The organism is Streptomyces sp. ATCC 21386, from assembly GCF_018728545.1.
In the GTDB taxonomy this organism is placed as follows: domain Bacteria; phylum Actinomycetota; class Actinomycetes; order Streptomycetales; family Streptomycetaceae; genus Streptomyces.
Window position 1 is genome coordinate 6,516,081 of sequence record NZ_JAAVVL010000001.1, and the last position, 922,746, is coordinate 7,438,826.

Sequence of the window (922,746 nt, forward strand, 5' to 3'; positions counted from 1 at the left end):
GGGTGCCCGGGGCGTGGGACAGGCCCTCGACCGCGAGCATCTCCACCACGTGCGCCGTGACGTCGGCGGACGGCGGGTCGATGACCTCGCCGAAGTCGCAGAACGGCAGCCGGTTGGGGACCGGGCTGGTGTTGTCGACGTCGAAAGCGCCCCAGGCCCCGTTGCGCGACTGCATGCCGACGGTCCAGCGCACCCCCCGCCGGACGGCCTTGTCCACGCGCTCCGGGTCGGGGTGGGCGACCCGGCGCAGCGCGAGGACGACCTCGGCGGTGTCGTCGATGTCGGGGTAGTTGTCGTTGTGGAACTCGAAGGCCCAACCGCCCGGCGGGAGTTGGGGACGCTTCACCGCCCAGTCGCCGGGGCGGACGATCTCCTCCCCGAGCATCCAGTCGGCGGCTCTGACGAGTTGGGGGTGGTCGGCGGGCAGGCCCGCGTCGGCGAGCGCGATGGTGGCGAGGCAGGTGTCCCACACCGGCGACTGGCAGGCCTCGATCATCCGGGCCCCGTCCTCACGCCACACGGCGAACCGGTCGAGCGACTCCAACCCGGCACGCATCACGGGGTGGTGGAGGTCGTAGCCGAGCAGGTGCAGCGCGATCAGCGAGTACACGGCCGGCGGCTGGATGCCGCCCCAGCAGCCGTCGTTCTCCTGCCGTTCGACGATCCAGCGGGCCGCGCTGTTCATCGCGGCCTTGCGCAGCCGCTTCAGCGCCACCTTGTGATAGCCGTGCAGCAGCTTGTCGAGCCGCTGGAACGCTCCTTCCCAACTGCCCATCGGATCAAGGGGCGTGGGCGGGTTGGGGCGCCCGGGGTCGGTGTGCAGCTCGTCCAGCGGGAAGGGCGCGGGCCGCACCGGACGCTTCGCCGAGACCACCGTCAGCGGCACGATCGTCTGCCTCGCCCAGCAGCCGAAGTCGTAGATGTTGAGCGGCATCCACTTCGGGAACCAGATGATCTCCGGCGGCATCTCCGGCAGGTCGTCCCACTTCCACCAGCCGAACAGTGCCAGCCAGATGCGGGTGAAGACCCGGGCGGCGGCGATCCCGCCCCGCTCGCGGATCCACGCGGAGGCCCTCGCCATGTGCGGCGCGCCGGGGTCGTCCCCGGCCAGTCTCAGCGCGACGTACGCCTCGACGGTGGCGGAGAGGTCGGGCGGGCCACCGTAGAAGGTGGCCCAGGTTCCGTCCGGTCGCTGCTCGCCTCTGATGAACAGGGCGGCCGCGTGGGTGGTCTTCTCGTCGCGGATGCCGAGGAACTGACGGAGCAGCAGGTCCTCGGCGTCCATGGTGACGTTGGTCTCCAGGTCGCCCTTCCACCAGCCCTGGTCGTCCTGCAGGGAGAGGAGGAAGTCGGTGGAGCGCCGTACGGCGCGCGCGGCGGCGTCCCGGGCCCCTGCCGCCGGCGTGGTGTCGTGGTCGGTGTCGCTGGCCGAGGGGGCTCGGGGCGGCAGTGCCCCGGTGCTTCCGTCGGTCGTCGCTGTCATGGCTTCCCCTTCGTGCAGTGGACGGATCTCTCTGCGGTGGGTCAGCCGTCGGCCGGTGCGTGTCCGGTGACGGGGCACCGGCCGGCGACTACGCGAGGGCTATGCGACCGATGACGGTCGGCTCCTGGGGGATGGCGATCATCTCTTCCGTACGACGACGAAGTCCGCGAGGGCCGCGAACTCCTCCCGCACCCGCTCGGGCATCCGGATCGAGTCCAGCGCCTCGATGGCGATCCTGTGCTGGCGCCGTGCCTCCTCGACGGCCCACTCGCGGCCGCCCGCCTGCTCGATGAGGGCGGCGCGCGCGGCGAACTCCTCCTCGGAGAAGTTCTCGAAGTCGCTCGCCTTGGCGTCGGCTGCGAGAAGTTCGCCCAGTTGCTGGGAGGCCGGGCCGCCGGCCGCGAGCGCGGCCACGACGGGCAGGGACTTCTTGCGCTGCCGCAGATCGCTCCAGGTCTGCTTGCCCGTGGACACCGGGTCGCCCCAGATGCCCAGCAGATCGTCCACGGCCTGGAAGGCGAGGCCGAGGTGGTAGCCGTACTTCTCCAGCGTGTCGGCGGTGTGGTCGTCCGCGCCGCCGAGGACCGCGCCGATGGAGCAGGCACAGGCGAGCAGGGCGCCGGTCTTGTTGCCCTCCATCTCCAGGCACTCCTCCACGGTGACCCGCTCGCGGTGCTCGTAGGAGATGTCCTGGGCCTGTCCGTCGATGAGCGCGCGGGTCGCCGTGGTGACGCGGCGGGTGGCGCGGGCCGCCTCGGCGGTGCCCAGTTCGAGGAGGATCTCGTTGGCCAGGACCATCAGCGCGTCCCCGACGAGGATGGCCTGTGCGGGGCCGTGCACCTTCCACACGGTGTCGCGGTGGCGGCGCTGCTCGTCGCCGTCCATCAGGTCGTCGTGCAGCAGCGAGAAGTTGTGCACCAGCTCCACGGCCACCGCACCGGGGATGCCGACCTCGGGCGCGGCGCCGGTGACCTCGGCGGACATGACGGCGAGCGCGGGACGCACGGCCTTGCCGCCGTCGCCGTCCGCCGGGTTGCCGTGGGCGTCGATCCAGCCGAAGTGGTAGGCGGCGACGGTGTCCATGGGGGGCGCCAGCCGGTCGACGGCCGCCCGCAGCACGGGGGTGGCCAGGGTCCGCCCGCGCTCCAGGAGCGCGGTCACGTCCACCGCGGTCCTCGCGGCGGCCGTCACGGCCGGGGGCACAGTGGGCACAGTCTCTCCAGAGGTCGATGTGTTCGCGGTACCGAGAGTGCGGTCACCGGTCCGGCGCGCTGCGAGCGTCATGCCGCCTCCTCGTGGTCGAGGAGGCGGTTCCGGGGCCGGCCCGGAGCGGCGAGGGCGGCCTGAGCCGCCGCGATGCCGCTGCGGACCGCACTCTCCATGGTCGCGGGCCACCCGGTGGCGGTCCACGCTCCGGCCAGGTACAGGCCGGGTGCCTTGGTGCGGGCGCCGGGCCTGAGCCGTCCGACGCCGGGGGTGGGAGCGAAGGTCGCGGTGCGCTCCCGGGTCACGAAGAAGTCCTTCACCGCGGCGCCGCGCGTGCCGGGCAACAGCCGTTCCAGCTCGGGCAGATACCGCTCGCGCAGGACGGAGACCGGTGCATCGATCTCGTTCTGCGCGGCCGACTGCGACAGCGCCAGGTACTGGCCGTCGCGCAGACCCGAGGCCTCGGTCCGGTCGAAGACCCATTGGACGGGTGAGCCGAGCGCCGCGAAGAACGGCCGACTGAGCACCTTCCGGTCATACACCACATGGACGTTGAGGATCGGGGCGGTGCCGATCTCCAGCAGCCGTCCGGGCTCGTCGAGGGCTCCCTCGGGCAGCAGGTCGTACGTCTCGTGCTGGGGCACGGCGAGCACGACGGCGTCCGCGTCGAGGGTCTCGCCGGGCACCTCGACCCGCCAGTTCCCGTTCTCCGTACGGGAGACGGAGGTGGCGCGGGCGCGCAGCACGGTGCGGACGCCGGCCGAGTCCAGCGCCTTCCGGGCCTTGTGGTCGTGCAGTTCGCCGAGCGGCACCCGGGCCCAGCCGATGTCGGCGGCGCCCGGCTCGGACAGCAGGCCCGTCTTGAACACCATCGCGGCGAGCGCGAGGGAGGCGTCACCGGCCACCGCGTTGAGGGTGGCGACCCCCACGAGGTCCCACAGCGCCTCGACGGCCCGCGCCGACTGCCCGTGTGCGGCGAGCCAGCCCCCGAAGTCCTGTGCGTCCAGGGCCGGGTCGGCGGGGTCGAGCGCCTTCAGCGCCAGCGCGGCCCGCCCCACCCCGGCGCGCTCGGCGAGCGAGAGATGGGTGTACGTGGCGAGGCTGCGCCCCAGGTGCAGCGGTACCGGCAGCGCGTCGCGGCGCAGTCTGCCGAGCCGCCTGCCCGGCCGTCCCTCGGCGTCGAGAACGGGCACGTCGAGACGATCCTGCACGGGCGCGAGCGCGGCGGCGTCGACGCGGTCGAGGAACCAGCGGTAGGCGGTGCAGCACCGCAGGTACACGTGCTGTCCGTTGTCGACGGTCAGGTCGCCGCGCCGGAAGGAGAAGGCGAGTCCGCCGAGGCGGGGCCGTCCTTCCAGAAGGGTGACCCGCACACCGGCGTCGGCGAGCGAGAGCGCGGCGGTGATGCCCGCGAGCCCTCCGCCGATCACCACGGCCGTGCTCCGGGACCGGTCCTCGCGGTCCGTTCCCCTCGGTTGCCGGGACTGCGTGCTCTCGGTCATCGTGCACCCTCCCCTGCCGGTCCGCCGGGGTGCCGGAGCGGTTCGCGGCGGACCGTCGCAGTCTGGGACGCCACGCCGACGCGGAGGGTTGCGTACCACTTTTCGCCGATGGGTTCTCCTTGGACCGGATTGTCCATCAGACGCGCCTCCTGACGGTACGGCGTGACACATGGCGGGCGTCCAGACCGGAGAGGCCGCGGACGGCGACGTACGCCTTCTCCCGGCCGGGCAGCGAGACGCGCCCGCGCAGGACGGCCTCCGGCTCGCGCTCGATGCGGTCGAGCAGCCGGCGGTAGATGCCGGCCATGGCGGCGACACAGGCGCCGCTGCGGCGGTCGAGCATCGGCAGCAGCCGGTACCCCTCGGCGAACAGGGTGCGGGCCCGACGCACCTCGAAGTGCACCAGACCCGCGAAGTCGGAGTCCGCGGGTGGCAGCGGCCCGGCGAACCCCGCCGAGCAGCCGAACTTCGCGAGGTCGTCGGAGGGCAGATAGGTTCGCCCGCCCTGCGCGTCCTCACGAACGTCCCTGAGGATGTTGGTCAGTTGGAGGGCGAGACCGAGGGTGTCGGCGTACTCCGGCGCGCGCTCGGCGCCGCGCGCCCCGGGTTCCGTGCCGAAGACGCCGAGCGAGAGCCTGCCGATGGCACCCGCGACGCAGCGGCAGTAGACCTTCAGGTCGTCCCAGGTCTCGTAGTGCTCCCCGTGCACGTCCATGAGGACGCCGTCGATGAGTTCGTGGAGGGCGTCGAGCGGGATCGGGAAGGCGGCCGCCGCGTGGGCGAGGGCCACCGCGACGGGGTCCGTGTCGTCCTCGTCGACGGAGCCGCCCGTGACCCGGGTCAGCAGCGCCTTGGTCTCCTCCAGCCTGCCCGCCTTGACCTCGATCGCGAGGGCGCCGTCACCGATGTCGTCGACGCGCCGGGAGAACGCGTACAGCGCGGACATCGCGCGGCGCTTGGGCGTGGGCAGCAGCCTGATGCCGTAGGCGAAGTTGCGGGCCTGCTGTCCGGTGACGGCCTCGCAGTAGCTGTAGGCGGCGAGTACCGGCGCGGACACGTGTGGTTCCGACTCCACGGTCCTGATCACCCCTCTCCTCGCAGGGTCGCGCCCACCTCGCGCAGCAGCCTGAGCTTGCCGGGCTTGGGCGGGCCGGGAAGTACGTCGAACTCGGCGGCGGCGATGGCGTGGACCGCCGCCCTTCCTCCCGCCACGAACCCCGCGAGGAGCAGCCTCAGCCTGCCGTGGACGCTGCCCACGAGGGGGGCGCCCTCGTCGAGGAGGAGGCGGGCGCGTTCTGCCTCGTACGCGATCAGGGCGCGCACCGACGCGCCCGCGGTGGGCGCGGCGAGGTCCTTCTCCTGGACGTGGAAGCGCTTCATGTCCGCGGCGGGCAGATAGACCCGGTCACGGCCCAGGTCCTCGGCGACGTCCTGGAGGTGTTCGACGATCTGCAGCGCGGTGCAGATCGCGTCCGAGTGCCGGACCCGCTCGGGGGTGGTCGCGCCGGTGACGGCGAGAACCAGACGGCCGACGGGGTTGGCGGACAGGGCGCAGTAGGCGAGCAGGTCGTCGTAGGTCTCGTACCGCTGGACCAGCTGGTCCTGGCGGTTGGCGGCGATCAGCGCGAGGAACGGCTCGGGGGTGAGGCGGTGGCGGCGGACGGTGCGGCGCAGCCCGCGCAGCAGGGGGTGGTTCGGGGTGCCGTCGAAGACCTTGCCGAGGTCGGCCTCGAAGGCGTCCAGGAGGAGCAGCCGGTCGTCGGCGTCCTGCGGGGCGAGACCGAGGAGGCGGGCGTCGGCGCCGCCGGGGGCGAGGTCGCCGTCTCCGATGTCGTCGACGAGGCGGGCGAAGCCGTAGACGGCCATGAGGTCGGCGCGCCAGGCCCGGGGCAGGAAGAACGGGGCGACGGGAAAGTTCTCGGCCCCGGCCTTGTCGAGGGTGTCGCGCTCCGGGTTCCCGGCGCGCGCCGTCCCGGTTTCGGTCACCGCTCGTCACCCGGCGCGGGAACGGCAGAAGCGTGGTTGCGCTGGGGAGTCTCCGTAGCCATGGCCGTCACATCTCCCGTTCTACACTGCCGACCCAATACGCACTATTTCGGACACGCCGCCCAGTGGGCGGCGTCTGCGGCGGATGCCGGGTGTCGCGCATTATGGACCCACTTGCCGCGATTCGGCACCGGTACAGCTTACGTTGTACAACGCACCATGCTCCGTGGGGGTGTCCTGCACATCACAAGAACGCACCGATTGCCCCCAAGATTCCTATGGGCGGCCGGAGTTGACACTTCCTTGCCGAAGTTGGCGTTTCCTTTGCGGATGCCGTCCCCGGTCTGCCGGACGAGCGCCCCGCCCCGGTCTCCCTTGCAGACGCCGGGCCCCGCCGGAGCAGTTCCGGCGGGGCCCGGGCCGTGCGGGACTACTTGCCCGTGAACTTCTCGTACTCCTTGAGCACCTCGTCGGTCGGGCCGTCCATGCGGAGTTCACCGCGCTCCAGCCACAGGACGCGGTCGCAGGTGTCACGGATGGACTTGTTGTTGTGACTGACCAGGAAGACCGTGCCGGCCTCCTTGCGCAGCTCGCGGATGCGGGCCTCGGACCGCTTCTGGAAGGCGCGGTCACCGGTGGCGAGGGCCTCGTCGATCATCAGCACGTCGTGGTCCTTCGCGGCCGCGATGGAGAACCGCAGGCGGGCCGCCATACCGGACGAGTAGGTGCGCATCGGCAGGGTGATGAAGTCGCCCTTCTCGTTGATGCCGGAGAAGTCGACGATCCCCTGGTAGCGCTCCTTGATCTGGTCTCGGGACATGCCCATCGCGAGACCGCCCAATATGACGTTGCGCTCGCCCGTGAGGTCGTTCATCAGGGCGGCGTTCACGCCGAGCAGCGAGGGCTGGCCGTCGGTGTAGACCTTGCCCTTCTCCGCCGGCAGCAGACCCGCGATCGCGCGCAGCAGGGTGGACTTGCCGGAGCCGTTGGAGCCGATCAGGCCGATGGCCTCGCCCCGGTAGGCGATGAAGGAGACGCCCTTGACGGCGTGCACCTTGCGCACCCCGCGCTCCTCGCCACGCTTGAGGATGCGGCTGAGGGCCGCGGTGGCGCTGCCCTTGCCGGTCTTGGCGCCGTTGACGCGGTAGACGATGTGCAGCTCGTCCGCGATGACGGTGGGGATGAGTGACTCAGCCACGGCCGTACCTCTCCTCCGCCTTCCAGAAGTACACGAAGCCGCCGAGCGCGAACAGTACGGCCCAGCCGCCGGCGACCGCCCACACGTGCGGGGGCAGGTTCTCGGAGCCGTAGCCGTCGATCAGCGCGAAGCGCATCAGGTCCATGTAGATCGCCGCCGGGTTCCACTGCAGGACGTCGGCGATCCACTTGGGGTGGTCCTCCAGCATCACCGGGATGGAGAACATGACGCCGGAGGCGTACATCCAGGTCCGCATCACGAACGGCATCAGCTGCGCGAGGTCCGGGGTCTTGGCGCCCATCCGGGCCATGATCAGCGCGAGCCCGGTGTTGAAGAGGAACTGCAGCACCAGCACGGGGAGGATCAGCAGCCAGGACAGGCGCGGGTAGCTGCCGAAGCCGACCGCGACGCAGAACAGCACGATCATCGAGAACATCAGCTGCTGCAGCTGCTGGAGCGCGAAGGAGATGGGCAGCGAGGCGCGCGGGAAGTGCAGGGCGCGCACCAGGCCCAGGTTCCCGGAGATCGCGCGGACGCCCGCCATCACCGAGCTCTGCGTGAAGGTGAAGACGAACACACCCGTGACCAGGAACGGGACGTACACCTCGCGGGGCATGCCGCGGTCGGCACCCAGGATGAGGCCGAAGATCAGGAAGTACACCAGCGCGTTGAGCAGCGGGGTGGCCACCTGCCACAGCTGGCCGAGCTTGGCCTGGCTGTACTGCGCGGTGAGCTTCGCCTGGGAGAAGGCGAGGATGAAGTGGCGCCGCCCCCACATCTGGCGGACGTACTCGACGAGTCCGGGCCGGGCGCCGCTCACGGCGAGCCCGTACTTGGCGGCCAGTTCCGTCGCGGAGAGCCCGTCGTCGGGCGACGGACGGTCGCTCACCACAACCCTGCCGTCATGCGTTGTCTCACTCACAAATGGAAACTTTCGTCCTCAAAGTGCGCAGCCTGGTCGGGCCGAGGCGGAAACCTGGACCGGGTACGGCCGCATGCTCTCAGATTTCGAGCTTGTCAGATGACGGGAGGTCGTCCCAGCCGGGTCAGCCGCCACACCGTACGCCACTTCATGGGACGACGGGGACCACAGGGGCTCGCCCAACCCTCCTTGAAGCCGCCGAACCAGGCCTTCAGGGCGGGTCCGGAGGGCTTGCGGAGCAGGGTCAGGAGCAGCCAGACGCCCAGATAGACCGGGACGAGCGGCGCGGGGAGATTACGGCGCGCGAGCCAGACGCGGTTGCGCGCGACCATGCGGTGGTAGACCGCGTGCCGGGAGGGCGCGGTCGTGGGGTGGTACAGCACCATGTCGGACCGGTAGTCGATCATCCAGCCCGCGTCGAGGGCCCGCCATGCCAGGTCGGTTTCCTCGTGGGCGTAGAAGAATTCGTCCGGGAGGCCGCCGACTTCGGCGAAGACCTGGGTGCGTACGGCGTTGGCGCCGCCGAGGAAGGTGGTGACCCGGGAGGAACGCATCGGGTCGGCGGCCCGCAGCCGGGGCACATGGCGCCGCTGGGTCTCGCCGGTGTCGGGGTCGGCGATGCGGAAGCTGACGATGCCGAGCTTCGGGTCGGCCTCGAAGGCCTTGCGGCAGAGTTCGGCGGTGTCGTGGTGCGCGAGCAGGCCGTCGTCGTCGAGGAAGAGCAGCACGTCGACGTCCCGGCCGCTGGGCCCGAACGCCTCTATGCCTATGTTGCGGCCGCCGGGGATGCCGAGGTTCTCGGGCAGCTCGACCGTCCGGACGCCCTCGGGGACGTCCGGGACGGGCGAGCCGTTGCCGACGACGACCGCCTCGACCCGGTCGCCCTCCTGCTTGGCGACCGAGTCGAGGAGGGCGCGGAGTTCGTCGGGGCGGTTGCCCATGGTGATGATCACCGCGCCGACCTTCATGCCGCCGCTCACTTCAGCCTGCTGGAGACGAGGATCGACACCAGGTGCAGCAGGGTCTGGAGCAGGGCGATGCCGGCCAGGACGGCGACGCCCACCCGGGAGAAGAAGAGGTCGCCGCGGATCTGGTCCACGACCGCGAGGGCGAGGATCAGCAGGGAGGCCTCGACGCCGAGGATCAGCCGGTGGAACTTCAGGGCGGCGGCGGCCCTGCGGGCCAGCGCCATGCCGGAGGAGCGCGGCTCGGCGGCCGACTCCTGGACCGGCGGCTTGCCCGTCTGGTGCCGGGCGACCCCCACGAGGTCCGTCTCGGCCTTGATCAGGATGGCGCCGAGCGCGGCCAGGGTGCCGAGGAAGGCCCACAGCCAGTCGATCCGGCCGGTGCCCCACAGGTCCGCCGCTCGCAGACCGAAGCCGACGAGGACGGCCGCGTCGCACAGGTAGGCGCCGACCCGGTCGACGTAGACGCCGGTCATCGAGTACTGCTTGCGCCAGCGGGCGATCTCGCCGTCGACGCAGTCGAACAGCAGGTACAGCTGGACCATCAGCACACCGAGGACGGCGCCCGGGATGCCCGGCACCAGCAGGGCCGGGGCGGCGAGGACGCCGAAGACGGTCATCAGGTAGGTCAGCTGGTTGGGCGAGACCCGGGTGTTCACCAGGTGCCGGTCTATCCGCAGCGAGATCTCGCGCATGTAGAGCCGGCCGGCCCAGTGCTCACCGCTGCGCCGGTCCTTCACACCCGGGGGGTGGACGACCGGGCGCAGCTCAGCTACTGATGGCTTTGGCATAGTCGGCGTAGGCGTCCTTGATCTGTTCGGTGCTCAGTTCGAGGTGTTCCAGGATGGTGTAGCGGCCCGGCCGGGTCTGCGGGGCGAACTCCACGACCTGGACGAACTCGTCGACCGTGAAGCCGATCTCGTCCGGGAGGACGGGCAGGCCGTGGTGGCGCAGCACCTCGGTCATCTGGCCCGCGATCTCGTGGTGGCCGCGCAGGAAGGTGGCGAACGCCCCGCCGAGACCGCACTGTTCGCCGTGCAGGGCGTTCCGCTTGGGGAACGTCAGGTCGAACGCGTGGCTGATCTCGTGGCAGGCGCCCGAGGCGGGGCGGCTGTCGCCGGCCACCGACATGGAGATCCCGCACAGGACGAGGGACTCGGAGAGCGTGGTCAGGAAGTCGTCGTCGCCGACCCCGCCGGGGTGACGCAGCACGGCCTCGGCGGCCTGGCGGGCCATGGCGGCGGCCAGTCCGTCGACCTTCTCGCCGGTCTCCCGGCTGGACAGCTCCCAGTCGGCCACGGCGGAGATCTTGCAGATCACGTCGCCGATGCCGGCCCGCACGAAGCGCACCGGGGCCTCCCGGATGACGTCCAGGTCGATGACGATGCCGATCGGGTTCGGCACACCGTAGGAGCCGCGGCCCGCGTCGTTGTCGAGGGTGGCCACCGGGGAGCACAGACCGTCGTTGGCGAGGTTGGTGGCGACGGCGACCAGCGGCAGGCCCACCCGGGCGGCCGCGTACTTGGCGCAGTCGATGACCTTGCCACCGCCGAGCCCGACCACGGCGTCGTAGTGACCGCCCTTCTTGATCGAGTCGGCGAGCCGTACCGCTCCGTCGATGGTGCCGTCGGCGTCGCTGAACCAGTCGGCCTCCGGCAGCGCCGGGGCGAACCGGTCGCGCAGCGCGGCGCCGGAGCGCGAGCTGATCGCGAAGGCCAGCCGGCCCGACGGCGCGATGCGCTGGTCCGACAGAATCGTCGCCAGATCATCGAGCGCGCCGGGGCGGATGTCCACGACGACCGGCGAGGGGATGAGCCTCGTCAGTACTGGCACGCGATCTCACGTCCCTTGGCGAGGTCGTCGTGGTTGTCGATCTCGACCCACTTGACGTCACCGATGGGGGCCACGTCGATCCGGAAGCCGCGGTTCACGAGCTCCTGGTAGCCGTGCTCGTAGAACTGCTGCGGGTCCGTCTCGAAGACCGTCTTCAGGGCGTCGGCCAGCTCGTCGGCGGCCTCGCCCTCGATGAGGGTGACGCCGATGTACTCACCGGTCGCCTCGGCCGGGTCCATCAGCTTGGTGATCTTGGTCATGCCGCCCTCGGGGCCGACGACGACCTTCATCTCCTCGTCGGCGAGGGACTTCACCGTGTCGAGGGCGAGGATGATCTTCTTGCCGTCGCCGCGGGCGGCGAGCAGGGTCTTCTCGACGGAGACCGGGTGCACGGTGTCGCCGTTGGCGAGGATCACCGAGTGCTTGATGGCGTCACGGCCGCACCACAGGGAGTAGGCGTTGTTCCACTCCTCGGCCTTGTCGTTGTCGATCAGGGTGATCTTGAGCCCGTACTTGGCCTCCAGCGCCTCGCGGCGCTCGTAGACGGCCTCCTTGCGGTACCCGACGATGATCGCGACCTCGGTCAGGCCGATCTCGGCGAAGTTGCCGAGGGTGAGGTCGAGAACCGTGAGGCTCTCCTCGTCGCCCTCGGGGCCGACCGGCACCAGAGCCTTGGGGAGGGTGTCGGTGTAGGGGCGAAGACGCCGTCCGGCGCCGGCCGCCAGCACGAGGCCGATCATGCGGGTTCTCCTTCATCGTGTACGGCGGGTGCGCCTGTCTTGTGGGCGGTCACCCAGAAGCGGATGCTCTCGAGGAGCACCAGCAGCGCCACGGCCACGGCGAGAGCCGTGAGCGCGACTGTGAACTCTGTGGGCGCGAGCAGCGCGGCCAGGACGGTGACCAGCAGGGTCCTGCCTTCGTGACCGCCGATCGCCCGCACCAGCCACCGCGGCGGCGCGCCGGCGTCGCCGCGGATGCGGTACACCGTGTCGTAGTGATGGTAGGCGACGGCCGCCACCAGCCCGAAAGCCGCGGGAAGGGCGCCGTTCACCTCGGCCTTGGCCGCCAGCATCAGGACGACGCCGTATTCGGCGGCGCGGAAGAGCGGCGGGATCAGCCAGTCGAGGGCACCCTTGAGGGGGCGCGCGACGGCGTCGGCGGAGACCAGGACATAGACACCGGCGCAGACGACGACCGACCAGCCGGGGCCGTCCATCCAGACCGCGAGCACCAGGACGACGGCGCCCGCGAAGGCGAGGAGCTTGGCGACGGCCGGGAAGCGGCCCGGCATGACGTGCGAGAGCGCCTCGGCCAGCGGCCCGCTGTCGGCCAGGTCCGCCAGCGCGCGCGCCGCGCGGTCCGTCCGCTGCGCCTTGCGCGTCAGCGAGCGCAGCACGCGGCCCGCCGTGGTGTAGGTCGCGGCGAACGCGCAGCCGATGAGCAGCGCGTAGAAGGTGACACGGGGTGTGGTGAGCGCCGTGAGGACGGCGATCATGGCCCAGCGTTCGCCGATCGGCAGGACGATCATGCGGCGGACCCAGACGGTCCAGCCGACGCTGTCGAGCTTGCCGGAGAGAGCGGCGGTGGGGCTGGTGTTGGCGGTCGCGTCGTGATTCGCCTCGTTGAACGAGAAGTCGACGACGTGACGGCAGGTCTGCAGGACCATCGCGCCGAGCGCGAGGGCCCATACGTCGTCCCCGCCACGGGCGGCCCCGAGGGCGAGGCCCGCGTAGTAGGCGTACTCCTTGGCGCGGTCGAAGGTGGCGTCGAGCCAGGCGCCGAGCGTCGAGTACTGCAGCGAGTAGCGGGCCAGCTGGCCGTCGGTGCAGTCGAGGACGAAGGAGAAGAGCAGCAGGAGGCCGGCCGCGACGAAGCCGCCGCGGGTGCCGGTGGCCGCGCAGCCCGCCGCGATCAGGGCGGTGATCAGCGAGGCCGTGGTGACCTGGTTCGGGGTCAGGCCCCGGCGGGCGCACCAGCGGGCGATGTAGCGGGAGTACGGGCTGATGCAGTAGGTGGTGAAGAAGCCGTCACGGGACTTCACCGCCGTGCGCAGCCGTACGGCCTCGTCGTCGACGTCGGCGACCGCCCGGCGGGCCTCGTCGCGGGCCTGCGGGTCGGCGGGGACGGCGGCCACCAGGGTGCCGAGCTCGGGCCGGTGGAGGCCGACATCCTCGCCGTCCAGGGCGGCGACGATCCGGTCGGCGACGCCGACGCTGTCGACGGCGACGGTCGCGGTGCCGCCCTCGGCCGAGTTCTCGCGGGCCAGGGCCCGGGTCAGCGCCTGACGGGCGGCGGGCCGCACGGTCACGGCGCCCGGGAGGGCGGCCGCGTCGAAGCGGGGGTCGGTCAGTCCCAGGCGCAGGGCGTGCACATGGCCGACGAAGCGGGAGTCGACGATCGCGACCCGCTGGTCCGCGGGCACCGTCGCCAGGAGCGTCTCGGCGTCACCGGCGTCGGAGGCGTTCCGCACGTCGAAGCCGAGCGACCGCAGATCGCCCTCCAGCGACGACCCGGGGACCGGCTGACCGGTGAGGATGGCGGTCGACAGACGAACTCACTCCCTGGGTGCCGACGCGACCGCGCCGGACGTGTACGTGGTGGGGGCGCCCCGGCCCGCTGCGACCCGGCGGCGTGTCGGCAGAGGTTATCGGATGAAGAGAAGCCGGCGTTCACCGCCCGTTCGCGGCCGGATCAGTTCGGCCTGCTCAAGCCGTCGGCCCTCCGCCGCGATCATCATCGTGGATGTGGGGGTTGCGCCACAAACTCCGGTGCGGATATCGGTTGATACGGGACGAAGGGGAGGTCTCCTTTCTCTGAAAGGGGGCCCCGCCGCGCCGCTCAAGGGGCGCGGGGAACTGCGCGACCAGCCACCGACGGACGCGCACCCGCCAACCCTCCACACCCCCCACGGCGAATGGGCACAACAGCCACCCCACATAAGGTTGACCGCATGACATGGCTGATCACAGGCGGGGCGGGCTACATCGGCGCACACGTGGCGAGGGTCATGACCGGGGCCGGCGAGCAGGTCGTCGCACTGGACGACCTCTCCGCGGGGGTCCGCGGCCGCCTCCCCGAGGACATCCCGTTGATCCACGGCTCCGCCCTCGACGGCGACCTCCTCAAGCGCGCCCTCACCGAGCACGCCGTGACCGGTGTGGTCCACCTCGCGGCCCGCAAGCAGGTGGGCGAGTCCGTCGCCCAGCCCACCCGCTACTACCAGGAGAACGTCGGAGGGCTCGCCACGCTCCTGGAGGCGGTGGCCGCCGCCGGGGTCGAGCGCTTCCTCTTCTCCTCCTCCGCCGCCGTCTACGGCAACCCGGACACGGACCTCATCACGGAGGACACCCCGTGCGCCCCGATGAGCCCCTACGGCGAGACCAAGCTGGCCGGGGAATGGCTGGTCCGGGCGGCGGGGAAGGCGCACGGCATCGCGACCGCCTGTCTGCGCTACTTCAACGTGGCCGGCGCCGCCGAGCCCGCCCTGGCCGACACCGGCATCTTCAACGTCGTCCCGATGGTCTTCGACCGCCTCACCCGTGACGAGGCACCGAGGATCTTCGGCGACGACTACCCCACCCCGGACGGCACCTGTGTCCGGGACTACATCCATGTCGCCGATCTCGCCGACGCGCACCTCGCGGCTGCCCACCGCCTCACCGCCGGGGACGTCTCGGGCGACCTGACCGTGAACATCGGCCGGGGCGAGGGCGTTTCGGTCCGCGAACTCGTCGACCTCATCGGTGAGGTGACCGGGGACCTCCGTCCCGCACTCGTCGAACCCCGCCGCCCCGGTGACGCGCCGCGCGCGGTCGCCTCGGCCGAGCGGGCCCGGCGCGAACTCGGCTGGACGGCCAGGCGCGGGGTGCGCGAGATGGTCGAGTCGGCCTGGGCAGGCTGGCGGCTGCACCACGGTCTCTAAGCCTCGCGGCCGCCGACCCCGATCATGGCAACGCTCTGACCTGCGCATCGTTTCCGCAGGTCAGAGGATATGACAACGGTGTTCAGTGCCGCGTTGCCGGATACCCCCCACCCGTAGTTGACTGTGATCAGGAGCCGAACACACGGACGCATCACGGACGCTTGAGAGAGGCGGATCCATGGGGGCCGGTCACGACCACGGGCACGCGCACCACGCGCCGACCAGCGGTACGGCGGCAGCCGCGTACCGCGGGCGGCTGCGGATCGCGCTGGCGATCACGCTCACCGTCATGCTGGTCGAGATCGTCGGCGGCGTGCTCGCCGATTCGCTGGCGCTCATCGCCGACGCGGCGCACATGGCGACGGACGCGGTGGGCCTCGGCATGGCCCTCCTCGCGATCCACTTCGCCAACCGCCCGCCGAGCGGCAACCGCACCTTCGGCTACGCCCGCGCCGAGATACTCGCGGCGCTCGCCAACTGTCTGCTGCTGCTCGGCGTCGGCGGCTATGTGCTGTTCGAGGCGATCCAGCGGTTCATCACACCGGTCGGGACCCAGGGTGGACTCACCGTCTTCTTCGGCGCGATCGGTCTGGTCGCGAACATGATCTCGCTGACCCTGCTGATGCGGGGCCAGAAGGAGAGCCTGAACGTCCGGGGCGCCTTCCTGGAGGTGGCCGCGGACGCGCTCGGATCCCTGGCAGTGATCGTCTCTGCGGCGGTCATCCTGCTCACCGGCTGGCAGGCCGCCGACCCGATCGCCTCGCTCGTCATCGGTGTGATGATCGTCCCGCGTACGGTGAAGCTGCTGCGCGAGACCCTCGACGTGCTGCTGGAGTCGGCGCCGAAGAACGTCGACATGGCCGAGGTGCGGGCCCACATACTGGCCCTGCCCGGTGTGGAGGACGTCCACGATCTGCACGCCTGGACCATCACCTCCGGCATGCCGGTGCTCTCCGCCCATGTGGTGGTGGGCTCCGACACGCTGGACTCCATCGGTCACGAGAAGATGCTGCACGACCTCCAGGGCTGCATCGGCGACCACTTCGACGTCGAGCACTGCACCTTCCAGCTGGAGCCGAGCGGCCACGCGGAACACGAGGCGAAACTGTGTCACTGACCCCTGACTGGACCACACGACCGGAGAAGGCCGCCGACCGCGCGGGGGTGTTCGGCGTCAACGCCGCCGCCTTCGAGACCGACGCGGAGGCCAGGCTGGTCGACGCGCTGCGCGAGGACGCCGGCGCCTGGCTGCCGGACCTGTCGTACGTCGCCGAGGCCCCGGACGGCACCCTCGCGGCGTACGCGCTGATCACCCGCTGCCATGTCGACGAGGTGCCCGCGCTGGCGCTGGCCCCCGTCGCGGTCCTGCCGGACCACCAGCGGCAGGGGGCGGGCGCGGCCGTCGTACGCGCGGTGCTGGAGGCGGCACGCGCGCGTGGTGGGGAGCGGCTCGTTCTCGTCCTGGGGCATCCCGGGTACTACCCGCGCTTCGGCTTCGTCCGTGCGTCCGAGTACGGCATCCGGCCGGGATTCGAGGTGCCGGACGAGGCGATGATGGCGCTGGTCCTCGACGGTTCCGCCCCGGTCGCATCCGGCACCATCAGGTATCCGGCGGCTTTCGGGGTCTGATCCACGGGCCCAGGTGTCTTCGGCGGGGGTGTGCGGGTAGGACATGCGGGTCGACCGCGAAGTGCCGGGAGCGCCGGTTTGTTGCGGCAGACTTGAGGCTCGAAGAACGAGGCGAAGGATGGGCATGCCGATCACACCTGCCACCGCGATGCACAGTCCCGAGAGCGGCACCACGGAAGCGATCCTGCTGGAGCTGGTCGACGAGGACGGCACCACGATCGGCACCGCGGAGAAGCTGACCGCTCATCAACCGCCCGGTCAGCTGCACCGGGCGTTCTCCGTCTTCCTCTTCGACGAGCGCGGCCGGCTGCTGCTGCAGCAGCGGGCTCTCGGCAAGTACCACTCCCCCGGCGTCTGGTCGAACACCTGCTGCGGCCACCCCTACCCGGGCGAGTCCCCGTTCGCGGCGGCCGCCCGGCGGACGCACGAGGAGCTGGGGGTCTCCCCGGCGCTGCTCGGCGAGGCGGGCACGGTCCGCTACAACCACCCGGACCCGGACTCGGGCCTGGTGGAGCAGGAGTTCAACCACCTGTTCGTCGGACTGCTCCAGGCGCCGCTCCGGCCGGACCCGGAGGAGGTCGGGGACACCGCGTTCGTCACCCCGGCCGAGCTCGCGGAGCGGCACGCCAAGGACCCGTTCTCGGCCTGGTTCATGACGGTCCTGGACGCGGCGCGGCCGGCGGTCAGGGAGCTGACGGGGCCGGCCGCGGGCTGGTGACCACGGGCTCCGGCCCGGGGCCGCGGGCCCTCACCCCTGGATCAGATGTGCGGGTTCGAGCGGCAGGGCGACCCAGACCACCTTGCCGCCGCTCGCGGTGTGCTCCACGTCGCAGACGCCGCCCGCCTCCAGAGTGATCTCCCGCACGAGGAGCAGACCACGGCCGCCGAGCCGGCCGTGGTCGGTCTCCAGGGCGGTCGGGCGGTAGGGGTGGTTGTCCTCCACCGATACCCGCACCCACTGGGCTCCGACGGCGACCTCGACGGCGAGCGTGGGCGACAGGAGCGCCGCGTGTTTCACGGCGTTCGTCACCAGCTCGGAGACGATCAGCAGGAGCCCCTGGACGAGGTCGTCCGAGATCGGCACGCCCTGGCGGGCGAGCAGTTCCCGGACGGCGCGCCGCGCCTGCGGCACCGAGGCGTCGACGGCGGCAGCGGTGAACCGCCAGACCCCTTCGTAAGGCAGTGGCTCCGGCGGCCTCGGGGCGTCGGGTCCGTGCCCGCCGCCGTCAGGGCGTGGGTCGCTCCCGCGCCCTTGGTCGTCCATGGTCCGGTCGCCACCCTTGCGCTCGATTGTCACCACATGTCGAGTGTTGGTAACTCGAGGCCGCGCACAAAGAACTGAACAGAAGTCAGCGTGTATCGACGACTTTCGGATCACTTGCGAGCGAGTCGGTCGGTCACATGACAGAGGCTTTTCGAGCTGCGTCGCTTTTGGAACTATTCGGGTTGTACGGGTTCGACGTCGGTCGCAAGGCCGGTCCCGAGGCAGGTCCAGACGTCGGTCGCAAGGCCGGTCCCGAGGCAGGTCCAGACGTCGGTCTCCACGCCGGTGGCTAGCATCCGGGGCATGGAGCCTCAGCTGTTGGACACCGTCGCCGACGGGATCGCGACCGTCGTCATCCACCACCCCGCCAAGCGCAACGCCATGACGGCCGGGATGTGGCGGGCGCTGCCGCCGCTGCTCGACCGGCTGGCCGCCGACCCGGCGGTCCGGGCGCTGGTGCTCACCGGGGAGGGCGGGACGTTCTGCGCGGGGGCCGACATCTCCACGCTGCGGGGGTCCCCGGACGAGGCGCAGCGGCTGGCGGGCCTCGCCGAAGAGGCTCTCGCCGCCTTCCCGAAGCCGACCCTCGCGGCGATCCGGGGGCACTGCGTGGGCGGCGGGGCCCAGTTGGCGGCGGCCTGCGATCTGCGGTTCGCGCGGGAGGGAGCGCTGTTCGGGATCACCCCGGCAAAGCTGGGGCTCGTCTATCCCGCCTCCTCCACCCGGAGGCTGGTGTCGCTGGTCGGGCCGAGCACGGCCAAGTACCTGCTGTTCTCCGGCGAGTTGATCGACGCGGAGCGGGCACTGCGCACGGGCTTGGTGGACGAGGTGCTGCGTGAGGGCGAACTCGCCGCCCGGGTCCAGGAGTTCACCCGGATCCTGGTGTCGCGCTCGCGGCTGACACAGGCGGCGGCCAAGGAGTTCGCGAACGGCCGCACCGACCGCGACGCCCACTGGGCCGAGCAGGCACGCGGCAGCGGCGACACCGCGGAGGGCGTCGCCGCGTTCCTGGAGCGCAGACCGCCCCGCTTCACCTGGTCGGTGTGAGGGCCGCCGCGAGGCCGGTCACATCAGGGCGAAGCGGCTGTTGGTCCGGAACTCCTCCACGAGGTGGGCCGGCGCCTTGTCCGGGGCTCCGGCGTCATAGGGCGGCCGCGGGTCGTACTCGATCATCAGCTGGACGGCCTGGGCGTGCTCGTCGCCCGCGATCCGGCCGACCAGGGTCAGGCCCATGTCGATGCCGGAGGACACCCCGGCCGCGGTGACGTACTTGCCGTCGATGACGACCCGGTCCCCCGTCGGCTCGGCGCCGTACTGCTTCAGGAAGTCCAGCGCCAGCCAGTGCGAGGTGGCCCGGCGGCCTTCGAGGAGCCCGGCGCCGGCCAGGAGCAGGGAACCGGTGCACACGGAGGTCGTCCAGGTGCTCGTACGGTCGGCCGTGCGCAGCCAGTCGAAGAGGGTCTCGTTCTCCATCTGCGCGAACTGGCCGGGGCCGCCCGGCACCACGACGACATCCGGACTCGGGACCTCGGCGAGCGACCTGTCAGCGGTGAGCGCGAGGGCTCGGGTGTCGGTGCGGACGGGTCCCGTCTCCTCGGCGACGAAGACGACTTCGGCGTCGGGCAGACGGCCGAGGGTCTCGTAGGGCCCTACGGCGTCGAGGGCGGTGAAGCGGTCGAAGAGGACGATGGCGATCTGCATCGGGTTTCCTTTCAGCGGCTGGGGTCGGTGGCGGCGGCCGGGCGGAAGCGGCGGCGGTACTCCGCCGGGGAGGTGGCGAGGGCCTTCACGAAGGCGCGGCGCATGGCCTCGGCGGTGCCGTAGCCGCAGGTGCGGGAGATCTCCTCCACTCCGTCGGAGGTGTCCTCCAGGAGGCGGCGGGCGTGTTCGAGGCGGACGCGGTCGACGTACCGGCCCGGGGTCGTGCCCGTCTCGGTCCGGAAGGCGCGGGCGAAGTGGCGGGGCGAGAGCCGGGCACGGGCGGCCAGGTGCTCGACGCTCAGGTCGTCGCCGGGGTGCTCGGTGATCCACCGCTGGACCTCGCGGAGCGGTTCCCGCTGCGCGGTCTGGGCGGCGAGCTGGGCACTGAACTGGGCCTGGTTGCCCGGGCGGCGCAGGAAGACCACGAGATGGCGGGCGATGGCGAGAGCGGCCTCGCGGCCGATGTCCTCCTCGACGAGCGCGAGGGCGAGGTCGATGCCGGAGGTGACACCGGCGGAGGTGGCGATGTGCCCGTCGCGGACGTAGATGGGGTCGGGGTCGACCTCGACCGCCGGGTGGTGGCGGGCGAGGGTGTCGCAGTACGCCCAGTGGGTGGTCGCCCGGCGGCCGTCCAGGAAGCCCGCCTCGGCGAGGAGGATGGCGCCGGTGCAGACCGAGACCAGGCGCTCCGCGCGCGGTCCGTGCTCGCGCAGCCAGTCGACGATCTCGGGAGCGGGGTTCCGTGTGCCCTGGCCGCCCGGGACGAGCAGGGTGTGCGGGGCCGGGGCGGCGGCGAGGCCGTGGTCCGGGACGAGGGTGAGGCCGCTGGAGGTGCGCACGGGTGCGCCGTCCACGGAGGCCGTGCTGATGCGGTAGGTCCCCGGTGTGTGCTGTTCCGCGCCGGCGAAGACCTCCAGCGGGCCGGTGACGTCGAGGCTCTGCACGCCGTCGAAGAGGACGACCAGGACTGTTCGCATGCCTTCGATTCTTGGACGACCGGACCATGACCGCAATGACGAGCACCCCACCTTTCCTGCCATCCGGAGCGGACAGGCAGGGCCACCCACCCTCACGTACCAACCAGTCGGTAACCTGCCGCCATGACCTCTTCCCTGCCGGAGCGCGCCGGGCGGCGCTGCCACAGCCTCCTCAATCCGTTCCACTCCGCGCACTACTTCTCGCCGGACCTCGGGCGGGAACTGGCCGCCGTGGGGGTCGAGGACCCGCGGGCGGCGTACTTCGCCGTCCGGGCCGCCGCCCTCGGCCGCGTCGGAGCGGGCATCGTGACGGCGACGTTCTTCAACTTCCGTCACGAACTGGTGGCGGAGCACGTGCCCGCCGTGTGGGAGACGGCGTCGCCGTCCGCGGTGCTGGCGGCCCGTGAGCGCGCCGTCGACGCCACGCTGCGCCGGCTGCTCGGCGAGGAACTGCTCGCCTCCGCAGAGGTCGCCGAGGCGGCGGAGCTGGCGCTGCGCGCCACCGAGGCGTGCGTGCGGACCGCACGCCCCTTGTACGCCGCGCACGCCGACCTGCCCGTACCCGAGCGCCCTCATCTCGCGCTCTGGCACGCGACCACCCTGCTGCGCGAGCACCGGGGCGACGGACATCTCGCGGTGCTCCTCGACGCCGGTCTCGACCCGGTCGAGGCACTGGCCAGCCACACCGCGACGGGGAAGGGCATGTCCCCGAAGTGGGCCGTCGCCACCCGCGGCTGGACGCGGGACGACTGGGACGCCGCGAACGCCCGGCTGCGCGAGCGCGGGCTGCTCGACGCCGACGGCCAGCTGACGGACGCGGGCGTGGCGCTCCGCAGGGACATCGAGGACGCGACCGACCGCCTCGACCTGGCCCCCTACGGGCATCTGGGCGCGGCCGGGGTGGAGCGGCTCACGGAGCTGATGACCGGCCTGGTGACGACGATGCTCGGCGCGGGGGCGTTCCCGGCGGGAATGATCGGCAAGGGCTGAGCACGCGGCGCGCAGGCATGAACAGTGCCGGGCGCGGTACCCGAGCGTTCCTGGCCCAGTCAGCCGGGAGACGAAAGGGGAAGTACGTGTTCCGTGCGATCGCAGACGTGTTGCGGCAGATCGGTGGGGCCATCGCGACGGTGGTCACGCTGCCGTTCCGGGCCGTGGCCCGGCTCTTCGGGGGCGCGTCGAGCTCGACGCGCCGCACCGGGCGGGCCCGCCGGGCCTGAGGACGGCCAGGCCGTACAGACCTGGGAGCCGGACGCGGGATCGCGTCCGGCTCCCCCGCTGTCCGGGTCCCCGCTGTCCGGGACCCGCGCGTTTCCCTCCCTGAGCCCCCGCTGCCCGTGCCACCTGCCACAATTGCCGCGCAACCTCAGTGGAGAAGGCGGTACGGGAACGTGACGACACCCGGGTCCATCGAAGTACGGTCCATCGAAGGCAGGATCGCCGAGGAGCTCGGCGTACGGGAGCGGCAGGTCAAGGCCGCGGTGGAGCTGCTCGACGGCGGTTCGACCGTGCCCTTCATCGCCCGCTACCGCAAGGAAGCGACCGAGATGCTCGACGACGCGCAGCTGCGCACGCTCGAGGAGCGGCTGCGCTATCTGCGGGAGCTGGAGGAGCGGCGCGCCGCGATCCTCGAATCGGTGCGTGAGCAGGGCAAGTTGACGCCCGAGGTCGAGGAGCGGATCCGCGGCGCCGAGACCAAGGCCCGCCTGGAGGACATCTACCTCCCCTTCAAGCCGAAGCGGCGCACCAAGGCGCAGATCGCCCGCGAGGCCGGTCTCGAACCGCTGGCCGACGGTCTGCTCGGCGACCCGGGCGTCGAGCCGCTGGCCGCCGCCGCGGCGTTCGTGGACGCCGACAAGGGCGTCGCCGACCCGCAGGCCGCCCTGGACGGCGCGCGGGCGATCCTCACCGAGCGGTTCTCCGAGGACGCCGACCTGATCGGCGAGCTGCGCGAGCGCATGTGGGTACGAGGCCGGCTCGCCGCCAAGGTCAAGGACGGCAAGGAGGAGGCGGGCGCCAAGTTCGCCGACTACTTCGACTTCTCCGAGCCGTTCACCGAGCTGCCCTCCCACCGCATCCTGGCGATGCTGCGCGGCGAGAAGGAGGACGTCCTCGATCTCGTCCTGGAGCCGGAGGAGCCCTCCGAGCAGCCCGGCCCCTCCTCCTACGAGGGGATCGTCGCGCATCGTTTCCAGATCGCCGACCGGGGCCGGCCCGCCGACAAGTGGCTCACGGACACGGTCCGCTGGGCCTGGCGGACCCGCATCCTCGTCCACCTCGGCATCGACCTCAGGCTGCGGCTGCGGACGGCCGCCGAGGACGAGGCGGTGAACGTGTTCGCGGCGAACCTGCGCGATCTGCTCCTCGCCGCCCCGGCCGGGACGCGCGCGACGCTGGGCCTGGACCCGGGCTTCCGTACGGGTGTGAAGGTCGCCGTGGTGGACGCCACCGGCAAGGTCGTCGCCACCGACGTCATCTATCCGCACGTCCCGGCCAACAAGTGGGACGAGGCCATCGCCAAGCTGGCGCGTCTGGCCAAGGAGCACGCGGTCGAGCTGGTCGCGATCGGCAACGGCACGGCGTCCCGGGAGACCGACAAGCTCGCCGGTGAACTGATCACCAGGCACCCGGAGTTGAAGCTCACCAAGGTGATGGTGTCCGAGGCAGGCGCCTCGGTGTACTCGGCGTCGGCGTTCGCCTCGCAGGAGCTGCCCGGGATGGACGTCTCCCTGCGGGGCGCCGTGTCGATCGCGCGCCGGCTGCAGGACCCGCTGGCCGAGCTGGTCAAGATCGACCCCAAGTCGATCGGTGTCGGGCAGTACCAGCACGACCTGTCCGAGGTGAAGCTCTCCCGTTCCCTGGACGCGGTGGTCGAGGACTGTGTGAACGGCGTGGGCGTGGACGTGAACACGGCCTCCGCGCCGCTGCTGGCCCGGGTCTCCGGCATCTCCTCGGGGCTCGCCGAGAACATCGTGGCCCACCGTGACGCCAACGGCCCCTTCACCTCGCGTTCCGAGCTCAAGGGCGTGGCACGGCTCGGCCCCAAGGCGTACGAGCAGTGCGCGGGCTTCCTGCGGATCCGGGGCGGCTCGGACCCGCTGGACGCGTCCAGCGTGCACCCGGAGGCTTACCCCGTGGTCCGGCGGATGGTGAAAAGCTCCGGGCAGGAGGTGGCGGCGCTCATCGGCAACACGGGAGTCCTGCGGTCGCTCAGGCCGGCGGACTTCGTGGACGAGACCTTCGGCCTGCCGACCGTGTCGGACATCCTCAAGGAGCTGGAGAAGCCGGGACGGGATCCTCGGCCCGCCTTCAAGACCGCCACCTTCAAGGAGGGCGTCGAGAAGATCTCCGACCTGGAGGCCGGGATGGTCCTCGAAGGGGTCGTGACGAACGTCGCGGCGTTCGGGGCGTTCATCGACATCGGTGTCCACCAGGACGGGCTGGCGCATGTCTCCGCGCTGTCCCGGACGTTCGTGAAGGACCCGCGTGACGTGGTCAAGCCCGGGGACATCGTGAAGGTGAAGGTGCTCGACGTCGACGTGCCGCGCAAGCGGATCTCGTTGACGCTGCGGCTGGACGACGAGGCGGCACCGAAGGGTTCGGCCGGGCAGTCCGGTGGGGGTGCTCGGCAGCAGCGGGGTGGCCGTGGGGGGCAGCCGCCTCGGCAGCAGGGGCGTGGGGGTGGGGGCCGGCAGGGGGGTGCGGCTGCGCCGCCGCCCGCCAACAGTGCGATGGCTGACGCTTTGCGGCGGGCGGGGCTGGTGGACAAGAAGCGCGGCTGAGGTGTCGGCGGGGGTTTTCTCGCCCCCGCCGCCCCTACCCGTCCCTCCCCCACTCAGGGGCTGCGCCCCTTCGACCCCCAGGCGTCCGTCCGGTGGGGGCTGGTCGCGCAGTTCCCCGCGCCCCTCAAGAAGCCGGGGCTGCGCCTCGTGCTTTTTGCCCCAGAGGGCCGGAAGCCCTTCAGGGGCGCGGGGAACTGCGCGAGAAGCCCCACTCAGCCGCAGCCGGGGGTGTGGCGCTCACTGCTCCGTCACCTTGCCCGCCTCCACGACCAGACGGCGGGTCACGCTGACCGCGTCCAGCATGCGGCGGTCGTGGGTCACCAGGAGCAGCGTGCCCTTGTAGGAGTCCAGGGCCGACTCCAGTTGTTCGATGGCCGGGAGGTCCAGGTGGTTCGTGGGCTCGTCGAGGACCAGGAGGTTGACTCCTCGGCCCTGGAGCAGGGCCAGGGCCGCGCGGGTGCGTTCGCCCGGGGAGAGGGTGATCGCCGGGCGTAGGACGTGGTGGGACTTCAGGCCGAACTTGGCCAGGAGGGTGCGCACTTCGGCCGGCTCGGTGTCGGGGACCGCCGCGCAGAAGGCGTCGAGGAGGGACTCGGGGCCGTGGAAGAGGGCGCGGGCCTGGTCGACCTCGCCGACCAGGACCCCGGAGCCCAGGGCGGCGTGACCCGAGTCCAGGGGGACCCGGCCGAGGAGCGCGCCGAGGAGCGTCGACTTGCCCGCGCCGTTCCCGCCGGTGATGGCGACGCGGTCCGCCCAGTCGATCTGCAGGGAGAGCGGGCCGAAGGCGAAGTCGCCGCGCCGCACCTCCGCGTCGCGCATCGTGGCGACCACGGCGCCGGAGCGCGGGCCCGCCGCGATCTCCATGCGCAGCTCCCACTCCTTGCGCGGCTCCTCCACCGCATCGAGCCGTTCGATCATGCGCTGGGTCTGCCGGGCCTTCGCGGCCTGCTTCTCGCTCGCCTCGCTGCGGAACTTGCGGCCGATCTTGTCGTTGTCGTTGCTCGCCTTGCGCCGCGCGTTCTTGACGCCCTTGTCCATCCACGAGCGCTGCATCTGGGCGCGGTCCTGGAGCGCGGCCTTCTTGTCGGCGTACTCCTCGTAGTCGTCGCGGGCGTGCCGACGGGCCGTCTCCCGCTCCTCCAGGTAGGCCTCGTATCCGCCGCCGTAGAGGTTGATCTGGTTCTGGGCGAGGTCGAGTTCGAGGACCTTGGTGACCGTACGGGTGAGGAACTCGCGGTCGTGGCTGACGACGACCGTGCCCGCGCGCAGGCCGGAGACGAAGCGTTCGAGTCGTTCCAGGCCGTCCAGGTCGAGGTCGTTGGTGGGCTCGTCGAGGAGGAAGACGTCGTAGCGGGAGAGGAGGAGGGAGGCGAGTCCGGCGCGGGCGGCCTGGCCGCCGGAGAGGCCGGTCATGGGCTGGTCCAGGTCCACGCCGAGCCCCAGGGTGTCGGCGACCTCCTCCGCCCGCTCGTCGAGGTCGGCGCCGCCGAGGTCGAGCCAGCGCTCCAGGCTCGCCGAGTACGCGTCGTCGGCGCCCGGCGCGCCCTCCACCAGCGCCTGGGTGGCCTCGTCCATCACCCGCTGGGCCTCGGCCACCCCCGTGCGCCGGGCCAGGAACTCCCGCACGGTCTCGCCCTCCCGCCGCTCCGGCTCCTGCGGCAGGTGTCCCACGGTCGCCGTGGGCGGGGACAACCGCAGCTCGCCCTCCTCCGGCGGGAGCAGACCGGCGAGCAGACGCAGCAGCGTGGACTTGCCGGCGCCGTTGGCTCCGACCAGACCGATCACATCACCGGGGGCGACGACGAGGTCCAGCCCGGAGAAGAGCGAGCGGTCGCCGTGTCCGGCGGCGAGGTTCTTGACGACGAGGGTGGCGGTCACAAGGGGTGATTTTACGGCCCTTGTGACCGCCTCCGGGCGCTGCCCGGGACCCCGCTCACGCAGTTCCCGCCCCCCTACAGGGCCATCGGTTCCACCAGCACCGTCCCGGAGGTGCGGGCCACGATGAACGATTCTCCCTTCGCCGCCTTCGGGTCCAGGCCGATGCGGTGCCGGCCCGCCGGGAGGATGCCGTCGAAGAAGCGGTAGGTGTGGGGGCGGTAGAGACGGTCGAGGCGGTAGGCGGTGAGCTCCACCCGGCAGGTGGAGGTGATCTCGATGCCGGCCTGCCCGTCGGCGGCGACGAGACGGGTGAGGCGGCGCTGTTCGGCCGGGCTGCGGTCGAGGGCGTGTTCGATCTGGGCGACGAGGAGCGGGATGATCGGGGCGAGTCCGTCGACGTACGCCACCTGGACCCCCGCGCGGTCGAAGGTCAGCCGCACGGCGTCGCGGTCCGCCTTGCCTACGGCTCTGCCGAAGGCCACGGCGCCGTAGGCGCGCAGCTCTTCCGGGGACACGCCGGTGGCGTCCTGCGCTATGTCGGCACCGATGCCGATGGCGCGCAGGGCGGCGGCCAGTCTGGCGAGCACGGCGACGCGGGCGCCGATGAGGAGAACCCGCCGGGCCGACGGCTCGGGGCCCGACTCGCACAGCAGGGACCGCAGGGCGCCGCGGTACTCGGCGCCCTGGAAGCGGAAGGGGCCGATGCCGGTGTAGCCGTTGAGCCTGAGGTCGGCCTCCTCCTCCGTCTGCCAGGCGAAGTCCCGCCATACGAAGTCGTCGCCGTCCCGCTCTATGACCGCGGTCACCGCTCCGCAGGCGAGGTCGGCGCATTCGGGGCAGCCGTAGATGACGTGACGGCCACTTCTCAGGGGTGCCTCGGCCTCCAGGAGCAGACTGCGCACCTGGGCGGTGAAGATCGAGGGCGGGACGTCGGAGGCGAGGGGGGAGACGGCGTCGAGGTCGGAGAGCTGGAACAGCAGCGGGCGTCCGTCGACGATGAAGTCCACGAAGTCCCGGTGCACTTGGTAATCACCGTTGGCGAGGACGCCACCGGCTCGCATCGCCGGTGCCAGGCCGAAGGTCGCGTACTCGGCAGACATGGTGTGAGTATCCCCACAAAGGCAGACTTGTGAGCACGGCATGACATATTCCGTTAACGTCCCCGGGTGACCGGTGAATCGAACAGTGATGTGATCGTGGTCGGTGGCGGCGTCGTGGGTCTCACGACGGCGGTCGTGCTGGCGGAGAGCGGCAGGCGGGTCCGGGTGTGGGCGCGGGAGCCCGGGGAGCGCGCGACGTCCGGCGTCGCGGGTGGACTGTGGTGGCCCTACCGGATCGAGCCGGAGGAACTGGTCGGCGCGTGGGCGCTCGACACCCTCGACGTGTACGAGGGGCTGGCGGCCCGGCCGGACGAGACAGGCGTACGCATGGTCGAAGGCGTACACGGTGGGACCACACTGGACGGGCTCGGCGCGTGGGCGTCCCGGGTGGCCGGGCTGCGGGTGGCGACGGCCGGAGAGTACCCGGGTGCCGGACTGTGGGCGCGGCTGCCGCTGGTCGACATGCCGGTCCATCTGCGCTGGCTGCGCGAGCGGTTCGTCGCGGCGGGCGGTGTCGTGGAGGAGCGCACGGTGACCGACCTCGCGGCGGTCGACGCCCCTGTGGTCGTCAACTGCACGGGGATCGGCGCGCGGGAGCTGGTGCCGGACCCCTCCGTACGGCCGGTGCGGGGGCAGTTGGTCGTCGTGGAGAACCCGGGGATCACCACCTGGCTCACCTCGGTGGACCACTCCGGTTCCGAGAGCACGTACTTCATCCCGCAGCCGGGCGGGCTGATCCTCGGCGGTACGGCGGAGGAGGACGCCTGGTCCCTCACACCGGACCCGGTGATCGCGGAGGCGATCGTGAAGCGGTGTGCGGCGGTTCGGCCCGAGATCGCCGGGGCACGGATCGTCGAACACCGGGTCGGGCTGCGGCCCTCCCGTCCGGCGGTCCGTCTGGAACGGGAGCTCCTGCCGGGCGGGAGGGCGTTGGTGCACAACTACGGGCACGGCGGGGCGGGGGTCACGGTGGCGTGGGGCTGCGCGAGGGAGGCCGCGCGGCTCGCCGCCGGGTGACCCGCAAGGGGCGCGGGGAACTGCGCGACCGGCCACAAGCGACCCGCGGCTGCCCACTCCCCCCGCGCCCCGACGGTGTTGCGCGCGACCACGCTCACTCCGCGCGATGGCCGATCGGGTCACCCTCGATCTCCGTGCCCTGGCCCGGACCGACCCTGATCTCGAACTCGCCGTCATAGCGCTTGTGGCCCTCGATGACGGCCAGTTCGACCGCTTCGGAGGCCATCTCCTCGCGGACCATCACGGGGTCCCGCCGCAGGTCGCGCATCATCGCGACGCACATGCCGATCATCACCAGGACGAACGGCGCGGCGGCCAGGATCGTGAGGTTCTGCAGGCCGGTCAGCGCGTCTCCCTGGCCGCTGCCGACGAGGAGCATGATCGCGGCGACGGCCCCGGTGACGACGCCCCAGAAGACGACGACGAAGCGGCCGGGTTCGAGCGCGCCCCGCTGCGAGAGCGTGCCCATGACGATGGAGGCGGCGTCGGCGCCGGAGACGAAGAAGATGCCGACGAGGATCATCACGAGCAGGCTGGAGACCGTGGCCAGGGGGAACTCGTGCAGGACGGCGAAGAGCTGGCCCTCCGGTGTGGCCTCCTCACCGAGCCTGCCCTGCCCCTGGAGCCGCATCGCCGTACCGCCGAAGACCGCGAACCAGATGAGGCTGACCGTGCTGGGCACGAGGATGACACCGCCGACGAACTGGCGGATGGTGCGGCCGCGGCTGATGCGGGCGATGAACATGCCGACGAAGGGCGTCCAGGAGATCCACCACGCCCAGTAGAAGACGGTCCAGCTGCCGAGCCAGTCGGCGACGCCCTCGCCGCCGGACGCCTCGGTGCGGCCGGCGAGCTGGGGCAGGTCGCCGAGGTAGGCGAAGACCGAGGTGGGCAGGAGGTCGAGGACCAGGATGGTGGGTCCGGCGACGAAGACGAAGATCGCCAGCAGCAGGGCCAGCACCATGTTGGTGTTGGACAGCCACTGGATGCCCTTCTCCACCCCGGAGACGGCGGAGGCGACGAAGGCCAGGGTCAGGACGGCGATGATGCCGACGAGCAGGCCGGTGTTGACCTTGTCCATCCAGTTCAGTTCGCGGAAGCCGGAGCCGATCTGGAGGGCGCCGAGGCCCAGGGAGGCCGCCGAACCGAAGATCGTGGCGATGATCGCCAGGATGTCGATGGCCCGGCCGACGGCGCCGCCCGCGTGCTTCTCGCCGATCAGCGGGGTGAAGACGGCGCTGATGGTCTGGCGGCGCTGCTTGCGGAAGGTGCTGTAGGCGATGCCGAGGCCGACCACCGCGTAGATCGCCCAGGGGTGCAGCGTCCAGTGGAACAGGGTGGTCGCCATCGCCGTTTCCATGCGTTCGCCGGAGCCCTGGGGGCCGGTGCCCGGCGGGGGCGAGGTGTAGTGGGCGAGCGGCTCGCTGACGCCGTAGAACATCAGGCCGATTCCCATGCCGGCGCTGAACATCATGGCGACCCAGGAGACCGTGCGGAACTCGGGTTTCTCGCCCTCGACGCCGAGGTGGATGCGGCCGTAGCGGCTGACCGCGAGCCACAGGGCGAAGACGACGAAGCAGGAGGCGGCCAGCATGAACGCCCAGCCACCGTTGTGGATCAGGCCGTTCAGCATCTTGCCGGAGGCGGTTTCGAGCGCGTCGGTCCAGATGGCGCCCCAGAGCACGAAGGCCAGGGTGAGCGCCGCCGTCACACCGAACACGACGCGGTCCGTCCGGGGCCGCCCGCCGCCGGGGAGACCCGCCTCCGATCCTGGAAGCGCGCCTCCCCCGTGGTGGGTGGTGCGATGATCGTGCGTCACAGGTGGAACCTTTCCGCGAGTGGCTGGAACTGACCTTCTCCTGCCCAGGAACCCCTACCACATGTGACCTCGATCCTTTCTCTTTCAACAGTCGGTGTCGGGCACCCCCTCCGTCAGGCGGTACGGGGCCTGCGCGTCGAACAGCAGGGGGACCAACGCGCGCAACTGCTGGCGCAGCGGTACGAGGACGCCGTCACCGTCGGATTCCGGCCGGACGCGGACGCCGTGCAGCGCCAGCTCGTCGGCGAACTCCTCGTACTGCTGCGGGGTGAGCCGGTAGCCGCACGGCGGGTCCTGGATCACCTCGGCGGGTTCGGCGGGGTCGTTGTCGGCGCCGCCGACATAGACCGGGCCGGTGTCGCGGAGGCCGGCCAGACGGGCCGCGCCGGTCACCCGGTCGACCTGTCGGCCGCGTTCGGCGGCGAAGCCGAACAGGCCCTTCAGGGCCGCGAGTTGGGAGTTCACCCGGCGCAGGTTGTTGACCGGTTCCGGCATGTCGGCCGTCAGGGGTTCCACCTTGCTCTCGATCAGCAGCCCGACCGAGTGCTTGATTCCGGACATGTTGCGCAGAATGCGTTCCTGGCCGTCACCGGCGACCTGACGGATCGGGTCGCCGGTGACCGGGTCGGTCCAGATGCCGTACGTACCGGTCGAGTGGCCCGCGGCCCCGGCGGCCGGGCGTACGTGGTCGAGGGAGAGCGTGCGCGCCTCGACGTGGACGGCCGGGTCGGTGTTGAGGTTGCGCGGCCAGAGGTCGAAGAGGTCCTTGTCGTAGTACTGCGGGGTGGCGCCGTATTCGTGCAGGTCGTAGACGATGTCGGGCCGGCGGTCGCGCACGACGGCGGCGAGGGACCGCGCCTCGGCGGTCCGCAGGGCGAGGTGGTCGCGGTTGATGTCGACGCCGTCGCCGTTGCCCCGGGTGCCGGCGGCACGGCCGTCGGGGTTGGCGGTGGGGACGACGAGCACCGTGGTGGATCTCAGCAGCCGCTCGGTCCGCTCGTCCCTGGCGAAGGCGAGGTCGCGCAGGGTGGTGAGGCAGGCCTCGCGGCCGGAGGGCTCGTCGCCGTGCTGGCTGCAGATGAGCAGGACGGTGCGCGAGGTGGGGCGGGTGCCGACACGGACGAGCTGGAGCGGGCGGCCCTGCCCGGTGGTGCCGATCCGGGTCGTCGACACCCGGGCGCTCGCCCGGTCGACGGCTGCCAGGAACGCCTGCTCCTCGGGCTGGCTGGTCCAGCGGGAACCGTCCGACCGCTCGAATCCCGTGCGCGGCGGGGTGGTGTCCGTCGCGTGCGCGGGCGTGGAGAGGAGGGGCACCGCGAGCGCCGTGGCGATCAGTGCCGCGATCCTGGCCCTCATACGCCGTCGCCCGGGATGCGGGCGGCCCGGCTCGGGTCGCGTACGCCGTCGAGGACCGATGCCTCCGGGCGCGCGGCGGTGCCCGAGGTGGCCTTCGCGAAGGCCGCGCCGCCGCCGACCAGCGGAACCTGTGCGGAGGTGCGCTTGAGGTCGATGGTCAGGGTGGGTGTGCTCGACGGTGGGTCGATGAGGTCCTCGTCGGTGCCCGCGATGATCAGTGCGAGGCGGTGCCCCGCCGGGACGACGTGATCGCTCGCGTGCAGGTCGAGGGTGATCGTGTACGGGGTGCCGGGGGTGAGCGGGGCACCCGTCGCGGAGGAGTGGTTGCCGAGGTCGGCCCAGCCCCGGCTGAAGATCGTGTACTCGACGTCCGCGGTCTTGGCCTTCGTCTCCCGGAAGCAGGAGCTGTCACCGGTGGTGCTCGGGCCCCAGCAGGTGCGTTCGGTGAGGGTGGTGATGCCCTCGCCCGCGGTGGAGTAGTCGCGGATGGTGTCCGGGCCGAGGTCCACGAGGACCGCCGAGAGGTGGGCGCTGGAGGTGGTCGGCGTTGCGGTGACGGTCACCTTGGAGGAGCCGGACAGGCGCAGGTCCCTGGCGAGGGGCGCGGTGACGAAGCCCGCCTTCTCCGGGGTGGACCTGTCGACGTGGGCGGCCCAGTCGGTCTCGTTCAGCGCGGGGTCGTCGGTGAAGGTCTCGGTGCCGGACCGCTTGCGCAGGCCGAGGGTGCCGACGCCGGGCTCGCTGCCCTCGGCGGGGCGGAGCGTCGTGGCCTTGGTGGCGCGCGGCGGCCAGACCCTGGAGGTCTCCCACTGGTCCGGGTGACGTTCGATGTCGGCCATCGGCTCGTCGTCGATGCCGTTGTCGTAGCCGAGGAGTTCGTGGTCGAACCAGCGGTGCAGGGTGTCGACCCAGGCGGCGCGGCGGAAGTCGAAGGGGTCGACGTGGCCGACCTCGGAGAGCCAGATCTTGCGCTCGACGCCGTGCTTCGCGAGCGCGTCCCACCACTGGCCGAAGTGCTTGGGGCGGACGTTGAGGTCCTGCTGACCGTGGACGACGAAGACGCTGGCGTCGATCTTCCGGACGTCCTTGACGTAGTCCCGCTCGGTCCACAGCGAGGTCCAGTCGCCGGTGCGCGGGGCGCCGTCGACGAGTCGCTGCTGGACGTGGCCGCACCTGGCGCGGGCGTCGGGGCTCTCGACGTAGTCGGAGAGCCACTCGGGGCCGGAGTTGTAGAGGGGTGCGCCCTTGGCGAAGTAGTAGTCGTACCAGGAGGAGATCGCGCCGATCGGCACGATGGTCTCCAGGCCCTCGACGCCGGTGGCGGCCACTCCGTTGGCGATCGTGCCGTCGTAGCTCTTGCCGATCATGCCGGTCCTGCCGTTGGTCCAGCCGGCCCTGGCCTTGGTGCTTCCGGTGCGGGTGGTGTACGCCCGGCCACGGCCGTTGAGCCAGTCGACGACCGCCCTGGCCGACTGGATGTCGGAGCGCCCGCCGACGTCGACACAGCCGTCGGAGCGGTTGGTCCCCGCGAGGTCGACGGCGACGAACGCGTAGCCGCGGGGCACGAAGTAGTTGTCGTAGAACAGCGGCATCTGGACGACGTTCCCGTTGGCGTCGTACGTCTTGCGCTGACTCTCGTTGCCGCGTCCACAGCAGGAGTAGTACGGGCTGGCGTCCATGATCACCGGGATCTTCCGGCCTCGTAGGGCGGGTTCACTCGGGCGGACGATGTCGACGGCGACCCGGTCCGGCTTCCCGTCCCGGTCACCGTCGAGCCCGGTGTCCACCCAGACGGATTCACGGACGGCGTTCGCGTACGAGTAGACCGGCTCACTCTTGCGGGGCGCCGGGGTGCCGGCGGCCGCCGGGGTGAGGAACGTGGCGGTGAGGGCGGCGGCCGTGGCGGCCGTCGCGAGCGATCTCCAGGTCGTGAAGCGTGCACGTCGCACAGGTATCGGCATGCGCGGACGGTACTGCGGTCAACTCCCGTGCAACAGAGGGACTTTTGGATACCGGTGGGACTTCGGCCACGGTGTGGCCGGAAAGGGGCGTGGGGCCGGGTCGCTCGTGACGGCGCACGAGCTGGAGATCACGCCGAGGAACCCGCTGCCCGAGCGCACCGAGACCACCGTCGTGGTCCGCTACGCGGGGGTTCCGTCGTCGAAGGCGGCGTACGGCTTCACCAGCTGGCTCCGCACCCCCGACGGCGGTGTCGCGGCGTGCGAGCCCCTCTTTCAGGGGCGCGGGTGGACCTTCGCCTCGATGCGTTCTCCGAGGATTCTGCTCGCCAGGTTCGCGGCCAGTTCGGTCACGTGGTCGTGGAGTTCGGCCTCGGCCGTGGCTCGGTCCGCGGCCAGGCGGGCGTGGCCCTCGGTGAGGAGGGTGGTGTACTCGCGTCGGCCGTCGGCGCGGGCCTCGGCGATCAGGGCGGTGCCCTCCTCGACGGCGCGCTGCCGGATGCGGGCGGCCTCGTGCCGGGCGTCGGCCAGGGTCCGCGCCACCTCCGCCCGCTTGATCCGGGCCTGCTCCCGCAGGGCTTCGGCTTCGGCACCGGTCCCCTTGGTCGCGGCCTCCCGTTCGTCCAGGACGCGCTGGATCCGGGGCACGAACCGGACGAAGAAGAGGAACACGAGCGCGAACAGCACGGCCGCGACGACGAGTTCCCCCACCACGGGGTTCAACGGGCCGATGTCCATCGGGAGAAGATCCATACCGGTGCCCTACCCGTTCCCGGGCGCGCGGTACCGCGCTCCGGCCCCCGGATCAGTCCCTGTGGTCGTACACCGTCACCGCTATTCCGCGCCGGACCAGCCGGTCGAGGATCAGGGGCTCGACCCGCGACCACTTGCCACCGGCGAGGCCGCAGCCGATGCGGGGCATGTGGACCGACGCGTCCAGTTCCAGGGTCTTGTCCGCGAGCAGGCCGAGGGCCGTGTCGATGGCCTCGTAGCGAACGGGGACCCCCTTGCTGCCGGTGCGGGTGCCGTGCTGGCCTATCAGGTTCGCCACCCAGGTGCAGCGGCCGACCTGGACGAACCGGGCGGCGCCGAGCCCGAAGTCGTTGCTCGCGCGGTCGCGGTGCCAGGCGCGGTAGGCGGCCTCCGGCTCCGGCCAGCGGCGGGACAGGGCGAGGACGAAGCCCTTGCCCCAGCCGCCCAGGTCGTTGCAGACATGGGCGATGACCTTGACCCCCTTGCCCAGCGGCACGGTCGCGTCGCCCTGGACGTATGTGATCCCCGACATGACGCCACCGTACGGGGCGGCACTGACAGTCGGGCCGCCCGAGGTGTCACGGCACTGGTGGGACAGCGATACTGCTGTGCATGACGACCGACATCGGGGAGAGCTCCGGCTCCGGCTCCGGCTCCGGCTCCGGCTCCGGCTCCGAGGAGATCGTTCTCACCGTCGACGAGCTGGCCGCGCGGGCGGGGGTCACGGTGCGTACGGTCCGCTTCTACGGCACCCGGGGCCTGCTGCCGCCGCCGGAGATCGGGCCCCGCCGGGTCGGCCACTACGGTCGGGAGCACCTGGCCCGGCTCGCGCTGATCGAGGAACTGCAGCGGCAGGGCATGACACTGGCGGCCATCGAGGGGTATCTGCGCAGGCTGCCGCCGGACCTCACCCCGCGCGACCTCGCCCTCCAGCGTGCGGTGGTGGCCTCCTGGGCGCCGGACGCGGTGGCCACGGTCACCCGGGAGGAGCTCGACCGGCGGGCGGGGCGGGCCCTGGGCGAGGAGGACGTCGAACGGCTCGTGGCGATGGGCGTGGTCGAGCGGGACAGCGACGGTCTCCGCGTGGACCCGGGGCTGCTGCGGCTGGGCGTGGAGCTGCTCGGCGTCCCCCTGTCGGAGGAGTCGATCCGCGCCGCGCGGACCGTGCTGATCGAGCATTCGCGCGCGGCGGCCCAGGAGTTGTCGCGGCTCTTCCGCGACGCGGTGGCGGAACGCGATCCGCAGGCCGTGAAGTCCCTGTCGGCCCATATGCAACCGCTGGTGGTACAGGCGCTGTTGACGACCTTTCAGCGTTCGTTGAAGGACGAGCTGAGCCGGTGGGCGTCCGGGTCCTGAACCGCGGCGTTCACCGCACGGACCGGTCCAGGTGCGCGATGACGGCGGGCACGTCGTCGCTCTCGGTGCTCCGGATCAGCTGCAGGGCGGGACGGGCGAGGCCGCCGGGGCGGGCGATCAGCCGGGCGAGGACGGCGGCACGGACGTCGAGCCGCTCGACGGTGGACGCGCGTTCCTCCTCGTCCTGGCCGGCGAGCAGCACCGCGTTGAACCAGGCCTCCTCCCTGGACCGGCGGACGCTGAAGTCGAGGATCCGCTCGTCGGTGCGGGCTCCGACCTGGTCCAGGAGCGACATCAGGGGCGACAGGGCACCGAGCGAGTCCTGCACGGCCAGCACCACCCGCCCGAGGATGTCGTTGATCAGCAGGAAGTCGTGTCGTAGCGCGTGGATGTCCTCCCCCGGGCTGGTCCGGGCGGCGGCGACGGCCAGGTCCAGATTGATGTGCGCGTTCACGCCGAGGAGCAGATGCTGGACGATGACGGTGCCGTTGTCGTCCAGCAGCCCGAACGTCTCGCGCCAGCAGCGCGGCCCGCTCCGGTCGCGGCGCCAGGCGTCGTACGCCTCGAAGTAGCGGTTGCCGAAGAGCGTGTCGAAGCGGTCCATCCGGGCGCCGTCGTCGAACAGCCCCTGGTGAATGGCCGTGCGGACCTCGACAGTCACCTGCCGGTACAGCGCGGCGAAATACCCCACCCGGTCACCGTCCCGGCGCGCCTCCCGCACCACCTGGGCGAGCCCGTCCACGACCTCGTCGATGTTCCCGGCCACCACCATGCCCAACTCCTCCCCACAGCCGCACAGTTCGACCTGCACTCCTATTAAAGGACCGCGCCCCTGACGGGGCGCGGGGAACTGCGCGAGAAGCCCCACCCGGCCGCGGACGAAGAACGCACTGAGGGGGCGAAGGGGCGCAGCCCCTGGGGACGGGAAGGGTGGGGGCGACGGGGGCGAAAGGAACCCCCCGGCCGCCCCCGACCTCACACGTCCCCGAACCGCTCCCCCTTCTCCGCCTTCTCCACCAACAGCGCCGGCGGCTCGAACCGCTCCCCGTAACGCCCGGCCAGCTCACGCGCCCGCGCGACGAACCCCGGGAGCCCGCCGTCGTAACCGTTGATGTACTGCAGCACCCCGCCGGTCCACCCGGGGAACCCGATCCCGAAGATCGACCCGATGTTGGCGTCGGCGACGGACGTGAGAACGCCCTCCTCCAGCAGCCGCACGGTGTCCAGGGCCTCCGAGAAGAGCATCCGCTCCTGCATGTCCCGGAAGGGGATCCGGTGCCCCGGCTTCGTGAAGTGCTCGCGCAGTCCGGGCCAGAGCCTGGCGCGGCGTCCGTCGGTCCCGTAGTCGTAGAACCCGGCGCCACCACTGCGGCCGGGGCGGCCGAACTCGTCGACCATGCGGTCGATCACGGCCTCGGCCGGATGCACGGTCCAGGTGCCGCCCGCCTCCTCGACGGCCCGCCGGGACTCCGCGCGGATCTTGCGGGGCAGGGTGAGCGTCAGCTCGTCCATGAGGGAGAGGACCTTCGCGGGGTAGCCCGCCTGGGCCGCCGCCTGTTCGACGGACGCGGGCTCGATGCCCTCGCCGACCATCGCGACACCCTCGTCGATGAAGTGGCCGATGACCCGGGAGGTGAAGAAGCCGCGCGAGTCGTTGACGACGATCGGGGTCTTCTTGATCTGGCGGACCAGGTCGAAGGCGCGGGCCAGGGCCTCGTCGCCGGTCTGCTCACCCTTGATGATCTCGACGAGGGGCATCTTGTCGACGGGTGAGAAGAAGTGCAGGCCGATGAAGTCCGACCGGCGGACGACGCCCTCGGCCAGCTCGGTGATGGGGAGGGTGGAGGTGTTGGAGCAGAGCAGGGCGTCCGGTGCCACGACCCCCTCGATCTCCTGGAACACCTTGTGCTTGAGCTCGGTGTTCTCGAACACGGCCTCGATGACGGCGTCGCAGCCCGCGAGGTCGGCCGGGTCGGCGGTGGGGGTGATCAGAGCGAGGAGGGCGTCGGCCTTCTCCTGGGTGGTGCGGCCCTTGGCGACCGCCTTGGCGCAGAGCTTCTCCGAGTAGCCCTTGCCCTTCGCGGCCGCTTCGGGCGTCACGTCCTTCAGGACGACCTCGATGCCCGCGCGGGCGCAGGAGTACGCGATGCCCGCGCCCATCATCCCGGCGCCGAGGACGGCGACCCTGCTGACCTTGCGCGGCTCGATGCCGCGGGGGCGGTTCGCGCCGGAGTTCACGGCCTGGAGGTCGAAGAAGAAGGCCTGGATCATGTTCTTGGACGTCTGGCCCGCCGCCAGTTCGACGAAGTAGCGGGCCTCGATGACCTGGGCGGTCTCGAAGTCGACCTGGGCGCCCTCGACGGCGGCGGCGAGGATCCTGCGCGGCGCCGGGTAGGGCGCGCCGCCTGTCTGCTTGCGCAGGGTGGCGGGGAAGGCGGGCAGGTTCGCTGCGAACTTCGGGTGGGAGGGGGTGCCGCCGGGGATGCGGTAGCCGGGCTTGTCCCAGGGCTGCTGCGACTCGGGGTTGGCGTCGATGAAGGCGCGGGCCTTGTCCATCAACTCCTCCCGGGTGGCCGCCACTTCATGGATCAGACCGTTGTCCAGCGCGCGTCGCGGGGAGTACTGCGTGCCCTGGAGCAGCACCTTCAGCAGGGCGTCGGTGATACCCAGCAGCCGGACGGTGCGGACGACGCCGCCGCCTCCGGGGAGCAGGCCGAGGGTGACCTCGGGGCAGCCGATCTTGGAGCCGGGGGCGTCGAGGGCGATGCGGTGGTGGCAGGCGAGGGCCGGCTCGTAGCCGCCGCCCAGGGCCGCGCCGTTGATCGCCGCGACCACCGGCTTGCCGAGGGTCTCGATGCGGCGCAGGTTGCGCTTGATCTCCAGACCGCCGTCGAACAGCTGCTGTGCGGTGTCGGGGGTGACCTTGATGAGGTCGCGGAGGTCGCCGCCGGCGAAGAACGTCTTCTTGGCGGAGGTGATGATGACACCGCGGATGGTGTCCTTCTCGGCCTCCAGCCGGTCGGTGATCACCGCGAGGGAGTCGCGGAACGCCTGGTTCATGGTGTTCGCGGACTGGTCGGGGTCGTCGATGACGAGGGTGACGAGGCCCGTGCGGTCCTGTTCCCAGCGGATGGTGGTGCTCTCGGTCATAGCGGGGGTCTCCGTAGAAGTCTCTTGGTTCCGCCGGGGTTTCAGACGCGTTCGACGATCGTCGCGATGCCCATGCCGCCGCCCACGCAGAGCGTGGCCAGCCCGTACCGCTTGTCCTGGCGCTCCAGTTCGTCGACGAGCGTGCCGAGGATCATCGCCCCGGTCGCGCCGAGCGGGTGGCCGAGCGCGATCGCGCCGCCGTTGACATTGACCTTGTCGAGGGAGAGGCCCATGTCCTTGACGAAGCGGAGCACGACGGCGGCGAACGCCTCGTTGATCTCGACGAGGTCGATGTCGTCGATGGTCAGCCCGGCCCGGGCGAGGGCCTTGCGGGTCGCGGGCGCGGGGCCGGTGAGCATGATGGTGGGCTCGGAGCCGGAGACGGCGGCGGAGACGATCCGGGCGCGCGGGCGCAGGCCGTAGCGCTCGCCGACCTCCTTGCTGCCGATGGCGACGAGGGCCGCGCCGTCCACGATGCCGGAGGAGTTGCCCGCGTGGTGGACGTGGTCGATCTCCTCGACCCAGTGGTACTCCTGCAGCGCCACCGCGTCGAAGCCGCCCAGCTCGCCGATGTCCGCGAAGGAGGGCTTCAGCTTGGCGAGCGAGTCGGCGGTGGTGCCGGGGCGCAGGTGCTCGTCGTGGTCGAGGACGACCAGTCCGGAGCGGTCCTTGACGGGGACGACGGACCGGTCGAACCGGCCGTCCTTCCAGGCGGCCGCCGCCCGCTCCTGGGAGAGTGCCGCGTACTCGTCCACATCGCGCCGGGAGAATCCCTCGATCGTGGCGATGAGGTCGGCGCCGATGCCCTGCGGCACGAAGTTGACCGCCAGGTTGGTCATCGGGTCGTTGAACCAGGCGCCGCCGTCGGAGGCCATCGGCACCCGGGACATCGACTCGACACCGCCCGCGAGCACCAGGTCCTCCCAGCCCGAACGGATCTTCGCGGCGGCCAGGTTGACGGCCTCCAGGCCCGAGGCACAGAAGCGGTTCTCCTGGACACCGGCCACGGTGTCGGGCAGTCCGGCGGCGATCGCCGCGGTCCGGGCGATGTCCGAGCCCTGGTCACCGACCGGGCCGACGACGCCGAGCACGATGTCGTCGACGGCGGCCGGGTCGAGGCCGGGGAAGCGGTCACGGACCTCGTGGATCAGTCCGATGACGAGGTCGATCGGCTTGGTGCCGTGCAGGGAGCCGTTCGCCTTGCCGCGGCCGCGCGGGGTGCGGATCGCGTCGTACACATACGCTTCGGTGCTCACGAGTCTGGCCTTTCGGTGGCGGGAGGGTGCGGCCCGGGGGCCGGTGTCAGTCGGTGTCCTTCGCGGCGGCCTCGGCGGACGCGTCGGGCAGGAGGCCCGCTATGCCCCAGTCGTGGGCGACGTCCGCCGTGTCGGCGCCCGGCTGGGCGGGGCCGGTGCGCACCGAGGTGTGGGTGGCGGAGAAGCGGGGCGCCGGGGCGGGCTGGGTGATGCCGCCGAAGTCGGTGAAGGTGCCCCGGGCCGCGAGGTGCGCGTGGTGCGGCGCCTCGCGCAGCGACAGCACGGGGGCCACACAGGCGTCGGAGCCCTCGAACACGGCCGTCCACTCGTCCCTGGTACGGGTCTTGAAGCGGGCCGCGATCGTCTCGCGCAGGTCCCCCCAGGCGGCCGTGTCCTTGCGGGCCGGGGCCCTGTCCCCGATGCCCAGGAGGTCGACGAACTCCCCGTAGAACTGCTGCTCCAGGGCGCCCACGGCGATGTACTGGCCGTCGGCGGTCTCGTAGGTGCCGTAGAAGGGGCAGCCGCCGTCCAGGAGGTTGGCGGCGCGGCGGTCCTGCCAGCCGCCCGCGGCGAGCATGCCGTGGAGCATCGCGGACAGGTGCGAGGTGCCGTCGACGATGGCCGCGTCCACGACCTGCCCGGCGCCGGTCGCGCGGGCGTGGTGGAGGGCGGCGAGGACGCCGACGACGAGGTAGAGGGAGCCGCCCGCGTAGTCGCCGAGGAGGTTGGCGGGGGCGACGGGCGGTGTGCCGGGGGCTCCGGTCATGCCGAGGGTGCCGGTCAGGGCGATGTACGCGATGTCGTGGCCGGCGCGCTGGGCGAGCGGTCCCTGCTGGCCCCAGCCGGTCATCCGGCCGTAGACCAGCCTCGGTTTGCGGGCGTGGCAGGTCTCGGGGCCGACGCCGAGGCGTTCGGCGACGCCCGGCCGGTAGCCCTCGATCAGGATGTCGGCGCGTTCGGCGAGGTCCAGGACGGTGTCCGGGCCGCTGGCGGACTTCAGGTCGACGATCACCGAGCGCTTGTTGCGGTTGGTGACGTCGTACAGCGGGTTCACCGCGAGGCCCGCGCCGCCCGGCCGGTCCACGCGGACGACGTCGGCGCCGAGGTCACCGAGGAGCATGGCGGCGAACGGTCCCGGGCCGATGCCCGCGAGTTCGACCACGCGCACACCGGCGAGTGGACCGTGCCCGGGCGTCTTCGCCACTGACATCGAGCCCCCAGCTCTGTGACACAAACGATGTAACACCAGCGATGTTAAGAACGTGTTCCACTCCGCACAAGCCCCGAATGAGCAAACGCTTAGCCATTGTGCCCCCAGTCGCGGCAGGTGTCAGCCCGGCGGCCACCGGGCTCCGGCACCGCCCTCAGCGGGCCTCCAGCTCCGCTATCAGCCGCTTCGGGGCGATCACGCGGTAGCTCTCCTCGACCCAGTCGCACAGCAGCTCCGCGCCCGGGGCGCCCTTCTCCTCCAGCGGCACGCGCACCCAGCCGGACCTGCCCAGGCCGTACCCCGCGGGTTCGGCGCCGGGGCAGGTCAGGGCGTGGGCGTGGGTCTCCTCGTCCTTGAGCTTCACGGTGACGCCCAGCGGATAGCCGCCGTCGTCCGTCCCGAGGAACACGAACACCTTCTTGTTGACCTTCGCGACGCTCTCGCCCCACGGGAACTCCTCGACCGCGCCGGGCATCCCGAGGGCGAACTCGCGCACCTTCTCCCATTTTTTCAGGGCGTTCTTCGGTACGGTCACGGCCACCTCCGGATCCCGCGCACGCGGCTGCTCGTCCCTCACGCTAGCCTCAGCCACCGACAACGGCGCGTGGACGGGCCGTGGGCGAGCGCTGAGGGGTTCCATGAGCAGTGGGCAGGACAGGGCGGAGCGGGCGTACGACATCGTGCTCTACGGGGCCACGGGGTTCGTCGGGGAGCTCACCGCGGAGTATCTCGCCGCGCACGCGCCCGAGGGACTGCGCTGGGCGATCGCCGGGCGCAACGCGGAGAAGCTCGCCGCGCTGCGCGAGCGGCTGCCCGGCGGCGCGGGGATCGGGGTGCTCCGGGCGGACGGCTCCGATCCGGACGCGGTGCGCCAACTCGCCCGTCAGGCACGGGTGGTGGCCACGACCGTGGGTCCGTACATCACCCACGGCGAGGAGTTGGTGGCCGCCTGCGCGGACGAGGGAACCGACTATCTGGATCTCACCGGTGAACCCGAGTTCGTCGATCTGACGTTCGTCCGGCATGACGCCCGCGCGCGGGAGACCGGCGCCCGCCTGGTGCACGCCGCCGGCTTCGACTCCATACCGCACGACCTGGGCGCGTACTTCACGGTGCGTCAGCTCCCGGAGGACGTGCCGATCACCGTGGACGGATTCGTGCGCGCCGAGGGCATGTTCTCGGGCGGCACGTTCAACTCCGCGCTCACCGGGTTCTCCCGCGGCCGGGAGACGATGGCCGCCGCGCGGGACCGCAAGCGACACGAACCGCGCCTCGTGGGGCGCCGGGCGTACGCGCCGGTGAGCGCGCCCCGGTTCGCCAAGGAGATCGGGGCGTGGGCGCTGCCGCTGCCGACCATCGACGCACAGGTGGTGCAGCGCTCGGCGCGCGCCCTGCGGCGCTACGGGCCCGACTTCCGCTACCGCCACTACGCGGCCGTCAAAACGCTGCCCTTCGCGGTGGGCGGCGTCGCGTTCGTCGGCGCGGTCGTCGCAGCCGCCCAGGTGCCGCCCGTACGGCGCTGGCTGGGCGACCGGCTCAAGCCGGGCGAGGGCCCGAGCGCGGAGAAGCGGGCGAAGAGCTGGTTCTCGGTGCGGTTCGTCGGCGAGGGCGGCGGGCGCCGGGTCTTCACGGAGGTCGCGGGCGGCGACCCCGGCTACGGCGAGACGGCGAAGATGTTCGCCGAGTCCGCCCTGTGCCTGGCCTTCGACGACCTCCCGGCCACCGCGGGGCAGGTCACGACGGCGGTCGCGATGGGCGACGCGCTGATCGAGCGGCTGCGGGCGGCGGGGATCACGTTCCGGGTGGCGGCGGCCCGGTGACCGGGTGAGGCGCCGGCCGGTCTACTGCGCCCACCCGGTCAGCGTGTAGACCATCCCGGCGATCCAGGCCAGTCCGGCCAACACGGCGAGGAGCAGGCCGGTCGTCACGGCACGCTCGACCGACTGGGTGGGGCTGGCGGCGGGCTTCGGGGCTCGGTGCGTCGTCATACGGCACAGCCTGCCGATCATGACGACGCACCGGCATCCGTACAGGTACTCAGTTCCTACTCAGGTACTGCGGGTACTCGCTTCGGCCTCCATGTGGTTCAGGCCGTCGTGTTCAGGAGGGCCCGGCGGCACAGGGAGTCGGCCCTGCGGGTCGTCTCCGGGAGGCGGTAGGACGGGGTCAGGGCGAGGGTGTGGGCGCAGGCGTTGTCCAGGTCGACGCGGTGGCCGACGGAGACGAAGACCGGCTTGACGCCGTCACGGGTGCGCAGCGCGCGACCCACCTCCTCGGTGTCCGCGAGGAGCGGGGACGCGCTGCCGCGCGCGGCGCCGGGGTCGTCGTAGGTGAAGGTGAAGGGGTTCTTGGCGACGCCGATCGTGGGGAGGCCGGTGAGGACGCCGAGGTGGGCGGCGAGACCGAAGCGGCGCGGATGCGCGAGGCCGTAGCCGTCGCAGACGACGAGGCCGGGGTCGCACGGCAGCGCGTCGAGCGCGGCCAGGACCGTCGGGATCTCGCGGAAGGCCAGCAGGCCGGGGACATAGGGGAAGGAGACCTGCCCGATCGCCGTGGCCTCGGCGACCACGTCGAGCGTGGCCGCGTCCAGCACGACGGCCGCCGCCGCGACCACGTTCCGTTCGTCGTCGTAGGCCACGTCGACGCCGGTGACCCGGCCGGTGCCCGGCGGTGGTCCGGTCTCGTCGAGCACCGCCTTCCCCCGCAGCTCGTCCTGCACGGCGAGGGCTTGCTCTTCGGTCGCGGGCCAGCCCGCGGGGATGCGTACGGTCGTCATGGTGCCGACGAGCGTACGCATCCCGTCACGGGCGCGCCGCGCCGGGCTACTTGTTGCCGAGGGCGCGCTTGAGCTGGCTCTTGTTCATGTCCGAACGGCCCTGGATGTTGCGCCGCTTCGCCTCGGCGTAGAGCTGGTCGTACGTGGGTCCCTCGGATCCCTTGTGCGAACGTTGCCCGCCGCGCTTGCTCGACGACATGTCCTGGGTGGAGCTGCGGCTCGCGGTCCTGGACTCGCCGGAGCGGGCGCGTTCCTTGTTGACGGTCCGGGCGGCGATCTCCTTGGCGCGCGACTCGCTCTCACCGCGGTCCTCGGCGCTCTCCTTGATGTGCTCGTACTGGCGTTCCCTCTTCGGGCTCGAACCGCGCGGCATGACCGATCACTCCTTTCGTGATTCGAACACCCCACAAGTACCCCTCCGGGCAGGAACAACCCCGTACCGCCCACCCGCCGTGACGCCGCCGCGCAGGTCAGTTCTCCAGGCGGGCCACCCGCCCCCGCTCCCCCGCCGCCCAGCAGCCCCGGTCCGGTGTGCAGTCGACCGTGTCGTACGACCCGGTGTCGACCGTGCGCCAGGTGCGGCCGCCGTCGGTGGTGAGATCGGTGCCCGTGGGGCCGACGGCGACAGCGGTCGTACGGCTGTACGGGAGCCAGGCGACGCCGGAGCGGTAGGCGGGCGGGGGCTGCGCGGCGGGCGTCCAGGTGCGGCCCGCGTCGCCGGTGGTGGCCGCGGCCCGCGGGGACGGCTGGTCGGCGCGGTAGTCGCCGCCGACGGCGAGGCCGTGCGACCGGTCGCGGAAGGCCAGCGCGAAGACGCCCCGGGCCGGGTCGCCGGCCGGCACGGGGGTGTCGGCGACGGTCCAGGTGCGCCCCCGGTCGGCGGAGTGCAGCACGCGTGCGCGGGCCGCCCCTCCGGTCGCCAGCCACACATCCCGCGGCCCCGAGCTGACCAGGCACTGCCCGCTCGCCGCGAAGCCCGCCTCGCCCTCCAGGGCCGGGGGCATGCCCTCGTTCGGCAGGACCTCCCAGGAGCGGCCGCCGTCCTCGGTGGACAGGATGCGGAACCTGCCGTCGACCGGATCGCTCATGGCCAGCCCGTGGCGGGGATCGAAGAACGTGAGGCAGTCGTAGAAGGCGCGCGGGTCGGTGTTGCGGAAGGACTCGGTCCAGGTCTCGCCCCCGTCGTCCGTGCGGTACACCCGGGAGGCCTCGCCCTCGCCGATGGCCAGGACGACCGCCCTGCGTGCGTCGAATGCCTCGATGTCCCGGAACTGCAACTCCTGTGCGCCGGGCGGTGAGACATTGCGCCAGGTCCTGCCCCCGTCGCCGGTACGGAGCACGGTGCCGGCGGAACCCGCCAGCCACGCGCTGTTCCGGCTGACCGCGGCCAGCCCGCGAAAGCGCACGTCGGTGCCGGTCTCCTTCAGTTCCCAGTGCGGAGGACGACCGTCCCCGTGCGCCTGCGCGGGCACCGCCAGGGCGGCGGTGAGCGCCGCCGCGGCCAGTCCCGTCGTCATCGTCCGACTCGCCCGACTCGTCCTTCTCGACTGCCCCATGCCCCTCATGGCGGGCGAAGCTAGTGCAGCGACCGTGCGCCGTCCAGATGGCCTCGGCCGGGAACCACCGGGCGGCGTCCGGTGTCCTCTCCCATATCCCGGGACACGGGATGAGAAATGGATCACCCCAGTGATTGGGCCCGGTGACAGAGGTCACTCGAACCTCATGTGCACGGATCGGCCCGATCCGGCGTCTTTGCATATGCCCGGCCGCAGTCAACCGGAATCCGTCCACCCGTCACAAGGGAGCAAGGCGTTGTCCACCGTCATCGAGCAGCCCGTAGAGGCCCGTCTCGTCGCCGCCGCGCCGCGGATGCCGAGCATTCCCGCCACGCTCCACTACGACCGCAGCGACCCGTTCGCCGTCCGTATGACCTTCCCCGCCCCGGCCACGCTGGAGGGCGTCGAGGTCTGCTGGACCTTCGCCCGCGAACTGCTCGTCACCGGCATGGAGGACCCGGTCGGCTACGGCGACGTGCGGGTCCGCCCGTACGGCTATGACCGGCTGGTCCTGGAGTTCCACGCCCCGGAGGGCACGGCCGTGGTGCACGTGCACGCCGACGAGGTACGGCGCTTCCTGGAGCGCTCGATGGATCTGGTGCCGCTCGGCCTGGAACACCACCAGGTGGACCTGGACCACGACCTGGCCGAGTTGATGCGCGACGCCTGCTGAGGCCCCGGCCCGCTCAGGGCCCGACCCACTGAGGGACCACCCCCACGCCGCCCCGCTCCGCCGGGGGCGGCAGATCCGGGTGCCGATAAATTGCGTTGACACTCCCTGCGGCCCCTCCGTACGTTGTTCCACGGTCCTGTTGCCGTCGATTGGAGAAGGACGTTGCTCGTCTGAGGTCCTGAGACACCGCGTCACACACCCCGCCGTATCCCGGCGCCCCTGTGTGCGTAGCGTGCGACCTCGGCGTACAGCCGTCCCTTCGGCAGCGGGCCTTTCTTCCGCCCCGCCGTATGTCGCCCTCGCGGTGTTTCGAACGCGTCGCCCATGGCCGCTTCCCTCACCCGCGAGGTTCCTCATGTCTACTCCCCTCTCCCTCACCTGCGCCTCCCTGTCCTTCGCCTGGCCCGACGGCACCCCCGTCTTCGAGGATCTGCAGATCGCGTTCGGCCCCGGCCGGACCGGACTCGTCGGCGTCAACGGGTCAGGGAAATCAACCCTGTTGAAGCTGATCGCCGGTGAACTCACCCCGTCCGACGGCACCGTGCGGGTGGCCGGCGAGATCGGCTACCTGCCGCAGAACGTCACGCTGGACACCGCCCTGAGGGTCGACGAGGCGCTCGGCATCGCAGACGCCCGCGCCGCACTGCACGCCATCGAGGCCGGTGACGTGGCCGAGGAGCACTTCGCGGCGATCGGCGACGACTGGGACGTCGAGGAGCGCGCACTGGCGACCCTCGGCGGGCTCGGCCTGGGCCACGTCGACCTGGACCGCACCATCGGTGAGGTCTCGGGCGGCGAGTCGGTGCTGCTGCGGCTGGCCGCACTGCTGCTGCGCCGCCCCGACGTCCTCCTCCTGGACGAGCCGACCAACAACCTCGACCTGTACGCGCGACGCAGACTGTACGACGCGGTCGCGGCATGGTCGGGAGTGCTGGTCGTGGTCAGCCACGACCGTGAACTCCTGGACCTGGTCGACCAGATCGCCGATCTGCACTCCGGCGAGGTCACCTGGTACGGCGGCAACTTCTCCGCGTACGAGGAGGCGCTCGCCGTCGAACAGGAGGCGGCCGAGAGGATGGTGCGGGTCGCCGAGACGGATCTGAAGAAGCAGAAGCGCGAACTGATCGACGCACAGGTCAAGTTGGCCCGGCGCAAGCGGTTCGGGCAGAAGATGCAGGAGCAGAAGCGGGTGCCGAGGATCGTCGCGCACGCGCGCAAGAGGGCGGCCCAGGAGTCCGCCGGCAAGCACCGCATCCTGCACGAGGAGCGGCTCGCCGGGGCGAGGGAACGCCTCGACGAGGCGGTGGAGGCCGTACGGGACGAGGACGAGATCCGTATCGAGCTGCCGTACACGGCCGTACCGCCGGGCCGTACCGTCCTCACCCTGCTGGACCTGGAACTGAGGTACGGCGCCCGGGTGAAGGGCGGCCTCGACCTGCGCGGCCCGGAACGGATCGCGTTGGTCGGCCGCAACGGCTCGGGCAAGACCACGCTGCTGCGGACCGTCGCCGGCGAGCTGGAGCCGGTGAGCGGCGAGTCGAGGACGCACGTCCCGACGCGGTTCCTGCCGCAGCGGCTCGACGTTCTCGACGACGAGCTGACGGTCGCCGAGAACGTGGCCCGGTTCGCGCCGGAGGCGACCAACAACCGGATCCGGGCGCGCCTCGCCCGCTTCCTGTTCCGGGGCGCCCGCGCCGACCAACGGGCGGCCACACTCTCCGGCGGGGAGCGTTTCCGCGCCGCCCTGGCCGCCCTGATGCTCGCCGAGCCCGCCCCGCAACTGCTGATGCTGGACGAGCCGACGAACAACCTCGACATGGCGAGCGTGCGACAGCTGACGACCGCCCTGGAGGGGTACGAGGGCGCGCTGGTCGTGGCCAGCCACGACCTGCCGTTCCTGGAGTCGATCGGGATCACGCGATGGCTGCTGATGGAGGAGGGAGAGCTGCGGGCGACCACCCCGGAGGAACTCTGGACGGCCGACCGAGCCGACTGATCCGGACGGCCGTCGCGGGCAGATGCCAGGGCCCGCCCCGGGCCGGGCGGCTACCGCCGAGTATCTCAGGAGGGCCACAGCCTGCCCACGGGGGTTTTGTCCTGGTGGGCAGGGACTGCATGATGGCGGACCGGCGTCGCTTCACGGGCGCCGGAAAACCGTCGTTCGATTCGGAGTCACCCACGTGCCCAGCAAGAAGGCCCTCGTCCGCCGCCCCAGCCCCCGCCTGGCCGAGGGCCTCGTCACGCACGTCGAACGCACGGAGGTGGACGTCGACCTGGCGGTCGAGCAGTGGGAGGCGTACGGCGAGGCCCTGCGCGACCACGGCTGGGAGACGATCGAGGTGGAGCCGGCCGACGACTGCCCGGACTCGGTGTTCGTCGAGGACACCGTCGTCATGTACAAGAACGTGGCGCTGATCGCGCGCCCCGGCGCGGAGTCCCGGCGGGCCGAGACCGAGGGGATCGAGGAGGCCGTGGCCGCGCTCGGCTGCTCGGTGAACTGGGTCTGGGAGCCGGGCACGCTGGAGGGCGGCGACGTCCTGAAGGTCGGCGACACCGTGTTCGTGGGCCGGGGCGGGCGCACCAACGCGGCCGGCGTCCAGCAGCTGCGGGCCGCGTTCGAGCCGCTCGGGGCGCGGGTGGTCTCCGCGCCGGTGAGCAAGGTGCTGCATCTGAAGTCGGCGGTCACGGCGCTGCCCGACGGGACGGTCGTCGGGCACATCCCGAAGATGGACACCCCGTCGCTGTTCGGGCGTTTCCTGCCGGTGCCGGAGGAGGCAGGGGCGCACGTGGTGCTCCTCGGCGGCGACAAGCTGCTGATGGCGGCGAGCGCGCCGAAGACCGCCGAGCTGTACTCCGACCTCGGCTACGAGCCCGTCGTCGTCGACATCAGCGAGTTCGAGAAGCTCGAGGGCTGTGTGACATGCCTCTCGGTGCGGCTGCGCGGACTGTACGCCTGACGGGCGGTCGCTTGGCTCTTTCAGCCCCGGGACCTGCGGGTCCACGGGGCACTCGGCATGCCCGCCGAGCCGCCGGGGGACGCCGCTGATCAGCGGTCTTTACACCACCCTTAACCTACGGCATCGTAACCTACGGCTTCGTAGCCTACGATGCCGTAGGTTCAGGTCGCCCGCCCGCGGCGGCACCGAACGTCCCGTTCCCTGTACGTCCCCCTGGAGCATCCGTGTCGATCACTTCTCCCCACCTCGGCAGCCCGTCCGGCGAATGGACCGACGCGCGGCTGCTGTACGCACTGGAGGAAGTCGTCGAGAAGGAACTCAACCGGCACCTGAAGGTCACCAAGGACTGGATGCCGCACGAGTACGTGCCCTGGAGCGACGGCCGCAACTTCCCCGGCTTCTTCGAGGACGGCGAGGCCTGGGAGAAGGGGCAGTCGAAGGTCTCCGAGGTGGGCCGGATCGCCCTCGTGGTGAACCTGCTGACCGAGGACAACCTGCCCAGCTACCACCACGAGATCGCCACCCTCTTCGGCCGGGACGGCGCCTGGGGCACCTGGGTGCACCGCTGGACCGCGGAGGAGGGCCGGCACGGCATCGTGATGCGCGACTACCTGCTCGCCTCGCGCGCCGTGGACCCGGACAAGCTCGAAGAGTTCCGGATGTCCCACATGAGCGAGGGCTTCGAGTCGGACAACCGGCACTCGATGCTGCACACGGTCGCCTACGTCGCCTTCCAGGAGCTCGCCACCCGCGTGTCGCACCGCAACACCGGCCACCACTCCGGTGACCCCGTCTGCGACCGCATGCTGGCGCGCATCGCGACCGACGAGAACCTGCACATGATCTTCTACCGGAACCTGCTGAAGGCCGCGTTCGAGTTCGCCCCCGACCTCACCATGCAGGCCGTCCGCGACGTCGTCGTGAACTTCCGGATGCCCGGCCACGGGATGCCCGGCTTCGAGCGGGCCGCCGCGCAGATGGCCATCGGCGAGGTCTACAACATGCGCATCCACCACGACGACGTCCTCGCACCCGTCATCCGCTTCCTGAAGATCATGGAGATCGACGGCCTCGGCCCCGAGGGCATGAAGGCGCAGGAGGAACTCGGCCTCTACATGGGCGGACTCGACGCGGAGGCCCGCAAGTTCGACGAGAAGCTCGCGGCGCGCAAGGCACGGATGGCGGCGCGCGCCGGGGCCTGACTGCCGCGCACCGCCGGGCACGGTCGCCGGGCGGCGCAAGGCGATCCGCGGGGCGGCGCAAGGGGGCGGGGCGGCTGGATTCGAACCAGCGTGTTCCGGTTTTGGAGACCGGCGCTTCTGCCTCTGCGCTACGGCCCCGCCCTTGAGGGGAGCCTAGTCGTTCCCCTCACCACTGCGCCTCCCGATAGTCCTTGAGGAACACGCCCGACACAGGGTGGCCCGCCTCGCCGCGCACGATCGGGTCGTAGACCCGGGCCGCGCCGTCGACGATGTCGAGCGGGGTGCGGAAGCCGGCCCCGGCCATGCGGTGTTTCTTGGGGGCGGGGTTCTCGTCGGTGATCCAGCCGGTGTCGACGGCGCACATGTGGACGCCCTGCTCCGCGAGTTCGGCGGCGCTGGTGCGGGTGAGCATGTTGAGGGCTGCCTTGGCCATGTTGGTGTGCGGATGCCCGGCCGTCTTGTTCCGCACGGCGAAACGGCCCTCGACGGCGGTCACGTTGACCACGTAACGGCGGGGGCGCGGGGCGGCGAGCAGCAACGGCAGCAGGCGGTCGCAGAGGAGCGCCGGGGCGAGGGAGTTGACCAGCTGGGTCTCCAGGACCTCCGCCGGGTCGAGTTCGCCCAGCCGCGCCGACCAGGAGTTCTCCGGGGCCGGGTCGGGCAGCAGCCCGGCCTCGTCGGCCTCGCGCAGCACGACGGGCAGGGTGGCGGCGCCGGCCCCCAGCATCCGCATCGGGGTGAACCCCGGTGCCTGCCGCGCCCCTTCGGGCAGCGCGTCGTACTCCCCGGCGGCCAGCAGCGCGTACGACTCCGGTGGCCGCCGTACGGTCTGGGCCGCGTTGTTGACCAGGATGTCGAGCGGTTCGCCCTCCTGCCGCAACTGCTCGCACAGGCCCAGCACCTGGCGCGGGTCCCGCAGGTCGACGGCGACGACGGTCAGCCGGTCGAGCCACTTGGCGCTGCCGGGCTCGGCGCGGAACCGGCGCACGGTGTCGTGCGGGAAGCGGCTGGTGACGAGCAGTTCTGCGCCGTCGCGCAGCATCATCAGCGCCAGCTGGAAGCCGATCTTCACCCGGCCGCCGGTGAGCAGCGCGCGGCGCCCGCTCAGATCGGTGCCGAGGGTGCGGCGGGCGGTGTTGTCGGCGGCGCAGTCCGGGCACAGCCGGTGGTAGAACGGGTCGACCTGCCGATAGGACGCCTTGCAGACATAGCAGTGCCGCGACTTCCGCAGAACTCCCCCGCCGCCCGGCGCCCGGTCCGACAGCGGGGCGTCCTCGCGCCGGTCCAGGGCTCCGGTGGCGGTCGCGGCCATCACGGCGGCGTCCGCGGCGGACTTCTCCGCGGCGAGTGCCTTGCGGCGACGCTTCCACCCGTCGCGCGCGAAGGACGCGGCGACCCGCTCGGTCCGTAGCCGCACCGGGTCGTCCACGGGCAGCGCCTTCAGCCGGCCGACCGTGCGGTGGAAGGCCGCCAGTTCGTCCTCGGTGATGCCGGCGTCCTCGACGATGCCGCCGTCGAGGACGGTGCCCTCGTCGTTCATGCGTGCCCCCGCCCCGCGTGTCCCGTGCCGTGTCGCGGCTGCTCCCTCGGCCCGCGCGGCCTCCGAAGCAGTGCGGCGCCGTGCGTCGGGCGCGGTGGGCGACCGTGAAGCGCGGTCCGGACGACCGGATTCGAACCGGCGTTTCCGCCCTGACAAGGCGGTGCGCCTGCCTCTGCGCTACATCCGGACCGCGCCCCCGGATCCTATGCGGCGGCTCCGGGCGAGCCCCACCGATTTTATGAGCGGACCGACAGAAGGGCCGTGGCCGGCAGCGCGTTCACCGGGGCCCGGTCAGCCGTTCTCGGTGCGCCGCAGACGCAGTCTCTCCTTCTCGGAGAGCCCGCCCCAGACGCCGAACCGCTCGTCGTTGGACAGCGCGTACTCGAGACACGCGCTGCGCATCTCGCACATACCGCAGATGCGCTTCGCCTCACGCACCGAGCTGCCGGGCTCGGGAAAGAAGAAGTCTGCCCCCGTCTGCGCACACAGCGCCCGCTCCTGCCAGGCACGGTCGATCGGGGTGATCGTGTCGTTGTGCATGCACAGCATCGTGCCGGGCACCGAAAAACGTTCGATCAACGCGACATCAACGCGGCACTCAGGGGCTCGGAGGCTCAGGGACTCCATGGTTCCCTCGCCGACCGGGGAGACACACGGCGGCGCGCGGGAGACGGCGCGCGCCCGCTTCCACGGGCGCATCCTGGGCGCGTCCGGCCGATGCGCGGGCGGTCGCGCGTACGCGGTGCCAGACTCGGCGGTACGGGCAACCGGCCCCTCGGACCCTTTGCAGAGGAGCGCAGCCATGCTCACCACCCGCCATGTCACCGGCGCCCCGAACTGGATCGACCTCGGCACCCCCGACATCGAGGGCGCCGCCTCCTTCTACCACCACCTCTTCGGCTGGCGGTTCGAGTCGGCCGGCCCCGAGATGGGCGGCTACGGCTTCTTCCGGCTCGACGGCCGCACCGCCGCGGCGGGTATGCAGAATCCCCCGGAGCAGGGCCCGCCGTCCTGGAACATCTACTTCCGCACGCCGGACGCCGACGCCACGGCCAAGGCGGTCGAGCAGGCCCACGGTTCCGTGCGGATGCGGCCCATGGACGTGGCGGACGAGGGCCGTATGGCGATCCTCGCCGACCGGGCGGGTGTGCCCTTCGGCGTGTGGCAGCCCCGCCGCGTCCAGGGACTCGACGTCGTCATGGATCCGGGCGCGCTGTGCTGGCTGGAGCTGTACACACCGGATCTGCCCGCGGCGGCCGGGTTCTTCAACTCCGTGTTCGGCTGGGAGACCTCGGCGATCGACGTGGGCGGCGACAGCTACACCTGCGTGAACCCGGCGGGCGCCGACCCGGGGTCGATGTTCGCCGGGATCGTGCCGATCGACGAGGACCCGAGCGAGGCGGGGTCCGGACCGTACTGGCTGCCGTACTTCGAGGTGGCGGACACGGACGCCGCGGTGAGCAGGGCGCTGGAGCACGGCGGCGGCGTCCGGCTGCCGGCCAACGACCTCCCGGGCGCGGGGCGTTTCGCCAAGCTCACCGACCCGTACGGGGCACGGTTCGCGGTCATCAAGAGCGAACAGCCGCAGGAGTAGGGCCGCCGCACGACCGGGGGTTCCGCCCCAGGGTGAGCCGAACGCCGTTCGACTTGTCGTCAGTTCATGAACCCCGCCATGTTCTTGAGAGCGCTCTCAGTCATAAGTCTTGACGGCTCAACTTCCCCTGGGAACAGTGGGGGAACCACAGCAGGGGCCCCGTCCGCTGTGCCTCCACTCCCCCACGTCCCAGGAGGCCATCGTGATCTCCCGCCGTACGTTCCTGTCCACGACCGCCGCCGCCGTCGGCGCCACCGCCGTCGGGGGCGCCCTCGGCACACCCGCCCAGGCCGCGCCCGCGACCTGCCAACTCGCCCTGCACAACGCCTCGTTGCCGGGCACGGTCCGCGCGTACGTCACCGGGCACGAGCAGTCGACGGGGGCCTGGGTGCTGCTGCGGGCGGACGGAAGCGTCTACCGGCCGACCTCACCGTCGGCACCCCAGACGCCGCTGCCGGTGGACTGCGCGATCCCGCTCGGCGCGGCGGGCTCGGCGCCCAAGGTGCTGACGCTTCCTCAGATGTTCGGGGCGCGCGTCTACTTCGTGCGGGACAGCACCCTGGAGTTCTTCCTCAACCCGGGTCCCGCCCTGGTCGAGCCCGCCTTCGCGACGCCCGCCGACGCCAACTACGGCAAGACGTGGTCGTTCTGCGAGTTCACGTTCAATCCCACGCAGCTGTTCGCCAACATCAGCTATGTCGACCTGGTGACGGCCCTGCCGATCGGGCTGACGCTGGAGGGCGACAGCACGCACACGGTCGCCCCGCTGCCCGACGGGGCGGTGGAACGGATCGCCGCGGACCTGGTGGCGCAGGCGGCGCGGGACGGTCAGCCCTGGGACCGGCTCGTCATCCGGCGCGGTGACGGCAGGGTGCTGCGGGTCGTCTCACCGCAGAACCTGATGGCCCCGTACTTCGACCGGCCGGACCAGATGCCGTTCCGCTCCTACTGGGACTCCTACATCGACCAGGTGTGGGCGAAGTACCGGACGCAGGACCTGAGGATCGACCTCCAGGGCGGCCGGGGCGTCCTCGCCGGGCGGGTCTCGGGCGACACCCTCACCTTCGCCGGCGGCCATTCCTTCGCCAAGCCGACCTCGAAGGACATCTTCACCTGCAACCACGGCCCGTTCGCCAACAACCCCGGTGACCCCGACACCAAGAAGGCCCTGCTCGCCCGGCTCGCCGCAGGCTTCAACCGCTCGATCATGCTCACCCACCCCACCCAGCCGAACGGGGTGACGGCGGCCGACTACTACCGGGGGACGGTGACGAACCACTGGTCACGCGTGGTGCACGCCAACTCGCCCATCGGGTACGCCTTTCCGTACGACGACGTACGGCCCGACGGGCAGCCCGACGTGTCGGGCGCGGCCCACGACGGCAATCCGCGCCGGTTCACGGTGACGGTGGGCGCCTGAGCGCTCCGCCCAGCGCGGGCGGACGTCCTATGCGGAGGCGCGCCGTACCAGGGTGGTCGGCAGGACCACACTGGTCGGCGTGCCGGCCGGGCCCTGACCGCCCTGCTCGTCGGGGGCTCGCCGCGCGAGGCCCCGTAGCAGCAGCCGGGCCATCAACCTGCCCATCTCCTCTATGTCCTGACGGACCGTCGTCAACGGCGGGTCGGACTGCTCGGCCACCGGCAGCATGTCGTCGAAGCCCACCACGGCGACGTCCTCGGGGACCCGGCGCCCGAGTTCTCGCAGGACCCGCAGCGCGCCGGACGCGGAGACGTCGTTGGCGGCGAAGACCGCGTCCAACTCGGGGCAGCGGTCCAGCAGTTCCCGCATCGCCCGCTCCCCTCCCGCCGGGGTGAAGTCGCCCTCCACGATCAGCCGGGGGTCGGCGTCCACCATGACGTCCCGGAACCCGTCGAGCCGGTCCACGGCGGAGGTCTGGTCCAGGGGCCCGGTGATATGGGCGATCCGGGTGCGGCCGAGGCCGACGAGGTGGCGTACGGCCTCCCGTGCGCCGCCCCGGTTGTCGCTGTCGACGTACACGGTGGCCGTGTCGCCGCGTGCGCCGTCAGCCCAGCCGGGACGGCCGCCGAACACGGTCGGGACGCCGGCGCCCCGGATCAGCGCGGGCAGCGGATCGTCCAGGTGCAGCGAGAACGCGAGCGCCCCGTCGACGTGTCCGCCCGCCAGGTACCGCCCCACCCGGGCGTAGTCCTCGGGGCCCTCGGTGAGCAGCAGCACGAGCTGCGAGTCGTGCGCCGTCAGTTCCTTGCTGATGCCCCGGAGTTGCAGGGCGAAGAAGGGATCGGCGAAGACCCGGGTCTCCGGCTCGGCGATCACCACGGCCACGGCGTCGTGCCGTCGGGTGACGAGGCTGCGGGCGGCTTGGTTGGGCACGTACCCGAGCTCCTCGACCGCCTTCCGCACCCGCTCGACCAGGGGTTCCCGCACGCCCTCGCCACCGTTGACGACCCGCGACGCCGTCGCCCTGGACACCCCGGCGCGTGCGGCCACGGCCTCCAACGTGGGACGCGACGCTGTCTCGGTCACTGCGGAACACTCCTCGGGGCGGCTCCGCCCAGGATAGCCCCGGGCAGCAGGCCCCTGAGAGCGCTCCCGGCGGCGGCCGGTCGCCGAGGTCTCAGTGGTGGTGCGACCCGCCGGACCCCGCCGCCTCCTCAGCCCCACCCGCCCCGTCGACTCCGTCGGCCCCGCCCGCCCGTTGCTCGCCGTGCGGCGTGTGCGGTTCGTACCCCGGGATCGTGCCGTCCGTCCTGCGTACCAGGAACAGGCCGACCATGCCCATGTCGGAGTGGCTCTGGACGTGGCAGTGGTACATCCAGGCGCCCGCTCCCACCCCTTCGCCCGCGATGACCTGGAAGCCGAAGGAGTCGGCGGGGCCGACGATCTTGTTGTCGATGACCTGGCTGGGGTCGTCGGGGCCGGTGAGCATGCCGGTGCGGTTGTCGGCCCAGCGGTGACCGTGCAGATGGAAGGTGTGGTAGTACTCGCCGTGCGTGATGACGACGAACTCGACCCGGTCGCCCACGGTCGCGTCGAAGTTGGGCCCGGAATGCGCGGGCTTGTTGTTGATGAGCAGGTCGTTGAAGACGACGGTGACGGTCTTGTCGGGCAGCACGTCGCCCTTGCGGCGGACGATGACAGGCCCGTAGAGACCCTTGCGGACGCCGACCGTGCCGTGTTCGGTGCCGACGACGTGGTCGTGGTAGTGCCAGTAGCCGGCGCTGCCCGCACGCCAGGTGCCGTCCTTGCGGGCGCCGGGGGCGTGGGTGCGCCAGGTGTAGGTGCGGGTGCCGCCGGGTTCGACGTCGCTGCGGTTCTGCCTGGTGCCGTCGCTGGAGATCTCGTAGTCCAGGCCGTGGACGTGCAGACTCGCTGCCACGTCCATCGTGTTCTCGAACTCGATGTGCAGGGTGTCGCCCTCGACGAGCTCGATCAGCGGGCCCGGAATCGAGGCCTTGCCCTTCTCCAGGCCGTAGCCCATCTGCCCGTCGGGCAGCTTCTCGGCGTACATCTTGATGTGCCGGACCACGCCGCCCGCCGGGGCCGTCCTCGCCTGCGTGGCGGCGCTCGCGGCCCCGGAGGTGCCGACGGTCTCGATGGCCACGGACAACGATGTCGCGGCGACCGCTCCACCCAGCAGCATCCGCCGGTTGAACCCTCGCCTGTCCATTCCGTCCATGCGGAACTCCCCACGCCGATACGGGTCTTGCGGAGACGCAGCTGTGATCGACCTGTGAGACGGTAGCGGCCGCGCGACCGTTTATCCACACCCAGGACAAAGTTCAGACCATTCCGGTCATAGCTCTTGGCGAGTCGCGTCAAAGCGGGCTAGCTTCCTTGGCGCTGTTGCTGTGACCGAGGAGGTGCCCATGTACTTACGAGGGTTGAGCGACGCGAAGAGACGGGCCTGGGCGGCCACCCTGACCGCCTCGGTCGTCACCGCGGGACTTCTGTCGGGCCCTGCGGCCCAGGCGCGACCGGCGCCGGAACCACCGCTGACAACGATGTCGATCAAGTCTCCGCCGGGCGGCTCCGGCCCTCGGGTGCTGATCTTCCACGGCTCCGCGGCTCCCGGGGAGGAGTCGCCCGTCGTGAACGCCGGGATCGAGGCGATCGAACGGATCGGGCTGTCCGGACCGGCCACGGAGCGCTTCGGGGTCGTCGCCACCGACGACGCCTCCGTCTTCACCGACGAGACCCGGCTGAGCGGGTTCAACGCCGTCGTCTTCCTGACCGGCGGCGGCGACGTCCTGGATCCCGAGCAGGAGGCGGGCCTGGAGACCTATATGGAGGCGGGCGGCGGTTTCGTCGGCGTCCATGACGCGGCCCGCGCCGAACCGTACTCGGACTGGTTTACCGGGCTGATCGGTGCCCGCCCTGCGGCGTCCAGTCCCACGGCCGTGCAGCGGGCCACGGTCGAGGTCGGTGACCGGCGGCACCCGGCCACCAAGGACCTGCCGACGCAGTGGAAACGGCCCGACAAGTGGCTCAACTGGACGAAGAACCCGTCCGGCTCCGTGCACACCGTGGCCCGGGTCCGCGAGTCGACCTACCGGCCGGGCACCGGCGGCAACGGCTGGGACCACCCGGTGAGTTGGTGCCGCGACTACGACGGCGGCCGCTCCTTCTACACGGGCATGGGCGGGACCGTCGCCGCGTACGACGAGACCGACTTCCGTACGCATCTGCGCGGCGCCCTGCTGTGGACCTCCCGCCTCGCGCGGGCGGACTGCAAGGCGACCATCACCGGCAACTACAGGGCGGAGCGGCTGACCCAGCCCAACCAGCCCGGGCAGAACGACCAGATCGGTGAGCCCCACGGCCTGGTCACCGCGCCCGACGGACGGGTCCTGTACATCGGCCGGGGCGGCGCCGACTCCTCCCAGCCCGTGGTCATCGACTGGAACAACCCCGACATCGGCAAGGGCAAGGGCGAGATCCACGTCTACGACCCGAGGACGAAGAAGGTCACCCTCGCGGGCGCCCTCACCGTCTTCGGCAACAAGGGCGGCGGCGACGAACTCATCAAGGTCGAAGAGGGCCTGCTGGGCATCGAGTTGGACCCCGGCTTCCAGCAGAACGGCTGGGTGTACCTGCACTACACGCCCCACGCGCGGATCGACCGTGACACCCGGATGGCCGAGCGCCGCGTCTCCCGCTTCACCCTCGACCTCGCGACCAACAAGCTGGACCTGGGCAGCGAGAAGGTGCTGCTCAAGTGGCCGGTCCAGATCCACAGTTGCTGTCACGCGGGTGGCGGGATGAGCTTCGACTCCAAGGGCAACCTGTACATCGCGACCGGCGACAACAACTCCAGCGGCTTCAGCGCCGGTTACTCGGGCAACAACCCCCAGCCGAACTACAAGGGTGTCTCCTTCGCCGACGCGCGCCGCACCGCCGGCAACACCAACAACCTCAACGGCAAGATCCTTCGCATCCACCCCGAACCCGACGGCACCTACACCCTGCCCGCCGGGAACCTGTTCACCGGCAAGGAGACCGCCGAGGGCGGCGGCAAGACCCGGGGTGAGATCTATGTGATGGGGGTCAGGAACCCCGCACGGATCTTCGTCGACCGGCAGACGGACGTCCTCTACGCCGGCTGGGTCGGCCCGGACGCGAGCGCGCCGTCGACGACCTGGGGCCCCGCCAAGTACGACACCTTCGCCGCCATCACCGAGGCGGGCAACCGGGGCTGGCCGTACTGCATGGGCAACAAGCAGCCCTACCGGGACCGCAACCTGCCGGACCCGTCGCAGCCGCTCGGCTGGTACGACTGCGACCACCCGAAGAACGAGTCCCCGAACAACGACGGGCTGGTCAACCTGCCCCCGGTGACCGGCAACAACATCTGGTACGCACCGCAGGGCGGCGCCCCGGACTTCCCCCGGGACGCGAGCGGCATCCCCTCCTACAAGAACGAGGAGGCCACCTACCTGCTGCCGTGGCTCAAGGGCGGCGGCCAGGCCACCATGAACGGTCCGGTCTACCGGTACTCCGAGTCGGGCGACAACTCCGTCCGCTGGCCCGCCTACTGGGACGGCAAGTGGTTCGTCGGCGACTTCTACGACGCCGACCAGCCGCGCCACGCGGTGGTCATGGACCCGAGGAACCAGGGCAGCGGCGGACTGCCGGTGCACGCGGAGTCCCTGAAGAAGATCGTGCCGGTCGGCGCCGACGGCATCAGGAACCTCATGGACTGGAAGTTCGGTCCGGACGGCGCGCTGTACGTCCTGGACTACGGGCGCGGCTTCTTCACCTCGGACGCCAAGTCGGCGTTGTGGCGCGTCACCTACACGGGCGGCGGTCCGACGCCGGCGGCCGACGAGCTGGCGAGGAAGGCGGAGTGATGCGGGAAAGACGCTTGTGGGCGGCCCTGGTGGCGGCCCTGCTGATGGTCCTCGGGCTCACGTCGACGCCCGCGTCCGGCCGTACCGACGAGGGCGCGCGGGAGAAGGCCGCCGCCGCCCAGGTGCTCACCTGGACCGCCGGTGACGACATCACCAAGTACCTGACCGCGCCGAAGACGGCGGTGGCGGGCCCGGCCACCCTCGTGTTCGAGAACAGCAAGGCGACCGGCAACACCACGGGGATGCCGCACACGTTGACGTTCGACGTCTCCGACCCGGAGTACAACAACGACGTGCCGCTCAACATCCTCGCCAACCCCGGCGACGACCAGGGCGGCCGCCACACCGCCGAGGTCACGCTCACCCCCGGCCGCTACCGCTACTACTGCACGATCCCCGGGCACGGACAGATGCAGGGCATCCTCGTGGTGACCGAGGGCACCGGTGAGGACACCACCGCGCCGGAGACCTCGGCGAAGGTCACCGGAACGCAGAACGCCCAGGGCGCGTACGTCGGTTCGGCGTCCGTGACGGTGAGCGCGGCCGACCCGGGCGGCTCGGGCGTCGAGCGGGTCGAGTACGCGATCGGTGACGCCGGTGCCTGGCTGCCGTACACCACGCCCGTGGTGATCGACCAGGTCGGCACGCACAAGGTCCGTTACCGGGCGGTCGACAAGGCGGGCAACACGGCGGCCGAGAAGAGCGTCGGGTTCACGGTCGTGGCGCCGCCGACCGACGACACGACCGCGCCGGAGACCTCGGCGACGGTGGCCGGTGAGAAGAACCCCCAGGGCGACTACGTGTCCATGGCGACGGTCACCGTCTCCGCGTCGGACACCGGGTCCGGGGTCAACACCGTCGAGTACGCGCTCGGCGACTCCGGGGCCTGGCAGCCCTACACCGCTCCCGTGATGGTGCACGAGGTCGGCACGCACAAGGTGCGCTACCGGGCCACCGACAAGGCGGGGAACGTGGCGGCGGAGAAGAGCGTCGGCTTCACCGTGGTCGCCCCACCGGCCGAGGACACCACTCCCCCGGTGACGGGTGTGACCGTCGAGGGCGACCGGAACTCCGCCGGCGCGTACCTGAGGAGCGCCAAGGTCACCGTCAGCGCCACGGACCACGGCGGGTCGGGTGTCGCCGCCGTCGAGTACTCGCTGGACGGCGGCCCCTACCTCGCGTACTCCGCGCCCGTGGTGGTCGACCGGGCGGGCACCCACACGGTCGCGTACCGGGCCAGCGACAAGGCGGGCAACACGGCCGCCGCGCGCTCGGTCAGCTTCACCGTCGTCGCGGGCGGCGGGGTTCCCGCGCCCAACTGTGCCGAGTACGACGAGAGGTTGACGGTCTTCGTCGGCACGGTCGACTCGGGCGTGCCGAACCGGGTCACGAACAACCGGTGCCGGATCAACGAGTTGATCGAGGACGAGAAGGAGTGGACCTCCCACGCACTGTTCCTGAAGCACGTCGACACCGTCCTCGACAAGCTGTTCCGGGAGGGGGTCGTCGACCTGCGCGAGTACACGGCCGTGAAGGAGGCGGCGGAGAAGTCGGGGATCGGCAGGCCCGGCCAGACGGAGGGCTACCGCACGATCCTCGACGGCACGGCCGAGTCGTTCGCCAAGTGGCAGCAGGTGGGCGGCGGTTCGTTCGCCCTGAACGGCGACGGCTCGATCACCTCCGGCACGACGAAGTCCGGGCTCGGCATGCTGTGGTTCCCCGAGCGGAAGTACGGCGACTTCTCGCTGCGCCTGCAGTGGCGCGACGACGCGCCCGGCACCGGCAACGCCAACTCCGGGGTGTTCGTGCGCTTCCCGGCGGTCCACGACCACCCGGAGGAGTCACGGCCGGAGTGGGTGGCCATCAAGTACGGCCATGAGGTGCAGGTCTTCGACCGGCCCGACGGCGACATGTACAAGACGGGGTCGGTCTACGGCTTCGACCGGGTGGGGCTCGCCGGTGCGGGGGTCACGCAGAAGGGCACCTGGAACGACTACGAGATCAGGGTGGTCGACCAGCACTACTCGGTCTACCGCAACGGTGTCCTGATCAACGAGTTCGACAACACCGGCGGCCAGGACTTCACCCCGCCCCGCTCGGACGACCCGGGCACGGACGGGCGACGGTTCGCCTCCGGCTACATCGGACTCCAGGTGCACGGCACGACGGACGTCGTCTCCTACCGGGACGTCCGGATCAAGGAACTGTAGGGAACGTCGACGTCAAGGACGTGTGGGGAACGTCGGTGGCCCGTACCCGCGCCGGGTGCGGGCCGCCGTCACGCCTTCTTCGCCCTGCTCGGCTGCACCCGCTTCGGCTCGCCCGGCATCTTCGGGTACTCCGGCGGATACGGCAGGTCCCCCAGCCCGTGGTCGTGTTCGTCCCGCGCCGCCAGCTCCAGCAGCGCCTCCAGGGAGAAGGCGTGCTCGTCCATGTCGGCGTGGACGTCACCGACCTCGGCGAACCGCCCCGGCATCGTCCCCAGGTCGAAGTCGCGCGGTACGGCGACCCCCACCTCGTCCCAGGTGAGGGGCGCGGAGACGGGGGCGTGCGGACGGGGGCGTACGGAGTAGGCGGAGGCGATGGTGCGGTCGCGGGCGGTCTGGTTGTAGTCGACGAAGATCTTCGCGCCGCGTTCCTCCTTCCACCAGGCCGTGGTCACCTGCTCCGGCATCCGGCGCTCCAGTTCACGGGCGACGGCGATCGCCGACCGGCGTACCTGGGTGAAGGTCCAGTCGGGCCGGATCGGTACGAAGACGTGCAGGCCGCGGCCGCCGGAGGTCTTGGGCCAGCCGCGCAGACCGCCGTACTCGTGCAGGACCTCCCGCAGCTCGTGCGCGGCGCGGACCGCGTCGGCGTAGTCGGTGCCGGGCTGCGGGTCGAGGTCGATGCGGAGTTCGTCGGGACGGTCGACGTCGACGCGGCGGACGGGCCAGGGGTGGAAGGTGAGCGTGCCGAACTGGGCGGCCCAGACGACGGCGGCCACCTCGGTGGGGCACATCTCGTCCGCACTGCGGCCGCTGGGGAAGGTGATGTGCGCGGTGGGGATCCAGTCGGGCATGTTCTTGGGGGCCCGCTTCTGGAAGAAGTTCTCGCCCGTCACGCCCTCGGGGTAGCGCTCCAGGGTGGTGGGCCGGTCGCGCAGGGCCCGCAGGATGCCGGGGCCGACGGCGATGTAGTACCGGGCGAGGTCCAGCTTGGTGAAGCCGCGCTCCGGGAAGAAGATCTTGTCCGGGCTGGACAGCCGTACCGTCCGCCCCGCCGCCTCCAACTCCACCGCTTCACCCATGCGAGCCACGGTAGGCGGAAGGTTCGCATGCCGCATACCGGGACCTTTCGCTCGCCGACGGCTCGGAAGTTCGCCGCGCGGCTGCTCCCCGGCGGTCGCAGAATCGGAGGCATGGATCTTCCGGTGATGCCGCCCGTGAAACCGATGCTCGCCAAGTCCGTGGCGAAGATCCCGCCGGACATGCACTACGAGGCGAAGTGGGACGGGTTCCGGGCGATCGTTTTCCGCGACGGGGACGAGGTCGAGCTCGGCAGCCGTACCGGCAAGACGCTGACCAGGTACTTCCCCGAGCTGGTGGCGGCCCTGCGGGAGCGGCTGCCGACGCGCTGTGTGCTGGACGGCGAGATCGTGATCGTCCGGGACGGGCGGCGGCTGGACTTCGACGCCCTCACCGAGCGGATCCACCCCGCGGACTCCCGCGTCCGGATGCTGGCGGGGACGACCCCGGCCTCCTTCATCGCCTTCGACCTGCTCGCGCTGAACGACGAGTCGCTGCTCGACGTCCCGCTCACCGACCGGCGCGCCCTGCTGGAACTCGCCCTGGCCGGGGTGAGGGCCCCGGTGCACCTCGCGCCGGCGACCACGGATCGCGAGCTGGCCGAACAGTGGTTCGAGCAGTACGAGGGGGCGGGCCTGGACGGGGTGATCGCCAAGCCGCTCACCCTGCTCTACCGGCAGGACGAGCGGGCCATGTTCAAGATCAAGCACGAGCGGACGGCGGACGTGGTGGTCGCCGGGTACCGCTTCCACAAGAGCGGACCGGTGGTCGGCTCGCTGCTGCTGGGCCTCTACGACGACGGGGGCACGCTCCAGCACATCGGCGTGTGCGCGGCCTTTCCCATGAAGCGGCGCGCGGAGCTGGTGCAGGAGCTGGAGCCGCTGCGGCTGGAGGACGTCCGGGAGCACCCCTGGGCCGCCTGGTCCGAGGAGGCGGCGCACGAGACGGCGCGGCTGCCCGGCGCGCCGAGCCGGTGGTCCACGAAGAAGGACTTCTCCTGGGTGCCGCTACGCCCCGACCACGTCGCCGAGGTGGCGTACGACCACATGGAGAACGGTGTCCGTTTCCGCCACACGGCCCGCTTTCGGCGCTGGCGCCCGGACCGCACGGCGGAGAGCTGCACCTACGCGCAGTTGGAGGAGCCGGTGAACTACGACCTGGCGCGGATCCTCGGCCCCGGCCCGAACCGGTGACGCTCAGGGCTCCATGAGCACCTTGACCGCGCCGTCCTGCTTGCGCTGGAACATCTCGTAGGCGTGCGGGGCGTCGGTGAGCGGCACCCGGTGGGTGGCGAAGTCGTCGACGCCCAGGGGGTCCTCGTCCGTGAGCAGGGGCAGGATGTCGTCGCTCCAGGTACGGACGTTGGCCTGGCCCATGCGCAGCCGGATCTGCTTGTCGAACAGGGTGAGCAGGGGCAGCGGGTCGACCTTGCCGCCGTAGACGCCGGAGAGGGAGATCGTGCCGCCGCGGCGCACCAGGTCGATGGCGGTGTAGAGGGCGGCGAGCCGGTCCACGCCGAGGCGTTCCGTGAGCCGTGAGCCGACGGCCCGGGGCAGCAGTCCGGTCGCGTTCTGGGCGAGCCGGGCAGCCGCGCTGCCATGGGCCTCGGTGCCGACGGCGTCGATCACGGAGTCGGGGCCGCGGCCCGCGGTCCGGTCCCGGATGGCGCCGACCAGTTCCTTCTCGCTGTCGAAGTCCCTGAGGTCGAAGGTCTCCACGCCCCGCTCGCGCGCCCGGCGCAGCCGCTCGGGGACCAGATCCACCCCGAACACCTGCTCGGCTCCGCGCTGGAGAGCCACCCGGCAGGCCATGTCGCCGATGGGTCCGAGGCCGAGCACCGCGATGCTGCCGCCGGGCGGGACGTGCGCGTACTCGACCGCCTGCCAGGCGGTGGGAAGTACGTCGGAGAGGTAGAGGAAGCGGTCGTCGGGCGGCCCCTCCGGCACCTTGATCGGTCCGAACTGGGCCTGCGGGACGCGCAGGTACTCGGCCTGGGCGCCGGGGACCGAGCCGTACAGCCGGGTGTAGCCGAAGAGGGCCGCACCCATGCCCTCGCCGGTGCACTGGGTGGTCTCGCACTGGGTGGGGAGCCCGGTGAGACACATCCAGCAGCTGCCGCAGGCGATCTGGAACGGTACGACCACCCGGTCACCGGCCGCCAGATCGGGGACCCCGGCACCGACCTCCTCGACGATTCCCATGGGTTCGTGGCCGAGGATGTCGCCCGGCGTCATGAACGGGGTGAGCACCTCGTACAGGTGCAGGTCGGAGCCGCAGAGTCCGGTGGAGGTGATCCGGACGATCGCGTCGGTCGGCTCCTTGAGCACCGGATCGGGCACGGTCTCCACCCGCACGTCCCGCTTCCCCTGCCAGGTCACTGCCTTCATCGCGCCCACACTCCGTTCCGATGCCTCGGTCAGCAGGTTTTCGCCCGAGTACCCGACCCCTCACCCCCGAACCAGTCAGAAACAATCCACTATGGCCATTCATAAACAGATAAGTGCACAATCAGATGCATCATGAGCGAGATGAGCGGCATGAGCCGGATGGCGGGGATGGGCGGGATGGGCATGGGGCGCAAGGGGGCCCGGACGCGGCGGGCCCGCCGCGGTGCGACCGCGGGGGCGCTGCTCGCCGCCGTGGTCACGGGCACCCTGCTGGCGGGCTGCACCACCACCGGTGGCGACAACGACGACGAGCGGGGGCAGGGCAACGATCGCCGGGACGACCGGACCAGCGCCCCGCCGGCCGGATCCGTGCTCGCCGTGAAGATCGACAACGTCTCCGCCGCCCGCCCCCAGACCGGCCTCGACGCCGCGGACATCGTCTACGCCGAGCAGGTCGAGGGCGGCCTCAGCCGGCTGATGGCCGTGTACGCCACCCGGTTCCCCGAGGTGGTCGGACCGGTGCGCAGCGCCCGCGAATCCGACCTGGAGCTGCTGCGCCAGTTCGACGAGCCGACCCTGGCCTTCTCGGGCGCGCAGAGCAAGCTCCTGCCGCTGATCGGCGGGGCGCCCCTGCACGCGAAGACCCCCGAGGACGCCGGCGCCGCCTACTTCCGGGGCGACGAGAAGCCCGCGCCGCACAACCTGTACCTGCACCCCGGGAAGCTCCTCGGTTCCCCGCCCGGCGCCGACGCCCTCACCACGGGTTTCCGCTACGGTCCCGCCCCGGCGGGCGGCACCCCCGAGGACTCCCGCACCGTCCGCTATCCGGCCGCCCGCTTCACCTTCACCTGGTCCGACGACAGCCGCCGCTGGCAGGTCTCGATGGACGGCAGACCGACGGTCACCACCGACGACGTCCGCGTCGCCCCGGCCACGGTGGTCGTCCAGCACGTGACCGTCCGCGCGTCGCAGTTCCGCGACTTCCTCGGCAACAACACCCCGTACACGGAGACGGTCGGCTCGGGCCGCGCCGAGGTCCTGCGGGACGGCAAGGTCTTCGACGCGGACTGGGAGCGGAGGGCGGCGACCGACGGCACCCGGTTCACGACGACGGACGGCGAACCGATGAACTTCGCCGAGGGTCAGGTATGGGTGGTGTACGCCGCCGACCGCTCGTAGCCGAGCGCCTGCCGGAAATGGCGGCATCCAGGGCGGAACCCCTGGCGCGGCCGACGCAACGCCTGCCGGAGCCGGCGGAGCGCTCGGCGGAGCCGGCGGGCTCGGCGGAGCTAGCGGAGCGGTGCCTCCGCCGGGCTGCGCAGCTCCTCCGCCGCGTCGGCCACCCGCCGGATCAGCTCGAAGAACACGCCCTGCTCCTCCGCCGACAGCGGTGCCAGGAACACCTGGTTCATCCGCGCCGTCCGCACCGTGAGCCTGCGATGGGTCCGCAGCCCGTCGTCCGTGAGCCGCAGCAGGAAGCGTCGCCCGTCCTGCGGATCGCGCACCTTGTCGAGGAGCCCCCGGCGCCCGAGCCGGCTGATGACCTCGGACATCGTGGACCGGTCGAGCCCCACCCGCTCCCCCACCGTGCGCTGGTCGAGCCCCGGTTCGGCGACGAGGGTGTTGAGGACCGCGAACTGTGGCGAGGTGATCTCCTCGGAGACCATCACGTTCCACAGCAGATAGTGGGCCTGCTGCAGCCGTCGGGCCAGGTGCCCGGGGTGGGTGGAGAGGTCCACCGCGGCCATGTGCGCTCCTCGAATCGGGTTCACCAACTCATCCGTGCACTGAACGATACCCGCCGCGCCTCGGCGTCTGTCCATACGGCGTACGGATCCGACCTGGCCTTTTGCGCAGACCTTGACGAAGAAGCCGACGAGTGGCAGCGTGAAGGAAACTTCACCCAAATGCTCAGTGCCCTGATTAACTGGTCACCGGGTGCGCGGACGAGATGGGGCCTCACGGATGGACAAGGTGGTCGCCACAGCCCTGGAGGCGGTGGCCGATGTGCCGGACGGCGCGGCGCTCCTCGCGACCGGCCGGAACCGTCGCGCACCAGCCGGCCCGCAAGGGATCGGGCGTCGGTGTCGCCATGCTGTGCTTCGGCGCGGGGCGAGGACTCGCCCTCGTTCTGGAGCGCTGAGCCGTCTCTGCGGCTGCCGGCCGTTCGTCGCCGGTCGCGCAGTTTCCCGCGCCCCTCGGGCGCGCCGCACCCATCCCGCCTTTTGACATGAACGTCAGGAACCCCCAGGGACACCACTCATGACCCTCACCCAGCACGACATCGACCAGGAAATCGCCGCCGAACACGCGGCCTACGAGAAGCGGGTCGCCGACGGGGCGCCGGTGGAGCACCATCCGCGCCGCGACTACACGCCCTACCGGTCCTCGGTGCTGCGGCACCCGAAGCAGCCGCCGATCTCCATCGACGTCACCAAGGACCCGGAGCTGGTGGAGCTGTTCTCCCCCGCCTTCGGGGAGCGGGACATCACCGAGATCGACAACGATCTGACCCGGCAGCACAGCGGCGAGCCGATCGGTGAGCGGATCACGCTCACCGGCCGCCTCCTCGACCGCGACGGCCGCCCGCTGCGCGGCCAGCTGGTGGAGATCTGGCAGTCCAACTCGGCGGGCCGCTACGCCCACCAGCGCGAGCAGCACGACGCGCCGCTGGACCCGAACTTCACCGGCGTGGGCCGCACGCTGACGGACGACGACGGCCGTTACCACTTCACGACCATCCAGCCGGGCCCCTACCCGTGGCGCAACCACCTCAACGCCTGGCGGCCGGCCCACATCCACTTCTCGATGTTCGGCACGGCGTTCACCCAGCGGCTCGTGACGCAGATGTACTTCCCGAGCGACCCGCTGTTCCCGTACGACCCGATCATCCAGTCGGTCACCGACGACGCCGCCCGGCAGCGGCTGGTCGCGACGTACGACCACAGCCTGTCCGTGCCGGAGTTCTCGATGGGCTACGTCTGGGACATCGTCCTCGACGGGCCGAAGGCCACCTGGATCGAAGAAGGGCGCTGACCTGCCATGACGAAGATCGACACCAGTCGCCCGGAGACGGTCCTCCCGACCCCCTCGCACACGGTCGGGCCCTTCTACGGGCACGCCCTGCCCTTCCCCGGCGGCGACGACATCGCTCCCCTCGGCCACCCCGACACCATCTCCCTCCAGGGCCACATCCTGGACGGCGAGGGCAACCCGCTGCCGGACGCCTTCCTGGAGCTGTGGGGTCCCGACCCGGACGGCAACGTCCCCCGCGTCGACGGGTCCATGCGCCGCGACGCCGCGAGCGGTGGCTTCCTGGGCCGCAACGGCGTGGAGTTCACCGGCTGGGGCCGCGTCCAGGCCGACGCGAGCGGTCACTGGACCGCGCGGACACTGCGGCCCGGCGCGCGCGGGCGGAACGCACCCTACCTCAGCGTGTGCGTCTTCGCCCGGGGCCTGCTGGTCCACCTGTTCACCCGGATCTACCTGCCGGGCGACGACGCCGCACTGGCCGCGGACCCACTGCTGTCCCGGGTGGACGAGGCACGCCGGGGCACCCTGATCGCCGAGGACCGGGGCAACGGCACCTACCGTTTCGACATCCGCCTTCAGGGCGAAGGCGAAACGGTCTTCCTGGAGTTCCAGTGACTTCTGCCGACGCCGACACCGGTCTGCTCTCCCCCGGGTGGGCCGGTTCCCCGGCCGCGGCCGCGACGAGCGACACCGCCCATCTGCGGGCGCTGCTCGACGCCGAGGCCGCGCTGACCCGCGCCCAGGCCGCGCTGGGGCTGGTCCCCGCCGCGGCCGGGCCCGCGGTGACCTCGGCGGCGGACGCCGCGACCCCGGACGTACGCTCCCTCGCGGAACGCGCGCGCGGCGGCGGCAACCCGGTGATCCCGCTGGTGGCGGACCTCACCGAGGCGGTCGGCCCGGAGTACGGTCCGTACGTGCACCGGGGTGCCACCAGCCAGGACATCATGGACACGGCGACGATGCTGGTCGCCGCGCGCACCCTCGACCTGGTCCTGGCCGACCTCGGCCGTGCCGAGTCCGCGCTGGCCGCGCTCGCCGCCGCGCACCGGGACACGGCGATGCCGGGCCGCACCCTGACCCAGCACGCCGTGCCCACGACCTTCGGTCTGAAGGCCGTCGGCTGGCGCTCACTGCTCCTGGACGCGCGGGACCGGCTCGCCGTCGTACGGGCGACGCTGCCGGCCCAGCTCGGGGGCGCGGCAGGCACCTTGGCGGCGTTCACGGTCTTCGGGGCGACCGACACCCAGGCTCTGACCGACGCCTACGCCCGTGAACTCGGCCTCCACGCACCCCAGTTGCCCTGGCACACCCTGCGCACCCCGATCGCGGATCTGGCCGGCGCGCTGGCGTTCACCGCCGGCGCCCTGGGGAAGCTCGCGGTGGACGTGCTCACCCTGGCCCGTACCGAGATCGCGGAGGTCGCCGAGGGCAGCGGGGGCGGTTCGTCGGCGATGCCGCACAAGGCGAACCCGGTACGGTCGACGCTCATCGCGGCGGCGGCCCGGCGGGCACCCCACCTGGCGGCGACGCTGTACGGGGCGTTGGCGGCCGAGGACGAGCGGCCGGCCGGGGCGTGGCACGCGGAGTGGGAACCGTTGCGCGAGCTGCTGCGGTTGGTAGGGGGCGCCGCCCGCGACGCGGTGGAGCTCACGCGGGGACTCCGGGTGAACCCCGACGCGATGCGCCGGCACCTGGACCTCACCCACGGGCTGATCGTCTCGGAGCGGCTGGCCGCCGAGCTGGCGCCCGTGCTGGGCCGGGCCCGCGCCAAGGCACTGCTGACCCGGACCGCCGAGCGCGTCTACACGGAGGGGCGCTCGCTGGGCGAACTCCTGGCCGAGGAGCCGGAGTTGAAGGACCTCGACCTCGCGGACCTCACGGATCCCACCCGATACACCGGCTCCGCCGGATCCCTCACCGACCGTGCACTGGAGCGACGTTGACCGACAAGCTGCTCAACCACCGCGCGGAAGGGCCGACTTCCGCTCCCGCCCTGCTGCTCGGCCCCTCTCTCGGAACGTCCACCAGGCTCTGGGACAAGGTGGCGCCCGAACTGTCGATCACGCACCGGGTGGTCCGCTGGGACCTGCCGGGGCACGGCGACTCCTCCGCCGGGCTGATCGGGCCGGGGGCGACGGTGGCCGACCTGGGCGCACTGGTGCTGGGCCTGGCGGACACGCTGGGTCTCGAACGGTTCGCGTACGCGGGGGTCTCCCTGGGCGGCGCGGTCGGTCTGTGGCTGGCGGCGCACCACCCGGAGCGGGTCTCCTCCCTGGCCGTGCTCTGTTCCTCGGCGCACTTCAACGGTGCCAAGCCGTGGCGGGAGCGGGCGGAGCTGGTGCGCCGGGAGGGGCGGCAAGGGCTGGCCGGGCTCGCGGAGACGGCCGACTCGCGGTGGTTCACACCCGGGTTCACCGTGCCGGAGCTGGTGGAGGACCACCGCCGGGCCGACCCGGAGGCGTATGCCGCGTGCTGCGACGCACTCGCCGCGTTCGACATGCGCGAGGAGCTGGCCGGGATCACCGCGCCCACGCTGCTCGTCGCCGGGCGGCAGGATCCGGCGACACCGCCCGCGCATCTGCGGGAGATCGCGGACGCGGTGCCCGGGGCGACGCTCACCGAGATCGCGGGGGCGTCGCATCTCGCCCCTGCGGAGCGGCCGGAGGCCGTACTGGCCGCGCTGCGCGGGCACTTCGACGGGTACGCGCGGCGCGGGATGGAGGTGCGGCGCCAGGTGCTCGGCGATGCGCACGTGGACCGCGCCCAGTCCCGGCAGACCCCCTTCACGGCCCGGTTCCAGGACTTCATCTCCCGCTACGCGTGGGGCGAGATCTGGACCGATCCGACGCTGTCGCGCCGCGAACGCAGCATGATCACACTGACCGCGCTGATCGCCCACGGCCACTACGACGAACTGTCCATGCACATCCGCGCGGCCCGCCGCAACGGCCTCACCCCGGAGGACATCGCCGCCGTCCTCCTCCAGTCGGCGGTCTACTGCGGCGTGCCGGCGGCGAACTCGGCGTTCGCGGCGGCGCAGCGGGTGCTCGCGGAGGAGGAGGGGCACGACTGACCGGGCCACGGGCGGGACTTCGCGTCGAGACCGCGTCGAGAGCGCGTGATCGCGGACGGGACGTAGTGTCGAGGCGCCCGGTCGCGGACACCCGCCCCGGCCCTCGCCCTATCCGAGCCGGGCGAGTTCCTCCCGTGCCTGCCTGACCAGTCCGTCGGCACCGCAGGATTCGGCGAGCGTCAGCCCCCGGTTGAGTTCGGTGACCGAGCGGGCGGCGGTGCCGTACTCGACGCGGGCCGCGGCGTGCTCGTACGCGGAGGGCGATGCCGCCAGGTACGTGACCGCCTGGGCGTAGAGGGAGACGGCCTTGCGGCCGGTGGTGAGGGACGCCTCGACGCGCAGGGCCTCGCCGATGGCGGTGTCCGTACCGAAGCGTTCGGCCCGGCGACGGACGTTCGCGGCGAGTTCGGCGGCGCGGCGCGGGTCCTCGGCGGCGAGGGCCCGTGCGAGGGCGCTGCCCCAGGCGGCGGAGACGGGGTTGTGGTGGCCCCGGGCCGCCGTCGCCTTCTCGGCGGCCTCCAGTTCGTTGATGCCCTCCTTGGTGCGCCCCATGGCGAGCAGCAACCGCCCTCGTACGGAGCGCGGTTCGGGCAGCACGATGGTGGACGGGTACGGCGGCGCGAAGTTGTACTGCTCGGCGATCGCCCAGGCCTCGTCGACGTGGCCGCGCACGAGCAGCGTGTCGACGAGATTGGAGGTCGTGGTCCAGAACAGGGGCAGTCCCCGGCCCACTCCCTCGGCCAGCACGAGGGACTGCCGAAGCGAGGCCTCGGCGTCCCTGAGCCGGCCCCGCATGCGGTGGCCGAGCCCGACGTAGGCGTGGGCCAGCGCGAGATGGCCTCCGCTCCAGCCGGCGCACTCGTAGGTGCGCAGGGCTTCGGTGTACAGGCTCTCGGCCCGGTCGAGACGGTCCGCGTAGGCGTACGCGGTGGCCAGCATCAGGAGCAGTTCGATGCCCCACTCGGTGTCGGTCCAGCCGAGTCCGGGCGCGAGGCGGCCGTTGACGAGGGCTCGGTCGCAGAACTCGACCACCTCCTCGGCGTTCTCGCCCCGTGTCATCGCGTCGAAGCCCCGCAGGATGAGCAGCGCGCGTTCGGAGTTGTCCCGGCCGGTGCAGGTCGCCGCGAGGGCGGCGAGTTCCTGGGAGTGGGTCGGCGGGAGTTCCTCGCCGGCGTGGACGCCCTCCCACATGTAGCGCGCGGCCTGCAGCCGCATCCGGGAGGGTCCGGGGTCCAGTCGGCCGATCTCCGCGTCCAGCGTGCGAACGGCCTCGTGCAACTGGTCGTTGTGGAGCAGCACCTGGGAGAGGCGGAAGACCGCGTCCACGCGCTCGACGCTGTCGAGGCCCGGCTCGGCGAGTGCCGAGCGGAGGTATTCGATCGTGGTGGAGGGCGAGGTAAGGAGGGTGGCGCAGCCCAGTTCGTAGAGCACGCGGACCCGGACGTCCGGCTGCGGCGGCTCCTTCAGGGCACGCTCCAGACAGCGACGGGCGGCCTCGGGGGCACCCACGGCCAGATGTTCCGCCGCGGCGGCACGCAACTGCTCGACCAGCTCGGCCTCGCCGTCCGGGTGTACCTCGATGAGGTGGCGGGAGGCCGCGGCGGCGCCGCGCCCGGATTCGGTCACGGCCGTCGCGGCGACCCCGTGGAACGCGGTGCGGATGCCCGACGGGATCGAGTCGTAGACGGCGGTGGCGATCAGCGGGTGGACGAACTCCAGGTCCCCGGCGTCCGCCTGACGGTTGGCCGGATCCGGCTCGGTGAGGATGCGGGCCGAGGTCAGCAACTCGGCGCACTGCGCGGCCGAGGCCCGGGGCAGGCTGGCGAGACGGGCCACGATGTCGACGGTGATCCCGGTGTGGAGGATGGCCGCGGCCCACGCGAAACGGGTGGCCTCGACCCCCAGTTCCTCGAGGCGGGCGACGAGGCCGGTGCCGCGCGCCGAGCGGTTCAGGTCGCGCAGTTCGCCGGCCGAGTCCTCGACCGGCTCCAGTCCGCAGTCCTTCACCTTGGCGAGCAGTTCGACGGTGTTGTACGCGTTGCCGCCGGTGACCGCCCACACCTCGCGGCAGAAGGGGTCGTCGGCGTGCCGGCCGAGCGTGGCGCGGGTGAGCCCCGCGGTGGCCTTCGGGGTGAGGGCGTGGAGGGTGGTGACGGGGCGGGCCTTGGCGGCGATCCGGCTGAGGTGGCGAGCGCGTTCGCCGGTGGCCTCGCCGGGCCGGCGGGCCACCACGACCAGGACGCACATCTCGGTCAGCCGGTCGGCCAGGGTGGACAGCCAGTGCAGCGTCTCCTGGTCGGCCCAGTGGATGTCGTCGATCAGCAGGACGAGCGGCCAGGCTCGGCGCACGAGGCGGTTCACGGCGGCGACGAGGCCCTCGCACACGCCCTGCGGGTCCGCCTGGCCCTCGCCCGGTTCGGCCAGCCCGAGGGCGGGTCCGGCGATGTCGTACCAGTCGCCGAGGTACTCGCGGGTCTCCTCCTCCATCAGCCCCATCAGTCCGGGCTGCAGCAACTGCCGTACGACGTGGAAGGGAACAGAGGTGACGGTCTCGCCGCCGCGTGCGTACCAGACGTGGCAGCCGCGCTCCTCGGCGATCCGGCGGGCCTCGGTGAGGAGCGCGGTCTTGCCGACGCCCGCCTCACCGGTGAAGACCAGCACACTGCCGGGGGACGCCTTGTCGACGCAGAGTTCGTCGATCGCCTCCGTGACGGCGGTGATCTCCGCATCGCGCTCCCACAGGGAAGCCGAGGCTGCCCCGTCGGGCCGAGCCTCCGTCATTCCGCTACCTCCCCGTGTCGCCCAAAACGATGCACAGGTCATTGAGCGTAGCCCTCTGGCAGCCGAAGTGGAGGCCGGTCGGAGTACGTATGGCCATGTCGGGTGACACCGGGCAACAGGGTGGCGACGCATCCAGCCGCCCACCTGGCGCGTTGAAGGTGATGGGCGGTCAACTTCCCGTGTCGGACGGCCGGTTTCCCGGTCGCCGGTGACGGGCCGCACCCACCCCGCGAAGGAGACGGCATGAGCGCGCCCCGCCCCGCCCCGGGGCCCCGTCCCGTGCGGGCCGGAGGATCCCGCAGGGCCCTGTACGCGGGGGCCGTGCGGGATCCTCATCGAGTGGTACGAGCGGGGTGTGCTTGCCGTCCTGCCGGTGCCGGGCACGCCCCCACAGCCGGCGCCGTCCGCCCTCCCGACGCTGCCGGCCTCGGTGGACCTCGGCGAGCCGCTCGCCGTGAATATCCGCCCCTCTCATCCGGTTTTCACTCCGGCCTCATACGGTTGCCCCATGACGCAGGTGACTCCTCCCGGCTGGTACCCCGACCCCGGCCAGACAAGTGACGCGCCCGCCACCGAGCGCTGGTGGGACGGCAAGGCGTGGACGGACCAGATCCGCCCCGTCGCTTCGGCCGCGGGGTTCGGTCCGCCGGCCTACCCGCCGGGCGCCGGGCCCTACCCGCAGGGGCCCGGGGGCCACCCCGGCCACCCCGGCTACCCGACCCCGGCTCCCACCCCCAGGCGCGGCCTGCGTACCGGGATAGCCGTGGCCGTGGCCGCCGCGGTGCTGGCCAGCATCGGCGTGGGCGTGTACGCGCTGACCAGCAACGACGGTGGCAGCGATGGCAGTGCGACGTCCCAGGGACCCGGCGGGCAGAACGGCGGGCGGGGCGACGACGGCGGCCAGGGCGGACCGGGCGGCAACTCCGGCGGCCAGGGCGGCTCCGGCGGCTCCGGTGGTCAGACGCCGACACCGGACAGGCCTGAGCAGCCGCCGCAGGAGGAGGGGTACGCCACCGACACGACCAGCGGCATCAGCATCCCCGTGCCCGAGGGCTGGGTCACCTCACCGTTGCAGGTCGGGGCTCAGGTGACGACCGAGGCGTCGTACGACTGCCCCGCCGACCCGACGAAGACGTGCACGCGCGGCGGCGCCTACTCGACACCCGCCGAGCTGCTGAAGCTGAAGGCCACGACGGCCGAGGCGGCCGCCAAGGAGGACATCGCCCAGGCCGCCGAGGACGCCTACGGCACCGAGGGGTACGGGAAGATCACCTCGCACGAGGAGCTGGCCTCCGAGGCGGTGACCGTGGCCGGCGAGAAGGGCTACTACGTCCGCTGGAAGGTGATCACGGGCAAGGGTGACGACGGCTATGTCGAGTCGCTCGCCTTCCCCTCCCCCGCCGACTCCTCACGGCTCGTCGTGGTCCGCTTCGGCATCGACGTGAGCGACAAGGCTCCCGAGCAGTCGGTCATCGACGAGATCACCAAGGGCATCAAGAAGGCGTCGATCAGTGGGGGCGGCAGCGGCCAGGACGTGTGAACCACCTCCGTCCGGCCCCCGCGGAAACGGTCGGCCGGGTGGGATTCCTCTCCGCTCCAGAGGAACCCCACCCGGCCGGGGTTACGCGCCGCCCCCGTCCCCACGGTGCGGCGCGATCAGGTCGTCGTCCGGTCGGTTCACGGACGGCGGCCTGAGCCCTACACGAGGCCGAGCGTCGGGAGCACGGCCGCCTCCATGAACTTGATGATGTACGTCTCGTCCGCGTCCCGGCCCTCCAGCACCGGCCGGGCCCGCAGGACACCGAAGATCTGCGCCGGGACGAACTCCAGGGCCGGGTGGTCGGCCGGGACCTCACCCCGTGCCACCCCGCGGGCGATCATCGCCCGGAGCGCGTCGATCTCCGGCTCCACCAGCGCGTCGCGCAGGGCCGCCTTCAGCTCCTCGTCCTGCACGGCCGCATGGCCGAGGGCTTGCAACAGCCGTCCCTCCAGAACGTAGCCCTCCCCGGCGTGCCGGGCCACCTCACGCAGGTCCCCGGCGAGGGTGCCGGTGTCGATGCCCGCGAAGCGGACACTGCGGCGCGCGCGCAGCGCGGCCGCCACGAACTGCGGTTTCGTCCGCCACTGCCGGTAGAGCGTCGACTTGCTGCACCGGGTGCTCGCGGCGACTCCCTCCATGGTGACCGAGTCATATCCGCACTCACGGATCTGTTCGAGCACAGCGTCGAAGAACTCCTGCTCGCGCTCGGGCGTGAGCTTGGAGCGGCGCGAGGCGACGGCCGTCTCCGGCCCGTCCGCTGCCTGCGACGTCATGACTCGTGTCTCCTTCGGTCGTCCCCGTGCCGAAAGGCCTGTCGAAACGCCACTGTACCGGAACGGCCCCGTATCGGTACAGTGTCGTATCGATACCCCACCGTTTCGGTACAGTGCCGTATCGGTACACTCTCGTATCGGTACCAGCGCGTATCGGTACGTCGCCGTATCGCTCGTCTGTGCCGCCAAGGGAACCAGCGCCACCAGCGCCGTCAGTGAAAGGGCCGGGGATGGAATGCCGCACCGCGCCTGCGGAAGAGCCGGCCGCCGCGATACCGCGACCGCCCCTCGTCCGTGAGTTCCTGCTCGTCGCAGGGCTCTTCCTCGTCTACAAGTTCGGCCGGCTGCTGGCCGACGGGCACACCGCCGAGGCCTTCCGCAACGCCCACGACCTGTGGGGCTGGGAGCGCGCCCTGGGACTGCCGGGTGAGGGCTCCGTGCAGTCCGCGCTGCTGCACGGCGATCTCGTCCACATCGCGAACGTCTACTACGCGACCGTCCACTTCCCCGCGACCGCGGCCTTCCTGGTCTGGCTGTACCTGCGGCGCCCCGGGCACTACGTCCGGGCCCGCCGGGTCCTCGCCGCGCTCACCGCCGCCGCGCTGCTGCTGCATCTCGCGTTCCCGCTGGCCCCGCCGCGGATGCTGGACAGCGCGCACCTCATCGACACCGGACAGGTGTACGGGCCGACGGTCTACTCGGCGACGCCGGCGACCGACTCGCTGGCGAACCAGTTCGCCGCGATGCCCTCGCTGCACTTCGGCTGGGCCCTGATGGTCGCGGTCGGTCTGATCGCCGCCACCCGCTCCCGCCTGCGCTGGCTGTGGCTCCTGCACCCCCTGGTGACCCTGGTGGTGATCGTCGGCACCGCGAACCACTACTGGCTCGACGCGATCGTCGCCGGTGTCCTGCTGGCCGCCGCCCTCGCCGTGATCCGGCTTCCGCACCGCACGGCCACCACCGCCGGGCAGCGCTCCGGCGCCCTCGTCCCGACCGCGGAACCCCTCCTGGTCGGAGCGGGACGATGAACGCCACCCTCGTCGCCGTCGCCCTGTCCCTGGTCTCCGCCGTCGCCTACGCGGCCGCCGCCGTGACCCAGGAGCGGCTCGCCGCGCGCGGCACCGACTCCGGCGTACGGCGGATGCTCGCCAGTGGTGCCTGGTGGGGTTCGGTCGCGCTGAACGCGGGCGCCGCGCTGCTGCACGTCGTCGCCCTGAAGTACGGCCCCCTCACGGTCGTGCAGCCGCTGGGAGCGCTCACGCTCGTGGCCGCCGTGCCGCTCGGCGCACGGGTGGCGGGGCGGCGGGTCACCGCGGCGGAGTGGCGGGGCACCGCGCTCACGCTGGCCGGTCTCGCCGCGATCCTGGTCGCCGCGTCCGGCCCCGCCCCGGACGACGTGCTGAGTCTGCCGGAGGCCGTCGCCGTGGCCGGCGCGACCGTCGCCCTGGTCGGCCTGCTCTCCCGGCCCGGCGCCAGGCCCGGACTGCGCCACGCCGGTGCCTCCGGCATGGCCTCGGGTGTCGCCTCCGCGCTCACCCAGACCGTCACGGTCGCCGCGACGGACCGCTCGGGGTCCCTCCTCGACGTGGAGGTCGTCGTGGTGGCCCTGCTGGTCGCCGCGTTCGCCGTGGGCGGGCTGCTGCTCTCCCAGACGGCGTACCGAGGGGGTCTGGGGGCGCCGCTCGCGGTCGTGACCCTGTCGAACCCGCTGGCCGCCGCCGTCATCGGCCTCTCCCTCCTCGGGGAGGGGCTGCGGGGCGGGACGGCGGGGGCGCTGCTCGCGGTGGCGGGGGCCGTGGTGGCGGCGCGGGGTGTGGTGCTGCTGACCCGGGCGACACCGGAGGCCGGGATCCGGCCGACGGTTCCGTCCCGGCCCTCGGCCCCCACGCCTGCCGAGGACGACCACCCGGTGGCGGCCGTCCTGGCCCTGGGGCCCCACCGGGCCCCGACGGAACCGTCGTTGCTGCCCCGTCGACCGGGCTCGCCGTCGCCTGGACACCTCACCCCTCTCTGAGCCGGGGCGGGGGGCGCTCACCGGCGCCGGCAGGGTGCCGCCTGCGCCCGCCCTCCCCCACTCTCGACTTCGCTCGAGCGGGAGGCGCCCCCATCGCCTCAGCGGCACGACTGCCCGCAGCTGAGAGCCGCCGCGCGACCCGGTGGGCGCGGACGCGGTGGCGATGGTCGGCGGGCACGGGACCAGTGGGCGCGGACGCGATGAACGCGAGCGCAGTGAATGCGGACGCGTCCCTCGGGCCGCAGCCGCTCAAGGGGCGCGGGGAACTGCGCGATCAGCCACCTACGACCGGTGGCCACCCGACCGCGGATCCCCCGCGCTACGGGGCGTTCTACCTCCACCCCAACGCCGGATCACTCACCCCGCCCCGCCCGTTCTCCACGTGCCCGGCGAACCTCCGGAGGAACCCCCTCTCGCCGGTGACCGTCAGGTCGTACCACCGACGGCTGGACCGGAGATCCACGACCTGCCGGACGCTCGCCCCGGCCCGCACCCGAACCGTGCGGGACCGCCCGCCGTACGCGCTCACGACCTTCAGACTCACCGCGGCGGACCCCTTGTTGGTGAACGTCAGCACCACGTCGTCGCCGACGTGGCGCGCGGTGACCTCGGGCCCGCGCGTGGTCCCCGGCCCCTCGAAGACCCGCAGGAACCCGTTCGGCCCGTGCACCGTCAGCTCGTACGCGCCCCCGGAGGCCGCGGAGTCCCACGTGTCCGACACGGTCCGACCGGCCCCCGTGGTGTACGTCCACGGTCCGTCCGTACGGTTCCCCGAAGTGACCAGGAACGCCGCACCCGCCCTGTCGCCGGAGGCGAACGTGAGGGTGAGGGTCCCGGCCTTCGGATCGGCCGAACCGTCCACCCGGGGCGCGTACTTCAGCGGCCGGGCGGGACGCAGCCCCCGTTCCTGCCTGGGCATGCTCGGGTCCGCCGGGGCGGTCGGCCGGTAGTCGGGGTGCCGCTCCCGGTCCGGCGGCTCGTACGCGTCGGTGTCCGGCAGCGCGGCGGGCCGGCTGTCCTTGCGGGAGAAGTCGAACGCGGAGGTCAGGTCACCGCAGACGGCCCGCCGCCACGGCGAGATGTTGGGCTCGCGCACCCCGAACCGCCGCTCCATGAACCGCAGGATCGAGGTGTGGTCGAGAGTCTCCGAGCAGACGTAACCGCCCTTGCTCCAGGGGGAGACGACCAGCATAGGAACGCGCGGGCCGAGCCCGTAGGGGCCGGCGACATGGGTGGGGCTGCCCGCGAAGAGGTCCGGACCGACCTCCACCGTCGACTTGCCGCGGGAGGCGTCGCGCGGCGGCAGCGGCGGCACGAGGTGGTCGAAGAAGCCGTCGTTCTCGTCGTACGTGATGAACAGCGCGGTCCGGGCCCAGACGGCCGGGTTGGAGGTGAGGGCGTCGAGGACCTGGGAGATGTACCAGGCGCCGTAGTTCGAGGGCCAGTTGGAGTGCTCGGAGAACGCCTCGGGCGCGGCGATCCAGGAGATCTGCGGCAGCTTGCCCGCCTTGACGTCGGCTCGCAGCAGGTCGAAGTAGCCGTCGCCGGCCTTGACGTTCGTGCCGGTCCGGGCCTTGTCGTACCAGGGGTCCCCGGGCTTGGCGCCCCGGTACTTGTTGAAGTAGAGCAGCGAGTTGTCGCCGTAGTTGCCCCGGTAGGCGTCGGCTATCCAGCCCCAGGAACCGGCCGCGTCCAGGCCGTCGCCGATGTCCTGGTAGATCTTCCAGGAGATCCCTGCCGCCTCGAGCCGTTCGGGGTAGGTCGTCCAGTCGTAGCCCACCTCGTCGTTGCCGAGGACGGGGCCGCCGCCCTTGCCGTCGTTGCCCGTGTGTCCCGTCCACATGTAGTAGCGGTTGGGGTCCGTGGAGCCGATGAACGAGCAGTGGTAGGCGTCGCAGACGGTGAACGTGTCGGCGAGGGCGTAGTGGAACGGGATGTCCTCACGCGTCAGGTACGCCATCGTCGTGGTGCCCTTGGCCGGCACCCACCTGTCGTACTTGCCGCCGTTGTAGGCGGCGTGCCCGTCGGGCCAGCCGTGCGGCAGGCCCTCCAGGAACTGCATGCCGAGATCGTCGGCCTCGGGGTGGAACGGCAGCACGTCCTTCGTGCCGTCCGACTGATGCCACACGCTCCTGCCGTTGTCCAGCGTCACCGGATGCGGGTCGCCGAAGCCGCGTACGCCTCTGAGCGAGCCGAAGTAGTGGTCGAAGGACCGGTTCTCCTGCATGAGGACGACGATGTGCTCGACGTCCTCGATCGTGCCGGAACGATGGTGCGCGGGCAGTGCCGCGGCCCGCTCGATACTGGCCGACAGTGCGCTGAACGCTGTAGTGGCGCCCGCGACCTGGAGGAATCGCCGCCGGTTGACTTCAGGCATGGGTGGATGACCTCTTGTCCTGACGTGGTGCGTCGGATGTGACCTGCGCGCAAGGAATGGTCCAAGAGGAACGAACGACGGGGAAGGGTCCGTGGCGCGGGTGTGACGCGGCGGGGGCCGCCTCACGAACAGCGTCGGGCGGGTGCGTCACGGCCGGGCAAAGCGGTCCTTCCGTCTGACGGAAGCGGTATTGCCCGGGGTCGTGCGCGGTCTGGAATGTGGGGGCACGCGGAGTGACGTGGCTCCGCTCACAGGGTTCTCAGTGTTCTCAGGGACGGGATCGCCATGCCTCACATGACCGCCTTCGCCAGGAATCAGTGGTATGTCGCCGCCTACGCCGAAGAGGTGGGGCGGGAGCTGCTGGGCCGGACGATCCTCGGTGAGCCGCTCGTCTTCTACCGGACGGAGGAGGAGGGGACGTCCGTCGCACTGCACGACCGGTGCGTGCACCGCCGGTACCCGCTGTCGAAGAGCGGGCTGGACGGGGACCGCATCGTGTGCGGCTACCACGGCTTCACCTACGACACGACGGGCGCGTGCGTGTACGTGCCGGGGCAGAAGCGGATCCCGCGGACGGCCCGTGTGGCCTCCTACCCGGTGGTCGAGCAGGACTCGCTGATCTGGGTGTGGATAGGCGACCCGGCGCTCGCCGACCCGCAGAGCATCCCGCGCGCGAAGCACCTGGCCGCCCCCGGCTGGACGACCGTGCGCGGTATGGAGCCGATCGACGCCGACTACGGGCTCCTCGTCGACAACCTGCTCGACCTCTCCCACGAGACCTATCTGCACGGCGGCTACATCGGCACCCCCGAGGTCGCGGAGACGCCGATCACCACCGAGGTCGACGAGGGCGCCGGTGTCGTGCGGGTGAGCCGGCACATGGACGACGCCGAGTGCCCGCCGTTCTACGCGAGGTCGACCGGCATCGAGGGACGCATCACCCGCTGGCAGGACATCGAGTACTTCGCCCCGTGCCTGTACCTGCTGCACAGCCGGATCGCGCCGGTGGGCGTGCTCCCCGAGGCGGACGGCAGCGACCCGAACGGCTTCCACACCGAGATCACCTACGCGATCACCCCGTCGTCGGACGGCAAGGTGTACGACTTCTGGATGGTCTCCCGGGACTGGGCGACTGAGGACGACGAGGTCACCGAGTTCCTCAGGGGCAACAACCACACGGTCGTGATGCAGGACGTGGACGCGCTGAACCTGCTCCAGGAGACGCTGGGTTCCGAGCGCACCGGCTACCAGGAGCTGAGCATCAACATCGACACCGGTGGTCTGGCCGCCCGCCGTATCCTCGCCCGGCTGGTCGAGCAGGGGGAGAAGCCGGTGGAGAAGGTCCAGTGAGCACACCGCCCACCTTCCGGACCGGAGAGGTCTACCGCATCGCCTGGCTGCCGGGCACGGACATCCTGCACGGCACCTGCCACTGCGGGCGCGAGCACACCGCGCAGGACCCCATCGAGATGTGGGAGTGGATGCTCGCCCACCCGCAAGGACACGAGCCGCAAGGCACGGAGCCGCAAGGAAACACCTCATGACCTCGTCCTCCACCTCGTCCGTCCACGAGGTCGAACTCATCGTCGACAGCCGGGAGTTCGTCGCCGACGGCGTGCTGGCCCTCACCCTGCGGCATCCGCTGGGCGAGGAACTCCCGCTCTGGGAGCCGGGAGCGCACATCGATGTGCTGCTCGGCCCCGGGCTGGAACGGCAGTACTCGCTGTGCGGCGACCCGGCGGACCGGCACACCTGGCGGATCGGGGTGCTGCGGGAGCCCGACGGTCGCGGCGGATCGGCGTACGTGCACACGGAGTTGGCGCGCGGCGACAAGGTCCGGGTGCGCGGCCCGCGCAACAACTTCGCGCTGGAGCCGGTGCCCCGCTACCTGTTCGTGGCCGGCGGCATCGGCATCACCCCCATCCTGCCGATGCTGGCCGCCGCCGAGGCGGCGGGCGCTCAGTGGTCGCTGCTGTACGGCGGACGCAGCCGTGCGTCCATGGCGTTCCAGCAGGAGTTGGCCGTGTACGGGGACCGGGTGACGGTCGCCCCGCAGGACGAGAGCGGACTGCTGGACCTCGGGTCCGTGCTGGACGGGCTGCCCGAGGGCACCCTCGTCTACTGCTGCGGTCCCGGACCGCTGCTCGACGCGGTCGAGGAGCGGTGCCCTGGCAAGGCGCTCCGCATCGAGCGGTTCCGGCCGAAGGAGCAGGAGACCGGCCCGGACGGGGAGTTCGAGGTCGTGCTGGAGCGGACGGGGAAGACGGTCACGGTTCCCGTCGGGGTCTCCGTGCTCGACACCGTGCGGGCCGCCGGGGTCGAGGTGCTGTACTCCTGCACGGAGGGGACGTGCGGGACCTGTGAGACGGACGTCCTGGAGGGCACCCCGGACCACCGCGACTCGGTGCTCAGCGACGAGGAGCGCGCGGCCGGGGAGACCATGCTCATCTGCGTGTCCCGCTGCCAGGGCTCACGGTTGGTGCTCGACCTGTAGGGGCCGCCGGAGCCGGGGGCCACGGCTCGCGCCCGGCCCGCGGCCGCCCCGTCACGCACAGGTCCGCCTCGATCCCGGCGACCGTGGCGAGCAGATGGGGCAGCAGGCCGCGCCGTACCGCCTCCACGGAGGTGCGGCCGGCGTGGACGGGGATGTTCACGGCGGCCACCACCTCGCCGTCCCGGTCCCGCACCGGGGCGGCGACCGAGCGGAGCCCCTCCTCCAGTTCCTGGTCGACCAGGGCGTACCCCTGCCGTCGTACGCGGCGCAGCTCGGCCCTGAGCCGGTCGGCGGAGGTGAGGGTGCGCCGGGTCAGGGGGACGAGGTCGGCGCGGGCCAGCCGGGCGTCGATCTCGTCGTCCGGCAGGTGCGCGAGGATGACCCGGCCGACCGAGGTGACATGGGCGGGGAAGCGGGTGCCCACGGTGATCGTCGCGGTCATGATGCGGCTGGTGGGGACCCGCGCCACGTACACGATGTCGTCGCCGTCGAGGACGCACAGCGAGGACGACTCCCCGACCCGCTCGACCAGTCGCTCCAGATGGGGTTCGGCGAGGTCGGGCAGGGTGAAGCTCGACAGGTAGGCGTAGCCGAGTTCGAGCACGCGCGGGGTCAGCCGGAAGAGCCGGCCGTCGGTGTGGACGTACCCGAGGTCGACGAGTGTGAGCAGGAAGCGGCGGGCGGCGGCCCGGGTCAGTTCGCAGGTCCGGGCGACCTCGCTGAGCGTCATCGCGGGATGCTCCGCGTCGAAGGCCCGGATGACCGCGAGTCCCCGCTCGAAGGACCGGACGAAGTGCGCTTCGCGGGCCGCGCCGAACGGGTCTCGATCGGGCATCGTCGCCTCCTGGCAGACGCACGGAGACGCCCGGCACGTGCGCTCCGTACGCACGGCGGTGCGCCTCGTACACACGGTGGTGCGCTCTGCGCACGCTAAGAGCACCCTTCTGAAGGTGTCAACAACCTTGCACAGCAGGGGCATTGACCCGAGCGCACAGACGTTCTACGTTCGCGCTGTGCACTGCCGTGCGGTCTACGCACATGTTGCCGAGCACCTGTCCCACTAGGGGGAGCCATGCGTCGTCTGCCCATCGGCCTCGCGGCCGGCGCTCTGTTTCTGGCCGCCACGGGCTGCGGTTCGTCCGACTCCTCGGGGTCGGGCGGGGCCGGCGCGTCCGGCGGTACCACCACTCTCAAGGTCGGCGTCATTCCCATCCTGGACGTCGCTCCGGTCTACCTGGGCCAGAAGAAGGGCTTCTACGCCGAGCGCGGCATCAAGCTCGAGCTGACGCCCGCTCAGGGCGGGGCCGCGATCGTGCCCGGAGTCGTCTCCGGCCAGTTCCAGTTCGGGTTCAGCAACACGACGTCGCTGCTGGTCGCCCAGTCCAAGAACGTGCCCGTCAAGGTCGTGGCGAACGGTGTGGCGTCCACGGCCGAGAAGGGTGCCGACTTCTGCGGCATCACGGTGAAGAAGGACAGCCCCATCAAGTCCCCCGACCAGCTGGAGGGCAAGAAGGTCGCGGTCAACACGCTCAACAACATCTGTGACACCTCGATCAGGGAGTCGATCCGCAAGGCCGGCGGCGACCCGTCGAAGGTCGAGTTCGTCGAGTTGCCCTTCGACCAGATGCCCGCCGCACTCGACAAGGGCCAGGTCGACGGGGCCTGCACCCCGGAGCCCGCGCTGGCCACCGTCAAGGCGGCCGGCGGCCGGTCCATCGCGTCGAACTTCTACGACGTGGACCCGAACCTCACCGTGGCCATGTACTTCACCTCCCAGCAGTACGCCCAGAAGAACCCGGAGCTGGTGAAGAAGTTCCAGGAGGCGACGGTCGAATCCCTCGAGTACGCCGACAGCCACCCCGACGAGGTCCGCGAGATCCTCACCACGTACACGAAGATCCCGAGCGACCTGCTGGACAAGCTGACGCTGCCCCACTTCCCGGCGGAACCCGACCGTGCCTCCATCGAGCGGCTGGCCGAACTGGGCGTGCAGGACGGTCTGTTCGACAAGGTCCCGGACCTGGACGAACTGCTGCCGTGAGGACGGGCAACACCGCACTGGGCGCGGCCGGCCTCGTGGGGTTCCTCGCGCTGTGGGAGGCGGCCCCCCGGGTCGGCGTCGTCAAGGACGCCTACTTCCCGCCGGTCAGCCGGGTCGCCGGCGCCCTCGGCACCGAATTCGCCGACGAGACGTTCTGGACGGCGCTCGGCGACACCCTCACCGGCTGGTCGGTCGGGCTCCTGATCGCCGTCACCGCCGGGGTCCTGGTGGGCGTCGTCATCGCCGTCGTGCCGTATCTGCGCGAGGCGACATCCTCCACGATCGAGTTCCTGCGCCCCATCCCCTCGGTCGCCCTGATCCCGCTGGCGGTCCTGCTGTACGGCAGCGAACTGCGGTCGGTACTGCTGCTGGTGGTCTACGCCTCCTTCTGGCAGGTCCTGATCCAGACCCTGTACGGGGTCCAGGACGTCGACCCGGTCGCCGAGGAGACCGCCCGCTCCTACGGCCTCGGTACGTGGGCGCGGATCCGCCACGTGCTGTGGCCCACCGCCCTGCCGTACGTCATGACCGGCGTCAGGCTGGCCGCGTCGGTGGCGCTCATCCTGGCCGTGACCGCCGAACTGGTCATCGGAGCGCCGGGGTTGGGACAGCGCATCTCGGTGGCGCAGACCTCGCAGGCGGTGCCGGAGATGTACGCCCTGGTGGTGGTCACCGGGCTGCTGGGGCTGCTCATCAACGTGGGGGCGCGGACGGTGGAGCGGCGGGCGCTGGCCTGGCACCAGTCGGTGCGCGGGGAGGTGGCGGTGTGAGCCGTGTCCTGCTCCGGTCGCTGTTCGTCGTCGCCCTTCCCGCCGTCCTGGTCGGCGTGTGGTGGCTGGCGTCGTACGACAGCACCGATGTGTACTGGCCGCCGCTGCGCACGATCCTCGCCACGTTCCCGGACGTCTGGACGGCCGAGCGGCTGCGCGCCGACGTCCTGCCCAGCCTCCTGCGCCTGAGCGCGGGGTACGCACTGGCGGCGGTGGTCGGTGTGGCGCTCGGGACGGTGATCGGCTCCTACCGGCGGGTGCGGGCGGTCTGCGAGCCGGTCCTGGAGTTCCTGCGGGCGGTGCCGCCGCCCGTCCTCGTCCCGGTCATCATGCTGTTCGCGGGCATCGGTGACACGATGAAGATCGCCGTGATCGCGAGCGGCTGTGTCTGGCCGATCCTGCTCAACACGGTCGAGGGAGTCCGCGCGGTGGACTCCGTGCTGAGGGAGACGGCACGGGCGTACGGCATCACGGGCGCGGCGCGGCTGCGGAATGTCGTGCTGCGCTCGGCGAGCCCGCAGATCTTCGCGGGTCTGCGCCAGGCGCTGTCCATCGGCATCATCCTCATGGTCATCAGCGAGATGACGGCGTCCAGCAACGGACTGGGCTACACCATCGTCCAGTTCCAGCGCGGTTTCGCCGTCCCCGACATGTGGACCGGCATCCTCGTCCTCGGTCTGCTGGGGTTCCTGCTGTCCGTCGTTTTCCGGCTGGTCGAGCGGCGTGTGCTGGGCTGGTACCACGGTCTGCGCGCGTCCTCCCGGCGGTCGTGGTGACCGGCGGTCGTGGTGAAGCGGGTCGTGGTGAAGCGGTCGTGGTGCAACTCGAAAGGGGCGGCGGGCCGATGCACGCCTTGCTTGACGTAGCGGGCCTGAAGAAGGTCTACGAGGGTTCCGGACGCCGTGTGGAGGCGGTGCGGGACCTCACCTTCACCGTCGACCCCGGCGAACTGGTCTGTCTGGTGGGCCCGTCGGGCTGCGGCAAGACGACCCTGCTGAAGTGCGTGGCGGGGCTGCTGAGGCCGACGGCCGGGGAAGTCCGCCTGGCGGGACGGCCGGTGGACGGACCACCGCCGGGCATGGCGGTCGTCTTCCAGGAGTACGGCCGCAGCCTCTTCCCCTGGATGCGGGTCCGCGACAACGTCGAACTCCCGCTCAAGCAGAAGAAGCTGAGCCGCGAGCGGAGGCGAGGGCTGGTCGATGACGCGCTCGCCTCGGTCGGTCTGTCCGACGCCGCCGGGGCGTATCCGTGGCAGTTGTCCGGCGGGATGCAGCAGCGGGTCGCCATCGCCCGCGCGCTGGCGTACGAGCCGGACGTCCTGCTGATGGACGAGCCGTTCGCGGCGGTCGACGCCCAGACCCGCGCGGATCTGGAGGACCTGGTGCGGGGGCTGTGGCGGGAGCGCCGGATGACCGTCCTCTTCGTCACCCACGACATCGACGAGGCGGTGTACCTCGGCGAACGGGTCCTGATTCTCTCCGCCTCCCCCACGGTCGTCCAGGAGCAGCTGAAGATCGATCTGCCCGCCGAGCGGGACCAGTTGCACACCCGTGTGGCCCCGCGCTTCGCGGAACTGCGCACCCATGTGTACGAGCAGATCCAGGCGGCCAAACGAGGGACCGCGCTGGAGAAGGATTGACCTCCGGCGCCGTCGGCGACCTGAACGCCGGCGGCGCCGGAGGGGGTGCGGCTCACCTCTCGGGGGAGGGCACCACGCTCAGGTGGGTCGATGCGGGGCGGCGGGGCCGACGGGCCCTGCGGGCGTGGTCGGTCGGACGGCCCACCTCGTGCAGGACGAGGGTCATCCGGTGGTAACCGAGGTCACGGAGGGTGTCGGGGCTCTCGCCGACGACCCGGCAGTGAGTCGCGCCCCAGCGCGGGTCGGGGTGGACCAAGGGCCGGACGGCGCCGTCGTGCCGGACGGCGCGGGGCCCGACGGTGCGGAGCCAGTGCGGCAGACCGTGGCGGTAGGCGGCGTCCATGATGGGGTCCTGGGCGATGTCCCGGCGGATGGACTGCAGGCCGCGGTCCTGGGGGTGGCGCTCCACGGCGGCGGCGAAGTGGGCGAGCATCGGCAGACACCAACTGGACTCGTGGTCGCCGAGAACGGTGGCGGCGTCCGGGTGGAAGAGCACGAAGCGGAGGAAGTTGTCGTCCGGCAGGGCCGTCGGGTGGGGCCCGACTCCGGTGAAGAGCGCGCGGAACGCGGCGTTGCTCAGGACGACGTCCCAGCGGTGGTCGAGGACGACGGACGGGAACAGGACGGAATCCAGCAGTACCGCGTAGTCCTGGAGATACGCCTGCGCTTCCTGGGCTTCGAGAGTGTCGGGGACGGGCCGCGGTACCGACCGCTGCCCTCCTGCCTGATATGCCATCGGGAGGTCACCCCTCTTGCCTATGCGGCCTTCACGCGGCTCCTTGATCCTCCTGCCCCGGGCGGAGGCGTGTCAACTATCGTGGCATTCGACGCCGGTTGACGGCTGAATCTCGCCACAGTTGTGGCGAGACCTGGATGTGAGTTCGACCGAACCGCTAGTCTCCCCGCAGTTCACGGTGTACTTGCCGGGACCAGGGTCTCGCGCCAGGCTTGGATCCACGGATTCCGCAGTACGCGAAATTGGCCTGAGAGAGACGTAGGAGATCTGTCGGTGACGGATGGCTTCGAGGTTCCGGACGCCGCGGCGACGGTTCTGCTGCCGGCCGTCGTGGCCCGTGTCACCGCGCTGGCGGACAAGTTGCGCGTGGGGCACTCGGAGGTCTTCGACACCCGGCGGCTCTCGGTGGCCTCGGGTGTGCCGGAGGCGGTCGTGAAGGCCCTGCTGAGCGGTCGGCGCGCCGGTGAGCCGGACGTCCAGGCCCGCTTTCTGCAACGCCTCGACCTGCTGCGACGCACCCGGCTCAAGCCCAACGGCCGCAAGTACACGCAGCAGGAGATCGCCGACGGCGCGGGCATGTCGCGCCAGCAGGCGGGTGCCCTGATCAACGGGGACCGGCGTCCCACGATGGAGCACTGCGACGCCATCCAGCGCTTCTTCCGGGTCCACGCCGGCTTCCTGACCGCCGAGGATCCCGAGGCGCTGGCGAGCGCCCTCATGCGGACCGAGCAGGAGCTCCTTCAGCAACTCGCCGACCGCGAGCGCGCGGCGGCCGAGGCCGCGGACGACCCGTTGCAGCGGCTGCTCCAGAACCACGGTGTGCGTTCCATCGCCTGGCGGGCGGCACAGCTGCCCACCGACCAGCACCGCGACAAGGTCGCGGAGTGGTTGGACATGCTGCTGGAGAGCGTCAAGCGGCCCGAGTCCTGACCGGGGGAGATCTGTGGGCATCGGAAGGGAAATGCGCCGCCTGTGCGGCGAGTTGGTCGGCGAACTCACCCTGCCGGCACCGGCGGACCCCGCCGATCTGTACAGCGCCCTGTGCGACGCCATGAGCAGACGCCGCGGCCGCCCCGTCCACTACCGCACCGCCGTCTTCCCGCCCGGTACGGCCAGTGGGCTGTGGCTGGACATGGCGGAGCAGGACCTGGTCGTCATCGAGGAACGCACCGCGCCCGACCACCAGTTGGTGATCCTCGGTCATGAGCTGTGGCACATGCAGGCCGGGCACTGCGGACAGCACGTGGACGGCGCCGCCGTCGCCGCGCGCTTATTGCGCCAGGACGCCGACCTCGAGGAGACCGTGCTGAGGATCGCCGCCCGGACCCGGTTCGACCTGTCCGACGAGCAGGACGCGGAGAGCTTCGGACTGCTGCTGGCCAGCAAGTGCCGTACCTGGCTGGCCGGTTCGGCGCTGCGTGGGCCGGTGCGCCGGGACCACCTGGCCGGCCGCATCGGGGCCTCGCTCGGCTACCGCGGGCCCCAGGGCTGAGCGGCACGGACGTCGAGACGCCGAGACTACGAAGACATGGACGGGTCCAGCTACTACATTCCGGCCGTCGCGATGACGATCGCCCTCGCCCTCAAGACGCCGTCGCTGCTGCGGAACTGGGGCGATCCCCTGATCAGGTCCGTGTGCGCGCTGATGACCCTGGCCGCCCTGGTCTTCTGCTTCGCCGCCCCGCCGACGATCATCGAGCTGAACCGCGTCACGGGCGTCACCAACGTCTCGGCCGCCGTCGTCTATCTGCTGCTGAGCGCGTTCAGCGGCTCCTGCCTGGTGCTGATCACCAACTGGCGGGGCGGCCCGCCGGAGACGACCCGTCGCCTCTCGCACCGCTGGATCGCCGGGTACGGCACGGTGTGCGTGGCGATCGTGGTGCTGTTCGTGCTCGGCGAGGCCCCCGTGGAGCGGGTGCGGGACTTCGACACGTACTACGCGGGCGCCCCGTTCCTGCGCGAGATGATCGTGCTGTACCTGACCGGGTTCATGGTCGCGGGGCTCGCGATGAATGTGATGTGCTGGCGCTGGGCGCTCCAGGTGCGCGGCTGGCTGCGCGCGGGCCTGCTGATCATCGCGTTCGGTTTCCTGCTCAACGTCCCGTTCGCGGGGGTCAAGCTGATCGCCGTGGTGGCCCGCTGGCAGGGCGGCGACCTGGACTATCTGAGCACGTACGTGGCGCCCGTACTGTCGTCCGTCGGCGCGCAGGTCTGCGCGGTCGGCTTCTGTCTGCCGCTGGCCGGGGAACGGATCGGGGACTCCTGGACCATCTGGTCCATGTACCGCAGGCTCGGCCCGCTGTGGCGGGAGTTGCGCCCCGTCTGGGCCCAGGCGAGCCACGAGGTGCGGATCTCCTGGTGGGCGCCGGCCCGGCTCCAGATGACACAGCGCGAGTCCGACATCCACGACGGCATGCTCAGCCTGTACCCGTACTTCGACGCCGAGGTGCGGGCCAAGGCGTACGACGCGGCCGTGGCGTCGGGTTCGGAGCCCGTCCAGGCGCGGGCCGAGGCAGACGCGGCGATGGTGACGGCTGCGGTGCGGGCGAAGGCGGACGATCCGGAGGGCCGGGTCATCAGCTCGGCGCCGGCCGACGCCTCGGCCCCGCCGGCCGAGAACCCCCGTGACCTCGTGCGGATGTCCATCGCCCTGCGTCAGTCACCCGTCGTAGCGGCCGCCCGCGAATGGGCCGCCGCGACCAGGTCAGGAAGCGACTTCCATGAGCGAACCCCTTAGGGCCCCCGGCTGCCGGCGCGACGGCGCGGTCGCGACTCCCCGGCGTGCCGTCGTCGTCGGCGCGGGCCTGGCCGGTCTGCTGGCCGCCGCCGCGCTGCGCGACCACGCCGAGGTCACCGTCGTCGAACGCGACGCGCTGCCCGAGGGGCCGGAGCCCCGCAAGGGCGTGCCCCAGGCCCGGCACGCCCACCTGCTCTGGTCGGGCGGAGCCCGGGCGATGGAGGAGCTGCTGCCGGGGGTCACCGACGCCTGGCTGGCCGCGGGTGCCCGGCGCATCCCGCTGCCGACCGGACTCGTGTCCCTGTCTCCGCAGGGCTGGGTGCGCCGCTGGCCGGAGATGGAGTTCATGATCGCGTGCAGCCGCGATCTGCTGGAGTCCGTCGTCCGCGCCCGGCTCGTCGCCGACCCCCGCGTCAGCGTGCTGGAGCGCACCGAGATCCTCGGCCTGACGGGCGACGCATCCCGGGTGACGGGCATCCGGCTCTCCTCCGCCGACGACGAGGAACGGGTGCTCACGGCCGATCTGGTGGTGGACGCCGCCGGGCGCGGCTCGCGGGGCACGGCCTGGCTCGACGCGCTCGGGGTCGCGCCCGCGCCGATGGACGAGGTCGACTCCGGTCTCGTGTACGCGAGCCGGGTCTTCCGTGCGCCGGCGGGCGCGGAGGAGTACCCGGTGGTCAATGTGCAGCCGGACGGGTCGCAGCCGGTGCCGGGGCGCAGCGCGACGCTCGTGCCCATCGAGGGCGGGCGGTGGCTGGTGACGCTGTCGGGCACCCGAGGCGGTCAACCGACGGCCCGCTCCGAGGAGTTCGAGCCGTTCGCCCGGGACGACGTCCGGCATCCCGTCGTCGGCGAGCTGATCTCCCGCGCCGAGCCCCTGACGGACGTCGTGGTCACCCGCAGCACGATCAACCGGCGCCGCTTCTTCGAGAAGGTGTCCGGCTGGCCCGACGGTTTCGTCGCGATCGGCGACTCGGTCGCCACGTATAACCCGATCTACGGCCACGGTATGTCCGTCGCCGCGCAGAGCGCTCTCGTGCTGCGGGAGCGGGTCGCCGCGCTCGGTCTCACGGCACCGGGGCTGGCGCGCCGGGTGCAGAAGGCGGTGGCGAAGCCGGTGAGCCTCGCCTGGGAGCTGGCCACCGGCACGGACATCCGGTATCCGGAGGCCATCGGCAAACAGCCGAACGCGGGGCAGAAGCTCTTCGGACGCTACGCGGAGCGGCTGATGCGGACCGCGCTCGGCCGGCCCCTGGTCTTCCGGGCGTACCTCGGCGTGGTCACCCTCACCGCGCCGATCGGTGCCCTGGTCCGGCCGGAGGTCGTCCTCGCGGTGCTGCGCGGCCCGGTCAAACCCCCTTTGACGGACGCGCCCCTGACGGAGGATGAGCGAAGAACGGTGCTGGGAGCGGGCTCCTAGGGCGACTTCCGCGCGCGGGAGAGCGGGATTGTCAGTGGTGGACGGCAAGCTGGGAGTGTGCCGCCCCTGTGCCGGGGCGGGCACGGATTTTCGCCGATCCGACCAGGGGAGAGCCGTTCGATGCCGACCGCCGTACTGACCGATCGCGAGCGCGCCGCCGTACAGGCCTATCTTCGGCTGCTGGGGACCGTACGAGCAGCGTTCGACGGGCCGCCGGACTCCCGCCGACCACCCGTGGTGCCGCCCGCCGCGCTCGCCGAGGCGGAGCAGGCGCTGGCGGCGGCGGGTCTCTCGGGCAACGAAGAGGATTTCTTCGAACTGCTGCGGAGCTGGTGCCCGCAGGTGTGAGTGAGCGCGGGCTCCGCGCGCGGGAGCACGGGCTCCGACGGTCCGCCGGGTGACCTCCGGCGGACCTTCGCCGGGCCCCGTCCAGGGCCTGTGTCCCGAAGCGGCGCCGTTCGCCCGAAGGCCGGGCCAGGCGTCGGCCGGAAGACGCCACTTCCGCCGCAGGCCCTAGGACAGACCCATGGTCAGGTACATCCCGGCGGCCTGGTCGACCAGTTGGCGCAAGGCCCGCACGTAGGTCTCGTCACCGCCCAGTTCGTCGAGGACGCGGTGCGTGTCGTCGCGGAACGCGGCGAGGTCCTTCTCGAACCGTCGGAGCACGGCGGGGCCGAGCAGCAGGGCGCGCAACCGGGCGCGGGCCGGTGCGGAGTCGCGCGCGGCGCGCGCGAGTTCCGCGACCCGGTCCCGGCCACCCGGGGGCGCCTCCTCCAGGGCGCAGGCGAGGAGATAGGTGACCGTGCCGTTCCGCAGGTCCTCGTCGCGGCCGGAGAGCAGGTCCTCCTGGTCGTTGAAGAGCTGCCAGAGAATTCCGAAGTCCTCACCGAACTCCCGCCACAGTTCGGTGCGTTCGCTCCCGGCGCCGGAGAGGATCGCGGCCATCGCCGTGATCATCCCGAAGGGGGCGCCGGACTTCCCTCGACAGGCGGTCACGACCGCGTCGCACGAGGCGTTCGCCAGGTCGCCGCGCAGGTCGCGCAGCTGGCCCTCCACGGCGTCGATCCAGCAGTCGACGATCTCCCGGGTGAGGGCGCCCCGCACCGCGTCCGGAACCGGCTGGGCCTGAACGACCCTGATGGGCAGGGCCTGTCCGCTGAGGACGGACGCCAGCAGCGCCTCGTCCGTGCCGAGTCCGGCGGGGGTGTGCGCGCCGTGCCCGTCGGCCAGGTCGTCGAGGTAGCAGGCGGAGGTCCACCACAGGACGTGCACGGCCGAGAGGGGGACGGCCGGTCCCGGGGCGCCTGTCTCACAGGCGTGCACGAGCAGGGGGAGCACGGACAGGGGGTATTTCATCTGCTGGTGGTCGAGCAGCCCGGATATGGATCGTCGGACCGCCCCGGCCGACGGTCCGAGGCTCTCCAGGGCGGTGGCGATCTCCGCGTCGATCTCCGCCGCGACCTGTCTGTGCAGCTCCACATAGGTGAGGGTGGTCATCCGGCGTCCTCGGCCTCGGAGGGAAAGGGAACCGAGACCGCGGTCGCCACCAGCCCCCGCCGGACGGTCCAGCGACCGTCGAGGGAGTCGAGCCGCCGGCCGGCCACCACCGGCCCCGGTACGAGGAGTTCGGCTCGGAAGCGGCCGGAGCGGCCGTCGGGGCCGACGGTCAGCTCGATGTCGGCCTCCGAGAAGTCCAGCCATCGCCGGGTGAGCGGGAACCACGCCTTGTAGACGGACTCCTTGGCGCTGAAGAGCAGCCGGTCCCAGTGGACCGAGGGGTCGTCGGCGGTCAGCCGGCGCAGCCGCGTCTCCTCCGCGGGTAGGGCGATCGCCGTCAGGACGCCCTCGGGCAGGGCGTCGTGGGGTTCGGCGTCGATGCCGAGGGAGGCGAGGTCGACGGCGCGGACCAGGGCGGCGGCGGCGTACCCCGCGCAGTGGGTCATACTGCCGGTCAGGCCGTCCGGCCAGCCGGGGGCACCGCGCTCACCGGGCACGATCGCCCGCGGGGCGACCCCGAGCTTCGCCATGGCCCGCCGGGCGCAGGCCCGGACGAGGGTGAACTCACGGCGTCGCTTCGGTACCGCCCGGGCGACGACCGCCTCCTCCTCGGGGTACAGCTCGACCCCCTCGATCGCGGCGGCCTCCTCATGGGCGTGCGCCTCCACGACCACGACCGCTCCCGGGAGCAGTTCCTCGATCACCGGCTCCGACCTCCAACGGCAGAATGCGGCGCAGCCTGCCCGGGGGTTCCGGACGCGGTCGCCACTCGCGGGGGTATCCCACGGACACCTCTTCGAAGCGGACCCCGTCCAGCCAGGTGGTCCGCGGGATGTGCAGATGGCCGTAGACCATCACCTCGACGTTGAACCGCCGGTGCCAGTCGGCGGTCAGCTCGGTGCCGCACCACATGGCGAACTCGGGGTACCACAGGACGTCCGTCGGGTGCCGGTCCAGGGGGTAGTGGTTGACCAGCACCTTCGGCAGGTCGGGCGGGAGTTCGGCGAGCCTGCGTTCGGTCTCGGCGACGCGGGCGCGGCACCAGTCGTCGCGGCTCGGGTAAGGGTCGGGGTACAGCACGTGCTCGTCGGCGCAGACCACTCCGGTGCCGTGCGCGTACTCCAGACCCTCGGCCTTGGTGGCGCAGCCCTCGGGCAGGAACGAGTAGTCGTACAGGAGGAAGAGCGGCGCGATCACCACCGGGCCGCCCGGTCCCTCCCACAGGGGGTACGGGTCCTCGGGGGTGACGACTCCCAGTTCCCGGCAGAGGGCGACGAGATGGTCGTACCGTTCGACGCCCCTGTAGGGGACGGTCTCGCTGGGGTGGGTCCACAGTTCGTGGTTGCCCGGCACCCAGACGACCTTGGCGAAGCGGCCGGCGAGGGTCGCGAGCGCCCAGCGGATGTCGGCGACGGTCTCGGAGACGTCACCGGCGACGAGCAGCCAGTCGTCGTCGCTCTCGGGGCGCATCCGCTCGACCAGGGCGCGGTTCTCGGGATAGCCGATGTGCAGATCACTGACGGCCAGCAGATTTCCGTGACGGCCGACCCTCGACTCCACCCGTACTCCTCTCCGAACGCCGAACATCAACACGAGAACACAGGTGCGCACCCATGGACAAGACCGACCTGCGAGCCACGGCCCACCGGGGCGGGGAACACCGCCGACGCGCCCGTGGGAGCCGTCGGCCCGCCCGCGGACCCCGCCGACCTGTCCGAAGACACCGCCGCGCGAGGATTAACACGCGCGTGACAGAAACATGGGCCCCAGTGGCCGTATGATCCGTCCTACACCACCGCCACGCCCCTGTTTCGCGTACGGCGGTTCGGCGTACCTCCATCCCCCCTGGCCGGGCACGGCCTGCTTCGCCCTGCCCGCGAACCTTGGAAAGGCGGCCTGCATGGTCTCTCGCGTACGCGTCTGGCTCAACCGCACGTACGCGGAGAATGTCTTCTTCATGGATCAGCTGCGGCATAATCCGCACGCTCGTCCGGTGGACATCCATGCCACGCACGGCGACGCCGACTCCCCCGTCCTGGCCGCCGCCGACACCGCCGACCTGGAGCCCGAGGGCCTCTCCCCCGCCGCGTACGTGGAGTACGCGCTGGACCAGTGCGCCAAGCGCGGCATCGACGTCTTCGTGCCCCGGCTGCACCAGGCGGCCCTCGCCGCGCACCGCGAGGAGTTCGCCGCCGTCGGTACGGCCCTGCTGGCGCCGACCGCCAGGGCCATCGAGGTGTTCGAGGACAAGGTGACCGCGTACGAGGCGGTCCGGGAGCACGGGATCCCGGTGCCGCCGTGGTACCGGGTGACGAACGCCGACGAACTCGTCGCCGCCGTCGAGGAGTTGGAGGCCGGCGGGCACAAGGCGTGCTTCAAGCCGGCGTCCGGGGCGGGTGGTGTGGGCTTCCGGGTCGTCACACGCGCCCCCTTCTCGCTCGACCACCTCAGCGGCTTCCCCAGCCCGTACGTCCAGCTCGACATGGTCGTGGAGGCGGTGCGGGCGGCCGAGGAGCCCGTCGACTGGATGGTGATGCCTCGGCTGGAGCAGCCGGAGGTGTCCGTCGACTGCCTCACCGGCACCGACGGCCGGGTACGGATGGCCGTGGGCCGCACCAAGAACGGCCGGCGGCGCGGCTTCACGCTCCACCCGGCGTGGATCGAGCCGGCGCGGCGGATCGCGGAGCGGTTCGGGCTGCACCACCTGACGAACATCCAGTTCCGGATGTACGGCGACGAGCCGGTCCTGATGGACGTGAACACGCGTCCGGCGGGCGGGCTGCACCAGCTCGCGCTGTGCGGGATCAACGCGCCGTGGGCAGCCGTGCGGTTGGCGCTCGGCGAGGAGACGGGGGATGTGCTGCCGACTCGGCTGGGGCAGGACTACACGGTGGTGTCGGGGCCGCGGCCGGTGCGGCCGGTGGCGCTGCCGCATCAGGGTGCCGAGGTGGAGGTTGTGGAGGGGCCGGTTTCCGGGGTACCGGTCGCGGAGGTGCCTTTTGCCGTGGATGCGCGGCCGGTGGCTGTTGCGCCGCCGGTTGCGTGCAAGTCCACGGCCGCCGACCGGCCGCTCGCCGTCTGAGCGGCTGCCGCCCCTTCGACCCCGCTCGGCCGTCGGTCGTCTGCGGGCCCGGTGGGGCTTCTCGCGCAGTTCCCCGCGCCCCCGATGGGGGCGCGGGGAACTGCGCGAACGGGGTCCGGGGCGCAGCCCCGAGTCTTTGACGCGGGGGACGAAGGGGCGGCGGGGGCGAGGAAACTCAGAGCGGGTAGCCCCAGGCCTCGGCCAACTCCGCCAGGCGGGGCGGGAGTTTCGCCGTCGGGTCCGCGGGGCGGGCCGGCTGGATGCGGCCGGACTTGATCGTGGTGGACCAGTCACCGAGCTGGGGCCGGAACGTGCCGTGGTCCTGCGTCCCGTAGTCGAGCATGCCGGGTTCCCACTCCACACCCAGGTGTGCGCAGACGCCTCGGGTGATCCTCTCCGGATCCGCGGTCAGGTCCTCGTAGCGGATGACGTGCACGGGAAGGTTCTGTCGGGCCTCCTCCAGCTTCTCGCTGTAGGCGAGGACCTCCGCGCGGATCGCCTCGTGGTCCGGTTCGGTGCGCCGGCTCGTGAGGGACTGGACCACCGCCTCCGGGTGCCGCAGCAGCAGAAGGTAGCGGGCGTTCGGCCAGCATCGGTGCAGCCGCGGCCAGATCAACGTGTTGGGCGGGGTCTTGTCGACGATGATCTGCTTGCCGCTGCGGGTGAGCTCATGGTGCAGGATCCGGTCCCACAGGACGTGCTCCAGCTCGGCCTTGTCGAGTTCGAGCGCCTTCATCGCGTCCCCGGTGAAGTCCCGGGAGAGGTGGACGTGGACGGTCCGCAGGTGCATCTCGTGCGGGGCGCGGATCCGGCTGTGGCTGTTGAGGATGACCCGCAACAGCGTCGAGCCGGAACGCACCGAGGAGAGGACGAACACCGGGGCGTCCACCAGCCGGACCGAGCGCGGGGCCACGTACGGCGCCTCGGCGGGCGCGGTGCCGCTCCGGGGCGCGGGGACGGCGTTCAGCGGCTTGCGCGGCGGGCTCACCGCCTCGGCGATCAGTCTGCCGCGTCGCCTCAGCCCCTTGCCGATCACGGACATGCGCGGATCTCGCACGATGACACCTCAACACTTTCTTCGCACTGTCGCGTCGCCCCGTATCACAGGGGCAGCGGGCGAATTCCACGTGTCGGGAAGGGAACGCGCGGTGGTCGCGGCGGGCGGTCCACCCGCCGCGACCAGGTGTTTTATGCTCCCTTAATTTTTCATGGGAAGCGGGGTCACCGCTCCCCCACCGCCAGCCGCAGCGTCTGCACCTCGAACGGGCGCAGCGTCACCGGGACGCCGTCGCCGTCCGTGGCCGCCTCGGCCAGGGGGCGTTCCAGCAGGTCGGTGATCTGGGCCCCGGCGAGCGGGAATCCGGTGCGCAGGACGCCCCGGGCCCGGCCGCCGCTCGACTCGTAGATCCGGACCACGACGTCGCCCGAGGCGTCGTCGGCGAGCTTGACCGCCTCGACGGTGACGCCCTCGCCGTCCACGGACACGACCGGTTCGGGTGCGCCCGCCGCGTCCGCGACGCGCAGCGGCAGGTTGAGGGCGTAGCCCTCGGCGACCGCGTCCTCGATGCTCGCGCCGGGGAGGAGGGAGTACGTGAAGCGGTGCTTGCCCTGGTCGGCCTCGGGGTCCGGGATGCGCGGGGCGCGGACCAGGCTGAGGCGGACCGTGGTGGTCGTACCGCCGTCCTCGCGGACCGTGCGGGAGACGTCGTGGCCGTAGGTCGAGTCGTTGATGACCGCGACGCCGTAGCCGGGTTCGCCGACGTGCACCCAGCGGTGGCCGGAGACCTCGAAGCGGGCCGCCTCCCAGCTGGTGTTGGTGTGGGTGGGGCGCTGGATGTGGCCGAACTGGATCTCGGCGGAGGAGTGGGCGGCGCGGACGTCGATCGGGAAGCCGGCCTTGAGGAACTTCTCGGCCTCGTGCCAGTCGATGTCCGTCTCGAAGTCGATCCGGGGGCTGCCGGCGCGCAGGGTGATCGTCTGGGTGAGGCGGGAGCCCCTGCCGAAGGTCCGTTCCACGCGGATCGCGCCGAGGAGGGGGTCCGCCTCGACCACTGTGATCGACTCGGGGTCCAGCAGGTCCGAGTAGCGGTTCTTGTAGTGCTTGTCGACGTCCCAGGCGTCCCAGTAGTTGGGGAGGTCGGTGTGCAGGCGGAGCAGGTTGCCCTTGTCGCCGAGGACCTCTCGGTCGGCGACCAGGTCGCGGACGGAGGCGAGGGTGCCGTCCTCGGCGATCTCGACCCGGACCAGGCCGTTGTCGAGGACGCGGCCGGAGACGGTGACGGGGTGCGGGGGTTCGGCGGGGGTGAGGGGTGCGCTGCCGTTCGCGGGGACGGTGACGTACGCCGGCGTGCCCGCGGATGTGCGGATCACCTCGGCCCGGTCACGCGGGCTGGTGTTGAAGACGCGCGCGTCGCCGGCGCCGAGCGCGGCGACCGCCTCCGTCGTCAACTCCTCCAGTTCCTTCGCGACCCGCGCGTACTCCGCCTCCGCCTCGCGGTGCACCCAGGCGATGGACGAGCCCGGCAGGATGTCGTGGAACTGGTGGAGGAGAACCGTCTTCCAGAGGCGGTCGAGCTTCTCGTACGGGTAGGCGTACCCCGGCGCGTGGAGCGCGGCCGTCGTCGCCCACAGCTCGGCCTCGCGCAGCTTGTGCTCGCTGCGGCGGTTGCCCTGCTTGGTGCGGGCCTGGGAGGTGTAGGTGGCGCGGTGCAGCTCCAGGTAGAGCTCGCCGTTCCAGACGGGGGCGTCCTCGTACTCGGCGCGGGCCTTGGCGAAGAACTCGTCGGGGTGTTCGACGACGACCTTCGGGGAGCCTTCGAGGTCGGCCAGCCGACGGGCGCGTTCCATGATCTCGCGGGTGGGGCCGCCACCGCCGTCGCCCCAGCCGAACGGGGCCAGTGAGCGCGTACCGGCGCCCTTCTCCTGGTAGTTGCGGACCGCGCGGTCCATCTCCTCGCCGCTGAAGCGGGCGTTGTAGGTGTCGACCGGCGGGAAGTGGGTGAAGATGCGGGTGCCGTCGATGCCCTCCCACCAGAACGTGTGGTGGGGGAACCTGTTGGTCTGGTTCCAGGAGATCTTCTGGGTGAGGAACCACTCGTTGCCGGCGAGCTTGGCGAGCTGCGGGTAGGAGGCGTTGTAGCCGAAGGAGTCCGGGAGCCAGACGCCCTTGGTCTCGATGCCGAAGTGCTCGATGAAGAACCGCTTGCCGTGGACGAGTTGGCGGGCGATGGCCTCGCCGCCGGGCAGGTTGCCGTCGGACTCGACCCACATGCCGCCGACCGGTACCCACTGGCCCTTGTCGACGGCCTTCTTGATCCGCTCCCACACCTGCGGGTAGTTGTCGCGCACCCACTCGTACTGCACGGCCTGCGAGCAGGCGAAGATGAAGTCCTCGTACTCGTCGGCCAGCGCGGTGACGTTGGAGAAGGTGCGGGAGGTCTTGCGCTTGGTCTCGCGGATCGGCCACAGCCAGGCCGAGTCGATGTGGGCGTGGCCGACGCCGGAGATGGTGTGGGCGCTGGCGTGGGCGGGCTTGGCGAGGACCGGGGCGAGGATCTCCCGGACTGCCGTGGCGCTGCCGGAGACGTCGTCGAGGTCGACGGCGTCCATGGCCCGGTCCAGGGCGTGCAGGATCTCGTGGCGGCGGGGCTCGTGCTCGCCGAGGTGGACCATCAGCTCGCGCAGCACCTGCAGGTCCAGGTCGAGGTGGAAGACCTCCTCGTCGAGGACGGCGATGTCGGCGCGCCGGAAGGTGTAGAGCGGCTTGTCGCCGGCGGTGAGGATGTCGCCGAGCGGGGTGATCTTCGAGAAGTTGTCGGCCAGGATGTCGGGGTTGGAGGCCGCCTCGACCAGGTAGTCGATGCTCTCGCCGCCGCGTACGGGGTTGCCGATCGGCACGTACTGGTTGAGCGGGTTGACCGCCTTCAGCGGGGTGCCGTCGGCGAGGTGGACCAGCGCCTCGGCCTGGTTGCCGGGCCAGTCGCCGACGAAGCCGAGGTCGATGACGGCCTCGACGCGGCGGCCCGCCCACTCGGCGGGGACCTGTCCGCGCATCCGGAACCAGGTGGTGCCCCACGGCGGGCCCCAGGGGGTGTCCATCGCGAACGGGGCGTACGAGGCGGCGGCGGCCTCCTCGAAGGGCACCGGTTCGCCCGGCGCCTGCCAGGCCTCGACCTCGAAGGGGACGGAGGCCGCGTAGAGGGCGGGCTTGATGCGTTGGGTGTGGACGCGCTCTACGCGTTCCTCGATCCGGCGGCGTTCGTCATGCATGAGGTCTCCAGAGAGGGTGGTGCGGGAGCGGGCGGAGCAGGTGCGGGCGGTGCGGCAGCGGACGGTCGGGAAAGCGCTTTCTCGGCGGGAGCCTACTTCAGGTATCCGAGGCCAGGGTGCACGGCCGTGTAGCCCTCGACCAGACGGCGGGCGACGTTGACCGAGTCCACCAGGGGGTGCAGGGCGAACGCCTTCACCGCCGTCGCGCGGGAAGCCGCCTCGGCCGCCGCCAGGACCTCGCGCTCGACCGCCTTGACCGCGCAGACCAGACCGGTGGCGTGGTCGGGCAGGGGGGCGACGGAGACGGGGTGGGCGCCGTTGGCGTCGACCAGGCAGGGCACCTCGATGACGGCCTCGGTGTCGAGGGTGGTGAGACTGCCCTTGTTGCGGACGTTGAGGATGAGGGTGGTGCGCTCGTCGCGGGCGATGGCCCGCATCAGGGCGAGGGCGACCTTCTCGTAGCCGCCGGAGAGGTCGTCGGCGTCGCGTTCGCCGGCGCCGGCCGTCTCCCGGTTCTCGGACATGTAGGTGGCCTCGCGCTCGGCGCGGGTGCGGTCCCAGGCCTTGAGGGCGTGGGCGTCGGGGCGGCGCATCTCCTCGTAGAAATGGGCCTGTTGTTCCTTGAGGAAGGCGCCGCGGGTCTTCTCGACGGCCTGGTAGGCGCGGACGGCCTCACGGTTGAAGTAGTAGTAGTGCAGGTACTCGTTGGGGATCGCGCCGAGGGACTGGAGCCAGTCGACGCCGAAGAGCTTGCCCTCCTCGAAGGAACCGAGCAGGTCGCGGTCGGCGAGGAGGCGGGGCAGCTCGTCGCGGCCGGCGACGTGCAGACCGCGGACCCAGCCGAGGTGGTTGAGGCCGACGTAGTCGATCCAGGCCTCCTTGGGGTTGGTCACCCCGAGGACGCGGGCGATCCGGCGGCCGAGGCCGACGGGTGAGTCGCAGATGCCGATGACGCGGTCGCCGAGGTGGCGGGACATGGCCTCGGTGACCAGGCCCGCCGGGTTGGTGAAGTTGATGACCCAGGCGTCCGGGGCGAGCCGGGCCACGCGCCGGGCGATGTCCACGGCGACCGGGACGGTGCGCAGGCCGTAGGCGATGCCGCCCGCACCGACGGTCTCCTGGCCGAGGACTCCTTCGGCCAGGGCCACGCGCTCGTCGTTCGCGCGGCCCTCCAGGCCGCCGACACGGATCGCGGAGAAGATGAAGTCGGCGCCGCGCAGGGCCTCGTCGAGGTCGGTGGTGGCGGTCACCTCGGGGGCGTCGGGGACGTCCGCGGCCTGCTCGGCGAGGACGCGGGTGACGGCGGAGAGCCGCTCGGCGTCCAGGTCGTGCAGGACGACACGGGTGACCCGGCCCTCGGCGCGGTCCCCGAGGAGCGCCCCGTACACGAGGGGCACCCGGAATCCTCCGCCGCCCAGAATCGTCAGCTTCACGCAACTACCACCTTTGCCGATCGTGCGTTCGTGCGGGCCGTCCGGCCTGCCCCCTCGACCCCCGTGCGCGGGACGCCCCTCCCACCCGTACCCGACGACGCGCCCCCGCTCGCCGGACCGGTCCGGACCGTTCGTCCCGGCCGTGCCCGACCGTTCGTGCGGGCCGTGCCGTCACCGTGTGCGGGAGGCGTCCGACACGTGTCAGCCGCCCCGCCCCGCAGGGCGGTCATGGTGTGACCACTTCGACGCCCGCCTCCTCCAACGACGCGCGGGTGGTCTGCTCCACCGGCCCGTTGGTGACGACGACGTCGATTTCCCTGGGGCCGCAGACCTTCGCCATGCCCGTCCCGGGGAACTTCGCGGAGTCGGCGAGCAGGACGACCCTGTCGCTCGCCCTGATCATCGCGCGTTTGACGGGGACCTCGACGACGGTCGTGTCCATCACCTGTCCGCCGGGGCGAACTCCACTCGTACCGAGGAAGAGCCAGTCGGCGTGGAGTTGACGGAGGTTGTCCTCGGTGAGGAAACCGACGAGGGAACGGTACTCGCGGCGGACCATGCCGCCGAGCAGCACCAGTTCGATGCCCTCGTCGTCGGCCAGCTCCTCGTAGACCACCAGGTTGCTGGTGATCACGGTGAGGCGGCGGCCGTGCAACTGCCGGGCCAGGCGGTAGGCGGTGGTCCCGATGTCCAGGAGCACGGACTGGCCGTCGTGGACCATCGACGCGGCCTTCGCCGCTATCGCGTCCTTCTCGGCCACCCGCACCTCGGCGACCTCGGCGAAGGGCTGGTCGCCCTCGTCCACGACCGCGCCGCCGTGCACCCGGGTGAGCAGCCCCTCCTCCTCCAGCCGGACGAGGTCGCGCCGGATGGTGGCGGGGCTCACACCGAGCTGTTCGGACAGGTCGGTGACCGCCGCCGGCCCGCCAGATCGCAGGGCCCGCAGGATGAGTTGGTGTCGTCTCTCTGCCAGCACGCGCTGAACAGTACTCGTCATTCCCAAGCAAATCCATGCTCACTTCTGCTCGACTCTTGCCAAACCTCTCGGAGGCGCGCACGATCTGTGCACCGAAATTGAAGACTTTTGAAGAGTGATCCTCGAAAGTCTCGACGAGAGGGTGCACGCGTGGACGACGACCGGCCCGATGTGCTGCTGACCGGGCTGCTCTTCTACGACCTCGTGCTCACGGGGCTGGGAAAGCCGCCCACCCCCGGCGAGGAGATCTGGACCGACGGCATGGGCTGCGGTCCCGGCGGCATCGCCAACCTGGCGGTGGCCACCGCCCGTTTCGGCCTGCGGACCTCGCTGGCCACGGTCTTCGGCGACGACTACTACGGCGCGTACTGCCGCGAGATCCTCGCCGGGCAGGAGGGCGTCGACCTCTCCCTCTCCCGCACCGCCGACGGCTGGCACACCCCCGTCACCGTCTCCCTCGCGCACGGTCACGACCGCGCCCTGGTCACCCACGGCCAGGAACCGCCGTACTCGCAGGACGTCCTGATGGGCGACCCGCCCGAGTCGCGCACCGCGCTCGTGCACATCGAGGCCGAGCCGCGCGAGTGGCTCGCCAAGGCCGCCGCGAACGGCACGCTCATCTACGCGGACGTCGGCTGGGACCCCACCCAGCAGTGGTCGCGCGCCCTGCTCGACCAACTCGCCCTGTGCCACGCCTTCCTCCCCAACGAGACCGAGGCGATGGCCTACACCCGCACCGACAGCGCGGCCGCAGCGCTCGGCACCCTGAGCGAGCTGGTCCCGGTGGCCGTGGTCACCCGCGGCGGCGAGGGCGCGGTCGCGGTGGACCAGACGACCGGCGAGTACGCGGAGGTCCCGGCCCTGGACGTCGACGTGCTCGACGCGACGGGCGCCGGCGACGTCTTCGGCGCGAGTTTTGTCGCCGCCTCCCTCGCCGGCTGGCCCCTGACGGAACGACTGCGATTCGCCGTCCTGTCCGCCGGACTCTCCGTCGGCCACCACGGCGGAGGCCTCGCCGCGCCCGGCTGGTACGGCGTCGCACGCTGGTGGCGCTCACTGACCGACCCCGGCCTGAAGAAGGCCTACGGCTTCCTCGCGGACCGCATCCCGGCGGACGTCGGCCCACCGGTGCACTTCGCCCCGGTCACCCCGCCCGCGCCGCCCCACCGACCCCACGCACAAAAGCCCTGAAGTACCACGAACAGGAACAAACAGGAGTAACCCGTGGACCTTTCTCGTAGAGGCTTCCTCCAGGCTGCCGTGTTCACCGCGGCGGCCTCCGGACTGACCGTCGCCTGTGGCGGCGGCTCGGAGTCCGACGGCACCAAGAACGGCAAGAACCTCACCCTGTGGTACTGGGGCGGCGCCCTCAGCGACAAGGTGGTCGCCGAGGCCAAGACGCACTTCAAGAGCCGGATCAAGCTGACCAGTTCCTCCATCGGCGGCGACTTCAAGCAGAAGCTCACCACCACGCTCGCGGCGGGCGGCTCCTCCGTGCCGGACATCACCGGCATCAAGGGCGAGGACATCGCCTCCTTCCTGCCCAACGCCGACCGCTTCCTCGACCTGAACGACCTGGGCTTCAAGAAGATCTCCTCCCAGTACCTGGAGTGGAAGACCAAGCTCGCCCAGACCGAGGACGGCAAGCAGATCGGTTTCCCGATCGACATCGGCCCCACCGCGCTCTTCTACCGCGCCGACCAGTTCGAGAAGGCCGGGCTGCCCAGCGACCCGGCGAAGGTCGCCGCCGAGGCCAAGACCTGGGACGACTACTTCGCGCTCGGCACCGAGCTGAAGAAGGCGCTGCCCGGCACCTTCCTCATCAACAACATGGGCTCGGTCTTCAGCATCGCGGTCGGCCAGGGCACCAAGCGGTTCATCGACCAGGACAACCACTTCATCGGCGACCAGGACCACATCCGCACCGCGTGGGACCACGCGATACGCGCCTACACGCTCGGCCTCGACGCCAAGATCAACGACCAGAGCTGGAACGCGGCCGTCGGCAAGAGCCTGACCACCGAGGTCGGCGCCGCATGGCACGCGCTGGACATCGAGTCGGCGGCCCCCGGGACCAAGGGCAAGTGGCGAGTCACGGCGACCCCGGGCGGACCCGCCAACCAGGGCGGCTCCTACCTGACTCTGCCCAAGCAGTGCCGCAACCCCGAAGAGGCGTTCAAGATCATCAGCTGGATCCTCAGCCCGGAGAACAACGCCAAGAGCTTCGCCGACGCCACCATCTTCCCCGCCTCCCCGGAGACGTACGCGATGCCGGCGATGACGGGCCCCGACGCCTTCTTCGGCGGCCAGAAGATCATCGAGGTCTTCGGCCCGGCCGCCGAGGCCATCCCCGTCAGCTACGAGGCGCCCGCCGACTCCGCGGTCATGGCTCCCTTCATGGCCGAGCTGACCAGCATCGAGGCCAAGGGCAAGAAGCCCGACGACGCCTGGAAGGACGCGGTCTCCCAGGCCAAGCAGATCGCCAGGCGACAGGGGGTGAGGTGAGGTGTCGTCACCTCCGGTGACCGGTCCCGCCACGGTGCCCGAGCACCGTGGCGGGCCGGGCCCGGCCCGCTTCCGCCCGCGGCGCACACCGCCCGCGGGCGTCGCGCGGCCCACCCGTCGCGGGGTGCTGTCCTACTGGCGGCAGTACCTGGCGATCTCGCCCTTCTATCTGATCTTCCTCGGCTTCTCGTTCGTCCCCGTCTTCTACTCGCTGTACCTGTCCTTCCAGCGATACGACGGCCTCGGCACCAAGGAGTTCGTGGGTCTGCAGCAGTTCGAGTTCCTGTGGAGCGACCCGGTCTTCTGGCTGTCCATCCGCAACACCCTGATCATCTGGGTCCTGTCCACGGTGCCCACGCTCTTCGGCGCGCTGGTGCTGGCGACGCTGCTGCATTCGGTGCGCCGCTTCAAGGGCTTCTACCGCATCGCCCTCTACGTGCCGAACGTGACGTCGATCGTCGCCGTGGCGATCTTCTTCGGCGCGGTGTTCAGCAACGACTTCGGGCTGGTCAACGCGATCCTCGGCACGGTCGGCATCTCCCCCGTGCCGTGGCTGAGCAACCCGTGGCTGATCAAGGTGGTCATCGCGCTGCTGATGACATGGATGTGGACCGGCTACAACATGATCATCTACCTGGCCGGTCTCCAGGCCATCCCGCAGTCGGTCTACGAGGCGGCCAGGATGGACGGCGCCGGACCGATCCGCACGTTCTTCCAGATCACCATCCCGATCATGCGGCCGATCATCCTGTTCACCGTCGTCATCTCGACCATCAACGGTCTGCAGAGCTTCAGCGAACCCCAGGTGCTCTTCGCCAGCAACGCCGCCAACCAGAACCTCGGCGGACCGGGCCAGGCGGGCCTGACCACACTGCTCTACTTCTACCAATCGGCCTTCCTCGACAACGACTACGGCTACGGCGCGGCCATCGTCTGGGCCTTCTTCGTACTGATCATCGTGCTCGTCGTCATCAACTGGCGCATCGTGCAACGAGGGAGGAAGTCATGACGACAGCCGTCACGCCACGGCCGGCGACGGACACGGGCAGGAAGCCGGCCCCCGGCGCGAAGCGGCCGCGCCGTCCCAAGGGCCTGTCCGCGCACGTCTTCCTGATCCTCGCCGTCGTGATCTCGGTCTTCCCGTTCGTGTGGACGATCGTGATGGCGACCAACACCACCCGGGACATCTACAAGAGCCCGCCGAAGCTGACCTTCGGCTCGCACCTGCTGGAGAACATCCGGGGTGTGCTCGACACGGTCGACTTCTTCGGTTCCATGCTCAACACGATCGTCATCGCGTCCGTCACCACGGTCCTGGTGCTGTTCGTCGACTCCCTGGCGGCCTTCGCCTTCGCCAAGTTCGAGTTCCCCGGGCGCCGGATCCTCTTCGCCACGCTCCTGGTGTTCATGATGCTGCCGCTCCAGCTCGCCGTCCTGCCGCAGTTCATCCTGATGTCGGAGATCGGCTGGGTCGGCATGCTCAAGGCACTGGTGTGGCCCGCCCTCTCCAACGCCTTCGGCATCTTCTGGCTGCGCCAGTACATCGAGAACGGGGTGCCCGACGAACTGCTGGACGCGGCCCGGATCGACGGCGCCGGGTTCTTCCGGCAGTACTGGAACGTCGCCCTGCCGATGATCAGGCCCGCGATGTCCTTCCTCGCCATCTACGCCTTCGTCGGTGCCTGGAACGACTACGTCTGGCCGCTCATCGTGCTCACCAACCCCGAACACGTCACGCTCCAGGTGGAGTTGGCCCAGCTCAACGTCGGCCACAACACCGACTACAGCATGGTCATGGCCGGTGTGCTGATGGCGTCCCTCCCGCTGGTGATCGTCTTCGCCGTCTTCGCGCGGGGCTTCATCGCGGGGGCCACCGAGGGCGCTGTCCAGGGCAGTTGAACCGCGGGACGGGGCAGGCGGGTCGATGGCGGGACGGAGGGGCGCGGTGACGGACACCGGGAGCGCGACGACCGTGCGGCCGGGGCGCGGCAGGGTGCTGGTGGTGGGCATGGACGGGGTGCGCTACGACCGGCTCACCCGCTCCTCCGCCACGGCGCCCGTGCTGCACCGCCTGATGGCCACCGGCGCCCACGGCAGCGGCCTGCTGCCCTACGGCGAGGCGGACGGCCGGGCCGAGGGCGGGCCGTCCACCAGCATGGCCTACACCGACTCCGGACCGGGCTGGTCGAGCGTGCTGACCGGGGTGTGGCCCGACCGGCACGGGGTGACCGGCAACGACTTCGAGGGCGCCGACTACGTCCGTCATCCCGACTTCCTCAGCCGGGCCGCCGCCGCGCGACCCGGTCTGCGCACGGCCGCCGCGGTGTCCTGGCCGGAGCTGATCGACCGCGGCGCACTGGGGCCCGGTGTCGGCGAACGGGCGCGGTACGACGGGGAGTCGGAGGGTTACGAGCAGGCGGACCGGCTCGTCGCCGACATCGCCGCGCGCTGGCTCTCCGAGGGCGATCCGGACGCGCTGTTCGTGTACTTCGGCGCCACCGACGAGGCCGGCCACGCCACGGGGCCGCTCGGCCCGGCGTACGACCGGGCGCTTCTCGCCCAGGACGCCCACCTCGGGCGGCTGCTGGACGCGATCGCCGCGCGGCGCGCGGACCCCGCTCGCGCGGACGAGCACTGGACGGTCATGATCACCACCGACCACGGCCACCTGGACACCGGCGGCCACGGCGGCGACACCCACGCGGAGCGCGAGGTCTTCGTCGTCATCGCGGAACTGGGAACGGGGGTTGGGCCGGGAGCTGCCGTTGAGCGGGGGACGGTGAGAACGCCGTGGGCTGCCGCAGGGCCGGGAACGACCGCAGGGCCGGAGACGGCCGATGCGGGCGGTGTCGGCAGTACACGCGGGGAGCCTGGCGTGGACGGTCGGGGCGGCTCGCACGGCGCGGGCGGTCTGGGCAGCTCGGGCGGCACGACCGGCACGCACAGCATCGGCGGCACGCACAGCCCGGAGGGCGCGGACCGCACGGCCGACACGCACGGCGTCGACGGCACCCACAGCCCAGGCGGCACGGCCGACCCGCACGGCGTCGACAGCACCCACAACCCAGGCGGCACGGCCGACACGCACGGCGTCGACAGCACGCACACCCCACGCGGTGCGGTCGGTGGCCCCGGCTCGCCCCGAGCCCCCTGCACCCCCTCCCCCGCCGGCACCCCGCTGAACTCGCCCGCTCTCGTCGACATCGCGCCCACCGTGCTGGACCGGCTCGGCGTCCCGGTCGACCCCACCTGGGGCCTGCCGGGGCGCGTCCTGCCCCGGCCGGTCACTTCCCCCCTGCCACTCCCGACTCCGGAACGGTCATGACCGACGCACTCTTCGCCCTGCGCCCCTGGAACTCGCCCGAGGTCACCTCCTGGGGGCGGCTGCCCATGAACGCCGTAGACCGGCGTGCGGGGGCCGTGTCGCTCGACGGCCGGTGGCGGTTCCAGCTGCTGCCGTCGCCCGAGCGGGAACCGGGGCCCGCCTGGTCCTGGGCCGAACTCCCCGGTTCCTGGGCCCTGGGCGTGGCGGAGGATCCGCCGCAGTACACCAACGTCCGGATGCCCTGGGCCCAGTTCCCGCCGGACTCCCCGCCCGAGAACCCGACCGGCGTCTACGAGCGGGAGGTCGAGATACCCGCCGAGTGGTCCGGCCGCCGGATCGTCCTGCACGTCGGCGCCGCCGAGAGCGTGCTGCTCGTCCATGTGGACGGACGGCCCGCCGGTGTCTCCAAGGACTCCCACCTGGCCGCCGAGTTCGACCTCTCCGGGCTGGTCCGCCCCGGCGCGAGGGCCACCGTGCGGCTCACGGTGGTGAAGTGGTCGGACGCCTCGCACATCGAGGACCAGGACCAGTGGTGGCTGGGCGGCATCACCCGCCCGGTGCTGCTGTACGCCACCGATCCGCTGCATCTCGCGGACGTGACCGTGCGGGCCCGCCGCGACGGGGAGCTCCGGGTGGACTGCCGGGTGCGCTCGGCCGCGGGCACGGCGACGGGCGCGCTGCCCGCCGGGTGGTACGTCAGCGGGGAGCTGGACGGTCCGGGGCTGGAGGGTCTGGAGCTGGTCCAGGACCGTGAGTTCGACCGCCTCAACGCGGAGGACGAGCGGGTCTCCGACTTCCTCGGCGAGGCCCGGCTGGGCACGGTCGTCCCCGGCGTGCGGACCTGGAACGCCGAGACCCCCGAGCTGTACGGCCTCACCGTCCGGCTGCACCGTGCCGACGGCACGGTGGCCGACACCTCGCACCACCGGGTCGGCTTCCGCGATGTCGAGATCCGGGGCCGGGACCTGCTGGTGAACGGCGAGCGGGTCTACATCCGGGGCGTGAACCGGCACGACTTCCATCCGCTGACCGGCCGGACGGTGTCGCTGGAGGACATGCGCGCGGACCTGCTGACGCTGAAGCGGTTCGGCTTCAACGCGATCCGCACCTCCCACTATCCGGGCGACCCGGCCCTGTACGACCTCACTGACGAGCTCGGCTTCTACGTGGTGGACGAGGCGGACATCGAGTCGCACGACCACGCCCACGAGATCGCCGACGACCCGCGCTATCTGAACGCCTTCGTCGACCGTGTCTCCCGTATGGTCCTGCGGGACAAGAACCATCCGTCGGTGATCGTCTGGTCGCTGGGCAACGAGTCCGACTACGGCGCCAACCACGACGCGGCGGCGGGCTGGCTGCGACGCCACGATCCGACCCGGCCGGTGCAGTACGAGGGCGCGGCGAAGCTGGACTGGGCGGCCACCGACGACGCCTCCGACATCGCCTGTCCGATGTACGCGCCCATCGAGGACTGCGTGGCGCACGCGCTGTCGGGCGAGCAGACCAGGCCGCTGATCCAGTGCGAGTACTCGCACGCCATGGGCAACAGCAACGGCACCCTCGCCGACACGTGGGCCGCCATCGAGGCGACCCCGGGTCTTCAGGGCGGGTTCATCTGGGAGTTCTGGGACCACGGCATCCTCCAGCGTGTGAACGACGGACGACCGGCCGGGCGTGGGGGCGCCGGGCTGTACGAGAACGGGGTCGCGGGCCCCGGTCTGCGCTGGGCCTACGGCGGCGACTTCGGCGAGACGATCCACGACGGCGCGTTCATCGCCGACGGGGTCGTGTTCCCCGACCGCACGCCCAAGCCGGTGATGTTCGAGCACCGGGAGATCGCCGCCCCGGTGCGGCTGTCGGTGGAGGGCGAGGGCACCTGGCGGGTGCTGCGGGTGCACAACCGGCAGCACTTCCGCGATCTGTCGTGGCTGGCCGCCGAGTGGGAGTTCGCGGCGGCCGACGGCGGCAGCTGGACGGTCCCGGCCCAGCTGCCGGCCGTACCGCCCGGCGGTTCGGCCGTCATCGACCGGCCCGAGGTGCCGGGCGGTGCCGGTGAGATCTGGCTGACCCTGCGGGTGACGACGGCGGGCGACGAGCCCTGGGCGCCGCGCGGCACCGAGCTGTGCTGCCCGCAGATCCAGTGGTACCCGGCGGAGGAGGGCGAGCCGGTGATGGGCGCCGAGGAGGACCTCGGGCACATCCCGCCGCCGGAGACGGACCCGGACGGGCTGCTGCTGCACCCGCTGCTCGCCTCCCCGCCGGCGCTGAGCCTGTGGCGGGCCCCCACCGACAACGACGTCCTCGGCGGCATGGCGGAGCGCTGGCGCGAACTGGGCCTGGACCGCATGGAGCGCGAGCCGGTCGCCGTGGAGCGCAAGGGGTCGTCCGTGCGGGTCCGCTCACGTTGGTCGACGGGGGCCGGGCACGTCGAGCACGAGCAGGTGTTCACCGCGCTCGTGGACGGCCGGGTGCTCGTCGAGGAGACGGCCGTCCTCCCCGAGGAGCTGACGGACGTGGCCCGGGTCGGCACGGTGTTCGAGACCGTCGAGGGCCTGGACAGCCTGGCCTGGTACGGGCAGGGGCCCTGGGAGAGCTACCCGGACCGGGCCGCCGGGGCGCCCGTCGGCCACCACGCGGCCCCCGTGGACGCGCTGTTCACCCCGTACCTGCGGCCGCAGGAGAGCGGGGGCCGCCACGGTGTACGGCACTTCACGCTCTCCGGGGGCGACCACGTCCTGGCGGTCCGGCTGGACGGTCCCCGGCAGGTGTCGGTCACCCGGCACCGCGCGGCGGACCTGGCAGCCGTCGCGCACCACGACGAGCTGGTGCCCCGGCCCGGCTGCGTGGTCCACATCGACGCGGCGCACCGGGGGTTGGGCACCGCGTCGTGCGGTCCCGACACCGCACCGCCGTATCTCGTACTCCCGGGTGTCCACCGCTGGTCGTGGACGCTGCGGGCGCTCTGAACCACGAACCTCTTACGGAGTCACTGTGTGCACCTCGCACGAACCGGGGCAGGAGTCTGCCCAGGCCCACTCGGGCAGACGTAACTTCCTGCGGGCGACGGCCCTGCTGGGCGCGGCGGGGGCGGTCTCGCTGCCCGTCGTGGCACAGGCGGCGCCCGCGCGCTGGAAGCCCGATCGCACGAGCCGCCGCTTCACGCTCGCCGTCATGCCCGACACGCAGTACCTGTTCGACGGGCCGAGCATCGACAAGGCGCCCGTCGAGGCGTCCCTGCGGTACCTCCTGGAGCACGGTGCGCAGGAGAACATCGTGTTCCTCTCCCACCTCGGGGACCTCACCCAGAACGGCACCGCGCGGGAGAGCGCGGCGATCGGCGAGGCCTTCCGGCTCCTGGACCGCAGGGGAATCGGCTACAGCGTCCTCGCGGGCAACCACGACGTGCGCTCCTCCACCGACGACCAGCGGGGGCCGACCCCGTACCTGGACGAGTTCGGCCCCGATCGCTTCGCGGGCCGGCCGACCTTCGGGGGCGCCTCCCCGGACGGCTACAACTCCTTCCACCTGTTCGAGGCGGGCGGCCGGCAGTGGATGGTGCTCGCACTGGACTGGCGGCTCTCCGCGAAGGGCCTCGCCTGGGCCGAGGACGTCCTGGCCCGCCATCCGAGGACTCCGGTCGTCCTCACCACGCACGAGATCGTCGACGGCGACGACTCCCTCTCGTCGTACGGGCAGCAGCTGTGGGACCGGCTGATCAAGGACCACGACCAGATCTTCCTCACCCTCAACGGGCACTACTGGCCGGCGGCGCGCGCGACCCGCAGGAACGCCGCTGACAACGATGTCCACCTCCACCTCACGAACTATCAGAACCGGTACTTCGGCGGCGCGGCGATGATCCGTCTCTACCGCTTCGACCTCGACCGGAACACCATCGACGTGGAGACGATCTCCCCGTGGATCCTGGGGCGGGCGGCCAAGGGCCTGAACGAACTGGAACGGCAGGAGAGCGAACTCTCCGGCGACGCCGACCGGTTCACCGTCGAGATCGACTTCGAGAAGCGGTTCGCCGGCTTCGCGCCGGTGCCCGCGCGGGCCCCGCGTCCGGTGTCGAAGATGCTGATACCCGGCACGGTCGCCTACTGGCGCTTCGACGGGCAGCGCGACGGGGCGCAGGTGGGCGGCACCGTCCCGGACCGTTCGGGGCACGGCAACGACCTGACCCTCGTGACCGTCGGCGGCGGCACCCTCACCTGGTCCGCCGACCACCACCCGGACCAGCCCGGCCACGGCAGCCTGGAGTTCCACGGCGGCAAGCCCCCGCTGACGGGCGCGTATCTGCGGACGGTCGACGGTTCGCCCCTCAACTCGGCCACGTTCAGGGACGGTTACACCATCGAGGCGTTCTACCGGCTGCCCGCCGACTGGAACCCCTCGAACCACGCCTGGGCCGGCATCCTCGGCAGGACCGGCACCGGCGGCGCGGCGGGCAAGACCGCCGATGACCCGGACGAGCCGCTCGCCACGCTGTCGCTGTCGAACGACCGGGAGCCGCAGTGGGCGGTGCGCCCGCTCAACCAGCAGGGCATCGCCACCAACTGGGGGCAGGAGACCCCGCTGGAGACGTGGTGGCACCTCGCCGTCGTCAACGACGGCAGGCACACCACGCTCTACGTCCAGGGCTGCCCGGTCGTGCGCAACCCGAAGGCCGCCGCCGTCGGGCTCACCTCCGTCGGCCTGCCCTGGATCCTCGGCGGCTACGAGTATGCCGGGAAGATCGACCAGATCCTGCACGGACGCCTCGGTGACGTCCGCGTCGTCGAACGGGCGCTGCCCGTCAAGTCGTTCATGAACCACTGAGACGCGAAGGAAGCGCAGACCATGTCCGACCTCTCCGGCACACCCGAGCAGCAACTTCCCTCCTGGGCCGATCCGTCCGTCTTCCCCGCCGACCTCGACGCGCAGGGCGTGTCACGGCGGGGACTCCTGCGCGGCGCGGGCCTGTTCGGTGCCGCCTTCGCGATGGGCGCCACGGGTGCGCCGACCGCTTCGGCCTCCGCCGCCTCCCGCCCGTACGGGGGCGAGGACCCGCGGCTCGCCTACCTCGTCGGGGACCACCACATCCACACCGTCTACAGCCACGACGCCAAGTACACGTTCTCCCAGCTGGCCTCGGCGGGCGCGAAGTACGGCCTCGACTGGATGGTGTTCACCGAGCACTCCAACTTCGGGCACGCCGACTTCGGTGCGGCGCTGGAGCACGAGGAGATCCTCAGGGCCCGTGCGGAGAACCCCCGCCAGCTGATCTTCCAGGGCCTGGAGTGGTACATCCCGGCCGCCGAGCACTGCACGGTCTTCACCACCCCCGGGCGGCACGAGGTCGACCTGCTCACCCGCTTCGAGAGCGCGTACGACGGCAAGCTGCTGGGCTACACGGACGGGTCCGTGGGCGGGGCGGACACCGCGCGCAACGAGGCGCACGCCGTCAAGGCGATCAAGTGGCTGGCCCAGCAGCGCCGTTCGGGCTACGTCGACGATGTGCTGGTCCTCGCCAACCACCCCATGCGGCTGGGCATCGACTCTCCGCACGAGATGCGCAACTGGCGCGACGCGGCGCCGGAGATCATGATCGGCATGGAGGGCGCGCCCGGCGCCCAGGGTGCGGCGATCCCCGGCTGGCGCGGAACCAACTCGATCCGCGGGGAGTACGAGAACAAGCCCTCCGCCCAGTCCTGGCCCGGCTATCCGGCGGAGGCGTACCTCACGTACGGCGGGTTCGACTGGTCGACGGCGACCGTGGGCGGACTCTGGGACGCGATGCTGGCCGAGGGCAGGCTGTTCTCGATCACCACCAACTCCGACGCCCACCGGATCGTCTTCGACACCTGGAAGAACGGCGACTGGCCGGCGGGGCGGAACTTCGACAACACCGGCAAGCTGCCCGACCCGGTGAACACCGACACCCCGCAGCCCGGCAGCGACTTCTGGCCCGGCCAGTTCAGCCGCACCCACGTCGGTGTCACCCGCTACGGGTACCGCTCGGTGATGGCGGGACTGCGCGCGGGACGCGTCTGGGTCGACCACGGCCATCTCCTCGACGGCCTGGACGTCCGGGTCAAGCGCGACCGTGACCACGGCCGGGGCGTCACCCTGGGCGGCCGGCTGCGTGTCCGCAGGGGCGAGAGGCTCACCCTGAACGTGACGGTGACGACGGCCTCCCGCGCCAACCCGCACGGGACTCTGCCGGAGTTGGCCCACGTCGACGTCATCCGGGGCGCGGTGCGCGGGCCGGTGACCGACCGGGACGCGTGGCAGGCTCCCGACACGAAGGTCGTCCACACCAGCGACGTGAGCGGCCGCACGGGCACGTACACCCTGCGCGTCCCGGTCACGGCGGGCGACGAGTCGTTCTACCTCCGCCTGCGCGGCAGCGACGGCAAGCGCAACGGTGCGGGCTACCTGGGCGCGGCGGTCGACCCGCACGGCCCGGTCCCCCACGAGCCGGGCGACGGCGACCCGTGGGAGGACACGTGGTTCTACTCGAACCCGGTGTTCGTGGACGTGACCGGGTGACCGGTCAGGCGTAGAAGCGTGACAGGCTCTGCAGGACGGCGGCGGGCTTCCCGCCGCCGTCGATCTCTATCGCGCCGTCCACCGTGATCTGGACGCCACCCGGGACGTCCTCGACCGAGGTGAGCTTGGCGACCAGCCGGATGCGCGACCCGACCTTCACCGGCGAGGGGAAACGCACCTTGTTCAGGCCGTAGTTGACCTTGGTGGTGACGCCCTGGACGTCCAGGAGCTCGGTGAACAGCGGGATGAAGAGGGAGAGGGTGAGGTAACCGTGGGCGATCGGCGCCCCGAACGGGCCCTCCTTGGCCTTCTCCTCGTCGACGTGGATCCACTGGTGGTCCCCCGTCGCGTCGGCGAACGTGTTGATCCGCTCCTGGGTGACCTCGATCCACTCGCTGGTGCCGAGGTCGCTGCCGGCGAGCTTCTTGAGCTCGTCGATGCCGTTCACGGTGATGCTCATGGGACGTTCCTTACTTAAGAGTCGGTGCCGTAGCGCTTGCGCACCCGGGCCTTGAGGAGCTTTCCGGAGGCGGTGCGGGGCAGTTCGTCCGCGACCACCACCGACTTCGGGATCTTGTACTTGGCCAGCCGCCCGGCGAGCGACGCGAGCACCTCGTCGGCGTCGAGCGAGACGCCCTCCCGAGGCACGACCACGGCGCGCGGTACCTCGCCCCACTTGTCGTCGGGTACGCCGATGACCGCGCACTCGACGATGTCGGGGTGGGTGAGGAGCTGGTCCTCGATCTCGGCGGGGTAGATGTTCTCGCCCCCGGAGATGATCATGTCCTTGATGCGGTCGACGATGAAGACGTAGCCGTCCTCGTCGACGCGGGCCGCGTCCCCGCTGCGGAACCACCCGTCGGCGAAGACCGCGGCGGTCTCCTCGGGCAGCCCCCAGTAGCCGGGCATCACATGGGGTCCACGGACCACCACCTCGCCGGGCTCGTCGACGTCGACCGGGGTCATGTCGGGGCGGACGACCCGTACGTCGCTGAAGAAGTGCGGTACGCCCGCCGACCCGGCCTTGCTCACGGCGTGCTCGGCGTCGAGGAAGAGCGTGCCGGGTGCGGCCTCCGTCATGCCGTAGCCCTGGAGGAAGGTGAGGCCGCGCTCCTGGAACTTCGCGATGAGCGGGGTCGGCACCGGGGAGCCGCCGCAGGAGAGCATCCTGAGCGACGACAGGTCGGCGTCGGCCCAGCGGGGGTGCCGGGCGATCTGGTCGAACATGGTCGGCACGCCGAACATGAAGGTGATCCGGTGCCGTTCGATCAGGTCGAAGGTGGCCTCCGGTACGAACGCCTCGACCAGTACGCAGGTGCCCCCCTTGAGCAGCACGGGCAGGGTGAGCATGTTCAGCCCGGCCGTGTGGAACAACGGGGCGGAGACCAGGGCGCGTTCGTCGGTGATGACGTCCTGGTCGACGAGCACGTTGACGGCATTCCAGATGATGTTGCCGTGCGTGAGCATCGCGCCCTTGGGGCGGCCCGTGGTGCCCGAGGTGTACATGATGATGCAGGTGTCGTCGGCGGCGACGGGCTGGTCGATGGGGTCGGTCTCGGCCCCGGCGAGCAGCGCCTCGTACTCGGTGCCGATCTCCACGAACGTCCGTACGTCGGTCCCGCCGCCCGGCAGTCCGGCCACGAGTGCGGTGAACCCGGCGCCGTACACCAGCGCCCTGGCCCCGGAGTCCGCCAGCTGGTAGGCGATCTCGGGGCCCGCGAGGCGGGTGTTGAGCGGGACGAAGACCGCGCCGAGGGTGCCCGCGGCGAACAGCGTCTCCAGGTAAGAGGGGTGGTTGGGCCCCAGGTAGGCGATGCGGTCGCCGCGGCGTACGCCGGCGGCGCGCAGGGCGTGGGCGAGGCGCGTGGTGCGCTCGTACAGCTCCCCGTACGTCAGGCGCGTGTCGCCGTGGATCAACGCGGTGCGCTGCGGGGTCTTGCGGGCCCGGCGGGCGGGCCACGAACCCAGTCCCTCATTGCGCATGTGTGTACCCCTGTCCGTCGTCGCACATGGGGAGGTCCATCTGCGTCCTCTACGGTTTGGTCAGGCCGAGCAGTCGGGCGGCGTTCTCCTTGAGGATCTTCGGCCGGACCTCGTCCTTGATCGGCAGCTTCTCGAAGTCGGCGAGCCAGCGGTCGGGGGTGAGGACGGGGTAGTCGGAGCCGAAGAGCACCTTGTCCTTGAGCAAGGTGTTGGCGTACTGCACCAGCTGCGGCGGGAAGTACTTCGGCGACCAGCCGGACAGGTCGATGTGCACGCCCGGCTTGTGCGTGGCGACCGCCAGGGCCTCGTCCTGCCAGGGGAAGGACGGGTGCGCCAGGATGATCTTGAGGTGCGGGAAATCGGCGGCCACGTCGTCCACGTGCAGCGGGTTGGAGTACTTCAGCCGGATGCCTCCACCGCCGGGGACGCCGGCGCCGATGCCCGTCTGGCCGGTGTGGAAGAGGGCGATGGTGCCCGTCTCCTCGATGACCTCGTACAGGTCGTACGCCACCGAGCGGTCGTTGGGGAAGAAGCCCTGGATGCTGGGGTGGAACTTGAAGCCCTTGACCCCGTACTCCTCGACCAGGCGACGGGCCTGCTTGACGCCCGCCTTCCCGCGGAAGGGGTCGATGGAGGCGAAGGGGATCAGGACGTCCGCGTTGGCGGCGGCGGCCTCGGCGACCTCCTCGTTGGGGACGGGCTGGGTGCCGGTCGCGGACTCGGCGTCCACCGTGAAGATCACGGCGGCCATCTTCCGCTCGCGGTAGTACGCGGCCGTCTCCTCGATGGTCGGTTTCCGCTTGCCCTCGACCTTGAAGTACGCGGAGGAGGCGTCGTGGAGGTCGTCGTCCAGGGAGGAGTTGCCCTTGGAGGACACCTCCGCGTGCGTGTGGACGTCGATCGCGACGAGTTCCTCGACGTTCATGGCCTGGCTCATCACGCCTCCGGGATCTTCGGGGCGGGGATGCCCACGGTCTGCGGCTCGGCGCCCAGCGAGGTCGGCCAGACGTCGGCGAGGGCCTCGGGGGTCCAGCCGCCGTTCGCGTACGCCGTCTTGATCTCCTGCGGGTGCGACCAGAGTGCCACCTTGTCGCCACCGATGCCGATGGCCTGGCCGGTGACCCCGCGCGCCGCCTCGGAGGCGAGGAACGGGACCAGGGCCGCGCAGTCCTCGGGGGTGCCGAAGCCCTCACCCTTGCGCAGGAAGTCCGGGAACGGCGTGCCCTCGCGCAGGGCCGCCACGTAGGGGGCGAAGACCGGGATGGTCTCGGTCATCGCGGTGGCGGCGACCGGCACGATGGCGTTGACGGTGATGTTCGCGCGGCCCAGCTCCATCGCCCAGGTGCGGGCGAAGGCGGCGATGCCGGCCTTGGCGGCGGCGTAGTTGGTCTGGCCGAAGTTGCCGCGCTGGCCGGCCGGGGAGCCGACGAGGATCAGGGAGCCGCCCTCGCCCTGTTCACGCATGCGGATCGCGGCGGCGCGGGCGCAGGTGAAGGTGCCCTTGAGGTGGGTGGTGATCACCGCGTCGAAGTCGTCGTCCGACATCTTCCACAGCACCTTGTCGCGGAGGATGCCCGCGTTGGTGACCAGGATGTCGAGCCGTCCGAACTCCTCCACGGCACGGCCCACCAGCCGGTCGGCGGCCTCGGTCGTGCCGACCGCGACGACCTCGGCGACGGCCTTGCCGCCCGCCTCGGTGATGGACTTCACGGCCGCCTCGGCCACGGCCTCGTCGATGTCGTTGACGACGACGGAGGCGCCGGCGGCGGCGAGGGCCTGTGCGTAGGCCAGGCCGAGGCCACGGCCACTGCCCGTGACGACGGCGACCTTGCCGGTGAGATCGATGCTGGGCACGAGGGGTCCCTTCGAGTGGCGGAGCGGCTTCGAGGTCGAAGTGCGGCACCGCGGTGCCGAGGTGCACTGTCGAAATCGAAGTTAAGAGCAATAGTTGTTGACGTCAATAGTTGTTGTTCCCCGGGCGTTGCGTCATGCTGGAGCGGTACGTACGCGCCGCCCCGACCGGGGCGCAGGCCTGATCCCCGCACGACAGGCCCTGGACCAGGGAGCTCGCCATCACCCGCCAGCAGACGCAGGACGCCGCCTCGATCGACGCGCACGAGCCGTGGATGCGCGGGCTGCACGCGGACACCGGCTATCTGCTGTACCGGCTGGGGCTCAGGTCCGGTCAGCTGTTCAACTCCTCCCTCCAGGAGTCCGGCCTCAGGCTGCGGCACTACGCGCTGCTGCGCTTCCTGGCCACCTCCCCGGGCGCGCTCCAGCGCGAGCTGAGCGCCTCGCTCGGCTACGACCCGAGCGCGATCGTCGGACTGGTGGACGACCTGGAGAAACTGGGCTTCGCCGAGCGGCGCCCCTCCCCCGACGACCGCCGCAGCCGGATCGTCGTGCTCACCGAGGACGGCCGGTCCTTCCTCCGTGACACCGACGAGGCCGGACAGCGCGTCTCCGACGAACTGGTGGAGCCCCTCGACGCCGCCGAGCGCGCGACGCTCCACGCACTGCTGCAGAAGATCGCCGAGGCCGGACTGGGGTGACACCGTGCCGATGACCGCCGACGCGCTCCCGCCGCCGGGATCCGCGCCCCGGCAGCCCGCGCCGGGACGCACCCCGGCGGGGGCCGTCCGTTCCGCTCCCGACCGGCTGCTCGCCGTGCTGGCCGCCTTCGACCACGACCACCCGGCGCTCTCGCTGACCGACATCAGCCGCCGGGCCGGGCTGACCCTCACCACCGCCCACCGGCTGGTGGGCGCGCTCACCGAGTGGGGCGCCCTGGAGCGGGACGCCTGCGGGATCTACCACGTGGGGCTCCGCCTCTGGGAACTCGCGGCGCTCGCCCCGCGCGGGCTCGCGCTGCGCCAGATCGCGCTGCCGTACCTGGAGGACCTGTACGAGGCGACGCACGAGAACGTCCAGCTCGCGGTCCGCGACGGGGACGACGTCGTCTACATCGAGTGGCTCTCCGGGCGCTCCGCCGTCGGCGTCCACATCCGCGTCGGCGCCCGCTGGCCCCTGCACGCCACGGGCGTGGGCCTGGCGCTCCTCGCCCACAGCGACGCGGACGCCCAGGACACCTACTGCGAGGGCCCGTTGGCCTCCTTCACGCCGCACACCATCACGGACGCGCCCCGGTTGCGCCGCGCGCTCGCCGAGGTACGGCGCACCGGCGTGGCGGTGAGCAGCCGCCAGGTCACGGAGGACGCGCTGTCGGTGGCCGCCCCCGTGCGCGGACCGGGCGGAGGCGTGGTCGCCGCCGTCTCGGTCGTCGTGCCCCAGGCCGGCGCCCAGGTCCCGGTGCTGACGCCCGCCGTGCGGGTGGCGGCACGTGGTATCTCCCGCGCCCTGGGCTGGCAGCCGGACGAACCCCGCCGGGGTTCGTTGATCCCGGGCCGGGGCTCCGCCCCCGCCTGACCGGCGGACGCCGGACCCGGGACGCCGCCACGGAGGTGACCGCCGGGGCACGGGCACGGCCGGCCCGGACGGCCGACTCGTCCCGGGGGCGGCTTCGCCGCCACCGTTCTCGCCTCCCTCGCGGGCGACGCGGCCCGCCGCCGCCCCGGTCGGGCCGACGGCGGCGGTGGCTCGTCGCGGCAGGTCGGCGGTCGTCGATTCGGTTGGGCCGTGCGGGCGTTCAGCCCGTCAGGCCCTCGTAGGCGGCCGCGAGGATCGAGAAACCCCGCTCGTCGCCGAGATCGCCGTCGATCATCTTGTTCATCATGTACGCCACGGTCATCCGGGCGTCGAGGTCGACCATGATGAGCGAGCCGCCCCAGCCGCCCCAGAAGCAGGTGCGGGGGTTGGGCAGTTGGCCGCCGTTCAGGCCGTAGCCCATGCCGTAGCGCATCGGGACGCGCAGGACGCTGTCGATGCCGTCGAACTGCTCCTCGAAGATCCGCTCGCACCCCTGCTCCGACAGCAGCCGCACCCCGCGCGCCGCGCCGCCGCAGGACAGCAGCGACTGGACGGCGGCGACCGAACGGGCGTTGCCGTGACCGTTCGCGGCCGGGATCTCGGCACGGCGCCAGGCGGTCGAGTTGGGGGCACCGTCCGGGATGTGCGGGTTGGGCGGCGGGCCGTCCTCGGGCGGGGAGGAGGGCGGCATGATGATCGGCGCCACCCGGTGGTCGTGCTCGGCGGCGAGGCCGATGTGGAAGTCGGCGCCCAGCGGACCCGTGACCTCCTCGGCGAGGAAGGTGCCCAGGCTGCGGCCGGTGACCCGGCGGACGATCTCCCCGAGCAGATACCCCTGGGTCATCGCGTGGTAGCCGGCCTCGGTACCCGGCTTCCAGGCCGGTTCCTGCGCGGCGAGCCGCGCGGTGACGGTCGGCCAGTCGTACAGGTCCTCCAGCGTCGTGGGCGCCTCGAAGCGGGGCAGACCGGCCGTGTGCGAGAGCACATGGCTCACGCGTACGTCCTCCTTGCCCGCCGCCGCGAACTCCGGCCAGTACCTCGCCACCGGGGCGTGCAGGTCCAGTTCGCCCCGGTCGGCGAGCATCAGCACGCACAGGGCGGTCATCGTCTTGGTGGTGGACCACACATGGGTCAGGGTGTCCCGCTCCCACGGAACGGTCCGGTCGACGTCGGCGTACCCGCCCCAGAGGTCGACCTCCGGCTCACCGTCCACGTACACGGCGACCGAGGCACCCACGTCCTTGTCGTCCAACGAGGCCGCCAACGCCTCCCGCACCGCGCCGAACCGGGCCGTGCACGTGCCGTGAGTCATCGCCATGAGGGGAAGGTAACGGGTGACCTCGGGGGGAGCCATCGATTTAACCGGGGCTCCGACGAGGAACGGCGGCGGCCCGATCCGGCCTCCCCGGCGCCCCTGGTCCGGCGGCTCCGCCCGGATCGCCTAGGCTGCTCCGTACGGGGGCTGCCGTACGGACAAGAGCGTGGTGGGAAATGCCGCTGAGGGACGACGATCCCACCGTCATAGGCGAGTACGTCCTGGAGGACAGGCTCGGCGCCGGTGGCATGGGAGTCGTCTACCGGGCGCGGTCCGCGTCGGGGCGACTGGTCGCGATCAAGCTGGTGCACGCCCAGTACCGCGACGACGAGGAGTTCCGCTCCCGGTTCCGTCAGGAGGTCGCGGCGGTGCGCCGGGTGAGCGGGGCGTTCACGGCCGCCGTGGTGGACGCCGACCCGGACGCGGCCAGGCCCTGGATGGCGACACAGTACGTACCGGGCCCGACGCTCGCCGATCTGGTGCGTGAGGAGGGTCCGCTGACGGCTCCCCGGATCCGGGGCCTCGCGCTGGGGCTCGTCGAGGCGCTGCGGGACATCCACCGGGCGGGGGTCGTGCACCGGGACCTGAAACCGGCCAACGTCCTGATGGCCGAGGACGGTCCGCGCGTCATCGACTTCGGTATCTCGCGCGCCGGCGACAACCTGCCGCTCACCGTGACCGGACGGGTCATCGGCACCCCGCCGTTCATGTCACCGGAGCAGCTGCGCTCGCCGAGGGACGTCACCGCCGCGTCGGACCTGTTCTCGCTGGGGTCGCTGCTGGTGTACGCGGCCAGCGGGCACAGCCCGTTCAAGGCCGAGAGCCCCTATCTCGCGGGCTACCAGGTCATGTTCGAGGCGCCGAAGCTGGACGCGGTGCCCGAACCGCTGCGGACGATCACCGAACGCTGCCTGGACAAGAATCCGACGGCCCGCCCGGACCTCACCGAACTGCACGCCCTGTTCCTGGAGTTGGGGACCACACCCACCACCGGCACACCGGGCGCCGCGCCGGTGCCCGGGACGGGACGGACGGGGGCGGGGACGGGACCGCTCGACGGTCCTACGGACTCCGGGCGAACGGAGACCGCCGCACCCGGCAACGGCACGACGGCCGCCGGACGAGTGGAGACCGACCGGCCGATGGTCGGGCAGGCGGTCCCGGAGCGAAGGGGCGCGGGCCGAACCGGCGTCAGCGGGGCGGACGCGGGCCGGGCTGTCACGGAACGCCCGGCCCCGGGCCGGGCGGACGTCGGCCGCGCGGATGACACGACCGCCAACGACCTGCTGCCGGTTCCCGGCGGGCCGACGGAAGACCGATCGCAGGCCGGCCGGCCTGCGGGCGGCCGCCGTCCGAGGCTCCGTGCCAAAAGGCTGTTGCTCCTCGTCGGCGCCGGCGCCGTCCTGGCCGTCGCAGCGCTCAGCACCGCGCTGCTGCTCCACGCAGGGGCCGAGGACGACTCGACGACGTCCGGCGCCGACAGCGCCGTGGACTACCGTTCCACGTCGCTGCCCGAGGGCTGGCGGCCGTGGCAGACCCGACTGCGGGCCGACAGCGGCCTGCCCGCCGAGTACATCCCGGTCAACTACGACGAGACGGGATGCCGGACCGACGGGACCGACCTGTACTGCGGCGGCACCGGCTTCGTCGTCGCCAAGGTGGACGCCGCCACCGGGAAGACGGGATGGCGCCACGGCCAACTCCCGCAGACCGCCCGGCCCATCGGCGTCCGGGACGGGCTGGTCTTCGTCTACACCGAACCCGACAGCACCCGGCGGCGCCTGGTCGCCCTCGACACCCGGACCGGGAAGCAGCGGTGGGCCCGGGACATCAGCGCGAGCGAGCCGGCGGCCCTCTTCACGGGCGGCCTGCTCACCCTCACGCCCGACCACTCCCAGGTGATCGCCCTCGACACGGCGGGCAGGGAACTGTGGCGGACCTCCGAACCCGCCGGGGTCAACTGCGTCCCCACGGTGCTCGGCGACGCCCCGTACGAAATGTGCTGGGAGGGCGACGACTTCCTCGACACCCGCCCGTTCACCCTCGTACGGCTCGACCCCGACGACGGCACGCCGCGGGAACGCACCCCGATGCCCGAGAAGGCGCTCGCCCTGGGCGCCGTCGACGGACGCCCGTTGTTCCTGGAGGCGGAGACCACCGAGGAGGTCTACCAGGCGGGGTACGAGCGGCCGTACGACGCGTTCCTGCGGGTGGCCCCGGACACCGGGAAGGTCACCCGGATCCCGCTGGAGCGTCCGCTGCGCGGCGCGGCGACGCTCGTGGACGGGGTCGTGTACTTCGTGCGGACCAGCGGGTCCGTCACCGCCGTCTCGGCGACCAGCGGCAAGACGCTGTGGGAGCGGACCACCGACATGGAGAACCTGTCCGCTCCGGTGGTGTCGGCGGCCCGCGACGAGATCTACTTCGCCAACCGGTTCGGCCGGCTGCTGGCCCTGGAGCGCGGCAAGGGCGCCGAGTTGTGGCGTACGGACGCACTCGACGACCCGGGGGACATCGCCACCCAGACCCCGCCCCGGGTGCTGCTCGTGGACGACGCGATCGTGGCGACGGCCGGGAACATGGCGTTCTCCGTCAACCCGGACAGGCCGACGGAGGCCACCCAACCGACCGTGTCCACCGTCGGCGACTGACCACCCCCCGCCCGAGACCAACCAGCCGCCGTGCAACGGGTGGGGGGTGGACACCTCCCGCCACGGCCGATCTTCACATCGTGAACTCGCCACCCCCGCACGGACTTTCTCCGCTTTAACTCTTGACGGCCGCAGCGCCGGAGCGCACATTGACCGCACGCTCTTCTTTGAGAGCGCTCTCAGGACGGGACTCCGCGGAGCGCTCCCCCACACCGCGCATTTCACTCCGTACACCCGAAGAGGCCGCCATGAGTGAAACCCCCGGCACACCCGACCGCGGCGCACCCGTGAGACGCCGCCGCCCCCTGCGACGCGCGTTCCTCGCCGTGGCCACGGCGCTGGCCCTGGCCACCGCCTGGGCGACGACCGCGCAGGGCGCCGCCCCCACGCCGCCCGCCGGCTGGACGCAGGTCTTCGTCGACGACTTCAACGGCACCGCCGGTACCGGCGTCAGCACCTCAAACTGGCAGTACGCGACCGGGACTTCGTATCCCGGCGGCCCCGCCAACTGGGGTACCGGCGAGGTCGAGACGATGACGAACAGCACCGCCAACGTCTCCCTCGACGGCAACGGCAATCTCCGCATCACCCCGCTCCGGGACGCGGCCGGCCGCTGGACCTCGGGCCGGATCGAGACCAACCGCACCGACTTCCAGCCCCCGGCGGGAGGCAAGCTGCGGGTCGAGTCCCGGATCCAGATGCCGAACGTCACCGGGACGGCCGCCGAGGGCTACTGGCCGGCGTTCTGGATGCTGGGCGCGCCCTACCGGGGCAACTACCAGAACTGGCCGAGCGTCGGCGAGCTGGACATCATGGAGAACGTGCAGGGCCGCAACCAGGTCTGGGCCACGATGCACTGCGGCACCAACCCCGGCGGCCCGTGCAACGAGACGACCGGCATCGGCAACTCCACCGCGTGCCCGAACACGACCTGCCAGTCCGGGTTCCACACGTACACCATGGAGTGGGACCGCTCGGTGACCCCGGAGACGATCCGGTTCCTCGTCGACGGCACCCAGTTCCACTCGGTCAACGCGAACCAGGTCGACGCGACCACCTGGACCAACGCCACCAACCACGGGTTCTTCATCATCCTGAACGTGGCCATGGGCGGCGCCTTCCCCGACGCGTTCGGCGGCGGTCTGGACGGTGACACCCGCTCCGGTGTCCCGATGGTCGTCGACTATGTGCAGGTGCTGTCGGCGGCCGGGGGCACCACCACGCCGCCGCCGACGGGCACCCGGGACGCGTACGGCGCCATCCAGGCCGAGTCGTACGACAGCCAGAGCGGCACACTCACCGAGACCACGACCGACACCGGTGGCGGGCAGAACATCGGCGCCGTGGCCAACGGTGACTGGGCGCTCTTCAAGAACGTGAACTTCGGCTCCACGGCCGCGACCCAGTTCGTCGCCCGGGTGGCCTCCGGCGCGGGCGCGGGGGTGAGCGGTCTGGTCGAGGTGAGGCTCGACAGCCGTTCGAACGCACCGGTCGGCAGTTTCTCGATCGCCGGCACCGGCGGCTGGCAGTCCTGGCGGACGGTGCCCGCGAACATCAGCCGCGTCACCGGCACCCATGACGTCTATCTGACCTTCACCAGCGGACAGGCGCAGGACTTCGTGAACGTGAACTGGTTCAACTTCGGCCGCTGACGGACGGCTCGGCCGAGACACGGCTCACGTGAGGGGCGGGCTCCACGGCGGTGGAGCCCGCCCCTCACCGCGTGTCAGCGCATCTCCGCCCGGAACGCCACCGGCGTGGTCCCGGCGTGCAGTTGGAAGAACTTGGAGAAGTTCGCCGCGTCGGGGAAGCCGACGGCGACGCCCACCCGGCCGATCGGCAGGTCCGTGTGGGCCAGGAGCCGCTTGGCCTCCAGGACGACGCGCTTGTCGATGAAGCCCTTGGGGGTCTCCCCGGTCGCGGCGCGGACCGCGCGGACGAGGGTGCGGCGGGAGCAGCCGAGGGCGTCGGCGTAGGCGCTGACGCTGTGGTTGGTGGCGAAGTCCCGCTCGACGGCGTCGCGGAAGCGGGTGAAGGTGGTGTCCCCGGATCTGTGCTCCTCCTCCATCTCCGTCGCGCCGGCGGCGAGATGGGCGAGGCGGATGAGGAAGGCCGTCAGGGAGTGCCGCAGGACGGCGGCGTGCGGTCCGGGCGGCAGGGTGACGGTGTCGACGTACTCGCGTTCGAGCTGGGCCGACGAGGCCCGTAGGCCCGCGAGTTGGGCGGCGCTTGGGCGGAGCAGCGGCGGCAGGTCGTAGCGGTAGAGCCCGGTCGCCTCGACGGTGGCCCGGGGCAGGAAGCCCGGTTGCATGGTGAGGACGGTCCCGCGGTACTCGGGGGCGTGTGAGAAGCGATGCACCTGCCCCGGCCGGATCCACAGCAACTCGCCCGCGTCCGCCTCGTACTCGGTGAAGTCGATCATGTGGCGTACCGGGCCGCCGTCGAACAGCATCACCACGTGGAAGTCGATGCGGTGGACCTTGTCCAGAGGTGTGTCCGCGCGCCAGGGGCCTCGGCCGTCCATGGGGCCGATCCGCATGCCGACGCCGGAGAGGCCGCGGTCGACGGGGAACGGGAGGGTCTTGATCCGGTCGCCGTCGGGGAAGTCTCTGTCCGTCATGTCCTCGCCGTCGCGTCGTCGGTGTCCCAGTTTCACCGAAGGCTGGCACACCGCCACCTGGCCTCATATAAGTCAGACTTTTACTTTTGAAGACGTCAGAGCAATTCCGCCGTCTCATCGAGGACTTCTTGAAGATGAACTGGACAGAACTCGACCGGCGCGCCGTCGACACTGCCCGTCTGCTGGCCGCCGACGCCGTGCAGAAGGCGGGCAACGGGCACCCGGGCACGGCGATGAGCCTCGCGCCCGCCGCGTACACGCTCTTTCAGAAGGTGATGCGTCATGACCCCGCCGACCCGGAGTGGACCGGCCGCGACCGCTTCGTCCTCTCCCCCGGCCACACCTCGCTGACCCTCTACACCCAGCTGTACCTGGCCGGGTACGAACTGGGGCTGGACGACCTCAAGGCGTTCCGGACGCACGGCTCGAAGACGCCGGGTCATCCGGAGTACGGGCACACCGCCGGGGTCGAGACCACCACGGGTCCGCTGGGCCAGGGGGTCGCCAACGCCGTCGGGATGGCGATGGCCGCCCGGTACGAGCGCGGGCTGTTCGACCCGGACGCCCCGGTGGGCGAGTCGCCGTTCGACCACACCATCTGGGCGATCGTCTCCGACGGCGACCTGGAGGAGGGCATCTCCGCGGAGGCGGCCTCGCTGGCGGGCCATCAGCGGCTCGGCAGTCTCGTGTTCCTGTACGACGACAACCACATCTCCATCGAGGGCGACACCGCCACCGCGTTCTCCGAGGACGTGCTGAAGCGGTACGAGGCGTACGGCTGGCACGTCCAGCGGATCGAGCCGGCCTTCAACGGAAACGTCGACGTGCACGCCCTGCACGACGCGCTGCTGGCCGCGCGGGAGGAGACCTCGCGTCCCTCGATCATCGCGATGCGCACGATCATCGCCTGGCCCGCCCCGAACGCGCAGAACACCGAGGCCGCGCACGGCTCCGCGCTCGGTGAGGACGAGATCGCCGCCACCAAGCGGGTCCTCGGCTTCGACGCGGACAGGACGTTCGACGTCGCCGACGACGTGCTCGCGCACACCCGCCGCGCCCTCGACCGGGGCGCCGAGGCGCACGCCGCCTGGGACAAGCGGATCGCCGAGTGGCGTGCCGCCTCCCCCGAACGGGCCCGGCTCTTCGACCGGGTGGTCGCGGGCCGGCTGCCCGAGGGCTGGGAGGGGGCGCTGCCGGTCTTCGAGGAGGGCACGTCCATGGCGACCCGGGCCGCGTCCGGCAAGGTGCTGCAGGCACTGGGCGCGGTGATACCCGAGCTGTGGGGCGGCTCCGCCGACCTCGCCGGGTCGAACAACACCACCATCGACAAGACGTCGTCCTTCCTCCCGGCGGGCAACCCGCTCCCGGAGGCCGACCCGTACGGCCGCACGATCCACTTCGGCATCCGTGAGCACGCCATGGCCGCCGAGATGAACGGCATCGCGCTGCACGGCAACACCCGGATCTACGGCGGCACGTTCCTGGTCTTCTCCGACTACATGCGGGGCGCCGTCCGGCTCTCCGCGCTGATGCAGCTGCCGGTGACGTACGTCTGGACGCACGACTCCATCGGCCTGGGCGAGGACGGCCCGACGCACCAGCCGGTCGAACACCTGGCCGCGCTGCGGGCGATCCCCGGCCTGAACATCGTCCGCCCGGCCGACGCCAACGAGACGGCGATCGCCTGGGCCGAGATCCTGAAGCGGCACACCACGGACCCGGCCCCGCACGGGCTGGCGCTCACCCGGCAGGGCGTGCCGACGTATCCGCTCAACTCCGAGGCCGCCAAGGGGGGTTACATCCTCCAGGAGTCCTCGGCCGCGACCCCGGACGTGATCCTGATCGCCACCGGCTCCGAGGTGCAGTCGGCCGTCGCCGCGCGGGAGCGGCTGGAGGCCGAGAGGGTCGGCACGCGGGTGGTGTCGATGCCGTCGGTGGAGTGGTTCGAGGAACAACCGCGCGAATACCGAGAGAGCGTGCTGCCGCCGTCCGTGCGGGCCCGCGTGGCGGTCGAGGCGGGGATCGGTCTGACCTGGTACCGCTACGTCGGTGACCACGGCCGCGTCGTCTCCCTCGAACACTTCGGCGCCTCCGCCGACGCGAAGACCCTGTTCGCCGAGTACGGCTTCACCGCCGAGAACGTCGTCGCCGTGGCGAGGAGCGTGCTCGACCGCACGACTCGGCCCGGCGGCGACACGGCCGGCACGCGCGCCTGAAGGAAGATGATCACTGTCGACACGACGCCGCAGGCCAGGGGAAGTTCTTGAACAGCAAGGGAGTTGATGGGGAATGACCGCCGAGTGGCTCAATCCGCTCCGGGACGCGGAGGACCGCCGGCTCCCGAAGATCGCGGGCCCGTCCGGGCTCGTCATCTTCGGGGTGACCGGTGACCTGTCCCGCAAGAAGCTGATGCCGGCCGTGTACGACCTGGCCAACCGGGGTCTGCTGCCACCGGGCTTCTCGCTGGTGGGGTTCGCCCGCCGGGACTGGGAGGACGAGGACTTCGCGCAGATCGTGCACGACGCGGTCCGCGAGCACGCCCGCACCGAGTTCCGCGAGGAGGTCTGGCAGCAGCTCGCCGAGGGGATGCGCTTCATCCCGGGCGACTTCGGTGACGACGAGGCGTTCAAGCGGCTCCGGGAGGCCGTCGAGGAGCTGGACGGCTCCCGGGGGACGGGCGGCAACTTCGCCTTCTACCTCTCCGTGCCGCCGAGCATGTTCCCGAAGGTCGTCAAGCAGCTCAAGAAGCACGGCCTGGCCAGTCCGCCCGAGGGTTCCTGGCGGCGCGCGGTCATCGAGAAGCCGTTCGGCCACGACCTGGCCAGCGCCCGCGAGCTGAACGCGGTCCTGCACGAGGTGTTCGACCCCGAGCAGGTCTTCCGCATCGACCACTACCTCGGCAAGGAGACCGTCCAGAACATCCTGGCGCTCCGCTTCGCCAACCAGATGTACGAGCCCATCTGGAACCGGAGTTACGTCGACCATGTGCAGATCACCATGGCCGAGGACATCGGCATCGGCGGTCGCGCCGGGTACTACGACGGCATCGGCTCGGCCCGTGACGTCATCCAGAACCACCTGTTGCAGCTGCTGGCCCTGACCGCCATGGAGGAACCGGCGGCCTTCGACGCCGAGTCGCTGCTGACCGAGAAGCTGAAGGCGCTCAAGGCCGTGCGGCTGCCGGAGGACCTGGGCCGGTACACCGTGCGCGGCCAGTACGCGGGCGGCTGGCAGGGCGGCGAACGGGTGCTCGGCTATCTGGAGGAGGAGGGCATCGACCGGTCCTCCACCACGGACACCTACGCGGCGGTCAAGCTGGGCATCGACAACCGCCGCTGGGCGGGCGTCCCCTTCTATCTGCGCACCGGCAAGCGGCTCGGCCGCCGGGTCACCGAGATCGCGGTCGTCTTCCAGCGCGCCCCGCACTCCCCCTTCGACTCCACCGCCACCGAGGAACTGGGGCAGAACGCGATCGTCATCCGGGTGCAGCCCGACGAGGGGATGACCGTGCGCTTCGGTTCGAAGGTGCCGGGTACCTCGATGGAGATCCGGGACGTCACGATGGACTTCGCGTACGGCGAGTCGTTCACGGAGTCCAGCCCGGAGGCGTACGAACGGCTGATCCTGGATGTGCTGCTCGGCGACGCCAACCTCTTCCCCCGCCACCAGGAGGTGGAGGAGTCCTGGAAGATCCTCGACCCGATCGAGGAGTACTGGGCGAGGCACGGCAGGCCCGCGCAGTACGCCTCGGGTGGTTGGGGGCCCGCGGAAGCGGACGAGATGCTCGCACAAGACGGACGGAGCTGGCGCAGGCCATGAAGATCGACCTGACTGACACCACGGCAAGCAAGATCAACAAGGCCCTGGTGCAGGGCCGCCGGGCCATCGGCACGCCCGCCGTGGGCATGGTCCTCACGATGGTGATCGTGACGGACGAGGAGAACGCGTACGACTCGATCAAGGCCGCCGAGGAGGCCTCGCACGAGCACCCCTCGCGCACCCTGGTCGTCATCAAGCGGCACGCCCGCACCCCGAAGGACCGCACCAAGTCGCATCTGGACGCCGAGGTGCGGGTCGGCGCCGACGCGGGCACCGGCGAGACGGTCGTGCTGCGGACGTACGGCGAGGTCTCCGACCACGCCGACTCCGTGGTCCTGCCGCTGCTGCTGCCGGACGCGCCGGTGGTGGTGTGGTGGCCGGTGGACGCGCCGGAGAACCCGGCGAAGGACCCGCTGGGCGCGCTCGCGCAGCGCAGGATCACCGACATGTACGCCGTGGAGACCCCGCTCGCCGCACTCGAACAGCGGGTCGCCTCCTACACCCCCGGCGACACCGACCTCGCCTGGACGCGGCTCACGCCGTGGCGCTCCATGCTCGCGGCCGCCCTCGACCAGGCCAAGGAGACCATCACCTCGGCCGCCGTCGAGAGCGAGGCCGACAACCCCAGCGCCGAGCTGCTGGCCCGCTGGCTGGAGGCCCGCCTCGGGGTGTCCGTCGAGCGCGTGCTGACCGCCGGTCCGGTGGTCACGGGCGTACGGCTCGGCACCGCGAGGGGCGAGGTCGTCATCGACCGGCCCGAGGGGCCGCTCGCCACGCTCACCCTGCCCGGGCAGCCGTCGCGCACCCTCGCCCTGAAGGTCCGCGCCACCTCCGAGCTGATCGCCGAGGAGCTGCGCCGCCTCGACGCCGACGAGATGTACGCCGTCGCCCTGCGGGGCGGCGCGGGCGACGGGCAGACCGCCGCCGATGACTGACACGCCTCCGCTCGACTCCCGTATGGAACAGGTGAACTGACATGGCAACGATGCAGCTGGGTCTCATCGGTCTCGGCAAGATGGGCGGCAACATGCGCGAGCGGATCCGCCGCGCCGGCCACACCGTCATCGGCTACGACCGCAACCCCGAGGTGTCCGACGTGGGCAGCCTCGCCGAACTGGTCGAGCGCCTCGACGGTCCGCGCACGGTCTGGGTGATGGTCCCGGCCGGTGCTGCCACCCAGTCCGTCGTCGACGAGCTGGCGGAGCTGCTGTCACCGGGCGACACGGTCGTCGACGGCGGCAACTCCCGGTGGACGGACGACGAGAAGCACGCCGCCGAACTGGGCGCCAAGGGCATCGGGTTCGTCGACGCGGGTGTCTCCGGGGGCGTGTGGGGCCTCCAGAACGGCTACGCCCTGATGGTCGGCGGCGACGAGGAGCACGTCGAGCGGCTCCAGCCGATCTTCGAGGCGCTCAAGCCGGAGGGCCCGTACGGCTATGTCCACGCCGGCAAGGTGGGCGCCGGTCACTTCTCCAAGATGGTCCACAACGGCATCGAGTACGCCATGATGCAGGCGTACGCCGAGGGCTGGGAGCTGCTGGAGAAGGTCGACTCGGTGACGAGTGTGCGCGAGGTGTTCCGCTCCTGGCAGGAGGGGACCGTGATCCGCTCGTGGCTGCTGGACCTCGCCGTCAACGCGCTAGACGAGGACGAGCACCTTCAGAAGCTGCGTGGCTACGCCGAGGACTCCGGTGAGGGACGGTGGACCGTCGAGGCGGCCATCGACCACGCGGTGCCGCTGCCCGCGATCACCGCGTCGCTGTTCACCCGCTTCGCCTCACGCCAGGACGACTCGCCCCAGATGAAGATGATCGCCGCGCTGCGCAACCAGTTCGGCGGCCACGCGGTGGAGTCGACGAAGGGGAAGTGACGCAGGACCGGCAGAGGCCGATCGGACGGTTCCCCGCGCCCCTCGGGATGCGAGGAACCGGACCTTCCGTAGCATTGTCGGCAGATGTGTACATGGCGTGAACTGTCGCTGTGGCCGGAACCCCGTCGGCGGTAGCGTGCGCCCCCTGTCCCGTATGCATCGCGTGCGCATGAGCGCGCGTTCGTACGCAGCGCGTCGGTAGGGGGAACCGCGATGGCCGAGACAGGGCAGCACGATCAGCGCTACGAGCGCTACGACGGGGGCAGCCCCGAGGCCGAGCGGCTCGTGTTCGAGCGACTCGCCCGGGAGCTGATGAAGGTCCAGGTCAGAAACCGGCGGGCCGGGGGCGGTGGCATCGCGCGGGCGTTCCACGCGAAGGCACCGCTGGGCGTGGAGAACGCACGGCTGCGGTTCCACGACGACCTGCCGGCGGCGTTGCGGACCGGGTACGCGCAGCCGGGTGCCGACTATCCGGCGGTGGTCCGGCTGTCCAACGCGAGCGGGATCCGGCAGGGGGACGGCTCACCCGATCTGCGGGGCGCGGCGGTGCGGGTGCGCGTGTCGGAGGGGGTGAGCCACGATCTGCTGGCCACCAGTTTCCCGGTGTCGCACGCGAGCGACGCGCGGGAGTTCGTGGCGTTCGCCAAGGCCATGGCGGGGGCCGGGAGCCCGCTGCGCAAGGCGTTCGGGCTGTTCGTGAAGCTGCCGCTGGCGGTCGGGCTGAAGACGGCCGCGCGGATGCGGCGCAACGTCAGGGCAGCCACCCGGCGGGAGGTCAACTCCCTTGCCACCGAGACCTATTGGAGCAGGGGCGCCATCCTGTGGGGTGAGGCCGGGCCGGTGCGGTATCTGCTGCGGCCCGCGCCCGGCACACCGGCGGCGGCCGTGCCCGACCGCCGGGACCCGGACTTCCTGCACCGGGAGCTGGCGCGGCGGCTCGGGCAGGCGGACGTGGCGTTCGATCTGTGCGTGCAGCGGTACGTGGACGAGCGGCGCACCCCGGTCGAGGACGCGGCGGTGGAGTGGAAGGACGCGGTGGCGCCGGCGGTGCCGATCGCCCGGCTCACCATTCCCGCTCAGGAGCTGGACGGGGCCGAGGCGCGGGCGGCGGCACGGCGGATCGAGGACCTGACCTTCAATCCGTGGTACACGACCGATGACTTCCGGCCATTGGGCCATATCAACCGGGCCCGGAAGGCCGGGTACCGGGCGAGCGGCGCGCATCGCCTGGGGCAGCGCTTCGTCACCGAGGAACCCCTGCGCAACAAGCTGCTCGGCACTCTCGTGGGCCCCGCGCTCGGGCTGCTGAACCGTGCCGTGCCGTGGCACCGGCTGCCGTTGTCGCTGAGTCTGCTGAACCTGGTGTTCCTGCGGAAGACGCTGCGCCGGCTGAACCTGATCGACACCGAGGTCCGCGAGGCGCCGCCGAAGGCCCAGCCCGTGCCGGAGCCGGTCCCGGAGCGGCTGCGCACGGAGCGGTCGTACGACGGGACGTACAACGATCTGTCGGAGCCGGCGATGGGCGCGGTGGGGGCCGCCTTCGGGCGGAACCTGAAGCCGGACTACCGGCCGGACACCTTCGACACACCGAACCCGGTGACGGTCAGCAGGCAGCTGCTGCACCGGGAGAGCTTCGTGCCGGCGACCTCGCTCAACGTGCTGGCGGCGGCGTGGATCCAGTTCCAGGTGCACGACTGGGTGAACCACCGGCGGTACCGGACCGGCGACCGCAGCGTGGAGGTGCCGCTGCCGCCCGGCTTCGACGGTACCTGGCAGAACGTGCCGGGCGGCCCGGCCGAGCGGGTGATGCGGTTCGCCGAGAACGAGGGACTGGAGGCTCCCGGCCGTCCGCCGATCCTGTTCGCCAACTCCGCCTCGCACTGGTGGGACGGCTCCGAGGTGTACGGCGAGAACGAGCGGACCGCGCGGTTCCTGCGCGAGCCGGACGGGGGCGCGAAACTCCGCCTGGAGGACGGCCATCTGCCGGGCGGCACCAACGGAATCCCGCTCACCGGCTTCAACGAGAGCTGGTGGATGGGCCTGAGCGCCCTGCATACGCTCTTCGCTCGGGAGCACAACGCGGTCTGCGACGCGCTGCGCGCGCGGTACCCCTCGATGAGCGAGGAGAAGGTCTACCAGACGGCCCGGCTCGTGGTGTCCGCGCTGATCGCGAAGATCCACACCGTGGAGTGGACGCCCGCGATCCTGGCCACCGAGGCGATCGATCTCGCGTTGCGCACCAACTGGTCGGGCCCGCCGAAGAAATGGCTCAACCAGTTGGGCCTGTGGCTGTTCGAGGCGCACTCGCTGACCGGCATCCCGAAGACGCTGCCGGACCACCACACGGCGCCGTACTCGCTCACGGAGGACTTCACCACCGTCTACCGCATGCATCCGCTGATCCCCGACGACTTCGAGCTGCGGGAGCACCAGTTCGGGCGGCGGCTGGAGACGGTGGGCTTCCTCGACATCCAGGGCGGGGCGGCCGAGGCGCAGATCCGCAAGACGGGACTCGCGAACGCGCTGTACTCGTTCGGCATCGCCCACCCCGGCGCGATCACCCTGCACAACTTCCCCCGCGCGCTCCAGCGCTTCGAGCGGGACGGGGAGATCATCGATCTGTCGGTCGTCGACCTGGTCCGCACGCGCAGGCGGGGGGTGCCGCGCTACAACGACTTCCGGGACGGGCTGCACCGGGGGCGGATCCGTTCCTTCGAGGAGCTGACCGAGAACCCCGAGACGCTGGCGCGGCTCAAGGACGTCTACCGGGACGTCGACGAGATCGACACCGTGGTCGGGCTGTTCGCGGAGAACCCGCCGGAGGGCTTCGGCTTCAGCGACACCGCCTTCCGGATCTTCGTCCTGATGGCCAGCCGACGACTGCAGAGCGACCGCTTCCTGACGGTCGACTACCGGCCCGAGGTCTACACGCCGCTCGGCATCGACTGGGTCGAGCAGGGCGGCATGAACGCGGTGGTCCAGCGCCACTGCCCGGAGCTGGTGCCCCTCCTGCCGCGCGACGCGAGCGCCTTCGCACCGTGGCGGACGGTGCCCACGAACGGCAACAACGGTACGACCGACGGCGGTTCACCATGACGCCGTGACACACGACCCGGGGTCACCTCTCACGTGGTGCCCGGGTCCGAACGACAACGGGGGAAACACGCATGACCTTCACCGACAACCACTCCGAGCTGCCCGGAAACCCGGAGCTGTCCGCGATACCCGGGGCGGGCGAACAGCTCGCGGTCCAGGAACAGCCCGGCTCCGGCACGGGCACCACCCACCCGGGGCTCGCCGACCTCTTCGACCGTCCGCTGCTGCGGACCGTGTGGCGCCGCCGCACCCACCGCGTGAGCCGGGGTGCCAAGGTGTCCGCCGGGACCATGACCTACACCTCCCGCAACGCGGCCGAGCCCCTGACCGAGCTGGAGGAGGCGGTGCTGATCGCGATCACCGGCACGACCGGCCTCACCATGCCCGACCGGCCCTTCGAGGACCCGGACAACGGCACCCCCATCATGTCCAAGCCCAACCTGACGATGGCGGGCCGGACCGCGGGCAGCCCGGACAACGCGCAGGGCACCCACTTCTTCCTCGTCAACGACTCGGGCACCTACTTCCTGCGCAGGCTGGAGCCGGCACCGGACGAGCCGTTCGACGCCGAGACGCTGATCGCGCGGGCCCGCCGGGCGAAGGTGAAGGTCCTGGACCACCGCCTCGACGTCGCACCGGACCAGCGGGACTTCCCGGCGTACCTGGACTCCAACCGCTTCCTGTCCAACCTGCCCGGCACGACCCTGCTGTTCCCCGTGGTCGACCTCTCCCACCAGTACGTGAACGCGCTGATGTACCTGCTCACCCAGCCGGACGGGGCGCGTCCGACCTTCGTGGACGACCGCAACTTCTACCGTGCGGCCGGAGTGCGCACGTGGGTGCGGAACGGGTTCCTCAACGGGGACCTGAAGCTGCCGCTCGGCGCGCTCGGCCCCATGCGCACCCAGATCGAGGCGGACCTGCTGCTGCAGAACCTGATGCTCACGGCCGAGGCCATGGGTCTGGGCGCCTGGATCCACGCCACCATCAATCCGCAGATCGCCCTCGGCGACCCCAAGTTCTCCCGCAGGTACGGCAGGATGCTCGGCTTCGACTTCGTCACCCCGCGCTGGCGTCCGGCCGACATCTGGCGCTGGCACATCCCCCTGCCGAAGTACGCGAACGTGCGCGCGCACCCGGTCCGGCTGCCCTCCCCCGACGGCGGCACGCCGCTGATCGCCGCCGCGTGTCCGCCCGTGGTCGGAACCATGTCGGAGGCGGTGCGGAGAATCGTCCGGGACAAGTTCGGCCACGGCGGCGTCTACACCGACCGGGACGTCTTCGCCCGGATCTACCGGGAGGACTACGGGCAGCGCTATCTCACCGAGGCCAGTGAGTACGAGGAGCGGGTGGTCGAGTGCGCCCGTGACGTGTGCGAGTACATCCTCCGCACGCACGGCCGCTTCCCGGCCCACACGGACGCCATCCACGTCCCGGGCGTGTGGCTCCAGGTCCACCACGTGGAGAACGAGTACTACGAACGCTTCTTCACCAACGGCCTCACGGACGCGCACCGCGCGCACGCCGGGGCATGGGGGCACTAGAGGGAACACCGAGGGGCTTGGTGTCGGCCGGGATCCGGCCGGAACGTGCGGCCGGATCCCGGTAGTTGACAGGTACAAGCGTCACGGGTGAGATTCCCGTTGATGATGATCAACGATCTGACGGCGGCCGAGCGGCGGGTGTGGGACGCCTTTCCGCTCGGCGCGGCGGTGGACTTCGGGGCCGCGGACCGCCCGACCGACGGGGACGGGGCCACCGCGGACGGCGCCGGATGGGGTCCGGAACGGACCGTCCGGGCGCGGGTGCTGCGGGCGTTGCTGCTGACCGCTCCCCAGGAGGAGGGCGAGGTCTCCGCTCTCAAGATCGAGGGCGCCCGGATCACCGGCCGGCTGGAGCTGAAGTACGCGACGGTGGAGAGCGTCGTACGCCTCAGCGGCTGCCGGTTCGACGAGGTGCCCGACTTCTCTGGCGCGCACTTCAACTACCTCAATCTGTCCAAGTCCACCCTGCCCGGCCTGCGTTCGGCACGGGCCCGCGTCGACGGCGGGCTGCGGCTGACGGAGTGCCGTTTCCTGGGGCCGGTGAAGCTCACCGGCGCGCAGATCTCCGGGACCCTGTTCATGGAACGCGCCGAGTTCACCGCGTCGGACGGAGAGCCCGCGCTGCGGCTCACCCAGGCGGAGATCGGGGAGGAGCTGTGCGCTCCCGGGCTGCGCGCGGACGGTGAGGTCCGCCTCGGCGGTGCCCATGTCGCCGGAAAGATCGACCTGCGCCGCGCCCGGCTGCACCGGCCGGGCGGTGTCGCCCTCGGCGCGGAGACCCTCGCCACCGAGTCCGACGTCGTGCTGCGGCACGCGGACGTACGCGGGCGGGTGGAGCTGCGCGGGACCCGTGTGGGCGGCTGGCTGGAGCTGTCCTACGCCCGGTTGTCCGACCCCGGCGGTACGGCGCTGCGGGTGAGCAGCAGCGTCATCAGCGAGCTGTGGCTGCGCGAGGGCCCGCCGGTGGAGGGCGTCCTGAACCTGCGCCGGGCCCAGATAGAGGTGCTGTTCGTGGAGCCGGACAAGCTGCCGGACCAGGTCCTCCTGAACAGCCTCTCCTACACCTCCCTGATCCCGCACGTGCCCGCCGAGCGGCGGCTGCCGATGCTGGAGCGGGACGGGGAGGGGTATCTGCCGTACGCCTACGAGCAGTTGACCGCCGCGTACCGCAGGATCGGTGACGACGACGCCGCCCGGCGGGTCCAACTCGCCAAGCAGCGCCGCAACCGCGCCACGCTCCGCTGGCACGGCCGGCTCTGGGGCTACGCCCAGGACGCCACCGTCGGCTACGGCTTCCGTCCGCTGCGCGCGGCGGTCTGGCTGCTGTCGCTGATGGCGGTGGGCTCGGTGGCGTACGCGGTGCGGACGCCCCGCCCGCTCAAGGCGGACGAGGCCCCGGAGTTCAACCCGGTCTTCTACACCCTCGACCTGCTCCTGCCGATCATCGACTTCGGGCAGGAACGGGCCTACGCGCCCGAGGGCTGGTCGCAGTGGCTGTCGTACGTCCTCGTCATCACCGGCTGGATCCTGGCGACGACGGTCGTCACGGGCGTGACGCGCACGGTCAGCCGCCAGTAGCCTCCGGCTCGCGGGCGGGCGCCCCCGTCCTTCCGGCTCCCCTCAGCTCCCCCGTCCCTCCGGCACCCCTCATCCGACCGGTCGTCGGACGTGCTGGGCGGCGAGGCGCACGGGCGCGTTCTGCGCGCCGTAGCCCTGGTACCCGCCGTCGCGCTGGACGAGCTCGAAGAAGACGCGGCCGACGGTCTCGGTGTAGCAGTGGCGGAACGCGCCGCCCGCGTCACGGTCGTAGAGGATGCCGAGTTCCCGGTACGTCTCCAGCTCGCCGTCGGCGAACTCGAACCGTGCGGCGAGGTCGTCGTGGTAGTTCGCGGGGACGGCCAGGAGCCGGCCCCCGGCGGCGCGGAACGCGCGGGCAGCGGCGACCACGTCGTCCGTGGCGAGGGCGATGTGCTGGGCGCGGGCGGTGTCGTCGGTCGGGGCGGGGCCGACGCTGAGGGCGATCCGCACGCTGCCGTCGTCGTTGGTCACCGGACGGCTGCGGAACAGGCCGTAGGGGTCGGCGACGTCGACGCTGTCGCTGGCGTGGAGGCCGAGCACCGTGCGGTGGAAGAGCGCCGCCTCGTCGAACTGGTGCCAGGGCTGGGTGAGCGCGAGGTGGTCGACGCGCTGGACGTGGCCCGCCGCCTCGGGGTGTGCCACGGGCCGGAAGTCCCCGGTCCAGCTGGGGAGTCCCGGGCGGTCCGTCGCGCAGAAGAAGAGCGCGGTTCCGTCGGGTGCGGCGACCGCGTCGAGCGGGGCGTCCTCGGCGGACCGGCGGCGCGGCAGCACCGGCGCGAGCAGGGCCTCGGCGCGGCGGGCGGCGCCGGCCGGGTCCGGTGACTCCAGCCCGATCGCGGCGAGCTGGGTGCCCTCCCGCCGGGCGGCCGGGCCGGTGTTGACCAGCACCCGTGCCTCGCCCTGCCGCCACAGGTCCACCGGCTTGCTGCGATGGCGCGCGGTGCGGGCGAAGCCGAGCGCGCCGAGCAGCGCGGCGACGGGTTCGGCGTCGGGGGTGACCAGTTCGGCGAAGGCGACGCCCGTGGGCACCACCCGCTCCGGCAGCGCGGCGATGCCGGCCGCCTCCTGGAGCATCAGCAGCGAACGGTGGGCGTCCACGGCGGTCGGGCCCGCCTCGGCCTGCCGGAAGACGTCGTTGAAGACCTCCAGCGACAGCGGCCCGTCGTATCCGGCCGCGCGCACGTGTCCGACCAGTCCGGTGACGTCGAGGCCGCCCTGCCCGGGGAAGCAGCGGTAGTGCCGGCTCCACTGCAGCACGTCCATCGCCATCAGCGGGGCGTCGGCGAGCTGGAGGAAGAAGATCTTCTCGCCGGGGATGTCCTCGATGCCCTTGGGGTCGGAGCCGCGGGCCAGGATGTGGAAGCTGTCCAGGCACGTCCCGAGCGCCGGATGGTCGGCCGCCTCCACGATGCGCCACGCGTGGTCGTACGTACTGACGTGCCGCCCCCACGCCAGCGCCTCGTAGGCGACGCGGATGCCGAACTCCTCGGCGCGCGAGGCCAGTCGACGCAGCTGGTCGGCGGCGAGCGCGTCGTCGTCCTCGGCGAGCGGATGGACGCTCGAGCAGACGAGCACCGTGTCGCAGCCGAGCCGCCCCATCAGCTCGAACTTGTGCCGGGCCCGCCGCAGGTTGGCCTCGAACAGGTCCGGCGGCACGGCCTCGATGTCCCGCATCGGCTGGTAGAGGTCGATGCTCAGCCCGAGATCCGCGCAGCGGGCCCTGATCTCCTCGGGCGTGAGCGGACTCGCCAGCAGGTCGTTCTCGAAGATCTCCACCCCGTCGAACCCGGCCCGCGCGGCGGCGGCGAGCTTCTCGGTGAGGGACCCGCTGAGGGAGACGGTGGCGATGGATGTACGCATGGGGTGACTCCTTGAGGCAGGGGCGCGCCCCATCAAGGGGCGCGGGGAACTGCGCGATCGACGACGGGCCCGCAGCCGACGTACCGGACCGACCACCGCGGCGCTCAGTTACGGGCTCCCGCTGCCCCGGCCAACTCACCGATGTCGGCCAGCATCCGCATCGCGTCCGGCTCACGCCCCGTGAACAACCGAAACGCGTCGGCCGCCTGGAACACCGCCATCCCTCCCCCGTCCAGCGTGGCGCAGCCGGCCTCGCGGGCGGCCCGCAGCAACGCGGTCTCCAACGGCCGGTACACCACCTCCGCCACCCACAACCCGGCGTGCAGCGACTCCGCGGCGAACGGCAGCCCGGGGTGCGCCGCCATCCCCGTGGGCGTCGCGTGCACGACTCCGTCGGCCGCCCCCAGCAGCGCCGGCAGCGCGTCCGGCGTCGCCGCGGCGGCCCGTCCCGTACCGAAGTGCCGGCCGAGGGAGGTCGCGAGGTCCGCCGCGCGGTCCGGCATCGCGTCGACGACGGTGACGTGCTCCGCGCCGAGCGTGAGCGTGGCATGGGCGACGGCCGCGCCCGCGCCCCCGGCGCCCAGCAGCACCACCTTCTCCAGGGGGACGTCGGGCAGTCCGCGCGCGAAGGACGCGGCGAAGCCGGTGACGTCCGTGTTGTGGCCGACGGCTCGGCCGTCCTCGAAGACGACCGTGTTGACGGCGCCGAGCGCGGCGGCCTGCGGGGCGAGCGCGTCGAGGTGCTCGATGACCAGCTGCTTGCAGGGGTGGGTGATGTTCAGCCCGTCGAAGCCCAGGTCGCGGGCGGCGCGCACCAGGTCGCCCACCGCCTCCGGGCGGAGGCCGAGGTCGTCGATGTCGATCAGCCGGTACAGATAACGCAGACCCTGCCGGTCGGCCTCCCGCTCGTGCAGGGCGGGGCTGAGGGACGGCCCGATGCCGGAGCCGACGAGGCCGACGAGATACGAGTCCTTGGCCACAGCGGCCCTCCCGACGATCTAATGTACGAACTAGTACGTTAGTAATAGCAGCCACCCCCTCCCAAGGGAAGACCGCCGCCGCAGCTCCTAGAATCACGGGCACCGGCCGCACTCGCCCGAAGGAACCCGATGACCAGCGTCGAAGAACCGGCACGACCGAACGGGCGGATCCGTGACGCCGCCCGCACCAAGGCCGAGATCCTCGACGTCGCGACCAAGGAGTTCGCCCGTTCCGGCTTCGCCGGGGCCCGGGTCGACGAGATCGCCGCCCGGACCCGCACCACGAAGCGGATGATCTACTACTACTTCGGCGGCAAGGAGCAGCTGTTCACCGCCGTGCTGGAGCGGGCGTACTCCGTGATCCGGCAGACCGAGCAGGAGCTGGACGTCGAGCACCTGGACCCGGTGGCAGCCATCCGCCGGCTCGCCGAGGTGACGTTCGACCACCACGAGGCGCACCCCGACTTCATCCGCCTGGTCAGCATCGAGAACATCCACGAGGCCGAGCACATCGCCTCCTCCGAGATGCTCGCCAAGATCGGCTCGCCCGCACTGGACGTGATCCGCCGGATCCTGGAGTCGGGCCAGGAGTCCGGCCTGTTCACCGCCGACGTCGACGCCGTCGACCTGCACGCGATGATCAGCTCCTTCTGCTTCTTCCGAGTGGCCAACCGGCACACCTTCGGCGCCCTCTTCGGCCGCGACCTGGTCGACGCCGGACGCCGCGACCACTACCGGCAGATGCTCGGCGACATGGTGATCGCCTACCTCACGGCGGACCGCGCGGCGGACTGAGGCCCACCCGCACGTCCACGACGGAATCCTTCGGCGGCACCTCTTGACACCCGGGAAACGTCGGCGCAACATCCGTAGCCAAGCGCTACTAACTATCCAGTGCGTTAATTAAGCCGGGCGCCCGGCTTCGGCTGTCCCGTCACCCCAGGGATCGGCCCCCTCCCCCGCTGTGACCTGTCCCGCCCTGTCTTGCCTTCCTCCGCTTCACCCCCCTCTCATGGGGGAGATCCCTCGAAGGAGCACGCCGTGTCCGTCCCCGCCGCACCGCCCGGCCAGCCCAAGAAGGCCGCCACGGCCGCCTGGATCGGCAGCGCCCTGGAGTACTACGACTTCTTCATCTACGGCAGCGCCGCCGCCCTGATCTTCCCGACGGTCTTCTTCGACGAGTCCGACCCGGCCACTGCGACCCTGCTCTCGCTGGCCACGTTCGGCGTCGCGTACGCGGCGCGGCCGATCGGCGCGCTGTTCCTCGGGCACTACGGGGACCGCCTCGGCCGCAAGAAGATCATGGTCTTCACGCTGATCCTGATGGGGCTGTCGACGTTCCTGATCGGCTGTCTGCCCACCCGCGACCAGGTCGGCACCCTCGCCCCGGTCCTCCTGGTGATCTGCCGTGTCCTGCAAGGCATATCGGCGGCCGGTGAGCAGGCCAGCGCGAACTCGATGACGCTGGAACACGCCCCGTCGGACCGGCGTGGCTTCTTCACCAGCTTCACCCTGAGCGGCACCCAGGGCGGGCAGCTGCTGGCCACCCTGGTCTTCATCCCGATCGCCGCGCTCCCCGAGGACCAGCTGCTCTCCTGGGGCTGGCGCGTCCCGTTCTGGATGAGCATCGCCGTCGCCGTCGCCGGTTACGTCATCCGCCGCACCCTGGACGAGACGCCGGCCTTCACCCGGCAGACCGAGTCCGAGGGCGTCGCCAAGCTGCCGCTGGCCGTCCTGCTGCGCGAGCACTGGGCGGACGTGCTCCGGGTGATCGCGGGCGCGCTGGTCGCCTCGGTCTCCACGATCTTCACCGTGTGGGCGCTGGCGTACGGCACGAGCGAGTCGGTCGGCCTGTCCCGTTCCTCGATGCTGTGGGTGGGCGCGCTCGCCAACCTGGTCGCGCTCGCCGCCATCCCCCTGTGGGCCACGCTGTCCGACCGCATCGGCCGCCGCCCGGTCTTCCTGATCGGCGCTGCGGGCAGTGCGGTGATGATGTTCGTCTACCTGTGGGCGATCTCCACCGGTGCCTACCCGCTGGTCCTGGTCCTCGGCATCGTCACCTTCGGTGTCGTCTACAGCGCCGCGAACGGCGTCTGGCCCTCCTTCTACGGCGAGATGTTCTCCACCCGGGTCCGGCTGTCCGGCATGGCAGTCGGCACCCAGATCGGCTTCGCCGTCGCCGGTTTCGCCGTCACCTTCGCCGCGCAGATCGCCGGTCCGGACGGCGACGACTGGTTCGCGGTGGCCCTGTTCGCCAGCGCCCTGTGCGTCCCGCCGGTCCTCGCCGCGCTCACCGCCCGCGAGACCCACCGGATCCCGACGGAGCTCCTCGGCACCCGCACCCCGCGTACGGAGAGCGACCGGGAGCGCGTCGCGGCCTGAGCGACGGCCCGGTCCCGCCCGCCCCGAGTCCCCGGACACCCGAGGTGTCCGGGGACTCCCGCGTGGAGCCGAGGCACTCCCTGGTGAAGCCGTGGCACTCCCGCGTGGAGCCGAGGCCGTGCGTGCGACCCCGGGCGAAGGCCCGCGCAGCTCGGCGGGATGATGATCGCACCGCCGCGACCATGCGGCACCACAGCAGGGGGACGATGTGAAGCGCGGCGAGGACCCTTACAGAACCACCCCGCCCCCGTGGCAGGGGTGGCCCTCGGCCGAGACGAGCCGACGCCGCTGGCGGATCGGGCTGCTCGTTCCGCTCGTCGGCGCGGCGGGGTGCGGCTTGCTGTTCCTGCTCGGGATGGGCGCGCTCGCCCTGCTGCTGATCGCCAGCCGGGTGTCGGTTCCCCTCCCTGACGGCGAGCCCCTGGCCATGAGCACGGCCGAGATCACGGGGACTTGGGTCGACGAGCAGGGCGGGCGGGTGCTGTTCGAGGAGGACGGAAGGTTCACCTCGAACGAGGTCTGCGGCGACTTCGACGACCACGACGACGATCACTTCGACGACGTCGCCTCCCCGGCCCCCGGCACGGGCACCTGGGAGCACACCACCGACGGCGACATCGGCTCGGACGCCTCCGTGTCCACGGTCCGCCTCACGTTCGCACCGGACGGCACGTCTGCCCAGTACGAGGCCCGGGGAACGTCCCGGGACCCCGTCCTGTGGACGTACATCGGAGACCCCGACAGCGGGAAGCTGTGCGTCCTCGAACGCGCGAGAACCTCCGACTGAGACACCCCCGGCCAGTGGCCGCTCAGCCGCTGTACAGCACCCGCAGGCGTTCCGGTGCCGCCGGGTCCCGGTCGGCGACCTGGACCGGCGCCCCGGCCCACTGCCACACACCGGTGCCCGGCACCCGGGAGAAGCTGATCCGCCCCCGTGTGCCCTCGACCGTGACGTGCGGCCAGCCCTCGGCGACACGGGCCCGGTCCGTGCCGTACGCGCGCATGGCCTCGGCGAGGACCGCGACCGTGTCGTAGCCCTCGAAGGCGACGAAGGAGGGCGCCTCGCCCAGCCGATCGCCGAGCACCCTCCCCACACGTGAACCGAGGGGACCGAGGCGGCCCGGCATATAGCTCAGGAACGGGACTCCGGCGCCGTCGGCCCTCAGAGACGTCGCCCAGTCGGCGAACTCCGGCTGCCCGGCCGGAGCACCGATCAGCACGTCGGCGAGGCGGCGGTCACGCCGTACGGCCTTGACGATCGACACGGCCGGCTGCGGATGGCCGACCAGCAGGACGAGGGCCGTCGCGCCCCGGTCGACGAGCGCGTCGCACACGCCCTGGGGGGTGAGCGCGCCGCTGTCGACTTCGACGACGGTGCCGCCGTACGCGGCGAGGTGGTCCCGCAGGATGCCGGTCCCGGCGGCCCAGTAGACGCTCGGCCGGGTGACGACGGCGACTCGCCGGTGGCCCTCGGCGAGGAGGTGGTCGGCGTAGATCCGCCAGCCCCGGGACTGCGGCGGGGACAGACGCGCGACCTGATCCGTCCGCTGTTCGGTGAGCCCGTCGAGCACCGCCGACGAGCAGAGGAACGGCAGGCCGAGAGCGTCGGCCCGGCCGGCCGCGGCGCGGGCGACGACGCTGTGGTACTCGCCGGCCAGGGCGACCACGCCCAGGTGTGCGAGTTCGTCCACGGCCGCAGCGGCCCGCTGCGGATCGGCGGCGGTGTCCCTGACCACCAGTTCGAGAGGCCTGCCCGCGACACCGCCGGCGTGGTTGGCCTCGCGCACGCCCGACTCCAGTCCGGCGAGCAGATGCCGCCCCGCCTCGACCCAGCCGGGCCGGGTCAGGGGGGCGAGTGCGCCGATCCGGATCGGTCCACCGGCGTCGTCCGCGGGACGGTCCGGGCCGGGCTCGCCTGTGATCATGCCGGACATTGCATCCACGGGCGCCGCCGAAGGGCAACCGATTATCGATGTAGACAGTGTCTACCGAATCCGTAGACACTGTCTACTCCGGTTTGGTAGACAGTGGACATGGACGAACGGAACGCGGGGCTGCGGTCCCGACTGGTCGACGTCGGGGTCGAGTTGGTGACGGCGGAGGGCGTACAGGCCCTGTCGCTGCGGGAGATCGCACGGCGGGCAGGCGTGTCGCACGGGGCGCCACGCCGCCACTTCCCGACGCACCTGGAGCTGCTGTCGGCCATCGCGCGCCGGGGCTTCGAGGAGCTGGCGGGACGGGGGGTCGCGGCGCTCGGGGACGGCACGGCGGGTCCGCGTGCGCAGATCGCCACGCTGGGGCGCGTCTACCTGGACTTCGCGCTCACCAACCGGGGCATGCACGAACTGATGTTCCGTCACGATCTGCTGGAGAGCAACGCGTTGGGGCTGCGGGACGCCAGCCTCCCGATGTTCACGCTGCTGATGGATCTCGTCGGGCGGGCCCGGCCCGACGCCGACGCGCGACTCGTCGCGGGCGCGCTGCTGGCGAACCTCTACGGCATCGCCCAGCTCTGGACCTGGGGCAGCCTCCAACTCACCACCGGGGCCGACGACTTCGCTCCCCTGCTGCACACGGCACTGGACGCGCACCTGGGAAGCGAGGAGCGGTGACGGCTCCCACCGCGGCCACCACGACGGAGGCCGGGGCCGACCGGCACGGGCCCGTGTCCGCGTCGTCCCGCCGCCTCACCCTCGCATGCAGTGTGCTCGGCGCGGTGCTCGTCGCCCTCGACGGCACGGTGCTGATGATCGCCCAGCCGGCCCTGCGGCGCGACCTGGACGCTTCCCTCACCGAGGTGCAGTGGACCAGCACCGGGTATCTGATCGCGGTGTCCGCGCTGTTGGTGTTCGCGGGGCGGCTGGGCGACCGGTTCGGGCATCGACGGGTGTTCGCCTGGGGTGTGCTCGGCTTCGGCGCGGCCTCCGCCGGCATCGGGTGCGCGTCCGAGGTGGGCTGGGTGATCGCGCTGCGGGTGGTCCAGGGGGCCTTCGGCGCGCTGTTGCAGCCCGCCACGCTCGGCATGCTGCGGGCGGCGTTCCCGCCCGACCGGCTGGCCATGCCCATCGCGCTGCGGACCAGCGCCATCGGGGTCGCGGTGGCGGCCGGTCCGCTGGTCGGCGGGGTGCTCGTCGACCAGGTGGGCTGGCGGGCGGTGTTCTTCCTCAACGTCGTACCGGCACTGCTCATGGGCCTGCCGGCCCTGGCGGTGCGCGCCCCCGAGGCACGGCGGTCGCGGCCGGCACCCGCTTCCCGCCTCGATCTGCCGGGCGCCGCACTGCTCGCCGTGGCCCTCGCGGCCCTCGTGCACACCCTGGTCGGGGTCCCGGAGCACGGCTGGACGGCGGCCGACGTGCTCGTCCTGTCGATCGCCGCCGCCGCGACGGCCGTCCTCGTCCGCCACGAGCGGCGGACCCCGGATCCGTTGCTGCCGTCCGTCGTGCTGGGCTCGCCCCCCGTGCGCGCGGCGCTCGGGGTACTGGTGACCGCCTCCGGGGCGATGCTGGGCGCGCTGTTCGTGTGCAGCTTCGTGCTCCAGGACGTCCTCGGCCTGGACCCGCTGCGCACCAGCCTCGTCGCACTGCCCGGCGGGGTCACGATGGTGCTCGGGGCGCCGCTGTCGGCCGTCCTGCTGCGGCGGTGGGGCGCCCGCCCCACCGCCCTCACGGGGACCCTGCTGCTCACCGCCGGAGTGCTGACGCTGTCCCGCCTGGGCCCCGGGGCGCCTGCGGCGCTGATCGGGGGCGGGTTCCTGCTCCTCGGGGCCGGTTTCGGCGCGCTGATGGTCACCGCGACCGCCGTCGTCGTGCGGCACGCGCCTCAGGAGGCGGCCGGGGTGGCCGGCGGGCTCCAGCAGACCGCGATGAACGTCGGTCCCGCGCTCGGTGTGGCGGCCGCGACCACGCTCATGCCGCTCGGGACGGGCCCGGCGCTGCTGCTCCTGGCCGGTGCGGCCGCGCTGGGTGCGCCTCTCGCTCTGCGAATGCCCCGACCCGCCCGCCCCGCGAGGGATGGAACGCGATCAGTACGGAACGATGAAGACAAGAAGCGTGAAGGCGACGAGCACGATCACGAGCCGTGACCCGGGCCACCGGAGGAGAAGCACCATGGAACGACTGCGCCGAGAGGTCGAACCGCACGAGGTCGGCCTCGACCCGAAGACCCTGGCCCGCCTGGACGAGTACCTCGCCCTGCGGGTCGACGAGGGGCGCCTGCCCGGTTACCTCCTCTCCCTCGCCCGCGGCGGTCGCGTCGCCCACCTCACGACCTACGGCCTACGCGACCGCGCGGCGGGGCTGCCCGTCGAGACGGACACGCTGTGGCGGGTGTACTCCATGACCAAGCCCGTCACGTCCGTCGCCGCGCTGATACTGGTCGAGGAAGGACGGCTGTCGCTCGACGACCCCGTCTCCCGACACCTCCCCGAGTTCGCCCAGCCCCGCGTGTACGAGTCCGGTGAGGGCGCCGACGTCCGGACCCGCCCGGCGGAGCGGCCCCTGCTCGTGCGCCATCTGATGACCCACACCTCGGGCCTGACCTTCGGTTTCTACTACGACCACCCGGTGGACGCGCTCTACCGGGACGCGGGCCTGGAGAGCTCCGTACGGCCGGGTGCCACCCTCGCGCAGACGATCGCGGAGTACGCGCGCCTGCCCCTGCAGTTCGAGCCGGGCGCGCAGTGGAACTACTCGGTCTCCACCAATGTCCTCGGCCGGATCGTGGAGGTGGTGTCGGGGCAGGACCTCGACGCGTTCTTCGCCGAGCGGATCCTCGGCCCGCTCGGCATGACCGACGCGGGCTTCCAGGTGACCCCCGAACAGGCGGAGCGACTGGCCGAGTTGTACGGCGAGCAGGAGGACGGCTCGATCGCGCCGGTGCCCGGCCTCCCGGTGCGCGGGCGGCCGCGCTTCCTGTCCGGCAGCGGCGGGATGGTCGCCACCGCCCGGGACTACCACCGGTTCGCCGAGTTCCTGCGGCGGCGGGGCGAACTCGACGGCGTACGACTGCTGTCCGCCGAGTCCGTCGACATGATGGCCACGAATCAGCTGCCGGGCGGCGTCGACATCCATACGTACGGCAGCGCGTTCCACCGGCAGCCGGGGAACGTGGGCGTCGGTTTCGGGCTCGGGGTCTCCGTCGTCGTCGACCCCGCGGCGACGGAGTGCCCGTCCTCCCTGGGGACGTTCGGGTGGACCGGGGCGGCGACGACGATCTTCTGGGTGGACCCCCGGCGGGACCTGACGGTGCAGTTCATGACGCAGGTACGGCGGAAGTCGTCGTTCTCGGTGTATCCCGAGCTGAAGCGGTTGGTCCATGAGGCCGTGAAGTAGCTGCGGGCCGGAGGGAACTCTCGCGCCCCCGCGGCGGAGTCGCACATCAGACGCGGTCCCGTGCCCCCGAGGGGCGCCGCATCTGCCCCTAGTCGATGCGCTCCGTGAACTCCACACCAGCCTCGGCGAGTTCGGCGAGCCAGGACTGCGAGCGCTCTCCCGTCTCCGCCGCCCTGCTCAGGCCCACCGGCAGTTGGCCGTCCAGGATGTGGCCCACCCCCAGGGCGAGGGGGCGGGACACCAGACGGGCCATCGCGCTCTCCTCCTCGGTGCCTGTCGCGTCGAGGAGGTAACGGCCGGACCACCGCTCGCCCGAGTCGGCGCGTACGTCGAGGGAGACCGCGAGGACGACCCGGTCGCGGTCGGAGTCGCTCGTCGGGTGGCGCGCCGCCAGTTCCTTCGCCAGTTCGGCGATGCGCAGGTCGTCGCCGCGTTCGAGTTCCGCGAAGACCGGGGCCCAGGCGGCGAGCCAGCCGTCGAGACGGAGGGTGCCGCGGACGAAGGTGCTCGGTCTCCAGGCCGGAGGCAGGCCGTACTGGGCGACGAAGGGGACGCTGTCGCGGTTGGGGTAGGCCTCGAAGGTCTCGCCGTCGACGACGTGCGGCCGAGTGGCCGTCCAGGGGCGGTCGGCCGTCGTCTCGGCACCGTCCTCGATGTAACGGGCCGGTGAGCGCAGGGCGTTCAGGACCCCCGCCGGGGCCCAGCTGAAGCGGTAGCGGAAGTCGTTGGGGACGGCCGGGACGCCGCCGCAGTACGAGGTGAGGCTGTACGTGGCGGCGGTCCCCGGGCCGACCGCCCGGGTGGCGCGGTCGATCAGGCTGTGCGCGAAGAGGTGGTCCACGCCCGGGTCCAGGCCGGCCTCGGTGAGGACGGTGACGCCGGCCGCCTCGGCCGCCGGTACCTGTTCCAGGACCGCGTCCGAGACATAGCTGGAGCAGGCGAAGTGGGCCCGCGCCCCCACGCAGGCGGCGAGCAGGGGGGCGTGGTCCGGCGCCGGGAGCATGGAGACCACCACGTCTCCCGGGGCGAGGTCCGCCGCGAGCGCGGGCAGCGTGTACGCACGGGGCTCGGCCCGGCCCGTCAGTCCCCGTGCGGCCAGTGCACGCGCGGCGCGTTCCTCGGTGCGGTGCCACAGCCGTACCCGGGCGGCGGCGCCGCACAGCGCCGCCAGGCCGCTGCCTGTGGACAGGCCGGCACCGACCCAGTGGACGGTGCCGCTCGCGGGGACCACCTCGGTCATCGGGCAACTACCCTTCTGTGAGGCTCAGTTCGTCACTCGCCCGGCGGAATCGGTCCAGGCAGCGCCCCCAGGCCCCACCCGTCTCGAAGTCCAGCAGCTGCGGCAGCAGCGCGGCCGAGAAGTCGGTGCTCGCCTCGCGGGGCAGCAGGGACGGCAGGTTGTCGATGGCGATGAGATCGAGCGGGGGGTGTTCGCGCAGCCGCCGTACCGGGCTGTCCCACTCGGTGGTCGTGTCGTAGACCGGCAGGACGTTCATGGGCGAGCCGACGTCGACCGTGACGTCCGAGAGGGTTCGCAGTCGGCGGTTCGGCTCGTCGAGGTCCTTGTCCGTCAGGAAGGGCGGGACCGGGCTGGTCGTCAGGACGGTGTTGACCATCATGTCGTGGGCCAGCAGGGCCGGCCGGTCCAGGTCGCGGGTCTCCGCCAGGTCCCAGCAGGTCGGCTCGACGCCCGCCTCTTCGAGGGCGACCCGCGCGCCTCGGCCGCTGCGCCCCAGGGCGCCGATCACCAGAGCGGCCAAGTCCCCTCGGGAGGAGCGGAGTTCGGCCTCCATCGCCTCCTTGGTGGTGGGGACGAGCGGAGCCCGGAGCGCGCCCCGGTGGTGGAGCACGGCGAGGGCCGCGCCGAGATAGCCCGCCCAGAAACCGAAGGCGGCGAGCCGGCGCCCCTGGTCGTCCACCAGGTACTCCAGGTCGAGCAGCGCCCCGCCCCCGGCCGCGAACCTGCGCAGCAGCGCCTCGGCGCCGGGCTGCCCCTTGTAGGCGTGCCCGAAAAAGACATGACGGTGCGTCAGTTCGGCTGGCCGGTCCGGCAGTTCCTTCAGACCCACGATCACCGCGCGCGCCGACGCCGACACCCACGAGCCCGGGTCCGCGACCTGGCAGCCGGCCTCCTCGTACTCCTCCCTGGGGAAGATCCGCTGGGGGGAGTCCTCGACGGTGATCCGTACGCCGCTCTCGACGAGCCGCCGGGCGTCGGACGGCACGATCGGGGTGCGGCGTTCGGTGGTGCGGGTCTCGTGGCGGAGCCACAAGTGGAGATCGGTCATACGAGGTTGGCCTCCGGGCGCAGCTCGTCGGCCGTGAACCGGTCGACGGTCAAGGGGCTGATGTCGACGAAGGGTACGCGGCCCAGGTACAGGTCGCGGACCACCTCGCCGACCGCCGGGCCCTGGAGGAACCCGTGGCCGGAGAACCCGGTCGCGTACAGGAAGCGGGAGCAGGAACCGGCCTCGCCGATCAGGGCGTTGTGGTCCGGCGTGATCTCGTACAGGCCCGCCCAGCCGCCCGTGCGGCGCAGGTCCAGGAGGGAGGGGGCGCGGCGCCGCATGGCCTCGTACAGGCCGGGGATCCAGCGGTCGTGGGTGTCGGTGGCGAAGCCGGGGCGTTCGTCGGGGTCGGACATGCCGACCAGGAGGCCGGGGCCCTCGGTGTGGAAGTAGAGGCTGCTGGTGAAGTCGATCGTCATGGGGAGGTTCGGCGGGAGGTCCGGGACCGGTTCCGTGACGGCGATCTGGCGGCGGAGGGGTTCCACCGGGAGGTCGACGCCGACCATGGCGCCGACGGACCGGGACCAGGCGCCGGCCGCGCAGACGACCGTGTCGGTGACGATGCGGCCCTTGCTGGTGACCACCGCGGTGATGGTGTCCCGCCAGGTCTCGATGCCGAGGGCCTCGCAGTTGCGCAGCACGGTCGCCCCGTGGCGGCGGGCCCCGGCGGCGTAGCCGTGGACGACGGACTCGGGGGTGCAGTGCCCGTCGTCGGGCGAGAACGCGGCGGCCAGCAGGCCCTCGGTGGAGATCAGCGGGGAGAGCCGCCGGGCCTCCTCGGGGTCCACCATGCGGCTGGGCACGCCCAGGTCGTTCTGGAGCTGGACGCCCGCCTCGAACTGGGCGACCTCGTCGGGGGTCGTGAGGAGGAACAGGTAGCCGACACGGTGCAGGCCGATGTCGTGGCCCAGTTCCTGCCGGAAGCGGCCGAACGCCTCCAGGCTCCGGGCGCCGAGCTGGATGTTGAGTTCGTCGGAGAACTGCGCGCGGACCCCGCCGGCGGCCCTCGCCGTCGATCCGGAGGCGAGTTCGTCGCGTTCGACGAGGACGACGTCGTCCACTCCGGCGGCCGCCAGGTGGTAGGCGATGCTCGTCCCGATGACCCCTCCGCCGATGACGACGACCCGTGCGCTGCGGATCACGAACGCTCCCTTCGTCCGACCGTGGTCGCGATGCCCGACGGAGTCAGGTCTTCCACCCGGGGCGAACGTTCATGCGGGACGCCGGTGTACTTGCCCGAAGGGACAGCGCGCGCGGACCTGCGGCCGGGCGCGGCGGCCGGTGTCGGAGTCGCCTCCGAGGCGGCCGCCGCGCGGACCCCGGCGCTCAGGACGAGTGGACCACCGCGTCCAGGTGCGGCAGGTAGTGGTCGAGCCGCTCGCGCTTGGTGCGCAGGTAGGTGATGTTGTCCTCGCACGGGGTGATGAGCAGCGGCACCTGCTCGGAGACCTTGATGCCGTGGCGCAGCAGCGCCTCCCGCTTGCGGGGGTTGTTCGACATCAGCCGGACCGACCGTACGCCGAGGTCGTGCAGCATCTCGGCCGCCACCCGGTAGTCGCGGGCGTCCACCGGCAGGCCGAGGGCGAGGTTGGCCTCGACGGTGTCCAGGCCCTCCGCCTGGAGCTTCATCGCCTGGAGCTTGGCGAGCAGGCCGATGCCACGGCCCTCGTGGCCACGCAGATAGACGAGGATGCCGCGGCCCTCGGCGACTATCGCACGCAGCGCGCTGTCGAGCTGTTCGCCGCATTCGCAGTGCTGGGAGCCGAACGCGTCACCGGTCAGGCACTCCGAGTGCAGCCGGATGAGAATTCCCTCACCGCCGCTGATGTCGCCGTACACCAGTGCCACTTGCTCTTCGCCGCGGTCCTGGTCGAGATAACCTACGGCCTCGAAGTCGCCGTAGGTGGTGGGCAGGGGGGCGTTCACCACGCGTACGGCGCCGGAGGACTTGGCATTCGTGCCGAGTACACCAACATTTTCTGTCATGATCTGGTTCCAATCTGGTGAGTCCTGACGTCATGCGAAAATGACGGAGCATCAGCAGAGACGAAAGGCCGTGAAAAGATGAGCAGTTCGAGTCTTGTACCGACGGACACCACCGCGGACGTCCGGGCGCGGGGGGCGGCGGCGGGCCGGCAGGTCGCGGTGCTCCCGGTCGGCAGCTACGAGCAGCACGGTCCGTATCTGCCCCTGGCCACCGACACGCTGGTCGCCTGCGCGATAGCCCGGGAGATAGCCGCCGCGTACCCCGTGCACCTGCTGCCGCCCGTGACCATCGCCTGCTCGCACGAGCACGCGGCCTGGCCCGGCACCGTCAGCATCTCCGCGACGACGCTGCACGCGATGGTGACCGACATCGCCGCGTCCCTGCGCCGGTCGGGCGTCGAGGCGCTGGTGGTGGTGAACGGACACGGTGGGAATTATGTTCTGGGCAACGTCGTCCAGGAATCCACTGCGGCGGGACATCGAATGGCGCTTTTCCCGGCGATGGAGGACTGGGACGCCGCACGCGAACGGGCGGGCGTACAGACCTCGTTGCTCAGTGATATGCATGCGGGAGAAATTGAGACCTCCATACTTCTGCATTGCCATCCCGAATTGGTCCGCCCCGGTCACGAGACCACCGATTTCCTTGCCGACGACCGCCGTCATCTCCTCTCCCTCGGTATGTCGGCCTACACCGATTCCGGTGTGATCGGCCGTCCGTCCCTGGCGTCCGCCACGAAGGGGAAGGAGTTGCTGGCGGGGTTCGTGGAATCCTTCGCGGCGTACTTCTCGTTGGTCACCTCGGATGCCTGGGGCGAGGGTCCGGTTCCCACTCCGGTCTCCCCCGCGGGCGACTGACGGCGGGCCCGCAGGGAGCCGTACCAGCGCCCGACGAGCACGAGGGCTCCCGGCAGGGCGGCCGCGAAGCTGAGCACACCGTAGACGACGGCCACGGTCAGCCCCTGCGAGGCGCCGAGGCCCGCGGCGCCGAAGGACCAGGCGGTGACGCCCTCCCTGGGGCCCCAGCCACCGACGTTGAGCGGCAGGCTCATGGCGATCAGGGCCAGCAGGGCGAGGGGCAGCAGGCGCAGCGGGCCGGCGGTGGAGCCGGCGACGTCCGCGGCGAGCAGGAACGTCGCCACGTATCCGGCCAGGACCGCCACGGACGAGATCAGCACGGCGGGGCCGCTGTCGCGGTTCAGCAGCACGCCGCGCGCCTCGGTGAGCGCGGCCCGTACCCGGCGGCCTCGACCTCCGCCGGACACGCTCGGCCTGCGGCCCATCCGGACCGCCGCCCAGATCGCGAGCGCGCCCAGTGCGGCGAGCGCCGTCACACCGGCCGCGCGCCGGGTCTCCTCCAGCACGGGGGACGGCAGCACCAGCAGGACCGTTACGCCCACGGCCGCCAGCACCAACTGGCCCGCGGTCCGCTCGATCACCACCGCGCGCACGCCCCGGCCCATGTCGCCGGAGCTCTGTCCGTGCCGCACCGCGCGGTGCACGTCGCCGAGGACACCGCCGGGCAGCGCCGCGTTGAGGAACAGCGCCCGGTAGTAGTCCGCGACAGCCGGTCCGAGCGGCAGCCGGAGCCCCAGGGCCCGCGTCACCGCGCACCAGCGCCACGCGCTGAACACCGTGGTCAGCACGCCGATCCCGACCGCCGCCGCGAGCGTCCCGGCGTCGATCCGCCGCAGCCCGTCCACGAACACGCCGGTGCCCATCCGCCAGAACACGACCACGAGGATCGCCGTCCCGGCGAGCGTCCCGAAGTGGGTGCGCAGGGCGCGGAGGAACTTGGCGGCGGGGGTGGCCTCGACGGAAACGTCCGCCGAGCCGACGTCACCCGGCGCACCAGCGTCGACGGCCGCGCCTGCGGCCCGACCACCGCCCGGGGCCGGCGAGGGCACCCGGGTTGCCGGGGCGGAAGCGGAGGTCGCCGGGGAGGGCGTCGGCGCCGAGTGTCCGGCACGGTCGGCTGCGGTCGGCACGGCGCCCGGGTCCGGGTCGGCGGCCGTCGGAAGCGCCGCGCGGCCGTCCGGCGCGGCTGGGGAGGCCGCACCACGGTCCACCCTGCCTCGTCGGTGCGCCCGGTCCGTGTCGGTGCCGGCCGTGGAGGCCGCGGCCTCCGTCTCGCGCGAGTCCGGCTCCGGCACGCGCGCCCCCGGTACCGCGGCGGCGGACGGCAGTTCACGCGCAGCCTCGTCCGGCGTCGGCGTGCGCGGCCTCACCCGGGCGCCCGGTGTGCTCGCCTTCACACGGGCCCGAACGCCGCGTGGGCGCAGGCGTATGCGCTCCCCCGTCGCCGGCGGGTGGGTCTGGACCGTCTCCTCCACCGGTGCCGTCATGAGGCTCCGCCCCTCGGCCGGGGCAGCGCCAGGAGGTCGCTGTGGTGGACGAGGACGCGGAGTTCGCCGGCCGCGTTGGCCGCGAGGCGGTCGCGGAGGTACGCCTCGGCCCGCTCGGTGAGTTCGGGGCGCTGCTCGCAGGCGGCGCCGACCCAGCCGCGCAGCCACTCCTCGATCAGGGCGGTGTGCCGGGTGTCGAGCTGCCAGGGGCTCGGGTGGACCCGGACCGTGGCGCCCTGCTGGGCGAACGCCTCGCAGGCCAAGGTGATCGCGTCCGGTCCGAGCAGCTCGCTCGCGCGCTGGTGGGCGTTGAACGCCTCGGCGATCTCGGTGTCCATGGGGTGCGCGGGGACGAGGTCCACCCGGCCCACGACCGAGAGCGTCAGCAGCGCGGGGACACCGGCGCCCGCGCAGGCCGCCGCGAGCGCCTCGATCTCCTCGCCCGTGAGCACGTCGAGCAGTGCGGACGCCGTGACCAGCGAGGCACCCTCGAGGTCGGCTGCCGTGAGCCGTCCGATGTCACCGCGCCGCGTGGTGACCGTGACCGGGCTGCCGTCGGCGGCGGCGCGCGGCGCCCGCGCGACGGCCAGCCGCAGCAGGTTCGGGTCCTGGTCGTGCAGCACCCACCGCTGGGCGCCGTCCAGCCGGGGCGCGAGCCAGCGCCCCATCGAGCCGGTGCCGCAGCCGAGGTCGTGCACGGTCAGCCCGGTGGCCCGGCCGGGCAGGTTCGCGAGGCGGATCCGCAGCGGGTCCAGCAGTTCCGCCGCACGGGCGTCGGCGTCGGCGCTCTCGCGCAACTCCAGCCACTGCGGCGCGTACTGGTGGCCCTCGGGCGCCGGGGTGTCTCCCCCGCGTCCCGCCATGCTCAGCGGCCCGCCCGTCGACACGGGCCCCTCCGCGGACACGGTCATGTCGGCTGAAGTGGTCATGCGGCCCTCCGAGGTTCGTGCCGCAGCCTGCCCAGCACATGGGCGAGGCTGCGGGCCGTGGTCGCCCACCCGTCCAGCGCGGCCCGGCGCCCGCGCGCCGCGGCCTTCAGCCGACGCCGTACGTCGGCCTCCCCGAACCAGCCACGCAGTTCCGCCGCGATGGCCGCGGGGTTCTCCGGCGGGACCAGGATGCCGGGCACCCCGCCGTCGGGGGCGCGGCCGACGGCCTCGGGGAGACCGCCGACGTCCGTGGCCAGGACGGGGATCCCCCGCGCGAGTGCCTCGGTGACCGCCATGCCGTACGTCTCGGCGTAGGAGGTGAGGACCATCAGGTCGGCGGCGGCGTAGCTGGCGTCGAGTTCCGCGCCCGCCTGCGGTCCGGCGAGGTGGAAGCGGTCCTCCAGGCCGAACTTCGCGATGAGCGAGCGGATGTGGTCCACGTACTCGGGGTCCTGGTCGAGTCCGCCCACCAGGACGCAGCTCCAGCGCAGTTCGGTGACGGTCGCGAGGGCCTCGACCAGCCGGTGCTGCCCCTTGCGCGGGGTGACCGCGGCCACGCACAGCAGCCGGGAGACGCCGTCGGTGCCGGAGGCGAGGGGCGCGATGTCGGCGCCGGGGGCGGCGACATGGACCCGCTCGGGGGCGAGCCCGTGATGTGACACGAGTCTGCGGACCGCCCACTCGCTGGTCGCGATCACGGCGGACACACCCCGCAGGGTGGTGCGTTCCTTGGCGTCGAGTTCGGCGGCGAGTTCGGGCTCCAGGCCGGTCTCGTCGCCGAGCGGCAGGTGCACCAGCACGGCCAGGCAGAGGCGTTCGGCCTCGGGGAGGATGATCTCGGGGACGCCGCAGGCGACCAGTCCGTCGAGGAGGACGACCGTGCCGTCGGGGAGTTCGCTCAGCGTCCGGGCGAGTTCGGCGCGGGCCGTGTCACCCGGGCTCGGCCAGCTGCCGTCGATCGCGTGCTTGTGCACCTGCCAGCCGAAGCCGGGCAGATCGAGGCAGATCCGGCGGTCGTAGGCGTTGCCGCCGCTGGGCCGGGTGGGGTCGTCGACACCGCCCGGCATCACGAAGTGCACGGAACGCAGGGACATGGGGATGATCGCGGCGTTCTTCAGTGCCGCGTTCTGCACGGGCACATAGCCGAGCCTCACTTGCTCTCCCCCGTTCGCCTGGGCCCCGCCCTTCACCTGGGCGCCCGCGTTCGCCTGGGCCGCGGCACCGGCCGTCTGGGCGGTGGTGCCTGCCGCCCGGTCGATGGTCATGTCGGTCACAGGGCACGCTCGTAACTCGCCCAGGCGATGTGGGACTCGTGCAGGGTGACCGTGAGGCTCGCGATGCCCTTGGCGTTCTCCCCGAGGGCGCCCTTGTGGATCCGCTCGGCGAGACGGTCGGCGATCACCTTGGCCAGGAACTCCGTGGAGGTGTTGGTGTTGGCGAACGCGGGCTCGTTGTCGAGGTTGCGGTAGTTCAACTCGCTCACCACGGCACCGAGCTCCTGGGTGGCCAGCCCGATGTCTACGACGATGTTGTCGTCGTCCAGTTCGGCGCGCCGGAAGGTGGCGTCCACGAGGAACGTGGCGCCGTGCAGGCGCTGCGCGGGTCCGAAGACCTCCCCGCGGAAGCTGTGGGCGATCATGATGTGATCGCGGACGGTGATGCTGAACAACGGACGACCCTCCAGTGCGGTACGTCTGCCCCCGGGCCGGGGCATGCCGTGTAGTACGGCTGCTCCCTACCCGTTGTTCAGCCGAGTTTTCCGGTTTCTTCGGAGGTCAGCGTTCCGTTCGGGCAGTTCAGGGCGGGTGGGGCGAACCGTAACACCAAGCTCAACGGCTCACGGGGCGTCGTAGCGCACCCGGTGGCACATCCCCGGGAGTTCTCCGCTCGCGAGCTTCGGCATGACCTCGGGGAGTTCCTCGAAGGCGCACTCCCCGGTGACGAGGGCGTCGAAGCGGGCGTCGGCGAGGAGTTCGAGGGCGAGCGCCAGCCGGTCCGCGTACGTCCGTCCGACGCGGGCGGCCGGGGAGACGGTTCCCACCTGGCTGCTGCGGATGGTGAGCCGGCGCGAGTGGAACGCCTCGCCGAGCGGCAAGGCGATCCTGCGGTCGCCGTACCAACTCAGCTCGACGACCGTGCCCTCGGCGGCGAGGAGGCCGAGGGAGCGTACGAGGCCCTGTTCACTGGCGCTGGCGTGCACGACGAGGTCGCACTCGCCCAGTGCCTCGTCGGGCAGGGCGAAGTCGACGCCGAGGGCGTGGGCGATGGCGGAGCGCGCCGGGTCCGCGTCGACGAGCTGCACGCGCACGCCCGGGTAGCGCGCGAGGAGCGCGGCGACCGAGCAGCCGACCATGCCACCGCCGACGACGGCGATCCGGTCCCCGATCCGCGGCGCGGCGTCCCAGAGGGCGTTGACGGCGGTCTCCACGGTCCCGGCCAGGACGGCACGCGCCGCCGGGACGGACTCCGGCACGACGGTGACGGCGCTCACGGGAACGACGTAGCGGCTCTGGTGCGGATACAGGCAGAAGACGGTCCGGCCGACCAGTGCGTCGGGCCCTTCTTCCACCCGACCGACGCTGAGGTAGCCGTACTTCACGGGCGCGGGAAAGTCGCCCTCCTGGAAGGGCGCGCGCATGGTCGCGCGCTGGTTCTCGGGCACTCGGCCGTGGAACACGAGCGTCTCCGTGCCCCGGCTGACTCCTGAGTACAGCGCGCGGACCAGGACCTCGCCGTCGGCGGGTGCGGCGAGGGTCTCCTCACGGATCTCGCCGTGGCCGGGTGAGCGTAGCCAGAAGGCATTGGCTGTCGGTTTCATGTGCGTCTCCGTGAACGGTCGAGCGGTTCGCCACGTACGCAGCGGTGGAAGTTCGCGGACACGGTACGCGGCGATGATCCACTTGTCACACGTTCGGAAGGTATGCGGTGGCCCTGATCAACACATACGACGGCCGGCTGTTGCTCTCGGAGACGACCGTGGGCGCGGGCGCCCAGGTGCTGCTCCTCGCCTTCCTGGGCACGGCGATCGGACTGGGCCCGGCGGGCTGGCTGACCGGGCTGGCCTTCGGGCTCGCCACCTGGGCGGTCCTCAACCGCGCCCTGCTGCGCACCCGGACCCGTACCTTCGGCCCGGCCAACCGCGTCACGCTCGGGCGGGCGATACTCGTCGGCGCCGTCACCGCGCTGGTCGCCGACTCCTTCCAGAGCTCACCGCCGGTCTCGCTCTTCGTCGCCCTGACCGCCGTGGCCCTGATCCTCGACGGCGTCGACGGCCAGGTGGCCCGTCGGACAGGGACGTCGACCGCGCTGGGTGCCCGCTTCGACATGGAGGTCGACGCGTTCCTGATCCTGGTGCTGAGCGTGTACGTCTCCCTGTCGATGGGCCCGTGGGTGCTGCTGATCGGTCTCATGCGGTACGTCTTCGTGGCCGCCGCCAAGGTCGCCCCGTGGCTGAACAACTCCCTGCCGCACAGCATGGCCCGCAAGACCGTCGCCGCCGTCCAGGGCGTGTTCCTGCTGGTCGCCGCCTCCGGTCTGCTGCCGTACGCGGCGGGCTTCGGCCTGGTCGCGCTGGCGCTGGGCTCGCTGCTCTGGTCGTTCGGGCGGGACATCGCCTGGCTGTTCCGCAACCGGGAGGGCCTCGGCGAGCCGATGGCCACGGTGACCGTGAACCAGACGGTGACCATGGCCATGGAGACGTCCGTCGAGCGCCGGGCGGCCGAACTCGTCACGAGCTGAGCCGTTCCCGGCGCTTCGCGGATTCAGCGGACCGTGAGGACGATCTTCCCGGTCGTCCGGTCGGTCTCCCCGAGCGCGTGCGCCTTGGCCGCCTCGGCGAGGGGGAAGGTGGCCTCGACATGGGCCCGCAGCCTGCCTTCCCCGACAAGTCCGGCAATGGCCCGCATGCCCCCGTGGTCGGCCTCGACCAGCAGTTTCTCCAGCCGCACGCCCAGTGCGGCGGCCTTCTCCTCGTCCTCCTCGCCGCCGACCGGCAGGATCGAGACGAGGGTCCCGCCCGTACGCAGCACGTCCAGGGAACGGGTGCGGACGTCCCCCGCGAGGGTGTCCAGCACGACGTCCACGTCCCGGACCACCTCGGCGAAGTCCGTGGTCCGGTAGTCGATCAGCTCGTCGGCCCCGAGGTCGCGCAGCAGCTCGTGCTTGCCCGCACTGGCCGTGCCGATGACGTACGCGCCGCGCGCCTTGGCGATCTGCACCGCGAGATGGCCCACTCCCCCGGCGGCGGCGTGGATCAGGACGCGCTGCCCGGGCCGAACGTCGGCGGTGTCGACGAGCGCCTGGTAGGCGGTGAGCGCGGCCAGCGGCAGGGCGCCCGCCTGAACGTGGTCGACGGTCGACGGCTTGGAGGCGAAGGCCCGGGTCGGGCCCTTGGCGTACTCGGCGTACGCGCCCGCCCCGTGCGGGTAGGGCAGCATCCCGAACACCTCGTCGCCCGGCTCGAAGAGGGTGACGCCCAGGCCGACCTCCTCGACGACTCCCGAGACGTCCCAGCCGAGCACGGGCACCGGGTCGGGGTGCCACAGTCCGAAGGAGCGGTTCTTCCAGTCGGTCGGGTTGACGCCGGCCGCGTGCACCCGGACGAGGATCTCGCTCATCCTCGGCTCCGGGCGGGGCAGTCGGGCCTCCCTCAGCACCTCCGGCCCGCCGAAGGCGTCCTGTGTCATCGCTCGCATGGTGGCCCTGCCGTCGTTGTGGCTGTCGCTGGGCCCGTCGTTGTGGTCGTTCTCGGTGGCTCGTGTCATGCGTACCAGCCTGCTGGGGGGCCACGATCACGACAATGGCAGGATGGCCATCATTCGATGGGATCGTGCCACACTGGTCGTATGACATCCCCTCACCGGGTGGTGGTCCTCGCGCTCGACGGGGTCTACCCCTTCGAACTCGGCGTCCCGAGCCGCATCTTCGACGCGACCGAAGGTCTCTACGAGGTGCTGACCTGCACGCCGGACGGGCGCCCGGTGCGTTCGGCGGCCGACTTCGCCGTCTCCGTGGACCACGGGCCGGAGGCGCTCGACACCGCCGACACCGTGATCGTCCCGTCCTTCGGCCTCTCCCCCACGGCGGCGATGCTGGTCTCGGCGGAGCTGCCGGAGCCCGTGGCGGCGGCGCTGGCGCGGATCAGGCCCGGCACCCGGGTGGTGTCCATCTGCACGGGCGCGTTCGTCCTCGCCGCGGCGGGGCTCCTCGACGGCAGGCCCGCCACGACGCACTGGGCGCTGGCCGAGGCGTTCCGGAGCCGTTTCCCGCGGGTCGACCTGGACCCGGACGTCCTGTTCGTCGACGACGGCGACATCCTGACCTCGGCCGGCGCCGCCTCCGGCATCGACCTCTGCCTGCACCTCGTGCGCAGGGACCACGGCAGCGAGGTCGCCAACCGGGTCGCCCGCCGCTGCGTGGTGCCGCCGTGGCGGGAGGGCGGCCAGGCCCAGTACATCGAGCAGCCCGTCCCCCAGAACCGCGCCCACGGCACCGCCGCCACCCGGCAGTGGGCCCTCGAACACCTCGACGCCCCGCTCGCTCTGGCCGACCTCGCCGAGCACGCCCGGATGAGCCTGCGCACCTTCGCGCGCCGCTTCAACGACGAGGTCGGCATGAGCCCGGGCCGCTGGCTCGTGCAGCAGCGGGTGGCCCGCGCCCGGCACCTCCTGGAGTCCACCGACCTCCCGGTCGACGAGATCGCGGGCCACGTCGGCTTCGCCACCGGCACGTCGCTGCGCCAGCATCTGCACGCGGCGATCGGCGTGTCACCGCTGACGTATCGACGCACGTTCCGGGCGCGGACGGAGGCTCCCACCGGGGCCTCCACCGGGGCCGGGGCCTCCACCGCGTCCTGACGGTTGCCGAGCAAGCCTGCTGCGGGACTGCCGGCGGCGCGGCGTGCGCGCTCCCGTCCTCACCGTCGGCGACGGAGCCCTGGGCTCCTGGAACGCGTTGAACGAGGTCCTCCCCGAAACCCGCCACCAAAGGTGCGGGATTCACTGGACGACCAACTGCCTCGACAGGCTCCCGAAGTCAGCTCGGCCCGCGGCGAAGAAGGGGCCGCCGCCCTGGCGACGGTCTTCGAGCTCGTCGAGTCCGCCCAGGCCCGCTGGCGAGCCGTGAATGCGCCCCGCCTCGTCGCCCTCGTCCGCGCCGAGGCCCGCTTTGGACGCGGCCGGCTCGTCGAACTGCCGCAGACGACCGCGGCGGTAACAGGGTGGCGGACCTGCCTCGAAGTTCGAGAACATCCGGTCATGTCGAATGGCACGACAGGCCAGGACCTTCCGGTCGGCTTCGGGTTCCGGCCGTATCGCGGCGACGAAGACGACGGCGCCATGGCCGCGATGCGGCTGGCGTGTGTGGAACGGGACCGGGTCGATGTCCACTCGGTTGTGGAAGGGCTCCCGACAGCGGCCGAGATCGCCGAAGCTTCCGCCAAGTTGGAGGAGCCGTCCAAGAACCAGATCCTGGTGGTGTTCGACGGAAGCGTCGTCGGCTACTCGACGGTCCGGTGGTGGCAGGAGCGGGACGATACGTGGCTGTACCTGCACCGCGGCTACCTCCTGCCCGAGCATCGCGGTCAGGGCATCGGCTCGGCCATGCTGAGCTGGGCCGAAGAGCGGATCCGCCGCCTCGTCGAACAGCATGGAACGGCGCGGAGGGCAGTGATCGGCGCGAACGCCATGGCCTCCGAGCAGGACGCCACGGCGCTTCTGCTCGCAGCCGGCTACCGACGGGCCTTCAGCCTGGTCGAGCTGGAGCTGGGCGATCTGCAGCAGTTGCCCGAGCCGGGCAGCGGGCTGCCGGCCGGGATACGGACAGGGCCGATCGGGACAAGCCACTACCGTGCAGCCTGGAGGACGGTCGTCGATTCGTACGCGGACACCGGTTTCACTCAGAGATGGCCTTTCCAGGACTTCGTCGACACCGCCGACCCGGCATGCTGGAGGGCTGCCTGGAACGGTCAGGACATGGTCGGCGTCGCTCTCTGCTCCATCCGCCGTCACGACCACACCGTGGGCGAGGTGGAAGAGCTGAGTGTCCGGGCGGACCAGCGACGCCTCGGAATCGGCCGGGTCCTGCTGCTCGACGGGCTGCGGACCCTTCGCGAGCAGGGTGCGACGACCGCCCGGTTGTTCACGGGCACGGCGAATCCGCACCGGTCCTACGACCTTTACGAGAGTGTGGGGTTCCGGCGGCAGAACGAGTACGTCCGTTACCGCAAGCCACTTGCTTGATCGACCGGCCACTACGACCGCGGCCTCTTCGGTCCACCGTCGGAGCGTGAGGTCACGTACGTCATCGGGCGAGCCCATTGGGGCGGGGGTATCGCCACTGCGGTCCTGACTGGACTGATCAAGCTCGAGCCCACGAGACCGCTGCACGCCGACGCTGCCGCTGACAATGCCGGCTCCATCCGCGTGCTGGAGAAGTGCGGCTTCATCGTCACGGGGAAGAGCCGGTGCTACGCCCGTGCTCGTGAACTGGTGTCCGCCCTCGGCGATGGTCGACGTGCCGCGGCGGACCCGGTCGACGCCGGACTCCGCGAACGCCCGGCAATGATCGAGGAAGCGGCCGGCCGCAGACTTGAGGTGGTCACGCAGGTGGACCGGCGCACGGACCCACTGGTCCCAGGGGCGGGGCGAGCGCGTAATCGCCCATTTGTACGTTCGGTTATTCGAATGCGTCGGATGTATTGACGCACTCACTTTTCCGGATTTAGCCTCTGTCCGATTTCGCGAACGGTGTTCGATATGCCGTGCAACGTGCCTGATGGGACAGTGAGTTGGTTATGGGGGCTTCCGACCGAGGCGCCACCCACCCGAGACGCCTTCACCGGCACTGAGAAAGCACAGCCGCCCGACTCGTGCCGCAACCGCACCACCTGGGCGGACGCACGCGCTCGCGCGCCCTGACCCGCCGTCACCACGGCGCCTTGGGCGAAGCGGTGAAACACCGTCGTCCGGATACCCCCGTCCGGCCCGCGCGGTGTCCGCGTCCTGTCCCGCCCATTGCACGACCAAGTTCCGCCGCCACCCCGCTCCCCCTTCGCCCGGCGGTGGCATCCGCACACGACAGGAGATCCGATGTCTGCGCTCCGTGCCCGGCTGACGGTGATATTGCTCGCCGTCTGCCTCCTCTTCACGGGCCAAGCCCTCACCACACCCCAACGGGCGGCCGCCGCCGACCCCGGCTACCTGATGGTGCACTTCACCGGTGACTCCGCGACCGGGCAGATGCTGTACCTCGCGCACAGCCCGGACGGCCTGCACTGGAACGACCTCAACGGCGGAGCGCCGATCCTCAACTCCAAGATCGGCACCAAGGGGGTGCGCGACCCCGCACTGATCCGCTCTCCCGACGGCAGCAAGTACTGGATCGTCGCGACCGACCTGTGCGTCCGCTGCGGCTCGACCTACCAGAACGGCAGCCCCCGCTTCGTGGTGTGGGAGTCGAGGGACCTGGTGACCTGGTCGAAGCCGTGGCTGCTCGACGCCGCCAACCTGATTCCCGGCGGACGCAACGCCTGGGCGCCGGAAGCGATCTGGAACCCCGAGACCAACGACTACGTCCTGTACTGGGCGACGAACGCCACGGTCAACGGCATTCTCAAATACCGCATCTACTACGCCCGTACCACGGACTTCCGCACCATCACCACCCCGCAGATCTGGATCGATCCCCCCGGCGGCACGCCGGTCGTCGACACCCAGATGACCGAGGTGCCCGCCGGCACCGGCCCCTACCGCTACCTGAGGGTCTCCGGCGACGGCCAGAACAACGTCGAGGGCAGCAACTCGATCCTGGGGACCTGGACCAACCTCGGCAACCTCTCCAGCATCGGCCTCACCGGCAACGTGGTCGAGGGCCCGGTCTGGATGAAGTTCAGGGACCGCGACGAGTGGGCCCTCTACATCGACCACAACAACGCTCAGGGCGTGCGCGAGTACATGCCGATCCTGACGACCAATCCGTCCGACGTCAGCACCTACCGGCTCCAGCCGACGACCGGCTACGACATGGGCGGCACCCCCAAGCGCCACGGCGCGATCATGACCCTCACGGCCGCCGAGGAGAGCCGCGTGCTCTCCCGCTGGCCCAACACCCCGGCCCAGCGACTCCAGTCGTACAACTTCCAGGACCGGTACGTGCGCCAGATCAACTTCGACGTGCGCATCGACCCCGACGTCACCCCCGTCGAGGACGCCCAGTTCCGGCTCCGGCCCGGCCTGGCGGGCACCGGCACCGTCTCCTTCGAGTCGGTGAGCCACCCCGGCTACTTCCTGCGCCACGCCAACTACGACTTCCAACTCGCCCTCAACGACGGCAGCGCCCAGTTCGCCGCGGACGCCACCTTCAACAAGGTCGCCGGCCTCGCCGACTCCACCTGGTCCTCGTTCCAGTCGTACAACCGCCCGGACCGCTACATCCGCCACTACGCCTACCAGCTGCGCCTCGACCCGATCACCACCGCGACAGCCCGCAGTGACGCCACCTTCCGCGTGACGAACTGACCCGCATCGTCAGGAGGTGCCGACGCCTCCGGAGTCAGCGTCGGCACCTCCTGGCCACCTCCCTACGCCCCGGAGGCACCACATGAGCGCAACACCCCTCCCGTCGCGTCGGCTCTTCCTCGGCATGGCGGCGGCCGTGCCGCTGTCCACCACCGGTGCGCTGACCCTCGGCAGCCGCTCCGCGAGCGCCGCGACGACCTCCCCGTTCGTCATGGCCTACTTCACCCAGTCACCGAGAAACCTCGGCACGGACTACGGCCTGCACCTCGCGGTCAGCACCGACGCGCTGCAATGGATGCCGTTGAACCAGAACAACCCCGTCGTGACCCCGACCGCGGGCGACGGCGGTCTGCGCGACCCCTTCATCCTGCCCAAGCAGGACGGCACCTTCGTCGTCATGGCGACCAATCTGAAGGGCACCGACTGGACCAAGAAGACCCCGTACATCCACGTCTGGGACTCCGCCGACCTGCGCTCCTTCGACAACTACCGCCTGCTGAAACTGCATGACATGGCCACCCACACCTGGGCGCCCGAAGCCTTCTGGGACCCCTCCCGCGGTCAGTACGCCCTCACCTACTCGGCCGTCAACAGCAGCGGACACAACGTGATCATGGTGAACTACACCACCGACTTCCGGACCGTGACGGCACCGCAGGTCTTCTTCGACCCGGGCTACGACATCATCGACGGCACCCTGGCGAAGGACGTGAACGGCGTCAACTACCTGTACTACAAGGGCCGCAACAGCCTCGTGGGCGCGAGGTCCACCTCCCTCACCCCCGGCAGCTTCACCCAGTTCACCTCCGGCCTGGCGCCGCAAGGAGGCATCGAGGGCCCGATCCTCGCCGAGGCCGCTGGCACCTGGTACCTGTGGGGCGACGCCAACGCCCTCTTCTGCACCTGGCAGACCAACGACCTCTCCACCGGCACCTGGACCCCCACCGACCGACGCGTCTACACCCAGCCGCTGAACTCCAAGCACGCCGACATCAAGCCCATCCCCCAGACCGTGTACGACAACATGATCGCCAAGTGGGGCAAGCCCGCCTGGAACCGGCTGAAGTCCTACAACTTCCCGGACAGATACTGGCGGCACGCCGACTCCCTCGGCCGCATCGACGCGTACCCGTTCGACCCCTACACCGACTCGCAATGGAAGCTGGTGCCGGGCCTGGCCGACCCCTCCGGCGTCTCCTTCCAGTCCCTCGACCAACCGACCCGCTACCTACGGCACGCCTATTACCAGCTGCGGCTGGACGCCAACGACGGCACCACGAGGTTCGCCCAGGACGCCACCTTCCACAGGACCGCCGGACTCGCCGACCCGTCCTGGTCGTCGTTCCGCTCTCACAGTCACCCGGACCGCTACATCCGGCACTTCAACTACGCGCTGCGCATCGACCCGATCTCCACCGCCACCGGCAGAGCCGACGCCACGTTCTCCGTCTGGTACTGACGCCACGCGCCCGCTCCGAGTGCGACCGGACCGTCTCTCCACGCCGGGCGAAAGCCCGAGGAAGCCGGTTACGGGACTTCCGCCCTGCGGCCCGCGCCGAGAAACGCACCGGACGCCGCAGGGCCGCTCTCCGGGCGACCACGGGAGTTCGACGACAGCCCCTAGGACGCCCGGGTGAGGCCCCGTAGAAGCAGATCCGCGAGGTGGGCGTAGGCCCCGGCGTCGTCCAGGCCCGTCGCCGCGACCACCTGGCGCTGCTGGATGCGGACCATCACCGAGGTGATGACCTCGGCGGCGAAGGGCACGTGGACCTCGCGGAACACACCGGCCGCCACGCCCTCGTCGATCAGCTGCTGCACCCGGGCGGCCGCGGCGCGGGTGTTGCGCTCGTACACCTCGGCCGCGGGTTCGAACGCGGCCACGTCGTCGAAGAAGGTCGGCGAGACGGGCGCGAGTTCGGCGGCGACCGCGCCCAGGTAGGCGGCCAGACGTCCGGCGGGGTCGGGCTCGGCCTCCAGCGCTCCCTCCACCCGCGCGGTGGCGCCCCGGAAGAAGTGCACCACGACGGTGCGGACCAACTGCTCCTTGCTGCCGGCCAGCCCGTACAGCGTGCGCTTGGAGCAGCGCAGCCGGGCGGCGAGGTCGTCCAGCGTGAACTGAGCGAAGCCCTCGGCGATCAGCAGGGCCACCAGATCCTCGAACAGCTCCGAGCGGCGGGCCGCGCCGCGCCCGGTCAGCCTCGGGGTGCCCGCGGCGGAGGTCTCAGTCATTCGATCAGTATCCCAGGGCGACCCTGCGCTACATGTACTGCTTACGCTACGCTAAGCGGTACTGAAGTACCGGCTTAAGTACCGCTTCGAGATCGGATGGAGTTCGACATGGCCGTCGACCGCATGCTGCCCACCGAGGAAGCGGAAGATCTGATCGCGCTCGTCCGCGACCTCGCCGACCGCGAGCTCGCCACTCGGGTCGAGCGGCACGAAAGCACCGAGGAGTACCCCGAGGGGCTGTTCGCCGTCCTGAGCAAGGCCGGACTACTCGGCCTGCCGTATCCGGAGGAGTACGGCGGCGGCTCCCAGCCGTACGAGGTCTACCTCCAGGTGCTGGAGGAACTGGCGGCCCGGTGGGCTGCCGTCGCCGTGGCCACCAGCGTGCACACCCTGGCCTGCCACCCGCTGAACGCCTTCGGCACCGAGGCCCAGAAGCAGCGCTGGCTGCCGGACATGCTGGGCGGCGAACTGGTCGGCGGTTACAGCCTCTCCGAACCGCAGGCCGGCTCCGACGCCGCGGCCCTCGCCTGCAAGGCGGAACGCACCGACGCCGGCTACCGCGTCACCGGCACGAAGGCCTGGATCACCCACGGCGGGAGGGCCGACTTCTACGCGCTGTTCGCCCGCGTCGTGCCCGGAGGCGGCGTCGAGTCCGGACGCGGCGTCGCGTCCGGACGCGGCGTCGCGTCCGGGGCCGGCGGCATCTCCTGCTTCCTCGCCCCCGGTTCGACCGAGGGCCTGTCCTTCGGCGCGCCGGAGCGGAAGATGGGCCTGCAGGGCATCCCGACCACCCCCGCCTACTGGGACGGAGCACTGCTGGAGGCCGACCGGCTGATCGGCGCCGAGGGGCAGGGCCTGCAGATCGCGTTCAGCGCCCTCGACTCCGGCCGCCTGGGGATCGCCGCCTGCGCCACCGGCCTCGCGCAGGCGGCCCTGGACGCCGCCGTCGACTACGCGGGCGAGCGCACCACGTTCGGCCGGAAGATCATCGACCACCAGGGCCTGGGGTTCCTGCTCGCCGACATGGCCGCCGCCGTCGACTCCGCGCGCGCCACCTACCTCGACGCGGCCCGCCGCCGCGACGCCGGCCTCCCCTTCGGACGACAGGCGAGCGTCGCCAAGCTCATCGCCACCGACGCCGCCATGAAGGTCACCACCGACGCGGTCCAGGTGCTCGGCGGTTACGGCTACACCCGCGACTTCCCGGTGGAGCGCTACATGCGGGAGGCGAAGATCATGCAGATATTCGAGGGCACCAACCAGATCCAACGCCTGGTCATCAGCCGCAGCCTGAGCCGCTGAGCCCGCGGGAGCCACCGGGGCCACCGGGGCCACCGGGGCCACCGGGGCCGCCGAAACCACAGGAGCCTTAGGGGCGGCAGGGGCGCCCGGCTCGTCGCGCGGCCGGCCGCGCTACCCGGTGACCGCGCCCGCCCCCGGCGGCATGTTGTACGGCGTCACCACCTGGATCGCCGACGGAAGGAACGGCCCCTCGTCGGGCAGGGCCTGGTGGGCGCGCATGATCACCTGGCAGGCGCGGCGGACGTCCTGGCGGAGGTCGTGGTGGAGCACGGCGGAGAGCCGGTGCTCGCGCAGCAGCCGGGTGTTGTCGTGGTCGAGGTCGTGGGCGACGAAGACGTGCGGCTCACGGCCGAGCGCGGCGAAGGCGTCGAGCGTCGCGGTATTGCCGCCGCCGATGGAGTAGACGGCGGCGATCCCCGGCTCCCGCTCCAGCGCGTCGAGGACGAGGTCCCGCTGGGTCGCGTCGAGGCCGTCGCTGTCGGTGACCTCCACCAGGGTCCGTCGCGGCGCTACCGCCCGCATCACCCCGCGGAACCCCATCTCGCGCTCCTCCTCGTTGCGGTAGAAGCTGCGGCTGAGCGTGACCAGCACGGCGCCCGGCCGGTCGCCGAGCCACTGCCGCAGCAGATACGCGGCGGTCGCCCCGGCGGCCCGGTTGTCTATGCCGACGTACGCGCCGCGCGGGCTGCTCGGCAGGTCGGTCACGAAGGTGACCACCGGGATCCCGGCCGCGACCAGACGTTCGACGGCGGCGGTGACCTCCGGTACGTCCGGCGCCTTGAGGATCACGCCCTGCGAGCCGCGCCGCCCGATCCGGTCGAGCACCCGCACCATCTCCGAGGCCGACCCCGTCTCCCGGAAGTGGAAACGGGAGCGCACGACCGCCGGGTGCAGGGACGGCAGCTCGGCCTCCAGCGCCTCACGGACCGCCGTGGAGAACCGGTCCGGGGTCTGCATCACGATGTCGACCATGAACGTACGGCCGCCGATGCGCACCTGCGTCCGCTGGCGGTCCAGGTCCCGCACGGCCTGGTGGACCTCACGGGCCGTGCTCTCGCGCACCCCTCCCCGGCCGTTGAGGACCCGGTCGACCGTGGCCTGGCTCAGCCCGGCCTGCCGGGCGATCTCACGGATCGTGTAGGGGTGCGCCATGGCGGGTGTCCTGGATCTCGATGGGCCGGCCGTGCATCGGAGCGGGGTCGGCGGTGAATCGGATGATGGGTTTTTGATGGTCTGCTGCGGGTTGTACGAGGGGCCCCGCGCCCCAAGACTGACAGAGGCGCGGGCGCCGTGAAAGGCCGAACGAAACCGAGGCGACCGGGACCGCCCCAGGTCCTGGCCCCTACCGCCTGAGCCGATCGAAAGGAAGCAACCCTCAGATGGCACTACTGGAGGACAAGGTCGTCCTCGTCAACGGCGGCAGCCAGGGCGTCGGCGCGGGCGTCGTCCGCGCGGCCCTGCGCGAGGGCGCGACCGTCGCGTTCACGGGCCGCCGCGCCGGGGTCGGCGAGCGGCTCGCCGCGGACACCGGCGCCGGCTTCGTCCGGGCCGACCTGACGGACCCCGCGCAGGTGCGCGGCGCCGTGGACCAGGTCGTCGCCACGCACGGCCGGGTCGACAGCCTCGTCAACGCGGCCGGCCTGGCCTCGCGCGGCTCGCTCCTCGACACCTCGCCCGAACTGTTCGACGCGCACATCGCGATCAACCTGCGCGCCCCGTTCTTCGCCATGCAGGCCGTGGTCCAGCACCTGGTGGCCCGCTCGGCTCCCGGCACGATCGTCAACATCGGCTCGAACTGCGCGCACGGCGGCCCGCCGTTCCTCGCCCCCTACTCCGCCGCGAAGGCCGGTCTCGCGGGCCTGACCCTCCCCCACGCTCGGCTTCGCTCGCGCGGGGGCACCCCCATCGCCGCCCACGCCCACCGCTGGGACCGGATCCGGATCAACGATCTCAACATCGGCTGGACGGAGACCGAGGGCGAGGACGCGATCCAGCGCGAGTTCCACGACGCGGGCGACGACTGGCGCGAGCGGGCCGCCGAGCGCCTGCCGATGGGCAAGCTCGGCCAGGTCGACGAGATCGCCGACTTCGTGGTCTTTCTCCTGTCCGACCGCAGCGGCGTGGTCACCGGCTCGGTGATCGACTGGGACCAGAACGTCCCGGGCGCCTCGGACTGACCCGCTCCCCACCCGCTCCCCACCTGCTTCCCACCCGCTCCCCCTGCTTCCCACCTGCTCCCCCTGCTTCCCACCTGTTTGATCTGCACTTTCGAAAGGGACACTCGTCATGCGCATTGGCATCCTGGGGCTGGGCCGCATCGGCGCCTTCCACGCCGGGACTCTCGCCGGACTCGACGTCGTGGAGGAGCTGGTGGTCTCCGACCCGGTGGCCGCCGCGGCGCTGGCGGCCGGCGAGAAGTTCGGCGCCACCGTGGTCGATTCGCCCGAGGCCGTGTTCGCCTCGGGGATCGACGGTGTCGTGATCACCGCCGCCACCGACGCGCACCCGGGGCTGATCCTGGCCGCCGTCGAGGCGGGCGTCCCGGTGTTCTGCGAGAAGCCGGTGGCGAAGACGGTCGAGGAGAGCCTGACCGTGCTGCGCGCCGTGCGCGAGAGCGGCATCGAGGCGCAGATCGGCTTCAACCGCCGCTTCGACGCGGGCTGCGTGGCCGCCCGCGAGGCCGTCCTCAGCGGTGAGCTGGGCACGCTGCACACCGTACGGTCGACCACCCTCGACCCCGCTCCGCCGCCGGCGGCCTATGTCGCGGTGTCGGGCGGCATCTTCCGCGACTGCGCGGTGCACGACTTCGACGTGGTGCGCTGGGTGACGGGCCGCGAGGTCGTCGAGGTGTACGCGACGGGCGGCAACAAGGGGGCGGAGTACATCAAGGAGGCGGGTGACGTCGACACGGCGTCCGCGCTCCTGACCTTCGACGACGGCACCATCGGCGTCATCTCCAACACCCGTCACAACGCCCGGGGGTACGACGTCCGTCTGGAGGTCCACGGCATGAAGGACAGCATCGCCGCCGGCCTCGACACCCAGCTCCCGCTGCGCTCCGCCGAGCCCGGGGTGACCTTCCCCTCCGGCGTCCCGCACACCTTCTTCATGGACCGCTTCGCCGGTGCCTACCGCGCCGAACTGACCGCGTTCACCGAGGTCGTCGCCGGCACCCGCACCTCGCCCTGCACGGTCGCGGACGCCCTGGAGGCCGGCTGGATCGCCGAGGCGGCGACCCTGTCGGTGGCCGAGCGCCGCCCGGTGCGGCTGGACGAGGTACGCAAGGAGGCCTGAGCAGCACCGGGACGCCCGGCACGCCCCCACCCGGCCCCAGGCATCCCCGGCGTCCGCACGGCACTTCCCCGGCGCCCCACCGCCCCCGCCTCCCGGCGACCCCGACCGCACCGGTCGGAGCGCCGGAGTGCGGGGGCGGATCTACGCTGGAAAGCGGCCGCTGGAAAGCAGCCGCTGGAATACAGCCCTGACGGGACGGCTGTCCGGACGGAGGCGTGTTGCGTGGAAATGGCCGACCAGCAGGATGCCCCCACTGCCGCCGTGGTGATCGACGCGGACGGCGTGGTGAGCGGCTGGAGCGAGGGAGCCACACTTCTGCTGGGCTGGACGGCGGCGGACACCGTCGGGCACCCTGTGGCCGAGCTGCTGGCCGATCCCGTACCGCCCGGCTTCCCGCAGGACCATGGCGTCGGCCCCGACCCCACGGGGTTCGTCCCCCTCCGTCACCGGGACGGTTCCACGCTGGACGCCGTGCTGGCGGTCCACCCCCTGCACGGCACCGACGGCCGGGCGCTGGGCCACGTCCTGACCATGCAACGCTGGGGGCGCCGCCCGGTGATCGCCGACCGGGCCTTCGAGCAGTGTCCCTTCGCGCTGGGTGTCTACGACCCTGACCTGCGGTTCCTGTGGATCAACGCCTCCTCAGGCCGGGTGATCGCGCACACCGAGGAGCAGGTGCTCGGCAAGAAGTACCGCGAGGTGCTGCCGGAGTTCGACCGCTCGCTGTTCCCCGAACGGGACGACAAGCCCTACACCGACGCGCTCGCCGAAGTGGCGAGGACGGGTGAGGCCACGCGTCTCATCACCGTCTTCCGCCCGCGCGGCAGTGACTACGCCAATGCCTGGGCCACCAGTATCTGGCCCGTCCGGGACGCCGAGGGCACGGTCCGCGCGGTCGCCAACTGGGGATTCGACATGAGCGCCGAGTACTGGGCCCGGCAGCGCCTGCTCCTCCTCAACGAGGCCAGCGGCGGAATCGGCCGGACACTCGACGTGATCGGCACGGCCGAGGAGCTGGCCAGGACCCCCGTACCGGGATTCGTCGATCACGTCACCGTGGACCTCTTCGACGAGGTACTGCGCGGGGAGGAGCCGCCCTCGCCACCCGTGTTCAGCCCCGGCGAGGCCCTCACGCTCAGCCGCGCGGCACAGCACAGCACGAGGGACGACGACTCCGCCCTCCCCGAGCCGCCCAAGCCGGTCAGCCACGCTGCCGGTTCCGTGGCCGCCCGCTGCATGGCCGCGGGCAGGTCCACGGTCGAGCTGACCGCACAGTCCGGGCAGGGCGGCGAATGGGCGTTCGGGCCGGGGCTCGCCGCCGACCCGGCCCACTGGCCGCCGGGCAACCCGGTGGTCGACGAGTCGCTCGCCGAGGACGGACTGACCGGCCGGATCACCGTGCCGCTCCGGGCCCGCGGCGCGCTGCTGGGCGTCGTCGTCTTCTCCCGCACCGACCGGCCCGAGGCCTTCACCGCCGACGACCTGATCCTCGCCGAGGAGCTGACGGCGAAGGCGGCCGTTGCCATCGACAACGCCCGCCGGTACTCACGCGAGCGCACCACCGCGCTGACCCTGCAGCGCAGTCTGCTGCCGCAGCGGCTGCCGAGCCAGGAGGCGGTCGAGGTGGCCTCCCGCTATCTGCCCGCCGGGACCGGCTCGGAGGTGGGCGGTGACTGGTTCGACGTCATTCCCCTGTCCGGCGCCCGTGTCGCCCTGGTCGTCGGCGATGTCGTGGGGCACGGCCTGCACGCGTCGGCCAGCATGGGCCGGCTGCGCACGGCGGTACGCACCCTCGCCGACGTGGACCTGCCGCCGGACGAGCTGCTCACCCATCTGGACGATCTGGTCCTGCACCTCGCCAGCGACCACCAGCCCGGCGGGCACTTCCAGCCGACCGGCGAGTCAGGGGCCACCTGTCTGTACGCCGTCTACGACCCGGTCTCGCGCCGTCTCACGGTGGCGAGCGCCGGCCATCCGCTGCCGCTGATCGTCTTCCCGGACGGCAGCAGCATGCCCGTACCGGCACAGCCGGGGCCGCCGCTCGGCATCGGCGGGCTGCCCTTCGAGGCGACCGAGGTGGAGGTCCCCGAGGGCAGTCTGCTCGCCCTGTACACCGACGGCCTGGTGGAGAGCCGCGAACGCGACGTGGACCAGCGGATCGCCGAGCTGCTGCGGGTCCTGCGGCCTTCCGCGACGTCACTGGAGACCCTCTGCGACACGGTGATGGACGCCATGCTCCTGCCCGATCGCCGTACCGACGACGCGGCCCTGCTGCTCGCTCGCACGCACGCGCTGGACCCCCACCATGTCGCCGACTGGGACGTCGAGGCCGACTTCGCGCAGGTGCAGCAGGCCCGCCAGGCGGCCGTCGACCAGGTGGAGGCGTGGGGTCTGGCCGAGGCGGCGTTCATCACCGAACTGGTCGTCAGCGAGCTGGTGACCAACGCCATCAGATACGGCGAGCCGCCGATCAGGCTGCGGCTGATCCGTGACGCCTCCCTGATCTGCGAGGTGTCCGACGGCAGCAACACCGCCCCCCATCTGCGCCGGGCCCGTGCCTTCGACGAGGGCGGCCGGGGCCTGTTGCTCGTCGCCCAGCTCACGCAGGGTTGGGGCACTCGGCACACCAGCGACGGAAAGACGATCTGGTGCGCGCAGACCCTCACCTCTCCGGAGCCATGACGAGGCCGAGCCGCGACGAGCACGGCCGCCATGACCACGAGCCGCCATGACCACGAGCCGCGACGAGCACGAGTCCGACCGGTCCTCGGCCGGGCACCGCCGTCTCAGGCGCTGGAGCGGACCACCAGGCGGGTGGGCAGGATCAGCGGGGTGGGGTCCTGCCCGTTGACGAGCGCGACGAGCATGCGGGCCATCTCGCGGCCGAGGGCCTCTATCGGCTGGTGGACGGTGGTGAGCGGCGGATCGGCGATCCGGGCCGCGGCCAGGTCGTCGAACCCGACCACGGCGACGTCGTCGGGGACCGGCCGCCCCGCCTCCCGCAGGGTGCGCAGCGCCCCCGCCCCCATGTTGTCGTTGGCGGCGAACACCGCGTCCACATCCGGGTGTTCCGCCAGCAGCGCGGCCATGACGGCGGCCCCGCCGGGCTCCGTGAAGTCACCCTCGTACGGCGGGAACGGTTCGCGCCCGGCGGCCAGCATCGCGTCCCGGTAGCCGCGGTACCGCGCGCGGCTCACCTCGGTGTCCAGCGGCCCGCAGATCACGGCCACCCGGTCGCGGCCCAGGGAGAGCAGGTACTCGGTGGCCTCGCGCGCTCCGCCCGTGTTGTCGACGTCCACGTACCAGCGCGGGGCCGAACCGACGGGGCGGCCGCCGAACACCACCGGCATCTCCGCCTCCTCGGCCGTCCGCGCCAGCGGATCGTTCTCGCGCAGCGCCATCAGCATGACGCCGTCGGCGCCCTTGCCGCGCAGCAGTTCCTCCACCCGTCTGCGGCCCCGGTCGGTCGCGGCCAGGCACAGCATCAGATGCAGGTCGGCCTCCTCCAGCGCGGCCGACGCCCCCACGATCACCTGGGCGAAGAAGGGATCCGCGAAGATCGACGGATCCTCTCCCGAGACGACCAGCGCGGCCGCTCCCGTCTGCCGTGTGGCCAACGCGCGGGCCGTCGGATTGGGCACGTAGCCGAGCTGCCGGACGGCCCGCTCGACGGCCTCGCGCTTGCCCCGGCTCACGTGCGGCGCGTTGTTGAGGGCGCGCGAGGCCACGGAGCGGGAGACGCCCGCGAGTTCTGCCACGGCGTCGAGCGTGGGCTGTCGACGCGGCGGATCGCCCGCCATGACCATGTGGACCCCTCCCCCTGGCCGAAAACTGGGAGCGCTTCCGGTCATAGGGACCGTAGAGCCTCGAACTCGCCCTGTACAGAGGGAGTTTCACGCTTCGACTCTTGACAGTTCTACCAGCCAGCCACACGATACCGACCACACCCCAAAGTTCTCAGCGCAACTGGGAGCGCTTCCAGTGGGAGCGCTCCCAACCCCTCCGGGCACGTCGAACCACCGCACTTCCCCCGTGCGTCGCACGCTCTGGACGAGAGCGTGCGACGCATCCCTGCCAGGAATTCCGAGGTGATGTCATGCGCCGCAGGCTCCGCGCCCTGATGGCAGCGCTCTGCTCGTTGCCGCTCGCGTTCGCCGCCGCTCCGTCCGCCCATGCCGCCGACCCGACCAGCATGACCAGCGGGTTCTATGTGGACCCCGACAACAGTGCGAAGCGGTGGGCCGCCGCCAACCCCGGTGACGGACGGGCGTCCGCGATCAACGCCTCCATCGCAAACACCCCGATGGCCCGCTGGTTCGGCTCCTGGAGCGGCTCGATCGGCACTGCCACGGGCTCGTTCACGGGCGCCGCGGACAGCCGGGACAAGCTGCCCATCCTCGTCGCGTACAACGTCTACAACCGCGACTACTGCGGCGGGCACTCCGCGGGCGGGGCCTCCTCGCCGTCCGCCTACGCGAGCTGGATCTCCCAGTTCGCCGGCGGTATCGGCAACCGTCCGGCCCTGGTGATCCTGGAGCCGGACTCCCTCGGGGACTACGGCTGCATGAACCAGGCGCAGATAGCCGAGCGCCAGAGCATGCTCAGCGGCGCCGTCTCCCAGTTCAACCGCCAGGCCCCCAACACCTGGGTGTACATGGACGCCGGCAACCCCGCCTGGACGGACGCCGCGACCATGGCCAAGCGGCTGCACGAGGCGGGCGTGCGGCAGGCCCACGGCTTCTCGCTGAACATCTCCAACTACCTCACCACGGGCGAGAACACCGCCTACGGCAACGCGGTGAACAGGGAGCTCAGTGCCCGCTACGGCTACACCAAGCCGTTCGTCGTGGACACCAGCCGCAACGGCAACGGCTCCAACGGCCAGTGGTGCAACCCCTCGGGCCGCCGCATCGGCCCCGCCACCCAGATGGGCGGCGGCGCCGAGATGCTGCTGTGGATCAAGGTGCCGGGCGAGTCGGACGGCAACTGCGGTGTCGGATCCGGCTCCTCGGCCGGTCAGTTCCTGCCCGAGGTCGCCTACAAGATGATCTACGGCTACTGACCACGGCCACCGCCCCACCGCTCCAGGACTCCCGTGGCCCGGTCCACTCGCCCCGCGACCGGGCCACGGGCTCGACGTCAGCCGGAAGGCCCCGCCGTCAGCCCGGCGGGGTCTCGACGTCAGCCCGCAGAGATCTCCTCCAGCTTCTCGAAGAAGAACTCGTGCTTCAGGAAGGAGACGTCGTACTCGTGGCCGGACCGGGGCGGCAGGAGCTGCGACGCCTGGAAGAGCCGCCACCCGTCGAGCAGCGCGTCGAGCCCCGTGGAGTAGGGCGGCTCGTCGCTGTCTCCCGCCGTCGGACGGGTCCGGCCGGTGCCGTCGTACCGGGACCAGCCGACGACCGGGGAGTCCAGTGCCGAGGTCGACAGATACAGGACCAGGACCTGTTGCCTCATGCGTGACTCCTCAGGGCGGGCCGGTTGCTGACGCGCGTGACCCAGTACTCGACGTCGAACGACTCGTCACCGGTCAGGGCCCGCCACAGCAGGACCCGGTTGTAGATCTCCAGTCGGCCGGTGGCCTGCTCGTACCACGGGAAGTGGGTGTCCAACTCCGCGGTGACGGCCGGATCGTGCAGGTCGCCGGTGTCCCACAGGCGGACCTGCGGCACGGTCGGGTTGAGGCGCAGTTTGTACATGAAGCGGCGGCGGTCGGTGTCGTTGCGCCGGCCGCCGTGCCAGATGCCGTGGTGCACGAGGACGACCGTGCCGGCCGGGCAGGTCAGCCGGGTCTGCCCCCGCAGGTTCTGGACGCGGCCGATGTCCGTCTCGTTGATCCGGCGCAGATGGCTGCCGGGCACGCTGAGGGTGCCGCCCATCTCGGCGGTCACCTCGTGCGGGTAGTACATGAGCTGGATGTCGAACGCGTCGGGCCGTACGTCGATGATCGCGTCCGCGTGGAGGTCCTGCGCGTGGCCCTCGTGGGGCTCGCGGACGTGCACGGCGTGGTGGTCGACGGTCGGTCCGGGCCCGACCAGACTCTCCACGGCACCGGCGACGACCGGCAGTTCGAGCAGTGCGTGGACGAAGGTGTCGGGCGGGAACGCCGCGCTCAGCGGGGTGCCGTACGGCACTCCCGGCAGGCCCTCGGCCAGCGCGGCGACGGCCCGTTCGTTGATGTCCGGCGGCACCACCCCGTCCAGGCGCAGGAATCCCTGCGCGACGAAGCGGGCCACCTGAACCGAGGTCAGGAGGTGCTTGCTGGTAGGCATACGACGAACCTACGGACCACACCCCGCTCTGCAGTGGGCTGAAATCTTCCTGTGGTGGTCCATTTTCGCGACCGGTGCGGCCGGTGGGTGCCCCCGAACGGGAGGCGCCCACCGCCGTGGACCACGCGGACTACGCGGTGGGGTCCGCCTGTCCGTGTCCCTGGTGGCCCTCGTGTCCCACGAACCCCACGAACCGCGACCACCCCGCCCGTCCGACCGCGAAGTGCGGCTGGGTCACGTCCTTGGAGTCACGTACGCACACGGCCTGTCCGGTGACGGCGACTTCGACGCAGCTGTCACCCTGGCTGCCGCTGTGGCTTGACTTGAACCACACCAGTTCCGTCGTGCTCATAGGTCCAGTTCCCCTCGGAGTCGCTCCAGCAGCGCCCGGGAATCCTTGGCATTCAGGGCCTGCGAGCGCAGTGTGTCATAGCGCTGGTGGAGCAGACTCACCTCTTTCGAGTCGGAGATCAGACGGCCGTTCTGCTGCCCCTCGGAGTACGCGAGCCGCTGCCCCTGCGGCGTCTCCAACAGCTGCACGGGCCCGTCGAGGCACGCGTGCAACCCGGCCTCCAACGGCACGATCTGGAGCGTCACATTGCGGGGCGTGCTCAGCTCCAGCGCATGGTCGAGCATCCCCCGCATCCGCGCGTCGTCCCCGAACCGCCGCCGGAACACATGCTCCTCGACGATGAAGCTGAACGGGGTCGTCGGCCTCTCGAACAGCATCCGCTGACGCTCCATCCGGCGGTCCATGAAGCTGTCCAGCTGGTCGTCCGGTGTCACCGGGACGGTCCCCTCGAAGACCGCCCGCGCGTAGTCCCGCGACTGCAACAGCCCGGGGACCAGCCTGCATTCGTACGTGCACAGGCTCACCGCGACCCGCTCCAGCCGGGCCCACTGGCGGAACCAGGCCGCCAGGCCCACGTCCCCCCGCCCCCGCGTCACATACTGTGACGACTTGCGCAATGCCCCGGTGTTCCCCAGCAGTTCGTCGGCCCGCCGTACGTAGTTCGCGTCCGGCATCCGGCGCCCCTGCTCCACCGATTCCACCGTGTGCCGGGAGAAGCGGACGAGATCCGCGAACTCCGCCCGGCTGTAGCCCGCGTGCTCGCGCAGCGCCTGTGTCACGGCGCCCCACGTCCGCAGACTGTCCGAGGGGTCGGGTTCGCGGTCCACCGCCGACCCCTCGTCGGCCGCTGCCTCGTCGTAGTCGTTGCCCATGCCGCCGCCCGTCATCCGCGGCCACCTCCGGTCTTCGTGCACTGTGGCCCCCATGCCCCGACGGCACCCAGCGTGACGGGAGGACGTGCGTACTGTCCACAGAATGTGCCCGTACGCTGACGCAGCGTACGGGCACAGGTGACGCTCACGCAGGTGGCCGCCCCCCGACGGTCACCGGCGCGAGGCCGTCAGGTGATGGGCGGCACGTCCTTGCAGTCGGGGACGCCCGCCAGCCAGGCCGGGCCCTTGATGTAGATGTTGGTGACCCACGCCCGGTAGTCCGGCAGGTAGGACCACGCGTCGTTCTCGTAGCCCTCCGCCTTCACCAGCTCCGCGTGCTTCTGGCAGTACACGCGGACGGTGGTCGAGTACGGGAAGGCGTAGACGCGGTCGGCCCCGAGGCTGGGCTGGGCCTTGGTCCAGACGCCGGTGCCCCACGTCTGGTGGATGTGGCCGGTGGGTTCGCCGGTGTTGACCCGGACGGCGCCGAAGTAGGTGCTGCCCAGCCGGACGTCGCTCACCATCAGCTTGGTGCCGGACTGCTTGGCCTCGACCATCTTGCCCGCGCCGAGGTAGATGGCGATGTGCTGCATGTCCTTGGAGTCCTTGCCGTAGGCGAGGAGATCGCCGGGCAGCAGCGGGGCGAGGCCCTGGGCTGCGGTGAAGCGGGCGGCGGCGCGGTGCGTGTAGAACTGCTGGCTGGCCACGCCGTTGAGGATGTCCCTGCCACCGGTGGCCTGGGCGTACGCGTACCGGACCAGGCCGGAGCAGTCGAACCCGCGCCGCTCGGGGTCGTGTTCGCTGGCGGGGTCGGTGGGGTCGACCTGCCCGTAGGTGGCCCCGGGTGTGGCCCCGTGGCCACCGCCCCAGGTGTACCAGGTGCCCGCGGCGACCTCGGCGCAGGCGGCGGCGATCGCCCGCTCGGCGGCGGCGGAGGCGCCGGACGCGAGGGGGCGGCAGTCGCCTGCGGCGGGGGCGGCGGGTGCCGCCGAGGCCGTGGACACCGGCGCCCAGAAGAGCAGCGCCATGAGGGCGATCAGTGTGCGGATGACATTGGTCCGGCTCACCATGCCGGAACCCCCGTTTCCTGTTGGTCTCGTCGGTCTCGTCGGTCTCGAACGAACTCGTGGTGGTCGGGCAGCAGCCTGGCCGACCACCACCCCGCTCGTCGAGATCCGGGTGTAGTCCGGTCCCACCGGGCAACGGGAAACACTTGGGAAACCCCTTCCGAGCAGGGTGGTTGCCGAACGGTACGCAGAGCCCTCGCGTGTCGCTCAGCCCCGCCCGCACGTCGGCGGGTCCGCCGGGACGGGAATCCCGGGCAGCAGTGCCGCGCGCTCCTCGGGGCCGATGTCGGCGCGCAACCGGCAGATGTCCGCCAGCCGGGCGCCGGGGTCGAGGTCCCACAGCCGTACGGTGCCGTCGGTGCTGCTGCTGGCCACGGTCCGCCCGTCGGGCGCGAAGTCCACGCCCCACACCGCGTTCGTATGACCGGTGAGCGTCGCCCACGGCCGCCGTCCGGCGACGTCCCACAGGCGTACCGTGCGGTCGTTGCCACTGCTGACGAGGGTGCGGCCGTCCGGGCTGAAGTCCACTCCGCGCACCGCGCCCGAGTGGCCGGTCAGCGCGGTCTCGAAGCGGCGGTGCCGGACGTCCCACAGGCGTACGGCCCCGTCGTTGCCACTGCTCGCGAGGGTGCCGCCGTCCGGGCTGAAGGCCACGCCCCGCACCGCGCCCGAGTGGCCGGTCAGCGCGGCGAGTTCGCGGCGTCCTGCGACGTCCCACAGCCGTACCGTCAGGTCGTCGCCGGCACCGGCGAGGGTGCGCCCGTCGGGGCTGAACGCGACATCGTTGACGAAGTCCTTGTGGCCGCCGAGAACGGCGAGCCGTCGGCGCTCCGCCACGTCCCACAGGCGCACCGTGTGGTCGGCGCCCGCCGACGCGAGGGTCCGTCCGTCGGGTGAGAAGGAGACGGAGAAGACCTGTCCGCTGTGTCCGGTCAGCTTCTTCAGCGCCTTGCGCTCCGCCACGTCCCACAGCCGGACCGTGCCGTCGGATCCGGCCGACGCGAGGGTTTGCCCGTCGGGCGAGAAGGCCACCGAGAACACGGTCTCGGTGTGCCCCTGAAGCTCAGCCACCAGGGCGTGCGTCCGCGCGTCCCACAGCCGAACGGTGTGGTCGGCGTCGGCCGTGGCCAGCAGTTTCCCGTCGGGGCTGTAGGCGGTCTGCCAGACCTCCGTGAACGGACGCGACGTCAGGACCGCCCCGCTCAGGTCCCACAGGACGGCGGACTGGTCGAACCCGGCCGTGGCCAGCAGGGCGCCGTCGGAGGTGACGGCCACCCCGAGGACGTAGTCGGTGTGTCCGGCGAGGACCAGGGTCTGCCGGCCGCTGCGCACGTCCCACAGCCGCGTCGTCCCGTCGCCGACCGCGCCGACGACCGTCTCCCCGTCCGGGGTGAAGGCGACGCCGTTGATGTCGTCGCTGCTGCCCGTGAACGTGTCGGTCAGCCGCCTGTCGTCGGCGTCCCACAGCCGTACCGTCCGGTCGACGCCGGCGGAGGCCACCGTGCTCCCGTCCGGCGAGAAGGCGACGCCCAGCACTTCGTCGGCGTGCCCGTCGAGGGCGTCGAGGAACCGGGGCCGGTCGGTGTCGTCGGTGTCCCAGAGCCGTACGGCCCGGTCCCCGCCGGCGGAGGCGAGCGTCCGCCCGTCGGGGGCGTACGCCAGCGCGTTGATGTGGCCCTTGTGCCCGGGGAGGGTCGCGGTGAGCCGGGGGCTGGGTCCGGTGCCCCACAGAAGTACGGTCCCGTCGGCGGCGGCGACCGCGAGTCCGCCGCCGCGCGGGTCGAAGGCGACGGCCCGCGCGCCCTTCGTGGCGTCGGAGAGCGTCGCCGTCCGCCGGTGCCCGGCGGTGCTCCACAGGGTCACGGGCCCGTCGGTGGACGTGATCGCGACCGTACGGCCGTCGGCGCCGAAGGCCACCGAGCGCACGCGTCCCGGAACCCGGAACCGGGCGAGGACGCGGTGGCCGTCGGCCGTGCTGCGCAGGACGACCGTGCCGTCGGAACTGGCCGTCGCGAGGCTGCGGTCGTCGGGCGCGAAGGCGACCGCGTTGACCGGGCCGCGGTGCCCGTCGATGCGGGCGGAGAAAGGCTGCGACTGGGTGCTGAGCAGGGCGCCGCGGGCCTCGGCGGTGGGGGCGGTCCGGTATGCCTGCTCCGCGAGGAGCATCGACGCTTCCGGGCGGCCCCCGGCGAGGGACACGGAGCGCGCGGCGAGGGCCTGGGAACGGGCGACGCGTTCCTGGTCGAGGGCACCCTCGCGCTGCTGGTAGGCGATTCCTCCGGCGGTGACGGCCAGGCCCAGCAGTACGGCGAGGGTGGCCAGCATGGACTGTCGCAGCCGTACCTGGCGTCTGACCTGTCTGCGGCGCCCGTCCTCCTCGGCCTGGCTGGCCCGCAGGAACGCCTCCTCGTCGGGGGCGAGCCTGCTCCAGCCGTCCGACTCCTCGGCCCACGCCGTCACGGTGTCGAGGCGGTTGCCCCGGTAGAGGGCGGACGGGTCGCGCCGCTCCCGCTCCCATTCACCGGCCGCGTGCGAGAGCTGCTGGTGCAGCAGGAGGCCCGCCCGGTCGGCATGGATCCAGCCGCGGAGCCGGGGCCAGGCGTGCAGCAGCGCCTCGTGGGTGATCTCGACGGTGTCGCTGTCCAGGGTGATGAGCCGGGCCCGGACGAAGGCGTCGAGCGCGGCGGCCGCCCCGTCCGCGTCGCCGAGCCGCGCCATCAGGGCGTCCCGGCTCATCCGGCGGCGGGTCGCTCCGGCCCCGTCCATGACGAGCACCAGCCGGGACAGGATGCGTCGGAGCGTCTTCTGCTCGGCGGGATACAGCCGCGCGAACACGTTCTCCGCGGTGCGGGCGACCGCGCCCTGGATTCCGCCTGCCCGTTCGTACCCGTCGACGGTCAGCGCGGAGTCGCGCCGCCGCTGCCAGGTGGCGAGCAGGGCGTGGGAGACGAGGGGGAGCGCGCCGGAAGGTGTCTCGTCGGAGCCGACCGCGGCACCACCGCCGGGGCCCGTGTCCGGGTCGTCGCGGAGTCCCGCGTCCCGTAACAGCAGCGGGACCAGGCCGGGTTCGAGGGTGAGGCCCGCGAGCTCCGCCGGGCGGGTGACGGACTCCCGTAGTTCCGCCACGGTCATCGGGGAGAGGACGAACAGTCCGTCGGTGAGGACGGGGGCGAGCTCGGGCAGGCCCAGACAGCTGCCGGTGAAGTCGGCGCGGACACCGAGGACCACGACGGCGGGCGGGTGCGGACTCGTCGTCGGCCGGGAGGTGGCGAGGGCGCACAGCACCCGGACGAAGGAGCGGCGTTCGCCCTCGTCCGCGCAGAGCGTGAACAGTTCCTCGAACTGGTCGACGATCAGGACCGGTCGGGCCGGTGGGGGCCGTCGCTCCCCCGGGGCCGGTGGCGAGGCGTCCGCCCCGGCCCGTACGGCGCCGAGCAGGGCGTCCGGGTCGTCCCGTACCTCGTCGGCGGTGACCCCGAGGTCGCTGCCCAGCACCTTCGCGGTGCGTTCCAGGAGTTCGTCCAGGGGGCGCGCTGTGGGGGTGAGCTGGACCACCGGCCAGCGGTCGGCGCCCGGCATGGGGAGGTCGCCGCGCCTGAGCGCGGGGACGAGACCGGCGTTGAGCAGGGACGACTTGCCCGCGCCGGACGGGGCGGCGAGCAACAGCGGTCCGCTGCCCACCCGTTCGAAGACCCGTTCCACCAGTGCGGCGGTGGCCTGCTCGCGGCCGAAGAACCACTCCCCGTCCTCAGGGGTGAACGCCGACAGGCCGCGGTAGGGGCAGGTCTCGGCGGGCTGGTGCGCGGCGGCGTCGGGCCCCGGGTCGCCGTCGTCGCGCGGCGGCGCCTGCCGCACCAGTCGCAGCAACTCCCCGTCGGCGCCCAGCACTTGGTCGCACAGCCGGGCGACATCGACGGTCGGCCGCTTGGCGCCGGTCTCGATCTTGCTGAGGTAGCCCTTGCTGTAGTGGGTCCGGCGGGCGAGATCGGTGAGCGACATTCCGCGTTCCTGCCGGAGCCGCCGCAGTTGTGCCGGGAAGGACAGCGTGGTCGGCGCGTCCCGGTCCCGTCCGTGGTGAGGGTCTGTCTGCTGTCCGTGCAGCGGGTCCCCCAAGGTGTCCCCCAAGGCAGTGCGGCCGTGAGACGGCGGAAACCCATGTTACTGCCGGGTCGGCGGGGGCGGCCAAGCCTTTCACCCGGAGTGGCGAAAACGCCGACGTCCGGAACCGCGGGCAGCCGGTTCCGGACGTCGTCAGGCGGACGCTCTCCGTGGCACTACGGGCGGAGGACGATCGAGTTGATGGGCGTGAGGTTGCGGTAGAAGGCGTGCCCCGCCGGGATGGTCTCGATGCAGTCGCCGCCGTTGTACTGCTTGCACAGGTCCGCGAGGGCGCCGCCGTACTGGTTGTTGTAGACCCAGTGGTACCCGACCTGGTTGCTCAGGTTGTGGGCCTTGTAGCTGTAGTACACGTTGGTCGGGTGCGGGTTGTCGCGCGGTTCGACGCCCTGGCCGTAGATGCAGACCGCGCCGTACGGGCAGCCGTCCCAGGTGTCCGCCGGCTTGGCCTCGGCCGAGCCGCTGAGCGCCACCATCGCGGCCACGGACGTCAGGAACGCGGCGGCGCCGCGGAACATGTTGCGCATGTTTCCCCCTTGCTGGTTCTCGCTGTTGCCGGGTCTCACTGTTGCCGGGTCTCCCTGGCCGTTGACTCCGAAGTCAGGATCGCCATCCCCTGCACCGGGATCGACGGGTTTCCTGTTGCCCGCCGGGAGTGCGGGTGGGAAACACGGTGTGACCAGGGGCGTTTCGGGACGGGAGGCAACCCCCGGAGGGTGGTCCATCAGGGCGCGGGGAGAGACACAGCAGCGCCACAGGGACGGAATCACCCTTCGCAGAAACTCCTGCGCGATCCATTGACGTGCACATACCCCCCTCTTATCTTCTGACCGAAGTTCCGCACGATGTGCGACATATCGAACAAAACAACATCCTCACGCCTCAGGGCAGTTCACGCAGAAATGGGACGAGCGTTGAACAGAACCCTCAGGGCGGTCCTCGCCCTCCTCACCTCGGTGGCCGCCCTCCTGGGGCTCACCACCGCCTTCGCCGGCGCGGCCGGAGCCGCCCACCCGTCGGCGGGGCAGGCGACGCGGTACACCATGACCGCGTTCACCAACAGCAGCGAGTCGAACATGTACGTCTACGACTCGCCGGACGCGACCGGCTTCACCCTGCGGAAGGGCCCGGCGTACACCCCGCCCTCGGGCCTCATCCGCGACCCCAGCATCTTCAAGCACACGGACGGCTTCTACTACCTCACGTACACCACCAACTGGACCGGGAACACGATCGGTTTCGCCCGCAGCACCGACCGGCTGAACTGGTCGTTCCTGTACAACTACACGATCCCGGTCACGGGGCTGACCCGCACCTGGGCACCCGAGTGGTTCATCGACACCGACGGCAGCGTCAACATCATCGTGTCCCTGACGTCGGCGAGCACCGCCACCCACTTCACCGCCTACAAGATCACGGCGACCAACTCCGCGCTGACCACGTGGTCCGCGCCCACCCAGCTGTCCGGCATCGGCCCGAACTACATCGACACCTTCATCGTCAAGGTCGGCTCCACGTACCACGCGTTCACCAAGAACGAGACGACGAAGTACATCGAGTACGCCACCGCCTCCAGCCTCACCGGCCCGTACACCATACGGAAGACGGGCAACTGGGCCGGGTTCGGCGACTGGGTCGAGGGCCCGGCCCTGGTCCCGCTCGACAACGGGGGCTGGCGCATCTACTACGACGGCTACAGCGCCGGGAAGTACTGGTACAGCGACAGCTACGACAACTTCGCCACCTGGTCCACGCCCACCGAGGTGCCCGGGCTGACCGGCTTCATACGCCACGCCACCGTGCTGAAGGAGACAGTCTCCGGCGGCGTCACCCTGCCCACCAACACCACCAGGTCACTGCAGTCGGTCAACTTCCCCGGCCGGTACGCCGCAGTGCGCTCCGACAGCCTCGGCTACATCGACCCGGTGACGTCCTCCAGCACGACCGCCGTCAAGCAGAGCGCGACCTTCACGGTCGTGCCCGGCCTCGCGGACGCCAACTGCTACTCCTTCCGCGACTCCTCGGGCCGCTATCTGCGGCACTGGGACTTCCGGCTCCGCTTCGACACGAACAACGGCACGACCGTGTTCGCCAAGGACGCCACGTACTGCGCCCGTCCGGGCACGACCTCCGGCTCCGTGCGCCTGGAGTCGTACAACTACCCGGGCCGCTACATCCGCCACTACAACTACGAACTGCGCGTGGAGACCTACCAGGCCACGGACACCTTCCGAGCCGACAGCAGCTTCACAGCGGTGAGCCCCTGGGCCTGACGGCGAAGATTCCCCGCGCCCCGAAAGGGGCGCGGGGAACTGCGCGAGAAGCCCCCACCGGACGGACGTGTGGGGGTCGAAGGGGCGCAGCCCTTTCAGGATGGGACGGGTAGGGGCGGCGGGGGCGAGAAAGACTCACCCCCGCCCTCCCCCTAACCCACCGCCACAGCCCCCGGCGCCGCCGCATACCCGGCAGGCCGCGCCGTGAACGTCCCCCGCCCCTGCGTCCGGCTCCGCAACCGCGTCGCGTAACCGAACAGCTCGGCGAGCGGTACGACCGCCGTGACGACCACAGAGCCGCCCCGGGGCGCGGAGTCCGTGACCCGGCCGCGCCGAGCCGCCAGATCCCCGAGCACCCCACCCACGGCATCCGCGGGCACGGTCACCGTGACATCGGCGACAGGCTCCAGCAGCCCCATCACCGCCACCCGCAGGGCCTCCCGCAGCGCGAGTCGCCCGGCCGTACGGAACGCCATCTCCGAGGAGTCCTTGGAGTGGGTCGCCCCGTCGGTCAGGGTGACGATCAGCCCTGTCACCAGGTGACCACCGAGCGGCCCCTCGGCGAGCGCGTCACGGCAGCCGGCCTCGACCGCGCGCACGTACTCCTGCGGCACCCGCCCGCCCACGACGGTCGAACGGAAGACGAAGCCCGTGGCGGCACCGTCACCGTCGGCCTCCGAGGGCGGCAGAGGCGCCACGTCCAGCACGACATGCGCGAACTGCCCGGCTCCGCCGTCCTGTTTGACGTGCCGGAAGACCAGCCCCGACACCCCACGCACGACCGTCTCGCGACAGGCCACGCGTGGCCGACCGACGGCCACCTCCAGCCCATGGGCCTGCCGGATCTTCTCCACCGCCACCTCCAGATGCAGTTCGCCCATGCCGGACAACAGCGTCTGCCCGGTCTCGGGGTCGGTCCGCACCACGAGCGAGGGGTCCTCCTCGGCGAGCCGTGCGAGGGCCGTGGCGAGCCGGTCGGTGTCGGTGCTCCGGCGGGCCTCGACGGCCACCGACACCACCGGTTCGGCGACGGACGGCGGTTCGAGGAGCAGCGGCGCCGCCGGATCGCACAGCGTCGTCCCCGCACGGGCGGACTTCAGCCCGACCACCGCGACGATGTCGCCGGCCACGGCCCGCTCCAGTTCGGCGTGCCGGTCGGCCTGGACCCGCAGGATCCGGCCGATCCGCTCGGTGCGCCGCGTCCCCGCGTCCAGCACGGTGTCCCCCTTCCGGATCGTGCCCGAGTAGAGCCTCACGTACGTCAACCGTCCCGTGGCCGTGGCGCTCACCTTGAACGCCAGGGCCGCGACCGGCGCCTCTGCCTCGGCGGCCCGCTCCTGCTCCGTACCGTCGTGCGTGCCGCGTACGGCGGGCACGTCGAGCGGCGACGGCAGGTACGCCACCACCGCGTCGAGCAGGGTTTCGATGCCACGGTTGCGGTAGGCGGAGCCGCAGAGCACGACCACGCCCTCGCCCGTGCGGGTGAGGTCGCGCAGGGCCGCGGCGAGCGTCCCCGCGGAGAGTGTGCCCCGTTCGCAGAACTCCTCCAGCGCCGTCGGATGCAGTTCGGCCACGGCCTCCTCCAGCCGCCGCCGTCGCCGTCCGGCCTCGTCCTTGAGGTCGTCGGGAACCGGCCCCTCCTCGGCCGTCTCGGATCCGTCCGCCCACACCAGCGCCCGCATACGCAGCAGATCCACCACACCGACGAACGAGTCCTCCGTACCGATCGGTGCCTGCACCACCAGCGGGACCGGGTGGAGCCGCTGCCGGATCGACTCGACGGCCGTGTCCAGGTCGGCGCCCGCGCGGTCCAGCTTGTTGACGAAGGCGATGCGCGGTACGCCGTGCCGGTCGGCCTGCCGCCACACCGACTCGCTCTGCGGCTCGACGCCCGCGACCGCGTCGAACACCGCGATCGCGCCGTCGAGCACCCTGAGCGAACGTTCCACCTCGTCGGCGAAGTCGACGTGGCCGGGGGTGTCGATCAGGTTGATCCGATGCCCGTCCCAGGCGCAGCTGACGGCCGCCGCGAAGATGGTGATGCCCCGGTCGCGCTCCTGCGGATCGAAGTCGGTGACGGTCGTCCCGTCGTGGACCTCGCCCCGCTTGTGCGTGGTTCCGGTGGCGTACAGGAACCGCTCGGTGACGGTGGTCTTGCCGGCGTCGACATGGGCGAGGATGCCCAGATTCCGCACGGCGGTCAGGGGGTTGGCGATGTTGTTGACGGTGCTGCGCATGGCCCGTGGCCTTTCAGCTGAGCTGTTTCAGGGCAGCGCGATTCCCGTGCGTGGGCGCCGTGCGATGACGTCAGGCGTACGTCACGGGTTCCGGTACCGGCCGCGCAGCGGGCACCGGACGGACGAGGACACGAGGATCACCTCGTGCAGGGAACGGGGAACGACGACAGCGGTACGGTCACGCACGGCCGGGCTCCCCTCTGCGTCTACTGATCACTCGTCATGAAGAGCGCGCCGCAGGTTCGTGCGACGCGCGCTGTGCGGCGAGTCTAGGGAAGCCGGCTCCGAGGGGGCACCGTATTTTTTCACCGGGCCCCAGCGGCCAGGCCGGACGCACACCGGCGCCGGAGACACCGCAAGGTGCCTCTCGTGTCACCAGTAGAGGAGCCAGCGTCCGTCGCACCACACCCCGTGTCCCTGCAGGGTGAGCCGCTCGTCATCGGCTTCCACCCGGGTGCTCGGCGCGACCTGGTGCAGGATGTGGCCGGAGTGGATCACCATCTCTCCGGCCTTGTAGGGGACGTAGTGCAGGGCGTGGAAGCGCTTCAGGTCGGCGGCGTCGTCGACCCAGCCCTTCTCCAGCGCGCGCCGGAAGTCCTCGTGGCTCGCGTCCCAGACGTTCAGGCCTCCGCCGGCCGCGGGCAGCCGGATGGGCAGGGTGAAGGAGAGCAGTCGGCTCAGATCGGTCCCAGGGGGCCAGGTGAAGGCCTTGTACTGCATGTCGAAGTGGACGGGTGCCTTCGCCCTGGTGAATACGGCCGCGGCCAGCCAGACATGGAAACCGGGCAGGGCGAGGTGCTCGGGATAGTGGACCGGGGCGTCGAGGTGCCGCCCGAGAAGGTACGCGAGACGCTCGTACAGCGGTCCGAAGGACTCCCACAGCACCGCCTTCGAGGCATCCGCGCGCTTCCGGTAGTCGCCGGTGTCCGCGTTCTCGGCGAGGTCGAGATAGCTGGGCGTCCCCAGGGTGAAGAAGGCGGCGGGCTCCGCGCCGCGTGGGATCCAGTGCTCGCGCAGGCCGTGCACGGTGTCACGGAGTACGGCGCTGTCCGCTTCGGTGAGGACGGTCAGCCTGTCGATCACGAGAGCCTCCCCCGCAGCAGGTCGAGCAGAGATGTGGTGACGGCACCGTCGAGTCGGCGGTCGTACCAGTCGTACGCCGGCATGGGGTTGACCTCCAGGCACCAGTGCGTGCCGTCCCCGGCGACCTTGAAGTCCCAGCCGGCGAAGGACATGCCGAGGTCTGCGGTGTGGCGGACCATGCGCTCGGCGAGCGGTCCGGGCAGCTCGCAGGGGGTGAACACCGCGTCGGGGTCGGTCCGGTAGTCCACCGCCTCGGAGGCGATGTCCTCGGCGTGCACCCGGCCGCCGACGACGTGCGCGCGGACGTCCCGGCCCTCGACGTGGCGCTGCAGATGCACCGGTCCCTGCCAGGGGTCGAAGCCGTCGAGGTCGCCCGGAGCGAGGAGGCGGCTGGTGGCCCGTACACCGGACACCGCTTTGACGATGGTCGGCCCGGCTTCGGCGAAGGCCCGCAGCCGCCGCGGCGACGAACTGGTGACGCTCGCGGGAACCATGAACCCGGCTCGGGCCAGCGACCATTCGTGCAGTGGCTTGGCTCCGTTGTCGCAGTGGATGGAGGGACGGTTGACGACAAGGCCCGGGATGTGGTCCAGCCAGGCCGCGAGGGCCGTCGTCAGCCAACGCCAGCGCAGCGCCGGCGCGGGATCCTCCTGAAGGGCCGACAGATCGGTGATCCTGCAGTAGTAGGCCCCCTCGGCGTCGAGGGTGCGACCACCGACCCGTGCCTGACGCCCGCCGCCCATGCTCAACTGCCAGTCGTCCGCCGCCACCGCCTCCAGCAGATCGACCGTCTCCACCTGTACGCCGCGGGCCTCGGCGGAGGCGGTGAAGTGCGCGAGGGTGGTCTCGGCGGCCAGCCCGACGGCGTAGATCATGGGAAGAACACCTTCAGCAGTTGAGGACCGAGTCCGAGCCAGACCATGCGCAGCTGTTCCACGTCGGGGAACGGCTCGACCATGACGGGCCTCGCCCGGGTGAGGTCCGGGGCTATCCGCCAGACCACGGCCGCCAGTTCGAGGCCGAGCCGCGCCGCGACGTCCGTACTGCGTTTCTCCAGGCACAGCGCGTCGAGTTCGACCGCGCTGCACGGCCATGCGCGGTCCCCGAGAACGACCACGGTCTCGAAGAGGGGATCGGGGTCCGACCACCTCGCGCGGTACGGGCCGGAGCCGTCCGAGACCTCCGGCCAGGGGTGCGTCCGCCAGGTGGCCAGGTCCTGCACCCACCACTGCGTGCCCTCCCCCTCGGCGGGCCGGTCGGGCGCGGGAGGCCGGGAGGAGAACACCTCGCACGACCCGCCGGTCAACCCGGCCCGCAGTTCGGTGAGGACCGCCGACGCGGAGACACGCGTGCCGAGGCCGCCGGGCGACGGACGGTTGATGACCGGTGCCGTGGTCAGTGCGGTGACGGCCCACAGGTGCGCCAGACACTCGCTGAGGTGGAACTCGGCGTCGAAGCTGATCCTCCGCAGGGGCGGGCTGGGCAGCCGGAGCATCATCGGCAGCGTCGGCTCGACGACGGCGTCGCCGCCGTCGACGGTGACGGTGAACATCTGCGCGGCGTCGAACACGTCGAGGACGACGGCTTCGTGCCCGCTCTCCACGACGAAGTCCCGTACCTCGGCCGCCACCGCGTCCTCGGGGTCGGCCACGAGAACCAGCCCGGAGAAGCCGGGAGCAGGAACCTCAGATGACGACACCGCGCCTCCTCAGCAGCCGGTTGCCGCGAGACGACCGCAGTTTCTCCGTGGCCTCCCGTACTTCCGCGAATGATTCCGCCGGGATGTCGAGCGTCTGGTGCGTCCCCGTCCCGGAGGGGGCGGGGACGGCGCGGCCGAGGCCGGACCCGGGATCCTCGGTCGCCTCACGCACGAAGGCGGCGGGTTCGGGTGAGGTCATCGCCCAGTCGAAGCCGTCCTTGCCGTCCTTGCTGTCTTTACCGTCCTTGCCGTCCTTGCTGTCTTTGCTGTCCTTCTGATCCTTGCCGTCCTTGCCGTCCTTGCCGTCCTTGCGGTCCTTGCCGTCCTTGAAATCCTTCCCGTCCTTTCCCTCCTTCGCGTCCTTTCCCTCCTTCGCGTCCTTGCCGTCCTTGCTGTCCTTCCACCACTTCTTCGGGGCCAACGTGGGCTTGGTGAGAGCGCCGTCCGTCTCGCCCGACTCGGGTTCGGAGAAGGTCCTGCCCCGCTGCGGGGCAGCCCACAGCGCGCCCGTGACATCACGCCGTTCCGCGGCCGAGAGAAAGGGCCGCACCCGTGACTCGTCCATGGTCCACGTCATTGGTTCGTGTCTCCCGTGGTCGTCCGAGCCTCCGCCCGGTACCGCCGCAACGCGGTCGTCAACCGTTTCTGGGCTTCGCCGTGATGGGGATTGAGGTTGAGGATCAGGTGGTCGACACCGCGTGCCTCGTACTGGCGCAGCCCCTCGGCCACCGCTCTCGGTGATCCGGTCAGGATGTCGGCGCCGGGAGGCGTCTCCGCGTCACGGCCGCTCGCCCCTTCGTCGGTGACGTCCACGTTGACGCCGAGGGTGATGCCCAGCGTCGCCGGGTCGCGGCCCACCCGCCGACAGCTCTCTCTGGCCCGGGCGATGGCCGTCTCGGCACCCGACGGAGCGCCGAACCAGCATGTGTTCCACAGGTCCGCGTAGCGCGCCGCCAGCGCCGTCATCCGCGGCTGGTGCGCACCCACCAGGACGGGAGGGCCGCCGGGCCGGGGGCCACGCGGGCGCAACTCGCAGTCACGGGTGCGGTAATGGCGGCCGGAGAAATCGGCGCGGCCGGTCCGGAGCAGCGGGAGGACGATCCGCAGCGCTTCCTCGAACCGGTCCACGCGGTGGTCGAAGGGGGCACCGAAGGCTTCGAACTCGGGCTCGTGCCATCCGCTGCCGAGGCCGAGGACCAGACGGCCCCCACTCACCTCGTCAAGGGTCACGGCCATCTTGGCCAGCAGCGCGGGATTACGGAACGCGGTGCAGGTCACCAGTGAGCCGAGCACCACCCGCTCGGTCGCCTCGGCGAGCGCGGACAGTACGGTCCAGGACTCCCAGATCCCCTCGCTCGTCCCGTCGGCCTCGCGAAACAGGAGATGGTCGAAGACCCACAACGAGTCGAATCCCGCGTGCTCCGCCTGAAGGGCGAGCGATTTGATCTCCGCGTACGCCGGCTGCCCCGACGGGTATTCCGCGAGAGGCAGAACAAGGCCGACTTCCATCGTTCCCCCCGGACGGTCAGCTCCCCACCTCCATCGAAATTACACCGAGTCACGGGCACGTAACCATCCGTCGGACCAGGGGTGCGCCGACTGGATTTCGTCAGCCTTCGGCAGTGGGTGCGCGCGACCGCCCGGCGTAGGGCGCGTGCACCGCGGATTCTTGTGCCGTGTGTGACAAAGGTGGGGCCCCGGCGAAGGCGACCAGCGCGACCTCGGCCCGGGAACGAAGAAGACCCCACATCACGTGGGGTCTCATCTGGTTCTGCTCTGGTGTCCGAGGGGGGACTTGAACCCCCACGCCCGATAAAGGGCACTAGCACCTCAAGCTAGCGCGTCTGCCATTCCGCCACCCGGACTAGGTGTCTGCCGCCTGGCCGGGGGTGTTCCCCGCGGCGACATGGACAACAATACCAAGGTTTCGGAGTGCCTTTCACCTGCATATCGGGGCTTCGGGCGGGGCCGTGCGGGCCTCGACGGGCGGGTCCGCACGGCCTCACCACAGGTGATCGGACGGTCACGAACAGGCCACCGAGGGCCGGGTCAGGCGACCGACGGCATGAGGTGGTACTCGGGGAAGTTCCCCGGCAGCCGCTCCCCCGCCGGGCCGCGCGTGACCGCCTTGACGAGCAGGTCGCCGCCGACGAAGGCGCCCCGCCAGGAGGCGCCGAAACCGCCGAAGAGCTCGTCGCGGTCGCCGCGGGAGCGCGGCTTTCCGTGGCCGACCTTGAAGGCGCGGATCTGGGGTGCCAGCCGCTCGTACGTCGCCCGGTCGTCGGTCGACAGGGTGGCGACGAGCGCGCCGTTGGACGCGTTCATGGCGGCGAGCAGCTCGGCCTCGGTGTCTACCAGGACGATCGTGTCGACCGGGCCGAAGGGTTCCGCGTGGTGCAGCGGGGAGGACGGGGGCGGGTCGAGGAGGGTGACGGGCTGGACGTACGCGCCGGTGTCCTGGCCGGGCAGGAAACGCGCGTCGGCGAGCCGGCCCCGGTGCAGCGGAACGGCGCCCCGGTCGACGGCCTCGGCGACCTGGTCGGTCAGTTCCTTGGCCTTGGCCGCGTTGATGACGGGCCCGAAGTCCAGGGTCGGGTACGGGTCGTCGGGGTGCTCCACGGCCAGCGGGTGGCCGACCCGGAGGGTGCGGACCGCCGGGAGGTAGGCCCCCAGGAACTCGTCGAACAGCTGCCGCTGGACGACGAAGCGCGGATACGCCGTACAGCGCTGTTTGCCGTAGTCGAAGAGCTTGGGGATGACGGCGGACAGGGTGTCCCAGTCGGTGTGGTTCCAGATGCCCCAGGTGTTGAGGCCCTCCTGCTCCAGGACATGGCGTTTGCCGAGGTCGGCCACGGCCGTGGCGACCGCGGCGCCGGTGTCGCGGCCGCCGACGAAGGAGACGCAGCCGATCTCGGGGGCGCGGACCAGCGCCTCGGACAGTTCGCGTCCGCTGCCGCTGACGAGGGTGACGGGGACGCCTTCGCGGGCGGCGAGGGCACTGGCCAGGGTGAGACAGGCGACGCCGCCGTCGGTCGGGGTCTTGGCGATGACGGCGTTGCCTGCCAGCGCCTGGACCAGCATCGCGTGGACGAGCACGCTCATCGGGTAGTTCCAGCTGGCGATGTTGGAGACCGGGCCGTCGAGGGGGACGCGTCCCTCGACCATGGGTTCGATGCCGTCGACGTACCAGCGGACGCCGTCGACGGCCCGGTCGACGTCGGCCTGGGCCAGCCGCCAGGGCTTGCCGATCTCCCAGACGAGGAGCAGGGCCAGCAGTTCGCGGTGCCGGGTGAGTGCGTCGAGGGTGGCGGCGACCCGGGCGCGGCGTTCGGCGAGGGGCACGTGGCGCCAGGCCCGGTGCTGGTCGAGACAGGCCCGGACGGCGTGGTGCGCGGTGGCGCCGTCCAGTCGGGGCGGGCCCGCGACGGGGGTGCCGTCGACGGGGCTGGTGGCGGGCAGAGCCCGGCCGTCGGCCTGCCAGGAGCCGTTCCAGAGGTTGAGGACCCGGTCGTCCCGGAAGGCCTCGGGGGCGACGGCGAGACAGCGCCGCCAGGCGTCGGTCCAGGCGGTGCCGGATTTGAGGGTGAGGGTGGGTGTGGGTGTGGGTGTGGGTGGTGCCATGGGTTCTCCGCTCTCGGTGCACAGTCGGGGGCGGGGGGCTTGCGTCTGCTGCCGGGGCTGGTCCGCGGGACGGGATCAGCCCTCGGCCTCCAGGGCGGCGAGCACCAGCCGGGCGGTCTCGGTGGGGGTGTTCCCGACCCGTACCCCCACCGCCTCCAGCGCCTCCTTCTTGGCGTGCGCCGTGCCGGAGGAGCCGGAGACGATCGCGCCGGCGTGGCCCATCGTCCTGCCCTCGGGGGCCGTGAAGCCGGCGATGTAGCCGACGACGGGCTTGGTGACGTGGTCGCGGACGTACGCGGCGGCCCGTTCCTCGGCGTCGCCGCCGATCTCGCCGATGAGGACGATCAGTTCGGTGTCGGGGTCGTCCTGGAAGGCGGCGAGACAGTCGATGTGGGTGGTGCCGACGACGGGGTCGCCGCCGATGCCGACGCAGGTGGAGAAGCCGATGTCGCGCAGTTCGTACATGAGTTGGTAGGTGAGAGTGCCCGACTTGGAGACCAGGCCGATGCGTCCCGGCTTGGTGATGTCGGCGGGGATGATGCCCGCGTTGGACTGGCCGGGGGTGATCAGTCCGGGGCAGTTGGGGCCGATGATCCGGGTGCCCTTGTCCTGCGCGTAGGTCGTGAAGGCGACGGAGTCGTGGACGGGGATGCCCTCGGTGATGACGACGGCGAGGCCGATGCCGGCGTCGACCGCCTCGACGACGGCCGCGTCGGCAAAGGCGGGCGGGACGAAGACTACGGTGACGTCGGCGCCGGTGGCCTCGATGCCCTCGGCGACGGAGCCGAAGACGGGGACGGCCCGCTCGTCGAAGTCGACGGTGCGGCCCGCCTTGCGGGGGTTGACGCCGCCGACGACGTTCGTGCCGGCCGCGAGCATGCGGCGGGTGTGCTTCATGCCCTCGCCGCCGGTCATGCCCTGGACGAGGATCTTGCTCTCCTTGGTGAGGTAGATGGCCATGTCCGGCTCCTCAGTTCGCGTGGGCGAGGTCGGCGGCGCGGCGCGCGGCGCCGTCCATGGTGGTGGCCTGGTGGACGAGCGGGTGGTCGCGGTCGTCGAGGATCGCCCGGCCGCGTGCGGCGTTGTTGCCGTCGAGGCGGACGACCAGCGGTTTGGTCAACTGGACGCTGTCCAGGGCCTGCACGATGCCTTCGGCGACCGCGTCGCAGGCGGTGATCCCGCCGAAGACGTTGACGAGGACGGACTTCACGTCGGGGTCGGAGAGGATGACGGAGAGACCGTCGGCCATGATCCGGGCGGAGGCGCCGCCGCCGATGTCGAGGAAGTTGGCGGGGCGCGCGCCGCAGCCCGCCACCACGTCGAGGGTGGACATGACGAGTCCGGCGCCGTTGCCGATGACGCCGACCTGCCCGTCCAGCTTCACGTAGTTGAGGCCCTTGGCGGCGGCCGCCGCCTCCAGCGGGTCGTCGTGCGCGAAGCCCTCGTCACCCCAGCGTGTCTGTCGGAAGCTCGCGTTGTCGTCGAGGGTGACCTTGCCGTCGAGGGCGATGATGCGGCCCTGTTCGGTGCGGACGAGCGGGTTGACCTCGACGAGGAGGGCGTCCTCGCGGGTCAGCACCTGCCAGAGCCGCATCAGGACGTCGACGGTCTGCGGGGGCAGGCCCGCCGCCTCGGCGATCTCGGACGCCTTCGCGGAGGTGACCCCCTCGACGGGATCGATCGGGATCCGGGCCACCGCCTCGGGCCTGGTCGCCGCCACCTCCTCGATCTCCATGCCGCCCTCGGCCGAGGCGATCGCGAGGAAGCGGCCGGCGGCGCGGTCGAGGACGTACGAGACGTAGAACTCGCTCTCGATCGCGACGGGTTCGGCGACCATCACCGTGCGGACGGTGTGGCCCTTGATGTCCATGCCGAGGATCTGCCGTGCGGTCAGTTCGGCGGCTGCGGGGTCGGCCGCGAGCTTCACCCCGCCCGCCTTGCCGCGTCCGCCGGTCTTCACCTGGGCCTTGACGACGACGCGTCCGCCGAGTCGGCGGGCGATCTCGCGGGCTTCCTTGGGCGAGTCGGTGACCTCCGCCCTCGGCACCGCCATGCCGTGTTCCTCGAAGAGTTCCCTTGCCTGGTGCTCGTACAGGTCCATTCCGGCTCCTGACTCAAAAGTGCCGCACGCCCCCTGGACACCACCCACCGGATGCGGGATAACAAGGTTCATACAGTATTCGTCGACTGTATGCAATCAACCGCGAGAGCATGCCAACCCCCACGAAGGCCCCATGAAAACCCCTACGAAGGGACAGGACTTCGCCATGCCCGACGGCAACAGCCAGGACCTCATCTCCGGTGGTCACCTCGTCGCGAAGGCACTCAAGGCGGAGGGTGTGGACGTCATCTACACCCTGTGCGGCGGCCACATCATCGACATCTACGACGGCTGCGTCGACGAGGGCATCGAGGTCGTCGACGTCCGTCACGAACAGGTCGCCGCACACGCCGCCGACGGCTACGCCCGCATCACGGGCAAGCCCGGCTGCGCGGTCGTCACCGCCGGCCCCGGCACGACCGACGCCGTCACCGGTGTCGCCAACGCCTTCCGCGCGGAGTCCCCGATGCTGCTGATCGGCGGCCAGGGCGCGCACACCCAGCACAAGATGGGGTCCCTCCAGGACCTGCCGCACGTCGACATGATGACGCCCATCACCAAGTTCGCGGCGACCGTGCCGGACACGGCCCGCGCCGCCGACATGGTGTCCATGGCGTTCCGCGAGTGCTACCACGGCGCCCCCGGCCCCTCCTTCCTGGAGATCCCGCGTGACGTCCTCGACGCCAAGGTGCCGGTGGAGAAGGCACGCGTCCCGAAGGCCGGCGCCTACCGGGCCTCGACCCGCTCGGCCGGCGACCCCGAGGCGATCGAGAAGCTCGCCGACCTGCTGGTGCACGCCGAGAAGCCCGCGATCCTGCTGGGCAGCCAGGTGTGGACCACACGCGGCACCGAGTCCGCCATCGACCTGGTGCGCACGCTCAACATCCCGGCCTACATGAACGGCGCGGGACGCGGCACGCTCCCGCCCGGCGACCCGCACCACTTCCAGCTCTCCCGCCGGTACGCCTTCTCGAACGCCGACGTCATCGTCATCGTCGGCACTCCCTTCGACTTCCGCATGGGCTACGGCAAGCGGCTGTCGCCGGACGCCACCGTCGTACAGATCGACCTCGACTACCGGACCGTCGGCAAGAACCGCGACATCGACCTCGGGATCGTCGGCGACGCGGGCCTCGTGCTCCAGTCGGTGACCGAAGCGGCTTCCGGGCGTCTCAACGGGGGCGCGTCGAAGCGCAAGGAGTGGCTCGACGAGCTGCGCGCCGCCGAGCAGACCGCCATCGAGAAGCGGCTGCCCAGCCTGAAGTCCGACGCCTCGCCCATCCACCCCTACCGGCTGGTCAGCGAGATCAACGACTTCCTGACCGAGGACTCCATATACATCGGCGACGGCGGCGACATCGTCACCTTCTCCGGTCAGGTCGTGCAGCCCAAGTCACCCGGGCACTGGATGGACCCGGGCCCCCTCGGCACGCTCGGCGTCGGGGTCCCCTTCGTGCTCGCCGCCAAGAAGGCACGGCCCGACAAGGAGGTGGTGGCCCTCTTCGGCGACGGCGCCTTCTCCCTCACCGGCTGGGACTTCGAGACCCTCGTCCGCTACGACCTCCCCTTCGTGGGCATCGTCGGCAACAACTCCTCCATGAACCAGATCCGCTACGGCCAGGCCCAGAAGTACGGCCTGGAGCGCGAGCGCGTCGGCAACACCCTCGGCGACGTCCACTACGACAAGTTCGCCCAGATGCTGGGCGGTCACGGCGAGGAGGTCCGCGACCCCGCCGACATCGGCCCCGCGCTCCGGCGCGCCCGCGAGTCCGGCAAGCCGTCGCTCGTCAACGTCTGGGTCGACCCGGACGCGTACGCCCCCGGAACCATGAACCAGACGATGTACAAGTGAGGTGACCTCGGCATGACCAAGGCTCTCGAAGGCATCCGCGTCCTCGACATGACACACGTCCAGTCCGGCCCGTCCGCCACCCAACTCCTCGCCTGGCTGGGCGCGGACGTGGTGAAGCTGGAGGCGCCGACCGGGGACATCACACGCAAGCAGCTGCGCGACCTCCCGGACGTCGACTCCCTCTACTTCACGATGCTCAACTGCAACAAGCGGAGCATCACCCTCAACACCAAGACCGAGCGGGGCAAGGAGATCCTCGCCGAGCTGATCCGGCGCTCCGACGTCATGGTCGAGAACTTCGGCCCCGGCGCGGTCGACCGCATGGGCTTCACCTGGGACCGCATCCAGGAGATCAATCCGCGTATCGTCTACGCCTCCATCAAGGGGTTCGGGGACGGTCCGTACACCAACTTCAAGGCGTACGAGGTCGTCGCACAGGCCATGGGCGGGTCCATGGCGACCACGGGCTTCGAGGACGGGCCGCCGCTGGCGACGGGTGCCCAGATCGGGGACTCGGGCACGGGCATCCACGCCGTGGCGGGGATCCTCGCCGCGCTGTACCAGCGGGAGAGCACCGGGCGCGGCCAGCGGGTCAACGTGGCCATGCAGCACGCCGTCCTCAACCTCTGTCGGGTGAAGCTGAGGGACCAGCAGCGGCTGGCACATGGCCCGCTCCGTGAATATCCCAACGACGACTTCGGCGACGAGGTTCCCAGGTCCGGGAACGCGTCCGGCGGCGGTCAGCCCGGCTGGGCCGTGAAGTGCGCGCCGGGCGGTCCGAACGACTACGTGTACGTCATCGTGCAGCCCGTGGGCTGGCAGCCGATGAGCGAGCTGATCGGCCGGCCCGAGCTGGCGGACGACCCCGAGTGGGCCACGCCGGAGGCCCGGCTGCCCAAGCTCAACAAGATGTTCCAGCTGATCGAGGAGTGGTCGTCCACCCTGCCCAAGTGGGAGGTGCTGGAGCGGCTCAACGCCCACAACATCCCGTGCGGGCCGATCCTCTCCACCAAAGAGATCATCGAGGACGAGTCGCTGGTCTCCAACGAGATGGTCGTCACCGTGCCGCACCCCGAGCGCGGTGAGTTCGTGACCGTCGGCAGCCCTCTGAAGCTGTCCGACTCCCCCGTGGACGTGACCAGTTCACCCCTGCTCGGCGAACACAACGAAGAGGTCTACGTCGGCGAGCTGGGACTCGGCGACGAGGAGCTCCGCCTGCTCAAGTCGAACGGAGTGATCTGATTGATGGCCGAAGACCGGGGCGCGCGGGTGCGTGAGCTCCTCGACGCCGTACGGGCCGAGGGCAGGAGCGCGCTGACCGCCCCCGAGGGCAAGGTGATCGCCGACGCGTACGGGATCGCCGTCCCCGGCGAGGAGCTGGCGCGGGACGTCGACGAGGCGGTGTCGTTCGCGGCGCGCTTCGGCGGGCCGGTGGTGATGAAGATCGTGTCGCCGGACATCCTGCACAAGACCGACGCGGGCGGTGTGGTCGTCGGCGTGGAGGGCGCGGCCGATGTACGGGCCGCGTTCCACACCATCGTCGACAACGCGCGCGCGTACGCTCCGGACGCCCGGATCGAGGGTGTCCAGGTGCAGGAGCTGCTGCCGAAGGGGCAGGAGGTCATCGTCGGCGCCGTGACGGACCCGACCTTCGGGAAGGTCGTCGCGTTCGGGCTCGGCGGGGTGCTGGTCGAGGTCCTCAAGGACGTGACGTTCCGGCTCGCTCCGGTCGACGCGGACGAGGCGCTGTCGATGTTGGACTCGATCCGCGCGGCGGAGGTCCTGCACGGGGTGCGCGGGGCGGCGGCGGTGGACCGGTGGGCGATCGCCGAGCAGATCCGCCGGGTCTCCGAACTCGTCGCGGACTTCCCGGAGATAGCCGAGGTGGACCTCAATCCGGTGATCGCGACCCCGGAGGGCGCCGTCGCGGCGGACATCCGGGTCATCCTCGCGGAGTCGGTGCCGAAGCCCAGGCGCAGGTACACCCGCGAGGAGATCCTCACGTCGATGCGGCGGCTGATGCAGCCCGCGTCGGTGGCCGTGGTCGGGGCCTCCAACGAACAGGGCAAGATCGGCAACTCGGTGATGCGCAACCTCGTCGACGGGGGTTTCGCCGGGGAGATCCATCCGGTGAACCCCAAGGCCGATGACATTCTGGGCCGCAAGGCGTACAAGAGTGTCACGGACGTCCCGGGTGAGGTGGATGTGGCGGTCTTCGCGATCCCCGCCAGGTTCGTGGCCGCGGCGCTGGAGGAGGTGGGTCGCAAGGGCATCCCCAACGCCGTGCTGATCCCGTCGGGCTTCGCGGAGACCGGCGAGCACGAGCTCCAGGAGGAGATCGTGGCGATCGCCGAACGGCACGGCATCCGGCTGCTCGGGCCGAACATCTACGGCTACTACTCGACCTGGCAGGACCTGTGCGCCACGTTCTGCACGCCGTACGACGTCAAGGGCGGGGTGGCGCTCACCTCGCAGTCCGGCGGCATCGGGATGGCCATCCTGGGCTTCGCGCGCACCACGAAGACGGGGGTGTCGGCGATCGTCGGGCTCGGCAACAAGTCGGACCTGGACGAGGACGACCTGCTGACCTGGTTCGGCGAGGACCCGCACACCGAGTGCATCGCCATGCACCTGGAGGACCTGAAGGACGGGCGGGCCTTCGTGGAGGCCGCGCGGGCGACCGTCCCGAAGAAGCCGGTCGTGGTCCTGAAGGCGGGCCGTACGGCGGCGGGCGCGAAGGCGGCGGGCTCACACACGGGCGCGCTGGCGGGCGACGACGCCGTGTACGAGGACATCCTCAGGCAGGCCGGGGTCATCAGGGCGCCCGGGCTGAACGACATGCTGGAGTACGCGCGCGCGTTGCCGGTGCTGCCGGCGCCCCAGGGCGACAACGTCGTGATCATCACGGGGGCCGGAGGCAGTGGTGTGCTGCTGTCGGACGCGGTGACGGACAACGGGCTGACCCTGATGGAGATCCCGCCGGACCTGGACGCGTCGTTCAGGACGTTCATCCCGCCGTTCGGGGCGGCCGGCAACCCGGTCGACATCACCGGAGGCGAGCCGCCGTCGACGTACGAGGCGACGATCCGGCTGGGCCTGGAGGACCCGCGCATCCACGCGCTCGTGCTCGGCTACTGGCACACCATCGTCACTCCCCCGATGGTCTTCGCGGAGCTCACCGCGCGCGTGGTGGCCGAGTTCCGGGAGCGCGGCATCGAGAAGCCCGTGGTGGCGTCGCTGGCGGGCGACGTCGAGGTGGAGGAGGCCTGCCAGTACCTCTTCGAGCGCGGGGTCGTGGCGTACCCGTACACGACCGAGAAGCCGGTGGCGGTGCTGGGCGCGAAGTACCGGTGGGCGCGTGCCGCGGGGTTGCTCTGATGCGCACGTCGGCCGCGAGTCGGCCGGGGGTCCGGGGGGTTGGCCCCCGGGCGCACTGCCCGGTGGGCGCGGGCGGCGGGACTGTTGGGAGGCGGCCGATGAGCTGAGCGACGGCTCGGACCACGGGGCCTGCGGCGACCGCTCACCGCGGGCCCCGGCGCAGAGAAGCACGGACAGGGGGCGCTGGCCAGACTTCTTCCACGCGGAGGGTTCGATCGACATGGCAACAACTGACATCTCCACACCCGTCCCCTACCGGGAGGTGACGGACGCAGGCGGCCGGATGTACCGGATCGGCGAGTCCGACCTGGACATCATGGGGCGCAAACGCAAGTGGATGGTCATCCTGCCGTGGGTGGGCATGATGGGCATCAGCTCGGCGGAGTACGCGTTCGCGTCCGCCGAGGAGACCCTGCACACGGCGCACAGCTGGAGCAACCAGCACATCTTCTGGATGCTGGGCGTCTGGGTGTTCTTCCAGGCCGCGGTGGCCTTCCCGGCCGGCAAGCTCCGGGAGAGCGGCAGACTGCCCGCCCGCTGGGCGATGATGCTGGGCGCCGTCGGCACCCTGCTCGGGTACGTGTCCCTCGCGTTCGCACCGCACGTCGTCGTCGCGTACATCGGCTTCGGCATGTTCAGCGGCATGGGTGCCGGCATGGTGTACGCGACCTGCGTGAACATGGTCGGCAAGTGGTACCCGGAGCGCAAGGGCGGCAAGACCGGCTTCGTCAACGGCGGCTTCGCCTACGGCTCGGTGCCCTTCGTGTTCATCTTCACCGGGTACATGGACCTGACGAACTTCCGCTGGGTGCTCGTCTGTGTCGGTGTGTTCCTCGCGGCGGTCGTCGCCGTGGCGGGCTACTTCTTCCAGGACCCGCCGAAGAACTGGTGGCCGGCCGAGGTCGACCCGCTGCGCAAGCCGGACGACCCGCGCGCGCGGCGCGCGCTGGAGAAGAACCCGCCGGCGGTGAAGCAGTACACGCCGGGTGAGGCCTGGCGGACGGGCCGCGTCGCGCTGATGTGGTTCTGTCTGCTGTGCACCTCGGGCGTGAACATCTTCGGCATCGCCTTCCAGGTGCCGTTCGGCGACGAGGCGGGCTTCGCGGGCGGGATCGTGGCCACCGCGATGTCCCTGAAGGCGATCGTCAACGGCACGGGACGCGGGGTCATCGGCTGGCTCTCCGACCGCTACGGCCGCAAGCAGTGCCTGATCTTCGTCTGCATCGTGCTGGGCCTGTCCCAGTACGGCATCCTGTGGTCCGGCAACATCGGCAACCTGCCGCTCTTCCTGGTGTTCTCCAGCATCTCCGGCTTCGGCGGCGGCGCCATCTTCCCGATGTTCGCGGCGATGACCGCGGACTACTTCGGCGAGAACAACAACGCCTCCAACTACGGTCTGGTCTACAGCTCCAAGCTGGTGTCCGGTCTGCTCGGTTCCGGCATGGGTGCCGTGGTCGTGGGCGCCTGGGACTACGCGGGCGCCTTCGTGCTCGCCGGTTCCATCTCGCTGTTCGCCGGGTGCGTGGCGGTCTTCCTGCACCCGCCGGGGCGGCCCCGCAACCGACGGATCACTCCCAACCCCCGTCCCCTCGGCGACGAAGTGGCCTGACGCCTTCCGCGTACGGCTGCAGGCGGCCGCCCCGTGGTCCCGCACCCGGGGCGGCCGCCTGCTGCCGTTGTCGTCCGGTGCCGGTCAGCACTTCTCCCGCAGCGAGTGCAGGTGCTCGCTGGAGCGGCGGGCGAAGGTGAAGGACTCGGAGGGGTTGTCGTGCTCGGCCTGCCAGTGGTGGGCGAGACGGTGGCCCTTCAGCCGGGTGACGGCCGAGATGAACTTCTGGTAGTCGATGTCGCCGTCGCCGACGTCCACCATGCGGTAGCCGTAGGGGTTCGACGGGTCGCTCTCGCCGTCCTTGACGTGGAAGAGCGGGTAGCGGTTCGGGCGGCGCAGGACGTAGTCGAGGGGCTCGAAGGGTGCGGAGGTGCCGTCGGGCCGCTTCGAGAACCGGAACTGGGCCACGTACGCCCAGTAGATGTCCATCTCCAGGAAGACCAGGTCGGGGTCGGTCTCACGGAGCAGCACGTCGTAGAGGCGCACCTTGGGGTTGTCGGTGGCGAAGGAGAACTCCTCGGAGTGGTTGTGCTGGTAGAACTTCATGCCCCGTGCCCGCGCCGCCGCGCCGTAGGTGTTGAACTCGTGGGCGGCCCGCTTCATCGCGTCGACGGTCGTGCCGTAGCGGAAGGGCCCGGCAGCGGTGCCGATGTGCTTGAGGCCCAGGGCCTGGGCGTCGTCGAGGACCTTGGTGAGGTTCTGGGCGAAGGTGTACGCGTTCGGGTCGCTGGAGTAGTAGCCGACGTGGCTGCCGATCGGGTTCAGGCCGTGGTCGCGGGCCAGGCGCTTGAGCTGCGCGAGGGTGATGGGGCCCGCCGAGCCCTGGGTGTAACCGGCGAACTCGACCTCGTCGTAGCCGTATTTCTCCAGCTCGGCGAAGACGGGCGCGAAGCCGAGGGTGGAGACCTTGTCGCGCAGACTGTAGAGCTGGATGCCGAGGCGGCCGGGCGGGAGGACGGGGCGGCCCCGGCCCTTGCCGGTGGCTCCGGTGGCGGTCGCGGCCTCGGTGCCCGCGGCGGCCTGCGCCGGGGCGGCCGCGCCCAGCAGGGCGGCGACGGTGGCGCCGGCGGCGACACCGAGCATGCCTCGTCTGCTGAGGCGGTGGGTGAGTTCGGGATCGGTCCCGTGCGTGCGGCTCATGCTGGAACTCCTCTGGGTGGGCGGGCGTTGTCAGTGGTGGGTGCTTCACTTGTGACCAGTCAGGACCCAGGGGTCCTGGGCCCCGGTCAGGACAGACCGGCAAGTCGGAGCAGGAGTGCTTTCACATCGGTGGCCGCCACACGGTCACCGACGGCTCGAGGGGTGGAGCAGATGATGAGCGGACCGTCGTCGTCGCTCACGGGAAGGCGGCCGTGGCTGCCGCGAATAGGTGAGGGGTCCAGCGGTACGACCGCCATGCGGTAGCGCAGGCCGAGTTTCTTGCGGGCCAGTGCCGTGGCCGCCTTCACCTTCACCAGCGGGTCGAGCGGGTCCATGAACAGCTCGACCGGGTCGTAGCCGGGTTTGCGATGGATCTCGACGAGGCGTGCGAAGTCGGGCGCGCGGTCGTCGTCGAGCCAGTAGTAGTACGTGAACCAGGCGTCCGGCTCCGCGACGGCGACGAACTCGCCGGAGCGCGGATGGTCGAGGTGATGGGCCTTCTTGCCCTCGTCGTCGAGGAGTTGATCAATCCCGGGGAGACCTGTGAGGGCTTCCCGGGTGGCGTCCAGGTCCTCGGCGCGGCGTACGTACACATGGGCGATCTGGTGGTCGGCGACCGCGAAGGCGCGTGAGGCCATCGGGTCGAGGTACTCCATGCCGTCCTGGGTGTGCACGTCGAGGAGGCCGGCGCGGCGCAGGGCGCGGTTGATGTCGACGGGGCGGTCCACGCGGGTGATGCCGTACTCGGAGAGCGCGACGACGGTACGGCCTTCCGCGCGGGCGTCGCCGAGCAGGGGTGCCAGGGCCCGGTCCAGGTCGGTGGCCGCCTTGAGGGAGCGCGGGTCGTCGGGGCCGAAACGCTGCAGGTCGTAGTCGAGGTGGGGGAGGTAGCAGAGCGCCAGGTCGGGACGGCGCGTGCGGACGACGTGGCGGGTGGCGTCGATGATCCAGCGGCTGGAGACCAGGTCGGCGCCCGGTCCCCAGAAGTGGAACAGGGGGAACGTGCCGAGTTTCGCGGTGAGTTCGTCGTGCAGGGCCGGGGGGCGGGTGTAGCAGTCGGGTTCCTTGCGGCCGTCGGAGTAGTAGATCGGACGGGGGGTGACGGTGATGTCGGTTTCGGCGCCCATGGCGTACCACCAGCAGATGTTGGCGACCGTGTAGCCGGGGTGGGCGCGGCGGGCGGCGTCCCAGAGTTTGTCGCCGGCGACGAGGCCGTTGTGCTGGCGCCAGAGCAGGACGTCGCCGAGTTCGCGGAAGTACCAGCCGTTGCCGACGATGCCGTGTGCAGCGGGGAGCGTGCCGGTCAGGAAGGTGGACTGGGCGGCACAGGTGACGGCGGGCAGGACGGTGCCGAGCGGGGCACGGGAGCCGGACTGGCCGAGGGTCTTGAGGTGGGGCATGTGGTCGAGGAGACGGGGGGTGAGGCCGACGACGTCCAGGACGAGGAGAGGAGTGGGCCCGGCGTCGGCTCGCGGGGGTGCGCCGGCCTCGGGGTTCATGGCAGCTCCTTGAGGCCGAGGTCCGTCAACAGGTCGCGGGCGAGGGCGAGTTCGGCCGCGATGCCGTCGGCCAGCTGGGTGCGCGTGCTGGGGCGCAGTTCGGGGGGCAGGGCCTGCCAGGTGTAGGTCTCGACCTCCAGATGGCGGGTGAGCGGGTGGGCGCCGCCGACCAGGTGGGCCAGGACGGCTTTGAGGACCGGGAGGGTGGAGGTGAGAGGCGGGGCGGGGGCCGCGTGCAGCGGGACGTGGAAGTGGGCGCGCCAGGGAGAGGCGTCGGGCAGCGTGTTGCCCGTGAGGGCCTCGCCCAGGTCGTCGGTGCCACGCAGGCCGGCGGCGGTGGAGGTGCGGGTCTGGTGCAGGAAGCGGGGCTCGTCGAAGGCGGCGAGGGCTTCGCGGACCTCGGGGAGGTGGGGGTGTTCGGCGTGCAGGGCGGCCGAGAGCTGGGATTTGACGATGGGGACACGGGCGCGGGTGAGGGCGTCCAGGGCGGTGTGCGGGTCTTCGAAGGACGTGGCGAGGTGGCAGGTGTCGACACAGACGCCGATGCGTTCGTGGTCGACGTCGGTCAGGGGTCCGATGGCGTCGGCGGTGGTCTCGACGGTGCAGCCCGGTTCGGGTTCCAGGCCGATGCGGATGGAGCGGCCGGTCAGCTCGGCCACGACGTCCAGGCGTTCGGCGAGGGTGCGCAGGGCGGTGCGGGACCGGGCGGCGCGGCTGTCGTCGTAGGCGGTGCGCCAGGCCAGCGGCAGGGTGGAGATGGTGCCGTCGGTGACGTCGTCCGGGAGGAGCTGGGCGAGCACCCGGGCGAGGGAGGTGGTGTGGTCGAGCCGCTCGGGGTCGGCCCAGTCCGGCCGGTAGACGCGGTACTTGACCTTCTCGGCGCCGAAGCCCTGATAGGGGAAGCCGTTGAGGGTGACCACCTCCAGGCCGCGCCGGTCGAGTTCGGCGCGCAGGCCGCGCAGCGCGGCCGGGTCGGTCACCAGGGCCGTGGCGGCGTCCCTGGCCAGCCACAGGCCGATGCCGAGGCGGTCGCGGCCGAGGCGGCGGCGGACGGGCTCGCAGTGGTCGCGGAGCTGGGCGAGGACACCGTCGAGGGTCTCGGCCGGGTGCACATTGGTGCAGTAGGCGAGATGGACGGTGGAGCCGTCGGGGTGGCGGAAGCGCATGGGTCACTCACCGCCGCGCAGGATGCTGTTGCCCTCGTGCGTGGCGTCCGTCGTGACGACGTCCAGGTCGAGCCGGCCGCTGAGTCCGTAGAACGCCACCGGGTTGCGCCACAGCACCAGGTCGACGTCTTCCTCGTCGAAGCCGGCCGCGAGGAGGGCGTCGGCCACCTTGCGGGTCTTGAGGGGGTCGCTCCTGCCCCAGTCGGCGGCGGAGTTCACCAGCACCTTCTCCGGGCCGGACTTCTTGAGAACGGCGACCATGCGCTCCTCGTCCATCTTGGTGTCGGGATAGACGGAGAAACCGAGCCAGGCTCCGCTCTCCCTGGCCTCCTCGACGGTGGTCTCGTTGAGGTGGTCGAGCAGCACCCGTTCGACGGGCAGGGCGGAGGCCCGTACGACGTCGAGGGTGCGGCGCAGGCCGGCGAGCTTGTCCCGGTGCGGGGTGTGGACGAGGGCGGGCAGGCCGTGGTCGGCGGCCAGCTGGAGCTGCTGTTCGAGCGCGTGGTCCTCGGCCGGGGTCATGGAGTCGTAGCCGATCTCGCCGACCGCCACCACCCCGTCCTTCAGCAGGTAGCGGGGCAGCTGGTCCAGGACCGGGGTGCAGCGCGGGTCGTTCGCCTCCTTGGGGTTGAGGGCGAGCGCGCAGTGGTGGGCGATGCCGTACTGGGCGGCGCGGAAGGGTTCCCAGCCGAGCAGGGAGTCGAAGTAGTCGATGAAGGACTCGGGCGATGTGCGGGGCTGGCCCAGCCAGAAGGCCGGCTCCACGACCGCGCGGACGCCCGCTTCGCGCATCGCCTCGTAGTCGTCGGTGGTGCGTGACGTCATGTGGATGTGGGGGTCGAAGATGCGCATCAGGACTCCTTGCCGTCGAGGCCGGGCTCGGCGGCCGGTGGGGGCGCGGTCAGGGCCAGGACGCGGTGCAGGTCCTCGGGTACGGGACGGCCCGCGGCGGTGCGTTCCTCGGCGAAGGCGCGGAGCATACGGGCGAGTTCGGTGTCGCCCGCGGCACGGCGGGGCAGGTCGGCGACCTCGCCGACGCGCACCCCGGTGAACAGGCACTTCAGGACGGCGTGCCGCCAGGGGTGCGGGGCCAGATGACGGGCGGCGTACGGGCCGAGCGCGGCGGCGACCAGGCGGGTGTCGTTGGTGCGCAGGGCGTCCTCCACGAGGTGCAGCGCGTCGGGGCCCGGCACGAGGTGCGACAGCGCGTGCAGGACCGCGCGGCGTTCGTCGGCGGTGCCCTGGCGGTAGACCCGGGTGAGCGTGTCGGTGTCGGCACGGGCCGCGTGCAGAATCAGGACGCGGACGGCGTCGGCGTGCTCGGTACCGCAGCGCCTGCCCGCCTCGGCGAGGCGCAGCTCCCAGGCCGGGACGGGAGCGTGGGCGCCCGGGTGTTCGGCGGCCTCGTCCAGGGCCCGGCCCAGCCAGGCCTGGGCGGCGCCCGGGAGGTGGGCGTCCAGGTGGCGGCGCAGGTCGGCGGGGGTGGTGTGGGCCGGGTGGGCGTGGTCGGCCGTCGGCGTGGGCGGGGTGCGGCGAGGGATCACGAGCTGCTCCCGGGAGGGCTGGTGCGGCCGGTGGTTCGGTTCGGAAGCGGTCGCTGCGGGAGCGATCGGTGCGGAAGCGATCGGTGCCGGAGCGATCGGCGCAGGAAGGAGAGGGATCGCTCGGCTTGGTGAGGGCCGGCGTGGGAGTGGCGGGGCAGTTCGACGACGGTCAGGGCGCCGTAGCCGACGGCGGCCAGGGCCTCCAGCACGGGCGGGAAGTCGATCTCGCCCTCGCCGAACGGCAGATGCTCGTGGACGCCCCGTCGCATGTCCTCGATCTGGACGTGCCGCAGCCAGGGCGCGGCGGCGCGCACGCAGTCGGCCGGAGGGAGGGGTTCGAGGCACTGGCAGTGGCCGATGTCGAGGGTGAGGCCGAGCACGGCGGGGCTGTCGAGGGCCGCGCGGAGACGGTGGAAGTCGGCGAGCGTGGCGAGGAGGTGGCCGGGCTCGGGTTCGATCGCGAGGGGGACACCGGCGGCGGTGGCGGCTTCGATCACGGGGGTGAGTGCGCCAGGGAGGCGTTTCCAGGCGGTGTCCTCGTCCGTGCCGGGCGGCGTGACCCCGCTGAAGCAGTGCACGGCGTGGGCGCCGAGGTCGGCGGCGACCCGCGCGGCACGGACCAGCAGGTCGGCACGGCGGGCGCGGTCATCCGGGTCGGGGTCCAGCAGGGTGGGACCGTGCTTGCGGCGCGGGTCCAGCACGTAGCGGGCCCCGGTCTCCACGGTGACGGACAGCCCGAGCTCGCCCAGCCGCCGCGCGAGTCGCCGGGTGCGGGCGGCGAGGTCGGGCGCGAGCGGGTCGAGGTGCATGTGGTCGAGGGTGAGACCGACCCCGTCGTAACCGAGGTCGGCCAGAAGGGCGAGCGCGTCGTCGAGCCGCAGATCGGCGAGGCCGTTGGTGCCGTAGCCGAAGGAGAGGGGGGTGGGTGGGCGGTTCATCGGGTCTCCTCGCGCGGCCCCGGCCCGCCCCTGTCGTGCCGCCGCAATCGCTCCGCGAACCCCGCCAACTCCGCGTACTGCTCCCCCAGTGCCGCCGGGCTCTCGCCCACCGGGTCCTTGAAATAGAAGGCCAGCTCGGCCAGGGGGCCAAAGAGGCCCACTTCGTGGGCGCGGGCCAGGAGTCGGGCGAGGTCGAGCACCAGGGGGGCGGCGAGAGCGGAGTCGCAGCCCTGCCAGGTGGTCTGGAGGACCATCCGGGCGCCGAGGAAGCCGTCGAAGGCGATGTGGTCCCAGGCGGTCTTCCAGTCGCCGAGGGCGGGGACGTCGTCGATGTGCGTCTCGCCCTCGGGGGTCACCCCGAGGCTGTCGGTCAGGACGCGCTCCTTGCCGGCGTTCTTGGCAGCGGCGGCGGCCGGGTCGGCGAGGGCGGCGCCGTCGCCCCCGCCGAGCAGGTTGGTGCCGGACCACGCCCGGACGGTCAGCGCCCGCTGCAAGAACATCGGGCCCAGGACCGAGCGGAGGAGGGTCTGCCCGGTCTTGCCGTCGCGGCCCGCGTACGGGAGGCCGGAGGAGGCGGCGAGGGAGGCCAGCGACGGGTGGTGGAGGCCGGTCGACGGGGTGAAGTTGACGTAAGGGCAGCCGGCGCGCAGGGCGGCCGCCGCGTAGAGGGAGCTCGGCGGCAGGGCCTCGCCGGTGGGCGCGGGCTCCGTCGACGCCACGTTCACCACCACGGCCCGGGTCAGCCCCCGGCGTCGTACGAAGTCCTGGATGTCGGCGGCGTGGGAGGAGATCAGTTCGTCGGGCGTCCGGGTGTCGCCCGGGAGGGGGCCGCCGGGCCTGATCTCCCCGTCGGTGGCGGCCAGTTCGGCGGCGACGGACATCGGCAGGTCGTGGGGCAGGACGCCGCCGGACGCCAGGGTCTCGGCCCGTTTGGGCAGGGGGCAGCCGGCCGTGTCGTGGCCGCCGAAGACGAGGGACGAGAGGGGCGGGAGGCCCGTGTCGGCGAAGAGGGGGGACTCGGTGACCATGCCCGTCGGGGTGTGCAGGCCCGCCGTGACGGCCGCGCAGCCGGCGACGACGGTGGTGGCGACGGAGCCTCGTGCCCCGATGAGCCAGACGCCGACGCTCGAGGGGGGAACGGACACGGACGTGGACATGGGCAGCCTCCTCGTCGAGCCAGTGAGTCGAGCCAGTGAGTCGAGCGGGTGAGCACACCCGGTGGGGGTGAAAGGGGCGAGACGGCGGGCGGGGGTCCGGCGTCCCCCGCCCGCCGTCGCTCAGTCGCCCGGCGTCGGGTCCGCCCTCTCGGCGGCCCGCGCGGGCAGTTCCTTGACGCGGATGTCGCGGAAGGACACCTGGTCGGCGGATCCGTGGTTCTGGATGCCCACGTGACCGTCGCGCAGGCTCCGTACCGGATCCGTGTTGGTGAAGTCGTTGATCTTCACGCCGTTGAGCCAGACGCGGAGGCGCTCGCCCTCCACGCGGATCTCGTACGTGTTCCACTCCCCCGGCGGGTTCAGGGCGCGGTCGCGCTTGCCGATGTCGGCGGAGCGGAAGCCGTAGACGGATCCGGTCGTCCTCTCGGGTACGTCCGTGGCGTCGATCTGGACCTCGTAGCCGTTGTTCACGGCCGACCAGGGGTCGTCGGAGGGCGGGAAGCCCACGAAGACACCGGAGTTGTCGTCGCCCGAGGGGCCGGACATCCTCCAGTCGAGCTTCAGGGAGTAGGACCCGAAGCTCCGGTCGGCGTACCAGAGCATGCCCATCCCGCCGGACGACGTGATCGTGCCGTCGTCGTCGAGGGTGAAGGAGCCCGGGCCCGCCTGCCGCCATGCCGCGAGCGAGTCGGCGGTGCCGTCGAACAGCGGCCGGTAGCCGTTCTCCGGACGGCAGTCGGCCTGGGCCTCGCCGATCGCCCACCGGATGCCGCCCAGCAGGTGCTGCCGGAAGGCGGGTTCGGCGAAGGACTCCTTGGTGTGGCCGCCGCCGGTGTAGAAGGCACGGCCGCCCTGGTACTCCTGGCACCAGGCGATCGGATGGTCGCCGTTCATGGTGCCGCCCATGTACGACGACTCGTCGAGCGAGGCGAGGACATGGGCCCGGTCACGGGGGTTGGAGCGGTAGTTGTACCACTCGTCCGTGCGGTTCCAGGTGGCGCCCAGTCCGGCGGTGGCCGGGTGGGCGTGGTCCTCGACGTCGACCGTCGCGGGCTGGATCGCGGGGTGCGACTGGAAGTACGCGCCCGCGAGCCCGCCGTAGAAGGCCCAGTCGTACTCGGTGTCGGCGGCGGCGTGAACACCCACATAGGCGCCCCCGCGTCTGATGTACCGCTCGAACGCGCCCTGTTGGGCAGCGTTCAGCACGTCACCGGTCGTGGAGAGGAAGACCACCGCGTCGTAGCGCCCGAGGTTGCGGGCGGTGAAGGCGGCGGCGTCCTCCGTGGCGTCGACCACGAATCCGTGGGCGGCACCCAGTTCCCGTACGGCCTTGACGCCCTCGGGGATCGAGTCGTGGCGGAACCCCGCGGTCTTGGAGAAGACCAGTACCCGGCGCTCGTCCCCGTGCCCGGCGACGCCGGGACCGTCAGGGCCTCCCGAGGCGCCCGTGTCATCCGACACGGCGGGCCCCGACACACAGCCGATCAGCAGGGCGGCGCCACCCAGCGCCGCCCACAGGCGTCCTCGTGTGCGTCCGTATCTCGGCATGACGCCCCCTCACCCCTTCGTGAAGGTGAAGTCGTCCACGTCGAACAGGCCGCCCGAGCCGCTCCCCTTGAACACCAGATACAGCGTGGTGGTGCCGCGCGGGGCGCGGGACAGGTTGGCGCTGACGTCCTGGAAGGTGTCCCACCCGCCGGTCACCGGCACGGTCGCGCTGCCGAGGAGACGCCCGGTCGGCGAGCCCGCTCGGACCTCCAGCTTGCCGCCGGCGCCCCCGGAGGAGACACGCGCGGTGATCTTCGTGGCGTTGGACAGGACGTACGGCTCGAAGGAGATCCAGTCGCCGTTGGAGATGTCCCCGACCGTCTTGCCGCCGTGGGCCGTGGGCTTCGACTGGACCGCGATGCCGGAGGAGTCGCCGTAGTGCTCGGCCTGGCGGTGGGTGGGCTGGACGACGTTCTGGTCGTGGGTGGTCAGCGGCTCCTGGCCGCCGCCTCCGCCGTCGGTGTACTCGGCGTCGAACACCCCGAAGATGTTGGCGTTCTCGTCGTGGCCGCCGTCGGCGCTGGTCTGGATGGTGCCGGTGCAGCCGTTGGCGGAGGTCACCGGGTGGCCGTGGCTGTCGTGGCCGAGGATGAAGGTGACCTTGACCTTGGCGCAGTCGATCGGGCGGCCGTCCTCCGGGTCGCTGACCCTCACCTTGAACGGCACGGCGTCCCCGAAGGCGAACAGCTGCCCGTCCTGCGGGAGTTCCAGCGTCACCTTGGGCGCGGTGTTGCCGACCACGATCCGTACGCCCGCGCTGCCGGTGCGGCCCGAGGGGTCCTTCGCGGTCACGGTCGCCGTGTAGGTGCCGTTCTTCTTGTAGGTGTGCGTGGGGTTCGCGGCCGTGGAGGTGGAGCCGTCTCCGAAGTCCCAGCTGTAGGTGAGGGCGTCGCCGTCCTGGTCGCTGGTGCCGGCGGAGGAGAAGCGGACCTTCAGCCGCGCCTGGCCGGAGGTGCGGTCGGCGGCGGCCTGGGCGACCGGGGAGTGACCGTCGGTGGCGTTCTCGATGCGGTACAGGGCCGAGTGCTCGTCGCCGCCGAACCAGGAGATGCCGTAGTCGAGGACGTACAGCGCGCCGTCCGGGCCGAAGGCCATGTCCATGACCTGGGTGCCGGTCCACGGCACGTTGTTGATCGACTGCACGGTGCCGTCGGCGTCGCTGGTGATCCGCTTGATCCAGCGGCGGCCGAACTCACCGGCGAAGAAGTCGCCGTCGTACGCCTCGGGGAACTTCACCGGGGAGTCGAGCGAGGCGTCGTAGTGGTAGACCGGGCCGCCCGTCGGGGACTCGGAGCCGTCGCCGAACTCCGGGACTGAGTTGCCGTTGTAGGGGATCCAGGCCGGCTCGGCGGGCGGCAGGTCGGTGAGGCCGGTGTTGTTCGGCGAGGTGTTCTTCGGGGCCGCGCAGTCGAAGGCCGCGCCCGAGGCGCCGGTGGCGAAGTCGTAGTCGACGTAGGCGTCGTTCTTGCCGGTGCAGTACGGCCAGCCGAAGTTGCCGGGCTTGGTCACCCGGGCGAACTCGACCTGACCGGCGGGGCCGCGCGAGGCGCTGGCGGCGCCGGCGTCGGGGCCGTACTCGCCGACGTAGAGGATGCCGGTCTTCTTGTCGACGCTGAACCGGAACGGGTTGCGGAAGCCCATCGCGTAGATCTCGGGGCGGGTCTTGTCCGTGCCGGGTGCGAAGAGGTTGCCGTCGGGGACGGAGTAGGAGCCGTCGGCGTTCACCTTGATGCGCAGGATCTTGCCGCGCAGGTCGTTGGTGTTGCCCGAGGTGCGCTGGGCGTCGAAGGCCGGATTGCGGTTGGACCGCTCGTCGATGGGGGTGAAGCCGTCCGACTGGAACGGGTTGCTGTCGTCGCCCGTCGAGAGGTACAGGTTCCCGGCCGCGTCGAAGTCGATGTCACCGCCGACGTGGCAGCAGATGCCCCGGGAGGCGGGGACGTCGAGGACCTTCTTCTCGCTGGCCTTGTCGAGGGTGCCGTCGGTCTTCAGGACGAAGCGGGAGAGCCGGTTGACGCCGTCGAAGGGCGCGAAGTCCGCGGCCGTGCCGGTCTCGGGGGCGTCGCCGGCCGGGGTGTTCAACGGCGGCGCGTAGTACAGGTAGATGAAGCGGTTGTCGGCGAAGCCCGGGTCGACGCCTATGCCCTGGAGGCCCTCCTCGTCGTGGCTGTACACGTCGAGCTTGCCGGCGAGCCTGGTGTTGCCCGCCGCGTCGGTCAGCCGCAGTTCGCCGTCGCGCGAGGTGTGCAGCACCGAGCGGTCGGGGAGGACGGCGAGCGACATCGGCTCGCCGACCTCCGGCTCGCCCTTGGCGAGCGTGACCTGCTGGAAGTCCTCGGCGGCCGCCGCCTTCGGCTCGGCGTCGGCCGCGCCCGCCTGGGGCGCGGTGAGGGAGAGCGAGGCACCGGCGAGCAGCAGACCGGTCAGCAGGGCGATCGGTCCGCGCAGTCCGCGGCGTCTGAAGGTGCTGGTGGCGCTGGTGGGGTGTCTGTTGTCGTCGTACGGGTGCACGAAATGCCTCCAGTGAGGGGCTGGTCGTACGGGGGTGTGCGGTACGCCGGGGTGCGCCGTCACCCCGGAAGACGGAGGAAGCGTTACTCGTTGCCGCCGAACGCCGCGTCGAACGAGGCCGTCGGCGGTTCGAAGTCGAACGCCTTGAGGCGCGTGAGGGCTTCGGGGGCGCCCTGGAGCCGGTCCATGCCGGCGTCCTCCCACTCCACGGAGATCGGGCCCCGGTAGTCGATCGAGCGGAGCATCCGGAAGACGTCCTCCCAGGGGACGTCGCCGTGGCCGGCCGAGACGAAGTCCCAGCCCCGGCGCGGGTCGCCCCAGGGCAGGTGCGAGCCGAGGCGGCCGTTGCGTCCGTCGAGCCGCTTGCGGGCCTCTTTGCAGTCGACGTGGTAGATCCGGTCGCGGAAGTCCCACAGGAAGCCGACCGGGTCGAGGTCCTGCCACACGAAGTGCGAGGGGTCGAAGTTCAGTCCGAACGCCGGGCGACGGTCGACCGCGTCCAGTGCGCGCTGAGTCGTCCAGTAGTCATAGGCGATCTCGCTCGGGTGGACCTCGTGCGCGAACCGCACGCCCTGGGCGTCGAAGACGTCGAGGATCGGGTTCCAGCGCATCGCGAAGTCGTCGTATCCACGCTCGATCATCGACTCGGGGGCGGGCGGGAACATGGCGACCAGATGCCAGATGGCCGAGCCGGTGAAGCCGATGACGGTGTCCACGCCGAGGGCGGCCGCGGCGCGCGCGGTGTCGGCCATCTCGGCGGCGGCCCGCCGGCGTACGCCCTCGGGCTCGCCGTCGCCCCAGATGCGGGCGGGCAGGATGGCCCGGTGGCGTTCGTCGATGATGGCGTCGCACACCGCCTGCCCCACCAGGTGGTTGGAGACGGCCCAGCACTTCAGTCCGTACTTCTCCAGGAGTTGATGGCGGGAGCCGACGTACGACGGGTCGGCGAGGGCCTTGTCGACCTCGAAGTGGTCGCCCCAACAGGCGAGTTCGAGACCGTCGTAGCCGAAGTCGCGGGCGAGGCGGCAGACCTCTTCGAGGGGGAGGTCTGCCCATTGGCCGGTGAAGAGCGTGAAGTCGCGCGGCATGTGCGGGCCTCCTCAGACCGTTGTGGGGGTGTGGGACGGTGCGGGGGACGGGAAGTGGGTCGGGGTGTAGACGGAGTTCTTCTCGGCGCTCTCCTCGACCGCCGCGAGCACCCGCTGCACCTGCAGCCCGTCCGCGAACGAGGGCTCGGGCCGTCGGCCGGCCGCCACGGCGTGGACCAGGTCGCGGGCCTGGTGGACGAAGGTGTGCTCGTAGCCGAGGCCGTGCCCCGGCGGCCACCAGGCGTCGAGGTAGGGGTGGTCGGGCTCGGTGACGAGGATGCGGCGGAAGCCGGCGTGGGCGGCGGGTTCGGTGTGGTCGTGGTAGGAGAGTTCATTGAGCCGTTCGAGGTCGAAGGCCAACGAGCCGCGTTCACCGTTGAGTTCGATGCACAGGGCGTTCTTGCGGCCGGTGGCGAAGCGGGTGGCCTCGAAGGAGGCGACGGCTCCGGAGGCGAAGCGGCCGGTGAACAGGGCCGTGTCGTCGACGGTGACGGCGCCCCGCCCGGCGGTGGCGCCGGAGGACGCGAGGCCGCTGGACGCCCCGGCGGGCAGGGGCCGTTCGCGGACGAAGGTCTCCATCAGGGCGGACACCCCGACCACCGGCTCGCCCGCCAGGTACTGCGCGAGGTCGACGATGTGGGCGCCCAGATCACCGAGCGCACCGGAACCCGCGGACTCCTTGCGCAGCCGCCAGGTCAGCGGAAACTCCGGGTCTACGAGCCAGTCCTGAAGGTACGTCACCCGTACGTGGCGCAGGGCGCCCAGTCGGCCCTCGGCGACCATGCGGCGGGCGAGCGCGGTGGCCGGCAACCGGCGGTAGTTGAAGCCCACCATCGCCAACCTGCCCTGCGCGTAAGCCTCTTCGGCCGCCGATGCCATCCGGTCCGCCTCCGCGACGGTGTTGGCGAGCGGCTTCTCGCAGAGCACGTGCTTGCCGGCGGCCAGCGCGGCGAGCGCGATCTCGGCGTGGCTGTCGCCGGGGGTGCAGATGTCCACGAGGTCGATGTCGTCGCGGGCGATCAGCCGCCGCCAGTCGGTCTCCGTCCCCGCCCACCCGTGCTGGTCCGCCATGGCCCGTACCGCGTCGGCGTCCCGCCCGCAGACGGCGGCGAGCACGGGGGCGAGCGGCAGGTCGAAGACCCGCCCCGCCGTGCGCCACCCCTGCGAGTGCGCGGCTCCCATGAAGGCGTATCCGACCATCCCGACCCGCAACTGCGGCTTGTCCGCCCCACCGGCGACCCCGGCGGGCCACGACCCGACCCGAGGACCGGCCCCGGCCGGGCCGACCTCGACTCCGGCCCCGGCCCCGGACGACCCCGCCGCCCCCGAGCCGTCCGCCTCCGCGGCCCCTCCCGCGGTCCGGCTGCCGGGCTCGGCCGTGATCCCGGTGCCCGCCGCGGGCCCCGGCGCTCCTGACTCCTCCGCCTCGGCCTGGTCGGGCTGCTGCGGCTGTCCCATGCGTGTGTCCTCCTCGTGGTGGCGCGGTGGGGGGTGGGGCCCGGCCCGGTGGTCCGGGGCCGGGCCCCGCGTCGCCCCGGCCCCTGGTTCCGGTCGGGCCCGCGGTCCCGGTCGGGTCCGTCGGGCGGGACCCGTCACTTGAAGCCGGTGGCCATGTACTGGTCGACGTTGTCCTTGTCGACGACGGCCGAGTACAGCGTCAGCGAGGACGGGATCTCGAACTCGGCCAGGCCGCCGACCCCCTTGCCCTGGCCGAGGGCGCGGGCGAGGTCGATCGCGGAGGCGGCCATGGTCGGCGGGTAGAGGACGGTCGCCTTGAGCACCCCGTCGTCCTTCTTGATCGCCTGGAACGCGGAGAGCGCGCCCGCGCCGCCGACCATCAGGAAATCGTCGCGCCCGGCCTGCTCGATGGCGCGCAGGGCGCCGACGCCCTGGTCGTCGTCGTGGTTCCACAGGGCGTCGAAGTTCGACTGGGCCTGCAGGAGTTGGGCCATCTTGGCCTGCCCGGACTCGACGGTGAACTCGGCCGCCTGCCGGGCGACCTTCTTGATGTTCGGGTAGTTCTTCAGGGCGTCGTCGAAGCCCTGGGTGCGCTGCTTGGTCAGCTCCAGGTTGTCGAGCCCGGCGAGCTCGATGACCCGGGCGTCGCTCTTGTCCTTGAGCCTCTCGCCGATGTAGTGGCCGGCGTTGAGACCCATGCCGTAGTTGTCGCCCCCGATCCAGCAGCGGTACGCCTGAGGGGAGTTGAAGATGCGGTCGAGGTTGACGACGGGAATGCCGGCCCGCATCGCCTTGAGGCCGACCTGGGTGAGCGCCTTGCCGTCCGCGGGCAGCACCACCAGGACGTCGACCTTCTTGTTGATGAGGGTCTCGATCTGCCCGATCTGCTGGGCGGTGTCGTTCGACCCCTCGGTGATCTCCAGGGTGACGTCCTCGTACCGCTCGGCGCGGCTCTTGGCGTTCTGGTTGATCGCGTTGAGCCAGCCGTGGTCGGCCTGCGGTCCGGCGAAGCCGATGGTGACCGGCTTGCCGGGCTTGTCGTCGGCGGCGGGCTGGTCGTTCGCCGCCGGGTCGTCCTTGGTCTCGTTGCTGGTGCAACCTACGAGGAGGGCGCCGGCCGAGACGGCGGCGGTCCCGAAGAGCAGTCCTCTGCGGCTGGTGAACTCTGGCATGGCGTGGACCTTTCGCGTGTCGGCTCTTCGGTCGGTCAGGTCGTGCTGGCCGTGCGTCGCTGGACCAGGACCGCGGCGACGATGATCGCGCCCTTGGCGATCTGCTGGACGTCGCTCTGCAGGTTGTTGAGGGCGAAGATGTTGGTGATCGTGGTGAAGATCAGGACGCCGAGGACGGAGCCGGTGATGGTGCCCCGGCCGCCGCTGAGCAGGGTGCCGCCGATGATCGCGGCGGCGATGGCGTCGAGTTCGTAGAGGTTGCCGTTGGTGTTCTGGCCCGAGCCGGAGAGCACGATCAGCAAGAAGGCGGCGATGCCGCAGCACAACCCGGAGAGCAGGTACAGGTAGAGCCGCTGGCGGCGGACGTCGATGCCCGCGAGCCGGGCCGCCTCCGCGTTGCCGCCGACGGCGACCGTACGCCGGCCGAAGGTCGTGCGGTTCAGCACGAGCCAGCCGATGATCGTCACGAGTGCGAAGACCAGGACGAGCGGCGGGATGCCGAGGACGTAGGCGTCGCGTTCCCCGAGGTCGAGGATGGCGTCCACGGTGACGACCTGGGTGCTGCCGTCGGTGATCTGGAGGGCGAGGCCGCGTGCCGAGGCGAGCATGGCGAGGGTGGCGATGAAGGGGACCATCCCGCCGTAGGCGATGAGCAGTCCGTTCACCAGGCCGCAACCGACGCCGACGATCACCGCCGTGAAGAGGATGCCGGCGAAGCCGTACTCCTGCGTGGCGACGGTCGTCGCCCAGACCGACGCCAGGGCGACGATCGCCCCCACGGACAGGTCGATGCCGCCGGAGGTGATGACGAAGGTCATGCCGACGGTGACGACACCGATGACCGAGGCCTGGGTGAGGACGAGTTGGAGGTTGCGGGTGTCGAGGAACTCGTCGGGCCGGGTGGCGCCGCCGATCACGATCAGCGCCGCCAGGACCCCGAGCAGCGAGAGGGTGCGGACGTCGGCGCGGAACACGAGGGTGCGCCAGGCCGGCGGTTCACTGACGGGGGCCACCTTGTCGGCGCTGCCCCGGGGCGGGGACACGGGCTGGGTCATGACGCCGGGCTCCCTTCGCCGGTCGCGGGGCTCCCCGCGCCGGTCACCGGACTTGCCACACTGGCCACCGGGTTTCCTTCCATCACGAGGTCGAGGACACGGTGTTCGTCGAGTTCACGAGCGGGCGCGGTGTGCACGACCCGGCCCTCGCGCAGGACGAGCACCCGGTCGGCGAGGCCGAGGACTTCGGGCACCTCGCTGGAGACCAGCAGCACGGCGAGCCCCTCGTCGGCGAGCCGGCGCACCACCGCGTACAGCTCGGCGCGGGCTCCGACGTCGACGCCCCGGGTCGGCTCGTCGAGCAGCAGGACCCGGCAGCCGCGCAGCAGCCAGCGGGCGAGGACCGCCTTCTGCTGGTTGCCTCCCGAGAGGGTGCGGACGGGGACGGCCGGGTTGTCGGGGCGCAGGGACAGCTCGCGGGTCGCCGCGCGCGCCCCTTTCGACTCCGCCGCCCGGTCGATCCAGCCGACGCGCGCGAAGCGGGACATCGACGACACGGAAACGTTTCTGGTGACGGACTCCAGCATCAGCAGCGCCTGCGCCTTGCGCTCCTCGGGGGCGAGCCCGAGCCCGGCCCGTACGGCGGCCCGCACACTTCCCAGCCTCAACTTGCGTCCGTCGACGCTGACTTGACCGGCAGTCGGCTTGCGGGCGCCGTAGATCGTCTCCAGGATCTCCGAGCGTCCGGAGCCGACGAGTCCGGCGAGCCCCACGATCTCGCCGGGCCGCACCTCCAGGTCGAACGGCTCGAACTCCCCGGCGCGCGCCAGGCCCCGCACCTCAAGGACGGGCTCGACGGCTGCGGGGGGCGCGGGCGGGCGGTCGGGGAAGACGTACTCGACGTTGCGCCCGGTCATCAGGGCCACGACCTCGCGCGTCGGCGTGGACTTCGCGGGCAGCCCGCCCGCCACGGCCCGCCCGTCCTTCAGTACGGTCACCCGGTCGCCGATCCGGCGGATCTCCTCCAGGCGGTGCGAGATGTAGACGACGGCAACGCCGTCGGCGGTCAGGTCGCCGACGATCCTGAACAGGTTGTCGACCTCGTCCGGGTCGAGGGCGGCCGACGGTTCGTCCATCACGATCAGCCGTACGTCGTGGGAGAGCGCCCGCGCCATGGACACGATCTGCTGCTGGGCCGCCGACAACTCGCCGACCAGCCGCGACGGATCGACCTCCGGATGTCCGAGTCGCCTGAGCAGCGCGGCCGTCGACGCCCGCGCCGCCTTCCCCCGTACGACGAAGCCCGCCGCGGTGGGCTCGTGCCCGAGGTGGACGTTCTCGGCCACCGACAGCCCCTCGACCAGGTCGAGTTCCTGGTAGATGGTGGCGATGCCGAGGCGCATGGCGGCGATCGGGGACTTCAGGGTGACGGGCTCGCCCCGCCAGGTGATGGTGCCGTCGTCGGGCTGGTGGGCGCCGGCCAGAACCTTGATCAGGGTGGACTTACCGGCGCCGTTCTGGCCGAGCAGGCAGTGGACCTCTCCGGCCTGGACATCGAGGTCGACGCCGTCCAGGGCCCGGACTCCGGGGAACGACTTGGTGATGCCGGACATGGTGAGCAGCGGTAATTCTGGTGCCATGAGTTCCCCTTGGCGGGCGTGCGGGCCGGTTTCAGGGCGAAGCCGTCTGCTGGGCAGGCGTTTCGGGCAGGGCGAAGCAGAGCGCTGTACTGGCGGGCCCCGAGGGACGAGGGCCTAGGCGGGTGCGAACGGACGAGGGCTCACGCGGGTGAGAACAGGTGGTCGCTGATGAGACGGGCCGCGCCGATGACTCCGGAGGTGGGCCCCAACTCCCCCAGCACGATGGGCAGATTGCCGGTCGCGAGGGGCAGTGACTGACGGTAGACCTGGGTGCGGATGGCGGCGAGCAGGGTGTGGCCGAGGCCGGTCACCCCGCCGCCGATCACCACCAGGCCGGGATTGAAGAAGCTGACGAGTCCGGCGATGACCTGGCCGGTGCGGTTGCCGCCCTCGCGTATCAGGTCGAGCGCGGTGGCGTCGCCGGCTGCGGCCGCGGCGGCCACGTCGACGGCGGTGAGGGTGCCGTTGGTCTCCAGACGCGCGGCGAGTTCCGCCGAGAGTCCCTGCTGGGCGGCCTCCCTGGCGTCGCGGGCGAGCGCGGAGCCGCTGAAGTGGGCCTCCAGACAGCCCCGGTTGCCGCAGGCGCAGGGGCGGCCGTCCGGTACGGCGAGGATGTGCCCGATGTCGCCGGCGCTGCCCGTCGTACCGCGGTGGACCTCACCGCCGACGACGATGCCGCAGCCTATGCCGGTGCCGATCTTGACGCAGAGGAAGTCGCCCACGGAACGGGCCACGCCCGCGTGCATCTCCCCCATCGCCATCAGGTTCACGTCGTTGTCGACCATGACGGGGCAGCCGAGTTCCTGACTGAGCGCCTCGCGGACCGGGAACCCGTCCCAGCCCGGCATGATCGGCGGGGCGACCGGGACGCCCTCCGGGAAGCGGACCGGTCCGGGGACGCCGATGCCGGCGCCGTCGAACCCTTCCGCGAGCCCGGATGCCCTGAGCTTGGCCGCCATGGACAGCACCTGCTCGAAGACGGCGACCGGGCCCTCCCTGACGTCCATCGGCTGGTTGATGTGCCCGAGGATCTCCAACTCGGCGTTGGTGACGCCCACATCGATCGAGGTGGCGCCGATGTCCACGCCCAGGAAACGCAGTTGGGGAGCGAGGCGGATGTTGTGCGACCGGCGGCCACCGCGCGAGGCGGCGAGCCCGTCGGCCACGACCAGTCCCGTCTCCAGGAGCCGGTCCACCTCCACGGCCAGTTTCGACCGCGAGAGGTCCACCCGATCGCCCAGCTGGGCACGCGAGTTGGGCCCTCCGTCCCGCAACAGCCGCAGCAGCCGTGCCTGATGCGCGTTCGCGGGTCGAGCCGTCATGCGTCTCACAAGCCCCTCCCCGCCTCGATCGGCCGCAACGTCCGTCGGGTTCCGGCCACTTCGTCGCGACCGACCTTTCGCAGGGGAACGTAGCAGCGGCTGCCGGGGCTGGGAAGAAGTTGCGCACGAATTGCCGTCAACTTTCTCCACTGAGAGGACAAAGGGCGTCGCGGCGGCGGGCAGGGACGGGCACGCCCCGGAGGGTGTGGGCGACCGCCGACACCGAGGTCCACGAGGGCCGAGGCCCATGCAGCCGAGGCCCAAGACGCCGAGGTCCACGACGGCATGGCGCTCGCGTCGGCGGCGCGCGAAAAGGGCGGCCGCCTCAGAGACGGCGGCCGCCCTGTTCGTGAGTCTCCGTCACTTCTCCCGCTCGTGATACGTCTTACGGGTGTGTTCCGTGTGGGCCCGCATGACCTCCGTTGCCCGCTGTTCGTCGCGGCCCGAGATCGCCGCGATGAGCTCGCGGTGTTCGATCCAGGACTGGTGGCCGCGTTGCCGGGCGACGGGGGTGTAGTACCAGCGGACACGGCGGTCGACCTGGGCGGCGAGTTCGGCGAGGACCGTGTTGCCGGCCAGCTCCATGACCTTCGCGTGGAAGCGGGCGTTGAGGGCGACGGCCGCGTCGACGTCGTCGGCCTCGACGGCCCGCTCGCCCTCCGCGCAGAGCTCCTCCAGGGCCGCGATGCCCGCCGTACCGGCGTTCGCCGCCGCGAGCCGGGCGGCCTCGGCCTCCAGCAGGGTGCGCACCGTGAGGAGTTGGTCGGCCTCCGCCTCCGTCGGCTCGTGCACGAACGCGCCCTGGGCGGGCCGCAGGTCGACCCACCCCTCCGTGTTGAGCCGCTGCAGGGCCTCGCGGACGGGCTGCCGGGAGACCCCGAGGTGCCCGGCGAGTTCGCTCTCGACGAGGTGCTGGCCGGGGCGCAGCGCACGGGTGGTGATGAGCTCGAGCAGGGCCTCGTAGACGCGGTCGCGCAGCGGACCGGGGCGTTCGAGCTTGGGCACGGCCCCTTGCGGAAGTCCTGTCGACAACATGGGGTCCCCTCCAGAGCACCACTGGATGTCACGCACACGGAAAGTCAACGGCCCGTACGGGAAAGAACTCGGAGGAACCCGGAAGAACGGGAAAATCCAAGTCACCAGCCAGTATGGATTGGCTTTCGTCTACAGTCTACGGGCCACAATGGCCAGCCCGATGGAGGGTCGGGCTCGTCACATCCCCGTTGTCGGTTCACGAACGCCCTGCTCAGGGGCAGCGGACCACCTGTCCGGCGTAGGAGAGGTTGCCACCGAAGCCGAACAGCAGCACCGGGTCGCCGGAGGAGATCTCGCCGCGTTCGACGAGCTTGGAGAAGGCCAGGGGGATACTGGCGGCCGAGGTGTTGCCGGAGTGGACGACGTCCTTGGCGACGACGGCGTTCACCGCGCCGATCTTCTCGGCGAGGGGCTCGATGATGCGCAGGTTGGCCTGGTGCAGCACGACCGCGGCGAGGTCGGCGGGGGTGAGCCCGGCCTTCTCGCAGGCGGCGCGGGCGATGGGCGGCAGTTTGGTGGTGGCCCACCGGTAGACGCTCTGCCCCTCCTGCGCGAACCGGGCGGGGGTGCCCTCGATCCGTACGGCGTTGCCCATCTCGGGCACCGATCCCCACAGCACCGGCCCGATGCCGGGCTCCTCGGCGGCCTCGACGACGGCCGCGCCCGCCCCGTCCCCGACGAGGACACAGGTGGTGCGGTCGGTCCAGTCCGTGACCTCGGACATCTTGTCGGCGCCGATGACGAGGGCCCGGGTGGCGGCGCCCGCACGGACGGCGTGGTCGGCGGTGGCGAGGGCGTGGGTGAACCCGGCACACACGACGTTGACGTCCATGGCGGCGGGGTTCGGGATAGAGAGCCGGTGCGCGACCCGGGCCGCCATGTTCGGGGAGCGGTCGACGGCGGTGGAGGTGGCGACGACGACCAGGTCGATGGCCTCGGGACCGAGTCCGGCGGCGGCAAGGGCCTTGGCGGCGGCGTGCCCGGCCAGCTCGTCCACCGGCTCGTCGGGGCCCGCGATGTGCCGGGTGCGGATGCCCACTCGGCTCGTGATCCACTCGTCACTGGTGTCGACCAGGCCCGCCAGGTCCTTGTTGGTGAGGACCTTGGCGGGCTGGTAGTGGCCGACGGCGGCGATTCGCGAGCCGTTCATGGGTGGTTCCCCTCGTTGCCTGTGGTCAGCGGGATCCACCAGTCTGATCAGTGACTCACGGGTACAAGGGCGGGTGAGGCGACAGTAAAGCGCGGCCCGAGTTGTGGGCTTCTGTCAGACCCGCGACGAGCTCCGGCGTGATCGGCGTGCCCGGCTCGATGTGCCCTCAGCAGAGATCGAGGCGGTCGAAGTCGTACGTCTCGTGGTTCGGGACCTCGTGCCTCGAGTTGTCCGCCGGGATGTACCGGTGGTACTTGGGCCCCCAGAAGTGGACTTCGGCTCCGCCGGTCTGGTGGTTGACGACAGCGAGCGCGTCGATGAAGTTCGAGAGACCGCGTGTCGCACTTGTACAGGTGGAAGAGGCTGTGCTTGCCGTCGCCCTGGCCGACCGAGACACAGGCGATGCCACTTCGCGCGGCGCACAGGCCCAGCCTCCAGTCCCGAGTGAAACTCGACACATCCCGCTCCACCACCTCGCCCGAGAACAGCGGGTAGATCCCCGGTGTCCATGCGGCCGCTCCGGCCGCTCCGGTCCAGGACGACGGCTCCGTCCAGGACGGAGTCGCCGGGTTCGCTGAGCACGACCGAGTCGAGCATCCGGATCAGGCGTGGATGGCGGGTCCGGCGCCCGAACTCGGCTTCGCGCCGGGTGGTCTCCACGAGAGCACGCGCCTGACGTGGGGCCAGTTGGGCGGTGGGCAGGAACTTGAGCGCGACGGCTCGCTCCCGCCCGCCCTCGGACCGGCCTCGCGGTTCGTCGCCCCTCGGGCTCGCCGGCCGCCCCTCGTGGACGGTTCCCCAGCCCCCGCTCGCGATCCGTTCCCCGACCTCCCAGTCGCCCACCCGGTAGCCGGCCGGTAAGTGGGCCAGGGGCGCGCTCATCCGACGCACGCTCTCGCCCGTACGCCTTCCGCCACTCGCCGAGGCAGCAGACCCAGGTGCTCCTCGCGGACGAGTCCGAAGCGGAGTGCGAGCTCGACGATCGCCTCGCGCTTGCCGTTGCGGCGGGCGCCGGGCCCCGGGTCCGTCGGGGAGGCGGCGACCAGCCGGAGTTTCTCCTCGGCGAGGTAGTCGATGTGGGAGCTGACGGCGCGGGCGGTGAGCCCGCGGTACCCCGGGCAGTTCCTGAGACGTTCGACGATCTGCGGCGTGGTCGGCACGGCGATCACCGACTCGTCGCGCAGCCGGGGCTCGCAGAGCGCCACCAGGATCAGGAAGTAGGTGGCGGTCTCGTCCAGGGAGTAGGCGACGAGGGTCTGCGTCCCCCACCGGCCGCCCGCGAGCTGCGCGCGGTCGGCGTCGAGGTACACGTGATCCGGCGCGAACACCTGGAAGCTCACCGTCGACCCCCGGGTGGGCAGAACGACCCGGGCGAACTCGAAGGGGATGGGTGCCCCGGCCCGGCGCGGTGGCACGCGTAAGTACTCCCCGGCTCCCTCCGGGTTCTCCACCAGGTAGCTCTGGGTGGCACTGAAGTTGCTCAACTGCCAGTGGTCCTCGGTCACCCGTATCTCGCCCGCCAGCCGGGAGACCGCCGGATCGCGGAGCCGCACCTCCACCGGGGTGTCGGCCGAACCGCGCCCGAACCGGGCGACGTCACCCGGTCCCAGACGCAGGGTCACCGGCGCCGTGCCTCGCCCCCGGGCCTCGACGTGGCCCCCGTTCTCCACCCCGTGGCCGTGACCGCCTCCGTGCCTCTGTCCGTCCCGCGGAAGATGAATAGTCACTCCGCTCATCCAACGCCCCCGATCCTTGCCGCCCCGTCCCGTCCGCCCCTGACGGACACCGCCGCCGACCGAGGTCGCGGTGCCCGCATGTGTCTCGGACGCCACAGGAAAGTGTTCCGTTCGATCTCCACACCGGCCCCGTGTGCGGGCAGTGGTACGGGGCCGTCCTTCCGTCCCCCTGGCGGGAGGACGGCCCCTGGCACGTATCCGGTGGAGGTCCGGTCAGTAGAGCTTGTTGACGGCCGTGGTCGTGGTCTTCTTGAAGGCGTCCACGGGCGCGCCGGTGAAGTCGCCCAGCTGCTGCCACTGCACGACGGTGACGGTCTTGCCGTCCCGTCCCACCGACAGCAGGGAGACATCGGTGGAGCCGCCCGCCGTCTCGATGTTCACGCCGCGGACGTGGGCGCCCGCCTCGACCGGCAGCGTGCCGAAGTCCCGGCCCTCGGCGTCGACGTCGGGCGAGTTCGCCTCCAGGCGGTCGGCGCAGGTGCGGATCAGGTCGTCGTAGTGCTTCGCCAGAGCCTTGGCCTGACCGGCCGAGCCCGTCACGACGGTCAGCTGGACGGCGCTGGTGTCCACGTCGGTGCGGAACTCCCGGTGCCGGTAGTCCCAGTCGAGCACGCCCTCCGTGCTCACACAGACGCCGAGCGCCTCCGGGAACCCCTCGGTGACCGGCCCGGCGGTCCAGGACGACGTCGGGTGCGGCGGCAGCTGCGACGCCGACAGGAACGTGGGCGCGGCCGCCTTCGTCGCGGCGCCGGCGGCCGGCGCGGTGAGGACCGCGCCCGCCGAGAGGGCGGCGACGGCGAGAGCGGCGAGAGCGCTCGTACGCATCCGCATGGACATGGGTGTTCCCCCTGTGATGAGTGGTGCGTGGTCATGAACGCCCCGATGAGACCGGTGGTCAGCCGGGCCCCGCTCGGTGCGACACCAAGAGCATCAGCGGTCACATCAGCCGGGTGCAACAGCCGACGGCCCGTCGAGAGCACTGGAACCATCCCACCCCATCTGACCAGCGGTTACATAGGTGCCTGGGACACGGTCGCGGCCACATCGGGCCGTACGACGCGAAGGGCCCGTCGCGAAAGTCCGTTGAGCCGCCGGCGGATGTCGGGGAGGGTCTGATCATGGAGTACTTCTGCTACCACCGCGACCGGCCCGGGTCCCTCACGTTGCGCGAGGAACTGCTGGAACAGCACTGGTCCTACATGGACGGGTACGAGAAGGAGCTGATCGCGCGCGGCCCGACGTTCGCCGGTGACGGCGAGACTCCCACGGGCAGCCTGCACATCGTCGACCTGCCCGATCCCGCCGCCGCCCGCGCGTTCGCCTTCGACGAGCCCAATTACCAGGCGGGCGCGTACCGGGACGTGCTGCTGCGCCGGTGGCGGAACCTGCTGGGGCGCACCATGTGGGAGTTTCCGGGTGGCGCCGGCGGCGGCAATCGGTACCTGGTGCTCGGCCTGGGCTCGGGGCCGGCCGCCGACGTCGACGTACCGTCCGACCGGGACGATCTGATCGCGTACGGGCCGCTGCTGTCCGACGACGGCACCGCGTGGCTGGGGACCGCCGTGCTGCTCAGGGCCCCGGACCCGGACTCGGCACGCGCCGTCCTGACCGCGGACCGGTACGCAGCCGTCGAGGTCCACGACTGGGAGTTCGGCGGCCGACGCTGAGGCGGTCTCGACGTCGGGACGAACCGGGTCAACGGCTGCCCGAGACGTTCCTGGCGGGCATGGGGCCGGTGCCGGGCCGGTGCCCCGTGTAGCGCGGTCGGCGGCCCGGTGCCGCGTAGGCCAGGTGCACGAGACGGGAGTGTTCCTGACGCATGTGCATCAGGGACTCCAGGATGTAGCCGACGAGCAGGACGAGCACGGCGATCGTCATGATCGCGGCGGCGAGGATCGCCGTGGGGATGCGCGGCACGGTGCCCGTGCGGATGAACTCGGCGATGACGGGGATGCCGAGGACGACCGAGACGAAGGCCAGGATTCCCGCGACCACGGTGTGGACGAGCGAGGGCCGCTCACGCCGGGCGAGATCGAGGATGACCCGCAGGATGCGCCAGCCGTCCCGGAAGGTGCGCAGTTTGCTCTCGCTCCCGGCGGGTCTGACCCGGTAGTCCACCTCCACCTCGGCCGTGGGCAGCCGGAGGTGGAGCGCGTGGATGGTCATCTCGGTCTCGGTCTCGAACTGGCGGGCCAGCGCCGGGAAGGACTTGACGAAGCGGCGCGAGAAGACGCGGTAGCCGCTCAGCATGTCGGTCACGTCGTTGCCGAACAGGAACCGCACCGCGCCGGTGAGCAGCCTGTTGCCGGTCGCGTGCCCCACCCGGTAGGCCGCGCTGACGGTCTCCCGGCGGGCGCCGACCACCTGGTCGTACGGCCCCTCGAAGAGCAGGTTGACCAGGTCGCGCGCCCGGGACGCGTCGTAGGTGTCGTCGCCGTCGATGAGCAGCAGGGCGTCGGCGTCGACATCGGCGAAGGCCCGCCGGATGACGTTGCCCTTTCCCTTGCGCGGTTCCTGACGGACGATCGCGCCCGCCGCACGGGCGACCTCCACCGTGCGGTCGGTCGAGGCGTTGTCGTACACGTAGATGTCCGCCTCCGGGAGCGCCATCCTCAGGTCGCGCACCACCTTTCCGACGGCGGCCTCCTCGTTGTGACACGGCACGACACACGCGATCGTCGGTTGCACGGCCACTCCCTACCTGACCCGGCGTCGAATGACGACAGAATTTTCGGATGACGATAGGAAATAATGCGTTATGGGCGCGTCCGGACGGTCAGGACGCGCCGGGTCGTTACTCTCGCCGTGTGCTGGTCCTCGTATCTGTGGCGCTGCGTGTGCGCGATGCCGTCCGGGGTGTCTGGCGCGAGGCCGCCAAGTTCGGGGTCGTCGGGGCGCTGGCCTTCGTGGTGGACAACGGCGGCTACAACCTGCTGGTGTTCGGTCTCCCCGGCGGCGTGGAGGGCGGGGTGATGCGAGCCGCCCCCGTGCCGGCCTCCGTCGTCGCGACGTCCGCCGCGGCGCTCTTCAGCTGGGCGGGGAACCGTTACTGGACCTACCGCCACCGGCATCGCGAGAACATGACGCAGGAGCTGGCCCTGTTCCTGTTCGTGAACGCGGTCGGTGTCGCCATCACCGCGGGCACGGTCTTCGCCTCGCGGCATCTGCTCGGGCTGGAATCGATGGCGAGCGACAACGCCGCCCGCGTCCTCGGCTGGGTCCTCGCCACCCTGTTCCGCTTCGTCACCTACCGGCGCTACGTCTTCGTCGCGCCCTGAACGGCAGCACGACCCGATCCCCGCCGCGCCCTGATCCCCATTGCGTCCTGATCCCCGCCGCGCCCTGATCCCCATTGCGTCCTGATCCCCGCCGCGTCCTGGTCCCCGCCGCGCCCTGGTCCCCACCTCGCCCGATCCCCGCCGCGCCCCGCCCCGTTCGGCCCCGTCGACGCTGTTAGCATCCGCCGCATGGGACAAAAGGTGCGTATTTCGGGCGAAAAGCGCTGGACCTGGTGGCTGACCGGGCTCGCCGTGGCGTGTTGCCTGGGCACGTCCGTCGTCTTCACCCCCGGGTTCATGAGTCCCGACAGCATCGACCAGCTCCGGCAGGCCATGGGCAGGACGCCGCTGACCGACTGGCATCCGCCCGTGCTGAGCCTGGTGTGGCGCGCGCTGATCGCCGTCACCGGAACGCCCGCGTCCATGGCCGTCCTCCAGTCCGTCGTCCTCTGGGGCGCGCTGTGGGTGCTCGCCCGGTGCGTCTGGGAGATGACCGCGAGCCGGGCCGGTTCGCTCGCCGTCCTCGGTCTCGGGCTGACTCCCCCCGTGCTGACCTTCGTCGGCGTCGTCTGGAAGGACGTGCACGCGGCCTGCGCGCTGCTGGCGGCCTGCGCGGTGGCGTTCGTCGGACTGCGGCTGCGGGACCGCGGACCGTCCCCCAGGATGCGCTGGGGTCTGCTCTGGCTGGGCGTGTTCTTCCTCGCCTACGCCGTGCTCGTGCGCAAGAACGCCTTCCTCGCCGCGATCCCGATGTTCGTCCTGCTCGTCCTCGCGCTGTGGCACTCCCCCGGGCGCCGTACGTGGGCCGCGTGCACGGCGGCGCTGGTGGCCGCGGTCGTCCTGCCCGCCGCGGCGATCTCCTTGATCGCGCGGCCCGTGCAGACGGAGCAGGGCGCGCAGATCGTGCTCGACGACCTCGTCCACGTCCTGACCGTGGAGGAACTGCGGTCGGCCGACGTGCGGCCGGAGCTGCGGGACCGCCTGGTGGCCGCCGCCGAGGAGTGCGACCGCGTCGACGCCCTGTCGGACGCCTACTGGGCCTGCTACGAACGCTCGCCGGACGGAATGGCCGGCGACGCGGACGAGCTCACCTCCCTGTGGCTGCGCGAGATGCGCGGACACGTCAGCGGCTATCTCCAGTACCGGCTGCGGGTCTTCACCGCCCTGCTGTTCGAGACGGGCTACGTGTACCAGCCGGGGGTCTTCGGCAACGACCTCGGCATCGAGGTCGCCCGTCCCCGGCTGGAGGCCACCCTCGCCTCGTACGTCAACGGTGTGGCCACCGATCTGCGGCCGCTCTTCCGGGGATGGTTCTGGCTCGCCGTCGCGCTCGTGCTCACCGTCCGTCCGGGCAGAGGGAGGTTCTCCCTGCCGATCCGGGCGCTGGGCATCAGCTCGCTGGCGTACGTGCTCGGCTACCTGCCCATCGTCCCGGCGACGAACTACCGCTACGTCTACTGGCCGGCGCTCGCCTGCGCGCTCGGTCTGCTGCTGCTGTGGGTCGACCGCGCCACCCCCGACCGGCCCACGACGGGCTCCGGCGTCCGGCACGACAGCGCCGCCGTCACCCTCCCCACCGCCGTGACGGCACATCAGCCGACGGCCACCGAGGACCGGTCCGCGACATGAGTGTGCCGATGCCGGTTCCCCGGCATCGGCATCGCCACAGCACGGTCGTGGCACTCACCCGGTGAAGAGTTGCGTCGCCTTCCGTACGAGTTCGTAGAGCCCGTAGGCGAGCGGGACGCCCACCCAGACCCACGCGAAGGCGATCAGGGGGCGCCGGTCAGGCGGGTTCGGACTGCTGTCGCTGGACGACATCGGCGGCCTCCCTCGGGGCGGGGATATGGAAGCGGGGGTGGACGGGCCGGACCAGTTCGTTGGCGACGAAGCCGACGACGAGCAGCCCGATCATGATGAAGAAGGACGTGCCGTAGAGGTCGGAGCCGGACTTGCCCGCCTCCTCCTGCCGGTCGGCGATCCAGTTGACGATCAGCGGTCCGAGGACACCGGCCGTGGACCAGGCGGTGAGCAGCCGGCCGTGGATGGCGCCGACCTGGTAGGTGCCGAAGAGGTCCTTCAGATAGGCGGGGATCGTGGCGAAGCCGCCGCCGTAGAAGGACAGGATCACCAGGGCGCAGACGATGAACAGCGGCTTGGAGGCGTCGCCGAACTGCGCGATCAGCAGGTACATCAGCGCGCCGACGCCGAGGTAGACGCGGTAGATGTTCTTGCGCCCGATGAGGTCGGACGTCGAGGACCAGACGATACGGCCCGTCATGTTGGCCGCGGAGAGCAGCGCGACGAAACCGGCGGCCGCGGTGACGGTGACCGGGGTGGAGGAGTCCGCGAAGAAGTCCGTGATCATCGGGGCGGCCTTCTCCAGGATGCCGATCCCCGCGGACACGTTCATGCACAGAATGACCCACAGGCACCAGAACTGCGGGGTGCGGATGGCGTTGCGGGCCGAGACCTGCGGGCCCGCGAGCACGCTCGGTGCGCTGTCGACCGGCCGCTCGGAGCGCGGCACCCGGACCAGCAGTACGCCGAGCAGCATGAACACGGCGTACGACAGTCCGTGCACCAGGAAGGCGAGGGCGATGCCGGAGGAGTCGGAGCCGAAGGACTCCAGCATCTGGGCGGACCAGGGCGAGGCGATCAGCGCGCCGCCACCGAAGCCCATGATCGCGATGCCGGTGGCCATGCCGGGCCGGTCCGGGAACCATTTGATCAGGGTCGAGACGGGCGAGATGTAGCCGATGCCGAGGCCTATGCCGCCGACGAAGCCGTAGCCGAAGACGATCAGCCAGTACTGCTCGGTGGCCGCGCCGAGGGAGGCGAGCAGGAAGCCGGAGGAGAAGCAGATCAGCGCGACGGTCATCGCCCAGCGCGGCCCGTTGCGCTCGACGAGGGTGCCGCCGAACGCGGCGGACAGGCCCAGCATGACGATGCCCAGCTGGAAGGGCAGGGCGCTCTGGGTGCCGCTGAGGCCGAGCGCCGATTCGAGTGGCGGCTTGAAGACGCTCCAGGCGTAGGCCTGCCCGATGGAGAGATGTACGGAGAGTGCGGCCGGGGGGACGAGCCAGCGGCTCCAGCCCGGAGGCGCGACGGGGGGACTCATGATCCCGGACGGTAGGGAGTGGCGGGGGAGTTGAGAAGGCGGCACGTCGACCGTATGCGATGAACGGTATCCACCGCGCGCCGAACGGTCGTTCCCCGGCCGGACCCGCCTTTCGCGTACCGGCCACCTTCATGTCCGAGTAATGCCTTGCCCGGTCGTTGCGCGAGGTCTTGTCGACCCAACTTCCATACTGTAGACAATATTTCGTCGACACAGTTCGAACAGTGCGCCATCTCCGCGGTATCCCTCGACCGAACGGAGCTCCCTCACCATGAAAGTCGCAGTTCTCGGCGCCGGTGCGATCGGCGCGTACGTCGGCGCCGCGCTCCACCGCGCCGGCGCGGACACACATCTCGTGGCCCGTGGACCGCACTTGGCGGCCATGAGGCGGGACGGGGTGCGTGTGCTCAGCTCGCGCGGGGACTTCACCGCCCGCGCCCACGCCACCGACGACCCGGCCGAGATCGGGCCGGTCGACTTCGTGTTCCTGGGCCTGAAGGCCAACTCGTACGCGGCGTGCGGGCCGCTGATCGAGCCTCTGCTGCACAGCACCACGGCGGTCGTCGCCGCCCAGAACGGCATCCCCTGGTGGTACTTCCACCGGCACGGCGGCCCGCACGACGGCCACCGCGTCGAGAGCGTCGACCCGGGCGGCGCGGTCAGTGCGGTGCTCGCGCCCGAACGGGCCGTCGGCTGCGTCGTCTACGCGGCCACCGAGCTCGAAGGGCCGGGTGTCGTACGGCACCTGGAAGGCACCCGGTTCTCCATCGGGGAGCCCGACCGTACGGTCTCCGCGCGCTGTCGGGCGTTCAGCGAGGCCATGGTGGCGGGCGGCCTGAAGTGTCCGGTGGAGCCCGACATCCGGGGCGACATCTGGATCAAGCTGCTCGGCAACATCTCCTTCAACCCGATCAGCGCCCTGGCCCGCGCGACCATGCGGCAGATGTGTCTGCACGGCGGCACCCGCAAGGTCATCGAGACGATGATGGCCGAGACGCTGGCCGTCGCCGAGGCCCTGGGCTGCGAGGTCGGGGTCTCCATCGAACGGCGGATGGCCGGCGCCGAACGCGTCGGCGACCACCGCACCTCCACGCTCCAGGACCTGGAGCGCGGTAGACCGCTGGAACTCGACGTCCTGCTGGCCGCCGTCGTCGAACTGGCGGACATCACCGGCGTCGAGGTGCCCACACTCCGCACCGTCCACGCCATCTCGGACCTGCTCGCGCTGAGGAGCGCCGCGTGAAGAACCGGCAGAACCGCCAGAACCGGCAACCGAAGACCTACACCCGGCTCACCCACCCCCTCGTCCGCGACTCGCGCGACGAGCCCTTCCGGCAGGCGAGTTGGGAGGAGGCACTGGACCGCGCCGCCCGTGGCTTCGAACGCAACCGCGATGCGTTCGGCATGTTCTCCTGCGCCCGCGCCACCAACGAGATGAACTACGTGGCGCAGAAGTTCGCCCGCGTGGTCATGGGCACCAACAACGTCGATTCGTGCAACCGCACCTGTCACGCGCCGAGCGTGGCCGGTCTGTCGGCCGCCTTCGGCTCCGGCGGCGGCACCTCGTCCTACGAGGAGATCGAGCACACCGACGTCATCGTGATGTGGGGGTCCAACGCCCGCTTCGCGCACCCGATCTTCTTCCAGCACGTGCTGAAGGGGATACGCAACGGCGCCCGGATGTACGCGGTCGACCCCCGCCGGACGTCGACCGCCGAATGGGCGGAGAGCTGGCTGGGGCTGAACGTCGGCACCGACATCCCGATGGCGCACGCGATCGGCCGCGAGATCATCCATGCGGGCCTCGCCAACGAGGCGTTCGTCGAGCGGGCGACCACCGGCTTCGAGGAGTACCGGGCGCTCGTCGAGCCCTGGACGCTCTCGCTCGCGGAGAAGGTGACGGGCGTACCGGCCGCCGCCATCCGGGAGTTGGCGCACGCCTACGCCCGCGCCGAGCGCGCCCAGCTGTGCTGGACGCTCGGCATCACCGAGCACCACAACGGCACCGACAACGTCCGCGCGCTGATCAACCTCTCGCTGCTGACCGGTCACGTGGGCCGCTACGCCTCCGGGTTGCAGCCCCTGCGCGGCCAGAACAACGTGCAGGGCGGCGGCGACATGGGCGCCATTCCCAACCGGCTGCCCGGCTTCCAGGACATCCTCGACCCCGAGTCCCGGCTGAAGTTCGAGTCGGCGTGGGACACCGTCATCCAGCCGCACTACGGGCTGAACCTGACGGAGATGTTCGAGGCCATGGAGGAGGGCTCGCTGAAGGCCGTGTACTGCATCGGGGAGAACCCGGCGCAGTCCGAGGCCGACAGCGAGCAGGCCGTACGGCGCATGCGGGAGCTGGACTTCCTCGTCGTCCAGGACATCTTCCTCACGAGGACCGCCGAGCTGGCGGACGTGGTGCTGCCCGCGACCGCCGGGTGGGCGGAGACGGACGGCACGACCACCAACAGCGAACGGCGGGTCCAGCGGGTGCGCCGGGCGGTCACCCCGCCCGGAGAGGCCCGCGAGGACATCGACATCATCTGCGACCTCGCCTCCCGGCTCGGGCACGACTGGAAGTACGCCGACGCGGAGGCCGTCTGGAACGAGCTGCGGTCGGTGTCGCCGGACCACTACGGCATGACGTACGAGCGGCTGGCGGAGCACCAGGGCATCCAATGGCCCTGCCCGGACACCGACCGGCTCGAACCGACCTATCTGCACGGCCGGTTGTGGGATCCGGATCCGGCGCGGCGGGGCAGGCTCGCGCCCTTCGGGATCGTCCGGCACGATCCGCCCGTCGACCTGACGGACGAGCAGTTCCCCATCCGGCTGACCACCGGCCGGCGCCTCGACTCCTACAACACCGGTGTGCAGAGCGGCGGTTACGCCTCACCGCTGCGGCGCGGGGAGTACATCGAGCTGTGTCCGGAGGACGCCGAGCGCTACGGGGTCGCGGTGGGCGAGGAGGTCCAGGTCTCCTCGCGGCGCGGGTCGGTGGTGGCGCCGGTGTGGATCGACCTCGGGCTGCGGCCGGGCCTCGCCTTCATGACCATGCACTTTCCCGACGAGGTGGACACCAACCAGCTGACGATCGAGGCCAACTGCCCGATCGCGGGGACGGCGGAGTTCAAGGCGTCGGCGATCCGGATCGAGAAGCTGCCCGTCGCGACCATCGTGAGGTGACGTCAAGTGGACCTGCACTTCGGTGACAGCAAACCGACGGACGAGGAGAAGGCGGCGGTCGACGCGCTGCTCGGGCCGCCGGAGTCCTCCTGGGAGGGCGCGGACCGTTCCGATGCCGATCTGCGGTGGGCACGGGGCGGCCGGGAGGCCCGGGAGCGCCGTGACCTGCTGTTGCCGGGGCTGCACGCGATCAACGACCGGATCGGCTGGATCAGCGAGGGCGCGCTGGACCACCTCTGCCGACGGCTGACCGTGCCGCCGGCGGAGGCGTACGGCGTCGCCACCTTCTACGCGATGTTCTCCGTCAAGCCGCGTCCCGCGACCGTGCTGCACGTGTGCACGGACCTGGCGTGCGCGGCGGCCGGGGCGGCCGACCTGTGCGCCGGGGTCGAGGCCCGTCTCGGCCTCGGCAGCGGGGTGAGCGTGGAGCGCAGTCCGTGCCTCGGTCTGTGCGAACGGGCGCCGGCGGCCCTCGCGATCAAGGCCGGGGACCCGGTGCGTACGGCGGTGGCGGCGCCCGCGACCGTCGAGGCGGCCGTCCTCGCGGCGACCGCGCCCGACTCGGCCGAGGAGGAACCGCCGGCGGCCATGGCGGTGCCCCAGGCCGGGAACCCGTCGCTGACGCTGCTGGGCCGCGTCGGTGTCGTCGATCCGTCCTCGCTCGACGACTACCGGGCGCACGGCGGCTACACGGCCCTGCGCCGGGCCTTCGAACTCGGGCCCGCCGGAGTCATCCGCGAGGTCACCGACTCGGGCCTGGTCGGGCGGGGCGGCGCCGCCTTCCCCACCGGCCGCAAGTGGCAGGCCACGGCGGCGCAGCCCGACCGTCCGCACTACCTCGTCTGCAACGCGGACGAATCCGAGCCGGGTACCTTCAAGGACCGCGTGCTCATGGAGGGCGACCCGTTCTCCCTGGTCGAGGCGATGACGATCGCGGGGTACGCGACCGGCGCGCACCGGGGCTACCTGTATCTGCGCGGCGAGTACCCGCGGGCCCTCTCCCTTCTGGAGAACGCCTTGGCTCAGTGCCGGGCCCGGGGCCTGCTCGGGGACGACGTCCTCGGGCAGGGGTACGCCTTCGACATCGAGATCCGCCGGGGCGCCGGGGCCTACATCTGCGGCGAGGAGACGGCCCTGTTCAACTCCATCGAGGGATACCGGGGCGAGCCACGCTCCAAACCGCCGTTCCCCGTGGAGAAGGGCCTGTTCGGCAAGCCGACGGTGGAGAACAACGTCGAGACACTGGTCAACGTCCTGCCGATCCTGACGATGGGCGCGCCCGCCTACGCGGCGATCGGCACCGCCGGCTCCACCGGGCCGAAGCTGTTCTGTGTCTCGGGCAGCGTCGAGCGGCCCGGCATCTACGAGCTGCCCTTCGGGGCCACCCTCGGCGACCTGCTGACGCTCGCCGGTGTGCGCGACCGCCTGCGGGCCGTCCTCCTCGGCGGCGCGGCCGGCGGTTTCGTCCGCCCCGACGAGCTGGACATCCCGCTCACCTTCGAGGGGACGCGGGAGGCGGGCACGACGCTCGGCTCGGGGGTCGTGATGGCCTTCGACGACACGGTCCCACTGCCCCGGCTGCTGCTGCGGATCGCCGAGTTCTTCCGGGACGAGTCCTGCGGGCAGTGCGTGCCGTGCCGGGTCGGGACCGTACGGCAGGAGGAGGCGCTGCACCGGATCGCCGAGCGGACCGGGGCGGCCGCGGCCGACGACATCGCCCTGCTCAGGGAGGTCGGCCGCGCCATGCGGGACGCCTCCATCTGCGGTCTCGGGCAGACCGCGTGGAACGCCGTGGAATCCGCCATCGACCGTCTGGGGGCGTACGAATGACCGTCATCCCGCTGGGAGTGCCGCGTCGCCTCCTGGAGTTCACCCTCGACGGGGACCCGGTCCGCGCTCCCGAGGGCTCGACGATCCTGGACGCCTGCCGGGCGGCCGGCAAGGACGTGCCGACCCTCTGCGAGGGCGACACCCTGACCCCGAAGAACGCCTGCCGGGTCTGTGTCGTCGAGGTCGAGGGCGCCAGGACCCTCGTCCCGGCCTGTTCCCGCAAGGCCGAGCCCGGTATGGAGGTGCGGACGGACACCGAGCGCGCCCGGCACAGCCGCAAGATCGTGCTGGAGCTCCTCGCGTCGTCGGTCGATCTCTCGACGACCCCGAAGGTCGCGGGATGGCTCAAGGAGTACGAGGCCAAACCGGACCGCTTCGGCCCGGACGCGGCCCGGCTGAACGAGGACCCGAAGGTCGACAACGAGCTGTACGTCCGGGACTACGACAAGTGCATCCTGTGTTACAAGTGCGTGGACGCCTGTGGGGATCAGTGGCAGAACACGTTCGCGATCTCCGTCGCGGGCCGGGGCTTCGACGCCCGGATCGCCGTGGAGCACGACGCCCCGCTCACCGACTCGGCCTGCGTGTACTGCGGCAACTGCATCGAGGTGTGCCCGACGGGCGCGCTGTCCTTCAAGTCGGAGTTCGACATGCGGGCGGCGGGCACCTGGGACGAGTCGGCGCAGACCGAGACCACCACGGTGTGCGCGTACTGCGGTGTGGGCTGCAACCTCACACTCCATGTGCAGGACAATGAGATCGTGAAGGTCACCTCGCCGCACGACAACCCGGTGACCCACGGCAACCTCTGCATCAAGGGCCGTTTCGGCTACCAGCACGTACAGAACCGGGACTGAGACACGACATGGGACGAGTCACGGAACGACGCAAGGTGATCCGCATCCGGGACGGCGCGGTCTCCACCCGCCCGGACACGCTCGTCGCCGAGGAACCGATGGAGATCCGGCTGAACGGCAAGCCGCTCGCGATCACCATGCGCACCCCGGGCGACGACTTCGCGCTGGCGGCCGGGTTCCTGGTCAGCGAAGGGGTCCTCGCCGAGCGGTCGGACCTGCAGAACATCGTCTACTGCGCGGGAGCCACGGCTGACGGCTCGAACACGTACAACGTCGTGGACGTGAAGACCGCGCCCGGGGTCGTCGTCCCGGACATCACCCTCGAACGGAACGTGTACACGACCTCGTCCTGCGGGCTGTGCGGGAAGGCGTCGCTGGACGCCGTACGGACGACCGCCCGGTGGGCCGTCGACGACACGCACGGGGGTGACGCTCCTCCGGTCCGGCTCGACCCCGAACTCCTCGCGGGCCTCCCCGACCGGCTCCGCGCGGCCCAGCGGGTCTTCGACCGGACCGGGGGTCTGCACGCGGCGGCCCTGTTCAGCGAGGACGGCGAGTTGCTCGACGTACGGGAGGACGTCGGGCGGCACAACGCCGTGGACAAGCTGATGGGGCGGGCGCTGCAGAGCGGGTCGCTGCCGCTGTCGAGGGCCGTGCTGCTGGTGTCGGGGCGGGCCTCGTTCGAGCTGGCGCAGAAGGCGGTGATGGCGGGGATCCCGGTGCTGGCCGCGGTGTCGGCGCCGTCGTCCCTCGCGGTGGATCTGGCGGCGGAGACCGGGCTGACGCTGGTGGGCTTCCTGCGGGGCGCCTCCATGAACGTGTACGCGGGCGAGCACCGTATCGCTCTGCGGGCCGCGGCCGCGAAAGGGTGAGCGGCCGCCCGCGACACGGCGGCGGGGCCCCGACGGCGGGGAGCGCCCCCTGCGCCCAAGGGGTCCCGCCTTTCGCACCGCCGGGTAACGCCACGGGCCTGCTGTTTCGGCGGCGGTGCGGGTGAGTGGGGGCTGGTCGCGCAGTTCCCCGCGCCCCTGAAACACGGGGGCGGCGCCCCGTGCATTGCAAAGCCGCAGGGGGCGTTGCTCATCACGCGCGGGCCGGGCTCAGGGCCAACTGGGCTGCTTCGTGTCGGGACCGTTCTGTGTGATGAGGCAGCCGACGAGGTCATGCGCCGATGCCGTGGGCGAGCAGACTTTCGGCGGTGTCCGCGATCGTGTCCTCGATCGGACGTGCCTTCCAGCCGAGGAGCTTCTCCGCCTTCGCACCGGTCGCATCGAGGTCGCGGCCCAGCTGGTGCTTGAGCAGGCGCAGTTCGGGGTTGACGGTGGCCAGGGCCCGGGTGAGCCAGACGGGCAGTTCGCGGGTCGGGACCTTGGCGGCGCGTTCGCCCAGGCGGTCGTGCAGGATGCGGGCGACGTCGACGACGCGCAGGCTGTGGCCCGCGACGGCGAGGAAGCGTTCACCGGCGGCCACGGGGTCGGTCATGGCACGCACGTGCAGGTCGGCGACATCGCGGACGTCGACATAGCCCATGCCGAAGGGCGGGCAGGCGGGGACGCTGTGTCTTATACACATCTGACGCTGCCGACGAACTCTAGGCGGGCCCCGCGGGGCGAGCTCCAGCCGGCCGGAGCGGGGGCAGCCACCGCCCTGAAGTGGCCCGGGGGCCGCTGCGGGGCGCGGCTCCAGCTAGCCGGAGCGGGGAGCCGCCAGACGGCCCCTACAGCGGCGGCGTCACGCCAGGCAAGCCCTCCGCGGCGGCGGGTCGGCAGACGGGCCCCAGCCACCAGGCCGGCCCGACCGGTCCCACACAGCAGCCGGGTCGGCCCGACCGGCCCCGTACGAATGGCACGGTCAGCCGTATGGGCCCCTGGCCACGAACGGGGCCGCACGAGCGAGGCCCGCGGCACCTACGGGACCACGCCGGGCATGCTCTCCGGCCTGCGGCCACCGCCCGGCGGCGCCTCTGCGGGCCAGGAGCCGTGATCGAGCGGGAGCCGCCCTCCGAGGTGTCGTGCGGGATCTTGGTGCGCTTCAGCCGCCGGTAACCCAGTGTTCTCCGTCCGCTGGGCGGACCTCAGGGGCAAAAGGCACGGGGCGCCGGATACGGTTGGCACATCATGAGCGCTTCGCAGACCTCCTCTGACATCCCCACCCTCCTCGTCAAGATCTTCGGCAAGGACCGGCCGGGGATCACCGCCGGGCTGTTCGACACCCTCGCCGCGTACTCCGTCGACGTGGTCGACATCGAGCAGGTCGTCACCCGTGGCCGGATCGTGCTGTGCGCGCTCGTGACCGAGCCGCCCGCCGGGCAGGAGGGCGACCTGCGGGCGACCGTGCACAGCTGGGCGGAGTCGATGAAGATGCAGGCGGAGATCATCTCCGGCCTGGGCGACAACCGGCCCCGCGGTCTCGGCCGCTCCCACGTCACCGTGCTGGGCCACCCCCTGACCGCCGAGTCCACCGCCCGCATCGCCGCCCGGATCACGGCCACCGGCGGCAACATCGACCGTATCTTCCGGCTCGCCAAGTACCCCGTGACGGCGGTGGAGTTCGCGGTGTCCGGCACGGAGCCGGAGAGGCTGCGGACCGCGCTGGTCACCGAGTCGGTGGCACTCGGCGTGGACGTCGCCGTGGTCGCGGCGGGGCTGCACCGCCGGGCCCAGCGGCTGGTGGTGATGGACGTGGACTCCACGCTCATCCAGGACGAGGTGATCGAGCTCTTCGCGGCGCACGCCGGATGCGAGAAGGAGGTCGCCGAGGTCACGGAGAAGGCGATGCGCGGCGAGCTGGACTTCGAGCAGTCGCTGCACGCGCGCGTGGCGCTGCTGGAGGGGCTGGACGCCTCGGTCGTGGAGAAGGTGCGCAGCGAGGTCCGGCTCACGCCGGGCGCACGCACGCTGATCCGTACGCTGAAGCGGCTCGGCTTCCAAGTCGGTGTCGTGTCGGGCGGGTTCACCCAGGTCACGGACGACCTGAAGGAGCGGCTGGGCCTCGACTTCGCGCAGGCCAACACCTTGGAGATCGTCGACGGCAAGCTCACCGGCAAGGTCGTGGGCGAGATCGTGGACCGGGCGGGCAAGGCACGGCTGCTGCGCCGGTTCGCCGCCGAGGCGGGGGTCCCGCTGGCCCAGACCGTGGCGATCGGCGACGGCGCGAACGACCTCGACATGCTCAACGCGGCCGGTCTGGGCGTCGCCTTCAACGCCAAGCCGGTCGTGCGCGAGGCCGCGCACACCGCGGTGAACTTCCCCTTCCTCGACACCGTGCTGTATCTCCTCGGGGTGACCCGTGAAGAGGTCGAGGCGGCGGACACGCACGACGAGTAGCCGAACCGCGGCGAGACGAGGCACACGACGAGGGGCCCGGCACCAGATGGTGCCGGGCCCCCGTGTCGTGCCGGGTCCCGCGTGCCGGGGTCGGCTACGCGGCGGAGCTACTCGGTGGGCGCCCAGTAGTCGGCCAGGGTGGTCACGCCCGGCTCCAGGCTCTTCCAGGCTCCGTCGAAGGTGAGCACGGCGAAGGCGGCGGCCGGGAACCCGTGGCGGTTCATGCGCTCGCGTGCGTCGCCCTCGGAACTGCCGGCGAGGATGTCGGCGAGGCCCTGGATTCCGGGGTTGTGGCCGATCAGCACGACGTTCTGTGTGTCGTCCGGGGTTTCGTTGAGCAGGGCGATCAACTCACCGGGCGAGGCTTCGTAGATCCGCTCCTCGTAGACCGTTTTCGGCCGCTCGGGCAGTTCATGAACAGCCAGCTTCCAGGTCTCGCGGGTCCTGACGGCGGTGGAGCAGAGGGCAAGGTCGAAGGGGATTCCGGAGTCGGCCAACTTGCGCCCGGCGACGGCGGCGTCCATGCGGCCCCGGTCGGCGAGCGGCCGCTCGTGGTCGGAAACCTGGGGCCAGTCGGCCTTCGCATGCCGGAAGAGGACAATCCTGCGGGGTTCTGCGACGCTCATGCGTCCCAGCTTCGCACGAAACAGGCCACGGGGCGCAGGGAGTTGAAGTGCGGATACCCGACACCGGTACATGTGCTTCCGGTGGGCCGGATGCTCGTCACGGTGTGTGGCTCGCCAGGGCGTTCCGTATGCGCTCCAGGAGGTCGGCGATCACGGAGTCTCCGCCGGCGGCCTGGGCCTGCGCGGGGTCCGAGATCAGCAGCAGGAGCGTGACGAAGGCGAGGGTGGGCAGGGCGAGGGCCCACCAGGGGAGGCGGACGCCGACGCCGCTCGTGGTCGCCGGGTGGGGCCGGGGGTGCGTACGGGCCGACATGCCGCCTCCGTGGTCTGCGAGTCCTCGTGGCCGGGTCCTCCGTGGGCCCTCGCGGGTCCCCTGCGGCCACATCTCGACGTTACGGAACGGGGGCGGTCCGCCCCATCCGGTGATCCACCCACTTCACCCTGAGACTCGCCCCCTAGGGGACGGGGGGTTATCCCCACCCCGGGCGGTGCCCCTCGGCGGTCCCCGGCGGTCAGGGTGACACGATGGCCGCGATGATCCCGATGACGACGAAGATGGCGAGGAACGAGCCGAAGACCAGGAGCATCTTCTTCTGGCCGTTCTGGGGGTTCGGGTCGAGCACTGGCATGCGCCCAGTCTCGCACCCCTGTCTCCGGGAGGGGCCGCCGGGTCCGCCTCAGCGAGCCGCCTCGTCCTCCACCACCCGGTCGCGGCCCGCGAGGACGCCCACGGCGATCTGCGGGAGCATCAGCGCGGTCATGAGGGCGAGGGGCAGGCCCCAGCCACCGCTGTGCTGGTAGAGGACGCCGACGAGGAGCGGGCCGGGGATGGAGATCAGGTAGCCCGTGCTCTGCGCGAAGGCGGACAGCTGGGCGACCCCCGCGCCGGTCCTGGCCCGCATGCCGACCATGGTGAGCGCGAGCGGGAAGGAGCAGTTGGCGATGCCGATCAGCACCGCCCACGCCCAGGCGCCCTCCGCCGGGGCGAGGTACAGGCCGCCGTACCCTAGGAGGCCGCAGACGCCCAGGACGACCACGATCGGCCCCTGGTGGGGCAGGCGGGTGGCGAGCCGGGGGATCACGAAGGCCAGGGGCACGCCCATCACCATGGTGACGGCCAGCAGCAACCCCGCCGTGCCTGCCGGGACCCCGGCGTCGCGGAAGATCTGCGCCATCCACCCCATCGCGATGTAGGCGGCGGTGGCCTGGAGGCCGAAGAAGACGGCGAGCGCCCAGGCGGTACGGCTCCGGGTGATCCGCAGGGCGGGCGCCTCCTCCCGCCCGGTGAGCGAGGCTCCCCCGGGGTGCTCCGCGGGGCGCGCGCCCCGGTCGCGGTCCCGGAGCGACGGGAGCCACGGCACCACGGCCGCCGCCGCGAGCAGCGCCCACGCCGCAAGCCCGGTCCGCCAACTCCCGCCCAGCGCCTCGGTCATGGGCACGGTGACGGCGGCGGCGGAGGAGGTGCCGAGGGCCAGGGCCATGGAGTACAGACCCGTCATGGAACCGACCCGGTCGGGGAACCAGCGCTTGACGATGACCGGCATCAGGACGTTGCTGACGGCGATGCCCATCAGGGCGAGGGCGCTCGCGGCCACGAATCCGGCCGTGCCGCCGGCGTACGGCCGTATCAGCAGGCCGGCGGCGATGGCGGCCGTGCCCGCGCAGACGACGGCGGCCGGACCGAACCGACGGGCGAGCCGGGGTGCCATGACGCCGAAGACGGCGAAGCAGAGCGGGGGCACGGAGGTGAGGAGCCCGGCGACGCTGCCGCTCATGCCGAGCCCGGTGCGCACCTCTTCGAGGAGGGCACCGAGGCTGGTGATGGCGGGGCGGAGGTTGAGGGCCGTCAGGACGATGCCGACGACCACGAGGCGGGTCGTCCACGCGCGCGTGGAGGGCACCGGGGGTGCGGCCGCGGCCCGGTCGGACACGGGGGTTCCGGACGGTGCCCGCGCCGGTGTGAAGGCCGTCGTCGAAGTCTCCTCGCTCACCATGACACCCATCATAGAATCATAGGATGATTGGTTGTCCATGGGTCGGCTGCTCCCTGCCGGTCACTTCGTGCGAAGGTGTGCCATGCCGCTGAGCCATCCCCGCCGATCGGCGCTGTCCGAGCAGGTCATCGCCGCGCTGCGGAACCAGATCACCTCGGGCGAGTGGCCGGTCGGCTCGCGCATCCCCACCGAGCCCGAGCTCGTCGAGCAGCTGGGCGTCGCCCGGAACACCGTCCGTGAGGCCGTCCGGGCGCTCGCGCACAACGGTCTGCTGGACATCCGCCAGGGCTCCGGCACCTACGTCGTCGCGACCAGCGAGCTCGCGGGCGTGATGCACCGCCGCTTCGCGGACGCCGACCCGAGCCACATCGCCGAGCTGCGCTCCGCCCTGGAGTCGAGCGCCGCGAAGCTGGCGGCCGAGCGGCGCACCGAGAAGGACCTCAGGCAGCTGGACGCGCTCCTGGCGCGCCGCGAGCAGGCATGGGCCTCGGGCGACAAGGAGGCCTTCGTGACCGCCGACGCGACCTTCCACTTGGCGGTCGTGGCCGCGTCCCACAACGACGTCGTGACGACGGTCTACGCGGACCTGGGCGAGGTCCTGCGGGACTGGCTGCGCGGTGACGTGGGCGAGGAGCTGACGCCGGAGACGCACCTGGACCACGCCCGGCTGGTGGACGCGATCCGCGCGGGTGACGCGCGGACCGCCGCGGCGGAGGCGGCCGGCTATCCGTTCCACTGCCGTCCCGGCCGGGTAGACCCTCCGCCCGCTGTCAGCCCTCCCCCCGCTGGTGGCTGAACCACACCGAGCGGACCTCCTTCCAGCAGCGGCCGGTGAGCCGTACCGTCCGCGCGGGAGCGGTCTCGACCGCGGCGCTGTCGCTGTCGATGTCCCACCACCGCGCGCACTCGATGTGCAGACGGACGTGGTCGACGACCGAGTGGGGGTTGAAGCAGTACCCGACCACCTGGGAACCGGTGACGGTGCTGTAGCAGGCCGCCCCGAACCGATCGGGCTCCTCGGGCTTGTCGTCCACCGCTACGCGCGCGCGGCGCTCCCCGGCCTCCTCGCGCGCGTGCGGTGCCGATTCGGACGGGAGGGTGAGGACGAGAACCAGGGCGACGACAGCTGGGGCGATGCTGCGGGAGATGCGCACAAGGGGGACCTCCTCGGCCGAGTGGCTGAGCGGTGTACGTCCAGCGTGCGCGGCAACCGGCCCCGGAGGCCCGCCGGATGAGCCGAACGAGTGATGATCCCGGCGGACAGGAGTACGCCGAGGGCGCGCACCCGAATGGATGCGCGCCCTCGAACGGTGGTGGAGCCTGGAGCGGTGGTGTCGCTCAGGCACCGATCGCGTGCAGCCCGCCGTCCACGTGGATGATCTCGCCGGTGGTCTTGGGGAACCAGTCGCTGAGCAGGGCGACCACACCGCGGCCGGCCGGCTCGGGGTCCTTGAGGTCCCACTCCAGCGGCGAACGGTCGTCCCACACGGCGGCCAGCTCGCCGAAGCCCGGGATGGACTTGGCGGCCATGGAGCCGATGGGACCGGCGGAGATGAGGTTGCAGCGGATGTTCTGCTTGCCCAGGTCACGGGCCATGTAGCGGCTGGTGGCCTCCAGGGCGGCCTTGGCCGGGCCCATCCAGTCGTACTGCGGCCAGGCGTACTGCGCGTCGAAGGTGAGGCCGACGACCGAGCCGCCGTTCTGCATCAGCGGCAGGCAGGCCATGGTCAGCGACTTCAGGGAGTACGCCGAGACGTGCATCGCGGTGGCGACGGACTCGAAGGGCGTGTTCAGGAAGTTGCCGCCGAGGGCGTCCTGCGGCGCGAAGCCGATGGAGTGGACGACACCGTCGAGACCTCCCAGCTCCTCACCGACGATGTCGGCCAGGCGCCCGAGGTGCTCGTCGTTGGTGACGTCGAGCTCGATGACCTTGGTGGGCTTGGGGAGCTTCTTGGCGATGCGCTCGGTCAGCGTGGGCCGGGGGAAGGCCGTGAGGATGATCTCGGCGCCCTGCTCCTGGGCCAGCTTGGCGGTGTGGAAGGCGATGGAGGACTCCATCAGCACACCGGTGATCAGGACGCGCTTGCCCTCGAGGATTCCGCTCATGGTGATCAGTGACCCATTCCCAGTCCGCCGTCTACGGGGATGACGGCTCCAGTGATGTACGAGGCGTCGTCCGAGGCGAGGAACCGCACCGTCGCGGCGATCTCCTCGGGCTGCGCGTACCGGCCGAGCGGCACCTGCTGCACGATGCCCGCCCGCTGCTCGTCGGTGAGCACCTTGGTCATGTCGGTGTCGACGAAGCCGGGGGCGACGACGTTGAAGGTGATGTTGCGCGAGCCCAGCTCACGGGCGAGGGAGCGCGCGAAGCCGACCAGGGCCGCCTTGGAGGCGGCGTAGTTGGCCTGGCCGGGCGAGCCGTAGAGGCCCACGACCGAGGAAATGAGGACGACCCGGCCCTTCTTGGCGCGCAGCATGCCGCGGTTGGCCCGCTTGACGACGCGGAAGGTGCCGGTGAGGTTGGTGTCGATGACCGAGGTGAAGTCCTCCTCGGACATGCGCATCAGGAGCTGGTCCTTGGTGACGCCGGCGTTGGCGATCAGGACCTCGACCGGGCCGTGTTCGGCCTCGATCTCCTTGTAGGCCTGCTCCACCTGCTCGGGGTCGGTGATGTCGCACTTGACGGCCAGGCAGCCCAATTCTGTTAGGGCGGCCGGCGGCTCCCCCGAGCGGTAGGTGATGGCGACCTTGTCGCCGGCGTCGGCGAACGCGCGGGCGATGGCGAGGCCGATGCCCCGGTTGCCTCCGGTGACGAGAACCGAGCGGCTCAACGGATCACCCTTTCCTTAGCGGTCTGAACGCCTGCCCGCATGCCTGGACGGCAGGCGTCTTCCCTCGAAACCTATCGGTCCGTTTCTTCCGGCGGGCATTCCAGCTGTGACAGTGGCTTGGGGGAGTCACTGTGGGGTCCCTACAGAAAGCCGGCCGACCGCAGCCGGAAAGATGTGGTCCGGCCGCCCGCGGGCGCGACATGATCGGACCCGACAGGCCACCACCACCGTTCGGCAACAGGGAGACCTCGGTGCCTCATTCCATCGACGAAGCCTTCACGGCACTACCGCTGAGGGCATTGGCCGACGCCGCGCTCGCCCGCGCCCGTGCCCTCGGCGCCGATCACGCCGACTTCCGGTTCGAGCGGGTGCGCAGCGCGTCCTGGCGGCTCAGGGACGCGAAGCCGGCCGGGTCGTCGGACACGACCGACCTCGGGTACGCGGTGCGGGTGGTGCACGGCGGGACCTGGGGGTTCGCGTCCGGGGTGGACCTGACGATGGACGCCGCCGCGAAGGTCGCCTCGCAGGCCGTGGCCATGGCCAAGCTGTCCGCTCAGGTCATCAAGGCCGCCGGCTCGGACGAGCGGGTGGAGCTGGCGGACGAGCCGGTGCACGCGGAGAAGACCTGGATCTCCTCCTACGAGATCGACCCGTTCAGCGTCCCCGACGAGGAGAAGACCGCGCTGCTCACGGAGTGGAGCACGCGGCTGCTGGCGGCCGACGGGGTCAACCACGTCGACGCCTCGCTGCTCACCGTCCACGAGAACAAGTTCTACGCGGACACCGCCGGGACCGTCACCACCCAGCAGCGGGTACGGCTGCACCCGTCGCTGACCGCCGTGTCGGTGGACGAGTCCAGCGGCGAGTTCGACTCGATGCGGACGCTGGCACCGCCGGTCGGGCGCGGCTGGGAGTACCTGACGGGCACCGGCTGGGACTGGGACGACGAGCTGGCGCGCATCCCGGAGCTGCTCGCCGAGAAGATGCGGGCGCCGAGCGTCGAGGCGGGCGTCTACGACCTGGTCGTCGACCCGTCCAACCTGTGGCTGACCATCCACGAGTCCATCGGCCACGCCACCGAGCTGGACCGGGCGCTCGGCTACGAGGCCGCGTACGCCGGCACATCCTTCGCCACCTTCGACAAGCTCGACAAGCTCCGGTACGGCTCCGAGCTGATGAACGTCACCGGTGACCGCACCGCAGAGCACGGTCTGGCGACCATCGGGTACGACGACGAGGGCGTGGCGGGCCAGAGCTGGGACCTCGTCCGCGACGGCACCCTGGTCGGTTACCAACTCGACCGCCGGATCGCTAAGTTGACGGGCCTCGGCCGCTCCAACGGCTGTGCGTACGCCGACTCCCCCGGCCATGTTCCGGTGCAGCGCATGGCCAATGTGTCGCTGAAGCCCGATCCGGCCGGGATGTCGACGGAGGACCTGATCGGCGGGGTCGACCGGGGCGTCTACGTCGTCGGGGACCGGTCGTGGTCCATCGACATGCAGCGGTACAACTTCCAGTTCACCGGGCAGCGGTTCTTCAAGATCGAGAACGGGCGGATCACCGGGCAGCTGCGGGACGTCGCCTACCAGGCGACGACGACCGACTTCTGGGGGTCCATGGCAGCCGTCGGCGGGCCGGGGACCTATGTCCTGGGCGGCGCGTTCAACTGCGGGAAGGCCCAGCCGGGTCAGGTCGCCGCGGTGTCGCACGGCTGCCCGTCGGCCCTCTTCAAGGGCGTCAACATTCTGAACACCACGCAGGAGGCCGGTCGATGAGCGCGCGCAACGCCAAGGCGCACAAGCCGCACGAGATCGTCGAGCGGGCGCTCGACCTCTCCCGGGCCGACGGCTGTGTGGTGATCGCCGACGAGTACTCGACGGCGAACCTCCGCTGGGCCGGCAACGCGCTGACCACGAACGGGGTCACCCGGGGCCGGTCGGTGACCGTCGTCGCCACCGTCGACGGCAAGGAGGGCACCGCCTCCGGCGTCGTGTCGCGCGCCGCCGTCACCGCGGAGGAGCTGGAGCCGCTGGTGCGGGCCGCCGAGGCCGCCGCTCGCGGCGCCGGCCCGGCCGAGGACGCCCAGCCGCTGGTCATGGGGGTGCCGCACTCCCCCGACTTCACCGACGCGCCCGCCGAGACCTCCTCCGCCGTGTTCGCCGACTTCGCGCCGGCCCTCGGCGAGTCCTTCGCACGGGCGCGGGCGGGCGGGCGTGAGCTGTACGGCTTCGCCAACCACGAGCTGGTGTCGAGCTACCTCGGCACATCGACCGGACTGCGCCTGCGCCACGACCAGCCGAACGGGACCCTGGAGCTGAACGCCAAGTCCCCGGACCGCAAGCGTTCCGCCTGGGCGGGGCGTTCCACGCGGGACTTCAAGGACGTCGACCCGGCGGCCCTGGACGCGGAGCTGGCCGTGCGCCTGGGCTGGGCCGAGCGGCGCGTGCCGCTGCCCGCCGGACGGTACGAGACGCTGCTGCCGCCGACGGCCGTGGCCGACCTGCTGATCTACCAGATGTGGTCGGCGTCGGCGCGGGACGCGGCGGAGGGCAGGACGGTGTTCAGCAAGCCCGGCGGCGGCACCCGGATCGGCGAGCGGCTGGCCGAGCTGCCGCTGACCCTGCGCAGCGACCCGGACGAGCCGGGCCTGGAGACCGCGCCCTTCGTGCTGGCCCACTCCTCCGGCGGCGACAGCTCGGTGTTCGACAACGGGCTGCCGCTGAAGGCGACCGAGTGGATCAGCGGCGGCGAGATCGCACACCTGCCGACGACCCGGCACAGCGCGGGCCTGACGGGGCTGCCGGTGGTGCCGACGATCGGCAACCTGATCCTGGACGGCGGCGCGGACCGTTCCCTGGAGGACATGGTCGCGGACACCGAGCGCGGGCTGCTGCTGACCTGCCTCTGGTACATCCGCGAGGTCGACCCGGCCACGCTGCTGCTGACCGGGCTGACCCGGGACGGCGTCTACCTCGTGGAGAACGGCGAGGTGACGGGCGAGGTCAACAACTTCCGGTTCAACGAGTCGCCGGTGGACCTGCTCGGCCGGGCCACGGAGGCCGGGCGCACGGAGAAGACGCTGCCGCGCGAGTGGAGCGACTACTTCACCAGGGCCGCGATGCCCGCCCTGCGGGTGCCGGATTTCAATATGAGTTCTGTCAGCCAGGGCGTATAACCTCGTACCTGATTCACCTGGTGCGACCCACTCGAGGAGACACGAGAACCGTGACGGACATCGTCGACGAGCTGAAGTGGCGGGGCCTGTTCGCCCTGTCCACCGACGAGGACGCTTTGCGCAAGGCGCTCGCGGACGGTCCCGTCACGTTCTATTGCGGTTTCGACCCGACCGCGCCGTCCCTGCACGTCGGACATCTGGTGCAGGTGCTCACCGTGCGCCGGCTCCAGCAGGCCGGTCACCGGCCGCTGGCGCTGGTCGGCGGTGCGACGGGCCTGATCGGCGACCCCCGCCCGACGGCGGAGCGCACGCTGAACGACCCGGAGACCGTCGCCGGCTGGGTCGGGAAGCTGCGCGGCCAGATCGAACCGTTCCTGTCCTTCGAGGGCGAGAACGCGGCCGTCATGGTCAACAACCTCGACTGGACCGAGGGCCTGTCCGCCATCGAGTTCCTGCGGGACATCGGCAAGCACTTCCGCGTCAACAAGATGCTGACGAAGGACTCCGTCGCCCGTCGTCTGGAGTCCGACCAGGGCATCAGCTACACCGAGTTCAGCTACCAGATCCTCCAGGGCATGGACTTCCTCCAGCTCTACCGGAGGTACGGCTGCACGCTCCAGCAGGGCGGCAGCGACCAGTGGGGCAACCTCACGGCCGGCCTGGACCTGATCCACCGGCTGGAGCCCGGTGTGGAGGCGCACGCGCTGGCCACCCCGCTGATGACCAAGGCGGACGGCACCAAGTTCGGCAAGACCGAGGGCGGCGCCGTCTGGCTCGACCCGGAGATGACCTCGCCGTACGCGTTCTACCAGTTCTGGCTGAACGTGGACGACCGGGACATCAGCCGGTACATGCGGATCCTGTCCTTCAAGTCCCGTGCGGAGCTTGAGGAGTTGGAGAAGCAGACGGAGGAGCGGCCGCAGGCGCGGGCCGCGCAGCGGGCGCTGGCCGAGGAGCTGACGACGCTGGTGCACGGGGAGCGGCAGACGGCCGCCGTGATCGCCGCGTCCCGGGCTCTGTTCGGTCAGGGCGAGCTGGCGGAGCTGGACGAGAAGACGCTGGCCGCGGCGCTGTCCGAGCTGCCGCACGCGAAGGTGGCCGAGCCGGCGCCGGTCGTGGACCTCTTCGCGGAGGTCGGGCTGGTGCCGAGCAAGTCCGCCGCGCGGCGGACCGTGAAGGAGGGCGGGGCGTACGTGAACAACGTGAAGGTCACCGCCGAGGACGCGGTTCCCTCCCGGGAAGAGCTGATCCATGGGCGGTGGCTGGTGCTGCGGCGGGGGAAGAAGAACCTGGCCGCGGTCGAGGTGACCGGGGCCTAGCGCCGTAGGGGCGTGGGTGAGCTGCCGAGTGCCGCTTCGTCGTGGTTGCTCGCGCGGTTCCCCGCGCCCCTTACGGGGCTCAGACCCGTCGTTGTTTTCTCTTGCCCAGGGTCGCCATGTACGCCATGTCGCCCAGGGCCACGATCGCGATCGCGGCGACCAGCTGGAAGATGTGGCGGCTCCAGTCGATGCCGGAGGTTTCCTCGACACCGAAGCCGCGTGCGATCGCGTTGCCGACGACGGCGCCCAGCATGCCGAAGATCGTCGTCAGCCAGAGCGGGCTGTGCTGCTTGCCCGGGAGGATCGCCTTGGCCAGCAGGCCCAGTACGAATCCCACGATGATCGCCCACAACCAGCCCATGGCTGCCTCCTCGTACGGCTCGACGCGAGCATTACGCCCAGTGTCGACCCGCCTGCGGTACGCCGCATGTCGGGCACGGCTGTACACGCTACGGCGCATTTCCCGCACTCTCCGTGGAAGGTGACCCGGTCTCGTAGGCGGCGCAGACGCGGCGTAACGTTGAGCTTGTCCGGACCGCGTTCCCTGGAGCGGACACGGGCGGGGCACGGGCCATGGTGCGTCCGATACAGGCGGGTGGTGGAACGCGATGCGGAAGCAGAGCAACGTCGAGGTCTTCCGGATCACAGGTGCCCGGCAGAGTCTCGCCGAGGACGTCCGCGGCCGTCAGCGTCGCTACATCATCTCGATGTCCGTGCGCACCCTCGCGGTGATCGCCGCCGCGGTCCTCTGGAACGTCGAACGGCACGTCGCGGTCGTCGCGCTGGTGCTCGGCGCGGTGCTGCCGTACATCGCCGTGGTGATCGCCAACGCGGGCCGGGAGAACGCGCCCTCGCTGCCGTCCACGTACGTGAGGGCGCCCATGCGACCGATGATCACACCGCCCGCGGAATCCGTCCCGGAGGACTCCGCGACCGACCCCGCGGCCGACCCTGCGGCAGATCACGCGGCGGGCCCACGGAGCGAGCCGCGCGAGCGGGCCTGAGTTCCGGCCCCGGGACCGTCCGGACGAAGCGGAACCCGGCTACCCGCCAAGCTCAAGAAAAGCTCAGATCAATCATGTAGTTCCTGTGCCGGGCAGAGGCCTACCCGTGACATACTTCGTACGCGCTCCGCATCCCCCGTCGGAGCGACAGACCGACGCCGGGCAGCTCCCCCCGTGGCTGCTCGGCGTCGCCTTTTCTAAGGCCGGATCCCTGCGGCTAGGGTCGACGTGTGAACATCCTCAACGTCCCCGGCTCCGATCCGTCCTCCCCCATCTGTTCGGCCAAGGGTTGCCGGGCCGACGCGGTCTGGGTGCTCGCCTGGAACAACCCGAAGCTGCACACGCCTGAGCGGCGCAAGACATGGCTCGCGTGCGACGAGCACCGGGAGCATCTGTCGCAGTTCCTGGGAGTTCGGGGCTTTCTGAAGGATGTCGTCGAGCTGGAGAAGTGGGAAGCGCCCAAGGGATAGGGAGCGTCGGTGGTCCCGCGAGTGCCGGTCCGTCGTGGTCGCTCGCGCAGTTCCCCGCGCCCCCTACGGGCGCGGTTGTCAGCCCCCGATCGCCGACATCGGGCGGTCGGGCTGGACGAACGACGGGTCGTCGAGGCCCGCGCCCGCCTTCTTGCCCCACATCGCCAGCCGCCAGATGCGCGCTATCTCCTCGTCCGGGGCGCCGGAGCGCAGCGCGGCGCGCAGGTCGGTCTCCTCGCGGGCGAAGAGGCAGGTGCGGACCTGGCCGTCGGCGGTGAGGCGGGTGCGGTCGCAGGCGGAGCAGAAGGGGCGGGTGACGGAGGCGATGACGCCCACGCGGTGGGGGCCGCCGTCGACCAGCCAGCGTTCCGCCGGGGCCGAGCCGCGTTCGTCCTGGCCCTCGGGGGTGAGGTCGAAGCGGGTGCGCAGGGAGGTCAGGATGTCGCCGGCGGTCACCATGCCGTCGCGCTTCCAGCCGTGCTGGGCGTCCAGGGGCATCTGCTCGATGAACCGCAGCTCGTAGTCGTGCTCGACGGCCCAGGCGAGGAGGTCCGGGGCCTCGTTGTCGTTCAGGCCGGGCATCAGGACCGAGTTGACCTTCACCGGGGTCAGACCGGCGTCGCGGGCGGCTTCGAGGCCGTCGAGGACGTCCTGGTGGCGGTCGCGGCGGGTGAGGGTCTTGAAGACGTCCGGGCGCAGGGTGTCCAGGGAGACGTTCACCCGGTCCAGGCCGGCCGCCTTCAGGGCCTGCGCCGTGCGCTTGAGGCCGATGCCGTTGGTGGTCAGGGACATCTGGGGGCGGGGGGCGAGGGCCGCCACGCGCTCCACGATGCCGACCAGGCCGGGGCGCAGGAGCGGCTCACCGCCGGTGAAGCGGACCTCCTCGACGCCCAGGACGCGGACGGCTATGTCGATGAGACGGACGATCTCGTCGTCCGTGAGCAGATCGGGCTTGGCCAGCCACTGCAGGCCCTCCTCGGGCATGCAGTACGTACAGCGCAGATTGCACCGGTCGGTCAGCGAAACCCTCAGGTCGGTGGCCACTCGGCCGTAGGTGTCGATGAGCACGTGGGCCCCCTCCCTCGCGGCGGATCACAATCGTTCGACATCTGCGAGCCTACGTGACCGCGCTGACAACATCACCGGCCCGATCGCACGAGACGCGGCGAGGGGCCGCCGTAGATGTCTACGACGGCCCCTGGCGACGCGAGCGCGGGACGCGCCCTGTAGAGGCGCGGGGATCCGCGCGACCGGCCACGACGGCGCCCGGCCTCGTGACGGCGTTTCCGGCGGAGCTAGTGCGCGCCGGTGCCCGTGAGGGAGCGGACCTCCAGCTCGGCGTACTTGGCCTCGTCCGGCTTCTCCTTGGACAGGACGGTGCCGAGGAAGCCCATGAGGAAGCCGAACGGGATGGAGATGATGCCCGGGTTCTTCAGCGGGAACCAGTGGAAGTCGACGTCCGGGAACATCGCCTTCGGGTCGCCGGAGACGACCGGCGAGAACAGCACCAGGCCGACGGCGACGATCAGACCGCCGTAGATCGACCACAGCGCGCCCTGGGTGGTGAACTTCTTCCAGAAGAGGCTGTAGAGGATGGTCGGCAGGTTGGCGGAGGCCGCGACCGCGAAGGCGAGCGCGACCAGGCCGGCCACGTTCAGGTCGCGGGCGAGGGCGCCCAGGCCGATGGAGACGATGCCGATGAAGACGGTCGCCCAACGGGCCGCGCGGACCTCCTCGGCGCCGGAGGCCTTCCCCTTGCGGATGACGTTGGCGTAGATGTCGTGCGCGAAGGAGGACGACGAGGCGAGGGTGAGGCCGGCGACCACGGCGAGGATGGTCGCGAAGGCCACCGCAGAGATCGTGGCGAGCAGGATCGCGCCCCAGGCCGAGTCGACACCGCCGAGGTGCAGGGCGAGCAGCGGGGCCGCCGTGTTGCCCGACGGGTTGGAGGCGATGATCTCGTCCTGGGAGATCAGCGCGGCGGCGCCGAAGCCGAGGGCGATGGTCATCAGGTAGAAGCCGCCGATGATGCCGATGGCCCAGTTCACGGACTTACGGGCGGCCTTGGCGTTGGGCACCGTGTAGAAGCGGATCAGGATGTGCGGCAGACCGGCGGTGCCCAGGACCAGGGCGATACCGAGGGAGATGAAGTCCAGCTTGGAGGTACCGGTCGCGCCGTACTGGAGGCCGGGCTCCAGGAAGGCGGCACCCTTGCCGCTGTTCTCGGCGGCGGTGCCGAGCAGATCGGAGATGTTGAAGTTGAACTTCAGCAGCACCAGGAACGTAATGAGGAGCGTGCCGCCGATGAGCAGCACGGCCTTCACCATCTGGACCCAGGTGGTGCCCTTCATACCGCCGATGGAGACGTAGACGATCATCAGGAGGCCGACGAGGGCGACGATGAGGATCTTGCCCGCGTCGGAGGTGATGCCGAGGAGCAGCGAGACGAGGACGCCCGCGCCCGCCATCTGGGCCAGCAGATAGAAGATCGACACGACGATCGTGGAGGTACCGGCGGCGGTGCGCACGGGGCGCTGGCGCATGCGGTACGCGAGCACGTCGCCCATCGTGTAGCGGCCGGAGTTCCGCAGCGGCTCGGCGACCAGGAGCAGGGCGACCAGCCAGGCGACCAGGAAGCCGATGGAGTAGAGGAAGCCGTCGTAGCCGAAGAGGGCGATGGCGCCGGCGATGCCGAGGAACGACGCGGCGGACATGTAGTCGCCGGAGACGGCGAGGCCGTTCTGGAAGGCGCTGAACTGGCGGCCGCCCGCGTAGAAGTCGGCGGCGTCCTTGGTCTGGCGGCCGGCCCAGACGGTGATGCCGAGGGTCGCCAGGACGAACAGCGCGAACAGGGTGATGATGAGCGGCCGGTGCTGGCTCGCCTCGTTGGCCGCGAGGAACGTCTGCTGTACGGAGCTCATGCGCCGCCCTCCATCCGGGACTTGATCGCCTCGGCCTTGGGGTCGAGCTTCGCGGCGGCGTGCTTCGAGTACCACCAGGCGATGAGGAACGTGGTGACGAACTGTGCGACGCCGAGGATGAAGGCGACGTTGATGTTGCCGAAGAGCTTGGTGCCCATGAAGTCGCCCGCGTAGTTGGAGAGCAGGACGTACAGCAGGTACCAGGCGATGAAGCCCACGGTCAGCGGGAAGGCGAACGAGCGGTAGGAGCGGCGCAGTTCGGCGAACTCGGCGCTCTCCTGGACCGCGGCGAACTCCTCGGGCGAGGGGAGGTGATGCTCGGTCTTCGCTGGGGGCGGTGCGTCGGTTGCCACGGAGTCTCCTCGCGTCTGAGCCGCCTTCGCGACGGTGGATGGTGACTTTTTCGCCGTCGGATCGGGGGACGGACTGGGTTCGGACATGGGGTCGGCTCTGTTCCTTCGATGACAGGTGCGCGATCGTGCTCGCGCTCCCTGCTCAACGTCACGGCGGCGCACGAGGACCGGTTCAACCGTGCGTGTTTCTTTCGAAAACCGATTCGGAAAGCACCGCGGGAGCCATGCACGCTCGACACGCGGCCGGGGGGTGATCGGCCGGGAGGTGCGGTGACTTCGAGGGTTACCCCTCTACTTCGGCCTCCCGCCCGTGAAGTCATTGCTGGCCGGCGACGACCAGGGATAGCTTCGGGCTGCACCACCAACGTCATGTACCTGCCCGGGCACCCGTGTGTCTCGGGCCGGTTTCTTTCAGGATGATGTGGAGATCCCATGGCTCATCTGCGCTCCAGACGACAGCTCGCACTCGCCGTGCCGGTCGTCCTGTCGCTGACCGCCTCGCTCGGTTTCCTGCCGGGTGTCGCCTCGGCGGCCCCGGTCACGGAGTCCACCGCCGCGACCGCGGATGGCCCGAACCTGTCGTACGTCGTGAACACGAAGACGGACAAGCGCACGATCGCCTCCGTGCAGAAGGCGATCACCCAGGCCGGCGGCAAGATAGTGGTCACCTACGCCAAGATCGGCGTGATCGTGGTCCACTCGACCGACCCGGCGTTCGGTGCGACGATCCGCGCGGCGCGTGGAGTGCAGTCCGCCGGTGCCACCCGGACCTCGCCGCTGACCCCCGCCGGTACGACGGACCTGGGCGCCGTCGACATGCTGACGGACGCGGAGGCCGCGAAGGTGAAGGCCGCCTCGGCGGACACCCCCGACGCCGAGCCCCTCGAGGCCGACCAGTGGGACCTGCGCTCGATCGGCGCCGACAAGGCCGCGAAGATCGACGACGGCAGCAAGAAGGTCACGGTCGCCGTCATCGACACGGGTGTCGACGACACCCACCCGGACCTCGCGCCGAACTTCTCCAAGTCCCAGTCCGCCAACTGCAACGGCGGTGTCGCGGACACCAGCGAGGGCTCCTGGCGGCCGTACACCCCGCAGGACTACCACGGCACCCATGTGGCCGGTGAGATAGCCGCGGCCCGCAACGGCGTCGGTGTCGCCGGTGTCGCGCCGGGTGTGAAGGTCTCCAGCATCAACGTGACCGACCGCGCCAGCGGCCTCTTCTACGCGGAGTCCGTCGTCTGCGCGTTCGTCTTCGCCGCCGACCGCGGTGTGGAGATCACGAACAACAGCTACTACGTGGACCCGTGGCTCTACAACTGCGTGGACGACCCGGACCAGGAAGCCATCGTCGACGCGGTGAACCGGGCGCAGAAGTACGCCACCAAGAAGGGCACCCTGCACCTGGCCTCGGCCGGCAACTCCAACCATGACCTCGCCTCCGACGCGATCCTGGACGCGTCCAGCCCGAACGACACCACGCCGGTCGAGCGCACCATCGACCCGAGCGAGTGCTTCGACGTGCCGACCCAGCTGCCGGGCATCGTCACGGTCAGCGCGACGGGCGTGAAGAACGAGAAGTCGTTCTACTCCACGTACGGCAACGGCGTCGTCGACATCGCGGCCCCGGGTGGTGACAGCCGCTACCAGATCCCGGACACGCCGTCGAAGAACGGCCGCATCCTGTCCACCATGCCGAACGGCGAGTACGGCTACCTCCAGGGCACCTCCATGGCGTCGCCGCACGCCGCCGGTGTCGCCGCGCTGCTGAAGTCCACCCACCCGTGGGCCTCCCCGAAGCAGCTGCAGTGGCTGCTGAAGGCCCAGGCTGACGAGCAGGCCTGCCCGACGTCGTACGACCAGAACGGCGACGGCGTCCAGGACGCGGTGTGCGAAGGCAGCCCCAGCGTGAACGGTTTCTACGGGTTCGGCATCGTCAACGCCCTGAAGGCCGTCAAGTAACCTCAGCGACGAGCAGCCACGGCGAACTGGAGACAGCATGGCAGCGCCTCTCAAGCGCTCCCGTCGTCCGACCGCGATCCCGCTGGGGATGGCCATGGCGACCGCGCTGCTCGTCGTACCTGACATCACGGCCTCGGCGGTCGAGTCGACCGGATCGGCCGCCTCCGCCGGGCTCAGCCATGTCGTCACGGACGCGCTGGACGCGGTGACCAGGTAGGGATCTCTCCACGGAAGTCGGGCCGGGCGGTGGTGCACCGCCCGGCCCTTTCGTTGCGTAGGTTCGGATCATGACTGACATGGATGGTGTGTGGGCGGCCCTGGGTGGCGATCCCGCTCTGCTGCCGAGGGTCTCGACCGTCGTGCGGAGCGGGGTGCTCGACGCCCGGCTGCCGGTACGGGAACTGGCGCGGACCTGCGTCGGGGTGTGCGCGCTGGCGGCGGCCGAGTTGGGCGCGCGCCGGGCCGGGCTCGCCGAGGTCCCCCGGGTGCGGGTGGACGACGGCGCGGTCGGCACCGCCTTCGTGAGTGAACGTCATCTGCTCGTCGACGGGCGGGCGCCGGTCAACTTCGCGCCACTGTCGCGGTTCTGGCGGACGGTGGACGGTTGGGTGCGGACGCACGCGAACTATCCGCATCACCGGGAGCGGCTGCTGTCCGCGCTGGGGGTGCGTGTCGGTGAGACGCCTGACGAGGGAGTGCCCGCCGTCGGGTCGGCGCTCGCCGAACGGTCGTCCCTGGAGGTCGAGGAGGCCGTGTGCGCGGCCGGGGGTCTGGCGTTCGCCCTGCGGACGCCGAAGGAGTGGGCGGCGCACGAGCAGGCGGCGGCCGTGCGGGAGCGTCCGCTGGTCGAGTGGCGGCGGTGGGACGGCGCCGACGCGTCGCGCGCGCGTGTGTTCGGTACCGGGGCGGAGGTGTCCGCGCCGGCCGCCGGGGTGCGTGTCCTGGACCTGACCCGGGTCATAGCGGGACCGGTGGCCACGCGGACGCTCGCCCTGCTGGGCGCGGACGTGCTGCGGATCGACCCGCCGGGGATGCCCGAGATCCTCGACCAGCACGCCGACACGGGTTTCGGGAAGCGGTCGGCGACGCTCGATCTGACCGCGGACCCCAAAGCTTTCGAGGCGCTGCTCGCGGAGGCGGACGTCGTGGTCACCGGGTACCGGCCCGGCGCGCTGGACCGGTACGGGCTGTCGCCCGAGGCGCTGGTCGAGCGGCGGCCCGGGCTGGTCGTGGCCCAGCTCTCGGCGTGGGGCACGTACGGGCCGTGGGCGGGGCGGCGGGGCTTCGACAGCCTGGTGCAGGTGGCCACGGGCATCGCGGCGGTCGAGGGGTCCCGGGAACAGCCGGGCGCGCTGCCCGCGCAGGCGCTGGACCACGGGACGGGGTATCTGCTGGCGGCGGCCGTGCTGCGGGCGCTCACCGAGCGGGTGGACGGGGGCGGCGGTCGCGTCGTGCGGCTGGCGCTCGCGCGTACGGCGGCCTGGTTGACGGACGGCGTCGAGCCCGACCCGGACAGCCCCGGAAGCGGTGACGGGCTCGCGGACTACGACGGCCCCGAGGCGTGGCTCGCCGAGCGGGACAGCCCGCTGGGACGGCTGCGGTACGCGCGGTCGCCCGTCTCCTTCGAGGGCGGGCCCAAGGACTGGGCACGGCCGCCCGGGGTCTGGGGAGGGGACGAGGCTCGCTGGGGTCACGTCGAGCCGAGCCGGCGTTGAGCCACCCGCGGCCCGGAACCGCACACATGGGCGACATATCGAACTGGCGATTGTTTTCCGGCACTTGCCCGGTTCTGGTACGACTGGTGAACTTTCCGGGGTGAACCTGACGAGACGCACGGCGGCGACGACGGAAGCGGGGTCGGAGGGGCCTGAGCGGCGGACCGGCCTGGCCGGGAGAGGGATCTGGCGGGCCGTCATGATGCTCGTCCTGGTCACCGCGGGGGCGCTGATACCCCTGTTGGGGCCCCGGGTGGCGCTGGACGGCACCGGTGAGGCCGGGGCACCCGGGGCCGGTGGGATCGCCCTGCTGCGGACCGTACTGCTGGCGGCGTTGTGCGTACCGGCGGGTGAGCTGTTCGTGGCGCTGCTGGTGCGGCGGGTACCCGGCGCGCCCGGACAGACGCCGCGCAGTTGGGCGCCCTGGGCCGCGGGGGCCGGTCTCCTGGCCTCACTGGGGCTCGCCTCGGTCGTGGCCACCGGCAATCTGGTGCCGGACTCCCCAGCCGACATCGACGTGGGCGGCCTCTACGAGACCCGGGACGGCAAGCTCGCCCTCCTGGAGGTCAACGCCTTCGCGGCGGCCGGTCTGCTGGCGCTGTCCCGGCGGCCGGCCGCCCAGGCGCTGCCCCTGGCCGCCGTCGTCGTCGCGGAGGCACTGCGCGCCCACCCGACCACGGACTACCACGACCCGCTGGTCGGCACCGCCCTGACCGTGGTTCACCTGACGTGCGCGGCGCTGTGGGCGGGCGGCCTGCCGCACGTGCTGCGGACCCTGCGCACGCGCGCGTGGCGCTCGTCGGGGCCGGGCACCGCGCTGCTGGGGCTCTACGCGCGCGTGGCCGTCGTTCTGCTCGCCGCCGTCACCGCCACCGGGGTGTGGAGCACGCTGCGCCGGATGCCGCCGGGCACGGTCCTCGACCAGCTGGCGGAGACGGCGTACGGGCGCGCCCTGTTCGCCAAGGTCCTGCTCGTGGCCGGCGTCGCCGTGCTGGCCCTCTGGGCGCGACTGCGGCTGCGCCGCGCGAGCGACGATCCCCTCGACGCCTGCGCTCCCGCACGCGCGGAGGTGGTGGTGCTGGGCGCGGTCGTCGCGGTGTCGGCGCTGTTGACGGCGTTGCCGCTGCCGATCCGCTGGTGAGGGCGGCGCGCGGCGGGGGTGCGCCGCGCGGGCCGGTCACACCGTGGGCCTGGGCACCTCCCCCGCCGCGGGGTGCCCTCGGGGCGTGCGCCGGGGGTGTCGAGGACGCCCCGGGTCAGCAGGTACTGCGCCGCCAGATAGGTGAGCATGATCCACAGGTCGGGGCGGGGTGGCTGCGGCCACTCGGCGACCCCGGTCGCGATGAGCATGTCCGACACCACGAAGAGCGCGCCGCCGAGCCCCGCGACGAGCCCGAGCCGGGTGGCGGCCCACGCCATCGTGGTCAGCAGGGCGCTGTACCCGGCGACGGGGAGGCGCAGCTCGGCCGGCAGACCGGGCCACAGACTCGCGACGGCGACGACCAGGGCGAGGCCGTACGCGACACCGAGCGCGGCAGCGTGCGCCGGCCGGCCGGACCCAGGGTCTCTGCGGTCTCTGCCGTCCCCGCCGAGTCTGCCGAGTCTGCCGAGTCCGGCGAACAGCACGAGGTAACAGACGTGTCCCGCCGCGAAGGAGCCCATCCCGCCGAGGAAGGCCGGTTCTGCGTCGGAGAGGAGCAGCACGTCGCCGCCCCAGCCGAACAGCAGGGCGACGATCAGCGGGCGGGGCGCGCCGCGCGTGTGGGCGTACACCGCGAGCAGGGGCATCAGCAGGGGTTTGGCGACGAGGTGCCCCATGTCGAACCCGACGGCCAGGGACCCGAGGTCGACGCCGGCGACGGCCCCGAAGGCGATGAGGAGGACGGACTCCCGGCCCCGCCTCACGCGATGGTCTTCGAGGACGAGGACGGGGTCGGGGTCGGGGTGGTGGGCGTGGCCTGGGCCGGGCTCGGGGAGGGGGTGGGGGCCGGGATCGGCTGTGCGGGCTTCCAGCCGGGCCCCCCGAAGACCCGGCCCGCCCGCTCGCCCCAACCGCTCGCGCGTTTCAGGTCCCTGGCGATGGCGACGTACTCGTGCGTGGCGACCCGCAGCGGGTTGTACGTGTCGATGTTCTTCGTCAGGCCGTACACCGGCCGTTCGGTCTCCTCGACGAACGAGCCGAAGAGCCGGTCCCAGACGATGAGGATGCCGCCGAAGTTGCGGTCCAGATAGCCGCCCTGGGAGGCGTGGTGGACCCGGTGGTGCGAGGGCGTGTTGAAGACGAACTCGAAGGCGCGGGGCAGCTTCCCGATGCGCTCGGTGTGGATCCAGAACTGGTAGACGAGGTTGGCGGAGGAGCAGAAGGCGAGCGCGGCCGGGTGCACGCCGAGGGCGATGAGCGGGACGTAGAAGGGCCAGACCGTCCAGGTCGTCCAGGGCTGCCGGAGGGCGGTGGTGAGGTTGAACTTCCGGCTGGAGTGGTGGACGACGTGACAGGCCCAGAGGATCCGGATCACGTGGTGGCCGCGGTGGGACCAGTAGTAGAAGAAGTCCTGCGCGAGCAGCATCAGCGGGATCGTCCACCACAGGACCGGGACGCGCAGTGGGGTCAGTTCGTGGATCGCGGTGTAGATCGCGACGATCGGGATCTTCCAGAGGAAGTCGAAGACGAGGCTCCCGAGCCCCATACCGACGCTCGTCGCGGCGTCCTTCGCCTCGTACCCCGCGGCGTCCTCGTCCGGATGGATCCGGACGCTGATCACCTCGATCACGGTGAGCAGCACGAAGGCGGGTATCGACCAGAGCACGACATCGGGCAGGTTCGGCATGGGGGCACGGTAGAACCGCTGGTGGACGGGGGCTAGACGTTGTTACTGACAAGTATTTCCGGCGGTACGCGCTTGCTTCTTGGCGTTCTCCACCAAACCGGGGGACGGGGCGGCAGCTGTCACTCCGTCACTTGTGCCGCTCCTGCGCCGGGTAACGAGCTGTCAGTCGGGGCCCGTATCCTCAGGGACCATGCTCGAAGACCACACGACCGCAGCGTCGCAAGCGCCTTGGCCGGCCGCGTACCCACTGGGGTACGCGGTCGTGGACGTGGAGACGACCGGGCTGGCCCGGGACGACCGGATAATCTCCGCGGCTGTGTACAGACTGGACGCGCGGGGCGAGGTCGAGGACCACTGGTACACGTTGGTCAACCCGGAGCGGGACCCGGGGCCGGTGTGGATCCACGGGCTGACGAGTGATGTGCTCGAAGGGGCACCGTTGTTCAAGGAGATCGCGGAGGAGTTCTCCGCGCGGCTCGCGGACCGCGTGCTCGTCGCGCACAACGCGGTGTTCGACTGGTCGATGATCGCCCGGGAGTACGCCCGCGCGGAGGCCGAGGCGCCGGTGCGCCAACGGCTGTGCACCATCGCGCTGTCCAAGGAGCTGGGGCTGCCGCTGCCCAACCACAAGCTGGAGTCACTGGCGGCGCACTTCGGGGTCGTGCAGCAGCGGGCGCACCACGCGCTGGACGACGCCCGGGTGCTGGCGGAGGCGTTCCGGCCGAGTCTGCGGGTCGCCGCCGCGAGCGGTGTACGGCTGCCGCTGCACGAGTGCCGGCCGCTGACCGAGTGGCGGGACAGCCCCGCCGCACCCCGCATCGGACAGCAGGCGGGCCACGGGGGCGGCTACGGCGGCTACCGGCCCACCAGTTGGCGGCCCGCGCGGAAGCGGCCCGCGTGCCCCTACCCCAACCCGGGGCGTTTCGAGGACGGCAAACCGCTCAAACAGGGCATGCGGGTCGCCTTCTCCGGGGACACGTCGGTCGAGCGCGATCTGCTGGAGGACCGTGCGATCGAGGCGGGGCTGCATGTGGCGACGAGCCTGTCCCGGGTGACCAGTCTGCTCGTGACCAACGACCCCGATTCGAACACGTCGAAGGTCGTCAAGGCCCGGCAGTACGGGACACCGGTGGTGGACGAGGCCGCGTTCGGGCAGTTGCTCCGCGATGTCGCGCCCGCCGACGAGTGACCCGTACGGACGGGTGATCGCCGGGCGACTCGCCCGGCATCCGCTCACCCACGCGGTGACGACGGCTCACTCTGTGGCGCATGGCGAGATGAGAAGTTTGCGGCAATGACTACGGAATGACCTTCGAGGTCCACGCCCAGGGCGCGGTTCTGAGCATCGCCTCCTTTACCCGCTTGCAGCGGCTGAGCGTCGTGGAGTCGTGCGTGGTCGCCTGCGACAAGGCGTCCGAGGGGCAGGGCTTCGGCGTAGTCGCATGACGTCCGGTTCGTGGTCATCCGAGGCCGAGGAGTGAGAGGGGTCGGTGAGGGTTGCGGGCGTTGCGGCGGAGACCGGCCGCGATGTTCTTCACTCCGGCCGTGCGGAGGGCTCCGATGGCGAGGTTGCGCCAGGTGGCCATCGCGCGGGGTGCGTTGCCGGTTCGCAGCTGGGAGGCGTCTTCGGCGAAGGTGGTGTCGCGGACGTGGTGCAGGGCCTCGATCTTCCAGTGGTCACGGACGAGTCGGGCGAGCTGGGCCGGGGTGGCCTGCTCGGCGGTGAGGCTGGTGACGGCGTAGACGGTCTTCACGGTGGTCTTGCCGGTCTTGCGGTCGGTGCGCCGGCGCTTGATCTGGATGGCCTGACGGGCGCCGGGAAAGAGCAGGTTGTTCACGGTGGCCACCTTGATCCGACGGATTTCGCAGCGGCCGTGGCCGACGTTCTGGGTGCGCCCCTGGAGCGGGATGCGCTTCCAGGGAAGGGATTTCATCTGCTTGCGCAGCTTCTTCTGGTTGCCCTTGACGATCACGATGTAGTGGGCGTCACGGCCGAGCAGATAGTCGGCGTGGTCGCGCTGGGTGTGCAGCGCGTCGCTGGTTACCACGGTGCCGGCCAGGTCGGCGACGGTCTCCAGCAGCGGCTGGAAGCACGTGATCTCGTTCGTCTTCTCCCGCACGTCCAGCTGGGCCAGGACCAGGCCGGTGGAGTGGTCCAGGGCGGCGAGCAGGTGGATCTTCCTGCCCCTGGCCCTGGCTGCTCCGCGCAGGCTCTTGCCGTCCACGGCCAGAGCTCGCCGACCGCCGCTCGCGGTGCGGGAGCGGCGGTCGGCGAGCCACCGGCCCACGGCCTGGTCCAGGGCATCGCCGTCGACCCTCGCCAGCAGTCGGCGAACCGTCGATTCCGCAGGCAGGAGCCGCTTGGGAAGCAGAGGATCGGGGGGCGCGCCGACAGCTTGCAGCACCTGCGGCGGGGCGTCGGCGATCCACTCGCCGACTGCCAGCAGCGACCTCGCCCCGGCCAGTACCGCGCACGCGGTGAGCGCGAGCACGACGACCAGAGCATGCCGTACTCCGCGCGGATCACGCGGGTCGGGTACTTCGGTCAGCCGTTCCAGCAGACCCGGCACGTCTGCGGGTTCGGCCCGTGGATGGCCACGGAGTTGGTCAAGGGCAGGCGGGATCGGCGATGATGCGTCGGCAGGCACGGTCTTCCACTCGGATCACGGGGCGTCGAGAACTCCATGATCTTGGGAGTCCGTGCCTGTCACGCTCTCCACGAGTCATCAGCAGCCAGAGCCGGGCCCCGGCCGACCGCCGGTTGGGCAGGGGACTAACCAAGCGGCAGCTCAACACGTCGTCCGAGGCCGATCTCCTCCGCCTCATCACTGGTGACCATCGCGAACACTCCGCTCGGGATGCCTGCAAGACCAGCCGCGCGAGATGCCACGGCCAGGAGATCCTCCTCGGCGGCCCCGGTGATGAAGAAGACGTACGCCTCGCCGTACTCCTCACCGTCGTCATACACCTCCGCCGCCTCCTGCTCGGCGAGGAAGTCCTCGACCTGGTCGATCCACGGGAAGAGATAGGAACCCTCCACAGTGCCCGCAGCCCCCCCAAGGGGCACATGGATCTCAACAACACTCTCCATGAGGCTCATTGTCGCTGGCCAGCCCCCGGACACCGGTACCCACCCCGCTCCCGGAGCACCGCGAAGCTCGGCAACCGCCATGAACCGGACACCACTCGACTACGCCGAAGCCCTGGTCCGAGGGGAGGAGACAATCCACCGCAGAAATGACGCGTTCACACTCCTTCGGCAAGCCGTCGAGCCCGCGACTTAACCGAGTTCTGTACCCACCGTCAGCAGATTCGCCACGCCATCGGCCGGGGCACCGATTCCGATCCTCGCCTGCTGTCCGTGGTCCTGGACACCTTCATGCGAACCCTGCCCCACACCCTGCGTGGGGTCACCGTGCCGGTCGGCACTCAGGTCCAGGTGCGGATCAACGACCCGGCCGGTGGCACGTGGACGGCGACAGCCACTGGGGACGTCTGGTCGCTCGCCGAGCCGGACACCCAACGCGCCGCGCTCATAGGACTGGACTCGGAGACGGCATGGCGCCTATGCACCCGTGGCATCCAACCGGACACTGCTCTGGCCCGCGCCCGTATCGATGGCGACCGCGGCGGCCGAAGCGGCCTGCCAGATCGTGTCAATCGTCTACTGACGCCAACGGATCGGCACGCCGAGGCGGACACGATATCGACGGCCATCACGCCCAGTGACATCGGTGGCCAGTTGTCTCCCCAGTAACCGGCCGCCACTGGGGAATCTGAACGGTTCTGATCCACTTCTTGTGGGGCGGTTACGGAGGGTGACGTTCTTCAGTCGGCGAGGAGTATCTGCAGGCGGAGGAGGTCGAACCCGGCGCGACCATACCCGTCCCTCTTGATCCGCTTCGCCCTGTTGACTTTGCCCTCGACCTTGCCCGAGCTCCATTCCAGGGTGAGGCCGGCGGTGACGGCATTGAAGTCCTGTCGCAGGTCACGGACCAGGCTCTGCAGCGGCTTCATCCCCGGCGACCTGCTCCCTGGGTGCCGGCCGTCGCCACCTCCTCACCTGGCACTACCGCCCCGCCGCCCTGCCTGCCCTCGCCCTCAGCGACCTCCTCCGCCTGCCCACCACCATCCTGGTCCTGACCTCCGTCGGCTTCCTCGGCCTCGGCGAGCAGCCGCCGACCCCGGAATGGGGCCGCCTGCTCTCGGAGAACCAGCCCTACGTGGAACTGGCGCCGTGGACCGTGGCGGGTCCGGCCGTGGCGTTGGCGCTCCTCGCGGTGGCGGCGGTCGGGGCCGTGGGAACGGGGCGCGGAGGGCGCGCCTGGATCCCGGCACGAGGCCGCAGGTCGTGGCGCGGAACCGGTTCGGCGAGTGGCCTCACCACCGAGTAGGAGGCCCGTCGCACCGAACGTTGACATGGCGTCGACCGAACAGGAGGGGCATCTTCAGCCACCGACACTTTCGCAACGAAAGAGTCGAGGCGGAATCTCCTCGAAGTCACCCCACCCGCTAGGGCCTGCTCGCAAAGTTCAGGCAATCATGCTTCCGTCATGGAAGTAATCGCGGTTGCGTGGAATGCTGCCCCCTGCTGGCCGAGCACCTGCCGCGCAGGCCGACCCTGGGGAGGGCCACCCGTGGACGCCACCACCGCTCCGTCGACCCGCGCGGTCGCCCTGGAAGTGCTGCTGAGCGGCCCCCTGCCCCGCAGCGAGATCGCCCGTCGCCTCGACATGTCGGCCGGCAGCCTCACCCGGTTGGCCAAGCCCCTGGTCGACAGCGGTCTACTCGTGGAGGTGGACACCAACGGTGGCCGCGAGTCCGGGTCCCTGCGACGGACTCGGCCGCTCGACGTCAACCCCACCGCCCACCACTTCATCGGCGCCAAGGTGACCGGCGACGACGTCCACGCCGTCCTCACCACGATGCGGGCCGAGGTGGTGGCCTCCAGCCGCAGACCTCTGACCGGCCGGGACCCCGCCTCCGTCGTGGCGACCCTCAACGAGCTGACGCAGGAGCTCACCCCCAGGCATGCGCAGGTGAGTGGACTGGGGGTGAGCCTCGGAGGGCGAGTCGTCGACCATACGACGGTGACCGACGCGCCGTTTCTGCGATGGACCACAGGCGTTCCCCTCGGGGGCCTCCTCCAGGACGCGTTCGACGGTTGCGTCACCGTCGACAACGACCTTCTGGCGCTCACCCGGGCCGAGCACTGGTTCGGCGCGGCACGCGGTCATGACCGTTTCGCGGTCGTCGCCATCGGCGCGGGCATCGGCTACGGCCTGGTCATGCACGACGCCGTCGTCGACATCCCTGACGTCGGTGCCGGGCTGCTCGGGCACCACCCCCTCGACCCGATGGGCCCGCTCTGCCCGCGGGGGCACCGAGGCTGCGCCACGGCGATGCTCTCCGTCGCCTCCATCCGCTCCGCCGTCTCCGTAGGACTGCGCCGTCCGGTGACCTACGACGAGTGCCTCGACCTCGCAGCCGACGGCGAACCAGTCGCCACGGCCGTGGTCACCGCCTCCGGTCGCGCCCTCGGCCGCCTGCTGGCCGCGGTCGCCAACTTCACGCTGGTACAGAAGATCGTGGTCACCGGCGAAGCCGTGCGTCTGGCGGAAGCCGCCCGTCCCGCCATGGATGAGGGCATCCGGGCCGACCGGGCCCCGGATGCCGCCCCTGTCGACGTGGACGTCCGCCACAACAATTTCGCCCACTGGGCCCGTGGCGCGGCGGCCACCGTCATCCAGAGCTACGTCCTGGGCCACGCCCCGACACCGGCGCGACGCCCACGGACAGCAGCGGTCGGCCCCGGCACAGGCGCTGCCAGGGTCGCTTCAGGCTGAGTGAAGTCGTCGGGTGCGCCATCACGCGCACTCCGACTCTCGCGCCACCTTCCGCGCAGGCACACTCGTGCCAAAATTCTATGCTTTGCCGAAGCGCTTCGATAACGGCCTAATCCGACGAGGCGCCGCTTTTGATGCCGTCAAATAGAACCCCAGCCCGTACACATCCCCGTTTTTGCCCTTTCGAAGAAACTAAGGCGAAATCTCTTGTTCACCCCGGAGGGCGAGCCCTTGATCTCACGGCTAAATCGAAGCGCTTCGACAGCGCTCGCGCAGCCGTTGCCGACGCGCCGCGCCCCCGCTCCGGGGGACCCCGCCGAAGCCGGACTGCGCCTACTGCACGGAACTCGACGAGGCAGCGGGCACCAAGATCGCCTGGCAGAACCAGGACGGCAACACCTACGGCGAGAAGCTCGGTGCCGTCCTCGCCTCCAACTCCATACTGGACATGGTGGTCGTGCCCGGCTGGGAGTTGACCGGCAAGATCCCCAACCCCGTCATCGCGAAGTTCACGGACCTGGGCCCCTACCTGGCGGGCGACAAGGTCAAGAAGTACCCCAAACCTCGCCGCGACCCCGTCTGACGCCTGACGCATGAGCATCTTCGGCGGCGCACTGCGCGGCGTCCCGATATCCGGCGCCCCCGTGCCCGGCATCGTTCCGTACCACCGAGGACATCTTCGATAAGAAGGGCTAAACCGTCCCCAAGTCGGCCGATGAGTTCCTCGGTTGGGCCAAGGAGGCCACCAGCGCCAAGGCCAAGGTGTGGGCCTGCGCCGACATGCGCTGGGCTGCGGGGGCCATCTTCGGTCTCCAGTCGGCCGGTCTTCAACGGCGACATGTCCGCCTGGTACGGCAAGACCGCAGAACAGGCCAAGGCCAACCCGGAGTTCGAGATCGACGGCATGGACTACTTCACCGCCGACGGCGGCGACCCGACCCTGTACGCCGGTCAGCCCGCCGGCACCTGGTCGAGGATCCGCAAGGGCGCCTCCGAGGAGACGGTCGAGAACGCACTGGCCGCCGCCAACTTCGCGGCAGCCCCGTACGGCACCAGGGAGCGGATGTACGTCGACGGCGTCGAAGGCACCCACTACACCGTCAAGGACGGCGTGGGAATCCAGGAGGTGAACACCACCTGGGGGCACCCAGCTGATCCGCAGTCTCCAGGCGCCCGCGCGTCCCGCGTGGGAGGAGCCTGGCCTTGTTCACGAGAACCGACAGCGCCTGTACACGAGTTTGGCAGGCATCGACGGCACGGCGTGTTCGGTGCTCCCGAGAAGTGACAGCACCCGCGCTCGCCGACGAGCGGAGTGCCGTACCAGGTGGAATCCAGTGCCCGCGAGCTACTGGATGCTCCAGCGGTGCGGGTGGTCGGGATCGGTGGGGCAGGCGAAGACGTTGAGTTCGCCGAATCGGCCCACGGTGACGTCGGTGGGGGTGGCGTACCGATGGGTGGGCAGGTCTCGGTCCTCAAGCGGCTTCCAGCTGCCGCTGCCGCCGTCCCATTCCGAGCTGTCGACGGTCAGCAGGAGGTGCATCGGTGTCCTGCAGGTCCGACAGTCCATGGGGTACGGGTCGGTCTTGTGCCAGGAGGCGAAGCCGCCGACGCGCCAGCCGGGCGGGATGGACAGGTCGTACTGGTAGCTGACCGGATCGACCGCGTTCTCGTTGGCCGACTGATCGGCCTCCTGTTCCTGGGCTTCCTCCCAGGCGTCGAGCCGGGCGCACAGCTCCTCGGGCAGGAGGCCGGCGAATGGGTAGCTGATCACCTGCTCCGGGTGCAGCACGCAGGGCTCGGGCACGAACCCGTCGGACCCGACGACCGGCGGCTGCGGGGGTGCGGACAGCGCTTCCCCGACTTCCCACGACCGCCGCCAGCGCAGGTGCAGCTCCAGGTCGTGCCGGCTCGGGCCGTGCGCGTTGAAAGGGCACCAGAACACCTGGAGCAGATCGCAGTCGTCCGGCCCGGGCGGTAGGTCCGGGACATCCCGCCGATACAGCTGCGCCAGGCCGATCATCGGCAGCGGATCCGTCTCCGACGCCTCGGGGAGCCGGTGCTCCAGGCGCAGCTCGGCCATGAGTTCTCGTTCCTCCTCCGTGGGGCCCGGGTTCTGTTCCCGGGCCCATGCGGCAGTCAGGATCCGTCGGTAGCGGTGGATGTCGGCCGGGCGCCGACCCCGCCCGCGACCGTGGGCCTCACCGCATACCGGCCACGGCTCGTCCGCCGGCCACAGCAACGGACCGCCCACCGAGCTGGCCGACATCTGAGGGCCGCCCGGCCGCGGGTGGAGCCGCGTCGTCGTACCCCGGTAAGCAGCCAGTTCCGGGAAAAGCACCTCGACGTCAAGCGGGCGTGGGGGCGTGCTCCTCGTCATGGAATGCGACCTTAGACACCCGGTGGCCCCGGCCATCGAGCACCCCGGCAGCAACTCGCAGAGCTGGTACCGCTGTCGAAAGTCGTGAACCTTTCGATTGGCTCGCCGGGCCGGGTGCCTCCCAAACCGGCGAACATCGGCTGCCCGTTCTCGCGAACAGCGCCAGAAGCCGCCGGGCAAGGCCGGCATCACCGCCAAGAGCGGCTTCCTCCTGCTGTACTGCCTGGCAGTGCTCGCACCGCTGTGGATCGTGATCGTCACCAGCCTCTCCCCCAGACCCGTGATCGACCAGGCTGGCGGCCTCGTCGTGGTCCCCAGAGGCATCACCTTCGTCAACTACACCGAACTGCTCAGCGGCGGCCAGGTCAGCCGGGCGATCACGGTCTCGGTCGGCCTCACCCTCGTCGGCACCCTGTCCCCATGACGGTGTCGGTGCTCGCCGACTACGGCCTGTCCCGGCCCGGCAGCCTGGGACACCGGTTCTCCCTGACGGCCATGATGGCCACCATGTTCTTCGGAGCCGGGCTGATCCCCACGTATCTGCTCGTGCAGACACTCGGCCTCACGGACACCTACCTGTCACTGATCCCCCGAGCGCCGTCAGCGTCTTCAGCATCCTGGTGCTGCGGGCCTTCTCCATGGGGCTCTCTCCCGAACTCACCGAGTCCGCCCGCATCGACGGCGCCGGTGACCTGCGCATCCTGCTGACCATCGTCCTTCCGCTGTCCCGGGCGGTGCTGGCCGTCATCGCCCTGTTCTACGCGGTCGGCTACTGGAGCGCCTGGTTCAACGCCTCCATCCACCTCTCCGACCAGGAGATGATGCCGCTGCAGAACGTGCTCATCCAGCTGGTCCAAGAAGAACACGGAGGCGCCGACGGGTCCTCCAGCAGGCGGTCCACACCGGCCGGCTCTTCGGCACTGGGCCTGCAGATGGCCGTCGTGGTCCTCGCGTTGATCCCCTGTCGCCGTCGTCTCCCCGTTCGCCCAACGGCACTTCAAGAAGGGCATGCTCACGGGCGCCATCGAGGGGTGACGCCGAGGAACAGGGCGGGGGAAGACGCCATGACGGGGCCGGCGATCACGGATGACGCGATCGCCGGCCCCGCCGCGCACTGCGCTCTTCCACCAGGGTGTCCGCCGCCCGACAGGCCGGTGCTGCCCGTCATCGACAGACTCACCGGTGACCACCACGTGGGGTACGTCCGGGGAGCCGGGGCGGCGCTCAGGCCTCCGGCGTCGTGCGGGTGATGCGGAGCAGTGCCGCCGAGGGCGCGGTGGGCAGGGTCACGGTGAGTTCGGTGCTGTCCGGGTTCCAGGCGGCGCTCGCCCCGCGTGCGGCGGGGTACAGCACGTCGGCGTGGGCTGCGGCGCCCGCCTGCTGCGGCAGGCGGACGGACACCGTGTCCTGCCCGCCCGGGCGGCGCCAGAGCGTGAGGTAGGTGGTGGTGGGCGTGTGCAGGGCGAGGGCGGCCCACGGGGCGTCCCAGGCGGGGAGCCCGAGCGGCCAGGACGGCACGGCCTGCGGCAGATCGGCGCGGACGGCCCGGTACACGGCGATCGCCTCATGGACCAGTCCGCGGGCTTCGGGCCCCAGCTCCGGCAGACGGCCGGAGAGGTGGATGCGGCCCAGAAGTGCGCTCGTCATCGTGAAGGCGACTTCGTCAAGGGAGTCTCCGGGCTGCGGATAGGCCCACACGGCGCCCTGTTCGGGGGTGACGGCGGTGGGCGCGGAGGCCGCGATGGGCGCGTAATGAACGAGGTTCTGCTGGTCGCTGGTGGACTGCAGTTGCAGCCGTGACAGCAGGGCGTGGTCCCAGCGCATGCCGCCCGAGGCGCAGTTCTCCACCACCAGACGCGGGTGGCGGTCCAGGATGCCGTCGAGCCAGTCGAGGTGGGCGCGGTTGTGGCCGAGCAGACCGTCGCCCGGGCTCTCGCCGGGGTGTGCGCTGGTACCGGAACCGGGGTCGATGTTGTGGTCCAACTTGAGGTAACCGACGCCCCACGCGCCGACCAGGCGGTCCACGACCTGGTCGAGGTGGGCGCGGGCGGCTGGATGACGCAGGTCCAGGTGGTGTCGGCCGGACTCGATGACACGTACGCCGTCACGGCGGAAGAACGCCTCGTCGGGCAGGGACTTGGCCACGGGGCTGTGCACGCCGACGACTTCCGGCTCCAGCCACAGGCCGGGTGTCATGCCGCGTGCGCGGATGCGGTCGAGGACCTCGTGGATGCCGCGCGCGCCCGGGAAACGCGACGCGGACGGCTCCCAGGCGCCGACGCTGGTCCACCAACCGTCGCTGTCGTCGTACCAGCCGGCGTCGATGACGAAGTACTCGGCGCCCGCGTCCGCCGCCGCGTCGATCAGCGGCAGCAGCTTCTCGGTGGTGGGGTCGCCCATCAGGCAGTTCATGTAGTCGTTGAAGACGACGGGCAGACGCACGTGGTCGGCGTGCTGACGGCGCTGGGCGCGCCGGTAGCGGGTCAGCGCGGCGAACGCGTCGTCCGGGCCCGCGCCGGCGGCGACCGACAGGGCCACGGGCACGGTGGGAAAGGCGGCGCCCGGCTCCAGCCGGTGCCGCCATCCGTGATGGGTGTCGGTGGGGCCGAACAGGGCCACGTACGCCGCCCCGTCGTGCTCCTGACACTCCCAGCGCCAGCCGCCGCCGTTGTGCTCGATCTGCCACACCCACGCACGGCCCAAGTGACGGTCCGTCAGGCCGCCCATCGGCAGGTGCCCGCAACTGGACCAGACGCCCTGGCCGGTCAGTGCGTGTCCGGCCTTGCCGTGCCCGTACGGCACCCGGCCGCTCACCGCAGGCGTGGTCCGGCGCATCGGCTGCGACCGCCAGCGGCACTCGGCCAGCCAGTCGTTGTCCGCCCACCACACGTCGGCCGCGTCGATCGCTGCCGGGTCCCGCGGGGTGAGGCAGCCCACGACGAGCGAACTGACCGATTCCAGGTGCAGCGTGTCCGGCCCTTCATTGCGCAAGGTCGCCTCGCCGCGGAGCACGGGAACGCCGTCCGGTGACCGGTAGGCCATCTCGACGGCGAGCCCGGTCTCCGGGTCACGCAGGTCCACGGTCAGGGTGTGCCAGCCGCCGTCCCGGCCCGCCCGGTGCCCTCGGTAGCGCAGCCGGGCGCCGAGAGCGGTCCCGATCAGGCGGCTGCCCGACCAGCCCCGGCCGTGGCCCGTCGCCGTCACCTCCACCAGAGGCAGGGACGCACCGTCATCGCCGCCCACGTCGCCGGGGCGGCCCATACGCGCAAGGCGGACGCGGTCGTCGTCGCCGACGGTGAAGTCGAGTCGCAGGGCGCTGTGACCCCAGCGGAAGTCCCGCTGTTCGTTGTCCATGGTGTCCTTCGGTGTCCCTTGTGAGGAGGTGGGAAAGCCAGTCGAGGGATATCGGAATCGAAGCGCTTCGCTAAACAGCGAAGCTAACCGAGTCAATTCTTCGGAACAAGAGGAGAGGGGGGAGAATGACGTGTCAACTGTGGGCAAAGTTTCCTCGGTTCGAACCATTGACAGCAACGGAGGCGGAATGTCAGCGTCGAAGCGCTTCGACATATGCTCTCCACCACCACTCGACCCCGTCTGCCGAGGGATCCCTCACGTGACTTCTGCGTCCGTATCCGCAGCCACGCCCCTCTTCCGTGACTCCGCGCTGACGCTGCACGAGCGCGTCGACGACCTGCTGGAACGGCTCACGCTCGACGAGCGGCTCGCCATGCTGCACCAGTACGTGCCCGCCGTCCCCCGCCTGGGCATCGCCGCGTTCCGCACCGGAACGGAGGCGCTGCACGGTGTCGCCGGCCTCGGCAAGGCGACCGTCTTCCCCCAGGCCGTGGGGCTCGGCGCCACATGGGACGAGGAACTCGTGCACGCCGTCGGCGAAGCCGTCTCCGCCGAACTGCGCGCGTTGCACCGGCATCGGCCCGCCCCGACCGGGCCCGGCCCCAACGGGCTGCAGGTCTGGTCGCCCGTGGTGAACCTGCTGCGCGATCCGAGGTGGGGCCGCAACGAGGAGGGCTACTCGGAGGACCCGCTGCACACCTCGCGCGTCGCCACCGCGTACTGCCGGGGACTGACCGGTGATCACCCCGCCTACCTGCGGACCGCTCCCGTACTCAAGCACTTCCTCGCCAACAACAACGAGACCGACCGCAGCATCACCTCTTCCAGCCTGCGCCCGCGCGTACTGCACGAGTACGACCTGGCCGCCTTCCGCCCGGTCATCGCCTCCGGCGCGGCCACCGGCGCCATGGCCGCCTACAACCTCGTCAACGGCCGTCCCTGCCACGTCAGTCCGCTGCTCGAGCGAGAACTGCGGGCCTGGGCGAGGCCCACGGGCCACGAGCTGTTCGTGGTCAGCGACGAGGGCGCGCCGACCAACCTCGTCACACCGGAGCATTACTTCGACGACCACGCCGAGGGCCACGCCGCAGCCCTGAAGGCGGGCATCGACAACTTCACCGACCTCCGCGAGGACAGCGCGACCGTGATCGGCCGACTGCGCGAGGCGCTGGAGCGCGGCCTGATCGACGAACAGGACGTAGACCGCGCGGTCCGCCGACAGCTGCAACTCCGCTTCCGGCTCGGCGAGTTCGACCCTGACCTGGACCCGTACGCGGGCATCGGGCCCGAGGTGGTCGACTGCCCCGAGCACCGCGCCCTCGCCCGCCGTGCGGCGGCGGAGTCCGTCGTACTGCTCAAGAACGACGGCCTGCTGCCGCTCGCCCCGGCCCGTGCCGCGCGGATCGCGGTCATCGGCCCGCACGCGGACGCGCTGTACGAGGACTGGTACAGCGGCACTCTGCCGTACCAGGTCGGCATCGCGACCGCTCTGCGGGCGGCGCTCGCGCCCCTGGGCGGCGAGGTGGTGTGCGTGCCGGGCGCCGACCGGATCGCGCTGCGCTCCCGTGCCACGGGCGATCCCCTGGGCAAGAGCGCCTTCGACGTTCAGGAGTGGGGCGACGGCGTGGTCACCCTGTGCGAGGTCGGTACCGGCCGCTATCTCCGCTGCTGCGACGACGGTTCACTCGTCGCCGAACGGACGTCGCTCAAGAACTGGTTCGTCGACGAGACGTTCCGCCTGGAGCCCGCCCCGGACGACGAGGACGACGTCGTGGTGCTCCGGCATGTGCGCACCGGCCGCTACGCCGCCGTCGATCCCGCGGACGGCAGCGTGCACGTCACCGCCGACGGCCTCACGGCGGCCGAGCGCTGGCAGCGGGAGCTGCTGCACGACGGGACGGCCGAGGCGCGGGCCGCCGCCGCGTCGGCCGACGCGGCCATCGTCGTCCTCGGCAACCACCCGATGATCAACGGCCGCGAGACCGAGGACCGTACGGGAATCACCCTGCCCGAGCCCCAGGAGGCGTTGCTGCGCACGGTCGCCGCGGTCCGTCCCGAGACCGCGCTCGTCGTCATGAGCAGCTACCCCTACGCCGTCGACTGGGCCGACACGCATCTGCCGGCGGTGCTGTGGACCTCCCACGGCGGCCAGGAGACCGGCCCTGCGCTGGCGGCCGTACTGCTCGGCGAGGCCGATCCCGGGGGACGGCTGCCGCAGACCTGGTACCGCGGCGACGACGAACTGCCGGACCTGCTCGACTACGACATCATCAAGAGCGGCTGGACCTACCAGTACCACCACGCCGCGCCGCTCTACCCGTTCGGGCACGGCCTGTCGTACGCGGATGTCACCTATCGTGACCTGCGGCTCTCCGCGCACACCATGGCCCAGGACGGCACCTTGGACGTCTCGGTGACGACGGTCAACTCCGGATCCCGGCCCGGCAGCGAGGTCGTCCAGCTCTACGTCCGCCCCCGTCACGCCCGTTACCAGGCGCCCCGGCTGCGCCTCGCCGACTTCCGCAAGGTCCGGCTCGAACCCGGCGAGAGGAGGCGGCTCGACTTCCGGCTCACGGCCGAGCAGTTCGCCCACTGGGACGTGGGGACCGGAACCTTCACCGTCGACCCCGGCGACTACGACGTGCTGGTGGCACGCTCCGCCGGGGACGTCGTCGCCGGTGCGGGGCTCCGTGTGACCGGGCCGCCGCCCGTGCCCCGGACGGTCGTCGGCCGCCGCACACGCGCCTGCGACTTCGACGACCACACGCGCGCCGTCCTGGTCGACGCCACCCGGGCCGCGGGCGACGCCGTCACCCCCTTCGATCCGTCCCGCCCCACGACGCTGCTGTTCCGCTCGGCCGATCTGACCGGCGCCGTCCGCTTCGCGGCCGAGGTCGCCCGCGAGAAGGAGGCCGAGGGCGAGGGCGAGGGCGAGGCAAGCGTGGAAGTGCGGGCGGGCGAGCGGAGCCTGGGCCGGATCGTGGTCCCGGTCACCGGCGACCGGTACGCATGGACCGAGGCAGCCGCCGAGCTGTCCGGCGTCGAACCCGGCCCGCACGACCTGACCTTGATCCTGCGCGGGCGCTTGCGCCTCGCCGCCTTCAACTTCCACTCGTCCCCGGCGGACGACTGAGCGTTCACCGCGCCCACCAGCGCAGAACAAGTTTGTGCGATGTCTGTGCCCCCTCCTGCTCCCGGCGCCGCGGCCCCTGCCGCGGCCGGGAGACCTCATAGACGTGAGCCGCGTCCGAGACGATCAAAGGGAGACACCGTGTCCTACAGCATCCGTGCGGGTGGCCTGGAGCGCCACACCGCGGCCGAGATGCTCCGCATCGAGCCCTGGGGCCCGCACGCCGTACGCGTACGGGCCACGGCCGGGACCCTCGACTCCGCCGCCCCCGGCGCGCTGGAGACCCCGGCACCCGCCACCCCCGACGCCCTGTCCGCATCGGACGACGGCAGTGCCCGTCTGGTCAACGGCCGGCTGGCCGTGGAGGCGTCGCCGGACGGCCGGCTGACGTTCCGTCACGTCGACTCGGGTCGCGTACTCCTCGCCGAGCGCGACCCGCGCTCCCATCACAGCGGCTCCCGCGTCCTCGCGGCCGGCGGCCGCACCCAGCAGTCCTTCGACGCCTACGACGGCGAACGGCTCCACGGCCTCGGGCAGCATCTGCACGGACGCCTCGACCAGAAGGGCTGCGTGATCGATCTCGTCCAGAGCAACACCGTGGCGGCCGTCCCCTTCCTGCACTCCTCGCGGGGCTACGGGCTGCTGTGGAACAACCCCGCCACCGGCCGGGTCGAGCTGGGCGCGGACGCCACCCGCTGGACCGCGGACGCCGGCGGACGCATCGACTACTGGATCACCGCGGGTGACACCCCGGCCCAGATCCTCGACGCCTACACACAGGCCACCGGCCGGCCGCCCCTGCTGCCGGAGTGGGCGTCCGGCTTCTGGCAGTCGAAACTGCGCTACCGCACTCAGGACGAACTGCTGTCGGTGGCACGGCAGTACAAGGAACGCGGCCTGCCGCTGTCCGTCATCGTCTGTGACTTCTTCCACTGGCCGCGCATGGGCGACTGGCGTTTCGAGCCCGCCGAGTGGCCCGACCCCGCCGCCATGACGCAAGAGCTGGGACGGCTCGGGGTGAAACTCGCCGTCTCGGTCTGGCCGACGGTCGAACCCGACAGCGACACCCACGACGAACTGCGCGCGGCCGGGCATCTCGTCAGGGACGCCGACGGCGGCCTGCTCACCTTCCCGTGGCCCTCCCGCTACGGCGGCGACGCGCTGACCCGCCCGATGGCGTACTACGACCCCACGCACCCCGGCGCCCGCGCGGCACTGTGGCAGCGCCTGAACGACAACTACCGTTCCTTGGACGTTAGTTGTTTCTGGCTGGACGCCTGCGAGCCCGACATGCCCCCGGAGTTCGCCGAACGCGCGGTGTACGCGGCCGGGCCCGCCGCCCAAGCCGCCAACCTCTACCCGCTGCAGCACGCCCGCGCGGTGGCCGACGGTCTGCGCGCGGCGGGCGAGGACCGCCCCTTGTCACTGATCCGGTCGGCCTGGGCGGGCAGCCAGCGGCACGGTGCCCTGCTGTGGTCCGGCGACATCCCCACCACGTTCGACTCCCTGGCGCGCCAGATCAGGGCCGGCCTGAACGTCGCGATGAGCGGCATCCCCTGGTGGAACACCGACATCGGTGGCTTCGCCGGCGGCGACCCCGACGACCCCGCCTACCGTGAACTGCTCATCCGCTGGTTCCAGTACGGCACCTTCGGTCCGGTCATGCGGCTGCACGGGGACCGCGAGCCGAACCACCCCACCTTCTCCACCGACATGACCGCCGGGCCGAACGAGGTCTGGTCGTACGGGCAGGAGGCGTACGACATCCTGCGGCAGCATCTGCTGCTGCGTGAACGCCTGCGCCCCTACCTGCACCGCCTCTCCGAGGACGCCCACCGCACCGGCGCCCCGCCCATGCGCCCGCTGTTCTTCGACTTTCCCGAGGACCCGGGTGCCTGGGACGTGGACGACCAGTTCCTGCTGGGCCCCGACGTCCTGGTTGCGCCCGTGTACGAGGCGGGCGCCCGGGCCCGCCGGGTGTACCTGCCGGCCGGGACCGACTGGCTCGACCCTGCCACCGGAGCCCTGCTGAAGGGCGGCGCGACGCTCGACGCCGAAGCCCCCTTGGAACGCATCCCGGTCTTCGTGCGGGAGGGGTCCGACATGGCGGAACACCTGGCCTGACGGCGCTCCGGACACCCACTTCTCGTGCGCACACCGGCCAAGCCCTGAAGCCAAGACACCTACCAGAAAGGCAGGACCGTCCATGCCTCCCACCCCGCACCTCTCGCGGCGCGGAATGCTGGCCGCCGGCGCGGCAGCCGCCGCGCTCCCGGTGCTCGCCCCCTCCGCCGCGTCCGCCGCCGGCTCCGGAAGGGCCAAAGCGCCGTACCGCTTCCGCAACGCGGAGATAGTCGGCGGCGGCTTCGTCACCGGCATCGTCTTCAACCAGCGTGAGCCCGGACTGGTGTACGCACGCACCGACATCGGCGGCGCCTACCGCCTGGACAAGGCGTCCCGGCGGTGGATCCCCCTCACCGACTGGATCGGCTGGGACACGTACGGACACACCGGCATCATCAGCATCGCCACCGACGAGGCCGACCCCGACCGGGTCTATCTGGCGGCGGGTACCTACACCCTGCCCGACTGGGACCCGGACATGGCAGCGATCCTGCGCTCGGCCGACCGCGGCCGCACCTGGAAGACCACCCCGCTGCCGTTCCGTCTGGGCGGCAACATGCCCGGCCGGGGCATCGGCGAGCGCCTCGTGATCGACCCCAACCGCAACAAGATCCTCTACCTGGGAGTGCGCGGCGGCCACGGGCTGTGGCGCAGCACCGACCACGGCAAGACCTTCGCGAAGGTGACGAACTTCCCCAACGTCGGCAACTTCGTCCCCGACCCCAGCGACCCCGACGGCTACAACGGCGACAACCTCGGCGTACTGCAAGTCGTCTTCGACAAGCGCACCGGCAGACCGGGCAGAGCCACCCGGACCCTCTACGTCACCGTCGCCGACAAGGACAACATCCTGTACCGGTCGACCGACGCGGGAAGGTCCTGGGAACGCGTCCCCGGGCAGCCCACCGGCTTCATCCCGCACCACGCCGTGTTCGACCACGAAGGCGGCTACCTGTACCTCGCCACCAGCGACACCGCAGGACCGTACGACGGCTCCAAGGGCGACGTGTGGAAGCTCGACACCGCCACCGACACCTGGACCCGTATCAGCCCGGTCCCCTCCACCAGCGACGAGAACGCCTACGGTTACAGCGGTCTGACCATCGACCGGCAGAACCCGGACACCTTGATGGTGTCCACCCAGATCAAGTGGTGGCCCGACTGCCTCCTCTTCCGGTCCACCGACGGCGGCGCCACCTGGAGCCGAATCTGGGACCTGGACGCGGACGGACAGCGCACGCTCCGCTACGACATCGACATCTCGGACGCCCCCTGGCTGACGTGGAACGCCACCGTGAATCCCCCGGAGTTGACCCCGAAGCTCGGCTGGATGATGGAGTCCGTCCAGATCGACCCGTTCGACTCCGACCACTTCATGTACGGGACCGGCGCGACGATCTACGGCGCGGACAACCTGACGGACTGGGACAGCGACGGCACGGTCCATCTCTCCGTGCGGGCCCAGGGGTTGGAGGAGACAGCGGTCCTGTCCCTGATCAGCCCGCCGGCCGGGCGCGCTCATCTCTTCTCCGGCATCGGGGACGTCGGCGGCTTCCGGCACAAGAACCTGCACAAAGCGTCGAAGATGTACGACACCCCGACCTTCGACAACACCCCGGCCCTGGACTACGCGGAGCTCGCGCCCCACACCGTCGTCCGGGTCGGCCGCCCCACCAGCGGCTGGACCCAGCACTTCGCTGTCTCCACCGACGGCGGTGACACCTGGAAACCGTCCGGCGACGAACCGGCCGGCCTCACCGGCCCCGGTGTCGAGGACCAGGCCGTCGCCGTCGGGGCCGACGGCCGACGGGTCGTGTGGTCCCCGGCCGGAGCACCAGTCAGCTGGTCCGACGACCACGGTGCGACCTGGACAGCCGTGCAGGGGCTGCCGGCGAGGGCGCCGGTGCGCTCCGACCGGGTGAACCCGGCCAAGTTCTACGCGTACGCCTCCGGCGATTTCTACCTCAGCACCGACGGCGGGCGGAGCTTCCGCCGCACGGCGGCCACCGGTCTGCCCACCGAGGGAAACGTGCGGTTCAAGGCGGTGCCGGGCCACGAGGGCGACATCTGGCTGGCCGGCGGCACCGACAAGGACGGGACCTCCACGCCGTACGGCATGTGGCGCTCGACCGACTCCGGAGCGACCTTCACCCGGATCAAGACGGTGGACCAGGGCGACGCCGTCGGCTTCGGCAAGGCCGCACCGGGCGCTCCGTACCCCGCAGTGTTCACCAGTTCCAAGATCCGGGGCGTGCGCGGCATCTTCCGGTCCGACGACGCGGGCCGGACCTGGGTCCGCATCAACGACGACCGGCACCAATACGCCTGGACGGGCGGCACCATCACAGGAGACCCCCGCATCCACGGCCGTGTCTACTTCGGCACCAACGGACGGGGGGTCGTCTACGGCGACCCGGCCTGAACCCCTGGCTCCGGTCACGGCTGACGCACCCAGCCGCCGTGACCGGACTCCGGGCGCCGACGCACCGCCAACTGGAGGGCGGCCGGGTGACGGCACGGCAGGTGGTGACGAAGAGCGCGACGTCCGCGCCGTGCTCGGGCGCCGACGTATTTCTCGAAGTCCTGCCAGGAAAGGGCGTCGACCTCGGCCAACGACAACTCCCGTGCCCTCGCCTCTCGGAGCGGCTCTCACCCTCCGAAACGGTGGCCGGACACCTGCCCGTCCCCGTCGGCGCCCCGATGCCGTGCTCGGCGGCATGGCGTACGAGTCGAAGGCCGTGCAGTGGACTTCTCGGCTCCGGGAACCTACCGAGTCTCCGGCCCGGTGCAGACTCCCGTTCGCCCCTTCCCATTGGCGCGCGGGTACGTCCGCGATGCACCGAGTCCGCTTCGGCGCCCCGTACACGCGGACCGACCTGAGCTCGGCGTCGTCGCAGCCGAGCAGGTCCCATTCGGGCCCGGCATGGCCTCGGAACCCGGAAGGAAAGGTCGGTGACGCGGTACGAGGAGTGCGCGGGGAGGGGCCGACGTGGGCGCCTGCCCCGCTGGCGCGAACACAAGGGCATTGCCGCCCGGCACTGCGCCACTCCCACGCCGACCGATCTGCCACTCAGCCAAGCGCCCCCGGCAGTCCTTCTCGCACCCTGACCCGAGCGTCAAGGGGCCCGTCAGCTACACGGCAGAGCCAACCTTGTCCACGACACCGACCTTGCCCTCCGCGCGGGCACAATGCGCGCCGCAGTACCAGTGGCCATCCACCTCGACGCCCTGGCCGATGATCTGCACCCGGCAGTGCTCACAGATGGGGGCCATGCGATGGATCGCGCAAGCGAACGAATCGAAAACGTGACGTGCCCCATCCCGGGTCTCGACAGTGAACGCCAGCTCGTAGTCATTCCCACACACTTCGCAACGTGTCATAAGCCAAATCGTCAGGGACGGGACGGGTACGCGCCAGCTGACAGTGCTGCGCCGCCCCGTGTTTACCCCTGGTCGGCGCAGCACTCTCTGGCGGACAGACCATTCGCCCTCGTCCGTGTCGCATCTTCCGCAGCGCTCAGCCCCGCCGGATCCGATCCAGCGGGGCGGACCCAACCAACAGCGTCCCGCACCCCCGGCATGCGCTCTCGGCGGCTGAGCCCCGCCAGCCCTCACCGAGCACGCGGATCACACCCTCTTCGAGATGTCGGTTTCATCAAAGAGGAGAGTGCACGTCTTCGACTGCTTCTCCTGCGCGATCCACCGCATGGCTCCCATCTGCGAGCACTGCCGGGTGCAGATCATCGGCCAGGGCGTCGACGTCGACGGCCACTGGTACTGCGGCGCCCACTGCGCGCGGGCCGAGGGGAAGGCGGGCATCGTCGACAAAATCTGAGCACCTCCGAGTGCGCACCCGCCCGATCACGCCCCACGGCCGAGTTGTACGGTCGTGGGGTGTACCGCTTCCTGTTGTCCCGGCAGTGGGTGATCCTCACGCTGGTCGCCCTCGTCCTGATCCCGACCATGGTCAGGCTGGGTTTCTGGCAGATGGATCGCTACGAGGAGCGCAGCGCGCGCAACCAGCTCGTCGCCGAGGCGCTGGCCGCGAAGCCGGTGCCCGTGGAGCGGCTGACCTCACCCGGGCACACCGTCACCAGCGCCGAGCGCTACCGCACGGTGACCGCGAAGGGCCGGTTCGACGCCGATGACGAGGTCGTCGTCCGCCGCCGGGTGAACGCCGACGACGAGGTCGGCTTCCACGTCCTGACCCCGTTCGTGCTCGACGACGGCAAGGTGCTGCTCGTCAACCGGGGCTGGATCCCCGCGAACCGTACGAGCCAGACCGCGTTCCCCGAGATCCCCGCCCCGCCCGCCGGCGAGGTCACCGTCACCGGGCGTCTGATGCCCGACGAGACGACCGAGGCGAGCGGCATCAAGGACCTCGAGGGCCTGCCGGACCGGCAGATCATGCTGATCGACAGCGAGCGGGAGGCGAAGCGCCTCGGGGTCCAGGTGCTCGGCGGCTATCTCGCGCAGACCGAGCCCGAGCCCAAGGGCGACACCCCGCAACAGCTGGGCAGCCCCGGCGACGAGAATGCCGCGCTGAACTACGCCTACGCCCTGCAGTGGTGGCTCTTCGCCCTCGGCGTTCCCGTCGGCTACGTCGTCCTCGCCCGCCGGGAGCGCCGCGACCGCGAGGAGGCGGCCGCCGCGGAGGCCGAGACCGAGAAGGAGAGCGCGCCGACCCCGGTGTAGGTGTCGCTGCCCACGCCGGCGCCGGCGACCGTGCCGGTCAGGCGTGGGTCGAGCGCTCCCGCCAGTACGTGAACGTGCGCTGCGGTTCGGGGAGCAGGTCCCACGGGTGGCGGGTCATGTGGCGGCCCAGGCGTACGAAGACGGGGGCGGCCTCGGCCGGGCGGTGGGCGCGGGTGAGGGCGAAGGCGAGGGTGTTGAGGTCAGTGACGGCCTCGGCGTGGGGTGCGGTGCCGACGTCGAACCAGCCCTTGAGGGCCAGGTCGATCTCGTGGGCGGACCGGGGCTCGTTCCAGTTGCCGCCGCCGGAGCCGAGGGCGTCGACGGGTGTCGATCCCTGACGGTGGGCCATGAGTTCGACGCGGGCCGCCACCGGGAGCAGGGCCAGCGGTGAGCCGTGGGGTGCGCGGGCGGCGGCCTGCCAGGCGAAGTCCATCATGTCGGGGACCGTGCCGTGCGCGCGCGGGGACAGATAGCGCAGCAGCCGGTGGTAGGACGTCCGGAGCCATGGGGCCCGGTCGACGGCTTCCGTCCATACGGGCACGGCGTCCTTGACCGGTACGGCGCAGGTGTCCATCAGGGACAGCAGCGCCAGCCAGGGGGTGGGGTCCTCGGGGCAGGCCTCGGCGGCGCGGAGGCAGACGTGTTCGGCGCGGCGGACGGCGGCCCGGTCGGTGGCGGGGGTGCGGTGCGACTCGACGAAGGCGCGCAGGGTGAGGGCGTCGCCGTCGTCCGGGCGGTCGGCCGTCCAGCGCTGGGGGACGGCGGCGGGGAGACGTCGGGCCAGTACGGCGAGGCGGTGGGCTCGGCGGTCCCAGTCCCGGCCGGTGGTGCGGAGGAGGTCGGCCACGGTTTCCCACGGGGGGCGGGTGCGGCCGGCGCCGAGGCCGTGGAGTTGGGGGCTGGGGCGGAGCTCGGTCAGCGTCCTGTGCAGCGTGTCGTCGTCGAGTTCGGGGCGGATCAGGAGGGAGGGTCGGCGTCTCAGCATCTCTGGATCCGGGGGTCGGGGGGGGCAGGTTCGGGTGGTTTCGGGTGCGTTGTCGGATGCGTTGTCGGGTGCGGGTCCGGTGGGGCTTCTCGCGCAGTTCCCCGCGCCCCTGAAAGACCAGGCCCTGCGGGCCTGAAAGACCACGGCCCCGCTTGGCTTGAAAAGCGACGGGGCTGCGGGCCTGAAGGGCGACGGGGCGCAGCCCCTGCTTTTCAGGGGCGCGGGGAACTGCGCGACCAGCCCCCCACGCACCCGCACCCGACAACGCATCGCCACGCACCCGCACGCACCCGCACGCACCCCGGGCCGGCTCAGCAGGCCGTCGCTCTCAGCAGCAGCGGCCCTCCGGGTGTTCCTCCCTCCGCCGGGTCCGCAGGACGTCGTACTCCCTGCGGGTCGGAAGCGGCGCCTTCGGGTGATGTCGGCGGTGCCGCTCGCAGTAGCGGTCGTACTCGGCCTCGCCGGTCAGCTCCCGCAGGTACCAGCGGACTCCGCGCACCCAGTTCCGGGCGGTCACCTGCCCGCCCCCACCAACTCCTTCTCGGAGCCCTCCTCGTCGATGCGGGACTCGACGTACGGGGCCTCGGTCGACGGCAGGGGCACCGGCGACCGTACGGCGCGGACGCAGACCACGGCGCAGTTGACCAGGACCGTGAGGACCAGCAGCAGGAAGATCGCCATGATCACGCCGTCGACCGTGTTGTTGGTGACGATCGTGTGCATGTCGTCCATGGTCTTTGCGCCCGGCAGGAGTTCGCCCTTGTCGATGGCCGCCGCGTACTTGTCGCGGAGGGCGAAGAAGCCGATGGCCGGGTTGTCGGAGAAGATCTTCTGCCAGCCCGCCGTGAACGTGACCGCCACGTCCCAGGCCAGCGGGATGCCGGTGACCCAGGCCCAGCGCAGCTTGCCCGACTTGATCAGAACGGTCGTGGTCACGGCCAGCGCGACCGCGGCGAGCAGCTGGTTGGCGATGCCGAAGAGCGGGAAGAGCTGCTTGATCCCGCCGAGGGGGTCGGTGACCCCGGCGTACAGGAAGTAGCCCCAGGCGCCGACGACCAGGGCGCTGGTGATCCAGATGCCCGGCTTCCAGGTGACGCGGCCGATCGGCTTCCAGACGTTGCCGAGCATGTCCTGGAGCATGAAGCGCCCGACGCGGGTGCCGGCGTCCACGGTGGTGAGGATGAACAGCGCCTCGAACATGATCGCGAAGTGGTACCAGAAGGCCTTCATCCCGGCGCCGCCGAAGACCCCGGCGAAGATCTCCGACATGCCCACGGCCAGGGTCGGCGCGCCGCCGGAGCGGCCGACGAGGGTCTCCTCCTCGACGGCCTTGGCCGCAGCGGTGAGCTGCTCGGGTGTGATGGTGAAGCCGAGGTTCTTGACGGCCTCGGCGGCGGTGTCGACCGTCGGGCCGAGCAGTGCGGCCGGGGAGTTCATGGCGTAGAAGAGGCCCGGCTCCAGGACGCACGCGGCGATCAGGGCCATCACGGCGACAAAGGACTCCGTGAGCATGGAGCCGTAGCCGATCATGCGGACCTGGGACTCCTTCTGGATCAGCTTCGGCGTGGTGCCGGAGGAGACCAGGGCGTGGAAGCCGGACAGGGCGCCGCAGGCGATCGTGATGAAGAGGAAGGGGAAGAGCGAGCCGGCGAAGACCGGCCCGGCACCCGTGTGCGCGAACTCGGTGACCGACTCGGCGCGGAGGTTCGGGGCGGCGACCACGACACCGACGGCCATGAGGGCGATGGTGCCGACCTTCATGAAGGTGGAGAGGTAGTCACGCGGGGCCAGCAGCATCCACACGGGGAGCACGGAGGCGACGAAGCCGTAGCCGACCAGGCAGAAGACCAGGGTCTCGGGGCTCCAGACGAAGTACTCGGCGAGGGAGCTGTCCTGGATCCAGCCGCCGCCGACGATGGCGAGCAGGAGAAGGGCCACGCCGATGAAGCTGGTCTCGACGACCCGGCCAGGGCGGAGGTAGCGCAGGTAGAAGCCCATGAAGAGGGCGATCGGGATGGTCATGGTGACCGAGAAGGTGCCCCACGCGGACTCGGCGAGGGCGTTGACGACGACCATCGCGAGCACCGCGAGCAGGATGATCATGATGGCGAAGACACCGATCAGCGCGGCGGCGCCGCCGACCTTGCCGATCTCGTCCCGGGCCATCTGACCGAGGCTCTTGCCGTCCCGGCGCATCGAGAGGAACAGGACGATCATGTCCTGGACAGCGCCGGCGAAGATCACGCCCGCGATGATCCAGATGGTGCCCGGCAGATAGCCCATCTGGGCCGCGAGCACCGGTCCGACCAGCGGGCCCGCGCCGGCGATGGCCGCGAAGTGGTGGCCGAACAGCACCCGCTTGTCGGTGGGGTGGTAGTCGACACCGTCCTCGAGGCGTTCGGCCGGAGTCGCCCGGGTGTCGTCGACCTGGAGGACCCGGCGGGCGATGAACCGGGAGTAGAAGCGGTAGCCGATCGCATACGAACCGAGGGCCGCCATGAGCAGCCAGACGGCCGAGATCTCCTCGCCCCGGGAGAGGGCGAGCACGGCCCAGCCGACCGCTCCGACGAGAGCGACGGCTATCCAGAGCGCGATCGATTTCGGCGACATTCGGGATCTTTCCGGCGCCTCGGGGCCGGATTCGGGCATGGCTGACGTAGACATGGCGGCTCCTGACTTCAACGGATGTGCGGCGAGAGAGGCAGACGAAGGAAGAGCGGGTGTGCGGCTCAGCGATGTCGGTCCGGACGCGGCCCGTCCGGGCGGCGGTCCGGGCGACGCCGGTCCGTCAGCGCGTACGCGGCCAGCAGGCACAGGCCGCATCCCGGGACCCAGGCGAGCTGGTACCAGTAGAAGAACGGCGTTCCCGCGAGCCGTGGCTCCGCACCGGCGTACCAGGGGACCCAGAGCAGTCCCGCGGCGGGGGCGAGCAGCAGGACGGCGGTCGCGACGCGCCGTAGTCGCTGGTGAGCGTGGTGTGCCATGTGCTCTGCTCCTCTCCCGATCGCTGTGGGTCTGTGCAAGAGTTGCCCACCCGCCGGATCCGGTTGACAGCGAATTTCAGAAAGAATCCACGAAGATTTCCCGCCGATTCGTGTCATCCGAACCGGCCGTCCACGCAACCAACACGCGAGGGCCGAGGTACAGCCGGGGGCCCAGGCACACCAAGGACGGTGACCCATGGCGGACGCTGCCATGACCGCGACGTTCCTCGCCGTGATCGGCGGAGCGTCGCTGCTCGCCGTCACCGCGCGCCGGCTGCGCCCCACCGACCGGCTGCCCTCGCTGGAGGGCTGGGCGCTGGCCGACCGCGGTCTCGGCCCGGTGTGGACCTGGCTGCTGCTCGGCGGCACGATCTTCACCGCGTACACCTTCACCGCCGTACCGGGGCTGGCGTACGGCAACGGGGCGCCCGCGTTCTTCGCGGTGCCGTACACCGTGATCGTCTGCCCGCTGGCCTTCGTCCTGCTGACCCGGCTGTGGGAGGTGGCCCGGCGGCACGGGTACGTGACCGCCGGGGACTTCGTGCGCGGCCGGTACGGGTCGGCGCCGCTCGCCCTGGTGGTGGCGCTGACGGGGATCCTGGCGACGATGCCCTACCTGGCGTTGCAGCTGCTCGGCATAAGGGCGGTGCTGACGGCCGGAGGGCTGTATCCGAGGGGCGCGGCCGGTGATCTGGTGATGGTCGCGCTGTTCGCGGGGCTCGCGGTGGCCACGTACCGGCACGGACTGCGGGCGCCCGCCGTGATCTCGGCGCTGAAGGCGGTGGCCGTGTTCGTGTCGCTGACCGCCGTGTGCTGGCTGGTGCTGGAACGGTTCGGCGGTCCGGGCGCGGTCTTCGAGGGTGCGGCACGACGGCTCGGCGGCACGAGCGTCGAGGACTCCGCGCTCCTGCTGTCCCCCGGACAGCAGCCCGCCTACGCCACCCTCGCGCTCGGCTCGGCGCTGGCCCTGCTGATGTATCCGCACGTGCTGACCGCCGGGTTCGCCGCCGACGGGCCGCGCACGGTCCGCAAGGTCGCCGTGGCGCTGCCCGCCTGGACGGGGCTGCTGGCCCTCTTCGGCTTCCTCGGGGTCGCGGCGCTCGCGTCGGGGGTCCGGGCACCCGAAGGTGGTGCCGAGGCGGCCGTGCCGATGCTGGTGGACCGGTTGATGCCGAGCCCGCTGGCCGGACTGGTGTTCGGCGCGATCACCGTGGGCGCACTGGTCCCGGCGGCGGTGATGTCGATCGCGGCGGCCACCGGCTTCGTCCGCAACGTGTACGTCGAGTACTTCCAGCCCACCGCCACGCCCAAGCGTCAGGTGCGCATCGCCAAGGTGGTGTCGCTGACCGCGAAGGTGGGGGCGGTGGCGTTCGTGTTCGGGCTGCGCGACCAGGACGCCATCAACCTCCAACTGCTGGGCGGGGTGTGGATCCTGCAGATCTTCCCGGCGGTGGCGGTCGGCCTGTTCACCGGGCGACTGCATCCCCGGGCGCTGCTCGCGGGGTGGGGCGTCGGCATGGTGACCGGCACCTTCCTGGTGGTGCGCGAGGGGTTCTCGTCCATCGTCCTGCTGGGCGGCGGCTCGCTGGAGATCTACGCCGGTCTGCTCGCCCTCCTCCTCAATCTGACCGTGGCCGTGCTCGGCACCACGGTCCTCGAACGGCTCGGTGTCCCGCGTGGCGCCGACGCGACCGACCTACCGTCCCGCCTGACCGTCAGGCGGCGCCCCGAGACGGGAGCGAGCAACCCGTGAGACGCAGACCGCACATGCGTATGCCGGTCACCCCGGCGGCCTCCGCACCGCTGACCGCCGCCGAGCCGCTGGGGCAGGTACCGGCTCCGGCCGCCGCCGAGCCCCCGGCCCCCCGCGCCGAGGCCCTGTTCCCCCGTCCGGCACCGGGCCCGGACTCGCCGCCGGTCGCGAACCCCGCGCTGCCGCCGGGTGCGCTCGGGGACCCCGCCGACGTGGAGCGCGAGGCGGGTGTCGCCCGGCTGTTCGAGCTGCACTATTCCTCGATGCTGCGGCTCGCGGTGCTGCTGGGCGCCGACGACCCCGAGAACGTGGTGGCCGAGGCGTACTACCAGATCTACCGCAAGTGGCGGCGCCTGCGGGACGCCGAGGCGGCGGAGGCCTACCTCCGCTCCACGGTCTGCAACCTGACCCGGATGCGGATACGGCACCTCCAGGTCGCCCGCAGACATGTGGAGACGCCGACGGTGGAGGAGCCGGTCGCCTCCGCCGAGAGCACCGCGCTGCTCCACGACGACCAGCGGGTGCTGATCGGCGCGCTCCAGCAGCTGCCCGCCCGGCAGCGGGAGGCGCTGGTGCTGCGCCACTGGCTCGGGCTGAAGGAGAGCGAGATCGCGGCCGCGATGGGCATCTCCTGCGGCTCGGTCAAGACCCACACCGCACGCGGCCTCGCCGCCCTCACCCAGGCGATGGAGGCCCGGCGATGAACGACACCACCGGCAACGACACCACCGGTCACGACACCGGTCAGGACCGCACCGAACGGGAACTGGCCGCGGCGCTCGCCGCGCTGGCGGGCGGGGTGCACGCCGCGCCCGACGCGTACCGCACGGCCCGTGGGGACTGGCTCCGGCGGGAGCGTCGCCGGCGGCTGGTCCTGGCCGTCCTCGTCCTGGTCGTCTTCGCCCTGGCCACGCTGCTCGGCCTCTGGGTCCTCAACCAGGCTCCCTCCGGCTCCGGGGTGATCTTCTCGGGGGTGGGAGGGACGACGGCGGGCACCGGGCCCGGGTGACAGGGGCGCCTCATCGGAGGGGGTGCCGGCACCGTGCGCGTCCGCGGGTCGTGTGTGGACGGCCGCGCCCACGCGGCGGAGCCCCATGCCGACACAGCCCCGCGCCCTGGAAATCGGGCTTCGCCCTCTTTCCGCCGGGACTGATCACCCCCCGCGCCGGGAACCCGCACCTCGTGCATCCCCACATCGAGGACTACGCCCTGATCGGTGATCACCAGACGGCCGCGCTGGTGAGTCGCCACGGTTCCATCGACTGGCTCTGCCTGCCGCGGTTCGACTCGGCCGCGTGCTTCGCCGCGCTGCTCGGTGACGAGGAGAACGGCCACTGGAGAATCGCGCCCGGCGAGGGCGGCGTCTGCACCCGGCGGTCGTACCGGCACGACTCGCTCGTGCTCGACACCGAGTGGGAGACGGACGAGGGCGCGGTACGCGTCACCGACCTGATGCCGCAACGCGACCGCGCCCCCGACGTGGTACGGATCGTGGAGGGCCTGTCCGGCCGGGTCACGATGCGCAGCACCCTGCGCCTGCGGTTCGACTACGGCTCGGCCGTTCCCTGGATGCGCAGGTCGGACGGTCACCGGGTGGCGGTCGCCGGCCCCGACTCGGTCTGGCTGCGCAGCGAACCCCGGGTGCGGTCGTGGAGCGAGGACCGGGCCACGTACGCGGAGTTCACGGTGGAGCCGGGCGAGCGGGTCGCGTTCGTGCTGACCTGGCACCCCTCGCACGAGCCCCGGCCCCGCCTGGTCGACCCGTACGAGGCGCTGCGCTCCAGCCTGCACGACTGGCGGGCGTGGGCGGCGCGCTGCCGGTACGACGGCCCGCACCGGGACATCGTGGTCCGCTCGCTGATCACCCTCAAGGCCCTCACCTACGCCCCGACCGGCGGGATCGTCGCGGCGGCCACCACCTCGCTGCCCGAGGAGCTCGGCGGCGTCCGCAACTGGGACTACCGGCACTGCTGGCTGCGCGACTCCACCCTCACCCTCGGCGCGCTGCTGTCCTGCGGCTACCAGGAGGAGGCCGAGGCCTGGCGCGACTGGCTGCTCCGCGCGGTCGCGGGCGACCCGGCCGACCTGCAGATCATGTACGGCCTCGCCGGTGAGCGCCGGATCCCCGAGTACGAACTGCCGTGGCTGTCCGGCTACGAGGACTCGCGCCCCGTCCGGGTCGGCAACGACGCCGTACGGCAGCTGCAGCTGGACGTGTACGGCGAGGTCATCGACTCCCTGTTCGTGTCCCGGCGTTCGGGCCTCCCGGGCAAGCCCGACATGTGGCGGATGCAGTGCGCGCTGATGGAGTACCTGCGGACGGCCTGGCGGAAGCCGGACGAGGGGCTGTGGGAGGTGCGCGGGCCGCGCCGTCACTTCACGCACTCCAAGGTGATGTGCTGGGTCGCCGCCGACCGAGCCGTGCGCACCCTGGAGGACGACCCGACCCTGGACGGCGGCGACCTCGAAGGCTGGCGGGCGCTGCGCGACGAGATCCACCGCGAGGTCTGCGAACGCGGCTACGACGCCGACCGGGGCACGTTCACCCAGTCCTACGGCTCCCGCGAACTGGACGCCGCGCTGCTGCTCATCCCCCTCATGGGCTTCCTGCCGCCGGACGACCCCCGGGTCGTCGGCACGGTCGACGCGATCCGCGAGGAACTGTGCCACGAGGGCTTCGTCCGCCGTTACAGCGCCGACCACCTGACGGCGGAGACGGGCTCCGTGGACGGACTACCGGGCGGCGAGGGCACGTTCCTCGTCTGCTCGTTCTGGCTGGCGGACGCCCTGCACCTGACCGGCCGCACGCGGGAGGCGCGCGACCTGTTCGAACGGCTGGTGGGGCTGGTCAACGACGTGGGCCTGCTCGCGGAGGAGTACGACCCCGTCGCGGGACGCCAGCTGGGCAACTTCCCGCAGGCGTTCAGCCACGTCGGGCTCGTGGGTACCGCCCTCGCCCTCTACGACGGGAAGAAGGCAGGATAGGGGCCATGGATCTTGGGCTGAAGGACCGTGTCTACATCGTCACCGGGGCGACCCGCGGGCTGGGCAACGCGGTCGCGCGGGAACTCGTCGCCGACGGCGCGAAGGTGGTCGTCACGGGCCGCGAGGAGGAGAGGGTGGGTGCGGCGGCCGCCGCGCTCGGGGCGAACGCGGTGGGGGTGGCCGCGGACAACGCGGACCCCGAGACCGCAGGGCGGCTGATCGCCGCCGCCCGTGAGCACTTCGGGCGCTTCGACGGCATCCTGGTCAGCGTGGGCGGACCGGCGCCGGGGTTCGTCGCCGACAACACCGACGAGCAGTGGACCGCCGCGTTCGAATCGGTGTTCCTGGGGGCGGTACGCCTGGCGCGGGCCGCGGCCGAGGAGTTGGGCGAGGGCGGCGTCATCGGCTTCGTGCTGTCCGGGTCCGTGCACGAGCCGATCCCCGGGCTGACCATCTCGAACGGGCTGCGGCCCGGGCTCGCCGGGTTCGCCAAGTCGCTGTCCGACGAGCTGGGGCCGCGCGGTGTCCGCGTGGTCGGCCTGCTCCCGGCCCGTATCGACACGGACCGGGTGCGGGAGCTGGACGGTATGTCGGCCGATCCGGAGGCGACGCGGGCGGCGCACGAGTCGCGGATCCCGCTGCGGCGGTACGGGCGGCCGGAGGAGTTCGGGCGCGCGGGGGCCTTCCTGCTCTCTCCCGCCGCTTCCTATCTGACCGGGATCATGCTGCCGGTCGACGGCGGGATGCGGCACGGCTTCTGATCCGGGGCGAGGGCGGACCGGCCGTCAACTGACCCTCTCCGCACGGTGTTTGGCTCCTCGCAGCCGGACCTCGGCCGGTAGCGCGGCCAGTCCCGCCGACTGTCTGGCGTGGTCCAGTGCCTCCGTCGTCAGCGTGTGCAGGGCGTCCCCCGGGTTCACATGGGGCTGGAGGAGGAGGCGGACCCGGGCCTCGGGGGCGTTGCGGCGGCCGGTCAGCCGGGCGTGGGCGCGTTCGACGCCGTCCGAGCCGGCGGCCTCGCCGGTGAGGACGCCCTCCAGCGCGCGCCCTCGCAGCAGTGCGCCCTCGCCGTCGCCCGTGTCGACGAGCACCTCGGCGAGACGGTGGCGACGCAGCAGGGCCGTCAGCCACCACAGGGCGAGCAGGACGAGGACGGCGAGCACCGCGATCACGGTGGGCCACCACCAGCCGGAGTCGCGCCAACGCGTCCGGGCGGCGTCGCTGAGCAGCACGTCCCCGGGGCCGTCGTACGGCCACCAGGAGGGCGGGTTCACGCCGAGCCCGACCGTGAGGACGGCGCCGCCGACCACGACCAGCACGAGCCCGGCGAGTCCGAGCAGGACCCGGTTGACGATCCTCAGCATCGCGCGTCACCCCTTCCGGCCGGGACGGCGGACATGCACCGAGAGGGCCGGGGGCCGGGACAGGCCCAGCCCGCGGATACCGTCGGCGAGCGTGACGTCCAGGTCGGCCCGTACGTCGTCGAGTTCCCGGAAGTGGGACACCGCGCGGACGTCGACCCGCCTGCGCCCGGCCCGGACCCGTACGGACTGCACGCCGGACACCTCCATGGCCCGGTCGCGCAGGGCCAGCGCGGCGGCGCCCCGGTGCAGCCCGGCCCGTACGTGGGGGTGGACGCGGCGCATCGGCAGGACGTCACGCAGCCCCGGGGTGGCGGCCAGGACCAGCAGCCAGAGGCCGAGGAGCACGGCGACCGCGGCGCCCGCGAGCACCCAGGTGTCGTCGAGGGGCCGCTCGGCGAGTTCCCGGGCGAGCGAGCGGCGCCACGCCATGGCGGGCCGGTCGGCACGGACGGCGACGACGTCGTACAGGAGGAGGCCCGTGCCCGCGAGGAGCAGTACCGCGAGGGCGCCCGCGGGGACTCTGCGCGCGGACCAGAAGCGCCGCTCGCCGCCGTTCTCGCCTTTCTCGCCGTCCGGGGCGGGCGGCGGGTGGTAGGCCGAGGCGGACGCGGACTGGTCCGGATCACGGCCGGCCGTCTCGTCGCCGACGGTCGCGTCGACCGGGTCACCGGCCCGCTCCTCGGGTTGCTGCTCGGCGGTCCTCTCCACGGCCGTCGCCGAGGCCTTCTCCGTGGCCTTTCTCGTGGCCTTCTCGATGACGGGTAGTCGTCGTGTGGTGCCTTCGGTGCGCTGGGGTTCGCTCATCGCGTCCTCCCCTGTGCCACGTCGTGTGCGTGTGCCAGGTACAGCCGTTCCACCTGGACGGCCACCTCCGTCACACGCATTCCCGCCAACGTCCCTACCCGCTCGATGACATGGCGACGCACCGCAGCGCACTGGCCACCGATGTCCGAGGGGTAGGGAAGCCCGAGCGTGACGCGGACGCGCGCGGTCTCATGAAGGACGACCACGGTGGCGTTCGGGGGCGCGGAGGCGGGCGCCGGCGCCGCCAGTGCCTCGCGCGCCGCCTGGGCGGCGATCTTCGCGACCACCCGGTCGGCGATCCGGGTCGCCCCGCGTTCACCGGGCGCAACGGTGCTCGTCTCCCGCGTCTGCGGGGGATCTCCGCCGTCCACCGGGTTCATCGGCGTCGGTCGTCACGCGGGCGGAAGAGGTCGCCCAGGTCCAGGTCCCCCTCCAGGAACCGGCCGACGACGAAGCCGACGGCACCCAGCGCGGCCACCAGCAGGAAGGCCCCGAATCCGCCGAAGTATCCGGCGAAGCCCAGCGCCATCCCGGCGATCATGCCGATCACGGCCAAGCTCATGCTGCGCTCCTAGCGACTCGGAGACTCCTGACACGGGTGGACGGGGTTCGGGATCCCTGTGCGGTGGAGAGGGTTCACTGCAGCCGGGACTCCGGCTCCTCGTCCTCCTCGTCCGGCAGCTTCACATCGCTGACAGCGATGTTGACCTCGACGACCTCCAGGCCGGTCATCCGCTCGACGGCCGCGATGACGTTCTCACGCACATCACGGGCCACGTCGCTGATGGACACCCCGTAGTCGACGACGATCTCCAGGTCGAGCGCGGTCTGCACCTCGCCGACCTCGACCTTCACACCCCGGGTCACGGACTTGGCCCCGCCGGGGACCCGGTCGCGCACGGCGCCGAAGGTCCGGGACAGTCCGCTGCCCATGGCGTGGACGCCCACCACCTCCCGCGCGGCCATCCCGGCGATCTTCTCCACGACGCCGTCGGCGATGGTCGTACGCCCGCGTTCCGCCGGATCACCGCCGCCTCGCCGGGTGGCCCGGCGTCCGACCTGCGTCGGCTCCTTGGTGGTGTCGGGCCCTTCCGTCCGGTTCCGCTCCGTCATGTCAGTCATGCCGTCAGTCCCTTCCGGTCGTCCCCCTTCAGCCCACAGTAAGCGCGGTTGCGGCGCCGCGCGCCGGGGATGCGGCAGGCTGGAGGAATGACGGCTGACGGTTGGACGAAGGCGGTGCGCCGACAGCTCGGGTTCGGCCGCGTACTCCCCCTGGGCGGCCCGCACGACGGCGCGTGGATCACGGAGAGCACGGCGGGGACGGCCCTGCGCCACGCGGCGGCGTCCCTGCGCGGGCTGACGCTCGGCGGACTCCGGATCTCTCCCGTCGATGCCGGTGAGGAGAGGGGTGAGGACGCGGACGGCTCCGGGCACGAGACGGCGGTGCCCCCGCCTCCGAGTGCCCTGCCGCCCGGTCCGCTCCGGATCACGGCCGACCTCGCGGCCTCGGCGGGCCCGGCCGCCGAGCCCCTTCCGGCCACGGCGGCCCGGCTGCGGGCGGCTCTGTTCACGGCCGCCGGGGAACGCCTCGGGCTGGCGGTGACCGAGGTGGATCTCCGTGTGACGCATCTGGTGGAGGAGGACACGGGGGCGTCCGGCCCTCTGGAGGCCGACGCGGCGTCGTCCGGCCCGGCGCCCGAACCGCCGCCCACCGCCGCCACGGCGCCGACGGGCGACGACGAGGAGTCCCGGGTGGCCGCGGCGGCGCTCGCCGTCCCGGGCGTCGCCCGTCTGGCCGCCGGCCTCGGGGGCGCCGGTGTCCCGGACGGCCTCGGCGGCCTCGGTCGTGCGGTCGACATCGCCGCCGGGCCGGCCCTCCCCCGCCGCCATGTCCGCGTGGAACTGGCGGTGACGGGCGAACGACGTGCCCTGGACGTGGCCCGCGAGGTCCGGGCGGCGGTGAGCGACGCGCTGCCGGACCACCCGTCGGTGGCGGTCCTCATCACGGCGGTCGACACCTGATCCCGCATCCCGCGCCACATCCCGCATCCCGCGCGTCCCGCGTCGGACGGTCGAACGCGCGTCCCGCGTCGGACGGTCGGCTCGTGATCTCTGATCGGACGGTCGGCGTGTGCTCCCGAAGCGTGGCGGTCGGCCCCTGAGCCCCAGGGGCCCCGACCGGCTACTCGCCGATGCCCGCGAGGTCCCGCAGGCGTCGGGCCTGGGCCGCCCGCTCCGCCGCACGCTGCTCGTCGTAGTCGCGGCCCTGGGCACCGCGCAGCAGCGCCTTGGTCTCGACGACCGCGTCCCGGGGCGCGGTCACCAGCGCACCGGCGAGGTCGCGCACCGCGTCGTCGAGCTGGCCGACGGGCACCGCGAGGTTCGCGAGGCCGATCCGCTGCGCCTCGTCCGCCTGGACGAACCGTCCGGTGAGGCAGATCTCCAGCGCACGGGCGTACCCGACGAGGCTCACCAAGGGGTGCGTCCCAGTGAGGTCGGGCACGAGTCCCAGGCTGGTTTCGAGCATGGCGAACTGCACGTCGTCGGCGACGACGCGCAGGTCACAGGCGAGGGCAAGCTGGAAGCCCGCTCCGACGGCGTGTCCCTGCACGGCGGCGACGGACACGATGTCGTTGCGCCGCCACCAGGTGAACGCCTCCTGGTACTCGGCGATGGTCGCGTCGAGCCCGGCGTCGTCACGACGCGCGAGCTCGATGAACGACGGCTCCCCTTCGATGCCTTCGGGCGTGAACATCTGCCGGTTGAGTCCGGCGGAGAACGATTTGCCCTCGGCCCGCAGCACGACCACGCGGACGGAGCCCGGCACCGACCGCCCGGCCTCGGTGAGCGCCCGCCACAGGGCGGGGCTCTGCGCGTTGCGCTTGTCCGGATTGGTCAGCGTCACCGTGGCGATGGCGTCGTCGACGGTGAGCCGTACGCCGTCCTTGTCGAGCAGCGGTTCGAGCGAAGCCATGGGGCGCCTCCGATGAGTGCGGTCAGCAGAGCGATGGAGCATCACTAAGTGACTGCACAGTAACCACCCGGTCGATCAGCCGACCGACCGGGTGGCCACCATCGAAGCCGATGGGCCGCCCGGCGTCAGGCCGACGCGGCCTTCTTGCCCCGCGTCGCGCCGCCACGCCCTCGGAGCGTGACGCCCGACTCACTGAGCATCCGGTGTACGAAGCCATACGAGCGGCCGGTTTCCTCGGCCAGCGCCCGAATGCTCGCACCGGAGTCGTACTTCTTCTTCAGGTCTGCCGCGAGCTTGTCGCGCGCGGCGCCGGTAACCCGGCTGCCCTTCTTCAGAGTCTCGGCCACCCGGTCCTCCTCATGGGAAGTGCGCTCTGGTCTCCTCATGATCACCCCTCCGGGGCGGGTTGGCCACCCATTCGGCAAGGTCCGTGCGACAAGGTTGTGACGACAGGAGCGCGTCCCCACGAGCGGAATCCGTGATTCCGGCCGGTCGTGTCCGTACGGCCGAACGGGTTGTTCCGTGAAGCCCCAGGTCAGAGACGCACGACGGCCGAGCCCTTCGCACAGAAGGGCTCGGCCGTGAAATCGATGTAGGACACACCTCGGTACGAGGAGATCTCACACAGATGATGGATCACCGATGGGCCGAATGATCCAGCGGCAGTTGATCAACACATTCGATCAAGCCAGCGCGACGAGATCCGCGTAGTCCGCGCCCCACAGATCCTCGACACCGTCCGGCAGCAGGATGATCCGCTCGGGCTGGAGCGCCTCGACCGCGCCCTCGTCGTGGGTGACGAGGACGACCGCGCCCTTGTAGGTGCGCAGGGCGCCGAGGATCTCCTCGCGGCTGGCGGGGTCGAGGTTGTTCGTCGGCTCGTCGAGCAGGAGGACGTTCGCGGAGGACACCACCAGGGTGGCGAGCGCGAGACGGGTCTTCTCGCCGCCGGAGAGGACCCCGGCCGGCTTGTCGACGTCGTCCCCGGAGAACAGGAACGAGCCGAGCGTCTTGCGGATCTCGACCAGGTCCAGGTCGGGCGAGGCGGAGCGCATGTTCTCCAGGACCGTGCGCTCGGGGTCGAGGGTCTCGTGCTCCTGGGCGTAGTACCCGAGCTTGAGGCCGTGGCCCTCGATCACCTGGCCGGTGTCGGGCTTCTCGACGCCGCCGAGGAGGCGGAGCAGGGTGGTCTTGCCCGCGCCGTTGAGGCCGAGGATGACGACCCGGGAGCCCTTGTCGATGGCCAGGTCGACGTCGGTGAAGATCTCCAGCGAGCCGTACGACTTCGACAGGCCCTCGGCGGTGAGCGGGGTCTTGCCGCAGGGCGCGGGCTCGGGGAAGCGCAGCTTGGCGACCTTGTCGGAGACCCGGACGGCGTCCAGGCCGGCCAGCAGCCGGTCGGCGCGCTTGGCCATGTTCTGCGCGGCGACGGTCTTGGTGGCCTTGGCGCGCATCTTGTCCGCCTGCGAATGCAGGGCGGCGGCCTTCTTCTCGGCGTTCTGCCGTTCGCGCTTGCGGCGCTTCTCGTCGGCCTCGCGCTGCTGCTGGTAGAGCTTCCAGCCCATGTTGTAGACGTCGATCTCGGCGCGGTTGGCGTCCAGGTAGAACACCTTGTTGACGACCGTCTCGACCAGGTCGACGTCGTGGGAGATCACGATGAAGCCGCCGCGGTAGGTCTTGAGGTAGTCGCGCAGCCAGACGATCGAGTCGGCGTCGAGGTGGTTGGTCGGCTCGTCGAGCAGCAGGGTGTCGGCGTCGGAGAACAGGATCCGGGCCAGCTCGATACGGCGGCGCTGACCACCGGAGAGGGTGTGCAGCGGCTGGCCGAGCACCCGGTCGGGCAGGTTGAGCGCGGCGGCGATGGTGGCGGCCTCGGCCTCGGCGGCGTACCCGCCCTTGGTGAGGAACTCCGTCTCCTGGCGCTCGTACTGCTTCAGCGCCTTCTCCCGGGTCGCGCCCTGGCCGTTCGCGATCCTCTGCTCGTTGTCGCGCATCTTGCGGATCAGTACGTCGAGGCCGCGCGCGGAGAGGATGCGGTCACGGGCGAGGACGTCGAGGTCGCCGGTGCGGGGGTCCTGCGGGAGGTAGCCGACCTCACCGGAGCGGGTGATGGTGCCGCCGGCCGGGATGCCCTCGCCGGCCAGGCATTTGGTGAGGGTGGTCTTGCCGGCGCCGTTGCGGCCGACCAGGCCGATGCGGTCGCCCTTGGCGATACGGAAGGTGGCGGACTCGATCAGAACGCGTGCACCGGCGCGCAGCTCGACGGCGGAGGCGGAGATCACGGACAGACTCCAGGGCGGATTGGGTGGCGGGTGTGGGCGGCTGAGGACGTTCCCGCCGTCTAATGCGCGAGGAGAATGGCCATGGGCCGATTCTAACTGGGGGCAGCAAGCGGTTTTCCGCCCGCGTGACAAGGGATCACGTGGTCTCGGTCACCGGACCCGCCCACGCGTCCGCTCGGCGGGGCGTTGTCAGTGGCGGGTGCAAAGCTGGGCAGTGGGTCGTTTTCCGGACGACGGAAGAGGATGTGATCGGTATGACGGGCAGGGGCGACGGGCGCCCGAGCATCTATCCGACGCTGCTCTACGCGGACGCCCGGGCCGCCATCAGGCAGCTCACGGAGGCGCTGGGCTTCACCGAGCTCTCGGTGTACGAGGGCGAGGACGGCATCGTGCGGCACGCCGAACTCACCCAGGGCAACGGCGCGGTGATGATCGGCTCCAAGGGCAGCGGCAGCGTCTTCGACAGCGCGATGAAGGGCGCGGGGCCCACCGGCGTGTACATCGTCGTGGACGACGTGGACGCGCACCACCGGCGGGCCGTGGAGCACGGCGTGGAGATCCTGACGCCCCCGACGGACCAGGACTACGGCTCGCGGGACTACATGGCCCGGGACGCCGAGGGCAATGTGTGGAGCTTCGGCACGTACGCCCCCGAGACCGGCGGCTGACGCCCTCCCGCCCTCCTACCGGGTCAACTGCCGCCGGTGTGCACCTGGAAGGCGGCCCGGCGCACGGCCTTGGCGAGGGCCGGGTCGGGGTGGGCCGCGGCGAGGGCCACCAGGACCTGGACGGTACGGGGGTGGCCGACCGCCCGGACCTCGTCGAGCAGCGCGGGGACCGTGGGCTGCACGGCGGACTCCAGATGCCGTACGAGCAGGGGGGCCTCACCGTGGTCGGCGACGGCGGCGGCGGTGTCGACCCAGAGCCAGGTGGACTCCTCCCGGGTGAGGACCTCGTGCGCGTCCTCGGGGTCGGCGCCGTCGTGCTCGGCGAGCCACAGCAGGGCGTAGGGGCGCAGCGGGGTCTCGTCGGCGACGGTACGGACGTCGGGTTCCGCGGGAGCGCCGACGACCCGCAGGGCCTCGAAGGCGAGGCCCCGGATGAGGGCGTCCTCGCCCCGGGCGGCGTCGATGAGTTCGGTGACGGCGCCGCCGACGGGGCGGGCGGCGAGCCAGGCGCGGTACTCGGCACGGGCCGCGTTCGGCCGGAGCTGGGCGCAGCCTCTGAGCATGTCCTCGGCGGAGACCTCGATGTTCCCGGCGGGGCTCTGCGCGGCGACACAGATCTGTTCGAGCTTGACCCAGACCGCCCAGCTGCCGAGCGGGGTGAGGGTGGCCTGGCCGTCGCCGTAGGTGAGGGCGCCGACGGAGGCGAGGGCGCGCAGCGACCAGTCGAGGAGCGGGGCGAGGGGGGTGTCCTCGGCGGTGGGTTCCGCGCCGGGCTCGGGCTGCGGCCCGTAGGGGACCTCGCAGCGCTCGGTGCGCAGTTCGGTGACCCGCTGTTCCAGGAGGTCGAGGAGCTGCTCCACGGGGACGGGCCCGGCGGAGAGCTGGAGGAACGAGAGGACCTGCGGCATGGCCGAGACGACCTCGGCGACCGCCGCCGGCTCCCGGTCCTCGGGTTCCGGGTAGGCGATGGACCAGGCGTCGAAGAACGCGACCCAGCCGCGCAGTACGGCGCTGTCGTCGCGGTTCCAGGCGCGCAGGCGCCAGCCGGGACGCGCGCTGTCGCCGTGCACCTCGACGAGTCCGGCCAGGCGTGCCGTGTCCCAGTCGTGGCGGACCTGATCCGGGGTCAGCCCCAGGTCGACGGCGGCCCGTTCGGCGGTCGCGGCGGAGAGGGTGCCCTTGCCGTCGGGACTCGCCCCCTCGCGGCCGGGGCGCAGGACGGCATCGGCCCAGCGGGCGACGCGGGCCGCGTCCGCCAGGACGGCGCGGGCCATGCGGGCGAGTTCCGCCGGCGGCGGTGTGCCCTCCGGGGGCCGGGGAGCCGGTCGGCGGCGCTGGGTCACTGCTGCTCGGGGAGCGGCGGCCAGGGTTCGCGGGCTGACGAGTCGGAGCCTGGAGTCGCGCGGATTACGGGACGTCACGGGGGCAGTCTTCCGGTTGACGGTCCGAAAACCCAAACGGAATGTCACAGCGGGCGACAGGGGTGGCCAACGCACGGGTTGTCCCATGGGTCCGCACCGAGGCGGATCGCCTTGGTGCGACGCTAAACGGAATGTGGCGTACCTCTCCCTGGCGGTCCGGCCGCGGCCTTCCCCCGGTCCCGCGCCGACCGTGCCGCGGACGCACCGCGGGGGACTCACCGGACTTGCCTCGGTGGGCCTACATCAGTGGGGTGAGGAAGCGGCGGAGGGCCTCTTCGTAGGCCTCGGGGTCGGCGTTCCACATGGCGCCGTGCGGGGCGTGGCGGACCGTGCGGAGGCTGACCCGGTCGGGGCGGCGGGCGGCGAGGCGCCGGGAGGGGTCCCAGGGGGCGACGGTGTCGTCGGGGCCGTGGAAGAGCAGGGTCGGGGTCCTGAGCCCCGAGGTGTCGGAGCCCTGGTCGCCGGGGGCGGCGCGCAGGCCGGTGCGGCCCTGGGCGGCGCGGACCGCGAGGGGCAGCAGGGCGCCGGGGGTGCGGCGGGCGGCCGCGAGGGCGCGGAGGGTGGCGGTCCAGTCGAGCACCGGTGAGTCGAGGACGAGTCCGGTGACGCGGTCACGCAGCGCGGAGCGGGTGGCCGCGTGCAGGGCCATGGTGGCGCCGGTGGACCAGCCGAGCAGCACGACCCGTTCGGCGCCGGACCGGACGGCGTGGCGGATGGCGGCGTCCACGTCGCGCCACTCGGTCTCGCCGAGGTGGTTCAGGCCGTCCGGGGAGCGGGGGGCTCCCGGGTCGCCGCGGTAGGCGAGGGTGAGCACCGGGAAGCGATGGCGGTGCAGGAACTCGAGGACGTTCAGGGGGTGTTCGCGGGTGGTGCCCAGGCCGTGCACGGCGATCACCCAGATGTCCCGGTCCGCGGGCGTGAACCAGGCGGGCAGGGTGCCGAGTTCACCGGGGATCTCGACGTCGTCGTGGTCGAGGCCGAGCGCGGTGCGCGGGTCGCCGCGGTGGAGGGCGGGGGTGAGCCACACCTTGTCGCCCGGCTCCAGGGTGCCGTGGGTGACGCGCTCCAGGCGGCGTACGACCGTGTCGGGGGCGTGCGGGGCGCCCTCCAGGACGGCGCCGACGACGGCGTGGGAGTCGCCGCCGGTGAGGCCGTAGGTTCCGGGGCGCTGGGAGGCGAAGGCGCGGGTCAGGGCGATGCGGCCGGCGGCGGTGGCGTGCACGGTCAGCCGGGGTTCCGTGGGCAGCGGTTCACCAGGCGGCGCCTTCAGCGCGACGTCGCTCGCCAGCCGGCCCGCTGCGACACTGGCCGCACCGGCCGCGAACGCGACCCCGACCGCGGCGACCGCCGCTTTGACTGCACCCACGCCTCCAGTGTCCTGGCCGTCCCCGCCTCCGGCCAGTGGGCACCGACGCCGGAGTGACAGGGGTGGCGGATGCGCGGACCTGAGGCGGACCTGATACGCGTAAGCACCCGCGTGCCCGGGTGCCTCCGGCTTCCCGGAACCGGTCCACGGGGACCGGACGCCTGGCCGGCGGGTGCTGGTGGTCTAGTTCGGCTGGCCGTAGTCGTGGAGGCGGGCGGCCACTGTCGTCAGCTGGGCGGGCGTCAGGAGGTGCGGGGTGCGGCCCGGGACCGAGGACGCCGTCAGCCAGACTCTGGACATCCATTCGAGCTGGGCCGTGCGGTCGTAGGCCTCGGAGAGCGTGCGGCCGTAGGTGATCGTCCCGTGGTTCTGGAGGAGACAGCCGGTGCGTCCTGTCAAAGCGCGGAGCATGTTCTCGGCCAACTCCGGGGTGCCGTAGGTCGCGTAGGGGGCGACCCGGACCGGTCCGCCGAGGGCTGCGGACATGTAGTGGATCAGCGGCAGCTCGCTGACGAGGGTGGAAACGGCCGTCGCGTGGACCGCGTGGGTGTGGACGACGGCCCGCGCGTCGGTGGTGTTGTGGAGCGCCAGGTGCATGGGGAGTTCGCTCGTCGGGCGGAGCGTGCCGAGGACCTGCCGGCCGGAGAGGTCCACGCCCGTCACGTCGTCCGGTGTCAGACGGTCGTACGGCACTCCCGTCGGGGTGACCAGGACGGTGTCCCCGACCCGCACGGACACGTTCCCGGAGGTGCCCACGACCAGCCCGTCGGCCACCGTCCGGCGGGCCGTCCCGACGAGGTCGTGCCACGCGCGCGCCACGTCCTCCGGCACTCCGCCCCGCCGCGCGTCCCGCGCGCCCCGTGGACCCTCGACCGCGTCGCCCCGCTCGCCGCGGGCGTTCCCGTTCCCCTGCTGCTCGACCATGCCGCGATCCTGCCAGGCGGGCGTCGACGGCGGATCGCGGCCCGGCGAGGGCCAGGCCTGCATACACAGCGGGGCGTGACCCGGCGATGGGTTCATATGCGCATAGGTCATGGGGAGTTGGGATTGGCCGGTGATCGACCGGGATCCAGTGATCTTCCAGTAATCTCCGGGTGTTTTGTCGTACAAACGCCATTCCGGGGGGAAGTATGGCCACCGATCCCAAGTCGTCCCGTCTCCGCAACCGCGTATGCGCCGCCTCCGTCGCGGCGCTGGCCCTCGGGGGAACCGCGCTCGCCGAGCCGCCCGTCTCGGCCGCCGCCAAACCCAGGGGGCACGACGTCTCCTCGCACCAGAAGACGGTGGACTGGTCGAGCGCGAAGTCGAAGGGCGCCCGGTTCGTCTACGTCAAGGCGACCGAGTCCACCACCTACCGCAACCCGTACTTCGCCCAGCAGTACAACGGCTCGCGCGAGGCCGGCCTGATCCGCGGCGCGTACCACTTCGCCCTGCCCCACCAGTCGTCCGGGAAGTCCCAGGCCCGCTACTTCGTGGGCAACGGGGGCAGCTGGCGCGCGGACGGCTGGACGTTGCCGCCGGCGCTCGACATCGAATACAACCCGTACGACCGGAAGAGGAAGTGCTACGGCCTGAGCGACGACGCCATGGTCGGCTGGATCCGGTCGTTCAGTGACGAGGTGAAGCGCCTCACGGGCCGCCGTCCGGTGATCTACACGACCACCCACTGGTGGAAGACCTGCACCGGCAACAGCCCGGCTTTCGGCGGGAACCACGCGCTGTGGCTGGCCCTGTACGACTCCGCCGGGGCGGGGGAACTGCCCGCGGGGTGGGAGTTCTGGACGATCTGGCAGTACGACAACGGCAGCGGGCGGCTGCCGGGTGACCAGAACCTCTTCAACGGGTCCACGAACCGGCTCAAGGAGTTCGCCCGGGGGTAGCGGACCCTGGTGTTCCGCCTCCGTTCGAAGGCCGGACCGCCGCTCCGCGCGGCCCCGGTCGCCCGCCGGCCGACAAGCGGAGGGGCGACACCTCGTTCATTACACCCGCGCGCCTGCCTCAGTTCATCTTCCGTTCACCCAGGTTGCCTACGGTCCACATGCCACTGACGTCCGAAAGAAGCCCGGGTAAATGGAAAACTTCTCGCTGATCCTCGCGATCGTGGTCATCACCGCGCTCGCGTTCGATTTTACGAACGGTTTCCACGACACCGCCAACGCGATGGCCACCACCATCTCGACCGGCGCCATGAAGCCCAAGGTCGCGGTGGCCATGTCCGCCGTGCTCAACCTTGTCGGCGCGTTCCTGTCCATCGAGGTCGCCAACACCATCTCCAAGGGACTCGTCGACGAGTCCGGGATCCAGCCGGAGGTCATATTCGCGGCGCTCGTCGGCGCCATCCTCTGGAACCTGCTGACCTGGCTGGTCGGGCTCCCGTCCAGTTCCTCGCACGCCCTGATGGGCGGTCTCGTCGGCGCCACCATCGCCTCGGTCGGCCTCGGCGGTGTGCACGGCGACGTGCTCGTCACCAAGGTGCTGATCCCCGCCGTCGCGGCCCCGCTGGTCGCCGGCATCGCGGCGATGCTGGCCACCCGGCTGACGTACAAGCTCGGACAGCACACGAGCGAGAAGGCCTCCGGCAAGGGCTACCGCGCCGGTCAGATCGCCTCCGCGGGCCTGGTCTCCCTGGCCCACGGCACGAACGACGCCCAGAAGACGATGGGCATCATCACCCTCGCCCTGGTGGCCGGCGGCGCCCTCGCGCCCGACTCCGACCCGCCGGTGTGGGTCATCGTCTCCGCGGGTCTCGCCATCGCGCTCGGCACCTACCTCGGCGGCTGGCGCATCATCCGCACGATGGGCAAGGGCCTCACCGACCTCCAGCCGCAGCAGGGCTTCGCCGCCCAGACCAGCGCGGCCACGGTCATCCTGGCCTCCTCGCACCTCGGTTTCTCGCTCTCCACGACGCACTCGGTCTCCGGTGCGGTGATGGGCGCGGGTCTCGGCCGCAAGGGCGGCGTGGTCCGCTGGTCCACCGCCACCCGGATGTTCGTGGCCTGGGGTCTGACCCTGCCGGCCGCCGCGCTGGTCGCCGCGCTCGCCGAGTGGGTGACGGCCTTCGGCAGCTGGGGCACGGCCGTCGTCGCGGTCTTCCTCGTCGCCTCCAGCGCCGCGATCTGGGTGATCTCGCGCCGCGAGGTCGTCGACCACACCAACGTCAACGACACCGAGGAGCCGCCCGGTGTGGTGACCACGGCGATGGCCGCCGTGACACCGCCGCCCGTCGGCACCGTGACCGAGGAGCTCTCGGCGGCCATCCCGGCCCCCGCGGCCGCGGTCGCCGCCGAGACCACGGCCCCGGCGAACTCGTCGACGCCGACGCCCGCCGTCTGAGCCCCGCGACCTCCTGAGGAAGAACACCACCATGCACATCGACTGGGCAGCCCTCGGCTCCGTCTTCGGAGTCAGCCTCGTGGTCACCGTGGCCCTCGTCGGCCTCTTCACCCTGGGGATCGTCGGCCTCTCCAAGCGGGAGGCGGCGTCGGCCCGGGGCGACTCGGCGGCGTTCGCGACCACTGGGGCGTACGCGTGCTTCGCGCTGTGCGCGGCGGCAGTGGCGTACGGGATTTCCCTGATCATGACCTGATACCGGAACTCCCACGGTCCCCTCGGGCCGACACCGACAACTACAGATTCAACCCCCGTGGGCGTCTTGTGACGCTTACGGGGGTTTTCTCTGCATTCGGAGTAGCGCGGCGACCTCCACGAAACGACACATGTCATACTGACGACGGCTAGCCGCCGGTCGCCAACTCACCTACTCTAAGAGAGAGTTACTAGACGAAGGTGGCGGCCCGACAAGTCAGGGACGACATGTGGCAGGGAGCACCATGGCCAGGGACATCGATCCGAGCCTGAATCGACGCAGGCTGCGAATCGAGCTGCGCAAGGCGCGCGAGAGCGCGGGGCAGACCCAGCGGGACGCCGCGCAGGGCCTGGAGTGGTCCCTGTCCAAGGTGATCAGGATCGAGGCGGGGACGGTCAGCCTCGGTGTAACGGACCTGCGGGCACTGCTCCAGCAGTACGGGGTCACGGACGCCGCCCTGGTAGCGGAGCTGGAGGAGGCGGCACGGGGCTCCAAGGGCCAGTCCTGGTGGGCGCAGTACAGCGACCTTGTCTCCCCCCAGTTCGCCCAGTACCTGGGGTACGAGGGCGCCGCCGCCACCATCCGCATGTACAACCCCATCGTCCTTCCCGGGCTGCTGCACACGGAGGACTACGCGACCGCGCTGCTCACGGCCAGGACCTCCGAGGCGCGCGTACGGCGGCAGGTGGAGCTGCGCTCCAGCCGCCAGGAGCGGCTGTTCGACGGCGACAGCGGCCCCGAGGTGGGCATCGTCCTGGACGAGGCGTCCGTACGGCGCGCGGTCGGCGGCCCCGCCGTCATGCGACGGCAGCTCGACCACATCAAGACCATGGCGACGCATCCCCGGGTGACCCTGCAACTGCTGCCGTTCTCCGTCGGGGCGCACTACAGCACCACCACGCCGTTCATTCTGCTCGGCTTCAAGGACGACGACGATCTGCTCTACATCGAGGGCCCCACGGGGGGACTGACAAACCGTGACGACCTGGGCCTCACAGCGCGCTACCAGGAGTGCTTCGAGGACATCAGCTCCATCGCGTACGACGGCGACCGGATGATCGAGGCGCTCGACGCGATCAGGGAGAGTCTGGACGACAACTGACCCGGGACGGGATGCCCGGGCGACGAACGGGGGGAGGCCTCATGGCGGTCTTCGGAGTACGAGCGTGGTGGCGGGAATTGCGTACGTCCACCGCCACCCCTGCGGACGACACGCCAAGAGTCCCGCCCGAGCAGACCGACCGGGAAGAGCCGGCCGAGCTGAGCGACAGCGCCCTCAAGGCGTACGCCATGCAGCACCCCGAGTGGGCGGAGGCCCTGATCCAGGTCGAGAGCGCCCGGGTGGCGGGAGCCGTCCGGCTGCTGTCCGTGCGGCTGTTGCTCGGCACGGCGTGCGGCAGCGTCCTGCTGTTCAGCATCTCGGTCGCCACCCGATTCGGTCCGGGCCTTCCGCTGGGCGGGGTGTCGCCGCTCGGCTCGGCGGTGATCGGCGCGGTCGGTGCGGCCCTCGTCACCGCCCTCGGCGCATGGCTGGGCAGGCTCCTGCGCCACCGCTCAGCCGACTCCCGCAACGGCGCCGTCAGCGGTGGTGCGGCCGCCGGGGCCGAGCCTCCCCCAGCGCCCGGTTCAGGACCCGGAGCCGTTCCGTGACCGGGGTGAGCCCCCACCACAGGCCGGCCCCGGCGGCACCGAGCACGGTCACCACCAGCCAGACCAGAGCACGCACCTCACCGCCCGGGACCAGCAGCGCGGCCAGGGCGCCCACTCCGACGGACAGCACGCCCATCACGGAGCAGAACAGCGCCAGTGGGGCAGCCGCCGTCACCCGTTGCCGCCAGACGCCCGGCTTCCGCAGGCGCGCCGAGGCGGTCTCCTTCGCTCGGTCTCCCATGTGTGCACCTCCCGTCCCCCGAGCGGATCTTCACGATCCGCCCGCTCCCGGGTCCACAAGCCCCGCCAGAAAACCACACCACGCCGCGTAGCGAAAGACGAGCAGCGCGTCACGATTCCCGTTCGAGTCACGGACCATGACGCGCCGGTGCCCGGCGGCCACTTCCACGCAGTCGCCCCCGTTGTCGGAGTAGCTGCTCCTGACCCACACCCGTGCCGACGACTCCCTGCCGATCACACCGACCTCCTCCAAGCCCAAGAGTCAGCGCACCGACACGGCGTCCACCGCGACGACCCGAGCGTAGTGTCCCGCCTCCGCGTGGGTGCGGTGCTTTCGTACTGCCGTTCCCTCAAGTGTTCCCAGCCTGGGTATCGGAGAAGAGCGCAGAAAGAGCCGATTCGGGCGTCTGGCGATATTTCAGCGATGTGGGGCTGAGCACACCCCTGCGCCGCAGGTCAACAGCAAGTTGACGGGTCTTCCGGGAGCGTGGTGGACTGCCGGGGCCATGTACGACGGCAGGAGAGGAAGCCGGTGCGATTCCGGCGCGGTCCCGCCACTGTCACCGGGGAAGAACCTCCCGGGAGCCAGGAACTCTCGCCGTCGGTCTCGTCGAACCAGGGCGTGGACACCCTGAGTGAGGACATATCGCCATGCGCGGCTGCCGCCTGAGTGCCTGTACCGGTCCCTCGTCCGACCTCGCGATCGGCTGAACCGGTGCGTGCCGACCGCGTGTTCGCGTACGGCGCCACCGCCGGAATCCTCGGTGACCTGCTGCTCGGTGATCCTCGCCGGGGGCATCCGGTCGCCGCGTTCGGGCGGGCCGCCGGCGCCGTGGAGCGGGTGTTGTGGCGGGACCACCGGGGGTGGGGCGCGCTGCACACCGCCGTGTGCGCGGGTGGCGCCGTGACGCTCGGGGCCGTCGCCTCGTCCGCCGTACGCCCCTCGCGTGCCGCCTCCGTCGCGTTGACCGCCGCCGCCACCTGGGCCGTCGTCGGGGGGACTTCACTCGGGCGGGAGGCCCGGGCGATCGGGCGGTCCCTGGAGGCGGGGGACGTCGACGGCGCGCGGGACCGCCTGCCGCATCTGTGCGGGCGGGACCCTCAGGCGCTGGACGCGGACGGGATCGCGCGGGCGGTCGTGGAGTCCGTCGCCGAGAACACGTCGGACGCGGTGGTCGGGGCGCTCGTGTGGGGAGCCGTCGCGGGTGTGCCCGGGCTGCTGGGGTTCCGGGCCGTCAACACGCTGGACGCCATGGTCGGACACCGGTCCGAGCGGTACCGGCGGTTCGGCTGGGCCTCCGCGCGGCTGGACGACGTGGTGGGGTGGCCGGGGGCACGGCTGACGGCGGTGCTGGCCGCGGCCTCCGGCGGGGACGCCCGGGGGGCGGTACGGGCCTGGCGCGCGGACGCGCACAGGCATCCGAGTCCCAACGCGGGGCCCGTGGAGGCGTCGTTCGCGGGGGCGCTCGGAGTGCGGATGGGGGGCACGTTGTCGTACGGGGGGCGGGTCGAGCACCGGCCTGTGCTCAATGGGGAGGGACGCGCCGTCGCCGTGGGCGACATCGAGCGGGCCGTGCGGTTGTCCCGGCGGGTCGGATGGCTGGCTCTGGGGATCGGTGCGGGTGTGTCGCTGCTGCGGTCGAGGAGTCGGGGATGAGTGGCGGGCTGTTGGTCGCCGGGACGACCTCCGACGCCGGCAAGAGCGTGGTCACCGCCGGGATCTGCCGGTGGCTGGTGCGCCGGGGCGTCAAGGTCGCGCCGTTCAAGGCGCAGAACATGTCGCTCAACTCCTTCGTGACGAAGGAGGGAGCCGAGATCGGGCGGGCGCAGGCCATGCAGGCCCAGGCCTGCCGGGTGGAGCCCACCGCGCTCATGAACCCCGTGCTGCTCAAGCCCGGGGGCGAGCGCAGCAGTCAGGTGGTGCTGCTGGGGAAGCCCGTGGGCGAGATGAGTGCGCGCGGCTATCACGGCGGGCGGCAACAGCGGCTGCTCGGGACCGTGTTGGACTGTCTCACCGAGCTGCGGGGCACGTATGACGCGGTGATCTGCGAGGGGGCCGGCTCTCCGGCCGAGATCAATCTGCGGCGGACCGACATCGTCAACATGGGGATCGCCCGGAACGCCGGGCTGCCCGTGCTCGTGGTCGGCGACATCGACCGCGGTGGGGTGTTCGCGTCGTTCTTCGGGACCGTCGCGCTGCTCTCCCCCGAGGACCAGGCCCTCGTCGCCGGGTTCCTCGTCAACAAGTTCCGGGGCGACGTCTCCCTGTTGGAGCCGGGGCTGGACATGCTGCACGGGCTCACCGGCCGGCGGACGTACGGGGTGCTGCCGTTCCGGCACGGGCTCGGCATCGACGAGGAGGACGGGCTGCGGGTCTCGCTGCGGGGGACGGTGCGGGAGTCGAACGTCGCGCCGCCCGTCGGGGAGGACGTGCTGCGGGTCGCCGTGTGCGCGGTTCCGCTGATGTCCAACTTCACCGATGTGGACGCGCTCGCCGCCGAACCCGGTGTCGTGGTGCGGTTCGTGGACCGGGCCGAGGAGCTCGCCGACGCCGATCTCGTCGTCGTCCCGGGGACCCGGGGCACGGTCCGGGCACTGGAGTGGCTGCGGGAACGGGGACTCGCCGAGGCGCTGCTGCGCCGGGCCGCCGAGGGGCGGCCGGTCCTCGGCATCTGCGGGGGTTTCCAGGTCCTCGGGGAGCACATCGAGGACGACGTCGAGAGCCGCGTGGGGCATGTCCCGGCGCTCGGGGTGCTTCCCGTCCGGGTGCGGTTCGCCCCGGAGAAGACGCTCACGCGGCCCGTCGGGCAGGCCCTCGGAGAGCGGGTCGAGGGGTACGAGATCCATCACGGCATCGCCGAGGTGCTGGGCGGCGAACCCTTCCTGGACGGGTGCCGGGTCGGGCAGACCTGGGGCACGCACTGGCACGGGTCGCTGGAGTCGGACGGGTTCCGGCGGGCCTTCCTGCGCGAGGTGGCCGCCGCCTCGGGGCGCCGGTTCGTACCGGCCCCCGGCACCTCGTTCGCCGCACTGCGGGAGGAGCAGCTCGACCGGCTCGGCGACCTGATCGAGGAGCACGCGGACACGGACGCGCTGTGGCGGCTCATCGAGTCGGGCGCGCCGAGCGGGCTGCCGTTCGTGCCGCCGGGAGCACCGGGAGCACCGGGGGTGCCGGGATGAGGGCTCCGGGTCGTCCCCGCCGCAGGACGGAGCGTCGGCTGCCGGCCGGTGGGGCTTCTCGCGCCCACGCGGCGCAGCCGCAGATGTCACAGCCCCGCGCCCCTGAAAGGAAGGGGCTGTGCCCCGTTCCTGTCGTCCCGCCGGTCCGCACTCGTCTCATTCATTCACCCCTAGGAGGGACCACCGCGTGAGCACGCACTTCCCCTTCACCGCCGTCGTCGGGCAGGACGACCTGCAACTCGCCCTGCTCCTCAACGCCGTCTCGCCGCGCATCGGCGGCGTGCTGGTGCGCGGCGAGAAGGGCACCGCCAAGAGCACCGCCGTGCGGGCGCTCGCGGCGCTGCTGCCGGAGGTGGAGGTCGTCGTCGGCTGCCGGTTCTCCTGCGACCCCGTGAAGCCGGACCCGGCCTGTCCGGACGGGCCGCACGAGCCGGCGTTCGAGACCCGGCCCTCCCGCATGGTCGAGCTGCCGGTCGGCGCCTCCGAGGACCGGCTCGTCGGCGCCCTCGACATCGAGCGGGCGCTGTCCGAGGGGGTGAAGGCGTTCGAGCCGGGGCTCCTCGCGGACGCGCACCGGGGCATCCTCTACGTCGACGAGGTGAACCTGCTCCACGACCACCTCGTCGACCTGCTGCTCGACGCGGCCGCGATGGGCGCCTCGTACGTGGAGCGCGAGGGCGTCTCCGTACGGCATGCGGCGCGGTTCCTGCTGGTCGGGACGATGAACCCCGAGGAGGGCGAGCTGCGGCCCCAGCTCCTCGACCGGTTCGGGCTGACCGTGGAGGTCGCGGCCTCGCGGGAGCCGGACCAGCGGGTGGAGGTCGTCCGGCGGCGGCTCGCCTACGACGACGATCCGGCCGGTTTCGCGGCCCGTTGGGCGGACGAGGAGGCCGACGTACGGCAACGGATCGTCGCGGCCCGGGAGTTGCTGCCGTCGGTGGTGCTGGGCGACGGGGCTCTGCTGCAGATCGCGGCGACCTGTGCCGCCTTCGAGGTGGACGGGATGCGGGCCGACATCGTGATGGCCCGGACCGCGACCGCGCTGGCCGCGTGGGCCGGGCGGACCGAGGTGCTCGCGGAGGATGTGCGCCGGGCCGCGCTGCTCGCGCTGCCCCACCGCAGGCGCAGGAACCCGTTCGACGCGCCCGGGCTCGACGAGGACAAGCTCGACGAGACGCTGGAGGAGTTCGCGGAGCCGCCGCGGAACTCGAACGATCCGCGGGACGGCGGCCCGGAGGACGACGATCCCAACCCCGGTCCCGACGGTCCCGGTGGTGGTGGGCAGCCGCCCGCTCCGGAGCCTGAGGGGCCCCGGGGCGGCGACAGCGATGCTCGGCCCGAGTCCGGGGACAGTGTCCCGGCGCAGGCTCCGGCCGCCGGGGAGCAGTCCGCCGTACGGGCCGCCGAGCCGTTCCGTACGAAGGTGCTCAGCGTGCCGGGGCTCGGGGAGGGTGCCGCCGGGCGGCGTTCGCGCGCGCGGACCGAGCACGGGCGCACGACCGGGGCGCGCAGGCCGCGTGGCACGCTGACCAAGCTGCATCTGGCGGCGACCGTGCAGGCGGCCGCCCCGCATCAGCGGACGCGGGGGCGGTCCGGTCCGGGGCTGGTGGTACGCCGGGACGATCTGCGGCAGGCGACCCGGGAGGGGCGCGAGGGCAATCTCGTGCTGTTCGTGGTCGACGCCTCCGGATCGATGGCGGCGCGCCAGCGGATGGGTGCCGTGAAGGGCGCGGTGCTGTCGCTGCTGCTCGACGCCTACCAGCGGCGGGACAAGGTGGGCCTGGTGACGTTCCGTGGGTCGGCCGCCGAGGTGGCGTTGCCGCCGACCTCGTCGGTGGACGCGGCGGCGGCCCGGCTGGAGTCGCTGCCGACGGGCGGGCGGACACCGCTCGCGGCCGGGCTGCTCAAGGCGCACGACGTGCTGCGGGTGGAGCGGCTGCGGGACCCCGCGCGCCGGCCGCTGGTCGTGGTGGTCACCGACGGCCGGGCGACCGGCGGGCCGGAGCCCGTCGCACTCGCCGGGCGGGCGGCGCGGCTGTTCGCGGCCGAGGGCCTCGCGTCCGTGGTGGTGGACTGCGAGACGGGCCATGTCCGGCTGGGGCTCGCGGGGCGGCTGGCGGGTGAACTGGGCGGTACGGCGGTGACGTTGGACGAGCTGCGGGCGGACTCCATCGCCGGGCTGGTACGGGATGTGCAGGGATCGCAGGGGACTTCGAGGAGGGCCGCTTAATGCCGCAAGGACAGCCGAGTGTCGTACCGGACGACGGACTGACGACCCGTCAGCGTCGTAACCGTCCGCTGGTGTTCGTGCACACGGGCATCGGCAAGGGGAAGTCCACCGCCGCGTTCGGTCTCGCGCTGCGCGCCTGGAACCAGGGGTGGCCGATCGGGGTGTTCCAGTTCGTCAAGTCGGCGAAGTGGAAGGTCGGCGAGGAGAACGCGCTGCGCGTGCTCGGGGCGTCCGGTGAGGGCGGGTCGGTCGCCTGGCACAAGATGGGCGAGGGCTGGTCGTGGGTGCAGCGCGATGGCCAGATGGACAACGAGGACAAGGCCCGCGAGGGCTGGGAGCAGGTCAAGCGGGACCTCGCGGCCGAGACGTACAAGCTCTATGTGCTGGACGAGTTCGCGTATCCGCTGCACTGGGGGTGGATCGACACCGACGAGGTGATCGACGTGCTGCGCAACCGTCCCGGCACCCAGCATGTGGTGATCACCGGGCGGAACGCACCCGAGAAGCTCGTCGGCTTCGCGGACCTCGTGACCGACATGTCGAAGGTCAAGCACCCCATGGACGCGGGCCAGAAGGGCCAGCGGGGCATCGAGTGGTGACATCGTGACGTCTTGCACCTCGGTTCCCTCCGTGCCCCGGCTGGTGATCGCCGCGCCCGCGTCGCGCAGCGGCAAGACCACCGTGGCCACGGGGTTGATGGCCGCGCTCACCGAGCGGGGGCTCGCCGTCTCCCCGCACAAGGTGGGGCCGGACTACATCGACCCCGGCTACCACGCGCTCGCGAGCGGGCGGGTGGGGCGGAACCTCGACGCGTACCTGTGCGGGCCCGAGCTGGTCGCGCCGCTCTTCGCGCACGGCGCGCGCGGGTGCGACATCGCCGTCGTCGAGGGTGTGATGGGGATGTTCGACGGCGCCTCGGGGCAGGGGGAGCTGGCGTCCACCGCTCATGTGGCGAAGCTGCTGCGGGCGCCGGTGGTGCTGGTCGTGGACGCGTCGTCGCAGTCGCGGTCGGTGGCGGCGCTGGTGCACGGGTTCGCCTCCTGGGACCCCGAGGTCCGGATCGGGGGCGTGATCCTCAACAAGGTCGCCTCCGACCGGCACGAGGAACTGCTGCGGGACGCCCTGGAGTCGACCGGTGTGCCCGTGCTGGGGGTGCTGCGGCGGGCTCCGCAGGTGGACACGCCGTCCCGGCATCTGGGACTGGTCCCGGTCGCCGAGCGGCAGGCCGCCGCGCTGGAGGCCGTGGCGGCGATGGCCGCGCAGGTCCGGGCCGGGTGCGATCTGGAGGCGCTGGTCGCGCTCGCCCGCAGTGCCGGGGCGTTGTCGGGGCCGGCGTGGGAGCCGCCCGTCGCGGCCACGGGCCGACGGGAGGTGGTCGCCGTCGCCGGTGGACCCGCGTTCACCTTCTCCTACGCCGAGCACGCCGAGTTGCTGACCGCCGCGGGAGCCGACGTGGTCGTCTTCGACCCGCTGCGCGACGAGCAACTGCCCGACGGGACGAGCGGGTTGGTGATCGGCGGCGGGTTCCCCGAGATGTACGCCGCCGAGTTGTCCGCCAACGAGCCGCTGCGCAAGGCCGTCGCCGAGCTGGCGTTCGGCGGCGCTCCGGTGGCCGCCGAGTGCGCCGGGCTGCTCTATCTCTGCCGGGAGCTGGACGGGCGGCCCATGTGCGGTGTGCTCGACGCGACGGCGCGCATGGACGAGCGGCTGACCCTCGGGTACCGCGACGCCGTCGCCGTGGGCGACAGTGTGCTGGCCCCTGCCGGGACCCGGATGCGGGCCCACGAGTTCCACCGGACGGTTGTCGAGCCGGGGGCCGGGCCCGCTCCCGCCTGGGGTATACGGTCCCCTCGGCCGCGGGTCGAGGGATTCGTGCGGGGAGGGGTGCACGCGAGCTACCTGCACACGCACTGGGCGGCGGAGCCGGGGATCGCACGGCGGTTCGTGGAGAGATGCCGGGTGTCGTGAGCGGTCGGTCGGCAGTGGTGAGCGGTCCGTCGGGCCTGGAGAGCGGTCCGTCGGAGGTCGTGAGCGGCGGTGCGAGCGGTTCGTCGGGGGATGGTCCCGGTGGCCCGTCCCGTTCACTCCGCCACGCCCACCACCAGCCAGATGAAGGCCGCTCCGGCGACCGTGCACAGCAGGGTGGAGTGGGCCGGGTGTTCGTGGTGGGCCTCGGGGAGGATCTCGGCGGCGGCGAGATAGAGCAGGGCGCCGCCGAAGAAGCCGAGGTAGCAGCCGAGCGGGCCCTCCGGGATCGTGAACAGCAGCGTGGAGGCGGCTCCCACCACCGGCGCCGCCGCGTCCGCGAACAGCATCGCGAGCGCACGGCGGCGGGCATTGCCGTACACGCTGGTGAGTGTGTACGTGTTGAAGCCGTCCGCGAAGTCGTGGGCGATCACCGCGAGCGCGACGGCGATGCCCATGCCCTCGCCGATCTGGAAGGCCGCGCCGATCGCGACGCCGTCCATGGCGCTGTGTCCGACCATCGCGGCCGCGGCCGTCAGACCCACTTGGGGCGTACGGCCGTTGTGCTCCTCCGCGCCGTGTGCCGCCTGGCGGACGGCCAGCAGGCGTTCCACCAGGTGGGCCAGGAGGAACCCGGCGACGAACAGCAGCAGCGCGGCGGGCACACCGAAGACCTCGTCGCCGGCGGCCTCCAACGCCTCGGGGAGCAGGTCGAGGCCGACCACGCCCAGCATCAGGCCGCCGGCCAGGCCGAGCACGAGGTGACGGCGGTCCGTCACGCGTTGTGCCGTCCAGCCGCCGAGCAGGGTCATCAGGAACGCGCCGAGTGCCACGAAGACCGCCATGGGTCTTTGCTACCGGATGAGTGGACGGTGTCGGCTGCGGCGCCCCGGGGTGGTGTGGAGTACGCAGGTCGGATGCCGGGGGCGGGTTCGTGGAGGCCGGGCGCGCGGTTCCCCACGCCCCTGAAAGACGGGCGCGGCCATGGCTGACCCTGTGATCGACTCGCTCGTGGTGGGTGTGGGCGCCTCCGCGGGGGTGTCCGTGGTGGAGGTTCTCGGGCTGGTCTCAGGGGTGCTGCGGGATGCCGGGCTGTCGGTCGAGGCCGTCGTCGCACTGTCGACCGTCGATGCCAAGGCCGGTGAACCCGGCCTCGTCCAGGCCGCCGAACGCCTCGGAGTCCCCCTGGTCGCCTGCTCCGCCGAGGAGTTGGCCGTCGTGGCTGTGCCCAACCCCTCCGACGTGGCCCTCGCCGCCGTCGGTACCCCGTCCGTCGCGGAGGCCGCCGCGCTCGTCGGTGGAGGAGAACTCCTCGTGCCGAAGCGGAAGTCGGAGCCGGTGGACGGGCGGGCGGGGAAGGTGACGTGTGCCGTCGCGACGGCGAACCCTGGCTTCACCGGGCCCGGCGGAGGTCGGCATGATGATCGTCGTGGCAGTGGCCGCGGTCGTCGCGAGACATGATGAACGTGTGACCGCCGCCGACCCGCCCCGAACGCCCCCGCGTCCCGACCGCCCCTGCTTCCGCACCCGCCCCACCCCGACGCCCACGCTCGCCCCCGCCCCCACCACTTCCGCCTCCGAGGAGACACCGTGACCACCCCGCCGCCCGCCCTGCTCATCGCCGGTCATGGCACCCGGGACGACTCCGGGGCCGAGGCGTTCCGCGTCTTACTGCGCGAACTGGGCCGCCGCCACCCCGGGCTGCCCGTCGGGGGCGGCTTCGCCGAGCCGTTCCGGCCGCCGCTGGACGAGGCCGTGTCCGGGCTGGTGGAGCACGGCGTACGGCGGTTCGTCGTCGTCCCGCTGTCGTGGGAGACCGCCGGGCGCGCGGACGCGGACGTCGAGACGGCGCTGGACCGCGTGCGGGAGCGGCACCCGGAGGTGTCGTACGGCCGCGGCCGTCCCCCGGGTCCGCACCCCGCGCTGCTGAACCTGCTGGAGCGGCGGGTGGAGGAGGCGCTGGGGTCGTCGGCGGCGAGGACCCCGGGCGACCGGGCCGAGGTGACCGTCCTGCTCGTCGGGCACGGGGCCACCGATCCCGAGGCCAACGCCGAGGTGCACCGGGCGGCCCGGTTGTTGTGGGAAGGGCGCGGGTACGCGGGTGTGGAGACGGCGTTCGTGTCGTCGGCGGCGCCGGACGTGCCGAGCGGTCTCGACCGGTGCGTGCGGCTGGGCGCGCGGCGGATCGTCGTCCTGCCGTACTTCCCGCTCGACGGCGGGCCGGCGGACCGGGTGCGGCAGCAGACCGAGGGCTGGGCTGCCGCGCGCCCGGAGACCGAGGTACGGTCGGCCGATGTCGTCGGGCCGGAGCCGGAGCTGCTCGATCTCCTCGTGGAGCGGTACCGGGAGGCGCTGGAGGGCGACCCTCGCACGCACCGCGACTCCCACGGTCCCGCAGGCCCCGGCGGCAACCCGCCCGGCGGTGGGAACAGCCCGGGGCTGCCTCGACACTCGCGCGTCCGCCCGGACGACAACGGGTACGACGGTCACGATCATCACCACTGGGGACACACGCACTCCCATGCACACTGAATCCGACTCAGGGAGCAGACACGGCCTGCACAACGGAGACGACGAGTCTTCGAACGCGGGCCGGGACCTGCCGATCGCCGGTCATGACCTGCGGCATCACGGCGACGCCGAGGTGCGGGACGACGGGGCGAAGCTCATCGACCTCGCCGTGAACGTCCGGGCCGACACGCCGCCCGCCTGGCTGCGCGAGCGGATAGCCGGGTCGCTGACCGGGCTGGCCGCCTACCCCGACGGACGTGAGGCGCGGGCGGCGGTGGCGGCCCGCCACGGGCTGCCGGCCGAGCGGGTCCTGCTCACCGCGGGCGCCGCCGAGGCCTTCGTCCTGCTGGCCCGTGCCCTGAGGGTCCGCCATCCGGTGGTCGTGCACCCGCAGTTCACCGAACCCGAGGCCGCGCTGCGGGACGCCGGGCACACCGTGGACCGGGTGCTGCTGCGGGATTCGGACGGATTCCGGCTGGATCCGGCGGCCGTGCCGGAGGACGCGGACCTCGTGGTGGTGGGCAATCCGACCAATCCGACATCGGTGCTGCACCCGGCCGAGACCCTCGCCCGGCTCGCCCGGCCGGGGCGGACGCTGGTGGTCGACGAGGCGTTCATGGACGCGGTGCCGGGTGAGCGCGAGGCCTTGGCCGGGCGGACGGACGTGCCCGGCCTCGTGGTCCTGCGCAGCCTCACCAAGACCTGGGGACTGGCCGGGCTGCGGATCGGTTACGTCCTCGCCGAGCCCGGGACGATCGCCGAGCTGGAGCGCGCCCAGCCGCTGTGGCCCGTGTCCACGCCGGCCCTCGCGGCGGCCGAGGCGTGTGTCTCGGACCGGGCGCTGGCGGAGGCCGCCGAGGCCGCCGGCCGTGTCGTCGCCGACCGGGACCATCTGGTCGCCGGGCTGCGGGAGTTCGCGCCCGACGGCCTGCTCGTGGCCGAGCCCGCCGAGGGCCCGTTCGTGCTGATCCGGCTGCCCCGCGCGACCGCCGTACGACGGCATCTGCGCACGCTCGGCTTCGCCGTCCGGCGCGGTGACACCTTCCCGGGGCTGGACGACGCGTGGCTGCGCCTGGCGGTCCGCGACCGGACCACGGTCAACGGGTTCCTCCAGGCGCTGGACCGGGCGATGACGCTGGCGGACCGCTGAGCGGAGGGGCTCGTCGCTCCGCCGGCGCGACGGCCGGGTGGTTCGGGTGTCAGGGCGAGGGCAGGGCGAGGGTCGGCACCGCGAGCTGTGCTCGCAGTGCGTCCTGCCGCCCGTCCTGTGGGCGAAGTCCTGCCACTTGCCGCGCCCGAACGACGTGTTGACGCCGTCCGGGACGGGGGCTTCGCGACACAGGCCCAGACGCGGAGCCTCAGGCAGCCGGTCTTCTGGTCGCCCGTTCCGGCAGCCGAGGGGAGCCGCCCGCGCAGGTGCACCCGTACCTCCCACGGGCCGTGCACCGCGCTGGACGTCTTTTCATCGACCGGTCAACCGCTCTGACAGAGACGGGAGTTGCCCCCGGCGACCGGATCCGGTCCGCCCCGCCACCGCGGCTTCACACCGTCTCACCTGTCTGTCCAGAACTTCTCCGCAACGTTCGCAGTCCGGAACTCGCCCCTCTATTTGACATGTCATTGACACGGCTTTGGGGGACCTTGGTAGACAGTTGCGCCCGGCGATTCCTGTGCGACCCCTGTGCTCACGGGGAACAAGGAGCCCTTCATGGCAGCCTTAGACCACACCCGCGTCCGTATCCGCCTCCGCCGCGTCCGCCTCCGCCGTTTCCGCCTGCGCGCCGCCCTGGTCGGCACCGTGGCGACGGCCCTGATCATCGGCAGCGCCCCCGCCACACCCGCCGGGACCGGCGAGGCGAGACCCGCCGCCGCCGAACCGGACACCAGCGACCCCCGTGAGGGCTGGAGACCCGTCAGCGAACTCGCCGGGGACGAGGACGATCCGGGCCTCCTGGAACGCCTCTTCGGCGACGACGAGGGCGGCGAGGAGATCGACCGGGGCGACGACCCCACCCCGCCCCGCATCCGTCTGGACCGCGCCCGGGGCTCGTCCTCCCTGACCCACCGAGGCGTCTCGGGCGACGCCGAGGGTGTCCGCATCGCCGCGCCCCGCACCACGCACGCGACCGGCGCCGACCTCTCCTGGAGCGCGTACCGGGGCAAGGACCTGCGGGAGTACGAGGTCCACCGCGCCACGAAGAAGGATTTCACCCCGACCGACGAGACCCTCCTCGCCCCCGTCGACCGCGGCACCCGCACCTTCGCCGACCGCACCGCGCCCCCGGCGCTCGACAGCAAGGGCAAGAGCGAGGGCAAGGGCAAGGGCAAGACCTACCACTACCGGATCGTCGTCCGTACCCAGCAGGGCAGGCTGCTGGCCGGTCCCGCCCGCACGGTCGAACTCCCGCCGCCGGGCAAGGTGGCCGAGGGGGCGAAGCTGCTCGCCGCCCCCGAGGACGAGACCTACTTCCTGCCGTACACGCCGGCGCGGATGATCCCCGGCGAGAAGGCCACCGTCGAGGCGACCCTCACCAACACCACGGACACGGTGTGGAAGAAGGGCGAGCGCGTCCTGTCGTACCGCTGGTACCTGGACGGCAAGGACGTCACCAACCTCCTCAACAAGGACGCCACCCCGCTGCCGAAGGACGTGGCCGCCGGCGAGACGGTCACCTTCGACGCGGAGTTGAAGGCGCCGGTGCTGGTCGACCCGCTCGACAAGCGGCTCAGCTTCGGCCTGGAGTGGGATCTCAGGGACAAGACCAACGGTGACTGGCTGTCCGAGACGGACGGGGTGCCGCCCTCGAAGCACCAGGTCACCGCCGAGTACCCGACCTCCGACCAACTCGGCCTGGAGGACTTCCACTCCTACGCCGGCAAGAACACCGGCGCGGGCTCGGCGCTGATGAGCAACCTTCACGCGGGCAACGCGGTGTGGTCGTACAACGCCTTCTCGAACCCGTCGCTCGGCTTCTCGACCTTCCTGCGGCTGGCCTACAACTCGCAGGACGCCTCCAGCACTCCGGCCGGATACGGCTGGTCGCTGCAGGCGTCCTCGCCGGTCCGGCTGGGCACACCGCTGGACTTCCACCCGGCCGCGCTGCTGCCCAAGCAGATCACGCTGACCGACGGCGACGGCACCAGCCACGTCTTCAGCAAGAACAAGAAGGGCGAGTGGGACTCCCCCGCCGGCGTCCACTTCCGGGTCAGGCAGCTGGAGAAGGACTGTCTGCTCCACCCCCATCAGCGCGAGGCCTGGGAGTTCCTGCGCCCGGACCGCACCCGGTTCCTCTTCGACTGCCAGGGCTACCCGAGCGCCCAGGTGGACAAGAACGGCAACCGGATGGAGTTCACGTACGAGGAGCGGCTGCTCGGGCACCCGTCCAAGCTGCTGAAGTACGTCACGGACGCCGAGGACCGGCGCACGCTCACCGTCGACTACTGGGAGAAGGGCGAGGCGTACGCGTACGTCGACGAGGACGGGAAGGTGAAGGAGGGCAAGCACCTCCTCAACCCGTTCATCATCGGCAAGGTCCGGTCGGTCACCGACGTCTCCGGGCGCCGGGTCGACTTCACCTTCACGGAGAAGGGCCTGCTGGCGCGGCTGACGGACGGCGCGAACGCCGGGGAGAAGCTGCGCAAGGTCTTCTCGTTCCAGTACGGCAAGGAGTTCGACCACCCCGGCGTGAAGCTGGTCCAGGTCACCGACCCGCGCGGCAACTCCTCGAAGGTCGACTACGTCGGCCCGCACGACGACAAGGACCAGCTGCACTACCTCGGGTACACCAAGGAGATCACCGACCGGCTCGACGGTGCGACCAAGTACCGCTACAGGGACCCCGACGGCCACGACGGCAAGGGGACCGAGACGGTCGTCACCGACGCCGAGGGCAACCCCAGCACCCAGCGGCTGGACGGCTACGGCCGGCCCGTGAAGCTCACCGACGCCAAGAGGCGGACCACGAAGCTGGGTTGGGACGCCGACAACAACGTCACGCGCCTGGAGGAGAACAACGGCGCCGCCCGCACCTGGAAGTACGACCCCAAGACGGGCTATCCGCTGGAGAGCCGGGACGCGGAGTCGGTGAAGAACGACCGGCCCGCCGCCACGCTCGCCTACGCGACCGGTGAGAACGGCTACATCGCCGACCTGGTGCGCCGGGTCTCCCCCGAGGGCCGCACCTGGCTCTTCGGCTACGACACGCGCGGCAACATGACCTCGGTCACCGACCCGAAGGGCGTGGCGAGCGAGCCCGCGGACGACTACACCTCCACCAACGCCTACGACGCCCGGGGACGGCTGGTCTCCGCGACCGACGCGAACGAGCACACCACCAGGTTCGAGAACTACGACCCGTCCGGCTATCCGCGGGTGATCGTCGACGCCCTCGGCAACCGCACGCTGACGACGTACGACGTACGCGGCAACGTCACCGAGGTCGAGGAGGCCGACGGGGCGACGACCACGCAGACGTACGACGTGTTCGCGCGTCCGCTGGAGAACCGCAGGCCGAAGGACCAGCAGGCGGGCGAGTTCATCGTCACGCCCGCGCCGAAGTACGACGCCAACGACAACACGCTCGTCTTCACCGCCCCCAACGGGGTGTCGAGCAGCAGCGCGTTCGACGCCGCCGACCAGCTGCTGAAGTCCAGCCAGCCTGGTGACGAGGAGGGCGCGCCCCCACGGGTGTCGACCTTCACGTACGACAAGGTCGGCAACCAGCTCACCTCCACGGAGCCCAAGGGCAACCTGACCGAGGAGCCGGGCGACTTCACCTCGACGACGCGGTACGACGAGGTGTACCAGCCGATCGAGGCGGTCAACGCGGCGGGCAGGCGCGCCTCGGCCGTCTACGACGATGTCGGTGACCTGGTGAAGGTCGTCGACGCCCGCAAGAACGAGACCGAGGACCCCGACGACTACACCACAAGGTTCCGCTACGACCTCGACCACCGGCTCCTGGAGACGACCGACGCGATCGGCAAGTCGACGACGAGCACCTACGACTGGGACGGTCTGACGACCGCCACCACGGACGCGGAGGGCAACCGCACCGAGCTGGTCCTCGACGCCCGCGGCGCCCTGGCCGAGGCACGGGTCCCGCACGACGACGGCGTGATGCGCAGGACCCGCTTCGAGTACGACGAGGTCGGCAACCAGACGCGGGTCGTCACCCCGCGCGGCATGGAGACCGAGGACCCGAAGGACTTCGCCTCCGAGACCGTCTACGACGAGCTGAACCGCGTCAAGGAGACCCTGAGCCCCTTCGATCCGGACGACGACCACTACAACTCCCCGGACCGCACGACGTACGAGTACGACGCGCTGAGCCGGGTGAAGAAGGTCAGCGCGCCGCCGTCCGAGGGACAGAGCGTCCGCAACGAGACGGAGTACACCTACTTCGACACCGGCTGGATCAGGACGTCGGTCGACGCCTTCGACATCAGGAACACCTACCGGTACAACGACCTCGGCCAGCAGATCCAGAACACCCTGAGCAGCGCCGGCGACGCGGTGTCCCGCACGCTCGACTCCTCGTTCTACCCGAGCGGCGCCCTCAAGTCCCGCTCGGACGACGGGGTCCCGGTGGGCCTCCAGGTCGCCCTGGTCGACAACAGCGACGTCAACAACACGGCACAGCAGGGCACATGGACGACGGTCGCCCCGGAGGGCTCGTACGGCTACGACGCGCAGACCCACGCGCCGGGTACGGGCGAGGACCGCTTCGTCTGGCAGCTGACGATCCCGCAGGCCGGCGACTACACGGTCTACGTCCGCCACCCGAAGGTCGACGGGGCGGCGAAGGACGCCGCGTACGAGATCAAGCACAAGGACGGCACCGAGAGCAGGACCCTCGACCAGAGCGAACTACCCGGTGAGTGGCGCTCGTTGGGCAAGTACGCCTTCGCCGAGGACACCGGTCAGGCCATCACCCTCACCGACAAGGCGACCGGCACGGTGGTCGCGGACGCGGTGCGGCTGGTCCGCGACTACGAGGGCGACACCGACAACGAGAAGAAGGACTTCTCCTACCGCTACGACGCCAACGGCAACCAGATCGAGATCGTCGACAACAGCCCCGGCGTCGAGACCGACCGCTACACCCTGGCCTACGACGAACTCAACCAGCTCACCGAGGTGGTGGAACACGACGGGGACAGCGTCCGCGACACGACGGCCCTCACGTACGACGCCAACGGCAACACGCTGACGACGACCCACGACCTGACCTGGAGCAAGCTGGAGTACGACGAGCTGGACCGGGTCGAACGCATCACCAACGCGGCCTCCCCGACAGCGGACGACCGCCAGATCACCTCGGTCGAGTACACGGCCCGGGGCGAGCTGGCGAAACAGACGAAGCCGAACGGCAACGTCCTGACCGTCGACTACTACCTCGACGGCGCGACGAAGAAAACCACGGAACGGCAGTCCGACGACACCCTCGTCGCCGAACACGCCCTGAAGTACAACGCCAACGGCCACAAGGCCGAGGACGTCCTGAAGCTGATGGACGCCGACGACCACGGCTCCACGATCGACAACACGTACGCGTACACGTACGACCCGCAGGACCGCATCGCGAAGGTCACGAAGACCGGCGACGACGAGAAGACGGAGGAGTACCGGCACGACGCCGCCGGCAACGTGGTCCGGCAGACGGTCGACGACACGACGACGACCCACCGCTACGACCGCAACCGCCTCCTGACGTCGACGGAGGACGGCGCGTCGTCCACGTACAACTACGACCCGCTCGGCCGCCTCGACACCGTCTCCTTCGGCGGCGAGACGATCCAGAAGTACCGCTACGACGGCTTCGACCGCCCGGAATCGATCACGTCGGGTGCCGGTGACGCGGCCCGGACGACCCGGCTGACGTACGACGCGTTCGACCGCACGGTCAAGGAGTCGGTCGGCAGCGGTGACGACGCGAAGACGACGCTCTTCACCTACCTGGGCATCACCTCGAACTCCCTGAGGGAGGAGGTGACGGACGAGGGCGTCACGTCCTTCCAGTACGCCTCCTGGGGCCAGAAGCTCACCCAGATCAAGGACGAGGAGGACAAGGATCCGGAGACGACGCAGTACCTCTACCACCCGCACGGCGACGTGGAGGCGCTGACGGACTCCGCCGGCGACACGAAGACGACGTACGGCTACACTGCGTACGGCAAGAACGACACGGCCCAGTTCACGGGCGCGGACAAGCCGGGGGCGGGCGGTGAGGAGCCGTCGGAGCCGTACAACGCGTACCGCTTCAACTCCAAGCGCTACGACACGGCGTCGGGCACGTACGACATGGGTTTCCGCACCTACGACCCGGGCCTGAACCGCTTCCTCACCCGTGACATGTACGGCGGCGCCCTGGCCGACATGGGCCTGACGATGGACCCGTACACCGGCAACCGCTACGCCTTCGCCGGCGGCAACCCGATCTCCTTCATCGAGATCGACGGGCACCTGTTCGGCCTCTCCTGGTCCGACATCGGTCACGCCGCGCTGGACGTGGTCGGCCTCATCCCGGTCGTCGGCGAGGTCGCGGACCTGGCCAACTGCGGCTGGTACGCGGCCGAGGGCGAATACGTCGACGCGGCCCTGTCCTGCGCCTCGGCGATCCCGTTCGCGGGGTACGGGGCGACGGCGGCGAAGGCGGCGCGGTACGGCGACAAGGCGTTGGACGCCCTCGACACGGCGAGCGACACGGCCCGCGCGGCGGACAACGCGGCGGACGCGGGACGGGCGGCGGACACCCCGCCGACCGGCGGCACCCCTGACGCCCCCACCACCCCGAAGGACCCGGCCCCGGCCGACCCCGCCCCTGCACCGGCGAACCCGGCACCCGCTCCGGCACCGGCCCCGCCGAAGGTCCCGGACGCACCGCCGGCCACCGGCGCGAGCTGCAAGATCGGCAACAGCTTCGTCCCCGGAACCAAGGTTCTGATGGCCGACGGCACCACGAAGCCGATCGAGGACATCGAGATCGGTGACAAGGTCAAGGCGTCGGACGTGGAGACGGACGACACGCAGTCCCGCGCGGTCACCCTCACCATCAAGCGCGAAGGCAGCAAGCGCCTGGTCACGCTCACCGTGGACACGGACGGCCGGACGGGCGAGAAGACCTCCACCATCACGGCCACCGACGGCCACCCGTTCTGGCTACCGGACATGGGCCGTTGGGTGGAGGCCGGTGACCTGGAGCGCGGGCAGTGGCTGAGTACGGGCAGCGGCAGTTGGGTCCAGATCACCGCGGTCAAGGCCCGGACGGCCCAGGCAACGGTGCACAACCTCTCCGTCGAGGGCCTGCACACCTACTACGTCCTGGCCGACAGCAAGCCGATCCTCGTTCACAACACATCGCCCACTCCGCCCACCCCTGCGGGTGTCGTATACCTGCGGACCGACCTGCTCAGCGGTGAGGAGTATGTCGGCCAGGCGAAGAGTTGGAGTCGTTACTTGAAGCGTCAGGGCGAGCATGCGAAGGACTACCCTGGAAAGTCGTTCGTCTTCGAGGTGCTCGGCAGGGCGAACCCGGGGCTGGACCTCGACGTCCTCGAAGAAAGCTGGATGCGGGCCGGCGGCGGAAAGAAGTCGGTGCCGGGGAGCGTCCTCGAGAACACTCGAGTGCAGATGAACGACGCCCGCTACAAGGCAGCCGGAGGGACCGTGTGCTGACGCGATACAAGAAGGGTGACGTTCTCTCCATCCCTGTGGTCGAAGGAAGGATCGCCTTGGCCCAGGTCGTCGAAACGTTGCGTGGGAACGTCCTGCTGGCCGTGTTCTCCGAGCTTCTGGACGCCGACGGCCCGCGTGACGTGGCTTCTCTCGAACTCGGTGAGCCGGTCTTACTCGTGGAGACCATGGACCTGCGGATCAAGGACAGAACCTGGCAGATCGCCGGGAATCAGGAAATCTCCAAGGACGTCTCGATTCCCACGTACAAGGTCTGGGTCGAGCCACCCGGCGAGTACCGGACGCAGGATGTCCATGGAAACGTGGGAGACAGGATTCCTCCAGAGCGGGCGAGCGGCATGAAGCACCAGAAGTCGTTCTCCCCCGCCGTGGTCGAGTCGGCCCTCCGTGGATTTCACGGGCATGGTCCATGGGTCCCGGCTTTTGACGAGCTGACACCTCTCTGATCAGCCCACGACCCGCCCGTTCAGCACCACTCTCGTCGGGGCCCCCAGCACGCGTACATCCGTGCGGGGGTCCCGTTCGTACACCACCAGGTCCGCGGGGGCGCCCTCTGTCAGGCCCGGGCGGCCCAGCCACTCGCGGGCGTGCCAGGTGGTCGCCGCGAGGGCCTCCACCGGTGGGATGCCGGCCGTGACCAGTTCGGCGACCTCGGCGGCGACCAGGCCGTGGGCCAGGGAGCCGCCCGCGTCCGTGCCGACGTACACCGGGATGCCCGCGTCGTAGGCGTTGCGGACCGTGTCGTAGCGGCGTTCGTGGAGGCGGCGCATGTGCGCGGCCCAGTTCGGGAACTTGGTCTCGCCACCCGCCGCCATGCTCGGGAAGGTGGCGATGTTGACCAGGGTCGGGACGATCGCGACGCCCCGGGAGGCGAAGAGGGGGATGAGGTCGTCCGTCAGGCCCGTCGCGTGTTCGATGCAGTCGATGCCCGCCTCGACGAGGTCGCGGAGGGACGACTCGGCGAAGCAGTGCGCCGTCACGCGGGCGCCCAGCAGGTGCGCCTCCGTGATCGCCGCCTCGACCGCCTCACGCGGCCAGCACGGCGACAGGTCCCCGAGTCCTCGGTCGATCCAGTCCCCGACCAGCTTCACCCAGCCGTCCCCGCGCCGGGCCTCCTGGGCGACGTACGCGACCAGTTCGTCCGGCTCGATCTCGTGGGCGAAGTTGCGGATGTAGCGCCGGGTGCGGGCGATGTGGCGGCCTGCCCGGATGATGTTGGGCAGGTCGTCGCGGTCGTCGATCCAGCGGGTGTCGGAGGGGGAACCCGCGTCGCGGATGAGGAGGGTGCCCGCGTCCCGGTCGGTCAGCGCCTGTTTCTCGGCGACGTCCTCCGGGACCGGGCCGTGCGGGCCGAGGCCGACGTGGCAGTGCGCGTCGACCAGGCCGGGCAGGGCCCAGCCCTCGACAGTGCGGATGTCCTGGGCGCCGGCCGGGCGGTCGTACGACACCCGGCCGTCGAGCACCCACAGCTCGTCCCGGACCTCCTCGGGTCCGACCAGGATCCGGCCCTTCACATGCAGCACCGCGCGCTCGCTCATGCACCGCACCTTAGTCAGCGCGCCGGTACGCCAGAAAGGGACGCCCTCCTCAGTCCTTGCCGCCCACCTGGTCCGACGTCTCCTCCTCCACGTCCGCCATCGCCGGGTCCAGGAGGCGGGAGAGGAAGTGGCGGGTGCGCTCGTGGCTCGGGCTGCCGATGACCCGGGCCGGGGGGCCTTCCTCGACGATCACGCCGTCGTCCATGAAGACGACCCGGTCGGCGACCTCGCGGGCGAAGGTCATCTCGTGGGTCACCACCATCATGGTCATGCCGTCCTGCGCGAGCATGCGCATGACCGCCAGGACGTCACCCACCAGTTCCGGGTCGAGCGCCGAGGTCGGCTCGTCGAAGAGCATCACCTCGGGCCCCATCGACAGCGCGCGGGCGATCGCCACGCGCTGCTGCTGGCCGCCGGAGAGGGAGGCGGGGTAGGCGGCCGCCTTCTCCGACAGGCCCACCCGGGACAGGTTCTCCGCCGCCACCTTCGCCGCCGTCGCCTTGTCCCGCCTGAGGACCCGGCGCTGCGGCAGCGTGAGGTTCTCGGTCACCGTGAGGTGCGGGAAGAGGTTGAACTGCTGGAAGACCATGCCGATCCGGCGGCGTACGGCGTCGATGTCGACGTCGGGGTCCGTCAGCTCCGTGCCGCCGACGAAGACCTGGCCCTTGGTGGGTTCCTCCAGCAGGTTCACGCACCTGAGCAGGGTCGATTTGCCGGAGCCGGACGGGCCGATGACGCAGACCACCTCGCCCCGCCCGATCTCCAGGTCGATGCCCTTCAGCACCTCGTTGTCGCCGAACGACTTGTGCAGGCCCCGGACTTGGATCTCGGGGGCGCCCCCGAGGGACTTCTCGCTCATTTCACGGCCTCCTGGGCCTTCGCCTCCATACGGCGTACGACGAAGCCGAGCGGGATGGTCACCAGCAGGTAGCACAGGCCGGCGACCAGGATCGGCGTGGAGTTGGCGGTGGTGCTGGCCAGGTCGCGGCCGTACTTGGACAGTTCGCGCTCCTCCAGGGTGACGCCGAGGAACAGCACCAGCGACGAGTCCTTGAAGAGCAGGACCAACTCGTTGGTGAGCGGCGGGAGGATGATCCGGAACGCCTGCGGGATGATGATCGAGACCATCGCCCTGGCGGGCGAGAACCCCAGGGAACGGGCCGCTTCCAGCTGCCCCTTGGGGACCGCCTGGATGCCCGCCCGGATCGTCTCCGCCATGTACGCGGCGGCCACCAGACCGAGCGCGAGCGCCACCTTGCCGTACGTGCCGCCGGGGATCTCCGTGCCGGGGAAGGCCAGCGGTACGGCGACGCCGATGAAGATGAAGATCAGCAGGGCGGGCAGGCCCCGGAAGATCTCGATGTACACGCCGGCGAACCAGCGGTACGGGCCCACCGACGACAGCCGCATCAGGGCGATGACCATGCCGAGGACGAGTCCGAACACGAAGCCGGACAGCGTGTAGAGCACGGTGTTCTTCAGGGCCAGCGTGATGACGTCGGGGAACATCTGCTCGGCGATGTCCCACTGGGCGAACTGGTTCTTCAGCCGTGCCCAGTCCGCCGACACCGCGAAGGCGACGACGGCGGCGACGAACAGGGCATACTGCGCGCCCCGGGAGAGGGCGCGCTTCTGGCTCCGGCTGAGGCCCTTCTTCTTCGGCTGGAGCGTTGTGTCCGAGTCGGTCCCGCTCATGAGGCCGACGGGGAGGCCGAGGCGGCGCTCTCGTCGTACGGGCCGATCCACTGCTCGTACAGCTTCTTGTACGTGCCGTCGGCCTTGGCCTCCGCCAGCGCCTTGTCGATCGCGGCGAGGAGCTTGGTGTTGCCCTTCCTGACCGTGAACCCGTACTCCTCACCGGTGTTGATCTGCTCGGCGACCTCGAACGCGGCGGCGTTCGCCTTGTCCTTCAGCCAGCCCTGGACGACCGGGTAGTCGATGATCACGGCGTCGACCTGCTTGGTGCGCAGGCCGTTGAGGACGGCGTCTGAGGACTCGAAGGAGACGGAGTCGATGCCCTTGCTCTTGGCGTAGTCCTCGCCGGTGGTCTGCGCCTGGGTGCCGACCTTCTTGCCCTTGAGGTCCGCGAAGGAGCCGATGCCCGCGCTCTTGTCGGCGAGCACGGCCTGCGTGGCCTCGAAGTAGGGGTCGGAGAAGTCGACGTTCTTCTTGCGCTCGTCGGTGATCGTCATGCCGGCCGCGGCGAGGTCGCACTCGCCGGAGTTCAGGAAGGCGCCCGTCTTGAAGTTCTCGAAGGGGGTGTCGAGGATGTCCTGCTTCACCCCCAGGTCCTCGGCGACGAGGTCGATCAGGGACACGTCGAAGCCCTGGACCTTGCCGTCGATCTCGGACTGGAACGGCGGGTACGGCAGGTGGGTGCAGGTGGTGAGCTGACCGGCCTTCACCAGTTCGACCCCGCCGGCCGCGGTCTTGGTGCCGCCGCTGCCGCCGTCGTCCGAGGAACAGCCGGCCACGAGCAGCAGTCCGGCCGCGGCGGTGGTGGCGGCCAGGATGCGGGTCCGGCGTCCGGGGACCGAGTTCACGGGAAGACCTCCTGTAGGAAAACTGAGACAACCGATGATAAGGAAATCTTTGGCCTGCTCAAACTATTCCGATGGCTACCGGGCCGCCTGACCTCCGATGTCGCCGGTGAGGGGCGCACGGGTGCCGTCGGTACCCTCGACACCATCTACCCCGTCCGTGAAGAGAGCACCCCGTGACACACCCGTTTCTGGATCTGGCCCCGCTGAGCGCGTCCCACTTCGCCTCGATCGAGGACCGGGTGGCCCGGCTGCTCTCCACCGAGCAGGACGTCGTGATCACCCAGGGTGAGGCGCTCCTGCCGCTGGAGGGCGCGATCCGTGGGGCTGCCGGGCCCGGCACGACCGCGCTGAACGTGATCACCGGGCCGTACGGGGAGACCTTCGGGAACTGGCTGCGGGACTGCGGGGCGACGGTCGTCGACCTGGCGGTGCCCTTCCACACGGCGGTGACGGCCGGGCAGGTCCGGGACGCCTTCGCCGAGCACCCGGCGATCGACTTCGTGTCGCTGGTCCACGCGGAGGCGGCGACCGGGAACACCAACCCCGTGGCGGAGATCGGCGAGGTCGTCCGTGCGCACGGGGCCATGCTCTACCTGGACGCGGTGGCCTCCGTCGGCGCCGAGCCGGTGCTGCCGGACGCGTGGGGTGTCGACCTGTGCGTCATCGGGGCGCAGAAGGCGATGGGCGGGCCTGCCGGGGTGTCGGCGATCTCCGTGAGCGAGCGGGCGTGGGCGCGGATGGCCGCCAACCCGCGGGCGCCGCGCCGCTCGTACCTCTCCCTGCTGGACTGGAAGGAGCGCTGGATCGACGGCGGCCGCCGGGCCCTCCTGCACGCCCCCGCCCAGCTGGAGATGCTCGCCCTGGAGGCCTGCCTGGAGCGCATCGAGGCGGAGGGGCTCAGGGCCGTGATGTCCCGGCACGCGTCCGCCGCCGCGGCGACCCGGGCGGGGGCACTCGCGCTGGGCGGCGGTCTGGAGCCGTACGTGCGCGAGGCGGCCGACGCCGCGCCGGTGGCCACGACCCTGCGGGCGCCCGCCGGGGCCGACGCCTCCGAGCTGGTCGCCAAGGCGCTCGCCACGGATCCGGCGCTGCCGCTGGCCGCCGGCGGCGGGGCTCTCGCCGCGGAGATGATCCGCGTGAACCACTACGGGTCCGACGCCACCCCGGGCGTCGTGCACTCCGCCCTCGCGGGGCTGGGCGCGGCTCTGGCGGAGTTCGGCGCGAGCGTGGACCTGGAGGGGGCCAGGCGGGCGGCCGCGGCGGCCTGGGAGTAGAAAGAGCACCGCGCCGGGGGAATTGCGCAGACCTTTCCAACAGGAATACAGTGGAATTCGAAGAACAGAATCCCGTATTCTTCTGCCCGCTCTTCCCTCGTCTAAACGCAAAGGTTTCACGAACACTCGCGGGGCCGATTCGAGCAGAAGTCGTGAGGGTTACGTGCGTGTGACCGACTCCACAACGTGACCGTTTTGTGCGGTAATTTACGGGCGAAACCCACCATAACGACCAACGGTTCAGGGGTTCCTCACGCCCGCGTGATAACACGTGAACGGCGCATGCGTAACCCCGCGCGGCGATGCAATTCGAAATTCCCATGGGTAAATTCAAGCCCCATGACTGCCGCACAAGCAGAACCACTGACGGAAATCGCGGAAGGGATTCGGATCGATCGCCCGGACGTGTCGGACGGCGCGTCGCTGTGGCGCATCGCCCGCGACTCCGGAGCCCTGGACCTGAACTCCTCGTACAGCTATCTGCTGTGGTGCCGGGACTTCGCGGACACCTCGGCGGTGGCCCGGGACGAGTCCGGGGAGCCGGTCGGGTTCGTGACCGGGTACGTGCGCCCGGAGCGGCCGGACACTCTGCTGGTGTGGCAGGTGGCCGTCGACGAGGCGCACCGGGGGCTGGGGCTCGCGGGCGCGCTGCTGGACGGGCTCACCTCCCGGATCGCGCGACGGCACCCCCTGACCACGCTGGAGACCACCATCACCCCCGGCAACACCGCGTCCGAGCGCCTGTTCGCCGCTTTCGCCGAACGGCACGGCGCGAACGTCGAGCGGAAGGTCCTGTTCGAGGCGGGGGACTTCCCCGACGGCCCGCACCAGCCCGAGGTGCTCCACCGCATCGGCCCGCTGTCCCCCTGAGCGTGCCGTCCGTCCGGAGGCTTCCGCCCGGCACCCGGGCGGGTCTCCGCCACCGGAGGACCCACCCCCTTCGCCACACCCCACTCCCCCTTCTCCCCTCACCCCCCCACGCACCGAGGAGCGATTCGACGTGACCATCACCCAGCCCGACCTGAGCGTCTTCGAGACCCTGGAGTCCGAGGTGCGCAGCTACTGCCGCGGCTGGCCCACCGTCTTCGACCGCGCGCAGGGCAGCCGGATGTTCGACGAGGACGGCCATACGTACCTGGACTTCTTCGCCGGCGCCGGTTCACTCAACTACGGCCACAACAACCCCGTGCTCAAACGCGCCCTCATCGACTATCTGGAACGGGACGGCGTCACCCACGGACTCGACATGTCGACGACGGCCAAGCGGGCGTTCCTGGAGTCCTTCCAGAACCTGGTGCTGCGGCCGCGCGACCTGCCGTACAAGGTCATGTTCCCGGGGCCGACCGGCACCAACGCCGTGGAGTCGGCGCTGAAGCTGGCGCGGAAGGTGAAGGGGCGCGAGGCCATCGTGTCGTTCACCAACGCCTTCCACGGCATGTCGCTCGGTTCGCTCGCCGTCACCGGCAACGCCTTCAAGCGGGCCGGGGCGGGGATCCCGCTGGTGCACGGCACCCCGATGCCGTTCGACAACTACTTCGACGGCCAGGTCGAGGACTTCCTGTGGTTCGAGCGGCTCCTGGAGGACCAGGGCTCCGGGCTGAACAAGCCCGCCGCGGTGATCGTGGAGACCGTGCAGGGCGAGGGCGGCATCAACGTCGCCCGCCCGGAGTGGCTGCGCGCGCTCGCCGAGCTGTGCGAGCGGCAGGACATGCTGCTCATCGTCGACGACATCCAGATGGGCTGCGGTCGTACGGGCGCCTTCTTCTCGTTCGAGGAAGCGGGCATCACGCCCGACATCGTCACCGTCTCGAAGTCCATCAGCGGCTACGGGCTGCCGATGTCGCTCTGCCTGTTCAAGCCGGAGCTGGACATCTGGGAGCCGGGCGAGCACAACGGCACCTTCCGGGGCAACAACCCCGCGTTCGTGACGGCGACGGCCGCCCTGGAGGCGTACTGGGCCGACGGCTCCGCCATGGAGAAGCAGACCCGCAAGCGCGGTGAGCAGGTCGAGCAGGCGCTCATCTCCATCACGGAGGAGAACCTCGCCGACGTGAAGGAGTACCGGGGCCGTGGCCTGGTGTGGGGCATGGAGTTCCACGACAAGGAGCGCGCGGGCCGGGTGGCCAAGCGGGCGTTCGAACTCGGGCTGCTGATCGAGACGTCCGGCCCGGAGAGCGAGGTCGTCAAACTGCTGCCGGCCCTCACCATCACCCCCGACGAGCTGGACGAGGGCCTGCGCGTCCTCGCCCGCGCCGTCCGGGAAACCGTCTGAGCAACCGTCGGGGCGAGCGCCCGACAAACCGTCCGAGAAGGCTGAGAAGGAGGCCTGGAACCACCGTGATCGTCCGTTCTTTCAAGGATCTGGAAGGCACCGACCGGCACGTCAAAGCCGCGTCCGGCACGTGGGAGAGCAAACGCATCGTCCTCGCCAAGGAGAGGGTCGGTTTCTCCCTGCACGAGACGGTCCTCTACGCGGGCACGGAGACGTCGATGTGGTACGCGAACCACATCGAGGCCGTGGTGTGCGTCGAGGGCGAGGCCGAACTGACCGATAACGAGACCGGGCGCACGTACACGATCACGCCCGGGACCATGTACCTCCTCGACGGGCACGAGCGGCACACGATGCGGATCAAGGAGGACTTCCGCTGCATCTGTGTGTTCAACCCGCCCGTGACCGGTCGGGAGGACCACGACGAGAACGGCGTCTACCCGCTGCTCACCGAGCCCGAGGAGGTGTGACATCACCATGACCACGACCACCACGATGAACACTGCCACCACTGTCCCCGACCTCTACCCCAGCCGTGGCGCCACCGAGGTGTCGGTCCCGCGTCAGGACCCGGTCGTCTGGGGCTCCCCCGGCACGCCCGGCCCGATCTCCCTCGCCGAACTCCAGGCGTACGAGCGCGACGGCTTCCTCCCCGTCGAGCAGCTGATCGCGCCGGACGAGGTCGCCGTGTACCGGCAGGAGCTGGAGCGGCTCGTCGCCGATCCGGCGATCCGCGCCGACGACCGCTCGATCGTCGAGCCGAAGTCGCAGGAGATCCGGTCGGTGTTCGAGGTGCACCGGATCAGCGAGCTGTTCGCGCAGTTGGTGCGCGACGAGCGGGTCGTCGGGCGGGCCCGGCAGATCCTCGGCTCGGACGTCTACGTCCACCAGTCTCGGATCAACGTGAAGCCGGGCTTCGGCGCGTCCGGGTTCTACTGGCACTCCGACTTCGAGACCTGGCACGCCGAGGACGGGCTGCCGAACATGCGGACGGTGTCCGTCTCGATCGCCCTGACCGAGAACTACGACACCAACGGCGGTCTGATGATCATGCCGGGGTCGCACCGGACGTTCCTCGGCTGTGCGGGCGCCACCCCGAAGGACAACTACAAGAAGTCGCTGCAGATGCAGGACGCCGGCACCCCGTCCGACGAGGCGCTGACGGCCATGGCGTCCGAGTACGGCATCAAGCTGTTCACGGGCAAGGCCGGTTCGGCGACCTGGTTCGACTGCAACTGCATGCACGGGTCCGGCGACAACATCACACCGTTCCCGCGCAGCAACGTCTTCATCGTCTTCAACAGCGTGGAGAACGCGGCCGTGGAGCCGTTCGCGGCGCCGGTACGACGGCCGGAGTTCATCGGCGCACGGGACTTCACCCCGGTGCGGTGAGTCCACCGTCCCCCTGACGGGGCCGGGCGGTCGCCACCCCTGAGCGACCGCCCGGCCCCTTCCGCATGCCTACGCGGCCCGCGTCCGAAGGGCCCTAGAGCCAGGCCAACGACGCCGCCCTCTCCAGTACGGTCCGTGCCGCGTCCTCGTCGCCCGTGATGCCCCTCGGTACCTCCCCGGGGGCGTAGCGGCCGCCGACGAGGAGGCAGAAATCGACGGGATCCAGGCGCAGTTCGGCGTGCACGGGGTCGGAGTCGTCGCCGAGGATCCAGCTGGTGTCGGTGGGCCCGGTGACCTCGAAGAGGACGGGCGGCGCGTCGTGGAGGGCCAGGCCGAGGATGCGGACGGCCAGCCGGACCAGCGACCACAGGTGCTCGTCGGGGGGCGGCGGCACGGGGATGCCGAGGGCCCGGCCGATGTCGTCCGTGTGGATCCAGGCCTCGAAGGCGCGGATCACGAAGTGGTCGGCGACCGGCAGCCGCAGGCCCAGCACCGTGACGGGGCGGGAGGCGAGTTCGGGGTCGGCGGCCTCGGGGGTGGCGAGCAGCGCGGCGGCCTGCGCGGCCCACGTGGCGACCGTCTGCGCGGGCGTGCGCCGGTGCTCGTGGGCGATGACGTCGGCGGTGCGCCGGGCCCAGGCGTCCCCGGCGGGGATCCCCGCCGGGATGTGCGAGACGGGAAGCCCTGTGTCGACGCCCAGGCATACGGCCAGGTGTTCGTCGGCGGCGAGGAGGTGGGCGACGGTCGCGTGCGCGTCCCAGTCGTGCACGACCGGGATGCCCCAGCGGCCCTCCACCTCCGGTACCAGCGCCTGGAGTCCGGCCACGGCCGCGGCGTAGGGCGCCGCATGGTGGGCGATCTCGGCGGCCCGGGGGCGGCGGGAACGGAGGGCGAGCGAGAGGACGCCGTCGGCGCCCGCGTCCACGCCACCGCCCGGGCCACCGGCCACGGCACCGCCCGGGCGCCCGTCCTCCGCGCCATCCAGGTGCCCGTTCACCGCACCGCCCGGGCGCCCGTCCTCCGCTCCGTCCAGCAGTCGTACCGTGTCGCGCAGGCGTTCCGCCTCCCTCGCGCACGACGGGCAGGCGGCCAGGTGCGGGGTGACTCTGCGCAGGTCGCCGGGCGGGAGCGCGCCGACGGCCCAGGCGGCCAGCAGCTCCCGTACGCCGTCGTGGTCGTTGGTCATCGCGCGCCGCCCTTTCGCCCTGCCACGTCCACGATACGCAGGTGCCGCGCGCTCCGGACGGTCCCGTGCGCCCCCATCACGCGCCCCTTGCGGCTGCCGGGTCCGGTGGGTCCGCGAGGGACTGGGCCAGTTTGCGCAGCGCCGAGCGGAGGCGGGTCTTCGCGGTGCCCTCGGGTATCCCCAGCTCGACGGCGGCCTGGCGGTAGGTGCGGCCCGCGAAGTAGGCGAGGTGGACCACCTCCCGCTGGGGGCGCGGGAGTTCGGCGAGGGCGGTGTGCAGCTTCAGGGAGCGCTCGCGCTCGACGACCGCCTCGGCCGGGTCGGGGCCCGCGTCGGGGATGGCGTGCAGCGCCGAGTCGTCCGCACGGACGTCCTTGCGGTGCCGGGCCTCACCGCGCACCCAGTCCACGGCCCGCCGGTGGGCGACCATGGACAGCCAGGTGCGCAGCGAGCCCCGGCGCGCGTCGAAGCCGTACGGCCTGCTCCAGAGCTGGGCGAAGACCTCCTGCGCCACGTCCTCGGCGGCCGCCGGGCTGCGGGTGACCCGGAGGGCCACCCGCCTGACGAGTCCCCCGTACGCCGCGTACGCCTCACGCAGCGCGGACTCGTCCCCGTACACCAGCCGCCGATGCAACTCCACATCGATGGACGGCTGTTCGAGCGTCGGCTCCACCGGCACCACCACCTCGTGATGCCTTCCTAGCGTCCTGGGGCGGTCCGCGCCAGTGGGTCAGGGAAGTCGGCCGGACAGGACGTCCAGAAGCCGGTCGACGTCCGCCGGCGTGTTGTACAGATGGAAGGCGGCCCGCAGATGACCCGCGCGGTCGGAGACCTCGACCCCCGCGCGGCTCAACTCCGCCTGCCGCCCGCCGAGTCCGGGCACCGACACGATCGCCGACCCGGGCGCGGGCACCGGCTCGTGGCCCAGCGCGGCCAGACCCGCGCGGAACCGGTCGGCCAGCGCCAGGTCGTGGTCCCGGACCCGCGCCACGCCCAGCTCCTCGATCAGCGCCAGGGAGCGACGGGCGCCCGCGTACGAGAACAGGCTGGGGCTCTCGTCGAACCGGCGGGCGGAGCGGGCGAGTTCCTCGACCGGGCCGTAGCAGCTGTCCCATGGCTCCTCCCCCGCGACCCAGCCGGCGAAGAGGGGGGTGAGGCCGCCGAGGTCCTCCGGGACGACGAGGAAGGCCACTCCGCGCGGGCAGAGAAGCCACTTGAAGGCGACGGACACGACGTAGTCGTACGCGTCCGCCTCGATCGGCAGCCAGCCGGCGGACTGGGACGCGTCGACGAAGGTACGCGCCCCGTGCGCCCGCGCGGCCTCCCGGATCGCGGCCAAGTCGGCGATCCGTCCGTCGGCGGACTGCGCGGCGCTCACCGCGACGAGTGCCGTGCCGGGCCGCACCGACTCGGCGAGGCGCTCCAGCGGCACCTGGCGCACCTTGAGGTCGCCGCGCACGTGGAAGGGGTTCACCAGGGACGCGAACTCGCCCTCGGCCGTCAGCACCTCGGCTCCCGCCGGCAGTGCGGCGGCGATCTGACCGCTGTAGACGGCGACCGAGGCCCCGGCCGCCACGCGGCGGTCCGGCACCCCGGTGATCCGGCCGAACGCCGCCCGCGCGGCCTCCACGTCGGCGAACATGTCCTGCGGCTGCCCGGCGGCCACGGACTCCACGGCCGCCTTCATCGCGTCGACCGCTCGGGCGGGCAGCAGGCCGGTGCTGGCGGTGTTCAGATAGGTGTTCTTCGGGGCGAACTCGGCACGAACGAGGCTCTCGAAGGTTTCCATGGGACCACTGTGGGGCCGGTCGCATCCCACGTCCATTGAGATGTTTTGTGCCCTGTCCCCAAGCAACGCTTATGCATGACGTCTGACCTGCGCCGCGGCGCCCCTTCAGGGGCGCGGGGAACTGCGCGGGCAACCACAACGGACCCGCGGCCCGCGAGCCACCGCACCCCTACGGCGCTGCCCGGCGCCCTTACTGAGGCACCGCACACCCGTCCGGCCCACAAGCCTCCGCGCCGTCCGCCGCCACGACGGTGAGCGGCGCGGGCCGCTCTCCCCACGCCTGGGCGAGCGCCTTCTCGAAGACCTCCGCGGGCTGGGCCCCGGAGACCCCGTACTTGCGGTCCAGCACGAAGAACGGCACCCCGTTCGCCCCGAGCTCCGCCGCCTCCCGCTCGTCCGCGCGGACGGCGTCCGCGTAGGCGTCGGGGTCGGCCAGCACCTTGCGCGCGGCCTCCTCGTCGAGCCCGGCCTCGACGGCCAGCTCGATCAGGAAGTCGTCCGCGTCGGCGTAGACGGACCGTTCCTCGGCGAAGTTCGCCCGGTAGAAGGTCTGGAGCAGTTCGCTCTGCCGTCCCTGCTCCTTGGCGAGGTGCAGCAGGCGGTGCATGTCGAAGGTGCTGCCGTGGTCGCGGCCCTCCGCCCGGTAGGCGAGACCCTCGGCGCCCGCCTGCTCGCGGAGGTTGTGCTCGCCGGCCTGGGCCTGCGCCTCGCTCATCCCGTACTTCTTGCTCAGCATGGTGAGAACCGGCTGGATGTCGTCCTTCGCGCGGCCGGGGTCGAGCTCGAAGGAGCGGTGCACCACCTCGACGCCGTCACGGTGCGGGAAGGCCGCGAGCGCCTTCTCGAAGCGGGCCTTGCCCACGTAGCACCAGGGGCAGGCGATGTCGCTCCAGATCTCGACGCGCATGGTGTCAGCTCTCTCCAGGTCGTACGGGTACGGAGACGCCCTCCGCTTCTACGGTGGATGAACATTCAAGCAGCGCGGCTCATTCCCGGCCCGGGTCTTTCGCCCCGCCGCCCCTACCCGTCCCGTCCTCGAGGGGCCGTGCCCCTTCGACCCCCACAGCGCGCCTCCGGTGGGACTTCGCGCAGTTCCCCGCGCCCCCTTCGGGGCGCGGCCTCAGCTGCCGTTCCTCAGATCCTTCGGCCAGTTCGGGCGGAACTCGATCTCGTCGTACGTGACCACGCAGCCCTCGCCCATCGGGGACTGCGCCATGAAGCCGATCAGGGCGGCACCGCTCTCCCGCTCGCCGGCGAGGGTGAAGAGGCGGACGAAGGTCCAGCGCTTGCCGTCGCGGGAGGCGTGGAAGGCGAAGGCGCGGCCGGTGCGGCTGACCCGGAGCCAGACCGAACTGCCCTCGACGGTGAAGGAGTTGGCGTCGTCCGAATGTCCTCGGGTGACCACCGTGCACACGGTCGGCACGTCGGGGGAGTTCTCCAGGCAGAGCTTCGCCCAGGCCCGCTCCCCCACGTGCACGTACAGCACGCCCGCGTCGAACCCGGCGGCGAAGCCGACGGTGACGCGGGCGATCAGCTGGAAGTCCCCTTCCGGCGAACCCAGCAGCCGGGGTGCGTCCGACTTCGGGTCGAGCCCCTCGTCCGTGGGCGGCACGAAGCGGTCCTGCCGGGCACCGGCCCATCCGGTGAGCACCCCGTCCTCGTAGGACCAGTGCCCGTCGGGGCCATAGGTGCGAAGGGGGAAGGGGAGTTCGGGTATCTCGACGTCCATGGGGGGATTCTCGCAGCTCCCGACCCCCGTCAGCAGGCCTTTAGGGGCGCGGGGCTGCGTCGATATGCGGCTCCGCCGCGGGGCGCGAGCAACCACGACGCTCGCGCAGTCCGAAACCGAACCGAACCCCTGCGGCGCTACCGCACAGAACTAACGCTCGAGCACCCCGTTGAACCGCCGCGGCAGACCCAGCGGGTTCTCGTCCCGCAGCTCCGGCGGAAGCAGCGCCGAGGGCGCCCCCTGGTAGGCCACCGGCCGCAGCCACCGCTCGATGGCCGTGCCGCCGACGGAGGTGGACGTCGACGTCGTCGCCGGGTAGGGACCACCGTGGTGCTGGGCGGCCGCCACGGCCACACCCGTCGGCCAGCCGTTGACGAGCACGCGCCCGGCCAGCGGCGTCAGCTCGGCCAGCAGCTCCGGCCCGCGCCCGCCCTCGGCCGCCTCCTCGCCCGACACGTGCACCGTCGCGGTGAGGTTGCCCGGCAGCCGGGAGAGCACCGACTTGGCCTCGTCCTCGTCCTCGTAGCGGGCCACGACCGTGAGCGGCCCGAAGCACTCCTCCAGAAGCAGGTCGTGCTCACCCTCGACCGCCAGCTTCGCCGCGGGCACGGTGAGGAACCCGGGGCTGACCGTGTGCTCGCCGCCCGCGCCGGCCGTCACCGGCGACTCGACGTCCGGCAGCTCGGCGCGCTCGGCGACACCGGCGAGGAAGTTGTCACGCATCCGGTGGTCCAGCAGGACGCCGGAGTCGACGTCGCTGACCGCGTCGGTGAGCGACTTGAGCAGCCGGTCGCCGGCGTCACCGGCGGGCGCCAGCACCAGGCCCGGCTTGACGCAGAACTGGCCGACGCCGAGCGTCATCGACCCGGCGAGCCCGCTGCCGATCGCCTCGGCCCGCTCGGCGGCGGCGGCCTCGGTGATCAGGACGGGGTTCAGGGAGCCCAGCTCGCCATGGAACGGGATCGGCACGGGGCGCGCGGCCGCCGCGTCGAAGAGGGCGCGGCCGCCGCGTACCGAACCGGTGAAGCCGGCCGCGGTGACGAGCGGGTGCTTGACCAGCTCGACGCCCGCCTCGAAGCCGTGCACGAGGCCGAGGACGCCCTCGGGGATGCCGTGCTCGGCGGCGGCCCGGCGCAGCACGATCGCGACCAGCTCGGACAGGGCCGGGTGGTCGGGGTGGGCCTTGACGACGACCGGGCAGCCGGCGGCCAGCGCGCTCGCCGTGTCACCGCCGGGGACGGAGAAGGCGAAGGGGAAGTTGGAGGCCGAGTACACGGCCACGACGCCGAGGGGGACCTTGTAGCGGCGCAGGTCCGGGATGGGCGGGGTGGCGGTGTCGTCGGGGTGGTTGATCACCACGTCGAGGAAGGCGCCCTCGTCGACGATGTCGGCGAAGGCCCGCAGCTGGTAGCAGGTGCGGGCGAGTTCGCCGGTGAGCCGGACCGGGCCGAGCGCGGTCTCGGCGTCGGCGACCTCGACGAGCTGGTCCTTGGCCGCCTGGAGCTGGTCGGCGGCGGTGCGCAGGAAGGCTGCGCGGACCGTGCGGTCGGCGAGGGAGGCACGGGCGGCGTGCGCCGCGCGGACGGCGGCATCGACCTCCTGGGCTGTGGCCTCCACCGCAACCTGCTCGCGCTGCTTCCCGGTACGGGGGTCGACACTCCAGACTGGTGCTGCTGCCACCGCGGGTTCCTCCACGTATTTCTGGGTCGATTCCCAGGGGTATATCTGGGTCATTCACCAGCGGCGTTCGATATGCTGAACACCGTCTCTGATGATGAATATTCTGTCGGAGACTATATCTTCAGCTTCTCGCCGAACGAAGGGGTCACGGGCGATGTCGGCAGTGGAGACGGGCGGCGGGGCACAGGTCAAATCGGCGGTAAGGACCGTTGAGCTGCTCGAATACTTCGCCGGGCGCCCCGGTATGCATTCCCTGGCGGCGGTCCAGGAAGCCGTGGGATATCCCAAGTCGAGTCTCTACATGCTGCTGCGCACCCTTGTGGAGCTGGGGTGGGTGGAGACCGACGCGACGGGCACGCGGTACGGCATCGGCGTGCGGGCGCTGCTCGTGGGCACGTCGTACATCGACGGCGACGAGGTGGTGGCACTGGCCCGGCCGACGCTGGACCGGCTGTCGGACGACACCACGGAGACGATCCACCTGGCCCGGCTCGACGGCACCAACGTCGTCTATCTGGCCACCCGCCAGTCCCAGCACTATCTGCGCCCCTTCACCCGGGTCGGCCGCCGGCTGCCGGCCCACTCCACCTCGCTCGGCAAGGCGCTGCTGGCCACCCACACCGACGAGCAGGTCCGCAAGCTGCTCCCGGAGACGCTGCCCGCGCTGACGGAGCACACGATCACCGACCGGGAACAGCTGATCGAGGAACTGCGCCAGATCCGCGAGCAGGGGTTCTCGGTGGACCGCGAGGAGAACACGCTCGGGCTGCGCTGCTTCGGGGTGGCGATCCCCTACCGCACCCCGGCCCGCGACGCGATCAGCTGCTCGGTCCCGGTGGCCCGGCTGACCCCTGCGCACGAGCAGCTGGTCAAGGACGCCCTCTTCGACGCCCGCGACCGGCTGACCCTGGCGACCCGCAGACTCTGATCCGGCACCGGGCGACCCCCGTCGCGTCGATAGCAAGCCCCGGTTTCATGAAGACCCCATGAGAAATCCGGGCGAAGGGAACGACTGATCGCATCCCGCTCGTCCTTCCGGGTGCGATGAACAAGACGATCAGGCGCTCCGCCGTCTTCACCCTGCTGCTCGTGCTCGCCCTGTTGGTCAGGGCGACATGGGTGCAGTTCTACGAAGGGACGGCGCTCGCGGACGACCAGAACAACCGACGCAACGCGATCCGGACCTACGCGGACCCGCTGGGGAACATCATCGTGGCCGGCGACGCGATCACCGGGTCGGCCCGCACCAAGAACAGCGACCTCGCGTACAAGCGGACGTACAAGGACGGCGAGCTGTACGCGGCGGTCACCGGCTACGCCTCGCAGGCCTACGCGCCCACGCAGCTGGAGGGCGTCTACCAGGATCTGCTCGACGGCACCGACCTGCGGCTGAAGACCGTGATGGACACGGTCACCGGGCAGCGCGCCGAACCGGGCAATGTGATCACCACGATCGACCCGGCCGTGCAGAAGGCCGCGTACGACGCGCTCGGCGACAAGAAGGGCGCGGCCGTCGCGATCGACCCGAAGACGGGCAGGATCCTCGCGGTGGTGTCGACGCCCTCGTACGACCCGTCCGCGCTCACCGATGCCAACACCGCCGGTACGGCGTGGAAGAAGCTCAACGCGGACCCGGACAAGCCGCTGACCAACCGGGCACTGCGCCAGCCGCTCCCGCCGGGGTCGACGTTCAAGCTGGTCGTGGCGGCGGCCGCGCTGGAGGACGGGCTGTACGGCTCGGTGGACGAGAAGACCGTCAGCCCGGACCCGTACACGCTCCCGGACACCGAGACGGAGCTGTCCAACGAGAACCCGAGCGCGCCCTGCGAGAACGCGACGATCCGTACGGCGCTGCAGTACTCGTGCAACAACGTCTTCGCGAAGATGGCCGTCGACCTCGGTCAGGACAAGGTGCGGGAGACGGCCGAGAAGTTCGGCTTCAACGACCAGGCGCAGGACGTGCCGGTGCGGGCGTACGAGAGCGTCTATCCGTCGGACATGAACAGGCCCTCCACGGCTCTGACGGGCATCGGTCAGTACGACGTCACCGCGACGCCGCTCCAGATGGCGATGGTGTCGGCGGCGATAGCCAACGGCGGCGAGCTGGTCTCGCCGCACATGGTGTCGCAGATCACCGACGGCGGTGGCGACGTCCTGGAGGACTACGACTCGGAGACGGACTCGAAGGAGATCATGAGCTCCGACACCGCCGAGCAGTTGCAGTCGGCGATGCGGACGGTCGTCGAGGACGGCACCGGTACCAACGCGCGGATCAGCGGGGCGACGGTGGGCGGCAAGACCGGCACGGCCCAGCACGGCGAGAACAACAGCAAGACCCCGTACGCCTGGTTCACGTCGTACGCGAAGGCCGACGGCAAGGAGGTCGCCGTCGCGGTCGTCGTCGAGCAGTCGAACGCGGCGCGGTCGGAGGTCAGCGGCAACGGGTTGGCCGCGCCGGTCGCGAAGGCCGTGATGCAGGCGGCGTTGAAGGGCTGAAGGACCACGGGTCCACCAGGAACCACCTGAATAGGAAGGGCCGCCCTCACTCCCCCCGGAGGGCGGCCCTTCGCCTTCGTCTTCGGCTTCGGCTTCGGCTTCGGCTTCGGCTACTTCACGCCGAACAGCTGCTGGATCGGGTTGATCGCGAAGTACACCAGGAACAGCGCCGAGGTGGCCCACAGCAGCCAGTGGATCTCCTTCGCCTTGCCGAGGACCGTCTTGATGAGGACGAAGGCGAGGAAGCCCGCGCCGATGCCGTTGGTGATGGAGTACGTGAACGGCATCACCGCGATGGTGAGGAACGCCGGGATGGCTATCTCGTACCTGTCCCAGTCGATGTACTTGACCTGGGTCATCATCAGGAAGCCGACGGCGACGAGCGCGGGCGCGGCGGCCTGCATGGGGACGATGGTCAGCAGCGGGGTGAGGAAGAGCGCCACCGCGAAGAGGCCGCCGGTGATCAGGTTGGAGAAGCCGGTGCGGGCGCCCTCGCCGACGCCGGCCGCGGACTCGATGTAGGAGGTCGCGGAGGACGAGGAGGCCGCGCCGCCCGCGACGGCCGCCGCACCGTCGATCAGGAGGACCCGGCCGAGGTTCGGGACCTTGCCCTCCTCGTCGAGCAGGCCCGCCTCGGCGGTGATGCCGACGACCGTGCCCATGGTGTCGAAGAAGTCCGAGAGCAGCAGGGTGAAGATCAGCAGGACGACCGTGATGACGGTGGTCTCCCCGAACGAGCCGAAGAGGCTGAAGTCGCCGATCAGGCCGAACTCGGGAGCGGCGACGATGTCGTCGGGGACCTTCGGGGTGGTCAGGCCCCAACTCTTGATGTCGGCGATCGAGTTGATCACGATCGCAACGACCGTCATGGTCAGGATGCTGATCAGGATCGCACCCTTCACCTTGCGAGCGAGCAGCGCGACGGTCAGCAGGACGCCGGCGCAGAAGACCAGGATGGGCCAGCCGGACAGCGCGCCTCCGGCACCGAGCTGGACCGGCACGGTGGTGTTCGCGATGTCGGGGATACGGGTGACGAACCCGGCGTCCACGAAGCCGATGAAGGCGATGAACAGGCCGATACCGACGCTGATCGCCTGCTTCAGCGGCTGCGGAATGGCGTGCATCACGGCCTCGCGCAGGCCGGTGACCACCAGGACGCAGATCAGCAGGCCCTCCAGGACGACCAGGCCCATCGCGTCGGACCAGCTCATCAGCGGGGCTATCTGGAAGGCGACGACCGCGTTGAGGCCGAGGCCCGCGGCGAGCGCCAGAGGAAGGTTTCCTCCGACGCCCATGATGATCGTCATCACGGCGGCCACGAGGGCGGTGGCGGTGACGAGTTCGGCGCCGTCGAGGGTGTGGCCGTACTTGTCCTTGGCACTGCCGAGGATGATGGGGTTCAGGACAAGGATGTACGCCATCGTGAAGAACGTGGCGAAGCCGCCGCGAATCTCACGGACGAAGGTGGACCCCCGGGCGCTGATCTTGAAGAAGCGATCGACGCTGTTCGCCCCGGGCGGCTCGGCTGCGGGGCGGTCTGCCACCTTCTGTGCCTCGGACATGAACGGTGCTCCTAGTGACATGCGTGGACTACGCGCGGATGCTGGCTGGATTGTTCCTCTGTTGAACCCGATTCAGGTTTTCTCCGTGTTACGGAATCGGAGTTCTCCCTGCAAGACGGCGTTCGAAGCCGCGTACGAACCCTGCTCACGATCACTGCTACTCTTCCGGATCTCGTCGGGGGTCGACCCCGGACGATCACATGTCATCCACATGACACGCACAGCGAGCCGGCTCGGCTGCTGTGGCCGCAGCGAGAAGAGAGGTCCCGTGGGCACAGTCGTCGACGACGCAGCCTCCGTGGAGTTCCACGCCTTCTTCGAACGGCACTATGCCGAACTGTCGCGCCTCGCACACCTGTTGACGGGTGAGGCGGATGCCGCCGACGACCTGGCCGCCGACGCGTTGCTCGCGATGTGGCACCGCTGGGACCGGGTCCGCGCGGCGGACCATCCGGTGGCGTACGCCCGTGGCGTCGTCGCCAATCTGGCCCGCACCCGGATCCGCAGCGCGGTCCGTGAGCGCCGCAGGATCACGCTGTTCTGGTCGCAGCGCGAGGAGAAGACCGAGAATCCCGATGTTCCCGGCGTGGTCGACGTCCAGTCGGCGCTGCGCAGGCTGCCGTTCCGCAAGCGGGCCTGTGTGGTCCTGCGCCACGCCTTCGACCTCTCGGAGAAGGACACGGCGCTCGCCCTCGGCGTCTCGGTCGGTACGGTGAAGAGCCAGACGTCCAAGGGGATGGCCGAGTTGCAGAAGCTGCTCGGCTCCGAGGACTCGCCGAAGCGGATGCACACGGGCATCGCGGGCGGGGGTGTCACGAAACCGCGCGTGACCCGCGCGGGAGTGACCGGCACCGGAGGAAGGGAGCGATGAGGGACGTGCACGAGGAGCTGCGCGCCCGGCTGCACGAGTCGGCCGAGGCGCACGAGCCCGACCGCGCCCGCATCCTGGCCCGGATCGAGCGCGGTATGGCCGCCCCCCAGGAGCGCCCGAGCCGCAGGGCGACCCGGCCGCCGCTGTGGGGCTGGGTACGGGTGGTCACCGCCACCGCCGGCGTCGCGGGCGTGCTCGCGGTCGGCGGCTACGCGGTAGCCTCCGCGGTGAAGGGCGAACCGACGCCCCCCGCCGACCGGACGGTCGTGGTCTCCCCGACTCCGGTCGACTCCCCCGGCGCGACCAGCCGCGCCCCGGTCCCGCCGGACCGCCCGACCCCGAGCGCCGACGGGAAGCGCGAGGAGAAGCCCAGCTCGACGCCGTCGAAGAGCGCGTCGCCCAAGGGCACGCCGGTGCCGAAGCTGCCCACCTCGACGAACGAGGAGGACGGGCCGCTCCGGTCCGCCGGCGCGGTCGACCCGCACAGCAACGAATTCTGGGCGCAGAGCAACCTCACCCTGAGGACGAGCGAACAGCTCACCGAGCTGACCGTCCAGCTGAGGATCGCCCAGACCGGCGGGGTCTCCTCGTCCGGTGCCTGGCGGTCGCTGCCGGAGCAGGACTTCGACCTCACGGTCGAGGAGAGCGACGGGTTCCTGGTCTACACCTGGGTGCTCAAGGACGGACGCACGGTCCCGAAGGGCGAGTTCGTCTTCGCCGGGCAGTACAACCACGAGCGCGGCGGCCGTGACGCGAGCGGCGACCGCTACACGACGACCGCGAAGGCGGGCGGCGAGGACCTCACGGTCGGCGGCGCCTTCGAGGCCCAGGCCAAGGACGACGACTCCTCGGACAAGGGAGATTCGTAACTCGCGGTCGAGGGCGATGCGCGGTTCGAGGTCGAGGGCGATGCGCGGGTTCGAAAAGGATCCGCGGGCGCGGCAACCTTTTCTCCGCCGGTGGCGACCAGTAGGCGCAAGAGTCACCACCAGCGAGGAATCGGGCACATGAGCGCATCTGCAGAACAGCGCGTCCGGCACCGCCGTCGGGTCACCGGCCGGCGGGCCGTGACCGCGTCGGTGGCCGCCCTCGCCCCTCACGGGCGGGGCGAAGGGCGCGCTCGGGGACGGCAGTCAGGACGAGGGCCGGGACCCGATCTTCGCGTGCGGGACTCCGGCAGGCTGGTGCGCTCCTGCGGCAACTGCAGGACACAGCACCAGCGCGCGATCGTGCTGAGCGACATCGACGTCGTGGCTCCCCTGACGGCGATCGTCGGCATGATCGCCGACCACGGCGACACCGCGACTCCAACGGCTCCGGCAGGGAGCCGACAGGGCTCGGTGTGGGCACGGACCCGGGGTCACGGACGCGTTCGCGGGCGGGCGGGCGCGGGTATCCATCAATGACTGGGGCTCGCCGGTCCCGGCGGCCCGAGACAGCCGTCCACCCCTTCGCTCACCACGGGTTCGCACCGGGGGAACAACCACACCTTCCTCCACAGCGTCCCTGTAAGTGCGTGGACGTCGAACACCAGTGAGTACGACGTACTGACACTCGACATCGTCAGTGGTTCGAGCGGCACGGGCATCCTCGGCCCGGCCACCTCGTTCGACTGCCTGGACCTGTCGGCCTGAGCCCCCCTCGGCCGGCAGCAGGTGCCGACCGGAGCCCCCCTCGGGGTCGGCACGAGAAACGCCCCCCGCCGGTGACGACCGGCGGGGGGCGCCTTCTTCTCGCCCCGTCTGTTCTCGCCTTTCCTGGCTCCCGCCCCGCGCGGCAGGTCAGTTCATCGTGGCGCCGACGGCCCTGGAGCCCGTGGTGAGGAACGTCGTGATCGGCAGGGAACCGTCCGTCCGCCGGGCCGCGTACGCGGTGGCCGCGTCCGTGGAACGGAAGGCCGGCGCGGTGATGCCACTGTCCCAGTTGTTGGCGGTCGAGACCGTGCCGGAGCCCAGCTTCGCCTTTCCCGTCCCGTTGCCCACCGCCAGGTTCCGCGCCGGCCTGGCCTTGCCGGTGGCGAAGGAGAACCCGTACTCCTTGTTGGCGTAGGCCGTGTTGCGGTTCAGCAGGACCGCGCCGGTGTTGGTGTTCCCGGTGAACCCGTGCAGCGTGTTGTCCCAGGCCGCGTTGTGGGTGACGGAGTGCGCGACCGAGGCTCCGCCGCCGCCCAGCTCGAACCCGTTGCCGTTGCCCTCGAAAGCCGGGTCCTTCCAGCGGTTCCTGCCGTTGCCGAAGGCCCAGGAGTGGTCGACGGTGACGGGCGAGGAGAACTGCCAGAGGTCGAGCCCGTCGTCCGCATTGCCGTACAGGCGCGCCCCGGTGATCCTGTTGCCGGTGCCGGAGCCGAACTTCACGGCGATGCCGTCGGCGTTCCGGCCGTGGTTCGCGGCGTCGTAGTTGCCGTGGCTGTCCAGATTGCGCACGAGGTTGTCCGTGGAGCCGTCACCGCGCAGGGTGAAGCCGGAGTCTCCGTTGTTCGCGGTGACGAGGTTCTGGAAGACACCGCCGACGGAGGAGGTGGCGACGAAGCCCTCGGCCGGGGAGTTCTGGAAGGTGAGCCCCGAGACGGTCCAGTAGTCACCGTGGATCGCGGCGAGCCAGGAGCCGGCGGGCAGGGCCGATCCGTCGACCTTGACCTTCTCGCTGCCGTACGCGGTGAGCGTGATCCGGGCGGAAGGGGTGCCGTTCGCCGTGGACTTCAGCGTCCGTGTGGGCCGGTAGGTGCCGCCGCGGACCTGGATGGTCGTACCGGCGACGGCGTCCGCCAGGGCCGACTCCAGCGCGGGGGTGCTGGAGACCGTGACGGTGGTGCCGGCGGCCTGGGCGCCGTCGTGCGCGAGGCCCAGGTGGACGCCGCCCGCCCCCGCGGCGACGGACACGGCGGCGGCGACCGACAGGGTCCCGGTTCTTCGGTGGCGCCCGTAGGTCTGACGCACGGGATTCCTTTCGCAGGGGACGCGTCTTCGGGAGACGAGGAACGAAGCGGGCCGGAGGGCCCACCCCGGCCCGCTTCTGATCACTGGTCGCCGCCCGCCGGGAAAGGGTTGCCGCGTTCCCGCGAAATCGCTCGAAAGTTTCCCCGGGAGTCTTCACACGCACACCGATTGACGTCGATCAGGCCGGTGCGGAGCCCGTGGTCCGTTCGTCGGTCACCGTCAGCAGCAGGTTCGCCTTGAAGCCCGTCCCTCCGACCTCGAAGGCCCAGGTGCCGGGCCCACCCTTGTCGGTGGGCCGCATCGGCCACACCTCCGCGATGTCCTCGTCCTCCGCGGCGGTGTGCCCTTCCTCGGTGCTCACTCCCGGCGCCAGGTAGCGCTCGGTGGTGTGGAGGTACAGCGACCACGCCCCGTCGTCGCCGGGCACCGCCTGGACGTAGTACTGCTTGCGGAAGACTTCGTTGTCGGAGAATCCGATACCGAGGCTGTCCCGCTCGTACACATGGATGCCGAGGCGGAGGACCACCGACCGGTCCCCCGCGCCCTCGGGTTTGGCGGCGGCGTCGACCCAGCCCTCCCAGATCAGCCGGTTCTCGCCGGCCCATCCGGTGGTGGCGTCACCCGGCGCCGAGAGCGGCCTGCTCAACTCCTCGGCGAGATCGGGCAGTTCGTCGGAGAGGTCGTCCTTGCGGAAGGGGCCGTAGTAGTTCTCGGCCTCGCTGCTCTGGTGGCACAGCTCGAAGTCGACGAAGCGGGGTTTGACGGACACCCCGAAGTAGAACTCGCTGCGGCCGAAGAGGTCCCGGCCACGGGTCACCTCGGCCCGGTCCAGTCTCAGCTGAACGTGGTGCGTGCCATGGAAGAAGCGCATGGCGATCTCGTACGCCTCGCGCGAGGTCACCAGCGAGTCGTTGCCGCCGTGGCACTTGTGGACGAAGGTCCGGGGCGCGCCCGGGATCTGGGCGGAGGACTGCTTGACCAGGCCGTCGCTGCGGTTGTAGGTGAGCGTGCCCTCGTCGATCAGGCCGGCGATGCGGTTGCCCAGGGTGGCGAACTTGGCGCTGTAGGAGCGGTGGTCCGTACCGACCACGGTGAGGATGCGCCTGACGGGGAACGGGATGGCCCGGATGTCCGTGCGGTCCGGGTCGAAGGCGGCGATCTCGTCCGCAACCGAGTCGGGCAGGCATTTGACCATCGCGTCGGGCATGTACTGGAACGCGATCCCCCGGTGCGGTGTGCCCAGGGTGACGATGCGGTGGATGACGTCCGCGCTCTTGTCCCCCAAGTGGCTCAGGGCGGCCCGGGTGACGAGGCCGCCCATGCTGTGCGCGACGATGTCCACGCCGGTGAACTCCTCGTCCGGCCGCATCCCGTGCCGGATGATCTCGATGAGCCTGACCAGCCCTTCCCCGAAGCGGTCGATCTTCCGGGGGACGAGGTCGTAGTAGCGGTAGATCCACAGGGTTCCCATGGCGCCCTGGGCGAGCACCTCGCGCGCCATGGGGACGTCGACCACCATCGTGCCGCTGAGCAGGTGCTCGGGCCATCCGTCGCGCTCTCCGGGTCTGGGCTCCTGCTCCTTCTCGTAGTAGCCGACCACGTTGGTGGCGTCCCGGTACGGGTGGAGCGAGGACTTGAGAGCGCGCAGGACGAATCCCTCGTAGATGTAGTTCTCGCCGTAGCTCTCCGCGTAGACGGTGCCGTTGTTGAATCCCTGATAGGCGTCACGCCGCTCGTCCGACACACCGGGGCCGCCGAATCCGCGAATCAGGATCAGCGGGCGAGGACTACCGACCACGAGGACCACTCCACTCAAGTGCGCATGCGCTGTTCGTCGCGCAACACTGTGTGGGGTCGCACCCGCTCCGAGTCGACAGAATCGTTTTACCCGGCGTGCCGGAGAGCTTCGCGCCGGTCAGTTCATCGTCGAGCCGATCGTCGTACTGCCCGTGGTGAGGAAGGTGGTCGCGGGCAGGGTGCCGCTCGACGAACGGGCGTTGTACGTCGAGGAGGCGTCGGTGGAGCGGAACGACGGGGTCGAGACGCCGGAGTCCCAGTTGTTGCCGGACGACACGACCGAGGAACCCTTGTTGACCAAGCCGCCGCCGTTGCTCACGGCCAGGTTCTTGCCGAGGCGGGCCGCGCCGGTGGCGAAGTAGTAGCCCCACTTGGCGTTGGCGTAGGCGGTGGTCCGGTTGATGACGATGGCGCCCTTGTTGCTGTTCTCGGTGAAGCCGTTGCCCGCGTTGTCCCAGGCCGCCGAGTTGTTGACGACATGGGCCACGGTCTCGCCGTCGCCGCCGAGCTTGTAGCCGTTGCCGTCTCCGGCGAACGCGGCATCGCCCCAGCGGTTCTTGCCGTTGCCCATCGCCCAGGTGTGCTCGACGGTGACGGGCGAGGAGAAGGACCAGAAGTCCAGGCCGTCGTCCGAGTTGTTGTAGAGACGGGCCCCGGTGATGAGGTTGCCGCTGCCGGAGCCGAACTTCACGGCGATGCCGTCGGCGTTCTCCCCGTGGTTGGCCCGGTCGTAGTGGCCGTAGGAGTCGATGTTCCGGACGGTGTTGCCGGTGGTGCCGTCGCCGGTGAGCGTGAAGCCGGAGTCGCCGCCGTTGATGGTCTTGATGTTGTCCCAGACCGTGGAGGCGCAGGACTGGCAGACCACCGCGCTGTCGGGGGAGTTCTGGAAGGTGATCCCGGAGACGGTCCAGTGGTCGGCGGTCAGCTTGAAGATCCAGTCGCCGTCGGGAAGGTTGGAGCCGTCGATCTTCACGGTCTCCGAGCCGTACGGCTGGAGGTGTATCCGGCTGGAGGAGTTGCCGTTCGCCGTCGACTGGAGGGTCGCCGTCGGGTAGTACGTGCCGCCGCGCACCTGGATGACGGTGCCGGGGGTGGCGTTCTTGATGGCGTTGGACAGGGCCGTGGTCGTGTTGACGACCACGGTCGCGGCGTGCGCCTGGGTGGGGAATGCGGCCAGGGCGCAGCCGAGGGCGAGGGCGGTGCCCAGGGCGAGAGCGGTACGACGGAACGGGCGAGACGGACGAGACATGGAGAGCGGTTCCCTTCTCGTGCGGGTGGAGTGGTTCATCGGGGTGGTTCACAGGACGGCGTCGAGCCAGTCGAAGACCTCGTCCTGCTGGGGTGCGGTGAACACATGGCCGATGCAGCCCGCCGGTTCACCGGCCGGCATACGGCCTCCAGTCACCGAGGTAGGTCCGCCGGGTGTGCTCCCTGGCCTCGGCGGCCGTCAGCCGGGGCCGGTTCTCCGGGACGGAGACGACCGCGCCCGGACCGGCGTTGGCGTACTCACGGAAGCGCATGGTCTGCCAGGGGTGGGCGTCGCGCATGTTGGTGTAGGGCGCGACGGCGTCTGTCCCGGGGCCGATCCAGGTGTCCCGCACGACCAGCGAAGGCCAGGCCGTCGTCTCGTACGAGGGCACCCAGGGCCGGGCGATCTTGTACGCGGCGTCCTCGGCGCCGGAGGTGATCCGGCCGCGCAGGGCGAGGAAGCCGTAGGGGTTGGCGCGAGCGGTGGCGGGCGCGAAGACCATGCCCTTGGGGGTGAAGGCCACGTCCCGCTGGAGGGTGCGGAAGTGACAGGAGTCGAAGACGGCACGGGCCCGCCCGAAGACGAAGTCGACGTCGCCCTCGATGTAGCAGCGGCCGTAGTACTGCCGGTCGAAGGCGTCGAGCGCGGTGGTGTCCGCGAACAGGGTGTCCTGGTGGGCGAGGAACCGGACGTTCTCGAAATGCGATCGGTCCCCGGTGACGTAGGCGGCGACCGCCTGCGTCCCGGTGATGTCGGGGTGGTCGGCGCGCAGCCAGTCGTTGGCGAGGGTCAGGTCGCGTACGGTCAGGCCGGGCGCCGCCGAGGTGAAGGTGGCGGAGCCCGCGGTGCCGTACGTGCCGCCCTCGGGCCTGGGGGTGCCGTTGGCGCGGTCGAAGACGATCACGACGGCGTGGGGGTCGCGGGACGCCCCGCGCAGTGTCAACTCCCCCTTGCCCGCTGGGATGTCGACGACCTCGCGGTACGTACCGGGGTGGACGACGATCGTCCACCCGGGCCCGGTGACGGCGTCCACGGCGGCCTGGACCGATCCGCCGGGCCGGACGTGCAGGACCCGACGGCCGCCGTGGGCGAGGGCAGGCGCCGCGCCGGAGGCCACCAGGCCGCCGGCGATTTTGCCGAGCAGGGTGCGTCGGCGCATCTCAGCACCTCTCCCACGGGGTCCAGTCGCCGAGGTACACCTCACGGGTGGCGGAGGCGGCTTCGGCGGCCGTGAGCTGGGGCCGGTTCTCGGGGACGGAGACGACGGCGCCGGGTCCGGTGTTGCGGTACTCGGCGAACCGCTGGTCCTGCCAGGGGAAGCCCGACGACATGTCGGTGTAGGGCGCGATCGCGTCGATCCCGGCACCGAGGCGGGTCTCGCGCACGGTGAGCATGGGCCGGGCGGTGGTGTCCGAGCTCGGCACCCAGGGCCGGGCCAGCTTGTAGTGGGCGTCCGGGGCCTCGCTGGTGACGCGGCTCCGGGTCACCAGGTAGCCGCGCGGGTTGGCGCCCGCGGTGGAGGGCGCGAAGACGAACCCGTACGGGGCGGAGGCCAGGTCCGTCCTGGACAGGGTGTGGAAGTGGCAGCCTTCGAAGACGGCCGTGGCCCGTCCGAAGACGAAGTCCACGTCGCCCTCGGCGTAGCAGTCGCGGAAGTACTGCCGGGCGAAGGCGCCGAGTGCCGTCGAGTCGGCATAGAGGGTGTCCTGGTGCCCCAGGAACCGGCAGCTCAGGAACGCCGACCGGTCGCCCTGCACCTTGATGGCGACGGCCTGGGTGCCGGTGATGTCGGGGTGGTCGGCGCGCAGCCAGTCGTTGGCGAAGGTGATGTCCCGGGCGGTGAACCCGGCGGCCTGCACCAGGGTGGTGGCGGACCCGGTGGTGCCGTAGGTGCCGCCGCCGGGCTTCGGGGTGCCGGCCGCGTTGTCGTACACGACCACGACGTCCCGGGCGTTCCCGGAGGCCCCGATCCAGGTCATCTCCGTACGCGCGACGCCGACGGCTACGGTCTCGCGGTACACGCCGGGCGCGACGACCAGCGTGTGTGCGGTACCGCTCGCGGCGGTGACGGCGGCCTGGACAGTGGTGAAGTCGCCGGCGCCGCCGGCGTCCACGTACAGGGTCCGCTCGTCGAGGCGAGCGGCCGGTGATCCGTAGCGCCCGAAGACCCGGCGGCCACGGGCGGCACGATCGGCCCGGGCCGCCGGTGTCGCTCGGGCCGCTCGGGCCGGGTTCGCGACGGCGAGCGTGAGCGCGGTCCCGACCCCGGCGGCCACGAACGACCGTCTGCTCGGCCCCGGGTGACGCCCGGCCATCAGCAGACCTTCCCGGCACCCGCGCGGTTCGCGACGATGCCCGGTACGGCGCGCGGCGAGTCGACCTCGGTCCGCAGGGTGGGCGTCCACCCGGCGCCCGACCGGAGGAACTCCGAGGGGATCTCGGCGTTGTGGACGGCGATCAGGTCCGTCGGCCTGCCGTTGACGTAGTTGTTCTCGGCGGTCAGCGGGGAGTCGTTCCACCTCTTCAGGGCCTTGCCGACGCTCGCGCCCGCCGGCAGCGTGATCGCGTTGTCGCTGGCGTGGAGCTGCGAGGAGAGGCCGACGCCGAAGATGTAGTAGTCGTCCTTCTGTTCCTCGGTCACCACGTAGTGGTTGTTGTAGACGTCGACCTGGCCGAACCGCACGCGCGGGGAACGCTGGAGGATCCCGTCGAAGCGGTTGTGGTGCAGGGTGACCTTGAGCTTGCCCGCGTCGAGGGCGGCGGTGCTGTCGCTGTTGCCGATCAGCATGTTCTTGTCGTGGTCCTGGAAGCGGTTCCAGGAGACGGTCACGTAGTTGGAGCCGCGCACGATGTCGGTCAGCCCGTCGTGCTGCTGGAAGACCTTGCCGAAGTAGACGGGCCGTTCGCTGTCCGGGTGGCGCCCGTCGGTGAAGGTGTTGTGGTCCAGCCAGACGTGGTCGGTGCCGAAGACGACCACGGCGTCGTACTCGGAGTTCCAGTTGCCGGTGTGGTCGTCGTCGGTCGGGTCCCACTTGGGGAAGCAGTCGAGCGGCGCCTCGATGGTGAGGTTGCGCACGATGACGTTCGAGACGCCCTTGATCTGGAGGCTGCCGCCGAGGATGCCGGAGTTCCTGCCGACGCCGACGATGGTGGTGTTGGACGGGATGCCGGCCTTGATCGCCGAGTCCTGGTTGGCCATGGACGCGACCCGCGCGTCCTCCTGCGGTCCCTTGGCGACCTGGTCGTTGCCGTAGACGGCCGGGTCGTAGTCCTTGAGGTACTGCTGGAGGTCGTAGCCCCCGGTGACGAAGGCCTCGCAGCCCTCGGCGACGGCGTCGATCATCCCCTTCACCTTGATGATCTTCGGCGCGTCACCGCCGTCTCTCAGCGCGGCCTTGAACTGCGCCCAGGTGGTGACGGTGTAGACGTGGTCGGCGTCGGCGGCGGACCCGCCGGTCGTGCCGCCCTCGGCCGACCCCCACCCGTCGCCGGCGCCGAGAACCTGCCGGCCGAGGTCGCGCCCCTGGGCCTGGGCGACTCCGGTGCCGGTGACCCCGAGCACGAGCGCGGTACAGCCGACGACGGATGTCATGACATGGACATGCCAGTAACGAGGACGCATGTGTGCGGTTCCTTTCGAAGCAAAGGGGGATGTCGCGCCCGTTCCAGGGGGCGCGGGCTGCTATCCATAGGCGGCTCCACCGCGTGGGCGCGACCAGCCACGACGGGCGGGACGCCGAAGAACCGGCCTACGGCTGCGGCGCTACGCCGGGGGCCACGTGATCCAGGAGTCGGGAACCTCCTCGTCGAGACGACGAACGTCCCTCGGCGAAAGAACCCGCCTGCGCACCAACTCACCCGCGACCAGCCGGGCCACGGCAATGGCCCCCGGCGGATTGAAGTGCGTGTTGTCCTGCTCGGTCGCGGTCCAGTTGAAGTACTTCTTGGTCTCCTCGACCCCGAGCCGCTGCCACAACGCGATCGACAGCGCCTGGATGTCGAGGAGGGCGACACCCTCCTCGGCGGCGAGAGCGGTCGCCGCTGCCGGATAGTCGCCATGGGTGGGCACGGCGTTGCCGCTCGCGTCGAACTTTCTGCGCTCGACGGAGGTGGCGAGGACGGGCCGGGCCCCCCTCGCCCGCGCACCGTCGACGTACCGGCGCAGGTGATCCTGGTACGTCGTCCACGGCTCGGTGTACCGCGCGGGATCGGCCATCTTGGAGTCGTTGTGCCCGAACTGGACGACCAGGACGTCCCCGGGCCGAAGGGCCCCGAGGATCACGTCCAGCCGGCCCTCGTCGATGAAGCTCTTCGAACTCCGCCCGTTCACGGCGTGGTTGGAGACCGCCAGCCGTTTCCGGAGGAAGAACGGCAGCGCCGTCCCCCACCCGGTCTCGGGCGCGGCGCCGACGTACTTCTGCGCGGCGGTGGAGTCGCCGGCGATGTAGAGGGTGCGCTCACGGCGGGCCCCGCCGGGCGAGGCCGCGGCGGACGCGGGCCCGGTGGCGGCCACGGCGAGCGGTACGGCGGCGAGCGCCGCGGTGGTGACCTGTCTACGGGTGAGTGACACGTGCGGGTGCCTTTCTCGACAGGGGTTCCCCCCGCGCCCCTCCAGGGGCGCGGGGCTGTCACATGTGCGGCTCCGCCGCGTGGGCGCGACCAGCCCCCGACAAGCCGTCAGCCGGCCACGAAACGAACCGGACCGAGTTCTCAGCCCTTCTGTTCCTTCCACTCGGCCTGCGCCTTGTTCAGCTGCTCGGCCAGCGTGTCCAGGAACTCCTTCGCCGTGCTCTGCCCGTCCATCACCTTCTGGAAGGCCGGCTCGTTGTCGGCCTTCGAGATCGTGTTCCAGTCCGGCAGGTAGTACGGCAGCTGCACGATCGTCGTCGACCCGTCGGTGAGCGCGGCGGCGGCCAGCTTCGTCGGCTCGGCCTCGGAGATCCACGCGTCCTTCGCGGCGTCGTTGTTCGACGGCACCTGCCCGGCCGACTTGTTGAACTTGGAGTTCTCCTCGTGCGAGGTGGCGAACTCGATGAACTTCCAGGCGGCTTCCTTGTTCTTCGAGCTCTTGAACAGACCGAGCCCGTCGACCGGGTTGGACACCTGCACCCGCTTGCCACCGGGCCCGGTCGGCTGCGGGATGCCGCGGAACTTGTCGCCGAACGCCTTCACGTGGTCCTGGTAGGAGCCCAGGTTGTGGTTCAGCATCCCGATCGTGCCGGAGTCGAACTGCGCGACCATCTTGGTGAAGTCGTTGTTGAGGTCGGCCGCGGGCGTGACCTTCTTGTAGAGGCCGACGTACTTGTCCAGGGCCTCCACGTTCTTCGGGTCGTTCACGGTGGTCTTCTCACCGCTCGCGTCCCAGAACGAGGTGATCCCCGACTGCCCGTACATCGCGTCCAGCGCCTGCGCGATGGAGCCGGCGCCGCCGCGGATGGTGTAGCCGAACTTGTTCTCGTCCTTGTCGGTGAGCTTCTCGGCGGCGTCGTAGAACGTGTCCCAGTCGGTCGGCTCGGCCAGGCCCGCCGCCTTGAACAGGTCGGTGCGGTAGTAGAGGACACCGTTGTTGGCGGAGGTCGGGATCGAGTAGAGGGCGTCGCCGCCGCCGGCGGACTTCAGCGACTCGACCATCGACTCGTTGAGCCTGCCGCTCAGGGAGGATTCGGAGAGCCGGTCGTCGAGCGGCTCCAGCGCGCCCTGCGCGGCGAATCCCGCGACCATGGCCGCGCCGACACCGCCGACGTCCGGCAGGCCGCGGCCCTGGATGGCCGTGTCCACCTTGGACTGGTACTCCGTGGAGGCGATCCCGACGTACCGGACGTCGATGTCCGGGTGGGCCTTCTCGAAGTCGGCGATGACCTCCTTCCAGATCTCGGTGCGGACACCGCCGTTGTTGTCCCAGAAGACGATCTCGCCCTTGCCGCTGCCCTCGGAGCCCTTGTCCCCGCCCGCGCCGCTGCCGTCGTCACCGCAGGCGGTGGCGGTCAGGGCGAGGACGGATCCGAGGGCGACGGCCGCGGCGGCACGCCTGCTTCTGCGATTGCTGATCTTCATCGAACGGCTCTCTCTTCTGGATACGAGGGTTGTGAAGTCGGGGGTCCTTGCTGTCTCCGGTGCGGGCTCAGTGGCCGGCGCGACCGCGATGCGGTGCCCAGCCGTCCTTCCCCGCGAGGTACTTGGCGACCGGGTGGCCCGAGGCGCCCGCGTGGTCGAGTTGCGGCCGGTCGGCGGTGGCACCGGCCCGTACGCCCGGCATTGCTGTGAACCGCGCGTCCTTGCAGGAGAAGCCGCTCATGTCGGTCCACGGCGTCGCGCTTGCCAAGGAGGTGCGTCATTGCGGCTCCAAACAGGCGTACGAGTTACGCGGAAGGGGTGATCCTGAACTGCGTGAACGTGGCCGCCCCGGCGTGCCCCCCGCCGGTGGGCGCGACCGCGAAGAGGCCGAGCAGGGCGCCGACCCAACGCCAGGGGGTGGCGGCGAAGACCTGTCCCGAGGGCTGCCACCCCTCCCCCACGTCGTAGGAGAACCGGCAGCGCGCCCCCGCCGAGGTCTCGATCCGCAGCCGGGCGCGTCCCCCGGGCGCCGGGCGCGCGTGATCGGCGTCCCGTTCCCGGTCGGCGACGGTCTCGGCGAACCGGTGGACGAGGTGCACGCTCCCGTCGGCACCCCGCTGGAGCCCGATCCAGCGGAACGCGTCCCCGAGCACGGCGAGCCCGGCACGCGCCCCCGGTTCCTCGCTGTCGAGTCTCAGTTCCACCTCGACGACGGCGGGGATCCCCGGCAGCCGCTGTGTGAGCACATTCGCCAGTTTCCGCAGGTCGTGCGCGTGCACGGAGCGCACGCACGTGAGCCGCAGCCCGTCCCCGGAGTGCTGGGTGGCCCAGCCGTCCTGAGGGTTAGCGGTCCACTGCCACTGGCGTCCGAAGCGGCCGCCGGGGAAGTCGTCGTCGGTCGCGGGCGCGGCCGGCGGCTGGGCCGGCAGCGCCGGTTTGCGGTGGACGGCGACCGGGGCGCCGTCGTCGCCGATCACCGGCCAGCCGTCCGCGTGGTCCCAGCGCATGGGCTGGAGGTGGACGACCCTGCCGTACGCGCCCCGCTGCTGGAAGTGCAGGAACCAGTCCTCGCCGGCCGCCGTGCGCACCCAGCCGCCCTGGTGCGGCCCGTTGACCCCGGTGTCCTTCTGCTCCAGGACGATCCGTTCCTCGTAGGGGCCGAAGAAGTCCCGGGAGCGGAAGGCGCCCTGCCAGCCGGTCTCCACGCCTCCGGCGGGGGCGAGGATCCAGTACCACCCGTCGTGCCGGTAGAGCTTGGGGCCCTCCAGGGTGAACCAGCCGGGAAGCCGGTCCGCGTCGACGACGACCTTGCCCTCGTCGAGCAGCCCCGTCCCGTCGGGCCGCATCCGGTGGCCGGTGAGCCGGTTCTTGACGCCGGAGCGGGACTTGGCCCAGGCGTGCACCAGATACGCCTCGCCGGTCTCCTCGTCCCACAGCGGGCAGGGGTCGATGAGTCCCTTGCCCTCCTCGACCAGGTGCGGCCGGGTCCAAGGCCCTCTGATCCCGGGGGCGTTGACCTGGAAGACGCCGCGGTCGGGGTCGCCCCAGAAGATCCAGAACCGGTCGTCGAAGTGCCGCAGCGAGGGCGCCCACACCCCGCAGTCGTGGCGCGGGGCCCTGAACTCGGATGCCGGTTCAAGGAGTTGCAGCGCGTGACCGACGAGCGTCCAGTTGACCAGGTCCCGGGAGTGCAGCAGGGGAAGGCCCGGGGCCCGGCCGAAGCTGGAGGCCGTCAGGTAGAAGTCGTCGGCCACGCACAGGACATCGGGGTCGGACCAGTCGGCGTCGAGGACCGGGTTGCGGTAGGTGCCGTCACCCAGGTCGGCGGAGAAGGCGGGCGCGCTCACCGAGGTGGTCACGGGCTCACCGCCTTGCGTACGAGGGCCGCGGCCCCGTCCCGGTCGAGGGTGCCGTCGGCGACGACGGTCACGACCCGGCGTACGGCCGTCCCGCCCGGCTCGATCGGCAGGCGGTCGGTGGGGGCGAGGGAGGAGCCGACGCCCGGGTACTCGTCGGCGCGGACGAACCAGGGATCGCGGCGGGTGGTGTCGGTGGCCCCGGCGAAGACGAGCGTCCAGGTGTCGCCGGCCAGGGCGAGCCAGTCGGCGCGGCTGCCGTGGACCCCGGTCTCGCCCTCCGCCTCGGCGGTGAAGACACGGGGGGCCGCGGCCTCCTTGCGGGCCCGCCAGAAGAAGCCGCCGTACGCGGCGCCGGGGCGGCCGTTGGTGGCGGGGCTGCCGATCGACACCGGGGCGCCGGTGATGTTGGTGAGGGAGAAGGTGAAGTCCAGCGCCCAGGCGGAGTCGGTGAGTCGGGTGGCTGCGACGGTACGCCGTTCACGCAGTAACTCGGTGCCTGAGGCCACCCAGCGCAGCTCCTCGACGAAGCCGTCGGGGTCGCGCAGCTGGAAGGCGGTGTGGCGCTGGGAGCCGTGGTTGTCGAGCTCGGTCGGTCCCAGGTCGCGGACGTAGGTGCGTCCGCCCCAGAAGTTGTGCCCCTCGACGTCGGGAACGGCGACACCGACGCCGAGGTGGTGGAGGTGGTCGGCGGGACTCAGCTCGGTGACCGCCGTACCGGACAGGGTGGTGACGGGATGCAGACAGGGGCGCGGGGAGAGCCGCTGCGGCACTTCGGGCCGGGTGAGGTAGTGGCCCACCGGGCGGCCCGCCACGCGCAGGACCAGGGAGTCGTCGGCGATCGTCACGTGCTCACCTCTTTCGCCGTTGCTTCGGGGAGCGCCCAGGGGGCGCCGAGTTCGGAGTAGAGGGCGAGGTCGTCGGCGGCGGCCGCGACCAGGCCGTCGATGCCGTCGACGACCCGGCGGTCCTCCTCGGGCAGCCGGTGCCAGGCGCCGTCCGGCAGCGCGACCGGGTCCGGGGCGACCCGGATCGCCTCGACGACCTTCATGAACGCGCCGGTCACCTCCGGCGGGGCCAGCAGGTCGGTGCCGTCGAGGAGATGGTCGACGAGGTTCTCCAGCAGGTCGGTGCGGCCGTACTCGATCTCCTCCGGGCCGTGTCCCGCGCGCTGGACGAGCACGCGGTCCTGCTTGTACCAGAAGGTGATCCGGCCGCTGGTGCCGTGGACGACGTTGTACGGGTCGTCCGGGTCCTCCGCGCACAGCGTGGCGGCGACGGTGACCCGGCCGCCGTCCGCGGTGGTGATCCTTACGCAGGAGGTGTCGTCGGACTCGATGTCGTTGGCGCGCAGCAACTCGGTCTCGATGGTGGCGACATCCTCGGCGCGGGGCGCGCCCGCGAGCGCGAGCCCGGTGGCGACGGCGTGCGCGAGGGGGTTGGTGAGCGCCCCGTCGATCACGTCCACGCCGTTCAGACGGCGCTTCCCGGCCCAGGGCGCGCGCTGGTAGTACGCCTCTGCGCGGGCCCAGGCGCCGGCTCCGCCGACGCCGACGACCTCGCCGATCAGGCCGTCGGCGACCATCGTGCGGATGGCGGGCAGGGCGTGCGAGCCCAGCGACTGGAAGCCGATCTGGCAGACCACCCCGGCCGCCGCCACCCCGTCGGCCATCCGGCGGAACTCGGCGTACGACGGGGCCGGCGGCTTCTCCAGCAGCACGTGGACGCCCCGCTCGGCGGCCGTCAGCGCCAGGTCGGTGTGGGTGGGGATGGGCGTGCAGATCACGGCGATCGCCGCGCCCGTGGAATCGAGGAGCGCCCCGAAGTCGGCGGACTGCTCGGGCGTGCCGAGTCCGTCGGGGATCTCGTCCGCGTCCAGCGGCGTCAGTTCGCAGATGCCGGCGAGCCGGACGATCCCCTTGTCCGCCAGCCGCCGGATGTTCTCCAGGTGCCAGCGGCCGTGGCCCCGGGCTCCCGCGAGGACGAGCGGAAGCGGGCTCTCGTACGTCGTGGTGTTCATCGGATCCTCCCTGTGCCCGCGCCGCGTGCCACCGCTCGGTCGGCCTGCCCGGCGCTGTCGATCTTCTGGTGCAGGGTAGGCGTCCGGCCGACGTCGGCCGCGAGCGTGTCCCGGCTGATGTCGCGGCCGGTGTCCTGCCCGGCGCCCTGGGCCTCTGCCCCGGCCGGGGTGGTGAGCGGGACGCCCTGGCGCCCGAGCACGACGACCGGTTGGACCTTCCTCATCCCTTCACCGCCCCCGCGCTGAAGCCCGTGATGAGCCACTTCTGGATGAAGGCGAAGACGACGACCACCGGGACGGCGGCGACGATGCCGCCGGCCGCCAGTGCGCCCAGGTCGACGCTGTCCGCGCTGAGCAGGGTGTTCAGGCCGACCGGGATGGTCTGCTTCTCCTGGTTGCTGAGGAACATCAGGGCGAAGAGGAAATGGTTCCAGGAGTGCACGAAGGCGAAGGAGCCGACGGCGATCAGACCGGGCCGCAGCAGCGGCAGCACGACCACCCGGAACGCGGTGAACCGGTTGCAGCCGTCGACCCAGGCCGCTTCCTCCAGCGAGTACGGCACGTTCTTGATGAAGTTGCTGATCAGGATGATCGACAGTGGCAGCTGGAAGACCGTCTCGGCGAGGATGACGCTGCCGAGCGAGTTGATCATCCGCAGCTCGGCGAAGATCTGGAACAGCGGGACCAGGAGCAGCGCGCCCGGCACGAACTGGGAGCAGAGCAGCGCCAGCATGAACCCGCGCTTGATCCTGAAGTCGAAGCGGGCGAGGGCGTAGCCGCCGGCCAGGGCGACGAGCGTGGTCATCAGCAGGGTGACGACACCGACGAGCACGCTGTTCTGGAAGTAGGTGCCGAAGCTGCGTTCGTTCCACACCTTCTCGAAGTGCTCGAAGGTGATCGGCCAGGGCACGAGCGAGGTCGAGCCGGGCTTGCGCAGCGCGAAGAGCAGGATCCAGTAGAAGGGGACGAGGGTGAAGACCAGGTAGATCGAGAGCGGGAGGTAGATCTGCCAGCGCGGTACCTCGTCCCAGGCGCGGCGAGCCCTGCCGGGCCGCTGCGGGGGCTCCTCGGCGGCGGGCGCGGACGTCACCGGTACGGTCCTCTCGGCGTCCTTGGTGATCACTTGGACTCGCCTCCGAACTTGCTCAGCCGCAGATAGACCATGGAGCAGAAGAGCAGGATCACGAACGCGACCGTGGTCAGGGCGGACGCGTAGCCGAAGTTGTGGGCGTCGACGGAGGTGTTGGCGATGTACAGCGGGAGGGTCGTGGTCACTCCGGCCGGTCCGCCGCCCGTCAGGGTGTACAGCAGGTCGACGTTGTTGAACTCCCACACCGCGCGCAGCAGCGTGGAGAGGATGATCGCGTCCTTCAGGTGCGGCAGCGTGATGTGCAGGAACTGCCGGACGCGGCCGGCGCCGTCGACCTCGGCCGCCTCGTACAGGTCCTTCGAGATGGACTGGAGGTCGGCGAGGATGAGGATCGCGAAGAAGGGGACACCGCGCCACAGGTCGGCGACGATCGCCGCCGAGAAGACGGTGGAGGTGTCGGAGAGCCAGCTGGTGCCGTACTCCCCGATGCCCATGTCCGCGAGGTAACGGGTGATGCCGGTCTGGGAGTTGTAGAGGAGCACCCAGATCGCGGAGGTCAGCACGCCGGAGACGGCCCACGGGGAGAAGACCAGGGCGCGGCCGAGGGCCCGGCCGACGAAGGTCTGGTTGACGATCAGCGCGAGGGCGAGACCGAAGAGCAGTTGCAGCGAGACCTCGACGATCACCCACTTGGCGCTGAAGACGAGGGTGTCCCAGAAGAGGGGGTCCTCGGTGAAGGCGTGGACGAAGTTCTCGAAGCCGGCGAAGCCGTTGCGCCAGGGTTTGGTGGGGTTGTAGTGCTGCAGGCTGTAGTAGAAGACGCTGATGACCGGGTAGGCGATGAAGCCCAGCATGAGCAGGGCGGCCGGGGCGATCAGCAGGTACGGCAGCCTGCGCGGGGTCGCGGAGGCACGGCGCGCACGGCTCCGCCGGGGCGGCGTGGGGGGTTTCGCCACGGCTGCGGCTTGGGCCATGACTGGGGCTCCGTTTCTGGGTACGTCGTGGTGCCTGGTCTCGCGACCTGCAGGAAGCGCTTTCTCGATGTGCAGGGTGTGCTTGGGTGCGCGGTACGGGGTGCCACTGGTCGTGCGTTGGCGGGTGCGGGTGGGTTGTGGCTGGTCGCGCCCACGCGGCGGAGCCGCATGTTCGATAGGGCCCCGCGCCCCTGAAAACCAGGGGCGCGGGCCGGTCAGGTCATTACCCCGCGTACGGGTCCGGGACCTTGCCCGGTCTGGCCAGGAACTCGAAGTCGCAGCCGGTGTCGGCCTGGGTGATCTGGTCGTTGTAGAGGGCGCCGTAGCCGCGTTCGTAGCGGGTGGGTGGTGGCGTCCACTCGGCCCGGCGGCGCTCCAACTCCTCGTCGTCCACGTTGAGTCGAAGGGTGCGGGCCTCGACGTCGAGGGTGATGGAGTCGCCGGTGCGGACCAGGGCGAGGGGCCCGCCGACGTACGACTCCGGTGCGATGTGCAGGGCGCAGGCGCCGTAGCTGGTGCCGCTCATCCGGGCGTCGGAGATCCGCACCATGTCCCGGACGCCCTGCTTCAGCAGGTGGTCGGGGATGGGCAGCATCCCGTACTCGGGCATCCCGGGACCGCCCTTGGGCCCGGAGTTGCGCAGCACCAGGACGGTGTCCGCGGTGATGCCGAGCGAGGGGTCGTTGATGGTCCGCTGCATGGTCCTGTAGTCGTCGAAGACGACGGCGGGACCGGTGTGCTTCAGCAGGTGCGGCTCGGCCGAGATGTGCTTGATGACCGCGCCGTCCGGACAGAGGTTGCCCCGCAGGACGGCGACGCCGCCCTCGGTGGCGACCGGGTTCTCGCGGGTCCGGATGACGTCGTCGTCGTGCACGAGCGCGCCGTGGAGCTGTTCGCGCATCGTGTCGTACGAGACGGTCGGCCGGTCCAGGTGCAGCAGATCGGTGATCCGGGACAGGAACCCCGGGAGGCCGCCCGCGAAGTGGAAGTCCTCCATCAGGTACGTCTGACCACCGGGCCGGACGTTGGCGAGCACCGGGACCGTGCGGGCGATGCGGTCGAAGTCGTCGAGGGTGAGCTTGACGCCCGCGCGGCCGGCCATCGCGATGAGGTGGATGACCGCGTTGGTGGAGCCGCCGAGGCCGAGGACGGTGGTGACGGCGTCCTCGAAGGCGTCGGCGGTGAGGATGTCGCTCAACTTCCTTTCCCTGTGGACCAGTTCGACGATGCGCAGTCCGGCGGCGGCCGCCATGCGGTCGTGGCCCGAGTCGACGGCCGGGATGCTGGAGGCGCCCGGGACGGTGACCCCGAGGACCTCGGCGGCGGCGGTGAGCGTGGAGGCCGTGCCCATGGTCATGCAGTGCCCCGGCGAGCGCGCGAGACCGGACTCCAGCTCGGTCATCTCGCAGTCGCCGATGAGCCCGGCGCGCTTGTCGTCCCAGTACTTCCACATGTCGGTGCCGGAGCCGAGGACCTCGCCTCGCCAGTGCCCCGGCAGCATGGGCCCGGCGGGCACGAACACGGTCGGCAGGTCGACGGATGCGGCGCCCATGAGCAGCGCGGGCGTGGACTTGTCGCAGCCGCCCATCAGCACGGCCCCGTCGACCGGGTAGGAGCGCAGCAGCTCCTCGGTCTCCATGGCGAGCATGTTGCGGTAGAGCATGGGGGTCGGCTTCTGGAAGGTCTCCGAGAGGGTCGAGACCGGGAACTCCAGCGGGAATCCGCCCGCCTGCCAGACACCCCGCTTGACCGCCTGCGCGCGATCCCTGAGGTGCACATGACAGGGATTGATGTCCGACCAGGTGTTGAGGATCGCGATGACCGGCTTGCCGAGGTGCTCCTCGGGGAGGTAGCCGAGCTGGCGGGAACGGGCCCGGTGGCTGAAGGAGCGCAGGCCGTCGGTGCCGTACCACTGGTGGCTGCGGAGGTCCTCGGGTTTCCTCATGGAGAGCGGCTCGTTCACATCGACCATCCGGCGGCTATGGCGGCGACCTCGGCGCGTTCGTCCTCGGGCAGGCGCCTGCTGGGGGGCCGGACGTCGCGGCGGCAGAGGCCGAGGGAGGCGAGGGCCTCCTTGACGACGGTGACGTTGTCGGCGGAGCCGTTGGCGGCGCGCAGCTCCTCGAAGCGGCGGATCTGCTCCCATACCTTCATGGCGGCCGGGAAGTCACCCGATCGAAGCGCTTCGATCATGTTCAGCGAGACGGCCGGGGCGACGTTCACCAGTCCGGAGGTGAAGCCGGTGGCGCCGGCCGAGAAGTAGGAGGGCGCGTACGGCTCGGCGAGTCCCGCCACCCAGACGAAGCGCTCCAGGCCGGCGTCGCGGGCGAAGGCGGCGAAGCGTGCGGCGTCCGGCACGGCGTACTTGACGCCGATCACGTTCGGGCAGTCGTCGGCGAGTTCGGCGAGGCGTTCGCCGGCGAGCCGGGCGTTGCGGATGTAGGGCACGACGCCCAGCTCGGGCACGGCCTCCGCGATCACCCGGTGGTAGTCGACCCAGCCGCTCTGCGAGACGTAGGGGTGCACCGGCTGATGGACCATCACCATCTGCGCCCCGACCGCACGGGCGTGACGGGCGGAGGCGACGGCGGTCGGCACGTCGTGCCCGACGCCGACCAGGACGACGGCGCCCCGGCCGCCGACCTCGTCCATGGTCGACTCGGTGACCAGGCGGCGTTCCTCGGGGGTGAGGGCGTAGAACTCACCGGTGTTGCCGTTCGGGGTGAGGGTGGTGATCCCGCCGTCGAGCAGGCGACGCAGCAGGGCCCGGTGGGCGCCCTGGTCGACGGTGCCGTCCTCGGCGAACGGAGTCACCGGGATCGCCACCACGTCGGCCAGAGCCGTCCGTTGGGTCTCGAACGTCTCGCTGCTCATGGATGACCTTCCTCTGCAAGGAGTTCTTGGAGGACTGCGGAGGGCGGGCGGGGCCGCCGCGTCGGGCGGCTCCGCCGTGCCTCGTGGACTCGGGGGCTTACCGGGCCGGTGGGCCCTGTGCTTCCACTCGGGCCTCCGGGAATGCCCGCTCGACGAAGGAGGCGATGTGTGCGTGCAGGGCGGCGGCGGCACCGTCGGCGTCGCCGTCGAGGGCGAGCCGCAGGATCTCCCGGTGCTCGGCCGCCTCCCGCTCCCAGGAGGGGTCGGCGGCCCAGGCGACGGCCGAGACCAGGGCGGCCTGGTCGCGCACCTCGTCGAGCATCCGGCCGAGCAGCGGATTGCCGCACGGTACGTACAGCGCACGGTGGAACTCCCGGTTGGCCAGCGAGCGTTCGGCGGTGTCCGTGGCCTCGTCGGCCCTGGTCAGCGCGGAGCTCGCCGCGTCCCACGGGGCACCGCGCCGTACCGAGCGGCGCAGCGCCTCCGGCTCCAGGAGCAGCCGTACGTCGTAGACCTCGCGCGCCATGTCCGCGTCCACCATGCGCACCGTGACGCCCTTGTACTGGCTCATCACGACGAGCCCGGTCCCGGCCAGTGTCTTCAGGGCCTCGCGCACGGGCGTCTTGGACACCCCGAACTGCGCGGCCAGTTCGGTCTCGACCAGGGCCTGACCGGGAGTCAGCTGCCCGGTGAGGATGCGGTGCTTGATCCCCTCCAGCACGAACTGCGTGCGGGACGGGATCGGCGTGGGCACAGCGGTCATGCGCGCCTCTCGGATCTCACGTATGCGAACTCACGTATGGGATCTCCCATATCGCGTCTCATATATGACGTACGAAGTACGACGCGTTGAAGGTAGGAGGACGCCCGTGTCGCCGTCAATGCTTACGACAGAACCAGATGTGCGCGCGGTCACATGATCTCGGTGTCACACCGTCACCACCGGTGTCACACGGTGTGGGTGTCCCCCACCCGCGCGCTCTCGGTGGGACCGCCGAAGACCACCGCCGCCCGCCCGGTCGCCCCCTCCGGGGTGAGCGTCGGCCCCACATGGGTGATCAGCAGCCGGCCGGCGCCCTTGGCGTACCGGCCGGCCTCCTCCGGGGTGAGATGCACCCGGGGTTCGCCTTCGCGATGCGTGTCGACGTCCGCCTCGCACAGGAACACGTCGGCGCTGCCCGCGAGCGCGCCCAGCGCGTCGCACGGCCCGCTGTCCCCCGAGTAGGCGAGGACCCGCCCCTGGCACTCGGCGCGCAGGCCGTACGCCTCCACGTCGTGGACGACGGCGCGGGCGGTGAGCGCGAGGTTCCAGTGCCGGACGGTGTGGCCGTCGTACAGGGGGCGGAAGTCGAACACCCTGTTCAGGGCGGCGGGGTCCGGCCGTCCGAGGAACCCCGCGACACGGGCGGCGCAGTCGCCGGGCGCGTAGACCGGCAGCGGCGTCGGCAGGGTGAGACCGCCGTGGGCGAACCCGTACAGCGCGGCCACCAGGTCCGCGCTGTGGTCCGCGTGCAGATGGGAGATCCAGATGGCCGTGAGCCGGGTGGGGTCCGTGTGCCGCTGCAACTCGGCGAACGTACCGAAGCCCGCGTCCACCCATATCTCGGCGCCGCCACCGCGCAGCAGATACCCGGAGGCGGGCCTGCCCGGGCCGGGGTGCGGTGAGGCGGTGCCGAGGACGGTGAGGCTCAGGGGCATGCTCGGGAGCGTACGGACGCAGGCGGGGGCGCGCGCCGCGTTTGTGCGTTCTTTCGTGGGTTGCTCATGGTGTGGTGCGCGGGGTTGCCGCTATGGCTTCCACTTCGGATCACGTCCGCTCAGACCGATCACGCGGTCGAGCAGCGGCTCGTCGTCCGGGACGGGGACCACGGGGCCGAAGATCTCGCCGCGCGAGGGGTCGTCGACCGACGCCTCCAGGAAGGCGTGCGTCGCGGCGAGGGCCGGTGGATCGGCTTCGTACGCCTGCCCGGTCGCCCGTGCCAGGTCCCAGCCGTGCACGACGAGTTCGTCCGTCGCCACGGCCCCGGCGACCGCCCCCGGCAGGGACACCCCGCCCGCCCGGGTCTCACCCGTCCACGCGGCCGGGTCCCGCCAGGCCTCCGCCAGTTCGTCGAGCACCTTCGGCAGAGCCTCGCGCCAGCCGGGCCCGATGTCGGGCAGCGCGGACTGCGGGGCGGTGTCCGTCGTCGGCCCCAGGTCCTTGCGGGCCGCGTCCCGGAAGGCGTCGGCGAGTCCGAGCAGATGCCCGAGGAGGTGGCGCACGGCGTACTCGGGGCACGGGGTGGGGCCGGCGAGCTGGTCGTCGCGGACGGCCGCGACGAGCCGGGCGACGAGCCGGGTCTGCGGGCCGAGGTCGAGGGGGATCGGGCCGTGGTCGGTCATGCGGTACTCCTTCACCGGTCTGTGCTCGTGCGTGGTGCGTGGTGCGTGGTGCGTGGTGCGTTCGTGTTCGGTAGACCGTTCCTAAAGACTGAGCGGGAGTGAGTCCTGTTGCCAGGTCTCATGCTCGGCCGAACGCCCCGGACGGTGTTGGGCGTTCTGGTTGCCCGCGTTCGCTCCGCGTCCGGGCGGCACGGATCGTGTCCGTGGTCCGGGAACGCGGCGGCGGGGTCCCTCACGCCCAGCAACACCTGGTCGGGCCTGGACGGTCCGATGCCCGTGCTCATCACTCCGGTGAACAGGGGGCGGTGCCGTCCGTCGCCGGATCGGGTGTCCCTGGGCGCGCCTTCCGATCGCCACGGCAGCAGCCTCATGGCGAGTCGTCTTACGGGTTGTCGTGGTGAGGGGCTTCTGCCAGTGCTGAGCGCCCCACCGGCTGGTGTAGGCGGGGTCGACGGCGATGACGGCGATCCCCGTGGTGTCGGCCATAGAGGCCAGTCGGGCGCGGAGTTTTCCGGTGGGCATACCGGAGATCAGCCGGCGGAAGCGGGTGCGGCGGCCGTGTTTCTCCCGGGTCTTCTCGGCGGTGAAGTCCAGGTCCTCCACCGCGACCGCCTTCACCCCGCACGTGCGGGCCCAGTGCAGGAGGCGGGTCAGGGCGTGGCGGACCTGGGCGTCACGATGGCTGGCGGTGCCGGTCAGGTCGTAGAAGAAGCGGCGCGGGCTGCCGGTGGGGTTGCCATGAATGTCCAGGCGCCAGGCGGCCAGGTGATCGGCGTTCATGTCGACGCCGATCACCCCGTGCGCGAGCGCGGCCTCGTTCGGGAGGGCGGGGGTGGGCGGGATCTGCCAGGACGCGGTCAGGTACCAGCGGTCCCGGCCGGTGTCGTAGTGAATGCGGTAGGCGATCGCCCGGTTGGTTTCGACGCGATCCGCCCAATCACCGCCCCGGTGCGCGAACGCGACCCGGCCGGCAAGGACGTACCGTCCGTGCGGGGCGTTCGCCAGATGGGCCAGCGGCGCGGGCAGCTTGATACTCACCTCACCCTCGGGGCTGACGCGGATGGTCTCGTTACCGTGGCGCTTGCCGGACTCCCCGTCCGCCTGGCAGAACCAGCGCTCCGCCTCCCACCGCCCACGCCACGCGGACTCGCTCAGCCCGGCCGCCTCCAGGTGATGCCGGGTACGGGCCAGACGCTTGCCGCCCCGCACCACGCGCACGATGCCGGCCTCGCGGTCGGCTCGCGCGGCGGTCAGCCGGTCCTGCAGCACCCGCAGGCGCCGTGCCTTCGCGTGCCATTCCCGCCGCGACCGGTAACCTCCCGGCGCCTTCTTCGTTCCCTTCTGCCCGACCGGCAGTGCCAGCCGGGCCTCGATGGTGCGGATCCCCGCTTCCAGGCTCAGTATGTGCGCCGACTGGCAGCGGCGGGCCAGTGCCCACTGGTCATGCGTGGCCTTGGTGATACTGCCCGCCCAGCGTGACGACGAGACGGGCGTCAGCTCCCGCTTCCGCACCGCCCACGCCTGACCGGAATGCTCCAGGCCGTCCCGGCAGCGCGCCTTGAGATCCCGCGAAGCCAGCGACCCCAGATGCGCCCCCACCAGCCGCAGCACCTTCTCATCACCCGGCGTCAGCTGCTTGAGACGGGTCCGGACGGCCACACCCGCCGGACCGGGCGTGACGAACGGCGCCGCGACACTCTTCAGCTCACCCACCCCGCCACCTCCAACCCCCACCCGAACCCGCCTGAAGCTCCTGTCGCCATGGCGAACGAGCACCACCGGCCAAGGTCACGCATTCGATGAGGGAACTTCAGTTCCCCACTGATACCGGTCCGCGACCCACGCACGCGACGCGACGAAGGCCAGCACCACTCGCTCCCGCTCACCCAAGCGTCCCTGAACGCACTTCAGCGGCAGCAGTTCCAACCCTCGGCGTCCCGAGAACTCATCGCCGGCGGAGCGACCACCTTTCCCGGTGACGTTTCCTAGGGCATCCGCCCGATCCGTGCGCCGGGTCCTTAGCACCACGCTCACCAGCCATGACATCCATGACATCGACGACGTGGGCGGTGGGACGGGTGCTGCGGGACCGCGACGCGGGGCTGTGTCTGGCCGCGGTGGTGGTCTCGGGCCTCGGGTCGTGCGCGCTGTGGCTGGTCGCGGGGGTCTGGGTCAAGGACCTCACCGGCTCGGACGCGCTGGCGGCGCTGTGCGCGTTCGCCCTGTGGGCCCCGCTCCTGGCCGGCCCCCTGCTGGGCGCCCTGGCGGACCGCCCGCACCGCCGCGCCCTCCTCATCACCACCGACCTCGCCCTGGCCGCCCTTCTCCTCACCCTCTTCACCGTCGACGCCCCGGGTGACCTGTGGCTCCTCTACACGGTCCTCCTCGTCTACGGCGCGGCGGGCGTCGTCCACGACGCGGCGGAGTCGGCCCTCGTCGCCACCACGGTCGCCCCCTCCCTCCTCGGCGACTTCAACGGCCTGCGCATGACGGCGAACGAGAGCATGAAGCTGCTGGCCCCCTTGGCGGGGGCGGGCCTGTACGCGGCGCACGGCGGAGCGACGGTGGCCCTGCTGGACGCGGTGACGTTCGTGGCGGCGGCGGGGTTGTACGGCTCGGTACGGGAGCGGGCCGGCCGCACCACGGCCACCGACCTCACCGCGCGAGCCGACCCCACCGCCCGAACGGCCCGAACGGCCCGAGCCAAGCTCACCACCCGAACCGCCCCCACCGAACCCAGTACCCGCACTGCCCGAACCGGCCGCACTGCCCGAACCGGCCGCGCGTCCCGAACCGGCCGCGCGTCCGAAGGTGCCCGGCACCTGCTCGCCCACGCGCGGCTGCGTCCGCTCGTCCTGGCCGGGGGTGTGACCATGCTGCTGGCCGGCATCAACGGCTCCCTCGTCTTCGCGGTGGTGGAAGCACTCGGCCGCTCCCCCGCCTATGCCGGCCTCCTCCACGTCGCCCAGGGCGCGGGGTCGATCGCCGTCGGCCTGACCTCCGGCCCCCTGCTTCGCCGCCTCGGCGAACGCCGCTTCGCCGCGTACGGGATCGCCCTGACAGGGGTGGCCGTGGCACTGCGCGCGGTACCGGACGACACCGTGGCCCTCGTGTGCGGCGCGGCGATCGGCGCCGGGCTGCCGTGCGTCCTCGTCGCCACGCTCACCGCGGTTCAGCGCGACACCCCACCGCATCTGCTGGGCCGCGCCACGGCCACCGCGCAGACCCTGCTGTTCGCCCCGACGGCGGTGGGCATGGCGATCGGCGCCGCCCTGGTGGGACCGGTCGACCTCCGGGTCCTGGCGGTGACGGTGGGGGGCGGCTGCCTGCTTCCCGCAGCCGTACTGCTGCGCCATCGCTGACCCAATCTCGGGTTGAACACCGCCGACGCCTTCGTCAGTAGGCGCTCCCGGCCCCCGGCTCGAGGCTCCCCCCACCTCGGTCAGTGCCTCCCGTACCGCCCCGTCCCGCGTCAGTCCACCGCCGTCAGTGCCTCCCGTACCGCCGTCAGATCCTGGTCCGAGGCCAGGCCCGCGTGGTACAGGCGGAGTTCCGTCGCGCCCAGCTCCGCCGCGCGGCCCGCGTCCTCGGCCAGGGTGACCGGGCTGCCGCCCATGCCCGACACGATGCCGAAGTTGGCGGCCAGGACGGCGCCCTCCGCACCGGCCTCGGCGAAGGCCGGCAACAGTCCCGGGCCGCCCGCGCACGGGACGACCACGCCGTCCGCCACGCCGAGGATGTGCGCGGGGTCGACCCCGGGGTTCGCCCCGCAGTGGTACGTCACCGGGTCCGCGTGCAGCAGGATCTGGAACCCGGCGGGCGCGGCGGCCCGTACCGCCTCGACCGCCGTCTCCTGGAGGGAGCGGGCGATCGCGTCGCGCCACACGCGCGTGGCCGCCGCCCGGTCCGCGCCGAGCAGCTTCTCCACCCCCGGCCAGCCCTCGTCGACGGCCTCCCCCCGCCACAGCGGTGCCAGCGCGTCCCGGACGGCCGCCGCCAGTTCCTCGGGGTCCTGCCCGGCGTCGGCGTAACCGGCGCGGCAGGTCACGCAGAAGCAGAGCGACATCAGGTACTGCCCGGCGTCCCCGAGCCCGACGCCGCCCGTCTTGTCGTGGGCGTGGAGGTGGGAGATCCCGTACCAGCCGAGCGACTCCAGTTCCGTGCCCCGGGCGCCCGGCCGGACCGCCGCCTCCACGGCCAGGTCGACGAGGTACTCGCGGGTCGCCTCCTGGGCGACGCACGGGGCCCACGGATACCGGTCGCCGTAGGCGTTGACCACGGAAGTCGAGGGGTGCTCGGCGCCGAGCCGGGAGTTGTGGGCGAGGACGACCCAGGTGTGCACCTCCAGCCCGGCGTGCGCGAGTGCCGTCGCGGCCTCGCCGAACGCGTCACCCGGCGCCCAGTCCCCCGCCGGGTACGGCCGCAGCGTCCGGCCCTCCCAGCGCACCCCCGGCGGGTACAGCACGGCCGCGTGCTCGGCGGTGACGATGCGCTGCCGGGGATGGCGCGGGGTGAGCGCGCGGGTGGAGTGGTACGCGGAGGCGAGCGTCACCTGTCCCACGCCCAGCCCCGCGATGCGTTCCGCGGCGGCCGGGTCCCCGTTGACGTCCCACGGGTAGACGAACGTCGACGCCTTCACATGTCCTCCCGGCACTCTTCCAGCAGCGCGTGTCCGCGCTCGATCAACTGGCCCAGTTGTTTGACGTGTTCCTCGGTCGGCTCGTGCAGCGGCGGCCGTACCCCGCCCACGTCCGGTCCCCGTAGCCGTACCCCGGCCTTGACCAGTGACACGGCATAGCCCCGGCCCTTGGCGCGGAGTTCGACGAAGGGCCGGTAGAACCCGTCGAGGAGCCGTTCCACGGTGGCGGGGTCACCGGCTTCGAGTGCCCGGTGGAAGGCGAGGGCGATCTCCGGGACGAAGCAGAAGACGGCCGACGAGTACAGGGGGACCCCGACACCCCGGTACGCGGGCTGGGTCAGCTCGGCGGTCGGCAGGCCGTTGAAGTAGAGGAAGTCGGCGGTGGCGGGGCCCTCAGCGCGTACCGCGCTGACGATCCGTGTCATCAGGTCGAGGTCGCCGACGCCGTCCTTGAGGCCGACGATCCCTTCCGTGCGGGCCAGTTCGACGACGGTCTCCGGGGTGAGGACCGCGTTGTCGCGCTGGTAGACCACGACCGGGAGGGAGGTCGCGGCGGCCAGTTCCCGGTAGTGGCGCAGCAGCCCTTCCTGGGCGGCCACGACTAGGTACGGCGGGAGGGCGAGCAGACCGTCGGCGCCCGCCTCCTCGGCGAGGCGCGCGTAGCGCACGGCGAGGGCGGTGCCGTAGCCCGTGCCGGCCACCACGGGCACTCGCCCGGCCGTCTCCGCGACGGCGGCCCGGACGCAGCTCTGGAACTCCTCGGGCGTGAGCGCGTGGAACTCGCCGGTGCCGCAGCAGACGAAGACGGCGGCCGCGCCGGCGTCGACGCCCTGGCGGACGTGCGCCCGGCAGGCGTCGAGATCGACGGCGCCGTCCGGGCCGTAGGCCGTGACGGGGAAGAACAGCGGTCCACTGGGGACCCTGAGCCGGGTGGTGAGAGGGGCTGACGTCACGGGGCGCTCCCAAGTCCGAGCCGAAGTCGAGTCCGAGCCGAAGTCGACCGTCCGCGTCGACGCCGACCATCCGCGTCGCTGCCGACCGTCCGCGTCGACGCCGACACACATGTCCATGCCACTGATCGATGTTTACATTTCTGAACAAGAGCACGCTAAAGCGCCCCCTCCGGGCCGGTCAAGCCGGGCAACCCCCACCGCACCAGCGATTTCCCGCCCTCGCGCCGCACTTGACGCGCGCGACCGCACTCCCTAGCGTGTCCATGAATGTGAATATCGGACGCCCATGTGTACGGCTGGCGATGCAAGGAGATCCACGGATGCCCGCTCCCCGCACCGTTCTGCTCACCGGCGCCGCCGGTGGACTCGGCACCCTGATGCGGGACCTGCTCCCGGCATACGGCTACGAGTTGCGCCTGATGGATCTGCGGCCCGTCGAGGGCGCGCCGGACGCGATCACGGCCGACCTCGCCGACCGGGAGGCCGTGCGCGAGGCCGTCCGTGGCGTCGACGCGATCGTCCATCTCGCGGGCATCTCGCTGGAAGCGTCCTTCGAGAAGATCCTCAAGGCCAACATCGAGGGAACCTACAACCTGTACGAGGCCGCGCGCGCGGAGGGCGTGCCCCGGATCGTGTTCGCCTCCTCCAACCACGCGGTGGGCTTCACCCCCCGCCCCCGGGACGGCGACCCGCTGATCCCGATCGACACCCCGCACCGGCCCGACACCTTCTACGGCCTGTCCAAGTCCTTCGGCGAGGACCTGGCCCAGCTCTACTGGGACAAGCACGGCCTGGAGACGGTCTCGGTGCGCATCGGCTCCTGCTTCCCCGAACCCACCAGCGTCCGCATGCTCTCCCTGTGGATGAGCCCGGCCGACGGCGCCCGCCTCTTCCACGCGGCCCTGACCGCCGAGCACGTCGGCCACACCGTCGTCTACGGCTCCTCCGCCAACACCCGCCTGTGGTGGGACCTCTCCACCGCCCGCGCCCTCGGCTACGAGCCGCAGGACGACTCCGAGCCGTACGCCGAGAAGCTCATCGCCGAACAGGGCGAGCTGTCGCCCGGCAACGAGGCCCACGCCAACCTCGGCGGCCACTTCGTCAACGACCCCCCGATCTGGCCGTACTGACCCCGACCGTACCGACGAAAGGAGCGGGCGGGCACCGAACGGGCCCGCCCGCTCCCGCATTCGGGCACGTCCGTTGCCCGATGCCACGTCCGCCCCAGGTCCGCGACGGGCAGCGGCCACGCGAAACGGTCAGGGACGGGCAGCATCGGACCCGTGACAGACCTGGTCGGCGCCGCGCACCCGCTGTAGAACTTCCCCCAAGGCCCACAGCGGGCCCGAACGGGCAGCACTACGGCGAGGAGAGCAGGTGTCGGCCATGAGCGCGGAAGAAAGGCAGCGCGAGATCGTCAGGGCCGCTCGCAGCACCGGCGCGGTCGACGTCGCCGAACTCGCGGTCGCGCTGGGCGTCGCCAAGGAGACCGTACGGCGCGATCTGCGCGCCCTGGAGGACCATGGCCTGGTCCGCCGTACGCACGGCGGCGCGTATCCCGTGGAGAGCGCCGGGTTCGAGACGACGCTCGCCTTCCGCGCCACCAGCCACGTGCCCGAGAAGCGCCGGATCGCCGCCGCGGCGGCCGAACTGCTCGGCGACGCGGAGACCGTCTTCGTCGACGAGGGCTTCACCCCGCAGCTCATCGCCGAGGCACTGCCCCGGGACCGGCCGCTGACCGTGGTCACCGCCTCGCTCGCCACTGCGGGCGCCCTCGCCGAGGCCGGCAACACCACCGTGCTGCTGCTCGGCGGCCGGGTGCGCCCCGGCACCCTCGCCACCGTCGACCACTGGACGACGAGGATGCTGGCCGGCTTCGTCATCGACCTGGCGTACATCGGCGCCAACGGCATCACCCGCGAACACGGCCTCACCACCCCCGACCCGGCCGTCAGCGAGGTCAAGGCCCAGGCGATCCGCGCCTCCCGGCGCACGGTCTTCGCGGGCGTCCACACCAAGTTCGGCGCCGTCAGCTTCTGCCGGTTCGCCGAGGTCGGCGGCCTGGACGCGATCGTCACGAGCACGCTGCTGCCGACGTCCGAGGCCCACAGGTACTCGCTGCTGGGGCCCCAGGTCATCCGCGTCTGACCCCGGCCCCTACCGACTCCACGGCCCCTGCCCTCCCTGCCCGCACACCTCCCCCTCCCCTCCCCCTGCCTCCCCTACCTCCACGTGCCCCTTATCTCCCCATACGTCCAGGAGCGATCCATGCGAATCCCGAGCCGACGGAGGCCGCGCGCACTCGCCGCGGTCGCCGCAGGGACGCTGCTCGCCCCGCTTCTCTCCGGCTGCTGGACCGGGGCGGGCGGGGCGGGATCCGGCGGCGACGCCATCAACGTACTCATGGTCAACAACCCGCAGATGCAGGAGCTGCAGAAGCTCACCGCCGCGCACTTCACCAAGGAGACCGGCATCAGGGTGAACTTCACCGTGCTGCCGGAGAACGACGTCCGCGACAAGATCAGCCAGGACTTCGCCAACCAGGCGGGCCAGTACGACGTGGCCACCCTCAGCAACTACGAGATCCCCATCTACGCCCGCAACGGCTGGCTGGAGGAGCTGGACCCGTACGTCGCGAAGGACGCGGCCTTCGACCAGCAGGACGTCCTGAAGCCGATGCGCCAGTCCCTGACCGGCGACGACGGCAAACTCTACGGAGAGCCGTTCTACGGCGAGTCGTCCTTCCTGATGTACCGCAAGGACGTCTTCGCCGAGCGAGGGCTCACCATGCCCGAGCACCCCACCTGGCAGGAGGTCGCCGACCTGGCCGCGAAGGCCGACGGGGCCGAGGACGGCATGAAGGGCATCTGTCTGCGGGGACTGCCCGGCTGGGGCGAGGTCATGGCACCCCTGACCACCGTCGTGAACACCTTCGGCGGCACCTGGTTCGACAAGGACTGGAAGGCCCGGCTCGACTCCCCCGAGTTCGAGAAGGCGACCAGGTTCTACGTCGACCTCGTGCGCGAGCACGGCGAATCCGGCGCCGCCCAGGCCGGCTTCGCCGAATGCCTCAACAACATGACCCAGGGCAAGGTCGCCATGTGGTACGACGCCACCTCCGCGGCCGGCTCCCTGGAGGCGGACGACTCCCCGGTGAAGGGCAGGATCGGCTACGTACCGGCGCCGGTCGAGAGGACCGAGTCCTCCGGCTGGCTCTACACCTGGGCCTGGGGCATCCAGCAGGCCTCCCGCAACCCGGACAAGGCATGGAAGTTCGTCTCCTGGGCGTCCAGCAAGGAGTACGAGGAACTGGTCGGCGAAGAGATCGGCTGGTCGAACGTCCCCGCCGGCAAACGGGAGTCGACGTACACGAACCCCGACTACCGCAAGGAGGCCGCCGCCTTCCAGGAGATGACCCGCGAGGCCATCGAGGGCGCCCGGCCCACCGACCCCGGGATACAGCCGCGCCCCGCGCCCGGCATCCAGTTCGTCGGCATCCCCGAGTTCACCGACCTCGGCACCAAGGTCTCCCTGGAGATCAGCGCGGCCATCGCCGGACGCCAGTCCGTCGCATCGGCCCTCAAGAAATCGCAGGCGCTCGCCGAGCAGATCTCCGAGGAGTACGAGGGACGATGACCGCGACCACGACAGCGCCGAGGGCGGCGACCCCCGTACGCACCCAGCGCACGCCGAACGCCCGGCTGCGCGCCTGGGCCACCCGCGCCCCGCTCCTGCCCGCCCTGATCTTCATGATCACCGTGACCCAACTCCCGTTCGTGGCCACGCTGGTGATCTCCTTCCTCGACTGGAACTCCCTCTACCCGGACGCCCGTTCCTTCGCCGGCTTCGCCAACTACGGCGAGGTGCTCACCGATCCCGACCTGCGCCGCTCGGTGTGGACGACGATCCTGCTGACGGTCGCCGTGGTCCTCGCCAGCCTGGTCCTCGGTCTGCTGCTCGCCCTGCTGCTGGACCGGAGGTTCCGGGGCCGGGGCATCGTCCGCACCCTCCTCATCGCCCCCTTCCTGGTGGTCCCGGTGGCGGCCGCCCTGCTCTGGAAACACGTGCTCTACAACCCCGAGTACGGCCTGTTCAACGGGCTGTTGCACTATGTGGGCGGGCCTCAGCCGGACTGGATCTCGGACACCCCGCTGCTCGCTGTCGAGGCCTCCCTGGTGTGGCAGTGGACGCCGTTCATGATGCTGATCCTGCTGGCCGGACTGCAGTCCAGGGACCACCAGCAGATCGAGGCCGCCCGGGTCGACGGGGCGAGCGACTGGCAGATCTTCCGCCATCTGACGCTCCCGCACCTGCGCCGCTACCTCGAACTGGGCGCGCTGCTGGGCTCGATCTACATCGTGCAGAACTTCGACGCGGTCTTCACGATCACCTCGGGCGGCCTGGGCACCGCGAATCTGCCGTACACCGTCTACCAGACCTTCTACCAGGCCCACGAGAACGGCCTCGCCTCGGCCGCCGGCGTCCTGGTCGTCATCGGCTCGATCATCATCGCGACGTTCGCCCTGCGCGTGGTGTCGTCGCTGTTCCGCGAGGAGGTGTCGCGCGGATGAGCGACACGACGACAGACACACGCGACACGACGGCGGCTGCGAACGGCCCGGCGGCAGCCGGGCGCCGCACGGCGAGGCAGACACGTCCGGGGCGTGTCCGCGGCGCCCGGGGCGCCGGCCTCGGGGTGGCCGCCTGGCTGCTCGGCCTCCTCTTCTTCCTGCCCATCGCCTGGATGGCCCTGACCTCGCTGCACTCGGAGCCGGACGCGGCGACCAACCCGCCGTCCTGGGCGGCCTCCCTCACCCTCGACGGCTACCGCGAGTTCTTCGGCGTGGACGGCGGCGCCAGCCCCTGGCCGGCCCTGATCAACTCGACGGTGGCGTCCCTCGCCTCGACGCTACTGGTCCTGCTGCTCGCCTTCCCGGCGGCGTACGCGCTGTCGATCCGCCCGGTGAAGAAGTGGACGGACGTCCTGTTCTTCTTCCTCTCGACGAAGATGCTGCCGGTGGTGGCGGGTCTGCTGCCCCTCTACCTCTTCGCGAAGAACACGGGGCTGCTGGACAACATCTGGCTCCTCGTCCTCCTCTACACCTCCATGAACCTGCCGATCGCCGTCTGGATGATGCAGTCCTTCCTCGCGGAGGTCCCGGTGGCGGTGATCGAGGCCGCGCAACTGGACGGCGCCCGGCTCCCCACGGTGCTGGCCCGGGTGGTGGCGCCGATAGCGGCCCCCGGCATCGCCGCGACCGCCCTGATCTGCTTCATCTTCAGCTGGAACGAGCTGCTGTTCGCACGGGTGCTGACCGGCGTCGTCGCCGAGACCGCGCCCGTCTTCCTGACCGGCTTCATCACCAGCCAGGGCCTGTTCCTGGCCAAGGTGTGCGCCGCTTCGCTCGTGATCTCCCTGCCGGTGCTCGCCGCGGGGTTCGCCGCCCAGGACAAACTGGTCCAGGGCCTCTCCTTGGGAGCCGTCAAATGAAGGCCGCCGTCATCGAGTCCGTGGGCAAGGCCGTCGTCGCCGAGGTCCCGGACCCGACACCGGGACCCCGCGAGGTCGTCGTCGAGGTCGCCGCGTGCGGACTGTGCGGCACCGATCTGCACATCCTCCAGGGCGAGTTCGCCCCGAAGCTCCCGATCGTGCCCGGGCACGAGTTCGCGGGCGAGGTGGTGGGCGTGGGCAGCCGGGTCACGGAACTCTCCGTGGGCGACCGGGTGGCCGTCGACCCGTCCCTGTACTGCCACGAGTGCCGCTACTGCCGGACCGGCCACAACAACCTCTGCGAACGGTGGGCCGCGATCGGGGTCACCACGGCCGGCGGCGCCGCGCAGTACGCGGTGGCACCGGTGGCCAACTGCGTCCGGCTCCCGGAGCACGTCCGCACCCAGGACGCGGCCCTGGTGGAGCCGCTGTCCTGCGCCGTACGGGGCTACGACGTCCTGCGCGCCCGCCTCGGCGCCCATGTCCTGATCTACGGCTCGGGCACGATGGGCCTGATGATGCTGGAGCTCGCGAAGCGGACGGGCGCGGCGAGCGTGGACGTGGTCGACGTGAACCCCTCCCGGCTGGAGACCGCCCGCCGACTGGGCGTCTCGGCGTCCGCCGCCGGCGCCGACGAACTGGACCGCCCCCAGGGCTGGGACGTGGTGATCGACGCGACGGGCAACGCCGCCGCCATCCAGGACGGCCTGGACCGGGTGGCCAAAGCCGGCACGTTCCTGCAGTTCGGAGTGGCGGACTACGCGACCCGGGTCACGATCGACCCCTACCGCATCTACAACCAGGAGATCACCGTCACCGGCTCCATGGCCGTCCTGCACAGCTTCGAACGCGCGGCGGAACTCTTCGCGGGCGGCGTCCTGGACCCGGACGTCTTCATCAGCGACCGGCTGCCGCTGGACCGCTATCCCGAGGCGCTGGAGCAGTTCGCGTCGGGAGTGGGCAGGAAGATCGTCGTGGTGCCGTAGAGCTCGGTACCGGGGAACGGCGGCGGGCGGCCGGGGCGCGCCGTGGGCGACCGAAATTCGCTGGGCCGTCGCCGCTGCCACCTCTACCATCCGGGACATGCCACGCCCCAGCGGATTCACCTACGCCGAGCATTCCGACGGCACCGTGACGATCGACCACCACGGCCGCGCGGCCACGACGCTGCGCGGCCCCCGAGCCGCCCGCTTCCTCGCCGAGGCGGCGGCGGGCGACCCGCAGCTGGTCATGGCCCGCTGGACCGGGAACTACCGGCGGGGCAACGAACGCACGGCCCGGGAACACCCCCGCAACCGCCGCTGACCCGAACGGGCGCCCGGCGCGCCTCGGTAAGGGAACGGTAAAGCGGCTTGAATCGTTCACCCGGCATGACCGCTATGACCCCCGGCTCGAACATCCCGCTGCCCGTCGCCCGCGTCGCGGTGGACGTCGCCGCGCCCGTGCGGCTCGACGTCTCGGGCCTGCTGCTCACCGCCGACGGCAAGGTGCGCTCGGACGACGACTTCATCTTCTACAACCAGCCGAGCGGCCCGGGCGTGACGTACCGCTCCGGCGGCGGCACGACCCCCGACTCGATCACGGTGGACACGACGGCCGTACCCCCGGGCATCGAGAAGATCATCGTCACGGCCAGCCCCGACGCGGCCGGCCAGACCTTCCAGGGCATCGAACCGACGGCCACGATCCGCGACGCGGCCGGCGGCGCGGTGATCGCCACGTTCACCCCGCCGCAGCTGGGCTCGGAGACGGCCCTGGTGATCGTGGAGGTCTATCTGCGCAACGGCGCGTGGAAGGCGCGCGCGGTCGGCCAGGGGTACGCGAACGGCCTCGCGGGCATCGCGACGGACTTCGGCGTCACCGTGGAGGAACCCGCCCCGGCCCCGGCCCGGCCCGTCGCCCCGGCCGCCCCCGCCATGCAGCCCCCCGCCGCCCCGCCCGCCCCGCCCGTGGACCCCCGCATCGCCGCCGCGCCCCCGGCACCCCCCGCCCCTCCGGCCCCACCCGCGCCCGGCGCCGGGAAGATCAACCTGGACAAGGGCCGCGTCAGCCTCCAGAAGAACCAGACGGTCTCCCTGGTCAAGGGCGGCCGTCCGCTCCTCTCGCAGGTCAAGATGGGCCTCGGCTGGGAGCCGGCATTCCGGGGCAAGGACATCGACCTGGACGCGTCGGTCATCGCGTACGGCCCCCAGCGCAACCACATCGACAGCTGCTACTTCGGCAAGCTGTCCATCGTGGGCGGCGCGATCAAGCACTCCGGCGACAACCTCACCGGTGAGGGCGGGGGCGACGACGAGGTGATCGTGGTCGACCTCGGCCGGCTCCCCCAGGAGGTCACCGGGCTGGTCTTCACCGTCAACTCCTTCTCCGGCCAGAAGTTCACCGAGGTCGCCAAGGCCTACTGCCGCCTCCTCGACGCCGCGACCGGCGAGGAGCTGGTCCGCTTCGACCTCACCAACGCCGAGGCCCAGACCGGCGTGATGATGGCCAAGCTGATCAAGCAGTTCTCCGGCGAGTGGGAGATGACGGCGATGGGCGACTTCGTGAAGTCCCGCACGGTCAGGGGGATGGTGAAGCCGGCGGCCCAGGCCCTCTGAGGCACGCGTACGAAACGCCGGGCGCCCCCACCCGGAGGGCGCCCGGCGCTGCATCAGAGAAAGGCCGGGCCCCGCCCGTCTACTGGATCACCCCGCTGTACGCGTTCAGCGCCGGCTGCCCGCCCAGGTGCGCGTAGAGCACGGTGGAGTTCGGGTCGATCTCGCCGCGCTCGATCAGGTCGATCATCCCCGCCATGGACTTGCCCTCGTAGACGGGGTCGGTGACCATGCCCTCGGTGCGTGCCGCGAGCTGCATGGCGACGAGGGTGGCGTCGTCCGGGACGCCGTAGATCCCGGCGTGGTACCGCTCGTCCAGTTCCACGTCGTCGACGGTCAACTTCCGCTTGAGACCGATGAGTTGTCCGGTGTTGTGCGCGATCCGGGCGATCTGCTCACGGGTGCTGTCCGGCTTGGCCGAGGCGTCGATGCCGATGACCCGGCGTGGCCGCCCGCCCGCCTCCTCCAGCGCGGCGAAACCGGCCACCATGCCGGCCTGGGTCGAGCCGGTCACCGAGCACACGATCACCGTGTCGAAGAAGACGCCCAACTCACGCTCCTGCTCGGCCACTTCGTACGCCCAGCCGGCGAAGCCCAGACCGCCGAGGGGATGGTCGGAGGCGCCGGCCGGGATGGCGTACGGCTTGCCGCCGCTCTCCTCGACCTCCCTGAGCGCCAGTTCCCAGCTCTCCTTGAAGCCGATGCCGAAGCCAGCCCGGACGAGCCGTACGTCGGCGCCCGCCAGGCGGCTGATCAGGATGTTGCCGACCTTGTCGTAGACAGCGTCGGGCCAGTCCACCCAGCTCTCCTGCACGAGTACGCACTTGAGCCCGGCGCGGGCGGCCACGGCGGCGACCTGACGGGTGTGGTTGGACTGCACACCACCGATGGAGACGAGGGTGTCGCAGCCCTGCGCGAGCGCGTCGGCGACCAGGTACTCCAGCTTGCGGGTCTTGTTGCCGCCGTAGGCGATACCGGAGTTGCAGTCCTCCCGCTTGGCCCAGACGGCGGCGCCGCCCAGATGGGCGGTCAGCCGCTCCAGCGGGTGCACCGGTGAGGGCCCGAAGAGGAGCGGATAGCGCTCGAAGGAAGAAAGGGACACGGGTCCTCCCGGGGATGTCCTTGGAGTGGGTCAGTGGTCCGCCGCGCCGGCGGCGTGCTGGTCGAGGGCCTCGGCCTGGGGTCCGCCTGCTTCCCCGGCTTCTTCAGCTCCCTCGGCTTCCTCGGCCTCCTCGGCCTTTTCGGTTTGGTCGACCTCGTCGACGAGCGCGGCCAGACCGTGCCAGATCTCCGCCGTCACACGGACCGCCTCGTCGGTCTCGCCGGCCGCGCATGCCTCGATCAGTTGCTCGTGCAGTCCGGCCGAGCGGCAGTTGCCACCCTCGCCGAAGCGCCGGCGCTCCAGTCGGCGGATGAGCGGGGTGTAGCGGGCGATGGTGGCGGCCGCGGCGCGGTTGCCGCTGACCCGGACGAGGACGTCGTGGAGCTCGTCGTCGGCGACGAGGGCGGCGTCCACGTCGCCGGTGCGGACCGCGGCGGCGAACCGCTCGTTGGCCGAGCGCATGGTCTCGACGTCCGCCGCGAACAGCCGGGGCACGGCGGTCCGGGTTACCAGTTCGTGCATGGCCCCGACGACGGCCGCGGCGTCCCGCACATCGGCGGCCACGACGGGCGTGACCCGCGTGTAGCTCTGCGGTTTGCTCTCCAGGAGCCCCTCGTCCACCAGCCGCGAGAACGCCTCCCGCACCGGGGCCCGGGACAGCCCCAGCAACTCCGCGAACTCGGCGTCGCGCACCACCGCACCGGGCTCGATCTCCCCGGCCACGATGGCGTCCCGGATGGCTTGGTACGCACGGTCCCTGAGCAGGGTCCGCCCGACCGGTCGTATGGCCTCCATGGACTGAAATGTTAGATGTCAGCGTGAAGTTCAGACAAGGACCAGTCACGTCGTGATCCCGGGCCGAAGGAGGAGCCCGAGAAACCAAGATGCGCGGATGCAGCTCTAGGCATCGTCAGGCGATATCACCAGAAACGGGTATCGGCGGTAAGCAACCCGCCAGACCTGCACGAAGGATCTCATTCTCGGGGCTGATACACGCCATTCCGCGCACCAGTCGTTACCTGGCACCTGTCACAAGGCCGTTGACCACGAACAAGCCGGAGGGAGATGCCAGTACGCCGTAAACGCTTCTGATGCCAATCGACTCAACAGTCTTCACTCGGTCCAAGACCACAGCCTCGTCGTAGCCATGCATATCGCTACCCGCCGGGGCCACATGGCCGAGCACCTGAGCCAGTCGCTCCAACTTGCGAGCCTTGTATCCGATGCGTAGCTCCAGTAGGCCAGCGAGACGGACCAGTGCCGTGGCTCGCGAGACATCGACGATGCAGATCGGCCGACGGCTCTCAATCCGATAGCCATTGATGGAATGATTCCCGCTCCGCTGCCGTTTGTCGACAGTTAACCGACTGGCAACGCCGAGACGCAACAGGGCATCGGAAACCTGAGCCGCCAGTTCTGGCGATACTGTGGCGTACTCGACAGAACCATGCAAGGCACCTCGCGGATTGGCCCTCTCCCGCACACAGCCATCGGTGTCGATGAGCCCCGAGATGCATCCGATCCAGAAATCACGACTAAACGCATCAGAAGGCAATGACTTCCGGTCACACCGCTGGCCCCATACACCATAGCGACGAAGGCATTCAGTAATGGGATTCCGGTACCCCGACCTGAAGGGGAATCGCATGCGCACGATCGAACCGTTCGGGGTCTCACGCACAACGCATCCATGATCAGCAGCAAAGTCCCGCATGAACGCTGCGGCTCCGTCGTACGGGTCACCATGGAACTCGGGAGTACACGACGTCATTCCACCATCGCCGAGCATCGCTCCGACGAAGTACCCTTCGCGAGCATCTCCCTTGTTTCCGAAGTGGGCAGCAGCCAAGGGAACCGGTACCCGGTCACCAACAGCCAGAGCGTCAGTCTGTTTCCATTCCCACGCCTGTCGCCCCTTTTCCCGCTGTGTCACCCACGGCTGATCACCACTCACTTCAATGATGCGGCCAGATACGAATCTGATGCTGTACGCCTCACGCGGAACGCTTCCGGACCAAGCACTCGGCGGCGCTCCGACAAGTTCGCCGACCGAATGGTCACGTGCCCCTTGATTGGCTCCATAACGAACCGGTCTGGTGTCCCACTCCTTGCTGTACGACAGCACAGGAAGGCGTTTCGCGACCACTTCCTCGATCGGTTTTGCCGAGCCATCTGGAAGCCACACGCGAGAGCCTTCGACAATGCCACCCCGAAGTTCCTTGTTCATGGTCCTCTCCGTCTCGAACGACCATCAGTACGACGCTCAAACGCTATGTCGAGACGGAGATGTGCACAGGGTCCTCGATTAGAGCCACTCGTTCGGGGGAGCCGGGGCAGTTACCGCTTCTGCCGCTTCCAGGGCCCCGTGATGGCGAGCAGGATTCCCGGGGCCTGGATGTTGGCGTACAGGGTCTTTCCGTCGGGCGAGAAGGTGACTCCGGCGAACTCGCTGTACTCCGGCTCCTCGTCGGTGCCGATGTTCAGGTCGTTGCGGGCGATCGGGTAGGTACGGCCGCTGTCGGTGGCGCCGAACAGGTGCTGGACGCCTTCGCCGTCCTCGGCGAGGACGATGCCGCCGTACGGGGAGACCGTGATGTTGTCGGGGCCGTCGAGGGCGCCGTCGGCGGACGGGTCCGGGTTGACGCCGAGGAGGATCTTCAGGGTGAGGGTGCGGCGCTTGGGGTCGTAGAACCAGACCTGGCCGTCGTGCGCGGCACCGGGGCTCTCGGCCCGGGCGTACGAGGAGACGACGTACGCGCCGCCGTCGCCCCACCACATGCCCTCCAGCTTGCGGGCGCGGGTGATCTCGGTGTCGGCGAACTGCTTGCGGACGGCGACGGATCGGGCGTCGCGGTCGGGGACGTCGATCCAGTCGACCCCGTACACCGTGCCGATCCGTGTGGCGCGGGAGAGGTCGTCGACGAACCGGCCGCCGGAGTCGTAGCACCGGGGGGCCTGGAGGACGCCCGCGTCGTCGGCGAGGGTACGGAACCTGCCGGGGCCGTAGGTGAAGCCCTTGGGCGGGGTCCAGCGGTAGAGGAGGCCGTTGGGGCCCGCCGCGTCCTCGGTGAGGTAGGCGTGGCCGCGCCTGGGGTCGATGACGACGGCCTCGTGGTCGTAGCGGCCGAAGAACTTCAGCGGCTTCGGGGCGCGGTTGGCGCGGCGGTCGCAGGGGTCGACCTCGAAGACGTAGCCGTGGTCCTTGGTCATGCCGTTGACGCCGGCCCGGTCGGAGTTCTCCTCGCAGGTCAGCCAGGTGTTCCACGGTGTGCTGCCGCCCGCGCAGTTGGTGGAGGTGCCCGCGATGCCGACCCACTCGGCGACCTGGCCGTCGGGCCGCACCTCCACCACGGTGCAGCCGCCGGCCGCCGCGGGGTCGTAGACCAGCCCTTCGGTGAGCGGCACCGGGAACTGCCAGTTGGCCCGGGGGCCCTTCAGCTCGTGGTTGTTGACGAGGAGGGTGGTGCCGCGCGGGCCGGGGAAGGCGGCGGTGCCGTCGTGCTTGCCGGGGGTGAACTCGCCCGACTCCAGCTTCGTCCTGCCGCTGTACGTGATGATCCGGTACGTGAACCCGGCGGGCAGCGCCAGGATGCCCTGGGGGTCGGGCAGGAGGGGGCCGTAGCCGACGCCGCCGCGGTCCGCCCCGCGCGCGGTGCCGTCGCCGTCGAGGGCCGTGTCGCCGGTCTCCGCGGCGGTGTCCGTGTCCGTCGACGCGAGGGCGTTCGGCGCGGTGGCGAGTGCGCCCACGCTGCCAGCCAGGGCGACACCGGTCGTGGTGGCCGCGGATCGTCTGGCGAAGTCCCTGCGGGTGAGCGGCATGCTGTCTCCTGCGTGGCGTGGGCTGACCGTGGGGGCGGACCCTGGGTGTCGAGCCACACGCTCGCGCTCCCGCCTGAACGTTGGTTGAACACGCCGTAGCTCGGGAGTGCCGGGGCGTGGGCGGGTGCGGGTGCGGGTGCCGGGGGGGGGCCGCGCGTTGCCGGGCATGGGATTCGGGTGCGTCGGCGGGTGCGGCTCCGGTGGGGCTTCTCGCGCAGTTCCCCGCGCCCCTGAAAAGCCGGGGCTGCGCCCCGTGCTTTTCAGGCTTCAGGCCCGCAGGGCCGTAGTGTTTCAGGCCCGCAGAACCTGGTCCTTTGGGGGCGCGGGGAACTGCGCGAGAAGCCCTACGCACCCGCACCCGCACCCGCCGACGAACCGAACCCCCGAGCTATCAGGCGCCCGCGCCCGCGCCCCCACCCCCCGGCCCCATCTGCGACCGCGCCTTGAACGCCGCCTTCCGGGCCTCCTTCGCCACCTTCTTGTCGGGGTGGATCCTCCCCATCGCCTCCAGCACATCCGGCGTCGCAGGATGGTCCACCCGCCACGCCGCCGCGAAGAACGACCCGTGCTGCGCGGCCAACCCCTCCACCAGCGCCCTCAGCTCCGCCGAGTTCCCCTCGGCGGCCAACTGCGCGGCCACCGTGTCGATCGTGAGCCAGAAGACCATCGCCTCGGACGGCGCCGGCACGTCCGCGGCACCACGCTCGGTCAGCCACACCCGCGCGAGCCCACCCAGCTCGGGGTCGTCCAGCACGTCCCGGAGGGCCGGCTCGGCCACCGCGCCCACGAGGGACAGCGCCTGCTGACAGCGCAGCCGCCGCAGCGGAGCGCCCGCGTCGGACCCACGCGCCGCGGCCAGCAGCTCCCGCGCAGCGTCCAGCGACTCACGACGGGCGAGCCACTGCTCGGTCTCGGCCTGGGCCGCCGCGGGCGGAAACGCGGCGGTGCCGTCGAGCAGCACGTCCGCGCCCTTGTCGACGAGGTCCCCCACGGCGGGCGCCACCACGCCGGCCTCCTGGAGCCGCGCCCGTACCCCGTACAGCCCGAGCGGGGTGAGGCGGACCAGGCCGTACCGGGTGACATCGGTGTCGTCGACGACGGGCGCGCCCGGCTCCTCGGCGGCGGCCACGGCCTCCTCCGCGTCCCTCATCAGCGCCTCGTCCACCGGCTGGTACTCCACCAGACCGATCGGCTCCAGCACCCTGAACTGGTCGTCGAGCCGCATCATGGCGTCGGAGACCTGTTCCAGGACGTCGTTGGTGGGTTCGCCCATGTCGTCGGGGACGATCATCGAGGCGGCGAGGGCGGGCAGCGGGACCGGCCCGTCGGGGCCGTCCTCGCTGACGGTGAGGAGGTAGAGGTTGCGGAGCACGCCGTCGAGGAAGTCCGCCTCGGCGCCGGGGTCCCAGTCCATCCGGGAGAAGTCGATCTCACCGCCGGAGTCCATGGCCTCGACGAGGCCGTCGAGGTCGGGCACGCTCGCGTCGGCGAGCGTGGTCTCCAGGGCGGTGAGCCAGATGCCGAGCACGTCCTGCGGTCCGCCCGAGGTGAGGAGTGCGAGGTCCTCGCCGACGCCGACCGTCCCGGCCTCCTCGTCCACGACCTCGACGAGCCCGGTGTCCAGGGCCACCCGCCACGCCTCGCTCGCCAGGGCCGCCGCGTCCTCACCGTCCACCCCGCCGGCGCCTCCCGCACCACCGCCGACGCCCCCGGCATCCCCGGCGCTCGCGGAACTCCCCACGCTCCCCGCCCCCTCACCCGTGAGCCCGAGCACCCCGGCGGCCTCCGGCAGCTGCTCGTCCACGAGTTCGCCCCCGGCGCCGACCCGTGTGTCCGGGCCCGCCCAGCGGGCGAGCCGTGCCGCGCGCGAGAGCAGCGGCGTGGCGAGCGCCTCCCGGGCCAGTTCCGCTTCGGGGAGGAGCCGCACCGGCGGGAGTGGCGAGCTGTCTGACATCGGCGGGGATCTCCTCGGAACATCGGAACAAGGGACGAACAGCGGCCGAGCGGTTCGGGGCCGCCGGGAGACGGCGCCCGAGGGCGATACGTGTACGAGTACGCAGCCGCTCAGCCTAGACGGATTTGAACCCATGCCGCCCGGTTCATGTACCTGCCAGGAGTTGAGTGTGGCTGAAACCTTGACAACTGGCGTGACCAGGCACGAGATTGACGCGCGTAGAAACTCACGGGTAGCTCTGCGCGGATCACAGGGCCACCCACCGGCGCGACCGCCCGGGTTCACCGAACCCCGCCGGCGCCCGTCGGGGTTCTACGCGCGTCGCACCGCCCCACCGGTCGCAGGCCACCCCCCGTCCACTCTCGTCCCGGCGCTCACGTACGTCCCCGGAGGGATCCCCTTGCCGAGCAAGAGAACCGCGCGCATCGGCGCGCTGACCGTCGCCACCATCTGCTCCACGGTGTCCGCCGTGGTCCTGACCTCGCCCGCCGAGGCCGACTCCATACGCATCCACGACATCCAGGGCACGACCCGGACGTCCCCGCTCGCCGGTCAGCAGGTGACCGGGGTGGAGGGCATCGTCACGGGCGTCCGCACCTACGGTTCGCGCGGCTTCTGGATCCAGGACACCCAGGCGGACTCGAACCCGGCCACGAGTGAGGGCGTCTTCGTCTTCACCAGCTCCCGGCCGACCGTTTCCGTGGGCGACGCGGTGTCGGTCGCGGGCACGGTCTCCGAGTTCGTGCCGGGCGGCACTTCGTCCGGAAACCAGTCCGTGACGCAGATCACCCGCCCGACGATCACGGTGGTCTCCACCGGCAACACCGTCCCCGCCCCGACCGTCGTCGACGCCAGGTCGGTGCCGAACCGGTACGCCCCGGCGGGCGACACCGCCGCCGACGGCTCGATCAACGGCCTCACCCTCGCCCCCGGCACGTACGCCCTGGACCGCTACGAGTCCCTGGAGGGCATGAACGTCCAGGTCGCCGACGCCCGAGTGGTCGGCGCCACCGACCCGTTCACCGAGCTGTGGGTCACCGTCAAGCCCTGGGAGAACGACAACCGCCGCGGCGGCACGGTATACGGCTCCTACACCTCGCAGAACACCGGCCGGCTGCAGATCCAGTCGCTGGGCGCGGTCGCCGACTTCCCGAAGGCGAACGTCGGCGACACTCTGAAGGGCGCCACCACCGGCCCGCTGGACTACAACCAGTTCGGCGGCTACACCCTGGTCGCCCACCAGCTCGGCACCCTGAAGCAGGGCGGCCTGGAGCGCGAGACGACCCGTAGGCAGGGGCGCGGCGAGCTGGCGGTGGCGACGTACAACGTCGAGAACCTGGACCCCTCGGACGCCTCCTTCGCGGACCACGCGGCGGCGATCATGCACAACCTGCAGTCGCCCGACATCCTGGCCCTGGAGGAGATCCAGGACAACAACGGCGCCACCAACGACGGTACGGTCGCCGCCGACCAGACGGTGAAGAAGCTGATCGAGGCGATCGCGGCGGCCGGTGGCCCGACGTACGACTGGCGCTCCATCGACCCGGTGAACCTCGCGGACGGCGGCGAGCCCGGCGGCAACATCCGCCAGGTGTTCCTGTTCAACCCCGAGCGGGTCTCCTTCACCGACCGTGCCGGCGGCGACGCGACGACCGCCGTCGGGGTGACGAAGGCGTACGGCAAGGCGCGGCTGACGGTCTCCCCCGGCCGTATCGACCCGGCGAACGCCGCCTGGACGAACAGCCGCAAGCCGCTGGTCGGCGAGTTCTCCTTCCGCGGCAAGCCCGTGTTCGTGATCGCGAACCACTTCGCCTCCAAGGGCGGCGACCAGTCGCTGCACTCGGCGTTCCAGCCGCCGAAGCGGAGTTCGGAGACCCAGCGTCACCTCCAGGCGACCGCCGTGAACACCTTCGTCAAGGAGGTCCTGGCGAAGGACAGGAACGCGGACGTCATCGCCCTCGGTGACATCAACGACTTCGAGTTCTCCGAGACCGCCGAGCTGCTGGAGGACGGCGGCGCCCTGTGGTCGGCGGTCAAGTCGCTGCCGCGGAGCGAGCGTTACTCGTACGTCTTCCAGGGCAACACGCAGGTCCTCGACCAGATCCTGATCAGCCCGTCGATCCGGCGCTCGTGCGACTTCACGTACGACAGCGTGCACACCAACGCGGAGTTCAACGACCAGATCAGCGACCACGACCCGCAGGTGCTGCGTTTCAGGCCGTAACGGCGCGAGGCGGGCCGTCACGGCGGCGCGCGGTTCTCAGGGCTGGCTGAACACCCCGTTCAGCCAGCCCTTCCACGCGGTCTCGCCGGCCTGCGCGTCGGCGCCCGGCGCGAAGTCGTGGACGCTCATGCCGACGCGGTGACCCCAGTGGTTGCGGCCGAAGACGCGGATGAGGGCGTCGTCGGTGCGCAGACCGATGAAGTACGGGTCGCGGTAGTCGACGACGGCCTCGAAACGCTGCCCGCCGGGCCCCTCGGCCTGGACGCGGGCGCCCTCGGCGGTGTCGTCCGCGAGGCCGAGCGCCCGTCCCACGACGGTGAGCGCGTCCGCGGCGCCGGACGCCTCGGGGCCGTCGAAGGTGGCGAACGCGGTGATCTTCCGGCCGGCGAAGCGCGTCAGGTACTGGCGCAGGGTGTGCAGGTAGAAGGCGGTGTGCTTGGCGGCGCCGTCGTACTGGTTGTCCCAGTCGTCGACGAAGACGCCGCTGTGCACGTACCGCACCCAGGCGCGTCGGCCGTCGTCGCGCGGCTCGATCGTGTAGTCGAGCTGGTTGAGGGTCTGCTCGGAGATCCCCTCCACGTCCTCGACCCGGTTGGTGTACCGGTGCGGCGGGTCCCACGCGGTGACCTCGGAGCCGAACGGCCCCTTGCCGCCGACGCGCGGCTCGGGTGCCTCCATCGGCCACAGCCAGCCGCCGGTTCCGGCGGTGACGGCCTCCCACACCTCCTCGGGGGTGGCGTCGACCTCGAACTCACGGGCGATCTCGAATTCCTTGGGCATGACGTGCTCCTCGACGGGTCTCACGGGGTGGGCGGTTCGGGCTGGACGGGGAGTGCGGGCCGCTCGGGCCGGCCGGTCTCCTCGGCGGGCTGCGGCTTGACCGTCGGGTGGACGGCGACCACGATCCGGTGGCCCCGGCCGCCCTGGGCGTCGGGGGCGTCGTACTTGCTGATGAGCGCGCTCACCCCTGCCGTCAGTTCCTGGACGAAGGCGGCGCGGTCGGCGGCCGAGGCGAAGGTGACCTCGCCGTCGAGGGCGTAGGTCGCGAGGCGCTTGCGGGCCTTGGCCGCGCCGGTGATCAGCGTGCCGACGTCCCGGACCAGCCGGGCGCCGAGTGCCAGCAGCCAGCGCGCGGAGAGCTGGTCCCGGAAACGGTCCGGATCCGGCTGTACGGCGGCGAGCGCGAGCGGCGAGATCACGTACGACGCGGCCGTGGCCCGCATCAGCCGCTCCGTGACGTTGCCCTTGCGGCGCTCCCCCGCCAGCTCGACCAGACCGTGCTTCTCCAGGGCCTTCAGGTGATAGTTCACCTTCTGCCTGGGCAGCCCGACCTTCCCGGCCAGCATGGCCGCCGACGCGGGCCCGGCCGCCAGCTCGGCGAGCAGCCGGGCGCGTATGGGGTCCAGCGAGACGGCCGCTGCCTCGGGGTCCTCGATCACGGTGACGTCCAACATGGCTCCACCGTCCCACCGAAAACTTTTTTTGTCCAGACGGTTCGAGTTTTCGGCGAGTGATGGCTCGGTGGTCCCGGTCGCGCGGTCGCTCCCGGGACCGAGAGCCCACCGGGCTCAGTCGGGGACGAGGCCGAGGGCGTACTCGTACCGCTTGACCGAGCCGGTCTCCAGCAGTCCGGGCCAGGTCTGTACGCGCTGCCAGAGCGGTGAGGGCGAGCCGATGCCTTCGCCGGGGGCCGCCATGGCGTCGATGTGGTGCCGGGCGGTTTCCCACTCGGCGTAGTTGAGGACGCGGGTGCCGTCGGTGCCGAGGTGGAAGTGGGCGGAGATGCCGCCGGGATGCGCGTCCGGCTCGGCGGCGAGCGCCTCCTCCACGGCGTCCACCCAGGCACGCTGCCGCGCCGGGTCCGGACCGTCGAACTCGACGTCGACGATCACGACGCACCCGGGCACGCGTGCGGCACGGTCCTCCCCGCCCGTGAGACTGCGGTACCGCCGATAGCGATGGAGCCCCACCCGTTCGATGCCGGGGACGGCGGTGTCGATGGCGTCGTTGCGCTCCTGCCGCCGCGTCTTGACGAAGGCCTCGTACGCCTGCTCGTCGGCCCACTGCGAATGGTGCAGCAGGCCGGAACCGTCCTCGGCGGTGTAGATGAAGTACCCCAACAGCCCTTCCGTCGGCCACGGCCGCCGCTCCCAGGTGTCGGCGATGGCCTCGACGGTCCGGCGTTGCCGTTCGGGGGTGCCCACCTCCCAGGTGCTGAAGAGGGACGCCCCGACGTCGGGGCGGTCGAGGACGGGGTGGAGGTCCGTACGACGGGTCGTGCTCATGCTGCTCTCCCATGATCGGTACTCGGTGTGCGCGCACCGACCACTCTTCGACCTCAACCAAGATTCAGGTCAAGTCCGCGATTCGGGCCCGGGTTTCGGGAGACCCGCCGGTCATGGAGCAGAGGCGGCCGGAGGCCGAGCGGGTGGGGAAGGCGTCGGGGACCGGCGGCGGGGAGGGCGTGGAGGGCGGTCCCACCGGGCTGCCGGGGCGCTCGTGGTGGGCGGTGGTACGACGCACGGTCAAGGAGTTCCAGGACGACGAACTCGCCGATCGTGCCGCCGCGTTGACGTACTACGGCGTCCTGTCGCTCTTCCCCGCGCTGCTGGTGCTGGTGTCGATGCTGGGGGTCGTCGGACAGCGCGCCACGGACCGGATCCTGGACAACATCGGCGACCTGACCCCGGGCCCCGCACGGGACATCCTGCGGGACGCGGTCGTGCAACTGGGCGACAGCGGCGGTACGGGCGGGGTGCTGGCGATCGTCGGTCTGCTGGCGGCGGTGTGGTCGGCGTCGGGCTACGTGGCGGCGTTCATCCGTACGTCCAACGCGGTGTACGACCTGCCGGAGGGCCGCCCGGTGTGGAAGCTCACGCCGCTGCGGATCGTCCTGACCCTCGTGCTGATGCTGATGCTGGCGGCGAGCGCGCTGATCGTCGTCTTCACGGGTCCGCTGGCCGAACGAGCGGGCACGACGATCGGGCTCGGCGACGCGGCCATCGCACTGTGGGACATCGCCAAGTGGCCGGTCCTGCTGGTCCTGGTGACGCTGATGATCGCGCTGCTGTACTGGGCCGCGCCCAACGTCCGCGGCCGGGGCTTCCGTTGGGTGAGCCCCGGCGGTGTCCTCGCGACGCTGATCTGGCTCGCCGCGTCCGCGGGCTTCGCCGTCTACGCGGCCAACTTCGGTTCGTACAACAAGACCTACGGCGCGCTCGCCGGCGCCGTCGTCTTCCTCATCTGGCTCTGGCTCACCAACCTGGCGATTCTCCTGGGCCTGGAATTCGACGCGGAACTCTCCCGCGAACGTGCCATCGCCGAGGGCCGCTCCCCCATGGAAGAGCCCTACGTGGAGCCCCGCGACACCCGCACCTGGCCGCCTCGCCTGCGCGCCCTGCGGGAGGCCCGCGCCCGGACCACGGGCGCTACGGGCTCGTCGGGGTGCGCCGGGTTCGCGGGGCTCGTCGGGCAGCAGGTCGGCCGAGGAGTGAGCCGACAGCCACCGCCCGACGCCCGCGCACGCCCACCACCACCGGAGTGAGCGCGCAGGCGTGAGACGACCCACCGGGTACCGTGCAGGGCGTGCCGGCGTCAGACGACCCACAGGCGTTGAGCCCACAGGGGTTGAGCCCACAGGGGGTTGAGCCGCGCAGGCGTCGGGCCCCAGCACCGTAAGCCCATGCGGCGCAGGCGTCAGCCACCCCCGCCGGAACAGCCGACCGGGAGTCAGCCGCCCCTAGTGGTAGTGGCGCCAGGCCAGCACTCCCGCCGCGGCCACCGCGACGGTCGCGCCGCCCACCACCACCGCCTCCCGCGGCACCCGCTCCCACGCGGAGTGCATCCTCGCCTTCACATCGGCCTTGGCGGCCAGCTCCTCGACCGTGTCACCGAGCTGCGCCCGGGTCTGCTCGATCTGCCGCCGCAGTTCGTCGGGCCCCTTGGCGCCCACCGAACCATTGGTCGCGCCGCCGGAAGCACCGGCCGTACCGGATGCGTGCGTCATCGCCGGGCCCTCCCCTTGATCTCGTCCACGTCGGCCTTGACGCTGTCGAGCGCCAGCTCCGGCCGCGGAGGTGTGGCCCGCCGCAACTGCGCACGCCCCATGGCGGCCAGTACACCGGCGATCACGAACAGCACGGCCATGACGATGAGCGCGGCGGCCCACACGTCCAGCACCAGCGACAGCGCCGCGACCCCCGCCGCGGCGAGGGTCATGAACCCCACGTAGGCGACGGCGCCGGCCGCGCCGAGGAGCCCACCGCCGCGCCCCGCGCGCCGTCCCTTCTCGGCCAGCTCCTCCTTCGCGAGGGCGACCTCCTGTCGTACGAGCAGGGAGAGCTGTTCGGTGGCCTGCCCCACCAGCTCGCCCACGGAGTGATGGTCGTGTTCCGCCGGCCCCGGACGCGCGGATCGCACAGAGCGCACGAATCGCGTGGGCCTGGTCTCGGTGGTCCCGGTCACGGTGTCGCCTCCTCACACATCGGGACGCCCCGAGTACCCCCACCGGCTCGCACTACCCCTGCGCTCACCAGCACATCCCCGTGGCCAGGCAGCCGACCCTTCTCTCCGTAGCAATACTTCCACATATCTTGTAGGAGAATTAAGTAGAGCTTCACAATGAGCACGCCGAAACTACCCCCATGGCTCCCTTGTCTCCCGCGGCTCCCGCGGTTCCTCTTACGCGCGTCCACCGCCCGGCCCCCTTCGGCCGCGCCCTCTGCGCGATGGTCACTCCCTTCACGACGTCCGGCGCACTCGACCTGGACGGGGCCCAGCGGCTGGCCGACCGGCTGGTACGGGAGGGGTGCGACGGGCTGGTGCTGTCCGGTACGACGGGCGAGTCGCCGACGACGACGGACACGGAGAAGGCGGAGCTGATCCGGGCGGTGCGCGCGGCGGTCGGCGAGCGGGCCGCGATCGTGGCCGGGGTGGGCACCGCCGACACCCGTCACACGGTGGAGCTGGCACTGGCGGCCGAGAAGGCGGGCGCGGACGGTCTGCTGGCCGTCACGCCGTACTACAGCAGGCCCCCGCAGGACGCCGTCGAGGCCCACTTCCGCGAACTCGCCGACGCCACGGGGCTGCCCGTGGCGCTGTACGACATCCCCGGCCGCACCGGTACCCGCATCGAACCGGAGACCATGATCCGGCTCGCGGACCACCCCCGGATCGTGGCGGTGAAGGACTGCGCGTACGACCTCCTCGGCACCCAGAAGGTGCTGGCCGAGACGAGGCTCGCGTACTACACCGGCTGCGACGAGTACGTCCTCGCGCTCTACGCGATCGGCGGGTCCGGTTACGTGGGGACGGTCGCGAACGCGGTGCCGCGCCACTTCCGCTCGATCCTCGACGCGTTCGACGCGGGCGACCCGGGCGAGGCGGCCCGCCTCCAGCGGCTGACCGTCCCGCTCACCGAGCTGATGATGGCCTCCGGCCTGCCCGGCTCCGTCACGGCCAAGGCACTCCTCGACCGACTCGGTCTCCCGTCCGGCCCGGTCCGCGCACCGCTGCGGCCCGCCGGTCAGGAGATGACCGACGGGCTGCTGGCGGCGTACGACCGGCTGGTGAACGCCTGAGATCCGATGCCGGCGGGTCAGCGGGTGGCGAAAACCGGGTTCCAGCGCCCGGGAGCCCCGTCGTTGCCCTTGCGGGCGCCGCTGAGCGGAATCGTCCTGTCGCTGCCGATGGTGACGAGGACCAGACCGTTGTGGTACTCGTTCTTCCCGCCGGCCGCGATGTCCCAGGCGATGAGCCGCTCGTTGTCGACCCAGGCGAGCAGCTGCTGACCGCGGACCTTGTGGAGCCGCTTGCCGGTGCGGGGGTCGAGGATCTCGGAGGCGGTGGTCCTGGCGCCGCCCGCGAAACCACCGGCGGCGAGCTTGCCGTTCGGGGAGAGCCGCGCCTCCACCGACCAGGTCAGGTACTTCTCGTCGGCCGGCTTGGCGACCTTGTCACCCTTCAGGTCGTAGTACTGGTCGTGCGGCTCCATGCTGAGCCCGGAGCGGACCAGCTTGCCGTCACCGCTGAAGGAGAAGTCCTGACGGGAGTTGACGAAGAGCATCTCCTCCTCCTTCTCCGGTGGGACCGCGCTCCACTCGCTGTGGCCGGAGTCGACGTCGACGATGTAGAAGCCGGTCCGGTACGACTCGGTGTGCACCGGCATGTAGTCGTTCTTCTTGCCGTCGCCGTCGGCGTCGTCGGCCGCCCTGGTCAGCGCGTCGGGGTTCTTGCTGTAGGTGGTCGCGACGAGCCTGGTGCCGTCGGACGAGAACTCCACACTGGCCACGCCCCGGTCCACCGGGATCCAGCGCTCCACCTCGCCGGTGAGCAGGTCGAGCAGCCCGATCCGCTTGGCGGGCAGTTCCGTCTCCAGGACGGCGGCGGTTCGCATGCCGGGCGCGACCGCGACCATGGACCAGCGGGAATCCGCGACGTACTTGCCGGTCTTCTGGTCGAGGATCGAGTAGGAACGCTTCCCGACGGCGGTGTCCTTCTTCTTGTTGATCCTGGTGTCCCAGGTCCAGTACGCGGCCAGTGCCACGTCCCCGGCCGCGATCAGGTCGCGCGGCGGCGACTGGTCGGGGTGGGCGATGATGTCGCTCTTGTTCATCTCGGTGGCGAGCCGTACCTGGTCCTTGCCGGAGTCCAGCAGGGGCACGGCCACCGCGACGGCGACCACGGCGGCGGTGGCCGCGGCGACCGTGGCGAGCCTGCGGGTCCGGCGGCGGCGCCGGACGGTCAGCACTCGCTCGGCGAAGTCCACCGCCAGGGGCGGCTGTTCGGCGGCCTGCTCGCGCAGCGAGTCGCGCACCAGTTCATCGACGTTCACGGACGCACCTCCACGGGCGAGAAGTCACGGGACGGCTGCTGCTCGACCGCGGCGTGTCCGAGCGCGGCGAGTTCGGGCGCGAGTTCGCGCAGTCGGGCGAGCGAGCGGTGGGTCGTGGACCGCACGGTCCCCACGGAGCACCCGAGGATCCGGGCCACCTCGCCCTCCGGCAGGTCCTCGAAGTAGCGGAGCACCAGCACGGTCCGCTGCCGGGCGGTCAGCCGGTGCCAGCGCCCCGCGCATCACCAGCCGCAGCTCCACACCGGCCACGCCGTCGACGGCACCGCCGCTCTCGGGCGGCTCGGCGACGGTCAGCTCGCGCCGCCGCCATTTCAGCCGCCAGCGGCTGACCTGCTGCCGGTAGAGGATCTGCCGTACGTACGCCTCCGGCTCGTCGATCCGCTGCCAGCGCCCGGCCGCCTTGATCAGCGCGTTCTGCAACAGGTCCTCGGCGGCGTGCCGGTCCCCGCCGCTCAGCAGCACGGCCGTCTTCAGCAGCGCCGACGACCGCCCGGCCACGAACTCCCGGAAACTCTCCTGCCCCGCGGCATCCATCGTCACCTTCTCTTCCCCCGGCGGTCCCTGTGTCCGCCCTGTGCCCCTTGAGACGCGCCGCCCCGCCCACCGCTATGCCGGGCCGGCGAAGAAAAGTACCGGGGACGGCTCGGGGCCCGCACGCGCGTGAACGCGTACGGGCCCCGGCCCCTGTGACGGCAAGGCGTGCCCTGCCGTACCCGCGTGCGGTCAGCCCCAGCGGTACCCGTCGCCGAACAGCAGGGTGTGCTCCAGCACGTCCTCCATGGGGTCGTCGACCTGCCCGACGTTGACGAGTCCGATCCGGGGACCGTTGTGCGAGGCGTGGTTGGTCTCGTCGGCGTGCGCGGCGCCGGCCGACCCCCCGCACATCAGCACCGCGGCCAGCCCTGCCGCGACCACCCGCACCACGGTCCTCGCCCGGTCGTTCCTCATCCCTCGGCCCCTCATCTCATCGGTTCGGCGACTCATCGGACACTGCGTCCGACAGTTCATCTGCCTACACCACACGAAGGTCACGCCGAGCAACCCTTACGGGGTCAGTTGTGGCTGAACCCCGTGCAGGTCTCAGGTTCCCGTTGCCCCATGAACCGTGTTCGTCAGCACAGGGGTGCGGCGTGCCGAAATCGCAGAGTCCGCGATGGCCGAATCGCACCACCGATTACGGGCCGCAGTGGTGTGCCTGCCGGGGGACGGTTCCGTGGAATGAGCCATTCGGCTTCGAGACCGCTGCTGGAATGCCGCAGCTCTGAGGCCGTGGCTACGGCCTGTCCGGCGGATCTTGATGGAGAGCTGCCAAGATGCCAGCCACCAAGGGATTTGAGTCGTTCTTGCGCCAAGCAACAGCGACTCGCGTGCGTGCGGTGTTGGGTTCGATCTTGCGGAAGGCAACGCCTTTGAGGCGGATGCGGCGGATGCTCTCCGGTGCCAGGGAGACGCCCAAGCCGGTTTCCACCAGGGCACAGACCGTCTGCCATTCCACAGCGTGCTGAGTCACTTGGGGGGTGAAGCCGGCAGCGATGCAAAGATCGACGATCTGGTCGTACAGCGGCGGGCCGACGGCACGAGGCAGGAGTACGAAGGGACAGGCCGCCAACTGCTCGACCTGGACGGCTCGTTGTGCCGCGAGTGGGTGCGAGACGGGCAATACGGCCACGAACGGTTCGGCCAGCACGGTCTCGAACCCGAGCTCCGCGTCATGGGCAGGCGGCTCCCGCAACAGGCCGATGTCGATGGCCCTTTCGCGCAGAGCGACCAGTTGCGGCGCGGTGGTCATCTCCTGGATGTCCAGATGCACAGCGGGAAACCGTTCCCGGAAGGTTCGCAGCAGGCTGGGGAGGACGGTGAGCGCGAGGGAGGCGGCGAAGCCGATCCGCAGGCGGCCGGCCCTGCCGCTGCCGACTTGTCGGGCTGCGGCCAGGCCCTCTGCGAGGTGCGTGAGGGCATGCCGGGCGGCGGGGAGGAGCTCCCTGCCTGCCGGGGTGAGGTTGATGCGTCCGGGGTCTCGGCTGAACAGCGCGTGTCCGACCTTGTCCTCCAGGCGGCGGATTTGCTGGCTCAGCGGCGGCTGGGCGATGCCCAAGCGGGTGGCGGCGTGGCCGAAGTGGAGTTCCTCGGCAAGCACGACGAAGGCGTGCAGCTGGGCAAGGGGAATTTCGGGACGCTCCATATGCCTAGAGATATCACTTCATGCTTGAGACCGTATTAGACGTATCAGTGCTGGTCACCTAGCGTTCGGCGCATGACAGAGCGACGTTCCATCCTCAGCGGCTCGACGTTCGAGGAGCAGATCGGCTATGCCCGCGCCGTGATCGACGGCGACTGGGTTCATGTGTCCGGAACGACCGGATTCGACTACACCACCATGACGATCTCCGACGACGTGGTGGAGCAGGCCGAGCAATGCCTGCGCAACATCGAGGCCGCCTTGGCCGAAGCCAAGTGCACCTTCTCCGAGGTGGTGCGGGTGCGCTACCTGCTGCCCGACCGGGCCGACTTCGAGCCCTGCTGGCCGGTACTGCGTCGCGCGTTCGGCGAGGTCCGGCCGGCGGCCACCATGCTCATGTGCGGTCTTGCCGATCCCCGCATGAAGATCGAGATCGAGGTATACGCCCGACAGATCACCGCGTGACCGTTCACAGTACGGACCATGGAAGACCGTCTACGAGCGTCACCGACATTGGTCGGCTGACGGCGCTTGGGACAAGATCCTCTCAACACCGGGAAGATTAAGGACCGGGGCGTTCGCACGGGCCGGCCTGACGAGCAAGATTCATCTGGCCGGCGAGAGCGGCCGCGGCCCCTTGGCATTTCTGACCGCCCCGGGCCAGCGGGGTGACGGTTCTAAATCCCGGGGACCAACTGCGGCAAGCTCAGGGACGCTCACTTCACATTGATGCTTTCCCTGATCAGCTTGATATCCCGCATGTCCTTTTCGCGGCTGGAGCGCGTTTTCCACTCCAACACCCAAGGAAGCGGACAAAAGGGAATACCTTCCACCATCTCCGCCGAATCGATCAATTCGTCGGCGTCTGGCGCCCCTGGGAGCCACCGGTCGAAGATCTCGATGTCGCCGTCGAAGAGCACCACCATCAGGCCGTGACCTGACGGAGGTACCGTGGCGTCGGCCAGGCTCAAAGCGATCTTCCAGGCGTCTGCTCGCGCCACGATGTCGAGGTCGTTCACATCCTGCCTGAGACCGTGTGCAAGCAAGGGGCCGCTTCCGGCCACGACATAGTCGTCAGTTGGCAGGTGCAGGGTGAGCAACTCTCGGATGAAGGGGTGCTGCAGCAGTCCCAAAAGATCCTCCTAGAGGACAGGCAGCCCCACTGCCGCGCGTGCAGCCACACTCATGGCCAATGCTGCGATGACGCTTGCCAGCGTACCGGTGAGGAAGTACTTGGACGCCTGGTTGACGTGATCGACAGGAGCCCTCGCCAACGCCTTGGCCGCCAGAACCAGGGCGGCGGCCTCGGGCTGACCAGCGGCGAGGAAGGCGAACAGCAGCCCACGCTCGATGAGTCCGATCCCTCGGCCGCCGCTTCTGATCAGCGCCAGGGCAGCGTCCCTGTTCGCCCCACTGGGCAGCCTGTAGACCTCTTCCACCACTGGGTCGGTTGCCGCCTTGACGAAGGCTCCCCCACCGAAGACCGCAATGAGCAGGGCGGAGAACATCACGGCCAACGTGTCGTTGCGCAACAGCTGATCGAGGAACGTCGAGACTGTGGCCCACGCCGTCCATGTGCCGGCCAGTACCGCCAGCAGCACCGTGACGACGCCCAGCCGTTTGGTGGTGCTCAGTCCCGTGGGCAGTGGACTCGTGATCGAGAATCCGAGAGACGGCGTGGAGGAAGACCGGTACAGCAGGATGCAGCCCAGCGCCAGCAGTACCGCGGTTGCCAACGCGCCCCAGGAGCGGGGATCGTCGATGTACGGAGCGATGGCGTAGGTGCCGTACACGAGTGTGAGCAGAGTCGTCAGCCCGGGACGAGCGGTGAACCACTTCCGCTCCCAGGACACGACCAACGGTGCCGTCAGGCCGAAGAAGACCCGCACTGCTTCCAGGTTTCCCCCAACCGGCTTGGACACAGGGCGCTTTCGCTCGCTGCGATCCTAGCCGACAGCGGGCCGGGGGCCGGCAGGTGAGCGCCCTCCCGGGCCGTCCTCGGGCCGTGGAAGGGCACTCAACGTCGGCCGACGTCGACAACTGCCGACAGCTCAGCAGCAGGTGAGGGCGTTGATCGATGAGGCGGCCGCAGGTCACGGCCGCCCATGGTCAGTTGTGGCTGTGCAGGATCTCGTTCAGGCCGCCCCAGACCGCGTTGTTCGGGCGGGCCTCGACCGTGCCGGTGACCGAGTTGCGGCGGAAGAGGATGTTCGAGGCGCCGGAGAGTTCGCGGGCCTTGACGACCTGGCCGTCGGGCATGGTGACGCGGGTGCCGGCGGTGACGTAGAGGCCGGCCTCGACGACGCACTCGTCGCCCAGCGCGATGCCGACGCCCGCCTCGGCGCCGACCAGGCAGCGCTCGCCGATGGAGATGATGACGTTGCCGCCGCCGGAGAGCGTGCCCATCGTGGAGGCGCCGCCGCCGATGTCCGAGCCGTCGCCGACGACGACACCGGCGGAGATCCGGCCCTCGACCATCGACGTGCCGAGGGTGCCGGCGTTGAAGTTGACGAAGCCCTCGTGCATGACCGTGGTGCCCTCGGCGAGGTGCGCGCCGAGCCGGACGCGGTCGGCGTCGGCGATCCGGACGCCCTTGGGAGCCACGTAGTCCGTCATCCGCGGGAACTTGTCCACGGACGTCACCTGGAGGTGCAGACCCTCGGCGCGCGCGTTGAGGCGCACCTTCTCCAGCTCGTCCACGGCGACCGGGCCGAGCGAGGTCCAGGCGACGTTGGCGAGGAGGCCGAAGATGCCGTCCAGGCTCTGGCCGTGCGGCTTGACCAGACGGTGGGAGAGCAGGTGGAGGCGCAGGTACGCGTCGTGCGTGTCGATCGGCTTCTCGTCGAGCGAGGAGATGACCGTGCGGACCGCGACGACCTCGACACCGCGGCGCGTGTCCTGCCCGATCGCGGCGGTCGCGCCGCCGCCCAGCAGCTCCGCGGCGCGCTCGGCGGTCAGCCGCTCGGTGCCGGAGGGGCCCGGCTCGGCGGCGAGCTCGGGCGCGGGGAACCAGGTGTCGAGGACGGTGCCGTCGGCGGCGATCGTGGCGAGGCCGGCGGCCACGGCGCCGGTGGTACGAGGAGCAGTCGTGTCGGTCATGAGGGCAACCTAACCGCCCGGGGCGCATCCGGGCCAACCCGCGCCGGGGGCGTCTCAGAGGCCGGGCACTTTACGGACATACGGGGCCGGTCGACTCGCCCCCCGGCGGAGCGGCCCGCCCACCCCCATGGGACGGGCCGCCCACCCCCGTGGGACGTGCCGCCCGGCCCGGGCGGCGAACGTCAGCCGCGCCCGCCCGCCGTCCGCCTGCCCGCCGTTCCGCCCGCCCCCCGCCGTTCCGCCCCCGCTTGTGGCGGCGGTCCGCTCACCGGGTTCTCCCCCGCTCGTCACAACCGCTCTCCTTCGCCGACCCTCCCGTCACCCCCTGTTCGTCGATGGGCCGGAATAGGTTCGCGGTTCAGGGAATCACCCGCGCCAACGCCTCCCGCGCGTACTCCTCGTCGTAGGGCGCCCCGGTCAGCAGGACCTGGAGGCAGATGCCGTCGACGAGGGCGACGAGGGTCCGCGCGGTGACCGGGTCGGTGCGCTCGGCGAGGCACTCGGCGAAGCCGCGGCCCCACTCGTCGGCGACGGGCCGCAGGGCGGGGCGGCGCAGGGCGGCGAGGTAGAGCTCGTACTCCACCTCCAGGCCCGTACGGTCGCCGGCGAACCACTCGCCGCCCAGCGCGGCCAGTTCGGCGGCGAGGTCGGTGCCGGGGTCCCGCAGGGCCTCGCGGGCGGCGACGGCCTTCGCGTACCGCTCGTTGGCCTGTCGCAGCGCGGCGACCATGAGGTCGTCGAGGGTCTTGAAGTGGTAGGTCGTCGAACCGAGCGGGACGTCCGCCTCGGCGGCCACGGAACGGTGGCTCAGCCCGGCGATGCCCTTCTCCCCCACGACCCGGATCGCCGCGTCGATGATCCGCTGCCGCCGCTCGGGGTCGTAGCGCCGGGCCATCAGTGGGCGCCTCCCAGGTTCAGCACCACGACCCCCGCGATGATCAGCACGATCCCGGCGATCTTGGCGAAGGTCAACCCCTCCCCGAAGAGCACCAGTCCGAGGGCGGCGACCGTCGCGGTGCCGACGCCGGACCAGATCGCGTAGGCGGTGCCGATGGACATCGACTTCAGCGCCTGGGCGAGCAGGACGAAGGAGACGAGGTAGCCCACCCCGGTCACCAGGGAGGGCCACAGCTTGCTGAAGCCCTCGCTGTACTTCATGGCGGTGGTGGCGGCCACTTCGGCGGCTATGGCCGCGGCGAGCAACAGATATCCCATGTGTACGATCGTACACATGATGCGTACGCCTGTACACATCGCGCGGCACAGACGCGCTTATGGGCGGAATTGACCGCCACGGAGGCCCAAGAGGCCCTGCATTCGGGGCCGTTCCGTTATGGAAGCGCTCTCGAAAGGGCTCCCCGTACTCCCCTTGGTCCACTACTGTTTCAACGGTCAATCTCCCGATTGTGTGACGACCGCCAGGGTTTGCACACACGGGTGACACGTACCACCCTCCCTGATCCGCATGACGATTCGCGTCCGCCTTTGGCGACGCCGAAGGAACCGCGCATGCCGCCAAAAAAGCCCGGACCTGATCCGGACCAGACCACGCCCAACCTTCCGGTGCTCAGATCCGCGAAGGTGTGGGAGACGGGTGTCGCCCCGAACGACACCCGAATACCGGGCACGCGCCGCCTCTGGCTGGCCGGCGCCCTGGCCCTCGCCGTCGTGTCGTCGTGCGTCACCGCGATCACCCTCCAGGGCAGCGGACCTGATGACTCGTCGGAGAAGAACGGGCGCACCACCGCCGCCGACGACCGGGTGCTCCCCGCCCTCTCGCTGCCGCCCACGTCGCCGCCCGCGACCTCGGCACCGGACGGCAAGAGCGGTCTGTCGGAGCCGCAGGGCTCCGAGGTGGACTCGAAGAACGGTGACGGCAAGGGCAAGGACGCCGACGGTTCCAAGGGTTCCGACGACAAGCAGCAGGGCGGCGCGAAGCCGACCTCCGGGCCGTCGAAGTCGCCCGCGCCCACGAAGAAGCCGCCGTCCAGGTCGACCACGCGCAAGTCCGTACGGTCCGTCAACTACCCGGACCGCTACTGGCATCTGCGCAACGGTGTGATCCAGCTGGACCAGGTGAGCTCGCGCAGTGGCAGCGAGACCAAGGAGGACTCCTCCTTCAAGGTGGTCTCCGGCCTCGCGAACTCCTCCTGCTACTCCTTCCGCATGGCGGACGGCCGCTACGTGCGCCACCAGAGCTTCGTGCTCCGCGCGTCCGGCAACGACGGCTCCCGCCTCTTCCAGCAGGACGCCACCTTCTGCCCCCGCTCGGGCTACTCGGGTTCGGTCATGCTGGAGTCGGTGAACTACCCCGGCCACTTCGTCCGCCACCGCAGCTTCCAGCTCCGCCTGGAACGCGCCGAACACAGCGGCTCCTTCTACGCGGACGCCACGTTCAGCCTGGTGAAGGGCTTCTCCTGACCGGAGGACACCACCGCGGACATGGGTGTGGCCCCCGGCGAATCGCCGGGGGCCACACCCATGTCACGTCTCAGACGTTGAACCCGAGCGCCCGAAGCTGCTCACGGCCGTCGTCGGTGATCTTGTCGGGGCCCCACGGGGGCATCCAGACCCAGTTGATGCGCAGCTCGTTGACGAGGCCGTCCGTGGCGGACTTGGCCTGGTCCTCGATGACGTCCGTCAGCGGACAGGCCGCCGACGTCAGGGTCATGTCGATCGTCGCGATGTTCGCGTCGTCGATGTGGATGCCGTAGATCAGGCCGAGGTTGACGACGTCGATGCCGAGTTCGGGGTCGACGACGTCGTACAGGGCCTCGCGGACCTCCTCCTCGGAGGCCGGCTTCATCTCCAGGGTCTCGCTCATGCCGTCTTCCTTTCGACGTCGGCGTCGGCGCCCAGCGCCTGGGCCGTCGCGTCCTTCCACGCCATCCAGCTCAGGAGGGCGCACTTGACCCGGGCGGGGTACTTGGAGACACCGGCGAACGCGACCGCGTCCTCCAGCACCTCCTCCATCGCGTCGTCCGGCTCGATCTTCCCCTTGGACTGCATCAGCTCCAGGAAGGTCTCCTGGATCTTCCGCGCGTCGTCAAGGTCCTTGCCGACGAGGAGGTCGTTCAGCACGGAGGCCGAGGCCTGGCTGATCGAACAGCCCTGGCCCTCGTACGACACGTCCTCGACGGTCGTGCCGTCGTACTTCACTCGCAGGGTGATCTCGTCGCCGCACGTCGGGTTCACGTGGTGTACCTCGGCGTCACCGTCCCGCAAGCCCCGCCCGTGGGGGTGCTTGTAGTGGTCCAGGATGACTTCCTGGTACATCGAGTCCAGCTTCATGCGATCGCTCGTCCCCTCAGCCGAAGAAGTTCCGTACGTGCTCCAGACCGTCGACCAGGGCGTCGATCTCGGCCGGCGTGGAGTACAGATAGAACGACGCTCGGGTGGTCGCGGGAATTCCGTACCGCAGGCAGACCGGGCGGGCGCAGTGGTGGCCGACCCGGACCGCGATGCCCTCTTCGTCGAGCACCTGGCCCACGTCGTGCGGGTGGATGTCGCCGAGGGTGAAGGAGATCGCCGCCCCCCGGTCCTCGGCCGTGGCGGGGCCGATGATCCTGAGGTCCGGAACCTCCGTCAGCCGCTTCACCGCGTACTCGGTGATCGCGTGCTCATGGGCGAGGATCTTGTCCATGCCGATGGAGTTCAGGTAGTCGATCGCCGCGCCGAGGCCGACCGCCTGCGCGATCGGCGGGGTGCCCGCCTCGAACTTGTGCGGGGCGGGAGCGTACGTCGACGAGTGCATCGACACCGTCTCGATCATCTCGCCGCCGCCGAGGAACGGGGGCAGGTCCTCCAGGAGCTCCTGACGGCCCCAGAGCACGCCGATGCCCGTCGGACCGCACATCTTGTGGCCGGTGAAGGCCACGAAGTCGGCCTGGAGCGCCTGTACGTCCAGCGGCATGTGCGGCGCGGCCTGCGAGGCGTCGACGCAGACGAGCGCACCGACCTCCTGGGCGCGGCGCACTATCGCCTCGACGGGGTTCACGGTGCCGAGGATGTTGGACACCAGCACGAAGGAGACGATCTTCGTCTTCTCCGTGATGATCTCGTCGATGTTGGAGAGGTCGAGGCGGCCGTCGTCGGTCAGCCCGAACCACTTCAGCTTCGCGCCCGTGCGCTGCGCGAGCAGCTGCCACGGAACGATGTTGGAGTGGTGCTCCATCTCCGTGATGACGATCTCGGTCTCGGAGTCCACGCGGTAGGGCTCGTCGGCCCAGCCGAGCATGTTCGCCACGAGGTTCAGCGACTCGGAGGCGTTCTTGGTGAAGATCACCTCGTCGCGGCTGGGCGCGTTGATGAAGGACGCGACCTTGTCCCGCGCGCCCTCGTACAGCGCCGTGGCCTCCTCGGCGAGCACATGCACACCGCGGTGGACGTTGGCGTTGTAGCGCTCGTAGTACTCGCTCAGGGCGTCCAGCACCTGGCGCGGCTTCTGCGAGGTCGCCGCGTTGTCCAGGTAGACGAGCTTCCGGCCGTCGTGGACCTGACGGTCCAGGATGGGGAAGTCCTTGCGGATCGCCTCGGTGTCGAGGAGGCCCGGCAGCTGTGTCACGCGGATGCGCCACCCTTCGTGTATGCCTCGTAGCCCTCGTTCTCCAGCTTGTCGGCGAGCTCGGGGCCGCCGGACTCCACGATCTTGCCGTTCGCGAAGACGTGCACGTGGTCGGGCTTGATGTAGCGCAGGATGCGCGTGTAGTGCGTGATCAGCAGGGTGCCGACCTCGCCGGTCTCGCGGACGCGGTTGACGCCCTCGGAGACGACCCGGAGCGCGTCGACGTCCAGACCGGAGTCCGTCTCGTCGAGGATCGCGACCTTCGGCTTGAGCAGCTCCAGCTGGAGGATCTCGTGGCGCTTCTTCTCACCGCCGGAGAAGCCCTCGTTGACGTTGCGCTCGGCGAAGGAGGGGTCCATGTTGAGGCGCTGCATGGCCTCCTTGACCTCCTTGACCCAGGTGCGCAGCTTGGGGGCCTCGCCGCGGATGGCCGTGGCGGAGGTGCGCAGGAAGTTGGAGACCGAGACGCCGGGGACCTCGACCGGGTACTGCATCGCCAGGAACAGGCCCGCGCGGGCGCGCTCGTCGACGGACATCTCCAGGACGTCCTCGCCGTCGAGCAGCACGGTGCCGCCGGTGATCGTGTACTTCGGGTGACCCGCGAGCGAGTAGGCGAGGGTCGACTTGCCGGAGCCGTTGGGGCCCATGATGGCGTGCGTCTCGCCCTGCTTCACGGTGAGGTCGACGCCCTTGAGGATCTCCTTCGTGGCGTTGTCGGCCTCGACGGTGACGTGCAGGTCTCGGATTTCAAGCGTTGCCATGGGTGCCTCAGGACTCCTGGGTGAGGGAGACGAGCACGTCGTCCCCTTCGATCTTTACGGGGTATACGGGGACGGGGCGCGTCGCGGGAAGGCCGGACGGCTTGCCGGTGCGGAGGTCGAAGCTGGAGCCGTGCAGCCAGCACTCGATCTGACAGTCCTCCACCTCGCCCTCGGACAGCGAGACGTTCGCGTGGGAGCAGATGTCGTGGATGGCGAACACCTCTCCCTCGGTCTGTACGACCGAGACCGGCGTGCCGTCGAGCTCCACCCGCTTCGGGGTGTCCTCCTCCAGCTCGCTCAGTCCGCAAGCGCGTACGAAGGTCATCGGCCTGATCCAGACACGGTCTCCAGCTCCTCGTCGATCTTCGTAAGGAGGCGCTCCTCGATGTCGTCGACACCGATCTGCTGGACCAGCTCGGCGAAGAAGCCGCGGACGACGAGGCGGCGGGCCTCGTCGGCCGGGATGCCGCGGGCCATCAGGTAGAAGAGCTGTTCGTCGTCGAAGCGGCCGGTCGCGGAGGCGTGGCCGGCACCGACGATCTCGCCGGTCTCGATCTCCAGGTTGGGCACCGAGTCGACCCGGGCGCCGTCCGTGAGGACCAGGTTCCGGTTCATCTCGTAGGTGTCGGTGCCCTCGGCCTTGGCCTCGATCAGCACGTCGCCGATCCAGACCGCGTGGGCGCCGTCGCCCTGGAGCGCGCCCTTGTAGACCACGTTCGACTTGCAGTGCGGGGTGTTGTGGTCGACCAGGAGGCGGTGCTCCTGGTGCTGTCCCTTGTCGGTGAAGTAGAGCCCGAACAGCTCGGCCTCGCCGCCGGTGCCGGCGTAGGCGACCCGGGGGTGGAGACGGACGACGTCGCCGCCGAAGGTCACCACGACGGACTTGAAGCTCGCGTCCCGGCCGATCAGGGCGTTGTGCTGGGCGACGTGCACGGCCTTGTCGTCCCAGTCCTGCACCGAGACGACGGTCAGCTTGGCGCCGTCGCCCAGGACATAGTCCACGTTGGCGGCGAGCACCGCGTCACCGGTGTGGTCGATGACGACGACGGCCTCGGCGAAGGCACCCAGCTCGATCACCTGGTGGGCGAAGGCGGTCCCGCCCTCACCGTGCACGGCGATCCGGATCGGCTCGGCGAGCACCGTCTCCTTGGGGACGGTGATGACGCCGGCCTTCTCGAACGCCGAGTACGCCTGGGCGGCGACCCGGTCCACCGGGGTGCCGGCCCTGCCGAGGCGCGCGTCGTCACGACCGACGGCCTCGACGGTGACGCCCTCGGGGACCTGGACGTCGACCTTCAGGCCGTCGCCGGTGGCGACGGCGGTGCCGTCGTGCAGCCCGCGCAGGCGCTCCAGCGGAGTGAACCGCCACTCCTCCTCGCGGCCGTGCGGCACGGGGAAGTCCGCCACGTCGAAGGACGGGGGCGCGCTCATGCGCGTGGCGACGGTCGACTCGGCGGCCACCGCGATCGAGCCGGCGGTGGTGGAGCCCACCGGAATGTTCTGAGCCTCAGCCATGGCTGTCGGTCTGCTCTCTTCCTACGTTTTCGATCTTCGGCCCGCCCCGGAGAGGCGGGCCGCCTGCTGCTGGACCGGAGGGCGGTGCTTAGCCGACCGCGCCTTCCATCTGCAGCTCGATCAGCCGGTTGAGCTCCAGCGCGTACTCCATCGGCAGCTCCTTCGCGATCGGCTCGACGAAGCCGCGCACGATCATCGCCATCGCCTCGAACTCGCTGAGGCCACGGCTCATCAGGTAGAAGAGCTGGTCCTCGGAGACCTTGGAGACGGTCGCCTCGTGGCCCATGGACACGTCGTCCTCGCGGACGTCGACGTACGGGTACGTGTCCGAGCGGGAGATGGTGTCGACGAGCAGGGCGTCGCACAGCACGTTCGACTTGGATCCGGCGGCGCCCTCACCGATCTCGACGAGACCGCGGTAGGACGTGCGGCCGCCGCCGCGCGCCACCGACTTCGAGACGATGTTGGAGGAGGTGTTCGGCGCCATGTGGACCATCTTGGAGCCGGCGTCCTGGTGCTGGCCCTCGCCCGCGAAGGCGATGGAGAGGGTCTCGCCCTTGGCGTGCTCGCCCATCAGGTAGACGGCCGGGTACTTCATGGTGACCTTGGAGCCGATGTTGCCGTCGATCCACTCCATGGTCGCGCCCTCGTACGCCACGGCGCGCTTGGTGACCAGGTTGTAGACGTTGTTCGACCAGTTCTGGATGGTCGTGTAGCGGCAGCGGGCGCCCTTCTTCACGATGATCTCGACGACCGCGGAGTGCAGGGAGTCCGACTTGTAGATCGGGGCCGTGCAGCCCTCGACGTAGTGGACGTAGGCGTCCTCGTCGACGATGATCAGCGTCCGCTCGAACTGGCCCATGTTCTCCGTGTTGATACGGAAGTAGGCCTGGAGCGGGATCTCCACGTGCACGCCCTTCGGCACGTAGATGAAGGAGCCGCCGGACCACACCGCGGTGTTCAGCGACGCGAACTTGTTGTCGCCGACCGGGATGACGGTGCCGAAGTACTCCTTGAAGAGCTCGGGGTGCTCCTTCAGGGCGGTGTCGGTGTCGAGGAAGATGACGCCCTGCTCCTCCAGGTCCTCGCGGATCTGGTGGTAGACGACCTCGGACTCGTACTGGGCCGCGACACCGGCGACGAGGCGCTGCTTCTCCGCCTCGGGGATGCCGAGCTTGTCGTACGTGTTCTTGATGTCCTCGGGCAGGTCCTCCCAGGACTCCGCCTGCTTCTCCGTGGAGCGCACGAAGTACTTGATGTTGTCGAAGTCGATGCCCGACAGGTCCGAGCCCCAGTTCGGCATGGGCTTCTTCTCGAACAGGCGCAGGCCCTTGAGACGGAGCTTGGTCATCCACTCCGGCTCGTTCTTCTTGGCGGAGATGTCCCGGACGACGTCCTCGTTGATGCCACGCTTGGCAGAGGCGCCGGCCTCGTCGGAGTCCGCCCAGCCGTACTCGTACTTACCCAGGCCCTCGAGCTCGGGGTGGGCTGTCTCCTCGATGGGGAGAGTCATGCGGGGTTCCTCCCGGCCGTGCTTGCGGATGCGTTGGTGGCTGTCTTGGAAATTCTGGGGATGAACGTCGTGCAGACGCCGTCGCCGTGGGCGATGGTGGCCAGCCGCTGGACGTGTGTGCCGAGCAGTTCGGCGAAGAGCTCGGTCTCGGCCTCGCAGAGCTGCGGGAACTGCTCGGCCACATGGGCCACCGGGCAGTGGTGCTGGCAGAGCTGCTCACCCTGGTGGGGGTGGGGGGCACTGCGTGCCGTAGCAGCGTACCCGTCGGCACTCAAGGCCTTGGCCAGGGCTTCGGTCTTCTCATCGGGGTCCGCGGCCTCGACGGCCTTGCGGTAGGCACCGGCCTGGGCGGCGACCCGGGCGCGGGCGAAGGCGGCGACCGCCTGCTCCCCGCCCTCCTGGTCGGCGATCCAGCGGAGCGCGTCGGTGGCGAGCTTGTCGTACGACTGGTCGAAGGCGTCCCGTCCGCAGTCCGTCAGGGCGAACACCTTGGCCGGGCGCCCGCGCGTACGCGTGCCGTAGACGCGCTGTTCACGGGGCTGCACGACATCGTCGGAGACCAGGGCGTCGAGGTGCCGGCGGACAGCCGCCTGGGTCAGCCCCAGACGCCCGGCGAGGTCGGCCACGGTGGACGGGCCGTGGGACAGGATGGACCGCGCGACCCGGTTACGGGTGGACCGCTCACCGGTCGCGAGTTCCTCCTGCGGAGCCTCGCCGACGTTTTTCACAACGCCATTGTTGCGTAATTCCGCAGAGCTGGGCAAGCCGCGTCCCGCCGGACGGGCGGTGCCGTGCATCACTTAGGCATACCTAAGCTGACCTGGGGAAACGATCACTGATCGATCAAACCGGTGGCGTCGCCGCAGCCCCTCGGGAAGACTGCCACACCATGTCGACAACCCCTCCCACCGGCCCTCTTGTCACCCGCGCCGGCCTGGCGGCGGACCTGCGCGCCGCCGGGGTCGAGCCCGGCGAGACCCTCCTCGTGCACTCCTCGCTCAGCTCGCTCGGCTGGGTCTGCGGAGGCGCCGTGACGGTCGTCCACGCGCTGCTCGACGCACTCGGTCCGGACGGCACCCTGGTCGTCCCCAGTCAGTCCGGCGACCTCTCGGACCCCGCGCTCTGGGGGCGCCCGCCGGTGCCCGAGGAGTGGTGGGAGACCATCCGCGCGACCATGCCCGGCTACGACCCGGCGACCACCCCCACCCGCGGGGTCGGGGTGATCCCCGAGACGGTACGGACCTGGCCGGGCGCCCTGCGCAGCGCGCACCCGCAGACGTCGTTCGCTGCGATCGGCCCGGGCGCGGCGGCGATCCTCGCGGACCACGCCCCCGACTGCCGCCTGGGCGAGCGCAGCCCCCTGGCCCGGCTGGAGGCGGCGGGCGCCCGGGTCCTGCTGCTCGGCGCGGGCTACGACTCCTGCACCTGCTTCCACCTGGCCGAGTACCGGATCCCCGCACCCCTGGTCGAGGTCGGCCGGCCGGGGCCGGACGGCTGGGAGGTGGTGACCGAGGTGTCCATCGACTCGGACCGCTTCGACGAGCTCGGGTACGACTTCGAACGCGACCGCGGCATCCGCCGGACCAGGGTGGGCGGGGCGGACGTACGTCTCTTCCCGGTGGCGGACGCCGTGGCGTACGCCGAGCGCTGGCTCCCGGTGCACCGTCCCCGTGAGGAGGAGATCTCCGGACCCGCCCGTCTCGGCACCCGGCCGCGTACCTAGACTCGGGCCCATGCGAAGTGACCCCGTGGTCCAGGTCCGGTCCCTGGTGAAGCGGTACGGCGACAAGACCGCGGTGGACGGCCTGGACCTGGTGGCCGGGGCGGGCGTGACCGCAGTGCTCGGCCCGAACGGCGCGGGCAAGACGACCACGATCGAGACCTGCGAGGGCTACCGCGAGCCGGACTCCGGCTCGGTCTCCGTCCTCGGCCTCGACCCGGTCCGCGAGGCCGCCGCGCTGCGCCCCCGGATAGGCGTGATGCTCCAGTCCGGCGGTGTCTACTCCGGCGCCCGCGCCGAGGAGATGCTCCGCCACGTGGCCCGGCTGCACGCCCACCCCCTCGACGTGGACGCCCTCGTCGAGCGCCTGGGCCTCGGCAGCTGCGGCCGTACGACGTACCGACGGCTCTCCGGCGGTCAGCAGCAGCGGCTCGCCCTCGCGATGGCCGTCGTCGGCCGGCCCGAGCTGGTCTTCCTCGACGAGCCGACCGCGGGCCTGGACCCGCAGGCCCGGCGGGCCACCTGGGAGCTGGTCCGGGACCTGCGCGCGGACGGCGTCTCGGTCATCCTCACCACGCACTACATGGACGAGGCCGAGCAGCTCGCGGACGATGTCGCGATCATCGACGGCGGCCGGGTCATGGCCCAGGGCTCGCCCGAGGAGCTGTGCCGGGGCGGCGCCGAGAACACCCTGCGCTTCACCGGCCGGCCCGCGCTCGACGTCGGCTCCCTGCTGAAGGCTCTCCCGGCGGACTCCACCGCCGTCGAACTGACCCCCGGTGTGTACCGGGTGACCGGCAAGGTCGATCCGCAGCTCCTGGCCACCGTCACTTCCTGGTGCGCCCAGCACGGGGTGATGCCGGACCGGATCTCGGTGGAGCGCCACACCCTCGAAGACGTCTTCCTGGAGCTCACGGGCAAGGAGCTGCGTTCATGACCGCGCGTACGGGCACGGGCTCCTACACACCGAAGCCGGGTGCCGCCCCGCTCCCCCGCATGATCGCGGCGCAGACGGCGCTGGAGACGAAGATGCTGCTGCGCAACGGCGAGCAGTTGCTCCTGACGGTCGTCATCCCGACGCTGCTGCTGGTGCTGTTCGGCTCGGTGGACATCGTCGACACCGGTGAGGGCGAGGCGGTCGACTTCCTGGCGCCCGGCGTCCTGGCGCTCGCCGTGATGTCGACGGCATTCACCGGGCAGGCCATCGCCACCGGCTTCGAACGCCGCTACGGCGTGCTGAAGCGGCTCGCGGTCTCCCCGCTCCCCCGCTGGGGCCTGATGACGGCGAAGACCCTGTCCGTGCTGGTCACGGAGATCCTCCAGGTCGCCCTGCTCACGGTGATCGCCTTCGCGATGGGCTGGGACCCGCACGGCAACCCCTTCGCCGTGGTGCTCCTGCTGGTCCTCGGCACGGCCGCCTTCTCGGGCCTCGGGCTGCTGATGGCGGGCACGCTGAAGGCGGAGGCGACGCTGGCGGCGGCGAACCTCGTCTTCCTGCTGCTGCTGGTGGGCGGTGGCGTCGTGGTCCCGTTGGAGAAGTTCCCGGACGCGGCGCAGAGCGTCCTCGGGCTGCTGCCGATCGCGGCCCTCTCGGACGGGCTGCGGGACGTCCTCCAGCACGGCGCGGGGATGCCGTGGGGCGACCTCGGGATCCTCGCCGTGTGGGCGGTGCTCGGGCTGGGCGCGGCGGCCCGCTTCTTCCGCTGGGAATAGCGGCAGGCCACCCCCGCGTGTGAAGACCGGCAGGCCACGCCTGCCGCGCCGGGGGGGGCGGTACCCCTCGTGAATGCGTGCACAAGCGGCCGCCTACGATGGGGGCGTGCCGAAAGTGACCCGCGACGACCTCGTCTCCGCAGCGCGCAACCCGCTCGCCTTCATCGCCGAACGCTGGACCCCGGACCCCAGAACGGTCCGGCGCGCGGCTCTCGCCGCCCTCGTCATGGCGGTGGTCATCGTGGTGACCGGCGGTGCCGTGCGGCTCACCGGGTCGGGCCTCGGCTGCCCGACCTGGCCCAAGTGCACCGACGACTCGCTCACCGCGACCCGTGAGATGGGCGTCCACGGCTACATCGAGTTCGGCAACCGCCTGCTGACGTACGTGCTGTGCGCGGCGGTCGGCTGGGCGATCATCGCCGCGCGCTCGCAGAAGCCGATGCGGCGCGGCCTCACCCGGCTGGGCTGGGCACAGTTCTGGGTCGTCATGAGCAACGCGGTGCTCGGCGGCATCGTGGTCCTGGTCGGTCTCAACCCCTACACGGTCGCGGCCCACTTCCTGGCCACCACCGCGCTCATCACCGTCGCCGTGGTCATGTGGCATCGCGTGCCCGAGAGCGACGCGGCACCCCGGCCGCTGGTCGGCAAGGCCGTGCAGCAGCTGGTGTGGGCCATGATCGGCGCCTGCGTGCTGCTGATCCTGGTCGGCACGGTGGTCACCGGCGCGGGCCCGCACGCGGGCGACTCCAGCGATGTGCCGCGCATGCCGGTCGACTGGGAGGCCGTCACCAAGCTGCACGCCGTACTGGCCTGGATCGTGGTGACGCTGGCGTTCGCCCTGTGGTTCGTCCTCAAGGCCGTGGACGCCCCCGCCGAACCGCTGCGCCGCACCCGAGACCTGTTCCTGATCCTCCTCGCGCAGGGCCTCCTCGGCTATGTGCAGTACTTCACCGATCTCCCCGAGGTGCTGGTCGGCGCCCACATGTTCGGCTCCTGCCTGGTGTGGATCGCGACCCTGCGGGTGCTGCTGTCGCTGCGGGAGCGGCCCGCGGACGAGGTCGACATGCCCGCCGCGGCGGCCGAGGCGCCGGTCGCGGCGCGCAGCTGAGTCAGCCGTACGTCGCCACGAGGTCGTCGATCGCGGGTCCGAGGAACTGCCTGGTCAGCTCGGCCCGGTACGGCACCTGCCCGGTCGGTGCGCCGTAGCGGCGCCGCCTGACGTCCTCGACCACCTCGGCGGGCGCGCCCAGCGTGGGCAGCAGGTCCAGGGCCTCCCGCTTGGAGATCAGACGGCCCTCGCGCAGGGTGGCCGTGGCGCGGGCGAACGTGAGCAGGCCGAGGTCGACCCAGACGTCCCGCTCCCAGAGAGGGGCCCTGTCCACGGCCGGGCGCCAGAACTCCTTCTGGTCGCGGACGACGAAGGCGTCCAGCTCGATGTCGGAGACGGGCGGCAGCAGGGCCCCCGGCGGTTCGCCGTGCAGGACGAGGCCGAAGGTGTGCAGTTCACGCCGGGTGACCGGGGTGACCGTGCGCCGGAACAGCCGCTCGTGCGCCCAGGTGAGGTGTCTGCGCTCGGCGTGGGCCGCCGTGGCCGGCGTCAGATAGGTGCAGTGCAGCAGGGCGGCGAGGCGGTCGTGGCGCAGCCGGGCATGCAGCCGGCCGGCCTGCCAGGCGGTGCGGGCGGTGACCGGGCCGTCCAGGACGGCGATCAGGTCGAGGTCGCTGCGGCCCTCCCGGTAGTCGCCGCCGCCGAGGGAGCCGTGGGCCCAGACGGCGAGCGGGGTGAGCGGGCGGAGTTCGTCGAGGAAGTGCCCGAGCAGAGCCGCGGTGTCGGTGTCGGTGACCTGGCCGGGTAAGCCGGCGGTCGCGTCGCTGCGTGTCATGTGCCCAGTCTGTACAGCCGCCCCGGGCGCCGTACACCCGATGGCCCACTCCGGCCAGGCGGAGTCCTGCACCCGTCGGCTCGCGCCGAGCGCGCGGAGCGCGCGCCCGTCGGCTCACCCCAGCCCGTAGACCCGTCGTGCGTTGTCGGCGGCGATCAGTCCCGCCACGCGCTGGGCGTCCGTCAGTGCCCAGGCACCCTCCGCCACCCACGTCCCCAGCACCCGTGCCAGCGCCTCGCGGAACAGCCGGGCCCCGACCACGTGCAGCTCGGGCAGGCCGTGGGCGCCGCTGGAGAACAGGAGCTTGCCGAAGGGCGCCAGTTCCAGGACCTCGGCGAGCACGGCGGTGGCCCGTGCGCCGGTGCGGACCAGTTCAGCGCCCAGGTCCGCGTAGACGTGCGGGAAGACGGCGGCGAGGTGGGCGGCGTGGCGGTGGTAGGGGTAGCCGTGCAGCAAGATCAGGTCGGTGCCGAGGCCCGCCGTGGCGCGGGCGAAGTCGGTGAGCAGGACGGGGTCGGTGGCGTCGATCCGCAGGCCCGGTTCGCCGAGGCCGGCGTGGAGCTGGAGGGGGCGGCCCGAGGCGACGGCGATCCACAGCAGGTGGCGCAGGAGGACGGGGTCGGTGAGCGATCCGCCGACCGGCCGGTGGGCGAGCCAGCGTCCCGCCGCGCCGCGCACCTCGCCGGGCCCGGGCGGCTCGGGCGCGAGCGCCAGGCCGTGCCGCACGCCCGCGACCGACGCGAAGGCGACGGCGTTCGCGGCGGCCGCGTGCACGGACTCGGCGAGATTGGCCAGGAACGACTCGACGGTGCCGGAGGTGTCGGCGACCTGTTCGGCGAGGAGTTCGAGGCGGACGATCTCGTGTGCGTCCGCGTCAGCGGTGGAGGCCATCTCGTGGGGGCCGGTGAGGTCGCCGGGCAGGCCCGTGTCGACGAGGTAGGTGGTGACCCCGCTGCCGCGCAGGAGTCTGCGGCCGGCTTCCAGGACGCCCAGCTCGCGGCGCCGGGCGAGATAGCGGGCCGGTGGGCAGTGCGGCTCCAGACCCAGCAGAGGCGGGCACCAGCGGCGGACGGCGAAGCCCGTCTGGGTGTCGAAGAAGGTGGTGCCGGGGGCCGGCGGGCCCTCGCTGCGGGCGAGGTGGGCCTCGAAGGTGCCGAGGCCCAGCTCCGTGCGCAGCACTCCGTGGCAGTACTGGTCCACGAGGGACGGCGTGTCGATCATCGGGCTCCCCGAGGCTGGACCTGTGAACTCCCACAGGTCCTAACGGGTGAGCCGGGCTCAGGTGTTGCTGTTGCCGGGGCCGCCGACCTGGATTCCGGCCATGCGCGACCATTCGTACGGTCCGGTCGTCACCTTGGCGGCGAACTCGCCGTCGAAGTCCTCGTGGACGGTGACGCCGGCCTTCTGTACGGCCAGTTCGGCGATGGCGTGGGTGGGGGCGACGAGGTCGCCCCAGCCGCCGTCCTCGCCGACCAGGACGATGCGCGCGCCGAGCTGGCCGATGTAGGCGACCTGGGCCTCGGCGCCGCCGTGCGCTGCCGCGAAGGAGCCGATCTGCTTGGCCAGCGTGGCCGCCTTGCGGGCGGCCTTCGCGGCGGCCTTGGCCGCCTTGGCCTCGTCTGCCTGCTTGGTGTCTGACATGGTCAGGATGCTACCGATGGGTATGCGACGAGGCGACGGGCGGGGTCAGTGGGCTTTGCCACTCGCCATCGTGCGTTGCGGCGAGTGGGTGCGTACCGGCTCATCGTGGTTGCTCGCACAGTTCCCCGCGCCCCTGACGGGGCGCGGCAGCAGCTCAGCTTCAGCGCAGGAAGGGGTCCACCGCCACCGCCACGAAGAGCAGCGAGACGTAGGTGATCGACCAGTGGAAGAGGCGCATCTCCTTCAGCTTGCCGCCGGTCGCGCCGTTCTTCGCGCGGGTCTGGAGGGCGTGCGCCTCCCAGAGCCACCAGCCGCCGGTGACCAGGGCGACCGCGGTGTAGAACCAGCCGGTGTAGCCGAGGGGGGTGAGCAGGAGCGAGACCGCGACCATCACCCAGCTGTAGAGGACGATCTGGCGGGCCACGACCTTGTTGGAGGCGATGACCGGGAGCATGGGGACGCCGACGCGGGCGTAGTCGTCCTTCACCTTCATGGAGAGGGGCCAGTAGTGCGGCGGCGTCCAGAAGAAGATGACGAGGAAGAGGATGACCGCCGCCCACGACATCGAGTTCGTCACCGCGGACCAGCCGATGAGGACCGGCATGCAGCCGGCGATGCCGCCCCAGACGATGTTCTGCGACGTACGCCGTTTGAGGATCATCGTGTAGACGACGACGTAGAAGAGGAGCGCCCCGAGCGACAGCCACGCGGACAGCCAGTTGACGAGGACGCCGAACCAGACCGTGGAGACGACCGCGAGGGTGATGCCGAAGACCAGGCCCTCACGCGGGGTGACGAGGCCGGTGACCAGCGGACGCTGGGAGGTGCGCTCCATGAGGGCGTCGATGTCGCGGTCGATGTACATGTTGAGCGCGTTGGCGCCGCCCGCCGAGAGGTAGCCGCCGACGCAGGTGGCGAGCACCAGCCAGAGGTCCGGGACGCCCTGCTCCGCCAGGAACATCACCGGAACGGTGGTGATCAGCAGCAGTTCGATGATCCGCGGCTTCGTCAGCGCCACGAACGCCTTGACGCGGGCCCCGATCGGCCGCTGACCCCGGCTGCTGCTCGTGTTGCTCGCGCCCAGCACTCCCGGTGGACGGGATTCGACGGCCGTCACGCACACCCCTGACAGAGACTCCCAGCAAGCCTTGGGATGTGAACTCCCCGTGACGGCTCGCGCGTACCACGCCACTGTAGACGTTGCCCAGAGCCAGCCTTTCAAGGGGGTGGGGTCGTGTTGGGAGGCGGCCTCCGACGAGCCGAACACACTTCGGTTGAGCAGTCGGATGAGCGGCTCCGTATTCAGATGTCGAACAACGGAACCCCCAGGTCTCACCATGCGGAACACGGGTCGGGAGGCGGACCGGACCCAGTCCCGGCAGTCTGGAATGACTCGAAAAAATGCGCGTTCCTACGGGGGTAGGCTCGACAACGGCCGGTGCCGTGAAGAACACCGGCACGAGACATGTGGAGAGGAGCCCTGACCCAGGGTGAGCACCAAGCCGACCACTACAGACCTCGCGTGGACCGAATTGGACCAGCGGGCCGTCGACACCGCCCGGATCCTGGCCGCCGACGCCGTCCAGAAGGTCGGCAACGGCCATCCGGGCACGGCGATGAGCCTCGCGCCCGCCGCGTACACCCTCTTCCAGAAGGTGATGCGCCACGACCCCGCCGACCCCGACTGGGTGGGCCGTGACCGGTTCGTCCTGTCCGCCGGCCACTCCTCCCTGACCCTCTACATCCAGCTGTACCTGGGCGGTTTCGGCCTGGAGCTGGCTGATCTGGAGGCCTTCCGGACCTGGGGCTCGAAGACCCCGGGCCACCCCGAGTACGGACACACCAAGGGCGTCGAGACGACGACCGGGCCGCTCGGCCAGGGTGTCGCCAACGCCGTGGGCATGGCGATGGCCGCCCGCTACGAGCGCGGTCTGTTCGACCCGGAGGCCGCCGTCGGCGAGTCTCCGTTCGACCACCATGTCTTCGTGATCGCCGGTGACGGCTGCCTCCAGGAGGGCATCTCCGCCGAGGCCTCCTCGCTCGCGGGTCACCAGAAGCTCGGCAACCTGGTCCTGCTGTGGGACGACAACCACATCTCGATCGAGGGTGACACCGAGACGGCCGTCTCCGAGGACGTCACCGCGCGGTACGAGGCGTACGGCTGGCACGTCCAGCGCGTCGAGCCGAAGGAGAACGGCGACCTCGACCCGGTCGCGCTGTACGCGGCGATCGAGGCCGCGAAGGCCGTCACCGACAAGCCGTCGTTCATCGCGATGCGTTCGATCATCGCCTGGCCCGCGCCGAACGCGCAGAACACCGAGGCCGCGCACGGCTCGGCGCTCGGCGCGGACGAGGTCGCGGCCACCAAGCGCGTCCTCGGCTTCGACCCCGAGAAGAGCTTCGACGTCGCCGCCGAGGTCATCGAGCACACGCGCGCGCTGGGCGAGCGTGGCCGTGAGGCACGTTCGGCCTGGGAGAAGCAACTGCAGGAGTGGCGGGACGGCAACGCCGAGCGTGCCGCCGAGTTCGACCGGATCAGCGCGGGCGAGCTGCCCGAGGGCTGGGAGTCGCACCTGCCGGAGTTCGAGACGGGCAAGGGCGTCGCGACGCGTGCCGCGTCCGGCAAGGTCCTCCAGGCGCTGGGCGCGGTGATCCCCGAGCTGTGGGGCGGCTCCGCCGACCTCGCCGGGTCGAACAACACCACGATCGACAAGACCAGTTCGTTCCTCCCGGCGGACAACCCGCTGCCGGAGGCGGACCCCTACGGCCGCACGATCCACTTCGGCATCCGCGAGCACTCCATGGCCGCGGAGATGAACGGCATCGCGCTGCACGGCAACACCCGTATCTACGGCGGCACGTTCCTCGTGTTCTCCGACTACATGCGCAACGCCGTACGCCTGTCCGCGCTGATGCACCTGCCGGTGACGTACGTCTGGACGCACGACTCCATCGGTCTCGGTGAGGACGGCCCGACGCACCAGCCGGTCGAGCACCTGGCCTCGCTGCGCGCGATCCCGGGTCTGAACGTGGTCCGCCCGGCCGACGCCAACGAGACGGCGATCGCCTGGCGCGAGATCCTCAAGCGCTGGACCAAGGAGTTCGGCAAGGGCGCCCCGCACGGTCTGGCGCTGACCCGTCAGGGCGTGCCGACGTACGAGGCCAACGAGGGCGCGGCCAAGGGCGGTTACGTGCTCTTCGAGGCGTCGAACGGCGCGCCGGAGATCATCCTCATCGCCACCGGTTCCGAGGTGCACGTGGCCGTCGAGGCCCGCGAGCGGCTGGAGGCCGACGGGGTGCCCACCCGCGTCGTGTCCATGCCGTCCGTGGAGTGGTTCGAGGAGCAGGACCAGGGGTACCGGGACAGCGTTCTGCCGCCGTCCGTCAAGGCGCGTGTCGCGGTCGAGGCCGGGATCGGACTGACCTGGCACAAGTACGTCGGTGACGCCGGCCGCATCGTTTCGCTGGAGCACTTCGGCGCTTCGGCCGACGGCAAGGTCCTCTTCCGCGAGTTCGGCTTCACTGCCGAGAACGTGGCAGCGGTCGCGCAGGAATCCCTCGCCGCCGCTCAGCGCTGACGCTCACACACGACACGTAGGAGATGTAATTCCATGACAGACGCACTCAAGCGCCTCTCCGAGGAAGGCGTGGCGATCTGGCTGGACGACCTGTCGCGCAAGCGCATCACGTCCGGCAACCTCGCCGAGCTGCTCGACCAGCAGCACGTCGTGGGCGTCACCACCAACCCGTCGATCTTCCAGAAGGCGATCAGCAGCGGTGACGGCTACGAGCAGCAGGTCTCCGACCTCGCCGCCCGCAAGGTCACCGTCGAAGAGGCCATCCGCATGATCACGACGGCGGACGTCCGTGACGCCGCCGACATCCTGCGCCCGGTCTTCGACGCGACCGGCGGCCAGGACGGCCGGGTCTCCATCGAGGTCGACCCGCGCCTGGCGCACAACACCAAGGCGACGGTCGCCGAGGCCAAGCAGCTGGCCTGGCTGGTGGACCGCCCCAACACCCTGATCAAGATCCCGGCGACGATGGGCGGCCTGCCGGCCATCACCGAGGTCATCGGCCTCGGTATCAGCGTCAACGTGACGCTGATCTTCTCGCTGGAGCGCTACCGCCAGGTCATGGACGCCTACCTGGCCGGTCTGGAGAAGGCCAAGGAGCGGGGTCTCGACCTGTCGAAGATCCACTCGGTGGCGTCCTTCTTCGTGTCCCGGGTGGACACCGAGATCGACAAGCGCCTCGACGCGCTCGGCACCGACGAGGCCAAGGCCGCGCGCGGCAAGGCCGGTGTCGCCAACGCCCGCCTCGCCTACCAGGCGTACGAGGAGGTCTTCTCGGACGGCCGCTGGGCCGCCCTGGAGAACGCGGGCGCCAACAAGCAGCGTCCGCTGTGGGCCTCGACCGGCGTCAAGGACCCGGCGTACAAGGCGACGCTGTACGTCGACGAGCTGGTCGCGCCCAACACGGTGAACACCATGCCGGAGGCCACGCTGGAGGCCACCGCGGCGGGCGGTGAGATCCGCGGCAACGCGATCGCGGGCACGTACGAGCAGTCGCGTGCCGAGCTGGACGCGGTCGAGAAGCTCGGGATCTCCTACGACGAGGTCGTGCAGCTGCTGGAGGACGAGGGCGTCGAGAAGTTCGAGGCGTCCTGGAACGACCTGCTCAAGTCGACCGAGGCGGAGCTGCAGCGCCTCGCACCCTCGGAGGGCTGAACACCTTGTCGAGCAGCAATCCGCTGCGTGACGCCGCGGACCGACGGCTCCCGCGTATCGCGGGGCCGTCGGGCCTGGTCATCTTCGGCGTCACAGGCGATTTGTCACGTAAAAAGCTGATGCCTGCCGTGTACGACCTCGCCAACCGCGGACTGCTGCCGCCGGGCTTCTCGCTCGTCGGCTTCGCGCGCCGGGAATGGGCCAACGAGGACTTCGCGCAGGAGGTGCACGACGCGGTCAAGGAGCACGCGCGGACGCCCTTCCGCGAGGAGGTCTGGCAGCAGCTCATCCAGGGCATGCGGTTCGTCCAGGGCACCTTCGACGACGACGAGTCCTTCGAGCGGCTGCGCGACACCATCGAGGAGCTGGACAAGGCCCAGGGCACCGGGGGGAACTTCGCGTTCTACCTCTCCGTGCCGCCGTCCGCCTTCCCGGTCGTCATCCAGCAGCTGAAGAAGCACGGGCTGGCGGACCAGTCGGGCGGGTCCTGGCGGCGCGCGGTCATCGAGAAGCCGTTCGGTCACGACCTGGCGTCCGCCGAGGACCTCAACACGACCGTGGAGGAGGTCTTCGCCCCGGACCAGGTCTTCCGCATCGACCACTACCTGGGCAAGGAGACCGTCCAGAACATCCTGGCGCTGCGCTTCGCCAACACGATGTTCGAGCCGATCTGGAACCGGTCCTTCGTCGACCACGTACAGATCACGATGGCCGAGGACATCGGCATCGGCGGCCGGGCGGGCTACTACGACGGCATCGGCGCGGCCCGTGACGTCATCCAGAACCACCTGCTGCAGCTGATGGCGCTGACCGCGATGGAGGAGCCCGCCTCCTTCGACGCGGACGCGCTCGCCGCCGAGAAGACCAAGGTGCTCGGCGCGGTGCGGCTGCCGAAGGACCTGGGCCGGGACACCGTGTTCGCGCAGTACGCGGCCGGCTGGCAGGGCGGCGAGAAGGTCATCGGCTACCTCGAAGAGGACGGCATCGACCGCAAGTCGAAGACCGACACCTACGCGGCGATCAAGGTCGAGGTCGACAACCGCCGCTGGGCGGGCGTCCCCTTCTACCTCAGGACGGGCAAGCGCCTGGGCCGCCGGGTCACCGAGATCGCGGTCGTCTTCCAGCGCGCCCCGCACTCCCCCTTCGACTCCACCGCCACCGAGGAGCTGGGCCAGAACGCGATCGTCATCCGCGTCCAGCCGGACGAGGGTGTCACGGTCCGCTTCGGTTCGAAGGTGCCGGGCACCTCGATGGAGATCCGGGACGTGTCGATGGACTTCGCCTACGGCGAGTCCTTCACGGAGTCCTCGCCCGAGGCGTACGAGCGGCTGATCCTCGACGTCCTCCTGGGCGACTCGAACCTCTTCCCGCGCACCGAGGAGGTCGAGCTGTCCTGGAAGATCCTCGACCCGATCGAGGAGTACTGGGACAAGCACGGCAGGCCCGCGCAGTACCAGGCGGGGACCTGGGGTCCCGTCGAGGCGGACGAGATGCTCGAGCGAGACGGACGGAGCTGGCGCCGGCCATGAAGACAGACCTCACGGACACCACGGCCAGCAAGATCAACAAGGCGCTGGTGAAAGCCCGCCGGGCGATAGGCACCCCGGCGGTCGGCATGGTGCTGACGCTGGTCATCGTGACGGACGAGGAGAACGCGTACGACGCGCTCAAGTCCGCCAACGACGCCTCCCGCGAGCACCCCTCGCGCACGATCGTGGTGATCAAGCGCGTCTCCCGCTCGCCGCGCGACCGCACGAAGTCCCGCCTCGACGCGGAGGTGCGGGTGGGCGCGGACGCGGGCACCGGTGACACGGTCGTGCTGCGGCTGTACGGCGAGGTCGCGGACCACGCCCAGTCGGTGGTGCTGCCGCTGCTGCTGCCGGACGCGCCGGTGGTGGTGTGGTGGCCGGTGAACGCGCCGCTCGACCCGGCCAGCGATCCGCTGGGCGCGCTCGGGCAGCGCCGGGTCACCGACAGCTACGCCGCCGAGAAGCCCATCGACGAGCTGCGGGCCCGAGCGGAGAACTACGAGCCCGGCGACACGGATCTGGCCTGGACCCGGATCACCCCCTGGCGCTCGATGCTGGCCGCCGCGCTCGACCAGGTGGACTGCGAGGTCATCTCCGCGGAGGTGCAGGGCGAGCAGTACAACCCGAGCGTGGAACTGCTGGCCATGTGGCTGGCGGACCGGCTCCACGTGCACGTACGGCGCGGGGTGTCGGCCGGGCCCGGCCTCAACGAGGTGCGGATGCTGACCAGCACCGGCCCCATCCGGCTCTACCGGCCGAACGGCGGGCTGGCGCTGCTCACGCTGGAGGACCAGCCGGACCGGGCCGTGGCGCTGAAGCGCCGCGAGACGTCCGAGCTGCTGGCGGAGGAACTGCGCAGGCTCGACCCCGACGACACGTACGCGTCGGCGCTGCGGTTCGGGGTGGACCGGCTGGGCGGCGGGCTGAGCGCTGCGCCGGGCAACGCGCCGACGGCGGCGACCGCGACCGGGTCCTCCGGTGGCTCGGGGTCCGCCGGTGCCGCGGCTGCGACTGGGGGCGTCGCCTCTGGTGGTGCGGCGCCCGGTGCCGCCGGTGGGGCTTCCGGAGTCACGGCTCCCGGGGGTGCCGGGGCACTGGGCTCCGGGTCGGTGTCCTCGGCCGGTGGGCCCGGTCATGCCTCGGCGTCCGTTCCGGGTGCCGTTTCCGGCTCGGGTCCCGGGCTGGGTGCGGCCGTCGCGTCGGCCGCTTCCGCGGCGCGGGCTGCCGCGGCGCTGCCGCCGGCCGCTCCGTCGTCCGCCCCTTCGGGGACGGAGGGATCGGCAGGGTCCGCCGGTGACGGTGACTCCGAGCGGCCCACTCCGGCACAGATGCCGCCCGTGAAGAAGGCGACCACGCCATGAGCACACCGCAGCTGGTCGTGCACCGCGACAAGGAGCTGATGGCGCAGGCCGCGGCCGCGCGGCTGATCACCAAGGTCGTCGACGCCCAGGCCTCGCGCGGCTACGCCTCGGTCGTGCTCACGGGTGGCCGCAACGGCAACGGCCTGCTCGCCGCGCTGGCGGCGGCGCCCGCCCGGGACGCGATCGACTGGGGCCGCCTGGACCTGTGGTGGGGCGACGAGCGGTTCCTGCCCGAGGGCGACGCCGAGCGCAATGTCACCCAGGCCCGTCAGGCGCTGCTGGACTCGGTGCCGCTGGACCCCAAGCGGGTGCACGCCATGCCTGCTTCGGACGGGCCGCGGGGTGCCGATGTGGACGCGGCGGCCTCGGCGTACGCCGAGGAGCTGGCGCGGGCGGCGGGGCCGGAGAACCACGGGTCGGTGCCGACGTTCGACGTGCTGATGCTGGGGGTCGGGCCGGACACCCATGTGGCCTCGCTCTTCCCCGAGCTGCCCGCCGTGCGGGAGACCGAGCGGACGGTGGTGGGGGTGCACGGGGCACCGAAGCCGCCGCCGACGCGGGTCACGCTGACGCTGCCTGCGATCCGGGCGGCGCGTGAGGTGTGGTTGCTCGCGGCCGGCGAGGACAAGGCGGGTGCTGCGGCGATCGCGTTGTCCGGAGCCGGGGAGATCCAGGCGCCGGCGGCCGGGGCGAGGGGGAGGGCACGGACGCTGTGGCTGCTGGACGCGGCGGCGGCGTCACGCCTGCCGCGCTCGCTGTATCCGCCGGCCTCGCCGTGAACGACTGACTCCCCCCCCCGCCGCCGCTACCCGTTCCCATCCCCAGGGGCTGCGCCCCTTCGGCCCCCATGCGCGGGCCGGTGGGGCTTCTCGCGCAGTTCCTCGCGCCCCTTGCTGGGGCGCGAGGAACTGCGTGGGGCGAGGAAACTCAGACGGCGAAGTCGTCCTCCCTGGTTTCCGGCAGTGCCCACAGACACACCAGGCTGACCAGGCACAACCCACCCGTGTAGAACCCCAGCACCAACGGCGACGACCACTGGCTGTTCAGCCACGTCGCCACGAGCGGAGCGAACCCGCCCCCGAGCGTGTTGGCCAGGATGAACGCCGCCGACGCCCCGGTGTAGCGCAGCCACGCCGGGAACAGCTCCGCCAGGAACGCCGCCATCGGCGAGAACATCAGGGCGAGCAGCCCGAGGCCCACCGTGTACGCACCGGTGATCAGGAACGCGTTGCCCGTGCTGAGCGACCCGTACATCGGCACGGCCCACATGACGGACCCGGCCGCGCCCGCCAGCATCAGCGGACGGCGCCCGACCCGGTCGGCCAGCCGGGCGACGGGCAGGGTGATCGCGATCCCCGCCGCCGCCCCCACACTCGCCGCCGTGAGCATCGTGTTCTGCGGGATGCCGAGCGACTTCGGCCCGTAGGACAGGCTGTAGACGATCGTCAGGTAGTAGACGGCGGACCCGCCGATCGCCGCGCCGGTGCCGAGCAGCAGCCGTCCGGGGTGGCGCGTGAGGAGCGTGCCGAGGGGGAAGCGCGACACCGGTGCGGCCGGGTTCCCCGACGAGGCCGGGGACGTCGCTGCCGAGGACCGTTCCTGGAAGACCGGCGACTCCGAGACCGTCGACCGCACCCACAGCCCGACCACGACGAGTACCGCGCTGAGCAGGAACGGCACCCGCCAGGCCCAGTCGGCGAAGCCGTCTCGGCCCACGATGTTCAGGGTCGGGAGGATGACGGCGCTGGAGAGCAGGAACCCGAGGGAGGGGCCGACGTTCGGGACGGCGGCGTACAGGGCCCGCCGGCCGGGCGGGGCGTGCTCGGCGGCCAGCAGGACCGCGCCGCCCCACTCGCCGCCCATGCTGACGCCCTGCAGCAGACGGAGGGTCACCAGGAGTACGGGGGCGAGGAGTCCGGCGGTCTCGTAGGTCGGGAGCAGGCCGACGCCGACCGTCGCGAGGCCCATGAGCAGGAGGGAGGCGACCAGGGCGCGCCGGCGGCCCAGCCGGTCGCCGATCGTGCCGAAGAGCACGACGCCGAGGGGGCGGGACAGGAAGGCCGCGGCGAAGGTGAGGAACGCGGCGAGGGTGGAGACGGTCGGGTTGCCGGAGGGGAAGAACGCGGGGCCGAGGACGAGCGCGGAGGCGGTGCCGTAGACGGCGAAGTCGTAGTACTCGATGGTCGTGCCGATGAGACTCGCGGCGGCGACCCGGGACGGCTTGCTCGACCCGGCCGACGGGGAGGCCGGTAAGGCGGCGGATCTGGGGGCCGCGGCCTCGGCGACGGTCCTGGACGGGGATTCGGGCATGGGGGCTCACTTCCGGTACGCCCGGAGACGAATGGTCCGGGCCCAGACGGGGACGGCCACGCATGAAACACGAACCGGAGTGCGGCTGTCACCCTAGGCCGGGAAATTCGACTCCCACAAGGAACTCCGGGAAAGAGCGCCCGCCGACTTCGTCGAATTCTTTCGAAGGTGGAATACGCGTCGATTACACGCGACAACGCCATTTAAAACATGTGATCCCGCTATGCGTGCGGACAGGTCGGCAAAATACGGCACGAACACCACCCTTGGACCCCGTCAAGCCCGAGAATCCTGTCAGGTCGCTGTCAATATTCATGCGTCGAGCCGCATAAAAATTTGCCGACGGTCACGCCTTGCCAACTGCCGATCACGCACGGAATGCTGACGTCCCGGCAGAACTTGAAAGTTCTACGACCATCGTTTTTCGGACATGGAGCGGAAGGCTTTTCCCATGCTGAAAAGTGGCAAGCCATTACGTTGGAGAAGACTTTCCCTGGCCGGCGACGACCGGCATTTGCTGATACCGCTCGACCACAGTGTCTCGGACGGTCCGGTCGCTCCGCCGGGCCAGTGGGAAGAGCTGTTGAAGGCCCTGGTGGCCGGCGGCGCCGACGGGATCGTCGTCCACAAAGGGCGGGCCCGCACCCTCGACCCCGCCCTCCTCAGGAACTGCGCGCTGGTGGTGCATCTGAGCGCCAGCACGGCCTGCTCCGCCGACGTCGACGCCAAGGTGCTGGTCGGCGACGTGGAGGAGGCGGTGGCCCTCGGCGCCGACGCGGTCAGCGTCCATGTGAACATCGGCTCGGACACCGAGGGGCGCCAGCTCGCGGACCTGGGCGCGGTGGCCCGATCCTGCGACACCTGGGGCATGCCGCTGATCGCGATGGTCTACCCCCGTGGCCCCCGGATCGAGAACCCGCACGATCCCGCGCTCCTCGCGCACATCGTGAACGTCGCCGCCGACCTGGGCGCCGACATGGTGAAGACCTCGGTGGCCCTGCCGCTCGACCGGATGGCCGAGGTGGTGGCCCACAGCCCCATCCCCGTCCTCGCCGCCGGCGGCCCGCCCGACGGCTCCGACCTCATCGAGTACGGCACCGCCGTGATGGCCGCCGGCTGCCGTGGTCTGGCGGTCGGCCGCCGCGTCTTCTCCTCCGCCTCCCCCGCCACCCTGGTGTCCCGGCTGGCCGCCGTGGTGCACGGGGAGGGGCGCGGCGATGCGGACCCCCTGGATGGCATGAGCATGGCACATACAGGAACGACCCATTCCCCCTACTCGACGATCGTGGCAGGTGTCGCATGAGGTTCGCGTGGATCGATCTCCGTGAAGTCCCCCGTCCGCAGCTCCAGGCGGTGGTGGACGCGGCCGTCCACGCCCGGATGGCGGGGGTGGTCTCCGCCGACGCCGAGCTGCTGGGGACGCTGCCGCCGACGGTGACCCGGGTGCTGGCGGGCGGAGCGCCGGCCGCCGTGCCCGCGAAGAAGCCCGCCGACAAGGGTGACAAGGAGGCCAAGGCCGACGCCAAGCCCGCGGACAAGCCCCCCACCGGCGCAGGAGTCGACCTGCTGCTGCGGAAGTTCACCGCCCAGGACGAGCTGGACGCCCTCGCCGCCGAGAACCGGGCCGCGAGCGGCACCCCGGTCGCCGGCTTCGTCGACGTACGGGACGACCGGACCCTCCAGCTGTCGTGCGTGGGCGCGATGGCACTGCCGTACACGGTGATCCACTTCGCCGATCCGACGAAGATCCCGCTGGAGATCGTGCTCGCGGCGGCCGAGTCGGCCGAGGGGAAGCTGGTGACCGTCGTCGGGGACCTGGAGGAGGCGGCCATCGTCTTCGACGTCCTCGAACGCGGTTCGGACGGCATCCTGTTCACCCCCCGGAGCGCCGACGACGTGTTCGCGCTGGCCCGGCTGCTGGAGGCGACCACCCCGCAGCTGGAGCTGTCCACGCTCACCGTCGAGAGCATCCGGCACGTCGGGCTCGGCGACCGGGTCTGCGTGGACACCTGTTCACACTTCGAGGAGGACGAGGGCATCCTCGTCGGCTCGTACTCCTCCGGGTTCGTGCTCTGCTGCAGCGAGACCCACCCGCTGCCGTACATGCCGACCCGGCCCTTCCGGGTCAACGCCGGTGCCCTGCACTCGTACACGCTGGGCCCCGACAACCGCACCAACTACCTCAGCGAGGTCGGTTCCGGCAGCGCCCTGCTGGCGGTCGGCGCCGACGGCCGCACCCGGCGGGTGGTGGTCGGGCGGGCCAAGCTGGAGTCCCGGCCGCTGCTGGAGATCCGCACCCACGCGGAGGACGGGCGGCTGGTGAGCCTGACCGTGCAGGACGACTGGCATGTGCGGGTCCTCGGGCCGGGCGGCAAGGTCCTCAACGTCACCGAGCTGCGGACCGGCGACGAGCTGCTCGGGTACCTGGCCCAGGACAAGCGCCATGTGGGCCTGCCCATCGGCGAGTTCTGCAAGGAGGTCTGAGGCCCCATGGGCGAGCTCGTGGCGGCCGCGGCCGGCGAGGACGGGATGGGTGCCCTGGTCCAGCGGCTGTTCGACGCGCGGGACGACGGTCTGCCCTATCTGACGCATCAGCGGGAGACCGTCACCCGCGGGGAGTTACGGGAGCGGGTGGCCAAGCAGGCCGCCGTCTTCGCCGGTTACGACATCGGCCCCGGCAGCACGGTGGGGCTGCGGACCCCGCCCAGTTTCACCCAGGTCGAGGTCCTGCTCGCGCTGTGGCGGCTGGGCGCGCAGGTGATGCTGTTCGACTTCCGGCTGAAGCCCGCCGAGGTCGACGCGCTGTGCGCCGTCTGCCGGCCGCAGTTCATGGTCCGGGCCGGCGCCAACGTCCGGGCGGCGTTCGGCTTCCGGTCCGAGTACGAGGTCGCCACCGAGTGCCGCAGGGCGGGGCGGGCGGCCGACGGCAGGCACCGGCTGGTCCAGTTCAGCTCGGGGTCGACCGGGCGGCCGAAGGTGATCGGCCGGAGCGCCGGGTCGATCGCCGCCGAGCTGGAGTCGTTCGCGGCGGTTGCCGGGATGCCGGTCGAGGGCGACCGGCTGCTGCTGCTCAGCTCCACCGCGCACAGCTTCGGGCTGGTCGGCGGACTGCTGCACGCGCTGGCGGCCGGGGTGTCCGTCGTCTTCGCGCCCCGGGTCTCGGCCCGCGACATCCTGCGGACCTCCCTCGACCACCGGATCACCGCCCTGTTCGGGGTGCCTATGCACTACGAACTGCTCGCTTCCGCCCTCGATCCGCCCGCGCTGCCCGCGCTGCGGACCGCCGTCTCCGGCGGCGAGCTGATGCCTCCCGAGGTCGCCGCGCGGTTCGCCGAACGGTACGGCGTCAGGGTCGGTGAGGCCTACGGCACCACCGAGACCGGCATCGTCGCCATCGACGTCGGCGGCACGCTGCGCCCCTCCGTGGGCCGGCCCGCGCCGGGGGTGGTGGTCCGCGCGCACAAGGGCGAACTGGACGTCGCGCTCGCCGAGTCGCCGTACCTCTTCGACTCCGGCGGCACCCAGTACACCGACGGCTGGCTGCACACCCGTGACCGGGCGGCGGTCGGCGCCGACGGGACGGTCACCGTGGGCGGCCGCGCCGACTCCCTCGTCGTCATCGGCGGCCTCAAGGTCGATCTCACCGAGGTCGAGCACGTGCTGCGCGCGCACCCGGCCGTCGAGCAGGCGGTCCTGGTCCACGAGGACGTCACCGAGGCGTACGTGGCCCTCGCCGCCGGGGCCGGGAGTCCGTCGGCGGAGGAGCTGCTGCGCTGGTGCCGGGAGCGGCTGGCCGACTACAAGCTGCCCCGGGTGATCCGGCTGCTGGAGGACCTGCCCCGCACGTCGAACGGGAAGCTGGTCCGCCGGGCGGCGACGCTCCAGGCGGCGGCGAGCGGCGGCGCGTGACGGCTCGGCAGACAGCCCCGGGCGAACAGCCCCGATGACTTTTCGCACGACCTTCTCACGACATTCCCCCTGGAGATGGCGATCATGAGCACGTCCACCCTGGACAACGAGATCCGCGAGTTCGTCCTGACCACGGTCATCGACGAGATGAACATCCTGCTGAGCCGGGACGGCATCACCGACGAGAGCCCGGTGACCGTCGGTGGTCTGGAGCTGGACTCCCTGAGTCTCATCGAGCTGACGTTGCGGCTGGAATCGCGGTTCGGCGTGGAGATCCCGGACACCGACATCGAGCCGCTGGCCTCGCTGACCCTCGGCGGGCTCGTCGCCGAGGTGGTCGGGCGCGGGGCGAAGGCATGAACGCGGAGACCTCGACGTCGTCCGTCACGGAAGCGGCCGTGCGGGGCGCGTCCACGTCGGCCGCCGTCGTCCCGGCCGTCCTCACCACCGGGCTCGTCCGGGAGCTGCTGTCCGACCGCAAGATCTTCCCCGGTGTGCCGGACGATCTCGACGAGGACGCCGAACTGGTCCTGGACTCGCTGGGGTTGGTGTGGCTGCTGCATGTGGTGGAGGAGCGGTACGGCCTGGTCGTGGAGCCCGCCGACGAGGACATCGCCGGCCTGACCTCGCTGCGGCGGCTCACGGAGTTCCTGGGCGCGGCGGGGAATCCGGGGGCGGGAACGCATGAGGCGGCGGACGGGGGTGAGCGCGTTGGCCGGTGAGGTGACGGTGACCGGGTTCGGCGTGCGCACCGCCTTCGGCACGGGGCCGGACGCCCTGCGGCGCGGTGTCTTCGCGGGTGTCCCCTCCTTCGCCCCCACCACCCGGTTCGACACCGGCCCGTACCGCACCCCGATGGCCGGCGCCGCCCCCGACGGCCCCGGCGGGACGGAGCACTGGGCGCTGCGTCCCGCCCTCGCCGGCTGCGGCGCGGAGGCCCTCGACATGGCGGGCCTCCCGCGGGGCACCGAGGCGGCGGTCCTCCTGGGCATCGCGGGCGACTGCACGAGCATCACGCGGTACTGGCGGGAGGCCGCGGCAGCGGGCGCGGCGGCAGCGGGGCCCGACGAGGACGGCGGCAGCGGCGCGGGCCGAGACGCGATCCGGGCCCCCGGCCTCACCGGCACCGACCCGGGGCGCGGCCTCCCCGCAGCCGGAGCCGGCACCGGGTCCGTCAAGGCGGCGGAGCTCGCCGGGGTGTCGGCCGACGCGGCGGCGGCCCGGCTCGCGGACGCCGTCCCGGCGCATCTCGCCGAGTCGCTGGCCGGGGGCCTCGGACTGACCGGGCCCCGGCTCACTTTCACCAACGCCTGTGTGGCCTCCGCCGCCGCGATCATCCACGCCTGCCGGCTGATCGCCGGCGGGCGGATCGACGTGGCGGTGTGCGCCGGCGGCTATCTGGTGGAGGAGGAGACGTTCGGGAAGTTCGACTCGGGGCGGGCGTTGTCGCGCGACGGCACGGTGCGGCCGTTCAGCGCCGACCGCACGGGACTGCTGCTCGGCGACGGGGTCGCGGCGGTCGTGCTGGAGTCCGCAGGGCACGCGCGGCGGCGCGGGGCACGGCCGCTCGCGAGCGTGGTCGGCTGGGGTGCGGCGACCGACGCCCACCACATCGCCCAGCCGCACCCGGACGGCGTCGGCCTGGCCCTCGCGACCCGCCAGGCCCTGCGGCTGGCCGGGGACCCCGACGGGGCGAGCCTCGGCTATGTCAACGCCCACGGCACCGGCACCAAGTACAACGACGGCGCCGAGACCCGGGGGCTGCGCGCCGCCCTCGGGAAGCGGGCCGAGTCGATCCCGGTCAGCTCCACCAAGAGCACCACGGGCCATCTCCTGGAGGCCGCCGGAGTCGTGGAGTTCGTGATCACGATGCTGGCACTGACGGAGGGCGTGCTGCCGCCGACCGCCAACTTCACGCGGGCGGACCCGGAGTGCGATCTGGACTACGTCCCGAACAGCCCACGCCGGGCCGACCTCCGCCGCGCCCTCACCATCAACGCCGCCTTCGGGGGCGCCAACACCGCACTCGTCCTGGAGCGACCGTGACGCATACGGACCTGGGAACGAAAGCCGAGACCCTGGCTGCCCACCGGACCGAGACCCGGGCTGCCGACCGAACCGGACCCCCGGCGGCCGGCGCGACGGCGTCGCGTCCGGCGCTCGGGGTCCTGGCCGCCGCCACCGCGACCCATGGCACCGGACGGGACGGCGACATCCCGCTGCCGCGCCTGCCCGGGTTCGTGGAGTCGGCGTTCAGCCCGCTGGTGTACGAGGTCGCCGCGCGGTGCCTGACCGAACGGCCCGCCGGAGGCACCTCCCGCTCGGACGGGGCCGGGAGCGGGGAAGGCTCCCGTACGGCCGTCGCGCTGGCGAGCCTGATGGGCGACACCACCACGGCCGATCTGGCGAGCCGGCGAGTGGTCTCGGGCCGGGTGCACAACCCGCTGCTGTTCATGCAGGCCACCGCCAACTCCGTGCTGGGGCACCTCAGCCGGGAGTTCGGGATCACCGGGCAGATGTTCAGCCTGTCCACGCTCGACGACCCGGTGACCGAGCTGCTGGCCATGGCCGACCTCCTCCTGGAGGACCCGGAGCTGGACCGGGTCCTGGTGGTGGGCGTGGAACTGGGCGGCGGCGAGCGATGGGCCGCCGTGCACCGGGAGCTGTCCGCGGACCACGGCCGCCCGGTCCCGGACCTGCCCGCCTCCGCCGCGGTGGCCGCGGCGGTCCTGCTCGGCCGCCCCGGTTCCGGCACCCCCATGACCACCGCGCCGACGCAGCCGTACGCCGGGGACAACTCGGCGACGGCTCCGCACACCGGCAGCGTGCAAGGCCTGTTCGACCTGGCCGACGCCCACTGCCGGCTCCTGCGGGACGGCGATCGAGACGAGACGGAGACCCATGCTCATCAGTAGGCAGGAGCGGGCACGGATCTGCTCCGACACGGAACTCGGCGCCGGCAACGTCCTGCACCGGCTGCGGGCGTACGAACGCCCGCTCGACGAGCCGGTGTTGCGCACCGACGGCACCTGGCGCGCACCGGACGGCAGCCGGCCCGAGACGCTGACACTCGGGCAGTTGTACGAGGTGGTGGAGACCTACGCGGGCTGGTACGCGGCCCACGGTGTACGCCACCGCGACCCGGTGGCCATCCATTCCTTCTCGGCCGCCGAGTTCGCGGTGAACTTCCTGGCGCTGACCTCGCTCGGCGCGATCCCGTCGTTCGTCAACGGCAACCTGGCGCCGGAGATCGCCCGGGAGTACGTCCGCCGCCAGGGCGCGGTGGGCGCCTTCACGGACGAGGCGCACCGGGAGGTGCTGGCCGGGGACGAGTCGGCCCTCGGTTTCCGGGTGACCGCCGACGACATCCGGCCGGAGCACCGTGCATCGCTGCCGCAGGCGTACCCGTACCGGCACGACCCCACCGACCCCGTGCTGATCTCCCACTCCTCCGGTACGACCGGTCTGCCGAAGGGGGTGCCGCACACCCACCGGACGCTGATGTACGCGCAGTTGCACCGGCTGCGGTTCTCGACCGGCGCCGACATGGAACGCACGCTGGTGGGGCTGCCGGGCGCGCACAACGCGATGGTGGCGACGCTGCTGTACTGCCTGCTGCTGCGCACGGACATCAGGCTGCTCTCCAGCCAGCGGGGCACGGACGTCCTCGACGCGATCGAGGAGTTCCGGCCGACGACCGTGCTGGCCTTCGCCGGGACCTTCGGCGAGATGGCGGCGGAGGATCTGACGGCACGCGATCTGTCCAGCGTGCAGGTGTGGTTCAACACCGGGGACGCGGCGCACGAGGCGCACATCCGGGCGCTCGTGCGGCACGGGAGCCGGATCGAGATCCGGCGCGACCTGAGCCGTGTCCGGGTCGAGGGCTCGGTCTTCGTGGACGGACTCGGTTCGTCGGAGGCCGGTTACTCCGTCTTCCACAACCGGCACACCAAGGACACCTCCGCCTACTCCCGCTGCGTCGGGAAGCCGATCAGCTTCGCCGAGGCCGCGGTCCTGTCCGAGGACGGCACTGCGCTGCCACCCGGGCAGATCGGCCGGCTGGGCCTCAAGTCGCCCACTCTGACACCCGGTTACTGGAACGATTCGCTCACCTGGAACCGGATGCGGCTCGGCGGCTACTGGCTCACCGGGGACCTCGCCCGTCAGGACGAGGCGGGCAACTTCTACCACCTCGACCGGGCCCCGGACGCCATCCGCACCCGCGCGGGGATCGTCTTCAGCACCCGCACCGAGGAACTCCTCCTGGCCGAACTGCCGGGCCTCGCCGACTGCACGGTGGTCGCGGTCGCCCCGGACGGCGTCCGCGCGGACTGGGACGGCGACGGGGAGGCCGAGGCATATGTACTGCTCCAGCCGGCCGAGGAGAACGGTGACACCGGTGACGAGGAGTGGACCGGGCGCGTCAACTCCGTGCTGACGCAGGCCGGTCTCCCGCCCGTGTCCCGGGCCCTGCGGATGAAGCCCGACGACGTGGCCAAGGGGGCCACCGGCAAGGTTCTGAAACGAGTGATGCGCGACCGGTTCGCCGCCGACATGGCCGACACCGTCGCAGCCGAGGAGCAGCACGCATGAGCACGACGACGACAGCGACCGGGGGCGCGGCCGGGGGCGACGGAGTCAACCACCGCGCCCGCGCGAGCGAGGCGTACCGGCTGTGGTGGCAGCACGACGCCAACTGGTACCAGGGCGTGGCCGCGCGGTTCGGCCAGGAGGCCGCGAACGAGATCAACGCGGAGGCGATGGGGAAGGTCGCCCTGCACGTCGGGCAGCGGGTCGCCCGGCTGTACGGGCCCCTCCCCGACACCGGTGACGTCCGCAAGGACCTGGAGGAGCTGCGCCGCCGCTACGACGACTGCGGCGACCGGATGTTCCCGCCGGAACTGCGCAACGCCGCCACCGAGGTCGAGGACGACGACCTGATCGTGCTGACGCTGAAGCGGAACTTCGCGATCACCATGGTCCGGATGGCCGGTTCCCTGGAGGGCTACCGCTGCCCGTGCACCGCCGTCCACGCCGGCTGGTCCGAAGGGCTCGGCGTGACCCTCACGGAGAACCGGGCCGAGAGCTGTCTGCGGAACGGCGACGCGGCGTGCCGTCTGCTGATGCGCGTCGCCGCTCCCGTCGCACCGGGTTCGGAGGTCTGAGGCATGCGCGTACTTGTCGCCGGGGCCACCGGAGTGGTGGGCCGTCCGCTGGTGGGCGCGCTGCGAGCGCGGGGCCACCGGGTGAGCGCGCTGGTGCGGCAGAGGTCGAGCGAGCGGGTCCCGGACGCGGACGAGGTGGTGGTCGCCGACGCCCTGGACCGTGAGGCCGTGCTGGCGGCGGTGTCGGCCGCCCGGCCCGAGGTGGTCGTCCACCAGTTGTCGGCGCTGCGACTGCTGCGCGACGACCCTCCGGGGGCCTTCGCCCTCACCGCCCGGCTGCGCACCGAGGGCACCGCCCATCTGGTCGAGGCGGCCCGCGCGGCCGGCGCACGCCGGTTCGTCGCCCAGTCCATCGCGTTCGCCGCCGCCCCGGCCGGGGACCCGGTCCTCGACGAGGACGCGCCCCTGTACGTGGACGCCCCCGACCCGGGCTGGGCCTCGACCGTGCGGGCCGTCGCCGAGCTGGAACGGCGGGTGACGGACCCGGGCAGCGGCCTGGAGGGGGTGGTGCTGCGCTACGGCACGCTGTACGGCCCCCGCACCGCGTACGCCCGTACCGGCGCGACCGCGCTCTCCGTGCAGGCCGGGCGGCTGCCGCTGCCGGGCAGCGGGGCGGGGATCATGTCGTTCCTGCACGTCGAGGACGCCGTGGGGGCGGCGGTGACGGCCGTCGAGGCCGACACGAGCGGGGTGTTCCATGTGACGGACGACGATCCGGCCCCGGCCGCGCAGTGGCTGCCCCACCTCGCCCGGATGCTCGCCGCGCCCTCCCCGCGCACGGTTCCCGCGGCCCTCGCGCCCCGTCTCCTCGGCTGGTTCATGGCCCACCAGCTCACCTCGGCGCACGGCGCCGCCAACGACCGGGCCCGCACGGCGCTCGGCTGGAAGCCGGCCAGACCGAGCTGGCGCGACGGACTGGGCCAGGAATGACAGGAATGACCGGCCCCGACGACACCATCGCGCCCGGCACTCCCCTGGCCGGCGGGACCGTCACAGCAGCCGTTCTGCCCGCCCCCGGCGCCGACGCCCCCCTCACCGTCTGTGTGGTCGGTGCCGGCCCCCGGGGGCTGTCCGTGCTGGAGCGGATCTGTGCCAACGCCGGGGGGATCGTCCGAACGGTCGAGGTGCACCTCGTGGACCCGTATCCGCCGGGCGCGGGCGCGGTCTGGCGGACGGACCAGCCGGGCGAACTGCTGATGAACACGGTCGCCTCCCAGGTGACCCTGTTCACCGACGCGAGCGTGGCCTGCGCGGGGCCGACGGTGCCGGGCCCCAGCCTGTACGAGTGGGCGTGCGCGGTCCGGGACGGGGGCGTCGACCACGATCTCCCGGCCCGCGCCCTGGTCGAGGCCCGACGGCTCGGCCCGGACACCTATCCGACCCGCGCGTTCCACGGCCACTACCTGGAGTGGGTCTTCCGCCACCTGTTACGCACGGCTCCCGCCCATGTCGCCGTCCACACGCACCGGACCACCGCGATCGGCCTGTGCGAGGACGCCCCGGACGGGCCGCAGACGGTAACCCTGGCGAACGGCGAACGGCTGACCGGGCTGGCCGGCGTGGTGCTGGCCCTCGGCCACGGCGCCCTGACCCCGTCGCCGGAGGAACGCGCGCTGCGCTCCTTCGCCGACCGCCACGGCCTCACGTACGTGGCCCCCGCCAATCCGGCCGACACCGACCTGAGCGGCATCGCCCCGGGCACCCCGGTCGCCCTGCGCGGCCTGGGCCTGAACTTCTTCGACTGTCTGGCCCTGCTCACCGAGGGCCGCGGCGGCACGTTCAAGGAGGGCGAGTCCGGTCTCGTCTACCTGCCGAGCGGCAACGAGCCCGTCCTGTACGCCGGTTCGCGGCGCGGCGTCCCCTACCACGCCCGGGGCGAGAACGAGAAGGGCGCCCTCGGCCGCCACGAGCCGCGCTTCCTGACGCCGGACGTCATCGCGGAGCTACGGCACCGGGTGACCGCCGGCCACCCCCTCGGCTTCCGCGACGCCCTCTGGCCACTCGTCGACCGCGAGGTGCGGACCGTCCACCACGAGGCCCGCATCCGCGCCGCCCGGGGGCCGGAGGCGGCCGCGGCGTTCGTACGGTCGTACCTCTCGGCCCCGGGTGACGAGGGCGCGGAGGCGGCCCTGCTCGACGAGCACGGCGTCCCGGCCGACGAGCGCTGGGACTGGACGCGGATCGAACAGCCTTACGGCGAACGGGTGTTCAGCGACCGGGCCGACTTCCGGCGCTGGCTGCTGGACCATCTGCGCCGGGATGTCGCCGAGGCCCGCCTCGGCAATGTGAACGGCCCGCTGAAGGCCGCGCTGGACGCCCTGCGGGACCTCCGCAACGAGATCCGGCTGGTCGTCGACCACGGCGGGGTCTCCGGCGACTCGTACCGCGCCGAACTCGACGACTGGTACACCCCGTTGAACGCCTTCACGTCGATCGGCCCGCCCGCCTTCCGGATCGAGCAGCTGATCGCGCTGATCGAGGCGGACGTGCTGCACGTGCTGGGCCCGGGAATGCGTGTCCGGGCCTGGTCCCCCGACGGCGGCCTCGAAGAACCCGGTCCCGAGAGGCCGGGCCCCGACGGACCCGGCCCCGACGAAGGCGGCCCCGGCCCGGGCTGCTTCCTCGTGGACGCGGAGCTGGTGGACGAACCCCCGGTCCGGGTCGCCGCGTTGATCGAGGCGCGGCTGCCCGCCGTCGATCTGCGGCGCAGCACCGACCCGCTGCTGCGGACGCTGCTGCGGGCCGGCGCGTGCGCGCCGTACCGGCTCGGCGGCGACGCCGGGTACGAGCCCGGCGGGCTGGCGGTGACCGACGGCCCGCCCCGGCTCGTGGACGCCGGGGGCCGACCGCATCCGCGCCGGTACGCCTTCGGGGTGCCGGTCGAGGGCGTGCGCTGGGTGACGGCGGTCGGCATCAGGCCCGGCGTGGGCTCGGTGACGCTGGAGGACGCGGACGCGATCGCCCGCGCGGCGCTCGGGCTCGCCCCGGCGACCGACCCGGCATCGGGTGGAGGGAGTCGAGGAGCGTGAACGCGATGTCCGTGGGCACCGACGCGGGCCTGCTCGCCCCCACCTGGGCCGGTACGCCCGCCGCGGCGGAGGTGACCGACGAGGCGTGGCTGCAGGCCATGCTGGACGCCGAGGTGGCGCTGGCCCGCGCCCAGCACGCGGTCGGGCTGACACCGGCGGCCGTGGTGGAGACGATCGCCTCGGTGGCCCGGGTGGAACGGCTCGACCTGCCCGCCCTGGCCCACGCCGCCCGGGCCGCCGCCAATCCGGTGGTCGCGCTGGTGACCGCGTTCACCGAGGTCGTCGCCGCGCGGGATCCGGGCGCCGCGGAGTATGTGCACCGGGGTTCCACGAGTCAGGACATCCTGGACTCGGCGGCGATGGTGATCGCGCGCCGGGTCCTCGGGCTGATCGACGGGGATCTGTCACGTGTCGCCGCGGCCTTCGCCGCACTGGCCGACACCCATCGGCACACCGTCCTCGCCGGGCGCACCCTGGCCCAGCACGCCGTGCCGACGACCTTCGGGCTGAAGGCCGCGGGGTGGCTGGAGCTGGTGGTCGACGCGACGGTGCGGGTCCGGTCGGTGGCGTCCGGGCTTCCGGCGCAACTGGGCGGAGCGGGTGGGACGTTGGCCGCGTACCGGGAGTACGCGGTGGTGGACCGCGCGGGCCGCCGGGAGACAGCCGGGCGCGGGCCCGTGGGAGCTGATCGCACCCCCGACCCGGGCGGTCCGGAGCTGTTGGGGCCCTTCTCCTCGGCGCTGGGCCTCGCCGAACCCACCCTTCCCTGGCACACCGTCCGCACGCCCGTCGCCGAACTCGGGGCCGTGCTGCAGCTCGTCACCGGGGCGCTCGGGAAGTTCGCGCTGGACGTGCAGACGCTGTCCCGTACCGAGATCGGTGAGCTGTCCGAGCCGGCGGCGGCCGGACGCGGGGCCTCCTCGGCCATGCCGCAGAAGCGGAATCCCGCGCTGGCCACGCTGATCGTGTCGGCCGCCCGGCAGGTACCCGCGCACGCGCTCGTGCTGGCGCAGTGTCTGCTCGCCGAGGACGAACGGCCCGCCGGGGCGTGGCACGCCGAATGGCAGCCGCTGCGGGAGGCGTTGCGGCTGGCGGGCGGGGCCGCGCACACCGCCGTCGAGCTGGCGGAGGGCCTGGTCGTCCACCCGGAGCGCATGCGGGCCAACCTCGATCTGACCGGAGGTGCCATCGTCGCCGAACGGCTGGCGGTGGCCCTGGCCCCGGCGCTCGGCAAGGCCCGCGCGAAGAAGCTGCTGACCGCCGTGTCGGCCGAGGCCGCCGACACCGGCAGGACCCTGAGCGAGCTGCTGATCGCCGACCCCGAGCTGTCCGCCCGGTTGCCCTCCGCCCAGCTGGCGGAACTGCTCGACCCGGCCCGCTACACCGGCGCGGCCGACGCCCTGATCGACCGCGCCCTGCACAGATACGACGGCGTGCGCGACCACGCCACGTCCAGCGGAGGAACCCTGTGAGCACCGTGAGCCGGACGACCGGCACCCCGGAGGTCGCCCCACCCACCCGCTCCTGGCCGGTCCTCGCGGTCGTGGTCTGCGCGCAGATGCTGATCTGGCTGGACACCTCGATCCTCAACGTCGCCGTCACGACGCTCGCCGACCCGGTGGCGGGCCTGGGCGCCACCCCCGGCGAACTGGAGTGGGTGGCGAGTGCCTACACCCTGGTGGTCGCCTGCACCCTCTTCGCGGGCGGCGCGCTCGCGGACCGTTTCGGCCCCCGGAACACCCTGCTCGCCGGGCTCGCGCTGATCGGCGTGGCCTCCGGCGCGGGCGCCTTCGTCGACAGCCCGGCGTGGCTGATCGTGGCCCGCGCCTTCATGGGCGCGGGCAGCGGCCTGTTGATGCCGGCGACGCTGACGATCATCGTGCAGAGCACCCCGGAGGAGAAGCGCACACGGGCGATCGCGATCTGGAGCTCGTCGAGCGGTCTCGGCGTGGCCGTCGGCCCGGTCGCGGGCGGGGCGCTGCTCAGCCACTTCTGGTGGGGCTCGGTGTTCCTGGTCAACGTGCCGATCGTCGCCCTGTGCCTGGCGGCGGTCCTGGCCGTCGTCCCCGACCTGGGCGGCTCCCGACGCCGTGTGCTCGACCTGCCGGGTCTCGTCCTGTCGGTGCTCGGCCTCGGCGGGGTGGTCTACGGCATCATCGAACTCGGCGGCGGCAGCGCCTGGTACGGCCCGCACGTGCTGCTGCCCCTGATGCTGGGCGGTATGGTGCTGGCCGTCTTCGTCGCAGTTCAGCGCAGGTCCAGGGCGCCCAGCCTGGATCTGCGGCTCTTCCGGCAGCCCGGCTTCACGGCCGGCAGCGTGGTCCTGCTGATCGCCTTCATGGCGCTGGCCGGTCATCTGTTCTACGCGGCCTTCTATCTCCAGGGCCCCCGGGGCCTCTCCCCCGCCGACGCCGGGACGGTCATGATCGCCGCCGCGATCGGCATCGTCCTGGGCAGCCAGGCCTCGCCGGCGCTGAGCCGTAGGCTGTCGGCCCGCTGGACCGTCGCCGCCGGGGTCCTGGCCACCGCCGTCACCTATGTCGCGTACGCCTGGCTCGACGGGCGGACCCCGCTCTGGTGGGTCGCCGCGCTGCTGTGGATCCAGGGCTTCGGCATGGGGCTGGTCGGTACCCCGGTCACGGCCGTGATGATGCGCGGGGTGCCGCCCCAGCTCGCCGGCGCCGGTTCCGCCGTCAACAGCGTCACCCGGCAGGTGGGCGGCACCCTCGGCGTGGCCATGGCCGGCTCGATCCTCTCGGCGGTCTACCGGCACCGGATGGCCGACGCCGAACTGCCCTCCCCGGCACAGGGCCTGTCACCTGCCGCCGAGGAGCAGGCCCGCGTCTCCGCCGAGGCCGCCCGCGCCCTGGCCGACTCCCTGAACCTGCCCTCCCTGGCGACCACGGCCGACCGCGCCTTCCTCGACGCCATGTACGCGGCAACGCTCTCCGTCGCCGCCCTCGCCCTGGTCGGCTGCGCGGTGGCGGTGGCCGGCCTGCGCTCCCCCACGAGCCGCTCCCGACGAGGCACCTGAGCTCCGCACGTACACGGACGAACCTGAGCAGCACACAGCAACGAACTTGAGCCCGCGCACGTACAGGAAGGGAGCATCCCATGACACGGCCCGCCCCGCGCTCGGTCTTCGTCACCGGCGGCAACAGAGGCATCGGACTCGCCATAGCCCGCCGCTTCGCCGGGGCCGGAGACCGGGTGACGGTGACCTACCGCAACGACGCGCCACCCGCCTGCGAGGGCTTCCTCTCCGTACGGTGCGACGTGACCGACGGCGGCCTGATCGACCAGGCGTTCAAGGAGGCCGAGACCGCCCACGGCCCGGTCACCGTCCTGGTCGCGAACGCGGGCGCCGCCCGTGACCGGCTGCTGGTGCGGATGTCCGAGGAGGACTTCACCTCCGTCGTCGACACCGACCTCACCGGGGCCTTCCGGGTCGCGCAGCGCGCGGTGCGCGGCATGCTGCGCGTGGGCCACGGCCGGATCGTGCTGGTCTCGTCCACGGCCGCGCTGAACGGTTCGCCGGGCCAGACCAACTACGCGGCGGCGAAGGCCGGCCTCGTCGGCTTCGCCCGCTCCCTGACGCGGGAGCTCGGTCCCCGGGACATCACCTGCAACGTCGTCGCCCCGGGGCTCACCGACACGGACATGAGCCGCGCCCTCACCCCGGAACAGCGCCGCGCACTGCTGAGCACCACCCCCGCCGGGCGCCTGGGCACCCCGGAGGAGGTCGCCGACGCGGTGGCCTTCCTGGCCGGCGCGGGGTACGTACGCGGCGCCGTGATCCCGGTCGACGGGGGCGCGGGCATGGGCCACTGAGGCCCACCGGAACCGGGTGGGGAAGCGGACGACGCGCGGCCGCCCGTTTCCCCACTCCGCATCCCGCTAGCTCCGCCCGCGCAGCCCCCGGTACTTGGCGACCAGGGCCTTCGTGGACTCGTCCAGACCCGGCACCTCGGCGCCTTCCGTGAGCGCCGGCTCGACGCGCTTGGCGAGGACCTTGCCCAGCTCGACACCCCACTGGTCGAAGGAGTCGATGTTCCAGACGGCGCCCTGGACGAACACCTTGTGCTCGTACAGCGCGATGAGCTGACCGAGGACCGACGGGGTCAGCTCCTTGGCCAGGATCGTGGTCGTCGGGTGGTCGCCCTTGAACGTCTTGTGCGGCACCAGCTCCTCCGGCACGCCCTCCGCCCGCACCTCGTCCGGCGTCTTGCCGAAGGCCAGCGCCTGCGTCTGCGCGAAGAAGTTGGCCATCAGGAGGTCGTGCTGGGCCTTGAGCGGCTCGCTGAGCTCACCGACCGGCTCGGCGAAGCCGATGAAGTCCGCCGGGATCAGCTTCGTGCCCTGGTGGATCAACTGGTAGTACGCGTGCTGCCCGTTCGTCCCGGGCGTGCCCCAGACCACCGGCCCGGTCTGCCACTCCACCGGCACCCCGTCCCGGCCCACGTACTTGCCGTTGGACTCCATGTCCAGCTGCTGGAGGTAGGCCGTGAACTTGGACAGGTAGTGGCTGTACGGCAGCACCGCGTGCGACTGGGCGTCGTGGAAGTTGCCGTACCAGATCCCCAACAGCCCCAGCAGCAGCGGCACATTGGACTCGGCGGGTGCCGTGCGGAAGTGCTCGTCGACGAGGTGGAACCCGTCGAGCATCTCCCGGAAGCGGTCGGGACCGATCGCGATCATCAGGGACAGCCCGATCGCCGAGTCGTAGGAGTACCGCCCGCCGACCCAGTCCCAGAACTCGAACATGTTGGCCGTGTCGATACCGAAGTCCGACACCTTCTGGGCGTTGGTCGAGAGCGCCACGAAGTGCTTGGCGACGGCCTCGGGGCCGGCCTTGAGCTCGGTGAGCAGCCAGTCGCGCGCGGAGGTCGCGTTGGTGATCGTCTCGATCGTGGTGAACGTCTTGGAGGCGATGATGAACAGCGTCTCCGCGGCGTCCAGCTCCCGCACCGCCTCGTGGAGGTCGGCCCCGTCCACGTTGGACACGAAACGGACCGTCAGATCGCGGTCGGTGTAGGAGCGCAGCACCTCGTACGCCATCGCCGGGCCGAGGTCGGAGCCGCCGATCCCGATGTTGACGACGTTCTTGATGCGCCTGCCCGTGTGGCCGGTCCACTCACCGGAGCGGATGCGCTCGGCGAAGCCGGCCATCTTGTCGAGCACGGCGTGCACACCGGGCACCACGTTCTCGCCGTCGACCTCGATCACCGCGTCGCGCGGGGCGCGCAGCGCGGTGTGCAGGACGGCACGGTCCTCGGTGGTGTTGATCTTCTCGCCGCGGAACATGGCGTCCCGCAGCCCGAACACGTCGGTCGCGGCGGCCAGCTCGCGCAGCAGCCGCAGTGTCTCGTCGGTGACCAGATGCTTGGAGTAGTCGACGTGCAGATCGCCAACCTCCAGTGTGTACCCGGCGCCGCGCCCCGGGTCGGCCGCGAACAGCTCGCGCAGCCGGACGTCGCCCTGCTGCTCCCGGTGCTCGGCCAGCGCGGTCCACTCGGGCGTCTGGTTGAGCCTGGTACGGCTTTCTGCGTTCATCTCGGACTTCAGCCTTCTTTCCTACCTGGTCCTGCCTGCGTACCTTGCCCCGCTGCCGTTCCAACCTAATTGATCACGACGGAACACGAGCTGTCGTACCCCGGTCGTACGGCACAACAACAGATACGTCCGCCTGGAGCACCGGTGTCAGCGCGACGACGGACAGGACGAAGAAGGCGACGGCGAGCAGGTCGACGGCGAGCAGGTCGACCGCCCCGAACGCATCCGGCCGGGCACCCTCGGTGCCCGGCCGGTGTACTGACTAGATCTCGCCCCGCAGTTTGGCGAGCGCCTCGGCGAGGATCGCCTCGCCGTCCGCGTCGCTGCGCCGCTCGCGGACGTACGCGAGGTGCGTCTTGTAGGGCTCGGTGCGCGGTGGGTCCGGCGGGTTGTCCCGGTCCTGTCCGGCCGGGAAGCCGCAGCGCGGGCAGTCCCAGGTGTCGGGGACCTGTGCGTCGCTGGCGAAGCTCGGCTGGGTCTCGTGTCCGTTGGAGCACCAGAAGGAGATGCGCAGCCGGGGTGCGGACTCGCCGCGCTCGGCTTCGCCCATCGGCCCCGCCCCGACCCGGCTTCCTCGGATCGCGTTGCCACTTGCCACGGTCGTAACTCCCTGCGTGATGGTGCGGCGAAGCGAGTCGGCGTTTCGCTTCGCTGCGAGCGCCTCAGTCTACGTAAGGCCCAACGCGCGTCCAGTGATTGGAGTTACATCCCGCCCACAGACGCAAGCCCCATGATAGGCCGCGCTCGAAGTCGCGTACCCGGCATGGGGCTTTACGTGCGGAATGGTGCGTCCATGACGCGTTGTTCGCCGGTGTCGGCCTGAGGGTCAGTTGTTGACCTTCATCAGGATGCCGAGTACGACAATGCACGCGAACCAGAGCAGACCGACCACGACGGTGATCCGGTCGAGGTTGCGCTCGGCGACCGAGGAGCCGCCGACGGAGGACTGCATACCGCCACCGAACATGTCGGAGAGGCCGCCGCCCTTGCCCTTGTGCATCAGCACCAGCAGCATCATCAGCAGGCTGAAGACGATCAGGGCGATCGAGAACCCCATAACCACGGCTGGACCAACTTCCTCGGATTCTGATGGACTGCGGGGACCGGCCGCGCGGCCGGTCCCCGCAAGAGTACGACGTTACGCCGTCAGGGCCTACTCACTGGTCGCGGAAGCGCACGATCTTGACGAACTCGTCGGCGTCCAGCGAGGCACCGCCGACGAGGGCGCCGTCGATGTCGGCCTGGGCCATGATCTCGGCGACGTTCCCGGCCTTGACGGAGCCGCCGTACTGGATGCGGACCCGGTCGGCCAGCTCCTGCCCGTACAGCTCGGCGAGCTTGCCGCGGATGGCCGCGCACACCTCCTGGGCGTCCTCGGCGCCGCAGACCTTGCCGGTGCCGATGGCCCAGACGGGCTCGTAGGCGATGACGACGGTCTCGGCGTGCTCGGCGGGGACGTCCTTCAGGCCGCCCTCGACCTGCGCGAGGGTGTGGGAGACGTGGTTGCCCGCCTCGCGCACCTCCAGCTCCTCGCCGACGCACAGGATCGGGGTGAGGCCGTGCTTGAAGGCCGCCTTGACCTTGGCATTGACGATCTCGTCGGTCTCGTCGTGGTACTGGCGGCGCTCGGAGTGGCCGACCGCCACGAACGTGCACTTGAGCTTGGCCAGCATCGGGCCGGAGATCTCGCCGGTGTAGGCGCCGGAGTCATGGGCCGAGAGGTCCTGGGCGCCGTACTTGATCTTGAGCTTGTCGCCGTCGACCAGGGTCTGGACCGAGCGCAGGTCGGTGAACGGCGGCAGGACCGCGACCTCACAGGCCTCGTAGTCCTTGTCGGCGAGGGCGAAGGCGAGCTTCTGGACGTGCGCGATGGCCTCGAGGTGGTTGAGGTTCATCTTCCAGTTGCCCGCCATCAGGGGCGTACGCGTGCTCATTGAGGTTCAGTCCTCCAGTGCGGCGAGGCCGGGGAGCGTCTTGCCCTCGAGGTATTCGAGGGAGGCGCCGCCACCGGTAGAGATGTGGCCGAATGCGTTTTCGTCGAAGCCCAGGATCCGTACGGCCGCGGCGGAGTCGCCGCCGCCGACGACCGTGAAGGCGTCCGAGTCGAGGAGCGCCTGGGCGACGGCCTTGGTGCCCTCGGCGAAATCGGGGTGCTCGAAGACGCCCATGGGGCCGTTCCAGAAGACGGTGGCGGCGTCCGCGATCTTCGAGGCGTAGAGCTTGCGGGACTCCGGACCGATGTCCAGGCCCATCTGCTCGGTGGGCATGGCGTCCGCCGCGACCGAGGTGGCGTCGGCCGGGGCCTTGCTCTTCAGGTCCGGGAAGGCGGGCGCGACGACGGCGTCGACGGGCAGGACCAGTTGGACACCGGTCTTCTCCGCCCGCTCCAGGTACTCGGTGACCGCGTCGAGCTGGTCCTCCTGCAGGAGCGAGCTGCCGATCTCGTGGCCCTTGGCCTTGAGGAAGGTGTAGGCCATGCCGCCGCCGATGAGGATGCGGTCGGCCTTGCCGAGCAGCTGGTCGATGACGGCGAGCTTGTCGGAGACCTTGGCGCCGCCGAGGGCGACCACGTAGGGCCGCTGGACGTCGTCGGTGAGCTTCCTCAGGACACCGACCTCGGTGGCGATGAGGTACCCGGCGTAGTGCGGCAGCCGGGCCGGGAGGTCGAAGACCGAGGCGTGCTTACGGTGCACCGCGCCGAAGCCGTCGCCGACGTAGACGTCCGCGAGGGCGGCCAGCTGGTCGGCGAAGGCGCCGCGCTCGGCGTCGTCCTTGCTCGTCTCGCCCGCGTTGAAGCGGAGGTTCTCGACGACCGCGACCTGACCGTCGGTCAGACCGGCGACCGTGGCGGTGGCGGACTCGCCGACCGTGTCGGTCGCGAACGCCACGTCGGCACCGAGGAGTTCACCGAGGCGGGCGGCGGCCGGGGCGAGGGAGAAGGCCGGGTCCGGGGCGCCCTTGGGGCGGCCCAGGTGGGAGGCGACGACGACGCGCGCGCCCGCCTCCGCCAGCGCCTTCACGGTGGGCAGGACGGCGCGGATCCGGCCGTCGTCGGTGATGGTGGTGCCGTCGAGCGGCACGTTGAGGTCGGCGCGGACGAAGACCCGCCGGCCGGCGACTGGCTCGGCGAGGAGCTCGTCGATCGTCTTCATGGAGAGGGCTCCCGAGGAGGACTTGTGGTGCTCGTGATCGTAGGAGGAACAGCTTGTGTACGTGAGTCAGGGCTCGGGCGACGCGTCCTTGCGCCGCCCGAGCCCTGCTCTCACACGGAAGTGCCCGCTCTGCCGATCAGAGCTGGCCGCCGACGAAGACCGTGAGGTCGACGAGGCGGTTGGAGTAGCCCCACTCGTTGTCGTACCAGCCGAGGATCTTCACCGAGTTGCCCTCCTGGACCATGGTCAGGGAGGAGTCGAAGGTGCAGGAGGCCGGGTCGCTGACGATGTCCGAGGAGACGATCGGGTCCTCGGTGTAGGCCAGGTAGCCCTTGAGGTCGCCGTCCTCGGACGCCTTCTTGAACGCGGCGTTGACCTCGTCCTTGGTGACCTCGCGCTGCAGCGTGACGACCAGGTCGGTGGCCGAGCCGGTCGGGACCGGGACGCGCATCGCGATGCCGTCGAGCTTGCCCTTGAGCTGCGGCAGGACCAGCGCGGTGGCCTTCGCGGCACCCGTGGTGGTGGGGATGATGTTCTCGGCGGCGGCGCGGGCGCGACGCAGGTCCGAGTGCGGGAAGTCCAGGATGCGCTGGTCGTTGGTGTAGGCGTGGACCGTCGTCATCAGACCCTTGACGATGCCGAAGTTCTCGTCGAGGACCTTGGCCATCGGCGCCACACAGTTGGTGGTGCAGGAGGCGTTGGAGATGACGTGGTGGTTCGCCGGGTCGTACTTGTCCTGGTTGACGCCCATCACGATGGTGATGTCCTCGTCCTTGGCCGGAGCCGAGATGAGGACCTTCTTGGCGCCGCCGGCGAGGTGCTTCTCGGCGTCGGCCTTCTTCGTGAAGATGCCGGTGGACTCGATGACGATGTCGACGCCCAGCTCGCCCCACGGGATGTCCGCGGGGTTGCGCTCGGAGAGGACCTTGATGGTGTGGCCGTCCACGGTGATCGTGTCGGCGGTGTGCGACACCTCGGCCTTGAGACGGCCCAGGATGGTGTCGTACTTCAGCAGGTGAGCGGTGGTCGCGGTGTCACCCAGGTCGTTGACAGCCACGATCTCGATGTCCGCACCCTGCTCCAGCAGCGCGCGGAAGTAGTTACGACCGATGCGGCCAAAGCCGTTGATGCCTACGCGGATCGTCACGAACCGATCTCCTCGTTGGTACGCCGGCTCAGTGCCGGCGAGCTGTATGGGATGTCCCCGACCGCCTACGACCCTACCTCCCCGACACCCGTCGAGTGACATCGAGATGCCCTATACATGCCGGTGCGGTCCGTACTCGCCGGTAGGGGTACGGACCGCCCGGGTTTTACAAGGTGATTACCTTTTGAGCGGCCCCCCGATCATCTGATTTCAGACGTCCGGAGGGCCGCCCACGAGGTCCTTCCTCAGCCGTTCGGCCCAGTCGGCAGTCAGTTCTTCAACGCCGCCAGCGCCTTGCCGAGCAGTGCCTTGCGGTCGGCCGCCGAGACGACCTGCTCCAGACCGAAGCCCAGCAGCACCGTGTCGTCCGTGGTGACCGCGCCGAAGGTCTTGAACAGTTCACCCGACAGTCCCCAGTCCTTCACGACGGCCGGGCTGCCCGCGGGCGGGCCGGGGGTGCTCCACGCGCCGAGCGAGGTCTCGAAGCCGTCCACCGCGCCGGGCGTGCCCCCGATGACGACGGCGGCGTTGTCGGCGAGGAGACCGCGACCGCCGCTGCCGGGGTCGGTGACATAGCTGAGCGACACCTCGACCTTCTTGCCGGCGTACGCCGACAGGTCGAACTCGACCTGCTGCCAGCCGTCGGAGGCCCCGGTGAAGCTGTTCCAGGCGCCGCTGGTGCCGCTGGGGGTGCAGCCCCCGGAGCCCACGGTCAGATACCGCTTCAGCGCCGGGTGCCCCTGGACGAAGAACCCGGCCTCGCACTCGGCGGGCACGGCGGTGGAGGTGGCGCCGCCGATGTCCGGCAGCGTCGTCCAGTCGTCCGCCCCGACGGTGTGCGCCTCCAGGAGGGCGTGGTCGTAGCCCTCCTCCGTGCTCCACAGCAGCTGGGTGCGCAGGGTCGGCCTGTCGGCCGCGGTGACCGAGGTGAGGTCGATGGTGCGGGTGAGACGGTTCCACGCGTAGTCGGTGTGCGTGGCGGCCGCCATGGACGCGCCCTCGTACGGGCCGTACGGGTTGACCGTCCCGGGGTACTGGCCCGCGCCGGCGCTCGCGAACTGCGGGAACGTCTCCACGGGCAGCGCGTCGGAGGTGACACCGAACGATCCGGCCGTGTTCAGCGGATTGCCGGGCGCGTCGCCGAGGGTTCCCGAGAAGCCGTCGAGCTTCGCGAGGCCGGCGAAGGCGGTGGCGTTCGGCAGGGAGGTACGGCTGTAGGCGCCCAGGTAGTACTGGCTGAAATCATTCGACAGCGTGCCGCCGCCGAGGTCGACGGATCCGCCGGCGCTCTCGCCCGCCTCGATCAGCTTGCCGCCCTCGTTGAGGTAGGCGCGCAGGGCGAGCTGGGTGGCGACGCCCGGCCGGACGGCGCCCGTGTAGTGCACGACCTGCTTGAAGTGCTTCAGTACACCGAGCGCGTCGGGCGCGCCCTGGGCCGCGACGTCCCAGACGAGCGCCTTCTTGCCGTTGGCCTTCAGTGCGTCCACGTAGACCTGCGTCTGGGTCGCGGTCGCGCCCTCCTCGGCGACGACGAGCGTGTCGGCCTTGCGGCGTTCGGCGATCGTGTAGGTGAAGCGCTTGCTCTTCGTGGGCTTGCCGCTCTTGGTCTCACCGGTGAACCAGACCTCGACCTTGTCGCCCGGCTCGCCGTCCTGCACCTTGGCCCGGTACTCGTCGAAGTACAGGTTGTCCGCGCCGCCGAACGTCTCGCCGCCCTTCCACGCCTTGAGTGTCTGGTCGTACGTGGGGCCGCGGCCGTTGATCCGGTACCTCAGCTCCTTGTCGCGCACGGACCTGCGGGCGACGACGGAGATCGTCTGGTCGGCGCCGCGCGAGTACGACGTGGTGAAGGCGGCCGGGGTGAAGTCGGGGGCGTCGATGCCGACCGAGGACTTCGGCTGGTCGGGCTTGACCGCGGACTCGGCGACGGAGAGCGCGAACGGGATGTTCTTCTCGAACTCCTGTTGGATCAGTTTCTCGTCGTCCGGGAACGTGAAGACCGAGGCGCAGTCCTCGGGCTTCCAGGCGTCGTCCGGGTCGATGTTCGACGCGGTCTGGCAGGTCGACATCTCGGGGGTGAAGAACGCCGCGCCGTTGACGTTGGAGGCGTGGCCGTTCGCCTCGCCGTTCGTCGTGTACAGCTCGGAGGAGAGCTGCGGGTGGTAGCCGGGGATCGCGGGGTTCTCCGGGGTGCCGGCCAGCGACTTGTAGAGCACGTCGTCCGGGCTGGGGCTGGCCACCTGCCAGCCGACGCCGTAGAGGATGAGTTCGGCGGCCGAGTGGTAGTTGATGCCGTACTCGAAGCCGATGCGCTTCTCGAAGGCGTCCAGGACCTTGGTCTCGGGCTCGGAGTTCGGGCCGTCGCCGCGGTAGGTCTCGCTGGTGGGGAACGGGGAGGAACCCTCGTTGTCGTAGCCCCACTTGTAGGCGAAGTTGCGGTTGAGGTCGACGCCGTCGCCGACGGTGATGGCGTTGTCGCCGTTGACGTCCCGCAGGTTCTTGCGCCACTGGCGGTTGCCGTCGGCCTGGTGCGTGAAGTCGTAGCCGTCCGGGTTGGCGGAGATCACGAACCACAGCTCGGTGGAGTCGACGATCTTCTTGATCCGCTTGTCCGTCTTGTAGTTGTCCAGGTAATGGTGCATCAGGCGCCGGGTCATCTCCGGCGTGATCCACTCACGGGCGTGCTGGTTGGACAGGTACAGCACCGACGGTTTGGCACCGTCCTTGGTCTTCTTCGCGTTCTTGGTCAGTTTGACCGCGAGGATGTCCTGGCCCCGCAGGGACTTGCCGAGGGAGACCACCTTGGTCAGGGAGGGGTGCTCCTGACCCGTGCGGAGGATCTCCTCCTTGAGGTTGCCGGCACCGCTGTAGGGGCGGTAGACCCCGTCGCCCGCGGCTTCCACGCGCGCCTCGGCCTTGCTGGTGAGGCGGTGTTCCGTCAGCTCGACGCCCTGCTCCTCCAGGGCGTCCGCCTGCTTGTCGGTGAGGTAGACCTCGACCGAGGCGGTGCCCTTTTCCGGCGCCTGCTCGCTGAGTTCGTGACCGTCCTGCCCGGCCGCGAGCAGCAGCGGTATCTGCTTCTTCGTCACCTCGGCCCGGAAGACCTTGACCTCTTCCGCGTCCGAGCCGTCGTTCTCGGCCGCCTGAGCGAGCGGTGCGAGTCCCGCACCACCGCCCAGCAGGAGCGCGCCGGCAGCGAGGATCGATCTCGCTCTTCGTCTCATGAGCCCCCCTTGCAGTGGTCCGCCCCAGCAGCGAACAGACGCCAGGCTCATGTCAGATCTGGGACAAGTCAAGGAGGCCTCACCAGCCAATCACGGAATTCACGCAGAAAGCCGGAAGCCGGTGCCGACAGCTCCAAATGAGCGTCGGCACCGGCGAGTTGAGATCTCCGGAGCTCTCCGGTCGTTCTGTCACCCCACGAGATTCTCGGCCATCTCCTCGGTGAGGCTGGCCTCGGTCCCCGGGATGCCGAGGTCCGACGCGCGCTTGTCGGCCATGGCGAGCAGCCGCCTGATCCGGCCCGCGACGGCGTCCTTGGTCAGCGGCGGGTCGGCGAGCGCACCCAGCTCCTCCAGGGAGGCCTGCTTGTGCTCCATGCGCAGCCGTCCGGCGGCCGCGAGGTGCTCGGGTACGTCGTCGGCGAGGATCTCCAGGGCGCGGCCGACCCGGGCACCGGCGGCGACGGCGGCACGGGCCGAGCGACGCAGGTTGGCGTCGTCGAAGTTGGCGAGCCGGTTCGCGGTGGCCCGGACCTCGCGGCGCATCCGCCGCTCCTCCCACGCCAGCACCGACTCGTGGGCGCCGAGCCGGGTCAGGAGCGCACCGATGGCGTCCCCGTCCCGTACGACGACCCGGTCCACGCCCCGCACCTCGCGGGCCTTCGCCCCGATCGACAGCCGGCGGGCGGCGCCGACCAGCGCGAGGGCGGCCTCCGGACCCGGGCAGGTCACCTCCAGGGAGGAGGAGCGGCCGGGCTCGGTGAGCGAGCCGTGGGCCAGGAAGGCGCCGCGCCAGGCCGCCTCCGCGTCGCAGGTGGCGCCGGAGACCACCTGGGGCGGCAGACCGCGGATCGGGCGGCCCCGGCCGTCCACCAGGCCGGTCTGGCGGGCCAGCTGGTCACCGCCGGCGACCACCCGGACGACGTAACGGGAACCGCGGCGCAGACCGCCGGGCGCCATCACGATCAGTTCGGAACCGTGGCCGAAGATCTCAGCGATGTCCCGCTTGAGGCGGCGGGCCGCCATCGCTGTGTCCAGCTCCGCCTCGATCACGATGCGGCCGCTCACCAGGTGCAGCCCGCCCGCGAACCGCAGGATCGCCGAGACCTCCGCCTTTCTGCAGCAGGTCCGGGTGACGGGTAGCCGGGAGATCTCGTCCTTCACCGCTGCCGTCATCGCCATGGGCCGATCCTTCCATGCATCCGAAAAATACGGTCGTACGCGGCGGCCAACAGCTCCGGATCATGCCGCGGAGATCCGTCGGTCCGGGCCACCGGCGCCAGCTCGACCGCGGCGCCGAACCGTTTGGCGGCGTCGGTCAGCAAGTCGCGGTCGGGCACGGCGGCCTCGTCGGCCAGCACCACGTCCAGGGCGAGTTTAGGGGCGTGTCGTGCCAAAACCTCCAAATGACGCTGCGGGGAGAAGCCATCGGTTTCTCCCGGCTGCGGGGCGAGGTTCAGCGACAGCACGAGCCGGGCCTTGGTCTCGGTGAGGGCGTCGAGCAGCTCGGGCACGAGCAGGTGCGGGATCACCGAGGAGAACCAGGAGCCGGGGCCGAGGACCACCCAGTCGGCGTCGCGGACCGCCGCCACGGCCTCGGGCACGGCGGGCGGGTCGTGCGGCACGACGTGGACCGACTGCACCTCGCCGGGGGTGAGCGCGACGGTCGCCTGCCCCCGCACGGTGTCGACCTCGTCCGGGCGAGCGGGGTCGTGGCCCTTGACCAGGGCCTGGAGCTCCAGAGGTACGGCCGACATGGGCAGGACGCGGCCCTGGGCTCCCAGCAGCCTGCCGACCAGGTCGAGGGCCTGGACGTGGTCGCCGAGCTGCTCCCACAGGGCGACGATCAGCAGATTGCCGACCGCGTGCTCGTGCAGGTCGCCCTGGGACTGGAAGCGGTGCTGGATGACGCGGGCCCAGGTCTGGCCCCAGTCGTCGTCGCCGCAGAGCGCGGCCAGCGCCTTGCGCAGATCGCCGGGAGGCAGGACGCCCAGCTCGTCCCGGAGGCGTCCGCTGGAGCCGCCGTCGTCGGCCACGGTGACGACGGCGGTGAGGTCGCCGGTGATCCGGCGCAGCGCCGCGAGCGAGGCCGACAGGCCCATGCCGCCGCCGAGCGCGACGACCTTGGGCTGGGCGCCACGGCGGCGCGGGCGGGCGCCGCGGGCCTCGACGGGCCTGCTCTCGCGGCTCTCGGGGACGACCCGGCGCAGCCTGCTCAGTCTGCTCGGCCGCGGCACGGTGGGTCCGGTCACTCGCGCCCCATGTCCCGGTGCACGACCACGGTCTCGACGCCCTGGGAGGCGAGGCGGGCGGCGAGCTTCTCCGAGGTGGCGACCGAGCGGTGCTTGCCGCCGGTGCAGCCGACCGCGATGGTCACGTACCGCTTGCCCTCGCGGCGGTAGCCGGCGGCGATCATCTGGAGCAGCTCGGTGTAGCGGTCGAGGAACTCCTTGGCGCCGGGCTGGTTGAAGACGTACGCGGAGACCTCCTCGTTGAGGCCGGTGAACGGGCGCAGCTCGGGGACCCAGTGCGGGTTGGGCAGGAAGCGCATGTCCACGACCAGGTCGGCGTCGACCGGGAGGCCGTACTTGAAGCCGAAGGACATGACGGTCGCCCGCAGCTCGGGCTCCTCCTCGCCGGCGAACTGGGCGTCCATCTTGGCGCGCAGTTCGTGCACGTTCAGGCTGGAGGTGTCGATGACCAGGTCGGCGTCGCCGCGCAGCTCGCGCAGCAGCTCCCGCTCGGCGGCGATCCCGTCGGTGATGCGGCCGTCGCCCTGGAGGGGGTGCGGGCGGCGCACCGACTCGAAGCGGCGCACCAGGGCGTCGTCGGAGGACTCCAGGAAGACGATCCGCCGGGTGACGTGCTTGGTCTCCAGGTCGGCGAGGGAGTCGCGGAGGTTGTCGAAGAAGCGGCGGCCGCGGACGTCGACGACGACCGCGATCCGGGCCACGTTCCCCTGGGAGCGCGCGCCGAGCTCCACCATGGTGGGGATCAGGGCGGGCGGCAGGTTGTCCACGACGAACCAGCCGAGGTCCTCCAGACACTTGGCGGCCGTGGACCGTCCGGCGCCGGACATGCCGGAGATGATGACCAGCTCGGGGATGGCCGCCTCGGGGACCCCGGCTGTTTCGATGCCCGTACTCACGTGTGCTCCGTCTTCCTGTGGCGCTGGGCGTTGGGGGACATCGTCGCCCACCGCGCTGTGGGCCTCCCCGCGCTCCGCTGTGTGCTCGTGGTGCTGTTGCTCCGGACGCTCTTCGTGCTCCGGGGGTTGCGCGTGCTCCGGGAGTCCCGGGCGCTCGTCGTGCTCGGTCATGTCTCCTGCCCTCGCCGCCGGTCCGGGGTGCCCGCGGCCACGGGTTCCCCAGAGGGGTCCGCCGTCGTACCGGGCTCCTCTTCCTCCATGATCTCTCCGGTCGCCGTGTTCACGGCGGGGGCGGCCGGAGCCGTCCGGGCGAGGGCCGCGGCGATCGTCTCGGCCGTCTTGCGCCCTATGCCGGGCACCTCGCAGATCTGCTCGATCGTCGCCGAACGCAGCTTCTTCAGCGAGCCGAAGTGCTTCAGCAGCGCCTGCTTGCGAGCCTCCCCGAGGCCGGGCACGTCGTCCAAGGGGCTCGCCCGGAAACGCTTGGCGCGTTTGGTCCGCTGGTAGGTGAGGGCGAAGCGGTGGGCCTCGTCGCGGACGCGCTGGAGCAGATAAAGGCCCTCGCTGGTGCGGGGCAGGACCACCGGGTCGTCCTCGCCGGGCACCCAGACCTCCTCCAGGCGCTTGGCGAGGCCGCAGACGGCGATGTCGTCGATGCCCAGTTCGTCGAGCGCCCGGCGGGCGGCGGCCACCTGCGGCCGGCCGCCGTCGACGACGACGAGCTGGGGCGGGTAGGCGAACCGCTTGGGGCGGCCGTCCTCCTCGGTGAAGGCGTTGTCGTCCTCCACCCACTCGCCGGTCTTCTCCTTCTCCGCGAGATAGCGCCTGAAGCGGCGGGCGATGACCTCGTGCATGGAGCGGACGTCGTCCTGGCCCTCGCCGTGCCAGACCTGGGTGTCCCCGACCCTGCCCTTGATCTGGAAGCGGCGGTACTCGCTCTTGCGGGCCAGCCCGTCCTCGAAGACGACCATGGAGGCCACGACGTCGTCGCCCTGGAGGTGGGAGATGTCGTAGCACTCGATCCGCAGCGGCGCACTGTCCAGGTCGAGGGCCTCGGCGATCTCCTCCAGGGCGCGGGAGCGGGTGGTCAGGTCGGAGGCGCGCTTGGTCTTGTGCAGCACGAGCGACTGCTGGGCGTTGCGCGCGACGGTCTCCATCAGCGCCTTCTTGTCACCGCGTTGCGGGATGCGCAGGGACACCTGGGCCCCGCGCCGCTCGGTGAGCCACTCCTGCACGGGTCCGACGGGGTCGGGCAGCGCCGGGACCAGGACCTCCTTGGGCACGGAGTCGCCGGTCTCCTCGCCGTACAGCTGCTGGAGCGCGTGTTCGACGAGGTCACCGGTGGTGACGGCCTCGACCTTGTCGGTGACCCAGCCGCGCTGGCCGCGCACCCGTCCGCCGCGGACGTGGAAGATCTGGACGGCGGCCTCCAGCTCGTCCTCGGCGACGGCGATCAGGTCGGCGTCGGTCGCGTCGGCGAGCACGACCGCGTTCTTCTCCATGGCCTTCTTCAGGGCCTCGATGTCGTCGCGCAGCCGGGCGGCCCGCTCGTACTCCATCTCCTCGGCCGCGTCCGTCATCCGCTTCTCCAGGCGGCGGATGTAGGTGCCCGTGCGGCCGGCCATGAAGTCGCTGAACTCGTCGGCCAGTTCGCGGTGGTCCTCGGCGGAGATCCGGTCGACGCAGGGGGCCGAGCACTTGCCGATGTAGCCGAGCAGACAGGGACGGCCGGTGCGGGCCGCGTTCTTGAACACCCCGGCGGAGCAGGTGCGCACGGGAAAGACGCGCAGCAGCAGGTCGACGGTGTCCCGGATCGCCCACGCGTGCGCGTACGGCCCGAAGTACCGCACGCCCTTCTTCTTGTGGCCGCGCATCACCTGCACGCGCGGGTACTGCTCGTTCATCGTGACCGCGAGGTACGGATAGCTCTTGTCGTCGCGGTACTTGACGTTGAACCGGGGGTCGAACTCCTTGATCCAGGAGTACTCCAGCTGAAGCGCCTCGACCTCCGTGGACACCACGGTCCACTCCACGGAGGCGGCCGTGGTGACCATCGAGCGGGTGCGCGGATGGAGGCCTGCCAGGTCCTGGAAGTAGTTGGCCAGGCGCTGGCGCAGGCTCTTCGCCTTCCCGACGTAGATCACCCGGCGGTGCTCGTCACGGAACTTGTACACCCCGGGGGAGTCCGGGATCTGCCCCGGACTGGGGCGGTAGCTGGAGGGATCGGCCATGCTCCACACCCTACTGGCGGGGAGTGACAACCCGGGCGCCCTGTGGACAAGCACCGATCCCGGCCCCAGGGGCCTGTCGGACGGGAACTGCCGGACAGACCCTAACGCGTCTCCAGGAAGGTCAGCACGGCCAGCACCCGGCGGTGGTCGTCCGGCTCCTCGGGGAGCCTCAGCTTCCCCAGGATGCTCCGCACATGCTTCTCGACCGTCCCCTCGGTGACCCACAGCCGACGGCCGATGCCGGCGTTGGACCGGCCCTCGGCCATCAGCCCGAGGACCTCCCGCTCCCGGTTGCTGAGCATCGACAGCGGGTCGTCGCGTCGCTGCGCGGCGACCAGCTCCTGCACCAGCGACGGATCCACCACCGATCCACCGCGACGGATCCGGTCGAGTGTCTCCAGGAACTCGTCCACGACGGTGATCCGGCTCTTGAGCAGGTAGCCGATGCTGCGCCCGCCGGCCAGCAGCTCCAGCGCGTCCTCGACCTCGACGAACGCCGAGAGCACCAGGATCCCGACCGACGGATACCGCTCCCGGATCTCCCGCGCGGCCTTCAGCCCCTCCGTGGACTGCGTCGGCGGCATCCGGATGTCGACGATCGCGATGTCCGGCAGCTCGTTCTCCACCAACTCCAGCAGCCCGGCGGCGTCGCCGGCCTGCCCGGCCACCTCATAGCCGACGCGCTCGCAGAGGCTCGCCAGGCCCTCCCGCAGGAGCACGTCGTCGTCCGCGAGCACCACACGCCCGCGCACCGGATGCTGATCGGCCTCCATGGTCTCGGTCTCCCCCTTGCCCGACCTGTCCCGTTCGTCCCAACAGCCTGCCTGAACTCGGTCTTACGGCTAGCCGGAAGCCTAGTTGGGGGCGGGCCGTGAAGACACCTGAACGTTCGGCCGCAATGCTCGAAGGAGCGCAACCGCGGGTGGAATCCGGCGCCTCTGACGAGAGACGGCGAGACATCCGCATGCCGTGGAGCCGGACGGCCGTCTCCGCCGTCCGATTCGACCGCCCGGAACGTACGCCCGTACCGAGACCCGGACTCCCCCCTTAGAACGGGCCTCACCGCGTACGCTTCGGGCGGTCACGGGCGCGTCGCGACGGCCGTCGCGGCCTCCTCGGGCGGGCTGAGCGGCAGCCGCACGTTCAGCGTGGTCCCGCCGCCGGGCGGGCTGGTGACCGTCAACCTGCCGCCGATCGCTTCCACCCGGTCGATGAGCCCGATCAGGCCCGACCCCTTGCCGGGTTCGGCTCCCCCGACGCCGTCGTCCCGGATGAGCAGCTCCAGCACCCCCGAGCGTTCCTCGGCCGTCACGGTCACCACGCTCGCGCGCGCGTGCTTGACGGCGTTGGTGAGGCTCTCGGAGGCGACGTAGTACGCGGCCACCTCGACCTGTTCGGGGAAGCGGGTGCGGGTGAAGCCGAGATCGAGCTCCACGGGGACGGCGGCGCGGCGGGCCAAGGCGCGCAGGGCGGGGCCCAGGCCGCCCTTGGACAGGACCGAGGGGTGGATGCCCCGGGCCACCTGGAGCAGGTCCTGGAAGGCGTCGTCCAGGCCCTTGGCCAGTTGGTCCAGGCGCCGGGCGAGTTCCGAGGAGGGGTCGTCCACCAGGGTCTGCGTCATCCGCAGCTCCAGCTGGAGCGAGACCAGGCGCTGCTGCACGCCGTCGTGCAGATCGCGTTCGATGCGGCGCCGTGAGGCGTCCCCGGCGGCCACCACGCGCGCGCGTGAGGCGGTCAGCTGGTCGCGGCTGTCGGCGTTGGCGATCGCGGTGGCGATCAGTCCGGTGAAGTCGGCGAGCCGGGCCTCCGCACCGCGGGGCAGCGGATCCACCAACGAGGCCGCCACGACCACCCCCCAGATCCGGCCGTCGACGACGATGGGGGCGCCCACGGCGGAGTCCGACCGGGCCGCGCGCCGGGTCCGGGCCACCTCGTCGATGGTCCCGCCGGCCGTGTCCCAGCGGGTCAGGCAGGCGGCCTCCACCTCGTCCGCGCGCGCGTGCGCGATCCCGAGGATCTTGACGCCGCCGTCGGGTTCGTACCGGATGACGGCCGAGGCCGTGCCCAGCAGCGACGCGACCTCCTCCGCGACCGTCGCGAACACGTCGGACGGCGGCACGCCGCGCGCGACCGCGGTGGCGACCCGGCGCAGCGCGGCCTGTTCGAGCGCGGCCCGACGGCTCTCGGTCACATCGCGGGCGGCGGCGTAGATGAGGCCCTCCTCGGGCACCGACCGGGCGCTCCACTGGAGCCAGCGTTCACTGCCGTCGGCACGGAGATACCGGTTCTCGAACTCGGCGACCTCGGCGCCGCTCGCCAGCAGCGCCACGGCCGCCCGGGTGCTGTCGCGGTCGTCCTCGTGGACGAAGTCGAGGAAGGGCCGGGAAGTCAGGGTCCGGACCGGGTAGCCCAGGGTGCGTTCGAAGGCCGGGTTGACGCGCTTGAAGTAGCCGTCGACGCCGCTGATGCAGAGCAGGTCCAGGGAGAGGTTGAAGATGCCCTCCAGTTCCCGTTCGGCCCGGCGGCGCCGGCCGTGGGCCGCGGCGAAGGACGCCATGGTGCCGTTCATCCCGCCCAGCAGCTGGGCCCAGGTGCCCTCGAAGGAGTCGACGTCGGCCCGGTGTCCGAGCCGGCCCGCGTCGATCGCCGTGTTCATGTCCCTGATCTCACCGGCCAGCCGCTCGCTGGTCACCCGCAGCTCGCGGAACGTGTCGGCGACGTCGCCGAGTTCGTCGCGTCCGGCGTAGCGGATGTCGTACGAGAGGTCGCCGTCCGACAGGGCCCGGGCGCCCTCGGAGACCTGGCCGAGGGGGCGGATGATCGAGCGGCGCAGGGCCAGCGCGAGGAAGGTGATGAGGGCCAGGACGACGCCACAGATGGTCAGTTCGGTGTAGGTCCGGGCGCGGGTGGTGCGCAGGTCGCGGTGGGCGGTGTCGTCGAGTTCCCGGGCGGCCCGGTCCCGGATGCCGCGCAGGGCGTCGGTGTACAGCGCCGACTCGCTGAGCCAGTCGTCGTAGGAGGGCCATTCGACGGGCTGGGGATCCGGGTCGGCGACCAGGTCGCGGGCGATGCGGACCGCGCGTCCGGGGGCCCGGAACCTCACCGTGTGCAGTTCGGCCTTCAGCGTGTCCGACGCGGTCTGCTGGAACGCTCTGAGCTGGGCCCTCTCCAGTTCGGTCCAGCGGCCGGCGGCGGCGGTGGCGTGTCCGTCGCCGGGCGCGTGGAAGAGGATGGCGAGCTCCGCGCGTTCGCTCTCGGCGGCGGCGACGGCCCGCAGCATCGCGATGTGGGCGTCCGCCGCCCGGCCCGAGGCCCTGGTGGGACGCCCGGCTTCGAGGTCGGCGACGATGTCGAGCACCTGGTTCTCGATGGCCTCGTACCGCTGGGCGACGGTCTGCGCCGGGAGCGACCGGGTGCCCGTCTGGACCCGCACGGCGTGCAGTTGACGGCGTACGGCGTCGAGGATCCCGGCGTCGTCGGACCGGGTCCGGCCGATGGTCTCCTCGAAGGCCCGTCGCAGCGCCCGGTCGGTGACCCGCTGGGCCTCGGCCCGCGCGCGCAGGGTGTCCGGTTCGGCGTTCAGCCGGGCTTCCACGGCCACGATCCGCTCGCGGGCGACGGCGTCGGCGGCCTCGCTGATCTCGAAGGACACCTCGATCGCGGTGTCGAAGTCGCCCAGGGTCCGCGCCTCCTGCCACTGGGCGACGGCGGCGAACGCCGTGACGGCCAGCAGGACGGTGACCGGCAGCAAGACGAGCAGCATCAGCTTGGAACCGACGCGCAGCCGGGCCAGGAACGGGACGGGGTCCACGGCCGTGGCGCGGCGGGGTGCCGGCTCGGCCGTGGGGCGCGGCACGGGGGCTGGGCGGCTGGGCGACGGGCGGAGCACGGCCGGGCCTCACGGTCCGGTCGGGGGGTAGTGGTCGTGGTCCGCCAGGTCCTTGTCGACGGCGCGCACGGCCTCGTCCAGGGCCGGCCGTACCGCCGCTCCCCGCATGATCTTCGCGAACGCCTCGGCGAAGGCGTCGGTGATCGCCGGGTAGGCGGGGGTCTGCGGCCGGGGGCGGGCGGTGCCGCCGCGCAGCTGCTCTATGTAGAGGCGGGCGGGCCCGCCCTCGGCGAACGCGTCGGTGCGCTCGATCGCGGTGCCGGTGGCGGGGATGCCGCCGTTGGCGTCCGTCATCCGCAGGACTTCGTCGGGGCTGAGCAGGAAGGACAGGAAGCGCCAGACGGCGTCGCCGTCGGCCGCGCCCGCGGGAACGCCCCACTGCCAGGAACCCATCCCGGTGGCGCTGCCCGTGCCGAAGTCGGGCAACGGCACGATCGCCACGTCGCCCGGGTGGGCCTCGGTGTAGTTCCCGTACCGCCAGTGGCCGTTCCAGGACACGGGACTGCGGCCCTTCTGAAAGGCCTCGGAGTCCTTGTTCGCGTCCACGTATCCCGCCTTCACCCATCCCTGGAGCGTCGTCAGCGCCTCGACCGTGCGCGGCCCGTTGAGCACTCCGTCGGCCGTGCGATAGGTGGAGCGTTCGATGAGGTCGCCGCCCGCCGACCAGACGGCCGGCGCGAAACCGTACGTGCCCCATTCGGTGCCGGCCCACGGCAGCTGGAGGTCGAGGGGGCTGTCGTAGCCCAGGGTGCGCAGTTTCTTCAGGATGCCGGTGAATTCGTCGGCGGTCCAGGCGTCGGAGACACCCTGCGGGATGCGTATCCCGGCCTCCTTCAGCACCGACGGCCGTACGTACAGGCCGAGCCCGGAGTCGAACGTGCCGAGGCCCCACAGCCGGCCCCGGTAGGTGCCCTGTTCGAGGACGGACGGGAGCAGGTCCGCGCGCAGGGACTTCGGGACGCAGGAGTCGATCGGCCGGAGGTGGCCGGACCAGGCGTGGCTGAACAGCTTCGGCGCGTCGAAGTCGAGCAGGTCGGGCAGTTCGCCGTCGGCGGCGGCCCTGCGGACCAGGTCTTCGTATTCGCCCCGGGGCAGGTCGACGAGGCGGACCGTCACCTCGTCCTGACTGCTGTTGAACGCCTGGACCTGGGCGCGCACGACGTCCAGTTCACCGCGCGCCGACGGCTCGTGGAACCACATCGTGATCTGCGCGGGGGCGTCGATCCGCCCGTCACAGGTCGCGTCCGCGGCCCGCCGGGGCCGCTCGCCGTCGCCACCGCCCGCCTCGCAGCCCGCGAGCAGCAGGGTCATGCAGAGCAGCAGCGCCACGCGGGCGCGGGACGCCCTCGGGACGCCGCGCCGTCCGGTGCGCCGGGGAGCACCCCGCCGGGGCCGGGCGGCGCGCGTCACGGACCGCTCTTCGGGTAACCGTCGTGGGCGGCGAGGTCCTCGTCGATGGCCTCGACCGCGTCGTCCAGCGTCTTCTCGACGGGCGCCCCGGAGAAGACGATGTCGGCGACCGCCTGCGAGAAGGCGGCGGTGACCGCCGGGTACGCCGGTGTCTGCGGCCTGGGCCGGGCGGTCCCGCCGCGCAACTGCTCGATGAACAGCCGCTCCGCGCCGTTCTCCCCGTACAGCGGGGAGCGCTTCACCGCTCCCTCGGTCCCCGGGATCGCGCCGTTGGCCCCGCTCATCCTGACCACCTGCTCGGGTCGCAGCAGGTACTCCAGGAAGCGCCACACCGCGTCGCCGTCGGCCTCCCCGGAGGGGATGCCCCACTGCCAGGACCCCATGCCGGTGACGGTGCCCGTGCCGAAGTCGGGCAGCGGCACGATCGCCACGTCGCCGGGGTGCGCCTCGCTGTACTCGCCGTACTTCCAGTGCCCCATCCAGGAGATGGGCGTGCGGCCCTTCACGAAGGCGCTCTTGTCCTTCTTGCGGTCCCTGTCGACGTACCCCCCCTCCACCCAGTGCTGCATGGTGGTGAGCGCCTCGACGGACTCGGGACCGTTGAGGAACCCGTCGGCCGTGCGGAACTCCTCGGGGTCGATGAGGTCACCGCCGGCGGACCACACGGCCGGGGCGAAGGCGTAGGTGTTCCACTCGTCGGCGGTCTTCGAGTCGACGAAGTTCAGGTCGAGCGGCGCCTCGTAGCCCGCCTTGCGCAGTGTGCGCAGGATGTCCGTCAGTTCGTCGGCGCTCCAGGCGTCGTCGACGCCCTTCGGGATGCGCACGCCCGCGTCCTTCAGCACCGACGGCCGTACGTACAGGCCGAGCCCGGAGTCGAACGTGCCGACGCCCCACAACCGCCCGTCGTACGTGCCCTGTTCCCTCAGGGAGGGCAGCAGGTCCTTCCTGGTCCTCGCGGGTACGCAGGAGTCGATCGGCCGGAGCGTGCCGGACCAGGCGTAGCTGTAGAGGTTCGGGCCGTCGAAGTCGAGCAGGTCCGGCAGATCGCCGCTGGCCGCCGCGGACAGCACCAGTTCGGTGTACGGGCGCTGCTCGGGCAGGGTGACCAGTTCGACCCGCACCTGCTCCTGGGCTCGGTTGAACTCCTTGACCTGGCTCTTCAGCGTGGTCTGCTCACCGCTCTGGCCCGCGTGGAACCACATCGTGATGTGGGCGGTGCCCTCGATCCTGCCGTCGCAGGTCGTGTCGCCCGCCGCCTTGTCCTTCTCGTCCACCCGGCCGTCGCCGTCGCTCGCGCCGCAGCCGGACAGGAGCAGCAGAGCGGCCGCCGCGCCCGACATCAGGGCACGGCGGACAGGACGTTTTCCGAGGTCCCGGCGTCGTGTCTGCATCGCATACCCCCACTCGACCGGACGGCACGGCCCCCAGGGCGACGACATGCTACTCCTCGTGTCGCGTGCGACTCCCTGAGTGAGGGTGAACCCGTCCACCCGGCGCAGGACTTCAGCACATTCCCGCCGACGGACGTCCGTCGGCGACGACACTTTACGGCTAGCCGGAATGTATGCCCCTGACCCCCTTGGGAGGCTGTGCCCATGTCCCTGCGCTGTCTCATCGTCGATGACAGTGCCCGGTTCCTGGAGGCCGCCCGTACGCTGCTGGAACACGACGGCGTGCACGTCGTCGGTGTGGCGTCCACGGGCGCGGAGGCGCTGGCACGGGCCGTGGAACTGGCCCCGGACCTGGTGCTGCTGGACGTCGACCTCGACGGCGAGAGCGGGCTGGAGCTCGCGCCGAGGATCGCGTGCTCGGCCGCCTCCGTCATCGTCCTCACCTCCACGCACCCGCTGGACGACATCCGGGAGCTCGTCGCCGCCAGTCCCGCCCGCGGTTTTGTGCACAAGTCGAAGCTCTCGGGCCAGGCGCTGCGGGACCTGTCGGGGCCCGATCCGGGGCCGTCGACGCGGTGAGGGACCCGGCGACGGTGTCCGGCCATGTCGCGCGGCAGGTGTTGTCGGGACTTGGTCAACACGCTTCAATGCGGAGGAACTCGGGGTGAGGAACGCGGCCGTACGGATGTGAAGACGGACGGCCGCCGAGGGTTCCTGGGGCCCCGGGCGTCCGCCGGACTCCCGATCGGCACGCGCGGTCCCGAGCACACGTCGCGCACAGCACTCGTCTACGGAAAGGTTCCTGCATGCGGCACGCCACAGAGCACGCGGACGTCGCGGCGGTCACGGACGCCGCAGCGGTCACGGACGTCGCCACGGCGCAGCTGGGGGCGGTCCTGAGGGGCGGCCCCTTCCATGTCGCCCTGCGCGCCGCGATCGCCGCCCGCGGACTGCCGCTGCAGCGCGTGCAGCACCATCTGACGCGGCACGGCGTCAAGGTCGGTGTCACCAGCCTCAGTTACTGGCAGCAGGGCGCCCGGCGTCCGCAGCGCCCCGAGTCGCTGCGGGCCGTGCGCGCCCTGGAGGAGATCCTCCAGCTCCCGGACGAGTCGCTGATCCGGCTGCTCGCCCGGGCGGACGAGCAGTCCGGTCCTGACCGGCCCGCCGGCCGCTCGTACCGCTCCGTCGTGGAGGCCACCGGTGTCCTCGAACAGCTGCTCGCCGAGCTGGGGGCGCCGCCCGACGGCGGGACGCACACCGTCGGCCACCACGAACGCGTCCGCATCGGCGCCCGCCGCGAGCTGATCGGCCGCGAGTCCCAGCAGATCGTGCGCGCCCACCGGGACGGGGTGGACCGCTATGTGGCCGTCCACCACGGCGACCCGGGCTGCGCACCGGAGCGGATCGCCGTCCGCGCCCTGGAGAACTGCCGCAGGGGACGGGTCCGCTGGGACCAGGACACCGGTGTCCTGGTCGCCGAGCTGCTCTTCGACACCCGGCTGCGCAGCGGCGACACCCACCTCTTCCGCTACGGCTTCGACGACGGCACGGCCGGTGTCTGCACCGAGTACGTCCGTGGGTTCCGTTCCACCGGCGGCCAGTACGCCCTCCAGGTCCGCTTCGACGAGCGTGCCCTGCCGCTGCACTGCCACCGCTTCAGCCAGCACTCCGCCGCGGCCCCGCGCGGGGGCCGGCAGAACCTCGCCCTGAGCGACCTCCACCGCTCGGTGCACCTCGTCGAACCGCGGGTACGCACGGGCGTCGTGGGGATCGGCTGGGACTGGGGGTGAGCGGGCCGACCGAGGGAGGGCCCGGCGGGCCGCCCGAGAGGAGGGCCCAGCGGGGCAGAGGACATGGCTGACCGGGTGAGCCCCGGGGGCGGGTCGGGAGCCCGGCGCCGTGCACACGCCTTTGCGATACTTTCCGGCCGAGAGCCCCCAGAGAGGATCGTCCCGTGATCGTCGTCGCCGGTGAAGCCCTGATCGACCTCGTCCCGCAGGGCGCGGGCGCGCTCGTGGATCTGCGGCCGGCCCGGGGCGGCGGCCCCTACAACACGGCCGTGGCACTCGGCCGGCTCGGCTCCCCCACCGCCTTCTGCTCCCGGGTGTCGTACGACGCCTACGGAGAGGCCCTGCTGGACGGTCTGCGCGAGGCCGGCGTGGACGTGGCCGCCGTGCAGCGGGGCTCCGAGCCCACCACCCTCGCCCTGGCCTCGATCGGCACGGACGGGTCGGCCCGGTACTCCTTCTACGTCGAGGGCAGTGCCGACCGCCTGTTCGAGACCCCCGACCGGCTACCCCGGGGGACCCGGGCGGTCTCCTTCGGCACCTGCTCGCTCGTCCTGGAGCCCGGCGCGAGCGCGTACGAGAAACTGCTGCACTCGACCGCCGCCCAGGGCGTGTTCACCGCCCTCGACCCCAACGTCCGGCCGGGGCTGATCCCGGACGCGGACGCCTATCGGGCCCGCTTCCTGAACTGGCTGCCCTCGGTGTCCTTGCTCAAGCTCTCCGAGGAGGACGCGCGGTGGCTGGGCGGGACCCCGCGTCTGTGGCTGGATTCCGGCCCCGCCGCCGTCGTCGTCACCCACGGCGGCGACGGCCTGACCGTCCACACCCGGGCCGGCGCCGAGCACTCCGTACAGGGTGAGAGGGTCGAGGTCGTCGACACCATCGGCGCCGGTGACACCGTCAACGCGGCCCTCCTGCACGGCCTGGCGGCCCAGGACGCCCTCTCCGGCTCCGCTCTCGCGAGGCTGGGCGCCGACGACTGGATCCGCCTGCTGCGCTTCGCGGCCCGCGCGGCGGCGATCACCTGCTCCCGGGCGGGCGCCGAACCGCCGTACGCGGCGGAGGTGGGCGAGCCGCGGCCCCTCGCGCCCGCGGTGCGCGAAGTGTGCGAGGTACGCGAAGTGTGCGAGGTGCGCGAGGGCTGACGGTCGCGCGGAACACGTCGGCTCGCCGCGCGAGCCGAGGAGTCGACAGGCGGCGGCCCGCGGGAGTTCCCGCGGGCCGCCGTGTTCTGCTCGACGCGACGACTGCCGTCGCCCGGCCGTCTCGGTCAGGCCTTGCGCGCCCGCGTGGCCTTCTTGGCGGGAGCGGCCTTCTTGGCGGCGGCCGCGGCAGCCTTCTTGGCGGGAACGGCGGCCTTCTTGGCGGCCGAGGTCCCGGCGGCCGTGGTCGTCCGGGCTGTCGCCGTCCTCCGCGTCGTCGAGCCGGCGGCGACGGCCTTCTTCGCCGTGGCCTTGCGCGGGGCCTTCACCGGGGCCGCGTCGCTGATCCGGTCGGCGCCGAGGATCTCCCGCAGGAACTTGCCCGTGTGGCTGGCCGGAACCCCGGCGACCTGCTCGGGCGTGCCCTCCGCGATGACGAGGCCGCCGCCGGCGCCGCCCTCGGGCCCCATGTCCACGACCCAGTCGGCGGTCTTGATGACGTCGAGGTTGTGCTCGATGACGATGACCGTGTTGCCCTTGTCGACCAGGCCGGACAGCACCTTGAGGAGCTTGCTGATGTCCTCGAAGTGCAGACCGGTGGTCGGCTCGTCCAGGACGTAGACCGTGCGACCGGTGGAGCGCTTCTGGAGCTCGCTGGCGAGCTTCACGCGCTGCGCCTCACCGCCGGACAGGGTGGTGGCGGCCTGGCCGAGGCGGACGTAGCCGAGGCCGACGTCCTTGAGCGTCCTGAGGTGGCGGGCGATCGCGGGGACGGCCTCGAAGAAGTCGGTCGCCTCCTCGATCGGCATGTTCAGCACATCGGCGATGGACTTGCCCTTGTAGTGGACCTCCAGCGTCTCCCGGTTGTACCGGGCGCCGTGGCAGACCTCGCACGGGACGTAGACGTCCGGGAGGAAGTTCATCTCGATCTTGATGGTGCCGTCGCCCGCGCAGTTCTCGCAGCGGCCGCCCTTGACGTTGAAGGAGAAGCGCCCGGGCAGATAACCGCGGACCTTCGCCTCGGTGGTCTCGGCGAACAGCTTGCGGACGTGGTCGAAGACGCCGGTGTACGTGGCCGGGTTGGACCGCGGCGTACGGCCGATCGGCGACTGGTCGACGTGCACGACCTTGTCGACGAGGTCGTCGCCGTCCACGCGGGTGTGGCGGCCGGGGACGCTGCGGGCGCCGTTCAGCTCGCGGGCCAGGTGCGTGTACAGGATGTCGTTGACCAGCGTGGACTTGCCGGAGCCGGACACGCCGGTGACGGCGGTGAAGACACCCAGCGGGAAGGACACGTCGATGTCCTGGAGGTTGTTCTCCCGGGCCCCGTGCACCGTGAGCTGCCGGGCCGGGTCGAGCGGGCGGCGGATGTCGGGCAGCGGGATGGCCTTGCGGCCCGACAGGTACTGCCCGGTCTGCGACTCGGCATTGCCCAGCAGCTCCTTCAGGGAGCCGCTGTGCACGACCTTGCCGCCGTGCTCACCCGCGCCGGGGCCGATGTCGACGATCCAGTCGGCCGTCTTGATGGTGTCCTCGTCGTGCTCGACGACGATGAGCGTGTTGCCCATGTCGCGCAGCCGGACCAGGGTCTCGATGAGCCGGTGGTTGTCCCGCTGGTGCAGACCGATGGAGGGCTCGTCGAGGACGTAGAGCACGCCGACGAGGCCGGAGCCGATCTGCGTGGCCAGGCGGATGCGCTGCGCCTCGCCGCCGGAGAGCGTGCCGGCCGCGCGGTTCAGCGACAGGTAGTCCAGGCCGACGTCGACCAGGAAGCGCAGCCGCTCGTTGACCTCCTTCAGCACCCGCTCGGCGATCTTCTTGTCGCGGGCGGTGAGCTTCAGCTCGCCCAAAAAGTCCGCGCAGTCGCTGATCGACATGGCGGAGACCTCGGCGATCGACTTCTCCATGATCGTGACCGCGAGGACGATCGGCTTCAGGCGGGTGCCCTCACAGGTGGGGCAGGGCACCTCGCGCATATAGCCCTCGAAGCGCTCACGGCTCGCGTCGCTCTCGGCCTCGCTGTGCCGGCGCTTCACGAAGGGGACGGCGCCCTCGAAGGCCGTGGTGTACACGCGCTCGCGGCCGTACCGGTTGCGGTAGCGGACCTCGATCTGGGTCTTGTGGCCTTGCAGCAGTGCCTTCTTCGCGCGCTGCGGGAGCCCGGCGAAGGGGATGTCGGTCCGGAACCCCAGGGCGTCCGCGAGGGCTCCGACGAGGCGGCCGAAGTAGTCCTTGGTGTGGCCGTGCGACCAGGGGTGGATGGCACCCTCGTCGAGCGACTTGTCCTCGTCCGGGACGATCAGCTCGGGGTCGACCTCCATGCGCGTGCCGATGCCGGAGCAGTCGGGGCAGGCGCCGAAGGGCGAGTTGAAGGAGAAGGAGCGGGGCTCCAGCTCCTCGAAGGACAGGTCGTCGTACGGGCAGTACAGGTGCTCCGAGAACATCCGCTCGCGCTCGGGGTCGTCCTCCGGGAGGTCGACGAAGTCGAGCACGACCATGCCGCCGGAGAGGCCGAGGGCGGTCTCCACGGAGTCGGTGAGGCGCCGCTTCGCGGTTTCCTTCACCGTGAGGCGGTCGACGACCACCTCGATGGTGTGCTTCTCCTGCTTCTTCAGCGTGGGCGGGTTGGCGAGCTGGACGGTCTCGCCGTCCACCCGGGCCCGGCTGTACCCCTTGGTCTGGAGGTCCGCGAAGAGGTCGACGAACTCGCCCTTGCGCTCCCGCACGAGCGGGGACAGCACCTGGAAGCGGCTGCCCTCCGGCAGCTCCAGCACCCGGTCGACGATCGCCTGGGGCGACTGGCGGGAGATGGGCCTTCTGCACTGTGGACAGTGCGGCTTGCCGATGCGCGCGAAGAGCAGACGCAGGTAGTCGTAGACCTCGGTGATGGTGCCGACCGTCGAGCGCGGGTTGCGCGAGGTCGACTTCTGGTCGATGGAGACCGCCGGGGACAGACCCTCGATGAAGTCGACGTCCGGCTTGTCCATCTGCCCGAGGAACTGCCGGGCGTAGGAGGAGAGCGACTCGACGTACCGGCGCTGCCCCTCGGCGAAGATCGTGTCGAAGGCCAGCGAGGACTTGCCCGACCCCGACAGGCCCGTGAAGACGATGAGCGAGTCGCGTGGCAGGTCGAGCGAGACGTTCTTCAGGTTGTGCTCGCGCGCGCCACGGACGATGAGACGGTCGGCCACGCCGGTCCGCACCTTTCTTGAGTGAAGTGACAGGGGCCAAAGCCCCCGTCCTCCACAGACTAGGGGGAGCCACTGACAGCGCCGGTCCTGTTTCCCCGTTCCACAACAATCCCGGGCCTTCCAGCATGCCCGACGCCGCCTCCGACCATATAGCACGTGCATTCGATTTACGGCCCTGGTTCGCCTTCTTCACCCGAAGGTGTGGCCGGGGCTAGGGTCGGCGGCATGATGGATCACGCGCGTGACCTGGCCTCTGTGTGTGACGCTACGGACCGGCTACTCAGCGCGGTCGCCGACCTGGACGACGCGGCTGTGACCGAGCCGTCACGACTGCCCGGCTGGACCCGCGGTCATGTCCTCGCCCACCTCGCCCGCAACGCGGACGCCCTGGTGAACGTCTTCGAAGGGCGGCCCATGTACGTCTCCGGCGAGGCCCGGGACGCCGACATCGAGCGGGACGCGCCGCGCCCCCTGAAGACCCACCTCGCCGACGTACGCGACAGCGCGCACCGCTTCCAGGACGCGGCCTCGCTCTCCCAGGACTGGTCCCGCACGGTCGAGCTGCGGAACGGGGTCCTCGACACCGCGGCCTGGCTGCCCTGGCGGCGCTGGATCGAGGTGGAGCTGCATCACGTGGATCTGGGGATCGGGTACGAGCTGGAGGACCTGCCGACGGAGTTCGCCCAGCGCGAGATCAACTTCCTCGCCCACCGGTTCTCGAAGCACCCCGACGTCCCCGCCCTGACGATCAAGCAGGACGACGGGCGTCTGCTCCTCACCGGAGCCGTCGAGGGCGTCACGGCCGAACAGCTCGACAGCGGCCACCGGCCACCGCTGCCGGATCTCACGATCACCGGCACCCGGGCCGACCTCCTCGGCTGGCTGTCCGGCCGTCGCGACGGCACCGGCCTGCGCGTCGCAGGAGGCGCGCTCCCCTCGCTGCCCCCGCTATAGGCTGCCCCCATGACGTACAGCGGAGCGGTGAAGGTCGGCGGTCCTGCGGATGTGCACGAGCTGCCCGGCCTGATGATCTCCAAGGTCGCGGTGGGCCCGATGGACAATAACGCGTATCTGCTGCGCTGCCGGGCCACCGACGAGCAGCTGCTGATCGACGCCGCGAACGACGCCGGCACCCTGCTCACCCTCATCGGTGACGACGGGATCGCGTCCGTCGTCACCACGCACCGGCACGGCGACCACTGGCAGGCACTCGCCGAGGTCGTGGCGGCCACCGGCGCGCGTACGTACGCCGGCCGGGAGGACGCGGAAGGCATCCCGGTGCCGACGGACGTACCGGTCGACGACGGCGACACGATCCGGGTGGGGCGCGTGGAGCTCACGGCGCGCCACCTGGTGGGACACACGCCGGGTTCGATCGCCCTGGTCTACGACGACCCGCACGGACATCCGCACGTGTTCACCGGGGACTGCCTCTTCCCGGGTGGTCCTGGTCGGACGACCCGGCCGGAGGAGTTCAACTCCCTGATGGACGGCCTGGAGACCAAGCTCTTCGACGTCCTGCCCGACGAGACGTGGATCTACCCCGGCCACGGCAACGACACCACCATCGGCACGGAACGGCCCCACCTCGCGGAGTGGCGCGCACGAGGCTGGTGACCGCCGGAGTCCTCCTCGTCTCGCCGTGACGGACGGCCCCCCGCTCGGTCGGTAGACCGGGCGGGGGGCCATCCGCGTCTCCGGCTCACAGATCCTCGGTGTCCCGCACGTCGATCTCCCACTCCAGGTCGGGAATCACACCGAGCTGCTTCTTCACCGCCTCACGGGCATCACCGGTCAGCGAGACCGATACCCCGGCGGGGACGTCGGGAGCGTCCGAGCGATTGACAGCGGCCACGATCGCATCCGGATCCACATCCTCCAGCGCCTGGAGAACGTCGTCGACACGGTCGTTCCGCACAGTCGTCGAGACGTAGGTACGGATAGTCATGGTTGTCTCCCTGGTGGTAAGCCCGCTCTTCCGGCCCGCCGCCCGCCGTCCTCGTCGGGCGGGTACGACCACCGGGCGGAAGGAAGCCATGCCGCCAGCCTCACCCCGGCAGAGGCAGAGCGCATCCGCACGGACGCCGCGCGCTGATCATGGTCAGCACCAGGCGTCCTCCGGGAAGCCGCTCGACCGGCCCCCTCGTCGGCGGCGAGGAACAGCACGGCGAACAGCAGAAGAGTCGTGCCGGTGAGGATGATCGCGTTCAGCCGCTCGCCGAAGACCAGGACACCGATGACCGCCGCGGTGAGCGGTTCCACCAGGGCGACGACGGAGGCCGTGGTCGCCCGTACTGCGCCGAGGCCGACGAAGAACATCGTGTACGCCACCACGCTACCGGGCAGGGGCAGGCGTCCCGGCAAGAGACGGGATCTGTCCACCGCTCGTGGCCAGGTCTCCTCGGGCCGGTGAACTCTCCGGTGCCGCAACGCAGTTGGTGAGACGGACGACAGGGGGGCGCGGCCGCTCCCGCACGCGCCCCGTGTGAATCGAACGCACACGCCGGTGGCCCGCGCGCGCTCCCGGCGTACGCCGTGGCGTAGTCCACTGGAAACAGGTCCGCACGGGATGACGGCTCCCGCGCGGATGGGCCGCCGGCCTCACCAACCCCGCCCTCGGCCGGCGGCCCCGCCCTTGAGGTCGCACGTGTTCACAGAACCGCAACACCCGTTCCCAGAATGCGGACAGAACCGTGGGTGACCTCGACAGACGGGATGTCTCGCTGTCAATCTCACGCCATGCGTCCTGTCCAGCGAACCGCGCGATCCCCGCGTCGTGCCACCTCCGCCGCCATAGCCGCCCTGCTCGCCGTCGTCGCGGTGGGCTGCGCCCCGCAGCCGGAGGAGGACGCCACCGGCTCGGCCTCCTCCTCGGCGTCCGGAGCGTCCTGCCCCAAGGGCGACTTGAGCACGAAGACCTCCGGCAAGCTGACGATCGCCACCGACCAACCGGCGTACGAACCCTGGTTCAAGGACGACGACCCGAAGAACGGCGAGGGCTTCGAGTCGGCGGTCGCGTACGCCGTGGCGCAGCAGCTCGGCTACGACAAGGCCGATGTCGTCTGGCAGAGCGTGCCCTTCAACAAGGCCTTCGCTCCGGGGGCGAAGGCCTTCGACTTCGACATCAACCAGGTCTCGATCAGCGACGAGCGCAAGAAGGCCGTCGACTTCTCGTCCGGCTACTACGACGTGCGCCAGGCCGTCGTCGCGCTCAAGGACTCAGCCGCCTCGAAGGCGACGAGCATCGCGGACCTCAGGAAGTTGCATCTGGGCGCCCAGGTCGGCACCACCAGCCTGAACTACATCGAGGACGTGGTGAAGCCCGCCCGTCAGGCCGCCGCGTACGCGAAGAACGACCAGGCCAAGTCCGCGCTGAAGAACGGCCAGATCGACGCGATCGTGGTCGATCTGCCGACCGCGTTCTACATCACCTCGGCCGAGGTGACGGACGCGAGGATCGTCGGCCAGTTCGAGAACCGGGGCGGTACGCCCGAGCAGTTCGGACTCGTCCTCGACAAGGGCAGCGCCCTCACCTCCTGCGTGACGAGCGCCGTGGACGCCCTGCGCGAGGACGGCACGCTGGCGAAGATCGAGCAGGAGTGGCTCTCCGACGCCGTCGACGCCCCGGTCCTCAAGTGACCGTGGTGAAGCAGGAACCCGGCCCCGAGGACGCGGACGAGCACGGTGACCCGGCCGGCGCGGACGACGGCTATGTCCCCTCGCGCCGGCGGCTGGACCGGGAGCGCTACAAGCGCGACCGGGCCCGCAGGGCCACCGCCGTCGCCGCCCTGTCGACCCTGGTCACGGCCGTCGTCCTCTACCTGGTCGTCGTGAGCGCCCCCGGCTGGCCCCGGACCAAGGAGACGTTCTTCAGCGCGGAGTACGCGCGCGAGGCGCTCCCCCGGGTCCTCGAAGGGCTCTGGCTCAACGTCCGGCTGCTGCTGGTCTGCGGCGTCGCCGTGCTCGTCCTCGGCATGCTCATCGCCGTCGCGCGGACCCTGCGGGGCCCGGTGTTCTTCCCGCTGCGGGTGCTGGCGGCCGCGTACACCGACTTCTTCCGCGGGCTGCCGCTGATCATCAACCTGATGATCGTGGTCCTGGGCGTCCCGGCGCTCCGGCTCCAGGGAGTGACGGTCGACCCGGTGCTGCTCGGCGGCACCGCGCTGACGCTCACGTACTCGGCGTACGTCGCCGAGGTGTTCCGCGCCGGCATCGAGTCCGTGCACCCCTCCCAGCGCGCGGCGGCCCGCTCGCTGGGCCTGACCAACCGGCAGGCGCTGCGGCACGTCGTGCTCCCCCAGGCGGTTCGCCGTCAGGTGCCGCCCCTGCTCAACGACCTGGTGTCGTTGCAGAAGGACACCGGCCTGGTCTCGATCGGCGGTGCGATCGACGCCGTGCGCGCCGCCGACATCATCGTGGGCCGCAGCCTCAACTACACGCCCTACATCGTCGCGGGACTGGTCTTCGTCGCCCTGACCATCCCGATGACCCGCTTCACCGACTGGGTCACGGCCCGCATGGACCGGCAGCGGGCGCAGGGAGGGACGACATGAGCGACAGCCGAGAGGCCCTGGAGCCGGTGGGACCGGTGGAGTCCGCGCGTGGCTCCGCAGGCGCCCCCGTGCTGCGGATGGAGTCCGTGCGCAAGACCTTCGGCGGCTCGGTCGTGCTGCGGGACGTCGATCTGGAGGTCGCCCCGCACACCGTGACCGCGCTGATCGGCGCCTCCGGGTCCGGCAAGTCGACGCTGCTGCGGTGCGCCAACCTCCTGGAGGACATCGACGACGGGGCGATCTGGCTGGACGGCGAGGAGATCACCGACCCGCGCGTCGACCAGGACGCGGTGCGGCGGCGGATCGGCGTGGTCTTCCAGTCGTACAACCTGTTCCCGCACATGACGGTGCTGGACAACATCACCCTCGCTCCGCGCCGGGTGCACGGTGTCCCCCGCGCGGAGGCCGAGGAACGGGCGCGGGCCCTCCTGGAGCGACTGGGGCTGGGAGGGAAGGCGGGCGCGTATCCCGACCGGCTCAGCGGCGGTCAGCAGCAGCGCGTGGCGATCGTGCGCGCCCTGGCCGTACGCCCCCGGTTGCTGCTCCTCGACGAGATCACCGCGGCCCTGGACCCGGAGCTGGTCGGCGAGGTCCTGAACGTCGTCCGTGATCTGAAGGCCGACGGGATGACGATGGTGCTGGCCACGCACGAGATGGGCTTCGCCCGTGACGTCGCCGACCAGGTCTGCTTCCTGGACGGCGGCGTCGTGCTCGAACGCGGCACCGCGGACCAGGTCTTCGGCGACCCGCAGCAGGAACGTACGCGGCGGTTCCTGCGCCGGATCGTCGAGGCGGGCCGTCTGTAAGGGGCGCCCGCCAGGAGACCGGGCATTACCCGCATGTCTCGGGCGGCGGGCTCAGGCGTCCGCCCGGCCCGCCTTGGCGAGCGCGGCGACCCGCTCCACGCCGAACACATAGCCCTGTACCCCGCACCCGGCGATCACCCCGTCGGCGCGCAGGGAGACGTACGAGTGGTGCCGGAACGTCTCGCGCTGGTGGATGTTGGAGATGTGCACCTCCAGCACCGGCAGCCCGTCGCAGGTGTTGAGCGCGTCCAGGATCGCCACGGAGGTGTGCGAGTAGGCGCCCGGGTTGATGACGATCCCGCTGTGGTGGAGCCGGGCCTCGTGGATCCAGTCGACCAGTTCGCCCTCGTGGTTGGACTGCCGGAAGTCCACCGTGCCGCCGTGCGCGGCCGCCGCCTTGGCGCACATCGCCTCGACGTCGGCGAGGGTGTCCGAGCCGTAGATCTCGGGCTGGCGCTGCCCCAGAAGGTTCAGATTGGGGCCGTTGAGAATCATGATCGGGGCGTGGGCCAGACTGCGGGGCACGGTTCCTCCGGTCCGTTCGGGGTGGGCGGCCCGTCGGGGCCGCCGCTCGCCCCCGGTTTATCACGGTGAAACCGTGCGGCAGGAGGCCGTACCCTCCCCGCATGACCACGCCCTCGTACCCTCCCAAGCCCTCCCCCGGCGACCGGGTCGCCGTCGTCTCGCCCGGCGCCGGCCTGCCCGAGCTGTTCCCACGCCCCTTCGAACTGGGCCTGGAGCGGCTGCGCGAGGAGTACGGTCTCGTGCCGGTCGAGTATCCGACGACACGGAAGATGGGCACGACGCCGAAGGAGCGGGCGGACGACCTGCACGCGGCCTTCGCCGACCCGGACGTCAAGGCGGTGCTGACGTCGATCGGAGGCGACGACCAGATCACCGTGCTGCCCTTCCTCGACCGGGAGTTGCTGCGGGCCAACCCCAAGCCGTTCTTCGGACTGAGTGACAACACCAACCTGCTGGCGTACCTGTGCAACACCGGGATCGTCGGCTACCACGGCGGCACCGTGATGACCGCGCTGGGCAGGCCGGGCGCCATGGATCCGCTGACCGCCGACTCCCTGCGCGCCGCCCTGTTCACTTCGGGACCCTACGACCTGCGGCCCGCCGAGCGTTTCAACGACATCGACCGCGACTGGGCCGACCCGGCGACCTTCGAGGCGGAGCCACCCTCCGTACCGGGCGCCGGATGGAGCTGGGTGAACGCCGACCGCGTGGTGGAGGGCCGCAGTTGGGGCGGCTGTCTGGAGATCCTCGGCTGGCTGCTGATGGCCGACCGCGAAGTGCCGCGCGATCTGTCGGTGTACGACGGCGGGGTGCTCTTCCTGGAGACCTCGGAGGAACTGCCCAGCGGCGAGGAGGTCTTCCGCACCCTGCGCAACATGGGGGAACGCGGCCTGCTGCGGCGCTTCTCCGCCCTGCTGATGGGCCGCCCCAAGACCTGGTCCTTCGACCGGCCCAACAGCCCGGCGGAGGCGGCCGGTTACGCGGCCGGGCAGCGGGAGGCCGTCCTGCGCGCCATGGGGACGTACGCCCCCGACGCCACGATCGTCTTCGACGTGGACCTCGGGCACACCGATCCTCAGGTCGTCGTGCCGTACGGGGGCGTGATCCGGGTGGACGGGCCCGCCCGGCGCATCACGGTGACCTACTGAGCTCCGTTTGACGCCTCCTGAACCACCTCGGCCTCGCACGGGCCTCCGCACGCCCCCGTAACCGCCCGTCACCGTGGGTAGTTGACGCGGCATGCAATCTGCACGCACCGTGAAACCGCCCTCCATGCTGCGCCTGGCGTCCGCCTCGCTCGCCGGGACGGCCATCGAGTTCTACGACTTCTTCATCTACGGCACGGCGGCGGCCCTCGTCCTCGGGCCGCTGTTCTTCCCGACGTTCTCGCCCCTGGCCGGGACCCTCGCGGCCTTCGCGACCTTCGGGGTCGGGTTCGTGGCGCGTCCGCTGGGCTCGGTGCTGTTCGGGCACATCGGGGACCGGCACGGGCGGCGGCCGGTCCTCGTCGCCTCGCTGCTGCTGACCGGGGGCGCGACCGTGGCCGTCGGCTGCGTCCCCACGTTCGACTCGATCGGTGTCACCGCCCCCTTCCTCCTGCTCGTGCTGCGTTTCCTGCAAGGCCTCGGGCTCGGCGGGGAGTGGGGCGGGGCGGTGCTGCTGACGGCGGAGCACGCGCCGCCCGACCGGCGCGGGCTGTGGTCGAGCTTTCCGCAGGTCGGACCGGCGGTGGGATTCCTGCTGGCCAACGGGGTCATGCTGGCGCTGTCGGCGAGCCTGACGGAAGCCCAGTTCGCCGCGTGGGGATGGCGGGTGCCGTTCTGGGCGGCGGGTGTGCTCGCCATCGCGGGCCTGTGGCTGCGCTCGTCGCTCACGGAGAGCCCGCGGTTCTTGGAGATCACCGAACCCGCGCGTGTGCCGCTCGCCGAGGTGGTGCGCGGGCACTGGCGCCTGGTCCTGCTGACGGCCGGCGCGCTCGCGATCGGGTACGCGGTGTTCTACTCGGTGACAACCTGGTCCCTCGCGTACGGCACGGAGCGGCTCGGGGTGAGCCGCACGGTCATGCTGACCTGCATCATGGGCGCCGTGGTGGTGAAGGGCGCCCTGACACCGGTGGTGGCGGTCCTCGGCGACCGGTACGGGCGGCGCCCGATGTGCCTGATCGGCTGTGGCGTCACCGTGCTGTGGATGTTCCCCATGGTCGCGCTCCTGGCGACGGGCGAACCCCTGCTGATCTTCTTCGGATTCCTCGTGGCGATGCTCGCCTTCGTCACCATGTTCGCGGTCATCGCCGCGTACCTGCCCGAGCTGTACGAGCCTCGGGTGCGCTGCACGGGAGCCGCCGTGGGCTACAACCTCGGCGGGGTGCTCGGCGGAGCCCTGACCCCCATCGTGGCCACCGCCGTGGCCCAGGGCGGACGGGTGCCCTGGGGTGTGGGCGCCTATCTCACCGGAATCGCGCTGCTGAGCCTCGGCTGCTTCGCGCTGCTGCCGGAGACCCGGCCGGTGCGCGTGGCGGCGACGACGGAGGCCGAGCCCGCCGCCGGATGAAGGACGGCGCCGCGCGTCGGGGCGGCCGAGCGGGTGCGTAGCGTTGCCGGGTGCGGGTGGGTGGGGCTTCTCGCGCAGTCCCCGCGCCCCTGAGGAGCAGGCGCTGCGCCCCATGCCCTTCATGCCACCGCCCCGTCCTGCTTCGTCCGTCCCTCCCTCGATGCCCCGGGACCGGGGTGTCTACGGGTTCACCGCCAGCTCCAGGTACGCCGCGAACAGCACCAGGTGCACTCCGCCCTGGAGCGGTGTCGCGCGTCCCGGGACCACGGTCAGCGAGGCCACCACCACGGTCAGGGCGAGCAGCACCATGTGGGTGGCGCCGAGGCCGAGGACGAGCGGCCCGGACAGCCAGACCGAGGCGAGGGCGACGGCCGGGATCGTGAGGCCGATGCTGGCCATGGCGGAGCCGAGGGCCAGGTTGAGGCTCGTCTGAACCCGGTCGCGGCGGGCGGCGCGCAGCGCGGCGATCGTCTCCGGCAACAGCACCAGCAGCGCGATGATCACACCGACCACCGCGTGCGGCAGTCCCGCCCCCTCGACGCCGGACTCGATGGTCGGCGAGACGCCCTTGGCGAGGCCGACCACGCCGACGAGTGCCAGGCCGAGCAGTCCGAGGCTGATCCCGGCGGTGCGGGCCGACGGCGCCTCGGCGTGGTCGTCCTGGGTGATCACCTCTCCCATCCTGGTGATCGGCAGGAAGTAGTCCCGGTGACGCACGGTCTGTGTCGCCACGAACAGGCCGTACAGGGCCAGTGAGGACAGGGCCGCGAAGGTGAGCTGGGCCGTGGAGAACTCGGGGCCGGGCTTGCTGGTGGTGAAGGTGGGGAGCACCAGGCTGAGCGTGGCCAGCGTCGCGACCGTGGCGAGGGCTGCGCCGGTTCCCTCGGGGTTGAAGACGGCGAGCCCGTGGCGCAGCGAGGCGACGAGCAGGCAGATGCCGACGATGCCGTTGCAGGTGATCATCACGGCGGCGAAGACGGTGTCGCGGGCGAGGGTCGAGCTCTTGTCCCCGCCGTCGGCCATCAACGTGACGATCAGGGCGACCTCGATGATCGTGACGGCGACGGCGAGGACGAGGGAGCCGAAGGGTTCACCGACCCGGTGTGCGACGACCTCGGCGTGGTGCACGGCGGCCAGGACGGCTCCCGCGAGCACCAGGGTCACCAGGGCGACGGCCGCAGGGGGCAGATCACGTCCCCAGGTGAGTGCGAGCAGGACGACCGCGGCAACCGGGACGACAGCAGTCCATCGCGTCGTGAGCGACCGGAGCCGAGCGAGCATGCGGTGATCCTTTCAGACGTGCAGGGGCCCCGCACTCCGGTGGACGCGTGGAACTGCGTCTCCGTCGTGCGGGGCCCCATCCGTGTGGTGTGCGGTGGCGGTCTCCGTCAGGCCTCGATGCTGTCCTTCTCCGCGCCTTCGGCCTTGTTCTGCTCGGCCTCGGCCTGCGCCTGCTTCTTGGACGCGATCAGACTGGTGATCGTGGTGACGATCAGCACCGCGCAGATCACGCCGAGGGACACCGGGATGGAGATCTCCGGAACGTGTACCCCGGACTCGTGCAGTGCGTGCAGCACCAGCTTCACACCGATGAAGCCGAGGATGACCGACAGACCGTAGGACAGGTGGACCAGCTTCTTCAGCAGACCGCCGATGAGGAAGTACAGCTGCCGCAGGCCCATGAGCGCGAACGCGTTGGCCGTGAACACGATGTACGGGTCCTGGGTCAGGCCGAAGATCGCGGGGATGGAGTCCAGGGCGAAGAGGACGTCGGTGGTTCCGATGGCGAGCATCACGACGAGCATCGGCGTCATGACGCGCTTGCCGTTCTCCTCGATCCAGAGCTTGGTGCCGTGGTACCGGTCGGCGACGCCGAAGCGCTTCTCGGCGGCCTTGAGGAGCTTGTTCTCCTCCCAGTCCTCATCGTCCTCCTCGGCCCTGGCCTCCTGGATGAGCTTCCAGGCGGTGTAGATCAGGAACGCGCCGAAGATGTAGAAGACCCAGGCGAAGCTGGCGAGGATGGCCGCGCCCGCAGCGATGAAGATCGCGCGGAGCACCAGGGCTATCAGCACACCGATCAGCAGCACCCGCTGCTGGTACTGCGAGGGCACCGAGAACTTCGCCATGATCAGGACGAAGACGAAGAGGTTGTCGACGCTCAGCGACTTCTCGGTGATGAAGCCCGCGAAGAACTCTCCGGCCGGCTGACCGCCGCCGAAGACGAGGAGCCCGAGTCCGAAGAGGGCGGCCAGGACGATCCAGACGATCGTCCAGATCCCGGCTTCCTTGATGGACACGTCATGGGGCTTGCGGCCGATGAAGAAGTCGACCGCGATGAGGGCGGCAAGGCCCACCACTGTGAGGACCCATAGGGTCACGGAAACATCCACTGCGCCTCCGGCAGTACGTAACGGCAAATTTCAGCGTCGTCGCTACCGGAGGTCTCTTCCACCCGGTCCTCCAGGGCGTTCCACAACGCCTGGTGCCGCCGGGCCGACGCCCCGGGATCGGATCGATCCGTATTGACGGGTACGCCGCAGCATGTAGGGAGTACTCCCCTCCGCACGAAAAGAGTACCGAATCACCAAGAGAAGGTAAAGGGCGAGGCAAAGAAAGGATCAAATTCGCAGGTCAAAGCGCTTTGCGAGAGCTTGGTGCGGGCTGCGGGGACCGAGGTCCTCAGCGGTTCCAGGAGCGGCGCGCCTCCGCGACCCGGGCGAGCACGTCGTGCATGACCCTGCTGCCGGGCGGCACGGTCGACGGCTCGTACGTCCACGCGTGCCCGACCCACGGGTCGGCCAGGTGGTCGTCGGGGGTGGGAGTGAGTCGCATCAGCGAACGCCACAGCGGATCGAGCAACGGCCCGTAGGCGGCGGCGTCCTGACGGTCGGCGACCATCATCAGGTGCACACCGACGGCGGGGCCCTCGTCCGCGAGGTAGCGGAGCTGGGTGACGGCGCGGTCGTCGAAACCGTGCGGGAAGTCGTTGACGATCAGCAGCTGTTCGGCCGTGTCGAAGCCGGGGGGCAGTGCGTCGGCCGCTCCACCGCGCACCGCCATCTGCACGAGGTCGACGCGCTGGGTGAGCCGCCCGAGCACCTCGGAGACGCCCGCCGCTCCGGCGGCGGGCGGCCCGGCGAGCACACCGGCCCGGGTCAGGGGAGTCAAGGCGGACGAGCCGGCCCCGGCCGCGTCGATGACGTGCACGGCGAACTCGCCCGGCGGGTACACCGCGAGCAGCCGCGCGGCGAGAGCCACCGCGGTGTCGAGCGCGAGGCGGCGCAGCTCGTCGGAGTCGGCGAGCGCGTCTCGGGAGCCGGAGCGGCCGCTGTCGATCCACAGGCCGCGCTCCAGCGGCAGCCGGACCAGCATCGGGATGCGCACGTCCTCGCTCTCCGGCAGATGGAGGTCGCCCAGCCGCAGGGCCATCGGGATCTCCATCGGCACCCGGTAGCCGTGCCAGACCGGGTTGTCCCAGCTCGCGTAGGCCGGGGGCAGGGCCGGCTCGACGACGTCCGCCTCGGCACCGAGCTGGGCCAGGTCCCGGTCGAGGGCGGCCCTGGCCTGGTCGACGAGCTGGGCGTGCTTGGCCCGGGCCGCCTCACGCGCGGCGTCGCCCTGCCCGCTGATGCGGCTGCGCGGGTCGGACAGGACCTTGTCCAGCTCCTGTTCCATCCGCGACTCGGCGAAGTCGACGGCACTGCGGTACGCGGCCGTGGTGCGGGCGAGGTCCTCGAACATGCCCCACACCTGGTTGTAGAGCCGCTCCTCCATGGACCAGCCGGTCGCGTCCCCGGCGACGGGCCGCGCGGGCTGTCCCGGCTCGGCCGGGGGCGCGGTCGGCGCGGGCGGGGGCGGCGCGGTGGTCTGGCGGCCGGGGTGGCTGTAGTTGACGGGGCCGCCGGCCGTGGCCGGGGCGGGCTGGCCGGTGGCCGGGTCCGCCTGCGTGGGGCCACCGTGCTGCGCCGCCGCGTGGTCGGGCAGCGTGCCGTCGTGGGGAGAGCCGTACGGGGGTGTCGTGCCGTACGGGGAGGTGGGCTGGTGGCCCGGGGACGGCGCGGTGGTGCCGGGCACGCCCTGGGGGGTCGCGCCGCCGTGGCTCCCGTCCGGGCCGGTCGCGGGGGCGGTCGTCCGACGGGGTCGTTCCGCGTCCGGCAGCCGGGGCGGAGGGGCGGCCACCGAGCGGGCGAGTCCCTGGGCCACCGCCTCGTTGATGCTGCCGGCCAGTTGCTGGGCCTCGGGCAGGCCCTGGTCGGCGAGCAGCGCCGCGAGGCCGCCCGCGTACCCCTGGCCGACCGCGCGGACCTTCCACGTCCCCTGCCTGCGGTACAGCTCCAGGGCGACGACGGCCGACTCCGGTTCGAGGTCGGTGATGGTGTAGCTGGCGACCTCGGTGCCGTCGAGGCCGGTGACCGCGACGAAGGGGGCGGCCACGGCGCCGAAGCGCGCCGGGCCGCCGGTCCCTGCGGGGAGGGCGAGCAGCACGCTCACCCGGTGCACGGACGGCGCGAGGGCCTCGAGGTCCACGGCGAGGCGGTGGTCGGCCGCCGCCTGCCTGGGGACCTCCAGGCCCGGGAGAGTGGGCGCGCCCGGGTGGGCGACCCATTCGACACCGTGCACCCGGCCGTGCTCGTCGCCGAGGGTGGCCCCGGCCACGATCGGCGTGCCGGTCGAGACGCGGATCTCCAGTCGGACCTCGGGCAGCGGATGGTTCTGCCCCCGGACCAGCTCGGCCGTCATCGACTTCGTCCCCCTGTGTCGCGTGCTCTGTGTATGCGGTGCGTGCCTACAGGACCGGCAGGATCGCCGGCATCAGATCCTGGAAGGTGCGGCCGTTGGCGGGCGAGCCGATGGCGGTCATCTGCCAGCCCGCGCCCGCGCGGTGCACCTTGGCCATGATCTGGGCGGTGTACTGGCCGCCGCCCGCGAGGGTGTAGCGCGCCAGCTCCTGGCCGTTGGTCTCGTCGACCAGTCGGCAGAACGCGTTCTGCACCTCCTGGAAGGTCTGGCCCGTGAAGGAGTTCACGGTGAAGACGATCTGGTCGATGTGGACGGGCACCCTCGCCAGGTCGACGAGGATCGCCTCGTCGTCGCCGCCCTGGCCAACGCCGCCGACCAGGTTGTCGCCGGTGTGACGGACGGAGCCGTCGTCGCTCACCAGGTGACGGAAGAAGACGACGTCGACGGGCTGCTTGTCCGCGAACAGCACGGCGGAGGCGTCGAGGTCGATCTCACGGGTGCGGGATCCGAACAGGCCGCGCCTGGGGGCAGCCTGCCAGCCGAGACCCATGCGCACCGCGGTCAGGCTGCCTCCGTCGTTCTTCTGCAGACTGATGGCCTGACCCTTGGTCATGTTGACGGTCACGCGCTGATTCCCCTCTCGACTGTCCCCTTTTTCCGCGGAGTCCGCGGATGTCCAGCACCTTACGCAGCGGCACTGACATTGCCGCAGCCTGTGTCGCACTTTGTGTCGGTCTTGCAACACAGCGCGCCGTCGCCGGGCCCCGTGCTCTCCCCCGGCGCCGGAAGGGGAAGTCAGGCCAGTCCCGCCTCCCTCATCTGCCGCAGCTCCTTCTTCATCTCGGAGACCTCGTCACGCAGCCGGGCGGCGATCTCGAACTGCAGCTCGGCGGCGGCCGCGCGCATGCGCTCCGTCATGTCCTCGATCTGCTGGGCGAGCTCGGCCGCGGGACGGTCGGTCGGGACGGTCTCCTCGGCCTTGGTCCTGCCCTTGGCGGACTTGGCCGCCTTGCCTCCGAGGGAGGGCACGGGGGCCTTGGCCGCCTTGCCGTCCTTGCCCTGGCGATAGCCCGAGCCGAGCAGCTGCTCGGTGTCGACGTCCTCGCGGGCGATCTGCGCGACGATGTCGTTGATCTTCTTGCGCAGCGGCTGCGGGTCGATGCCGTTGGCCTTGTTGTACGCGACCTGCTTCTCCCGACGCCGGTTGGTCTCGTCGATGGCCTTCGCCATCGCCGGGGTGATCTTGTCGGCGTACATGTGGACCTGCCCCGACACGTTGCGCGCCGCGCGGCCGATGGTCTGGATCAGCGAGGTCCCGGAGCGCAGGAAGCCCTCCTTGTCGGCGTCGAGGATCGCCACCAGGGAGACCTCGGGGAGGTCGAGGCCCTCGCGCAGGAGGTTGATGCCGACCAGGACGTCGTACTCGCCGGCGCGCAGCTCGCGCAGCAGTTCGACGCGGCGCAGGGTGTCGACGTCGCTGTGGAGATAACGGACCTGGATGCCCAGTTCCAGGAAGTAGTCGGTGAGGTCCTCGGCCATCTTCTTGGTGAGGGTGGTGACGAGGACGCGCTCGTCCTTCTCCGTACGCTGCCGGATCTCGTGCACCAGGTCGTCGATCTGCCCCTCGGTGGGCTTGACGACGACCTCGGGGTCGACCAGACCGGTGGGTCGGATGATCTGCTCGACGTGGCCGTCGGAGCGGGACAGCTCGTACTGGCCGGGGGTCGCCGAGAGGTACACCGTCTGGCCGACGCGCTCCTGGAACTCCTCCCACTTCAGGGGGCGGTTGTCCAGGGCGGAGGGCAGGCGGAAGCCATGGTCGACGAGGGTGCGCTTGCGGGAGGCGTCGCCCTCGTACATCGCGCCGATCTGAGGGACGGTCACATGGGACTCGTCGATGACGAGGAGGAAGTCGTCCGGGAAGTAGTCCAGCAGGGTGTTCGGCGGGGAACCGGGTTCGCGGCCGTCGAAGTGCATCGAGTAGTTCTCCACGCCGGAGCAGGAGCCGATCTGGCGGAGCATCTCGATGTCGTAGGTGGTGCGCATCCGCAGGCGCTGGGCCTCCAGGAGCTTGCCCTGCTTCTCCAGCTCCGCCAGGCGCTCCCCCAGTTCCTTCTCGATGTCGTTGACGGCCCGCTCCATGCGCTCGGGGCCGGCGACGTAGTGGGAGGCGGGGAAGACGTACAGCTGCTGGTCGTCGCTGATGATCTCGCCGGTGAGGGGGTGCAGGGTGGAGAGGGCCTCGATCTCGTCGCCGAACATCTCGATGCGGACGGCGAGCTCCTCGTAGACCGGGAAGATCTCGATGGTGTCGCCGCGGACGCGGAAGGTGCCACGGGTGAAGGCCAGGTCGTTGCGGGTGTACTGGATGTCCACGAAGCGGCGCAGCAGCGCGTCCCGGTCGAACTCCTCGCCGACCTTGAGGGGGACCATGCGGTCGACGTACTCCTGCGGTGTACCGAGACCGTAGATGCAGGAGACGGATGCGACCACGACGACGTCGCGGCGGGTGAGCAGCGAATTGGTCGCGGAGTGACGCAGGCGTTCCACCTCCTCGTTGATGGAGGAGTCCTTCTCGATGTAGGTGTCCGACTGCGGGACGTATGCCTCGGGCTGGTAGTAGTCGTAGTACGAGACGAAGTATTCGACCGCGTTGTTCGGCAGCAGTTCGCGGAATTCGTTGGCCAGCTGGGCGGCCAGGGTCTTGTTCGGCGCCATCACCAGGGTCGGGCGCTGAAGCTTCTCGATCATCCACGCGGTGGTGGCGGACTTGCCGGTGCCGGTCGCGCCGAGCAGGACGACGTCCTTCTCACCTGCTCCGATACGCCGAGCCAGGTCGGCGATGGCCGTGGGCTGGTCGCCGCTCGGCTGGTAGGGGCTGACGACCTCGAAGGGCGCCACCGTGCGTTCGATCTTGGAAACGGGCCGCATGCAATCCACCGTACGACCCCGCACTGACAACGGGTCGCGATCAGCGATTCTGCGGTGTTCGGGCACGCCGCTCGCGGTGCTGCGGAGCGGTGCGGGACTCGGGGTGCCGGCAGACGTGGGCGGTGGCCTGGGCCGGGATGCCGGGCCGACGCTCGACCTGGTTCGCGTGGAACCTGCCCATGATCATGAACGGGTCGAACATCACGACGACTCCCGCGAGCAGCAGGAACACCAGCGGGCCGATCATCAGCGGAGCCAGCAGGGCGGCGGACGACGAACCGACGGCCGGGTCGGGGCCCGCGCCGCTGTGCAGATGGACGCTGAGCGCGGCCATGCCCGTGTAGTGCATGCCGCTGACGGCGACCCCCATGACGAGGCTGGCGCCCACGCTCCACAGGAAGCCGCGGACCTGCCCGGCGGCCCAGAGGGCGGCGATCGCGGCCACCACGGCGATGACGACCGAGGCGGCCACGGTGACGGTGTTGTACTCGAACGTGCCGTTGAGCCGCATGCCCGCCATGCCCAGGTAGTGCATCGAGGCGATGCCCAGACCGGTGATCGTTCCCCCGGTGAACAGCGCGGCCCCGCCGGCCCCCTTGGAGCCGACCATGAAGATCCCGATGCCGACCATGACGATCGCCACCGCGAGGCTCGCGAACGTGGTCAGCGGGTCGTAGTGGATCGGGGTGTGCAGGACCTTGAAGCCCATCATCGCGACGAAGTGCATGGTCCAGATGCCGGAGCCGATGGCCGCCGAGCCCAGCGCGAGCCAGCCGATCCGCCAGCGGCCGTCCACGAGCATCGATCTGGTGGTGCAGCGCAGGCCGAGCGCGCCCCCGAGGCAGGCCATGAGATAGGCCACCACCGGTGTGACGAGTCCGTAGCTGAAGCCGTCGACCGTGCCCTGCATTCGCGGCTGCCTTTCCCGCCCTGTCGCGTCCCTGGAATTCCTGCAATGCCCCCAGCCCCGGCACCGCCACGACGGTCAGGGTTGTCGCAGAGAGTATGACCCCCACCGGAATGGTCGAACGATTTTCCGGCAAAGAAACACGGCCTTGCCCCACTTGTGCGGTGCCCGTGAGCGGACTTGGGCAACTGCATTCAATTCATGGCCATCCTGCGCACCTCTCCCGTTGACCCTCTGCTGTCACTCTTGAGCTGACCGTGATCGATCGACGCGAGGAGTACGCATGCACGTGCGCGCAGTTGCCGCCGCGACCACAGCGTTCTTGGGGGCCACCGTCCTCCTGCTCCCCACTTCCGCCGCTCACGCGGCCGCCGACGCCGGGAACCCGCTGGTCGTCGCGCATCGTGGAGCTTCCGCCTACGCGCCCGAGAACACCTTGGCCGCTGTCGACAAGGCCCACGAAATGGGCTTCGACTGGGTCGAGAACGACGTCCAGCGCACCAGTGACGGCAGGCTCGTCGTCCTCCACGACGCGACGCTGGCGCGGACGACCAACGTCGAGGAGCTCTATCCCGAGCGCGCCCCCTGGAACGTGGCGGACTTCACCGCCGCGGAGATCGGGCGCCTGGACGCGGGCAGCTGGTTCGGCGCCGACTACGCGGGCGCGCGCGTGCCCACCCTGGAGCAGTACATGCGGCGGGTGTCGCGCAACCACCAGAAGCTCGTCCTGGAGATCAAGAACCCGCAGCTCTACCCGGGGATCGAGCAGCAGACCCTGAAAGTGCTGAGCAACGAGGGCTGGCTCGGCCCGGCGCAGCTGGAGAAGCTGGTGATCCAGAGCTTCAGCGCCGACACCGTGCGCCGGGTCCACGAGCTGAACCCGGCCGTGAAGACCGGCCTGCTCGGCACCCCGGACATCGCCGACCTCCCCGAGTACGCGACGTTCAGCGACCAGATCAACTCCTCGTACACGACCATCTCCGAGTCGTACGTGGCCACGATCCACGCGCTCGGAGGTCCGCACGGCAAGCCGCTCGAGATCCTCACCTGGACCGTGAACGACGCCACCAACGCCCGCCGGGTGGCCGACTACGGCGTGGACGGCATCATCACCAACAAGCCGGACGTGGTCAGGGACGCCACACAGGGCTGACGCGGCGGCCCGCGGCCGGTGGTGTGCGCTGCGGGGCCGAGCGCGCACCGCGGTCGTTGTCGGTGCCGGCCCGTACGGTGGTCCCATGAACAGCCATGCGCAGGACGAGCAGCGGGTGGTCTGGGCCGTCGTCGGCTCGGACATCGGCCCGCTGCTGCTGGCCGCGACGGACGAGGGCCTCGTCAATGTCGTCTTCCACGCCACGCAGCCGGTGCGCGACCGGACCCTGGACCGGCTCGCCTCCCGCCTCGGCACCACTCCCGTGGAGGCGCCCGAAGCACCCCAGCTGGCCGAGGCCATACGTCAGTTCGAGGCCTACTTCGCGGGCGAACGGCACGACTTCGCCCTGCCGCTCGACTGGTCGCTGATATCGGGGTTCAACCGCCAGGTGCTGCGCGAACTGGCGTCGGGCGTGCCCTACGGCTCGGTCGTGGGGTACGGCGATCTCGCGCGGCGCGTGGGACAGCCCGGCGCGGCCCAGGCGGTCGGTGTCGCGATGGGGTCGAATCCGCTGCCCGTGGTGGTGCCGTGCCACCGGGTGGTGGAGAGCGACGGCGGCATCGGCGGCTTCGGCGGCGGACTGGAGACCAAGCGGAAGCTGCTGGCGCTGGAAGGGGTGCTTCCGCAGCCGTTGTTCTGAACGGGTGGCCGGAAAACGCGACGGCCGCAGGGCGGTGCGCTATTCGTAGTGGCGCGCCTCGAAGATGTTGCCGTCCGGGTCCTGGAAGTAGAAGCTGCGCCGGGCGGGTCCTCGGGCGCCGAAGGAGTCGTGGGAGATCTCCGAGACGGGGACCTTCCGCTCCTCCAGTCGGCCGCGCAGTTCGTCGAAGGCGGGGCCGGGCATGGCGAGGCACACGTGGTTGACGGGGTGCCCGGCACCGGCAGCGGCGCCCGGCACCATGCGCGTCTTCGGGGCAATGGCCAGCGGCATGAGATCGATGATGGTCTCGTCGTTGACCCGGACGGAGGGGAAGGGTGCCTGTCCCGCCGTGTACTCGTCGACCCTCACAGGTTCGAGGCCCACGGCCTTCTCGTGGAACTCGGCCGCGGCGACCGGCTCCCGCACCCAGAGGACGACGTGGTCGAGGCGTGTCGTGTTCTCCTTCATGCACCTCAGGCTGGTGTCCTGCACCACAGTGCGCAAGGGTTTGGCCGGACGCGCCGTCCGCCAGGGATGAGGGAAGAACGTCCGACAGGAGGCAAGCGCGTGCTGATGGTGTCCGAAGAGGTACGGGAAGCGGTTGACGCGCGTCGACCCGTGGTGGCGCTGGAGTCGACGATCATCGCGCACGGGCTGCCCCGCCCCCGCAATCTGCAGGTGGCGCTGGAGCTGGAAGAGGTCGTACGGCAGGAGGGCGCCGTACCGGCGACGATCGCCGTACTGGACGGGCGGCCGCACATCGGCCTCGACAAGCAGCAGTTGGACCGGGTCGCGAACGAGGACGGCATCCGCAAGCTCGGGCACCGCGATCTGCCTGCGGCGGTGGCGGCGGGCGTGAGCGGAGCGACCACCGTGTCGGCGACCGCCCAGCTGGCTGCCCTCGCGGGCGTACGGGTGTTCGCGACGGGTGGGCTCGGCGGTGTGCACCGGGAGTGGACGGTGACCCAGGACGAGTCCGCCGACCTGGGGCTCCTCGCACGTACCCGGATCACGGTGGTGTGCGCGGGCGTGAAGTCGATCCTGGACGTGCCGGCGACCTTGCAGCGGCTGGAGACCCTCGGGGTCGCGGTCGCCGGGTACGGCACGGACCGCTTCCCCGGCTTCTATCTGTCCGACTCGGGCCATCCGGTGGAGTGGACGCTCGGGTCACCGGGCGAGGTCGCGGACGTCATGCGGGCGCAGGACGCGCTCGGCGGCCCCGAGTCGGCGCTGATCGTCGCCAACCCCGTGCCGGAGGAGGAACAGCTCGATCCCGAGCTGCACGCGCGCGTGCTCGCGGAGGCGCTGGCGGTGTGCGAGGCGGAGGGCGTCACGGGCCAGGCGGTCACACCGTTCCTGCTGAGCTATCTCGTACGGCACACCGACGGCGCGTCCCTGAGCGCCAACCTCGCGGCGGTACGCGGCAACGTACGACTCGCCTCACGTATCGCGGCGGCCTGGACCGGGGCGTGAGGTGAACCACCGGCGAGGTGCGAACGGGCCCGGTGGTGCGGCGGGTGAGCCCGGTGGTGCTGCGGGTGCGGCGGGTGCGCCCGGTGATGCCGCGGGTGGTGCGCTGAGCGGGGCCGGTGACGGGCGCGGGGCGCTGCTCGTCGTGGGGGACGTCGTGACGGATGTCGTCGCCCGGCACCGCGGGCCACTCGCGGCGGGCACGGACACGGCCTCCGCGATCCGGACCCTGCCGGGCGGGGCGGGCGCCAACGTGGCCTGCTGGGCGGCTCATCGCGGCTGTGCGGACGTGCGGCTGCTCGGACGGGTGGGCACGGACGCGGCCGCGTGGCACGAGCGGGAGCTGCGGGCCTCGGGGGTGCGACCCCATCTGGTGGTCGACCCGGAGGCGGCCACGGGGACGGTGATCTGCCTGGTGGACACGGGCGCCGCGGCCGAGCGCACGTTTCTCACCGACAGCGGTGCCGCGCTGCGGCTGGACCCGGACGACTGGTCGCCGTCGCTGCTCGACGGGGTCGCGCGGCTGCATCTGTCGGGCTATCTGTTCTTCGCCGAGCCGAGTCGCGCGCTGGCCTCCGTGGCCCTTGCGTCGGCACGCGCGCGTGGAGTGCCGGTGAGCGTGGATCCCGCGTCGGCGGGGTTCCTCACGCGACTCGGCGTGGACCGTTTCCTGACGCTCGTCGAGGGGATCGATGTGCTGCTGCCCAGCCGCGACGAGGCCCGTCTGCTGACCGGGCTGCCTGATCCGGCCGACGCGGCGGCCAAGTTGAGCCGTCTCGTCCCCCTGGTGGTGGCCAAGCAGGGGGCGGACGGTGCCCTCGTCGCGCGTGGGGGTGTTGTCGTGTCACGGATCCCGGCAGCGCCCGCCACGCCCCGCGACACCACCGGCGCGGGCGACGCGTTCACAGGCGCGTTCCTGGCGGCGCTGCTCGCGGGCGCGGACGCCGAGGGGGCGGCTGTCGAGGGGTGCGGTGCGGGTGCGCTGGCAGTGGAGAAGGTGGGCGGGAGACCGCCGGGGGCCGACCCTGCCCGATGAACGGACGAACAGGCCGTTACCGGGGAATTGGGCCGGGCCGCGTGACGGGCGAGCAGGCCAGGTGACCAGTTACCCAGGCGAGCGGGGCGCGTGACTGGGCGATCGGAGCAGCAGTGGCCGCCGCCGGGGTCGCACCGCCCGTCGCCTGCTCACCGCGCCCACCACCGGATCCCGCGCCCGCCGACGGTCTTCCGCTATGCCTTTCGGCCCCAGGCCGAGATCAGGGGTGGGGCGGCGATGTCCAGCGCGCCGGAGGCCACAGCCGACAGATGCCGGTCGATCTCCTCCGCAGTGGCGAGGTTCGCCGTGATGAGCTCTTCGCGGAGCCGGTCCACGGTGGTGCACTCCAGAGCGGCACAGGCCGGTGCGGCGACGGGGAAGTACGCGTCGGCTCCCACACCGCGCAGGCCGGCGGTCCGCAGCAGGCGAGGGAGCCTGCGACCGTGCGCCGGGGCGACCCCTCGTTCGGCGAGCAGTTCACGCAGAGCCTGGCGAAGCCGGTTGGCCAACTGGTGCTCGGGGCCGGACTCCTCCAGGCAGGCCAGGGGTTGCAGGGCGGCGTCGCTGTCCTCGATCAGAAGCCGTCCACCGGGACGCAGCGCCTTGATCATCGACGCCAACGCCTGCTCCTGGTCGGGTGCGTGTGCCAGGGCCAGCCGGGCGTGCACCAGGTCGAACCCGTCCCCCGGGGGATCGTCGACGCCCACATGATGGACGAGTGCCTCGACCGGCGGGCGGGTGACCGAGGGAACGGCCCAGGAGATGTCGGTGTCCGTCGCGATGACCCTGCCCGTCGGCCCGACCTTCTTGGCCAGCCAGGAGACGACGGAGGCGCCGCCCGCGCCGACTTCCCAACAGCGCCAGCCGGACCCCAGACCGAAGGCCTCCATGTGCCGGAACGTTGTGGGGTCGAAGAGCGTGGCGAAGGCGTCGGGGCCCTGCCCCGTCTCGGTCCGCCGCTGGTCCAGGAGATACCCGTCGGTTCGCATCATGCACCGATACTCCCATTTGACCGACTTGCCCCATGCGGCGACGCTCCCGCAGCCATGGGCCAGTCCCCGCGGCGACCGGCCGGAAACAACCGGAAACAACCGGACGGGGACGGTCGGATCGGAACGGCCCCACCGCTCGGGACGTCTACAAGTGAAGCGGAACGTTCCGTTCCCACAGCCTTACCCGGCTCTCGTTCGGCCCTGGCACACTGGCGCCACAAGGCACGGAGTGCGGTGCGAGGAGATCCACGCAAGGAGAGACCAGATGTCCATGGCAGGGAATCTGCGGAAGGTCACCGGCCTCGACAGGGTTGTCGGCCTGCGCACGATGGCACGGCTGGCCCGGCGGCGTCCTCGCGTCGACCTGAGCCATCCGGCCCGCTCCCCGCTGGGCACCTCCGTGGTGAACTGCGTGACGTACCACAAGGGTGTCCGATCCCCCGCCGTCCGCGATGTCGTGGAGGCGCTCAAGCAGGTCCGCCGGCACGACCACGGTTTCGTCTGGCTGGGGCTGCACGAGCCGACGCAGCGTGAGTTCGCAGGCATCGCCGAGCTCTTCGGCCTGCACCCGCTGGCGGTGGAGGACGCGGTCGAGGCCCACCAGCGGCCGAAGCTGGAGCGCTACGACGACACACTGTTCGCGGTGTTCAAGACGGTCTGCTACGTCGAGCACACCGAACTGACCGCGACCAGCGAGGTCGTGCACACCGGCGAGATCATGGTCTTCGTCGGCGCCGACTTCGTGATCACCGTCCGCCACGGACGGCACGGCTCACTCGGTCCGCTGCGGGAGGAACTGGAGGCGAATCCCGAGCAGTTGGCCAAGGGACCTGCCGCGGTGCTGCACGCGATCGCGGACCATGTGGTCGACGACTATCTGAGCGTCACGGATTCCGTCCAGACGGACATCGACCAGGTCGAGACCGACGTCTTCGCCGCGAACGGCGCGCGGGTGGACCCCGGCCGCATCTACCAGCTCAAGCGCGAACTGCTCGAACTGAAGCGGGCGGTGGCCCCGCTCGCCCGCCCGCTCCTGGAGCTCACCTCACGACCGATCCGGGTGGTCGACCCGGAGATACAGGCCTACTTCCGCGACGTCTCGGACCACTTGCTGCGGGCCACCGACCAGATCGCCGCGTTCGACGAACTGCTGAACTCGATTCTGCAGGCGCATCTCGCACAGGTCAGCGTCGCGCAGAACGAGGACATGCGGAGGATCACGGCATGGGCCGCGCTGATCGCCGTGCCGACCATGGTGTGCGGGGTCTACGGCATGAACTTCCAGTACATGCCGGAGCTGCACTGGAAGTTCGGCTATCCCCTGGTCCTGGGAGTCATAGCCGCCGCCTGCGCCACCCTCTACCGGGGCTTCAAGCGGAACGGATGGCTGTGACTCCCGGAGCGGGAAGGTGATCGAGCGGCCGGGCGACACACCCGACGCCGACGGTCAGTGCGTCGCGCTCTTGGCGTAGACGCTCTCGACCCAGGAGGCGATCTGGTCGTCCGACAGGTGATGGGCGAGGTCGGCTTCGCTGATCATGCCGACGAGACGCTTGTTCTCGATCACCGGAAGCCGGCGGATCTGGTGCCCCTTCATCTCCTGGAGCACCTCACTGACGTCGGCGCCCGCGTCGATCCAACGCGGTGTGCCCTTGGCCATCTCGCCGGCCGTGATCGTCGACGGGTCGTGGCCCAGGGCGACACAGCCGACGACGATGTCGCGGTCGGTGAGGATGCCGCAGAGCCGTTCGTTCTGGTCGCTGATGGGCAGTGCACCGACGTTCAGCTGGCGCATCAGCTGGGCGGCGCGGTCGAGGGTCTCGTGGGCGGGGATCCACTGGGCGCCGCGGTGCATGATGTCTCCGGCGGTGGTCATGTAGTACCTCCCGTTGCCGGACGGCCGGCGCGGCGCAGGGCGCACCGCTAGTCCCGGCGCCCTTCATTCTTGCCGCGACCGGGCCGAGGCGCATGCGGAGCGACGCACGCGGCCCGCACCGCGCGGGGGCGGGGTTCGGTCGACGCGGTGGGCACTGCCCGCACCGGTCAGCCGTTCCAGGCCGGGTGGCGTGGGTCGTCGGCGCGGACCAGGACATCGGCCGTGGCAGCCGGGTCGGTCTCGGTCTCGTAGCGCTCGAAGGCGGGGAGGGTCCAGTGCTCGCCCTCGGGGGTACGGCGGCGCAGGGCGCCCGGGGAGAGGAGGACGTGGACGGTCAGGTCGAAGGGAAACCAGTGCTTCAGGAGGAGGGGGCCGTGTGTCAGCAGGATCGCACCGGGCGGGATCGTGACGTAGGGGCTGCGGGTCGCCCGGTCGGTGGTGGGGTCCCAGAGGTCGGGCAGGACCCGGCCCGTGCCGCCCGGGTCGAGCGGGCCGAAGACCTCGCGCCAGAGGGCGGCGGTGTCGAACCAGCCGTCGTAGTACGCGTCCACGTCCTCGTGGCCGTACTCGAACCGCAGCGACGCGGGCCGGAGGAAGCCCTCGGTCCCCACGACGAGCGAGGACCGGCCGCGTATGCGCAGCGCCTCGGAGACCAGGGCGGCGAGATCACCGGGGCGGGCCGCGGGGGCGCCGTCGAAGGCGATCCGCGGCCAGGGCGAGCCGTCGTCCGGCTTGAGGTCGAGGAGGCGGTCGGCGAGAAGGTCGGCGAGCCGCTCCCAGGTGATCGCTTCGAATCGCACACGGCCCATGATGCCGCGCGGCACGAGCGGTGCCCGACCCGGTCGGCGGTCCGGCCGGGGATCCGGCTGACGGTCCGGCTGGCGGTCCGGCCGGGGGTCCAGTCGGCGGACTGCGTGACCGTGCGGTCACCAGGGGGAATGAACCGCGTATGGCAGCGCTCGCTACTCCCCCGCCCCGTACCGGACTTGTCGTCGTGCAGGCACTCAGGAAGAAGCACTGCGCCGAGTGCCGGAGCGGTCCCGTGGCGCTGCTGGTCCTGGAGGAGGGAGCGCCGCGCTGCCTGGACTGCACGGACCTCGGGCACCTGGTGTTCCTGCCCCGGGGCGACACCGCGCTCACCCGCAGGGCGCGGGAGGAGAGCGCGTTGTCCGCGGTGGTCGTCCGGTTCAATCGGCGCCGCAGCCGGTACGAGCGGCAGGGCGTCCTGGTCGAGGAGGCGGGGCTCGCCCGGGCCGAGGAGCGGTGCCTGGCGGACGCGGAGGCGCGACGCCGCCGCCGGGTACGGGACGCGCGGCGCCGGGCGGCCGAGGACGTGCGCTTCACGGACGCGTTCGCCGCGGAGGTACGACGGCTGTTCCCCGACTGTCCGCCCGAACGGGCCCGGGAGATCGCCGCCCACGCCTCGCTGCGCGGCAGCGGCCGCGTCGGACGCAGCGCGGCGGGGCGCGCGCTCACGGAGTTCGCGGTGACCTCGGCGGTCGTCGCGTCGGTACGCCATGTGGACACCCCGTACGACCACCTCCTGATGAGCGGCGTTCCCCGGTACGAGGCGCGCCGACGGATCACGGCCACGGTGGAGGCGACGCTGCGGGGATGGCGGGGGGTGAGGGGAGGGGAGGGGAGGGGAGGGGGGCGGGGCCCCCGGAGCCGTGGTCGGGAGGGGCGGGGTCGGTCTCGCGCGTAGGCGGTGAGCGGCTCGGCCATGGGGCTGGGGGTTGTGCGGAGGTTCACTTGTGGGGACGTCGGGCGGTGGGCAGGATCTTCGGGGGATCCAGGTGGGAGCGGACATGATCGATGGGCCGTACTTCGTGCTGACGGTGCTGGGCCTGCTCGGGACGGCGATCGTGGCGGGCGTGTTCTGCGGGTTCTCGACGTTCGTGATGAAGGGGCTGGCATCACTGCCGCCCGCGCAGGGCGTGGCGGCGATGCAGGCGATCAACGTGAGCGCGCTGACGCCGGCGTTCATGCTCGTGTTCGTGGGTACGGCGGTGCTGTGCGCCGTGCTGGCCGTCGTGACGTTCGTGCTGTGGCCGGACGGGGGCACGATCGAACTGCTGCTGGGCAGCGCGCTGTATCTGTTCGGTTGCTTCGGGGTCACGATGGTGGCGAACGTGCCGCGCAACGAGACGCTCGCCAGGCTGGAGGCGGGCACGTCGGAGGCGGCGGCGTACTGGCGCGACTATGTGAGCCGGTGGACGACGTGGAACCACGTGCGGGCGGTCGCCGCGGCCGGCGCGGCCCTGTCGTACCTGCTCGCGCTCGCCTGAGGCGGGGGCGGCGGACGCGTCGTATCGTGGCCCGTACGCGTACCTCTCCGTGAGGGAGACGGCCATGGCCGATCCCAAGGGTTTTCTGACCACACCACGCGAGGACTGGCCCCGTCGCCCCGTGGAGGAGCGGGTCCGGGACTGGGACGAGGTGTATGTTCCCGGAGCCCTGCTGCCGATCATCAGCAAGCAGGCCGACCGCTGCATGGACTGCGGGATCCCCTTCTGTCACGACGCCTGCCCGCTGGGGAATCTGATCCCCGAGTGGAACGATCTCGTGTCGCGGGAGGACTGGCGGGCGGCGAGCGACCGGCTGCACGCCACGAACAACTTCCCCGAGTTCACGGGGCGGTTGTGTCCCGCGCCCTGCGAGGCGGGGTGCGTGCTGGCGATCAACCAGCCCGCGGTGACCATCAAGAACGTGGAGGTGGCCATCGCGGACCGGGCGTGGGAGGACGGCTTCACCCCGCCGCGTCCGCCCGACCGGCTGTCCGGGAAGACGGTGGCCGTGGTCGGCTCCGGGCCCACGGGGCTGGCGGCGGCTCAGCAGTTGACGCGGGCCGGGCACACGGTCGCGGTGTACGAGCGTGCCGACCGGATCGGGGGTCTGCTGCGGTACGGGATCCCGGCGTTCAAGATGGAGCGGCGTCATCTGGACCGACGGTTGGAGCAGATGCGGGCGGAGGGCACGAAGTTCCGGACGTCGACCGCGGTGGGGGTGGACGTCGGGGCGGCGGAGCTGCGGGGCCGGTACGACGCGGTGGTGATCGCGACGGGGGCCACGGCGTGGCGGGAACTGGACGTGCCCGGCCGGGAGTTGGCCGGCGTGCACCAGGCGATGGAGTATCTGCCGTTGGCCGACCGGGTGTGCGAGGGGGATCTGGAGGTGTCGCCGTTGTCGGCGGCCGGGAAGCATGTCGTGATCGTCGGGGGTGGCGACACGGGTGCGGACTGTCTGGGGACGGCGGTGCGGGAGGGGGCCGCGTCGGTGACCCAGCTGGACATCTATCCGCTGCCGGAGGCGGAGCGTGACGAGGACGTCGATCCGTGGCCGACGTATCCGAAGGTCTACCGACTCTCGGCGGCGCACGAGGAGGCGCGTGACTTGCGGTCCGCGCCGGCGGCGGACGCGGACGCGCGGCTCTTCGCGGCGTCCACGCTCCGCTTCACCGGGGACAGGTCGGGGCGGGTGCGAGCGTTGCACCTGGTCGAGGTGGACGAGCGGCGGCAGGCCAGGCCGGGTACCGGGCGGACGCTGCCCGCGGATCTCGTCCTGCTCGCGCTCGGGTTCTCCGGTCCGGATCGTCGTGACGGGCTCGTGGACCAGCTCGGGCTGGCCCTCGACCCGCGCGGGACGATCACACGGGGGCAGGACTTCGCGACGAACGTGCCCGGGGTGTACGCCGCCGGGGACGCGGCCCGTGGGCAGTCCCTGATCGTGTGGGCGATCGCCGAAGGGCGGGCCGTGGCCGCCGCGGTCGACCGTGGTCTGACCGGGGCGGACCGCCTGCCGGCACCGATCGGGCCGTACGACCGCCCGATGACGGTGTAGCCGTCGGCGGATACCGGAAGCCGGAAGGCTCTTGAGGCTTGAGGGCTAACGGTTGTCCGTGCCGGCCTGTTCGGCGGTGGCGAGGGCGATGCGGTTCCACGTGTTGATGGTGAGGATCAGGGCGAGGACGTGGGCCAGTTCGGTGTCGTCGAAGTGGGTGGCGGCTTCGGCGTAGACGGCGTCGGGGACACCGCCGTCGGCGACGAGGGTGACCGCTTCGGTGAGGGCCAGGGCGGCCTGTTCGCGGGCGGTGAAGAAGTGCCGGGCCTCGCGCCAGACCGGGATCATGTGCAGCCGGTCCTCGCTCTCGCCGGCCTTGCGGGCGTCATTGGTGTGCATGTGGAGGCAGTAGGCGCAGTGGTTGAGGTGGGAGGCGCGGATCTGGATCAGTTCGACCAGGGCCGGGTCGACGCCCTCGCGGGCCGCCGCGTCGAAGCCGATGAGGGCGCGGAAGGCGTTCCTGGCCGACTTCGCGAAGTCGAGCCGGGGCGCGGCGCCCGCCGTCATGTCCGTCACCGTCGCGTCCGTCGCTGCCGCCACATGCGTCGCCGTCGTGTTCGTCGTCATGACCATGAATCTATGGGGCGGAAAGACCTGTCGTAGGGTGCATTTTCATGGTGGATTCATGGGTCAATTCTGCGGAGCTGTTCGGGGCCGATCTGCATCTCGAACTGTCCGGTGGGGGCGGGCGGCGGGCGGCGTTGATCCGAGCTCTGCGGGAGGCGGTGCGAGGTGGTCGGCTGACGCCCGGCACCCGGCTGCCGCCGTACCGCTCACTCGCGGCGGACCTGGGGGTCGCCCGCAACACGGTCGCCGACGCGTACGCGGAACTGGTCGCGGAGGGCTGGCTGACCGCCCGGCAGGGGTCGGGGACGCGTGTCGCGCAGCGGGTGGAACCTCTGGGCGCCCCACGCGTGCCCCGGAAGGCGCCCCGCGCGCGGGGGCCGCGGCACGATCTGCGGCAGGGCACGCCGGACGCGTCGGCGTTCCCGCGGGTGGCCTGGGCGGCGTCGTACCGCAGGGCGTTGACGCGGGCGCCCAACGAGGCGTTCGGGCCGGGTGATCCGGCGGGCCGGGTCGAGCTGCGGGAGGCGCTCGCCGAGTATCTGGCACGCGCGCGGGGCGTGCGCACCGAGCCCTCGCGCATCGTGGTCTGCTCCGGTTTCGCGCACGCGCTGCGGCTGCTGTTCCACGGCCGGGTGCTGCGGGGGCCGCTGGCGGTGGAGTCGTACGGGCTGGACTTCCACCGCGAGTTGCTGGCGGCGGCGTCCGTACGGACCGTTCCGCTGCCGCTCGACGAGGACGGTGCCCGGGTGGACGGGCTCGGCCGGGAGAGAGCGGTGCTGCTCACGCCCGCGCACCAGTTCCCCACCGGCGGGCCGCTGCATCCCGAGCGGCGGGCCGCCGTCGTGGACTGGGCACGCGCGCGTGGCGGAGTGGTTCTGGAGGACGACTACGACGGGGAGTTCCGCTACGACCGCAAGCCTGTCGGGGCGATGCAGGGCCTGGATCCCGACCGGGTCGTCCTCATCGGCTCGGTCAGCAAGAGCCTGTCGCCCGCGCTGCGGCTGGGGTGGATGGTGCTGCCGGAACGGTTCGTGGACGCCGTGGTGGACGTCAAGGGAGAGCGGGAGGCGTGGGCGAGCGTGCCGGACCAGCTGGCGCTGGCGGACTTCGTGGTGTCCGGGGCGTACGACCGGCATGTGCGCCGTATGCGGCAGCGGTACCGGGGGCGCCGGGACCGGCTGGTGGCGGCCCTGGCCACGCACGCGCCGCACATCGAGGTCACCGGGATCGCCGCCGGGCTGCACGCGGTGCTGCGGTTGCCGCCCGGTACCGAGCGGTCCGTGGTGAAGGCGGCGGCCTGGCGGGGTGTCGCCCTGGACGGACTGGCGGGATTCCGGCATCCCGAGGCGAAGGGGGATGCCCCGGACGGGCTGGTGGTGGGGTACGCGACGCCGCCGGAGCATGCGTACTCGGCGGCGGTGGAGGCGCTGTGCGGGGTGCTCCCGCCGGGCTGAGCGGCCGGCCGTAGGGCGCGGCTGGTCGGCGGGCCGAGCGGCCAGCCATGGGGACTGCTGGCCGGCGGGTCGGTGCGTCGGTTGGTCGGTGCGCCGGTTGGTCGGTGCGTCGGTGTGGGTCGGTGGGTCGCCGGCCGAAGGGGTCCGGTCGACAGGAAAAGCAGTGCGGTGGGAACATTGAGGCCAGGAGGTACGTCACCGCTGTCGCCGCGCGGGCACCCCACAATCCGGTGGTGGCCTGCCCCCATCCTTCGTTCCGTCGTCAGGCGTAGGGTTCCTCCTTCGCGTCCCCCCTGTTGACGGCCGGTCCGGGAGGGTGCTCGATGACGGCGCTCGACGAACGTCACGGAGAACACGGAGAAGGTGCGCACGGCGGGGCGTCGCCCCGGAGCGGCGGCACCCTCGGTTCTCGCGTCGTCCCCCTGAGCCGGCCGACGGCCTCGCTGCCTCTGCTCACCGGTTCCAAGGCGGCCCACCTCGCGCGGGCGGCCCGCGCCGGGTTGCCGGTGCTGCCCGGCTTCGTGATCCCTTACGCCCCTGCGGACCCGGGCGACCTGGGGGATCCCTGCGATCTACGGGACCTGTCGCGCGCCTGGGCCGAGTTGTCCCGGCACGGGGCGCGGTCCCTGGTGGTGCGGTCCTCCTCGCCGCAGGAGGACACGGAGGAGTCCTCGTTGGCGGGACGGTTCGACTCGGTGCTCGATGTGCGGGGGTGGGAGGAGTTCCGGGCGGCTGTGCGCACGGTGCTGGGCTCGGCCCGGGGGCCCGACGGTGACAGCGCGCCGATGGCCGTGCTCGTCCAGCCGATGCTCAGGGCCCGGGTCGGGGGTGTGCTGTTCGGCGCGGACCCCGTGGCCGGGCGGACCGATCGGATGCTGGTGAGCGCGGTGCGGGGCGGGCCCGACACGTTGGTGAGCGGGGAGCAGCCCGGGACGAGTCACTGGGTGAGCCGGTGGGGGCGGCTGCTGCGGACGGAGTCGTCCGACGGCGGGGTGGTGCTCACCGGTGCCGAACTGCGTCGTCTGGCGCGACTGGCCCGGCGGGCCGCCCGGGTGTTCGGCGGGCCCCAGGACATCGAGTTCGCGTTCGACGAGGACGGACGGCTGTGGTTGCTCCAGAGCCGTCCGATCACCGCGATGGGGCCCCGTCCGCCGCGTGGTGCCCGGCTGCTCGGTCCCGGGCCGGTGGCGGAGACCCTGCCGGGGCGGTTGGAGCCGCTGGAGGAGGATCTGTGGGTGGCGCCGATGGCCCGGGGGCTCGCCGTCGCGCTCGGCCTGGGCGGGAGCGCGTCGCGTCGGCGGTTGCGGTCGGCGCCGGTGGTCGTGGCGGTCGGCGGCCGGGTCGCGGCGGACCTGCGGCTGCTGGGTGCCGTCCCGCCGAGGCATCCCTGGTTGGCGTGGCTCAATCCGGCGCCGGGGGCCCGGCGGCTGGGTGCCGCCTGGCGGGTGGGGCGGCTGACCTCGACGCTGCCGGGTCTGGCGACGGATTTGGTGGCCGACGTCGACCGGCGGCTGGTCGAGACCCCGCCGACCGGAGACCTGCCGACCGTCGAGTTGATCTCGACCCTGCGCTGGACGCGCTCGGTCCTGGTCTCGCTCCACGCCCAGGAGGCACTGGCGGGTGCCCTCCTCCCCGAGCCCCGCGTCACGGCCGCGGGTGCCGCTCTCGCGACGCTCACCGAGTCGAGGTACCGGGACCGGAGCCTGCCGGATCACCAGGTGGTGGCCGCCGAGCCCGTGGTCCTCGCCCTGACCGCTCCGAGCCTGTGGGGCGACCTGCGGCTGCCCCCGCCGGAGCCCGTCCACCGCAACGGCGCCTCCGCGACCGCCTCGGCCGGCCCCGCCCCGCACCTCTCCCCCGAAGCCGCCCTGGCACCCGCCTCCTCGCACTCCCCCTCCGCGCGCCCCGCCCCCACCGCCGACGACCGAGGCGACACCACGGCCCCCCTTCCGTCCGCGCGGCGTGCGGGGCCCGTCTCCCCGGGCGCCCTGCCACCGCGCGAGGCCCTGCGGCTGCGGGTCCGCTGGGTGCAGGAGCTGCAGGTCAGACTGGTGCGGGAGGCGGCGCGCCGGCTGCTCGTCCGGGGTGTGCTGGGTGAGGCCCGGCGGGTGGGGCTGCTGCGGTGGAAGGAGCTCGTGACCGCGCTGGAGACCGGTGGGCTGCCGGAGGACTTCGCGGAACGGCTGCCCAGGGCCGCGTCCGCTCCGCTCCCGGACCGGTTCCGGCTCGCGGAGGGCGGTGTGGTCGTCGCCGACCGCGCCTCCGGGCCGTCCGGCGCGGGAGACGGGAACGGCGGCCGGGGCGTGTCCGGCGGCCGGGGCGCGGGCACGGTGTGGGACGGCGAGGGGAGCGGTCCGCCGGACGCCGTGCTGGTGGTCCGCACGCTCGATCCGGCGCTGGCCCCGCTGCTGCCGCGCCTCACGGGGCTGGTGGCGCAGACGGGCAGCCCGTTGTCCCATCTGGCGGTGCTGGCAAGGGAGTTCGGCGTGCCGGCCGTGGTGGGCGTCGACGACGCGGTGCGCCGTTTCCCGCCGGGGACCCGGGTGACGGTCGACGGGGGCACCGGCGACGTACGGGCGGAGGGTTCGTGATGCGGCGCCTCGCCTACTTCTTCGGGGGCGCGGCGGCGGTCGGCGCGGGCGTCTACTTCGTCGTCTACCTCTACCGGTGGCAGTGGCAGCGGGCCATCCTCAGCGGGGTGCTGCTCCTGATCGTCGGGGTGCTGTTGCTGGGGCTCGTGCTGCTGGGGCGGTTGGCGCGGATCGAGAAGCGGATCAGGGAGAGCGACCGTCGGCAGCAGGACGCGCTGGCCCGGCTGCGGCAGGCGCACAGCGATGAGCGCGGCGACCGGTTCCGCTGGCTGGAGGATCCGGCGAGTCGTACGTATGTCTTCGTGCCCGTGCTGTTGATCACCGGTGTGGTGCTGTCGGGGATCGCGTGGCTGGTGCAGCGGATCGCGTCGGTCACGGCCCGGCCGACGGCGGAGCGGCACCTGGCGGGGCGGTTGGCGGTGCTCACGGCGCCCGACCCGGCGCCGGGCGTCGATCTTGAGGACTTGGCTCCGCCCGGTGGCGGCCGGGGGCGGGCGGCGCGGCTGATCACCGTGGGTGTCGGCGTCGCCCTGCTGGTCTCGCTGGTGGTCGGGCTCGCCGACCTCACGCAGACCAGGAAGGAGGAGCGGAACGGGGCGGAGGCGACGTCCGTGCTGGTGCGGGTGGACGTGCGGGGCGTTCCTCCGAGCGCCGAGCGGCAGGCCATGGCCGCGTCACAGGCCTGGGAGCGCTGCCGGAACTCGACGTCGGTGCCGCTGCGGCGGACCACGCTGGGCGAGCTCGGCGACGGGATGTTCGCGGCAGTCGTCCGACCCTCCCTGACGGATCATGACCGGCTGCGGCTGCGCGGCTGTCTGGAGGACACCGACGTGGACCGCGCGCACCTCACCGTGGTGGGCATCGGTGACGCGGACCAGCCGTGACCCTGGAGATCGACAGGTAGGACAAGATCTCCACAACTGTCATAAATGAAGTGAGGTGGCACACAAACAGACAGAACGCTTATCTCGGGCAGGCTACGATTCCGGACAGACCCCCCGTCCCCAACCCCCGGGTCATCCATGTCTGTCTCTGTCGCACCTCCGCCCGTACGCCCTGATCTCTCCGCCCCCTCCGCTCCCTCCGCCCGCCCCCGCTCACTGCGCCGCAAGGTGGTGCGCGTGCTGATCGGTGTGCTGCTCGGCTACCTCGCCTTCTGGGCGACGGGCTCCCTGGGTGTCCTGGCGATGACGTACGTGGCGCGTGAGACCACCTCGGTGCCCGAGGGGACGCGCTCGGTGAAGGGGATCCACAACTTCCAGCCCGTCGGCACGGACGGCGAGCTGTGGCGCGGGGCGGCCCCTTCCCCCGCCGGGTACCGGGCGCTCTCCGATCTCGGCTTCACCACGGTCGTCGACCTGCGCGCGGAGAAGCTGAGCGCCGCCCAGCTCGCCCTGCCGCGCGAGGCGGGCCTCGACGTCGTACGGGTGCCGATGCGGGACGGGCAGACCCCGACGCCCGAACAGGTGCGGCGTCTGCTCGACACGGTCTCCGAGAGCTCCGGGCCGGTGTTCGTGCACTGTGGCGCCGGGGTCGGCCGTACGGGGACGATGGCCGCGGCCTATCTCGTGAAGACCGGGCAGGAGGACTCGCCGGGCGCGGTCTGGCGCAACCTGTCGGTCGGACCGCCGTCGATCGAGCAGATCTACTACGGGCTGATGCTGGAGCGGGAGCGCGACACGGCGAAGCCGCCGCTGCCGGTGGTCGCGGTGAGCCGCCTCGTCGACGCGCCGCGCCGGATCTGGTCGTACGTATAGGCGGTCGCGGCAAGGCGTAGGAGTGCGCGGCGCGGGCCTCTCGGCCCGCGCCGCGCGGTCGTGCACCGGTTCCCGACGCCGCTCTACGGCTTGCGGGCCACCGCCCCGTACCCCGGGATGACCCCGTCGTCCTGGCCGGGGACGGGGTCGCCGAGGTCGGGGTGCCAGTGGTGCGGCACCTCGACGCCGGGGTCGACCAGTTCGAGGCCGTCGAAGAAGCGGGCGAACTCCTCGCGGGAGCGCAGGGCCAGGGTCACACCGGCGGCCTTGAGCTTCTCGGTGGCCGCCTTCGACTCCTCGGGGGTGAAGTCGGCGGTGGCGTGGGTGGCGACCAGATAACTGCCGGAGGGCAGTTCGGCCATCAGTCGCTGGACCAGGGCGTGCGCGCCGTCCTCGTCGGAGACGAAGTGCAGCAGCGCGATCAGCGAGAGCGCCACGGGGCTGCTGAAGTCGAGGACCTTCTCGGCGCCCTCGACGAGGGCGTGTGGGTCGCGCACGTCGGCCTGCAGATACTCGGTGCGCCCCTCCGGCGTACCGCGCAGCAGGGCCGCCGCGTGGGCCAGCACGATGGGGTCGTTGTCGCAGTAGACGACGGCGGTTTCGGGGGCGACCCGCTGGGCGATCTGGTGCAGGTTCGGCTCGGTCGGGATACCGGTGCCGATGTCGAGGAACTGGCGGACGCCGTGCTCGGCCAGCCAGCGGGTGGAGCGGTGCATGAAGGCACGGTTGACCCGCGCCATCACCGGCACGCGGGGGTCGAGGGCCAGCATCTGCCGCCCCATCGCCTCGTCGACGGGGTAGTTGTCCTTTCCGCCGAGGTACCAGTCGTACATCCGGGCGGGATGAGGTCTGCTCGTGTCGATCTCGACGGGGGGACGCCCGTTCATGACGAACTCCATAAGGTTCCGCGGCAGTAAGTGATCAATTCAGGGCCAACATAGGGGGATCGGCTGAGCAACAGGGAGGGCGCAACAGGCCTCAGGAGAGCAGGAAGTCGGCCACCCCCGCCTTGGCGCCCTGGATGAAGGCGTTCATCTCGTCGGGCGTGTAGATCAGCGCCGGTCCGTCGGGGTCGGTGGACTGCCGTACGGCGATCCGTCCGTCGGCGAGCTTCATGGCCTCCAGGCAGTTCCCTCCGTTGCCTCCGCTCCAGGGCTTGTGCCAGCCCTCGCTGCCCAGCTCCCGGGCGGGCATGCCGTTGTAGACGCGGTTGTGCGACTGCGCGCGTGTGCGCGTCTGCGACTGCGGCTTGATGAATTCCATTCGGTGTCTTCAGAGCTCCTCGCGGAGGTCCCGGAGGACCTCCTTCGTGCGTTGTGCCGTGGCGGCCTGCGCCGCCATGCGGTCCATGACCTCGAGGTGGGTCGCCACCTCGGAGCGGTCGTCCAGGTAGACGGCGCCGGTCAGGTACTCGCTGTAGACCATGTCCGGAAGCTCCGGCATGGCGAATCGGAACAGGACGAACGGCCCGTACGTGCCGGGGTGCGGTCCTGTGTCGAACGTGGCGACCTGCACCGTCACATGCGGCAGCTCCATCACCTCCAGCAGTCGGTCGATCTGGGCGCGCATGACCGCCGGGCCGCCGACGGGGCGGCGCAGGGCGGTCTCGTCCATCACGAACCACAGCCGGGGCGCACCCTCACGGGTGAGCAGTTCCTGGCGTCGCATGCGCAGGTCGACATGGCGCTCGATGTCCGCGGGCTTGGTCTGGCCGATGGCGCCCGAGGTCATGACGGAGCGCGCGTAGTCCTCGGTCTGCAGCAGCCCGGGGACGAAGTGAGGGTCGTAGCCGCGGATCAGGGAGGCCGCGCCCTCCAGGCTGACGTACATGGAGAACCAGCCCGGCAGGATGTCGTGGTAGCGCTGCCACCAGCCGGGTTTGTTGGCCTCCTCGGCGAGTTGGACGAAGGTCTCGGCCTCCTCGTCGCCGACCCCGTACGCCTTCAGCAGGAGCTGGAGGTAGGGGATCTTGAGGGCGACCTCGGCGGTCTCCATGCGGCGGACCGTGGCGGCGGTGACGTGCAGGACGCGTGCGGCGTCCTCGCGTCTGATGCCCGCGCGCTCGCGCAGGTCCAACAGACGCCGACCGAGCACGACCTGCCCGACCGTCGGCGCGGACCGCGGCTCGCTCATCTCGCCTCTCTTCCTGTGACCCTGCGCTGACCTGCGTCGATGTCCGGCCCATCCCGGTGCCGACAGATTTACGGCGCCGTTCGGAGACCTCGCGCGTCGCACGCGCCCGTGTACACATACGAACACTGTGCGTACATACGAACGTTGTGCGAGGGATTTCCAACTGGCGCCGCTACACGTGCTGTTGCGTGCAGTGTGCCACGACCGTTCAGAGAGTCACACGGCACTCTGCAATTTTCAGAGTGACACTTGCCAAGTGTTCACGGCGGGGCGATAGTGGCAAGCGTGATTCCGCCCCCTGCGCCGTTAGGAACAGACGCCGCCGGTGACCGTGTCGGTCCCGGTCCGGCCGCCGGGGCGCGCCCCGAGACAATCGCCGAGCGCCGGTTTCGATTCGAGCTGGCCGCGCACCCGGGCGCCGTGGCCCAGGCCCGGCGTGTGACCCGTACCCAGCTCACCGGCTGGGCCCTCTGCGAGGACACCTGCGACACCGCCGCCCTCGTCGTGTCCGAACTGGTGACCAACGCGATCGTGCACACCGCGAGCGCCCAGATCGTCTGCGAGCTGTCCGACGGCGACGAACTCGTGCGGATAGCGGTACGGGACGAGGGCTGTGCGCCCGGCGAGCCGCACCCCTCGCCGCAGCGGCCCGAGGAGGAACACGGCAGGGGTCTGCTCCTCATCGAGTCCCTCTGCCGCTCATGGGGTGCCCAGCCGGTCGGTCTGGGGCTCCTGGTCTGGGCGGACGTGCCGCGCGGGCTGCTCGCCCCTACGGCGGTCACGCCCGAGCCGGTCGTGGACATCACCCTGGGCGCGGGCAGGGGCCCGGACACGGCGGCCCGGTCCGATCTGGGCTGGGGCGCGAAGAAGCCGCCGGCCGAGGACCGGCCCGGTGAGGCGGAGTCCTACCGCGTCAAGGGCGTCGAGGGCCACAGGAGCGGTGCCGAGGCCGGCTGCCGCACGGGTTTCGAATGTCGTACGGAAGTCGGAGTCCGGCCCCAGGTCGGACGGCGGACGGGGGCCGAATGGGTGTGAGCGCGTCGATCGGTCCCACTCGGCCCCCCGGTGGGGGCAGAGTGGCTCGCGTGGTGAGCCTCGACACCCTGACCCGACTGCGCCGCGCCCAGCGTTCCGCCGCGCCGACCCGCCCCATCCCCCTGCCCGAGGGCATGACCGCGCCCATGGGATGCGACGCGGTCGCCGTCCCGGCCCGCTTCGGTCCGATGGTCCTGCCCCGGCTGCCCCGCGTGGGCTGCGTCTACGCCGACCGGGCGCACTGGTGGTGGATCGTGCCGGCCGACTCCGACTACGCGCTGGAGTGGCCGTCGCCGGTCCGCTACACCACCGGCGCGCTGGTCTCCGACGGTGCGGCCGCTCCCGGTCTGATCCTCAGGCCCGAGGGCACGATCCCCTATACGCCGCCGATACCGCTGTACCTGGCGCTGTGCCGGGTGACGGGGACCACGCCCACATGGTCCCGCATGACCGCGTAGGGCTCCGCCGGTCTGGGCCGCGTTCCTGGCAGGGGCTGCGCCCCTGTGCGCGGTCGGTTCGGGTGGGATCCGTCTCGGGGGCGGCTGTCCGGCTGTGGGGGCCGGTCGCGCAGTTCCCCGCGCCCCTGTGAGGGGGCCTGCGGCCCTCCACAGGGGCGCGCCGAAGGGCATCGCCCGCGCCCCTTGTGCTCCGGGTGGGTCGTGGTGGCACCGTCGTGCGCCCTGGTCGGGAGAGGAGGGTCCCGGGATAGTGGCCGTCGGCGACGACTCGGGGGAGGCCGTGAGTGCGGAAGGCGCGTGGTGGGGGCAAGCCGGAGACGTCCGAGTCGGAGAAGCTCCTCTTCGGAGGGCCGCTGCGGTACGACATGGGCTGGTCGCAGCATGCCGACGCCTTTCTGGAGCTGAACTTCCGCGCGATGATCCGGCGGCTGCCGTCGCTGCTCGCGTCGAGCTTCCGGCTGGCCTGGCAGGCGGACCGGCGGGCCGCCCGGACCGTGCTGGCCGCCGAGACGGGCCGGGGCCTCGCCCAGGCGGTGAGCCTGCTCGCGGTGAACACGATCCTGGCCCGGCTGATGGCGGACGGCACGGTCGAGGAGCGGCTGCGGGAGGCGGTCCCCGCCCTCGTCACCATCGCCGCGGTCATGCTGGTGGCCACGCTGCTGCGGGCCGCTTCGACGTACGCCACGGGCCGGCTGGAACCGAAGGTGGAGCGGGTCGCGACCGAGCTGTACCTGGAGCGGGCGGCGGCGGTGGAGCTGTCCGCGATCGAGGACGACGGCTTCCACAAGCTGCTGGACACCGCGAAGTACGGCGCCCAGTCGGCCCGCCGGATGATCAGCTACTCGGCGCGCGTGGTCAACGCGCTGATCTCGCTGATCGCGGCGGCCGGCGTGCTGACGGTGCTGCACCCGGCCCTGCTGCCGCTGCTGGTCACGATGACCCTGCCGAGCGCCTGGAGCTCCCTGACGATCGCCCGCCGCCGTTACACGTCGTTCCACGCCTGGGTGCAGCACGCGCGCGCGGGCTATCTGATCGGCTCCCTGCTGATCGAACCGGAGGCGGCCCCGGAGATCCGGGTGCACGGCGTCGGCCCGTTCCTGCTGCGCCACTACCGGTCGATGTCGGAGACCGCGGAGGCCGAGCAGGCCCGGCTGGCCCGGCTGGCGGCCCGTACGGGCCTGTACGCGGCTTTGTGGACCGGGCTGGCCACCGTGGCGACGTACGCGACGCTGGGCGGCCTGCTGCTCGCCGGCGCCATGGCCCTGTCCGTGGCGGGAACGGCGGTCCTCGCGATCCGCACGGGTTCTTCGAGCCTGGACACGCTGGTCCTCGAAGTGAACGCGCTGCACGAGGAGGCCCTCTTCGTGGGCGACATGCAGCGGCTGTACGTGGAGGCCGCCAAGCGCGCGATCCCGGAGGGCGGTGATCCGCTGCCGGAGGACCCGCGGGAGATCCGGGTGGAGAACGTGACCTTCTCCTACCCGGGGAAGGCCGGACGGCCCGCGCTCAAGGACGTCACCCTGACCGTGCCGGTCGGCAAGATCGTGGCGCTCGTCGGGGAGAACGGCTCGGGCAAGACGACCCTGGTCAAGCTGCTCGCCGGGCTGTACGCGCCCGACCAGGGCAGGATCATGTGGGACGGCGTGGACGCGGCGGGCGCCGACCGGCGGCAGCTCGCCGAGCGCATCGCGATGGTCGCGCAGGACTTCAAGCGCTGGCCCTTCACCGCCCGCGTGAACATGGCGATCGGCCGCCCGTCGGCACCGCTGACCGAGGAGCGGCTCGCGGCGTCCGTCGCGGAGGCCGGGGCGCAGGACGTGATGGACGACCTGCCGCGCGGCCTGGACACACTGCTGGGCAAGGGGTTCAGCGGCGGGCACGAGCTGTCGGGCGGGCAGTGGCAGCGTCTGGGCATCGCGCGGGCCGCGTACCGGCGCGGGCGCATCCTCATCGTGGACGAGCCGACGGCCGCCCTGGACGCGCGCGCCGAGCTGGAGGTCTTCGAGAAGATCCGCGCCCTGGCGGGCACCGGTCAGACGGTCGTCCTGATCACCCACCGGCTGGCGTCGGTCCGCCACGCCGACCTCGTGCACGTCCTCGACCAGGGGCGCCTGGTGGAGTCCGGCACCCCGGACGAACTGCTGGCCACGGGCGGGGTGTACGCCGAGCTGTACTCGCTCCAAGCCGAGCAGTTCGCGGCGCGACTGCCGGCCGAGCGTACCGCCGCGGCGAAGGTTCCCACGCCGAAGGCGGGGTGACGGTCAGGCCGACGCGGTCGCGGCGGTCTCGGCACCGCGCACGATGACCAGGAACATGTCCGTCGCGATGTCCATGACGACCTCGGCCTGCTGCCCCTCCAGGCGGGCCGCGTGCGCCAGCTCCTCCGCCGGCCACGAGCCGCGCGGTCCACCGGCGGGAAAGCGTCCCAGCACCGTTCGCCCGTTCACCCTGCACCTCCATGTCACGCTGAACCCGTGAGCCCGTAGCCCGCGGCTAGTCAGCTCGTAGATTTAAACGCCAACCATGGGGTGAACGGCTCGCGAAGTGACGGTACTGAGACGTAGTTGACACGAGGTCAACGGCGGATCGTGAGGTGCCTCTCAGAAACCACACATTCCGGTGACGGAGCGTGCCAACACTTGCACTATTTGTCACTCCTCGTAGGTGTCCCGCGTCGCGGTACGTGGTCCGCGTCGCGGTACGTGATCCGCTCGACGCCCACCGCCCGGTGACGTCGTGGTTGCGGTCCTGGTCGTGGTCGTGGTCGTGGTGGAAAGTGTTGCGGTACGACGAGTACCGGCACACCGTCCGTTTCATGCGCGCCTCGCGAGGGCGAGAATCCCGGCTACTCGGGCGGCCTGTCGTAGTCCTGGATCCGGCCCCCGTGGCTGCGGTCGGTGAGTGCGGCCAGGCGGCCCGTCATCTCCCGCACCGTCGTCGGCACGTCGACGGTGAGCAGCTCGCGGTCGCGCATCAGGACACGGCCGTCGACGATCGTGGTGGTCACGTCGGCGGAGCGGGCGCTGTGCACGAGGGTGGCGGCGAGGTCGTGCACGGGCTGGGTGTGCGGGCCGGTGAGGTCGACGAGGACGATGTCGGCCCGCCGACCGGGGGCGAGGCTGCCGATCGTCTCCCCCAGGCCCACGGCCCGGGCGCTCTGGAGCGTGGCGTGGTGCAGGGCCTGGCGGGAGGTCAGCCAGCGCGGGTCGCCCTCGGTGGCCTTCTGCACGAGGGCCGTGAGGGCCATGGCCTCCCACACGTCGAGGGAGTTGTTGGAGGCGGCGCCGTCCGTGGCGAGTCCGACGGGGACGCCGATGCGGCGCAGGGCGCGCACCGGGGTGGTGGGCCAGGCGAACTTGAGATAGCCGCGGGGCGCGGTCGCGACGGCCACCTGCCCCGTCGCCCGCTCCAGGACCGGCAGGTCGCGCTCGACGATTCCGGTGCCGTGCGCGACGAGGACGCCCGCGGGGAGGCTAAGCAGTCCGGTGCGTTCCAGGACCTCGATGGGCGTGACGCCGTGCCGGGCGAGGCTGTTGTCGGTCTGGTCGCGGCTCTCCGCGGCGTGCAGGTGCACCGGGAGGTCGTGCGCGTGGGCAAGGTCGGCGGTCGCGGCGAGGTCGGCGTCGTCGACGGTGTAGGGGGCGTGCGGGGCGAGCGCGGTGGTGATGCGACCGCTGGCCGCGCCCCGGTGCCGTAGCGCGAACTCCAGGGACTTCTCACGGCCCTCGGGCCCCTGGGAGGAGAAGAAGGCCTCCCCCAGATGCGCCCGCAGGCCGGTCTCCTCGACGACGGCGGCGACGGCGTCCATGGCGAAGTAGTGGTCGGCGAAGCAGGTCACCCCGCCGCGGATCATCTCCGCGCAGGCCAGCCGGGCCCCCAGCTCGACGTCCCGCGCCGTCAGGTTGGACTCGACGGGCCAGATGACGTCGTTGAACCACTCCTCGGCCGGCATGTCCTCCGCGATGCCGCGCAGCGCCACCATGGGCGTGTGCGTATGGCAGTTGACGAGCCCCGGCAGTGCGACCTGTCCCCGCGCGTCGATGCGTTCCGCCGTGGGGACGGGGGCCGTCTCCTCCGCCGGTCCGATGCTCGCGATCACCCCGTCCCGAACGACGATCGCGGCGTCCTCGACGAAAGCGATCCCCTCGTGCTCGTCGTGGACGAGGGCGGTGCAGCCGGTGACGACGAGATCGGCGGGGGGCGGTGCCGGGGACGAGGCCGAGGAAGGGGACGCGGAGGAGGGGGGTGAGGGCGGAGGCGGCGGCGTCATGCCGTCACCGTACGACCGGGGCGGGCTCGCCAGGAGGTGACTCGGGGATCAGGACCGGTCTTCGGGGCCGGCGCCGGGCGCCCGTCACCCCGGCCCAGACGCCACGCGGTCACGCCCTCACGCCGTCAGGCCCGGCTTCCGAATGAGGTCGGGTGCGGGCGGTGGGGCGGGGAGGCTGATGTCGACGTGCCTCCGGTGGCGGGCGAGTTCGTCGAGGAGGGCGGTGAGCCGCTCGGTGTGACGGCGGCCGAGCCGTCCCGTGTCGTCGAGGTGCACGGCACAGGCGGTGGTGGTGTCGACCAGCCGCTCGAGAACGGCGGCGATCTCGTCGGTGCCCTCGGTGTGCCGGGCCAGGGCGGGAAGTTCGGCGCCGGAGAGCGCGATCGCGGCGCGGGCCCCGGCGAGCGAGCGGTAGGCCTCGCGGCGCAGCGTCCAGCGGGCGGCCCGTTCGTCGGTCTCGCCGGGCAGGGCCGCTCCGACGGACACGGTGACACCGTTGGGCGTGGACGCGCCGCTGGACGGGGACGGCCCGCCCGCGCCAGGTCCGGCGCCCGGCGTGCGCGCCTCGTCCAGGACGTGCGCGAGATAGGCGTGCGCTGCCGTGCAAGCCTCGGTGAGCCGGGCGCGCACGCCCCCGCCGCGCTGCCCCCTCGGCATCGGCAGGTGTCCGACGATCAGGACGATGGCGCAGGCCAGCAGGGTCTCGGCGATACGGCTCCAGGAAGCCTGGGGGTCCCCGCCGACCATGACGAGGGCGAGCACCAGCACGGTGACGACCGCGGTCTGGGCGGCGAAGTGCCGGGTGGCGACGGGGATCAGCGCCCCGCTGACGGCGACCAGGGCGATCAGCCCCTCCGGCCGGGGCAGCACGGCGGCGAAGCCGGCGAAGAGCACGGCGCCGAGCACGGTCCCGGCCGCCCGGCACAGCACCCGGGACACGAGCGGCCCCAGGTCGGGCTTGACCAGGAAGACGGCGGTGGCGGGCAGCCAGTACCAGTGCTGGTGGTGCAGCGCCTGCGCCACGGCCGCGGCGGCGCCGAAGGACAGGGCGACCCGCAGCCCGTACTCGCGCCCGCCGGAGCCGAGGCCGAGCCGGACGAGCGATCCGAGAGTACGGCGGCGGGTGTGCAGGTTGTGTGGGTCGCCGCCCCGGTCGAAGGTCTCGGCGGCGCGCAGCAGCGCGTCGTCGAGGGCGCGCAGCGCGGGCGCAGAGCGTGCGGGCGCGGGCAGCGGACCGGTGGCGGTGTTGCCGCGTACGGCCGTGGCGAGCCGCCGGGGTCCTTCGGAGGCGCGGCCGACCACGGTGTCCCCGGCCCAGGCCAGCGCGGTCGCCGCCTCGGCGAGCGGGAGCGCGGCGGTGTACTGGGCGTGCAGGCGGCGTTCGGCCGACGAGCTGGCGAAGCGCCGCAGCCGGGGTCCGGCGAGGGCGTCCTGGGCGTGGTCGAGGGCGGCGGTCAGCGCGGCCCGTCGGGCGACGGCGGCGGGGGTGCCGACGGCGTCCAGGAGGGCCGCGATCGCGTCGTAGACGGCGGCCACGGCGTCCCGTTCGCCGTCGAAGCGGTAGTCGCCGGCGGTGAGGATCGCGGGGGTGGGCAGGGCGAGGCGCAGCGCGAGCAGCCATCCGGCGCCGGCGAGGTAGGCGAGCGCCCGCTCCCATCCCGGTTCCGGCAGCGGCATCCCGGCACCGATGGCGGCCGCGACCAGCAGTTGGGTGCCCGCCCCTGAGGACACGGGCCCGACCGCGCTCATCGCGCCGGCGAGCAGACCGAGCGCGGTGAGCAGCAGGGTGAGGACGACGGCTCCGGCGTACTGCCCGGCGTACGTGCCGACGAGGAGCCCCACCGCTCCGGCGAGCGCGGGCACTCCGAGCCGTTGCACGGCGGCGCGCCTGCTGCCGGGCCGGTCGTTGATGCCGGCGAGCATGGCGCCGAGTGCGGCGAGCACCCCGACGGAGGGGCGCCCCGACACCACGGCGACCAGCAGCAGCGGTCCACCGGCCAGCGCTCCCCGCAGCACCGCGTTCCAGGGAACGGGGCCCCGCTGCGCACGCAGGGCGTGGGCGAGCCAGGGCGGCAGGGCGAGGGGGGCGCGGCGGGGGCGGGACACGGGGCTCCTGTCGTCGGATGAGGGCGGGGGTGTGCCTTCGGGCGACGGTGGCCGGGGCGTTGGTGGCGTGCGTACACGTGTGCGTGTGCCCTCCACCGTAGGTCCCGGAACTGGAGGAAGTGGAACGCTCGCATTACCGCGATGTGACGATCTCTGTAGATGCCATGTTCTTTATGAACGCAATAAAGGTGGACCCGGGGGCGTAGCCGGCCCCCGGGCCCTGATATGCCGCCCCTTGGGCACGCCGCGACGGTTGAGAACCCGGGTCAGTCATCATGTCGCCGCGTCCTGCCTTTGGACCACCACGCATCGAGCTGCGCGGGCTGGACTTGAACCAGCATTTCGACGTCCGGGGCCTGGGTCCGGTCGTTGCGGCGATCGGCGGCGAATACTGAGTCTGGAGCAATAGTCTGAGATTGATCACGGCCCGTCCCTGAATTCCTGGGCGGGTACGGACCGCTCCGTCACGACAAGCCTCAGCTTCAGCTTGCGCTCCTCGCGCACCCCGCCCGGCTCACAGGCCGACCGGGGAGTTCATGAGGCTACCTGAACTATCCGAACAGGTAACCGAATACGGCGTCACCGACCCGCTGGTCGACGACGTCCACGCCGTTCGCCTCCTCCCGCGCGAACTTCACGGCCTGCTGCAACTTCTCGACGCGGTCGAGGATCTCGTTCACGCGCCGGGCGGGCAGGGCTCCGGAGAACTTCACGGTCGTCCAGTAGCCGACCGGAATGTCCTCGTAGTACACCTCCACCTGGGCGGGGTGCTTGTCGGTCGCCTCGGCCTTCACATGGTTGCGCGGTACCTTCTTCGTCCGCACCGTCCGCACGGCCTCGGTCTTCCAGGCGTCGGTGGACGGATCCTGCGCCCACGCCTCGGAGGCGTCGAGCACGGGCAGCTTCCGCACGAGCGTGTTGATCTCCCCGAGCTGCTTCTCCAGGAAGAGCAGATAGGCGACGGGCACGTCGGCGACGAGCACGCGGCCCTCGACCTTCACGTCCGCCCGCGCGGTGCAGTTGGCCCAGTCCTTGGTGGCGGTCACGTCGAACAGCCGCGTGAGAACTCCCGCCGTCTCCCGCAACACGTCCTCCGCCCGCACCTGCACCCGGGTCGACTCGGGCGGCAACTGCTCGCCCTCCTCGTCCTTCGGCTGATAGGTACGCGCGATACCGGCCAGCAACGCCGGCTTCTGCAGCCCGTGATGAGCGGCCGTCAGGTCCTGCTGGGACTTGGACTTGACGCCTTTCTCCACTGCGATGATCTGATTGAGTTTCGCCACGCGGAGGACGGTAACAGCGAAACGGGCCCCATTTCGAAGGATTATTTCGGACCGCCATTTCGCAGTGCAGTTCGACAGTGGGAGGCCTGAATGGCGGCGGAGCCCGGCGGGCGGTGGCCGAGGTGGACCCGAGGTGGAGCGGGTCCTGGGGCCGGTGTCGGTGCTGGTGGACGACGCGGGGATCGCCGAGAGGGGCTCGTGGAGCAGCGGTCCGCGTCTGCTCGGTCCACGCCGGCGCGATCCGCACCCCGACGACGGCCGGATTCGGCGACGCCCACACGGCCAGGCAGCCCTCCCCGCTTCGGGGAACCCCAGCCGGGGCCGGGGCCGGGGAGCCCGCCCTTCCGCCGAAATTCGGATGCGGCGAGGTGGACGGGAGGCGGATGATCGGCAGGTTGTCGTCCCCCGTCTTCTTCCCAGTCCTCCCGGGAGCAGTGATGATCCGGCGCACCGTCGTCCCCGGCCTCTTCTCGCCGCCCGTCTACGCGCACGCGTCCGTCGTCGAGGCCGGGACAAAGCTCGCCTTCCTCGCCGGTTCCGTCCCGCTGGACGCCGACGGGAAGCTGGTCGGGGAGGGCGATCCGGTGCGGCAGGCCGAGCAGGTGCTGGCCAACCTCGGGGAGCAACTGCGGGCGGTGGGAAGCGACTTCGAGCATGTCGCCTATACCGACGTGTACGTCGTGAGCAGCGAGCCTGCCGTCCTCGCCGCGGTCTGGGACGTCGTCGAGGCGTCCGGCCTCAGCATCGGCCCCCACTCCTCGACCCTCCTCGGTGTGGCCTGCCTCGGCTACACGGGCCAGCTGGTGGAGATCACGGCGACGGCGGTGGTCCCGGAAACCCCGGCCCCGTGAGGGGTGCGGGGAACCGCGCGACCAGCCCTCACCGAACCCGAGGCCGCCCACACGCCCGAGGAGGCACCCCCACCGAACCCAAGGCCGCCCACACGCCCGAGGAGGCACCCCCTACCGCGCCCCGGCCCCCCAGATCCTCCTCTTCGGCAGCGGCTTCGCGTAGCTCCCCGCCCGGCTGGTGGTCAGCCCCAGGGCGACCAGCGACTCGGCGAGTTTCACGGCCGCCCCCACCCCGTCGACGACCGGCACCCCCAGCTTCTCCCCCACCGTCCGCTGCAGCCCGGTCATCCCGGCGCACCCCAGGACCAGTACCTCGGCCCCGGCGTCGCGCGCCCGCCGGCCGGCCGCGAGGAAGGCCCGGGTGGTGCGGTCGGTGTCGGCGAGGTCGAGGACACCGAGCCCGGTGCCGACGATCGCGGCGCAGTTGCGGCCCACACCGGCGGTCTCCAGGCTGTCCTCGATCTGGCCGCAGGCGCGGTCCAGGGTGGTCACCACCCCGTAGCGCCGTCCGAGCAGGCAGGCGAGGTGGGCGGCGGCCTCGGTGATGTCGACGACGGGGACGTCGAGCAGTTCGCGCGCGCCCTCGCGCCCGTGTTCCCCGAAGCCGGCCATGACGACGGCGTCGTACGGCTCCTCGTGGGTCCGCAGGGTGTCGAGGACGGCGGCGGCGGAGAGGTAGCTGTCCAGCCAGCCCTCCGCGGACTCGGGACCCCAGGCGGGGGTCAGTCCGGTCACGGCGGTGCCCGGGCCTGCCGCGGCCCGGGCACCTCGCACGATCTCCTCGGTCATTCCCTGCGTCGTGTTGCAGTTCGTGACGACGATGCGCACGCTCAGCCCTCCACGGCGGAGGTCGGCGCGGACGGGACGGTCCCGGGGGAAGCGGTCGCGGAGGAGGCCGAGCCCGCGGCCCGCTCGTCCCGGCACAGCACCGCGTACAGCGCGGCGGCCAGCGCCGTGCCGATGAACCAGGAGTACGGGGCGACCGCGTGGAAGGTGCTCACCAGGGCGAGGACCGCCGAGACCGCCGCGGCCGGCAGGAACGCCCACAGTGCCTTGGGGTTGACGCCCCTGCGGTAGTAGTAGCGGGAGCCGGGTTCGGCGTTGAAGAGTTCGTCGACGTCGATGCGGCCGCGCTTGACCCAGAAGTAGTCCAGCATGATCACGCCGAACAGCGGGCCGAGGAAGGCGCCCAGACCGCCCAGGAAGTACTGGACGACGGTGGGGTTGGAGAAGAGGTTCCACGGGGTCACCACCAGCGCCGCGACCGTACTGATCATGCCGCCGACCTTGAAGGTGATCTTCTGCGGCCAGACGTTGGCGAGGTCGTAGGCCGGGGAGACGAAGTTGGCGACGATGTTGACGCCCATGGTGGCGATGGCGAAGGTCAGGGCACCCAGGACGAGGATCCAGGTGTTGCCGATCTCGGCGACGAGATGGGCCGGGTCGGTGATCGCCTTGCCGAAGACCTCGATCGAGCCGGCGGTGACGATGACGGACACCACCACGAAGGCGGTCGAGTTGATCGGCAGGCCCCAGAAGTTGCCGCGCTTGACCGTCCTGTAGTCCGGGGCGAAGCGGGAGAAGTCGCAGAAGTTCAGCATCAGCGTGCCGTAGGTGGCGAGGACCAGTCCGATCGCGCCGAACCACTGCCGCCACTGCTCGCCGACGGAGACCGGGTTCGGGGTCGAGGTGAGGGAGATGGTCCAGTCGGCCTTGGCGAGGATCCAGACGGCCAGCGCGATCATGACGACCCAGATCGCCGGGCCGCAGAAGTCCTGGAACTTGCGCACCGACTCCATGCCCTGGCTGATGATCACCGCCTGGATCAGCCAGAGGGCGATGAAGGTGATCCAGCCGAGGTGGTGCAGGCCGAGGAAGGAGTCGTGGGTCCAGGACTCCAGGCCGGGCCAGGCGGCCAGCAGCATGATGTTGACCGCGACGGACGCGAGGTAGGTCTGGATGCCGTACCACATGATGGCGATCACGGCCCGGATGACGGCCGGGATGTTGGCGCCCCAGACGCCGAAGCTGATGCGGCTGACCACGGGGAAGGGCACGCCGTGGCGCTGCCCGATCTTCCCCATCCAGTTCATCCCGACGTAGATGATCACAAAGCCGACGAGCAACGACGTGAACACCTGCCAGACGTTCATGCCGAGGACGAGCAGGCCCGCGGCGAACGTGTAGTTGCCGAGGTTGTGGACGTCGGACATCCACAGGGCGAAGAGGTCGAAGACCTTCCAGTTGCGCTTCGTCGCGGGTGCGAGGTCTTCGTTGGTGAGGCGGGGGTCGGGGACGAACGCTGTGGTGCCGGTGGCTTCGGCACTGGCTGCGAGGGACACGGGGCCTCCAGGAGCGCGGGACGGAGGATTGCTTGTGGAGGGTTGCCGCTCGATGAGGCTGCCTTTCGGTCACCCACGGCGAGCGCGTTTGGTATACCAAACTGCCGACATCGTCCTCCCGTCAACAGTTCCGACCGATGTCGCTCCCGTTAACGCTCCGTAAAACACACCCGGAGTCGGCGAAGATGACTCCATGAGCTCCACGACGAAGACCGAACCCCTGGGCGCGGTCCGCGAGCGCGTCCTGGCCACCCTGCGACAGGAGATCATCGCGGGCGGCCTCCGCCCCGGCGACCGACTGGTCGAACGGGAGCTGGCCGACCGCTTCGGCGTCTCCCGCGTGCCGGTCCGCGAGGCCATCCGCGCGCTGGTCACGGAGGGGTTCGTCCACTTCGAGACACCGCGCCGCACGGTCGTGCGGCGGCTGACCCCGAACGACGTCAAGGAGCTCTTCGAACTGCGCGAGGCCCTGGAGGTGTACGCCGCGGGGCTCGCCGCCGCCCGCGCCACCCCGGAGGATCTCGCCGAGGTCGAGCGGCTCCTCGCCGAGGCCGCCGCCGCCACCGAGGCGGAGGACGCGGAGTCGATCACGGACATCAACAGCCGGCTGCACGACCGCATCGTCGCCATGGCCGGAAACAGTCTGCTGATCGAGGCCCTCGAACCCGTCGCGGGCCGCCTGCGCTGGATGACCCGGCGCAACGAGGAGTGGCCCCAACTCCTCGTCGAGCACCGCGAGTTGTACGACGCCATCGCCTCCGGAGACCCCGGCCGCGCCCGCGCGCACGCCCTCGCCCACGTCCGGACCAACTACCGGTCGACCGTGCGGCATCTGTTCGGCGAGAACAGCGAGGACGGCCAGAACAGCGAGGACGGCGTGGACGGACGGAGGGGCGGGCCGGAATCCCGGTGAACCCCGGCCATGCCCCTGCCTACACTGCCGACCGTCAACTCGGGCATTCAGCAAGGTGGTTGGGAAGTGGGCATGGTCAGCAGACGCGGGCTGTTGGGCGGAGCGGCGTTCGTGGGCGCGGGGGTGTTCACCGGGGTGGCGCGGAGCGCGGGCACCGCGGCGGCGGACGCACCGCTCGACACTCCGTTCACCCCCGTCACCACGCCGCACCTGGTGGAGGCCGAGCGGATGGTGCACTACCAGCGGCTGCTGGCGGCGGGCCATCTGCCGGGCGGCCTCGTCGGGCACTGGCCGCTGGACGGCACGGGCGCCGACCGCTCCGGCCGCGACCACCCCCTCACCCTGGGCTCCGGCGCCTCCTGGACCACCCTCCGCGCGGGCGGCGAGCTCACCTTCGACGGCACGTCCACGGCATACGCCACGACGGCCTCCGTCCTCGACACCACGGCCCCGTTCACGGTCTCGGCCCGGGTCCGGCTCGCGGACGGCGACGCACCCGCCGATCCGGCGAACATGTACACGGCCGTCAGCCAGGACGGCACGACCGCCAGCCGTTTCCTGCTCCAGTACGACCCGGAGTTCCGGACCTGGGCGTTCAAGGTCCGCGGCGAGGACCGGAGCACCAAGGTCTCGGCCGTCGCCGGCACGGCCGCCTCGCTCGGCACGTGGACCCATCTGACCGGAGTGTGGGACGGCACCCACATCCACCTCTACGTGAACGGCGAACTCCAGGGCAGCGCCCCCACCACCCTGTCCTGGGCCTCCCCGCAGGGCTTCAACATAGGCCGGGCCAAGTGGGACGGCGCCCCGGTGAACCGCTTCAAGGGGTCGGTGGACGACGTGAGGGCGTACGGGCGGGCCCTCGACGCCGACGAGGTGTCCCTCGTCAGCGGCCGTACCGCCGCCCGGAACAACGAGTACCTGGTCGGCGCCTCGTCCACGGTCACCTGGGGCACGCCCGGCGACCTGACCGGCTGGGTGGCGCGGGCCCGCTGCTCGTCCTTCGTCACCTGGGTGCTCAGGCACACCTACGGCTGGGCCACCGCGGACTACTTCCGGCAGTACTTCGACGACGGCATCCCCGAGGCCGCCGACTACCGCGACGCCTTCGCCCGGGGCAGCGGCGGTCCCCACTTCCAGCCCGTCCGCAAGGTCGCCGACCTGCTGCCGGGCGACCTGATCGCGATCGAGTACGGCCCCGAGGTCACGGACGCCACCGGGCACATCGTGATGGTCCGCGAGGTGAAGGGCGTCTACACGGGGACCGGTGTGCAGGACGGCGAGACCCAGTACGCGATCGAGGTCATCGACATGACGTCCTCCCCGCACGGCGTGTACGGGCAGCCCAGCGCCACCACCCTCCCCGACACCCGGATGATCGGCCACGGCGAGCACCTCGAAGGCGTGGGCATCGGCCACATGATGTTCTACGCCTCGAACTCCACCGGTCTCTTCTCCCGCTACCGCTGGAGCTCCTACGGCGCCTCGTCGGACCACACCGTCGGTGCCCGGCCCGTCTCGGCGGCCCGCGTCGTCTGACGCCCGGCCGTCCCCGGCGGCCCCGGTCCCGTGGCGCTCAGCCGTTCCCGGCGTAGCGGTCCGTGGCCGCCACCAGCGTCTGCGCCATGTCCGGCGCGCCCGCGTCGTGTCCCACGTCGTCGACGAGGATCAACTCGCTGCCGGGCCAGGCGTGGTGGAGCCGCCAGACGATGCCGAGGAGGTTGCCGGGGTCGAGGCTGCCCTGGACGAGGGTGCCCGGGATGCCCTTGAGCAGCGGGGCGTCCCGCAGGACCACACCGTCCTCGCCGTCGCCGAGGAAGTGGCCGTTGCCCCAGTAGTGGGTGACGGTACGGGCGAAGCCGTAGCGGAAGACCGGGTCCTCGTATCGCGGCACGGAGCGGGGCGGCCGCGCCGCGATCGCCGTCTCCCAGTCCGTCCAGGCCCGCGCTGCCCGCGCCCGCACGGCCCCGTCGGGCGACTCGAGCAACCGGTTGTAGGCGGCCGGCAGATTCCCGTCCCGCTCCTCCTCGGGCAGCTCGGCCAGGAACCGTGCGAACGCCTCCGGGAAGAACTGCCCGAGTCCCCTGGTCAGCAGGGCGACTTCGGCGTCGGACCCGGTGGTGACACCGGTGAGGACCAGCTCCGTCACGGCCTCCGGGTGTGTCTGGGCGTACCGCAGGCCGAGCGCCGACCCCCAGGAGACACCCCACACCAGCCATCGCCCGATCCCGAGGTGCCCTCGCAGCAGCTCCAGGTCGGTGATCAGCCGATCCGTGGTGTTGACGCCCATGTCGGTCTCGTACGCGCTCGCCGGCGGTGTCGAACGCCCGCAGCCCCGCTGGTCGAGGAGCACGATCCGGTACGCCTCGGGGTCGAAGAGCCGGGGGAACCATGCGTTGGCCCCGGAGCCCGGCCCGCCGTGCAGCACGACGGCGGGCTTTCCCCGCGGGTTCCCGCAGACCTCCCAGTACACGCGGTTGCCGTCCCCGACATCGAGCATGCCGTGGTCGTACGGTTCGATCTCCGGATAGAGGGGCATTGCGTGACCCTAACCGGCGTACGCGGAGGCCGACAGCCGGTTTTCCGCAGAGGCGGGCACATCCCTCCCCCGCGCCTACGACGCGACCGCCAGCCCCGCCGACCCCGCCGCCGTCCGCAGGACGTCCCGCAGCATGGCAGGGGTCAGGCGACCGGTGAACGTGTTGCGCTGGCTGACGTGGAAGCAGCCGAAGAGGTCGAGCCCGTCGAGCGGTACGTGGGTGCCGTGCCCGAAGACGGGCCGGGGCCGGGGCACGTCCCAGCCCGCCTGGGCGAGCGCGGGCAGCGCGGCCTGCCAGCCGAAGGCACCGAGCACGACCACGGCCCGCAGCGTCGGCCGCAACAGCTCCAGCTCCCGGACCAGCCACGGCCGGCAGGTGTCGCGTTCCCCGGGCGTCGGCTTGTTGGCGGGCGGCGCGCAGTGCACGGGTGAGGTGATGCGTACGCCGTACAGCTCCAGCCCGTCGTCCACGGCGACCGCCGTGGCGCGCGAGGCCAGGCCCACGTCGTGCAGCGCCGCGTACAGCACGTCGCCCGAGCGGTCCCCGGTGAACATCCGCCCCGTCCGGTTCGCCCCGTGCGCGGCCGGCGCGAGCCCGACGATCAGCAGCGCGGCGTCGGGCGGCCCGAAGCCCGGTACCGGCCGCCCCCAGTACTCCTGGTCGGCGAACGCTGCCCGCCGGGTGCGCGCCACCTCTTCCCGCCACTCGACCAGCCGGGGACAGGCCCGGCATCCGGTGATCCGCGCGTCCAGCGCGGCCAGCCCGGTGCCCTTCCCGCCGCCCGCACCGCCTCCGCCGACCACCACGCCGCCACCATCGCTGCCGCCGCCGTCCATTCCTCCACGGTACGTCCGGTGATCGCCTCCCCCGTGCGGCGGGCCGGGAGCTAAGGTCGAGGCATGGCTTCTGAAGGTACGCAGGAGCGGGCGGAGGATCCGGCCGCGACGAGCGGGGGCTCCGACAGGTCTGCGGCGGCGTCGGCCGAGGCGGCCCGACCGGCGAGCGGCGAGAGCGTGCGCGTCGACAGCTGGATCTGGTCCGTGCGCCTGGTCAAGACCCGTTCGATGGGCGCCACCGCCTGCCGGGGCGGCCACGTCCGCGTCAACGGCGAACGCGTCAAGCCCGCGTACGCGGTGCGCGTCGGCGACGAGGTCCGACTGCGCCAGGCCGGGGGCCACGAGCGGATCGTGATCGTGCGGCGTCTGATCCGCAAGCGGGTCGGCGCGCCCGTCGCCGCCGAGTGCTACGTCGACAACTCCCCGCCGCCCCCGCCCCGCGAGGCCGTCGCCCCCGCGGGCATCCGTGACCGGGGCACGGGCCGCCCGACCAAGCGCGACCGGCGGGACATGGAGCGCCTGCGGGGCCTGGCCGAGGCGGCCAACGCCGACCGTCACCGCCGCCCCACCTGATCCGTCACGACGATCACGCCCGGCGGCCGCGCGCGAGCTTCGTCAGGCCGGTCGCGTCCTGGCGTCGCACCCAGGCGATCAGGGCGAGCGGCACGATCAGGATGAGCGGTGTCGCCGCGTACTGTCCGTCGAAGGCGGTGATCTGCGTGATGAACGCCCCCACCATCAGGGCGCTCAGCGACACCGCCGCGACCGGAGCCAGTACGGGGATCAACAGCCCGACGGCGCCCGCCAGTTCGAGCAGGCCGATGGTGTACATCCCCGCGCTGCCCCAGCCGAGCGTGTCGAAGGACTCGACGGCCGACGGGTGTGCGATCAGCTTGGGCAGCGCGCTCGCGAACCCGTAGAACAGCGCGAGCGCGATCTGCAGCGCGCGCAGCGAGATGCGCGCGCCCTTGCCGCGCGCGGTGGCCTCGGGCGCTGTGACCTCGGGCGCTGTGGCCTCGGGACGGACGACGGGAGCGGTGGTCTCGGACATGGGATCTCCTGTGTGAAGCGGTTCCGTGTGCGCTGTCACAGAGGTAGACCGGGCCCCTCCCCCGAACTCATCGCCGCCCGACCGGAATTCACGCCGAGATTCCCACCCCGGTCGGGCCGCTCACCCCACGGGCACCGCCTTCACCCAGATCCGGTCCTCCGTCAGATACCGGTCCACCGTCAGCCCCGACTCCGCCAGTGCCTGTTCGAACTGCTCCTTGGTCATGGGGCGTGAGCGGAACGTCTGGGTCCATTCGCCGTCCGGGAAGGAGTACTCCGCGAACACCGAGTGGACCCCGTCCCCGATCGGTTCGGTCGACGCTATGCGGACGGTGAAGCCTCGGGCATCGACCCGTTCCCGGGGGACGTTGGTGTGATAGTCCTCCCCCTCGCGCTGGATCAGCACGAAGCCGTCGTCCGCGAGGTGCCGCAGACAGGTCGCGAGCATCCCCCGCCGCACCTCGGGGTCCCCGGTGTGGACGAGGAAGGAGGCGAGCATCACCACGTCGAACTTCTCGCCCAGGTCGAGTTCCTCGATCGAGGCGTGCACCGTGCGGGCGCCGCGCACCCGCTCCAGCATCTCCGCCGACTCGTCGACGGCCGTGACGGTGAACCCCCGCTCGATCAGGGGGTGCGTCATCCGGCCCACCCCGCAACCCAGTTCGAGAATGCGCGCCCCCGCGGGCGCGACGCCCGCGATGACCTCCGGCTCGTCGCCCACCGGCAGCCGCGTGTACAGCTCGACCGCGCAGCCGTCCGGGGTGATCGCTCCGGAACCGGTCCCGTCGTACCCTTCACGCATCTGAATGCTCATATCCGTCCAACGGCCGGGCGCGCAGGGGCCGTTCCTGCCAGTCTTCACTCGATAGGGTGAACAGTGCCCGTTCGTGCCCCCGGGCCCCGGCTCGGACGGACGGCGCGTGCCTCACCAGGCGAACCAGCCGAGCCCGCTGTACCAGTGCTCGCCCGCGCGCAGATGGTCGCCCACGGCCCGTTCGAGACGCGTGCGGCGCGGCAGGGTCTCCACCGGCAGGTCGGGGTCCCCGAACACGAAACGGACCGGCAGCTCGTCCTCGGGTTCGCCGGTGCCGCCGGCGACCCGGAACCGCTGCTGGAACCGGACGATGTTGGAGTCCGCCGACAGGTACCGGGCCAGCTGCGGGTCGAGGAGCCAGGAGTGGCAGCAGCCCGCCGTGTACCGCTCCTCGGGGAAGTGCCGGGCGAAGAAGTCGTGGGCCGACGCCAGCGACCGGTCGCACGCCTGCGGCGTAAGGGGCCCGGCGTAGTCGGGGATGTGCAGGTCGAGGCAGGGTTCCCCGGGTCCCAGGGCGAGGCCCGCCGCCGCCAGCGCGACGCCTTCCCGTCCGCCCACCCGGGCACGCTGGTACTGCAGGCGGCCGAGCTGGAAGAGCTCCCCGTGGAAGTGCAGCGAGAACCAGCTCGGCGCGACGAGCCCGCCCACTCCGTACCGCCGGCGGTGCAGCACCAGGCCGCGGCCCAGGTCGGCGAGGGTGCGCCGGGAGACGTCGTCGAGGATCCCGCGCTCCCGGTGGTACGCGCGCACGTACGGCAGAGCCGCCACGAAGACGTACACGTGGAAGTAGCGGCCGAGCGGGCCCGCCTCCGGGGGCAGCGGCAGCAGCCTCGGCCCCTTGCCGACCTTTCCCATGTCCCGCACCAGACCCTCGACGCACCGCCCGAGCAGCCAGGTCGCCCCCTCGTCGGCCTCCAGGGTGCGGCGCAACGCGATCAGGTCGTTGACGTCCTCGTACGGCACGGCGAGATCCAGCAGCGCGTCGACCAGTTCGTCGGCGCCGTCCGGCAACCGCGCGTGCGCCGTGGACGTGCTCCCGCTCTCCTCCAGGCCCCGCACCCAGTCGGCGAGTCTCTCGTCCGCCCGCACCGCGTCCAACAGCACCATCGTCTCCCCGTTCGCTCGGCCTCCTGGTGAAAACGCGTGGGACGGGGAGTACGTTTCCGAGTAGGACGAGCAGGAGTGGCGATCCGATGCGTACCGGCAGTGAACCGACGACAGCGCGCAGTCCTCTGCGGATGCGGCTCTGGCTGAGCGTATGGGGCCTGATCTGGGCGATCGCCGGGACAGCGGCGTTCGCTCTGGCCGGCCGCCCCGGCTGGGCCGTCGCCTGCGGGGTGCTGTGGCTGATCGTCACCGTCGACCTGGTCATGGTCGTGCGCCACATCCGTCAGGGACCGCACTACCAGCCGGGCCGCGACATCCCGCCGTACGAGCCGCCGGGGCCCCGCCACCCGTAGCGACGGCGCGGCCGTAGGCACCGGCGGTGGCGGCAGCCCCCGCCGTCAGGAGTCGAACCGGGCCGCTTCCACGTACTGCGGGTTCGGGTCGAGGGCCGCGGCGAGCCGGAAGTGGCGCTTGGCCTGGTCGGGGCGGGCCTGGCGCTGATAGGTGCGGGCCAGGGCGAAGTGCGCGAACGCGTTGTCCGGTTCCCGCTCCAGGACGATCGTGAACTCCAGCTCGGCGGGCCGCAGTTGGGCCGCGGCGAAGAAGGCGCGGGCACGCAGCAGCCGGGCGGCCGTGTTCTCCGGGTGGTCGGCTATGACTCGGTCGAGCAGCTTGACCGCGCCCCGCGGGTCGTTCGCGGCGAGCAGCTGCTCGGCGGCGCGGAAGTCGATGACATGCGTCTGAGGGCTACGTCCAGTGGAACCGCTGGTCTCGGGCACGGCTGAGTCCTTCCCTTGCTGGGACGGTTCAACGCCCCCTGGGACCCCGCTATTCCTGCGTGTGTTCGGTTTGCTCGCGGGCCGCGTGGGCCCGCCGGGTGAGGTCCGCCCACACCTCCCGCACCCGTCGCCGCAGCGCTTCGAGGGGGACGTCGTTGTCGACGACGACGTCCGCGATCTCCAGCCGCTTCTCGCGGGTCGCCTGGGCGGCCATGCGCGCGCGGGCGTCCTCCTCCGTCATGCCGCGCAGCCGTACCAGGCGGTCGAGCTGGGTCTCGGGAGCCACGTCCACGACGACCACCAGGTCGTACAGCGGGGCGAGACCGTTCTCGGCGAGCAGGGGGACGTCGTGGACGACGACGGAGTCCTCGGCGGCGGCGCTCTCCAGTTCTCTGGAGCGGGCGCCCACCAGCGGGTGCACGATCGCGTTCAGCTCGGCGAGCTTCTCCGGGTCCGCGAACACGAGGGAGCCCAGCTTGGGGCGGTCCAGGCCCCCGTCGGGCGCGAGGACACCCTCGCCGAAGGTCTCGACGACCGCCGCGAGCCCGGGGGTGCCCGGTGCGACGACCTCGCGCGCGATGCGGTCGGCGTCGATCAGTACGGCGCCGCACTCCACCAGCAGCCGCGACACCTCGCTCTTGCCGGCCCCGATGCCGCCGGTCAGACCCACTTTCAGCATGCCCGGCAGCTTAGGCCCTGGCCGAGGAGGCCGGTAGGCGGGTGACGGACGGCAGGCGGGATCAGCCGTCGCCCTCCCGCTCCGCCAGGAACTTCTCGAACTCCCGCCCGATCTCGTCGGCGGAGGGGATGTCGACGGGCTCGGCGAGCATGTTGCCCCGGGTCTCGGCGCCCGCGGCTGCGTCGTACTGGTGCTCCAGGCCGTGCACGAGGGCGACCAGTTCCTCGTCGCCCTCCCGGATCTGCCGGTCGATCTCCGTCTGCGTGCGGTGCGCCTCCGTGCGCAGGGCGTGGGCGACGGAGGGCAGCACCAGGCCGGTGGCGGCCGTGACGGCCTCCAGGACGGACAGGGCGGCGTCCGGGTAGGGCGAGCGGGCGATGTAGTGCGGGACGTGCGCGGCGACGCCCAGCACGTCGTGCCCGGCCTCCATGAGGCGGTACTCCACGAGGGACTCGGCGCTGCCGGGCACCTGGGCCTCCTCGAAGGGGCTGCGGTGTCCGGGGACGAGATCGGCGCGGTTGCCGTGCGGGGTCAGGCCCACCGGGCGGGTGTGCGGGACGCCCATGGGGATGCCGTGGAAGTTCACCGACAGGCGGACGCCGAGCCGTTCCACGATCTGCTGGACGGCGGCCGCGAAACGCTCCCACTCCACGTCCGGCTCGGGGCCCGACAGCAGCAGGAACGGCGCTCCGGTGGCGTCCTGGACGAGCCGCACCTCCAGGGCCGGCACCTCGTAGTCGGTCCAGCGGTCGCGCTTGAACGTCAGCAGCGGGCGCCGCGCCCGGTAGTCCACGAGCCGGTCGTGGTCGAAGCGGGCCACCACCTGGTGGGGCAGTGAGCCGAGGAGCCGTTCGACGATCTGGTCGCCCGTCTCACCCGCGTCGATGTATCCGTCGAAGTGGTAGAGCATGACAAGTCCCGCCGACTCCTGGGCGAGCGCCATGTCGACGACTGCCAGGCCCTTCGGCTCCCATGCGTACAAACCCTGCGGATCAAGCACTGTGAACGCTCCTCCTCGTGTTCGTAGTCGACAACGCGGGAGCGGGTCCGGGCATTCCCGGAACGCTCTGCGAACACGGCCCGCCCGGGACGCACTTCGGGCCCGCATCCTTCCGGATGCGGGCCCGAGGTGCTATCGGCTAATGCTCAGCCGTGTGCGTTCAGCTCTGGCCGCCGGCCAGCTTCTCGCGGAGCGCGGCGAGGGCCTCGTCCGAGGCGAGCGCGCCGGAGGTGTCCGCACCCTCGGAGGAGTAGGAGCCACCACCCGCGGCCGGAGCCGCACCCGCGGCGTCGCCGCCCTCGGCCGCGGCAGCGGCGTCGGCCTCGCGGGACTTGATGACCTGGGCCTGGTGCTGCTCGAAGCGCTGCTGCGCCTCGGCGTACTGGCCCTCCCAAGCCTCGCGCTGGGTCTCGTAGCCCTCGAGCCAGTCGTTGGTCTCGGGGTCGAAGCCCTCGGGGTAGATGTAGTTGCCCTGGTCGTCGTAGGACGCGGCCATGCCGTACAGGGTCGGGTCGAACTCGACCGAGGCCGGGTCGGCACCGAAGGACTCGTTGGCCTGCTTGAGGGACAGCGAGATCCGGCGACGCTCCAGGTCGATGTCGATGACCTTGACGAAGATCTCGTCGTTGACCTGGACGACCTGCTCCGGGATCTCCACGTGGCGCTCGGCCAGCTCGGAGATGTGGACCAGACCCTCGATGCCCTCGTCCACGCGGACGAACGCACCGAACGGGACCAGCTTCGTGACCTTGCCGGGCACGACCTGGCCGATCTGGTGGGTCCGGGCGAACTGCTGCCACGGGTCTTCCTGGGTCGCCTTCAGCGACAGGGAGACGCGCTCGCGGTCCATGTCGACGTCGAGGACCTCGACCGTGACCTCCTGGCCGACCTCGACGACCTCGGAGGGGTGGTCGATGTGCTTCCAGGACAGCTCGGAGACGTGGACCAGACCGTCGACGCCACCCAGGTCCACGAAGGCACCGAAGTTGACGATCGAGGAGACCACACCGGAACGGACCTGACCCTTCTGGAGGGTCGTGAGGAACGTCTGGCGGACCTCGGACTGGGTCTGCTCCAGCCAGGCACGGCGGGACAGGACCACGTTGTTGCGGTTCTTGTCCAGCTCGATGATCTTCGCCTCGAGCTCCTTGCCCACGTAGGGCTGGAGGTCGCGGACACGACGCATCTCGACGAGGGAGGCCGGCAGGAAGCCACGGAGGCCGATGTCGAGGATGAGACCACCCTTGACGACCTCGATGACGGTACCGGTGACGATGCCGTCCTCTTCCTTGATCTTCTCGATGGTGCCCCAGGCACGCTCGTACTGGGCGCGCTTCTTCGAGAGGATCAGGCGGCCTTCCTTGTCCTCCTTCTGGAGAACAAGGGCTTCGATCTCGTCACCGACGGCGACGACCTCGTTGGGGTCGACGTCGTGCTTGATCGACAGCTCGCGGCTCGGGATGACACCTTCGGTCTTGTAACCGATGTCGAGCAGGACCTCGTCCCGGTCGACCTTCACGATGACGCCGTCGACGATGTCGCCGTCGTTGAAGTACTTGATCGTCTCGTCGATCGCGGCGAGGAAGGCTTCCTCGTTACCGATGTCGTTGACCGCAACCTGCGGGGTGGTGGCGGTGGTCTCGGTGCTGCTCGTCATGTGGGAAAGGGCTCCGGTACGGACATTGAAGTCGTAGGTACTGCTACGCCGGGAGCCCGTATCGCTCTGAAGAAGCCGGACAGCCAAGGAAGCGCCACATGACAAAAGCCAATGGCGCCTCGAAAACCGAGGGGACATACGACAGATGCGAGCGCAGCCTGCTACGTCTGAGGTGCGCAGGCCCGCAGCGCAACTTGTAGCATACGGGGGCAGCCAGGCAGGGTCAATGCGCGAAGGCGCACACCCGGGGCGGAACGCCGCATACCCGGCACAAAACCTGTCCCTTGAGGCCAAGCAGGCCTGGGAGACCCCTCTCGTGTCACCGCCGGAGCGGGTCGCGGCACGCAGGTTACGGAAGAGTACGACGAGGGAGCCGATCATCCAAGAGCCCGAAGTCCACGAAGCCGACGCGGCCCACGGGGCCGGCGGGACGTCCGAGGTGGACGAACCGGAGGCCACCCGCCGCGACGCCGGGGTGACGGAGAGTTCCCGGGCCAACCGGGGCTGGTGGGACCGGAACGCCGACGACTACCAGGTCGAGCACGGCACGTTCCTCGGCGACGACCGTTTCGTGTGGGGCCCGGAAGGGCTCGACGAGGTGGAGGCGGAGCTGCTGGGGCCGCCCGAGGAGCTGAAGGGCAAGGACGTCCTGGAGATCGGCGCCGGTGCCGCGCAGTGCGCGCGCTGGCTGGCCGCCCAGGGGGCCCGTCCGGTGGCCCTGGACCTCTCCCACCGCCAGCTGCAGCACGCGCTGCGCATCGGCGGGTCGTTCCCCCTGGTGTGCGCCGACGCCGGCGACCTGCCCTTCGCGGACGCCTCCTTCGACCTGGCGTGCTCGGCGTACGGGGCGCTGCCCTTCGTCGCCGACCCGGTGCGGGTGCTGCGGGAGGTCCGCCGTGTCCTGCGCCCCGGCGGCCGTTTCGTCTTCTCGGTGACCCATCCGATCCGCTGGGCCTTCCCCGACGAGCCGGGCCCCGAGGGTCTGTCCGTCTCCGGCTCCTACTTCGACCGCACGCCGTACGTCGAGCAGGACGAGCGGGGCCGGGCGGTGTACGTGGAGCACCACCGCACGATCGGCGACCGTGTCCGGGACGTCGTGGCCGCGGACTTCCGGCTGGTCGACCTGGTCGAGCCGGAGTGGCCCGCGTGGAACTCCTCCGAGTGGGGCGGCTGGTCCCCGCTGCGCGGCAACCTGATCCCGGGGACGGCGATCTTCGTGTGCGAGCGGGACTGACCCGGGCACGCGACACACTGGGGGCGTGATCCGTGACGACGCCCTGGACGCGCTGCCCGTGCGCGCCGCCCTGCCCGCTCTGGAGGAGGCCCTGGACGGGCACGGCACCGCCGTCCTCGTGGCGCCGCCCGGCACCGGGAAGACGACGCTGGTGCCGCTGGCCCTGGCGGGGCTGCTGAACGCCGACGACCGACCGGCGCGTCGGGTGGTCGTCGCCGAGCCCCGGCGGATCGCGGCGCGGGCGGCGGCCCGCCGGATGGCGTGGCTGCTGGGCGAGAAGGTCGGCGACAGCGTCGGGTACACCGTGCGCGGCGAGCGGGTCGCGGGACGGCACACGCGGGTGGAGGTCGTCACGACCGGTGTCCTGCTGCAACGGCTGCAGCGGGACCAGGAGTTGCCCGGCGTCGACGTCGTCGTGCTCGACGAGTGCCACGAACGGCATCTGGACGCGGACACGGTCGCGGCGTTCCTGCTGGACGTGCGGGCGGCGCTGCGGCCCGAGCTGCGGCTGGTGGCGGCGTCGGCGACGACCGACGCGGAGGGCTGGGCGCGGCTGCTGGGCGGGGCGCCGGTGGTCGCCGCCGAGGGCGTGACGTATCCGGTGGAGGTGGTGTGGGCGCCCCCGGCCCGTCCGGTACGACCGCCGCACGGGATGCGGGTGGACCCGGCGGCGCTGGCGCATGTCGCGTCGGTGGTGCGGCGGGCGCTGGACGAACGAGAGGGTGACGTTCTGTGTTTCCTGCCGGGCGTGGGCGAGATCGCGCGCGTGGCCGGGCAGTTGGGCGGGCTCGGTGACGTGGACGTGCTCCAGGTGCACGGCCGGGCGCCGGCCGCGGTGCAGGACGCGGTGCTGGCGGGCGGGGAGCGGCGGCGGGTGGTCCTGGCGACGTCGGTCGCGGAGTCCTCGCTGACGGTGCCCGGTGTGCGGGTGGTCGTGGACTCGGGGCTCGCGCGGGAGCCACGGGTCGACCACGCGCGCGGGCTCGGCGCGTTGACGACGCTGCGGGCCTCACGGGCGGCCGGGCGGCAGCGTGCCGGGCGGGCGGGACGCGAGGCCCCAGGCGTCGTATACCGCTGCTGGGCGGAGGCCGAGGACGCCCGTCTGCCGCGTTTCCCCGCGCCGGAGATCAAGGTGGCGGACCTGACGGCGTTCGCGTTGCAGGCGGCCTGCTGGGGCGATCCGGAGGCGACGGGGCTCGCGTTGCTGGACCCGCCGCCGAGCGGGGCGATGACGGCGGCGCGAAGCGTGCTCTCGGCGATCGGGGCGGTCGACTCCGCCGGTCACGCCACGGAACGGGGTGTACGCATGGCCCGCCTGGGCCTGCATCCCCGGCTGGCCCGGGCCCTCCTCGACGCGACGGCGCTGGTGGGCGCCGAGCTCGCGGCGGAGGTCGTGGCGCTGCTGAGCGAGGAGCCGCCGCGGGAGTACGGCGACGACCTGGCCGCCGCGTTGCGCCGCGCCCGGCGTGGGGACGACGCCTACGCGGCCCGCTGGCGCGCGGAGGCCCGGCGCCTGCGGACCGCGTCGCCGCCCGCGCCCGACTCCCCACCGGGCGAACCGCGCGGCGCCGCGAGCGGTGGGACGGCGGCGGGTGCCGGGGGCGAACACGGGGTCGGGGTGGTGGCCGCCCTGGCGTACCCGGAGCGGGTGGCCCGACGTGACGGTGGGGCGTTCCTCATGGTGTCCGGGACCCGGGCCGAGGTGCCGGAGGGGTCCGGTCTGCGAGAGGGGCCCTGGATCGCCGTGGCCGTCGCCGATCGGGCGGTGGGCGGCGGGCACGCGCGCGTGCGGCTCGGGGTCGTGATCGACGAGGGGGTCGCCCGGGAGACGGCCGGGGTTCTGTACCGGCGGGACGAGGAGGTCGTGTGGCGGGACGGGGACGTGGTGGCTCGCCGGGTGGAGCGGCTGGGGGCCGTGGAGCTGGCGGCGCGGCCGTTGCGGGAGGCCGCGCCCGCGCGCGTGCGGGAGGCGTTGCTGGCGGGGCTGCGGGACGAGGGGTTCGGGCTGTTGCGGTGGTCCGAGGACGCGGCGCGGCTGCGGGAGCGGCTGGCGTTCCTGAGGGAGCGGCTCGGTGAACCGTGGCCCGATGTGTCCGACAGTGCCCTGCACGCGCGCGTGGAGGAGTGGCTGGAGCCCGAGTTGAGCCGTGCCCGGCGGCGGGCCGACCTCGGGCGGATCGATGCCGGGCAGGGGCTGCGGCGGCTGCTGCCGTGGGCCTCGGGGGACGCCGTACGGCTGGACGAGCTGGCGCCCGAGCGGATCGAGGTGCCGAGCGGGTCCCGGATCCGGGTCGACTACGCGCGGCCCGAACAGCCGGTGCTGGCGGTGAAGTTGCAGGAGATGTTCGGGCTGCGGGAGTCGCCCGTGCTGGCCGGGGTGCCGGTGCTGGTGCATCTGCTGTCCCCCGCCGGGCGGCCCGCCGCCGTCACCGCCGATCTCGCCTCGTTCTGGCGGGACGGGTACCGGGCGGTACGAGCGGAGCTGCGGGGCCGGTATCCCAGGCATCCGTGGCCGGAGGACCCGGCGACGGCCGAGCCCACCCGGTACACCAACGCGCGGCTCAGGCGTTGACCGGCTCGGACGCCGGGGGCCTCGCGGACTCCGGTTCGCCGGGCCTGCGGCCGCGGGCCTCGACGTAGAGGGAGAGGGCGAGGAGCAGCAGGCCGAGGCCCAGGAAGCCCCAGGGGAGGTAGGAGGTCATGAGGAGGACGAGGAGGCGCTGGGACTTGACCAGGTCGACCGTGTGCTCGATGTAGTCCTCGCGCATCTTCACGTGGCCGGCGAAGGCGGTCACCTTCTCGCGGTCGCCGAGGAGCGTGCCGCCGCGCAGCTCCTCCTTGTGGATCTCCTCGCCGTAGACGGGGGCTCCGGTGACAGGTTCCACCCAGAACTTGCGGACCGTGGTGTACCAGCGGGTCGTGCCCGTCTGTGCGACCGTCTCCCGGGTGATGCCCTCCACGGGCATGGTGCGGGGGAAGGGGACCTCGGTCCAGGGGATGGTCTGTTCGAAGTAGTAGACCTCGACGCCGCGGAAGTCCTGGGTGCCCTTGTAGTGGATGGGGGCGGTGATCCGGGCCTGGGCGTCGAAGTACTCGTAATCCCGCTTCTCGGTGAGGAAGGGCCACTTGAACTCCAGGCCACGGCGCCGCACGGGGTCGCCGTCGACCGTCTCGCCCTTGGCGTGGACGGGTTCCTGGGTGTGGGCGTCGAAGATGTAGCGCTCGGGGATGCGGGAGACCATCTCGCCGTCGGGGCCCTGGACGTACGACAGACCGTCCCAGACGACGACGTCCCGGTCGGTGCTCTTCTCGATCTCCTCGGAGGCCTCCACGTTGCCCTTGAGGGTCTGCACGATGGTGACCTTCGGGACCGTGCGGGCGGTCATCGTGCCGTAGTCGAGGAGGGTTGCGTCCTTGGCCTCCAGGACCATGTCCTGGTACTGGTTCGCCGGGATCTTGGCCAGGTTCGGGAAGGCGTACCAGCGCAGCAGTGGGGACAGCGCGGTGAAGAACACGGCGAGCGCGAGCAGGATCAGACCGGCCCTACGGCGCATCTCGGGCCTCCCTCCCTGGCGGTCACGGATGTGCGGGGACCGTCGTCAGCAGCGGCTTCGGTGACGTCTTGCCCGTCGGTGAGCCCAGCGCGGTGAGCGTGAACACCAGGGCGAGAGCGAGGGCGAGACCGCTCGCGGCGGCGATCAGGGCGCGCATACGGACCTCCCGACTACGGGCCCCATGACGGGAACTGATAGGTCGTCAGCTCCGGCACCGTAGCAACGGGCGCGCCAGATGAGAACACGTCGCGCACAGACGACGGCGGCGCCCCTCGTGGAGGAGGGGCGCCGCCGTGGCCGTGCGGACGGCCGAGGGGTCTAGGACGCGCTGGGGCTCGGCGTCGCCGGCTCCGTCGCGTCCGTCGTCTCCGTGGGTTCGGCGGGCTCGGCCGGGGCCTCCACCTTCAGTTCGAGCGTGAGGGTCGCGCCGCCCTCGGTCTCGATGCGGAGCAGGAACGTGCCGGTGGCGTCGTCGGAGTAGAGCTTCGGGAGCTTGAGCGCACCGTCGGCGTCGGTCTGCAGGCCGGTCAGGGTGCGTACGGGGTTGCCCGCCGCGTCCTTGCCGAAGTAGGGGCCCTTGTCGTTCACGGTGGTGTCGAGGAGGGACTTGATCAGGGTCGCCCTGACGGCGACCTTGTCGGCGACCTCTCCCCTGTAGGTGGCCTTGAGCTCGATCTGCTCGGCGAACTCGCCGTTCGGCACGCAGGTCAGCGGGGTGGTGCCGGTGCGGGCGAGGGCGTCGGCCCGGCGGGCGGTGACGGTGACCTTGTGGTCGAGCGCGGTCACGGAGCGGCCCACGACGGTGGCCCGGACGGTGACGGTGCCGGTCTTCTCGCCGGCCACGAGCGCGGGAGCGGTGGCCTTGCCCGTGCTGTCGGTGATGACGGTGGCCACCTTCTCACCGCCGACGAACGTGGTGTCGGTGGAGCCGAGGACGGTGAACCGGACCCGGACCTTCGCGACGGCCTTGCCTGCCTTGGTCTCGGTGCGGGTGGCGAGCCTGCCGGTGAAGGTGTCCCCCGCCATGGCCGTGAGGTTCGACGCGCCCGCGTTCTCCAGGTGGTGCACCGAGTCCGTGGGCGTGCCCGGCGGTGTGGTGGGCGGCTTCGGGGTGCCGCTGCCGCCACCGCCGGGCTCGCCGGTGCCGGGCTTCCCCGGCTTGGACGGCTTGGACGGCTTGGACGGATCCGACGGCTTGGGGCTGGGGCTCGTCGTGGAGCCGCCGCCGTTGCGGCCACCGCTGTTGCCGCCGCCGGTGTTGCTGCCGTTGCCGCCGCTGGGCGTCTGCGGCAGGGAGCCGGTGCCGTCCGGGATCTCGTGGGTGCCCTTGCGGTAGTGCTCCAGCCACGTCATGACGGTGTTGTAGTACTCCGTCGAGTTGTTGTAGCTGAGGATCGCGCTGCGCAGGTTGGCGTCGTTCGACAGGTCCCAGTCGAAGCGGCACAGGTAGTGGCCGGCGGCGAGGGCGGCGTCGTAGATGTTGTTGGGGTCCTTCGCACCGTCGTCGTTGCCGTCGCGGCCCGCCCACTCCCAGGTGGAGGGGATGAACTGCATCGGGCCGACCGCGCGGTCGTGGGTGCGGTCGTCGTCGTACACGCCGTCGTCGGTGTCGCTGATGTTGGCGAAGCCGTTGCCGTTGAGCGGGGGGCCGAGGATCTTCTTGCCGGTCGTGGTGCCCTCGGAGTCGACACGGCCGCCGCTCGCCTGGCCGGACTCGACCTTGCCGATGGCGGCGAGGAGTTGCCAGGGCAGGTTGCAGCCGGGCTTGGACGCGCGCAGGGACGCCTCGGCCTTCTTGTAGGCGTCGAGGACGGTCGCGGGTATGCCGCTCTCGTTGCCGCCGGTGCCGGAGGTGTCACCCGGACCCGTCGTCGGGGTGGGGCTGTCGAGAGGCGGAAGGTCCGTGTAGTACCGCGAGTTGCCGGTGGCCGTCTCGTCGGCCTGGGTGCTCATCTCCGGAGAGGGCGAACCCGTGGTCTGTCTGCCCGCGCTGTCGGTGGTCACTCCCGGGGCCTGGGAGGCGGCGAGCGCCGCTACCGTGGCCGCGGCCAGGGCGGTCGTGGCCGCCCCCTTGCGGAGCCTCAAACCGAACTGCGCCGCCATTGAGTGAACCCCTCCCGGTGACCGAACGCCTCGGCGTTCTTCCCGTCTCGTGATGTCTCGGGCATTTCTTCCGGTTTCGCCGGACCGGCTTCCCTGCCCAGGTACACCGACTCCGGAGTTCCGGTCTTGGTTGCGCTGTTCCGGCGTTCCTTTTTCCAGAACTCCGGTGACCGCCACGCCGACCGGCACGACGGCCCAGGCGACCCTACGACAACTTCCGTCGCCCGGACACCCGTTCGTGCCCGATATTCACCGATTGGCCTTATCGGAATGCTGTCGGTGGGCGTCTTCCGGAGGGCTGTGCCCCTGTCACGCATACTGGCGACCGGTCATCGCCGGTCGATCCGTCCGGCCAAAGTCCGTCACAGGGGGACGACTTGCCTTTCACGCTCAGCCACGCGGCCGCCGTACTGCCCGCACTGCGAGGGAACGGAACCGGGCGCGGACCCCTGGTGCCCTCGGTGCTCGTGGCCGGATCGTTCGCGCCCGACATGACCTACTACGCGGCGAGTGTGCTGCCCGAGGCCATGGCGTTCGGCGATGTCACACACTCGTTCACCGGGGTCTTCACCGTCGACGTACTCGTCACCTGGGCGCTGGTCGGGCTGTGGCTGGTGCTCCGGGAGCCGTTGGTGGCGCTGCTGCCGAGAGGGCGGCAGGGGAGGGTGGCCGCGCTGGTGCGGTGCGGGACGGGGGCGCGGCGGTTCAGCCCCTCGGTCGCCCTGTGGTGGTACGTCTCGGCCGCCCTCGGTTCGCTGACCCATGTGGTGTGGGACGCGTTCACGCATCTCGACCGGTGGGGGATGCGGCTCTTCCCCGTCCTCGGCGAGGAGATCGCGGGCTCGCCGCTCTACTGGTACCTCCAGTACGGCGGCTCCGCCGTCGCGGCGGCCGTCCTCGCCGTCTTCGTCGTGCGGGCGCTGCGCCGACAGCCTGCGGACGAGCCCGTGGGCGTGCCGGTGCTCTCCTCGGCCGACCGGTGGGTGGCGGGCGTCGTCATCGGCGGGTGCGCGCTGGTGGCCGCGGTGCAGCGGGTGGCCCGGTGGTGGGCGCACTGGGGGTCGGTCGCCAAACTGTACGAGGTGATCCCGACCCTGTGCTTCGGCGCGGGCGCCGGGCTGGTGGTCGGCGTGGTCCTCTACGGCGTCGGCGTCAGGGCGCGGCGCCCGGCTCCTGCCGTTGCGGCGCCCGCCGCCGACGTGCAGGCGGAGGCGGACAGTCCGGTCCGCCGCTGAGTGCGGGGCGCCGGGGCGGGGCGCCGCTGGGGATGCGGGGCCGGGCGGCACGCGGTGCGTACGGCGGGACGTGGCCGAGGAGGGCCGCGAGGGGGTGGGTCAGCGGCCAGGGGTAGAGGCTGTGCGGCCGCCGGACGCGAGTGCGGGTCCAGGGGCCCCGGGTGAGGCGGGTCCGCACCCCTGACAGGCGGGTGGCAGCTGTCGCTGTACGACGGCGGAGCGTGCGTATGCCCATGCGGGCATCCTTACGGCTGTGCTCCGGCGGGGGCGCGGTGGTGGGGGCTGGACGGGTGACCGTGGCAGGGGGCCGGGGGTCGTTTTCGGGTGCGGTTTCGAGTGCGGGCCGTTGTGGTGTGTGTTGTCGGGTGCGGGTCCGGTGGGGGCTGGTCGCGCAGTTCCCCGCGCCCCTGAAAAGCCGGGGCTGCGCCCCGTGCTTTTCAGGGGCGCGGCCCCGTCGCCTTCAGCCTGCGGCCCGTCGTCCTTCAGCCCGTAGGGCTGTGGTCTTTTACGGGCGCGGGGAGCTGCGCGAGAAGCCCCACGCAGCCGCACCCGACAACGCACACCACAACGACCCGCCCCCAGCGGCCGCGCCGCGCCGCTAGTGCGCCGCCGACTCCCAATCCGGGCCGTAACCCACCGAGACGTCCAGCGGGGCCCTCAGGTGGACCGCGTCGGCCATCTCCCGGCGGAGGATCTGCTCCGTGCGCTCCCGTTCACCGGGGGCGATCTCCAGGACGATTTCGTCGTGGACCTGGAGGAGCATGCGGGAGGCGAGGCCCGCCTCGTCCAGGGCGCGGCCCACGTTGAGCATGGCGATCTTGACGATGTCGGCGGCGGTGCCCTGGATCGGCGCGTTCAGAGCCATCCGCTCCGCGGCCTCCCGGCGCTGCCGGTTGTCGCTGTTGAGGTCGGGCAGATAGCGCCGGCGCCCGAAGAGCGTCGCCGTGTATCCCGTCGCCCGCGCCTCGTCCACGACCCGGCGCAGATAGTCCCGTACGCCGCCGAACCGCTCGAAGTAGGCGTCCATCAGGGCCCGCGCCTCCCCCGCCTCGATGTTCAGCTGCTGGGAGAGACCGAACGCGGACAGTCCGTAGGCCAGGCCGTACGACATCGCCTTGATCTTGCGGCGCATCTCGGCGTCGACGGCGGACTGCTCGACGCCGAACACCTGCGCGGCGGCCGTGGTGTGCAGGTCCTCCCCGGAGGTGAACGCCTCGATCAGGCCCGCGTCCTCGGAGAGGTGGGCCATGACGCGCAGTTCGATCTGGCTGTAGTCCGCGGTCATCAGGGACTCGAAGCCCTCGCCGACGACGAAGCCGCGGCGGATGGCCCGGCCCTCGTCGGTGCGGACGGGGATGTTCTGCAGGTTCGGGTCGACGGAGGAGAGACGGCCCGTGGCGGCGACCGTCTGGTTGAACGTGGTGTGGATGCGGCCGTCCCCGGCGATCATCTTGATCAGGCCCTCGACGGTGACCCGCAGCCTCGCCTGCTCGCGGTGGCGGAGCATGACGACCGGCAGTTCGTTGTCCGTCTGGCCGGCCAGCCACGCGAGGGCGTCCGCGTCCGTGGTGTAACCCGTCTTGGTGCGCTTGGTCTTGGGCAGGCCCAGCTCACCGAAGAGGACCTCCTGGAGCTGCTTGGGCGAGCCCAGGTTGAACTCGTGCCCCGCCGCCGCGTGCGCCTCCTTCACCGCCTGCTGCACGGCGCCCGCGAACATCTGCTCCATGGCCTCCAGATGCGCCCGGTCCGCCGCGATGCCGTGGCGCTCCATCCGGGCCAGCAGCGCGGAGGTGGGCAGCTCCACGTCACGCAGCAGCTCCGCCGCGCCGACCTCCTCCAGCCGCTCCCCGAACGCCTCCCCCAGGTCGAGGATCGCGCGGGCCTGCACCATCAGCGCGTCGGCCTCGGCACCCTCGTCGGCTCCGAAGGCCAGCTGGCCGTCGGCGGTCGCGGCGGGCGCCAGCTCGCGGCCCAGGTACTCCAGGGAGAGCGCGTCCAGGTCGAACGAGCGGCGGCCCGGCTTGACCAGGTAGGCGGCGAGCGCCGTGTCCATGGACACGCCGTCCACGGTCCAGCCGTGCTCGGCGAAGACCCGCATCGCGCCCTTGGCGTTGTGGAACACCTTCGGCCGGGCGATGTCGGCGAGCCAGGACACCCACGCCGTCTCGTCGGTCTCGTCCAGCTGTGTCGGGTCGAACCAGGCGGCCGCTCCTCCGGCGGCGGCGAGCGCGACCTCGGCGACCGAGCCGGTGCCGAGCGCCCAGGTGTCGACGGTGGCGACGCCGAGGACGTCCGTGCCGTGCTCGGCGAGCCAGGGGGCCAGCTCGCCGGAGGCGAGGACCGTGCCGTCCACCTCGACGCCGGGGGCGGCCGGCGAGGCGGTGTCGGACTCCTCCGCTCCCGGGTCGACGGCGAACAGACGCTCGCGCAGCGAGGGGTTGCGGATCTCCAGGGTGTCCAGCACCATCGCGACGGCCTTGCGGTCGTACGCGGCGCGCTCCAGGTCGCCCACGCCCTTGGGGAGTTCGACCGTGCGGACCATCTCGGTGAGGCGGCGGTTGAGCTTGACGGCCTCCAGGTGGTCGCGGAGGTTCTGACCGGCCTTGCCCTTGACCTCCTCGACGCGCTCGACGAGGTCCGCGAACGAACCGAACTGGTTGATCCACTTCGCGGCGGTCTTCTCGCCGACACCGGGGATGCCGGGGAGGTTGTCGGACGGGTCGCCGCGCAGGGCCGCGAAGTCCGGGTACTGGGCGGGGGTGAGGCCGTACTTCTCGAACACCTTCTCCGGGGTGAACCGGGTCAGCTCCGAGACGCCCTTCGTCGGGTAGAGCACGGTGGTGTGCTCGCTGACGAGCTGGAAGGAGTCACGGTCGCCGGTGACGATGAGGACCTCGAAGCCCTCGGCCTCGGCCTGGGTGGCGAGGGTGGCGATGACGTCGTCGGCCTCGAAGCCGTCGACGGCGAAGCGGACGGCGTGCATCGCGTCGAGCAGCTCGCCGATCAGCTCGACCTGGCCCTTGAACTCGTCCGGGGTCTTCGAGCGGTTCGCCTTGTACTCGGTGAACTCCTCCGAGCGCCAGGTCTTGCGGGAGACGTCGAACGCGACCGCGAAGTGGGTGGGGGCCTCGTCGCGCAGCGTGTTCGCCAGCATCGACGCGAAGCCGTAGATCGCGTTGGTCGGCTGGCCGGTCGCCGTCGTGAAGTTCTCCGCGGGCAGCGCGAAGAACGCGCGGTAGGCCAGCGAGTGCCCGTCCATGAGCATGAGCCGGGGACGGCTGCCGCCGGGGGTGCTGTCGGTCTTCTTCGATCCTGTCTCTGCCACGCCCCCGATCCTGCCACGTACCACTGACACCCGGACCCCAGGGACGTACGGAGGCCGGGCGGGACCGGGGCGACGCTCTGATCCGGCCGCCGCTGCCCCGCCGTCCGGTCCGCCGATCGACCTCGTTCGGGGGTGATGACGCGTGCGAGGATCGGAGGCGTAGCCACCCGCCCGAAGAGCTCGTGTACGCGAATGGGGAGCAGCCATGGCCGGCAAGGCGCCGAAGAATGATCCGGTTCAGGACGCGCCCCAGGTCGCGGAACCCAAGCACGCCGCGGCGGGGCTGCCGGCGATCGGGCACACCCTGCGGATCGCGCAGCAGCAGATGGGCGTGAAGCGGACCGCGCTGACGCTGCTGCGGGTCAACCAGAAGGACGGCTTCGACTGCCCGGGCTGCGCCTGGCCGGAGCCGGACCACCGGCACGCGGCGGAGTTCTGCGAGAACGGCGCGAAGGCGGTCGCCGAGGAGGCCACGCTCCGCCGGGTCACCCCCGAGTTCTTCGCCGCCCACAGCGTGGCCGATCTCGCCACGCGCAGCGGCTACTGGCTGGGACAGCAGGGGCGGCTCACCCACCCCATGTACCTCCCCGAGGGCGGCGACCGGTACGAGCCGGTGTCCTGGGACCGCGCCTTCGACATCGTCGCCGAGGAGCTGAAGGCCCTCGCCTCCCCCGACGAGGCGCTCTTCTACACCTCCGGGCGCACCAGCAACGAGGCCGCGTTCCTGTACCAGCTGTTCGCCCGCGAGTTCGGCACGAACAACCTGCCGGACTGCTCCAACATGTGCCACGAGTCGTCGGGCTCCGCGCTCAACGAGACCATCGGCATCGGCAAGGGCAGCGTCCTGCTGGAGGACCTCTACCAGGCCGACCTGATCATCGTCGCCGGGCAGAATCCGGGGACCAACCACCCACGGATGCTCTCCGCGCTGGAGCGGGCCAAGGCCGACGGCGCGAAGATCATCACCGTGAACCCGCTGCCCGAGGCCGGGCTGGAGCGGTTCAAGAACCCGCAGACGCCGCAGGGCATGCTCAAGGGCGCCGCCCTCACCGACCTGTTCCTCCAGATCCGCATCGGCGGCGACCAGGCCCTGTTCCGGCTGTTGAACAAGCTGATCCTGGAGACGGACGGCGCGGTCGACGAGGAGTTCGTCGCCGAACACACCCACGGCTTCGAGGAGTTCACCGAGGCCGCCCGCGCCGCCGACTGGGACGCGACGCTCACCGCGACCGGCCTCACCCGCGAGAAGATCGACGAGGCGCTGCGCATGGTCCTCGCCTCGAAGCGGACCATCGTCTGCTGGGCCATGGGTCTCACCCAGCACAAGCACTCGGTGCCGACCATCCGCGAGGTGGTCAACTTCCTTCTGCTGCGCGGCAACATCGGCCGCCCCGGCGCCGGTGTCTGCCCGGTGCGCGGCCACTCCAACGTGCAGGGCGACCGCACGATGGGCATCTTCGAGCGGCCCGCCCCGGCGTTCCTGGACGCCCTGGAGAAGGAGTTCGGCTTCGCCCCGCCCCGGGAGCACGGCTACGACGTCGTACGGGCCATCAAGGCCATGCGCGACGACAAGGCGAAGGTGTTCTTCGCGATGGGCGGCAACTTCGTCTCGGCGTCCCCCGACACGGAGGTCACGGAGGCGGCGATGCGCCGGGCGCGGCTGACCGTGCACGTGTCGACGAAGCTGAACCGCTCGCACGCCGTCACGGGCGCGCGGGCGCTGATCCTGCCCACCCTGGGACGCACCGAGCGCGATCTCCAGGGCGGCGGCGAGCAGTTCGTGACCGTCGAGGACTCCATGGGCATGGTGCACGCCTCACGCGGCCGGCTGGAGCCCGCGAGCGGGCAGCTGCTGTCCGAGCCGGCCATCGTGTGCCGGCTCGCCCGCCGGGTCCTCGGCGAGGAGAGCCGCACGCCCTGGGAGGAGTTCGAGAAGGACTACGCGACCGTCCGCGACCGCATCGCGCGCGTGGTGCCCGGGTTCGAGGACTTCAACGCGCGGGTGGCCGACCCGTCCGGCTTCGCCCTCCCGCACGCCCCCCGCGACGAGCGCCGCTTCCCCACCGCCACCGGCAAGGCCAACTTCACGGCCGCGCCGGTGGAGTACCCGCGGCTGCCCGAGGGCCGTCTGCTGCTGCAGACGCTGCGCTCGCACGACCAGTACAACACCACCATCTACGGCCTGGACGACCGCTACCGGGGCATCAGGAACGGCCGCCGGGTGGTGCTGGTCAACCCCGACGACGCGCGGGAGCTGAAGCTCGCCGACGGGTCGTACGTGGACCTGGTGGGCGAGTGGAAGGACGGTGTCGAGCGGCGCGCGCCCGGCTTCCGGGTGGTGCACTACCCGACGGCGCGCGGGTGCGCGGCCGCCTACTACCCGGAGACCAACGTCCTGGTGCCGCTGGACTCCACCGCCGACACCAGCAACACCCCGGCCAGCAAGTCCGTCGTGGTCCGTCTGGAACAATCGTCCACCGACTGAGCGTTTGCTCAGCACACCGGCGCACCCTGCCGGCGGCGCACGCGATCGACGACGAACGGAGCCCCATGGGCGAGCAGCACCACGTGAAGTTCCCGCAAGAGGTCATCGACGAGTACGCGAGTCTCGGCATCGACCTGGTCGCGATGTTCTCCGCCGGACACCTGGGCACCCGGATGGGCGTACAGATCGTGGAGGCCTCGGCGGACCGGGTCGTCGGCACGATGCCGGTGGAGGGCAACACCCAGCCGTACGGACTGCTGCACGGCGGCGCGTCCGCCGTGCTGGCGGAGACGCTGGGCTCGGTCGGCTCCATGCTGCACGCCGGCAGCTCCAAGATCGCCGTCGGCGTGGACCTGAACTGCACCCACCACCGCGGCGCGCGGTCCGGGCTGGTGACCGGCGTCGCCACCCCCCTGCACCAGGGCCGCTCGACGGCGACGTACGAGATCGTCATCAGCGACGAGGCGGGCAGGAGGGTGTGCACGGCCCGGCTGACCTGTCTGCTGCGGGACGCCCCCGCCGCCCCGGACGCGAGGGCCCGGAACGCCGAGTGAGACCTGCGGACGAGGGGCGGGCCGGCGCGAGGGCCTGTTCGCCTCTGGTCCCCCGGGGCGCGCAGGCTCTAGCGTCGGGGCATGGCAACGGCAGGAGCCCTCTGGCCGGGGGCGATGCTCGGGCCGGCGCTGCTGATCGGCGTCCTGGTCACCGGGTGCGCGGGGGCGGGACCGACCGGCGGGACAGCGGGCCCCTCGACGAGCGCGCGGGACGGCGGATCGCCGTCACCGTCGGCCACCCAGCCCGAGGACCTGTGCGCGAGGCTCGTCACGTACTGGTCGCTCGAGGTGCTGGACGGCGACACCTATGGGGACTATCAGTCCATGGGACTGTCGAACGGGCAGTACGACATCCTGCGGGAGGTCGTCGACGAGGCCAGGGCCGAGAAGAAGCGCGCCGGTTCCGCCGCCGCCCGGCGGCTGATCGAACGGCGGGCCCACGCGGACTGCCAGGAGTGGTACCGCTCGGGCGGTCCGGGCGAGGGGCCCTGGAGTTGAGCGGGATCGGCCCCGTGGAGCCGGGTGAGGGCACCCGCGCGTGGGACACGACGGACGACGCGACCCCGGACACCGCGCCCCCACCCCACCCGCCGCGCGGGCGGTACGCCCAGGTGTACGCCCGGCACCGCCGGGCCGTGCTCGCGGGCGCGACGGCGGTCGTCGTACTCGCCGGCGGCGGCTACCTCTACGCGACCCGGCCCACGTCGGCACCGACGCCGGAGCCGACGCCGCGCGAGACGCCGTACCCCTCCCAGGCCGTCGTGGTCGCCTACCTCGGGCCCGTGGCGCGGTCCGAGGGGACGCCGCGCGGCCGCTTCGGCTTCGAGATGGAGCTGAGCGTGCGGTACGGCCCCGCGATCACCGTCGACCGGATGACCCAGCCCTACGCGGGACTGTCGCTGCGCACGGACCCCGGGACTCCGTTCCGGATCGGGACGAAAGAGGCGCGAAAGATCGTCGTCACCATGCGCGTCCTCGAATGCGGGAAAGCACCGGAGAACGCCGGACTTCCCTTCCTGGATGTAACTCTACGTAATACGCGCGCAATAGAAGCGCACAGTTTCATCCTGGGCGAGCGCTACGCACGAGACCTCTCCGACGCCCTTCGAGTAGCCTGCGGCAACGATTCCACGTCATCACCAAAAAGCTGAACACTCCTGAACCCACCCGCGCCGACCCTGCACTTTCTCACTATGTGGACAGGGCGAATCGGCCTTAATTCCGCGCATCCACCCACTGAGTACCGCTCTGCATTACCTCGTGTCATAACAAGAGCGTCACAGCATTCGTCAGACTCTCCTCCACGTTCCCCACACACGCTTAGAGTCACGGCCAGTCACCGCGCCACAGGAATCGAAGTCACGTCTTCGGCCCAGCGCTCGACTCGGCCACTTCCAACAGGAAGGGCCGTGCCAGGGAAAGGACTGATCGTGCGTCAACGTTCGCTCATCGCCATCACCGCCGCGCTGGCGGCGGGAGCACTCACTCTCACCGCCTGCGGTTCGCGCGACGAGGAAGGCGGCGGCTCGGACACCGGCAGCGGCACGACTGTCGTCATCGGCGTCGACGCCCCACTGACCGGTGACCTCTCCGCGCTGGGCCTCGGCATCAAGAACTCCGCCGACCTCGCCGCCAAGACCGCCAACAAGGACAAGTACGTCGAGGGCATAACCTTCAAGGTCGAGGCCCTCGACGACCAGGCGCAGCCCTCCTCGGGCCAGCAGAACGCCACCACGTTCGTCGCCAACAAGGACGTCCTCGGCGTCGTCGGCCCGCTGAACTCCTCCGTGGCCGAGTCCATGCAGAAGGTCTTCGACGACGCCAAGCTCGTCGAGGTCTCCCCGGCCAACACCGGCCCGACCCTGACCCAGGGCGCCGACTGGCAGACCAAGAAGGTCCGCCCGTACAAGTCGTACTTCCGCACCGCGACCACGGACGCCATCCAGGGCCCGTTCGCCGCGCAGTACCTCTTCAACGACGCCAAGAAGAAGAAGGTCTTCGTCATCGACGACAAGAAGACCTACGGCGCCGGCCTGGCCGCCACCTTCACCGACGAGTTCAAGAAGCTCGGCGGCAAGGTCGTCGGCACCGAGCACATCGACCCCGAGACCAAGGACTTCTCCACGGTCGCCACCAAGGTCAAGAACTCCGGCGCCGACGTCGTCTACTACGGCGGCGAGTACCCGCAGTCCGGCCCGCTGACCAAGCAGATCAAGGCCGCGGGCGCCAAGATCCCCGTCGCCGGCGGCGACGGCATGTACGACCCGACCTACATCGAGCTCGGCGGCAGCGCCAGCACCGGCGACTTCGCCACCTCCGTCGGCGCCCCGGTCGAGGAACTGCCCTCCGCCAAGTCGTTCATCGCCGACTACAAGGCCGGCGGCTACAAGGAGCCCTACGCGGCCTACGGCGGCTACTCCTACGACTCCGCCTGGGCGATCATCGAAGCCGTGAAGAAGGTCGTCGAGGACAACGACGGCAAGCTTCCCAGCGACGCCCGCGCCAAGATCACCGAGGCCATGCAGAACGTCTCCTTCGACGGCGTGACCGGCAAGGTCTCCTTCGACGAGTACGGCGACACGACCAACAAGCAGCTCACCGTCTACAAGGTCGAGGGCGGCGAGTGGAAGGCGGTCAAGTCCGGTACCTACTCCGGTTGATCCCACCCGCACACACCTGAGCCGCGCGGGGCGCTGCACCACAGCGCCCCGCGCGGACTCACATCCGGTCACATTCGTCGAACATCCGAAAGTCTCGGAGGACATGCGGTGAACGAACTGCCGCAGCAGCTGGTCAACGGCCTGCTACTAGGATCCATGTACGGGCTGGTCGCCATCGGCTACACGATGGTCTATGGCATCGTCCAGCTCATCAACTTCGCCCACGGTGAGATCTTCATGCTGGGCGGCTTCGGCGCGATCACGGTCTACCTGTACGTGCTGCCCGACGGAACGAGCATGTGGGTCGCACTCCCACTGATGCTCGTCGGAGGCATCATCGTCGCCGTGCTCGCAGCCGTCGGAGCGGAACGCCTGGCCTACCGGCCCCTGCGCACCGCCCCCCGCCTCGCCCCCCTCATCACCGCCATCGGCCTCTCCCTGGCCCTCCAGCAGGCGGTATGGGCGTGGTACCCGGACGCCAAGGAGTCCATCAACTTCCCGCACATCGAGGGCGGCCCCTTCGAGATCGGCAACGTCACCATCCAGACCGGTGACATCTTCCTACTCGTCGCCGCCCCGATCAGCATGGCGATCCTCGCGTACTTCGTCATGAAGACCCGCACCGGCCGCGGCATGCAGGCAACCGCCCAGGACCCCGACACCGCCAAGCTCATGGGCATCAACACCGACCGCATCATCGTGGTCGCCTTCGCCCTCGGCGCCGCGTTCGCCGCCGTCGGAGCCGTCGCCTACGGCCTCAAGTACGGCCAGGTCCAGTTCCGCATGGGCTTCATCCTCGGCCTCAAGGCCTTCACCGCAGCCGTCCTCGGCGGCATCGGCAACATCTACGGCGCCATGCTCGGCGGCGTCGTCCTCGGCCTCGCCGAAGCCCTCTCCACCGCCTACATCGCCGACATCCCCGGCATGGAGCAGTTCGGCAGCCAGTCCTGGGCCAACGTCTGGGCGTTCGTACTCCTCATCCTCGTCCTCCTGTTCAGGCCCCAGGGTCTGCTCGGAGAGCGCGTGGCGGACAGGGCGTGACACCGATGACCACCAACACCACCGCGGCCACCGCACCCGCCGCCAAGCACGACACCACCCCCCGGGGCCTGGTCGGCCTCCCCGAGAACATCGGCCGCGCCCTCGCCACCGGCGGCGGCGCCCTCGCCGTGATCTCCACCTTCCTCGCCTGGACCTGGACCGCCGCCTTCCCCGGCGACCTCACCGTCTACGGCTACCCCGGCGGCCTGCAGGTCCTCGTCCTCATCGGCGGCGCCCTCACCGGCCTCTTCGGCCTCGCCTCCTACGGCATCAAGGGCCTGCGCTGGCTCGTCCCCGCCGGCGCCGACAGCAGCATCAAACTCGCCGCACTCGGCACCTTCGTCACCGCCTGGTACACGATCCTCGCCATCAGCATCCAGCTCGGCGGCCTCGTCAACCTCGAACCCGGCGCCTACGTCGCGGCCATCGCCACCCTCGCCGCCCTCCTCGGCGCACTCGCCCTGCCGTTCGAACGACCGGTACCCGAGATCGCCGACCCCGAGGACACCGCCTGGGAGGAGTTCCTGCTCGGCGCACGCAACGCCCGCGCCGTCACGAAGGCCTGCTTCGCCACCGGCACCGCCGCCCCGGCCCGCAAGCTCCCCGCCTACGCCGAGATCCTGATCATCGTCGCGGCCATGGCACTGGGCCTGCTCGTCTTCACCTACGGCATCGGCACCGAGTACGACGAACTCTTCGTCGGCTTCCTCATCACCGCCGGCTTCGCCATCGGCGCCCTCTCCAAGGCCGGCCTCGTCGGCCGGGTCTCCGCCGTCACCGCCAAGCACCGCACGGTCACCATGATCGGCGCGTTCACCGCGGCCGCCGCGTTCCCCTTCACCCAGTCCGACGACCAGTACGCGACCATCGGCGTCTACATCCTGATCTTCGCCACCGTCGCCCTCGGCCTCAACATCGTCGTCGGCCTCGCCGGCCTCCTCGACCTCGGATACGTCGCCTTCCTCGGCGTCGGCGCCTACACCGCGGCCATGGTCTCCGGCTCCCCCTCCTCCCCCTTCGACATCCACCTCCCCTTCTGGGCCAGCGCCATCCTCGGCGCCGTCGTCGCCATGATCTTCGGCGTCATCATCGGCGCCCCCACCCTGCGACTGCGCGGCGACTACCTCGCCATCGTCACCCTCGGCTTCGGTGAGATCTTCCGCCTCGCCGTCCTCAACATGGACGGCACCTCCGGCCCCGACATCACCAACGGCTCCAACGGCATCTCCTCGATCCCGAACCTCAACATCCTCGGCTTCGACTTCGGCCAGGAACACACCATCGCCGGGTTCACCATCGCCCGGTTCGCCAACTACTTCTTCCTCATGCTGCTCATCACGCTCGTCGTGGTCGTCGTCTTCCGACGCAGCAGCGACTCCCGCATCGGCCGCGCCTGGATCGCCATCCGCGAGGACGAGACCGCCGCACTCGCCATGGGCATCAACGGCTTCCGCGTCAAGCTCATCGCCTTCGCCCTCGGCGCCGCACTCGCCGGCCTCGCCGGCACCGTCCAGGCACACGTCACCTACACCGTGACCCCCGAGCAGTACCAGTTCGCCCACGTGGTCCCGCCCAACTCCGCGTTCCTCCTCGCGGCCGTCGTCCTCGGCGGCATGGGCACCATCAGCGGACCCCTCGTCGGCGCCGCACTGCTCTACCTCATCCCGGCCAAGCTCCAGTTCCTCGGCGACTACCAGCTCTTCGCCTTCGGACTCGCACTCGTGCTCCTCATGCGCTTCCGCCCGGAAGGCCTCATCCCCAACCGGCGCCGCCAGCTCGAATTCCACGAAGAGGCCGAAGCACCCACAGTCCTCAGCAAGGCAGGGGCCTGACCCATGACCACCGACACCACCACCAAGGACGCCACACCCGGCGCCAACGCCCCCGGCGAGACCGTCCTCGACGCACGCGGCGTCACCATGCGCTTCGGCGGCCTCACCGCCGTACGCAACGTCAACCTCACCGTCAACAGCGGCGAGATCGTCGGACTCATCGGCCCCAACGGCGCCGGCAAGACGACCTTCTTCAACTGCCTCACCGGCCTCTACATCCCCACCGAGGGCGAAGTCCGGTACAAAGGCCAGGTCCTGCCGCCCAAGTCCTTCAAGGTCACCGCGGCCGGCATCGCCCGCACCTTCCAGAACATCCGTCTCTTCGCCAACATGACGGTCCTGGAGAACGTGCTCGTCGGACGCCACACCAGGACCAAAGAAGGCCTCTGGTCCGCCCTGCTGCGCGGCCCCGGCTTCCACAAGGCCGAAGCCGCCAGCCGCGAACGCGCCATGGAACTCCTCGCATTCGTCGGACTCGACGCCAAGGCCGAACACCTCGCCCGCAACCTCCCCTACGGCGAACAGCGCAAGCTGGAGATCGCCCGCGCCCTCGCGAGCGAGCCGGGTCTGCTCCTGCTCGACGAGCCGACGGCCGGCATGAACCCGCAGGAGACACGAGCCACCGAGGAACTCGTCTTCGCCATCCGCGACAAGGGCATCGCCGTCCTCGTCATCGAGCACGACATGCGGTTCATCTTCAACCTCTGCGACCGCGTCGCCGTCCTCGTCCAGGGCGAGAAGCTCGTCGAGGGCGACAGCGCCACCGTGCAGGGCGACGAACGCGTCGTCGCCGCCTACCTCGGCGAACCCTTCGAGGACGCACCCGGCCAGGAAGAAGTCGCCGAAGTCGAAGCCGCCGAAGCACACGCCGAGGCCCCGACCGACGCCGCGCCCGGCAAGGAGAACGACCGATGACCGCACTGCTCGAAGTAGAGGACCTCCGGGTCGCCTACGGCAAGATCGAAGCCGTCAAGGGCATCTCCTTCAAGGTCGACGCCGGCGAGGTCGTCACCCTCATCGGCACCAACGGCGCCGGCAAGACCACCACCCTGCGCACCCTCTCGGGCCTCCTCAAGCCCGTCGGCGGCCAGGTCAAGTTCAACGGCAAGTCGCTCAAGAAGATCCCCGCGCACGACATCGTCTCGCTCGGACTCGCCCACTCCCCCGAGGGGCGGCACATCTTCCCGCGCATGACCATCGAGGACAACCTCCGCCTCGGCGCCTTCCTGCGCAACGACAAGCCCGGCATCGAGAAGGACATCCAGCGCGCCTACGACCTCTTCCCCATCCTGGGCGAACGTCGCAAGCAGGCCGCCGGAACCCTCTCGGGTGGTGAACAGCAGATGCTGGCCATGGGCCGCGCGCTCATGTCCCAGCCCAAGCTGCTCATGCTGGACGAGCCCTCCATGGGCCTCTCCCCCATCATGATGCAGAAGATCATGGCCACGATCGCCGAACTGAAGTCCCAGGGCACCACCATCCTGCTCGTCGAACAGAACGCCCAGGCGGCGCTCTCCCTCGCCGACCAGGGTCACGTCATGGAGATCGGCAAGATCGTCCTCTCCGGCACGGGCTCCGACCTGCTGGTCGACGAGTCGGTCCGCAAGGCCTACCTCGGCGAGGACTAGCCTCCGGCCCACAGACGACGAGGCCCGCACCCCCTTTCAGGTGGGGGGTGCGGGCCTCGTCGTATGTTCTCTGAGGGCAGCGCGGTCAGCCCTTGGACGCCTTCTTCTCGTCCGCGTCCTGGATGACCGCCTCCGCCACCTGCTGCATCGACATCCGCCGATCCATCGACGTCTTCTGGATCCACCGGAACGCCGCCGGCTCCGTCAACCCGTACTCCGTCTGCAGAATCGACTTCGCACGGTCCACCAGCTTGCGCGTCTCCAGGCGCAGCGTGAGGTCGGCGACCTCCTTCTCCAGCTCCTTCAGCTCCGTGAACCGCGAGACAGCCATCTCGATGGCCGGCACGACATCACTCTTGCTGAACGGCTTCACGAGGTACGCCATCGCCCCCGCGTCCCGGGCACGCTCGACGAGGTCGCGCTGCGAGAACGCGGTCAGCATCAGCACGGGCGCGATGCGCTCCTCGGCGATCTTCTCGGCCGCGGAGATCCCGTCCATCTTCGGCATCTTCACGTCCAGGATCACCAGATCCGGCTGGTGCTCACGGGCCAGCTCGATGGCCTGCTCCCCGTCACCGGCCTCGCCCACGACGGAGTAGCCCTCCTCTTCGAGCATCTCCTTGAGATCGAGACGGATCAGCGCCTCGTCCTCGGCGATGACGACACGGGTCGTCAGCGGAGGCACGTGCGACTTGTCATCGTCGTCGGCGACGGGCTGGGGCGACTCGGGGGCGGTCACGGGGGCTCCTTGTTCGGGGCAGGGGTACTGCTGACATGAGGGTACCTAGCTGCGGCGCAGCACGGTGACCCGGTACACTCTCCGAAGCGCCAGCCGGGTTGGTGGAACGGTATACACGGAGGTCTCAAACACCTCTGCCCGTGAGGGCTTGCGGGTTCGAGTCCCGCACCCGGTACCGTTGAAAGCGGAGGTCCACGTTCGCGTGGACCTCCGCTTTTTGCTGCGCGCGACGGCGATCAGTAACACAGAGTGGCCGCATGAACTTCCATGGCACTGAAGTGCGACAGAAGGCCCTCACTCTCCTGCGTGGCGGCGCGAAGAACGCGGACGTGGCCCGCAGGCTCAACGTGCCGCTGGGGACGGTGAGCTACTGGAAGCATCTCGACCGGGCGAAGCGCGGCGAGTGCCCTGGACGCCACATCCCGCCGTGCCCCCGTTGCGGCAGAGGAGAACTCGATGAGTCGGCGTACAGCTACGTACTCGGGCTCTACCTCGGCGACGGTCACATCATCCAGAACCACGCGATGCGCGTGCCCAGCTTGTCCATCGCCTGCGCCGAAACCTACCCCGGGCTCATGGACGAGTGCGAGAAGGCCATGCGAGCGGTGTTCCCTGGAAACTCGGTCTGCAGAGTCCGCCGAAAAGGATACCGAGAGGTGAAGCTGTACTCCAAGCACATCTGGTGCCTCTTCCCCCAGCACGGCCCCGGTATGAAGCACGAGCGCACCATCGCCCTCGCCCCCTGGCAGCAGGCCATCGTCGATGCCCACCCATGGGAGTTCGTCCGAGGCCTGATCCACTCCGACGGCTGTCGCCTGATCAACTGGACGACCCGCCTCGTCGCCGGTGAACGCAAGCGCTACGAGTATCCGCGGTACTTCTTCACCAACAAGTCCGACGACATCCGGCAGCTCTACACCGACACCCTCGACAAGCTGGGCGTCGAGTGGACGCACTGCACCCGCGACGGCAACCCGTACAACATCTCCGTCGCCAAGAAGGCCTCCGTCGCCCTCATGGACACCCACGTAGGCCCCAAGTACTGACGCCCTACCGCGGGCCGTCGCCCTCGGCGATGTGGTGGACGTGGACCATGTTCGTCGAGCCCGCCACCCCCGGCGGTGAGCCCGCCGTGATCACCACCACGTCACCCTTCTCGCAGCGGCCGTACCGCAGCAGCAGCTCGTCCACCTGGTCGACCATCGCGTCCGTACTGTCCGCGTGCGGGCCGAGGAACGTCTCCACGCCCCAGGTCAGGCTCAGCTGCGAGCGTGTCGCCGGGTCGGGGGTGAAGGCGAGGAGCGGGATCGGGGAGCGGTAGCGGGAGAGGCGGCGGGCCGTGTCGCCGGACTGGGTGAAGGCGACCAGGAACTTCGCGTCGAGGAAGTCGCCGATCTCGGCTGCCGCGCGGGCCACGGCGCCGCCCTGGGTGCGGGGTTTGTTGTGCTCGGTGAGGGGTGGAAGGCCCTGCGCCAGCATGTCCGACTCCGCCGCCGCCGCGATGCGGCTCATCGTGCGGACCGTCCCCACCGCGTACTTGCCGACGCTGGTCTCGCCGGACAGCATCACCGCGTCCGCCCCGTCGAGGACCGCGTTGGCGACGTCGCTGACCTCGGCGCGGGTCGGCCGGGAGTTGTGGATCATCGAGTCGAGCATCTGGGTGGCGACGATGACCGGTTTGGCGTTGCGCCTGGCGAGGGTGACGGCCCGTTTCTGGACCATCGGGACCTGTTCGAGGGGCATTTCCACGCCCAGGTCGCCGCGCGCGACCATGATGCCGTCGAAGGCCGCCACGATCTCCTCGATGGCGTCGACCGCCTGCGGTTTCTCGATCTTGGCGATGACGGGGAGCCGGCGGCCTTCCTCGTCCATGATCTGGTGGACGCGCTCGATGTCCCGGGCCGAGCGGACGAAGGACAGGGCGATGATGTCGAAGCCGGTGCGCAGGGCCCAGCGGAGGTCGTCCTCGTCCTTGTCGGAGAGCGCCGGGACGGAGACCGCGACGCCCGGGAGGTTCAGGCCCTTGTGGTCGGAGACCATGCCGCCTTCGATGACCCTGGTGTGGACGCGGGGGCCGTCGACCGCCGTGACCTGCAGGGTGACCTTGCCGTCGTCGACGAGGATGTGCGCGCCGGGGGTGACGTCGGCGGCGAGGCCGGCGTAGGTGGTGCCGCAGCCCTCGCTGTCGCCGCCCGCGCCCTCCTCGACGCTGATGGTGAAGGTGTCGTCGCGTTCGAGGAGTACGGGGCCTTCGGTGAAGCGGCCGAGGCGGATCTTCGGGCCTTGGAGGTCGGCGAGGGTGCCGACGCTGCGGCCGGTCTCGTCGGCGGCCTTGCGGACGTGCCGGTACCTCTCGTCGTGTTCGGCGTGGTCGCCGTGGCTGAGGTTGAAGCGGGCGATGTCCATGCCGGCCTCGACCAGTGCGGTGATCTGGTCGTACGAGTCGGTGGCGGGCCCGAGGGTGCAGACGATCTTTGCTCGGCGCATGGTTCGAGCCTATGGCTTACCCGCTGGTAGTGATTTGGTGGGGCGTGACTACTCAACGGCGTTCGGGTGAAAGGTAATTGACAAGTAGTCACGAGCCGAGGAACGGATCGTCACAGGCGTGGCGGGTGCATCGTGAAGCGGGCGTTGACCTGTGCGTGGACGCGTTGGCGTTGGGGTTCGAGGTCGAGGGGTGGGGCGGCGCTCTCGGCCGCGGCGACCATGGAGCGCATGCGGCCGCCGGGGGCCGCGGGGCCGACGGGCTGGGGGGCTTCGGCGCCGATGTCGGCGAGTTCGACGAGGGCGGCGAGGGTGGTGCCGAGGGCTTCGGCGTATTCGCGGGCGCGCTGGACCGCTTCGGTGACGGCTTTCTGTCGGGCTTTCCTGTGGGCGGGTGAGTCGGGGCGGAGGGACCACCAGGGGCCGTCGACGCGGGTGAGGTCGAGGTCGGCGAGGCGGGTGGTGAGTTCGCCGAGGGCGGTGAAGTCGGTGAGGTCGGCGGTGATGTGGACGCGGCCGTGGTAGGCCTGGATGCGTTCGCCTCTGCCTTTCTCCTTCAGTTCGGGGGTGATGGAGAAGGCGCCGGTTTCCAGGCGGTCGACTGCTTCGCCGTAGGTCTTGACGAGGTCGAGGACGGTGGTGTTGCGGCGGGTGAGGTCGTCGAGGGCGGCGCGGCGGTCCTTGCCGCGGGCGAGGATGGTGACTCCGATGCGGGCTATCTCGGGGTCGACTTCGAGGTGGGCTTCGCCGCGTACGGCGATGCGGGGGGCGTCGGGGGTGCCGTAGGGGACGGCGGTGGGCTGGGGTTCCTCGCTGCTGGTGGTCATACGCCCCACTCTGTCACTGGTGGGCTGGTGGTGGGGGTGGGCCGGTCACCAGATCGAAACCTGTGGGGTCTGTTGCGGTGGGGGCGGGTCGGGTCAGAATCTACGCGCGTTGTGGTGTCGGCTGTCGACTCTGTCTACGCGCGTTGAGATCGTCCTTTTCTCCGAGGAGTGCCCCGAGATGCCCTTGAACCGCCGGAAGTTTCTGAAGAAGTCGGCCGTGACCGGGGCGGGCGTGGCCGTCGCCGGTACGGCGCTCGCTCCGAGTGCGCAGGCGGCCGAGGTGACGGCGGCCGGTGGGAAGGCGCCGAAGCGGTACAGCTTCACCGTGATGGGGACGACGGACCTGCACGGGAACGTCTTCAACTGGGACTACTTCACGGACAAGGAGTTCGACGACAAGGCGCACAACGACGTCGGTCTGGCGAAGATCTCCACGCTGGTCAACCGGATCCGTAAGGAGAAGGGGCGCCGGAACACGCTGCTCATCGACGCCGGTGACACCATTCAGGGCACGCAGCTGTCGTACTACTACGCGAAGGTGGACCCGATCACCGCGAAGGGTGGTCCGGTGCACCCGATGGCGCAGGCGATGAACGCGATCGACTACGACGCGGCGGCGCTGGGCAACCACGAGTTCAACTACGGCATCCCGGTGCTGCGGAAGTTCCAGGAGCAGTGTCGTTTCCCGTTGCTGGGGGCGAACGCGCTGGACGCGAAGACGCTGCGTCCGGCTTTTCCGCCGTACAGCATGCACCGGTTGCGTACGCCGTTCGGGCGTGATGTGAAGGTGGCGGTGCTCGGGCTGACGAATCCCGGTATCGCGATCTGGGACAAGGCGAACGTGCAGGGGAAGATGACGTTCCCGGGGCTGGAGGAGCAGGCGGCGAAGTGGGTGCCGAAGCTGCGGTCGATGGGGGCGGATGTCGTCATCGTGTCGGCGCACAGCGGTTCGTCGGGGACGTCGTCGTACGGTGATCAGCTGCCGTACATCGAGAACGCGGCCGGGCTGGTGGCGGAGCAGGTGCCGGGGATCGACGCGATTCTCGTGGGGCATGCGCACACGGAGATCCCGGAGTACTTCGTCACCAACAAGGAGACGGGCAAGCAGGTCGTGCTGTCGGAGCCGCTGAAGTGGGGGCAGCGGCTGACGCTGTTCGACTTCGAGCTGGTGTGGAGCAAGGGCTGCTGGAAGGTCGAGAAGGTCGCGGCGCAGGTGCTCAACTCCAACACGGTGGAGGAGGACCCGGCGATCGTGAAGATGCTGGGTGACGAGCACGAGAAGGTCGTGGCGTACGTCAACCAGGTCATCGGGACGAACGCGGCCGAGATGACGTCGGTGGAGGCGCCGTACAAGGATGTGGCGATCATCGATCTGATCAACCACATCCAGGCGGACACGGTGAGGCAGGCGCTCGCCTCGTCGGAGTACGGGTCGCTGCCGGTGCTGTCGCAGGCGGCCGCGTTCTCGCGGAGCGCGGTGATTCCGGCGGGGAACGTGACGATCCGGGATGTGGCGGGTCTGTATGTCTTCGAGAACACGCTGGAGGCGCGTCTGATGACGGGTGCGCAGATGAAGGCGTACCTGGAGTTCTCGGCGAACTACTTCGTGCAGACGGCGCCGGACGCTGCTGTCGATCCGGCGAAGCTGACGAACGCGAACGGGACGCCGGACTACAACTACGACGCGGTGAGCGGGCTGTCGTACGAGATCGACATCGCGAAGCCGGCGGGGTCGCGGATCACGAACGTGCGGTTCGAGGGTGCTCCGCTGGCGGACGATCAGAAGTTCGTGTTCGCGGTGAACAACTACCGGGCCAACGGTGGTGGCAACTTCCCGCATGTGGCCGCGTCCCCGTTGCTGTGGTCGAACTCGGACGAGATCCGTAACACGATGATCGCGTGGGTGAAGGCGAAGGGGTCGATCGACCCGGCGCAGTTCGCTTCGGTGGACTGGAAGCTGACGCGGAACGGTACGCCGGTCTTCTAGACGGTACGCCGGGTCTTCCAGGGGGAGGCGGCCGCAGCGGTTGCTGCGGCCGCCTCCCCCTGCTTCTTTGCCCGTCGGCTACCTCACGTCGACCAGGGGGGTGAGGGGGAGGGCGGAGTCGGGCCTGCGCGCGGGCGGGATCTGTGGTCGGGCGTCGAGGCCGAAGGTGGTGAAGGCGGTGCGGCCGGGCAGGGGGTAGGGCTCCTTGCCGGTGAGGGTGTTGAGGATGGTGGCGCTGCGCCAGGCGGCGAGGCCGAGGTCGGGGGCGCCGACGCCGTGGGTGTGCAGTTCGGCGTTCTGGACGTAGACGTGGCAGCCGGAGGCGGTGACGGACGGGTCGAGGATCATCCGGAAGTTCTCGTCGACGCGTGGCCTTTCGCGGCTGTCGCGCCGCATGTAGGGGTCGAGGCCGGCGAGGACGCGGTCCAGGGGGCGTTCGCGGTAGCCGGTGGCGAGGACGACGGCGTCGGTGGTGAGGCGGGAGCGGGTGCCCTGCTCGCTGTGTTCGAGGTGGAGTTCGACCTTGGTGGTGGCGAGTCGGCCCGCGGTGCGGACGTGCACGCCGGGGGTGAGGACGGCGTCGGGCCAGCCGCCGTCGAGGGTGCGGCGGTACAGCTCGTCGTGGATGGCGGCGATGGTGTCGGCGCCGATGCCCTTGTGGAGCTGCCACTGGGCGGCGACGAGCCGGTCGCGGGTGGGTTCGGCGAGGGCGTGGAAGTAGCGGGTGTAGTCCGGGGTGAAGTGTTCGAGGCCCAGTTTGGAGTACTCCATGGGTGCGAACGCCTCGGTGCGGCCGAGCCAGTGCAGGCCTTCCCGGCCGGCGAGCCGGTGCCGGAGGAGGTCGAGGAAGACCTCGGCGCCGGACTGGCCGGCGCCGATGACGGTGACGTGTCCGGCGGTCAGCAGGCGGTCGCGTTCGCCGAGGTAGTCCGCGGCGTGGACGACGGGCACGCCGGGTGCCTCGACGAGTGGCTTGAGGGGTTCGGGGACGTACGGTTCGGTGCCGACGCCGAGGACGATGTTCCGGGCGTGGGTGCGGCCGATCGTCTCGACCTCTCCGTCGGCGTCGAGTCTGCTGAAGTCGACCTCGAACAGGTCCCGTTCGGGGTTCCAGCGCACGGAGTCGACCTGGTGGCCGAACCGTAGTCCGGGCAGGTTCTCGGCGACCCAGCGGCAGTAGGCGTCGTACTCGGCGCGTTGGATGTGGAACCGCTCGGCGAAGTAGAACGGGAAGAGGCGGTCGCGGGCCCTGAGGTAGTTCAGGAACGACCAGGGGTTCACCGGGTCGGCGAGGGTGACCAGGTCGGCCAGGAACGGCACTTGGACGGTGGCGCCGTCGATGAGCAGGCCGGGGTGCCAGTCGAAGCCGGGGCGCTGTTCGTAGAAGACGGCGTCGAGTTCGGCGAGGGGGTGGGCGAGGGCGGCGAGGGAGAGGTTGGCCGGTCCGATGCCCACGCCGACGAGGTCGCGGGGTGCCTCGGGGTCGGGCCGGTCGTGGGCGGGGGTCGTGCTCATGTGGGGGTGTGTCCTTCGGCGAGGCTTGCGAGGTCTACGAGCTTCAGCAGGGCGGTGAGGTCGTCCGGCCGGGTGTGGGGGTTCAGCAGGGTGGTCTTGAGCCACAGCCGGTCGTCGAGTGAGGCGCGGCCGAGGACGGCCCGGCCGTCGTGGAGGAGCCGGCGGCGGATGCCTGCGACGGTGGTGTCGGGGGCTCCGGCGGGTCGGAAGCAGACCGTGCTGAGGGTGGGCCGGTCGTAGAGTTCGAAGCCGGGGTGTGCCTCGATGGTGGCGGCGAACTCCTGGGCGAGGGCGCAGACTTGGTCGACGAGCGCGCCGAGTCCGGTGCGTCCCAGGGTTTTCAGGGTGACGGCGGTCTTGAGGATGTCGGGCCGTCGGGTGGTGCGCAGCGACCGGCCGAGGAGGTCGGGCAGGCCGGCTTCGGTGTCGTCGTCGGCGTTGAGGTAGTCGGCGCGCTGGTCGAGGGCGGCGAGGTCGGTCGTGTCCCGTACGGCGAGGAGTCCTGCGGCGACTGGTTGCCAGCCCAGTTTGTGCAGGTCGAGGGTGACGGTGTGGGCGTGGTTGAGGCCGTCGAGGCGGGCGCGGTGCCGGTCGCTGAAGAGGAGGCCGCCGCCGTAGGCCGCGTCGACGTGGAGCCGGGCTCCGTGGTCGCGGCAGAGGTCGGCGAGGGCGGGCAGGGGGTCGATGAGTCCGGCGTCGGTGGTGCCGGCGGTGGCGGCGACGAGGAGGGGGCCCTGGAGGTGGGTGAGGGCGTCGTCCAGGGCGGCGGGGTCGAGGGTGCCGGCGGGGGTGGGGATGACGACGGGTTCGGGCAGGCCCAGCAGCCAGGCGGCGCGGACGAGGGAGTGGTGGGCGTTGGCCCCGCAGACGAGCCGTACGCCGGGGTGTGTCTCGCGGGCCAGGAGCAGGGCGAGTTGGTTGGACTCGGTGCCGCCGGTGGTGACCAGCGCGTCGGCGGCGCCGGTCTCCGCGGCCAGGGCGCGTGTCACGAGTGCTTCGAGGGCGGAGGCGGCCGGGGCCTGGTCCCAGGAGTCGAGGGAGGGGTTCAGCACGGAGACGGCGAGGTCGGCCGCGGCGGCGACGGCCAGGGGCGGGGTGTGCAGATGGGCCGCGCAGAGGGGGTCTGCCGGGTCGGCGGTGCCGGCGGCGAGGGCCCGGATCAGGCGGTGCAGGGCGTCCGGGTCGCCGTCGGCGGGCAGCGGCTCGCCGAGCGCGTCCCGTACCGCCGCCGCGACCGTCTCCGGGCCGCCGGCGGGGAGGGGGCCGCCCCGGGCCTCGGCCCCTTCTCGCAACGCGTCGAGCACGGTGTCGAGCAACGGCCGGAGCGCGTCGGGACCGTGGGGTCCCGAGGCGAGAGGCGGAGCGGTCATGGGTTCCTCCGAGCACGGGGAATCCCATTTTGTACGCCAATCGGGTGCCGGACCCGAAAAGGCCGTTGATTACAACCAAAAGAGGGTACGCGAGAACACCCTCAACGGCAGCGGCCCCAACGGCAGCGCGCCCCGAAAGGGGCGCGGGGAACTGCGCGATCGGCCACATCCGGCCTCAAGCCCGCAGAACCCCCGAGCCCCCCCGGCGGAACCCGGGCTACGCCTGCCGCACCCGCAGCGCCCGCGCCAGGTCGTCCAGCTGATCCACCAGCTTCCGACGCAGTGCGGGAATCACCTCGCCGTCCTGAAGGCACCGCTCCCCCAGCCCCAGCGTCTCGGGGTCCACCGCGTACACGGGGAACGCCCACCGTCCGGCGGCTTCCGCGATCGCCGGTCCGCGCCGGGCGGCCAGCGACACCGCGTCGGCCCAGTAGCGCTCGACGTACTCCGTGAGGAGGTCCGCCTGTTCGGGCTGCCAGAAGCCCTGGGCGGTGGCGGTGAACAGGTAGTTGGAGAGGTCGTCGGAGGTGAACATCGCCTCCCAGGCGGCCCGCTTGGCCTCGGGGTCGGGCAGCGCGGCGCGGCAGCGGGCGGCGCCCTCGCGGCCGCTGGCGCTGGGGTCGCGCTCCAGTTCCGCGTCGATGGTGGCGGTGTCGACGGCGCCGAGGAGGGCGAGTCGGCCGAGGACGCGCCAGCGCAGTTCGGGGTCGAGTTCGGGTCCGCCGGGGACGGTGCCGTCGGCGAGCCAGGCGGCGATGGTCTCGGGGTGGGCGGCGACGTCGATGAAGTGGCGTACGGCGGTGAGGCGCAGGCCGGGGTTGTCGCCGTCCTCGGTGCGGCGGATGAGGTCGCGGCACAGGGAGCCGAGGGTGGCGAGGCCGGCGGCGCGCTGTTCGGGGGCGAGGAAGCGGTCGGTGACCTGGGTGCCGGCGAAGGCGAGGACGCCCTGGACGATGGCGAGGTCGGTCTCGCGCGGGAGGTGGGTGCGGGCGGCCTCCAGGTAGGCGGTGGGCGGGAGTTCGGCGTCGCGTACGGCGTCGCGCAGGGCGTTCCAGACGACGGCGCGGGTGAGCGGGTCGGGCAGGCCGCAGAGGTGGCCGGTGACGGCGGTGAAGGAGTCGGGGTCGAAGCGGACCTTGGCGTAGGTGAGGTCGCCGTCGTTGAGGAGGAGGAGTGCGGGCCGCTTGCCGATGGGCTGGTCGGCTGCCTGGGGGAGGTCGAGTTCGATGCGGTCGCGGAGGGTGAGGTGGCCCTGGTCGTCGCCGTGGTCCCGGTCGTAGAGGCCGACGGCGATGCGGTGGGGTCGGCTGCCGGTGCGGTCGACGGTGAGGGTGTAGGTGCCGTCGGCGGCGCGGGTGACCTTGGGGGTGAGGGTGTCGACACCGGTGGTGCGGAGCCAGGCGTCGGCCCAGGCGTGGACGTCGCGTTCGGTGGCGCCGGCGAGGTTGTCGATGAAGTCGGCGAGGGTGGCGTTGCCGAAGCGGTGGCGGGTGAAGTGGGCGTTGATGCCGGCGAGGAAGTCCTTCTCGCCGAGCCAGGCGACGAGTTGGCGCAGGGCGGAGGCGCCCTTGGCGTAGGAGATGCCGTCGAAGTTGAGGAGGGCGGCGGCGGTGTCGTCGACGTGTCCGGGGGCGACGGGGTGGGTGGAGGGGCGCTGGTCGGCGTCGTAGCCCCAGGCCTTGCGGGCGACGCCGAAGTCGACCCAGGTGTCGGTGAAGCGGCTGGCTTCGGTGAGGGTCTGGTAGCCCATGTACTCGGCGAAGGACTCGTTGAGCCAGATGTCGTCCCACCATTTGAGGGTGACGAGGTCGCCGAACCACATGTGGGCCATCTCGTGGGCGATGACCATGGCGCGGGTCTGGCGTTCGGTGTCGGTGACGGCGGAGCGGTAGACGAACTCGTCGCGGAAGGTGACGAGGCCGGGGTTCTCCATGGCGCCGGCGTTGAACTCGGGGACGAACGCCTGGTCGTAGGAGTCGAAGGGGTACGGCTCCTCGAACTTCTCGTGGTAGCGGTCGAAGAGGGCGCGGGTGATGTCGAGGAGTTCTTCGGCGTCGGTGTCGAGGTGGGGGGCGAGGGAGCGGCGGCAGTGGATGCCGAAGGGCAGGCCGCGGTGTTCGGTGCGGACGGAGTGCCAGGGGCCGGCGGCGACGGCGACGAGGTAGGTGGAGATCAGCGGGGTGGTGGCGGCCCGCCAGGTGCCGTCGTCCTGTCGTTCGGTGATGCCGTTGGCGAGGACGGTCCAGCCTTCGGGGGCGGTGACGGTGAGGTCGAAGGCGGCCTTGAGGTCGGGTTGGTCGAAGGCGGCGAAGACGCGCTGTACGTCGTCCATGAAGAGCTGGGTGTAGACGTAGGTCTCGTCGTCGGTGGGGTCGGTGAAGCGGTGCATGCCCTCGCCGGTGCGGGAGTAGCGCATGGCGGCGTCGACGCGCAGTTCGTGGTCGCCCGGGGTGAGGCCCTTGAGGGGGAGGCGGTTGCCGTCGAGGGTCGCCGGGTCGAGGGGTTCGCCGTCGAGGGTGACGGAGCGCAGGTCTGCGGGCTTGAGCTCGACGAAGGTGTCCGCGGCCTTCTTCTTTCCCCGCACGGTGAAGTGGATGGCGGTACGGGAGTCGAAGGTCTCGTCGCCGCGCGTGAGGTCGAGTGCGATCTCGTAGCGGTGGACGTCGAGGAGCCGAGCACGGGCATGCGCTTCGTCGCGCGTCAGTACGGACATGAGGGACATGCTGCCTGATGCCCTTGTCGCAGGACAGGGGCGGGCCTGGTACGCGACCTTTGTCCGGTCGCATGCGCCGTGCGCCCGGCCGTATGCGGCCTATGCCCGGTCCTTCGCGCCGTCGGCTTGCGCGGGCACGCGCTCCTTGCCGCGCCGGTCGTCGCTGTGGCGCTTGGCGTCGTCGTGGTCCTTGAGGCGTGCGCGCAGGTCGCGGACTTCGCGTTCGAGGGCGTGGGAGCGTTCGTGGGCGTCGTAGAGGTAGCGGACCTTGGTGCGCAGGGCCCAGGGGTCGATGGGTTTCATGACGAGGTCGGCGACGCCGAGGCGGTAGGCGGTGGCGGTGAGTTCGGCGTCGGGGCCGAAGCCGGTGAGGAGGATGACGGGGATGTGCTGGGTCTGTTCGACGCCGCGCATGTAGCGGACGACGTCGAGGCCGCTGACGCCGGGCATGCGGACGTCGAGGAGGAGCAGGCCGACCTGGCCGCGGAGGACTTCCTTGAGTGCCGCGTCGCCGCTGGTGGCGCGCGTCAGCCGGTAGCCCAGTGGGGCCAGGGCGCTCTCCAGGGCGTACAGCGTGTCCTCATGGTCGTCGACGATGAGGATCTTGGCTTCCGACGGCATGGCCTCTCACCGTGTGTGGTCGATTCCTGACGAGGAGTGCTCAGGCAGGATGCCCTGTGGAGGCCTCGATGTCACTCCCCCGGGTCCGGTGCCTTGCCTGTGGGGGCGTCCGCGTTCGACGAGCGGGGCGTGTTCGTCGTGGCGGTCGTGTGCGTCGTGCCGTTCAGGGCGTCGTCCGCGATGCGTTCGTGGTGCCGGATGACCTCGGCGATGATGAAGTTCAGCAGTTTCTCGGCGAACGCCGGGTCGAGTTTGGCGCTTTCGGCGAGGCCGCGCAGCCGGTTGATCTGCTGGGACTCGCGGCCCGGGTCGGCGGCGGGCAGGTGGTGCTCGGCCTTGAGGTGGCCGACCCGCTGGGTGCACTTGAAGCGTTCGGCGAGCATGTGGACGACGGCCGCGTCGATGTTGTCGATGCTGTCGCGCAGCCGGGTCAGTTCGGCTCGTACCTCGGCGTCGACCTCGTCTGTGTTGCTGGTGGTCATGGTCGTCACCCTACGTCGCCGCGGTTCGGCGCCCGCACCGGCTTAGAGTGGAACGTATCGAGACGTCTTCCGGGGGTGCGGACGTGGCGAACGGCGGACCTGTCGAGCACGGCTACCCGCACCTGGACACCGTGCGGGCGTCCATCACCGCCTTGTACAAGCGGCTCTCCTACGACACGATCCAGACCTTCGCCACCAGTGTGGCCCCCGTCGACGTGGCGTTCTGCGACACCGACGATCTGCATCTGGGGGCGCAGCGGGTGGCGCGGGAGCTGGTGCGGCACTATCGGCTGCCGGACGCCCGGATGATCGTCGGGTTCCGGGAGATGACGCACGCGGCGCATGTGGAACTGGCGGCGGGGCCGGAGTACTTCGTCGAGCTCAACGACCGTTTCCGGACGCATCGGCGGGACATCGGGGCGGCCCTCGCGCACGAGGTGATGCATGTCTATCTGCACCGGCTCGGGCTGTCCTTTCCCGGGACCCGGGAGAACGAGATCCTGACGGACACGGCGGCGACGTATCTGGGGGCGGGGTGGCTGCTGCTGGACGCGTTCCGGGAGGACGGTGCGTCGTCGCAGAAGCTGGGGTATCTGACGCCGGAGGAGTTCGGGTACGTGCTGGCCAAGCGGGCCCAGGTGTTCGATGAGGATCCGTCGGTGTGGTTCACCAGCGCGCAGGCGTATTCCGCGTACGCGCAGGGGCGGGCGCGGGCGCGGAGCGACGAGCGGCAGCCGCCGCTGACGGCGGCGGGGTGGGTGGGGCGGCGGCGGTACGCGCGGGATCGGCGTCATGCGCGGGACGACCTGCGGTCGGCTTCGCCGGGGGTGCGGGCGTCCGGCGTGGAGGCGTCCGGCGTGGGGGTGCCGTATGTGTTCACGCCGGAGGGGCGGGGGGCCGCGTTGCGGGTGTCGTTTCCCTGTCCCACGTGCCAGCAGCGGATTCGGGTGCCGGTGCGGGGGCGGGTGCGGGCTCGGTGTGGGTTGTGTCGGACGGTTCTGGAGTGCGACACGTAGGGGTTGGGGACCGGAGCGCGAGAGGGGGTGGTGAGTGCGGTGCGTGGGCGGGTGCGGGTGAGTGAGGGCTTGTCGCGCAGTTCCCCGCGCCCCTTGAGAGCTTCCGGCGGGCCCTTGTTCGAGGGGCGGGGCCCACGTCAGCCGGCGCCGTACACCGGGCTCGGCTCGCGTGCCTCCGCCAGGAGTTTGCGTACGGTCTCCCCCGCCTCCTGTGGGGTGCGGCGGGCTCCCTTGTCCTCGGTGGGGCCGGGGTGCCAGCCCTCCATGACGGTGATGCGGCCGGCCTCGGTCTCGAAGACGCGGCCGGTGACGCCGTCGCTCGCGGGGGACCCCAGCCAGACCACCAGGGGGGAGACGTTCTCGGGGGCCATGGCGTCGAAGCCGGTGTCGGGGGAAGTCATGGTCTCGGCGAAGACCGTCTCGGTCATTCTGGTGCGGGCCGCGGGGGCGATCGCGTTGACCTGTACGCCGTAGCGGGCGAGTTCGGCGGCGGCGACGAGGGTGAGGCCGACGATGCCCGCCTTGGCGGCGCTGTAGTTGCCCTGGCCGAGTGAGCCCAGCAGGCCCGCTCCGCTGCTGGTGTTGATGATGCGCGCGGTCGGGGTACGGCCCGCCCTGGTCTCGGCGCGCCAGTGGGCGGCGGCGTGTTTCAGGGGGAGGAAGTGGCCCGTGAGGTGGACGCGGAGGACGGCGTCCCAGTCGTCCTCGTCGAGGTTGACGAGCATGCGGTCGCGCAGGAAGCCGGCGTTGTTGACGAGGGTGTCGAGCCGTCCGTAGGTGTCCAGGGCGGTCCGGACGAGGGAGGCGGCGCCGTCGGCCGTGGCGATGTCCCTGCCGTGCGCGACCGCGTCCCCTCCCCCGGCGCGGATCTCCTCGGCGACCCGGGCGGCGGGGCTGTCGGGGTCCGGTGTGCCGTCGAGTCCCACGCCGAGGTCGTTGACGACCACGCGGGCGCCCTCGGCGGCGTACGCGAGCGCGTGCGCGCGCCCGAGACCGCGGCCCGCGCCGGTCACGACGACCACGCGCCCTTCGCAGAGCCGCCCTTCGCGGTACGGGGGTGTGCCGCTCATCGTGGTTCTCCTTCGTCAATGACTGTGGGGGCCGTCGCCGCGTCCAGGAAGGCGGGGCGTTCGCCGCCTCCGTGGACGAGGAGGGAGGCGCCGGTGATGTAGGCGGCCGCGTCGGAGACGAGGAAGACCGCCGCGTCGCCGATGTCGGAGGGGGTGGCGAGGCGGCCGAGCGGGACGGTGCGGGCGACGGCGGCGATGCCGTGCTCGTCGCCGTAGTGGAGGTGGGAGAGCTCGGTGCGGACCATGCCGAGGACGAGGGTGTTGACGCGGATCTCCGGGGCCCACTCGACGGCCATGGAGCGCGCGAGGTGTTCCAGGCCGGCCTTGGCGGCGCCGTAGGCCGCCGAGCCGGGTGAGGGGCGGCTGCCGCTGACGCTGCCGATCATGACGATCGCGCCGCGGGTCCGCCGGAGGTGCTCGTGGGCGGCGAGGGAGACGGTCAGCGGAGCGGTGAGGTTGAGCTCGACGACGCGGGCGTGGCGACGGGCGTCGGTCGCGGTGAGCGGGCGGTGGGGTGTGCCACCCGCGTTGTTCACGAGGACGTCGACGCGGGGCAGTTCGGCGAAGAATCGGTGCACCGCGTCGGGGTCCCGGACGTCCAGCGACATGAACTCGGCGCCTTTGAGCGGTACTTCGGGTGGTCGCCGGGCGCAGGTCACGACCTCGGCGCCGGCTTCGGCGAAGGCTCGGGCGATGCCGGCGCCGACGCCGCGCGTGCCGCCGGTGACGACGGCGACCTTCCCGTTGAGCCGCATCCGCTGCTACCTTCCGCAGGAGAGACGCACCAAACAAACGTTAGGTGGAAGGTAGCTGATGCTCCGATGACTGTCTCCACCTCGTCCCCGGAAAAGGGGATTTCCGTCGTCACGGTCGACTTCCCGCCGGTGAACGCCCTGCCGGTGCGCGGGTGGTTCGAGCTGGCGGAGGCCGTGCGCGACGCGGGGCGCGATCCAGAGGTGCGGTGTGTCGTGCTGGGCGCGGAGGGGCGCGGGTTCAACGCCGGGGTGGACATCAAGGAGATCCAGGCGGCGGGGCACAGCGCGCTGATCGGTGCCAACCACGGTTGCGCGGAGGCCTTCGCCGCCGTGTACGAGTGCGAGGTGCCGGTGGTCGCCGCCGTTCAGGGGTTCTGTCTGGGCGGCGGGATCGGGCTGGTGGGGAACGCGGACGCGATCGTGGCGAGCCAGGACGCGACCTTCGGCCTGCCGGAGCTGGACCGGGGCGCGCTCGGTGCGGCGACGCATCTGGCGCGGCTGGTGCCGCGGCATCTGATGCGCGCGCTGTACTACACCTCGCGTACGGCGACCGCCGCCGAGCTACGGGCGCACGGTTCGGTGTGGCGGGTCGTGCCGCGTGCCGAACTTCCGTCCGCCGCGCTGGAGTTGGCCCGGGAGATCGCCGCGAAGGACGGTCGGCTGCTGCGGCTGGCCAAGGCTGCCATCAACGGCATCGACCCCGTCGACGTCCGCCGCAGCTACCGCTTCGAGCAGGGATTCACCTTCGAGGCGAACCTCAGCGGGGTGGCGGACGAGGTCCGCGACACCTTCGGAGTGGCGGGGAGGGCCGGAGCGGCGGTGCGGGCGGGGAGGGCCGGGACGGCGGGTGCGGCCAAGGCGGATCCGCCGGCCGAGGGAGGCGAGGCGGCCGAGGGACGCGACGCGGTGGAGGGGAGCGGCACGGCCGGGGAACGCGGCACGGCCGGGAAACGCGACGCGGTGGAGGGAAGCGACGCGGTGGAGGGGGACACGGGTGAGTGACAAGGTCATGACCGCCGACGAGGCCGTTTCGCGGCTGGCGAGCGGGATGACGCTCGGCATCGGCGGCTGGGGGTCGCGCCGCAAGCCGATGGCCCTGGTGAGGGCGGTGCTCCGGTCCGGGATCACCGATCTCACGGTGGTCTCCTGTGGCGGCCCGGACGTCGGGATGCTCGCCGCCGCCGGACGGATCCGGAAACTGGTCGCCCCCTTCGCCACCCTGGACTCCATCCCCCTCGAACCCCATTTCCGCGCGGCGCGCGAGCGGGGCGCGTTCGAGCTGATGGAGATCGACGAGGCGATGTTCCTGTGGGGCCTGCGCGCCGCCGCGCACCGGTTGCCGTTCCTCCCGGTGCGGGCGGGCATCGGCTCGGACGTGATGCGGGTCAACCCCGGGCTGCGGACGGTCACTTCACCGTACGACGACCGGGAGACCTTCGTCGCCATGCCCGCCCTGCGCCTCGACGCGGCCCTCGTGCACGTCAACCGGGCCGATCAGCGGGGCAACGGCCGGTATCTGGGCCCGGACCCGTACTTCGACGACCTGTTCTGCGAGGCGGCCGACGCCGCGTACGTCTCGTGCGAACGGATCGTGGACACGGCAGAGCTGGCGAAGGAGGGGCCGCCGCAGACGCTGCTGGTCGCCCGGCATGTGGTGACAGGGGTGGTCGAGGCCCCGAACGGCGCGCACTTCACCTCCTGCGCCCCCGATCACGGCCGGGACGAGGCCTTCCAGAAGTTGTACGCGACCACGCCCTGGGAGGACTTCGCCGAGCGGTTCCTCTCCGGCGACGAGGCCGCCTACCAGTCGGCCGTACGAGCCTGGCGGAAGGAGGGTTCGTGAACGAGGGGACGACGAACGAGCGGACGTCGAGCGAGGGGACGTCGACGGGCGGCGCGACGCGTGCCGATTACTGCGTGATCGCCTGCGCGGAGGCCTGGCGCGGGGCCGGGGAGATCCTCGCGAGCCCCATGGGGCTGATCCCGTCGCTGGGCGCGCGCCTGGCGAGGCGGACCTTCTCGCCGGACCTGTTGCTGACCGACGGCGAGGCGCTCCTGGTCGACCTCGACGGCACCGTGGAGGGATGGCTGCCCTACCGACGGCACCTGGACCTGGTCACCGGTGGCCGGCGGCACGTGATGATGGGCGCGAGCCAGATCGACCGGTACGGCAACCAGAACATCAGTTGCGTCGGCGACTGGGGGAGGCCGAGGCGACAGCTGCTGGGAGTGCGGGGCGCTCCGGTCAACACCCTGAACAACCCGACCAGTTACTGGGTTCCGAAGCATTCCCGGCGGGTCTTCGTCGAGAAGGTGGACATGGTGTGCGGGGTGGGTCACGACCGCGTGGCCGCGCATCCGGCCGCCGCCCGCTTCCACCGTCTGCCGCGGGTCGTGTCGGACCTCGGGGTGTTCGACTTCGCCACGCCCGACCGCGCGATGCGGCTGGCCTCGCTGCACCCCGGGGTCACGGTCGAGCAGGTGCGGGAGGCGACGGGCTTCGCGCTCGCCGTCCCGGACGAGGTGCCGTGCACACGGGAGCCCACGGCGGAGGAGCTGCGGTTGATCCGCGAGGTGATCGATCCGGCGGGCGCCCGTGCTCGTGAGGTCAACGGCTGATGGAGACGGCGCTCACCCGGCTCGTCGGCGTCCGGCATCCGGTCGTGCAGACCGGTATGGGGTGGGTGGCCGGCCCCCGGCTGGTCTCCGCCGCGGCGAACGCGGGGGCGCTCGGCATCCTGGCCTCCGCGACGATGACGCCCACGCGGCTCCGGGACGCCGTACGGGAGGTGAGGTCCCGCACGGACGCGCCGTTCGGGGTGAATCTGCGGGCCGACGCGGCGGACGCGCGGGAACGGGTGCGGATCGTCGTGGAGGAGGGCGTCCGGGTGGCGTCGTTCGCGCTCGCGCCGTCCAGGGAGCTGATCGCCGAGCTCAAGGACGCGGGTGTGGTGGTGATCCCGTCGGTGGGCGCCCGGCGGCACGCCGAGAAGGTGGCGGCGTGGGGTGCGGACGCGGTGGTCGTGCAGGGCGGCGAGGGCGGTGGGCACACCGGGGAGGTGGCGACGACCGTGCTGCTGCCGCAGGTCGTGGACGCCGTCGACATCCCCGTGGTCGCCGCCGGCGGATTCCACGACGGGCGGGGTCTGGTGGCCGCGCTGGCGTTCGGGGCGGCCGGGGTGGCGATGGGCACCCGGTTCCTGCTCACCTCGGACTCGACGGTGCCCGACGCGGTGAAGGCCCGCTATCTGGCGGCGACCGTCAAGGACGTCACCGTCACCCGGGCCGTGGACGGGTTGCCGCACCGCATGCTCCGCACGGAGTTCGTGAGCGCGCTGGAGGCGTCCGGCCGGGCGCGCGCCCTGCTGCGCGCCGTGCGGCACGCGGCGGCCTTCCGACGGCTGTCCGGGCTCACCTGGCGTGGCATGGTCCGCGACGGCCTCGCGCTGCGGCACGGCAAGGACCTCGCCTGGAGCCAGGTCCTGCTCGCCGCCAACACGCCCATGCTGCTCAGGTCCGCGATGGTGGACGGCCGTACGGACCTGGGGGTGATGGCGGCCGGTCAGGTCGCCGGCGTGATCGACGACCTGCCGTCCTGCGCGGAGCTGGTGGAACGGATCATGAGGGAGGCGGACGAGGTACGGGGGCGCCTCGGCGGCATCTGACCCTACGTAGGGGGCCTCTTGGCGACGCCTGCCCCTTACGTACGGGGCGTCTCGGCGGCGCCTGACCCCCTGCGCACGGACGCGCCATTCGGCACACCCCCGGTCGTCAGAGCCTCTCGATGATCGTCACGTTCGCCTGTCCGCCCCCCTCACACATGGTCTGGAGGCCGTACCGGCCGCCCGTGCGCTCCAGTTCGTGCAGGAGGGTCGTCATCAGCTTGGCGCCGGTCGCGCCCAGGGGGTGGCCGAGGGCGATGGCGCCGCCGTTGACGTTGACCTTCTCCGGGTCGGCGCCCGTCTCCTTCAGCCACGCCAGGACGACCGGTGCGAACGCCTCGTTGATCTCGACGAGGTCGATCGCGTCGAGGGTGAGGCCGGACTTCTTCAGGGCGTACGCGGTCGCCGGTATCGGCGCGGTGAGCATCCGGATGGGGTCCTCGCCGCGTACGGAGAGGTGGTGCACGCGGGCGCGCGGGGTCAGCCCGTGCTCCCGTACGGCGCGTTCGGAGGCGAGCAGCAGCGCCGCGGCGCCGTCGGAGACCTGGGAGGAGCAGGCGGCGGTGACGGTGCCGCCGTCGATGACCGGCTTCAGCGCGGCCATCTTCTCCAGCGAGGTGTCCCGGCGCGGCCCCTCGTCGACGCTCACGTCCCCGTACGGCACGGTCTCGCGCGCGAAGCGGCCCTCGTCGAGGGCCCGTACCGCCCGACGGTGGGAGGTCAGCGCGTACTCCTCCTGGTCGCGGCGGCTGATGCCCCACTTCGCGGCGATCATCTCGGCGCCGGCGAACTGGTTCACCGGCCGGTCGCCGTAACGGGCCCGCCAGCCCTCGCTGCCGGCGAAGGGGCCGTCGGTGAGTCCGAGGGGGACGGCGGCCTGGCGGGAGGCGAAGGCGATGGGGATCATCGTCATGTTCTGGACGCCGCCCGCGACCACCAGGTCCTGGGTGCCGGAGAGCACTCCCTGCGCGGCGAAGTGCACGGCCTGCTGCGAGGAGCCGCACTGCCGGTCGACGGTCGTGCCCGGTACCTCCTCGGGCAGTCCGGCGGCCAGCCAGCTGGTCCGGGCGATGTCACCGGCCTGCGGGCCGACGGTGTCCAGGCAGCCGAAGACGACGTCCTCCACGGCGGCCGGGTCCACGCCGGCGCGTGCGACGAGCGCCTTGAGTGCGTGTGCGCCGAGGTCGGCCGGGTGGATCTGGCCGAGCCCTCCCCCGCGCCGCCCGACAGGCGTCCGGACCGCTTCGACGATATAGGCCTCGGCCATGGCAACTCCCTTGACGTCAGAGGTGGTTCACCGATCGATCTCCGGGTCGTGCGTCGCGGGCCCGCTGTGGGGCCGCGCGTGTACGGCGATCCCGTCCAGGACCATCGACAGGTACTGCCGGGCGATCTCCTCCGGGCCGAGCTGTCCGCCGGGCCGGTACCAGGAGGCGGCGACCCACACCGTGTCGCGCACGAACCGGTAGGTGAGCCGGGTGTCGAGGTCGGCGCGGAACTCCTGGGCGGCCACCCCGCGTTCCAGCGTGGCCAGCCATGCCTTCTCGAACTTGCGCTGCGACGCGTCGAGAAACTGGAACCGGTCCTGCGCGACCAGCTTCTTGGCCTCGTTCTGGTAGATCGCGACGGCGGCGCGGTGCCGGTCGATGGCGCGGAACGACTCGACGACCAGGGCCTCGAAGGTCTCCCGGGGACGCAGCTCGGCGTCCAGGACGGCGTCGTAGCCCTGCCAGAGTTCGTCGAGGAAGGTCCGCAGGATCTCCTCCAGCATCGCGTCCTTGGACTCGAAGTAGTAGTAGAGGCTGCCCGCGAGCATGCCGACGTCGTCCGCGATCCTGCGGACGGTGGTGGCGTTGTACCCCAGGTCGGCGAAGACCTCCGCGGCCCGGTCGAGGAGTTCCCGGCGGCGGGCGGGCGCGGCGGGCGGCTTGTCGCCGGCGGTCGTCCGGGGCTTCTTCTTGGTCGGCACGCTGTTCCTCGTCCTCACGGGTGCTGGTCGCTCAGGGGTGCTGGTCGATCATGGGTGCTGGTCGGTCACGGGTGCTGGTTGCTGACGGAGACGATCTCACCCGTCAGGTACGAGGAGTAGCCGGACGCGAGGAAGACGATCACGTTGGCCACCTCCCAGGGCTCGGCGTACCGCCCGAGGGCCTCGCGCGCGGTGAGCTCCTCCAGCAGTTCCGGGGTGGTGACCTTCACCAGGTGCGGGTGCATGGCGAGGCTGGGCGAGACGGCGTTGACCCGGACCCCGTACGCGGCCGCCTCGATCGCCGCGCACCTGGTCAGGGCCATGACGCCGGCCTTGGCGGCGGCGTAGTGCGCCTGGCCGGCCTGGGCGCGCCAGCCGACGACGGAGGCGTTGTTGACGATGACGCCGCCGCCGCTGTCCCGCATCAGCCGCAGCGCGGTCCGGGTGCAGCGGAACGTGCCGTTCAGCGTCACGTCCAGCACCGTGGACCACTGCTCGTCGGTCATGTCGACGAGGTCGCTGGTGCCGCCGAGACCCGCGTTGTTGACCACGATGTCGAGCCGTCCGTGCAGCCGGGCGCCGGCCTCGAACAGGGCCCGCACCTGGTCCTCGTCGGTCACGTCGCACGGCACCGCCCGGACGGACTCCGCTCCGAACTCCTCGGCCAGTTCGTCCCGGTACGCCTTGAGTCTGCGCGTGTGGGCGTCGCTGATCAGTACGCGCGCACCCTCCTCCAGGAAGCGTCGCGCGGTGGCCCCGCCGATGCCCGCGCCCGCCGCGGCGGTGATCACGGCGGTGCGTCCGGCGAGCAGACCGTGGCCGGGGAGGTACGTCGGAGGGTCGACGTTCTTCATGCGGGCACGCTAACCTACCAAACACTTGTTAGGGAAGGAGCAGTGCTCCATGGACCTCGCTTGTTCCCCCGCCGACGAGGCCTTCCGCGTCGAGGCCCGTGCCTGGCTGCGCGCCCATGTCCCGTCGCGGCCGCTCCCGTCCCTGGAGACCGAGGAGGGCTTCGCCGCCCATCGGGACTGGGAGGCCGAACTCTTCGCCGACCGCTGGTCGGTGGTGAACTGGCCGACCGCGTACGGCGGCCGCGACGCCGGGCTGCTCCGCTGGCTTCTCTTCGAGGAGGAGTACTACGCGGCGGGCGCCCCGGGCCGGGTCGGCCAGAACGGCATCAACCTCCTCGCCCCGACTCTGTTCGACCACGGCACCGAGGAGCAACGGGCTCGCGTGCTGCCCCCGATGGCCTCCGGCGAGGTGGTGTGGGCCCAGGCCTGGTCGGAGCCCGGGGCCGGGTCCGACCTGGCCTCGCTCACCTCACAGGCCGTGCGCGCGGACGGCGGCTGGCTGCTGACCGGGCAGAAGACCTGGTCGTCCCGGGCGGCGTTCGCGGACCGGGCGTTCGGCCTGTTCCGCAGCGGGCGCGGCACCGACCGGCCCCACCAGGGGCTGACGTACCTCATGTTCGACCTGCGCGCCCCGGGCGTGACGGTCCGCCCGATCGGCCGCCTCGACGGCAGGCCCGCGTTCGCCGAGCTCTTCCTCGACGACGTGTTCGTGCCGGACGAGGACGTCATCGGCGAGCCCGGCCAGGGCTGGCGCATCGCGATGTCCACCGCCGGCAACGAGCGCGGTCTGACGCTGCGCTCCCCGGGCCGCTTCCTGGCCTCCGCGCACCGGCTGCTCGCCCTCTGGCACGACCGGGGCAGCCCGGCGTCGGCCCGCGAGGCGGTGGCCGACGCGCTGATCGGCGCCCGCGCCTACCAGTTGTTCACCCACGCGGCCGCCTCGCGCTTCCTGGCGGGCACGCCGATCGGCCCCGAGGCCAGCCTCAACAAGGTCTTCTGGTCCGAGTACGACATCGCCCTGCACGAGACGGCGCTCGACCTGCTCGGCGAGGAGGGCGAGTCGGCGGACACCGACTGGTCCGAGGGGTACGTCTTCTCCCTCGCCGGCCCGATCTACGCCGGCACCAACGAGATCCAACGCGACATCATCGCCGAACGCCTCCTCGGCCTGCCGAAGGGCCGCCGCTGATGCGCGGGCCGTCTTGAGAGGCCGTCGATGCGGGCCCTCCTGAGAGCCGTTGAATGCGGCCCTCCTGAAAGGCCGTCGATGCGGGCCCTCTGCCGGGGGCCGCTGATGCGCGACCCGCACCTGCAAAGGCCGCCGACGACGCGCGGCCTCCGTCCGAACGGCCGCCCCGACGCGCGGCCCCGACCTCAGGGCCTCCGCTGACGCGTGCCCCCTCCGGAAAGGCCACCCCCGATGCGTTTCCTCCTGGACACCGAGCAGCGGGCGTTCGCCGAGTCGCTGGACGCCATGTTGTCGGCCGCCGACACGCCCGCCGTCGTACGGGCTTGGGGGCGCGGGGAGCACGAGGCGGGGCGTGCGGTGTGGGCGCGCCTCGGTGACGCGGGCGTGTTCGCGCTGGCGGCGCCGGAGGCGTACGAGGGGGTGGGTCCGCTCCCCGTCGAACTGGCCGTGGCCTTCGTGGAGTTGGGTCGGCACGCGGTTCCGGGACCGCTCGTGGAGACGGTGACGGCGACGGTGCTCCTGGCGGGCCTGGACGACCCGGGCCCGGCCAAGCGGCTGCTCCCGGCGCTGGTGTCGGGCGAGGCGATGGCCACGGTGGCGCCGTCGCCGGGTTCGTACGCACTGGACGGGGACGCGGCGACGACCCGCCTCACGCTCGCCCCGGAGACGGGCGAACTGCGCCTCGCCCCCGGCCACGGCCCCGTGCGCCGCTCCCTGGACCCGGCCCGCCGCCTGACCCCGCTCTCCCCCGGCGGCGACCTCCTCGCCGCCGACCCGTCCCTGCTCTCCCACGCCCTCGTCCGGGCGCGTCTCGCGGTCGCCGCGCAGGCGCTCGGCGTCGGTCTGGCGCTGCTCGACAGGACGGTGGCGTACGTCAGGCAGCGCACCCAGTTCGGTGTGCCCGTGGGGTCGTTCCAGGCGGTGAAGCACCAGTTGGCGGACGCCAAGGTGGCCCTGGAGTTCGCGCGGCCGATGGTCTTCGGGGCGGCGGTCACCCTGGACCCGGCGGACGCGGCGGCGGCCAAGGTGACGGCGTGCGAGGCGGCGTACACGACGGCGCGCACGGCGCTCCAGGCGCACGGAGCGATCGGTTACACGGCGGAGTACGACCTGTCCCTCTGGCTGACCAAGGCGCGCGCGCTGCGGGGCGCGTGGGGCTCGCCCGACGAATGCCGGGACGTGGTCCTCAGCGCTCCTCAGTGGTGAGGACCGCCCTCGGAACCACGGGACGATGCCCTCCGCCCGCGCCGCCACCAGCCGGCCTCGACGAAGATCCCGAGGCTAGGGCACTCCCCCGCAGCGCGCTCCCGCCCAGGTTCGCTATTTTGTTCGCCGCCGTCCTCACCGGCTCGTCATCAGCCCCGCACCCACAAGGAGCCGGCCGTGGAACCCGAGTCCTCGTCGTCGTCCGAGCCCACCGTCACCACCTGCTACCGCCACCCGAACGTGGAGTCCTACGTCCGCTGCACCCGCTGCGAGCGGTTCATCTGCCCGGACTGCATGCACGACGCGGCCGTGGGCCACCAGTGCCCGGAGTGCGTGAAGGAGGGCGCGCGAACCGTCCGCCAGGCCCGCACCGTCTTCGGCGGCCGGATCTCGGCGGTCCCGCTGGTGACGTACGTCCTGATCGGCCTGAACGTCGTCGCGTACGTCGCCGAACTGCTGCGCCCGTCGGTCGTCGACGACTTCGCGATGCTGGGCCGGGGCCTCGCCGGCCCGGACGGTCTGCACTACGTCTGGCAGAGCGCCTACCCGGCCGACTTCCACCTCGAAGGCGTGATCGACGGCGAGTGGTACCGCCTGCTCACCGGCGCCTTCCTCCACATCCCGCCCACCGAGGGCACGTTCGGCATCCTCCACATCGTGATGAACATGGTCACGCTGTGGAACGTGGGCCGGGTGGTGGAGGCCCAGCTGGGCCGCGCCCGCTATCTGAGCCTGTACCTCCTCTCCGCCCTCGGCGGCTCCGTCCTGGTCCTCCTCCTGGCTCCCGACAGCAGCACGGTCGGCGCCTCCGGCGCGATCTTCGGCGTCTGCACGGCGTACTACGTCCTGGCCCGCCGCCTGGGCGCCGACCCGGCGGGCATCAACCGCTTCATGGCGGGCCTGCTGATCTGGCTGGTCATCTCGGCGGTCGTGACGTCCTGGCAGGGCCACCTCGGCGGCCTCCTCACGGGCGGACTGGTGGCCCTGGGCTTCGCGTACGCGCCCAGGGACCGGCGGAGGGTCCTGGTGCAGGCGGGGGCGTGCGTGGGGGTGCTCGCGCTGTTGGTGGTGCTGGCGGTGGCGAAGGTGGCGGCGATGACCGGCTGACCGAGCGGACATGCGACGGCGCCTGCCCGGTAGTCCGGTCGGGGACTGGTGGGCAGGCGCCGTCTGTGTTCCGTACGCCGTTGTACGGGACGTCTGTCGATCCGGTGGATCAGTGACCCGGTGGATCAGTGACCGGCGGGGCAGGACCCGGCAGGTCAGGAACCCGGTGGATCAGACCATCAGCGAGCGGTCCGTCGGGCGGATCGGCGCCGGCAGGTCGCTCGCGCCCGTGAGGAAGCGGTCGCAGCCGCGGGCGGCCGAGCGGCCCTCGGCGATCGCCCAGACGATGAGGGACTGACCGCGCCCCGCGTCGCCGGCCACGAACACACCCGGCACGTTCGTCTGGAAGTCGGCGTCACGCGCGATGTTGCCGCGCTCGTCGAGGTCCAGGCCGAACTGGTCCACGAGACCGTTCTCGCGGTCCGTGCCGGTGAAGCCCATCGCCAGCGTCACCAGCTGGGCGGGGATCTTCCGCTCCATGCCCGGCTTCTGCGTCAGCTTGCCGTCGACGAACTCGACCTCGACGAGGTGCAGCCACTGGACGTTGCCGTCCTCGTCGCCCTCGAAGTGGGTGGTGGAGACGGAGTAGACCCGCTCGCCGCCCTCCTCGTGCGCGGAGGTGACCTTGTACAGCATCGGGAAGGTCGGCCACGGCTGGTTCGGGGCCCGGTCCTCGCCCGGCTTCGGCATGATCTCCAGCTGCGTGACCGAGGCCGCGCCCTGGCGGTGGGCGGTGCCCACGCAGTCCGCGCCGGTGTCGCCACCGCCGATGACGACGACGTGCTTGCCCTCGGCCGTGATGGGGGGCGCCACGAAGTCGCCCTCCTGCACCTTGTTGGCCAGCGGCAGGTACTCCATCGCCTGGTGGATGCCGTTCAACTCGCGGCCGGGGACCGGCAGGTCACGGGCGGTGGTGGCGCCCGCGGCGATGACGACGGCGTCGTACCGCTTCTTCAGGTCCGTGGCCTTGAGGTCGCGGCCGATCTCGATGCCCGTCCGGAAGCGGGTGCCCTCCGCGCGCATCTGCTCGATACGGCGGTTGATGTGCCGCTTCTCCATCTTGAACTCGGGGATGCCGTAGCGGAGCAGACCGCCGACGCGGTCCGCGCGCTCGTACACGGCGACCGTGTGACCGGCCCGCGTCAGCTGCTGGGCGGCCGCGAGACCCGCCGGGCCCGAGCCGATGACCGCGACCGTCTTGCCGGAGAGGCGCTCCGGGGCCTGGGGCGCGACGTCGCCGCTGTCCCACGCCTTGTCGATGATCGAGACCTCGACGTTCTTGATGGTGACGGCCGGCTGGTTGATGCCGAGCACACACGCCGACTCGCAGGGAGCGGGGCACAGCCGACCCGTGAACTCCGGGAAGTTGTTCGTCGCGTGCAGACGCTCCGAAGCCGCGCTCCAGTCCTCGCGGTAGGCGTAGTCGTTCCACTCGGGGATGAGGTTCCCGAGGGGACAGCCGTTGTGGCAGAACGGGATGCCGCAGTCCATGCAGCGGGACGCCTGCTTCGAGATGATCGGGAGCAGGGAACCGGGGACGTAGACCTCGTTCCAGTCCTTCAGCCGTACGTCGACGGGGCGGGACTTGGCGACCTCGCGCCCGTGGTTGAGGAAGCCCTTCGGGTCAGCCATTGATCGCCGCCTCCATCATCTTCTCGGTGATCTCGGTCTCGGAGAGACCGGCCTGCTCGGCGGCGGCCTTGGCGGCGAGCACTGCCTTGTACGTGCTGGGGATGATCTTGCTGAAGCGCTGCACGGCCTCGTCCCAGTCGGCCAGCAGCTTCTCGGCGACCGTCGAACCCGTCTCCTCGGCGTGACGGCGCACCACGTCGTGCAGCCACTGCCTGTCGGTGTCGTCGAGGGCCTCGATGGCGCCCACGTTGCCGACGTTGACGTTGTCGCGGTCCAGGTCGATGACGTACGCGATGCCGCCCGACATACCGGCCGCGAAGTTGCGGCCCGTCTCGCCGAGGACGACCGCGTGGCCGCCGGTCATGTACTCGCAGCCGTGGTCGCCCACGCCCTCGGAGACCACCAGGGCACCGGAGTTACGGACGCAGAACCGCTCGCCCGTACGCCCCCGGAGGAACAGCTCGCCGCCGGTGGCTCCATAGGCGATGGTGTTGCCCGCGATGGTGGAGTACTCGGCGAGGTGGTCGGCGCCCCGGTCGGGACGGACGATCACCCGGCCGCCGGAGAGGCCCTTGCCGACGTAGTCGTTGGCGTCGCCCTCCAGGCGCAGCGTGACGCCGCGCGGGAGGAAGGCGCCGAAGGACTGGCCGGCCGAGCCGGTGAAGGTGATGTCGATGGTGTCGTCGGGGAGCCCTGCCCCGCCGAACTTCTTCGTCACCTCGTGGCCGAGCATCGTGCCGACGGTGCGGTTGATGTTGCGGACCTTGACCTGGGCGCGGACCGGCTGGGCGTCGGTGGCGTCGTTCGCGGCCAGCGCGTCGGCGGCGAGCTTGATCAGCTCGTTGTCGAGCGCCTTCTCCAGGCCGTGGTCCTGCTCGATCAGCTGGTGGCGGACGGCGCCCTCGGGCAGCTCGGGCACGTGGAACAGCGGCTCCAGGTCCAGGCCCTGTGCCTTCCAGTGGTCGACCGCGCGGGTCACGTCGAGCGCCTCGGCGTGGCCGACGGCCTCCTCGATGGAGCGGAAGCCCAGCTCGGCGAGGATCTCGCGGACCTCCTCGGCGATGAACTCGAAGAAGTTCACGACGTACTCGGCCTTGCCGGAGAACCGGTCGCGCAGCGTCGGGTTCTGCGTGGCGATGCCGACCGGGCAGGTGTCCAGGTGGCAGACGCGCATCATGACGCAGCCGGAGACGACGAGCGGCGCGGTCGCGAAACCGAACTCCTCGGCGCCGAGCAGCGCGGCGATGACGACGTCGCGGCCGGTCTTCAGCTGGCCGTCGGTCTGCACGACGATGCGGTCGCGCAGGCCGTTGAGCAGCAGCGTCTGCTGGGTCTCGGCGAGGCCGAGCTCCCAGGGGCCGCCCGCGTGCTTCAGCGAGGTGAGCGGGGAGGCGCCCGTTCCGCCGTCGTGGCCGGAGATGAGGACGACGTCCGCGTGCGCCTTGGACACACCGGCCGCGACCGTGCCGACGCCGACCTCGGAGACCAGCTTGACGTGGATCCGCGCCTGCGGGTTCGCGTTCTTCAGGTCGTGGATCAGCTGGGCCAGGTCCTCGATGGAGTAGATGTCGTGGTGCGGCGGCGGGGAGATGAGGCCCACGCCCGGCGTCGAGTGACGCGTCTTGGCGACCCACGGGTACACCTTGTGGCCGGGCAGCTGACCGCCCTCACCGGGCTTGGCCCCCTGGGCCATCTTGATCTGGATGTCGTCCGCGTTGACGAGGTACTCGCTCGTCACACCGAAGCGGCCGGAGGCGACCTGCTTGATCGAGGAACGCCGCGCCGGGTCGTAGAGGCGGTCCGGGTCCTCGCCGCCCTCACCGGTGTTGGACTTGCCGCCCAGCTGGTTCATGGCGATGGCGAGCGTCTCGTGCGCCTCGCGCGAGATGGAGCCGTACGACATGGCGCCGGTCGAGAAGCGCTTGACGATCTCGGAGACCGGCTCGACCTCGTCGACGGAGATCGGAGCACGGCCCTCGCCGGCCTTGAAACCGAACAGGCCGCGCAGCGTCATCAGACGCTCGGACTGCTCGTTCACGCGGCTCGTGTACTGCTTGAAGATGTCGTAGCGGCGCGTGCGGGTGGAGTGCTGGAGGCGGAAGACCGTGTCCGGGTCGAACAGGTGCGGCTCGCCCTCGCGGCGCCACTGGTACTCGCCGCCGATCTCCAGGGCGCGGTGGGCGGGCGCGATGCCGCTGGCCGGGTACGCCTTGGCGTGGCGGGCGGCGACCTCCTTGGCGATGACGTCGATGCCGACGCCGCCGATCTTGGTGGCCGTGCCGTTGAAGTACTTCTCCACGAACTCGTCCGCGAGACCGACGGCCTCGAAGACCTGGGCGCCGCGGTAGGAGGCGACCGTGGAGATGCCCATCTTGGACATGACCTTGAGGACACCCTTGCCCAGGGCGTAGATCAGGTTGCGGATCGCCTGCTCGGCCTCGATACCGGAGAGGAACGTTCCGGCACGGACGAGGTCCTCGACGGACTCCATCGCCAGGTACGGGTTGACGGCCGCGGCTCCGAAGCCGATGAGCAGGGCGACGTGGTGTACCTCGCGGACGTCACCGGCCTCGACCAGCAGGCCCACCTGGGTGCGCTGCTTGGTGCGGATGAGGTGGTGGTGGACGGCCGCGGTGAGCAGCAGCGACGGGATCGGCGCGTGCTCGGCGTCCGAGTGGCGGTCCGACAGGACGATCAGCCGGGCGCCGTTCTCGATGGCGGCGTCGGCCTCGGCGCAGATCTCCTCGATGCGCGCGGCGAGGGCGTCACCGCCGCCGGAGACCCGGTACAGGCCGGAGAGGGTCGCGGCCTTCATGCCGGGCATGTCGCCGTCGGCGTTGATGTGGATGAGCTTGGCCAGCTCGTCGTTGTCGATCACCGGGAAGGGCAGGGTGACGCTGCGGCACGACGCGGCGCTCGGCTCCAGGATGTTGCCCTCGGGACCCAGCGAGGAGCGCAGCGAGGTGACGAGCTCCTCGCGGATGGCGTCCAGCGGCGGGTTGGTGACCTGCGCGAACAGCTGGGTGAAGTAGTCGAAGAGCAGGCGCGGGCGCGAGGACAGCGCGGCGATCGGCGAGTCCGTGCCCATGGAACCGATGGGCTCGGCGCCGGCCTTGGCCATCGGCGCGAGGATGACGCGCAGCTCCTCCTCGGTGTAGCCGAAGGTCTGCTGGCGGCGGGTGACCGAGGCGTGGGTGTGCACGATGTGCTCACGCTCGGGCAGGTCGGACAGCTCGATCTCGCCGGCCTCCAGCCACTCCGCGTACGGGTTCTCCGCGGCGAGCTGGGACTTGATCTCGTCGTCCTCGATGATGCGGTGCTCGACGGTGTCGACGAGGAACATCCGGCCCGGCTGCAGGCGGCCCTTGCGGACGACCTTGGCGGGGTCGATGTCGAGGACGCCGACCTCGGAGCCGAGGACGACGAGGCCGTCGTCGGTGACCCAGTAGCGGCCGGGGCGCAGGCCGTTGCGGTCGAGGACCGCGCCGACCTGACGGCCGTCGGTGAAGGTGACACAGGCCGGGCCGTCCCAGGGCTCCATCATCGTGGAGTGGAACTGGTAGAAGGCGCGGCGGGCCGGCTCCATGGAGTCGTGGTTCTCCCACGCCTCCGGGATCATCATCAGCACGGAGTGCGGCAGGGAGCGGCCACCGAGGTGGAGCAGCTCCAGCACCTCGTCGAAGGAAGCCGAGTCGGAGGCGTCCGGCGTACAGATGGGGAAGATCCGGTCCAGCTTGTCCTGCGGGCCGAACAGGTCGGAGGCCAGCTGGGACTCGCGGGCGACCATCCAGTTGCGGTTGCCCTTGACCGTGTTGATCTCGCCGTTGTGCGCGACGAAGCGGTACGGGTGGGCGAGCGGCCACGACGGGAAGGTGTTCGTGGAGAACCGGGAGTGCACGAGCGCGATCGCGGAGGCGAAGCGGCGGTCGGACAGGTCCGGGAAGAAGGGCTCGAGCTGGCCGGTGGTCAGCATGCCCTTGTAGACGATCGTCCGCGCGGACAGCGAGGGGAAGTAGACGTCGACCTCGCGCTCGGCGCGCTTGCGCAGCACGAACGTCTTGCGGTCGAGGTCGATGTCCTTCGAGGTGCCGTCGGTGACGAAGACCTGGCGGAAGGCGGGCATCGTGGAGCGGGCCGTGGCGCCGAGCAGCTCGGGGGCGACGGGCACCTCGCGCCAGCCGAGGACGGTCAGGCCCTCCTCGGCGGCGATGGCGTCGATGCGGGCGACGGCGTCCTCGGTGCCCTCCTCGGGCAGGAAGCCGATGCCGACGGCGTAGGAGCCGGCCTCGGGCAGCTCGAATCCGGCCACCTCGCGGAAGAAGGCGTCGGGAACCTGGGAGAGGATGCCGGCGCCGTCACCCGAGTCGGGCTCCGAACCGGTCGCCCCTCGGTGCTCCAGGTTGCGCAGAACCGTGAGCGCCTGCTCGACCAGCGCATGGCTCGCCTCGCCGGTGAGGGTGGCCACGAAGCCGACGCCACAGGCGTCGCGCTCGTTGCGGGGGTCGTACATACCCTGCGCAGCAGGGCGAGCATCCATGAACGACCACTTCTGGCCATTCGTGGAGTGCTGGGACGGCTGGCGCGGCGTACGCATCGGCTCTCCCGTCGTCGTCATCTGGCATATGCGATTGCCGAGGGACGACGCTGGCCCTCTGCGTAAGGTGCAAAATTTCGTGCAGGTTACATGATGGAACGATTCTCGGGAAGCGGATACTTCGTCCCAACATGCGGACGCCACGGCGCGGAGGGGGTGGGCGCACGCGGTGGCGCGATCGAACGCGATCAGGGGGAGCCGACCGGACAGATCTTTGTCGGTCGACCGGAGGCGCAGGAGGCGTCGTCGCCCACTGCTTCAGGGTGCTTCAGGTGCTTGACGGGCGTCGTTGCCCGCGGCGCTTACGGCTCATGCCCAGCGGTTAAGCATTCGAAACCGCGTGGTAACGACTATTTATGCGGTCCCGCGCATACGTAGCCATCCGATCCATCATACGGCCGCCCCGAACAGGCTGCCCAGGGCGTACGTCACACCCGCCGCAGCACCGCCGAGGGCCAGCTGCCGCAGCCCGCTGAACCACCAGGATCTGGCCGTCACCCTGGCCACCACCGCACCGCACCCGAAGAGCCCGACGAGTGCCACCAGGACGGCGGGCCACAGCGCGCCCGCCCCGAACAGATAGGGCAGTACGGGCAGCAGGGCGCCGAGCGCGAAGGAGCCGAAACTCGACACGGCGGCCACAACGGGCGATGGCAGATCGCCGGGATCGACGCCCAACTCCTCGCGCGCGTGGATCTCCAGCGCCTGCTCGGGATCGTGCGACAACTGCCGCGCGACCTCCCGGGCGAGTCCGGCCTCGACGCCACGACTCTCGTAGAGCGCGGCGAGCTCCTCCTCCTCGTCCTTGGGGTGCTTGCGCAACTCCCGCCGCTCGACGTCGAGTTCGGCCTGGACGAGTTCACGCTGCGAGGCCACGGACGTGTACTCGCCCGCGGCCATGGAGAAGGCCCCGGCGGCGAGCCCGGCGAGCCCCGCGACGACGACCGCCTCCCGCCCGGCCGTTCCGCCGGCCACACCGGTCATCAGCGCCAGGTTGGACACGAGCCCGTCCATCGCCCCGAACACGGCGGGCCGCAGCCAGCCGCCGTTCACGTCCCGATGGGTGTGGTTGTCCCGGTGCGCCTCGTGCAACGCGGCCTCGGTGTCGATGATCGCCACGATCAAGCCCCTTTCCTCACGTCGAACGTACGCTCGGAAAATCGCTTCTGCCAGCAAGGAAGGCCGTACTTACCCGGCCTCACCCGGTCGCCGGCTGTTCGAGAAACGGCTGCCGCTCATTCGTACATGGCGATGCACAGATGTCGACCGGGTGATACCCGTGCGTTCCGCGCGCCGCCGGGGCCGCCGGTGTGGGAGAGATCTTCCCAGCGAAAGCTGGAACATCTTCAGAGCGGATCAACTGCCCACCGGGCCAGACCTGCCCACGGGCCAGAGAGGCGACCGTATGCCTTCCATCGCCTGCATTCCCTCGGTCCCGGCGCCCGGGGACGCCACCGACCTCCGCGAGCGGGCACGGGGGGCCATGCTCGGGCTCGCCGTCGGGGACGCGCTGGGGGCGCCCGCCGAGAACATGAAACCCTCCGAGATCCGCGCGCGCTGGGGGCGCATCACCGGGTATGTGGCCGAGCGCCCCTCGGGGACCGACGACACCGAGTACGCCATCTTCTCCGGGCTGCTGCTGGCCCGGCACGGCTCGGCGCTCACCGTCACCCACGTGGAGACGGCCTGGCACCAGTGGATCGCGGACCGGGACGAGGGCCCGTTCCGCGGCGCGGGCTTCAGCGAACGCGGCACCCTGGAGAACCTCCGCCGCGGCCTCGCCGCGCCGATCTCGGCCCAGCACCGGCACGCCTGGAGCGACGGCCTGGCCATGCGCGCGGCCCCCTTCGGCGTCTTCGCGGCGGGCCGCCCCGCGGAGGCCGCCCGGCTGGTCGCCATCGACGGCTCGGTCAGCCATGACGGCGAGGGCATCTACGGCGGCCAGGCGGTCGCGGCGGGCGTGGCGGCGGCGATGGCCGGCGCACCCACGATCTCCGTCGTGGCCTCCGCGCTCGCGGTGATCCCCGACGACTCGTGGACCGCGCGCTCCCTGCGCCGGGCGGTCGCCGTCGCCCACCGGGGCGAACGCGCGGTCCGCTCCGCCGTCGTCATCGGGGGCTACCCCTGGACCGACCTCGCCCCCGAGGCCGTCGCCCTCGCCTTCGGCGCCTACGCGGCGGCCGACGGCGACTTCACCGAGTCGGTGCTCACCGCGGTGAACATGGGCCGCGACGCCGACACGACCGCGGCGGTCGCCGGCGCGCTGGCCGGAGCGACCCGGGGAGCGTCGTCGATCCCGGCCGACTGGACCGCCGCCATCGGCCCGGCGAGGGGCAGTTGCCTGCCCTCCATGGCCGGCCACCACGTCCTGGACGTGGCCGAGCTCCTGGTCCCGACCGAGGGCGGCAAATGGGTCACGGGCCCAGCTCTCTTCCCGCACGGCGACCGCCCCCTCCCGCCCCCGACCACCTTCACCCTCGCCCCGGCCGACACGACGGAGACCCCCACATGACCCCACCGACCCCGTGGGACGACACGACCCCCACGGCACCCTCCACGCCGTACGAGAAGCCGCCCCGCGGCACACCGCCGGCATCGCACGACAGGCCGACGGACACGGCGAATACGGCGGACACAGCGGGCGCAGCCGACTCAGTAGACACGGCAGACACGGCAGACACGGCAGACACGGCAGACACGGCGACCATCAGCGAGCCACACCTCAAGGTGACGAACGAAGCGGCCGAAGGCGAAGCCGAGGCCGGCAGGCCCCGCCACCCGAAGGGCAGCCGCGTCGAGGGCCTCCTCCTCGGCCTCGCCGCCGGTGACGCCGCCGGCTGGCCCGCCGCCCGCCACCGCGCCGCGCGCATGCCGGAATGGACCCGCCGCCTCACCCGCGAACTGGACACCTTCGCCGAGCAGAACGCCACCACCACCCTCCCCGTCCCCATCGCCCTCAACCAGCCCCCCGAGCCCCTCCGCCTCGGCCCCTCCGACGACGCGGAATGGGCGGCCTTCGCCGCCGAGGCCCTCCTCCGCGCCGGCGACGCCGCCGCCCTGGGCGACCTGAGCCTGGAACGCCGCACCCGCGCCTCCATCGACCTGTCCTGGAACGCCGTGGCCAGCGAGATCGCCGCCGCCGCCGAACGCGCCCCCGAGGTCGAGTCCGCCGTACTCCCCCTGCGCGCCCGAATCTCCGTACGCGCCGGACTCGGCAACCTCGCCACCGGCCTCCGCCCACCCGCCACCGGCCACGACAACCCCCACTACTTCGACGACGCGGCCTGCGTCCGCGCCTGCGTCCTGGCGGTGGCCCACCCGGGCGACCCCCGCGGCGCCGCCGACCTCGCCGAGTTCGACGCCCGCTACACCCAGGACGGCGACGGCGTGCACGGCGCGCGAGCGATGGCCGCCGCGCTCGCGCTGGCGCTCACCGGCGCGGACGTCGACGACTGCGCGGCCGCGGCCCTGGCCGAACTCCCCGCCGGAACGGAGATCGGCCGCAACGCCCGCCACGCCCTCGACCTCGCCCACCGCCACAGAAAAGAAGGAACATTCGCTCTGGTACCCCTCCTGGAGCACCAGATCGTCGACCACGTCTACAGCTACGGCATCGCCGCCGCCGAGACCGTCCCCGTGGCCCTCGCCCTGGCCACCGCCGCACGCGGCCGGATCGCCGAGGCCGTCCCCGCCGCCGCCTGCCTCTCCCGCGTCGCCGACTCCGCCCCGGCCCTGGCCGGCGCCCTGACCGGCGCACTCGGCGGCGCCAGCGCCATCCCCGACACCTGGCGGGACGCCTGCCGCACCCTCTCCGGCTGCGCCCTCCCCCGCCTCACCGGCACCGACCTCGTCCACCTCGCCGAACTTCTCGACACAGCGGAACTCCCCACCACCACCGGCGTTAGCCGGTCATGACGCCCGCATCGCGACCCGCACCCGTCCCCGCCCCAGGCCCCGTCCCGGCAGCCGTCCCGGACGCCACCCTCGACGAACGCATCACCGGCGCCCTGGTCGGCGCCGCCGTGGGCGACGCCCTCGGCGGCCCGGTGGAGGGCTACTCCCCGGAGCAGATCCTCGAACGCCACGGCGGCCGCGTGCACGGCGTCGTCGGCCCCTGGAACGGCGACGACTGGCGCACCGCCCGCCCCATCGCCCCGTACCACAAGGGCGACGGCCACGTCACCGACGACACCTTGATGACGCACGCACTCGTCCGGGTGTACGACCGCGTACGCGACCACCTCGACGCGTACGCCGTCGCCGAGCACCTGGTGCCGGACATGATGACGACCCCGCGCTGGATCCCCGAGCTGGAGGCCGAGGCCCTCCCCCTCCAGCGGGTCTTCCTCGCCGAGAAGTGGCTCGTGGCCCGGATCCACTACGGCCACATCGACCCCCGTGAGGCCGGCACCGGCAACATCGTCAACTGCGGCGCCGCGATGTACATGGCGCCCGTCGGCCTGGTCAACGCGGCCGACCCGCCCGGCGCGTACGCCGAGGCCCTCGACGTCGCGAGCGCCCACCAGTCGTCGTACGGCAGGGAGGCCGCCGGTGTGTTCGCGGCGGCCGTCGCCGCGGCGTGCACGCCGGGCGCGACGGCGGAGTCGGTGGTCGAGGCCTGCCTCGCCCTGGCGAAGGACGGTACCCGCGCGGCGATCGAGTCGGTGTGCGAAGTGGCTCGCCGTCACACGGACTTCGAGTCGGCGCTACGTCCGCTCCGCGAGGCGGTGGCCCCGTTCGACACGGTCGGCCCCGACTACCGCGCCCCCTCCCTCGGCGCCCGCCGCCCCTCCCGGCTCCACGCGATCGAGGAACTCCCCATCGCGCTCGGCATGTTGCTCGTGGCCCGCGGCGACTACCGGCACGCCGTGCTGGGTTCGGTGAACTACGGCCGCGACTGCGACTCCATCGCGACGATGTCCGGCGCCCTCGCCGGCGCGCTGGGCTCCGACGTCCCCTCCGACTGGGCCAAGACGGTCGCGGAGGCCAGCCGGCTCGACCTGCACGCCCCCGCCCGGACGTTGACGGACGTCGCGCTCCAGATCCACGGCCAGGACGTCCGCCGCCGCCGCGCCCACGAGTCGGCCTTCACCGCGCTGGCCCCCGTCCGGTGACCCCCCTGCGTCTCACCTGGGTCCAGCCCGAGGACCTCATCGGCCACGAACTCCACCAGGCCCGCCAGGACGGCCGCGAGCCGTCGGCCGTAGCCGCGCGCTGGCGGGCGGCGGGCGGCCCCCCGGCCCCCAGGCGCGCCGGCGCCTCCCCCGACCGGGCCTCCCGCTACCTCCGCCAGCTCGCCGAGGACCTGCTGGACGAACTGGCGGACCTGCCGAGCGCGTTGTCGGAACACGAGCCGACGGACCTGGACAGGATCAAGGCCCTGTGCCCCAACTGGCCCGCCCCGCCCGCCCATTCTGCGGGCGATCGTGCCGCTGGGGCGATGGGGGTCCCCCCGGTCGAGCGAAGCCGAGACTGGGGGAGGGTGGGCGCAGGCGGCACCTCGCCACCGCCGAGCAGCGGACCCCACCCCACCCCAGCCACGTACACGCAGCGCCTGGAAGCCGCCTGGCTGGGCCGAGCCGCAGGCTGCCTCCTCGGCAAACCCGTCGAGAAGCTCCCCCTCGACGTCATCCGCCGCCTCGCCGCAGCCGCGGGCAACTGGCCCCTCACCACATGGTTCACCGCCCGAGGCGTCCCCCCGGAACTCCTGGCCGCCCACCCCTGGAACCGCCGCTCGGCCCCCACCTCCCTCGCCGAGAACATCGACGGCATGCCCGAGGACGACGACCTCAACTACCCCCTCCTCAACCTCCTCCTCCTGGCCCGCCACGGCCGGGACTTCACCACCGCCGACGTGGCCACCCTCTGGCTGGACGAACTCCCCGCGGGCCGCACCTTCACCGCCGAACGCGTCGCCTACCGCAACCTCCTCTGCGGCATCGACCCACCCCGCACCGCCCGCCACCGCAACCCCTTCCGCGAGTGGATCGGCGCCCTGATCCGCGCCGACGTCCACGGCTGGACCAACCCCGGCGACCCGGCCGCCGCGGCCGAACAGGCGCACCGGGACGCCACCCTCACCCACACCGCCAACGGCGTCTACGCGGCCATGTTCGTCGCGGCCACCATCGCCGAGGCGGCCACCGGCACCCGCGACGTCCACAAGTGCCTGCGCACCGGCCTGACGGTCGTCCCCCCGCACTCCCGCCTCGCGAGGGCGATCGACCACGCTCTCCGACTGACCACGGAATTCCGGGACTTCGACAGGGTCGTCGACGAACTCCACGCCACCTACGCCGACCACCACTGGGTCCACGCCGTCCCCAACACGGCCCTGCTCACCGCCGCCCTCACCCACGCGGACGGCGACTACACGGCCTCCATCTGCCGTGCCGTGTCGGGTGGTTGGGACACCGACTCCAACGGAGCCACGGCCGGCAGCATCGCGGGGCTCCTGACCGGCAGCCCGGACGCGCTGCCCGACCGCTGGACGGCCCCCCTCAAGAACCGCCTGGCCACCTCGATCGCCGACTTCAACGGCATCGGCTTCGACACCCTGGCCCACCTCACCCTCCGGGAGACTCCCCACCCATGACCCAGGCGCCACCCCCGCCCCAGGCGGACACCCCTCCGCTCAGCCACCTGCGCGTCCTCGACCTCGCCACGCTCTTCGCCGGCCCCCTCGCCGCCACGATGCTCGGTGACTTCGGCGCCGAGGTCATCAAGGTCGAGCACCCCACGAAACCGGACCCGTCCCGGGGCCACGGCCCGTCGAAGGACGGCGTGGGCCTGTGGTGGAAACTGCTGGGCCGCAACAAGCGCACCCTGACGCTGAACCTCTCCACCCCCGGCGGCCGGGACACCCTCCTGCGGCTCGCCGCCACCGCCGACGTAATCATCGAGAACTTCCGCCCCGGCACCCTGGAGAAATGGGGTCTGGGCTGGGAGGAGCTGTCGGCGGCGAACCCCGGTCTGGTCCTCGCCCGGGTCACCGGCTTCGGCCAGTTCGGCCCGTACGCGCACCGCCCCGGCTTCGGCACGCTCGCCGAGGCGATGAGCGGGTTCGCCGCGATCACCGGCGAACCCGACGCCCCGCCGGTCCTGCCGCCCTTCGGTCTCGCCGACTCCATCGCGGGCCTCGCGACGGCGTACGCGGTGATGACCGCGCTCGCGGCGCGTGACCGCACCGGACAGGGGCAGACGGTCGACATGGCGATCATCGAGCCGATCCTCACCGTTCTCGGCCCCCAGCCCCTCTGGTACGACCAGCTGGGCCACGTGCAGCCCCGTACGGGCAACCGCTCCGCGAACAACGCGCCCCGCAACACCTACCGTACGGCGGACGGTTCCTGGGTGGCCGTGTCCACCTCGGCCCAGTCGATCGCGGAGCGCGTGATGCGCCTGGTGGGACGGCCCGAGCTGATCGACGAGCCCTGGTTCGGTTCAGGGGCGGAGCGGGCCCGGCACGCGGACGTCCTGGACGAGGCGGTCGGCGCGTGGATCGCCCGTCACACCCGGGAGGAGGTCATCGGGGCGTTCGAGAAGGCGGAGGCCGCGGTGGCCCCCATCCAGGACGTACGGGAGGTGATGACCGACCCCCAGTACCGCGCCCTGGACACGATCACCACCGTCGACGACCCCGACCTCGGCCCCCTGCGCATGCAGAACGTCCTCTTCCGCCTCTCCACCACCCCCGGCGCGATCCGCTGGGCGGGCCGTGCGCACGGCGCCGACACGGACGTGATCCTGGCCGAACTGGGCCTGTCCGCACCGGAGATCGCGGCCCTTCGCCAGGAGGGCGCCCTGTGACCCCGAAGCCGCCGACGCCCTTCCCCCTGACCTGGCTGTACGTCCCCGGCGACCGCCCGGAGGTGGTCACCAAGGCCCTGGCCTCCGGCGCGGACGTGGTGATCGTGGACCTGGAGGACGCGGTGGCCCCCGACCGCAAGGCCTACGCCCGCGCGGCCACCGCCGAACTCCTCTCCGCACCGCCGCCCGTACCGGTCCACGTACGCGTCAACGCCCTGCGCACCCCGGAGGCCGAGGCGGACCTCGAAGCCCTCGCCCCGCTCCCCGGCCTGTCCGCCCTCCGCCTCCCGAAAATCACGTGCCCCGACGAGGTGGCGAGCGTCGCGGAACGGACCGCGCCGGCGGAAGGAGGAGCAATCCCTTTGTACGCCCTCCTCGAATCGGCGCTGGGGGTGGAGCGGGCGTACGACATCGCCACCGCGCACCCCGCCCTGCGGGGCATCGCCCTCGGCGAGGCCGATCTCCGCGCGGACCTGGCCGTCAGCGACGACCGGGCCCTCGACTGGCCGCGCTCCCGGGTGATCCTCGCCGCCCGGGCCGCCGGCCTTCCGTCTCCCGCCCAGTCGATCCACCCGGACACGAAGGATCTGGCGGGGCTGGCGGCCACGTCCGCGCACGGGCGCGCGCTCGGCTTCCTGGGCCGTGCCGCCATCCACCCCCGTCAGCTCCCGGTGATCGAGCGCGCCTACACCCCGACGGCCCAGGAGGTGGAGTCGGCCGAGCGCACGCTCCGCGCGGCGAGCACGACGGCCGGGGCGCAGGCCCTTCCCGACGGCCGCTTCATCGACCCGGCCGTGGTCGCCGCCGCCCGGCGAACCCTGACCCTGGCCGGCCGCCCCACCCAGCTTTGATCCGCCCCCGCCGCCCCTGCCCGTCCCTCCCCCAGGGGCTGCGCCCCTGACCCCCGAGCGTCCGTCCGGTGGGGGCTGGTCGCGCAGCTCCCCGCGCCCCTGAAAAGGCGGGGCTGCGCCCCAGCCTTTTCAGGGGCGCAGAGCCTGAAGTCTTTAGGGGCGCGGGGAGCTGCGCGAGAAGCCCCACACACCCGCACCCATCCACCAACCTCAGTCACCCCGTACAAAAACCCACCCGCCCCCGAAGGGACAGGTGGGCAGGCACCACATCGACCGAACCGACAGTTGCGTCAGCTCTTCTTCGCCGACTCGGGCTCCTTCTTCTCGCCCCCACCGCCGGAGGCGTCCGCGTCCTTCTTCTCCTCGGCGTCACCCTCGGCCTTGGCCTTGGCCTTGGCCTTGGCCTCCCCCGACGCCGACTCCGATTCCGCGTCCGAATCCGTGTCCTCGGCCGACGCGGCAGCGCCCGTGCCCTCGTCCCAGTCCCCGTCGGAGCCGCCCGGCTCGACGATCTCCTCGCGCCCCGGCCGCTTCCGGGCCGACAGGACGATGTAGATCACGGCGAGGACGAAGACGAACAGCGCGGTCCAGTTGTTGAGGCGCAGCCCGAGGATGTGGTGGGCCTCGTCGACCCGCATGTACTCGATCCAGAACCGCCCCGCGCAGTACGCCGCGACGTACAGCGCGAACGCCCGCCCGTGCCCGAGCTTGAATCGACGGTCCGCCCAGATGACGAGCAGCGCGACACCGATGCACCACAACGACTCGTAGAGGAAGGTCGGGTGGTACGTACCCGGCAGCCGGCCGTCCGTGGAGGACGTGATCTCCACGGCCCACGGCAGATCCGTCGGCTTGCCGTACAGCTCCTGGTTGAACCAGTTGCCCCAGCGTCCGATCGCCTGGGCGAGGGCGATACCGGGCGCGACGGCGTCGGCGTACGCGGGCAGCGGGATGCCCCGCCGCCGGCAGCCGATCCACGCGCCCACCGCGCCGAGGGCGATCGCGCCCCAGATGCCGAGGCCGCCCTCCCAGACCTTGAAGGCGTCCACCCAGTCACGGCCCTCGCTGAAGTACAGCTCGTAGTCCGTGATCACGTGGTAGAGCCGTCCGCCGATCAGGCCGAAGGGCACGGCCCAGACGGCGATGTCGGCGACCGTTCCGGCCCGTCCGCCCCGCGCGACCCAGCGTTTGTTGCCGAGCCAGACGGCTACGAAGACACCGATGATGATGCAGAAGGCGTAGCCGCGCAGCGGGACGGGACCGAGGTACAGCACCCCGCGCGACGGGCTGGGAATGTAGGCAAGTTCCATGGCAGGGTCGACGCTACCCTGCCGGGCCCGGCCGACGACGGGCGCCCCGGCAACGGGTCCATAACGCCGTACCCCTGGTTCCTTGACGCCCCACGGCCCCCAGTGGCCCTCGGGGCCCTCGGTTCACTCCCGAGTCACCCCTGGCTCACCCCGCGGCCTTCGCCTCCACCATCTGCTTCAGCTTGGCGGGGGTCATGGACTGGTCCGCGTAGATGTTGGTGCCGTTGAGGAAGACGCTAGGTGTGCCGGAGAAGCCGCCCTTCTGGAAGGCCTCGTTCGACTTCGCGACCCAGCTGTTGTGCTTGCCGTCCTCGACGCAGGTGCGGAAGGCGGCGGTGTCCAGGCCGTCCACCTTCTTCGCCAGGTCGAGGAGCCTCGTCTCGCTCGCGAAGGCGTCGTCCGTCTCTGGCGGCTGGTTCTCGAAGAGCACGTCGTGGTACGCGGGGAACTTGCTCTCGTTCTGTGCGCACGCCGCGGCGTTGGCGGCCGTGCGGGAGCCGCTGCCGCCCATGTTGCCGTCGATCAGGGTGGCGAGGTGGTACTCGACCTTCAGCTTCCCGGCCTCGGTCAGCTCGTGGATCGTCGAGCGGTAGGCGTCCTCGAAGGATTTGCAGGCCGGGCAGCGGAAGTCCTCCCACACGGAGAGGGTCGACCTGGCGCCGGCGTCCCCGACGGGGATCGCGAGACTGTCCTCGCCGTTCGCCCCCGAGGGTGCGACGACCGGGCCCGAGGCGCCGGCCTCGTCGTCCTTGCCCGCGTTCGCCGCCACCACGCCGATCACGGCGGCCAGCCCCAGCACGCACACCACGGAGGCGCCCACGATCAGCACCCGACGGCGCTTCTCGGCGGCCTTCTGCTTCTCGCGCTCCTCCGCCAGCCGTTCACGGGCGGTGCGCTTTCCCTCACGGTTCTTCTCGCTCACAACCCGCAGAACGAACCGGGGAGGCGCTCCGCGCCTCCCCGATCCCACTTCCACCCGTTCGAGTGAGCGGATTGCCCGTTACGTCCAGCGATCCCCGTACGACAAACGGGTGAACGTCACGGGCGCCCTCCGCGCCGGGTCACCCGCGCGGTGGCCCGGCCGCTCACACGCCCCGGCGCACGCCCTTGGCGAGGTCGCCCGCCAGTTCCCGTACGGCGTCCAGGCCGGCCGCCTCGTCGGGCGCGTCCAGCATCAGCTTCACGAACGCGGAGCCGACGATCACCCCGTCGGCGAACCCGGCGACCTCGGCGGCCTGTTCGGCGTTGGAGACCCCGAGACCGACGCAGACCGGCAGGGCGGAGCCCGTGGCCCGGGTGCGTTCCACCAGGTCCTGCGCCTGCGCGCCCACCGACTCGCGGGTGCCCGTGACGCCCATCAGCGAGGCCGCGTAGACGAAGCCGCTGCCCGCCGCGGTGATCTCGGCGAGCCGGGCGTCCTTGCTGCTGGGCGCGACCACGAAGACCGTGCCGAGCCCGTGCTTCTCCGCGTGCTCCCTCCACAGCGCCGACTCCTGGACGGGCAGGTCGGGCAGGATGCAGCCCGCGCCGCCCGCCTCCGCGAGCTCGGCCGTGAAGCGCTCGACGCCGTAGCGGTCGATGGGGTTCCAGTACGTCATGACCAGCACCGGCTTCCCGGTGGCCTCGTGCGCCTCCCGCACCGTACGCATCACGTCGGCGATCTTGACGCCGCCCCGCAGGGCGATGTCGTCGGCGGTCTGGATGACGGGGCCGTCGAGGACCGGGTCGCTGTGCGGCAGCCCGACCTCGACGACGTCGGCGCCGCCCTCGAACACGGCCTTGATCGCGGCGATACCGCCGTCGACGGTCGGGAAGCCGGCCGGCAGATAGGCGATGAGCGCGGAGCGCCCCTCCGCCTTGGCGGCGGCGAGGGTGTCACTCAACAGCTGGATGTTCCCGCTCACTTGGCGTCCCCCTCGATCTCGGCGAGATCGGCCGCGTCGGCGGCGACCTCGGCGTCGGCACCACCGTCGTACAGGCCGAAGTAACGCGCGGCCGTGTCCATGTCCTTGTCGCCGCGCCCGGACAGGTTGACGACGATCAGCCCGTCCTTGCCCAGCTCCCTGCCGACCTCCAGGGCCCCGGCGAGCGCGTGGGCGCTCTCGATCGCCGGGATGATGCCCTCGGTGCGCGACAGCAGACGCAGCGCCTGCATGGCGGCGTCGTCCGTGACGGCGCGGTACTCGCCGCGGCCGCTGTCCTTGAGGTAGGCGTGCTCCGGGCCGATGCCCGGGTAGTCGAGGCCGGCCGAGATCGAGTACGGCTCGGTGATCTGACCCTCCTCGTCCTGGAGGACGTACGAGCGCGAGCCGTGCAGGATGCCCGGCTCCCCGGCGGTCAGCGTCGCCGCGTGCTCGCCGGTCTCCACGCCGTGCCCGGCCGGCTCGCAGCCGATGAGGCGTACGCCGGCGTCGGGGATGAAGGCGTGGAAGAGGCCGATGGCGTTGGAACCGCCGCCCACGCAGGCGACGGCGGCGTCGGGCAGCCGTCCCGCGCGTTCGAGGATCTGCCGCCTGGCCTCGACACCGATGACCCGGTGGAAGTCGCGGACCATCGCGGGGAACGGGTGGGGGCCGGCCACGGTACCGAAGAGGTAGTGGGTGCGGTCGACGTTGGCGACCCAGTCCCGGAACGCCTCGTTGATGGCGTCCTTGAGGGTCCGGGAGCCGGACTTCACGGCGACGACCTCGGCGCCGAGCATGCGCATCCGGGCGACGTTCAAGGCCTGGCGCCGGGTGTCGATCTCGCCCATGTAGATGGTGCAGTCGAGGCCGAAGAGCGCGCAGGCCGTGGCGGTGGCGACGCCGTGCTGGCCCGCTCCCGTCTCGGCGATGACCCGGGTCTTGCCCATGCGCTTGGTGAGCAGGGCCTGCCCGAGCACGTTGTTGATCTTGTGGGACCCGGTGTGGTTCAGGTCCTCGCGCTTGAGGAAGACCCGCGCTCCGCCGGCGTGCTCGGCGAACCGGGGCACCTCGGTGAGCGAGCTGGGCCGCCCGGTGTAGTGGACGAGCAGGTCGTCGAGTTCGCGCGCGAACTCGGGGTCGTGCTTGGCCTTGTCGTACTCCACGGCGACCTCGTCGACGGCGGCGACCAGCGCCTCCGGGATGAACTTGCCGCCGAACGCGCCGAAATACCCCTCGGCGCTGGGAACCTGACCGTCGGGGTCGGGAATGAAGAACTCACTGGACATGCGCATACCTCGCAGGGGCGTGGCCCCGTCGTTGGTCTGACTCCGGCTGACAGCGATCACGTACGCGCCGCACACCGGGGCGGGCCCCCGGCTGGCGCACTGCCCCGCGGCACCAGGGTCCCCGCGCTCGGCCGGGATCCGGTACTCGCCCGCCGTCGCTCCGATCCACCCGCCGCGAGGGCGAGCGACCACGAAGGCGTCGATCGGCGGGGCCGAACCGGCCGTCTCCGCTCCCGCCTGCCGCCGGGGACGCGACACCCGGCGTTCAGCGAAGGGAGACGCGGCTCAGCTGCCCGCAGGGCGCCGCGTACGTGTCCTGGGCCATCGCATGCCGTTCACCTGACCCGGCTCGTCACCGATGACGTAGCGGACCCGGCGCCCGTGGACGCGGCGGGCGGGCGCCCGGCAGCCACGGGGACGGCACCCGCGCGCGAGGCGGGCGTAGGGGTCCCTGGGAGTCATGGTGATCGAGAACATCGGGGCACAGCCTACCGGCCCCGGCTCACCCGTGTGGGTGACCACGACCGGTACGGCGGATCCGCCGCGCCCCGGCGCCCCGGCCGGGACGGATCCCGGCCGGTCGGCGGCGAAGGCGCGGGCGGTCATGGCCGGTTCAGCTCCGGCCGTGCCGCAGCGCCGGGTGCTCGCCCGCGGCCACGAGGTCGGCGACGGCGGTCTTGGGGTCCTTGCCGGTGACGAGGGACTCGCCCACGAGGACCGCGTCGGCGCCGGCGTTGGCGTAGGCGATGAGGTCGTGCGGACCCCGGACGCCGGACTCGGCGATCTTGACGATGGAGTCGGGGATCTCGGGGGCGACCCGCTCGAACGTGGTGCGGTCGACCTCGAGGGTCTTGAGGTTGCGGGCGTTGACGCCGATCACCCGGGCGCCGGCGTCGACCGCGCGCTCCACCTCGTCCTCGTCGTGCACCTCGACGAGCGGGGTGAGCCCGATGGACTCGGCGCGCTCGATCAGCGACTCCAGCGCCGGCTGGTCGAGGGCCGCGACGATCAGCAGAGCCACGTCGGCGCCGTAGGCCCGTGCCTCCCACAGCTGGTACGAGGTGACGATGAAGTCCTTGCGCAGGACGGGGATGTCCACGCGGGCGCGGACGGCCTCCAGGTCGGCCAGCGAGCCGCCGAAGCGGCGCTGCTCGGTGAGGACGGAGATGACGGCCGCGCCGCCCGCCTCGTAGTCGGCGGCCAGACCGGCCGGGTCGGCGATCGCGGCGAGCGCGCCCTTGGAGGGGCTGGAGCGCTTGACCTCGCAGATCACCTTGACGCCGTCGCCGCGCAGCGCGGCCACGCCGTCCTTGGCCGCCGGAGCCTTCGCCGCGCGCTCCTTGAGCTCGTCGAGGCTGACGCGCGCCTGCCGCTCCGCGAGGTCGGCACGGACTCCGTCGATGATCTCGTCGAGCACACTCACGCGAGCGGCCCCCTTTCAGACGGTGAAACGATGGGAACGGCAAAAATCAGAGACAACGTTTGACTGTCATGTATTGACAGTCGACCGGTTCTCAGTGTTCAGGCAGTTACTGCGATGGTATCCGCAGGAGGGCGTAGGCCTCGCATCCGGTTGACGGCAGTCCCACCACCTGGACGTTCACCGATCGGTCAAGGATGGAGCCAGCCGCCGAACGGCAGGTTCCGGACAACCGTGAAGACCAGGGCCAATGCGCCGAGCGACCACGCCTGAACGGTCCCGAACCGCAGGCGCAGCGGTCGTCCGCGCGCCACCTGGACCACCCAGACGGTCCACAGCACCGCGAACCCGAAAAAGCCCGCGACGGCCAGCGCGTTGTCGGTGAGCGCGGTCGCCAGGTCGCCGTGCGCGAAGGCGTGGGCGCTGCGCAGGCCGCCGCAGCCGGGGCAGTAGAGGCCGGTGAAGCGCCACAGCGGGCAGACCGGGTAGTGGCCGGGTTCGTTGGGGTCCACGGCCGCGACGTACGCGAAGGCGCTGCCGACGGCCGTGAGCGCTGCGGCGGGCACCCAGAGGCCGCGCAGCGCGCGGCCCCGATGCGGGGTGGTCGGTGCGGTCTCGGCGTTCACACACCGCATTCTGCCCCGCGCGGGCCGTACACGCGCACGAGGGGCGGCCCGGCGGTCGTGCCGCCCGGTCGCCCCTCGTGCGACGTCAGCTCTTGGCGGCGGCCGGCTCGGGGGTTGCGGTGGTGTTGGCGCGCACCGCCGCCGTCTCGTACACGGCGTGCGCGTCCTTCGGCTGGCCCATGCCCATGGCGCGCATGACCATGCCGACGACGCCGCCGAGGACGACGATGACCATGCCGGCCCAGAATCCCAGCGGCTGGGCCATCACCATGTAGGCGCCCGAGACGCAGAAACCGATGAAGGCGATGGTGACGCCGGTCCAGGCGGCCGGGGTGTGACCGTGGCTGCTGCCCGCCATGACTTGCTCCTCGTTGTTCATTGCGTCGTGCTCGATGCGTGACGCTCGATGCCTGTGCTGAGTCGGACGCTCGCCGTCCATTGTTCCGTACGAGTACGGGTGCCATGAGCGGGGGTGTCCACTCTCACGTTCCCGACCTCGTCCGGTCCGTGGTCCGTGTCGGCCTACAGCGGATCGGGGCCCGTCGGGTCCTCGCCCCGGTCCAGGGCCTTCCACATGTCCTCGGGGCGGTCGGGGTCGACCGGCCGGGCCTTGCGGGGGCGGGGGGTGCCGTCGCGCTCGTAGCGGCCGGACATCGTGGGCCACAGCCGTCCGTAGCGCAGGGCGAGCAGCCCGGCGAGCAGGATGAGCGCGCCGCCGGCGGCCGCGACGTAGGGCCAGCCGGTGTGGCTGAGCGCGTCGACGGTCGCGGCGGTGTCGCCGGAGGCCTCGGCCGCCTTGTCGTCGAGCGCCGAGCTGTCGTTCGCGCCGAGCAGCGCGGCGGCGATGATGCCCGCGCCGGAGAGCGCGAGCAGGGCCGCGACCAGGACGCGCCCGGACCGGCGTACCGCGAAGACGGCGACGAGGGCGGCGAGGCCCACGACGGCGAGGGACGCCGGGACGCCGGTGACGTCACTGCCCTTGGCGGTCAGCGGGAAGGGGCCGCCGGCCACCGTGATGGTGCCCTCCGACCAGCGCTGCCGGGTGGCGAGCAGCACGACGGCCGCGCCGAGGGCACCGCTGAGCAGCGCCAGGGCGAGACTGCGCCGACCGGAGCGGAGGGAAGCGGGTTCGGAAGGGGGGTGCGGTGCTGCGGTCACGTACTCCACTATCGCCTGGGCCCCGGGTGGGTTGTCACCCGGGGTTCGAGTGAGAAGCGCCCTGTTGTCCGAGCCGGTTGGCCGTGTGCACCGCTCTCAGGACCGCGGCCGCCTTGTTGCGGCATTCGGTGTCCTCGGCGACCGGGTCGGAGTCGGCGACGATGCCGGCGCCTGCCTGGACGTAGGCCGTGCCGTCCCTGAGGAGGGCCGTGCGGATGGCGATGGCGGTGTCGGAGTCCCCGGCGAAGTCGAGGTAACCGACGCAGCCGCCGTACAGGCCGCGGCGGGACGGCTCCAGTTCGTCGATGATCTGCATGGCGCGCGGCTTGGGGGCGCCGGAGAGGGTGCCGGCGGGGAAGCAGGCGGTGAGGACGTCGAAGGCGGTGCGGCCCGGTGCGACCCGGCCGGTGACGGTGGACACGATGTGCATCACGTGCGAGTACCGCTCGACGGACATGAAGTCGACGACCTCGACCGAGCCCGGTTCGCAGACCCGGCCCAGGTCGTTGCGTCCCAGGTCGACGAGCATCAGGTGCTCGGCGCGCTCCTTGGGGTCGGCGAGCAGTTCGTCGGCGAGGGCCTGGTCCTCCTGGGGGGTGGCGCCCCGGTGCCGGGTGCCGGCGATGGGGTGGACCATGGCCCGTCCGTCCTCGACCTTGACCAGGGCCTCGGGGGAGGAGCCGACGACGTCGAAACCGTCGAAGCGGAACAGGTACATGTACGGGGAGGGGTTGGTGGCCCTCAGGACCCGGTAGACGTCCAACGCGCTCGCCGTGCACGGGGTTTCGAAACGCTGGGAGGGGACGACCTGGAAGGCCTCCCCGGCCCGGATGCGCTCCTTGATGTCCTCGACGGCCTCCTGGAAGTCGGGGCCGCCCCACAGCGCGGTGTACTCGGGCAGCTCGGAGGGCGGGAGGGACGCCGGGGGCTGGGCGACGGGCCTGGCGAGGTCGGCCTCCATGGCGTCGAGGCGGGCGATCGCGTCGGCGTGCGCCTCGTCGACTCCGGTGTCCAGGTCGTTGTGGTTGATGGCGTTGGCGATCAGCAGGACCGAGCCCTCCCAGTGGTCCATGACCGCCAGGTCGCTGGTCAGCAGCATGGTCAGCTCGGGGAGCTTGAGGTCGTCCCGCTCGCCGGGGCCGATCTTCTCCAGGCGGCGCACGATGTCGTAGCCGAGGTAGCCGACCATGCCGCCGGTGAAGGGCGGCATGCCTTCCTGGTGCGGAGTGTGGAGCGCCTCGATGGTGGCGCGCAGCGCGGCGAGGGGGTCGCCGTCGACGGGGACGCCGACGGGTGGGGTGCCGAGCCAGTGGGCCTCGCCGTCGCGGGCGGTGAGGGTGGCGTGGCTGCGGACGCCCACGAAGGAGTAACGAGACCACTTGAACGCCGTGCGGCCGTTCTCCGCGGACTCCAGCAGGAAGGTGCCGGGGCGCTCGGCGGCGAGCTTGCGGTAGAGCCCGACGGGGGTGTCGCCGTCGGCGAGGAGCTTGCGGCTGACGGGGATGACACGCCGGTCGGTGGCCAGCTTGCGGAACGTCTCGAGGTCCATGGCGGCTGACCTTACTGATCCAGTGACGGTACGTCGGAATCGGTGGTGCCCGGGGCGCCCTCCACGGCCTTGAGCACGGCCTCGTCGAAGCAGGTGCGGTCGCCGGTGTGGCAGGCGGCGCCGATCTGGTCGACCTTGACGAGGAGGGTGTCGGCGTCGCAGTCCAGGGCGACGGACTTCACCCACTGGAAGTGGCCGGAGGTGTCGCCCTTGACCCAGTACTCGCGGCGGCTGCGCGACCAGTAGGTGCAGCGCCCGGTGGTGAGGGTGCGGTGCAGGGCCTCGTCGTCCATCCAGCCGAGCATGAGCACCTCGCCGGTGTCGTACTGCTGGGCGATGGCGGGCAGGAGCCCGTCGGCGCCGCGCTTGAGGCGGGCGGCGATCTCGGGGTCCAGCGCGCTGGGGGTGCCCGGGCCGACGGGGGCTCCGGGAGGGAGAGGGCTGCTGGGGGACGGCGTGCTGGTCATGCGTGCCATTGTGCCGCGCCTCGCGGACCGGCCTTGCCGGTTGTCCACAGGCCGGACCCTCTTGTCGTACGAATGACCGGACCGCGTGGCGACTGACCGGACCGTGTGTGGCGACCGTCCGGGTATCCGTGGCCATGGATCGGCTGGACCTGCGCTGGGCGCAGCGCAGGCACGGTCGTAGGCTGGCTGGCATGTCGACCCATGCCAAGCGTGAACGGCTTCTCTTCGCCGACCTGTTGGAGACCGCGGGCCCCGAGGCCCCTACCCTGTGCGAGGGCTGGACGACCCGTGATCTGGCGGCGCACGTGGTGGTGCGCGAGCGCCGCCCCGACGCCGCCGGGGGCATCCTCATCAAGCAGCTCGCGTCGCGCCTGGACCGGGTGATGGAGGAGTTCGCCGCGAAGCCCTACGAGGAGCTGATCCAGCTCGTCCGTACCGGTCCGCCGCGTTTCTCGCCCTTCTCCCTGAAGCAGATCGACGAGGCCTCGAACACGATCGAGTTCTACGTGCACACCGAGGACATCCGCCGGGCCCGGCCCGAGTGGTCGCCGCGCGAGCTCGACCATGTCTTCCAGGACGCCCTGTGGTCCCGTCTGGAGCGCACCGCCCGGCTCATGGGCCGGGGCTCCCCCACCGGGCTGGTCCTGCGCCGTCCCGACGGCCGGACGGCGGTGGCCCGTCGCGGTACCCCGGTGGTCACCGTCACCGGTGAGCCGTCCGAGCTGCTGCTGTTCCTGTACGGCCGCCAGCAGGTGGCCGACGTGGAGCTGGAGGGCGACAAGGAGGCGATCACCAAGCTGCACGAGACGAAGCAGCTGGGGATCTGAGCGGAGTCGGCGCAAGCCCCGGTCGCCTGGCGGCCGGGGCACCCGGGCGCCCCGGGTCCGACGGCCTCAGCGTACGGGGTGCCCGGCCCCGCGCAGCGCGTCCTTGACCTGGCCGATGCGCAGGTCGCCGAAGTGGAAGACGGAGGCGGCGAGGACGGCGTCGGCGCCCGCCTCGATGGCCGGGGAGAAGTCGGCGAGCTTGCCGGCGCCGCCGGAGGCGATGACCGGTACGGTGACGTGCTTACGCACGGCGGCGATCATCTCCAGGTCGTAGCCGTCCTTGGTGCCGTCCGCGTCCATCGAGTTGAGCAGGATCTCGCCCGCGCCCAGCTCGGCGGCCCGGTGGGCCCACTCGACGGCGTCGATGCCGGTGCCCTTGCGGCCGCCGTGGGTGGTGACCTCGAAGGAGCCCGAATCCGTGCGGCGCGCGTCGACCGAGAGCACCAGCACCTGGCGGCCGAACCGCTCGGCGATCTCACGGATCAGGTCGGGGCGGGCGATCGCCGCCGTGTTGACGCCGACCTTGTCCGCGCCGGCCCGCAGCAGCTTGTCGACGTCCTCGGCGGTGCGGACGCCGCCGCCGACGGTCAGCGGGATGAAGACCTGCTCGGCGGTGCGGCGCACCACGTCGTAGGTGGTCTCGCGGTTGCCCGACGAGGCGGTGATGTCGAGGAACGTCAGCTCGTCGGCGCCCTCGGCGTCGTACACCTTCGCCATCTCGACGGGGTCGCCCGCGTCGCGCAGGTTCTGGAAGTTGACACCCTTGACGACCCGGCCGTTGTCCACGTCCAGGCAGGGGATGACTCGGACCGCCAGGGTCATGAATCCACGGCTCCTTAGAAAACCCAGAAATACCCAGAAAGGCTGGGCCAGGCCCGACAGCGGCCTAGCCCCGGAATGCTTCGATCTCTACTTCGACGAGGATGCGCGGGTCGACGAATCCCTCCACGACCAGCAGGGTCGAGGCCGGACGCACCGGGTCGAAGATCTCCTTGTGGGCCCGCCCCACGGCTTCCACGTCCCGCATGTGCGTCAGGTACATCCGGGTGCGGATCACGGACTCGGCCCCGAGCCCGAACTCGGCGAGGGCCCCGACCGCGCTGGTGAAGGCCACCTTGGCCTGCTCGTAGGGGTCGCCCTCCCCGTGGAGCACCTCGCCCTTGAAGGCGGTCGTGCCCGCCACCAGGACGCGGTCGCCCGCCGCGACGGCGCGCGCGAAACCGAAGGACTCCTCCCAGGGACTCCCGCTCTGCACCCGCCGTACGCCATCGGACGTCATGACTCCGTGTCCCCTCTCAGGACGTGGCCGCCAGGGCCTCTTCCAGGGTGAACGCCTTCGCGTACAGGGCCTTCCCGACGATGGCCCCCTCGACACCGAGGGGCACCAGCTCGGCGATGGCCCGCAGGTCGTCGAGGGAGGAGACTCCGCCGGAGGCGACGACCGGGCGGTCGGTGGCCGCGCAGACGTTCCTCAGCAGCTCCAGGTTCGGGCCCTGGAGGGTGCCGTCCTTGGCGATGTCCGTGACCACGTACCGCGCGCAGCCCTCCTTGTCGAGGCGCTCCAGCGTCTCGTAGAGGTCGCCGCCGTCGCGGGTCCAGCCCCGGCCCTTGAGCGTCGTACCGCGTACGTCGAGGCCCACGGCGATCCGGTCGCCGTGCTCGGCGATGACCTTGGCGACCCACTCGGGGCTCTCCAGGGCGGCGGTGCCGAGGTTGACCCGGGTGCAGCCGGTGGCCAGGGCCTTCGCCAGGGAGGCGTCGTCCCGGATGCCGCCGGACAGCTCGACCTTGATGTCCATCGCCCGGGTGACCTCGGCGACCAGGTCCCGGTTGTCGCCGGTGCCGAACGCCGCGTCGAGGTCGACCAGGTGCAGCCACTCGGCGCCCGCGCCCTGCCAGGCGAGGGCGGCCTGGAGCGGGGAGCCGTAGGAGGTCTCGGTGCCGGACTCGCCGTGGACGAGCCGGACCGCCTGGCCGTCACGGACGTCGACGGCGGGGAGGAGTTCGAGCTTTGCCATGGCTACAGGGTTCCGATCCAGTTGTTCAGCAGCTGCGCTCCGGCGTCGCCGGACTTCTCGGGGTGGAACTGCGTGGCCCACAGGGCGCCGTTCTCCACGGCCGCCACGAACGGTTTGCCGTGCGTGGACCAGGTGACCTTGGGGGTGGTCAGGGTCGGGTTGTGGGTCTCCAGGGTCCAGTCGTGGACGGCGTAGGAGTGCACGAAGTAGAAGCGGGCGTCGGCGTCGAGGCCGGCGAACAGCTCGGTGCCGGCCGGGGCGTCGACGGTGTTCCAGCCCATGTGGGGCACGATCTCGGCCTGGAGCGGTTCGACCGCTCCGGGCCACTCGTCGAGGCCCTCGGTCTCCACGCCGTGTTCGATGCCGCGTGCGAAGAGGATCTGCATGCCGACGCAGATGCCCATCACCGGGCGGCCGCCGGACAGACGCCGGTCGATGATCCAGTCGCCGCGTGCCTCCTTGAGGCCCTTCATGCAGGCGGCGAAGGCGCCGACACCGGGGACCAGCAGCCCGTCGGCGTTCATGGCCCGGTCGAAGTCACGCGTTATCTCGACCTCGGCGCCGGTGCGTGCGAGGGCGCGCTCGGCGGACCTCACGTTGCCGAAGCCGTAGTCGAAGACGACGACCTTCTTGGACGCGGTGCTCAATTCCACACCTCCAGCCGCAGGATGCCCGCGACGAGGCACATCGCGGCGCCGATCGAGAGCAGCGTGATGAGGCTCTTGGGCATCTGCTGCTTGGCGAACGAGATGATCCCGCCGACCAGGAAGAGGCCGACGACGATCAGGACGGTGGACAGACCGTTCACAGCGCGCCCTTCGTGGAGGGCAGGATGCCGGCCGCGCGCGGGTCGCGCTCGGAGGCGTAGCGCAGCGCCCGGGCCAGCGCCTTGAACTGGCATTCGACGATGTGGTGGGCGTTGCGCCCGTACGGCACGTGCACGTGCAGCGCGATCTGGGCCTGGGCGACGAAGGACTCCAGGATGTGCCGGGTCATGGTGGTGTCGTACTCGCCGATCATCGGCGCCATCTTCTCGGGCTCGGTGTGCACGAGGTACGGGCGGCCGGAGAGGTCGACGGTGACCTGGGCGAGGGACTCGTCCAGCGGGACCGTGCAGTTGCCGAAGCGGTAGATGCCCACCTTGTCGCCGAGGGCCTGCTTGAAGGCGGCGCCCAGCGCGAGGGCGGTGTCCTCGATGGTGTGGTGGGAGTCGATGTGCAGGTCGCCGTCGGTCTTCACGGTGAGGTCGAACAGACCGTGGCGGCCGAGCTGGTCGAGCATGTGGTCGTAGAAGCCGACCCCGGTGGAGATCTCCGTCTTGCCTGTGCCGTCGAGGTTGATCTCGACGAGGACCGAGGTCTCCTTCGTGGTCCGCTCAACACGTCCTACGCGGCTCATGCGCTCTGCTCCTTCTTCATTTCACGTACCGCGTCGAGGAACGCGTCGTTCTCGGCGGGGGTTCCGGCGGTGACCCGCAGCCATCCCGGCACACCGTTGTCCCGGACCAGGACGCCCCGGTCGAGGATCCTGCGCCAGACCTCGTGGGCGTCGGCGAAGCGGCCGAACTGCACGAAGTTCGCGTCGGACTCGGTCACCTCGTAGCCGATGGCGCGCAGCTCCGCGACGAGCCGGTCCCGCTCCGACTTCAGCTGTTCGACGTAGCCGAGGAGGGTGTCGGTGTGCTCCAGGGCGGCCAGCGCGGTCGCCTGGGTGACGGCGGAGAGGTGGTACGGCAGCCGGACGAGCTGGACGGCGTCGACGACCGCCGGGTGCGCGGCGAGGTAGCCGAGGCGCAGACCGGCCGCGCCGAAGGCCTTGGACATCGTGCGGGAGACGACGAGGTTCGGGCGTCCGTCGAGCAGCGGCAGCAGCGAGTCGCCGTGGCTGAACTCGATGTACGCCTCGTCGACGACGACCATCGAGGGCCGCGCGGCCTGCGCGGCCTCGTACAGCGCGAGGACGGTGTCCCGTGGGACCGCGTTGCCCGTGGGGTTGTTGGGGGTGGTGATGAAGACGACGTCGGGCCGGTGCTCGGCGACGGCCTTCTCGGCGGCGGCGAGGTCGATCGTGAAGTCGTCGTGGCGCGGGCCGGAGATCCAGCCGGTGCCGGTGCCGCGCGAGATCAGCCCGTGCATGGAGTACGAGGGCTCGAAGCCGATGGCCGTGCGGCCGGGCCCGCCGAAGGTCTGCAGCAGCTGCTGGATGACCTCGTTGGAGCCGTTGGCCGCCCACACGTTCGCCACGCCGACCTCGTACCCGGAGGTCTTCGACAGGTACTCGGCGAGCCGGGTCCGCAGCTCGACCGCGTCCCGGTCCGGGTAGCGGTTGAGGTGCCGGGCGGCCTCGCGCACCCGCTCGGTGATCCGCTCGACCAGCGGCTCGGGCAGGGGGTACGGGTTCTCGTTGGTGTTCAGGCGTACGGGGACGTCGAGCTGGGGCGCGCCGTAGGGGCTCTTGCCGCGCAGTTCGTCCCGTACGGGGAGATCGTCGATTCCGAAGCTCACTTGCCAGGTACCTTCCAGCCGAACCTTGCCTTGATCGCCGCGCCGTGCGCGGGGAGGTCCTCCGCCTCCGCCAGCGTCACCACGTGGTGCGCGACCTCGGCCAGCGCGTCCTCGGTGTAGTCGACGATGTGGATACCGCGCAGGAAGGACTGGACGGACAGACCGGAGGAGTGGCAGGCGCAGCCGCCGGTCGGCAGGACGTGGTTGGAGCCGGCCGCGTAGTCGCCCAGCGAGACCGGCGCCCAGGGGCCGATGAAGATCGCACCCGCGTTGACGACCCGCTCGGCGACCCGGGCGGCGTCGGCCGTCTGGATCTCCAGGTGCTCGGCGCCGTAGGCGTTGACGACGCGCAGGCCCTCGTCGACGCCGTCGACCAGGACGATCGCGGACTGCCGCCCGGCCAGGGCGGGCCGGATGCGGTCCTCGATGTGCTTGGTGGCCTCGACCTGCGGCTGGAGCTCCTTCTCGACGGCGTCGGCGAGCGCGACGGAGTCGGTGACGAGCACGGCGGCGGCCAGCGGGTCGTGCTCGGCCTGGCTGATCAGGTCGGCGGCGACGTGCACCGGGTCGGCGGTGTCGTCGGCGAGGACCGCGATCTCGGTCGGGCCCGCCTCGGAGTCGATGCCGATGACACCGGTGAAGTACCGCTTGGCGGCGGCCACCCAGATGTTGCCCGGGCCGGTGACCATGGGGGCGGGCGGGCAGGACTCGGTGCCGTGGGCGAACATCGCCACGGCGGTGGCGCCACCGGCCGCGTAGACCTCGTCGACGCCGAGCAGGGCGCAGGCGGCCAGGATCGTGGGGTGCGGAAGCCCGTCGAACTCGGCCTGCGCCGGCGAGGCGAGCGCGATGGAGGGGACGCCCGCCTCCTGCGCCGGGACCACGTTCATGATCACGGACGAGGGGTAGACGGACCGGCCGCCGGGGGCGTAGAGGCCGACGCGCTCGACCGGCACCCACTTCTCGGTGACGGTGCCGCCGGGGACGACCTGGGTGGTGTGGGTGGTGCGGCGCTGCGCGCGGTGGACGGTGCGGGCGCGGCGGATCGACTCCTCCAGGGCCGCGCGGACGGCCGGGTCGAGCTGCTCCAGCGCCCGCGTGAGGGCCTCGGCCGGGACCCGCACGGAGGTCAGGCGCACCCCGTCGAACTTCTCCGCGAAGTCGATCAGCGCCGCGTCGCCCCGATGATGCACGGCCTCGCAGATCGGACGCACCTTCTCCAGGGCGGCCGAGACGTCGAAGTCGGCTCGGGGCAGCAGGTCGCGCAGGGCGGGTCCCTCGGGGAGGGCGTCGCCGCGCAGATCGATTCGGGAGATCACAGGCCCAATTCTCTCAGACCCGCGCAGGCGGCCGTCCGCGCGTTCCAATGGCTGATACGCGCACGCGCGGAACCCGGAAGATCCTCTTCACGTCTAGCGTTCAGGCTGTCACTCAGCGGGCATCACCAGCGTAAACAGTTGCGCGATACACGCGAATGCGGAGGACGGGGGAAGGAAGAGTCGTGAGCGAGGGGCCCGGCATCCGGGACGACGGGGAGCTGCCGGACGACCTGACCGCCGCCGAGGCGGGGATGTGGCAGGCCTTCCGCAACGGCAGCGTGTACGACCTGCGGGACGGGGACGTCGCCGTGGACGATCCGCACGGCGGCCACCCCTGGGGTGCAGAGCGGACGGTACGGGCCCGGATCGTGGCCTGGCTGCTGCTGGACGGGCCGCCCGCGCTGGCCGGCCGGGTGTCCGCGCTGAAGCTGGTCGGTGTCCAGATCAAGGGCGTCCTGGAGCTGGCGGGCGGCCAGGTGGTGCCGTACGTGGAGCTGAAGGGCTGCCGGTTCGAGAAGGAGATCCTGCTGCCGGAGGCCCGGTTCACGACGATTCGGCTGGTGGACTGCTCGGTGCCCCGGCTGGAGGCCGCCCGGCTGCAGACGGAGGGCGATCTGCATCTGCCGCGCTGCCGGTTCCACAACGGGGTGCGGCTGGCGGATGCCCAGATCGGCACCGATCTGCTGCTCAACCAGGCGGTCGTCTACCGGGACCGGCACGGCCGCTCGCTCTCCGCCGACGGGCTGACCGTCGCGCAGGACGTGCAGGCCGAGATGCTGGAGTCGCACGGCGAGCTGAGTCTGCGCGGCGCGACGGTCGGCGCCTCGCTCAGTCTGCGCGGCAGCCGGCTCGCCAACCCCTACGGCCGCCTCGCCCTGAACGCGCCGCAGCTGACCGTGGAGCGCACCCTGTACCTGACCCCGGCCGGCCTCGGCAATCCGCTGCACACCAGCGGCAGCACTCCGGCGCGCGGCACCCGGGTGCAGCGGTTCGAGTGCCAGGGCGGGATCCGGCTCGACGACGGACGGTTCGGGGACTCCGTCGACCTGGAGCGGGCCCGGTTCACCTTCACGGACGAACAGGAGCTGTCGCTGCGCCGCGTCCAGGTGCCCGAGCTGCGGTTCCTCGGCGAGCGACCCGAGCGCGGCAAGGTCGTCCTGTCGGGGGCCCGGGTCGGTGTCCTGATCGACAAGTCGGAGAGCTGGCCGGGTCCGGGCAATCTGCGCATGGACGGCTTCCAGTACGAGAGCCTCGTGCCGCGCGACCGGTTCCCGCTGGCCGGGCGGCTGGAGTGGGTGGCGGCGGCGACCGCCGAGTACAGCCCGGAGCCGTACGAGCGCCTGGCGACCGTGCTGCGGGCAGGCGGGGACGACGAGGGCGCCCGCGAGGTGCTCCTCGCCAAGCAGCGCCACCGGCGGGAGAACCTGCCGCTGGCGGCCAAGCTCTGGGGGTACGTGCAGGACTGGACGGTCGCGTACGGGTACCGGCCGGGCCGGGCCGCGGTGTGGATGGCGGTGCTGTGGGCGCTGACCTCGTACGCCTTCTCGCACGCCGACCATCCGCCGATGAAGAGCGGCGAGCATCCGCACTGGAACCCGTCCCTGTTCGCCCTGGACCTGCTGCTGCCGGTCATCGAGCTCGGCCAGGTCGGCTACTGGCAGCTGCGGGGCGGCTGGCAGTGGCTGGCAGCGGTGGTCATCATCCTGGGCTGGATCCTGGCGACGTCGGTGGCGGCGGGCGCCACCCGCCTCCTGAGCCGGAACTGACCGGATCCGTTCAGGAGTTGACCGGCGTTTTTGGTCTGATCGCCGAATCAGACAACCTGACTCGTCCGCCCTCCGTCTTCGTACCGAAACCATCAGTTCGCACCGCCACGACGGTGCGCACCCGGTCCGCGAGAAGCGGCCCCGGGCGAGGCGCGAAGGGGGCCAGGCGCCATGGATCCGCTGCGCGCGCTCGTCCGCACCGCCCGGATGGCACGCCACACCTCACGGCTCGCCGTGGGCCTGCCCGCCGACGACGAGGTGCTGCTCGACGCCCCCGACGAGCGGCTCGGGCCCGCGCTGGTGGCGGCCGGCCGCGGTGACCACACACCCGTGGCGAAACTGCTGGCGACCACCCGGGAGGCCGCCGAGTGGGAGAACCGCGACCGGTACGCGCTGCGGCTCGCGGCCTTCGCCCACGCGCGCGACACGTGGCTGCGGAGCTGGCACCGGGCCGCACCGCACGACCCGGACGTCCTGCTGATCAGGGCGGAGCTGGCGGTGGCCCGCGGCTGGCGCTCCCCCGCCCGGGCGGAACTGCTGCGGGAGGCCGGCCCGTTGATCACGGCGGCGGCCGAGGGCGAACCGCGTGATCCGGTGCCCTGGCGGATCGCGCTCGACCACGCCCGGGGCACGGGCCTGGGCCACACCGGCTTCGAGCGGCTGTGGACGGAGGCGGTCCGCCGCTCACCGCACCACTACGGCTGTCATGTCTCGGCCCTGAAGTACCTGTCCGCCGCGTGGTACGGCTCGCCCCGCGAGTCCTTCGACTTCGCCGAGCGGGCCGCCGAGGACGCGCTCCCCGGGTCCCTCGTCCGGGCCCTGCCGGTCCGGGCGGCCTTCGCCCACCTCCTCGACGGCGGCGGGGCCGAGGTCCCGCGCGCGCGTCTGGACCGGGCGGCGGACGGCGCGATCGCGCTCTCCGCCGAGTACGGGCCCGGCGACCCCTGGCCGGCCGAGGTCCGCAACCTGCTGACCTACGTCCTCGTCAGGCTGGAGCGCTGGTCCGACGCCCTGGCCCAGTTACGCGCGATCGGCCCGTACGCCACGTCGTTCCCCTGGGACCGGGTGTCGGACGATCCGCTGGGCCAGTTCCTCCAGCTGCGGGACGGCGTACGGCTGGAGGTGGCGTGCTCGATCCCGCTGTGGGAGCGGCGGGAGAGGCCGGCGCGGGCCGAAGGGTAGCGCTCCCGGGAGGTCACCAAACGAGTACGGACGAACGCGCGCGCCCCGACGACCATTAGGCTCTGGCCTCGTGACCACCGTCCGGCTGCCGCTCTTCCCCCTGAACTCGGTGTTGTACCCGGGGCTCGTGCTTCCTCTGAACATCTTCGAGGAGCGCTATCGCGCCATGATGCGCGAGTTGCTGAAGACCCCCGAGGACCAACCCCGCCGCTTCGCCGTGGTCGCCATCCGCGACGGCCACGAGGTCGCGCCGAGCGCGCCGGGCATGCCGGATCCGACCGCGCTGCCCGAGCGGGGCCCCACGGCGGGTTTCGGCGAGGAACCGACGAAGGCGTTCCACTCCGTGGGCTGTATCGCGGACGCGGCCACCATCCGGGAGCGCGACAACGGCACCTTCGAGGTACTCGCGACCGGGACCACCCGTGTACGCCTGCTCTCGGTGGACACCACGGGGCCGTTCCTCGTGGCGGACCTGGAGGAACTGCCGGAGGACCCGGGCGACGAGGCGGGCGCCCTCGCCGAGGGTGTGCTGCGGGCGTTCCGCCAGTACCAGAAGCGGCTCGCGGGCGCCCGGGAGCGCTCCCTGTCGACCGGCGCGGACCTGCCCGACGAGCCGGCCGTCGTCTCGTACCTGGTCGCGGCGGCGATGATGCTCGACACGCCCGCCAAGCAGCGACTCCTCCAGGCCCCCGACACGGCGTCCCGGCTGCGGGACGAGCTGAAACTCCTGCGCGCCGAGTCCGCGATCATCCGTAGTCTGCCGTCGTTGCCCGCGTCGGAGCTGACGCGGGGTCCGACGAGCCTCAACTGACGCACACGAGAAGGCCGATGGCGAAGAAGTCGAAGAAGCAGCAGGCGGGTGGCACGCCGGCGACGGTGGCCCTGACGGCGGCGGGCGCGGAGTTCACCGTGCACGCCTACGAGCACGATCCGGCGCATCCCTCCTACGGCGAGGAGGCGGCCGAGGCGATGGGCGTGTCGCCCGAGCGGGTCTTCAAGACCCTGGTGGCGGATGTCGACGGCGCGCTCGTGGTGGCCGTCGTGCCGGTGTCGGGCTCGCTGGACCTGAAGGCGCTGGCGACGGCGGTCGGCGGCAAGCGGGCGACGATGGCCGATCCCACGCTCGCGGAGCGCACGACCGGCTATGTCCGTGGCGGTATCTCCCCCCTCGGCCAGCGCAAGCGGCTCCGCACGGTGCTGGACGCGTCCGCTGACGCCCACGCGACGATCTGCGTCTCGGCCGGGCGCCGGGGCCTGGAGGTCGAACTGTCCCCGGGGGACCTCGCGAAGCTCACGGAGGCGGTGTCCGCGCCGATCGCTCGCGCGTGACCCTCCGGGAGGCGGCGCGTTTTCGGCCTCGGGTGCGTGGGGGCTGGTCGCGCAGTTCCCCGCGCCCCTTGAGGGCCTACGGCCCTTTCGGGCCGAAAAGCACGGGCGCAGCCCCTGCTTTTCAGGGGCGCGGGGAACTGCGCGATAAGCCCCACCGGGCGGCAGCCGCCAACGCACGCCGAGCTATCAGGCGCCCGCGAACGTCACACCACCGGCGCGCCGTACCCGTCCTTCCCCGGCTCAGCCGCACGCGGCGGTTCAGGATCCCGCGGCCCGAACATCGCCGTCAGCCCCAGGTGCACCAACAACGCGGCGAACGGCCACACCAGCAGCGCCCCCTTCGCCCCGAGCTTCAGCGGCGCCGAGAACGTCACCCCCCGCCCGGCCTCCTTCGCCCGCGCGGCGACATCGGTCCCGGGCCCGAGCCACACCCCGAGCCGCCACGCCAGCACGGCTCCGAGCAGCCCGCCGACCATGAGCGCCACGACGAGCGGCACCCCACCGCGCCGGCGCAGCAGGAAGACGACGAGCGCGCTGAGCGCACCCGCGCCCAGGGCCAGCAGCGTGAACGTTCCGTCGACCCCCACGGCCTGCTCGCCCTCGGTCTCCTTGAAGTAGACCGCCGACCCGTCGGAGACGAGCGGCACGTGCGGCGCGAGCCACCACCACAGGATGCCCAGCAGCGCGCCGCCGAGCAGCGCCATGACCACCGTGACGACGGCGGCCTCGATCAACTCGGTCCTGAGCCCGGGGTCGGCCGGCGGTTCCTCCGGCCCGTACCAGGTTTCCGCCCCGCCCCCACCGCCGGCGGGCGGCGGAGCCCAGGGGTCGTCCGGGGACTGGTTGTGCGGCGGCGGTGGAGGAGTCAACGGTGCGGTCACCCTGCCATCGTGCCAGGCCCAGTCGTGCGCCGCGTCACCGGACGGCGGCCCGCCGGTACGCCCAGGTGGCGACGGCGAGCGAGACGACCCCGACCCCCGCGCACACGGCGAGGTCCCCGAGCACGAACGCCCAGTCGGGGTGCGGCCCGAAGGTCCGTGCGAAGGCCTCCACGCCGTACGTCGACGGCAGCAGGTCCCGGGCGAACTGGACGAACCCCGGCATCCGGTCGGCCGGCAGCACGCCCAGCAGCAGCGCCGCCGACATGCCGAGCTGTCCGAGGACGGTGGCGAGTTCCGGGCGCGGGGCGAGCAGCCCGAGCGCGGCGCCCAGTCCGGCGAGCGCGGCCCCGGCGAGCGGGATCACGGCGGCGAGCACCCAGAGGTGGGTCAGCGGCAGCCCGAAGAGCACACAGCCGAAGACGGCGGTCACGACGGCCCCCGGCACGGTGAAGGAGGCATAGGCCCCCGCCGCGCCCAGCACCACGGCCGCCGGCGGCACCGGCAGGGTCGCGTAGTGGTCGAGCCCGCCGCTGGACCGCAGCTGCCCGAAGTACTGCGCCAGCAGGTTCAGCGCGACGAAGGCGACGACGAGCACCGCCGAACCGGCGACCACGGCGTGCGCCTCGGCCCCGCCGTCCACCACTCCCCGCATCAGGATCATGATCCCGACGGACTGGAAGGTGGCGACGAACAGCAGCGGGATCCGCGCGACCCGCGCCCGGGACAGCTGCGCCCGGTACACCGCGCAGAGCGAGGGCCACAGGCGCGCGCGGGGCCCGAGCTCGGCGGCTCCGCGCTCCACGCGCTCCTCGACGGCCAGGGCCTTGCCCGGCAGGATCTCGGCGGGTACGACACTCACGTCGAGCTGCTCCTCTTCGCTTCGGCTGTCGCCCATTTTCGTACGGCTGCGGCAGCCCCGGCGTTCACCCGCGCACCGACTGCTCTCCTGCTCACGCCCGCGTCCCTCACCCCTTGACCAGCCCCTGCGCACTGCCCGCGCTGCCGCCGAGCGCCAGATAGACGTCCTCCAGACTCGGCGTGGCGAGGGTGAAGTCGTCGAGCGCCACGAAGGCGGCGCCCCCGGTCACGGTGGCCACCACGGCCCGCGCCTCCTCGGGCGCGAGCCGGAGCGTCCAACGGCGCCCGGACTCCACGGCGCGGGGGCGCAGGGCCGCGACCTCGGGCACGTCCAGCGGTGCCTTCTCGCGCCACACCAGTTCGACCCGCACCTCGCCCGCGACCCGCTCCTTCAGTCCGGCCGGCGTGTCGCAGGCGATGACCCGGCCCTTGTCGAGGACGGCGACCCGGTCGAGCACGGTCTCGGCCTCGATGACGTTGTGGGTGACCAGCAGGACGGTGGTGCCGGACTCGGCGCGCCGCCGGTCGACGGCGGCCCACACGGCGCGCCGGGCCACCGGGTCCATGCCGCTGGTCGGCTCGTCGAGCACGAGCAGCGGACGCTCCCCGACCAGCGCGGTGGCGAAGCAGGCGAGCCGCCGCTGCCCGCCGGACAGCTTCTTCAGCGGCCGCGCGGCGAGCCCGGTCAGCCCCAGCTCCTCCAGCACGGCGTCCCGCTCGGCCCGCGCCCTCCGTACGTCCAGCCCGCGCAGCCGTCCGGTGGTCTCGGCGGCGAGCGCCACGGTCAGCTCGTCGAGGGCGGTGGACTCCTGGCCCAGATAGGCGAGGATCCGGGCGGCCCGCTCCGGGTGCCGCACGATGTCGTGGCCCAGGATCTCGACGGTGCCGTCGTCGGGTCGCATCAGCCCGGTCAGCTGCCGGACGAGCGTGGTCTTGCCGGCCCCGTTGGGTCCGAGCAGCCCGAAGATCTCTCCGCGCCCGACCTCCAGGGCCACCGCGTCGTTGGCCCGCACCTCGGGGGTCCCCGGTGTCCCGCGCCGTCCCCGGGTCGCCGGATAGGTCTTGGTGAGCCCCCGCACAGCGCACACGACATCCCCGCCATGCCGGACCGCCTGTGCCGTACGCGTACTCACGAGGGACGAGCCTACGGGGTCCGGGGCGTCCTCCTGTCTCCGGGGCAGTGCAGCGCGCCCCTCCAGGGGGCGGGGCTGTCACACATGCGGCACCGCCGCGTGGGCGCGACCAGCCACAACCCGCCCGCGGTCGCCCGCGAACAGGCACTCCCGAGCTCCTGGGCGCCCTACCGCTCCCCCACCGGCGCGTGCTCGACCCCCGTCCGTACGTCGATCTCCCGCCAGAACCCGGCCCGGATCGCGTACCGGTCGTGCTCGTCGATCTGGTCGTCCTTGTGCGCCAGCAGCCCGAACCGGGCGGCGTAGCGCAGCAACTCCCCGTCCACCCGGTGCGGCACCCGGGGGTACATCCCGGACAGTTTCTGCAGGTGCGACTGGTCGGTCAGCCGGGCCATCCACCGCCGGGCGAACACCTGGCCGACCTCGAAGGGGTCGCCTCCGACGGTCGTGATGTCCTCCTCCCGGTCGGCCCACCGCTGCTCCGCCGTGGTCAGCTGCGCCAGTGTCGGCATCGCCGCGGCCTCGGGCGGCTCCGCCGCACCTCCGGGCCGGTCCACCCAGCCCTTGTCGGAGGACCACCTGAGCGTGGCGGTGGCCGGATGCTGCACGGCGTGGGCCCCCGGCCCGCGCATCGCCGCCAGGTCCTTCGGTGTCGGTACGCCCTTCGGCGCGGCCGTCCGTTCCTCGCCGCCGTTGCGCGCGGCGCCGTCCGCCGACGCGTGTTCGGGTTCTCCGGGCGCCCGTTCGGCGGCCGCCGCGAGCGCCGACTCGGGCAGCGGCGCCGACAGGATCGCGGCGATCTCCGGCCGCGGCACAGGCTGGGGCGCGCAGATCCCGCCGAGGTCCTTGGCGCGTACGGCCTTGGTGATCCACATCCGGTCGAGCACCCGCCGCTCGTCGGCCTCGGCCACCAGGTCCTCGGACTGGTTGTAGTCGCCGTCGGCGGCCTGCACGGCCCAGAGGTGGACGGCGACGCCGTGTTCCTTGGCGGCCATCATGCCCGGCAGCAGATCTCCGTCGCCGGTCACGAGGACCACGTCGGAGCAGGCGCGGTTGCGGGCCAGTTCGGTCAGTTCGGCGTGCATGGCGGCGTCCACGCCCTTCTGCGCCCAGCGCCCGTCGCTGCGGGTCAGCGCACCCAGCCGGACGGTCACCCGGGGCATCACGCGCAGCCTGCGGTGCTCGGGCTGCGGGACGCGGTCGGGGGCGCCGTCGAACCAGTAGATGCGCAGCAACGGCCGTTCCGTGTCGGCCTCGGCGCGCTCGCGCAGCCCCTGGATGAGGGCGGCGTGATCGACGGTGATGCGGGAGCGGGAGGGTTCCCCGGCAAGGAGGCTGGCGGCCGCGCCGAGCAGATACCCGGCGTCCACCAGGACGATGCAGCGGTCCACGCGATCCACCCTCTTTCCGGGAGGTTTGCTTAGGGCTTCCTTCGAGTCTGCCCGACCGCGCGGAGCTTAACGGCCGGAACTCGATCTTCGGCGTGGCGTATCCGGGCGCGCGCCCCCGTGGTCGCGGCCCGCGGTCCGACAACTCTCGTCACGGACGGTGATTTTCCGAAATGCGCGCCTTGTCATGCTATGTGAGTCTGGTCGCGGCCCTGGCCCCTAGATCCCCCACAGGAGGCAGATCACCATGGCCAAGAACAAGAAGCAGGACCGCAAGCAGCCGCAGTCCGAGCGTGGTCAGCAGCACGCCCAGCAGTCCTCGCTGGAGTCGCAGGCCGAGCAGCGCGCGACCCAGGTGACGCCGGGCGACATGGCCCGCAAGGGCCGGCAGAAGCGCTTCGGTCACAACTGACATCTGCGTTAAGGCTGTTGCAGCCCAGATACACCGAGGGGCGCGTCCGGAACTCCGGATGCGCCCCTCGCGCGTTCACGCCCGCCGGACCCCTGGTCCGCCCGGGTCCGCTCAGCCGGCCAGGCAGGACGGTCCGAGCAGTACCTTCAGGTCCCCGAAGAGGGCCGGGTCGGGCTTGACCCGGTGCCGGTCGAGACGGAGGACGGTCGTCCTGGTCGGCCCCTGGAGCCTGATCCGGACCTCGCTGTCGCCCTTGTGGTGGGTGAGGATCTCGCCCAGCCGGCTGACCATGGGCGGGGTGACCCGGGTGGCGGGGATGGTGAGGATCACCGGCGCGTTGGTGCCCGCGTTCGACAGGTCGGGGACCTGCATCTCCATGGCGACCAGCCGCGGTACGTCCTCGCGCTTGTCGAGGCGGCCCTTGACGAACACGACGGCGTCCTCGACGAGTTGCGTCGAGACCAGCTGGTAGGTCGCCGGGAAGAACATGCACTCGATGGAGCCGGCGAGGTCCTCGACGGTGGCGATGGCCCAGGCGTTGCCCTGCTTGGTCATCTTGCGCTGGAGGCCCGAGATGATGCCGCCGATGGTGACGACCGCGCCGTCCGCGTGCTCACCGCCGGTGAGCTGGGCGATGCCCGCGTCGGCCTTGTCGGAGAGCACGTGCTCCAGGCCGAAGAGGGGGTGGTCGGAGACGTAGAGACCGAGCATCTCCCGCTCCTGGGCGAGAAGATAGGTCTTGTCCCACTCCTCCGTGGTGAACTCCACGTCGAGCCCGAAGCCCGGTTCGCTGCTGTCGTCCTCGCCCATGCCGCCGAAGAGGTCGAACTGGCCCTCGGCCTCCTTGCGCTTGACCGCGACCACGTTGTCGATCATCGAGTCGAAGTGCGCGGTGAGGCCCTTGCGGGTGTGCCCCATCGTGTCGAACGCGCCCGCCTTGATCAGCGACTCCGTGGTGCGCTTGTTGCAGGCGACCGCCTCGACCTTGTCGAGGTAGTCCGGGAAGGAGGCGTACTTCCCCTTGGCCTTGCGGCTTCGGATGATCGACTCCACCACGTTCGTACCGACGTTGCGCACGGCTTCGAGGCCGAAGAGGATCACGTCGTCGCCCTGGGCGGCGAAGTTGTGCTCCGACTCGTTGACGTTCGGCGGGAGCACCTTGATCTTCATGCGCCGGCACTCGTTGAGGTAGACCGCCGACTTGTCCTTGTCGTCCTTGACGGAGGTGAGCAGCGCGGCCATGTACTCGGCCGGGTAGTTGGCCTTGAGGTACGCCGTCCAGTAGGAGACCAGGCCGTACGCGGCGGAGTGGGCCTTGTTGAAGGCGTAGCCCGCGAAGGGGACCAGCACGTCCCACAGGGCCTGGATGGCCTCGTCGCTGTAGCCGTTCTTCTGGGCGCCGGCCTGGAAGATGGTGAAGTTCTTCGCCAGTTCCTCGGGCTTCTTCTTACCCATCACGCGGCGGAGGATGTCGGCCTCGCCGAGCGAGTACCCGGCGATGATCTGGGCGGCCTTCTGCACCTGCTCCTGGTAGACGATCAGGCCGTAGGTGACCGCGAGGACCTCCTGGAGCGGCTCCTCCAGCTCCTTGTGGATCGGGGTGATCTCCTGGCGGCCGTTCTTGCGCTCGGCGTAGTTGATGTGCGAGTTCATGCCCATCGGGCCGGGCCGGTACAGGGCCGAGACGGCGGAGATGTCCTCGAAGTTGTCGGGCTGCATCTGGCGGAGCAGGGAGCGCATCGGGCCGCCGTCGAACTGGAAGACGCCGAGTGTGTCACCGCGGCAGAGCAGTTCGAAGGTCTTGGGGTCGTCCAGCGGGAGGGCGAGCATCTCCAGGTCGATGCCCTTGTTGGCCTTCACCATCTTGATGGCGTCGTCCATGATCGTGAGGTTGCGCAGGCCGAGGAAGTCCATCTTCAGCAGGCCGAGCGACTCGCACTGCGGGTAGTCCCACTGGGTGATGGTCACGCCGTCGGTGTGCCGCACCCAGATCGGGGCGTGGTCGACGATCGGCTCACTGGACATGATCACGCCGGCCGCGTGCACACCCATCTGCCGGACCAGGCCCTCGACGCCCTTGGCGGTGTCGATGACCTTCTTCACGTCCGGTTCGTTCTCGTACATCGCCCGGATCTCGCCCGCCTCCGAGTAGCGGGGGTGGGAGGGATCGGTGATGCCGTTGAGGTCGATGCCCTTGCCGAGGACGTCGGCGGGCATGGCCTTGGTGAGCCGGTCGCCCATCGCGTACGGGTAGCCCAGCACGCGCGCGGAGTCCTTGATGGCGTTCTTCGCCTTGATCTTGCCGTAGGTGCCGATCATGGCGACCTTGTCGGCGCCGTACTTCTCCGTCACGTACCGGATCACCTCGACGCGCCTGCGCTCGTCGAAGTCGATGTCGACATCGGGCATGGAGATGCGCTCGGGGTTGAGGAACCGCTCGAAGATCAGACCGTGCGGGATCGGGTCGAGGTCGGTGATACCCATGGCGTACGCGACGATCGAGCCGGCCGCGGAGCCTCGGCCGGGGCCGACCGCGATGCCCTGCTTCTTGGCCCACATGATGAAGTCGGCGACCACGAGGAAGTAGCCCGGGAAGCCCATCGAGATGATGGTGTCCATCTCGTACTCGACCTGCTTCATGCGGTCGTCCGGGATGCCGTCGGGGAAGCGGCGGTGCATGCCGCGCATGGTCTCCTCGCGGAACCAGCTGACCTCCGTGTACCCCTCGGGGATGTCGAACTTCGGCATCAGGTTCCGGGCCTCGAACATGCCCGTGGTGTCGATCTGCTCGGCGACCAGCAGGGTGTTGGCGCAGCCCTCCTGCCAGGCGTCCGAGGAGTCGATGGCGTACATCTCGTCCGTGGACTTCAGGTAGTAGCCGGTGCCGTCGAACTTGAAGCGGTCCGGGTCGGAGAGGTTCTTGCCGGTCTGGATGCACAGCAGGGCGTCGTGTGCGGTCGCCTCGTGCGCGTAGGTGTAGTGCGAGTCGTTGGTGACCAGCGGGGGGATGCCGAGCTTCTTGCCGATCTCCAGCAGGCCGTCGCGGACCCGGTGCTCGATCTCGATGCCGTGGTCCATCAGCTCCAGGAAGTAGCGGTCCTTGCCGAAGATGTCCTGGTACTCGGCGGCGGACTTCAGGGCCTCGTCGAACTGGCCGAGGCGCAGCCGGGTCTGCAGCTCTCCGGAGGGGCAGCCGGTGGAGGCGATGAGCCCCTCGGACCACTGGGAGATGGTCTCCTTGTCCATCCGGGGCCACTTCTGCAACCAGCCCTCGGCGTACGCGTCGGAGGAGAGCTTGAAGAGGTTGTGCAGACCGGTCTTGTTCGCCGCCCAGATCGTCTTGTGCGTGTAACCACCCGAACCGGACACGTCGTCCCGCTTCTGGTGCGGCTGGCCCCACTGGATCTTGCGCTTGTTGCGGCGGGACTCGGGGGCGACGTACGCCTCGATGCCGATGATCGGGGTGACACCGGCCTTCTTCGCGGAGTGGAAGAAGTCGTACGCCCCGTGCAGGTTGCCGTGGTCGGACATGGCGATGTGGGTCATGCCCATCTCGTTGCACGCGTTGAACATGTCCTTGAGCCGCGCGGCACCGTCCAGCAGCGAGTACTGGGTGTGGACGTGCAGGTGCGTGAACGGCGGCTTTGACACGGCTTCGGCCTCCAGGGGACACAGGGAAAACAGGCGTGAACGACTTCCCCACGGGCTGCGGACAGTCTGGGGGACAGCGTCGAAGTCTATGCCTCGGGACTGACACGGCGAGGGCTCTCCCCCGTACCTTTCGGGGAGGAGTCGTGGGCACTCCCGTGCGCGCTCGCACGTTGTGAGGTCGACCCACCCGTGATCCACCAGGAGGCACCCAGCGATGTCGGTTCCGCAGCTCAACGACGAGCGACGCGGTGAGGAGATCCTCGCCGTCTTCGACACCGCCTTCGGCCAGCTCCTGGCCGCCGACCCGGCCGCGTTCCGCGTGAAGTTCCGGAAGATGGCGGCCTCGGCCTTCGCGTTCTACCGGGGCACGGCGTGCCTGTTCTACAACGACCTGGAGGAGGAGAACGCCGGGCAGGGCGGTGGGAGCGAAGGTGCCGGCCCGTACCTGGACGAGCGCACCTCGCGGGTGTGGATCCACGGCGACCTGCACGCGGAGAACTTCGGCACGTACATGGACTCCACGGGCCGCCTGATCTTCAACGTGAACGACTTCGACGAGGCCTACGTCGCCCCCTTCACCTGGGACCTGAAGCGCTTCGCCGCCTCCGTGGCGCTCATCGGGTACGCGAAGGCGCTCAGCGACGAGCAGATCACGGAGCTGGTGGAGACCTACGCGGCCGCCTACCGCGAGCGGATCCACGCCATAGCGACCGGTGCCAAGCGGGACGAGGTGCCCCCGTTCACGCTGGACACCGCCCAGGGCCCGCTGCTGGACGCGCTGCGCGACGCCCGCTCGCTGACCCGCTTCGGCCTGCTGGACTCGATGACGGAGATCCGCGACTTCGAGCGCCGCTTCGCGCCGGGCGGCGGCTCCGTCGAGCTGGACGCGGCCACCCGCTACAAGGTGCTGGCCGCCTTCGACGGCTATCTGGAGACGCTCCCCGAGTCGTCCCTGACGCGCCCGGACTCCTACCGGGTGAAGGACGTCGTCGGCCGCCGGGGCATCGGCATCGGCTCGGCGGGACTGCCGTCCTACAACATCCTGCTGGAGGGGCAGAGCGACGCCCTGGAGAACGATGTCGTGATCTACATCAAGCAGGCCCAGACCCCGGCCGTCTCCCGGCACATCACCGACCAGCGCATCCGTGACTACTTCGAGCACGAGGGCCACCGCACGGTGATCTCCCAGCGGGCGCTGCAGGCGCACGCGGACCCGTGGCTGGGCTGGACCGAGCTGGACGGCGCCGGGCAACTGGTCGCCGAGGTGTCGCCGTACGCGGTCGACCTGGACTGGAGCGACATCGACGACCCGGAGGAGATCGCGGCGGTCGTCGCCGACCTCGGCCGGGCCACGGCCACGATGCACGCGGCGGCGGACGACCTGACCGGGCAGTCCCTGGTGCCGTTCTCCACGGAGCGGGCCATCGACGCGGCGATCGCGGCCGACGAGGAGGGCTTCGCGCCGCTCCTGGTGGACTTCGCCCACGCGTACGGCGCCCGGGCGCGTGCGGACCACCAGATCTTCGTCGACCTCTTCCGCAACGGCCGGATCCCCGGTCTGTAGCCGTCCGGCATCCCCGTCCGGCACTCACAGGCGCCTTTTAGCGCTCCCTTACGGGTGTCCGTGGGAGACTCTCCAACGCCATGGATATACCCGGGACCCATTTCAGAGCCGTACGCGCGGCGCTGTTCACGGCTGTCGTCGTGACGCTCGGCACCGCGTCGCACGTGCTGCTGTCCGGGGTCCCGCTCCCGCTGACCGCCGTCGCCGCGATCACCGCCGCCGTCTTCGCCGTCTCGTACGCGCTGGCCGGCCGTGAGCGCGGCTTCGGGCGGATCGCCTCCGTGCTGATTCCGCTGGAGCTGGCCGCCGACACGGTGTTCACCACGGGCCAGCACGCCTGTTACGGCGAGGCGGGCGGTCCAGTCACCGGTCCGCTGCGGCAGCTCGGGCTCGAGGTGCTGTGCGGCGGCAGTGTCGGCGCGCCGCTGGCGCGGGTCACCGGCGGCTCAGAGCGGGCGGCCGCTCTGCTGGCCGGTGCCGGTCCGAGCGCAGCCTGGCTGCTGCTCGCCGCACACGTCGGCGTGGGGCTGCTGGCCGCCGCCTGGCTGCGGCGGGGCGAGCGGGCGCTGGCCCAGCTGCTGGACGCCGCGGTCGCCGCCGGTTTCCGGCCGTTGCTGCTCGCGGTCGCCTCCGTCCTGGTGCGGCCCGCCCCCGCCGAGCACCGGCCGCGGCGGGTGGCGGACCGTACGGCCACCGCCCGCACCCTTCTCTTCGCCCATTCCCTGGGACGGCGTGGACCGCCGTGCTCGGTCACCTTCGCGTGACCGCCTTCCGAGCACGAGCACATCCCCGTCCCACCCATCCGCGCACCCCGGGTGCGCGTTTCCCAGGGAGTCACCCTTATGAGCAAGCGGAACAGCAACGCGGCGAAGTCGGCGGCCCGTGAGCGGCTGCGTCTGGAGCGCGAGCGTCAGGCCAAGCGCGCGAAGGTCAGGCGCCAGGCGATCGTGGCGTCGTCGATCGTCGCGGTTCTCGCGATAGCGGGTGGCGTCGGTTACGCCGTCGTCCAGAACAGCAAGCCCACCAAGTGGGAGGCGGCGGCCGACGCCACGGTGGTCGCCCCCGCCAACACCTCGGGCAAGAACGGCACCACCGTGCTGATCGGCGACTCCACGTCCGACAACGTGGTCCACCTGTACGAGGACCCGCGCTGCCCGGCCTGCGCCAGCTTCGAGCAGACCGTCGGCGAGACCGTCGACAAGGGCATGGAGGACGGGGACTACAAGCTCTCCTTCACCCTCGGCACCTTCCTGGACGGCAACCTCACCGGCGAGGGTTCGAAGAACGCGCTGAGCGCGCTCGGCGCCGCCCTGGACGTCAGCCCCGAGGCCTTCCTCGACTACAAGGCCGCGCTGTACTCCGCGAAGTACCACCCGTCGGAGTCGACCGACGAGTTCGCCAAGGACAGCTATCTGATCAAGGTCGCGAACACCGTCGACGCGCTGAAGAACAACAAGAAGTTCCAGGACGCGGTCGAGAAGGGCACCTACGATGCCTGGGCGATGCGGATGAGCAAGTCCTTCGACGACGCCGAGGGGGTCGAGTCGACCCCGACCATCAAGATCAATGACAAGACGATCACCAACCCCTCCTCGGTCGCGGACTGGGAGAAGGCGCTCAAGGACGCGGGCGTCACCAAGTAGGTACCGCGCCGAGCACAGGGCGGGTGGGTGCCCGGGGGACCGGCCCCCGGGCACCCACCCGCCCATATCGCGCTACAGCTACAGCTACAGCTACGGCTACGGCGCGATGTACGGCTTGATCCGCTTCCGGTAGTCCTCGGGCCGGACCTCGTTGTAGTACTTGTCGGCGTCCTCGTCGTCCGAGGAGGTGAAGATGTAGGCCGGGCACTCGTCGGACTCGGCCTTGCCGCTGTGCGCGTACTGCTCCTTGCCGGTGCGCGCCTCGACGACCCGCAGCCGGTACGAGGTGTTGTACGTCTTGATCTTCAACGGCTTGCCGTCGGCCTCCATGTCGCAGACCTTGCCGGTCGCGGTGGCCTTCGTGCGCTCGAGGCAGACGACCAGCTCCGTCTGGGCCGGCTTGTCCTCGTAGCCGAGGAACCAGCCCTTCGGGAAGTCGCCGTCGACGGGCACGCTGCTGTTCCAGCCGTCGCCGGTGCTGTTCATGAGCTGTGCCGGGTGCACCGTCTTCTTCGTACGGTCGTACGCCGGCAGTCCCGCGAAGCCGAGACCGTCCGTGCAGACCCGCTCCAGGTCCTGGGTGGTCAGCGGAACCTCCGGTTCGTCGGCGGCGGCACCGGCGGACGACCCGCCGCCACTGCCTCCCCCGCTGCTTCCGGTGCTTCCGCTGCTCCCGGTGGATGACGAGCACCCGCACAGGACCACGCCCAGCACTCCGGCGGCGACCCACACCCGGGCACGCTGCATCGACGACCTCCCTGCCGCAAAAAAGAAAAGAAGCAGGCAGGGCATGTCCCCCCGGGTCATGCCCTGTCCCCCCTGCCCTGCCGAGACATCAGCGTGCCGGACTCCGGGGCGCCGGGTATCGGGGAAGAACCCCCATGTAGTTGTGCGGCCCCTGTGAAACTGGGGGCTACTCTGTACGCGCCTCGATGACGCGTGCGAGGAATTGCCGGCGGACTGTCGTACGGGGGCGGCGCCCCCGGCGCCTGCCGGGGGGACGTACGCGAGGCGTACGGGGGCGTGCGGGGGTTGCCACGACCATCCCAACAGGGCGCAGGGGGCCTGGAGTTGTCGTCTTTCTCTTTGGAGCCGTCGTTCTCTGCGGAGCCGTCGTTCTCGTCGCTGTCCTCGCCCACACTGATCGGCCGGGAGGCGGAGCGCGAGCTTCTGGCGGCCGTCGTCCGGGCGGCCCGGGACGGGCGGGGTTCGTCGGTCTTCGTGCTGGGCGAGCCCGGCATCGGCAAGTCCCGGCTCGTCGAGGAAGCCGCGTCCGCCGCCGCGCACGCCGGGGCGCGTGTCCTGCGCGGACGAGCGGCGTCCGCCGGGCGCGCGGTGCCGCTGCGCCCTCTGGCGGAGGCCGTGTTCTCCGGGTTACGGGGCGACGGGGCCCCCTCGGACGGTGAACTGGGCCTCTACGAACCGCTGTTGACCCGGCTGTGCGGGCTGGCACCGCAGGACGGCGCGCCGCTCGTCGGATACGCCGAGGCGGTGCTGAGGCTGCTGCAGGTCCTCGGCCGGGACGGCGGCTGCGTCCTGGTGCTGGAGGACCTGCACGACGCGGACGCCGACACGCTCGCCATCGTCGACTACCTGACGGACAACCTCGCCGGGCAGCGGACGGTCCTGTTGGCGACCCTGCGCGGCGAGTCCGGCCCGGCGCTCGACCTCGCCGGGGCCGCCACGGCCCGTCGTACGGCCCGGACCGTCCGCCTCGCCCGCCTCGGGCCGGCCGGCACCGCCGAGCTGGCGGCCCGTTGTCTGGGCCACGACTGCGCCGAGGACGTCCCGACCGCGGTACTGAACCGGCTGCACACCGTGTCCGAGGGCGTCCCCTTCGTCGTGGAGGAACTGCTGCGCGCCATGGTCGACGGCGGCGGTCTCGCCCGGGGCGGGGACTCCCGCTGGACGGTGACCGGCTCCCTCGACGCCGGGGTCCCCGCCACCGTCGCAGCCGCCGTCCTGCAACGCGTGGACCAACTGCCGTCCGCCGGTGTCGCCCTCCTGGAGGCGGCGGCGGTCCTCGGCCGGCGCTTCCCCGTCGACGTCGCCGCCCGCGTCGCCGGCCTGGACCGCGCCACCGCCCTCGTCCAGCTGCGTCACGCCTCCCACGCCCACCTCGTCTCCGGCGCCACCACCCCCGCCGACCCCGGCTGGCACACCTTCCGCCACGCCCTGACGGCCGACGCCATCGCCCACCGTCTGCTCCCCGCCGAACGGGCGGCCCTGTGCCTGGCGGCGGCGGACGCGATCGAGGGGGCGTGGGGAGCGGGCGAGGAGGAACCGGGCCTCGACGGGACGCACACCGCCCCGGGCATCCCGACACGCCCGCACACCCCGGGCCCACCGGCCCCCGACACGCCCGGCCCGGGCCACGCCCCCGCCTCCACGTCACCCGACATACCCGGCCGCCGGCACCGCGTCCCCGGGCCGGCCGGTCTCCCCGACACACCGAAGCGCGCCCCCCACCGCCCCCTCGGTGAAGGCGCCGGTGACGATCTGTACCGGCTCGCCGCGGAGTTGTGTGTCGCCGGGGGACGGCCCGCGCGGGCGGCCGTGCTGCTCGCCCGGGCCGGTCGTCAGGCCGTCGCGCGGGGCGCGCTGCTGACCGCCGTCGAACTCCTCGACCGGGGCCTGGAACTGATCGCCGACACGCCGGACGCGCCGCCCGAGGCCGTGGCCAGGCTGCTGGAGGAACTGCTCGGCACGCTCGTCCTCACCGGCGACGTTCGGCGCGTACCCGAACTCGGTGACCGGCTGGACCGTGTCCTGACGGTGTCCGGCGCTCCGGCCGGCCGTCGGGCGGTGGGCTTCCTGACCCGAGCCCGGGCCGCGGCGACCGCCCAACAGTGGGAGGAGGGCCTGGCGGCCGTGCAACGGGCGAGGGACCTGCTCGGCGACACGCCCGACCCGGCGTCCCGCGCAGCCCTGGACGCGGTCGCCGCCCACCTCGTGCTCAACTCGCAGCGCCCGGACCGACTGGAGAGCGCCCGTGCGCTCGCGGAGGGTGCCGTCGCGACCGCCGAGGAGGTGGGCCTGCCGGAGGTGGCGTGCAAGGCGCTCAACATGCTCGGCTACTGCCTGCGCCCCCGGGACCTGGGCGAGGCGGAGGACGCGTTCGCCCGGCTGGTCGCCACCGCCGAGGCACACGCGCTGCCGGTGTGGCGGATCCGCGGTCTGCTGGAACTGGGCGTGCTCGACCGCGTCCGGTTCACCGGCACGGACCGGCTGCACGCCGCGCGCGGGGCCGCCGAGGACACCGGCGCGGTGCTCATGACCGCCTGGGCCGACATGCATCTGACCCTCGCCCACGTCCTGCGCGACGAACAGGACCGGGCCACGGAGGCCGCGCGTCGCCTCCGGGAGACGGCACGCCGACTGCGGTTGCGCGAGGTGGAGTTGATCGGCGCCGGCGTGGACGGCATCATCGCCGCCTCGCTCGGGGAGCGCGAGAAGCTCGACGCGACCCTGCGCACGCTGGAGCGCGCCCTCGCCGGGCGCAGCGCCGGGGCGCTCTGGGGGTACGCCGACACCTCCGTGTGGGGCTGGGCCCAGGGCATCTGCTCCCTGCTGCGGGAGGAACCCGACCGCGCGCTGGCCGAGTTCACCGAGGCGGACGCCGTCATGCGGGCCCTGCCCAGCACTCGTGGCGTCACCGGATTCCTCGGCCCGTACCTCCTGCTGCGCACCCTGCACGGCACGGCCGACTGGGACGAACTCGACGGTCCCGCCGCCGAACGACTCGCCCAGGTCCACTGGGACCGTCCCTTCGCCGGCTGGTCCCGGGCCGTCCTGCTGGGCCGCGAGGGGCGGACGGCCGAGGCCGCCAAGACGGCGGAGGAGGCCCTGACCGGCACCGCCGCGATCCCGCTGGCCGCCCACCTCTGCATGCGGCTGGGCGCCCGGGCCGCGCTCGTCGACGGCTGGGGCCGGCCCGTCGAATGGCTGCGCGCCGCCGAGCAGTTCTTCCACGAGCGGGGCACCACCCGCGTGTCCGCCGCGTGCCGGGCCCTGCTGCGCGACGCCGGCTCCCCCGTGCCGCGCCGCCGCCAGGGTCATGACACGATCCCGGGAGAACTGCGCCGTGTGGGGGTGACCGCCCGGGAGTACGAGGTGCTGCGGCTGCTCGCCGCCCGGCTCGGCAACCAGGAGATCGCCGAACACCTCTTCCTGTCCCCCCGTACGGTCGAGAAGCACCTCGCCAGCCTCCGCCACCGCACCGACAGCGCCGACCGCGCGGCCCTGATCGCCCTGGCCAGACGCTACGCCGAGGATTGGTGACCGACGCCGGGCACGGGCTCACCGGACCCCCCTGACAACCCCGCACGACGACCGCCGACTTGGGCGATGTCCGTGCGGTCGCTCCCTGCGCGATCCGACGAACAGCGCACGACCGTCTGAACATTGAGCGGATTTCGGACTTCTGTCTTACATACGGCCCTACCCATCAGTAATCTCATCGGCCGTGACCAGTCGCAGATCTCACTCCAGACCCGACTCCCCCACCCGGCCCACGAGTTCGTCCGCCCCTAGCCGCCGTACGGTGGTCAAGGCGGCCACGGCCGGAGCCGTCCTCGCGGCACCGCTGGCGGCCGCGATGCCGGCGCGCGCGGCCGAGTCCCCCGCCTTCCTGCACGGTGTCGCCTCCGGTGATCCGCTGCCCGACGGTGTCCTGCTGTGGACCCGGGTGACGCCCACCGCCGCCGCGCTGCCCGGCTCCGGTGTCGGCCCGGACGTCGAGGTCGGCTGGACCGTCGCCCGGGACAAGGCGTTCACCCAGATCGTCGCCAAGGGTTCGACGACCGCGAGCGCCTCCTCCGACCACACCGTCAAGGCGGACGTGCGCGGCCTCGCGCCCGCCACGGACTACTGGTTCCGTTTCTCGGCCGGCGGCATCGACTCCCCGGCCGCCCGCACCCGCACCGCCCCGGCCGCCGACGCCGCCGTCACCGGCCTGCGCTTCGGCGTGGTGTCCTGCGCCAACTGGGAGGGCGGCTACTTCGCGGCCTACCGGCATCTCGCCGCGCGCGGCGACCTGGACGCGTGGCTCCACCTCGGCGACTACATCTACGAGTACGGCACCGGCGAGTACGGCACCCGCGACAAGGTCGTACGACCGCACGCGCCCGCCCACGAGATCCTCTCCCTCGCCGACTACCGCGTCCGGCACGCCCGTTACAAGACCGACCCGGACCTGCAGGCCCTGCACGCGGCCGCGCCGGTCGTCGCCATCTGGGACGACCACGAGATCGCCAACGACGCCTGGTCGGGCGGCGCCGAGAACCACACCGAGGGCACGGAGGGCGCCTGGGCGGCCCGTTCGTCGGCGGCCAAGCAGGCCTACTTCGAGTGGATGCCGGTGCGCCCGGCGGTCGCGGGCACCACCTACCGGCGGCTGCGCTTCGGCAAGCTCGTCGACCTCTCCCTCCTCGACCTGCGTTCCTTCCGGTCGCAGCAGGTGGGCATAGGCGACGGCGAGGTCGACGACCCGGACCGTACGCTGACGGGCCGGGCCCAGCTCGACTGGCTGAAGGCCGGGCTCAAGTCCTCCGACACGACCTGGCGCCTGGTCGGCAACTCGGTGATGATCGCCCCGTTCGCCCTCGGCAATCTCACCGCCGACCTCTTCGAGCCCCTCGCCGAGCTGCTCGGTCTGCCGAAGGAGGGGCTCGCCCTCAACCCGGACCAGTGGGACGGCTACACCGACGACCGCCGCGAACTCCTCGCCCACCTGCGGCAGAACGCCATCCGCAACACCGTCTTCCTCACCGGTGACATCCACATGGCCTGGGCCAACGACGTGCCGGTCAACGCCGGTACGTACCCGCTGTCGGCCTCCGCCGCCACCGAGTTCGTCGTCACGTCGGTCACCTCCGACAACCTCGACGACCTCGTCAAGGTCCCCGAGGGCACCGTCTCCGCCGTGGCCTCGCCGCTGATCCGCGCCGCCAACCGGCACGTCCACTGGGTCGACACCGACCGGCACGGCTACGGCGTCCTGGACATCACCGCCGCGCGGGCGCAGATGGACTTCTACGTCCTGTCCGACCGGACCAGGGCCGACGCGACCTCGTCCTGGGCGCGGTCGTACCGGACGCGCAGCGGGACGCAGAAGGTGGAGCGGACGTACGACCCCGTGTGATCATCCGGGCGCCTCCGAGTGATCGTCCCGGCCACGTCTCACAGGGTTTCGAGGAAGCCGAGCGCCACGTGCCAGGTGGCCTCGGCGGCCTCCGCGTCGTAGTCGGGGAGGTCGGGGTCGGTGTAGAGGTGGCCGGCGCCGGCGTAGCGGTATACCTCAACGTCGGCACCGGCCTTGCGCATCTGCAGGTACCAGGCGCTCAGCCAGTCGTCGGGCTCGAAGGGATCGGGCTCGGCGACGTGCAGTTGAACGGGCAGCTCGTCCACGGAAGCGCTGGCGGCGATGTCCGACGTGCCGTGCAGGAGCAGCAGTCCGCGTGCGTTCTTGTCGCCCAGGGCGAGGGTCTGCGCGACGGCGGCACCGAGCGAGAAGCCGGCGTAGACGAGCCCCCGCTCCGAGTAGGGCGCGGCGGCCAGGACCGCCCGCTTGAGGATCTCTTCCCGGCCCAGTTCCTCGTTGAGGGCCCTGCCCTCCTCGACCGTGTCGAACGTCCGGCCGTCGAAGAGGTCGGGGGTCCACACCTCGTGACCGGCGTCACGCAGCCGGTCCGCCGCCCGCCGCACGGCGGGCCGCAGACCGTAGATCGAGTGGAAGAGCATGATGTTCATGGGGCCATGGTGCCAGCCGGGCCTGACCAGTGTCCGGCCGCCCGTTTCGCGCGCCCGTACCCAGAGCGCGGCCGAAGTCACATGTTCATCCCCCCGCGCGGCCGGTTACGTTCGAAGGCATGGAGAACCTACTCCGCCCATTGATCGTCATCGGTGGCTCGGTCGTCCTCACGCTGCTCATCGGCTGGACGACCGATCTGCTGCTGCGCAAGGCGGACCAGCGGCACCACGAAACTCCCTTGTGGGGCCTGCTGCGCCGCGGTCGCATCCCCTATCAACTGGTCCTGTGCGCGGCCTTCCTCAGAGCGTCGTACGACGAGGCGCAGCTGCTGGAGCAGCACCGCACCGCCATCGGCCGCACCCTGACGCTGGTACTGATCGGCGCCACGGCCTGGCTGGTGATCCGCATCGCGGCCGCGATAGTGGAGACGACGTACAGCCGCTACGCCCGCGCCCACCGCGATCCGGCCCGGGTACGCCGGGTGCGGACCCAGGTGACGCTCATCATGCGGGTCGTCTCGGCGATCGTCGGTGTGGTGGCGGTGGCCGCGATGCTGCTGACGTTCCCGGCGATGCGCGCGGCCGGCGCCTCACTGCTGGCCTCGGCCGGACTCCTGGGCATCGTCGCCGGTATCGCCGCGCAGTCCACGCTGAGCAACCTCTTCGCCGGGCTGCAGATCGCCTTCGGCGACATGGTCCGCCTCGGTGACGTGGTCGTGGTGGAGGGAGAGTGGGGGACGGTCGACGAGATCACCCTCACGTTCCTGACGGTCCGCACCTGGGACGAGCGCCGGATCACGATGCCGGTGTCGTACTTCACCTCGAAGCCGTTCGAGAACTGGTCCCGGGGTGGCGCGCAGATGACCGGCACGGTGTTCCTGCACGTCGACCACACCGCGCCGCTGGCCGCGATGCGCGAGCGGCTGCGCGACATCCTGCGTTCCTGCCCCGCCTGGGACGGCCGTCACTACGACCTGACGGTCACGGACTCGACGCCCTCCACCATGGAGGTCCGCGCCCTCGTCACCGCCAAGGACCCGGACGACCTGTGGACCGTCCGCGTCAGCGTCCGCGAACAGCTCATCAGCTGGCTCACCGAGACCCACCCCTACGCCCTCCCCCGCGTCAACACCGCCGACGCGGTGCTCCCCCCGACCCACCCCCACTCCCCCTCCCACAACGGGGACGCCACACCCCTCCGCACCAACCGCAGCCGCGTCCACGAGCACCCGAGGGCCCCGGACCGAGGGTGAGCACGAGCAACGTCCGTACGCCGACCTGAAAGTGGGGCGGCCCCGAGCGCCGGGGCCGCCCCGCTCCCTCAGCACCCACGTTCGGCGCCCCCGTTGACCTGAAAGGCAACCCGCTCACCCGGCGAGGCACTCCCGGACGAGCCAGCCGCCAACGGTGACCAGCCCTCACAGGAGACCCCCGCGCAAGGGAGTCACGGGCGGGCGTGACTGGGCAAAGGGGCCGCCCACCTCACCGCAGGCTCCGCACATCCAGATGCCGCAACACCCGGTCCACCACCTCGGGATTCGCACCCGGCTCACTCCGCGCGGCCAGCACCTCGTGCCGAGCCGCGCTCAACATCTCCCCCTGGATCCGCCGCATCCGGCGAAGCCGCCGCACCCGCTGCTCATGCCCCTCGCGGCGTTCCTCCTCCCCCACCTCCGGACTGATCCGCACCCCGATCTCGAAGGCCCGCCGCAACAACCGCTCGGACATCTCCTCCGGCAGCTCCTCCACCTCCTCGATCTCCTTCAGCCGCCGCTTCGCCGCTTTCGCCGCCCGCACGGCCAACACCTTCTCGAACTCCTTCTCGGCCCCCTCGTCTGCCCGCACCCCCAACCGCCGCACCAGCCACGGCAGAGTCAGCCCCTGCAGCACCAGCGTCGCCATGATCACCCCGAACGCGATGAACACGATCTCGTCCCGGTTCGGGAACGGCGCCCCGCTGTCCGTCTCCAACGGAATCGCCAGCGCCAGCGCCACGGACGCCACCCCTCGCATCCCCGACCACCACATCACCACGGTCTCGCGCCACGACATCGGGATCTCCTCGTCGTAGTCCCGCTTCGCGTGCAACCGCCGCGCCAGCCACGTGGCCGGCAGCAGCCACACCAGCCGTACGAACACGACGACGACCACGACGGCCGCCGCCCAGCCGAGCATCTCGCCCCACCGCCCCGACGCCGTACGGATAGCGTTGTGCAGCTCCAGCCCGATCAGCCCGAACGCGACACCGGTGACCAGCGTGTCCACGACGTCCCAGACCGTGTGCCCGGCGAGCCGCGTCAGGACGTCGTCCGCGCCGAGCGCGTACTCCGCGAGGAACAACGCGGTCGTGAGCACCGCGAGCACCCCGGACCCGTGGAGCTCCTCGGCCATCACGTACGACGCGTACGGCACGAGCAGGGTCAGCCCGATCTGCAGCGTCGCGTCCTCCAGGAAGTCCATCAGCTTGTTGGCCGCCCAGCCGAGCCCGATGCCCACGGCGAGAGCGACGACGGCGGACAGCACGAGCTGGAGCGCGGCGCTGGGCCACGAGAACGATCCGCTGACGACGGCGGCGATGGCCACGTGATAGAGCACGATGGCGGTGACGTCGTTGAAGAGGCCCTCGCCCTCCAGTATCGACACCAGTCGGCGCGGCAGCCCGAGTTGTCCGGCCACGGCGGTCGCCGCCACCGGGTCGGGCGGCGCGACGAGGGCGCCGAGCGCCACGGCCGCCGCGACGGGCAGCCCGGGCACGATGGCGCCGGCCACGGCCGCCACCGCGGCGGTGGTCACGAACACGAGTGCCACGGCCAGCAGGAAGATGGGCCGCCGGTTCGCCGCGAACTGCCGCCAGGAGGTCCGCCGCACCGCCGCGTACAGCAGCGGTGGCAGCAGCAACGGCAGGATGAACTCGGGCGGGAGCTCCACATTGGGCACGGACCCGGGCAGGGCCAGGGCGATGCCGAGCAGTGTCATCAGCACCGGCGCCGGCAGCTTCAGCCGCTCCCCCACCGGCACACTGACCACGGCCCCCACCAGCAGGACGAAGAACAGGGCCAACTGATCCATGGGGGTGCTCCGCTGGTGCTAGACGATCACAACCGACCGGATGCCCAGGGTGCCCCACCCGCACCGCGGAACGCCAAAGCCAGCGCGACGCCAAAGTCAGCGCGACGCCGAAGCCAGCGCGACGCCGAAGCCAGCGCCGCGTCAGAGCCTGCGCCGCGTCAGAGCCTGCGCCGCGTCAGAGCCTGCGCCGCATCGCACGATGAGGTATGCCTGCGTCCAGGAACTCCGGCCCGTACGCCGCATACCCCAGCCGCTCGTAGAAACCCAGCGCGTGTGTCTGCGCCCCCCAGGTCCACCGCGGTCAGCCCGCGCTCCCGGGCCGCCTCCTCGACGGCCCGCACCAACGCGACCCCGAGTCCGAGCCCCCGGGCCTCGGCCACGACGGCGAGCCGCCCGAGGGACCCCACGCCGGGCTCCCCGCCGGTCTTGCCGGCGGCGGCCTCCCCGTACAGCAGCCGCCCGGCCCCGAGGGGCACCCCGTCGTCCCGCACGGCCAGGACGTGCACGGCCCCGGCGTCGTACGCGTCGTACTCCAGGTCCTCCGGCACCCCCTGCTCGACGACGAAGACCTCCTTGCGCACCGCGAAGCACGCCTCGCGGTCGCCGGGATCGTCGGCGACGCGCACCACATAGGACACCGGCACCGGACTCACGCGTACGTCTCCTCGCGCACCTTGTCGAGGGCCTTCTGCAGATCCGCGGGATAGTCGCACTCGAACTCGACCCAGCTCCCGTCCCCGGGATGCTCGAAACCGAGCCGCACGGCCTGCAGCCACTGCCGCGTGATGCCGAGCCGCTTGGCGAGCGTCGGGTCGGCACCGTACGTGAGGTCGCCGACGCAGGGGTGCCGGTGGGCGGACATGTGGACGCGGATCTGGTGGGTGCGCCCGGTCTCCAGTTTGATGTCGAGCAGGGACGCCGCCCGAAACGCCTCGACCAGGTCGTAGTGCGTGACCGAGGGTTTGCCCTCGGCGATGACCGCCCACTTGTAGTCGTGGTTGGGGTGCCGTCCGATGGGCGCGTCGATGGTGCCGCTCGTGGGGTCGGGGTGGCCCTGGACCAGCGCGTGGTACCGCTTGTCGACCGTGCGCTCCTTGAACTGGCGCTTCAGGGAGGTGTACGCGTACTCCGACTTGGCGACCACCATGAGGCCCGAGGTGCCCACGTCGAGCCGGTGCACGATGCCCTGGCGCTCGGCGGCCCCGGACGTCGAGATCCGGTACCCGGCGGCCGCGAGCCCGCCGATCACGGTGGGCCCGGACCAGCCGGGGCTGGGGTGCGCGGCCACACCGACCGGCTTGACGATCACGACCACGTCGTCGTCGTCGTGCACGATCTCCATGCCCTCGACCGGCTCGGCGACGACCTGCACCGGCGCGGGCGCCTGCGGCATCTCGACCTCCAGCCAGGCCCCGCCGTGCACCCGCTCCGACTTGCCGACCACCGACCCGTCGACCGTGACCTTCCCCGCGGCGGCGAGCTCGGCCGCCTTGGTGCGGGAGAAGCCGAACATGCGGGAGATGGCGGCGTCGACACGCTCGCCCTCCAGGCCGTCGGGCACGGGCAGGGTACGGATCTCGGGAATCGTGCTCACCCGACGAGTATGCCGGACCGTCACGACACGCCCGACCGCGCCTGTGGAAAACCCGGTCGGCCCCCGCCTCGGTCCCGCCCGGGCCCCCGCACTCGCCCGCGTGGAATCAGTCCTTGTGGACGGTCCCGTCGGGGTCGAGCCCCCGGAAGGACAGCAGCACGATCAGGATGCCGCCGCACACGATGGCCGAATCCGCGAGGTTGAAGACCGCGAAGCCCTTCGGTGCGATGAAGTCGACGACCGCGCCCTCGAAGACACCCGGCGACCGGAAGATCCGGTCGGTGAGGTTGCCCAGCGCACCGCCGAGCAGCAGACCGAGCGCGATCGCCCAGGGCAGGCTGTAGAGCTTGCGGGCGAGCCGGGCGATCACGACGATCACGATCGCCGCGATCATCGTGAAGATGATCGTGAAGGCCTCGCCGAAGCCGAAGGCCGCGCCCGCGTTGCGGATCGCCTCGAACTTCAGCCAGTCACCGATGATCTCGATCGGCTCGTGGTGCTCCAGCTTCGCGACCACGATCATCTTGCTGACCAGGTCGAGCGCGTACGCCAGCGCGGCGACCCCGAACAGCACGGCGATCCGGCGCCGCCCGCGCGGCTCGGCCGCGGCCTCGGTCCGCTGCGCCGCGGCGTCGCCGCCGTCGGACTGCTCCGGGTCGGCCCCCGTCGCGTCTGGAATGTCCGGCGTACCGATGATGCGCTCCGCCTCTGCCACGTGAGTCCCTCAACCTAGGTTCCTGACTGAGGACAAAGGTACGACACGCCCGCCGCGGACCAGCGGCTCCGTCGGAGATCGCTAGCGACGTTCCTGCTTCTGCTTGCACTCGACGCACAGTGTGGCCCGGGGGAAAGCCTGCATTCGCGCCTTTCCGATCGGATTGCCGCAGTTCTCGCAGAGCCCGTAGGTGCCCGAGGCGAGCCGGTCGAGGGCGCGCTCGGTCTGGTCGAGCATCTCGCGCGCGTTGTGGGCGAGGGACAGCTCGTGCTCGCGCGTGATGTTCTTCGCCCCGGTGTCGGCCTGGTCGTCGCCCGCGCCGTCGCCGGAGTCCCGCATCAGACCCGTCAGGGCCCGCTCGGAGGCCTCCAGCTCGGTCCTCAGCCGCACCGCCTCCGACTGCAGCTCCGTCCGGGCCTCGGCCACCTCCTCGGGGCTCCAGGGGTCCTCTCCGGGGCGTACCGCGAGCTCGCCGGGCTCCACCGCGGCGGGCCGTGCCTTGGGGACGGCGGTGGGCTTCTTCTTCGCCGCCGTAGCCGTACCAGGAGTGTTCTTCGCAACCACCGTCGTGGCTCCCGTCGTCTCGGCGGCCTCGGCCGCGCCCGCCTTCTTGACCGTGCTCTTCGTCGCAGAGGTGTTCTTCTTGGCCGTCGTCTTCCTGGCCGTCGTCCTCTTGGCGGCGGTCTTCCTGACGGCCGACGCACCACCGACCGACTTCCTGCTCGCCGACTTCTCGGCACCCGACTTCCCGACGACCGCTTCGCCCGCGACCGACTTCTCGGCCACGGTCTTCCTGGTCACCGCGTTCTTCGCCCCCGCCTTCTTCGCCACCCTCTTCTTCTCGGCCGCCTTCACCGCCGAGGCCTTCCGCCCCTCGCCCCCGCCGCCGGAGGCCACCGTGGATCTGCCGGACGCCGACTGCTTTACGGCGGTCTTCTTCGCCACCATGCCGCGCCCCTTCACATATTGTGATCTTGCACGCGTATCGTGCTGGGACGATAAATCGACCCGAGTCCCGCGGCAACGGGGCAGACCACCTGTTTCACCCCGCACCGCGACCGTCGCGCGACGAGCCTGCAAGCGTTGTGCCCAGCTCCCCGCCGGGTATTCCGCCACGCCGCACGTCCCAGGATCCGGACGCCCCACCCGCTCCATTCGGGTCATCGCGCAGGTCACCCCGCTCCCGCCCGACAACCCCGGCCGAGGTCCCGCCGGGCCCCTCCCACGGCCGCCGGAAATCCGGTCGGCCGCTGTCCGTACGGCGCCGTACACTGGGCGGAGCGAGAAGCGTGGATGGGGACGAGTAGCGTCGTACGCAGCCCAGAGCGACCCGGGGACGGTGGAAGCCCGGGGGCGAGCGCGATGTGAAGATCACCCCGGAGCCGCCGGAAGAAAGCCGCACCGCATGGCGCAGTCCGAGGGACGTGGCGAGTAGACCCGGCATCGCGACCTCAATGAGGGGGCTCACCGGCGCACACGGCGCGCAGGCGGGCCAAGGAGGGTGGTACCGCGGGAGCGCGCCGCACACGGCGTACGAAGGATCGAAGCTCTCGTCCCTCCGACGGAAGGCAGCAAGTCCGTTGGAGGAAGCCCGCTCATGACAGAGCCGACGTACCGCCAGGTGCCCGCCCAGGTCGATCTGCCCGCGCTCGAGCACGCCGTGCTCGACTTCTGGCGCGATCAGAAGATCTTCGCCAAGAGCCTGGAGCAGTCCGAGGGCCGCCCCGAGTGGGTGTTCTACGAGGGTCCGCCCACCGCCAACGGCATGCCGGGTGCCCACCACATCGAGGCGCGCGTCTTCAAGGACGTCTTCCCCCGCTTCCGCACGATGCGCGGCTACCACGTGGCCCGCAAGGCCGGCTGGGACTGCCACGGCCTCCCCGTCGAGCTGGCGGTCGAGAAGGAACTCGGCTTCAACGGCAAGAAGGACATCGAGGCGTACGGCATCGCCGAGTTCAACGCCAAGTGCCGCGACTCGGTGACCCGGCACACCGACGCCTTCGCCGAGCTGACGACCCGCATGGGCTACTGGGTCGACCTCGACGACGCCTACCGGACCATGGACCCCGAGTACGTGGAGTCCGTCTGGTGGTCGCTGAAGGAGATCTTCAACAAGGGCCTGCTGGTCCAGGACCACCGCGTCGCCCCCTGGTGCCCCCGCTGCGGCACCGGCCTGTCGGACCACGAGCTGGCGCAGGGCTACGAGACGGTCGTCGACCCCTCGGTGTACGTCCGTTTCCCGCTCACCTCCGGTCCGCTCGCCGGTGAGGCAGCGCTCCTGGTGTGGACGACCACGCCATGGACGCTGGTGTCCAACACCGCGGTCGCCGCCCACCCCGAGGTCACCTACGTGGTCGCCACGGACGGCACCGAGAAGCTCGTCGTCGCCGAGCCGCTCGTCGCCAAGGCGCTCGGCGAGGGCTGGGAGACCACTGGCCAGACCTTCACCGGCGCCGAGATGGAGCGCTGGACGTATCAACGTCCGTTCGAGCTCGTGGAGTTCCCGGCCGAGGCGCACTACGTCGTCAACGCCGAGTACGTGACGACCGAGGACGGTACGGGTCTGGTCCACCAGTCCCCCGCCTTCGGTGAGGACGACCTCAAGGTCTGCCGCTCGTACGGCCTGCCCGTGGTGAACCCGGTCCGCCCCGACGGCACCTTCGAGGAGGACGTCCCCCTCGTCGGCGGCGTCTTCTTCAAGAAGGCGGACGAACAGCTCACCGAGGACCTCCAGCAGCGTGGCCTGCTCTTCAGGCACATGCCGTACGAGCACAGCTACCCGCACTGCTGGCGCTGTCACACCGCGCTCCTCTACTACGCGCAGCCGTCCTGGTACATCCGCACCACCGCCGTCAAGGACCGCCTCCTCCAGGAGAACGAGAAGACCAACTGGTTCCCGGACTCGGTCAAGCACGGCCGCTTCGGCGACTGGCTGAACAACAACATCGACTGGGCGCTCTCCCGCAGCCGCTACTGGGGCACCCCGCTGCCGATCTGGCGCTGCGAGGAGAACCACCTGAGCTGCGTCGGCTCCCGCGAGGAGCTGAGCCGGCTCTCCGGCACCGACCACTCGGAGCTGGACCCGCACCGCCCGTTCATCGACGCGGTCACCTTCCCCTGCCCCCAGGACGGCTGCGGCAGCACGGCCACGCGCGTCCCGGAGGTCATCGACGCCTGGTACGACTCGGGCTCGATGCCGTTCGCGCAGTGGGGCTACCCGTACAAGAACAAGGAACTCTTCGAGTCCCGCTACCCGGCCCAGTTCATCAGCGAGGCCATCGACCAGACCCGCGGCTGGTTCTACACGCTGATGGCGGTCGGCACCCTGGTCTTCGACAAGTCGAGTTACGAGAACGTCGTCTGCCTCGGCCACATCCTCGCCGAGGACGGCCGCAAGATGTCCAAGCACCTGGGGAACATCCTCCAGCCCATCCCGCTCATGGACCAGCACGGCGCCGACGCCGTCCGCTGGTTCATGGCGGCCGGCGGCTCCCCCTGGGCGGCCCGCCGCGTCGGCCACGGCACCATCCAGGAGGTCGTCCGCAAGACGCTCCTCACGTACTGGAACACGGTCGCCTTCCAGGCCCTCTACGCCCGCACGTCGAACTGGGCGCCCAGCGCGGCGGACCCGGCCCCGGCCGACCGCCCGGTCCTGGACCGCTGGCTGCTCTCGGAGCTCCACGCCCTCACCGACCAGGTGACGGGGGCCCTGGAGGCATACGACACCCAGCGCGCCGGAAAGCTGCTCTCGGCGTTCGTCGACGACCTTTCGAACTGGTACGTACGCCGCTCGCGCCGCCGCTTCTGGCAGGGCGACAAGGCCGCTCTGCGCACCCTGCACGAGGTCGTCGAGACGGTCACCAAGCTGATGGCCCCGCTGACCCCGTTCATCACCGAGCGGGTCTGGCAGGACCTGATCGTTCCGGTCTCCCCGGGTGCCCCCGAGTCAGTGCACCTGGCCTCCTGGCCCGAGCCGGACCTCTCCGCCATCGACCCCGAGCTGTCGAAGCAGATGGTCCTGGTCCGCCGCCTGGTGGAGCTGGGCCGGGCCACGCGTGCGGAGTCCGGAGTCAAGACCCGTCAGCCCCTGTCCCGCGCCCTGGTGGCCGCGACGGGCTTCGACGCGCTCAACCCCGAGCTGCACGCGCAGATCACGGAGGAGCTGAACGTCAGCTCGCTGGCCTCCCTCTCCGAGGTCGGCGGCTCGCTGGTGGACACGACCGCCAAGGCCAACTTCCGCGCGCTGGGCAAGCGCTTCGGCAAGCGCGTCCAGGACGTGGCCAAGGCCGTGGCGAACGCCGACGCGGCCGCCCTGTCCCTGGCCCTGCGCGAGGGCACGGCGACGGTCGAGGTCGACGGCGAGACCATCGCCCTCGCCCCCGACGAGGTCATCATCACGGAGACGCCCCGCGAGGGCTGGTCGGTGGCCTCCGACTCGGGCGCGACCGTGGCCCTGGACCTGGAGATCACGGAGGAACTCCGCCGGGCGGGCCTCGCCCGGGACGCCATCCGCCTCATCCAGGAGGCCCGCAAGAACAGCGGTCTCGACGTGGCGGACCGGATCGCACTGCGCTGGACGGCGACGGACCCGGCGGTGAGCGCGGCGCTGACCGAGCACTCGGCCCTGATCGCGGACGAGGTCCTCGCGACGGACTTCGCCTCCGGCGAGGCCGACGACACGTTCGGCAAGCCCTTCACGGACGAGGCCCTGACGCTGACCTTCCGCCTCCGCAAGGCGTAAAGTTCCGCGCCCGCCCGAGCCACGCCCTGCCCGGCAAGGCCGTCGTCGCGCTGCGGCCGAGATGTGGCTGATCGCACGGTTCCCCGCGCCCCTTTGGCTGTCCCTGGCTGCGGGCAATCGTGCCGCTGGGGCGGCACGGGTGGGCGCAGCGGCGCCCTGTCCGCGCCGGTAAGCGCCTCCTACCCCCGCCCAGCGACAGTCACCGGGCACCCCGAAGGCCTGGGGCACCGAGAATCTCGGTGCCCCAGGCCTTCGGCGTTGCGTACGTAGGACACCCGCCCCGCCCTCGAACAGGCACCCACGGACCCCAGCCGCCCACAGCACAAGGGCGGGGCCCCGGATCTAAAATCCGGGGCCCCGCCCTGAACGCTGCCGACGCCTACGGCGTACCAGTAGTCGTCAGTTGTCGTCCTCGTCGATGAGGAACCCACGCATCGGCGAGGGAGCCTGCCCCATCGGAGAGGGGCCCTGCGGCCGGACCGGAGCCATCGGCTGGGTCATGGCCGGAGACATCTGCTGCTGACCGCCGTAGGAGGGCGCGGCCGGAGCCGGGGCACCGCCCATGCCTCCACCCATGCCGCCCGGGTTGCCGCCGTACGACGGGGCGCTCGCGCCGGCCGGAGCCATGGAGGGCGCCGGGGACGGCGGCAGCGACGCGGTCGCCGGGGTGCGCGGCGGGGCCAGCGAGTCGTCCGCCTGGGTCTCCAGCTGACGCAGCTGCGACTCCAGGTAGGACTTCAGACGCGTGCGGTACTCGCGCTCGAAGCCACGCAGGTCCTCGACCTTGCGCTCCAGCGTGGCGCGGGCGGACTCCAGGGAGCCCATCGCGACGCGGTGCTTCTCCTGCGCGTCCCGCTCCAGCGCGTCGGCCTTGGCGCGGGCGTCCCGCTCCAGACCCTCGGCGCGGCTGCGGGCCTCACCGACGATCTTGTTGGCCTCGGAACGGGCCTCGGCGATCGCCTGGTCGGCGGTCTGCTGGGCCAGCGAGAGCACACGGGCGGCGCTGTCGCCGCCGGGACCCTGGCCGGGGCCGCCCATCGGACCGCCCATGGGGCCGCCCATCGGGCCTCCCATCTGCTGCATGGGAGGCTGGCCGCCCATGGGACCCTGGCCCATCTGGCCCTGGCCCATCTGCGGCTGCATCTGGCCCTGACCCATCGGGCCCTGGCCCATCGGCCCCTGACCCATCGGGCCGGGACCCTGCTGCCCACCCTGGCCACCGGGGCCGGCGGGCAGCTGCGGAGCACCGCTCGGCAGCTGGGGCGGGCCACCCATGGGGCCCCCCATCTGCTGCGGCGGGCCCGATATGCCGGCGGGTACGGGTCCACCGGGACCTCGCATACCCTGCTGCTGCATACCGCCCTGTTGCTGCATGCCACCCTGCTGCATGCCGCCCTGCTGGTCCTGCGGCTCCGGCGGCTTGCGCATGTTCTGCTGGTTCTGGGCAGCGGCGCGCGTGGCCGCGGCCAGTTTGGCGCGCAGGTCCTCGTTCTCGCGGAGCAGGCGCGTCAGTTCGGCTTCGACCTCATCGAGGAAGGCATCGACCTCGTCCTCGTCATAGCCTTCTCGGAGGCGGACGGTCGTGAACTGCTTGTTCCGCACGTCCTCGGGGGTCAACGGCATCTCTTCACCTCAACGTAGTCGTCGGCATTCGGCAAGACCGCATCTCTCACACCGCTCCCATCCCGCTGGCTACCACCGCACGCAGGATGAAAACGATGATCATCAGCACGAAGAAGGACAGGTCGAGCGCCACGCCCCCGAGACGCAGCGGCGGAATGAACCGCCGCAGAAGCTTGAGCGGTGGATCGGTGACAGTGTAGGTGGCCTCCAGAACGACCACCATCGCCTTGCCGGGTTGCCATGAGCGGGCGAACTGGAAGACGTAGTCCATGACCAACCGGAAGATCAACACGATGAAGAACACCGTCAGCGCGATGTAGAGGATCGTCAAGACCACGCTCATGTCCGGTGTTTCCCTCTCCCCAATGCCGTGTTGCTCTACCGCTGTTTTCGGTCGTACGTCTCAGCTCTGGTTGAAGAACCCGCCCTCTGCGATGCGGGCCTTGTCCTCCGCCGTGACATCGACGTTAGCAGGCGACAACAGGAACACCTTCTGCGTCACCCGCTCGATGCTGCCGTGAAGACCAAACACCAAACCGGCCGCAAAGTCGACAAGTCGCTTCGCATCTGTGTCGTCCATCTCAGTCAGATTCATGATCACCGGGGTGCCCTCACGGAAGTGTTCCCCGATGGTACGGGCCTCGTTGTAGGTCCGCGGGTGCAACGTGGTGATCCGGTAAGGCTCTCGTTCGGACACGACCTTGGGCATGATCACCGGTGCGTTCTTCTCCAGACTCGAACGTTCTTGTGTGATGGACGCCACGGGTGCGATCCGGGCGGGTCGCACCGATTCCGCGGGGAGCGAAGTGGCGTGCGACACCGGCTCGCGCTGCACCGGGGGCTGCACCACTCGCACCGATTCATCCCTTTGGGACTGGTGTGACTGGTGTGACTGGTGCACCGGCTCGTGCCGGCGGTGGTCCCGCTCGGGCTCCGGGTCGAGCTCGGGCTCGAAGTCGTCATCGGGGTCGAATCCCCTGCCGTCGTACCCATCGTCCTCCACGAGGCCGAGGTAGACCGCCATCTTGCGCATCGCGCCGGCCATGCTCTGAGTCCTCCGCTCTGTGGTGGATCGACTGACGACTTCCCAAGTGCCCGCGATCCACGAGGTCGTTGCGCCCGCCTCTCGACGGAATGACCATATTTTCTGCTGTGGTCCGACTTCTTGGCGACGTTACCCGAGCCCGGCACGGACTCCGAGTACCGCAGTGCCGACGCGTACATGTGTCGCTCCGGCCGCCACGGCATCCTCGAGGTCCGCACTCATTCCTGCGGAGACCATGTTCGCAGCCGGATGGGCTCGGCGCAGGTCGGTCGACAAATCCATCAACCGCTCGAACGCGGCCCGTTGGCGTCCGGCGTACTGCCCGGTGAGCGGCGCGACGGTCATCAGACCATCGACCCGCACCCCCGGCGACCGGGCCAGGAGGTCGGCCAGCTCTTCGATTCCGCCCGGACCGACACCTCCTCGCTCTCCCCGGCCGCTCTCGTCGGCGTCGAGGGCGACCTGGATGAGACATCCCACCTCACGTCCGGCCCTGACGGCTTCTTTCGACAGAGCCGTGACAAGCCTGGAACGATCGACGGACTGCACGAGATCCGCGTAACGCACCACAGAACGGACCTTGTTGGTCTGCAACTGCCCCACGAAGTGCCACACAAGGGGCAGATCCGAGCATTCGGTCGCCTTGGGTGCCGCGTCCTGGTCCTTGTTCTCGGCGACGTGGCGCACACCGAGCTGCGACAGGATCCGCACATCGCTCGCCGGGTAGGTCTTGGTGACCACGATCAGGGTCACCTCCTCCCGCTTGCGGCCCGCGGCCACGCAGGCCGCGGCGATGCGCTCCTCCACCTTCGCCAGGTTTTCGGCGAGTTGTGCCTTACGGTCGGTCATGCCCCTCAGCCCAGCCAGACATATCCCGCGAGTCGCCCTGTGGCGCGGTCGCGACGGTACGAGAAGTGATCGCGCGACTCCAGCGTGCACACGGGCGACTGCTCCCGGTCGCGCACTCCGAGGCGCTCCAGCTGTGCGTGCACTCCGGCGCACACATCCACGGAGGGCGTGCCCCAACTGGTCTCGGCGTACGCCGCCGGCTCGATGGTGGCCACCTCGGCGCGCATCGCCTCGGGCACTTCGTAACACCGGCCGCAGACGGCGGGTCCGGTGCGGGCGACGATCCGGTCGGGGGCGGCACCGAGTTGGGTCATGGCCCGCACGGCCGCGGGGACGACCCCGGCGATCATGCCGGGCCGGCCCGCGTGAGCGGCGGCGACGACCCCGGCGACGGGGTCGGCCAGCAGCACGGGCACGCAGTCGGCGGTGAGGACGGCGAGCGCGAGGCCGCGCCGGGTGGTGACGATCGCGTCGACGGACGGAATGCCGGCGGAGGCGGAGGCGGACCCGGGGCCGGTGCCGGACCCGGTACCGGAGTCGGAGCCCCAAGGTCCGTCGACCACGGCGACATCCGCGCCGTGCACCTGGTTCATCCAGACGACCCGGTCGGGTTCCAGACCCAGCGACTTGGCCGCCAGCTCCCGGTTGGTCGTCACGGCGGACGGGTCGTCCCCGACCGCCCCGCCGAGATTGAGCTCCTCATACGGAGCGGCGCTCACCCCGCCCCACCTGTCGGTGAAGGCGAAGTGCGCGCCGCTCACGTTCTCGCGCCGTCCTATCACTTGAGGAAGTCCGGCACGTCCAGCTCCTCCGCGGCGCTGTCCGAGTAGGACCGGGACGGCGGGACCGGCGGGGCGACCGGAACCTCGTTCACCGGTTCCGGGGCGGGCGCCGGCGGCTCCTCCTTCGGCTTGACGCTGCCGAGCGAGCCGAAGGACGGGCGGTTCTCGGCGGGCCGCGCCGGAGCGGGCTCCTCACGCTTGGCCGCGGCCGAGCCGAGGATGTTGTCCCGCTTGGCCGGGGGCTGGCCGCCGTCGAAGCCGGCCGCGATGACCGTGACCCGGACCTCGTCGCCGAGGGCGTCGTCGATGACCGCGCCGAAGATGATGTTGGCCTCGGGGTGCGCGGCCTCGCTGACCAGCTGGGCGGCCTCGTTGATCTCGAACAGACCGAGGTCCGAGCCGCCGGAGATGGAGAGCAGGACGCCGCGGGCGCCGTCGATGGAGGCTTCCAGGAGCGGCGAGGAGATCGCCATCTCGGCGGCGGCCACCGCGCGGTCGTCGCCGCGGGCCGAGCCGATGCCCATGAGCGCCGAACCGGCCTCGGACATGACGGACTTGACGTCGGCGAAGTCGAGGTTGATCAGACCGGGGGTGGTGATCAGGTCGGTGATGCCCTGGACACCGGAGAGCAGGACCTGGTCGGCCGACTTGAACGCGTCCAGCACGGAGACCTGGCGGTCCGAGATGGACAGCAGCCTGTCGTTCGGGATGACGATGAGGGTGTCGACCTCTTCGCGCAGTTCGGCGATGCCGTCCTCGGCCTGGTTGGCGCGGCGGCGGCCCTCGAAGGTGAACGGGCGGGTGACCACGCCGATGGTGAGGGCGCCGAGGGAGCGGGCGATGTTGGCCACGACGGGCGCGCCGCCGGTGCCGGTGCCGCCGCCCTCGCCGGCCGTCACGAAGACCATGTCGGCCCCCTTGAGGACCTCCTCGATCTCCTCGCGGTGGTCCTCGGCGGCCTTCCGGCCGACGGCCGGGTTGGCGCCGGCGCCGAGTCCGCGGGTGAGTTCACGGCCGACGTCGAGCTTGACGTCGGCGTCGCTCATCAACAGAGCTTGCGCGTCGGTGTTGATGGCGATGAACTCGACGCCCTTGAGACCGACCTCGATCATCCGGTTGATGGCATTGACACCACCGCCGCCGACACCGATGACTTTGATGACTGCGAGGTAGTTCTGCGGTGCTGCCACGTCGAAGGCCTCTCGCCTCGAGTTACGTGTCGCCGCTTCGCGGGGTACCCGCGAGCCGACGACTGATGCCGAAGTGGGACGGTCCGAACGCCGACCCGAACCCTAACGCTGAAGTTTAGGGTTACCAGTGTGACTGTTCCTTGGACTCTTCCGAACAGGACACTAAGTCGACAAGTGGCGCACGTTCAACGAACACGCCGAACCTCCCGTTTTTCTTTTCACCCTATGTGATCAGCCATAGCGATGCCCAACCAGGGTGCTGGCCTGCGCGGATGTGCGTCAACTCCCCGATGACGCGGGCGCGGTGGGGACACTCACGTCGAAGTGCCCCGCATCGGGCGCCGCTTTCATCAGGGCGGTGAGCGCGCGGCCCTTCGCGCGCCCCCGCTCCGCACTCCCCCAGGCGACCGTACGGTCCCCGCTCAGCTCCAGCGAGATGGCGTCGTAGGAGCGGACCTTGACGACCAGGGTCTGGTGCGCGATCGCGGCCGGAATCGCGTCGGCGACCCGCACGGCCTCCCGCACGAGCCGGTCCTCGCCGAATCTCCGCAGACTGGCGGCGGACGAACCGGACCTGGAGACCGTCAATTCCAGGAAGGGAACGCCGTCCGGGGCGCGTGAAACCGTGGCAAAACGCACACCTTTCGCGTCCACTTCGACGTACTTGCCCGAATTCCCGGCCGCTTCGACAATCAGAACCGGAGTACGTTCACTCACTTTCAGCCCGATTCCATGGGGCCAGGAACGGGTTACCTCGACCGAGTCGATTCGGGGCAATTCCGCGAGCAGTCGTGACTCGATCGCGTCGAGGTCGACGGAGATCAGCGGGTCGCCGAGCGGCACGGCGGCCACCTCGCGCACCTGGGCCTCCGTCAGCACCCGGGTGCCCGACACGGAGACCTGCTCGGCCCTCAGCCACGAGGAGCCGTAGAGGGTCCAGGCGGAGCCGCCCGCGATCAGGACCAGGGCGACCGCGGCGGCGATCAGCGCCCGGGGGCCGGGGAGTCGCCGCCTGGGCGGCGGGCCGGAGTCCAGATCCTCGTCTGCACCGCGCTCGGCGGTGCTGGTCGGTCCGGCCACACTCCCCTGCCTCCTGCCGCGCCCTTAACGGCGCGACGCGATCGCCTCGTACACCATCCCGACGAGCAGGTCGTCGGCGTCCCGGCGGCCGAACTCGCTGGCGGCGCGGGACATCTCGTACAGCCGGTGCGGGTCGGCGAGGACGGGCAGCACGTTCTGCTGCACCCACTGGGGGGTCAGTTCCGCGTCGTCGACCAGCAGTCCGCCGCCGGCCTTGACCACCGGCTGGGCGTTCAGTCGCTGTTCGCCGTTGCCGATGGGCAGCGGGACGTAGGCGGCCGGGAGCCCGACGGCAGAGAGTTCGGCGACGGTCATCGCGCCTGCGCGGCAGAGCATCATGTCGGCCGCGGCGTACGCGAGGTCCATCCGGTCCACGTACGGTACCGGGATGTAAGGGGGCATTCCCGGCATCTGGTGTACCTGCGGCAGTTCGTTCTTCGGGCCGACCGCGTGCAGGATCTGGATCCCGGCCTGCTGGAGGTAGGGCGCGACCTGCTGGACGACCTCGTTGAGCCGGCGCGCGCCCTGGGAGCCGCCGGAGACCAGGAGGGTCGGCAGGTTGGGGTCGAGGCCGAACAGCGCGCGGGCCTCGGGGCGCACGGCGGCCCGGTCGAGGGTGGCGATGGAGCGGCGCAGCGGGATGCCGATGTAGCGGGCGTCGCGGAGCTTGCTGTCCGGGGTGGAGACGGCGACCTGGGCGGCGTACCGGGAGCCGATCTTGTTGGCGAGGCCGGGGCGGGCGTTGGCCTCGTGGACGATGATCGGCACGCCGAGCCGCTTGGCGGCCAGGTAGCCGGGCAGGGCGACGTAGCCGCCGAAGCCGACGACCGCGTCCGCCTTGGTGCGCTCCAGGATCTGCTCGGTCGCCTTGATCGTGCCGCGCAGCCGGCCGGGCACGGTGATCAGCTCGGGGGTGGGCTTGCGCGGCAGGGGTACGGCGGGGATCAGCGCGAGTTCGTAGCCGCGCTCGGGGACGAGGCGTGTCTCGAGGCCGCGCTCCGTGCCCAGGGCCGTGATGCCCACGGTCGGGTCCTGCCTGCGCAGGGCGTCCGCGAGCGCGAGCGCGGGCTCGATGTGACCGGCGGTTCCGCCACCGGCGAGTACGACATGCACCGAAATTCACCGCTCTCCGGACGAACGTGCCGAGACACGCCGTCGCATCGTGTTCCATCTCCCGGGCCCCGAAGGGCCGCCGCCTCGTTTTCTACCAAAGCGAGGTTGCCGCATCGCAAGCGCCGCCCGCGCAGCGGGTTCGTCGCGCGCGAACGCGATGAGCAACCCGATGGCGAACATGGTCGGCAGCAGGGCGGATCCCCCGTAGGAGAACAGCGGGAGCGGGACTCCGGCGATCGGCAGCAGACCGAGCACCGCACCGATGTTGATCACCGCCTGAGCGGTGATCCAGGTGGTCACGCCTCCCGCGGCATACCTGACGAAGGGGTCCTCCGTGCGTCCGGCCACGCGGATACCCGCATAGCCTAGAGCCGCGAAGAGGGCGAGCACCGACAGCGTCCCCGCGAGGCCCAGTTCCTCACCGGTGACGGCGAAGATGAAGTCGGTGTGCGCTTCCGGGAGTTGGCCCCATTTTTCCACACTGGCACCGAGCCCGGAGCCGAAGATTCCGCCCGACGCCAGGGCGTAGATGCCGTGCACGGCCTGCCAGCAGTCGGCGCCGGTCCGGGGCTCGGTGGCTCCGATGCAGGCCAGGCGGCCCATCCGGTTCTCGCTGGTGGTGATCAGGACGAGCCCGAGGAGTCCGGCGACCGACAGCACGCCCGCGAAGAGCCGCGTCGGGGCGCCCGCGAGCCACAGCAGGCCGAACAGGATCGCCGTGAGAATGATCGCGGTGCCCATGTCACCCCCGAGCATGATCAGCCCGAGGAGCAGGAACGCCACCGGAACGAGCGGCACCAGCATGTGCTTCCACTGTGTGAGCAGCCGCTTGTCCTCCTTGCGGGCCAGCAGGTCGGCACCCCACAGTACGAGCGCCAGCTTCCCGAACTCGCTGGGCTGGATCTGGAAGGAGCCGCCGACGGCGATCCAGTTCTGGTTGCCGTTGACCGACTGCCCTATCCCGGGCACTTGAACCAGGGCCATCAGGAACACACAGCCGGCCAGGATCGGATACGCCAGCGCACGGTGCAGCTTGACCGGCATCCGCGAGGCCACGAGCAGCAGCAGGGCGCCGATCGAGGCCGAGAGGAACTGCTTGCGGAAGAAGAACGTCCCGGGCAGCGACTTCTGCAGGGCGGTGATCTGCGAGGCCGAGTAGACCATCACCAGCCCCAGCACGGTGATCAGCAGACTGCCGCCGAGGATCAGGTAGTACGCGGTCAGCGGCCGGTCCCAGGCCTTGCGCGCCCGGGTGTGCAGCCGCCGCAGGGGGTTCTCGCGCGGCGGCCGGGGGACGGGGGGCCGCCGGGTGACACGCTGGAGGGGCGCACGGCTCGTACGGCTACTCGGCATCGGGGGCGCCCTCGCCGCCGACCGACCAGTTCCGTGTCACGCGTCCCTCCCAGTCTCACCCGGCGCCGCCAGGCGAAGCCGGGCCGGGTCAGCCGTCCGTGGAGGCCAGTTCGCGCACAGCCTCCGCGAACGCGTCCCCACGCCTGTTGTAGTTGACGAACATGTCCATCGACGCACAGGCCGGCGCCAGCAGCACCGTGTCGCCCGTCCGTGCCAGCGTCCGCGCCTCGCGGACTGCGGCGAGCATCGCCCCAGTGTCGGTCCGGTCGAGGTCGACGACCGGCACTTCGGGCGCGTGTCGCGCGAGCGCTTCCCGGATCAGCGCGCGATCCGCGCCGATCAGCACGACGCCCCGCAGCCGCCCGGCGGCACCGGCGACGAGTTCGTCGAAGGTGGCTCCCTTGGCGAGTCCGCCGGCGATCCACACGATCGACTCGTACGCCGCCAACGAGGCCCCCGCCGCATGCGTGTTGGTGGCCTTGGAGTCGTCGACGTACGCCACGCCGTCCACGTCGGCGACATGCGCGATGCGGTGGGCGTCCGGGGTGAAGGCCCGCAGACCGTCGCGTACGGCCGCGGCGGGCACCCCGTAGGCGCGGGCGAGGGCGGCCGCCGCGAGGGCGTTGGCGATGTTGTGCGGGGCCGGCGGGTTCACGTCCGAGACCTCGGCGAGTTCCTGGGCGTTCTTCTGCCGGTTCTCGACGAAGGCACGGTCGACCAGGATGCCCTCCACCACACCGAGTTGGGACGGGCCGGGCGTGCCGAGCGTGAACCCGATGGCCCGGCAGCCCTCCTCGACATCCGCCTCGCGCACCAGATCCTCGGTGGCCTTGTCGGCGACGTTGTAGACGCAGGCGATCCGGTTGCCCTCGTAGACGCGGCCCTTGTCGGCGGCGTACGCCTCCATGGAGCCGTGCCAGTCGAGGTGGTCGGGGGCGAGGTTGAGCACGGCGGCGGAGTGGGCGCGCAGGGAGGGCGCCCAGTGCAGCTGGTAGCTGGAGAGCTCGACGGCCAGGACGTCGTACTCCTCGTCACCGAGGACCGCGTCCAGCAGCGAGACCCCGATGTTGCCGACGGCGGCCGTGCGCAGGCCCGCCGCCGTCAGGATCGAGGCGAGCATCTGGACGGTGGTGGTCTTGCCGTTGGTGCCCGTGACGGCCAGCCAGGGGGCGGCGTCGGGGCCCCGCAGCCGCCAGGCGAGTTCGACGTCGCCCCAGATCTCCAGGCCGGCCGCGCGGGCGGCCGTGAAGAGCGGCTTGTCCGGCTTCCAGCCCGGGGCGGTGACGACGAGTTCGGTGCCCTCCGGCAGGGTCGCGCCGTCGCCGAGGCGCACGGTGATGCCGAGCGCCTCCAGTTCGGCGGCCTGCGCGCGGGCGCGTTCGTCGTCGCCGTCGTTGACGACCGTGACGGCCGCGCCGAGGCCGTGCAGGACCTTGGCCGCCGGGATGCCCGAGACGCCCAGCCCGGCGACGGTGACGTGCTTGCCCTGCCAGTCGGTCACTTGTCCGCTGCCCATCCCGCGTAGAAGAGGCCCAGTCCGACGATCACACAGATGCCCTGGATGATCCAGAAGCGGACCACGACCAGGACCTCGGACCAGCCCTTGAGCTCGAAGTGGTGCTGGAGCGGGGCCATCCGGAAGACCCGCTTGCCGGTCAGCTTGAACGAGCCGACCTGGATGACGACCGACATGGTGATGAGGACGAACAGGCCGCCGAGGAGCGCGAGGAGCAGCTCGGTGCGGGAGCAGATCGCGAGACCGGCGAGCGCGCCGCCGAGGGCGAGCGAGCCGGTGTCGCCCATGAAGATCTTGGCCGGCGAGGTGTTCCACCACAGGAAGCCCAGGCAGGCGCCCATCAGCGCGGAGGCCACGATCGCCAGATCGAGCGGATCTCGTACCTCGTAACAGGCGGACGGGTTGGTCAGGGTCTGCGTGTTGGCGCAGGACTCCTGGAACTGCCAGACACCGATGAACGTGTACGCGCCGAAGACGAGCACGGAGGCGCCGGTGGCGAGGCCGTCCAGACCGTCGGTCAGGTTCACGCCGTTCGACATGGCGAGAATCATGAACAGGGCCCAGATGACGAAGAGCACCGGGCCGATCGTCCAGCCGAAGTCCTGGACGAAGGAGAGCTTGGTGGAGGCCGGGGTCTGGTCGCGGGCGTCCGGGAACTGCAGCGCGAGGACCGCGAAGGCGATGCCGACGATCAGCTGGCCGGCCATCTTCGCCTTGGCCCGCAGACCCAGCGACCGCCGCTTGACGATCTTGATGTAGTCGTCGAGGAAGCCGACGAGGCCCATGCCGCCCATCAGGCCGAGCACCAGCAGACCGGAGAAGGTCGGCGGCTGGCCCGTGATCACCTTGGCGAGGAAGTACGCGACGATCGTCGCCAGGATGAAGGCGATACCACCCATGGTCGGCGTACCGCGCTTGCTGGCGTGCTCGCGCGGGCCGTCGTCGCGGATGTACTGGCCGTAGCCCTTGCGGGCCAGCAGCTTGATCAGCAGCGGGGTGCCGACCAGGGTCAGGAAGAGGCCAATGACTCCTGCGAACAGGATCTGCTTCATCATCGGGCGGCAACCTCGCCCTCGTTGCCGCTGTCGAGCAGCGCCTGCGCCACGCTCTCGAGCCCGACCGACCGGGACGCCTTCACGAGTACGACGTCTCCCGGGCGCAACTGACTGCGCAACAGGTCGATCGCCGCCTGTGCGTCGGACACGTGCACCGACTCCTCACCCCACGAACCCTCGTTGTATGCGCCCAGTTGCAGCCAGGACGCTTCCCTGTCCCCGACCGCGACGAGCTTGCCGACATTGAGCCGGACGGCGAGCCGTCCGACCGCGTCGTGCTCGGCGAGCGATTCGTCCCCGAGCTCGGCCATCTTGCCGAGCACCGCCCAGGTCCGCCGCCCCTTGCCCATGGCCGCGAGCGCGCGCAGAGCGGCCCGCATGGACTCGGGGTTCGCGTTGTAGGCGTCGTTGACGACCGTCACGCCGTCCGGGCGCTCGGTGACCTCCATGCGCCAGCGGGAGAGGGAGCCCGCCTCGGAGAGCGCGGTGGCGATCTCACTTGCGGACATGCCCAGCTCATGGGCGACGGCGGCCGCGGCGAGCGCGTTCGACACGTGGTGCTCACCGTACAGGCGCATGGTCACATCGCTTGCACCGGAGGGTGTGTGAAGCCTGAACGAGGGCTGTCCGGCCTCGGTGAGCGTCACGTTCTCGGCGCGTACGTCCGCTTCGCCGGACTCTCCGAAGAGGATCACCCGGGCCTTCGTACGGGAGGCCATCGCGCGCACGAGGGGGTCGTCGGCGTTGAGGATCGCGGCACCGCCCTCCTCCGCGGACGGCAGCGCCTCCACCAGCTCGCCCTTGGCCTGCGCGATCTGCTCGCGACCGCCGAACTCGCCGATGTGGGCGGTGCCGACGTTGAGCACGAGACCGACCCTCGGCGGGGTCAGCTCGGTGAGGTACCGGATGTGGCCGATGCCGCGGGCGCCCATCTCCAGGACGAGGAAACGGGTCTCCTCCGTGGCGCTGAGGGCGGTGAGGGGCAGCCCGATCTCGTTGTTGAGGGAGCCGGGCGTGAACACCGTCGGCGCCTTGCGCCGGAGCACCTGGGCGATCAGGTCCTTGGTGCTGGTCTTGCCGGCGGAGCCGGTGAGGGCGACCAGGGTCGTGCCGAGCTTGCGCACGACGTGCCGGGCGAGGGCGCCGAGCGCCGCCTGCACGTCCGGCACCACGATCGCGGGCACGCCGACGGGGCGGGACGCCAGCACCGCTGCCGCGCCCGCCTCGACGACCGCGGCCGCGAAGTCGTGTCCGTCCACGCGCTCGCCCGCGAAGGCGACGAAGAGGCTGCCGGCTTCCACCTCACGGGAGTCCCGGACGACCGGTCCGGTGACCAGCGCCGACGGATCCGGTATGTCGTGCGTCTGCCCGCCGACGACTTCTGCGATCTCGGCGAGAGAGAGGGCGATCACAAGTTCATCCCTGGGTCTGCTGGATAGCTTCGCGGAGCACCTGGCGGTCGTCGAAGGGACGGACCACGCCGGCGATGTCCTGGCCCTGCTCATGGCCCTTGCCCGCGACGAGCACGGTGTCGCCCGGCCGCGCGCGGGCCACGGCCGCGGCGATCGCGGCGGCCCGGTCCTCGAAGAGGAGGACCTCGCCGCGCTCGTGGGCCGGCACGGACGCCGCGCCCTCGAGCATGGTCGCGAGGATCGCGAGGGGGTCCTCGGAGCGGGGGTTGTCGGAGGTCAGTACGGCGGTGTCGGAGAGCCGGGCCATGGCGGCACCCATCGGGCCGCGTTTGGTGGTGTCCCGGTCGCCGCCGCAGCCGAGCACGACGTGCAGCCTGCCCTCGGTGACCTTGCGCAGCGCCTTGAGGACCGACTCGACGGCGTCCGTCTTGTGGGCGTAGTCGACGACCGCGAGGTACGGCTGCCCGGCGTCCACCCGCTCCAGCCGGCCCGGCACACCCGGTACGGCCGCGATGCCGTCGGCGGCGGTCTGCGGGTCGATGCCGGCCACGGCCAGCGCGGCCACGGCCGCGAGGGTGTTGGCGACGTTGAAGGCGCCCGGCAGCGGCGACCTGGCGACGATCCGCTCGCCCTTGGGTCCGACCGCGGTGAACGTCGAGTCCAGCGGGCCGACCCGGACGTCCTCGGCGCGCCAGTCGGCGTCGGGGTGTCCCTCGGCGGAGAAGGTGACGACCGGGACGGTGGCCTCGTCGACGAGCCGACGGCCGTACTCGTCGTCGAGGTTGACGACGCCGAGCCTGCTGCGCTCCGGGGTGAAGAGCTGCGCCTTGGCCTGGAAGTAGTCCTCCATGCCGGAGTGGAACTCCATGTGCTCCGGGCTGAGGTTGTTGAAGACCGCGACGTCGAAGACACAACCGTCGACCCGGCCGAGGACCAGCGCGTGGCTGGAGACCTCCATGACGACCGAGTCCACACCACGTTCGCGCATGACGGCGAACAGGGCCTGGAGGTCGGTGGCCTCGGGGGTGGTCCGCTCGGACTTGATGCGCTCGTCGCCGATGCGCATCTCGACGGTGCCGATGAGTCCGGTGGAGCGGACGGTCCGCAGACCGCCCTCCACGAGGTAGGCGGTGGTGGTCTTGCCCGAGGTGCCGGTGATGCCGATCTGCAGCAGGTCGCCGCCCGGCCGGCCGTAGATGGTGGCCGCCAGCTCGCCCATCCGCGCCCGCGGGTTCTCGACGACGAGGGCGGGCAGCCCGGCCGCGGCGGCGCGCTCGGCACCGCCGGGGTCGGTGAGGACGGCGACGGCACCGAGGCCGACGGCCTGGTCGACGAAGTCGGCTCCGTGCAGACGGGCACCGGGCAGGGCGGCGTACAGGTCGCCGGGGCGGACGGCACGCGAGTCGTGGGTGATGCCCGTGACCTGGGTGGTGTCCGCGCTCGCCGGCTGTTCGGCACCCAGCTGACCGGCGAGTTCCGCGAGGGGTGTGGCGGAGGCGTGGGCCGGCCTGGGCGGTCCCGGATATGTCACGGGAACGTCCTTCTGGGTGGTTTGGGACTGATCAGCGTGTGGCACGGCGGTGAGCGTACCGGGCGCACCCCCGCCGGGGCGAAGCGAGGGTTTGTGCGAGCGGGGCTCAAAGGCGTGGTTCCCGGGGTCGGGAGTGATCATGGTCACGAGTCGGTTCCTGGCTGTTGCGCTGATCGGCGGGCGGATCGGGGTGGGGACGGGAGGCGGGTCAGGGGGCGAAGGTGACGGGCAGGTTCGCGGGCTTGGCCCCGGTGGGCGGCACCTGGAGGGTCTTCAGGGCGAACTCCATGACCTCCTTGTAGATGGGGCCGCAGATCTGGCCGCCGAAGTAGTTGCCCTTGGTGGCGTTCTGGATCGCGCAGTAGACGGTGATCCGTGGCTTGTCGGCGGGCGCGAACCCGGCGAACGACGAGGTGTAGCCCCGGTATCTGCCGGTGGCCGGATCCACACGGTTGGCCGTACCCGTCTTGCCCGCGACCCGGTAGCCGGGGATGCGGGCCTTGGTACCCGTGCCCTCCTCGTCGTCCACGACGGACTCCAGCATCCGGGCGAGGGTCTTCGCCGTCCTCTCGCTCACGACCCTGGTCTTCCCCGGCTTCGGTGCGGGGGTGAAGCGGCCGTCGGGCCCCTTGGTGCCCCGTACGAGGGTCGGTTCGACGCGTACGCCGCCGTTCGCGATGGTCGAGTAGACGGAGGTCGCCTGCATGGCGTTCATCGACACGCCCTGGCCGAACGGGATCGTGTACTGCTGCGAGGTCGACCAGTCGCCGGGCGCTGCGAGGATGCCCTTGGTCTCGCCGGGGAAGCCCAGACCGGTGTAGTCGCCGAGGCCGAACTTGCGCAGGTAGTCGTAGAGGATCTTGTTGGACTCCTGCTGGTTCCGGCCGAGTTCGCCGGTGGCGAGGATCGTGCCGATGTTGCTCGACTTGGCGAGGACGCCGTTGAGCGTCAGGTACCAGGTCGGGTGGTCGATGTCGTCCTTGAAGAGCCGGTCGCCCCGGTGCAGCCGGTTGGGCACGGTGACATGGGTGCCGGGGGTGGCGACGTTCTCCTCCAGCACGGCGGCCATCGACATGACCTTGGCTGTGGAGCCGGGCTCGTAGGCGTCCTGGAGGGCCGCGTTGCCGAGCGCCTCCGGGTTCGCTCTGGTGAGGTCATTGGGGTCGAAGCCGGGCGAGTTGGCCATGGCGAGGATCTCGCCGGTGCGGGTGTCCTGCACCATCACGTAACCGCGGTCCGCCTTGGACTTCTTCACCTGCTCGGTGATGGCGTTCTGCGCGGCCCACTGGATGTCGCGGTCGATGGTCAGCTCGACGTCGGAGCCGGCGACCGCCGGGGTCTCGGTGGAGCCCGCGGTGGGCACGAGACGGCCGCCCGACTGGGCGTAGCGGATCTTGCCGTCCTTGCCCGACAGACGGCTGTTCCACTGCTGCTCGATACCGCCGCCGCCCTTGCCCTCGGCGTTGACCCAGCCCAGTATCCCGGCGGCGAGGTCGCCGTTGGGGTACACGCGCTTGCTGCTGGGCTCCTGGAAGACGCCCGCCAGGACGTTGACCGTGCCCTTCTCGTCCGCGGCCCGCTTGACGAGCGCGGTCTTCAGGTCGCTGATCTGGTTCCAGACCTGGGGGGTCTGACGACGGGCGAGCAGCACATAGCGCGTGTTCTTCGTGCGGAGCTTCTCGGTGATCGTCTCCTGGTCGGCGCCGAGGATCGGCGCGAGGAGCGCGGCCGCCTGTTCGGGCCCGTCGTCGATCTTCAGCTCTTCGCGCGTGAACATCGTCGGATCGGCGGTGATGTCGTTGGCGTCGGTACTCATCGCCAGGGCGACGCCGTTGCGGTCGGTGATGCCGCCGCGCTCGGCCGCCAGCACCCGGCCGACGTAACGGTTCTGGTCGGCTTTGGCCGCGTACTCGCTCGCGTCGACGGCCTGTACCTGGAGCAGCCGCACGACGAAGGCGATCATCACCAGGGTCAGCGCGAGACTCACCATGCGCAGCCGGGGACGGGGGCTGCCCAGCCGGATGGTGCGCCCGGGCGGCTGTCGCGGTGTGGCCGGACGGCGCTGTGCGGCGGGGCGGGCGCCGGGTCCCGGTCGGCGCTGCTGGCCGCCCGGTCGTACGGGCCTGGCTGGTCCGGGTACGCGGCGGCGGGGGGGCTGCCTGCCTGAATCGGCCACTTCCGTCACCTGCCGGGGGTCGTCGGGAGTTGGGTGGGCTGTGCGGGCGGGGTCGTGGGGGTCACGGCGGGGGTGCCCGGGGGCTGCGGCGTCCGCGCGTGCGACTGCGGCTCGGGCCCGGTCGGCGTCGGCGTGGAGGGCGGCGTCGGGAAGCCGGAGGACGTCGGGCTCGCGGGGGGTGTCGGGCTCCCGGAGGGCGTGGGGCTCGCGGGCGGGCCGGGGTCGAGGATCTCGGGCGCGAGGACGAGCGGCATCCGGGCCGCGGTCTGCTGGGCGGCGCTCGGGACGCCCTTGACCGTGCCGTCGGGGTCGAGGAAGGCGGGGTCGCCGCCGGGGACCATGCCCAGCTCGCGGGCGCGGCGTTGGAGGGCGTCGGGCGCGGAGTAGGCGTCCACGTCCCGTTGGAGCGCCTGTTCCTCGTCGGTGTAGCTCTTCACGTCGTCCTGGAGGTCGTCGAGCTTGAACGACCCTTCGCTCAGCGCGGAGTTCAGCACGAGGAGGCCGATGAGGCCGCCGCCCAGGAGGAGGACGACAAGGAGCACGAAGGGGGTGCGGGCGGCGCCCTGGGTCCGCGTGGGCAGGAGCCGCGCGAGACGGGCCGCCCGGCCCCTCAGTTCGGGTTTCCTGCTCACGCGCCCTCCCTGTGGGGTCGGGTGCCGGACTCGCCCGGCGTCCCCGCGAGTTCGCTTGTCGGCCTCACTCACCGTCCCCTTCACACCGTGTGCGGTCGCCTCGTCCGCCTCGTCCGCCTTGTGCGTTGCACGCGGCCGATGCGCGTCACGCGTCTCATGCGACGTCCTCCCGTACGCGTTCCGCCCCGCGCAGACGCGCGGGGGCGGCGCGCCGGTTCTCGGCGACCTCTTCCTCGGTGGGAAGTTCGGCACCACGGGTGAGGAGCTTGAGCCTCGGCTGATAGCGCTCGGGGACGACGGGCAGTCCGGGCGGGGCGGTGGTGGCGGCTCCGGCCGCGAGGACCTGCTTCACCAGCCGGTCCTCCAGCGAGTGGTACGACAGCACGGCGATCCGGCCGCCGACCGCGAGGGCCTTCACCGCGGCGGGGATCGCCCGTTCCAGGACGGTGAGTTCGCCGTTGACTTCGATGCGCAGGGCCTGGAAGGTGCGCTTGGCGGGGTTGCCGCCGGTGCGCTTGGCGGCCTGCGGCAGGGAGTCGCGGATCAGTTCGACGAGTCGGGCGCTGTTGGCGAACGGCTCCTTCTCGCGCTCGCGCACGATCGCGGAGACGATCCGCTTGGCCTGCTTCTCCTCGCCGTACGCCCTGAGGATCCGGACGAGTTCGCCCGCCGGATAGGTGTTGAGGACCTCGGCGGCGCTGATGCCCGTCGTCTGGTCCATGCGCATGTCGAGGGGCGCGTCCTGGGCGTACGCGAAGCCCCGGTCCGCCTCGTCGAGTTGCATGGAGGAGACGCCCAGGTCGAACAGGACGCCCTGGACGCGCGGGAGGCCCAGGCGGTCGAGCACGTCGGGGAGTTCGTCGTAGACGGCGTGCACGAGGGTGGCGCGCTCGCCGAAGGGGGCGAGGCGTTCGCCGGAGAGGCGCAGGGCCTCCTTGTCCCGGTCGAGGGCGACGAGGCGAGCCTCGGGGAACCGGGTGAGGAGCGCTTCACTGTGGCCGCCGAGGCCGAGCGTGCAGTCGACCACCACCGCGCCGGGCGCCGTGAGGGCCGGGGCCAGCATGTCCAGACAACGCTGGAGCATGACGGGGACGTGGCGGCTGTTGCTCAAGGGGCCCTCTCAGGTCCGGCGCGAGCCGCACGTACGCGCCGCGCACGCGGGGAGACGCCGGGCTGTCGCCGGTTCTCCTTGGGTTTCGGTCCAGCGGGGGACGTGGGGGCCGTCGTCACCTTGCCGTCCGGCCCCGCCTCCCGCTCGGCGTCACTTTAGTCCACGGCCCCGCGCGGTCAATCAACCGGCCTGCGCGTCGCGGCGCCGGTCCGGACGAAGCCGCGAGTCCGGCGAAATCACCCGTACGGCCGCGATCCCGCCACTCCTGTGGGTTACCTCACAACAAGGCTCAATGACGTTCTTTGTCCTCTCTCACAGAGCGCCCTCAGCGGTCGTGACCAGTACCGTCTTCGCTATGACGACCTCCGCAGCAGTTCCCACCGGCCCCGAAGGCGCCATATCCGACGGCACCGTCACCGACCGCCTCGTCGAGGCGAACCAGCGCTATGCCGCCGCGTTCACCGATCCCGGGATGGACGCCCGCCCCGTCCTGCGTGTCGCGGTCGTGGCGTGCATGGACGCCCGCCTCGACCTGCACGACGCGCTCGGCCTGGAGCTGGGCGACTGTCACACCATCCGCAACGCGGGCGGCGTGGTCACCGACGACGTGATCCGCTCCCTCACCATCAGTCAGCGCAAGCTCGGCACCCGCAGCATCGTCCTCATCCACCACACCGGCTGCGGCCTGGAGTCCCTCACCGAGGACTTCCGCACCGAGCTGGAGGCGGAGGTCGGCCAGCGCCCGGCGTGGGCGGTGGAGTCCTTCCGCGACGTCGACCAGGACGTACGCCAGTCCATGCAGCGGATCCGCACCAACCCGTTCCTGCTGCACTCCGACGACGTGCGCGGTTTCGTCTTCGACGTGAAGACCGGCCTGCTCCGGGAGATCGACGCGGCGTGAGCCCTGTCGAACCGTAGGCCGGAACCGCCCTCCTACCGCCCGAGGGCGGTTCCGCGCAGCCCGGTTTTCCTGTCAATCTGCTGGCATCTCGTCCGACAGAACACCACAAACCTGACATATCGAGGACGGTTATCCACAGGCGAGTGACACGGATTGGTAACGGCAGCAAGAATGCGGGTGTGGCGTCACGCTGAGCAGTTCACGCGTGGTGTCCGTGTTTCGGGGTGGGCCGGTCCGCATCGCAGAGCGACGGCCCGGAGAAAGAACGGGCCGAGGAGGGCCGGGTGACGACCTATGACGATCGAGCGAGCCTCACTGATCTGACCAGCACTGTGGAGCGTGTCCGCAGTTCTGTCGAACAAGTGATCGAGGGCAAGCCTGAGGTCGTACGGCTTTCGCTGACAGTGCTGCTCGCCGAGGGACATCTTCTGATCGAAGACGTACCCGGCGTCGGCAAGACCATGCTGGCCAAGGCACTGGCGCGGTCCATCGACTGCTCGGTGCGGCGTATCCAGTTCACGCCGGACCTGCTGCCGTCGGACATCACGGGTGTGTCCATCTGGGATCAGCAGCGCAAGGAGTTCGAGTTCAAGCCGGGCGCGATCTTCTCGCAGATCGTGATCGGCGACGAGATCAACCGCGCCTCGCCGAAGACACAGTCCGCGCTCCTGGAGTCCCTGGAGGAGCGCCAGGTCACGATCGACGGCACCACGTACGAGCTGCCGAGCCCCTTCATGGTGGTGGCCACGCAGAACCCGGTGGAGATGGAGGGCACCTACCCGCTGCCGGAGGCCCAGCGCGACCGCTTCATGGCCCGCGTCTCCGTCGGCTACCCGAGCCCGGAGGCCGAGCTGCAGATGCTCGACGTCCACGGCGGGGTCTCGCCGCTGGAGGACATGCAGCCGGTGGCGCACGCGCACGAGATCGTGAAGCTGATCGAGGCGGTCCGGGGCGTCCACGTCGCGGAGACGGTGCGGCGGTACGCGGTGGACCTGGTCGGCGCCACCCGCACCCATCCGGACCTCAGACTCGGCGCCTCGCCGCGCGCCACGCTGCATCTGCTGCGTGCGGCGAGGGCGACCGCCGCCCTCAGCGGCCGGGAGTACGCCCTGCCGGACGACATCCAGTCGCTGGCCGTGTCCATCCTCGCCCACCGGCTGCTGCCGACCGCCCAGGCGCAGCTCAACCGGCGCACGCCGGAGCAGGTGGTCCAGGAGATCCTGCAGCGCACCCCCGTGCCGCAGGCCCCCCAGGCACAGAGCGGGTACGGCTCGATCCACGCCACGCCCGCGTATCCGCAGCAGCCGCCGCGGAGGCTTGGATGACCACCGCGGGGCCGGCGCCCGCCCCGGAACAGGACAAGGGCGGGCTGCGCACGGCCCTCGCCGGCCTCACCACGCGCGGACGCTCCTTCCTGGCGGCCGGCGTGGCGGCCGCGGTCTGCGCCTACGTCCTCGGGCAGAGCGATCTGCTCCGGGTCGGCCTGCTGCTCGCCGTCCTGCCGCTGGTCTGCGCGACCGTGCTGTACCGCACCCGGTACCGGGTCGCGGGCAGCCGCCGCCTCTCCCCCGCACGCGTGCCCGCCGGCAGCGAGGCGCGTGTCCACCTGCGGATGGACAACGTCTCGCGGCTGCCCACCGGGCTGCTGATGCTCCAGGACCGGGTGCCGTACGTGCTCGGTCCGCGCCCCCGTTTCGTGCTGGACCGGGTGGAGGCGGGCGGTCGCCGCGAGGTGTCGTACCGGGTCCGCTCCGATCTGCGCGGCCGCTACCCGCTGGGCCCGCTCCAGCTGCGCCTGACCGACCCGTTCGGCATGTGCGAGCTGACCCGGTCCTTCTCGACGTACGACACGCTGACCGTCGTCCCGCGCGTGGAGGCGCTGCCGCCGGTGCGACTCAGCGGCGAGGCCAAGGGGTACGGCGACGGGCGGCAGCGCTCGCTGGCACTGGCCGGCGACGACGACGTGATCCCGCGCGACTACCGGCACGGCGACGACCTGCGCCGGGTGCACTGGCGTTCGACCGCGCGCTACGGCGAGCTGATGGTGCGCCGCGAGGAACAGCCGCAGCGCGCCCGCTGCACGGTGCTGCTGGACACCCGGGCCGAGGCGTTCCTCGGCGCGGGCCCCGACTCCGCCTTCGAGTGGGCCGTCTCCGGCGCCGCCTCCATGCTGGTCCACATGCTCGAACGGGGCTTCTCCGTCAGGCTCTTGACGGACACCGGCAGCTCGGTGCCCGGCGAGGGCGCCGACGGGTTCGCGGGCGCCAGTCAGGAGTCGGCCGACGCGGCCGGACTGATGATGGACACCCTCGCGGTGATCGACCACTCCGCCGGCACGAGCCTGTCGCCCGCGTACGACGTGCTGCGCGGCGGCAACGAGGGGCTGCTGGTCGCCTTCCTCGGCGACCTCGACGAGGAGCAGGCGACGGTGATCGGCAAGATGCGCCAGCGCAGCGGTGGGGCGGTCGCCTTCCTGCTGGACAGCGAGGCATGGACGACCGAACCGGGTGAGGTGCCCGGTGCCGGGAGCGCGAGCGAGGAGTCGCTGCGGCTGCTGCACGAGGCGGGCTGGACGGCGCTGACCGTGCCACGCGGCGCCTCGCTGACGGACCTGTGGCGCCAGGCGGACAGACAGCGCACCGGAGTGATGTCCGGGAGCGGTACGGAGGGACGGTCATGAGCGGGCGGGCGAGACTGGCGCTGTGCGCCTGGGCCGCCACGATCATGGCGGCGTGCGCACTGCTGCCGCTGGTGGACCCGGCGACATGGATCATCCAGGCGGCGCTCATGCTGGGCGTGCAGACCGGGGTGGGAGCGCTCACCCGGCGCGTCCCGCTGGCCCGGCCGCTGACCGTGGCCGCCCAGGCCCTGGTCACCCTGATGATGCTGACGCTGGTCTTCGCCCGGGAGCGGGCGGTGGCCGGGATCGTCCCCGGCCCCGAGGCCTTCCAGTACTTCGCGACGCTGCTGCAGAGCGGCGCCGAGGACGTCGGGCGGTACGCCACCCCGGCGCCGCTGACCGACGGCATCCGGCTGATGATCATCGGCGGTGTGCTGGTGATAGGCCTGCTGGTGGACGCCCTCGCGGTGACGTTCCGCAGCGCCGCCCCCGCCGGCCTCCCCCTGCTCGCGCTGTACTCGGTCGCGGCGGGACTCTCCGACGGCGCCGCGTGGCTGTGGTTCGTGCTGGCCTCGGCCGGTTATCTGCTGCTGCTCCTGACCGAGAGCCGCGACCGGCTCTCGCAGTGGGGCAGGGTCTTCGGCGGCGCTCCCCAGGGCCACCAGCGCCCGGAGTCCGCGAGCGGCCCCGTGGCGCCCGTGCGCACCGGGCGGCGCATCGGCGCGGTCGCACTGGGCATCGCCCTGGTGGTGCCGCTCGGGCTGCCCTCCCTCGACGGGGGACTCCTGGACGGCACGGGCGCCGGTCTCGGCGGGGGCTCGGGTGGCGGCGGCACGATCGCCGCGGTGAACCCGGTGGTGCAGCTGCGCGGCAGCCTGAACGTGGACGAGGACCGCCAGGTCCTGTCGTACCGCACCAACACCGACAACGTGCAGGAGATGTATCTGCGGATCGTCTCCCTGGACAACTTCAACGGGACCTCGTGGACCCCGACCGAGCGCTCCATCACGGGGGTCCCGGACGACTTCGGCACCCCGACCGGTCTCGCCTCCGACGTCAAGCGGACGTCGATCGAGACCCGGATCGTCGCGTCGGAGGACTACGAGCAGAACTGGCTGCCGATGCCGTACCCGGTGACCAGCGTGGACATCGACGGCGACTGGCGGTACGAGCCCGTGGGGCGCACCCTCGTCGGTGACCACGGCCAGGACACCAAGGGCGCCCAGTACAAGGTCGAGAGCCTGATCGTGGAGCCCACGGCGGAGCAGCTGGCCTCGGCACCGCAGCCGCCGCCGTCGCTGCGGCGGGAGTACACCAAGGTGCCGGCCTCGCTGCCGCCGGTGGTGGCGCGGACCGCGCTGGAGGTCACCGAAGGCGCGAAGAACGACTACGAGCGCGCGGTGAAGCTCCAGGACTGGTTCGCCTTCAGCGGCGAGTTCACCTACGACACAGAGGTGCGGTCGGGCACGGGCGCCCGGGCGATAGCCCGGTTCCTTCAGGACAAGGAGGGCTTCTGCGTCCACTTCTCCTTCGCGATGGCGTCCATGGCCCGCACGCTGGGCATACCGGCCCGGGTGGCGGTGGGCTTCACCCCCGGCACCCCGCAGACGAACGGCACGATGTCGGTGGGTCTGCGCGACGCGCACGCCTGGCCCGAGCTGTACTTCGAGGGCGTGGGCTGGACTCGTTTCGAGCCCACCCCCAACCGGGGTTCGACGCCCGAGTACACGGTGCCCGAGGACACCGGTACGGGTGGTTTGCCCGAGGTGCCCCGTCCCACGTCGTCGGCGTCCACGGCGCCGTCGGCCGAGCCGTCGGCGAGCGAGAGCTGCACGCCGCAGGAGGCGAAGCTGGGGGCCTGCGGGACCGAGTCCGCGGCGGCCCTGCCGGGTTCGGACGACGAGGAGCGCTCGTTCTGGGGGCTGGTGTTCTTCTCGCCCTGGACGCTGCTGATCCTCCCGGGAGCGCTTCTGGTGTTGGCGATCCCGTTGCTGCCGATGCTGTGGCGGCTGCGGGTCCGGTCCGTGCGGCTGGGCGCGCACCAGGGCGCGGTGCCGAAGGGGGCCCAGGAGCCCGCCGTCGCGCGGGAGGTGACCCACGAGGGCAGCGAGGCGCCGGGCTCCCCAGCGCCCGACAGGGCCACCGCGTTCGGCCGTACGGAAGCCGCGGCGGCTCATGCGCTGGCCGCCTGGCAGGAGGTGGCCGACACGGCGTGGGACTACGGGATCGCGCCCGACGAGTCGCAGACGCCCCGTAAGGCCGCCGCGCGGATCGTGCGGCTCGGGGAGCTGGAACCGGCCGCCGCCGAGGCTGTGCACCGGGTGGCGGCGGCGGTGGAGCAGGTCCTCTTCGCTCCGCGTCCGCAGGTGCCGGCGGGTCTCGCCCGGGACGCGCACCAGGTCGGGGTCGGTCTCAGGGCCCACGCGGGCCGCCGCACCAGATTGCGGGCACTGCTGCTGCCGCGTTCGACCGTCCGGGTGGCGTGGGCCTTCGCGGCCCGCTGGGCGAACACCAGGGACGAGCTGCTGTCCCGGCTCCCCACGCCACGCCCGCCGTGGCGACGCCCCACACCGAGCAGGAACGGCTAGCGCCGACGCGTCACGGTCCTGTCCCCGCCGGGTTCGCCCGGCGGGGACAGGACCGTTCGCCCATCCGGGGGCGCGCCAGCGAGGCGGCGCCCGTTGTTCGAAGGCCGGTGGTCAGTGGTCGGTGGCCGAGGGTCGGTGGTCGGCGGCCGAAGGTCTGCGGTCGAGGGTCTGCGGTCGATGCCCGCAGGCGAACGCCCGCACATGCAGCCCCTGAGGCGGCGCTCTGATGCGCGGGCGTTCGCGTGCGGGCATGCTCGAAGGGTGACCGCCGCTGGGGTGGTCACCCTTCGTCCGTGTTCAGCTGTGGCTGTCGGGTCGGCGTCTCGGCCGGCTCAGTGGCCGCCCTGCTCGTCACGACGGCGCTGCCAGCGCTGTTCGATTCGGTCCATCATGGAGCGGCGCTGTCGCGTCTGCCGACGCGCACCGGCGGAGCCTGCGGCACCGGCGGGCTGCTCACCCGGCTTGGGGGCCTTGCGCCAACCGGTGACGGCGAGCACGGCGCAGCCCAGCATGACGAGGAATCCCACCACGCTGACCCAGATCTGCTGTGCGACCATTCCGGCCATGAGGAGCGCGATACCCACCAGAAAGCCCGCGACCGCCTGGTAGACCCGCCGCCGGGTGTACGTACGCAGCCCGCTTCCCTCAAGCGCTGACGCGAACTTGGGATCTTCGGCGTACAGCGCTCGCTCCATCTGCTCGAGCATGCGCTGCTCGTGCTCTGAGAGCGGCACGGAGTCCTCCTCATCGTGCGGTCGCCGGGGCGACCCGGGGGGTCCTCTTCAGGATAGGCAGGGAATCGCCCCCTTGAAACCCGCCCCTCTACGCCAATTCGCCAACCGGAACCCGCCATGGCACCCCGACTCGCTGAGGGGTGAATTCCCCAGCGAACGGCCCGTCATGCCGGAACGGTCTCCCTCGATCATACGGCTCCGAGCGCCCGATCGGGGGGCCTGTGGCGTACTCCATCCGCCGCCGAGCCCCTGATCAGCGGGGCAGGCTCGTCCGCCGCGGGAGCCGGCTCAGGACTCGGCGGCCCCTCGCGTCTCACCCAGCACATGAAGTTGGGTGGCCACGGAGTGGAAGGCGGGCAGTTCGGCGGCCGCCGCCTCCAGCTGGAGCAGGGCGTCCAGGGCGCCGGGCTCGGTGTCGACGAGCACGCCGGGGACGAGGTCGGCGAAGACCCGGACGCCGTGCACGGCGGCGACCTGGAGGCCCGCCCCCTCGACCAGGGCGGTGAGCTGTTCGGCGGTGAAGCGGTGGGGAACCGGATCACCCTCGCCCCAGCGTCCGTTCGGGTCGGCGAGCGCCTGCCGCGCCTCCTTGAAGTGCCCGGCGAGGGCGCGGGCGAGGACGGCGCCGCCGAGACCGGCGGCGAGCAGACTGAGGACGCCCTCGGGGCGCAGCGCGGCGACCGCGTTGCCGATGCCCTCGGCGGGGTCGTCCACGTACTCCAGGACGCCGTGGCAGAGCACGGCGTCGTACTCGCCGCGCCCGACGACGTCGAAGAGGCCGTGGGCGTCGCCCTGCACGCCACGGACCCGGTCGGCGACCCCGGCCTCGGCGGTCCTCCGCTCCAGCGCGAACAGCGCGTTCGGGCTGGGGTCGACGACGGTGACCCGGTGGCCCAAGCGGGCGGCGGGCACCGCGAACCTGCCGCTGCCGCCCCCGGTGTCCAGTACGTCGAGCGACTCACGCCCCGTCGCCTTCACCCGGCGGTCGAGGGCGTCCTGGAGGACCTCCCAGACCACGGCGGTACGGAGAGAGGCGCGGGGTCGCATCGGGTCCGACACGGCAGTTGACTCCTCGGCGCGGCACCGCCTGGTGTGCGGCGGAGCGATGGGCTTGCGTCTCCGTCGGGCCGGCGGCCGTGACGGAGGGTGCTGGTGCCCCCAACCCTAATGGGCGGCGCCGGGACGGTCGCTCAGCCCGCGTCCGGGACCTCCGGGCCGCTGTCCTGCCGGGGTTGGGGCAGCACCGGCTGGAGCACCAGCATCCGTTCGACCAGGCGCAGGAACATCGCCACGTCGCGTATGAGGTCGTCGGCGTCGCGGGCGCTCGCCGCGCCCTGGATGCCGGCTTCCGCGCGGGCCCGGCGGGCGGCGCCGGAGGCGAACAGCGCGCTCCACTCGGCGAGTTCGGGTGCTATCTCGGGGAGCACTTCCCAGGCGCTCCGGATCTTGGCCCGGCGCTTCGGGGTGGGTTCGGGGCGGCCCCGGGCGGCGAGCACCGCGGCGGCGGTGCGCAGGGCAGCGAGGTGGGCGGTGGCGTACCGCTCGTTGGGCATGCGGAGGCCGGACGCCTCGTCGAGTCCGGAGCGGGCCTGGGCGAGCAGGTCGAGGGCGGCGGGCGGGGCCGTCGCCCGGCGCAGCACGGGGTGCACGTCGCTCGCCGGGCCGGTCAGTGAGGGGGCAGGGCCGGTGGCGCGGCGCCGGTTGGCGGCTGCTGCGTGATAGCTGGCCATGACGAACCTCCTGTCGTCTGCGGACGGCACGCTCTGTCGCGAGGTGCCGTATGTGCCCATCGTGAGGTATGCCACTGACAATCCGTTCTGACCTGCGCTTTTGCTTCGTTCAAAGGTTCGGAGTAGTTTTTGCACTGACCAGTCAGTTCAAAGGCGGGGCAGAGGGGTTTCGGGGCATGGCTGAGGCAGGGGAAGCGGACCCCGGGCGGGGGGCGGCTCGCGCGGTCGCCCTCGGCGCGGAGGGGTGCGGGCTCAAGGCGGAGGGGTTCGGGCTGAGGGGGCCGCGCGGCTGGGCCTTCCGGGGCGTCGGGTTCGACGCGGAGGCCGGTTCGCTGGTCGCGATCGCGGGCCCCTCCGGGTCGGGGCGGACGTGTCTGCTGCTCGCGCTCACCGGCCGGATGAAGCCGAGCGAGGGCCGGGCCACGGTCGGCTCCCTGCACCTGCCGAAGCGCATGGCGGCCGTGCGCCGCGTCAGCGCCCTCGCCCACGTCCCCGGGGTGACGGACCTCGACCCGGCCCTGACCGTCGGGGAGCACCTGCGTGAACGGGCGCTGATGCAGCGGCGGTTCGACGGCACCCTGCGCGGGCTGCTGCGCTCCCGGGCCGATCGCGACGCCGAGCTGAAGGACCGGATCGCGGCGGCCACGACCGCCGCCGGGCTCGACCGCGAGGCGCTCCCCAAGGGCTCCCGGACGGCCGTGCGCGACCTCGACCGGATGGAGGCCCTGCGCCTGTCGGTCGCCCTCGCCCTCGTCGGCCGGCCCCGGCTGCTCGGCGTCGACGACACCGACCTGAAGCTCTCCGACGCCGAACGGACGGAGATGTGGGCCCTGTTGACGTCCCTCACCGAGGCCGGGCTCACGGTCGTGGCGGTGTGCAGCGAGGCCCCGAAGGGCGCGGTGGTGGTCTCGACGACGCCCGGGGAACCGGGGAGCGACGAGAGCCCCGGAGAAGAGCGCACCGACGACGAAGGCTCCCAGGACGAGCAGGACAAGCAGGACGAGCGATCCGACGGCCGGAGCGGCGGCCACGAGAACAGCGGTCGCAAGACCAACGACGACAACGAATCCGACGACGAATCCGACGACGAGGAGACGGCCGATGCGCTCGCCGAAACTGGCCGCGCTTGAGCTCAGGCGGTTCGGCCGGGGGAAGCTGCCGCGCGCCGCGCTGGTCTCGCTCCTGCTGCTGCCGCTGCTGTACGGCGCCCTGTACCTGTGGTCCTTCTGGGACCCCTACGGTCGCCTGGACCGCATCCCCGTGGCGTTGGTCAACGACGACCGGGGCGCGTCGGCCGGCAAGCAGCGGCTGACCGCGGGCGACGACATCGCCAAGGGGCTGCGGGACAGCGACACCTTCGAGTGGCACCGGGTGAGCGCCGCCGAGGCCCGGGCGGGCGTCGAGGACGGCACGTACTACCTGTCGCTGACCATGCCGAAGGACTTCAGCGAGCGGATCGCGTCCAGTTCGGGGAACGTGCCGCAGACGAGCGCCCTCCAGGTGCGGACGAACGACGCGAACAACTACATCGTCGGCCAGATCTCCCGGACGGTGTTCTCGGAGGTGCGGACGGCGGCGTCGACGAAGGCCTCGCGGTCGTTCCTGGACCGGATCTTCATCTCGTTCTCGGACATCCACGGCAAGACCGAGGAGGCGGCGGACGGCGCCGACGACCTCAAGGGCGGCATCGACAAGGCGGAGCAGGGCTCCAAGGACCTCGCGGACGGGCTGAGGACGGCCAAGGAGGGCAGCGGCAAGCTGTCCGGCGGGCTGAAGGACCTGGACGAGGGGGCGGGCGATCTGGAGGACGGTGCCCAGCAGGTCGCGGACGGCACCGGGAAGCTCGCCGACAAGGTGGGCGCCGCGGCGGACCAGGTGCGGCCCTTCCTGAACGAGAACGGCGACACGATCGCCGACACCGCCACCTTGGTCGCCGACTCGGCGGCCACGATCCGGGGGCACCTCGACGCGTTCGTGAAGACGGCGCCGGCCGCCGCCACCGGCACCCGTACCGCCTCCGACACCCTGGACGACGTCTACGAGCGCCGCTGCGAGACGGCCGTCCTGCCCGATGCGGCCTGCACGGACCTGAAGAAGGCGAAGGACGCGGCGGCGGAGGCGGCCACGCTCGCCGAGGACGTCGACACCGTGGTGAAGAACTACGACGGTGACATGAAGGCCTTCGACGAGGACCTGCGGAACCTGGAGAAGCAGGCCCGCGCCCTCGCGAAGGCGGCGCCCACCCTCTCGACCGACCTCGACAACGCCGTCGCCAAGATCGACGCGCTCGACAAGGGCGCCAGGAGGGTCGCCAAGGGTGCGAAGACGCTGCACACCGGCCTCGGCACGGCCAAGACCGGCGCGGAGCACCTCGACACCGGCATCGGCGATCTGAAGACGGGCGCGGTCGACCTCAAGGGCGGCATGTACAAGCTGGCCGACGGCTCCGGCAAGCTCGCGGGCGGTCTGCACGAGGGAGCCGAACGGATCCCCGACTACGACGAGCAGGACCGCGACCAGCGCACCGAAGTGATGGCCGATCCGGTGCAGTTGGCCACCAGGGACCTGCACAAGGCGCCCAACTACGGCACCGGCTTCGCCCCGTACTTCATCCCGCTCTCCCTGTGGGTGGGCGCGATGGTGGCGTACATGCTGATCCAGCCGCTCAACCGGCGGGCCCTCGCGGCGGGTGCCTCGGCGTGGCGGATCGCGCTGGCGGGCTGGCTGCCGGTGGCGGCGCTGGGCGTGCTGCAGACGGTCGCGCTGATGGCGGTGCTGCACTGGGCGGTCGGCCTGCAGATGGCACGGGCGGCCGGGACGGTGGGCTTCCTGTTCCTGGTGACGGCGTGCTTCGCGGCGATCGTGCAGTGGCTCAACGCGCGCTTCGGGGCGGCGGGCCGGATCCTCGTCCTCGCCTTCCTGATGCTCCAGTTGACGTCCGCGGGCGGCACCTACCCCGTGCAGACCAGCCCCGACTTCTTCAACGCGGTCCACCCCTTCCTGCCGATGAGCCATGTCGTGGACGCCCTCAGGCGGTTGATCACGGGCGGCGGTCTGGGCCCGGTGTGGCAGGCGTGCGCGGTGCTGATGGCCTTCACCGTGGGCGCCCTCGCGCTGACCGCGCTGTCGGCCCGCCGCAAGCAGGTGTGGACCCTGGACCGGCTGCACCCGGAGTTGAGTCTGTGACCCCGCACGGCAGTGTTCCCGCGCACGGCACGGTTCCTGTGACAATCAGGGCCATGGAAAGCAGCAACGCCCCCGGCGGCGCAGGCGGGGGCCGCCGCGAGGCGACCCGGCAGAAACTCTACGAAGCGGCCGTCACCCTCATCGCGGAGCAGGGGTTCTCCGCCACCACGGTGGACGAGATCGCCGAGCGCGCCGGAGTCGCCAAGGGCACGGTCTACTACAACTTCGCGAGCAAGTCGGTCCTCTTCGAGGAGCTGCTGCGGCACGGCGTGGGACTGCTCACCGCCTCCCTCCGCGAGGCGGCCGAGCGGACCGCGCAGGAGGGCGGCAGCAGGGTCGACGCCCTGGACGCGATGATCCGGGCCGGGTTGGTCTTCATCGACCGCTACCCGTCCTTCACCCAGCTGTACGTGGCCGAGCTGTGGCGCACCAACCGCGCCTGGCAGTCCACCCTGATGGTCGTCCGGCGGGAGGCGGTCGCCGTCGTCGAGGGGGTGCTCCGCGACGGTGTCGAGGGTGGCGAACTGAGCGACGAGATCGATGTCGGCCTGACGGCGTCCGCCCTGGTCGGGATGGTTCTGGTGGCCGCGCTGGACTGGAAGGCCTTCCAGCCGGAGCGCTCGCTGGACGACGTCCACGCGGCGCTGTCCCGGCTGCTGCAGGGCCGCGTGAGCGGGAACGGCTGACCGGGTCGGCGTCGCGGAAACGAGAGCGCCGGTCCGAACTGGCCGCGTCCCCCGCGGGCCACCTCGAACCGGCGCTTCCTCGTTCCCCCGTACGCCCCCGTGCCTCGCTCCCGCCGACTCGCGTCGACGGAAGGAGCGGTAAGAGCGCGAGAGCCGTTCCGCCGCCCCGTGTCGGCGGTACCGGAGCCGCGCCCCTTCCCGTGCCTCCACTCTCTCGTTCCCGCAGGTGGAAGCCCATCCGTACGGGTACTCATCTCACCGCATGGGTACGCGTACTCAGCCCTGCGCACTCACCCCCACCCCGCGCTGTTGCCGCCTGGTGACGATCACGCCCGCGCAAGTACTCCCCTCGACCGCGGGACGAGCGATGTCGGCGGCGGCCGATAAGGTCGCTCACATGGCAAGAATCGCGGTGATCGGCGCCGGTCTCGGCGCGATGGCGGCCGCTGCCCGGCTGGCCGTCGCGGGCCACCGCGTGGTGGTGCACGAGAGCACGACGACCTACGGCGGCGCCGTGGGCCGCTTCGAGCGCGACGGCTTCGCGTTCGACACGGGGCCGGGACTGCTGCCGCTCCCCGCCGTGCACCGCGACCTGTTCCTGAAGACCGGCAAGGAGTCGCTGGAGAAGTGCGTCGACCTGGTCCAGGTCGACCCTGCGGCCCGGCACGTCTTCGCGGACGGCACCGACCTCCTGCTGCCGGGCACCTCCCGCGCGGGCGTGGTCGCCGCCCTGAACTCCGCGCTCGGCCAGGGCGCCGGTGACCGCTGGGGCGACTTCCTGGTGCGGGCCCGCGAGGCCTGGGACCGCACCCGGCGGCCCCTTCTGGAGGAGCCGCTGTGGTCCGACTGGAAGGTCCTCGCCGAGCGCGAACCGTACCCCTCGGTCCCCCACCGGCGGCTGCTGCGCACCCGCCGCGCCGCCACCCTCGCCGAGGTCGGCGCGTGGGAACTGCGCGATCCCCGGCTCACGGCGCTGCTGGAGAGCCACGCCCTCGCGTACGGCCTGGACCCGAGGAGCGTACCGGCGAGCGCGGCGATCCTGCCCTACCTGGACCACGCCTTCGGGACCTGGTACGTCCGGGGCGGTCTGCGGGAGTTGGCGCGGGCGCTGTACGAGCGGTGCCTGGCCCGCCGGGTCGAGTTCGTCTTCGGGGCCGAGGTCACCGGGATCGTCGAGAAGGACGGCCGGGCGGCCGGAGTGGAGTCGGCGGACGGCGCGGTGACCGAGGCCGACTTCGTGGTCGCGGGGGTCGCGCCCGAGGTGCTGGGCCGCCTGGCGCGGCGGTCGGTCCTGCGGGGTGCCGGCGAGGTGCCGGCCCAGCGCGGAGCGACGAGCCGACTGACCGTGCTGCTGGCGCTGCGCGGCGGCCGCCCCGCGGGCGCGGCGCACCGGACGGTGGTGCACGCGGAGGATCGTGACGCCGAGCTGGACCTGCTCTTCGGCCCGTCGCACGGGATGGTCGCACGGCCCACGGTGACAGTGCTGCGGCCGGACGATCCGGCGCTGGTCCCGGACTCCGACCACGAGGCGGTCACGATCACCTGTGCGGTCCCCTGCGAACCCGACGGGAGTTGGGCGGAGTCGGAGGTCTACGCGCAGCAGGCCGAGCGTCTGATCGACGCCGCCGAGCGTGCTGTCCCCGATCTGCGCAAGCGTCTGCTGTGGAGCGAGGTGCGCACCCCGGCCGACATCGCGCGGACGACCGGTGCGGAGGGGGGCGCGGTCCCGGCGCCGGCGCTCGCCGCCGCGGACGGGCGATGGCTGCACCCGTCCAACACCACCGCGTTGCCGGGCCTGTTCACCGTGGGCGGCTGGTCCCACCCCGGCGGCGGCCTTCCGCACGCCGGGATGTCGGGCGCGCTGGTGGCTGGACTGATCGTGGAGGGACCGGACTTCCGCGGCTCCCGGTGAGGCTCACCGGGGCCGGAGCAACGGCCGGGCGGATCCTTCAGAAACGGTACTGCTGCTCGTCGTAGCCGTTCTGGCCATTGCCGTTGCCGTTGCCCTGGTACGGGTACTGCTGGTCCGACGGGAGGTCCGAGCCGAACGGGTCGTCGGTGTTGCGCTGCTGCGGGACCCAGACGCCGCCGGGCGGGGTCTCGCCGCCGTAACCGCCGTTGCCGTACTGGTCCTGGCCGTAGCCCTGTTGCCCGTACCCCTGCTGCCCGTAGGACTGGTCGTAGGAGGCCGTGGCGTCGTACGTCTGGGTGCCGATGTACGGGTCGGAGTAGGCGGCGTACTGCTGCTGCGACGCGTCGTATCCGTACTGCTGCTGGTCGTAGCCGTAGTAGGCGAAGGCCTCGTCCTGCGCGGCCTGGTCGGCGGTCGCCTGCCGCTGGCCGGTGGCGCCCGCGTAGGCGTTGTCGTCGCCGTAGATGCCGTAGGTGCTGGTGTCGTCCGGCATGGGTTCCGGGGAGTAGACGGGGGCCGGCCCGGCAGCGGAGGGCGTGGACTGCGGGCGGACGAACACGTCGTCGTCGCGGTCGTCGAGCAGGTCGTCGCCCTGCGCGTACGCACCGGCGGCGGTGGTCTCCAGGTCCGTGACCTCCAGGCTCGGGTCCTGGCGGTCCGGTTCGCCGCGCCGGCGCTTCTTGACGGCCTTCGGCAGCCGGCCGCCGTCCTCGCCCTCGCCGGAGCGCGGGCGGACGGCCCAGCCAGCCTCGAAGCCGCGCCGGAACGACAGCGTCACGTACGTCTGCCCGACCGCGAAGGCGATCGCGCCCAGCCCGATGACAATCACGTTGGGGATGAGGACACCGAGGACGACACCGAGGAAGCCCGCGAAGGCGAGCAGACGCCAGCGCAGGCGCGCCTTGTACTGCAGCAGCACCTCACCCAGCAGCCACAACGCGACGACGCCGAACGCGATGTAGAGGACCGCCCAGCCCATGTACGCCCCTCTCCCTGTAGCCGCTACGCAGTGTCTCGTACGCGAGTGCGACCGGTCTAGGCCCGTGGTGGATGGTGCAGGCCCAGGTTCTCGTAGATTTCCAGAGTCGCGGTGGAGTTGTTCAGGGTGATGAAGTGAAGCCCGGGGACTCCCTCGTCCAGCAGCCTCGCGCAGAACTCCGTGGCGAACTCGATGCCAATGGAGCGTACAGCGGCCGGATCGTCTTTGGCTGTGACGATCCGCTCTTTCAGGGCGTTCGGGATGGCGGCGTTGCTGAGTTTCGGCAACCGTTCCAGCATCTTCACGCTGGTGACGGGCATGACCTCGGGAATCACGGGGGTTTCGCAGCCTGCGCTCGCGACCGCGTCCCTCAGACGCAGGTACGAGTCGGGGTGGAAGAACATCTGCGTGATCGCGTAGTCGGCGCCCGCCCGGCACTTGTCGACGAAGCGCGCCACGTCGCTGTCCCAGTCCGGGGAGCGGGGGTGCATCTCCGGGAAGGCCGCCACGCCGACGCAGAAGTCGCCCGACTCCTTGATGAGTTGGACGAGTTCGGCGGCGTAGGTGAGCCCCTGCGGGTGCGCGATCCACTCGCCCATCGGGTCACCGGGCGGGTCGCCCCGGACGGCGAGGATGTTGCGGATGCCGGCGTCCGCGTACTGGCCGATGATGTTCCGCAGTTCGGCGACGGAATGGCTGACCGCGGTGAGGTGGGCCACCGGCGTGAGGGTGGTGTCGGAGGCGATCTGCTCGGTCGCCTTCACCGTGCCGGCCCGGGTGGAGCCGCCCGCGCCGTACGTCACGGAGACGAAGCTGGGCGCGACCGCCTCGATCCTGCGGAGGGCGGTCCACAGGTTCCGCTCGCCCTTCTCCGTCTTGGGCGCCCAGAACTCGAAGGAGTAGGTGGTCTTGCCCGTGGCGAGCATGTCGCGCACGGTCCGTGCGCGGTCCGTGCGGGTCGAAGCGGTTCCTAGGGCCATACGGGCAGGTTAGTCAGGTCGGAGCGACCCCCCAACCAAACCGGTACCTTTTGTCCCTTTTGTCGATCTCTTGTCCACGCCTTGGACAGCCGTGGACATGGGCGCGACCGACTGGAGGGCACACAGCCACTGCCGGCTAGAGGGCGCGCAGCCGCTTGGTGAACTCCGCCGCGGCGGCTCCCGGGTCGTCGGCCTCGGTGATCGCCCGGACGACCACCACCCGCCGGGCACCCGCCTCGACGACCTCGTCGAGATTGCCGAGGTCGATGCCGCCGATGGCGAACCAGGGGCGGTCGGTGGCGAGGGCGGCGGTGTACCGGACGAGATCCAGGCCGGGGGCGTGACGGCCCGGCTTGGTGGGGGTGGGCCAGCAGGGGCCCGTGCAGAAGTAGTCCACGCCCTCCTGGACGGCCGCGGCGGCGGCCTCCTCCTCGGCGTGGGTGGAACGGCCGATGAGCACGTCCGTCCCGAGGACGGCACGGGCGGCGGGAACCGGGAGGTCGCCCTGGCCGAGGTGCAGCACGTCCGCGCCGATGGCGTGGGCGACGTCCGCGCGGTCGTTGACGGCGAGCAGCTTGCCGTGCCGGCGGCAGGCGTCCGCGAAGACCTGGAGGTGCTCCAGCTCCTCGGCGGCCTCCATGCCCTTGTCGCGGAGCTGCACGATGTCCACGCCGCCCGCGAGGACCGCGTCCAGGAACCGCGGGAGGTCGCCCTGGCGCTTGCGGGCGTCCGTGCAGAGGTAGAGCCGGGCGTCGGCGAGCTGTGCGGCGGCGTCGGGCATGGGTGCGTCCCCCGTTGGCGTGCGTGATCGGTGCGGCGTACGGGACGCGACCCTCGCGGGCCCGGCTCCCGTACGCCGTACAGGCGGCTCTGCTGCGAACTTCCGGGGTGTCCCCGGTGTCTCTGATCTGTCTGGTGTGTCTGGTGCCTCAGGTGTTTTCCGGTCAGACGGCGAGCGCCTGGGCGCGGCGCTTCACCTCCGTGCCGCGATTCTCGCTCAGCGCCTGGGCCGGGGTGCCGGGCAGGCTGGGGTCCGGAGTGAAGAGCCACTCCAGCATCTCTTCGTCGGTGAAGCCGTCGTCCCTCAGCAGGGTCAGGGTGCCGGTCAGGCCCTTGACCACCTTGTCTCCGTCGATGAAGGCGGCGGGGACGTGCAGCGCGCGGTTCTCACCACGGCGTACGGCGATGAGCTGGCCTTCCTTCACCAGCTGCCGCACTCGGGTCACCTCGACGTCCAGCATCTCTGCGATGTCGGGGAGGGTAAGCCACGCGGGGACGAGAGCATCGATCTTTGCGTCAATCTCGGTCACGTCTCCAAGACTGCCATCTGGGACTGACAGTGGGTAGCCGAGCCGCGTCCGGCCTACGCCGTCGCCGCCTTCAGCGGCCTCGCCGGGTCCTCCAGCAGCAGCGGATCCATCGGGGTGCCCGCCTCGATCAGGCGGCGGCCCTGGGCCAGGTCGCGGGGGCGGCCCACGGCCAGCAGGGCGACCAGGCGGGTCTCCCGGAGCCAGCACACCGACCAGGCGGCGCCGGTCGGGTCGCCGCGCCGGACCATGGTGTCGGCGGAGGCGTGGTCCCCGGCGTACTGGACGAACCGGCCGAACTGCTCGGACCAGAAGTACGGGACGGGGTCGTAGGGCCCGGGGGTCTCGCCGACGATGTTCGCCGCGACCGTGCGGGGGCCCTGGAGGGCGTTGTCCCAGTGGTGGACGAGCAGGCGCCGGCCGTACCTGCCCGAGGGGAAGGAGGCGCAGTCGCCGACGGCGTAGACATCCGGCGCGGAGGTGCGCAGATGGTCGTCGGCCACCACCTCGCCGTGGGCGCCGAGCTCGATGCCGGAGCCCTTCAGCCAGGCCGTGGCGGGGCGCGCGCCGATGCCGACGACGACCGCGCCCGCCGGGACCAGGGTGCCGTCGTCCAGGACCACCGTCCCGGGCTCGACGCGCGCCACGCGCGCGTGGGTGCGCAGGGTGGCGCCGCTGTCGGCGTACCAGGCGGTCATCGGGGCGGCCACCTCCGCGGGGAGCGCGCCCGCGAGCGGGCGGTCCGCCGCCTCGACGACCGTGACCGCGCAGCCCGCCTCGCGCGCGGCCGTGGCGAACTCCGCGCCGATCCAGCCCGCGCCCACGACCACGATGTCGTGCTGCCGTGCCAGCACGGGCCGCAGCCGCTCGGCGTCGTCCAGGGTGCGCAGCAGATGCACCCCGGGCACCCCCTCGACGCCCGGCAGCCGGACCGGTTCGGCGCCGGTCGCGACGACGAGGACGTCGTACGGGACGGGCCCGGCGGCCGTGTCGAGTTCGTGGCCGGCGGGGCGCAGGCCGGTGACCTCGCGGCCCAGCCGGAGGTCGATGCCGAGCGCCTCGAAGTCGACGTCGAAGGCGGAGCCCTCGGCGTTGCCGAGCAGGACGGCCTTGGACAGCGGCGGCCGGTCGTACGGCTGGTGCGGCTCGGCGCCGAGCAGGATCACGTCGCCGGTGAAGCCCTGTTCCCGCAGGGCGACCGCCGTCTGCACGCCCGCCATTCCCGCGCCCACCACGACCACGCGCCGCGCCGGTGATCCGCCCCTCAGCTGCGTCTGCTCGCTCACCCGATCACCATAGACAACTGATATTCGGTCAGTCAGGGGGTGGGGTCCGTCGGCTCGTCGACCTGCTCCACCACGCTCGTCCCGCTGCCGGTCCGCGACTCCCACTCCCAGGTCTCCTCCAGCCGGACCCGCCCGTCGGGCAGTTCGACGACGAGGGACACGCAGTGCCCCGAGGCGGTCGTCCCGTCGGTCTTCAACTGCACATAGCGGAAGTCCAGCCGGTCCCCCGCCCGCGTGCCCACGAGCCGGCCGCGCACGACGTCGCCGCCCGCGTAGTCGGCCCAGACCTCGCCGTCCTCCTCGTGGTACGTGAACCGGGTGCGGGTGCCCACCTGACCTGGGGCTTGGTCGGCGACGGGGGCGAGGACGAGACCGTCGAGCGAGCGGGCCATGGGCACGGGCTCCCTTACTGAGGCGATCGGCGGGGGCTAGGGTGGGCCACCGTAGAGCACTCGCGGGAGCCCGGACGCACCGGGCTGAGAGGGAGGCTGGCGGCCTCCGACCGTACGAACCTGATCCGGGTCATGCCGGCGAAGGGAGGGGCTGGACGCCCATGTCGCGTACGCACACGTCAGACGTCCTCGTCGTGGGGGGCGGAATCATCGGTCTCGTCACGGCGTGGCGGTCCGCGCAGCGCGGGTTCGCCACGGCCGTCGTCGATCCCGAGCCCGGCGGCGGGGCCGCGCGGGTGGCGGCCGGGATGCTCGCCGCCGTGACCGAACTGCACTACGGCGAGCAGACGCTGCTGGGGCTCAACCTGGAGTCCGCGCGCCGCTATCCGGACTTCGCCGCCGAGCTCACCGAGGTCACCGGCCTCGACCTCGGCTACCGCCGCTCGGGCACCCTCGCCGTCGCGCTCGACGCCGACGACCGCGCCCATCTGCGCGAACTGCACGCCCTGCAACGCCGCTCGGGCCTCGACTCGGAGTGGCTGAGCGGACGGGAGTGCCGTCGCCTGGAACCGATGCTCGCGCCCGGCGTGCGTGGCGGGCTGCGGGTCGACGGGGACCACCAGGTCGACCCGAGGCGGCTCTCCGCGGCCCTGGTGAGGGCCTGCGAACGCGCCGGGGTGGTGTTCCACCGGAGCTGGGCCGAGGAGCTGTCGGTGGCCCGGGAGCGGGCCACGGGGGTCCGCACCGGCGCGGGCGACCGGCTGGACGCCGGGCACACCGTCCTCGCCGGGGGCAGCCTCAGCGGGCGGCTCGCCGGGGTCCCGGCCGAAGTGCGGCCGCCGGTGCGGCCGGTGAAGGGGCAGGTGCTGCGGCTGACCGTCCCGAAGCCGTACGCGCCCTTCCTGAGCCGTACCGTGCGGGCCGTGGTGCGCGGCAGCCAGGTCTATCTGGTGCCGCGCGAGAACGGCGAACTCGTCGTCGGCGCGACCAGCGAGGAACAGGGCTGGGACACGACGGTCACCGCGGGCGGGGTGTACGAACTGCTGCGGGACGCCCACGAACTCGTGCCCGGGATCACCGAACTACCGCTCACCGAGACCCGCGCGGGACTACGGCCCGCCTCCCCCGACAACGCCCCGCTCCTCGGCCCGAGCGGACTGGACGGTCTGCTCCTCGCGACGGGCCACTACCGCAACGGGGTGCTGCTCACGCCGGTCACCGGCGACGTCCTGGCCGAGGTGCTGACCACCGGTGAACTGCCGGCGGAGGCACGCGACTTCACCCCCTTGCGGTTCCGCGCCGGCGCGGCCCGCGAACTCCTGGAGCAGCCCGTATGAGCACCACCGGGACCCTGACCGTGTCCGTCAACGGGGAGCGGCGGCAGATCGCCCCCGGCACGGCCCTCGACGCGATCGTGCGGACGCTCACGCCGTCCGTCTCCGGGGTCGCCGCCGCTCTCAACGAAACCGTCGTCCCGCGCGCGCGGTGGACGACCACCGCCCTCGCCGAGGGGGACCGTGTCGAGGTCCTCACCGCCGTCCAAGGAGGCTGATCCCATGGCAGACGACCCCTTCGTCCTCGGCGGTACGACCTACGCGTCCCGTCTGATCATGGGCACCGGCGGCGCGAGCGGCCTGGACGTCCTGGAGCGCGCGCTGGTGGCCTCCGGCACGGAGCTGACCACGGTCGCGATGCGCCGGGTGAACGCCGACGTGCACGGCTCGGTGCTGTCGGTGCTCGACCGGCTCGGCATCCGGGTGCTGCCCAACACGGCCGGCTGCTTCACGGCGGGCGAGGCCGTGCTGACGGCCCGCCTCGCGCGTGAGGCGCTCGGTACGTCCCTGGTCAAGCTGGAGGTCATCGCCGACGAGCGCACCCTGCTGCCGGACCCGATCGAACTCCTCGACGCCGCCGAGACGCTCGTCGACGACGGTTTCACGGTGCTGCCGTACACGAACGACGACCCCGTGCTCGCGCGCAAGCTCCAGGACGTGGGCTGTGCCGCGATCATGCCGCTCGGGTCGCCCATCGGCTCCGGGCTCGGCATCCGCAACCCGCACAACTTCCAGCTGATCGTCGAGCACGCGCGCGTGCCGGTGATCCTGGACGCCGGCGCGGGGACGGCGTCGGACGTCGCGCTGGCGATGGAGCTGGGGTGCGCGGGCGTCATGCTCGCCTCCGCGGTGACCCGGGCGCAGGAGCCGGTCCTGATGGCCGAGGGCATGCGGCACGCGGTGGAGGCCGGACGGCTGGCGTACCGGGCGGGCCGCATCCCCCGCCGTCACTTCGCGGAGGCCTCGTCGCCCGGCGAGGGACTGGCGCGGCTGGATCCGGAACGCCCCGCGTTCTGAGGCGGAGCTCACGCCGCCCCACCCCTCACTCGAACAGTCGAACGAGTTCCGTCGGAGACCCGCTCGTCACAGCCCTCCGGTCTCGGTCACAGCTCTGCTGCAGTACGTCTCCCGGCTCCCGGGACCCGTGGGCCTGTCGGCGGCGGCTCGTACACTCACCTGCGTGGACACGACCCTTCAGGACCCGCTTGTCGGCCAGGTGCTCGACGGTCGGTATCGAGTCGAGGCGCGGATCGCCGTCGGCGGGATGGCCACGGTCTACAGGACCGTGGACACCCGCCTCGACCGCGTGCTCGCGCTCAAGGTGATGCATCCGACGCTGGCCGCGGACCGGACGTTCGTCGAGCGGTTCATCCGGGAGGCGAAGTCGGTGGCCCGGCTCTCCCACCCGAACGTGGTGGGGGTCTACGACCAGGGCACCGACGGCTCGTACGTCTACCTCGCGATGGAGTACGTCGCCGGCTGCACCCTGCGGGACGTGCTGCGCGAGCGCGGAGCGCTGCAGCCCCGCGCCGCGCTGGACATCCTGGAGCCGGTGCTCGCCGCGCTGGGCGCAGCGCACCGCGCCGGGTTCGTGCACCGGGACATGAAGCCGGAGAACGTGCTGATAGGGGACGACGGCCGGGTCAAGGTCGCCGACTTCGGGCTCGTCCGGGCCGTGGACACCGTCACCAGCACGACCGGCGCCGTCCTCGGCACCGTCTCCTACCTGGCCCCCGAGCAGCTGGAGCACGGCACGACCGACACCCGTGTCGACGTGTACGCGTGCGGCGTGATGCTCTACGAGATGCTCACCGGCGGCAAGCCGCACGCAGGCGACTCCCCCGCGCAGGTGCTCTACCACGCGCTCCACGACGACGTGCCGCCCCCCTCGGCCGCGGTGCCGGGGCTGCCCTACGACCTGGACGCGCTGGTCGCCTCGGCGACCGCCCGCAATGCGGAGCTGCGGCCGTACGACGCCGTGGCGCTGCTCGCGCAGACACTGGAGGCGCGGGCCGCGCTGAGCGCCGAGCAGCTGGACGCGGTGCCGCCGCAGGCGATAGCCGACGGCCACGACACCGCGGAGGACCGGACGAGCGTGATCCCGCGTTCCCTGTCCGTGTCGCGGTCGGTGGGGCTCGATCCCGACGAGCGGTTGCACCGCACCAGCCGGTTCGACGCGCCTGTGCCGCCGCCCCGGCGCGGCCGCGCCTCCGCCGCGCCCCGGCGCGGGCTGTGGGCGGTCGTCGTCGCCGTGGTGCTCGTCCTGGGCGTGGGCGGCGGCGTCTGGTACATCAACTCGGGTCAGTTCACACAGGTCCCGGCCGTGTTGCAGCAGAGCGAGGCGGACGCCACGAAGCGGCTGGAGGGCGCCGGGCTGGACGTCGACGTCGAGCGGGCGTTCAGTGACACCGTCAAGCGCGGCCGGGTGATCGGCACCGACCCGGCGCCCGGCGAGCGGATCCGGGACAACGACACCGTGACGGTGACGATCTCCAAGGGTCCGCAGACCGTGAAGGTGCCCGATCTCCAGGGTTACCGGCTGGATGCCGCGAAGACCGAACTGAAGGACGCCGGGCTCGAACCGGGCGTGGTGACGCGGGAGTTCAGCGACGAGGTCATCAGGGGGCAGGTGATCAGCACCCAGCCGGGGACGGGCACCGAGATCTCGTCCGGCTCGGCGGTCAGGATCGTGGTCAGCCGGGGCGCCCCGGTGGAGGTGCCCGATGTGTCGGGCTCGTCGGTCGCGGACGCCACCTCCGAGCTGGAGCAGGCGGGCCTGAAGGTGAAGTTCGCCTCCGGGCGGGTCAACTCCGAGTTCGACAAGGGGCTCGTGGCCGAGCAGGCTCCCGGGGCGGGCAAGCAGGTCGGCCAGGGCGACACCGTCACCCTGACGCTCTCCAAGGGGCCCGTGATGGTCGAGGTCCCCGACGTCGTGGGCGACAGCGTCGACGAGGCGACCCGGCGCCTCAAGGACGCCGGCTTCGAGGTCGAGGAGGACCGGGGGCTCCTCGGGCTCTTCGGCGACGAGGTCAGGAGCCAGTCCGTGGACGGCGGGGACACGGCGCCCAAGGGCTCGACCATCACCATCGAGATCCGCTGACGGACCGGCCCGGCCGTCGCCTCGAACCGGCGGCCGGGCGCCTCGGACCGCATGACACCCTGGTGCGGTGAGCACTCAGCAGTCCCCCGGACTTCCGGCCCCCGCCCCCGGACTCCCCGGCACCGCCCCCGGTCCCGTCGGCCCTTCCCGCAACCCCGTCGGCGGCCATGTGCCCGTCGCCGGCGGCCTGAACTCCGTCGGGCTGACCTACGCCCGCGATCTGAAGGCCGAGACCGTGCAGGTCTTCGTCGCCAACCCGCGCGGCTGGGCGACCCCGGCCGGCAACCCCCGGCAGGACGAGGAATTCCGCGCGGCCTGCGCCGAGGAGTCGATCCCCGCCTACGTCCACGCGCCGTACCTGATCAACTTCGGTTCGCACACCGAGGCGACGGCGGAGAGGTCCGTGGAGTCGATGCGGCACTCGCTGCGCCGGGGCCGGGAGATCGGCGCGCTCGGGGTGGTCGTGCACACGGGCAGCGCGACCGGCGGCCGGGACCGGTCGGTGGCACTCAAGCAGGTACGGGAGTATCTGCTGCCGCTGCTGGACGAGTTGACCCACGACGACGACCCGTATCTGCTGCTGGAGTCGACGGCCGGCCAGGGGGCCTCGCTCTGTTCCCGCACCTGGGACTTCGGGCCGTACTTCGAGGCGCTGGACGCCCATCCGAAGCTGGGGGTCTGCCTGGACACCTGCCACATCTTCGCCGCGGGCCACGACCTGACCGGGCCCGACGGCATGCACCGGACGCTGGACCTGCTGGTGGACACCGTGGGCGAGGGACGGCTGAAGCTGATCCACGCCAACGACTCCAAGGACGTGGTCGGCGCCCACAAGGACCGTCACGAGAACATCGGCTCCGGACACATCGGCGAGGACCCGTTCCGCGCCCTGATGACCCACCCCGCCACGCGGGGCGTCCCGCTGATCATCGAGACCCCCGGCGGCAAGGAGGGCCACGCGGCGGACGTGGAACGCCTGAAGAAACTCAGGGACGGCTGACGCCCCCGAGGCCGGATCACCGACGCCGGATCACCGCCGCCGGAGCGGGTCCGCTCCGGCGGCGGTCCCGCGCCGGCCGTCAGAGTTCGGGGCCGTCGCCCGGTTCCTCCTGGTAGGAGTAGCGCTGTTCCTGCCAGGGGTCGCCGATGTTGTGGTAGCCGCGTTCCTCCCAGAAGCCGCGACGGTCGGCGGTCATGTACTCGATGCCGCGGACCCACTTGGGGCCCTTCCAGGCGTACAGGTGGGGGACGACGAGACGGAGGGGGAAGCCGTGCTCGGCGGTGAGGAGTTCGCCGTCCTTGTGGGTGGCGAAGATCGTGCGGTCGTCGGCGAAGTCGGCGAGGCGGAGATTGGAGCTGAAGCCGTACTCGGCCCACACCATCACATGGGTGACCTCGGCGGCGGGCGGCGCGGTGTCCAGGATCGTACGGGCCGGGATGCCGCCCCACTCGGCGCCGACCATGCTGAATTTCGTCACGCAGTGCAGATCGGCCACGACCGAGGCGTACGGCAGGGCGGTGAACTCGTCGTGGGTCCAGGAGTGCTTCTCGCCGTCGGCGGTGGCGCCGAAGACCCGGAAGTCCCAGCGCTCGGGACGGAACTTGGGGACGGGCCCGTAGTGGGTGACCGGCCAGCCGCGCTGGAGCCGCTGTCCCGGCGGAAGCTGCGACGACGCGGCGTTCTCAGTTGCGCGATCTCCTGATTCGCGTTCCACCGGCTGACCCATGACTCCATCCTGACAGACCCCGAGTGGTGCACATGACCAGGGCCCACCCGACCCGGACATTTAGAACTAAGGCTGCACTTACTTACTAAGCTTGCACTTACTGGACGATCTTCGACAGCGGTGCAATCATCGCGGCGCAACCTCCCCAGTTCCCCGCTTGGAAGGAGCCTCTGCGATGCAGGGCGACCCCGAGGTCATCGAATTCCTCAACGAGCAGCTGACCGCGGAGCTCACCGCGATCAACCAGTACTTCCTGCACGCGAAGATGCAGGAGAACTTCGGCTGGACGAAGCTCGCGAAGTACACGCGTCACGAGTCGTTCGACGAGATGAAGCACGCGGAGGTGCTCACCGACCGGATCCTGTTCCTGGACGGGCTGCCGAACTACCAGCGGCTGTTCCACGTCCGGGTGGGCCAGACGGTCAAGGAGATGTTCGAGGCCGACCGGATGATCGAGGTCGAGGCGATCGACCGCCTCAAGCGCGGCATCGAGGTGATGCGCAACAAGGGCGACATCACCTCGGCGAACATCTTCGAGTCGATCCTCGCGGACGAGGAGCACCACATCGACTACCTGGACACCCAGCTGGAGCTGCTGGAGAAGCTCGGTGAGGCGCTCTACATCGCGCAGCTGATCGAACAGCCCGAGAGCTGAGCCGGGCGACAGCCCGGGAACCGGGTCAGGCCGCTTCGTCGAGCTCGGTGAAGACCGACTCGCCCTGGTCGGCCGACTCACGGCGCGGGCACGCGCCCCGGCCGAGGATCGCCTGGATCCGCCGGACGCAGGAGCCGCAGTCCGTGCCCGCCTTGCAGGCGGACGCTATCTGGCGAGGAGTGCAGGCGCCGTCCGCCGCATGCTTCTTGACCTGCTGCTCGGTGACGCCGAAGCAACTGCAGACGAACACGCGGTTCACCTCCCGCCGGGATCGATGGGTGACGCCGTCCCGATGATCGGTGAGGCTAACCTAACCTTACCCGGCGGGCCGGAACCGCAAAAGTGGAGTGGGGCGCGGATCGTATGTGATCCGCGCCCCACGTCATGCCCGTGTAACGGGCACATCCACTGTTGATCTGCTACTAGTCCCGGTACAGCTCCGCGACCAGGAAGGCCAGGTCCAGCGACTGGCTGCGGTTGAGCCGGGGGTCGCACGCGGTCTCGTAGCGCTGGTGCAGGTCGTCGACGAAGATCTCGTCGCCGCCGCCCACGCACTCGGTGACGTCGTCGCCGGTGAGCTCCACGTGGATGCCGCCCGGGTGGGTGCCCAGACCCTTGTGGACCTCGAAGAAGCCCTTGACCTCGTCGAGCACGTCGTCGAAGCGGCGGGTCTTGTGGCCGGAGGCGGCCTCGAAGGTGTTGCCGTGCATCGGGTCGGTCACCCAGGCCACGGTGGCACCGGACGCGGTGACCTTCTCGACCAGCTCGGGCAGCTTGTCGCGGACCTTGTCCGCGCCCATGCGCACGATGAAGGTGAGGCGGCCGGGCTCGCGGTCCGGGTCGAGACGCTCGATGTACTGCAGCGCCTCCTCGGCCGTGGTCGTCGGGCCGAGCTTGATCCCGATCGGGTTGCGGATCTTCGAGGCGAACTCGATGTGCGCGTGGTCCAGCTGCCGGGTGCGCTCACCGATCCACACCATGTGCGCCGAGACGTCGTACAGCCGGCCCGTCCGCGAGTCCACGCGGGTCAGCGCCGACTCGTAGTCGAGCAACAGCGCCTCGTGCGAGGAGAAGAACTCGACGGTGCGGAACTCCTCCGGATCGGCCCCGCAGGCGTGCATGAAGTTCAGCGCCTGGTCGATCTCGCGGGCGAGCTGCTCGTAGCGCTGGCCGGACGGGGACGACTTCACGAAGTCCTGGTTCCAGGCGTGCACCTGGCGCAGGTCGGCGTAGCCGCCGGTGGTGAAGGCGCGCACCAGGTTGAGCGTGGAGGCGGAGGCGTTGTACATCCGCTTCAGGCGCTCGGGGTCCGGGACGCGGGCGGCCTCGCTGAAGTCGAAGCCGTTGACGGAGTCGCCGCGGTAGGTCGGCAGGGTCACACCGTCGCGGGTCTCGGTGCCCTTGGAGCGGGGCTTGGAGTACTGCCCGGCGATGCGGCCGACCTTCACGACCGGCACGGAGGCCGCGTACGTGAGGACGGCACCCATCTGGAGCAGTGTCTTCAGCTTGTTGCGGATGTGGTCGGCCGACACGGCGTCGAAGGCCTCGGCGCAGTCGCCGCCCTGGAGGAGGAACGCCTCTCCCTTGGCGACGGACGCCATCCGGGCGCGCAGCTGGTCGCACTCGCCCGCGAAGACGAGCGGCGGATACGACTCGAGCTCCGCAACGACTGCGCGCAGAGCCTCGGTGTCGGGGTACTCGGGCTGCTGCGCCGCGGGCAGGTCTCGCCAGGTGTTGCCAGCGCTCGCGCTGGACTTAGCGTTCACGGTCACGACGTCCACATTACGGGGTCATGTCGGGCGTCCATCCCCTTGCTCATCAAGTGAGACGGACCCCGCTCGATCTGAGCGGGGTCCGCGGGCGCCTCAGTGGAGATCCATGACCGCCGGGTCGTCGAAGCCGACGGCGAAGACCGTGCGCAGGGAGAGGTTGGCCTCGCCCTGGTAGCCGTCGCAGGCGTTCCGCCGCTCGTCGGCCTCCTCGACGGCCTCGAACTCGTGGGGGAAGCTCGCCCGCAGGGCGGTGCCGGCGCAGATGTGTTCGGTGAGTCCCCACAACTCGTCCACGCGTGCCGTGCCGAGCCTCGGCCAGTGGCTCAGCGCCTGCGGTGTGCCGACCGCCCAGTTGCCGCTCGCGTGGGGCCGTCCGCCGACCGTGACGTTGCAGGCCGTCGGGGCGCGGGTGTCGCCGGCCCAGGTGCGGGAGAACACGGCGGGCTGGAGGGCGCAGCCCTTGTGGAAGGCGAAGTTCAGCAGCCCGCTGTCGTCGGTCCAGGTCATGCCGCCCTGGAGGCCGGCGTAGCGGGTAGCGGCGTACGCGTCGTGGATCACCGTTCTGCCGCCGGACATGTTCAGCAGCCCCGGATAGGCGGAGGCGCTGGTCGGATTGAGCTGGTAGCGCACGATCCTGGCGCCCGCGACGCCGCCGTACCACTCGCCGGCGACCAGCTTGTACGGGCCGCCGCCGGTCTTGTCGAGGGAGAGCCACGAGTAGCAGAGCGAGTCGGGGTCGGGGGCCCCGTCGACGGCGTCGTTGTCGCAGCCGCCGGAGGGCGGCGGGGAGGCCTGCCGGTAGTAGTGGGTCTGCGGCAGGACGTAGGGAAGGCCGCAGGCACTCGACCGGCCGGAGACGCCGTCGATGCCGTACGTGTCGAGGCCGGAGCCGTAGGTGTCGACCTTGCTCAGCTTGTTGACGTCGAAGACACGGATGCCGCCGGTGGTGTCGGTGACGTAGAGGTGGTTGGCGTACCAGACGATGCCGCCGCCGTGGCCGGTGACGAACTTGAAGTTCTGGCCGCCCGAGGTCGGCTCGACGAGCAGCACGTGGCGGTACTTGAGTGTGTCGCGGTCGATGAGGGAGAGCCTGAGCAGGTTGTTGGTGCGGCACCTGTCGGCCGCCTCGACCGTGCCCGCGGGGTCGGTCCTGAAGGTCTTGTAGTGCCAGGCGACCGCCGTGACGCTCCTGCCCTGGATCGCGCCGTCGGCGCCGTCGGCCGTGCCGGTCGTGCTCATGCCCTGGGGCCACCAGCGGGGGGTGGTGTCGTCGCCGAGCGCGGAGGACCAGCACCAGGCGATCTTGCGCTCCACCGGCGGCAGCGCCTTGGTCTCGTCGCCGGTGCAGGCGCGCATGGAGCCCAGGTTCATGCCGGGATCGGGCGCTCCGGCGGAGTCCGTCGTGTACTCGGTGGTGACGACGTCGTCGAGGTCGGCGTCGGCCAGCCGGTCGGCGAGGGTGGTGGCGGCCGTCGCGGTGCTCGTGTCGGTCATCCTGAACAGGTCGCCGGTGAGCGTCAGCCGGGTCGTGGTCGGCGTGTCCGCGGCCGTCGCGGGATGTCCGGTCAGCCCGGCGAGCAAGGCGGCCGTCGCCGTCACGAGGGCCAGGAGTCGCGTTCTCGGTATGTGGGGCACGCGTGATCCTAAGCCGACCACCAGGTGTCGATCATGTGAGTTTCCGGGTTTCTCCGGTAGGGTGCGGCGCATGTTCGCGCACTCGACCCAGAACTGGTGGTGGACCGCTCATCCGGCGGCCCACTGACTGCGCGTACGCAAGACTTCGCGAAGGCCGCCCGAGGGGCGGCCTTCGGTGTTTCCAGGGCCCGGCCGCTCCTCCCTGATCACGATCACGATCACCGCGACGACGGTGATCCCCAGGGAAGAGGAACCCATGGACCTGACCCGGCTGCTGTCCGACGACCGCCCGTTCGCCCTGCTGCGACGCCGCACCCCCGGCCTGCACGACCAGGACACGGTGGAGCTGCTGATCGGCCCGGTGACGACGTGCGAGCGTCTCGCCGACCTTCCCGACGAGGGGCTGGCCCTCGTTCCCTTCCGGCAGATCCGCGAGCGCGGTTTCGACGTCCGCGACGACGGGACGCCGCTGTCGGTGCTGGTGCCGCAGGAGTCGTACGAGCTGCCGCTGGAGCGGGCGCTCGCGGAGCTGCCCGCGCATGACGTCCGGGTCGAGGGCGGTGGCTTCGACGTGGGCGACGAGGAGTACGCGGAGATCGTCGGCCGGGTGCTGCGCGAGGAGATCGGGCGGGGCGAGGGCGCCAACTTCGTGATCCGGCGGACCTACGAGGGCACGGTCCCCGGCTTCGGCCGCGCCGACGCGCTCGCGCTGTTCCGGCGGCTGCTGGAGGGCGAGCGGGGGGCGTACTGGACGTTCGTGGTGCACACCGGGGAGCGCACGTTGGTGGGTGCCAGCCCCGAGGTGCATGTGCGGATGTCCGGCGGAACGGTGGTGATGAACCCGATCAGCGGGACCTACCGCTATCCGGCCGGGGGCCCCACCCCGGAGGACCTGCTGGCCTTCCTCGGCGACGGCAAGGAGATCGAGGAGCTGTCGATGGTCGTCGACGAGGAGCTCAAGATGATGTGCACGGTCGGCGACATGGGCGGGGTCGTGGTCGGACCCCGGCTGAAGGAGATGGCGCACCTGGCGCACACCGAGTACGAGCTGCGCGGGCGGTCCTCGCTGGATGTGCGGGAGGTGCTGCGGGAGACGATGTTCGCCGCGACGGTCACCGGCTCGCCGGTGCAGAACGCGTGCCGGGTGATCGAGCGGTACGAGCCCCTCGGGCGGGACGGTGTCGGGCGCGGGTACTACGCCGGCGCCCTGGCGCTGCTGGGGCGGGACGCGGGCGGTGCGCAGACCCTGGACTCGCCGATCCTGATCCGTACGGCCGACATCGCGGCGGACGGGCGGCTGAAGGTGCCGGTCGGGGCCACGCTGGTCCGGGGCTCGGACCCCGCGGGCGAGGTCGCCGAGACCCATGCGAAGGCGGCCGGAGTGCTGGCGGCGCTGGGGGTGCGGCCCGGCCGGCCGGAGCGGGAGCGGGTGCTGCCGGGGCTGGCCGAGGATCCCCGGGTGCGGGCCGCGCTGGACGGGCGACGTGCCTCGCTGGCGCCGTTCTGGCTGCGGATGCGGGAGCGGACGGGTGAGCTGACCGGGCACGCTCTCGTCGTCGACGCCGAGGACACCTTCACGGCGATGCTCGCGCATCTGCTGCGGTCGTCGGGGCTGGAGGTGACGGTACGGCGGTACGACGAGCCGGGACTGCGGGAGGGTGTGCTCGCGCACGAGGGCGTGGTGGTGCTGGGGCCCGGCCCCGGGGACCCGTCGGACGGGGGCGACCCCAAGATGCGGTTCCTGCGGTCGCTGACCGCCGAGGTGTTGCGGGGGCACCGGTACGGGGTCCTCGGGGTGTGCCTCGGGCACGAGCTGATCGCGGCGGAGCTGGGCCTGGGGATCGTCCGCAAGGAGGTCCCGTACCAGGGGGCGCAGACGGAGATCGATCTGTTCGGGCGGGCCGAGACCGTGGGGTTCTACAACAGCTTCGTGGCCCGGTGCGACGACGAGACCGCCGGGCAGCTGGCGGCCCGGGGGATCGAGGTCAGCTGTGGTGAGAGCGGGGAGGTGCACGCGTTGCGGGGGGCCGGGTTCGCGGGGGTGCAGTTCCATCCGGAGTCGGTGCTGACGCTGGACGGGGTGAGTGTGGTGCGGGAGCTGGTGGCAAGGGTTCAGTCGCTGCGGGCGGTTTAGGGGCCGGGGGGTGGGTGGGGTGCGGGGTGCATGGTCGGGTGCGGCCCGGTGGGGCTTCTCGCGCAGTTCCCCGCGCCCCTTGAGGGCCTACGGCCCTTTCGGGCCGAGAAAGCAGGGGCGCAGCCCCGCTTTTTCAGGGGCGCGGGGAACTGCGCGACCAGCCCCCACCCACCCGCACCCGCCGACTCGACCGCACCCCCCACCCCCCTCAGGCGAGCCCTCAGCCGAAGAAGACGCCGACCTCCTCGTACAGACTCGGATCCACCGTCTTCAACTTGGCCGTCGCGTCGGCGATCGGGACGCGGACGATGTCGGTGCCACGCAGCGCCACCATCTTGCCGAAGTCCCGGTCGCGCACGGCGTCGATCGCGTGGAGGCCGAAGCGCGTGGCGAGCCAGCGGTCGAACGCCGAGGGCGTCCCACCGCGCTGGACGTGGCCGAGGACGGTCGTGCGGGCCTCCTTGCCCGTGCGCCTCTCGATCTCCTTGGCCAGCCACTCGCCGACACCGGAGAGGCGGACGTGCCCGAAGGAGTCGAGCGAACCGTCCTTGAGGACCATCTCGCCGTCCTTCGGCATGGCCCCCTCCGCGACGACCACGATGGGCGCGTACGAAGCCTTGAAGCGGGACGTCACCCAGGCGCACACCTTGTCGACGTCGAAGCGCTGTTCGGGGATGAGGATGACGTTGGCGCCGCCCGCGAGACCGGAGTGGATGGCGATCCAGCCGGCGTGACGGCCCATCACCTCCACGACCAGGACGCGCATGTGCGACTCGGCGGTGGTGTGGAGGCGGTCGATCGCCTCCGTGGCGATGCCGACCGCCGTGTCGAAGCCGAAGGTGTAGTCCGTGGCGGAGAGGTCGTTGTCGATCGTCTTGGGGACGCCCACGCACGGCACTCCGTACTCGTCCGACAGCCGCGCGGCCACCCCGAGCGTGTCCTCGCCGCCGATGGCGACAAGGGCCTCGACCTCCTGCTTGACGAGGTTCTCCTTGATCCGGCGGATGCCGTTCTCCTCCTTGAGCGGGTTGGTGCGCGAGGAGCCGAGGATCGTGCCGCCGCGGGGCAGGATGCCGCGCACGGCGGGGATGTCGAGGCGGACGGTGTCGTTCTCGAGCGGTCCCCGCCAGCCGTCCCGGAAGCCGACGAAGTCGTAGCCGTACTCCTGCACGCCCTTGCGGACGACGCCCCGGATGACGGCGTTGAGCCCGGGGCAGTCGCCGCCTCCGGTCAGTACTCCGACGCGCATGGAAATGTCCCTTCGCCGCGGTTGCCTGGTGAAGGTCACGCTAATAGTGATCCAGGTCACTTCGGCATGCGCGGGAAGCCATTTCCGGCGAATTACGGCCGATTGAGGGGGAGTTGATCGTAGTTGATCAAATCGCCATCACTCTAAGGGGTGATTCGTGGCGTTTACTCGTCGTCGAGACCACGCTCTATGGCATAGCGGACCAGCTCCACCCGGTTGTGGAGCTGGAGCTTGCCGAGGGTGTTCTGGACGTGGTTCTGGACCGTGCGGTGCGAGATGACGAGGCGCTCGGCGATCTGCTTGTAGCTCAGCCCCTTGGCGACGAGCCGCAGCACCTCCGTCTCGCGGTCGGTGAGTTGCGGGGCCTTCGGCTCGTCGGCGCCCGGCGCGGGGGCGGGTTCGGAGGCGAGGCGGCGGTACTCGCCGAGCACCAGGCCCGCGAGACCGGGGGTGAAGACGGGATCGCCGGCGGCGGTGCGGCGTACCGCGTCGATCAGCTCCTCCGTGGACGCCGACTTCAGCAGATAGCCGGTCGCGCCGGACTTCACCGCCTCCAGGACGTCCGCGTGCTCCCCGCTCGCGGACAGCACGAGGACCCGCAGAGCGGGGTCGGCCCCCACGAGTTCCTTGCAGACCTGCACGCCCGGCTTCGCGGGCAGGTTCAGGTCCAGGACGAGGACGTCCGGTGCGGCGGCGTGCGCGCGCCGGACCGCCTGCTCGCCGTCGCCCGCCGTCGCCACCACGTCGAAGCCCGACTCGGACAGGTCACGGGCGACGGCGTCGCGCCACATGGGGTGGTCGTCGACCACCATGACCCTGATCGGGCCACCGCCATCGCCGCCGCCGGGCCGCGCCGTTCCGTCCGCCGACCCGCCGCCACCGAGGCTCGCCGCGCTTTCCACGCCCGCCGCGCTCACTGCGCCCGCCGTGCTCGCCGCGCTTTCGAGGTTCTCCGTCACCGCTTCTCCGCCTTCCCCCGTACGCCCTTCGGCCCCTCTGCGGCCTTGGGTACCTTCAGTTCGACTTCCGTGCCCTGGCCCGGGACCGAGATCAGCTCGGCCGTGCCGCCGATGTCGCGCAGCCGCCCCCGGATGGAGAGGGCCACCCCGAGCCGCCCCTCGCCCTCGGCCTGGGCGAGCCGCCCCTCGGGGATGCCGGGGCCGTCGTCCCGCACCGTCACGATGATCTCGTCCGGCCAGTCCTCGACCAGGATCCACGCCCGGGCCCCGTCGCCCGCGTGCTCGCGCACATTGTCCAGGGCGGCACCGACCGCCGCCGCCAGCTCCCGCGCCGCCGCCGGGGCGAGCGGCACCGGGCCGCCGGGCTCGGAGAAGGTGACCTTCGCGCCGGCGTACGGAGCGAGCAGGGCCCGCAGGTCCACGGGATCCCCGGCGCCGTCGGACGGGTCCGGTTCGTCCACCGCGTGTACGAGGGCTCCCTGGGCCGCGTCCTCCGAGACACGGGAGACGGGGACCAGGCCGCCGGAGACGAGAGTGCGCAGCGCGACCTCCTGCTCGCCCGCCATCCGGCCCAGCTCGGCCGCCTCGCCGCCGAGGGCGGTGCCGCGCCGCTGGACCATGGCGAGGACCTGGAGCACGCTGTCGTGGATGTCCCGGGCCAGGCGCTCCCGTTCGCGCGTGGCGGCCTCGATCTCCAGGGCGCGGGCGAGGGTGCGCTCGGAGGCGCGGGCGACCTCGACGACGTAGCCGATGGCGATGGAGGCGACCCAGACCAGCAGGACGTTGTGGATGGTGTCCCGGGTGGGGGCGCCGCGGTGGATCAGATTGGCGACGGCGACGAGCGTGGAGGCGAAGGCCGCCCAGCGCCAGCCGCCCTTGATGGCGAAGGCCAGTACGGCGCCGGCGGTCCATATCGACGGCAGCGTGGGGCCGCCGGCCTCGATCCGCGCGGTGGAGTCGGCGAGCCGGGTGAGCAGGATGCCGGTGATCGCGATGGTGAGGTCGGCCGCGAGGAACCGCTTGGTACAGCTGGCGGCGCCCGCGACCTTGGGCAGGGTGCACAGCGTCCAGCCGGCCAGCACCACGAAGTAGGCGATGGCCAACCAGGGGCGCTCGAACTTGTCGTACGCGCTGATGAACAGCCCGACGGCGTAGATCATCGTCAGGACCCGGTAGCCGGTCAGGGCACGCCACAGCGGCTGCTCCACCGACATCGCCATGACCCGCTCGAGCTTCGGCACGTCCCCCACCCCTTGCTGACCCGCCACCGGGCGCCCCGCCTACGCGTCCGGAACGCGACCGTACCCGGGGAACCCGGCGGTCACGAAGCCGGGCGGTCCTCTCCCGCGCCGCCCTTGTCCGCGCGGGCCTTCTCGGCCTGTTCCCTCAGCTCCTTGGCGGCCTGTTCCTTCTCGGCCCTGGCGAGGGCGGCCCGGGCGGCCTTGTCGGCCTCCTTCTCGGCCTTGGCCGCGTCCGCGATCTGCCGTTTGGCGGCGGTCGCGTACATGTCGACGTACTCCTGGCCGGAGAGCTTCATGATCTCGTACATGACCTCGTCGGTCAGCGCCCGCAGGACGAAGCGGTCGTGCTCCATGCCCTGGTAGCGGCTGAAGTCGAGGGGCTTGCCGATGCGGATGCCGGGGCGCATGACCTTGGGCAGGACCTTGCCCGGGGGCTGGATCTTCTCCGTGTCGATCATGGCGACGGGGATGACCGGCGCGCCGGTGGCGAGGGCCACACGGGCCAGGCCGCCTGGCTTGCCCCGGTAGAGCCGCCCGTCGGGCGAGCGGGTGCCCTCGGGGTAGATGCCGAACAGTTCGCCGCTCTCGATGACCTGTATGCCGCTCCTGATCGCGGCCTCACCCGCGCCGCGCGCGCCCGAGCGGTCCACCGGGAGCTGGCCGACGCCCTTGAAGAAGGCGGCCGTCAGCTTGCCCTTGACGCCGGGGGTGGTGAAGTACTCGGCCTTCGCGATGAACGTGACCTTGCGGTCCAGGACAGCGGGGAGGAAGAACGAGTCCGAGAAGGAGAGGTGATTGCTCGCGAGGATCGCGGCGCCCTCGGCCGGAATGTTCTCCAGGCCCTCCACCCAGGGCCTGAAGGTGACCTTGAGCGGTCCCCCGATAGCGACCTTCATCGCGCCGTACAACAACCGAGTGCCTCTCTGTGATCCGTGGATGAGACCTTAACCCGGACGCCCGGGCAAGAGTCCGACAGGTCCGCCCGGTGTCGAGCGAAGCCCCTGGTCGGTGTCAGTGCGGTCGCGTACGGTGAACCACATCCGGACTTTCACACCCTTCTCATGAACAGGAGACCGAACCGTGCCGGTCCTTCCTGGAGCCGAGCCGTACCACCACGAGGGCGGGGAGGTGGGAGTCCTCCTCTGCCACGGATTCACCGGGTCACCGCAGTCCATGCGTCCCTGGGCGGAATATCTCGCCGAGCGGGGGCTGACCGTCGCGCTGCCCCTGCTGCCGGGCCACGGCACCCGCTGGGAGGATCTGCGCCCGACGGGCTGGCAGGACTGGTACGCGGAGGTGGACCGTGAGCTGCGGACCCTGCGCGAGCGCTGTACACGGGTCTTCGTCGCGGGGCTGTCCATGGGCGGCGCCCTGGCGCTGCGGCTGGCCGCGAAGCACGGGGACACGGTCGCCGGCGTGATGGTCGTCAACCCGGCGAACAAGGTGCACGGCCCGGCGGCGCACGCCCTCCCCCTGCTCCGGCACTTCGTCCCCACCACGAAGGGCATCACCAGCGACATCGCCAAGGAGGGCGTCGAGGAGCTGGGGTACAGCCATGTGCCGCTGCACGCGGCCCACTCCCTGCGCCGTTTCCTGCGCCTCGTCGACGGGGAACTGCCCCAGGTCACCCAGCCGTTGCTGCTTCTGCACAGCCCACGGGACCATGTGGTGCCGCCCGTCGACTCCGAGCGCGTCCTCGGCCGGGTGTCGTCGACGGACGTCACGGAGATCCTGCTGGAACAGAGCCACCACGTCGCGACGTTGGACCATGACGCGGACCGGATCTTCGAGGAGAGCCACGCGTTCGTCACCCGGCTGGTGAAGGACCTCGACGGACCGGGTGCGGCGGAGTCCGAGGCGGCGGATGTGAAGAAGTCCGACGCGGAATCCGTACATCAGTCTGATTCGGGGTCCGTGGAGCAGATCGGTCCGGGATCCTTGGAGCAGAGGGAAGGGACGGCCACTGGTGGCTGAGCACGACTCCGAGCGTGAGCCGGAGGAGCAGGGAGCGCCCCTGGGCGCCTCCCCCGGTGACTCACGGGGGGACTCCTCGGGCGGCTCCGCGGGCGGCACGGCCGGAGGCGCCGGGGGCGCCCCGTCCGGCGAGGCGCCGAGCGAGGAGCAGCACGCCGGCGAGGAGCAGCACGTGCCGTTCGACGAGGACGCCGCCTGGCGGGCCATCGTCGCCGGGTTCGGCGAGGAGCCGCCGGACCCGCCGGGTGCCAAGCCGTTCCGGTCCGTGGAGGACCTGGCCCTGATGGAGGCCGAGCCGGAGGACTCCGCGGACAAGGCACCCGACGGCGCCGCGGGCCCCTCGGCCCCCAGGCCGCTCGGCAGCTCGGTCGCGTTCGCCCCCGGTGTCGGGGCGGGCCCGCGCGACTACAGCGTGCCCGACCCGGTCGGCGAGGACACGGGCGACGAGGACTCCGAGGACGACGAGGACGGCGAGGGCCACTTCGTGCCGCCCGAGCCGCCCCCGCTGCCGGAGGCCGACGCGACCGCCAAGTTCGCCTGGCTGGGCGTGATCGGCGGTCCGGTCCTGCTGCTGCTCGCGGTGCTGCTCGGCTGGGACATGACCTGGTGGCTCACCACCCTGGGCATCGGCGGCTTCCTGGGCGGCTTCGCCACGCTGGTGATGCGGATGCAGAGCGACGACGAGGACGACGACGATCCGGGCCGGGGCGCGGTCGTCTGACCCCACCACCGCCGACGTCGCGTCGCGCACGAGGGCCCGCCCGGGAACGTTCCGGGCGGGCCCTCGCCGTCGCCGGATCCCAAGACACGGACGCCAGGAGACGGGATGGAACTCGATTCCGGTGAACGGCGAAGTACGGGTGCACGCCCCGAACGGGCCCAGCCTTCTTGGAAGCGTTCGGACGAACGAGAGGAGCCCCGATGTCCGTCGGACCACCGGGACTCGGCCCCCGCGCCGGGGATCGCGAGGAGAGCGACGCCCGCGTGATCGAGCGGTCCCGGGAGGAGCCCGAGCTGTTCGCCGTCCTCTACGACCGCCATGCCGACGCCGTGCACCGCTACGCGGCGCGGCGGCTGGGTCCCGAGGCGGCGGAGGACCTGATGGCGGAGACCTTCGCCATCGCGTTCCAACGGCGGCACACGTACGACCTGCAGCGGCCCGACGCCCGCCCCTGGCTGTTCGGTGTCGCCACCAACGTCCTCGGCCGGCACCGGCGGGCGGAGGCGCGCCGGTTCAGGGCACTGGCCCGGCTGCCGGAGCCGGTGGAACACGAGGAGCCGGTCGCGGACCGGGCGGTCGCCAGGGCCGGTGCCACGGGGGTGCGCCGGGAGCTGGCGGCGGCGCTCGCCGGGCTGTCCGCCCGGCATCGCGACGTGGTGCTGCTGGTGGCCTGGGCCGGCCTCGACTACGAGGAGGCGGCCCAGGCCCTCGACGTGCCCGTCGGCACGATCAGATCGCGGCTGAACCGGGCTCGCGGCAGGCTGCGCGAAGCACTGGGCGGATCCGACCCGACCGCTTTCCGAGAGGCAGACGCCCATGCGTGACATCCACGACCCGAGGGCCCTGTGGGACCTGCGGGACCTCGCCGACTACGACGCCGGGGTGCCCCCGCTGGACGAGGAGACCCGGCGGCGCGGGCGGGCCCGGCTGCTCGCCACGATCACCGCGCCGGACGCGGACCGGGCACGGAAGCCGATCCTCCGGAACGCCTCGCCGGTACGCCGCCGCCCGGTCCTGCGGATCGCGCTGAGCGGCGTGGTGGCCGCCGCCGTCACGGCCGGCGTACTGGTCGCCGTGCAGCACGACCGCGACGACGGCCGGGGCCGGAGCGCGCAGCCGCCAGTCACCGACCTGCCGCCGATGCGGAACGTGAGCGCGCGGACGGTCCTCAACGGGGCGGCCGCGTACGCGCGACAGCACGAGAAGCCGGTCAGCCCTCGGGACGACCAGTTCGTCTACTCCAAGGAGATCATCAAGGAGACGAACCAGAAGACCGGGACGACGAAGACCCACGTCTCCGAGAACTGGCGCTCGGTGGACGGCTCACAGCGCTCGTGGGTCATGGAGATCGGCAAGGGGTGGTGGGCGCCTCCGCTGAAGGAGAACGAGAGCGTGTGGCCGCCGCAGGACTGGAGCGAACTGCGGCAGCTGCCGACCGATCCGGAACAGTTGATCCTGGCGATCGAGAAGAAGTCCTTCGGAGGCCAGGGGGAGAACGCCTCCTTGGACGACATCTCCGACGAGGAGTGGATGCACATCCACTTCAGCCTCGCCGGGCTGCTCAAGCTGGTCCCGGTGATGCCCGAAGGACTGCGCCCTGCGGCGTACGAGGCGCTCGGGATGGTGCCGGGGGTCAAGGCGGTGCCGAACCAGAAGGACGCCAAGGGACGGGTCGGCGTGGCCATCACCTACAAGGCCCCGGATCTGCCCGGGGGAACCATCGGCTACGGCAGCTTCTTCATCTTCGACCCGGTGACGTACGCCTTCCTCGGCTTCCGGGACGAGCGTTCCTCGGGCGACGGCAAGGACATGAAGGTGTACACCCAGCTCTCGTACCTGGACAGCTGGGCGATCGTCGACAGGGCCAAGCAGTACCCGTCGGCAGCGGGCTAGGGGCTTGCGACACCTCCAGGACAGGACCTAGGCCTCGGCGGGGACTCTGAGGGCGGCCAGGACCGGCAGGTGGTCCGTGGCCGCCCTCAGGTCGTCGTCGGTGACGCCGGGGAGGTCGAGGGGGACGCCGCAGCCGAGGACCTCGATGCCGGACGTGGCCAGGATCGCGTCGATGCGCTGGTGCGGGTCGGTGGGGGTGGAGGTGTGTTCGCCGCCCCACGGGGTGGTGGTCCAGCAGTCCTGGAGTTCTCCGGCGAGGCGGCGGAAGGTGCGGCCGTCCGGGCGTTCGTTGAGGTCGCCGCCCGCGACCGCGTGGGTCACGCCCAGTCCGGCCAGCCGGTCCAGGAGCATGCCGCCCTGCTCGTACCGCTCGTCCTTGTGCAGGGAGAGGTGGCAGGACAGGACGCCGAGGCGGGCGCGGCCGAAGCGGACCACCGCCGTGGCGAAGCCGCGTCGGTGCAGGCCGGGGGTGAGGGGCAGGAGGACGTCCTCGGTGCGCTCGACCGTCGCGCGCAGGCCGCACAGCAGCGCGGGCCCGGAGGCGGTCGCCCCGCCGGAGAGGGTGACCAGTCCGGAGGCGGCGGCGAGCCTGGCGAGCTTCTTGCGCCAGCGGAAGAAGCGGGGGGCTTCCTGGATCAGGACCAGGTCGGGGGCGCAGGCGGTGATCACTCGGGCGAGGGCGTCCGTGTCGTCACGCATGGAGCGGATGTTGTAGCTGAGGACGCGGATGACGGCCGAACCGTCGGGGTCGGTGCGGGAGTTGGGGAGCTGGGTGGTCACCATATGGATCAAGATACGCCCAGGAGCTCGGGGCATTTGTCCGTTTGCGACTACCGGTGCGTCATGGTTTCCCGCGCGGTTCCCCGCGCCCCTGAAGACAAGAGGGGCACGGGGCTGCCGCTGACCGGTGCCTACATGATCGGGTCGGGTTCCCTCGCCAGGTCCGCCGCGCCCACCAGGCCCGCCTCGTTGCCCAGTTGAGCGGCGATGACATCGGCGACCGGGCGCCAGTTGCCGCCCACGAGCCAGCGCTTGTAGGACTTGCGGATGGGGTCGAGGACCAGTTCGCCCTCGTCCGACAGGCCGCCGCCGACGATGAAGGCGGAGGGGTCGAAGAGAGAGGCGAGGTCGGCGAGGCCGGCGCCGGCCCAGCGGGCGAGTTCGCGGTAGGAGTCGACCGCGACGGGGTCGCCCTGGCGGGCGGCCATGGAGATGTGCTTGCCCTCGATGCCGTCGGGGGTGCCGTCGCCGAGGCCGAGGAGGAGCTCCGCGTTCTCCGGGGTGGCGTTGGCGCGCTGCTTGGCGTACCGGACGAGGGCGCGGCCGGAGGCGTACTGCTCCCAGCAGCCCTGGCTGCCGCAGCCGCAGAGCAGACCGTCGGGGACCATCCGGATGTGACCGAACTCGGCGGCCACGCCGTAGTGCCCGCGGCGCAGCTTGTTGCCGATGATGATCCCGCCGCCCAGACCGGTGCCGAGGGTGATGCAGATGACGTTGCGGTGGCCCTTGCCCGCGCCGAACTTGTACTCGCCCCAGGCGGCGGCGTTGGCGTCGTTCTCCACGACGACCGGCAGGCCCACGCGGGCCTCGACCTTCTCCTTGAGCGGCTCGTTGCGCCAGTCGATGTTGGGGGCGAAGTAGACCTGCGACCGCTGCCGGTTGACGTAACCGGCCGCGCCGATGCCGACACCGACGATCTCGTGTCCGGCTCGCGCGCCCTCGACGGCGGCGGCGATGGCGTCCACGATCCCCTCGGGCGTGCCCGGGGTCGGCACCTTGTGGGTCGAGAGGATGTTGCCTTCCTCGTCGACCACACCGGCCGCGATCTTGGTACCGCCGATGTCGACGCCGATGGTGAGTCCCATGAATCCCTCAGTTTCGGTCGAGCCCCGCTACGGCCAACCGTACCCGAGGCCCTGCCCCGGGACTCCCGGCGTCCGCCCGGCGGACGGGCCCGCCGTCAGTCCAGGTCGATGCGCTCGCCGGGGCCCTGGTCGTCCCCCTGGTCACGGCCTCCCTGGTGGCCGGTGTCCCGGTTGGTCCAGCGGCGCTCCTGGGCCTCGACGGCGGAGCGGTACGCGGCGAGGAGTTCACCGCCCGCGGCGGCGAGATGGTCGAAGACGTCCGGGTTGCGTTCGATGACGGGTTCGACGGCGGCCTTGGCCTGACGGACGACCTGGTTGACCATCTGCTGCGCCGCGCCGCCGGCGACCGCGCCGAGCAACGGCGACTGCAGTCCGGACAGCTTGTCCGCGACGGTGTCGACCAGCTTGCGCAGTTCCTCGGCGGCCGAGCCCGGGGGCGGCCCGTACCGGGCACGGCGACGGGCCTTCTCCGCGTTCAGGTCCTCCTCGCACGCCGTCGCCCAGGCGTCGGCGTCGGTGGCGCGCACACGGTCGCTCTCGCGCGCCTGCTCGGCCGTCCGCGCCTCGTCGGCCGCGTCCCTGCGTGCGGCCGCGTCCTCGCCGGCGGCGTCGGACGTGGGGCGCTCTTCGCTCATGGCGGGCTCCTGCCTACGGTTCGTACCTTCGACGTTACCCGAACGGGCGTATGCGGTTCACCGGGTCCGGGGCCACAACCGCGGGTCCGGCGCGAATCGGATGCTCAGCCGGTCGTCGCGCAGGGCCGCGCCGTCGACCGTGCAGCGGCGCAGTGCCGACGGCAGCGGAACGATACGGCGGAACTGGCCCGCCGTGACGACCAGCTCGTCGCCGCGCCGGATGAGATCCAGCTCGTCCCGTATCGCGCCGGGCAGCGGGATGTGCCACACCAGCACGCCCTCGTCCCCGAGGTTGTCGGTGACGGGCCAGGTGACCCGGGCGGGAGCGTCACCCGTACCGGGGACGCCCAGAGCGGCGAGGTCGTCGAGGCCGCGGGGGTCGCGTCCGAGGTGGGCGACTCCCCGTACGGGGCGGGTCCCGCCCCGCTCCTCCCACTCCTCCAACGCCTTGCGCTGCTGCGCGACGAGGCCGGCGAGCCAGATGTCGTGGCTGCCCTGGGGAAGGAGCCGGTTGGCGATCAGCAGGTCGACGGGGAGCGCCCGCAGGGCGAATCCGACACCCGCGAGGCGCGTGTGGTCGGCGCCGGCCGGGCCGGGCTCCGCGACCAGGCGCACGCTGGTGCCCGGGTCCTCGACGATCGCGGCGACGGCGGCCAGTTCGACGTCCCAGCGGGCGGCCGTCTCGTACAGCCACTCGGCGGGCATCGGCACTCCGGCGAGACGGCCGAGGACCGGCCGCAGCGCTCGGGCCGCCTGCCGCTCCGGCGGGAGCAGCCGGCGCAGATACCGCCGCAGTTCCTCCGGGAGGCCGAGCAGGGCGAGGGCCTGCGGGGCGGGGGGCAGATCGACGACGAGCAGGTCGTACGCCTCCGACAGCGCGGCGTCCCGCAGCGCCCGGAGCAGGGCGAGTTCCTCGGCGCCGGGCAGGGGCGTGAGTTCCTCGGCGTCCAGGCGTCCCGCGCCCAGCAGGTCGAGGACGGACGCGGCGCGCTCCTGGAACGCGACGAGGTCCTCCCGGAAGCCGGCCGCGGCGTCGGGGCGCCAGGCGGTGAGGTGCGGCGCGACGCGGACGGGCTCCGGTCCCGTGGCCGTGCCGAGGGCCGCGCCCAGCCCGTCCGTGCGGTCGGCGCTCAGGACCAGCGTGCGGGTGCCCGCGCGGGCCGCGTCCAGCGCCGTGGCCGCGGCGACCGTCGTACGGCCGCTGCCGCCTTGCCCGGTGATCAGGATGGTGCGCATGGGGGTGAACGGTAGCCCAGCGGGGCCGGGACCGGCGCCCAGCGCCGGGGGGCACTCACCGGCGCTGGCAGGGTGCCGCCTGCGCCCACCCTCCCCCGCTCTCGACTTCGCTCGAGCGGGAAGTGCCCCCATCGCCCCAGTGACGACTGCCCGCAGCTGGGGCGGACGGGGGACGGAGCGAGGAGGGAAGGAAGGCGGAGCCCGATTCCCAGGGGCGCGGGGAACTGCGCGATCAGCCACGAACGACCCGCAGTCGCGCCCCGTCCCAGCCCACCGAGCTATTGGGCGCACAGCGCTCAACGCACGCCGGCGCCCTCCACCACCAGGGCGAGTCGGGTGGGCGGGTGGGCGGGTGGGCAAAAAAACCTACGCCCCCGACTCCACCCGCTTCTTCAGGCCCGCCAGCGCCCGGTCGATGATGACCTTCTCCGCCTTGCGCTTGATCATGCCGAGCATCGGGATCTTGACGTCGACGGTGAGCTGATACGTCACCTCGGTCACCGAGTCGCTCACCGGCTTGAGGATGTAGGACCCGTCGAGGGAGCGGAGCATCTGGGACTTGACCAGCGTCCAGGACACCTCGTTCGCCCCGGTCCAGGTGTACCCCAGCGTCTGGTCGTCCTTGATCGCGCCCGCGTCCATGACCAGCCGGACCTGCTCGGCCCGCCCCTGGTCGTCCGTCCGGAGGACCTCCGCCTCCTTCACCTCACCCGTCCAGTCCGGGTAGCGGGCGAAGTCGGCGATCACTGCCATGACGTCGGCGGCCGAGGCCTCGATCGTGATGCTCGAACTGGTGAATTCCGCCATCGCCGTGGCTCCTCCAGAGACGGTCCGGTGAGGGAGGTGGGTGCGCACGTATGTGCAGCGTGAAGGCTACCGCGCGCCCGCCGAACCCTCGCCACCCCACCCGGCGTTCACCACTCCAGCGCCCACGGCTTCCCGCTGCTCGCGAAATGCCCGACGTTGACACACTCCGTCGCCCCGAGCCGCATCCGCCGGGCCAGGGGCTGGTGGACGTGCCCGAACAGCGCGTAGCGGGGCCGGGTCCTGCGGATCGCCTCCAGCAGTGCCCGGCTCCCCCGCTCGAAGCGGCGCGCCACCGTGTCGTAGACCAGTTCGGGCACCTCCGGCGGGATGTGGGTGCAGAGCACGTCCACCTCGCCCACCGCCTCGATCTTGGCCGCGTACTCCTCGTCGCTGATCTCGTACGGCGTCCGCATGGGCGTGCGCAGGCCGCCGCCCACGAAGCCGAAGACCCGGCCGCCGATCTCCACCCGTTCGCCGTCGAGCACGGTCGTCCCCGGCCCCGCGTACTCCGGCCACAGTCGCGGCATGTCGACATTGCCGTAGGTCGCGTACGTCGGGGTGGGGAAGGCCGCGAACAGTTCGGCGTACTGCTTGCGCACGGCCTTCTCGATCACGGCGGAGCGGTCCTCGCCCACGCCCGCCCAGAGCCGGGCCCCCAGTTCGCGCGCCTCCTCGAACCGCCGGGCGGTGCGCAGTTCGACGAGCCGGGACGCGTTCTCGGCGCCGAAGAGGTCGGGGAAGATGCCGCGGGAGTGGTCGGCGTAGTCGAGGAAGAGGACCAGGTCGCCCAGGCACACCAAGGCGTCGGCGCCCTCACCCGCTCCGGCCAGGTCGTGCGCGTTGCCGTGCACGTCGCTGACCACGTGAATGCGCGTTCTGCCGTTACCGCCCGGTGTGCGTGCCATGACGATCAAGCGTAGGCCTGTGCGGCATACGTGAACAGAGCCGGTCGCACGTGCGGTTACTGGCCAGTCAGTAAGTGAGGGGACTATTCTTCCCGAGGAGAGCCCCCAGGTGTGACGCGGAGAACATCTCACCGGACCCCCCTCGCGGAGAAGCCATACCGACGGGTAACGTCCGGGCAGTCCAGTTGTGCTCAGGTTTTCAACCAGTAAGGCCCAAGGAACCACGGGGGCCTGAGCGCTCGCCCAGCCTTGGACCGCACCGTCGCAGCAACACAGAGTCGTGGCGCCGGCGCCCTATGAGGAGCAGCAGTCTTGCGCGAGTTCAGCCTTCCGGCTTTGTACGAGGTCCCGACGGACGGCAATCTGACCGACATCGTCCGCAGAAACGCCGCGCAGCATCCCGATGTCGCCGTCATCGCCCGCAAGGCGGGCGGCGCCTGGCAGGACGTGAACGCGGTCCAGTTCCTCGCCGAGGTGCGGACGGCTGCGAAGGGGCTGATCGCCTCCGGTGTCCAGCCCGGCGACCGGGTCGGGCTGATGTCCCGTACCCGGTACGAGTGGACCCTGCTCGACTTCGCGATCTGGACGGCCGGCGCGGTCACCGTCCCGGTGTACGAGACCAGTTCGCCGGAACAGGTGCAGTGGATCCTCGCCGACTCGGGCGCGACCGCCATGATCGTGGAGCTGGACGCGCACACCGCCGCCGTCGAGTCGGTGCGCGACTCGCTGCCGGCGCTCAAGCACCTCTGGCAGATCGAGGGCGGCGGGGTGGAGGAGCTGGGCCGCCTCGGCCAGGACGTCACCGACGCTGCCGTCGACGAGCGCAGCTCGCTGGCGAAGGCCGACGACCCGGCGACCATCGTCTACACCTCGGGCACCACGGGCCGCCCGAAGGGGTGCGTGCTCACCCACCGCAGCTTCTTCGCCGAGTGCGGGAACGTGGTGGAGCGGCTGCGGCCCCTGTTCCGTACGGGCGAGTGCTCGGTCCTGCTCTTCCTCCCGCTCGCGCACGTCTTCGGGCGGCTGGTGCAGGTCGCGCCCATGATGGCGCCGATCAAGCTGGGCACCGTACCGGACATCAAGAACCTCACCGACGAACTGGCCTCCTTCCGGCCGACGCTGATCCTCGGTGTGCCGCGGGTGTTCGAGAAGGTCTACAACTCGGCGCGGGCCAAGGCGCAGGCGGACGGCAAGGGCAAGATCTTCGACAAGGCCGCGGACACGGCGATCGCGTACAGCAAGGCGCTGGACTCGGCGTCGGGCCCGGCCCTCGGTCTGAAGATCAAGCACAAGGTGTTCGACAAGCTCGTCTACAGCAAGCTGCGCGCGGTGCTCGGCGGCAAGGGCGAGTTCGCGATCTCGGGCGGCGCCCCGCTCGGCGAGCGCCTCGGCCACTTCTTCCGGGGCATCGGCTTCACGGTCCTGGAGGGCTACGGCCTCACCGAGTCCTGCGCGGCGACCGCGTTCAACCCCTGGGACCGGCAGAAGATCGGCACGGTCGGGCAGCCGCTGCCGGGCTCCGTCATCCGGATCGCGGACGACGGGGAGGTGCTGCTGCACGGCGAGCACCTGTTCAAGGAGTACTGGAACAACCCGGGCGCGACCGAGGAGGCGCTGGCCGACGGCTGGTTCCACACCGGTGACATCGGCACCCTCGACGAGGACGGCTACCTCAGCATCACCGGCCGCAAGAAGGAGATCATCGTCACGGCGGGCGGCAAGAACGTCGCCCCGGCCGTGATCGAGGACCGTATCCGCGCCCACGCGCTGGTCGCGGAGTGCATGGTGGTGGGTGACGGGCGGCCGTTCGTCGGCGCGCTGGTCACCATCGACGAGGAGTTCCTGGGCCGTTGGGCCGCCGAGCACGGCAAGCCGGCGGGCTCCACCGCGGCGTCGCTGAGCGCGGACGCCGATCTGAACGCGGCCGTTCAGGCCGCGATCGACGACGGCAACGCCGCGGTGTCGAAGGCGGAATCGGTGCGGAAGTTCCGCATTCTGTCCTCACAGTTCACGGAGGAGTCGGGCCACCTGACGCCGTCCCTGAAGCTCAAGCGCAACGTGGTGGCGAAGGACTACGCGGACGAGATCGAGGCGATCTACCAGAAGTAGTCAGACACGTACGACGATCATGGCGCGGTGTCCTCCACGAGGATCCGCGCCATCGTGCGTTCGGCGAGCGCGGTGATCGTGACGAACGGGTTCACCCCGATCGAGCCGGGCACCAGCGAGCCGTCGGTGACGTACAGCTTCGAGTACCCCTTCACCCTTCCGTAGCCGTCGGTCGCCTTCCCCAGCACACAGCCGCCCAGCGGGTGGTACGTGAAGTCGTCGGCGAACACCTTGCTGGGCGAGCCGAACAGGTCGTACCGGTACATCGTGGAGTTGGCGGAGTTGATCCGGTCGAAGAGCTTCTTGGCCATGGACGAGGAGACCGCGCTCTGGGCGGCGCTCCAGCCGAGTTTCGCCGTGTCGGCGGCGGCGTCGTAGGTGAAGGAGGCGCGTTCGGTGTTCTTGGTGATCGCCAGATAGAGGCTGACCCAGTGCTCGAGGCCGGTGGGCAGGGGGGCGATCTCGGCGAAGACGGGGTTGGCGGTGTTGGCCCAGTCGTCGATGCCCATGACCGGCATGGTCGACTGGTTCGCCCCGACGGTGTCCCACAGGTGGTTGGCCCGGCCGAGCATGACATTGCCGTTGGGGCCCCAGCCGGCGCCGACGCTCGCGTCCAGGGCGGGAAGGGTGTTCCTGGCCCGTGCCCGGACGAGGAGTTCGGTGGTGCCGACGCTGCCGGCGCCGAGGAACAGATAGGTGCAGCCGTACTCCTTGGTCTCGACGACCGTGCCCGTGCCGTCGAGGCGGTCGACGGTGACGACGTACGTGCCGTCGCTCAGCCGGCGGATGCCCCTGGCCCGTTCCAGGGTGTGGATGGTGACGTTGCCGGTGCCGAGGGCGGCGGCCAGGTACGTCTTGTCGAGGCTCTTCTTGCCGTGGTTGTTGCCGTAGATGACCTCCCCCGCGAGAGCCGACTTGGTCGCGGTGCCCGCCGCCTCGCGCTGCATGTAGCCGAAGTCGTAGACGCTGGGCACGAAGGTGGTCTTCAAGCCGGCCTTAGCCGCGTGGGCGCGGGAGATCCGGCTGAAGCGGTACCACTCCGTGGACTCGAACCAGGCGGGGTCGACGGTGTTGACGCCGAGCATGGCGCGGGCGCGCGGGAAGTACGTGCCGTACATCTCGGCGGTGTCGACGGTCGGGAACTGCTCGGCGAAGTACGACTGGAGGGGGGTGACGGCCATGCTGCCGTTGACCAGGGAGCCGCCGCCGACGCCCCGGCCGAGGAAGACCGACATGTTGGCGTAGCGCACCCGGTCCAGCACGCCGGGGTACAGGCTGATGTCCCTGTTGACGACGTCCAGCCAGAGGAACGTGGCGAGCGGGGCCTCGGTCCGGGTCTTGAACCACATGGAGCGCTCGTCCGGCTCCCTGGTCGAGCAGAAGATCTTGCCGTCGGAGCCGGGGGTGGTCCAGGCCTTGCCCATCTCCAGGACGAGGGTGCGGATGCCGGCCTGGCCGAGGCGGAGGGCGGCCACGGCGGCGCCGTAGCCGGAGCCGATGACGATCGCCGGGGCGTTGTCGACGGCGTCGGGCTCGGCCGCTCGGGCGGACTGGAGGCCGATGCGGGTGAGGCCGAGGGCGGCCGCGCTCTGGAGCGCGGCCATACCAAGGATATGACGTCTCGTCAGCTGACGCTGCATCAGTTTTGCTGTCATGTGCGCAGCATGTGCGGATTTCCCGGCTCCGGCTAGAGGCTTTGCCGTGCCGGGCGGCGCCTACCGGGGTGCCGGGTGCTCCCGGAAGGCGACTTCCGGTCGTCTTGTGGCTGGTCGCGCAGTTCCCCGCGCCCCTCACGGGGCTACAGCAGCGTTTTCAAAGTTTCTGCCAACAGGTCCCAGCGCCACTTCTCCTCGACCCACTCGCGGCCCCGCTGCCCCATGCGCTCCCGCAGCTCCCGGTCGCCGAGGAGGGTGGTGATGCGCTCCGCGGCCTCCGTCGGGGAACTGCCCCGCACGACCCAGCCCGTCTCACCGTCGAGCACGGCGTCGGGGGCGCCGCCCGAGTCGCCCGCGACGACGGGGAGGCCGGTGGCCGAGGCCTCCAGATAGACGATGCCGAGGCCCTCCACGTCCAGGCCGCCCCGACGGGTGCGGCACGGCATGGCGAAGACGTCACCGGCGCCGTAGTGGGCGGGCAGCTCGGACCAGGGGACGGCGCCGGTGAAGCGGACGGACCCGGCGACCCCGGTCTCCTGGGCGAGCCGGCGCAGCTCCTTCTCGTACGGTCCGCCGCCGACGATCAGCAGCACCGCCTCGGGCTCCGCCGCGAGGATGCCGGGCATCGCCCGGATCAGCGTGTCCTGCCCCTTGCGCGGCACGAGCCGGGAGACACAGACGACGACCGGGCGGTCCGTGAGGCCCAGCCGGGCGCGGACCTCGTCGCCGCCGGAGCCCGGGTGGAAGGTCTTCTCGTCGACCCCGGGCGGCAGTTGGACCATCCGCCCGGCCGCCTCGGGCGTGAGGGCCGTGGCGATCCGGGAGCGGGTGTACTCGCCCAGGTAGGTGATCGTGTCCGTGCCCTCGCCGATCCGCCGCAGCAGTTGCCGGGCGGCGGGCAGCTGCGCCCAGCCCGCCTCGTGGCCGTGCGTGGTGGCCACCAGCCGCTCGGCGCCCGCCCCGCGCAGCGCGGGGGCCATCAGGCCGAGGGGGGCCGCCGCGCCGAACCACACCGACGTGCAGCCGTGCTCGCGCAGCAGCGAGACCGCGCGGCGGGTCACGGCGGGCGTCGGCAGCAGCATGGTCGTCCGGTCGCGTACGACGGTGAAGGGCTGCTCGGCGTCGAAGGCGGCCGTCGCCTCGACGCCCTCGCGGCCGCGCTTCCACGTCGACGCGTAGACGACGAGGCGCTCGGGGTCCAGCCGCAGCGCCATGTTGTGCAGGAACGCCTGGATGCCGCCGGGCCGGGGCGGGAAGTCGTTCGTCACGATCAGGGTCTTGTGCATCGCCGCCGACCCTACCGAACGGGCCCGGCCGGGCTGCACGGCCGTCTCACAGCCCGGCGGGGGATCATGTCCCTCACCGACGAACCGGTGCGCGGACGGACAGGGACAGGGACTCACGTGGTGCGGATGGACATGACGGGCTCTCGACGGCTCCCGGTCGGGCTGCTCACGCTCTGGGGTGCGACGCGGCTGCTCCTGCTGCTGTTCGTCTTCAAGGTGTTCGTGTTCCCCGGGCCGGACGTCACCGGCGACGTCTCGGTGATCTACCAGGGTTGGTACGGGACCCTGCGCGCGGGAACGTATCCCCTGGACGACGTCACCTGGCAGTACCCGCCCGCCGCCGCCCTCGCGATCCTCTCGCCCGCGCTGCTGCCCTTCCTGGACTACGCGTCGGCCTTCTTCGTCCTCGCCTGCCTCGCCGACCTGGCGGTCCTCGCCCTGCTCCTCCACGCGGGCGCGCGTCCCGGCAGGACCTGGCGCGGGGCCCGGGTGTGGGTGGTGGGCCTGCCCCTGCTCGGTCCGACCGCGTACGCCCGGTACGACGTGATGGTGACGGCGGTGGCGGTCGCGGCCCTCCTGGCCGGCAGCCGCCATCCACGCGCGATGGGGGCGCTGACGGCCTTCGCGGCCCTGCTGAAGGTGTGGCCGGCGCTGCTGCTCCTGGGCGCCCGCCGACGCGCCGCGTGGGCCTGGGCGGCGGCCACCGGCGTCGCGCTGGCGGCCGGCCTCGCCCTGGCCATGCCCGGCGCCTTCGCCTTCCTGACCTTCCAGCGCGACCGGGGCACGGAGGTGGAGTCGCTCGGCGCCCTGGTCTTCCATGTGGCCCGGCAGTTCGGCTGGGACGGGGAGGTGCTGCTCAACTACGGCTCGGTGGAGTTCCTCGGCCCGCACGTCGACGTCGTCAGCGACGCGGCCCTGCTGCTCAGCGGAGTGGCGTTCGCCTGGCTGCTGCTGTGGCGGGTACGGGCGCGGCGGTTCGCTCCGCACACGCTCGTGGACGCGGCGTTCGTGGGGGTGCTGATGTTCACGGCCACGAGTCGGGTGATCAGCCCCCAGTACATGGTGTGGCTGGTGGGGCTGGCCGCCGTCTGTCTCTGCTTCCGGGCGAGCCGTATGGGGCTGCCGGGGGGCATGGTTCTGGGGGCGTCGTTCGTGACCGTGCTGGAGTTCCCGATCTGGTTCGGCCATGTCGTGGCGAGCGACTGGCTGGGGGTGACGCTCCTGTTCGTCCGCAACGGGCTGCTGGTCCTGGCGGCGCTGCTGGCGGCGTTCGAGCTGTGGAGCGAGACGGTGGCGCTGGGTGGTGCGTTGTCGGGTGCGCCGGGGGGTGCGTTGTCGGGTGCGGGTCCGGTGGGGGCTGGTCGCGCAGTTCCCCGCGCCCCTAAAAGACAGGGGCTGCGCCCCTGAAGGACCAGGCCACCCCTATGGGCCTGAAGGACCACAGCTCCGTGGGCCTGACAGACGACGGGGCCGCGGGCCTGAAAGACCACGGGGCCGCGGGATGAAAGCGGCCGGGCCGCGGGATGAGAAGCACGGGGCGCAGCCCCTGCTTTTCAGGGGCGCGGGGAACTGCGCGACACGCCCCTCACCGTCCCTCCAGCTGCGCCCGCACATACTCCCTCCACTCCCCCGTGAACTCCCCCACCGTCGTCCCCAGCACCTCCTCCAGCGCCCCCTCCACCGCCCCCTCCCGCTCCCCATGCGCACCGACCGCCCGGTAGAACTCGTCCAACCGCACCTCACCCCACCGGTCCGCGATCAGACGGCACGCCAGCCAACCGCTCTCGTAGGCCTGTGCGAGCCTCCCGGAGTCGTCGGCGAAGCCGAAGTCCTCGTCGGCGGGGAGCGCCGCCGGCAACCGTCCCTCCGCCACCGCCCGCTGCAGCTCGGGGGCCACGTCGGACGCCGCGCGCCCGGTGCCCCGGTAGCCGACCCAGTCCGCGTAACCCTCGGAGAGCCACAACGGCGTCGCGGCGTTGGTGTGGGCGCGCGTGGCGACGTGGGTCGTCTCGTGGGTGAGCACGACCTGTTTGCCGAAGTCGCCGAGGACGGCGTACGCGTCGGGATTGACCACGATCCGGTCCGCCGGCGCCTTCGCCGACCCCCCGGCCTCCCCGGTGGTGACCGCCGCGATCCCCCGGTACCCGGACGCGGGCGCCCCCAGCAGCCCCGCCATCTCGTCCAGCGACTCCGGTACGACGACCACGACCCGCCGCGCCCAGTCCTCCCCCCACGCCTCCGTCACGGCGGGCACGGCCCGGTCCGCCAGCGCCGCGTACCCCCGCAGGGCGTCCGCCGACCGCCCGACCCCCAGCACGAGGCTCCGCTCCCCGCGTACCGCGACGATCCGCCCCTGTTCCCAGAGCTGTTCGGTGCCCTTCTTCGCGGGCTCGTCGGCGGCCACCCGCCACGCCCCGTCGTCCCGGACGAGGGTCAGGGTCCGTACGGCGGTGACGGGCGACTCGTCGTAGCCGCGGATCCGGTAGCGCAGGGCCGCCTCGGCGCTGGCCCGGTCGCCGGAGCGGCGGAAGGAGTTGAGGTCGTAGGACCAGGAGGACAGCGGCAGGCGGCGGAGGTTGGCGAACTCGGCTGCCCCGGTGGCCAGTTGACCGGCGACCGGGGAGGTCGGCGCCTCGGTGGCGCGGTAGGCCGCGCCGTCCCGTTCCAGGACCGCCGTGGCCCGCCGGTCGAGCATCCGCTCGACGTCGGCACGGGCGGCGTCGGGTTCCGCGTCGCCGCCGCAGCCGACGAGGACGGCGAGGGCGAGGGCGAGGGCGAGGGCCGACGGAACGCCTCCGCGTCCCGGGAGCCCGTGCCGGACCCCCGACCCGGACCGGGAACGCGTCGCGCGCCTTCGACCAGCCACGTTCCCGATCGTACGGGGACCCAGGCGCCGTCCGGCAGGGTCAGCCGATCTCAGCCCGGGTACGGCGGCACGGGGGCGACCGCCGGGGCGACGTACGGCTCCCGGCCGCCGTCGCCCTGTCGCGGCCGGGGACCGGAGCGGCGCTCAGGGGCGCGTGACCGAGGCGATCGGCATCATCCCGACGGGGTCGTAGCGGACCGGGGCGCCCGGGTAGGGCGCGTGGATGACCTGCCCGTTGCCGACGTACATGCCGACATGGCTGGCGTCGGGCCGGTAGGTGACCAGGTCGCCGGGCTGTGCCTGGGAGAGCGGGACCTGGGTGCCGGCGTACCGCTGGGCCTGCGAGGTGCGCGGCAGGCCCACGCCCGCCTGGCCGTACGACCAGACCATGAGCCCGGAGCAGTCGAAGCCGTCGGGGCCGGTGGCCCCCCACACGTACGGCTTGCCGAGGGCCGAGCGGGCCGCGGCGACGGCGGCGGCGGCGCGGCCGTTGGGGGCGACGGCGCCGACGGGTTCGGGCATGTCGGTGCGGCCCGAGGCGGTGGAGCGGGAGGCTCGTTCGTACTCGGCGCGCTCCTCGTCCGGGAGGGAGTTGAGCAGCTGCCGGGCGGCCGCGAGCTTGCCCTCAACGGTCCGCTTGTGCTGGGCGACGGCCTTGCGGCTCTTCTCCAGTTCGGTCAGCTTGTCGCCGGCCTCCTCGCGGTCCTGATCGAGGTCGCGCATGGCCTGTTGGAGGTCGTGGAGTTCGCCCGCCTGGTGGGCGCTGATGCGGTCCAGGGCGGACGCCCGGTCGAGGTAGTCGTCGGGGTTCTCGGAGAACAGCAGGGCGATCGACGGGTCGAGGGCGCCGGAGCGGTACTGGGCGCCGGCGAGCGAACCCAGCGACTCCCGCATGGTGTTGATGCGGTCCTGCTGCCGGGCGATCGAGTCCTGTGCGGTGCCGATCTGCTCACGCAGCTCGTCGGCGCGCTCGTCGGCCTTGTTGTACGCCTCGGTGGCTTTCTCGGCCTCCTCGTACAACCGGTCCACTTCGGCGCGGGTGGTGTCGTGCGGCGCGGCGGCGGCCGGCTGGACGGGGATGGCGCCGAGGGCGGCGGCAGCGGCGGACAGCACGCCGAGGGCGGCGGCCGCGCCCCGGTCGAACCCGGACGGTACAAGGCGACTGTGGGACACCACGGGAAGCCGCACTCCCTTCGACGGCGGACAGGGTGCTCCCCGGGCCGGAAGTCGCACCACAGAAGGGCTGTGCTCACGGCGGGTGAGGGAAGCGCGGCCGACAGTAGCCGCGTGACGGTCTCCCAGCCAAAGACCTCCGCGGCAACACAGCGTGACGTCCGGCCTCGGGCCCAGGTCACCAGCGGGAGAAGGGGTCAGCACGAGGTGCGGGAATTCGCCCGTTCGGGCGGCTCTGTGTCCTGATCTTGAAGCAGAACAGGGCCGACCGTCACACTGTGTGACGAGCGGCCCTGTTCGAGGCGGAGCGGGTGTCAGCCGACGACGCGGACACCGAACTGGAAGCTGCCGATGGTGCTCATCGACTCGTAGCGGACGACCTTGCCCGGGTAGGGGGCGTGCAGGACCATGCCGTTGCCCGCGTAGAGGCCGACGTGTCCGAGGTCGTTGAAGAACACCAGGTCGCCGGGCTTGAGCTGGTCGCGCCCGATCTTCGTGCCGTCGTTCTGCTGCGTGTACGTGGTCCGGGAGATCGAGACACCGGCCTGGGCGTAGGCCCACTGGGTCAGTCCGGAGCAGTCGTAGGAGTTGGGGCCGCTGCCACCGGAGACGTACGGCTTGCCGACCTGGGTGTCGGCGGCGGCGAGGGCGGCGGCGCCGTAGCTGGAGGCGGGCGCCTCGTTGCCGAGTTCGACGCGGTCCCCGGCGTCGCGGCTGGCGCGGGTCTCCTGCTCGTCCAGGGCGGCCTTCTCCTCGGCCGTCAGGGTGTTGAGGAGCTTCTGCGCGGCGGCCAGCTTGCTCTGGACTTCCTTCTTCTTGTCCGCCAGGGTCTCGCGGGTGTCCGCGAGGTCCTCCAGCTTCTCCGTGGCCTCCTGGCGCTGCTGCGCGAGCGTGCGCTGCTTCTCCTGGATCTTCTTGAGCGCCTCGACCTGCTGACCGGTCAGCTGGTCGAGCGTGGCGGCCTTGTCCAGGTAGTCGTCCGGGTCGGCCGAGAGGAAGAGCTGGATCGAGGAGTCGATGCCACCCGAGCGGTACTGGGCGCTGGCCGCCAGGCCTATGCCCTCCCGGAGCTCGTTGAGCTCCTCCTGACCCTTGGCGACGTTGTCCTGGATCGTGGAGATCTCCTTCTCGAGCTTCTCCTGCTTCTCCTCGGCCCCGTTGAGCTTGTCGGTGGCCCGCCCGGCGTCCTCGTACAGCTTGTGGACCTTGGCCTGGACGTCGTCCTTGCTCGGCTTCTCGCCGGGGGTGGCGTTGGCGGCCTGCGAGGTCAGGGCCACGGCAGCGGCGGCAGCGGTGGTGAGCACGGTCACACGCGTACGGCTCGGCTGCTTGGGTCGACGGTGGGACGCCACGGTAGGTGAACTCCTTCATGTGAGCGACCGACCGGCGGGGACTCCGGCGACGATCACCCGTTGAGAGGTTTGAGCCCAGACCCTAGTGACCCAACGGTGATCACTTCAAATCCCCCACAGGAAAAATCCCGCCCCAGGGCGCACAATTTACACTCAACACACATCCAGTAGCGCCCGGTTGACGCTACGTTGCGCAACAGTTCCGTCCAATTCGGTCATAGCGCCCGTACGTTGCCCTTGGGGCCCAGGGGATCGAACGGTCAGGAAAGGCGCTTGAGGAGCACCGCGGAGGCGACCGGCCGGGCCCCCGCCTTGGCGATCCCGTCGGCCACCTCACGGTCGGTGGAGACGACGATGACCGGCCGGCCGGGGGGTTCGGCGCGCACCAGCTGGCGGATCAACTCGTCGGCGGTGACACCCGGCTTGGAGAACAGCACCCGCACTCCGCGCGGCGGCGCGAGCAGCACCGGCGCGGCCAGCTCGGCCCCGTCGAAGACACAGGTCACCTCGGCACCGGTCTGCGCGGCGAGCTGGGAGAGCTGCCCGAGGAGCCGCAGCCGCTGCTTCTCCAGCGGCATCTGCGGATAGCCGGTCTTGGTGACGTTGTAGCCGTCGACGACGAGGTGCGCCTGCGGCAGCGCCAGCAACTGGTCCAGGATCGCCGGGTCGTTCTCCGACAGCGCGCGGGCGGCGATGTCCTTCGGGGTCATCCGGCCCGGCTCGACCGCGTCGACGGTCTCGGCGGGCCGTACGGAGACCGGCGGCAGCGCCAGTTCACGTCTGAGGCCCTGGGCCGCGTCCAGCACGGTGTCCAGCAGCAGCCGTACCCGCATGTCCTCGACGCTGCGGCCCTCGCGGGCGGCCCTCCGGGTGGCCTCCAGGGCGGCCTCCGCCTCGCCGAGCCGCGCCTTGAGCCGCCGGGTCTCGCTCTCGGCGGCCGACACCTGGGCGTGGCCCTCGGCACGCAGGGTCTCCATCTCGGCGTGCAGCTTGCGCAGGGCGGCCTCGCCGCGCTTGACGTCGCTGAGGGCGGCCCGGAGCTTGCGGTGCAGCGAGTCGGCGTCCTTCTTGGCCGATTCCAGCTCCGCGCGCAGCCGTTCCGTCTCGGTCTTCGTGTGGCCGCGGGCCTCGGCGAGCTGCTCGCGCAGCCGCTCCAGCTCGGCGCGGCTCTCCTCGTCGGCGCGCTCGGCGTCGGCCCGCAGGGCCTCCTCACCGGCGGCGGCGACCAGCTTCACCCAGCCCGTGGGGCGCAGCACATAGGCCGCGGCCGCCACGTCCAGCGGATCCGCGGCCGGGGGCGGCGCACCCGTGTCGAGGGCGCCGGCCAGCTCCGGATGGGCCTCCCGGAACCGCTCCCCGATCCGCTGTCTGAAGAGCGTGTCGCTCTCCACGGCGGCCGCCATGGCGTTCCCGGCGAACTTGACCCGGCGGTTCGGGGCGAACCGGGCGTACTGTCTGAGCTGGGCGGGCAGTTCGCCGACGGTCAGTCCGCCGAACCCGTCGGAGACGATCTGCACGACGCGCTTGCGGACGCCCTCGGGCAGCGGACGGTCGAGCACCTCAGCGGCGCCGTCGCCCGGCCCCCCGCCTGAGCTCTCCACCATCCGTCACACCCCATCTCTTCGCGGGGCCGTCCCCGCTCCCGACGTCACCGGAGCAGGGGGACCCCCATCCTCAGGAGCCGGCGCCCGGCCTGTCGACGAGTTCCACCTGGTCCACGGCGTTGCACCAGCGGCAACGGACCGACTCGATGGTCTCACTGACCACGTTGCGCTCCTCGACCTCGGGCTTCCCGGCGAGATCGAGGTGAACGTACTCGACGACCTTCGACGAGCGGGTCACGTCGAACCGCGTGAGGTTGCCACAGAGCGTGCAGCGCCAGCGGGTGGTGTCCGTCGGCAGGGGAACCGTCATCGTGGCTGCTCTTCCTTCTTCCGGTCTTCCGGTCCGTGTAGCACCGGCGTCCCGGTGCGTGTGGCTCGTAACCCTACGGCCTGACCGGTCCTGGACGCCTGTTCGCCTGCGGTGGCGCCGCGGATTGCCCGCGGGGGCGGGGCCGATCGCCGTCGGCGGCGAGGCGGTCTGTGCGGGTGAGTCCCGTTACGTCATGCTCTGCTCATGATCGGCAAGTGGAGCACCTCGGCCGCCCGGGCCGTACGAAACGAGTCGGCGCCGGTGACGTACGGGCTGATCGCCGTGTGCTGTGCGCTCTTCCTGATCGGACCGGCGGCGGGCCTCAACCCCGTGTACGGCACCGGGGACGAGCTGCTCGCCGCGCAGCGGGCGTACTTCCGGCGCTGGGGTGTCGTCCCGGACGAGCTGTTCCACGGCACCGGGCGCGCGGCGCTCACGCCCCTCACGGCGCTCTTCGTCCACGGCAGCTGGCTGCATCTCCTCGGCAACATGCTCTTCCTCTTCGTCTTCGGGGCGATGGCCGAGGAGCGCATGGGCCATGTGGAGTTCGCCCTCTTCTACGTGGGCTGCGGCTATGTCGCGCTGGTGGCGTACGCGGCGGCGCACGCCGGGTCCCCGCAGTCGCTGGTCGGCGCGTCGGGGGCGATCTCCGCGGTCCTCGGCGCGTTTCTGTTCCTGTTCCCCAGGGCGCGGGTGACGAGCCTCCTGCCCTTCCTCTTCTTTCTTCCGCTGCGGTTCCCGGCGTGGGTCACCCTGCCGTTCTGGGTGAGCCTGCAGTGGCTGGCCGCGGGCCGGCAGACCTCGGGGCCGGGGGTCGCCTATCTGGCACACCTGGTGGGGTTCGGACTGGGGTTCGCCTACGCGTGGGGGCGCTACGGGCGTGGGGCTAGAGTGAAAGCGCCCGTGGATGTTCCGTCGGACGTCCCCGCTCCGGCCCCCGAGGGAGAGAAACAGCCGTGATCACCGCGATCGTGCTCATCAAGACCAGCGTGGACCGGATCCCGGAGATCGCGGAGTCGATCGCCGCCCTCGAATCCGTGAGCGAGGTGTTCTCGGTGACCGGTACCTACGACCTGGTGGCCATGGTCCGGGTGAAGGCCCACGACGACCTGGCCGACGTGATCCCCGGGTCCATCAGCAAGATCCCGGGTGTGCTGGGCACCGACACGCACGTGGCGTTCCGGACGTACTCGCAGCACGACCTGGAGGCCGCGTTCGCCATCGGACTGGACGGCTGAGACCCGCGAGCCGCCCCGAGATGAAGAAGTCCTCATCTCACCCTCATCCTCGCCGACGGGTCTCCTCCGCAGGATCGTCCCCATGGTCTTCTCCCGCCGGATCGCGGCTCTCGCCGCCGTCGTGGCGATTCCGCTCGGGATCGCCGCGACCAGTTTCGCCCTGACCGACAGCCCGCAGCCGCCGAAGGTGCCCTCCAAAGTGGAGCTGGAGAGCGGGTCGCCCAGTCCCACGCCGTCACGGCCGGAGGCAACGCCCAGTGACGAGGTCGTGTCGCGGCCCCCGGTGACCGACAGTTCCGCGAGTGACGACGATGACGACGACGCCGCCGAGCAGGACGGCCGGGACGACGCCGACGACGGCCCCGGTGACGAAGGCTGACCGACCGCGCGGGCGGGTCTCGGCCCGCGTCCGGATCCTGCTGTGGCTGCTGCTCGTGATGACCGTGGCGCTCGCCTCGGTGGCGACGACCACGCGGTCGATCCTCCTGCGGGACGTGGACCAGCGGGTCGACGAACTGCTGGTCCAGGAGGCCGGGGAGTTCACCAACCTCCAGGAGGAGGGCGTCGATCCGGAGACCGGACGGCCCTTCACCGAGCCCGCCCGGCTGCTGACCGTCTTCCTGCAACGGCAGAACGCAGACGTCCACGAGGAACTGATCGGACTCGTCGGCCGGCCCGGGCAGTCCCCCCGATGGCTCAGACAGCAACGGGAGGTCGCCGTCGCGCTGCCGTTGTACAAGGACGCCGACGCCCAGCGGAAGATCTTCGACTCTCCCCGTTCATCGGGCACCCTGGAACGGCCCACCGGCGAGATCCGCTGGGCGAAGGTGGAGGTGGCCCGGTACGGGGCCGCGGCGGACGCGGCGTTCGTGGTCGCCTTCCATCCGGCGGGCGAGCAGCGACGCGCGGACGAGGTGTTCCGGGTGCTCCTCGCCATCTCCGGGGTGGCCCTGCTGATGACGACCGGTATCGCCTGGGTGGTCGCGGGCCGGATCCTCAAGCCCGTACGGCTCGTGCGGTCCGCCGCGGCGCAGCTCACCGAGCAGGACCTCACCCGGCGCATCCCGGTGCACGGCAGGGACGACGTGGCCGCCCTCGCCGAGACGTTCAACGGGATGCTCGACCGGCTGGAACGGGCGTTCGCCGCGCAGCGGGAGTTCGTCGACGACGCGGGGCACGAGCTGCGCACCCCCATCACCATCGTGCGCGGCCATCTGGAGCTGATGGGGGACGATCCCGCCGAACGCGAGGAGACGGTCCGGCTGGTCACCGACGAACTGGACCGGATGAGCCGCATCGTCGAGGACCTGCTGCTGCTCGCCAAGGCCGAACGGCCCGACTTCGTCAGTCCCGAACCGGTCCAGCTCGCCGAACTCACCGCCGATGTCTACGTCAAGGCCCGCACTCTGGGCGACCGCGACTGGCAGCTCGCCGAAGTGGCCGACCGGCAGGTCGAGTTGGATCCCCAGCGGATCACGCAGGCGATGGTCCAGCTCGCCCAGAACGCCGTGCAGCACACCACCGCCGGCCAGAGCATCCGCATCGGTTCCCGCGCCGACGGTGCGTCGATCGAGCTGTACGTCGTCGACTCGGGGCCCGGGGTGCAACCGCAGGACACCGAGGTGATCTTCGAGAGGTTCCGGCGCGGTACGGCGAGACGCGGCGCCCGCGGCTCAGGCGCCGGGCTCGGTCTGTCGATCGTCCGCGCGATCGCCGAGGCCCACGGCGGCCGGGTCCGGCTGCACCCGACCGAGGGCGGCGGCGCGACCTTCGTCCTGACTCTGGAGGAGGCACGCGCATGAAACCGACGGACACCGAAGGAGCTCGCCCGTGAACCGCATCCTCATCGTCGAGGACGAGGAACGCATCGCCTCGTTCGTGGAGAAGGGCCTGCGCGCGGGCGGCTTCACCACGACCGTGGTCGGCGACGGCGACGCGGCCTACGACTACGCCCTCACCGGCGGTTTCGACCTGATCGTCCTCGACATCGGTCTCCCCGGCCGCGACGGCTTCACGGTCCTGCGCGAGCTGCGCGAGGCCCGGGTGACCGTCCCGGTGATCGTGCTGACCGCCCGCGACTCCGTACGCGACACCGTGGCCGGCCTGGAGGGCGGCGCCGACGACTGGATGACCAAGCCGTTCCGCTTCGAGGAACTGCTCGCGCGCGTCCGCCTCCGGCTGCGTACGGCCGCACGGGCGCCCGAGGTGACGATGCTGCGCAGCGGCGAACTGACCCTGGACCTGCGGACGCGGCGGGCGAGGGCCGGGGAGCGCCTGGTGGACCTGACGGCGCGGGAGTTCGTCCTGCTGGAACTGTTCCTGCGCCACCCCGGCCAGGTCCTGTCCCGGGAGCAGATCCTGTCCCACGTCTGGGGCTACGACTTCGACCCGGGGTCGAACATCGTGGACGTGTACGTACGGGCGCTGCGGAAGAAGCTCGGAGCCGCACAACTGGAGACGGTGCGGGGCATGGGCTACCGCTTGCCCGCAGCCGCGCCCCTCTAGGGGCACGGGGAACTGCGCGCCCCCCACAGGCCCGCGGCCGAAGACCGACGTGAAGTTCCCTTCATCAACGCCTCATCAAGGACTCACCCCCGGGTCGAACCCTTGAAGACGTGACCCTGACCCTCCGTCTCGCCGCCTCCCTCTGCGTGGCCCTCTCCCTCTGCGCCCTGCTCGCGGTACCCGGCAATTTCGTCGGCCTCGGCGGAGACGCCCGCCTCACCCTCGCGGTGTTCGCGCTGGCGACCTGCGCGTGGATCGGCACCCCGATCGACGACACCTACATCGCCCTCGGCGCCGGCCTCGCCCTCACCGTCACGGGAGTGATCAGCGACGACACCCTCTTCCGTACCCTCGGCGACGACACCGTATGGCTGCTGATCTGCGCGTTCGTCCTGGCGGCGGCGGTGACCCGGACGGGGCTCGCGGGCCGGGCCGCGGCCTTTCTCGTCAGCGGCGCGCGCACCGTACGGCAGCTGACACACCTGACGACGGCGGCGCTCGTGGTGACCGCCTTCGCCGTGCCCGCCACCTCGGGCCGCGCCGCGCTCGCGCTGCCCGTGTTCCTGGCCCTGGCGAAGGCGCTGGCCGACCGGCGACGACTGGTCGTGATGCTCGCGCTGCTGTTCCCCACCGTGATCCTGCTGTCGGCGGTGGCGACCCTGATCGGCGCGGGCGCGCATCTGATCACCGTGTCGGTGCTGTGGGAGGCGACCGGCGACCGGATCGGCTTCACCCAGTGGTTGCTGCTGGGGCTGCCGCTGGCCATCGTGTCGTCCCATCTGGCGGCCGAGGCCGTCCTGTTGACGACGACCCGCCGCGCGGACCGCCGGGGCCTCGTGCGCGTCACCGTCGAGGAGATCCAGCTCCACAGCGAGCGACCGGTGTCCGGCCCCTGGTCGGCCGCGGAGTCGCGGTGCGCCCTGCTGCTGGCCACGGTCGTGGTCCTGTGGTGCAGCGAGCCGCTGCACCGGGTGCCGCCGGCCGTGGTCGCGCTGATCGGGGCGGTCGTCGCCTGCTCGCCGGCGCTGGGCACCGTGCGGCTGAAGGACGCGCTGAGGACCGTGCCCTGGTCGATGCTGCTGTTCATGGCCGCGACGATGGCGATGGGCGTCGCGCTCAGCGACTCGGGGGCGGCGAAGTGGCTGGTCTCCGGGCTGCCCGCGGGGCTCACACCGCCGCTCTTCCTGGCCGTGGTCGTGGCGGTGAGCACGGCCGCGCATCTGGTGCTGCAGTCGCGGTCGGCACGGTCGTCGGTGCTGGTCCCGCTGGTGGTCGCGGCGGCCGTGGGTGCCGGGGTCAATCCGGTCGCCGCCGCGCTAGCCTCCACCGCCGCGGCGGGCTTCTGCCACACCCTCCCCGCCTCGGCGAAGCCGGTCGCGCTCTTCGCCGACCTCCCCGGCACTCCCACCTACACCCCCCGCGACCTGCTGCGGCTCTCCGCCGTCCTGGCCCCGCTGACCGCCGCCCTGATCGTGCTCTTCGCCCTGGCGGTCTGGCCGCTGATGGGCGTCCCGCTCGTCCCGTAACCCTTCGTCAGGAGCCCTGAGAACATGCTGAACCGAGTCGCCGTGGCCCCCAGTGGCTTCAAGGAGTCCCTGTCGGCCGAGGCCGCCGCCGAGGCCATCGCGGAAGGCGTCCGCCGGGCGGTCCCCGACGCCGAGGTGGACCTCATCCCCCTGGTGGACGGGGGCGAGGGCACGGCGGCCGCGCTGGCCGCCTCCACCGGGGGCCGCCTGGTCCCCCGGTTCGCCACCGGCCCGGTCGGCGAACCGCTCGAGACCCACTTCGCCCTCCTCGGCTCCCCAGCCTCCGAAATGACGGACACGGCCGTGGTGGAGATGGCCGCCGTCGCGGGACTCTCCCTCGTCCCCGCCGCCCTGCGCGACCCCGGCGCGACGACCACGTACGGCGTCGGCGAGCTGATCCGTGCCGCGCTCGACACCGGAGTGGGGCGGATCCTGATCGGCTGCGGCGACTCCGGTACGTCGGACGGCGGGGCCGGTGCCCTCCAGGCGCTGGGAGCGCGCCTCCTGGACGCCGCCGGTCGTGAACTACCTGTGGGAGGGCGGGAGTTGACCCGACTGGACCGGATCGACCCGTCCGGTCTCGACCCCCGTCTGAAGGACGTGGAGCTGCTGGTGGCCTGCAACCCGTTCAACGTGCTGTGCGGCGAGAGGGGCGTGGCCCGGGTCTTCGGCCCGCAGAAGGGGGCGACACCGGAGCAGGTCGAGGAGCTCTCCACGGCCCTGGAGAACTGGGCGTACGTCCTCACCCGCGACCTGCCCGACGTGCCCGCCGGCACCGATCTCCGGTACGGCCCCGGCACCGGCGCCTCCGGCGGACTCGGGGCCGGACTGGCCGCCCTGGGCGCCCGGTTGCTCCCCCGCTTCGAGGTGTTGCTGGACCACCTGGACCTCGACGCCCGGCTCGCCCGCGCCGACCTGGTCATCACCGCCGAGGGCGCCCTCGACCACCAGACACCGCGCGGCAAGGTCCCCGCCGAGGTCGCCAGGCGCGCCAAGCTGCACGGCCGCCCGGTCCTCGCCCTCGCGGGCACGCTCGGCGAGGGCGCGCACGAGGTACCCGGCGTGGACGCGTACACCGGCATCCTGCCCGCCCCGATGGCCCTGGCGGAGGCCATGCTCCGCGCGAGCGAGCTCCTCACCGACGCCACGGAACGGGCCCTGCGGATGATCGTCCTGGGCGCACGGGTGACGGCAGGCAGCCGGCCTGCCGAGCGTCAGACGGCCGAGCGTCAGACGGCCGGAACGCAACGCCCGTCCTCCGTACGGTAGTTCCACTGCGCGCCGTCCCGTACGAGCTCCTTCACCGCGCTCACGAACCGCTCCACGTGCTCGTCGGGGGTGCCCGCGCCGAAGCTCACCCGGATCGCGTTCAGGGAGCGCTCGCCGGGCGCGGCCTCGGGGGCGCCGCACTCGCCCTGGGTCTGCGGGTCGCTGCCGAGGAGGGTGCGCACGAGGGGGTGGGCGCAGAAGAGTCCGTCGCGTACGCCGATGCCGTACTCGGCGGACAGGGCGGCGGCGAAGTGGGAGCTGTTCCAGCCCTCGACGACGAAGGAGATGACGCCGACGCGCGGGGCGTCGTCCCCGAAGAGCGAGAGGATCCGCACCTCGGGCACCTCGGCGAGCCCGGCGCGCACGGTGTCGATCAGGTGCCGCTCACGGGCGACCAGGGTGTCGAACCCGGCCTCGGTGAGCGCCTTGCAGGCGGCGGCGATGGAGTAGGCGCCGATGACGTTGGGCGAACCGGCCTCGTGCCGGGCGGCGGTCTCGTGCCACTCGACGTCCACACCGCCGTCGGTGCGCCGGGTCACCTTGCGGCTGGCGCCGCCGCCCGCGAGGTACGGGTCCGCCGCGCGCAGCCAGTCGGCGCGGCCGGCGAGGACGCCCGAACCGAACGGCGCGTACAGCTTGTGGCCGGAGAAGGCGACCCAGTCCACGTCCAACTCCTGTACGGAGAGGGGGTGGTGGGGGGCCAGCTGGGCGGCGTCGAGGACGATCCGCGCGCCGTGGGCGTGCGCGGCGGCGGCCAGCTCCCGCACCGGCCAGATCTCGCCGGTGACGTTGGAGGCGCCGGTGACGCAGACCAGCGCAGGCCCGTGCGGGTCGCGTTCGGCGAGGGCGGCCTCCAGGGTGGCGACGGCCTCCCGCGGCGTGCGGGGCGCGTCCAGGTAGGTGACCCGCGCGTGCCGCCACGGCAGCAGCGAGGCGTGGTGCTCGGTCTCGAAGACGAAGACCTGGCAGTCGGCGGGGAGCGCCTGGGCCAGCAGGTTCAGCGAGTCCGTCGTCGAACGGGTGAAGATCAGCTGGTCGTCGGCACGGCAGTCGAGGAACTCCGCGACGGTCCTGCGGGCGTTCTCGAAGAGGTCGGTCGACAGCTGGGAGAGGTAGCCGGCGCCGCGGTGGACGCTGCCGTAGTAGGGCGCGTACGCCGCCACGTCGTCCCAGACGCGCTGCAGGGCCGGGGCGCTGGCCGCGTAGTCGAGCGCGGCGTAGCTGACCTCTCCGCCGGTGACGAGCGGGACGGTGACATCCCGGCCCAGAACGGGCAGCGGGGCGCAAACGGACTGGTCGGCGGCAAGGGTGGAGACAGACATGGGGTGCTCCCGTGAGGAGGCATGCCGAAGGAAGGCATGCGGAGGAGGAGAAAGAAGAGAAAGGGGTGCGCGGAGGCGGGGCTCGGCGGCCCTATCGCATTCGCTTGCTCACGGAAGACTCCCTCGAAACCGCGCTTGCCGTAGACCTCGCTGCCTACGACCCGGTCTTCACCCGGGGCACCCCGCCACGGAAGGAGGGTTGCCGGACAGCCAGCCGGGGCTATGGGCTGTCACTCATGACCTGAACCAGAACGTACGTGAAGTGATCGCCGCGCCGCAACTCGAGTCCGGATTCCGGAATGGGGCGCCTGCTAGCTCGGGGGCGGGACGGTTCGTTGGCGACCGCGGGCCCGGTGGGGCTTCTCGCGCACATCCCCGCGCCCTAGAAGACCAGGCCCTTCGGGCCTGAAAAGCGGCGGGGCCGCGAGTTGAAAGGCATGGGGCGCAGCCCATGCTTTTCAGGGGCGCGGGGAACTGCGCGCGACCAGCCCCCACGCACCCGCAGTCGGAGAACTACCGGTTCAGTCGGAGAACTACCGGTTCGTCGCCGCGACCCACCGCTCGAGGACCCGCCGCGCCGACCCGGAGTCGATCGACTCCGCCGCCTTCTCCATCCCGCCCCGCAACTGCTCCGCCAGCGGCCCGGACGTCGGCTCCAACGCCACCAGCGCCGCCGCCGAGTTCAGCAGCACCGCATCCCGCACGGGTCCCGTCTCCCCGGCCAGCAGCCGCCGCGCGACATCCGCGTTGTACGAGGCGTCGGCCCCGCGCAACGCCTCCACCGGCACCAGCTCCAACCCCACGTCACGCGGGTCGAAGCCCTCCTCGGTCACCTTGCCGTCCCGTACGACCCACACCCGCGACGTCGCCGTGGTCGTCAGCTCGTCCAGCCCGTCGTCCCCGCGGAAGACCAGCGAGGAGTTGCCGCGCTCGGCGAAGACACCGGCCATGATCGGCGCCATCCGGGGGTCGGCCACACCGACCGCCTGGGCCCGCACCTTCGCCGGGTTGGCCAGCGGCCCGAGCGCGTTGAAGACGGTTCTGATGCCCAACTGCCCACGCGCTGCGGCCACATGACGCAGCGCCGGATGGAACTTCACCGCGAAGCAGAAGGTGATCCCGGCCTCCTCGGCGACCTCGGCCACCCGCTGCGGCGTCAGCTCCAGATTGACGCCCAGCTTCTCCAGCACGTCGGACGCCCCGGACGCCGACGACGCGGCCCGGTTGCCGTGCTTGACGACCTTCGCGCCCGTACCGGCGACGACGATCGACGACATGGTGGAGATGTTGACCGTCTTGGCGCCGTCCCCGCCCGTACCGACGATGTCGACGGTCCTCCCCGACACCTCGATCACCTTGGCGTGCTCGTACAGCGCCTCGACGAGACCGGTGATCTCCTCGACGGTCTCCCCCTTGGCCCGCAGCGCGACCACGAACCCGGCGATCTGCGCGTCCGTCGCCTCACCGCGCATGATCTGGTCCATCGCCCAGAAGGTGGCACCGGCGTCCTGGTCGTGCCCGGACAGCAGCGCGTTCAGCACGGCGGGCCAGGAACGGCCCGCCGCGGTGTCGCCTCCAGCGGGGGTCACAGCGCTCATAGCCGCTCCTGGGTGTCGTAGCCGCGAGCAGGGGATGCCACGCGGACCGCGAAATCACTGATACGCCCACCCTATCCAGGTCGGGGCACGGCGAAGGGCCCCCGTCCGAAGATCGGACGGGGGCCCTTCGACCGTGTGTGGCGAAGCGAAGCGATCAGTGGTGGCCGTGGCCGCTCGTGATCTCCTTGTACTCCTCGACGGTCGGCTTGGCGATCTGGCTGTCCGGGCCGTAGTAGCCCTTGTTCAGCTTGACGCGGACCTTCTCCAGGCGCGAGACCTTGCGGGCGACACCGTTCTCGTCGACCGCGGGGCCGAGCTCGGCCGGCTTGTACTGCTCGTGCGCCGTGAGCGTGTGCAGCTGCTCCTGGCTGAGCGGCTCGTGGACCTCGATGAACTCACCGTGCGGCAGGCGCTTGATGATGCCGGTCTCGCGACCGTGCAGGATCTTGTCCTTGTCGCGGCGCTGCAGGCCGAGGCAGATGCGCTTGGTGACGACGAACGCGAGGACCGGGGCCACGAAGAACGCGATCCGGACGAACCAGGTGATCGAGTTGATCGACAGGTGGAAGTGGGTCGCCCAGAGGTCGTTTCCACCACCGATCAGCAGGACCATGTACCAGGTGATCCACGCGACGCCGAAGGCCGTACGGGTCGGCGCGTTGCGCGGGCGGTCCAGGATGTGGTGCTCGCGCTTGTCGCCGGTGACCCAGGACTCGATGAACGGGTAGACCGCGATCGCGACCAGGACCAACGGGAAGATCACCAGCGGGATGAACACGCCCAGGACGAGCGTGTGACCCCAGAAGTTGATCTCCCAGCCCGGCATGACACGGATCAGACCCTCGGAGAAGCCCATGTACCAGTCGGGCTGGGCGCCGGTGGAGACCTGGTCCGGCCGGTAGGGGCCCATGGTCCAGATCGGGTTGATCGTGGCGATCGCCGAGATGATCGCGATGACGCCGAAGACCAGGAAGAAGAAGCCGCCGGCCTTCGCCATGTACACGGGGAGCAGCGGCATGCCGACGACGTTGTTGTTCGTCTTGCCGGGACCCGCGTACTGGGTGTGCTTGTGGTAGAAGACCAGGATCAGGTGCGCCACCACGAGGCCGAGCATGATGCCCGGCAGCAGCAGGATGTGGACGGAGTAGAAGCGGGCCACGAAGTCGCCGCCCGGGAACTCCCCGCCGAAGAGGAAGAACGACAGGTACGTGCCGACGATCGGCACGGACAGGACCGCGCCCTCCATGAAGCGGACACCGGTGCCGGAGAGCAGGTCGTCCGGGAGCGAGTAACCGGTGAAGCCGGTGAACATGCCGAGGACGAACAGCAGGAAGCCGAACAGCCAGTTGACCTCACGGGGCTTGCGGAACGCACCCGTGAAGAACACGCGCATCATGTGCACGAACATGCCGGCGAGGAAGATCAACGCGGCCCAGTGGTGGATCTGCCGGATCAGCAGACCACCGCGCACCTCGAAGGAGATGTGCATGGTCGAGTTGAACGCCTCGGACATCAGCTGACCCTGCAGCGGGATGTAGCTGCCGTGGTACTCCACCTCGTTCATCGACGGGTGGAAGAAGAGAGTCAGGTACACACCCGTGAGGATGATGATGATGAAGCTGTACAGGCAGATCTCGCCCAGCATGAACGACCAGTGGTCGGGGAAGATCTTGCGCATGTTGGCCTTGGCCAGGGAGTAGACCCCGAGCCGGCCGTCGGCCCAGTCGGCGACGCGCTCGCCGGCCGGTGCCTTGGCACGCTTGTCGCGTGCGTCGGTGGTGGGCGTAGTACTCATCCGCGCTCCCAGAAGGCAGGACCGACGGGCTCTTCGAAGTCGCCGACCGCTTCGAGGTAGCCCTCTTCGCCGACGGTGATCCTCAGCTGCGGAAGGGCGTGACCCGCGGGGCCGAAGATGACCCGCCCGCCGTCGGCGAGGTCGAAGGTGGACTGGTGGCAGGGGCAGAGCACGTGGTGCGTCTGCTGCTCGTACAGCGAGATCGGGCATCCCACGTGGGTGCAGATCTTCGAGAACGCCACGATGCCCTCGTGGGACCACTCCAGCTCGCGCTTGTCCTTGATGTCGTTCGGCTGGATCCGAACGATCATCAGGGCGTCCTTGGCGATGTTCTTCTGGAAGTCGTGGTCGTGCTCGTCCAGGCCGTCCGGCATGGCGAAGGTCAGCGACCCGACCGCGACGTCCGAGGGACGCAGCGGCTCGTTGGTGTTCATGTTGACGAGCTTCTTGCCCTTGGCCCAGGTGGTGTGCCGCAGCTTGGTGCCGGGCGCGGGGCCGAGGCCGCCGAGCAGGAAGACACCGGAGAGCGGGAACAGGGCCAGCGCGCCGAACATCGTGTTGCGGATCAGCTTGCGGCGGCCGAGCGCGGACTCCTGGGCACCCTGCTTGAAGTCGGCCAGGACCTTGGCCTTGACCTCGGGCGAGGCCTCGATCGGGTGACGCTCGTCGGCGACCTCGACGTCCGACATCAGCGTGCGGGCCCAGTGGACCGCGCCGGCGCCGATACAGAACAGCGACAGACCCAGGGTCATGCCCAGCGCGAAGTTCAGCGCGCTGATGTGACCGATCGGCCAGACGTAGATCGACTTGTCGACGTCGATCACCAGGTACGAGGCGATGAAGGCGACGGTGGCCAGCATCGACACCGTGAACAGCAGGGCGACCGTGCGCTCGGACCGCTTGGCGGCCCGCTCGTCGATGTCCTGGACCCGGTGCTCGTGGGGCGGCAGGCCGGGGTCCGCGAAGGGGTTCTCCTCGTCCGCGACCGTCACCGCGCCGTGCGCGTCCTGCTCGATGGGCAGGTTCTCTTCTGGAATCTCTTGGCTACTCATGACTTCTTGGCCTTTGCGGTCCGAGCGGCGACCCAGACGGCGACGGCGATCAGCGCGCCGAGCCCGAACACCCAGCCGAAGAGGCCTTCGCTGACCGGGCCGAGCCCGCCGAGGCTGAGGCCACCGGGCTCCACGGTGTCGTCGCTGTTGACCGCGTCGAGGTACGCGATGATGTCCTTCTTGTTCTCCTCCGACAGCGTGGTGTCGGGGAAGGACGGCATGTTCTGCGGGCCCGTCTGCATGGCCTCGTAGATGTGCTTCGGGTCGACACCCTCAAGGGACGGCGCGTACTTGCCCTCGGACAGCGCACCACCCTTGCCGGTGAAGTTGTGGCACTGAGCGCAGTTGGTCCGGAAGAGTTCGCCGCCCTCGGCGATGTCCGCGCCCTCGGGGTCGTACTCGTTCTCGGTCGGGATCTCCGGGCCGGCGCCCAGGGAGGAGATGTACGCCGCGAGCTGGTCGATCTCGGCCTGCGAGTAGACGACCGGCTTCTTCGGGACCTGCGCGCCCGGCTGCTGGGCCGGCATACGGCCGGTGCCGACCTGGAAGTCGACGGCCGCCGCGCCCACACCCACGAGGCTGGGACCGTCGGAGGTGCCCTGACCGCCGGTGCCGTGGCAACTCGCGCAGCCGACGGCGTAGAGCTTCTTGCCCTCCTCGATGGTGAGGGTCTGCGCGGTTTCTTCGGCCACCGCCTTGTCCGCGGGTGCGAAGGCGGTGTACAGCCCCGCGCAGGCCGCCAGCGCGATGGTTAGGACGACGAGCGCCGCCAGCGGATGGCGTCGTCGTGCGGAGAGCTTTTTCACGGATTACCCCGGTGTCAGGATCTTCTGCGTCGGTGCTTCTGGAAGGGTCGTTCTCGGTGCGAGGCCGGCGCGTCGGTCGCCCGGCCCGGCCGCCGATCTACTTGATCATGTAGATCGTGGCGAAGAGGCCGATCCAGACGACATCGACGAAGTGCCAGTAGTAGGACACGACGATGGCCGCGGTCGCCTGCTCGTGGGTGAACCTCTTGGCCGCGTAGGTGCGTCCGAGGACCAGCAGGAAGGCGATGAGACCGCCCGTCACGTGCAGGCCGTGGAAGCCGGTGGTCAGGTAGAAGACCGAGCCGTACGGGTCGGACGAGAGCGACAGGCCCTCGTGCTTGACCAGCTCGGTGTACTCGAAGACCTGACCGCCGATGAAGATCGCACCCATCACGAACGTGACGATGAACCACATCCGGAGCTTCTTCACGTCCCCGCGCTCGGCGGCGAACACGCCGAGCTGGCAGGTGAGGGAGGAGAGCACCAGGATCGTGGTGTTCGTCGCCGAGAACGGGAAGTTCAGGGTGTCGGCCTTCTCCGACCAGAACTCCGGACCGGTCACCGATCGCAGGGTGAAGTACATCGCGAAGAGGGCCGCGAAGAACATCAGCTCGGAACTCAACCAGATGATGGTTCCGACGCTGGTGAGGTTCGGCCGGTTGACCGACGGGTGCGCGTGCCCGGTTTCTACTGTCGTTGCTGTCGCCACGACCGACATTATGTCGGTCGCTTATCCCGCCCTCACTCCGGGGGGTGCCGTTCGGAGTGTTGCTCCCTTCCGTACCGGTGCTGACGTGGGGTTCGAGGGAGTAGCATCCGCGCATCGGGCCCTGTCCTTAAGACGCTGACGTCACGGAGGAACAATGCAGCCGACCGCCACGGTGCTGGTCTACAGCGACGACTCCAACACCCGGGAGCAGGTGCGGCTCGCGACCGGGCGCCGCCCCGCTCCTGACGTGCCGGCCGTGGAGTTCATCGAGTGCGCGACCCCCGCCGCCGTCATCAAGGAACTGGACAGGGGCGGGATCGACGTCTGTGTCCTCGACGGCGAGGCCGTGCCCATGGGCGGCATGGGGGTGTGCCGGCAGATCAAGGACGAGATCTTCGAGTGCCCGCCCGCGCTGGTGCTCATCGGGCGGCCGCAGGACGCGTGGCTCGCCACGTGGAGCCGGGCGGACGCGGCGGTGACCCTGCCGGTGGAGCCGGTGGAGTTCGCGGCGGCGCTGGCCGCCCTGCTCCGCAGCCGGCAGGCGCTGAGCGCTCAAGGTCTCGTCTAGACCGACTCGGGCCTCAGGCGAGCCTGTACCTGGGGTCCGGGTACTTCCTTCGTGCCGCCCACCAGGGCGCTGCCCTCGCGCCAGTTCTTCCAGTCGAGGTTCCAGTCGCCGTAGCCGTTGCCGAAGGGGGCCATGGTGTCACCGGCGGAGTTGACGACCTCGACGATGTCGCCCTCGTTGATGGTGTCGTAGAACCACTGGGCGTTGTCCATGCTCATGCCGGTGCAGCCGTGGCTGACGTTGGCGTACCCCTGGGAGCCGGTGGACCAGGGGGCGGCGTGGACGTACTCGCCGCTGTTGGTGACCCTGACGGAGTGGTGCACGGTCAGGTCGTAGAAGTCGGACGCGCCTATGCTGGCGCTGGTCATGCGGACGGTGCCTTCCTTGGCCAGTACCACCTTGACGCCGTTGCGGGTGTCGTACCCCGGCATGCCGGTGGTGACCGGTATCCGCTTGACGACCTCGTCGTTCTTGTAGACGGTCATCTGGTGTGCGGCGGCGTCCGTGACGGCGACTATCTTGGCGCCGGTGGTCAGCTGGATCGGCTCGGCCTTCCCGCCCCAGAGCCGGTCGCCTATCTTGAGGCCCTCCAGGTTGCTGTGCACCCGGATGGTGGCCTCGGCGGGCCAGTACTCCTTGGGCCGGTAGTGCAGCTTCTTGTCGTCCACCCAGTGCCAGGCGCCCTCCGCGGCGGGCGTGGAGTCCACCTTGAGCGCCCGTTCGACGACGGACCGGGCGGCCTTGTCCTTGACCGGCCGGCTGAGCTCGGCGGTGACGGGCTGGCCGACGCCGTACCGGCCCTCCTTCGGTCCGAAGGTGACGTTCAGACGCTTCTTGGTGAGCGGGCGGCCGGTGTCGAAGGCGACGGTCTCGCGGCCGGGGGCGCCGTCCTCGTCCTCGGTGCTCACGTGGACCGTGTAACGGGCGTGGGCGGCGAGCGGTGACGTGGAGTGCCACCGGGCCCCGTCCTCGGAGAGTTCGCCCGCCACATAGCGTCCGGCGGCGTCCACGGCGGTGACGTCGGTGATGCGCCCGTCGCCCTTGGCGGTGACTTCCAGGGGCTTGTCCGGGTCGGCCTTCTCGCCGTCGCGGGTGGGGGCGTTGAAGGAGACGTGGTCGGTCGCGTCGTAGGGCGTGCCCGAGAGGGGGTGGCCACCGGAACCGCAGGCGGTGACGCCCGCTCCCAGGGCGACCACCAGCAGGGTGCAGCCGACGACTATGCGGTTACGGCGCGGGCGCGCCGGTGTCGAGAGGCTGAGCGCGCGGAGGCCCGAAGGGTCGAGCACGGTCGGGCTCTCGACACCGGCTGTGGCGCCCTTGCAAAGTTCTGAAGTGCTCATGGGTTCAACGTAGAAACGCCCGTCGGGCGCGGCGCGCCGGGTGACCCATGTGGGCTACGTACGCCGTGGCGAAAGGGGGAAGCCCGGACCTCCTGGCGGAGTGTCCGGGCTTCCGTGCGCGCGGTGCGTGCTACAGGCGCGTGCTACTGGTTCTGGTTCTCGCCGCGGTAGTACTCGAAGACCCAGCCCCACAGGCCGATCAGGATGATCGGGGTGGAGAAGTACAGCAGCCACCAGCCGAAGACGACGCCCATGAAGGCGAGCGCGCCGCCCACGCCCAGGGCGAGGGGCTGCCAGCTGTGCGGGCTGAAGAAGCCCAGCTCACCGGCGTCGTCCGCGACGTCGGCCTCCTTGTCGTCCTGCGCGCCCACGTCGACCCGCCGGGCCGTGAAGGCCAGGTAGTAGCCGACCATGATGCACAGGCCGAAGGCCAGGAAGAGCGCCGTGGTGCCGGCCGGCTCCTTCGACCACACGCCATAGACGATCGCCATGGCGAGGACGAAGACGCTCAGCCAGATGAACATCTTGCCTTGGACCTTCACTTGCCGGCCTCCTTGCCGCTGGTCGCGAGCTCGTTGGCCGCCGGACCGCCGTGCGCGAGCTGTTCGAGCGCGGCGATCTCCGGGTGGTGCAGGTCGAACGCCGGGGATTCACTGCGGATCCGCGGCAGGGTGAGGAAGTTGTGCCGCGGCGGCGGGCAGGAGGTCGCCCACTCCAGGGAGCGGCCGTAGCCCCACGGGTCGTCCACGCCGACGGGCTTGCCGTACTTGGCGGTCTTCCACACGTTGTAGAGGAACGGCAGGATCGACAGACCGAGCACGAACGAGGCGATCGTGGAGACCGTGTTGAGCGCGGTGAAGCCGTCGGCCGCGAGGTAGTCCGCGTACCGGCGCGGCATGCCCTCGGCACCCAGCCAGTGCTGGACGAGGAACGTGCCGTGGAAGCCGATGAACAGCGTCCAGAAGGTGATCTTGCCGAGGCGCTCGTCGAGCATCTTGCCCGTCATCTTCGGCCACCAGAAGTGGAAGCCGGAGAACATCGCGAACACCACGGTGCCGAAGACGACGTAGTGGAAGTGCGCCACCACGAAGTACGAGTCGGAGACGTGGAAGTCCATCGGGGGCGAGGCCAGGATGACACCGGTCAGACCACCGAAGGTGAAGGTGATCAGGAAGCCGGTCGCCCAGAGCATCGGGGTCTCGAAGGACAGCGAGCCCTTCCACATCGTGCCGATCCAGTTGAAGAACTTCACGCCGGTCGGTACGGCGATGAGGAACGTCATGAAGGAGAAGAACGGCAGCAGCACACCACCGGTGACGTACATGTGGTGCGCCCACACCGTCACCGAGAGGCCGGCGATCGCGATGGTCGCGCCGATCAGGCCCATGTAGCCGAACATCGGCTTGCGGGAGAAGACCGGGATGACCTCGGAGATGATGCCGAAGAACGGCAGGGCGATGATGTACACCTCTGGATGGCCGAAGAACCAGAAGAGGTGTTGCCAGAGCAGCGCGCCGCCGTTGGCCGGGTCGAAGATGTGGGCCCCGAACTTGCGGTCCGCCTCCAGGGCGAACAGCGCGGCCGCGAGGACCGGGAAGGCGAGCAGGACCAGGACACCGGTCAGCAGCACGTTCCAGGTGAAGATCGGCATGCGGAACATCGTCATGCCGGGCGCGCGCATGCAGATGATCGTGGTGATGAAGTTGACCGAGCCGAGGATCGTGCCGAAGCCGGAGAAGGCCAGACCCATGATCCACATGTCGGCGCCGATACCCGGGCTGCGGACCGCGTCCGACAGCGGGCTGTAGGCGAACCAGCCGAAGTCGGCCGCGCCCTGCGGGGTGAGGAAGCCACCGACCGCGATGAGCGAGCCGAAGAGGTACAGCCAGTACGCGAACATGTTCAGCCGCGGGAACGCCACGTCGGGCGCGCCGATCTGCAGCGGCATGATCCAGTTGGCGAATCCGGCGAACAGCGGCGTCGCGAACATCAGCAGCATGATCGTGCCGTGCATCGTGAACGCCTGGTTGAACTGCTCGTTCGACATGATCTGCGTGCCCGGGCGGGCGAGCTCGGCGCGCATGAAGAGCGCCATGACGCCGCCGATGCAGAAGAACGCGAACGACGTGACCAGGTACAGGGTGCCGATGGTCTTGTGGTCGGTGGTGGTCAGCCACTTGACCACCACGTTGCCGGGCTGCTTGCGCCGGACGGGCAGCTCGTCCTCGTACGAGCCCTCGTCTGCGGCGGTGCCCTGGGGTTCGTTGACGATGCTCACAGCTGGTTCACCTCCCGGTCCTTCTCGTGCTGCGTCTGCTCGATGCCCGCCGGGACATAACCGGTCTGGCCCTTCTCGGCCAGCTCCTTCAGGTGCTGCTCGTACCGCTCCTGGGAGACGACCTTCACGTTGAAGAGCATCCGGGAGTGGTCGACGCCGCACAGCTCGGCGCACTTGCCGAGGAAGGTGCCCTCCTGATTGGGCGTCACCTGGAACACGTTGGTGTGGCCCGGGATGACGTCCTGCTTCATCAGGAACGGCACGACCCAGAAGGAGTGGATGACGTCACGCGAGGTCAGCACGAAGCGGACCGTCTTGCCCTCGGGCAGCCACAGGGTGGGGCCGGGGTTGCCGGTCTGCGGGTTCTCGTCGCCGGGGATACCGCAGGTGTAGACGCCGCCCGCGTTGTCCGGGAACTGGTTCTTCCACTTGGTGGGAACCGCGTCCAGGTTCTTGTCGGTCTTCGCGTCACCGGTGACGCCGTCGACGTTCTCGATGTAGTTGAAGCACCAGCTCCACTGGAAGCCGACGACATTGACGGTGACGTCGGGCTTCTTCGACGTGTCGAGGAGCTTCGACTCGTCGCGGGCGGTGAAGTAGAAGAGCACCGAGACGATGATCAGCGGGACGACCGTGTACAGCGCCTCGATGGGCATGTTGTACCGGGTCTGTGGGGGAACTTCGACCTTGGTGCGGCTGCGCCGGTGGAAGAAAGCACTCCACAGGATCAGGCCCCACACCAGCACGCCCGTGGCGAGCGCGGCCGCCCACGACCCCTGCCACAGGGAGAGGATCCGCGGAGCCTCTTCCGTGGTCGGGGTGGGCATACCCAGGCGGGGGAAGTCCTCCCATGTGCAACCGGTTGCGGTTGCCAGGACCAGGCCTGCGGTCATTGCCTGCAGCAGCTTCCGCCGCATCGGGCGCCGCGGCGAGCGGTCGGAGCCGTTGGGACTCACGTAGCGCCTTCCCGAGAGTCTCGCCCGCGCGGTATGGCTGCGGCCTTCTCGCTGGTCGGTCGCCGCCCTGCGACGGGCAGGGGTTTGGATGTTTATGCGGACCAAACCCTACTGGACGCGTTTTGGGGTCGCGCGGGGAGGGGGGCCCAACTCGCCGGGGGTCACTTGTAGCGGCTAGCCGGGGTGGGCGGGTGCGCCTAATAGCTCGGGAGTTCGGGCGATTTGGCGGGTGCGCGCGCGTTGTGGCCGTTCGCGCACTTCCCCGCACCCCTTTGTTCCGGCCCGAGGCTCTAGCGTTGGGGTGTGGCCTACTTCGACTCTGCTTCCTCCGCTCCTCTTCATCCCGTCGCGCGGCAGGCGCTGACGGCCTCGTTGGACGAGGGGTGGGCCGACCCCGCGCGGTTGTACCGGGAGGGGCGGCGGGCCCGGCTGTTGCTCGACGCGGCCCGGGAGGCCGCGGCCGAGGCGGTCGGATGCCGGGCGGACGAACTGGTCTTCACCTCGTCGGGGACCCGGGCGGTGCACTCGGGGATCGCGGGGGTGCTGGCCGGGCGGCGGCGGGTGGGCCGCCACCTGATCGTGTCGTCCGTCGAACACTCTTCGGTGCTGCATGCGGCGGAGGCGCACGAGGCCGACGGCGGGACGGTCACCCGGGTGGCGGTGGCCCGCACGGGGGCGGTCGCCGCGTCCTCCTACGCCGAGGCCCTGCGCCCCGACACGGCACTCGCGTGTCTGCAGTCGGCCAACCACGAGGTGGGGACCGAGCAGCCGGTGGCCGAGGTGGCGGAGGTCTGCCGGGCGGCGGGCGTGCCGCTGCTGGTGGACGCGGCGCAGTCGCTCGGATGGGGGCGGGTGAACGGGGACTGGTCGGTGTTGACCGGCAGTGCCCACAAATGGGGCGGACCCTCCGGAGTCGGGCTGCTCGTCGTCCGCAAGGGGGTGCGGTTCGTGGCGCAAGGGCCCGCCGACGAGCGGGAGTCGGGGCGGGCGGCGGGCTTCGAGAACATCCCGGCGATCGTGGCGGCCGCCGCGTCGCTGCGGGCCGTACGGGCCGAGGCCGACGAGGAGGCCGTGCGGCTGCGGGAGTTGACGCAGCGGATCCGGGCGCGGGTGCCGTCACTGGTGCCGGACGTGGAGGTGGTGGGCGACCCGGAGCGCCGGCTGCCGGGGATCGTCACCTTCTCCTGTCTCTATGTCGACGGGGAGACATTGCTGCACGAGCTGGACCGCGAGGGCTTCTCCGTCTCCTCCGGGTCCTCCTGCACGAGCAGCACACTGACGCCGAGCCACGTGCTGCGCGCCATGGGGGTGCTGAGCGAGGGGAACGTCCGGGTGTCCCTGCCGGCCGGGGCGGCGGCCGAGGACGTCGAGCGGTTCCTGTCCGTGCTGCCGGGGACGGTCGCGACGGTGCGGGAGAAGCTGGGGGCGCCGGTGACCGGCACCGTCACGGCCGTCCAGGAGGACGCCCTCGTCGTGGACGCCCTCGGCAAGCGGTGCCCGATCCCCGTCATCGAGCTGGCCAGGGTGATCGGGGACGTCCCCGTCGGCGGCACCGTCCGCGTCCTGTCGGACGACGAGGCGGCCCGCCTGGACATCCCGGCGTGGTGCGAGATGCGGGGCCAGGAGTACGTGGGCGAGGAGCCGGTGGAGCGGGGGTCGGCGTACGTGGTGCGACGGGTGAGCTGACGGGCGCCCCGCGCCCCCGAGGATGAGGCCGCAGGCCTCTCCTCTGGGGCGCGGGGAAAAGGCTCGGCTCAGTTCAGGTGCTTCTTCACTTCCGCCGCCGCCTCGTCCCCGTAGGCCTTCTCGAAGCGGTCCATGAAGTGCGCCCGGCGCAACGCGTACTCCTGCGTGCCCACCGTCTCGATGACCAGCGTGGCGAGCATGCAGCCCACCTGCGCCGCCCGCTCCAGCGAGACACCCCAGGCCAGGCCGGAGAGGAACCCCGCGCGGAACGCGTCCCCGACACCCGTGGGCTCGGCCTTGCGCTCCTCCTCGGGGCAGCCGACCTCGATGGGGTCCTCGCCGTCGCGCTCGACGCGGACACCGCGCGAGCCGAGCGTGGTCACCCGGTGGCCCACCTTCGCCAGGATCTCCGCGTCCGACCAGCCGGTCTTCGACTCGATGAGGCCCTTCTCGTACTCGTTGGAGAAGAGGTACGTGGCGCCGTCCAGCAGTATCCGGATCTCGTCGCCGTCCATGCGGGCGATCTGCTGGGAGAAGTCCGCGGCGAACGGGATGTTCCGGGAGCGGCACTCCTCGGTGTGGCGGAGCATCGCCTCCGGGTCGTCCGCGCCGATCAGGACGAGGTCGAGGCCGCCGACCCGGTCGGCGACGGTCTTGAGCTCGATGAGGCGGGCCTCGCTCATCGCGCCGGTGTAGAAGGAGCCGATCTGGTTGTGGTCGGCGTCCGTGGTGCACACGAAGCGGGCCGTGTGCAGCGTCTCGGAGATGCGCACGGAGGCCGTGTCCACCCCGTGCCGGTCGAGCCACGCGCGGTACTCGTCGAAGTCGGCGCCCGCCGCGCCGACCAGGATCGGCCGCGTGCCGAGCTGTCCCATGCCGAACGCGATGTTCGCGCCGACACCGCCTCGACGTACGTCGAGCTGGTCGACGAGGAAGGAGAGGGAGACCGTGTGCAGCTGGTCCGCGACGAGTTGGTCGGCGAAGCGGCCCGGGAAGGTCATCAGATGGTCGGTGGCGATGGAGCCGGAGACTGCGATACGCACGGCGAGGACACACTCCTGCGAAGGGAGAGGGGATTGACAGTTCACGCTACCGGGTCGTCCAGCCCGCCTGAAGCAGGCAAAACTACCTGATAGTAGGTCTTTCTTCGTGAGGTTCCCGGTGCGTACGGTGCCGTTATGACGAACCCCAAGATCCACGGCACCGTTCCGCTCGACCTGGACGGCGACCTCGCGGCGCTGCGTGGCGACTGCGCCCGGATGGCTCCGCACTGGGCGGCCCCTACGAAGGTCATTACGGCTCCGGTGTCTCCTTCGCTCATTCACGGGGTGACGGTGCCGGTGACGTCCGCGCGGCTGGTGGACGCGATGCCGGTGTACGGCGACTGAGGGAACCATCGGCTCCTCCGCCGCGTCCCATCGCTGTCCCCCGTATAGGGGAGGCGGTGTACGACCTGCCGAAGGAGCGATGCGGTGAACCCCGAGCGACCCGACAACCCCGAGAACCCGGACGAGGGCCCCGAGCCCGACGCCCCGGAGGTACTCAGGGCTGCGGGCACGCCCGGGAAGACCGCGAAGCCGGAGGGGACCGAGGGGGCTGAGGAGACCGGGCAGGCCGAGGAGACCGGGCAGGCCGGGCAGGCCCAGCAGGCGTCGGCTTCCGCCTCGGATGCCAGTCCGGCTTCGGATGCCAGTCCGGCTTCGGATGCCAGTCCGGCTTCGGATGCCAGTCCGGCCTCCGCTTCCGATCCGGCTTCGGCTTCGGCTTCGGCTTCGAATCCCGGTGCCGCACGGAGTGACCCCGGCACCCGCCCTCGGCCCCCGCGTTCGCGGCTGGTCGTCGCCTCCGTCGCGGCCGCCGTGTTGGTGGTCGGCGGTGGTGGGGCGCTCCTCGCCTCGTCCTCCTCCGGTGGGTCCGGCGGTGCCGGCGGACGCTCCGGCTCGCCCGGCGGTGACGGCTCTCCCCCGCCCCTCGCACTCGACGGATACACCGGCGACGGCTCGAACGGCATCGCGCCCGGTGAACCCGATCCCCACGGGGTGACCTATCGCGCGGACGGCGACCTGCCCAAGGGGCCCGACTCCGCCGCCGTCCATGTGGTCAAGGGCGAGGTGACCGCCGCGGAGGTCGCGCGGCTGGCGAAGGCCCTCGGGGTGGAGGGCAAGCCGACCACCGAGGGCGAGGCCTGGCAGGTGGGGGCGGCCGGGGACGGTTCGGGACCGGTGTTGCGGGTGAACAAGCAGGCGCCGGGCACCTGGACCTTCAACCGGTACACGCCGGGCACCGACGACTGCCGGAAGGCCGACGTCTGCACCTCGGGCACCGCCGAGAGCGGAGACCCGGTGAGCGAGGCGGTCGCCAGAAAGGCGGCGGCACCCGTGCTCAAGGCCGTCGGCCAGGACGACGCCAAGCTCGACGCCGGTCAGCTGACGGGTGCCGTACGGGTGGTCAACGCCGATCCCGAGGTGGATGGGCTCCCCACGTACGGCTGGTCGACCGGTGTCCAGGTCGGCGCCGACGGTCAGGTGGTCGGCGGCAGCGGCAACCTGAAGTCGCCGGTGAAGAGCGACACGTATCCCGTCGTGGACGCGGAACGGGCGCTGGAGCTGTTGAACGGCTCGGGCCAGAGCGTCGGCACCGAGCGCGGCGGCATCGGCGGCTGCACCGGCCCCGTACCGCTGGAGGGCGAGAACGGGACGGCCGGGGAGAAGGGGACGGTCGTCGCGGACGAGACGCCGTGCGAGCGGATGAGCGCGCTGCCGAAACCGGAGCCGGTCACCGTCGAGAACGCGGTGTTCGGGCTCGCGTCGCATCCGGTGGACGGTCGCCCGGCGCTGGTGCCGTCGTGGATGTTCGAGGTGCGGCCGGCGGGCGCCGGGGACAGCTACACCGTGACGCACCCGGCGGTCGACCCGAAGCATCTGGCCTCCCCGGAGCCTCGCTCGGAGCCGACCGAGCGCCCCGGCGAGCCGGGTGACACCCCACCGACCGGCTCGGACTCGCACGATGTGCAGGTGCAGGGCTACACGGCCGACGGGAACGAGCTGACCGTGTCCTTCTGGGGCGGCGTCTGCAGCGACTACTCGGCCTCGGTGAGCGAGGAGTCCGGCGAGGTGAGGGTCACCGTGACCGAGACCCCGCGGGAGGGCAAGGTCTGCATCATGATCGCCAAGGTGGTGGAGCGGACGGTGCCGCTGGAGAAGCCGCTGGGCGACCGGAAGGTGGTCGGGTCGGACGGCAGTGCCATTCCTGAGGGCGGGATGGCGGAATCGCAGCCCCGGTAGGCAGCCCCGGTGGCCCCGTCAGCCGCCGGACGACGAAGGCGGCGACCCCTCGGAGGGGGTCGCCGCCTTCGTCGTACCGACTGGCGCGTGTGGCGCGCCACCGCGCGGGGCGGGGCTCAGCTGAAGGAGTCGCCGCAGGCGCAGGAACCCGTCGCGTTCGGGTTGTCGATGGTGAAGCCCTGCTTCTCGATGGTGTCGACGAAGTCGATGGTGGCGCCGCCCAGGTACGGGGCGCTCATGCGGTCGGTGACGACCTTCACACCGTCGAAGTCCTTCTCCACGTCGCCGTCGAGCGAGCGCTCGTCGAAGAAGAGCTGGTAGCGCAGGCCGGAGCAGCCGCCGGGCTGAACGGCGACGCGCAGCGCCAGGTCGTCCCGGCCTTCCTGGTCGAGCAGGGCCTTGACCTTGGCCGCGGCGGCGTCGGTCACGATGATGCCGTCGGTGACGGTGCCGGTCTCGTCCGATACGGACATCTACATCTCTCCCGGGTTGTACGGAGACTGCTTGCCGACGATTGCAACCGCCGGGGTCCCGGATTCATTCCGGGACGCGCGGATTCGTTCGCGTCTCTCTTCATGCTCGCACATGGCCGCTGGAGTGGGCACCGAGCCGCTGATGGCTGTGGACAACGCCACGCCGGGATTCATGTCACATCGACGCTATGGACATCGTCAAAGTGACGTGAAGCGGTTATGATAGATAGCGTCAATTCGACGAAAAGGATAGCCCGAATGTCCCGCCGCCCCTCCCCCGGGCGGCGAGCCGCAGAACAGAAAGGGTGCGTGTCGTGACCACCGCCCAGACCCAGGAGCTCGACGTACAGCCGACGCCCCTCGCCCTGCTGCTGCTCGGCCGCGAGGCCGACCCGAGGAGCGAGCGCGGTGTCGAGTGCCCTGGCGACCTCCCCTCCCCGTCCGACCCCGACCTGGTGGAGCGCGCCCGCGCGGCCAAGGAGAAGCTCGGGGACAAGGTCTTCGTGCTCGGCCACCACTACCAGCGCGACGAGGTCATCCAGTTCGCGGACGTCACGGGCGACTCCTTCAAGCTGGCCCGCGACGCGGCGGCCCGCCCCGAGGCCGAGTACATCGTGTTCTGCGGTGTGCACTTCATGGCCGAGTCGGCGGACATCCTCACCGGCGACGACCAGAAGGTCGTGCTGCCTGACCTGGCCGCCGGGTGCTCGATGGCCGACATGGCCACCGCCGAGCAGGTCGCCGAGTGCTGGGACGTGCTGACCGAGGCCGGCATAGCCGAACAGGTCGTGCCCGTCTCGTACATGAACTCCTCCGCCGACATCAAGGCGTTCACCGGCAAGCACGGCGGCACGATCTGCACCTCGTCGAACGCGAAGCGGGCCCTGGACTGGGCCTTCGAGCAGGGTGAGAAGGTGCTCTTCCTGCCGGACCAGCACCTAGGGCGCAACACCGCCGTGCGGGACATGGGCATGTCGCTCGACGACTGCGTCCTCTACAACCCGCACAAGCCGAACGGCGGCCTCACGGTCCAGCAGCTGCGCGACGCGAAGATGATCCTGTGGCGGGGGCACTGCTCGGTGCACGGCCGCTTCAGCCTGCAGTCCGTGAACGACGTACGGGAGCGGATCCCGGGCGTCAACGTGCTGGTCCACCCCGAGTGCAAGCACGAGGTCGTGGCGGCGGCGGACTACGTCGGGTCGACCGAGTACATCATCAAGGCGCTGGAGGCCGCGCCCGCCGGCTCCAAGTGGGCGATCGGCACCGAGCTGAACCTGGTGCGGCGGCTGGCGAACCGTCTCGCGCCCGAGGGCAAGGAGATCGTGTTCCTCGACCGCACGGTCTGCTTCTGCTCGACGATGAACCGCATCGACCTGCCCCACCTGGTGTGGACCCTGGAGTCTCTCGCCGAGGGCACCCTCGTCAACCGCATCGAGGTCGACAAGGAGACCGAGGCGTTCGCGAAGCTCGCGCTGGAGCGGATGCTGGCGCTGCCGTAACCCTGCTCCGGCGCCTGCGTACCGCGCCTTCGGCACCTCCTCGGGGGCCCCGGCTCGGCCCCGCGCTCACCCCGACACGGGCTCCCGGTCGGGATGAGCGGGGTCGAGGGAGAAGAGGGTGCCGTCGGGGACGGCCACGGCCAGTGTTCCCTTGTGGGGCAGTGCCCAGGGCTCGCCCTGGAGGGACGAGATCGGCGTGGCGCGGGGCAGCGTCTCCCAGAGCAGGGTGCCCTTGAGCCGGTCGAGCGCCGCGACCCTGCCGGTGGCACTGGCCAGGTAGAGGGTGTCCGAGGACGCGTCGTACCCGGGTGTCCCCGGCCGTTCCAGGCTGGTCCTGGTCCGCCACAGCACCTCGCCCGTGTGCGGTGACACGCCGGTCACCTGGCCGCCGGACCGGACGAACACCAGCACGCCGCCCACCAGGGCCGCCCGGCCCGTCCCGGCCTCGCCCTGCTTCGTCATCACCCTGGTCCCGGTCTCCAGGTCCAGGAGCATGATCGTCTCGTACGTCGGGTCGCCGCCGCGGGTCGCGTCGGTGTAGTCGGTGGCGTCCACGACCAGGACCAGATCTCCCTGCCTGACGCCGAGGAGGACGCTGTCCAGTGGCACCATCAGGGTCCTGGCCGAGCCGTCGGCGCGGTCCACGACCAGGACCCGGGATTCCGAGTTCGCCGCCTTGGCGTCCCGGTCCACCGGCCGGCAGTGCGCGTACGTGCCCGCTCCGGCCGTGGTGAAGGTGCAGTGGTGGCCGGCGGGCATCGGCAGGGACCAGCGCTCGGCCCCGGTGCGCGGGGACCGTGCTGTGACCGTCACACCGTCGGGTTCCGGGGTGAGGACGAGGTCACCGGTCAGGGCCGTGTCGATGTCGGTGGTGTCCACCCGCCGGGTCCACAGCTGCTCGCCGGTGTCCGCGTCGAGGGCGACGGCGTAGACCGGGTCCACCACGGGTTCGCCGCTGAAGACGGTCTGCTGCACGAGGACCGTGCCGTCCCTGACTCCGAGGACCGAGGCGTAGTACCGGTCCTGCTCGGTGGTCTCCGGCGCGGTGCCCGCGCGCCAGACCGTCCTGCCCGTACGGCCGTCGACGCGGACCGGGAGGGCTCCCGCGCCGCCGCAGTAGACGTCGCCGCCGTGCACCTGGCAGGAGGGAGCGCCGCCGGGACCGCCGTCGCCCGAGGGCAGCGGTCGGCGTGCGCCCGCCGCGGCCTTCGCGAACACCGTCGTCTGCCAGGGCTTCCAGCCGCCGGGCGGTGGCGTCCAGCGGGAGGTCGGGGTCGGCGCGGGGGCCGACGTGTCGGTCGTGTCCACGCCGCCCGGCCCCAGCAGATAGGCGGTCAGCCCGAGGACCAGCGCGCCGACGGTACCGGTCGCGGCGAGCAGGGGGCGGAGACGGCGTCGGCGGGCCGGGGATGGACCCGGCTCCGGGCCCGTTCCGATCTCCAGGTGGAACTCCGTGGCGTCGGCCGCGACCTCCTCGCGCCGGGTCACCACCGGCAGGGCCCCCGGGTCCGGCTCCGGCAGGGCGGTCTCGAACTCCCGCGCCAGTTCGTCGAGTCCGGGGCGGTCGGCGGCCTCCTTGGCCAGACAGCGTTCCAGCGCGGCCCGCAGTGGCGGGTCCACCCCGTCCAGCACGGGTTCGTCGTGGATCACCCGGTAGGCCGTCAGGTAGGGGCTGTCCGCATCGAAGGGGCCCCGGCCGGTGGCGGCGTAGACCAGCAGGGTCCCCAGCGAGAACACGTCCGAGGCGGGGCCCGCCGTGCGGGCGTCGGTGAGCTGTTCCGGGGACATGAACGGCGGGGTGCCGATCATCTGGCCGGTCTCGGTCAGGGCCAGGTTCTCCGCCGCGCGCGAGATGCCGAAATCGATCACCCGGGGGCCGTCGTCCGCCATCAGCACATTGGCCGGCTTCAGGTCCCGGTGCACCACACCGGCCCGGTGGATCTCCCGCAGCGCCTCCACCAGCCCCAGGGCCAGGACGCGCAGCTCGGTGCCGTCGAGCGGGCCGTGGTCGCGGATCCGCTGGGCGAGCGAGCGGCCGGGCACGTACTGGGTGGCCATCCAGGGGCGCTCCGCCTCCGGGTCGGCGTCCACGACCGCCGCGGTGAAGGCGCCGCTGACCTTGCGGACGGCCTCGATCTCCTGGCGGAACCGGCTGCGGAACACGGCGTCCTGCGCGTACTGGGCGTGCACCACCTTCACGGCGACCTCGCGCCCGGAGCGGGACCTCGCCCGGTAGACGACACCCATTCCGCCGGTGCCGAGCCGGTCGACCACCTTGTACCCGCCGACCGATCTGGGGTCGTCGCTGCGCAGCGGCACGCCCTGGTCCCTCCCCCCGACAAGCAACCCGACTAGCAGTTCGAGGCACAGGATACGGAAGGGCGACGCAGGGCGGCCGGGTCGCGGAACCGCGAGGTTCCACGACCCGGCCGCCCGGGACCTTCGGGGGTGTCAGACCCCGGCGGGCTCCGGCTTGCCCGCCTCCGAGTCCGAGTCCGGCTCCGGCTTCGTCGGCTCGGACGGGGTGCCGGACCGCTTCAGCGCCTTCTTCTTCGCCCGGCGCTCCTTGCGGATCTCGATCATCGTGTAGAGGGTCGGGACCAGCAGGAGCGTCAGCAGGGTCGACGTGATCAGACCACCGATGACGACCACGGCCAGGGGCTGGGCGATGAAGCCGCCCTCACCGGTGATGCCGAGGGCCATGGGCAGCAGCGCGAAGATCGTCGCCAGTGCCGTCATCAGGATCGGGCGCAGGCGGTGGCGGCCGCCCTCGATGACCGCCTCGACCGTGCCGTAGCCCTGGCGGCGGTACTGGTTGATCAGGTCGATCAGCACGATCGCGTTGGTCACCACGATGCCGATCAGCATCAGCATGCCGATCATCGCGGGGACCCCCATCGGCGTGCCGGTGACGATCAGCAGGCCGATCGCGCCGGTGGCCGCGAACGGGATCGAGACAAGCAGGATCAGCGGCTGGACCAGGGACCGGAAGGTCGCCACCAGCAGCATGAAGACGATCGCGATGGCCGCGAGCATCGCCAGGCCGAGGGAGGCGAACGCCTCGTCCTGGTCCTCGGAGACGCCGCCGATGGAGGCGGTGGCGCCCTCGGGCAGATCGAGCGCGTTCAGCTTGGCGGTGAGGTCGGTGCTGACCGCGCCGGTGTTGTCGCCCTTGGGCTTCGCCGTGATCGTCGCGGCCCGCTGGCCGTCGATCCGGGTCATGGAGACCGGGCCGTCCACCAGCTTCACGTCGGCGATGTCGCCGAGCTTCACCGCGCCCAGCGGCAGGTCCCGCAGCTCCTTCAGGGTCTCGGCGGGCTTCGCCGACTTGATGACGACGTCCCGCTCGGTGTCGTCGAGGATGGCCCGGCCGCTCGTCGTGCCCCGGACGGCCTGGGTGACGGCGGCGCCGAGGGTCTGGTCGTCGAAGCCCGCGGCGGCGGCCTTGTCGGTGGCCTTCACCGAGATGCGCGGCACGCTCTGCGCCAGGTCACTGGTGACGTCGGTGACGTTGTCCATGGTGGAGACGGCGTCACGGACCTGCTCGGCGGCCTTGCGCAGGACCTCGGCGTCGGCGGCCTTGACGACCACGCTCAGGTCCTGGCTGCCGAAGGCGTCGCCGACCGCGACGGTCGTCGTGCCGATGCCGGAGAGCCCGGCGAGGCCCTTCTCGATGGTGTCCTGGACGCCGGCGGCGTCGGCCGAGTCGTCCAGCATGACGCTGTACGAGGCCTGGTTGGTGTCGGTGCCCCCGCCGAACGCGGCCATGAAGCCGGAGGAGCCGACGGTGACCTGGTAGTCCTTGACGCCCTCGGTGTCGGCGAGCAGCTTCTCGACCTTCTTCGTCTGCTCGTCGGTCGCCGCGAGGCTGGTGCCGGGCTTCAACTCCTGCTTGAGGCTGAGGACTTCCTGGTCACCGGGGTCGAAGAAGTTCGTCTTGAGCAGCGGCGCCATGCCGAACGTGCCGATCAGGACGACGGCCGCGATGGCCAGGCTGGTCAGCCGGCGGCGGGTGGCGAAGCGCAGGACAGGGACGTAGAAGCGCTGGAGGCGGCTCTTGGCCTCCTTCTCCTCGGCCTTGCGGCGTGCCTCGTCGGCGTCCTCGGGTGTGCCCTTCGGCGCGCGCAGGAACCAGTACGACAGCACCGGGACCACGGTCAGCGAGACCACGAGGGAGGCCAGCAGGGCCGCCGTCACGGTCAGCGAGAAGCTGCCGAACAGCTCGCCGACCATGCCGCCGGTGAGGCCGATGGGGAGGAAGACGGCGACCGTCGTCAGGGTGGAGGAGGTGACCGCTCCGGCGACCTCGCGGACCGCCTTGAGGATGGCCTCCTCGCGCTCCTCGCCGTAGCCGAGGTGCCGCTTGATGTTCTCCAGCACCACGATCGAGTCGTCGACGACGCGGCCGATGGCGATGGTCAGCGCGCCGAGGGTGAGCATGTTGAGGGAGAGGTCACGGGTCCACAGCACGATCAGCGCCAGGACCACCGACAGCGGGATGGAGACCGCGGTGACGAGGGTCGAGCGGACCGACGCCAGGAAGACCAGGATGACCAGGACCGCGAAGAGCAGACCGAGGGCGCCCTCGGTGGTCAGCCCGTCGATGGACTTGGAGACCGCCGGGCCCTGGTCGCTGACCACGGTGACGGTGGCGCCGGAGCCCAGGTCGCGGCGCATGTCCGGCAGCTTCTCCTCCACGGCCTCGGAGATCGCCACCGCGCTGCCGTTACGGTCCATGGTGACCATGACCGCGAGGCTCGGCTCACCGTTGGTGCGGGTGATGGAGTCGGCCTTGGCCTGCTCCTCCTTCACCGCGGCGACGTCGGCGAGACGTACGGGCTTCTTGACGCCCTCGCCGCGCACCATCAGGTTCTCGATCTGCTCCAGCGAGGTGTAGCCGCCGCCGACCTGGACGGTGCGGTTGGCGCCGTCCTCGTCGAAGGAGCCCGCGGGGACGGTGACGCCGCCCGCCTGGAGGGCCTGGGAGAGGGCCATCGTGGTCAGGCCCGCCTTCGCCAGCTTCGCGTCGTCGGGGGTGACGGTGACCTGGAGGTCCCGTACGCCGTCGACGGTGACCTGGCCGACGCCGTCGATGCCCTCCAGCGTGGGCACGACGGTCCGGTCGAGCTCGTCGGCGAGGGCCTGCTGGTCCTGGTCCGCGGAGACGGCGAGGACGACGGTCGGCATGTCGTCCGTGGAGCCCGCGATCACCTGCGGGTCCACGGCGTCCGGCAGCTGCGCCCGGACCCGGTTGACGGCCTGCTGGACGTCGGCGACGAGCTGCTCGGTGCCGGGGCCGTAGTCGAAGGACGCCATGATCAGGGCGTTGCCCTCGCTGGCGGTGGAGGTCACGCCCGTGATGCCGTCGACGCCTTCGAGGCTGTCCTCGATGGGCTCGACGACCTGCTTCTCGACGACGTCCGGGGAGGCGCCCTGGTAGGGGGCGAGCACGGACACCACGGGCAGTTCGATGGTGGGCAGCAGCTGCTGTTTGAGCTGGGGTATCGCGATCGCCCCGAAGACGAGCGCGATGATCGACATCAGACCGACGAGGGCCCGTTGTGCGAGGCTGAACCGGGACAGCCAGGACATGGGTCAGGGTCTCTCTTCTGTGGCGTGAGCGGGTGACGAACGCCCCTGCCACATGCGGCTGTTGTCCCCCATGTGTCGCTCGTGTGAAGCGATGGTGAGCGCTCACCTCATACCCTGGGCCATGGAAGCGCCCGTTCCCTCGCTCCCCAGGGCCATTTCCTTATGCCGCGCATACTCCGAGTGGAGTAGTCCCCGGCGGCCCTCAGTCCACCCTCGGTCGTACCAGGCCCGACTCGTACGCGAAGACCACCAGCTGCGCGCGGTCCCGGGCGCCCAGCTTCGCCATGGCCCGGTTGACGTGCGTCTTCACGGTCAGCGGGCTCACCTCCAGCCGCTCGGCGATGTCGTCGTTGGAGAGCCCGGCGGCGACCTGGACGAGCACCTCCCGCTCGCGACCGGTCAGGGTGGCGAGCCGTTCCGAGCGGGCGGCGCCCCCGCCCTCGCCGCCGGCCGAGTCGTCCGGCTGGGCGAGGAAGCGGGCGATCAGGCCCTTGGTGGCGGTGGGCGACAGCAGTGCCTCTCCGCCGGCGGCCACCCGGATCGCGTTCAGCAGCTCGTCGGGCTCGGAGCCCTTGCCGAGGAAACCGGAGGCGCCGGCGCGCAGCGACTGCACGACGTAGTCGTCGACCTCGAAGGTGGTGAGGATGACGACGCGGACCTGGGCGAGCGCCGGGTCGGCGCTGATCATGCGGGTGGCGGCCAGCCCGTCCGTGCCGGGCATCCGGATGTCCATCAGCACGACGTCCGCCCGCTCCTCCTTCGCGAGCCGCACCGCCTCCGCCCCGTCCGAGGCCTCCCCGACGACCTCCATGTCCGGCTCCGAGTCGACGAGCACCCGGAAGGCGCTGCGCAGCAGGGCCTGGTCGTCGGCGAGCAGGACACGGATCGTCATACGGGGTCCCCCGGGGCGCTGGTCACGGTCGTACGGCCGCCGCCTCGACCGTGCGGCTCACGGTCGTACGTCTTCCGCGGTGGTCGTTCGGGTCTCGAGCGGCAGGATCGCATGGACCCGGAAGCCGCCGCCGTAGCGGGGGCCGGTGGTAAGGGTGCCGCCGAGCGCGGCGACGCGTTCGCGCATGCCGAGCAGGCCGTGCCCGCCGCCCTCGGGGTTCTCGGGGTTCGCGTCGTGCGCAGCGGTCCGTCCGGTGCCGTTGTCGAGAACGGTGATCTCCACGTCCGGGCCGACGCGTACGACGCTGACCTCGGCCTTCGCCGCCTCACCGGCGTGCTTGTGCACATTGGTGAGCGCCTCCTGGATGACGCGGTACGCGGCGAGGTCGACGGCGGCCGGGAGGCTCACCCCCTCGTCGGCACGGACCACCTCCACCGCGAGGCCGGCGCTGCGGAAGGTGCCGACGAGTTCGTCGAGCCGGACCAGGCCCGGGGCGGGTTCGGTGGGTGCCTCGGGGTCGCCGGACTGGCGCAGCAGCCCGACCGTGGCCCGGAGTTCGCCCAGCGCGGAGCGGCTGGCCTCGCGGACGTGGGCGAGGGCCTCCTTCGCCTGGTCGGGCCGCTTGTCCATGACGTGCGCGGCGACTCCGGCCTGCACGTTGACCAGGGCGATGTGGTGGGCTACGACGTCGTGCAGATCGCGGGCGATCCGCAGCCGTTCCTCGGCGACCCGGCGGCGGGCCTCCTCCTCGCGGGTGCGTTCCGCCCGTTCGGCGCGCTCCCTGATGGCGTGCACGAAGGCACGGCGGCTGCGGACCGCGTCCCCGGCGGTGGCGGCCATGCCGGTCCAGGCGAAGATGCCGATGTTCTCCTGGGCGTACCAGGGCAGCGGGCCGGCGAGCATGGCCGTGCCCGTCAGCACGGTCATCGTGAGCAGGCCGACGCGCCAGGTGGTGGGACGGTCGGTGGTGGAGGCGACCGTGTAGAGGGCGAGGACGGCGGACATCGCGACGGGGGCGCGCGGGTCGCCGGTCACCAGTTCGGCGAGGGTGAGGGCGCAGGTCGCCGCCAGTACGGCCATGGGGGCGCGGCGGCGGGCGACGAGGACGGCGGCGGCCGCCACCATGAGCGCGATGCTGAGGGCGTCGGGGGTGCGGGCGCCCCACTTGTCGCCGTGGTCGGCGTTGGGGTCCACGAAAGAGCCGGCGACCATCGCGACGAGGGCGCCCGCGGCGAGGGCGGCGTCCAGCGCGAGGGGGTGCGCCGTCAGCCAGGTCCTGGCTCGGTGGAGGGTGCTCACGGTTGATTACGGTACGGGGCGGTTGTGGGGGGCGGAACTGGTGGTGGCGGTACCTGTGGGGCGGGGCAGGGCTGCTCGGGACGCGTCGTCGGGTGCGGGTGGGCGGGGCTTCTCGCGCAGTTCCCCGCGCCCCTGGTAGGACACGGCCCTTCGGGGGCCTGTCCGACGGCCGTCACCCCGGGATCAGGCCGTCGTCGCTCAGCATCTGCCTGACCTCGTCCAGTGTCGCGTCCGCGGCCGGGAGGATCAGTTCCGATGGTTCCAGGGCGTCGTCGGGAAGGGGAGTGCCCAGTTCGCGGACCTTGTCCAGGAGGGCGTGGAGGGTGTGGCGGAAGCCCGGGCCGTCGCCGACCTCCATCTCCGCCAGGAGGACGTCGTCCAGCTTGTTCAGTTCGGCGAAGTGGACGTCGTCCAGCCTCACCTGCCCCTCCCCCATGATCCGTACGATCATGTCGCCCTCCTCCGGGACGGGAGTCCCCTTACTTGTCGAACCGCGGGGTGTCCTGACGCTGGGACTGCTGCTGCGCCGACTGGCCGGCGCCGCCCTCGATGGCCTGCTGCTGCGCGGACGGGCCGCCCGCCAGCTCCGCCTTCATGCGCTGGAGCTCCAGCTCGACGTCCGTACCACCGGAGAGGCGGTCCAGCTCGGCCTGGATGTCGTCCTTGTGCATCCCGGACGGGTCGTCGAGAGCGCCGGAGGCCAGCAGTTCGTCGATGGCGCCGGCCCGGGCCTGGAGCTGGGCCGTCTTGTCCTCGGCGCGCTGGATGGCGAGACCGACGTCACCCATCTCCTCGGAGATGCCGGAGAACGCCTCGCCGATCCTGGTCTGGGCCTGGGCGGCGGTGTACGTGGCCTTGATCGTCTCCTTCTTGGTGCGGAAGGCGTCGACCTTGGCCTGCAGGCGCTGAGCGGCGAGGGTGAGCTTCTCCTCCTCGCCCTGGAGCGTCGAGTGCTGCGTCTCCAGGTCCGTCACCTGCTGCTGGAGCGCGGCACGGCGCGAGAGCGCCTCGCGGGCCAGGTCCTCGCGACCGAGCGCGAGCGCCTTGCGGCCCTGGTCCTCCAGCTTCGAGGACTGGGACTGGAGCTGGTTGAGCTGGAGCTCCAGACGCTTGCGCGAGGTGGCGACGTCGGCCACGCCCCGGCGCACCTTCTGGAGCAGCTCCAGCTGCTTCTGATACGAGTAATCAAGGGTCTCGCGCGGGTCCTCGGCCCGGTCAAGGGCCTTGTTCGCCTTCGCGCGGAAGATCATCCCCATACGCTTCATGACACCGCTCATGGGCTTCGCGCGCCCCCTTCTGACGGACTCCAGCTCACAGGTCTGCGACAGAACCCACAGTACGGGCCCTGCATCCATTACCGCACTGTTCGGGGACGGATGCGGTCATCCCCAAGGACGACTGTGTGCGGCTCCGCTCCGGCGTAGGGAGTAGGTGGCACCCGGGGTTGCGTACGGGCCGCTCCCCGGAACACCTCGGCTCCGCCACGGACGAACCGTCACCGCGCTCCCCCTTTTTTCCGAACTGTCGCCCCAGCTCTGTCTCCAGTACGGACGCCGGGTGTTGCCGGATCGTTCCCCACTCGGCTGGGGTCCATGCCCCGGCACCCCGTACCCTTGGGTTTTGTGTTCCGTAGCCGCGCCAAGAGCGAGAAGGAATCGGCCGCCGACAAGGCGCTGGTGACCGACTCCAAGCAGACCCGTGACCCGCAGGCCCCCAAGGGGCGCCCCACTCCGAAACGGAGTGTGGCCCAGGGGCAGCGCCGAAGCGTCGCCAATACGCCGACGACGCGCAAGGAGGCCGCCAAGCGCTCCCGCGACGAGCGCCGTGCCGCGCTGGAGAAGCAGCGCCAGGCGCTGGCCACCGGCGACGAGCGCTATCTGCCGGCGCGGGACAAGGGCCCGGTCCGCCGGTTCGCCCGTGACTACGTGGACTCGCGGTTCCACATCGCGGAGTTCTTCCTGCCGCTGGCCGTGATCATCCTCATTCTGAGCGCGCTCCCGCAGGCCGCGCTGAAGAACATCTCGCTGCTGCTGTGGCTCTTCGTGATCGTGCTGATCGTGGTCGACTCGATCAGCCTCGGGTTCCGTCTGAAGAAGCAGCTGCGCGAGCGCTTCCCCGACGCGAACACCAAGGGCGCCGTGGCCTACGCCCTGATGCGTACGCTCCAGATGCGTCGCCTCCGGCTGCCCAAGCCGCAGGTCAAGCGCGGAGAGCGGCCCTGAGCACGACCCCTTTCTCCGAAGGTGCCGCGCAGGCATGGCTGGACCGACTGGGCACCCTGCGTGAGGTCGTACGACAGGAGCTGGTCTCGCGCCAGGTCGACGAGCAGATAGCCGGACGCTTCCCGGTCGGGCAGCGGCTCCGGGTGCTCGACGTGGGCATGGGACAGGGCACGCAGGCGCTGCGGCTGGCCCGGGCCGGACACGCGGTGACCGGGATCGAGCGCGAGTCGAAGCTGATCGCCGTCGCCCGGGAGGCGGTCGCCGCCGAGCCCGAGGGGATCCGCGGGCGGATGCGGATCGTCGAGGGCGACGGCCGGGACACGGGTGTGCACTTCCTGCCGGGCAGCTTCGACGTCGTGCTCTGTCACGGGGTGCTGATGTACGTCGAGGAGCCCGACGCCCTGCTGGCCGGGCTGGCGCGGATGCTGGCACCGGGTGGGCTGCTGTCGCTGCTCGTCCGCAACGGGGACGCCCTCGCGATGCGCGCGGGGCTCGCCGGGGACTGGGCCGGGGCGCTGGCCGCGTTCGACACCACCGCGTACCGGAACCGGCTCGGGCTGGATGTGCGGGCGGATCGGCTGGAGACCTTGACGGACGCGCTCGCGGGGATCGGGGCGCCGCTGCACGCCTGGTACGGGGTCCGGGTGTTCACGGATCTGGCGGCGGACGACGCGGGGCTGCCCGACGGGCAGGGGGACCTCGATGCGCTCCTCGCGGCGGAGGAGCGGGCCGGGCGGACGGATCCCTATCGGCAGGTGGCGGCGTTGTTGCACCTGTGTGGTGTGCGCGGCTGAGTCCTTCTCGCCCCCGCCGCCCCTACCCGCCCCTCCCCCACTCTCGGCTTCGCTCGAGCGGGAGGTGCCCCCACCAAGGGGCTGCGCCCCTTCGACCCCCAGGCGTCCGTCCGGTGGGGGCTGGTCGCGCAGTTCCCCGCGCCCCTGAAAGCAGGGCCTGGTCTTACAGGGGCGCGGGGAACTGCGCGAGAAGCCCCCCCCCGGGCCCGCGGTCGCCCACGCACCCCCTCGCACCCCATCCCTCCGCGGGATCGGGGCGGAGTCCCGTACAGGGACCCCGCCCGCCGCGGAGCGCTACGCGTCCTGCGCGTGCAGGCTCATCGGCCCGTAGATCTCCGTCGCGTCCTCGAAGAGACGGACCTGGTCCGCGCCACCCTCCAGCAGCGCTTTCCAGTGCTCGCCGACCCACGACTCGGCATCCCCCTGGGTCGTGAACTCCTCGGGCTGGACCGCGGGCTGGACCTCCGTCCCGTCGGCCTTCTCGAACCGCCACGTCCATGCCGCCATGTGAGCCTCCGTAAGTACCGGCCCGGCACCGCACCCGGCACCGAGCAAGATCCGGTTCCCTCTGAGCCTAGTCGGACGCGCAAGATCTGCGCGTACTCATCGGGACACGGGAAAATCGTCTCCGTGGAACTGACATTGCTCGGCACCGGCGCCCCCGCGGGGCTGCCCCGCCCCGACTGTCCGTGTGCGGTGTGCGCGACCGCGCTCGGTGTGGCCGCGCGCGGGGCGACCGCGCTGCTCGTGGACGGCGCACTGCTGCTCGACCTCACTCCGGGCGCCGCCCTCGCGGCCGCGCGCGCCGGGCGCACGCTCACCGGCGTGCGGCAGGTACTGCTGTCGCACCCGCACGACGGGCCCGCCGTGGAGGTGCCGGCGGGGTTGCCGCAGCCCGTGCGGGTGCCGGACGGGCGGGAGCTGGCGCTGCTGAGCGGACACCGGGTGCGGGCACGGGCCCTGGACGCACCGGGGACCGGGTACGCGGTGACCGGTGCGGGCGGCCAGCGGCTGCTGTATCTGCCGCCGGGGGCCGCGCCCGCCGGTGTCGAGGAACGGTCGGAGCCGTACGACATGGTCGTCCTCGACGTGCTGGGGCGGCCGGACGCGCTGGCGCGGCTGCGGGCGGCGGGAGCGGTGGGCCCGACGACCGATGTCGTGGCCGTGCACATCGACCACGACGTGCCGGCGGACGGCGAGTTGCCGCGCCGGCTCGCGGCGGCGGGCGCGCGCACCGTGCCGGACGGGACGACGCTGGTGGTGGGCGCCTACGAGGACGTCCCCGATGTGCCGCGGCGCACGCTGGTGCTCGGCGGGGCGCGGTCCGGGAAGTCGGTGGAGGCCGAGCGGCGGCTGGAGGCGTTCCCCGACGTGCTGTACGTGGCCACCGGCGGACTGCGGGGCGGTGACGGGGAGTGGGCCGAGCGGGTCGCCGCGCACCGCGAGCGGCGCCCCGGTTCCTGGCGCACGGTCGAGACCTGCGACCTCGTGCCGCTGCTGAAGGACGACGACGGGTCGCCGCTGCTCCTCGACTGTCTCTCGCTGTGGCTGACGGACGCCATGGACGCGGTGGGGGCGTGGGACGACGCGGAGTGGGCCGGGGGCGGGGAGCGCGCGCTCCGGGCGCATGTCACCGAGCTCACCGAGGCCGTACGGCACACGCGCCGCACGCTGGTCGCCGTCTCCAACGAGGTCGGCTCCGGCATCGTCCCCGCCACCGCCTCCGGTCGCCGCTACCGCGACGAACTCGGCCGTCTGAACGCGGCCTTCGCGCAGGAGTGCGAGCACGTGCTGCTGGTGGTGGCGGGGCAGGCGCTGTCGCTACGGGGTTGAGGGGTCCGCCCGTTCGGCCATCGGCGCCCGGGGGGCCGCGGGGGCGGCCGGTGGTGTGGCGCGGCGCGCGAGGATGCGGTGTGCGCGGGGCGGGAGTGGGGTGCACGGGCGGGCCGTGAGGACCTCGAAGCCCAGGGAGCGCAGTTCGGCGAGCAGGTTGCGCAGGGGCACGAGGTGCAGGGGGCGAGGACGGTCGCACGGCTTCCAGAGGCGCCGGTTCCTGGCGGGCAGCGCCCCCGACGGGCGTGCCGGGTCCGGGACTTCGAGAAGGAGCAGGCCGCCGGGGCGCAGCACGGCGCGGGCGGCACGGAGCTCCTCGCGGGGGTCGGCGGTGTGTTCGAGGTGGTGGAGCATGCTCACCACGTCGTAGCGGGCGCGCAGCCGTGCGCTGATCTCAGGGTCGGTGAGCAGGCCCCGGTACGCCTCCTCCACACGCCCCGCCTCCCATGCCCGGTCGACGCGCGGGGTCGGGTCGAGACCGTCGAAGGAGGTGTAGGGGTGGATCTCGCGCGCGGTCTCCGGGAAGTGGCCGTGTCCGGTTCCGACGTCGAGCCAGCTCTCCGGTTCGGGGTACCGCAGCAGCGCGCGGGCGGCGCCCCGCAGGTGCCGGCGGCGACGCCGCCCGAGGGGGTGCGGGCCGAACTCGTCCTCGTCCGCGTGCTGGTGGTACCGCAGCAGCAGTCCGTCCCTGGTGGGCCGGGGGTTCTGGAAGGCGTGCGCGCAGTCCCGGCACTCGTCCACCACGAACGTGCCCGGCGTACGCCGCCGCCCCTCCGGCGCGCGCACCCGCGTACGCAACTGCCGCGAGCCGCACCAGGGACAGTCCTCCCGGCGCGGTTCGTGGAAGGGGTCGACTCCCGGCGCGAGTGGGCCGGGCTCCGGCCGCGGGGTGGGGGACATGGCGGCTCCTGGGGGCGACGTAGGGACATTCGCCCCAAAAAGGTACGTACGTGAGCCCGGTCCCCCGTGCAATGACGTGCCGTTGGCGCGGTGGGACGTTCGTGCGTCGCGGGGTCTTGGTGTGGCGCGGTCGTGTTCGATCCCTGCCGGTACTGTTCGGCGAATGAGCTCGCTTAATCTCGACGACTTCACCGATCTGATCGAGCGCCCCGACGGTGGGGTGCGCCGCGACGCCGAGGCGCGTCGGGAGAGGCAGATCGTGCCGCCCGGGGCGCTGGGCCGCCTCGACGAACTGGGTGAGTGGCTGGCGGCGGCGCAGTCGGCCGTGCCGGTGCGGCCGATCGAACAGCCCCGGGTGCTGCTGTTCGCGGGCGACCACGGGATCGCCGAACTCGGCGTCTCCGCGCGGGCCGCGGGCACGGCGGTGGAGCTGGTGCGGGGCGTCCTTGACGGGAGCAGCCCGGTGGCGGTGCTGGCCCGGCAGCTCGGTGTACCCGTTCGCGTGGTCGACCTCGCGCTCGACTGCGACCCGGAGGCGTTGCCCGCCGAGGTCGTACGGCATCGGGTGCGGCGCGGGTCCGGGCGGATCGACGTCGAGGACGCGCTGACGATGGAGGAGGCGGAGGCCGCGTTCCGGGTGGGCGTCGCCCTCGCGGACGAGGAGGCGGACTCCGGGACCGACCTCGTCGTCCTCGGTGACGTGAGTGTCGGGGGGACCACGGCGGCGGCGGTCCTCGTCGCCGGGCTGTGCGGGACCGACGCGTCCGTCGTGACCGGGCGCGGCGGTCGGGCGATCGACGATCTGGCCTGGATGCGCAAGTGCGCGGCCGTACGGGACTCCCTGCGGCGGGCCCGGCCGGTGCTCGGGGACCAGTTGCAGTTGCTGGCGACCGTGGGTGGGGCGGATCTCGCCGCCATGACCGGGTTCCTGCTGCAGAGCGCGGTGCGCAAGACGCCGGTGATCCTGGACGGGGTGGTGTCGGCGGCGTGCGCGCTGGTCGCCCAGCGGGTTGCGTTCCGGGCGCCGGACTGGTGGCTGGCCGGGCAGGGCAGCGGGGAGCCGGCGCAGGCCAAGGCGCTGGACCGGATGGCCGTCGAGCCGCTGCTCGACCACGGAGTGAAGGTCGGCGAGGGCGCGGGCGCGCTGCTGGCGCTGCCGCTGGTGCGGGCCGCGGCGGCCTTGGCGGCGGAGCTGCCGGAGCGGGAGGCCGACGGGGTGGGGGCGGAGCCGGAGAAGACGGCGGAGGAGAAGAACGTCGCGGAGGAGTACGACGCGACTTAGGGGGCGGCCCCGGGGTGCGCTGTCGGGTGCGGCTCCGGTGGGGGCTTCTCGCGCAGTTCCCCGCGCCCCTGAAAAGCAGGGGCTGCGCCCCATGCTTTTCAGGCCCGCAGGGCCTGGTCTTTCAGGGCGCGGGGACCTGCGCGAGAAGCCCCCACCGACCCGCACCCGACAACGCACCCCACAGGAAACCGGCGAGATCGGCATCACTCCGGCCCCGCTCAACTTCACACTCCCCCGTCCCGTCTTCTGACGGCGTGAGGACGAAGCAGACGCGTACGGGCAGGGCCGCCGGATGGGCCCGCGCCGAGTGCGGGCTCCTGTACGCCACCGTGCGCCCGCCCCTCGCGCAGCGGTGGCTGCGGGCTGTCCCGATGACAGTCACGGCCGTCTGTCTCGCGGCCGTCGTCCACGTCACGCACCAGCAGTCCTGGGGCCACCGGTTCGTCGAGAACGCCGGTGCCGTACGGGCGGAGGACCCGCTGTGGACGGCCCTGGCCCGCACCCCGCTCTCCCTGTTCGTACCGGCGCTGGACCTGCCGGTGTGGGGCGCGCTGGCGCAGATCCTGATCGTGTTCGGCATCGCGGAGATCTGTCTGGGACGGCGGCGGACCCTCGCGGTCGCGTACCTGGCCACGCTGGCCGGCACGCTGTACGCGCGTGTGGGCGTCGCGCTCGGTCCGGACGTGCCCCTGCTGGGGCTGCCCGCGTCGGACGCGCGGGTCGTGGACACCGGCCCGTCGGCGGCCGTGGTCGGGCTCGCCGTGTACGTGGGCTGGCGGTACCGGGCATACATCACGGCGGGCGCGGTGATCGTGGCGATGGCCGTCGAGGTGCTGGTGAAGGAGAACCTCGCGGGCAAGGAGCATCTGGCGGCCATCGCGGCGGTGCTGGTGGTGTGCGCCGCGCAGGCCGTCCGTCAGTGGCGCTCGGGGGTCGCGTCCGGGGTGCCGCCGATCCAGTCCTGAAGCCGGCGGCTGGGGATCGCCCAGCGGCGGTCGTGGCGGTAGGCGCGCTTCCAGGCGCGGGCGCGGGCGCGCGGTCTGCGGCGGTAGAAGCGGCGGGCCCATGCGGAGGTGGGGCGGGCCAGCCGAACGGCTCCGACGACGGCGACGATCGGGATGATCACGCCGAAGATCGCGGTGCGGACCTTGCCCTTGGCGAGGGCGATCAGGGCGACGAGGAAGTTCGTCCCCATGCTGACCAGGACGGCTCCCCGGTCCTGGAGTTCCTCCTCGCTGAGGTCGTTGACGCCGAAGGGCAGGAAGCCGACCAGCATCAGCCCCACCAGGGCCGCCGTCAGTACGACCATCTCGACGCTCTTGCGGCCGGCCTCGCTCCAGTACACGTCGTCGAGGTGCAGGATCAGCGCGAACTCGTCCAGCACCAGCCCCGCGCCCATGCCGAACAGCACGGCGGAGATCAGCGCGCCGAAGCCGTGCCCGTCGCTGGCCACCGCGCCGAAGCCGCCGGCGACGGTGAGCACGACTCCGGGGACGACGTGGTGGATGTGGACGCCGCCGCTGCCGCTGATGTTGCGGAACGGTCCCTTGCCGGCGCGGATGAGCCGGGTGACGACCCGGGTGATCAGGAACGTCAGGATGAACGCGGCGAGCGCGAGCAGCAGCGGCAGTTTGCCTGGTTCGATGACGTTCCGTTCCCACCAGTGATCCATATGCGAACTTTATCCAGTTATGCACCTGGGCGCCGCCGAGCCCGTCCGCCGCGACGGGTAGCCTGCGCCGGTGTCCACGACCCCCGAGCCCCCTGTTCCCTCCCGTCCGACGCTCGCCGACGGCCTGCGGTTCGCCTTCGGCACCCTGACCGTGCTGCCGGTGACCGTGCGCCGCTGGGACCGTGAGGCGGCGCGCGCCGGGATGCTGTGCGCGCCCGTCGCCGGGCTGGTCGTCGGCCTGAGCGCGGCCCTGCTCGGCGGCCTGCTGCTGTTCCTGGGGGCCGGACCGCTGCTCGCCGCCGTGGCCTGCGTCGCCGTGCCGGCCGCCCTCACCCGGGGCCTGCACCTGGACGGACTCGCCGACACCGCCGACGGCCTCGGCAGCGGCAGGCCCGCCGAGGACGCCCTGCGGATCATGAAGCAGTCGGACATCGGGCCCTTCGGTGTCGTCACCCTCGTCCTCGTCCTGCTGGCCCAGGTCGCCGCGCTCGCCGAGGCGTACGGCGAGTCCTGGGCGCTGGGCGCCCTCGCGACGGTGGTCGGCGCGACCGCCGCCCGACTGGCCCTGACCCTGGCCGCGCGGGCCGGGGTGCCCGCCGCCCGGCCGGAGGGGCTGGGGGCGGCGGTGGCCGGGGTGGTGCCGGTGCGCGGCGCGCTGCTGGTGGCCGCCCTGACCGGGTGCGTGGCGGCGGGCACGGGCGCGTTGCTCGGGCCGTACGACATCGGACGTACGGTCCTCGCGGTCGTCGTCGCCGGTGCGGCCGCCGAGGTGCTCCTGCGGACTTGCGTCCGGCGGTTCGGGGGCGTCACCGGTGATGTGTTCGGCGGTCTCGCCGAGACGGCGGCGACGGCGGCGCTGGTGGTCCTCACCCTCGGCTGAGCCCGCCCCGCCCCCTCCCCCGGGCCGCCTGTCCTCTCCCCCGGGTCAGCAGGCCTCCCGCCACACCCCCAGCTCCCACTTCTTCAACAGCGAGCTCAGCTCCAGACGGCGGGCCTCGGGGCAGAAGTCGCCCGTCTCCATCTCGTACTCGACGTGGAAGACGGCCTTGCCCGCCTCGATGAACGGGGTGAGGTCCTCGCACTCGTCGAACTGGGCGCACTGTTCGTTGACCGCGAAGTCGAAGTCGTCGACGAGTTCGGGTATCTGGTCGAGGTCGTTCTTCAAGCCGACCGCGAGGCCCCGTTCGTGGGCGAGGCGGGCGACGAGGCGGTTGTAGCGGAGCTGGTCGGCGGCCGTGAGGGGGAAGCCGGTGTCGTTGCGGTAGCCGTCCATGTTGTCGGGCTCGACCGCGTCGAAGCCCTTCTCCGCGCACATGTCGATACGGGCGGCCATCAGCGGTTCGAGGACGTCGGTGGCGCGGATGTCGAGCCAGCGTTCGCCCTTCCAGCCGTTGCCCTTGCCTATCACCGCCTTCGGGAAGTCGTCGGCGTCCGGGCGCCAGTCCTCCCAGGCCCCGGTGGAGAGGTAGCAGATGACCTTGCGGCCGTCGTCGTGCAGCTCGGCGACGGTGTCGGCCGACTGGTCGAAGCCGTCGATGTCGTACACGGGGACGTCGACGGAGGTGTCCAGGCGCCCGCTGAGCTGCCACTGCCACTCGGTGCCCGGCTCGGGTCGCCAGCGGGCGCTCTCGCCCGTCGCGCGTCCGGTGCCCGGCCGGTCGTCGGAGGCGCTCGTGCACCCCGCCACCAGCAGGAGGAGGGGCAGCAGGGCGCTGCGGGCGAGGACACTGCTCATCGTGGGGGCTCCAAGGCGTGCGGCAACGTACCCCAGGGATGATCTCCCACCCCGGGCACCGCGCAGTGCACGGAGGCGCCCCGAGCGCGGGCGACACCCGCGACGTCGGTGCCCGGCGGCACCCCGTGCACCAGATGGCACACCCGCGCCCCGAGCCCCCCGCTGCCGCCGGGCCAGGGCTCGGACGGCAGGTCCCGGTACGTCTCCCAGCTGCCCTCGAAGGTGACGACGAGGTCGGCGATCCGGGCGTACGCGGGGTGCGGCGGGGTGCCGGGGTTGAGGGCGAGGGTGTCGGCACCGGCGCCCCAGACGGCCGCGGCGAGCCGTCGGTAGTGGTCGAACTCGCCCGGTTCGGAGGCCACTTGGTCGAGGAACGCCCCGTCGGTGCCGTACCAGGCGTGGTAGCGGATCAGCTCCCGTACGACATCGGTGACGGGTCGGCGGCCGTAGTCGGTGGCGGCGTACCCCAGGAGCCGTACGCCGGCCGCCCGAAGCCGGCCCGCGACCCGGATGAACGCCGGGTCGGGGGTGTCGCCCGGGCCGTTCGCCGGGTTGAGGACGACGCCGTAGAGGCGGGGCGCGGCGTCGACGACGGCGTGCCATTCGGCGGGGCGGTCGCAGGGGTGCTCGTAGTAGGGAACCAAGAGGGAGGGGAGCGAGGGGTGGGAGGCGCGGCCGGTCGCCGGGCGCGCCGCTGCGTGTGCGGTCATCGGTGCGCCGTCGCCCTCCCCAACAGGCCGCAGACCAGGCCCGCCTGGAGCGCGGCGGCGATGCCGTGCACCAGCAGGCCGATCCCGTGCGGGTCGCCCGGGTGGGTCGCCAGGGCGAGGGTCTGGGCGGCGGCCGCGGCGCAGCAGACGGCGGCGGCGCCCGGGACCGCGCCGAAGGACTGCAGCAGCAGGCCGGTCCAGAGCACCGCGCCCAGCAGGAGCAGGCCGGCGAGATGGACGCCGTCGAGGTCCGGGGCCGCGGGCCACAGCGCTGCGGTGGCGTGGGCCAGGACCAGCAGGGTGGCGAGGTAGCCCGCCAGGCACTGGACCACGGTCACGGCGGTGGCCCGCCAGAAGGCGCCCGGTGTGCTGGTGGAGCGCAGTCCGGCGAGGCCCTCGCTGCGGAAGCGGTACAGCAGCCATTCGGCGGGGCCCATGCTGAGGGTGAGGGCCACGGCAGCGGGTGCGGCGGCCGTGCCGCCCCCGTGGGCGACGACCTCCCCGAGCGTCGCATGGAGCACCAGCACTCCGGTGCCGAGGCCGAAGACGGCGTACGGGAGGGAGGCGGAGAGCCGGGGCGCCGCGAGGCCCTGCCCGGGGGCCCCGCCGGGCGTGCCGAGGAGGGCGGCGGGTCGGCGCCGACGGTCTGCGGCGCCGCGCTCGCGCAGGGCGGGTGCCACCTCGTGGAGGGCGAGGAGCACGACCGTCACCAGGGAGGCGGTCAGCAGGGTGAGTCCGGCCCAGTCGGGCACCGGCCGGACCAGGGCGACCAGCGCCCCCGCGGTCATGGGCAACAGGCAGTGCAGCAGGGCCCGTTCGCGGCCCAGGACCAGCAGGACGGTCGCGGCGCCCAGGTAGCAGGCCTCGCCGGCGGCGAAGGCCACCGCGCCCGGGTCGCCGTCGGCCGCCAGGCAGGCGACCGCCGTGCAGAGCAGGGCGCCCGCCGGGGCCCCGCGGGCCAGGGAGCGGCGGCAGGCGGCGCGGTCGCCCAGGGTCAGCCAGGAGTAGGCCCGGTGGGCGAGTCCCTGGTTCCACATCCAGCCGCACAGGGCGCCGGCCAGCAGCGGGACCGTGCCGGCGGGCAGACCGGAGCCGTCGCGGGGGCCGGCGAGGAGGGGCGCGCCGAGGACGTAGGCGAGACCGGGGAGGGCGAAGACGACGCCCCGCAGGAGGCAGCCGAGCAGGCCGATCCGCCAGGGGTCGTGCGCGGGTCCGGCCGGTTCGGGGTGGGCGCGCTCGACGCGTTCGAACAGCTCCTCGGCGAGGGCGAAGGAGTTGCGGCAGCCGTAGCGTGCGCGGGTCCGGGCGTCCGAGATGCCGTCGGACTCCAGCAGGGCGGCGATCTCGTCCGGGTGGACGGCGGCGGCGATGAACTCCCGGTGCCGCTCGGCCAGTCGGTCGATGGGATCGGGCTCGGCCCGGCGCGGGCGGCGCGGCCGGGGGACGGCGGGGAGCGGGGCGGGCCGTGCGCCCGGGGGCGGCGGGGTCGGGCGGCCGCTCATCGGTCGGTTCCGTCCGTCGTGCCGGTCCGGTACCAGGGGTCGCGCAGTTCGGCGGTCCAGTCGGCGACCGTGGCGGGCGCGGGCGCGTACACGATGTCGTCCCGGCCCGCGAGTTCCTGATAGATCATGCGGAAGGCGTCCACGGACCGGCGCAGGGTGAACCGGTCGATCACCCGCCGCCGCGCCGACTCACCGAGGCCGCGTCGGCGTTCGTCGTCGCGGAGCAGGGCGAGCGCGGCGTCGGCCATGGTCTCCGGCTCGCGGGGCGGTACGACGATCCCGGTGTCGCCGACCGCCTCGCGGACCCCTCCGACATCGGTCGACACGGTCGTACGGCCGCAGGACATGGCCTCGATGAGGGAGTACGGAAAGCCCTCCGAGATCGAGGACAGCATGACGACGTGTCCGGCGGCGTAGGCCCGCCACACCTCGCTGATGCGGCCCTCGAAGGTGAGCCCGTCGGTGACGCCCAGTTCGGCGGCGAGTTTCTCCAGCTCGGTGCGGTACTCCTCGCCGCCGGGCGGCACGGGCCCGAACAGCCGCAGTCTGGTCCCGGGGAGTTCGGCGCGGACCAGGGCGTACGCGTGCAGCAGCGTCTCCAGGTCCTTGATGGGGTCGACGCGTCCGCACCAGGTGAGGGTGGGCACCTCGGGTTCGGGACCGGCGTGCGGGAAGGCGGCCGGGTCGACGCCGTTGTAGACCGTGCGGATCCGGTCGGTGTCGGCGCCGCCGCGCTCCTCCCAGCGGCGGTTGTACCGGTTGCAGGGGGTGATGAGGTCGGCGGCGCGGTAGCCGGCCCTGGTCAGCTCGCGGTGGAAGCCGAGCATGAAGGCCTTCACGGGCCAGCGCTGATCGGCGGCGTGCTGGCCCAGGTAGCGCTCGCGCAGGTAGATGCCGTGCTCGGTGAGGAGGAACGGTACGCCGTCCAGCGCGCGGGCGGCGAGCGCGGGCAGGGTGGCGAGGCCGCCGCTGACGGCGTGGGCCACACAGTCCTCGGGGATCCGGGCGCCGAGCGGCCGCAGGGAGTGTTCCAGCAGGTCGGTCGCGGTGAGCGCGTCGTGGACCGTGGGGTGCGCGGCGGCCGTCGGGAGGTGGGGCATCGTCCAGATCCACATCAGCGAGCGGAGCGCGGACTCGGTGCGCAGGGCCGCCGACAGGCGTCCCTCGCGGGCGAGTCGGGCCAGCTCGTGGAGGGCCTCCTCGAAGCCCCGGGGCGCGTCGGGGTCGAGGACGGAGAGCAGCAGCCGCTCGTAGGAGTCGGTGAAGCGGCGGCGGGCCGCGCCGTACGGGGCGCGGGCGCGGCCGGGGCGCGGGCCCCAGGTCGGTACGGAGGTGTGCCGGTACACGTTCGGCGGCAGGTCCCAGGTCACGGGTTCGCGGCCGGTTCCGGTGAGCGACACGAGGTGGAACTCGACGTCGGGCATGCCTCTGACGAGCTGGTCGCACCAGGTGCTGACCCCGCCGTGGGCATGCGGATAGGTGCCTTCGGTGAGCATGGTGACATGACTGCCGGTACGCATGGCTGCGCTGCTCCCCCTGCTTGTTCGGATGATGTGCGGGGAACTGCTGCCCGGACCGCGACCGCGGGTCGCCATGGGCTGGTCGCGCAGTTCCCCGCGCCCCTTCGGGGCGCTCTACGGCAGCTTCAGTTTCAGAGCTGACTGCAGTGTCGCGGGCGTCGTCCAGGCCGAGCGGGCGCCCGCGTACGGGGTCCCGAACGTCGTGGTCCCCAGCGGTAGTTGCTGCACGGTCCCCTTCGGGGCGGTCACCGGGATCTCCGTCCCCTTGGGCGCCGTCACCGTCACCGTCGTGCCGGTCCGGTACGCCGTGACCGTGCCGTTCGCGACCGCGGTCTGCCAGGCGGCCCGGCGCCTCAGCTCGGTGCCGACCGCGCTGTGCCGGGGGTTCTCCAGCGGGGTGTCGGCGGCGAAGAGCGCCCGGTAGTCGGCGAGCACCCGGTCCAGGACCGGGTAGAGCAGCCGCTCCTCGGCCAGGTTGGACTGGTGGGCGTAGTGCGGTCGCGGATCGTTGCCGACGGCGTGCAGCAGGGCCGTGCGGACCTCCTGCGGGACGATGTGCGACGTGTACCCGGTGGCCGGGTCCAGCGGGGCGGCCAGGCAGGTGGAGGTGGCCTCGTTCTCGCAGACGCCACTGCCGCCGTCGGCCGCCGAGGTGTAGACCCAGTTGTACTCGTCGACCATCTCCGCGGCCGTGCCGACGTTGTAGTAGACGTTCATCGGGTGGCGCGGCACGGTCAGCGCGGCGCCGACCGGGCGCTGGGCCGGTTCGCGGGAGTTGTCGGAGGCGATCCACGTGACACCGTTGTCGGCGAGGGCGCCCGCGAGGTTCGGGTTGTCGTCCGGCTGTTGCGGCAGTGTCCGCAGACCCGAGTGTTCACCGGTCACCAGTTCGTCGCGCCGCACGGGCAGTCCGCGCGCGACGGCCCAGGCGTGGTTGTCGCGGATCTGCGCGGCGATGCCGGCGCGGCTCAGGTAGCGGGTGGTGCCGTCCGCGTTCTTCGCGCAGCTCCACGGGACGGTCGAGGTGTCCTGGAGGCAGCCGAGGTACTGGTGGGTGTAGGTGTGGTTGATCCAGCGGTAAGCGGCTCTGTCTGCGATCAGCCGGTCGGCGAGGGCGTCCGTGCCGCCGTTCGCCGCCTTCCACTCCTCGCCGCTGCCGCCGTTGTAGACCATGTCGAGGGTGAAGCCGCTGGACCGCTGCCACTGCTCGGCGTACTCCGCGTCGGCGGCCGTCATCCGGATGGGCTCGGCCTGCGCGCCCTCCCCGTCGCCGCAGTTGAAGCTGCCGGGCGTGCAGTTGTTCTCGGTGTCCCAGCGGCTGTCGGGTGCGAAGACGTCGTCGATGTGGACGCCGAAGTAGTTCCGGCTCCGGCCGAGGTGCACGCCGTCCGTCAGCCACTCGACGATGCCCCGGGCCAGTACCCGGAACTGCCGCTGGTGCTGGTTGTAGGCGAACGTGACCACCAGCTCGCGGCGCCCGTCGTGGGCGTACTCGCCGACCAGGCTGCCCCGGCCGCTGCCGCCGGGCACCGGGAGGTCGACATAGCTGGTGTAGCCGGTGCGGGGCCGGGCGACGAAGCCGTAACTCTCCTGCGTGGAGGGGGAGTTGTCCTCGAAGGTGAACCGCCCGTCGAGATAGCCGAAGCGGCCGGCCCGTCCGGCGTCGGTCACCGTGGCCTCGCGGCCGTCGAGGGAGCCGGCCCAGCCGCCCTCGCTGGTGTGATCGAGGCCGACCCCGGGGTGGGCCCAGGTGTAGGCGTCGACCTGCGGGATGCCGTACGTCCGCTCGTAGGTCTCCAGGGCGGTCTGCTCGGCCGAACCCGGGCCGAACGGGGCCTCGTCGGGCAGGACCACGCCCTGGTAGCGGGCGCGCGGGGTGCCGCCTGCGGTGTCGCTCAGGAAGGCCGCGTCGATGGTCGGGCGGTTCGCGTCGTTCAGGTTCACGCGGGTGTACGGGACGCCGGTGCTCCTCAGTTCGGCGGTGATGGCCTGGACGGGGCTGTCGCCGTTGTCCACCACCAGCACCCGCAGGTCGACACGCGGTGCGGCGGCGGCCGACGCTCCCGGTATGCCGAGGCCCGCCACCAGCAGGCTCGTCGTCGCCACGAAGGCTCCGGCACCTCTCCATCCGGCCACGCTGTGCGCCATGTTCGCCCTTTCCCCGAGAGGTTCCCCCGGGGCCGGACTGAACGGCCGCACCGAGGGGAAGCTGTGGAAACGATGCAGACCGATGAGATGAGTTGATCACTCGCCGGCGGGACGAGTCTCACCCAGGTCAGGCCACATGAGGGCACGAAAATGACCATGAAGCCACATAGGGGTGAACGCCCGCAGGGATGATCGAAATCGCTCTCCGACGCTACGCGCGAAGACCGTCGGCACCACGCGCGAGGACCATGGACGCGCGCCCCGCGCTGTCGCGATAAGGGATCCCCCTATCCCTCAGCCATGGGGATCTCCCTGCACGTCCGGGAGGCAAAGTCGGGGAGGCTGGTCGCAGCGGACGCCAAAGGGACGGCCCGGCGCAACCGGCCGACGCTCCAGGTCCGATGGGCCGAACAAGGGCCTAGGCTCGTTCCCGGCACGTCGACCCATCCGTTCGGCCACCGAAACTCAATCGGAAGCGAGATTTCACCACCGTGACTGCTCTCACTCTCAGCACCGCCGCCGCGTCGGGCCTCCGGGTCGACGCGCTCGTGGTCGGTGTCGCGAAGGGCCCTGCATCCCGGTCCGGGGACCTGGTCGTAGCGCCGGGTGCCGAGGCCGTGGACCAGGCGTACGACGGCAAGCTGGCCGGCCTCCTGGAGACCCTCGGCGCCGCGGGCGCCGAGGGCGAGGTGACCAAGCTGCCCGCGCCGTCCGGCTTCAAGGCGCCGCTCGTGGTGGCGGTGGGCCTGGGCGCGGTGCCCGAGAAGGACGGCTCGTTCGACGCGGAGACGCTGCGCCGCGCGGCCGGTGCCGCGGCCCGCGCCCTGACCGGCACGAAGAAGGCGGCGTTCGCGCTGCCCGTGGCCGACGCCGCCGCCGTGGCCGCCGTCGCGGAGGGTGCGCTGCTCGGCGCGTACTCCTTCGACGCATACAAGGAGCAGGGCAAGGACGCGAAGGCGAAGAACGGCAAGGCGCCGCTCGCCGATGTCGTCCTGCTCGGCGCGAAGCCCCGCGACAAGGCCCACAAGGCGGCCGTCGAGCGCGCGGTCGCGGTGACCGAGGAGCTGAACCGCGCCCGCGACCTCATCAACACCCCGCCGAACGACCTCGACCCCGAGGCCTTCGCCGCCGTCGCGCAGACCGCGGCCAAGGAGCACGGCATCAAGGTGACCGTCCTCGACGAGAAGGCGCTCGCCAAGGGCGGCTACGGCGGCATCCTCGGCGTCGGCGCGGGCTCGGCTGCCACGCCCCGGCTGGTGCAGCTGTCGTACACCAGCTCCAAGGCGAAGAAGCACCTGGCGTTCGTGGGCAAGGGCATCACCTACGACTCGGGCGGCATCTCCCTCAAGCCCGCCGGGCACAACGAGACGATGAAGTGCGACATGAGCGGTGCCGCCGCCGTGTTCGCCGCGGTCGTCGCCGCCGCCCGGCTGAGGCTGGAGGTCAACGTCACGGGCTGGCTCGCCCTCGCCGAGAACATGCCGTCCGGCTCCGCCACCCGCCCGGGTGATGTGCTGCGCATGTACAGCGGCAAGACGGTGGAGGTGCTGAACACCGACGCCGAGGGCCGCCTGGTCCTGGCCGACGCGCTCGCCAAGGCGTCCGAGGACAAGCCGGACGCGATCGTCGACGTGGCGACGCTGACCGGGGCGATGATGCTGGCGCTGGGCAACCGGACCTTCGGGATCATGGCCAACGACGACGCGTTCCGCTCCGCGGTGCACGAGGCCGCCGAGGAGTCCGGCGAGCCGGCGTGGCCGATGCCGCTGCCGGACCACCTGCGCAAGGGCATGGACTCGCCGACCGCCGACATCGCGAACATGGGCGAGCGGTACGGCGGCGGCCTGGTCGCCGGGCTGTTCCTGAAGGAGTTCGTGGGCGAGGGCATCACCTGGGCGCACCTGGACATCGCGGGGCCGGCGTTCAACGAGGGCGGCCCGTTCGGGTACACGCCGAAGGGCGGGACCGGGACCGCCGTGCGGACGCTGGTGCGGCTGGCGGAGCGGGCTGCCTCCGGCGACCTGGGGTGACATTCGCCGAAGAGCTCGACACCTGAGGGACGCGGGCGACTGCGGGCCGGCCGTGGCCGGTCGCGCAGTTCCCCGCGCCCCTGACGGGGCGCGGCCCCTCGGCCCCCCGTCACATCTGAGCGTGTGGTGTCTCACACCCCGGCCCGGCGTCTCGTTCGCCCGCGACAAGTGCGAAGATGGGGCTCGGCAGGACAGGGCCCCCACCACAGGGCCGAAGAAGAGCGGCCGGACACCAGCCGCCGCGCGGGTCTCGGACGACCGGCGTACGGCGCACATGCATGGAGGACGTGACGTGGCGAACGACGCCAGCACCGTTTTCGACCTAGTGATCCTCGGCGGTGGTAGCGGTGGTTACGCCGCGGCCCTGCGCGGGGCTCAGCTGGGCCTGGACGTCGCCCTGATCGAGAAGGACAAGGTCGGCGGCACCTGCCTGCACCGGGGATGCATTCCCACGAAGGCCCTGCTCCACGCGGGCGAGATCGCCGACCAGGCCCGCGAGAGCGAGCAGTTCGGTGTGAAGGCCACCTTCGAGGGCATCGACATCGCCGGGGTGCACAAGTACAAGGACGGCGTGATCTCCGGCCTCTACAAGGGTCTGCAGGGTCTCGTCGCCTCCCGCAAGGTCACCTACATCGAGGGTGAGGGCCGTCTGTCCTCCCCGACCTCCGTCGACGTGAACGGCCGGCGCGTCCAGGGCCGTCACGTCCTGCTGGCGACCGGCTCCATGCCGAAGTCGCTGCCGGGCCTGGAGATCGACGGCAACCGCATCATCTCCTCGGACCACGCCCTCGTCCTGGACCGCGTGCCCAAGTCCGCGATCATCCTGGGCGGCGGCGTCATCGGCGTCGAGTTCGCCTCCGCGTGGAAGTCCTTCGGCTCCGAGGTCACCGTCATCGAGGGCCTGAAGCACCTCGTCCCCGTCGAGGACGAGAACAGCTCGAAGCTTCTTGAGCGCGCCTTCCGCAAGCGCGGCATCAAGTTCAACCTGGGCACCTTCTTCTCGAAGGCCGAGTACACCCAGGACGGTGTCAAGGTCACCCTCGCCGACGGCAAGGAGTTCGAGGCCGAGGTCCTGCTCGTCGCCGTCGGCCGTGGCCCGGTCTCCGCCGGTCTCGGCTACGAGGAGCAGGGCGTCGCCATGGACCGCGGCTACGTCCTGGTCGACGAGTACATGCGCACGAACGTCCCGACCATCTCCGCCGTCGGTGACCTGGTCCCGACGCTCCAGCTCGCGCACGTCGGCTTCGCCGAGGGCATCCTGGTGGCGGAGCGTCTGGCCGGCCTGAAGACCGTTCCGATCGACTACGACGGTGTCCCGCGGGTGACGTACTGCCACCCCGAGGTCGCCTCCGTGGGCATCACCGAGGCCAAGGCCAAGGAGATCTACGGCGCGGACAAGGTCGTCGCTCTGAAGTACAACCTCGCGGGCAACGGCAAGAGCAAGATCCTGAACACCTCGGGCGAGATCAAGCTCGTCCAGGTCAAGGACGGTGCCGTGGTCGGCGTCCACATGGTCGGCGACCGCATGGGCGAGCAGGTGGGCGAGGCCCAGCTGATCTACAACTGGGAAGCCCTCCCCGCCGAGGTCGCCCAGCTGATCCACGCCCACCCGACGCAGAACGAGGCGCTCGGCGAGGCCCACCTGGCCCTCGCGGGCAAGCCGCTGCACTCGCACGACTGACCCCCTCGGTCGACGAAGCGACGATCCAGACTTCCGCAATCGTTAAGGAGCAACAGAAACCATGGCGGTTTCCGTAACCCTTCCGGCGCTCGGCGAGAGCGTCACCGAGGGCACTGTCACCCGCTGGCTGAAGGCCGAGGGTGAGCGCGTAGAGGCCGACGAGCCGCTGCTCGAGGTCTCGACCGACAAGGTCGACACCGAGATCCCCTCCCCCGCCGCAGGCATCCTGGCGTCCATCAAGGTCGCCGAGGACGAGACCGTCGAGGTCGGCGCCGAGCTGGCGCTGATCGACGACGGCACGGGCGCGCCCGCCGCCGCCCCCGCCCCGGCCGCCGAGGAGGCTCCGGCGCCGGCCCCCGAGCCCGCCGCCGCCCAGCCCTCCACCGAGCAGGAGGCCCCCGCTCCGGCCCCGACCGCCGAGGCGGCCGCCGGCGGCGGCTCCGCCGAGGGCACCGACGTGGTCCTCCCGGCGCTCGGCGAGTCCGTCACCGAGGGCACCGTCACCCGCTGGCTGAAGGAGGTCGGCGACTCCGTCGAGGCCGACGAGCCGCTGCTCGAGGTCTCCACGGACAAGGTCGACACCGAGATCCCGGCGCCCACCTCGGGTGTGCTGCTGGAGATCACGGTCGCCGAGGACGAGACCGCCGAGGTCGGCGCCAAGCTGGCCGTCATCGGCGCCCCCGGTGCCGCTCCGGCTGCTGCCCCGGCCGCTCCGGCCCCGGCGCCCGCCGCCGCTGCCCCGGCCCCGGCCGCCCCGGCGCCCGCCCCCGCCGCTCCCGCCCCGGCTCCGGCCCCCGCTCCGGCCGCTCCGGCACCGGCGCCCGCCGCCGCTGCTCCGGCCGCTCCGGCTCCTGCTCCGGCCGCCCCGGCACCGGCTCCGGCCGCCCCGGCCGCGCCTGCGTCCGCCGCCACCCAGGCCACCGACGAGGGCGCCTACGTCACCCCGCTGGTGCGCAAGCTCGCCGCCGAGAACGGTGTCGACCTGGGCTCCGTCAAGGGCACCGGCGTGGGCGGTCGTATCCGCAAGCAGGACGTCATCGCCGCCGCCGAGGCCGCGAAGGCCGCCGCCGCTGCCCCGGCTCCGGCCGCCGCCGCGCCGCAGGCCGCCGCGAAGAAGGCGCCGTCGCTGGAGGCCTCCCCCCTCCGTGGCCAGACCGTCAAGATGCCGCGCATCCGCAAGGTCATCGGCGACAACATGGTCAAGGCGCTGCACGAGCAGGCGCAGCTCTCGTCGGTCGTCGAGGTCGACGTCACGCGTCTGATGAAGCTGCGCGCCCGCGCGAAGGACTCGTTCGCGGCGCGCGAGGGGGTCAAGCTCTCCCCGATGCCGTTCTTCGTCAAGGCCGCCGCCCAGGCGCTGAAGGCGCACGCGCCCATCAACGCCAAGATCAACGAGGCCGAGGGCACGATCACCTACTTCGACACCGAGAACATCGGTATCGCGGTGGACTCCGAGAAGGGCCTGATGACCCCGGTCATCAAGCACGCCGGTGACCTCAACATCGCCGGTATCGCCAAGGCCACGGCGGAGCTGGCCGGCAAGGTCCGCGCCAACAAGATCACGCCCGACGAGCTGTCCGGCGCGACCTTCACGATCTCCAACACGGGTTCGCGCGGCGCGCTCTTCGACACGATCATCGTGCCGCCGGGCCAGGTCGCGATCCTCGGCATCGGCGCCACGGTCAAGCGCCCGGCCGTCCTGGAGACGGAGGAGGGCACGGTCATCGCCGTCCGCGACATGACCTACCTGACCCTCTCCTACGACCACCGTCTGGTCGACGGCGCCGACGCGGCCCGTTACCTGACGGCCGTCAAGGCGATCCTGGAGGCGGGCGAGTTCGAGGTCGAGCTCGGTCTGTAGCCCCCTGGGTGCACGCATGACGACGGTGCCCCGTCCGGAGTTCTCCGGGCGGGGCACCGCTGTGTTCACGCCGCGCGCCGGATGAGGCCCTTGAGCCTGGCCGGTACGGGTCTTTACAAACCGCTCCTCGGTGGGAGCGTGTAAGTCTCGTCTCACCTGCGCGAAAGCACCCCCGTGCGCCTCTCCCTCGAACGGCCGCGGCTCTATTGTCTAGAGGTCAACGCCCTTGGGGCTCTGTCCCCCGCCGAAGGAGCCCGCATGACCACCGCGCCCGTCGTCCACTCGCTGCGCGAACAGATCCGCGAGCACATCGTGGAGGGGATCGTGAGCGGACGGTGGAAGCCGGGCGAGCGGATCGTGGAGCGGCGGATCGCGACGGAGCTGGAGGTCAGCCAGACTCCCGTGCGGGAGGCACTGCGCGAGCTGGAGTCGCTGCGGTTGATCGAGTCCGCGCCGAACAAGGGCGTACGGGTGCGGAACCTGACGGCGGCCGACCTGGAGGAGAGCTACCCGGTACGGGCGGGCCTGGAGGCGATCGCGGCGGAGCTGGCGGCGGAGCGGCTGGCGGAGGACTGCTCGGCGCTGGAGCCGCACGTGGCCGCGCTGTACGAGGCCGACCGGAACGCCGACGGTACGTCCCAGGTGCGGCACACGGTGGCGTTCCACCGGGAGTTGGTGCGGGCGGCGGGCAACTCGGTGCTGCTGCACACGTGGGAGGGGCTCGGGATCGAGGTCTTCACGGCGCTGTCGATCCGGTGGCTGGGGACGGTCCAGCAGTCGTACGCCGAGGAGCACGAGGAGTTGGTGGCCGCGTTCCGTCGCCGCGATCCGCGGATCGCGGACCTGGTCAAGGCCCACGTCCTGGGCTGCGCCCCGCACACGGACGACGAGCCTTCGGCGTAGCGGTGGGGTGCGCTTTCGGCTGCGGGTGAGTGAGGGCTGGTCGCGCAGTTCCCCGCGCCCCTCGGAAGCATGGGTGAGCCCGGGTGACCAAGGGGCGCGGGGAACTGCGCGAGAAGCCCCAGGCACCCGCACCCGCCAACGCGCCGCAACCCACCCACCCCCTGAGCGAACCCCCGCTCAAACGCCGCCTCACCTGCACAAACCCGGGATCGCCAAGGCACCCGGTGTCGTCGCCGAAGGCACCCCGTGCCGACTTTCTCGTGATCAAGATATTTTGCCCGCAACCCTTTGATCGATCATCGATCAGCGGGTTACAGTCGCCGACGGGCTTCCACCGAAGCCCCAGCCCTGTCCTGCCAAAGACCAAGGGCACCCCCGAACCCTTACCGATGAGGGAACCCCCTTCGACTGAGGAAGGCGGCGCAATGACCGACTCCAACGCCATCCAGCCGAGCGCGCTCGACCAGCTCCCCGACCGCGACCCGGAGGAGACCGCCGAATGGCAGGCCTCGCTGGACGCCGTCGCCAAGGCGGCCGGGCCGCACCGCGCGGCCTACCTGATGCGCCGCACCCTGGAGCGTGCGGAGGGCAACGGCATCGCGCTGCCCAAGCTGCTCGAGACGGACTACGTCAACACCATCCCCACCGCCGCCGAGCCGGGCATCCCCGGTGACGAGGCGATGGAGCGCCGTATCACCGCGTGGAACCGCTGGAACGCGGCCGCGATGGTCACCCGTGGCTCCAAATACGGCGTCGGCGGCCACATCGCCACCTTCGCCTCCGCCGCCTGGCTCTACGAGACGGGCTTCAACCACTTCTTCAAGGGCAAGGAGGCCGACGGCTCGGGCGACCAGCTCTACATCCAGGGCCACGCCTCCCCCGGTATCTACGCCCGCGCCTTCCTCGACGGCCGGCTGAACGAGTCCCACCTGGACAACTTCCGCCGCGAGTCGGGCGGCGAGGGCCTCCCGTCGTACCCGCACCCGCGCCGGCTGCCCTGGCTGTGGGAGTTCCCGACGGTGAGCATGGGCCTCGGCCCCCTCTCCGCCATCTACCAGGCGCGCTTCAACCGCTATCTCACCAGCCGCGGTGTCAAGGACGTCTCGAACTCCCACGTCTGGGCGTTCCTCGGCGACGGCGAGATGGACGAGCCCGAGTCCACGGCGGCACTTGCCCTGGCCTCCCGTGAGGGTCTGGACAACCTCACCTTCGTCATCAACTGCAACCTGCAGCGCCTCGACGGCCCGGTCCGCGCGAACTTCAAGATCGTGCAGGAGCTGGAGGCCCAGTTCCGGGGCGCCGGCTGGAACGTCGTCAAGACGCTCTGGGGCTCGGCCTGGGACGAGCTGTTCCAGCTGGATACCACCGGCGCGCTCGTACGCCGTCTGCGCGAGGTGCCCGACGCCCAGGTGCAGACGTACCAGACCCGTGACGCCGCCTACATCCGCCAGGACTTCTTCGGCAAGGACCCGGCGCTCGTCGAGATGGCGAAGCTGCTGAGCGACGACAAGATCCTGGAGTGCTTCCACCTCTCGCGCGGTGGTCACGAGGCACGCAAGGTGTACGCCGCCTACAAGGCCGCCGTCGAGTTCAAGGGCGCGCCGACCGTCATCCTGGCCCAGACCGTCAAGGGCTTCACCCTCGGCGAGGGCTTCGCGTCGAAGAACGCCAACCACCAGATGAAGAAGCTGTCGACGGACGAGTTCAAGCAGATGCGTGATCTGCTCGAACTCCCCATCAAGGACAGCGACTTCGTCGATGGGGTCGTGCCCTACGGCCACCCGGGCGCCGACTCCCCCGAGGTCCGCTACCTCCAGGAGCGCCGCGCCGCGCTCGGCGGTCCCGCCCCGGCCCGCCGTACGCACGCGCTGGCCCCGCTGCCGGCCGCCGCCGACAAGACCTTCGCCGCCTTCGACAAGGGCTCCGGCTCGCAGAACGTGGCGACGACCATGGCCTTCGTCCGGCTCGTCAAGGATCTGGTCCGCGACAAGCAGACCGGCCGCCGCTGGGTGCCCATCGTCCCCGACGAGGCCCGCACCTTCGGTATGGAGTCGCTCTTCCCGTCGCTCGGGATCTACTCGCCCAAGGGCCAGACGTACGAGCCGGTCGACCGTGACCAGCTGATGTACTACAAGGAGGCCAAGGACGGACAGATCCTCAACGAGGGGATCACCGAGGCCGGTTCGATGGCCGACTTCATCGCCGCCTCGACGTCGTACGCGACGCACGGCGAGGCGATGATCCCGTTCTACATCTTCTACTCGATGTTCGGCTGGCAGCGCACGGCCGACCAGATGTGGCAGCTCGGCGACCAGCTCGGCCGTGGCTTCCTCGTCGGCGCGACGGCCGGCCGCACCACTCTGACGGGCGAGGGCCTGCAGCACGCCGACGGCCACTCCCCGGTGATCGCGGCGACCAACCCGGCGGCGCTGACGTACGACCCGGCGTTCGCCTACGAGGTCGCGACGATCGTCAAGGACGGTCTGCGGCGGATGTACGGCGAGGCCGCCCCGGGCGAGGACCCGAACGTCTTCTACTACCTGACCGTCTACAACGAGCCGCTGCCGCAGCCCGCGAAGCCGGCCGTGGCGGGCGTGGACGAGGGCATCGTCAAGGGCCTGTACCGCTTCAACACGGCCGAGTCGGCGGGGCTCTCCCCGGTGGCGAACGCGCCGCGCCTGCAGCTGCTCGGCTCCGGCACGGCGATCCACTGGGCCCTGGAGGCACAGAAGCTGCTCGCGGAGGAGTGGGGGGTGGCGGCCGACGTCTGGTCCGCGACCTCCTGGAGCGAGCTGCGGCGGGACGCGCTGGAGGCCGACGCCGCGCTGCTGCGCGGGGAGGAGCGGGTGCCGTTCCTGCGGCAGGCGCTGCAGGGGGCCGAGGGGCCGGTGCTGGCCGTCTCGGACTACATGCGGCAGGTCCCGGACCAGATCGCGCAGTGGGTGGAGCAGGACTACTCGTCGCTCGGGGCGGACGGCTTCGGTCTGTCCGACACGCGTGAGGCGGCGCGGCGGCACTTCGGGGTCGACGCGCAGTCGATCGTGGTGGCCGCGCTGGCTCAGCTCGCGCGTCGGGGCGACGTCAAGGCGACGGCCGTCAAGGAGGCCCGGGAGCGGTACGGGCTGTAGGGGCTGTAGGGGCGCCTGATGGCTCGGGGGCGCGGGTTTCGTCGGCGGGTGCGGGTCCGTGGGGGCTGGTCGCGCAGTTCCCCGCGCCCCTGAAGGGGCCTTCGGCCCTTCGATGAAAAGCCATGGGGCGCAGCCTCTGCTTTTCAGGGGCGCGGGGAACTGCGCGAGAAGCCCCACCGGACCCGCACCCGAAGAACGCACCCGACAACGCACCCCCTTTTGTAATCCCGGCCCGGCATCATGGCCCCATGCGTGCTGCCCGGCTGATCAAGATGGTGTTGCTGCTTCAGTCCCGGCCCTCCATGACCGCCGCCGAACTCGCGCGGGAGCTGGAGGTGTCGGAGCGGACCGTGACGAGGGACGCCCAGGCGCTGTCGGAGGCGGGCGTGCCGGTCTACGCGGACCGGGGCCGGGCCGGGGGGTACCGGCTGATCGGCGGGTACCGGACGCGGCTGACGGGACTCGCCCGCACCGAGGCCGAGGCGTTGTTCCTCAGCGGTGTGCCGGGCGCGCTGCGGGAGATGGGGTTGGAGGACGCGGCCTCCGCCGCCCGGCTGAAGGTCTCGGCCGCCCTCCTCCCCTCCCTTCGCGACGCCTCCCGTACGGCCTCCCAGCGGTTCCACCTCGACGCGCCGAGCTGGTTCAAGGAGCCGAAGACGCCCGAGCTGCTGCCCACCGTGGCGGACGCGGTCTGGGACGACCGTCGGATCGTCGCGCGGTACCGCAAGGGATCCACCGAGGTCGAGCGCGCCCTGGAGCCGTACGGTCTCGTGCTCAAGGCCGGCGTCTGGTACCTGTGCGCCAGGGTCCCCGACGCGGGCGCCCCCTCCGGCCCCGGCGCCCGGCCGGGCCCAGGGGTCTTCCGTACCTACCGCATCGACCGCTTCACCGGCGTCGACACCGGTGACGACCGCTTCACCCGTGACGAGGAGTTCGATCTGCCGGCCTACTGGGACGAGCAGGCGGAACGATTCGCCCGGTCGATCCTGCGCGCCGAGGTCGTCGTACGGCTGTCGGCGGAGGGGGTGCGGAGGCTGCCGCACGTCGTGGATCCCGTGTCGGCCCGGGACGCGTTGAGTGGCGTGGCCGACGCCCCCGACGAGCACGGCCGGGTGACCCTCGCCCTCCGTGTGGAGTCGGAGGAGGTGGCGCACACCCAGCTCACCGCGCTGGGAGCGGAGGTCGAGGTGCTGGCTCCCGAAGGGCTGCGGGAGCGATTCACCGAGGACGCGCGCCGGCTCGCCGAGCTGTACGGGGCGCCGTGAGGCAAGAATGGGTCGTTCTCCACGTGCGTCCCACCCTCCCAGGCACGATGCTGGACCAGTGATGGACGAGACGGAGTTCTGGGAGTTGGTGGACACGGCCCGGGAGGACGCCGAGGGCGATCCCGAGGACCAGGCCGACCTGCTCGTGGAACGGCTCGGCCGGCTGGACCCGGAGGCGGTGCTGGACTTCTCCCGGCACTTCGAGTCCCGCTACAACCGCGCCTACACCTGGGACCTTTGGGGCGCCGCCACAGTGCTGCTGGGCGGTGCCAGCGACGACGCGTTCGACTTCTTCCGGTGCTGGTTGATCGGCCAGGGCCGGGAGGTCTTCGAGGGGGCGGTGCACGACCCGGACGCGCTCGCCGATCTGCTGGACGACTTCGACGAGGAGATCGACGGGGACGGCGAGGAGCTGGGGTACGCCGCGGACGAGGCGTACGAACAGCTCACCGGTGTGGTCGCCCCGGACCTCGGTATCCCGCCCGCGCCCGGTGAACCCGAGGGCACCCCGCTCGACTTCGAGGAGGATTCCGCACTCGCCGAACGCCTCCCGAAGCTCTGGGAGCGTTTCCGGGCGTAGGGCCGCGGCACCCGGGCGCGGCGGGTTCAGGCGCGCAGGCCGCGGTTCGTCGGGCGCGGCAGGTAGGCCTGCTGCTCGGTGGTGTACGGCCCGCCGTGGTGGCGTCGTTCCTTGCCCGGGGCCGGGTGCGCGGGGGCGGAGGCGCCGTGCAGGGTCGCCGAGTTGGCGCGCTCCAGCGCGGACGCGGTGACGGCGGACGGGCCGAGCACGACGACGGCGGTCGCGCAGACCACCGTCCACGGGCTCCGCAGGGCCGAGGACCAGGACTTCCTCGGCGCGCGGGACGTGTGCTCCGTACGACTGCTGATCATTTCCCCACCTCCGGTCGACGTGACACGACGAAGGTAGGGCGCGGATCTTGGAGACCCCTGTCAGCCGGCGGCGCGCTGTCTGTGAACGGGTGAGCGGTCGTACGGGCTAGGCCCTGTCGTCACATTCCCGTCGTCGCCCGCGGGGCAGACGGGAAGTTGACGACAGGGCCTAGGAGCGGCCCTGGAGGCGGGCCGCCTGTTCGCGGATCGCGGGCAGGCGCTCGGCGAGGGCCGCGCCCGGACAGCTGGTCATGAAGCCGTCGCTGTGGCCCGCGAGGGTGGGCAGCAGGACGGTGGTCCCGGCGGCGTAGCGGCTGAGGCTGTTGCTGGAGGTGAGCCGGACGCTGCCCCGGGGGTCGCTGTCGGAGAGGCCCAGTTTCCAGGCGGCGAGCGCGGCGATCGCGTCGGTCATGGCCTGCGGGACGGGCACCCCGGCGGTGAAGGTGCCGAGGGCGGCGATCCCGGTGGTGCGGTGGTTGAAGCCCTGGGTGTGGGCGCCGGTGACGGCCCGGTCGACGCCGCCCGCGCGGCCCTCGTAGATGGTGCCGCAGCGGTCGACGAGGAAGTTGTAGCCGATGTCGTCCCAGTGCCTGGCACCGGTCTGGCCGGTGTAGAGGCCACGGATGATGCGGGGCGCGTCGGCGCAGTCGTAGCCGTTCGGGGAGTCCGTGTGGTGGATGAAGACGGCGGCGACCTCGTCGTCGTAGCGAGCGGGCGGCTGGGTGGGCGCGTCCTTCTCCAGCCAGCGGGACCTGGGCACGATGGGGGGCCGGGGCGCCTGGTGCGGCAGCGCGGGCCGGGTGGTGGCGGACCCGTCGGCCCGCTCGTCCGTACGGTCCGCGCCGATCGCGAACAGCACCAGGGCCAGCACGGCCGCGAGCCCCGTCAGGAGGGCCAGCAGGAGGACCGGCCGGGGCAGGTCCACGCGCTCCCTGGCCAGGCGCATACGCTCCCGCATCCGGCGCATACGCTCCCGGGCCGGGCGCCCGCGGCCCGGGGCCCGGCGCGCCCGCTGCCGGGCCCGCTCCGGGGCGCGCGGGGTCCGTGTGCGGCGGCGCCACACGCGCGGCAGCCGCCGTATTCGCGCCCCCCGCGACATCCGGAACACACGCATGGCCCCAGAGTCACCCGGATGCGCGCCGGCCGCGATGTGGAGTGGGCCACCCGGGGGAAGCGGAAGGAACCAACGCCGTGGTCCGGGACGTTTTTACTCTTCGGGGCGGGGACGGCGCGCCGATGGCCGGTTCGCGCGGGCCCTCGGGGTGCCGCGCGGGGCGGAGCTGATCACTGTCCCCGTGCCGCGCGTACTACAGGGTCCCTAGAGAGAGGCGGTCGGAGTGGACGTGCTCGACATCCTGCTGATGCTGGTGATCCTGGCCTACGCGGCGTCCGGTTACCGTCGCGGCCTGGTCGCGGGATGTGTGTCCCTCGCCGGTTTCGTCGGCGGCGCGGCGATAGGCGTCTGGGTGCTGCCCTGGATGATGGAGCTGGTGGAGGCGGGCACCCCGGCGGCGACGATCACGGCGGTGCTGACGGTCCTGGTGCCGGGTGTGATCGGGCACGAGCTGGCGGGCCGGCTGGCGCTGCGGTTGCGCCGGGAGATCGACCGCAGTCCGCTGCGGGTGGCCGACGGCGTCGGCGGGGCCGCGGCCAACACAATCGCCGTGCTGATCGTGGCCTGGGTGGCCGCGAGCGTCCTCGGGGCCTCCTCGTCGGCGGTGGTGACCAACTCGATCCGTAACTCCGCGCTGCTCGGCGCCGTGCAGGACACCATGCCGGAGACCACCCCGGCCTGGTTCTCCAACGCCACCTCGGCGCTCACCGAGGCGGGCTTCCCGCAGGTCTTCAACCCCTTCGAGAACGAGGCGACGGCCGAGGTCGCCAAGCCCTCCGGCGACAGCGTCACCGCGGCCGCGACCGGCGCCGCCAAGCGCAGCACGGTGAAGATCGAGGGCGTCGCGGGCACCCAGGGCCGCGAGGGCAGCGGCTTCGTGTACGCCACCGAGCGTGTGATGACCAACGCCCACGTGGTGGCCGGCATCGACGAGCCGACCGTGCGGGTGGGGGGCGTGGGCAAGGCGTACGAGGCGAAGGTGGTGCTGTTCGATTCGGACAAGGACGTGGCGGTGCTGTACGTGCCGGGTCTGAAGGCCCCGCTGCTGCGCTTCGACGACAGTGCCGGGCGCGGTGACGCGGCGGTGGTGGCCGGTTACCCGGAGGACGGCGGTCTGGACCTCCAGGCGGCCACGGTCGCCAGCCGTATCGACGCCACCGGCCGGAACATCTACAACACCGACTCGGTGACCCGCGACATCTACTCCATCCGTTCCACCGTCCGCCCGGGCAACTCCGGCGGCCCCCTCCTCACCACCGACGGCAAGGTCTTCGGCGTCGTCTTCGCCCGCTCCACCTCGGACGCGGAGACGGGTTACGTGCTCACCGTGGACGAGGTCGTCCCCGACGCGGAGCGGGCCGCGAACGCGACGGCCCCGGTGGACACGGGCGACCTCGTCACCTCGTGAGGCGTACGCCTCAGAGGCGACGGCCCATCATCACGTCGTCCACATAGGCCCCGTCGATCAGGAACTCCTCCGGCAGGACGCCCTCCACGACGAAGCCCTCGGACTCGTAGAGCTTCCTGGCGGGCGTGTTGTGGCCGAGGACGCGCAGGGTGAGCCGACGTGCGCCGCGCCGCCGGGCCTCGTCCTGCGCGGCGCGCAGCAGGGCGCGGGCGACGCCCGCGCCGCGTGCCTCGTCCGCGACGGCGAGACCCTGGATCTGGCGGACGTGCGCGTGACAGGCGAGGTTGGAGGGCAGGGCGAGGCGGACATAGCCGACGACTCTGCCGCCGATCTCGGCCACCAGGTGGTCGTGGGGGCCGTAACGCTCGTTGAAGAACGGCTCGTGCGGCTGCGTGGGGCGTTCCTGGACGGAGTGCAGCGTGGACCAGGTCTCGCGGTCGAGGCGCCCGAGTGTGTCCTCGTCGTCCGAGGTCGCCAGGCGTATGTGCGGAGCGGGCATGGCGGCCACTGTACGGCGGCGTACCGGCCGTCGGGCGGCCGGTACGGGCAGGTTCGCGAGCCCCGGACCACCGGTCGCTCCCTCCGCCGGGCAGGATGGTGGCATGACCCTTGAATCACCCGTTCCGCCCGGTTCCCGTATCGCGATCGCCGGTGCGTCCGGCCTGATCGGTTCGGCGCTGGCCCGTTCCCTCGCCGAGGACGGCTACGAGGTGCTCCGGCTCGTGCGGCGGGAGCCCCGGGCGCGCGGCGAGGTGCGCTGGGACCCGGACGCGGGACGGGTCGACGGGGCGGGGCTCGCGGGATGCGCGGCCGTCGTCAACCTCGCCGGCGCGGGGGTCGCGTCCCGCCGCTGGACGGAGGCGTACAAGGCGACGATCCGCGAGAGCCGGGTGCGCGGCACCCGGACGCTCGCCGAGGCCGCCGCCGCGCTCGACACCCCGCCGAGCGTGTTCGTGAACGGCAGCGCGATCGGGTTCTACGGCTACACCGGTGACCGGGTGGTGGACGAGTCGGCGGAGCCGGGGTCGGAGTTCCTGTCCGCGTTGTGCGTGGAGTGGGAGGGAGCGGCCGGGGTCGCCCGGGAGGCCGGGATCCGTACGGCGTTCGCCCGTACGGGGCTGGTGGTGGCCCGGGGCGGGGGTGCGTGGGGTCCGCTGTTCCCGCTGTTCAAGGCCGGGTTGGGCGGGCGGATGGGGGACGGCCGCCAGTACTGGAGCTTCATCTCCCTGCACGACGAGGTCGCGGCGCTGCGGCACCTGTTGTTCACGCCGTCGCTGTCCGGGCCGTTCAACCTGACGGCGCCGACCCCGCGTACCAACCGTGAGATCACGGCGGCGATGGGCCGGGTGCTGCACCGGCCCACCCTGTTCACGGTGCCCGCGCCCGCGCTGCGGCTCGCCCTCGGGGGTGTCGCCGGTGACGTCCTGGGCAGCACGCGGGCGGTACCCGCGCGGTTGCTGGAGTCGGGGTTCACGTTCAGGTATCCGGAGATCGACGACGCGATTCGGGTGGCGGCGGGGCGGTAGGTGGGGCCGGGGGTGCGTTGTCGGGTGCGGGTCCGGTGGGGCTTCTCGCGCAGTTCCTCGCGCCCCTGAAAAGCCGGGGCTGCGCCCCTGGCTTTTCGTCCCGCGCTCGCCCGTGGACCCGCACCCCCCGAACGCCCGGCGCACACGCACCCCGCCCATGCCCCCGTGCGAGGTCACACGCTCCTTCCCCAGGCCCGGCCCTCACCTTCACTCTCGTGCCGAACTCAGGTATTTCAGATGGGTGTTGGGGGCATAACGTCCCCGCAGCCGCGCGACCTCGGGAGGGGCACGTGCTTGAGTCGGTGCACCAGTCGGCGTACCAGGCGGACACGCGGGACGTGGACGTCATCGTCGTAGGAGCCGGCGTGGCCGGCCTCGCTGCGGCCGGACATCTGACCAGGGCGGGTCTCAGGACCCTCGTCCTGGAGGCCGCCCCCGCCGTCGGCGGCCGTATGTCCACCGAGAAGATCGACGGCTTCCGCCTCGACCGGACGACGCATCTGCTCTCCACGTCGTACCCGGAGCTGCGCCGCACCCCGGGCGTGGACACCCTGGCCCTGCGCCCGTTCGCCCCCGGCGTCCTGCTGCACTCCGACGGACGTCATCAACGGGCCGGCGCCACCCCGGTCCTGCGAAGCGCGAGGGGCGCACTCACAGCCGCGCGCGCCCTCGCAAGCGCCCCTCGGCTCCCCCGGAACCAGGGCCGTCCCCAGGCCCGTGCCACGGGCACCCGGCCCGGTCGGCTGGGCGCTCCCGCCGATCAGTCGCGGCTGGCCATGGCCCTGGCCAGGCTCGCCGCGACCGCGCCCGAACGGCTGCTCACCCGGGCGGAGGTCCCGGCCTCCCAGGCCCTGGCGACCCGGGGTTTCCCGCCCCGGACGATCGACGGTTTCGTCCGCCCCCTGCTGACCGCGCTGCTCGCCGACCCGGCGCTGACGACCTCCAGCCGCTGCGCCGACCTGGCCCTGCACACCTACGCGACCGGCCGGCTCTGCGTCCCGGAGGGCGGCGCCGACACCCTGCCGGAACTCCTCGCGGCAGCGCTGCCGCCGGGCTCGGTCCGTACCGGGGTACGGGTGACCGCCATCAGCACGACCTCGGTGACCACGGCGGACCACGGTGAACTCGCCGGCCGGGCCGTGGTGCTGGCCACGGACGCCCGGTCCGCCGCCGAACTGCTCCCCGGTCTGCGCGTGCCGGAGTTCCACCCGGTGACGGTCCTGCACCACGCCACGGACGAGCCTCCGTTGACCGAACCGGCGCTGCTCCTCGACGCCGACCGCAGCGGACCCGTCTCGCACACGGCGGTGATCAGCCAGGTCGACCCGAGCCGGGCACCGGCGGGCCGCGCCCTGATCACCTCCACGGTCCTCGGCACTCCCCCGGACGCCGCGCACCTCGACGCCACGGTCCGCGCCCAACTGGCCCGCCTCTACCGCACATCCACGACCCGTTGGGAACTGCTCGCCGCGTACCACGTCCCCGAGGCGGTCCCCGCGATGCCCGCGCCGCACGACCTGCGCCGCCCGGTGCGTCTGCTCGCCGGCCTCTACGTCTGCGGCGACCACCGTGACACCAGCACGGTCCAGGGCGCCCTCCACTCCGCCCGCCGAGCCGCCCACGCGGTCCTGACCGATCTGGACGCCCACCCGACGTTCCTGGAGAAGCCGCTGGAAACGGCCGCGTGAGACCCGGCGGGGCCGACCGGGAGCTGCTGGGGCACACGGGGCCCGCGAGGACTCGTGGGGGACCAGTCCGGCGGTCTCAGGGCCCTCGCGGTGCCGCGTGAACGGTGCAGGGGCGCCCGGAGTTGTTCCGGGCGCCCCTACCGTGTGCCGCGCGCCTACATCAGCGCCGCCACCTTGTCCCGGTAGCCCCGCACGGGGGCCGCGTCCCGGTACGGCTCCAGTCGGCGTTCGAAGTCGCGGACGTACTCCACGGCCCTGACCGACCGCATCTCGGCGGCCTGGCCCGCGGCCTCCGCGCCGAGCTGGCAGGCCTGGTCGAGTTCACCGAGGCCGAGACGGGCGGAGGCGAGGACGACACGGCAGAAGAGGCGGCTGCGGGCGTACGCGGGTGCCCGCAACTGCAGGGAGCGTTCCGCGTGTTGGGCGGCCGCCCGGTACTGCTGGAGGTCGCGGTGACTGTGCCCGAACTCGTCGGCGAGCTGCGCCTCGTCGAAGAACCGCGCCCAGTACGGGACTTCGTCCCCGGGGCGGGCCGTCTCCAGGGCGCGTTCGGCGCGGACCAGCGCGGCCGTGGAGGCCCGCACCTCGCCCAGCACCGCGTGCCCGCGCGCCTCGACGGAGTGCAGCAGCGACTGCACCACCGGCGGCACGGCGGACCCGACGCCCTGCTGGGCGACGCGCGCGAGTTGCACGGCCTCCCGACCGTGCCCCAGGTAGACGGCCTGACGGCTCATCGTGACCAGCACGTACGCCCCGTACGCCCGGTCCCCCGCCGCCTGCGCCAGCCTGAGCGCCTGCACGAAGTACCGCTGGGCGAGCCCGTGCGCGCCGATGTCGTACGAGGTCCAGCCGGCCAGCCGGGTCAGGTCGGCGGCGGCCGCGAACAGCCGTCGGCCGATCTGCTCGCCGTAGGCGCCGCGCAGCATGGGCTCGGCCTCGTGCTCCAGGTAGCGCACGAGGGCCTGGCGGGCGTGGCCGCCGCCGTACGCGTCGTCGAGCGCGCGGAACAGCTCCCCCACCGAGCGGAGCGCGGCGATGTCCCCGCCGGTGACCTTCTGGCCGGGGCCGCGCTCGGTCTGGCTGCGCTGCCGGGGGACGGCCGGGCGGCCCTGCGGGGGGACGCGAGTGGCTGCCGGGTCACCGCGCCCCACCCGGTCGTCGGCCCGCCCGATCAGCCAGTCGCGGCTGGGGACGACGAGTCCGGCGGGCGTGAACGCGATCTTGCGGAGTTCGGCGTGGCTGCCGGAGTCCTTGCGCCACAGGCCGCCGACGATGTCGATGGCCTCCTCGGGGGTGGCGGCGAACTCCAGGCCGGCGTAGACGGGGGCGCAGGCGTCCAGGCCTAGGTCCTGGGCGGTGAGCCGGCGGCCGAGGCGGCGGGTGAACACCTCGGCGATGAGTGCGGGAGTCGTCCCCCGGGGCTGCTGTCCGCGCAGCCAGCGGGTGACGGACGTCTTGTCGTATCTGAGGTCGAGGCCGTGTTCGAGACCGAGCTGGTCCACACGGCGCGCTAGTCCCGCGTTCGAGAACCCCGCTTCTGCGATGAGGGCGGCGAGCTGGCGGTTGGGGGTGCGCTGCGCGGGTCGTTCCGTCATCTGCGGTGCGGTCTCCTGCCTTCCGGGTGTCGGCGGGGTTTCCCGGATTGCCTGGTGAGAAGCCTTTTGCGGCCTGGTGAACGGCGCGAATGTAGCGGAGAGTAAGCGTCCGATCGCACACTTCCGCATCCATTCATCCGATCGTGTGAGGATTTGCCGCACGGCTGACGTGGGCGGTCTCCGACACGCGCCGGCTGGGCCCCTCGTACGCCCGGCGGCCGCGCCGTACGACGAGCGTCGGCCCGCACCCCCGCGCCGTGTACGACGGCCGTCGGCCGTCAGCGCTCGAGACCGCTCGAACAGTGCGCGGTCGTACGGTCGTACAGTGGCTTGGGCGCGTCACGCGCCTGACAGAGCCACAGGGCTATCGCGGTGCCGCCGCCCGGCGGCACCGCCGAGGGAGGCGCTTGCCGTGAGTGGGTTGCGGTTCGTCCGCATGGGGTTCGGCACGGAGGCCGTCGAGTACCAGGAGGCCTGGGACGAGCAGCGCCGCGTGCACGCGGCGCGGTTCGCGGACGAGGTCCCCGACACCGTGCTGCTCCTGGAGCACCCGCCGGTCTACACAGCCGGGCGGCGCACGGCCGACAACGAGCGCCCCCTCGACGGCACCCCCGTGATCGACGTCGACCGCGGCGGCAAGATCACCTGGCACGGCCCCGGCCAGCTGGTGGGTTACCCGATCCAGAAGCTGCCCCGGCCGGTCGACGTGGTGGCGCACGTACGGCGCCTGGAGGAGGCCCTCATCCGCACCTGCGCGGAGTTCGGCGTCGAGACCACCCGGGTCGAGGGCCGCAGCGGTGTGTGGGTGCTCGGCGACCCGGTCGAGCAACGGCTCGGCGGGCTGTCGCTGGACCTCGACCCCCGGATGACCGACGACGAGTTCGACCCCCGGATGAACGGGCCGGAGTACGCGCCGTCCAACGCGGGCCAGCGGCGTGAGGACCGCAAGATCGCGGCGATCGGGATCCGGGTCGCCAAGGGGGTCACCATGCACGGCTTCGCGCTGAACGTGAACCCGGACAACAAGTGGTTCGACCGGATCATCCCGTGCGGCATCCGTGACGCGGGGGTCGCCTCTCTCGCCGCCGAACTGGGCCGCGACATCACGATCGCCGAGGTGCTGCCGGTGGCCGAGCGCCACCTCCGGGATGTGCTGGAGAACGCGGACCTGCAGCCGCGGGTGGTGGAGCGGGCGTCGGCGTAGTCCGCGTCGGGGGGAATGTCGCCGCGAAGCCGAAGGTTGACCACCCCGGGGACCGAGAACCGTACGGGCGTACCCTGGTGGACGCCGAAGAATCGAAGCACAGGGAGCCGATGTGTCCGCAGTCGCACCCGACGGACGCAAGATGCTGCGCCTGGAGGTCCGCAACAGCCAGACCCCCATCGAGCGCAAGCCCGAGTGGATCAAGACCCGGGCGAAAATGGGCCCCGAGTACACGAAGATGCAGAGCCTCGTGAAGAGCGAGGGCCTGCACACCGTCTGCCAGGAAGCCGGATGCCCCAACATCTATGAGTGCTGGGAGGACCGCGAGGCCACCTTCCTCATCGGCGGCGACCAGTGCACCCGGCGTTGCGACTTCTGCCAGATCGACACCGGCAAGCCCGAGGCGCTGGACCGCGACGAACCCCGTCGCGTCGGCGAGTCCGTGGTCACCATGGACCTGAACTACGCCACCATCACCGGCGTCGCCCGTGACGACCTGGAGGACGGCGGCGCCTGGCTGTACGCCGAGACCGTGCGCCAGATCCACGAGCAGACCGCACAGCGGACGGACGGCCGGACCAAGGTCGAGCTGCTGGCGCCCGACTTCAACGCCGTCCCGGAGCTGCTGGAGGAGGTCTTCGCCTCCCGCCCCGAAGTGTTCGCGCACAACGTCGAGACGGTCCCCCGGATCTTCAAGCGCATCCGCCCCGGCTTCCGCTACGAGCGCTCCCTGAAGGTCATCACCGAGGCCCGTGACTACGGTCTGGTCACGAAGTCGAACCTGATCCTCGGCATGGGCGAGACCCGCGAGGAGGTCAGCGAGGCGCTCAAGCAGCTGCACGACGCGGGCTGCGAGCTGGTGACCATCACGCAGTACCTGCGCCCGAGCGTCCGGCACCACCCCGTGGAGCGCTGGGTCAAGCCGCAGGAGTTCGTCGAGCTGAAGCAGGAGGCCGACGAGATCGGCTTCTCCGGGGTGATGTCCGGACCGCTGGTCCGTTCCTCGTACCGTGCCGGCCGCCTGTACCAGATGGCTGTCGAGAAGCGGGGTTCCTACGTCGCCTCGCAGGCCGTCTGAGACCCGTCCCAGCCCTGCCCGAGCCCCGGCCGAGTCCCGTTCGAGCCCTCACATGACGCCGTCCGGCCGCTAGGCCGAATGGCACGGAGTGCCACCCGGTTCGTGTGAATTCAAGCACAAGAGGCTACTCGTCGGTAATGGCCGATTGACCGCGGTCCTGACCGTCCTCGCAGATGAGGGCAGCGTCAGGGCCGCGTCGGGGTTTAAAAGCCGCGTATCAAGGCTTCACTGGCGTTTGACCGGTCGGTCACGCCCTGGTAACACCAATCAGTGACCCTGGTTTCACACCCGGTACAGGGTCCTAGCCAGAGCAGCCACCTTAAGGGGACCTCCCATGCAGGCCGCGCCCGTTCGCGCCACAGCGATCCCGTCGTTCACCGATGCACTCCGTGCCGTCGAGTCGCTGCTCATGAGCAGCGGCCAGCGCACCGCCCGTCGCAACGCCTGGACCTCCGTCCTGGAGGACCGCCGCCGCGCCAAGGACCGGGTCGAGACCGAGCGCGTCCTCGAAGCGGCCGTCGCCTCGCGCACCTCGTAACACCGCAAGACGAACCACCGCACGACGAACCACCGCACGAGGAACCACCGCTCCGCATGAACGCCGCACCACGCCGGCACCGCCGCCGCCCGGCGCCGCTTCCCCAGCGCAGCCGCCGGTCTCCGGTCCCCACCGGCACCGCCGTCGTCCTCGCTTCCCCGGACACGTAGACTTCGTGCCATGGCGAGGAAGGAACCCGCAGCGGACGCTGCGAACCCCGGGCGACTCAAGCAGATCGCTCTCACGTACAAGATGACCCGCAGGGCCGACAAGAAGATCGGTCTTGTACTCGCGGCTGTCGGAATCATCACCTTCGGTGTCTTCCTCGCGATCGGTTTCTTGATCGGTCACCCCATCTATCTCGGCATCCTGGGCCTCCTGCTCGCCTTCCTCGCGACGGCGATCGTGTTCGGACGGCGTGCCGAGCGGGCCGCGTTCGGGCAGATGGAAGGCCAGCCGGGTGCCGCGGCGGCGGTCCTGGACAACGTGGGCCGTGGCTGGACCACGACGCCCGCGGTGGCGATGAACCGCAGCCAGGACGTGGTGCACCGGGCCGTCGGCAAGGCCGGCATCGTCCTGGTCGCCGAGGGCAACCCGAACCGGGTGAAGAGCCTGCTGGCCGCCGAGAAGCGGAAGATGGCCCGCATCGTGGCGGACGTCCCCGTGCACGACCTGGTCGTGGGCACGGGCGAGGGCCAGACCGAGCTGAAGAAGCTCCGCACGACCATGCTCAAGCTGCCGCGCGTCCTCTCCGGCCCCCAGGTGACCGCGACCAACGACCGGCTGCGCGCCATGGGCGACCTGATGAGCAACATGCCGCTCCCCAAGGGCCCGATGCCCAAGGGCATGCGCATGCCGAAGGGCGGCCCGAAGGCCCGCTGACGACATGCGTACGACGCGTACGACGATGGGGGCGCCCGGATCACTCCGGGCGCCCCCATCGTCGTACGCGGTTCCGGCACCGGTGCCGGCACCTCAGATCCGGACCTCGACCGTGCGCGCCAGCCGGTCGTGCAGGCCGCGGCCGTCGCGGTCCCAGACCAGGGCGGGGATGGCGAGGCAGAGCAGGGCCGAGCGGGCGGCGGCGCGCCAGGGGTTCACCGTGCCGGTGTCCTGGGAGACGACACGGAGGCCGAAGAGGCGCTTACCGGGGGTGAAGCCGACCGTGCCCAGGGTGAGGACGTGCAGCAGGAAGAAGATGAGCAGGGCCCAGTTGCTGGTGGCCTGGTCGTAGCCGTCGGTGATCAGGCCGTATGCGATCAAGAGGCAGAGGCCCCAGTCGACGGCGAGTGCGCCGAGACGGCGGCCCGGGCGCGCGATGGAGCCGGACCCCTCCTCCGGCAGACCGAGCTGTTGGCCCCTGTATCCGAAGTCGACTCCGGCCGCCTCCGCGGCTTCGCGGGGGCCGGAGAGCCACGATCCGATTGCTTGCCTCTTGTCCACCCGACCACGGTACTGCGACCGTTCTGCCATACGGACAGGTGGGGTGCGGGGCGGGATGTCCGGTTAACTTGTGCGAAACAAATGGGTCACGTACGAGAAATCACCCGTCCCTAGGGTCGAGAGCAGCGTGTGCCACCGCACTGGCCGCACGAACGAACTACCACCCCGGCAGGAGACGTCGGGAGTAGGAGGAGCTGGATGTTCCAGAACGCCGACGAGGCCAAGAAGTTCATCGCGGACGAGGACGTCAAGTTCGTCGACGTCCGTTTCTGCGACCTGCCGGGTGTGATGCAGCACTTCACGATCCCGGCCACGGCCTTCGACCCGGCCGAGGAGCTCGCGTTCGACGGCTCCTCGATCCGCGGCTTCCAGGCCATCCACGAGTCCGACATGGCGCTCCGCGCCGACCTGTCCACCGCGCGCGTCGACCCGTTCCGCCGCGACAAGACGGTCAACATCAACTTCTTCATCCACGACCCGATCACGGGCGAGCAGTACTCCCGTGACCCGCGGAACGTGGCGAAGAAGGCGGAGGCGTACCTCGCGTCCACCGGCATCGCCGACACCGCCTACTTCGGCCCCGAGGCCGAGTTCTACGTCTTCGACAGCGTGCGCTTCAAGACCTCGGAGAACGAGTCCTTCTACCACATCGACTCCGAGGCGGGCGCCTGGAACACCGGTGCGCTGGAGGACAACCGCGGGTACAAGGTCCGCTACAAGGGCGGGTACTTCCCGACCCCGCCGGTCGACCACTTCGCCGACCTGCGCGCGGAGATCTCCCTGGAGCTGGCCAAGTCGGGCCTCCAGGTCGAGCGCCAGCACCACGAGGTGGGCACCGCCGGCCAGGCCGAGATCAACTACAAGTTCAACACGCTGCTCGCCGCGGCCGACGACCTCCAGCTCTTCAAGTACATCGTGAAGAACGTGGCCTGGCGCAACGGCAAGACCGCGACCTTCATGCCGAAGCCGATCTTCGGTGACAACGGCTCGGGCATGCACGTCCACCAGTCGCTGTGGTCGGGCGGCTCCCCGCTCTTCTACGACGAGGCCGGTTACGCGGGCCTGTCGGACACCGCCCGCTACTACATCGGCGGCATCCTCAAGCACGCCCCGTCGCTGCTGGCCTTCACCAACCCGACGGTGAACTCGTACCACCGTCTGGTTCCGGGCTTCGAGGCCCCGGTGAACCTGGTCTACTCGCAGCGCAACCGTTCCGCGGCCATGCGTATCCCGATCACGGGTTCGAACCCGAAGGCCAAGCGTGTCGAGTTCCGCGCGCCCGACTCCTCCGGCAACCCGTACCTCGCCTTCTCGGCCCTGCTGCTCGCGGGCCTCGACGGCATCAAGAACAAGATCGAGCCGGCCGAGCCGATCGACAAGGACCTCTACGAGCTGGCCCCCGAGGAGCACGCGGGCGTCCCGCAGGTCCCGACCTCGCTCCCGGCCGTTCTCGACTCGCTGGAGCGCGACCACGAGTTCCTCCTCCAGGGCGACGTCTTCACGCCGGACCTGATCGAGACGTGGATCGACTACAAGCGCGCCAACGAGATCGCCCCGCTGCAGCTGCGCCCGCACCCGCACGAGTTCGAGCTGTACTTCGACGTGTGATATCGCCCCAGGTCAGAGCGGGTTTCCGCTCCCCTGGGCCGTCTGTGGGCCGTCGGCCGTGTTCTTCCTCGCCGGAAGGGCACGGCCGGCGGCCTTTTTCGGGCCCCATAGGGCGAACGGCGGACGAGAGTTACGGCCCCGGCACTCAGGTCACCGCATCGGCTTCGCCGGGCCAGCGTCCGCATCCGGTGCGCCGAACGCGGATTCGATGGCCCTGCGGGCACGGTCCTGGCTGTTCGGCATGAGGTGCGTGTACGTCCGGAGCGTGAATCCCGGGTCCGAGTGACCGAGGTACTCGGCCAACGCCTTGATGTTCTCTCCCGAGTCCAACAGCACCGACGCGTAGTAGTGCCGCAGGGCGTGCATGCCGTGCTCACGCGAGGGTTGGAACCGCTCCCCTGGCGCCTGTTCCGGGATGACGCCCGGCGTCTATGGCGTGGACTTCCCCAGGGGCATCTTTCCTACCCTTGAGCAGCCCGTCCTCGAAGACGTGGCGGTCGACCTCAGGAAGCGGCTCAAGGACGGGCACGATGTCGTGGTTGATCACGGTTTTTGAACCCCGGAGGACCGGGCGAAGTGGCGAGCGATCGCTACCGACGCTGGCGCGACTCCTGTGCTCGTCTATCTAGCAGCCAGCCATGACGAGTTGTCGGCAAGGATCAGCAAGCGAAACGAGTTCCACGCGAACGATCCCAACGCGATCTACTTCTCCGAGAATAACCTACAGCGGTGCCATAAGCGGTTCATCCCTCCACAGGCAGATGAACAGCACCTGCTGTACGAAGGCGACCCGGCAGCCGTGATCTCGGCCCTGGAAGCCTCTCGCCCCTGACTTTCAGCATGGAGGAGGTTAGGAATTTAGAGAATCGTAAACCTTGATAATCTCCTCTACGACGATGGGGTGAAGATCCGGGTTACTCACCTCTCCACGCGCGACCAAGAGCAGCCACAGATAGAAGAGCGAAATACCTGTGAACAACGAGTCGATCGGTTCCTCTCTGAATTGCTGCACCGTAGGCGAATCAACAGTCGGCTTGAAGAGTGTCGGACGTGCAGCGCCCATCCAAATGATACTGAACCGCACGACATCCGCTTCTAGCTCCTTCAGCTTTTCACGAACCTGACCAATCGTCCGGTAGCCCGCGGAAACGAGTTCCTCAACCCGAAGACTCACGTATGTGCGGTCAGATTCAAACAGAGGCAAACCGACGCCCTCTGCAATTTTTTGATCCACGCTTGAGCCAAACTGAGATCTAATGAAAACCGATAGCGAGTCCAGGTCTATGGGGACGTCTCTATAGTCTTCGAATTCTGCCTGCTCGACCTTCTCTTGATACACAGTTAGCTCGTCACGAATCCCCATGAACTCTTCATCGGCGAGTTCAAGGAGACCTGCAAGTCGCGAAAACCTACGCTTTATTTTATCCGGCACATCAACGGCCGATTTATAGCCTAGATCGTGCTCGATTTCCGCCCATGCGTGTTGAAGGATCGATCGAATCTGAATCTCAAATTTCAGATCCTTAAAGCGCCTATACTCGGCGAGCAAGCCGCGCTCCAGGCCGATTTCAGCAACGAAATGCATGGACAGATAGCCGAACCTATCCGGCGCAAGGGATTGTCGCTTATCAATGGAATTAGCCCTATCGACAGCAAACTCCCTCTCGATTAGATTCGCAACAATGTCAACATCATCCGGGAAATACGTGACGATACGCACTCCCAGCAGATCCGTTAGATCCGAAAGTCCAGTGTAATTTTTGCGCGGGTTGGCCAACTTTTTGGAAGTGCTGGATTTCGTCTTCACCCTGGCTCGCACATAGTGAAAATTCACTCCCTCTGCGATCAGAATTTCCTTCAAAAGAGACTCCAGCGCTGGAGCGAAACTACGGAGAGGCTCGGCGATCTCCTCGTAATCCTTACGCTGCTCTGCCATCTCTACCCCTCGCGACTTGGAATGTTGAGCAATATCGTCCATTATGGGCACAGCGGGGCGGGTGTCCCGGCAACCGCATGAGCGGACGCGGTGCGCTCACCAACGTGCACCAGCCTACGGATCAGATGGTCTTCCGTTCCCCGCCTTGGGTCGTCTCCGGGCCGTGGGGTGCTCAACGACGACCAACATCGACAACCGTTGACGACTAGATCCCAGGCCGCAGCGTTGAGCACTTGCGTAGCTGCAGACCAGAGACCCGCCTATTCACTTCTTCGACGTGTGATCGACGCGTAGTCCGTACGTCTTCACGGCGGCGCCCCCGTTCCTGTTTCTCGGGACGGGGGCGTCGTCGTATGGTTCTGGCACGACTGTTCGAGAGACGACGGGGAGACACGGGGATGCCCGAACAGGACGACGACGAGCGGGAGTTCGACATCAAGTGGGCGGACGGCGCCGAGCACAAGGAGCCCTCCGCGCGGGCCCGGATGCTCGCGGCCCGCTGGAAGGAGAACCCGCCCGCACCCCAGCCCTTCCGCGCCGACCCGGGACCGCGGACGCCGCGCCGGTCGTCCTGGGTGTCGACGGTGATCGTCTTCGGGTGCGTGGCAGGACTGATCGCACTCATCGGGTACGTCAACTATCGGTCTTCGTACTGAGCCTTTGCCCTGCCGAGGGCCGATCACGACCACCGCGCGACCGCTTCATGGGGATGCCCGGGCGCACAATGGAAGCGGGACGAGCCGCTGCCTGAGTGTGGGGTGGTCCGGATGTCTGAGCGGTTCCGCAGTGATCCTCGGCTGACCCTGCGGATGACGGTCACGTTGTTCCTGCTCGGGTTGCTGTACGTCGTGTTCGTGGCCGTCCTGATCGCGCTGCTGAAGTCCTGGGTGCTGGTCGTGGTGATCGCCGCCGGGCTGCTGGGGGCGCAGTACTGGTACTCCGACCGGGTCGCCCTGTACGCGATGCGCGGACGGACCGTGGAGCCGCAGGAGTACCCGCTGCTGCACGGGGTCGTGGACCGGCTGTGCGCGGTGGCGGACGTGCCGAAGCCGCGGGTCGCGGTGGCTGATATGGACATGCCGAACGCCTTCGCGACCGGGCGGAACGCCGATCACGCCGTGGTGTGCGTGACGACCGGGCTGCTGCGGCGGTTGGAGCCGGACGAGCTGGAGGGTGTGCTCGCGCACGAGCTGTCGCATGTGGCGCACCGCGACGTCGCCGTCATGACGGTCGCCTCGATCCTCGGGGTGATCGCCGGGCTCGTCGTCCGGACCGCGTTCTACTCGCACATGTTCGGCGGACGGCGGGACCAGAACACCGCCGTGGTGTTCAGTGTGATCATGGGCGTCTCCGCCGCCGTGTACGTCCTGAGCTTCCTGCTGATCAGGGTGCTGTCCCGCTATCGCGAACTGGCCGCCGACCGGGCCGGCGCACTCCTCACCGGGCGGCCCTCGGCGCTCGCCTCCGCCCTCACCAAGGTCACCGGTGACATCGCGCGCATCCCCACCCGCGACCTGCGCACCTCGCAGGCCTTCAACGCGTTCTACTTCACCCCCGCACTCGGCGACCACCCCCATCTGGCCCACTTCTTCGCCACCCACCCGCCACTGGAGCAGCGGCTCGACCAACTGGCCCGGATCTCGCAGGAGTTGGACACCACGGATCCCGGGCACGGGAAGGCGGGCTGAGCGGGCATGGGGCTGCTGGACATCCTCCTCGGCCGTACGAAGCCGGTCGCACCCGACCTGGACCGGCTCTTCGCCCTCCCCTCGGCCGCCGTCACGCTGGAGGCCGCCGCCTCCCTCACCCCGACCGGCACGGGCGCGGTGTGCTTCGCGACGGTCGAGGGCGCGGCCTTCGACGGCGTACGCCGGGAGGTGCGGGCCCTGCTCGACGCGGACGCGGGGCGGACCGGACCGCCGGTCGGGATCGAGCGGGACGAGTACGGCTACTCCTGGCTGGTCTCACGACGGGATCCGCGGGACCTGCCCGCGCTGGTGAGCGATCTGCACGCGGTCAACAGCGCCTTGGAGGGCGGCGGGTTCGGGCCGCAGCTGCTGTGCTCGGTCGTCGGGTTCCGGCGTCGGGTCGCGGGCGGGGACGCCACTGCGGCCTCCGGTGCGGGGGCGGGGGACGGTGGCGGTGACGGTGGTGGCGGCGGTGGCGGTATGCGGCTCGGGGTCGTCTATCTCTACAAGCGCGGGACGTTCTATCCGTTCGCGCCGCTGCCCGGTGGCGGGCAGCGGCGGGACAACGCGCTGGAGCTACGGGTCCGGGCCGTGCTCGGGGACGAGTTGCGGATCGAGCCCGAGCTGAGCCGGTGGTTCCCGATCTGGGGCGCCCCGGGGCTGTGACCCGACCCCGGGGACGCCGTCACTTGTTGCTCTTGTCGCGCTCCTGCCGACGGGTCTCGAAAGGCCGTTCACGGCGGTAGCGGCGCTCCCACTTCGCCTGCTGGTCACGGCGATCGCGGTACGCGCGGTAGGAGGAGGGCTGGGCCGCGCCGCTCGCCGAGGGACCCGGCGAGGACGTCGCCGAGCCTCCCCCCGTGCGGCCGTAGCGGACGTACAGGTAGAGCAGGGCGACAGCGGCCAGCCAGAGGACTTGGTTGGAGAAACCCATGACGACCAGGACCACGGTCGCCGACAGGATCAAGGTGCCCATGACGGGACTCCTCGGGGCGTGGCGTGGGTGATGACTGTGCGGGGAAGAGTGGCCCCGGGGCCGGAAAGTGGTGCCCGTCGTGCACGGGCCCGGTGTTCCGGGGGCCTTCGCTCCGCGGTTCCAGGATGCTGGTGCGACGGGTGCGGGGGCATCCCATTTATCGGGATCCTCGGAATCCTCGGGGATGCTGTCTCCATGACATTCGATGATTTCGACGGTCAGGAGTGGGCGGCGACCCGAGCATGGGTGGCCAAACAGCTCCCCGAGGGCCGCGCCGTACGGAACTGGACCGATCTGCGCGGAGGTTGGACGTCGCGGATGCGTCGGCTGACCCTCGACGACGGGACGGCTCTCGTGCTGCGGTCGTTCGTGAAACCGTTCTTCCGACTGCACGCGCCGGGGCTGTTGAGCCGCGAGGCCGAGATACTCACCCTGCTCGCCCCGTGCGACGACATCCCCACGCCCGTCCTGCACGCCGTCGACCCGACGGCCGAACTCACCGACCACCCCTCGCTGTTGATGTCCCTGCTGCCGGGGTCCGTGCGGGCCGCGGAGGACGCGGACGTCGAGGAGCGGCTGGACCTGCTCGCCGGACAGCTCGCCCGGATCCACGCGGTCGTACCCGACGAACGGCCTCGCACCTACCAGGCCTGGACCTCGCCCGACCGGGTCACCACGCCCGGGGGCCCGCTGTGGGAGCGGGCCGTGGACGTGATCCGGCGGGAGGCTCCCGGCTACGAGGGGTGTTTCCTGCACCGGGACTTCCACCCGGGGAACGTGCTGTTCACGGGTGCGGGGGCGGGTGGGCGCGGGGATCTGCGGATCAGCGGGGTCGTGGACTGGGTGGAGACCTCGTGGGGGCCCGCGGATCTGGATGTGGCGCACTGCTCGACGACCGTGGCGTTGTTGTACGGGGCCGAGTACGGACTGGGGTTCCGCGCGCGGTACGAGGCGCGCGGTGGGCGCCGGCTGTCACCGGACCCGGACCACCTGTACTGGCTGCTGCTGGACGCCCTCGGGTACGCGCCCGACGCGGAGAAGCTGGCGGGGCCCTGGCGGGAGCTGGGCCGGACGGATCTGACGCCGGAGGTGCTGGCGGCGCGGCTGGAGGCGTACGTGGGCGGGGTGCTGGAGCGGTACGCCTAGGGAGGGGGCCGGGGGCGAGCCGTGCCACACGGTCGTGCGGGGCTTTCGGGGGGCCGTGATTGTCAGTGGGGTCCGGCAGGATGGCCGGCATGGGTGACGTACGGCGGTACATCGGGGTGGGCGAGCGGCGCGTGCGGTTGGGGCTGCGGCAGCGGTTGGCCGGATCGGTGCGGTCGGCGGGCCCCGAGGAGGTCGCCGACGCGCTCGTCGCCCTGCACGGCTCGGATCCCGCGACCGTGTTCCTGGCCGTGGGCGCACGGCTCGCCGACGCCACGCGGACGGTGACCGAGACCGAGCGGGCGCTCTACACGGACCGGACGCTCGTCCGCATGCACGGCATGCGGCACACCGTCTTCGTGTTCCCCACGGAGCTGACCGCCGTGGTGCACGCCTCGACCGGTCTCACGGTCGCCGCGCGGGAGAGGGCCGCGCTGCTGAAGGACATGGCGGCGGCCGGGGCCCCCGACGCGGCCTGGCTCAAGGATGTCGAGGCATCGGCGCTGACCGCGCTGGCCCGCCGGGGCCAGTCCACGGCGTCCGAACTCGCCGAGGAGGAGCCGAGGTTGCGGGAGCGGTTCGTGTACGCGGCGGGCAAGAGCTACGAGGGGACGCACACCGTCTCGACCCGGCTGCTCAGGGTGCTGGGCGTGGAGGGCAGGGTCGTCCGGGGACGGCCACTGGGCTCCTGGACGTCGAGCCAGTTCCGTTGGGCCGTGGCCCCCGCGCACCCCGAGCTGGACGTGGCCGAGGCCCAGGCGGCCCTGCTGGGCCGGTGGTTGGCGGCCTGCGGCCCGGCGACGGAGGCGGACCTCAAGTGGTGGACGGGGTGGCGTGTCACCGAGGTGCGGCGGGCGCTGGCGGCGATCGGGGCGCGGGCCGTGACGCTGGACGAGGGCACAGGGTTCGTGACCGCCGGGGACGAGGAGCCGGTCCCCGACTCCGGCGAGCCGTGGGCCGCGCTGCTCCCGGCGCTCGACCCGACGGCCATGGGTTGGCGCGAACGCGACTGGTACCTCGACCCCGGGATGCGGCCCGCCCTCTTCGACTACAGCGGCAATGTCGGCCCGACGGTGTGGTGGAACGGCCGGGTGGTGGGCGGGTGGGCCCAGCGGGAGGACGGGGAGGTCGTGTGGCGGTTGCTGGACACGGACGGGGTGGGGCGGGAGGCCGAGGAGCGGATCCGCGAGGAGGCTGCGCGGCTTGCGGGGTGGGTGGGTGACACCCGGGTCACGCCTCGGTTCCGGACGCCCCTGGAGAAGGAGCTGGTGGGCGGCGCGTGAGGGGGTGCGTGAGGGCGCCTGATGAGTCGGGGGTGCGTGAGGGGGTGCCGAGCGCCTGAGGACTCGGGGCTGCGTGTTTCGTGGGCGGGTGCGGGTGCGGGTGCGTGGGGCTTCTCGCGCAGTTCCCCGCGCCCCTGAAAAGCCGGGGCTTCGCCCCGTGCTTTTCAGCCCTGCCCGGCCGTTCTTCTCAGCCCGCCCCGGCCGACGCTTTCAGGGGCGCGGGGAACTGCGCGAGAGGCTCCGACGGCCCGCGGACGGCAGACCGACCCGAGCGCCGGGTGCCCCTCGGAGAGAGGCGCACCCGGCAGCACGGCTCACTTGTCGGGGCACTCCTTCCAGGCCAGGTGATAGATCGTGCTGATGTCCCCGTCCGTCGAGTCCATCGTCATGAAGCTCGTGCTGCTCGCCGGCGACGTCCCCCGGTTGACCCTGAGCTCCGTGTTGATGTTGAAGTTCCGCTCGACACCACAGGGCGCCCACACCAGTTGGGCCCAGTCGGTCTCGTCCGTGGCCTGCCAGTTGTCGTCGAGCGGGCCGTTGAACGTGTGGGTCCGGGACGCCGTGTCGGGGGACCCCTGGAAGTAGTACGAGGCCTTCTCCACCCCGCTCGCGCCGCGCTGGAGCGAGGCGAAGCCGCGGTAGTCGACGCTGGCGATGGCGTAGGTGAAGCCACCGGGCACATGGACGATCAGGTTGAGCTGGCAGTTCTTGCGGAACGCGGTGGACGGCGCGCCGCCGCCCACCTGGGCCAGGTAGTCGCTGTACGTCACCGTGAACGCCGTGTTGTCCGGCGAGACGGCGACCGCGGCCGTGCCCTGGCGACAGCCGGAGCCGTTCACCGTGGCGACCTTGATGACGATCTTGTCCGGAGGCGGGTCCTCGAAGGGGGAATCGGCCTGCGCGGGCAGCGCACTGGCGAAGAGGGCGGCTACGGCGCCACCCAGGAGGAGACCACGAACCATGGGGGGTTCTCCGATCTGATGAGTCATGCTCATGTCAATAGACATGCGCGAGTCCCCCGCACTCTGTGAAACACCTGTGAAGACCGGGGGGCGACCGCATCGTATGGAGCCGGGGCGGGCAGGGCTAGGGCGATCTCCGGCCAACCCTGGCGGCCGGAGATCGCCCCTTTCCCCGACACACCGGTGCCGCCCACCCCTTGCGGAGTGGACGGCACCGTCACAGGGGCCGACCTCGGCGGCCCTACCGCGTCAGCGGCTGTAGCGCATCAGCGCCCGCACCATGTGGCACGTGGTGTCCGACGGCGGGTGCACCCCGATGACCTCCGCCGTGCTCCGGATCGTCTCGTTGCGTGCCTGGTTCGGCATGTAGACACCGGAGTCGAGCAGGGCGATCGCGAGGCGCATGGCCTTCAGGCGCCGGTTGTGGGTGATGTACCAGTCGCGCGGACGGCCCGGCGGCAGCGTGTGCTTCACCACCGGCTCGTAGGGCAGGTCGAGCAGAACGGGGTGCTGGACGGTGGACTGGGTGGGCAGCGGCTTCGACTTCAGTGCGGCAGCGGGCAAGACATCCTCCTGTCGCGGTCTGGGCGCCGCCGGAAATCCCCCGTCGGCAACCCTCGAACACTGCTTCTATTTTACTACCCCCCACTGACAATCACCCCTGGCCAGGGGGTATCTGACGGGTCCTGTGACAGAGGTGGAACACGAGTTTTCGGGCACCGTTGGCTACGGTGGGCCGCATGGAGATCTGGATCAATCCGGCCTGTTCCAAGTGCCGCAGCGCGATCAGCCTGCTCGACGCCGAGGGCGCCGACTACACCGTCCGCCGCTACCTGGAGGACGTTCCGAGCGAGGACGAGATCCGTGCCGTGCTCGACCGGCTCGGGCTCGAACCGTGGGACATCACCCGCACCCAGGAGGCCGCCGCCAAGGAGCTCGGCCTCAAGGAGTGGGCCCGGGACGCCGAGACACGTGACCGGTGGGTGAAGGCGCTCGCCGAGCACCCCAAGCTCATCCAGCGGCCGATCATCACCGCCGACGACGGCAGCGCGGTGGTGGCCCGCACGGACGACGCGGTACGGGACGCCCTGTCCAGGTAGCGGGCGGTTGTGGCAGCCGGATCGCCAACCGCCGTGTGACGTGCGTTACTTCAGAGTTCGCCGTAACCGTTGAGTAACTTCGTTCGGGATCTCGTACATAGCGGCGTACTCATCCGATCCGGTGACCCGACGACGGTCCACCGGGAACAGGAGGCGCGCATGTCGCGTAGGAGAACGCTCGGCACGAAGAAGAAGGTCGCGCTGTTCGTGACCGCGGCGGCGGTGGCGGGAGGCGGGGCCTTCGCCATGGCGGCCACGTCGAACGCGGCGCAGTCCGCGGCGGATTCCAGTGTCTGCCAGGGGCTGGCCACCGCCCTCGGCAACAACGAGCGGTTCATCGCGGACCAGAAGGCGAACCCCGACGCCCAGTCGGCGGCCCGGATCGCCAACCGTGAGGCGGTCATCGCCCAGATCAAGGTCCAGCAGGGCGCGTCGGACTGCGTCGTCGGGGAGTCGGCTCAGGGCTCCCAGGCCGCGCAACCCGCACAGCCGTCCGTGCCGGCCGCGGAGCCCGGGGGGTCGGCTCAGGACCCCCAGGGCGACGAGGCCGCAGGCAACGCCGGCGGTGCGGGCGGGGCGGACGCGGGGAACGCCGGGGCCGGCGAGCAGGTCTGCAACGGCTCCACCGTCACCCTCTCCGGCGAGGGCGGCGCCCCGGCCGCGTCCAGCAGCGAGTTCCCGGCGGGGACGAAGCTGCGGGTGACCAACCTGGACAACAACAAGTCCACCACCGTGGAGGTCACCTCGGTCTCCGGCAGTTGTGTCCTGCTGAACAACGCCGCCTTCGAACAGGTCCGGGAGCCCGGCAAGTTCCTGATCCGCCGCGCGCTGATCGAGAAGGTGGGGTGACCCGGGGCCGGATCGGCGGGGCGGACCCGCTCGTTACGGTGAGGTGAAGGGCAGGCGATCGCCGTCCGGGAGGCCGGGCACCGCGCGCAGCGGTGCCCGGCCTCCCGCCCGCGTACGAACAGCGCGTCCACCGGGACCTGTCGGGTCCGGGCCGAGCGGGCGCGGCGGGGCGTGAATCGCGCCACAGAGTCGCCAGGTAACACGGGGTTCACATTCGAGCAATGACCGGGAAATCGCAGGTTGACAGGCTGCCCGGCATCAGCGCGGCGTTTCAGTGCCGCAGCGCCGCAGCACCCGCACATGCGCCTAGTGACCCACCCCGAAGGATGTGTCCCGTGACCTTCAAGGCTGAGTACATCTGGATCGACGGCACCGAGCCGACGGCCAAGCTCCGCTCCAAGACCAAGATCATCGCGGGTGAGCCCGCCGGTCTGGACGCGCTGCCGATCTGGGGCTTCGACGGGTCCTCCACCAACCAGGCCGAGGGGCACTCCTCGGACCGTGTGCTCCAGCCGGTCTTCACCTGCCCGGACCCGATCCGCGGCGGCGACGACGTCCTCGTGCTCTGCGAGGTCCTCAACATCGACATGACGCCGCACGAGTCCAACACCCGTGCCGCGCTGCGTGAGGTCGCCGAGAAGTTCGCCGCGCAGGAGCCGATCTTCGGCATCGAGCAGGAGTACACGTTCTTCCAGGACGGCACCCCGCTCGGCTTCCCCAAGGGCGGCTTCCCGGCCCCCCAGGGCGGCTACTACTGCGGCGTCGGCGCCGACGAGATCTTCGGCCGTGACATCGTCGAGGCCCACCTGGAGAACTGCCTGACCGCCGGTCTCGGCATCTCCGGCATCAACGCCGAGGTCATGCCCGGCCAGTGGGAGTTCCAGGTCGGTCCGCTGGCGCCGCTGGACGTCGCCGACCAGCTGTGGGTGGCCCGCTGGCTGCTCTACCGCACCGCCGAGGACTTCGACGTCGCGGCCACCCTCGACCCCAAGCCGGCCAAGGGTGACTGGAACGGCGCCGGTGCGCACACCAACTTCTCCACGAAGGCGATGCGCGAGGGCTACGACGCGATCATCACCGCGTGCGAGTCGCTGGGCGAGGGCTCGAAGCCGCTCGACCACGTCAAGAACTACGGCGCCGGCATCGACGACCGTCTGACCGGTCTGCACGAGACCGCCCCGTGGAACGAGTACTCCTACGGCGTCTCCAACCGCGGTGCCTCGGTCCGTATCCCGTGGCAGGTCGAGAAGGACGGCAAGGGCTACATCGAGGACCGCCGCCCGAACGCCAACGTCGACCCGTACGTCGTGACGCGCCTGATCGTCGACACCTGCTGCACCGCGCTCGACAAGGCCGGCCAGGTCTGATCCACCCCGCTGCTCCCGGAGGGCGCCCACCGTCACGGTGGGCGCCCTCCGGCGTGCCGCCCGGACGCGGAGCGAACGCGGGCGACCAGCGCCACCGTCGGACACGGACCGACGCTGCTCCACGGCGGGTTCGACGGCTCCGCCGAGACCACGGCGGAGGTCGCTCGGGAGGTCGGTCGGGAGGTCGGTCGGGAGGTCGGTCGGGAGGTCGCTCGGGAGGTCGCTCGGGAGGTCGGTCGGGAGGTCGCTCGGGAGGTCGCTCGGGAGGTCGCTCGGGAGGTCGCTCGGGAGGTCGCTCGGGAGGTCGCTCGGGAGGTCGGTCGGTGGGAAGGTCGTCGCGGCCCTCGCGGCGCAGGGGCTGTCCGCGCAGTGCGACGGCGATCCCGGCACGGCCGTCACCGTCAGCCCCCGGACTGGCGCAAATGCCTGGTCGGTTGAGGTCACGTCACACTCCGACATGTTCAAGAAGCGTCCAAGCAGTGGGAGGAGGCTCCTGCGACGGGCGTGTGTCTGCTTCAATGGGGCCATGGCCGGCTTCCAGAACCAACGCGCGACGGGTCGCCATGACCTGGAGCCCTTCTGGCCTTCCCGTCAGCACCACGACTTCGACCGGGTGTGTTGCCGCGCGATGAACGCGCCGGCCCTCTAAAGCCGTACACCCCGGCCTTCGGTCGGCGCGGAACGACGTACGTCCCTCGGCGGGTCCCCGACCACGAACTCGGTCGCCGAGGTCTCCCGGACGAACTTCTCGCGCGAAAGAGCTGACCTCTCATGGCGAACACCCGTTCTCTGTCGACCGCCGCCCCGCTGACCGCCGCGTCGGGCTCCGCCCCCGTGGCCGTCCCCTCCCCCGGGCCCGCGCCACGCCACCGGCTGCGTGCCGTGGGCCGGGACGAGGCCCTGGACATCACCGACTTCCTGCCGCCGGGCGCCACCTGGCTGCCCGCGCCCCAGCACACCCTGCCCACGCTGCCGGGCCGGCCGCCGATGGTCGGCTACCTGGTGCTGGTGCCGGCCGACCAGCAGCCGCCGGTACTGCCGTTCGCGGTCGCGGACGACCAGCGGGGCGCCCACGCCGGCTCGGGCGCGGCCCAGGCCCCCGGCCACGCCTCAGCCGCCGCCGGTCCTGGTACCGCTTCCGCTTCCGTCGAGGTCGGAACCGAACTGGTCCACGTCGACAGCGAGCAGCGCACCGCGCGGGTCGACGGGCGGCCCCTCGACCTCACCTACCTGGAGTTCGAACTCCTCGCCCATCTGGTCGCGCACCCCAACCGGGTGCACACCCGGGACCAGTTGGTCACCACGGTGTGGGGCTACGGACATGTGGGCGACGGGCGGACCGTCGACGTCCACATCGCCCGGCTGCGCCGCAAGCTCGGCGCGGAGTTCCGCCAGGCGATCCAGACGGTCCGGCGGGTCGGGTACAAGTACACGCCGCAGCTGGGCCGTTGACGGCGGATCGGCCCCTCGGGCCCAGTGGGTCTCCTGCGTGCGGACCTTCTCGGAGCGCGTCTTCTGAGAGCGGATCTCCTGAGAGCAGATGTGCGTGCCATGGCGGCCGTCCTGCGGGCAGAGTCGGCGGTATGAGACTTCTGATGCTGGGTGGTACGGAGTTCGTGGGCCGCGCCGTCGTGGAGGCGGCGCTGGCCCGCGGCTGGGAGGTGACCGTCTTCCACCGGGGACGGCACGCACCTCCGGCCGGGGTGCGGTCGTTGCTGGGCGACCGCACCGAACCGGACGGGCTCGCGGCGCTCGTCGAGGCCTCCATCGCCGGTTCCGGTTCCGGCGGGGGCGGGTGGGATGTCGTCGTCGACACATGGTCGGCCGCGCCGCGAGCCGTCCGGGACACCGCACGGCTGCTGGCCGGCGCGGCCGAGCGGTATGTGTACGTGTCGAGTTGCTCGGTGTACGCCTGGCCCCCGGCCGCCGGCTACGACGAGGGGGCGCCCGTGGTGGAGGGCGCGTCGGCCGACGCGGGGCAGACGGACTACGCCCGCGACAAGCGGGGCGGCGAGCTCGCCGCGGTCGAGGCGTTCGGTGCCGACCGCTCGCTCCTCGTGCGCTGCGGCCTGATCCTCGGACCGTACGAGAACATCGGCCGGTTGCCCTGGTGGCTCGGTCGGGTCGCCCGGGGCGGCCCGGTCCTGGCACCCGGTCCCCGGGACCTCCCCCTGCAGTACGTCGACGTACGCGATCTCGCCGGCTGGATGCTCGGCGCGGCGGAGCAGGGCCTGAGCGGCCCCTACAACCTGGCCGGTCCCCCGGGGACGGCCACCATGGGCGCCCTGCTCGACGCATGCGTACGGGCGACCGGTGGACCGGCAGAACTCCGTTGGACAGAAACGGAGTTGATCCTCAAGGCCGGGATAGCGCCGTGGACGGCGCTGCCGGTGTGGGTGCCCGAGGGGAGCGACCTGCACGACGCGCTGCACCGGGCGGACGTGTCGCGGGCCGTGCGGGACGGGCTGTGCTGCCGGGACGTGACGGAGACCGTGCGGGACACCTGGGAGTGGCTGACGGGGCTCGGCGGTGTCGCACCGCACCGGCCCGACCGGCCTCCGGTGGGTCTGGACCCCGCGGTGGAGGCGAAGGTGCTGGGTCTCTAGGAGCGGGTGCGGTTCGGCGGCAGAACGGGCAATCGGCTCGCGGGCGGCGGTTCTCGCGTATCTTGGCCAGGGCCGCCGAAACGATCCCTTCACGGACCCCGCGAGGGGCCTTCACCGCGCACGCCGCGTAGACCGGCGACAACTCCCGGTATTTCGTGGGGCGTTGAAACCACTTTGTCCCACGGATCTCTCAGTAATTTGTGAGTCGCCTGAACACTCCTGGGACTCGCCGCGTATGTGATGGAGCCGCTTCACTCCTGTCGGGCGCCTCGATGCCCCGCAAGGAAGTCAGAGGAGTTCCATGGGACGCAACACACGCAAACGACGTTCGCCGCTGGCCGTCCGGGCCATCGCCGCTTCCGCGGCGCTCGCGGTCGCGGGCGGCGGCCTGGTCTGGGCGAACTTCTACGCCTCAGCGGGCGAGTCGAAGTCCGGGCAGAACAGCACGCTGGCCTCCGCACAGGTGGCCACGATCGACTGCCCCGACGTCGGCCAGCAGCTGACGAACGTGCCCGAGAAGGCACGCAACGGCGTCGCCAAGGAGCTGGCGCTGCTGGACCAGCAGATCACCGAGGCCTACAAGCGTCTCGCTGACACGCGCCAGGCCCAGGCGGGAGACGCCGGCTTCGTCAACAACGCCATCATCAACCCGCTCAAGTCCAAGCGAGTGGCCACCCTCGACCGGATCGGCATCAACATCCGGAACGCGGGCGGGCAGGTTCCGCAGGGCATGGACCAGCTCGCCGGCTGCAAGGGCGTCGCCGACCCGAACCAGACCAACGCGGGTGGCCAGGACCAGGGCGGCAACAACGACGGCCAGGACCAGAACCAGGACGGTCAGGACCAGGGCGGCGACGGCCAGAACCAGGGCGACGGTCAGAACCAGGGCGGCGACGGCCAGAACCAGGGCGACGGTCAGAACCAGGGCGGCGACGGCCAGGGTGGCAACGGTCCGGGCGCGGGCGACTTCATCGACATCAACCAGGTCCAGCCGAACGGCGGCCCGAAGGGCGTGGGCGGCAACGGTCTCGCTGCCAACGGCGACGGCGGTTCGACGGGTAGCTTCACCACGAACTGCGGCACCAACGAGAACGAGCTCCGCAACTCGGACAACGTGATCGTGGCCCCCGGTGTCAGCAACGGTGCCCAGCACCAGCACGACTACGTCGGCAACCAGAGCAACAACGCCTTCGCGAGCGACCAGGATCTGGCCAACGCGCAGACCACCTGCCAGAACCAGGGCGACAAGTCCTCGTACTTCTGGCCGGTCATCCGTCTGCAGGACGGCACGAACGACATCGACGCCAACGCTCCCGGCGGTGGCCAGGACGGCAACGTCGGCAAGATCGTCGAGCCGAGCCAGGCCGAGCTGAAGTTCGTCGGCAACAAGAAGGGCAACGTCGTCGCGATGCCGACCGCGCTGCGCATCATCACCGGTGACGCGAAGTCCTTCGTGAACGGTCTGAACAACGCCAACACCAACTGGAGCTGCACCGGCTTCGAGGACCGTGTGGTGACGGACAAGTACCCGATCTGCCCGCAGGGCAGCTCCGTGGTCCGGACGTCCTTCTTCCAGAGCTGCTGGGACGGCCAGAACATCGACAGCGCCAACCACCGCACGCACGTCGACTTCGTCGAGCAGGACGGCAGCTGCTCCAACGGCTTCCAGGCCATCCCGCAGCTCCAGGTCCGCCTGGTCTACGACATCCCGGCCCCGTCCATCCAGAACGGGCAGCTGCAGAACGCGTACGCGATCGACTCCTTCCCGGACCAGCTGCACAAGGCCATCACCGACCACAACGACTTCATCAACTTCTTCAACGAGAACACGATGAACCAGATGGTCGACTGCATCAACAGCGGCCAGGACTGCCAGTAGCAACCAGGCGGTAGCGCCCGCGCAGTGACGAGGAAGCCGGCGGTGGGATCTCCCACCGCCGGCTTTCGTCTTCCCTCGTGGCCGGCTGTCGTGCCCGGCACCCCGGCCGCCGCGCCCAGCCGCTCCGGCCGTCGTGCTCAGCCGTTGTGGTTGCCGTTGTTGTGGCTGCCGCCGGGGTTCATGTGCGCGGATCCCTCCTGCACCTCCCCGCCGAGCGTGGTCTGCAGCCCGCCCACCGTCTTCTTCTCCCCGACGGCGACCCACTTGCGGCCGACGAGGTAGTAGCCGCCGTAGTCCTTGGCTCCGGCGAGCCATTCCGCCTGGCCCCGGTCGGTGGCGAAGGTCGCGAGGACGAACTTGCCGTCGAAGTCGCCGTCCTTGTTGGTGCAGAGCGCCTGCCGGATGGTGTCCGCGTCCGTCTGCATGTCCGGCTTGCAGCCCACCTCGCCCGCGATGTGCTCCAGCGTCCCGGTCGCCGTCTTCGGCACGGCGGCCTCGGTGTCGTCGCCCGAGCCGCAGCCGGTCAGCAGCAGCAGAGCGGCGACCGTGCCGGCCGCGCTCCCCGCAAGGCTCTTCCTCGTCAAACTCATCCGTACCTCCGCGTCCATTCCGGCGACGTGAACTCGCCAGCTCCGTGCGCACCGTTGTTCACGGACGGTCGCCCCGTTAGCGTGCCGCCACTGTCGACACAGGGGGCACACAGACATGAACAGTCCGTCGCGACGCACGGTGCTGGGCTCGGCCGGTGTCATCGGCCTCGGAACCTACCTGCCGTGGTCGGCCCCGGCCCACGCCGCAGAGAGCCCCGGCGAGGGCCCCGCCTTCGATACGGCTCCCGCGCGCTCCGCGCTCAATCGGCTGCTGCCCGGCCACGCCGGACAGTTCCGGCTCAGTCTGCTCGACCGCAGCGGCACCGTCGACCGTTTCCGGGTCACGGGCACCACCGGGAGCATCCGGGTCCAGGCCACGACTCCCGCCACCCTGCTCATGGGCGTCCACTGGTACCTCAAGTACGTCTGCGGGGCGCACCTCGCCTGGAACGGCAGCCAGCTCGACCTTCCCAAGCGCCTTCCGGCGCCCGCCCGTCCCCTGGAGAGATCCACCGCGCTCCCCCACCGCTTCGCGCTCAACGACACCAACGACGGCTACACCGCCCCATACGCGGACTGGTCGTACTGGGAGCACCAGATCGACCTGCTGGCGGCGCACGGCTGCAACGAGGTGCTGGTCATCGCGGGGATGGAGGCCGTCTACCACCGGCTGCTGAAGGACTTCGGCTACTCCGACGAGGAGTCCCGGGCCTGGCTGCCCGCGCCCTCGCACCAGCCCTGGTGGCTGCTGCAGAACCTCTCCGGCTACGGCGGTCCCCTCTCCCCCGAGCTGATCGCCCGCCGGGCGGCCCTCGGCCGGCGGATCACCGACCGGCTGCGCGAACTGGGCATGTCACCGGTGCTGCCCGGCTACTACGGGCACGTGCCCAAGGAGTTCGTGGCACGCAACGGCGGTGACGCGCACGTCGTCCCGCAGGGCATCTGGCACGGCTTCGAACGCCCCGACTGGCTCGACCCGCGCACGGACACCTTCGCCCGGGTCGCCGCCTCCTTCTACGGCCACCTGGAGGACGTGTACGGCGAGGCGTCCCTGTTCAAGATGGACCTCCTGCACGAGGGCGGCACGGCCGGCGACGTGCCGGTGCCGGACGCCGCGCAGGGCGTGGAGAAGGCCCTCCAGAAGTCCCACCCGGGCGCCACCTGGGTGATCCTCGGCTGGCAGGAGAACCCGCTGCCCGAGCTCCTGGACGCCATCGACCGGTCGAAGATGCTGATCGTGGACGGCGTCTCCGACCGCTACTCCAGCGTCACCGACCGCGAACGCGACTGGGGCGGCACCCCGTACTGCTTCGGCACGATCCCCAACTTCGGCGGCCGTACGACCATCGGGGCCCGCGCCCACCTGTGGAACGACAAGTTCTTCGCCTGGCGGGACAAGACGGGCAGCGCGCTCGTGGGTACGGCGTTCATGCCCGAGGCCACCGACCGCGACCCCGCGGCCTTCGAGCTCTTCTCCGAACTGGCCTGGACCCCGAAGAAGATCGACCGGGCGGCCTGGTTCTCCTCGTACGCCGACTTCCGCTACGGGGGCCGCGACGCGAGCGCCCGCCGGGCGTGGCGGGCGCTGCACGACACCGCCTACCAGCAGCGGGCCGTGGAGCGCAGCGACCCGCACGACTCCCTGTTCTGCGCCCGCCCCGACCTGGCCGCGGACCGGGCCGCCGAGTACGCGCCGAGGACGCTGACGTACGACCCGGGCCGCTTCGACGCGGCCCTCGCCGGGCTGCTGGGCGTCGCGGACGGGCTGCGCCGCAACCCGGCGTACCGGTACGACGTGGTGGACGTGGCCCGGCAGGCGCTCGCGCACCGCAGCCGTCAGTACCTGCCCCAGCTGCGCGCGGCCTACCGGCGGGGCGACCTCGCGACCTTCCGCGCGCTGTCCACACTCTGGCTGCGGCTGATGCGGCTGTCGGACGAGGTGACGGGGACGAACACGGCGTTCCTGCTCGGTCCGTGGGTGACCGACGCGCGTCTGACGGCCACGAACGACGCCGAGCGGGCGGAGTTCGAGCGGACGGCGAAGGTGCTGATCACGGTGTGGGGCGGACGGGCCACGTCCGACACGGGGAATCTGCACGAGTACGGCAACCGGGAGTGGAACGGTCTCATGGCCGACTTCTACGTGCCGCGCTGGCAGAAGTGGCTGGACGCGCTGGAGGACGCGCTCGTCACGGGGACCGCTCCGGCGACCGTGGACTGGTTCGCGTTCGAGGAGCCGTGGACACGGGAGCGCAAGGACTATCCGGCGCGGCCGGTGGGGGACGCGTACCGGGCGGCGGTGCGGGTGCGGGACGTGCTGGCGCGGGCGCCGTACCAGGGGTCGCTGACCGTCACGGCCGCGCCTCCGGTGCTGCCGCCCGGCGGGAGCGCGCGGCTGTCGGCGGTCCTGCGCAACGTCAACGGGCTGCGGGCGACCGGGCGGGTGGACTTCGCCCTCAGCGGCTTCGCCGGAACGGCCGAGCCGGAGGGTCCGACATCGTTGGCGAGCGTCGCGGCGGCGGGCTCGGGGACGGTGCGCTGGCGCGCGGACGCGCCGGACGTCCCGCTCGACCGGCCGTTGCGGCCGCTGCCGTACACGGTCACGGCGAAGTACGGGCCGCGCGGCGAGAAGCGGGTCGAGGGGCGCTTCGACGGAACGCTCTTCGAGGCGGGCGCGCTGGCCGCCGGGTGGCGGACGTACACCAACAACGGGGCCGTCTTCGGGCAGTTGGGGAGCCGCTTCGGGATCGACGGGGGCGGGGCGGACCTGTGGCGGGGGACGACGGAGTTCGGCACCGTCTACCGGGCGGGGGCGCTGCGCGACGGTACGTCCGTGACGCTCCGGGTCGACTCCCAGGCGGCGACCGGGAACTGGGCGCGGGCGGGGATCGTGGTGCGCGACAGCCTCGGTACGGCGGGGGCGGCGGGGTTCCTGAACCTGGCGGTCACTCCGGCGAACGGGGTGGTGCTGTCGTACGACAGTACGGGGGACGGGACGCTCGACACGTATCGGCGGATCACGGGGGTGAAGGCCCCGGTGTTGTTGCGGTTGCGCCGGACGGGTGTGGGGGCGTACACGGGAGAGTTTTCGGTCGATGACGGGGTGAGCTGGCGGGTGGTGGCTTCGGTGGGGGTGCCGGGGGCGGGGGCCGGGAGGCAGGATGTGGGGATGTTCATGAGTGCGACGAACGGGGGGAGCGGCGTTCGGGGGTTGGTGGAGTTCAGCGGGTGGTCGCTCACCTGACCTTTTTCGCCCCCGCCGCCCCTACCCGTCCCTCCCTCACTCTCGGCTTCGCTCGAGCGGGAGGTGCCCCCACCGAGGGGCTGCGCCCCTTCGACCCCCAGGCGTCCGTCCGGTGGGGGCTGGTCGCGCAGTTCCCCGCGCCCCTGAAAAAGCGGGGCTGCGCCCCAGTTTTTCAGGCCCGCAGGGCCTGAATCCTTTGGGGGCGCGGGGAACTGCGCGAGAAGCCCCACCCACCCGCAGCCGCCGACGAAACACGCACCCCCACCCCCTGGGCGCCCCGGCCCACCCCGGTGGGACGGTGTGGTGACCATCGGACCATTCGCTCGTTCTGTTGAACGTGCAGTCACAGGATGTCGCCCCGCGCCCCGCAGCTTCCCGCGCTCAGGAGTCGGTCGTGGACGTCGAGCAGGCGGAGGCCGCGCTCGTCGAGCACTATCCGCGTCTGGTGCGGCTCGCCTACCTGACGTTGCCGTCGAGCCTGGGCCGCAACCGTCGCGTGCTGACGGCGCACGCGCTGACGCAGCGGGCGTTGCCGAGGGGACGCACGTCGGCTTCCTTGATCCCGGCCCAGGCGACGGGGACGGGATCCGTGGCGGGGCGGGAACGCAACGCCGGGTACGCCTATGTCCGGCTCCACGTGGTCCGCACCGCCCTGGAGGCCGGGCTCCCGCTGCGGCGCAGGGCGTGGCCGAAGCGGTCCCAGCTGCCGCCTCTGCTCCCGCGCGTGTGGGGGCTGCGGCTCTTCCCCCGCTCGGGCGGCGCCGACGAACTGGCCCTGGACCAAAAGCTGTCGGCGCTCTCCGGACCGGCTCGGGCCGCCTATGTCCTGCGGGGCCTGGAGAGGCTCCCGGACCCGGCGATCCGTACGCTTCTGGAAGAGGCCGGGGTCGGTGATCCGTCGGCCGCGTTGCGGGAGGCCGACTCGGTGCCGGCGCAGCAGCACGCGCTGCTCCTCTCCCCCGAGTACGACCCGTGTTCGCTGCACGCCCGCCCCACCGATCTGGTGCGCCGCCGCCAGCACACGAAGGCGGCGCTGGCCGCCACGGCCGCCGTGGTGGTGTGCGGGGCGCTCCTCGGCCTGCCCGGGGACGCGTGGGGCCCGGACGGCGCGGCGGCACCCCCGTACGCGCGCAACCCGGCGTCCCAGGCGGCCCTGGATCCGGGCAGGTTGACGACGGCGACGGCCACCGCGTGGCGGGCGACGGGGCGGACCGACTTCACCACCTGGCCCGCGCGCGGCGATCTCGTCAAGGACAAGGCGCTGTTGCGGCGGGCCCTCGCCGTGTGGGCCCGGCCCGGTGAGTCCGTGCAGGTCGCGGTCACCCTCGGCACGCAGGCCGGTCCCCCGCCGGGCCCGCCGCAGCTGCTGTACGCGGGCGAGGTCGACAACCTCCGGGTCGTCCTGCTGCACGACGGCCTGCGGATCGCCCGGTACGCGGAGCCCCTCGACGACCCGGGCACGGCGGCCCTGGACCTGACCCGGGTGGACGGGGCGACCGGCGCCGGCGCGAGCGCCCTGGTGCTGGGCCGGGTCGACGGCAACGTCCGCTATCTGACGGCGCCTTGGGTGCGTGAGGCGGCCGTACGGGATCTGGCGAAGGCCGACGGCGGGGTGCGGAGGCTGGCGCTGGCGAAGGACGGGACGACGGCCCCGTTCGCCAGTCCGGTGGTGCGTGCCGGGAAGTGCGGGTCGTGGGACGTGCTCCAGCTGACCGACGCCGAGGGTGGCACGCGGCTGCTGAGCGATCTGGCCGAGGTGGTTCCCGCACATCTCACCGTCGGCCGGCCGTCCCGCGCGCCCGCCCACGACGCGTCCGCCGCTCCCGAGGTCTGGGCGCCCTTCGCCTGTTCCCTCGCCGCCGTGCGGTCGCAGGGGGTGCGGAGCGTGAACGCCTGGCGGTTCGCGCGCCAGCCGTTGCCCGACGGCAGTGGCACGGCCGACTGGGTGTGCACCCGCACCGAGACCTGGCGGGGCGCGGGCACCCGGGCGATGACTCAGTTCGTCACCCCGGCCGGCGCGTATGTCACGGCCGCCGCCGACGAGGTCCCCGCCTGCGGGCCGGCCGACCCCCATGTCCTCGCCGGCGGTCCGTGGAAGTCCGCGACCGGTGTCTCCTATCTGCTGGCCGCCGGGAGCAAGGACACCGTCTCCGTCGATCTGGGCGGCGGGGCGAGCGGATCGGCGCAGGGCAACCTTCTCGCCGTACCGGTCGAGGAGGGCGCGCGGGCGGAGTTGACGGGCACGCTGGCGAACGGCCGGGAGATCAGCACGCTTCAGCCCGCCGGGGCCCGGTGACCGAGGCCGGTCGGCGACAGACCGGTGACCGGACGGGTCGAACACCTATACGCTATCCAGCCGATGACCGGCTGGAATCGATCGGTAAGGTGTTCGTATGCGAACCGGTGCGCGCCGCAGGATGGGTGTGGAGGAGCGGCGGCAGCAGTTGATCGGGGTCGCCCTCGAACTGTTCAGCCGGCGCTCGCCCGACGAGGTCTCCATCGACGAGATAGCCTCGGCGGCGGGTATCTCCCGACCGCTGGTCTACCACTACTTCCCCGGCAAACTCAGCCTGTACGAGGCCGCGTTGAAGCGTGCCTCCGACGATCTCGCGAACCGTTTCGTGGAACCCCGGGAGGGCCCGCTCGGCGCCCGGCTGCTCCGGGTCACACACCGGTTCTTCGACTTCGTCGACGAACACGGCCCCGGGTTCTCGGCCCTCATGCGGGGTGGCCCGGCCGTCGGCTCGTCCCGTACCAACGCCCTCGTCGACGGCGTACGGCAGGCCGCCTATGTCCAGATCCTTTCGCACCTGGACGTCGACGCACCACCGGCCCGGCTCGAACTCGTCATCCGCTCCTGGATCTCGCTGGCCGAGTCCACGGCCCTCATCTGGCTGGACGGCCGCCGTATCCCGAGACAGGAGCTGGAGATCCAACTCGTCCACGACTTCGCGGCCCTGGCGGCAGTGAGCGCGGCACAGGACGCGGAGATGGCGGACCTGCTCCGCGACATGCTCGCCGACGAGCCCACGGACGGCCCGTTCAGTGACCTCGCGGGACGCCTGGTGGCTCTGGCCCGCGGCTGAGCCCCGCTGATCCCCGGCTGGACTTCGGCTCGGCCTCGGTCAGACGTCGAACTTCCGGTACGACGGATCCAGGTCCCGTACCTCCGCCGACGCGTGGAAGGCCAGCCCCTCCCCCACCTTCACGTGCTCCCGCAGCAGTTCCAGCACGTTCTCCGTCAGCGTCACCTTGGTCTCGTCGGTCCGGCCCGCGAGCAGCCCGAGCGTGACGTGGACGATCGCGTGCCCGTCGGTGTCGGGCCCGACGACCGTGTCCTCGGTGGCCCGGAACTGGGTCTTGCAGGCCGCCGGCTTCGCGGCGGCGGTCCGCACGACCTCGTCGTGCAGGGCCTTGGCGAACGCGGGCCGGTCGAAGCCGTCCGAGAGGACGGCGGAGTAGTCAACAGTGATCTGCGGCATGAGGGTCACCCTAACCGCAGCCGCAAGGCCAGCATCGCGATGTCGTCCTCCCTGTCCCGGCCGAAGCAGTGCAGCAGGGTGTCGCACAGCGCGACCGTCCCGGACGGCGCGTCCGCGGCGGCGGCCCGCAGTTGCTCCAGGGAGAGCGACAGGTCGATGCCCCGGGTCTCGACGAGCCCGTCCGTGACCATGAGCAGCCGGTCCGTCGGCCACAGCACCGTCTCCGTGGGCTCGGGCCGGTCGAGGCCGAGCCCGAGGAGCGGACCCACGGCCTTCACATAGGCGGCCTCGCCGGAGTCGCGGACGATCAACGGCGGGATGTGGCCCGCGTTGGCGACCCGCACCCGCCCGCTGTCCGGCTCGACGAGGGCCAGGCAGACGGTGGCGGTGACGTCGGGATGGTAGTGCTGGAGCATCCGGTCGAGCCGGTGGGCGAGCGCCGCCGGGTCGGACTGCTCCACGCAGTAGGCGCGCAGGGCGTGCCGGATCTCCACCATCACGGTGGCCGCCTCCAGCGAGTGCCCGACGACGTCGCCGACGGCGGTGAGGATGCCGCCGGGGGTGGACAGGGCCGCGTAGAAGTCGCCGCCGATCTCGGTCTGCCTGGAGGCCGGCACGTACCTGACGACGACTTCCAGGCCGGGGAACTCGGGCACCCGCTTGGGCAGGAAGCTGTGCTGGAGGGTGAGCGCGACATGGCGTTCGACCTGGTACATGAGCAGGGGTTGCGCGGCCAGCGCGGTGGCCTGGGCGAGGCGGGCGACCAGGCCCGTGGTGTCGGACGCGGTGCCCCGGGTGCCGTGCACGGGTGTGGCGACACAGACGGGGGTACCGCTCTCGGTGCGGGCGAGGACGAGACGGGCGTCCTCGGTGACGCCGGGCCGGAAGAAGCCGGCGGGCCACAGCGGCGCGGGGACGACCGTGTCGTGCGGGCCGGGGTCGCCGTCGGTGACGCTGCGGATGAGCCGGGCCACGGTGTCGTGCGCGCCGATGTCGGGGAGGGTGGTGCGGGCGCGGGCTCCGGAGGTGCCGCTGTAGAGGTGGCCGTCCTCGCGGAGCACGAACACGGCGGCGGGCGACCGGGTGAGCCGGGCGGCTCCCTCGGCGGCGGCCCCGGCCAACTCCTCCAGGGTGCGGGCGGCCTGGACGTCGACGATGGTCTCGGAGAGCAGCGTGAGCCGTCGTACGAGGGCCTCGGCGCCGCTGCGCATCCGGGCGCCGCGGACGGCGGCGCGGACGACCGCCTGGATCTCCTCCGGTTCGGCGGGGACCGTCAGATAGGCCTCGCCGCCCGCGTCCAGGCCCCGGCAGCGGTCGCTGGGGGCGACGGAGGCGGCGGAGAAGTGGACGACGGGCAGGGCGGCCGTCGGGGACTGTGCCTTGAGCCGGCGGCAGAGTTCGAACCCGCTCATGTCGGGGAGGCCGACATCGACGAGGGCCACGTCCGGCAGGGCGCCCGAGCGGAGCCGCACGTCGAGTTCGGCGAGGGCCTCACCGGCGCTGGCGACGGGGACGACACTGTGTCCGGCTCTGCGCAGCACCGCGCCCATCGCGTAGCGGCTGGCGGCCGCGTCGTCGACCACCAGGACCGTCGTGCTTGCTTCGTCGGCCATCAGGCTCATGAGGCTCTCGTCGTCGCCGGCGCTCGGATGGTGCGGCCGGATCCTCGCTCCGGCCGCACCACCCAAGCTAGCGTCCTACCGGCCGGATCGTGCGAAGACCGCCACGGTCCGCCCCGGAACGACGAAGGTCCCCGATTCCGCTTCGTACGACGCCGTGCGGACGGTAGGGTCCGCCCCCGACGCCTGCGCCTGGTGCAGCGCGTACGCCGTCCCGGCCAGGTCGTCCACGGTCTGCTTCCGCTCCTCGGGGGTGGCGTTGAAGACGACGACGAGGTCACCGAGTTCCATGGTGATCACGCCCGGGGTCTCGTCCTTCCCCGACAGCGGGAACGACAGCTTCGACTGGACCTGTCCGGTCGTGTCGAGGGAGAAGACGTCCTCCGTCGTACGGATCCTCAGCAGGTCGCGGTAGGCGGCCGAGGCGCCCTCGATCTGCTCGCAGTTGACCTTCACCGTGGTCAACAGGGGCTTGGCGTAGGGCCACTTGGGCTGGTTGTCGGCCGCGAGGGGCAGACCCCGGCCGAAGCCGTTGCCGTCCCGGCAGTCCCAGTGGATGGCGTTGAACCAGTCGCCGCTGTCGTAGGAGTTGCGGTCCAGGGACTTGGACCGCAGCAGGTCGGTGCCCGCCTGGGAGAGCGCCGGGCCCTGCGAGAGGACGGCCGTCGCCATCGCAAGAACCTGCATACGGGCCCGGTCGGTGGCGTCCGTCGAGGCCGGCAGCTTGAAGGCGAGCGCGTCGAACAGTGACTCGTTGTCGTGCGCGTCGACGTAGGCGAGGGCGTCGCCGGGGGCGTCCGCGTATCCGGCGGGGGCGCCGTTGTAGTCGACCTCGGAGCCCTTGACCTCCTTGCCGTCGGTGTCGGTGAACCGGTAGTTCGCGAGGTTGCCGCTCAGGCCGACCTTGATGAGGTCCTGGTAGTGCAGCAGCCGGGCCTTCTGCTCGGCCGGGGTGCCGTTGTCCTCGGAGGTGTTGGGCTCGGTGTGCAGGCCGGACGCGAAGCCCTGGACGCCCGGGTCCTCGTCGAAGGGGCCGCCGCCGCGTACGGCGTCACGGGCCCGGTCGGAGAAGGTGGCGATGCCCGTCCCCGCCATGTTCTTCTGGGTGGCCTGGACGAAGCGGGCGTCGTCGGCGACCTCGCCGAAGTTCCAGCCCTCCCCGTAGAGGATGATCCGCTTCCCGTCGACGCCGTCCTTCTCGATCGTGAGCGCGTCGAGGGCCTTGCGCACCGCCAGGATGTTGGCCTTCGGGTGGTGCCCCATCAGGTCGAAGCGGAACCCGTCGACCTTGTACTCCTTCGCCCAGGTGACCATGGAGTCGACGACCAGCTTGCCCATCATGGTGTTCTCGGGCGCGGTGTTGGCGCAGCAGGTGGAGGTGGCGACCGAACCGTCGGCGAGCAGGCGGTGGTAGTAGCCGGGGACCACCTTGTCGAGGACGCTCTTGTCGGCCTGGCCGCTGGCCGGGGTGTGGTTGTAGACGACGTCCAGCACGACCCCGAGGCCGTCGTCGTTGAGGGCCCGCACCATCTTCCGGAACTCGATCGTGCGCCGTGTCCCGTCCGGGTCGGTGGCGTACGAGCCCTCCGGGACGGTGTAGTGGTACGGGTCGTAGCCCCAGTTGAACGCGTCCTTGGCCGCGACCTTCGCCACGCACTCCTGCTGCTTGTCGGAGTCGGCGGCGTAGGAGCCGAGGTCACAGTCGACGGTCGCCTGGTCGGCCTTCCTCTCGGGGATGGTGGCGATGTCGGCGACGGGCAGCAGGTGCACGTACGACGTCCCGGCCTTCGCCAGTTCCCGCAGGTGCCTGGAGCCGGTGCTGCCCTTGTCGGTGAAGGCGAGGTAGGTGCCCTTGTCCTTCGCGGGCACGGTGCCGTCGCCGATCGAGAAGTCCCGGACGTGCAGTTCCTGGATCTGCGCGTCCCTCAGCGGTACCGCCTTGGGCTTGGTGTACGAGGACCAGCCGCTCGGCGCCAGTGATCTGTCCGCCAGGTCGACGACGAGGCTGCGCTCGGAGTCGGCGGTCAGGGCGACGGAGTACGGGTCGGTGACCTTGTTGGTGACGACCTTGCGGACGCTGGGGGCCCACACCTTGACGACGTACCGGTAGGGCTTGTTCTTCCAGGACTTCTCACCGGTGACGGACCAGACGCCGGTGGCGTCGTCCCGCTTCATGGGGACGGTCCTCCCGTCGAGTTCGAGCTGCACCGACTGCGCCGTGGGCGCCCAGACGGCGAGTGTCGGACGGCCCTTGCGGAAGGTCGGGCCGAGGTCGGCGGCCGATCCGTCGTAGAGGTCGTCGAGCACGCCGGCGATCTGGACGCCCGTCGCCGTGAGCACCGCGCCGTTGGCCGCGCGCTGGGAGGCGACCAGCTGGCCGCGCAGGGCCTCGCGGACCCGGTCGCGGTCACGTGGGTCGACGGTCCACGCGGTGTACGCCTTCAGGTGCGGGAACTTCGCCTTCTGCGCGTCGGTGAGGGCCGACCTGTTCAGCCGCAGCCATCGCTCGTCGGTGCTGGTGAGGGCGCCGTCCTTCGCCGTGATCGAGCCGGAGCGCGAGTACAGCAGCTGGGTGGAGGCGGCGGTGTCGTCGCCGTTCCAGGCGAGGGTGTTCCGGTCGATCCAGACCGCCTTGGAGGTGGTGAGGTCGAGGGCGGCGGCGGACCCGGCCGGCTGCGGGAGCAGGTACTTCTCCTGCCCGCTCAGCAGCCACACCTCGTGCCCATGGGTCTTGAGGTCGAGTGCCTGGTCGGTGGGGAGGTCCTTCTCGTCGCCCTTGTGGAGGATGTAACTGAGGCTGGTCGCCCCGTCGGTGAGGGGCACCTCGAAGACGGCGCCGTAGGAGTCGGTCCGCACCGGCTCCAGGGGCTCGGCCCAGTCCGTGGGGTTCGCGGCACCGGACCAGACGTGCAGGCCCCAGCCGTCGTACTTCCCGTCAGCGCGGTGGTAGTGGAGGACGGCCTTGGTCTTGTCCTGCTCGGGGTAGTCGGCGGCCGGCCTCTCGGTCCGCACGGCCTCCTTGCCCTGCTCGACCCAGATCTCGCCCGTCTTCGTGACGTCGATCGAGCGGTCGGCGGAGACGTCCTTGTTCCCGTCCTTGTCGATGACGAGGTAGTTGACGCTGGTGGCGCCGGGCTTGAGCTTGACGTACGCGAAGGCTCCGTACGCGTCCCGCCCGACGAAGTCATGGCCGTCGGGCCAGGTGGTCCCCTCGCCCTCGGCGATGTCGCCCCAGGCGTACAGCCGCCAGTCGGTGTAGTCGCCGTCGGCGCGCTTGTAGTGGACGATCGCGTGGTCGCGCGAGGAGGCGGTGGGGACCTCGGGGGCGGGCGGGGTGCCCGTGGTGGAGGTCGCGGTGGCACTCGCGGTACGTCCGGTCCGGTCGATCACCACTGCTTTGTACCGCAATGCGGTACCGGCCGGAACGTCCTCGCCGATGGTCTGGGTGACCTTGTAGGGGGCGTGGTCGGCGGAGCCCAGCGTCTTCCACTTGCCGTTACCCACCTGGGCGGCGAAGACGACCCGGTTGAGCTGTCCGCCGTTCACGTCGGCGCCGATCTCGACCGTGCCGGTGGCGCCGACGGCCGGGGCGTCGAGTGTGAGGGACGGCTCGGTGGCGGGCTTCGCGAGCGGACCGGCCGCCTTGAGGACGATCGCCGAGCGGGCCGGGACGGTGACGGTGACCTTCTTGTCCGCGGCGCTCGTCACCTTGCCGCGGGTGCCGTACACGCCCTTGAAGGTCATGCGGGCGGAGCCGGTGGCGAAGGTGGCCTTCTCCGCGTCGTCCGCGTTGTTGAAGGCGACGACGTACTCGATGCCGGTCCGGGCGTCGGTCCGCGAGAAGGCGTAGACGCCCGGACCGTCGGCGGCGTAGCGCTCGGTCTGGACGCCGTCGGCGAGGGCCGGGTGGGCCCTGCGGAGCCCCGCGAGGGCGCTGATCTGCTTGTACAGCGGCGCGCTGGTGGCGTACGCGTCCGTGGCGTGCGTGCGGTCCGTGCCGAGCAGGTCGTCGTCCAGGTAGTCGGCGGTCTTCGAGGCGAACATCGTCTGGCGGGCGTCCTTGTCGCCGCCCGCGCCGGTGAAGCCCTGCTCGTCGCCGTAGTAGACGACCGGGTTGCCCCGGCTGAGGAACATCAGCTCGTTGGCGAGCCTGTCCTTGGCGAGCAGTTCGGCGTCGGAGGCCTTGGGGTCGTCCTGCTTGAGGAAGGTCCCGATGCGGCCCATGTCATGGTTGCCGAGGAAGGTGACCTGCTCGTAGGCGTTGGCCTTGTCGGTCGTGTACTTGTAGTCGTCGCCGAAGACCGAGGCCAGCCTCTTCGCGCTGCCGCCCTGGGAGGCGTACGACCGTGCCGCGTCCTGGAAGGGGAAGTCGAGCGTGGAGTCGAGGCGGCCCCGGGTGACGTACGGGGAGGTCACTGAGGTGTCGGCGGAGTACACCTCGCCGAACATGAAGAAGTCGTCGCGGCCCTTCTTCGCGGCGTACGCGTCGAGGGCGGTGGCCCACTGCGTCCAGAACTCCATGTTCACGTGCTTCACGGTGTCGATCCGGAAGCCGTCGATCCGGAAGTCCCTGACCCACTTCTCGTAGATCTTCTCCATCCCGGAGACGACCTCGGGGCGCTCGGTCCACAGGTCGTCCAGCCCGACGAAGTCGCCGTAGGTGGCGGACTCGCCGGCCCAGGTGGAGTCACCCCGGTTGTGGTACATCGTCGGGTCGTTCAGCCAGGAGGGGACCTTGGTCTTCCTCTCGGCGGCCGGGACGACGGGGGTCCTGGGGAAGGAGTCCCGGTCGACGGCCGGGAATTCCTTCCTCCCGTCCGCGTAGTCGGCGTCGTCGAAGGGCTTCCCGTCCTTGGTCAGGTAGGGGAAGGCGCCCTTGGAGAGGTAGTCGTAGGACTTCTCGTCGTAGTCGACGACGTCGGCGGTGTGGTTGGTGATGACGTCGAAGAAGACCTTCATGCCCTTGGCGTGGGCCTTGGAGATCAGGGTCTGAAGGTCCTTGTTGGTGCCGAAGTGCGGGTCGACCTGGGTGAAGTCCGTGATCCAGTAACCGTGGTAGCCGGCGGAGGCGTCGGCCCCCGTCCCCTGTACGGGCCGGTTCTTGAAGATCGGGGCCATCCAGATGGCGGTGGTGCCGAGGCCCTTGATGTAGTCGAGCTTCTTGGTCAGGCCCTTGAGGTCACCGCCCTGGTAGAAGCCCTTGTCGGTGGGGTCGTAACCGGTGGCGAGGCGCGAACCGGTCAGCCCGCCCTTGTCGTTCGCCCTGTCCCCATTGGCGAAACGATCCGGCAGGACGAAGTAGAACTGCTCGCGGGTGAGCTCGTGACGTGCGGCGCTCTTCGCCAGCTTCGCGTCAGATGGAGGTGCGGGCGGCGTGGCGGCCCCGGCGGCCAGGGGCTGGACGAGCGCCGCGGTCAGCGCGGTCACGGTGACCGCGCCGACCACGGCGGTCCGTCCGGCGTGGGCTGTTCGGCGCCTCGACGGCGTCGGCCATCTCGGTATCACAGATGGGCTCCTTGCGATGACGGCTCTGGTGGGTCCGACCCCGCGCGACCGTATCGCCGCCGAAAGCGTTTCAGCAAGAGGCTTGAAAGTAACGGTAACGGCTTACAGATGCTGTCAGCAGCTGCTCTTGCCCGCGTGGATCGCGAGAGCCGTGTTGGCGCCGAGCGTCGCGGTGAACTGGCCGGAGCCGTTCACGGTGACCGTCGTGTTGTTCTGCACGTTGCAGTAGGTGCCCGCCGCGAGGGACGTCTGGTACGTGCGGCTGAGGCTGCCCGACTCGTGGTTGATGGCCACGAAGCCCTTGTTGCCGCGGCCGAAGGCGATCGCGTCGCCCCCGTTGTCCCACCAGTTGGTGAGAGCCTCGCCGCGGGTGGCGTTGCGGAAGGGGACCATGCGCCTGATCTCCGGCCAGGCGTGCTGGCACTTCCAGCCGTCCTGCCAACAGGCGCTGACGGCACCGCCGTCCGGCGGTCCGGCGTCGTGGTCGGTGAACTCGTAGCCGGAGTTGATGTCGGGCGCGCCGTACGGGTGGGCCAGCATGAAGACGTTGGCCAGGGTGTAGTTGGCGCCGTCCTTGTAGCTGAGGGTGGAGCCGTTGCGCTCGGTGTCGTGGTTGTCGACGAAGACCCCGGCGACCGAGCTGTTCATGTACCCCCAGCCCTCCCCGTAGTTCTTCAGGTAGGCGAGGTTCTCGTTGTTGAAGACCCGCTTGAGGTCGAAGGCGTACCGGAACTCCTGCACGTCCCCGTTGCCGGTGTACTCGCTCGGCTGGACGGCCTCCCCGGAGCCGAAGATGGCCTCCTGCTTCCAGTACACGGACGGGTTCTTCAGCCGTGACTTGATGTTGGCCAGGTCGGCGGCGGGGATGTGCTTGGCGGCGTCGATCCGGAAGCCGTCGACGCCGTACCCGAGCAGGCTGTTCATGTACCCGGCGACGGCCGACCGGACGTACTCCTCACCGGTGTCCAGATCGGCGAGCCCGACGAGCTCGCAGTTCTGGACGTTGCCGCGGTTGCCGTAGTCGCTGATGGTGGCGGTGCAGTCGTCGAAGTCGAAGGAGGAGTAGAGGCCGGGGTAGGTGTACTTCGTGTACGACGAGCCCCCGGTGCCGGTGCCGCTGCCGGCCGACATGTGGTTGACGACCGTGTCGACGACGACCTTGACGCCGGCCGCGTGACACGTGTCGATCATGTTCTTGAAGGCGGTGGCGTCCCCGAGCCGTCCGGCGATCCGGTAGCTGACGGGCTGGTACGACGTCCACCACTGCGAGCCCTGTATGTGCTCGGCGGGCGGCGAGACCTGGACGTAGCCGTACCCGCCCGGGCCGAGGGTGTTGGTGCACTCCTTGGCGACGGAGGCGAAATTCCACTCGAACAGGACGGCGGTCACGTCCTTGGTGCCCGGGGGCGAGGCGTACGCGGTCGTCGTGGGCACCGCGAGCGCGATCGACGCCCCGGCCGCGAGCGCGAGCGCGCCGGAGAGGGTTCTGCTGGCCATGTGTGGGGTCCTTCTCCGTTGAAGGTTCCGAAGGGGAGAATCCGCGGGCCGTGAGGGGCCCGTGCGGCAAGATCCGTTGCCGATTCTTGCTGCAAGATGGCTGAAATTTTTCAGCCGAGAGGAAGGTACGAGTCCATTTGACGGACGGTCAACCCTCCGGACACACCTTCTTCACGCGCGCGAAATCTCTTCACAGGAAGGAGTGTTGGGCTGCGCGGTTCCCTAGGACCGGTCGCCCCGGATGCCGCCGCCACGGATGCCCCCGTCGCGGAGTGCCGTGTACGCGGCCCAGGCGTTCAGCAACGGCGGGGTCACCGAACGGCGGCGGCCGGGTCCGTGGGTGACCGCGTAGCGTACGGCCGCCGGAGTGGCCTGGGGGAACGCCGAGCGCAGGAGCGCGACCGTGCCCGTGACGAAGGGCGCGGCGGCGCTCGTACCGCTCAGGACGAGCGGAGGGCTGTCGGTGACCGGGATCTGGACGCGGTCGCCGGGGGCGCCGACTCCGTGACGGCCGGCGGACGTACCCAGGTTGGACTGGGGCATGGGGTGCCCGGCCCGGTCGTATGCGACCACCGGGATGACCCACGGGTGGTCGGTGAGGACGGAGGAGCCCAGCCTGCCCTGGTTGCCGGCGGCGACCACGAGGATCACACCGCGGGCGGCGGCGTGGGCGAGGGCCTCCTCCAACGCGTGGTCGCGGATGCCGGAGGGGGCGGGCTGGGCCATGCTCAGGTTCACGACGTGGGCGCCCGCGTCGACCATCTCCGTGAGCGCCCGGGCCAGTTCCCCGGTCGGTACGCCGGAGAGGCAGGTCGCGGGGCCGCCGTCGGCCGGGCGATCCGTGAAGAGGGGCCGTGACAGCAACGTGCAGCCGGGGGCGACGCCCCCGTCCGCGACGAGGATCCCGGCCACGGCGGTGCCGTGCGCGCAGCAGACGTCGGTGCGGCGGCAGCTCTCCGCGTCGGCGGGCGGGCCCAGTTCCCGCACGGAGTGGCCCGCGAAGGCGGGATGGCCCGGGGAGACACGGCCGTCGATCACGCCGATCACGACCGAGGGCAGGCCCGAGGTGCGCGCCATGAGCGGGGGAAGGCCCACGAGTTCCGACGGCTCCACGGCACGCACCTCTCCCATGGATCCGGGGAGGGTCAGGTCGTCTCGTAGGGGCCGAAGCAGTTCTCCGTGATGCAGTCCCGCACGCAGGCGGCGGGGTTCCAGGAGTTCCTGCACTGCATCCGGCACACCGGCCTGAGCTCCTCCTCGCAGGTGAAGAACTGGGGCACGACCCGGTCACCGACCGGGACGGGCGACTTCGTCGGGGTGAATCCTGGCAGGCCGAATCCTGGCAGGCTCATATCGGGTCACCTCTCCCACTTCTCCTCGCAGAGTGTCGCCAGGCACTTCCGCACGCACGCGGCGGGGTTGTGGGCGCGCCGGCAGTGGTGTCGGCAGACCGGCCTCAGTTCCTCCTCGCAGGTGAACTGCTGAGAAACCATCAGGTCACCGGCGCGTGCTCCGGGTGCCGTCGGTGCGACGGTGAATCCGGGGATACGCATGTCCCTTCGCCTCTTTCCTCTCTCTCGTCGCGGTGTCGTTCACCGGGGGTAGTAGCGCTGGACGGGTGTCACCCGGAAGGGGAAGAGCCCCGAGAGACCGACGCGGACGAAGAACTGCTCGGTGACATTGGTCTGGCGGTGGGTGTACGAGAAGACGACCGAGACGACGGTCTGCGAGCCCGCGCTGAGCCGGGAGGGACCCGCCTCGACCGCGGACAGGGCGAAGCCGGCGGAGCGCATCTGGCTGGTCCTGCGGTAGATCTCCTGCTCCCGCACCGTCAGATAGTTGAGGGCCCGGTGGGCCGGGTCGAGCCCCATGTTGTCGTTGAGCTGGAGCACCCGGTCGAGGACCTCCCTGGCGGTCTTCTCGAATCCCTTGCGGGAGGTGTCGTCGGGGCGGTCGATCGCCTCGATCAGCTCCCTCGTGTCGAAGGCCCAGATCTTCTCGACGTGGACGACCGGCACGGAGAGTCCCTGGCACGCGCCCGGCGGCACGAGAGGGCCGAGGGTGCCGACGACGACGGCGAGGCCGCGGTCGTCCCTGACGGGGCGCAGGGCCTCCACCAGGTCGTCCAGGTCTGCGGGGTCGACGGGCTGGAGGACGTAGGTGTCGAGTCCCTGCACGGACAGGACGTAGCACATCTGCCGGGCCAGGTAGCGGTTCTCGGGGGCGGACAGTACGCGGTGGACGGTGTCGGCGTCACTGGGGTCACGGGCTCCACCGGCGGCGGCCACCTGCGAGAACTCGTGCTGGACGGAGAGATCGGGGAAGACGGCGCGCACCTGGCCGAGGACGTACACATAGCAGGGGGTGGTGTCACGGCCGCGTTCCGTTCCGCCGCCGCCGTGGGCGCCGGACCCGGCGCAGCCGCAACAGGCCTGGGTGACACCGGACTCGGCGGGCGCAGGTCGGGCGTCGTCCGGATCGAACGACGTGGCGGGCGCCGCAGGCACGGTCCGTGTCCCGGTCCCGGTCCCGGTCCCGGTCTCCGGCGGAGGGCTCGTGTCCGTGGCACCGTCTGTGATCTCGGGGTCCATGGGTCGGTCACTCCTCACGCACGCTCTGGCTAGCGTTCTCGCCCGCCACCGATCGTCATCCAGCGGTTCAACACCTCGGCCCTGCGCCCGCAGCCGCCGCAGGGCCGGACCCCCATCGCGGTGGTCACGCGGGCGACGGCGTCGCCCAGTCCGATCTCCGCGTCGTGGGCGGCGAAGCCGGGGATACGAACCCGGTGGCGAGACCTGTCGCGTCGGCGGGAGTCACGCGCCTCTCCGCGCGCCGAGTCCCGACCGCTCGTTGCACCGTCAACCATCTAGCTCACATCCCGGTGTTGACCGATCTCGGTCGGCGCCCCCGACACGTCCCGCCCCCTTTCCACTGTCCTCCCGCGGTTGTCGGGACGCACCTCGACCGGCCCCTGCACAGGGGACACGGCAGGGCCCCGCCGCCCCGGGAGGGGGCGGCGGGCCCTGAAGGTCGAGCGCGGCCGCCTCGCGGCCGCCGCCTCGCGGAAGGTCAGCCGGTCGTCCACCACACCGTCGTGTCGCCGGGCAGCTTCGCCTCGTCGTCGGCCACCGTCACCTCGCCGCTCGCGACCAGGACCCGGCCGTACGCGGGGATCCGGACCGCCTCGCCCGTGGTGTTGGCGACGCACACGAAGTCGCCCCGGCGGAAGGCCAGGACGCCGGCGGGGGCCTTCAGCCACTCCACCGAGTCGCCCGCGCCGAGGCCGGGCTGTTCGCGGCGGACGGACAGGGCCGTGCGGTACAGCTCCAGGGTCGACTCCGCGACGCCCGTCTGTGCCTCGACGCTCAGGTCGGCCCAGGCCGCGGGCTGCGGCAGCCAGGAGCCGCCGGTGCCGAAGCCGTACGAGGAGCCGGCGCGGGTCCACGGGATCGGCACCCGGCAGCCGTCGCGGAAGCCGTCCTGGCCGGCGCCCCGGAAGTACGCGGGGTCCTGGCGGACCTCGTCCGGCAGGTCGACGACGTCGGGGAGGCCGAGTTCCTCGCCCTGGTAGACGTAGGCCGAGCCGGGCAGCGCCAGCATCAGGAGCGAGGCGGCGCGGGCTCGGCGCAGGCCCAGCGCGCGGTCGCCCGCGAGGCGGATCTGCGTGCCGAGGCCCGGTTCGTTGGCGAAGCGGGTGGCGTGACGGGTCACGTCGTGGTTCGACAGCACCCAGGTCGCGGGGGCGTTGACCGGGCGCATCGCGTCCAGCGTGCGGTCGATGACGACCTTCAGCTCGGCCGCGTCCCAGTCGGTGCCCAGGTACTGGAAGTTGAACGCCTGGTGGAGTTCGTCGGGGCGGACGTAGTTCGCGGTGCGTTCGACCGTCGGGGTCCAGGCCTCCGCGACGAAGATGCGGTCCCCCGCGTACTCGTCGAGCACCAGGCGCCATTCGCGGTAGATCGCGTGGACGCCGTCCTGGTCGAAGAAGGGCATGACATCGTTGCCCAGCAGCTTCAACTGGTCGTGGGCGCCGAGATCCGGGAGGCCGTCCGCCTTGACCAGGCCGTGGGCGACGTCGATGCGGAAGCCGTCGACGCCCATGTCCAGCCAGAAGCGGAGGATGGAGCGGAACTCGTCACCGACCGCCGGGTGGTCCCAGTTGAAGTCGGGCTGCTCCGGGGCGAAGAGGTGCAGGTACCACTCGCCGGGGGTGCCGTCGGGTTCCGTCACCCGGGTCCACGCCGGGCCGCCGAAGATGGACTCCCAGTCGTTGGGCGGGAGTTCACCGGTCGCGCCCTTGCCGGGGCGGAAGTGGTAGCGGTCGCGCAGCGGCGAACCGGGGCCCTCCGCCACCGCCCGTTTGAACCACTCGTGCTGGTCGGAGGAGTGGTTGGGGACCAGGTCGACGATGATGCGCAGGCCGAGCCCGTGGGCGTCGCGGATCAGGGCGTCGGCGTCCAGCAGCGACCCGAACATCGGGTCCACCGCCCGGTAGTCGGCGACGTCGTAGCCGGCGTCGGCCTGCGGGGAGGCGTAGAACGGGCTGAGCCACACGGCGTCGATGCCGAGGTCGCGCAGGTACGGGAGTCGGGAACGTACGCCCTCCAGGTCGCCCATGCCGTCGCCGTTGCTGTCGGCGAAGCTGCGCGGATAGACCTGGTAGATCACCGCGTCGCGCCACCAGTCCCCGCGCGGGGCGGTGGCGACGTCGGAGGTCGGGGCCGGGTCGGCGGCGGAGTGCTGCTGGCTCATGGCGTCCTTGCTACGTAACGGGTTCATCAGTTCGGAAGATCAGAAGCAACTGTGGGGCGGGGGCAGAGGCGGCCACGGTGCCGGCGGGGTCGGATGGACACCGTGGCCGCCACCCGCGCCCCGAAGGGGCGCGGGGAACTGCGCGACCGGCCACGACGAGAGCCGCAGCCGAACGACGGCCCCTCGCGGTGAGACCGGGCGGTCAGCCCTTGGTGCCGCCCGCGGTCAGTCCGGTCACCAGGTTCTTCTGCACGAGGTAGAAGAACGCGGAGACGGGGATCGCGACCAGCACGGCGGTGGCCGCCATCAGGTTGCGCTGGGCGTCGTGTTCGCTGACGAAGCTCTGCAGACCGACGGCGAAGGTGTACTTCGTGTCGGACAGCATGAACGTCGAGGCGAAGGCGACCTCCCCGAACGCGGTGATGAAGCTGTAGAACGCGGCGACCGCGAGGCCGGGCTTGGCGAGCGGCAGGATCAGCCGCGCGAAGGTGCCGAAGGGGGTGAGCCCGTCGACGCGTCCCGCCTCGTCGATCTCGAAGGGGATCGTGTCGAAGTAGCCCTTGAGCAGCCAGGCGCAGTACGGCACGGCCGTCGAGCAGTAGACGAGGATGAGGCCGAGGTAGCTGTCGACGAGCCGCAGTTCGGACAGGATCTCGTACATCGGCACCATCAGGACGGCCACCGGGAACATCTGCGTGACCAGGAGCACCCACATGAACTTCCGGTAGCCCGGGAAGCGCATGCGGGAGACGGCGTAACCGGTGGTCGCCGCGATCAGCACCCCGAGGACGGTGGTGCCGAGCGAGACGACGAGGGTGCTGATCAGCCAGTCGAAGAACGGTGTCTCCTGAAGCACGTGCGAGTAGTTGGCAAAGGTCATTTTGCCGAAGATGCGCCCGGGATGCAGGTAATCGTCCTTGTCCGGTCCGAGGGACAGGAAGACCAGCCAGGCGATCGGGAAGAGCGCGGCCAGGCTCGCCACGATGAGGATCGCGTGGGAGACGAGGGAGCCGGCGAGGCTGTTCTCGCCGCGTCGGCGGGTCCGGGGCGCCGAGGGGTTCGGCGCGGCCGACCGGTCCGCGGCGGCCGTGGCCGGGCCGGTCGTCGTGGGCGTCGTGGTGCTCATGGGGGCTCCTGCCTCAGATCGCGAGCTGCTGCTCATCGCGGTTCAGCCAGCGGCGGTAGACGGAGGTGAAGACGATCAGGATGGCCAGCAGCAGGATGCCGTAGGCCGCCGACTGCGCGAAGTCACGCGGTTGCTGACCGAAGCCGAGGTAGTAGGCCCAGGTCACGAGGATCTGCGCCTCGGGCGCGGTGTCGCCGAACAGCAGGAAGATGACGGCGAACTGGTTGAACGTCCAGATGACGCCGAGGAGGACGACGGTGGAGCTGACCGAGCGCAGGCCCGGCAGGGTGACGTAGCGGAAGCGCTGCCAGGCGCTCGCGCCGTCCATCTCCGCCGCCTCGTACAGCGAGGAGTCGATGGACTGCAGGCCGCCGAGCAGCGAGACCATCATGAACGGCACACCGCACCAGGTGTTGACCATGATCGCGGCGAACCGCTGCCAGAAGGTGTCCTCCAGCCACAGCGGTGCCGGCAGGTGCAGTGCTTCGAGGCCGGCGTTGATCACACCGCCGTCGGCGAGCATGAACCGCCAGCCGAAGACGGTGACGAAGGTCGGCACGGCCCAGGGCAGGACCAGGATCAGCCGGTAGAAGGTGCGGCCGCGCAGCTTCTGGTTGAGCAGCAGCGCGAGGCCGAGGCCGATGAAGTAGTGCAGGGCGACGCAGAGCGCCGTCCAGACGATCGTCCAGATGAAGTGCGACCAGAAGCGGTCGTACGACGTCGGGCCCCAGAGGATGTCGGCGTAGTTGTCGAAGCCGATGAACTCGTAGGTGGCCTCGATGCGGTTGGCGCCGATGGTGCGCGCCGAGTTGAGGCTGTTGGCGTTGGTGAGGGTGAGGTAGAGCCCGCGCGCCAGCGGATACAGCACCAGGACGCCGAGCACGACGACCACCGGGGCGATCATCGCGTACGCGTACCAGAACCGCTGGTACGACTGCTTCAGACGCGACAGCGGGCCCGGGCGCCCGCCCGGTTCACCTCGGCGTTTGCCGGTCGCTCGGTCGATGGCGACTGTCATCGTTCGACACCTTCTGGAAGATCACTGGAAGATCGGGGGCTGGGCTGCCCGGGGCTGGGCTGCCCGGGGAGCGGGCCGGTGGCCGCCGCGTCCGTCCCCCGGCGCGGCCGGGAGGGCGGGACACGGCGGCCACCCGGGATCACTTGCTGTAGTCCGGGACCAGCTTGGCGATCGCGGTCTCCGCGTTGCCCAGGCCCTTGTCCAGGGACTCCTTGCCGCCGGCGATCGCGAGCAGCTCGGTCTCCAGCGGACCCCACAGGGAGCTGTACTCGGGCAGCTCGGGGCGCGGCTGGGCGGCGGCGAGCACGGTCTGGTAGCCGGCGATGCCCGGGTCGGCCTTCACCTCGGCGGTGTAGGCGTCGTCGCGCGTGGGCAGCGTGGAGTTCTTCAGGGCGATGGCCTCCTGGGACTTCGCCGAGGTCATGAAGTTGATGAACTTCAGCGACGCCTCCTGGTGCGCCTTGTCCGAGCCGGCGTAGACCGAGAGGTTGTGGCCGCCGGTCGGGGCACCCGCCTTGCCGGTGGAACCGGCCGGGACGGTGGCGATGCCCAGGTTGGCCTTGTCCTTGAAGGCCGAGCCCTTGTAGAAGTTCGTGATCTCCCACGGGCCCTGGATGATCGAGGCGACCTTGCCGTTGACGAAGGCGTCCTGGATGTGGGCGTAGGCGTCGGCGGTGGTGTCCGCCTTGTGCAGGCCCTTGCCGTCGAAGAGGTCGAGCCAGGTGCCGTACGCCTTCTTGGCCTCGGCGGAGTTCACGGTGATCTTCTTCTGCGCGACGTCGACGGTGTCGGTGCCCTCGCCGTAGAGGAAGGACTGGGCGTAGTAGGCCTGGGTGGAGCCCCAGTAACCGTCGACGCCGGTCTTGCCCTTGATGGTGGCGGCGGCCTTCTTCAGGTCGTCCCAGCTCTTCGGGGCCTCGGTGATGCCGGCCTTCTCGAAGAGCTCCTTGTTGTAGACGAGCGCGAGGGTGTCGGTGACGAACGGAACGCCGTAGGTCTTGCCGTCGTACTGGGCCTGCTTGATCAGGCTGGGCTGGAACTTGTCCTGGTCCTTGAGGGCCTCGGTGCCGTCCAGCGGCAGGAAGAAGCCCTTCTTGGCGAAGGCGGGCGTCCAGCCGACCTCGGAGCGCAGGATGTCCGGCGCGCCCGTGGCGCCGGCGGCGGTGTCGAACTTGTTCTGCGCCTGGTCGAAGGGCACGTTGACGTACTTGACCTTGATGTTCTTGTTGGCGGCCTCGAACTCCTTGACCAAGGCCTTGTACGTCGGCGCCTCATTGGTGGCGTTGGAGGTGTCCCACCAGGTGATGGTGACCGGACCGTCGGCCGATTCGCCGCTGTCGCTTCCGCCGCAGGCCGTCGCCGTGAGGGCGATCGACGCCACCAGCGCGGTGGCCGCTATGCCACGCCGCATGAGATCTCCTTGAGGGTGAAAGCCCGTGTACCGGGCAGAGGGCCCCGTCTGCCGCTCCTGCCGGGTTCCGGCCGCGCCGTCGCCGCCGCCGGGCGAGGCCGAACGTAACAGCGTTGTAAGCGCGACGAAAGACCTTGCTGCAAAAAATTGCAACCACGGGGGATGGTTATCGGCCCGTAACCTGCGCTCGACTTGGCCGAAACCCGACATCAGGGCCGCTCAGCGGGGGTTCAGGTGACTGTGCAAGACTCTGCAAGCTCTTGCCACCACTGGCCTGGACGGCCATCATCACCCTGTCGACGCCTTGCGAAGGCCACCCCTTCCGCACACGGGCGCCCCCCACGGACACCGACCAGAATCACGAGGGACCGCGATGACGCAGCAGCCCGCGGTGGGCCGCCTCCCCGCCCACCCGCGACGCCGGGCCGGTGGGCAAGCGCAGGTCCGGCCGGTACAGTCCGGTGCTGTGACCACACGGCTTGCCGACATCGCAGCCCAGGCGGGGGTCAGCGAGGCGACTGTCAGCCGCGTCCTGAACGGGAAGCCGGGCGTCGCCGCGACCACTCGCCAGTCCGTTCTGGCCGCCCTCGACGTGCTGGGCTACGAGCGGCCGGTCCGGCTGCGGCAGCGCAGCGCGGGCCTGGTGGGCCTCATAACCCCGGAGCTGGAGAACCCCATATTCCCGGCCCTGGCGCAGGTCATCGGCCAGGCGCTGACCCGGCAGGGGTACACCCCGGTGCTCGCCACCCAGACCCCCGGCGGATCGACGGAGGACGAGCTGACGGAGATGCTGGTCGACCGGGGGGTCGCCGGCATCATCTTCGTCTCCGGTCTGCACGCCGATACTTCCGCCGACATGCAGCGCTACGAGCAACTGCGCGCCCAGGGCGTGCCGTTCGTCCTCGTCGACGGTTTCTCACCGAAGGTCCAGGCCCCCTTCATCTCGCCGGACGACCGGGCGGCGATGTCGCTCGCGGTGACGCACCTGGTCTCGCTCGGGCACACCCGGATAGGTCTGGCGCTGGGCCCGAAGCGGTTCGTGCCGGTGCAGCGCAAGATCGAGGGTTTCGTCCGCACGGTGCAGGACCAGCTGGGGCTCCCGGCCGCGACCGTCGAGTCCGAACTCGTCCAGCACTCCCTCTACACGCTGGAGGGAGGCCAGGCCGCGGCCATGGCACTCATCGACCGGGACTGCACGGCGGTGGTGTGCGCGAGCGACATGATGGCGCTCGGCGCGATCCGGGCGGCCCGGCAGCGGGGGCTGGAGGTTCCGGACGACATCTCGGTCGTCGGCTTCGACGACTCCCCCCTGATCGCCTTCACCGACCCACCGCTGACGACCGTCCGCAAGCCGGTGCCGGCGATGGGACAGGCGGCGGTGCGGACGTTGCTGGAGGAGATCGGGGGGACTCCGGCGCCGCACAGTGAGTTCGTGTTCATGCCGGAACTGGTGGTGCGGGGGTCGACCGCCTCGGCACCTGGGGACCGCTCTCGTACCTGAGGCGGAGACAGGGGGGAACCATGCGGTACGTACGGAGGACAAGGCCCTCGGTGCTACCCCGACGGACGTGCGTGACGAACCCGACCAGAGGATGATCGGTGGGGTACCGGATTTCTGGCAGACTCTGTGCCCATGGGTGAAACGACCGTGACGACACTGGAGGAAGGCCGGGAGCAGGCCGCTCCGCGGTCCGTCACGGGCGCGCCGGAGCAGAGGTTCCTGCACCGACTGAGGGTCCCGCGCAGGCCGCGTCTGTGGTTCGAGATCCTGCTGATCGCGGTGAGTTACTGGACGTACTCCCTGATCCGCAACGCGGTCCCCGAGCAGAAGACGCAGGCGCTGAAGAACGCCGACTGGATCTGGAAGGTGGAGCACCACCTCGGGATCGCGGTCGAGGAGACGATCAACCACTCCGTGAACTCGGTGACATGGCTGATCGTCGGCATGAACTACTACTACGCGACCTTGCACTTCATCGTCACGCTGAGTGTCCTCGTGTGGATCTACCGTAGTCATCCGGGCCGTTACGCGGCGACGCGTCTGGTCCTCTTCGCGACCACCGCCGTGGCCCTGGTCGGCTACTACTTCTACCCGCTGGCGCCGCCCAGGCTGATGACGGGCGAGAACTTCATCGACACGGTCGTCGTCCACCAGACCTGGGGCTCCATGGCCTCGGGCGACCTGAAGAACATGTCCAACCAGTACGCGGCGATGCCGTCCATGCACATCGGCTGGTCGCTGTGGTGCGGGCTGACGATCTTCGCGCTGGCGTCGGTGCCGTGGGTGCGGGTGCTGGGCCTGCTCTACCCCACGCTGACGCTCGTCGTCATCGTGGCCACCGCCAACCACTTCTGGCTGGACGCGGTCGGCGGCATGCTCTGCCTCGCCTTCGGCTACGGCGTGGCCCGCGCCTGGTACGGCACCCTGCCGTACGCGCTGCCACGCCAGGTGACGGGGAGCATCCGGGAACCGGAACTGGAACCGGTCAAGGCGTAGCCCCGAAGGGTACGCGGGGCGGGTTGGACCACGCACCCCTCAGCGATCACCCCGCGGCGGCCGTGTCGAGCCTCCGGACCAGCACGGCCACACCGACAGGCATTCCGACCACATAGCCGACCACGAGCCCGATGCCCTGGTCGGCGGTCGCGGGGAGGGCCCAGTTCGTCACCGCGGCCACCGTCAGGGCCACCGCCGCGAGCGTCAGGAACGCGGCCGCGACAGCACGCCCACGCGGGCGACGCCCCGCCCGGTACCGCTCGACCGCGGGACCGAAGCAGGCCATGCCGACCATCGTGGCCACAAGGGCGGGATCGGGCAGCCATCCGAAGGGCCACCCCACCAGCGCGCCGATCCCGGCAACGGTGAGGCCGACAACCTCCAGCCACACGGTCGTGACCACCGGGTCCGACGACAGCACGGTCCCCCATGACGGACGCCGCACGGCCCCGCCGCTGCCGTCCTCCGCGCCCTCTTCTTCACCCACACGCGCAGACTAACCGTGGTCAGGGCGGATGCGGCCGGTCCGGACGACGGCAGCGATCCGACGCCCCGGACCCGCCCCCGGCCGGACGGCGCTTCCCGCAGGCACTGCGGCTAGGCTCGTGCCCGTACGGCCTTGATCGGCGGAGTGACGGGAGGCCCGGGATGACGGCGCCGGGGCGCAGGAGCAGTACGTACTCGCGACTGCTGCGGCACGGTTTCACCGATGCCGGCGTCGCCGAGCGGCTGCTGGAGAGCGAGGAACTGTCGGCCGTACGGAGCGACCCGGTCCTGCTGGACGCGCTCGGGGCGACCGCCGACCCCGACCTCGCCCTGCTGGGCCTCGTACGGCTGCTGGAGGCGCAACCGGACCGTACGGCCCGGCGGGCGGTGCTGGACACGTTGATAGCGGCCAAGCCGCTGCGGGACCGGCTGCTGGGGGTGCTCGGCGCGTCCGCCGCGCTCGGTGACCACCTGGCCCGGCACGCGCAGGACTGGCAGGCGCTCGTGACGTACGAGCCGCGGGACCTGCACCCGGGCGTCGAGGAGTTCGAACGGGGGCTCGCGGAGGCCACCGACCCCGTCGCCCTGCGAGTCGCCTACCGCCGCTGTCTGCTCTCCATCGCCGCCCGTGACGTCTGCGGTACGACGGACGTCGCCCAGACCGCCGCCGAGCTCGCCGATCTCGCCACCGCAACGCTCCGCGCCGCCCTCGCGATCGCCAGTGCCGCCGCGCCGGAGGACGCGGAGCTGTGCCGGCTCGCGGTGATCGCGATGGGCAAGTGCGGCGGCCACGAACTCAACTACGTCTCCGACGTCGATGTCATCTTCGTCGGGGAGACGGCGGACGGGGCGGACGAGCAGAAGGCGATCCGGGCCGCGACCCGGCTCGCCTCGCACATGATGCGGATCTGCTCCGAGACGACCGTCGAGGGCAGCATCTGGCCGGTCGACGCCAACCTGCGGCCGGAGGGGCGCAACGGCCCCCTCGTCAGGACGCTCAGCAGCCATCTGGCGTACTACCAACGGTGGGCGAAGACCTGGGAGTTCCAGGCACTGCTCAAGGCCCGGCCGGTCGCGGGCGACCTCGAACTGGGCGAGGCATACGTCACCGCGCTCGAACCGCTCGTCTGGAAGGCGGCCGAGCGGGAGAACTTCGTCACCGACGTGCAGCGCATGCGGCGCCGGGTGGTGGAGAACATCCCGGCCGCAGAGGTCGAGCGGCAGCTCAAGCTCGGGCCGGGCGGGTTGCGGGACGTCGAGTTCGCCGTCCAGATGCTCCAGCTGGTGCACGGACGCGGGGACACGTCCCTGCGCAGCGGGACCACGCTCGACGCGCTGGGCGCGCTGGCCGCCGGCGGCTATGTGGGGCGGGCGGACGCGGCCCAACTCGACGCGGCCTACCGCTTCCTGCGCTCCATGGAGCACCGCATCCAGCTCTACCGGCTGCGCCGAACCCACCTCGTCCCCGAGGGCGACGACGACCTGCGGCGGATCGGCCGTTCCCTCGGCCTGCGCACCGATCCGATCGCCGAGCTGAACCGCGAGTGGCGGCGCCACGCGGCCGTAGTACGACGGCTTCACGAGAAGCTCTTCTACCGGCCGCTCCTCGACGCCGTCGCCCAACTCGCCCCCGGTGAGACCAGGTTGAGCGCCGACGCGGCCCGCGAACGCCTCGTCGCCCTCGGCTACGCCGACCCTGCCTCGGCCTTGCGCCACCTGGAGGCCCTGGCCTCCGGCGTCTCGCGCAAGGCGGCCATCCAACGCACGCTGCTGCCGGTGCTGTTGGGGTGGTTCGCCGACTCCGCCGACCCCGACGCGGGGCTGCTCAACTTCCGCAAGGTCTCCGACGCGCTCGGCCGGACCCCTTGGTACCTCCGGCTGCTGCGGGACGAGGGCGCGGCGGCGGAGAACCTGGCGCGCGTGCTGTCCGCGGGACGCCTGGCGCCCGACCTGCTCATGCGCGCCCCGGAGGCGGTCTCGCTGCTCGGTGACGGGGACGGGGTCGCCGGTGGCGCCGGCGGTCTCGAAGCCCGGGAGCGCGCCCAGCTGGAGCAGGAGATCCTCGCCGCCGTGGGCCGGGCCGACGGCGCCCAGCAGGGTGTCACGGCCGCGCGCGGCGTCCGCCGCCGGGAACTGTTCCGTACGGCCGCCATGGACATCGTCGGCTCCTACGGCACCGAGGCGGCCCCGGCGACGGCCGACCAGGGTGCCCTCGTGGACCTCGTCGGCGGCGCGGTCTCCGACCTCACGGCCGCGACCCTCGCGGGCACCCTGCGGGCCGTGGTCCGCGAGGGCTGGGGCGACACGCTCCCCACCCGTTTCGCGGTGATCGGCATGGGCCGCTTCGGCGGTCACGAACTGGGCTACGGCTCCGACGCCGACGTCCTGTTCGTCCACGAGCCGCGCGAGGGCGCCGACGAACAGGAGGCGGCCCGCGCCGCGAACGCGGTCGTCTCCGAGATGCGCCGCCTGCTCCAGCTCCCGAGCGCCGACCCGCCGCTCCTCATCGACGCGGACCTGCGCCCCGAGGGCAAGACCGGCCCGCTCGTACGGACGCTGAAGTCGTACGAGGCCTACTACCGCCGGTGGTCCCTGGTGTGGGAGTCGCAGGCCCTGCTGCGCGCCGAACCGGTGGCCGGGGACGCGGAGCTGGGCCGCCGCTTCATCGACCTCGTCGATCCGCTGCGCTACCCGGCGGACGGACTCGGCGACGACGCCGTGCGCGAGATCCGGCGCATCAAGGCCCGTATGGAGTCGGAGCGGATGCCGCGTGGTGCCGATCCGACCCTGCACACCAAGCTCGGCCGCGGCGGCCTCTCCGACGTCGAGTGGACCGTCCAGCTCCTCCAACTCCAGCACGGCCACCGCGAGCCGGGCCTGCGCACGACCCGCACCCGCGCGGCGCTGGCCGCCGCCCGCGAGGCCGGCCTGGTGGGCGCCGAGGACGCGGCCATACTGGACGAGGCCTGGGTGCTGGCCACCCGCGTCCGCAACGCCGTGATGCTCGTACGGGGCCGCGCGGGCGACACGTTCCCCTCCCACGGCCGTGAACTCGCCGCCGTGGGCCGGTACTTGGGGTACGGCCCCGGCCATGTGGGCGACATGCTCGACGACTACCGCCGCATCACACGACGGGCTCGGGCGGTGGTGGACGAGCTGTTCTACGGGGGCTGAGCCCCGCCGGAGGACCATGAGCTTTCGTGACCGTGGGCGGCGCGGCGCAGACGGGTTTTCTGGTTCTCGGTGGCGCCCGGCGCGGTTTTCGGCTTCGGTAGGGGGAGCCGTACCTCCGGACGTGGTGGCGGTACGGCAGAGGCGAAAAGTCGAAGGCGACTTGGAGGACGAGGGATGCAGTACACGCTCGAAGTGATTCCGCTGCCGGTGAGCGACATCGACCGGGCCCGGGACTTCTACCGGGACAAGGTCGGTTTCCACGTCGACATCGACCAGGAGGTCATGCCGGGCATGCGGATCGTCCAGCTGACTCCCCCGGGCTCCGGCTGTTCGATCGCCCTCGGCGACGCCATCTGGGACATGGCCCAGGGCGAGACCACGCCGACCCCCGGCTCCTACCAGGGCCTGCAGCTCTGCGTCGCCGACATCAAGGCCGCCCACGCCGAGCTCCGCGAACGCGGCCTCGACGTCTCCGAGCCCGTCCAGTACACCCCCGACGACGGCGCCACCTTCATGTACTTCAAGGACCCGGACGGCAACGGCTGGTCGATCCAGGAGTACCGGCGCAGGGCCACGGAGCCGCTGCACCAGGTGCTGGCGGAGCTCGCGGAACGGCAGTAGTCCGGCCGCGGCCGGCGGGCGGGGATATTCGCTCGCGGCCGCCGCCCGGCGGCTGGCAGGGTGCCGGGCATGGCTCCCCAGTACGAGATCCGTGCCGACTACGACGCCCGCACGATCGTGGTGTACCAGGCGTACGCACCCGCGATCGCCGACGCGGCGCTGCGGGCGGGCCGGTTCGTCGAGCCGTTCTCGTTCCGCCGGATGACGTGGATCAAGCCGTCGTTCCTGTGGCTGATGCACCGCAGCAACTGGGCCGGCAAGCCCGGTCAGGAGCGGGTGCTCGCGGTGCGGATCACCCGCGAGGGGTGGGAGGAGGCGCTGTCACGGGCGGTGCTGACGACGGCGGACCCGGCGGCGGTGGCCGGGGCCGCCGTCCATGTCCAGTGGGACCCGGAGCGCTCGGCGCGCGGGGCCGCGCTGAACCACTACAGCATCCAGGTCGGCATCGGCCGCCATCTGATCCGGACCTTCACCGACGAGTGGGTCGTCGGCCTGACGGACCTCACCCCGCGGGTCCACAAGGCCGCGGCCCTGGTGCGGTCCGGGCAGACCGCGAAGGCCCAGCGCCTGTTCCCCGCCGAACGCGTCTATCCGCTGCCCCCGGCACTGGACGGCCTGCGCACTCCGCGTTGAGCCCCCGCGTGGTACGACGACGGCCTTCGCGGTCGGCGGCCTTCGCAGTCGACGGCCTTCGCAGTCGACGGCCTTCGCGGTCGGCGGCCTTCGCGGGTTTGCATCGCGGTGGGCGTCCGGTGGCCGTACTGTCGGATCCGTCACCGAGGAGGGCTCCTGATGCGCAGCGTGACCTATTCGATGAACGTCTCCCTGGACGGCTACATCGTCGGGCCGGACGGCGGCTTCGACTGGTCCGAGCCCGAACCGGAGGTCTTCCGCTTCTGGATCGACGAGATCCGGGACGTCGGCGTCCACCTGATGGGACGACGGCTGTACGAGACGATGCTGTACTGGGAGACGGCCGAGCAGGACCCCGCGCTCGGCGACGCGGAGCGCGAATGGACCGCGCTCTGGAATCCGCTCCCGAAGGTGGTGTTCTCCACGACGCTGTCGGCGGTGGAGGGCCATGCCCGTCTGGCCTCCGGCGGTGTGGCGGAGGAGATCGAGCGGCTGCGGGCCGAGCCGGGCGACGGCGACATCGCGATCGGCGGCGCGACCCTCGCCGCCCAGGCGGCCGAGGCGGGCCTGATCGACGAGTACCGGGCCATCGTCTACCCGGTGCTGGTCGGCGGCGGCATCCCCTTCTTCCCCCGGGACGAACGCCGGGTGAACCTGGAACTCGTCGAGACCCGCCCCATCGCCACGAAGGTCGTCTACCTCCGCCACCGCGTGCTGCGCTAGAGCCGTGCCCGACACATGGGCGGAGTGGCAGGCGTCCGTTCCGGAGCGGAGAATTTTCGAAGGGACGTCCTCCCTGCCCTGCGGAGGTGCCATGTCGGATCCGCTCACCGTCCTGTCGCAGGCACGCCGGGGTCCCGTGCCGCCGGACTGGCGTGTGTTCAGCAAGAAGCGGGGCAAACTGTCCGGCTTCTTCCACGGCACGTCGGACGATCCGGACCCGCTGCTGGTGATCACACCGGACGGTGCCGTCGAGTACATCAGCGAACGCAAGCCGCTGAAGATCGTCGCCTTTCAAGACCTTGCCGACATGAGACTGCGGGTGGCCAGTTCCGATTCATCGGCCGCCGTCTCCACATGGGTCGACCTTCGCTACCTCGACGGCAACAAAGCGAAGTGGCGGTCCGCCGGGTTCGACCTGGAGGCGATCCAGGGCTTCATCGAGGCCTACGGCGTCCACAAGGCGCTCCACGGGTACGCGTGAACCTCTGGGCCGGGCGGAATCCACATGCTGGGCCCGATCCTGTCCAGCGCCGCTGGACAGGGGCAGGGCCCGCGGTCGCCGACCACGGGCCCCGTTCACACGCCGACAGGAACCTCCGACCTGCGCCTACAGCACCGGCAGGTTCTTCCGCAGCTCGAAGGCCGTGACCTCGCTGCGGTACTCCTCCCACTCCTGGCGCTTGTTGCGCAGGAAGAAGTCGAAGACGTGCTCGCCGAGGGTCTCGGCGACGAGGTCGCTGCGTTCCATGAGGGAGAGTGCCTCGCCGAGGTTCTGCGGGAGGGGCTCGATGCCCATGGCGCGGCGCTCGGCGTCCGAGAGGGCCCAGACGTCGTCCTCGGCGCCCGGCGGCAGCTCGTAGCCCTCCTCGATGCCCTTGAGGCCGGCGGCCAGGAGCATGGCGTAGGCCAGGTAGGGGTTCGCGCCGGAGTCCAGGGAGCGGACCTCGACCCGGGCCGAGCCCGTCTTGCCGGGCTTGTACATGGGGACGCGGACCAGGGCGGAGCGGTTGTTGTGGCCCCAGCAGATGTACGAGGGGGCCTCGCCGCCGGCCCCGGCGGTGCGCTCGGTGCCGCCCCAGATGCGCTTGTAGGAGTTGACCCACTGGTTGGTCACGGCGGCGATCTCGGCGGCGTGCTTCAGCAGACCCGCGATGAAGGAGCGGCCGACCTTGGAGAGCTGGTACTCCGCGCCGGACTCGTAGAACGCGTTCCGGTCGCCCTCGAAGAGGGAGAGGTGGGTGTGCATGCCCGAGCCCGGGTGCTCGGAGAACGGCTTGGGCATGAAGGTCGCCTGGACGCCCTGCTCCAGCGCCACCTGCTTCATGACCAGGCGGAACGTCATGATGTTGTCGGCCGTGGAGAGCGCGTCCGCGTACCTGAGGTCGATCTCCTGCTGGCCGGGGGCGCCCTCGTGGTGGGAGAACTCGACCGAGATGCCCATGGACTCCAGCATCGTGATCGCCTGGCGGCGGAAGTCCATGCCGACGTTCTGCGGGGTGTGGTCGAAGTACCCGGAGTTGTCGGCCGGGGTCGGGCGGGAGCCGTCCGTCGGCTTGTCCTTCAGCAGGAAGAACTCGATCTCCGGGTGGGTGTAGAAGGTGAAGCCCAGGTCGGAGGCCTTGGCCAAGGCCCGCTTCAGCACATACCGGGGGTCCGCGAAGGACGGGGAGCCGTCCGGCATGAGGATGTCGCAGAACATCCGGGCGGTGCCCGGTGCCTCCGCGCGCCACGGCAGGACCTGGAAGGTCGACGGATCCGGCTTGGCGATCATGTCGGACTCGTATACGCGCGCGAAGCCCTCGATGGCCGAGCCGTCGAAGCCGATGCCCTCGTCAAACGCCTGTTCCAGCTCGGCGGGGGCCACGGCCACGGACTTCAGGAAGCCCAGCACGTCCGTGAACCACAGGCGTACGAAACGGATGTCGCGCTCCTCCAACGTACGGAGCACGAACTCCTGCTGCTTGTCCATCTTCCGCTTCCACCCATTCCTTGCTGGTCAGGCCGCCTTGCTCCCGAGCCACGGGAGGCGGTCGGGCACCTGAGCATCCCACCACAACACCATTTCGTGCGCGTTGCGCACCTTGATCCACCGAGCGGCCTCCGGTCGAACGCCCGGCGTACGGCAGGTGTACCGCTCGCACCGCCGCTCAACCGCTCTCCCGCCCATCTTGCCTGCTCGCGCCGACATCCGTAACGCCCGAGTGGACCGACATCCGCCGGACGCCCGTCCCGCGTGCCCAGAAAACCGCGCGGCATCCGTGACCGGCGGGCAGCATGGGAGACGGGATCCCTCGTTTACGAGAGGGAGCGGATCAAATTACGATCAGTCGATCCGACCGTCCCATCCGAACCATCCCCCACTAAGGACACATCCCATGGCCGCCAAGACCAACAGCAGCGGGGACCGCAAGGCGCGCATCGAGGCGATGCGCCGTGCCGAGCGTTCCCGTGAGCGCCGGAACCGGATCCTCACGATCGGCGCCAGCGTGCTGATAGTCGCCGGCCTCGTCGTGGGCGGGACGGTCCTGATCCGCTCGCAGTCCGACGACAACGGCAGCAGCGTGGCCGGTGACTCCAAGTCGACCGGCAAGTGGGAGACCGGCTCGGACGGCGTGAAGACCTGGAGCACCAAGCTCGCCCAGAACCACGTCACCAAGACCGTGAAGTACCCGATGGAGCCCCCGGTGGGCGGCGACCACAACCCGGTCTGGCAGAACTGCAACGGCGACGTCTACGACAAGGCCATCAAGAACGAGAACGCCGTGCACTCGCTGGAGCACGGCGCGGTCTGGGTGACCTACAACAGCAAGGCCTCCGAGGCCGACGTCAAGGCGCTCGCGGAGAAGGTCAAGAAGACCCCGTACACGCTGATGAGCCCGGTCGAGGACCAGAAGGACCCGATCATGCTCAGCGCGTGGGGCCACCAGCGCACGGTGACCGGTGCGAAGGACCCGAACCTCGACAAGTTCTTCGAGACCTACGTCCAGGGCAAGCAGACGCCCGAGCCGGGTGCCGCCTGCACCAACGGCGTCTCCTGACGGCCGGCGAACGACGAGCGACGAACGACGAGTGGCGAACGACGAGTGAGTGACGACAGCGGGCCTGGCACAGTGGGAAGCATGAAGCACATCGGTTGGATCGCCTCCGGGGCCGCGGCGGTACTCGTCGCGGCCGGGGCGATCACGTACGCGGTCGCCGACGGTGACGACTCCGGGCTGAAGGCCCCCGCCGCCGACTCCGCCGACGCGGGGTTCGCCCGGGACATGGCCGTCCATCACCAGCAGGCCGTGGAGATGTCGTACATCGTGCGCGACCGGACGGACGACGAGGAGGTCCGGCGGCTCGCGTACGACATCGCGCAGACGCAGGCCAACCAGCGCGGCATGATGATCGGCTGGCTCGATCTGTGGGGCCTGCCGAAGGTGTCGTCCGAGCAGCCGATGTCCTGGATGGGCATGGGTGACATGGCCTCCGGCGAGGACGGCTCGCTGATGCCCGGGATGGCGACCGACGCCGAGATGGAGAAGCTCGGCAAGCTGAACGGCAAGCAGGCCGAGGTCTTCTTCCTCCAGTTGATGACCGACCACCACAAGGGCGGCGTCCACATGGCGGAGGGCTGTGTCTCCAAGTGCACCGTCGGTGTCGAGAAGAAGCTCGCCCAGGGCATGGTGAACGCCCAGGAGTCCGAGATCTCCTTGATGACGGGCATGTTGAAGGAGCGGGGCGCCGCGCCGCGCTCCTGACGGCCGTCCGTGCCGCGGCGGTGGTGGGGCGACCGCGAACGTGGGGCGCCCCACACCCCATTGCGTCGCTCTGACGATTACACTGGGCCGCGTGCCTCAACTTCGTCTCGCTTTGAATCAGATCGACTCGACCGTCGGCGATCTCGCCGCAAACGCCGAGGCGGTGGTCCGCTGGACCCGGCACTCAGCCGAGCAGGGAGCGCATCTGGTGGCGTTCCCGGAGATGGTGCTGACCGGGTACCCCGTCGAGGATCTGGCGTTGCGCCAGTCCTTCGTGGAGGCGTCCCGCGCCGCGCTGAAGGCGCTGGCCGCGCGGCTCGCCGACGAGGGCTTCGGGGAGCTGCCGGTGATCGTCGGCTACCTCGACCGTTCCGAGTCCGCCGCGCCGAAGTACGGCCAGCCGGCCGGGGCGCCCCGGAACGCGGGCGCGGTGCTGCACCGGGGCGAGGTGGCACTCACCTACGCCAAGCACCACCTCCCCAACTACGGCGTCTTCGACGAGTTCCGCTACTTCGTGCCCGGCGACACGATGCCGGTGCTGCGGCTGCACGGCGTCGACATCGCCCTCGCCATCTGCGAGGACCTCTGGCAGGACGGCGGCCGCGTCCCGGCCGCCCGGTCCGCCGGAGCCGGGCTGCTGCTCTCCATCAACGCCTCGCCGTACGAGCGCGACAAGGACGACACCCGGCTCGAACTGGTGCGCAAGCGCGCGCAGGAGGCCGGCTGCACGACCGCGTACCTGGCGATGATCGGCGGCCAGGACGAGCTGGTCTTCGACGGTGACTCGATCGTCGTCGACCGGCACGGCGAAGTGGTCGCGCGGGCACCGCAGTTCGCGGAGGGCTGTGTGGTCCTGGACCTGGACCTTCCGGCGGCGGCCGCCGATCCGGTCGAGGGTGTCGTCGACGACGGACTGCGCATCGACCGGCTCGTCCTCTCCGAGGAGCCGCTGCCCGCGTACGAACCGGAGCTGACCGGCGGGTACGCGGAACGCCTCGACGACGACGAGGAGGTGTACTCGGCACTGGTGGTGGGCCTGCGGGCGTACGCCGCGAAGAACGGCTTCTCGTCCGTGCTGATCGGGCTCTCCGGCGGTATCGACTCGGCGCTCGTCGCGGCGATCGCGTGCGACGCGCTGGGCGCGCAGAACGTCTACGGCGTGTCCATGCCGTCGAAGTACTCCTCGGACCACTCCAAGGGTGACGCGGCGGAGCTGGCGCGGCGGACGGGCCTGAACTTCCGCACGGTCCCGATCGAGCCCATGTTCGACGCCTACATGGCGTCGACCGAGCTGACGGGCCTGGCCGAGGAGAACCTCCAGTCGCGCCTGCGCGGCACGCTGCTGATGGCGATCTCCAACCAGGAGGGCCACATCGTGCTCGCGCCCGGCAACAAGTCGGAGCTGGCAGTGGGTTATTCGACGCTCTACGGCGACTCGGTGGGTGCGTACGGCCCCATCAAGGACGTGTACAAGACGTCGATCTTCCGCCTCGCCGAGTGGCGCAACCGGGCGGCCGCGGAGCGGGGCCAGACCCCGCCGATCCCGGAGAACTCCATCTCCAAGCCCCCGAGCGCGGAGCTCCGCCCCGGTCAGGTGGACACGGACTCCCTCCCGGACTATCCGGTCCTGGACGCGATCCTCGCGCTGTACGTCGACCGCGACCAGGGCGCCGACGCGATCGTCGCCGCCGGTTTCGACCGGGAGCTGGTCACCAGGACGCTCCGCATGGTCGACACCGCCGAGTACAAGCGGCGCCAGTACCCGCCGGGCACGAAGATCTCCCCGAAGGGCTTCGGCAAGGACCGCCGACTGCCGATCACGAACCGGTGGCGCGAGCAGGCGTAGGCACCGGGTCGCCGAGTCGCCGGGCCGAGGCCTGAGGGCGGGTCCCCTCAGGCCTCCGGGTCCGTCGAGATTTCAGGGTCCGACAAGAATTCGGGCCCGAGAAGACCTCGGGTCCGCCAAGACCTCGGGTCCCTCATACCTCCGCGTCCCTCAGGCCGACGCAGTCCAGGGCCCAGAAGGGCTCCGAGTAGACGAAGCTGCCCGTCATCCACGGCTGGTGCGCGGACAGACGGGCGACCTGGAACGCGGCTTCGGGGATGCGCAGCGACGGCGGACGGAAGCCCGCCGCGACGGCGCCCTCGAAGCCGCGCGTGCCGTAGTAGTGCGGTGACCCCTCCAGGAAGACCAGCGGCACGCCCCGGCCGTCCGCAGCCGCGAGGGCGTGCGCGACGAGCCGGGTGCCGATGCCCTGCCCCTGGAACTCCGGGAGCACGCCCAGCGGTGACAGGGTCAGGACGTCCACGATCCGCCGCGGGGCGTCCAGGCGCCCCGCGCTCAGCAGCACGTGCCCGACGACCCGGTCGTCCACGGTGGCGACGAACGACATCGGCGCCACCGCGGCCTCCGCGACGCGCAACGCCTCCACGAGCCCGGGAATCCGCTCTCCGTCACCGAACGCGCGCGCATGCACCTCACGCACGTCTCGGTGATCGCCGACGGCCTCCCGCCGGATCATCGGCCTCGCGTCCGGGGAAGCCGGCCGTACATGTCCGGGGGTGTCGTGTGCCGTCATGGTCGTGAGGGTAGATCCGAGGGCGCCTCGGGGCGAGGCGTTTACGCACCCACCCGTACCGTCTCCGCCTCCCCCGGCACGTGGGACGCCACCACGCGGCCGCGTCCGGGGGCGGGCGCGGGCGTGCGGCCGGTGTCGACGGCGTAGGCCGCCGCCGCTACCGCCAGGCCGATCAGTGCGAGGGCCGCGCCCGCGCTCGCCGGGGCCGTCGTGCCGAGGCCGGCGGTCAGGGTGAGGCCGCCGATCCAGGCGCCGCCGGCGTTGGCGAGGTTGAAGGCGGCCTGGTTGGCGGAGGAGGCGAGGGAGGGGGCACCGCCGGCCTTCTCCATGACCATCAGCTGGAGGGGCGAGCCGGTGGCGAAGGCGGCGACGCCGAGGAGGAGGACGGCCAGGGCGGCGCTCCACTGCGCGGACATGAGCACCGGGAAGAGGGCCAGCACGAGGATCAGGGACGCGAGGCCGCCGAAGAGGGTGCCGCGCAGGGAGTGGTCGGCGAGGCGGCCGCCGGCCAGGTTTCCGATGGTCGCCCCCACGCCGAACAGCGCGAGCAGCATGGTCACGCTGGTCTCGGCGTACCCGGCGGAGTCCGTGAGCATCGGCGTGATGTAGCTGTAGGCGGAGAAGAGGGCGCCGAAGCCGGCGACGGTCGTGCCGAGGGCGAGCCAGACGGGCAGGGAGCGCAGGGCGCCCAGTTCGCCGCGCAGGCCGGAGGAGGGGGCCTCCGCGGGGTCGTTCGGCAGCAGGAGCGCGAGGGAGGCGATGGCGGCCAGGCCGATCGCGCTCACGCCGAGGAAAGTGATCCGCCAGCCGAAGTGCTGGCCGACGAGGGTCGCGGCGGGGACGCCGGCGACGTTGGCGATCGTCAGGCCCAGGAACATCAGCGAGACCGAGCGGGCCTTGCGCTCCGGCGCCACGAGGCCGGTCGCGACGACGGCGCCGACGCCGAAGAAGGCACCGTGCGGCAGACCGCTGAGGAAGCGGGCGGCGAGCAGCCAGTGCTCGTCTGGGGCGAGGGCGGAGAGCGCGTTGCCGGCGACGAAGAGGAGCATCAGCCCGATCAGGACCTTGCGGCGCGGCATCCGGGCGGTGGCCGCCGCGAGCAGTGGGGCGCCGATGACGACACCGAGCGCGTACGCCGAGACGAGGTGGCCGGCGGCGGGTATCGAGATGCCGAGGTCGGCGGCGACCTCGGGGAGGAGGCCCATGATGACGAACTCGGTCGTGCCGATTCCGAAGGCGCCTACGGCGAGAGCGAGCAGGGCCAAGGGCATGGCGGAGAGACCTTTCAAAGGGTGCGGTAGGACAAGGGGAAGGAAAGGAAGGAATCGGTTCCGTTCCATCGTATGTTCATTGACGGAACAAACTCCAGCCAGACGTGTATTCCCTTGTCCCGCTCACCCGCCCGACCTGCGCCGTCAGCCTCGGGAGTGTCGATCGTCACCTGCGCCGTCAGCCTCGGAGGTGTCGATCGTCACCCGCGTCGGCAGCACACGGAGAACGCCCCGGCACCCGCGCCGTCAGCCGCCCGACGTCTCCATCGTCACCCGCGCCGCCACCGGCAGATGGTCGCTGCCGGTCTCCGGGAGGGTCCAGGACGCCTTCGGCTCCATGCCCCGGACCATGATCTGGTCGATACGGGCCATCGGGAACGACGCCGGCCAGCTGAAGCCGAAGCCGTTGCCCGCCGCGCCCTGGGTGGAGCGCATCTGGGCGGTGACGGCGTTCAGGGCACGGTCGTTCATGGTGCCGTTGAGATCGCCGAGGAGGACGACCTGCTGGATCGGCTCGTCGGCGATGGCCTCGCCGAGGGCGTTGGCGCTCTTGTCGCGCTGGCGGGCGGTGAACCCGGCCTCCAGCTTCACCCGCACCGAGGGCAGATGGGCGACGTAGACGGCGACCGGCCCGTCCGGCGCCGCCACCGTCGAGCGCATCGCGCGCTCCCAGCCGAGCTTGATGTCGACGGGCTTGGTGTCGCTCATCCGGTACTTGCTCCACAGCCCGACCGTGCCGACGACCTCGTGGTACGGGTACGTCGCCGCGAGCGCCTTCTCGTACACGGGCACCGCGTTCTCGGTGAGTTCCTCCAGCGCCACCACGTCCGCGCCGGAGGCGGCCACCTCGCGGGCCGTGCCGAACGGGTCGGCGTTGTCCGCGTTGACGTTGTGGGTGACGACGGCGAGGTCGCCGCCGGCGCCGGTCTTGCTGGTGACCAGTCCGCCGAAGATGTTCAGCCAGACGACCGTGGGCACCAGGAGCGCGATGAGCGCCGTGGCCGATTTGCGGACCAGGGCGAGGACCAGCAGCAGCGGGATCGCGAGACCGAACCAGGGCAGGAACGTCTCGGTCAGACTCCCCAGGTTGCCCACGGCGTTGGGGACCTGGGCGTGCAACACCATCACCAGGGCGACGAGAACGGCGAGGACCGCGAGGACGATACCGCGCCGCCAGATCCGCCGGTCTCCTCTCCACCCGCCGAAGAGGCGGCCGAACAGGCGCCGGAATCGGGATTGTTCGCGGCCCTGACCCGTGCCGCCGCCGCCCGTCTCCGTCATGTACGCCTGCGCCATACCGTCGCCTCACTGCCTGCCGTGCACTTCTGCCCCCGCGCTCTGAAGACCCTAGGGGATGATTGCCTTCGTTCCCGCCGTCACCGGGCGGCCGTACGGGCACAAGGACGCACAACCCGCTGTTCGGAGTTCCGAACCGGTGGACAGGCCCCGACGTCTGTAACGAAACGCGCACATCGCTGTGACTCACCTCGCAGACATCGGCGCGACTCACCGCGCAGTCGGACGCAGCCCTTCGAGCACCGTGTCGACGATGTCCTCCGCCAGGTTCTCGGGCAGCGGGGCGTCCGGGCGCATGACGGTGCGGACCAGCATGGGGCCGAAGACGAGGTCGCCGACGAGGTCGATGTCGACGTCCGGGCGGAGTTCGCCGTTGTCCCGGCCCCGGCGCAGGACGTCGGCGAGGGCCTGGCGGCGGGGGGCGACGACGTCCGCGTGGTAGGCGTCCCAGATCCTGGGGCTGCTCTTCATCTGGGCGATGACGTTGTGCAGGATCGCCGAGGGCCGGTTGAGCAGGCCTCGCCTGCGGGCCGCCTCCAGGAAGACCACCAGGTCGTCACGCATCGAGGTGCCGGGCAGCACCGGGTCCGGGGGTTCGGCGGCGCGCAGGACGTCGACGAAGAGGGCCTCCTTGCCGCTCCAGCGACGGTAGATGGCCGCTTTGCCCACGCCGGCGGTGCGGGCCACCCGCTCGATCGACAACTCGGCGAGCGGCACCCCCTCTTCGAGGAGTTTCATCACGCCCTCGATGATGGACCGCTCCACGGCCTCGCTGCGGGGCCGTCCGCGTACGGGGCCGCCGTCCCGGACCCGCCCGTCGTCGGCGTGGCTCTCGGCGAGGCTCAAGGTCGACTCCGTCTCTCGTGTGCTGGCCCGGTCCGCTCGTGAGCCGGGGCGGCTCACTCGCGCGCCGGTTCGACCCGGTCGCGCGCCGGTCCGATTCTCCGTCAGTGGTCGGCGGTCACCAACTCCGTCTCCTCCTTGCCCTCTTGGCCGCCCTTCGGCCGTCCCGGCAGGAACACCGCCATGGCCACCGCGCCGAGCAGGGCGACTCCGGCCCCGCACAGGGCGGTCACATGCATGGCGTGCAGGAACGCGTCGTGGGCCGGCGTGACCAGGGCCTCGCCCCGCTCGCCGAGCCGGGCGGCGAGAGCGAGGGTGGCCTCGATGGACTCGGCGGCGGAGTGCGGGGCGCCGGCGGGCAGTTCGTCCTCGATGCCACCGCGGTAGGCGGTGGAGAGCACCGAGCCGAGGACGGCGATGCCGAGGGCGCCGCCGACCTGTCGGAAGGTGTTGCTGAGCGCGGACGCGGAGCCCGCCTTCTCGCGCGGCAGGGCCTGCATGACGACGACACTGAGCGGGGTCATCACATGGGCCATGCCGACACCCATGAGGAAGAAGACGACTTCGAGGATCCAGATCGGGGTGTCCGCGTCCAGTACGGCGAACGCGGCCAGCATCGCGGCGATCAGCGTCATGCCCGCCGTGCACACCGCGCTGTTGCCGAACCGGTCGACGACGAGGCGTGCGCGGGGTGCGAAGACGAGCTGCGCGACGGCCAGCGGGAGCATCAGCAGGCCGGTCTGGAGCGGGCTGTAGCCGCGAACGGTCTGGGTGTAGAAGACGGAGAAGAAGGTCACGCCCATCAGCGCGAAGAAGACCAGGCCGATGACTCCGATGGAGGCCGAGAACACCTTGTTCCCGAAGAACGACATGTCGATGGACGGATGGTCGCTGCGCTTCTCGAACACCACGAAGGCGGCGAGGACCGCGAGGCCGGCCGCGCTGGTCACGAGGACCGTGGCGTCGGTGAAGTCGGCGAGCTGCCCGCCGCGGATGATGCCGTAGACCAGCAGGACGAGACCGACGACGGAGAGCAGGACGCCGACGGGATCGATCCGGCCGGGGTCGGGGTCGCGCGAGTCGGGGACCAGCCAGAGCATCAGGCCGAGGGCGAGGACGACGATCGGCACGTTGATCAGGAAGACCGAGCCCCACCAGAAGTGGTCCAGGAGGACACCGCCGGTGATCGGTCCGATGGCGATGGCGAGGCCCACGCCGCCCGCCCAGATGCCGATGGCCTTCGGCTGCTCGTCGCGCTCGAAGACGTTCATCAGGACGGCGAGGGTGGCAGGCATCACGAAGGCGGCGCCGAGGCCCATCACCGCACGGAAGGCGATCAGCTCGCCAGGGGAGCCCGACAGGGCGGCCAGCGCCGAGCCGACGCCGAAGACGACGAGTCCGCCGAGCAGCACCTTCTTGCGGCCGAGGCGGTCGCCGAGGAGACCGGCGGAGAACAGCAGCCCCGCGAAGACCAGCGTGTAGGCGTTGATCGCCCACTCCAGCTCGCTCTGGGTGGCGCCCAGCCCGGTGGGGGCCGGGGTGGAGATCGTCTTGATGGCCACGTTGAGGATCGAGTTGTCGAGCACCACGATCAGCAGGCTCAGCATCAGCACACCGAGGATCACCCAGCGGCGCCGGTGCACAGCCGCCGGTATGCGGGAGTCAGGGACTGCGGTAGTCATGTCGTCGACCCTAGACCTATTTCGATACGGGACCGTCTCGTATCGTAATTCTTTTACCCGGCTCCTGCACGCCGCCGTCGGCCGCGCCGGGTGCCTGAACGGTCACAGGTACCCGCCCTAGCCCTCCCCTGTCCTAGGTGCCACCATGGATGTGGTCCGGGGACACCGTCAGGGTGCCTCGAGATGACATGAAGGAGCTGGAGCGATGACGCAGCTTTCGGCTGCCCAGACGAAGCCCTCCGACGGCGGCAAGGCGCTGTACGGGGGCAAGGGCACACGCCGTATCACCGTCCGGGACATCGCCCTCGCCAAGGAGCGCGGCGAGAAGTGGCCCATGCTCACCGCCTACGACGCGATGACCGCGTCCGTCTTCGACGAGGCCGGCATCCCGGTGATGCTCGTCGGCGACTCGGCGGGCAACTGCCACCTGGGGTACGAGTCGACCGTGCCCGTCACCCTCGACGAGATGACCATGCTGTCCGCGGCCGTCGTACGGGGCACCAGCCGCGCTCTGATCGTGGGCGACCTGCCCTTCGGCTCCTACCAGGAGGGCCCCGTGCAGGCGCTGCGCTCGGCGACCCGGCTGGTCAAGGAGGCCGGGGTCGGCGCGGTCAAGCTGGAGGGCGGCGAGCGCTCGCACCGCCAGATCGAGCTGCTGGTCGAGTCGGGCATCCCCGTGATGGCCCACATCGGCCTCACCCCGCAGTCCGTCAACGCGATGGGCTACCGCGTGCAGGGACGCGGCGAGGAGGCCGCGCAGCAGTTGCTGCGCGACGCCAAGGCCGTCCAGGACGCGGGCGCGTTCGCGGTCGTCCTGGAGCTGGTCCCGGCGGAGCTGGCGGCGGAGGTCACCCGGGTGCTCCACATCCCGACGGTCGGCATCGGCGCCGGGCCCGAGACCGACGCGCAGGTGCTCGTGTGGACCGACATGCTCGGGCTGACGGGCGGGCGGGTACCGAAGTTCGTCAAGAAGTACGCGGACCTCCGGACGGTCATGGGCGACGCGGCGAAGGCGTTCGCGGAGGACGTCGTGGGTGGCGCGTTCCCGTCGGAGGAGCACTCCGTCCACTAGCCCGGAGACGTCACTGAGCCATAGCGGCACGACTGCGGCCCGCCGATCTTCCCCCGTCGGCGGGCCGCGGCTCTGTTCTCGGCCGGGGCGCCCAGTGGGGTGGGGGGTGCGGTTTCGTCGGCGGGTGCGGGTGAGTGGGGCTTCTCGCGCAGTTCCCCGCGCCCCTGAAAGACCAGGCCCTGCGGGCCAGGAAGACCACGGCCCTACGGGCCTGAAAGGCCACGGGGCTGCGGGATGAGAAGCACGGGGCGCAGCCCCTGCTTTTCAGGGGCGCGGGGAACTGCGCGAACGGCCCCCACTCACCCGCACCCGCCGACGAAACCCGCACCCCCACCACCTCCCGCGCCCCGGCCCCACCCCGTGTCGGTGACCTGTCGGTGGTTTGTCGGTCGGCTCTGGGACCGTCGTCCTCATGACACGAATCGACAAGAACGCCAGCGGCGCGAAGGGCGCTGTCGCCGTGCGGGGGCTGGTCAAGCACTACGGGGAGACCAGGGCGCTGGACGGTGTCGACCTGGATGTGCGGGAGGGCACGGTGATGGGCGTGCTCGGCCCGAACGGGGCCGGCAAGACCACGCTCGTACGGTGCCTGTCCACGCTGATCACGCCGGACGCGGGACAGGCGACCGTGGCCGGGTACGACGTCGTACGGCAGCCGCGCCAGCTACGCCGGGTGATCGGCCTGACCGGCCAGTACGCCTCCGTGGACGAGAAGCTGTCCGGCTTCGAGAACCTCTACATGATCGGCCGCCTGCTCGACCTGCCCCGCAAGGAGGCCAGGAGCCGCGCGACCGGTCTGCTGGAGCGGTTCTCGCTGACCGAGGCCGCCGGGCGCCCGGCGGGGACGTACTCCGGAGGAATGCGGCGGCGGCTCGACCTGGCCGCGTCCATGATCGGCCGCCCGGCCGTGCTGTACCTGGACGAGCCGACGACCGGCCTGGACCCGCACACCCGCAACGAGGTGTGGGCCGAGGTGAAGCGCATGGTCGGTGACGGCGTGACCGTGCTGCTGACCACCCAGTACATGGAGGAGGCCGAGCAGCTGGCCTCCGAGCTGACCGTGATCGACCGGGGAAAGGTGATCGCCGGCGGCCGGATCGAGGAGCTGAAGGCCCAGGTCGGCGGACGTACGCTCCGGGTCCGGACGGCCGACCCGGTGCACCTGCGTCCCCTGGCCGCGGAGCTGGACGGCCTGGGGATCACCGGGCTCGCCACCACCACCGTGGACACCGAGACCGGCACCCTCCACGTACCGATCCTCAGCGACGAGCAGCTGACCGCCGTCGTCGGCGCGATCACCGCGCGCGGCGTCACCATCGCCTCGATCAGCACCGAACTGCCCAGCCTGGACGAGGTGTTCCTGTCGCTCACCGGTCACAAGGCCAGTGCCCCGCAGGACACCACTCCGTCCCCCGCGTACGAGGAGGCCGCCGTATGAGCGCCACCACCCTGCCCACCACGGGCGAGGCCGACGGCCGGATCGGACTGCGGGCCCACGCCCGGCACACCGGGGCGCTCGTCCGGCGCAATCTGCTGTGGATCCGGCAGGACCCGGAGTCGATGTTCGACGCGGTCCTCATGCCGATCGTGTTCACCCTGCTCTTCGTCTACGTCTTCGGCGGCTCCATCGGGCAGGCACTGGGCGGCGGCCAGGAGCAGTACGTGCAGTACGTGGTGCCGGGCCTGATGGCGATGATGGGCATGAACATCGCCATGGGCGTCGGCACGGGCTTCAACGAGGACTTCCAGAAGGGCGTCATGGACCGTTTCCGGTCCCTGCCGATCGGCCGGTCCTCCGTGCTGCTCGCGAAGATCTCCGTCGAACTGCTGCGCATGCTGGTCGCCACGACGATCCTGCTGACCGTCGGTGTCCTCATCGGCTTCGACATCACCAACTGGCCGGGGCTGTTCGGCGCGGTCGGTCTGGCCGTCGTCTTCGGCTCGTCCCTGATGTGGATCTTCCTGGTGCTCGGCGTGACGATGAAGAACGCGCAGTCCGTGCAGGCCATGGGCTTCCTGGTGCTGTTCCCGCTGCAGTTCGGCTCGTCGATCTTCGCGCCGACCCAGTCCATGCCGGGCTGGCTGCAGACGTTCACCGACTACAACCCCCTGTCGTCCCTCGCGGACGCCGCGCGCGGGCTGATGACGGGCGGGCCCATCGCCCACGACCTGCTGGTCACCCTCGGCTGGTCGGTGGCGCTGACGGCGGTGATGGCACCCATCGCGATCCACAAGTTCAAGACGAAGAGCTGAGCGGACGGGGTTCATACGAGGGCGGCGGCCTCCTCCCGGGTGAGGGCGCCACCCTCGGCGTACGCCCGCTCGTAGTCGGCGTCGTCCAACAGGGCCCGGACCACGGTCTCGGCATGGGCGCGGTTCTCGACCTCCATCGGGCCGGCGAAGTGGCCGGGTGGCAGATGCGCGTCGGCGGCGCCGAGGAGGCGGGCCGCGTCCAGGGCACGGGCCCCGCCGTCGACCCCTGCGACGGAGATGGCCGCGGTGACGAAGTGGACGGCCGGCATATGGGGCGCGACCACCAACGACAGCTTGTCCATGCTGCGCTCCAGCGCCCGGCGGAGCAACACCAGCGCCTCCTCGTGGCGTCCGTCGGTCCCCTCCAGCCAGCCCTCGACACCGAGGAAGTACCCGGCGAAGAGCACGAAGTGCGCGGCCTCGAAGTCCTCCCGCAACAGGACGAGTTGTCTGCGGGCCTCGGCCTGCCGTCCGGTGCGGCCGAGTCGTACCGCGAGGAAGAGCCGGGCCGCGGGCACCGCTTCACGGGCGGCGAGTCGTCCGGCGTCCACCACGTCGAACAGCATCTTCTCGCCCCGCTCGCCCTCGCCGTCCTCCATGAGCACGCTGCCGAGCCGGACGCCGAGGACGCCCAGCTGGGCGTTGGTGCCGAGCCGTTCGGCGTAGCCGATTGCCCGCTCGTAGTCCGCCGCGGCGGAGGCGAACCGCCCCTGGCGCTCGCGGGCCTCGCCGCGCGCCGAGAGCGCCTCGGCGGCGCCCCAGGCGTCCCCGAGCCGGTCGAAGATCTCCAGCGACTCGTCGGCGTCGACGGTGGCGTCGCCCGCCCAGTCGCTGCGGTTGGCGAGGATGTTCGCCCGCAACTGCAGGGTCTGCGCCAGCTCCCAGGTGTAGCCGAGCTCACGGCAGGTACGGATGTTGGCGTCCAGGATGGCGCGCAGCCGGTCCATGTCGCCGGTGAGCAGGACGGCGTAGAACCACATGAACCCGGGGAAGCGGCAGGTCTGCGGCTGGCCCGGCCGGTAGGTCTCGCTGATGATTCTCAGCCTCTCCTGGCCGGCGGGCGTCTCCCAGGCGGACAACTCCATGTCCATGCAGGCCAGATGGACGAGGTGCACCCCGCGCCGGGCCTCGTCGAGGACGGCCGGGCTCATCGGGGGCGGCCGGTCGACGAGACGTTCCCGCAGATCCGGGACGGGCTGCGCGGGAGCGGTGAAAGGGTCCGGGCCGAGTTCCTTGACCTGGGCGGACCAGTGCCGGGCCTCGGTCTTCAGGTCGCGCATCTGCCAGTACCAGCACAGCGACAGGATCAGACAGAGCGCCTCCTGCTCGTCCCGCTCGGCGACGGCGCGCCTGAGCGCGGTACGGATGTTCTCGTACTCCAGCTCCAGCAGTTCGATCGCGGCCCGCTGGCCGGAGCCGCGCAGCAACGGGTCGGTGACGCGCACGAGTTCGCGGTAGTACGTGAGGTGCGCGCGTTCGGCGGCGGGGCGGGTGCCCGTCTCGTCGAGCCGTTCGCCGGCGTACTCGACGACGGTCTCCAGAAGGCGGTACCGCATCTCGCCGCCGGGGCCGCCCGAGCCCCCGGTGGCGCCGGTAGCGGTCGAAGGGGCTGCCACGACGAGCGACTTGTCCACGAGGGAGCCGAGCGCCTCCAGTGCGGCGGGACCGCAGACCGCCTCGGCGGCGGCCAGGTCGCAGCCGCCGGCGAACACCGACAGTCGGCGCAGGACGTCCCGTTCGTCCTCGTCGAGCAGCTCCCAGGACCAGTCGACGACCGCGCGCAGGGTCTGCTGCCGGGGCAGCACGGTACGGCTGCCGGAGGTCAGCAGCCGGAAGCGGTCGTCGAGACGGTCGGCGATCTGGCGGGGTGTCAGCATCCGCAGCCGGGCCGCCGCCAGCTCGATCGCGAGCGGCAGTCCGTCGAGGCGCCGGCAGATCTCGGCGGCGGCCTCCGGGTCGGCGTCGACGGTGAAACCGGGCCGGGCGGCCGCTCCCCGGTCGGCGAGCAGACGCAGCGCGTGGGGCTGCGTCAGCGGTTCCACCGGGCGCAGCAACTCCCCCGGTACGCCGAGGGGTTCACGGCTGGTGGCCAGGACGGTCAGCCCCGGGCACCGTTGGAGGAGCTGGTCGACGAGGTGGGCGGCGGCGTCCACGACGTGTTCGCAGTTGTCGAGGATCAGCAGCATGCGGCGGCCGGCGCAGTGCTCGGCGAGGCGGACCAGGGGGTCGTCCTGGCGGTCCGCCGCGGCGCGCATCTCCTCGGCGCCGGCGCCCCTCAGGACGGTCTCGCGGGCGCCGAGGGCGGTGAGGACGGCCTCCGGGACGTTCGCGGGGTCGTCGACGGGGGCGAGTTCGGCGAGCCAGACGCCGTCCGGCAGGGACGGGGCGACCGCCTCGCCGGCCTCCTGGGAGAGGCGGGTCTTGCCCGCGCCGCCGGGGCCGAGGAGGGTCACGAGGCGGGTGGTCGTGAGGTCGTCGCGGATCGTGTCTATGTCGGTGTCGCGGCCCACGAAGGAGGTGAGGCGGGCGCGGAGGTTGCCCGGGGGGCGGGTGGGGTGGGGGTGTCGGGGTGCGTTGACGGGTGCGTTGTCGGCTGCGGGTTCGTGGGGGTTCTCGCTCAGTTCCCCGCGCCCCTGACGGGGCTCTGCTTGGTCGAATCTCAGGAGTTCCGCGTGGAGTGTGCGCAGGGCGGGGCCGGGGGTCGTGCCCAGGCGGTCGGCCAGGAGGCGGCGTACCCGCTCGTACGCGGCCAGGGCCTCCGCGGTGCGGCCGGTGTCACGGAGGGCGCGCAGGCGCAGGGCCTGCAGGGGTTCGTCGAGGGGGTGGGTGTCGCAGAGGGCGGTGAGGTCCGGGAGGGCGGCGTCGGGGCGGCCCAGGGCCAGGGCGGCGGTGAGGCGGGTGCGCTGGGCGTCGAGGCGGCGGGTCTCCCAGCGGGCCGCCTCGGCGGCGCGGTCGGGGAGGTCGGCGAGGGGCGGGCCCTGCCAGAGGGCGAGCGCGTCGTCGAGGACGTCGGCGGCCTTGGCCGGATCACCGTCGGCGAGCGCGCGAACGCCCTCGTCCGTGAGGCGTTCGAAGCGGTGCAGGTCGACGTCGTCCCGGGTGGCGGTGAGCCGGTAGCCGCCGTTCACCGAGGCGACCGCGTCCGGGCCGAGCGCCCTGCGCAGCCGGCCGACCAGCGCCTGCAGCGCGCCGGGCGCGTCGGCGGGCGGGTCCTCGGACCACACCTCGTCGACGAGGACGGTCGCGGGCACCGTACGTCCCGGCCGCAGCGCGAGCACGGTCAGCAGGGCACGCAGGCGCGCGCCCCCGACGGGGACGGGGGTGCCGTCGGACTGCAGGGCCTGGGTGGTGCCGAGGATGCGGTAGCGCACAGAGTCATTCTCGCCCGCCCCGCAGTCCTGACGAACTTCCTTTTAGCACGCCACCAGAGATCAGACGGCTAATTCATGGAACTCTCAGCTCCTTAGATACACCCACGCTATCGTCGCCGGCATGGGAAGATCTCTGCGAGCACTCATCACCGTCCGGCTGACTGTCCGAACCGAATCGACCACCAGCCCTGAGCGGCAAATCGAAGAGTGCAGCTCCTTTTGTGCATCGCGCGGCTGGGAGGTCGTAGGGGTCGCCAGTGATCTCTCGGTCTCCGCCACCGCCGTGCCACCATGGCGGCGTCCGGAACTGTCGCACTGGCTCGACGAACGCGCTCCCGAATTCGACGTTGTCGTCTTCTGGCGACTCGATCGGTTCGTGCGTCGAGTCAGTGATCTTCACAAGATGATCGAGTGGGCAGAGAGGCACGGCGACAAGGGCCTCGTATCCGCCACCGAACCGTTCGACCTCACGAGTCCGACGGGCAAGGCGACCGCCGCCATGATCGCGACGTTCGCCCAGATGGAAGCCCGAGCCGCAGCCGAGCGGGTCGCCTCTTCGCGTGCGCACCTGCTCACCACCACACGGTGGGGCGGGAGTTCACCGCCGTTCGGCTTCAGGACGTACGCGAGAGACGGAGCCCGCTACCTGGAGATCAATCCGGAGACGGCGGCTGTCGTGCAGGAGGCGGCCCAGCGCGTCATCGGCGGCGAACCGGTCAACGCCATCTGCCGGGACTTCGAGGCGCGAGGGGTACCTGCGCCCGCGGACACGTACCAGCGCAACAAGTCGGGGAAGGACTTCGCCTGGTATCCGCGCACGCTGAAGGGAATCCTCACCTCGCCCACGCTGCTCGGCTGGAAGACACGCAGCGTGGCCGTCCCCGGCAGGAAGTACAGGAAGCGTGAACTGGTTCGCGATCAGGAGGGCGGTCCGGTCCGTGTGGCCGAAGGAGTGCTGGATCAGGAGACCTTCGACCGTCTGCAGGGCGTCCTGGCCGATTCGGCCGCCCCTTCGGGCCGCCGTCCCGTGACACCCAGGACCCCGCTCCTCAACGTGATCAAGTGCGGCGGATGCGGCAAGAACCTTCAGCTGCACACGACAAGGAAGCGGCGCAAAGACGGTACGTACCGGGTCACCGAAAAGATCCGCTGCCTTTCGCGCGTCGGCTCCCCGGCATGCCCTGGCTACGCGTTCGTTCCTGACGACGACATCGTCACCCCGATCCTGGGCATGCTCCTCAAGGCGTTCGGTGACACACCCGTCGTGCGCCGTGAATACGTCCGGCGAACCGGAAGCAGAAGTGAGGCGGACCTTCCGCCCTGCGACATCGATGAGGATCGTTGGCAGTTCGTGCCACTGGGTTCGACCTTCGCCGAGCGGTGGCTGAGCATGGGGGTCGCGGAGATCGGCGAGGACCTGATCCGCGCCGGCATCACGGTCAAATGTCATCCGCGAGAGCGCGGCGGCCATGTTCCGGACATTCCTGCAGACTTCCGGGAACGCCTTGCCAAGTTCCTGATGTGAGAGGGGTCCCACGGCAGGTGGGCAGGTGCTGAACGGAGAATCGTTCCGGGAGAGCAACCGTGTCTCAGAACGTTGTCCTCATGTTCACCATCACTGTCGATTCCCCTCGCGCACCGACGGACACATATCAGGAGCCCTGTACATGACCATCACCTCTCGCACCAGCGGCCACCGGATCAGCCCGGTCTTCCTCGGGATCGTCGCCGTCATGGCGGTCACCGGTTGGGCGGTGTGGACAGGCTTCGCATCGGCGCCGGGGCTTGCCGTCTTCCTTTTCGTCACCTCGGCCTGGGTGGTCTCCCTCTGTCTGCACGAGTACGCCCACGCCCGTACCGCGCTCCACAGCGGAGACATCACCGTCGGCACAAAAGGCTATTTGAGCCTCAACCCTCTCGCCTACACCCACGCCCTGCTCAGCATCGTGCTGCCCGTCGTCTTCGTGATCATGGGCGGGATCGGTCTGCCCGGTGGTGCCGTCTTCATCGAGCGGGGCCGGATCCAGGGCCGCTGGAAGCACAGCCTGATCTCGGCGGCGGGCCCGCTGACGAACGTGCTGTTCGCGGCCGTCTGCACCGCGCCCTTCTGGCTGGGCGTCACCGACGGCGTGCCGAGGGCCTTCCTCTTCGCGCTCGCCTTCCTGGCGATGCTCCAGGTCACGGCGGCGATCCTGAACTTCCTCCCGGTGCCCGGCCTGGACGGCTACGGCGTCGTCGAGCCCTGGCTGTCGTACAAGATCCGTCGCCAGGTGGAGCCGCTGGCGCCCTTCGGGCTGCTGCTGGTCTTCGCGGTGCTGTGGATCCCGGCGGTGAACGGCGTGTTCTGGGACGTGATCGACGCGTTCATGCGGGGCCTCGGCATCGAGGACCAGCTCTCCGACTGCGGCTACTGGCTCTACCGCTTCTGGCGCGAGGACAGCGACATCTGCCTCACCGGGATGTGACGGCCTCGCGCCCCTGCCTGGCCCTGCGGACGTAGTACCAGGTCATGTTCGACGACAGGCCGGCCATCAGCACCCACACCACACCCAGCCAGCTGCCCCGGCTGAAGGAGACCACGGCCGCGGTGATCGCGAGGAGACAGACGACGAGGGCGTAGACGGCGAGTCGCCGGGCCGGGTCGGGAGGGAGCAAGGGGGGCATGGGGGTCGCTCCTGGGAGGACGATCGGGCGAACGACGGACGAAGTGGTACGGCGTCCAGTGTCCCCCATGCCCGAGGGCCCGCGTGCGTCGGCTACACGTCCGTGAGGCGGATGCCCGCGTGGGCCTTGTACCGGCGGTTCACGGAGATCAGGTTGGCGACCAGGGACTCGACCTGGTGGGCGTTGCGCAACCGGCCGGCGAAGATGCCCCGCATCCCGGGGATGCGGCCGGCCAGCGCCTGCACGATCTCGACGTCGGCGCGCTCCTCGCCGAGGACCATCACATCGGTGTCGATCTCCTCGATCTCCGGGTCCTCCAGAAGGACGGCGGAGAGGTGGTGGAAGGCGGCGGTGACCCGCGAGTCCGGCAGCAGGGCGGCGGCCTGCTCGGCGGCGCTGCCCTCCTCCGGCTTCAGCGCGTAGGCGCCCTTCTTGTCGAAGCCGAGCGGGTTGACGCAGTCGACGACGAGCTTGCCGGCCAGCTCCTCGCGCAGCGATTCGAGGGTCTTGCCGTGACCGTCCCAGGGCACGGCGACGATCACGATGTCGCTGCGGCGGGCGGTCTCGGCGTTGTCGGCGCCCTCGACGCCGTGCCCGAGATCCCGGGCGACGCCCTGCGCGCGGTCGGCGGCCCGGGAGCCGATGATCACCTTCTGGCCGGCCTTGGCGAGACGGTAGGCGAGGCCCTTGCCCTGCGGACCGGTGCCGCCGAGCACGCCGACGACGAGCCCCGAGACGTCCGGCAGGTCCCAGGGGTCCTTGGCAGGGGCCTTCGCGGGGGTCTGCGCGGCGGACTGCTGTGCACTGTCAGTAGAGGTCATGGGCCGACTTTACGTGCGGGTCCGGCATGGACGGCGGTCAGGTGAGCGCGGTCAGGGGGATCCGGCGGAAGGTGATCGTCTCGTACGCGCCGAAGTCGCCCGTCTCGTAGAGCAGTCCGACGGTGTCCGGGTCGACGCGTACGAGATCGGAGTACGCGGCGGGCAGTCCGTCGACGGTGTGGACGGGACGCCAGGTGACGCCGCCGTCGTCGCTGGCGCGGACGGTCATCAGGGCGCGGAAGCCGGGGTCGGCGGGGCCGGAGTGGAGGAGCAGGTCGGGGTCGCGGAGCTGGAGGACGCTGCCCTCGACGACCGGGCCGACGATGCCCGCCTGCGGCCGGAACGGCTTGATGAGGCTCCCGCCGCCGTCGGCGGAGTGGGCGTCGGCTCGGGTGCCGGGGGACGGGGAGTCGTTGCGGGTGTTGAAGTAGATCCGGCCGTCGGGGAGTTCGGCGGCGGTGGTCTCGTTGGCGTTGATGTAGCCGTCGGTGTTGTCGTCGACGTATCCGATGCGCCAGGTGGCGCCCGCGTCGTCGCTCAGCAGGCAGTGTCCGCCGTTGTACTTGCCCTCCGTGCCGTTGTCCGCGCCGGCGGGTGGGAGGGAGTGGTTGGCGGGGACGACGACGCGGCCGGTGGTGAGTCGGAGGGCGTGGCCGGGGGTGGTGGCGTACCACCGCCACCCGGGCTTCTTGGTCTGCTGGGTGATCTCCCTGAGGCCGGACCACGTCTGTCCCTCGTCGTCGCTGTGCTGCACCCAGACGCGGCGGCCGTCCGCCGCGCTCACCTCGCCACGGCGGATGGCGTCCTCCGTGGCGTGGGCGGCGTTGCGGACGTGGACCAGCAGGATCCGGCCGGTGTCGAGGACGACGGGGGCGGGGTTGCCGGCAAGGGCGTCACCGTTCTTGGCGGCGACCTGGAGCGGGCCCCAGGTCCGGCCGCCGTCCGCCGACCGCTTCACCACGATGTCGATGTTCCCGAAGTCCTCCCGTCCGCCGACCCGTCCCTCGCAGAAGGCGAGCAGGGCGCCGGAGGAGGTGGCGACGACCGCTGGGATCCGGAAGCTGGCATAGCCTTCGCGGCCGGCCCGGAAGGGGACGCTGGACTGGGGTGTGGGGGTCATGAGGGGCTCCTGTGGTGGGGGCGGCTCGTGGGGTGGCGGTGCGGTGCGCCCGTGGCGGTCGTTGTTCGGCGTGCGTGCCCGGCTCGGGCCAATTCGGGGTGAACACCGGGTCACGAGTGTCCGGTTGCGGCAGGATGCGGGCGCATGGATGCCGTACGGGTCGCGTTGTTGCGTGAGGTGCTCGCCGGGACGGAGTGGCTGGGGGCCACGCGGCGGTTCGCGGGGGCGCTGCGGGGGTCCGTGGTGTCGTACGGCGGTGGCCTGCTGCTCGTCGGTACGGCCGAGTACGAGCCGTGGCACCTCGCGGCGCACCTGGTGGACGAGGCGGCCTGGTCCGGCACGCCGGAACTCGCCCCGACGCTCGTACGGCACTCCGCGCGGCCCTCGGACCGCGCGCACCTGGCAGTGGGCCTCGGCCGGGTGTCGGCGGCGCGGCGGGGCGAGACCCTGCTGGTGGTCGCGCCGTCCGCGCCGGGGGCCGCCCTGCTGGAGCGGGTGCACGACGCGCGGCGGGCCGGGGCGACGGTGCTGTCGCTGAACACCGGCGACCGGGAGCTCGACGCGCTGGCCCACGAGGCGTTGGCGGCGCCCGCCGAGCCGGTCGTGGACCTGGACATCGTGCAGCACCTGGTGAGCGCGGCCGCCGGGGAGGACGCGGTGCCGGAGCCGAGGGGGCGGCGCCGCTTCCGTGAGCGCCTGTCCCGTCTCACCGACCGGCTGACGTCGCCGCCTCCCACCCACTGGTGACGCCGGTGGCCACACGGGCCCGCCCCCGTCTCCCCCTTCTGTTACGGCGCCACGGCCCCGGACTCTGCGGGATCAGGCGTCGGGCCCCGGGGACGGGGCGTCGTGCCAGCGCGGGTCCGTCTCCCACTCCTCGTTGCGCTCCCGGGCCGTCTCCATGGCCCGGGTGGCGTCCTGGCGGGAGGCATAGGGACCCATGCGGTCCTTGCCGGGGCAGTCGGGGCCCTCCTCGACCTTCTTGTGCTCCAGGCAGTAGAACCACTCACCGGGCTTGCCGGCCGTACGCCGTTTGAACAGGGCCATGACCTGAGTTCCCTTCGCCAGTCCTCACCGACATGGTCCCCCACCACCGCTGGTTAAACTCGCTGGCATGTCTGGCCAGTCGCTGCTCGCACCGGGGAAGCTCTCCCCCGCCCGCCCCGTACCGGGGAACGTCCGCCGTCCCGAGTACGTGGGCAAGCCTGCCCCGACTCCGTACACCGGGCCGGAGGTGCAGACCCCGGAGACGATCGAGGCGATGCGGATCGCCGGCCGGATCGCGGCCCGGGCGATGGCCGAGGCCGCCAAGCACATCGCCCCCGGGGTCACCACGGACGAGCTGGACCGGGTCGCGCACGAGTACATGTGCGACCACGGGGCCTACCCCTCGACGCTCGGCTACCGCGGCTTCCCCAAGTCGCTGTGCACCTCGGTCAACGAGGTCATCTGCCACGGCATCCCCGATTCGACCGTGCTGCGCGACGGCGACATCGTGAACCTGGACGTGACGGCGTACATCGGCGGCGTCCACGGCGACAACAACGCCACCTACCTGGTCGGCGAGGTCGACGAGGAGTCGCGGCTGCTCGTCGAGCGGACCCGGGAATCGCTCGCCCGTGCCATCAAGGCCGTCAAGCCGGGCCGGCAGATCAACATCATCGGGCGCGTCATCGAGTCGTACGCGAAGCGGTTCGGATACGGGGTCGTGCGCGACTTCACCGGGCACGGGATCAACTCGTCGTTCCACTCCGGGCTGATCGTTCCGCACTACGACTCCCCGCACGCCACCACCCTGATCCAGACGGGGATGACCTTCACCATCGAGCCGATGCTGACGCTCGGGTCGTACGACTACGACATGTGGGACGACGGCTGGACGGTCGTGACCAAGGACCGCAAGCGGACCGCGCAGTTCGAGCACACGCTGGTGGTCACGGAGACCGGAGCGGAGATCCTCACGCTGCCGTAGAGCCACCGGACCCGGCTCTGCTGCGGCGCCCCGCCCCGCTTCGTCCTGCCGCAACCCGCCGTCGGCCTCCCGCCGTGCGGCGGGTTCTTTCTTGCGCGGCTTCCATGTGGGGGCGACGGGGATTCGGGGTAGCGTTTTTACCGACAGGGAGTCGGGAACCTGTTGACTTAGGTAAGCCTAACCATAGAAACTGGCCGCAGGTTCGCGTCCATCCCATCGGCACCGGAGGCCACCATGAACGCGTCGGTCACATCGGACACGGCGTTCTCCACGCTCATCCGCACCGCCTCGCACGAGCAGCACACCGAGGCGGAGAGCACGACGTTCATGGCCGACATGCTGGGCGGCAAACTCGGCGTCGAGGCGTACACGCGCTACACCGAGCAGCTGTGGTTCGTGTACGAGGCGCTCGAGAGCGCCGCTCCCGGACTGGCCCAGGACCCGGTCGCGGGACCGTTCGTGCAGCCCGAGCTGATGCGGCTGGGCGCGCTGGAGCGGGACCTGGAGCATCTGCGGGGCCCCGGCTGGCGGTCGACGCTCACGGCGCTGCCGGCGACCGAGGAGTACGCGGCGCGGGTCGCGGAGTGCGCGCGCACCTGGCCCGGGGGGTATGTGGCCCACCACTACACGCGGTATCTCGGGGACCTGTCGGGTGGGCAGATCATCCGGGACCGGGCCGAGAAGACGTGGGGGTTCGCCAAGAAGGGCGACGGGGTGCGGTTCTACGTCTTCGAGGAGATCACCAACCCGGCCGCGTTCAAGCGGGGGTACCGGGAGCTGCTGGACCGGGTGCGGGCCGACGAGCTGGAGAAGCAGCGGATCGTGGGTGAGTGCAAGCGGGCGTTCGCGCTGAACACCGCGGTCTTCCTCGCCTTGGGTGACGAGTTCCCGCTGAGTGCGTAGGCGCTGCGCCCGCTGGGGCGGGTCACCAGGGTTGTGGGTTCACCGCGGGTGGGTGAGGGCTGGTCCGCCCACGCGGCAACGCCGCATATCGGTACAGCCCCGCCCCCTTGACGGTGACCCCTTGTTGCCACAGGCGCCCTAGCGTTCCAGGAACACCCTGCCCCCGACCTCGACCCAGCCGTGCGGCTGCGGGGCCGTGAGGAGTTGGGAGCCCGTGCCCTGGGTGATGTTCAGGGCCCGGCCGAGCCGGGCGGTGAGCTGGAGGGCCGCGGCGCCGGTGGCCTCGTCCTCGTCGATGCCGTCGTCGCGGCCGGGGAAGGCGCGGGCGCGGATGCGGCCGGCGGCCTCGTCCTCCCAGGCCCAGGCGTAGACCCACTCGCCGGGCGGCGGTACTTGCAGGTCGTCGATCTCGGCGGCGGAGGCGTACTGGCGGAAGGTGCGGGGCGGGGCCCACTCCGGCAGCGCCTCGATCCAGCTGAACTCACCGTCCAGCCGGGCCCCGACGACACCGGCGGGGGTGACCAGTTCGGGCACGTCGAGCAGCCAGGCCGCGCCCACGCAGGGGTATCCGGCGAAGGGCAGCCGCAGCGAGGGGGTGTAGATGTCGATCACACCGCGCTCGGGGTCGTCCACGAACACGGTCTCGCTGAAGCCGAGTTTGGCGGCGAACTCCTGGCGCTCGGCACGGTCGGGCATGACGGAGCCCTCACGGACGACGCCCAGTTCGTTGCCGTATCCGCCGCGGGGTCCGCAGAACACCCTCAGCACATCGAAGTCGGTCACCCCCGCATTGAAACATCAACCGGGCCCCGGGTCGTACCAGGTCATCGCACCGCCGCCGGCACGGCAGAGAGCCCCGAACCCACCCGTGAGAGGACCAAGTGACCGTACTGGACAAGCCGGTTGATCCGGAGAGATCAGATGACACCGATGCCACCGATGCCGTCGACGACTCGGACGGGGCCGGCGCCGGAGGGGGCGGCGGTTCCGGCGAGGAGGTCGGGGCGGGTCGGGGCGGCGAGGTGAGCGGGGGCGTGGACGGGTTGCCGGGGACGGGCGGGCGGCCTGACCCGGGGGCCGGGCGTCGGCGGGCCCCTCTTCTCCTGACCGTCGGTCTCGTCGTCGCGCTGTTCGTTCTGGTACCGGTCGCCGGTGGGCTCGGGGCCTATCCCATCCCGACCGGTGACGTGATCTCCTCGGTCGCCCATCGGATCGGGCTCGGCGGGGCGGAGCTGGCACGCGTGCCCGAGTCGGTGCTGTGGAACGTCCGGTTCCCGAGGATCGTGCTGGCATTGCTGATCGGCGCGTCACTCGGGTGCGCGGGGGCGCTGATGCAGGGCGTCTTCGGCAACCCGCTGGCGGAGCCGAGTGTCATCGGGGTCTCGCTCGGCGCGGCGGTGGGCGCGGTCGCGACGATCGCCTTCGGGATCACGTTCCTCGGGAACTGGACGGTCTCGGTCCTCGCGTTCGCCGCCGGGCTGATCACCGTGTTCGTGGTGTACGCGATGTCGCGGTCGGGTGGCCGGACCGAGGTCGTGACACTGATCCTCACCGGTATCGCGGTGAACGCGTTCGCCGGGGCCACGATCGGGCTGTTCATCTTCCTCGCGGAGGACACGGCGGCCGTCAACCAGATCACGTTCTGGCAGTTGGGCTCGCTCGCGCAGTCGACGTGGCCGAAGGTGCTGGCCGTGCTGCCGTGCGCGGTGATCGGGCTGGCCGTGGCACCGTTCTACGCCCGCAGGCTGGACCTGCTCGCGCTCGGCGAGCGGCCGGCGCGGCATCTCGGCGTGGACGTGGAGCGGCTGCGGGTCGTGCTGATCCTGGTCGTCGCGCTGCTGACCGCCGCCGCCGTGAGCGTGTCGGGCGTCATCGGGTTCGTGGGGCTCGTCGTGCCGCATCTGCTGCGGATGGCCGCGGGGCCGGGCCACCGGTTCCTGATTCCGGGCAGCGCGCTCGCCGGGGCGGTCGTCCTGCTGGCGGCCGATCTCGCGGCCCGCACGATCGTCCAGCCGGCCGAGCTGCCCCTGGGCGTCCTCACCGCCCTGATCGGCAGCCCGTTCTTCTTCTGGCTGCTCCGCAGGACCCGTCGCAAGCAGGGAGGCTGGGCATGAGGGTGCCACCGGGCACGGGGTCCACGGCGGGCACGAGGCCCACCGCGGGCAGGCGGTCCGCGTCGGGCGCGGGGGCTTGGCGCCGGCTCCTCCAGGGGCGTTTCGGCCCGGGGGCGCCCACTCCCCCGCCCCCGTCCCGCCCCGGTGACGTCCTCGCCGAGGCCGACGGCGTCACCGTCCGTCTCGGGGCGCGCGAGGTGCTGCGCGGCGTGTCCGTCGCGGCCCGCGCGGGTGAGGTGCTGGCACTGGTCGGGCCCAACGGCGCGGGCAAGTCGACGCTGCTGGGCGCACTGGCGGCGGACGTGCCGGTGGCGGGTGGTGTCGTACGGGTGCACGGGCGGCCGGTGCGCGAGTGGTCGGCGCCCGAACTGGCCCTGCGCCGGGCCGTGTTGCCGCAGTCCGCCACCCTGTCGTTCCCCTTCGCCGTGGAGGAGGTCGTACGCATGGGCCGGGCCCCCTGGGCGCGGCAGACCGGCGGGGGCGGAGCGGAGGACTCCGACGACGTGGCCGTGGCGCAGGCGATGGCGGTGACCGAGGTCGCCGGGTTCGCGGCGCGTCCCTTCTCCGCGCTGAGCGGCGGCGAGCGCGCCCGGGTGGCGCTGGCGCGGGTGCTCGCACAGCGGGCGCCGCTGCTGATGCTGGACGAGCCGACGGCCGCGCTGGACCTCAGGCACCAGGAGTTGGTGCTGCGGGTGTGCCGGGAGCGGGCGGGGGCCGGGGACGCGGTGGTCGTCGTCCTGCACGACCTCGGGCTGGCGGCGGCGTACGCGGACCGGGTGGCCGTGCTGCGCGACGGGCGGATCGTGGCCGGCGGGCCACCGGCCGACGTCTTCGAGGAGGGCCTGCTGTCGGAGGTGTACCGGCAGCCGGTGGAGGTGTTCCCGCATCCCCGCACCGGCGATGTCCTGATCACACCGAAACGGGGTTCTTGACCGAGGAATGGGTCTCTTGACCGGCTGTTGACCGGCTGATGGCGGCCGTTTTGAGCCACCGTGATCGGGCCGTGCTCGTACGGCCCGCAGGAGCGGGCTTCACTGGGAGGACAGCATTTGGTGAGGTTAGCCTCAGATAACTTCGAGGCGGCCTCACCTTCTCTGTGTGTCCCCTGTGTCCTTCCTTGGAGCCGAAAAATGCGCCCCCTCAGACTCTCCGTCGTCACCGCCGCCACGACCGTGGCGGCCCTGACCGCCGTCACCGGCTGCACCGAGAAGAGCAGCGCGGGCGCGGACGGGGTCATCGCGGTGACCGCGACGGACACCAAGTGCGAGGTGTCGAAGAAGGAGTTCCCGGCGGGCCACGTCGAGCTGGACATCGAGAACAAGGGCTCCAAGGTCACCGAGGTCTACATCCTGTTCCCGGACGACCGGGTGGTGACCGAGCGCGAGAACATCGGCCCCGGCACCAGGCAGAAGGTCACCGCCGAGGTGAAGGCGGGCGAGTACCAGATCGCCTGCAAGCCCGGCATGAAGGGCGACGGCATACGGCAGGCCGTCACGGCCACCGGCGGCGGGAAGACCGCCGCGCGCGACCCGAGGCTCGACAAGGCGGTCGCCTCGTACCGCAAGTACGCACAGGTGCAGGCCGACGAGACCGTCCCGCTGGTGAAGGTGTTCGCCGAGGCCGTCAAGGACGGGGACGTCGAGGCCGCGAAGAAGGCGTACGCGCCCTCCCGAATCGGCTGGGAGCGCACCGAGCCGGTCGCCGAGTCCTTCGGTGACATCGACCCGAAGGTGGATGTGCGCGAGGACGGTCTGGAGGAGGGCCAGGACCCGGAGAAGGACTGGACGGGCTGGCACCGCCTCGAGCGCTCGCTGTGGAAGGACGGCAAGCTCACCGACCGCGACTCCGAGCTGGCGGATCAGCTGGTGACCGACCTGGAGGACTGGCAGAAGCGGGTCGGCAAGGCGGAGATCACCCCGACCTCCATGGCCAACGGCGCCAAGGAGCTCCTCGACGAGGTCGCCACCGGCAAGGTCACCGGCGAGGAGGAGCGCTACTCGCACACCGACCTCGTCGACTTCAAGGCCAATGTCGAGGGCGCCGAGGAGTCGTACGAGCTCCTGAAGTCCGTCGCCGCCGAGAACGACCCGGAGCTGACGAAGGAACTCGACCGGCAGTTCGCGGCGCTGAACACGCTCCTCGACAAGTACCGGGCGGACAAGACGGGTTACGACTTCGTCTCCTACGACAAGGTCGGCAAGGCGGAGCGCAAGGAGCTGTCGGACGCGGTGAACGCGCTCGCCGAGCCCCTCTCGCGGCTCGCCGCCGCCGTCGTCAAGTAACCGGCCGGGTACGGGAGTCAGCTGATGACGGAAGCGGACAGCAACGCTCAGGGGCCCAGCCGGCGCGCGCTGATCGGCTGGGGAGGTGCCGGGCTCGCGCTCGGCGCGGCCGCGGCCGGCGGCGCGGCCGCCGTGGCGCGCACCGACGACGACGCGGCCCCGGCGGCCGGTGCGGCGGTGGCCTTCCACGGCACCCACCAGGCCGGGATCGCCACGCCCGTGCAGGACCGGCTGCACTTCGCCGCGTTCGACGTGAAGACGGACGACCGCGACGCGTTCGTGGCGATGCTGAAGGACTGGACGGCCGCCGCACGCCGGATGACGGCCGGGAAGGCGGTCGGCGAGGGCGGATACGGCGGTCTGCCGGAGGCCCCGCCGGACGACACCGGCGAGGCGCTGGGGCTGAAGCCGTCCCGGCTGACGCTGACGATCGGGTTCGGGCCGTCGCTGTTCGAGAAGTTCGGTCTGGCGGGGCGGCGGCCCGAAGCCCTGGTGGACCTGCCGCAGTTCGCCGGCGACAACCTCGACCGGGCCCGCAGCGGCGGGGATCTGTGCGTGCAGGCCTGCGCGGACGATCCGCAGGTGGCCGTGCACGCCGTCCGCAACCTCGCCCGCATCGGCTTCGGCAAGGTGTCCGTCCGCTGGTCGCAGCTGGGCTTCGGCAAGACGTCCTCGACCACCCCCGAGGCGCAGACCCCGCGCAACCTCATGGGTTTCAAGGACGGCACCCGCAACATCGCGGGCACCGAGACGGACCGGCTGGAGAAGTTCGTGTGGGTGGGCGAGAACGACGTCGACGCGGACTCGGCCTGGATGACCGGCGGTTCGTATCTCGTCGCCCGTCGCATCCGGATGCACATCGAGACCTGGGACCGGACCTCGCTGCGGGAGCAGGAGGACATCTTCGGCCGTGACAAGGGCGAGGGCGCGCCCGTGGGCAAGGCCAAGGAACGGGACGAGCCGTTCCTGAAGGCGATGCTGCCGGACGCGCACGTACGGCTCGCGCACCCCGACTCCAACGACGGCGCCACGCTGCTGCGGCGCGGCTACTCCTTCACCGACGGCACGGACGGCCTCGGCCGACTGGACGCGGGCCTGTTCTTCCTCGCGTACCAGCGTGACGTGCGCAGGGGGTTCATCCCGGTGCAGCGCAATCTGGCCACGGACGCGCTCAACGAGTACATCCAGCACGTGGGTTCGGCGATCTTCGCGGTGCCGCCGGGCGTCCGGGACGCGGACGACTGGTGGGCGCGGGCGCTGTTCGCCGACCCGTCGAAGAAGGGCTGAGGCCGTGTTCGCGAACTATCTGATCGGGCTGCGCGAGGGCCTGGAGGCGAGCCTGGTCGTCTGCATCCTCATCGCCTATCTGGTGAAGACGGACCGCCGGGACGCGCTCGAACCCGTCTGGACCGGTGTCGGGGTCGCCGTCGCGCTCGCCCTCGCCTTCGGCTGCGTCCTCGAATTCGGCTCGCAGGAGCTGACGTTCCAGGCGCAGGAGGCGCTCGGTGGCTCGTTGTCGATCATCGCGGTGGGCCTGGTGACGTGGATGGTCTTCTGGATGCGGCGCACCGCCCGCCATCTCAAGGCCGACCTGCACGGCAAGCTGGACGCGGCGCTGCGGATGGGGACGGGCGCGCTGGTGGCGACCGCGTTCCTGGCGGTGGGCCGGGAGGGCCTGGAGACCTCGCTGTTCGTGTGGACGTCGGTGCGGGCGTCGAGCGACGGCACCGAGGGCCCGTTGGTCGGTGTCCTGCTGGGCCTGGCGACGGCAGTGGTGCTCGGCTGGCTGTTCTACCGGGGCGCGCTGCGCATCAACCTGGCGAAGTTCTTCACCTGGACCGGCGGCATGCTGGTCGTGGTCGCGGCCGGTGTCCTCGCGTACGGCTTCCACGACCTCCAGGAGGCCGACTTCGTACCCGGCCTGACCGACAAGGCGTTCGACATCAGCGGGACGATCCCGCCGGACAGCTGGTACGGCACGCTCCTGAAGGGTGTGTTCAACTTCCAGCCCGACCCGACGGTCCTCCAAGTCACGGTCTGGGTCCTCTATCTGGTCCCGACGCTCGCGCTGTTCCTGGCCCCGGTAGGGTTCGCCTCCGGGAAGGGGAAGGTGAAGATTCCTGATGAGCAGGGTGCGCGGGGTTCGGAGCCCACTGAGGCTTCGTGAGGTTCGTCCGGTTCGTACGGTCGGGAGGTTCCTCGGGCTTCGTCTCCGGAGCCGGCTTCGTCTCCGGGGCGGGGTTGGTCGCCGGGGCGGGCTTCGCGCGTACGGGCGTGGCGCGCTGGTGACCACGGCGGTGACCGCGCTGTCGTTGACGGCGAGCGGGTGCGTGGTGGTCCGGGGCGACCTGGAGATCCTTCCGGCCGCGACCCGGGCGGAGGCGGAGCGCGCGCTGCAGGACTTCACCACCGCGTACAACAAGGCGGACAAGGCCAACGACCAGTCCCAGGACGCCTCCCGGGTCACCGGCGCGCTCGCCGACATCGACGGCGGCAAGCTCCGTTCGGGCGCGAAGCTCAACCCGGGCGGCAACCCGAACCATGTGCCGCTGAAGCTGGCCGACGTCACGTACACGATCCCGGAGAAGGCGGCGTGGCCACGCTGGTTCGTCGTCGACGCCACCGCCAACAAGGGCAACAAGACGGACCGCTGGCTGTTCGTGTTCACCCGGGACGGGCTGACCGATCTGTGGGAGGTCTCCTTCCTCACGATCGTGCCGGCCGCCGACATGCCCGAGTTCAAGAAGGACGCGGACGGCTACGCCCAGGTGGTGCAGCCCGACGACGCCGAACTCTCCGTGGAGCCCGCGCAGTTGCCCGACCGGTACGTGACGTACCTGGAGGAGGACAGCGCGCTCTTCGCGGACGGGCCGTACACCTCCGAGGAGCGCGCGCGGCGCCAGCGGAACGCGGAGAAGCCGGGCCTGGCGCGGCAGTACATCGACGAGGCCCTCACCAACGGTGACTACGCGCCGGTGGGGCTGCGCACCACGGACGGCGGTGCGCTGGTCTTCTTCACCACGCGCACCTACCAGAAGCAGACCGCCGCGCCGGGGGTGAGCATCCCCGTCAACGACGCGGCCGTGCGCGCCCTGATGACGGGCGAGCCGAAGCAGTCCCTGACCCTGGAGTTCGTGTACAACCAGGCGGTGCTCGACCCGGCGAAGACGCAGTCCGACCAGCAGGTGCGGGTCGTGAGCCAGGTGGGCGGCCTGACGGGCGCCAAGGGCGAGTGACCGCCGGGGTGCGGTGGCGCGCGGCCGGAGGCGGAGTTCAGCCGTGGCGGACCGGGTCAGCCGCGGGAGGGCCAGGCCGTGTTCGTGTGGTCCGGCTGCTCGCCCACGTGGCGTGAGCAGGCGTCGGTGAGGATCTCCAGCAGGCTCAGCGGCTCCGGCAGCGGGTGCTCGGGGCCGCGTACCCAGTGGACGCCGAGGTCACCGGGGAGCCGGGCCGGCGGGACGAGGACGTAGGACCCCCGGCAGTGCCAGCGCAGGCCCGGGTGCTCGTCCATGGTCTCGGGGTGGCAGTCCAGCTCGCAGGGCCACCATTCGTCCTCGTCCTCGGGGGTGCCCCGGGTGAGTGTGAAGAACAGGAGCCGTCCGTCATCGGACTCGGACTCGAACTCCGCGACGGGGCCCACCTCGATCCCGGCGGCGAGCAGCCGCTCCAGGGCCTCGCGTCCGGCGGCGAGCGGGACGTCCAGCACGTCGTGGACCATGCCCGTCGCGGTGATGAAATTGGCCTCGGGCTGGTGCCGGGCCCAGCGCTCGATCTGGCCGCGGTCGGTGGTGGACTGCGTCTGCCAGGCGAACGACACCGGGTGCCGGGCGGGGGTGGGACAGCCGACGCGGTCGCACGAACACCGGTAGCCCGAGGGGTACGCGGCGGGCGCGAGCGGGAGTCCGGCGGAGGCCGCGGCGAGCAGCAGCTCCTCACGGCCGGTGTCGTCGGAGGCCGGGTCGAGCGGGCGGCCGGCACGACGGGCACGCAGCCACTCGGAGAACCTGCCCTGCCGACCGGTCCGGCCGCCGAACGTCGCGCTCATCTATCGCCTCGCCTCGCTGTGGTGCGGACAGCATGTCCCCATGGTCCCACCATCCTGCGCCGCGGGTGGCCGGAGCCCACATCCGGGGTACGTGGGGCGATGCCGGAGCGCGGACAGAGATGGCGGGTTATACCGCGCTTTGAGGTGATTTACCGTCCACGCTCCGACCCGGCCCGATCGGCACGGGGTCGCCTTGGTCACACCCGGGCGGGGCCACCGGCTCAGCGGGGCGCGAGGCCGTACAGGGCGTACTCGACGAGGGCGTCCGTGTACGCGTAGGAGATGGGGCCCGTGTACTGCAGCCAGCGCTGGGCGAGCGGGGAGACGAAGAGCTCCAGGGCGATCCGCGGGTCGATGTCGGGGCGGACGGCACCCTGTTCCTGGGCCGCGCGCAGGCGCTTCACATACAACTGGAGCTGGGGTTCGAGCAGTTTGCCGACGAACTCGACGCCGAGGTCCCGGTTGACCACCCCCTCGGCGGCCAGGGCGCGGGAGGGGACCTCGAACTTGGGGTCGAGGAGTTCGTCGACGGTCGCGCGCAGGACGGCCTTGAGGTCGGCTTCGAGGTCGCCGGTGTCCGGGATCTCGTACTCGGCGCGCTCCCCGATCACCTCGGGCCGACCGGCCGCCTCCGCCGCCTGGTTGCTCAGATCGAGGAACGCCTCCAGCAGGACCTCCGCCTTGGAGGACCACCACCGGTAGATCGTCTGCTTGCCGACGCCGGCACGGGCGGCGATGCCCTCGATGGTCGTCTTCTGGTACCCGACCTCACCGACGAGGGCGAGGGCGGCGTCGTAGATGGCGCGACGCGACTTCTCGCTGCGCCGGGCTGAATCAGGGGCGGTCTTTTTGGCCATGCCCCGAAATTTATCAGGTTGACAAGACGGTGCGTCTCGCCGCATGGTGGTGAACATCGACGAGACGAACCGTCTCGTCACTGGAAGGGAGACCGTCATGACCCGAGGTGGAGCAGGAAACATGCTGGGAGTGGGCGGCGCCCGCCGGCACCTGGGCCGCGCGGCCCTGCGCGGCGGCCCCGCGGGCGGCCGCGTCGGCGGTGGCCTCGACCCCCAGGCCCAGAAGCGGGAACTGCTGCGCAAGCTGCAGGAGAAACGGCAGGAAGGACGGGCGAATTCAGACGGTACGGCGGCGGACCGTACGGCCGGCGAGTCGTCGTGAACCGGCCGGGGCCGCGGGCTTCAGCGGTCCCCGAGTCAGTGGTGGTGGAGCGGGACCACCCGGAGGGCGAGTCCTTCCGGGCTGGTCAGCCGCAGTGCGGGGCGACCGACGTCCGCCGACGACAAGACCCGGCCATGGACCCGGGCCGCGACGGCCTCCAGGTCGTCGACACCGACCACGACGTCCCACTGCGGCGCGTCGCCCATGACGAAGTCGGCGTGGGCGAACGTCGTGCCGGTCACCACCCGGTAGAACTCCCTTGCCCTGTCCGGCTGTTGACAGGTCAGAACCATGCGCTGCGGGGTGCCGGGGGCACCCGGCGGGAACCCCCATCCGCGGAACCGGTACGGCTGCCAGAAGGAGACGGCCGCACCCACCGGGTCCACCAGCGTGGCCATGCGCCCCTGGTCACCGGCGTCGAACGGCGGGACGACGAGCCGGGCGCCGGCGGCCACCGCCGTGGCCGCACGACGGTCGACGTCGTCGACCGTCAGGTACGAGGCGATGTGGGGCGGGGTCTCCGGCGGATAGAAGGGATTCGCCAGGTCGCTCACCCCGCCGATGAGATGACCGTCCGCCGTGGTGATCTTCGTGGACCGGCGCCGGTCCTCCTCGTCCACGGCGAGGTGCCAGCCCAGAGCGGCGGCGAAGAAGGCGGTGGTGCCGGCCAGGTCGCGGGTCTTGAGGTCCATCCAGCAGAAGCCGCCGGGGGAAGCAGGGTGGGCGGTCATCCGGCCGGCTCCGATGCCATCGACTCCGATCCGGCCGACTGCGTTGCGGTCGCCTCCGACCCGGCCAACTCCAGCACGCCGACCGTCTGGCCCCCGCTGGTCTCCCCCGTCGTGCGGAAGCCGAGGCCGAGGTAGAAGCGCTCCGGGCCGTCGGGGCCGGGGTGCCAGGTGACGTGGACGCGGTCTCCGCCTCGGCGGCGTATCTCGGCGGCCACGGACTCGACGGCGAAGCGGCCGTACCCCCTCCCCTGCTCGTCAGCGGCGATGTTGAGCCGCCAGAGCCCGGAGCGGATGTCGGTGCCCGAGCCGTCACCCTTCCAGTCGATGTCGAGGAAGGCCATCAGGAAGCCCACGGCCCGGTCGCCGTCCATGATGAGCCGGGGCCAGGCGACCCCGGGGCGGACGTACGCCTCGGCCAGAGACTGCACGACCGGCTCCACCAGGTGTTCCTGGTCGGGGCGGACGCGTACGGCGAGCGCGGCGTCGAGGTTGGCGGGGGACATCTCGGCCAGATGCGGGGTGGTGGACATGATCGAAGACATAGCCGGAGACCGCGGGGGCGGCACAACTGCTTTTCGATCGCGGCGCCCCGGCGGCGGGCCTCAGGACACCAGGTCGCCGTCGCCCACGGCCGGTGGCCAGGCATCGCCCCAGTCCGCGTCGCGGGCCGCACGGTAGAGGAGGCCGTGGCGTTTGGTCACGGTGGTGCGGCTGAGGGACGGCTCGGTCTCGCAGAGGTCCAGGAGGACCTGACCCTTGCGGATCTGGGGCCTGCGGACGATACGGGAGGGTGCCGGTGCCGGCGGGAAACGGGTGGCGGCGACGTAGCTGAACTTCTCGTCCTCGTACGGCAGGGAACCGCCCTTGATCTGACGGTGCAGGGAGGAGCGGCTGACCCGGGCCGAGAAGTGGCACCAGTCCTCGCCGGGGACGATGGGGCAGGCGGCGCTGTGCGGGCAGGGCGCGGCGATGTGGAACCCGGCGGCGATCAGCCGGTCGCGGGCCTCGATGACCCGGGCGTAGCCGTCGGGGGTGCCGGGCTCGATGATCACGACGGCCCGGGCGGCGGTCGCGGCCGCCTCGACGACGGCCATGCGGTCGGCCGCGGTCAGCTCGCCCAGGACGTAGGAGACGGTGACCAGGTCGGTGTCCTCGATGGTGAGCGCCGAGCCGATGCGGGAGCGCCGCCACTCGGCGGTCTTCAGTTCCGGGTTAGCCGCGGCGATCTCCCGCCCGAGCGCGAGCGCCGGTTCCGCCCAGTCGAGCACGGTGACCGGCCGCGCGCCCTCCCAGGTCGCGTTCACCGCCCAGGTCGCCGCGCCCGTGCCCCCGCCGACGTCCACATGACCGCCGGGCGCCCACCCGGGCACCGCCGCGGCGAACTCCTCCAGCGCCGAGCACACCGCCTCGAACGTCGCCGGCATCCGGTACGCCGCGTACGCGACGACGTCCGAGCGGTCCCGCAGCACGGGCGCGTCCGTCGGCGTGCGCCCCCGGTAGTTCGCGATCAGCCGCTCCACCGCCTGCGTGGCCGACTTCGGCGGCAACCCGTCGAGCAGGCCGGCGAGGGCGGTGCGGAGGGCGTCGGCCGAGGAGGACGAGGAGGACGGGGAGGAGGGGGTGGAGGCGGGGGCGTTCACGGGGTGATTCTACGAGGGGGCGTGAGTCCGCCGGGCGCCTCGGCGAACCGCTGGCGCCCGGCCGGACCGGACCTTAGGGTGCCGGGATGATCGAGGTACCCGACGCGTTCGTACGGAGCACCGTGGAGCGGGAGGGCGAGCCAGGGGCGGTGTGGCTCGCCGAACTGCCGGGCATCGTGGCGGAGTTGCTGGACCGGTGGGAGTGCGCGCCGGACGGGAGGGTCGTGCACGGCGGGGTCGGGGTGATCGTCCCGGTGGCGAGGCGGGGGGCGGCCGGCGCCGTGCTGAAGGTGTCGTTCCCGCACCCCGGGAACGTCCATGAGCCGGACGCCTTCGAGGCGTGGGGCGGCTGTGGGGCCGTACGGCTGTACCGGCGGGACGACGAGCGGTTCGCGATGCTGTTGGAACGGGTCCGGACGTCGACCCTGGCGGAACTCGGGGACGAGGACGAGATCGTGCGGGTCGCCGGACGGCTCAGCCGGCGGCTGGCCGTGCCCGCGCCGACCGGACTGCCCCGGCTGCGGGAGCGGACCGGTGCGTGGGCGGAGGAACTGCGCGTGGACACCGGGGAGCTGTCGCACGCGCTGCCCCGCCGCACGGTCGAGGCCGCGCTGGCCACGCTGCACGAGCTGGGACCGGACCAGCCGGACACCGTCGTACACGGCGATCTCCACGCCAGGAACATCCTGCGGGCCGAGCGTGAGCCGTGGCTGGCCGTCGATCCGAAGGGGCTGGCGGGCGACCCCGCCTACGACGGCGGCACGCTGCTGAAGTCGAGGGCGCTGAGTCTGCTCGCGGCGGACGACCTCGGCGCGGCCGTCGACCGGGTGCTGGACGTCTTCGCCGAGGCCGCCGGGGTCGACGGGGAGCGGTTGCGGCGCTGGGCGCAGGTGGAGGCGGTCCGGGCCGCGTTCCACGCCCGTCGGCACGGGTTCCGGGTGGCTCGCGGCGGGCCACGCCTGGAATGGCTCATCGCGTTCGTCGACCGCCTGGCAGAACAACTGACCGCCCCCGCCCGCCTCCACTGACCCCGGCCACCCGCACGGACCCCGGGCACTCCCCAGCCGCCGTCCCGTCACATCCCCCGTACCGCCCGGGCCAGTCGGGTGCCCGCTGACGCCCGTGCCCGGTTGATCGGGTCCCGGCGGCGGGGGTGGACCGCGTTGGTGAGGAGGATGAGGAAGGTGTCCGTCGCCCGGTCCAGGACCAGGGACGTGCCCGTGAAGCCGGTGTGGCCCGCCGCTCCCCTGCCCGCCAGCTCGCCCATGAACCAGGGCTGGTCGAGGGCGAACCCGAGGCCCGGTGGGGTCAGCATCAGCTCGACGAAGTCGGGGCCGAGTATGCGGGCGGGGCCGTAGGAGCCGCCCGCGAGCAGGGTGCGGCAGAAGACGGCGAGGTCACGGGCGGTGGAGAAGAGACCCGCGTGACCGGCGACCCCGCCGAGGGACCAGGCGTTCTCGTCGTGCACCCGGCCGCGGATCATGCCCCGCTCCGCCTTCGCCCAGGGCAGGCGCTGGTCCTCCGTCGCCGCGGCGGCCGGGCAGGGGCCGAAGGTCGTCGACGCCATGCCCAGGGGGCGGGTGATGCCGTCGCGGATCAGCACGTCGAGGGTCCGGCCGGTGAGGCGTTCCAGGACGTGCTGGAGGAGCAGGAGGTTCAGGTCGGAGTAGACGTGGGTCGTGCCGGGGGCCGCCGTCGGTGCCTCCGCGCGGAGCATCGACAGGCGGGCGGCCGGTGACGGGCAGTCGTACAGCGGGAGTTCGGGGCGCAGCCCGGAGGTGTGGGTGAGGAGGTGGCGGACGGTGAGGCCGTGCGCGGCGGCGCCCGTGAAGTCGGGGAGGTACGCCGCCACCTTCGCGTCGATGCCGAGGGTGCCGCGCTCCAGCTGTTGGACGGCGGCCACGGCCGTGAAGAGCTTGGTGAGGGAGGCCAGGTCGAAGGGGGTGTCCGGCCGCGCCGGGACCCGGGAGCCGGGAGGCAGCTCCACTCCGGCGTCGGCGCGCTCGTCGTAGGCCTCGTAGCGGACGGCCCAGCCGGCGGCCTCCTCGACGGCCACGACGGGGCCGCGTCCGGCGAGGACGACGGCGGCGGGGGCCCGGGGCCTGTCGCCCTCCGTCAGCGCGCGCACCTCTCGCGTGAGATGGCGCAGTTCCTCCGGGTCGAGTCCGGCCCGTTGCGGGGTGTCCGTGCGCAGTCTCGGCGCGCTCAGCTCTCCGCTCCCTCCACCGTCGAAGCCGTCGTGTCCTTCGAAGCACCCACCGTCGTACGCCTGTTCCAAGGACGGCACAGTGTCACGAAGCAGACCGCGGCCACCAGTGCCGCGGCCACCTGGACGACGGCCATGGGGACGGCCGTGTCCTCGCCGGCGACGCCGACCAGGGGGGACGCTATCGCGCCGATCAGGAAGGACGAGGTACCCAGCAGGGCCGACGCGGAACCCGCGGCGTGGCGTACCCGCATCAGGGCGAGGGCCTGGGTGTTGGGCAGGGTGACGCCCATCGCGGACATCAGCACGAACAGGGCCGCCGCCGTGGGCGCGAGGCCGACCTCGCCGAAGACGCCCAGCGACATCAGCAGCAGCGCGGTCGCGGAGACGGCGACGACGGTCAGGCCCACCGCGAACACCTTGTCCAGGCTGACCCGGCCGACCAGGATCTTGCCGTTGATCTGGCCGACGACGACCAGGCCGACGGAGTTGACGCCGAAGAGCAGGCTGAAGGTCTGCGGTGAGGCGCCGTAGATCTCCTGGATCACGAACGGGGAGGCGCTGATGTAGGCGAAGAGGGCGGCGAAGGCGAAGCCGCCGGCGAGCGTGTAGCCCATGAAGACCCGGTCGGTGAGCAGGCCGCGCATGGCGTGCAGGGTCTCGCCGATGCCGCCGCCGTGGCGTTCGGCGGGGGTGAGTGTCTCGGGGAGCTTCGCCCAGACGATCGCGAGCAGGGCGATGCCGATGGCGGTGAGGACGACGAAGACGCCCCGCCAGTCGGTGACGCGGAGGACCTGACCGCCGATCAGCGGGGCGATGACCGGGGCCACTCCGGAGATGAGCATCAGCGTCGAGAAGAACCGGGCCATGGCGTCGCCGTCGTACAGGTCGCGGACGACCGCGCGCGCGATCACGATCCCGGCGGAGCCGGCGAGGCCCTGCACCAGGCGGAAGGCGATGAGGGTCTCGATGGTGGGGGCGAGGGCGCAGAGCGCGGTGGCGACGATGTAGACGGCGAGGCCGAGCAGGAGGGGGCGCCTGCGGCCCCAGCGGTCGCTCATCGGGCCGATGAGCAGCTGGCCGAGCGCCATGCCGGCGAGGCAGGCGGTGAGGGTGAGCTGGACGGTGGTGGCGGGGGCGTGCAGGGAGGTGGTGACCTCCGGCAGGGCCGGGAGGTACATGTCCATCGCGAGGGGCGGGGTGGCGGTGAGCCCGCCGAGGATGAGGGTGACGAGGAGACCGGTGCGGCGGAGGCCGGTGGAGGCCGGACCGGTGGGGCTCGGCTTCGGCTGCGACTGCGACTGCGACTGCGAGTGTGGCCTCGGGTGCGACTGGCGCTGTGGCTGCGGCTGTTCCGGCGAGCCGGGCCGCCCTGGTGACCCCGGCCGTCCCGCCGGTCCCGGTCGTTCTGCCGGTCCCGGGCGTCCCGCCCGCTGTTCCGTCCCCGTCCCCGTGCCCGGTCCCGCGGGCTCGTCCGTCGGCGCCGCCGTGTTCGACTCGGCCCGTGCCGAGCCCGGTATGTGCCCCTCGGGCATGTGCCCCTCCCTCTGCGTTCGCTCCGCCACCTATGCTCTCAGCTCGTACGACGTGGGCGGGGTCACATCCCGTCCCGGGGCCGAGGACAGGGGTGGCGATGTCGAACGACGGACGTGTGCGGTGGGGAATCCTGGCTACCGGAGGGATCGCCGCGGCCTTCACGGCCGACCTCGTCGACCTGCCGGACGCCGAGGTCGTGGCGGTGGCCTCACGCAGCGAGGATTCCGCGAAGGCCTTCGCGGAACGGTTCGGGATACCCCGGGCGTACGGCGACTGGCGCGCGCTCGCCGAGGACACGGATGTGGACGTGGTGTACGTCGCCACACCGCACTCGGCACACCGCACGGCCGCCGGGATGTGCCTGGAGGCCGGGCGGAACGTGCTGTGCGAGAAGCCGTTCACACTGAACGTGCGCGAGGCGGAGGAACTGGTCGCGCTGGCGCGGGAGCGCGGGCGGTTCCTGATGGAGGCCATGTGGACGTACTGCAACCCGGTGGTGCGCCGGCTCGCGGCGATGGTGCGGGACGGCGCGATCGGTGAGGTACGGACCGTGCACGCCGACTTCGGCATCCTCGGACCCCTCGCGTCGTCGCACCGGCTGCGGGACCCGGCGCAGGGCGGGGGCGCGCTGCTCGACCTGGGTGTGTACCCGGTGTCCTTCGCGCACCTGCTGCTCGGCGAACCCTCGGAGATCATGGCGAAGGCCGTGCTCTCCGAGGACGGCATCGATCTCCAGACGGGCGCCCTGCTCTCCTGGGAGAACGGCGCCCTTGCCTCGGTGCACTGCTCCATCGTCGGCGGCACCGCCACCAGCGCGTCGGTCACCGGCTCCGAGGGCCGGATCGACGTCCCGGACGGCTTCTTCTTCGCGGACCGTTTCGTCCTGCACCGCGAAGGACGCGACCCGCAGACCTTCGCGGCGGACCCGGCCGACGGTCCCCGCAACAGCTTCCGGCACGAGGCCCGGGAGGTCATGCGGGCCCTGCGGGCCGGCGAGACCGAGTCCCCGCTCGTCCCCCTCGACGGCACCCTCGCCGTGATGCGCACCCTGGACGCGATCCGCGACCGTATCGGGGTGCGCTATCCCGGCGAGGACGACCGCCGGGGCGACGCGCTCGTCACTACACCGGCGTGAGCCCCGCGGCTACACCGGCGTGAGCCCCGGCGTGCCCGCCTCCACCGCGAAGGACGCCACCGTCGAGATCCCGGCCCCCGGCGTCGTCACGTAGGGCACGGCCTTGAAGTCGGCGCGGGCGGCCTCGCGGTCGAGGGCGACCGTGAGGTAGCCCCGTCGGCCGTGGTAGAAGCGCATGTGGGGGTTGGCGGTCATGTAGGTGTCCCAGTTCGCGGGCTTGTCGGTGCCGTTGCCGCCGCTGCTGATCGAGGTGGCGACGAGTTCCGTGCCGACGGTGCGGGACGAGCGGTCGTCGAAGTCGCGCTTGATGTCGAAGGCGTAGCCGACGTGGACGTCACCGGTGAGGACCATCAGGTTCTCGACGCCGGCGGCCTCCGCGCCGGCGAGGAGGCGTTCGCGGGAGGCCCGGTAGCCGTCCCAGGCGTCCATCGCCACCCGGTAGACGTCGCCCACGGCGTTGCGGCGCTGGGAGAAGGTGACCTGCTGCGGGACGACGTTCCAGACGGCGTCGGACCGGTCCCAGCCGTCCAGGAGCCAGCGCTCCTGGGTGGCGCCCGTCATGGTGCGCGCGGGATCGGCGGACTCCGGGCCGGGGATCTGCCAGCCGTCGCCCTGCGCCTGGTTGGAGCGGTACTGGCGGGTGTCGAGTATGTCGAACTGGGCGAGGCGGCCCCACCGGAAGCGGCGGTAGAGCCGCATGTCGGGCCCGTCGGGGCGCTGGGGGCGGCGCAGCGGCTGGTTCTCCCAGTACGCGCGGTAGGCGGCGGCACGGCGCAGCAGGAACTCCTCGGAGGGCTCGCCACCGTCGGGGTGCTCGCCGGCGTAGTTGTTCTCGGTCTCGTGGTCGTCCCAGGTGACGACGAAGGGGTGCGCCGCGTGGGCGGCCCGCTGGTCGGGGTCGGTCTTGTGCAGGGCGTACCGCAGCCGGTAGTCCTCCAGGGTGACCGTCTCGTGGTTGAAGACGTCGGGCAGGACGCGGTCGGTGTAGTTGCGGGCGCCGCCCACGGAGTTCACGGCGTACTCGTAGAGGTAGTCACCCAGGTGGAGGACGACATCGATGTCCTCCTCCGCGAGGTGCCGGTAGGCGGTGTAGTAGCCCTGGTCGTAGCGCTGGCAGGAGACGGCCGCGAAGGTGAGCCCGGTGGCGCCGGTCAGGTGACCGCGGCCGGGGGCGGTGCGGGTGCGGCCGGTCTCGCTGATCCACCCGCCGGCGCGGAAGCGGTAGTGGTAGACGCGCCCGGGGGCGAGGTGGCCGACCTCCACGTGGACGGTGTGGTGGAACTCGGGGTGGGCGGTGACGGTGCCGCGTCTGACGATGCGTCGGAATCTCTCATCGAGTGCCAACTCCCATTGCACAAGGATGCGTCGGGCGGGCAGTCCGCCGTCCGGCTGGTACGGGGCCGGGGCGAGCCGGGTCCACAGGAGCACGGAGTCGGCCAGCGGGTCGCCGGAGGCCACGCCGAGGGTGAAGGGGTCCTCGCCGATCTGCGCGGGGTCCAGCGTGGCGGCGGCCGCGACGCCGGCTGCGGGGAGGTTGGTGGCGAAGGCGAGCGTGGCGGCGGCTCCCGTGAGGGTGAGGAAGCGGCGGCGGTCGAAGTGGCGTGCGGCCGCGCGGAGTTCGGCCGCGTGCGACGAACGGGGCAGGGTCGGCCCCTGGGGGTACTGGGCGCTCCGGGTGTTCCGGCTGCTGTTCTGGGCTGTGGGTGTCATCTGGCCCTCGTCTGAAGGTAGTTGTCTTTCGGCATTGGAGTGGCCAGGTTCGACGATCTTCTGTCACGTACACAACACCCAGATGGCGGACGAATGAGTTCCGGATGCCGGACGCCGCCTGCGCGGCCCGGCACGCCCCCTCCTTTACGCTGCGAGGCCATGAACGCTATGCGAACCAAGATCGCGATCGTGACGGGCGCGGGCTCCGGCATCGGCCGCGCCGTGGCCGTGGAACTGCTGCGCACCGGCTGGTCGGTGGCGCTCGCGGGCCGCCGCGAGGACAAGCTCGCCGAGACCGCGGCCGAGGCGGGCGCCACGACGGACACCGGCGCCCGGAGCGGGTCCCCGGAGGCGCTGTGCGTCCGTACGGACGTCTCACGCCCCGGTGACGTGGACGCGCTCCTCGCAGCGGTGCGCGACCGGTTCGGACGGCTGGACCTGCTGTTCAACAACGCGGGCACGTTCGGACCGGGCGGGGTGCCGGTGGAGGAGCTGGACTACGCGGCCTGGCGGCACGTCGTGGACACCAACCTCAACGGGGCGTTCCTGTGCGCGCAGGCGGCGTACCGGCAGATGAAGGAGCAGGACCCGCGGGGCGGGCGGATCATCAACAACGGCTCCATCTCGGCGCACACCCCCCGCCCGCACTCCGTCGCCTACACCGCGACCAAGCACGCCCTGACCGGCCTCACCAAGTCGCTCTCGCTGGACGGTCGGCCGTACGGCATCGCGGTCGGCCAGATCGACATCGGCAACGCGGCGACGGACATGACCGAGCGCATGCCGGCCGGCGTCCTCCAGGCGAACGGGCAGCTCGCCCCGGAGCCGGTGATGGACGTGGCCGACGTGGCCCGGACCGTGCGGCACATGGCGGAGCTGCCGCTGGAGGCGAATGTGCAGTTCGCGACGGTGATGGCGACGGCGATGCCGTACGTGGGGCGGGGCTGAGCGAGGTGACGCGGGCCCCGCGACACTCGTCCACGGCTCAACCTACACAAACGGAAGCTGATGCTCCGGTCCATAAGAGCACGTGACAGTCATATGCTCAGGACGCGTCTCCACGAGAGCTTCACACTTGGAGGCGGCGGCTTCCGTGGCCAACCCGAGGGGGAGGCGGCAGCCGTTCCGCGGTCCGGAAGGGGGCGGACCTCGCGTGGGACCGCGAGGTAAGCACCGGAGCGCGGAGCGGCTGCCCACACATGTCCGGGCCCGGTCGTGGGCCCCCGGGCGCGCGGCGGTCAGGCGCGGCGGGTGATGTCCCGGGTCGGCTTCGGCTCGACCGCCCCGGCGCACGGCCTCACAACCGGCGCCCTCACCTCCCCAGGAGCCGGTCGATCTCCGTCACCTGGTCCGCGGTGAGCGGGCCCTTCGCGAGGGCGCCCGCGTTCTCCTCGGCCTGGGCGACCGAGCGGAAGCCGGGGATGGGCACGGTCCGGGGGCTGCGGGCCCAGATCCAGGCGAGGGCACCCTGCGCGAGCGTCCGCCCCTCGCTGGTGAGGACCTCGCGCAGCGCTTCGACCCGGCCGAGCCACTCCGGGTCCGCGCCGCCGTCCGCGCTGAAGCCGGGCAGCCAGGCCGGCGGCGTACTGCGGATGTCACCGGCCTCCAGGGCACGCCCACCGGTGTGCTTGCCGGTGAGCAGCCCCATGGCCAGGGGGCTGCGGTTGACGCTCGCGAGGTCGAACTCCTCGCACAGGGCCAGGAGTTCGGGCGCGTCCTGGAGGATGTTCAGGCGGTGCTGCACGGCCGTGCAGTGCGGCCCTTCGGCGAACACGGCCGCCCGGTCCGGGTCGTCGGTGCTCCAGGCGTACGCCCGGATCAGCCCCTCCCGCACGAACTCCTCACATGTCTCGCGGAGTTCGGCGGCCCGCTCGGGGTCGGCGTCGGAGATGTGCAGCTGATACAGGTCGACATGGTCGGTGCCGAGGCGGTCGAGGGAGGCCGTGAGGGCGCGGCGGGCGTGAGCCGGGGTGTCGTCCTGGCCGGTGCGGGTGCGGGTGGCCTCGTCGAAGAGGTTGCCCCACTTGGTGGCCACGACGACGTCCGCGCGGCGCTTGCCGAGGGCCCGGCCGAGGACGCGCTCGCTGTGGCCCGCGCCGTAGGTGTCAGCCGTGTCGAAGAAGGTGACACCGAGGTCGAGGGCGCGGTGGACCGCCCGTACGGACTCCTCGTCGTCGACCTTGCCCCAGCCCAGCGGCTGCCCGTCGGTGTCCTGCCACTCTCCGCCGATCGCCCAGCAGCCGAACCCGAGGGCGCTGACCTGGATACCGCTGCGACCGAGGGAGCGGGTGTGGGGCTGCGGGTGCGAAGTCGTCTCCATGCACACGGACGTTAGAAGTTGGAGTGCACTCCAACGCAAGCCCTCTCCACGAACACGAGCCCCAACCCTCCTGGCCGTCCGGGATGTTACGCCTGACCCGTCTCGAACCGGCTGATCTTCCCGTCCTCCGACACCGTGAAGCGCCACGCGGTGCGCATCTCGCCCCAGGTGTCGTTGCGGTAGTTGGCGACCAGCGCCCGGCCGCCCGCTGATTCGCGCTGGACCTCGATGTGGCCGTGGGAGGAGAAGATCTCCCGGTCGGTCCAGTCCGCGAGGTCGCGGTCGGAGCCGTCGTCCGACATCGTCGCGTCCTCCGTGAGGAGCGCGAAGAAGGCGTCCTCGTCATGGGCGTTCACCGCGGCGACGAAGGCCCGGACGGCCGGGTCGCTGAGTTTGGCGGGTGCGATCGTCATGGCGGCCAGCCTCACACCGTTCCCGGGGGCGCGCCACCGGAGGCGCACGGCGGATCCGGGGCCACCCGAACGGCGGCTCGCCCGGGTCGCGCGGGTGTGATCGGTGCGACGGTGGATACGCGGGAGGGGACCTACGCACCGGCTGCCCGGGAGTGTTCATGACCTCATTCGACCGACGTGATCTGGGACTGCTGCTCCTGCGGCTGGGCACGGGCGGTGTGCTCGCCGCGCACGGGACGCAGAAGCTGTTCGGCTGGTTCGGCGGACACGGCATCGAGGGCACCGGCGCCTTCATGGAGTCCGTCGGGTACGCGCCCGGCAAGGCGAGCGCCACCGCCGCCGGCCTCGCCGAGACGGGCGGCGGCGCGCTGCTCGCGCTGGGGCTCGCGACGCCCGCGGCCGGTGCCGCCGCGGCGGGCGCGATGGGCGGCGCGGCCGCGATCCACACGCCCAACGGGTTCTTCAACACCGAGGGCGGCTACGAGTACGCCGCGACCCTGGGCCTGGCCGCCGCGGGCCTCGCCGTCGCCGGGCCCGGCCGGCTCTCCCTGGACCACGCGCTCCGCCATGTCGTCGACCGGGGCTGGATGGTCCCGGTGGCGCTCGCCGGCACGGCCGCGGTCACCGCGGTGGTCGTGGGCCTGCGCACCCAGCGGGTACGCAGGGAGAAGGAGGGCGAGCAGGAGGCGCTGTTCGAAGAGTGACCTCGGCTGTCAGAGGGGCGTGACAAGCTGCGGCCATGAGCGAGCATCCCCGGCGTCCCCACACCCCCGACGACCTCTGGCGGTCCGTCACCCGTCTGCACGCCTGGCTGGAGGCTGACCAGCCGTACGGCGGCCAAGAGGGCCTGCTGCTGCGGATGTTGAAGCTCCAGGAGGAGGTCGGCGAGGTCGCCCAGGCGGTGATCGGCGCGACCGGGCAGAACCCGCGCAAGGGCACCACCCACACCTGGGACGACGTCCAGTCGGAGCTGTGCGACGTCGTCATCACGGCTCTGGTGGCGCTGCGCACCCTGACCCCGGACGCCCGAGCGGTCTTCGATGCCCATCTGGCCGGGGTCACCGCACGCTCGCTGGGCCCCCGCCATGGCTGACAACGCGTTCTGGATCGCCGCGCTCACCGCCGGCACGGCCGTGCTGGCGAGTTGGGTGACGAGCCGGGGGACCGCGCGGGCGGCGCGCATCCAGGCGGACACGACGGCGGGCGCGCAGCGCGTGGAGCGGCTGCGGGAGGCGCGGCGGACGGCGTACGCCGCGTTCATCGAGCAGGCGCAGCGGCTGAACGACGTGCACTGGAAGGTGTCCGACGTGGTCCGGGGCGCCGAGGGAGTGCTCGGCCCGGAGCAGGTGGAGGAGCTGCGGCGGCTGCGGGAGCGGCAGCGGGACGAGTACGCCGCGCTGCGCAACCTCACCTGGATCGTCTCGCTGGAGGGGCCCGAGGAGGTCGCCGACCTCGCCAACGCCGTCCGGCGGACGACGAACCCCTTCCACAAGGCGATCGAGGCGATGATCGAGGGCGACACCGGTGCCGCGGCGCGCTTCGACGCCTGCTACACGCCGTTCTGGGACGCGCTGAAGGTCTTCAACAGGGCCTCCCGCGACACCCTGCACACCATGTAGGCGCACCGAGTGGGCCGACGGTACGTCCTACCCGGCAGTTCCCCGGTCATACCCCGGGGTGACCCGGTGGCGGTGTCGTACTGCGTTCTGAGTACCCGCGATTGTCGGCAGCCGCACGACGACGGGACAGGGGCCGCGAGGGGAGTCTTGGCTGACATCCGAGACCTCTGACGTGGAGACCTGCGACCCATGGCAACCTTCCTTCATCGGCTGGGCCGGCTGGCCTTCCGCAAACGCTGGTACGTCATAGTGATGTGGCTGGCGGTACTGGGCGCCGTAGGTGTCGGCGCCCTCAAGGCCCCGGGAGCCTCCGACGAGGAGTTCTCCATGCCGGGCATCGAGTCCCAGAAGGCGTTCGACCTGATGGAACAGCGTTTCCCCGGGATCACCGCGGACGGCGCCACCGCCCGGGTCGTGTTCGTCGCCCCGAGCGGCGAGAAGGTCACCGCCGCCGAGAACAAGAAGGCCGTCGAGGAGACGGTGGCGGATCTGGCCGACGGTTCCCAGGTCGCGAGCGCCGTCGACCCCTTCCGGGCGGGGGCGGTCAGCAAGGACGGCACCACGGCCTACGCGACGGTCACCTACAAGGTCACCGCGAACGACCTCACCGACGCCAGCAAGTCCCACCTGGAGGACACGCTCCACGCGGCGCAGGACTCCGGGCTGACCGTCGAGGCCGGCGGGACCGCCATGGACGAGCAGGGCGGCGCGGGCGGCGCGGCCGAGGTGATCGGTGTCGCCATCGCCTCCGTCGTGCTGCTGGTCACCTTCGGGTCGCTGGCCGCCGCCGGACTGCCGCTGCTGACCGCGCTGGTGGGCGTCGGCCTCAGCATGGCCGCGATCCTCGCGCTGTCCGACGCGTTCGGTCTGTCCACCACGACGGGCACCCTCGCGATGATGCTGGGCCTCGCGGTCGGCATCGACTACGCCCTGTTCGTGGTCTCCCGCTACCGCGAGGAGCGCGCCAAGGGCCGTTCGCCCGAGGAGGCGACCGCCCTCGCCACCGGCACGGCCGGGTCGGCGGTCGTGTTCGCCGGACTCACCGTCGTCATCGCGCTGGCCGGGCTGTCCGTGGTCGGCATCCCGATGCTGACCAAGATGGGGCTGGCGGCGGCGGGCGCGGTCGTCGTGGCCGTGCTGATCGCGCTGACCCTGGTACCGGCCGTCCTCGGCTGCTGGCCGAACGCGGTGCTGGCCCGCAAGGCCCGCAGGAGCGGCCGGATCGAGGAGAGCCCCGCGGACAACGGCGGCACCCGCTGGTCGCGGTTCGTGCTGCGCCGTCCGCTGCCCGTGCTGATCCTCGGCGTCGTCGGCCTCGGCGCGCTCGCCGTCCCGATGACCGACCTCCAGCTGGGCATGCCCGGCGACGAGGCCAAGTCGACCTCGACCACCGAGCGCCGGGCCTACGACGCGCTCGCCGAGGGTTTCGGGCCCGGCTTCAACGGGCCGCTGACGATCGTCGTTGACGCCGAGGGGACCGACGACGCCAAGGGGGCGGCCGACACGATCGCGAAGGAGATCGGCGCCACCGAGGGGATCGTGTCCGTGTCCCCCGCGCGGTTCAACGAGGCCGGTGACACGGCCGTCTTCTCGGCGGTGCCGGCCACCGCGCCGACCGACGAGAAGACCAAGAACCTGGTCACCACCATCCGCGACGAGCGGCCCGGCCTGGAGTCCGAGACGGGCGCCACGTTCGAGGTCACCGGCACCACCGCGCTGAACATCGACATCTCCGACAAGGTGCAGTCCGCGCTGGTCCCGTATCTGCTGGTCGTGGTCGGTCTGGCCGTCATCCTGCTGCTGGTCGTCTTCCGCTCCCTGCTGGTCCCGCTCAAGGCGGCCGCCGGCTTCCTGCTGTCGGTGCTCGCCTCGCTCGGTGTGGTCGTCCTGGTCTTCCAGCAGGGCCACGGCGCGGAGATCCTGGGCGTGGAGCAGACCGGCCCGATCATGAGCCTGATGCCGATCTTCCTGGTGGGCATCGTGTTCGGTCTGGCCATGGACTACGAGGTGTTCCTGGTCTCACGGATGCGCGAGGCGTACGTCCACGGCGACCGGGCCGACGAGGCGATCACCAGTGGCTTCCGGCACAGCGCCCGGGTGGTCGCGGCCGCCGCCCTGATCATGATCGCGGTGTTCGCCGGGTTCATCGGCGAGAGCGAATCCATGATCAAGATGATCGGGTTCGGGCTGGCCTCCGCGGTCCTGTTCGACGCGTTCGTCGTACGGATGGCGATCGTGCCGGCCGTGCTGGCGCTGCTCGGTGACAAGGCGTGGTGGCTGCCGAAGTGGCTGGACCGGATGCTGCCCCACGTCGATGTGGAGGGTGAGGCGCTGACCCGCCGCGCCGACGACGCGGATCCGGCGCCGGCCGAGACGGCCGAGCTGGAAGTGACCCGCGCCTGATCCGACCGCCCCACCCCCGCCGGGGGCCGTCCGTGGCGAAGGACACGGGCGGCCCTCGGGGGCGTTCCCGCCGAAGTCGGCGACCATCGAAGTCGTCGACGACCACCGAAGTCGACGACCACCGAGGTGGTCCCTGCCATGGTCCCCGCTCACCTACCGGAGCCCCGATGACCGCCCTGCGGAGTCCCGACGCGTACCACCCGGCGGAGCCCTCGACGAGCGCCGTCCCGCGGAGTCCCCGATGACCACAGCCCTGGAACGGCACGCCGCGGACCGTCTGGGGGACCTCTACGGCCGTTACGCCCACCTCGTCGACCTGGTCCTGGCCCTCGCGCTGATGGGCTGCGTCACCCTCGGCAGCGCGCTCACCCTGCCCGGCGCCAAGCCGCCGGACCAGGACGGGGTCGGGGTGGCCCTCATGGGTGTGTCCTGTCTCGCGCTGCTCAAGCACCGCACCCACCCGCGCGCCGCCCTCGTCGTGACCGCGATCTGCACCACGGTCGCCGTCGCCCTCGGCTATCTGCTCACCCCCCTGCTGCTCGCCCCGATCATGGCGGCGCTCTACTGGCTGGCCATGCTCACCGACCGCAGGACCACCCGTGTCTACGGCTGCGCCACCATCGCGGCGATGACCCTCGCGGCCGTGTTCTCCGACTCCATGGAGCACCTCTCTCTGGTGCTCAGGACGATCGGCCCGTTCTTCTGGCTGCTGCTGCCCCTCGCCGCCGGCCGGGGGACGCTGGCGCGGCGGGCGTATCTGAAGTCGATGCAGGCCCGCGCGGAGCACGCCGAGCGCACCCGGGAGGAGGAGGCCCGGCTCAGGGTCGCCGAGGAACGGATGCGCATCGCCCGCGACCTGCACGACGTGGTCGCCCATCACCTGGCCCTCGCCAACGCCCAGGCGGGCACCGCCGCGCACCTCACCCGTACCGACCCCGAGCAGGCCCACCGCATCCTCACCGAGCTGACGGCCACCACGTCGGCGGCGCTGCGCGAGCTGAAGGGCACGGTCGGGGTGCTGCGCCGGCCCGACGACCCCGAGGCGCCGCTGGCGCCCACCCCCGGGCTCCACCAGCTCCCGGAGCTGACGGCGGCCTGCGAGTCCGCCGGTCTCGCGGTCACCGTCACCACGGACGGCGTCCCGGGGCCGCTGGACCCCGGTGTGGACCTGACGGCGTACAGGATCGTGCAGGAGGCCCTCACCAACGTCAGCAAGCACGCCGCCGTGGACGCGGCGCGGGTCCGTCTCGTGTACCAGGAGACGCATCTGACGATCACGGTCTCCGACGACGGCGTGCCCCGCCCGCGGGGCACGTCACCGCGGGGCACGTCACCGCGGGGCACGTCATCGCGGGGCACGTCCGAGCCCGGCCGTGGATTCGGCCTCATCGGCATGCGGGAGCGGGCCCAGTCCGTCGGGGGCTGTCTGAGCGCCGGTCACCGGCCCGAGGGCGGCTTCGAGGTCACCACCGACCTGCCGCTGCGGCCGCACCCCTCCCGCGTCGCCGCCCCGGTGCCGGACCTGGTGCCGGACCCCGCCCCTGACCAGCGGAACTAGCCGCTCACGACCAGTGGAGGAAACACGACGCCCATGACCATTCGTGTCCTGCTCGCCGACGACCAGGCCCTGCTGCGGGCCACCTTCCGGATCCTCATCGACTCCTGCCCGGACCTGGAGGTGGTCGCCGAGGCCACCGACGGCCGGGAGGCGGTCGACCTCGTCCGGGTGCACCGCCCCGACGTGGTCCTCATGGACATCCGGATGCCCGGCACGGACGGGCTCACCGCGACCGCCGTGATCTGCGCCGACGAGGAGCTGGCCGACACCCGTGTGCTGATCCTCACGACGTTCGAGATCGACGAGTACGTGGCCCAGGCGCTGCGCTCCGGCGCCAGTGGCTTCCTCGGCAAGGACGCCACCGCCGACGCGCTCCTCGACGGCATCCGCACGGTGGCCGCCGGCGACACGCTGCTCTCCCCCGCCGCCACCCGGACCCTCATCACACGTTTCCTCGCCACCCCCACCCCCGGCAACCGCCTCGCCGCCCCCGACCGGCTGACCATCCTGACCACGCGCGAGCGGGAGGTCATGTCCCTGGCCGCCGAGGGCCACTCCAACGACGAGATCGCCGAGAAGCTGTACGTGAGCCCGCTGACGGTGCGGACCCATGTCCACCGGGCGATGACGAAGCTGGGCGCCCGCGACCGGGCCCAACTGGTCGTGATGGCGTACCAGTCGGGCCTGGTGCGGGTCGCCCCGCCGGAGTGAACCGTCTACTCCTTGTAGAAGGTGGCGTCCTGGCGGTCGAGGGTCGTGCTGACCGGCTGGGTGTGGAGCAGGTTGTCGTAGTGGCGGATGTACCGGCCGGGGAAGTTGAACGACTCGTAGGAGACCCCGGCCGCGGTGTCGGCGAGGCCGGCCCGCTGGAAGAAGGACGCGTCCGCGTCGAACAGGGCTGTGCCGTCGTCCTTCTCCACCCAGAGCTCGTTGTTCTTGTGGCGGAGGTAGTAACCGGGGAAGTTCGCCGACTCCAGCGAGACCGTGCCACTGCCCGTCAGCCCGGTGACGATCCGGAACTGCGAGTCGGCGAGGTTGGTGACGTTGCTCTCCAGCTTGGCGCGGTACTCCCAGTGCCGGATGTACTTGTCCGGGAAGTTGAACGAGGAGAGCCGGACCGGGGTCGCGCCGTCGGCGACGGGGATGCCGAAGTTGGGCGTGCCGTCGGCGTTCCAGTACAGCTTCTGGTAGCGGGTACGGCGGTTGGGGTCGTTGAGCGGGTCGCCGCTGATGTCCTTGTAGTTGCGGTCGTGGTAGACGAGGATGTCGGACTTTCCGTCCTCGGACGTGGTGAAGGTGTTGTGGCCGGGCCCGTACTGGCCGGTCCGGTCGTTGCTCCTGAAGACCGGCGCCGAACTCTTCGCCCAGGAGGCGGGGTTCATCAGATCCGCGGACGCGGAGGCGGTCAGCAGGCCCAGGCAGTAGTTGGCGTCGGTGGCGCTGGCCGAGTAGGCCATGAAGACCTTGCCGTTGCGCTGGATGACGGCCGGGCCCTCGTTCACCCGGTGCCCGACGGTCTCCCAGGAGTACTCCGGCTTGGAGATCATCACCGGACTGCCGCTGATGGTCCAGGGGTTGGACATCCTCGCCAGGTACAGGTTGGTGCCGCTGCCGACCGCGGGGTCGTTCTGCGCCCAGCTGAGGTAGCGGGTGCCGTTGTGGGTGAAGGTGGTGGCGTCCAGCGAGAAGGTGTCCAGCGGCAGCGCGATCCGGCCCTTCTCGGTCCAGGTGCCGGTGATCGGGTTGGCCGCGCTGGTCTCCAGGACGTACGGCCGGATCTTCCAGATGTCGTTCGAGGCACCGGCCGCGAAGTACACGTACCACTTGCCGTCGATGAAGTGGATCTCCGGCGCCCAGATGTGGGCGCCCATCTCACCGCTGGCGTGCTTGGTCCAGATCGTGGTCTCCGGGGCCGTTGCGAGACCCTGGAGGGTGGTGGACCGGCGCATCACGATCTTGTCGTACGCGGGGACGGTGGCCGTGAAGTAGTAGTAGCCGTCGGTGTGCTTGTAGATGTGAGGGTCGGCCCGCTGCTCGGCTATCGGGTTGGTGAAGGTGACGGCCGGGGACGCCGGGGCGGCGGCCTGGGCGGGGGTGGTCACGGTGGTGAGCACGGCGAGCGCGGCTGCGGCGGCCACCAGAACCCGTCTGACGAGTCGTCTCATGTGTTGACGCGGCCCTTCGAGGTCAAGGAGGTGGAGAGGTGGGGGATCAGGCGGTCGTCGGGACGAGCCGCCACTGCTGGCAGTTGTTGTTGAGCCAGGACCACTGGCGTACGTCGGTGCCGTTGGCGGTGCCGCAGTCGGCGACGTCCATGACCTTGCCCGTGGAGGCGTTGACGATCCGGACGTAGTCGCCGCCGAGGTAGACCATGCGGAACTTCTGGCAGTTGTTGTTCAGCCAGGACCACTGCCGGATGTCGGTGCCGTCGGCGGTCGCGCAGTCGGCGACGTCGGCGACCTTGCCGGTGGCGACGTTCACCAGCCGGCTGGTGTCGTCCGCGCGGTCCTCGATCCGCCACTTCTGGTTGGCCCCGCCGCTGCAGGTCCACTGGAAGATGTTGGTTCCGTCGGCCGTGTTGCCGCCGTTGACGTCGAGGCACTTGCCGCTGTTGCGGTTGACGATGGTGTACGCGGTCGGGGTCGTCGCGGTCTCACCGGAGGGCCCGGCGATGGTGGTCCCGAGGGCGACCGGGGTGCCGAAGTTCGGGGTGCCGTCGGCGTTCCAGGTGAACTTCTGGGCGCGGGTCGTACGGCCGTTGTCGCAGCCGTCGCTCGCGGCGTCGTTGGCGTGGTAGACGATCCAGTTCTCGGTGCCGTCGGGCGAGGTGAAGAACCCGTTGTGGCCCGGCGCGTAGACCCCGGCCGCGTCGTTGCGCTGGAAGACGGGCGTCTGCTTCTTCGTCCAGGAGGAGGCGAGCAGCGGGTCGGCCCCGGTCAGTTCCAGCTGTCCGAGCTTGTAGTCGGGGCCCCAGCAGGCGCTGGCGGAGTAGATGAGAAAGGTGCGCCCGTTGCGGTAGAGCGGCTCGGGCCCCTCGTTGACCTCACCGCTCTGGGTCTCCCAGCTCAGGGTCGGGCTGGAGATGACGGTGAAGGTGGGGCTCGCGAGGGTGTACGGGTTGCTCAGCGGCGCGATGACGAGGCTCTGCTTGCTGCCGCCCGCCGAGCCGCTGCCGACCAGGTACAGCTTGTCGTTGTGCTTGAGCACACTGACGTCGATCAGCCAGCCGCCCGGGTTGAGGTTGGACCCTGCGAGCTGGTTCTTGAAGGTGTACGGCCCCATCGGGTCGGACCCGGCGCTCTCCAGTACGTAGGTGCGCTGGTCGTCGCAGCAGGCGGAGGCGCGCGGCCCGGCGGAGTAGTAGAGGTACCACTTGCCGCCGAAGAAGTGGATCTCCGGGGCCCACATGTTCCAGTTGCGGGTGGAGGTGCTGTCCGACCACACCTGCACGCTGGGCGCGGTGCTCAACCCCGCCAGCGTGGGTGACTTGCGCATGGTCAGCTCACCGGTGAACGAGGTCGTCACCAGGTAGTAGTTGCCGTTGTAGTACTCCAGCCACGGGTCGGCGCCCTTCTGCGACTTCACCGGGTTGGTGTACGGCTTGCCGTCGGCGGCGGCGGCGGGCGGGGCCGACTGGACGGCGAGGAGTGACGCGAACAGGGCCAGCAGCGCGGCCCCCAGCGTCACCCGGTGACGGACTTGGATGCGGAACACGGCAAGTCCCTTCGGGGGCGGCTCTCGGGGAGGGGATCGAAAGAAGAATTGTTCGACATTGCGAACGTTGTGCGTAACTTCGGCCAGAAGGTAAAGGTGAGGCAGGAGGGGCGTCAATGGATGCGACACGATTTGATGCCGAGGAGGCCCTCGGAATAGATCCCGAAGGATGCCGGGTTGGCGATGGCATGGCGAAACAGAACCTGGGTCGATACGGCATCTGGAGCATCGGGCTGCGGACGGAGGACCCCGCTCGACGCGGTGAAGTCGCCGAAGCGGCAACCGAGTTGGAGGAGCTCGGCTTCGGCGCGATCTGGCTGGGCGGCAGCACGTCGGTCGACCACGCCGTCCCCCTGGTCGAGGCCACGTCCGGCATCACGGTCGCCACCGGCATCCAGAGCATCTGGCAGCACGAGGCCGCCGAAACGGCCGCGCGCTTCGCGGAGTTGGAGGCCGTCCACCCGGGGCGCTTCCTTCTCGGCCTGGGCGTGAGCCACGCGAAGCTCGTGGAGCAGTACCGGCGCCCGTACGCCGCGATGGTCGCCTACCTGGACGCCCTGGACGCGGCCGGGGTACCCGCGGACCGCCGGGTGCTGGCCGCGCTGGGCCCTCGCATGCTCCGCCTCTCCCGGGACCGGGCAGCCGGCTCACACCCGTACCTGGTGACCCCGGAACACACGGCCGAGGCGCGCGAGGCGCTGGGTTCGGGCGCGCTCCTGACCCCCGAGCTGAAGGTGATCCTGGAGCCCGACGCGGACCGCGCCCGGTCCGTCGCCCGCGCCCACCTCGCCTTCTATCTGACCCTCCCGAACTACACGAACACCTTCCTCCGCCTCGGCTACACCGAACCCGACCTCGCGGACGGGGGCAGCGACCGCCTGATCGACGCGGTGTACGCATGGGGTGACGATGATCGAATCCGGGAACGGGTGGACGAGTTCCACGCGGCCGGCGCGGACCATGTGGCTCTCCAAGTACTCGACAGGCGGGAGGACGACGCGCTGCCGCGGAAGGAGTGGGAGCGGTTGGCGGAGGTGGTGGGGGTGACCGGCTGAGGGGTGTGGTCCCTGGGCGGGGGCGGCGCACACACACCGCCCCCGCCGGATGGCTGCCCCGCCCTGCGCCCTGAATCAGCGCACGGTGCGGACGAACACATCCCCGATGAGGTTGGTGTCCTCGGGCACGAGTCCGGGATGGTACGACTCGAAGACGACCGTCGACTCGTCCCCGCTCAACGCCGCGTCCCCCACGGTGACGGGCTTGCCGTCCTGCCCCGGGGACAGCAACTGCTCCTCCCCGGTGCACAGATCGCGCAGGATCAGCCCGAAGGACGCACGGTTCGCGTCGGCCGTGTTGAGCAGGAGCTTGGAGCCGTCGCGGGACAGGTCGGACAGCAGGGTGAGGTCGGTGGGGGCGTGGCCGTCGTACCGCTGGAGGGTGCCGGTTCGCAGGTCGCGGACGAAGGCGTTCACGCCGTTGTTGGTGTCGGCCCGCGGGACGAGGTTGTCGGCCGCCGAGTTGAAGCCGACCCTGGAGCCGTCGGCGCTCAGCACGGGCGCGGCGGACGAGGTGGTGGCGGGGACTCCGTCATGGGTGGCGTCGGCGTGCACGGTACGTCCGCTCTTGCGGTCGTAGACCAGGATGTCGCCCTGATCGCCGTTGCCGGGCCCGGTGTACCCCTCCAGATAGGCGACCTTGCGCCCGTCCGCGCTGATCGCGACCTGCTCGCACCGGTAGTAGGTCTTGGAGCCGTCCGTCTCGCGGCTGACCCGCCGCACCTGCTGCGTCTTCCGGTCCAGCAGCATGACCCGACACGGGAACGAGCCCTGCGGCTCGGCGGCGTACCGGGCGACGAAGGCGACGTACCGCCCGTCGGCGCTGACGGGCGCGATGCCGTACGACAGTTGATAGCCGTCACCCACGGCGGGCGCCAGCCGCTCGACCGTCCCGGTGCTCAGATCCATGAGGTGGACGGAGGAGGTGGCGGTGGCGGTCGAGTAGGAGCCGAAGGTCAAGTACCGCCCGGACTCGGAGAGTTGGGGCGTGGAGGTCGTCTCCCCCGGCACGACGACGCGCTGCAGGGGCTCACCGGGGCCGGTCCGGTAGTAGACACTGTTCCGCACGTCGGTCGTCGGCCCCAGGTTGGTGGCGGAGGACATGAAGGCCACGACACGCCCGTCGGCGCTGACGACGGGGTCGGTGGAGTGGCCGTTGCCACCGGTGACGCCGTCCGGGGCCACGCTGATCCGCTGGGTGGTCGGCACGGCGGTCGACGGTTCGTCCTGGGCGACGGCGGACGCGGACGCGACAGACGTCGCCGCCGCAGCCACCAGAACAGAACCGACGGCATGCGCCAGCACACGTAACACAGGTCTTTTCACTGGTTCCCCCTTCAACAGGAGCACGATGAAAGCGCGCCCCCGACGAAGGGTCAATGCTTTGAACTACCTTGCGGGGGTGGACCTTTTCTCCTCTTCCTGGGCAGCGTTGCGCGCGGCGGTGGCCGACCTCACGGACAAGGATTTCGAACAGCCGTCGGGCTGCGCGGGCTGGCTGGTGAGGGACCTCGTCTGCCACCTGGTCATCGACGCGCAGGACGTACTGATCACGCTGGTGACGCCTGCCGACGCGGATGGCGGAACCACGGTCGACGCGACGACCTACTGGCAGGTCTCGAACGATCCCCCGGCCGTCGGGGACGAGGACCCCCTGGCGGCACTGACCGTCCGCCTGGCGGCGGCGTACGAGGACATGGCCCTCCTCAAGTTCCACCTGGACGACGTGGGTTCGGCGGCCGCCCGCGCGGCGGAACTCGCGGACCCCACGGCCCGGGTGACCACCCAGAACCAGACCCTCACGGTCGCGGACTACCTCACGGCATACGTCCTGGAATGGACCCTCCACCACCTGGACCTGACGGCCCACCTGCCGGGCATGACGGGGCCGTCCCCGGAAAGCCTCGCCCACTCCCGCACGGCACTGGAACGGATCGCCGGAGCGGCGTTCCCCGCGTCCTTCACCGCAGAGGACGTCCTGCTGATCGGCACGGGCCGCCGGAGACCGACGGACAGCCAGCGCGCCGACCTGGAACCGCTGGGGCTGAAGCTGCCCCTTGTGCTCGGCTGATCAACGCCGTGGACGGCCCGGCCTGAGCCGAGCCGTCCACGTACACCTGCCTGGAGCGAGCGACGCTCGACGGTCAGCCGTCGGTCAGCCCCCGACGTACCAGGTGAACCCGCCGTTGGACGCGGCCACGGCGATCAGCACCGCGAAGATGACCAGATCCACGATGCCGAGGACGATGCCGGCGATGGCCAGCCCGTTGGTGCGAGATCGGGAAGTGGCAGAAGAATGCCTGACAGACCTGCTCCCACAACAATCCGAGCCTCAGCCCCTCGTCCCCTCCTGCCGCTCGCGGATGAAAGACGTGGAGCTGATCATTGATACAGCCCGGCCCGTAAGCCGTCACGAATCCTTGTGATCCTGAGGAAGCTGCTCCGCCAGACCTGCTTCCAGAGCGCGCCAGTCATGGCTGATATCTCCGTTGACCTGCGGCTCCCCCAGAAATTCACGGAACCGAGACAATTCCGCCTGGCATCTTTCATGCATCAGTCCTCGAAGGACAGGTCCAGAGCCCTCGTCCCACAGGCCCGCCGCATTGCGTGTCCCTCCCGCCATGCCGCCTCCCACAGACCTGTCCAGCGTGTTCGGCACCAGGATCGAGAAAGAGTCGTCGATGGCTCCGGCTCCGTAGTGCGACATGAAAGCCATGCAGCCCGAGGGAACCCGCCCCCAGGCCGTTCGGAGCGCAGCCCAGTCGACGCCTTGATCCTCGCCCGGATCGGACGGCATGACGGCCAGGAGTCGGGCCATATCGTCGCCGGACTGTAGAGCGAGTTCGGCACGACCCGGTCGAAGTCGATTCCTGGCGCCCCATTCCTGTACACGCCTGAGGCTGCGATCTGTAGTGCCACCGGAACAGTCCGCGCACCGGCATACTCCCCAGAGTGCGCTCAAGAGGCTCATGCCGTATTGCAATGATGAAGCGATAATGGCCACGTCACAATTAGTGCCCAACCGCACCGCAACGGCCGGTGGTTGCCGGCAGCCGGCGTCCGGCCCTTCACGTGATGGGATGAGCGTGAGCTGCTGGCGAGATCGGCGGCGCCGGTCCGGACTCGCCCTGGACGTGCCCCGACGGCGGCAGTGGCGTCACCTGCCGGCGCGGCGGTTGGCGTCCGAAGCTGGTCAGGCCGACTGACGTGCGGAGCGGGTCAGGCCGAGACGGAGTGCGCGGGTTCCCTGGTGACGCCGGCCCCTGTCTCCAGCCGGTAGACGATCTTCCCATCGAACTCGGTGAAGCCGAGCTCCCGGTAGAACGACCGGGCCCCCTCGTTCTCACGGTCGGTCATCCACTCCAGGCGACTGCATCCCGGCCGCTCCTGGGCGATGTCGCGGAGCCTCCGCATCAGCGCCTTTCCGACTCCCTGCCGACGGAGGGAGTCCCGGACGTAGAGTTCCTTGAGGAAGAGGGAGTGGGAGGAGCCCGCGGCCGGCCAGAGAAACGAGTACGCGGCCATGCCCACGATGTCGCCCCGGCCGTCCTCGACGAGCAGGGCGGAAGCCAGTGGTGGGGAACCGAAGAGAGCCTGCCTGACTTGGGACCGGCGCTCTTCGAAAGGCTGGATCTCGGTCGCCCCGTAGAAGCGCTCGATCTCTTCGATCAGCCTGGCCAGTGCCCGGACGTCACCCACACCGGCCGGGCGAATCCTCATGCTCATGCGTGCTCTCCTTCTTTCTCGTCGTTTCGGGCGTCGACTCGGTCAACGCGCGTTGCGCCATCGCGATGCGCGTGGCAGAGCTGTGCGGGTGGCAGAGCTATGGGGGCGACGGCGCTGAAGCCGACAGTTCCCATCCGTGCCGGAGCAGCGACCTCTGAACGTGCCGGATGAGGTGCTCCAGGTCGGCGCAGTAGACCGAGGGGTTGTCATAGCCACGGGCGGAGCTGAAGCGGTGCGGAAGGTAACCGCCGCCGCAGACCTCGACCAGCGGGCAGGACCGGCATTGGTCGGCGAGCGCATCCTTGCCGTACTGCCTGTGCGAGAGCTTTGGATGGAGGGCCGCCTCGTCGAGGGTGGCGTGGAAGACGTCGAGGCCCAGCCAGGAGGCGCCTTCCTCGACGGAGCGGAGGGTGTCCACACCTTCCAGGGACCCGTCGGATTCGATCACCACGGTTGCGGGTGGGGCGAGTCCGAGCGTCTCGACGGAGCCACGTACACCCGCACTGAGAGCGGCCACATCCTCCAGCATCCGGACGGTGTGGCGGTGCTGGGGCCGGGCGAGCCAGGCGTCGTAGACACGGCTCATCCACATCCCGTACTCGGGGAGCGAAGGGTTGTTGCGAGGGGGTGGGGCGTCGTGCGTGCCGTGCGGGAGGTTGAAGTCGATGACCGGCGGATCGAAGGCGGCCAGGTAGTCGTGGACTTCTTCCGGGCTGTTGGCCAGATCGACCACGGCCAGCAGGCCTGCGAACAGGTGCGGCCGGGTTCGCAACAGTTGTACGCCGCGTTCGGCCGAGGCCGCGCTCGAACGGGACGCATGGGTCAGGCGGTGCCGGTCGTTGGCGTGCGGCGGTCCGTCGAGGCTGACGCCCACCGTGACCGCGAACTCTTCGAACAGGTCGAGCCAACTCTCCGAGAGCAGCGTGCCGTTGGTCTGCAGCTCGAAGCGGACTTCCGGGCCGTCCGCCGGGATCTCCTCACGGAGGGCGGTCAGCAGGGCATGCGTGTGCCGTCTGCCGGCCAGTAGTGGTTCGCCTCCGTGCAGTACAAGATCCACTGTCCGCAGCTGGTGCGTCGCCGCGTGCTGGCGGATTCTCCTCCCGGCCGCTCGGGCGACCTCCACGCTCATGCGGGCGGGCAGCCTTCGCCATGCCTGGTCAGGGGAGTTGAAGACGTAGCAGTAGTCGCAGTCGATGTTGCAGCGGTTCGCGGACTTGAGAACGAACGACCGGAAGGGAACGGGATAAAGCGTCACGACCGACGCCCTTACTGCGGCAGCGGCCCGATGAGGGACGCTCCGTGGCTGCCGCCGGCGACCTGCTCCGGAGCCGATCGCTCCGCCGCCAGACGTCGCCGCACGCGAGCACCTAAGCGGTCCAGCACCGCGGATCGCTCGGCCGGTTGGGACTCCTCCGCACCACGACACACCGCCGCATGAGCCGTTTCTGACACCATCCAACGCCCCCTGCTGTGCCGCGCCGAGAATCACCCCGACGATCAATGGTTGAAGGATCAAGCTTAGACAGCAAGGTAACAGTTCCCGCGCCTCCCGCGTGAGACACGAATCAGCCACACTCCGCTACATTACCCTCACGTTACGTACTCACCGTGGCCGTCGCGCCAGCAATCGCTCAACCTCCGCGACCGCGTTCCCCAGGCCCAACTGGCCGTAGACCGCGGCCGCTTCACGCAGCGGCCCCTCAGCCGCACCTCGCCCGCCGATCACCCGCTCACAGCGCCCGATCCCCTCCAGCGCCCTGGCTTCCTCAAGCGGACAGCGGACGTCGCGTGCCAGTCTCACCGCCAGCTGGAAGTACCCGCGTGCGGCAACCGGATCGCCGGACGAACGCAGCAAGGCCCCCCAGTTGTTGAGTACTTCCGCCTCGGCACACCGATCGCCCAGTTCGCGCGAGAGCTCCACACTGCGCCGGAACGCCCTCAGGGCACCGTCCCGGTCCCCGGCGGCGCCCCGCGCGGCCCCCAGTTCGCTCAGTGCCGCGGCTTCACCTCCACGACTGCCGAGGTCGCGATACACCGTCAGGGCTTCCTCCAGCCGGCGGACCGCTTCCGGGATGTCCCCTCCGACCCGGTCCAGTGCCCCGAGGTGCCGAATGCTGTTGGCACGGCCGAATCGGTCGCCGAGTTCGGTGTAGTACTCCAGTGCCCGCGTGTGGTCTTCCCGTGCCCCGGCGAGATCCCCGGTGATGCGCCGCACGACGCCGAGCTCGTTGAGGGCGTACGCCTGGTGGACCCGGTCGTCGAGCAGGCGGTAGATGTCGAACGCCTCGCGGTGCCGCCGGGCCGCTCGTTCGTACTCGCCCGTCAGACAGTGCACGACACCCAGATCACGGAGCGAGTTGGCCTCACCGTACCGGTCACCCAGTTCTCGGTAGATAGACAGCGCCTCGGTCTGGGCCTCGACGGCCGCGTCGAACCGGCTGGTCTGCCTGCGCACCATGCCGAGGTCCGCAAGCGCGTTCGCCTGCCCGAGCCGATCTCCCAACTCCCGGTAGATGAGCAGCGCTTCGCTCTGGGCGCGCTCCGCAGACTCGTTGTCGGCGGTCAGGTACCAGACGATCCCCGCCTGGTTCAGGGCATCGGCCTTGCCCTTCCGGTCACCGGCCTCGTCGTAACGTGTCGCCGCCTCGTTCAGCGCCTCGGTCGCTTCCCCGTAAACGGCCATGAAGCGCCGTACGACGCCGAGTTCGGCCAGCGCGCCGGCCAGGGCTCGTCGGTCACCCGTACGCCGGGCCGCTTCGGCGGCCGTCCGGTGCAGGCCGACGGCCTGGTCCCACGGTCCGGCCTGGCGCAGGAAGGGGGCCATCGCCGCGGCCAGACCGATCACAAGATCGTGCAAGGCCAGCCTGTTGGCCTGTTCGATGCAGGACAGGACATTGGCCCGCTCCCTCTCCAGCCACCCGACAGCGGCCGTACGGGATCCCATCGCCGGGGTCTCCACACCGGCCGCGTCATCGGGCGGCGGGAGCACGGCCGCACCGCTGCGGACGAGGTAGGTGTTGGCGACGGCGAGAGCGGCCAGGTAGTACGTGCACACACGCTGGACGGCCTGAACCTGTTCCATACTGCCTCCCTCACCCGCGAGACGACGGGCGTAGTCACGCAACAGGTCGTGAAGCCGGTAGCGGCTCCCCGGGTGTTCGTCGATCAGGTGGTCGTCGTAGAGCGCCTCCAGGTGACCGCGGGCTTCCGCCACTCCTGTCGTGGCGAGCGCGGCACCGGCATACTCCGATATGTCTGTACCCGGGTAGAAACCAAGGCTGCGGAAGAAGTCCTGTCGCCCCGGCGGAAGGTCCCGATAGGACAGCTGGAAGGCCGCGACGACCGCTCTCTCACCGGCACGGAACTCCCCGAGCCGGTCCCCGGCCGCCGCCAGCCGCTCCCGGAGATCCTCGGCGCTCCATGTCGGGTGGTGCCGCAACCGGGCGGCGAGCAGTGACACGCCCAGCGGCAGGTACCCGCACGTCCGCACCAGTTCCTCGACCACCTGACGGCCGAGCACATCGAGCGAACGACCGCTGAGACGTACGAACAGGTCCACCGCGTAGTGGGGCGGTAACTCCGCGACCGGCAGCACCACTTCCTCGTGCGCCGCCAGTCGTCTGCGGCTCGTCACCAGCACCAGACAATCGCTCCCACCGGGGAGCAGGGGCTCCAACTGCCGGTAGCTCGCCGCGTTGTCGAGGATGAGCAGCGCTCTCTTGCCCGCGAGGCGGCTCCGCCACATCGCGGCCCGGGCCTCCGTGACCGCCCCCGGATCGTCACCGACCGGTATCTGCTGCGTCGGCACTCCGGTGGCCGCCAGCAGCGAGGCCAGCGCCTCGGCGGGGTGCACCGGGCTCTGTCCCGGCGTGTGTCCGTTGAGGTTCACGAAGAGCTGCCCGTCCGGAAACCGCTCAGACAGGACGTGTCCGGCGCGCACGGCGAAGGCGGTCTTGCCGACGCCGGGCATCCCGTCGATCACATGGACCGGCAGTGACTGCCCGTTCTCCTGCGAGGCCTTCACCGACGTCACGAGGCTTTCCAGCTCGGTCGACCGGTTGGTGAACGCCGTCGTGTCCCTCGGCAGCGAACGAAGGACCAGGGCGGCGCCCAGCAGCCCCACCGCGTCGTCCGGGCGGGGTTGCGGCGGCTGGGGACCCCCGAGCGTCCGCGACTCCGACAGGGCCGCGGGCAATGCCGTCAGCCCGACCAGGGCCACGCCCAGGGCGATGAACGACGACCAGGCGTGCTCCTGGATCCAGCCGAGCACACCGGGCCAGCGCGCCTGTGCGGACACCGCGTTCGTGACGAGCCCGATCAGCACGGTGATGATCGCGACGCCGCCAGCGACGCAGGCGACGGCGAGGCCACGCCGTAACCTCATGCCCGGCCCGCCGGGCCGACGGCGGACCCAGCCGCGTCATCTCCGCGACCCTTGCCCCGACCCAGCGCACCTGGAACCAACCTGGCCACGAAGCCGCCCCCCGAATCCGACACCCCGACCCACCAAGCGGAGCAGCCCTCATGGGGCTGGTCAAGGGCGCGCTCTGGCCATGCGGTGTGCGGAGCGCGTTGTTCGGCTTCCTCCCCGAATCCCGGCCTGTGTCTCGGCATCACTCCCGAGGTGTCGGACGGCACGGTTCCGATGAAGCCGCCGGGACTCCGGTGGGCGTCGACGCCCCCGTCACGGCACCTGCTCATCAGCCGGCCGTGCTGCAGCACTTCGTCCGGCCAGGGTCACTTTGTGTTCGGCGGTGCGCGGGGCCCAGAGATTCTCGGACCTCACGCACCTGAGGGGCGCGTCAGCGCCCATTCCGCCGCCGCGAGGTCTCCGGATCGTCGTCCGCCATGCGGCGGGCGTCGGCCAGGGCAGCGGTGTGCGCGAACCACTCCAGCACCGCGCAGATCTCTTCGCCGTGCCCGGAGAAGACCTCCAGCGGAAAGGACGGACGCAGGTCCAGTTTGGCTTCGGCCAGGTCGATGCCCTCGATGCCGTTCAGCCGGATCATCAGCTCGCGACGCAGTGGCTCGTCGTCGAACGGGGGGCGTCGCTTCAAGTACTGGAAGACCACTTCGACGGTGCCCGCGACCGGATAGATCCCCGGCGGCCAGAGCGCACGGGCGGTGTCGCGCGCGGCGCCGAACCGCATCATCGGGAAGCAACTGGTCTCGTCGGCTCGGCCGTAGGCGAGGTGGCCGCCCTGACAAGTCAGTCGCAGTACTGAAAGCGTGCCGGCTCGCCGAGCACCAGGCGGGCGCTCTCGAAGTCGGCCAGGCGGACCGCCACAGTAGCCACAGCGAGGCGTTCCGGAAGGGCGGCGGAGAACTTCAGGCCGCGTACGGCCCGGCGGTCCACGTCAGGCAGGACGAGGTTCTCTCCGACGTTGTCGCGGGCCGTGCGCCAGTCGCCCGGGGTGAGATTCTCACGCAGGCGCAGCCAGCTGTCGGTGGGGCGTTGCAGAGGGTCGGTGACCGACTGCAGGGTGGCTGCCAGGGTGGCGTTGGCGCGGTAACCAGCCCAGGTCCACCAGCGGACGTCGGAGCCGACGCGCGTGATCAGTGTGCCGCCCGGGTGCACCGTGGCGGGTGCGTCGGTCTCGCGCTGTTCGGCCAAGCACGTCTCCGCACGCCGGGTGAGGGAGACGGGCGGATCCGTCCCCAGCAGCACCTCGCGCATGGCACGCGTCAGGGCGTAGGACAGTCCGACGACGCCGCCGTTCATCCACTTGGCGATGCCGCCGCCGTCGGCAGGCTCGACGAAGACGCGTTTGCGCAGCCAATCGATGTAGGTGACCTGCCAACTGCGCCCCCCGAGCAGCAGCCGCCGCGGGCCGGGCCGCTCCTCGGTGAGGACGCTCGGATCGGTACGGCCGATCTCCGTACGCCCGGACAGGACAGTGAACTGCGGCGGCGCGGTGAAGGACGCGGTGAGTTCGATGAAGTGCCGCTTACCGAAACGGCGTTCCGCCTCGGGTCCCACGAACAGCATGCCGCCGTCGCTGTCGAGGAAACCCTCCTCGGTGAGGAAGCGCAGGATCGGGGCGGCGGAGCTATCGAAGGGGGCCAGGCCGTTCCACTGGCGGTCCCACAAATGGTCGCCCAGCTTGTGCTGTTGCAGAGTGACAGCCAGTAGTTGCTGGGCCACCAGGTGGCGCGGCTCGGGTGGCGGGACGACCGGTTCCACCCAGCCCCGCGACCACAGCACCAGCAGGCCGGCCGCCTGCAGCAGCGTGTCCTTTCGGGTGGTGAGGAACAGGCAGTTGCGCACGGTACCGGGGCGCCTGCCCGTGCGACCGATGCGTTGCAGGAACGAGGCGACGGAGGCCGGCGAGTCGACCTGGATGACGCGGTCGAGGTCGCCCACGTCGATGCCCAGTTCCAGGGTCGAGGTGGAGACGATGACGCAGTCGCGCGCCTCGGCGAAGGCCCGTTCGGAACGGGTGCGTTCGTCGACGGACAGGGAGGCGTGCGACAGGAAGACGGTCACCTCCCGGGCCCGCAGCGCGGCGCCCAGCTCCTCGACCTGTCGGCGGGAGTCGCAGAAAACGAGCCTCTTCTCTCCCCGGTGCAGGGCCGCGATGAGTTTGGCGGCGTTCTCCAGGGAGCCCACGTAGTCGAGTTCCACCTCGCCCGCGGGCCCGGGGCGGTCGGCGCCCGCGTCGTCGGGCGTCCCGGCCCTGCCGGGGTCGGGCGGCGGCTCCACCCCCGGGGCGACGACCTGCCCCGTACGGCTTGCGGCGCCGGCGCCCTGCAACCAGTGCAGCAGTTGGGCGGGGTTCCCGACGGTCGCCGAAAGCCCGACGCGCTGGATGGGCCGCCCGGTGACCCTCTCCAGCCGCTCAAGCACGGCGAGCAAGTGCCATCCCCGATCATCACCGGCGAAGGCGTGCACCTCGTCGACGACCACGGCCCGCACGCTCCCCAGCAGCCGTGCATGGTCGGTCTTGACGCCGATGAGCATCGCTTCAAGTGACTCGGGCGTGGTGAGCAGGACGTCCGGCGCCTCGGTACGGATGCGCTGACGCTGCGACTCCTTGGTGTCGCCGTGCCAGAGCGCCGCGCGCCGTCCGAGCCACTGGGCGTAGGAGTCGACGCGGCCGACCAGGTTGTTGAGGAGGGCCTTGAGCGGGCACAGGTACAGGACGGAGGTGCCCGTCCACTTCTGTTCGGTCATCGCCGACAGCAGTGGAAAGCAGGCCGCCTCGGTCTTGCCGCCCGCCGTCGGCGCCAGCAGCACGGCGTCCTGCCCGTCCATGAGTGGTGTGACAGCCGACCGCTGGAGGGGGCGCAGATCGGGCCAGCCAAGGGTGTTGACGATGTGGTGGAGCACGACGGGGTCCAGCCGGTCGAGTACGTCGGCTCCGTCCCCGCTCTGGCCCGTACCGGCGGGGCTCCCCGCGTCCCACCCCATCACAGCTCCAGGTCGATGTCGTCGGCCGACGCGGAGCCGCCGGCGACCGTGGCGGCCAGGTTTCGCTCCACGTCGGTGAGTTCGCTGCCGGCGACCGTCAGCCGGTAGTGCTGCCGGGGATCGAAGTCGTCGAACTGGTCCACGCGGTCGAGCACATCCCCGACCAGCTTCTTCAGGAACAGGCGAGGAGCCACCCCGACCTTCCCGCCCAGCGCCCCGCCGACGGCCCGCGCGAGGTCCGCGACGTAGGCGTCGTCGACGACCGTACGCACGCGCTCGGGCGACGCGGCGGCCTCGGCGTACAGATCCCGGATGGTGATGCCGAGGCCGATCAGGGACTCCTGGTTGAAACCGGGGAGCCTGATCTGCACGGCCCGGGGGTTGTCGAAGCGCGGGTCGGTGGTGAAGTCGGTGGCGAGCCTCTGGGCGAGCGGTGCCAGACGCTGCACGCCTTGCTGCCCGTCGTAGAAGGCGGGCGTGCCGGTGATGACGAGGTACAGGCCGGGGAAGCGGCCGGAGTGCACCTCGTCGATGAGCTGCCGCAGCGAGTTGAGCGCCTTGTCACGGGCGTCCGACCGGACCCGCTGGAGCGTCTCCACCTCGTCGAGCACGACGAAGAGCCCGGTGTGCCCGGAGTCGCGCAGCACGGTGAGGAGCCCTTGCAGGAAACCGAGGGCACCGAAGTGGTCGAGGTCGCCGCGCACCCCGGCGGACCTGCGGGCGGAGGCCGCCACATGCGGCTGGCCGCCGAGCCATGCCAGGACGGCCGAGGCGGTCGCCTCGTCACCGTCCGCGAGGGCGACCCGGTAGCCGCGGAGTGCGGTGGCGAAGGACGGGGCGTGCCGGGACACCTCGGCGAGCCGCGCCACGAGGAGCTTCTCCACCTTGACGGGCAGCTCCTCCTCGGTCGCGCCGGCCGCGAGGGCGTCCTCCTCCAGGGCGTAGAACCAGGCGTCTACCACGGGCCGCAGGGCGCTGGGCGGGAAGCTGGACGTGGTGAGCCTCTCGGTGAGCCGCCGGTAGACCGTCTCCAGCTTGTGCAGCGGCGTCTCGTTCTCCGAGATCTGGATCTCGGCCACGGCGAAGTTGCGGCGCTTGGCCCGCTCGCCCAGCCAGCGGGTGAAGAACGTCTTGCCGGACCCGTACTCGCCTCGTACGGCCTTGAACACGGATCCCCCGGACGCCACGGCGGTCAGTTCTGCGTCCAGGGCCGTCTCGAACCGGTCGAGGCCGCTTGCGAGCAGGTCGAGCCCGCTCTCGGGTACGGCTCCACGGCGCAGGGCGTCAAGGACGGTACGGCGGCGGGCCGCGCTGACCTGGGCGTGGCGCTTGGATCCGGTGGTGCTCACGGGGACCAGTGTCCCATCTCTCCGTGCGACGGTGCCTGGAAGAAGTCCGCCGATACCCGGCTCGTGACACGGTGAGCCGGTCGTCGACCAGACTCATGGCCCCGGCCCTGCAACTGAACCGGTGGTGGTCACGGTCAACTCGTTGTTCGGTGAACCAGTTGACCGTCACCGGATCACGCTGATGAAATCACTCTCCGTACAGACAACAGGGTGGGAAGTGGAGTCACATGGCGGCCCTCGACAACGTGAAGCTGAAGGACGTTCTGGCGGATGTCGCCTCGGGCTCCTTACAGTTGCCCGACTTCCAGCGGAACTGGAAGTGGGACGACGACCGGATCCGGGCGATCATCGCGACCGTCACTCTTGACTACCCGCTCGGTGTCGTGATGACGCTGCAGACCGGCGGCGCCACCCGGTTCCGCTCCCGGACCCTCACCGGTGCACGGCCGGACGGAGATCCCGAGGCCGACCTCCTGCTGCTCGACGGACAGCAGCGCCTCACCTCCCTCTTCCAGGCCCTGTGGCTCGACGCCCCGGTGGAGACAGCGGACTCTCGGAACAAGCCCATCCAGCGGTGGTACTACGTCGACATCGCGAAGGCCGTCGGACCGTCCGCGGACCGCGACGAGGCCGTCGTGTCCGTCCCGGCCGACAAGGTGCTACGGACGGACTTCAACCGTACGGTCGTGCTGGATCTGAGCAGCACCGAGGCCGAATGCGCGGCCGGCCTCTTCCCTCTCCACTTCGTTTTCGACGCGCAGCGCGTGAACGAGTGGAAAAAGGCGTACATCAAGGCCGACGAGGACCGGAACTGGGACCTGTGGGGCCAGTTCGACGAAGCGGTCCTCCAGCAGGTCCGTGCCTTCCAGGTCCCGATGATCCGGCTGGGCGCCTCCACCTCGATGGACGCCGTCTGCGCGGTGTTCGAGCGGGTCAACACGGGCGGTGTGCCCCTGAACGTGTTCGAACTGCTCACCGCGACGTACGCCGGGGACCGCGACCATGTGGAACTGACCGGGGACTACTACCAGCTCCCCGAGGTGTGGCGGGAGATCAAGCAGACGCTGGCGAGCAAGTACCCGGTCTTCGGCCGCATCGAGAGCGGTCTGGAAAACGGGCTGAGCAGCATCGACTTCCTCCAGTCCATCGCGCTGGTGCGCACGTGGGAGCGCAAGCAGGCGGGCCTCGGGGCCACGGTGTCCTGCAAGCGCCGCGACCTGCTGGACCTCCCCCTGGCCGACTTCGTCCGCCTGGCGCCCAAGCTCGCCGACGCCTTCGCATGGGTGGGCGACTTCCTGGAACGGCAGTGCATCGTCCGCCCGGCCGACCTGCCGTACAAGACGCAGCTGGTGCCGCTCGCGGCCGTCCGCGCCATCCTCGACACGGCGATGGACGGTCTGGGGGCGGAGGAGAAGGTCGAGCAGTGGTTCTGGTGCGGGGTGCTCGGTGAGATGTACGGCGGCTCCACGGAGACGCGCTTCACCAAGGACGTCGAGCAGCTCGTCCCTTGGATCGCGCAGGAGGAGAGGGCACCCGAGACGGTCACGGAGGCGTTCTTCTTCGCCGAGCGTCTCGACACCCTCACCACCCGCAACAGCGCCGCTTACAAGGGGATCTACGCTCTGCTGATCAAGCAGGGGGCGGTGGACTGGCACCACACGGACGCCCCGCTCAGCCCCGGCAGGCTGGACGAGTACGGCGTGGACATCCGGCAGATCTTCCCGAAGACGTGGTTCCGGCGGGGCAACAGCGAGGGGCTGCCCACCGGTTCGATCGTGAACAAGACCCCCTTGTCGTACCGCGCGGCCATGGACATGACGGGGGCGCCGTCGTCGTACCTGTCCACGATGATCGCCGCGTCCGACATGCGCCGCGAGTGGTTCGACGACGTCCTGGCCACCCACCTGATCGATCCGGACGCCTTGCGCGAGAACGACTACGAGCGCTTCTACCGCGACCGCTCCAAACAGTTGCAGGACCTCGTGCACTCCGCCATGGGCAAGAAGACGATGCTCCGCGACCTGCCGGAGGACGACGCCCGATGACGACCAGGCCTCAGGAGCGGGACATGGCCTCGCTCAAGGGCAGGACCGTGTCCGTGCAGGAGATCCTCGACCTCTTCCAGGTCAGGGTCCGCGACCACCGGACGGTGCATCGGATCTCGCAGGCTCTGACGGACGCCGGGCTGACCACGCTGCCGGACTTCGCCGTCTGCGGCCTGCGCACCACCGTCGATGTCGTGCCGCTGACGGCCGTTCCCGCACAGCGCACGCCGACCGACGCGGACGACGAGGCCGACGCGGCGGACGAGGCCCTGCCTTCGCACGCCCTGCCCCAGCGGCTGCTGCTGGGCGACATCCCGTCCGCGCGGCGCGGCGTGGTGTCCGTGGGCCCCGGCACGCCCCTGTCCCAGACGACCTTTCTGATGCGTACGAAGGGCCTCTCCCAGATTCCGGTGACCACCGGTATGGCGCAGGTCCACGGTGTCGTCACCTGGGGGTCCGTGGCCAAGATGTACGAGGCGGGGAAGGCGGCCACCCTCGACAACGCGATGGAGAAGGACTCGCTGCCCGTCGCCGACGCCCGACAGGAGTTCTTCACCGCCCTCCCTGTCATCCGCGAGCACGGCTACCTTCTCGTCCGCGGCGACGACGGCTGCCTCTCGGGCGTCGTCACCGCCGCGGACGTCACGGAACGCTTCGAGGGAGCGGCGCGCCCCTTCTTCATCGTGGGCGAGATCGAGTCGCTGCTGCGCCGCTGCCTGGGCGCGGCGCTGGACGCGGAGACCATCAAGGCGGTCCAGACGAACAGGAAGCCGGAACGCCGCACCGGCCAGGTGTCGGACCTGATGTTCGGCGACTACCTGAGACTCCTGGACGGTGACCAGACGAAGCAGCCCTTCGCCGAGCAGGCCGACCGCA

General features: G+C 71.3%; 790 protein-coding genes, 4 tRNA genes, 18 pseudogenes and 3 riboswitches (2 of these 815 running past the window's edge). Of the genes and pseudogenes, 366 read left to right on the forward strand and 446 right to left on the reverse strand.

The genetic code is table 11. From position 1 onward, the window contains the following. From shc to GWK25_RS28030, 13 genes are all read right to left on the reverse strand, one after another. On the reverse strand, positions 1-1,483 hold the 5' portion of the coding sequence (gene shc / locus GWK25_RS27975) for a squalene--hopene cyclase (protein ID WP_215454096.1). Its footprint begins 512 nt before the window's first position; only the first 1,483 of its 1,995 coding nucleotides appear in the window; its start codon is at positions 1,481-1,483; the stop codon falls past the left edge of the window. A gap of 138 nt (positions 1,484-1,621) precedes the next feature. Beyond that, the gene (locus GWK25_RS27980; protein ID WP_215454097.1) at positions 1,622-2,767 is read right to left on the reverse strand and encodes a polyprenyl synthetase family protein; all 1,146 of its coding nucleotides are present in this window, start codon (positions 2,765-2,767) and stop codon (positions 1,622-1,624) included. Beyond that, positions 2,764-4,191, reverse strand: a complete 1,428-nt coding sequence (hpnE, locus tag GWK25_RS27985; RefSeq protein ID WP_215454098.1) for a hydroxysqualene dehydroxylase HpnE — start codon at positions 4,189-4,191, stop codon at positions 2,764-2,766. The genes GWK25_RS27980 and hpnE overlap by 4 nt, the downstream gene beginning before the upstream one ends. Continuing rightward, positions 4,188-4,328, reverse strand: a complete 141-nt coding sequence (locus GWK25_RS44850; protein WP_374200643.1) for a DUF6380 family protein — start codon at positions 4,326-4,328, stop codon at positions 4,188-4,190. The genes hpnE and GWK25_RS44850 overlap by 4 nt, the downstream gene beginning before the upstream one ends. After that, positions 4,328-5,278, reverse strand: a complete 951-nt coding sequence (gene hpnD, locus GWK25_RS27990; protein ID WP_215454099.1) for a presqualene diphosphate synthase HpnD — start codon at positions 5,276-5,278, stop codon at positions 4,328-4,330. The genes GWK25_RS44850 and hpnD overlap by 1 nt, the downstream gene beginning before the upstream one ends. Then, positions 5,275-6,177, reverse strand: coding sequence for a squalene synthase HpnC (hpnC, locus tag GWK25_RS27995; protein ID WP_215454100.1), 903 nt, complete (start codon positions 6,175-6,177; stop codon positions 5,275-5,277). Before hpnC ends, hpnD begins: the two co-directional genes overlap by 4 nt. Positions 6,178-6,607: 430 nt before the next feature. Continuing rightward, a complete protein-coding gene (locus GWK25_RS28000; protein WP_033529580.1) occupies positions 6,608-7,375 on the reverse strand; it encodes an ABC transporter ATP-binding protein in 768 nt (255 codons plus the stop codon). After that, positions 7,368-8,297, reverse strand: a complete 930-nt coding sequence (locus tag GWK25_RS28005; RefSeq protein WP_215454103.1) for an ABC transporter permease — start codon at positions 8,295-8,297, stop codon at positions 7,368-7,370. The genes GWK25_RS28000 and GWK25_RS28005 overlap by 8 nt, the downstream gene beginning before the upstream one ends. Positions 8,298-8,392: 95 nt before the next feature. Then, entirely contained in the window at positions 8,393-9,265 is an 873-nt protein-coding gene (locus GWK25_RS28010) for a glycosyltransferase (RefSeq protein WP_251830270.1), read from the reverse strand. 8 nt (positions 9,266-9,273) lie between these two features. Next, positions 9,274-10,002: a CDP-alcohol phosphatidyltransferase family protein gene (locus GWK25_RS28015; RefSeq protein WP_374105817.1), complete on the reverse strand. Its 729-nt coding sequence runs from the start codon at positions 10,000-10,002 to the stop codon at positions 9,274-9,276. A gap of 28 nt (positions 10,003-10,030) precedes the next feature. Then, positions 10,031-11,095 carry an iron-containing alcohol dehydrogenase family protein gene (locus tag GWK25_RS28020; RefSeq protein WP_215454108.1) on the reverse strand — a complete coding sequence of 355 codons (1,065 nt, stop codon included), beginning with the start codon at positions 11,093-11,095 and terminating at the stop codon, positions 10,031-10,033. Continuing rightward, on the reverse strand, positions 11,083-11,835 hold the full coding sequence (locus GWK25_RS28025; protein ID WP_215454109.1) for a sugar phosphate nucleotidyltransferase: 753 nt from the start codon (positions 11,833-11,835) through the stop codon (positions 11,083-11,085). Before GWK25_RS28025 ends, GWK25_RS28020 begins: the two co-directional genes overlap by 13 nt. Continuing rightward, complete coding sequence (locus GWK25_RS28030) at positions 11,832-13,643, reverse strand: DUF5941 domain-containing protein (protein ID WP_215457635.1); 1,812 nt, start codon at positions 13,641-13,643, stop codon at positions 11,832-11,834. The genes GWK25_RS28025 and GWK25_RS28030 overlap by 4 nt, the downstream gene beginning before the upstream one ends. 402 nt (positions 13,644-14,045) lie before the next feature. On the opposite strand from GWK25_RS28030, the gene galE reads away from it, so the two are divergent. The 4 genes and pseudogenes from galE to idi all read left to right on the forward strand — a co-directional run bounded on the left by galE (position 14,046) and on the right by idi (position 17,364). Further along, positions 14,046-15,017 carry a UDP-glucose 4-epimerase GalE gene (gene galE / locus GWK25_RS28035; protein ID WP_215454111.1) on the forward strand — a complete coding sequence of 324 codons (972 nt, stop codon included), beginning with the start codon at positions 14,046-14,048 and terminating at the stop codon, positions 15,015-15,017. 178 nt (positions 15,018-15,195) lie between these two features. After that, on the forward strand, positions 15,196-16,134 hold the full coding sequence (locus GWK25_RS28040; protein WP_215454112.1) for a cation diffusion facilitator family transporter: 939 nt from the start codon (positions 15,196-15,198) through the stop codon (positions 16,132-16,134). A 2-nt stretch (positions 16,135-16,136) separates the two neighbouring features. Continuing rightward, positions 16,137-16,646 (forward strand): annotated as a pseudogene (locus GWK25_RS28045) (GNAT family N-acetyltransferase); the annotation flags it as partial. A gap of 124 nt (positions 16,647-16,770) precedes the next feature. Beyond that, positions 16,771-17,364: an isopentenyl-diphosphate Delta-isomerase gene (gene idi, locus GWK25_RS28050; protein WP_215454117.1), complete on the forward strand. Its 594-nt coding sequence runs from the start codon at positions 16,771-16,773 to the stop codon at positions 17,362-17,364. A 30-nt stretch (positions 17,365-17,394) separates the two neighbouring features. Here the strand turns inward: idi and GWK25_RS28055 are convergent, their stop codons facing one another. Next, complete coding sequence (locus GWK25_RS28055) at positions 17,395-17,910, reverse strand: ATP-binding protein (RefSeq protein WP_215457637.1); 516 nt, start codon at positions 17,908-17,910, stop codon at positions 17,395-17,397. A 303-nt stretch (positions 17,911-18,213) separates the two neighbouring features. On the opposite strand from GWK25_RS28055, the gene GWK25_RS28060 reads away from it, so the two are divergent. Then, positions 18,214-18,957: an enoyl-CoA hydratase/isomerase family protein gene (locus GWK25_RS28060; RefSeq protein WP_215454119.1), complete on the forward strand. Its 744-nt coding sequence runs from the start codon at positions 18,214-18,216 to the stop codon at positions 18,955-18,957. 18 nt (positions 18,958-18,975) lie between these two features. Here the strand turns inward: GWK25_RS28060 and GWK25_RS28065 are convergent, their stop codons facing one another. Then, on the reverse strand, positions 18,976-19,611 hold the full coding sequence (locus GWK25_RS28065) for a DJ-1/PfpI family protein (protein ID WP_215454121.1): 636 nt from the start codon (positions 19,609-19,611) through the stop codon (positions 18,976-18,978). 11 nt (positions 19,612-19,622) lie between these two features. Next, positions 19,623-20,588, reverse strand: a complete 966-nt coding sequence (locus GWK25_RS28070; RefSeq protein ID WP_215454123.1) for a GlxA family transcriptional regulator — start codon at positions 20,586-20,588, stop codon at positions 19,623-19,625. A gap of 123 nt (positions 20,589-20,711) precedes the next feature. Between GWK25_RS28070 and GWK25_RS28075 the strand changes: the two genes are divergently transcribed. From GWK25_RS28075 to GWK25_RS28085, 3 genes are all read left to right on the forward strand, one after another. Beyond that, positions 20,712-21,578 carry a hypothetical protein gene (locus GWK25_RS28075; RefSeq protein WP_215454125.1) on the forward strand — a complete coding sequence of 289 codons (867 nt, stop codon included), beginning with the start codon at positions 20,712-20,714 and terminating at the stop codon, positions 21,576-21,578. Positions 21,579-21,664: 86 nt separating this feature from the next. Beyond that, positions 21,665-21,808, forward strand: coding sequence for an LPFR motif small protein (locus GWK25_RS28080; protein ID WP_169797823.1), 144 nt, complete (start codon positions 21,665-21,667; stop codon positions 21,806-21,808). Between the two features lie 171 nt (positions 21,809-21,979). Further along, positions 21,980-24,370, forward strand: a complete 2,391-nt coding sequence (locus GWK25_RS28085) for a Tex family protein (protein ID WP_215454127.1) — start codon at positions 21,980-21,982, stop codon at positions 24,368-24,370. Positions 24,371-24,607: 237 nt separating this feature from the next. On the opposite strand, the gene GWK25_RS28090 is transcribed toward GWK25_RS28085, so the two are convergent. Next, positions 24,608-26,248, reverse strand: coding sequence for an ABC-F family ATP-binding cassette domain-containing protein (locus GWK25_RS28090; RefSeq protein WP_215454129.1), 1,641 nt, complete (start codon positions 26,246-26,248; stop codon positions 24,608-24,610). A 74-nt stretch (positions 26,249-26,322) separates the two neighbouring features. Continuing rightward, positions 26,323-27,348, reverse strand: a complete 1,026-nt coding sequence (locus GWK25_RS28095) for an oxidoreductase (RefSeq protein WP_215454131.1) — start codon at positions 27,346-27,348, stop codon at positions 26,323-26,325. Between the two features lie 66 nt (positions 27,349-27,414). Between GWK25_RS28095 and GWK25_RS28100 the strand changes: the two genes are divergently transcribed. Beyond that, on the forward strand, positions 27,415-28,365 hold the full coding sequence (locus GWK25_RS28100) for an FAD-dependent oxidoreductase (protein WP_215454133.1): 951 nt from the start codon (positions 27,415-27,417) through the stop codon (positions 28,363-28,365). A 94-nt stretch (positions 28,366-28,459) separates the two neighbouring features. Here GWK25_RS28100 and GWK25_RS28105 read toward each other — a convergent pair whose 3' ends face one another. The 3 genes from GWK25_RS28105 to GWK25_RS28115 all read right to left on the reverse strand — a co-directional run bounded on the left by GWK25_RS28105 (position 28,460) and on the right by GWK25_RS28115 (position 33,501). Next, complete coding sequence (locus tag GWK25_RS28105) at positions 28,460-30,184, reverse strand: BCCT family transporter (protein WP_215454135.1); 1,725 nt, start codon at positions 30,182-30,184, stop codon at positions 28,460-28,462. Between the two features lie 84 nt (positions 30,185-30,268). Next, complete coding sequence (locus GWK25_RS28110; RefSeq protein WP_215454137.1) at positions 30,269-31,540, reverse strand: M14 family metallocarboxypeptidase; 1,272 nt, start codon at positions 31,538-31,540, stop codon at positions 30,269-30,271. Further along, positions 31,537-33,501 (reverse strand): Xaa-Pro dipeptidyl-peptidase, encoded by a 1,965-nt coding sequence (locus GWK25_RS28115; RefSeq protein ID WP_215454139.1) that lies wholly within the window; start codon positions 33,499-33,501, stop codon positions 31,537-31,539. Before GWK25_RS28115 ends, GWK25_RS28110 begins: the two co-directional genes overlap by 4 nt. 115 nt (positions 33,502-33,616) lie before the next feature. On the opposite strand from GWK25_RS28115, the pseudogene GWK25_RS43850 reads away from it, so the two are divergent. Continuing rightward, a pseudogene (locus GWK25_RS43850) lies at positions 33,617-33,814 on the forward strand (M1 family peptidase); the annotation flags it as partial. Here the strand turns inward: GWK25_RS43850 and GWK25_RS28120 are convergent. Both GWK25_RS28120 and GWK25_RS28125 read right to left on the reverse strand, forming a co-directional pair. Then, the gene (locus tag GWK25_RS28120) at positions 33,775-34,251 is read right to left on the reverse strand and encodes a hypothetical protein (protein ID WP_215454141.1); all 477 of its coding nucleotides are present in this window, start codon (positions 34,249-34,251) and stop codon (positions 33,775-33,777) included. The pseudogene GWK25_RS43850 and the gene GWK25_RS28120 overlap by 40 nt on opposite strands. 52 nt (positions 34,252-34,303) lie before the next feature. Further along, the gene (locus GWK25_RS28125) at positions 34,304-34,783 is read right to left on the reverse strand and encodes a macro domain-containing protein (protein ID WP_215454142.1); all 480 of its coding nucleotides are present in this window, start codon (positions 34,781-34,783) and stop codon (positions 34,304-34,306) included. An 80-nt stretch (positions 34,784-34,863) separates the two neighbouring features. Between GWK25_RS28125 and GWK25_RS28130 the strand changes: the two genes are divergently transcribed. Next, positions 34,864-35,607, forward strand: coding sequence for a MerR family transcriptional regulator (locus tag GWK25_RS28130; protein ID WP_215454144.1), 744 nt, complete (start codon positions 34,864-34,866; stop codon positions 35,605-35,607). A 10-nt stretch (positions 35,608-35,617) separates the two neighbouring features. Here the strand turns inward: GWK25_RS28130 and GWK25_RS28135 are convergent, their stop codons facing one another. From GWK25_RS28135 to GWK25_RS28155, 5 genes are all read right to left on the reverse strand, one after another. Continuing rightward, positions 35,618-36,379 carry a DUF5995 family protein gene (locus GWK25_RS28135; RefSeq protein ID WP_251829066.1) on the reverse strand — a complete coding sequence of 254 codons (762 nt, stop codon included), beginning with the start codon at positions 36,377-36,379 and terminating at the stop codon, positions 35,618-35,620. A 203-nt stretch (positions 36,380-36,582) separates the two neighbouring features. After that, positions 36,583-38,757: a 3-hydroxyacyl-CoA dehydrogenase NAD-binding domain-containing protein gene (locus GWK25_RS28140; protein WP_215454145.1), complete on the reverse strand. Its 2,175-nt coding sequence runs from the start codon at positions 38,755-38,757 to the stop codon at positions 36,583-36,585. A gap of 41 nt (positions 38,758-38,798) precedes the next feature. Next, a complete protein-coding gene (locus GWK25_RS28145; RefSeq protein ID WP_215454148.1) occupies positions 38,799-40,013 on the reverse strand; it encodes an acetyl-CoA C-acetyltransferase in 1,215 nt (404 codons plus the stop codon). Positions 40,014-40,059: 46 nt separating this feature from the next. Beyond that, positions 40,060-41,223 carry a CaiB/BaiF CoA-transferase family protein gene (locus GWK25_RS28150; protein WP_215454149.1) on the reverse strand — a complete coding sequence of 388 codons (1,164 nt, stop codon included), beginning with the start codon at positions 41,221-41,223 and terminating at the stop codon, positions 40,060-40,062. Positions 41,224-41,377: 154 nt separating this feature from the next. Then, the gene (locus GWK25_RS28155; protein ID WP_215454152.1) at positions 41,378-41,758 is read right to left on the reverse strand and encodes an MmcQ/YjbR family DNA-binding protein; all 381 of its coding nucleotides are present in this window, start codon (positions 41,756-41,758) and stop codon (positions 41,378-41,380) included. A 103-nt stretch (positions 41,759-41,861) separates the two neighbouring features. Here GWK25_RS28155 and GWK25_RS28160 point away from each other — a divergent pair, with 103 nt between their 5' ends. Next, positions 41,862-43,043, forward strand: coding sequence for a trans-acting enoyl reductase family protein (locus GWK25_RS28160; RefSeq protein WP_215454154.1), 1,182 nt, complete (start codon positions 41,862-41,864; stop codon positions 43,041-43,043). Between the two features lie 21 nt (positions 43,044-43,064). Here the strand turns inward: GWK25_RS28160 and mmpA are convergent, their stop codons facing one another. From mmpA to GWK25_RS28180, 4 genes are all read right to left on the reverse strand, one after another. After that, on the reverse strand, positions 43,065-43,211 hold the full coding sequence (gene mmpA / locus GWK25_RS28165) for a morphogenic membrane protein MmpA (protein WP_215457977.1): 147 nt from the start codon (positions 43,209-43,211) through the stop codon (positions 43,065-43,067). A gap of 98 nt (positions 43,212-43,309) precedes the next feature. Continuing rightward, the gene (locus GWK25_RS28170) at positions 43,310-43,999 is read right to left on the reverse strand and encodes an endonuclease V (RefSeq protein ID WP_215454155.1); all 690 of its coding nucleotides are present in this window, start codon (positions 43,997-43,999) and stop codon (positions 43,310-43,312) included. A 46-nt stretch (positions 44,000-44,045) separates the two neighbouring features. After that, positions 44,046-44,372 (reverse strand): plasmid stabilization protein, encoded by a 327-nt coding sequence (locus GWK25_RS28175; RefSeq protein ID WP_215454156.1) that lies wholly within the window; start codon positions 44,370-44,372, stop codon positions 44,046-44,048. A 97-nt stretch (positions 44,373-44,469) separates the two neighbouring features. Continuing rightward, a complete protein-coding gene (locus GWK25_RS28180; RefSeq protein WP_215454157.1) occupies positions 44,470-45,516 on the reverse strand; it encodes an oxidoreductase in 1,047 nt (348 codons plus the stop codon). Positions 45,517-45,811: 295 nt separating this feature from the next. Between GWK25_RS28180 and GWK25_RS28185 the strand changes: the two genes are divergently transcribed. The 4 genes from GWK25_RS28185 to GWK25_RS28200 all read left to right on the forward strand — a co-directional run bounded on the left by GWK25_RS28185 (position 45,812) and on the right by GWK25_RS28200 (position 50,387). Beyond that, a complete protein-coding gene (locus tag GWK25_RS28185; protein ID WP_215454158.1) occupies positions 45,812-46,228 on the forward strand; it encodes an SsgA family sporulation/cell division regulator in 417 nt (138 codons plus the stop codon). A gap of 355 nt (positions 46,229-46,583) precedes the next feature. Further along, entirely contained in the window at positions 46,584-48,224 is a 1,641-nt protein-coding gene (locus GWK25_RS28190) for an ABC-F family ATP-binding cassette domain-containing protein (protein ID WP_215454159.1), read from the forward strand. Between the two features lie 184 nt (positions 48,225-48,408). Next, positions 48,409-49,185: a dimethylargininase gene (gene ddaH / locus GWK25_RS28195; RefSeq protein WP_215454160.1), complete on the forward strand. Its 777-nt coding sequence runs from the start codon at positions 48,409-48,411 to the stop codon at positions 49,183-49,185. Between the two features lie 224 nt (positions 49,186-49,409). Continuing rightward, positions 49,410-50,387, forward strand: a complete 978-nt coding sequence (locus GWK25_RS28200) for an acyl-ACP desaturase (RefSeq protein ID WP_215454161.1) — start codon at positions 49,410-49,412, stop codon at positions 50,385-50,387. A 64-nt stretch (positions 50,388-50,451) separates the two neighbouring features. Here the strand turns inward: GWK25_RS28200 and GWK25_RS28205 are convergent. From GWK25_RS28205 to GWK25_RS28220, 4 genes are all read right to left on the reverse strand, one after another. After that, positions 50,452-50,527: transfer RNA gene (locus tag GWK25_RS28205), tRNA-Trp, on the reverse strand. A 26-nt stretch (positions 50,528-50,553) separates the two neighbouring features. Then, the gene (locus GWK25_RS28210) at positions 50,554-51,927 is read right to left on the reverse strand and encodes an SDR family NAD(P)-dependent oxidoreductase (RefSeq protein WP_251829067.1); all 1,374 of its coding nucleotides are present in this window, start codon (positions 51,925-51,927) and stop codon (positions 50,554-50,556) included. A 115-nt stretch (positions 51,928-52,042) separates the two neighbouring features. Continuing rightward, positions 52,043-52,114: transfer RNA gene (locus GWK25_RS28215), tRNA-Asp, on the reverse strand. A 104-nt stretch (positions 52,115-52,218) separates the two neighbouring features. Continuing rightward, positions 52,219-52,467 carry a WhiB family transcriptional regulator gene (locus tag GWK25_RS28220; protein WP_251829068.1) on the reverse strand — a complete coding sequence of 83 codons (249 nt, stop codon included), beginning with the start codon at positions 52,465-52,467 and terminating at the stop codon, positions 52,219-52,221. Positions 52,468-52,729: 262 nt separating this feature from the next. Here GWK25_RS28220 and GWK25_RS28225 point away from each other — a divergent pair, with 262 nt between their 5' ends. Next, the gene (locus GWK25_RS28225) at positions 52,730-53,521 is read left to right on the forward strand and encodes a VOC family protein (RefSeq protein WP_215454162.1); all 792 of its coding nucleotides are present in this window, start codon (positions 52,730-52,732) and stop codon (positions 53,519-53,521) included. A gap of 202 nt (positions 53,522-53,723) precedes the next feature. Further along, entirely contained in the window at positions 53,724-54,941 is a 1,218-nt protein-coding gene (locus GWK25_RS28230; RefSeq protein ID WP_215454163.1) for a glycoside hydrolase family 64 protein, read from the forward strand. Positions 54,942-54,968: 27 nt separating this feature from the next. Here the strand turns inward: GWK25_RS28230 and GWK25_RS28235 are convergent, their stop codons facing one another. Continuing rightward, complete coding sequence (locus GWK25_RS28235; RefSeq protein ID WP_215454165.1) at positions 54,969-56,027, reverse strand: LacI family DNA-binding transcriptional regulator; 1,059 nt, start codon at positions 56,025-56,027, stop codon at positions 54,969-54,971. A 91-nt stretch (positions 56,028-56,118) separates the two neighbouring features. Further along, entirely contained in the window at positions 56,119-57,171 is a 1,053-nt protein-coding gene (locus tag GWK25_RS28240; protein ID WP_215457647.1) for a multicopper oxidase domain-containing protein, read from the reverse strand. Positions 57,172-57,370: 199 nt separating this feature from the next. On the opposite strand from GWK25_RS28240, the gene GWK25_RS28245 reads away from it, so the two are divergent. Together GWK25_RS28245 and GWK25_RS28250 are read left to right on the forward strand one after the other, a co-directional pair. After that, positions 57,371-59,851 (forward strand): ThuA domain-containing protein, encoded by a 2,481-nt coding sequence (locus GWK25_RS28245; protein ID WP_215454167.1) that lies wholly within the window; start codon positions 57,371-57,373, stop codon positions 59,849-59,851. After that, on the forward strand, positions 59,851-62,061 hold the full coding sequence (locus GWK25_RS28250) for an OmpL47-type beta-barrel domain-containing protein (protein WP_251829069.1): 2,211 nt from the start codon (positions 59,851-59,853) through the stop codon (positions 62,059-62,061). Before GWK25_RS28245 ends, GWK25_RS28250 begins: the two co-directional genes overlap by 1 nt. A gap of 68 nt (positions 62,062-62,129) precedes the next feature. Here GWK25_RS28250 and ligD read toward each other — a convergent pair whose 3' ends face one another. Further along, positions 62,130-63,140 (reverse strand): non-homologous end-joining DNA ligase, encoded by a 1,011-nt coding sequence (gene ligD / locus GWK25_RS28255; RefSeq protein ID WP_215454169.1) that lies wholly within the window; start codon positions 63,138-63,140, stop codon positions 62,130-62,132. A 111-nt stretch (positions 63,141-63,251) separates the two neighbouring features. Here ligD and GWK25_RS28260 point away from each other — a divergent pair, with 111 nt between their 5' ends. Next, the gene (locus GWK25_RS28260; protein ID WP_215454171.1) at positions 63,252-64,331 is read left to right on the forward strand and encodes an ATP-dependent DNA ligase; all 1,080 of its coding nucleotides are present in this window, start codon (positions 63,252-63,254) and stop codon (positions 64,329-64,331) included. 3 nt (positions 64,332-64,334) lie between these two features. Here GWK25_RS28260 and GWK25_RS28265 read toward each other — a convergent pair whose 3' ends face one another. Further along, positions 64,335-65,525, reverse strand: a complete 1,191-nt coding sequence (locus GWK25_RS28265; RefSeq protein WP_215454173.1) for a zinc-dependent alcohol dehydrogenase — start codon at positions 65,523-65,525, stop codon at positions 64,335-64,337. Positions 65,526-65,693: 168 nt separating this feature from the next. On the opposite strand from GWK25_RS28265, the gene GWK25_RS28270 reads away from it, so the two are divergent. After that, positions 65,694-66,704: a DUF3048 domain-containing protein gene (locus tag GWK25_RS28270; protein WP_215457651.1), complete on the forward strand. Its 1,011-nt coding sequence runs from the start codon at positions 65,694-65,696 to the stop codon at positions 66,702-66,704. 110 nt (positions 66,705-66,814) lie between these two features. On the opposite strand, the gene GWK25_RS28275 is transcribed toward GWK25_RS28270, so the two are convergent. Further along, positions 66,815-67,273: a MarR family winged helix-turn-helix transcriptional regulator gene (locus tag GWK25_RS28275; RefSeq protein WP_215454175.1), complete on the reverse strand. Its 459-nt coding sequence runs from the start codon at positions 67,271-67,273 to the stop codon at positions 66,815-66,817. A gap of 514 nt (positions 67,274-67,787) precedes the next feature. Between GWK25_RS28275 and pcaH the strand changes: the two genes are divergently transcribed. Genes pcaH through pcaD form a run of 4 tightly spaced genes read left to right on the forward strand, consistent with a single transcriptional unit; the run spans position 67,788 to position 71,631 of the window. Further along, on the forward strand, positions 67,788-68,561 hold the full coding sequence (gene pcaH, locus GWK25_RS28280; RefSeq protein WP_215454177.1) for a protocatechuate 3,4-dioxygenase subunit beta: 774 nt from the start codon (positions 67,788-67,790) through the stop codon (positions 68,559-68,561). 6 nt (positions 68,562-68,567) lie between these two features. Continuing rightward, positions 68,568-69,173 carry a protocatechuate 3,4-dioxygenase subunit alpha gene (gene pcaG / locus GWK25_RS28285; protein WP_215454179.1) on the forward strand — a complete coding sequence of 202 codons (606 nt, stop codon included), beginning with the start codon at positions 68,568-68,570 and terminating at the stop codon, positions 69,171-69,173. After that, a complete protein-coding gene (gene pcaB, locus GWK25_RS28290) occupies positions 69,170-70,501 on the forward strand; it encodes a 3-carboxy-cis,cis-muconate cycloisomerase (protein ID WP_215454182.1) in 1,332 nt (443 codons plus the stop codon). Before pcaG ends, pcaB begins: the two co-directional genes overlap by 4 nt. Further along, positions 70,498-71,631: a 3-oxoadipate enol-lactonase gene (pcaD, locus tag GWK25_RS28295; RefSeq protein ID WP_215454185.1), complete on the forward strand. Its 1,134-nt coding sequence runs from the start codon at positions 70,498-70,500 to the stop codon at positions 71,629-71,631. Before pcaB ends, pcaD begins: the two co-directional genes overlap by 4 nt. Positions 71,632-71,739: 108 nt before the next feature. On the opposite strand, the gene GWK25_RS28300 is transcribed toward pcaD, so the two are convergent. After that, positions 71,740-74,412, reverse strand: a complete 2,673-nt coding sequence (locus tag GWK25_RS28300) for an AAA family ATPase (protein WP_215454187.1) — start codon at positions 74,410-74,412, stop codon at positions 71,740-71,742. Positions 74,413-74,920: 508 nt separating this feature from the next. Here GWK25_RS28300 and GWK25_RS28305 point away from each other — a divergent pair. Continuing rightward, positions 74,921-75,952: a DUF2510 domain-containing protein gene (locus tag GWK25_RS28305; protein ID WP_215454189.1), complete on the forward strand. Its 1,032-nt coding sequence runs from the start codon at positions 74,921-74,923 to the stop codon at positions 75,950-75,952. 158 nt (positions 75,953-76,110) lie between these two features. On the opposite strand, the gene GWK25_RS28310 is transcribed toward GWK25_RS28305, so the two are convergent. Beyond that, a complete protein-coding gene (locus GWK25_RS28310; RefSeq protein ID WP_215454190.1) occupies positions 76,111-76,725 on the reverse strand; it encodes a TetR/AcrR family transcriptional regulator in 615 nt (204 codons plus the stop codon). Between the two features lie 230 nt (positions 76,726-76,955). Between GWK25_RS28310 and GWK25_RS28315 the strand changes: the two genes are divergently transcribed. Beyond that, complete coding sequence (locus tag GWK25_RS28315; RefSeq protein WP_215454192.1) at positions 76,956-77,753, forward strand: phosphatase PAP2 family protein; 798 nt, start codon at positions 76,956-76,958, stop codon at positions 77,751-77,753. Then, positions 77,750-78,739 (forward strand): DMT family transporter, encoded by a 990-nt coding sequence (locus tag GWK25_RS28320; RefSeq protein WP_215454194.1) that lies wholly within the window; start codon positions 77,750-77,752, stop codon positions 78,737-78,739. The genes GWK25_RS28315 and GWK25_RS28320 overlap by 4 nt, the downstream gene beginning before the upstream one ends. Positions 78,740-79,070: 331 nt before the next feature. Here the strand turns inward: GWK25_RS28320 and GWK25_RS28325 are convergent, their stop codons facing one another. Further along, positions 79,071-81,116 (reverse strand): phosphocholine-specific phospholipase C, encoded by a 2,046-nt coding sequence (locus tag GWK25_RS28325; protein ID WP_215454198.1) that lies wholly within the window; start codon positions 81,114-81,116, stop codon positions 79,071-79,073. A gap of 285 nt (positions 81,117-81,401) precedes the next feature. On the opposite strand from GWK25_RS28325, the gene GWK25_RS28330 reads away from it, so the two are divergent. From GWK25_RS28330 to GWK25_RS28340, 3 genes are read left to right on the forward strand one after another with little or no spacing between them, the layout of a single operon-like run. Continuing rightward, complete coding sequence (locus GWK25_RS28330; RefSeq protein WP_215454201.1) at positions 81,402-82,466, forward strand: aromatic ring-hydroxylating dioxygenase subunit alpha; 1,065 nt, start codon at positions 81,402-81,404, stop codon at positions 82,464-82,466. Then, a complete protein-coding gene (locus tag GWK25_RS28335) occupies positions 82,463-82,660 on the forward strand; it encodes a hypothetical protein (RefSeq protein ID WP_184901854.1) in 198 nt (65 codons plus the stop codon). Before GWK25_RS28330 ends, GWK25_RS28335 begins: the two co-directional genes overlap by 4 nt. Further along, on the forward strand, positions 82,657-83,610 hold the full coding sequence (locus tag GWK25_RS28340; RefSeq protein ID WP_215454202.1) for a PDR/VanB family oxidoreductase: 954 nt from the start codon (positions 82,657-82,659) through the stop codon (positions 83,608-83,610). Before GWK25_RS28335 ends, GWK25_RS28340 begins: the two co-directional genes overlap by 4 nt. Here GWK25_RS28340 and GWK25_RS28345 read toward each other — a convergent pair. After that, positions 83,561-84,445 (reverse strand): IclR family transcriptional regulator C-terminal domain-containing protein, encoded by an 885-nt coding sequence (locus tag GWK25_RS28345; RefSeq protein WP_215454203.1) that lies wholly within the window; start codon positions 84,443-84,445, stop codon positions 83,561-83,563. The two genes, GWK25_RS28340 and GWK25_RS28345, sit on opposite strands and share 50 nt — an antisense overlap. Positions 84,446-84,682: 237 nt before the next feature. Between GWK25_RS28345 and GWK25_RS28350 the strand changes: the two genes are divergently transcribed. From GWK25_RS28350 to GWK25_RS28365, 4 genes are all read left to right on the forward strand, one after another. Then, the gene (locus GWK25_RS28350; protein ID WP_215454204.1) at positions 84,683-85,651 is read left to right on the forward strand and encodes an ABC transporter substrate-binding protein; all 969 of its coding nucleotides are present in this window, start codon (positions 84,683-84,685) and stop codon (positions 85,649-85,651) included. Beyond that, on the forward strand, positions 85,648-86,421 hold the full coding sequence (locus tag GWK25_RS28355; RefSeq protein ID WP_215454205.1) for an ABC transporter permease: 774 nt from the start codon (positions 85,648-85,650) through the stop codon (positions 86,419-86,421). The genes GWK25_RS28350 and GWK25_RS28355 overlap by 4 nt, the downstream gene beginning before the upstream one ends. Then, complete coding sequence (locus tag GWK25_RS28360) at positions 86,418-87,197, forward strand: ABC transporter permease (RefSeq protein WP_215454206.1); 780 nt, start codon at positions 86,418-86,420, stop codon at positions 87,195-87,197. The genes GWK25_RS28355 and GWK25_RS28360 overlap by 4 nt, the downstream gene beginning before the upstream one ends. Before the next feature lie 68 nt (positions 87,198-87,265). Further along, entirely contained in the window at positions 87,266-88,060 is a 795-nt protein-coding gene (locus GWK25_RS28365) for an ABC transporter ATP-binding protein (protein WP_215454207.1), read from the forward strand. Between the two features lie 52 nt (positions 88,061-88,112). On the opposite strand, the gene GWK25_RS28370 is transcribed toward GWK25_RS28365, so the two are convergent. Further along, complete coding sequence (locus GWK25_RS28370) at positions 88,113-88,796, reverse strand: hypothetical protein (RefSeq protein WP_215454208.1); 684 nt, start codon at positions 88,794-88,796, stop codon at positions 88,113-88,115. 273 nt (positions 88,797-89,069) lie between these two features. Between GWK25_RS28370 and GWK25_RS28375 the strand changes: the two genes are divergently transcribed. From GWK25_RS28375 to GWK25_RS28395, 5 genes are all read left to right on the forward strand, one after another. Next, a complete protein-coding gene (locus GWK25_RS28375; RefSeq protein ID WP_215454209.1) occupies positions 89,070-89,726 on the forward strand; it encodes a helix-turn-helix transcriptional regulator in 657 nt (218 codons plus the stop codon). 31 nt (positions 89,727-89,757) lie between these two features. Continuing rightward, on the forward strand, positions 89,758-90,288 hold the full coding sequence (locus tag GWK25_RS28380; protein ID WP_215454210.1) for a toxin-antitoxin system, toxin component: 531 nt from the start codon (positions 89,758-89,760) through the stop codon (positions 90,286-90,288). A gap of 36 nt (positions 90,289-90,324) precedes the next feature. After that, positions 90,325-91,533 (forward strand): MAB_1171c family putative transporter, encoded by a 1,209-nt coding sequence (locus GWK25_RS28385; RefSeq protein WP_215454211.1) that lies wholly within the window; start codon positions 90,325-90,327, stop codon positions 91,531-91,533. Continuing rightward, complete coding sequence (locus GWK25_RS28390; protein WP_215454212.1) at positions 91,517-92,953, forward strand: FAD-dependent monooxygenase; 1,437 nt, start codon at positions 91,517-91,519, stop codon at positions 92,951-92,953. Before GWK25_RS28385 ends, GWK25_RS28390 begins: the two co-directional genes overlap by 17 nt. 120 nt (positions 92,954-93,073) lie before the next feature. Then, positions 93,074-93,301 carry a hypothetical protein gene (locus GWK25_RS28395; protein ID WP_215454213.1) on the forward strand — a complete coding sequence of 76 codons (228 nt, stop codon included), beginning with the start codon at positions 93,074-93,076 and terminating at the stop codon, positions 93,299-93,301. 165 nt (positions 93,302-93,466) lie between these two features. On the opposite strand, the gene GWK25_RS28400 is transcribed toward GWK25_RS28395, so the two are convergent. Genes GWK25_RS28400 through GWK25_RS28410 form a run of 3 tightly spaced genes read right to left on the reverse strand, consistent with a single transcriptional unit; the run spans position 93,467 to position 96,037 of the window. Further along, positions 93,467-94,450, reverse strand: coding sequence for a polyprenyl synthetase family protein (locus GWK25_RS28400; RefSeq protein WP_215454215.1), 984 nt, complete (start codon positions 94,448-94,450; stop codon positions 93,467-93,469). Beyond that, positions 94,447-95,154 (reverse strand): 4'-phosphopantetheinyl transferase superfamily protein, encoded by a 708-nt coding sequence (locus GWK25_RS28405; protein WP_215454216.1) that lies wholly within the window; start codon positions 95,152-95,154, stop codon positions 94,447-94,449. The genes GWK25_RS28400 and GWK25_RS28405 overlap by 4 nt, the downstream gene beginning before the upstream one ends. Then, entirely contained in the window at positions 95,099-96,037 is a 939-nt protein-coding gene (locus GWK25_RS28410; RefSeq protein ID WP_251829070.1) for a metallophosphoesterase, read from the reverse strand. Before GWK25_RS28410 ends, GWK25_RS28405 begins: the two co-directional genes overlap by 56 nt. Before the next feature lie 313 nt (positions 96,038-96,350). Here GWK25_RS28410 and GWK25_RS28415 point away from each other — a divergent pair, with 313 nt between their 5' ends. Then, entirely contained in the window at positions 96,351-97,532 is a 1,182-nt protein-coding gene (locus GWK25_RS28415) for an ATP-grasp domain-containing protein (protein ID WP_215454218.1), read from the forward strand. Positions 97,533-97,707: 175 nt separating this feature from the next. Here the strand turns inward: GWK25_RS28415 and GWK25_RS28420 are convergent, their stop codons facing one another. The 4 genes from GWK25_RS28420 to GWK25_RS28435 form a co-directional block, all read right to left on the reverse strand. After that, positions 97,708-98,589, reverse strand: a complete 882-nt coding sequence (locus GWK25_RS28420) for a sulfotransferase (RefSeq protein WP_308404341.1) — start codon at positions 98,587-98,589, stop codon at positions 97,708-97,710. A 164-nt stretch (positions 98,590-98,753) separates the two neighbouring features. After that, a complete protein-coding gene (locus GWK25_RS28425; RefSeq protein WP_215454219.1) occupies positions 98,754-101,801 on the reverse strand; it encodes a glycoside hydrolase family 38 C-terminal domain-containing protein in 3,048 nt (1,015 codons plus the stop codon). 92 nt (positions 101,802-101,893) lie between these two features. Continuing rightward, on the reverse strand, positions 101,894-103,234 hold the full coding sequence (locus tag GWK25_RS28430) for a 6-phospho-beta-glucosidase (protein ID WP_215454220.1): 1,341 nt from the start codon (positions 103,232-103,234) through the stop codon (positions 101,894-101,896). Between the two features lie 226 nt (positions 103,235-103,460). Beyond that, positions 103,461-104,210 (reverse strand): DeoR/GlpR family DNA-binding transcription regulator, encoded by a 750-nt coding sequence (locus tag GWK25_RS28435; RefSeq protein ID WP_215454221.1) that lies wholly within the window; start codon positions 104,208-104,210, stop codon positions 103,461-103,463. A gap of 150 nt (positions 104,211-104,360) precedes the next feature. Here GWK25_RS28435 and GWK25_RS28440 point away from each other — a divergent pair, with 150 nt between their 5' ends. The 8 genes and pseudogenes from GWK25_RS28440 to GWK25_RS28480 all read left to right on the forward strand — a co-directional run bounded on the left by GWK25_RS28440 (position 104,361) and on the right by GWK25_RS28480 (position 116,577). Next, positions 104,361-105,401, forward strand: a complete 1,041-nt coding sequence (locus GWK25_RS28440; RefSeq protein ID WP_215454222.1) for a carbohydrate kinase family protein — start codon at positions 104,361-104,363, stop codon at positions 105,399-105,401. A 33-nt stretch (positions 105,402-105,434) separates the two neighbouring features. Continuing rightward, a complete protein-coding gene (locus tag GWK25_RS28445; protein WP_215454223.1) occupies positions 105,435-106,715 on the forward strand; it encodes an ABC transporter substrate-binding protein in 1,281 nt (426 codons plus the stop codon). 124 nt (positions 106,716-106,839) lie between these two features. Further along, the gene (locus GWK25_RS28450) at positions 106,840-107,724 is read left to right on the forward strand and encodes a carbohydrate ABC transporter permease (RefSeq protein ID WP_215457654.1); all 885 of its coding nucleotides are present in this window, start codon (positions 106,840-106,842) and stop codon (positions 107,722-107,724) included. Next, on the forward strand, positions 107,721-108,614 hold the full coding sequence (locus GWK25_RS28455) for a carbohydrate ABC transporter permease (protein WP_215454224.1): 894 nt from the start codon (positions 107,721-107,723) through the stop codon (positions 108,612-108,614). The genes GWK25_RS28450 and GWK25_RS28455 overlap by 4 nt, the downstream gene beginning before the upstream one ends. 25 nt (positions 108,615-108,639) lie before the next feature. After that, a pseudogene (locus GWK25_RS28460) lies at positions 108,640-109,467 on the forward strand (alkaline phosphatase family protein); the annotation flags it as partial. A gap of 569 nt (positions 109,468-110,036) precedes the next feature. Further along, positions 110,037-113,009, forward strand: coding sequence for a glycoside hydrolase family 2 TIM barrel-domain containing protein (locus GWK25_RS28470; protein ID WP_215454225.1), 2,973 nt, complete (start codon positions 110,037-110,039; stop codon positions 113,007-113,009). A 25-nt stretch (positions 113,010-113,034) separates the two neighbouring features. Continuing rightward, positions 113,035-114,864: a LamG-like jellyroll fold domain-containing protein gene (locus tag GWK25_RS28475; protein WP_215454226.1), complete on the forward strand. Its 1,830-nt coding sequence runs from the start codon at positions 113,035-113,037 to the stop codon at positions 114,862-114,864. Between the two features lie 21 nt (positions 114,865-114,885). Next, positions 114,886-116,577 (forward strand): PHP domain-containing protein, encoded by a 1,692-nt coding sequence (locus tag GWK25_RS28480; RefSeq protein WP_215454227.1) that lies wholly within the window; start codon positions 114,886-114,888, stop codon positions 116,575-116,577. 4 nt (positions 116,578-116,581) lie between these two features. On the opposite strand, the gene GWK25_RS28485 is transcribed toward GWK25_RS28480, so the two are convergent. Genes GWK25_RS28485 through GWK25_RS28500 form a run of 4 tightly spaced genes read right to left on the reverse strand, consistent with a single transcriptional unit; the run spans position 116,582 to position 120,414 of the window. Beyond that, positions 116,582-117,037, reverse strand: a complete 456-nt coding sequence (locus GWK25_RS28485; RefSeq protein WP_215454228.1) for a MaoC family dehydratase — start codon at positions 117,035-117,037, stop codon at positions 116,582-116,584. A gap of 14 nt (positions 117,038-117,051) precedes the next feature. Continuing rightward, on the reverse strand, positions 117,052-118,560 hold the full coding sequence (gene menE, locus GWK25_RS28490) for an o-succinylbenzoate--CoA ligase (protein ID WP_215454229.1): 1,509 nt from the start codon (positions 118,558-118,560) through the stop codon (positions 117,052-117,054). A gap of 49 nt (positions 118,561-118,609) precedes the next feature. Then, the gene (locus tag GWK25_RS28495) at positions 118,610-119,485 is read right to left on the reverse strand and encodes an amidohydrolase family protein (RefSeq protein ID WP_215457656.1); all 876 of its coding nucleotides are present in this window, start codon (positions 119,483-119,485) and stop codon (positions 118,610-118,612) included. An 11-nt stretch (positions 119,486-119,496) separates the two neighbouring features. Then, positions 119,497-120,414, reverse strand: coding sequence for an SDR family NAD(P)-dependent oxidoreductase (locus GWK25_RS28500; RefSeq protein WP_215454231.1), 918 nt, complete (start codon positions 120,412-120,414; stop codon positions 119,497-119,499). 272 nt (positions 120,415-120,686) lie between these two features. On the opposite strand from GWK25_RS28500, the gene GWK25_RS28505 reads away from it, so the two are divergent. Then, positions 120,687-121,112 (forward strand): MarR family winged helix-turn-helix transcriptional regulator, encoded by a 426-nt coding sequence (locus tag GWK25_RS28505; protein ID WP_215454236.1) that lies wholly within the window; start codon positions 120,687-120,689, stop codon positions 121,110-121,112. Positions 121,113-121,122: 10 nt separating this feature from the next. Then, a complete protein-coding gene (locus GWK25_RS28510; protein ID WP_251829073.1) occupies positions 121,123-121,986 on the forward strand; it encodes an IclR family transcriptional regulator in 864 nt (287 codons plus the stop codon). 220 nt (positions 121,987-122,206) lie between these two features. Here GWK25_RS28510 and GWK25_RS28515 read toward each other — a convergent pair whose 3' ends face one another. Beyond that, positions 122,207-123,304, reverse strand: coding sequence for a serine hydrolase domain-containing protein (locus GWK25_RS28515; RefSeq protein WP_215454242.1), 1,098 nt, complete (start codon positions 123,302-123,304; stop codon positions 122,207-122,209). A gap of 173 nt (positions 123,305-123,477) precedes the next feature. Between GWK25_RS28515 and GWK25_RS28520 the strand changes: the two genes are divergently transcribed. Both GWK25_RS28520 and GWK25_RS28525 read left to right on the forward strand, forming a co-directional pair. Next, positions 123,478-125,952, forward strand: a complete 2,475-nt coding sequence (locus GWK25_RS28520) for a serine/threonine-protein kinase (RefSeq protein WP_215454244.1) — start codon at positions 123,478-123,480, stop codon at positions 125,950-125,952. A 248-nt stretch (positions 125,953-126,200) separates the two neighbouring features. After that, the gene (locus GWK25_RS28525; RefSeq protein WP_215454247.1) at positions 126,201-127,604 is read left to right on the forward strand and encodes a glycoside hydrolase family 16 protein; all 1,404 of its coding nucleotides are present in this window, start codon (positions 126,201-126,203) and stop codon (positions 127,602-127,604) included. A gap of 74 nt (positions 127,605-127,678) precedes the next feature. Here GWK25_RS28525 and GWK25_RS28530 read toward each other — a convergent pair whose 3' ends face one another. After that, positions 127,679-128,572: an AraC family transcriptional regulator gene (locus tag GWK25_RS28530; RefSeq protein ID WP_215454249.1), complete on the reverse strand. Its 894-nt coding sequence runs from the start codon at positions 128,570-128,572 to the stop codon at positions 127,679-127,681. A gap of 134 nt (positions 128,573-128,706) precedes the next feature. Between GWK25_RS28530 and tkt (GWK25_RS28535) the strand changes: the two genes are divergently transcribed. The 7 genes from tkt (GWK25_RS28535) (at position 128,707) to GWK25_RS28565 (ending at position 140,479) form a co-directional block, all read left to right on the forward strand. Continuing rightward, complete coding sequence (gene tkt / locus GWK25_RS28535) at positions 128,707-130,788, forward strand: transketolase (RefSeq protein ID WP_215454251.1); 2,082 nt, start codon at positions 128,707-128,709, stop codon at positions 130,786-130,788. Positions 130,789-130,861: 73 nt separating this feature from the next. After that, entirely contained in the window at positions 130,862-132,391 is a 1,530-nt protein-coding gene (zwf, locus tag GWK25_RS28540; protein ID WP_215454253.1) for a glucose-6-phosphate dehydrogenase, read from the forward strand. Continuing rightward, positions 132,388-133,326 (forward strand): glucose-6-phosphate dehydrogenase assembly protein OpcA, encoded by a 939-nt coding sequence (gene opcA / locus GWK25_RS28545; protein ID WP_215454255.1) that lies wholly within the window; start codon positions 132,388-132,390, stop codon positions 133,324-133,326. Before zwf (GWK25_RS28540) ends, opcA (GWK25_RS28545) begins: the two co-directional genes overlap by 4 nt. A 50-nt stretch (positions 133,327-133,376) precedes the next feature. After that, entirely contained in the window at positions 133,377-134,261 is an 885-nt protein-coding gene (gene gnd, locus GWK25_RS28550) for a phosphogluconate dehydrogenase (NAD(+)-dependent, decarboxylating) (RefSeq protein WP_215457658.1), read from the forward strand. Between the two features lie 213 nt (positions 134,262-134,474). Continuing rightward, positions 134,475-137,357: a peroxidase family protein gene (locus GWK25_RS28555; protein ID WP_215454257.1), complete on the forward strand. Its 2,883-nt coding sequence runs from the start codon at positions 134,475-134,477 to the stop codon at positions 137,355-137,357. Between the two features lie 71 nt (positions 137,358-137,428). Further along, the gene (locus tag GWK25_RS28560) at positions 137,429-138,901 is read left to right on the forward strand and encodes a hypothetical protein (protein WP_215454259.1); all 1,473 of its coding nucleotides are present in this window, start codon (positions 137,429-137,431) and stop codon (positions 138,899-138,901) included. A gap of 102 nt (positions 138,902-139,003) precedes the next feature. After that, positions 139,004-140,479: a pentapeptide repeat-containing protein gene (locus GWK25_RS28565; RefSeq protein ID WP_215454261.1), complete on the forward strand. Its 1,476-nt coding sequence runs from the start codon at positions 139,004-139,006 to the stop codon at positions 140,477-140,479. A gap of 69 nt (positions 140,480-140,548) precedes the next feature. On the opposite strand, the gene GWK25_RS28570 is transcribed toward GWK25_RS28565, so the two are convergent. Continuing rightward, positions 140,549-142,339, reverse strand: coding sequence for a bifunctional sugar phosphate isomerase/epimerase/4-hydroxyphenylpyruvate dioxygenase family protein (locus tag GWK25_RS28570; RefSeq protein WP_215454263.1), 1,791 nt, complete (start codon positions 142,337-142,339; stop codon positions 140,549-140,551). Positions 142,340-142,443: 104 nt separating this feature from the next. Next, complete coding sequence (locus GWK25_RS28575) at positions 142,444-143,319, reverse strand: shikimate dehydrogenase (RefSeq protein ID WP_215454265.1); 876 nt, start codon at positions 143,317-143,319, stop codon at positions 142,444-142,446. Positions 143,320-143,448: 129 nt separating this feature from the next. On the opposite strand from GWK25_RS28575, the gene GWK25_RS28580 reads away from it, so the two are divergent. From GWK25_RS28580 to GWK25_RS43855, 3 genes are all read left to right on the forward strand, one after another. Continuing rightward, positions 143,449-144,114 carry a TetR/AcrR family transcriptional regulator gene (locus GWK25_RS28580; protein ID WP_215454267.1) on the forward strand — a complete coding sequence of 222 codons (666 nt, stop codon included), beginning with the start codon at positions 143,449-143,451 and terminating at the stop codon, positions 144,112-144,114. A 246-nt stretch (positions 144,115-144,360) separates the two neighbouring features. Next, complete coding sequence (locus GWK25_RS28585; protein WP_215454269.1) at positions 144,361-145,701, forward strand: MFS transporter; 1,341 nt, start codon at positions 144,361-144,363, stop codon at positions 145,699-145,701. Between the two features lie 208 nt (positions 145,702-145,909). Next, positions 145,910-146,488 carry a hypothetical protein gene (locus GWK25_RS43855; protein WP_251829075.1) on the forward strand — a complete coding sequence of 193 codons (579 nt, stop codon included), beginning with the start codon at positions 145,910-145,912 and terminating at the stop codon, positions 146,486-146,488. Positions 146,489-146,510: 22 nt separating this feature from the next. Here the strand turns inward: GWK25_RS43855 and GWK25_RS28595 are convergent, their stop codons facing one another. Continuing rightward, positions 146,511-147,626, reverse strand: coding sequence for an ABC transporter substrate-binding protein (locus GWK25_RS28595; protein WP_251829076.1), 1,116 nt, complete (start codon positions 147,624-147,626; stop codon positions 146,511-146,513). A 108-nt stretch (positions 147,627-147,734) separates the two neighbouring features. On the opposite strand from GWK25_RS28595, the gene GWK25_RS28600 reads away from it, so the two are divergent. From GWK25_RS28600 to GWK25_RS28610, 3 genes are read left to right on the forward strand one after another with little or no spacing between them, the layout of a single operon-like run. Further along, the gene (locus GWK25_RS28600; RefSeq protein ID WP_215454273.1) at positions 147,735-148,313 is read left to right on the forward strand and encodes a TetR/AcrR family transcriptional regulator; all 579 of its coding nucleotides are present in this window, start codon (positions 147,735-147,737) and stop codon (positions 148,311-148,313) included. Between the two features lie 53 nt (positions 148,314-148,366). Next, positions 148,367-149,782 carry an MFS transporter gene (locus GWK25_RS28605; RefSeq protein WP_308404498.1) on the forward strand — a complete coding sequence of 472 codons (1,416 nt, stop codon included), beginning with the start codon at positions 148,367-148,369 and terminating at the stop codon, positions 149,780-149,782. Positions 149,783-149,807: 25 nt separating this feature from the next. Next, on the forward strand, positions 149,808-151,031 hold the full coding sequence (locus tag GWK25_RS28610; protein ID WP_215454277.1) for a serine hydrolase: 1,224 nt from the start codon (positions 149,808-149,810) through the stop codon (positions 151,029-151,031). An 88-nt stretch (positions 151,032-151,119) separates the two neighbouring features. On the opposite strand, the gene GWK25_RS28615 is transcribed toward GWK25_RS28610, so the two are convergent. From GWK25_RS28615 to ribA, 4 genes are all read right to left on the reverse strand, one after another. Next, positions 151,120-152,271, reverse strand: a complete 1,152-nt coding sequence (locus tag GWK25_RS28615) for a saccharopine dehydrogenase family protein (protein WP_215454280.1) — start codon at positions 152,269-152,271, stop codon at positions 151,120-151,122. 7 nt (positions 152,272-152,278) lie between these two features. After that, positions 152,279-153,319 (reverse strand): saccharopine dehydrogenase, encoded by a 1,041-nt coding sequence (locus GWK25_RS28620; RefSeq protein WP_215454282.1) that lies wholly within the window; start codon positions 153,317-153,319, stop codon positions 152,279-152,281. Next, positions 153,316-154,461 (reverse strand): FAD-binding oxidoreductase, encoded by a 1,146-nt coding sequence (locus tag GWK25_RS28625; RefSeq protein WP_215454284.1) that lies wholly within the window; start codon positions 154,459-154,461, stop codon positions 153,316-153,318. The genes GWK25_RS28620 and GWK25_RS28625 overlap by 4 nt, the downstream gene beginning before the upstream one ends. Before the next feature lie 184 nt (positions 154,462-154,645). Then, positions 154,646-155,305, reverse strand: a complete 660-nt coding sequence (ribA, locus tag GWK25_RS28630; protein WP_215454286.1) for a GTP cyclohydrolase II — start codon at positions 155,303-155,305, stop codon at positions 154,646-154,648. Between the two features lie 78 nt (positions 155,306-155,383). Between ribA and GWK25_RS28635 the strand changes: the two genes are divergently transcribed. Beyond that, positions 155,384-156,163: a creatininase family protein gene (locus GWK25_RS28635; protein ID WP_215454288.1), complete on the forward strand. Its 780-nt coding sequence runs from the start codon at positions 155,384-155,386 to the stop codon at positions 156,161-156,163. A gap of 113 nt (positions 156,164-156,276) precedes the next feature. Here GWK25_RS28635 and GWK25_RS44600 read toward each other — a convergent pair. The 5 genes and pseudogenes from GWK25_RS44600 to GWK25_RS28655 form a co-directional block, all read right to left on the reverse strand. Further along, a pseudogene (locus GWK25_RS44600) lies at positions 156,277-157,650 on the reverse strand (lysylphosphatidylglycerol synthase domain-containing protein); the annotation flags it as partial. Next, complete coding sequence (locus GWK25_RS28640; protein WP_215454290.1) at positions 157,647-158,579, reverse strand: methyltransferase domain-containing protein; 933 nt, start codon at positions 158,577-158,579, stop codon at positions 157,647-157,649. The gene GWK25_RS28640 and the pseudogene GWK25_RS44600, both read right to left, overlap by 4 nt. Continuing rightward, positions 158,576-159,853, reverse strand: coding sequence for a glycosyltransferase family 4 protein (locus tag GWK25_RS28645; protein ID WP_215454292.1), 1,278 nt, complete (start codon positions 159,851-159,853; stop codon positions 158,576-158,578). Before GWK25_RS28645 ends, GWK25_RS28640 begins: the two co-directional genes overlap by 4 nt. Next, positions 159,850-160,248 carry a 6-carboxytetrahydropterin synthase gene (locus GWK25_RS28650; protein ID WP_215454295.1) on the reverse strand — a complete coding sequence of 133 codons (399 nt, stop codon included), beginning with the start codon at positions 160,246-160,248 and terminating at the stop codon, positions 159,850-159,852. Before GWK25_RS28650 ends, GWK25_RS28645 begins: the two co-directional genes overlap by 4 nt. 168 nt (positions 160,249-160,416) lie before the next feature. After that, a complete protein-coding gene (locus tag GWK25_RS28655) occupies positions 160,417-161,397 on the reverse strand; it encodes a zinc-binding alcohol dehydrogenase (protein WP_215454297.1) in 981 nt (326 codons plus the stop codon). A 107-nt stretch (positions 161,398-161,504) separates the two neighbouring features. Between GWK25_RS28655 and GWK25_RS28660 the strand changes: the two genes are divergently transcribed. Continuing rightward, a complete protein-coding gene (locus tag GWK25_RS28660; RefSeq protein WP_215454299.1) occupies positions 161,505-162,317 on the forward strand; it encodes a CDP-alcohol phosphatidyltransferase family protein in 813 nt (270 codons plus the stop codon). Positions 162,318-162,340: 23 nt separating this feature from the next. Here GWK25_RS28660 and GWK25_RS28665 read toward each other — a convergent pair whose 3' ends face one another. Beyond that, on the reverse strand, positions 162,341-163,273 hold the full coding sequence (locus GWK25_RS28665) for an NADP-dependent oxidoreductase (RefSeq protein WP_215457660.1): 933 nt from the start codon (positions 163,271-163,273) through the stop codon (positions 162,341-162,343). Between the two features lie 150 nt (positions 163,274-163,423). Between GWK25_RS28665 and GWK25_RS28670 the strand changes: the two genes are divergently transcribed. From GWK25_RS28670 to GWK25_RS28695, 6 genes and pseudogenes are all read left to right on the forward strand, one after another. Then, complete coding sequence (locus GWK25_RS28670) at positions 163,424-164,434, forward strand: GlxA family transcriptional regulator (protein WP_215454300.1); 1,011 nt, start codon at positions 163,424-163,426, stop codon at positions 164,432-164,434. A 10-nt stretch (positions 164,435-164,444) separates the two neighbouring features. Beyond that, positions 164,445-164,797: pseudogene (locus tag GWK25_RS28675) on the forward strand (transposase); the annotation flags it as partial. A gap of 36 nt (positions 164,798-164,833) precedes the next feature. Next, entirely contained in the window at positions 164,834-165,817 is a 984-nt protein-coding gene (locus GWK25_RS28680) for a GNAT family N-acetyltransferase (protein ID WP_215457661.1), read from the forward strand. Between the two features lie 24 nt (positions 165,818-165,841). Beyond that, positions 165,842-166,060: pseudogene (locus GWK25_RS28685) on the forward strand (GNAT family N-acetyltransferase); the annotation flags it as partial. A 606-nt stretch (positions 166,061-166,666) separates the two neighbouring features. Continuing rightward, positions 166,667-168,094: a glycoside hydrolase family 43 protein gene (locus tag GWK25_RS28690; protein ID WP_215454301.1), complete on the forward strand. Its 1,428-nt coding sequence runs from the start codon at positions 166,667-166,669 to the stop codon at positions 168,092-168,094. 82 nt (positions 168,095-168,176) lie between these two features. Continuing rightward, positions 168,177-169,553 (forward strand): glycoside hydrolase family 43 protein, encoded by a 1,377-nt coding sequence (locus GWK25_RS28695; protein WP_215454302.1) that lies wholly within the window; start codon positions 168,177-168,179, stop codon positions 169,551-169,553. A 161-nt stretch (positions 169,554-169,714) separates the two neighbouring features. Here GWK25_RS28695 and GWK25_RS28700 read toward each other — a convergent pair whose 3' ends face one another. Next, positions 169,715-170,323: a TetR/AcrR family transcriptional regulator gene (locus GWK25_RS28700; protein ID WP_215454303.1), complete on the reverse strand. Its 609-nt coding sequence runs from the start codon at positions 170,321-170,323 to the stop codon at positions 169,715-169,717. Between the two features lie 108 nt (positions 170,324-170,431). On the opposite strand from GWK25_RS28700, the gene GWK25_RS28705 reads away from it, so the two are divergent. Continuing rightward, complete coding sequence (locus tag GWK25_RS28705; protein WP_215454304.1) at positions 170,432-171,625, forward strand: acyl-CoA dehydrogenase family protein; 1,194 nt, start codon at positions 170,432-170,434, stop codon at positions 171,623-171,625. A gap of 111 nt (positions 171,626-171,736) precedes the next feature. On the opposite strand, the gene GWK25_RS28710 is transcribed toward GWK25_RS28705, so the two are convergent. After that, on the reverse strand, positions 171,737-172,777 hold the full coding sequence (locus tag GWK25_RS28710) for a LacI family DNA-binding transcriptional regulator (protein ID WP_215454305.1): 1,041 nt from the start codon (positions 172,775-172,777) through the stop codon (positions 171,737-171,739). A 227-nt stretch (positions 172,778-173,004) separates the two neighbouring features. Between GWK25_RS28710 and GWK25_RS28715 the strand changes: the two genes are divergently transcribed. The 3 genes from GWK25_RS28715 (at position 173,005) to GWK25_RS28725 (ending at position 177,601) form a co-directional block, all read left to right on the forward strand. Continuing rightward, positions 173,005-173,802 carry an SDR family oxidoreductase gene (locus tag GWK25_RS28715; RefSeq protein WP_215454306.1) on the forward strand — a complete coding sequence of 266 codons (798 nt, stop codon included), beginning with the start codon at positions 173,005-173,007 and terminating at the stop codon, positions 173,800-173,802. 109 nt (positions 173,803-173,911) lie between these two features. Next, positions 173,912-174,919, forward strand: coding sequence for a Gfo/Idh/MocA family oxidoreductase (locus tag GWK25_RS28720; protein ID WP_215454307.1), 1,008 nt, complete (start codon positions 173,912-173,914; stop codon positions 174,917-174,919). A 228-nt stretch (positions 174,920-175,147) separates the two neighbouring features. Then, on the forward strand, positions 175,148-177,601 hold the full coding sequence (locus GWK25_RS28725) for a SpoIIE family protein phosphatase (protein WP_251830295.1): 2,454 nt from the start codon (positions 175,148-175,150) through the stop codon (positions 177,599-177,601). 104 nt (positions 177,602-177,705) lie between these two features. On the opposite strand, the gene GWK25_RS28730 is transcribed toward GWK25_RS28725, so the two are convergent. Next, complete coding sequence (locus tag GWK25_RS28730) at positions 177,706-178,719, reverse strand: LacI family DNA-binding transcriptional regulator (RefSeq protein ID WP_215457663.1); 1,014 nt, start codon at positions 178,717-178,719, stop codon at positions 177,706-177,708. A 296-nt stretch (positions 178,720-179,015) separates the two neighbouring features. On the opposite strand from GWK25_RS28730, the gene GWK25_RS28735 reads away from it, so the two are divergent. Then, complete coding sequence (locus GWK25_RS28735) at positions 179,016-179,981, forward strand: glycoside hydrolase family 6 protein (protein ID WP_215454309.1); 966 nt, start codon at positions 179,016-179,018, stop codon at positions 179,979-179,981. 119 nt (positions 179,982-180,100) lie between these two features. Here GWK25_RS28735 and GWK25_RS28740 read toward each other — a convergent pair whose 3' ends face one another. The 7 genes from GWK25_RS28740 to GWK25_RS28770 all read right to left on the reverse strand — a co-directional run bounded on the left by GWK25_RS28740 (position 180,101) and on the right by GWK25_RS28770 (position 188,125). Further along, positions 180,101-180,376, reverse strand: coding sequence for a hypothetical protein (locus tag GWK25_RS28740; protein ID WP_215454310.1), 276 nt, complete (start codon positions 180,374-180,376; stop codon positions 180,101-180,103). Beyond that, a complete protein-coding gene (locus tag GWK25_RS28745; protein WP_215454311.1) occupies positions 180,373-181,191 on the reverse strand; it encodes a phytanoyl-CoA dioxygenase family protein in 819 nt (272 codons plus the stop codon). The genes GWK25_RS28740 and GWK25_RS28745 overlap by 4 nt, the downstream gene beginning before the upstream one ends. A gap of 130 nt (positions 181,192-181,321) precedes the next feature. Then, positions 181,322-181,543 (reverse strand): DUF397 domain-containing protein, encoded by a 222-nt coding sequence (locus GWK25_RS28750; RefSeq protein WP_215454312.1) that lies wholly within the window; start codon positions 181,541-181,543, stop codon positions 181,322-181,324. Further along, entirely contained in the window at positions 181,540-182,430 is an 891-nt protein-coding gene (locus GWK25_RS28755; RefSeq protein WP_215454313.1) for a helix-turn-helix transcriptional regulator, read from the reverse strand. Before GWK25_RS28755 ends, GWK25_RS28750 begins: the two co-directional genes overlap by 4 nt. 173 nt (positions 182,431-182,603) lie before the next feature. Further along, the gene (locus GWK25_RS44355) at positions 182,604-183,485 is read right to left on the reverse strand and encodes a C40 family peptidase (RefSeq protein WP_215454314.1); all 882 of its coding nucleotides are present in this window, start codon (positions 183,483-183,485) and stop codon (positions 182,604-182,606) included. 204 nt (positions 183,486-183,689) lie between these two features. Next, a complete protein-coding gene (locus GWK25_RS28765; protein ID WP_251829077.1) occupies positions 183,690-187,481 on the reverse strand; it encodes a helix-turn-helix domain-containing protein in 3,792 nt (1,263 codons plus the stop codon). Positions 187,482-187,756: 275 nt separating this feature from the next. Further along, positions 187,757-188,125: a hypothetical protein gene (locus tag GWK25_RS28770; RefSeq protein ID WP_230213706.1), complete on the reverse strand. Its 369-nt coding sequence runs from the start codon at positions 188,123-188,125 to the stop codon at positions 187,757-187,759. 387 nt (positions 188,126-188,512) lie between these two features. On the opposite strand from GWK25_RS28770, the gene GWK25_RS28775 reads away from it, so the two are divergent. After that, positions 188,513-189,871: a glycoside hydrolase family 43 protein gene (locus GWK25_RS28775; RefSeq protein ID WP_215454316.1), complete on the forward strand. Its 1,359-nt coding sequence runs from the start codon at positions 188,513-188,515 to the stop codon at positions 189,869-189,871. Between the two features lie 152 nt (positions 189,872-190,023). Here the strand turns inward: GWK25_RS28775 and fusA are convergent, their stop codons facing one another. From fusA to sucC, 10 genes are all read right to left on the reverse strand, one after another. Further along, positions 190,024-192,108, reverse strand: coding sequence for an elongation factor G (fusA, locus tag GWK25_RS28780; RefSeq protein WP_215454317.1), 2,085 nt, complete (start codon positions 192,106-192,108; stop codon positions 190,024-190,026). Positions 192,109-192,480: 372 nt separating this feature from the next. Further along, a complete protein-coding gene (locus tag GWK25_RS28785; protein WP_215454318.1) occupies positions 192,481-193,191 on the reverse strand; it encodes a hypothetical protein in 711 nt (236 codons plus the stop codon). Then, the gene (locus GWK25_RS28790) at positions 193,188-194,066 is read right to left on the reverse strand and encodes a RimK family alpha-L-glutamate ligase (RefSeq protein ID WP_215454319.1); all 879 of its coding nucleotides are present in this window, start codon (positions 194,064-194,066) and stop codon (positions 193,188-193,190) included. The genes GWK25_RS28785 and GWK25_RS28790 overlap by 4 nt, the downstream gene beginning before the upstream one ends. Next, positions 194,063-194,890, reverse strand: coding sequence for a hypothetical protein (locus tag GWK25_RS28795; RefSeq protein WP_215454320.1), 828 nt, complete (start codon positions 194,888-194,890; stop codon positions 194,063-194,065). The genes GWK25_RS28790 and GWK25_RS28795 overlap by 4 nt, the downstream gene beginning before the upstream one ends. Continuing rightward, a complete protein-coding gene (locus GWK25_RS28800; RefSeq protein WP_215454321.1) occupies positions 194,877-195,467 on the reverse strand; it encodes a hypothetical protein in 591 nt (196 codons plus the stop codon). Before GWK25_RS28800 ends, GWK25_RS28795 begins: the two co-directional genes overlap by 14 nt. Continuing rightward, positions 195,464-196,399 (reverse strand): LLM class flavin-dependent oxidoreductase, encoded by a 936-nt coding sequence (locus GWK25_RS28805; RefSeq protein ID WP_215454322.1) that lies wholly within the window; start codon positions 196,397-196,399, stop codon positions 195,464-195,466. The genes GWK25_RS28800 and GWK25_RS28805 overlap by 4 nt, the downstream gene beginning before the upstream one ends. Positions 196,400-196,667: 268 nt before the next feature. Further along, a tRNA-Leu gene (locus GWK25_RS28810) sits at positions 196,668-196,755 on the reverse strand. Positions 196,756-196,939: 184 nt separating this feature from the next. Continuing rightward, positions 196,940-198,511: an aldehyde dehydrogenase family protein gene (locus GWK25_RS28815; protein ID WP_215454323.1), complete on the reverse strand. Its 1,572-nt coding sequence runs from the start codon at positions 198,509-198,511 to the stop codon at positions 196,940-196,942. Positions 198,512-198,586: 75 nt separating this feature from the next. Beyond that, a complete protein-coding gene (gene sucD, locus GWK25_RS28820) occupies positions 198,587-199,471 on the reverse strand; it encodes a succinate--CoA ligase subunit alpha (RefSeq protein WP_215454324.1) in 885 nt (294 codons plus the stop codon). A gap of 10 nt (positions 199,472-199,481) precedes the next feature. After that, positions 199,482-200,612: an ADP-forming succinate--CoA ligase subunit beta gene (sucC, locus tag GWK25_RS28825; RefSeq protein WP_215454325.1), complete on the reverse strand. Its 1,131-nt coding sequence runs from the start codon at positions 200,610-200,612 to the stop codon at positions 199,482-199,484. A gap of 166 nt (positions 200,613-200,778) precedes the next feature. On the opposite strand from sucC, the gene GWK25_RS28830 reads away from it, so the two are divergent. The 4 genes from GWK25_RS28830 (at position 200,779) to GWK25_RS28845 (ending at position 207,451) form a co-directional block, all read left to right on the forward strand. Continuing rightward, entirely contained in the window at positions 200,779-202,464 is a 1,686-nt protein-coding gene (locus GWK25_RS28830; protein ID WP_215457665.1) for a thiamine pyrophosphate-binding protein, read from the forward strand. Positions 202,465-202,476: 12 nt separating this feature from the next. Next, positions 202,477-203,706, forward strand: a complete 1,230-nt coding sequence (gene frc, locus GWK25_RS28835; protein ID WP_215454326.1) for a formyl-CoA transferase — start codon at positions 202,477-202,479, stop codon at positions 203,704-203,706. 3 nt (positions 203,707-203,709) lie between these two features. Beyond that, positions 203,710-205,842: an acetate--CoA ligase family protein gene (locus tag GWK25_RS28840; RefSeq protein WP_215454327.1), complete on the forward strand. Its 2,133-nt coding sequence runs from the start codon at positions 203,710-203,712 to the stop codon at positions 205,840-205,842. A gap of 220 nt (positions 205,843-206,062) precedes the next feature. After that, positions 206,063-207,451 (forward strand): OFA family MFS transporter, encoded by a 1,389-nt coding sequence (locus GWK25_RS28845; protein WP_215454328.1) that lies wholly within the window; start codon positions 206,063-206,065, stop codon positions 207,449-207,451. Positions 207,452-207,535: 84 nt separating this feature from the next. On the opposite strand, the gene GWK25_RS28850 is transcribed toward GWK25_RS28845, so the two are convergent. The 19 genes from GWK25_RS28850 to GWK25_RS28940 form a co-directional block, all read right to left on the reverse strand. After that, entirely contained in the window at positions 207,536-208,591 is a 1,056-nt protein-coding gene (locus GWK25_RS28850) for a sugar phosphate isomerase/epimerase (protein WP_215454329.1), read from the reverse strand. 86 nt (positions 208,592-208,677) lie between these two features. After that, a complete protein-coding gene (locus tag GWK25_RS28855; RefSeq protein WP_215454330.1) occupies positions 208,678-210,090 on the reverse strand; it encodes a nucleotide pyrophosphatase/phosphodiesterase family protein in 1,413 nt (470 codons plus the stop codon). Beyond that, on the reverse strand, positions 210,087-211,256 hold the full coding sequence (eboE, locus tag GWK25_RS28860; protein WP_215454331.1) for a metabolite traffic protein EboE: 1,170 nt from the start codon (positions 211,254-211,256) through the stop codon (positions 210,087-210,089). Before eboE ends, GWK25_RS28855 begins: the two co-directional genes overlap by 4 nt. 3 nt (positions 211,257-211,259) lie before the next feature. Then, positions 211,260-212,108 (reverse strand): TatD family hydrolase, encoded by an 849-nt coding sequence (locus tag GWK25_RS28865; RefSeq protein WP_215454332.1) that lies wholly within the window; start codon positions 212,106-212,108, stop codon positions 211,260-211,262. Then, on the reverse strand, positions 212,108-212,800 hold the full coding sequence (locus GWK25_RS28870) for an EboA domain-containing protein (RefSeq protein WP_374200644.1): 693 nt from the start codon (positions 212,798-212,800) through the stop codon (positions 212,108-212,110). Before GWK25_RS28870 ends, GWK25_RS28865 begins: the two co-directional genes overlap by 1 nt. Next, on the reverse strand, positions 212,797-213,738 hold the full coding sequence (locus GWK25_RS28875; protein ID WP_215454333.1) for a sugar phosphate isomerase/epimerase: 942 nt from the start codon (positions 213,736-213,738) through the stop codon (positions 212,797-212,799). Before GWK25_RS28875 ends, GWK25_RS28870 begins: the two co-directional genes overlap by 4 nt. Beyond that, complete coding sequence (locus GWK25_RS28880; RefSeq protein ID WP_215454334.1) at positions 213,735-214,895, reverse strand: inositol-3-phosphate synthase; 1,161 nt, start codon at positions 214,893-214,895, stop codon at positions 213,735-213,737. The genes GWK25_RS28875 and GWK25_RS28880 overlap by 4 nt, the downstream gene beginning before the upstream one ends. 120 nt (positions 214,896-215,015) lie before the next feature. Beyond that, positions 215,016-216,443: a ThuA domain-containing protein gene (locus tag GWK25_RS28885; protein ID WP_215454335.1), complete on the reverse strand. Its 1,428-nt coding sequence runs from the start codon at positions 216,441-216,443 to the stop codon at positions 215,016-215,018. Between the two features lie 9 nt (positions 216,444-216,452). Continuing rightward, positions 216,453-218,954 carry a PQQ-dependent sugar dehydrogenase gene (locus GWK25_RS28890; RefSeq protein ID WP_215454336.1) on the reverse strand — a complete coding sequence of 834 codons (2,502 nt, stop codon included), beginning with the start codon at positions 218,952-218,954 and terminating at the stop codon, positions 216,453-216,455. Positions 218,955-219,037: 83 nt separating this feature from the next. Then, complete coding sequence (locus GWK25_RS28895; protein WP_215454337.1) at positions 219,038-220,042, reverse strand: sugar phosphate isomerase/epimerase; 1,005 nt, start codon at positions 220,040-220,042, stop codon at positions 219,038-219,040. 12 nt (positions 220,043-220,054) lie between these two features. Then, positions 220,055-221,500 carry a Gfo/Idh/MocA family protein gene (locus GWK25_RS28900; RefSeq protein ID WP_215454338.1) on the reverse strand — a complete coding sequence of 482 codons (1,446 nt, stop codon included), beginning with the start codon at positions 221,498-221,500 and terminating at the stop codon, positions 220,055-220,057. Positions 221,501-221,634: 134 nt separating this feature from the next. Next, the gene (locus GWK25_RS28905; protein WP_215454339.1) at positions 221,635-222,672 is read right to left on the reverse strand and encodes a substrate-binding domain-containing protein; all 1,038 of its coding nucleotides are present in this window, start codon (positions 222,670-222,672) and stop codon (positions 221,635-221,637) included. A gap of 35 nt (positions 222,673-222,707) precedes the next feature. Beyond that, positions 222,708-223,727, reverse strand: coding sequence for an ABC transporter permease (locus GWK25_RS28910; RefSeq protein ID WP_215454340.1), 1,020 nt, complete (start codon positions 223,725-223,727; stop codon positions 222,708-222,710). Further along, a complete protein-coding gene (locus GWK25_RS28915; protein WP_215454341.1) occupies positions 223,724-225,307 on the reverse strand; it encodes a sugar ABC transporter ATP-binding protein in 1,584 nt (527 codons plus the stop codon). The genes GWK25_RS28910 and GWK25_RS28915 overlap by 4 nt, the downstream gene beginning before the upstream one ends. A gap of 140 nt (positions 225,308-225,447) precedes the next feature. After that, on the reverse strand, positions 225,448-226,629 hold the full coding sequence (locus tag GWK25_RS28920; protein WP_215454342.1) for an ROK family transcriptional regulator: 1,182 nt from the start codon (positions 226,627-226,629) through the stop codon (positions 225,448-225,450). Positions 226,630-226,989: 360 nt separating this feature from the next. Further along, on the reverse strand, positions 226,990-227,664 hold the full coding sequence (locus tag GWK25_RS28925) for a GntR family transcriptional regulator (RefSeq protein WP_215454343.1): 675 nt from the start codon (positions 227,662-227,664) through the stop codon (positions 226,990-226,992). Between the two features lie 211 nt (positions 227,665-227,875). Next, complete coding sequence (locus GWK25_RS28930; protein ID WP_215454344.1) at positions 227,876-228,814, reverse strand: beta-ketoacyl-ACP synthase III; 939 nt, start codon at positions 228,812-228,814, stop codon at positions 227,876-227,878. 878 nt (positions 228,815-229,692) lie between these two features. Continuing rightward, positions 229,693-230,550, reverse strand: coding sequence for a serine/threonine protein kinase (locus GWK25_RS28935; RefSeq protein ID WP_251829078.1), 858 nt, complete (start codon positions 230,548-230,550; stop codon positions 229,693-229,695). A 213-nt stretch (positions 230,551-230,763) separates the two neighbouring features. Beyond that, a complete protein-coding gene (locus tag GWK25_RS28940; RefSeq protein WP_215454346.1) occupies positions 230,764-231,387 on the reverse strand; it encodes a hypothetical protein in 624 nt (207 codons plus the stop codon). A 281-nt stretch (positions 231,388-231,668) separates the two neighbouring features. Here GWK25_RS28940 and GWK25_RS28945 point away from each other — a divergent pair, with 281 nt between their 5' ends. Further along, on the forward strand, positions 231,669-232,217 hold the full coding sequence (locus GWK25_RS28945; protein ID WP_215454347.1) for a YciI family protein: 549 nt from the start codon (positions 231,669-231,671) through the stop codon (positions 232,215-232,217). Positions 232,218-232,245: 28 nt separating this feature from the next. Here the strand turns inward: GWK25_RS28945 and GWK25_RS28950 are convergent, their stop codons facing one another. Then, on the reverse strand, positions 232,246-233,244 hold the full coding sequence (locus tag GWK25_RS28950; RefSeq protein ID WP_215454348.1) for a glycosyltransferase family 2 protein: 999 nt from the start codon (positions 233,242-233,244) through the stop codon (positions 232,246-232,248). A 113-nt stretch (positions 233,245-233,357) separates the two neighbouring features. On the opposite strand from GWK25_RS28950, the gene GWK25_RS28955 reads away from it, so the two are divergent. Together GWK25_RS28955 and GWK25_RS28960 are read left to right on the forward strand one after the other, a co-directional pair. Then, positions 233,358-233,828: a GtrA family protein gene (locus tag GWK25_RS28955; protein ID WP_215454349.1), complete on the forward strand. Its 471-nt coding sequence runs from the start codon at positions 233,358-233,360 to the stop codon at positions 233,826-233,828. Between the two features lie 189 nt (positions 233,829-234,017). After that, on the forward strand, positions 234,018-235,457 hold the full coding sequence (locus GWK25_RS28960; RefSeq protein WP_215454350.1) for a hypothetical protein: 1,440 nt from the start codon (positions 234,018-234,020) through the stop codon (positions 235,455-235,457). 54 nt (positions 235,458-235,511) lie between these two features. Here GWK25_RS28960 and GWK25_RS28965 read toward each other — a convergent pair whose 3' ends face one another. Both GWK25_RS28965 and GWK25_RS28970 read right to left on the reverse strand, forming a co-directional pair. Continuing rightward, on the reverse strand, positions 235,512-235,649 hold the full coding sequence (locus GWK25_RS28965; RefSeq protein ID WP_215454351.1) for a hypothetical protein: 138 nt from the start codon (positions 235,647-235,649) through the stop codon (positions 235,512-235,514). Continuing rightward, a complete protein-coding gene (locus tag GWK25_RS28970) occupies positions 235,615-236,949 on the reverse strand; it encodes an OFA family MFS transporter (RefSeq protein WP_215454352.1) in 1,335 nt (444 codons plus the stop codon). Before GWK25_RS28970 ends, GWK25_RS28965 begins: the two co-directional genes overlap by 35 nt. A 271-nt stretch (positions 236,950-237,220) precedes the next feature. Here GWK25_RS28970 and GWK25_RS28975 point away from each other — a divergent pair, with 271 nt between their 5' ends. From GWK25_RS28975 to fdhD, 5 genes are read left to right on the forward strand one after another with little or no spacing between them, the layout of a single operon-like run. After that, complete coding sequence (locus GWK25_RS28975) at positions 237,221-238,192, forward strand: 2-dehydropantoate 2-reductase (protein WP_215454353.1); 972 nt, start codon at positions 237,221-237,223, stop codon at positions 238,190-238,192. Beyond that, positions 238,189-240,126 carry a molybdopterin oxidoreductase family protein gene (locus GWK25_RS28980; protein WP_215454354.1) on the forward strand — a complete coding sequence of 646 codons (1,938 nt, stop codon included), beginning with the start codon at positions 238,189-238,191 and terminating at the stop codon, positions 240,124-240,126. The genes GWK25_RS28975 and GWK25_RS28980 overlap by 4 nt, the downstream gene beginning before the upstream one ends. Before the next feature lie 6 nt (positions 240,127-240,132). Continuing rightward, entirely contained in the window at positions 240,133-241,956 is a 1,824-nt protein-coding gene (locus tag GWK25_RS28985; protein WP_215454355.1) for an NAD(P)H-dependent oxidoreductase subunit E, read from the forward strand. Next, complete coding sequence (locus GWK25_RS28990; RefSeq protein ID WP_215454356.1) at positions 241,953-242,813, forward strand: 2Fe-2S iron-sulfur cluster-binding protein; 861 nt, start codon at positions 241,953-241,955, stop codon at positions 242,811-242,813. The genes GWK25_RS28985 and GWK25_RS28990 overlap by 4 nt, the downstream gene beginning before the upstream one ends. 8 nt (positions 242,814-242,821) lie before the next feature. Continuing rightward, positions 242,822-243,685: a formate dehydrogenase accessory sulfurtransferase FdhD gene (gene fdhD / locus GWK25_RS28995; RefSeq protein ID WP_215454357.1), complete on the forward strand. Its 864-nt coding sequence runs from the start codon at positions 242,822-242,824 to the stop codon at positions 243,683-243,685. Positions 243,686-243,974: 289 nt separating this feature from the next. Here the strand turns inward: fdhD and GWK25_RS29000 are convergent, their stop codons facing one another. Further along, positions 243,975-244,385, reverse strand: coding sequence for a hypothetical protein (locus tag GWK25_RS29000; protein WP_374200645.1), 411 nt, complete (start codon positions 244,383-244,385; stop codon positions 243,975-243,977). Between the two features lie 545 nt (positions 244,386-244,930). Here GWK25_RS29000 and serB point away from each other — a divergent pair. Continuing rightward, the gene (serB, locus tag GWK25_RS29005) at positions 244,931-246,139 is read left to right on the forward strand and encodes a phosphoserine phosphatase SerB (RefSeq protein WP_215454358.1); all 1,209 of its coding nucleotides are present in this window, start codon (positions 244,931-244,933) and stop codon (positions 246,137-246,139) included. A gap of 107 nt (positions 246,140-246,246) precedes the next feature. On the opposite strand, the gene GWK25_RS29010 is transcribed toward serB, so the two are convergent. From GWK25_RS29010 to GWK25_RS29020, 4 genes are all read right to left on the reverse strand, one after another. After that, positions 246,247-246,765 carry a histidine phosphatase family protein gene (locus tag GWK25_RS29010; protein ID WP_215454359.1) on the reverse strand — a complete coding sequence of 173 codons (519 nt, stop codon included), beginning with the start codon at positions 246,763-246,765 and terminating at the stop codon, positions 246,247-246,249. Positions 246,766-246,862: 97 nt separating this feature from the next. Continuing rightward, positions 246,863-247,078 carry a hypothetical protein gene (locus GWK25_RS29015; protein WP_215454360.1) on the reverse strand — a complete coding sequence of 72 codons (216 nt, stop codon included), beginning with the start codon at positions 247,076-247,078 and terminating at the stop codon, positions 246,863-246,865. Positions 247,079-247,277: 199 nt separating this feature from the next. Then, entirely contained in the window at positions 247,278-247,394 is a 117-nt protein-coding gene (locus GWK25_RS43870) for an SGM_5486 family transporter-associated protein (RefSeq protein WP_251829080.1), read from the reverse strand. 48 nt (positions 247,395-247,442) lie between these two features. Then, positions 247,443-248,759: a CynX/NimT family MFS transporter gene (locus GWK25_RS29020; RefSeq protein ID WP_374200646.1), complete on the reverse strand. Its 1,317-nt coding sequence runs from the start codon at positions 248,757-248,759 to the stop codon at positions 247,443-247,445. An 82-nt stretch (positions 248,760-248,841) separates the two neighbouring features. Here GWK25_RS29020 and GWK25_RS29025 point away from each other — a divergent pair, with 82 nt between their 5' ends. Beyond that, on the forward strand, positions 248,842-249,555 hold the full coding sequence (locus GWK25_RS29025) for a FadR/GntR family transcriptional regulator (protein WP_215454362.1): 714 nt from the start codon (positions 248,842-248,844) through the stop codon (positions 249,553-249,555). On the opposite strand, the gene GWK25_RS29030 is transcribed toward GWK25_RS29025, so the two are convergent. From GWK25_RS29030 to fabG (GWK25_RS29040), 3 genes are all read right to left on the reverse strand, one after another. After that, positions 249,530-249,913, reverse strand: coding sequence for a hypothetical protein (locus tag GWK25_RS29030; RefSeq protein ID WP_215454363.1), 384 nt, complete (start codon positions 249,911-249,913; stop codon positions 249,530-249,532). The two genes, GWK25_RS29025 and GWK25_RS29030, sit on opposite strands and share 26 nt — an antisense overlap. A 184-nt stretch (positions 249,914-250,097) precedes the next feature. Beyond that, positions 250,098-250,865 carry an enoyl-ACP reductase FabI gene (fabI, locus tag GWK25_RS29035; RefSeq protein ID WP_059079452.1) on the reverse strand — a complete coding sequence of 256 codons (768 nt, stop codon included), beginning with the start codon at positions 250,863-250,865 and terminating at the stop codon, positions 250,098-250,100. A 5-nt stretch (positions 250,866-250,870) separates the two neighbouring features. Further along, entirely contained in the window at positions 250,871-251,590 is a 720-nt protein-coding gene (fabG, locus tag GWK25_RS29040) for a 3-oxoacyl-[acyl-carrier-protein] reductase (protein WP_215454364.1), read from the reverse strand. A gap of 251 nt (positions 251,591-251,841) precedes the next feature. Here fabG (GWK25_RS29040) and GWK25_RS29045 point away from each other — a divergent pair, with 251 nt between their 5' ends. Genes GWK25_RS29045 through tyrS form a run of 3 tightly spaced genes read left to right on the forward strand, consistent with a single transcriptional unit; the run spans position 251,842 to position 256,084 of the window. Continuing rightward, positions 251,842-253,365 carry a TldD/PmbA family protein gene (locus GWK25_RS29045; protein ID WP_215454365.1) on the forward strand — a complete coding sequence of 508 codons (1,524 nt, stop codon included), beginning with the start codon at positions 251,842-251,844 and terminating at the stop codon, positions 253,363-253,365. Then, entirely contained in the window at positions 253,362-254,765 is a 1,404-nt protein-coding gene (locus GWK25_RS29050) for a metallopeptidase TldD-related protein (protein ID WP_215454366.1), read from the forward strand. Before GWK25_RS29045 ends, GWK25_RS29050 begins: the two co-directional genes overlap by 4 nt. A gap of 50 nt (positions 254,766-254,815) precedes the next feature. Next, positions 254,816-256,084 carry a tyrosine--tRNA ligase gene (gene tyrS / locus GWK25_RS29055; RefSeq protein ID WP_215454367.1) on the forward strand — a complete coding sequence of 423 codons (1,269 nt, stop codon included), beginning with the start codon at positions 254,816-254,818 and terminating at the stop codon, positions 256,082-256,084. A gap of 79 nt (positions 256,085-256,163) precedes the next feature. Here tyrS and GWK25_RS29060 read toward each other — a convergent pair whose 3' ends face one another. Further along, positions 256,164-256,445, reverse strand: coding sequence for a GlsB/YeaQ/YmgE family stress response membrane protein (locus GWK25_RS29060; RefSeq protein WP_215457668.1), 282 nt, complete (start codon positions 256,443-256,445; stop codon positions 256,164-256,166). A 247-nt stretch (positions 256,446-256,692) separates the two neighbouring features. Between GWK25_RS29060 and GWK25_RS29065 the strand changes: the two genes are divergently transcribed. Together GWK25_RS29065 and GWK25_RS29070 are read left to right on the forward strand one after the other, a co-directional pair. Further along, positions 256,693-257,088, forward strand: coding sequence for a DUF3099 domain-containing protein (locus GWK25_RS29065; protein ID WP_215454368.1), 396 nt, complete (start codon positions 256,693-256,695; stop codon positions 257,086-257,088). Between the two features lie 230 nt (positions 257,089-257,318). Further along, complete coding sequence (locus tag GWK25_RS29070) at positions 257,319-257,558, forward strand: hypothetical protein (protein ID WP_215454369.1); 240 nt, start codon at positions 257,319-257,321, stop codon at positions 257,556-257,558. A 78-nt stretch (positions 257,559-257,636) separates the two neighbouring features. Here GWK25_RS29070 and moaA read toward each other — a convergent pair whose 3' ends face one another. From moaA to GWK25_RS29085, 3 genes are all read right to left on the reverse strand, one after another. Next, positions 257,637-258,626, reverse strand: coding sequence for a GTP 3',8-cyclase MoaA (gene moaA / locus GWK25_RS29075; protein ID WP_215454370.1), 990 nt, complete (start codon positions 258,624-258,626; stop codon positions 257,637-257,639). Between the two features lie 227 nt (positions 258,627-258,853). Next, positions 258,854-260,479 carry a cation acetate symporter gene (locus GWK25_RS29080; RefSeq protein ID WP_215454371.1) on the reverse strand — a complete coding sequence of 542 codons (1,626 nt, stop codon included), beginning with the start codon at positions 260,477-260,479 and terminating at the stop codon, positions 258,854-258,856. Next, positions 260,476-260,832 (reverse strand): DUF485 domain-containing protein, encoded by a 357-nt coding sequence (locus tag GWK25_RS29085; protein ID WP_215454372.1) that lies wholly within the window; start codon positions 260,830-260,832, stop codon positions 260,476-260,478. Before GWK25_RS29085 ends, GWK25_RS29080 begins: the two co-directional genes overlap by 4 nt. A 432-nt stretch (positions 260,833-261,264) precedes the next feature. Here GWK25_RS29085 and GWK25_RS29090 point away from each other — a divergent pair, with 432 nt between their 5' ends. The 4 genes from GWK25_RS29090 (at position 261,265) to GWK25_RS29105 (ending at position 265,650) form a co-directional block, all read left to right on the forward strand. Next, positions 261,265-262,794, forward strand: coding sequence for a S8 family serine peptidase (locus tag GWK25_RS29090; protein ID WP_215454373.1), 1,530 nt, complete (start codon positions 261,265-261,267; stop codon positions 262,792-262,794). A gap of 37 nt (positions 262,795-262,831) precedes the next feature. Further along, positions 262,832-263,011, forward strand: a complete 180-nt coding sequence (locus GWK25_RS29095; RefSeq protein WP_215454374.1) for a hypothetical protein — start codon at positions 262,832-262,834, stop codon at positions 263,009-263,011. Between the two features lie 70 nt (positions 263,012-263,081). After that, positions 263,082-264,509, forward strand: a complete 1,428-nt coding sequence (locus GWK25_RS29100) for a CoA transferase (RefSeq protein WP_215454375.1) — start codon at positions 263,082-263,084, stop codon at positions 264,507-264,509. A 100-nt stretch (positions 264,510-264,609) separates the two neighbouring features. After that, positions 264,610-265,650 (forward strand): CopD family protein, encoded by a 1,041-nt coding sequence (locus tag GWK25_RS29105; protein WP_308404342.1) that lies wholly within the window; start codon positions 264,610-264,612, stop codon positions 265,648-265,650. A 68-nt stretch (positions 265,651-265,718) separates the two neighbouring features. Here GWK25_RS29105 and GWK25_RS29110 read toward each other — a convergent pair. Next, positions 265,719-266,414: pseudogene (locus tag GWK25_RS29110) on the reverse strand (lysoplasmalogenase); the annotation flags it as partial. Further along, on the reverse strand, positions 266,411-267,337 hold the full coding sequence (locus tag GWK25_RS29115) for a sterol desaturase family protein (RefSeq protein WP_215454376.1): 927 nt from the start codon (positions 267,335-267,337) through the stop codon (positions 266,411-266,413). The pseudogene GWK25_RS29110 and the gene GWK25_RS29115, both read right to left, overlap by 4 nt. A gap of 190 nt (positions 267,338-267,527) precedes the next feature. Between GWK25_RS29115 and GWK25_RS29120 the strand changes: the two genes are divergently transcribed. Beyond that, positions 267,528-268,526, forward strand: a complete 999-nt coding sequence (locus tag GWK25_RS29120; RefSeq protein WP_215454377.1) for a DEDDh family exonuclease — start codon at positions 267,528-267,530, stop codon at positions 268,524-268,526. 116 nt (positions 268,527-268,642) lie between these two features. Then, positions 268,643-268,783 (forward strand): hypothetical protein, encoded by a 141-nt coding sequence (locus GWK25_RS29125; RefSeq protein ID WP_215457978.1) that lies wholly within the window; start codon positions 268,643-268,645, stop codon positions 268,781-268,783. Between the two features lie 173 nt (positions 268,784-268,956). Here GWK25_RS29125 and GWK25_RS29130 read toward each other — a convergent pair. Together GWK25_RS29130 and GWK25_RS29135 are read right to left on the reverse strand one after the other, a co-directional pair. Next, positions 268,957-269,985 (reverse strand): annotated as a pseudogene (locus tag GWK25_RS29130) (ISAs1 family transposase); the annotation flags it as partial. Between the two features lie 125 nt (positions 269,986-270,110). Further along, the gene (locus GWK25_RS29135; protein WP_251828668.1) at positions 270,111-270,428 is read right to left on the reverse strand and encodes a hypothetical protein; all 318 of its coding nucleotides are present in this window, start codon (positions 270,426-270,428) and stop codon (positions 270,111-270,113) included. A gap of 180 nt (positions 270,429-270,608) precedes the next feature. Here GWK25_RS29135 and GWK25_RS29140 point away from each other — a divergent pair. Then, positions 270,609-271,008, forward strand: a pseudogene (locus GWK25_RS29140) (hypothetical protein); the annotation flags it as partial. Between the two features lie 157 nt (positions 271,009-271,165). Here GWK25_RS29140 and GWK25_RS29145 read toward each other — a convergent pair. Continuing rightward, positions 271,166-271,324: pseudogene (locus GWK25_RS29145) on the reverse strand (ISL3 family transposase); the annotation flags it as partial. 47 nt (positions 271,325-271,371) lie between these two features. On the opposite strand from GWK25_RS29145, the gene GWK25_RS43875 reads away from it, so the two are divergent. The 4 genes from GWK25_RS43875 (at position 271,372) to GWK25_RS43880 (ending at position 274,468) form a co-directional block, all read left to right on the forward strand. Further along, positions 271,372-271,731 carry an ABC transporter permease subunit gene (locus tag GWK25_RS43875; RefSeq protein WP_374200700.1) on the forward strand — a complete coding sequence of 120 codons (360 nt, stop codon included), beginning with the start codon at positions 271,372-271,374 and terminating at the stop codon, positions 271,729-271,731. Between the two features lie 243 nt (positions 271,732-271,974). Next, complete coding sequence (locus GWK25_RS29150; protein ID WP_308404343.1) at positions 271,975-273,183, forward strand: ROK family transcriptional regulator; 1,209 nt, start codon at positions 271,975-271,977, stop codon at positions 273,181-273,183. 448 nt (positions 273,184-273,631) lie between these two features. Further along, positions 273,632-273,766, forward strand: a complete 135-nt coding sequence (locus GWK25_RS44360; protein WP_286014558.1) for a hypothetical protein — start codon at positions 273,632-273,634, stop codon at positions 273,764-273,766. Positions 273,767-274,021: 255 nt separating this feature from the next. Next, the gene (locus tag GWK25_RS43880; RefSeq protein WP_251829083.1) at positions 274,022-274,468 is read left to right on the forward strand and encodes a hypothetical protein; all 447 of its coding nucleotides are present in this window, start codon (positions 274,022-274,024) and stop codon (positions 274,466-274,468) included. 60 nt (positions 274,469-274,528) lie between these two features. Here the strand turns inward: GWK25_RS43880 and GWK25_RS29160 are convergent, their stop codons facing one another. Continuing rightward, a complete protein-coding gene (locus tag GWK25_RS29160) occupies positions 274,529-275,560 on the reverse strand; it encodes a hypothetical protein (protein ID WP_215454379.1) in 1,032 nt (343 codons plus the stop codon). Positions 275,561-275,657: 97 nt separating this feature from the next. Between GWK25_RS29160 and GWK25_RS29165 the strand changes: the two are divergent. Further along, positions 275,658-276,595 (forward strand): annotated as a pseudogene (locus GWK25_RS29165) (carbohydrate ABC transporter permease). Between the two features lie 189 nt (positions 276,596-276,784). Here GWK25_RS29165 and GWK25_RS29170 read toward each other — a convergent pair. Continuing rightward, the gene (locus tag GWK25_RS29170) at positions 276,785-278,914 is read right to left on the reverse strand and encodes an alpha-galactosidase (RefSeq protein ID WP_215454380.1); all 2,130 of its coding nucleotides are present in this window, start codon (positions 278,912-278,914) and stop codon (positions 276,785-276,787) included. Positions 278,915-279,173: 259 nt separating this feature from the next. On the opposite strand from GWK25_RS29170, the gene GWK25_RS29175 reads away from it, so the two are divergent. From GWK25_RS29175 to GWK25_RS29185, 3 genes are all read left to right on the forward strand, one after another. Continuing rightward, positions 279,174-282,047, forward strand: a complete 2,874-nt coding sequence (locus GWK25_RS29175; protein ID WP_308404344.1) for a glycoside hydrolase family 3 C-terminal domain-containing protein — start codon at positions 279,174-279,176, stop codon at positions 282,045-282,047. 138 nt (positions 282,048-282,185) lie between these two features. Further along, positions 282,186-284,168 (forward strand): TIM-barrel domain-containing protein, encoded by a 1,983-nt coding sequence (locus GWK25_RS29180; protein WP_215454382.1) that lies wholly within the window; start codon positions 282,186-282,188, stop codon positions 284,166-284,168. An 82-nt stretch (positions 284,169-284,250) separates the two neighbouring features. Further along, positions 284,251-286,590, forward strand: coding sequence for a sialidase family protein (locus tag GWK25_RS29185; RefSeq protein WP_215454383.1), 2,340 nt, complete (start codon positions 284,251-284,253; stop codon positions 286,588-286,590). A gap of 710 nt (positions 286,591-287,300) precedes the next feature. On the opposite strand, the gene GWK25_RS43885 is transcribed toward GWK25_RS29185, so the two are convergent. Continuing rightward, on the reverse strand, positions 287,301-287,549 hold the full coding sequence (locus GWK25_RS43885; protein WP_217185550.1) for a hypothetical protein: 249 nt from the start codon (positions 287,547-287,549) through the stop codon (positions 287,301-287,303). Between the two features lie 262 nt (positions 287,550-287,811). On the opposite strand from GWK25_RS43885, the gene GWK25_RS29190 reads away from it, so the two are divergent. Further along, entirely contained in the window at positions 287,812-288,003 is a 192-nt protein-coding gene (locus tag GWK25_RS29190) for a hypothetical protein (protein WP_215454384.1), read from the forward strand. Positions 288,004-288,062: 59 nt separating this feature from the next. Beyond that, positions 288,063-288,863 (forward strand): SURF1 family protein, encoded by an 801-nt coding sequence (locus tag GWK25_RS29195; protein ID WP_215454385.1) that lies wholly within the window; start codon positions 288,063-288,065, stop codon positions 288,861-288,863. Between the two features lie 37 nt (positions 288,864-288,900). Here GWK25_RS29195 and GWK25_RS29200 read toward each other — a convergent pair whose 3' ends face one another. The 4 genes from GWK25_RS29200 to GWK25_RS29215 form a co-directional block, all read right to left on the reverse strand. After that, positions 288,901-289,848 carry a hypothetical protein gene (locus GWK25_RS29200; protein WP_251829085.1) on the reverse strand — a complete coding sequence of 316 codons (948 nt, stop codon included), beginning with the start codon at positions 289,846-289,848 and terminating at the stop codon, positions 288,901-288,903. 328 nt (positions 289,849-290,176) lie between these two features. Continuing rightward, complete coding sequence (locus GWK25_RS29205; protein ID WP_215454386.1) at positions 290,177-290,365, reverse strand: YbdD/YjiX family protein; 189 nt, start codon at positions 290,363-290,365, stop codon at positions 290,177-290,179. Continuing rightward, positions 290,362-292,512 carry a carbon starvation CstA family protein gene (locus tag GWK25_RS29210; protein WP_215454387.1) on the reverse strand — a complete coding sequence of 717 codons (2,151 nt, stop codon included), beginning with the start codon at positions 292,510-292,512 and terminating at the stop codon, positions 290,362-290,364. The genes GWK25_RS29205 and GWK25_RS29210 overlap by 4 nt, the downstream gene beginning before the upstream one ends. A gap of 65 nt (positions 292,513-292,577) precedes the next feature. Next, a complete protein-coding gene (locus GWK25_RS29215; RefSeq protein WP_215454388.1) occupies positions 292,578-292,832 on the reverse strand; it encodes a DUF3311 domain-containing protein in 255 nt (84 codons plus the stop codon). A gap of 196 nt (positions 292,833-293,028) precedes the next feature. On the opposite strand from GWK25_RS29215, the gene GWK25_RS29220 reads away from it, so the two are divergent. The 5 genes from GWK25_RS29220 (at position 293,029) to GWK25_RS29240 (ending at position 298,331) form a co-directional block, all read left to right on the forward strand. Next, positions 293,029-294,585, forward strand: coding sequence for a sodium:solute symporter (locus GWK25_RS29220; RefSeq protein WP_215454389.1), 1,557 nt, complete (start codon positions 293,029-293,031; stop codon positions 294,583-294,585). Then, complete coding sequence (locus tag GWK25_RS29225) at positions 294,582-295,289, forward strand: SigE family RNA polymerase sigma factor (protein WP_215454390.1); 708 nt, start codon at positions 294,582-294,584, stop codon at positions 295,287-295,289. The genes GWK25_RS29220 and GWK25_RS29225 overlap by 4 nt, the downstream gene beginning before the upstream one ends. Next, the gene (locus tag GWK25_RS29230; protein WP_215454391.1) at positions 295,286-295,594 is read left to right on the forward strand and encodes a hypothetical protein; all 309 of its coding nucleotides are present in this window, start codon (positions 295,286-295,288) and stop codon (positions 295,592-295,594) included. Before GWK25_RS29225 ends, GWK25_RS29230 begins: the two co-directional genes overlap by 4 nt. A gap of 173 nt (positions 295,595-295,767) precedes the next feature. Then, the gene (locus GWK25_RS29235; protein WP_215454392.1) at positions 295,768-297,570 is read left to right on the forward strand and encodes a glycoside hydrolase family 15 protein; all 1,803 of its coding nucleotides are present in this window, start codon (positions 295,768-295,770) and stop codon (positions 297,568-297,570) included. 5 nt (positions 297,571-297,575) lie between these two features. Continuing rightward, entirely contained in the window at positions 297,576-298,331 is a 756-nt protein-coding gene (locus GWK25_RS29240) for an SDR family oxidoreductase (protein ID WP_215454393.1), read from the forward strand. Positions 298,332-298,355: 24 nt separating this feature from the next. Here GWK25_RS29240 and amaP read toward each other — a convergent pair whose 3' ends face one another. From amaP to GWK25_RS29265, 5 genes are all read right to left on the reverse strand, one after another. Further along, entirely contained in the window at positions 298,356-298,934 is a 579-nt protein-coding gene (gene amaP / locus GWK25_RS29245; protein ID WP_215454394.1) for an alkaline shock response membrane anchor protein AmaP, read from the reverse strand. A 6-nt stretch (positions 298,935-298,940) separates the two neighbouring features. Continuing rightward, the gene (locus GWK25_RS29250; protein ID WP_215454395.1) at positions 298,941-299,738 is read right to left on the reverse strand and encodes a DUF6286 domain-containing protein; all 798 of its coding nucleotides are present in this window, start codon (positions 299,736-299,738) and stop codon (positions 298,941-298,943) included. Further along, on the reverse strand, positions 299,735-300,118 hold the full coding sequence (locus GWK25_RS29255; RefSeq protein ID WP_215454396.1) for a hypothetical protein: 384 nt from the start codon (positions 300,116-300,118) through the stop codon (positions 299,735-299,737). Before GWK25_RS29255 ends, GWK25_RS29250 begins: the two co-directional genes overlap by 4 nt. Continuing rightward, the gene (locus GWK25_RS29260; protein WP_215454397.1) at positions 300,115-300,300 is read right to left on the reverse strand and encodes a hypothetical protein; all 186 of its coding nucleotides are present in this window, start codon (positions 300,298-300,300) and stop codon (positions 300,115-300,117) included. Before GWK25_RS29260 ends, GWK25_RS29255 begins: the two co-directional genes overlap by 4 nt. 74 nt (positions 300,301-300,374) lie before the next feature. Beyond that, positions 300,375-300,860: an Asp23/Gls24 family envelope stress response protein gene (locus GWK25_RS29265; protein ID WP_215454398.1), complete on the reverse strand. Its 486-nt coding sequence runs from the start codon at positions 300,858-300,860 to the stop codon at positions 300,375-300,377. Between the two features lie 87 nt (positions 300,861-300,947). On the opposite strand from GWK25_RS29265, the gene GWK25_RS29270 reads away from it, so the two are divergent. Then, positions 300,948-301,760: a nucleopolyhedrovirus P10 family protein gene (locus tag GWK25_RS29270; RefSeq protein WP_215454399.1), complete on the forward strand. Its 813-nt coding sequence runs from the start codon at positions 300,948-300,950 to the stop codon at positions 301,758-301,760. Between the two features lie 160 nt (positions 301,761-301,920). On the opposite strand, the gene GWK25_RS29275 is transcribed toward GWK25_RS29270, so the two are convergent. The 3 genes from GWK25_RS29275 to abc-f all read right to left on the reverse strand — a co-directional run bounded on the left by GWK25_RS29275 (position 301,921) and on the right by abc-f (position 304,994). Next, entirely contained in the window at positions 301,921-302,712 is a 792-nt protein-coding gene (locus GWK25_RS29275; RefSeq protein ID WP_215454400.1) for an enoyl-CoA hydratase/isomerase family protein, read from the reverse strand. A 125-nt stretch (positions 302,713-302,837) separates the two neighbouring features. After that, entirely contained in the window at positions 302,838-303,059 is a 222-nt protein-coding gene (locus GWK25_RS29280) for a helix-turn-helix domain-containing protein (RefSeq protein WP_006123601.1), read from the reverse strand. Between the two features lie 336 nt (positions 303,060-303,395). Next, on the reverse strand, positions 303,396-304,994 hold the full coding sequence (gene abc-f, locus GWK25_RS29285) for a ribosomal protection-like ABC-F family protein (RefSeq protein WP_184895717.1): 1,599 nt from the start codon (positions 304,992-304,994) through the stop codon (positions 303,396-303,398). 254 nt (positions 304,995-305,248) lie between these two features. On the opposite strand from abc-f, the gene GWK25_RS29290 reads away from it, so the two are divergent. Beyond that, entirely contained in the window at positions 305,249-305,662 is a 414-nt protein-coding gene (locus tag GWK25_RS29290) for a VOC family protein (RefSeq protein WP_251829086.1), read from the forward strand. A gap of 23 nt (positions 305,663-305,685) precedes the next feature. On the opposite strand, the gene GWK25_RS29295 is transcribed toward GWK25_RS29290, so the two are convergent. From GWK25_RS29295 to GWK25_RS29305, 3 genes are all read right to left on the reverse strand, one after another. Next, on the reverse strand, positions 305,686-307,083 hold the full coding sequence (locus GWK25_RS29295) for a hypothetical protein (RefSeq protein ID WP_215454402.1): 1,398 nt from the start codon (positions 307,081-307,083) through the stop codon (positions 305,686-305,688). Between the two features lie 238 nt (positions 307,084-307,321). After that, positions 307,322-308,449 (reverse strand): S9 family peptidase, encoded by a 1,128-nt coding sequence (locus GWK25_RS29300; protein WP_215454403.1) that lies wholly within the window; start codon positions 308,447-308,449, stop codon positions 307,322-307,324. 183 nt (positions 308,450-308,632) lie between these two features. After that, positions 308,633-309,373 (reverse strand): class II aldolase/adducin family protein, encoded by a 741-nt coding sequence (locus GWK25_RS29305; protein ID WP_215454404.1) that lies wholly within the window; start codon positions 309,371-309,373, stop codon positions 308,633-308,635. Positions 309,374-309,579: 206 nt separating this feature from the next. On the opposite strand from GWK25_RS29305, the gene GWK25_RS29310 reads away from it, so the two are divergent. The 5 genes from GWK25_RS29310 to GWK25_RS29330 all read left to right on the forward strand — a co-directional run bounded on the left by GWK25_RS29310 (position 309,580) and on the right by GWK25_RS29330 (position 313,685). Then, on the forward strand, positions 309,580-310,329 hold the full coding sequence (locus GWK25_RS29310) for a lysozyme (protein WP_215454405.1): 750 nt from the start codon (positions 309,580-309,582) through the stop codon (positions 310,327-310,329). A gap of 190 nt (positions 310,330-310,519) precedes the next feature. Beyond that, complete coding sequence (locus GWK25_RS29315) at positions 310,520-311,782, forward strand: inorganic phosphate transporter (protein ID WP_215454406.1); 1,263 nt, start codon at positions 310,520-310,522, stop codon at positions 311,780-311,782. A gap of 31 nt (positions 311,783-311,813) precedes the next feature. Next, a complete protein-coding gene (locus GWK25_RS29320; RefSeq protein ID WP_215454407.1) occupies positions 311,814-312,035 on the forward strand; it encodes a hypothetical protein in 222 nt (73 codons plus the stop codon). Between the two features lie 244 nt (positions 312,036-312,279). Continuing rightward, positions 312,280-313,137, forward strand: coding sequence for a helix-turn-helix transcriptional regulator (locus GWK25_RS29325; protein ID WP_215454408.1), 858 nt, complete (start codon positions 312,280-312,282; stop codon positions 313,135-313,137). 41 nt (positions 313,138-313,178) lie between these two features. Then, a complete protein-coding gene (locus tag GWK25_RS29330) occupies positions 313,179-313,685 on the forward strand; it encodes a hypothetical protein (RefSeq protein ID WP_215454409.1) in 507 nt (168 codons plus the stop codon). Here GWK25_RS29330 and GWK25_RS29335 read toward each other — a convergent pair. Together GWK25_RS29335 and GWK25_RS29340 are read right to left on the reverse strand one after the other, a co-directional pair. Beyond that, positions 313,615-313,926 (reverse strand): hypothetical protein, encoded by a 312-nt coding sequence (locus GWK25_RS29335; protein WP_251829087.1) that lies wholly within the window; start codon positions 313,924-313,926, stop codon positions 313,615-313,617. The genes GWK25_RS29330 and GWK25_RS29335 overlap by 71 nt on opposite strands. A 30-nt stretch (positions 313,927-313,956) precedes the next feature. Continuing rightward, complete coding sequence (locus GWK25_RS29340; protein ID WP_215454410.1) at positions 313,957-314,163, reverse strand: DUF397 domain-containing protein; 207 nt, start codon at positions 314,161-314,163, stop codon at positions 313,957-313,959. 244 nt (positions 314,164-314,407) lie between these two features. Continuing rightward, positions 314,408-314,540: riboswitch (cobalamin riboswitch) on the forward strand. 100 nt (positions 314,541-314,640) lie between these two features. On the opposite strand from GWK25_RS29340, the gene GWK25_RS29345 reads away from it, so the two are divergent. The 5 genes from GWK25_RS29345 (at position 314,641) to GWK25_RS29365 (ending at position 321,303) form a co-directional block, all read left to right on the forward strand. Next, on the forward strand, positions 314,641-315,582 hold the full coding sequence (locus GWK25_RS29345) for a cobalamin biosynthesis protein (protein ID WP_215454411.1): 942 nt from the start codon (positions 314,641-314,643) through the stop codon (positions 315,580-315,582). Then, positions 315,579-317,105, forward strand: coding sequence for a cobyric acid synthase (locus GWK25_RS29350; protein WP_215454412.1), 1,527 nt, complete (start codon positions 315,579-315,581; stop codon positions 317,103-317,105). Before GWK25_RS29345 ends, GWK25_RS29350 begins: the two co-directional genes overlap by 4 nt. A gap of 187 nt (positions 317,106-317,292) precedes the next feature. After that, positions 317,293-319,335 carry a putative cobaltochelatase gene (locus GWK25_RS29355; RefSeq protein ID WP_215454413.1) on the forward strand — a complete coding sequence of 681 codons (2,043 nt, stop codon included), beginning with the start codon at positions 317,293-317,295 and terminating at the stop codon, positions 319,333-319,335. Further along, positions 319,335-319,934, forward strand: coding sequence for a cob(I)yrinic acid a,c-diamide adenosyltransferase (gene cobO / locus GWK25_RS29360; RefSeq protein WP_215454414.1), 600 nt, complete (start codon positions 319,335-319,337; stop codon positions 319,932-319,934). The genes GWK25_RS29355 and cobO overlap by 1 nt, the downstream gene beginning before the upstream one ends. Before the next feature lie 4 nt (positions 319,935-319,938). Continuing rightward, a complete protein-coding gene (locus tag GWK25_RS29365) occupies positions 319,939-321,303 on the forward strand; it encodes a cobyrinate a,c-diamide synthase (protein WP_215454415.1) in 1,365 nt (454 codons plus the stop codon). Between the two features lie 113 nt (positions 321,304-321,416). On the opposite strand, the gene GWK25_RS29370 is transcribed toward GWK25_RS29365, so the two are convergent. Then, entirely contained in the window at positions 321,417-322,145 is a 729-nt protein-coding gene (locus GWK25_RS29370; protein ID WP_215454416.1) for a ZIP family metal transporter, read from the reverse strand. A gap of 139 nt (positions 322,146-322,284) precedes the next feature. Here GWK25_RS29370 and GWK25_RS29375 point away from each other — a divergent pair, with 139 nt between their 5' ends. The 5 genes from GWK25_RS29375 (at position 322,285) to GWK25_RS29395 (ending at position 332,952) form a co-directional block, all read left to right on the forward strand. Continuing rightward, the gene (locus GWK25_RS29375; protein ID WP_215454417.1) at positions 322,285-322,761 is read left to right on the forward strand and encodes a cobalamin biosynthesis protein; all 477 of its coding nucleotides are present in this window, start codon (positions 322,285-322,287) and stop codon (positions 322,759-322,761) included. A gap of 129 nt (positions 322,762-322,890) precedes the next feature. Continuing rightward, on the forward strand, positions 322,891-323,832 hold the full coding sequence (locus GWK25_RS29380) for a sirohydrochlorin chelatase (protein WP_215454418.1): 942 nt from the start codon (positions 322,891-322,893) through the stop codon (positions 323,830-323,832). After that, complete coding sequence (gene cobC / locus GWK25_RS29385) at positions 323,822-324,961, forward strand: Rv2231c family pyridoxal phosphate-dependent protein CobC (RefSeq protein WP_251829089.1); 1,140 nt, start codon at positions 323,822-323,824, stop codon at positions 324,959-324,961. The genes GWK25_RS29380 and cobC overlap by 11 nt, the downstream gene beginning before the upstream one ends. Before the next feature lie 558 nt (positions 324,962-325,519). Then, positions 325,520-332,488, forward strand: coding sequence for a polymorphic toxin-type HINT domain-containing protein (locus GWK25_RS29390; protein ID WP_215454419.1), 6,969 nt, complete (start codon positions 325,520-325,522; stop codon positions 332,486-332,488). Then, the gene (locus GWK25_RS29395; RefSeq protein WP_215454420.1) at positions 332,482-332,952 is read left to right on the forward strand and encodes a hypothetical protein; all 471 of its coding nucleotides are present in this window, start codon (positions 332,482-332,484) and stop codon (positions 332,950-332,952) included. Before GWK25_RS29390 ends, GWK25_RS29395 begins: the two co-directional genes overlap by 7 nt. On the opposite strand, the gene GWK25_RS29400 is transcribed toward GWK25_RS29395, so the two are convergent. Genes GWK25_RS29400 through GWK25_RS29415 form a run of 4 tightly spaced genes read right to left on the reverse strand, consistent with a single transcriptional unit; the run spans position 332,953 to position 336,587 of the window. Next, positions 332,953-334,044 carry an amidohydrolase family protein gene (locus GWK25_RS29400; protein ID WP_215454421.1) on the reverse strand — a complete coding sequence of 364 codons (1,092 nt, stop codon included), beginning with the start codon at positions 334,042-334,044 and terminating at the stop codon, positions 332,953-332,955. A gap of 49 nt (positions 334,045-334,093) precedes the next feature. After that, positions 334,094-334,903, reverse strand: a complete 810-nt coding sequence (locus GWK25_RS29405; RefSeq protein ID WP_215454422.1) for an amino acid ABC transporter ATP-binding protein — start codon at positions 334,901-334,903, stop codon at positions 334,094-334,096. After that, positions 334,900-335,739 carry an amino acid ABC transporter permease gene (locus tag GWK25_RS29410; protein ID WP_215454423.1) on the reverse strand — a complete coding sequence of 280 codons (840 nt, stop codon included), beginning with the start codon at positions 335,737-335,739 and terminating at the stop codon, positions 334,900-334,902. The genes GWK25_RS29405 and GWK25_RS29410 overlap by 4 nt, the downstream gene beginning before the upstream one ends. After that, entirely contained in the window at positions 335,736-336,587 is an 852-nt protein-coding gene (locus GWK25_RS29415; protein ID WP_215454424.1) for a transporter substrate-binding domain-containing protein, read from the reverse strand. The genes GWK25_RS29410 and GWK25_RS29415 overlap by 4 nt, the downstream gene beginning before the upstream one ends. 173 nt (positions 336,588-336,760) lie before the next feature. Between GWK25_RS29415 and GWK25_RS29420 the strand changes: the two genes are divergently transcribed. The 5 genes from GWK25_RS29420 to thpD all read left to right on the forward strand — a co-directional run bounded on the left by GWK25_RS29420 (position 336,761) and on the right by thpD (position 341,525). Beyond that, entirely contained in the window at positions 336,761-337,861 is a 1,101-nt protein-coding gene (locus GWK25_RS29420) for an aminotransferase class V-fold PLP-dependent enzyme (RefSeq protein WP_215454425.1), read from the forward strand. A gap of 339 nt (positions 337,862-338,200) precedes the next feature. Further along, a complete protein-coding gene (gene ectA / locus GWK25_RS29425; protein WP_215454426.1) occupies positions 338,201-338,731 on the forward strand; it encodes a diaminobutyrate acetyltransferase in 531 nt (176 codons plus the stop codon). Positions 338,732-338,861: 130 nt separating this feature from the next. Beyond that, positions 338,862-340,133 (forward strand): diaminobutyrate--2-oxoglutarate transaminase, encoded by a 1,272-nt coding sequence (ectB, locus tag GWK25_RS29430; protein ID WP_215454427.1) that lies wholly within the window; start codon positions 338,862-338,864, stop codon positions 340,131-340,133. Between the two features lie 65 nt (positions 340,134-340,198). Beyond that, complete coding sequence (locus GWK25_RS29435; protein WP_184895678.1) at positions 340,199-340,603, forward strand: ectoine synthase; 405 nt, start codon at positions 340,199-340,201, stop codon at positions 340,601-340,603. 25 nt (positions 340,604-340,628) lie between these two features. Continuing rightward, on the forward strand, positions 340,629-341,525 hold the full coding sequence (gene thpD, locus GWK25_RS29440) for an ectoine hydroxylase (RefSeq protein WP_215457676.1): 897 nt from the start codon (positions 340,629-340,631) through the stop codon (positions 341,523-341,525). Positions 341,526-341,619: 94 nt separating this feature from the next. Here the strand turns inward: thpD and GWK25_RS29445 are convergent, their stop codons facing one another. The 6 genes from GWK25_RS29445 to GWK25_RS29470 all read right to left on the reverse strand — a co-directional run bounded on the left by GWK25_RS29445 (position 341,620) and on the right by GWK25_RS29470 (position 347,909). Beyond that, positions 341,620-342,711 carry a maleylpyruvate isomerase family mycothiol-dependent enzyme gene (locus GWK25_RS29445; protein WP_215454428.1) on the reverse strand — a complete coding sequence of 364 codons (1,092 nt, stop codon included), beginning with the start codon at positions 342,709-342,711 and terminating at the stop codon, positions 341,620-341,622. A 76-nt stretch (positions 342,712-342,787) separates the two neighbouring features. Further along, complete coding sequence (locus tag GWK25_RS29450) at positions 342,788-343,396, reverse strand: RNA polymerase sigma factor (RefSeq protein WP_215454429.1); 609 nt, start codon at positions 343,394-343,396, stop codon at positions 342,788-342,790. A 45-nt stretch (positions 343,397-343,441) separates the two neighbouring features. Continuing rightward, positions 343,442-344,500: an aminotransferase class V-fold PLP-dependent enzyme gene (locus GWK25_RS29455; RefSeq protein ID WP_215454430.1), complete on the reverse strand. Its 1,059-nt coding sequence runs from the start codon at positions 344,498-344,500 to the stop codon at positions 343,442-343,444. Positions 344,501-344,690: 190 nt separating this feature from the next. Beyond that, a complete protein-coding gene (locus GWK25_RS29460; RefSeq protein WP_215454431.1) occupies positions 344,691-345,407 on the reverse strand; it encodes a DsbA family oxidoreductase in 717 nt (238 codons plus the stop codon). Positions 345,408-345,620: 213 nt separating this feature from the next. Next, the gene (locus GWK25_RS29465) at positions 345,621-346,229 is read right to left on the reverse strand and encodes a DUF1349 domain-containing protein (RefSeq protein ID WP_215454432.1); all 609 of its coding nucleotides are present in this window, start codon (positions 346,227-346,229) and stop codon (positions 345,621-345,623) included. 150 nt (positions 346,230-346,379) lie between these two features. Continuing rightward, positions 346,380-347,909 (reverse strand): aldehyde dehydrogenase (NADP(+)), encoded by a 1,530-nt coding sequence (locus GWK25_RS29470; protein WP_215454433.1) that lies wholly within the window; start codon positions 347,907-347,909, stop codon positions 346,380-346,382. 154 nt (positions 347,910-348,063) lie between these two features. Between GWK25_RS29470 and GWK25_RS29475 the strand changes: the two genes are divergently transcribed. Continuing rightward, positions 348,064-348,837 (forward strand): IclR family transcriptional regulator, encoded by a 774-nt coding sequence (locus GWK25_RS29475; protein ID WP_215454434.1) that lies wholly within the window; start codon positions 348,064-348,066, stop codon positions 348,835-348,837. A 116-nt stretch (positions 348,838-348,953) separates the two neighbouring features. Next, positions 348,954-350,405 (forward strand): penicillin-binding protein 2, encoded by a 1,452-nt coding sequence (locus tag GWK25_RS29480; protein WP_215454435.1) that lies wholly within the window; start codon positions 348,954-348,956, stop codon positions 350,403-350,405. A 110-nt stretch (positions 350,406-350,515) separates the two neighbouring features. Here the strand turns inward: GWK25_RS29480 and GWK25_RS29485 are convergent, their stop codons facing one another. Continuing rightward, on the reverse strand, positions 350,516-351,967 hold the full coding sequence (locus GWK25_RS29485) for an NCS2 family permease (protein ID WP_215454436.1): 1,452 nt from the start codon (positions 351,965-351,967) through the stop codon (positions 350,516-350,518). 268 nt (positions 351,968-352,235) lie between these two features. Between GWK25_RS29485 and GWK25_RS29490 the strand changes: the two genes are divergently transcribed. The 3 genes from GWK25_RS29490 to GWK25_RS29500 all read left to right on the forward strand — a co-directional run bounded on the left by GWK25_RS29490 (position 352,236) and on the right by GWK25_RS29500 (position 354,244). Further along, a complete protein-coding gene (locus GWK25_RS29490) occupies positions 352,236-352,838 on the forward strand; it encodes a SigE family RNA polymerase sigma factor (protein ID WP_215454437.1) in 603 nt (200 codons plus the stop codon). After that, positions 352,835-353,707, forward strand: a complete 873-nt coding sequence (locus GWK25_RS29495) for a hypothetical protein (protein ID WP_215454438.1) — start codon at positions 352,835-352,837, stop codon at positions 353,705-353,707. Before GWK25_RS29490 ends, GWK25_RS29495 begins: the two co-directional genes overlap by 4 nt. 138 nt (positions 353,708-353,845) lie before the next feature. Further along, a complete protein-coding gene (locus GWK25_RS29500) occupies positions 353,846-354,244 on the forward strand; it encodes a pectate lyase (RefSeq protein WP_215454439.1) in 399 nt (132 codons plus the stop codon). Between the two features lie 375 nt (positions 354,245-354,619). Here GWK25_RS29500 and GWK25_RS29505 read toward each other — a convergent pair whose 3' ends face one another. The 21 genes and pseudogenes from GWK25_RS29505 to GWK25_RS29605 form a co-directional block, all read right to left on the reverse strand. Beyond that, positions 354,620-355,774 carry a right-handed parallel beta-helix repeat-containing protein gene (locus tag GWK25_RS29505; RefSeq protein ID WP_215454440.1) on the reverse strand — a complete coding sequence of 385 codons (1,155 nt, stop codon included), beginning with the start codon at positions 355,772-355,774 and terminating at the stop codon, positions 354,620-354,622. A 178-nt stretch (positions 355,775-355,952) separates the two neighbouring features. Continuing rightward, entirely contained in the window at positions 355,953-357,572 is a 1,620-nt protein-coding gene (locus tag GWK25_RS29510; RefSeq protein ID WP_215454441.1) for a GPI inositol-deacylase, read from the reverse strand. Between the two features lie 117 nt (positions 357,573-357,689). Further along, positions 357,690-358,820, reverse strand: a complete 1,131-nt coding sequence (locus GWK25_RS29515; protein ID WP_215454442.1) for a right-handed parallel beta-helix repeat-containing protein — start codon at positions 358,818-358,820, stop codon at positions 357,690-357,692. A 127-nt stretch (positions 358,821-358,947) separates the two neighbouring features. Continuing rightward, positions 358,948-359,979, reverse strand: coding sequence for a pectinesterase family protein (locus GWK25_RS29520; RefSeq protein WP_215454443.1), 1,032 nt, complete (start codon positions 359,977-359,979; stop codon positions 358,948-358,950). Between the two features lies 1 nt (position 359,980). Beyond that, positions 359,981-361,135: a pectinesterase family protein gene (locus GWK25_RS29525; protein ID WP_215454444.1), complete on the reverse strand. Its 1,155-nt coding sequence runs from the start codon at positions 361,133-361,135 to the stop codon at positions 359,981-359,983. Further along, the gene (locus GWK25_RS29530; protein ID WP_215454445.1) at positions 361,135-362,442 is read right to left on the reverse strand and encodes a polysaccharide lyase family 1 protein; all 1,308 of its coding nucleotides are present in this window, start codon (positions 362,440-362,442) and stop codon (positions 361,135-361,137) included. The genes GWK25_RS29525 and GWK25_RS29530 overlap by 1 nt, the downstream gene beginning before the upstream one ends. 141 nt (positions 362,443-362,583) lie before the next feature. Further along, positions 362,584-363,390 carry a rhamnogalacturonan acetylesterase gene (locus GWK25_RS29535; protein WP_215454446.1) on the reverse strand — a complete coding sequence of 269 codons (807 nt, stop codon included), beginning with the start codon at positions 363,388-363,390 and terminating at the stop codon, positions 362,584-362,586. 140 nt (positions 363,391-363,530) lie between these two features. Then, the gene (locus tag GWK25_RS29540) at positions 363,531-364,874 is read right to left on the reverse strand and encodes a sugar ABC transporter substrate-binding protein (RefSeq protein WP_215454447.1); all 1,344 of its coding nucleotides are present in this window, start codon (positions 364,872-364,874) and stop codon (positions 363,531-363,533) included. A 67-nt stretch (positions 364,875-364,941) separates the two neighbouring features. Further along, positions 364,942-365,142 (reverse strand): hypothetical protein, encoded by a 201-nt coding sequence (locus tag GWK25_RS29545; protein ID WP_215454448.1) that lies wholly within the window; start codon positions 365,140-365,142, stop codon positions 364,942-364,944. Positions 365,143-365,179: 37 nt separating this feature from the next. Further along, positions 365,180-366,733, reverse strand: a complete 1,554-nt coding sequence (locus GWK25_RS29550; RefSeq protein WP_308404346.1) for a family 43 glycosylhydrolase — start codon at positions 366,731-366,733, stop codon at positions 365,180-365,182. Further along, complete coding sequence (locus GWK25_RS29555) at positions 366,730-367,572, reverse strand: PmoA family protein (protein WP_374200701.1); 843 nt, start codon at positions 367,570-367,572, stop codon at positions 366,730-366,732. The genes GWK25_RS29550 and GWK25_RS29555 overlap by 4 nt, the downstream gene beginning before the upstream one ends. 2 nt (positions 367,573-367,574) lie before the next feature. Beyond that, a complete protein-coding gene (locus GWK25_RS29560) occupies positions 367,575-368,750 on the reverse strand; it encodes a Gfo/Idh/MocA family protein (RefSeq protein ID WP_215454450.1) in 1,176 nt (391 codons plus the stop codon). Beyond that, positions 368,747-368,974: a hypothetical protein gene (locus GWK25_RS29565; RefSeq protein ID WP_215457979.1), complete on the reverse strand. Its 228-nt coding sequence runs from the start codon at positions 368,972-368,974 to the stop codon at positions 368,747-368,749. The genes GWK25_RS29560 and GWK25_RS29565 overlap by 4 nt, the downstream gene beginning before the upstream one ends. Then, complete coding sequence (locus tag GWK25_RS29570) at positions 368,971-369,873, reverse strand: carbohydrate ABC transporter permease (protein ID WP_215454451.1); 903 nt, start codon at positions 369,871-369,873, stop codon at positions 368,971-368,973. The genes GWK25_RS29565 and GWK25_RS29570 overlap by 4 nt, the downstream gene beginning before the upstream one ends. Next, positions 369,870-370,814 (reverse strand): carbohydrate ABC transporter permease, encoded by a 945-nt coding sequence (locus GWK25_RS29575; RefSeq protein WP_215454452.1) that lies wholly within the window; start codon positions 370,812-370,814, stop codon positions 369,870-369,872. The genes GWK25_RS29570 and GWK25_RS29575 overlap by 4 nt, the downstream gene beginning before the upstream one ends. A gap of 223 nt (positions 370,815-371,037) precedes the next feature. Continuing rightward, on the reverse strand, positions 371,038-372,759 hold the full coding sequence (gene araD, locus GWK25_RS29580) for an L-arabinonate dehydratase (RefSeq protein ID WP_215454453.1): 1,722 nt from the start codon (positions 372,757-372,759) through the stop codon (positions 371,038-371,040). A gap of 14 nt (positions 372,760-372,773) precedes the next feature. Further along, entirely contained in the window at positions 372,774-373,688 is a 915-nt protein-coding gene (locus tag GWK25_RS29585) for a dihydrodipicolinate synthase family protein (RefSeq protein WP_215454454.1), read from the reverse strand. A gap of 97 nt (positions 373,689-373,785) precedes the next feature. After that, complete coding sequence (locus tag GWK25_RS29590; protein WP_215454455.1) at positions 373,786-374,451, reverse strand: GntR family transcriptional regulator; 666 nt, start codon at positions 374,449-374,451, stop codon at positions 373,786-373,788. Between the two features lie 185 nt (positions 374,452-374,636). Next, a complete protein-coding gene (locus GWK25_RS29595; RefSeq protein ID WP_215454456.1) occupies positions 374,637-375,386 on the reverse strand; it encodes an MBL fold metallo-hydrolase in 750 nt (249 codons plus the stop codon). Positions 375,387-375,476: 90 nt separating this feature from the next. Next, positions 375,477-376,070 carry a TIGR03086 family metal-binding protein gene (locus GWK25_RS29600; RefSeq protein ID WP_215454457.1) on the reverse strand — a complete coding sequence of 198 codons (594 nt, stop codon included), beginning with the start codon at positions 376,068-376,070 and terminating at the stop codon, positions 375,477-375,479. Between the two features lie 81 nt (positions 376,071-376,151). Beyond that, positions 376,152-377,783 (reverse strand): annotated as a pseudogene (locus GWK25_RS29605) (IS200/IS605 family accessory protein TnpB-related protein). A gap of 326 nt (positions 377,784-378,109) precedes the next feature. Here GWK25_RS29605 and GWK25_RS29610 point away from each other — a divergent pair. Continuing rightward, entirely contained in the window at positions 378,110-379,432 is a 1,323-nt protein-coding gene (locus GWK25_RS29610; protein WP_215454459.1) for an MFS transporter, read from the forward strand. A gap of 110 nt (positions 379,433-379,542) precedes the next feature. On the opposite strand, the gene GWK25_RS29615 is transcribed toward GWK25_RS29610, so the two are convergent. Continuing rightward, on the reverse strand, positions 379,543-380,709 hold the full coding sequence (locus GWK25_RS29615) for a hypothetical protein (RefSeq protein ID WP_215454460.1): 1,167 nt from the start codon (positions 380,707-380,709) through the stop codon (positions 379,543-379,545). Further along, positions 380,706-381,662 (reverse strand): 5-dehydro-4-deoxyglucarate dehydratase, encoded by a 957-nt coding sequence (locus GWK25_RS29620; RefSeq protein ID WP_215454461.1) that lies wholly within the window; start codon positions 381,660-381,662, stop codon positions 380,706-380,708. Before GWK25_RS29620 ends, GWK25_RS29615 begins: the two co-directional genes overlap by 4 nt. Before the next feature lie 320 nt (positions 381,663-381,982). Here GWK25_RS29620 and GWK25_RS29625 point away from each other — a divergent pair, with 320 nt between their 5' ends. The 8 genes from GWK25_RS29625 (at position 381,983) to GWK25_RS29660 (ending at position 389,750) form a co-directional block, all read left to right on the forward strand. Then, a complete protein-coding gene (locus tag GWK25_RS29625; RefSeq protein WP_215454462.1) occupies positions 381,983-382,792 on the forward strand; it encodes an NAD(P)-dependent oxidoreductase in 810 nt (269 codons plus the stop codon). Positions 382,793-383,048: 256 nt separating this feature from the next. Beyond that, entirely contained in the window at positions 383,049-383,810 is a 762-nt protein-coding gene (locus GWK25_RS29630; protein ID WP_251829092.1) for a DeoR/GlpR family DNA-binding transcription regulator, read from the forward strand. Positions 383,811-383,930: 120 nt separating this feature from the next. Next, positions 383,931-385,298, forward strand: a complete 1,368-nt coding sequence (locus tag GWK25_RS29635; protein WP_215454464.1) for a sugar ABC transporter substrate-binding protein — start codon at positions 383,931-383,933, stop codon at positions 385,296-385,298. Beyond that, complete coding sequence (locus GWK25_RS29640) at positions 385,295-386,233, forward strand: carbohydrate ABC transporter permease (RefSeq protein ID WP_215454465.1); 939 nt, start codon at positions 385,295-385,297, stop codon at positions 386,231-386,233. The genes GWK25_RS29635 and GWK25_RS29640 overlap by 4 nt, the downstream gene beginning before the upstream one ends. Then, positions 386,230-387,153: a carbohydrate ABC transporter permease gene (locus GWK25_RS29645; RefSeq protein ID WP_251829093.1), complete on the forward strand. Its 924-nt coding sequence runs from the start codon at positions 386,230-386,232 to the stop codon at positions 387,151-387,153. The genes GWK25_RS29640 and GWK25_RS29645 overlap by 4 nt, the downstream gene beginning before the upstream one ends. Beyond that, positions 387,150-388,139, forward strand: coding sequence for a zinc-dependent alcohol dehydrogenase family protein (locus GWK25_RS29650; RefSeq protein WP_215454466.1), 990 nt, complete (start codon positions 387,150-387,152; stop codon positions 388,137-388,139). Before GWK25_RS29645 ends, GWK25_RS29650 begins: the two co-directional genes overlap by 4 nt. Before the next feature lie 97 nt (positions 388,140-388,236). Next, on the forward strand, positions 388,237-388,458 hold the full coding sequence (locus tag GWK25_RS29655) for a hypothetical protein (RefSeq protein ID WP_215454467.1): 222 nt from the start codon (positions 388,237-388,239) through the stop codon (positions 388,456-388,458). 74 nt (positions 388,459-388,532) lie between these two features. After that, positions 388,533-389,750, forward strand: coding sequence for a TerD family protein (locus GWK25_RS29660; RefSeq protein ID WP_215457681.1), 1,218 nt, complete (start codon positions 388,533-388,535; stop codon positions 389,748-389,750). A gap of 79 nt (positions 389,751-389,829) precedes the next feature. Here the strand turns inward: GWK25_RS29660 and GWK25_RS29665 are convergent, their stop codons facing one another. From GWK25_RS29665 to GWK25_RS29685, 5 genes and pseudogenes are all read right to left on the reverse strand, one after another. After that, positions 389,830-390,849 (reverse strand): 1-aminocyclopropane-1-carboxylate deaminase, encoded by a 1,020-nt coding sequence (locus GWK25_RS29665; protein WP_215454468.1) that lies wholly within the window; start codon positions 390,847-390,849, stop codon positions 389,830-389,832. Between the two features lie 156 nt (positions 390,850-391,005). Further along, positions 391,006-391,644, reverse strand: a pseudogene (locus tag GWK25_RS29670) (GntR family transcriptional regulator); the annotation flags it as partial. A gap of 220 nt (positions 391,645-391,864) precedes the next feature. Then, positions 391,865-393,076 carry an LAGLIDADG family homing endonuclease gene (locus GWK25_RS29675; protein ID WP_215454469.1) on the reverse strand — a complete coding sequence of 404 codons (1,212 nt, stop codon included), beginning with the start codon at positions 393,074-393,076 and terminating at the stop codon, positions 391,865-391,867. Positions 393,077-393,186: 110 nt separating this feature from the next. Next, on the reverse strand, positions 393,187-394,668 hold the full coding sequence (locus GWK25_RS29680; RefSeq protein WP_215454470.1) for an alkaline phosphatase PhoX: 1,482 nt from the start codon (positions 394,666-394,668) through the stop codon (positions 393,187-393,189). 391 nt (positions 394,669-395,059) lie between these two features. Beyond that, entirely contained in the window at positions 395,060-396,622 is a 1,563-nt protein-coding gene (locus GWK25_RS29685) for a hypothetical protein (protein ID WP_215454471.1), read from the reverse strand. Between the two features lie 400 nt (positions 396,623-397,022). Between GWK25_RS29685 and GWK25_RS29690 the strand changes: the two genes are divergently transcribed. Then, positions 397,023-398,846 carry an endonuclease/exonuclease/phosphatase family protein gene (locus tag GWK25_RS29690; RefSeq protein WP_215454472.1) on the forward strand — a complete coding sequence of 608 codons (1,824 nt, stop codon included), beginning with the start codon at positions 397,023-397,025 and terminating at the stop codon, positions 398,844-398,846. Between the two features lie 36 nt (positions 398,847-398,882). On the opposite strand, the gene GWK25_RS29695 is transcribed toward GWK25_RS29690, so the two are convergent. The 3 genes from GWK25_RS29695 to GWK25_RS29705 all read right to left on the reverse strand — a co-directional run bounded on the left by GWK25_RS29695 (position 398,883) and on the right by GWK25_RS29705 (position 401,131). After that, positions 398,883-399,626 carry an SRPBCC domain-containing protein gene (locus tag GWK25_RS29695; protein WP_215454473.1) on the reverse strand — a complete coding sequence of 248 codons (744 nt, stop codon included), beginning with the start codon at positions 399,624-399,626 and terminating at the stop codon, positions 398,883-398,885. Between the two features lie 20 nt (positions 399,627-399,646). After that, the gene (locus tag GWK25_RS29700; protein WP_215454474.1) at positions 399,647-400,300 is read right to left on the reverse strand and encodes a winged helix-turn-helix domain-containing protein; all 654 of its coding nucleotides are present in this window, start codon (positions 400,298-400,300) and stop codon (positions 399,647-399,649) included. Between the two features lie 114 nt (positions 400,301-400,414). After that, entirely contained in the window at positions 400,415-401,131 is a 717-nt protein-coding gene (locus tag GWK25_RS29705; RefSeq protein ID WP_215454475.1) for an antibiotic biosynthesis monooxygenase, read from the reverse strand. 113 nt (positions 401,132-401,244) lie between these two features. Between GWK25_RS29705 and GWK25_RS29710 the strand changes: the two genes are divergently transcribed. Then, the gene (locus tag GWK25_RS29710; RefSeq protein ID WP_251829095.1) at positions 401,245-402,390 is read left to right on the forward strand and encodes a YihY/virulence factor BrkB family protein; all 1,146 of its coding nucleotides are present in this window, start codon (positions 401,245-401,247) and stop codon (positions 402,388-402,390) included. Positions 402,391-402,690: 300 nt separating this feature from the next. Here the strand turns inward: GWK25_RS29710 and GWK25_RS44855 are convergent. Together GWK25_RS44855 and GWK25_RS29720 are read right to left on the reverse strand one after the other, a co-directional pair. After that, positions 402,691-402,852, reverse strand: a pseudogene (locus tag GWK25_RS44855) (DUF3618 domain-containing protein); the annotation flags it as partial. Next, positions 402,849-403,310 carry a phage holin family protein gene (locus GWK25_RS29720; protein WP_374116986.1) on the reverse strand — a complete coding sequence of 154 codons (462 nt, stop codon included), beginning with the start codon at positions 403,308-403,310 and terminating at the stop codon, positions 402,849-402,851. The gene GWK25_RS29720 and the pseudogene GWK25_RS44855, both read right to left, overlap by 4 nt. Positions 403,311-403,489: 179 nt before the next feature. On the opposite strand from GWK25_RS29720, the gene dapA reads away from it, so the two are divergent. Beyond that, positions 403,490-404,425, forward strand: coding sequence for a 4-hydroxy-tetrahydrodipicolinate synthase (dapA, locus tag GWK25_RS29725; protein ID WP_215454476.1), 936 nt, complete (start codon positions 403,490-403,492; stop codon positions 404,423-404,425). Between the two features lie 17 nt (positions 404,426-404,442). Here the strand turns inward: dapA and GWK25_RS29730 are convergent, their stop codons facing one another. The 4 genes and pseudogenes from GWK25_RS29730 to GWK25_RS29745 all read right to left on the reverse strand — a co-directional run bounded on the left by GWK25_RS29730 (position 404,443) and on the right by GWK25_RS29745 (position 407,881). Beyond that, the gene (locus GWK25_RS29730; RefSeq protein WP_215454477.1) at positions 404,443-405,678 is read right to left on the reverse strand and encodes a WD40 repeat domain-containing protein; all 1,236 of its coding nucleotides are present in this window, start codon (positions 405,676-405,678) and stop codon (positions 404,443-404,445) included. Then, a pseudogene (locus GWK25_RS29735) lies at positions 405,675-406,233 on the reverse strand (SigE family RNA polymerase sigma factor). Before GWK25_RS29735 ends, GWK25_RS29730 begins: the two are co-directional and overlap by 4 nt. A gap of 189 nt (positions 406,234-406,422) precedes the next feature. Next, positions 406,423-406,647 (reverse strand): hypothetical protein, encoded by a 225-nt coding sequence (locus GWK25_RS29740; RefSeq protein ID WP_215454478.1) that lies wholly within the window; start codon positions 406,645-406,647, stop codon positions 406,423-406,425. Positions 406,648-406,972: 325 nt separating this feature from the next. Next, complete coding sequence (locus GWK25_RS29745; RefSeq protein WP_215454479.1) at positions 406,973-407,881, reverse strand: LysR family transcriptional regulator; 909 nt, start codon at positions 407,879-407,881, stop codon at positions 406,973-406,975. 72 nt (positions 407,882-407,953) lie between these two features. Between GWK25_RS29745 and GWK25_RS29750 the strand changes: the two genes are divergently transcribed. Both GWK25_RS29750 and GWK25_RS43900 read left to right on the forward strand, forming a co-directional pair. Next, the gene (locus GWK25_RS29750; protein ID WP_215454480.1) at positions 407,954-408,343 is read left to right on the forward strand and encodes a RidA family protein; all 390 of its coding nucleotides are present in this window, start codon (positions 407,954-407,956) and stop codon (positions 408,341-408,343) included. Between the two features lie 10 nt (positions 408,344-408,353). Beyond that, positions 408,354-408,551, forward strand: a pseudogene (locus GWK25_RS43900) (hypothetical protein); the annotation flags it as partial. Positions 408,552-408,594: 43 nt separating this feature from the next. On the opposite strand, the gene GWK25_RS29755 reads toward GWK25_RS43900, so the two are convergent. The 5 genes from GWK25_RS29755 to GWK25_RS29775 all read right to left on the reverse strand — a co-directional run bounded on the left by GWK25_RS29755 (position 408,595) and on the right by GWK25_RS29775 (position 412,192). Next, positions 408,595-409,011, reverse strand: coding sequence for a hypothetical protein (locus tag GWK25_RS29755; protein ID WP_215454481.1), 417 nt, complete (start codon positions 409,009-409,011; stop codon positions 408,595-408,597). 9 nt (positions 409,012-409,020) lie between these two features. Next, positions 409,021-409,767 carry a hypothetical protein gene (locus tag GWK25_RS29760; protein ID WP_215454482.1) on the reverse strand — a complete coding sequence of 249 codons (747 nt, stop codon included), beginning with the start codon at positions 409,765-409,767 and terminating at the stop codon, positions 409,021-409,023. A 220-nt stretch (positions 409,768-409,987) separates the two neighbouring features. Further along, positions 409,988-410,977 carry a 2,3,4,5-tetrahydropyridine-2,6-dicarboxylate N-succinyltransferase gene (gene dapD, locus GWK25_RS29765; protein ID WP_184895571.1) on the reverse strand — a complete coding sequence of 330 codons (990 nt, stop codon included), beginning with the start codon at positions 410,975-410,977 and terminating at the stop codon, positions 409,988-409,990. A 358-nt stretch (positions 410,978-411,335) separates the two neighbouring features. Next, a complete protein-coding gene (locus GWK25_RS29770) occupies positions 411,336-411,872 on the reverse strand; it encodes a TetR/AcrR family transcriptional regulator (protein WP_215454483.1) in 537 nt (178 codons plus the stop codon). Then, entirely contained in the window at positions 411,872-412,192 is a 321-nt protein-coding gene (locus GWK25_RS29775; protein WP_215454484.1) for a multidrug efflux SMR transporter, read from the reverse strand. Before GWK25_RS29775 ends, GWK25_RS29770 begins: the two co-directional genes overlap by 1 nt. 294 nt (positions 412,193-412,486) lie before the next feature. Between GWK25_RS29775 and GWK25_RS29780 the strand changes: the two genes are divergently transcribed. After that, on the forward strand, positions 412,487-413,398 hold the full coding sequence (locus GWK25_RS29780) for an AbfB domain-containing protein (RefSeq protein ID WP_251829096.1): 912 nt from the start codon (positions 412,487-412,489) through the stop codon (positions 413,396-413,398). Between the two features lie 70 nt (positions 413,399-413,468). Here GWK25_RS29780 and GWK25_RS29785 read toward each other — a convergent pair whose 3' ends face one another. The 8 genes from GWK25_RS29785 to GWK25_RS29820 all read right to left on the reverse strand — a co-directional run bounded on the left by GWK25_RS29785 (position 413,469) and on the right by GWK25_RS29820 (position 420,058). Next, positions 413,469-413,801: a metal-sulfur cluster assembly factor gene (locus tag GWK25_RS29785; RefSeq protein ID WP_020130530.1), complete on the reverse strand. Its 333-nt coding sequence runs from the start codon at positions 413,799-413,801 to the stop codon at positions 413,469-413,471. Next, positions 413,798-414,268: a Fe-S cluster assembly sulfur transfer protein SufU gene (gene sufU / locus GWK25_RS29790; RefSeq protein ID WP_215454485.1), complete on the reverse strand. Its 471-nt coding sequence runs from the start codon at positions 414,266-414,268 to the stop codon at positions 413,798-413,800. The genes GWK25_RS29785 and sufU overlap by 4 nt, the downstream gene beginning before the upstream one ends. A 16-nt stretch (positions 414,269-414,284) precedes the next feature. Further along, the gene (locus tag GWK25_RS29795; protein ID WP_215454486.1) at positions 414,285-415,541 is read right to left on the reverse strand and encodes a cysteine desulfurase; all 1,257 of its coding nucleotides are present in this window, start codon (positions 415,539-415,541) and stop codon (positions 414,285-414,287) included. Beyond that, the gene (gene sufC / locus GWK25_RS29800; protein WP_184895559.1) at positions 415,538-416,302 is read right to left on the reverse strand and encodes a Fe-S cluster assembly ATPase SufC; all 765 of its coding nucleotides are present in this window, start codon (positions 416,300-416,302) and stop codon (positions 415,538-415,540) included. Before sufC ends, GWK25_RS29795 begins: the two co-directional genes overlap by 4 nt. A gap of 7 nt (positions 416,303-416,309) precedes the next feature. Next, positions 416,310-416,627 (reverse strand): non-heme iron oxygenase ferredoxin subunit, encoded by a 318-nt coding sequence (locus tag GWK25_RS29805; RefSeq protein WP_048585098.1) that lies wholly within the window; start codon positions 416,625-416,627, stop codon positions 416,310-416,312. Then, positions 416,624-417,817, reverse strand: a complete 1,194-nt coding sequence (gene sufD / locus GWK25_RS29810) for a Fe-S cluster assembly protein SufD (RefSeq protein ID WP_215454487.1) — start codon at positions 417,815-417,817, stop codon at positions 416,624-416,626. Before sufD ends, GWK25_RS29805 begins: the two co-directional genes overlap by 4 nt. Before the next feature lie 88 nt (positions 417,818-417,905). Further along, positions 417,906-419,330 (reverse strand): Fe-S cluster assembly protein SufB, encoded by a 1,425-nt coding sequence (gene sufB, locus GWK25_RS29815; protein ID WP_184895554.1) that lies wholly within the window; start codon positions 419,328-419,330, stop codon positions 417,906-417,908. Next, on the reverse strand, positions 419,327-420,058 hold the full coding sequence (locus GWK25_RS29820; RefSeq protein ID WP_086799342.1) for a metalloregulator ArsR/SmtB family transcription factor: 732 nt from the start codon (positions 420,056-420,058) through the stop codon (positions 419,327-419,329). The genes sufB and GWK25_RS29820 overlap by 4 nt, the downstream gene beginning before the upstream one ends. Positions 420,059-420,219: 161 nt before the next feature. Between GWK25_RS29820 and GWK25_RS29825 the strand changes: the two genes are divergently transcribed. From GWK25_RS29825 to GWK25_RS29840, 4 genes are all read left to right on the forward strand, one after another. Further along, positions 420,220-421,053 (forward strand): aminoglycoside N(3)-acetyltransferase, encoded by an 834-nt coding sequence (locus tag GWK25_RS29825; protein ID WP_215454488.1) that lies wholly within the window; start codon positions 420,220-420,222, stop codon positions 421,051-421,053. Positions 421,054-421,063: 10 nt separating this feature from the next. Beyond that, positions 421,064-421,987 carry an ABC transporter ATP-binding protein gene (locus GWK25_RS29830; RefSeq protein ID WP_215454489.1) on the forward strand — a complete coding sequence of 308 codons (924 nt, stop codon included), beginning with the start codon at positions 421,064-421,066 and terminating at the stop codon, positions 421,985-421,987. Continuing rightward, positions 421,984-422,763, forward strand: coding sequence for an ABC transporter permease (locus GWK25_RS29835; protein ID WP_215454490.1), 780 nt, complete (start codon positions 421,984-421,986; stop codon positions 422,761-422,763). Before GWK25_RS29830 ends, GWK25_RS29835 begins: the two co-directional genes overlap by 4 nt. A gap of 73 nt (positions 422,764-422,836) precedes the next feature. Continuing rightward, positions 422,837-423,871: a heme A synthase gene (locus GWK25_RS29840; protein WP_215454491.1), complete on the forward strand. Its 1,035-nt coding sequence runs from the start codon at positions 422,837-422,839 to the stop codon at positions 423,869-423,871. A gap of 1 nt (position 423,872) precedes the next feature. Here GWK25_RS29840 and GWK25_RS29845 read toward each other — a convergent pair whose 3' ends face one another. From GWK25_RS29845 to GWK25_RS29860, 4 genes are all read right to left on the reverse strand, one after another. Further along, on the reverse strand, positions 423,873-424,646 hold the full coding sequence (locus GWK25_RS29845; RefSeq protein WP_215454492.1) for a nucleotidyltransferase domain-containing protein: 774 nt from the start codon (positions 424,644-424,646) through the stop codon (positions 423,873-423,875). A gap of 114 nt (positions 424,647-424,760) precedes the next feature. Next, the gene (locus GWK25_RS29850; RefSeq protein WP_215454493.1) at positions 424,761-425,867 is read right to left on the reverse strand and encodes an amidohydrolase family protein; all 1,107 of its coding nucleotides are present in this window, start codon (positions 425,865-425,867) and stop codon (positions 424,761-424,763) included. Between the two features lie 57 nt (positions 425,868-425,924). Continuing rightward, complete coding sequence (locus tag GWK25_RS29855; RefSeq protein WP_215454494.1) at positions 425,925-426,287, reverse strand: hypothetical protein; 363 nt, start codon at positions 426,285-426,287, stop codon at positions 425,925-425,927. A gap of 160 nt (positions 426,288-426,447) precedes the next feature. Further along, positions 426,448-427,404, reverse strand: a complete 957-nt coding sequence (locus tag GWK25_RS29860; RefSeq protein ID WP_215454495.1) for a heme o synthase — start codon at positions 427,402-427,404, stop codon at positions 426,448-426,450. Positions 427,405-427,777: 373 nt separating this feature from the next. Between GWK25_RS29860 and tkt (GWK25_RS29865) the strand changes: the two genes are divergently transcribed. Genes tkt (GWK25_RS29865) through pgl form a run of 5 tightly spaced genes read left to right on the forward strand, consistent with a single transcriptional unit; the run spans position 427,778 to position 434,686 of the window. After that, entirely contained in the window at positions 427,778-429,865 is a 2,088-nt protein-coding gene (tkt, locus tag GWK25_RS29865; protein WP_215454496.1) for a transketolase, read from the forward strand. 33 nt (positions 429,866-429,898) lie between these two features. Beyond that, positions 429,899-431,017 (forward strand): transaldolase, encoded by a 1,119-nt coding sequence (gene tal, locus GWK25_RS29870; protein ID WP_215454497.1) that lies wholly within the window; start codon positions 429,899-429,901, stop codon positions 431,015-431,017. Then, positions 431,014-432,546, forward strand: a complete 1,533-nt coding sequence (gene zwf, locus GWK25_RS29875) for a glucose-6-phosphate dehydrogenase (RefSeq protein WP_374105764.1) — start codon at positions 431,014-431,016, stop codon at positions 432,544-432,546. Before tal ends, zwf (GWK25_RS29875) begins: the two co-directional genes overlap by 4 nt. Further along, positions 432,543-433,907 carry a glucose-6-phosphate dehydrogenase assembly protein OpcA gene (opcA, locus tag GWK25_RS29880; RefSeq protein ID WP_215454499.1) on the forward strand — a complete coding sequence of 455 codons (1,365 nt, stop codon included), beginning with the start codon at positions 432,543-432,545 and terminating at the stop codon, positions 433,905-433,907. The genes zwf (GWK25_RS29875) and opcA (GWK25_RS29880) overlap by 4 nt, the downstream gene beginning before the upstream one ends. Beyond that, positions 433,904-434,686, forward strand: coding sequence for a 6-phosphogluconolactonase (pgl, locus tag GWK25_RS29885; protein WP_215454500.1), 783 nt, complete (start codon positions 433,904-433,906; stop codon positions 434,684-434,686). Before opcA (GWK25_RS29880) ends, pgl begins: the two co-directional genes overlap by 4 nt. 148 nt (positions 434,687-434,834) lie before the next feature. Here pgl and GWK25_RS29890 read toward each other — a convergent pair whose 3' ends face one another. Next, on the reverse strand, positions 434,835-436,217 hold the full coding sequence (locus GWK25_RS29890) for an MFS transporter (RefSeq protein ID WP_215454501.1): 1,383 nt from the start codon (positions 436,215-436,217) through the stop codon (positions 434,835-434,837). A 451-nt stretch (positions 436,218-436,668) separates the two neighbouring features. Here GWK25_RS29890 and GWK25_RS29895 point away from each other — a divergent pair, with 451 nt between their 5' ends. From GWK25_RS29895 to fabG (GWK25_RS29960), 14 genes are all read left to right on the forward strand, one after another. Next, positions 436,669-437,520, forward strand: coding sequence for a 2-amino-3,7-dideoxy-D-threo-hept-6-ulosonate synthase (locus GWK25_RS29895; protein WP_215457685.1), 852 nt, complete (start codon positions 436,669-436,671; stop codon positions 437,518-437,520). Further along, positions 437,517-438,701, forward strand: a complete 1,185-nt coding sequence (locus tag GWK25_RS29900) for a 3-dehydroquinate synthase II family protein (protein ID WP_215454502.1) — start codon at positions 437,517-437,519, stop codon at positions 438,699-438,701. The genes GWK25_RS29895 and GWK25_RS29900 overlap by 4 nt, the downstream gene beginning before the upstream one ends. A 6-nt stretch (positions 438,702-438,707) precedes the next feature. Then, complete coding sequence (locus GWK25_RS29905) at positions 438,708-440,126, forward strand: class I adenylate-forming enzyme family protein (protein ID WP_215454503.1); 1,419 nt, start codon at positions 438,708-438,710, stop codon at positions 440,124-440,126. Positions 440,127-440,201: 75 nt separating this feature from the next. After that, complete coding sequence (locus GWK25_RS29910; RefSeq protein ID WP_177261679.1) at positions 440,202-440,486, forward strand: acyl carrier protein; 285 nt, start codon at positions 440,202-440,204, stop codon at positions 440,484-440,486. Beyond that, positions 440,483-440,848, forward strand: coding sequence for an acyl carrier protein (locus GWK25_RS29915; RefSeq protein ID WP_215454504.1), 366 nt, complete (start codon positions 440,483-440,485; stop codon positions 440,846-440,848). Before GWK25_RS29910 ends, GWK25_RS29915 begins: the two co-directional genes overlap by 4 nt. After that, complete coding sequence (locus GWK25_RS29920; RefSeq protein WP_251830328.1) at positions 440,838-442,172, forward strand: beta-ketoacyl synthase; 1,335 nt, start codon at positions 440,838-440,840, stop codon at positions 442,170-442,172. Before GWK25_RS29915 ends, GWK25_RS29920 begins: the two co-directional genes overlap by 11 nt. Beyond that, a complete protein-coding gene (locus GWK25_RS29925) occupies positions 442,169-443,041 on the forward strand; it encodes a hypothetical protein (RefSeq protein ID WP_308404350.1) in 873 nt (290 codons plus the stop codon). The genes GWK25_RS29920 and GWK25_RS29925 overlap by 4 nt, the downstream gene beginning before the upstream one ends. Further along, positions 443,028-444,719, forward strand: coding sequence for a class I adenylate-forming enzyme family protein (locus GWK25_RS29930; protein WP_215454506.1), 1,692 nt, complete (start codon positions 443,028-443,030; stop codon positions 444,717-444,719). The genes GWK25_RS29925 and GWK25_RS29930 overlap by 14 nt, the downstream gene beginning before the upstream one ends. Then, complete coding sequence (locus tag GWK25_RS29935) at positions 444,716-445,291, forward strand: hypothetical protein (RefSeq protein ID WP_215454507.1); 576 nt, start codon at positions 444,716-444,718, stop codon at positions 445,289-445,291. The genes GWK25_RS29930 and GWK25_RS29935 overlap by 4 nt, the downstream gene beginning before the upstream one ends. 3 nt (positions 445,292-445,294) lie before the next feature. Beyond that, positions 445,295-446,221, forward strand: a complete 927-nt coding sequence (locus GWK25_RS29940) for an NAD(P)-dependent oxidoreductase (RefSeq protein WP_215454508.1) — start codon at positions 445,295-445,297, stop codon at positions 446,219-446,221. Positions 446,222-446,226: 5 nt separating this feature from the next. Then, positions 446,227-448,320, forward strand: coding sequence for an FAD/NAD(P)-binding domain-containing protein (locus GWK25_RS29945; RefSeq protein ID WP_215454509.1), 2,094 nt, complete (start codon positions 446,227-446,229; stop codon positions 448,318-448,320). Positions 448,321-448,325: 5 nt separating this feature from the next. Continuing rightward, positions 448,326-449,792 (forward strand): adenylosuccinate lyase family protein, encoded by a 1,467-nt coding sequence (locus GWK25_RS29950; RefSeq protein ID WP_215457688.1) that lies wholly within the window; start codon positions 448,326-448,328, stop codon positions 449,790-449,792. Next, the gene (locus GWK25_RS29955; RefSeq protein WP_215454510.1) at positions 449,789-451,354 is read left to right on the forward strand and encodes an MFS transporter; all 1,566 of its coding nucleotides are present in this window, start codon (positions 449,789-449,791) and stop codon (positions 451,352-451,354) included. The genes GWK25_RS29950 and GWK25_RS29955 overlap by 4 nt, the downstream gene beginning before the upstream one ends. A gap of 80 nt (positions 451,355-451,434) precedes the next feature. Continuing rightward, positions 451,435-452,151 (forward strand): 3-oxoacyl-ACP reductase FabG, encoded by a 717-nt coding sequence (fabG, locus tag GWK25_RS29960; RefSeq protein ID WP_215454511.1) that lies wholly within the window; start codon positions 451,435-451,437, stop codon positions 452,149-452,151. 66 nt (positions 452,152-452,217) lie between these two features. Here the strand turns inward: fabG (GWK25_RS29960) and pgi are convergent, their stop codons facing one another. From pgi to GWK25_RS30035, 15 genes are all read right to left on the reverse strand, one after another. Then, positions 452,218-453,873 carry a glucose-6-phosphate isomerase gene (pgi, locus tag GWK25_RS29965; RefSeq protein ID WP_215454512.1) on the reverse strand — a complete coding sequence of 552 codons (1,656 nt, stop codon included), beginning with the start codon at positions 453,871-453,873 and terminating at the stop codon, positions 452,218-452,220. Between the two features lie 262 nt (positions 453,874-454,135). Beyond that, complete coding sequence (locus tag GWK25_RS29970; protein ID WP_003957010.1) at positions 454,136-454,471, reverse strand: RNA polymerase-binding protein RbpA; 336 nt, start codon at positions 454,469-454,471, stop codon at positions 454,136-454,138. Between the two features lie 228 nt (positions 454,472-454,699). Continuing rightward, positions 454,700-454,930: a preprotein translocase subunit SecG gene (gene secG / locus GWK25_RS29975; protein WP_029181151.1), complete on the reverse strand. Its 231-nt coding sequence runs from the start codon at positions 454,928-454,930 to the stop codon at positions 454,700-454,702. A 100-nt stretch (positions 454,931-455,030) separates the two neighbouring features. Then, a complete protein-coding gene (gene tpiA / locus GWK25_RS29980) occupies positions 455,031-455,807 on the reverse strand; it encodes a triose-phosphate isomerase (protein WP_215454513.1) in 777 nt (258 codons plus the stop codon). Between the two features lie 6 nt (positions 455,808-455,813). Beyond that, on the reverse strand, positions 455,814-457,025 hold the full coding sequence (pgk, locus tag GWK25_RS29985; RefSeq protein WP_215454514.1) for a phosphoglycerate kinase: 1,212 nt from the start codon (positions 457,023-457,025) through the stop codon (positions 455,814-455,816). A 136-nt stretch (positions 457,026-457,161) separates the two neighbouring features. Then, positions 457,162-458,172 carry a type I glyceraldehyde-3-phosphate dehydrogenase gene (gene gap / locus GWK25_RS29990; RefSeq protein WP_215454515.1) on the reverse strand — a complete coding sequence of 337 codons (1,011 nt, stop codon included), beginning with the start codon at positions 458,170-458,172 and terminating at the stop codon, positions 457,162-457,164. Between the two features lie 269 nt (positions 458,173-458,441). Further along, positions 458,442-461,396, reverse strand: coding sequence for a M14 family metallopeptidase (locus tag GWK25_RS29995; protein ID WP_215454516.1), 2,955 nt, complete (start codon positions 461,394-461,396; stop codon positions 458,442-458,444). Between the two features lie 189 nt (positions 461,397-461,585). After that, positions 461,586-462,575, reverse strand: coding sequence for a DNA-binding protein WhiA (whiA, locus tag GWK25_RS30000; RefSeq protein ID WP_033526623.1), 990 nt, complete (start codon positions 462,573-462,575; stop codon positions 461,586-461,588). Then, positions 462,566-463,645 carry a uridine diphosphate-N-acetylglucosamine-binding protein YvcK gene (gene yvcK / locus GWK25_RS30005; protein ID WP_308010731.1) on the reverse strand — a complete coding sequence of 360 codons (1,080 nt, stop codon included), beginning with the start codon at positions 463,643-463,645 and terminating at the stop codon, positions 462,566-462,568. Before yvcK ends, whiA begins: the two co-directional genes overlap by 10 nt. After that, a complete protein-coding gene (gene rapZ / locus GWK25_RS30010; RefSeq protein WP_215454517.1) occupies positions 463,642-464,712 on the reverse strand; it encodes an RNase adapter RapZ in 1,071 nt (356 codons plus the stop codon). Before rapZ ends, yvcK begins: the two co-directional genes overlap by 4 nt. Further along, the gene (uvrC, locus tag GWK25_RS30015) at positions 464,709-466,772 is read right to left on the reverse strand and encodes an excinuclease ABC subunit UvrC (protein WP_215454518.1); all 2,064 of its coding nucleotides are present in this window, start codon (positions 466,770-466,772) and stop codon (positions 464,709-464,711) included. Before uvrC ends, rapZ begins: the two co-directional genes overlap by 4 nt. A gap of 101 nt (positions 466,773-466,873) precedes the next feature. Further along, positions 466,874-467,545, reverse strand: coding sequence for a response regulator transcription factor (locus GWK25_RS30020; RefSeq protein ID WP_215454519.1), 672 nt, complete (start codon positions 467,543-467,545; stop codon positions 466,874-466,876). A gap of 308 nt (positions 467,546-467,853) precedes the next feature. Beyond that, on the reverse strand, positions 467,854-470,535 hold the full coding sequence (locus tag GWK25_RS30025; protein ID WP_215457696.1) for a PAS domain S-box protein: 2,682 nt from the start codon (positions 470,533-470,535) through the stop codon (positions 467,854-467,856). Positions 470,536-470,670: 135 nt separating this feature from the next. Then, positions 470,671-472,071, reverse strand: a complete 1,401-nt coding sequence (locus GWK25_RS30030) for an extracellular solute-binding protein (protein ID WP_308404351.1) — start codon at positions 472,069-472,071, stop codon at positions 470,671-470,673. After that, positions 472,068-473,462, reverse strand: a complete 1,395-nt coding sequence (locus tag GWK25_RS30035) for a sugar ABC transporter substrate-binding protein (RefSeq protein WP_215454520.1) — start codon at positions 473,460-473,462, stop codon at positions 472,068-472,070. Before GWK25_RS30035 ends, GWK25_RS30030 begins: the two co-directional genes overlap by 4 nt. Positions 473,463-473,666: 204 nt before the next feature. Between GWK25_RS30035 and GWK25_RS30040 the strand changes: the two genes are divergently transcribed. The 3 genes from GWK25_RS30040 to GWK25_RS30050 all read left to right on the forward strand — a co-directional run bounded on the left by GWK25_RS30040 (position 473,667) and on the right by GWK25_RS30050 (position 476,394). Further along, on the forward strand, positions 473,667-474,041 hold the full coding sequence (locus GWK25_RS30040) for a response regulator (protein ID WP_215454521.1): 375 nt from the start codon (positions 473,667-473,669) through the stop codon (positions 474,039-474,041). A gap of 227 nt (positions 474,042-474,268) precedes the next feature. Continuing rightward, a complete protein-coding gene (locus GWK25_RS30045) occupies positions 474,269-475,252 on the forward strand; it encodes a hypothetical protein (RefSeq protein WP_215454522.1) in 984 nt (327 codons plus the stop codon). A gap of 164 nt (positions 475,253-475,416) precedes the next feature. After that, entirely contained in the window at positions 475,417-476,394 is a 978-nt protein-coding gene (locus tag GWK25_RS30050) for a carbohydrate kinase (protein ID WP_308404352.1), read from the forward strand. A 125-nt stretch (positions 476,395-476,519) separates the two neighbouring features. Here the strand turns inward: GWK25_RS30050 and uvrA are convergent, their stop codons facing one another. Next, the gene (gene uvrA / locus GWK25_RS30055; RefSeq protein WP_215454523.1) at positions 476,520-479,582 is read right to left on the reverse strand and encodes an excinuclease ABC subunit UvrA; all 3,063 of its coding nucleotides are present in this window, start codon (positions 479,580-479,582) and stop codon (positions 476,520-476,522) included. Positions 479,583-479,807: 225 nt separating this feature from the next. Between uvrA and GWK25_RS30060 the strand changes: the two genes are divergently transcribed. Together GWK25_RS30060 and GWK25_RS30065 are read left to right on the forward strand one after the other, a co-directional pair. Then, positions 479,808-480,536 (forward strand): maleylpyruvate isomerase family mycothiol-dependent enzyme, encoded by a 729-nt coding sequence (locus tag GWK25_RS30060; RefSeq protein ID WP_215454524.1) that lies wholly within the window; start codon positions 479,808-479,810, stop codon positions 480,534-480,536. Between the two features lie 9 nt (positions 480,537-480,545). Further along, the gene (locus GWK25_RS30065) at positions 480,546-481,199 is read left to right on the forward strand and encodes an MBL fold metallo-hydrolase (protein WP_215454525.1); all 654 of its coding nucleotides are present in this window, start codon (positions 480,546-480,548) and stop codon (positions 481,197-481,199) included. A gap of 85 nt (positions 481,200-481,284) precedes the next feature. On the opposite strand, the gene GWK25_RS30070 is transcribed toward GWK25_RS30065, so the two are convergent. Together GWK25_RS30070 and GWK25_RS30075 are read right to left on the reverse strand one after the other, a co-directional pair. Then, positions 481,285-481,530 (reverse strand): hypothetical protein, encoded by a 246-nt coding sequence (locus GWK25_RS30070; protein ID WP_215454526.1) that lies wholly within the window; start codon positions 481,528-481,530, stop codon positions 481,285-481,287. After that, the gene (locus GWK25_RS30075) at positions 481,527-481,946 is read right to left on the reverse strand and encodes a DMT family transporter (protein WP_251829098.1); all 420 of its coding nucleotides are present in this window, start codon (positions 481,944-481,946) and stop codon (positions 481,527-481,529) included. The genes GWK25_RS30070 and GWK25_RS30075 overlap by 4 nt, the downstream gene beginning before the upstream one ends. 375 nt (positions 481,947-482,321) lie before the next feature. Between GWK25_RS30075 and GWK25_RS30080 the strand changes: the two genes are divergently transcribed. From GWK25_RS30080 to GWK25_RS30090, 3 genes are read left to right on the forward strand one after another with little or no spacing between them, the layout of a single operon-like run. Further along, positions 482,322-483,221 (forward strand): ABC transporter substrate-binding protein, encoded by a 900-nt coding sequence (locus GWK25_RS30080; protein ID WP_215454527.1) that lies wholly within the window; start codon positions 482,322-482,324, stop codon positions 483,219-483,221. Next, positions 483,218-484,135, forward strand: a complete 918-nt coding sequence (locus tag GWK25_RS30085; RefSeq protein ID WP_215454528.1) for an amino acid ABC transporter permease — start codon at positions 483,218-483,220, stop codon at positions 484,133-484,135. The genes GWK25_RS30080 and GWK25_RS30085 overlap by 4 nt, the downstream gene beginning before the upstream one ends. Continuing rightward, positions 484,132-484,941, forward strand: a complete 810-nt coding sequence (locus GWK25_RS30090) for an amino acid ABC transporter ATP-binding protein (protein ID WP_374200647.1) — start codon at positions 484,132-484,134, stop codon at positions 484,939-484,941. Before GWK25_RS30085 ends, GWK25_RS30090 begins: the two co-directional genes overlap by 4 nt. 51 nt (positions 484,942-484,992) lie before the next feature. Here GWK25_RS30090 and aroQ read toward each other — a convergent pair whose 3' ends face one another. Continuing rightward, complete coding sequence (gene aroQ, locus GWK25_RS30095) at positions 484,993-485,466, reverse strand: type II 3-dehydroquinate dehydratase (protein WP_215454529.1); 474 nt, start codon at positions 485,464-485,466, stop codon at positions 484,993-484,995. Positions 485,467-485,567: 101 nt separating this feature from the next. Here aroQ and GWK25_RS30100 point away from each other — a divergent pair, with 101 nt between their 5' ends. Both GWK25_RS30100 and GWK25_RS30105 read left to right on the forward strand, forming a co-directional pair. Next, positions 485,568-486,614 (forward strand): S66 peptidase family protein, encoded by a 1,047-nt coding sequence (locus GWK25_RS30100; RefSeq protein ID WP_215454530.1) that lies wholly within the window; start codon positions 485,568-485,570, stop codon positions 486,612-486,614. A gap of 124 nt (positions 486,615-486,738) precedes the next feature. After that, positions 486,739-488,016 carry an MFS transporter gene (locus tag GWK25_RS30105; RefSeq protein ID WP_215454531.1) on the forward strand — a complete coding sequence of 426 codons (1,278 nt, stop codon included), beginning with the start codon at positions 486,739-486,741 and terminating at the stop codon, positions 488,014-488,016. A gap of 180 nt (positions 488,017-488,196) precedes the next feature. On the opposite strand, the gene GWK25_RS30110 is transcribed toward GWK25_RS30105, so the two are convergent. From GWK25_RS30110 to GWK25_RS30135, 6 genes are all read right to left on the reverse strand, one after another. Beyond that, on the reverse strand, positions 488,197-489,297 hold the full coding sequence (locus GWK25_RS30110) for a calcium:proton antiporter (protein WP_215454532.1): 1,101 nt from the start codon (positions 489,295-489,297) through the stop codon (positions 488,197-488,199). A 107-nt stretch (positions 489,298-489,404) separates the two neighbouring features. After that, a complete protein-coding gene (locus GWK25_RS30115) occupies positions 489,405-490,406 on the reverse strand; it encodes a TerC/Alx family metal homeostasis membrane protein (protein WP_215454533.1) in 1,002 nt (333 codons plus the stop codon). A gap of 289 nt (positions 490,407-490,695) precedes the next feature. Further along, positions 490,696-492,756 (reverse strand): TerD family protein, encoded by a 2,061-nt coding sequence (locus GWK25_RS30120; protein ID WP_215454534.1) that lies wholly within the window; start codon positions 492,754-492,756, stop codon positions 490,696-490,698. Positions 492,757-492,802: 46 nt separating this feature from the next. Beyond that, positions 492,803-493,381 (reverse strand): TerD family protein, encoded by a 579-nt coding sequence (locus GWK25_RS30125; protein WP_184895455.1) that lies wholly within the window; start codon positions 493,379-493,381, stop codon positions 492,803-492,805. A gap of 170 nt (positions 493,382-493,551) precedes the next feature. Beyond that, complete coding sequence (uvrB, locus tag GWK25_RS30130; protein WP_215454535.1) at positions 493,552-495,687, reverse strand: excinuclease ABC subunit UvrB; 2,136 nt, start codon at positions 495,685-495,687, stop codon at positions 493,552-493,554. A gap of 40 nt (positions 495,688-495,727) precedes the next feature. Next, positions 495,728-496,597: an MHYT domain-containing protein gene (locus GWK25_RS30135; RefSeq protein ID WP_215454536.1), complete on the reverse strand. Its 870-nt coding sequence runs from the start codon at positions 496,595-496,597 to the stop codon at positions 495,728-495,730. A gap of 280 nt (positions 496,598-496,877) precedes the next feature. On the opposite strand from GWK25_RS30135, the gene GWK25_RS30140 reads away from it, so the two are divergent. Together GWK25_RS30140 and GWK25_RS30145 are read left to right on the forward strand one after the other, a co-directional pair. Next, positions 496,878-497,747, forward strand: a complete 870-nt coding sequence (locus GWK25_RS30140; RefSeq protein WP_215454537.1) for a glycerophosphodiester phosphodiesterase family protein — start codon at positions 496,878-496,880, stop codon at positions 497,745-497,747. Positions 497,748-497,832: 85 nt separating this feature from the next. Next, a complete protein-coding gene (locus GWK25_RS30145) occupies positions 497,833-498,387 on the forward strand; it encodes a methylated-DNA--[protein]-cysteine S-methyltransferase (RefSeq protein ID WP_215454538.1) in 555 nt (184 codons plus the stop codon). A 39-nt stretch (positions 498,388-498,426) separates the two neighbouring features. Here the strand turns inward: GWK25_RS30145 and GWK25_RS30150 are convergent, their stop codons facing one another. Next, entirely contained in the window at positions 498,427-498,855 is a 429-nt protein-coding gene (locus tag GWK25_RS30150; protein ID WP_215454539.1) for a VOC family protein, read from the reverse strand. A gap of 105 nt (positions 498,856-498,960) precedes the next feature. On the opposite strand from GWK25_RS30150, the gene GWK25_RS30155 reads away from it, so the two are divergent. Both GWK25_RS30155 and GWK25_RS30160 read left to right on the forward strand, forming a co-directional pair. Next, positions 498,961-499,860 (forward strand): pseudouridine-5'-phosphate glycosidase, encoded by a 900-nt coding sequence (locus GWK25_RS30155; RefSeq protein ID WP_251830334.1) that lies wholly within the window; start codon positions 498,961-498,963, stop codon positions 499,858-499,860. A 103-nt stretch (positions 499,861-499,963) separates the two neighbouring features. Further along, positions 499,964-500,893, forward strand: coding sequence for a carbohydrate kinase family protein (locus tag GWK25_RS30160; RefSeq protein WP_215457704.1), 930 nt, complete (start codon positions 499,964-499,966; stop codon positions 500,891-500,893). Positions 500,894-501,087: 194 nt separating this feature from the next. Here GWK25_RS30160 and GWK25_RS30165 read toward each other — a convergent pair whose 3' ends face one another. Next, positions 501,088-501,885 (reverse strand): class I SAM-dependent methyltransferase, encoded by a 798-nt coding sequence (locus GWK25_RS30165; RefSeq protein WP_215454541.1) that lies wholly within the window; start codon positions 501,883-501,885, stop codon positions 501,088-501,090. Between the two features lie 265 nt (positions 501,886-502,150). Between GWK25_RS30165 and corA the strand changes: the two genes are divergently transcribed. Then, on the forward strand, positions 502,151-503,278 hold the full coding sequence (corA, locus tag GWK25_RS30170; protein ID WP_215454542.1) for a magnesium/cobalt transporter CorA: 1,128 nt from the start codon (positions 502,151-502,153) through the stop codon (positions 503,276-503,278). Between the two features lie 54 nt (positions 503,279-503,332). Here the strand turns inward: corA and GWK25_RS30175 are convergent, their stop codons facing one another. Beyond that, positions 503,333-503,761 (reverse strand): CBS domain-containing protein, encoded by a 429-nt coding sequence (locus tag GWK25_RS30175; RefSeq protein WP_184895436.1) that lies wholly within the window; start codon positions 503,759-503,761, stop codon positions 503,333-503,335. Positions 503,762-503,928: 167 nt separating this feature from the next. Further along, entirely contained in the window at positions 503,929-504,570 is a 642-nt protein-coding gene (locus GWK25_RS30180; protein ID WP_215454543.1) for a uridine kinase, read from the reverse strand. A gap of 140 nt (positions 504,571-504,710) precedes the next feature. Here GWK25_RS30180 and GWK25_RS30185 point away from each other — a divergent pair, with 140 nt between their 5' ends. From GWK25_RS30185 to GWK25_RS30195, 3 genes are all read left to right on the forward strand, one after another. Next, on the forward strand, positions 504,711-505,466 hold the full coding sequence (locus GWK25_RS30185; protein ID WP_215454544.1) for a DUF2293 domain-containing protein: 756 nt from the start codon (positions 504,711-504,713) through the stop codon (positions 505,464-505,466). Positions 505,467-505,569: 103 nt separating this feature from the next. Next, on the forward strand, positions 505,570-506,049 hold the full coding sequence (locus GWK25_RS30190; protein WP_215457705.1) for a DUF1772 domain-containing protein: 480 nt from the start codon (positions 505,570-505,572) through the stop codon (positions 506,047-506,049). 64 nt (positions 506,050-506,113) lie between these two features. After that, complete coding sequence (locus GWK25_RS30195; RefSeq protein WP_215454545.1) at positions 506,114-507,601, forward strand: glutamate synthase subunit beta; 1,488 nt, start codon at positions 506,114-506,116, stop codon at positions 507,599-507,601. A 45-nt stretch (positions 507,602-507,646) separates the two neighbouring features. Here the strand turns inward: GWK25_RS30195 and GWK25_RS30200 are convergent, their stop codons facing one another. Continuing rightward, entirely contained in the window at positions 507,647-508,168 is a 522-nt protein-coding gene (locus GWK25_RS30200; RefSeq protein ID WP_374200648.1) for a carboxymuconolactone decarboxylase family protein, read from the reverse strand. Positions 508,169-508,215: 47 nt separating this feature from the next. On the opposite strand from GWK25_RS30200, the gene GWK25_RS30205 reads away from it, so the two are divergent. From GWK25_RS30205 to GWK25_RS30220, 4 genes are all read left to right on the forward strand, one after another. Further along, the gene (locus GWK25_RS30205) at positions 508,216-509,622 is read left to right on the forward strand and encodes a PLP-dependent aminotransferase family protein (protein ID WP_215454547.1); all 1,407 of its coding nucleotides are present in this window, start codon (positions 508,216-508,218) and stop codon (positions 509,620-509,622) included. A 323-nt stretch (positions 509,623-509,945) separates the two neighbouring features. Further along, positions 509,946-512,213 carry a PEP/pyruvate-binding domain-containing protein gene (locus tag GWK25_RS30210; RefSeq protein WP_215454548.1) on the forward strand — a complete coding sequence of 756 codons (2,268 nt, stop codon included), beginning with the start codon at positions 509,946-509,948 and terminating at the stop codon, positions 512,211-512,213. Continuing rightward, positions 512,213-513,097, forward strand: coding sequence for a hypothetical protein (locus tag GWK25_RS30215; RefSeq protein ID WP_215454549.1), 885 nt, complete (start codon positions 512,213-512,215; stop codon positions 513,095-513,097). Before GWK25_RS30210 ends, GWK25_RS30215 begins: the two co-directional genes overlap by 1 nt. A gap of 138 nt (positions 513,098-513,235) precedes the next feature. Then, positions 513,236-513,970 carry a dual specificity protein phosphatase family protein gene (locus GWK25_RS30220; RefSeq protein WP_215454550.1) on the forward strand — a complete coding sequence of 245 codons (735 nt, stop codon included), beginning with the start codon at positions 513,236-513,238 and terminating at the stop codon, positions 513,968-513,970. 83 nt (positions 513,971-514,053) lie between these two features. On the opposite strand, the gene GWK25_RS30225 is transcribed toward GWK25_RS30220, so the two are convergent. From GWK25_RS30225 to GWK25_RS30235, 3 genes are all read right to left on the reverse strand, one after another. Further along, positions 514,054-514,869 carry an SAM-dependent methyltransferase gene (locus GWK25_RS30225; RefSeq protein ID WP_215454551.1) on the reverse strand — a complete coding sequence of 272 codons (816 nt, stop codon included), beginning with the start codon at positions 514,867-514,869 and terminating at the stop codon, positions 514,054-514,056. A 79-nt stretch (positions 514,870-514,948) separates the two neighbouring features. Beyond that, positions 514,949-515,233: a DUF397 domain-containing protein gene (locus GWK25_RS30230; RefSeq protein ID WP_215454552.1), complete on the reverse strand. Its 285-nt coding sequence runs from the start codon at positions 515,231-515,233 to the stop codon at positions 514,949-514,951. Between the two features lie 9 nt (positions 515,234-515,242). Continuing rightward, entirely contained in the window at positions 515,243-516,103 is an 861-nt protein-coding gene (locus tag GWK25_RS30235) for a helix-turn-helix transcriptional regulator (RefSeq protein ID WP_215454553.1), read from the reverse strand. A 249-nt stretch (positions 516,104-516,352) separates the two neighbouring features. Between GWK25_RS30235 and GWK25_RS30240 the strand changes: the two genes are divergently transcribed. The 3 genes from GWK25_RS30240 (at position 516,353) to GWK25_RS30250 (ending at position 519,854) form a co-directional block, all read left to right on the forward strand. Then, a complete protein-coding gene (locus GWK25_RS30240) occupies positions 516,353-517,138 on the forward strand; it encodes an ATP-binding protein (RefSeq protein WP_251829100.1) in 786 nt (261 codons plus the stop codon). Further along, positions 517,129-517,596, forward strand: coding sequence for a hypothetical protein (locus tag GWK25_RS30245; protein WP_215454555.1), 468 nt, complete (start codon positions 517,129-517,131; stop codon positions 517,594-517,596). The genes GWK25_RS30240 and GWK25_RS30245 overlap by 10 nt, the downstream gene beginning before the upstream one ends. 284 nt (positions 517,597-517,880) lie before the next feature. Further along, a complete protein-coding gene (locus GWK25_RS30250) occupies positions 517,881-519,854 on the forward strand; it encodes an ABC transporter ATP-binding protein (RefSeq protein WP_215454556.1) in 1,974 nt (657 codons plus the stop codon). 3 nt (positions 519,855-519,857) lie between these two features. Here GWK25_RS30250 and GWK25_RS30255 read toward each other — a convergent pair whose 3' ends face one another. The 4 genes from GWK25_RS30255 to GWK25_RS30270 all read right to left on the reverse strand — a co-directional run bounded on the left by GWK25_RS30255 (position 519,858) and on the right by GWK25_RS30270 (position 525,255). Next, positions 519,858-520,043: a hypothetical protein gene (locus GWK25_RS30255; protein WP_045555207.1), complete on the reverse strand. Its 186-nt coding sequence runs from the start codon at positions 520,041-520,043 to the stop codon at positions 519,858-519,860. Between the two features lie 398 nt (positions 520,044-520,441). Beyond that, entirely contained in the window at positions 520,442-521,866 is a 1,425-nt protein-coding gene (locus GWK25_RS30260; protein ID WP_215454557.1) for an amidohydrolase, read from the reverse strand. A gap of 117 nt (positions 521,867-521,983) precedes the next feature. After that, complete coding sequence (locus GWK25_RS30265) at positions 521,984-523,972, reverse strand: FUSC family protein (protein ID WP_215454558.1); 1,989 nt, start codon at positions 523,970-523,972, stop codon at positions 521,984-521,986. A gap of 551 nt (positions 523,973-524,523) precedes the next feature. Further along, complete coding sequence (locus GWK25_RS30270; RefSeq protein ID WP_184895406.1) at positions 524,524-525,255, reverse strand: hypothetical protein; 732 nt, start codon at positions 525,253-525,255, stop codon at positions 524,524-524,526. A gap of 437 nt (positions 525,256-525,692) precedes the next feature. Here GWK25_RS30270 and GWK25_RS30275 point away from each other — a divergent pair, with 437 nt between their 5' ends. After that, complete coding sequence (locus tag GWK25_RS30275) at positions 525,693-526,106, forward strand: RidA family protein (protein ID WP_215454559.1); 414 nt, start codon at positions 525,693-525,695, stop codon at positions 526,104-526,106. A 111-nt stretch (positions 526,107-526,217) separates the two neighbouring features. Here the strand turns inward: GWK25_RS30275 and GWK25_RS30280 are convergent, their stop codons facing one another. Both GWK25_RS30280 and GWK25_RS30285 read right to left on the reverse strand, forming a co-directional pair. After that, entirely contained in the window at positions 526,218-526,934 is a 717-nt protein-coding gene (locus GWK25_RS30280; RefSeq protein WP_215454560.1) for an aspartate/glutamate racemase family protein, read from the reverse strand. A gap of 2 nt (positions 526,935-526,936) precedes the next feature. Continuing rightward, the gene (locus GWK25_RS30285; protein WP_308404354.1) at positions 526,937-528,448 is read right to left on the reverse strand and encodes an NCS1 family nucleobase:cation symporter-1; all 1,512 of its coding nucleotides are present in this window, start codon (positions 528,446-528,448) and stop codon (positions 526,937-526,939) included. A 193-nt stretch (positions 528,449-528,641) separates the two neighbouring features. On the opposite strand from GWK25_RS30285, the gene GWK25_RS30290 reads away from it, so the two are divergent. Continuing rightward, positions 528,642-529,361 carry a GntR family transcriptional regulator gene (locus GWK25_RS30290; protein WP_215454561.1) on the forward strand — a complete coding sequence of 240 codons (720 nt, stop codon included), beginning with the start codon at positions 528,642-528,644 and terminating at the stop codon, positions 529,359-529,361. A 72-nt stretch (positions 529,362-529,433) separates the two neighbouring features. Further along, complete coding sequence (locus GWK25_RS30295) at positions 529,434-530,900, forward strand: LamG domain-containing protein (RefSeq protein WP_215454562.1); 1,467 nt, start codon at positions 529,434-529,436, stop codon at positions 530,898-530,900. Positions 530,901-530,937: 37 nt separating this feature from the next. On the opposite strand, the gene pip is transcribed toward GWK25_RS30295, so the two are convergent. Next, positions 530,938-531,900 (reverse strand): prolyl aminopeptidase, encoded by a 963-nt coding sequence (gene pip, locus GWK25_RS30300; RefSeq protein ID WP_215454563.1) that lies wholly within the window; start codon positions 531,898-531,900, stop codon positions 530,938-530,940. A 75-nt stretch (positions 531,901-531,975) separates the two neighbouring features. Further along, a complete protein-coding gene (locus GWK25_RS30305; protein WP_251829101.1) occupies positions 531,976-532,737 on the reverse strand; it encodes a uracil-DNA glycosylase in 762 nt (253 codons plus the stop codon). 63 nt (positions 532,738-532,800) lie between these two features. On the opposite strand from GWK25_RS30305, the gene GWK25_RS30310 reads away from it, so the two are divergent. After that, positions 532,801-533,310, forward strand: a complete 510-nt coding sequence (locus GWK25_RS30310; protein WP_184895394.1) for an RNA-binding S4 domain-containing protein — start codon at positions 532,801-532,803, stop codon at positions 533,308-533,310. A gap of 13 nt (positions 533,311-533,323) precedes the next feature. Here the strand turns inward: GWK25_RS30310 and GWK25_RS30315 are convergent, their stop codons facing one another. The 3 genes from GWK25_RS30315 to GWK25_RS30325 all read right to left on the reverse strand — a co-directional run bounded on the left by GWK25_RS30315 (position 533,324) and on the right by GWK25_RS30325 (position 535,705). Further along, positions 533,324-533,788 (reverse strand): DoxX family protein, encoded by a 465-nt coding sequence (locus GWK25_RS30315; RefSeq protein WP_215454564.1) that lies wholly within the window; start codon positions 533,786-533,788, stop codon positions 533,324-533,326. Between the two features lie 120 nt (positions 533,789-533,908). Then, positions 533,909-534,589 carry a bifunctional 2-polyprenyl-6-hydroxyphenol methylase/3-demethylubiquinol 3-O-methyltransferase UbiG gene (locus GWK25_RS30320; protein ID WP_251829102.1) on the reverse strand — a complete coding sequence of 227 codons (681 nt, stop codon included), beginning with the start codon at positions 534,587-534,589 and terminating at the stop codon, positions 533,909-533,911. 123 nt (positions 534,590-534,712) lie between these two features. Beyond that, on the reverse strand, positions 534,713-535,705 hold the full coding sequence (locus GWK25_RS30325) for an acyltransferase domain-containing protein (RefSeq protein WP_308404499.1): 993 nt from the start codon (positions 535,703-535,705) through the stop codon (positions 534,713-534,715). Positions 535,706-535,794: 89 nt separating this feature from the next. Between GWK25_RS30325 and GWK25_RS30330 the strand changes: the two genes are divergently transcribed. Next, complete coding sequence (locus GWK25_RS30330) at positions 535,795-536,061, forward strand: DUF6343 family protein (protein ID WP_215454567.1); 267 nt, start codon at positions 535,795-535,797, stop codon at positions 536,059-536,061. Between the two features lie 45 nt (positions 536,062-536,106). Here the strand turns inward: GWK25_RS30330 and GWK25_RS30335 are convergent, their stop codons facing one another. From GWK25_RS30335 to rpsA, 4 genes are all read right to left on the reverse strand, one after another. Further along, the gene (locus GWK25_RS30335) at positions 536,107-536,487 is read right to left on the reverse strand and encodes a tetratricopeptide repeat protein (RefSeq protein ID WP_215454568.1); all 381 of its coding nucleotides are present in this window, start codon (positions 536,485-536,487) and stop codon (positions 536,107-536,109) included. 49 nt (positions 536,488-536,536) lie between these two features. Continuing rightward, positions 536,537-537,166: a dephospho-CoA kinase gene (coaE, locus tag GWK25_RS30340; protein WP_215454569.1), complete on the reverse strand. Its 630-nt coding sequence runs from the start codon at positions 537,164-537,166 to the stop codon at positions 536,537-536,539. 61 nt (positions 537,167-537,227) lie between these two features. Further along, a complete protein-coding gene (locus tag GWK25_RS30345) occupies positions 537,228-538,166 on the reverse strand; it encodes a PAC2 family protein (protein ID WP_215454570.1) in 939 nt (312 codons plus the stop codon). Positions 538,167-538,326: 160 nt separating this feature from the next. Beyond that, entirely contained in the window at positions 538,327-539,823 is a 1,497-nt protein-coding gene (rpsA, locus tag GWK25_RS30350) for a 30S ribosomal protein S1 (RefSeq protein ID WP_215454571.1), read from the reverse strand. Between the two features lie 316 nt (positions 539,824-540,139). Here rpsA and GWK25_RS30355 point away from each other — a divergent pair, with 316 nt between their 5' ends. Both GWK25_RS30355 and hrpB read left to right on the forward strand, forming a co-directional pair. Then, positions 540,140-541,057, forward strand: a complete 918-nt coding sequence (locus GWK25_RS30355; RefSeq protein WP_215457713.1) for a class I SAM-dependent methyltransferase — start codon at positions 540,140-540,142, stop codon at positions 541,055-541,057. 25 nt (positions 541,058-541,082) lie between these two features. Continuing rightward, the gene (gene hrpB, locus GWK25_RS30360) at positions 541,083-543,629 is read left to right on the forward strand and encodes an ATP-dependent helicase HrpB (protein WP_215454572.1); all 2,547 of its coding nucleotides are present in this window, start codon (positions 541,083-541,085) and stop codon (positions 543,627-543,629) included. Here hrpB and GWK25_RS30365 read toward each other — a convergent pair. From GWK25_RS30365 to GWK25_RS30375, 3 genes are all read right to left on the reverse strand, one after another. After that, positions 543,619-544,611 (reverse strand): DUF3068 domain-containing protein, encoded by a 993-nt coding sequence (locus GWK25_RS30365; protein ID WP_215454573.1) that lies wholly within the window; start codon positions 544,609-544,611, stop codon positions 543,619-543,621. The genes hrpB and GWK25_RS30365 overlap by 11 nt on opposite strands. 22 nt (positions 544,612-544,633) lie before the next feature. Continuing rightward, a complete protein-coding gene (locus GWK25_RS30370) occupies positions 544,634-544,768 on the reverse strand; it encodes an SPW_0924 family protein (protein WP_184895373.1) in 135 nt (44 codons plus the stop codon). Between the two features lie 161 nt (positions 544,769-544,929). Next, entirely contained in the window at positions 544,930-546,714 is a 1,785-nt protein-coding gene (locus GWK25_RS30375; RefSeq protein ID WP_215454574.1) for a lytic transglycosylase domain-containing protein, read from the reverse strand. 377 nt (positions 546,715-547,091) lie between these two features. Between GWK25_RS30375 and GWK25_RS30380 the strand changes: the two genes are divergently transcribed. Further along, positions 547,092-547,949, forward strand: coding sequence for a DUF4184 family protein (locus GWK25_RS30380; protein WP_215454575.1), 858 nt, complete (start codon positions 547,092-547,094; stop codon positions 547,947-547,949). A 598-nt stretch (positions 547,950-548,547) separates the two neighbouring features. On the opposite strand, the gene polA is transcribed toward GWK25_RS30380, so the two are convergent. After that, positions 548,548-551,274 (reverse strand): DNA polymerase I, encoded by a 2,727-nt coding sequence (gene polA, locus GWK25_RS30385; RefSeq protein ID WP_215454576.1) that lies wholly within the window; start codon positions 551,272-551,274, stop codon positions 548,548-548,550. Between the two features lie 205 nt (positions 551,275-551,479). On the opposite strand from polA, the gene GWK25_RS30390 reads away from it, so the two are divergent. The 9 genes from GWK25_RS30390 to GWK25_RS30430 all read left to right on the forward strand — a co-directional run bounded on the left by GWK25_RS30390 (position 551,480) and on the right by GWK25_RS30430 (position 561,474). Continuing rightward, a complete protein-coding gene (locus tag GWK25_RS30390) occupies positions 551,480-553,759 on the forward strand; it encodes an FdhF/YdeP family oxidoreductase (protein WP_215454577.1) in 2,280 nt (759 codons plus the stop codon). A 65-nt stretch (positions 553,760-553,824) separates the two neighbouring features. Further along, positions 553,825-554,313, forward strand: coding sequence for a hotdog fold thioesterase (locus GWK25_RS30395; RefSeq protein WP_215454578.1), 489 nt, complete (start codon positions 553,825-553,827; stop codon positions 554,311-554,313). An 81-nt stretch (positions 554,314-554,394) separates the two neighbouring features. Then, positions 554,395-554,811 (forward strand): hypothetical protein, encoded by a 417-nt coding sequence (locus tag GWK25_RS30400; RefSeq protein WP_215454579.1) that lies wholly within the window; start codon positions 554,395-554,397, stop codon positions 554,809-554,811. After that, positions 554,808-555,464, forward strand: a complete 657-nt coding sequence (locus GWK25_RS30405; protein WP_215454580.1) for a Tat pathway signal sequence domain protein — start codon at positions 554,808-554,810, stop codon at positions 555,462-555,464. The genes GWK25_RS30400 and GWK25_RS30405 overlap by 4 nt, the downstream gene beginning before the upstream one ends. 279 nt (positions 555,465-555,743) lie before the next feature. Further along, positions 555,744-556,973: a branched-chain amino acid ABC transporter substrate-binding protein gene (locus GWK25_RS30410; protein WP_215454581.1), complete on the forward strand. Its 1,230-nt coding sequence runs from the start codon at positions 555,744-555,746 to the stop codon at positions 556,971-556,973. Between the two features lie 108 nt (positions 556,974-557,081). Beyond that, a complete protein-coding gene (locus GWK25_RS30415) occupies positions 557,082-558,014 on the forward strand; it encodes a branched-chain amino acid ABC transporter permease (RefSeq protein WP_033528037.1) in 933 nt (310 codons plus the stop codon). A 5-nt stretch (positions 558,015-558,019) separates the two neighbouring features. Then, positions 558,020-559,846 carry a branched-chain amino acid ABC transporter permease gene (locus GWK25_RS30420; RefSeq protein ID WP_215454582.1) on the forward strand — a complete coding sequence of 609 codons (1,827 nt, stop codon included), beginning with the start codon at positions 558,020-558,022 and terminating at the stop codon, positions 559,844-559,846. A 3-nt stretch (positions 559,847-559,849) separates the two neighbouring features. Beyond that, positions 559,850-560,761, forward strand: coding sequence for an ABC transporter ATP-binding protein (locus GWK25_RS30425; protein ID WP_215454583.1), 912 nt, complete (start codon positions 559,850-559,852; stop codon positions 560,759-560,761). Then, entirely contained in the window at positions 560,758-561,474 is a 717-nt protein-coding gene (locus GWK25_RS30430) for an ABC transporter ATP-binding protein (protein ID WP_184895352.1), read from the forward strand. The genes GWK25_RS30425 and GWK25_RS30430 overlap by 4 nt, the downstream gene beginning before the upstream one ends. An 85-nt stretch (positions 561,475-561,559) precedes the next feature. Here the strand turns inward: GWK25_RS30430 and GWK25_RS30435 are convergent, their stop codons facing one another. Further along, positions 561,560-562,213, reverse strand: a complete 654-nt coding sequence (locus tag GWK25_RS30435; protein ID WP_215454584.1) for an ANTAR domain-containing response regulator — start codon at positions 562,211-562,213, stop codon at positions 561,560-561,562. Between the two features lie 92 nt (positions 562,214-562,305). Between GWK25_RS30435 and GWK25_RS30440 the strand changes: the two genes are divergently transcribed. Both GWK25_RS30440 and GWK25_RS30445 read left to right on the forward strand, forming a co-directional pair. Then, positions 562,306-562,388: transfer RNA gene (locus GWK25_RS30440), tRNA-Leu, on the forward strand. Positions 562,389-562,470: 82 nt separating this feature from the next. Then, complete coding sequence (locus GWK25_RS30445) at positions 562,471-563,259, forward strand: helix-turn-helix domain-containing protein (protein WP_215454585.1); 789 nt, start codon at positions 562,471-562,473, stop codon at positions 563,257-563,259. A 4-nt stretch (positions 563,260-563,263) separates the two neighbouring features. On the opposite strand, the gene pyk is transcribed toward GWK25_RS30445, so the two are convergent. Both pyk and GWK25_RS30455 read right to left on the reverse strand, forming a co-directional pair. After that, positions 563,264-564,700 (reverse strand): pyruvate kinase, encoded by a 1,437-nt coding sequence (pyk, locus tag GWK25_RS30450; protein WP_215454586.1) that lies wholly within the window; start codon positions 564,698-564,700, stop codon positions 563,264-563,266. Between the two features lie 110 nt (positions 564,701-564,810). Further along, positions 564,811-565,524: an SIMPL domain-containing protein gene (locus tag GWK25_RS30455; RefSeq protein ID WP_215454587.1), complete on the reverse strand. Its 714-nt coding sequence runs from the start codon at positions 565,522-565,524 to the stop codon at positions 564,811-564,813. Between the two features lie 178 nt (positions 565,525-565,702). On the opposite strand from GWK25_RS30455, the gene GWK25_RS30460 reads away from it, so the two are divergent. Further along, the gene (locus tag GWK25_RS30460; protein WP_215454588.1) at positions 565,703-567,511 is read left to right on the forward strand and encodes a 5'-nucleotidase C-terminal domain-containing protein; all 1,809 of its coding nucleotides are present in this window, start codon (positions 565,703-565,705) and stop codon (positions 567,509-567,511) included. 78 nt (positions 567,512-567,589) lie between these two features. On the opposite strand, the gene GWK25_RS30465 is transcribed toward GWK25_RS30460, so the two are convergent. From GWK25_RS30465 to GWK25_RS30485, 5 genes are all read right to left on the reverse strand, one after another. Continuing rightward, a complete protein-coding gene (locus GWK25_RS30465) occupies positions 567,590-569,026 on the reverse strand; it encodes a lysine N(6)-hydroxylase/L-ornithine N(5)-oxygenase family protein (protein ID WP_215454589.1) in 1,437 nt (478 codons plus the stop codon). Then, on the reverse strand, positions 569,023-570,396 hold the full coding sequence (locus tag GWK25_RS30470; RefSeq protein WP_215454590.1) for an aminotransferase class V-fold PLP-dependent enzyme: 1,374 nt from the start codon (positions 570,394-570,396) through the stop codon (positions 569,023-569,025). The genes GWK25_RS30465 and GWK25_RS30470 overlap by 4 nt, the downstream gene beginning before the upstream one ends. A gap of 217 nt (positions 570,397-570,613) precedes the next feature. Further along, a complete protein-coding gene (pepN, locus tag GWK25_RS30475; protein ID WP_215454591.1) occupies positions 570,614-573,118 on the reverse strand; it encodes an aminopeptidase N in 2,505 nt (834 codons plus the stop codon). Between the two features lie 90 nt (positions 573,119-573,208). Further along, positions 573,209-573,730: a two-component system response regulator gene (locus GWK25_RS30480; protein WP_215454592.1), complete on the reverse strand. Its 522-nt coding sequence runs from the start codon at positions 573,728-573,730 to the stop codon at positions 573,209-573,211. A gap of 71 nt (positions 573,731-573,801) precedes the next feature. Beyond that, entirely contained in the window at positions 573,802-574,212 is a 411-nt protein-coding gene (locus GWK25_RS30485; RefSeq protein WP_215454593.1) for a chorismate mutase, read from the reverse strand. An 83-nt stretch (positions 574,213-574,295) separates the two neighbouring features. Here GWK25_RS30485 and GWK25_RS30490 point away from each other — a divergent pair, with 83 nt between their 5' ends. Then, positions 574,296-575,228: a hypothetical protein gene (locus GWK25_RS30490; protein ID WP_215457714.1), complete on the forward strand. Its 933-nt coding sequence runs from the start codon at positions 574,296-574,298 to the stop codon at positions 575,226-575,228. A 137-nt stretch (positions 575,229-575,365) separates the two neighbouring features. Here the strand turns inward: GWK25_RS30490 and GWK25_RS30495 are convergent, their stop codons facing one another. Together GWK25_RS30495 and GWK25_RS30500 are read right to left on the reverse strand one after the other, a co-directional pair. Beyond that, the gene (locus tag GWK25_RS30495) at positions 575,366-576,298 is read right to left on the reverse strand and encodes an SDR family oxidoreductase (protein WP_215454594.1); all 933 of its coding nucleotides are present in this window, start codon (positions 576,296-576,298) and stop codon (positions 575,366-575,368) included. Next, a complete protein-coding gene (locus GWK25_RS30500) occupies positions 576,295-577,053 on the reverse strand; it encodes an SDR family oxidoreductase (RefSeq protein ID WP_215454595.1) in 759 nt (252 codons plus the stop codon). The genes GWK25_RS30495 and GWK25_RS30500 overlap by 4 nt, the downstream gene beginning before the upstream one ends. 66 nt (positions 577,054-577,119) lie before the next feature. Here GWK25_RS30500 and GWK25_RS30505 point away from each other — a divergent pair. From GWK25_RS30505 to GWK25_RS30520, 4 genes and pseudogenes are all read left to right on the forward strand, one after another. Then, positions 577,120-577,857: pseudogene (locus tag GWK25_RS30505) on the forward strand (enoyl-CoA hydratase family protein); the annotation flags it as partial. Between the two features lie 190 nt (positions 577,858-578,047). Beyond that, positions 578,048-578,896, forward strand: a complete 849-nt coding sequence (locus GWK25_RS30510) for a CoA transferase subunit A (RefSeq protein WP_215454596.1) — start codon at positions 578,048-578,050, stop codon at positions 578,894-578,896. Further along, positions 578,893-579,672 (forward strand): CoA-transferase subunit beta, encoded by a 780-nt coding sequence (locus GWK25_RS30515; RefSeq protein WP_215454597.1) that lies wholly within the window; start codon positions 578,893-578,895, stop codon positions 579,670-579,672. The genes GWK25_RS30510 and GWK25_RS30515 overlap by 4 nt, the downstream gene beginning before the upstream one ends. Then, on the forward strand, positions 579,672-580,718 hold the full coding sequence (locus tag GWK25_RS30520; protein WP_215454598.1) for a nitronate monooxygenase family protein: 1,047 nt from the start codon (positions 579,672-579,674) through the stop codon (positions 580,716-580,718). The genes GWK25_RS30515 and GWK25_RS30520 overlap by 1 nt, the downstream gene beginning before the upstream one ends. 106 nt (positions 580,719-580,824) lie before the next feature. On the opposite strand, the gene GWK25_RS30525 is transcribed toward GWK25_RS30520, so the two are convergent. The 3 genes from GWK25_RS30525 to GWK25_RS30535 all read right to left on the reverse strand — a co-directional run bounded on the left by GWK25_RS30525 (position 580,825) and on the right by GWK25_RS30535 (position 583,538). After that, positions 580,825-581,982 (reverse strand): acetyl-CoA C-acetyltransferase, encoded by a 1,158-nt coding sequence (locus GWK25_RS30525; protein WP_215454599.1) that lies wholly within the window; start codon positions 581,980-581,982, stop codon positions 580,825-580,827. A gap of 27 nt (positions 581,983-582,009) precedes the next feature. Continuing rightward, positions 582,010-582,684, reverse strand: coding sequence for a TetR/AcrR family transcriptional regulator (locus tag GWK25_RS30530; RefSeq protein ID WP_215454600.1), 675 nt, complete (start codon positions 582,682-582,684; stop codon positions 582,010-582,012). Positions 582,685-582,749: 65 nt separating this feature from the next. After that, on the reverse strand, positions 582,750-583,538 hold the full coding sequence (locus GWK25_RS30535) for an SDR family oxidoreductase (RefSeq protein WP_215454601.1): 789 nt from the start codon (positions 583,536-583,538) through the stop codon (positions 582,750-582,752). A gap of 49 nt (positions 583,539-583,587) precedes the next feature. Here GWK25_RS30535 and GWK25_RS30540 point away from each other — a divergent pair, with 49 nt between their 5' ends. The 3 genes from GWK25_RS30540 to GWK25_RS30550 all read left to right on the forward strand — a co-directional run bounded on the left by GWK25_RS30540 (position 583,588) and on the right by GWK25_RS30550 (position 587,040). After that, on the forward strand, positions 583,588-584,727 hold the full coding sequence (locus GWK25_RS30540; protein ID WP_215454602.1) for an acyl-CoA dehydrogenase family protein: 1,140 nt from the start codon (positions 583,588-583,590) through the stop codon (positions 584,725-584,727). A 231-nt stretch (positions 584,728-584,958) separates the two neighbouring features. After that, a complete protein-coding gene (locus GWK25_RS30545; protein ID WP_215454603.1) occupies positions 584,959-585,933 on the forward strand; it encodes an acyl-CoA dehydrogenase family protein in 975 nt (324 codons plus the stop codon). A 177-nt stretch (positions 585,934-586,110) separates the two neighbouring features. Further along, on the forward strand, positions 586,111-587,040 hold the full coding sequence (locus GWK25_RS30550) for a rhomboid family intramembrane serine protease (RefSeq protein ID WP_215454604.1): 930 nt from the start codon (positions 586,111-586,113) through the stop codon (positions 587,038-587,040). A gap of 171 nt (positions 587,041-587,211) precedes the next feature. Here the strand turns inward: GWK25_RS30550 and GWK25_RS30555 are convergent, their stop codons facing one another. The 3 genes from GWK25_RS30555 to GWK25_RS30565 all read right to left on the reverse strand — a co-directional run bounded on the left by GWK25_RS30555 (position 587,212) and on the right by GWK25_RS30565 (position 594,385). After that, entirely contained in the window at positions 587,212-588,672 is a 1,461-nt protein-coding gene (locus GWK25_RS30555; protein WP_215454605.1) for a glutamate synthase subunit beta, read from the reverse strand. Continuing rightward, on the reverse strand, positions 588,665-593,266 hold the full coding sequence (gene gltB / locus GWK25_RS30560) for a glutamate synthase large subunit (RefSeq protein WP_215457716.1): 4,602 nt from the start codon (positions 593,264-593,266) through the stop codon (positions 588,665-588,667). The genes GWK25_RS30555 and gltB overlap by 8 nt, the downstream gene beginning before the upstream one ends. Positions 593,267-593,656: 390 nt before the next feature. Next, positions 593,657-594,385: a VIT1/CCC1 transporter family protein gene (locus GWK25_RS30565; RefSeq protein ID WP_215454606.1), complete on the reverse strand. Its 729-nt coding sequence runs from the start codon at positions 594,383-594,385 to the stop codon at positions 593,657-593,659. Between the two features lie 286 nt (positions 594,386-594,671). Here GWK25_RS30565 and GWK25_RS30570 point away from each other — a divergent pair, with 286 nt between their 5' ends. From GWK25_RS30570 to GWK25_RS30595, 6 genes are read left to right on the forward strand one after another with little or no spacing between them, the layout of a single operon-like run. Next, entirely contained in the window at positions 594,672-595,778 is a 1,107-nt protein-coding gene (locus GWK25_RS30570; RefSeq protein ID WP_215454607.1) for an ADP-ribosylglycohydrolase family protein, read from the forward strand. After that, positions 595,775-597,181 (forward strand): ADP-ribosylglycohydrolase family protein, encoded by a 1,407-nt coding sequence (locus tag GWK25_RS30575; RefSeq protein ID WP_215454608.1) that lies wholly within the window; start codon positions 595,775-595,777, stop codon positions 597,179-597,181. The genes GWK25_RS30570 and GWK25_RS30575 overlap by 4 nt, the downstream gene beginning before the upstream one ends. Beyond that, positions 597,178-598,380, forward strand: coding sequence for an ADP-ribosylglycohydrolase family protein (locus GWK25_RS30580; protein ID WP_251829105.1), 1,203 nt, complete (start codon positions 597,178-597,180; stop codon positions 598,378-598,380). Before GWK25_RS30575 ends, GWK25_RS30580 begins: the two co-directional genes overlap by 4 nt. After that, positions 598,377-599,861, forward strand: a complete 1,485-nt coding sequence (locus tag GWK25_RS30585) for an ADP-ribosylglycohydrolase family protein (RefSeq protein WP_215454609.1) — start codon at positions 598,377-598,379, stop codon at positions 599,859-599,861. Before GWK25_RS30580 ends, GWK25_RS30585 begins: the two co-directional genes overlap by 4 nt. Further along, on the forward strand, positions 599,858-601,075 hold the full coding sequence (locus GWK25_RS30590) for a CaiB/BaiF CoA-transferase family protein (RefSeq protein WP_215454610.1): 1,218 nt from the start codon (positions 599,858-599,860) through the stop codon (positions 601,073-601,075). Before GWK25_RS30585 ends, GWK25_RS30590 begins: the two co-directional genes overlap by 4 nt. After that, the gene (locus GWK25_RS30595) at positions 601,072-601,926 is read left to right on the forward strand and encodes a CoA ester lyase (protein ID WP_215454611.1); all 855 of its coding nucleotides are present in this window, start codon (positions 601,072-601,074) and stop codon (positions 601,924-601,926) included. Before GWK25_RS30590 ends, GWK25_RS30595 begins: the two co-directional genes overlap by 4 nt. 290 nt (positions 601,927-602,216) lie before the next feature. Here the strand turns inward: GWK25_RS30595 and lgt are convergent, their stop codons facing one another. From lgt to hisI, 11 genes are all read right to left on the reverse strand, one after another. After that, positions 602,217-603,236, reverse strand: a complete 1,020-nt coding sequence (gene lgt / locus GWK25_RS30600) for a prolipoprotein diacylglyceryl transferase (protein WP_215454612.1) — start codon at positions 603,234-603,236, stop codon at positions 602,217-602,219. 145 nt (positions 603,237-603,381) lie between these two features. Continuing rightward, on the reverse strand, positions 603,382-604,158 hold the full coding sequence (locus tag GWK25_RS30605) for a thioredoxin domain-containing protein (protein WP_215454613.1): 777 nt from the start codon (positions 604,156-604,158) through the stop codon (positions 603,382-603,384). A gap of 163 nt (positions 604,159-604,321) precedes the next feature. Next, the gene (gene trpA, locus GWK25_RS30610) at positions 604,322-605,140 is read right to left on the reverse strand and encodes a tryptophan synthase subunit alpha (protein ID WP_215454614.1); all 819 of its coding nucleotides are present in this window, start codon (positions 605,138-605,140) and stop codon (positions 604,322-604,324) included. Continuing rightward, positions 605,137-606,426 carry a tryptophan synthase subunit beta gene (trpB, locus tag GWK25_RS30615; protein WP_215454615.1) on the reverse strand — a complete coding sequence of 430 codons (1,290 nt, stop codon included), beginning with the start codon at positions 606,424-606,426 and terminating at the stop codon, positions 605,137-605,139. Before trpB ends, trpA begins: the two co-directional genes overlap by 4 nt. Before the next feature lie 285 nt (positions 606,427-606,711). After that, positions 606,712-607,032, reverse strand: coding sequence for a tryptophan biosynthesis modulator TrpM (gene trpM / locus GWK25_RS44860; protein ID WP_374200649.1), 321 nt, complete (start codon positions 607,030-607,032; stop codon positions 606,712-606,714). Positions 607,033-607,039: 7 nt separating this feature from the next. Next, positions 607,040-607,849, reverse strand: coding sequence for an indole-3-glycerol phosphate synthase TrpC (trpC, locus tag GWK25_RS30620; protein ID WP_184895289.1), 810 nt, complete (start codon positions 607,847-607,849; stop codon positions 607,040-607,042). A 188-nt stretch (positions 607,850-608,037) separates the two neighbouring features. Next, positions 608,038-608,481, reverse strand: a complete 444-nt coding sequence (locus GWK25_RS30625) for a DUF2752 domain-containing protein (RefSeq protein ID WP_215454616.1) — start codon at positions 608,479-608,481, stop codon at positions 608,038-608,040. Between the two features lie 76 nt (positions 608,482-608,557). Further along, positions 608,558-608,830: an HGxxPAAW family protein gene (locus GWK25_RS30630; RefSeq protein WP_184895287.1), complete on the reverse strand. Its 273-nt coding sequence runs from the start codon at positions 608,828-608,830 to the stop codon at positions 608,558-608,560. 164 nt (positions 608,831-608,994) lie between these two features. Next, positions 608,995-609,639 (reverse strand): TIGR02234 family membrane protein, encoded by a 645-nt coding sequence (locus GWK25_RS30635; RefSeq protein WP_215454617.1) that lies wholly within the window; start codon positions 609,637-609,639, stop codon positions 608,995-608,997. A 25-nt stretch (positions 609,640-609,664) separates the two neighbouring features. Continuing rightward, entirely contained in the window at positions 609,665-611,179 is a 1,515-nt protein-coding gene (locus GWK25_RS30640) for an anthranilate synthase component I (RefSeq protein WP_215454618.1), read from the reverse strand. Positions 611,180-611,190: 11 nt separating this feature from the next. Beyond that, the gene (gene hisI, locus GWK25_RS30645) at positions 611,191-611,646 is read right to left on the reverse strand and encodes a phosphoribosyl-AMP cyclohydrolase (RefSeq protein ID WP_215454619.1); all 456 of its coding nucleotides are present in this window, start codon (positions 611,644-611,646) and stop codon (positions 611,191-611,193) included. 191 nt (positions 611,647-611,837) lie between these two features. On the opposite strand from hisI, the gene GWK25_RS30650 reads away from it, so the two are divergent. Beyond that, the gene (locus GWK25_RS30650; protein ID WP_215454620.1) at positions 611,838-612,473 is read left to right on the forward strand and encodes a TIGR03085 family metal-binding protein; all 636 of its coding nucleotides are present in this window, start codon (positions 611,838-611,840) and stop codon (positions 612,471-612,473) included. 66 nt (positions 612,474-612,539) lie between these two features. Here GWK25_RS30650 and hisF read toward each other — a convergent pair whose 3' ends face one another. The 8 genes from hisF to hisD all read right to left on the reverse strand — a co-directional run bounded on the left by hisF (position 612,540) and on the right by hisD (position 618,314). Then, positions 612,540-613,295, reverse strand: coding sequence for an imidazole glycerol phosphate synthase subunit HisF (gene hisF, locus GWK25_RS30655; protein ID WP_215454621.1), 756 nt, complete (start codon positions 613,293-613,295; stop codon positions 612,540-612,542). A 64-nt stretch (positions 613,296-613,359) separates the two neighbouring features. Beyond that, complete coding sequence (locus GWK25_RS30660) at positions 613,360-613,752, reverse strand: RidA family protein (protein ID WP_215454622.1); 393 nt, start codon at positions 613,750-613,752, stop codon at positions 613,360-613,362. Positions 613,753-613,768: 16 nt separating this feature from the next. Next, the gene (gene priA / locus GWK25_RS30665) at positions 613,769-614,491 is read right to left on the reverse strand and encodes a bifunctional 1-(5-phosphoribosyl)-5-((5-phosphoribosylamino)methylideneamino)imidazole-4-carboxamide isomerase/phosphoribosylanthranilate isomerase PriA (protein ID WP_215454623.1); all 723 of its coding nucleotides are present in this window, start codon (positions 614,489-614,491) and stop codon (positions 613,769-613,771) included. Between the two features lie 2 nt (positions 614,492-614,493). Then, on the reverse strand, positions 614,494-615,144 hold the full coding sequence (gene hisH / locus GWK25_RS30670) for an imidazole glycerol phosphate synthase subunit HisH (RefSeq protein WP_215454624.1): 651 nt from the start codon (positions 615,142-615,144) through the stop codon (positions 614,494-614,496). Beyond that, positions 615,135-615,299 (reverse strand): hypothetical protein, encoded by a 165-nt coding sequence (locus tag GWK25_RS30675; RefSeq protein ID WP_033528086.1) that lies wholly within the window; start codon positions 615,297-615,299, stop codon positions 615,135-615,137. The genes hisH and GWK25_RS30675 overlap by 10 nt, the downstream gene beginning before the upstream one ends. After that, positions 615,296-615,889, reverse strand: coding sequence for an imidazoleglycerol-phosphate dehydratase HisB (gene hisB, locus GWK25_RS30680; protein ID WP_149822680.1), 594 nt, complete (start codon positions 615,887-615,889; stop codon positions 615,296-615,298). The genes GWK25_RS30675 and hisB overlap by 4 nt, the downstream gene beginning before the upstream one ends. Further along, positions 615,886-616,995 carry a histidinol-phosphate transaminase gene (locus tag GWK25_RS30685; RefSeq protein ID WP_215454625.1) on the reverse strand — a complete coding sequence of 370 codons (1,110 nt, stop codon included), beginning with the start codon at positions 616,993-616,995 and terminating at the stop codon, positions 615,886-615,888. The genes hisB and GWK25_RS30685 overlap by 4 nt, the downstream gene beginning before the upstream one ends. Beyond that, positions 616,992-618,314 carry a histidinol dehydrogenase gene (hisD, locus tag GWK25_RS30690; protein WP_215454626.1) on the reverse strand — a complete coding sequence of 441 codons (1,323 nt, stop codon included), beginning with the start codon at positions 618,312-618,314 and terminating at the stop codon, positions 616,992-616,994. Before hisD ends, GWK25_RS30685 begins: the two co-directional genes overlap by 4 nt. 182 nt (positions 618,315-618,496) lie before the next feature. On the opposite strand from hisD, the gene GWK25_RS30695 reads away from it, so the two are divergent. The 4 genes from GWK25_RS30695 (at position 618,497) to ybaK (ending at position 622,591) form a co-directional block, all read left to right on the forward strand. Then, positions 618,497-620,080, forward strand: a complete 1,584-nt coding sequence (locus tag GWK25_RS30695; RefSeq protein ID WP_215454627.1) for an oxidoreductase — start codon at positions 618,497-618,499, stop codon at positions 620,078-620,080. A gap of 171 nt (positions 620,081-620,251) precedes the next feature. Beyond that, positions 620,252-621,262, forward strand: a complete 1,011-nt coding sequence (locus tag GWK25_RS30700; RefSeq protein WP_215454628.1) for a hypothetical protein — start codon at positions 620,252-620,254, stop codon at positions 621,260-621,262. Between the two features lie 70 nt (positions 621,263-621,332). Continuing rightward, the gene (locus GWK25_RS30705) at positions 621,333-622,073 is read left to right on the forward strand and encodes an LON peptidase substrate-binding domain-containing protein (RefSeq protein WP_215454629.1); all 741 of its coding nucleotides are present in this window, start codon (positions 621,333-621,335) and stop codon (positions 622,071-622,073) included. Between the two features lie 17 nt (positions 622,074-622,090). After that, positions 622,091-622,591 carry a Cys-tRNA(Pro) deacylase gene (gene ybaK / locus GWK25_RS30710; RefSeq protein WP_215454630.1) on the forward strand — a complete coding sequence of 167 codons (501 nt, stop codon included), beginning with the start codon at positions 622,091-622,093 and terminating at the stop codon, positions 622,589-622,591. Positions 622,592-622,794: 203 nt separating this feature from the next. On the opposite strand, the gene GWK25_RS30715 is transcribed toward ybaK, so the two are convergent. The 4 genes from GWK25_RS30715 to GWK25_RS30730 all read right to left on the reverse strand — a co-directional run bounded on the left by GWK25_RS30715 (position 622,795) and on the right by GWK25_RS30730 (position 626,854). Next, positions 622,795-623,472, reverse strand: a complete 678-nt coding sequence (locus GWK25_RS30715; RefSeq protein WP_215454631.1) for a DUF2567 domain-containing protein — start codon at positions 623,470-623,472, stop codon at positions 622,795-622,797. Positions 623,473-623,506: 34 nt separating this feature from the next. Further along, entirely contained in the window at positions 623,507-624,331 is an 825-nt protein-coding gene (locus GWK25_RS30720; RefSeq protein ID WP_215454632.1) for an ABC transporter permease, read from the reverse strand. A gap of 106 nt (positions 624,332-624,437) precedes the next feature. Further along, entirely contained in the window at positions 624,438-625,463 is a 1,026-nt protein-coding gene (locus GWK25_RS30725; protein ID WP_215454633.1) for an ABC transporter ATP-binding protein, read from the reverse strand. Positions 625,464-625,630: 167 nt separating this feature from the next. Further along, the gene (locus tag GWK25_RS30730) at positions 625,631-626,854 is read right to left on the reverse strand and encodes an NYN domain-containing protein (RefSeq protein ID WP_215454634.1); all 1,224 of its coding nucleotides are present in this window, start codon (positions 626,852-626,854) and stop codon (positions 625,631-625,633) included. A 244-nt stretch (positions 626,855-627,098) separates the two neighbouring features. Here GWK25_RS30730 and GWK25_RS30735 point away from each other — a divergent pair, with 244 nt between their 5' ends. After that, positions 627,099-627,263, forward strand: coding sequence for a hypothetical protein (locus tag GWK25_RS30735; RefSeq protein WP_215454635.1), 165 nt, complete (start codon positions 627,099-627,101; stop codon positions 627,261-627,263). A 111-nt stretch (positions 627,264-627,374) separates the two neighbouring features. On the opposite strand, the gene dnaE is transcribed toward GWK25_RS30735, so the two are convergent. Beyond that, the gene (dnaE, locus tag GWK25_RS30740; protein WP_215454636.1) at positions 627,375-630,914 is read right to left on the reverse strand and encodes a DNA polymerase III subunit alpha; all 3,540 of its coding nucleotides are present in this window, start codon (positions 630,912-630,914) and stop codon (positions 627,375-627,377) included. Between the two features lie 214 nt (positions 630,915-631,128). Here dnaE and GWK25_RS30745 point away from each other — a divergent pair, with 214 nt between their 5' ends. The 3 genes from GWK25_RS30745 to GWK25_RS30755 all read left to right on the forward strand — a co-directional run bounded on the left by GWK25_RS30745 (position 631,129) and on the right by GWK25_RS30755 (position 634,121). Continuing rightward, the gene (locus tag GWK25_RS30745; protein ID WP_215454637.1) at positions 631,129-632,478 is read left to right on the forward strand and encodes a DUF2252 domain-containing protein; all 1,350 of its coding nucleotides are present in this window, start codon (positions 631,129-631,131) and stop codon (positions 632,476-632,478) included. A gap of 80 nt (positions 632,479-632,558) precedes the next feature. Next, on the forward strand, positions 632,559-633,242 hold the full coding sequence (locus tag GWK25_RS30750; protein WP_215454638.1) for a hypothetical protein: 684 nt from the start codon (positions 632,559-632,561) through the stop codon (positions 633,240-633,242). Positions 633,243-633,320: 78 nt separating this feature from the next. Beyond that, the gene (locus GWK25_RS30755; RefSeq protein ID WP_215454639.1) at positions 633,321-634,121 is read left to right on the forward strand and encodes a DsbA family protein; all 801 of its coding nucleotides are present in this window, start codon (positions 633,321-633,323) and stop codon (positions 634,119-634,121) included. Positions 634,122-634,217: 96 nt separating this feature from the next. Here the strand turns inward: GWK25_RS30755 and GWK25_RS30760 are convergent, their stop codons facing one another. Then, entirely contained in the window at positions 634,218-634,868 is a 651-nt protein-coding gene (locus tag GWK25_RS30760; protein WP_215454640.1) for a hypothetical protein, read from the reverse strand. Positions 634,869-635,192: 324 nt separating this feature from the next. Between GWK25_RS30760 and GWK25_RS30765 the strand changes: the two genes are divergently transcribed. Beyond that, on the forward strand, positions 635,193-638,402 hold the full coding sequence (locus tag GWK25_RS30765) for an AAA family ATPase (protein WP_251829109.1): 3,210 nt from the start codon (positions 635,193-635,195) through the stop codon (positions 638,400-638,402). Between the two features lie 184 nt (positions 638,403-638,586). Continuing rightward, on the forward strand, positions 638,587-640,263 hold the full coding sequence (locus GWK25_RS30770; protein ID WP_215454641.1) for an alkaline phosphatase: 1,677 nt from the start codon (positions 638,587-638,589) through the stop codon (positions 640,261-640,263). 38 nt (positions 640,264-640,301) lie between these two features. On the opposite strand, the gene GWK25_RS30775 is transcribed toward GWK25_RS30770, so the two are convergent. Further along, the gene (locus GWK25_RS30775) at positions 640,302-640,871 is read right to left on the reverse strand and encodes a dienelactone hydrolase family protein (RefSeq protein WP_215454642.1); all 570 of its coding nucleotides are present in this window, start codon (positions 640,869-640,871) and stop codon (positions 640,302-640,304) included. Positions 640,872-640,990: 119 nt separating this feature from the next. On the opposite strand from GWK25_RS30775, the gene GWK25_RS30780 reads away from it, so the two are divergent. After that, a complete protein-coding gene (locus tag GWK25_RS30780) occupies positions 640,991-642,124 on the forward strand; it encodes a mechanosensitive ion channel family protein (protein ID WP_215454643.1) in 1,134 nt (377 codons plus the stop codon). A 229-nt stretch (positions 642,125-642,353) separates the two neighbouring features. Here GWK25_RS30780 and GWK25_RS30785 read toward each other — a convergent pair whose 3' ends face one another. From GWK25_RS30785 to GWK25_RS30805, 5 genes and pseudogenes are all read right to left on the reverse strand, one after another. Then, positions 642,354-643,940, reverse strand: a complete 1,587-nt coding sequence (locus GWK25_RS30785; RefSeq protein ID WP_215454644.1) for a Na+/H+ antiporter — start codon at positions 643,938-643,940, stop codon at positions 642,354-642,356. A 175-nt stretch (positions 643,941-644,115) separates the two neighbouring features. Beyond that, positions 644,116-644,593: pseudogene (locus tag GWK25_RS30790) on the reverse strand (GNAT family N-acetyltransferase). Then, a complete protein-coding gene (locus tag GWK25_RS30795; protein ID WP_215454645.1) occupies positions 644,590-645,534 on the reverse strand; it encodes an RluA family pseudouridine synthase in 945 nt (314 codons plus the stop codon). The pseudogene GWK25_RS30790 and the gene GWK25_RS30795 overlap by 4 nt, the downstream one beginning before the upstream one ends. A 106-nt stretch (positions 645,535-645,640) precedes the next feature. Further along, the gene (gene lspA / locus GWK25_RS30800; RefSeq protein ID WP_215454646.1) at positions 645,641-646,249 is read right to left on the reverse strand and encodes a signal peptidase II; all 609 of its coding nucleotides are present in this window, start codon (positions 646,247-646,249) and stop codon (positions 645,641-645,643) included. An 81-nt stretch (positions 646,250-646,330) separates the two neighbouring features. Beyond that, entirely contained in the window at positions 646,331-647,197 is an 867-nt protein-coding gene (locus GWK25_RS30805) for a TraR/DksA C4-type zinc finger protein (protein ID WP_215454647.1), read from the reverse strand. Positions 647,198-647,846: 649 nt separating this feature from the next. Here GWK25_RS30805 and ileS point away from each other — a divergent pair. Further along, the gene (gene ileS, locus GWK25_RS30810; RefSeq protein ID WP_215454648.1) at positions 647,847-650,990 is read left to right on the forward strand and encodes an isoleucine--tRNA ligase; all 3,144 of its coding nucleotides are present in this window, start codon (positions 647,847-647,849) and stop codon (positions 650,988-650,990) included. 399 nt (positions 650,991-651,389) lie between these two features. Here ileS and GWK25_RS30815 read toward each other — a convergent pair whose 3' ends face one another. The 16 genes from GWK25_RS30815 to rsmH form a co-directional block, all read right to left on the reverse strand. Next, complete coding sequence (locus GWK25_RS30815; RefSeq protein ID WP_215454649.1) at positions 651,390-652,613, reverse strand: DivIVA domain-containing protein; 1,224 nt, start codon at positions 652,611-652,613, stop codon at positions 651,390-651,392. Between the two features lie 46 nt (positions 652,614-652,659). After that, a complete protein-coding gene (locus GWK25_RS30820) occupies positions 652,660-652,956 on the reverse strand; it encodes a YggT family protein (protein WP_033528111.1) in 297 nt (98 codons plus the stop codon). A 60-nt stretch (positions 652,957-653,016) separates the two neighbouring features. Next, a complete protein-coding gene (locus GWK25_RS30825; RefSeq protein WP_086757875.1) occupies positions 653,017-653,658 on the reverse strand; it encodes a cell division protein SepF in 642 nt (213 codons plus the stop codon). 129 nt (positions 653,659-653,787) lie between these two features. After that, a complete protein-coding gene (locus GWK25_RS30830; RefSeq protein ID WP_215454650.1) occupies positions 653,788-654,507 on the reverse strand; it encodes a YggS family pyridoxal phosphate-dependent enzyme in 720 nt (239 codons plus the stop codon). Positions 654,508-654,512: 5 nt separating this feature from the next. Then, positions 654,513-655,289: a peptidoglycan editing factor PgeF gene (gene pgeF, locus GWK25_RS30835; protein ID WP_215454651.1), complete on the reverse strand. Its 777-nt coding sequence runs from the start codon at positions 655,287-655,289 to the stop codon at positions 654,513-654,515. Continuing rightward, the gene (gene ftsZ / locus GWK25_RS30840) at positions 655,286-656,479 is read right to left on the reverse strand and encodes a cell division protein FtsZ (RefSeq protein WP_184895212.1); all 1,194 of its coding nucleotides are present in this window, start codon (positions 656,477-656,479) and stop codon (positions 655,286-655,288) included. Before ftsZ ends, pgeF begins: the two co-directional genes overlap by 4 nt. 279 nt (positions 656,480-656,758) lie before the next feature. After that, the gene (locus tag GWK25_RS30845) at positions 656,759-657,559 is read right to left on the reverse strand and encodes an FtsQ-type POTRA domain-containing protein (RefSeq protein WP_215454652.1); all 801 of its coding nucleotides are present in this window, start codon (positions 657,557-657,559) and stop codon (positions 656,759-656,761) included. A 24-nt stretch (positions 657,560-657,583) separates the two neighbouring features. Then, entirely contained in the window at positions 657,584-658,672 is a 1,089-nt protein-coding gene (gene murG, locus GWK25_RS30850; protein WP_184895208.1) for an undecaprenyldiphospho-muramoylpentapeptide beta-N-acetylglucosaminyltransferase, read from the reverse strand. A 6-nt stretch (positions 658,673-658,678) separates the two neighbouring features. Continuing rightward, on the reverse strand, positions 658,679-660,025 hold the full coding sequence (gene ftsW / locus GWK25_RS30855; protein ID WP_215454653.1) for a putative lipid II flippase FtsW: 1,347 nt from the start codon (positions 660,023-660,025) through the stop codon (positions 658,679-658,681). Positions 660,026-660,113: 88 nt separating this feature from the next. Beyond that, positions 660,114-661,541, reverse strand: coding sequence for a UDP-N-acetylmuramoyl-L-alanine--D-glutamate ligase (gene murD, locus GWK25_RS30860; protein WP_215454654.1), 1,428 nt, complete (start codon positions 661,539-661,541; stop codon positions 660,114-660,116). Next, complete coding sequence (gene mraY / locus GWK25_RS30865) at positions 661,523-662,596, reverse strand: phospho-N-acetylmuramoyl-pentapeptide-transferase (protein ID WP_215454655.1); 1,074 nt, start codon at positions 662,594-662,596, stop codon at positions 661,523-661,525. The genes murD and mraY overlap by 19 nt, the downstream gene beginning before the upstream one ends. Then, a complete protein-coding gene (gene murF, locus GWK25_RS30870; RefSeq protein ID WP_215454656.1) occupies positions 662,593-664,008 on the reverse strand; it encodes a UDP-N-acetylmuramoyl-tripeptide--D-alanyl-D-alanine ligase in 1,416 nt (471 codons plus the stop codon). The genes mraY and murF overlap by 4 nt, the downstream gene beginning before the upstream one ends. Before the next feature lie 4 nt (positions 664,009-664,012). After that, positions 664,013-665,686 (reverse strand): UDP-N-acetylmuramoyl-L-alanyl-D-glutamate--2,6-diaminopimelate ligase, encoded by a 1,674-nt coding sequence (locus tag GWK25_RS30875; RefSeq protein WP_215454657.1) that lies wholly within the window; start codon positions 665,684-665,686, stop codon positions 664,013-664,015. A gap of 61 nt (positions 665,687-665,747) precedes the next feature. Beyond that, positions 665,748-667,529: a penicillin-binding protein 2 gene (locus GWK25_RS30880; RefSeq protein WP_251829110.1), complete on the reverse strand. Its 1,782-nt coding sequence runs from the start codon at positions 667,527-667,529 to the stop codon at positions 665,748-665,750. 191 nt (positions 667,530-667,720) lie between these two features. Next, on the reverse strand, positions 667,721-668,347 hold the full coding sequence (locus GWK25_RS30885) for a hypothetical protein (RefSeq protein WP_215454659.1): 627 nt from the start codon (positions 668,345-668,347) through the stop codon (positions 667,721-667,723). 154 nt (positions 668,348-668,501) lie between these two features. Further along, on the reverse strand, positions 668,502-669,458 hold the full coding sequence (gene rsmH, locus GWK25_RS30890; protein WP_215454660.1) for a 16S rRNA (cytosine(1402)-N(4))-methyltransferase RsmH: 957 nt from the start codon (positions 669,456-669,458) through the stop codon (positions 668,502-668,504). Between the two features lie 355 nt (positions 669,459-669,813). Here rsmH and GWK25_RS30895 point away from each other — a divergent pair, with 355 nt between their 5' ends. The 4 genes from GWK25_RS30895 (at position 669,814) to GWK25_RS30910 (ending at position 675,567) form a co-directional block, all read left to right on the forward strand. Continuing rightward, on the forward strand, positions 669,814-670,359 hold the full coding sequence (locus GWK25_RS30895; protein WP_215454661.1) for a carbonic anhydrase: 546 nt from the start codon (positions 669,814-669,816) through the stop codon (positions 670,357-670,359). 284 nt (positions 670,360-670,643) lie between these two features. Further along, positions 670,644-671,684: a MoxR family ATPase gene (locus tag GWK25_RS30900; protein ID WP_215454662.1), complete on the forward strand. Its 1,041-nt coding sequence runs from the start codon at positions 670,644-670,646 to the stop codon at positions 671,682-671,684. Beyond that, a complete protein-coding gene (locus GWK25_RS30905) occupies positions 671,681-673,039 on the forward strand; it encodes a DUF58 domain-containing protein (protein ID WP_215454663.1) in 1,359 nt (452 codons plus the stop codon). The genes GWK25_RS30900 and GWK25_RS30905 overlap by 4 nt, the downstream gene beginning before the upstream one ends. Beyond that, positions 673,036-675,567: a DUF3488 and transglutaminase-like domain-containing protein gene (locus GWK25_RS30910; protein WP_215454664.1), complete on the forward strand. Its 2,532-nt coding sequence runs from the start codon at positions 673,036-673,038 to the stop codon at positions 675,565-675,567. Before GWK25_RS30905 ends, GWK25_RS30910 begins: the two co-directional genes overlap by 4 nt. A gap of 111 nt (positions 675,568-675,678) precedes the next feature. Here the strand turns inward: GWK25_RS30910 and GWK25_RS30915 are convergent, their stop codons facing one another. The 4 genes from GWK25_RS30915 to GWK25_RS30930 form a co-directional block, all read right to left on the reverse strand. Further along, positions 675,679-675,819: a hypothetical protein gene (locus GWK25_RS30915; RefSeq protein WP_215454665.1), complete on the reverse strand. Its 141-nt coding sequence runs from the start codon at positions 675,817-675,819 to the stop codon at positions 675,679-675,681. Between the two features lie 80 nt (positions 675,820-675,899). Next, positions 675,900-676,301: a DUF3040 domain-containing protein gene (locus GWK25_RS30920; protein WP_184895187.1), complete on the reverse strand. Its 402-nt coding sequence runs from the start codon at positions 676,299-676,301 to the stop codon at positions 675,900-675,902. A gap of 288 nt (positions 676,302-676,589) precedes the next feature. Further along, positions 676,590-677,360 (reverse strand): methyltransferase, encoded by a 771-nt coding sequence (locus tag GWK25_RS30925; protein WP_215454666.1) that lies wholly within the window; start codon positions 677,358-677,360, stop codon positions 676,590-676,592. Between the two features lie 131 nt (positions 677,361-677,491). Further along, positions 677,492-678,031 carry an SAV_6107 family HEPN domain-containing protein gene (locus tag GWK25_RS30930; protein ID WP_215454667.1) on the reverse strand — a complete coding sequence of 180 codons (540 nt, stop codon included), beginning with the start codon at positions 678,029-678,031 and terminating at the stop codon, positions 677,492-677,494. 176 nt (positions 678,032-678,207) lie between these two features. Between GWK25_RS30930 and GWK25_RS30935 the strand changes: the two genes are divergently transcribed. From GWK25_RS30935 to GWK25_RS30950, 4 genes are all read left to right on the forward strand, one after another. Further along, the gene (locus GWK25_RS30935; protein ID WP_215454668.1) at positions 678,208-679,161 is read left to right on the forward strand and encodes an ATP-binding cassette domain-containing protein; all 954 of its coding nucleotides are present in this window, start codon (positions 678,208-678,210) and stop codon (positions 679,159-679,161) included. Continuing rightward, positions 679,133-681,217, forward strand: coding sequence for a YhgE/Pip domain-containing protein (locus tag GWK25_RS30940; RefSeq protein WP_215454669.1), 2,085 nt, complete (start codon positions 679,133-679,135; stop codon positions 681,215-681,217). Before GWK25_RS30935 ends, GWK25_RS30940 begins: the two co-directional genes overlap by 29 nt. 53 nt (positions 681,218-681,270) lie before the next feature. Then, positions 681,271-681,903 (forward strand): TetR/AcrR family transcriptional regulator, encoded by a 633-nt coding sequence (locus tag GWK25_RS30945; RefSeq protein ID WP_215454670.1) that lies wholly within the window; start codon positions 681,271-681,273, stop codon positions 681,901-681,903. A gap of 397 nt (positions 681,904-682,300) precedes the next feature. Next, positions 682,301-683,815 (forward strand): NAD(P)/FAD-dependent oxidoreductase, encoded by a 1,515-nt coding sequence (locus GWK25_RS30950; RefSeq protein ID WP_215454671.1) that lies wholly within the window; start codon positions 682,301-682,303, stop codon positions 683,813-683,815. A 37-nt stretch (positions 683,816-683,852) separates the two neighbouring features. Here GWK25_RS30950 and GWK25_RS30955 read toward each other — a convergent pair whose 3' ends face one another. The 6 genes from GWK25_RS30955 to GWK25_RS30980 all read right to left on the reverse strand — a co-directional run bounded on the left by GWK25_RS30955 (position 683,853) and on the right by GWK25_RS30980 (position 688,759). Continuing rightward, a complete protein-coding gene (locus tag GWK25_RS30955) occupies positions 683,853-684,794 on the reverse strand; it encodes a hypothetical protein (protein WP_215454672.1) in 942 nt (313 codons plus the stop codon). A 56-nt stretch (positions 684,795-684,850) separates the two neighbouring features. After that, positions 684,851-685,774 (reverse strand): methylenetetrahydrofolate reductase [NAD(P)H], encoded by a 924-nt coding sequence (gene metF / locus GWK25_RS30960; RefSeq protein ID WP_215454673.1) that lies wholly within the window; start codon positions 685,772-685,774, stop codon positions 684,851-684,853. A gap of 136 nt (positions 685,775-685,910) precedes the next feature. Continuing rightward, positions 685,911-686,555, reverse strand: a complete 645-nt coding sequence (gene thiE, locus GWK25_RS30965; RefSeq protein ID WP_215454674.1) for a thiamine phosphate synthase — start codon at positions 686,553-686,555, stop codon at positions 685,911-685,913. A gap of 163 nt (positions 686,556-686,718) precedes the next feature. Beyond that, positions 686,719-687,084: an Rv2175c family DNA-binding protein gene (locus tag GWK25_RS30970; protein WP_190208348.1), complete on the reverse strand. Its 366-nt coding sequence runs from the start codon at positions 687,082-687,084 to the stop codon at positions 686,719-686,721. A 53-nt stretch (positions 687,085-687,137) separates the two neighbouring features. Beyond that, a complete protein-coding gene (locus GWK25_RS30975; RefSeq protein WP_215454675.1) occupies positions 687,138-688,367 on the reverse strand; it encodes an NAD(P)/FAD-dependent oxidoreductase in 1,230 nt (409 codons plus the stop codon). 32 nt (positions 688,368-688,399) lie between these two features. Further along, a complete protein-coding gene (locus GWK25_RS30980) occupies positions 688,400-688,759 on the reverse strand; it encodes a hypothetical protein (RefSeq protein WP_215454676.1) in 360 nt (119 codons plus the stop codon). 52 nt (positions 688,760-688,811) lie between these two features. After that, positions 688,812-688,923, forward strand: a riboswitch (TPP riboswitch). Here GWK25_RS30980 and thiO point away from each other — a divergent pair. The 5 genes from thiO (at position 688,921) to GWK25_RS31005 (ending at position 694,193) form a co-directional block, all read left to right on the forward strand. Beyond that, complete coding sequence (thiO, locus tag GWK25_RS30985) at positions 688,921-690,096, forward strand: glycine oxidase ThiO (RefSeq protein WP_215454677.1); 1,176 nt, start codon at positions 688,921-688,923, stop codon at positions 690,094-690,096. It overlaps the preceding riboswitch by 3 nt. 14 nt (positions 690,097-690,110) lie before the next feature. Then, the gene (thiS, locus tag GWK25_RS30990) at positions 690,111-690,311 is read left to right on the forward strand and encodes a sulfur carrier protein ThiS (protein WP_184898624.1); all 201 of its coding nucleotides are present in this window, start codon (positions 690,111-690,113) and stop codon (positions 690,309-690,311) included. Positions 690,312-690,315: 4 nt separating this feature from the next. Next, positions 690,316-691,110 carry a thiazole synthase gene (locus GWK25_RS30995; protein WP_215454678.1) on the forward strand — a complete coding sequence of 265 codons (795 nt, stop codon included), beginning with the start codon at positions 690,316-690,318 and terminating at the stop codon, positions 691,108-691,110. Positions 691,111-691,273: 163 nt separating this feature from the next. Next, positions 691,274-693,193, forward strand: a complete 1,920-nt coding sequence (gene pknB, locus GWK25_RS31000; RefSeq protein ID WP_215454679.1) for a Stk1 family PASTA domain-containing Ser/Thr kinase — start codon at positions 691,274-691,276, stop codon at positions 693,191-693,193. Positions 693,194-693,260: 67 nt separating this feature from the next. Continuing rightward, positions 693,261-694,193, forward strand: a complete 933-nt coding sequence (locus tag GWK25_RS31005; RefSeq protein WP_215454680.1) for a deoxyribonuclease IV — start codon at positions 693,261-693,263, stop codon at positions 694,191-694,193. 79 nt (positions 694,194-694,272) lie between these two features. On the opposite strand, the gene GWK25_RS31010 is transcribed toward GWK25_RS31005, so the two are convergent. After that, on the reverse strand, positions 694,273-694,920 hold the full coding sequence (locus GWK25_RS31010; RefSeq protein WP_215454681.1) for a sulfite oxidase-like oxidoreductase: 648 nt from the start codon (positions 694,918-694,920) through the stop codon (positions 694,273-694,275). A 175-nt stretch (positions 694,921-695,095) separates the two neighbouring features. Here GWK25_RS31010 and bfr point away from each other — a divergent pair, with 175 nt between their 5' ends. Next, a complete protein-coding gene (gene bfr, locus GWK25_RS31015; protein ID WP_215454692.1) occupies positions 695,096-695,575 on the forward strand; it encodes a bacterioferritin in 480 nt (159 codons plus the stop codon). A gap of 25 nt (positions 695,576-695,600) precedes the next feature. Here bfr and GWK25_RS31020 read toward each other — a convergent pair whose 3' ends face one another. From GWK25_RS31020 to GWK25_RS43905, 3 genes are all read right to left on the reverse strand, one after another. Continuing rightward, entirely contained in the window at positions 695,601-695,825 is a 225-nt protein-coding gene (locus GWK25_RS31020) for a bacterioferritin-associated ferredoxin (protein ID WP_215454694.1), read from the reverse strand. A 172-nt stretch (positions 695,826-695,997) separates the two neighbouring features. Next, complete coding sequence (locus tag GWK25_RS31025) at positions 695,998-697,347, reverse strand: class II 3-deoxy-7-phosphoheptulonate synthase (RefSeq protein WP_215454697.1); 1,350 nt, start codon at positions 697,345-697,347, stop codon at positions 695,998-696,000. 93 nt (positions 697,348-697,440) lie between these two features. Then, complete coding sequence (locus tag GWK25_RS43905; protein WP_308404356.1) at positions 697,441-698,982, reverse strand: hypothetical protein; 1,542 nt, start codon at positions 698,980-698,982, stop codon at positions 697,441-697,443. A gap of 70 nt (positions 698,983-699,052) precedes the next feature. On the opposite strand from GWK25_RS43905, the gene GWK25_RS44865 reads away from it, so the two are divergent. Together GWK25_RS44865 and GWK25_RS31040 are read left to right on the forward strand one after the other, a co-directional pair. After that, positions 699,053-699,109: a trp operon leader peptide gene (locus GWK25_RS44865; protein WP_071528813.1), complete on the forward strand. Its 57-nt coding sequence runs from the start codon at positions 699,053-699,055 to the stop codon at positions 699,107-699,109. A 129-nt stretch (positions 699,110-699,238) separates the two neighbouring features. Next, positions 699,239-701,116 carry an anthranilate synthase family protein gene (locus GWK25_RS31040; RefSeq protein WP_215457723.1) on the forward strand — a complete coding sequence of 626 codons (1,878 nt, stop codon included), beginning with the start codon at positions 699,239-699,241 and terminating at the stop codon, positions 701,114-701,116. Positions 701,117-701,336: 220 nt separating this feature from the next. On the opposite strand, the gene GWK25_RS31045 is transcribed toward GWK25_RS31040, so the two are convergent. From GWK25_RS31045 to GWK25_RS31060, 4 genes are all read right to left on the reverse strand, one after another. Next, on the reverse strand, positions 701,337-702,365 hold the full coding sequence (locus GWK25_RS31045; RefSeq protein ID WP_215454701.1) for a 6-phosphofructokinase: 1,029 nt from the start codon (positions 702,363-702,365) through the stop codon (positions 701,337-701,339). A 164-nt stretch (positions 702,366-702,529) separates the two neighbouring features. Continuing rightward, positions 702,530-703,177 (reverse strand): response regulator transcription factor, encoded by a 648-nt coding sequence (locus GWK25_RS31050; protein ID WP_215457725.1) that lies wholly within the window; start codon positions 703,175-703,177, stop codon positions 702,530-702,532. Positions 703,178-703,320: 143 nt separating this feature from the next. Then, on the reverse strand, positions 703,321-704,565 hold the full coding sequence (macS, locus tag GWK25_RS31055; RefSeq protein ID WP_308404357.1) for a MacS family sensor histidine kinase: 1,245 nt from the start codon (positions 704,563-704,565) through the stop codon (positions 703,321-703,323). A gap of 80 nt (positions 704,566-704,645) precedes the next feature. Continuing rightward, positions 704,646-705,461 carry a 1-acyl-sn-glycerol-3-phosphate acyltransferase gene (locus GWK25_RS31060; protein ID WP_215454703.1) on the reverse strand — a complete coding sequence of 272 codons (816 nt, stop codon included), beginning with the start codon at positions 705,459-705,461 and terminating at the stop codon, positions 704,646-704,648. A gap of 184 nt (positions 705,462-705,645) precedes the next feature. Here GWK25_RS31060 and GWK25_RS31065 point away from each other — a divergent pair, with 184 nt between their 5' ends. From GWK25_RS31065 to GWK25_RS31080, 4 genes are all read left to right on the forward strand, one after another. Further along, entirely contained in the window at positions 705,646-706,539 is an 894-nt protein-coding gene (locus GWK25_RS31065; RefSeq protein WP_215454705.1) for a carboxylesterase, read from the forward strand. Beyond that, complete coding sequence (locus GWK25_RS31070; RefSeq protein ID WP_215454707.1) at positions 706,532-707,260, forward strand: hypothetical protein; 729 nt, start codon at positions 706,532-706,534, stop codon at positions 707,258-707,260. Before GWK25_RS31065 ends, GWK25_RS31070 begins: the two co-directional genes overlap by 8 nt. A 200-nt stretch (positions 707,261-707,460) precedes the next feature. Beyond that, positions 707,461-708,084, forward strand: a complete 624-nt coding sequence (locus tag GWK25_RS31075; protein WP_215454709.1) for an RNA polymerase sigma factor — start codon at positions 707,461-707,463, stop codon at positions 708,082-708,084. After that, positions 708,077-709,153 (forward strand): CU044_5270 family protein, encoded by a 1,077-nt coding sequence (locus GWK25_RS31080; RefSeq protein ID WP_215454711.1) that lies wholly within the window; start codon positions 708,077-708,079, stop codon positions 709,151-709,153. Before GWK25_RS31075 ends, GWK25_RS31080 begins: the two co-directional genes overlap by 8 nt. A gap of 27 nt (positions 709,154-709,180) precedes the next feature. Here the strand turns inward: GWK25_RS31080 and GWK25_RS31085 are convergent, their stop codons facing one another. From GWK25_RS31085 to GWK25_RS31110, 6 genes are all read right to left on the reverse strand, one after another. Beyond that, positions 709,181-709,936 carry an endonuclease/exonuclease/phosphatase family protein gene (locus GWK25_RS31085; RefSeq protein WP_215454712.1) on the reverse strand — a complete coding sequence of 252 codons (756 nt, stop codon included), beginning with the start codon at positions 709,934-709,936 and terminating at the stop codon, positions 709,181-709,183. Positions 709,937-710,064: 128 nt separating this feature from the next. Beyond that, positions 710,065-711,018 (reverse strand): ROK family glucokinase, encoded by a 954-nt coding sequence (locus GWK25_RS31090; protein WP_215454713.1) that lies wholly within the window; start codon positions 711,016-711,018, stop codon positions 710,065-710,067. Between the two features lie 95 nt (positions 711,019-711,113). Then, on the reverse strand, positions 711,114-711,653 hold the full coding sequence (locus tag GWK25_RS31095; protein ID WP_215454714.1) for a DUF5304 domain-containing protein: 540 nt from the start codon (positions 711,651-711,653) through the stop codon (positions 711,114-711,116). 57 nt (positions 711,654-711,710) lie between these two features. After that, the gene (locus GWK25_RS31100; protein ID WP_215454715.1) at positions 711,711-712,889 is read right to left on the reverse strand and encodes an ArsA family ATPase; all 1,179 of its coding nucleotides are present in this window, start codon (positions 712,887-712,889) and stop codon (positions 711,711-711,713) included. 366 nt (positions 712,890-713,255) lie between these two features. Continuing rightward, positions 713,256-713,696 carry an SRPBCC family protein gene (locus tag GWK25_RS31105; protein ID WP_215454718.1) on the reverse strand — a complete coding sequence of 147 codons (441 nt, stop codon included), beginning with the start codon at positions 713,694-713,696 and terminating at the stop codon, positions 713,256-713,258. Between the two features lie 107 nt (positions 713,697-713,803). Beyond that, on the reverse strand, positions 713,804-714,559 hold the full coding sequence (locus tag GWK25_RS31110; RefSeq protein ID WP_215457728.1) for a metallophosphoesterase: 756 nt from the start codon (positions 714,557-714,559) through the stop codon (positions 713,804-713,806). Between the two features lie 354 nt (positions 714,560-714,913). On the opposite strand from GWK25_RS31110, the gene GWK25_RS31115 reads away from it, so the two are divergent. Next, entirely contained in the window at positions 714,914-716,710 is a 1,797-nt protein-coding gene (locus tag GWK25_RS31115) for a long-chain fatty acid--CoA ligase (protein WP_215454720.1), read from the forward strand. Positions 716,711-716,727: 17 nt separating this feature from the next. Here the strand turns inward: GWK25_RS31115 and GWK25_RS31120 are convergent, their stop codons facing one another. Continuing rightward, positions 716,728-718,314: a GMC oxidoreductase gene (locus GWK25_RS31120; protein ID WP_215457730.1), complete on the reverse strand. Its 1,587-nt coding sequence runs from the start codon at positions 718,312-718,314 to the stop codon at positions 716,728-716,730. Between the two features lie 194 nt (positions 718,315-718,508). Further along, positions 718,509-719,651 (reverse strand): glycosyltransferase family 4 protein, encoded by a 1,143-nt coding sequence (locus tag GWK25_RS31125; protein WP_215454722.1) that lies wholly within the window; start codon positions 719,649-719,651, stop codon positions 718,509-718,511. A gap of 126 nt (positions 719,652-719,777) precedes the next feature. Between GWK25_RS31125 and GWK25_RS31130 the strand changes: the two genes are divergently transcribed. Further along, positions 719,778-721,058, forward strand: a complete 1,281-nt coding sequence (locus GWK25_RS31130) for a glycosyltransferase 87 family protein (RefSeq protein WP_215454724.1) — start codon at positions 719,778-719,780, stop codon at positions 721,056-721,058. Positions 721,059-721,236: 178 nt separating this feature from the next. Here GWK25_RS31130 and GWK25_RS31135 read toward each other — a convergent pair whose 3' ends face one another. From GWK25_RS31135 to GWK25_RS31155, 5 genes are all read right to left on the reverse strand, one after another. Next, positions 721,237-722,517, reverse strand: coding sequence for a hypothetical protein (locus GWK25_RS31135; RefSeq protein ID WP_215454726.1), 1,281 nt, complete (start codon positions 722,515-722,517; stop codon positions 721,237-721,239). A gap of 144 nt (positions 722,518-722,661) precedes the next feature. Beyond that, positions 722,662-723,693 carry an NlpC/P60 family protein gene (locus tag GWK25_RS31140; protein ID WP_215454728.1) on the reverse strand — a complete coding sequence of 344 codons (1,032 nt, stop codon included), beginning with the start codon at positions 723,691-723,693 and terminating at the stop codon, positions 722,662-722,664. A 311-nt stretch (positions 723,694-724,004) separates the two neighbouring features. Then, positions 724,005-725,042: a C40 family peptidase gene (locus GWK25_RS31145; RefSeq protein WP_215454730.1), complete on the reverse strand. Its 1,038-nt coding sequence runs from the start codon at positions 725,040-725,042 to the stop codon at positions 724,005-724,007. 260 nt (positions 725,043-725,302) lie between these two features. Next, positions 725,303-726,646, reverse strand: a complete 1,344-nt coding sequence (locus GWK25_RS31150) for an NYN domain-containing protein (protein ID WP_215454732.1) — start codon at positions 726,644-726,646, stop codon at positions 725,303-725,305. A 70-nt stretch (positions 726,647-726,716) separates the two neighbouring features. Then, positions 726,717-726,956, reverse strand: coding sequence for a hypothetical protein (locus tag GWK25_RS31155; protein ID WP_033528168.1), 240 nt, complete (start codon positions 726,954-726,956; stop codon positions 726,717-726,719). 204 nt (positions 726,957-727,160) lie between these two features. Between GWK25_RS31155 and GWK25_RS31160 the strand changes: the two genes are divergently transcribed. The 7 genes from GWK25_RS31160 to GWK25_RS31190 all read left to right on the forward strand — a co-directional run bounded on the left by GWK25_RS31160 (position 727,161) and on the right by GWK25_RS31190 (position 733,494). After that, positions 727,161-727,916 (forward strand): rhomboid family intramembrane serine protease, encoded by a 756-nt coding sequence (locus GWK25_RS31160; RefSeq protein ID WP_215454734.1) that lies wholly within the window; start codon positions 727,161-727,163, stop codon positions 727,914-727,916. Continuing rightward, on the forward strand, positions 727,913-728,194 hold the full coding sequence (locus GWK25_RS31165) for an Lrp/AsnC family transcriptional regulator (RefSeq protein ID WP_033528170.1): 282 nt from the start codon (positions 727,913-727,915) through the stop codon (positions 728,192-728,194). Before GWK25_RS31160 ends, GWK25_RS31165 begins: the two co-directional genes overlap by 4 nt. 82 nt (positions 728,195-728,276) lie before the next feature. Then, a complete protein-coding gene (locus tag GWK25_RS31170) occupies positions 728,277-728,573 on the forward strand; it encodes a small secreted hydrophilic protein (RefSeq protein WP_215454736.1) in 297 nt (98 codons plus the stop codon). Then, a complete protein-coding gene (locus GWK25_RS31175; protein ID WP_215457731.1) occupies positions 728,506-729,996 on the forward strand; it encodes a HAMP domain-containing sensor histidine kinase in 1,491 nt (496 codons plus the stop codon). Before GWK25_RS31170 ends, GWK25_RS31175 begins: the two co-directional genes overlap by 68 nt. Positions 729,997-730,024: 28 nt before the next feature. After that, complete coding sequence (locus GWK25_RS31180) at positions 730,025-730,699, forward strand: response regulator transcription factor (RefSeq protein WP_215454738.1); 675 nt, start codon at positions 730,025-730,027, stop codon at positions 730,697-730,699. A 110-nt stretch (positions 730,700-730,809) separates the two neighbouring features. Beyond that, a complete protein-coding gene (locus GWK25_RS31185) occupies positions 730,810-732,225 on the forward strand; it encodes an SLC13 family permease (RefSeq protein WP_215454740.1) in 1,416 nt (471 codons plus the stop codon). 24 nt (positions 732,226-732,249) lie between these two features. Then, positions 732,250-733,494, forward strand: a complete 1,245-nt coding sequence (locus GWK25_RS31190; RefSeq protein WP_215454742.1) for a glycerate kinase — start codon at positions 732,250-732,252, stop codon at positions 733,492-733,494. Here GWK25_RS31190 and GWK25_RS31195 read toward each other — a convergent pair. From GWK25_RS31195 to GWK25_RS31220, 6 genes are all read right to left on the reverse strand, one after another. Then, positions 733,455-734,816: an aminotransferase class V-fold PLP-dependent enzyme gene (locus GWK25_RS31195; protein WP_215454744.1), complete on the reverse strand. Its 1,362-nt coding sequence runs from the start codon at positions 734,814-734,816 to the stop codon at positions 733,455-733,457. The two genes, GWK25_RS31190 and GWK25_RS31195, sit on opposite strands and share 40 nt — an antisense overlap. 126 nt (positions 734,817-734,942) lie before the next feature. Continuing rightward, positions 734,943-735,058: riboswitch (SAM riboswitch) on the reverse strand. 291 nt (positions 735,059-735,349) lie between these two features. Further along, a complete protein-coding gene (gene trpD / locus GWK25_RS31200) occupies positions 735,350-736,414 on the reverse strand; it encodes an anthranilate phosphoribosyltransferase (protein WP_215454745.1) in 1,065 nt (354 codons plus the stop codon). 154 nt (positions 736,415-736,568) lie between these two features. Continuing rightward, positions 736,569-738,209 carry a cytochrome bc complex cytochrome b subunit gene (locus GWK25_RS31205; RefSeq protein WP_215454746.1) on the reverse strand — a complete coding sequence of 547 codons (1,641 nt, stop codon included), beginning with the start codon at positions 738,207-738,209 and terminating at the stop codon, positions 736,569-736,571. Next, complete coding sequence (locus GWK25_RS31210) at positions 738,206-739,261, reverse strand: ubiquinol-cytochrome c reductase iron-sulfur subunit (RefSeq protein ID WP_215454748.1); 1,056 nt, start codon at positions 739,259-739,261, stop codon at positions 738,206-738,208. Before GWK25_RS31210 ends, GWK25_RS31205 begins: the two co-directional genes overlap by 4 nt. Continuing rightward, positions 739,258-740,067, reverse strand: a complete 810-nt coding sequence (locus tag GWK25_RS31215; RefSeq protein WP_033528178.1) for a c-type cytochrome — start codon at positions 740,065-740,067, stop codon at positions 739,258-739,260. The genes GWK25_RS31210 and GWK25_RS31215 overlap by 4 nt, the downstream gene beginning before the upstream one ends. A gap of 97 nt (positions 740,068-740,164) precedes the next feature. Then, positions 740,165-740,785, reverse strand: a complete 621-nt coding sequence (locus tag GWK25_RS31220) for a heme-copper oxidase subunit III (protein ID WP_033528179.1) — start codon at positions 740,783-740,785, stop codon at positions 740,165-740,167. A 145-nt stretch (positions 740,786-740,930) separates the two neighbouring features. Between GWK25_RS31220 and GWK25_RS31225 the strand changes: the two genes are divergently transcribed. Next, positions 740,931-741,344 carry a hypothetical protein gene (locus GWK25_RS31225; RefSeq protein WP_215454750.1) on the forward strand — a complete coding sequence of 138 codons (414 nt, stop codon included), beginning with the start codon at positions 740,931-740,933 and terminating at the stop codon, positions 741,342-741,344. Here GWK25_RS31225 and GWK25_RS31230 read toward each other — a convergent pair. The 4 genes from GWK25_RS31230 to coxB form a co-directional block, all read right to left on the reverse strand. Further along, positions 741,341-742,684: an Ig-like domain-containing protein gene (locus GWK25_RS31230; RefSeq protein WP_251829112.1), complete on the reverse strand. Its 1,344-nt coding sequence runs from the start codon at positions 742,682-742,684 to the stop codon at positions 741,341-741,343. The two genes, GWK25_RS31225 and GWK25_RS31230, sit on opposite strands and share 4 nt — an antisense overlap. A 143-nt stretch (positions 742,685-742,827) precedes the next feature. Then, positions 742,828-743,226, reverse strand: a complete 399-nt coding sequence (locus GWK25_RS31235; RefSeq protein WP_033528182.1) for a cytochrome c oxidase subunit 4 — start codon at positions 743,224-743,226, stop codon at positions 742,828-742,830. Further along, positions 743,223-744,962, reverse strand: coding sequence for a cytochrome c oxidase subunit I (gene ctaD, locus GWK25_RS31240; protein WP_215454753.1), 1,740 nt, complete (start codon positions 744,960-744,962; stop codon positions 743,223-743,225). The genes GWK25_RS31235 and ctaD overlap by 4 nt, the downstream gene beginning before the upstream one ends. Next, on the reverse strand, positions 744,959-745,918 hold the full coding sequence (gene coxB / locus GWK25_RS31245; RefSeq protein ID WP_215454755.1) for a cytochrome c oxidase subunit II: 960 nt from the start codon (positions 745,916-745,918) through the stop codon (positions 744,959-744,961). The genes ctaD and coxB overlap by 4 nt, the downstream gene beginning before the upstream one ends. A 303-nt stretch (positions 745,919-746,221) precedes the next feature. Here coxB and GWK25_RS31250 point away from each other — a divergent pair, with 303 nt between their 5' ends. Then, positions 746,222-747,604 carry a cysteine desulfurase/sulfurtransferase TusA family protein gene (locus tag GWK25_RS31250; RefSeq protein WP_215454757.1) on the forward strand — a complete coding sequence of 461 codons (1,383 nt, stop codon included), beginning with the start codon at positions 746,222-746,224 and terminating at the stop codon, positions 747,602-747,604. Between the two features lie 68 nt (positions 747,605-747,672). Here GWK25_RS31250 and GWK25_RS31255 read toward each other — a convergent pair whose 3' ends face one another. Then, positions 747,673-748,647 (reverse strand): carbohydrate kinase family protein, encoded by a 975-nt coding sequence (locus tag GWK25_RS31255; protein WP_215454759.1) that lies wholly within the window; start codon positions 748,645-748,647, stop codon positions 747,673-747,675. A gap of 135 nt (positions 748,648-748,782) precedes the next feature. Between GWK25_RS31255 and GWK25_RS31260 the strand changes: the two genes are divergently transcribed. Together GWK25_RS31260 and GWK25_RS31265 are read left to right on the forward strand one after the other, a co-directional pair. Continuing rightward, complete coding sequence (locus GWK25_RS31260) at positions 748,783-748,992, forward strand: hypothetical protein (RefSeq protein WP_215454761.1); 210 nt, start codon at positions 748,783-748,785, stop codon at positions 748,990-748,992. 84 nt (positions 748,993-749,076) lie between these two features. Beyond that, positions 749,077-750,888, forward strand: coding sequence for a hypothetical protein (locus GWK25_RS31265; protein WP_215454763.1), 1,812 nt, complete (start codon positions 749,077-749,079; stop codon positions 750,886-750,888). A gap of 116 nt (positions 750,889-751,004) precedes the next feature. Here the strand turns inward: GWK25_RS31265 and GWK25_RS31270 are convergent, their stop codons facing one another. After that, positions 751,005-751,361 carry an iron-sulfur cluster assembly accessory protein gene (locus tag GWK25_RS31270; protein WP_059080740.1) on the reverse strand — a complete coding sequence of 119 codons (357 nt, stop codon included), beginning with the start codon at positions 751,359-751,361 and terminating at the stop codon, positions 751,005-751,007. Between the two features lie 314 nt (positions 751,362-751,675). On the opposite strand from GWK25_RS31270, the gene nadA reads away from it, so the two are divergent. Next, positions 751,676-752,860 (forward strand): quinolinate synthase NadA, encoded by a 1,185-nt coding sequence (gene nadA / locus GWK25_RS31275; RefSeq protein WP_215454765.1) that lies wholly within the window; start codon positions 751,676-751,678, stop codon positions 752,858-752,860. A gap of 66 nt (positions 752,861-752,926) precedes the next feature. Here the strand turns inward: nadA and GWK25_RS31280 are convergent, their stop codons facing one another. The 6 genes from GWK25_RS31280 to GWK25_RS31305 form a co-directional block, all read right to left on the reverse strand. Further along, positions 752,927-755,179: a PQQ-binding-like beta-propeller repeat protein gene (locus tag GWK25_RS31280; protein ID WP_215454766.1), complete on the reverse strand. Its 2,253-nt coding sequence runs from the start codon at positions 755,177-755,179 to the stop codon at positions 752,927-752,929. Between the two features lie 132 nt (positions 755,180-755,311). Further along, positions 755,312-758,452: an efflux RND transporter permease subunit gene (locus GWK25_RS31285; RefSeq protein ID WP_215454768.1), complete on the reverse strand. Its 3,141-nt coding sequence runs from the start codon at positions 758,450-758,452 to the stop codon at positions 755,312-755,314. Positions 758,453-758,654: 202 nt separating this feature from the next. After that, positions 758,655-759,344 carry a response regulator transcription factor gene (locus GWK25_RS31290; protein WP_215454770.1) on the reverse strand — a complete coding sequence of 230 codons (690 nt, stop codon included), beginning with the start codon at positions 759,342-759,344 and terminating at the stop codon, positions 758,655-758,657. 57 nt (positions 759,345-759,401) lie between these two features. Further along, a complete protein-coding gene (locus GWK25_RS31295) occupies positions 759,402-760,643 on the reverse strand; it encodes a sensor histidine kinase (protein ID WP_215454773.1) in 1,242 nt (413 codons plus the stop codon). Positions 760,644-760,815: 172 nt separating this feature from the next. Continuing rightward, positions 760,816-761,094, reverse strand: a complete 279-nt coding sequence (locus tag GWK25_RS31300; protein WP_215454775.1) for a hypothetical protein — start codon at positions 761,092-761,094, stop codon at positions 760,816-760,818. Positions 761,095-761,122: 28 nt separating this feature from the next. Further along, entirely contained in the window at positions 761,123-761,920 is a 798-nt protein-coding gene (locus GWK25_RS31305; protein WP_215454777.1) for a PspA/IM30 family protein, read from the reverse strand. A 315-nt stretch (positions 761,921-762,235) separates the two neighbouring features. On the opposite strand from GWK25_RS31305, the gene GWK25_RS31310 reads away from it, so the two are divergent. Further along, positions 762,236-762,865, forward strand: coding sequence for a DUF3043 domain-containing protein (locus GWK25_RS31310; RefSeq protein WP_215454779.1), 630 nt, complete (start codon positions 762,236-762,238; stop codon positions 762,863-762,865). A 158-nt stretch (positions 762,866-763,023) separates the two neighbouring features. Then, positions 763,024-763,659, forward strand: coding sequence for a class I SAM-dependent methyltransferase (locus tag GWK25_RS31315; protein WP_374200650.1), 636 nt, complete (start codon positions 763,024-763,026; stop codon positions 763,657-763,659). 294 nt (positions 763,660-763,953) lie between these two features. Here the strand turns inward: GWK25_RS31315 and GWK25_RS31320 are convergent, their stop codons facing one another. After that, positions 763,954-764,166 carry a hypothetical protein gene (locus GWK25_RS31320; RefSeq protein WP_215454781.1) on the reverse strand — a complete coding sequence of 71 codons (213 nt, stop codon included), beginning with the start codon at positions 764,164-764,166 and terminating at the stop codon, positions 763,954-763,956. 123 nt (positions 764,167-764,289) lie between these two features. Here GWK25_RS31320 and GWK25_RS31325 point away from each other — a divergent pair, with 123 nt between their 5' ends. After that, positions 764,290-765,492, forward strand: coding sequence for a bifunctional adenosylcobinamide kinase/adenosylcobinamide-phosphate guanylyltransferase (locus GWK25_RS31325; protein ID WP_215454783.1), 1,203 nt, complete (start codon positions 764,290-764,292; stop codon positions 765,490-765,492). On the opposite strand, the gene GWK25_RS31330 is transcribed toward GWK25_RS31325, so the two are convergent. After that, positions 765,481-766,392 carry a class I SAM-dependent methyltransferase gene (locus tag GWK25_RS31330; RefSeq protein WP_215454785.1) on the reverse strand — a complete coding sequence of 304 codons (912 nt, stop codon included), beginning with the start codon at positions 766,390-766,392 and terminating at the stop codon, positions 765,481-765,483. The two genes, GWK25_RS31325 and GWK25_RS31330, sit on opposite strands and share 12 nt — an antisense overlap. Positions 766,393-766,555: 163 nt before the next feature. Here GWK25_RS31330 and cobT point away from each other — a divergent pair, with 163 nt between their 5' ends. Both cobT and GWK25_RS31340 read left to right on the forward strand, forming a co-directional pair. Continuing rightward, the gene (gene cobT, locus GWK25_RS31335; RefSeq protein WP_215454787.1) at positions 766,556-767,674 is read left to right on the forward strand and encodes a nicotinate-nucleotide--dimethylbenzimidazole phosphoribosyltransferase; all 1,119 of its coding nucleotides are present in this window, start codon (positions 766,556-766,558) and stop codon (positions 767,672-767,674) included. A gap of 254 nt (positions 767,675-767,928) precedes the next feature. Continuing rightward, positions 767,929-768,639 carry a hypothetical protein gene (locus GWK25_RS31340; RefSeq protein ID WP_215454789.1) on the forward strand — a complete coding sequence of 237 codons (711 nt, stop codon included), beginning with the start codon at positions 767,929-767,931 and terminating at the stop codon, positions 768,637-768,639. Here GWK25_RS31340 and GWK25_RS31345 read toward each other — a convergent pair. Then, the gene (locus GWK25_RS31345; protein WP_215454791.1) at positions 768,591-769,346 is read right to left on the reverse strand and encodes a hypothetical protein; all 756 of its coding nucleotides are present in this window, start codon (positions 769,344-769,346) and stop codon (positions 768,591-768,593) included. The genes GWK25_RS31340 and GWK25_RS31345 overlap by 49 nt on opposite strands. 70 nt (positions 769,347-769,416) lie before the next feature. Here GWK25_RS31345 and GWK25_RS31350 point away from each other — a divergent pair, with 70 nt between their 5' ends. Continuing rightward, entirely contained in the window at positions 769,417-770,226 is an 810-nt protein-coding gene (locus GWK25_RS31350) for an adenosylcobinamide-GDP ribazoletransferase (RefSeq protein ID WP_215454793.1), read from the forward strand. A gap of 45 nt (positions 770,227-770,271) precedes the next feature. Here the strand turns inward: GWK25_RS31350 and GWK25_RS31355 are convergent, their stop codons facing one another. From GWK25_RS31355 to GWK25_RS31375, 5 genes are all read right to left on the reverse strand, one after another. Then, positions 770,272-771,081 carry an endo alpha-1,4 polygalactosaminidase gene (locus GWK25_RS31355; protein ID WP_215454795.1) on the reverse strand — a complete coding sequence of 270 codons (810 nt, stop codon included), beginning with the start codon at positions 771,079-771,081 and terminating at the stop codon, positions 770,272-770,274. Beyond that, positions 771,078-771,791: a spherulation-specific family 4 protein gene (locus GWK25_RS31360; protein ID WP_215454797.1), complete on the reverse strand. Its 714-nt coding sequence runs from the start codon at positions 771,789-771,791 to the stop codon at positions 771,078-771,080. The genes GWK25_RS31355 and GWK25_RS31360 overlap by 4 nt, the downstream gene beginning before the upstream one ends. Next, complete coding sequence (locus tag GWK25_RS31365; RefSeq protein ID WP_215454799.1) at positions 771,788-773,293, reverse strand: hypothetical protein; 1,506 nt, start codon at positions 773,291-773,293, stop codon at positions 771,788-771,790. The genes GWK25_RS31360 and GWK25_RS31365 overlap by 4 nt, the downstream gene beginning before the upstream one ends. Then, entirely contained in the window at positions 773,290-774,813 is a 1,524-nt protein-coding gene (gene pelF, locus GWK25_RS31370; RefSeq protein WP_215454801.1) for a GT4 family glycosyltransferase PelF, read from the reverse strand. The genes GWK25_RS31365 and pelF overlap by 4 nt, the downstream gene beginning before the upstream one ends. A 114-nt stretch (positions 774,814-774,927) precedes the next feature. Beyond that, the gene (locus GWK25_RS31375; protein ID WP_215454804.1) at positions 774,928-776,961 is read right to left on the reverse strand and encodes a hypothetical protein; all 2,034 of its coding nucleotides are present in this window, start codon (positions 776,959-776,961) and stop codon (positions 774,928-774,930) included. 491 nt (positions 776,962-777,452) lie between these two features. Between GWK25_RS31375 and GWK25_RS31380 the strand changes: the two genes are divergently transcribed. From GWK25_RS31380 to GWK25_RS31410, 7 genes are all read left to right on the forward strand, one after another. Further along, entirely contained in the window at positions 777,453-778,991 is a 1,539-nt protein-coding gene (locus GWK25_RS31380) for a leucyl aminopeptidase (protein WP_215454806.1), read from the forward strand. A gap of 292 nt (positions 778,992-779,283) precedes the next feature. After that, a complete protein-coding gene (gene lpdA / locus GWK25_RS31385; protein ID WP_215454807.1) occupies positions 779,284-780,672 on the forward strand; it encodes a dihydrolipoyl dehydrogenase in 1,389 nt (462 codons plus the stop codon). Positions 780,673-780,733: 61 nt separating this feature from the next. Then, positions 780,734-782,533, forward strand: a complete 1,800-nt coding sequence (gene sucB, locus GWK25_RS31390) for a 2-oxoglutarate dehydrogenase, E2 component, dihydrolipoamide succinyltransferase (protein ID WP_215454809.1) — start codon at positions 780,734-780,736, stop codon at positions 782,531-782,533. Between the two features lie 258 nt (positions 782,534-782,791). After that, on the forward strand, positions 782,792-783,436 hold the full coding sequence (locus GWK25_RS31395) for a GntR family transcriptional regulator (protein WP_215454810.1): 645 nt from the start codon (positions 782,792-782,794) through the stop codon (positions 783,434-783,436). A gap of 425 nt (positions 783,437-783,861) precedes the next feature. After that, positions 783,862-786,564, forward strand: coding sequence for a pyruvate dehydrogenase (acetyl-transferring), homodimeric type (gene aceE / locus GWK25_RS31400; RefSeq protein ID WP_215454812.1), 2,703 nt, complete (start codon positions 783,862-783,864; stop codon positions 786,562-786,564). A 248-nt stretch (positions 786,565-786,812) separates the two neighbouring features. After that, positions 786,813-787,829, forward strand: a complete 1,017-nt coding sequence (locus tag GWK25_RS31405) for a YafY family protein (RefSeq protein ID WP_215454814.1) — start codon at positions 786,813-786,815, stop codon at positions 787,827-787,829. 61 nt (positions 787,830-787,890) lie between these two features. Next, positions 787,891-788,409, forward strand: coding sequence for a DUF4240 domain-containing protein (locus GWK25_RS31410; RefSeq protein ID WP_215454817.1), 519 nt, complete (start codon positions 787,891-787,893; stop codon positions 788,407-788,409). A 26-nt stretch (positions 788,410-788,435) separates the two neighbouring features. Here the strand turns inward: GWK25_RS31410 and GWK25_RS31415 are convergent, their stop codons facing one another. Continuing rightward, entirely contained in the window at positions 788,436-788,720 is a 285-nt protein-coding gene (locus GWK25_RS31415) for a hypothetical protein (protein WP_215454819.1), read from the reverse strand. Positions 788,721-788,889: 169 nt separating this feature from the next. Further along, complete coding sequence (locus GWK25_RS31420) at positions 788,890-789,678, reverse strand: peptidoglycan recognition protein (protein WP_251829114.1); 789 nt, start codon at positions 789,676-789,678, stop codon at positions 788,890-788,892. Positions 789,679-790,057: 379 nt separating this feature from the next. Between GWK25_RS31420 and GWK25_RS31425 the strand changes: the two genes are divergently transcribed. Next, positions 790,058-791,242 (forward strand): MarP family serine protease, encoded by a 1,185-nt coding sequence (locus tag GWK25_RS31425; RefSeq protein ID WP_215454821.1) that lies wholly within the window; start codon positions 790,058-790,060, stop codon positions 791,240-791,242. A gap of 10 nt (positions 791,243-791,252) precedes the next feature. On the opposite strand, the gene GWK25_RS31430 is transcribed toward GWK25_RS31425, so the two are convergent. After that, positions 791,253-791,741: a GNAT family N-acetyltransferase gene (locus GWK25_RS31430; protein WP_215454823.1), complete on the reverse strand. Its 489-nt coding sequence runs from the start codon at positions 791,739-791,741 to the stop codon at positions 791,253-791,255. 103 nt (positions 791,742-791,844) lie between these two features. Here GWK25_RS31430 and GWK25_RS31435 point away from each other — a divergent pair, with 103 nt between their 5' ends. Beyond that, on the forward strand, positions 791,845-792,768 hold the full coding sequence (locus tag GWK25_RS31435; protein ID WP_215454825.1) for a TIGR01777 family oxidoreductase: 924 nt from the start codon (positions 791,845-791,847) through the stop codon (positions 792,766-792,768). 290 nt (positions 792,769-793,058) lie between these two features. After that, positions 793,059-794,456 carry an NAD(P)/FAD-dependent oxidoreductase gene (locus GWK25_RS31440; protein ID WP_215454827.1) on the forward strand — a complete coding sequence of 466 codons (1,398 nt, stop codon included), beginning with the start codon at positions 793,059-793,061 and terminating at the stop codon, positions 794,454-794,456. 155 nt (positions 794,457-794,611) lie between these two features. Here the strand turns inward: GWK25_RS31440 and GWK25_RS31445 are convergent, their stop codons facing one another. Then, positions 794,612-796,051 carry a regulator gene (locus tag GWK25_RS31445; protein WP_215454830.1) on the reverse strand — a complete coding sequence of 480 codons (1,440 nt, stop codon included), beginning with the start codon at positions 796,049-796,051 and terminating at the stop codon, positions 794,612-794,614. A 412-nt stretch (positions 796,052-796,463) separates the two neighbouring features. On the opposite strand from GWK25_RS31445, the gene lipB reads away from it, so the two are divergent. The 4 genes from lipB to GWK25_RS31465 all read left to right on the forward strand — a co-directional run bounded on the left by lipB (position 796,464) and on the right by GWK25_RS31465 (position 799,753). Next, positions 796,464-797,255 (forward strand): lipoyl(octanoyl) transferase LipB, encoded by a 792-nt coding sequence (gene lipB, locus GWK25_RS31450; RefSeq protein ID WP_215454832.1) that lies wholly within the window; start codon positions 796,464-796,466, stop codon positions 797,253-797,255. A gap of 112 nt (positions 797,256-797,367) precedes the next feature. Further along, positions 797,368-798,333 carry a lipoyl synthase gene (lipA, locus tag GWK25_RS31455; protein ID WP_215454834.1) on the forward strand — a complete coding sequence of 322 codons (966 nt, stop codon included), beginning with the start codon at positions 797,368-797,370 and terminating at the stop codon, positions 798,331-798,333. A 334-nt stretch (positions 798,334-798,667) separates the two neighbouring features. Next, complete coding sequence (locus GWK25_RS31460) at positions 798,668-798,871, forward strand: hypothetical protein (RefSeq protein ID WP_033527460.1); 204 nt, start codon at positions 798,668-798,670, stop codon at positions 798,869-798,871. A gap of 180 nt (positions 798,872-799,051) precedes the next feature. Continuing rightward, on the forward strand, positions 799,052-799,753 hold the full coding sequence (locus GWK25_RS31465; protein ID WP_033527459.1) for a DUF4191 domain-containing protein: 702 nt from the start codon (positions 799,052-799,054) through the stop codon (positions 799,751-799,753). Between the two features lie 93 nt (positions 799,754-799,846). On the opposite strand, the gene GWK25_RS31470 is transcribed toward GWK25_RS31465, so the two are convergent. Then, complete coding sequence (locus tag GWK25_RS31470; RefSeq protein ID WP_215454836.1) at positions 799,847-800,314, reverse strand: RDD family protein; 468 nt, start codon at positions 800,312-800,314, stop codon at positions 799,847-799,849. A 198-nt stretch (positions 800,315-800,512) separates the two neighbouring features. Here GWK25_RS31470 and glnA point away from each other — a divergent pair, with 198 nt between their 5' ends. Next, positions 800,513-801,922, forward strand: coding sequence for a type I glutamate--ammonia ligase (glnA, locus tag GWK25_RS31475; protein WP_184895044.1), 1,410 nt, complete (start codon positions 800,513-800,515; stop codon positions 801,920-801,922). A 150-nt stretch (positions 801,923-802,072) separates the two neighbouring features. Here glnA and GWK25_RS31480 read toward each other — a convergent pair whose 3' ends face one another. Further along, positions 802,073-802,288, reverse strand: a complete 216-nt coding sequence (locus GWK25_RS31480; RefSeq protein WP_215454838.1) for a tyrosine-type recombinase/integrase — start codon at positions 802,286-802,288, stop codon at positions 802,073-802,075. 484 nt (positions 802,289-802,772) lie between these two features. Then, complete coding sequence (locus tag GWK25_RS31485; protein WP_215454840.1) at positions 802,773-803,858, reverse strand: GTP pyrophosphokinase family protein; 1,086 nt, start codon at positions 803,856-803,858, stop codon at positions 802,773-802,775. Positions 803,859-804,256: 398 nt separating this feature from the next. Between GWK25_RS31485 and GWK25_RS31490 the strand changes: the two genes are divergently transcribed. The 3 genes from GWK25_RS31490 (at position 804,257) to GWK25_RS31500 (ending at position 806,212) form a co-directional block, all read left to right on the forward strand. Then, entirely contained in the window at positions 804,257-804,514 is a 258-nt protein-coding gene (locus GWK25_RS31490) for a hypothetical protein (RefSeq protein WP_045555415.1), read from the forward strand. Positions 804,515-804,625: 111 nt separating this feature from the next. Continuing rightward, positions 804,626-805,546 (forward strand): zinc metalloprotease HtpX, encoded by a 921-nt coding sequence (gene htpX, locus GWK25_RS31495; protein WP_215454842.1) that lies wholly within the window; start codon positions 804,626-804,628, stop codon positions 805,544-805,546. Positions 805,547-805,552: 6 nt separating this feature from the next. Continuing rightward, on the forward strand, positions 805,553-806,212 hold the full coding sequence (locus GWK25_RS31500) for a hypothetical protein (RefSeq protein ID WP_215454843.1): 660 nt from the start codon (positions 805,553-805,555) through the stop codon (positions 806,210-806,212). Positions 806,213-806,231: 19 nt separating this feature from the next. Here GWK25_RS31500 and GWK25_RS31505 read toward each other — a convergent pair whose 3' ends face one another. Further along, positions 806,232-806,522: a hypothetical protein gene (locus GWK25_RS31505; RefSeq protein WP_215454845.1), complete on the reverse strand. Its 291-nt coding sequence runs from the start codon at positions 806,520-806,522 to the stop codon at positions 806,232-806,234. Positions 806,523-806,717: 195 nt separating this feature from the next. Here GWK25_RS31505 and GWK25_RS31510 point away from each other — a divergent pair, with 195 nt between their 5' ends. Beyond that, on the forward strand, positions 806,718-807,668 hold the full coding sequence (locus tag GWK25_RS31510; protein WP_215454848.1) for a phosphotransferase family protein: 951 nt from the start codon (positions 806,718-806,720) through the stop codon (positions 807,666-807,668). An 89-nt stretch (positions 807,669-807,757) separates the two neighbouring features. Beyond that, positions 807,758-808,948: a winged helix DNA-binding domain-containing protein gene (locus GWK25_RS31515; protein WP_215454850.1), complete on the forward strand. Its 1,191-nt coding sequence runs from the start codon at positions 807,758-807,760 to the stop codon at positions 808,946-808,948. Between the two features lie 314 nt (positions 808,949-809,262). Here the strand turns inward: GWK25_RS31515 and GWK25_RS31520 are convergent, their stop codons facing one another. Next, entirely contained in the window at positions 809,263-809,910 is a 648-nt protein-coding gene (locus tag GWK25_RS31520) for a DUF4360 domain-containing protein (RefSeq protein WP_215454853.1), read from the reverse strand. A gap of 249 nt (positions 809,911-810,159) precedes the next feature. Continuing rightward, positions 810,160-810,474: a hypothetical protein gene (locus tag GWK25_RS31525; RefSeq protein WP_215454855.1), complete on the reverse strand. Its 315-nt coding sequence runs from the start codon at positions 810,472-810,474 to the stop codon at positions 810,160-810,162. Between the two features lie 176 nt (positions 810,475-810,650). Here GWK25_RS31525 and GWK25_RS31530 point away from each other — a divergent pair, with 176 nt between their 5' ends. The 6 genes from GWK25_RS31530 (at position 810,651) to GWK25_RS31555 (ending at position 817,711) form a co-directional block, all read left to right on the forward strand. Continuing rightward, positions 810,651-811,010, forward strand: coding sequence for an arsenate reductase family protein (locus GWK25_RS31530; RefSeq protein WP_215454856.1), 360 nt, complete (start codon positions 810,651-810,653; stop codon positions 811,008-811,010). Positions 811,011-811,169: 159 nt separating this feature from the next. Then, positions 811,170-811,859, forward strand: a complete 690-nt coding sequence (locus tag GWK25_RS31535; RefSeq protein WP_215454858.1) for a septal ring lytic transglycosylase RlpA family protein — start codon at positions 811,170-811,172, stop codon at positions 811,857-811,859. A gap of 335 nt (positions 811,860-812,194) precedes the next feature. After that, complete coding sequence (gene glnII, locus GWK25_RS31540; RefSeq protein WP_215454860.1) at positions 812,195-813,226, forward strand: glutamine synthetase; 1,032 nt, start codon at positions 812,195-812,197, stop codon at positions 813,224-813,226. Positions 813,227-813,997: 771 nt separating this feature from the next. Beyond that, on the forward strand, positions 813,998-814,678 hold the full coding sequence (locus tag GWK25_RS31545) for a winged helix-turn-helix domain-containing protein (protein ID WP_215454862.1): 681 nt from the start codon (positions 813,998-814,000) through the stop codon (positions 814,676-814,678). A gap of 131 nt (positions 814,679-814,809) precedes the next feature. Continuing rightward, complete coding sequence (locus GWK25_RS31550) at positions 814,810-815,832, forward strand: NAD-dependent epimerase/dehydratase family protein (protein ID WP_251829117.1); 1,023 nt, start codon at positions 814,810-814,812, stop codon at positions 815,830-815,832. A gap of 301 nt (positions 815,833-816,133) precedes the next feature. Continuing rightward, complete coding sequence (locus GWK25_RS31555; protein ID WP_215454864.1) at positions 816,134-817,711, forward strand: DUF1996 domain-containing protein; 1,578 nt, start codon at positions 816,134-816,136, stop codon at positions 817,709-817,711. A gap of 137 nt (positions 817,712-817,848) precedes the next feature. On the opposite strand, the gene GWK25_RS31560 is transcribed toward GWK25_RS31555, so the two are convergent. Then, positions 817,849-818,301: a hypothetical protein gene (locus GWK25_RS31560; protein WP_215454866.1), complete on the reverse strand. Its 453-nt coding sequence runs from the start codon at positions 818,299-818,301 to the stop codon at positions 817,849-817,851. A gap of 115 nt (positions 818,302-818,416) precedes the next feature. Here GWK25_RS31560 and GWK25_RS31565 point away from each other — a divergent pair, with 115 nt between their 5' ends. The 3 genes from GWK25_RS31565 (at position 818,417) to GWK25_RS31575 (ending at position 824,631) form a co-directional block, all read left to right on the forward strand. Next, positions 818,417-821,545 (forward strand): alpha-N-acetylglucosaminidase, encoded by a 3,129-nt coding sequence (locus GWK25_RS31565; protein WP_215454868.1) that lies wholly within the window; start codon positions 818,417-818,419, stop codon positions 821,543-821,545. Positions 821,546-821,882: 337 nt separating this feature from the next. After that, positions 821,883-823,841 carry a hypothetical protein gene (locus tag GWK25_RS31570; RefSeq protein WP_215457738.1) on the forward strand — a complete coding sequence of 653 codons (1,959 nt, stop codon included), beginning with the start codon at positions 821,883-821,885 and terminating at the stop codon, positions 823,839-823,841. 97 nt (positions 823,842-823,938) lie between these two features. Further along, on the forward strand, positions 823,939-824,631 hold the full coding sequence (locus GWK25_RS31575; RefSeq protein ID WP_215454870.1) for a TetR/AcrR family transcriptional regulator: 693 nt from the start codon (positions 823,939-823,941) through the stop codon (positions 824,629-824,631). 39 nt (positions 824,632-824,670) lie between these two features. On the opposite strand, the gene GWK25_RS31580 is transcribed toward GWK25_RS31575, so the two are convergent. The 11 genes from GWK25_RS31580 to GWK25_RS31630 all read right to left on the reverse strand — a co-directional run bounded on the left by GWK25_RS31580 (position 824,671) and on the right by GWK25_RS31630 (position 841,955). Then, positions 824,671-825,027, reverse strand: a complete 357-nt coding sequence (locus GWK25_RS31580) for a 5-carboxymethyl-2-hydroxymuconate Delta-isomerase (protein WP_215454872.1) — start codon at positions 825,025-825,027, stop codon at positions 824,671-824,673. A gap of 5 nt (positions 825,028-825,032) precedes the next feature. Beyond that, positions 825,033-826,640 carry a fused response regulator/phosphatase gene (locus GWK25_RS31585; protein ID WP_215454874.1) on the reverse strand — a complete coding sequence of 536 codons (1,608 nt, stop codon included), beginning with the start codon at positions 826,638-826,640 and terminating at the stop codon, positions 825,033-825,035. Between the two features lie 84 nt (positions 826,641-826,724). After that, positions 826,725-832,151 carry a pullulanase-type alpha-1,6-glucosidase gene (pulA, locus tag GWK25_RS31590; protein ID WP_215454875.1) on the reverse strand — a complete coding sequence of 1,809 codons (5,427 nt, stop codon included), beginning with the start codon at positions 832,149-832,151 and terminating at the stop codon, positions 826,725-826,727. Between the two features lie 114 nt (positions 832,152-832,265). Beyond that, entirely contained in the window at positions 832,266-833,648 is a 1,383-nt protein-coding gene (locus GWK25_RS31595; protein ID WP_215454877.1) for an alpha-amylase family protein, read from the reverse strand. A 222-nt stretch (positions 833,649-833,870) separates the two neighbouring features. Beyond that, a complete protein-coding gene (locus tag GWK25_RS31600) occupies positions 833,871-834,779 on the reverse strand; it encodes a S8 family serine peptidase (RefSeq protein ID WP_215454879.1) in 909 nt (302 codons plus the stop codon). A gap of 14 nt (positions 834,780-834,793) precedes the next feature. Beyond that, positions 834,794-835,000, reverse strand: a complete 207-nt coding sequence (locus tag GWK25_RS31605) for a hypothetical protein (RefSeq protein WP_215454882.1) — start codon at positions 834,998-835,000, stop codon at positions 834,794-834,796. A 240-nt stretch (positions 835,001-835,240) separates the two neighbouring features. Beyond that, entirely contained in the window at positions 835,241-836,239 is a 999-nt protein-coding gene (locus GWK25_RS31610) for a hypothetical protein (protein WP_215454883.1), read from the reverse strand. 478 nt (positions 836,240-836,717) lie between these two features. Next, the gene (locus GWK25_RS31615; RefSeq protein WP_215454885.1) at positions 836,718-838,400 is read right to left on the reverse strand and encodes a glycoside hydrolase family 13 protein; all 1,683 of its coding nucleotides are present in this window, start codon (positions 838,398-838,400) and stop codon (positions 836,718-836,720) included. A gap of 202 nt (positions 838,401-838,602) precedes the next feature. Next, a complete protein-coding gene (locus GWK25_RS31620; RefSeq protein WP_215454887.1) occupies positions 838,603-839,526 on the reverse strand; it encodes a sugar ABC transporter permease in 924 nt (307 codons plus the stop codon). A gap of 13 nt (positions 839,527-839,539) precedes the next feature. Continuing rightward, on the reverse strand, positions 839,540-840,544 hold the full coding sequence (locus GWK25_RS31625; RefSeq protein WP_215454889.1) for a carbohydrate ABC transporter permease: 1,005 nt from the start codon (positions 840,542-840,544) through the stop codon (positions 839,540-839,542). Between the two features lie 139 nt (positions 840,545-840,683). After that, positions 840,684-841,955 carry an extracellular solute-binding protein gene (locus GWK25_RS31630; RefSeq protein ID WP_215454891.1) on the reverse strand — a complete coding sequence of 424 codons (1,272 nt, stop codon included), beginning with the start codon at positions 841,953-841,955 and terminating at the stop codon, positions 840,684-840,686. A 466-nt stretch (positions 841,956-842,421) separates the two neighbouring features. On the opposite strand from GWK25_RS31630, the gene GWK25_RS31635 reads away from it, so the two are divergent. Together GWK25_RS31635 and GWK25_RS31640 are read left to right on the forward strand one after the other, a co-directional pair. Further along, a complete protein-coding gene (locus GWK25_RS31635; protein WP_308010691.1) occupies positions 842,422-843,456 on the forward strand; it encodes a LacI family DNA-binding transcriptional regulator in 1,035 nt (344 codons plus the stop codon). Between the two features lie 132 nt (positions 843,457-843,588). After that, on the forward strand, positions 843,589-844,452 hold the full coding sequence (locus GWK25_RS31640; protein WP_215454895.1) for a phosphatase PAP2 family protein: 864 nt from the start codon (positions 843,589-843,591) through the stop codon (positions 844,450-844,452). A gap of 46 nt (positions 844,453-844,498) precedes the next feature. Here the strand turns inward: GWK25_RS31640 and GWK25_RS31645 are convergent, their stop codons facing one another. After that, positions 844,499-844,939 carry a hypothetical protein gene (locus GWK25_RS31645; protein ID WP_215454897.1) on the reverse strand — a complete coding sequence of 147 codons (441 nt, stop codon included), beginning with the start codon at positions 844,937-844,939 and terminating at the stop codon, positions 844,499-844,501. A 161-nt stretch (positions 844,940-845,100) separates the two neighbouring features. On the opposite strand from GWK25_RS31645, the gene GWK25_RS31650 reads away from it, so the two are divergent. From GWK25_RS31650 to GWK25_RS31670, 5 genes are all read left to right on the forward strand, one after another. Further along, a complete protein-coding gene (locus GWK25_RS31650) occupies positions 845,101-848,112 on the forward strand; it encodes a bifunctional [glutamine synthetase] adenylyltransferase/[glutamine synthetase]-adenylyl-L-tyrosine phosphorylase (protein WP_215454899.1) in 3,012 nt (1,003 codons plus the stop codon). A 174-nt stretch (positions 848,113-848,286) separates the two neighbouring features. After that, positions 848,287-848,733: a VOC family protein gene (locus GWK25_RS31655; RefSeq protein WP_215454901.1), complete on the forward strand. Its 447-nt coding sequence runs from the start codon at positions 848,287-848,289 to the stop codon at positions 848,731-848,733. A 69-nt stretch (positions 848,734-848,802) separates the two neighbouring features. Continuing rightward, positions 848,803-849,366 carry a DUF4291 domain-containing protein gene (locus GWK25_RS31660; RefSeq protein WP_215454902.1) on the forward strand — a complete coding sequence of 188 codons (564 nt, stop codon included), beginning with the start codon at positions 848,803-848,805 and terminating at the stop codon, positions 849,364-849,366. 159 nt (positions 849,367-849,525) lie between these two features. Beyond that, the gene (locus tag GWK25_RS31665; protein WP_215454905.1) at positions 849,526-850,089 is read left to right on the forward strand and encodes a dihydrofolate reductase family protein; all 564 of its coding nucleotides are present in this window, start codon (positions 849,526-849,528) and stop codon (positions 850,087-850,089) included. 91 nt (positions 850,090-850,180) lie between these two features. Continuing rightward, positions 850,181-850,570: a hypothetical protein gene (locus GWK25_RS31670; protein ID WP_215454906.1), complete on the forward strand. Its 390-nt coding sequence runs from the start codon at positions 850,181-850,183 to the stop codon at positions 850,568-850,570. Between the two features lie 126 nt (positions 850,571-850,696). On the opposite strand, the gene GWK25_RS31675 is transcribed toward GWK25_RS31670, so the two are convergent. After that, a complete protein-coding gene (locus tag GWK25_RS31675) occupies positions 850,697-852,058 on the reverse strand; it encodes a glutamine synthetase family protein (RefSeq protein ID WP_215454908.1) in 1,362 nt (453 codons plus the stop codon). Positions 852,059-852,464: 406 nt separating this feature from the next. On the opposite strand from GWK25_RS31675, the gene GWK25_RS31680 reads away from it, so the two are divergent. The 3 genes from GWK25_RS31680 (at position 852,465) to GWK25_RS31690 (ending at position 855,678) form a co-directional block, all read left to right on the forward strand. Beyond that, positions 852,465-853,127, forward strand: a complete 663-nt coding sequence (locus tag GWK25_RS31680) for a DUF3105 domain-containing protein (RefSeq protein ID WP_215454911.1) — start codon at positions 852,465-852,467, stop codon at positions 853,125-853,127. 81 nt (positions 853,128-853,208) lie between these two features. Beyond that, positions 853,209-853,832, forward strand: coding sequence for a DUF305 domain-containing protein (locus tag GWK25_RS31685; protein WP_215454914.1), 624 nt, complete (start codon positions 853,209-853,211; stop codon positions 853,830-853,832). Between the two features lie 91 nt (positions 853,833-853,923). Then, positions 853,924-855,678 (forward strand): NAD+ synthase, encoded by a 1,755-nt coding sequence (locus GWK25_RS31690; RefSeq protein WP_215454916.1) that lies wholly within the window; start codon positions 853,924-853,926, stop codon positions 855,676-855,678. Between the two features lie 133 nt (positions 855,679-855,811). Here GWK25_RS31690 and GWK25_RS31695 read toward each other — a convergent pair whose 3' ends face one another. From GWK25_RS31695 to GWK25_RS31715, 5 genes are all read right to left on the reverse strand, one after another. Beyond that, positions 855,812-856,411, reverse strand: a complete 600-nt coding sequence (locus tag GWK25_RS31695) for a GNAT family N-acetyltransferase (RefSeq protein ID WP_374200651.1) — start codon at positions 856,409-856,411, stop codon at positions 855,812-855,814. Between the two features lie 41 nt (positions 856,412-856,452). Beyond that, positions 856,453-857,682, reverse strand: coding sequence for an MFS transporter (locus tag GWK25_RS31700; RefSeq protein ID WP_215454918.1), 1,230 nt, complete (start codon positions 857,680-857,682; stop codon positions 856,453-856,455). 246 nt (positions 857,683-857,928) lie between these two features. Continuing rightward, on the reverse strand, positions 857,929-858,978 hold the full coding sequence (locus GWK25_RS31705; protein WP_215454921.1) for an endonuclease/exonuclease/phosphatase family protein: 1,050 nt from the start codon (positions 858,976-858,978) through the stop codon (positions 857,929-857,931). A 210-nt stretch (positions 858,979-859,188) separates the two neighbouring features. Further along, positions 859,189-859,824, reverse strand: coding sequence for a TetR/AcrR family transcriptional regulator (locus tag GWK25_RS31710; RefSeq protein WP_215454922.1), 636 nt, complete (start codon positions 859,822-859,824; stop codon positions 859,189-859,191). Positions 859,825-859,925: 101 nt separating this feature from the next. Beyond that, entirely contained in the window at positions 859,926-861,503 is a 1,578-nt protein-coding gene (locus GWK25_RS31715) for an MFS transporter (protein ID WP_215454924.1), read from the reverse strand. A 205-nt stretch (positions 861,504-861,708) separates the two neighbouring features. Here GWK25_RS31715 and panB point away from each other — a divergent pair, with 205 nt between their 5' ends. From panB to GWK25_RS31730, 3 genes are all read left to right on the forward strand, one after another. After that, positions 861,709-862,575, forward strand: a complete 867-nt coding sequence (gene panB, locus GWK25_RS31720) for a 3-methyl-2-oxobutanoate hydroxymethyltransferase (RefSeq protein ID WP_215454927.1) — start codon at positions 861,709-861,711, stop codon at positions 862,573-862,575. Positions 862,576-862,987: 412 nt separating this feature from the next. Then, positions 862,988-864,013: an ATP-binding cassette domain-containing protein gene (locus GWK25_RS31725; protein WP_215454929.1), complete on the forward strand. Its 1,026-nt coding sequence runs from the start codon at positions 862,988-862,990 to the stop codon at positions 864,011-864,013. After that, positions 864,010-864,828 carry an ABC transporter permease gene (locus GWK25_RS31730; protein WP_215454931.1) on the forward strand — a complete coding sequence of 273 codons (819 nt, stop codon included), beginning with the start codon at positions 864,010-864,012 and terminating at the stop codon, positions 864,826-864,828. Before GWK25_RS31725 ends, GWK25_RS31730 begins: the two co-directional genes overlap by 4 nt. An 11-nt stretch (positions 864,829-864,839) precedes the next feature. On the opposite strand, the gene GWK25_RS31735 is transcribed toward GWK25_RS31730, so the two are convergent. Then, on the reverse strand, positions 864,840-868,199 hold the full coding sequence (locus GWK25_RS31735; protein WP_215454933.1) for a BTAD domain-containing putative transcriptional regulator: 3,360 nt from the start codon (positions 868,197-868,199) through the stop codon (positions 864,840-864,842). 121 nt (positions 868,200-868,320) lie between these two features. On the opposite strand from GWK25_RS31735, the gene GWK25_RS31740 reads away from it, so the two are divergent. Next, entirely contained in the window at positions 868,321-869,724 is a 1,404-nt protein-coding gene (locus GWK25_RS31740) for a recombinase family protein (protein ID WP_215454935.1), read from the forward strand. A 142-nt stretch (positions 869,725-869,866) separates the two neighbouring features. Further along, a complete protein-coding gene (locus GWK25_RS31745; RefSeq protein ID WP_215454937.1) occupies positions 869,867-870,664 on the forward strand; it encodes a site-2 protease family protein in 798 nt (265 codons plus the stop codon). On the opposite strand, the gene GWK25_RS31750 is transcribed toward GWK25_RS31745, so the two are convergent. The 3 genes from GWK25_RS31750 to GWK25_RS31760 form a co-directional block, all read right to left on the reverse strand. Beyond that, entirely contained in the window at positions 870,651-870,863 is a 213-nt protein-coding gene (locus GWK25_RS31750) for a hypothetical protein (RefSeq protein ID WP_215454940.1), read from the reverse strand. The genes GWK25_RS31745 and GWK25_RS31750 overlap by 14 nt on opposite strands. Positions 870,864-870,955: 92 nt before the next feature. Then, a complete protein-coding gene (npdG, locus tag GWK25_RS31755; RefSeq protein WP_215454941.1) occupies positions 870,956-871,684 on the reverse strand; it encodes an NADPH-dependent F420 reductase in 729 nt (242 codons plus the stop codon). A 37-nt stretch (positions 871,685-871,721) separates the two neighbouring features. Further along, the gene (locus GWK25_RS31760; protein ID WP_215454943.1) at positions 871,722-872,804 is read right to left on the reverse strand and encodes an exo-alpha-sialidase; all 1,083 of its coding nucleotides are present in this window, start codon (positions 872,802-872,804) and stop codon (positions 871,722-871,724) included. Between the two features lie 144 nt (positions 872,805-872,948). Here GWK25_RS31760 and GWK25_RS31765 point away from each other — a divergent pair, with 144 nt between their 5' ends. Then, positions 872,949-873,551, forward strand: a complete 603-nt coding sequence (locus GWK25_RS31765) for a hypothetical protein (RefSeq protein WP_215454945.1) — start codon at positions 872,949-872,951, stop codon at positions 873,549-873,551. Positions 873,552-873,623: 72 nt separating this feature from the next. Here GWK25_RS31765 and GWK25_RS31770 read toward each other — a convergent pair whose 3' ends face one another. Continuing rightward, positions 873,624-873,851 carry a hypothetical protein gene (locus GWK25_RS31770; RefSeq protein WP_215454947.1) on the reverse strand — a complete coding sequence of 76 codons (228 nt, stop codon included), beginning with the start codon at positions 873,849-873,851 and terminating at the stop codon, positions 873,624-873,626. A 67-nt stretch (positions 873,852-873,918) separates the two neighbouring features. Between GWK25_RS31770 and map the strand changes: the two genes are divergently transcribed. Next, a complete protein-coding gene (gene map, locus GWK25_RS31775) occupies positions 873,919-874,776 on the forward strand; it encodes a type I methionyl aminopeptidase (RefSeq protein ID WP_215454950.1) in 858 nt (285 codons plus the stop codon). Between the two features lie 234 nt (positions 874,777-875,010). Continuing rightward, positions 875,011-875,679: a heme oxygenase (biliverdin-producing) gene (locus GWK25_RS31780; RefSeq protein ID WP_215454952.1), complete on the forward strand. Its 669-nt coding sequence runs from the start codon at positions 875,011-875,013 to the stop codon at positions 875,677-875,679. 138 nt (positions 875,680-875,817) lie between these two features. Here the strand turns inward: GWK25_RS31780 and GWK25_RS31785 are convergent, their stop codons facing one another. Continuing rightward, a complete protein-coding gene (locus tag GWK25_RS31785; RefSeq protein WP_215454954.1) occupies positions 875,818-876,462 on the reverse strand; it encodes a PhzF family phenazine biosynthesis protein in 645 nt (214 codons plus the stop codon). A 260-nt stretch (positions 876,463-876,722) separates the two neighbouring features. Here GWK25_RS31785 and GWK25_RS31790 point away from each other — a divergent pair, with 260 nt between their 5' ends. The 6 genes from GWK25_RS31790 (at position 876,723) to GWK25_RS31815 (ending at position 883,311) form a co-directional block, all read left to right on the forward strand. Further along, entirely contained in the window at positions 876,723-877,793 is a 1,071-nt protein-coding gene (locus GWK25_RS31790; RefSeq protein ID WP_217180201.1) for an iron ABC transporter permease, read from the forward strand. Next, positions 877,790-878,725, forward strand: a complete 936-nt coding sequence (locus GWK25_RS31795; RefSeq protein WP_215454956.1) for a heme ABC transporter ATP-binding protein — start codon at positions 877,790-877,792, stop codon at positions 878,723-878,725. The genes GWK25_RS31790 and GWK25_RS31795 overlap by 4 nt, the downstream gene beginning before the upstream one ends. Before the next feature lie 198 nt (positions 878,726-878,923). Further along, on the forward strand, positions 878,924-880,075 hold the full coding sequence (efeO, locus tag GWK25_RS31800; protein ID WP_215454958.1) for an iron uptake system protein EfeO: 1,152 nt from the start codon (positions 878,924-878,926) through the stop codon (positions 880,073-880,075). Between the two features lie 24 nt (positions 880,076-880,099). Continuing rightward, on the forward strand, positions 880,100-881,362 hold the full coding sequence (gene efeB / locus GWK25_RS31805) for an iron uptake transporter deferrochelatase/peroxidase subunit (protein ID WP_215454959.1): 1,263 nt from the start codon (positions 880,100-880,102) through the stop codon (positions 881,360-881,362). A 4-nt stretch (positions 881,363-881,366) separates the two neighbouring features. Beyond that, on the forward strand, positions 881,367-882,242 hold the full coding sequence (gene efeU, locus GWK25_RS31810) for an iron uptake transporter permease EfeU (protein WP_215454961.1): 876 nt from the start codon (positions 881,367-881,369) through the stop codon (positions 882,240-882,242). Further along, complete coding sequence (locus GWK25_RS31815) at positions 882,199-883,311, forward strand: hypothetical protein (protein WP_215454963.1); 1,113 nt, start codon at positions 882,199-882,201, stop codon at positions 883,309-883,311. The genes efeU and GWK25_RS31815 overlap by 44 nt, the downstream gene beginning before the upstream one ends. Positions 883,312-883,367: 56 nt before the next feature. On the opposite strand, the gene GWK25_RS31820 is transcribed toward GWK25_RS31815, so the two are convergent. Beyond that, positions 883,368-884,120 carry a bifunctional DNA primase/polymerase gene (locus GWK25_RS31820; RefSeq protein ID WP_215454965.1) on the reverse strand — a complete coding sequence of 251 codons (753 nt, stop codon included), beginning with the start codon at positions 884,118-884,120 and terminating at the stop codon, positions 883,368-883,370. 221 nt (positions 884,121-884,341) lie between these two features. Beyond that, positions 884,342-884,977 (reverse strand): TetR/AcrR family transcriptional regulator, encoded by a 636-nt coding sequence (locus tag GWK25_RS31825; protein WP_215454967.1) that lies wholly within the window; start codon positions 884,975-884,977, stop codon positions 884,342-884,344. Between the two features lie 97 nt (positions 884,978-885,074). Here GWK25_RS31825 and GWK25_RS31830 point away from each other — a divergent pair, with 97 nt between their 5' ends. After that, positions 885,075-885,299: a DUF6243 family protein gene (locus GWK25_RS31830; RefSeq protein ID WP_215454969.1), complete on the forward strand. Its 225-nt coding sequence runs from the start codon at positions 885,075-885,077 to the stop codon at positions 885,297-885,299. Between the two features lie 35 nt (positions 885,300-885,334). Here GWK25_RS31830 and GWK25_RS31835 read toward each other — a convergent pair whose 3' ends face one another. The 3 genes from GWK25_RS31835 to GWK25_RS31845 all read right to left on the reverse strand — a co-directional run bounded on the left by GWK25_RS31835 (position 885,335) and on the right by GWK25_RS31845 (position 887,670). Continuing rightward, positions 885,335-886,030 carry a VOC family protein gene (locus GWK25_RS31835; RefSeq protein ID WP_215454970.1) on the reverse strand — a complete coding sequence of 232 codons (696 nt, stop codon included), beginning with the start codon at positions 886,028-886,030 and terminating at the stop codon, positions 885,335-885,337. Further along, a complete protein-coding gene (locus GWK25_RS31840) occupies positions 886,027-886,560 on the reverse strand; it encodes a GNAT family N-acetyltransferase (RefSeq protein WP_215454972.1) in 534 nt (177 codons plus the stop codon). The genes GWK25_RS31835 and GWK25_RS31840 overlap by 4 nt, the downstream gene beginning before the upstream one ends. A 72-nt stretch (positions 886,561-886,632) precedes the next feature. Then, the gene (locus GWK25_RS31845; RefSeq protein WP_215454974.1) at positions 886,633-887,670 is read right to left on the reverse strand and encodes a small ribosomal subunit Rsm22 family protein; all 1,038 of its coding nucleotides are present in this window, start codon (positions 887,668-887,670) and stop codon (positions 886,633-886,635) included. An 86-nt stretch (positions 887,671-887,756) separates the two neighbouring features. Here GWK25_RS31845 and GWK25_RS31850 point away from each other — a divergent pair, with 86 nt between their 5' ends. Beyond that, on the forward strand, positions 887,757-888,698 hold the full coding sequence (locus GWK25_RS31850; protein ID WP_215454976.1) for an aminoglycoside phosphotransferase family protein: 942 nt from the start codon (positions 887,757-887,759) through the stop codon (positions 888,696-888,698). Positions 888,699-888,745: 47 nt separating this feature from the next. Here GWK25_RS31850 and GWK25_RS31855 read toward each other — a convergent pair whose 3' ends face one another. Together GWK25_RS31855 and GWK25_RS31860 are read right to left on the reverse strand one after the other, a co-directional pair. Further along, positions 888,746-889,948 (reverse strand): serine hydrolase, encoded by a 1,203-nt coding sequence (locus GWK25_RS31855; protein WP_215454978.1) that lies wholly within the window; start codon positions 889,946-889,948, stop codon positions 888,746-888,748. Further along, positions 889,876-891,411, reverse strand: a complete 1,536-nt coding sequence (locus tag GWK25_RS31860) for a Bcr/CflA family efflux MFS transporter (RefSeq protein ID WP_251829118.1) — start codon at positions 891,409-891,411, stop codon at positions 889,876-889,878. Before GWK25_RS31860 ends, GWK25_RS31855 begins: the two co-directional genes overlap by 73 nt. A 98-nt stretch (positions 891,412-891,509) precedes the next feature. Between GWK25_RS31860 and GWK25_RS31865 the strand changes: the two genes are divergently transcribed. After that, on the forward strand, positions 891,510-892,547 hold the full coding sequence (locus GWK25_RS31865; protein WP_215454981.1) for a Gfo/Idh/MocA family protein: 1,038 nt from the start codon (positions 891,510-891,512) through the stop codon (positions 892,545-892,547). 9 nt (positions 892,548-892,556) lie between these two features. Here the strand turns inward: GWK25_RS31865 and GWK25_RS31870 are convergent, their stop codons facing one another. Beyond that, on the reverse strand, positions 892,557-894,257 hold the full coding sequence (locus GWK25_RS31870) for an alkaline phosphatase (RefSeq protein WP_251829119.1): 1,701 nt from the start codon (positions 894,255-894,257) through the stop codon (positions 892,557-892,559). A gap of 159 nt (positions 894,258-894,416) precedes the next feature. Here GWK25_RS31870 and GWK25_RS31875 point away from each other — a divergent pair, with 159 nt between their 5' ends. After that, positions 894,417-895,205: an SDR family oxidoreductase gene (locus GWK25_RS31875; protein ID WP_215454983.1), complete on the forward strand. Its 789-nt coding sequence runs from the start codon at positions 894,417-894,419 to the stop codon at positions 895,203-895,205. Between the two features lie 364 nt (positions 895,206-895,569). On the opposite strand, the gene GWK25_RS31880 is transcribed toward GWK25_RS31875, so the two are convergent. Together GWK25_RS31880 and GWK25_RS31885 are read right to left on the reverse strand one after the other, a co-directional pair. Beyond that, entirely contained in the window at positions 895,570-896,577 is a 1,008-nt protein-coding gene (locus GWK25_RS31880) for an aldo/keto reductase (protein ID WP_215454985.1), read from the reverse strand. 86 nt (positions 896,578-896,663) lie between these two features. Further along, positions 896,664-896,990 (reverse strand): nuclear transport factor 2 family protein, encoded by a 327-nt coding sequence (locus tag GWK25_RS31885; RefSeq protein ID WP_215454987.1) that lies wholly within the window; start codon positions 896,988-896,990, stop codon positions 896,664-896,666. A 158-nt stretch (positions 896,991-897,148) separates the two neighbouring features. Between GWK25_RS31885 and GWK25_RS31890 the strand changes: the two genes are divergently transcribed. The 6 genes from GWK25_RS31890 (at position 897,149) to GWK25_RS31915 (ending at position 903,281) form a co-directional block, all read left to right on the forward strand. Further along, the gene (locus GWK25_RS31890; protein WP_215454989.1) at positions 897,149-897,694 is read left to right on the forward strand and encodes a DoxX family membrane protein; all 546 of its coding nucleotides are present in this window, start codon (positions 897,149-897,151) and stop codon (positions 897,692-897,694) included. A 35-nt stretch (positions 897,695-897,729) separates the two neighbouring features. Beyond that, the gene (locus GWK25_RS31895; RefSeq protein ID WP_215454991.1) at positions 897,730-898,083 is read left to right on the forward strand and encodes a MazG-like family protein; all 354 of its coding nucleotides are present in this window, start codon (positions 897,730-897,732) and stop codon (positions 898,081-898,083) included. Then, positions 898,076-898,609, forward strand: a complete 534-nt coding sequence (locus GWK25_RS31900; protein WP_215454994.1) for a hypothetical protein — start codon at positions 898,076-898,078, stop codon at positions 898,607-898,609. The genes GWK25_RS31895 and GWK25_RS31900 overlap by 8 nt, the downstream gene beginning before the upstream one ends. Before the next feature lie 189 nt (positions 898,610-898,798). Next, on the forward strand, positions 898,799-901,012 hold the full coding sequence (locus GWK25_RS31905; protein ID WP_215454995.1) for an MMPL family transporter: 2,214 nt from the start codon (positions 898,799-898,801) through the stop codon (positions 901,010-901,012). 241 nt (positions 901,013-901,253) lie between these two features. After that, positions 901,254-902,570, forward strand: a complete 1,317-nt coding sequence (locus tag GWK25_RS31910) for a sensor histidine kinase (RefSeq protein ID WP_215454997.1) — start codon at positions 901,254-901,256, stop codon at positions 902,568-902,570. A gap of 33 nt (positions 902,571-902,603) precedes the next feature. After that, a complete protein-coding gene (locus tag GWK25_RS31915) occupies positions 902,604-903,281 on the forward strand; it encodes a response regulator transcription factor (protein ID WP_215455000.1) in 678 nt (225 codons plus the stop codon). A gap of 5 nt (positions 903,282-903,286) precedes the next feature. Here GWK25_RS31915 and GWK25_RS31920 read toward each other — a convergent pair whose 3' ends face one another. Next, positions 903,287-904,735 (reverse strand): family 43 glycosylhydrolase, encoded by a 1,449-nt coding sequence (locus GWK25_RS31920; RefSeq protein WP_215455002.1) that lies wholly within the window; start codon positions 904,733-904,735, stop codon positions 903,287-903,289. 46 nt (positions 904,736-904,781) lie between these two features. Continuing rightward, on the reverse strand, positions 904,782-906,284 hold the full coding sequence (locus tag GWK25_RS31925) for a family 43 glycosylhydrolase (protein WP_215455004.1): 1,503 nt from the start codon (positions 906,282-906,284) through the stop codon (positions 904,782-904,784). Between the two features lie 188 nt (positions 906,285-906,472). Between GWK25_RS31925 and GWK25_RS31930 the strand changes: the two genes are divergently transcribed. After that, positions 906,473-907,339, forward strand: coding sequence for an LLM class F420-dependent oxidoreductase (locus GWK25_RS31930; RefSeq protein WP_215455007.1), 867 nt, complete (start codon positions 906,473-906,475; stop codon positions 907,337-907,339). Positions 907,340-907,414: 75 nt separating this feature from the next. On the opposite strand, the gene GWK25_RS31935 is transcribed toward GWK25_RS31930, so the two are convergent. Continuing rightward, positions 907,415-908,665 carry a hypothetical protein gene (locus GWK25_RS31935; protein ID WP_215455009.1) on the reverse strand — a complete coding sequence of 417 codons (1,251 nt, stop codon included), beginning with the start codon at positions 908,663-908,665 and terminating at the stop codon, positions 907,415-907,417. A 76-nt stretch (positions 908,666-908,741) separates the two neighbouring features. On the opposite strand from GWK25_RS31935, the gene GWK25_RS31940 reads away from it, so the two are divergent. Next, the gene (locus tag GWK25_RS31940; RefSeq protein WP_215455010.1) at positions 908,742-909,410 is read left to right on the forward strand and encodes a maleylpyruvate isomerase N-terminal domain-containing protein; all 669 of its coding nucleotides are present in this window, start codon (positions 908,742-908,744) and stop codon (positions 909,408-909,410) included. A 339-nt stretch (positions 909,411-909,749) separates the two neighbouring features. On the opposite strand, the gene GWK25_RS31945 is transcribed toward GWK25_RS31940, so the two are convergent. From GWK25_RS31945 to brxD, 8 genes are all read right to left on the reverse strand, one after another. Next, positions 909,750-910,055, reverse strand: a complete 306-nt coding sequence (locus tag GWK25_RS31945; RefSeq protein ID WP_215455012.1) for a hypothetical protein — start codon at positions 910,053-910,055, stop codon at positions 909,750-909,752. 503 nt (positions 910,056-910,558) lie between these two features. After that, positions 910,559-911,065 (reverse strand): cyclophane-containing RiPP N-acetyltransferase HaaN, encoded by a 507-nt coding sequence (gene haaN, locus GWK25_RS31950; protein WP_215455014.1) that lies wholly within the window; start codon positions 911,063-911,065, stop codon positions 910,559-910,561. A gap of 97 nt (positions 911,066-911,162) precedes the next feature. Continuing rightward, the gene (locus tag GWK25_RS31955) at positions 911,163-912,320 is read right to left on the reverse strand and encodes an FxsB family cyclophane-forming radical SAM/SPASM peptide maturase (protein ID WP_215455016.1); all 1,158 of its coding nucleotides are present in this window, start codon (positions 912,318-912,320) and stop codon (positions 911,163-911,165) included. A gap of 11 nt (positions 912,321-912,331) precedes the next feature. Beyond that, positions 912,332-912,520: a HaaA family cyclophane-containing RiPP peptide gene (haaA, locus tag GWK25_RS44370; RefSeq protein ID WP_286014562.1), complete on the reverse strand. Its 189-nt coding sequence runs from the start codon at positions 912,518-912,520 to the stop codon at positions 912,332-912,334. A 148-nt stretch (positions 912,521-912,668) separates the two neighbouring features. Further along, positions 912,669-915,449: a cyclophane-containing RiPP biosynthesis TPR protein HaaT gene (gene haaT, locus GWK25_RS31960; RefSeq protein WP_215455018.1), complete on the reverse strand. Its 2,781-nt coding sequence runs from the start codon at positions 915,447-915,449 to the stop codon at positions 912,669-912,671. 418 nt (positions 915,450-915,867) lie between these two features. Further along, a complete protein-coding gene (locus GWK25_RS31965; protein ID WP_308404361.1) occupies positions 915,868-916,215 on the reverse strand; it encodes a hypothetical protein in 348 nt (115 codons plus the stop codon). A 59-nt stretch (positions 916,216-916,274) separates the two neighbouring features. Further along, positions 916,275-918,476: a DEAD/DEAH box helicase gene (locus tag GWK25_RS31970; protein WP_215455020.1), complete on the reverse strand. Its 2,202-nt coding sequence runs from the start codon at positions 918,474-918,476 to the stop codon at positions 916,275-916,277. Beyond that, positions 918,476-919,825 (reverse strand): BREX system ATP-binding protein BrxD, encoded by a 1,350-nt coding sequence (gene brxD, locus GWK25_RS31975; protein WP_215455022.1) that lies wholly within the window; start codon positions 919,823-919,825, stop codon positions 918,476-918,478. The genes GWK25_RS31970 and brxD overlap by 1 nt, the downstream gene beginning before the upstream one ends. Before the next feature lie 227 nt (positions 919,826-920,052). Between brxD and GWK25_RS31980 the strand changes: the two genes are divergently transcribed. Both GWK25_RS31980 and GWK25_RS31985 read left to right on the forward strand, forming a co-directional pair. After that, complete coding sequence (locus GWK25_RS31980; RefSeq protein ID WP_215455025.1) at positions 920,053-921,870, forward strand: DUF262 domain-containing protein; 1,818 nt, start codon at positions 920,053-920,055, stop codon at positions 921,868-921,870. Continuing rightward, positions 921,867-922,746, forward strand: partial view of a CBS domain-containing protein gene (locus GWK25_RS31985; RefSeq protein ID WP_215455027.1) — the 5' portion only. Its footprint extends 173 nt past the window's final position; only the first 880 of its 1,053 coding nucleotides appear in the window; it begins with the start codon at positions 921,867-921,869; its stop codon lies beyond the right edge, outside the window. The genes GWK25_RS31980 and GWK25_RS31985 overlap by 4 nt, the downstream gene beginning before the upstream one ends.

Bases quoted from the DNA above. Each gene is read 5' to 3' on its own strand.
- GWK25_RS28725 (WP_251830295.1), top strand. From the start codon at position 175,148: ATGGCCGACCAGCAGGATGCCCCCACTGCCGCCGTGGTGATCGACGCG.
- GWK25_RS29230 (WP_215454391.1), top strand. From the start codon at position 295,286: ATGAACGACACCACCGGCAACGACACCACCGGTCACGACACCGGTCAG.
- GWK25_RS30735 (WP_215454635.1), top strand. From the start codon at position 627,099: ATGGCCAAGAACAAGAAGCAGGACCGCAAGCAGCCGCAGTCCGAGCGT.
- GWK25_RS29315 (WP_215454406.1), top strand. From the start codon at position 310,520: ATGGAAAACTTCTCGCTGATCCTCGCGATCGTGGTCATCACCGCGCTC.
- frc (WP_215454326.1), top strand. From the start codon at position 202,477: ATGACCAAGGCTCTCGAAGGCATCCGCGTCCTCGACATGACACACGTC.
- GWK25_RS31820 (WP_215454965.1), bottom strand. From the start codon at position 884,120: ATGAGCGCGACGTTCGGCGGCCGGACCGGTCGGCAGGGCAGGTTCTCC.
- npdG (WP_215454941.1), bottom strand. From the start codon at position 871,684: ATGACCTCTACTGACAGTGCACAGCAGTCCGCCGCGCAGACCCCCGCG.
- pcaG (WP_215454179.1), top strand. From the start codon at position 68,568: ATGACGAAGATCGACACCAGTCGCCCGGAGACGGTCCTCCCGACCCCC.
- GWK25_RS31620 (WP_215454887.1), bottom strand. From the start codon at position 839,526: ATGAGCACCACGACGCCCACGACGACCGGCCCGGCCACGGCCGCCGCG.
- GWK25_RS29275 (WP_215454400.1), bottom strand. From the start codon at position 302,712: ATGGCTTCGCTCGAACCGCTGCTCGACAAGGACGGCGTACGGCTCACC.
- pgl (WP_215454500.1), top strand. From the start codon at position 433,904: ATGAGCACACCGCAGCTGGTCGTGCACCGCGACAAGGAGCTGATGGCG.
- GWK25_RS28170 (WP_215454155.1), bottom strand. From the start codon at position 43,999: ATGACGACCGTACGCATCCCCGCGGGCTGGCCCGCGACCGAAGAGCAA.
- dapA (WP_215454476.1), top strand. From the start codon at position 403,490: ATGGCTCCCTTGTCTCCCGCGGCTCCCGCGGTTCCTCTTACGCGCGTC.
- hpnE (WP_215454098.1), bottom strand. From the start codon at position 4,191: ATGACCGAGAGCACGCAGTCCCGGCAACCGAGGGGAACGGACCGCGAG.
- GWK25_RS31825 (WP_215454967.1), bottom strand. From the start codon at position 884,977: ATGGCCAAAAAGACCGCCCCTGATTCAGCCCGGCGCAGCGAGAAGTCG.
- GWK25_RS28315 (WP_215454192.1), top strand. From the start codon at position 76,956: ATGGAATGCCGCACCGCGCCTGCGGAAGAGCCGGCCGCCGCGATACCG.
- GWK25_RS31230 (WP_251829112.1), bottom strand. From the start codon at position 742,684: ATGAGCACTTCAGAACTTTGCAAGGGCGCCACAGCCGGTGTCGAGAGC.
- GWK25_RS31505 (WP_215454845.1), bottom strand. From the start codon at position 806,522: ATGGGCACCTTGATCCTGTCGGCGACCGTGGTCCTGGTCGTCATGGGT.
- GWK25_RS29805 (WP_048585098.1), bottom strand. From the start codon at position 416,627: ATGACCTTCGTACGCGCTTGCGGACTGAGCGAGCTGGAGGAGGACACC.
- GWK25_RS29600 (WP_215454457.1), bottom strand. From the start codon at position 376,070: ATGACCGACCACGGCCCGATCCCCCTCGACCTCGGCCCGCAGACCCGG.
- GWK25_RS30465 (WP_215454589.1), bottom strand. From the start codon at position 569,026: ATGAGCACGACCCCCGCCCACGACCGGCCCGACCCCGAGGCACCCCGC.
- GWK25_RS30180 (WP_215454543.1), bottom strand. From the start codon at position 504,570: ATGGGCCGTGTGCGATTCGAAGCGATCACCTGGGAGCGGCTCGCCGAC.
- GWK25_RS30650 (WP_215454620.1), top strand. From the start codon at position 611,838: ATGTCGACCCATGCCAAGCGTGAACGGCTTCTCTTCGCCGACCTGTTG.
- GWK25_RS28855 (WP_215454330.1), bottom strand. From the start codon at position 210,090: ATGAACCCCGAGGCCGGCGCACCCCCGCGAGCCGACGCCGGGCCCACT.
- GWK25_RS31885 (WP_215454987.1), bottom strand. From the start codon at position 896,990: ATGACGATCGCACCCGCCAAACTCAGCGACCCGGCCGTCCGGGCCTTC.
- GWK25_RS28610 (WP_215454277.1), top strand. From the start codon at position 149,808: ATGGAACGACTGCGCCGAGAGGTCGAACCGCACGAGGTCGGCCTCGAC.
- GWK25_RS31850 (WP_215454976.1), top strand. From the start codon at position 887,757: ATGATCGAGGTACCCGACGCGTTCGTACGGAGCACCGTGGAGCGGGAG.
- GWK25_RS31675 (WP_215454908.1), bottom strand. From the start codon at position 852,058: ATGGACAAGCAGCAGGAGTTCGTGCTCCGTACGTTGGAGGAGCGCGAC.
- GWK25_RS30905 (WP_215454663.1), top strand. From the start codon at position 671,681: ATGACCACCGCGGGGCCGGCGCCCGCCCCGGAACAGGACAAGGGCGGG.
- GWK25_RS31160 (WP_215454734.1), top strand. From the start codon at position 727,161: ATGATCGGCAAGTGGAGCACCTCGGCCGCCCGGGCCGTACGAAACGAG.
- GWK25_RS28915 (WP_215454341.1), bottom strand. From the start codon at position 225,307: ATGGCACCAGAATTACCGCTGCTCACCATGTCCGGCATCACCAAGTCG.
- GWK25_RS30390 (WP_215454577.1), top strand. From the start codon at position 551,480: ATGGCCGGCAAGGCGCCGAAGAATGATCCGGTTCAGGACGCGCCCCAG.
- GWK25_RS31655 (WP_215454901.1), top strand. From the start codon at position 848,287: ATGCAGTACACGCTCGAAGTGATTCCGCTGCCGGTGAGCGACATCGAC.
- GWK25_RS30225 (WP_215454551.1), bottom strand. From the start codon at position 514,869: ATGGAGTTCGTCATGAACGGGCGTCCCCCCGTCGAGATCGACACGAGC.
- galE (WP_215454111.1), top strand. From the start codon at position 14,046: ATGACATGGCTGATCACAGGCGGGGCGGGCTACATCGGCGCACACGTG.
- GWK25_RS28895 (WP_215454337.1), bottom strand. From the start codon at position 220,042: ATGCCGCGCGACTTCACGCTCTTCACCGGCCAATGGGCAGACCTCCCC.
- GWK25_RS28055 (WP_215457637.1), bottom strand. From the start codon at position 17,910: ATGGACGACCAAGGGCGCGGGAGCGACCCACGCCCTGACGGCGGCGGG.
- tpiA (WP_215454513.1), bottom strand. From the start codon at position 455,807: ATGAGCACGCGTACGCCCCTGATGGCGGGCAACTGGAAGATGAACCTC.
- GWK25_RS31610 (WP_215454883.1), bottom strand. From the start codon at position 836,239: ATGGACCCCGAGATCACAGACGGTGCCACGGACACGAGCCCTCCGCCG.
- cobO (WP_215454414.1), top strand. From the start codon at position 319,335: ATGCCGCAAGGACAGCCGAGTGTCGTACCGGACGACGGACTGACGACC.
- GWK25_RS31155 (WP_033528168.1), bottom strand. From the start codon at position 726,956: ATGACGGTTCCCCTGCCGACGGACACCACCCGCTGGCGCTGCACGCTC.
- hisF (WP_215454621.1), bottom strand. From the start codon at position 613,295: ATGACCCTGGCGGTCCGAGTCATCCCCTGCCTGGACGTGGACAACGGC.
- sucD (WP_215454324.1), bottom strand. From the start codon at position 199,471: ATGGCCATCTACCTCACCAAGGAGAGCAAGATCCTCGTCCAGGGCATG.
- GWK25_RS31305 (WP_215454777.1), bottom strand. From the start codon at position 761,920: ATGAGCGGTGTCATGAAGCGTATGGGGATGATCTTCCGCGCGAAGGCG.
- ribA (WP_215454286.1), bottom strand. From the start codon at position 155,305: ATGACAGAAAATGTTGGTGTACTCGGCACGAATGCCAAGTCCTCCGGC.
- GWK25_RS31730 (WP_215454931.1), top strand. From the start codon at position 864,010: ATGAGCGCCACCACCCTGCCCACCACGGGCGAGGCCGACGGCCGGATC.
- GWK25_RS28745 (WP_215454311.1), bottom strand. From the start codon at position 181,191: ATGCCTACCAGCAAGCACCTCCTGACCTCGGTTCAGGTGGCCCGCTTC.
- GWK25_RS29495 (WP_215454438.1), top strand. From the start codon at position 352,835: ATGAGGGACGTGCACGAGGAGCTGCGCGCCCGGCTGCACGAGTCGGCC.
- GWK25_RS31580 (WP_215454872.1), bottom strand. From the start codon at position 825,027: ATGCCGCAGATCACTGTTGACTACTCCGCCGTCCTCTCGGACGGCTTC.
- GWK25_RS28620 (WP_215454282.1), bottom strand. From the start codon at position 153,319: ATGACCGATCTCCACTTGTGGCTCCGCCACGAGACCCGCACCACCGAA.
- GWK25_RS30140 (WP_215454537.1), top strand. From the start codon at position 496,878: ATGCACGTGCGCGCAGTTGCCGCCGCGACCACAGCGTTCTTGGGGGCC.
- GWK25_RS28095 (WP_215454131.1), bottom strand. From the start codon at position 27,348: ATGTCTGCCGAGTACGCGACCTTCGGCCTGGCACCGGCGATGCGAGCC.
- GWK25_RS30760 (WP_215454640.1), bottom strand. From the start codon at position 634,868: ATGCAGCGTGCCCGGGTGTGGGTCGCCGCCGGAGTGCTGGGCGTGGTC.
- GWK25_RS29255 (WP_215454396.1), bottom strand. From the start codon at position 300,118: ATGAACCCGGTGGACGGCGGAGATCCCCCGCAGACGCGGGAGACGAGC.
- GWK25_RS27980 (WP_215454097.1), bottom strand. From the start codon at position 2,767: ATGACGCTCGCAGCGCGCCGGACCGGTGACCGCACTCTCGGTACCGCG.
- GWK25_RS28790 (WP_215454319.1), bottom strand. From the start codon at position 194,066: ATGATCTACGCCGTCGGGCTGGCCGCCGAGACCACCCTCGCGCACTTC.
- GWK25_RS31095 (WP_215454714.1), bottom strand. From the start codon at position 711,653: ATGAGCGAAGAGCGCCCCACGTCCGACGCCGCCGGCGAGGACGCGGCC.
- GWK25_RS31980 (WP_215455025.1), top strand. From the start codon at position 920,053: ATGGCGGCCCTCGACAACGTGAAGCTGAAGGACGTTCTGGCGGATGTC.
- GWK25_RS44360 (WP_286014558.1), top strand. From the start codon at position 273,632: ATGGTGGTCGTGCCCGGCTGGGAGTTGACCGGCAAGATCCCCAACCCC.
- GWK25_RS31485 (WP_215454840.1), bottom strand. From the start codon at position 803,858: ATGGCAGAGCAGCGTAAGGATTACGAGGAGATCGCCGAGCCTCTCCGT.
- GWK25_RS30260 (WP_215454557.1), bottom strand. From the start codon at position 521,866: ATGACGCCGCCGCCTCCGCCCTCACCCCCCTCCTCCGCGTCCCCTTCC.
- GWK25_RS28265 (WP_215454173.1), bottom strand. From the start codon at position 65,525: ATGAAGGCAGTGACCTGGCAGGGGAAGCGGGACGTGCGGGTGGAGACC.
- GWK25_RS30430 (WP_184895352.1), top strand. From the start codon at position 560,758: ATGACCGCACTGCTCGAAGTAGAGGACCTCCGGGTCGCCTACGGCAAG.
- GWK25_RS28635 (WP_215454288.1), top strand. From the start codon at position 155,384: ATGAGCAGTTCGAGTCTTGTACCGACGGACACCACCGCGGACGTCCGG.
- GWK25_RS31060 (WP_215454703.1), bottom strand. From the start codon at position 705,461: ATGAAGGTCGCTATCGGGGGACCGCTCAAGGTCACCTTCAGGCCCTGG.
- GWK25_RS28010 (WP_251830270.1), bottom strand. From the start codon at position 9,265: ATGAAGGTCGGCGCGGTGATCATCACCATGGGCAACCGCCCCGACGAA.
- GWK25_RS29565 (WP_215457979.1), bottom strand. From the start codon at position 368,974: ATGAGGAAGGTCCAACCGGTCGTCGTGCTCGGGCGCCAGGGCGTCCCG.
- GWK25_RS31685 (WP_215454914.1), top strand. From the start codon at position 853,209: ATGAAGCACATCGGTTGGATCGCCTCCGGGGCCGCGGCGGTACTCGTC.
- GWK25_RS30980 (WP_215454676.1), bottom strand. From the start codon at position 688,759: ATGGCCCGCTCGCTCGACGGTCTCGTCCTCGCCCCCGTCGCCGACCAA.
- GWK25_RS28900 (WP_215454338.1), bottom strand. From the start codon at position 221,500: ATGGGACAGCCGCAGCAGCCCGACCAGGCCGAGGCGGAGGAGTCAGGA.
- GWK25_RS31795 (WP_215454956.1), top strand. From the start codon at position 877,790: ATGAGGGTGCCACCGGGCACGGGGTCCACGGCGGGCACGAGGCCCACC.
- GWK25_RS28655 (WP_215454297.1), bottom strand. From the start codon at position 161,397: ATGAAACCGACAGCCAATGCCTTCTGGCTACGCTCACCCGGCCACGGC.
- opcA (WP_215454499.1), top strand. From the start codon at position 432,543: ATGAAGACAGACCTCACGGACACCACGGCCAGCAAGATCAACAAGGCG.
- GWK25_RS28065 (WP_215454121.1), bottom strand. From the start codon at position 19,611: ATGCAGATCGCCATCGTCCTCTTCGACCGCTTCACCGCCCTCGACGCC.
- GWK25_RS28455 (WP_215454224.1), top strand. From the start codon at position 107,721: ATGACGACAGCCGTCACGCCACGGCCGGCGACGGACACGGGCAGGAAG.
- sufD (WP_215454487.1), bottom strand. From the start codon at position 417,817: ATGGCTGAGGCTCAGAACATTCCGGTGGGCTCCACCACCGCCGGCTCG.
- GWK25_RS30060 (WP_215454524.1), top strand. From the start codon at position 479,808: ATGATGGATCACGCGCGTGACCTGGCCTCTGTGTGTGACGCTACGGAC.
- GWK25_RS31650 (WP_215454899.1), top strand. From the start codon at position 845,101: ATGACGGCGCCGGGGCGCAGGAGCAGTACGTACTCGCGACTGCTGCGG.
- GWK25_RS31510 (WP_215454848.1), top strand. From the start codon at position 806,718: ATGACATTCGATGATTTCGACGGTCAGGAGTGGGCGGCGACCCGAGCA.
- GWK25_RS28840 (WP_215454327.1), top strand. From the start codon at position 203,710: ATGGCCGAAGACCGGGGCGCGCGGGTGCGTGAGCTCCTCGACGCCGTA.
- GWK25_RS30930 (WP_215454667.1), bottom strand. From the start codon at position 678,031: ATGGCCAGCTATCACGCAGCAGCCGCCAACCGGCGCCGCGCCACCGGC.
- hisB (WP_149822680.1), bottom strand. From the start codon at position 615,889: ATGAGCCGCGTAGGACGTGTTGAGCGGACCACGAAGGAGACCTCGGTC.
- GWK25_RS31435 (WP_215454825.1), top strand. From the start codon at position 791,845: ATGACCCTTGAATCACCCGTTCCGCCCGGTTCCCGTATCGCGATCGCC.
- GWK25_RS28920 (WP_215454342.1), bottom strand. From the start codon at position 226,629: ATGACGGCTCGACCCGCGAACGCGCATCAGGCACGGCTGCTGCGGCTG.
- GWK25_RS29215 (WP_215454388.1), bottom strand. From the start codon at position 292,832: ATGGCACACCACGCTCACCAGCGACTACGGCGCGTCGCGACCGCCGTC.
- GWK25_RS31750 (WP_215454940.1), bottom strand. From the start codon at position 870,863: ATGCCCCCCTTGCTCCCTCCCGACCCGGCCCGGCGACTCGCCGTCTAC.
- GWK25_RS28530 (WP_215454249.1), bottom strand. From the start codon at position 128,572: ATGACGGACAGAGACTTCCCCGACGGCGACCGGATCAAGACCCTCCCG.
- GWK25_RS31050 (WP_215457725.1), bottom strand. From the start codon at position 703,177: ATGGTGGTCGACGACCACCCCATGTGGCGCGACGCCGTCGCCCGTGAC.
- GWK25_RS28245 (WP_215454167.1), top strand. From the start codon at position 57,371: ATGTACTTACGAGGGTTGAGCGACGCGAAGAGACGGGCCTGGGCGGCC.
- GWK25_RS31555 (WP_215454864.1), top strand. From the start codon at position 816,134: ATGGGACGCAACACACGCAAACGACGTTCGCCGCTGGCCGTCCGGGCC.
- GWK25_RS31405 (WP_215454814.1), top strand. From the start codon at position 786,813: ATGCGTGCTGCCCGGCTGATCAAGATGGTGTTGCTGCTTCAGTCCCGG.
- thpD (WP_215457676.1), top strand. From the start codon at position 340,629: ATGAACACTGCCACCACTGTCCCCGACCTCTACCCCAGCCGTGGCGCC.
- pepN (WP_215454591.1), bottom strand. From the start codon at position 573,118: ATGTCCCTCATGTCCGTACTGACGCGCGACGAAGCGCATGCCCGTGCT.
- metF (WP_215454673.1), bottom strand. From the start codon at position 685,774: ATGGCCCTAGGAACCGCTTCGACCCGCACGGACCGCGCACGGACCGTG.
- GWK25_RS30540 (WP_215454602.1), top strand. From the start codon at position 583,588: ATGGACCTCGCTTGTTCCCCCGCCGACGAGGCCTTCCGCGTCGAGGCC.
- efeO (WP_215454958.1), top strand. From the start codon at position 878,924: ATGCGCCCCCTCAGACTCTCCGTCGTCACCGCCGCCACGACCGTGGCG.
- GWK25_RS31700 (WP_215454918.1), bottom strand. From the start codon at position 857,682: ATGCCCTTGGCCCTGCTCGCTCTCGCCGTAGGCGCCTTCGGAATCGGC.
- GWK25_RS29000 (WP_374200645.1), bottom strand. From the start codon at position 244,385: ATGTGTATAAGACACAGCGTCCCCGCCTGCCCGCCCTTCGGCATGGGC.
- GWK25_RS28400 (WP_215454215.1), bottom strand. From the start codon at position 94,450: ATGACCACCCTCACCTATGTGGAGCTGCACAGACAGGTCGCGGCGGAG.
- GWK25_RS31465 (WP_033527459.1), top strand. From the start codon at position 799,052: ATGGCGAGGAAGGAACCCGCAGCGGACGCTGCGAACCCCGGGCGACTC.
- GWK25_RS30035 (WP_215454520.1), bottom strand. From the start codon at position 473,462: ATGCAGACACGACGCCGGGACCTCGGAAAACGTCCTGTCCGCCGTGCC.
- GWK25_RS31490 (WP_045555415.1), top strand. From the start codon at position 804,257: ATGCCCGAACAGGACGACGACGAGCGGGAGTTCGACATCAAGTGGGCG.
- GWK25_RS30455 (WP_215454587.1), bottom strand. From the start codon at position 565,524: ATGACCACCAGCAGCGAGGAACCCCAGCCCACCGCCGTCCCCTACGGC.
- GWK25_RS29595 (WP_215454456.1), bottom strand. From the start codon at position 375,386: ATGCCCCTGAGCCTCACCGTCCTCGGCACCGCCTCACCGCACCCCGGC.
- GWK25_RS29170 (WP_215454380.1), bottom strand. From the start codon at position 278,914: ATGGACAACGAACAGCGGGACTTCCGCTGGGGTCACAGCGCCCTGCGA.
- GWK25_RS28365 (WP_215454207.1), top strand. From the start codon at position 87,266: ATGCACGCCTTGCTTGACGTAGCGGGCCTGAAGAAGGTCTACGAGGGT.
- coaE (WP_215454569.1), bottom strand. From the start codon at position 537,166: ATGCTGAAAGTGGGTCTGACCGGCGGCATCGGGGCCGGCAAGAGCGAG.
- GWK25_RS30200 (WP_374200648.1), bottom strand. From the start codon at position 508,168: ATGACGACGAACACGACGGCGACGCATGTGGCGGCAGCGACGGACGCG.
- GWK25_RS28385 (WP_215454211.1), top strand. From the start codon at position 90,325: ATGGACGGGTCCAGCTACTACATTCCGGCCGTCGCGATGACGATCGCC.
- whiA (WP_033526623.1), bottom strand. From the start codon at position 462,575: ATGGCGATGACGGCAGCGGTGAAGGACGAGATCTCCCGGCTACCCGTC.
- ectA (WP_215454426.1), top strand. From the start codon at position 338,201: ATGACTGCCGCACAAGCAGAACCACTGACGGAAATCGCGGAAGGGATT.
- GWK25_RS31045 (WP_215454701.1), bottom strand. From the start codon at position 702,365: ATGCGCGTCGGAGTACTGACCGGAGGCGGCGACTGCCCCGGGCTCAAC.
- GWK25_RS29675 (WP_215454469.1), bottom strand. From the start codon at position 393,076: ATGAACAAGGAACTTCGGGGTGGCATTGTCGAAGGCTCTCGCGTGTGG.
- GWK25_RS31290 (WP_215454770.1), bottom strand. From the start codon at position 759,344: ATGACGATCCGTGTCCTGCTCGCCGACGACCAGGCCCTGCTGCGCAGC.
- GWK25_RS31175 (WP_215457731.1), top strand. From the start codon at position 728,506: ATGACGACGACGCCGCCGAGCAGGACGGCCGGGACGACGCCGACGACG.
- GWK25_RS29895 (WP_215457685.1), top strand. From the start codon at position 436,669: ATGCTGAAAAGTGGCAAGCCATTACGTTGGAGAAGACTTTCCCTGGCC.
- hisI (WP_215454619.1), bottom strand. From the start codon at position 611,646: ATGACCAGCACGCCGTCCCCCAGCAGCCCTCTCCCTCCCGGAGCCCCC.
- gltB (WP_215457716.1), bottom strand. From the start codon at position 593,266: ATGCGTACGCCGCGCCAGCCGTCCCAGCACTCCACGAATGGCCAGAAG.
- GWK25_RS30155 (WP_251830334.1), top strand. From the start codon at position 498,961: ATGGTGTCCGAAGAGGTACGGGAAGCGGTTGACGCGCGTCGACCCGTG.
- ftsW (WP_215454653.1), bottom strand. From the start codon at position 660,025: ATGCCGAGTAGCCGTACGAGCCGTGCGCCCCTCCAGCGTGTCACCCGG.
- GWK25_RS31195 (WP_215454744.1), bottom strand. From the start codon at position 734,816: ATGTCTGTCTCCACCCTTGCCGCCGACCAGTCCGTTTGCGCCCCGCTG.
- GWK25_RS31285 (WP_215454768.1), bottom strand. From the start codon at position 758,452: ATGTCCTGGCTGTCCCGGTTCAGCCTCGCACAACGGGCCCTCGTCGGT.
- GWK25_RS30230 (WP_215454552.1), bottom strand. From the start codon at position 515,233: ATGGAATTCATCAAGCCGCAGTCGCAGACGCGCACACGCGCGCAGTCG.
- haaA (WP_286014562.1), bottom strand. From the start codon at position 912,520: ATGGTGTCAGAAACGGCTCATGCGGCGGTGTGTCGTGGTGCGGAGGAG.
- pgi (WP_215454512.1), bottom strand. From the start codon at position 453,873: ATGAACGCAGAAAGCCGTACCAGGCTCAACCAGACGCCCGAGTGGACC.
- GWK25_RS29850 (WP_215454493.1), bottom strand. From the start codon at position 425,867: ATGATCGACACGCCGTCCCTCGTGGACCAGTACTGCCACGGAGTGCTG.
- cobT (WP_215454787.1), top strand. From the start codon at position 766,556: ATGAGCTCGCTTAATCTCGACGACTTCACCGATCTGATCGAGCGCCCC.
- GWK25_RS30755 (WP_215454639.1), top strand. From the start codon at position 633,321: ATGAGCAAGCGGAACAGCAACGCGGCGAAGTCGGCGGCCCGTGAGCGG.
- GWK25_RS28310 (WP_215454190.1), bottom strand. From the start codon at position 76,725: ATGACGTCGCAGGCAGCGGACGGGCCGGAGACGGCCGTCGCCTCGCGC.
- GWK25_RS29890 (WP_215454501.1), bottom strand. From the start codon at position 436,217: ATGCCCGAATCCCCGTCCAGGACCGTCGCCGAGGCCGCGGCCCCCAGA.
- GWK25_RS30945 (WP_215454670.1), top strand. From the start codon at position 681,271: ATGGAAAGCAGCAACGCCCCCGGCGGCGCAGGCGGGGGCCGCCGCGAG.
- GWK25_RS31345 (WP_215454791.1), bottom strand. From the start codon at position 769,346: ATGGATCACTGGTGGGAACGGAACGTCATCGAACCAGGCAAACTGCCG.
- uvrB (WP_215454535.1), bottom strand. From the start codon at position 495,687: ATGCGGCCCGTTTCCAAGATCGAACGCACGGTGGCGCCCTTCGAGGTC.
- GWK25_RS30185 (WP_215454544.1), top strand. From the start codon at position 504,711: ATGGCAGCGCTCGCTACTCCCCCGCCCCGTACCGGACTTGTCGTCGTG.
- GWK25_RS31545 (WP_215454862.1), top strand. From the start codon at position 813,998: ATGGCGAACACCCGTTCTCTGTCGACCGCCGCCCCGCTGACCGCCGCG.
- GWK25_RS31930 (WP_215455007.1), top strand. From the start codon at position 906,473: ATGGCGAAACAGAACCTGGGTCGATACGGCATCTGGAGCATCGGGCTG.
- GWK25_RS29630 (WP_251829092.1), top strand. From the start codon at position 383,049: ATGAGCGCGGAAGAAAGGCAGCGCGAGATCGTCAGGGCCGCTCGCAGC.
- dapD (WP_184895571.1), bottom strand. From the start codon at position 410,977: ATGACCGACACGACTGCTCCTCGTACCACCGGCGCCGTGGCCGCCGGC.
- GWK25_RS29825 (WP_215454488.1), top strand. From the start codon at position 420,220: ATGTCGACAACCCCTCCCACCGGCCCTCTTGTCACCCGCGCCGGCCTG.
- GWK25_RS43885 (WP_217185550.1), bottom strand. From the start codon at position 287,549: ATGACACGTTGCGAAGTGTGTGGGAATGACTACGAGCTGGCGTTCACT.
- GWK25_RS30365 (WP_215454573.1), bottom strand. From the start codon at position 544,611: ATGCGCCGTAGGGCCGGTCTGATCCTGCTCGCGCTCGCCGTGTTCTTC.
- thiO (WP_215454677.1), top strand. From the start codon at position 688,921: ATGTCGCGTACGCACACGTCAGACGTCCTCGTCGTGGGGGGCGGAATC.
- GWK25_RS28800 (WP_215454321.1), bottom strand. From the start codon at position 195,467: ATGACGTGGACCATGGACGAGTCACGGGTGCGGCCCTTTCTCTCGGCC.
- GWK25_RS30915 (WP_215454665.1), bottom strand. From the start codon at position 675,819: ATGCCCGCACGCGAACGCCCGCGCATCAGAGCGCCGCCTCAGGGGCTG.
- GWK25_RS29700 (WP_215454474.1), bottom strand. From the start codon at position 400,300: ATGTTGGACGTCACCGTGATCGAGGACCCCGAGGCAGCGGCCGTCTCG.
- haaT (WP_215455018.1), bottom strand. From the start codon at position 915,449: ATGAGGTTACGGCGTGGCCTCGCCGTCGCCTGCGTCGCTGGCGGCGTC.
- GWK25_RS29900 (WP_215454502.1), top strand. From the start codon at position 437,517: ATGAGGTTCGCGTGGATCGATCTCCGTGAAGTCCCCCGTCCGCAGCTC.
- GWK25_RS30110 (WP_215454532.1), bottom strand. From the start codon at position 489,297: ATGCTCGCTCGGCTCCGGTCGCTCACGACGCGATGGACTGCTGTCGTC.
- GWK25_RS28750 (WP_215454312.1), bottom strand. From the start codon at position 181,543: ATGAGCACGACGGAACTGGTGTGGTTCAAGTCAAGCCACAGCGGCAGC.
- GWK25_RS31420 (WP_251829114.1), bottom strand. From the start codon at position 789,678: ATGCGGGAGCGTATGCGCCTGGCCAGGGAGCGCGTGGACCTGCCCCGG.
- GWK25_RS30065 (WP_215454525.1), top strand. From the start codon at position 480,546: ATGACGTACAGCGGAGCGGTGAAGGTCGGCGGTCCTGCGGATGTGCAC.
- GWK25_RS29050 (WP_215454366.1), top strand. From the start codon at position 253,362: ATGAGCGCGCGCAACGCCAAGGCGCACAAGCCGCACGAGATCGTCGAG.
- GWK25_RS28880 (WP_215454334.1), bottom strand. From the start codon at position 214,895: ATGTCCACGTCCGTGTCCGTTCCCCCCTCGAGCGTCGGCGTCTGGCTC.
- GWK25_RS29210 (WP_215454387.1), bottom strand. From the start codon at position 292,512: ATGTCTACGTCAGCCATGCCCGAATCCGGCCCCGAGGCGCCGGAAAGA.
- sufC (WP_184895559.1), bottom strand. From the start codon at position 416,302: ATGGCAACGCTTGAAATCCGAGACCTGCACGTCACCGTCGAGGCCGAC.
- GWK25_RS30315 (WP_215454564.1), bottom strand. From the start codon at position 533,788: ATGTCCGAGACCACCGCTCCCGTCGTCCGTCCCGAGGCCACAGCGCCC.
- GWK25_RS28370 (WP_215454208.1), bottom strand. From the start codon at position 88,796: ATGGCATATCAGGCAGGAGGGCAGCGGTCGGTACCGCGGCCCGTCCCC.
- GWK25_RS28305 (WP_215454189.1), top strand. From the start codon at position 74,921: ATGACGCAGGTGACTCCTCCCGGCTGGTACCCCGACCCCGGCCAGACA.
- GWK25_RS29185 (WP_215454383.1), top strand. From the start codon at position 284,251: ATGCCTCCCACCCCGCACCTCTCGCGGCGCGGAATGCTGGCCGCCGGC.
- GWK25_RS30080 (WP_215454527.1), top strand. From the start codon at position 482,322: ATGCGTCCTGTCCAGCGAACCGCGCGATCCCCGCGTCGTGCCACCTCC.
- GWK25_RS30175 (WP_184895436.1), bottom strand. From the start codon at position 503,761: ATGACCACCGCCGGAGACATCATGCACCGCGGCGCCCAGTGGATCCCC.
- GWK25_RS29855 (WP_215454494.1), bottom strand. From the start codon at position 426,287: ATGTCAGACACCAAGCAGGCAGACGAGGCCAAGGCGGCCAAGGCCGCC.
- GWK25_RS30625 (WP_215454616.1), bottom strand. From the start codon at position 608,481: ATGCGGTGTGTGAACGCCGAGACCGCACCGACCACCCCGCATCGGGGC.
- GWK25_RS29520 (WP_215454443.1), bottom strand. From the start codon at position 359,979: ATGCGCCGACGCACCCTGCTCGGCAAAATCGCCGGCGGCCTGGTGGCC.
- GWK25_RS29785 (WP_020130530.1), bottom strand. From the start codon at position 413,801: ATGAGCGAGACCCTGGAGATGAAGCCGGCCTCCGAGGAGGAGGTCCGC.
- GWK25_RS31480 (WP_215454838.1), bottom strand. From the start codon at position 802,288: ATGCACGCCCTGCGGCACTACTACGCGTCGGTGCTGTTGGACTCGGGA.
- GWK25_RS29265 (WP_215454398.1), bottom strand. From the start codon at position 300,860: ATGACTGACATGACGGAGCGGAACCGGACGGAAGGGCCCGACACCACC.
- GWK25_RS28140 (WP_215454145.1), bottom strand. From the start codon at position 38,757: ATGACCGAGAGCACCACCATCCGCTGGGAACAGGACCGCACGGGCCTC.
- GWK25_RS28705 (WP_215454304.1), top strand. From the start codon at position 170,432: ATGGCCGTCGACCGCATGCTGCCCACCGAGGAAGCGGAAGATCTGATC.
- GWK25_RS29410 (WP_215454423.1), bottom strand. From the start codon at position 335,739: ATGAGCGGGACCGACTCGGACACAACGCTCCAGCCGAAGAAGAAGGGC.
- GWK25_RS31840 (WP_215454972.1), bottom strand. From the start codon at position 886,560: ATGTCCACCACCCCGCATCTGGCCGAGATGTCCCCCGCCAACCTCGAC.
- GWK25_RS28425 (WP_215454219.1), bottom strand. From the start codon at position 101,801: ATGCATGACGAACGCCGCCGGATCGAGGAACGCGTAGAGCGCGTCCAC.
- GWK25_RS28735 (WP_215454309.1), top strand. From the start codon at position 179,016: ATGCGCCGCAGGCTCCGCGCCCTGATGGCAGCGCTCTGCTCGTTGCCG.
- panB (WP_215454927.1), top strand. From the start codon at position 861,709: ATGACGCAGCTTTCGGCTGCCCAGACGAAGCCCTCCGACGGCGGCAAG.
- cobC (WP_251829089.1), top strand. From the start codon at position 323,822: ATGCACACTGAATCCGACTCAGGGAGCAGACACGGCCTGCACAACGGA.
- GWK25_RS31865 (WP_215454981.1), top strand. From the start codon at position 891,510: ATGTCGAACGACGGACGTGTGCGGTGGGGAATCCTGGCTACCGGAGGG.
- GWK25_RS29240 (WP_215454393.1), top strand. From the start codon at position 297,576: ATGGATCTTGGGCTGAAGGACCGTGTCTACATCGTCACCGGGGCGACC.
- GWK25_RS31870 (WP_251829119.1), bottom strand. From the start codon at position 894,257: ATGACACCCACAGCCCAGAACAGCAGCCGGAACACCCGGAGCGCCCAG.
- ligD (WP_215454169.1), bottom strand. From the start codon at position 63,140: ATGGGTGAAGCGGTGGAGTTGGAGGCGGCGGGGCGGACGGTACGGCTG.
- GWK25_RS28210 (WP_251829067.1), bottom strand. From the start codon at position 51,927: ATGAACGACGAGGGCACCGTCCTCGACGGCGGCATCGTCGAGGACGCC.
- GWK25_RS28515 (WP_215454242.1), bottom strand. From the start codon at position 123,304: ATGGCGATGACTCACGGCACGTGCACGGCCCGGTTCGGCGCGGTGCGG.
- GWK25_RS31535 (WP_215454858.1), top strand. From the start codon at position 811,170: ATGTCGCGTAGGAGAACGCTCGGCACGAAGAAGAAGGTCGCGCTGTTC.
- GWK25_RS30195 (WP_215454545.1), top strand. From the start codon at position 506,114: ATGGCCGATCCCAAGGGTTTTCTGACCACACCACGCGAGGACTGGCCC.
- GWK25_RS31120 (WP_215457730.1), bottom strand. From the start codon at position 718,314: ATGGCCGCGCTCCAGAGCGCGGCCGCCCTCGGCCTCACCCGCATCGGC.
- GWK25_RS30575 (WP_215454608.1), top strand. From the start codon at position 595,775: ATGACCCCACCGACCCCGTGGGACGACACGACCCCCACGGCACCCTCC.
- GWK25_RS30320 (WP_251829102.1), bottom strand. From the start codon at position 534,589: ATGCGTGAAGGGTACGACGGGACCGGTTCCGGAGCGATCACCCCGGAC.
- GWK25_RS30220 (WP_215454550.1), top strand. From the start codon at position 513,236: ATGTCTGTCTCTGTCGCACCTCCGCCCGTACGCCCTGATCTCTCCGCC.
- GWK25_RS31875 (WP_215454983.1), top strand. From the start codon at position 894,417: ATGAACGCTATGCGAACCAAGATCGCGATCGTGACGGGCGCGGGCTCC.
- GWK25_RS29655 (WP_215454467.1), top strand. From the start codon at position 388,237: ATGCCACGCCCCAGCGGATTCACCTACGCCGAGCATTCCGACGGCACC.
- GWK25_RS31760 (WP_215454943.1), bottom strand. From the start codon at position 872,804: ATGACCCCCACACCCCAGTCCAGCGTCCCCTTCCGGGCCGGCCGCGAA.
- GWK25_RS29745 (WP_215454479.1), bottom strand. From the start codon at position 407,881: ATGGAGCGTCCCGAAATTCCCCTTGCCCAGCTGCACGCCTTCGTCGTG.
- GWK25_RS28040 (WP_215454112.1), top strand. From the start codon at position 15,196: ATGGGGGCCGGTCACGACCACGGGCACGCGCACCACGCGCCGACCAGC.
- GWK25_RS30480 (WP_215454592.1), bottom strand. From the start codon at position 573,730: ATGCCGTCGGAAGCCAAGATCCTCATCGTCGACGACCATGAGGACACG.
- GWK25_RS28190 (WP_215454159.1), top strand. From the start codon at position 46,584: ATGTCTACTCCCCTCTCCCTCACCTGCGCCTCCCTGTCCTTCGCCTGG.
- GWK25_RS30375 (WP_215454574.1), bottom strand. From the start codon at position 546,714: ATGGCGGCGCAGTTCGGTTTGAGGCTCCGCAAGGGGGCGGCCACGACC.
- GWK25_RS30460 (WP_215454588.1), top strand. From the start codon at position 565,703: ATGCCCTTGAACCGCCGGAAGTTTCTGAAGAAGTCGGCCGTGACCGGG.
- GWK25_RS30445 (WP_215454585.1), top strand. From the start codon at position 562,471: ATGAACTTCCATGGCACTGAAGTGCGACAGAAGGCCCTCACTCTCCTG.
- GWK25_RS31085 (WP_215454712.1), bottom strand. From the start codon at position 709,936: ATGGTGACCACCCAGCTCCCCAACTCCCGCACCGACCCCGACGGTTCG.
- idi (WP_215454117.1), top strand. From the start codon at position 16,771: ATGCCGATCACACCTGCCACCGCGATGCACAGTCCCGAGAGCGGCACC.
- GWK25_RS28175 (WP_215454156.1), bottom strand. From the start codon at position 44,372: ATGCCGCGCGGTTCGAGCCCGAAGAGGGAACGCCAGTACGAGCACATC.
- map (WP_215454950.1), top strand. From the start codon at position 873,919: ATGTCTGGCCAGTCGCTGCTCGCACCGGGGAAGCTCTCCCCCGCCCGC.
- GWK25_RS29325 (WP_215454408.1), top strand. From the start codon at position 312,280: ATGGCCAGGGACATCGATCCGAGCCTGAATCGACGCAGGCTGCGAATC.
- GWK25_RS30400 (WP_215454579.1), top strand. From the start codon at position 554,395: ATGGCAACGGCAGGAGCCCTCTGGCCGGGGGCGATGCTCGGGCCGGCG.
- GWK25_RS31125 (WP_215454722.1), bottom strand. From the start codon at position 719,651: ATGCACAAGACCCTGATCGTGACGAACGACTTCCCGCCCCGGCCCGGC.
- serB (WP_215454358.1), top strand. From the start codon at position 244,931: ATGAGCGCTTCGCAGACCTCCTCTGACATCCCCACCCTCCTCGTCAAG.
- GWK25_RS28260 (WP_215454171.1), top strand. From the start codon at position 63,252: ATGGATCTTCCGGTGATGCCGCCCGTGAAACCGATGCTCGCCAAGTCC.
- GWK25_RS29445 (WP_215454428.1), bottom strand. From the start codon at position 342,711: ATGACCAACGACCACGACGGCGTACGGGAGCTGCTGGCCGCCTGGGCC.
- GWK25_RS29120 (WP_215454377.1), top strand. From the start codon at position 267,528: ATGCTCGAAGACCACACGACCGCAGCGTCGCAAGCGCCTTGGCCGGCC.
- efeB (WP_215454959.1), top strand. From the start codon at position 880,100: ATGACGGAAGCGGACAGCAACGCTCAGGGGCCCAGCCGGCGCGCGCTG.
- GWK25_RS31765 (WP_215454945.1), top strand. From the start codon at position 872,949: ATGGATGCCGTACGGGTCGCGTTGTTGCGTGAGGTGCTCGCCGGGACG.
- GWK25_RS28770 (WP_230213706.1), bottom strand. From the start codon at position 188,125: ATGCGCAACATGTTCCGCGGCGCCGCCGCGTTCCTGACGTCCGTGGCC.
- GWK25_RS31355 (WP_215454795.1), bottom strand. From the start codon at position 771,081: ATGAGCAGTGTCCTCGCCCGCAGCGCCCTGCTGCCCCTCCTCCTGCTG.
- GWK25_RS28340 (WP_215454202.1), top strand. From the start codon at position 82,657: ATGACCTCGTCCTCCACCTCGTCCGTCCACGAGGTCGAACTCATCGTC.
- GWK25_RS31725 (WP_215454929.1), top strand. From the start codon at position 862,988: ATGACACGAATCGACAAGAACGCCAGCGGCGCGAAGGGCGCTGTCGCC.
- GWK25_RS31945 (WP_215455012.1), bottom strand. From the start codon at position 910,055: ATGGCTTTCATGTCGCACTACGGAGCCGGAGCCATCGACGACTCTTTC.
- GWK25_RS30950 (WP_215454671.1), top strand. From the start codon at position 682,301: ATGGCAAGAATCGCGGTGATCGGCGCCGGTCTCGGCGCGATGGCGGCC.
- GWK25_RS28720 (WP_215454307.1), top strand. From the start codon at position 173,912: ATGCGCATTGGCATCCTGGGGCTGGGCCGCATCGGCGCCTTCCACGCC.
- GWK25_RS31170 (WP_215454736.1), top strand. From the start codon at position 728,277: ATGGTCTTCTCCCGCCGGATCGCGGCTCTCGCCGCCGTCGTGGCGATT.
- GWK25_RS29135 (WP_251828668.1), bottom strand. From the start codon at position 270,428: ATGGAGAGTGTTGTTGAGATCCATGTGCCCCTTGGGGGGGCTGCGGGC.
- GWK25_RS29740 (WP_215454478.1), bottom strand. From the start codon at position 406,647: ATGAGGAACGACCGGGCGAGGACCGTGGTGCGGGTGGTCGCGGCAGGG.
- GWK25_RS28240 (WP_215457647.1), bottom strand. From the start codon at position 57,171: ATGGACAGGCGAGGGTTCAACCGGCGGATGCTGCTGGGTGGAGCGGTC.
- GWK25_RS29250 (WP_215454395.1), bottom strand. From the start codon at position 299,738: ATGAGCGAACCCCAGCGCACCGAAGGCACCACACGACGACTACCCGTC.
- sucB (WP_215454809.1), top strand. From the start codon at position 780,734: ATGGCGGTTTCCGTAACCCTTCCGGCGCTCGGCGAGAGCGTCACCGAG.
- GWK25_RS29260 (WP_215454397.1), bottom strand. From the start codon at position 300,300: ATGAGCTTGGCCGTGATCGGCATGATCGCCGGGATGGCGCTGGGCTTC.
- GWK25_RS29710 (WP_251829095.1), top strand. From the start codon at position 401,245: ATGGAGCAGAGGCGGCCGGAGGCCGAGCGGGTGGGGAAGGCGTCGGGG.
- secG (WP_029181151.1), bottom strand. From the start codon at position 454,930: ATGGGGTTCTCGATCGCCCTGATCGTCTTCAGCCTGCTGATGATGCTG.
- GWK25_RS31560 (WP_215454866.1), bottom strand. From the start codon at position 818,301: ATGAGTTTGACGAGGAAGAGCCTTGCGGGGAGCGCGGCCGGCACGGTC.
- GWK25_RS30165 (WP_215454541.1), bottom strand. From the start codon at position 501,885: ATGATGCGAACCGACGGGTATCTCCTGGACCAGCGGCGGACCGAGACG.
- GWK25_RS31310 (WP_215454779.1), top strand. From the start codon at position 762,236: ATGCCCCGGCACCCCGTACCCTTGGGTTTTGTGTTCCGTAGCCGCGCC.
- GWK25_RS30245 (WP_215454555.1), top strand. From the start codon at position 517,129: ATGGGTGTGAGCGCGTCGATCGGTCCCACTCGGCCCCCCGGTGGGGGC.
- GWK25_RS31360 (WP_215454797.1), bottom strand. From the start codon at position 771,791: ATGACCGCACACGCAGCGGCGCGCCCGGCGACCGGCCGCGCCTCCCAC.
- GWK25_RS31835 (WP_215454970.1), bottom strand. From the start codon at position 886,030: ATGACCGCCCACCCTGCTTCCCCCGGCGGCTTCTGCTGGATGGACCTC.
- GWK25_RS30825 (WP_086757875.1), bottom strand. From the start codon at position 653,658: ATGGCCGGCGCGATGCGCAAGATGGCGGTCTACCTCGGCCTCGTGGAG.
- GWK25_RS31225 (WP_215454750.1), top strand. From the start codon at position 740,931: ATGCAGCCGACCGCCACGGTGCTGGTCTACAGCGACGACTCCAACACC.
- GWK25_RS29400 (WP_215454421.1), bottom strand. From the start codon at position 334,044: ATGAGCGAGCGCGCGGTGCTGCATGTGAAGGGCCGGATCCTGGTCGGA.
- GWK25_RS29610 (WP_215454459.1), top strand. From the start codon at position 378,110: ATGACATCCATGACATCGACGACGTGGGCGGTGGGACGGGTGCTGCGG.
- GWK25_RS29305 (WP_215454404.1), bottom strand. From the start codon at position 309,373: ATGGTCGAGCAGCAGGGGAACGGGAACGCCCGCGGCGAGCGGGGCGAC.
- GWK25_RS29350 (WP_215454412.1), top strand. From the start codon at position 315,579: ATGAGTGGCGGGCTGTTGGTCGCCGGGACGACCTCCGACGCCGGCAAG.
- GWK25_RS30775 (WP_215454642.1), bottom strand. From the start codon at position 640,871: ATGAACATCATGCTCTTCCACTCGATCTACGGTCTGCGGCCCGCCGTG.
- GWK25_RS30525 (WP_215454599.1), bottom strand. From the start codon at position 581,982: ATGGCCGAGGCCTATATCGTCGAAGCGGTCCGGACGCCTGTCGGGCGG.
- rapZ (WP_215454517.1), bottom strand. From the start codon at position 464,712: ATGACCGAGCACGACGAGCGCCCGGGACTCCCGGAGCACGCGCAACCC.
- GWK25_RS30395 (WP_215454578.1), top strand. From the start codon at position 553,825: ATGGGCGAGCAGCACCACGTGAAGTTCCCGCAAGAGGTCATCGACGAG.
- GWK25_RS30815 (WP_215454649.1), bottom strand. From the start codon at position 652,613: ATGCCGTTGACCCCCGAGGACGTGCGGAACAAGCAGTTCACGACCGTC.
- GWK25_RS30120 (WP_215454534.1), bottom strand. From the start codon at position 492,756: ATGACGGCCGAGCTGGTCCGGGGGCAGAACCATCCGCTGCCCGAGGTC.
- GWK25_RS28225 (WP_215454162.1), top strand. From the start codon at position 52,730: ATGCTCACCACCCGCCATGTCACCGGCGCCCCGAACTGGATCGACCTC.
- GWK25_RS28570 (WP_215454263.1), bottom strand. From the start codon at position 142,339: ATGCGTACATCCATCGCCACCGTCTCCCTCAGCGGGTCCCTCACCGAG.
- GWK25_RS29065 (WP_215454368.1), top strand. From the start codon at position 256,693: ATGCGGAAGCAGAGCAACGTCGAGGTCTTCCGGATCACAGGTGCCCGG.
- GWK25_RS28670 (WP_215454300.1), top strand. From the start codon at position 163,424: ATGACATCCCCTCACCGGGTGGTGGTCCTCGCGCTCGACGGGGTCTAC.
- GWK25_RS31100 (WP_215454715.1), bottom strand. From the start codon at position 712,889: ATGCGCACCATCCTGATCACCGGGCAAGGCGGCAGCGGCCGTACGACG.
- GWK25_RS29770 (WP_215454483.1), bottom strand. From the start codon at position 411,872: ATGGCCCGGCGCTACGACCCCGAGCGGCGGCAGCGGATCATCGACGCG.
- GWK25_RS29335 (WP_251829087.1), bottom strand. From the start codon at position 313,926: ATGGGAGACCGAGCGAAGGAGACCGCCTCGGCGCGCCTGCGGAAGCCG.
- GWK25_RS28115 (WP_215454139.1), bottom strand. From the start codon at position 33,501: ATGCCGATACCTGTGCGACGTGCACGCTTCACGACCTGGAGATCGCTC.
- GWK25_RS28250 (WP_251829069.1), top strand. From the start codon at position 59,851: ATGCGGGAAAGACGCTTGTGGGCGGCCCTGGTGGCGGCCCTGCTGATG.
- GWK25_RS30910 (WP_215454664.1), top strand. From the start codon at position 673,036: ATGAGCGGGCGGGCGAGACTGGCGCTGTGCGCCTGGGCCGCCACGATC.
- GWK25_RS29915 (WP_215454504.1), top strand. From the start codon at position 440,483: ATGAACGCGGAGACCTCGACGTCGTCCGTCACGGAAGCGGCCGTGCGG.
- GWK25_RS29090 (WP_215454373.1), top strand. From the start codon at position 261,265: ATGGCTCATCTGCGCTCCAGACGACAGCTCGCACTCGCCGTGCCGGTC.
- GWK25_RS29575 (WP_215454452.1), bottom strand. From the start codon at position 370,814: ATGGCCCAAGCCGCAGCCGTGGCGAAACCCCCCACGCCGCCCCGGCGG.
- GWK25_RS28485 (WP_215454228.1), bottom strand. From the start codon at position 117,037: ATGAGCATCACCGTGAACGGCATCGACGAGCTCAAGAAGCTCGCCGGC.
- GWK25_RS28565 (WP_215454261.1), top strand. From the start codon at position 139,004: ATGATGATCAACGATCTGACGGCGGCCGAGCGGCGGGTGTGGGACGCC.
- amaP (WP_215454394.1), bottom strand. From the start codon at position 298,934: ATGCTGAGGATCGTCAACCGGGTCCTGCTCGGACTCGCCGGGCTCGTG.
- GWK25_RS28665 (WP_215457660.1), bottom strand. From the start codon at position 163,273: ATGCGAGCGATGACACAGGACGCCTTCGGCGGGCCGGAGGTGCTGAGG.
- GWK25_RS28755 (WP_215454313.1), bottom strand. From the start codon at position 182,430: ATGACGGGCGGCGGCATGGGCAACGACTACGACGAGGCAGCGGCCGAC.
- GWK25_RS30500 (WP_215454595.1), bottom strand. From the start codon at position 577,053: ATGCGGCTCAACGGGAAGGTCGCCGTCGTCACCGGCGGCACGCGCGGC.
- GWK25_RS29320 (WP_215454407.1), top strand. From the start codon at position 311,814: ATGCACATCGACTGGGCAGCCCTCGGCTCCGTCTTCGGAGTCAGCCTC.
- GWK25_RS30025 (WP_215457696.1), bottom strand. From the start codon at position 470,535: ATGCTGCTCGTCTTGCTGCCGGTCACCGTCCTGCTGGCCGTCACGGCG.
- GWK25_RS29375 (WP_215454417.1), top strand. From the start codon at position 322,285: ATGGCTGACCCTGTGATCGACTCGCTCGTGGTGGGTGTGGGCGCCTCC.
- GWK25_RS30745 (WP_215454637.1), top strand. From the start codon at position 631,129: ATGTCGGTTCCGCAGCTCAACGACGAGCGACGCGGTGAGGAGATCCTC.
- GWK25_RS30805 (WP_215454647.1), bottom strand. From the start codon at position 647,197: ATGGTGGCGAAGAAGACCGCCGTAAAGCAGTCGGCGTCCGGCAGATCC.
- GWK25_RS29635 (WP_215454464.1), top strand. From the start codon at position 383,931: ATGCGAATCCCGAGCCGACGGAGGCCGCGCGCACTCGCCGCGGTCGCC.
- GWK25_RS31600 (WP_215454879.1), bottom strand. From the start codon at position 834,779: ATGGGAGAGGTGCGTGCCGTGGAGCCGTCGGAACTCGTGGGCCTTCCC.
- fabI (WP_059079452.1), bottom strand. From the start codon at position 250,865: ATGAGCGGAATCCTCGAGGGCAAGCGCGTCCTGATCACCGGTGTGCTG.
- GWK25_RS31520 (WP_215454853.1), bottom strand. From the start codon at position 809,910: ATGGTTCGTGGTCTCCTCCTGGGTGGCGCCGTAGCCGCCCTCTTCGCC.
- GWK25_RS31895 (WP_215454991.1), top strand. From the start codon at position 897,730: ATGAGCGAGCATCCCCGGCGTCCCCACACCCCCGACGACCTCTGGCGG.
- GWK25_RS28910 (WP_215454340.1), bottom strand. From the start codon at position 223,727: ATGACCCAGCCCGTGTCCCCGCCCCGGGGCAGCGCCGACAAGGTGGCC.
- GWK25_RS29455 (WP_215454430.1), bottom strand. From the start codon at position 344,500: ATGGAAACCTTCGAGAGCCTCGTTCGTGCCGAGTTCGCCCCGAAGAAC.
- GWK25_RS44355 (WP_215454314.1), bottom strand. From the start codon at position 183,485: ATGGTGAGCCGGACCAATGTCATCCGCACACTGATCGCCCTCATGGCG.
- GWK25_RS29995 (WP_215454516.1), bottom strand. From the start codon at position 461,396: ATGAGACGAAGAGCGAGATCGATCCTCGCTGCCGGCGCGCTCCTGCTG.
- GWK25_RS30750 (WP_215454638.1), top strand. From the start codon at position 632,559: ATGGATATACCCGGGACCCATTTCAGAGCCGTACGCGCGGCGCTGTTC.
- GWK25_RS28695 (WP_215454302.1), top strand. From the start codon at position 168,177: ATGAGCGCAACACCCCTCCCGTCGCGTCGGCTCTTCCTCGGCATGGCG.
- GWK25_RS31660 (WP_215454902.1), top strand. From the start codon at position 848,803: ATGGCTCCCCAGTACGAGATCCGTGCCGACTACGACGCCCGCACGATC.
- GWK25_RS43870 (WP_251829080.1), bottom strand. From the start codon at position 247,394: ATGCCAGTGCTCGACCCGAACCCCCAGAACGGCCAGAAGAAGATGCTC.
- GWK25_RS28905 (WP_215454339.1), bottom strand. From the start codon at position 222,672: ATGCCAGAGTTCACCAGCCGCAGAGGACTGCTCTTCGGGACCGCCGCC.
- GWK25_RS29590 (WP_215454455.1), bottom strand. From the start codon at position 374,451: ATGACCGCTGTGCCCACGCCGATCCCGTCCCGCACGCAGTTCGTGCTG.
- GWK25_RS31365 (WP_215454799.1), bottom strand. From the start codon at position 773,293: ATGAGCGGCCGCCCGACCCCGCCGCCCCCGGGCGCACGGCCCGCCCCG.
- GWK25_RS29370 (WP_215454416.1), bottom strand. From the start codon at position 322,145: ATGGCGGTCTTCGTGGCACTCGGCGCGTTCCTGATGACCCTGCTCGGC.
- GWK25_RS28350 (WP_215454204.1), top strand. From the start codon at position 84,683: ATGCGTCGTCTGCCCATCGGCCTCGCGGCCGGCGCTCTGTTTCTGGCC.
- GWK25_RS31260 (WP_215454761.1), top strand. From the start codon at position 748,783: ATGACGAACCCCAAGATCCACGGCACCGTTCCGCTCGACCTGGACGGC.
- GWK25_RS31565 (WP_215454868.1), top strand. From the start codon at position 818,417: ATGAACAGTCCGTCGCGACGCACGGTGCTGGGCTCGGCCGGTGTCATC.
- GWK25_RS29940 (WP_215454508.1), top strand. From the start codon at position 445,295: ATGCGCGTACTTGTCGCCGGGGCCACCGGAGTGGTGGGCCGTCCGCTG.
- sufU (WP_215454485.1), bottom strand. From the start codon at position 414,268: ATGAAGCTGGACTCGATGTACCAGGAAGTCATCCTGGACCACTACAAG.
- GWK25_RS30820 (WP_033528111.1), bottom strand. From the start codon at position 652,956: ATGAGCGTGGTCTTGACGATCCTCTACATCGCGCTGACGGTGTTCTTC.
- GWK25_RS29685 (WP_215454471.1), bottom strand. From the start codon at position 396,622: ATGTCAGACAGCTCGCCACTCCCGCCGGTGCGGCTCCTCCCCGAAGCG.
- GWK25_RS30045 (WP_215454522.1), top strand. From the start codon at position 474,269: ATGCGGCACGCCACAGAGCACGCGGACGTCGCGGCGGTCACGGACGCC.
- GWK25_RS29405 (WP_215454422.1), bottom strand. From the start codon at position 334,903: ATGAGCGAGAAGTCCCTCGGGGGCGCCCCCGAGATCCAAGTCCGGGGC.
- GWK25_RS28965 (WP_215454351.1), bottom strand. From the start codon at position 235,649: ATGTCGTCCAGCGACAGCAGTCCGAACCCGCCTGACCGGCGCCCCCTG.
- GWK25_RS29095 (WP_215454374.1), top strand. From the start codon at position 262,832: ATGGCAGCGCCTCTCAAGCGCTCCCGTCGTCCGACCGCGATCCCGCTG.
- sufB (WP_184895554.1), bottom strand. From the start codon at position 419,330: ATGACTCTCCCCATCGAGGAGACAGCCCACCCCGAGCTCGAGGGCCTG.
- GWK25_RS28765 (WP_251829077.1), bottom strand. From the start codon at position 187,481: ATGTCGCTCACCGATCTCGCCCGCCGGACCCACTACAGCAAGGGCTAC.
- GWK25_RS31330 (WP_215454785.1), bottom strand. From the start codon at position 766,392: ATGTCCCCCACCCCGCGGCCGGAGCCCGGCCCACTCGCGCCGGGAGTC.
- pcaH (WP_215454177.1), top strand. From the start codon at position 67,788: ATGACCCTCACCCAGCACGACATCGACCAGGAAATCGCCGCCGAACAC.
- GWK25_RS28700 (WP_215454303.1), bottom strand. From the start codon at position 170,323: ATGACTGAGACCTCCGCCGCGGGCACCCCGAGGCTGACCGGGCGCGGC.
- ileS (WP_215454648.1), top strand. From the start codon at position 647,847: ATGACAGAGCCGACGTACCGCCAGGTGCCCGCCCAGGTCGATCTGCCC.
- GWK25_RS31550 (WP_251829117.1), top strand. From the start codon at position 814,810: ATGAGACTTCTGATGCTGGGTGGTACGGAGTTCGTGGGCCGCGCCGTC.
- GWK25_RS28125 (WP_215454142.1), bottom strand. From the start codon at position 34,783: ATGTCGGGGATCACATACGTCCAGGGCGACGCGACCGTGCCGCTGGGC.
- GWK25_RS29640 (WP_215454465.1), top strand. From the start codon at position 385,295: ATGACCGCGACCACGACAGCGCCGAGGGCGGCGACCCCCGTACGCACC.
- GWK25_RS31010 (WP_215454681.1), bottom strand. From the start codon at position 694,920: ATGGGTCAGCCGGTGGAACGCGAATCAGGAGATCGCGCAACTGAGAAC.
- GWK25_RS28730 (WP_215457663.1), bottom strand. From the start codon at position 178,719: ATGGCGGGCGATCCGCCGCGTCGACAGCCCACGCTCGACGCCGTGGCA.
- GWK25_RS30020 (WP_215454519.1), bottom strand. From the start codon at position 467,545: ATGGAGGCCGATCAGCATCCGGTGCGCGGGCGTGTGGTGCTCGCGGAC.
- GWK25_RS31515 (WP_215454850.1), top strand. From the start codon at position 807,758: ATGGGTGACGTACGGCGGTACATCGGGGTGGGCGAGCGGCGCGTGCGG.
- GWK25_RS28320 (WP_215454194.1), top strand. From the start codon at position 77,750: ATGAACGCCACCCTCGTCGCCGTCGCCCTGTCCCTGGTCTCCGCCGTC.
- uvrC (WP_215454518.1), bottom strand. From the start codon at position 466,772: ATGGCCGATCCCTCCAGCTACCGCCCCAGTCCGGGGCAGATCCCGGAC.
- GWK25_RS28970 (WP_215454352.1), bottom strand. From the start codon at position 236,949: ATGAGTCCCCCCGTCGCGCCTCCGGGCTGGAGCCGCTGGCTCGTCCCC.
- GWK25_RS30935 (WP_215454668.1), top strand. From the start codon at position 678,208: ATGGCTGAGGCAGGGGAAGCGGACCCCGGGCGGGGGGCGGCTCGCGCG.
- GWK25_RS30580 (WP_251829105.1), top strand. From the start codon at position 597,178: ATGACGCCCGCATCGCGACCCGCACCCGTCCCCGCCCCAGGCCCCGTC.
- GWK25_RS28330 (WP_215454201.1), top strand. From the start codon at position 81,402: ATGCCTCACATGACCGCCTTCGCCAGGAATCAGTGGTATGTCGCCGCC.
- GWK25_RS31905 (WP_215454995.1), top strand. From the start codon at position 898,799: ATGGCAACCTTCCTTCATCGGCTGGGCCGGCTGGCCTTCCGCAAACGC.
- pyk (WP_215454586.1), bottom strand. From the start codon at position 564,700: ATGCGCCGAGCAAAGATCGTCTGCACCCTCGGGCCCGCCACCGACTCG.
- GWK25_RS28135 (WP_251829066.1), bottom strand. From the start codon at position 36,379: ATGGTGGTGGCCGGGAACATCGACGAGGTCGTGGACGGGCTCGCCCAG.
- GWK25_RS31740 (WP_215454935.1), top strand. From the start codon at position 868,321: ATGGGAAGATCTCTGCGAGCACTCATCACCGTCCGGCTGACTGTCCGA.
- GWK25_RS28710 (WP_215454305.1), bottom strand. From the start codon at position 172,777: ATGGCGCACCCCTACACGATCCGTGAGATCGCCCGGCAGGCCGGGCTG.
- GWK25_RS28525 (WP_215454247.1), top strand. From the start codon at position 126,201: ATGAGTGAAACCCCCGGCACACCCGACCGCGGCGCACCCGTGAGACGC.
- thiE (WP_215454674.1), bottom strand. From the start codon at position 686,555: ATGCCCGACGCCGCCGCACAGCTCGCCGACGCCCGGCTCTACCTCTGC.
- priA (WP_215454623.1), bottom strand. From the start codon at position 614,491: ATGGCAAAGCTCGAACTCCTCCCCGCCGTCGACGTCCGTGACGGCCAG.
- GWK25_RS29835 (WP_215454490.1), top strand. From the start codon at position 421,984: ATGACCGCGCGTACGGGCACGGGCTCCTACACACCGAAGCCGGGTGCC.
- GWK25_RS28815 (WP_215454323.1), bottom strand. From the start codon at position 198,511: ATGGCACCACCCACACCCACACCCACACCCACCCTCACCCTCAAATCC.
- GWK25_RS29060 (WP_215457668.1), bottom strand. From the start codon at position 256,445: ATGGGCTGGTTGTGGGCGATCATCGTGGGATTCGTACTGGGCCTGCTG.
- GWK25_RS29935 (WP_215454507.1), top strand. From the start codon at position 444,716: ATGAGCACGACGACGACAGCGACCGGGGGCGCGGCCGGGGGCGACGGA.
- GWK25_RS28130 (WP_215454144.1), top strand. From the start codon at position 34,864: ATGACGACCGACATCGGGGAGAGCTCCGGCTCCGGCTCCGGCTCCGGC.
- GWK25_RS30090 (WP_374200647.1), top strand. From the start codon at position 484,132: ATGAGCGACAGCCGAGAGGCCCTGGAGCCGGTGGGACCGGTGGAGTCC.
- GWK25_RS31900 (WP_215454994.1), top strand. From the start codon at position 898,076: ATGGCTGACAACGCGTTCTGGATCGCCGCGCTCACCGCCGGCACGGCC.
- GWK25_RS29780 (WP_251829096.1), top strand. From the start codon at position 412,487: ATGCCGCCAAAAAAGCCCGGACCTGATCCGGACCAGACCACGCCCAAC.
- GWK25_RS28220 (WP_251829068.1), bottom strand. From the start codon at position 52,467: ATGCACAACGACACGATCACCCCGATCGACCGTGCCTGGCAGGAGCGG.
- GWK25_RS31210 (WP_215454748.1), bottom strand. From the start codon at position 739,261: ATGAGTAGCCAAGAGATTCCAGAAGAGAACCTGCCCATCGAGCAGGAC.
- GWK25_RS30485 (WP_215454593.1), bottom strand. From the start codon at position 574,212: ATGACCACCAGCAACACAGACGAGGTCGACGCCGAGGTACGAGCCGAA.
- GWK25_RS30070 (WP_215454526.1), bottom strand. From the start codon at position 481,530: ATGACTATCCGTACCTACGTCTCGACGACTGTGCGGAACGACCGTGTC.
- GWK25_RS30660 (WP_215454622.1), bottom strand. From the start codon at position 613,752: ATGACGTCCGATGGCGTACGGCGGGTGCAGAGCGGGAGTCCCTGGGAG.
- GWK25_RS30100 (WP_215454530.1), top strand. From the start codon at position 485,568: ATGACCACGCCCTCGTACCCTCCCAAGCCCTCCCCCGGCGACCGGGTC.
- GWK25_RS28470 (WP_215454225.1), top strand. From the start codon at position 110,037: ATGACCGACGCACTCTTCGCCCTGCGCCCCTGGAACTCGCCCGAGGTC.
- GWK25_RS28850 (WP_215454329.1), bottom strand. From the start codon at position 208,591: ATGAGCCGCACGCACGGGACCGATCCCGAACTCACCCACCGCCTCAGC.
- GWK25_RS28940 (WP_215454346.1), bottom strand. From the start codon at position 231,387: ATGTCCATGCGGATGCGTACGAGCGCTCTCGCCGCTCTCGCCGTCGCC.
- GWK25_RS30425 (WP_215454583.1), top strand. From the start codon at position 559,850: ATGACCACCGACACCACCACCAAGGACGCCACACCCGGCGCCAACGCC.
- GWK25_RS31860 (WP_251829118.1), bottom strand. From the start codon at position 891,411: ATGCCCGAGGGGCACATACCGGGCTCGGCACGGGCCGAGTCGAACACG.
- GWK25_RS30420 (WP_215454582.1), top strand. From the start codon at position 558,020: ATGACCACCAACACCACCGCGGCCACCGCACCCGCCGCCAAGCACGAC.
- GWK25_RS28690 (WP_215454301.1), top strand. From the start codon at position 166,667: ATGTCTGCGCTCCGTGCCCGGCTGACGGTGATATTGCTCGCCGTCTGC.
- GWK25_RS30640 (WP_215454618.1), bottom strand. From the start codon at position 611,179: ATGGACCTCGAGACGTTCCGCAAGCTGGCCACCGACCGGCGTGTCATC.
- GWK25_RS29905 (WP_215454503.1), top strand. From the start codon at position 438,708: ATGGGCGAGCTCGTGGCGGCCGCGGCCGGCGAGGACGGGATGGGTGCC.
- GWK25_RS29475 (WP_215454434.1), top strand. From the start codon at position 348,064: ATGTCGGCAGTGGAGACGGGCGGCGGGGCACAGGTCAAATCGGCGGTA.
- GWK25_RS30310 (WP_184895394.1), top strand. From the start codon at position 532,801: ATGGCTTCTGAAGGTACGCAGGAGCGGGCGGAGGATCCGGCCGCGACG.
- GWK25_RS29585 (WP_215454454.1), bottom strand. From the start codon at position 373,688: ATGAGCAGCGAGACGTTCGAGACCCAACGGACGGCTCTGGCCGACGTG.
- GWK25_RS28110 (WP_215454137.1), bottom strand. From the start codon at position 31,540: ATGAGGGCCAGGATCGCGGCACTGATCGCCACGGCGCTCGCGGTGCCC.
- GWK25_RS28325 (WP_215454198.1), bottom strand. From the start codon at position 81,116: ATGCCTGAAGTCAACCGGCGGCGATTCCTCCAGGTCGCGGGCGCCACT.
- GWK25_RS30295 (WP_215454562.1), top strand. From the start codon at position 529,434: ATGGTCAGCAGACGCGGGCTGTTGGGCGGAGCGGCGTTCGTGGGCGCG.
- GWK25_RS29460 (WP_215454431.1), bottom strand. From the start codon at position 345,407: ATGCGCGTCGAGATCTGGAGCGACATCGCCTGCCCCTGGTGCTACGTG.
- GWK25_RS31315 (WP_374200650.1), top strand. From the start codon at position 763,024: ATGGGACAGGGCACGCAGGCGCTGCGGCTGGCCCGGGCCGGACACGCG.
- GWK25_RS30995 (WP_215454678.1), top strand. From the start codon at position 690,316: ATGGCAGACGACCCCTTCGTCCTCGGCGGTACGACCTACGCGTCCCGT.
- GWK25_RS28495 (WP_215457656.1), bottom strand. From the start codon at position 119,485: ATGAACGTCGAGGAACTCGTCGCGATCGACGTCCACACGCACGCGGAG.
- fdhD (WP_215454357.1), top strand. From the start codon at position 242,822: ATGGGACGAGTCACGGAACGACGCAAGGTGATCCGCATCCGGGACGGC.
- GWK25_RS30700 (WP_215454628.1), top strand. From the start codon at position 620,252: ATGGATCCGCTGCGCGCGCTCGTCCGCACCGCCCGGATGGCACGCCAC.
- GWK25_RS29830 (WP_215454489.1), top strand. From the start codon at position 421,064: ATGCGAAGTGACCCCGTGGTCCAGGTCCGGTCCCTGGTGAAGCGGTAC.
- GWK25_RS30370 (WP_184895373.1), bottom strand. From the start codon at position 544,768: ATGCGCGCCCTGATCGCCGCCGCGAGCGGTCTCGCCCTCGCTCTCGCC.
- GWK25_RS29330 (WP_215454409.1), top strand. From the start codon at position 313,179: ATGGCGGTCTTCGGAGTACGAGCGTGGTGGCGGGAATTGCGTACGTCC.
- GWK25_RS28595 (WP_251829076.1), bottom strand. From the start codon at position 147,626: ATGATCACAGGCGAGCCCGGCCCGGACCGTCCCGCGGACGACGCCGGT.
- GWK25_RS28740 (WP_215454310.1), bottom strand. From the start codon at position 180,376: ATGAGGCAACAGGTCCTGGTCCTGTATCTGTCGACCTCGGCACTGGAC.
- GWK25_RS28150 (WP_215454149.1), bottom strand. From the start codon at position 41,223: ATGTCAGTGGCGAAGACGCCCGGGCACGGTCCACTCGCCGGTGTGCGC.
- haaN (WP_215455014.1), bottom strand. From the start codon at position 911,065: ATGAGCATGAGGATTCGCCCGGCCGGTGTGGGTGACGTCCGGGCACTG.
- GWK25_RS28560 (WP_215454259.1), top strand. From the start codon at position 137,429: ATGACCTTCACCGACAACCACTCCGAGCTGCCCGGAAACCCGGAGCTG.
- GWK25_RS30785 (WP_215454644.1), bottom strand. From the start codon at position 643,940: ATGGATCAGTTGGCCCTGTTCTTCGTCCTGCTGGTGGGGGCCGTGGTC.
- GWK25_RS31460 (WP_033527460.1), top strand. From the start codon at position 798,668: ATGCAGGCCGCGCCCGTTCGCGCCACAGCGATCCCGTCGTTCACCGAT.
- GWK25_RS29660 (WP_215457681.1), top strand. From the start codon at position 388,533: ATGACCCCCGGCTCGAACATCCCGCTGCCCGTCGCCCGCGTCGCGGTG.
- GWK25_RS31270 (WP_059080740.1), bottom strand. From the start codon at position 751,361: ATGTCCGTATCGGACGAGACCGGCACCGTCACCGACGGCATCATCGTG.
- GWK25_RS31910 (WP_215454997.1), top strand. From the start codon at position 901,254: ATGACCACAGCCCTGGAACGGCACGCCGCGGACCGTCTGGGGGACCTC.
- GWK25_RS30330 (WP_215454567.1), top strand. From the start codon at position 535,795: ATGCGTACCGGCAGTGAACCGACGACAGCGCGCAGTCCTCTGCGGATG.
- GWK25_RS29560 (WP_215454450.1), bottom strand. From the start codon at position 368,750: ATGAACACCACGACGTACGAGAGCCCGCTTCCGCTCGTCCTCGCGGGA.
- GWK25_RS31770 (WP_215454947.1), bottom strand. From the start codon at position 873,851: ATGGCCCTGTTCAAACGGCGTACGGCCGGCAAGCCCGGTGAGTGGTTC.
- GWK25_RS31920 (WP_215455002.1), bottom strand. From the start codon at position 904,735: ATGAGACGACTCGTCAGACGGGTTCTGGTGGCCGCCGCAGCCGCGCTC.
- fusA (WP_215454317.1), bottom strand. From the start codon at position 192,108: ATGCGCAGCACCGTCAACAACATCGCCAACCCCCTGACCGCCGTGCGG.
- GWK25_RS29840 (WP_215454491.1), top strand. From the start codon at position 422,837: ATGCGTGCACAAGCGGCCGCCTACGATGGGGGCGTGCCGAAAGTGACC.
- ybaK (WP_215454630.1), top strand. From the start codon at position 622,091: ATGGCGAAGAAGTCGAAGAAGCAGCAGGCGGGTGGCACGCCGGCGACG.
- GWK25_RS29845 (WP_215454492.1), bottom strand. From the start codon at position 424,646: ATGACACGCAGCGACGCGACCGCCGGCTTACCCGGCCAGGTCACCGAC.
- GWK25_RS31965 (WP_308404361.1), bottom strand. From the start codon at position 916,215: ATGCGGTTCGGCGCCGCGCGCGACACCGCCCGTGCGCTCTGGCCGCCG.
- GWK25_RS31670 (WP_215454906.1), top strand. From the start codon at position 850,181: ATGTCGGATCCGCTCACCGTCCTGTCGCAGGCACGCCGGGGTCCCGTG.
- GWK25_RS29100 (WP_215454375.1), top strand. From the start codon at position 263,082: ATGACTGACATGGATGGTGTGTGGGCGGCCCTGGGTGGCGATCCCGCT.
- GWK25_RS29625 (WP_215454462.1), top strand. From the start codon at position 381,983: ATGCCCGCTCCCCGCACCGTTCTGCTCACCGGCGCCGCCGGTGGACTC.
- GWK25_RS31190 (WP_215454742.1), top strand. From the start codon at position 732,250: ATGCTGAACCGAGTCGCCGTGGCCCCCAGTGGCTTCAAGGAGTCCCTG.
- GWK25_RS31715 (WP_215454924.1), bottom strand. From the start codon at position 861,503: ATGACTACCGCAGTCCCTGACTCCCGCATACCGGCGGCTGTGCACCGG.
- GWK25_RS31205 (WP_215454746.1), bottom strand. From the start codon at position 738,209: ATGAGTACTACGCCCACCACCGACGCACGCGACAAGCGTGCCAAGGCA.
- GWK25_RS28300 (WP_215454187.1), bottom strand. From the start codon at position 74,412: ATGACGGAGGCTCGGCCCGACGGGGCAGCCTCGGCTTCCCTGTGGGAG.
- GWK25_RS30275 (WP_215454559.1), top strand. From the start codon at position 525,693: ATGATCCGGCGCACCGTCGTCCCCGGCCTCTTCTCGCCGCCCGTCTAC.
- GWK25_RS30555 (WP_215454605.1), bottom strand. From the start codon at position 588,672: ATGGCTGACCCGAAGGGCTTCCTCAACCACGGGCGCGAGGTCGCCAAG.
- GWK25_RS31625 (WP_215454889.1), bottom strand. From the start codon at position 840,544: ATGACAGTCGCCATCGACCGAGCGACCGGCAAACGCCGAGGTGAACCG.
- GWK25_RS29200 (WP_251829085.1), bottom strand. From the start codon at position 289,848: ATGCTGAGACGCCGACCCTCCCTCCTGATCCGCCCCGAACTCGACGAC.
- GWK25_RS28270 (WP_215457651.1), top strand. From the start codon at position 65,694: ATGGGCGGGATGGGCATGGGGCGCAAGGGGGCCCGGACGCGGCGGGCC.
- GWK25_RS31410 (WP_215454817.1), top strand. From the start codon at position 787,891: ATGGACGAGACGGAGTTCTGGGAGTTGGTGGACACGGCCCGGGAGGAC.
- GWK25_RS29910 (WP_177261679.1), top strand. From the start codon at position 440,202: ATGGCGATCATGAGCACGTCCACCCTGGACAACGAGATCCGCGAGTTC.
- GWK25_RS28885 (WP_215454335.1), bottom strand. From the start codon at position 216,443: ATGCCGAGATACGGACGCACACGAGGACGCCTGTGGGCGGCGCTGGGT.
- GWK25_RS31445 (WP_215454830.1), bottom strand. From the start codon at position 796,051: ATGACGGAACGACCCGCGCAGCGCACCCCCAACCGCCAGCTCGCCGCC.
- GWK25_RS31105 (WP_215454718.1), bottom strand. From the start codon at position 713,696: ATGGCGGAATTCACCAGTTCGAGCATCACGATCGAGGCCTCGGCCGCC.
- GWK25_RS31395 (WP_215454810.1), top strand. From the start codon at position 782,792: ATGACCACCGCGCCCGTCGTCCACTCGCTGCGCGAACAGATCCGCGAG.
- GWK25_RS28935 (WP_251829078.1), bottom strand. From the start codon at position 230,550: ATGAGCGGAGTGACTATTCATCTTCCGCGGGACGGACAGAGGCACGGA.
- GWK25_RS30470 (WP_215454590.1), bottom strand. From the start codon at position 570,396: ATGACCGCTCCGCCTCTCGCCTCGGGACCCCACGGTCCCGACGCGCTC.
- GWK25_RS30590 (WP_215454610.1), top strand. From the start codon at position 599,858: ATGACCCAGGCGCCACCCCCGCCCCAGGCGGACACCCCTCCGCTCAGC.
- htpX (WP_215454842.1), top strand. From the start codon at position 804,626: ATGTCTGAGCGGTTCCGCAGTGATCCTCGGCTGACCCTGCGGATGACG.
- GWK25_RS29390 (WP_215454419.1), top strand. From the start codon at position 325,520: ATGGCAGCCTTAGACCACACCCGCGTCCGTATCCGCCTCCGCCGCGTC.
- GWK25_RS28555 (WP_215454257.1), top strand. From the start codon at position 134,475: ATGGCCGAGACAGGGCAGCACGATCAGCGCTACGAGCGCTACGACGGG.
- GWK25_RS28505 (WP_215454236.1), top strand. From the start codon at position 120,687: ATGCGCGGGCTGCACGCGGACACCGGCTATCTGCTGTACCGGCTGGGG.
- GWK25_RS28520 (WP_215454244.1), top strand. From the start codon at position 123,478: ATGCCGCTGAGGGACGACGATCCCACCGTCATAGGCGAGTACGTCCTG.
- GWK25_RS30570 (WP_215454607.1), top strand. From the start codon at position 594,672: ATGCCTTCCATCGCCTGCATTCCCTCGGTCCCGGCGCCCGGGGACGCC.
- GWK25_RS29010 (WP_215454359.1), bottom strand. From the start codon at position 246,765: ATGAGCGTCGCAGAACCCCGCAGGATTGTCCTCTTCCGGCATGCGAAG.
- GWK25_RS30495 (WP_215454594.1), bottom strand. From the start codon at position 576,298: ATGAGCGGCACACCCCCGTACCGCGAAGGGCGGCTCTGCGAAGGGCGC.
- GWK25_RS31680 (WP_215454911.1), top strand. From the start codon at position 852,465: ATGGCCGCCAAGACCAACAGCAGCGGGGACCGCAAGGCGCGCATCGAG.
- glnA (WP_184895044.1), top strand. From the start codon at position 800,513: ATGTTCCAGAACGCCGACGAGGCCAAGAAGTTCATCGCGGACGAGGAC.
- GWK25_RS28600 (WP_215454273.1), top strand. From the start codon at position 147,735: ATGGACGAACGGAACGCGGGGCTGCGGTCCCGACTGGTCGACGTCGGG.
- GWK25_RS29025 (WP_215454362.1), top strand. From the start codon at position 248,842: ATGCCGCTGAGCCATCCCCGCCGATCGGCGCTGTCCGAGCAGGTCATC.
- GWK25_RS29705 (WP_215454475.1), bottom strand. From the start codon at position 401,131: ATGAGCACGACCCGTCGTACGGACCTCCACCCCGTCCTCGACCGCCCC.
- GWK25_RS30215 (WP_215454549.1), top strand. From the start codon at position 512,213: ATGCGGCGCCTCGCCTACTTCTTCGGGGGCGCGGCGGCGGTCGGCGCG.
- GWK25_RS30895 (WP_215454661.1), top strand. From the start codon at position 669,814: ATGACGACCTCCGCAGCAGTTCCCACCGGCCCCGAAGGCGCCATATCC.
- GWK25_RS31300 (WP_215454775.1), bottom strand. From the start codon at position 761,094: ATGATCGTACGGATCATGGGGGAGGGGCAGGTGAGGCTGGACGACGTC.
- GWK25_RS30305 (WP_251829101.1), bottom strand. From the start codon at position 532,737: ATGGACGGCGGCGGCAGCGATGGTGGCGGCGTGGTGGTCGGCGGAGGC.
- GWK25_RS31595 (WP_215454877.1), bottom strand. From the start codon at position 833,648: ATGGCCAGCAGAACCCTCTCCGGCGCGCTCGCGCTCGCGGCCGGGGCG.
- GWK25_RS29480 (WP_215454435.1), top strand. From the start codon at position 348,954: ATGAACAAGACGATCAGGCGCTCCGCCGTCTTCACCCTGCTGCTCGTG.
- GWK25_RS31575 (WP_215454870.1), top strand. From the start codon at position 823,939: ATGCGAACCGGTGCGCGCCGCAGGATGGGTGTGGAGGAGCGGCGGCAG.
- GWK25_RS31695 (WP_374200651.1), bottom strand. From the start codon at position 856,411: ATGACGGCACACGACACCCCCGGACATGTACGGCCGGCTTCCCCGGAC.
- GWK25_RS29645 (WP_251829093.1), top strand. From the start codon at position 386,230: ATGAGCGACACGACGACAGACACACGCGACACGACGGCGGCTGCGAAC.
- GWK25_RS31705 (WP_215454921.1), bottom strand. From the start codon at position 858,978: ATGGCGCAGGCGTACATGACGGAGACGGGCGGCGGCGGCACGGGTCAG.
- GWK25_RS29775 (WP_215454484.1), bottom strand. From the start codon at position 412,192: ATGGGATATCTGTTGCTCGCCGCGGCCATAGCCGCCGAAGTGGCCGCC.
- GWK25_RS30545 (WP_215454603.1), top strand. From the start codon at position 584,959: ATGCGTTTCCTCCTGGACACCGAGCAGCGGGCGTTCGCCGAGTCGCTG.
- tkt (WP_215454251.1), top strand. From the start codon at position 128,707: ATGAACTGGACAGAACTCGACCGGCGCGCCGTCGACACTGCCCGTCTG.
- eboE (WP_215454331.1), bottom strand. From the start codon at position 211,256: ATGCGCTTCCGCCACCCCGACGGCTCCACCGTCCATCTCGCCTACTGC.
- GWK25_RS28025 (WP_215454109.1), bottom strand. From the start codon at position 11,835: ATGATCGGCCTCGTGCTGGCGGCCGGCGCCGGACGGCGTCTTCGCCCC.
- GWK25_RS29020 (WP_374200646.1), bottom strand. From the start codon at position 248,759: ATGGTGAGCGAGGAGACTTCGACGACGGCCTTCACACCGGCGCGGGCA.
- GWK25_RS28615 (WP_215454280.1), bottom strand. From the start codon at position 152,271: ATGACCGAGGTGGTCCCCGCGAGCGGCACCGTCCACTGGGTCGGTGCC.
- GWK25_RS28960 (WP_215454350.1), top strand. From the start codon at position 234,018: ATGGGACAAAAGGTGCGTATTTCGGGCGAAAAGCGCTGGACCTGGTGG.
- GWK25_RS31815 (WP_215454963.1), top strand. From the start codon at position 882,199: ATGAGCAGGGTGCGCGGGGTTCGGAGCCCACTGAGGCTTCGTGAGGTT.
- GWK25_RS31430 (WP_215454823.1), bottom strand. From the start codon at position 791,741: ATGCCCGCTCCGCACATACGCCTGGCGACCTCGGACGACGAGGACACA.
- GWK25_RS31585 (WP_215454874.1), bottom strand. From the start codon at position 826,640: ATGGCCGACGAAGCAAGCACGACGGTCCTGGTGGTCGACGACGCGGCC.
- GWK25_RS31130 (WP_215454724.1), top strand. From the start codon at position 719,778: ATGGACATGACGGGCTCTCGACGGCTCCCGGTCGGGCTGCTCACGCTC.
- GWK25_RS28075 (WP_215454125.1), top strand. From the start codon at position 20,712: ATGACCTCTTCCCTGCCGGAGCGCGCCGGGCGGCGCTGCCACAGCCTC.
- zwf (WP_215454253.1), top strand. From the start codon at position 130,862: ATGACCGCCGAGTGGCTCAATCCGCTCCGGGACGCGGAGGACCGCCGG.
- GWK25_RS29115 (WP_215454376.1), bottom strand. From the start codon at position 267,337: ATGCCGAACCTGCCCGATGTCGTGCTCTGGTCGATACCCGCCTTCGTG.
- GWK25_RS30780 (WP_215454643.1), top strand. From the start codon at position 640,991: ATGGAGAACCTACTCCGCCCATTGATCGTCATCGGTGGCTCGGTCGTC.
- GWK25_RS28410 (WP_251829070.1), bottom strand. From the start codon at position 96,037: ATGTTCGGCGTTCGGAGAGGAGTACGGGTGGAGTCGAGGGTCGGCCGT.
- GWK25_RS28805 (WP_215454322.1), bottom strand. From the start codon at position 196,399: ATGGAAGTCGGCCTTGTTCTGCCTCTCGCGGAATACCCGTCGGGGCAG.
- GWK25_RS28975 (WP_215454353.1), top strand. From the start codon at position 237,221: ATGAAAGTCGCAGTTCTCGGCGCCGGTGCGATCGGCGCGTACGTCGGC.
- GWK25_RS28480 (WP_215454227.1), top strand. From the start codon at position 114,886: ATGTCCGACCTCTCCGGCACACCCGAGCAGCAACTTCCCTCCTGGGCC.
- GWK25_RS28930 (WP_215454344.1), bottom strand. From the start codon at position 228,814: ATGAACGGCTCGCGAATCGCCGCCGTCGGCCACTACCAGCCCGCCAAG.
- GWK25_RS28640 (WP_215454290.1), bottom strand. From the start codon at position 158,579: ATGACCACTTCAGCCGACATGACCGTGTCCGCGGAGGGGCCCGTGTCG.
- GWK25_RS29750 (WP_215454480.1), top strand. From the start codon at position 407,954: ATGACAGAGCGACGTTCCATCCTCAGCGGCTCGACGTTCGAGGAGCAG.
- GWK25_RS30190 (WP_215457705.1), top strand. From the start codon at position 505,570: ATGATCGATGGGCCGTACTTCGTGCTGACGGTGCTGGGCCTGCTCGGG.
- GWK25_RS29080 (WP_215454371.1), bottom strand. From the start codon at position 260,479: ATGAGCTCCGTACAGCAGACGTTCCTCGCGGCCAACGAGGCGAGCCAG.
- GWK25_RS31640 (WP_215454895.1), top strand. From the start codon at position 843,589: ATGGGTGAAACGACCGTGACGACACTGGAGGAAGGCCGGGAGCAGGCC.
- GWK25_RS29125 (WP_215457978.1), top strand. From the start codon at position 268,643: ATGACCTTCGAGGTCCACGCCCAGGGCGCGGTTCTGAGCATCGCCTCC.
- GWK25_RS29160 (WP_215454379.1), bottom strand. From the start codon at position 275,560: ATGACGAGGAGCACGCCCCCACGCCCGCTTGACGTCGAGGTGCTTTTC.
- murD (WP_215454654.1), bottom strand. From the start codon at position 661,541: ATGGGCAGCGGACAAGTGACCGACTGGCAGGGCAAGCACGTCACCGTC.
- GWK25_RS30520 (WP_215454598.1), top strand. From the start codon at position 579,672: ATGGAGACGGCGCTCACCCGGCTCGTCGGCGTCCGGCATCCGGTCGTG.
- GWK25_RS28070 (WP_215454123.1), bottom strand. From the start codon at position 20,588: ATGCGAACAGTCCTGGTCGTCCTCTTCGACGGCGTGCAGAGCCTCGAC.
- araD (WP_215454453.1), bottom strand. From the start codon at position 372,759: ATGAGGAAACCCGAGGACCTCCGCAGCCACCAGTGGTACGGCACCGAC.
- GWK25_RS31665 (WP_215454905.1), top strand. From the start codon at position 849,526: ATGCGCAGCGTGACCTATTCGATGAACGTCTCCCTGGACGGCTACATC.
- GWK25_RS28060 (WP_215454119.1), top strand. From the start codon at position 18,214: ATGGAGCCTCAGCTGTTGGACACCGTCGCCGACGGGATCGCGACCGTC.
- sucC (WP_215454325.1), bottom strand. From the start codon at position 200,612: ATGGACCTGTACGAGCACCAGGCAAGGGAACTCTTCGAGGAACACGGC.
- GWK25_RS29945 (WP_215454509.1), top strand. From the start codon at position 446,227: ATGACCGGCCCCGACGACACCATCGCGCCCGGCACTCCCCTGGCCGGC.
- tal (WP_215454497.1), top strand. From the start codon at position 429,899: ATGACAGACGCACTCAAGCGCCTCTCCGAGGAAGGCGTGGCGATCTGG.
- GWK25_RS28925 (WP_215454343.1), bottom strand. From the start codon at position 227,664: ATGTTGTCGACAGGACTTCCGCAAGGGGCCGTGCCCAAGCTCGAACGC.
- GWK25_RS31415 (WP_215454819.1), bottom strand. From the start codon at position 788,720: ATGATCAGCAGTCGTACGGAGCACACGTCCCGCGCGCCGAGGAAGTCC.
- GWK25_RS29270 (WP_215454399.1), top strand. From the start codon at position 300,948: ATGACGGCTGACGGTTGGACGAAGGCGGTGCGCCGACAGCTCGGGTTC.
- trpB (WP_215454615.1), bottom strand. From the start codon at position 606,426: ATGTCCAGTGAGTTCTTCATTCCCGACCCCGACGGTCAGGTTCCCAGC.
- GWK25_RS29950 (WP_215457688.1), top strand. From the start codon at position 448,326: ATGTCCGTGGGCACCGACGCGGGCCTGCTCGCCCCCACCTGGGCCGGT.
- GWK25_RS31630 (WP_215454891.1), bottom strand. From the start codon at position 841,955: ATGCGGCGTGGCATAGCGGCCACCGCGCTGGTGGCGTCGATCGCCCTC.
- GWK25_RS29525 (WP_215454444.1), bottom strand. From the start codon at position 361,135: ATGGCCGGGCGTCACCCGGGGCCGAGCAGACGGTCGTTCGTGGCCGCC.
- GWK25_RS30040 (WP_215454521.1), top strand. From the start codon at position 473,667: ATGTCCCTGCGCTGTCTCATCGTCGATGACAGTGCCCGGTTCCTGGAG.
- lgt (WP_215454612.1), bottom strand. From the start codon at position 603,236: ATGGAACTTGCCTACATTCCCAGCCCGTCGCGCGGGGTGCTGTACCTC.
- GWK25_RS29680 (WP_215454470.1), bottom strand. From the start codon at position 394,668: ATGCCGCTCACCCGCAGGGACTTCGCCAGACGATCCGCGGCCACCACG.
- gnd (WP_215457658.1), top strand. From the start codon at position 133,377: ATGCAGCTGGGTCTCATCGGTCTCGGCAAGATGGGCGGCAACATGCGC.
- GWK25_RS29015 (WP_215454360.1), bottom strand. From the start codon at position 247,078: ATGTCGGCCCGTACGCACCCCCGGCCCCACCCGGCGACCACGAGCGGC.
- GWK25_RS28680 (WP_215457661.1), top strand. From the start codon at position 164,834: ATGTCGAATGGCACGACAGGCCAGGACCTTCCGGTCGGCTTCGGGTTC.
- fabG (WP_215454511.1), top strand. From the start codon at position 451,435: ATGACACGGCCCGCCCCGCGCTCGGTCTTCGTCACCGGCGGCAACAGA.
- GWK25_RS28715 (WP_215454306.1), top strand. From the start codon at position 173,005: ATGGCACTACTGGAGGACAAGGTCGTCCTCGTCAACGGCGGCAGCCAG.
- GWK25_RS28875 (WP_215454333.1), bottom strand. From the start codon at position 213,738: ATGAACCGCCCACCCACCCCCCTCTCCTTCGGCTACGGCACCAACGGC.
- GWK25_RS29190 (WP_215454384.1), top strand. From the start codon at position 287,812: ATGTCGGTTTCATCAAAGAGGAGAGTGCACGTCTTCGACTGCTTCTCC.
- GWK25_RS31605 (WP_215454882.1), bottom strand. From the start codon at position 835,000: ATGAGCCTGCCAGGATTCGGCCTGCCAGGATTCACCCCGACGAAGTCG.
- GWK25_RS31375 (WP_215454804.1), bottom strand. From the start codon at position 776,961: ATGGCGCACAGCGTGGCCGGATGGAGAGGTGCCGGAGCCTTCGTGGCG.
- GWK25_RS44850 (WP_374200643.1), bottom strand. From the start codon at position 4,328: ATGGACAATCCGGTCCAAGGAGAACCCATCGGCGAAAAGTGGTACGCA.
- GWK25_RS30150 (WP_215454539.1), bottom strand. From the start codon at position 498,855: ATGAAGGAGAACACGACACGCCTCGACCACGTCGTCCTCTGGGTGCGG.
- GWK25_RS29220 (WP_215454389.1), top strand. From the start codon at position 293,029: ATGGCGGACGCTGCCATGACCGCGACGTTCCTCGCCGTGATCGGCGGA.
- GWK25_RS31040 (WP_215457723.1), top strand. From the start codon at position 699,239: ATGGACCTGACCCGGCTGCTGTCCGACGACCGCCCGTTCGCCCTGCTG.
- GWK25_RS30955 (WP_215454672.1), bottom strand. From the start codon at position 684,794: ATGGGCTGGGCGGTCCTCTACATCGCGTTCGGCGTCGTCGCGTTGTGG.
- pelF (WP_215454801.1), bottom strand. From the start codon at position 774,813: ATGCGTACCGGCAGTCATGTCACCATGCTCACCGAAGGCACCTATCCG.
- rpsA (WP_215454571.1), bottom strand. From the start codon at position 539,823: ATGACGAGCAGCACCGAGACCACCGCCACCACCCCGCAGGTTGCGGTC.
- GWK25_RS28120 (WP_215454141.1), bottom strand. From the start codon at position 34,251: ATGGATCTTCTCCCGATGGACATCGGCCCGTTGAACCCCGTGGTGGGG.
- GWK25_RS30205 (WP_215454547.1), top strand. From the start codon at position 508,216: ATGGTGGATTCATGGGTCAATTCTGCGGAGCTGTTCGGGGCCGATCTG.
- pgk (WP_215454514.1), bottom strand. From the start codon at position 457,025: ATGAAGACGATCGACGAGCTCCTCGCCGAGCCAGTCGCCGGCCGGCGG.
- pip (WP_215454563.1), bottom strand. From the start codon at position 531,900: ATGCCCCTCTATCCGGAGATCGAACCGTACGACCACGGCATGCTCGAT.
- GWK25_RS31780 (WP_215454952.1), top strand. From the start codon at position 875,011: ATGAACGCGTCGGTCACATCGGACACGGCGTTCTCCACGCTCATCCGC.
- GWK25_RS31090 (WP_215454713.1), bottom strand. From the start codon at position 711,018: ATGGGACTCACCATCGGCGTCGACATCGGCGGTACCAAGATCGCGGCC.
- GWK25_RS30940 (WP_215454669.1), top strand. From the start codon at position 679,133: ATGCGCTCGCCGAAACTGGCCGCGCTTGAGCTCAGGCGGTTCGGCCGG.
- GWK25_RS28390 (WP_215454212.1), top strand. From the start codon at position 91,517: ATGAGCGAACCCCTTAGGGCCCCCGGCTGCCGGCGCGACGGCGCGGTC.
- GWK25_RS30145 (WP_215454538.1), top strand. From the start codon at position 497,833: ATGAACAGCCATGCGCAGGACGAGCAGCGGGTGGTCTGGGCCGTCGTC.
- GWK25_RS29310 (WP_215454405.1), top strand. From the start codon at position 309,580: ATGGCCACCGATCCCAAGTCGTCCCGTCTCCGCAACCGCGTATGCGCC.
- GWK25_RS29695 (WP_215454473.1), bottom strand. From the start codon at position 399,626: ATGCCCAAGGAATTCGAGATCGCCCGTGAGTTCGAGGTCGACGCCACC.
- GWK25_RS31890 (WP_215454989.1), top strand. From the start codon at position 897,149: ATGACCTCATTCGACCGACGTGATCTGGGACTGCTGCTCCTGCGGCTG.
- GWK25_RS31075 (WP_215454709.1), top strand. From the start codon at position 707,461: ATGTCCGTCGGACCACCGGGACTCGGCCCCCGCGCCGGGGATCGCGAG.
- GWK25_RS28275 (WP_215454175.1), bottom strand. From the start codon at position 67,273: ATGGCCGCGGTGGACCTCTCCACCCACCCCGGGCACCTGGCCCGACGG.
- opcA (WP_215454255.1), top strand. From the start codon at position 132,388: ATGAAGATCGACCTGACTGACACCACGGCAAGCAAGATCAACAAGGCC.
- GWK25_RS30630 (WP_184895287.1), bottom strand. From the start codon at position 608,830: ATGGCGGGCAGCAGCCACGGTCACACCCCGGCCGCCTGGACCGGCGTC.
- GWK25_RS31615 (WP_215454885.1), bottom strand. From the start codon at position 838,400: ATGAGCCAGCAGCACTCCGCCGCCGACCCGGCCCCGACCTCCGACGTC.
- GWK25_RS28830 (WP_215457665.1), top strand. From the start codon at position 200,779: ATGCCCGACGGCAACAGCCAGGACCTCATCTCCGGTGGTCACCTCGTC.
- mmpA (WP_215457977.1), bottom strand. From the start codon at position 43,211: ATGACGACGCACCGAGCCCCGAAGCCCGCCGCCAGCCCCACCCAGTCG.
- GWK25_RS28180 (WP_215454157.1), bottom strand. From the start codon at position 45,516: ATGACGACGGGACTGGCCGCGGCGGCGCTCACCGCCGCCCTGGCGGTG.
- GWK25_RS28990 (WP_215454356.1), top strand. From the start codon at position 241,953: ATGACCGTCATCCCGCTGGGAGTGCCGCGTCGCCTCCTGGAGTTCACC.
- trpM (WP_374200649.1), bottom strand. From the start codon at position 607,032: ATGACCGCCCGCGCCTTCGCCGCCGACCGGCCGGGATCCGTCCCGGCC.
- GWK25_RS28945 (WP_215454347.1), top strand. From the start codon at position 231,669: ATGGAGTACTTCTGCTACCACCGCGACCGGCCCGGGTCCCTCACGTTG.
- GWK25_RS29465 (WP_215454432.1), bottom strand. From the start codon at position 346,229: ATGGACGTCGAGATACCCGAACTCCCCTTCCCCCTTCGCACCTATGGC.
- GWK25_RS30235 (WP_215454553.1), bottom strand. From the start codon at position 516,103: ATGAGCGAGCCGCGGTCCGCGCCGACGGTCGGGCAGGTCGTGCTCGGT.
- GWK25_RS28345 (WP_215454203.1), bottom strand. From the start codon at position 84,445: ATGCCCGATCGAGACCCGTTCGGCGCGGCCCGCGAAGCGCACTTCGTC.
- menE (WP_215454229.1), bottom strand. From the start codon at position 118,560: ATGCGCAATGAGGGACTGGGTTCGTGGCCCGCCCGCCGGGCCCGCAAG.
- GWK25_RS31915 (WP_215455000.1), top strand. From the start codon at position 902,604: ATGACCATTCGTGTCCTGCTCGCCGACGACCAGGCCCTGCTGCGGGCC.
- GWK25_RS28395 (WP_215454213.1), top strand. From the start codon at position 93,074: ATGCCGACCGCCGTACTGACCGATCGCGAGCGCGCCGCCGTACAGGCC.
- GWK25_RS31880 (WP_215454985.1), bottom strand. From the start codon at position 896,577: ATGGAGACGACTTCGCACCCGCAGCCCCACACCCGCTCCCTCGGTCGC.
- GWK25_RS29930 (WP_215454506.1), top strand. From the start codon at position 443,028: ATGCTCATCAGTAGGCAGGAGCGGGCACGGATCTGCTCCGACACGGAA.
- GWK25_RS31970 (WP_215455020.1), bottom strand. From the start codon at position 918,476: ATGGGGTGGGACGCGGGGAGCCCCGCCGGTACGGGCCAGAGCGGGGAC.
- trpD (WP_215454745.1), bottom strand. From the start codon at position 736,414: ATGAGCGCTGTGACCCCCGCTGGAGGCGACACCGCGGCGGGCCGTTCC.
- GWK25_RS30830 (WP_215454650.1), bottom strand. From the start codon at position 654,507: ATGACCGACCGTAAGGCACAACTCGCCGAAAACCTGGCGAAGGTGGAG.
- GWK25_RS31745 (WP_215454937.1), top strand. From the start codon at position 869,867: ATGACCATCACCTCTCGCACCAGCGGCCACCGGATCAGCCCGGTCTTC.
- GWK25_RS31830 (WP_215454969.1), top strand. From the start codon at position 885,075: ATGACCCGAGGTGGAGCAGGAAACATGCTGGGAGTGGGCGGCGCCCGC.
- bfr (WP_215454692.1), top strand. From the start codon at position 695,096: ATGCAGGGCGACCCCGAGGTCATCGAATTCCTCAACGAGCAGCTGACC.
- GWK25_RS43880 (WP_251829083.1), top strand. From the start codon at position 274,022: ATGTCCGCCTGGTACGGCAAGACCGCAGAACAGGCCAAGGCCAACCCG.
- GWK25_RS29500 (WP_215454439.1), top strand. From the start codon at position 353,846: ATGAGCGCATCTGCAGAACAGCGCGTCCGGCACCGCCGTCGGGTCACC.
- GWK25_RS30210 (WP_215454548.1), top strand. From the start codon at position 509,946: ATGACGGCGCTCGACGAACGTCACGGAGAACACGGAGAAGGTGCGCAC.
- GWK25_RS28510 (WP_251829073.1), top strand. From the start codon at position 121,123: ATGACCGCCGACGCGCTCCCGCCGCCGGGATCCGCGCCCCGGCAGCCC.
- GWK25_RS28580 (WP_215454267.1), top strand. From the start codon at position 143,449: ATGACCAGCGTCGAAGAACCGGCACGACCGAACGGGCGGATCCGTGAC.
- GWK25_RS30135 (WP_215454536.1), bottom strand. From the start codon at position 496,597: ATGCAGGGCACGGTCGACGGCTTCAGCTACGGACTCGTCACACCGGTG.
- GWK25_RS28380 (WP_215454210.1), top strand. From the start codon at position 89,758: ATGCGCCGCCTGTGCGGCGAGTTGGTCGGCGAACTCACCCTGCCGGCA.
- GWK25_RS30105 (WP_215454531.1), top strand. From the start codon at position 486,739: ATGCTGCGCCTGGCGTCCGCCTCGCTCGCCGGGACGGCCATCGAGTTC.
- GWK25_RS31150 (WP_215454732.1), bottom strand. From the start codon at position 726,646: ATGGTGGAGAGCTCAGGCGGGGGGCCGGGCGACGGCGCCGCTGAGGTG.
- GWK25_RS28865 (WP_215454332.1), bottom strand. From the start codon at position 212,108: ATGCGCATCTTCGACCCCCACATCCACATGACGTCACGCACCACCGAC.
- GWK25_RS28160 (WP_215454154.1), top strand. From the start codon at position 41,862: ATGAGCAGTGGGCAGGACAGGGCGGAGCGGGCGTACGACATCGTGCTC.
- GWK25_RS29530 (WP_215454445.1), bottom strand. From the start codon at position 362,442: ATGCGTCCTCGTTACTGGCATGTCCATGTCATGACATCCGTCGTCGGC.
- GWK25_RS31500 (WP_215454843.1), top strand. From the start codon at position 805,553: ATGGGGCTGCTGGACATCCTCCTCGGCCGTACGAAGCCGGTCGCACCC.
- GWK25_RS30880 (WP_251829110.1), bottom strand. From the start codon at position 667,529: ATGGTGAGTCTCGCGCTGACCCTGGTGATGATCGCCTTCGTCGTGCGG.
- GWK25_RS28845 (WP_215454328.1), top strand. From the start codon at position 206,063: ATGGCAACAACTGACATCTCCACACCCGTCCCCTACCGGGAGGTGACG.
- GWK25_RS28415 (WP_215454218.1), top strand. From the start codon at position 96,351: ATGGTCTCTCGCGTACGCGTCTGGCTCAACCGCACGTACGCGGAGAAT.
- mraY (WP_215454655.1), bottom strand. From the start codon at position 662,596: ATGATGAAGCAGATCCTGTTCGCAGGAGTCATTGGCCTCTTCCTGACC.
- GWK25_RS31320 (WP_215454781.1), bottom strand. From the start codon at position 764,166: ATGGCGGCATGGACGTGGCGGTTCGAGAAGGCCGACGGGACGGAGGTC.
- GWK25_RS29485 (WP_215454436.1), bottom strand. From the start codon at position 351,967: ATGTCCGAGGCACAGAAGGTGGCAGACCGCCCCGCAGCCGAGCCGCCC.
- GWK25_RS31220 (WP_033528179.1), bottom strand. From the start codon at position 740,785: ATGTCGGTCGTGGCGACAGCAACGACAGTAGAAACCGGGCACGCGCAC.
- GWK25_RS29290 (WP_251829086.1), top strand. From the start codon at position 305,249: ATGACGGGCAGGGGCGACGGGCGCCCGAGCATCTATCCGACGCTGCTC.
- GWK25_RS29515 (WP_215454442.1), bottom strand. From the start codon at position 358,820: ATGTCTCGTCCGTCTCGCCCGTTCCGTCGTACCGCTCTCGCCCTGGGC.
- corA (WP_215454542.1), top strand. From the start codon at position 502,151: ATGTCCATGGCAGGGAATCTGCGGAAGGTCACCGGCCTCGACAGGGTT.
- GWK25_RS30290 (WP_215454561.1), top strand. From the start codon at position 528,642: ATGAGCTCCACGACGAAGACCGAACCCCTGGGCGCGGTCCGCGAGCGC.
- GWK25_RS31530 (WP_215454856.1), top strand. From the start codon at position 810,651: ATGGAGATCTGGATCAATCCGGCCTGTTCCAAGTGCCGCAGCGCGATC.
- aceE (WP_215454812.1), top strand. From the start codon at position 783,862: ATGACCGACTCCAACGCCATCCAGCCGAGCGCGCTCGACCAGCTCCCC.
- GWK25_RS31080 (WP_215454711.1), top strand. From the start codon at position 708,077: ATGCGTGACATCCACGACCCGAGGGCCCTGTGGGACCTGCGGGACCTC.
- GWK25_RS29650 (WP_215454466.1), top strand. From the start codon at position 387,150: ATGAAGGCCGCCGTCATCGAGTCCGTGGGCAAGGCCGTCGTCGCCGAG.
- GWK25_RS30535 (WP_215454601.1), bottom strand. From the start codon at position 583,538: ATGAAGAACGTCGACCCTCCGACGTACCTCCCCGGCCACGGTCTGCTC.
- GWK25_RS29540 (WP_215454447.1), bottom strand. From the start codon at position 364,874: ATGAAGATCAGCAATCGCAGAAGCAGGCGTGCCGCCGCGGCCGTCGCC.